At 57.1% G+C, this 920,125-nt stretch carries 818 protein-coding genes, 2 tRNA genes, 5 pseudogenes and 5 riboswitches (1 of these 830 cut by a window edge); of the genes and pseudogenes, 466 read left to right on the top strand and 359 right to left on the bottom strand.

The annotated features are described in order from the left end of the window. Positions 1-3: 3 nt before the first annotated feature. The 4 genes from ACX5K5_RS16155 to galE are packed head-to-tail and all read left to right on the top strand — an operon-like array spanning position 4 to position 4,274. Positions 4-942 carry an aldose 1-epimerase family protein gene (locus ACX5K5_RS16155; RefSeq protein ID WP_459174818.1) on the top strand — a complete coding sequence of 313 codons (939 nt, stop codon included), beginning with the start codon at positions 4-6 and terminating at the stop codon, positions 940-942. A gap of 55 nt (positions 943-997) precedes the next feature. Beyond that, positions 998-2,125 (top strand): galactose-1-phosphate uridylyltransferase, encoded by a 1,128-nt coding sequence (gene galT / locus ACX5K5_RS16150; RefSeq protein ID WP_459174817.1) that lies wholly within the window; start codon positions 998-1,000, stop codon positions 2,123-2,125. After that, positions 2,122-3,300, top strand: a complete 1,179-nt coding sequence (gene galK, locus ACX5K5_RS16145) for a galactokinase (protein ID WP_459174816.1) — start codon at positions 2,122-2,124, stop codon at positions 3,298-3,300. The genes galT and galK overlap by 4 nt, the downstream gene beginning before the upstream one ends. After that, positions 3,297-4,274, top strand: a complete 978-nt coding sequence (gene galE / locus ACX5K5_RS16140) for a UDP-glucose 4-epimerase GalE (RefSeq protein WP_188683824.1) — start codon at positions 3,297-3,299, stop codon at positions 4,272-4,274. Before galK ends, galE begins: the two co-directional genes overlap by 4 nt. On the opposite strand, the gene ACX5K5_RS16135 is transcribed toward galE, so the two are convergent. After that, positions 4,271-5,065 (bottom strand): carbon-nitrogen hydrolase family protein, encoded by a 795-nt coding sequence (locus tag ACX5K5_RS16135; protein WP_188683822.1) that lies wholly within the window; start codon positions 5,063-5,065, stop codon positions 4,271-4,273. The two genes, galE and ACX5K5_RS16135, sit on opposite strands and share 4 nt — an antisense overlap. 231 nt (positions 5,066-5,296) lie before the next feature. Here ACX5K5_RS16135 and ACX5K5_RS16130 point away from each other — a divergent pair, with 231 nt between their 5' ends. Next, a complete protein-coding gene (locus ACX5K5_RS16130) occupies positions 5,297-5,881 on the top strand; it encodes a TetR family transcriptional regulator (RefSeq protein ID WP_188683820.1) in 585 nt (194 codons plus the stop codon). Positions 5,882-5,905: 24 nt separating this feature from the next. On the opposite strand, the gene ACX5K5_RS16125 is transcribed toward ACX5K5_RS16130, so the two are convergent. Both ACX5K5_RS16125 and ACX5K5_RS16120 read right to left on the bottom strand, forming a co-directional pair. After that, the gene (locus ACX5K5_RS16125) at positions 5,906-6,940 is read right to left on the bottom strand and encodes an aldo/keto reductase (protein ID WP_459174815.1); all 1,035 of its coding nucleotides are present in this window, start codon (positions 6,938-6,940) and stop codon (positions 5,906-5,908) included. A gap of 245 nt (positions 6,941-7,185) precedes the next feature. After that, on the bottom strand, positions 7,186-7,956 hold the full coding sequence (locus tag ACX5K5_RS16120; RefSeq protein WP_188683816.1) for an IclR family transcriptional regulator: 771 nt from the start codon (positions 7,954-7,956) through the stop codon (positions 7,186-7,188). Positions 7,957-8,167: 211 nt separating this feature from the next. On the opposite strand from ACX5K5_RS16120, the gene ACX5K5_RS16115 reads away from it, so the two are divergent. From ACX5K5_RS16115 to ACX5K5_RS16100, 4 genes are all read left to right on the top strand, one after another. After that, positions 8,168-8,353 carry a hypothetical protein gene (locus ACX5K5_RS16115; RefSeq protein WP_188683814.1) on the top strand — a complete coding sequence of 62 codons (186 nt, stop codon included), beginning with the start codon at positions 8,168-8,170 and terminating at the stop codon, positions 8,351-8,353. Between the two features lie 64 nt (positions 8,354-8,417). Continuing rightward, positions 8,418-10,049, top strand: coding sequence for a malate synthase A (gene aceB, locus ACX5K5_RS16110; protein ID WP_459174814.1), 1,632 nt, complete (start codon positions 8,418-8,420; stop codon positions 10,047-10,049). Continuing rightward, positions 10,046-11,299, top strand: coding sequence for a DUF6986 family protein (locus ACX5K5_RS16105; RefSeq protein WP_346059788.1), 1,254 nt, complete (start codon positions 10,046-10,048; stop codon positions 11,297-11,299). The genes aceB and ACX5K5_RS16105 overlap by 4 nt, the downstream gene beginning before the upstream one ends. Positions 11,300-11,309: 10 nt before the next feature. Then, complete coding sequence (locus tag ACX5K5_RS16100; protein WP_346059787.1) at positions 11,310-12,143, top strand: bifunctional allantoicase/(S)-ureidoglycine aminohydrolase; 834 nt, start codon at positions 11,310-11,312, stop codon at positions 12,141-12,143. 66 nt (positions 12,144-12,209) lie between these two features. On the opposite strand, the gene ACX5K5_RS16095 is transcribed toward ACX5K5_RS16100, so the two are convergent. Next, positions 12,210-12,908, bottom strand: coding sequence for a maleylpyruvate isomerase family mycothiol-dependent enzyme (locus ACX5K5_RS16095; protein WP_346059786.1), 699 nt, complete (start codon positions 12,906-12,908; stop codon positions 12,210-12,212). 155 nt (positions 12,909-13,063) lie between these two features. Between ACX5K5_RS16095 and ACX5K5_RS16090 the strand changes: the two genes are divergently transcribed. Together ACX5K5_RS16090 and ACX5K5_RS16085 are read left to right on the top strand one after the other, a co-directional pair. Then, a complete protein-coding gene (locus ACX5K5_RS16090) occupies positions 13,064-13,633 on the top strand; it encodes a plasmid pRiA4b ORF-3 family protein (protein WP_188683804.1) in 570 nt (189 codons plus the stop codon). An 84-nt stretch (positions 13,634-13,717) separates the two neighbouring features. Further along, positions 13,718-15,478 (top strand): plasmid pRiA4b ORF-3 family protein, encoded by a 1,761-nt coding sequence (locus tag ACX5K5_RS16085; protein WP_459174813.1) that lies wholly within the window; start codon positions 13,718-13,720, stop codon positions 15,476-15,478. Between the two features lie 91 nt (positions 15,479-15,569). Here the strand turns inward: ACX5K5_RS16085 and ACX5K5_RS16080 are convergent, their stop codons facing one another. Beyond that, positions 15,570-15,740, bottom strand: a complete 171-nt coding sequence (locus tag ACX5K5_RS16080; protein WP_188683800.1) for a hypothetical protein — start codon at positions 15,738-15,740, stop codon at positions 15,570-15,572. A 320-nt stretch (positions 15,741-16,060) separates the two neighbouring features. Between ACX5K5_RS16080 and ACX5K5_RS16075 the strand changes: the two genes are divergently transcribed. Further along, positions 16,061-17,722: a formate--tetrahydrofolate ligase gene (locus ACX5K5_RS16075; protein WP_459174812.1), complete on the top strand. Its 1,662-nt coding sequence runs from the start codon at positions 16,061-16,063 to the stop codon at positions 17,720-17,722. Here the strand turns inward: ACX5K5_RS16075 and ACX5K5_RS16070 are convergent. From ACX5K5_RS16070 to ACX5K5_RS16060, 3 genes are all read right to left on the bottom strand, one after another. Beyond that, on the bottom strand, positions 17,719-17,946 hold the full coding sequence (locus tag ACX5K5_RS16070; protein ID WP_188683795.1) for a helix-turn-helix domain-containing protein: 228 nt from the start codon (positions 17,944-17,946) through the stop codon (positions 17,719-17,721). The two genes, ACX5K5_RS16075 and ACX5K5_RS16070, sit on opposite strands and share 4 nt — an antisense overlap. Next, complete coding sequence (locus ACX5K5_RS16065) at positions 17,946-18,335, bottom strand: DUF2975 domain-containing protein (protein WP_188683793.1); 390 nt, start codon at positions 18,333-18,335, stop codon at positions 17,946-17,948. Before ACX5K5_RS16065 ends, ACX5K5_RS16070 begins: the two co-directional genes overlap by 1 nt. A gap of 159 nt (positions 18,336-18,494) precedes the next feature. After that, complete coding sequence (locus ACX5K5_RS16060; RefSeq protein ID WP_443444850.1) at positions 18,495-19,145, bottom strand: class I SAM-dependent methyltransferase; 651 nt, start codon at positions 19,143-19,145, stop codon at positions 18,495-18,497. A 204-nt stretch (positions 19,146-19,349) separates the two neighbouring features. Between ACX5K5_RS16060 and ACX5K5_RS16055 the strand changes: the two genes are divergently transcribed. Further along, positions 19,350-20,459 carry a hypothetical protein gene (locus tag ACX5K5_RS16055; protein WP_459174811.1) on the top strand — a complete coding sequence of 370 codons (1,110 nt, stop codon included), beginning with the start codon at positions 19,350-19,352 and terminating at the stop codon, positions 20,457-20,459. A gap of 4 nt (positions 20,460-20,463) precedes the next feature. Here ACX5K5_RS16055 and ACX5K5_RS16050 read toward each other — a convergent pair whose 3' ends face one another. Both ACX5K5_RS16050 and ACX5K5_RS16045 read right to left on the bottom strand, forming a co-directional pair. Continuing rightward, positions 20,464-20,886, bottom strand: coding sequence for a DUF1801 domain-containing protein (locus ACX5K5_RS16050; protein ID WP_459174810.1), 423 nt, complete (start codon positions 20,884-20,886; stop codon positions 20,464-20,466). Next, positions 20,883-22,253: an MFS transporter gene (locus tag ACX5K5_RS16045; protein ID WP_459174809.1), complete on the bottom strand. Its 1,371-nt coding sequence runs from the start codon at positions 22,251-22,253 to the stop codon at positions 20,883-20,885. The genes ACX5K5_RS16050 and ACX5K5_RS16045 overlap by 4 nt, the downstream gene beginning before the upstream one ends. A gap of 358 nt (positions 22,254-22,611) precedes the next feature. Between ACX5K5_RS16045 and ACX5K5_RS16040 the strand changes: the two genes are divergently transcribed. Next, positions 22,612-24,045, top strand: a complete 1,434-nt coding sequence (locus tag ACX5K5_RS16040; protein ID WP_459174808.1) for a glycosyltransferase family 2 protein — start codon at positions 22,612-22,614, stop codon at positions 24,043-24,045. Next, positions 24,045-24,266, top strand: a complete 222-nt coding sequence (locus ACX5K5_RS16035) for a hypothetical protein (RefSeq protein ID WP_459174807.1) — start codon at positions 24,045-24,047, stop codon at positions 24,264-24,266. The genes ACX5K5_RS16040 and ACX5K5_RS16035 overlap by 1 nt, the downstream gene beginning before the upstream one ends. Here the strand turns inward: ACX5K5_RS16035 and ACX5K5_RS16030 are convergent. Beyond that, positions 24,228-24,923: an EAL domain-containing protein gene (locus ACX5K5_RS16030; protein WP_459174806.1), complete on the bottom strand. Its 696-nt coding sequence runs from the start codon at positions 24,921-24,923 to the stop codon at positions 24,228-24,230. The two genes, ACX5K5_RS16035 and ACX5K5_RS16030, sit on opposite strands and share 39 nt — an antisense overlap. Positions 24,924-25,059: 136 nt before the next feature. Between ACX5K5_RS16030 and ACX5K5_RS16025 the strand changes: the two genes are divergently transcribed. Continuing rightward, positions 25,060-26,082, top strand: coding sequence for a GGDEF domain-containing protein (locus tag ACX5K5_RS16025; RefSeq protein ID WP_459174805.1), 1,023 nt, complete (start codon positions 25,060-25,062; stop codon positions 26,080-26,082). Here the strand turns inward: ACX5K5_RS16025 and ACX5K5_RS16020 are convergent. After that, positions 26,079-27,590, bottom strand: a complete 1,512-nt coding sequence (locus ACX5K5_RS16020) for a SulP family inorganic anion transporter (protein ID WP_459174804.1) — start codon at positions 27,588-27,590, stop codon at positions 26,079-26,081. The genes ACX5K5_RS16025 and ACX5K5_RS16020 overlap by 4 nt on opposite strands. Positions 27,591-28,061: 471 nt before the next feature. Further along, entirely contained in the window at positions 28,062-29,804 is a 1,743-nt protein-coding gene (gene thiC / locus ACX5K5_RS16015) for a phosphomethylpyrimidine synthase ThiC (RefSeq protein ID WP_459174803.1), read from the bottom strand. Continuing rightward, a riboswitch (TPP riboswitch) is annotated at positions 29,802-29,909 on the bottom strand. It overlaps the preceding gene by 3 nt. Before the next feature lie 235 nt (positions 29,910-30,144). Between thiC and ACX5K5_RS16010 the strand changes: the two genes are divergently transcribed. Further along, positions 30,145-30,582: a MarR family winged helix-turn-helix transcriptional regulator gene (locus ACX5K5_RS16010; protein ID WP_188683773.1), complete on the top strand. Its 438-nt coding sequence runs from the start codon at positions 30,145-30,147 to the stop codon at positions 30,580-30,582. 144 nt (positions 30,583-30,726) lie between these two features. On the opposite strand, the gene ACX5K5_RS16005 is transcribed toward ACX5K5_RS16010, so the two are convergent. Next, a complete protein-coding gene (locus ACX5K5_RS16005; RefSeq protein ID WP_459174802.1) occupies positions 30,727-32,175 on the bottom strand; it encodes an MFS transporter in 1,449 nt (482 codons plus the stop codon). 441 nt (positions 32,176-32,616) lie between these two features. On the opposite strand from ACX5K5_RS16005, the gene ACX5K5_RS16000 reads away from it, so the two are divergent. Beyond that, the gene (locus ACX5K5_RS16000) at positions 32,617-33,780 is read left to right on the top strand and encodes a glycerate kinase (protein ID WP_459174801.1); all 1,164 of its coding nucleotides are present in this window, start codon (positions 32,617-32,619) and stop codon (positions 33,778-33,780) included. 82 nt (positions 33,781-33,862) lie between these two features. Then, positions 33,863-34,435 carry a hypothetical protein gene (locus ACX5K5_RS15995; protein ID WP_441664173.1) on the top strand — a complete coding sequence of 191 codons (573 nt, stop codon included), beginning with the start codon at positions 33,863-33,865 and terminating at the stop codon, positions 34,433-34,435. 4 nt (positions 34,436-34,439) lie between these two features. Here the strand turns inward: ACX5K5_RS15995 and map are convergent, their stop codons facing one another. Continuing rightward, positions 34,440-35,216 carry a type I methionyl aminopeptidase gene (gene map / locus ACX5K5_RS15990; protein ID WP_459174800.1) on the bottom strand — a complete coding sequence of 259 codons (777 nt, stop codon included), beginning with the start codon at positions 35,214-35,216 and terminating at the stop codon, positions 34,440-34,442. Between the two features lie 64 nt (positions 35,217-35,280). On the opposite strand from map, the gene ACX5K5_RS15985 reads away from it, so the two are divergent. The 6 genes from ACX5K5_RS15985 (at position 35,281) to ACX5K5_RS15960 (ending at position 41,617) form a co-directional block, all read left to right on the top strand. Continuing rightward, positions 35,281-35,583, top strand: coding sequence for a helix-turn-helix domain-containing protein (locus ACX5K5_RS15985; protein WP_346059775.1), 303 nt, complete (start codon positions 35,281-35,283; stop codon positions 35,581-35,583). Between the two features lie 53 nt (positions 35,584-35,636). After that, positions 35,637-36,698: a CdaR family transcriptional regulator gene (locus ACX5K5_RS15980; protein ID WP_459174799.1), complete on the top strand. Its 1,062-nt coding sequence runs from the start codon at positions 35,637-35,639 to the stop codon at positions 36,696-36,698. A gap of 184 nt (positions 36,699-36,882) precedes the next feature. Continuing rightward, the gene (locus ACX5K5_RS15975) at positions 36,883-38,244 is read left to right on the top strand and encodes a GntP family permease (protein WP_459174798.1); all 1,362 of its coding nucleotides are present in this window, start codon (positions 36,883-36,885) and stop codon (positions 38,242-38,244) included. 292 nt (positions 38,245-38,536) lie between these two features. Beyond that, entirely contained in the window at positions 38,537-39,763 is a 1,227-nt protein-coding gene (locus ACX5K5_RS15970; protein ID WP_459174797.1) for an acyl-CoA dehydrogenase family protein, read from the top strand. Between the two features lie 51 nt (positions 39,764-39,814). After that, on the top strand, positions 39,815-41,047 hold the full coding sequence (locus ACX5K5_RS15965; RefSeq protein ID WP_459174796.1) for an acyl-CoA dehydrogenase family protein: 1,233 nt from the start codon (positions 39,815-39,817) through the stop codon (positions 41,045-41,047). 153 nt (positions 41,048-41,200) lie between these two features. Then, positions 41,201-41,617: a DUF6069 family protein gene (locus ACX5K5_RS15960; RefSeq protein ID WP_346059770.1), complete on the top strand. Its 417-nt coding sequence runs from the start codon at positions 41,201-41,203 to the stop codon at positions 41,615-41,617. A 93-nt stretch (positions 41,618-41,710) separates the two neighbouring features. On the opposite strand, the gene ACX5K5_RS15955 is transcribed toward ACX5K5_RS15960, so the two are convergent. Then, complete coding sequence (locus ACX5K5_RS15955) at positions 41,711-43,687, bottom strand: ABC1 kinase family protein (RefSeq protein ID WP_188683682.1); 1,977 nt, start codon at positions 43,685-43,687, stop codon at positions 41,711-41,713. A 249-nt stretch (positions 43,688-43,936) separates the two neighbouring features. On the opposite strand from ACX5K5_RS15955, the gene ACX5K5_RS15950 reads away from it, so the two are divergent. Next, complete coding sequence (locus tag ACX5K5_RS15950) at positions 43,937-45,127, top strand: MFS transporter (protein WP_459174795.1); 1,191 nt, start codon at positions 43,937-43,939, stop codon at positions 45,125-45,127. Positions 45,128-45,156: 29 nt separating this feature from the next. Here the strand turns inward: ACX5K5_RS15950 and ACX5K5_RS15945 are convergent, their stop codons facing one another. From ACX5K5_RS15945 to ACX5K5_RS15925, 5 genes are read right to left on the bottom strand one after another with little or no spacing between them, the layout of a single operon-like run. Continuing rightward, positions 45,157-45,963 carry an HpcH/HpaI aldolase/citrate lyase family protein gene (locus ACX5K5_RS15945; RefSeq protein ID WP_188683678.1) on the bottom strand — a complete coding sequence of 269 codons (807 nt, stop codon included), beginning with the start codon at positions 45,961-45,963 and terminating at the stop codon, positions 45,157-45,159. Continuing rightward, positions 45,956-46,480, bottom strand: coding sequence for a MaoC family dehydratase (locus ACX5K5_RS15940; RefSeq protein WP_188683676.1), 525 nt, complete (start codon positions 46,478-46,480; stop codon positions 45,956-45,958). The genes ACX5K5_RS15945 and ACX5K5_RS15940 overlap by 8 nt, the downstream gene beginning before the upstream one ends. Continuing rightward, positions 46,477-48,537 carry an acetyl/propionyl/methylcrotonyl-CoA carboxylase subunit alpha gene (locus ACX5K5_RS15935; protein ID WP_459174794.1) on the bottom strand — a complete coding sequence of 687 codons (2,061 nt, stop codon included), beginning with the start codon at positions 48,535-48,537 and terminating at the stop codon, positions 46,477-46,479. The genes ACX5K5_RS15940 and ACX5K5_RS15935 overlap by 4 nt, the downstream gene beginning before the upstream one ends. Before the next feature lie 15 nt (positions 48,538-48,552). After that, positions 48,553-50,163, bottom strand: coding sequence for a carboxyl transferase domain-containing protein (locus tag ACX5K5_RS15930; RefSeq protein ID WP_188683672.1), 1,611 nt, complete (start codon positions 50,161-50,163; stop codon positions 48,553-48,555). 9 nt (positions 50,164-50,172) lie between these two features. Continuing rightward, a complete protein-coding gene (locus ACX5K5_RS15925; RefSeq protein ID WP_188683671.1) occupies positions 50,173-50,826 on the bottom strand; it encodes a TetR/AcrR family transcriptional regulator in 654 nt (217 codons plus the stop codon). Positions 50,827-51,014: 188 nt separating this feature from the next. Between ACX5K5_RS15925 and ACX5K5_RS15920 the strand changes: the two genes are divergently transcribed. Next, positions 51,015-52,232, top strand: a complete 1,218-nt coding sequence (locus ACX5K5_RS15920; RefSeq protein WP_441664152.1) for an MFS transporter — start codon at positions 51,015-51,017, stop codon at positions 52,230-52,232. Between the two features lie 174 nt (positions 52,233-52,406). On the opposite strand, the gene ACX5K5_RS15915 is transcribed toward ACX5K5_RS15920, so the two are convergent. The 6 genes from ACX5K5_RS15915 to ACX5K5_RS15890 all read right to left on the bottom strand — a co-directional run bounded on the left by ACX5K5_RS15915 (position 52,407) and on the right by ACX5K5_RS15890 (position 59,998). Further along, positions 52,407-53,855: an SLC13 family permease gene (locus tag ACX5K5_RS15915; protein ID WP_459174793.1), complete on the bottom strand. Its 1,449-nt coding sequence runs from the start codon at positions 53,853-53,855 to the stop codon at positions 52,407-52,409. Positions 53,856-53,866: 11 nt separating this feature from the next. Beyond that, positions 53,867-54,982: a PrpF domain-containing protein gene (locus ACX5K5_RS15910; RefSeq protein ID WP_459174792.1), complete on the bottom strand. Its 1,116-nt coding sequence runs from the start codon at positions 54,980-54,982 to the stop codon at positions 53,867-53,869. A gap of 1,154 nt (positions 54,983-56,136) precedes the next feature. Next, a complete protein-coding gene (locus tag ACX5K5_RS15905) occupies positions 56,137-56,892 on the bottom strand; it encodes an iron ABC transporter ATP-binding protein (protein ID WP_346059763.1) in 756 nt (251 codons plus the stop codon). Next, on the bottom strand, positions 56,889-57,938 hold the full coding sequence (locus ACX5K5_RS15900) for an iron chelate uptake ABC transporter family permease subunit (RefSeq protein ID WP_459174791.1): 1,050 nt from the start codon (positions 57,936-57,938) through the stop codon (positions 56,889-56,891). Before ACX5K5_RS15900 ends, ACX5K5_RS15905 begins: the two co-directional genes overlap by 4 nt. A 4-nt stretch (positions 57,939-57,942) precedes the next feature. Next, positions 57,943-58,923: an ABC transporter permease gene (locus ACX5K5_RS15895; RefSeq protein ID WP_188683659.1), complete on the bottom strand. Its 981-nt coding sequence runs from the start codon at positions 58,921-58,923 to the stop codon at positions 57,943-57,945. 91 nt (positions 58,924-59,014) lie between these two features. Continuing rightward, positions 59,015-59,998 (bottom strand): siderophore ABC transporter substrate-binding protein, encoded by a 984-nt coding sequence (locus ACX5K5_RS15890; RefSeq protein WP_188683658.1) that lies wholly within the window; start codon positions 59,996-59,998, stop codon positions 59,015-59,017. A 329-nt stretch (positions 59,999-60,327) separates the two neighbouring features. On the opposite strand from ACX5K5_RS15890, the gene ACX5K5_RS15885 reads away from it, so the two are divergent. Then, a complete protein-coding gene (locus tag ACX5K5_RS15885; protein WP_188683656.1) occupies positions 60,328-60,939 on the top strand; it encodes a GNAT family N-acetyltransferase in 612 nt (203 codons plus the stop codon). Positions 60,940-61,084: 145 nt separating this feature from the next. On the opposite strand, the gene ACX5K5_RS15880 is transcribed toward ACX5K5_RS15885, so the two are convergent. From ACX5K5_RS15880 to ACX5K5_RS15870, 3 genes are all read right to left on the bottom strand, one after another. Beyond that, a complete protein-coding gene (locus ACX5K5_RS15880) occupies positions 61,085-61,828 on the bottom strand; it encodes an aspartate/glutamate racemase family protein (protein ID WP_188683654.1) in 744 nt (247 codons plus the stop codon). 15 nt (positions 61,829-61,843) lie between these two features. After that, a complete protein-coding gene (locus ACX5K5_RS15875; protein WP_346059761.1) occupies positions 61,844-63,373 on the bottom strand; it encodes an NCS1 family nucleobase:cation symporter-1 in 1,530 nt (509 codons plus the stop codon). Between the two features lie 167 nt (positions 63,374-63,540). Next, positions 63,541-63,666 carry a hypothetical protein gene (locus ACX5K5_RS15870; RefSeq protein ID WP_268236908.1) on the bottom strand — a complete coding sequence of 42 codons (126 nt, stop codon included), beginning with the start codon at positions 63,664-63,666 and terminating at the stop codon, positions 63,541-63,543. Positions 63,667-64,104: 438 nt separating this feature from the next. Between ACX5K5_RS15870 and ACX5K5_RS15865 the strand changes: the two genes are divergently transcribed. The 7 genes from ACX5K5_RS15865 (at position 64,105) to ACX5K5_RS15835 (ending at position 72,725) form a co-directional block, all read left to right on the top strand. Continuing rightward, positions 64,105-64,905, top strand: a complete 801-nt coding sequence (locus ACX5K5_RS15865; RefSeq protein WP_459174790.1) for a hydroxypyruvate isomerase family protein — start codon at positions 64,105-64,107, stop codon at positions 64,903-64,905. Between the two features lie 50 nt (positions 64,906-64,955). Next, the gene (locus ACX5K5_RS15860) at positions 64,956-65,840 is read left to right on the top strand and encodes a 2-hydroxy-3-oxopropionate reductase (protein ID WP_459174789.1); all 885 of its coding nucleotides are present in this window, start codon (positions 64,956-64,958) and stop codon (positions 65,838-65,840) included. A 256-nt stretch (positions 65,841-66,096) separates the two neighbouring features. Then, positions 66,097-67,890, top strand: a complete 1,794-nt coding sequence (gcl, locus tag ACX5K5_RS15855) for a glyoxylate carboligase (protein WP_443444827.1) — start codon at positions 66,097-66,099, stop codon at positions 67,888-67,890. 148 nt (positions 67,891-68,038) lie between these two features. Then, entirely contained in the window at positions 68,039-69,421 is a 1,383-nt protein-coding gene (gene allB / locus ACX5K5_RS15850; protein ID WP_188683644.1) for an allantoinase AllB, read from the top strand. Between the two features lie 316 nt (positions 69,422-69,737). Beyond that, the gene (locus ACX5K5_RS15845; RefSeq protein ID WP_346059758.1) at positions 69,738-70,040 is read left to right on the top strand and encodes a hypothetical protein; all 303 of its coding nucleotides are present in this window, start codon (positions 69,738-69,740) and stop codon (positions 70,038-70,040) included. A gap of 119 nt (positions 70,041-70,159) precedes the next feature. Next, positions 70,160-71,857 (top strand): hypothetical protein, encoded by a 1,698-nt coding sequence (locus ACX5K5_RS15840; RefSeq protein ID WP_459174788.1) that lies wholly within the window; start codon positions 70,160-70,162, stop codon positions 71,855-71,857. An 88-nt stretch (positions 71,858-71,945) separates the two neighbouring features. After that, positions 71,946-72,725: an SdrD B-like domain-containing protein gene (locus ACX5K5_RS15835; protein ID WP_459174787.1), complete on the top strand. Its 780-nt coding sequence runs from the start codon at positions 71,946-71,948 to the stop codon at positions 72,723-72,725. 107 nt (positions 72,726-72,832) lie between these two features. Here the strand turns inward: ACX5K5_RS15835 and ACX5K5_RS15830 are convergent, their stop codons facing one another. The 3 genes from ACX5K5_RS15830 to ACX5K5_RS15820 are packed head-to-tail and all read right to left on the bottom strand — an operon-like array spanning position 72,833 to position 77,672. Next, positions 72,833-73,207 carry a universal stress protein gene (locus tag ACX5K5_RS15830; protein WP_346059755.1) on the bottom strand — a complete coding sequence of 125 codons (375 nt, stop codon included), beginning with the start codon at positions 73,205-73,207 and terminating at the stop codon, positions 72,833-72,835. 27 nt (positions 73,208-73,234) lie between these two features. Next, complete coding sequence (locus tag ACX5K5_RS15825; protein WP_443444131.1) at positions 73,235-75,403, bottom strand: tripartite tricarboxylate transporter permease; 2,169 nt, start codon at positions 75,401-75,403, stop codon at positions 73,235-73,237. Positions 75,404-75,413: 10 nt separating this feature from the next. Beyond that, positions 75,414-77,672 (bottom strand): PrpF domain-containing protein, encoded by a 2,259-nt coding sequence (locus tag ACX5K5_RS15820; protein ID WP_459174786.1) that lies wholly within the window; start codon positions 77,670-77,672, stop codon positions 75,414-75,416. Between the two features lie 284 nt (positions 77,673-77,956). Here ACX5K5_RS15820 and ACX5K5_RS15815 point away from each other — a divergent pair, with 284 nt between their 5' ends. Beyond that, on the top strand, positions 77,957-78,913 hold the full coding sequence (locus tag ACX5K5_RS15815; protein WP_308422393.1) for a LysR family transcriptional regulator: 957 nt from the start codon (positions 77,957-77,959) through the stop codon (positions 78,911-78,913). Between the two features lie 13 nt (positions 78,914-78,926). Here the strand turns inward: ACX5K5_RS15815 and ACX5K5_RS15810 are convergent, their stop codons facing one another. After that, positions 78,927-79,475 (bottom strand): DUF488 domain-containing protein, encoded by a 549-nt coding sequence (locus ACX5K5_RS15810; protein ID WP_188683630.1) that lies wholly within the window; start codon positions 79,473-79,475, stop codon positions 78,927-78,929. Next, positions 79,472-79,690 (bottom strand): hypervirulence associated TUDOR domain-containing protein, encoded by a 219-nt coding sequence (locus tag ACX5K5_RS15805; RefSeq protein ID WP_188683628.1) that lies wholly within the window; start codon positions 79,688-79,690, stop codon positions 79,472-79,474. Before ACX5K5_RS15805 ends, ACX5K5_RS15810 begins: the two co-directional genes overlap by 4 nt. Before the next feature lie 282 nt (positions 79,691-79,972). Here ACX5K5_RS15805 and ACX5K5_RS15800 point away from each other — a divergent pair, with 282 nt between their 5' ends. Both ACX5K5_RS15800 and ACX5K5_RS15795 read left to right on the top strand, forming a co-directional pair. Further along, positions 79,973-80,587: a cyclodeaminase/cyclohydrolase family protein gene (locus ACX5K5_RS15800; protein ID WP_188683626.1), complete on the top strand. Its 615-nt coding sequence runs from the start codon at positions 79,973-79,975 to the stop codon at positions 80,585-80,587. Beyond that, positions 80,584-81,471, top strand: coding sequence for a bifunctional 5,10-methylenetetrahydrofolate dehydrogenase/5,10-methenyltetrahydrofolate cyclohydrolase (locus ACX5K5_RS15795; RefSeq protein ID WP_441664122.1), 888 nt, complete (start codon positions 80,584-80,586; stop codon positions 81,469-81,471). Before ACX5K5_RS15800 ends, ACX5K5_RS15795 begins: the two co-directional genes overlap by 4 nt. Positions 81,472-81,867: 396 nt before the next feature. Here the strand turns inward: ACX5K5_RS15795 and ACX5K5_RS15790 are convergent, their stop codons facing one another. Further along, complete coding sequence (locus ACX5K5_RS15790; RefSeq protein ID WP_346060328.1) at positions 81,868-82,875, bottom strand: zinc-binding alcohol dehydrogenase family protein; 1,008 nt, start codon at positions 82,873-82,875, stop codon at positions 81,868-81,870. A gap of 71 nt (positions 82,876-82,946) precedes the next feature. Here ACX5K5_RS15790 and ACX5K5_RS15785 point away from each other — a divergent pair, with 71 nt between their 5' ends. Beyond that, positions 82,947-83,294 (top strand): winged helix-turn-helix transcriptional regulator, encoded by a 348-nt coding sequence (locus ACX5K5_RS15785; RefSeq protein ID WP_188683620.1) that lies wholly within the window; start codon positions 82,947-82,949, stop codon positions 83,292-83,294. A 115-nt stretch (positions 83,295-83,409) separates the two neighbouring features. Here ACX5K5_RS15785 and ACX5K5_RS15780 read toward each other — a convergent pair whose 3' ends face one another. The 3 genes from ACX5K5_RS15780 to ACX5K5_RS15770 form a co-directional block, all read right to left on the bottom strand. Continuing rightward, on the bottom strand, positions 83,410-85,929 hold the full coding sequence (locus ACX5K5_RS15780; RefSeq protein WP_188683618.1) for a GcvT family protein: 2,520 nt from the start codon (positions 85,927-85,929) through the stop codon (positions 83,410-83,412). Positions 85,930-86,000: 71 nt separating this feature from the next. Next, complete coding sequence (locus tag ACX5K5_RS15775; RefSeq protein ID WP_459174785.1) at positions 86,001-87,392, bottom strand: flavin reductase family protein; 1,392 nt, start codon at positions 87,390-87,392, stop codon at positions 86,001-86,003. Next, positions 87,389-88,693 carry an aromatic ring-hydroxylating oxygenase subunit alpha gene (locus ACX5K5_RS15770; RefSeq protein ID WP_188683614.1) on the bottom strand — a complete coding sequence of 435 codons (1,305 nt, stop codon included), beginning with the start codon at positions 88,691-88,693 and terminating at the stop codon, positions 87,389-87,391. Before ACX5K5_RS15770 ends, ACX5K5_RS15775 begins: the two co-directional genes overlap by 4 nt. A gap of 152 nt (positions 88,694-88,845) precedes the next feature. Here ACX5K5_RS15770 and ACX5K5_RS15765 point away from each other — a divergent pair, with 152 nt between their 5' ends. The 3 genes from ACX5K5_RS15765 to ACX5K5_RS15755 all read left to right on the top strand — a co-directional run bounded on the left by ACX5K5_RS15765 (position 88,846) and on the right by ACX5K5_RS15755 (position 93,297). Beyond that, positions 88,846-89,784 carry a LysR family transcriptional regulator gene (locus ACX5K5_RS15765; RefSeq protein ID WP_188684084.1) on the top strand — a complete coding sequence of 313 codons (939 nt, stop codon included), beginning with the start codon at positions 88,846-88,848 and terminating at the stop codon, positions 89,782-89,784. A gap of 129 nt (positions 89,785-89,913) precedes the next feature. Then, positions 89,914-91,128, top strand: coding sequence for a formaldehyde dehydrogenase, glutathione-independent (fdhA, locus tag ACX5K5_RS15760; protein ID WP_188683612.1), 1,215 nt, complete (start codon positions 89,914-89,916; stop codon positions 91,126-91,128). A gap of 300 nt (positions 91,129-91,428) precedes the next feature. Beyond that, on the top strand, positions 91,429-93,297 hold the full coding sequence (locus ACX5K5_RS15755; protein WP_459174784.1) for a BCCT family transporter: 1,869 nt from the start codon (positions 91,429-91,431) through the stop codon (positions 93,295-93,297). 81 nt (positions 93,298-93,378) lie between these two features. Here ACX5K5_RS15755 and ACX5K5_RS15750 read toward each other — a convergent pair whose 3' ends face one another. Next, the gene (locus ACX5K5_RS15750) at positions 93,379-94,035 is read right to left on the bottom strand and encodes a GntR family transcriptional regulator (RefSeq protein ID WP_459175448.1); all 657 of its coding nucleotides are present in this window, start codon (positions 94,033-94,035) and stop codon (positions 93,379-93,381) included. A 486-nt stretch (positions 94,036-94,521) separates the two neighbouring features. Between ACX5K5_RS15750 and purU (ACX5K5_RS15745) the strand changes: the two genes are divergently transcribed. Together purU (ACX5K5_RS15745) and ACX5K5_RS15740 are read left to right on the top strand one after the other, a co-directional pair. Beyond that, on the top strand, positions 94,522-95,394 hold the full coding sequence (gene purU, locus ACX5K5_RS15745) for a formyltetrahydrofolate deformylase (RefSeq protein WP_459174783.1): 873 nt from the start codon (positions 94,522-94,524) through the stop codon (positions 95,392-95,394). A gap of 584 nt (positions 95,395-95,978) precedes the next feature. After that, the gene (locus ACX5K5_RS15740) at positions 95,979-98,618 is read left to right on the top strand and encodes a sigma-70 family RNA polymerase sigma factor (protein WP_459174782.1); all 2,640 of its coding nucleotides are present in this window, start codon (positions 95,979-95,981) and stop codon (positions 98,616-98,618) included. 35 nt (positions 98,619-98,653) lie between these two features. Here the strand turns inward: ACX5K5_RS15740 and arfB are convergent, their stop codons facing one another. Beyond that, positions 98,654-99,076 carry an alternative ribosome rescue aminoacyl-tRNA hydrolase ArfB gene (arfB, locus tag ACX5K5_RS15735; protein WP_459174781.1) on the bottom strand — a complete coding sequence of 141 codons (423 nt, stop codon included), beginning with the start codon at positions 99,074-99,076 and terminating at the stop codon, positions 98,654-98,656. Positions 99,077-99,199: 123 nt separating this feature from the next. Between arfB and ACX5K5_RS15730 the strand changes: the two genes are divergently transcribed. Both ACX5K5_RS15730 and ACX5K5_RS15725 read left to right on the top strand, forming a co-directional pair. Further along, a complete protein-coding gene (locus ACX5K5_RS15730) occupies positions 99,200-99,655 on the top strand; it encodes a DUF6069 family protein (protein WP_459174780.1) in 456 nt (151 codons plus the stop codon). A gap of 71 nt (positions 99,656-99,726) precedes the next feature. Beyond that, positions 99,727-100,020: an antibiotic biosynthesis monooxygenase family protein gene (locus ACX5K5_RS15725; RefSeq protein ID WP_459174779.1), complete on the top strand. Its 294-nt coding sequence runs from the start codon at positions 99,727-99,729 to the stop codon at positions 100,018-100,020. Positions 100,021-100,123: 103 nt separating this feature from the next. Here the strand turns inward: ACX5K5_RS15725 and ACX5K5_RS15720 are convergent, their stop codons facing one another. From ACX5K5_RS15720 to ACX5K5_RS15670, 11 genes and pseudogenes are all read right to left on the bottom strand, one after another. Continuing rightward, a complete protein-coding gene (locus ACX5K5_RS15720) occupies positions 100,124-101,689 on the bottom strand; it encodes a molybdopterin-dependent oxidoreductase (RefSeq protein ID WP_459174778.1) in 1,566 nt (521 codons plus the stop codon). Positions 101,690-101,804: 115 nt separating this feature from the next. After that, complete coding sequence (locus tag ACX5K5_RS15715; protein ID WP_459174777.1) at positions 101,805-103,208, bottom strand: cryptochrome/photolyase family protein; 1,404 nt, start codon at positions 103,206-103,208, stop codon at positions 101,805-101,807. Positions 103,209-103,266: 58 nt separating this feature from the next. After that, positions 103,267-104,010, bottom strand: coding sequence for an anti-sigma factor (locus ACX5K5_RS15710; protein WP_459174776.1), 744 nt, complete (start codon positions 104,008-104,010; stop codon positions 103,267-103,269). Next, positions 104,011-104,658, bottom strand: coding sequence for a sigma-70 family RNA polymerase sigma factor (locus ACX5K5_RS15705; RefSeq protein WP_459174775.1), 648 nt, complete (start codon positions 104,656-104,658; stop codon positions 104,011-104,013). It abuts the gene before it with no gap. Between the two features lie 142 nt (positions 104,659-104,800). Further along, positions 104,801-105,487: a fasciclin domain-containing protein gene (locus ACX5K5_RS15700; RefSeq protein ID WP_346060044.1), complete on the bottom strand. Its 687-nt coding sequence runs from the start codon at positions 105,485-105,487 to the stop codon at positions 104,801-104,803. Between the two features lie 779 nt (positions 105,488-106,266). Beyond that, a complete protein-coding gene (locus tag ACX5K5_RS15695) occupies positions 106,267-106,620 on the bottom strand; it encodes an SdpI family protein (RefSeq protein WP_346060046.1) in 354 nt (117 codons plus the stop codon). A 1-nt stretch (position 106,621) separates the two neighbouring features. Beyond that, on the bottom strand, positions 106,622-107,623 hold the full coding sequence (locus tag ACX5K5_RS15690; protein ID WP_459174774.1) for a sporulation-delaying protein SdpB family protein: 1,002 nt from the start codon (positions 107,621-107,623) through the stop codon (positions 106,622-106,624). Continuing rightward, entirely contained in the window at positions 107,617-108,198 is a 582-nt protein-coding gene (locus ACX5K5_RS15685) for an SdpA family antimicrobial peptide system protein (RefSeq protein WP_459174773.1), read from the bottom strand. The genes ACX5K5_RS15690 and ACX5K5_RS15685 overlap by 7 nt, the downstream gene beginning before the upstream one ends. 7 nt (positions 108,199-108,205) lie before the next feature. Further along, on the bottom strand, positions 108,206-108,859 hold the full coding sequence (locus tag ACX5K5_RS15680) for a sporulation delaying protein family toxin (RefSeq protein WP_459174772.1): 654 nt from the start codon (positions 108,857-108,859) through the stop codon (positions 108,206-108,208). 376 nt (positions 108,860-109,235) lie between these two features. After that, positions 109,236-110,430, bottom strand: a pseudogene (locus ACX5K5_RS15675) (IS110 family RNA-guided transposase). A gap of 804 nt (positions 110,431-111,234) precedes the next feature. Then, positions 111,235-112,152: an MsnO8 family LLM class oxidoreductase gene (locus tag ACX5K5_RS15670; RefSeq protein ID WP_459174771.1), complete on the bottom strand. Its 918-nt coding sequence runs from the start codon at positions 112,150-112,152 to the stop codon at positions 111,235-111,237. A gap of 277 nt (positions 112,153-112,429) precedes the next feature. Between ACX5K5_RS15670 and ACX5K5_RS15665 the strand changes: the two genes are divergently transcribed. Continuing rightward, positions 112,430-113,149: an SDR family NAD(P)-dependent oxidoreductase gene (locus ACX5K5_RS15665; RefSeq protein WP_459174770.1), complete on the top strand. Its 720-nt coding sequence runs from the start codon at positions 112,430-112,432 to the stop codon at positions 113,147-113,149. A 282-nt stretch (positions 113,150-113,431) separates the two neighbouring features. On the opposite strand, the gene ACX5K5_RS15660 is transcribed toward ACX5K5_RS15665, so the two are convergent. The 11 genes from ACX5K5_RS15660 to ACX5K5_RS15610 form a co-directional block, all read right to left on the bottom strand. After that, on the bottom strand, positions 113,432-115,315 hold the full coding sequence (locus ACX5K5_RS15660; protein WP_459174769.1) for an FAD-dependent monooxygenase: 1,884 nt from the start codon (positions 115,313-115,315) through the stop codon (positions 113,432-113,434). A gap of 238 nt (positions 115,316-115,553) precedes the next feature. Beyond that, positions 115,554-117,047: an aldehyde dehydrogenase family protein gene (locus ACX5K5_RS15655; protein ID WP_459174768.1), complete on the bottom strand. Its 1,494-nt coding sequence runs from the start codon at positions 117,045-117,047 to the stop codon at positions 115,554-115,556. Continuing rightward, entirely contained in the window at positions 117,044-117,712 is a 669-nt protein-coding gene (locus ACX5K5_RS15650) for an HD domain-containing protein (RefSeq protein WP_459174767.1), read from the bottom strand. Before ACX5K5_RS15650 ends, ACX5K5_RS15655 begins: the two co-directional genes overlap by 4 nt. An 8-nt stretch (positions 117,713-117,720) precedes the next feature. Continuing rightward, positions 117,721-119,022: an NAD(P)/FAD-dependent oxidoreductase gene (locus ACX5K5_RS15645; protein ID WP_459174766.1), complete on the bottom strand. Its 1,302-nt coding sequence runs from the start codon at positions 119,020-119,022 to the stop codon at positions 117,721-117,723. 2 nt (positions 119,023-119,024) lie between these two features. Further along, positions 119,025-119,345: a 2Fe-2S iron-sulfur cluster-binding protein gene (locus ACX5K5_RS15640; protein ID WP_459174765.1), complete on the bottom strand. Its 321-nt coding sequence runs from the start codon at positions 119,343-119,345 to the stop codon at positions 119,025-119,027. A 37-nt stretch (positions 119,346-119,382) separates the two neighbouring features. Then, positions 119,383-120,129, bottom strand: coding sequence for an SDR family NAD(P)-dependent oxidoreductase (locus tag ACX5K5_RS15635; protein WP_459174764.1), 747 nt, complete (start codon positions 120,127-120,129; stop codon positions 119,383-119,385). 142 nt (positions 120,130-120,271) lie between these two features. After that, a complete protein-coding gene (locus tag ACX5K5_RS15630; RefSeq protein WP_443438947.1) occupies positions 120,272-122,140 on the bottom strand; it encodes a PEP-utilizing enzyme in 1,869 nt (622 codons plus the stop codon). Positions 122,141-122,209: 69 nt separating this feature from the next. Continuing rightward, entirely contained in the window at positions 122,210-123,298 is a 1,089-nt protein-coding gene (locus tag ACX5K5_RS15625) for a PEP/pyruvate-binding domain-containing protein (RefSeq protein WP_459174763.1), read from the bottom strand. Between the two features lie 23 nt (positions 123,299-123,321). Continuing rightward, entirely contained in the window at positions 123,322-124,602 is a 1,281-nt protein-coding gene (locus ACX5K5_RS15620; RefSeq protein WP_459174762.1) for a cytochrome P450, read from the bottom strand. A 132-nt stretch (positions 124,603-124,734) separates the two neighbouring features. After that, complete coding sequence (locus ACX5K5_RS15615) at positions 124,735-125,565, bottom strand: IclR family transcriptional regulator (RefSeq protein ID WP_459174761.1); 831 nt, start codon at positions 125,563-125,565, stop codon at positions 124,735-124,737. 22 nt (positions 125,566-125,587) lie between these two features. Continuing rightward, complete coding sequence (locus ACX5K5_RS15610) at positions 125,588-126,274, bottom strand: HD domain-containing protein (protein WP_459174760.1); 687 nt, start codon at positions 126,272-126,274, stop codon at positions 125,588-125,590. Positions 126,275-126,493: 219 nt separating this feature from the next. Between ACX5K5_RS15610 and ACX5K5_RS15605 the strand changes: the two genes are divergently transcribed. The 4 genes from ACX5K5_RS15605 (at position 126,494) to ACX5K5_RS15590 (ending at position 130,139) form a co-directional block, all read left to right on the top strand. Beyond that, a complete protein-coding gene (locus ACX5K5_RS15605) occupies positions 126,494-126,967 on the top strand; it encodes a hypothetical protein (protein WP_459174759.1) in 474 nt (157 codons plus the stop codon). Positions 126,968-127,057: 90 nt separating this feature from the next. Continuing rightward, positions 127,058-128,083 carry an Ldh family oxidoreductase gene (locus ACX5K5_RS15600; protein WP_459174758.1) on the top strand — a complete coding sequence of 342 codons (1,026 nt, stop codon included), beginning with the start codon at positions 127,058-127,060 and terminating at the stop codon, positions 128,081-128,083. Between the two features lie 505 nt (positions 128,084-128,588). Continuing rightward, on the top strand, positions 128,589-128,807 hold the full coding sequence (locus ACX5K5_RS15595) for a type II toxin-antitoxin system RelB family anti-toxin (protein ID WP_188683557.1): 219 nt from the start codon (positions 128,589-128,591) through the stop codon (positions 128,805-128,807). 3 nt (positions 128,808-128,810) lie between these two features. Next, positions 128,811-130,139: a HipA domain-containing protein gene (locus ACX5K5_RS15590; RefSeq protein WP_096254394.1), complete on the top strand. Its 1,329-nt coding sequence runs from the start codon at positions 128,811-128,813 to the stop codon at positions 130,137-130,139. A gap of 433 nt (positions 130,140-130,572) precedes the next feature. Here the strand turns inward: ACX5K5_RS15590 and ACX5K5_RS15585 are convergent, their stop codons facing one another. The 4 genes from ACX5K5_RS15585 to ACX5K5_RS15570 all read right to left on the bottom strand — a co-directional run bounded on the left by ACX5K5_RS15585 (position 130,573) and on the right by ACX5K5_RS15570 (position 135,364). Further along, a complete protein-coding gene (locus ACX5K5_RS15585; protein WP_459174757.1) occupies positions 130,573-133,131 on the bottom strand; it encodes an MMPL family transporter in 2,559 nt (852 codons plus the stop codon). Between the two features lie 42 nt (positions 133,132-133,173). Further along, the gene (locus ACX5K5_RS15580) at positions 133,174-133,812 is read right to left on the bottom strand and encodes a TetR/AcrR family transcriptional regulator (protein WP_459174756.1); all 639 of its coding nucleotides are present in this window, start codon (positions 133,810-133,812) and stop codon (positions 133,174-133,176) included. A gap of 102 nt (positions 133,813-133,914) precedes the next feature. Then, on the bottom strand, positions 133,915-134,097 hold the full coding sequence (locus ACX5K5_RS15575) for a helix-turn-helix domain-containing protein (RefSeq protein WP_324092624.1): 183 nt from the start codon (positions 134,095-134,097) through the stop codon (positions 133,915-133,917). A 34-nt stretch (positions 134,098-134,131) separates the two neighbouring features. Further along, positions 134,132-135,364 (bottom strand): MFS transporter, encoded by a 1,233-nt coding sequence (locus ACX5K5_RS15570; RefSeq protein ID WP_459174755.1) that lies wholly within the window; start codon positions 135,362-135,364, stop codon positions 134,132-134,134. A gap of 278 nt (positions 135,365-135,642) precedes the next feature. On the opposite strand from ACX5K5_RS15570, the gene ACX5K5_RS15565 reads away from it, so the two are divergent. From ACX5K5_RS15565 to ACX5K5_RS15555, 3 genes are read left to right on the top strand one after another with little or no spacing between them, the layout of a single operon-like run. Continuing rightward, positions 135,643-136,635, top strand: coding sequence for a pyridoxal-phosphate dependent enzyme (locus ACX5K5_RS15565; protein ID WP_459174754.1), 993 nt, complete (start codon positions 135,643-135,645; stop codon positions 136,633-136,635). Continuing rightward, positions 136,632-138,233 carry an FAD/NAD(P)-binding protein gene (locus ACX5K5_RS15560; protein WP_459174753.1) on the top strand — a complete coding sequence of 534 codons (1,602 nt, stop codon included), beginning with the start codon at positions 136,632-136,634 and terminating at the stop codon, positions 138,231-138,233. The genes ACX5K5_RS15565 and ACX5K5_RS15560 overlap by 4 nt, the downstream gene beginning before the upstream one ends. After that, positions 138,233-139,642 (top strand): alanine racemase, encoded by a 1,410-nt coding sequence (locus ACX5K5_RS15555; protein ID WP_459174752.1) that lies wholly within the window; start codon positions 138,233-138,235, stop codon positions 139,640-139,642. The genes ACX5K5_RS15560 and ACX5K5_RS15555 overlap by 1 nt, the downstream gene beginning before the upstream one ends. A 5-nt stretch (positions 139,643-139,647) precedes the next feature. Here ACX5K5_RS15555 and ACX5K5_RS15550 read toward each other — a convergent pair whose 3' ends face one another. Continuing rightward, positions 139,648-140,424: an SDR family NAD(P)-dependent oxidoreductase gene (locus tag ACX5K5_RS15550; protein ID WP_459174751.1), complete on the bottom strand. Its 777-nt coding sequence runs from the start codon at positions 140,422-140,424 to the stop codon at positions 139,648-139,650. A 218-nt stretch (positions 140,425-140,642) separates the two neighbouring features. On the opposite strand from ACX5K5_RS15550, the gene ACX5K5_RS15545 reads away from it, so the two are divergent. Next, positions 140,643-142,256: an FAD-binding oxidoreductase gene (locus ACX5K5_RS15545; protein WP_459174750.1), complete on the top strand. Its 1,614-nt coding sequence runs from the start codon at positions 140,643-140,645 to the stop codon at positions 142,254-142,256. A gap of 106 nt (positions 142,257-142,362) precedes the next feature. Here ACX5K5_RS15545 and ACX5K5_RS15540 read toward each other — a convergent pair whose 3' ends face one another. Together ACX5K5_RS15540 and ACX5K5_RS15535 are read right to left on the bottom strand one after the other, a co-directional pair. Then, complete coding sequence (locus tag ACX5K5_RS15540; RefSeq protein ID WP_459174749.1) at positions 142,363-143,307, bottom strand: helix-turn-helix domain-containing protein; 945 nt, start codon at positions 143,305-143,307, stop codon at positions 142,363-142,365. Between the two features lie 165 nt (positions 143,308-143,472). Beyond that, positions 143,473-144,387, bottom strand: coding sequence for a LysR family transcriptional regulator (locus tag ACX5K5_RS15535; RefSeq protein WP_459174748.1), 915 nt, complete (start codon positions 144,385-144,387; stop codon positions 143,473-143,475). A 114-nt stretch (positions 144,388-144,501) separates the two neighbouring features. Between ACX5K5_RS15535 and ACX5K5_RS15530 the strand changes: the two genes are divergently transcribed. From ACX5K5_RS15530 to ACX5K5_RS15505, 6 genes are all read left to right on the top strand, one after another. Further along, positions 144,502-145,788, top strand: a complete 1,287-nt coding sequence (locus ACX5K5_RS15530; protein WP_459174747.1) for a cytochrome P450 — start codon at positions 144,502-144,504, stop codon at positions 145,786-145,788. A gap of 29 nt (positions 145,789-145,817) precedes the next feature. Then, positions 145,818-146,141, top strand: coding sequence for a 2Fe-2S iron-sulfur cluster-binding protein (locus ACX5K5_RS15525; RefSeq protein ID WP_459174746.1), 324 nt, complete (start codon positions 145,818-145,820; stop codon positions 146,139-146,141). Between the two features lie 2 nt (positions 146,142-146,143). Then, positions 146,144-147,379: an NAD(P)/FAD-dependent oxidoreductase gene (locus ACX5K5_RS15520; protein ID WP_459174745.1), complete on the top strand. Its 1,236-nt coding sequence runs from the start codon at positions 146,144-146,146 to the stop codon at positions 147,377-147,379. 126 nt (positions 147,380-147,505) lie between these two features. Then, positions 147,506-148,087 carry a TetR/AcrR family transcriptional regulator gene (locus ACX5K5_RS15515; RefSeq protein ID WP_113607295.1) on the top strand — a complete coding sequence of 194 codons (582 nt, stop codon included), beginning with the start codon at positions 147,506-147,508 and terminating at the stop codon, positions 148,085-148,087. Between the two features lie 265 nt (positions 148,088-148,352). Beyond that, on the top strand, positions 148,353-149,573 hold the full coding sequence (locus ACX5K5_RS15510; RefSeq protein WP_236640987.1) for an acetyl-CoA C-acyltransferase: 1,221 nt from the start codon (positions 148,353-148,355) through the stop codon (positions 149,571-149,573). Continuing rightward, positions 149,570-149,995, top strand: coding sequence for a hotdog fold thioesterase (locus ACX5K5_RS15505; RefSeq protein ID WP_459174744.1), 426 nt, complete (start codon positions 149,570-149,572; stop codon positions 149,993-149,995). The genes ACX5K5_RS15510 and ACX5K5_RS15505 overlap by 4 nt, the downstream gene beginning before the upstream one ends. 128 nt (positions 149,996-150,123) lie before the next feature. Here ACX5K5_RS15505 and ACX5K5_RS15500 read toward each other — a convergent pair whose 3' ends face one another. Beyond that, positions 150,124-151,452, bottom strand: coding sequence for an NADH:flavin oxidoreductase (locus ACX5K5_RS15500; RefSeq protein WP_459174743.1), 1,329 nt, complete (start codon positions 151,450-151,452; stop codon positions 150,124-150,126). A gap of 303 nt (positions 151,453-151,755) precedes the next feature. Here ACX5K5_RS15500 and ACX5K5_RS15495 point away from each other — a divergent pair, with 303 nt between their 5' ends. From ACX5K5_RS15495 to ACX5K5_RS15475, 5 genes are all read left to right on the top strand, one after another. Then, entirely contained in the window at positions 151,756-152,733 is a 978-nt protein-coding gene (locus tag ACX5K5_RS15495) for an ABC transporter substrate-binding protein (protein ID WP_459174742.1), read from the top strand. Next, on the top strand, positions 152,690-153,544 hold the full coding sequence (locus ACX5K5_RS15490; RefSeq protein ID WP_459174741.1) for an ABC transporter permease: 855 nt from the start codon (positions 152,690-152,692) through the stop codon (positions 153,542-153,544). Before ACX5K5_RS15495 ends, ACX5K5_RS15490 begins: the two co-directional genes overlap by 44 nt. After that, positions 153,541-154,302, top strand: coding sequence for an ABC transporter permease (locus tag ACX5K5_RS15485; protein WP_459174740.1), 762 nt, complete (start codon positions 153,541-153,543; stop codon positions 154,300-154,302). The genes ACX5K5_RS15490 and ACX5K5_RS15485 overlap by 4 nt, the downstream gene beginning before the upstream one ends. A gap of 14 nt (positions 154,303-154,316) precedes the next feature. Next, on the top strand, positions 154,317-155,102 hold the full coding sequence (locus tag ACX5K5_RS15480) for an ABC transporter ATP-binding protein (RefSeq protein ID WP_459174739.1): 786 nt from the start codon (positions 154,317-154,319) through the stop codon (positions 155,100-155,102). A gap of 192 nt (positions 155,103-155,294) precedes the next feature. Continuing rightward, on the top strand, positions 155,295-156,641 hold the full coding sequence (locus tag ACX5K5_RS15475) for an MBL fold metallo-hydrolase (RefSeq protein ID WP_459174738.1): 1,347 nt from the start codon (positions 155,295-155,297) through the stop codon (positions 156,639-156,641). Here ACX5K5_RS15475 and ACX5K5_RS15470 read toward each other — a convergent pair. Genes ACX5K5_RS15470 through ACX5K5_RS15460 form a run of 3 tightly spaced genes read right to left on the bottom strand, consistent with a single transcriptional unit; the run spans position 156,583 to position 160,066 of the window. Beyond that, entirely contained in the window at positions 156,583-157,602 is a 1,020-nt protein-coding gene (locus tag ACX5K5_RS15470; RefSeq protein ID WP_459174737.1) for an ABC transporter permease, read from the bottom strand. The two genes, ACX5K5_RS15475 and ACX5K5_RS15470, sit on opposite strands and share 59 nt — an antisense overlap. Further along, on the bottom strand, positions 157,599-158,558 hold the full coding sequence (locus ACX5K5_RS15465; protein ID WP_113607299.1) for an ABC transporter permease: 960 nt from the start codon (positions 158,556-158,558) through the stop codon (positions 157,599-157,601). Before ACX5K5_RS15465 ends, ACX5K5_RS15470 begins: the two co-directional genes overlap by 4 nt. Then, positions 158,555-160,066 carry a sugar ABC transporter ATP-binding protein gene (locus ACX5K5_RS15460; protein WP_459174736.1) on the bottom strand — a complete coding sequence of 504 codons (1,512 nt, stop codon included), beginning with the start codon at positions 160,064-160,066 and terminating at the stop codon, positions 158,555-158,557. Before ACX5K5_RS15460 ends, ACX5K5_RS15465 begins: the two co-directional genes overlap by 4 nt. Positions 160,067-160,188: 122 nt before the next feature. On the opposite strand from ACX5K5_RS15460, the gene ACX5K5_RS15455 reads away from it, so the two are divergent. Together ACX5K5_RS15455 and ACX5K5_RS15450 are read left to right on the top strand one after the other, a co-directional pair. Continuing rightward, entirely contained in the window at positions 160,189-161,448 is a 1,260-nt protein-coding gene (locus ACX5K5_RS15455) for a substrate-binding domain-containing protein (protein ID WP_459174735.1), read from the top strand. Between the two features lie 12 nt (positions 161,449-161,460). Beyond that, a complete protein-coding gene (locus ACX5K5_RS15450; RefSeq protein ID WP_459174734.1) occupies positions 161,461-162,822 on the top strand; it encodes an MFS transporter in 1,362 nt (453 codons plus the stop codon). A gap of 258 nt (positions 162,823-163,080) precedes the next feature. Here the strand turns inward: ACX5K5_RS15450 and ACX5K5_RS15445 are convergent, their stop codons facing one another. Both ACX5K5_RS15445 and ACX5K5_RS15440 read right to left on the bottom strand, forming a co-directional pair. After that, positions 163,081-164,100 carry a dihydrodipicolinate synthase family protein gene (locus tag ACX5K5_RS15445; protein WP_459174733.1) on the bottom strand — a complete coding sequence of 340 codons (1,020 nt, stop codon included), beginning with the start codon at positions 164,098-164,100 and terminating at the stop codon, positions 163,081-163,083. A gap of 40 nt (positions 164,101-164,140) precedes the next feature. Further along, a complete protein-coding gene (locus tag ACX5K5_RS15440; protein ID WP_459174732.1) occupies positions 164,141-165,154 on the bottom strand; it encodes an ornithine cyclodeaminase family protein in 1,014 nt (337 codons plus the stop codon). 171 nt (positions 165,155-165,325) lie between these two features. On the opposite strand from ACX5K5_RS15440, the gene ACX5K5_RS15435 reads away from it, so the two are divergent. From ACX5K5_RS15435 to ACX5K5_RS15400, 8 genes are all read left to right on the top strand, one after another. Continuing rightward, the gene (locus ACX5K5_RS15435; RefSeq protein WP_459174731.1) at positions 165,326-166,702 is read left to right on the top strand and encodes an aldehyde dehydrogenase family protein; all 1,377 of its coding nucleotides are present in this window, start codon (positions 165,326-165,328) and stop codon (positions 166,700-166,702) included. A 102-nt stretch (positions 166,703-166,804) separates the two neighbouring features. Continuing rightward, entirely contained in the window at positions 166,805-168,310 is a 1,506-nt protein-coding gene (locus ACX5K5_RS15430; RefSeq protein WP_459174730.1) for a bifunctional 3-(3-hydroxy-phenyl)propionate/3-hydroxycinnamic acid hydroxylase, read from the top strand. 57 nt (positions 168,311-168,367) lie between these two features. Beyond that, positions 168,368-169,306 (top strand): VOC family protein, encoded by a 939-nt coding sequence (locus ACX5K5_RS15425; RefSeq protein ID WP_105658735.1) that lies wholly within the window; start codon positions 168,368-168,370, stop codon positions 169,304-169,306. 29 nt (positions 169,307-169,335) lie between these two features. Continuing rightward, on the top strand, positions 169,336-170,367 hold the full coding sequence (locus tag ACX5K5_RS15420) for a fumarylacetoacetate hydrolase family protein (protein WP_459174729.1): 1,032 nt from the start codon (positions 169,336-169,338) through the stop codon (positions 170,365-170,367). Next, positions 170,364-171,194 (top strand): ABC transporter substrate-binding protein, encoded by an 831-nt coding sequence (locus ACX5K5_RS15415; protein ID WP_459174728.1) that lies wholly within the window; start codon positions 170,364-170,366, stop codon positions 171,192-171,194. Before ACX5K5_RS15420 ends, ACX5K5_RS15415 begins: the two co-directional genes overlap by 4 nt. 83 nt (positions 171,195-171,277) lie before the next feature. After that, positions 171,278-172,294 carry a fumarylacetoacetate hydrolase family protein gene (locus ACX5K5_RS15410; protein WP_459174727.1) on the top strand — a complete coding sequence of 339 codons (1,017 nt, stop codon included), beginning with the start codon at positions 171,278-171,280 and terminating at the stop codon, positions 172,292-172,294. Further along, entirely contained in the window at positions 172,294-172,902 is a 609-nt protein-coding gene (locus ACX5K5_RS15405; RefSeq protein WP_459174726.1) for a cupin domain-containing protein, read from the top strand. Before ACX5K5_RS15410 ends, ACX5K5_RS15405 begins: the two co-directional genes overlap by 1 nt. After that, positions 172,899-174,869 carry an acetoacetate--CoA ligase gene (locus ACX5K5_RS15400; protein WP_459174725.1) on the top strand — a complete coding sequence of 657 codons (1,971 nt, stop codon included), beginning with the start codon at positions 172,899-172,901 and terminating at the stop codon, positions 174,867-174,869. Before ACX5K5_RS15405 ends, ACX5K5_RS15400 begins: the two co-directional genes overlap by 4 nt. Positions 174,870-175,193: 324 nt before the next feature. Here the strand turns inward: ACX5K5_RS15400 and ACX5K5_RS15395 are convergent, their stop codons facing one another. Beyond that, positions 175,194-175,394: a stress protein gene (locus ACX5K5_RS15395; protein ID WP_459174724.1), complete on the bottom strand. Its 201-nt coding sequence runs from the start codon at positions 175,392-175,394 to the stop codon at positions 175,194-175,196. Positions 175,395-175,650: 256 nt separating this feature from the next. Between ACX5K5_RS15395 and ACX5K5_RS15390 the strand changes: the two genes are divergently transcribed. Continuing rightward, positions 175,651-176,205 carry a type 1 glutamine amidotransferase domain-containing protein gene (locus ACX5K5_RS15390; RefSeq protein WP_459174723.1) on the top strand — a complete coding sequence of 185 codons (555 nt, stop codon included), beginning with the start codon at positions 175,651-175,653 and terminating at the stop codon, positions 176,203-176,205. 183 nt (positions 176,206-176,388) lie between these two features. Here ACX5K5_RS15390 and ACX5K5_RS15385 read toward each other — a convergent pair whose 3' ends face one another. From ACX5K5_RS15385 to ACX5K5_RS15340, 10 genes and pseudogenes are all read right to left on the bottom strand, one after another. Next, positions 176,389-176,673 (bottom strand): MBL fold metallo-hydrolase, encoded by a 285-nt coding sequence (locus tag ACX5K5_RS15385; RefSeq protein WP_459174722.1) that lies wholly within the window; start codon positions 176,671-176,673, stop codon positions 176,389-176,391. Positions 176,674-176,967: 294 nt separating this feature from the next. Then, positions 176,968-177,405, bottom strand: a complete 438-nt coding sequence (locus tag ACX5K5_RS15380) for a hypothetical protein (RefSeq protein WP_459175449.1) — start codon at positions 177,403-177,405, stop codon at positions 176,968-176,970. A 37-nt stretch (positions 177,406-177,442) separates the two neighbouring features. Further along, positions 177,443-177,999: pseudogene (locus tag ACX5K5_RS15375) on the bottom strand (transposase); the annotation flags it as partial. Positions 178,000-178,189: 190 nt separating this feature from the next. Continuing rightward, entirely contained in the window at positions 178,190-178,645 is a 456-nt protein-coding gene (locus ACX5K5_RS15370; protein WP_459174721.1) for a MaoC family dehydratase, read from the bottom strand. An 85-nt stretch (positions 178,646-178,730) separates the two neighbouring features. Beyond that, positions 178,731-179,978, bottom strand: coding sequence for an acyl-CoA dehydrogenase family protein (locus tag ACX5K5_RS15365; RefSeq protein ID WP_459174720.1), 1,248 nt, complete (start codon positions 179,976-179,978; stop codon positions 178,731-178,733). A 1-nt stretch (position 179,979) separates the two neighbouring features. Continuing rightward, positions 179,980-180,873, bottom strand: coding sequence for an amidohydrolase family protein (locus tag ACX5K5_RS15360; RefSeq protein WP_459174719.1), 894 nt, complete (start codon positions 180,871-180,873; stop codon positions 179,980-179,982). Between the two features lies 1 nt (position 180,874). Then, positions 180,875-181,810 (bottom strand): SDR family NAD(P)-dependent oxidoreductase, encoded by a 936-nt coding sequence (locus ACX5K5_RS15355; RefSeq protein ID WP_459174718.1) that lies wholly within the window; start codon positions 181,808-181,810, stop codon positions 180,875-180,877. A gap of 231 nt (positions 181,811-182,041) precedes the next feature. Next, complete coding sequence (locus ACX5K5_RS15350) at positions 182,042-183,466, bottom strand: aldehyde dehydrogenase family protein (protein ID WP_459174717.1); 1,425 nt, start codon at positions 183,464-183,466, stop codon at positions 182,042-182,044. Between the two features lie 40 nt (positions 183,467-183,506). Further along, positions 183,507-185,048 (bottom strand): GMC family oxidoreductase, encoded by a 1,542-nt coding sequence (locus ACX5K5_RS15345; protein ID WP_459174716.1) that lies wholly within the window; start codon positions 185,046-185,048, stop codon positions 183,507-183,509. A gap of 119 nt (positions 185,049-185,167) precedes the next feature. Beyond that, entirely contained in the window at positions 185,168-186,127 is a 960-nt protein-coding gene (locus tag ACX5K5_RS15340; protein WP_459174715.1) for a helix-turn-helix domain-containing protein, read from the bottom strand. A gap of 237 nt (positions 186,128-186,364) precedes the next feature. Between ACX5K5_RS15340 and ACX5K5_RS15335 the strand changes: the two genes are divergently transcribed. The 6 genes from ACX5K5_RS15335 (at position 186,365) to ACX5K5_RS15310 (ending at position 195,563) form a co-directional block, all read left to right on the top strand. Next, entirely contained in the window at positions 186,365-188,746 is a 2,382-nt protein-coding gene (locus tag ACX5K5_RS15335; RefSeq protein ID WP_459174714.1) for an alpha/beta fold hydrolase, read from the top strand. Positions 188,747-188,792: 46 nt separating this feature from the next. Then, positions 188,793-190,316, top strand: coding sequence for an acyl-CoA synthetase (locus ACX5K5_RS15330; RefSeq protein WP_459174713.1), 1,524 nt, complete (start codon positions 188,793-188,795; stop codon positions 190,314-190,316). Next, positions 190,316-191,500 carry an acyl-CoA dehydrogenase family protein gene (locus ACX5K5_RS15325; protein ID WP_459174712.1) on the top strand — a complete coding sequence of 395 codons (1,185 nt, stop codon included), beginning with the start codon at positions 190,316-190,318 and terminating at the stop codon, positions 191,498-191,500. The genes ACX5K5_RS15330 and ACX5K5_RS15325 overlap by 1 nt, the downstream gene beginning before the upstream one ends. Positions 191,501-191,528: 28 nt before the next feature. After that, entirely contained in the window at positions 191,529-192,707 is a 1,179-nt protein-coding gene (locus tag ACX5K5_RS15320; protein WP_459174711.1) for a thiolase family protein, read from the top strand. Between the two features lie 81 nt (positions 192,708-192,788). Next, positions 192,789-193,637, top strand: a complete 849-nt coding sequence (locus ACX5K5_RS15315) for a 3-hydroxyacyl-CoA dehydrogenase (protein ID WP_459174710.1) — start codon at positions 192,789-192,791, stop codon at positions 193,635-193,637. Positions 193,638-194,765: 1,128 nt separating this feature from the next. After that, positions 194,766-195,563 (top strand): carboxylate-amine ligase, encoded by a 798-nt coding sequence (locus tag ACX5K5_RS15310; RefSeq protein ID WP_459174709.1) that lies wholly within the window; start codon positions 194,766-194,768, stop codon positions 195,561-195,563. A gap of 119 nt (positions 195,564-195,682) precedes the next feature. Here the strand turns inward: ACX5K5_RS15310 and ACX5K5_RS15305 are convergent, their stop codons facing one another. Further along, the gene (locus tag ACX5K5_RS15305; RefSeq protein WP_459174708.1) at positions 195,683-197,350 is read right to left on the bottom strand and encodes an alkaline phosphatase D family protein; all 1,668 of its coding nucleotides are present in this window, start codon (positions 197,348-197,350) and stop codon (positions 195,683-195,685) included. 107 nt (positions 197,351-197,457) lie between these two features. Here ACX5K5_RS15305 and ACX5K5_RS15300 point away from each other — a divergent pair, with 107 nt between their 5' ends. The 5 genes from ACX5K5_RS15300 to ACX5K5_RS15280 all read left to right on the top strand — a co-directional run bounded on the left by ACX5K5_RS15300 (position 197,458) and on the right by ACX5K5_RS15280 (position 202,862). Then, entirely contained in the window at positions 197,458-197,904 is a 447-nt protein-coding gene (locus tag ACX5K5_RS15300; protein WP_459174707.1) for an SRPBCC family protein, read from the top strand. A gap of 46 nt (positions 197,905-197,950) precedes the next feature. Continuing rightward, complete coding sequence (locus tag ACX5K5_RS15295) at positions 197,951-198,280, top strand: hypothetical protein (protein ID WP_459174706.1); 330 nt, start codon at positions 197,951-197,953, stop codon at positions 198,278-198,280. Between the two features lie 60 nt (positions 198,281-198,340). Further along, positions 198,341-198,562 (top strand): hypothetical protein, encoded by a 222-nt coding sequence (locus tag ACX5K5_RS15290; RefSeq protein ID WP_459174705.1) that lies wholly within the window; start codon positions 198,341-198,343, stop codon positions 198,560-198,562. A gap of 860 nt (positions 198,563-199,422) precedes the next feature. Further along, a complete protein-coding gene (locus ACX5K5_RS15285; RefSeq protein WP_459174704.1) occupies positions 199,423-200,796 on the top strand; it encodes an SIR2 family protein in 1,374 nt (457 codons plus the stop codon). Between the two features lie 224 nt (positions 200,797-201,020). Beyond that, entirely contained in the window at positions 201,021-202,862 is a 1,842-nt protein-coding gene (locus ACX5K5_RS15280; protein ID WP_459174703.1) for an ATP-binding protein, read from the top strand. A gap of 583 nt (positions 202,863-203,445) precedes the next feature. Here ACX5K5_RS15280 and ACX5K5_RS15275 read toward each other — a convergent pair. Both ACX5K5_RS15275 and ACX5K5_RS15270 read right to left on the bottom strand, forming a co-directional pair. Further along, a protein-coding gene (locus ACX5K5_RS15275; protein WP_459174702.1) for an IS3 family transposase occupies positions 203,446-204,734 on the bottom strand; the annotation gives its coding sequence in 2 pieces (ribosomal slippage) (positions 203,446-204,461 and positions 204,461-204,734; 1,290 coding nt in all). Positions 204,735-205,537: 803 nt separating this feature from the next. Further along, positions 205,538-205,783, bottom strand: coding sequence for a hypothetical protein (locus ACX5K5_RS15270; protein ID WP_459174701.1), 246 nt, complete (start codon positions 205,781-205,783; stop codon positions 205,538-205,540). 377 nt (positions 205,784-206,160) lie between these two features. On the opposite strand from ACX5K5_RS15270, the gene ACX5K5_RS15265 reads away from it, so the two are divergent. The 3 genes from ACX5K5_RS15265 (at position 206,161) to ACX5K5_RS15255 (ending at position 208,951) form a co-directional block, all read left to right on the top strand. Continuing rightward, positions 206,161-207,498, top strand: coding sequence for an AI-2E family transporter (locus ACX5K5_RS15265; protein WP_459174700.1), 1,338 nt, complete (start codon positions 206,161-206,163; stop codon positions 207,496-207,498). A gap of 585 nt (positions 207,499-208,083) precedes the next feature. Continuing rightward, positions 208,084-208,710, top strand: a complete 627-nt coding sequence (locus ACX5K5_RS15260; RefSeq protein WP_459174699.1) for a helicase associated domain-containing protein — start codon at positions 208,084-208,086, stop codon at positions 208,708-208,710. A gap of 34 nt (positions 208,711-208,744) precedes the next feature. After that, positions 208,745-208,951: a hypothetical protein gene (locus tag ACX5K5_RS15255; protein WP_459174698.1), complete on the top strand. Its 207-nt coding sequence runs from the start codon at positions 208,745-208,747 to the stop codon at positions 208,949-208,951. A 180-nt stretch (positions 208,952-209,131) separates the two neighbouring features. Here the strand turns inward: ACX5K5_RS15255 and ACX5K5_RS15250 are convergent, their stop codons facing one another. After that, complete coding sequence (locus ACX5K5_RS15250; RefSeq protein ID WP_459174697.1) at positions 209,132-209,443, bottom strand: MerR family transcriptional regulator; 312 nt, start codon at positions 209,441-209,443, stop codon at positions 209,132-209,134. 126 nt (positions 209,444-209,569) lie between these two features. On the opposite strand from ACX5K5_RS15250, the gene ACX5K5_RS15245 reads away from it, so the two are divergent. From ACX5K5_RS15245 to ACX5K5_RS15220, 6 genes are all read left to right on the top strand, one after another. After that, entirely contained in the window at positions 209,570-210,004 is a 435-nt protein-coding gene (locus ACX5K5_RS15245) for an Hsp20/alpha crystallin family protein (RefSeq protein WP_459174696.1), read from the top strand. A gap of 399 nt (positions 210,005-210,403) precedes the next feature. Further along, positions 210,404-210,670: a hypothetical protein gene (locus tag ACX5K5_RS15240; protein WP_459174695.1), complete on the top strand. Its 267-nt coding sequence runs from the start codon at positions 210,404-210,406 to the stop codon at positions 210,668-210,670. 94 nt (positions 210,671-210,764) lie between these two features. Continuing rightward, positions 210,765-210,923, top strand: coding sequence for a hypothetical protein (locus ACX5K5_RS15235; protein WP_459174694.1), 159 nt, complete (start codon positions 210,765-210,767; stop codon positions 210,921-210,923). 492 nt (positions 210,924-211,415) lie between these two features. After that, positions 211,416-212,552 (top strand): YkvI family membrane protein, encoded by a 1,137-nt coding sequence (locus ACX5K5_RS15230; protein ID WP_459174693.1) that lies wholly within the window; start codon positions 211,416-211,418, stop codon positions 212,550-212,552. Between the two features lie 857 nt (positions 212,553-213,409). Beyond that, positions 213,410-216,331, top strand: coding sequence for a hypothetical protein (locus ACX5K5_RS15225; RefSeq protein ID WP_459174692.1), 2,922 nt, complete (start codon positions 213,410-213,412; stop codon positions 216,329-216,331). 337 nt (positions 216,332-216,668) lie between these two features. After that, positions 216,669-217,529 (top strand): hypothetical protein, encoded by an 861-nt coding sequence (locus ACX5K5_RS15220; protein ID WP_459174691.1) that lies wholly within the window; start codon positions 216,669-216,671, stop codon positions 217,527-217,529. Between the two features lie 115 nt (positions 217,530-217,644). Here ACX5K5_RS15220 and ACX5K5_RS15215 read toward each other — a convergent pair whose 3' ends face one another. Continuing rightward, positions 217,645-219,300: a hypothetical protein gene (locus ACX5K5_RS15215; protein ID WP_459174690.1), complete on the bottom strand. Its 1,656-nt coding sequence runs from the start codon at positions 219,298-219,300 to the stop codon at positions 217,645-217,647. Between the two features lie 667 nt (positions 219,301-219,967). Here ACX5K5_RS15215 and ACX5K5_RS15210 point away from each other — a divergent pair. The 5 genes and pseudogenes from ACX5K5_RS15210 to ACX5K5_RS15190 all read left to right on the top strand — a co-directional run bounded on the left by ACX5K5_RS15210 (position 219,968) and on the right by ACX5K5_RS15190 (position 225,938). Beyond that, positions 219,968-220,276 (top strand): type II toxin-antitoxin system Phd/YefM family antitoxin, encoded by a 309-nt coding sequence (locus ACX5K5_RS15210; protein ID WP_443448084.1) that lies wholly within the window; start codon positions 219,968-219,970, stop codon positions 220,274-220,276. After that, positions 220,273-220,839: a type II toxin-antitoxin system RelE family toxin gene (locus ACX5K5_RS15205; RefSeq protein ID WP_443448082.1), complete on the top strand. Its 567-nt coding sequence runs from the start codon at positions 220,273-220,275 to the stop codon at positions 220,837-220,839. The genes ACX5K5_RS15210 and ACX5K5_RS15205 overlap by 4 nt, the downstream gene beginning before the upstream one ends. Positions 220,840-221,441: 602 nt before the next feature. Next, a pseudogene (locus tag ACX5K5_RS15200) lies at positions 221,442-222,450 on the top strand (integrase core domain-containing protein); the annotation flags it as partial. 114 nt (positions 222,451-222,564) lie between these two features. Beyond that, positions 222,565-222,954 (top strand): (deoxy)nucleoside triphosphate pyrophosphohydrolase, encoded by a 390-nt coding sequence (locus tag ACX5K5_RS15195; protein ID WP_459174689.1) that lies wholly within the window; start codon positions 222,565-222,567, stop codon positions 222,952-222,954. Continuing rightward, entirely contained in the window at positions 222,954-225,938 is a 2,985-nt protein-coding gene (locus tag ACX5K5_RS15190) for a DEAD/DEAH box helicase (RefSeq protein ID WP_459174688.1), read from the top strand. The genes ACX5K5_RS15195 and ACX5K5_RS15190 overlap by 1 nt, the downstream gene beginning before the upstream one ends. 250 nt (positions 225,939-226,188) lie before the next feature. Here the strand turns inward: ACX5K5_RS15190 and ACX5K5_RS15185 are convergent, their stop codons facing one another. Continuing rightward, positions 226,189-227,181 (bottom strand): phospholipase D-like domain-containing protein, encoded by a 993-nt coding sequence (locus ACX5K5_RS15185; protein ID WP_146113347.1) that lies wholly within the window; start codon positions 227,179-227,181, stop codon positions 226,189-226,191. 151 nt (positions 227,182-227,332) lie between these two features. Here ACX5K5_RS15185 and ACX5K5_RS15180 point away from each other — a divergent pair, with 151 nt between their 5' ends. The 4 genes from ACX5K5_RS15180 to ACX5K5_RS15165 all read left to right on the top strand — a co-directional run bounded on the left by ACX5K5_RS15180 (position 227,333) and on the right by ACX5K5_RS15165 (position 231,490). Continuing rightward, positions 227,333-228,379 (top strand): nucleoside hydrolase, encoded by a 1,047-nt coding sequence (locus ACX5K5_RS15180; RefSeq protein ID WP_105569453.1) that lies wholly within the window; start codon positions 227,333-227,335, stop codon positions 228,377-228,379. Positions 228,380-228,498: 119 nt separating this feature from the next. Then, positions 228,499-229,305 carry an ECF transporter S component gene (locus ACX5K5_RS15175; RefSeq protein WP_459174687.1) on the top strand — a complete coding sequence of 269 codons (807 nt, stop codon included), beginning with the start codon at positions 228,499-228,501 and terminating at the stop codon, positions 229,303-229,305. A gap of 11 nt (positions 229,306-229,316) precedes the next feature. After that, positions 229,317-230,072, top strand: coding sequence for an energy-coupling factor transporter transmembrane component T family protein (locus ACX5K5_RS15170; RefSeq protein ID WP_459174686.1), 756 nt, complete (start codon positions 229,317-229,319; stop codon positions 230,070-230,072). Continuing rightward, entirely contained in the window at positions 230,069-231,490 is a 1,422-nt protein-coding gene (locus tag ACX5K5_RS15165) for an ATP-binding cassette domain-containing protein (RefSeq protein ID WP_459174685.1), read from the top strand. Before ACX5K5_RS15170 ends, ACX5K5_RS15165 begins: the two co-directional genes overlap by 4 nt. A gap of 21 nt (positions 231,491-231,511) precedes the next feature. On the opposite strand, the gene ACX5K5_RS15160 is transcribed toward ACX5K5_RS15165, so the two are convergent. Continuing rightward, the gene (locus ACX5K5_RS15160; protein WP_459174684.1) at positions 231,512-232,045 is read right to left on the bottom strand and encodes a very short patch repair endonuclease; all 534 of its coding nucleotides are present in this window, start codon (positions 232,043-232,045) and stop codon (positions 231,512-231,514) included. A gap of 188 nt (positions 232,046-232,233) precedes the next feature. Between ACX5K5_RS15160 and ACX5K5_RS15155 the strand changes: the two genes are divergently transcribed. Further along, positions 232,234-233,052, top strand: coding sequence for an enoyl-CoA hydratase/isomerase family protein (locus tag ACX5K5_RS15155; protein ID WP_459174683.1), 819 nt, complete (start codon positions 232,234-232,236; stop codon positions 233,050-233,052). 26 nt (positions 233,053-233,078) lie between these two features. Next, complete coding sequence (locus ACX5K5_RS15150) at positions 233,079-233,954, top strand: 3-hydroxyacyl-CoA dehydrogenase family protein (RefSeq protein WP_459174682.1); 876 nt, start codon at positions 233,079-233,081, stop codon at positions 233,952-233,954. On the opposite strand, the gene ACX5K5_RS15145 is transcribed toward ACX5K5_RS15150, so the two are convergent. Beyond that, complete coding sequence (locus ACX5K5_RS15145) at positions 233,951-234,775, bottom strand: LysR family transcriptional regulator (protein WP_459174681.1); 825 nt, start codon at positions 234,773-234,775, stop codon at positions 233,951-233,953. The two genes, ACX5K5_RS15150 and ACX5K5_RS15145, sit on opposite strands and share 4 nt — an antisense overlap. A 239-nt stretch (positions 234,776-235,014) precedes the next feature. Here ACX5K5_RS15145 and ACX5K5_RS15140 point away from each other — a divergent pair, with 239 nt between their 5' ends. The 3 genes from ACX5K5_RS15140 to ACX5K5_RS15130 are packed head-to-tail and all read left to right on the top strand — an operon-like array spanning position 235,015 to position 238,883. Then, positions 235,015-236,211 carry a CaiB/BaiF CoA transferase family protein gene (locus ACX5K5_RS15140; RefSeq protein ID WP_459174680.1) on the top strand — a complete coding sequence of 399 codons (1,197 nt, stop codon included), beginning with the start codon at positions 235,015-235,017 and terminating at the stop codon, positions 236,209-236,211. Positions 236,212-236,246: 35 nt separating this feature from the next. Beyond that, complete coding sequence (locus ACX5K5_RS15135) at positions 236,247-237,473, top strand: acyl-CoA dehydrogenase family protein (protein ID WP_459174679.1); 1,227 nt, start codon at positions 236,247-236,249, stop codon at positions 237,471-237,473. A gap of 39 nt (positions 237,474-237,512) precedes the next feature. Then, positions 237,513-238,883, top strand: coding sequence for an NAD-dependent succinate-semialdehyde dehydrogenase (locus ACX5K5_RS15130; RefSeq protein WP_459174678.1), 1,371 nt, complete (start codon positions 237,513-237,515; stop codon positions 238,881-238,883). A 295-nt stretch (positions 238,884-239,178) separates the two neighbouring features. Here ACX5K5_RS15130 and ACX5K5_RS15125 read toward each other — a convergent pair whose 3' ends face one another. The 6 genes from ACX5K5_RS15125 to ACX5K5_RS15100 all read right to left on the bottom strand — a co-directional run bounded on the left by ACX5K5_RS15125 (position 239,179) and on the right by ACX5K5_RS15100 (position 245,600). Further along, positions 239,179-240,471 carry a type 2 periplasmic-binding domain-containing protein gene (locus tag ACX5K5_RS15125; protein ID WP_459174677.1) on the bottom strand — a complete coding sequence of 431 codons (1,293 nt, stop codon included), beginning with the start codon at positions 240,469-240,471 and terminating at the stop codon, positions 239,179-239,181. 61 nt (positions 240,472-240,532) lie between these two features. After that, a complete protein-coding gene (locus tag ACX5K5_RS15120; RefSeq protein WP_459174676.1) occupies positions 240,533-241,396 on the bottom strand; it encodes a carboxymuconolactone decarboxylase family protein in 864 nt (287 codons plus the stop codon). Positions 241,397-241,769: 373 nt separating this feature from the next. Further along, positions 241,770-243,275: a TRAP transporter large permease gene (locus ACX5K5_RS15115; protein ID WP_459174675.1), complete on the bottom strand. Its 1,506-nt coding sequence runs from the start codon at positions 243,273-243,275 to the stop codon at positions 241,770-241,772. Positions 243,276-243,294: 19 nt separating this feature from the next. Next, entirely contained in the window at positions 243,295-243,819 is a 525-nt protein-coding gene (locus ACX5K5_RS15110) for a TRAP transporter small permease (protein WP_459174674.1), read from the bottom strand. Positions 243,820-243,886: 67 nt separating this feature from the next. After that, entirely contained in the window at positions 243,887-244,660 is a 774-nt protein-coding gene (locus tag ACX5K5_RS15105) for an SDR family NAD(P)-dependent oxidoreductase (RefSeq protein WP_459174673.1), read from the bottom strand. Between the two features lie 154 nt (positions 244,661-244,814). Continuing rightward, entirely contained in the window at positions 244,815-245,600 is a 786-nt protein-coding gene (locus tag ACX5K5_RS15100) for a trans-4-hydroxycyclohexanecarboxylate dehydrogenase (RefSeq protein ID WP_459174672.1), read from the bottom strand. 338 nt (positions 245,601-245,938) lie between these two features. Here ACX5K5_RS15100 and ACX5K5_RS15095 point away from each other — a divergent pair, with 338 nt between their 5' ends. The 12 genes from ACX5K5_RS15095 (at position 245,939) to ACX5K5_RS15040 (ending at position 259,056) form a co-directional block, all read left to right on the top strand. After that, a complete protein-coding gene (locus ACX5K5_RS15095; protein ID WP_459174671.1) occupies positions 245,939-247,024 on the top strand; it encodes an LLM class flavin-dependent oxidoreductase in 1,086 nt (361 codons plus the stop codon). A 10-nt stretch (positions 247,025-247,034) separates the two neighbouring features. After that, positions 247,035-248,285, top strand: a complete 1,251-nt coding sequence (locus tag ACX5K5_RS15090; RefSeq protein ID WP_459174670.1) for an acyl-CoA dehydrogenase family protein — start codon at positions 247,035-247,037, stop codon at positions 248,283-248,285. Further along, positions 248,282-249,070 (top strand): enoyl-CoA hydratase/isomerase family protein, encoded by a 789-nt coding sequence (locus ACX5K5_RS15085; RefSeq protein ID WP_459174669.1) that lies wholly within the window; start codon positions 248,282-248,284, stop codon positions 249,068-249,070. Before ACX5K5_RS15090 ends, ACX5K5_RS15085 begins: the two co-directional genes overlap by 4 nt. A gap of 5 nt (positions 249,071-249,075) precedes the next feature. Beyond that, positions 249,076-249,888 (top strand): enoyl-CoA hydratase/isomerase family protein, encoded by an 813-nt coding sequence (locus ACX5K5_RS15080; RefSeq protein WP_459174668.1) that lies wholly within the window; start codon positions 249,076-249,078, stop codon positions 249,886-249,888. A 28-nt stretch (positions 249,889-249,916) separates the two neighbouring features. Then, entirely contained in the window at positions 249,917-251,212 is a 1,296-nt protein-coding gene (gene dctP / locus ACX5K5_RS15075; RefSeq protein ID WP_459174667.1) for a TRAP transporter substrate-binding protein DctP, read from the top strand. A 118-nt stretch (positions 251,213-251,330) separates the two neighbouring features. Next, the gene (locus ACX5K5_RS15070) at positions 251,331-252,293 is read left to right on the top strand and encodes a phosphotriesterase family protein (RefSeq protein ID WP_459174666.1); all 963 of its coding nucleotides are present in this window, start codon (positions 251,331-251,333) and stop codon (positions 252,291-252,293) included. 17 nt (positions 252,294-252,310) lie between these two features. Next, positions 252,311-253,480 carry a flavin reductase gene (locus ACX5K5_RS15065; RefSeq protein WP_459174665.1) on the top strand — a complete coding sequence of 390 codons (1,170 nt, stop codon included), beginning with the start codon at positions 252,311-252,313 and terminating at the stop codon, positions 253,478-253,480. A 23-nt stretch (positions 253,481-253,503) separates the two neighbouring features. Further along, the gene (locus ACX5K5_RS15060; RefSeq protein WP_459174664.1) at positions 253,504-254,703 is read left to right on the top strand and encodes a CaiB/BaiF CoA transferase family protein; all 1,200 of its coding nucleotides are present in this window, start codon (positions 253,504-253,506) and stop codon (positions 254,701-254,703) included. A 66-nt stretch (positions 254,704-254,769) separates the two neighbouring features. Continuing rightward, positions 254,770-255,483, top strand: coding sequence for a TetR/AcrR family transcriptional regulator (locus ACX5K5_RS15055; RefSeq protein ID WP_459174663.1), 714 nt, complete (start codon positions 254,770-254,772; stop codon positions 255,481-255,483). A 56-nt stretch (positions 255,484-255,539) separates the two neighbouring features. Next, positions 255,540-256,319, top strand: coding sequence for an electron transfer flavoprotein subunit beta/FixA family protein (locus tag ACX5K5_RS15050; RefSeq protein ID WP_459174662.1), 780 nt, complete (start codon positions 255,540-255,542; stop codon positions 256,317-256,319). A gap of 45 nt (positions 256,320-256,364) precedes the next feature. Then, positions 256,365-257,339, top strand: coding sequence for an electron transfer flavoprotein subunit alpha/FixB family protein (locus ACX5K5_RS15045; RefSeq protein WP_459174661.1), 975 nt, complete (start codon positions 256,365-256,367; stop codon positions 257,337-257,339). A 76-nt stretch (positions 257,340-257,415) separates the two neighbouring features. After that, positions 257,416-259,056, top strand: a complete 1,641-nt coding sequence (locus ACX5K5_RS15040) for a cytochrome b/b6 domain-containing protein (protein ID WP_459174660.1) — start codon at positions 257,416-257,418, stop codon at positions 259,054-259,056. A gap of 341 nt (positions 259,057-259,397) precedes the next feature. Here the strand turns inward: ACX5K5_RS15040 and ACX5K5_RS15035 are convergent, their stop codons facing one another. Then, on the bottom strand, positions 259,398-260,906 hold the full coding sequence (locus ACX5K5_RS15035) for an AAA family ATPase (RefSeq protein ID WP_459174659.1): 1,509 nt from the start codon (positions 260,904-260,906) through the stop codon (positions 259,398-259,400). A 180-nt stretch (positions 260,907-261,086) separates the two neighbouring features. Between ACX5K5_RS15035 and ACX5K5_RS15030 the strand changes: the two genes are divergently transcribed. Continuing rightward, positions 261,087-262,160: an alkene reductase gene (locus ACX5K5_RS15030; protein WP_459174658.1), complete on the top strand. Its 1,074-nt coding sequence runs from the start codon at positions 261,087-261,089 to the stop codon at positions 262,158-262,160. Between the two features lie 88 nt (positions 262,161-262,248). Here ACX5K5_RS15030 and ACX5K5_RS15025 read toward each other — a convergent pair whose 3' ends face one another. From ACX5K5_RS15025 to ACX5K5_RS15010, 4 genes are all read right to left on the bottom strand, one after another. Then, positions 262,249-262,911 (bottom strand): GntR family transcriptional regulator, encoded by a 663-nt coding sequence (locus ACX5K5_RS15025; protein WP_459174657.1) that lies wholly within the window; start codon positions 262,909-262,911, stop codon positions 262,249-262,251. Positions 262,912-263,036: 125 nt separating this feature from the next. Next, positions 263,037-264,029 (bottom strand): transketolase family protein, encoded by a 993-nt coding sequence (locus tag ACX5K5_RS15020; RefSeq protein WP_459174656.1) that lies wholly within the window; start codon positions 264,027-264,029, stop codon positions 263,037-263,039. Beyond that, positions 264,030-264,914, bottom strand: a complete 885-nt coding sequence (locus tag ACX5K5_RS15015) for a transketolase (protein ID WP_459174655.1) — start codon at positions 264,912-264,914, stop codon at positions 264,030-264,032. It lies immediately after the preceding gene. A gap of 51 nt (positions 264,915-264,965) precedes the next feature. After that, complete coding sequence (locus ACX5K5_RS15010; protein WP_459174654.1) at positions 264,966-266,303, bottom strand: MFS transporter; 1,338 nt, start codon at positions 266,301-266,303, stop codon at positions 264,966-264,968. Between the two features lie 251 nt (positions 266,304-266,554). Here ACX5K5_RS15010 and ACX5K5_RS15005 point away from each other — a divergent pair, with 251 nt between their 5' ends. Continuing rightward, positions 266,555-267,328 carry an SDR family NAD(P)-dependent oxidoreductase gene (locus tag ACX5K5_RS15005; RefSeq protein ID WP_459174653.1) on the top strand — a complete coding sequence of 258 codons (774 nt, stop codon included), beginning with the start codon at positions 266,555-266,557 and terminating at the stop codon, positions 267,326-267,328. 104 nt (positions 267,329-267,432) lie between these two features. Here the strand turns inward: ACX5K5_RS15005 and ACX5K5_RS15000 are convergent, their stop codons facing one another. The 6 genes from ACX5K5_RS15000 to ACX5K5_RS14975 all read right to left on the bottom strand — a co-directional run bounded on the left by ACX5K5_RS15000 (position 267,433) and on the right by ACX5K5_RS14975 (position 274,721). After that, a complete protein-coding gene (locus ACX5K5_RS15000; protein ID WP_459174652.1) occupies positions 267,433-268,278 on the bottom strand; it encodes a transporter substrate-binding domain-containing protein in 846 nt (281 codons plus the stop codon). A gap of 68 nt (positions 268,279-268,346) precedes the next feature. Then, positions 268,347-269,885, bottom strand: coding sequence for an ABC transporter ATP-binding protein (locus ACX5K5_RS14995; protein WP_443447344.1), 1,539 nt, complete (start codon positions 269,883-269,885; stop codon positions 268,347-268,349). Beyond that, positions 269,878-270,729 (bottom strand): ABC transporter permease, encoded by an 852-nt coding sequence (locus ACX5K5_RS14990; protein ID WP_459174651.1) that lies wholly within the window; start codon positions 270,727-270,729, stop codon positions 269,878-269,880. Before ACX5K5_RS14990 ends, ACX5K5_RS14995 begins: the two co-directional genes overlap by 8 nt. Beyond that, positions 270,722-271,675: an ABC transporter permease gene (locus ACX5K5_RS14985; RefSeq protein ID WP_443452063.1), complete on the bottom strand. Its 954-nt coding sequence runs from the start codon at positions 271,673-271,675 to the stop codon at positions 270,722-270,724. Before ACX5K5_RS14985 ends, ACX5K5_RS14990 begins: the two co-directional genes overlap by 8 nt. A gap of 1 nt (position 271,676) precedes the next feature. Continuing rightward, positions 271,677-273,221, bottom strand: a complete 1,545-nt coding sequence (locus tag ACX5K5_RS14980) for an ABC transporter substrate-binding protein (RefSeq protein WP_459174650.1) — start codon at positions 273,219-273,221, stop codon at positions 271,677-271,679. Between the two features lie 216 nt (positions 273,222-273,437). After that, on the bottom strand, positions 273,438-274,721 hold the full coding sequence (locus tag ACX5K5_RS14975; RefSeq protein WP_188683482.1) for an MFS transporter: 1,284 nt from the start codon (positions 274,719-274,721) through the stop codon (positions 273,438-273,440). A 166-nt stretch (positions 274,722-274,887) separates the two neighbouring features. Between ACX5K5_RS14975 and ACX5K5_RS14970 the strand changes: the two genes are divergently transcribed. After that, the gene (locus ACX5K5_RS14970) at positions 274,888-275,148 is read left to right on the top strand and encodes a hypothetical protein (RefSeq protein ID WP_441665456.1); all 261 of its coding nucleotides are present in this window, start codon (positions 274,888-274,890) and stop codon (positions 275,146-275,148) included. Between the two features lie 132 nt (positions 275,149-275,280). Here ACX5K5_RS14970 and ACX5K5_RS14965 read toward each other — a convergent pair whose 3' ends face one another. Then, a complete protein-coding gene (locus ACX5K5_RS14965; protein ID WP_443464163.1) occupies positions 275,281-276,789 on the bottom strand; it encodes an AAA family ATPase in 1,509 nt (502 codons plus the stop codon). A gap of 322 nt (positions 276,790-277,111) precedes the next feature. Here ACX5K5_RS14965 and ACX5K5_RS14960 point away from each other — a divergent pair, with 322 nt between their 5' ends. Beyond that, positions 277,112-277,765 (top strand): 4a-hydroxytetrahydrobiopterin dehydratase, encoded by a 654-nt coding sequence (locus ACX5K5_RS14960; protein WP_459174649.1) that lies wholly within the window; start codon positions 277,112-277,114, stop codon positions 277,763-277,765. Between the two features lie 84 nt (positions 277,766-277,849). Here ACX5K5_RS14960 and bcp (ACX5K5_RS14955) read toward each other — a convergent pair whose 3' ends face one another. Beyond that, positions 277,850-278,326, bottom strand: a complete 477-nt coding sequence (gene bcp, locus ACX5K5_RS14955; RefSeq protein ID WP_188683474.1) for a thioredoxin-dependent thiol peroxidase — start codon at positions 278,324-278,326, stop codon at positions 277,850-277,852. 237 nt (positions 278,327-278,563) lie between these two features. On the opposite strand from bcp (ACX5K5_RS14955), the gene ACX5K5_RS14950 reads away from it, so the two are divergent. Next, positions 278,564-280,186 (top strand): MFS transporter, encoded by a 1,623-nt coding sequence (locus ACX5K5_RS14950; RefSeq protein WP_459174648.1) that lies wholly within the window; start codon positions 278,564-278,566, stop codon positions 280,184-280,186. 20 nt (positions 280,187-280,206) lie between these two features. Here the strand turns inward: ACX5K5_RS14950 and ACX5K5_RS14945 are convergent, their stop codons facing one another. Then, the gene (locus tag ACX5K5_RS14945) at positions 280,207-282,279 is read right to left on the bottom strand and encodes a heavy metal translocating P-type ATPase (RefSeq protein ID WP_459174647.1); all 2,073 of its coding nucleotides are present in this window, start codon (positions 282,277-282,279) and stop codon (positions 280,207-280,209) included. Between the two features lie 761 nt (positions 282,280-283,040). On the opposite strand from ACX5K5_RS14945, the gene ACX5K5_RS14940 reads away from it, so the two are divergent. Continuing rightward, a complete protein-coding gene (locus ACX5K5_RS14940) occupies positions 283,041-284,417 on the top strand; it encodes an NAD-dependent succinate-semialdehyde dehydrogenase (RefSeq protein ID WP_459174646.1) in 1,377 nt (458 codons plus the stop codon). A gap of 74 nt (positions 284,418-284,491) precedes the next feature. On the opposite strand, the gene bcp (ACX5K5_RS14935) is transcribed toward ACX5K5_RS14940, so the two are convergent. Then, on the bottom strand, positions 284,492-285,004 hold the full coding sequence (gene bcp / locus ACX5K5_RS14935) for a thioredoxin-dependent thiol peroxidase (RefSeq protein ID WP_229676965.1): 513 nt from the start codon (positions 285,002-285,004) through the stop codon (positions 284,492-284,494). 248 nt (positions 285,005-285,252) lie between these two features. Between bcp (ACX5K5_RS14935) and ACX5K5_RS14930 the strand changes: the two genes are divergently transcribed. From ACX5K5_RS14930 to ACX5K5_RS14920, 3 genes are all read left to right on the top strand, one after another. Next, entirely contained in the window at positions 285,253-286,986 is a 1,734-nt protein-coding gene (locus ACX5K5_RS14930) for an ABC transporter ATP-binding protein (RefSeq protein WP_096255866.1), read from the top strand. Next, a complete protein-coding gene (locus ACX5K5_RS14925; RefSeq protein WP_346060350.1) occupies positions 286,987-289,074 on the top strand; it encodes an ABC transporter ATP-binding protein in 2,088 nt (695 codons plus the stop codon). Positions 289,075-289,390: 316 nt separating this feature from the next. Then, positions 289,391-290,491 (top strand): ATP-binding protein, encoded by a 1,101-nt coding sequence (locus ACX5K5_RS14920; protein WP_459175447.1) that lies wholly within the window; start codon positions 289,391-289,393, stop codon positions 290,489-290,491. A 55-nt stretch (positions 290,492-290,546) separates the two neighbouring features. On the opposite strand, the gene ACX5K5_RS14915 is transcribed toward ACX5K5_RS14920, so the two are convergent. Beyond that, entirely contained in the window at positions 290,547-291,785 is a 1,239-nt protein-coding gene (locus tag ACX5K5_RS14915) for a Fic family protein (RefSeq protein WP_459174645.1), read from the bottom strand. Positions 291,786-292,095: 310 nt separating this feature from the next. Between ACX5K5_RS14915 and ACX5K5_RS14910 the strand changes: the two genes are divergently transcribed. Next, positions 292,096-293,406 carry an SH3 domain-containing protein gene (locus ACX5K5_RS14910; protein ID WP_459174644.1) on the top strand — a complete coding sequence of 437 codons (1,311 nt, stop codon included), beginning with the start codon at positions 292,096-292,098 and terminating at the stop codon, positions 293,404-293,406. Positions 293,407-293,421: 15 nt separating this feature from the next. On the opposite strand, the gene ACX5K5_RS14905 is transcribed toward ACX5K5_RS14910, so the two are convergent. Next, positions 293,422-294,792 carry a glucose-6-phosphate dehydrogenase gene (locus ACX5K5_RS14905; RefSeq protein WP_096255874.1) on the bottom strand — a complete coding sequence of 457 codons (1,371 nt, stop codon included), beginning with the start codon at positions 294,790-294,792 and terminating at the stop codon, positions 293,422-293,424. A gap of 73 nt (positions 294,793-294,865) precedes the next feature. On the opposite strand from ACX5K5_RS14905, the gene ACX5K5_RS14900 reads away from it, so the two are divergent. Both ACX5K5_RS14900 and ACX5K5_RS14895 read left to right on the top strand, forming a co-directional pair. Next, positions 294,866-296,761, top strand: coding sequence for a glycoside hydrolase family 15 protein (locus tag ACX5K5_RS14900; RefSeq protein WP_459174643.1), 1,896 nt, complete (start codon positions 294,866-294,868; stop codon positions 296,759-296,761). An 80-nt stretch (positions 296,762-296,841) separates the two neighbouring features. Further along, a complete protein-coding gene (locus ACX5K5_RS14895; RefSeq protein ID WP_459174642.1) occupies positions 296,842-299,034 on the top strand; it encodes an acyltransferase family protein in 2,193 nt (730 codons plus the stop codon). Between the two features lie 26 nt (positions 299,035-299,060). Here the strand turns inward: ACX5K5_RS14895 and ACX5K5_RS14890 are convergent, their stop codons facing one another. Next, positions 299,061-300,386 carry an ISL3-like element ISPfr2 family transposase gene (locus tag ACX5K5_RS14890; protein ID WP_459174641.1) on the bottom strand — a complete coding sequence of 442 codons (1,326 nt, stop codon included), beginning with the start codon at positions 300,384-300,386 and terminating at the stop codon, positions 299,061-299,063. A 430-nt stretch (positions 300,387-300,816) separates the two neighbouring features. Then, the gene (locus ACX5K5_RS14885; RefSeq protein ID WP_003941073.1) at positions 300,817-301,128 is read right to left on the bottom strand and encodes a putative quinol monooxygenase; all 312 of its coding nucleotides are present in this window, start codon (positions 301,126-301,128) and stop codon (positions 300,817-300,819) included. A 108-nt stretch (positions 301,129-301,236) separates the two neighbouring features. On the opposite strand from ACX5K5_RS14885, the gene ACX5K5_RS14880 reads away from it, so the two are divergent. After that, positions 301,237-302,178, top strand: a complete 942-nt coding sequence (locus ACX5K5_RS14880) for a GlxA family transcriptional regulator (protein WP_459174640.1) — start codon at positions 301,237-301,239, stop codon at positions 302,176-302,178. Positions 302,179-302,650: 472 nt separating this feature from the next. Here the strand turns inward: ACX5K5_RS14880 and ACX5K5_RS14875 are convergent, their stop codons facing one another. After that, positions 302,651-302,944, bottom strand: coding sequence for a DUF4287 domain-containing protein (locus ACX5K5_RS14875; RefSeq protein ID WP_096257560.1), 294 nt, complete (start codon positions 302,942-302,944; stop codon positions 302,651-302,653). A 323-nt stretch (positions 302,945-303,267) separates the two neighbouring features. On the opposite strand from ACX5K5_RS14875, the gene aqpZ reads away from it, so the two are divergent. From aqpZ to ACX5K5_RS14850, 5 genes and pseudogenes are all read left to right on the top strand, one after another. Continuing rightward, positions 303,268-304,017 (top strand): aquaporin Z, encoded by a 750-nt coding sequence (aqpZ, locus tag ACX5K5_RS14870; protein ID WP_096257559.1) that lies wholly within the window; start codon positions 303,268-303,270, stop codon positions 304,015-304,017. A gap of 152 nt (positions 304,018-304,169) precedes the next feature. Continuing rightward, positions 304,170-304,943, top strand: a complete 774-nt coding sequence (locus tag ACX5K5_RS14865) for a CPBP family intramembrane glutamic endopeptidase (protein WP_346059540.1) — start codon at positions 304,170-304,172, stop codon at positions 304,941-304,943. 1 nt (position 304,944) lies between these two features. Next, the gene (locus ACX5K5_RS14860; protein WP_459174639.1) at positions 304,945-306,129 is read left to right on the top strand and encodes an MFS transporter; all 1,185 of its coding nucleotides are present in this window, start codon (positions 304,945-304,947) and stop codon (positions 306,127-306,129) included. A gap of 151 nt (positions 306,130-306,280) precedes the next feature. Continuing rightward, complete coding sequence (locus ACX5K5_RS14855; protein WP_346059542.1) at positions 306,281-307,726, top strand: APC family permease; 1,446 nt, start codon at positions 306,281-306,283, stop codon at positions 307,724-307,726. Between the two features lie 210 nt (positions 307,727-307,936). Then, positions 307,937-309,259, top strand: a pseudogene (locus ACX5K5_RS14850) (YjiH family protein). Position 309,260: 1 nt separating this feature from the next. Here ACX5K5_RS14850 and ACX5K5_RS14845 read toward each other — a convergent pair. Beyond that, the gene (locus tag ACX5K5_RS14845; protein WP_459174638.1) at positions 309,261-310,085 is read right to left on the bottom strand and encodes an MBL fold metallo-hydrolase; all 825 of its coding nucleotides are present in this window, start codon (positions 310,083-310,085) and stop codon (positions 309,261-309,263) included. A gap of 69 nt (positions 310,086-310,154) precedes the next feature. Next, the gene (gene chrA, locus ACX5K5_RS14840; RefSeq protein ID WP_229676957.1) at positions 310,155-311,312 is read right to left on the bottom strand and encodes a chromate efflux transporter; all 1,158 of its coding nucleotides are present in this window, start codon (positions 311,310-311,312) and stop codon (positions 310,155-310,157) included. A gap of 194 nt (positions 311,313-311,506) precedes the next feature. Here chrA and ACX5K5_RS14835 point away from each other — a divergent pair, with 194 nt between their 5' ends. Then, positions 311,507-312,847 carry an MATE family efflux transporter gene (locus tag ACX5K5_RS14835; protein ID WP_229676956.1) on the top strand — a complete coding sequence of 447 codons (1,341 nt, stop codon included), beginning with the start codon at positions 311,507-311,509 and terminating at the stop codon, positions 312,845-312,847. Between the two features lie 14 nt (positions 312,848-312,861). Here ACX5K5_RS14835 and ACX5K5_RS14830 read toward each other — a convergent pair whose 3' ends face one another. Then, entirely contained in the window at positions 312,862-313,521 is a 660-nt protein-coding gene (locus ACX5K5_RS14830; RefSeq protein WP_188683424.1) for a GntR family transcriptional regulator, read from the bottom strand. Between the two features lie 172 nt (positions 313,522-313,693). Between ACX5K5_RS14830 and ACX5K5_RS14825 the strand changes: the two genes are divergently transcribed. The 6 genes from ACX5K5_RS14825 to rraA all read left to right on the top strand — a co-directional run bounded on the left by ACX5K5_RS14825 (position 313,694) and on the right by rraA (position 319,389). Beyond that, the gene (locus tag ACX5K5_RS14825) at positions 313,694-315,007 is read left to right on the top strand and encodes an MFS transporter (RefSeq protein ID WP_459174637.1); all 1,314 of its coding nucleotides are present in this window, start codon (positions 313,694-313,696) and stop codon (positions 315,005-315,007) included. A 39-nt stretch (positions 315,008-315,046) separates the two neighbouring features. Next, positions 315,047-316,267, top strand: coding sequence for an alpha-hydroxy acid oxidase (locus ACX5K5_RS14820; protein ID WP_459174636.1), 1,221 nt, complete (start codon positions 315,047-315,049; stop codon positions 316,265-316,267). 76 nt (positions 316,268-316,343) lie between these two features. After that, positions 316,344-316,922: a DUF308 domain-containing protein gene (locus ACX5K5_RS14815; protein WP_096255459.1), complete on the top strand. Its 579-nt coding sequence runs from the start codon at positions 316,344-316,346 to the stop codon at positions 316,920-316,922. A 41-nt stretch (positions 316,923-316,963) separates the two neighbouring features. Beyond that, a complete protein-coding gene (locus tag ACX5K5_RS14810) occupies positions 316,964-317,260 on the top strand; it encodes a hypothetical protein (RefSeq protein ID WP_229676954.1) in 297 nt (98 codons plus the stop codon). A 192-nt stretch (positions 317,261-317,452) separates the two neighbouring features. Continuing rightward, on the top strand, positions 317,453-318,850 hold the full coding sequence (locus tag ACX5K5_RS14805; protein WP_459175446.1) for an amino acid permease: 1,398 nt from the start codon (positions 317,453-317,455) through the stop codon (positions 318,848-318,850). 62 nt (positions 318,851-318,912) lie between these two features. Beyond that, positions 318,913-319,389 (top strand): ribonuclease E activity regulator RraA, encoded by a 477-nt coding sequence (rraA, locus tag ACX5K5_RS14800; protein WP_459174635.1) that lies wholly within the window; start codon positions 318,913-318,915, stop codon positions 319,387-319,389. Between the two features lie 8 nt (positions 319,390-319,397). Here rraA and ACX5K5_RS14795 read toward each other — a convergent pair whose 3' ends face one another. Both ACX5K5_RS14795 and ACX5K5_RS14790 read right to left on the bottom strand, forming a co-directional pair. Continuing rightward, positions 319,398-319,751, bottom strand: a complete 354-nt coding sequence (locus tag ACX5K5_RS14795) for a hypothetical protein (RefSeq protein WP_105677501.1) — start codon at positions 319,749-319,751, stop codon at positions 319,398-319,400. A gap of 56 nt (positions 319,752-319,807) precedes the next feature. Then, positions 319,808-320,356 (bottom strand): CGNR zinc finger domain-containing protein, encoded by a 549-nt coding sequence (locus ACX5K5_RS14790; protein WP_459174634.1) that lies wholly within the window; start codon positions 320,354-320,356, stop codon positions 319,808-319,810. A 189-nt stretch (positions 320,357-320,545) separates the two neighbouring features. Between ACX5K5_RS14790 and ACX5K5_RS14785 the strand changes: the two genes are divergently transcribed. The 3 genes from ACX5K5_RS14785 to ACX5K5_RS14775 all read left to right on the top strand — a co-directional run bounded on the left by ACX5K5_RS14785 (position 320,546) and on the right by ACX5K5_RS14775 (position 323,555). Continuing rightward, positions 320,546-321,481, top strand: coding sequence for an EamA family transporter (locus tag ACX5K5_RS14785; RefSeq protein ID WP_442347077.1), 936 nt, complete (start codon positions 320,546-320,548; stop codon positions 321,479-321,481). A gap of 590 nt (positions 321,482-322,071) precedes the next feature. Further along, a complete protein-coding gene (locus ACX5K5_RS14780; protein WP_442347075.1) occupies positions 322,072-322,524 on the top strand; it encodes a MarR family winged helix-turn-helix transcriptional regulator in 453 nt (150 codons plus the stop codon). Then, positions 322,521-323,555: an FUSC family protein gene (locus ACX5K5_RS14775; protein ID WP_459174633.1), complete on the top strand. Its 1,035-nt coding sequence runs from the start codon at positions 322,521-322,523 to the stop codon at positions 323,553-323,555. The genes ACX5K5_RS14780 and ACX5K5_RS14775 overlap by 4 nt, the downstream gene beginning before the upstream one ends. Positions 323,556-323,636: 81 nt before the next feature. Here the strand turns inward: ACX5K5_RS14775 and cycA are convergent, their stop codons facing one another. The 5 genes from cycA to ACX5K5_RS14750 all read right to left on the bottom strand — a co-directional run bounded on the left by cycA (position 323,637) and on the right by ACX5K5_RS14750 (position 327,277). Further along, positions 323,637-325,124 carry a D-serine/D-alanine/glycine transporter gene (cycA, locus tag ACX5K5_RS14770; protein WP_459174632.1) on the bottom strand — a complete coding sequence of 496 codons (1,488 nt, stop codon included), beginning with the start codon at positions 325,122-325,124 and terminating at the stop codon, positions 323,637-323,639. Next, on the bottom strand, positions 325,121-325,318 hold the full coding sequence (locus tag ACX5K5_RS14765; protein WP_443447316.1) for a hypothetical protein: 198 nt from the start codon (positions 325,316-325,318) through the stop codon (positions 325,121-325,123). The genes cycA and ACX5K5_RS14765 overlap by 4 nt, the downstream gene beginning before the upstream one ends. A 160-nt stretch (positions 325,319-325,478) precedes the next feature. Then, a riboswitch (glycine riboswitch) is annotated at positions 325,479-325,576 on the bottom strand. Positions 325,577-326,184: 608 nt separating this feature from the next. Continuing rightward, complete coding sequence (locus ACX5K5_RS14760) at positions 326,185-326,442, bottom strand: hypothetical protein (RefSeq protein WP_105677524.1); 258 nt, start codon at positions 326,440-326,442, stop codon at positions 326,185-326,187. 144 nt (positions 326,443-326,586) lie between these two features. Next, complete coding sequence (locus ACX5K5_RS14755; protein ID WP_443459138.1) at positions 326,587-326,847, bottom strand: heavy-metal-associated domain-containing protein; 261 nt, start codon at positions 326,845-326,847, stop codon at positions 326,587-326,589. A 100-nt stretch (positions 326,848-326,947) separates the two neighbouring features. Then, entirely contained in the window at positions 326,948-327,277 is a 330-nt protein-coding gene (locus ACX5K5_RS14750; protein WP_105677528.1) for a metal-sensitive transcriptional regulator, read from the bottom strand. Positions 327,278-327,515: 238 nt separating this feature from the next. Here ACX5K5_RS14750 and ACX5K5_RS14745 point away from each other — a divergent pair, with 238 nt between their 5' ends. Both ACX5K5_RS14745 and ACX5K5_RS14740 read left to right on the top strand, forming a co-directional pair. Continuing rightward, positions 327,516-328,658: a lipid II:glycine glycyltransferase FemX gene (locus ACX5K5_RS14745; RefSeq protein ID WP_096255476.1), complete on the top strand. Its 1,143-nt coding sequence runs from the start codon at positions 327,516-327,518 to the stop codon at positions 328,656-328,658. A gap of 12 nt (positions 328,659-328,670) precedes the next feature. Beyond that, on the top strand, positions 328,671-329,945 hold the full coding sequence (locus ACX5K5_RS14740; RefSeq protein ID WP_459174631.1) for a carboxylate--amine ligase: 1,275 nt from the start codon (positions 328,671-328,673) through the stop codon (positions 329,943-329,945). 38 nt (positions 329,946-329,983) lie between these two features. Here ACX5K5_RS14740 and ACX5K5_RS14735 read toward each other — a convergent pair whose 3' ends face one another. Then, entirely contained in the window at positions 329,984-330,511 is a 528-nt protein-coding gene (locus ACX5K5_RS14735; protein WP_459174630.1) for a CGNR zinc finger domain-containing protein, read from the bottom strand. A gap of 144 nt (positions 330,512-330,655) precedes the next feature. Between ACX5K5_RS14735 and ACX5K5_RS14730 the strand changes: the two genes are divergently transcribed. The 4 genes from ACX5K5_RS14730 to ACX5K5_RS14715 all read left to right on the top strand — a co-directional run bounded on the left by ACX5K5_RS14730 (position 330,656) and on the right by ACX5K5_RS14715 (position 334,980). Then, entirely contained in the window at positions 330,656-331,729 is a 1,074-nt protein-coding gene (locus ACX5K5_RS14730; protein ID WP_459174629.1) for an LLM class flavin-dependent oxidoreductase, read from the top strand. Positions 331,730-331,768: 39 nt separating this feature from the next. Next, on the top strand, positions 331,769-332,404 hold the full coding sequence (locus ACX5K5_RS14725; RefSeq protein WP_188683395.1) for an isochorismatase family protein: 636 nt from the start codon (positions 331,769-331,771) through the stop codon (positions 332,402-332,404). Between the two features lie 60 nt (positions 332,405-332,464). Beyond that, complete coding sequence (locus ACX5K5_RS14720; protein ID WP_459174628.1) at positions 332,465-333,709, top strand: CynX/NimT family MFS transporter; 1,245 nt, start codon at positions 332,465-332,467, stop codon at positions 333,707-333,709. 86 nt (positions 333,710-333,795) lie between these two features. Beyond that, entirely contained in the window at positions 333,796-334,980 is a 1,185-nt protein-coding gene (locus ACX5K5_RS14715) for a sensor histidine kinase (RefSeq protein ID WP_459174627.1), read from the top strand. A gap of 332 nt (positions 334,981-335,312) precedes the next feature. Here the strand turns inward: ACX5K5_RS14715 and ACX5K5_RS14710 are convergent, their stop codons facing one another. Beyond that, complete coding sequence (locus ACX5K5_RS14710; RefSeq protein WP_096255484.1) at positions 335,313-335,978, bottom strand: IclR family transcriptional regulator; 666 nt, start codon at positions 335,976-335,978, stop codon at positions 335,313-335,315. Between the two features lie 159 nt (positions 335,979-336,137). Here ACX5K5_RS14710 and ACX5K5_RS14705 point away from each other — a divergent pair, with 159 nt between their 5' ends. From ACX5K5_RS14705 to ACX5K5_RS14695, 3 genes are all read left to right on the top strand, one after another. Then, positions 336,138-338,042 (top strand): FAD-dependent monooxygenase, encoded by a 1,905-nt coding sequence (locus ACX5K5_RS14705; protein ID WP_096255486.1) that lies wholly within the window; start codon positions 336,138-336,140, stop codon positions 338,040-338,042. Between the two features lie 88 nt (positions 338,043-338,130). Continuing rightward, complete coding sequence (locus ACX5K5_RS14700) at positions 338,131-338,865, top strand: AAA family ATPase (RefSeq protein ID WP_141392908.1); 735 nt, start codon at positions 338,131-338,133, stop codon at positions 338,863-338,865. Between the two features lie 469 nt (positions 338,866-339,334). Beyond that, the gene (locus ACX5K5_RS14695; RefSeq protein ID WP_096255489.1) at positions 339,335-340,153 is read left to right on the top strand and encodes a PspA/IM30 family protein; all 819 of its coding nucleotides are present in this window, start codon (positions 339,335-339,337) and stop codon (positions 340,151-340,153) included. Between the two features lie 80 nt (positions 340,154-340,233). On the opposite strand, the gene ACX5K5_RS14690 is transcribed toward ACX5K5_RS14695, so the two are convergent. The 3 genes from ACX5K5_RS14690 to ACX5K5_RS14680 are packed head-to-tail and all read right to left on the bottom strand — an operon-like array spanning position 340,234 to position 343,006. After that, a complete protein-coding gene (locus ACX5K5_RS14690) occupies positions 340,234-341,085 on the bottom strand; it encodes a DUF4097 family beta strand repeat-containing protein (protein WP_459174626.1) in 852 nt (283 codons plus the stop codon). After that, on the bottom strand, positions 341,082-341,771 hold the full coding sequence (locus tag ACX5K5_RS14685; protein ID WP_459174625.1) for a response regulator transcription factor: 690 nt from the start codon (positions 341,769-341,771) through the stop codon (positions 341,082-341,084). The genes ACX5K5_RS14690 and ACX5K5_RS14685 overlap by 4 nt, the downstream gene beginning before the upstream one ends. Next, entirely contained in the window at positions 341,759-343,006 is a 1,248-nt protein-coding gene (locus ACX5K5_RS14680) for a sensor histidine kinase (RefSeq protein ID WP_343251914.1), read from the bottom strand. Before ACX5K5_RS14680 ends, ACX5K5_RS14685 begins: the two co-directional genes overlap by 13 nt. A gap of 149 nt (positions 343,007-343,155) precedes the next feature. On the opposite strand from ACX5K5_RS14680, the gene ACX5K5_RS14675 reads away from it, so the two are divergent. From ACX5K5_RS14675 to ACX5K5_RS14650, 6 genes are all read left to right on the top strand, one after another. Beyond that, the gene (locus tag ACX5K5_RS14675) at positions 343,156-343,764 is read left to right on the top strand and encodes a GNAT family N-acetyltransferase (protein WP_459174624.1); all 609 of its coding nucleotides are present in this window, start codon (positions 343,156-343,158) and stop codon (positions 343,762-343,764) included. Positions 343,765-344,077: 313 nt separating this feature from the next. Continuing rightward, positions 344,078-345,598, top strand: a complete 1,521-nt coding sequence (locus tag ACX5K5_RS14670; RefSeq protein ID WP_459174623.1) for an ABC transporter substrate-binding protein — start codon at positions 344,078-344,080, stop codon at positions 345,596-345,598. A gap of 31 nt (positions 345,599-345,629) precedes the next feature. Next, positions 345,630-346,577, top strand: a complete 948-nt coding sequence (locus ACX5K5_RS14665) for an ABC transporter permease (RefSeq protein WP_096253875.1) — start codon at positions 345,630-345,632, stop codon at positions 346,575-346,577. Beyond that, positions 346,577-347,428 (top strand): ABC transporter permease, encoded by an 852-nt coding sequence (locus tag ACX5K5_RS14660; protein WP_459174622.1) that lies wholly within the window; start codon positions 346,577-346,579, stop codon positions 347,426-347,428. The genes ACX5K5_RS14665 and ACX5K5_RS14660 overlap by 1 nt, the downstream gene beginning before the upstream one ends. 2 nt (positions 347,429-347,430) lie before the next feature. Further along, positions 347,431-349,191, top strand: a complete 1,761-nt coding sequence (locus ACX5K5_RS14655) for a dipeptide ABC transporter ATP-binding protein (RefSeq protein ID WP_459174621.1) — start codon at positions 347,431-347,433, stop codon at positions 349,189-349,191. A 28-nt stretch (positions 349,192-349,219) separates the two neighbouring features. Beyond that, positions 349,220-350,635: an amidase gene (locus tag ACX5K5_RS14650; protein ID WP_459174620.1), complete on the top strand. Its 1,416-nt coding sequence runs from the start codon at positions 349,220-349,222 to the stop codon at positions 350,633-350,635. On the opposite strand, the gene ACX5K5_RS14645 is transcribed toward ACX5K5_RS14650, so the two are convergent. Genes ACX5K5_RS14645 through ACX5K5_RS14635 form a run of 3 tightly spaced genes read right to left on the bottom strand, consistent with a single transcriptional unit; the run spans position 350,632 to position 353,662 of the window. After that, positions 350,632-351,402: a FadR/GntR family transcriptional regulator gene (locus ACX5K5_RS14645; protein WP_459174619.1), complete on the bottom strand. Its 771-nt coding sequence runs from the start codon at positions 351,400-351,402 to the stop codon at positions 350,632-350,634. The two genes, ACX5K5_RS14650 and ACX5K5_RS14645, sit on opposite strands and share 4 nt — an antisense overlap. 10 nt (positions 351,403-351,412) lie before the next feature. Next, positions 351,413-352,183, bottom strand: coding sequence for an SDR family NAD(P)-dependent oxidoreductase (locus ACX5K5_RS14640; RefSeq protein ID WP_459174618.1), 771 nt, complete (start codon positions 352,181-352,183; stop codon positions 351,413-351,415). A gap of 30 nt (positions 352,184-352,213) precedes the next feature. Next, the gene (locus tag ACX5K5_RS14635; RefSeq protein WP_441664611.1) at positions 352,214-353,662 is read right to left on the bottom strand and encodes an aldehyde dehydrogenase family protein; all 1,449 of its coding nucleotides are present in this window, start codon (positions 353,660-353,662) and stop codon (positions 352,214-352,216) included. 203 nt (positions 353,663-353,865) lie between these two features. On the opposite strand from ACX5K5_RS14635, the gene ACX5K5_RS14630 reads away from it, so the two are divergent. Next, on the top strand, positions 353,866-354,702 hold the full coding sequence (locus ACX5K5_RS14630; protein ID WP_096253881.1) for an SGNH/GDSL hydrolase family protein: 837 nt from the start codon (positions 353,866-353,868) through the stop codon (positions 354,700-354,702). A 29-nt stretch (positions 354,703-354,731) separates the two neighbouring features. On the opposite strand, the gene ACX5K5_RS14625 is transcribed toward ACX5K5_RS14630, so the two are convergent. Both ACX5K5_RS14625 and ACX5K5_RS14620 read right to left on the bottom strand, forming a co-directional pair. Continuing rightward, positions 354,732-355,154 (bottom strand): VOC family protein, encoded by a 423-nt coding sequence (locus tag ACX5K5_RS14625; protein ID WP_188683354.1) that lies wholly within the window; start codon positions 355,152-355,154, stop codon positions 354,732-354,734. Between the two features lie 206 nt (positions 355,155-355,360). Continuing rightward, on the bottom strand, positions 355,361-355,783 hold the full coding sequence (locus tag ACX5K5_RS14620; protein ID WP_188683352.1) for an acyl-CoA thioesterase: 423 nt from the start codon (positions 355,781-355,783) through the stop codon (positions 355,361-355,363). Positions 355,784-355,991: 208 nt separating this feature from the next. On the opposite strand from ACX5K5_RS14620, the gene glsA reads away from it, so the two are divergent. The 7 genes from glsA to ACX5K5_RS14585 all read left to right on the top strand — a co-directional run bounded on the left by glsA (position 355,992) and on the right by ACX5K5_RS14585 (position 361,513). Beyond that, on the top strand, positions 355,992-357,038 hold the full coding sequence (gene glsA, locus ACX5K5_RS14615; RefSeq protein WP_442346543.1) for a glutaminase A: 1,047 nt from the start codon (positions 355,992-355,994) through the stop codon (positions 357,036-357,038). Positions 357,039-357,406: 368 nt separating this feature from the next. Further along, the gene (locus ACX5K5_RS14610) at positions 357,407-357,958 is read left to right on the top strand and encodes an alternate-type signal peptide domain-containing protein (protein ID WP_459174617.1); all 552 of its coding nucleotides are present in this window, start codon (positions 357,407-357,409) and stop codon (positions 357,956-357,958) included. 23 nt (positions 357,959-357,981) lie between these two features. Beyond that, a complete protein-coding gene (locus ACX5K5_RS14605) occupies positions 357,982-358,572 on the top strand; it encodes a hypothetical protein (protein WP_459174616.1) in 591 nt (196 codons plus the stop codon). Continuing rightward, complete coding sequence (locus ACX5K5_RS14600; RefSeq protein WP_459174615.1) at positions 358,569-359,138, top strand: signal peptidase I; 570 nt, start codon at positions 358,569-358,571, stop codon at positions 359,136-359,138. The genes ACX5K5_RS14605 and ACX5K5_RS14600 overlap by 4 nt, the downstream gene beginning before the upstream one ends. Next, positions 359,135-359,794, top strand: coding sequence for a hypothetical protein (locus ACX5K5_RS14595; protein ID WP_459174614.1), 660 nt, complete (start codon positions 359,135-359,137; stop codon positions 359,792-359,794). Before ACX5K5_RS14600 ends, ACX5K5_RS14595 begins: the two co-directional genes overlap by 4 nt. Further along, on the top strand, positions 359,791-360,366 hold the full coding sequence (locus ACX5K5_RS14590; protein ID WP_188683340.1) for a hypothetical protein: 576 nt from the start codon (positions 359,791-359,793) through the stop codon (positions 360,364-360,366). Before ACX5K5_RS14595 ends, ACX5K5_RS14590 begins: the two co-directional genes overlap by 4 nt. A 1-nt stretch (position 360,367) precedes the next feature. Continuing rightward, a complete protein-coding gene (locus ACX5K5_RS14585) occupies positions 360,368-361,513 on the top strand; it encodes a S24/S26 family peptidase (RefSeq protein WP_459174613.1) in 1,146 nt (381 codons plus the stop codon). Here the strand turns inward: ACX5K5_RS14585 and ACX5K5_RS14580 are convergent. Further along, entirely contained in the window at positions 361,510-361,875 is a 366-nt protein-coding gene (locus tag ACX5K5_RS14580; protein WP_459174612.1) for a TetR/AcrR family transcriptional regulator C-terminal domain-containing protein, read from the bottom strand. The genes ACX5K5_RS14585 and ACX5K5_RS14580 overlap by 4 nt on opposite strands. Before the next feature lie 735 nt (positions 361,876-362,610). Here ACX5K5_RS14580 and ACX5K5_RS14575 point away from each other — a divergent pair. Genes ACX5K5_RS14575 through ACX5K5_RS14565 form a run of 3 tightly spaced genes read left to right on the top strand, consistent with a single transcriptional unit; the run spans position 362,611 to position 365,346 of the window. Beyond that, complete coding sequence (locus ACX5K5_RS14575; protein ID WP_459174611.1) at positions 362,611-363,384, top strand: sulfite exporter TauE/SafE family protein; 774 nt, start codon at positions 362,611-362,613, stop codon at positions 363,382-363,384. A 42-nt stretch (positions 363,385-363,426) separates the two neighbouring features. After that, complete coding sequence (locus tag ACX5K5_RS14570) at positions 363,427-364,683, top strand: hypothetical protein (RefSeq protein ID WP_459174610.1); 1,257 nt, start codon at positions 363,427-363,429, stop codon at positions 364,681-364,683. 9 nt (positions 364,684-364,692) lie between these two features. Continuing rightward, complete coding sequence (locus ACX5K5_RS14565; protein WP_346059579.1) at positions 364,693-365,346, top strand: GOLPH3/VPS74 family protein; 654 nt, start codon at positions 364,693-364,695, stop codon at positions 365,344-365,346. A gap of 11 nt (positions 365,347-365,357) precedes the next feature. On the opposite strand, the gene ACX5K5_RS14560 is transcribed toward ACX5K5_RS14565, so the two are convergent. Continuing rightward, complete coding sequence (locus ACX5K5_RS14560) at positions 365,358-366,026, bottom strand: GntR family transcriptional regulator (RefSeq protein WP_324093286.1); 669 nt, start codon at positions 366,024-366,026, stop codon at positions 365,358-365,360. Positions 366,027-366,187: 161 nt separating this feature from the next. Here ACX5K5_RS14560 and ACX5K5_RS14555 point away from each other — a divergent pair, with 161 nt between their 5' ends. From ACX5K5_RS14555 to ACX5K5_RS14525, 7 genes are all read left to right on the top strand, one after another. Next, the gene (locus tag ACX5K5_RS14555; RefSeq protein ID WP_459174609.1) at positions 366,188-367,306 is read left to right on the top strand and encodes a type III polyketide synthase; all 1,119 of its coding nucleotides are present in this window, start codon (positions 366,188-366,190) and stop codon (positions 367,304-367,306) included. Continuing rightward, on the top strand, positions 367,306-368,019 hold the full coding sequence (locus tag ACX5K5_RS14550; protein ID WP_459174608.1) for a methyltransferase domain-containing protein: 714 nt from the start codon (positions 367,306-367,308) through the stop codon (positions 368,017-368,019). The genes ACX5K5_RS14555 and ACX5K5_RS14550 overlap by 1 nt, the downstream gene beginning before the upstream one ends. Beyond that, entirely contained in the window at positions 368,009-369,175 is a 1,167-nt protein-coding gene (locus ACX5K5_RS14545; protein ID WP_459174607.1) for an FAD-dependent oxidoreductase, read from the top strand. The genes ACX5K5_RS14550 and ACX5K5_RS14545 overlap by 11 nt, the downstream gene beginning before the upstream one ends. Positions 369,176-369,189: 14 nt before the next feature. Continuing rightward, on the top strand, positions 369,190-370,485 hold the full coding sequence (rlmN, locus tag ACX5K5_RS14540) for a dual-specificity RNA methyltransferase RlmN (RefSeq protein WP_240520423.1): 1,296 nt from the start codon (positions 369,190-369,192) through the stop codon (positions 370,483-370,485). Between the two features lie 97 nt (positions 370,486-370,582). Then, complete coding sequence (locus ACX5K5_RS14535; RefSeq protein ID WP_459174606.1) at positions 370,583-371,071, top strand: carboxymuconolactone decarboxylase family protein; 489 nt, start codon at positions 370,583-370,585, stop codon at positions 371,069-371,071. Further along, positions 371,068-372,255, top strand: a complete 1,188-nt coding sequence (locus tag ACX5K5_RS14530) for a pyridoxal phosphate-dependent aminotransferase (protein WP_459174605.1) — start codon at positions 371,068-371,070, stop codon at positions 372,253-372,255. The genes ACX5K5_RS14535 and ACX5K5_RS14530 overlap by 4 nt, the downstream gene beginning before the upstream one ends. Before the next feature lie 104 nt (positions 372,256-372,359). Continuing rightward, positions 372,360-372,716: a DUF2695 domain-containing protein gene (locus ACX5K5_RS14525; RefSeq protein WP_188683297.1), complete on the top strand. Its 357-nt coding sequence runs from the start codon at positions 372,360-372,362 to the stop codon at positions 372,714-372,716. Positions 372,717-372,721: 5 nt separating this feature from the next. Here ACX5K5_RS14525 and ACX5K5_RS14520 read toward each other — a convergent pair whose 3' ends face one another. Further along, complete coding sequence (locus ACX5K5_RS14520) at positions 372,722-373,417, bottom strand: DedA family protein (protein ID WP_188684049.1); 696 nt, start codon at positions 373,415-373,417, stop codon at positions 372,722-372,724. Positions 373,418-373,779: 362 nt separating this feature from the next. Between ACX5K5_RS14520 and ACX5K5_RS14515 the strand changes: the two genes are divergently transcribed. The 4 genes from ACX5K5_RS14515 to ACX5K5_RS14500 are packed head-to-tail and all read left to right on the top strand — an operon-like array spanning position 373,780 to position 377,199. Continuing rightward, positions 373,780-374,697, top strand: coding sequence for an ABC transporter ATP-binding protein (locus ACX5K5_RS14515; protein WP_096253902.1), 918 nt, complete (start codon positions 373,780-373,782; stop codon positions 374,695-374,697). Then, entirely contained in the window at positions 374,694-375,449 is a 756-nt protein-coding gene (locus tag ACX5K5_RS14510; RefSeq protein WP_096253903.1) for an ABC transporter permease, read from the top strand. Before ACX5K5_RS14515 ends, ACX5K5_RS14510 begins: the two co-directional genes overlap by 4 nt. Next, a complete protein-coding gene (locus ACX5K5_RS14505) occupies positions 375,446-376,597 on the top strand; it encodes a sensor histidine kinase (protein WP_459174604.1) in 1,152 nt (383 codons plus the stop codon). The genes ACX5K5_RS14510 and ACX5K5_RS14505 overlap by 4 nt, the downstream gene beginning before the upstream one ends. After that, positions 376,594-377,199, top strand: a complete 606-nt coding sequence (locus tag ACX5K5_RS14500; RefSeq protein ID WP_346059585.1) for a response regulator — start codon at positions 376,594-376,596, stop codon at positions 377,197-377,199. The genes ACX5K5_RS14505 and ACX5K5_RS14500 overlap by 4 nt, the downstream gene beginning before the upstream one ends. Here ACX5K5_RS14500 and ACX5K5_RS14495 read toward each other — a convergent pair. Continuing rightward, positions 377,196-377,696 (bottom strand): DUF456 domain-containing protein, encoded by a 501-nt coding sequence (locus ACX5K5_RS14495; RefSeq protein ID WP_346059586.1) that lies wholly within the window; start codon positions 377,694-377,696, stop codon positions 377,196-377,198. The two genes, ACX5K5_RS14500 and ACX5K5_RS14495, sit on opposite strands and share 4 nt — an antisense overlap. 66 nt (positions 377,697-377,762) lie before the next feature. Here ACX5K5_RS14495 and ACX5K5_RS14490 point away from each other — a divergent pair, with 66 nt between their 5' ends. Then, positions 377,763-378,572: an enoyl-CoA hydratase/isomerase family protein gene (locus ACX5K5_RS14490; RefSeq protein WP_459174603.1), complete on the top strand. Its 810-nt coding sequence runs from the start codon at positions 377,763-377,765 to the stop codon at positions 378,570-378,572. Between the two features lie 10 nt (positions 378,573-378,582). Here the strand turns inward: ACX5K5_RS14490 and ACX5K5_RS14485 are convergent, their stop codons facing one another. Continuing rightward, positions 378,583-380,106, bottom strand: a complete 1,524-nt coding sequence (locus ACX5K5_RS14485) for a long-chain-fatty-acid--CoA ligase (RefSeq protein WP_096253911.1) — start codon at positions 380,104-380,106, stop codon at positions 378,583-378,585. A 210-nt stretch (positions 380,107-380,316) separates the two neighbouring features. On the opposite strand from ACX5K5_RS14485, the gene ACX5K5_RS14480 reads away from it, so the two are divergent. Together ACX5K5_RS14480 and ACX5K5_RS14475 are read left to right on the top strand one after the other, a co-directional pair. Continuing rightward, positions 380,317-381,087 (top strand): VOC family protein, encoded by a 771-nt coding sequence (locus ACX5K5_RS14480; RefSeq protein WP_096253908.1) that lies wholly within the window; start codon positions 380,317-380,319, stop codon positions 381,085-381,087. 102 nt (positions 381,088-381,189) lie between these two features. Next, the gene (locus ACX5K5_RS14475; RefSeq protein WP_443447983.1) at positions 381,190-382,179 is read left to right on the top strand and encodes an aldo/keto reductase; all 990 of its coding nucleotides are present in this window, start codon (positions 381,190-381,192) and stop codon (positions 382,177-382,179) included. Positions 382,180-382,242: 63 nt separating this feature from the next. On the opposite strand, the gene nirB is transcribed toward ACX5K5_RS14475, so the two are convergent. Continuing rightward, positions 382,243-384,858 (bottom strand): nitrite reductase large subunit NirB, encoded by a 2,616-nt coding sequence (gene nirB, locus ACX5K5_RS14470; RefSeq protein ID WP_096253909.1) that lies wholly within the window; start codon positions 384,856-384,858, stop codon positions 382,243-382,245. A gap of 358 nt (positions 384,859-385,216) precedes the next feature. On the opposite strand from nirB, the gene nirD reads away from it, so the two are divergent. Next, the gene (gene nirD, locus ACX5K5_RS14465) at positions 385,217-385,594 is read left to right on the top strand and encodes a nitrite reductase small subunit NirD (protein WP_096254773.1); all 378 of its coding nucleotides are present in this window, start codon (positions 385,217-385,219) and stop codon (positions 385,592-385,594) included. 264 nt (positions 385,595-385,858) lie between these two features. Here nirD and ACX5K5_RS14460 read toward each other — a convergent pair whose 3' ends face one another. The 3 genes from ACX5K5_RS14460 to ACX5K5_RS14450 are packed head-to-tail and all read right to left on the bottom strand — an operon-like array spanning position 385,859 to position 390,859. Then, a complete protein-coding gene (locus tag ACX5K5_RS14460; protein ID WP_096254774.1) occupies positions 385,859-387,349 on the bottom strand; it encodes an FAD-dependent oxidoreductase in 1,491 nt (496 codons plus the stop codon). Next, on the bottom strand, positions 387,346-389,481 hold the full coding sequence (locus ACX5K5_RS14455; RefSeq protein ID WP_346059587.1) for a molybdopterin oxidoreductase family protein: 2,136 nt from the start codon (positions 389,479-389,481) through the stop codon (positions 387,346-387,348). The genes ACX5K5_RS14460 and ACX5K5_RS14455 overlap by 4 nt, the downstream gene beginning before the upstream one ends. 1 nt (position 389,482) lies before the next feature. Then, complete coding sequence (locus ACX5K5_RS14450; RefSeq protein ID WP_188683285.1) at positions 389,483-390,859, bottom strand: MFS transporter; 1,377 nt, start codon at positions 390,857-390,859, stop codon at positions 389,483-389,485. Between the two features lie 469 nt (positions 390,860-391,328). Here ACX5K5_RS14450 and ACX5K5_RS14445 point away from each other — a divergent pair, with 469 nt between their 5' ends. The 5 genes from ACX5K5_RS14445 (at position 391,329) to xdhC (ending at position 398,262) form a co-directional block, all read left to right on the top strand. Further along, positions 391,329-391,814, top strand: a complete 486-nt coding sequence (locus ACX5K5_RS14445) for a nucleoside deaminase (protein WP_459174602.1) — start codon at positions 391,329-391,331, stop codon at positions 391,812-391,814. Positions 391,815-391,827: 13 nt separating this feature from the next. Then, entirely contained in the window at positions 391,828-393,330 is a 1,503-nt protein-coding gene (locus ACX5K5_RS14440) for an NCS2 family permease (protein ID WP_188683281.1), read from the top strand. A 272-nt stretch (positions 393,331-393,602) separates the two neighbouring features. Beyond that, positions 393,603-395,108, top strand: a complete 1,506-nt coding sequence (locus tag ACX5K5_RS14435) for a xanthine dehydrogenase small subunit (protein ID WP_096254779.1) — start codon at positions 393,603-393,605, stop codon at positions 395,106-395,108. After that, positions 395,105-397,441, top strand: a complete 2,337-nt coding sequence (gene xdhB / locus ACX5K5_RS14430; protein WP_459174601.1) for a xanthine dehydrogenase molybdopterin binding subunit — start codon at positions 395,105-395,107, stop codon at positions 397,439-397,441. Before ACX5K5_RS14435 ends, xdhB begins: the two co-directional genes overlap by 4 nt. After that, positions 397,438-398,262: a xanthine dehydrogenase accessory protein XdhC gene (gene xdhC / locus ACX5K5_RS14425; RefSeq protein ID WP_096254781.1), complete on the top strand. Its 825-nt coding sequence runs from the start codon at positions 397,438-397,440 to the stop codon at positions 398,260-398,262. Before xdhB ends, xdhC begins: the two co-directional genes overlap by 4 nt. Here the strand turns inward: xdhC and mmuM are convergent. Continuing rightward, positions 398,231-399,220: a homocysteine S-methyltransferase gene (gene mmuM / locus ACX5K5_RS14420; protein WP_459174600.1), complete on the bottom strand. Its 990-nt coding sequence runs from the start codon at positions 399,218-399,220 to the stop codon at positions 398,231-398,233. The genes xdhC and mmuM overlap by 32 nt on opposite strands. 138 nt (positions 399,221-399,358) lie before the next feature. On the opposite strand from mmuM, the gene ACX5K5_RS14415 reads away from it, so the two are divergent. Together ACX5K5_RS14415 and ACX5K5_RS14410 are read left to right on the top strand one after the other, a co-directional pair. After that, positions 399,359-400,849 carry an amino acid permease gene (locus tag ACX5K5_RS14415; protein WP_346059590.1) on the top strand — a complete coding sequence of 497 codons (1,491 nt, stop codon included), beginning with the start codon at positions 399,359-399,361 and terminating at the stop codon, positions 400,847-400,849. Between the two features lie 61 nt (positions 400,850-400,910). Beyond that, positions 400,911-401,684, top strand: coding sequence for a hypothetical protein (locus ACX5K5_RS14410; protein WP_096254783.1), 774 nt, complete (start codon positions 400,911-400,913; stop codon positions 401,682-401,684). A gap of 54 nt (positions 401,685-401,738) precedes the next feature. Here ACX5K5_RS14410 and purB read toward each other — a convergent pair whose 3' ends face one another. Then, the gene (purB, locus tag ACX5K5_RS14405) at positions 401,739-403,148 is read right to left on the bottom strand and encodes an adenylosuccinate lyase (protein ID WP_105678506.1); all 1,410 of its coding nucleotides are present in this window, start codon (positions 403,146-403,148) and stop codon (positions 401,739-401,741) included. 159 nt (positions 403,149-403,307) lie between these two features. Between purB and ACX5K5_RS14400 the strand changes: the two genes are divergently transcribed. Together ACX5K5_RS14400 and ACX5K5_RS14395 are read left to right on the top strand one after the other, a co-directional pair. Continuing rightward, positions 403,308-403,580 (top strand): hypothetical protein, encoded by a 273-nt coding sequence (locus ACX5K5_RS14400; protein ID WP_188683274.1) that lies wholly within the window; start codon positions 403,308-403,310, stop codon positions 403,578-403,580. A gap of 2 nt (positions 403,581-403,582) precedes the next feature. Continuing rightward, on the top strand, positions 403,583-404,929 hold the full coding sequence (locus tag ACX5K5_RS14395) for a hypothetical protein (protein ID WP_459174599.1): 1,347 nt from the start codon (positions 403,583-403,585) through the stop codon (positions 404,927-404,929). A 519-nt stretch (positions 404,930-405,448) separates the two neighbouring features. On the opposite strand, the gene ACX5K5_RS14390 is transcribed toward ACX5K5_RS14395, so the two are convergent. Continuing rightward, positions 405,449-407,155 carry an HNH endonuclease signature motif containing protein gene (locus ACX5K5_RS14390; protein ID WP_459174598.1) on the bottom strand — a complete coding sequence of 569 codons (1,707 nt, stop codon included), beginning with the start codon at positions 407,153-407,155 and terminating at the stop codon, positions 405,449-405,451. A gap of 137 nt (positions 407,156-407,292) precedes the next feature. Further along, positions 407,293-407,679 carry a phage holin family protein gene (locus ACX5K5_RS14385; protein ID WP_459174597.1) on the bottom strand — a complete coding sequence of 129 codons (387 nt, stop codon included), beginning with the start codon at positions 407,677-407,679 and terminating at the stop codon, positions 407,293-407,295. An 81-nt stretch (positions 407,680-407,760) separates the two neighbouring features. On the opposite strand from ACX5K5_RS14385, the gene ACX5K5_RS14380 reads away from it, so the two are divergent. The 6 genes from ACX5K5_RS14380 (at position 407,761) to ACX5K5_RS14355 (ending at position 416,692) form a co-directional block, all read left to right on the top strand. Further along, positions 407,761-408,876: a histidinol-phosphate transaminase gene (locus ACX5K5_RS14380; RefSeq protein ID WP_459174596.1), complete on the top strand. Its 1,116-nt coding sequence runs from the start codon at positions 407,761-407,763 to the stop codon at positions 408,874-408,876. Between the two features lie 121 nt (positions 408,877-408,997). Continuing rightward, positions 408,998-410,143: a pyruvate dehydrogenase (acetyl-transferring) E1 component subunit alpha gene (pdhA, locus tag ACX5K5_RS14375; protein WP_459174595.1), complete on the top strand. Its 1,146-nt coding sequence runs from the start codon at positions 408,998-409,000 to the stop codon at positions 410,141-410,143. Between the two features lie 13 nt (positions 410,144-410,156). After that, positions 410,157-411,122 carry an alpha-ketoacid dehydrogenase subunit beta gene (locus ACX5K5_RS14370; protein WP_188683266.1) on the top strand — a complete coding sequence of 322 codons (966 nt, stop codon included), beginning with the start codon at positions 410,157-410,159 and terminating at the stop codon, positions 411,120-411,122. A gap of 23 nt (positions 411,123-411,145) precedes the next feature. Further along, entirely contained in the window at positions 411,146-412,570 is a 1,425-nt protein-coding gene (locus tag ACX5K5_RS14365; RefSeq protein WP_443449749.1) for a dihydrolipoamide acetyltransferase family protein, read from the top strand. 151 nt (positions 412,571-412,721) lie between these two features. Next, positions 412,722-414,137, top strand: coding sequence for a hypothetical protein (locus ACX5K5_RS14360; protein WP_205738257.1), 1,416 nt, complete (start codon positions 412,722-412,724; stop codon positions 414,135-414,137). Then, on the top strand, positions 414,134-416,692 hold the full coding sequence (locus tag ACX5K5_RS14355) for a DUF5129 domain-containing protein (protein ID WP_459174594.1): 2,559 nt from the start codon (positions 414,134-414,136) through the stop codon (positions 416,690-416,692). The genes ACX5K5_RS14360 and ACX5K5_RS14355 overlap by 4 nt, the downstream gene beginning before the upstream one ends. A 79-nt stretch (positions 416,693-416,771) precedes the next feature. Here ACX5K5_RS14355 and ACX5K5_RS14350 read toward each other — a convergent pair whose 3' ends face one another. After that, positions 416,772-418,829, bottom strand: coding sequence for a S9 family peptidase (locus ACX5K5_RS14350; RefSeq protein ID WP_459174593.1), 2,058 nt, complete (start codon positions 418,827-418,829; stop codon positions 416,772-416,774). 188 nt (positions 418,830-419,017) lie between these two features. On the opposite strand from ACX5K5_RS14350, the gene ACX5K5_RS14345 reads away from it, so the two are divergent. Then, positions 419,018-419,788, top strand: coding sequence for a hypothetical protein (locus tag ACX5K5_RS14345; RefSeq protein WP_459174592.1), 771 nt, complete (start codon positions 419,018-419,020; stop codon positions 419,786-419,788). 78 nt (positions 419,789-419,866) lie between these two features. Here the strand turns inward: ACX5K5_RS14345 and ACX5K5_RS14340 are convergent, their stop codons facing one another. From ACX5K5_RS14340 to ACX5K5_RS14325, 4 genes are all read right to left on the bottom strand, one after another. Beyond that, positions 419,867-421,369 (bottom strand): amino acid permease, encoded by a 1,503-nt coding sequence (locus ACX5K5_RS14340; RefSeq protein WP_459174591.1) that lies wholly within the window; start codon positions 421,367-421,369, stop codon positions 419,867-419,869. Between the two features lie 15 nt (positions 421,370-421,384). Next, on the bottom strand, positions 421,385-422,800 hold the full coding sequence (locus ACX5K5_RS14335; protein WP_459174590.1) for an aspartate ammonia-lyase: 1,416 nt from the start codon (positions 422,798-422,800) through the stop codon (positions 421,385-421,387). 75 nt (positions 422,801-422,875) lie between these two features. Continuing rightward, positions 422,876-423,874 (bottom strand): asparaginase, encoded by a 999-nt coding sequence (locus ACX5K5_RS14330; RefSeq protein WP_443449755.1) that lies wholly within the window; start codon positions 423,872-423,874, stop codon positions 422,876-422,878. Then, a complete protein-coding gene (locus ACX5K5_RS14325) occupies positions 423,871-424,575 on the bottom strand; it encodes a FadR/GntR family transcriptional regulator (RefSeq protein WP_459174589.1) in 705 nt (234 codons plus the stop codon). Before ACX5K5_RS14325 ends, ACX5K5_RS14330 begins: the two co-directional genes overlap by 4 nt. A gap of 81 nt (positions 424,576-424,656) precedes the next feature. Here ACX5K5_RS14325 and ACX5K5_RS14320 point away from each other — a divergent pair, with 81 nt between their 5' ends. From ACX5K5_RS14320 to ACX5K5_RS14310, 3 genes are all read left to right on the top strand, one after another. After that, positions 424,657-424,872: a hypothetical protein gene (locus ACX5K5_RS14320; RefSeq protein WP_459174588.1), complete on the top strand. Its 216-nt coding sequence runs from the start codon at positions 424,657-424,659 to the stop codon at positions 424,870-424,872. Positions 424,873-425,000: 128 nt separating this feature from the next. Next, positions 425,001-425,321: a putative quinol monooxygenase gene (locus ACX5K5_RS14315; protein WP_459174587.1), complete on the top strand. Its 321-nt coding sequence runs from the start codon at positions 425,001-425,003 to the stop codon at positions 425,319-425,321. A gap of 154 nt (positions 425,322-425,475) precedes the next feature. Next, complete coding sequence (locus ACX5K5_RS14310) at positions 425,476-426,264, top strand: IclR family transcriptional regulator (protein WP_459174586.1); 789 nt, start codon at positions 425,476-425,478, stop codon at positions 426,262-426,264. A 74-nt stretch (positions 426,265-426,338) separates the two neighbouring features. On the opposite strand, the gene ACX5K5_RS14305 is transcribed toward ACX5K5_RS14310, so the two are convergent. Continuing rightward, entirely contained in the window at positions 426,339-427,925 is a 1,587-nt protein-coding gene (locus tag ACX5K5_RS14305; RefSeq protein WP_459174585.1) for a GMC family oxidoreductase, read from the bottom strand. Beyond that, positions 427,922-428,500 (bottom strand): gluconate 2-dehydrogenase subunit 3 family protein, encoded by a 579-nt coding sequence (locus ACX5K5_RS14300; RefSeq protein ID WP_443449761.1) that lies wholly within the window; start codon positions 428,498-428,500, stop codon positions 427,922-427,924. Before ACX5K5_RS14300 ends, ACX5K5_RS14305 begins: the two co-directional genes overlap by 4 nt. Positions 428,501-428,674: 174 nt before the next feature. Between ACX5K5_RS14300 and ACX5K5_RS14295 the strand changes: the two genes are divergently transcribed. Beyond that, positions 428,675-429,313, top strand: a complete 639-nt coding sequence (locus ACX5K5_RS14295) for an MBL fold metallo-hydrolase (RefSeq protein WP_443449762.1) — start codon at positions 428,675-428,677, stop codon at positions 429,311-429,313. 308 nt (positions 429,314-429,621) lie between these two features. Here the strand turns inward: ACX5K5_RS14295 and ACX5K5_RS14290 are convergent, their stop codons facing one another. Beyond that, positions 429,622-430,572, bottom strand: a complete 951-nt coding sequence (locus tag ACX5K5_RS14290) for a beta-ketoacyl-ACP synthase III (RefSeq protein WP_443449763.1) — start codon at positions 430,570-430,572, stop codon at positions 429,622-429,624. Positions 430,573-430,822: 250 nt separating this feature from the next. On the opposite strand from ACX5K5_RS14290, the gene ACX5K5_RS14285 reads away from it, so the two are divergent. Genes ACX5K5_RS14285 through ACX5K5_RS14275 form a run of 3 tightly spaced genes read left to right on the top strand, consistent with a single transcriptional unit; the run spans position 430,823 to position 432,902 of the window. Continuing rightward, complete coding sequence (locus ACX5K5_RS14285) at positions 430,823-431,488, top strand: tyrosine-protein phosphatase (protein WP_459174584.1); 666 nt, start codon at positions 430,823-430,825, stop codon at positions 431,486-431,488. Next, complete coding sequence (locus ACX5K5_RS14280; RefSeq protein WP_459174583.1) at positions 431,485-432,345, top strand: metallophosphoesterase; 861 nt, start codon at positions 431,485-431,487, stop codon at positions 432,343-432,345. The genes ACX5K5_RS14285 and ACX5K5_RS14280 overlap by 4 nt, the downstream gene beginning before the upstream one ends. Beyond that, the gene (locus tag ACX5K5_RS14275) at positions 432,342-432,902 is read left to right on the top strand and encodes a histidine phosphatase family protein (RefSeq protein ID WP_346059507.1); all 561 of its coding nucleotides are present in this window, start codon (positions 432,342-432,344) and stop codon (positions 432,900-432,902) included. Before ACX5K5_RS14280 ends, ACX5K5_RS14275 begins: the two co-directional genes overlap by 4 nt. A 75-nt stretch (positions 432,903-432,977) precedes the next feature. Here the strand turns inward: ACX5K5_RS14275 and ACX5K5_RS14270 are convergent, their stop codons facing one another. From ACX5K5_RS14270 to ACX5K5_RS14260, 3 genes are read right to left on the bottom strand one after another with little or no spacing between them, the layout of a single operon-like run. Further along, a complete protein-coding gene (locus tag ACX5K5_RS14270; RefSeq protein WP_459174582.1) occupies positions 432,978-434,147 on the bottom strand; it encodes an acetyl-CoA C-acyltransferase in 1,170 nt (389 codons plus the stop codon). Further along, complete coding sequence (locus ACX5K5_RS14265; protein WP_096254810.1) at positions 434,144-434,794, bottom strand: 3-oxoacid CoA-transferase subunit B; 651 nt, start codon at positions 434,792-434,794, stop codon at positions 434,144-434,146. Before ACX5K5_RS14265 ends, ACX5K5_RS14270 begins: the two co-directional genes overlap by 4 nt. 2 nt (positions 434,795-434,796) lie before the next feature. Beyond that, positions 434,797-435,501 carry a CoA transferase subunit A gene (locus ACX5K5_RS14260; RefSeq protein ID WP_443448175.1) on the bottom strand — a complete coding sequence of 235 codons (705 nt, stop codon included), beginning with the start codon at positions 435,499-435,501 and terminating at the stop codon, positions 434,797-434,799. 150 nt (positions 435,502-435,651) lie between these two features. On the opposite strand from ACX5K5_RS14260, the gene ACX5K5_RS14255 reads away from it, so the two are divergent. After that, a complete protein-coding gene (locus ACX5K5_RS14255; RefSeq protein ID WP_443448173.1) occupies positions 435,652-436,428 on the top strand; it encodes an IclR family transcriptional regulator in 777 nt (258 codons plus the stop codon). Here ACX5K5_RS14255 and ACX5K5_RS14250 read toward each other — a convergent pair. Continuing rightward, the gene (locus ACX5K5_RS14250; RefSeq protein ID WP_459174581.1) at positions 436,425-437,411 is read right to left on the bottom strand and encodes a DNA topoisomerase IB; all 987 of its coding nucleotides are present in this window, start codon (positions 437,409-437,411) and stop codon (positions 436,425-436,427) included. The two genes, ACX5K5_RS14255 and ACX5K5_RS14250, sit on opposite strands and share 4 nt — an antisense overlap. A gap of 196 nt (positions 437,412-437,607) precedes the next feature. Between ACX5K5_RS14250 and ACX5K5_RS14245 the strand changes: the two genes are divergently transcribed. Continuing rightward, positions 437,608-438,708, top strand: coding sequence for a D-TA family PLP-dependent enzyme (locus ACX5K5_RS14245; protein ID WP_346059503.1), 1,101 nt, complete (start codon positions 437,608-437,610; stop codon positions 438,706-438,708). On the opposite strand, the gene ACX5K5_RS14240 is transcribed toward ACX5K5_RS14245, so the two are convergent. Continuing rightward, positions 438,705-440,381 (bottom strand): nuclease-related domain-containing DEAD/DEAH box helicase, encoded by a 1,677-nt coding sequence (locus tag ACX5K5_RS14240; protein WP_459174580.1) that lies wholly within the window; start codon positions 440,379-440,381, stop codon positions 438,705-438,707. The two genes, ACX5K5_RS14245 and ACX5K5_RS14240, sit on opposite strands and share 4 nt — an antisense overlap. 91 nt (positions 440,382-440,472) lie before the next feature. After that, positions 440,473-441,387 carry a LysR family transcriptional regulator gene (locus tag ACX5K5_RS14235; RefSeq protein WP_443448166.1) on the bottom strand — a complete coding sequence of 305 codons (915 nt, stop codon included), beginning with the start codon at positions 441,385-441,387 and terminating at the stop codon, positions 440,473-440,475. A 69-nt stretch (positions 441,388-441,456) separates the two neighbouring features. Here ACX5K5_RS14235 and ACX5K5_RS14230 point away from each other — a divergent pair, with 69 nt between their 5' ends. Both ACX5K5_RS14230 and ACX5K5_RS14225 read left to right on the top strand, forming a co-directional pair. Then, on the top strand, positions 441,457-442,383 hold the full coding sequence (locus ACX5K5_RS14230; RefSeq protein WP_229676943.1) for an EamA family transporter: 927 nt from the start codon (positions 441,457-441,459) through the stop codon (positions 442,381-442,383). A 106-nt stretch (positions 442,384-442,489) separates the two neighbouring features. Beyond that, a complete protein-coding gene (locus tag ACX5K5_RS14225) occupies positions 442,490-444,178 on the top strand; it encodes a long-chain-fatty-acid--CoA ligase (RefSeq protein WP_188683230.1) in 1,689 nt (562 codons plus the stop codon). 31 nt (positions 444,179-444,209) lie between these two features. Here ACX5K5_RS14225 and ACX5K5_RS14220 read toward each other — a convergent pair whose 3' ends face one another. The 5 genes from ACX5K5_RS14220 to ACX5K5_RS14200 form a co-directional block, all read right to left on the bottom strand. Next, positions 444,210-445,802 (bottom strand): dipeptide ABC transporter ATP-binding protein, encoded by a 1,593-nt coding sequence (locus ACX5K5_RS14220; protein WP_459174579.1) that lies wholly within the window; start codon positions 445,800-445,802, stop codon positions 444,210-444,212. Then, positions 445,799-446,596 carry an ABC transporter permease gene (locus ACX5K5_RS14215; RefSeq protein WP_459174578.1) on the bottom strand — a complete coding sequence of 266 codons (798 nt, stop codon included), beginning with the start codon at positions 446,594-446,596 and terminating at the stop codon, positions 445,799-445,801. Before ACX5K5_RS14215 ends, ACX5K5_RS14220 begins: the two co-directional genes overlap by 4 nt. Then, positions 446,593-447,525, bottom strand: a complete 933-nt coding sequence (locus ACX5K5_RS14210) for an ABC transporter permease (RefSeq protein WP_459174577.1) — start codon at positions 447,523-447,525, stop codon at positions 446,593-446,595. The genes ACX5K5_RS14215 and ACX5K5_RS14210 overlap by 4 nt, the downstream gene beginning before the upstream one ends. Positions 447,526-447,542: 17 nt before the next feature. Beyond that, positions 447,543-449,201, bottom strand: coding sequence for an ABC transporter substrate-binding protein (locus ACX5K5_RS14205; RefSeq protein ID WP_188683225.1), 1,659 nt, complete (start codon positions 449,199-449,201; stop codon positions 447,543-447,545). 139 nt (positions 449,202-449,340) lie between these two features. Further along, positions 449,341-449,949, bottom strand: a complete 609-nt coding sequence (locus ACX5K5_RS14200) for an NAD(P)-dependent oxidoreductase (protein WP_096254821.1) — start codon at positions 449,947-449,949, stop codon at positions 449,341-449,343. A gap of 80 nt (positions 449,950-450,029) precedes the next feature. Between ACX5K5_RS14200 and ACX5K5_RS14195 the strand changes: the two genes are divergently transcribed. The 3 genes from ACX5K5_RS14195 to ACX5K5_RS14185 all read left to right on the top strand — a co-directional run bounded on the left by ACX5K5_RS14195 (position 450,030) and on the right by ACX5K5_RS14185 (position 452,388). Next, entirely contained in the window at positions 450,030-450,395 is a 366-nt protein-coding gene (locus tag ACX5K5_RS14195; RefSeq protein ID WP_096254822.1) for a winged helix-turn-helix transcriptional regulator, read from the top strand. 126 nt (positions 450,396-450,521) lie between these two features. Further along, positions 450,522-452,015: an aldehyde dehydrogenase family protein gene (locus ACX5K5_RS14190; protein ID WP_096254823.1), complete on the top strand. Its 1,494-nt coding sequence runs from the start codon at positions 450,522-450,524 to the stop codon at positions 452,013-452,015. A gap of 190 nt (positions 452,016-452,205) precedes the next feature. Beyond that, positions 452,206-452,388, top strand: a complete 183-nt coding sequence (locus tag ACX5K5_RS14185) for a hypothetical protein (RefSeq protein ID WP_141392885.1) — start codon at positions 452,206-452,208, stop codon at positions 452,386-452,388. Here the strand turns inward: ACX5K5_RS14185 and ACX5K5_RS14180 are convergent. Then, positions 452,385-453,074 carry an NUDIX hydrolase gene (locus ACX5K5_RS14180; RefSeq protein ID WP_096254825.1) on the bottom strand — a complete coding sequence of 230 codons (690 nt, stop codon included), beginning with the start codon at positions 453,072-453,074 and terminating at the stop codon, positions 452,385-452,387. The genes ACX5K5_RS14185 and ACX5K5_RS14180 overlap by 4 nt on opposite strands. 199 nt (positions 453,075-453,273) lie before the next feature. On the opposite strand from ACX5K5_RS14180, the gene ACX5K5_RS14175 reads away from it, so the two are divergent. Continuing rightward, entirely contained in the window at positions 453,274-454,410 is a 1,137-nt protein-coding gene (locus ACX5K5_RS14175) for an acyl-CoA dehydrogenase family protein (protein WP_459174576.1), read from the top strand. A gap of 12 nt (positions 454,411-454,422) precedes the next feature. On the opposite strand, the gene ACX5K5_RS14170 is transcribed toward ACX5K5_RS14175, so the two are convergent. After that, positions 454,423-455,313 carry a dihydrodipicolinate synthase family protein gene (locus tag ACX5K5_RS14170; protein ID WP_170947757.1) on the bottom strand — a complete coding sequence of 297 codons (891 nt, stop codon included), beginning with the start codon at positions 455,311-455,313 and terminating at the stop codon, positions 454,423-454,425. 377 nt (positions 455,314-455,690) lie between these two features. Between ACX5K5_RS14170 and ACX5K5_RS14165 the strand changes: the two genes are divergently transcribed. The 9 genes from ACX5K5_RS14165 (at position 455,691) to ACX5K5_RS14125 (ending at position 464,402) form a co-directional block, all read left to right on the top strand. Continuing rightward, entirely contained in the window at positions 455,691-456,890 is a 1,200-nt protein-coding gene (locus ACX5K5_RS14165; RefSeq protein WP_443466124.1) for a substrate-binding domain-containing protein, read from the top strand. A gap of 41 nt (positions 456,891-456,931) precedes the next feature. Then, complete coding sequence (locus tag ACX5K5_RS14160; protein ID WP_346059493.1) at positions 456,932-457,696, top strand: ABC transporter ATP-binding protein; 765 nt, start codon at positions 456,932-456,934, stop codon at positions 457,694-457,696. Next, positions 457,697-458,461 (top strand): ABC transporter ATP-binding protein, encoded by a 765-nt coding sequence (locus ACX5K5_RS14155; protein ID WP_443442845.1) that lies wholly within the window; start codon positions 457,697-457,699, stop codon positions 458,459-458,461. Continuing rightward, positions 458,458-459,330, top strand: coding sequence for a branched-chain amino acid ABC transporter permease (locus ACX5K5_RS14150; protein ID WP_096254830.1), 873 nt, complete (start codon positions 458,458-458,460; stop codon positions 459,328-459,330). The genes ACX5K5_RS14155 and ACX5K5_RS14150 overlap by 4 nt, the downstream gene beginning before the upstream one ends. A gap of 179 nt (positions 459,331-459,509) precedes the next feature. Then, on the top strand, positions 459,510-460,511 hold the full coding sequence (locus ACX5K5_RS14145; RefSeq protein ID WP_459175445.1) for a branched-chain amino acid ABC transporter permease: 1,002 nt from the start codon (positions 459,510-459,512) through the stop codon (positions 460,509-460,511). Between the two features lie 9 nt (positions 460,512-460,520). Beyond that, a complete protein-coding gene (locus ACX5K5_RS14140; protein WP_459174575.1) occupies positions 460,521-462,083 on the top strand; it encodes a class I adenylate-forming enzyme family protein in 1,563 nt (520 codons plus the stop codon). After that, on the top strand, positions 462,080-462,718 hold the full coding sequence (locus ACX5K5_RS14135) for a TetR/AcrR family transcriptional regulator (RefSeq protein WP_346059490.1): 639 nt from the start codon (positions 462,080-462,082) through the stop codon (positions 462,716-462,718). Before ACX5K5_RS14140 ends, ACX5K5_RS14135 begins: the two co-directional genes overlap by 4 nt. Positions 462,719-462,723: 5 nt before the next feature. Further along, positions 462,724-463,503 (top strand): 3-hydroxybutyrate dehydrogenase, encoded by a 780-nt coding sequence (locus ACX5K5_RS14130; RefSeq protein WP_096254834.1) that lies wholly within the window; start codon positions 462,724-462,726, stop codon positions 463,501-463,503. Then, on the top strand, positions 463,500-464,402 hold the full coding sequence (locus tag ACX5K5_RS14125; protein WP_459174574.1) for an alpha/beta fold hydrolase: 903 nt from the start codon (positions 463,500-463,502) through the stop codon (positions 464,400-464,402). The genes ACX5K5_RS14130 and ACX5K5_RS14125 overlap by 4 nt, the downstream gene beginning before the upstream one ends. An 86-nt stretch (positions 464,403-464,488) precedes the next feature. Here the strand turns inward: ACX5K5_RS14125 and ACX5K5_RS14120 are convergent, their stop codons facing one another. Beyond that, positions 464,489-465,829, bottom strand: coding sequence for an MFS transporter (locus tag ACX5K5_RS14120; protein ID WP_459174573.1), 1,341 nt, complete (start codon positions 465,827-465,829; stop codon positions 464,489-464,491). Positions 465,830-465,984: 155 nt separating this feature from the next. On the opposite strand from ACX5K5_RS14120, the gene ACX5K5_RS14115 reads away from it, so the two are divergent. Genes ACX5K5_RS14115 through ACX5K5_RS14105 form a run of 3 tightly spaced genes read left to right on the top strand, consistent with a single transcriptional unit; the run spans position 465,985 to position 469,523 of the window. Next, positions 465,985-466,857, top strand: a complete 873-nt coding sequence (locus tag ACX5K5_RS14115) for a shikimate dehydrogenase (protein WP_096254837.1) — start codon at positions 465,985-465,987, stop codon at positions 466,855-466,857. After that, on the top strand, positions 466,857-468,707 hold the full coding sequence (locus ACX5K5_RS14110; protein ID WP_459174572.1) for a bifunctional sugar phosphate isomerase/epimerase/4-hydroxyphenylpyruvate dioxygenase family protein: 1,851 nt from the start codon (positions 466,857-466,859) through the stop codon (positions 468,705-468,707). The genes ACX5K5_RS14115 and ACX5K5_RS14110 overlap by 1 nt, the downstream gene beginning before the upstream one ends. 30 nt (positions 468,708-468,737) lie before the next feature. Beyond that, positions 468,738-469,523 carry an IclR family transcriptional regulator domain-containing protein gene (locus ACX5K5_RS14105; RefSeq protein ID WP_443458935.1) on the top strand — a complete coding sequence of 262 codons (786 nt, stop codon included), beginning with the start codon at positions 468,738-468,740 and terminating at the stop codon, positions 469,521-469,523. 24 nt (positions 469,524-469,547) lie between these two features. Here ACX5K5_RS14105 and ACX5K5_RS14100 read toward each other — a convergent pair whose 3' ends face one another. After that, on the bottom strand, positions 469,548-470,606 hold the full coding sequence (locus ACX5K5_RS14100) for a YeiH family protein (RefSeq protein WP_459174571.1): 1,059 nt from the start codon (positions 470,604-470,606) through the stop codon (positions 469,548-469,550). Positions 470,607-470,677: 71 nt separating this feature from the next. Between ACX5K5_RS14100 and ACX5K5_RS14095 the strand changes: the two genes are divergently transcribed. Further along, positions 470,678-471,610: a LysR family transcriptional regulator gene (locus ACX5K5_RS14095; RefSeq protein WP_459174570.1), complete on the top strand. Its 933-nt coding sequence runs from the start codon at positions 470,678-470,680 to the stop codon at positions 471,608-471,610. Positions 471,611-471,626: 16 nt separating this feature from the next. On the opposite strand, the gene ACX5K5_RS14090 is transcribed toward ACX5K5_RS14095, so the two are convergent. Next, a complete protein-coding gene (locus ACX5K5_RS14090) occupies positions 471,627-472,874 on the bottom strand; it encodes an aminotransferase-like domain-containing protein (RefSeq protein WP_459174569.1) in 1,248 nt (415 codons plus the stop codon). Positions 472,875-473,008: 134 nt separating this feature from the next. Continuing rightward, positions 473,009-473,422, bottom strand: coding sequence for a helix-turn-helix domain-containing protein (locus tag ACX5K5_RS14085; RefSeq protein ID WP_443438513.1), 414 nt, complete (start codon positions 473,420-473,422; stop codon positions 473,009-473,011). A gap of 380 nt (positions 473,423-473,802) precedes the next feature. On the opposite strand from ACX5K5_RS14085, the gene ACX5K5_RS14080 reads away from it, so the two are divergent. Beyond that, positions 473,803-474,978 carry an NAD(P)-dependent malic enzyme gene (locus tag ACX5K5_RS14080; RefSeq protein ID WP_459174568.1) on the top strand — a complete coding sequence of 392 codons (1,176 nt, stop codon included), beginning with the start codon at positions 473,803-473,805 and terminating at the stop codon, positions 474,976-474,978. Between the two features lie 118 nt (positions 474,979-475,096). On the opposite strand, the gene ACX5K5_RS14075 is transcribed toward ACX5K5_RS14080, so the two are convergent. Further along, entirely contained in the window at positions 475,097-476,512 is a 1,416-nt protein-coding gene (locus ACX5K5_RS14075) for an NtaA/DmoA family FMN-dependent monooxygenase (RefSeq protein WP_441664036.1), read from the bottom strand. A gap of 402 nt (positions 476,513-476,914) precedes the next feature. Here ACX5K5_RS14075 and ACX5K5_RS14070 point away from each other — a divergent pair, with 402 nt between their 5' ends. From ACX5K5_RS14070 to ACX5K5_RS14060, 3 genes are all read left to right on the top strand, one after another. Further along, a complete protein-coding gene (locus tag ACX5K5_RS14070) occupies positions 476,915-477,355 on the top strand; it encodes a hypothetical protein (protein ID WP_443462385.1) in 441 nt (146 codons plus the stop codon). Positions 477,356-477,451: 96 nt separating this feature from the next. Continuing rightward, positions 477,452-477,859 (top strand): DUF4262 domain-containing protein, encoded by a 408-nt coding sequence (locus ACX5K5_RS14065; RefSeq protein WP_459174567.1) that lies wholly within the window; start codon positions 477,452-477,454, stop codon positions 477,857-477,859. 230 nt (positions 477,860-478,089) lie between these two features. After that, a complete protein-coding gene (locus ACX5K5_RS14060) occupies positions 478,090-478,935 on the top strand; it encodes an HpcH/HpaI aldolase/citrate lyase family protein (protein ID WP_443462387.1) in 846 nt (281 codons plus the stop codon). Positions 478,936-479,084: 149 nt separating this feature from the next. On the opposite strand, the gene ACX5K5_RS14055 is transcribed toward ACX5K5_RS14060, so the two are convergent. Next, a complete protein-coding gene (locus ACX5K5_RS14055; RefSeq protein WP_096254849.1) occupies positions 479,085-480,599 on the bottom strand; it encodes an alanine/glycine:cation symporter family protein in 1,515 nt (504 codons plus the stop codon). A 191-nt stretch (positions 480,600-480,790) separates the two neighbouring features. Beyond that, positions 480,791-481,642 carry a fumarylacetoacetate hydrolase family protein gene (locus tag ACX5K5_RS14050; protein WP_096254850.1) on the bottom strand — a complete coding sequence of 284 codons (852 nt, stop codon included), beginning with the start codon at positions 481,640-481,642 and terminating at the stop codon, positions 480,791-480,793. A gap of 216 nt (positions 481,643-481,858) precedes the next feature. On the opposite strand from ACX5K5_RS14050, the gene ACX5K5_RS14045 reads away from it, so the two are divergent. The 4 genes from ACX5K5_RS14045 to ACX5K5_RS14030 are packed head-to-tail and all read left to right on the top strand — an operon-like array spanning position 481,859 to position 485,451. Beyond that, positions 481,859-482,500: an ABC transporter permease gene (locus ACX5K5_RS14045; RefSeq protein ID WP_096254851.1), complete on the top strand. Its 642-nt coding sequence runs from the start codon at positions 481,859-481,861 to the stop codon at positions 482,498-482,500. Beyond that, on the top strand, positions 482,493-483,752 hold the full coding sequence (locus tag ACX5K5_RS14040; RefSeq protein WP_459174566.1) for an ABC transporter ATP-binding protein: 1,260 nt from the start codon (positions 482,493-482,495) through the stop codon (positions 483,750-483,752). The genes ACX5K5_RS14045 and ACX5K5_RS14040 overlap by 8 nt, the downstream gene beginning before the upstream one ends. Further along, entirely contained in the window at positions 483,749-484,477 is a 729-nt protein-coding gene (locus ACX5K5_RS14035) for an ABC transporter permease (protein ID WP_096254852.1), read from the top strand. The genes ACX5K5_RS14040 and ACX5K5_RS14035 overlap by 4 nt, the downstream gene beginning before the upstream one ends. After that, complete coding sequence (locus ACX5K5_RS14030; RefSeq protein ID WP_096254853.1) at positions 484,474-485,451, top strand: glycine betaine ABC transporter substrate-binding protein; 978 nt, start codon at positions 484,474-484,476, stop codon at positions 485,449-485,451. Before ACX5K5_RS14035 ends, ACX5K5_RS14030 begins: the two co-directional genes overlap by 4 nt. A 156-nt stretch (positions 485,452-485,607) precedes the next feature. Here ACX5K5_RS14030 and ACX5K5_RS14025 read toward each other — a convergent pair whose 3' ends face one another. After that, entirely contained in the window at positions 485,608-485,766 is a 159-nt protein-coding gene (locus tag ACX5K5_RS14025; RefSeq protein WP_170947760.1) for a hypothetical protein, read from the bottom strand. Between the two features lie 224 nt (positions 485,767-485,990). Here ACX5K5_RS14025 and ACX5K5_RS14020 point away from each other — a divergent pair, with 224 nt between their 5' ends. Continuing rightward, the gene (locus ACX5K5_RS14020) at positions 485,991-486,548 is read left to right on the top strand and encodes a YceI family protein (RefSeq protein ID WP_096254933.1); all 558 of its coding nucleotides are present in this window, start codon (positions 485,991-485,993) and stop codon (positions 486,546-486,548) included. Between the two features lie 114 nt (positions 486,549-486,662). Here ACX5K5_RS14020 and ACX5K5_RS14015 read toward each other — a convergent pair whose 3' ends face one another. Beyond that, positions 486,663-487,094 (bottom strand): DUF4190 domain-containing protein, encoded by a 432-nt coding sequence (locus ACX5K5_RS14015; RefSeq protein ID WP_096254854.1) that lies wholly within the window; start codon positions 487,092-487,094, stop codon positions 486,663-486,665. Between the two features lie 56 nt (positions 487,095-487,150). Next, positions 487,151-487,486: a hypothetical protein gene (locus ACX5K5_RS14010; protein WP_096254855.1), complete on the bottom strand. Its 336-nt coding sequence runs from the start codon at positions 487,484-487,486 to the stop codon at positions 487,151-487,153. Positions 487,487-487,583: 97 nt separating this feature from the next. Between ACX5K5_RS14010 and ACX5K5_RS14005 the strand changes: the two genes are divergently transcribed. Next, positions 487,584-488,243 carry a LysE family translocator gene (locus tag ACX5K5_RS14005; protein ID WP_346059479.1) on the top strand — a complete coding sequence of 220 codons (660 nt, stop codon included), beginning with the start codon at positions 487,584-487,586 and terminating at the stop codon, positions 488,241-488,243. Here the strand turns inward: ACX5K5_RS14005 and ACX5K5_RS14000 are convergent. After that, complete coding sequence (locus ACX5K5_RS14000; protein WP_229676940.1) at positions 488,240-489,403, bottom strand: MFS transporter; 1,164 nt, start codon at positions 489,401-489,403, stop codon at positions 488,240-488,242. The genes ACX5K5_RS14005 and ACX5K5_RS14000 overlap by 4 nt on opposite strands. A gap of 130 nt (positions 489,404-489,533) precedes the next feature. Continuing rightward, the gene (locus tag ACX5K5_RS13995; protein WP_188683180.1) at positions 489,534-491,456 is read right to left on the bottom strand and encodes an FAD-dependent monooxygenase; all 1,923 of its coding nucleotides are present in this window, start codon (positions 491,454-491,456) and stop codon (positions 489,534-489,536) included. Positions 491,457-491,610: 154 nt separating this feature from the next. Here ACX5K5_RS13995 and ACX5K5_RS13990 point away from each other — a divergent pair, with 154 nt between their 5' ends. Next, entirely contained in the window at positions 491,611-492,405 is a 795-nt protein-coding gene (locus ACX5K5_RS13990) for an IclR family transcriptional regulator (protein ID WP_346059478.1), read from the top strand. A gap of 188 nt (positions 492,406-492,593) precedes the next feature. On the opposite strand, the gene ACX5K5_RS13985 is transcribed toward ACX5K5_RS13990, so the two are convergent. Further along, a complete protein-coding gene (locus ACX5K5_RS13985; RefSeq protein ID WP_346059477.1) occupies positions 492,594-493,244 on the bottom strand; it encodes a metal ABC transporter ATP-binding protein in 651 nt (216 codons plus the stop codon). Positions 493,245-493,297: 53 nt separating this feature from the next. On the opposite strand from ACX5K5_RS13985, the gene aztB reads away from it, so the two are divergent. Genes aztB through aztD form a run of 4 tightly spaced genes read left to right on the top strand, consistent with a single transcriptional unit; the run spans position 493,298 to position 497,513 of the window. Further along, the gene (gene aztB / locus ACX5K5_RS13980; protein ID WP_346059476.1) at positions 493,298-494,152 is read left to right on the top strand and encodes a zinc ABC transporter permease AztB; all 855 of its coding nucleotides are present in this window, start codon (positions 493,298-493,300) and stop codon (positions 494,150-494,152) included. Next, on the top strand, positions 494,149-495,402 hold the full coding sequence (locus ACX5K5_RS13975; RefSeq protein WP_096254860.1) for a YncE family protein: 1,254 nt from the start codon (positions 494,149-494,151) through the stop codon (positions 495,400-495,402). The genes aztB and ACX5K5_RS13975 overlap by 4 nt, the downstream gene beginning before the upstream one ends. Before the next feature lie 11 nt (positions 495,403-495,413). Beyond that, positions 495,414-496,325: a metal ABC transporter substrate-binding protein gene (locus tag ACX5K5_RS13970; RefSeq protein ID WP_188683173.1), complete on the top strand. Its 912-nt coding sequence runs from the start codon at positions 495,414-495,416 to the stop codon at positions 496,323-496,325. A 21-nt stretch (positions 496,326-496,346) separates the two neighbouring features. Then, a complete protein-coding gene (gene aztD / locus ACX5K5_RS13965; protein ID WP_459174565.1) occupies positions 496,347-497,513 on the top strand; it encodes a zinc metallochaperone AztD in 1,167 nt (388 codons plus the stop codon). A gap of 90 nt (positions 497,514-497,603) precedes the next feature. Here the strand turns inward: aztD and ACX5K5_RS13960 are convergent, their stop codons facing one another. Genes ACX5K5_RS13960 through ACX5K5_RS13950 form a run of 3 tightly spaced genes read right to left on the bottom strand, consistent with a single transcriptional unit; the run spans position 497,604 to position 500,466 of the window. Next, positions 497,604-498,236 carry a LutC/YkgG family protein gene (locus ACX5K5_RS13960; RefSeq protein ID WP_188683169.1) on the bottom strand — a complete coding sequence of 211 codons (633 nt, stop codon included), beginning with the start codon at positions 498,234-498,236 and terminating at the stop codon, positions 497,604-497,606. Continuing rightward, on the bottom strand, positions 498,233-499,684 hold the full coding sequence (locus tag ACX5K5_RS13955; protein WP_382411740.1) for a LutB/LldF family L-lactate oxidation iron-sulfur protein: 1,452 nt from the start codon (positions 499,682-499,684) through the stop codon (positions 498,233-498,235). Before ACX5K5_RS13955 ends, ACX5K5_RS13960 begins: the two co-directional genes overlap by 4 nt. 17 nt (positions 499,685-499,701) lie before the next feature. Continuing rightward, complete coding sequence (locus tag ACX5K5_RS13950; protein WP_096254864.1) at positions 499,702-500,466, bottom strand: (Fe-S)-binding protein; 765 nt, start codon at positions 500,464-500,466, stop codon at positions 499,702-499,704. Positions 500,467-500,576: 110 nt separating this feature from the next. Here ACX5K5_RS13950 and ACX5K5_RS13945 point away from each other — a divergent pair, with 110 nt between their 5' ends. Both ACX5K5_RS13945 and ACX5K5_RS13940 read left to right on the top strand, forming a co-directional pair. After that, positions 500,577-502,289 (top strand): L-lactate permease, encoded by a 1,713-nt coding sequence (locus ACX5K5_RS13945; RefSeq protein ID WP_229676937.1) that lies wholly within the window; start codon positions 500,577-500,579, stop codon positions 502,287-502,289. Between the two features lie 28 nt (positions 502,290-502,317). Continuing rightward, positions 502,318-503,025, top strand: coding sequence for a FadR/GntR family transcriptional regulator (locus tag ACX5K5_RS13940; protein ID WP_096254866.1), 708 nt, complete (start codon positions 502,318-502,320; stop codon positions 503,023-503,025). A gap of 100 nt (positions 503,026-503,125) precedes the next feature. On the opposite strand, the gene ACX5K5_RS13935 is transcribed toward ACX5K5_RS13940, so the two are convergent. Next, positions 503,126-504,421 (bottom strand): benzoate/H(+) symporter BenE family transporter, encoded by a 1,296-nt coding sequence (locus tag ACX5K5_RS13935; RefSeq protein ID WP_188683165.1) that lies wholly within the window; start codon positions 504,419-504,421, stop codon positions 503,126-503,128. Between the two features lie 301 nt (positions 504,422-504,722). Here ACX5K5_RS13935 and ACX5K5_RS13930 point away from each other — a divergent pair, with 301 nt between their 5' ends. Together ACX5K5_RS13930 and ACX5K5_RS13925 are read left to right on the top strand one after the other, a co-directional pair. Next, a complete protein-coding gene (locus ACX5K5_RS13930; protein ID WP_459174564.1) occupies positions 504,723-505,580 on the top strand; it encodes a helix-turn-helix transcriptional regulator in 858 nt (285 codons plus the stop codon). A gap of 167 nt (positions 505,581-505,747) precedes the next feature. After that, on the top strand, positions 505,748-508,948 hold the full coding sequence (locus ACX5K5_RS13925; RefSeq protein ID WP_229676936.1) for a DEAD/DEAH box helicase: 3,201 nt from the start codon (positions 505,748-505,750) through the stop codon (positions 508,946-508,948). A gap of 6 nt (positions 508,949-508,954) precedes the next feature. Here ACX5K5_RS13925 and ACX5K5_RS13920 read toward each other — a convergent pair whose 3' ends face one another. Further along, a complete protein-coding gene (locus ACX5K5_RS13920; RefSeq protein WP_188683159.1) occupies positions 508,955-509,398 on the bottom strand; it encodes a MarR family winged helix-turn-helix transcriptional regulator in 444 nt (147 codons plus the stop codon). Between the two features lie 141 nt (positions 509,399-509,539). On the opposite strand from ACX5K5_RS13920, the gene ACX5K5_RS13915 reads away from it, so the two are divergent. Continuing rightward, entirely contained in the window at positions 509,540-510,337 is a 798-nt protein-coding gene (locus tag ACX5K5_RS13915; protein WP_188683158.1) for a dioxygenase family protein, read from the top strand. An 88-nt stretch (positions 510,338-510,425) separates the two neighbouring features. On the opposite strand, the gene ACX5K5_RS13910 is transcribed toward ACX5K5_RS13915, so the two are convergent. The 4 genes from ACX5K5_RS13910 to ACX5K5_RS13895 all read right to left on the bottom strand — a co-directional run bounded on the left by ACX5K5_RS13910 (position 510,426) and on the right by ACX5K5_RS13895 (position 516,741). Continuing rightward, positions 510,426-512,378, bottom strand: coding sequence for a S8 family serine peptidase (locus tag ACX5K5_RS13910; protein WP_188683156.1), 1,953 nt, complete (start codon positions 512,376-512,378; stop codon positions 510,426-510,428). Between the two features lie 544 nt (positions 512,379-512,922). Then, on the bottom strand, positions 512,923-514,251 hold the full coding sequence (locus tag ACX5K5_RS13905; RefSeq protein WP_459174563.1) for an MFS transporter: 1,329 nt from the start codon (positions 514,249-514,251) through the stop codon (positions 512,923-512,925). Positions 514,252-514,441: 190 nt separating this feature from the next. Then, positions 514,442-515,422, bottom strand: coding sequence for an NAD(P)-dependent oxidoreductase (locus ACX5K5_RS13900; RefSeq protein ID WP_459174562.1), 981 nt, complete (start codon positions 515,420-515,422; stop codon positions 514,442-514,444). After that, complete coding sequence (locus ACX5K5_RS13895) at positions 515,416-516,741, bottom strand: glucarate dehydratase family protein (RefSeq protein ID WP_459174561.1); 1,326 nt, start codon at positions 516,739-516,741, stop codon at positions 515,416-515,418. Before ACX5K5_RS13895 ends, ACX5K5_RS13900 begins: the two co-directional genes overlap by 7 nt. A gap of 102 nt (positions 516,742-516,843) precedes the next feature. Between ACX5K5_RS13895 and ACX5K5_RS13890 the strand changes: the two genes are divergently transcribed. Further along, positions 516,844-517,794 (top strand): LysR family transcriptional regulator, encoded by a 951-nt coding sequence (locus ACX5K5_RS13890; RefSeq protein WP_459174560.1) that lies wholly within the window; start codon positions 516,844-516,846, stop codon positions 517,792-517,794. A 320-nt stretch (positions 517,795-518,114) separates the two neighbouring features. Then, positions 518,115-519,320, top strand: coding sequence for a globin domain-containing protein (locus ACX5K5_RS13885; RefSeq protein WP_459174559.1), 1,206 nt, complete (start codon positions 518,115-518,117; stop codon positions 519,318-519,320). A gap of 94 nt (positions 519,321-519,414) precedes the next feature. On the opposite strand, the gene ACX5K5_RS13880 is transcribed toward ACX5K5_RS13885, so the two are convergent. From ACX5K5_RS13880 to ACX5K5_RS13860, 5 genes are all read right to left on the bottom strand, one after another. Continuing rightward, positions 519,415-520,356: an AEC family transporter gene (locus ACX5K5_RS13880; RefSeq protein ID WP_459174558.1), complete on the bottom strand. Its 942-nt coding sequence runs from the start codon at positions 520,354-520,356 to the stop codon at positions 519,415-519,417. Between the two features lie 125 nt (positions 520,357-520,481). Next, positions 520,482-521,810, bottom strand: coding sequence for an enolase C-terminal domain-like protein (locus ACX5K5_RS13875; RefSeq protein WP_459174557.1), 1,329 nt, complete (start codon positions 521,808-521,810; stop codon positions 520,482-520,484). Positions 521,811-521,813: 3 nt separating this feature from the next. After that, positions 521,814-523,415 carry an aldehyde dehydrogenase (NADP(+)) gene (locus tag ACX5K5_RS13870; protein ID WP_459174556.1) on the bottom strand — a complete coding sequence of 534 codons (1,602 nt, stop codon included), beginning with the start codon at positions 523,413-523,415 and terminating at the stop codon, positions 521,814-521,816. 51 nt (positions 523,416-523,466) lie between these two features. After that, positions 523,467-524,405 carry a 5-dehydro-4-deoxyglucarate dehydratase gene (kdgD, locus tag ACX5K5_RS13865; RefSeq protein WP_324092190.1) on the bottom strand — a complete coding sequence of 313 codons (939 nt, stop codon included), beginning with the start codon at positions 524,403-524,405 and terminating at the stop codon, positions 523,467-523,469. A gap of 166 nt (positions 524,406-524,571) precedes the next feature. After that, positions 524,572-525,459 carry a LysR family transcriptional regulator gene (locus ACX5K5_RS13860; protein WP_459174555.1) on the bottom strand — a complete coding sequence of 296 codons (888 nt, stop codon included), beginning with the start codon at positions 525,457-525,459 and terminating at the stop codon, positions 524,572-524,574. Between the two features lie 152 nt (positions 525,460-525,611). On the opposite strand from ACX5K5_RS13860, the gene ACX5K5_RS13855 reads away from it, so the two are divergent. From ACX5K5_RS13855 to ACX5K5_RS13840, 4 genes are read left to right on the top strand one after another with little or no spacing between them, the layout of a single operon-like run. Continuing rightward, a complete protein-coding gene (locus ACX5K5_RS13855) occupies positions 525,612-526,616 on the top strand; it encodes a tripartite tricarboxylate transporter substrate binding protein (protein WP_459174554.1) in 1,005 nt (334 codons plus the stop codon). A 51-nt stretch (positions 526,617-526,667) separates the two neighbouring features. Continuing rightward, the gene (locus ACX5K5_RS13850) at positions 526,668-527,240 is read left to right on the top strand and encodes a tripartite tricarboxylate transporter TctB family protein (protein ID WP_324092187.1); all 573 of its coding nucleotides are present in this window, start codon (positions 526,668-526,670) and stop codon (positions 527,238-527,240) included. A 23-nt stretch (positions 527,241-527,263) separates the two neighbouring features. Further along, on the top strand, positions 527,264-528,799 hold the full coding sequence (locus ACX5K5_RS13845; protein ID WP_324092186.1) for a tripartite tricarboxylate transporter permease: 1,536 nt from the start codon (positions 527,264-527,266) through the stop codon (positions 528,797-528,799). Beyond that, positions 528,796-529,188 (top strand): universal stress protein, encoded by a 393-nt coding sequence (locus tag ACX5K5_RS13840; RefSeq protein WP_324092185.1) that lies wholly within the window; start codon positions 528,796-528,798, stop codon positions 529,186-529,188. Before ACX5K5_RS13845 ends, ACX5K5_RS13840 begins: the two co-directional genes overlap by 4 nt. Positions 529,189-529,322: 134 nt before the next feature. On the opposite strand, the gene ACX5K5_RS13835 is transcribed toward ACX5K5_RS13840, so the two are convergent. The 4 genes from ACX5K5_RS13835 to ACX5K5_RS13820 form a co-directional block, all read right to left on the bottom strand. Then, on the bottom strand, positions 529,323-530,027 hold the full coding sequence (locus ACX5K5_RS13835; protein WP_459174553.1) for a FadR/GntR family transcriptional regulator: 705 nt from the start codon (positions 530,025-530,027) through the stop codon (positions 529,323-529,325). A 59-nt stretch (positions 530,028-530,086) separates the two neighbouring features. Then, complete coding sequence (locus ACX5K5_RS13830) at positions 530,087-531,220, bottom strand: L-talarate/galactarate dehydratase (protein ID WP_459174552.1); 1,134 nt, start codon at positions 531,218-531,220, stop codon at positions 530,087-530,089. A 204-nt stretch (positions 531,221-531,424) separates the two neighbouring features. Continuing rightward, a complete protein-coding gene (locus ACX5K5_RS13825; RefSeq protein WP_324092182.1) occupies positions 531,425-532,111 on the bottom strand; it encodes an NAD(P)H-binding protein in 687 nt (228 codons plus the stop codon). Between the two features lie 135 nt (positions 532,112-532,246). Next, positions 532,247-533,239, bottom strand: a complete 993-nt coding sequence (locus ACX5K5_RS13820; protein WP_459174551.1) for a 2-hydroxyacid dehydrogenase — start codon at positions 533,237-533,239, stop codon at positions 532,247-532,249. 268 nt (positions 533,240-533,507) lie between these two features. On the opposite strand from ACX5K5_RS13820, the gene ACX5K5_RS13815 reads away from it, so the two are divergent. The 13 genes from ACX5K5_RS13815 (at position 533,508) to ACX5K5_RS13755 (ending at position 544,829) form a co-directional block, all read left to right on the top strand. Further along, entirely contained in the window at positions 533,508-535,100 is a 1,593-nt protein-coding gene (locus ACX5K5_RS13815) for an ABC transporter substrate-binding protein (protein ID WP_459174550.1), read from the top strand. Positions 535,101-535,166: 66 nt separating this feature from the next. Then, positions 535,167-536,198, top strand: coding sequence for an ABC transporter permease (locus tag ACX5K5_RS13810; protein WP_459174549.1), 1,032 nt, complete (start codon positions 535,167-535,169; stop codon positions 536,196-536,198). Positions 536,199-536,207: 9 nt separating this feature from the next. Continuing rightward, positions 536,208-537,182 (top strand): ABC transporter permease, encoded by a 975-nt coding sequence (locus ACX5K5_RS13805; protein ID WP_459174548.1) that lies wholly within the window; start codon positions 536,208-536,210, stop codon positions 537,180-537,182. Continuing rightward, positions 537,179-538,246 (top strand): ABC transporter ATP-binding protein, encoded by a 1,068-nt coding sequence (locus tag ACX5K5_RS13800; protein ID WP_459174547.1) that lies wholly within the window; start codon positions 537,179-537,181, stop codon positions 538,244-538,246. The genes ACX5K5_RS13805 and ACX5K5_RS13800 overlap by 4 nt, the downstream gene beginning before the upstream one ends. After that, positions 538,243-539,322, top strand: coding sequence for an ABC transporter ATP-binding protein (locus tag ACX5K5_RS13795; protein WP_459174546.1), 1,080 nt, complete (start codon positions 538,243-538,245; stop codon positions 539,320-539,322). Before ACX5K5_RS13800 ends, ACX5K5_RS13795 begins: the two co-directional genes overlap by 4 nt. A 167-nt stretch (positions 539,323-539,489) precedes the next feature. Continuing rightward, positions 539,490-539,807, top strand: coding sequence for a bifunctional 3-phenylpropionate/cinnamic acid dioxygenase ferredoxin subunit (locus ACX5K5_RS13790; protein ID WP_443442883.1), 318 nt, complete (start codon positions 539,490-539,492; stop codon positions 539,805-539,807). Continuing rightward, positions 539,808-540,953, top strand: coding sequence for an NAD(P)/FAD-dependent oxidoreductase (locus tag ACX5K5_RS13785; protein WP_459174545.1), 1,146 nt, complete (start codon positions 539,808-539,810; stop codon positions 540,951-540,953). After that, positions 540,950-542,206 carry an MFS transporter gene (locus ACX5K5_RS13780; RefSeq protein ID WP_459174544.1) on the top strand — a complete coding sequence of 419 codons (1,257 nt, stop codon included), beginning with the start codon at positions 540,950-540,952 and terminating at the stop codon, positions 542,204-542,206. Before ACX5K5_RS13785 ends, ACX5K5_RS13780 begins: the two co-directional genes overlap by 4 nt. 6 nt (positions 542,207-542,212) lie before the next feature. Beyond that, the gene (locus ACX5K5_RS13775; protein ID WP_096254878.1) at positions 542,213-542,698 is read left to right on the top strand and encodes a DedA family protein; all 486 of its coding nucleotides are present in this window, start codon (positions 542,213-542,215) and stop codon (positions 542,696-542,698) included. An 86-nt stretch (positions 542,699-542,784) separates the two neighbouring features. Then, a complete protein-coding gene (locus ACX5K5_RS13770) occupies positions 542,785-543,273 on the top strand; it encodes an Lrp/AsnC family transcriptional regulator (RefSeq protein ID WP_096254879.1) in 489 nt (162 codons plus the stop codon). 232 nt (positions 543,274-543,505) lie between these two features. Then, positions 543,506-543,745 carry a hypothetical protein gene (locus ACX5K5_RS13765; protein WP_096254880.1) on the top strand — a complete coding sequence of 80 codons (240 nt, stop codon included), beginning with the start codon at positions 543,506-543,508 and terminating at the stop codon, positions 543,743-543,745. Positions 543,746-544,092: 347 nt separating this feature from the next. After that, positions 544,093-544,473 (top strand): hypothetical protein, encoded by a 381-nt coding sequence (locus tag ACX5K5_RS13760; RefSeq protein ID WP_096254881.1) that lies wholly within the window; start codon positions 544,093-544,095, stop codon positions 544,471-544,473. Positions 544,474-544,640: 167 nt separating this feature from the next. After that, positions 544,641-544,829, top strand: coding sequence for a hypothetical protein (locus ACX5K5_RS13755; protein ID WP_096254882.1), 189 nt, complete (start codon positions 544,641-544,643; stop codon positions 544,827-544,829). Here ACX5K5_RS13755 and ACX5K5_RS13750 read toward each other — a convergent pair. Together ACX5K5_RS13750 and ACX5K5_RS13745 are read right to left on the bottom strand one after the other, a co-directional pair. Next, on the bottom strand, positions 544,826-545,047 hold the full coding sequence (locus ACX5K5_RS13750) for a LapA family protein (RefSeq protein WP_096254883.1): 222 nt from the start codon (positions 545,045-545,047) through the stop codon (positions 544,826-544,828). The genes ACX5K5_RS13755 and ACX5K5_RS13750 overlap by 4 nt on opposite strands. Continuing rightward, positions 545,044-545,697: a TetR/AcrR family transcriptional regulator gene (locus ACX5K5_RS13745; RefSeq protein ID WP_096254884.1), complete on the bottom strand. Its 654-nt coding sequence runs from the start codon at positions 545,695-545,697 to the stop codon at positions 545,044-545,046. Before ACX5K5_RS13745 ends, ACX5K5_RS13750 begins: the two co-directional genes overlap by 4 nt. Positions 545,698-545,802: 105 nt before the next feature. Here ACX5K5_RS13745 and ACX5K5_RS13740 point away from each other — a divergent pair, with 105 nt between their 5' ends. The 5 genes from ACX5K5_RS13740 to ACX5K5_RS13720 all read left to right on the top strand — a co-directional run bounded on the left by ACX5K5_RS13740 (position 545,803) and on the right by ACX5K5_RS13720 (position 551,331). Then, positions 545,803-547,215, top strand: a complete 1,413-nt coding sequence (locus ACX5K5_RS13740; protein ID WP_096254936.1) for a flavin monoamine oxidase family protein — start codon at positions 545,803-545,805, stop codon at positions 547,213-547,215. Between the two features lie 2 nt (positions 547,216-547,217). Further along, on the top strand, positions 547,218-548,075 hold the full coding sequence (locus tag ACX5K5_RS13735) for a universal stress protein (protein ID WP_443442890.1): 858 nt from the start codon (positions 547,218-547,220) through the stop codon (positions 548,073-548,075). Positions 548,076-548,151: 76 nt separating this feature from the next. Next, positions 548,152-549,660, top strand: coding sequence for an APC family permease (locus ACX5K5_RS13730; protein WP_443448386.1), 1,509 nt, complete (start codon positions 548,152-548,154; stop codon positions 549,658-549,660). Positions 549,661-549,734: 74 nt separating this feature from the next. Continuing rightward, positions 549,735-550,139, top strand: a complete 405-nt coding sequence (locus tag ACX5K5_RS13725; protein ID WP_188683092.1) for an arsenate-mycothiol transferase ArsC — start codon at positions 549,735-549,737, stop codon at positions 550,137-550,139. Beyond that, a complete protein-coding gene (locus tag ACX5K5_RS13720; protein ID WP_229676994.1) occupies positions 550,090-551,331 on the top strand; it encodes an MFS transporter in 1,242 nt (413 codons plus the stop codon). Before ACX5K5_RS13725 ends, ACX5K5_RS13720 begins: the two co-directional genes overlap by 50 nt. A gap of 3 nt (positions 551,332-551,334) precedes the next feature. Here ACX5K5_RS13720 and ACX5K5_RS13715 read toward each other — a convergent pair whose 3' ends face one another. Then, positions 551,335-551,823 (bottom strand): Lrp/AsnC family transcriptional regulator, encoded by a 489-nt coding sequence (locus ACX5K5_RS13715; protein ID WP_459174543.1) that lies wholly within the window; start codon positions 551,821-551,823, stop codon positions 551,335-551,337. Positions 551,824-552,055: 232 nt separating this feature from the next. Between ACX5K5_RS13715 and ACX5K5_RS13710 the strand changes: the two genes are divergently transcribed. The 4 genes from ACX5K5_RS13710 (at position 552,056) to ACX5K5_RS13695 (ending at position 555,308) form a co-directional block, all read left to right on the top strand. After that, positions 552,056-552,259 (top strand): helix-turn-helix transcriptional regulator, encoded by a 204-nt coding sequence (locus ACX5K5_RS13710; RefSeq protein WP_229676933.1) that lies wholly within the window; start codon positions 552,056-552,058, stop codon positions 552,257-552,259. Between the two features lie 97 nt (positions 552,260-552,356). Then, entirely contained in the window at positions 552,357-553,580 is a 1,224-nt protein-coding gene (locus ACX5K5_RS13705; RefSeq protein WP_459174542.1) for an MFS transporter, read from the top strand. A 435-nt stretch (positions 553,581-554,015) separates the two neighbouring features. Further along, positions 554,016-554,849, top strand: a complete 834-nt coding sequence (locus tag ACX5K5_RS13700) for a hypothetical protein (protein ID WP_441665215.1) — start codon at positions 554,016-554,018, stop codon at positions 554,847-554,849. Positions 554,850-554,957: 108 nt separating this feature from the next. Beyond that, complete coding sequence (locus tag ACX5K5_RS13695; protein WP_096254891.1) at positions 554,958-555,308, top strand: cupin domain-containing protein; 351 nt, start codon at positions 554,958-554,960, stop codon at positions 555,306-555,308. A 10-nt stretch (positions 555,309-555,318) separates the two neighbouring features. On the opposite strand, the gene ACX5K5_RS13690 is transcribed toward ACX5K5_RS13695, so the two are convergent. From ACX5K5_RS13690 to ACX5K5_RS13680, 3 genes are all read right to left on the bottom strand, one after another. Further along, positions 555,319-556,071, bottom strand: coding sequence for a 4'-phosphopantetheinyl transferase family protein (locus tag ACX5K5_RS13690; RefSeq protein ID WP_459174541.1), 753 nt, complete (start codon positions 556,069-556,071; stop codon positions 555,319-555,321). Positions 556,072-556,103: 32 nt separating this feature from the next. Beyond that, entirely contained in the window at positions 556,104-556,322 is a 219-nt protein-coding gene (locus ACX5K5_RS13685; RefSeq protein ID WP_096254893.1) for a helix-turn-helix domain-containing protein, read from the bottom strand. A 158-nt stretch (positions 556,323-556,480) separates the two neighbouring features. Further along, entirely contained in the window at positions 556,481-556,696 is a 216-nt protein-coding gene (locus ACX5K5_RS13680) for a hypothetical protein (RefSeq protein WP_188683082.1), read from the bottom strand. A gap of 96 nt (positions 556,697-556,792) precedes the next feature. On the opposite strand from ACX5K5_RS13680, the gene ACX5K5_RS13675 reads away from it, so the two are divergent. The 6 genes from ACX5K5_RS13675 (at position 556,793) to ACX5K5_RS13650 (ending at position 563,745) form a co-directional block, all read left to right on the top strand. After that, entirely contained in the window at positions 556,793-557,446 is a 654-nt protein-coding gene (locus ACX5K5_RS13675; RefSeq protein ID WP_459174540.1) for a peptidyl-tRNA hydrolase, read from the top strand. Between the two features lie 153 nt (positions 557,447-557,599). Next, positions 557,600-559,738, top strand: coding sequence for an SH3 domain-containing protein (locus tag ACX5K5_RS13670; RefSeq protein ID WP_459174539.1), 2,139 nt, complete (start codon positions 557,600-557,602; stop codon positions 559,736-559,738). A 344-nt stretch (positions 559,739-560,082) separates the two neighbouring features. After that, positions 560,083-561,063 (top strand): formimidoylglutamase, encoded by a 981-nt coding sequence (gene hutG / locus ACX5K5_RS13665; protein ID WP_459174538.1) that lies wholly within the window; start codon positions 560,083-560,085, stop codon positions 561,061-561,063. 119 nt (positions 561,064-561,182) lie between these two features. Continuing rightward, a complete protein-coding gene (locus ACX5K5_RS13660; RefSeq protein ID WP_459174537.1) occupies positions 561,183-562,136 on the top strand; it encodes a metal ABC transporter substrate-binding protein in 954 nt (317 codons plus the stop codon). Next, positions 562,133-562,873: a metal ABC transporter ATP-binding protein gene (locus ACX5K5_RS13655; RefSeq protein WP_188683075.1), complete on the top strand. Its 741-nt coding sequence runs from the start codon at positions 562,133-562,135 to the stop codon at positions 562,871-562,873. Before ACX5K5_RS13660 ends, ACX5K5_RS13655 begins: the two co-directional genes overlap by 4 nt. Next, positions 562,870-563,745: a metal ABC transporter permease gene (locus ACX5K5_RS13650; RefSeq protein ID WP_096254899.1), complete on the top strand. Its 876-nt coding sequence runs from the start codon at positions 562,870-562,872 to the stop codon at positions 563,743-563,745. Before ACX5K5_RS13655 ends, ACX5K5_RS13650 begins: the two co-directional genes overlap by 4 nt. Positions 563,746-563,981: 236 nt before the next feature. Here the strand turns inward: ACX5K5_RS13650 and ACX5K5_RS13645 are convergent, their stop codons facing one another. Further along, positions 563,982-564,668, bottom strand: coding sequence for a metal-dependent transcriptional regulator (locus ACX5K5_RS13645; RefSeq protein ID WP_096254900.1), 687 nt, complete (start codon positions 564,666-564,668; stop codon positions 563,982-563,984). Between the two features lie 226 nt (positions 564,669-564,894). On the opposite strand from ACX5K5_RS13645, the gene ACX5K5_RS13640 reads away from it, so the two are divergent. From ACX5K5_RS13640 to ACX5K5_RS13610, 7 genes are all read left to right on the top strand, one after another. Continuing rightward, positions 564,895-565,974, top strand: a complete 1,080-nt coding sequence (locus tag ACX5K5_RS13640; protein ID WP_459174536.1) for a LacI family DNA-binding transcriptional regulator — start codon at positions 564,895-564,897, stop codon at positions 565,972-565,974. Beyond that, positions 565,971-567,485, top strand: coding sequence for a sugar ABC transporter ATP-binding protein (locus ACX5K5_RS13635; RefSeq protein ID WP_188683071.1), 1,515 nt, complete (start codon positions 565,971-565,973; stop codon positions 567,483-567,485). The genes ACX5K5_RS13640 and ACX5K5_RS13635 overlap by 4 nt, the downstream gene beginning before the upstream one ends. After that, positions 567,485-568,453, top strand: a complete 969-nt coding sequence (locus ACX5K5_RS13630) for an ABC transporter permease (RefSeq protein WP_443448389.1) — start codon at positions 567,485-567,487, stop codon at positions 568,451-568,453. The genes ACX5K5_RS13635 and ACX5K5_RS13630 overlap by 1 nt, the downstream gene beginning before the upstream one ends. 50 nt (positions 568,454-568,503) lie before the next feature. Further along, positions 568,504-569,442, top strand: coding sequence for a substrate-binding domain-containing protein (locus tag ACX5K5_RS13625; RefSeq protein ID WP_188683069.1), 939 nt, complete (start codon positions 568,504-568,506; stop codon positions 569,440-569,442). 66 nt (positions 569,443-569,508) lie between these two features. After that, complete coding sequence (locus ACX5K5_RS13620) at positions 569,509-570,411, top strand: ribokinase (protein WP_096254905.1); 903 nt, start codon at positions 569,509-569,511, stop codon at positions 570,409-570,411. A gap of 36 nt (positions 570,412-570,447) precedes the next feature. Then, positions 570,448-570,831 (top strand): D-ribose pyranase, encoded by a 384-nt coding sequence (gene rbsD / locus ACX5K5_RS13615; RefSeq protein ID WP_096254906.1) that lies wholly within the window; start codon positions 570,448-570,450, stop codon positions 570,829-570,831. A gap of 197 nt (positions 570,832-571,028) precedes the next feature. Next, positions 571,029-571,838, top strand: coding sequence for an oxygenase MpaB family protein (locus ACX5K5_RS13610; protein WP_170947768.1), 810 nt, complete (start codon positions 571,029-571,031; stop codon positions 571,836-571,838). Here ACX5K5_RS13610 and ACX5K5_RS13605 read toward each other — a convergent pair. Further along, positions 571,835-572,335, bottom strand: a complete 501-nt coding sequence (locus tag ACX5K5_RS13605) for a DUF6328 family protein (protein ID WP_096254908.1) — start codon at positions 572,333-572,335, stop codon at positions 571,835-571,837. The two genes, ACX5K5_RS13610 and ACX5K5_RS13605, sit on opposite strands and share 4 nt — an antisense overlap. A gap of 161 nt (positions 572,336-572,496) precedes the next feature. On the opposite strand from ACX5K5_RS13605, the gene ACX5K5_RS13600 reads away from it, so the two are divergent. Beyond that, positions 572,497-572,850, top strand: a complete 354-nt coding sequence (locus tag ACX5K5_RS13600; RefSeq protein WP_188683067.1) for a hypothetical protein — start codon at positions 572,497-572,499, stop codon at positions 572,848-572,850. Between the two features lie 114 nt (positions 572,851-572,964). Continuing rightward, a complete protein-coding gene (gene uvrA, locus ACX5K5_RS13595) occupies positions 572,965-575,433 on the top strand; it encodes an excinuclease ABC subunit UvrA (protein ID WP_459174535.1) in 2,469 nt (822 codons plus the stop codon). Here the strand turns inward: uvrA and panD are convergent. Further along, a complete protein-coding gene (gene panD / locus ACX5K5_RS13590; protein WP_188683063.1) occupies positions 575,430-575,852 on the bottom strand; it encodes an aspartate 1-decarboxylase in 423 nt (140 codons plus the stop codon). The two genes, uvrA and panD, sit on opposite strands and share 4 nt — an antisense overlap. A gap of 72 nt (positions 575,853-575,924) precedes the next feature. Then, positions 575,925-577,469, bottom strand: coding sequence for a histidine ammonia-lyase (gene hutH, locus ACX5K5_RS13585; RefSeq protein WP_443442904.1), 1,545 nt, complete (start codon positions 577,467-577,469; stop codon positions 575,925-575,927). Between the two features lie 388 nt (positions 577,470-577,857). On the opposite strand from hutH, the gene ACX5K5_RS13580 reads away from it, so the two are divergent. Together ACX5K5_RS13580 and ACX5K5_RS13575 are read left to right on the top strand one after the other, a co-directional pair. Next, positions 577,858-580,593, top strand: coding sequence for an aminotransferase class I/II-fold pyridoxal phosphate-dependent enzyme (locus tag ACX5K5_RS13580; protein ID WP_442347069.1), 2,736 nt, complete (start codon positions 577,858-577,860; stop codon positions 580,591-580,593). 425 nt (positions 580,594-581,018) lie between these two features. Further along, a complete protein-coding gene (locus tag ACX5K5_RS13575; RefSeq protein ID WP_442347070.1) occupies positions 581,019-581,270 on the top strand; it encodes a hypothetical protein in 252 nt (83 codons plus the stop codon). Between the two features lie 378 nt (positions 581,271-581,648). Here ACX5K5_RS13575 and hutU read toward each other — a convergent pair whose 3' ends face one another. The 3 genes from hutU to ACX5K5_RS13560 all read right to left on the bottom strand — a co-directional run bounded on the left by hutU (position 581,649) and on the right by ACX5K5_RS13560 (position 585,195). Continuing rightward, on the bottom strand, positions 581,649-583,319 hold the full coding sequence (hutU, locus tag ACX5K5_RS13570; RefSeq protein WP_096254916.1) for a urocanate hydratase: 1,671 nt from the start codon (positions 583,317-583,319) through the stop codon (positions 581,649-581,651). A 100-nt stretch (positions 583,320-583,419) separates the two neighbouring features. Beyond that, entirely contained in the window at positions 583,420-584,208 is a 789-nt protein-coding gene (locus ACX5K5_RS13565; protein WP_096254917.1) for an IclR family transcriptional regulator, read from the bottom strand. Between the two features lie 72 nt (positions 584,209-584,280). Then, entirely contained in the window at positions 584,281-585,195 is a 915-nt protein-coding gene (locus tag ACX5K5_RS13560) for a carbohydrate kinase family protein (RefSeq protein WP_188683053.1), read from the bottom strand. A 173-nt stretch (positions 585,196-585,368) separates the two neighbouring features. Between ACX5K5_RS13560 and ACX5K5_RS13555 the strand changes: the two genes are divergently transcribed. After that, entirely contained in the window at positions 585,369-585,575 is a 207-nt protein-coding gene (locus tag ACX5K5_RS13555) for a hypothetical protein (RefSeq protein WP_096254919.1), read from the top strand. 104 nt (positions 585,576-585,679) lie between these two features. Here the strand turns inward: ACX5K5_RS13555 and ACX5K5_RS13550 are convergent, their stop codons facing one another. Both ACX5K5_RS13550 and cobA read right to left on the bottom strand, forming a co-directional pair. Continuing rightward, complete coding sequence (locus ACX5K5_RS13550) at positions 585,680-586,789, bottom strand: uroporphyrinogen-III synthase (protein WP_096254920.1); 1,110 nt, start codon at positions 586,787-586,789, stop codon at positions 585,680-585,682. Then, positions 586,786-587,799, bottom strand: a complete 1,014-nt coding sequence (gene cobA, locus ACX5K5_RS13545; protein WP_096254921.1) for a uroporphyrinogen-III C-methyltransferase — start codon at positions 587,797-587,799, stop codon at positions 586,786-586,788. The genes ACX5K5_RS13550 and cobA overlap by 4 nt, the downstream gene beginning before the upstream one ends. Positions 587,800-588,365: 566 nt before the next feature. Here cobA and ACX5K5_RS13540 point away from each other — a divergent pair. Together ACX5K5_RS13540 and ACX5K5_RS13535 are read left to right on the top strand one after the other, a co-directional pair. Beyond that, entirely contained in the window at positions 588,366-589,088 is a 723-nt protein-coding gene (locus ACX5K5_RS13540) for a sirohydrochlorin chelatase (protein WP_096254922.1), read from the top strand. Between the two features lie 55 nt (positions 589,089-589,143). Continuing rightward, positions 589,144-589,812 (top strand): alpha-ketoglutarate-dependent dioxygenase AlkB family protein, encoded by a 669-nt coding sequence (locus ACX5K5_RS13535; RefSeq protein WP_188683051.1) that lies wholly within the window; start codon positions 589,144-589,146, stop codon positions 589,810-589,812. 4 nt (positions 589,813-589,816) lie between these two features. Here the strand turns inward: ACX5K5_RS13535 and ACX5K5_RS13530 are convergent, their stop codons facing one another. Next, positions 589,817-590,761: an endonuclease/exonuclease/phosphatase family protein gene (locus tag ACX5K5_RS13530; RefSeq protein WP_096254924.1), complete on the bottom strand. Its 945-nt coding sequence runs from the start codon at positions 590,759-590,761 to the stop codon at positions 589,817-589,819. Between the two features lie 168 nt (positions 590,762-590,929). Here ACX5K5_RS13530 and ACX5K5_RS13525 point away from each other — a divergent pair, with 168 nt between their 5' ends. After that, positions 590,930-592,174, top strand: a complete 1,245-nt coding sequence (locus tag ACX5K5_RS13525) for an MFS transporter (RefSeq protein ID WP_188683049.1) — start codon at positions 590,930-590,932, stop codon at positions 592,172-592,174. A gap of 70 nt (positions 592,175-592,244) precedes the next feature. Here the strand turns inward: ACX5K5_RS13525 and ACX5K5_RS13520 are convergent, their stop codons facing one another. Then, entirely contained in the window at positions 592,245-592,679 is a 435-nt protein-coding gene (locus ACX5K5_RS13520; RefSeq protein ID WP_096255843.1) for a VOC family protein, read from the bottom strand. A gap of 194 nt (positions 592,680-592,873) precedes the next feature. On the opposite strand from ACX5K5_RS13520, the gene ACX5K5_RS13515 reads away from it, so the two are divergent. Beyond that, positions 592,874-592,946: transfer RNA gene (locus tag ACX5K5_RS13515), tRNA-Ala, on the top strand. Between the two features lie 221 nt (positions 592,947-593,167). Here the strand turns inward: ACX5K5_RS13515 and ACX5K5_RS13510 are convergent. The 3 genes from ACX5K5_RS13510 to ACX5K5_RS13500 all read right to left on the bottom strand — a co-directional run bounded on the left by ACX5K5_RS13510 (position 593,168) and on the right by ACX5K5_RS13500 (position 595,374). Next, positions 593,168-593,767, bottom strand: coding sequence for an NADPH-dependent FMN reductase (locus tag ACX5K5_RS13510; protein ID WP_188683047.1), 600 nt, complete (start codon positions 593,765-593,767; stop codon positions 593,168-593,170). Positions 593,768-593,905: 138 nt separating this feature from the next. Next, a complete protein-coding gene (locus ACX5K5_RS13505) occupies positions 593,906-594,166 on the bottom strand; it encodes a hypothetical protein (protein WP_096255811.1) in 261 nt (86 codons plus the stop codon). 2 nt (positions 594,167-594,168) lie between these two features. Continuing rightward, positions 594,169-595,374, bottom strand: a complete 1,206-nt coding sequence (locus ACX5K5_RS13500) for a S8 family serine peptidase (protein ID WP_096255842.1) — start codon at positions 595,372-595,374, stop codon at positions 594,169-594,171. A 552-nt stretch (positions 595,375-595,926) separates the two neighbouring features. Here ACX5K5_RS13500 and ACX5K5_RS13495 point away from each other — a divergent pair. The 3 genes from ACX5K5_RS13495 (at position 595,927) to ACX5K5_RS13485 (ending at position 600,818) form a co-directional block, all read left to right on the top strand. Beyond that, positions 595,927-597,810, top strand: coding sequence for a BCCT family transporter (locus tag ACX5K5_RS13495; protein WP_459174534.1), 1,884 nt, complete (start codon positions 595,927-595,929; stop codon positions 597,808-597,810). Positions 597,811-598,006: 196 nt separating this feature from the next. Then, positions 598,007-599,221, top strand: a complete 1,215-nt coding sequence (locus tag ACX5K5_RS13490) for an NAD(P)/FAD-dependent oxidoreductase (RefSeq protein ID WP_459174533.1) — start codon at positions 598,007-598,009, stop codon at positions 599,219-599,221. Positions 599,222-599,354: 133 nt separating this feature from the next. Next, positions 599,355-600,818 carry a hypothetical protein gene (locus tag ACX5K5_RS13485; protein WP_229676931.1) on the top strand — a complete coding sequence of 488 codons (1,464 nt, stop codon included), beginning with the start codon at positions 599,355-599,357 and terminating at the stop codon, positions 600,816-600,818. Here ACX5K5_RS13485 and ACX5K5_RS13480 read toward each other — a convergent pair whose 3' ends face one another. The 7 genes from ACX5K5_RS13480 to ACX5K5_RS13450 form a co-directional block, all read right to left on the bottom strand. Continuing rightward, positions 600,819-601,229 carry a cupin domain-containing protein gene (locus ACX5K5_RS13480; RefSeq protein ID WP_096255806.1) on the bottom strand — a complete coding sequence of 137 codons (411 nt, stop codon included), beginning with the start codon at positions 601,227-601,229 and terminating at the stop codon, positions 600,819-600,821. Between the two features lie 25 nt (positions 601,230-601,254). After that, positions 601,255-602,076, bottom strand: a complete 822-nt coding sequence (locus ACX5K5_RS13475; protein WP_443445121.1) for an IclR family transcriptional regulator — start codon at positions 602,074-602,076, stop codon at positions 601,255-601,257. Between the two features lie 55 nt (positions 602,077-602,131). Continuing rightward, positions 602,132-603,475, bottom strand: a complete 1,344-nt coding sequence (locus tag ACX5K5_RS13470) for an MFS transporter (RefSeq protein ID WP_346059435.1) — start codon at positions 603,473-603,475, stop codon at positions 602,132-602,134. A gap of 188 nt (positions 603,476-603,663) precedes the next feature. After that, on the bottom strand, positions 603,664-604,917 hold the full coding sequence (locus tag ACX5K5_RS13465) for an aminopeptidase P family protein (RefSeq protein WP_096255803.1): 1,254 nt from the start codon (positions 604,915-604,917) through the stop codon (positions 603,664-603,666). A 272-nt stretch (positions 604,918-605,189) separates the two neighbouring features. Next, entirely contained in the window at positions 605,190-606,914 is a 1,725-nt protein-coding gene (locus ACX5K5_RS13460) for a BCCT family transporter (RefSeq protein WP_459174532.1), read from the bottom strand. A 1-nt stretch (position 606,915) separates the two neighbouring features. After that, positions 606,916-607,710 (bottom strand): creatininase, encoded by a 795-nt coding sequence (locus ACX5K5_RS13455; protein WP_459174531.1) that lies wholly within the window; start codon positions 607,708-607,710, stop codon positions 606,916-606,918. A gap of 284 nt (positions 607,711-607,994) precedes the next feature. Further along, positions 607,995-608,654: a GntR family transcriptional regulator gene (locus tag ACX5K5_RS13450; protein ID WP_443458829.1), complete on the bottom strand. Its 660-nt coding sequence runs from the start codon at positions 608,652-608,654 to the stop codon at positions 607,995-607,997. Between the two features lie 151 nt (positions 608,655-608,805). Here ACX5K5_RS13450 and glyA (ACX5K5_RS13445) point away from each other — a divergent pair, with 151 nt between their 5' ends. From glyA (ACX5K5_RS13445) to purU (ACX5K5_RS13420), 6 genes are all read left to right on the top strand, one after another. Further along, the gene (gene glyA / locus ACX5K5_RS13445) at positions 608,806-610,122 is read left to right on the top strand and encodes a serine hydroxymethyltransferase (RefSeq protein WP_459174530.1); all 1,317 of its coding nucleotides are present in this window, start codon (positions 608,806-608,808) and stop codon (positions 610,120-610,122) included. A 2-nt stretch (positions 610,123-610,124) separates the two neighbouring features. Continuing rightward, complete coding sequence (locus ACX5K5_RS13440) at positions 610,125-611,342, top strand: sarcosine oxidase subunit beta family protein (RefSeq protein ID WP_096255798.1); 1,218 nt, start codon at positions 610,125-610,127, stop codon at positions 611,340-611,342. An 18-nt stretch (positions 611,343-611,360) separates the two neighbouring features. After that, positions 611,361-611,660: a sarcosine oxidase subunit delta gene (locus tag ACX5K5_RS13435; protein WP_105678320.1), complete on the top strand. Its 300-nt coding sequence runs from the start codon at positions 611,361-611,363 to the stop codon at positions 611,658-611,660. Beyond that, positions 611,657-614,560, top strand: coding sequence for a sarcosine oxidase subunit alpha family protein (locus ACX5K5_RS13430; RefSeq protein WP_459174529.1), 2,904 nt, complete (start codon positions 611,657-611,659; stop codon positions 614,558-614,560). The genes ACX5K5_RS13435 and ACX5K5_RS13430 overlap by 4 nt, the downstream gene beginning before the upstream one ends. Next, positions 614,553-615,173: a sarcosine oxidase subunit gamma family protein gene (soxG, locus tag ACX5K5_RS13425; RefSeq protein ID WP_096255793.1), complete on the top strand. Its 621-nt coding sequence runs from the start codon at positions 614,553-614,555 to the stop codon at positions 615,171-615,173. The genes ACX5K5_RS13430 and soxG overlap by 8 nt, the downstream gene beginning before the upstream one ends. A 127-nt stretch (positions 615,174-615,300) precedes the next feature. Beyond that, positions 615,301-616,161: a formyltetrahydrofolate deformylase gene (gene purU, locus ACX5K5_RS13420; RefSeq protein ID WP_459174528.1), complete on the top strand. Its 861-nt coding sequence runs from the start codon at positions 615,301-615,303 to the stop codon at positions 616,159-616,161. 88 nt (positions 616,162-616,249) lie between these two features. Here the strand turns inward: purU (ACX5K5_RS13420) and ACX5K5_RS13415 are convergent, their stop codons facing one another. Continuing rightward, positions 616,250-616,762: a hypothetical protein gene (locus ACX5K5_RS13415; protein WP_188683029.1), complete on the bottom strand. Its 513-nt coding sequence runs from the start codon at positions 616,760-616,762 to the stop codon at positions 616,250-616,252. 10 nt (positions 616,763-616,772) lie between these two features. Then, positions 616,773-616,888, bottom strand: a riboswitch (SAM riboswitch). 313 nt (positions 616,889-617,201) lie between these two features. Between ACX5K5_RS13415 and ACX5K5_RS13410 the strand changes: the two genes are divergently transcribed. The 3 genes from ACX5K5_RS13410 (at position 617,202) to ACX5K5_RS13400 (ending at position 620,284) form a co-directional block, all read left to right on the top strand. Next, on the top strand, positions 617,202-618,119 hold the full coding sequence (locus tag ACX5K5_RS13410; protein ID WP_459174527.1) for a GDSL-type esterase/lipase family protein: 918 nt from the start codon (positions 617,202-617,204) through the stop codon (positions 618,117-618,119). Positions 618,120-618,330: 211 nt separating this feature from the next. Then, the gene (locus tag ACX5K5_RS13405) at positions 618,331-618,822 is read left to right on the top strand and encodes a universal stress protein (RefSeq protein WP_188683026.1); all 492 of its coding nucleotides are present in this window, start codon (positions 618,331-618,333) and stop codon (positions 618,820-618,822) included. Positions 618,823-618,883: 61 nt separating this feature from the next. Further along, positions 618,884-620,284, top strand: coding sequence for a mycothione reductase (locus ACX5K5_RS13400; protein ID WP_443461374.1), 1,401 nt, complete (start codon positions 618,884-618,886; stop codon positions 620,282-620,284). Here the strand turns inward: ACX5K5_RS13400 and ACX5K5_RS13395 are convergent. After that, on the bottom strand, positions 620,281-620,604 hold the full coding sequence (locus ACX5K5_RS13395) for a CHY zinc finger protein (RefSeq protein WP_096255783.1): 324 nt from the start codon (positions 620,602-620,604) through the stop codon (positions 620,281-620,283). The genes ACX5K5_RS13400 and ACX5K5_RS13395 overlap by 4 nt on opposite strands. A 551-nt stretch (positions 620,605-621,155) precedes the next feature. Here ACX5K5_RS13395 and ACX5K5_RS13390 point away from each other — a divergent pair. Continuing rightward, positions 621,156-622,523 carry an MFS transporter gene (locus ACX5K5_RS13390; RefSeq protein WP_275542572.1) on the top strand — a complete coding sequence of 456 codons (1,368 nt, stop codon included), beginning with the start codon at positions 621,156-621,158 and terminating at the stop codon, positions 622,521-622,523. A 288-nt stretch (positions 622,524-622,811) separates the two neighbouring features. Here ACX5K5_RS13390 and nhaA read toward each other — a convergent pair whose 3' ends face one another. The 3 genes from nhaA to ACX5K5_RS13375 all read right to left on the bottom strand — a co-directional run bounded on the left by nhaA (position 622,812) and on the right by ACX5K5_RS13375 (position 624,843). Beyond that, positions 622,812-624,089 carry a Na+/H+ antiporter NhaA gene (gene nhaA / locus ACX5K5_RS13385; RefSeq protein ID WP_459174526.1) on the bottom strand — a complete coding sequence of 426 codons (1,278 nt, stop codon included), beginning with the start codon at positions 624,087-624,089 and terminating at the stop codon, positions 622,812-622,814. An 82-nt stretch (positions 624,090-624,171) separates the two neighbouring features. Continuing rightward, positions 624,172-624,333 (bottom strand): hypothetical protein, encoded by a 162-nt coding sequence (locus ACX5K5_RS13380; protein ID WP_170947804.1) that lies wholly within the window; start codon positions 624,331-624,333, stop codon positions 624,172-624,174. A gap of 117 nt (positions 624,334-624,450) precedes the next feature. Continuing rightward, positions 624,451-624,843 (bottom strand): MerR family transcriptional regulator, encoded by a 393-nt coding sequence (locus ACX5K5_RS13375; protein WP_096255779.1) that lies wholly within the window; start codon positions 624,841-624,843, stop codon positions 624,451-624,453. 184 nt (positions 624,844-625,027) lie between these two features. On the opposite strand from ACX5K5_RS13375, the gene ACX5K5_RS13370 reads away from it, so the two are divergent. After that, a complete protein-coding gene (locus ACX5K5_RS13370) occupies positions 625,028-626,548 on the top strand; it encodes a SulP family inorganic anion transporter (protein ID WP_459174525.1) in 1,521 nt (506 codons plus the stop codon). A 64-nt stretch (positions 626,549-626,612) separates the two neighbouring features. Here ACX5K5_RS13370 and pstS read toward each other — a convergent pair whose 3' ends face one another. The 4 genes from pstS to arsB form a co-directional block, all read right to left on the bottom strand. Continuing rightward, a complete protein-coding gene (gene pstS, locus ACX5K5_RS13365; protein WP_443449072.1) occupies positions 626,613-627,761 on the bottom strand; it encodes a phosphate ABC transporter substrate-binding protein PstS in 1,149 nt (382 codons plus the stop codon). A 93-nt stretch (positions 627,762-627,854) separates the two neighbouring features. Then, the gene (locus ACX5K5_RS13360; RefSeq protein ID WP_096255773.1) at positions 627,855-629,267 is read right to left on the bottom strand and encodes an FAD-dependent oxidoreductase; all 1,413 of its coding nucleotides are present in this window, start codon (positions 629,265-629,267) and stop codon (positions 627,855-627,857) included. 21 nt (positions 629,268-629,288) lie between these two features. Next, positions 629,289-629,702: an arsenate reductase ArsC gene (locus tag ACX5K5_RS13355; RefSeq protein WP_459174524.1), complete on the bottom strand. Its 414-nt coding sequence runs from the start codon at positions 629,700-629,702 to the stop codon at positions 629,289-629,291. Positions 629,703-629,712: 10 nt separating this feature from the next. After that, positions 629,713-630,708, bottom strand: coding sequence for an ACR3 family arsenite efflux transporter (gene arsB / locus ACX5K5_RS13350; protein ID WP_459175444.1), 996 nt, complete (start codon positions 630,706-630,708; stop codon positions 629,713-629,715). Between the two features lie 199 nt (positions 630,709-630,907). Between arsB and ACX5K5_RS13345 the strand changes: the two genes are divergently transcribed. Together ACX5K5_RS13345 and ACX5K5_RS13340 are read left to right on the top strand one after the other, a co-directional pair. Beyond that, on the top strand, positions 630,908-631,279 hold the full coding sequence (locus tag ACX5K5_RS13345) for an ArsR/SmtB family transcription factor (protein ID WP_096255768.1): 372 nt from the start codon (positions 630,908-630,910) through the stop codon (positions 631,277-631,279). 240 nt (positions 631,280-631,519) lie between these two features. Beyond that, positions 631,520-633,088 carry an HNH endonuclease signature motif containing protein gene (locus ACX5K5_RS13340; protein ID WP_459174523.1) on the top strand — a complete coding sequence of 523 codons (1,569 nt, stop codon included), beginning with the start codon at positions 631,520-631,522 and terminating at the stop codon, positions 633,086-633,088. A gap of 354 nt (positions 633,089-633,442) precedes the next feature. On the opposite strand, the gene ACX5K5_RS13335 is transcribed toward ACX5K5_RS13340, so the two are convergent. After that, positions 633,443-634,357, bottom strand: coding sequence for a LysR family transcriptional regulator (locus ACX5K5_RS13335; RefSeq protein ID WP_096255765.1), 915 nt, complete (start codon positions 634,355-634,357; stop codon positions 633,443-633,445). 152 nt (positions 634,358-634,509) lie between these two features. On the opposite strand from ACX5K5_RS13335, the gene mmsB reads away from it, so the two are divergent. The 6 genes from mmsB to ACX5K5_RS13305 all read left to right on the top strand — a co-directional run bounded on the left by mmsB (position 634,510) and on the right by ACX5K5_RS13305 (position 640,240). Then, positions 634,510-635,445 (top strand): 3-hydroxyisobutyrate dehydrogenase, encoded by a 936-nt coding sequence (mmsB, locus tag ACX5K5_RS13330; RefSeq protein ID WP_096255763.1) that lies wholly within the window; start codon positions 634,510-634,512, stop codon positions 635,443-635,445. Between the two features lie 4 nt (positions 635,446-635,449). Continuing rightward, entirely contained in the window at positions 635,450-636,574 is a 1,125-nt protein-coding gene (locus tag ACX5K5_RS13325; RefSeq protein ID WP_442346509.1) for an alcohol dehydrogenase catalytic domain-containing protein, read from the top strand. Between the two features lie 40 nt (positions 636,575-636,614). Next, positions 636,615-637,343 carry a tyrosine-protein phosphatase gene (locus ACX5K5_RS13320; protein ID WP_096255758.1) on the top strand — a complete coding sequence of 243 codons (729 nt, stop codon included), beginning with the start codon at positions 636,615-636,617 and terminating at the stop codon, positions 637,341-637,343. After that, positions 637,340-638,491: an ROK family transcriptional regulator gene (locus ACX5K5_RS13315; RefSeq protein ID WP_096255756.1), complete on the top strand. Its 1,152-nt coding sequence runs from the start codon at positions 637,340-637,342 to the stop codon at positions 638,489-638,491. The genes ACX5K5_RS13320 and ACX5K5_RS13315 overlap by 4 nt, the downstream gene beginning before the upstream one ends. Positions 638,492-638,601: 110 nt before the next feature. Beyond that, entirely contained in the window at positions 638,602-639,417 is an 816-nt protein-coding gene (gene ppgK, locus ACX5K5_RS13310; RefSeq protein WP_459174522.1) for a polyphosphate--glucose phosphotransferase, read from the top strand. Positions 639,418-639,424: 7 nt separating this feature from the next. After that, positions 639,425-640,240 (top strand): Cof-type HAD-IIB family hydrolase, encoded by an 816-nt coding sequence (locus ACX5K5_RS13305; protein ID WP_443449081.1) that lies wholly within the window; start codon positions 639,425-639,427, stop codon positions 640,238-640,240. Positions 640,241-640,243: 3 nt separating this feature from the next. Here ACX5K5_RS13305 and ACX5K5_RS13300 read toward each other — a convergent pair whose 3' ends face one another. The 5 genes from ACX5K5_RS13300 to ACX5K5_RS13280 all read right to left on the bottom strand — a co-directional run bounded on the left by ACX5K5_RS13300 (position 640,244) and on the right by ACX5K5_RS13280 (position 646,170). After that, positions 640,244-641,440 carry a serine hydrolase domain-containing protein gene (locus ACX5K5_RS13300; protein ID WP_459174521.1) on the bottom strand — a complete coding sequence of 399 codons (1,197 nt, stop codon included), beginning with the start codon at positions 641,438-641,440 and terminating at the stop codon, positions 640,244-640,246. 89 nt (positions 641,441-641,529) lie between these two features. Beyond that, positions 641,530-643,167, bottom strand: a complete 1,638-nt coding sequence (locus ACX5K5_RS13295; RefSeq protein ID WP_443449083.1) for a biotin carboxylase — start codon at positions 643,165-643,167, stop codon at positions 641,530-641,532. Positions 643,168-643,415: 248 nt separating this feature from the next. Continuing rightward, positions 643,416-644,627: an amidohydrolase gene (locus tag ACX5K5_RS13290; RefSeq protein WP_443437925.1), complete on the bottom strand. Its 1,212-nt coding sequence runs from the start codon at positions 644,625-644,627 to the stop codon at positions 643,416-643,418. A 50-nt stretch (positions 644,628-644,677) separates the two neighbouring features. Next, on the bottom strand, positions 644,678-645,403 hold the full coding sequence (locus ACX5K5_RS13285; RefSeq protein ID WP_443446915.1) for a hypothetical protein: 726 nt from the start codon (positions 645,401-645,403) through the stop codon (positions 644,678-644,680). A gap of 17 nt (positions 645,404-645,420) precedes the next feature. Next, on the bottom strand, positions 645,421-646,170 hold the full coding sequence (locus tag ACX5K5_RS13280) for a DUF5058 family protein (RefSeq protein ID WP_443449085.1): 750 nt from the start codon (positions 646,168-646,170) through the stop codon (positions 645,421-645,423). Positions 646,171-646,432: 262 nt separating this feature from the next. On the opposite strand from ACX5K5_RS13280, the gene ACX5K5_RS13275 reads away from it, so the two are divergent. Then, complete coding sequence (locus ACX5K5_RS13275) at positions 646,433-647,386, top strand: Lrp/AsnC family transcriptional regulator (protein WP_443437922.1); 954 nt, start codon at positions 646,433-646,435, stop codon at positions 647,384-647,386. Here ACX5K5_RS13275 and ACX5K5_RS13270 read toward each other — a convergent pair. From ACX5K5_RS13270 to ACX5K5_RS13255, 4 genes are all read right to left on the bottom strand, one after another. Continuing rightward, positions 647,372-648,787: an NAD-dependent epimerase/dehydratase family protein gene (locus ACX5K5_RS13270; protein WP_459174520.1), complete on the bottom strand. Its 1,416-nt coding sequence runs from the start codon at positions 648,785-648,787 to the stop codon at positions 647,372-647,374. The two genes, ACX5K5_RS13275 and ACX5K5_RS13270, sit on opposite strands and share 15 nt — an antisense overlap. A 121-nt stretch (positions 648,788-648,908) precedes the next feature. Then, on the bottom strand, positions 648,909-649,343 hold the full coding sequence (locus ACX5K5_RS13265) for a hypothetical protein (protein ID WP_443445103.1): 435 nt from the start codon (positions 649,341-649,343) through the stop codon (positions 648,909-648,911). 163 nt (positions 649,344-649,506) lie between these two features. Next, the gene (gene putP, locus ACX5K5_RS13260; protein WP_459174519.1) at positions 649,507-651,012 is read right to left on the bottom strand and encodes a sodium/proline symporter PutP; all 1,506 of its coding nucleotides are present in this window, start codon (positions 651,010-651,012) and stop codon (positions 649,507-649,509) included. 187 nt (positions 651,013-651,199) lie between these two features. Continuing rightward, complete coding sequence (locus ACX5K5_RS13255; RefSeq protein ID WP_459174518.1) at positions 651,200-652,114, bottom strand: LysR substrate-binding domain-containing protein; 915 nt, start codon at positions 652,112-652,114, stop codon at positions 651,200-651,202. A gap of 260 nt (positions 652,115-652,374) precedes the next feature. Between ACX5K5_RS13255 and ACX5K5_RS13250 the strand changes: the two genes are divergently transcribed. After that, positions 652,375-655,896, top strand: a complete 3,522-nt coding sequence (locus ACX5K5_RS13250; protein WP_459174517.1) for a bifunctional proline dehydrogenase/L-glutamate gamma-semialdehyde dehydrogenase — start codon at positions 652,375-652,377, stop codon at positions 655,894-655,896. Between the two features lie 107 nt (positions 655,897-656,003). On the opposite strand, the gene ACX5K5_RS13245 is transcribed toward ACX5K5_RS13250, so the two are convergent. The 11 genes from ACX5K5_RS13245 to ACX5K5_RS13195 form a co-directional block, all read right to left on the bottom strand. Next, positions 656,004-657,089 carry a peptidase C39 family protein gene (locus ACX5K5_RS13245; protein ID WP_442346516.1) on the bottom strand — a complete coding sequence of 362 codons (1,086 nt, stop codon included), beginning with the start codon at positions 657,087-657,089 and terminating at the stop codon, positions 656,004-656,006. A 50-nt stretch (positions 657,090-657,139) separates the two neighbouring features. After that, complete coding sequence (locus tag ACX5K5_RS13240; RefSeq protein ID WP_459174516.1) at positions 657,140-659,281, bottom strand: iron ABC transporter permease; 2,142 nt, start codon at positions 659,279-659,281, stop codon at positions 657,140-657,142. Between the two features lie 13 nt (positions 659,282-659,294). Further along, positions 659,295-660,362: an ABC transporter substrate-binding protein gene (locus tag ACX5K5_RS13235; RefSeq protein WP_459174515.1), complete on the bottom strand. Its 1,068-nt coding sequence runs from the start codon at positions 660,360-660,362 to the stop codon at positions 659,295-659,297. Between the two features lie 45 nt (positions 660,363-660,407). Further along, positions 660,408-661,205: an ABC transporter ATP-binding protein gene (locus ACX5K5_RS13230; RefSeq protein ID WP_459174514.1), complete on the bottom strand. Its 798-nt coding sequence runs from the start codon at positions 661,203-661,205 to the stop codon at positions 660,408-660,410. A 162-nt stretch (positions 661,206-661,367) separates the two neighbouring features. Beyond that, positions 661,368-662,201, bottom strand: coding sequence for an AraC family transcriptional regulator (locus ACX5K5_RS13225; protein ID WP_459174513.1), 834 nt, complete (start codon positions 662,199-662,201; stop codon positions 661,368-661,370). An 87-nt stretch (positions 662,202-662,288) separates the two neighbouring features. Then, the gene (locus ACX5K5_RS13220; RefSeq protein ID WP_459174512.1) at positions 662,289-662,765 is read right to left on the bottom strand and encodes a GNAT family N-acetyltransferase; all 477 of its coding nucleotides are present in this window, start codon (positions 662,763-662,765) and stop codon (positions 662,289-662,291) included. A 202-nt stretch (positions 662,766-662,967) separates the two neighbouring features. Continuing rightward, the gene (locus ACX5K5_RS13215) at positions 662,968-663,573 is read right to left on the bottom strand and encodes a hypothetical protein (protein WP_459174511.1); all 606 of its coding nucleotides are present in this window, start codon (positions 663,571-663,573) and stop codon (positions 662,968-662,970) included. A 68-nt stretch (positions 663,574-663,641) separates the two neighbouring features. Then, complete coding sequence (locus tag ACX5K5_RS13210) at positions 663,642-664,814, bottom strand: ABC transporter permease (protein WP_459174510.1); 1,173 nt, start codon at positions 664,812-664,814, stop codon at positions 663,642-663,644. Beyond that, positions 664,811-665,692, bottom strand: coding sequence for an ABC transporter ATP-binding protein (locus ACX5K5_RS13205; RefSeq protein ID WP_459174509.1), 882 nt, complete (start codon positions 665,690-665,692; stop codon positions 664,811-664,813). Before ACX5K5_RS13205 ends, ACX5K5_RS13210 begins: the two co-directional genes overlap by 4 nt. A gap of 86 nt (positions 665,693-665,778) precedes the next feature. Beyond that, the gene (locus ACX5K5_RS13200; RefSeq protein WP_096255715.1) at positions 665,779-666,438 is read right to left on the bottom strand and encodes a response regulator; all 660 of its coding nucleotides are present in this window, start codon (positions 666,436-666,438) and stop codon (positions 665,779-665,781) included. Next, positions 666,435-667,799, bottom strand: a complete 1,365-nt coding sequence (locus ACX5K5_RS13195; RefSeq protein WP_459174508.1) for a sensor histidine kinase — start codon at positions 667,797-667,799, stop codon at positions 666,435-666,437. Before ACX5K5_RS13195 ends, ACX5K5_RS13200 begins: the two co-directional genes overlap by 4 nt. Before the next feature lie 161 nt (positions 667,800-667,960). Here ACX5K5_RS13195 and ACX5K5_RS13190 point away from each other — a divergent pair, with 161 nt between their 5' ends. Beyond that, positions 667,961-668,512, top strand: a complete 552-nt coding sequence (locus tag ACX5K5_RS13190; RefSeq protein ID WP_459174507.1) for an acyl-CoA thioesterase — start codon at positions 667,961-667,963, stop codon at positions 668,510-668,512. Between the two features lie 3 nt (positions 668,513-668,515). Here ACX5K5_RS13190 and ACX5K5_RS13185 read toward each other — a convergent pair whose 3' ends face one another. Both ACX5K5_RS13185 and ACX5K5_RS13180 read right to left on the bottom strand, forming a co-directional pair. Continuing rightward, positions 668,516-669,127 carry a phosphoribosylanthranilate isomerase gene (locus ACX5K5_RS13185; RefSeq protein WP_459174506.1) on the bottom strand — a complete coding sequence of 204 codons (612 nt, stop codon included), beginning with the start codon at positions 669,125-669,127 and terminating at the stop codon, positions 668,516-668,518. Continuing rightward, on the bottom strand, positions 669,124-670,125 hold the full coding sequence (locus ACX5K5_RS13180) for an acyl-CoA thioesterase (RefSeq protein WP_459174505.1): 1,002 nt from the start codon (positions 670,123-670,125) through the stop codon (positions 669,124-669,126). The genes ACX5K5_RS13185 and ACX5K5_RS13180 overlap by 4 nt, the downstream gene beginning before the upstream one ends. Before the next feature lie 71 nt (positions 670,126-670,196). Here ACX5K5_RS13180 and ACX5K5_RS13175 point away from each other — a divergent pair, with 71 nt between their 5' ends. Genes ACX5K5_RS13175 through ACX5K5_RS13165 form a run of 3 tightly spaced genes read left to right on the top strand, consistent with a single transcriptional unit; the run spans position 670,197 to position 675,489 of the window. Further along, positions 670,197-671,930: an ABC transporter ATP-binding protein/permease gene (locus ACX5K5_RS13175; RefSeq protein ID WP_459174504.1), complete on the top strand. Its 1,734-nt coding sequence runs from the start codon at positions 670,197-670,199 to the stop codon at positions 671,928-671,930. Then, positions 671,927-673,693: an amino acid ABC transporter ATP-binding/permease protein gene (locus ACX5K5_RS13170; RefSeq protein WP_443437909.1), complete on the top strand. Its 1,767-nt coding sequence runs from the start codon at positions 671,927-671,929 to the stop codon at positions 673,691-673,693. The genes ACX5K5_RS13175 and ACX5K5_RS13170 overlap by 4 nt, the downstream gene beginning before the upstream one ends. Before the next feature lie 32 nt (positions 673,694-673,725). Continuing rightward, on the top strand, positions 673,726-675,489 hold the full coding sequence (locus ACX5K5_RS13165) for an FMN-binding glutamate synthase family protein (RefSeq protein ID WP_459174503.1): 1,764 nt from the start codon (positions 673,726-673,728) through the stop codon (positions 675,487-675,489). 7 nt (positions 675,490-675,496) lie between these two features. Here the strand turns inward: ACX5K5_RS13165 and ACX5K5_RS13160 are convergent, their stop codons facing one another. From ACX5K5_RS13160 to ACX5K5_RS13145, 4 genes are all read right to left on the bottom strand, one after another. Further along, positions 675,497-676,525, bottom strand: a complete 1,029-nt coding sequence (locus ACX5K5_RS13160) for an enoyl-CoA hydratase/isomerase family protein (protein ID WP_459174502.1) — start codon at positions 676,523-676,525, stop codon at positions 675,497-675,499. Positions 676,526-676,567: 42 nt separating this feature from the next. Then, positions 676,568-677,473, bottom strand: a complete 906-nt coding sequence (locus ACX5K5_RS13155) for a LysR family transcriptional regulator (RefSeq protein WP_096255699.1) — start codon at positions 677,471-677,473, stop codon at positions 676,568-676,570. Positions 677,474-677,519: 46 nt separating this feature from the next. Next, positions 677,520-677,756, bottom strand: a complete 237-nt coding sequence (locus ACX5K5_RS13150; protein ID WP_096255697.1) for a hypothetical protein — start codon at positions 677,754-677,756, stop codon at positions 677,520-677,522. A 121-nt stretch (positions 677,757-677,877) separates the two neighbouring features. Further along, on the bottom strand, positions 677,878-678,354 hold the full coding sequence (locus ACX5K5_RS13145) for an Lrp/AsnC family transcriptional regulator (RefSeq protein WP_096255695.1): 477 nt from the start codon (positions 678,352-678,354) through the stop codon (positions 677,878-677,880). Between the two features lie 241 nt (positions 678,355-678,595). Here ACX5K5_RS13145 and ACX5K5_RS13140 point away from each other — a divergent pair, with 241 nt between their 5' ends. Both ACX5K5_RS13140 and ACX5K5_RS13135 read left to right on the top strand, forming a co-directional pair. After that, positions 678,596-679,846, top strand: a complete 1,251-nt coding sequence (locus tag ACX5K5_RS13140) for an MFS transporter (protein WP_096255693.1) — start codon at positions 678,596-678,598, stop codon at positions 679,844-679,846. 10 nt (positions 679,847-679,856) lie between these two features. Beyond that, the gene (locus tag ACX5K5_RS13135) at positions 679,857-680,339 is read left to right on the top strand and encodes a hypothetical protein (protein ID WP_459174501.1); all 483 of its coding nucleotides are present in this window, start codon (positions 679,857-679,859) and stop codon (positions 680,337-680,339) included. Here the strand turns inward: ACX5K5_RS13135 and ACX5K5_RS13130 are convergent. The 3 genes from ACX5K5_RS13130 to ACX5K5_RS13120 form a co-directional block, all read right to left on the bottom strand. Beyond that, positions 680,326-681,318 carry an LLM class flavin-dependent oxidoreductase gene (locus ACX5K5_RS13130; protein WP_096255689.1) on the bottom strand — a complete coding sequence of 331 codons (993 nt, stop codon included), beginning with the start codon at positions 681,316-681,318 and terminating at the stop codon, positions 680,326-680,328. The genes ACX5K5_RS13135 and ACX5K5_RS13130 overlap by 14 nt on opposite strands. A 129-nt stretch (positions 681,319-681,447) precedes the next feature. Further along, positions 681,448-681,651, bottom strand: coding sequence for a cold-shock protein (locus tag ACX5K5_RS13125; RefSeq protein WP_096255687.1), 204 nt, complete (start codon positions 681,649-681,651; stop codon positions 681,448-681,450). A 290-nt stretch (positions 681,652-681,941) separates the two neighbouring features. Then, positions 681,942-683,459 carry an MFS transporter gene (locus ACX5K5_RS13120; protein WP_188682957.1) on the bottom strand — a complete coding sequence of 506 codons (1,518 nt, stop codon included), beginning with the start codon at positions 683,457-683,459 and terminating at the stop codon, positions 681,942-681,944. A 129-nt stretch (positions 683,460-683,588) separates the two neighbouring features. Here ACX5K5_RS13120 and ACX5K5_RS13115 point away from each other — a divergent pair, with 129 nt between their 5' ends. Then, complete coding sequence (locus ACX5K5_RS13115) at positions 683,589-684,143, top strand: TetR/AcrR family transcriptional regulator (RefSeq protein WP_096255684.1); 555 nt, start codon at positions 683,589-683,591, stop codon at positions 684,141-684,143. Positions 684,144-684,162: 19 nt separating this feature from the next. Further along, a complete protein-coding gene (locus tag ACX5K5_RS13110) occupies positions 684,163-685,416 on the top strand; it encodes an MFS transporter (RefSeq protein ID WP_459174500.1) in 1,254 nt (417 codons plus the stop codon). Positions 685,417-685,422: 6 nt separating this feature from the next. Here the strand turns inward: ACX5K5_RS13110 and ACX5K5_RS13105 are convergent, their stop codons facing one another. Both ACX5K5_RS13105 and ACX5K5_RS13100 read right to left on the bottom strand, forming a co-directional pair. Next, positions 685,423-686,079 (bottom strand): trimeric intracellular cation channel family protein, encoded by a 657-nt coding sequence (locus ACX5K5_RS13105; protein ID WP_188682953.1) that lies wholly within the window; start codon positions 686,077-686,079, stop codon positions 685,423-685,425. 55 nt (positions 686,080-686,134) lie between these two features. Beyond that, positions 686,135-686,680: a DUF1697 domain-containing protein gene (locus ACX5K5_RS13100; RefSeq protein ID WP_459174499.1), complete on the bottom strand. Its 546-nt coding sequence runs from the start codon at positions 686,678-686,680 to the stop codon at positions 686,135-686,137. 75 nt (positions 686,681-686,755) lie between these two features. Between ACX5K5_RS13100 and ACX5K5_RS13095 the strand changes: the two genes are divergently transcribed. Next, entirely contained in the window at positions 686,756-688,708 is a 1,953-nt protein-coding gene (locus ACX5K5_RS13095) for a S9 family peptidase (RefSeq protein WP_459174498.1), read from the top strand. On the opposite strand, the gene ACX5K5_RS13090 is transcribed toward ACX5K5_RS13095, so the two are convergent. Both ACX5K5_RS13090 and ACX5K5_RS13085 read right to left on the bottom strand, forming a co-directional pair. Beyond that, entirely contained in the window at positions 688,705-689,100 is a 396-nt protein-coding gene (locus ACX5K5_RS13090; RefSeq protein ID WP_324091426.1) for an Hsp15 family ribosome-associated heat shock protein, read from the bottom strand. The two genes, ACX5K5_RS13095 and ACX5K5_RS13090, sit on opposite strands and share 4 nt — an antisense overlap. 27 nt (positions 689,101-689,127) lie before the next feature. Continuing rightward, positions 689,128-689,484, bottom strand: a complete 357-nt coding sequence (locus tag ACX5K5_RS13085; RefSeq protein ID WP_096255673.1) for a hypothetical protein — start codon at positions 689,482-689,484, stop codon at positions 689,128-689,130. Between the two features lie 93 nt (positions 689,485-689,577). Here ACX5K5_RS13085 and ACX5K5_RS13080 point away from each other — a divergent pair, with 93 nt between their 5' ends. The 3 genes from ACX5K5_RS13080 to ACX5K5_RS13070 all read left to right on the top strand — a co-directional run bounded on the left by ACX5K5_RS13080 (position 689,578) and on the right by ACX5K5_RS13070 (position 693,412). After that, a complete protein-coding gene (locus ACX5K5_RS13080) occupies positions 689,578-691,944 on the top strand; it encodes a Tex family protein (protein WP_443446930.1) in 2,367 nt (788 codons plus the stop codon). Positions 691,945-692,092: 148 nt separating this feature from the next. Beyond that, positions 692,093-692,596, top strand: coding sequence for a ferritin (locus tag ACX5K5_RS13075; protein WP_096255672.1), 504 nt, complete (start codon positions 692,093-692,095; stop codon positions 692,594-692,596). Between the two features lie 93 nt (positions 692,597-692,689). Then, a complete protein-coding gene (locus ACX5K5_RS13070; protein WP_188682944.1) occupies positions 692,690-693,412 on the top strand; it encodes an SH3 domain-containing protein in 723 nt (240 codons plus the stop codon). Between the two features lie 13 nt (positions 693,413-693,425). On the opposite strand, the gene ACX5K5_RS13065 is transcribed toward ACX5K5_RS13070, so the two are convergent. The 3 genes from ACX5K5_RS13065 to ACX5K5_RS13055 form a co-directional block, all read right to left on the bottom strand. Further along, complete coding sequence (locus ACX5K5_RS13065; RefSeq protein ID WP_229676924.1) at positions 693,426-693,647, bottom strand: response regulator transcription factor; 222 nt, start codon at positions 693,645-693,647, stop codon at positions 693,426-693,428. A gap of 180 nt (positions 693,648-693,827) precedes the next feature. Beyond that, positions 693,828-695,210, bottom strand: a complete 1,383-nt coding sequence (locus tag ACX5K5_RS13060; protein ID WP_459174497.1) for an NAD-dependent succinate-semialdehyde dehydrogenase — start codon at positions 695,208-695,210, stop codon at positions 693,828-693,830. A gap of 268 nt (positions 695,211-695,478) precedes the next feature. Continuing rightward, positions 695,479-696,540 carry an aldo/keto reductase gene (locus ACX5K5_RS13055; protein ID WP_459174496.1) on the bottom strand — a complete coding sequence of 354 codons (1,062 nt, stop codon included), beginning with the start codon at positions 696,538-696,540 and terminating at the stop codon, positions 695,479-695,481. Between the two features lie 200 nt (positions 696,541-696,740). Between ACX5K5_RS13055 and ACX5K5_RS13050 the strand changes: the two genes are divergently transcribed. Next, a complete protein-coding gene (locus ACX5K5_RS13050) occupies positions 696,741-698,306 on the top strand; it encodes a hypothetical protein (protein ID WP_096255664.1) in 1,566 nt (521 codons plus the stop codon). A gap of 165 nt (positions 698,307-698,471) precedes the next feature. Here the strand turns inward: ACX5K5_RS13050 and ACX5K5_RS13045 are convergent, their stop codons facing one another. After that, positions 698,472-698,615 (bottom strand): hypothetical protein, encoded by a 144-nt coding sequence (locus ACX5K5_RS13045; protein ID WP_188684109.1) that lies wholly within the window; start codon positions 698,613-698,615, stop codon positions 698,472-698,474. A 171-nt stretch (positions 698,616-698,786) separates the two neighbouring features. Between ACX5K5_RS13045 and ACX5K5_RS13040 the strand changes: the two genes are divergently transcribed. Together ACX5K5_RS13040 and hrpB are read left to right on the top strand one after the other, a co-directional pair. Beyond that, positions 698,787-699,563: an alpha/beta fold hydrolase gene (locus tag ACX5K5_RS13040; RefSeq protein WP_188684020.1), complete on the top strand. Its 777-nt coding sequence runs from the start codon at positions 698,787-698,789 to the stop codon at positions 699,561-699,563. 5 nt (positions 699,564-699,568) lie between these two features. Further along, the gene (gene hrpB, locus ACX5K5_RS13035) at positions 699,569-702,124 is read left to right on the top strand and encodes an ATP-dependent helicase HrpB (protein WP_459174495.1); all 2,556 of its coding nucleotides are present in this window, start codon (positions 699,569-699,571) and stop codon (positions 702,122-702,124) included. A 74-nt stretch (positions 702,125-702,198) separates the two neighbouring features. On the opposite strand, the gene ACX5K5_RS13030 is transcribed toward hrpB, so the two are convergent. Both ACX5K5_RS13030 and ACX5K5_RS13025 read right to left on the bottom strand, forming a co-directional pair. After that, positions 702,199-703,431: an acyl-CoA dehydrogenase family protein gene (locus tag ACX5K5_RS13030; protein WP_346059335.1), complete on the bottom strand. Its 1,233-nt coding sequence runs from the start codon at positions 703,429-703,431 to the stop codon at positions 702,199-702,201. 81 nt (positions 703,432-703,512) lie between these two features. Then, positions 703,513-704,202 carry a TetR/AcrR family transcriptional regulator gene (locus ACX5K5_RS13025; RefSeq protein WP_188682930.1) on the bottom strand — a complete coding sequence of 230 codons (690 nt, stop codon included), beginning with the start codon at positions 704,200-704,202 and terminating at the stop codon, positions 703,513-703,515. Between the two features lie 151 nt (positions 704,203-704,353). Here ACX5K5_RS13025 and ACX5K5_RS13020 point away from each other — a divergent pair, with 151 nt between their 5' ends. Next, positions 704,354-704,785, top strand: coding sequence for a hypothetical protein (locus tag ACX5K5_RS13020; RefSeq protein WP_346059334.1), 432 nt, complete (start codon positions 704,354-704,356; stop codon positions 704,783-704,785). A 101-nt stretch (positions 704,786-704,886) separates the two neighbouring features. Then, entirely contained in the window at positions 704,887-705,126 is a 240-nt protein-coding gene (locus ACX5K5_RS13015; RefSeq protein WP_096255656.1) for a hypothetical protein, read from the top strand. 68 nt (positions 705,127-705,194) lie between these two features. Here ACX5K5_RS13015 and ACX5K5_RS13010 read toward each other — a convergent pair whose 3' ends face one another. From ACX5K5_RS13010 to ACX5K5_RS13000, 3 genes are all read right to left on the bottom strand, one after another. Beyond that, positions 705,195-706,649, bottom strand: a complete 1,455-nt coding sequence (locus ACX5K5_RS13010; RefSeq protein ID WP_188682926.1) for a DHA2 family efflux MFS transporter permease subunit — start codon at positions 706,647-706,649, stop codon at positions 705,195-705,197. A gap of 60 nt (positions 706,650-706,709) precedes the next feature. After that, positions 706,710-707,708 carry a PhzF family protein gene (locus ACX5K5_RS13005; RefSeq protein WP_188682924.1) on the bottom strand — a complete coding sequence of 333 codons (999 nt, stop codon included), beginning with the start codon at positions 707,706-707,708 and terminating at the stop codon, positions 706,710-706,712. A 92-nt stretch (positions 707,709-707,800) separates the two neighbouring features. After that, entirely contained in the window at positions 707,801-708,340 is a 540-nt protein-coding gene (locus ACX5K5_RS13000) for an AMIN-like domain-containing (lipo)protein (RefSeq protein WP_096255652.1), read from the bottom strand. A gap of 204 nt (positions 708,341-708,544) precedes the next feature. Between ACX5K5_RS13000 and ACX5K5_RS12995 the strand changes: the two genes are divergently transcribed. Further along, positions 708,545-709,639 carry a mechanosensitive ion channel family protein gene (locus tag ACX5K5_RS12995; RefSeq protein WP_442346698.1) on the top strand — a complete coding sequence of 365 codons (1,095 nt, stop codon included), beginning with the start codon at positions 708,545-708,547 and terminating at the stop codon, positions 709,637-709,639. Between the two features lie 29 nt (positions 709,640-709,668). Here the strand turns inward: ACX5K5_RS12995 and ACX5K5_RS12990 are convergent, their stop codons facing one another. Further along, the gene (locus ACX5K5_RS12990) at positions 709,669-710,313 is read right to left on the bottom strand and encodes a YqaJ viral recombinase family protein (RefSeq protein WP_229676922.1); all 645 of its coding nucleotides are present in this window, start codon (positions 710,311-710,313) and stop codon (positions 709,669-709,671) included. Between the two features lie 64 nt (positions 710,314-710,377). Continuing rightward, positions 710,378-710,596, bottom strand: coding sequence for a hypothetical protein (locus tag ACX5K5_RS12985; protein WP_141392912.1), 219 nt, complete (start codon positions 710,594-710,596; stop codon positions 710,378-710,380). A 171-nt stretch (positions 710,597-710,767) separates the two neighbouring features. Here ACX5K5_RS12985 and ACX5K5_RS12980 point away from each other — a divergent pair, with 171 nt between their 5' ends. The 3 genes from ACX5K5_RS12980 to ACX5K5_RS12970 all read left to right on the top strand — a co-directional run bounded on the left by ACX5K5_RS12980 (position 710,768) and on the right by ACX5K5_RS12970 (position 714,054). Beyond that, positions 710,768-711,496, top strand: coding sequence for an ABC transporter ATP-binding protein (locus ACX5K5_RS12980; protein ID WP_459174494.1), 729 nt, complete (start codon positions 710,768-710,770; stop codon positions 711,494-711,496). Then, positions 711,493-712,821: an FtsX-like permease family protein gene (locus ACX5K5_RS12975; protein ID WP_096255645.1), complete on the top strand. Its 1,329-nt coding sequence runs from the start codon at positions 711,493-711,495 to the stop codon at positions 712,819-712,821. The genes ACX5K5_RS12980 and ACX5K5_RS12975 overlap by 4 nt, the downstream gene beginning before the upstream one ends. Before the next feature lie 183 nt (positions 712,822-713,004). Next, complete coding sequence (locus tag ACX5K5_RS12970; RefSeq protein ID WP_096255643.1) at positions 713,005-714,054, top strand: ABC transporter substrate-binding protein; 1,050 nt, start codon at positions 713,005-713,007, stop codon at positions 714,052-714,054. Positions 714,055-714,057: 3 nt separating this feature from the next. On the opposite strand, the gene ACX5K5_RS12965 is transcribed toward ACX5K5_RS12970, so the two are convergent. Next, complete coding sequence (locus ACX5K5_RS12965) at positions 714,058-714,843, bottom strand: MBL fold metallo-hydrolase (RefSeq protein WP_459174493.1); 786 nt, start codon at positions 714,841-714,843, stop codon at positions 714,058-714,060. Between the two features lie 35 nt (positions 714,844-714,878). Between ACX5K5_RS12965 and ACX5K5_RS12960 the strand changes: the two genes are divergently transcribed. From ACX5K5_RS12960 to ACX5K5_RS12950, 3 genes are read left to right on the top strand one after another with little or no spacing between them, the layout of a single operon-like run. After that, positions 714,879-715,928, top strand: coding sequence for a FecCD family ABC transporter permease (locus ACX5K5_RS12960; protein ID WP_188682912.1), 1,050 nt, complete (start codon positions 714,879-714,881; stop codon positions 715,926-715,928). Continuing rightward, positions 715,925-716,986: a FecCD family ABC transporter permease gene (locus ACX5K5_RS12955; RefSeq protein ID WP_229676920.1), complete on the top strand. Its 1,062-nt coding sequence runs from the start codon at positions 715,925-715,927 to the stop codon at positions 716,984-716,986. Before ACX5K5_RS12960 ends, ACX5K5_RS12955 begins: the two co-directional genes overlap by 4 nt. A 3-nt stretch (positions 716,987-716,989) precedes the next feature. Continuing rightward, complete coding sequence (locus ACX5K5_RS12950) at positions 716,990-718,915, top strand: SIP domain-containing protein (RefSeq protein ID WP_096255638.1); 1,926 nt, start codon at positions 716,990-716,992, stop codon at positions 718,913-718,915. Between the two features lie 76 nt (positions 718,916-718,991). On the opposite strand, the gene ACX5K5_RS12945 is transcribed toward ACX5K5_RS12950, so the two are convergent. Continuing rightward, positions 718,992-719,453, bottom strand: coding sequence for a MarR family winged helix-turn-helix transcriptional regulator (locus ACX5K5_RS12945; protein ID WP_096255637.1), 462 nt, complete (start codon positions 719,451-719,453; stop codon positions 718,992-718,994). 95 nt (positions 719,454-719,548) lie between these two features. Here ACX5K5_RS12945 and ACX5K5_RS12940 point away from each other — a divergent pair, with 95 nt between their 5' ends. Beyond that, positions 719,549-721,390 carry an ABC transporter ATP-binding protein gene (locus ACX5K5_RS12940; protein WP_308422385.1) on the top strand — a complete coding sequence of 614 codons (1,842 nt, stop codon included), beginning with the start codon at positions 719,549-719,551 and terminating at the stop codon, positions 721,388-721,390. Here ACX5K5_RS12940 and ACX5K5_RS12935 read toward each other — a convergent pair. Continuing rightward, entirely contained in the window at positions 721,387-721,875 is a 489-nt protein-coding gene (locus ACX5K5_RS12935; protein WP_346059328.1) for a MarR family winged helix-turn-helix transcriptional regulator, read from the bottom strand. The two genes, ACX5K5_RS12940 and ACX5K5_RS12935, sit on opposite strands and share 4 nt — an antisense overlap. Before the next feature lie 152 nt (positions 721,876-722,027). Here ACX5K5_RS12935 and ACX5K5_RS12930 point away from each other — a divergent pair, with 152 nt between their 5' ends. From ACX5K5_RS12930 to ACX5K5_RS12870, 13 genes are all read left to right on the top strand, one after another. Further along, entirely contained in the window at positions 722,028-722,603 is a 576-nt protein-coding gene (locus ACX5K5_RS12930; RefSeq protein ID WP_459174492.1) for an NADPH-dependent FMN reductase, read from the top strand. 142 nt (positions 722,604-722,745) lie between these two features. Continuing rightward, a complete protein-coding gene (locus tag ACX5K5_RS12925; protein ID WP_096255631.1) occupies positions 722,746-723,855 on the top strand; it encodes a glutathione S-transferase family protein in 1,110 nt (369 codons plus the stop codon). A 162-nt stretch (positions 723,856-724,017) separates the two neighbouring features. Further along, complete coding sequence (locus ACX5K5_RS12920; RefSeq protein WP_459174491.1) at positions 724,018-724,914, top strand: RNase H family protein; 897 nt, start codon at positions 724,018-724,020, stop codon at positions 724,912-724,914. 58 nt (positions 724,915-724,972) lie between these two features. Continuing rightward, positions 724,973-726,121 (top strand): serine hydrolase domain-containing protein, encoded by a 1,149-nt coding sequence (locus tag ACX5K5_RS12915; RefSeq protein WP_096255628.1) that lies wholly within the window; start codon positions 724,973-724,975, stop codon positions 726,119-726,121. Beyond that, positions 726,118-726,891, top strand: coding sequence for an SGNH/GDSL hydrolase family protein (locus tag ACX5K5_RS12910; protein ID WP_459174490.1), 774 nt, complete (start codon positions 726,118-726,120; stop codon positions 726,889-726,891). Before ACX5K5_RS12915 ends, ACX5K5_RS12910 begins: the two co-directional genes overlap by 4 nt. A gap of 115 nt (positions 726,892-727,006) precedes the next feature. Continuing rightward, positions 727,007-727,104, top strand: a riboswitch (glycine riboswitch). Between the two features lie 165 nt (positions 727,105-727,269). Beyond that, complete coding sequence (gcvP, locus tag ACX5K5_RS12905; RefSeq protein ID WP_459174489.1) at positions 727,270-730,116, top strand: aminomethyl-transferring glycine dehydrogenase; 2,847 nt, start codon at positions 727,270-727,272, stop codon at positions 730,114-730,116. A gap of 9 nt (positions 730,117-730,125) precedes the next feature. After that, a complete protein-coding gene (gcvT, locus tag ACX5K5_RS12900; RefSeq protein ID WP_096255625.1) occupies positions 730,126-731,241 on the top strand; it encodes a glycine cleavage system aminomethyltransferase GcvT in 1,116 nt (371 codons plus the stop codon). A gap of 60 nt (positions 731,242-731,301) precedes the next feature. Further along, the gene (gcvH, locus tag ACX5K5_RS12895) at positions 731,302-731,682 is read left to right on the top strand and encodes a glycine cleavage system protein GcvH (RefSeq protein ID WP_188682898.1); all 381 of its coding nucleotides are present in this window, start codon (positions 731,302-731,304) and stop codon (positions 731,680-731,682) included. Next, positions 731,682-733,004 carry a serine hydroxymethyltransferase gene (gene glyA / locus ACX5K5_RS12890; RefSeq protein WP_096255622.1) on the top strand — a complete coding sequence of 441 codons (1,323 nt, stop codon included), beginning with the start codon at positions 731,682-731,684 and terminating at the stop codon, positions 733,002-733,004. Before gcvH ends, glyA (ACX5K5_RS12890) begins: the two co-directional genes overlap by 1 nt. Before the next feature lie 185 nt (positions 733,005-733,189). Then, a complete protein-coding gene (locus tag ACX5K5_RS12885) occupies positions 733,190-734,599 on the top strand; it encodes an L-serine ammonia-lyase (RefSeq protein WP_096255621.1) in 1,410 nt (469 codons plus the stop codon). 406 nt (positions 734,600-735,005) lie between these two features. Then, positions 735,006-736,364 (top strand): magnesium transporter, encoded by a 1,359-nt coding sequence (gene mgtE / locus ACX5K5_RS12880; RefSeq protein ID WP_096255619.1) that lies wholly within the window; start codon positions 735,006-735,008, stop codon positions 736,362-736,364. A 62-nt stretch (positions 736,365-736,426) separates the two neighbouring features. Beyond that, on the top strand, positions 736,427-737,536 hold the full coding sequence (locus ACX5K5_RS12875) for an NADH:flavin oxidoreductase/NADH oxidase (protein WP_459174488.1): 1,110 nt from the start codon (positions 736,427-736,429) through the stop codon (positions 737,534-737,536). Between the two features lie 142 nt (positions 737,537-737,678). Further along, a complete protein-coding gene (locus tag ACX5K5_RS12870; protein ID WP_346059323.1) occupies positions 737,679-738,809 on the top strand; it encodes a baeRF2 domain-containing protein in 1,131 nt (376 codons plus the stop codon). A 72-nt stretch (positions 738,810-738,881) separates the two neighbouring features. Here the strand turns inward: ACX5K5_RS12870 and ACX5K5_RS12865 are convergent, their stop codons facing one another. Further along, positions 738,882-740,039, bottom strand: coding sequence for a CPBP family intramembrane glutamic endopeptidase (locus ACX5K5_RS12865; RefSeq protein ID WP_459174487.1), 1,158 nt, complete (start codon positions 740,037-740,039; stop codon positions 738,882-738,884). Between the two features lie 156 nt (positions 740,040-740,195). Between ACX5K5_RS12865 and ACX5K5_RS12860 the strand changes: the two genes are divergently transcribed. Genes ACX5K5_RS12860 through ACX5K5_RS12850 form a run of 3 tightly spaced genes read left to right on the top strand, consistent with a single transcriptional unit; the run spans position 740,196 to position 743,681 of the window. Then, a complete protein-coding gene (locus tag ACX5K5_RS12860; RefSeq protein WP_096255613.1) occupies positions 740,196-741,476 on the top strand; it encodes a YibE/F family protein in 1,281 nt (426 codons plus the stop codon). A 46-nt stretch (positions 741,477-741,522) separates the two neighbouring features. Continuing rightward, positions 741,523-742,542, top strand: a complete 1,020-nt coding sequence (locus ACX5K5_RS12855; RefSeq protein WP_096255611.1) for a metal ABC transporter solute-binding protein, Zn/Mn family — start codon at positions 741,523-741,525, stop codon at positions 742,540-742,542. A 20-nt stretch (positions 742,543-742,562) separates the two neighbouring features. After that, the gene (locus ACX5K5_RS12850) at positions 742,563-743,681 is read left to right on the top strand and encodes a CDP-glycerol glycerophosphotransferase family protein (protein ID WP_459174486.1); all 1,119 of its coding nucleotides are present in this window, start codon (positions 742,563-742,565) and stop codon (positions 743,679-743,681) included. Here the strand turns inward: ACX5K5_RS12850 and ACX5K5_RS12845 are convergent. The 5 genes from ACX5K5_RS12845 to ACX5K5_RS12825 form a co-directional block, all read right to left on the bottom strand. Beyond that, a complete protein-coding gene (locus tag ACX5K5_RS12845) occupies positions 743,678-745,168 on the bottom strand; it encodes a gamma-aminobutyraldehyde dehydrogenase (RefSeq protein WP_346059322.1) in 1,491 nt (496 codons plus the stop codon). The two genes, ACX5K5_RS12850 and ACX5K5_RS12845, sit on opposite strands and share 4 nt — an antisense overlap. Positions 745,169-745,201: 33 nt before the next feature. Further along, complete coding sequence (locus tag ACX5K5_RS12840; RefSeq protein WP_188682881.1) at positions 745,202-745,570, bottom strand: cupin domain-containing protein; 369 nt, start codon at positions 745,568-745,570, stop codon at positions 745,202-745,204. Next, positions 745,570-747,015, bottom strand: a complete 1,446-nt coding sequence (locus ACX5K5_RS12835; RefSeq protein ID WP_459174485.1) for an NAD(P)/FAD-dependent oxidoreductase — start codon at positions 747,013-747,015, stop codon at positions 745,570-745,572. The genes ACX5K5_RS12840 and ACX5K5_RS12835 overlap by 1 nt, the downstream gene beginning before the upstream one ends. A 360-nt stretch (positions 747,016-747,375) precedes the next feature. Beyond that, positions 747,376-747,699 carry a hypothetical protein gene (locus tag ACX5K5_RS12830; protein WP_170947809.1) on the bottom strand — a complete coding sequence of 108 codons (324 nt, stop codon included), beginning with the start codon at positions 747,697-747,699 and terminating at the stop codon, positions 747,376-747,378. A gap of 76 nt (positions 747,700-747,775) precedes the next feature. Continuing rightward, positions 747,776-749,704: a primary-amine oxidase gene (locus ACX5K5_RS12825; protein WP_346059319.1), complete on the bottom strand. Its 1,929-nt coding sequence runs from the start codon at positions 749,702-749,704 to the stop codon at positions 747,776-747,778. Between the two features lie 128 nt (positions 749,705-749,832). Here ACX5K5_RS12825 and ACX5K5_RS12820 point away from each other — a divergent pair, with 128 nt between their 5' ends. The 4 genes from ACX5K5_RS12820 (at position 749,833) to ACX5K5_RS12805 (ending at position 754,439) form a co-directional block, all read left to right on the top strand. After that, positions 749,833-750,426 (top strand): TetR/AcrR family transcriptional regulator, encoded by a 594-nt coding sequence (locus tag ACX5K5_RS12820; protein ID WP_459174484.1) that lies wholly within the window; start codon positions 749,833-749,835, stop codon positions 750,424-750,426. A gap of 103 nt (positions 750,427-750,529) precedes the next feature. After that, positions 750,530-751,453 carry an AraC-like ligand-binding domain-containing protein gene (locus ACX5K5_RS12815; RefSeq protein WP_443446950.1) on the top strand — a complete coding sequence of 308 codons (924 nt, stop codon included), beginning with the start codon at positions 750,530-750,532 and terminating at the stop codon, positions 751,451-751,453. A gap of 112 nt (positions 751,454-751,565) precedes the next feature. Then, a complete protein-coding gene (locus ACX5K5_RS12810; RefSeq protein ID WP_459174483.1) occupies positions 751,566-753,014 on the top strand; it encodes an APC family permease in 1,449 nt (482 codons plus the stop codon). 12 nt (positions 753,015-753,026) lie between these two features. After that, positions 753,027-754,439: an aldehyde dehydrogenase family protein gene (locus ACX5K5_RS12805; protein WP_459174482.1), complete on the top strand. Its 1,413-nt coding sequence runs from the start codon at positions 753,027-753,029 to the stop codon at positions 754,437-754,439. Positions 754,440-754,518: 79 nt separating this feature from the next. Here ACX5K5_RS12805 and arr read toward each other — a convergent pair whose 3' ends face one another. Further along, positions 754,519-754,929, bottom strand: a complete 411-nt coding sequence (gene arr / locus ACX5K5_RS12800; protein WP_459174481.1) for an NAD(+)--rifampin ADP-ribosyltransferase — start codon at positions 754,927-754,929, stop codon at positions 754,519-754,521. 102 nt (positions 754,930-755,031) lie between these two features. Here arr and ACX5K5_RS12795 point away from each other — a divergent pair, with 102 nt between their 5' ends. The 4 genes from ACX5K5_RS12795 (at position 755,032) to ACX5K5_RS12780 (ending at position 759,477) form a co-directional block, all read left to right on the top strand. Beyond that, positions 755,032-755,847, top strand: coding sequence for a shikimate 5-dehydrogenase (locus ACX5K5_RS12795; protein ID WP_459174480.1), 816 nt, complete (start codon positions 755,032-755,034; stop codon positions 755,845-755,847). A 598-nt stretch (positions 755,848-756,445) separates the two neighbouring features. After that, positions 756,446-757,339, top strand: a complete 894-nt coding sequence (locus ACX5K5_RS12790) for a LysR family transcriptional regulator (protein ID WP_459174479.1) — start codon at positions 756,446-756,448, stop codon at positions 757,337-757,339. A 170-nt stretch (positions 757,340-757,509) separates the two neighbouring features. Beyond that, positions 757,510-758,892 (top strand): LCP family protein, encoded by a 1,383-nt coding sequence (locus tag ACX5K5_RS12785; protein WP_459174478.1) that lies wholly within the window; start codon positions 757,510-757,512, stop codon positions 758,890-758,892. A gap of 198 nt (positions 758,893-759,090) precedes the next feature. Beyond that, positions 759,091-759,477, top strand: coding sequence for a twin-arginine translocase TatA/TatE family subunit (locus ACX5K5_RS12780; RefSeq protein WP_459174477.1), 387 nt, complete (start codon positions 759,091-759,093; stop codon positions 759,475-759,477). 211 nt (positions 759,478-759,688) lie between these two features. On the opposite strand, the gene ACX5K5_RS12775 is transcribed toward ACX5K5_RS12780, so the two are convergent. The 5 genes from ACX5K5_RS12775 to ACX5K5_RS12755 form a co-directional block, all read right to left on the bottom strand. Further along, positions 759,689-760,171 (bottom strand): HtaA domain-containing protein, encoded by a 483-nt coding sequence (locus ACX5K5_RS12775; RefSeq protein WP_096255584.1) that lies wholly within the window; start codon positions 760,169-760,171, stop codon positions 759,689-759,691. An 88-nt stretch (positions 760,172-760,259) separates the two neighbouring features. Next, on the bottom strand, positions 760,260-760,721 hold the full coding sequence (locus tag ACX5K5_RS12770; protein WP_188682856.1) for a hypothetical protein: 462 nt from the start codon (positions 760,719-760,721) through the stop codon (positions 760,260-760,262). Positions 760,722-760,848: 127 nt separating this feature from the next. Continuing rightward, positions 760,849-762,219: an FAD-binding oxidoreductase gene (locus ACX5K5_RS12765; protein ID WP_459174476.1), complete on the bottom strand. Its 1,371-nt coding sequence runs from the start codon at positions 762,217-762,219 to the stop codon at positions 760,849-760,851. Between the two features lie 91 nt (positions 762,220-762,310). Continuing rightward, positions 762,311-763,681 (bottom strand): aspartate aminotransferase family protein, encoded by a 1,371-nt coding sequence (locus ACX5K5_RS12760; protein WP_459174475.1) that lies wholly within the window; start codon positions 763,679-763,681, stop codon positions 762,311-762,313. A 43-nt stretch (positions 763,682-763,724) separates the two neighbouring features. Then, positions 763,725-765,233, bottom strand: coding sequence for a CoA-acylating methylmalonate-semialdehyde dehydrogenase (locus ACX5K5_RS12755; RefSeq protein WP_459174474.1), 1,509 nt, complete (start codon positions 765,231-765,233; stop codon positions 763,725-763,727). Positions 765,234-765,356: 123 nt separating this feature from the next. Here ACX5K5_RS12755 and ACX5K5_RS12750 point away from each other — a divergent pair, with 123 nt between their 5' ends. Beyond that, on the top strand, positions 765,357-766,979 hold the full coding sequence (locus ACX5K5_RS12750; RefSeq protein WP_443451548.1) for a PucR family transcriptional regulator: 1,623 nt from the start codon (positions 765,357-765,359) through the stop codon (positions 766,977-766,979). 113 nt (positions 766,980-767,092) lie between these two features. Here the strand turns inward: ACX5K5_RS12750 and ACX5K5_RS12745 are convergent, their stop codons facing one another. Beyond that, a complete protein-coding gene (locus ACX5K5_RS12745; protein ID WP_459174473.1) occupies positions 767,093-769,051 on the bottom strand; it encodes an acyl-CoA dehydrogenase family protein in 1,959 nt (652 codons plus the stop codon). Between the two features lie 187 nt (positions 769,052-769,238). After that, entirely contained in the window at positions 769,239-769,910 is a 672-nt protein-coding gene (locus ACX5K5_RS12740; RefSeq protein WP_459174472.1) for a helix-turn-helix transcriptional regulator, read from the bottom strand. A 93-nt stretch (positions 769,911-770,003) separates the two neighbouring features. Between ACX5K5_RS12740 and ACX5K5_RS12735 the strand changes: the two genes are divergently transcribed. Next, complete coding sequence (locus tag ACX5K5_RS12735) at positions 770,004-770,420, top strand: hypothetical protein (RefSeq protein ID WP_459174471.1); 417 nt, start codon at positions 770,004-770,006, stop codon at positions 770,418-770,420. A gap of 87 nt (positions 770,421-770,507) precedes the next feature. Here ACX5K5_RS12735 and ACX5K5_RS12730 read toward each other — a convergent pair whose 3' ends face one another. Together ACX5K5_RS12730 and ACX5K5_RS12725 are read right to left on the bottom strand one after the other, a co-directional pair. Beyond that, positions 770,508-771,890 (bottom strand): aspartate aminotransferase family protein, encoded by a 1,383-nt coding sequence (locus ACX5K5_RS12730; protein ID WP_443443354.1) that lies wholly within the window; start codon positions 771,888-771,890, stop codon positions 770,508-770,510. Further along, positions 771,887-772,360, bottom strand: coding sequence for an Lrp/AsnC family transcriptional regulator (locus ACX5K5_RS12725; RefSeq protein ID WP_441664339.1), 474 nt, complete (start codon positions 772,358-772,360; stop codon positions 771,887-771,889). The genes ACX5K5_RS12730 and ACX5K5_RS12725 overlap by 4 nt, the downstream gene beginning before the upstream one ends. A gap of 271 nt (positions 772,361-772,631) precedes the next feature. Here ACX5K5_RS12725 and ACX5K5_RS12720 point away from each other — a divergent pair, with 271 nt between their 5' ends. The 9 genes from ACX5K5_RS12720 to rpsN all read left to right on the top strand — a co-directional run bounded on the left by ACX5K5_RS12720 (position 772,632) and on the right by rpsN (position 779,907). Continuing rightward, positions 772,632-773,864, top strand: coding sequence for an ABC transporter substrate-binding protein (locus ACX5K5_RS12720; RefSeq protein ID WP_096255567.1), 1,233 nt, complete (start codon positions 772,632-772,634; stop codon positions 773,862-773,864). A gap of 6 nt (positions 773,865-773,870) precedes the next feature. Then, positions 773,871-775,094 carry an ABC transporter substrate-binding protein gene (locus ACX5K5_RS12715; RefSeq protein WP_459174470.1) on the top strand — a complete coding sequence of 408 codons (1,224 nt, stop codon included), beginning with the start codon at positions 773,871-773,873 and terminating at the stop codon, positions 775,092-775,094. Between the two features lie 6 nt (positions 775,095-775,100). Then, positions 775,101-776,261: an ABC transporter ATP-binding protein gene (locus ACX5K5_RS12710; protein WP_096255563.1), complete on the top strand. Its 1,161-nt coding sequence runs from the start codon at positions 775,101-775,103 to the stop codon at positions 776,259-776,261. Between the two features lie 5 nt (positions 776,262-776,266). Further along, complete coding sequence (locus ACX5K5_RS12705; RefSeq protein WP_170947815.1) at positions 776,267-777,190, top strand: ABC transporter permease; 924 nt, start codon at positions 776,267-776,269, stop codon at positions 777,188-777,190. A gap of 9 nt (positions 777,191-777,199) precedes the next feature. Continuing rightward, complete coding sequence (locus ACX5K5_RS12700) at positions 777,200-777,997, top strand: ABC transporter permease (protein ID WP_096255814.1); 798 nt, start codon at positions 777,200-777,202, stop codon at positions 777,995-777,997. A gap of 360 nt (positions 777,998-778,357) precedes the next feature. Beyond that, positions 778,358-778,858 (top strand): MarR family winged helix-turn-helix transcriptional regulator, encoded by a 501-nt coding sequence (locus ACX5K5_RS12695; RefSeq protein WP_096255561.1) that lies wholly within the window; start codon positions 778,358-778,360, stop codon positions 778,856-778,858. A 331-nt stretch (positions 778,859-779,189) separates the two neighbouring features. Further along, entirely contained in the window at positions 779,190-779,426 is a 237-nt protein-coding gene (gene rpmB, locus ACX5K5_RS12690; protein WP_096255559.1) for a 50S ribosomal protein L28, read from the top strand. Position 779,427: 1 nt separating this feature from the next. Continuing rightward, the gene (rpmG, locus tag ACX5K5_RS12685; RefSeq protein WP_054821834.1) at positions 779,428-779,598 is read left to right on the top strand and encodes a 50S ribosomal protein L33; all 171 of its coding nucleotides are present in this window, start codon (positions 779,428-779,430) and stop codon (positions 779,596-779,598) included. Positions 779,599-779,601: 3 nt separating this feature from the next. Next, positions 779,602-779,907: a 30S ribosomal protein S14 gene (gene rpsN / locus ACX5K5_RS12680; protein WP_096255557.1), complete on the top strand. Its 306-nt coding sequence runs from the start codon at positions 779,602-779,604 to the stop codon at positions 779,905-779,907. Positions 779,908-779,997: 90 nt separating this feature from the next. Here rpsN and ACX5K5_RS12675 read toward each other — a convergent pair whose 3' ends face one another. Further along, a complete protein-coding gene (locus ACX5K5_RS12675) occupies positions 779,998-780,609 on the bottom strand; it encodes a DnaJ family domain-containing protein (protein WP_346059306.1) in 612 nt (203 codons plus the stop codon). 105 nt (positions 780,610-780,714) lie between these two features. On the opposite strand from ACX5K5_RS12675, the gene ACX5K5_RS12670 reads away from it, so the two are divergent. The 11 genes from ACX5K5_RS12670 to ACX5K5_RS12620 all read left to right on the top strand — a co-directional run bounded on the left by ACX5K5_RS12670 (position 780,715) and on the right by ACX5K5_RS12620 (position 792,527). Then, the gene (locus tag ACX5K5_RS12670) at positions 780,715-781,710 is read left to right on the top strand and encodes an SDR family NAD(P)-dependent oxidoreductase (protein WP_459174469.1); all 996 of its coding nucleotides are present in this window, start codon (positions 780,715-780,717) and stop codon (positions 781,708-781,710) included. A 170-nt stretch (positions 781,711-781,880) separates the two neighbouring features. After that, the gene (locus ACX5K5_RS12665; protein ID WP_096255551.1) at positions 781,881-782,165 is read left to right on the top strand and encodes an HU family DNA-binding protein; all 285 of its coding nucleotides are present in this window, start codon (positions 781,881-781,883) and stop codon (positions 782,163-782,165) included. Between the two features lie 288 nt (positions 782,166-782,453). Further along, the gene (locus ACX5K5_RS12660; RefSeq protein ID WP_096255549.1) at positions 782,454-782,738 is read left to right on the top strand and encodes an HU family DNA-binding protein; all 285 of its coding nucleotides are present in this window, start codon (positions 782,454-782,456) and stop codon (positions 782,736-782,738) included. 153 nt (positions 782,739-782,891) lie between these two features. Next, positions 782,892-783,512 (top strand): hypothetical protein, encoded by a 621-nt coding sequence (locus tag ACX5K5_RS12655; RefSeq protein ID WP_459174468.1) that lies wholly within the window; start codon positions 782,892-782,894, stop codon positions 783,510-783,512. Positions 783,513-783,570: 58 nt separating this feature from the next. Next, a complete protein-coding gene (locus ACX5K5_RS12650; RefSeq protein WP_346059303.1) occupies positions 783,571-784,170 on the top strand; it encodes a copper resistance CopC family protein in 600 nt (199 codons plus the stop codon). A gap of 154 nt (positions 784,171-784,324) precedes the next feature. After that, positions 784,325-784,873 carry a copper chaperone PCu(A)C gene (locus ACX5K5_RS12645; RefSeq protein ID WP_459174467.1) on the top strand — a complete coding sequence of 183 codons (549 nt, stop codon included), beginning with the start codon at positions 784,325-784,327 and terminating at the stop codon, positions 784,871-784,873. After that, positions 784,874-786,085 (top strand): Dyp-type peroxidase, encoded by a 1,212-nt coding sequence (locus ACX5K5_RS12640; protein ID WP_459174466.1) that lies wholly within the window; start codon positions 784,874-784,876, stop codon positions 786,083-786,085. 107 nt (positions 786,086-786,192) lie between these two features. Further along, complete coding sequence (locus ACX5K5_RS12635) at positions 786,193-788,307, top strand: bifunctional copper resistance protein CopD/cytochrome c oxidase assembly protein (RefSeq protein ID WP_441664524.1); 2,115 nt, start codon at positions 786,193-786,195, stop codon at positions 788,305-788,307. Then, positions 788,297-789,064, top strand: a complete 768-nt coding sequence (locus ACX5K5_RS12630) for a hypothetical protein (RefSeq protein WP_459174465.1) — start codon at positions 788,297-788,299, stop codon at positions 789,062-789,064. Before ACX5K5_RS12635 ends, ACX5K5_RS12630 begins: the two co-directional genes overlap by 11 nt. Positions 789,065-789,169: 105 nt before the next feature. Then, positions 789,170-791,086: an NHL domain-containing thioredoxin family protein gene (locus ACX5K5_RS12625; RefSeq protein ID WP_096255535.1), complete on the top strand. Its 1,917-nt coding sequence runs from the start codon at positions 789,170-789,172 to the stop codon at positions 791,084-791,086. A gap of 175 nt (positions 791,087-791,261) precedes the next feature. Continuing rightward, positions 791,262-792,527, top strand: coding sequence for an MFS transporter (locus tag ACX5K5_RS12620; RefSeq protein WP_096255533.1), 1,266 nt, complete (start codon positions 791,262-791,264; stop codon positions 792,525-792,527). Here the strand turns inward: ACX5K5_RS12620 and ACX5K5_RS12615 are convergent. The 8 genes from ACX5K5_RS12615 to ACX5K5_RS12580 form a co-directional block, all read right to left on the bottom strand. After that, on the bottom strand, positions 792,524-793,525 hold the full coding sequence (locus ACX5K5_RS12615; RefSeq protein ID WP_459174464.1) for a hypothetical protein: 1,002 nt from the start codon (positions 793,523-793,525) through the stop codon (positions 792,524-792,526). The genes ACX5K5_RS12620 and ACX5K5_RS12615 overlap by 4 nt on opposite strands. Before the next feature lie 40 nt (positions 793,526-793,565). Further along, positions 793,566-795,272 (bottom strand): helicase HerA-like domain-containing protein, encoded by a 1,707-nt coding sequence (locus ACX5K5_RS12610; RefSeq protein WP_170947806.1) that lies wholly within the window; start codon positions 795,270-795,272, stop codon positions 793,566-793,568. A gap of 65 nt (positions 795,273-795,337) precedes the next feature. Further along, on the bottom strand, positions 795,338-796,108 hold the full coding sequence (locus tag ACX5K5_RS12605; RefSeq protein ID WP_096255527.1) for an amino acid ABC transporter ATP-binding protein: 771 nt from the start codon (positions 796,106-796,108) through the stop codon (positions 795,338-795,340). Continuing rightward, entirely contained in the window at positions 796,098-796,760 is a 663-nt protein-coding gene (locus ACX5K5_RS12600) for an amino acid ABC transporter permease (protein WP_096255525.1), read from the bottom strand. The genes ACX5K5_RS12605 and ACX5K5_RS12600 overlap by 11 nt, the downstream gene beginning before the upstream one ends. A gap of 89 nt (positions 796,761-796,849) precedes the next feature. Next, positions 796,850-797,656, bottom strand: a complete 807-nt coding sequence (locus ACX5K5_RS12595; protein WP_096255523.1) for an amino acid ABC transporter substrate-binding protein — start codon at positions 797,654-797,656, stop codon at positions 796,850-796,852. A 157-nt stretch (positions 797,657-797,813) separates the two neighbouring features. Next, positions 797,814-798,743, bottom strand: coding sequence for an AEC family transporter (locus ACX5K5_RS12590; protein WP_096255521.1), 930 nt, complete (start codon positions 798,741-798,743; stop codon positions 797,814-797,816). 85 nt (positions 798,744-798,828) lie between these two features. Then, positions 798,829-798,899, bottom strand: a tRNA-Gly gene (locus tag ACX5K5_RS12585). Positions 798,900-799,004: 105 nt separating this feature from the next. Then, positions 799,005-799,490 carry an SseB family protein gene (locus tag ACX5K5_RS12580; protein ID WP_170947805.1) on the bottom strand — a complete coding sequence of 162 codons (486 nt, stop codon included), beginning with the start codon at positions 799,488-799,490 and terminating at the stop codon, positions 799,005-799,007. A 111-nt stretch (positions 799,491-799,601) separates the two neighbouring features. Between ACX5K5_RS12580 and ACX5K5_RS12575 the strand changes: the two genes are divergently transcribed. Further along, positions 799,602-801,308, top strand: coding sequence for a fumarate hydratase (locus ACX5K5_RS12575; protein WP_096255518.1), 1,707 nt, complete (start codon positions 799,602-799,604; stop codon positions 801,306-801,308). Between the two features lie 83 nt (positions 801,309-801,391). Here ACX5K5_RS12575 and ACX5K5_RS12570 read toward each other — a convergent pair whose 3' ends face one another. Further along, entirely contained in the window at positions 801,392-802,270 is an 879-nt protein-coding gene (locus tag ACX5K5_RS12570; protein WP_096255516.1) for a M15 family metallopeptidase, read from the bottom strand. Positions 802,271-802,515: 245 nt separating this feature from the next. Between ACX5K5_RS12570 and ACX5K5_RS12565 the strand changes: the two genes are divergently transcribed. Both ACX5K5_RS12565 and dcd read left to right on the top strand, forming a co-directional pair. Further along, the gene (locus ACX5K5_RS12565; RefSeq protein ID WP_096255514.1) at positions 802,516-803,004 is read left to right on the top strand and encodes a hypothetical protein; all 489 of its coding nucleotides are present in this window, start codon (positions 802,516-802,518) and stop codon (positions 803,002-803,004) included. 101 nt (positions 803,005-803,105) lie between these two features. After that, positions 803,106-803,687 (top strand): dCTP deaminase, encoded by a 582-nt coding sequence (dcd, locus tag ACX5K5_RS12560; RefSeq protein WP_096255512.1) that lies wholly within the window; start codon positions 803,106-803,108, stop codon positions 803,685-803,687. A 68-nt stretch (positions 803,688-803,755) separates the two neighbouring features. Here dcd and ACX5K5_RS12555 read toward each other — a convergent pair whose 3' ends face one another. Next, on the bottom strand, positions 803,756-804,481 hold the full coding sequence (locus tag ACX5K5_RS12555; protein WP_096255510.1) for a VIT1/CCC1 transporter family protein: 726 nt from the start codon (positions 804,479-804,481) through the stop codon (positions 803,756-803,758). A gap of 63 nt (positions 804,482-804,544) precedes the next feature. Then, positions 804,545-805,873, bottom strand: a complete 1,329-nt coding sequence (locus ACX5K5_RS12550) for an MFS transporter (protein ID WP_105675829.1) — start codon at positions 805,871-805,873, stop codon at positions 804,545-804,547. A gap of 211 nt (positions 805,874-806,084) precedes the next feature. On the opposite strand from ACX5K5_RS12550, the gene ACX5K5_RS12545 reads away from it, so the two are divergent. From ACX5K5_RS12545 to mnhG, 6 genes are read left to right on the top strand one after another with little or no spacing between them, the layout of a single operon-like run. Next, the gene (locus ACX5K5_RS12545) at positions 806,085-809,060 is read left to right on the top strand and encodes a Na+/H+ antiporter subunit A (RefSeq protein ID WP_459174463.1); all 2,976 of its coding nucleotides are present in this window, start codon (positions 806,085-806,087) and stop codon (positions 809,058-809,060) included. Next, the gene (locus ACX5K5_RS12540) at positions 809,057-809,506 is read left to right on the top strand and encodes a Na(+)/H(+) antiporter subunit C (RefSeq protein ID WP_346059297.1); all 450 of its coding nucleotides are present in this window, start codon (positions 809,057-809,059) and stop codon (positions 809,504-809,506) included. Before ACX5K5_RS12545 ends, ACX5K5_RS12540 begins: the two co-directional genes overlap by 4 nt. A gap of 2 nt (positions 809,507-809,508) precedes the next feature. Further along, positions 809,509-811,113 carry a Na+/H+ antiporter subunit D gene (locus tag ACX5K5_RS12535; protein WP_459174462.1) on the top strand — a complete coding sequence of 535 codons (1,605 nt, stop codon included), beginning with the start codon at positions 809,509-809,511 and terminating at the stop codon, positions 811,111-811,113. A gap of 11 nt (positions 811,114-811,124) precedes the next feature. Beyond that, complete coding sequence (locus ACX5K5_RS12530) at positions 811,125-811,757, top strand: Na+/H+ antiporter subunit E (protein ID WP_459174461.1); 633 nt, start codon at positions 811,125-811,127, stop codon at positions 811,755-811,757. Then, positions 811,754-812,020 (top strand): MrpF/PhaF family protein, encoded by a 267-nt coding sequence (locus ACX5K5_RS12525; RefSeq protein WP_096255500.1) that lies wholly within the window; start codon positions 811,754-811,756, stop codon positions 812,018-812,020. Before ACX5K5_RS12530 ends, ACX5K5_RS12525 begins: the two co-directional genes overlap by 4 nt. After that, positions 812,020-812,433: a monovalent cation/H(+) antiporter subunit G gene (gene mnhG, locus ACX5K5_RS12520; RefSeq protein WP_105675821.1), complete on the top strand. Its 414-nt coding sequence runs from the start codon at positions 812,020-812,022 to the stop codon at positions 812,431-812,433. The genes ACX5K5_RS12525 and mnhG overlap by 1 nt, the downstream gene beginning before the upstream one ends. A gap of 62 nt (positions 812,434-812,495) precedes the next feature. Here mnhG and ACX5K5_RS12515 read toward each other — a convergent pair whose 3' ends face one another. Beyond that, positions 812,496-812,747: a DUF4235 domain-containing protein gene (locus ACX5K5_RS12515; RefSeq protein WP_096254249.1), complete on the bottom strand. Its 252-nt coding sequence runs from the start codon at positions 812,745-812,747 to the stop codon at positions 812,496-812,498. A gap of 74 nt (positions 812,748-812,821) precedes the next feature. After that, a riboswitch (TPP riboswitch) is annotated at positions 812,822-812,940 on the top strand. 70 nt (positions 812,941-813,010) lie between these two features. Between ACX5K5_RS12515 and ACX5K5_RS12510 the strand changes: the two genes are divergently transcribed. Beyond that, positions 813,011-813,628 carry an ECF transporter S component gene (locus ACX5K5_RS12510; RefSeq protein ID WP_096254250.1) on the top strand — a complete coding sequence of 206 codons (618 nt, stop codon included), beginning with the start codon at positions 813,011-813,013 and terminating at the stop codon, positions 813,626-813,628. 1 nt (position 813,629) lies between these two features. After that, on the top strand, positions 813,630-815,966 hold the full coding sequence (locus ACX5K5_RS12505) for an ATP-binding cassette domain-containing protein (protein WP_459174460.1): 2,337 nt from the start codon (positions 813,630-813,632) through the stop codon (positions 815,964-815,966). On the opposite strand, the gene ACX5K5_RS12500 is transcribed toward ACX5K5_RS12505, so the two are convergent. Continuing rightward, complete coding sequence (locus ACX5K5_RS12500) at positions 815,963-816,838, bottom strand: aminodeoxychorismate lyase (protein WP_096254251.1); 876 nt, start codon at positions 816,836-816,838, stop codon at positions 815,963-815,965. The two genes, ACX5K5_RS12505 and ACX5K5_RS12500, sit on opposite strands and share 4 nt — an antisense overlap. A gap of 179 nt (positions 816,839-817,017) precedes the next feature. Here ACX5K5_RS12500 and cls point away from each other — a divergent pair, with 179 nt between their 5' ends. Beyond that, positions 817,018-818,493 carry a cardiolipin synthase gene (gene cls, locus ACX5K5_RS12495; RefSeq protein ID WP_229676915.1) on the top strand — a complete coding sequence of 492 codons (1,476 nt, stop codon included), beginning with the start codon at positions 817,018-817,020 and terminating at the stop codon, positions 818,491-818,493. 7 nt (positions 818,494-818,500) lie between these two features. Here the strand turns inward: cls and ACX5K5_RS12490 are convergent, their stop codons facing one another. From ACX5K5_RS12490 to ACX5K5_RS12475, 4 genes are all read right to left on the bottom strand, one after another. Beyond that, positions 818,501-820,513 (bottom strand): chorismate-binding protein, encoded by a 2,013-nt coding sequence (locus ACX5K5_RS12490; protein ID WP_181148013.1) that lies wholly within the window; start codon positions 820,511-820,513, stop codon positions 818,501-818,503. Continuing rightward, entirely contained in the window at positions 820,500-821,009 is a 510-nt protein-coding gene (locus ACX5K5_RS12485) for a low molecular weight protein-tyrosine-phosphatase (protein WP_096254254.1), read from the bottom strand. Before ACX5K5_RS12485 ends, ACX5K5_RS12490 begins: the two co-directional genes overlap by 14 nt. 217 nt (positions 821,010-821,226) lie before the next feature. Further along, positions 821,227-821,850 (bottom strand): LysE family transporter, encoded by a 624-nt coding sequence (locus tag ACX5K5_RS12480; RefSeq protein ID WP_096254255.1) that lies wholly within the window; start codon positions 821,848-821,850, stop codon positions 821,227-821,229. Positions 821,851-821,859: 9 nt separating this feature from the next. After that, positions 821,860-822,360 (bottom strand): MarR family winged helix-turn-helix transcriptional regulator, encoded by a 501-nt coding sequence (locus ACX5K5_RS12475; RefSeq protein ID WP_096254256.1) that lies wholly within the window; start codon positions 822,358-822,360, stop codon positions 821,860-821,862. Between the two features lie 115 nt (positions 822,361-822,475). Here ACX5K5_RS12475 and ACX5K5_RS12470 point away from each other — a divergent pair, with 115 nt between their 5' ends. The 3 genes from ACX5K5_RS12470 to pulA all read left to right on the top strand — a co-directional run bounded on the left by ACX5K5_RS12470 (position 822,476) and on the right by pulA (position 832,519). Then, complete coding sequence (locus ACX5K5_RS12470) at positions 822,476-824,629, top strand: MMPL family transporter (RefSeq protein WP_459174459.1); 2,154 nt, start codon at positions 822,476-822,478, stop codon at positions 824,627-824,629. Between the two features lie 251 nt (positions 824,630-824,880). Further along, complete coding sequence (locus tag ACX5K5_RS12465; protein ID WP_459174458.1) at positions 824,881-826,446, top strand: DEAD/DEAH box helicase; 1,566 nt, start codon at positions 824,881-824,883, stop codon at positions 826,444-826,446. Positions 826,447-826,744: 298 nt separating this feature from the next. Continuing rightward, positions 826,745-832,519, top strand: coding sequence for a pullulanase-type alpha-1,6-glucosidase (pulA, locus tag ACX5K5_RS12460; RefSeq protein ID WP_459174457.1), 5,775 nt, complete (start codon positions 826,745-826,747; stop codon positions 832,517-832,519). Positions 832,520-832,696: 177 nt separating this feature from the next. Here the strand turns inward: pulA and ACX5K5_RS12455 are convergent, their stop codons facing one another. Then, positions 832,697-833,125: a PLD nuclease N-terminal domain-containing protein gene (locus ACX5K5_RS12455; protein ID WP_459174456.1), complete on the bottom strand. Its 429-nt coding sequence runs from the start codon at positions 833,123-833,125 to the stop codon at positions 832,697-832,699. Between the two features lie 57 nt (positions 833,126-833,182). Here ACX5K5_RS12455 and dnaK point away from each other — a divergent pair, with 57 nt between their 5' ends. The 5 genes from dnaK (at position 833,183) to ACX5K5_RS12430 (ending at position 839,065) form a co-directional block, all read left to right on the top strand. Continuing rightward, a complete protein-coding gene (dnaK, locus tag ACX5K5_RS12450; protein ID WP_096257069.1) occupies positions 833,183-835,036 on the top strand; it encodes a molecular chaperone DnaK in 1,854 nt (617 codons plus the stop codon). Between the two features lie 13 nt (positions 835,037-835,049). Next, a complete protein-coding gene (locus tag ACX5K5_RS12445) occupies positions 835,050-835,622 on the top strand; it encodes a nucleotide exchange factor GrpE (RefSeq protein WP_188685249.1) in 573 nt (190 codons plus the stop codon). A gap of 87 nt (positions 835,623-835,709) precedes the next feature. After that, positions 835,710-836,675: a DnaJ C-terminal domain-containing protein gene (locus tag ACX5K5_RS12440; protein ID WP_105675807.1), complete on the top strand. Its 966-nt coding sequence runs from the start codon at positions 835,710-835,712 to the stop codon at positions 836,673-836,675. A gap of 103 nt (positions 836,676-836,778) precedes the next feature. Further along, positions 836,779-837,207: a heat shock protein transcriptional repressor HspR gene (locus ACX5K5_RS12435; RefSeq protein WP_096257066.1), complete on the top strand. Its 429-nt coding sequence runs from the start codon at positions 836,779-836,781 to the stop codon at positions 837,205-837,207. 244 nt (positions 837,208-837,451) lie between these two features. Next, positions 837,452-839,065, top strand: a complete 1,614-nt coding sequence (locus tag ACX5K5_RS12430; protein ID WP_459174455.1) for an AMP-binding protein — start codon at positions 837,452-837,454, stop codon at positions 839,063-839,065. 11 nt (positions 839,066-839,076) lie between these two features. On the opposite strand, the gene ACX5K5_RS12425 is transcribed toward ACX5K5_RS12430, so the two are convergent. Both ACX5K5_RS12425 and trmB read right to left on the bottom strand, forming a co-directional pair. Beyond that, positions 839,077-839,679: a GNAT family N-acetyltransferase gene (locus ACX5K5_RS12425; protein ID WP_459174454.1), complete on the bottom strand. Its 603-nt coding sequence runs from the start codon at positions 839,677-839,679 to the stop codon at positions 839,077-839,079. 42 nt (positions 839,680-839,721) lie between these two features. Beyond that, positions 839,722-840,582: a tRNA (guanosine(46)-N7)-methyltransferase TrmB gene (gene trmB / locus ACX5K5_RS12420; protein WP_096257096.1), complete on the bottom strand. Its 861-nt coding sequence runs from the start codon at positions 840,580-840,582 to the stop codon at positions 839,722-839,724. A 150-nt stretch (positions 840,583-840,732) separates the two neighbouring features. Here trmB and ACX5K5_RS12415 point away from each other — a divergent pair, with 150 nt between their 5' ends. After that, positions 840,733-841,143, top strand: coding sequence for a YccF domain-containing protein (locus ACX5K5_RS12415; protein ID WP_096257063.1), 411 nt, complete (start codon positions 840,733-840,735; stop codon positions 841,141-841,143). Positions 841,144-841,205: 62 nt separating this feature from the next. Here the strand turns inward: ACX5K5_RS12415 and ACX5K5_RS12410 are convergent, their stop codons facing one another. After that, positions 841,206-841,709: a DinB family protein gene (locus ACX5K5_RS12410; protein ID WP_096257062.1), complete on the bottom strand. Its 504-nt coding sequence runs from the start codon at positions 841,707-841,709 to the stop codon at positions 841,206-841,208. 106 nt (positions 841,710-841,815) lie between these two features. Then, a complete protein-coding gene (locus ACX5K5_RS12405) occupies positions 841,816-842,871 on the bottom strand; it encodes a hypothetical protein (protein WP_459174453.1) in 1,056 nt (351 codons plus the stop codon). A gap of 291 nt (positions 842,872-843,162) precedes the next feature. Between ACX5K5_RS12405 and clpB the strand changes: the two genes are divergently transcribed. After that, positions 843,163-845,763: an ATP-dependent chaperone ClpB gene (gene clpB / locus ACX5K5_RS12400; RefSeq protein WP_459174452.1), complete on the top strand. Its 2,601-nt coding sequence runs from the start codon at positions 843,163-843,165 to the stop codon at positions 845,761-845,763. 71 nt (positions 845,764-845,834) lie between these two features. Here the strand turns inward: clpB and ACX5K5_RS12395 are convergent, their stop codons facing one another. Next, positions 845,835-846,413 (bottom strand): septum formation family protein, encoded by a 579-nt coding sequence (locus tag ACX5K5_RS12395; RefSeq protein ID WP_170947909.1) that lies wholly within the window; start codon positions 846,411-846,413, stop codon positions 845,835-845,837. A 225-nt stretch (positions 846,414-846,638) separates the two neighbouring features. Between ACX5K5_RS12395 and ACX5K5_RS12390 the strand changes: the two genes are divergently transcribed. Both ACX5K5_RS12390 and ACX5K5_RS12385 read left to right on the top strand, forming a co-directional pair. Further along, positions 846,639-846,857 carry a DUF3073 domain-containing protein gene (locus ACX5K5_RS12390; protein WP_096257058.1) on the top strand — a complete coding sequence of 73 codons (219 nt, stop codon included), beginning with the start codon at positions 846,639-846,641 and terminating at the stop codon, positions 846,855-846,857. Positions 846,858-847,052: 195 nt separating this feature from the next. Then, entirely contained in the window at positions 847,053-847,943 is an 891-nt protein-coding gene (locus tag ACX5K5_RS12385; RefSeq protein ID WP_459175443.1) for a Sir2 family NAD-dependent protein deacetylase, read from the top strand. A gap of 71 nt (positions 847,944-848,014) precedes the next feature. Here ACX5K5_RS12385 and purM read toward each other — a convergent pair whose 3' ends face one another. The 7 genes from purM to ACX5K5_RS12350 form a co-directional block, all read right to left on the bottom strand. Then, positions 848,015-849,157: a phosphoribosylformylglycinamidine cyclo-ligase gene (gene purM, locus ACX5K5_RS12380; RefSeq protein WP_096257056.1), complete on the bottom strand. Its 1,143-nt coding sequence runs from the start codon at positions 849,155-849,157 to the stop codon at positions 848,015-848,017. Positions 849,158-849,233: 76 nt separating this feature from the next. Further along, positions 849,234-850,757, bottom strand: coding sequence for an amidophosphoribosyltransferase (gene purF / locus ACX5K5_RS12375; RefSeq protein WP_096257055.1), 1,524 nt, complete (start codon positions 850,755-850,757; stop codon positions 849,234-849,236). Positions 850,758-850,861: 104 nt separating this feature from the next. After that, positions 850,862-851,185 (bottom strand): hypothetical protein, encoded by a 324-nt coding sequence (locus ACX5K5_RS12370; RefSeq protein ID WP_096257054.1) that lies wholly within the window; start codon positions 851,183-851,185, stop codon positions 850,862-850,864. 3 nt (positions 851,186-851,188) lie between these two features. Next, complete coding sequence (locus ACX5K5_RS12365) at positions 851,189-851,569, bottom strand: sterol carrier family protein (RefSeq protein ID WP_096257053.1); 381 nt, start codon at positions 851,567-851,569, stop codon at positions 851,189-851,191. Between the two features lie 745 nt (positions 851,570-852,314). Continuing rightward, positions 852,315-853,322, bottom strand: a complete 1,008-nt coding sequence (locus tag ACX5K5_RS12360) for a hypothetical protein (RefSeq protein WP_459174451.1) — start codon at positions 853,320-853,322, stop codon at positions 852,315-852,317. 272 nt (positions 853,323-853,594) lie between these two features. After that, on the bottom strand, positions 853,595-854,344 hold the full coding sequence (locus ACX5K5_RS12355) for an ATP-binding cassette domain-containing protein (protein WP_096257050.1): 750 nt from the start codon (positions 854,342-854,344) through the stop codon (positions 853,595-853,597). Positions 854,345-854,888: 544 nt separating this feature from the next. Then, positions 854,889-855,887, bottom strand: coding sequence for an asparaginase (locus ACX5K5_RS12350; RefSeq protein WP_459174450.1), 999 nt, complete (start codon positions 855,885-855,887; stop codon positions 854,889-854,891). Between the two features lie 143 nt (positions 855,888-856,030). On the opposite strand from ACX5K5_RS12350, the gene purD reads away from it, so the two are divergent. Together purD and ACX5K5_RS12340 are read left to right on the top strand one after the other, a co-directional pair. Further along, on the top strand, positions 856,031-857,317 hold the full coding sequence (gene purD, locus ACX5K5_RS12345) for a phosphoribosylamine--glycine ligase (RefSeq protein ID WP_459175442.1): 1,287 nt from the start codon (positions 856,031-856,033) through the stop codon (positions 857,315-857,317). Beyond that, complete coding sequence (locus ACX5K5_RS12340; protein WP_096257048.1) at positions 857,317-858,222, top strand: phosphoribosylaminoimidazolesuccinocarboxamide synthase; 906 nt, start codon at positions 857,317-857,319, stop codon at positions 858,220-858,222. Before purD ends, ACX5K5_RS12340 begins: the two co-directional genes overlap by 1 nt. Positions 858,223-858,283: 61 nt before the next feature. On the opposite strand, the gene ACX5K5_RS12335 is transcribed toward ACX5K5_RS12340, so the two are convergent. The 5 genes from ACX5K5_RS12335 to ACX5K5_RS12315 all read right to left on the bottom strand — a co-directional run bounded on the left by ACX5K5_RS12335 (position 858,284) and on the right by ACX5K5_RS12315 (position 866,214). Beyond that, the gene (locus tag ACX5K5_RS12335) at positions 858,284-859,012 is read right to left on the bottom strand and encodes a class I SAM-dependent methyltransferase (protein WP_096257047.1); all 729 of its coding nucleotides are present in this window, start codon (positions 859,010-859,012) and stop codon (positions 858,284-858,286) included. A 14-nt stretch (positions 859,013-859,026) separates the two neighbouring features. Then, positions 859,027-860,835: an ABC transporter ATP-binding protein gene (locus ACX5K5_RS12330; protein WP_096257046.1), complete on the bottom strand. Its 1,809-nt coding sequence runs from the start codon at positions 860,833-860,835 to the stop codon at positions 859,027-859,029. Then, positions 860,832-862,652 carry an ABC transporter ATP-binding protein gene (locus tag ACX5K5_RS12325; RefSeq protein ID WP_459174449.1) on the bottom strand — a complete coding sequence of 607 codons (1,821 nt, stop codon included), beginning with the start codon at positions 862,650-862,652 and terminating at the stop codon, positions 860,832-860,834. Before ACX5K5_RS12325 ends, ACX5K5_RS12330 begins: the two co-directional genes overlap by 4 nt. Before the next feature lie 171 nt (positions 862,653-862,823). After that, positions 862,824-863,777 (bottom strand): metallophosphoesterase, encoded by a 954-nt coding sequence (locus ACX5K5_RS12320; RefSeq protein WP_346058982.1) that lies wholly within the window; start codon positions 863,775-863,777, stop codon positions 862,824-862,826. Between the two features lie 115 nt (positions 863,778-863,892). Further along, a complete protein-coding gene (locus ACX5K5_RS12315; protein WP_459174448.1) occupies positions 863,893-866,214 on the bottom strand; it encodes a transglycosylase domain-containing protein in 2,322 nt (773 codons plus the stop codon). Positions 866,215-866,251: 37 nt separating this feature from the next. Between ACX5K5_RS12315 and ACX5K5_RS12310 the strand changes: the two genes are divergently transcribed. From ACX5K5_RS12310 to ACX5K5_RS12300, 3 genes are all read left to right on the top strand, one after another. Continuing rightward, positions 866,252-866,407: a Sp36 family protein gene (locus tag ACX5K5_RS12310; protein ID WP_096283344.1), complete on the top strand. Its 156-nt coding sequence runs from the start codon at positions 866,252-866,254 to the stop codon at positions 866,405-866,407. A gap of 22 nt (positions 866,408-866,429) precedes the next feature. Next, complete coding sequence (locus ACX5K5_RS12305; protein WP_346058980.1) at positions 866,430-866,906, top strand: RidA family protein; 477 nt, start codon at positions 866,430-866,432, stop codon at positions 866,904-866,906. 61 nt (positions 866,907-866,967) lie between these two features. Then, a complete protein-coding gene (locus ACX5K5_RS12300) occupies positions 866,968-867,882 on the top strand; it encodes an NUDIX hydrolase (RefSeq protein ID WP_459175441.1) in 915 nt (304 codons plus the stop codon). Between the two features lie 72 nt (positions 867,883-867,954). Here the strand turns inward: ACX5K5_RS12300 and ACX5K5_RS12295 are convergent, their stop codons facing one another. Beyond that, a complete protein-coding gene (locus ACX5K5_RS12295) occupies positions 867,955-868,632 on the bottom strand; it encodes a Crp/Fnr family transcriptional regulator (RefSeq protein WP_096257040.1) in 678 nt (225 codons plus the stop codon). A 251-nt stretch (positions 868,633-868,883) separates the two neighbouring features. Here ACX5K5_RS12295 and ACX5K5_RS12290 point away from each other — a divergent pair, with 251 nt between their 5' ends. Beyond that, the gene (locus ACX5K5_RS12290) at positions 868,884-870,026 is read left to right on the top strand and encodes a MarP family serine protease (protein ID WP_459174447.1); all 1,143 of its coding nucleotides are present in this window, start codon (positions 868,884-868,886) and stop codon (positions 870,024-870,026) included. On the opposite strand, the gene aroQ is transcribed toward ACX5K5_RS12290, so the two are convergent. After that, entirely contained in the window at positions 870,023-870,475 is a 453-nt protein-coding gene (gene aroQ, locus ACX5K5_RS12285; RefSeq protein WP_096257038.1) for a type II 3-dehydroquinate dehydratase, read from the bottom strand. The two genes, ACX5K5_RS12290 and aroQ, sit on opposite strands and share 4 nt — an antisense overlap. Before the next feature lie 256 nt (positions 870,476-870,731). Next, a complete protein-coding gene (gene acs / locus ACX5K5_RS12280; RefSeq protein WP_096257037.1) occupies positions 870,732-872,708 on the bottom strand; it encodes an acetate--CoA ligase in 1,977 nt (658 codons plus the stop codon). A gap of 245 nt (positions 872,709-872,953) precedes the next feature. Here acs and nth point away from each other — a divergent pair, with 245 nt between their 5' ends. Together nth and ACX5K5_RS12270 are read left to right on the top strand one after the other, a co-directional pair. Beyond that, positions 872,954-873,691 (top strand): endonuclease III, encoded by a 738-nt coding sequence (nth, locus tag ACX5K5_RS12275; protein ID WP_096257093.1) that lies wholly within the window; start codon positions 872,954-872,956, stop codon positions 873,689-873,691. Continuing rightward, positions 873,688-874,365, top strand: a complete 678-nt coding sequence (locus ACX5K5_RS12270) for an NUDIX hydrolase (protein WP_096257036.1) — start codon at positions 873,688-873,690, stop codon at positions 874,363-874,365. Before nth ends, ACX5K5_RS12270 begins: the two co-directional genes overlap by 4 nt. A gap of 4 nt (positions 874,366-874,369) precedes the next feature. Here ACX5K5_RS12270 and ACX5K5_RS12265 read toward each other — a convergent pair whose 3' ends face one another. Then, on the bottom strand, positions 874,370-876,019 hold the full coding sequence (locus ACX5K5_RS12265; protein ID WP_459174446.1) for a bifunctional 3'-5' exonuclease/DNA polymerase: 1,650 nt from the start codon (positions 876,017-876,019) through the stop codon (positions 874,370-874,372). Positions 876,020-876,166: 147 nt separating this feature from the next. On the opposite strand from ACX5K5_RS12265, the gene ACX5K5_RS12260 reads away from it, so the two are divergent. From ACX5K5_RS12260 to ACX5K5_RS12230, 7 genes are all read left to right on the top strand, one after another. Next, on the top strand, positions 876,167-877,222 hold the full coding sequence (locus tag ACX5K5_RS12260; RefSeq protein WP_459174445.1) for a CpaE-like family protein: 1,056 nt from the start codon (positions 876,167-876,169) through the stop codon (positions 877,220-877,222). Then, entirely contained in the window at positions 877,219-878,451 is a 1,233-nt protein-coding gene (locus ACX5K5_RS12255; protein WP_096257033.1) for a TadA family conjugal transfer-associated ATPase, read from the top strand. The genes ACX5K5_RS12260 and ACX5K5_RS12255 overlap by 4 nt, the downstream gene beginning before the upstream one ends. Positions 878,452-878,456: 5 nt before the next feature. Continuing rightward, positions 878,457-879,137, top strand: coding sequence for a type II secretion system F family protein (locus tag ACX5K5_RS12250; protein WP_170947906.1), 681 nt, complete (start codon positions 878,457-878,459; stop codon positions 879,135-879,137). Then, the gene (locus ACX5K5_RS12245) at positions 879,134-879,667 is read left to right on the top strand and encodes a type II secretion system F family protein (protein WP_459174444.1); all 534 of its coding nucleotides are present in this window, start codon (positions 879,134-879,136) and stop codon (positions 879,665-879,667) included. The genes ACX5K5_RS12250 and ACX5K5_RS12245 overlap by 4 nt, the downstream gene beginning before the upstream one ends. A 112-nt stretch (positions 879,668-879,779) precedes the next feature. Further along, a complete protein-coding gene (locus ACX5K5_RS12240; RefSeq protein ID WP_096257030.1) occupies positions 879,780-879,962 on the top strand; it encodes a DUF4244 domain-containing protein in 183 nt (60 codons plus the stop codon). A gap of 3 nt (positions 879,963-879,965) precedes the next feature. After that, positions 879,966-880,301, top strand: a complete 336-nt coding sequence (locus tag ACX5K5_RS12235) for a TadE family type IV pilus minor pilin (protein ID WP_459174443.1) — start codon at positions 879,966-879,968, stop codon at positions 880,299-880,301. Next, positions 880,298-880,687, top strand: coding sequence for an Rv3654c family TadE-like protein (locus tag ACX5K5_RS12230; protein ID WP_096257028.1), 390 nt, complete (start codon positions 880,298-880,300; stop codon positions 880,685-880,687). The genes ACX5K5_RS12235 and ACX5K5_RS12230 overlap by 4 nt, the downstream gene beginning before the upstream one ends. Here ACX5K5_RS12230 and ACX5K5_RS12225 read toward each other — a convergent pair. Continuing rightward, positions 880,678-883,008 carry a DNA 3'-5' helicase SftH gene (locus tag ACX5K5_RS12225; protein ID WP_188685197.1) on the bottom strand — a complete coding sequence of 777 codons (2,331 nt, stop codon included), beginning with the start codon at positions 883,006-883,008 and terminating at the stop codon, positions 880,678-880,680. The two genes, ACX5K5_RS12230 and ACX5K5_RS12225, sit on opposite strands and share 10 nt — an antisense overlap. 90 nt (positions 883,009-883,098) lie before the next feature. Beyond that, positions 883,099-883,755 (bottom strand): GNAT family N-acetyltransferase, encoded by a 657-nt coding sequence (locus ACX5K5_RS12220; RefSeq protein ID WP_096257026.1) that lies wholly within the window; start codon positions 883,753-883,755, stop codon positions 883,099-883,101. A 165-nt stretch (positions 883,756-883,920) separates the two neighbouring features. Between ACX5K5_RS12220 and trhO the strand changes: the two genes are divergently transcribed. Continuing rightward, on the top strand, positions 883,921-884,826 hold the full coding sequence (gene trhO, locus ACX5K5_RS12215; protein WP_096257092.1) for an oxygen-dependent tRNA uridine(34) hydroxylase TrhO: 906 nt from the start codon (positions 883,921-883,923) through the stop codon (positions 884,824-884,826). Between the two features lie 68 nt (positions 884,827-884,894). Here the strand turns inward: trhO and ACX5K5_RS12210 are convergent, their stop codons facing one another. Continuing rightward, complete coding sequence (locus ACX5K5_RS12210) at positions 884,895-885,467, bottom strand: GNAT family N-acetyltransferase (RefSeq protein ID WP_096257025.1); 573 nt, start codon at positions 885,465-885,467, stop codon at positions 884,895-884,897. A 74-nt stretch (positions 885,468-885,541) separates the two neighbouring features. Here ACX5K5_RS12210 and ACX5K5_RS12205 point away from each other — a divergent pair, with 74 nt between their 5' ends. From ACX5K5_RS12205 to proC, 6 genes are all read left to right on the top strand, one after another. Next, positions 885,542-887,131 carry a DUF7059 domain-containing protein gene (locus ACX5K5_RS12205; protein WP_096257024.1) on the top strand — a complete coding sequence of 530 codons (1,590 nt, stop codon included), beginning with the start codon at positions 885,542-885,544 and terminating at the stop codon, positions 887,129-887,131. Positions 887,132-887,154: 23 nt separating this feature from the next. Further along, positions 887,155-887,805 carry an ArsR/SmtB family transcription factor gene (locus tag ACX5K5_RS12200; protein WP_188685193.1) on the top strand — a complete coding sequence of 217 codons (651 nt, stop codon included), beginning with the start codon at positions 887,155-887,157 and terminating at the stop codon, positions 887,803-887,805. A gap of 139 nt (positions 887,806-887,944) precedes the next feature. Further along, positions 887,945-890,755 (top strand): type I DNA topoisomerase, encoded by a 2,811-nt coding sequence (gene topA / locus ACX5K5_RS12195; protein ID WP_459174442.1) that lies wholly within the window; start codon positions 887,945-887,947, stop codon positions 890,753-890,755. A 29-nt stretch (positions 890,756-890,784) separates the two neighbouring features. Then, positions 890,785-891,804 (top strand): Ppx/GppA family phosphatase, encoded by a 1,020-nt coding sequence (locus ACX5K5_RS12190; protein ID WP_096257021.1) that lies wholly within the window; start codon positions 890,785-890,787, stop codon positions 891,802-891,804. 54 nt (positions 891,805-891,858) lie between these two features. Next, positions 891,859-892,686 (top strand): sugar phosphate isomerase/epimerase family protein, encoded by an 828-nt coding sequence (locus ACX5K5_RS12185; protein WP_096257020.1) that lies wholly within the window; start codon positions 891,859-891,861, stop codon positions 892,684-892,686. Between the two features lie 4 nt (positions 892,687-892,690). Beyond that, a complete protein-coding gene (gene proC, locus ACX5K5_RS12180) occupies positions 892,691-893,533 on the top strand; it encodes a pyrroline-5-carboxylate reductase (protein ID WP_443443422.1) in 843 nt (280 codons plus the stop codon). Positions 893,534-893,611: 78 nt separating this feature from the next. Here the strand turns inward: proC and ACX5K5_RS12175 are convergent, their stop codons facing one another. Further along, positions 893,612-894,250, bottom strand: coding sequence for a potassium channel family protein (locus tag ACX5K5_RS12175; protein ID WP_096257091.1), 639 nt, complete (start codon positions 894,248-894,250; stop codon positions 893,612-893,614). Between the two features lie 25 nt (positions 894,251-894,275). After that, entirely contained in the window at positions 894,276-895,709 is a 1,434-nt protein-coding gene (locus ACX5K5_RS12170; RefSeq protein WP_096257018.1) for a TrkH family potassium uptake protein, read from the bottom strand. 240 nt (positions 895,710-895,949) lie between these two features. On the opposite strand from ACX5K5_RS12170, the gene ACX5K5_RS12165 reads away from it, so the two are divergent. From ACX5K5_RS12165 to ACX5K5_RS12145, 5 genes are all read left to right on the top strand, one after another. After that, the gene (locus ACX5K5_RS12165) at positions 895,950-897,065 is read left to right on the top strand and encodes an acetoin utilization protein AcuC (protein ID WP_096257090.1); all 1,116 of its coding nucleotides are present in this window, start codon (positions 895,950-895,952) and stop codon (positions 897,063-897,065) included. An 88-nt stretch (positions 897,066-897,153) separates the two neighbouring features. Next, on the top strand, positions 897,154-897,597 hold the full coding sequence (locus ACX5K5_RS12160) for an ArsR/SmtB family transcription factor (RefSeq protein ID WP_459174441.1): 444 nt from the start codon (positions 897,154-897,156) through the stop codon (positions 897,595-897,597). A 194-nt stretch (positions 897,598-897,791) separates the two neighbouring features. After that, a complete protein-coding gene (gene gdhA, locus ACX5K5_RS12155) occupies positions 897,792-899,135 on the top strand; it encodes an NADP-specific glutamate dehydrogenase (RefSeq protein WP_188685189.1) in 1,344 nt (447 codons plus the stop codon). A 260-nt stretch (positions 899,136-899,395) separates the two neighbouring features. Continuing rightward, on the top strand, positions 899,396-899,620 hold the full coding sequence (locus ACX5K5_RS12150; protein WP_096257016.1) for a helix-turn-helix domain-containing protein: 225 nt from the start codon (positions 899,396-899,398) through the stop codon (positions 899,618-899,620). 138 nt (positions 899,621-899,758) lie between these two features. Beyond that, positions 899,759-899,857 (top strand): 30S ribosomal protein bS22, encoded by a 99-nt coding sequence (locus ACX5K5_RS12145; RefSeq protein WP_005504750.1) that lies wholly within the window; start codon positions 899,759-899,761, stop codon positions 899,855-899,857. Between the two features lie 87 nt (positions 899,858-899,944). Here ACX5K5_RS12145 and ACX5K5_RS12140 read toward each other — a convergent pair whose 3' ends face one another. Next, positions 899,945-900,751 carry an HAD family hydrolase gene (locus tag ACX5K5_RS12140; RefSeq protein WP_096257015.1) on the bottom strand — a complete coding sequence of 269 codons (807 nt, stop codon included), beginning with the start codon at positions 900,749-900,751 and terminating at the stop codon, positions 899,945-899,947. Between the two features lie 71 nt (positions 900,752-900,822). Between ACX5K5_RS12140 and ACX5K5_RS12135 the strand changes: the two genes are divergently transcribed. Together ACX5K5_RS12135 and ACX5K5_RS12130 are read left to right on the top strand one after the other, a co-directional pair. Then, positions 900,823-901,059: a glutaredoxin family protein gene (locus ACX5K5_RS12135; protein ID WP_096257088.1), complete on the top strand. Its 237-nt coding sequence runs from the start codon at positions 900,823-900,825 to the stop codon at positions 901,057-901,059. A gap of 59 nt (positions 901,060-901,118) precedes the next feature. After that, entirely contained in the window at positions 901,119-901,754 is a 636-nt protein-coding gene (locus tag ACX5K5_RS12130; RefSeq protein ID WP_096257014.1) for a redox-sensing transcriptional repressor Rex, read from the top strand. A gap of 88 nt (positions 901,755-901,842) precedes the next feature. Here the strand turns inward: ACX5K5_RS12130 and ACX5K5_RS12125 are convergent, their stop codons facing one another. Continuing rightward, complete coding sequence (locus tag ACX5K5_RS12125) at positions 901,843-902,598, bottom strand: hypothetical protein (RefSeq protein WP_096257013.1); 756 nt, start codon at positions 902,596-902,598, stop codon at positions 901,843-901,845. A 184-nt stretch (positions 902,599-902,782) separates the two neighbouring features. Here ACX5K5_RS12125 and ACX5K5_RS12120 point away from each other — a divergent pair, with 184 nt between their 5' ends. From ACX5K5_RS12120 to ccsB, 5 genes are read left to right on the top strand one after another with little or no spacing between them, the layout of a single operon-like run. Further along, positions 902,783-903,445, top strand: coding sequence for a histidine phosphatase family protein (locus ACX5K5_RS12120; RefSeq protein ID WP_459174440.1), 663 nt, complete (start codon positions 902,783-902,785; stop codon positions 903,443-903,445). A 5-nt stretch (positions 903,446-903,450) separates the two neighbouring features. Continuing rightward, positions 903,451-904,074, top strand: coding sequence for a TlpA family protein disulfide reductase (locus ACX5K5_RS12115; RefSeq protein WP_096257011.1), 624 nt, complete (start codon positions 903,451-903,453; stop codon positions 904,072-904,074). Beyond that, positions 904,071-904,841 carry a cytochrome c biogenesis CcdA family protein gene (locus ACX5K5_RS12110; RefSeq protein WP_382411967.1) on the top strand — a complete coding sequence of 257 codons (771 nt, stop codon included), beginning with the start codon at positions 904,071-904,073 and terminating at the stop codon, positions 904,839-904,841. Before ACX5K5_RS12115 ends, ACX5K5_RS12110 begins: the two co-directional genes overlap by 4 nt. Then, positions 904,841-906,469 (top strand): cytochrome c biogenesis protein ResB, encoded by a 1,629-nt coding sequence (resB, locus tag ACX5K5_RS12105; protein ID WP_096257010.1) that lies wholly within the window; start codon positions 904,841-904,843, stop codon positions 906,467-906,469. Before ACX5K5_RS12110 ends, resB begins: the two co-directional genes overlap by 1 nt. After that, positions 906,462-907,532, top strand: coding sequence for a c-type cytochrome biogenesis protein CcsB (gene ccsB, locus ACX5K5_RS12100; RefSeq protein ID WP_459174439.1), 1,071 nt, complete (start codon positions 906,462-906,464; stop codon positions 907,530-907,532). The genes resB and ccsB overlap by 8 nt, the downstream gene beginning before the upstream one ends. Before the next feature lie 248 nt (positions 907,533-907,780). Here the strand turns inward: ccsB and ACX5K5_RS12095 are convergent, their stop codons facing one another. Next, on the bottom strand, positions 907,781-908,173 hold the full coding sequence (locus ACX5K5_RS12095) for a PLD nuclease N-terminal domain-containing protein (protein WP_096257008.1): 393 nt from the start codon (positions 908,171-908,173) through the stop codon (positions 907,781-907,783). Between the two features lie 53 nt (positions 908,174-908,226). On the opposite strand from ACX5K5_RS12095, the gene ACX5K5_RS12090 reads away from it, so the two are divergent. Continuing rightward, positions 908,227-908,508 (top strand): DUF4229 domain-containing protein, encoded by a 282-nt coding sequence (locus ACX5K5_RS12090; RefSeq protein WP_096257007.1) that lies wholly within the window; start codon positions 908,227-908,229, stop codon positions 908,506-908,508. A 40-nt stretch (positions 908,509-908,548) separates the two neighbouring features. Here ACX5K5_RS12090 and ACX5K5_RS12085 read toward each other — a convergent pair whose 3' ends face one another. The 3 genes from ACX5K5_RS12085 to ACX5K5_RS12075 form a co-directional block, all read right to left on the bottom strand. Further along, positions 908,549-909,433 carry a 1,4-dihydroxy-2-naphthoate polyprenyltransferase gene (locus ACX5K5_RS12085; protein WP_096257006.1) on the bottom strand — a complete coding sequence of 295 codons (885 nt, stop codon included), beginning with the start codon at positions 909,431-909,433 and terminating at the stop codon, positions 908,549-908,551. Positions 909,434-909,509: 76 nt separating this feature from the next. After that, positions 909,510-910,637 carry an AMP-binding protein gene (locus ACX5K5_RS12080; protein WP_443448429.1) on the bottom strand — a complete coding sequence of 376 codons (1,128 nt, stop codon included), beginning with the start codon at positions 910,635-910,637 and terminating at the stop codon, positions 909,510-909,512. A gap of 20 nt (positions 910,638-910,657) precedes the next feature. Next, positions 910,658-911,620 (bottom strand): 1,4-dihydroxy-2-naphthoyl-CoA synthase, encoded by a 963-nt coding sequence (locus ACX5K5_RS12075; RefSeq protein ID WP_188685173.1) that lies wholly within the window; start codon positions 911,618-911,620, stop codon positions 910,658-910,660. A gap of 185 nt (positions 911,621-911,805) precedes the next feature. Here ACX5K5_RS12075 and ACX5K5_RS12070 point away from each other — a divergent pair, with 185 nt between their 5' ends. Then, positions 911,806-913,251 carry an amino acid permease gene (locus ACX5K5_RS12070; protein ID WP_443445042.1) on the top strand — a complete coding sequence of 482 codons (1,446 nt, stop codon included), beginning with the start codon at positions 911,806-911,808 and terminating at the stop codon, positions 913,249-913,251. 86 nt (positions 913,252-913,337) lie between these two features. Here the strand turns inward: ACX5K5_RS12070 and ACX5K5_RS12065 are convergent, their stop codons facing one another. Then, the gene (locus tag ACX5K5_RS12065; protein WP_096257003.1) at positions 913,338-914,771 is read right to left on the bottom strand and encodes an MFS transporter; all 1,434 of its coding nucleotides are present in this window, start codon (positions 914,769-914,771) and stop codon (positions 913,338-913,340) included. Between the two features lie 393 nt (positions 914,772-915,164). On the opposite strand from ACX5K5_RS12065, the gene ACX5K5_RS12060 reads away from it, so the two are divergent. Genes ACX5K5_RS12060 through ACX5K5_RS12050 form a run of 3 tightly spaced genes read left to right on the top strand, consistent with a single transcriptional unit; the run spans position 915,165 to position 918,057 of the window. Next, the gene (locus tag ACX5K5_RS12060; protein ID WP_188685171.1) at positions 915,165-916,388 is read left to right on the top strand and encodes a thiolase family protein; all 1,224 of its coding nucleotides are present in this window, start codon (positions 915,165-915,167) and stop codon (positions 916,386-916,388) included. A gap of 3 nt (positions 916,389-916,391) precedes the next feature. Beyond that, positions 916,392-917,186, top strand: coding sequence for an enoyl-CoA hydratase/isomerase family protein (locus ACX5K5_RS12055; RefSeq protein WP_096257002.1), 795 nt, complete (start codon positions 916,392-916,394; stop codon positions 917,184-917,186). A 4-nt stretch (positions 917,187-917,190) separates the two neighbouring features. Then, entirely contained in the window at positions 917,191-918,057 is an 867-nt protein-coding gene (locus ACX5K5_RS12050) for a 3-hydroxyacyl-CoA dehydrogenase family protein (RefSeq protein WP_096257001.1), read from the top strand. A gap of 80 nt (positions 918,058-918,137) precedes the next feature. Here the strand turns inward: ACX5K5_RS12050 and ACX5K5_RS12045 are convergent, their stop codons facing one another. Further along, positions 918,138-918,743: an RIO1 family regulatory kinase/ATPase domain-containing protein gene (locus tag ACX5K5_RS12045; protein WP_240520559.1), complete on the bottom strand. Its 606-nt coding sequence runs from the start codon at positions 918,741-918,743 to the stop codon at positions 918,138-918,140. Here ACX5K5_RS12045 and ACX5K5_RS12040 point away from each other — a divergent pair. Continuing rightward, positions 918,735-919,211, top strand: a pseudogene (locus tag ACX5K5_RS12040) (MaoC/PaaZ C-terminal domain-containing protein); the annotation flags it as partial. The gene ACX5K5_RS12045 and the pseudogene ACX5K5_RS12040 sit on opposite strands and share 9 nt — an antisense overlap. Positions 919,212-919,538: 327 nt before the next feature. Next, a protein-coding gene (locus ACX5K5_RS12035) for a carbohydrate-binding module family 20 domain-containing protein (protein ID WP_459174438.1) crosses the window boundary here: on the top strand, positions 919,539-920,125 show its beginning. Its footprint extends 1,189 nt past the window's final position; 587 of the gene's 1,776 nt are visible here — the first part of the coding sequence; the start codon lies at positions 919,539-919,541; its stop codon lies beyond the right edge, outside the window.

Here is a 920,125-nt window from a genome sequence, read left to right as displayed (position 1 = left end):
GATATGCAGGCGGATTTGAAGGACCTCACCGCAAATGGGCAGCTGATCAACCTTGCAGCCCATGGCTACAGTGCGCAGATCGCTACCATCGGAGCCACCGTGGTGAGCCTGGAATATCGCCAGCGCCCGTTGGTGCGCAGTTTTGACCCGCAGTCACAACGCCCGGTGTACTCCGGCGCAACGCTTGCCCCGTGGCCAAACCGGGTGATCGATGGCCGTTACAGCTGGCAGGGCACCGAGCATCAATTACCTCTCACCGAGGTGACTCGCGGACACGCACTGCACGGGTTGGTGTACCTCTCCGATTTCTCGATTCTGCAGCAAAGCGCCGAACGGGTGGAACTAGAGGTACTGATCCCCAAGCAGGAAGGTTATCCCTTTGCCTTACTGCTGCGCGTGAATTATCAGCTTGAGCCTTCCGGGCTACGCAGCACCATCAACGCCACAAACTTAGGCGATCTTCAGGCTCCCTATGGCTTTGGATCCCACTGTTATTTGGTGGCTCCCGGTCAACGCGTGGATGACTGGACCCTAAGTATTCCGGCGCAACAAGTTCAGCAGGTCAGCGGCGAACGCTTGTTACCGCAAGCCGTGGTGGCGGTGGCGGAAACGAACCTTGATTTTAGTTCCCCACGAATCATGGGGGACACCTTTATCGACCACGCGTATACCGACTTGCAGAGCGCAGGCGGACAGGGCTACCGCGTTGAGCTCACGGATCAGCACGGTGTGGGTAGTTACATCAGCTTTGATGAAAGCTGCCCCTGGGTGCAGGTGCATACCGCGGATCAGCAAGACCCTGCGTTGAACCGTACCGGCTTAGCCGTAGAACCCATGAGCTGTCCACCAGCAGCGTTTAACGATGGCACCGACGTCATTAGCTTGGCTCCCGGAGCTAGCCATCACGCCGCGTGGGTCATCGGCGCCATCGAACCAAACTAAAGCCCGCACCAGCAGTCTTTGTACCGTCTGGACCCATCCACTACTGGAGCAGCAAATGCCACAGGGCACACAGCACAATCGGTCACTCACCGCACACCGCACCCACCACCTGGCCGATGGCCGCGAAGCGATCTTCTTCGCCGACCACGGGCATACCGTTCCCGAGAAGGTGAGCGACCAGCGGGCGCTAGATCCTCGCGGGGAACCTGGCGAATTACGTTTTGATCGGTTGACCGGGGACTGGGTGGCGGTGGCGGCACACCGTCAGTCGCGCACCTACCTTCCACCCAAGGAAGACTGCCCGCTGTGCCCAAGTACCAAAACTCGGCACAGCGAAATTCCGGCCAGCGAATTTGATGTGGTCGTCTTCGAGAATCGTTTCCCCTCCCTAGGCCCAGCCCTAGGAGAAATCTCGGCTCCCGCCGACGCGAGCAAACTACCGACTGGCGCCATAGCTGCGGTGGGTCGCTGCGAGGTAGTGGTCTTCACCTCGGACCATGCCGGATCCTTCGCCTCCTTGGATGATGACAGGGCGCGCACGGTCATCGACGCATGGGCGCAACGCACCGAGGATCTCTCGGCTAAAGCCGGGATCAAACAGGTTTTTGTTTTTGAAAATCGGGGACAGGATATCGGGGTGACCTTGCATCACCCGCACGGGCAGATCTACGCCTACCCCTATGTCACACCGACCGCGCAGAAGATGGCCGAGCAAGCACGCAAACACTTAGCGAGCACTGGTAAGAACCTGATGGGCCAAATCCTGGAAGATGAACTGGCCGACGGTTCGCGAATCGTCGGCCGAGGCGAACATTTCACGGTGTTCGTTCCCTACGCGTCGCGTTGGCCGTTAGAAGCGCATCTGGTCCCGCATCGTCAGGTGCCGGATCTTGCTGCCCTGAATGAGGCAGAAAAAGCCGAGCTGGCCATCATGTATCGAGATTTAATGCGCCGTTTCGACGCGCTTTATGACACCCCTACACCTTATATAGCTGCCTGGCATCAGGCACCGCTGAACGCTGAGGACCGGGCGGCCTCCCGACTGCACCTACAGCTGACCAGTCCGCGCCGGGCGGCAGATAAACTCAAGTTCCTTGCCGGTTCCGAAGCAGCCATGGGTGCGTTCATCAACGACGTGCCCGCCGAGCAGACCGCGGCACGCCTGCGCGAGGTGAAACTGTGAACACCGCTTTTACCGCGCAGCGCGCCCAAGTGTTGCAGCAAAAGTTTATGGACACCTTTGGACAGGCACCTGACGGAATCTGGCGTGCGCCGGGACGCGTGAATCTCATCGGCGAACACACCGACTACAACCTTGGTTTTGTGCTGCCCTTCGCCATTGACAAGAACGCGCTGGTAGCCGTGCGACGCAAAGCTGCGAACAAAACCCAAAGCTACCAATTCGCCTCCACCTACGGTGCCCAAGACACCGTGGAAATCACCGAGATTCTCCACGAAAATCTAGTACCAGGTACGGTGCCCGGTTGGGCCGCCTACCCGGCGGCGGTTGCCTATGTTTTGGATCAGCTGCCACAGGTTCAGCTGGACGGATTTGAACTATTGGTTGATTCCAATGTTCCGGTAGGTTCGGGTCTTTCCTCCTCGCATGCCATTGAGGTCGGAACCATTGTGGCACTCAACGACCTCTTTGAGTTGGGCCTTAATAAAAAAGAAATGGCACGGTTGACTCAACGTGCCGAGAACGAATTTGTGGGTGCACCCACGGGCATTATGGATCAAAGTGCGTCGTTGATGTCCGGGGCGGAACATGCGCTGTTCTTAGATTGCCGAACCCTTGATTCACAACTCGTTCCGTTGCCGTTGGACGAACACCAGTTAGTGGTGCTGGTGATCGATACCCGAGTGGAACACTCAAATTCTGACGGTGGCTACGGTGCACGCCGGGCCAGCTGCGAACAAGCGGCCAGCGAGCTGGGTGTTGAATCCCTGCGAGATATTCAAGATGTTGGACAGCTAGAAAATCTTGATCCGTTGGTACGGCGCCGAGCCACACATATCGTCACCGAAAATCAGCGGGTACTGCACACGGTTAAAGCACTACGGGCGTCAGACATGAACGCCGTAGGCCAATTGCTCAACGCCTCCCATGTTTCGATGCGTGATGATTATGAAATTTCCTGCCCCGAACTTGATCTTGCGGTCAGTATTGCGCAGGGCGCCGGGGCGCTGGGAGCGCGGATGACCGGTGGCGGGTTCGGTGGTAGCGCCATCGCGTTGATTTCCGAAGATAAGATCAACTTGGTGAGCGAAACCATCACAGATGCTTTTGCTCGGGCCGGATACCGCAGTCCCTCAATATTCACGGTCATTGCAGATGAAGGTGCAGGAAGTTTATGAGTTGGTTAGTCACCGGCGGTGCCGGATATATCGGATCCCATGTGGTGCGTTGCCTCGATGAGGCAGGGCTTGCACCAGTCATCGTGGATTCCATGAGCAGTGGAATCCGCTCCTTTGCGCCTGCGCATGTGCCGTTCTACGAGGCGAGCGTGCTGGACCGCGAAGAACTGGTACGCATTATGGACGCGCATTCAATTACCGGGGTCATCCACTTGGCTGGCTACAAGTACGCGGGAGAATCAGTGAAGTTCCCGTTACTCACCTTTGAGCAGAACGTCACCGGGACCGCCCGACTCCTCGAAGCAATGCAGCAGGCGGGAGTAAACAACATGGTCTTCTCATCCTCCGCTGCAGTTTATGGAACACCGAGCGTTGCACTGGTTACCGAACAGACCGCCACCGAACCGGAGTCGCCCTATGGGCAGAGCAAACTCATCGGTGAATGGCTGATTCGTGACCAGGGGATTGCCGCCGGGCTCAAGCACACCAGTCTGCGCTACTTTAATGTGGTGGGTTCTGGCTCCGAAGAGCTCTATGACGCGAGCCCGCACAATCTGTTCCCACTGGTATTCGCAGCGCTAAACTCAGGTGCCACACCAAAAATCTTCGGTACCGACTACGACACCACCGACGGCACCTGCGTGCGCGACTACGTACACGTGGCAGACCTAGCGCTAGCCCACGTGGAAGCCGCTAAAAAGCTCGAAGCGGGCCAAGAGTTGGAGCCGGTGTACAACCTTGGCTCAGGTGATGGTGTTTCCGTACGGGAAATCATGGATGCTGTAGCGCGGGTGACCGGGAACCAGTTCCAGCCGTTACTTGAACCGCGACGCCCCGGAGATCCTGCTCGGATCGTTGCCGACGGACAGTTAGCTGCCCGCGATTTAGGTTGGGCCATGCGTCATAGCTTGGGTCAGATGGTTGATAGCGCGTACCGGGCCTCACAAGCGTTGACTCCCGCCAAGGAAGCCTAAAGATCTACGGCGTTGTCCAAAACCGGTAGCTGTTCACGAGCGGTTACCACTTCGGTCAGGTCCAGCTCCACTACCAAAAGTTCTGGAGCCGGACCGGCTTGGGCGAGTACCTCGCCCAACGGTCCTACCGCGATGGAGTGGCCTACCCCAAGCGGAGCGCTGCCCTTTGGTTCGTGTCCCATACTCAGCGGGTCTGCTTGATCCACCGCGAGCACAAAGGTGGTCGAGTCCAAAGCACGTGCTTGGGCCAACGAGGTCCACTGCTCGACTTTGCGTGCTCCAGCACCCCAGGAAGCTGAGACGAGGTTAACCAGTGCTCCCTGTCTGGCATGATGCGTGAAAAGCTGCGGGAAGCGGATGTCATAACAGGTCGCCAACCCGAAGGTGACCTCATCGATAACAAACTGCACCGGGCGCTCACCGGGGGTCACCGTGTCCGACTCGGAGAAACCGAATGCGTCGTAGAGATGAATCTTGTCGTAGTGGGTTTCTACGTCGGGTCCGGTGACCAAAAGCGTATTGCGTACGTGCCCTGCGGTGCCGGGGGTGAACATTCCTACAACAACGTTGATTCCGATATCTCGGGCGAGCTGTTTGACGAGCGTGGCCCAAGGGCCACCTAGCGGCTCGGCGATTTTCGTTAAGGAATGGCCAAAGCAGATGTGCATGGCCTCGGGGAAGATCACCAATTTTGCATCTTGCGCGGCTGCCTGTTTGGCGTAGTCGCGGATGATGGCGAGATTGTGCATCGGATTGGCGGTGCTAAGCACCTGTGCCATGGCGATTTTCATCTTAGGCAGTTTCCCTTCCCTGAGGTGTTCTGGCAATGCGTACCTGCTGCTTCTGACTCTACGGAAGGATCTTGAGCACTGGCAATCCCGACTGCGCCACGTCACCCCGGAATTTTCTGATGACATGAGCTCTTGAACCGGAGAATCCCGAGATTTCGGGATAAAACGACACAAAAAACTGTGAGACGCAGTCTCATTGTTGGTCAAGAATCTCAGAGTAGAGTTATTGTCATGAGCGTAAGCATGCGTACCAGGGTCCGAGCCAAAATGCGCTCCGAGCTTGCGCTGCAGATGTATCCACTGTTTGCTGAACAGGGAATTGAGACTGTCACCGCAGAACAGGCAGCCAAAGAAGCAGGTATTTCCCGGGCAACTTTCTTCAGATATTTCTCATCCAAAGAAGAAGCCGTGGTTACTGCCGTGCATGCTGTGGGCACCGATTTAGCGTCTGTGATGGAGAAGCTAGAACCGCGCAGTGGCGAAAGCATTCTTGAAATGCTTCGGCGCTGTTTTGAAGCTTCGGTCATCGCCGTTGAGGCGGATGCGTCGGCGGTTCGTGGCCGTACGCAGCTGGTGCTTTCTTCGCCTTCCTTGCGCGCAGCTTGGTCCATGCAACGCAGCGAGACGGAAAAGTCTCTGGCCGAGGCACTGAATGAACACTGTGAAAATCTACGGTTAGCCCGAACTGCAACGGTTATCGCACTGACATTGCATGAGCATGCCTTGGTGCGCTGGCTAGAAAGCGAGGACATCTCCTTTCGAGATGCCCTCGATGAGTCTTTCGACTATGCGGCCATGCTTGATACTCCGCGTTAGTTGAGGTCGAACGGAAGCTAGCGTTTAGCGTGTGCTCATTTGTTGTTCTTCGCGCCCTTTAGACACCGAGTAAATGTCTTTCTGGCGTTCGCCGGCGACTCGGCCTGCCAGTGCGTCCAAGTCCTGCAGAGCTTGAGTGCTGAGTTTCAGGGAAATCGCGGTGACGTTCTCGTCCACGTGCGAGGTGTAGCGAGTGCCGGGAATTGGTGCCATGGCGACATTAAACTTACGTCCCTGCTCATAGACCCAGGCCAGTGCTAGTTGCCCCGGGGTGATCTTTTCATTGCGTGCAATGGTGAAGATTTCGTTGCGAAGCGTGAGGTTAGGGCCGATGTTTTCCGTAGCAAAGCGTGGGAAATTATGTCGAATATCGTCTCTTGGTAGTTGCTCCAAGGATTCGGCAGCACCGTTAAAGAATCCGCGTCCGAGAGAGGCGTAGGGAACAACGCCGACTCCTAGTTGACTTGCGGTGGGCAATAACCACTTTTCGATATCACGACTAAATAGCGAGTATTCCATTTGTATGGCGGTGATGGGGTGAACCTGATGCGCACGCTCTAGTTCGTAGGTCGTGACCTCGGACAGGCCGATGTGCTTGATCTTCCCGGCCTGTATTAGCTCGGCGTAGGCGCCTACGGTTTCCTCGATAGGAACGCGGCTGTCCACCCGGTGGTAGTAGTACAGGTCAACTTCGTCAACACCTAGGCGTTGCAGGCTCTCATCCAAGCATTTTTTGATAAATGCAGGATCGCCATTTGCTCGTGGATCTCCGGGGTTCTTGGGCCGAACAATACCTGCTTTGGTCGCGAGGGTGACCTCGTCTCGGCGTGTTTTGAGCACCTGAGAAAGCAGCGTTTCGCTATGTCCCGCACCGTAGATGTTTGCGGTGTCCAGGAAAGTGACGCCGATATCCAACGCATGATTGACCATTCGCACAGATTCGGCATCGTCGGCTGAACCGTAGACGCCGCTGACCGACATGCATCCGAGGCCTTGTTCAGATACTTGCAGTCCCTGGCCGAGATTGATGCTGGAAAGGGTTCGTTGATCCTGCGTCATGGTGTTCCTCTGGTTGCCGTCAGTTCCCTGTGCCGAGACTACCGGCGAAGGGGTGGTGCCCGGCAAGAAGTAATGCGCAATATGTCGACAGCTGAAAGCTGAACCAGTGCTCTTCAAATGAGGGCAACGGACCCCAGTATTTGCTAGGAATTTTGATCAGCGCAGATTTAGCGTCAGCGCAAAGTGGCAAACGGTAGGTGCAAAATCCTAGGAATTTTTTGCCTACTCGAGCGCCGCCAGATCAGTTAATCAGAGACAGCAATGAGCTGACGGCCGAGCTCCGCAGCTGCCTGATGTAATTCAGGAACTGCTTGCTCGATAAATTCCTGATTGACACGGGTTACGGGCCCGGAGACAGAGATCGCCATCGGTGTTGGAGCTCCGGGGACCGGAACAGCAATACAGCGAACTCCTAATTCCTGCTCTTCGTCATCCATTGCGTAGCCCCGTTCGCGGGTGGCCTCCACATCGGTGAACAGCTTGCCGAGCGTGGTAATGGTCTTTGGAGTTTTTGGTGGCATGCCCGATTGTGAGACTAGGCGCTGTACGCGTTCGTCATCAAGTACGGAGAGTACCGCTTTGCCGACACCCGAGTTGTGCAACATGGCGCGGCGACCAACTTCGGTGATCATGCGCATCGAGTGAGGGGACTGTGCTTGGGCAATGTAGGTGACCATGTCGCCATCGAGTACTGCAATATTTGCCGATTCGCCCAGTTTCCCTACAAGTTCCTTCAAGACCGGCGAAGCTAGCGCGCCAAGCTGCCGATTGGCGACTTCGCCTAGGCGGATCAAGCGTGGGCCAAGCGAATAGCGGCGGTTGGGGAGCTGGCGAACGTAGCCGACCCCGACGAGAGTCCGCAATAAGCGGTGAATCGTGGGTAGCGGCAACGGAGACTCGAGCGCTAGCTCGCTCAATGCTGCTTCTCCTCCGGCGCGGGCAATAACCTCTAGTAGTTCAAAGGCGCGTTCGACCGACTGGACTCCACTGGTTGCTTTCGTTGGGGTCTGTGTCATGTCTTGCTCCTAGTAACTAGATGTACCGTTGCGATCCGCGAACTTCTGCAATGCGAAATCTTTCCCTTTAGATTACCGCTAAAACGGCAAAACATTCCACGATCCGAAAAAACTGGATTGATTTATGTGAAGTGGCAGACAAAAATCTCTTGCAATTTCATTTTATAGATAATAGTATCCACTATACGGAAACTTTTGGAGGAGGGGCGGAATGACAGTCTTCAACTTAGAGCAGTCATTGATGATTCGAGTGCAAATTTCAGCCTCGAATTTAGCAACGAAGCTATTGACCGCCACCGTCCGGACGCTCGTCGCACATCACGCCATACCCGACTCCATGCTCAGTACCGCGCGGGTTGCACCGCAAGAGCAAAATTTCGGGTTCATCCGTCTCTAGGGGCGAAAGAATCCACCAGTAGAAAATGTCGCCGGAACACGACACCAACAGGTTAAGGAGCACCATGACCATCTCAATCCCACGTATCCCAGAGGTAAACGGCGCGGAAGAAATTCTCAGCATCGAGGCGTTAGCCTTCATTGAGAAGCTGCATGAAAAGTTCGCGGATACCCGCAACGACCTGTTGAATGCACGCGGTGAGCGCCGCCAGCAGTTCTCCGATGCACGCGCCATCGACTTTGATCCCGAGACAGAGCACGTGCGCACCGGAGACTGGAAAGTTGCCGAAGCGCCGGAAGCGTTACGTGACCGCCGTGTGGAAATCACCGGCCCGGCGTCCCCGGCCAAGATGGCCATCAACGCACTGAACTCTGGTGCGAAAGTCTGGTTGGCCGACTTGGAAGATGCTTCCACCCCCAACTGGTCAAATGTCATTGATGCGATCGCTAACCTGTCAGCCGCCGCCCGTGGCACCCTTGCATTCACCGATGAGAAAAGCGGCAAGTCCTACGCACTGCGCAACGACGCCCCACGCGCAGTAGTGGTAGTGCGCCCACGCGGCTGGCACCTGCCAGAAAATAACGTGCTGATCAACGGCAAGCCAGCCATCGGCGCACTGGTGGACTTCGGTCTGCACTTCTTCCACAACGCCAAGGTGCTCGCCGAGTCCGGCCAAGGCCCGTTCTACTACCTGCCAAAGATGGAGCACTACCTGGAGGTACGCCTGTGGAATGAGGTCTTCACCTTCGCTCAGGAACAGCTCGGCATTGATTACGGTACCGTGCGTGCCACGATGCTCATTGAAACCATCCCGGCAGCATTCCAGATGGAAGAATTCCTCTACGAACTACGCGACCACGTTTCGGGACTGAACGCCGGGCGCTGGGACTACCTGTTCTCGATTATCAAGACCTTCCGTGAAGCCGGCGAAGCATTCATCATGCCTGACCGCTCCGCGGTCTCGATGACCGCGCCAATGATGCGCGCTTACACCGAACTGCTGGTCAAGACCTGCCACAAGCGTGGTGCCTTCGCCATGGGCGGCATGGCAGCCTTCATCCCGAACCGCCGCGAACCAGAAGTCACCGCCGCAGCCTTCGCGAAGGTCCGTGAGGATAAGACTCGCGAGGCCAATGACGGATTTGATGGCTCTTGGGTGGCCCACCCAGATTTGGTGGATATCTGCAAGGAAATCTTCGATTCGGTACTCGGAGATAAGCCAAACCAGATCGATCGTCAGCGCCCAGAAGTTGAAGTAACTGCAGCCCAGCTCCTAGACATCGCCAGTGCACCAGGAGATGTCACCGAGGCAGGCGTGCGCGCAAACCTTTACGTCGCGGTGAACTACGTCGCCGTGTGGCTTTCGGGCAATGGTGCGGTCGCCATCCACAACCTGATGGAAGACGCCGCCACCGCAGAAATTTCCCGCTCACAAATTTGGCAACAGATCCGCAACAAGGTTGTTGCCGCTGATACCGGTAATACCATCACCGCGCAGCTGGTCTCCAGCATCTTGGATGAAGAAGTTGAACGCCTGCGTTCGGAAGTGAATAACGAAGAACAGTTCGCCGCCTACTACCAGCCGGCAGCAGAGCTCATTGCGCAGCTGACCAGCGGTAAGGACGAGGACTTCGCCGACTTCTTGACCACTCCAGCCTACGAACTATTGGATAAGGAATTCGTGACCAAAGCATGAATAATCTCTTCGATGAGTCAACCCTAGCGGCCGTGGAAGCACGGCTCGCCGACACCGACAAGCTATTGCGTGAGAACTATCCAGGCGATAGTGGCGCCCGTCAGCCGGTGCACACCGTGTACGTGCCAGGGGATCGTTTCACCGGTGAACTTGCCGCGCAGTGGGGAGCTAATGCGCTCACGGCTGCCGGGGGAGCTGCGGGGTTGCGAGAACTAGCCACTCGGTTAGGTTACGCGCAGCCAGAGAAGCTCGGCGCCCTGGTAGCGGCCAAGCTAGAGGTTGAACCCATCGAAGATTTACGCCTCGACTTTGAAGATGGTTACGGCAACAGGCCGGATGCCGAGGAGGACGCGCACGCACTTGCCGCCGCCGACTCGGTATCCGCCGCCGTGGCCGCCGGGCAAGCGCCTGCCTGCATCGGTATTCGTTTTAAATGCTTCGAAGCACCCACACGGGCCCGCGGCATTCGCACCCTTGACTTGTTTATATCTCGGCTTCTAGCCAATGGTGAGTTGCCGGCAGGATTACGCTTGACCTTGCCTAAGGTCAGTACGGTCGCGCAAGTTGAGGCGATGGTATTCCTCGCTGAAAAGCTTGAAGAAAACCACGGTTTGGATGCCGGACGGATCCGCTTTGAGGTGCAGGTGGAAACCCCGCAGGCAATTATTGCCGCGGATGGAACCCACCCGGTAGCCCAGTTGATCCATGCAGGTAAGGGCAGAGTCTGCTCCCTGCACTACGGAACTTATGATTACTCGGCGTCGCTGTCGGTAGCCGCCGCCTACCAGTCAATGGAACACCCGGTCGCGGACTTCGCCAAGGACGTCATGCAGGTCGCCGTTGCCGGCACCGGGGTAGAACTTTCAGACGGGTCCACCAATATCATCCCCGCAGGAGACCCGGAGAATATCACCGCCGCCTGGGCCTTGCACGCTCGGTTGGTGCGTCGTCACCTGGAACGCGGAATTTATCAGGGCTGGGATATGCACGCCAATCACCTGCCTACCCGTTACCTAGCGACCTTCGCGTTCTTCCGCGAAGGATTGACTGCCGCGGCCACACGACTGCGCAACTACGTACACCAGATTGACTCGACGATCATGGATGAACCTGCCACCGCCAGGGCGCTGGCCCGCTATATCCACCGCGGACTAAGCTGCGGCGCGGTGACCGTGGAGGAAGTCCAAGAACTTGCCCAGATCTCGGCTGCTGAGCTTGAGTCCATCGCCTTAAACCGAACACATGCCTAGGAGGAAAATCATGACCGCAGCAGCCACACACAAAGCACCGTATTACACGAATTTCGGTGGCCACCCGCCACAAACCGAACTCTTGACCGATCGCGCTATAGTGACCGAGGCCTACACCGTCATTCCTAAGGGCGTGCTGCGTGACATCGTCACCAGTGTGTTCCCCGAGTGGAGCAACACCCGTGCCTGGGTGCTCAACCGTCCGATAGCCGGAGGCGCCACTACTTTCTCGCAGTCAATCCTTGAAGTTTCCCCCGGAGGAGCCGCTTCCAAGCCGGAACCACAGGCCGAAGTTTCGGGATTTATCTTTGTTCTCGGCGGGGAACTGAGTCTGGTGATTGAGGGTGCTGAGCATGTGCTGAGCGAGGGCGGTTATGCCTATCTTCCGGCAGGATCTACCTGGTCTGCCCGCAACGACGGCGCCGAGGTGGCGAACTTCCACTGGATCCGCAAACGTTATGAACCGGTGGCAGGTATTGCCGCCCCGGGTCCGGTAGTGGGCAACGAACGCGACGTGGAACCAGGGGAAATGCCTGGCACCGAAGGCAAATGGCGGACCACACGAATGCTTGATCCGAACGATATCGCCTTCGACTTTGGCGTGAATATCGTGACCTTTGAGCCGGGAGCCTCGATTCCCTTCGCGGAGACTCACGTGATGGAACATGGCCTGTATGTGCTCGAAGGCAAGGGCGTCTACCGGCTGAACGGTGACTGGGTCGAGGTGGAGGCGGGAGACTACATGTCACTGCGCGCTTTCTGCCCGCAGGCTTGTTATGCCGGGGGACCGAGTAACTTCCGCTATCTGTTGTACAAGGATCAGAACCGTCAGGTCGCTTTGTAAGCTACTCAAAAATGTAGGCTGCGGAACTCGATGAGTTCCGCAGCCTACAGTAGCTCTGTGCTGGTGCTACCAGGCAGGCAGAACCGGGATTGGGCCATCAGCTTCAATATGCCGGGACTGGCCTCGGGCCAACCACTCGATGAAACCTTCACGGTCTGAACGAACTTGTAGCGAACCGTCACCGATAACCCACTCGTCGCCTTCTTCGCTCAGTAGCGTCATGCCAGGGGCGTTCTTCACACGCATGGTGCGCACTGCTGCCTCGACGGCGTTTTCCTGTGAATCAGGATCGGCTTCTTCGATGGTCCATGCGGTTTGAAGGTCATGGTGGTGGATGACTACTTCGGCGATGCGCAGTGCCACGATGGATGTTGCAGGGATGATCTTGCCGTGCAGATCAACCTCGTCAACGGCTAGTTCGCCGGTGAGACGTTCGGACTGTTCGGCGAAGTAGCTGGCCGCGTCGCGGAAGCGGGAAAGCAGTTCTTCGCCAGGCAAAGCGGCAAGTTCGGCAATTTCCGCATTGCGTGCCTCGGTGGACGCATAAAGCTGCTGTGGTTCGCCACTGATCGCCCAATCGATGAGCTTGACCAGGGTGCGGCCGTTGGAGGCAAGGTGGGCGATGACGTGGGCGCGGCTCCACCCCTCACAGAGGGAGTCGGCTGCAAGTTCTTCTGCAGACAAAGTGTCAATCGTGGCCATCATCATTGAGGTTTCACGGTTCAGGCGGGACAGGTCTGAGTGCAATCGAGCGGTGTTGATCATGGTGTCACCCTACCAACGTGGGGTTTGAAATAGCATGGGAAAGTCGTTCTATATCAAACGAGTATCGCCGCGAACCTGGGAAGTTCTATTCGGTGCGTGGCGCGCAACAATCCAGTTTTGAAGATTAGCGATCAAATGTTCAGGAGTAAGAGCTGATGCGCTCAAAACCTTCGGTAATGCAGCTGAAACTAAAGATAAGGGACACCAGCCCGCCCATCTGGCGCAGGGTGTTGGTTCCGTCATCGATGCGACTAGACCAGCTGCACCAAGTGATCCAATACAGCTTCGGTTGGTACGACGCACACCCACACCAGTTTGAACTTGATGGTGTTCATGGCGTGAGTTACGGCGCCCCGGATTCCGAGATTATGTCGGACGTTGATGAATCCACTGTGTTCCTTGGGGACCTTCCATGGTCTCGACGAGGCATGCTCGATTACGTTTATGACTTCGGCCATTATTGGGAAGTGCGTATTGAGCTAGAACAGGTACTCTTCGGTGAGACCGGTGATCTGCCGCGCTGCATCGGAGGGCGGCGTATGGCCCCGCGGGAAGACTCCGGTGGCCCGCTGGGCTGGGCAATGGTCATCGAAGCGCTGAAAGATCCGAATCACCCTAACCTTGCGGAGTACCGCGAGTGGCTATTGCTCCGTGAAGGTGAGCAGTTTGATGCCGCACTTTTTGACAAGCAACAAGTCAACAAAATGTTTGACTACGCACGATAACTATCGACAGATCTGTAGCCAACGCGAAAAGAGCCAAGAACCGTTAGCCTTGAAACAAAGCTGTCGGTGTATGAAGGAATCGTTGTGGCCAAGAACAAAAAGAAGCAACCAAAACAGGGGCACCCGGGTCGTAGCCAACAAGGCATGGTCTCGGTGGGGCAGGTCAAGATCGATCGCGGAATTGATGCGATGACGCCTAAGTTCGTGCGCTGGTATAGCCAATTTGATGTGGACACGGAGACCTCATTAGTGGTGCTGGCCGCGGTTCGAGAAACTTTATATGGTTATGCCGATAGTGCCCCGTTGGACTCGGTGACCGAATTTGACGTGCGTCTTCTCTTCGCCGCCATGGAGGAATTGATCGAGTTCCAATCTGGCTTTGAACCAGCCGAACAAGCTGAACAGATGCGCGGATTGATCCACATGGCTTGGGCAGACTATCTTGATTACCTCGAAGAGATGGTTCTTTGGGAAAAGAGCAACCAAGATTTGCAGTGGTTGCGGAGCAAACTCGAGGGGCCTAGTCTTTTTGCGACAGACGACCTCGAAGTATCAGCAGCAAAGGGCGAGCTTGAAGATCTTCTGCTGACCGATATTACCAAGCTTCCACTGGTGCATTTGGCCCGAAATTTCGCACAGTGGTGCGCCAACGAAACAGGACCCGTTCAAGGAAGAATTCTTGACGAAGATTTCATCCCCAATGCCGCGAAAGCGCTCAGTGACGGGGTGCTCAAGGCATTCAATACCGAGCAGGCTGAGCAGGTCCTGACCTTCACCTTCATGGGGTTGTTGAGGGCGGAAGTAGTCGCGCTCGAAGCACCAAATCAGTTATCTGCAGGCGCCAGATTCTCCGAGTTCCAGAAATCAACCGGTGAGGAGGGCTTTGCGACGATTTACATGTTCATGCAGACCTTCCTCGACTCCTACCTTGAAATGCCTGAAGACACCGATCCATTGGTGGTCGAGACGTGGGGTCTGGCCAACTTGTGGATACTTGAAGGCATCGAAGCCATGGGGCATGAAGTCGCCGAACCTCGCGATGAACAATTCTCCGCCTCCGTGTGGGAAGCCGCCCATCAACGCATGGCAGTATTGCGCACACTAGGGCTCGTCGAAGAGGGAGAATATTATTCACTCCCCGGTTTCGTCGCAGCATTTTTGACCGATATTGATGAAGAAATAGAGGACGAAAACTTGGATGAACAGCAACTGGACTCGAAGTGGGACGAGCTTATGGCGTTGCTCCCGGACGAATCACAACGCTTGAAACGCGAAGAGCCATATACCGGCAAGGTGCTGCAGCTCAAGCTTGGATTACAAGCAACCAAGCCACCGATCTGGCGCAGAGTTCTAGTGCCGATGGATCTGCACTTAGGCGATCTACACGATATCATTCAGGCGAGTTTCGACTGGTACGACGGACATCTCCACGAATTCCGCTCCGGGGGATATAAAGGCACCAGCTATGGGCCCGAAATTGAGGAGATGGAATACGACGAAGTCGAGGACGCCTTCCTTGTTTCCGAACTACTCAAGGCAGAGAAAGACCGCCTAGATTACGCCTACGACTTTGGAGACGGCTGGGAAGTGCGGATTGATGTAGAGAAAGTCCTCGACTCTGCCGAAGGTCAACTTCCCCGTTGTACCGGCGGTCGCCGTATGGCACCCATCGAAGATAGCGGTGGCCCCTGGGGTTGGGCAGAAATGCTCAAAGCTATGAACGACTCAGCTCATGCAGAACACGGCGAAGTCTCGGAATGGTTTGAAGAGATGGGTATGGAGGAGATCGATCCTGCAGCGTTTAGTATCGAGGAAATCAACGAGGCTCTTGAACTCGAATTCTAGAACCCGAAACGGCTAGGCAAAATAATGCTCCCCGCCGGTGACCGTCACTAGGTGATGGCACCGACGGGGAGCGAATGCGCTTATGGGTTGGTTATCGCTGGGATCCGTCGGGACTGACATCTGTTGCAGGACCAGCAGGGGTTGCCCCACCTTCATCGGTCCAGTCATGTCCCGCTTCATCGGAAAGCGCGGGATCCGAAATATGATCCTCCAGCGTCTGATCCGAAGTATCGGTGGAATTCGTTGGGACGCTTTCTTTCATACATCTCCCTATGCTCGAACTTCCGCCGCCGACCTCTTGCCTGCCAATAATGACCAAGGACTAAGGGGTCGAGCGATCCTTACCCGGCCAATCTAGCACTGCTCTGCGAGGTTTGCGAGCGTTTTAATAAAGCTCTCAGCTAACTGATCAGCAACGTTTGGATATTGTCGAAGTACCCGCGAGGTTCGATCCCCGTGCGCAGCACAGTGGTAGCTTGTAGATCAATCGAGGAAAACCATAAACCTTGGACTTCCTCATTGACCGCAATGCGGCAAGCCAGGCAAAGGGGACACACGATGGAAGCGAGGCCAGGAACCGATATGAGCGATCTTTCAATCGCTTCGCGGGCGGTAATCAGGCCAATATCCGAGATTGCACGGCTTGCGGGGATCCCGGATATGGCCGTTGAGTCCTATGGCAGGTACAAAGCCAAAGTGGATCCGTCCCTTTTGGCCGCTCGCAAGGACCGTCCGGGAAAGGTGATCCTGGTCAGCGGCATGTCACCAACGCCCGCTGGTGAAGGTAAATCAACCATGGTGGTGGGCTTAGGTGATGCTTTAACGGCTGCCGGAAGTAAAACCATGATCGCCTTGCGTGAACCTTCTGTGGGCCCAAGCTTCGGGATGAAGGGCGGGGCCACCGGTGGTGGCTACTCGCAGGTGCTGCCCATGGATGAAATCAACTTGCACTTCACCGGGGACTTTCATGCCATCACCAGTGCCAACAACCTGTTGATGGCACTGGTGGATAACCACCTGCAGCAGGGAAACTCGCTTGGCATTGATCCGCAACGCATCACCTTCAAACGTGTGACGGATATGAACGACCGCGCGCTGCGTCATGTGGTGATCGGGCTTGGGTCGGTGACCGATGGGGTACCGAGGGAAACCGGATTTGAAATCACCGCAGCTTCCGAGGTCATGGCGGTTTTCTGCCTGGCCACCGGGCTTACGGACTTGCGTGCCCGACTGGGCCGGATGACTATTGGTTATAGCTATGCCAAGGCTCCGGTCACCGTTGATGATTTGGGTGCTGCCGGTGCCATGGCGTTGCTGCTCAAGGATGCAATCAAGCCCAATCTGGTGCAGACCATCGGTGGCACGCCCGCATTTATCCACGGCGGACCGTTCGCCAACATTGCCCACGGTTGCAACTCGGCCATCGCCACCAATACCGCACGAGCGCTCGCCGATGTCGTGGTGACCGAAGCCGGTTTCGGTACCGACCTGGGTGCCGAGAAATTCATGGACATTAAAGCCCGCTATGCCGGATGCGCCCCCGACACGGTGGTAATCGTTGCGACAGTCCGTGCTCTGAAAATGCACGGCGGAGTGACCAAAGATGAGCTGGGTAAAGAAAATGTTGCGGCGGTCCGCGATGGACTGCCGAATCTCGCGCGGCATGTCTCGAATATCAAGAAGTTCGGCGTCCAGCCGGTTATTGGCATCAACCAGTTCACCTTAGATACCAAGGCCGAACTGGCCGTGGTCACGCAGTGGGCGCAGGCGCACGGGGTTGAATGCGCAGTCGCAGACGTGTGGGGCCAAGGCGGTCAAGGTGCCGGCGATTTGGCCTCCGCGGTTTTGCGGACTATCGAGGAGCCAAGCAATTACGCGGAACTATATGAGTTGCAGCTGCCCGTCGAGGAGAAGATTTCTACCGTGGTGCGCGAGATGTATGGAGCAGCCGGGGTGGAATACTCCGCAAAAGCTAAGCGAGTACTTGAACAGATCCACGCCAACGGTTGGGACCAGCTACCGGTATGTATAGCTAAAACCCAGTACTCCTTCTCCGATGACCCAACTCTTCTAGGCGACCCCGGGGGCTTTACGCTGCAGGTGCGTGAGTTGATTCCTAAGACTGGTGCTGGCTTTATCGTGGCCATCACCGGAACGCTGACAACCATGCCAGGTCTTCCCAAGGTACCCGCTGCCATGCACATGGATGTTGATGGCAACGGGAACGCGGTGGGGCTGTCCTAGGAAGGTTTCTCCCCAGATTCTTCTGGCTCCCAGCGCAAGATGTCTCCGGGTTGGCAGCCAAGTACCCGGCAGATGGAATCCAGGGTGGTGAAACGAACCGCCTTGGCACGGCCGTTCTTCAACACAGCAATATTCGCTGCCGAGATTCCGACGGCCCGGGAGAATTCTCCCACCGACATTTTCTGTTTCGCTAGTTGCACGTCGATGTCGATGATGATGGGCATCAAACCACCTCTGCTAATTCATCTTCGAGGCTAGTCGCTCCACGCAGTAAGCCTTTCATGACCAGCATTAGCAAAAGAAATGCGATTCCGCAGACCGTGGCAGCCATAACGGCTAAAGCGATGCCTGGGCCTCCCACGTTAATAATTCCCAGCAAGTGAATACCTAGCCCCAGCACTAAAACGGTGGCAAGTGCGATGGCCCCAATGATGGTGTTGACCCACACGAAGGCGCGCTGATTAAAGATGGTGCGACGCTCTACCAAAGACAACAGTTTCCAAATTGCCACCAGTGCCGTCTGCATGCACGCGATTCCAATGATCACTACCGCGGCATAGGGGGCGGCGAGGAAGGCGACTTCAGGGAACTGGCTTGCATTTTCTTGAGCCAAAGTCGGTACCACCCATACTTGCCAAAGTAAGCAGCCCAGGAATATCAGGACAAGAAAGGCCCGGAGAAGGATTGTCAGCGCTGTATTCATAAGTCGATTATCGATCATTATCTATCGAAAATCAATAGATACTGTCAATCCTTCTTCGGGAAGAGGGCCTTAGGCTCGTCGCTGCACGAACACCACGGTGTCCTGAAGCGTCGCCGGGTTACCATCCGGGTCGGTGATGGGGCGTTCGGCGATTTCTGCTCGAAGAATATTCCATTGCTCTGGGTCCAAATCCAGTGCAACCAGCTCGGATTCCGGGCTTGGGAAGGAATGCTGCGCCATCTGCTCATTAGTGGTCCATGATGGTGCGGCCGCGTGCGAAACCGCCAGTAGGTGTCCACCGGGTGCTACCAAGGATGCGGCGCTCTGCAGAGTTTTGGCGCGCGGAAATTCGAAAGGAGCCTGGAAGAAGCTCAAGGTCACCAGGTCGAATTGCTCATCGGTAGTCCACGTGGTGAGGTCTGCGGTGATGAAGCGGGCCTGCTGTTCACTGAAGTCATGCTTGGCTGCATCTGCCTGCGCGCGTGTGACCGCGGTGGCGGAAATGTCCACACCACTGGCTTTCCAGCCCTTGCTGGCGAGCCACAAAACATCGGCCCCTTCGCCGCAACCGAAGTCTAGGCTTCTGCCAACGGGAAGATCTGCAACGGTATCGGCCAGTACCTTATTAACGTTTCCGGACCAGACGCGCTCTGACTGACCGTAGTGGTTTTCCCAGAAGGCTACGTGATCGGTCTCGGTCTGATGGTGATGTGAATGCATGGGTTCCCCGCTCTAAATTTCAACGACCTGCTTTCTTCAACTCTAGGGCGGAATCACCACATATTCGCCTCACTTTGCCTCTGACGCAAACATTGCCAGTGGTCGAGCAAATCACATGATTCCTTGCCCATCCAAGGAGACGTGTATTGCTGGTGCACCGTAGGCTTGAGATAAGCAATTCCGCACAGATTTAGGGGACGTTTCATGGCTAGCAAGAAGAAACAGGGCAAGAAGAATTCCGGTGCAGGTAACCCGGCCAAGGCAGCACAGCGCGGCCGCAGTGTATTTCGGATCCAGGCCGAAATTCTCGTCGACTCGTTGCGTGAAGACTACGCGATGTGGGTCAGCGAAAAGGCACCGGCTTTTGGCTCGGAAGAAGCCGCGCAGGTCGCTGAAATTCAGCTGGGTGTCGTGCGCTCGATTGGTGCCGAATATGCCGAGCATGCGCGCAGTTCAAATCTGCACCACATTGAACCAGAGCTCTTCGGCGAAGTGTTCGCTGAGTTCTTAGTCAATTTGCCCGAAGGTTTGGAAGCCGAGCCGATCTTCAGCGCGTGGCTTGAGTTCTTCTCCTACCAGCACGAGCGTGGCATCTGGGAAGGTGGCGAGGAGAATCTTTCCGAGCTGCGTGAACTATTGGACGACGCACTGAATGGTTTCGCCGAAGACGACGCGCAGCTGTGCGAGTTGCTTCGAGGCACCGATCTTTACACCAAGGTCAAGGCCTTCTCCGAGGCATTGGGTGACGGTGTGGACATTACCGCGTTTAGTGAAGCGGCCAACGAAGATCGTGTGCGAGTCATGGCCTCGGTAGGCGTAGATGCCGCTACCGTTCCGGTGGATGCGCCGGCACCGGATGTTTTCGCCCATGTATGGAACGCTGCGATCCTCTCGGTGGTTGACCCATCCGAGGGACGGATCGTGCGTGATGACCAGGCCTTCGCACATCTGATTGAGGGCGAAGAATCCGAGAGCGCACAGCTGCTCTTTGAGATGGGTGTTGGGTGCGTTCAGAGCCATCTGGTGCCAAACCAGGCCTTCACCGAGCGCGACGAAGCCTACTTCCTGGTACTCCGTAACCTATTGGTCACCGCGGTCACCGGCCGCCCGGCAGATCTCGAGGCGCTTCGCCGTAACTGCGGACCGAAGAACTTCGACGCGGTACTTCCCGAAGCACGGCAGGCACTTGTTTCCTTGGAGGGCTTCGGGCTGCTGAAGTCCAAGGGCGAGGAATACGAAGTGGACGAGCGCCTGCTTCCGGTGATCTCGGCCGGCGTCAGCGAAGCCGAAAGCCTGATCGAAGAAACCGAATAAGCACCTACATGCTGGTTTCATCTTCCCGTGCGTAAGCGATGGCGATGAGTCGCCGCAAGACCGCCAGGTCGATGTCCTCAAGTTTTTTCACATAAACACAACCTGCTCCCTCGGTGTATTTACCTAGCTGGGGGAGCAGTTGTGCACGTTCGGGTAGATCCTTGAGCCCATAAATGGACTGTTGGGCCTTGCGTGGGGAAAATCCGGTCTTTGGCCAGATTCCAGTGTGCTTGGGATTTGACGGGGAAACGAAGGTGTATTGCCCGTAACCCACGATGGATGGTCCCCACAGCACGGGATTTTCGCCGGTAACCTGGGCGAAGATTTGCGCCAAGACCTGTGCGTCTTCGCGGCGTTTGAGCGGAGTGGCCGCGTTGATGAAATCTGCGACATTAGCGTCGGTGGGCTGCGTTTTTGCGGTGCTCAAGGAAGACTCGTTTCTGGCTGTAGGAAAATCTCCGAAAGTTTTCGGTACTGTTTGCTGGTCATTGCGAGTAGGGCCACGAGAGCCATGATCAACCCAGCGGCAAGAAAAATCAGCGCAATTCCGCGGGCGTCGCCTTGGCCAACGAGCCAACCGAACGTTTTGTCACCTTCGGTGGTCTTCATGAACGGGATGATCAGATATTGCGCTAGCGGAGCGATGAGGAACGCGGTGATCGGGGCGGCAGCAGCCTCGAGCATCTGCGCGAACCCAAAAACGCGGCCTTGCCTTCGAAATGGCACGACCTTCTGGATGACGGTTTGCTCCGAGGCCTCGACCGCTGGAATCAGCACCATATAAAGCCAGATGCCCAGCACGTAGAGCCAGACCCATTCGCGGATGGTGAAGATCGCGCCGAGTATCCCCATGACCACCACCGCCATGAGCAGGGTTCGAATCGGGTTCTTTCCCAAGCCAAACTTTGCGATCAGCAGGCCGCCGACGATAAATCCGGTGGATGCGACACCAAAAACGATGCCCCAGGCCTCCACCGACATGATCGTCAAACCGTAGGGATCCATCAGCGCCATGTAGGCGCCACCGATGAAGTTATTAAACATCGAAAAAATGATGAGGGCGAATAGACCAGGAATCGCGAGGATGGTCGTGAAACCCATTTTCAAATCCGCGGTCTTAGAGTGCTCGGGCTCTGATTCTGGCTCATCTTCGGGTAGTGAAATGGTCAACAGGTGGACCAAGGAGACGATGACCAGCAGGATCGCGAGCAGCAGCGTCCACCCCATGCCGAGCAATCCGATTGACAGTCCACTGAACACGCTGGTGGCGATGAATGCGATGCCCTGGACGGTGCCTACCAAGCCGTTGGCGTTTGCATGGCGCTCCACCGGGATTAGCAGTGTCACCGTGGTAGAAAGCGCGATGCCCCGCATCTGCTCGACTATTGCACCAACGAGGATGACACCGCAGAAGAGCCAGAACTGCCAGCCGCCAATGTTCAGAATCGACTCGGTGGGCAACCAGAGGTAGATCAGCCCGGCAAGGATGAAAAGCGCTGCGGTGAAGACCGCGGAAAAGAGGAAGACCGACTTCTTCTTGTGCTTATCAACGATGGCTCCGAAGAGCATCGAGAACACCGCGATGAGCAGCATGAAGGAGCCACCGATAATGCCGGTGGCCATGACGTTTTCGGTTTCCAGATAGACCCAAAAGGTCAAGGCAAACCACAGATAACTAGTGGTCAGATTGGCGATCGCGGTGTTGGCCAGAATGTGCATAAACGATCGCTGGCCGTTGCTGGGCGCGGAGCCACGATGATCCTGCGGTTCGTCGCTTCGCTCGTGCTCGGTCATTTGCTGCCACTAAACATTGGGGGAGCTTGCACATGTATAAGAAACAGAATACGGCGGATGGGTTCAGATAAACAGCCGAAACTATCCAAAAAACGCCGCTTGTTTCTCCCGAAAAATGCGCCTGGGTCAGTCTGCAAAGCCGAGGTGGATCACAATCTAGGTGGGCTTCGACACCTATGACAAGTTGGCCGTTACTTCACGCTTACACTGAACAGTGAATATCAGTTCATTGATCAAATTACTTACTTGGCTAGGTTTGAACGATATGCGATGGGGCAGTGCCATACCAACTCGTTTGGTAGGGGTTCAAGCTCGGCGCAGATGCTTATTCTGCGCCGCGAACACTCGAAGAGGGAACATGCCGAAATATTTTCAACGGCTTGTGGGAATTGCAGTAATAACAATTGTCTGCGTGGCAGCGTTGCTTATGTGGTGGGCTTTGAGCGCAACGGAAACGCCGGTCCTTTGGAAGCCGGTGGAGGTCCGACTGGCCGGAATCTGGTCTACGTTCTACAGCGCTGAACTTCCAAATACCAAGATCCTATATTTTGCCGTGGCTATTGCCATCTTCATGGTCGCCTTCGTGGTGCTCAGCGAACGGTTGGTAACTCGTCGCTTCCGCCGGACACCAGTCGAAAAGACTTCGCGCCCGCTAGCCCCGCGGACCGTGATGGCCCGAACTCACGGGATCTATGCCGGAGCGGTGACAGTCACGGTATTGATTCCAGCGCACAACGAGCAAGCTTCCCTTCCATATACCCTGCAAGCGCTGCAAGAACAGACATTTAAACCTCACCGGGTAGTAGTGGTTGCCGATAACTGTAGCGACAATACGGTAGCTGTTGCCTTGGAGCATGGAGTCGATGTGTTCGAATCCGTAGACAATGTCCACAAAAAGGGTGGCGCCTTAAACCAGGCGTTGGAAAACCTTCTGCCGCAGTTGGGTGACAACGACTGCGTTATGGTCATGGATGCAGATAGTCAGATCGGAAACGATTATCTGAGTACCGCGAAGGACCGTTTTACCGCGGATCGCGCCTTGATGTCTGTGGGCGGACTATTTCATGGCGAACAAGGACATGGGCTTATCGGCCAGTTCCAGCGCAACGAATACACCCGTTACCAGCGAGAAATTTCCCGCCGTGATGGCCGAGTCTTCGTACTCACTGGCACCGCCTCGGTTTTTCGCTCCGCAGCACTGCGCGAAGTAGCCGCTTCTCGTGGGCATACGTTGCCTGGTAAGCCCGGAGATGTTTACGACACCGCAGCACTCACTGAGGACAACGAGCTGACCATTGCCATCAAAACACTTGGCGGCCTGACGACCTCGCCGGAAAAATGCACGGTAATCACCGAACTGATGCCATCGTGGAAGATGCTGTGGGCCCAACGGCTACGTTGGCAGCGTGGTGCCTTGGAGAATCTAGGAGCCTACGGGGTCACTCCTCAGACGATGCGGTATTGGGCTCAGCAGATCGGAATCGGCTATGGGGTGATTGCCCTGTTCAGCTATTTCTTGCTGATGGTCTTGATGTTGGTATCTATGGATACCTGGGTATGGTTCCCGTTCTGGATGTTACTGGGACTGATTTTCGCGATTGAACGCGTTGTCACCACATGGCGTGGAGGGTGGAAGGCCCGAATCTTGGCGGTGCTGGTCATCCCCGAACTGATCTACGATGTTTTCCTGAATCTAGCCTTCCTCAAAGGTGTCGGAGATATTGCCTTTGGGCGCAGCGCCTCGTGGAAACACGTGGAACATAACGAACCAATTGGAGAAGGGGCTAAGTGATGATGTTTTCCGGTCTGATGGTGCCACGCGGAATACTGCTACCAGAGAGCGTGTTGGCAAGCTCATGGTTTAGCGTGTTGGCATCATTCGTAGCCATCAATACGGTGATTTATTTGGTTCTGGGAATTATCAAGATTATCCCCGTCATTCGGATTTCCACCGGGCAAGGACGCGATCGACGTTCAGAAACTCGGAACATTGATCCCGAGGCGCCGGTGTAGATCATCCAAGATCGTCGGAAGCTGTTCGGCTCGGTGCCCAGCTGCAAAGTAGAAGCCTTGGGCATAATCGATGGCTAGGTGCCGGACGAGTTCGAGGTCTTCGGAGGTCTCTAAACCTTCGGCGAGTGTCTTGGCTCCGGTCTCCTTGGCAGCTGAAAGCAGCGAGTCCACTAACGCGCGGACCTCGGCTGAGTCAACGTAGGAGCTGATCATGCTGCGGTCGAGCTTCACCACATCTGGTTTCAACTGCAGGATCCGGGAGCGGTTTGCATATCCGATTCCGGCATCATCGATCAGCAGCAAACAACCGAGACTTGTTGCGATATTCCTCGCTTGGTTGCACAGGCAAGGTTCGCTTAGTTCGTTTAGTTCCAACCCCCAGTTCAGCCGAGCGTTCATTTCTACGGTTGCCGTTCCCAGCGCTTCGATGGTTGGACCTGAAGCGTTTAGCGTTAGAAGCATGCCTGAGGGAAGATGCACGCTAGCCTGAAGTATCCCGTCGATAACCTGAAGCTCTAATTCGGTAAGCCGGTTCTCCGCGTGGGCGTTACGGAAGTGCACATCAGGAGCAACCTCATCATCAAACCGGGTCAGGGCTTCAAACCCAAAGACTGTCCACTGAGCGAGATCAATAAGAGGTTGGAAAACAAAATGCACGATACAGCTCCCTAGCAGAGGGATATTTAGACTGGACGAGAGAAAGCATCCGTTAACGGGAAACCGGAAGTAAACATTACAGCGCGCACTGAGCGAAAGCTACGCGCGGATGAAACACACAGCATGGGGGCATCTTGTGAATCTAGCTACGGATCAAAGAAGAGCAACAGATAAGTACTGGTGGGATCCGGCGGGTATCGCGAAACGCCTGGGTGGGATCACAGATATCGGTGTAAGCATCACCGGGCTCGTGGCGCTGTTCCTGATGATTCTGTACCTCATCAATATTGTGCAACCTGGAGGGGCCGACATCTACCTGTGGGCATCGGTTTTTCACTTTCTAGGTGCACTGGCTGTTCTTGTCCTAGTGCTCATCAAAGGCGATAATTTTCCGCTCTGGGTGGCCTATCTCGGAGTGCTCACGGAACTTATCTCGTTTGTCTATTACGTTGCCTTTACTACGAACCATGCCCAAGTGGTATTAAGGCTGCAGGAATTCCCGCTCATCGCTTTGTATCTGTCCTGGCTGTTCCCCGTCTGGCTCACTCGACTATCGATTTACCCCACGATGCTCTTTACAACGGTCTACGCGGTCTTCTTTGGACCGGCGGTTGGCACCGAACACAGCCAAACGCCGCTCAACATTGCAGGACTCACGTTTTTCACCTTTCTGAGTATCACCGTTGGAACTTTCGTCCGGAGAAGATTTGAACAAGGCACCGAAATTGATGCGCTTACCGGAGCGTTAAACCGCAATGGTTTATCGCTACGGGGCGAGCCGGCTCTGGCCCGCGCACTTCGTTCATCTCGTCCCCTGACCGTTGCCCTGATTGACCTCGACGGGTTTAAGCAGATTAACGATTCCCAGGGACATGAAGCCGGTGATCAAGTGCTAGTGAACCTCGTGGCAAATTGGAAGCAGGCCACAAGAAAATCGGATCTGGTATGCCGGCTAGGCGGAGACGAGTTCGTCCTGGTCTTTCCGAATACCGGATTGGACGATGCCCAAAAACTGCTGGGCAGGACCCAGAGTTCCAGTGAATATCTGTGGTCTTATGGGTTGGCTCAAGCTCTCACCGGAGACAACCTGAGTACCATGATTCTGCGTGCGGACCGAGCAATGTTTGAAAATAAACGGGGACGCTCAGAGCGTATTTAGCCTTCCAGCTTGCCGCCCATGCGGTCCTGCATCTTCTGGCTGGCCTCGTTGAGTCCGCGAATCTCTACCGTTTTCCCGTAGCTCGCGTACTTGTTCTTGACGGAGTCCAATGCGGCCACCGTTGAGGCATCCCACAGGTGGGAAGAGGACATATCGATGATGATTTTTTCCGGATCGCCCGCGTAATCGAACTGGGTGTAGAGGTCATTCGACGAGGCGAAGAACAGCTCACCGTCCACGTGGTAAATCGCAGTGTCGGCTTCGGCCAAGGCCGCCGTCGGTTGATCGCGTTTCACGGTCACAAAGTGGGCTACGCGGTTGGCGAAGAGGACCATTGCGGTCAGCACGCCCAGTCCAACACCGATGGCCAGGTTATTGGTGGCGACGGTGAAAACGACGGTCACCACCATGACCGCAGTCTCGCTCTTAGGCATCATCTTCAGCGTGCTCGGCCGGATGCTGTGCCAGTTGAAAGTAGTAATCGACACGAAGATCATGATCGCGACTAGGGCAGCCATCGGGATTTGCGCCACGATGTCACCGAGCAATACCGCCAAAAGCAGCATGAAGACGCCGGCGAACATGGTGGAGATGCGGGTTCGGCCGCCGGAGGCTTTCACCCCGATCATGGTTTGTCCGATCATCGCGCAGCCACAGATTCCACCAAAGAAACCCGTCACGATATTCGCCGTTCCCTGACCCCAAGATTCCCGAGTCTTATTCGAGGGAGTATCGGTGATGTCGTCAACGAGCTTGGCAGTCAACAAGGACTCCAGCAAGCCAACGAATGCGACAGCTAATGCATAGGGCGCGATGACCTGGAACGTTTCGAAGCTGAAAGGAACGTTGGGGATCAGGAAGACGGGCAGTGATTCAGGAAGTTCTCCCTTATCGCCCACGGTGGGAACGCTGACCTTGGCAAACACGGTGATCAGCGTCAGTACGACAATTGCGATCAGCGGGGCAGGGACCGCCTTGGTGATCTTTGGGAAGAAGTAGACGATAGCCAGGCCCAGAAGAACCAGTGGGTAGACGGCCCACGGAACGTCGCCGAGCTCAGGCATTTGCGAGAGAAAAATCAGGATGGCGAGTGCGTTGACGAACCCGATCATCACTTGCCGGGGGATGAAGCGCATCAGTTTCGCGACACCGAGTAGCGCCAAGAGCACCTGGAAAATACCGGCCAAAATTACGGCAGCAAAGAGGTAGTCCACCCCGTGGCTGCGTACCAGCGGAGCAACAACCAACGCGACCGCGCCCGCCGCAGCGGAGACCATCGCTGGACGGCCACCGGTAAATGCGATCACTATCGACATGGTGAATGACGCAAAGATCCCGATCCGTGGATCAACTCCGGCTATAATCGAGAAGGCAATGACCTCGGGAATCAACGCCAGCGAAACGACGAGACCGGCCAGCAGCTCGGTTTTAAGCAAACGCGGCGATTTCAAAGTACGCCAGACGGACTGTCGTTCTAGAGGCGTCAGTTCGTTAACCGCGGTAGACACGGGTGCTCCATTCACTTGAGGACCCCAGAAAACTGCGTGCGGGGACTATCTAAAAATATCGCACCCGGTGCCCGGAAGCTAAGTGCGGTGCCGGATATCTCGGAGCGACAGTTCTTTTGGAGCCTGTGAACGGTTAACGAAAATTCCCCGCCGGTAAACCGGCGGGGAATTTCACGATCATCACTCGCACCTTCAATGAGGTAATTACTACTCTAAGCGTGAATGCTGTGCAGTATCTTTGGGTGAGCCCGGCGTTTGATGATGGTTGCGGATGATCGCTCTTGAAACCCAGGGCATTGTCCGGCCGTTTAGAATTTCAGCCCGCCTCGAAGGCTTTGGCTTAACGAAAACTCCCCGCCGGTAAACCGGCGGGGAGTTTCACGATCATCACTCGCACCTTCAATGAGGTAATTACTACTCTAAGTGTGCTTGCTGTGCAGGAACTTTGGTTCGGCTTCGTGTTCGCCGGTGCTAGTCCGTGCCGGGCCCGACGGGGATCTTATCCCCGACGTAAACCTTGCCGCCGCTTTCGAGGAACTGCTTGCTCTTCTGCGCCATTCCGGCCAAGGCGGCTTGAGCCTCGGCGGATCCGTACTCGTCACGGATGTCTTGGGAAATACGCATAGAACAGAATTTCGGACCACACATCGAACAAAAGTGAGCGGTCTTTGCCGGTTCTGCAGGAAGCGTTTCATCATGGAACTCCTGCGCGGTGGCCGGGTCCAAGGACAGCGCAAACTGATCATTCCAACGAAACTCGAAGCGTGCTTTGCTCAGGGCGTTGTCTCTGTCGATTGCGCCGGGGTGGCCCTTGGCAAGATCCGCTGCGTGGGCAGCGATCTTGTAGGTAATCACTCCGGTCTTCACATCATCGCGGTTGGGCAGCCCCAGATGCTCCTTGGGAGTCACATAGCAGAGCATTGCCGTGCCGTAACGAGCGATTTCGGTGGCACCGATGGCGCTGGTGATGTGGTCATAACCAGGGGCAATGTCGGTGACCAGAGGGCCAAGCGTATAAAACGGTGCCCCGTCGCACAGCTGTTGTTGGCGTTCCACATTTTCGCGCACCAAATGGAAGGGGATATGCCCGGGCCCCTCAACCATGACCTGCACATCGTGTTTCCAGGCTCGTTTGGTCAGCTCGGCCAAGGTGTCCAATTCGGCAAATTGTGCCGCATCATTGGCATCCGCGATAGATCCCGGACGCAGCCCATCACCTAGGGAGAAGGCCACATCGTAACGGGCAAAGATCTCACACAGCTCATCAAAGTGGGTGTAGAGGAAATTCTCCTGATGGTGCGCCAGGCACCAGCCGGCCATAATTGACCCACCGCGCGAAACCATTCCGGTGACACGGTTGGCGGTCAGCGGGATATAGCGCAGCAAGACCCCGGCATGAATGGTCATATAGTCCACGCCCTGCTCGCATTGCTCAATGACGGTGTCCCGGAAGATCTCCCAGGTGAGTTCATTGGCTTCGCCGTTGACCTTTTCCAGCGCCTGGTAGATCGGCACGGTGCCGATGGGCACCGGGGAATTGCGGATGATCCATTCGCGGGTGGTGTGAATGTCATCCCCGGTGGAAAGATCCATCACCGTGTCCGCACCCCATTTGGTGGCCCACTGGAGTTTGGAGACTTCCTCGGCAATTGAACTGGTGACCGCCGAGTTCCCGATGTTCGCATTGATTTTCACCAGGAACGCCTTGCCGATGATCATCGGTTCGGATTCTGGATGGTTGATATTTGAGGGAATGATGGCGCGGCCGGCGGCTAGCTCGCTGCGCACTAATTCGACATCGCAGTCCTCGCGCAAAGCCACGTAGCGCATCTCTTCGGTGATCAGTCCCCGGCGTGCGTAATGCATTTGGGTGACCCGGGCACCGGGGTGCGAACGCAGCGGAGGTGCGGATCTGCCGGCCCACTCGGCGCTCGCCGTGCCGCGGCGGACCGCGGACTTTCCGTCATCATGCAGGTTGCGCTCACGTCCCGCATAATTTTCGACATCTCCGCGCGCCAGAATCCACGATTCGCGGAATGGTTTCAGGCCTGCGTTAGGTTCGCTTCCCGGACCGCTGGTGCGGTACACCGTCAGCGGTTCATTTGGTTGGCCATTAGGAGAATCCGCCAACTTGATCTGCGTGACGGGAACCGAGATTCCTGTGGACTCGCGGTAGGCAAGAGTGTGGGCGGGGTGCTGTTCAAATTGTTCCACTGTGGGAAACTCACTTCCTTCGCCGGCATTACCCGGACAGGTTCAACGGTCGCGGACGGCAATAGTCCGGTCTCAGCCCCTGCCGGGGCACCCGTGTGGTCTGAAACAACGTACCACGTGCTGAGGAAGCAACTCCAAAAATGAAAGCCGCACTGGGTTCGAGCACTAGAGCTTGAAGCTATGTCTGGGCTTGGCTGCGCGTCAATAGCGCCTCGGAAAACGCGCTGAGCGATGCATCGGGGCTCGGCAGAGTGGCCTGCAGGCAGTGCTATGTATAGCGAATATGTATCATGCATGCTGAGGGTAGGATGGGTGGAGCGTCAGCAGTATAAGGGGAGAAATGAAGCGCCGTATCGCCGATATCGAATATGAGCAGCTGATGCTCAGTCGCTACACCATTGCCCACCAGCGACAGGCTGGCGGACTGGATCGAAGTGTCTATCTGTTGATGAGTCGTATCGATGGGCAAGGTCCGATGACCATCGCGGAACTGAGCCACGCATTACGTTTAGATGCCTCGACCCTGCAACGCCAAGTAACCAGTGCAATCAAGGATGGTTATCTGGAGCGGATTGCCGATCCGGATGGACGCCTGGCTCGTAAGATCACGCTGACAGCTGACGGCGAGCAACAAATGAACGAAGCCCGAAAAGCCTCCACGAACGCGCTGGAACACATCATGGAAGATTGGTCGGCGTCGGATATCGACTCGTTCGCCAATCTTTTGCATCGCTTTAATCTGTCGATCGAAGAATATAGCGATTTGAAACGTGCTTAAAGAAGAACTCCCGTTGGGCAATATCCAACGGGAGTTCTTACGATCATCACTCGCACCTTCAAGGAGGTAGTTACTACATTATCGACGCTTCCTATGCCAGTGCTGAGCGCAAGCTCCGTAATAGCGCAGACTTAGCTGCAGTGATTAGTTAGCTGGAACTTCTTGATGATTGCCTACCGGTTCCAGGACGGGTTTTTCTCGCGCTGAAGGAATCAGTGCGGCAAGAACTGCCGCGATCACCGAGATGCCAGCGCCCAGGATTAGTGCCACGCGGAAGCCAGTCTCCGAAGGGACCATGACACCGCTGAAGTCGGTGGTCATCTGAGCCAAGACGAGACCGACAACAGCCGCGCCGGTTGTGGTGCCTAGCGAACGCATCAGGGTGTTGAATCCGTTGGCGGCGGCGGTCTCGCTACGCGGAACAGCGCCCATAATGATTGCCGGCATCGCGCCGTAGGCAAGCGCGACACCACTGTTGACGACAAGACCGGTGGCCAGCAGGCCCCAGGTGCTGCCCATGCCCAGCAATCCCACGCCATAGCCAATTGCGAGAATCGAGACGCCGAGGGTAAGGGTGAACTTCGGTCCCCGTGCGTCGGTGAGCTTTCCTCCGATGGGAGAAAGCACAAGCATCATCAGGCCTGCCGGAGCCATCCAGAGCCCAGCTGCAAGGATTGACTGTCCCAAGCCGTAGCCGGTTTGTGTTGGCAGCTGAAGGATCTGCGGCATGACCAGCATGCTCGCGTACATGCCAAAGCCCACAAAAATCGACGCGATATTTGTCAGCAGAACTCGTGGAATGACCGCGGTGCGCAGGTCCACCAGGGGATCCTTGGTGCGCGTTTCCCACATTCCCCACAAGGTCAGCGAAACGGCTGCAACCGCCAGTAGTCCCAAGGTTATCGCAGAGGCCCAACCCCACGCGGAGCCCTTGGAAATCGCAAGAATCAAGGAAACTAAGCCAATAGTCAGGCCGATAGCGCCGAGCCAATCGAATCTCTGTCCGGCAGCTCCTGCGGGCAGTGCCGGGATCAGCTTCCAGATGGCTAATGCCACCAGCAGCGTGAGTGCGGCACTTCCATAAAATACCGCGCGCCAGTCGGCAAATTCGATCACTGCCGCGGAAAGTGGCATGCCCACCGCTCCGCCAACGCCTAGCGTGGCGCTGACCGTGGCAATGGCCGCGGAGAGACGTTCTTTAGGTACCAAGTCGCGCAACATTGCGATGCCCAGCGGCACCATTCCCGAACCGAAGCCTTGCAGCGCACGTCCGGCAATCATCAGTTCCACATTTGGTGCGACCGCACAAAGGATCCCACCGATAAACAGTGGGATCGCCAAAATGAGGATCATTTTCTGCTTGCCAAAAAGGTCGCCGAGTCGCCCGGAGATGGGTACCGCTACTGCTGCTGCCAGTAAGGTCGCGGTAATGATCCAAGCGGCATTGTCCGCCGAAGTGTTAAAGATGCTTGGGAGCTGTGGGATCAGCGGGGTCACCATGGTTTGAGTGAGCGATGAAGCGATGCCTGCCGAGGCGAGAACGCCTACGGCAAGACCTGAGCCGGGGATTCCGGCTGAGGTGGGTCTGGACACGAGGACCTTTCAGAGAGAATGTGTAAGATACATACTGTATTCATCTTACACATCCTTGCGGCGACTAAAGGAGCGGAGTGGTGCAGGTGAGGGAGGCCCGTTATGTCTTGGTACTAAAACCTAAGGGGGCTCAACTGCGCCTGCTTCTCGCGGATTCGCCGGATGTACGCAGAATATCCGACACGGTTTGCTGGATCTAATGAAGTCGGCCGATAGCTTCTCCGGCAAGTAATGAAGTTTTGCTCCCGCTGCTCGTGATAGATCTCTCGGGCGAATCTTTGATCATGCGTCTGTTGTTGCGCGATAGGGGACCGCGGTGGGGCGCCGCGCCCATTTCCACTCAGCTGCAGTGCCTGATGCACAGAGTCTAGGCGAAAACATGAATGAATTATGTGTTAACGACTATGGTTCAAAATCCCGTCTGAATCTAAGGTTGATTCCATGACACAGAGCAACGCGGCCCACCCGCTGAATGTGGCGATAGTTCCAGACTCGTTCAAGGGCAGCGCCCGAGCTAGCGAAGTAGCTGCAGCGATTGCCGACGGTGTGCAAGCAGCTGCAAGCTCAGTCAGCCGTGACGTGGAAATTACGGCGGTCCCTTTTGCCGACGGCGGCGAGGGAACCCTTGACGCACTGACCGACGCATGGGGGACCGAGCCGCAAAGTGTCCGAACTACTGATGCGCTGGGCCGAACAGTCAGTTCCCGTTTTGGCTTATCTGCAGACGGGACAACAGCCGTAATCGAAGCTGCCGAAGCCGCCGGATTGCCTCAAGTTAGTGACGTGCCCCGCCAGCCATTGAACGCGACGACCTTTGGGCTCGGCGCACTTGTCACGCAGGTATTAGATCTGGGTGTCCAAAAAATCATTCTTTGCCTGGGCGGTTCGGCAACCACCGACGGAGGAGCTGGAATTTTAGTCGCACTTGGGGCGAAGCTCCTCGACGCGCAGAAACAAGAACTTGCTCCAGGCGGTGGCCCGCTTAATGAGTTGGCCGGCATTGACGTCTCCACTTTGGATCCGCGGGCACAACACGTCACTTGGCAGGTCGCCTGTGATGTCACCAACCCACTACTGGGTGCTAACGGTGCCGCCGCAGTATTCGGTCCACAGAAAGGCGCCTCACCACAGGACGTAGAAAAGCTGGATGCGGGTCTGCGAAAATTGGCAGATGTTCTAGAAGCTGCGACTGGGCGAAAAATTCGTGAACGCGCAGGAATGGGTGCCGCAGGCGGCCTGGCTCTTTGCATTGGCTCCTATTGCGAGGTTGAACTGGTGCCCGGGTGGGAACTGGTGGCACAGGCAATTAACGCGCACGAGATCCTTTCCGCCGCCCAGCTCGTTTTCACCGGAGAAGGACGCCTGGACTCTCAATCCTTACAGGGCAAGGTAGTCAGTGGGGTGCTGCAAGCGGCCAACCCGCAAGCAGACGTCATCGTCATCGCCGGTTCAGTAGCTTTGGATGAAGTAGCGCTCGCCGATTCAGGAATCCTAGCCGCCTATTCGATTGCCCAAGGCCCAGCGGATCTGGAAGAGCTCTCCGCTAACGCGTTGCAGCTTATTCGGCGTACCGCATATAACGTGGCCCGTACCTACCTGCGCTGACGGTAGTAGTCGGCACTCATCCTGTGGGTGTACTTACCGTGCGCAGAGTTCGCCCTCTGAGCTGAAGCCAACCGAAACGTTGGTGACTAAATTTAATGCCATGATGAAGAAAAAGTATCTTTCAATGTTGGCCGTGATGATTCCAAGCGCGTTACTGCTGACCGGTTGCAACGTTGCCGATTTGGCGCAAGACAAATATGAGCAGTCAGCGTCCAAGAGTGCAAAAACTTCTGAGGATGGCGTGGCCTCCGGCCTACTTCCGAAGTGGGTTCCTGCTGGCGGTACGGACGTGAAGCTGGAACAGCGCAGTACCGGCGACGAGCGTATCTTCACCATGGACTACGCGGGAGATTTATCTTCTGAAAGCTGCAAACCACTCAAACTGGTGGGGGTACCTAGCGAAAAGGAACTGCAGAAGGGTTATGCTGCAGACCCGCGAACCAAGAAACTAACCGCGGACAATTTTGTCACCTTCCGCACCCTCGAAGCTGACTGGTGGCCGCAGGACGCTGAGCAGCGCACCACCACATTGTGTGGACGTTGGTGGGTGCACCAAGACGCCGGCAAGCTGTACGCTTTTGCGCCGGATAACTCCAGCGTTGCAAACGCAATTGTTGCCGAGCGGGCCGAAACCGCGAAGAAGGAAAATCAGTAAATTCCTAGTCGACAGGCGGCAGGGTCATGATTTGGGCATCACCCTCGGTGATCAAGACGGTGTGTTCGGTGTGTGCGGTGCGACATCCCGTGGCGCTGCGCAACGTCCAGCCATCTGGATCCGTGACGAGCTTCGCGGTATCGGTCATCACCCATGGTTCTAAGGCAAGCATCAGTCCGGGAACTAACTTGTAGCCACGGTTTGGACGTCCGGTGTTGGAGATATGAGGGTCTTGATGCATGGTGGAGCCGATACCGTGTCCACCAAATTCGGTATTAATTGGGTATCCTGCATCGCGTAAGACCGCACCGATGGCGTAGGAGATATCGCCAATTTTATTTCCAGGCTTAGCTGCTTCGATCCCGGCGGCTAGAGCGCGTTTGGTAGCGTCGATCAGCTTTTCATTTTCCTCATCCTTGGACGCTCCGACGACAAAGCTGATAGCGGCGTCAGCGGAGATTCCGTCCTTGGTAATCGCTAGGTCTAGGGTTAACAGGTCTCCGTCGGCTAGCGCGTAATCGTGAGGCAAGCCGTGCAATACGGCATCGTTGACCGCCGTGCAGATGTAATGGCCAAATGGGCCGCGTCCAAAGGAAGGCGCGTAATCCACGTAGCAGGATACCGCACCGGCGCCGAGGATCATTTCCTTGGCCCATGCATCAATTTCTAGCAAATTGGTGCCTACCGTCGCACGCTCGCGCAGTGTCTGCAGAATCTTTCCCACCAGTGCGCCGGTAACCTGGGCGCGTTCGGCGTCCTTGGTATTTAGAATTTCAATCATGAGCAACCCTTCGACAAACCAATAATAATACCGTTCATACTATACCGGTACTATAATTGGTTTTATGGTCAGATCACCCCTTACTCTTGTGGAGCTCCAGCGCGGCGAACGGCTCGGTGCCCTGCTACGAACTGCGCGTGCCGAGCGCACGATGGTCGACGTAGCCTTTGACGCGGGAATCTCTCCAGAGACGCTACGAAAAATCGAATCCGGGCGAATCGCCACTCCGGCGTTCGCCACCATTGCGACTATCGCGGGCGTCCTGAACATCTCCCTGGACGAGCTTTGGATGACGTTGACCGTCGATGCCGATGGTCTCAAAGCTGGGCGTCGCCGGGAGCGTGCGCAGGAGCGGTTGGCCAGCTAGAAACAGGTTCGCTGTAGCAACGACTGTTTAGCGTTGCCAGCTACGATGAATCTATGGAAGAGCAAGAACCGATCAGGCTAAGCGGAGATTTAGCGCAAAAAGTCGTCGATACTATTGCCCCAACCATCAATCGTCATGTGAACATCATGAATTCCCACGGCATCATCATTGCCTCCAGCGATCAATCCCGGGTCGGTTCGCACCATGAGGGAAGCCTTGAAGCGATTCGAAGCAACCGTATCGTCGACATTGAACAGACAAACGCTGCTGCCGGAACGCAGCCCGGAGTAAATGCGCCTTTAGTGCTCAACGAGCAATTGTGTGGAGTAGTCGGCGTTACTGGGGCTCCCCATGAAGTACGGCCACTGGCAAACTTGATTGCCTTGACGGTGCAATTACTCTTTGCGCAAGAACGCGAGCATGGACGCAGTAACCGGCGTGAAACCGAAGCTCGCGACCTCATTTCCGCGCTACTCGCAGGTAGCGCCGACGCGGACCTTATCGACAGGCGCTTGGCCGCCCATGGATTGCGGGCCCCCTGGATCTTGGAACTGTGGATCCCGCAGGAACCGCGTCCGGACTTTCGTCAGCAGCAAGCCGTTGAGGGCCAGCGAACCGCATGGATCTACCTTTCCGGGGGATACTGGCGACTGCGTACAAGCCGGGCGAGCATCGATGAAACGCATATCGCACCTGGCGATAAATACCTGGAATCAGCGCAAAGCACGAAGACGACCCAGCTTTTTACTGAAGCAGAACTATTGCGCGTACTAAGCCGGCGACCGCAGTTGCTGCCTCGTCGGGAATCCCGCCGCATCTGGAGTCCGGAAGTGGCAGTGGCCATCGCACGTACTCCGGAACGCAACCTGGAGCCCATGGCGGAACTAGCCACAAGCGTGAATGCCGAACAGGCTCGAACACTGTTGGTGATCGCCACAGCGAACAGCATGCTTGAGGCGGCCGAGTATCTGCATATCCATCGAAACACATTAGTGCAGCGCATTGATAGGGCCGGTCAGCTGACCGGAATTGATATCCGGCATTCGGCTCAATTACTGCGTCTGCAACATTCTCTCTATGCATCGATTGCCTTGGGGCAGCTGCACATTTTCTAAAGTCAATGCGAAGTAACTTCTGGTCACGCGCCTATAGGCGAGTTTTGTCCCGCGCTCTAAACTAATCAAGATGTTTGCCGTCCTGCGCTGGTCTTCGCGCGCCTACGGGTGCTAGAGCCGCAGAATTCATGCGCGGACGCATGGCGCAAACCGTACGCATATTGGCAAAGGAGCCATTTACCGCATGTACGAACTTCTAGTTCTGCTGATCCTGGTGGCAGCCATTGTGCTAGTCACCGCTCGTTGGAAGGTCAGCCCTTTCCTTGCATTGATTGGTGCGGCTATTCTGGCTGCCTTCGCCTATCAGATCCCTGTGGCCGAAGTTGCCAGCACCGTCACCACAGCCTTCGGAAACACCATGGGCAACATTGGTTTGGTGATCCTTTTTGGCACGATGATCGGTATCATCCTTGAACGTTCCGGTGCGGCAATCTCCATGGCCGATGCTTTGATCAAGGTGCTCGGAACACGGTTCCCAAATCTCACGCTCTCGATTATCGGTTATATCGTTTCTATCCCGGTCTTCTGCGATTCTGGTTATGTTGTCCTCAACTCGCTGCGCAAAGCGATCACGCTGCGCACCGGGGTTTCGGGCTTGGCCACTTCGATAGCCCTGATGACCGGTCTGTATGCGACGCACACCTTGGTTCCGCCAACTCCCGGCCCGTTAGCTGCCGCGGAGAGCATCGGCATTGCAGACAATCTTGGGTTGATCATTGCCGTGGGGCTTCCGGTAGCCGCGATCTCGGCGATGGCCGGTTTGTTCTATGCCAGCCGTTTCAGCAAGAAGGACTGGACTCCGTTGCCTGCGGAAGACGAAAACGATCTCACCGAGCAAAGCTATGAAGAACTTCGTGCGAGCTACGGCAAATTGCCTGCCCCGTTGCTGGCCTTCATGCCAATTATTGTGCCCTTGGTCTTGATCTGCGGCGCGTCGGTAGCCAAGCTTCCCTCTCATCCGTTCGGCGAAGGTGCGGCGCTGGAAACTTTGTCCTTCCTCGGCACCCCGGTGATCGCCTTGATCTTCGGTCTGCTTGCCGCCACCCTGCTGTTGCGTGGCAACAAGAAGCTTGCAGACTTCAACGAGCAGATGCACGAATCGGTGCGTACCGCGGCACCCATCTTGTTGATCACCGGTGCCGGCGCATCGTTGGGTGCGGTGCTTGCAGCGTCGAAGCTGACCACGATCCTCTCCGATTCGCTCAGCGGGCTAGGCATTGGTTTGGCCGTTCCGTTCCTTATCGCGGCGGCACTAAAATCCGCTCAGGGTTCTTCGACCGTTTCCATGGTGACCACCTCCGCGCTGGTGGCGCCGATGCTTGGTTCACTGGGACTGACTTCCGATATGGGCATGGTGCTCACCGTGCTGGCGATTGGTGCCGGAGCCATGGTGGTCTCCCACGCGAACGACTCCTATTTCTGGGTGGTCTCGCAGTTGAGCCGCATTCCGGTGATTACCGCGTACAAGACGTTGAGTGTTGCTACCGCAATTCAGGGCATCGCAGGATTTATTGCCGTGTGGATTCTTGGGGCGATTCTGCTCTAACCGCAGCGGACCCGACCAAGAGACGAGAACCATTCTGGGTTCTCGTCTCTTGGTCATTAAAAGGCACGGGTCACTACGGTCAAGCACACGGTCCGCGGACGGTAACGAACGGAGATATGAGTAGTTTTGTGTCGAGAATTGGGCGGTAACCGCGTCACCCCCAGTATCAACATGACGTAATACGAAGCTGGGTGACAGGTCATGTGGCCAGATGAACGAGGCAGCTGACTGACGGGCAATAACTGACTAGCGTCGAAGCCATCAACCACCCGAGAACAGGAAGATCACGCTCATGTCAGTCGTCGCAGCACCACTTGCCCGTACCCCATTTATTGGCACCGCCACCGAGGAAGAGCTGACGCGCTGGCGTGCGGTAGCTTCAGAGGTCGCGCAGACTTTGGCACAGGATGCGTTAGAACGTGATCGCAAAAATGAGCAACCGTACGCCGAAGCGCAACTGTTGCGCTCCTCCGGTTTGCTGGACCTGCTGGTGCCGGAAGAATTTGGCGGCGCCGGGGGACATTTCGAGACTGCCTTTGAAGCGGTGCGAATCTTGGCTACTGCCGACGGATCAATTGCGCAGCTGCTTGCCTACCATTACTTCAATCAGACGGGCATCGCGTTCTACGCGCCGGCGGAAGAACAGGGGCAATGGTGGGAACGCACGGTGGCTAATGGGTGGTTGTGGGGCGACTCGGTGAACCCCGTCGATCCAACGCTGGTGCTTACTCCGGACACCGACGGGTATCGATTGAACGGTGCCAAACGCTTTTCAACCGGTTCGGGAGTGGGCGAAGTAATTATCGTCAACGCGCTGGTTCAGGGAGGCGAGAACGACGGAAAGGTCCTGGCCTTCGTTTTGCCAACCAACCGTGAAGGCCTAGAGCTCGTTGATGACTGGGACTACCTGGGACAACGACTCAGCGCCTCAAACTCGGTACGTTATAGCAATGTGCGAGTTGACGCGACTGAGGTCCTCGGTGAGGTGACCGAGGAGCCGGTCTCCACCTTACTCATTCCTGGATTGCAGCTTGCTTTTGCGAACTTCTATTTGGGCATTGCCCAAGGAGCTTTGGAACGCGGCAAGCAGATCCTGCTGGGGCGCAAAAACGCGTGGTTCCTTTCTGCGGCACCAACCTATTCACGAGACGTGATCTTCCAGCGGACCCTAGGTGAGCTCAAAGCGCGGACGGCTGCGGTTGCGGCGCTCGTTGAAAAGCTCGGCCGTGCCTATGACCTGCTGATAGCCAAGGCTGGAGAGGTCACCGCCGGAGAACGCGCCGAACTAGCAGTGGCGATTGCCGAAGCAAAGATCGTTTCCACCGAAACCGGAGTCGAGGTGGCGAACCGGATCTTCGAGGTTACCGGAACGTCCTCCGCCAGCAACGACGTTGGACTGGACCTGTACTGGCGCAACGTACGCACCCACTCCCTGCATGACCCGGTGGATTACAAGAAGATCGAAGTCGGCCAGTATTTCTTGCACGGTGAAGCACAGCCAATCTCGCTGTATACCTAAGCCATCACCAGCAGATAAAGCACAGTACACAGCAGATTTTTTGGAGAATTTATGAGCACCCTGACCGCAACCCGCAACCGTTTGAAGCAACTACGCGAACGATTCAATCCAATCTTTGAGAAGATCGCAGCAGGAGCGGCGGAACGTGACCGTTCCGGTGAACTGCCACGAGCCGAAATCGCAGAACTTGCGGCCGCTGGTTTTGGTGCAGTGCGTATTGCAGAAAGTGATGGGGGAGCGGGAGCTACGCTGCCCGAACTTTTTGAACTTTTTGTGGACCTGGCAGCGGCCGATTCAAATGTCGCCCAAGCACTGCGCGCGCATTTTGCGTTCGTGGAAGATCGACTCATCTCCGCTCCCGGGCCAGCACGTGACAAATGGTTGGCGCGATTTGTGGCCGGCGAGTTAGTCGGAAACTCATGGACCGAAATCGGAACCGTCAAGGTAGGAGATGTCATCACCAAGGTGACACCTGATGGCAACGGTGGCTTCAAAATCAATGGCACCAAATACTATTCCACCGGTTCAATCTTTGCCGACTGGCTTGATACCTATGCCGAACGCACCGATACGGGAAAGCGTGTGATCGCTGCGGTACATGCTCATCAACCCGGCGTTGCCTTGGCTGAGGATTGGGACGGCTTTGGTCAGCGCACCACCGGTACCGGAACCTCAACCTTTACCGATGCGAGCGTGGAGGAGGAGAACCTGATCGACTTTGACACTCGCTTTAAGTATCAGACTGCCTTTTACCAGCAGGTATTACTTGCTGTGCTTGCTGGTTCGGCTAAGGCTGCGGAGCGTGAGTTCGCATTGGAGCTGAAGAACCGCAAGCGTACCTTCAGCCATGCGGTGGCAAATGTGGCTAGTGAAGATCCCCAGCTTCTGCAGGTAATCGGTGAGGTTTCGGCGGCTGCGTTTGCGGCAACTGCCACGGTAGAACGTGTTTCGAACGCCTTGCAGGGAGCTTATGACAGTGCGCTTGAGCTGCAGGCTGGAGTCATTTCGGTGGAAGAAGATGAAGCCACCAATGATTATGCGGAGTTGACTTCGGCGCAGGCTCAGGTGGCGTTGACCCCACTGGTACTCACCGCCATCACGCATGCCTTTGACGCATTAGCCGCCTCGGCCACCAGCATCTCGAAGAACTTGGACCGGCACTGGCGCAATGCGCGCACCGCCGGTAACCACAACCCGTGGGTATTCAAGGCTCGTCTGATCGGTGACCTTGCGGTCAACGGCACGGAACTGCCACGAGTGTGGGCGATTGGTGCTTCGAAGTAGTCTTTAGCTTCGCTGACCTCTGCGTTGTTAAGCGGGCGTTCCCGCCTGATGGAGATGTTACCGATTTCACTGGCTGGAGACGGCCTAGTGAGTAATCTCGAGTTTTAGACTTAGTTGAAATAACCCAACTAATTTCGAGGGGACTCCTAGCGAATGAATCCAGATTCACAGCCAAAAAGCCCGTTTAACTTTATCCAGGTCTTGATCGCCGCGGTCGGCACCGCTTACCTGAACGTGATTGCCTTTTTCATCGGCAGCTCCGCCGGGGCCGACATGATGATTGACGAGATCACCGGCGAACATGTGGGCTTTCAGCAGGTACTGGCCTTCACCATGATTCCCGTCATTTTCTTTGGACTCATCGTATTCCTACTTGGCCGTGGCAGGCCAGGAATTTGCAAGGTGGCACAGTGGATCGGTGTAGCTATCGCTGTTCTTTCGATCGTGCTCCCCGTCTTGGTCGCCGGGAACATCGCTGCAGTGATCACGCTAAGCGCCATCCACTTGATCACCGCTGCCGGCTGGTTCTTTGCTGTGCACTACGGCAACAAGGCCCTGCACACCAAGTAATCATGTTGCTCAGTAAAAAGAGTCTAAGTTAAACGTCGTGGCCGTCTAAACAGGCGGCCACGACGTTTAACTAGCGCTTAGGCAGTCTGCGCGTTAGTCGCCTTTTCTTCGCCGGAACAAATCGAAGACCACGCGCAAGATAAATACCGAGGCCACCGCCACCAGAGTGTATCCAAAGAGCTGGAACAAGCTCATCGATGAGGTCACCATCGGGCCGCCGCCGTTGACCAACAGGATTGTGGCCATAATGCCGGTCACCCCGGCAAGGAACGTGAGGATTCCTTCGTGGACCAGGGAGACGAGTAACTTACGGTCCTGCGGATGCGCCAAAAGTCGCATATTGATACTGAGCCGGCCAGACTCCAAATCTCCGGTGAGTGTGTCGATTCTTCGTGGCAGTCGGCGCAGCATTGGCAACAAGGTGAGTACCTCATTGTTCAACGCCTCGGTGATTGATGAGGGGCGCAGGCTCGAACGTAGCCGAGTTTCTCCGTATTCTTTAGCCTCGGTGAGTAAGTCGAAGCCAGGAGCCAACAATCGTAGGGTGCCCTCTAGCACCGCGACTGCGCGGAAAGCCAAGGTGAGTTCCGCAGGTACTGCCAGCCGATGCTTCGCCAATAAGCCGACCAACAATGTGAAAACTTCGGCCTTCAACTCGGCTCCGGGACCCATATGTCGAGACATGAAATGGCTCAGCTCGCGCCGTAGCAACAACTCATCAAAATCTTCCGGGATCGGAACCATGCTGAGTAAGGCATCTGCGATGGTGCGAGAATCACCGCGATAAAAAGCCAAAAGCACTTCGGAGATCAGTTCGCGTAGTTCGGCATCAAGACGCCCTACGGATCCAAAATCTAGGAGCGTAGCGCTGCCGTCTGGTCGCAGCACGATGTTTCCTGGATGTAGGTCTGCATGGAACACCCCATCATCCATGATCTGGTGCATGAGGGACCTGAATAATGCGCTGGCTTGCGCCTTACGTACGGTATCTGAGTAGCGTTCCACGGTTCCTGGCTCGCTGAGTGTATGTCCGGCAACCATTTCCATGACCAGCACCCTTTTGGTGCTCAATCGCGGGTAATGCTCTGGAATACCAACTCGTTCGGTCTCCGGGTATTGCAGGGAAGTGGTGCGCAATGCCTGGATATTCATTGCTTCGAGCTCATAATCCAACTCGTCACGCAGTGACTGGGAAAACCCCTCGGCGACCTTGTAAAGGCCCAAAGACCTGCCCCACTCGGTAGAGTGCTCCAGTGTCTGCGCCATCCGTAACGCGATGTCTAAATCACGTTCGACTAGGGGCTGAACTCCGGGGCGCTGAACCTTAACAGCAACTACCTCGCCACCATGTAGACGTGCGGTGTGTACCTGGCCAATTGACGCGGCGGCCAGAGGCTCGGGATCAACGTGCGCGAAGGCTTCTTCAAGTTCCATCCCTAGCTCTGCGGTAATGACCTCGCGGATGTTTTCCCACGGTTCGGGAGCCACGTTTTGTTGTAGCTTGGAGAGCTCGTCTATGTATTCGGTTGGAAATAACTCTGGGCGCGTCGATAGTACCTGGCCGAATTTTACGAAGGTCACCCCAGATTCTTGGAGAGCCATTCGCAAGGACCGGCCAGCGGTGGTTCGATCTTCTGCAGCCTGCGCAGTATTTGCAAGGTTTGGTCGGCGTGCGGGTAGGAGCCCATGTGACAACGCTATTCGGGTCACTTCGCTATAGCGTCGGGTGCGGGCTAGGCGATTTCTCGTTGAAGTAACCCATTTATCTGGACGCACAATCGTTCCGGTGGGAATTACCAGCTCGGCGAGCATCAGGAAAAGCGAAGCAACGAGCAAGACGATCCCAATTTGGACAGGGATCAGCTGCCACGAAGCGTCCGGATCCTGCCAGATGAAGCGGGATTCGAAAACGACTTCAGCTCCGAGGCCAAGGACTCCTGCAACGATGATGCGGCCCAGCCCCACCGTGACCCCGAGCAGCCTGCGGACGAACATCGCGAGCACCACTATGAAGATCACGGCGACGAGTGAGGCAAGCAGTATCCGACCTGCAATCTCGGCAAATTCCATGCGGACTAAACTCCTGAGACTTCTTTGCTAACTACTCTTCTTGTCCAAACTCTAATTGATCCGGAGCGCCAGTTCGCAGTGAAAGTGGACCTGTACGGGGCACAGACTGTTTTTCTTCCGATATCCACCAACTCAGATGACGCCTAGCTGGGACTGATCAGGCATTCCGATATATGAAAGTTCGAGAATCAAAATAGTGGTCGTCAAGGTAGGGTTTTTTGGGGGTATTGCAGTAAACAAGGAGAGAACTTGTACACAAGGGTATTTTTCGCGTTGATGTTATCCAACGCTAGCCTGCGCATCGCAACGATGATGCTGGTGACCCTTGTACCTCTTTATGCCTTCGATTTAGGGCTTTCTCCGGTTCAAGTGGGGTTGACCTCCACACTCTATTTTGCGACTGCAGCATTGACCAGACCCCTTTCTGGCTGGCTGGTCGACTCGCGCGGCCGCTGGGTCATAATGTTGCTGGGCGTGGCGCTATTTACCGCAGCCACTGGGCTCTACCTGCTTTCGTTGCCGGTTTGGCTTTTCCTTGCTTTACGCGCGGTGCAGGGCGCGGGGTTCAGCCTGAACGGTACTGCGGTCTCAACCTTGGCCACCGACATCATTCCGGAAAAGAAGCTTGCTGAGGGACTAGGCATTCTCAGCCTTGAACAGACGGTGGTGACAATCTTCGCGCCGTGGCTGGCGCTAACACTGCGAATCCACGCCGGGTATGAGGTCGCCTTTGCGGTGGCGTTGGGTTGCTGCGTTCTCAATTTCCTTGTGCGCATGGCTTTGGCGAAGGAAGCAAAGGCGATTGACGCGCGGCGTCGCGCGAAAGCCGCAACGATTTCTGGCCGAAACCGGTCCGGTTTTCATCTGAAAAATCTGGTGGAAAAAGACTCCTGGCGTCCGGCCACCGTGATGCTGTGCTTTATGTTTGGGACGACTAGCGTGAATACATTCTTGGCGGCCTATGCCTTGAGCCAGGGGATGGAGAATATTGGTCTATTCTTCGTGATGAGCGGTCTAATGCTGGCGGTCTCTCGGCTTCTGATCGGAACCATGCGTAAGGTGCTTTCGCTAACTGGCATAGTGGTGGGCGGAGTAGTGCTGAATGTCGGCGCGATGCTCTGCATCTATTTTGCGGACAGCCTTGGGTTGCTGCTGGTGGCAGGTGCCTTGTTTGGATTCAGTACCGGTGTGGTGAGCCCGTCAATGAATTCAGTTTCGGTGCTGAGCGCTCGTCCCGAGGCGCGGGGTCGGGCAAGTGCAACATACTTTTTCGCACTCGATGTCAGTACCGCGCTCGGTGCGTGGATCTTGGGAACTATCGCGGCGCTGTGGACCTTGCGTGAAGCCTTCCTCACGTCAGCGGCGGTCGTGGCGTTGTCGCTATTGCTGATCATGTGGTTGTACCGCACGGGCCGGATGCCTCGCAAAAATTCTGTCTGAGCGCTTCGTAGAGGCATCCGGTCTGTCCGCTACCGAGGTGTTTGCACCGTAGCCTGCGCCTGCCGCAATAATGGCTCGTCCACCATCTGGCCCTCGAATGAGAAAACACCAAGGTTTTTCTCCGCCGCAGCGAGAATCCGTTTGGCCCGCTCGATTTCCTTTTCGGTAGGCAGGAAGGCTTCCCGGATGACTGGCATTTGAGTGGGGTGAATTGATGCCTTGGCGCTGAAACCTGAGGCCTTCGCGTCACGGGATTCTTCCAGTAATCCTGCGGTGTCAGGGATATCAAGGTACACCGAGTCGATGGCTGCCTTACCGGCCGCGACCGAATGCAACAGCGTCTGGGATCTGGCGAAGCTTGCCACCTCACGGTATTTTCCTTGGGAAGTTCGCGAAGAGGTTCCGCCCAGAGATGCGATCAGATCTTCGGCACCCCACATCAGCGCGATAACGTTTGCTGCCGCAGCAATCTCGGCAATGTTGGTGATCCCTTTGGCTGTTTCGCAAAGGGCCACCACCTGATAACCGGAAAGCTGTGCCGGATCCGCGGCAGACTCACATTTAGGGAGCATCACTGTGCGGTATCTTGTTTGCTGCAAAGCCACCATGTCTGCAACAAAAAACTCGGAGTCAACCGGATTAACCCGTACGATGGTGCGCTGCGGATCCAACGTGCTGGATAACAACGCGGTTCGTGCCATTTCCTTGTTCTCGGCAGCCACCGCATCTTCTAAGTCGATAATGACAGCATCGGATCTATCGGCAGCTTTTTCATAGCGTTCGGGGCGGTCTGCTGGACAAAAGAGGATCGCAGGGCCAAAGGGGAAATTAGCCATGAGTGCCACCTTCAGTAGTTTCTAGCGAGGCTAGGTGCGCAGCTTTGCTCCACATGAGACAGGTTCGGGTGGCGGTAGCCACGACCACTCCATTCTGGTTGCGTCCGGTATGTTTCATCGAGACGATGCCCTGTCCAGGTCGGGACTTCGACTCACGCAATTGTGTAATTTCGGTTTGCGTGTAGAGCGTATCGCCATGGAACATTGGGTGCGGAAAATTAACATCATTGATGCCCAACTGGCCGATGATAGTGCCTTCGGTAAGCTGCGGCACTGACTGTCCAATCATGGTGCTCAAGGTCAGTAAAGAATTGACCAGTGGCTTTCCGAACGGTTGGGTAGCATTCCAAGCCGCATCCAAATGCAATCCCTGATTGTTCATGGTCATCGTGGTGAACTGAACGTTATCCGCTTCAGTGAGAGTGCGTCCGGGCTTATGAACATAGATGGCGTCTACCTTCAGTTCGTCCAGATAAAGTCCGCGCTGTTCAATGAGTTCTGGGCCTTGGTCACTCATGCGTTTTGCTCCTGATTTATTGTTGTTTCGTGTTCAACCTCTGCTGGTTCCACGGTAGCGACCACCTGCTTGGCTTTCACCAGATCTCCCACGGTCAATCCGGTCAGACGCACGGTGCCATCCGCCGGTGAAAGCAACTGATGTTCCATCTTCATTGCTTCGATACTCAGGAGCAACTGACCGGCGCTGACCTGCTCGCCGTCGCTGACCTGAACCGAGATCACGGTACCGGGCATGGGGGATTCAATGTGAGGAGAGAAAGTTCCGGACTCTTTAGCCAGGGTGGCTAACTTCGCTTCGAGGATTTCCTGACGAGTAAGTCGACGGACCCAGCCGCTCCAGCCGTCTTCGTTGAGCCATAGTGTGCCGTCAGTGGCGAATGCATGGTGGGAGGAAAATCGTTCACCGTTGATTGAAAGCCCGTTGTCGCCCAATGGTTGAACAACATATTCTTCTCCGGATATATTTACGGTGCTCTGATCTCCGGTGCGCTGTACGGAAGGTTGTAGCTGTTCACCGTTCACTTCAAAGTGCAGTTGCGTGGCTAAACGAGAACCTAGACGCCATCCATCACCTTGGCCCCACGGGGAACCGGATGTTGGCCTGCGATTAACTTCGAGGTGAGCCGCCAGGGCGAGCTCGCGCGCGCTAGGCGTGCGGAAGGCGAACTCCTGCATTTTTCGCTCGATAAGATTTGTGTCTAAACGTCCCGCAGCCACATCAACGTCCGCCAGAAGTAGGCGAAGATATTCGACGTTAGTCAGCACGCCTAACACCACGGTTTGCGACAGAGCCCGGTCCAAGCGACCAAGCGCTACACTGCGGTCGTCACCCCAAGCAATGAGTTTGGCCAGCATTGGATCGTAATGAGCGCTGACTTCTAAGCCATCGCGCAGTGAACTGTCCACTCGCAAATGCTCACCGATTGGCTCGATGACCTTGAGTACCGTGCCTATTGAAGGGAGGAACCCTGCCGAAGGGTCTTCGGCGTAAAGACGTGCTTCAATAGCATGCCCCTGCAGAGATACTTGGTGCTGCTCGAAGTCCAATGGTTGGCCGGCAGCGATACGAACCTGCCAATCCACTAGATCTAACTTCTGACCATCCACGCGGACTACCTGCTCAGTAACCGGGTGCTCCACCTGAAGACGGGTGTTCATTTCCATGAAGAAAAATTCGTCAGGGTTCTCATCACTGACCAAGAATTCAACGGTTCCGGCCCCGACGTAATCTACCGAGGCGGCCGCGGCAACCGCGGCTGCTCCGATACGTTCGCGGATTTGCGCCCCATGTTCAAGATTTTCCAACAGCGGTGCTGGGGCTTCCTCGATGACCTTTTGGTGGCGTCGTTGCAAGGAGCATTCGCGTTCGCCCAGATGCACGGTATGACCGAACTGATCTGCTAGAACCTGCACCTCGATATGCCGTGGGTTGCGCACCAGGCGTTCTAAGAACAAGGTGTCATCACCAAAGGCACTACGCGCGGTACGCCGAGCACTAGCCAAGGCTTCGGGAAGCTGCTCTGGTGTTTCCACGGCGAACATCCCCTTACCGCCACCGCCTGCTGAGGGTTTGATGAGCAGCGGATAACCAACTTGTCCGGCCGCGGCCAACAGCTGCTCATCGCTGAGCCCAGGTTCGGCAATACCGGGCACCACAGGTACCTGATGAGCGACTACATGGTTTTTGGAACGAATCTTATCGCCCATGAGATTAATCGATTTCACCGACGGACCAATGAACTTTATCCCGGCATCTTCCAATGCGCGTGCAAAATCCACGTTCTCGGAGAGGAAACCGTAGCCCGGGTGGACCGCTTGAGCCCCGGTGTCCTTGCATGCTTTGAGTATCGCGTCGACGCTCAGGTAGCTCTGGTTGGCTGGACCGGGACCAATTCGTACCGCTTTGTCCGCTTCGCTAACGTGCAGTGCCCCGGCATCAGCGTCCGAGTACACGGCGACTGAGCGGATGCCTAGGGTTCGTAAGCTACGGATGATGCGCACGGCAATTTCGCCGCGGTTGGCGACGAGCACCGTGTCAAAAAGTTTAGTGTTCATGGTTGTCTCCTCGCATTACATCCGGAATAGACCGAAGGAAGTCTCCGGCAATGGCTGGCGGGCGCATACTTCAAGGGCAAGCCCCAGTACGCGGCGGGTATCGGCTGGGTCGATGACGCCGTCGTCCCAAAGTCTTGCGGTGGAGTAATAGGGGTTTCCTTGGTTTTCATATTGTTCTCGGATGGGGGCTTTAAAGGATTCCTCTTCCTCCGTGCTCCAGGTGCCGCCCGAGGCTTCGATACCATCGCGTTTCACCGTAGAAAGCACCGAAGAAGCCTGGTTGCCACCCATCACGGAGATGCGAGCACCTGGCCACATCCATAAGAAGCGAGGGCTGTAAGCGCGTCCGCACATTGAATAGTTACCGGCACCGAAGGATCCACCGATGACCACTGTCAGCTTGGGGACTCGTGCGGTGGCTACTGCGGTGACCATCTTCGCACCGTGCTTGGCGATGCCGTCTGCTTCGTAGTCACGGCCCACCATAAAACCGGCGAGGTTCTGCAAGAAGAGTAGTGGGATGCCACGCTGGTCGCATAGCTCAATGAAGTGCGCGCCCTTCATTGCTGACTCGGAGAACAGCACGCCATTATTGGCGATGATTCCTACCTGATGACCATGGACATGTGCGAAACCGGTCACCAACGTAGTTCCGTAGTCTGCCTTGAATTCGTGGAATTCACTGCCGTCAACTAGCCGTGTGATGACCTCGCGGACATCATAGGGCGCATTGACGTCTACCGGCACAATGCCTGGAAGTTCACTGGCTGAGTAGAGCGGTTCTGCCACTTGTTCGGCGATGTCCCAGGCCGCGGTTGGGTTAGCAGGGAGAGTTGAGATGATGTCGCGGATGATCATCAACGCGTGTTCATCATTTTCTGCCAGATGATCCACCACGCCAGAGGTTTTGGCGTGCAGATCTCCGCCGCCGAGCTCCTCTGCCGTAACGATTTCACCAATGGCTGCTTTCACTAGCGGTGGGCCGCCTAAGAAGATTGTTCCCTGGTTGCGAACGATAACCGTTTCATCGCTCATCGCCGGAACGTAGGCGCCGCCGGCGGTGCAAGAGCCTAAGACCGCGGCGAGCTGAGGGATCTTTTTGGCTGACAGGTTCGCTTGGTTGAAGAAGATTCGCCCGAAGTGGTCGCGGTCGGGGAAGACCTCATCTTGCATTGGCAAGAACGCTCCGCCTGAGTCGACGAGGTAAACGCAGGGCAGAGAATTTTCTAGGGCAATTTCTTGCGCGCGTAAATGCTTTTTGACCGTCATTGGGAAGTAGGTTCCGCCCTTGACTGTCGCATCATTGGCAATGACCAGTACGTGGCGTCCGTGAACCATGCCAATTCCGGCGATTACCCCAGCGCCGGGGCTGGCCCCGTCATACATGCCCTCCGCAGCCAGCGGTGCGATTTCCAGGAAAGGCGAGCCCTCATCGAGCAGCTGATTCACTCGGTCGCGTGGCAGAAGCTTTCCGCGGTCCAGATGTCGTTGGCGCGATTTTTCGGATCCGCCACGCGCCGCGGTCTCTAGCCGCTGATGGAGTTCTTCAGTCAGTGCGGCGTGTTGCTTCGCGTTTTGCTGGTACTTTTCCGAGGAAGTATCGAGCTGTGAGGGCAGGGTCTTCACTGGTGCTCCTTAGTTGACGGTCTGCGTGGCAGGTTGCGCGGTGGGCTCGCTCGGCAGCTGTTGTGCGCTCGGTAGCGGGGTGTTCGGTAGTTTGGCCGTTTCGGGGACGGCCAGAATCCTATAGGCCATGGCAACAAAATTTTGCTGCACTTGATCCAGGGAAAGCCGGCCGTGGGGGCGGTACCAATGGGCTACGCCGGTACCCATTTCCATGACCGCGAGTCTGGCCATGGTGAGATCTGCGGTGCTAAATTCGCCGGTCTTGTCGCCCTCGTTCAGAACCTTGGTAAAAAGTGCTTCATACTCATCGCGTAGTCGTTGCATTTCTTCACGGGCCACCGGGGTTAGAGCACGCATTTCGTATTCGGCTACCCGCGCGGTCTGTGGGTTGGTCGCGGTGAAAGCGACGTGGAAGGCGATGAGTTGGGCGAGTTGGAGGGTGGGCGTTTGGGCGGCACTCAGTGCCTCACGCCCGCCGGTGATCATGGCTTTGAGGCACTCGCTGATGATGCGGACCAAGAGGTCGTGCTTGCTACCAACGTAGTGGTAGAGAGTTGCCGAATTGATGCCAGCTGCGGTTCCAAGTTCACGGATACCGGTGGCTGCGAAGCCTTGTTGGGCAAAGCGCGCGACTGCCGCGCGTTGTACCTGATCAATATCCATCGGGCAGTGCCACTTCCTCAAAACTTACGTCTATCAATCGATTGATTGACTTCTAGTACAGTCGCAAATGTGACCTGTGTCAATGTCTTGAGTTGAATTAGGTAGGGCCGGGTTAGATCTTCGATAGACTCCCACGGGAGAGTCAATTAGGAGTCTTTCCATAAAATTCTGCGGAACTGAGGCGTTTGGTGAGCATTGAGCGGGTATTGCCTATTAATCGCCGAGCACGCGCGGCGGTGGCCGCACTCTTTCTCACCAACGGGGCACTTTTCGCCAATATGGCGCCGCGACTTCCCGAGCTGAAAAGTGAATTTGCGTTGGGGGAGGCTAGCTATGGCTTCTTAGTCACCGCATGGCCCATTGGTGCGCTGATTGCCGGGCTAGCCGCAGGCAGGCTTATTCGACGTTTTGGATCTGCACTTGTAGCCGTTGTGGGCACTATGGTCACCGGGCTGGCCTTGCTCGGAGCAGGAAATGCGCCGAGTTTGGCCCTGCTGGCGGGGGCGTTCTTACTTGGTGGGGCCATGGATGCCATTACCGACGTGGCGCAGAATTCGCACGGACTTTTGGTGCAGCGACGTTATGGACGTTCGATTCTCAACTCTTTTCACGCCTTCTGGTCGGTGGGTGCGGTCCTTGGCGGGTTAATGGCAGCAGGAGCCATGGCGTTAAAAATCTCGTTGAGTGTGCACTTTGGAATATCATTTCTCGTCTTCGCTACGGTCGCGCTTATTGCGCTCAAATTCTGTCTCACGGATAGGACAGAGAAAACAGGGGCCGAAGAAGTACTAGCTAAGCAAGAGCCGACTGGCGCTCCTGAATCCGTGGCCAAACGTCGAAACCATACCGCTTGGGTGATGACCGCTCTGGTGCTGATCTCTACGGCCGGAGTGATGGTTGAAGATGCTGGGAACTCATGGGCTACGTTGTATCTTGCCGATTCTTTGGAAACCCCAGCAGCCTTTGCGGCGCTCGGATACATTTCTTTGGTGGGCGCTCAATTTATAGGGCGAATCCTCGGCGATGGAATGGTTGACCGGCTCGGTCAGCGACTCGTTGCGCAAATTGGTGCGCTTTGTGTAGTGCTTGGCATGGGTCTGGCGCTCGCGTTCCCCTCGGTTCCCGGAAGTCTTCTCGGGTTTGCTGCCGCTGGATTCGGTGTGGCCACCTTGGTGCCGGCGGCGATGGAGCATGCCGATAGACTGCCGGGATTATCGCCTGGAACTGGACTGAGTGTGGTTTCGTGGCTGATGCGACTCGGCTTTCTAGCGTCTCCTCCGCTGGTCGGCTTTATCGCTGAGAATTGGGGTCTGCGAGCTGGGCTGTTACTGGTCCCGCTTGTCGGGGTGATCGTTTTGGTATGTTCACCAGTGCTGCGGGCGAAAGAGCCGCGCCAGCCGATGTAGTTCTAGAGAAGTGCTCCTGGCCCCGGCGAAGGCCCGGTCTAGCCGTCGTTCTCCAAGCAGAGCGCACCGCGCTCAATTACATTGCCGCGCAAATTTACGGCTTAGAAGAACAAGTGAAGGCAGGATCCCGCTGACGGGATCCTGCCTTCACTTGGATGAAAAGTGGTTACATGTTTACATGAAACCGGTTGGCACCAGCAAGGCCCAAGCCAGTGCGGGCGCGACCAGCACCACGGCGCCGGCGTACATCATCAGCTGTCGGTAGACACGCTGGCGATGAATTTCCTTCACGTTTGCAACGACCAGAGCGCCGGCGGTGGAGAAGGGCGAAACATCCACGACGGTTGCCGCGATGGCGATGGCAGCGACGGTGCCGGTGGCACTGAGCGAACTGAGCGATAGCAGCGGTCCGGCGAGTGGGATGAAAGCGGCCAACAGGGCGGTGGAGGAGGCGAAAGCCGAACCAACGCCAATGACGTAGCACAGCACCAGGGCGATCAGTATCGGTGCGCCCAAGGCCAAAGCCTTGTGGGCCAGGGTGTCGATGACGCCAACGTGCGTGAGTAGCGAGACATAGGTGATCATGCCGGCTACGAGCAGGACGGTTGACCAAGAGATCCCGGCGACGAATTTATGCTGATCCTTGATGTTCAGCAGTGCCAGCAGCAGTCCGGCGCTCAGGGCGACGAAGCCGATCGGCAATCCGAAGCCCAGTGCGCATACGAGCATCGCTCCAATCAACAACAACGTGTAGATTTGCTGGCCACGTGGGCGAGTGCTGCGGGTATCGTCAAGGTCGGAATTCGCCACGCCGTCACCTTCGCGTATCTTGCCGAGCAAGGCGAACACCGCAACGGTTAATACCGAGAGAATCAGGTTGATGACGAAGCTGGCGACAAAGAGCGCGATAGGAGAGATGGGGAACCCATTTTCCAGCGCAATATCGTGCACCAAAACCCCGGAAACAGACAGTGGCGAAAAGCCGCCGGCATGAGCGCCGTTGATGATGAAGGCGCCCATGAGCAGCGGGTTGATCCGCGACTCGTAGGCGAAGCCGATAGCGGCCGGGGCCAGCAACGCGACCGCTGCTGGCGAGAAGGTGCCCAGCGAGGTCAGCGCAGCGGCGACGAGGAAGAACACCCACGGCAGCAGCATTGTCTTGCCACGTACCAGCAGCACGCAGTTGCGCACGATGATGTCGATGGTCCCGTTGTGCTGGGCCATGCTGAAGAAGTAGGTGACGCCGATGATGGTCAAGACGATGCTTGCGGGGAAATCCGCGAGGATTTCCTTATCGCTCATGCCGAGCATGAAGTAACCGATGCCGAAGGCGGCCACCAGCCCCATGACACCGATATTCACCGGCCACTTGGTGGCGACGATGAACATTATTACGAGGACCACCAGCGGGATGATCTGCTCCGCGGTCATCGAAGTTGCGGGGTCGGCGCCGGTAGAAGGCGTGAAGATGCCGGGACCGAAGACGGCGGCCAGCAGACCGAGGAACGCGATCGTGACTATGGTGATCAACGTGGCGCGGCGGTTGCGCCGCGGCTTCACGGTACGAACGACAATCTCATCATTTTCGGTCGGGGGAGCAGGCTCAAAAGCTGTTTTAGTCATGGTTCGTCTCCTCAGTAACTGGCGCTTGCTAGTGAGCCCTCGGCGGCGCTGCCGAGGGTCTCGGGGAGGTGGATGATGGAGCTGGCGATGCTGCGGGCGGTGCGGTCCACGCCGACCAGCATCGAACCGTCGCGTTTTTCGCTCCAAGTTTCGATCACGCCTGCGGGGGTGCGCAGTCGCAGTGCGGCACGCGGAATCTCGCCCGTGATGCTGTGCAGCACCGTGCCCGGGGTCCGGGCGCCAAGGCTCAGCGCGATGCTGCCGGTGATCGCCAAGGCGGGGTGGGGTTTGCCCATGGAGAGCATCATGACGTTGATATCGCTTTCTAGGTCATCCGCCGGGGCGGCGGCGATTGCCACCTTGGGAATGGCGCGGGCGGCTTGAGCGGTGGTAGGGGCTAGGCCCATCCGCACGGCAGCCTCGCGGCGGATCTTTTCCAACGTGTCCAGTTGCCGTTCGACATCCCCGGTCCAGGTGCCATACCGCCCGGCATCCAAGCCGAGGTCTTCGGCGCGGATAACCACGACGGGCGCTCCCGCGTCCACCATGGAGACGGTCCAATTTCTACCGTCCACGCTCAGCGAATCGGCGGCGTTGGCGGTGGGCAACAGGCTTCCGGTGGTCATTCCCGCTGGATCCTTAAAGCCGAGTCCGACCTTGTATCCGGCAGATGCGACACCAGGCATGTGAGCCTGCGGAACGATGGGCAATGCACCCTCGGGAGTGTCTACCAGCTGAACGATGATCTGCTTGGTGTTCGTGTTGCGGGTGATGATCTGGGTGACGTCTCCTTGAGGAGCCACCCACCCATTTTCGATTGCGTAGAGCCCCACGACCGCAGAGCAATTTCCGCAGTTGCTGCCCCAGTCCACGGTGGCCTCTTCGATGCCAACCTGGGCGAAGGTGAACTCCACATCAACATCCGGATCGGCGGATTGGTGGAGAATCACGGCTTTGCTGGTCGTCGAGGTTGCCCCGCCGACACCGTCAATCTGCCGCTGATCGGGACTGCCGAATAATCGCGGCAGCAGCTCGTCTAGGCTAATTCTAGTCAAGTCCAAGTGATCGGTTTCAAAGACCCAGCACTTGCTGGTGCCTCCGCGCATCCATTCGGCTTGTATGTTCATCTTCATTCCTAGATTTCGTTGTGCCGCGTGCATAATCCCGGTCACTTGGTCCGGATTTTTGATGATCCGGCTTCCAAAAAACAATAAGCTAGATCACAAATGAAGACCATGTACGCGTAGTAGAGGGGGTATGTAGATTTGCTTAATTTGCCTAGAATTCAGGTCTATGACGTTGCAATTGAGCACTTGGGTGAATGAGTTACAGACGAATGTCGAGTCTCACGACCAGAGGTTTTAGAGAATTAACCAAAAACACAATTCATTGAAGCTCTGCTTATGCCTACCTCTGGGTTTCGACGCAAAAAAATTTGTCACAGTGCGAGACATTGGGGTTGTCTCGCCGGCTTGCGCGTGTCGAAGTCCGTGGCCGAAGCCAAAGCGATTTTTTGATAGAGCATACAAATCAGGTCGATAGGAGACTCGTTTTGGGCAGCTGCAGGGCCAAGAAACGGAGCTCGCGGGCTCTGAGCACTAGGACGACTGAGTGTATGAGTGACGGTCGAATAGACCAACAAGATTTGCTGCTTGAGGGCTAGGTGCCTGTTGACAGGCCCCGTTTTCCGAGATGGCCACCGCCGGTTCTGCACACATCGAGTGTTCCTGCTGGCAGTGCATCCTAGGCGGTACGGGAATATTTAAGAGCCTGAACGCCTGCAATCAGGTTTTGGGTTGGAACGATGAGGCTGGTTCGGTTGGACCCGGAGACTGGGTGTCGGTTGGCCAGCATCGCAGAAAGCCTTGGTTGGCTTTGTTTCACGTTCGAATTGAGCAGGCCTCGAAAGTGCGGGGTCTGTATGAAGGTGAAAGAAGGAACCAGATCCGAGCGCGTAGCATTCGGGAGCCGGAATTATGCTCGGAGTATTGGCTGGCCGCGATGCTGGCATTGCCCCTTCGACTCGCGCATGGCCCGTGATAAATGAAACGTGTGCTCTCGAACCAGCTGCAGGGTTCGGCTGGATTCGAGATTATTTCCGGCCGGTGAGGGCGGACGGCTGCGTCAGAAGTAGAACACGTGAACGCCATGGCGGTGAATCACGATGCGGCGGTAGGAAGTGTGGTCCTCGCTCATCGTCAAAGGCATCGCATATTCACCGCACCGCAGTTCCAACGCGTGCCACCGCAGGCCCCTAGATCACTAGGCAGCCGGCGCCTGCTTAGTAGTACACCGCTAGGGGACCGTTCGGTCCGTCGATCACCTGCACCGGGGTCTCGAAAACTTCGCTGAGGATCTCGTCGTTCATGATCCGTTCCGGGGTGCCGAACTGGACGACCTTGCCGTGCTTCATCGCGCAAATGTAGTCGGAGTAGTGACCGGCGAAGTTAATGTCGTGCAACACGATCACGATGGTCCGGTTTAGCTCCTGTGCCGCACGCTTGAGGTGCTGCATCATCAGCACCGAGTGCTTCATGTCCAGGTTGTTCAACGGCTCATCGAGCAATACCGTCTCGGTATCCTGCGCCAGCACCATCGCCACATAGGCGCGCTGACGCTGACCGCCGGAAAGCTGGTCGAGGTAACGGCCTTCGAGCTCTGCCAGATCCAAGAAATCGATAGACCGCGAAATGATCTCTTCATCCGTCGTCGTCAAGCGTCCCTTGGAATGTGGGAAGCGGCCAAAGGCTACGAGCTGACGTACCGTGAGCCGGGTGACGAAGTGGTTTTCCTGGCGCAGGATCGAGACGATCTTTGCTAGGTCCTTCGACGCGGTCGAGGTGACGTCGTAGCCGGCGACTTCAATGGTGCCTGAATCGATCCCTAGTAGGCGGCCAACCATGGTGAGCATGGTGGACTTGCCTGCGCCATTGGGACCCACCAGTGCGGTGATGCCGCCGGTAGGGATTTCGAGGGTGACCGGCCCAATGGTCACCTCCGAGCTGTATTTTTTGTGTACTTCTTTGAGGGTAATCACAGCCGGCCCTTTCGTAGGATGAAGATCAAGAAGGTTATGCCGCCCACGGCTTCAATGATGATGCTCACCGCACCCTGGGCGTAGAAGATGTTTTTCATGACAAAGTACGCACCGGAGAGCACCACAAAACCGGTGAGGAAAGCGATGGGGAAGACAAAACGATGGTCGTAGGTATCTGCCAGCTGGTAGGCAAGGGTCGCTACCAAGAAGCCGAGGAAAGTCATCGGACCAACCAAGGCGGTCGATACGGCCATCAAGATGGACACAAAGAACAAGGTGCGCATCACCTCGGTGCGGTGATTGATACCAAGGTTCATGGTGGTATCGCGTCCCAAGGCCACGATATTCATCTTCCGAGAATTTGAAATCAGGAAGAACCCGGCAATGAGGATCAACGGGATAGCTACCGGCATGTAGCTCATATCGGCGTTGTTCATGGAACCAAACAGCTTCGCGGTGAGAATGTCGAACTCGCTGGGGCTCAGCATGCGCTGCATAAACGTAGATATTGAGCCGAGGCCTGCACCCAGAATGATGCCGACGAGCAACATGATCTGGATATTGCCCAGTTTTCCGGACAATAGCCAGCCATAGAGCAGGCAGGCGAGAACTACCATGATGGCCACCTGCAAGGTGAACTGCCAGATCCCCTGCAATGCCACTACACCGGCGGCACCCATGAAAAATACCGAGGCGGTTTGTACCGCGATATAGAGGGATTCAAAGCCCATAATCGAGGGGGTGATGATGCGGTTATTTGTCACCGTCTGGAAGGACACCGTCGCGACCGCCTGGCAGAACGCGACGATAGCCATGGTCAAAATGCTGTTGCCGCGCATCTGGGCGATCAGCCAGAATCCGTCCGAGCCAACTGGCATCGGGTTATCCCAAGCCAGCAACCCAAAGGAAAAGCTGAGCGCTAGGGCCAACATGAGGGAGAAGACTACCCAGTAGCGGGTGCGGGTCTTCTTGGTGGGTAATGCTCCCGACGCGCGATTAAACAGCGACTTACCGGGAAGCTTAGGTGTGGTGCGTGGGGGTGCCATGAGATTAGCCAAGTTTGCGCTGCCTTAGTAGCAGGGTAATAAAGACTACCGCGCCAAGTACGCCTAGGATCAACGAGACCGGAACCTCAAAAGGCATGATGATGGTTCGGCCAATCAGGTCACAGACGGTGGTGATAGCAATGCCCAACAGGCAGACCCACGGCAGGTTGCTACGCAGATCATCACCACGGAACATTGAGACGATGTTGGGCACGATTAATCCTAAGAACGGAAGGTTACCGATGACCACGGTGACCACGCCGGTAGCGATTGCGATCAAGCCGGTACCCAACAGCATCACCTGGCGGTAGTTCAACCCCACGTTGGTGGCAATCTCTTCACCTAGGCCCGCCACGGTGAAGCGGTCCGCCACGATGAAGATCGCGATGGCCACGATAGCCACGATCCACAGCACCTCGTACTGCCCGCGAATCACCGAGGTGAAGGAGCCTGCAAACCAGATACCCAAGGACTGCAGCATGTCGGTCTGCAGCGCAATAAATGAGGAGAAGGCGCCCACCACGGCGCCAAGCATAATTCCCACAATCGGCACGGTCAGCGAAGCCTTCAGTGAGACGCGCTGTAAGAAGAGGAAAAACACCATGGTGCCGATGAACGCGAAGATAATCGCCACGGTCATCTTCGCCAGCAGCGAGGCCTCCGGGTTGATGATCAGCACGGTCAACAAGCCCAGCCCGGCCCACTCTGTGGTTCCGGTAGTGGTGGGTTCTACGAAGCGGTTCTGCGTCAGCAGTTGCATGACCAATCCGCTCATTGCCATCGCAGCCCCGGCGAGGACCAACGCGATGGTGCGCGGAATGCGGGTAATGGCGAACATCGCTGTTCCGTCATCGGTGCCGAAGATGTCATAAACACCGGTGAACAGGGAAAAACCCAAGAGCACTAGGACACCGAGAATTCCAAGCAGTAGCTTGGGCTCTAGGAGCCTGCCTTTGGGTTTGACCGCGGGGGTCGTAGTCGTCATGATGCCGCCATATATGTGGTGTGTGGTGGATACGACTACGTGGCGCAGCCGGTAATCGACTGCGCCACGTAGACGCTAGTTAGCGTTGGAATTACTTGGATTCCAGCGCATCTGCAAAGTCATTGAAGAACTCGGTGTAAGTCTGGATACCTTCGTTGGTGTAGGTATCGGCCGGCATGACAACGATGTTGCCTTCCTTTGAAGCAGTGACATTTGCCAGCGCTTCGGACTTCTTGAGCAGGTCGGCGGCCGGGGTGTAGCCGGACTCATCCGCTGCGACTGCGCCGTCACGGTCAAGGACTAGCATCCAGTCAGGGTTCGAGCCTGCGATAGCTTCCACGGAAATGTCATCACCCTCGTGGTCGGTGGAGGAATCCTCAACAACCAGTGCCGGGGTCAGGCCCAGAATGTCGAAGGCTGGGCCAACGCTACGTCCGCTGCCCGGTGCCGAGTAGTTGATCTCGCCGCCCGAGGTGATCAGGCCCATGACCTTCTCATCCTTGTTGTAGGCTGCCTTGGCGCGCGCTACCGACTTGTCGAACTCATCGGTCAGTGCCTTGGCTTCGGCCTGCTTGCCGAAAATTTCTCCCAGTACGGTGGTCTGACGCTTGAGCTCTTTGTCGAAAGGCTCGCCTTCGCGTGGATCAAGGTTCACAATGGTGGCCTCGGGAGCCAGCTTGGAGATCTTCTCGGCGTGCTGGGTGAAGCGCTGTCCGTTGATGATTAGGTCCGGAGCGACCTCAACGATGGCTTCGAGGTTTGGCTCGCGGTGGCTTCCAAGGTCAACGACGTTTTTGTCCTTGGCGTAGCTGATGGTGTCTGGCATCAGCGCAACTGCGCCGGCGGTCAGCTTGATGTCCCAGGATTCCAGGGTTTCAAAGGTGCGGTTGTCGGTAGCGACTACAGACTTCGCAGGGGTATTGATGGTGTGTTCGCCGTTGTTATCGGTGAACGTCACGGTGGAGGTGCTTGCCGGTGCGGACTCTGCCGGGGCTGCGGTGTTCGAACCGCAGGCGGTTAAGGTCATTGCTGCGACGCCAAGCAGAGCTGCGGCGCGAAGTTTCATGGAAGCCATGTCATCCTTCAGGAAAGGGCGACCGTCGTTGGCCGCACAAGTAAGTGATCTGGTAATTAGCCTAGCCTAAGCTGACCTAAATCGAATAAGCCAGAGTACTGTTATGTAGCTCACTAACGGAAGGTTGTGGTGCGTAAAATTCGGATTTTACCGCGAAATTCCGCGTTTAGTTAGGTGAGCCAAGCTAGGGAGCCGGGCTATATAGTGCACTGAAGCGTAATCAAATTATTTTGTTTTTCCGAAGAAAGAGTGGTCAGCTCGCGTCATTTAAGGTCACGAGTTCGCACGCTGACGTTTTGGGCCACTGGCCTGGACGATAAAATGCGAGAATGAGCGATTCTCTGGACAAGGTCAGCTGGCCGATACGCACCCCACGATTGGTCTTGCGCCGGCTGGAAGCTGGCGACGCCCAAGCAACGTGGGAGTATCGCAAGCTGCCCGAAGTCCAACGCTGGATTACCTCTGGCGCAGCGAACTTCGAAGAATATCTAGGCCAATTCATGGCCGCAAAACGCTACGCCTATGATGTGGCGGTTGAACTAACCGACGCAAACGGTCAGCCGCGACTGATCGGAACCGTGATGGTCAAGGTGCAAGACGGCTGGGGGCAAAGCGAAATTGCCGCAACGGCGCGCGGCGTCGAAGCGGAAATAGGCTGGAGCTTTAATCCGGTTGATGGCGGCCAGGGCTACGCCAGCGAGGCCGTGAGCTGTGTGTTGGACCTATGCTTTGGCCCGTTAGGGTTGCGCCGGGTCGTGGCAGAATGCTTTGCGGATAATGAACCATCGTGGCGGCTCATGGAGCGCATTGGAATGCGCCGTGAAGGCTACGGGGTGCAAAGTGGTTTGCATCGTGAGGGCCAATGGCTTGACTCGATGAGCTACGCGATACTGGCCGATGAATGGCTCGCACGCAGCGAACGGGATCAAACGCTTCTCTAGCATGAGCGAAGCCCCCAACGCAGATTGCGTTAGGGGCTTCTTGTCATCACTCGCACCTTCAAGAGGTACTTACGACTCTAAGGACTTACTCTGAGAAAACTCTGAGTCAGACCTTGGCTTTGGCTACATCTTTGCTTTGGATGGTTTAGGCGTGCACGGTCCGGGTGGCCTGGGAAATGGGCCAGCCGGTAATCGTCTTAGGCCGCGGTGTGGCGTAGGTGCGCACCTTGGAGGTGCTCAGTCCCATCCGCACCAGCGACTCGGCGATCGTCACCGCGGCCCGAACTCCATCCACGATCGGCACACCGGTCGCTTCGCTGACCCGGGCTTCAAGCTCTGCCATGCCTCCGCAGCCGAGGCAGATGACCTCGGCCTTGTCGTTTTCTACGGCCTGGCGTGACTGCTCCACAATTGCGGCAACTGCCCGTTCGGGATCCGATTCGAGTTCCAAGACTCCCAACCCGCTGGCTCGCACCGAGGCGAGCCGATCGGTCAGACCCGCAAGCTTCAGACGGTCCTCAATTAGCGGAACCGTGCGGTCCAAGGTGGTCACCACCGAGTACTTGTGCCCCAAGAACTGGGCGGTTGATGCCGCCGCCTCGGTGATGTCAACGACTGGAACGTCGAGTAGTTCCTGCAGGCCCTCGCGGCCATGCTCGCCATAACCTGCCTGGATGACCGCGTCGTATTCGCCGGGGTAATTCAGAACCTTGTCCATCACGGCGATGGCGGCAAGGTAGCTTTCAAAATTTCCCTCGCAGGAGTCGGCCCCAAAGTCGGGGGTCAATTCGATGATTTCGGTGCCCGGCGCGGCGACCTTGCGGGCTGATTCACCGATGGCGTGAGTCATCGACGCGGTGGTATTCACATTAACAACAAGAATGCGCATTTGGATTCCTTTGGATCAGTGCTTCGGGGTGACTGCGATAGCTTCGCCGTCGATGTCGGCCAGGTCGATGCGGCGCTTAGCCATGAGCAGGTAGACGATGGCGCCGGCACCCGAGCCCAGGAACCAGGCGAATGGCCCCACAACATGCAGTGCAGGAACAAAAGCCAGCAGCAGCGCGACGACGGAACTGATCACCAAGGCGGCCACCGCGCGGAAATTTACTCCGCGGGTGAAGTAGTAAGTGCCCTCCGGATTGGTTCGGTACAGGTCCATAACGTTGATCCGTGCCCGGCGAACGATCCAGTAGTCGGCCATGATGATGCCGAATAGTGGGCCGAGCAGGGCGCCGAGTCCGCCGAGGAAGTAATTGATAATTTCCGGAGAGTTGTACAAGTTCCAAGGAAGGATCACCAAGCCGATGACGCCTGAAATCAAGGCGGCGGCGCGGAAATTCAGCTTCTTCGGGAACAGGTTAGTCAGCGCGTAGGTCGGAGCCACGAAGTTGGCCATCAGGTTTACCGCAATGGTGAGAATCAGAAGCGCCCCGGAAGCTAAGACCAGCAACAATGTATTGGGGATCGCTTCGACAACATCTGACGGTGAGCTGATGACCGCGCCGTTGATGGAGAACTGGGTGCCGGTCAACACGACAACAATCGCACCGAAGAACAGCATGTTCAACGGAATGCCGAAGAAGTTGCCGCGCACAATGGCCTTCTTTGAAGAAGCCCCGCGTGTGAAGTCGCAGAAGTTCAAAACAAATGTTCCATAGATGGAGACCCATAGGGCGGCGGCACCAAAGATGCCCACCCACATGTCTAGGCCGGAGCGCGATTCACCGGTGGTCATCGAGACGTTGAAGCCCGATTCAAAAAGCATCCAAATGGCTAGTGCTAAGAAGGTCACCAAAATGACCGGACCTGCAAAGGCCTCGTACTTGCGAATCATTTCCATGCCGTAGCTGACAATCACCAGTTGGAGGGCCCACAGGGTGACGAAGCAAATCCAGCCGAGGGTGTCTAGGCCAAGGAAGCTGGTCTGCTGCAAGCTGGCCGCGCCCGGCGCCAAGGCGATCACCATGACGCTGAGTACCTGGGAGGCGAGGAAGGTTTGAATGCCGAACCAGGCAATGGCCACGGCCCCGCGAAGTAGCGCCGGAATCTGTGCGCCGTTGATTCCAAAAGCGATTCGGCTCATGACCGGGAACGGGACACCGGTCTTTTCGCCCATGAACCCGGACAGGTTTAATAGCGCGAAAAGCAAGATCGCGCCGATGCCAAGTGCGGCAAGGATCTGCCACCCACTCATGCCTAGTGCGAACAGGCCGATGGCGAATGCGTAGTTGCCCAGTGAGTGCACATCGTTGGCCCAGAGGGTGAAGATGCTATAGGAATTCCAGGTGCGCCCCTTGCGAGTGGTGGGTGCCAGATCTTCGTTGTACAGCGAAGCGCTGAGCTCATGCGGGTTACTGGGATCGATTCCTTGGGGATGCGAATGGGTGAAGAGCGTCGGCGCGGAGGTGGTCTCCGGTAATTGGTGCGCCATGGTGGTGTCCTATTCTTAGGAGCGTGCTGTAGCTCAAGGCTTTTTCGGCGGACGAGGACCGACCGGGAGTAACTTAGCTATCGACAGCGCGCAGGAATGAAACGTGCCTGTATTTGCCTTGCGGGGTAACTGTGTTCGTGCCCCTGAGCAGGGGAGATGCGGACGCGTTACGGGTAAATAGGCTGGCCGAAGTTCAGATAGAACTCGGTTGGCGTGCCCACCACGGGCTGAGCTTCGTGCTGCAGACGCCATGCTGGCTTTTCTGCGTGAATCCCAATGAGTTGTTTGCTCATGGCTGCTCCTGAGTAAGTGAAATACACTCCGAGATGTGTGCCACATCAATTGTTTATCCACTGTATGCGGTACGTCACATTACCGCAATAGAGAATCCTAATCTCACTGTGTGGAATTATATTGAAACCATGTTGACTAGTGTTTTGGAAACGAAATTCGAGAAAACGCGTCGGCGCACCCGCCCGTGGGCGCGAAGAATGGCCGTCAAGAAGTCGCTAGCGTCGTCTGCACTTTTTGTGTGCCATGGCGCCACTTAGGGTAGGTCCCTCCCTTCCGGGAGGTGTTCGCGGAGTCGTCCATCGGGAGACCTTGATGTGCGTGTAATGCATGCCGCGTGGGGGTTGACAGTAACTCAAATTCAGATCTACAGTTTTCATAAAGCAAGACAAAGATTCCATGAAGTGGAATATTTAAAAAAGGTTTCGAAGGGAAATCCAGTGTCTTATACTCTGAACTGCTCGATTCTGCTCACCGAACTACCTATCAACCAGCGTGCCGATGCCGCCAAGCAGGCGGGCTTCGACAGTGTCGAATTCTGGTGGCCTTTTGATGCGGCCGTGCCAACGGACAAGCAGGTAGATGAGTTCCTCGGCTCAATCAAGAACGCCGGAGTGCAGCTAGACGGACTAAACTTCTTCGCCGGTGATATGCCAGCGGGGGACCGCGGCCTCGTCTCGTGGGTTGGGCGCGGCGCAGAATTCCGCGAGAACGTAGATGTTGTCAGCGCCATCGGGGAGGCCACCGGTTGCAAATCCTTCAACGCGCTCTACGGCAATCGCCACAAGGAATCTTCTGCCCGGGCTCAGGATGAGCTAGCCGTCGAGAACCTTTTGATCGCCACCGCCGGTGTTGCACGCATCGGTGGAACCGTATTGATTGAGCCGGTATCCGGCACCGAAGCCTATCCGTTAAAAACCGCGGACGACGCGCTAGCGGTGGTACAAAAGGTCAAGCAGTCGGGTGGCGAAAATATTGGCCTGCTCGCCGACTTCTACCACCTAGCAGTTAACGGCGATGACGTAGCGGCAGTGATTGAAAAGCATGCCAAGGACTTCGCCCACATCCAAATAGCCGATGCGCCAGAACGCGGTGCACCGGGAACCGGTGACCTGCCGTTGATGGATTGGATTACACGTTCGCGAGAGCTGGGCTACGCCGGTCTCGTTGCCTTGGAATATAAGCAGAGTGCGCAGACAGCCTTCGACTGGCTGCGCACCGCAGAAGTCGAAGCTTCCTAATCAATCTCTGCGCCTTGAGCGCGGACCGCCAACAAACTTTGGAGCATCAAATGTCGCAGAACGTTGCCTTTATTGGCTTGGGAATCATGGGACTGCCCATGGCTAAGAACCTGATTACCGCCGGTTTTCACGTCACCGGATTCAACCGCAGCGATAAGGCCACTAAGGAACTTATTGCCGCAGGTGGGCAATGGGCCGAATCTATCGCCGAGGCCGTCAAGGATGCGGACGTCATCATCACGATGGTGCCCGATTCCCCGGACGTCGAATCGGTGACCACCGGAGCCGAGGGATTGTTCGCACACGCCAAACCCGGTGCAATCTGGGTTGATAATTCCTCGATACGTCCCGACGTCTCCGTGAGTCTGGCTAAGCAAGCCCGCGAGGCTGGGCTTCGACCACTGGACGCACCGGTATCCGGTGGCGAGCAAGGTGCGATTGACGGCGCGCTATCCATCATGGTCGGTGGCGAACCCGCAGACTTCGCCGAAGCTCAACAGGTACTCGAAGCCGTGGGAAAAACCATCGTCTTGGTGGGCCCCTCCGGCTCCGGTCAGACGGTCAAAGCGGCCAACCAGCTAATCGTGGCGGCGAATATCCAGGCGTTGAGCGAAGCGGTAGTCTTCCTCGAAGCCTATGGAGTGGACACCGACTCGGCGTTGAAGGTCCTCGGCGGAGGTCTTGCCGGTTCCAAGGTCCTCGACCAGAAGGGTCAAAAGATCCTAGATCGTGAATTTGCGCCAGGCTTCCGACTTGCCTTGCACCACAAGGACATGGGCATCGTGACTTCCGCGGCACGCGAAGCCGGGGTGGTACTGCCCCTAGGAGCACTTGTAGCTCAGCTGGTCGGCTCCACCGTGGCCAGTGGTGACGGGGCGCTAGACCATTCCGGCCTCTTCCGCGGCGTACAACGCCTTTCGGGCCAGAGCGAGTAAGACCCTTACCCATTCTCTGCTCGCAAATACTTCCTGTGGCGGGTACTACGCCTACCTTCGGTGGCCGGCCCACCCGCTGGTGAATGTTTTTCTTCGCCATCAGGTGGTGTCCTTCGTTCCAGTTCGGGTCCGGCCTCCGGTGCTCGGGGTGGTGTGTGACGACGAATCAATTTGTCGGCCCGCCACAGGTCTACCCCATTCTTCTTTTTTACCGCTCCGTTGGGAGCCGAACCATCGATATGGATGTGTGATTTAAATGCCTATGATGCGCGCAGTAGATGCCATCGTGCTGATCCTGGAAAAGGAAGACGCCACCGAAGCGTTCGGCTTACCCGGCGCAGCAATCAATCCGCTGTACTCGGCCATGAGGCAGCACGGCGGAATTCGCCACACCCTGCACCGCCACGTCGAAGGTGCCAGCCATGCCGCGGACGGATACTCGCGGGCCAGCGGCAAGATCGGATTGTGCCTGGGTACTTCCGGTCCGGCCGGCACCGACATGATCACCGGTCTGTATGCGGCCATCGCGGATTCGATCCCGATGTTGTGCATCACCGGCCAGGCGCCCACCAATGTTTTGCATAAGGAAGATTTCCAAGCGGTAGATATCGAATCCATCGCCAAGCCCGTCACCAAGTACGCCACCACCGTGCTCGAACCGGGCCTGGTTCCAGGTACTCTTGCCAAGGCCTTCCAGATCATGCGTTCGGGTCGCCCCGGCCCGGCACTGATTGACCTGCCAATTAACGTGCAGCTGGCAGAGATCGATTTTGATATCGACGCCTATGAGCCATTGGAACCCACCAAACCGCGAGCTACTCGCGGCCAAGCAGAGAAAATCGTGGATCTGCTGCTCAGTGGCAAGCGTCCCATCATCATTGCCGGCGGCGGTGTAATCAACGCGAATGCCAGCGACAAGCTGGTGCTGCTAGCCGAAGAACTGAACATTCCCGTCTCTCCAACCCTGATGGGTTGGGGCATCATTCCCGATGACCACCGGTTGCAGTCAGGCATGGTGGGAATCCAGACCCACACCAAGTACGGCAACGAGACCTTCCTGGCTTCGGACGTCGTTCTGGGCATCGGCAATCGCTGGGCTAATCGTCATACCGGTGGTTTGGACACCTACCGCGCAGGACGCAAGTTCATTCACGTGGATATCGAGCCGACCCAGATAGGCCGGGTGTTCTCCCCAGATTTGGGAATCACCTCGGACGCTTCGGTAGCATTGGATGCGATCTTGGAGATTGTCCGCGAGCGCAAGAGTGCGGGCACCATCCCGGACTATTCGCACTGGGCAAATGAGTGTACTGCCCGCAAGGCTACGAATCACCGCAAGACGAACTTTGATAATATCCCGATCAAACCGCAGCGCGTGTACCAGGAAATGAACGCGGCTTTCGGCCAGGACACCACCTATGTGTCCACTATTGGGCTCAGTCAGATTGCCGGCGCGCAAATGCTGCACGTCTACGGTCCACGCAGGTGGATCAACGCCGGGCAGGCAGGCCCGTTGGGGTGGACCGGACCTGCTGCCTTGGGCGTGGTGCGGGGTAAGCCGGGCGAAAAGGTGGTCGCGTTATCTGGTGACTACGACTTCCAATTCATGATCGAGGAGTTGGCTGTGGGCGCGCAGTTCAAACTGCCGTACGTACACGTAGTAGTCAACAACTCCTACCTTGGTTTGATTCGCCAGTCCCAGCGTCCCTTTGAAATGGATTATCACGTCTCCTTGGGCTTCGATAACATCAATTCCCCGGAGACCAACGGATACGGGGTGGACCACGTCAAGGTCGCCGAGGGGCTTGGCTGCAAGGCCGTACGAGTCACCGACCCGGCGAAACTTGCCGAAGGCTTTGCCGAGGCCAACCGACTGGCCGAGGAGCATCAGGTCCCGGTCGTGGTGGAGGTGATCCTGGAAAAGGTCACGAATATTTCTATGGGCGCGCAATTGGATGGGATCAACGAGTTTGAAGATCTTGCCTTGGAAGTCGGGGATGCGCCTTCGGCGTTGGTGCCCATGACTTCTGGCACCAGGGTAAGTGCCTGATCTCGGTCGTCGCTGACCTGCCACCTGCAAAGTTCGGCGCGGGACACCGGTTCACCAATATGGATGTGCCCCGCGCCACAGCAATCTAGACTTGGCATAGAGCTGCCGAGCATCAAAAACCTGAGCTATCAACGAGTAGGAACGCCTCATGAGCATCAACGAAGCTGTTGGACGCGCATCGTCCGAAGCCACCACCGATAACACCTACGATTTGGTGCTGTGCGGCCAGCAGGTGCTGACCGCCGAAGGTATTGCTCCTCGGGAGATCGGAGTTCGCGACGGAAAGATCGTCGCCATCGAAGCGCTGGGAGTCGCGCTGGAAGGCAGTCGCGTGATCGAGGTGGCCGCCGACGAGGTGCTGTTACCTGGGCTGGTCGACACGCATGTGCACGTCAACGAGCCGGGGCGTACCGAATGGGAAGGCTTCGAATCTGCCACCAAGGCAGCTGCCGCCGGTGGCGTCACCACGATTGTGGACATGCCACTAAACTCCATCCCGCCAACGGTGAACCTCGAAGCACTGAACATCAAGCGCCAAGCTGCCAGCACCAAGGCCTACGTTAATGTTGGCTTCTGGGGTGGAGCGATACCGGGCAATAAAGAAGACCTGAAAGATCTACATGAGGCTGGGGTATTCGGGTTCAAATGTTTCTTGCTGCACTCCGGTGTTGATGAATTCCCCTCGTTGAGCGTTGATGAGATGGAAGAAGATATGGAGGTGCTCAAGTCCTTCGATTCATTGATGATTGTGCACGCCGAGGACTCGGACATCATTGACCATGCCCCGGACGCCAGCGGCGGCAAATACTCGGGATTCCTGGAATCACGACCACGCGATGCAGAAAATACTGCCATTGCGCAGGTCATCGAGCGCGCTCGCAAGACCGGAGTACGCGCCCACGTGCTTCACCTGTCCAGCTCGGATGCGTTGGAGATGATCAAGGAAGCCAAGGCGGAGGGTGTGAAACTCACCGTGGAAACCTGCCCGCACTACCTGACATTGCTGGCCGAGGATATTCCGGACGGCGCGACCGCCTTCAAATGCTGCCCACCGATCCGCGAGTCCGCTAACCGCGAATTGCTATGGCAGGGACTGCAAGATGGCGTCATCGATTGCATCGTTTCGGACCATTCACCTTCAACCGTTGACCTCAAGGACGTGGAAAACGGGGACTTCGGCGTGGCTTGGGGCGGCGTCGCGTCGCTGCAGCTTGGCCTGCCGCTGATCTGGACCGAAGCCAAAAAGCGCGGTATCGCACTGGAGCAGGTCATCGCGTGGATGTCGGCTAAGCCATCGGCGCTCGCCGGGCTGAGCCACAAGGGTGCTATCGCGGTGGGCAACGACGCAGACTTTGCGCTCTTTGCTCCGGAAGAAACCTTCGAAGTGGACGTAGCGAAGCTGCACCACAAGAACCCGATCTCTCCGTACCAGGGCAAAAGCTTGGCCGGCGTAGTGCGATCGACTCTAGTTGCCGGTGCAGACGTTGATTTCAAGACGCCCAAGGGGAAACTGATCACCCGCGAAGGCTAGGACTCCACCGGCAGAGACTCCCGTCCTGTCATGAACTGCTCCCCTGAAGTTGAACTGAGAAATCAGAAACCAACATCTGGGGAGCTTTTTAATGCCTGCGCGCCTAACCCACATTACTCTGCGTAGAACACCGCTGAGTTGGGGTTTTCTGTCCCGCGGATTACAGGGCATTTATTGATTGGTCGCCGGGCGTACGGAGAATACATAACAAAGGCATATCGATTCTCCGGCACGCCGGATTATTCCGTCGTGCAGCCCATAGACTGGCAGCCACATGGGGATGAAGCAGTTGTAACTCTGAATACAGGAATTGGATATGATCGCGAATACTGCTGCCTCGATGCTGACCAAGGATATCGACGACCTGGCTCTGGGTGAGGCCGTTCAAGCATCCTTGATCCTCGGTCTCATTGTCTTGGCCGTGCTGCTGGCTTTCGGGATCAAAACCTATCTCCATTGGCGCCGTCAGCCCGAGGTTAAGGAGCGTGCTGAATCCGCTGCAGCAACTCCTCCCAAGGTGCAGCCTGAAGAAGTTGCGCCACGCATCGACGTGCTGTCGGTGCTCGGAGATCTACGCCGACCAGGAGCTATGAAGCACAGCTTCGAGGAGCGGAAGTGAGGACGGCTTGGTGACAAGTGGCAAGATAGTGGTAAGTCAAACAGGGGATTGATAATCTCAAGCTTTAAGCTGGACTGCATTTGACTCAACCCACGCGACGACTGCCTGGAGGTATACGGGTGACTGAAGAAACCCAGATGCCTCCAGCATTGCGACGCTTTACCGGCTGGGCCGATCCCCAATCACGCCTTTTGCTCGTGCGGGCAGCGTCAGGCACTGGGCGGACCTGGTTCGCAAAATCCTGGATCGGTGACCGGCGGGGTACCGTTCACGACTTTTCTTCGAGGGAATTCGAAGGACTCGCGGAACTTGAAGCGATTTCCCGGAAGCTTTCCCAGGACCCTGAGCTTTACGCAGCAGTCGTGCTTTCGCCGGAGCATACGGTCTGGCATTTGGCGCTGACTGCCAAGATTCTTTTTGCCCAGCAACGTGACCTGCTCCTGAACGCCGGCGAAATTTCCGCGATGCTTGGAGGCATCGCTGGATCGGAGGAGGAAGCCCTCGAAATCTACGGCAAATGCGGGGGCTGGCTTGGAGCGGTCAAGCTGCTGGTACGCGACCTGCATTCCGTTGAGCCAGCACGCCAAACCCTGCGTGGCGCATTGTCGATGTGGTTGGCGCACAGTGATCCGGGCAAGGAATTGTCGGAAGCGGCAATCCTGCCGGTCTTCGACGACGCCACCGTGGAGATCTTCTACAGCCATTTGCACGCCGATCCGCACACCGTGAATGATCTGGTCCACTGCGGGCTTTTGCAGGAGAACGCGGAGCAAGACTGGATGATGCCATCGATGGTGCGGGAGCTTCTGCTGGAGCGAGTCCAGCTGGCGGGGGCTCAACGGATGGAGCTTCTCGAAGCAGCCGCTCTTGAGGCCGCTACCAGCGTGCACGGGGTGCTGGCAACGGCAGAAGCCGCGCTTGAGCAGCGGCGGTGGAGTGTGCTGAATCGGTTGGTGACTGAGAAGTGGGATGAGCTGCTCTTGCTGGATCTGCAGAAGTTCATGAAGCTCGCTTCCCGGATTCCGCCGGCCATCACCGGAAGGAATACCTACTTCGGACTGGGTCTGCGGATCTTGGGCGAGTTCATGCGCAATGACTCCGGGCTCCAGGCTCCTCGCCTGGCGATGGATTACGCAAATAACCCGCTGGCCCAGGCACTGAGGCATGAAACGGATCGGTTGTACCTGAATCCTGATCCCCAAGCAGTCACCATCGGCCTGATGGAAATGCTCTATCTGAGAATGAACGGCATGTACGCGGAAGCCGGGGAATCAGCCCTGCGGATGCGCAGTGCGCTCCATAAAGCGTCCGATGCAAGCACTGGGAATCCTTCACTCGCAGCGCTGGTCCATGCCCACGCAGGAAGCAGCTTATTCCTGGCGGGGCGAGGCGCGGAAGCGCAACAGTCCTACGAACTGTCGTTGGACTCTGCGCGCAGGACCGGCAATGCGTTCCTGCCTGCGGATCCGGCCGGGAAATTGGCCTTGCTTCATGCGCTGGAAGGCCACGCAGATACCGCCAGGGATTACCTGAGCGAACACGAACAGCACATCTCCCGGGTCGGCTGGGGACAGGACATGGTGGAACGTGACGCAATCCTGGCGCGTACCTGCCTTGCTCTGCGGATGCTTGACGCGGAACTGGCGCGAAGCGAGCTGTCAAAACTTTCCCGAACTCCAGACATGGATGAATTCTGGCCGGTGCACGCCTATTTGCTCGCCGCGGAGAAATTCATCCTGGCCCTGCCTGCAACGGCGGGCAAACTGGTCCACCAGATGAGCCGGCAGCGTGTTGTATCGGACGGAACCTACTGTTGAGCCGACTGTGGAACCAACGCAGCCGACTGAACCGACTGTGGAGCCTACGGAACCTACTGTTGAGCCGACTGAGCCGACTGAGCCGACTGTGGCACCTACGGAACCAACTGAGAAACCTTCGGTTTCCTTGGGTGACTACGTTTGGGTTGACAAGGACCGCAACGGAATTCGTGATGACGATGAAGACCCAATTGAAGGCGTCGTTCTGAAACTGATCGGTCCGGACGGTAAGGAAGTCGTTGATATCAACGGCAATCCTGTCGGCTCGGTAACCACCGATGAGAACGGCTTCTACAACTTCAAGGACCTGCCGGTCCTGAAAGATGGTCAGTCGTACACGGTAGTTATTGACCGGGACGAATCCGCTGATGCTTTGGACGGCTACCTGCCGACCAAGGAAAATGGTTCCGATCGAGATGAGGACTCTTCAACATGGGAAGCTAAGTCTGAAGGCCTGAACGAAGATGGGGATCACGACGGAACCCTCGACTTCGGCTTCTACCTAGAAGAAGTTCCTGAGCCGACTCCTACGGATTCAACTGAGGAGCCTTCGGAAGATCCAACGGAGCCAACTCCGAGCGAATCGACTCCAACGGAATCAACCGAGGACCCTTCGGAAGACCCAATTGAGTCGCCGGAGAAGAGCGAAGATCCTTCACAGGATCCAACTCCTCCCGAGACGTCTGATCAGCCTTCGGCTTCGCAGTCCGTTGATGGTTCTGAGGAACCAAAGCAGACGCAGAAGCCCAAGGAAGAGGACAACCTGGCTGACACTGGTTTTACGGCCATGTCGCTGCTGGTTCTCGGTCTGCTCCTGGCAGCAGCAGGTGTAGTTTTGGCCCGCCGCACTCGCGGCCGCCACAGCTAATCAGCTGTTGAGGTGATGAAAAAGTGGTGCCCGGATTCCCTTGGGGGATCCGGGCACCACTTATTTAACGAGGTTATTTTCTAGAATTGTGTTTGTCGGACACCGGGTTATTTTGCTTTAACCGCCAACACCGGGCAGTCAGCCTCGATCAGGATCCGTTGGGCAATGCTGCCCATCAGCAGCTTTCCGACCCGTGAACGCTTGCGCAAACCGATCACGATGAGCGATACCTGATGCTCTTGTTCCGCCTGAAGGACGGCGTCGGCCGCGTCGTGAACCGTTGCCGGGTGTGCCAGTATGCGCACCGGCACACCGAAGTCCATGAGCGTGTTCACATCGATTCCCAGCTGGTCCTCGGTGACTGGCTCCTTTTCGAGGTTGGCCACGAACAGGGAGTCGTGGGTCTTATGGGCTTCGGCTAAACCGCGCCGGATGGCTGCACGACCCGAGTCTGTGTTGCTATAACAAGCCAAGATTGCCATGTGTTTCTCCTTTTCGAAAATGTGGTGCTACAGCCATGACGTCAACAGCCCCTGCGGAAGATCAATCGGTAGCAGGGAAGGCAGAGCCAGCATCAGAACAAAGAACACCACGGTGTAGATAATCGTCGTCTTCAATTTCGCTCTGGCAACCACAAGCAAGAACGCGGGGATGAATATTGAAATTGCCGCGAGGTATCCAATGAGTCCGGCGAGCAGGAGGAATCCGCCCATCCAAACGAAAGTGCGGAAGGCGAAGGAGGCATCCTGCGTCCACCGGGCGCCCCAGCCAAATTTGCCAGCGTTAACAATTGCCGGTTGATGCTGCTCAACCGAACCGCTCGAATGCCGACCAGTGGCGATGACCGTTTCGCTCACCGCGGCGGAACCCGATGAAAGAAGCGCTGTTGTTCCCATAGAGTGCACGACGGCTTCACTTGAAACCGTGTTGTAAAGCGAAGCATCCACTGAAACTTGCTGCCATGAAGCGAGCACTCGCTTACGTGAGCGCAGCTCCTGAAGCACAAGCACCAAGGCCATGATGACCCCGAGCCAGCCGATCAGTTGTGGAACGAGCCGTGCATCTGGGGAATAGCCCGCGGAGAGCACCAGTGAACCGGAGAAAACTACCAGCAGTACTGCGGAGGTCACCAGTGACCAGATCGAGTTCTTCAGCGGAGCTTCGGCATCCGGGGCGCTTTCGGCCAGTGAATCATCATCGGCGTTGAGCTTGCGGCGGGCGCGGAACCATTTGAAGGCATTCCAGAGAATTGGAAGGACAAGGATTGCGATGAACACCATGGTGCCCGGACGCAGCATCCAATCAAAACCTTCGTAGAGGCTGTCGGTCAGGAAGTAGTAGCGCTCCAGCGGAATAGCCAGCACAAAACCGATGAGGAATGGAGCGCGTGGGAAACCGGTTGACTTCAGCAGCCAGCCAGCAACACCGAGCAGCAGCATGATCCACAGGTCACCGATCTGGCCGCTTTCCTGGAAGGAGCCGAGCAGCATGATGACTACCAGGCCGGCGGCCAAGATGGCGAAGGGGACCTTGGTCAGCGAGGACAGTGGGCGTACCGTCAGGAAGCAGAGCAGGGCTCCCAGAACCGAGGCAATCGCGAAGGACCAGATGATCAAGTACATCAGATCAAGGTGCTCGTTGATGATGCTCGGGCCGGGCTGGATGCCGTAGGTCAGCAGCATTCCCAGCAGCATTGCCGAGGGAACCCCGCCTGGGATGCCGAATAGGAAGGTCGGGATCAGGTCGCCGGCTTCCACCGAGTTGTTGGCGCTTTCCGGGCCGACGATGCCGCGGGGATCGCCCTTGCCGAACTGGGTCTTGTCCTTGGCGGTTGCTACCGCTTGGCCGTAGGCCAGCCAGGTGCCGGCGGTTGCGCCGACGCCGGGAAGAATGCCTGCCCAGATGCCGATGAGGCCGCCTCTCAGTACCTGGCTCCAGTGGGTCAGCCATTCTCGGATGCCCGAGCCCCAGCCGCCATCAACCTTGACCTGTGTGCTGTCTCCACGGCGCTGGCTTGCACGCGAAGCGATTTCTGCCAGGCCGAAGACGCCCAGGGCCACCGCGACCAGCGACAGCCCGTCGCCCAGGAAGAGCGAACCGAAGGTGAAGCGTTCCTCGGCGGTGGTCGGCGAGGTGCCGATCATGCCGACCATGAGTCCGAGGGCACCTGCGGTGAGGCCCTTGATGACGTTTCCGCGGGAAAGCACGGCGGCCAGCGCCACGCCGAGCACCGTGAGCATGAACAGCTCCGGGCTGGCGAAGGAGAGCACCAGTGGTTTAGCCAGCGGGATGGCCAGGGTCAGCCCGATGGCGCCTATGACGCCGCCTGCCATGGAGGAGAGGAAGGCCAGGCTGAGCGCCCGTTTAGCCTGCCCCTTTTTAGCCATGGAATAACCATCGAGCATCGTGACCGATGCCGAGGCGGAGCCGGGGGCTCCGAGCAGCACTGCCGAGACGGTGTCGGAGGTGTGGACTACGGCAAGGGCGCCGATGAGCATTGCCAACGCGGGGGCTGGCTCCATGCCGAAGGTAATCGGCAGCAAGATGGCCACGGCGGCAGTGCCGCCTAGGCCTGGGATGAGTCCCATGACTAAGCCGGCGATCACGCCGACCAGCAGCATCAGCAGCAAGGCGGGGTCCGTCAGCGAAGCCAATGCGGACATTGCAGAATCAAGCATTGTTCGCTCCTTAGTGAATTTCTATTTGGTAGGAGTCCTTGAGCAGACTGGTGACGTAGCTCTTGGTCTCCTCGCTGACGGTGTAGGCTTCCTTGACTCGCTCGGCAAGCTGGTCATCTGCAACGATCGGGTAGCCGCCGAGGATGTCTTCGGCGCGGTCGTTGAACTCGTCGTTTTCCGAGAGCTTATGCGCCGACTCGCGCAGCAGTTCAACTGCTTCCGGCGGTGCATCGTGCGGAGCCCATAAACCCTTCTGGTAGGTGTAGGTCAAGCCGAGCAGGGTCCGGTAGGCCTCGAGCTTAGGGCCGGAGGGCGCTTCGCCATGGATTTCCTCGTAGGCTTCCACCACGGTTGGCACCTTGGGGAAGTTTGGATCCCGGACCACCTTTCCGTTTTCATCAAGCTGGCCGAAGGACATCAGAACTTTCGCCGAACCATCTTCGGCGATGGGACGAACGGCCGAATCGTAGGAGGATGTGGTGGTGTAGTCGATATCCACTTCGCCGCGCTGCAGGGCAAGATTCACCGGTCCGCGGCCTTCGAAGCCGAAGGTTGAGGAGATATCGGCTCCCAGCAGGTCAAAGGCCACCAGAGTGGTCAGATCCAGCCCGGTGGCGGCGATGCCGCCGAAGACCAGTGGCTTGTCTCGATCAACTAAGTCGCTGACGTCGCTAATTCCGGCCTCGGTGCGTCCGTAGATCACCCCGCCGGTGCCGTTGACCATGATCGGTTCCAGTTTGTCGAAGGAGTAGCGCACTACGTCACGACCCAAGACCCAGGGCACTACCGTGGTGGCGGTGCTGACCAGAAGCTCGGTGCCGTTCTCATCCGCGGAACTCGCAAAACGGTTGCTACCGGTGATGCCTTCACCGCCGGATTCGTTGATCGGTGCGAACCCGGGGACTCCGGGGATCTGGTGGATCAGTTCCTGGCCGATGAAGCGAGCCCAGGTGTCGGTGCCGCCGCCTTCTGCCAAGGGGATAACCAGTTCCAGAGTTTCTCCGGCATAATCGCCGTCGGTGGTGGTTGCCGGCGGGTTGAGCAGCCCTCCGGCGATCAGCGTCGTGCCAAGGCCAAGCGCGGCGAACACTGCGACCGAGGCGAAGACCGTGCGGCGCTTATGCGGTGGGGGATCAGCCAGATGCGTGTCCTCGAAATCGGGAATCAACGGTTCGTCGATTTCGACGAGCTCGGAGGCAAGGTGGATCTGCGCCGGGCCGTCTGCTGGGCTCATGACCGGGTCGAAGCTCAAGGTCGCCTCGGCGAGAAGACGCGCAGTGCGCGTGGTTCCCACGACCTCGGACCCGTCGATGTTTCGGTACCACGTTTCGATGACGCCGGCGGGAGTGTGCAGGCGCAGCCTTTCCTCCGCTTCACCACTCAGCAGTGAAGCGATGATTGTCCCCGGGGTTCTGGCGGCCAGGGTGAGTCCCACGCTGCCGGTGATGGCCAGCGCCGGATGCGGTGCACCCATTGAAAGCATCATGACATTAAAGTCGCATCCCGACTCGGTGCCGGGAGCGTCCACGATTGCGAGCTTGGGAATCGCACGTTGCGCGGACGCGATGTCCACGGCGAGGCCCATGGCCACAGCTCCAGCGCGCCGGATCCGGTCCAAGCGCGCTAGTTCACTGGTTGACTGCGTGATCCAGAGAGAAAAATCTACCTCGCCAAGTGCGGCGTCCTGAGCACTGATGATGATCACCGGGGCTCCAGCGTCGATCAGGGTAGCTTCGAGATTCTCGTATGCGCCACCGTCAACCGTTGGTATGTCCAGCACGGTGCGAGCTTCACCGCTGGGAAGCCGCTTTCCGGTGGTTCCTCCAGCGGGATTCACAAAGCCGATTTCTACCGCTTCGCCAGGAAAAGGTACGCCTGGGATGTAGGTGCCGGCCGGCTCTTCGGCGGCCGGGGCGGCAATGCGTTCGTGCAGCACCTGGCCGGTGTTGGTATTACGGATACGTACCGAAACTTCACCAGCAACGGCGTTGACCCAGCCCTGTTCCACTGCGTAGGGAGCGATGACCGCTGAGCAGTTTCCGCAGTTGCTGCCCCAATCAACCACTGCCTGCTCGATGCCAACCTGCGCGAAGGTGTAATCGACGTCGATTCCGGGTTCGCTGCTGGGGCTGAGGATGACGGCTTTGCTGGTAGTGGAGCTTCCGCCGCCAACACCGTCGATCTGGCGCGGGTCTGGGGAGCCGAAGAGGCGCAAGAGGACCTCATCAACGGTAAAGCCTGGGATTTGGAGCGCACTTCGCTCGAACACCCAGCATTTGCTGGTCCCCCCACGCATCCACGTAGCCTTAACTAATCGCTTAATTGGACTCACCTAATCTATCGAGATCATCGCGCCGAGCGCCGTTTGTGACGTGCCGCACGTTCGTTATGTATTGATGATCCGTTAAAGATGAATGTATTAGTAGTTACAAAAAAAGCATTAGATTGAAGCATTGCTGAATTTCTAGACTTCTTAGGGGATACCGAGGGCAAGAATTGCCACATAAGCGCGATGAAGATGCAGAAGTACTTGAAAGTTTAGAAGTGAATCCAGTGAATGTTGTGATTCTGGAGTATATTGAAGTATTGCTACATGGAGGCGACATGCTCGACGTAAAGAGATTGCAAATATTGCTCGCAGTAGTCGAGGGTGGTTCCGTCACCTCGGCTGCGGATGAACTTTTTTATACTCCGTCGGGAGTTTCCCAGCAGCTGCGAAAACTCGAAGAAGAGGTTGGCCAACCCCTACTTCAGCGCCACGCGCGAGGCATGACGCCCACCGACGCAGGTCATGTTCTTGCATCACATGCGAGGCGTATCTTGCAACAGATGGATGCCGCGATTGCAGACCTGGATCAGTTGGCGGGACTCAAAAGCGGAAGCTTGAGCTTAGGGACTTTCCCTACTCTCGGGAGTTCGTTCATGCCGTTGGTGATTAGCCGATTCCGCAAGTTGTACCCTTCGGTTAATCTTGATGTGCGAAGTACTAGATTGCAGGAGCTTATGTCGCTGCTTTCCAAGGGGGAGATCTCCTTGGGATTACTCTGGGAATATGAGTGGCACAAGTTGAACCGTGCAGACTTTGAGCTGACGACTCTGTTCACGGAGCCGACGGTACTTGTGGTTGGCGTTGAGCATCCTTTTGCGCAGCTCGATGAGATTGACATGGTCGATACGGCCCATGAACAGTGGATCGTGCGCGCGAACGAGCATCCGGTGGCCGAACTTCTAGAGCGTACATGTAACACTGCCGGGTTCTCTCCGAAGATTTCATTTCAAGCAAATGATTATCAGGAAGCACAAGCAATGGTCTCCGTGGGTTTGGGTATTGCCTTGGCGCCGAAATCCGCGGTGATGAATAACCATCCCGGGGTCAAGATTCTGTCACTGGGTGAAGCTGCCGCGCCGCGCAGTGTGGTTCTGGCTCAGCGCCGGGACCGAGTTCGGGCGCCAGCGGAGAACGCGTTCCAGTCGTTGCTGGTCGAAATGGCTCAAACCTGGATTCGCTAGGTTCGCCGGCGGGCTAGTCGTGTTTCGGGTACCGAACTGCGGTGTTTTCATCAAGGACAGCGCCGGCGCTGAGCTGGGCGTTCACGGTTTTGCCTGGACCCATAATGTGTAGCACGTGAACGTGATGAGCTAGCAAATGATCTGAGATGATTCTGCGGTGACAGCGCCACCATACTGCTTCGGAACACATCACCGCTGTGCGCTGCGAGGATCCTGCGTCGCGCAACTCGGTTAGGGCCTCGGTGAATTCTTGGGATAACGCGTGATCCGCGTAATTATGAAAACTTCGGTTCTCCCACCATGCGTTGACCTCAAAGGGAATTTCCTTGCTTACTGTGCGCCGGCCATCCAGTGGTTCGAGTTTCCACAGCTTGATGCCCATTGCGTCCAAGGATTCGGTCAGGACATCTGAATTAAAATGTGGGAATTTATCTGAGCCTGCCAGCTTCCGAACATCCAGAACCTGTTTGATTGAATTTTCTTTCAGCAGGTCCGTGAATTCTTCCAGTGCCCGGTTCGAGTGCCCGATGGTCCAGATGCGTGGTGTGGTCACGCCGCTCATTGATCTTTGAGCAGCTTCAGCGCGTCGGCCTTATGTGCGGCGACGTGATCAGTCTTGTCACTTTTGATTTCATATTGCGGGTCATCTTTTGACGCCCGATGAGTATGACCTTTGTAGTCAAAGTCGGAAGTATGCACCGTGATGATCTTGCCGGATACCCTGCCTGCCTCGGAATTCCACGAGACGTGATCACCTTTCGAAAGCGCGTGCGTCATGCTGTCCCCTTTCGTTCTCTCCATTCAAGCATCTGTCTCTGGTGGTGTCCTAGTTTCCCGGACAGCCGGAGAGGATGTCCGAAGTTAAAAACCCTTGACCTGTCATTGGTATCTGTTTTAGGCTTCAAAGTATTCTGATATACCAGTCGGATATTAATAGAACTTAAGGTGGTCTGGGCCGGCACTTCGGATCTCGTTATAGAGTATCTGCGCCCGCGTTGCCACGACATATCAGTAACCCGAATCAGCATCTGTGCTTCATCCGGCCCGAAGGGGACCTCTTTGATTTCCAGCGAAACAGTCACCAGCTACCTCGAACGGCTGGCCTCTAAGGCGCCGACCCCGGGAGGTGGTGCGGCCGCGGCCATGCAGGTTGCTCAAGGTGCGGCCTTGGTGTCTATGGTGGCCGAATTTACCGCCGGCCCACGTTTTCGCGACGTTGAAGCAGAAGCTGAGCAAATCGCCAAGCGTGCTCGCATTCTGATGCGCTCTGCACTGTATGCCGCGCAAGAAGACGAACGCTGTTTCGGGCAACTGAGCAACGCTTATCGAATACCAAAAGATCAAACCGTGCAACGTTCGGCAGCGATTCAAGAAGCTACCGTGGTCGCCAGTGAACCTTTGGTCAGCACCGTGGAAATCTCGGCTGTCGTCGTAACACTCGCCCAACGTTTATTAGTTATAGGTAACCCGTCGGTGCTCAGTGACGTAGCAGCCGCGGCAGAAGCCGCCCGCGCCGCAACACGTACCGCGGTAGTAACCCTCCAAATGAATATCGCTGCGCTCAACGATCAAAAGCATCGCGAAAGACTGAGCGACACCGTCAATCAAGCAATGGCAACCATCGCCGAAGCAGAACTACTCAGCGATCAGGTTCGCGCGGCGGTCACCGTATGAGCGCGCGCTTATTACTCGGTGAACCGGTAGCCGAAAAAGTTCGTCAGCGTATCGGTGACCTCGTTACACAACTAGCCACTGAGCACGTCACTCCCAAACTCGCTGTCATCGTAGCTACGGATAATCAAGCCACCAATTGGTACGTCAGCTCGATCGCTCGGGCTGCAACAAAGCTTGCGGTGGCCTGCGAAGTACTTGACCTCGGAGAAGCTACCGTAGAGACTCTCGCCGAAACAATCAAGACACTGAATGCCGATGAACAAATTCATGGCATCATCTTGCAAACCCCGCTTCCGCAAGGAATCGACGCATCGTCACTGGTCAAGCTGATAGATCCGGCCAAAGATATTGATGGGGCCAACCCAGTTAGTCTTGGCCAGCTCAGCGTTGGACAAGAGGCTTTCGCCCCAGCTACTGCGCGGTCGGTGATAGAAATCCTTGAACACTATCGGATCCCGCTGGCCGGCAAACATGTGGCGGTGATAGGTCGTTCCACAGTGGTTGGCAAGCCCTTAGCGCAACTACTGTTGCAACTCGATGCGACGGTCACCATCTGCCATTCGCGCACCGTCAATTTGGCTGAACATACCAGTCGGGCCGAGGTGTGCGTAGTAGCCGCTGGGCAACCTCACCTACTGACGGCTAATGAGGTGGCAGCACACTCGGTGGTGATAGACGTAGGAACTCACGTGACCGAATCCGGTGGGCTCACCGGGGATGTGCAGGCTGACTCGGTGCAACCACTGGTCTCGGCGTTAAGTCCTGTGCCTGGGGGAGTGGGCACCGTGACCACTGCCTTGCTGCTTTTGCACACGGTTCAAGCGGCCGTCAATTTCCTTGAACGTAGTCGTCGAGGGGAGTGCCAGATGAGCGTAGGCCGGTAGTTGTCAGGCCGCCAACTTGGCGTGCTTGTTGGGCAATCCAGCCCGCAGGCTCATCAAAGGAACGCGGTAACTGCAATTACCTGGTGGACCCATAGCTGACATCACGCACGGGCCAAGATCCTTGGTGGAATCGCTGGCCGTCACTGCGTCGGATGTTCGCCGCCGCATCATCGCGAGGAAGGTCGATGGTGCGGCGGTGTTGTGTGTTGTGTTAAATTAAAGAATCTCAAGCCGGGGCTTCAGGAAAGACTCATCAGGCAACCGCAGTCATAAGCACCGCATCAAATGCGGCCCTCAAGGACGCTGGCAGTGATTCTGGATCTCCCAGGTACCCGTTCACCATGGCGCCATCACGAAACATCATCAGCTGGCGGGGCAACGCCTGAGCAGAATGCCTTACTCCCAGCCGGTGAGAACCAGCTTGCCCAACGTCCGTCCGCTCTCGATCAGCTCGTGTGCGTGGCGCAGGTTCTTGGCTGAGATGGGCGTGAGCGTGCTGGTGACCGTGGTGCGTATCTGGCCCTGATCCACTAGATCAGCCACTTTATTGAGCAACCGGTGCTGCTCGATCATGTCGGCGGTTTGATACAGCGCGCGAGTGAACATCAGCTCCCAATGCCAGCTGATGGACTTGCTCTTCAACGGCGAGACATCGCGCGAACCATCGTCAATCGCCACCACCTGGCCGAAGGGGCGGACAATCTGCGCGTAGGTTTCCAGCTGTCCTTCCGAGTGTGCGGTGAACAGCCAGTCCACCCCGTGGGGCGCGAGTGTAAGTACCTGGGCGGCCAGATCCTCGTGGTGGTTCACGGTGTTCTCTGCTCCGAGATCCCGAGCCCAGGCGGCTCGCTCATCATCGGAAGCCGTGGCGATCACGGTGACCTGAGGCAAAAGAACTTCGGCCAGCGCGAGCATGATCGATCCGACACCGCCGGTTGCGCCGACTACCAATAGTGTTCCGGTGGATTGCTCGGTCAACTGCAACCGGTCAAACAAGGTCTCCCAAGCGGTGATCGCGGTCAGCGGGAGCGCGGCAGCCTCGGCGAAGCTCAGTGTCGCAGGTTTGCGTCCGGTGATCCGCTCGTCAACAAGGTGCAGGCGCTGATTGGTGCCTGGCCGGTCAATGCTGCCGGCGTAGTACACCTCGTCACCCGGGGCGAATAGCGTCACGGCCGAGCCGACTTCTTGAACGGTACCTGCGGCGTCAAAGCCGAGCACCTTAAAGCCGTCGGCGGGGGTGCCTAAACGCACTTTCATATCCACCGGGTTCACCGAAACTGCCTCGACCGCAACGAGCAGGTCATGCGGGCCCAGTTCAGGTAGTTCAATTTCTTGAGAAATCAGTGATTTAGGGTCAGTAGCTGGCAGGTTTTGTGTGTAGCCAATGGCTGTCGTAGTTTTCATGTAAACCATCCTCTCCCGTGGGCACTAGTTACCCGCAAGGGCACTTAGTATCTATTTGATAGCATCAGTCTATGACTGAACTGAGTGAGGATTACCAGCGTAATGATGTGTACGCAGCCATGTGTCCTTGCCGCGACATGCTCGATTTGCTCGCGAACAAGTGGAGCGCCCTGGCTATCGGCGCATTAGAAGATGGACCGCAACGCACCGGGGAACTCAAACGCCGGCTAGAAGGAATCAGTACAAAAGTCCTCTCGCAGACGCTTAAAAAGCTGGAAGACCACGGCCTTCTCATCCGTACCATTTACCCCGAAGTGCCGGCGCGGGTGGAGTATGAACTGACCCAGCTCGGACTCGGTGCAGCGCAACCACTGAAGCAGCTACGCTCGTGGGTTGAGCACAACGTGGGAACCCACTAATTCATTATTTCTCCGCGCATAGCCGCGCTGTGGCTGGCTGAGAAAAAGGTTGCGCCCCGGAACAATGCGGTTCCGGGGCACAACCTGCACTTCTTCTATGGGTAAGGTGCAGTATTTAGCTCGGGGTGACCGCCAAGGTGACACCACGCAGCCGGTCCATCTGCGGATCATATAGTGGATCATCAACCACGCTCGCCGTCAGCAATCTGCCGAAGTACTCAATCTGCACGCTATCCCCAGTTTCTACCGAGCTAGGCAACCAGGCGTAAGCAATAGGTTTACGCACCGTGTACCCGTAGGCCGCGCTGGTCACGTATCCGGCCGGAACTCCATCGACGTACACCGGTTCCTTGCCTAAGACGACCGAGGTTCCATCATCGATGGTCAGGCACCGCAACCTGGTGGTGGCCGCCGCGGCACGTGAAGCCAACGCATCTTTGCCCACGAAGTCCGCGGTCTTGGCTGCCTTCACCGCGAAGCCTAGGCCCGCCTGTTCTGGCTCGTGCTCGGTGGTCACATCCGTACCGAAGGAGCGGAAACCCTTTTCCAATCGCATGGAGTTGAACGCCTCGCGTCCACCAGCAATGATGCCGTGTTCCTGACCGGCTTCGAAGAGGACATCCCAGAGCCGTGCGCTGACATCCGCCGAGGCGTAGAGCTCCCAGCCGAATTCGCCCACGTAGGACAGGCGCATCGCGGTGACCGGGATGCCGGCGATGGAGATCTGCTTGGTGCGGAAGTACTTGAGCCCGTCATTGCTCAGGTCGTCTTCGCTTACCTTGGCCATCACCTCTGGGGCCAACGGACCCCAGAGCCCGATGCAGGAAGTGCCGGCGGTGATATCGCGGACGCTCACCCACTGGCCCGGGTTCGCCTCGTTGAACTTACGCGCTTCGCGGTCCAGGTAGGCGACATCAACATTGGAGTTAATACCCGCCTGATAGAGCTGCTCGGAAATGCGCGCGACGGTAATGTCACTGGTGATACTGCCGGCGGAATTCAGCAGCAAGGTGTAGCTGACCATGCCGGGGGCACGGAGCATATTTGCGGTGGTGAGCCCCTGCAACATTTGTCCGGCACCGGGGCCGGTGATTTCCACACGTTTCAGCGGTGTCATATCAAACATGGCCACCGCGGTACGTGTTTTCCATGCCTCCACCGCGGCGATCGGCGAGTGGAACATATTTGACCACTGATCACGAGCGGGCGCAGCCCACTCTTGCGGTAGCTGATCAAGCAGTGCGGCATTGGCCTGGTACCAGTGTGGGCGTTCCCATCCGGTGCCCTCTAAGAAGAAGGCACCGAGTTCTTGCTGCCGGGCGAAGAACGGACTGGTGCGCACATTGCGTGGCTTCAGCCGTGGCTCCAGGGGATGGCGAATATCGTAGATTTCAACGAAGTTCTGCTGCGAGGTTTCGCTGACATATTCCTTAGTGGTTTGCACGTCTTCAAAACGATTCAGATCACAATCGCTCAGATCCGTTTCCGACTGACCGCTGGTAATCAATTGCGCTACCGCACGGGCAATGCCGGGGGCGTGGGTGACCCAGACGGCTTCGGCAACGAAGAACCCGTCTACCTCGCGGGATTCACCGACCAGCGAACCGCCATCCGGGGTGAAGGAGAAGATTCCATTAAAACCGCGCTGGATCTGAGTGTTGCGCAGATCCGGCAGCAACTCTTGGGTCGCTTCCCACTCGGCGGCAAAGTCCTCAGGGGTGAATGCCAAGCTGGAAGGCATCCGCTCTTCGGTAATCTCACTCGGCGCGTAGCGGGCCAAGGTGTCAAGATCTACCGGCATCGGACGGTGGGCGTAGGAGCCGATACCGATACGATCTCCCCACTCGCGGTAGTAAAGGTCGCCATCCTGGTAACGCAAGATTGGACGAGTAGCGCCGGCAGGTTGTTCGTTGATTCCGGCCAAGCTCGGAGCCGGGGTAGTCCACGCGAACTGGTGACCCAGCGGCAACAACGGGATCGGGGTGCCGACCATCTTGCCAATATTTGGTCCCCAGAACCCTGCGCAGGAGACCACAATGTCAGCTTCGAAACGGTCCTCACCACAGATCACCGCGGTGACCTTGCCTCCGGACTGCTCAATATCGGTCACCACCGTGCCGTCACGGAATTCGACTCCGGCAGCCTGCGCCCGCTCGATGACCAGCGAGGTTCCCTTGCTAGCCAGAGCGAGCCCATCATTTTTGGTGAAGAGGCCACCAAGTACCTTTTCGGGGTTGAGCATAGGGAATTTCTTCAGGCAGTCAGCGGCCTCGATGACTTCGGCCTGCACGCCGTAGGAGCGGTTCCACCCGGCACGGCGGTGCAAATCCTGCAAACGGGCCTCGGTGGTAGCGATTTCCAATCCACCGACCGGAAGGAAGGAGCCGCGGCCGTCGGCACCCACCAGCGAGGTGAGCTTCTCGATGGTGTACTGGGCGAACGCGGTCATTGACTTAGAAGGATTTGAGGAGAAAACGAGTCCGGGGGCGTGCGAGGTGGAACCACCGGGCAGGTTCAACGGCCCCTGCTCAATCACCAAGGTATTGGTGTGGCCCAGCTGGACGAGCTCGTCCGCCAGGTTGGCGCCGACGATTCCGGCTCCGATAATGACTACCCGTGGGGATGAAACAGACACGGTGGACTCCTAAAACTTGTGTGGTGTGGAGAATTGAGATGCTGCGAGTATTTCGAGAAGGTCCGGCAAGCTCAGGCGTCGATGACCAGATCGGTGCTCGCGGTGGAACAACACGGGAGGAACTTGCCGGCCGAGATTTCTCTGGCACGGATCCCACCTTGATGGTTCATTTGGACCTCACCATCGAGCTTGACCACCTTGCATGAACCGCACATACCTTCTTGGCAGTTCGCACCGATGCGAACTCCGGCACGTTGCGCGACTCCCAGAATGTGCTCGTCGCCATTGATCTTTACGTTCAAGGCGCTGCGCACAAAGGTCATCGTCAGCGTCCCGCTGCCAACGGTGGGGAAAGCCGAGGAATTAACCGGCCCAGCCGGTTCCACCAACGGTTTAGCCGGCGGCAAAGAAATATCGGAGTCGACGACTTCTAATTTCTGTCCCGTGGCTTCGATGGTTCCTTCCGCGTCATACTCCGGTTCATACATGACCAGCTCAGGGGGCTGGCTTTCGTAGAACTGATCCACCGACTCGGCGACTTCCTCGGCGATACCTTCGGCTAAGGTAATTTCCTGCTGGTATTCCAACACTGTCTTATGGTCACCGGAGAAGAACTCCATGAACACCGAGGTGTCATCTACTCCCACCTCGCGCAAGAGTTTTGTGGCCAGATTCAGGTAGCCTTCGGGACCGCACGCGAACACCTTGCGCCCATTAGCGTCCGGTGCCACCGCTTCAATCATCTGTGCGGTGAGCCGACCACTGAATCCGTCCCAACTTGCGGGCTTTTCGCGGTTGCCCAAGGAGTAAGAGACCTTGATCCGCGAATCAACCTGGGTGATGTATTCCAGTTCGGGCCAGAACGCGAAGTCCCCGGGCACCGTGCCATGGCAGAGCACCACCACATCCGCTAACCCGGGCAGCGAATGAATGGTGCGCACCATGGACATGATCGGGGTGATTCCCGCACCGGCAGATAAGAACAGGTAGCGCGCTCGCCGGTCGGAGTCTCCTAGGTGGAATGCACCGACCGGACCGAGCATGTCCAAGACCATTCCGGGGCGAAGGTTTTGATGCGCCCAGTTGGAGACGAGCCCGTTGGAATCCCTTTTGATGCTGATGTTAAAGGTCCACGGCACGGTGGGCGCGCTAGATATTGAATAGCTTCGGTCCACCGAGTCTTGGTCTTCACCATGCACCGGGAAGGCAATGTTCAGATATTGTCCGGCACGGAAAGCCAATGGTGCACCATCCAGGCGGCGAAAGACGAAGGTCATCAATCCGCCGGCCTCGGCGATGGTTTGCACACATTCGGCCATGAACTCTTGCGGGTGCCACGGTCCCAGCGCGCGGGCGGCGCTGGCCGGTCCGTCTTGTCCACTAAGTACCCGGTTCCATGGCATTTCCAGCCCGCGGATACGTTGGGCTTCCGGGATGCCGATACGGGTGACGGGTTCGGTCATGCCAGGTGCTCCAAAACGCGCTGGGTGTACCAGTTAAGGAAGGCCTCAACCTGGTATTCGCTCAACATGTAAGGGCCTGGCTCGTACACTGGGCTGGCCGCTCCCTTTTGGCAAAGCTCCACAAACGCCTTGTCCTGCAGGTTTGTCTGCTTCCAGGTGTGAGTCAGTGTCTCCAGATCATAATCTTCGCCTTCCAACGCATCATCGGCTACCAGCCAGGTGGTGCGCACCAGGGTTTGGTGCTCGTTAATAGGGAAGACTGCGAAGGTAATGATGTGATCACTTTGGAAGTGGAACCAGCTATTGGGCTGCAGGTGCATGGAGCAACGTCCAAGACGGAAGTCGCGTAGGTCGCCCAGTAGTTTTTTAGATAGTCGGTGGCCGTCGGGGGAGAAGGATTCACCGTCGCCGTCCAAGGATTCACGGGAGATACGAATTCCGGCGATGCGGGTATCGAGTTCTTCGACTACTTTGAATGGGATGCCGTAGCGCCTGCAACGTTCTTCGAGGCTTGCCTGAGCCTGCTTATTACGTTTCCACACTTCTTCAAGATGAGTGGGGACGCTCTCGTCGCTCAGCCCCCAGGTGGGGAACAGCGAGCAGGCAAGTTCCGGGTGGCCGTCGCAGTGGTAGCACTCGCGGTTGTTCTCCATCACCAGTTTCCAATTGGCTTCTTCGATAATGTTCTGCTGGTAGGCCACCTTGGTGCGAGAAATATCGTGCGGCGCCAGGTAGGGTTCAAAGATTTCGGCGACCTGATCAAAGTCCGTGGGTGGTTCTTGGGCGAGGCAGACAAAAATGAGTCCCGCGCGAATCTGTCCATGGGCTCGCTTGAGGGCAAAGCAGTTCTTGTCGAACTTTGTTTCCCCCGGAGTAGAGGCGTGGATCAGCTCCCCTTCGGGGGAGTAGGTCCACGAGTGGTATCCGCAGACCAGGTTTCCGGTGCTTCCCGAAGCTTCGGTCAGCACTCGGGCGCCGCGGTGACGACAAACATTGTGCAGGACGTTGACCCCGCCGTCATCGGTGCGCAAGATGATCAACGAATATGGGCCGTAGTCGACGGTGACATAGTCTCCGGGTTCGGGGATCTCGGCGACACTCGTGGCGAAGAGCCAGTGGGTTCCGAAGATCGCCTGCATGTCCAACGCAAAAACCGCCGGGTCCGTGTAGAACGGGGAATCGAGCGAATACCCTAGGCGCCGATTTTGGAAGAGCTCGGTAATTTCGGTGAGTTGTTCGGCGCTCACCGAAGAAGCCAACTTGCCTCGCGTGGGTTGCGGGGCGCTTACCGAAGCTGTCATTTTTACTCCTAGAAGCCAGAAACCAAGTGTGGTCATGGGGGTGGATGCACTGCAGGAATTTGTGAAGTGAATCACCGTATATGTCGAGACTAAAGTCTGAAGAGTCGCATGAAAAGCGCAAGAAAGTGGAGAAGATCATGCACAATAGGTGCATGATTGATCCTCGTCTGATAACCCTGAGAGTTTTCTCCTCGGTGGGCACCGTGGCGCGAACCGCGGAGCTAACCGGGTACTCGCCCTCCGCGGTGTCTGCGCAGCTGCGTGAACTACAGCGCTCTCTAGGGATTAAGCTGCTGATCAAGGATGGACGCGGCATCCAATTGACGGTTGCCGGCAGGCATTTTGTGGCGGGACTTGACGACATTGTGACGCAATGGGAGCAGCTGCGGGCCTCGGCGTTGGCCAGTGAGGGGCAGCTGCAGGCGAGCTTCGGTTTGGGCGGATTCTCCACTGCCGCGGCGCAATTGCTCGCACCCCTGGCGGAGGAGCTGCACACCGTCCGCCCGCACGTGCAGGTGCAACTGATGGAAGCTCATCCGCAGCGTTGCTTGGATCTTTTACTCGCCGAACGAATCGACCTGGCGGTGATTGTGGCTTCGCAGGCTCACGGGTCAATCGATGCGGGTGCCAGATTTGAGCAGACGGTACTGCTCGATGACCCGTTGGACGTGGTGCTGCCCGCAGGACACCGGCTTGCGTTGAACCAAACCGTTTCGCTGGAAGAGCTGGCGGAAGATCCATGGATTACGGAAAACGAACAGTCGGTGTATCGCTCGTTATTCGTCTCGGCCTTCACCTCGCTAGGGGTCACGCCGCACATTGCGCACGAGGCGATCGAGTGGGAAACCATGATTGCCTTTATCGGAGCCGGCCTGGGAGTGGGGTTGCTGCCACGGTTGGCCACGTTGGGAAGCGTGGAAACTGTGGTGCGCCGACGCATCTCCGGAACTGCCAAGCCTTCACGGCGCATTGTTGCCGTGACCCGCAAGGGCGGGCGGGGTTCCCCGCTCATCGAAGAATCTTTAACTTTTTTGCAACGCACCGCGGAATCAATTATTTCCCAGCGATTGACCGAGGAATTGGACGGTTAGGCCAGGTCTCAAGGACCCGGGAGCCAAGGAACTATTTTTCAATTGGCTATTGACACAGATCACACTCATGAGCAGACTTTGGCTAAGTCCGATTAGTATCCAACTGATATTTCATGTGAAAGGTCACCCATGGGCAACTTGGCAGTCAGCTACGCCGGTGCAGGCAAGGTCGAACTCATCGACACCCCGTACCCAGATTTTGAACTGAAGGACGGTCCGGGAGTTCACCCGGCCAACATTGGGCGCCAGGTGCACCACGGTGTCATCTTGAAAACCATCGCCACTAACATCTGCGGATCCGACCAACACATGGTGCGCGGACGCACCACCGCCCCAGAGGGTCTAGTGCTCGGCCATGAAATCACCGGCGAGGTGGTTGAAATCGGCCGTGACGTGGAGTTCTTGAAGGTGGGAGACGTTGTTTCGGTACCTTTCAATATCTCCTGTGGGCGTTGTCGAAACTGCAAGGTCGGACAAACCGGCATCTGCTTGAACGTCAATCCAGACCGCCCGGGCTCGGCTTACGGGTACGTGGATATGGGTGGCTGGGTCGGTGGACAGGCCGAGTACGTGCTGGTTCCGTATGCGGATTGGAACGCGCTGAAATTCCCTGACCGGGATCAGGCCATGGAAAAAATCTTGGACCTGACCATGCTCTCCGATATTTTCCCCACCGGATACCACGGCGCCATCGGCGCCGGGGTGACCGTTGGCTCCACGGTGTACGTCGCCGGTGCCGGGCCGGTTGGTCTGGCCGCTGCTACCTCGGCCCAACTTTTGGGTGCTGCCACGGTCATCGTCGGTGATCTTAACGCGGACAGGCTAGCCCAAGCTCGGAGCTTTGGCTGCGAGACGGTCGACGTTTCGCTGGGGGACCCAGGCGAGCAGATTGCTCAAATCCTCGGCGTTCCAGAGGTGGATTGCGGAATTGACGCCGTGGGCTTTGAGGCTCGCGGACACGGCCAAAATGCCAAGACCGAGCAACCTGCCACCGTCTTGAACTCGCTGATGGAAATCACCCGTGCCGGTGGTGCATTGGGTATTCCGGGACTCTACGTCACCGGTGACCCAGGCGCGACTGATGAAGCGGCCAAGCAGGGTTCGCTGTCCATGCGCTTTGGCTTGGGATTCGCTAAATCACACACCTTTGTTACCGGCCAATGCCCGGTAATGAAGTACCACCGCGGGCTGATGCAGGCAATCCTCTCCGACAAGGTGAGCATCGCTAAAAACGTTAATGCGACCGCTATCGCGTTGAAGGATGCGCCCCAAGGCTACGCGGCCTTTGACGAGGGCGCTGCGCAGAAGTTTGTACTTGATCCACACAATATGATCCGCGCTTAAACCCGCATTATTTTGCCGGGCACGAGCAGGTTTTTAGATCTGTTCGTGCCCGTTATCTAACCCCAAGAGACTCGCATCTCGCGGGGCGGAATTATCCCAAGATGTCCATGCCCGAACTTGTTGCGCCCAAAAATGGGTCACCGGTTCACCACATATCCACCACACTGGCGGACATCAAGACATCAGGCTACGGAACGTCGTCTCGGCGGGCAGATGCATTCACCACTGAGACGAAAACTACTGACGCAAAAAAATCTTCAGTGAGTGTCGGTTGAGAAGTTCCGCCAACAAAGGAAAGCCATGAAAAATAACGAGCAACCCGTCCAAGATCTGGTGAGCGAGCTTCATTCCGCGCGCAGACGAAAGCCGAAGAGATATCTTGCCGCGGGCACAGACTATTGGGTCTTTGGAATAGCAGGAATCTTGACGTTGGCCTTTATCGTCTGGGGATTTTCTTCCCCCACCGGTCTGGGTAGCGCGGCAAGTACCGCCCTGGACTGGGTGATTACGAATACCGGCTGGGTCTTTGTCATCGCTGCGTCGGTGTTCACGGTTTTTGTGCTTGTTGTGGCCGCCAAGAGTTTTGGCAGGATCCCGTTAGGTAAGGATGGGGAGAAGCCGCAGTTCAGCACGGTCTCATGGATCTCCATGATGTTTGCAACCGGCATGGGCATCGGGTTGGTCTTTTACGGTGTGGGCGAACCATTGTTCTTCTACATGTCACCACCGCCGGGAACCGTTGACGGTCAGACCTCGGCCGCGGTGGGTACGGCGATGGGCACCACGCTCTTTCACTGGACACTTTTCCCATGGGCCATGTACGCGATTGTTGGCTTGGGGATGGCCTATGGAAGCTTCCGTCTAGGACGTCCGCAATTGTTCTCCTCGATGTTCAGCTCGGTTTTTGGCGAACGGGTAGTTCACGGCGCCGGCGGTAAGACGATTAACATTTTGGCGATTCTGGCAACTCTCTTTGGTTCAGCCTGCTCGCTTGGCCTCGGCGCGTTGCAGATCGGTGGCGGTATGCAATCCGCCGGCATGCTGGATAAGGTCGGCTCGGGCATGTTGGTGCTGATTATTGCGATTCTGACGGCCATGTTTGTGGCCTCGGCAGTCTCTGGAATTGAACGCGGTATTCAGTGGCTTTCAAACATTAATATGGTGCTTGCAGTCATCCTGGCTTTGGTGGTCTTCATTGGTGGCCCAACACTATTTATCCTGAATGTCATCCCCAACGCTGTGGGATCCTTTATTAGCGATCTGCCACAAATGGCTTCGCGCACCGCTTCCTCGGGTGATGAGACCATGGCGACCTGGCTATCGTCATGGACCATCTTCTACTGGGCATGGTGGGTTTCATGGACGCCATTTGTGGGGTTGTTCATTGCTCGTATTTCGCGGGGTCGAAGCATTCGTCAGTTCGTCACAGGAGTCTTACTCGTACCCTCAACCGTCACATTGATCTGGTTCTCCATCTTTGGCGGCGGAGCCATCGGACTGCAGGAACGTGCCGAACGAAGCGGCGACATGGGCCAAGCCATGGCACAAATGGTTGATGGTGCCCCGGACATCGTATTTGATTCGGTGCTCTTCGACCTGTTGGACAAGCTACCCTTCCCGGCCTGGTTCGCGACGGTGTTGATGGTACTCACGGTCGTGCTCATCGCGATCTTCTTCGTCACCGGAGCGGATTCCGCCTCGATTGTGATGGGTGCGCTCAGCGAACGAGGCGCCGAGGATCCGAGCAAGAAATCCGTGATCTTCTGGGGTGTCTCGGTGGGTGCCGTGGCTGCGGTGATGCTGTTGGCCGGTGGAGATCATCCGGCGGCAGCACTGAACGGTCTAAAGAACATCACCATTGTCGCCGCACTGCCATTTGTTCTGGTGATGTTGCTGCTCTGCGTGGCTATCTGGAAAGACCTGAGTCGTGATCCGCTGGTTCTACGCGGCAAGGTAGCACTAGAGGTACTTGAACAGGCAGTTGATGATGGTCTTGAACGACATGACGGTGAACAATTCAGCTTGATGACTAGAGAAAACTCAATAGTCACAGTCAAGGCAAATCCCGTCGTCAGATTAGAGGAAACTCCTCTCCGGTCAGCGAGCGATACTGCTGAAACCGATGAAGATCTGGACCCGCGACCGGAACCCGAACCGGCCGGTAGATAATAAAAAACTCGGATGCTCGGCAGCAAACCCGCGGTGAAAACCAATTGTTTGCAGCCGAGCATCGCGAGGTGTCATTGGAGCTTAGGGTGCTTTGCGCAAAGCTTGCTCGAAGTGGGCTACGTGAGCGGAGACAAGCTGTGCTGCTTTGGTTCCGTCGCCATCCAGAATGGCTCTCAGAAGGGCTGAGTGCTCAATAATATGTCCGGCTATGGGTGGCATTTGATCGATAACTAAACACCAAATACGGGTGACTAGATTATCGAGGCGTACTAGCGTTTCTTCAAGGTGCTTATTGGCGCTTGCACGGTAAATCAGCCGGTGAATGTGCACGTCTAGGAACAGTAAAGAGCGCTGATCCATGGACTCATCTAAGGAGTCAATTTTTTTCAGATATTCGGCTAGCTCGGCACGAATCTCGGGATCCTTATTTGCCGCGGCATTATGCGCGGCCATTGGTTCGAGTACCTGGCGGATCTCAGAAATTTGGTTCAGTTCGTGAAAGTCTACGGCGGTGGCAAATGTCCCGCGACGTGGATAGGAGACGACTAAATGGTCAGTTTCAAGACGCTTCAGCGCTTCGCGAATGGGAGTACGCCCCACGTTGAGTTCCTCGGCCAAAGCAGGCTCATGAATGGGATGCGTAGGCGCGATTTCCAATAGCACAAGACGATCTCTCAGCAGGTCGTAAGCGCGATCGGCCATCGAGCTGGTGGTTGCTTGCGTGGGCGTAGCTGGCATCAGAACGTTGCTCTCATTCACTTGTGAAATATCAGTTGCCTATAAGCAAAGAGTATCTCGCAGAAGCGCTTCTGGTCATCTCGACGGTTAGTCACTCTTGCCGCGTGGTGATCCAGCGCGTTTTCTTTCGAGCGTAAATCCGGCGTTGGTCCATGCTGCGAGGGCCCAATGAAAAACGATCGAAATACCTATTGACGATGGATAGACGCACGCCTATGCTTGTGATCAAACATTGATATATCAGTAGTTTTATATCAGGAATTTACATTGGTTTATTTTGGGTTTGCTGGTGGTCATCACCAAGCTCAAGCCAGGTCTAGGGAGAAGCTGCTTCCACGGAGTTATCCTCTCCAATCTGGTGTTTCTACCGATGAAGGAAGCCGCTCTGCGTAGCAGGCTCAATGAAGTATCTTGGCTCGTCTTCACTCAAACACGACTTATGGCGGACGTCTCCGTCAGCTCGGTGAACTATTAAGGAGCGGCACAATGACCGAACCAAACAACATCTACGTCCTGACTTTCACCTGCGCCGAGCGTTCAGGAATCGTCCATGCTGTCACCGGGTTGCTACTGAAGCATCAGGGAGACATCCGCGAACTCAAGCAACATGATGACCAGCGTTCAGGCACTTTGTTTATGAGAATTGAATTCGAAATCTGTAATCAGCCCGATACCTCTCAAGACATTGCCGAACTTGAAGCAAGCCTCGAGGAGCTTGCGCAGGAATACCAGGCCCAGTGGGGAATGCGTGCCGCGGGAAAGAAGAAGCGCGTGGTTGTCATGGTCTCGAAATTCGGCCACTGCCTGCATGATCTATTGTTCCGCGCCAGAATGGGTGAACTTCCAGTGGAGATTGCTGCGGTGGTCTCAAACCATCCAGATCATCGACAGCAGGTTGAATGGAATGGGATACCGTTCTTCCATATTCCAGTCACCGCTGAAACAAAGCCCGAAGCGGAAACCAAGTTGATGGAACTGGTGGACCGCTTCGATATCGACCTGGTGGTGCTTGCTAGGTATATGCAGGTCCTCTCCGATGACTTGACTAGGAAGCTCACTGGTAGGGCAATTAATATTCATCATTCATTCCTCCCCTCCTTCAAAGGAGCGAAGCCCTACCACCAAGCATTCGATCGTGGTGTGAAGACCGTGGGCGCGACTGCGCACTACGTCAACAGCGAACTGGATGAGGGCCCAATCATTGCTCAGCAGGTCCAAGAAGTAGACCACAGCTACGGACCAGAAAATCTAGTAGCAGCGGGCCGAGATACCGAATGCAAGGCACTCTCGGACGCGGTGCGCTGGCACTGTGAAGACCGCGTATTCCTCAACGGGTCGCGGACAGTGGTGTTGCGCTAAAAGGGTCGGTAAAACGAAGTTCTAAAACAGTAATGTGCATCTGCGAGGCTACGTAAGAAGCAGCCATAACTAGGCACGTCATTTTTCACGGGGAGAAGAAAATGACGTGCCTAGCACTGTGCCCGGATGCCGGAGCGACGAAATACATCACCGAACTGAATGTGCCTGTCGGGTCGATTGGTCAGAATTCCTAAAGCTGAATTATGGCTGATCTGAGCAAAGCCAGAAAAATTTAAAGTTTTTCGAATAACTGCGTCACGAATCCCGGTTCGCCGACTCTTAACGTACATAGGTGAGGATTCGGGTCTTGGGGGCTTGAACTTTTACCTGCAGCGGTGGTGGCTGGATGGTTAGCTATTTTGGGGAGACCCATTCAGCCACTGTGGCTATAAGTAATAAAGAAGGCCGTGCGAGACCCAAGGAGGTCCGTCGAACAAGTGACAGGAGGCGGTGAAACACACCCGTATGTCGGTATAGTCGATGAAGTCGACGAATACTGGCTGTGCAATTCTAAGGTCTTGGGGAACTAATTCATTGCGCATGTTTAGAGCAAGATGCATTGATTTCTAAAGTTTGGGGACTTTGTGGCAGTAGATCCAGGAGCCGATTTCGCCGGGGCAAGCGATTCGGATCTCATTGAAGGAGCCCGCATTGGTAATGAGACTTGCCAGGAACGCCTTTACCAGCGACATAAACAGGTAGCACTAGCTGTAGCCTACCGACATACAGACAACCCTTCCGAAGCGGAAGATATTGTTTCCGATGCTTTCTTAAGAGTGTTTACTTGCCTAGCACGTGGAAAAGGTCCGTCCGAATTCTTTCGTGCTTACTTGTTGACTACAGTCTCGCGGGAAGCCTTCGGGAGAAACAATGCCGCCAAGCGAGATATCGTCACAGATGAAATGCCCGAATTCGGGCATGGCGATCCGCAGGCTGATGAGGCCATGCAACGTAATGAGGCTCTGCTTATCAGTAGAGCTTTTAACTCGTTGCCCGAGCGCTGGCGGGCTGTTTTGTGGCATAACGAAGTTGATGGAATGCCACCACGTGAAATTGCCGCGATCTTGGGGATTGCTCCCAATGCCGTGTCGGCCTTGGCGGTGAGAGCCCGCGAAGGACTACGCGAGTCCTACCTCTCCGCACATCTGAACGACCAATTGGACCTTGCCGCGAGTTGTGAAACTGCTCGTAAGCAAATGCCGGCGTTTATCCGCAGGAATCTTCCTGCCAAGGCACGGCGCTCGCTTCAGGGGCACATAAAAGGTTGCCCCGCTTGTGCCTTAGTGTATGGCGAATTACAACATATCGGCGGATTGATGCGAAGCGTGGTGCTTCCTTTGATAGTTGGTGGAACCACGGCGCTTGGATTATCGGCGGCCGGTGGCGTGACGCAACTCGGCGCTAGCCTGAGCACTGTCGCTGGTGGGGCATCGGCAGGCACTGTAGTGGCTGGTTCAAGCGTGACAACTGTTGCTACCGGAGCGGCGAGCGCCACAGCAGTGTTGGTGAGCGTTGGAAGTGGGCTGACAGTATTAGCAGTGGTTGCTGCCGCTGCAGGGATTTTGCCACCGTTGCTTGGTGGCCGTCAAAACGAACCCTACATTGAGGACGCCTCCCAGCAACAAGTCTTCGAAACAGAAAATGTTGAAGCACGAAGTGAGATTGTGGACTTCATCAGGGATTCAATCTCCTTTCGAGTACCATCGGACACCTCAGAGGCTGATTCGCAAGAGGGCAAAATATCCCCGGAACCCACACGACCGTCTGGCGGCAATGAATTTTTGTTCAGCGCAGGGCCGGTGTCAGGCCTGCAATCGAGCACGCTGCCCACAACTGAACCAACGTCGAAATCAGCAGTGGAACCCAACGTTGAGCCGAGTGCTGAGGTTACGGCCAAACCCACGGCAGAACCTACCCCTGAAGAAATGCCCTCACCTTCAGCGGAGCTAGTGCCAAAGCCTAGTGCTGAGCTGACGCAGGAACCAACGATAGAGCCAACATCGGAACCAACTGGGGAATCGAGCGTTGAACCGACGGTTGAGCCAACGTCGGAACCCACGCTTGAATCTAGCATCGAACCAACTAGGGAACCGAGTCCGGAGCCAACTTCGGAACCGACGATTGAGCAAACTACGGAACCGAGTTTAGAACCAACGTCGGAACCGAGCGTCGAACCAACTAGGGAACCGAGTCCGGAGCCAACTTCGGAACCGACGATTGAGCAAACTACGGAACCGAGTTTAGAACCAACGTCGGAACCGAGCGTCGAACCAACTAGGGAACCGAGTCCGGAGCCAACTTCGGAACCGACGATTGAGCAAACTACGGAACCGAGTTTAGAACCAATGTCGGAACCGAGCGTCGAACCAACTAGGGAACCGAGTCCGGAGCCAACTTCGGAACCGACGATTGAGCAAACTACGGAACCGAGTTTAGAACCAACTGGGGAATCGAGCGTTGAACCGACGATTGAGCAAACTACGGAACCGAGTTTAGAACCAACTGGGGAATCGAGCGTTGAACCGACGATTGAGCCGACGGTTGAGCCAACGTCGGAACCCACACTTGAATCAAGCGTCGAACCAACTAGGGAACCGAGTCCGGAGCCAACTTCGGAACCGACGATTGAGCAAACTACGGAACCGAGTGTTGAACCGACTGAGGAGTCGAGTTGGGAGCCAACTTCGGAACCGACGATTGAGCAAACTACGGAACCGAGTGTTGAACCAACTGGGGAACCGAGTTTAGAACCGACGGTTGAACCAACTGATGAGTCGAGTTGGGAGCCAACGTTGGAACCCACGCCTGAACCGCCTGTGGAACCGACGGTTGAGCCAACTACGAAACCGACACCGGAGCCAACAGATGAGCCTTCAGAGCCTGAAGAAAGTGAATCAAACGTAAGTTTTGAAGTATTGATGAATAAGCTTCATGGCGGATTCTTGTCTCGTTATGAGTTCACAGTGACTCCCACCGAACCGATGAAAAATAAGCAGTTGGTCTTCAACGTCGAGATGGACCACTATTTGTGGGGCTGGATCAACGTTGGCGCAGGTTGCACGGCGACACCGACATCATCAAAAACTATGAGTGTTCAGTGCCTAAATACTACTGATACGCCAGCAACGGTGACTCTCACGCTACTCCCGCGACACCGAAACATAAACATCAGTTTCAGTGATTCAAATGATCCAGCAGCACGGTATGAATTTTCTGTCCGTTGATAAAAATACAGACTAAACTGACGGGTTATTCGTGTTTAGTCAGCCGAAGGGCGCTTGCGCTGTGCCTTAGTTTCTGAACGACGCGACTTTGTTGCCAGTCGGCGCCGCTGCGATCCCTTAGTAGGCTTCGTGGCGCGCCTGCTCGGCCCGTCTGGTGCTAGTGCGGTGGCGATGATCTTGGCGAGTTTTTGCAAGGCAAGCTCGCGGTTGCGTAGCTGGGAACGTTGCTCCGATGCGCTGACGGTAATGACGCCGGCAATGAGCTTTGAATCTAACCTGGTCACTAAGCGTTCACGTTGATAATCGCTCAGTGCGCGTGAACCGGTAGCTGACCATGACAACTCAACGCGACTATCCGAGGTGTTGACATGCTGGCCGCCGGGGCCAGAGGAACGAGAGAACCGCCAGTTGAGCTCCGAATCCGGGATGCTCAGCGCGCGGGTGATCTCTAAATCCATACTTCTAGCATCCCACAAGCACCGGGCAGGCGTAGAAAAACTCTTGGGTTCAAGGTGCCTAAACGGGAGTACATTGAAATTGGAGGGTTTTCCATTTTCGAGTGGTCGAGGAGATGTTCAGCCATGGGTGCTGAAATGAAGTACAAGATGCCTTTCAACTACGTTCAGGTGGTCATCGCTACTTTTGGTGCGGTGGTCATGAGCGTCTTTGTTCTCTTAGTCAGTGAAGCGGCTGGCGCGTCCATGAAATTCACCGGTGGAATGTTCCAGAACGTGGACTTCATACATATAGTCCGCTTCATCGCGTTGCCGTTCTTGATTCTAGGTTTCCTGACATTTCTGATTGGCCGTGCGCGGCCAGGGTTCACCAAGGTTGCCCAGTGGGTCGGCGTGGTTGTGGTGGTTGTTTCCATTATCAATCCGATAATGTTTGCCCCTGATCTAGCCAGTGGGATTGGAATGTCTTTGATCCTGCTCATCGTTGGTGCTTCGTGGTACATCGCGGTGAACAACTCAAACCACATTGCCCGGCAATCCAAGCTGGAACGGCTGCAAGCGAAACAAGACGCTGTGGCCTAGGAAACGAGATGTAGGCTAAGAAAGAGGAACCATAGGTGGCCCGGAATTTACCGGGCAGTTAAGGGAGAAACATGTCGATTGTCGTCATCAACGCGTTGAAGGTACCAGCCGAGGCCGGTCCCGAATTGGAGAAGCGTTTCGCCGCTCGCAAAAACTCGGTGGACAGCTCGCCCGGCTTTGAAGGATTCAAGCTGCTGCGTCCAGTAGCAGGCGAAGATCGATACTTTGTTTTCACCCAGTGGGCCACCCGCGGAGATTTTGAAAACTGGCGGGACCAGCGTTCAGAGGCCGCCCATGCGGGAAGCGACAAGAAGCCAGTCGCGCAGGGCGCAGACTTGATGGAATTTGAAATCGTCGAGCTCTAGTATTTAGCGACCCGCAAAAATTGACCGGCGCTGCTGTGCCGGTCAATTTTTATGCCCTGAACGCGGTCCGCTCAGAAGGCGCCACGGTTGAGGCCGGGAACTTCTAGGAGTCCGTTACGGAGAACTGCACGCGTTGCCAGCCGCTGGCACCGTTGGGCACCGGATCTGCGCGGTCACTGGTCTGCATTTCACCCTCGGCATTGTAGGCGCGCACGGTGACCGAGTGGTTGCCCGGGCTGCCGCCCTTCCAGACGTAACGCCACTGGCGCCAGGTGTCCAGCGTGGCTTCTTCTGCCAGCTCAGCCTTCTGCCACGGCTCATCATCGACCTTGACCTCGACCTTGGAAATGCCGATGGTCTGTGCCCACGCAGTGCCGCCGATAACCACTTCTCCCGGCGGGAGCTTCGTGAAGGAGCGCGGTACATCTACGCGGGACGACATCTTGATGGGGCCGCGCTCGGACCACCCGCGCGTGGTCCAGTAAGCGTCCTTTTCGCCGAATCGGGTCACTTCAAGATCAACGACCCACTTGGTTGCGGAGACATAGCCATAGAGTCCTGGCACCACCATGCGTACGGGGAATCCATGTTCCAGCGGCAGCGGTTCATCATTCATGCCTACCGCCAAGAGGGCCATGCGGTCATCGGTGAGTATTTCCAGCGGTGTGGAGGCGCTGAATCCATCAATGGAGGTAGACAGCACCATGTCGGCGCCTGCTTGCGGGCCCGCGCGTTCCAGCAATTTTCGCAAGGGGTAGCCCAGCCATTTGGCGTTGCCTACCAGGTCTCCACCCACCGGGTTGGAAACGCAGGTCAACGTCAGGTAGCTTTCGACGAGTTCTTCGCCCAAGAGCTCGTCAAAACTCATGGTGAATTCGTTGTCGACCATGCCATGCACGCGGAGGGACCATTCGGCTGGGTCAATGCGTGGCACAGAAAGTGCCGTGTCGATACGGTAGAAATCTTCGTTAGGTGTGACGAACTTTGGCATTCCCTTGAGATCTACCTGCGCGCCCGCAGGAATCTTTGCCGCCTTTGCTTTGGGTGCAGGCAAGCCCAGGGCAAGGCGTGCGGATTCAGCCGCATTGCGTGTGGCCGCAATCGAGGTGCCCACGCCGGCGGCGATGGCTGCGCCGAGCAGCGAAAGCGAGGAAGCTACCAGGAACTTACGGCGGGACGGGCCCTCGAGGTGTTCTTCCTCAGGCCTAGGGGAAGGTCCTGTGGAAGCCAGCCCGGTCAACCATTTAAGCGTGCCCAGGCCGAGTATCGTGCCGATGATGACCGGCACCAAGTCCATGGGACCGGTAGCCGAACGGGTGATGACCGAAGTGCCGATCACCGCGGCCAGAATGACGATGGCGATCGCCGCTGCGGCGAAGCTGCGGCGCGCCAGCAGTCCTACGAGGGCCGCAAGGATGGCCGCAACGATGCCCAGGGAGACGAAGAGCGCGAGTTTGTCATTGGTCCCGAAGGTCGCGATGGCAAAATCCTTCAGCCACGGCGGGGTGAAGTCAATGAATGTTGAGCCCAGCGCGACGAAGGGAGCCGAGGAAGTCGCAAAAAATACCGAGACCAACTGCGCGACGGCAAATAGGATTGCGGCGGAGATGAATCCTGCGAGCCCGAAGGCGAATACTTCAAAACGCTTGGATCTGATTGCCTGATCCATCTTTGACCACCTCATACGTTGTAATGCATGTGTCTGCGACTGGGCTCTGGGAGCTCCTACCGGTTGTTCGTAGCCGTGGCGCTCTTGGATTGGAGGATTCGCAAATTCTTTGGACTCACGAATTCTGCTGCGATTTCATGTGGTTGTATGATTCTAGGGCTTGAGCTCGCGACTGTTTGAGATCCACCAGTGGTTCAATGGCCAATGGCGCAAAGCGGGCCACGTAGGAGCCCTGAGGATCGAATTTTTTAGCCTGCAATTCGGGATTAAAGATGCGGAAGTAGGGTGCGGCATCCGCTCCGCACCCGGCCACCCATTGCCAGTTGGCGGTGTTGCTGGCAATATCGGCATCCACCAGAGTGTCCCAGAACCATTGCTCGCCCACCCTCCAGTGGATCGCGAGGTTCTTGACCAGCAGGCTCGCGGTGACCATACGCACCCGGTTGTGCATCCAGCCGGTCTGCCACAGCTGCGCCATTCCTGCATCAACCAGTGCAAAACCGGTGCGGCCGCGCTGCCAGCCGTCCACCAGATCCGCGGCTTCAGGTGAATCGGTTGGCCAGGACCAATTAAAGTCATCAAATTCTGTGCGGAGGTTCTGCGTGGGCAGCTGCGGGTGGTGGTAGTAAAGGTGCCAGCAGAAGTCCCGCCAGGCGATTTGGCGGCGCAGTGCGGTGGCGCCCTCGGCGGCGGCCGGGGAATGCGCCGCGTGCCTGCTCAATTCATCCCATACTTGGTGAGCGCTCAGGTGTCCCCAGCGCAACGCGGGGGACAATGCTGATGTGCCGTCGAGGTCCGGCCGGTCATGGTGGTCCACATAGTTCCCGGCGATTGATTCAATTACCTCGGCTAGGCGTTGCCTGGCCGCAGGCTCACCCGGAGTCCAGGTTTCGCGCAGGCCCGCGGACCAATCCGGAGAAGTCGGCAGCAGATTCCAGCTCTCCAGCTGATCGCTGCGCACCCCTGGCGCGTCGAGCGGGTCCTGGGCGCTGGGGCTGGGCAGAGGCGGCCGTATGTCAGCGTTTTGCAGCGCATTGTAAAAGGGAGTGAAGACCTTGAAACCGGTCTGGTTCTTAGTCAGTAGTTCCCAAGGCTCGTGAAGCAAGAACCCCGCGTAGCTGTGGGCGCTGATTCCCGCGCCGTGCAGCGCGGTTTTGAGCTGAGCGTCCACTGCGCGCTCTGCGTGGCCATAACGGCGATTCCACCTGATAGCCTGCGGCGAGCATTCGCTGCTGAGCTCTGCCACGACCTCCGCGGTGGCCCCGCGTCGCAATATCAGGGGGATCCCCAGTTCGTGCAGGGAATCCCGGAGGCTGGCTAACGCATGGTGCAGCCACCAGCGGGCCGCGGCTCCCAGCGGCCTGATCCCCTGGGACTGCTCATCCAGGATGAAGACCGCCAGGGTGGGCCCGGCTTCCCGTGCGGCTAACAGGGCCGGGTTATCCAGCGTGCGCAGGTCATCGCGGAACAGCACCAGCTGGAGGGGCTGCGGTGGCTGGGTCAGGGAGTCTTGCCTCATAGCCACAGACTAATGTATTTAGCCTAGCTAGCTAAATTGCATCTTTGCCAATCCCCGCTCAGCCGACCAGCACCATCACCGGATCGGTGGTCGGAGCCTGGGAGCCACCCGCCGGTTCCACGGTCAAAGCGATCGTTGTACCCTCTGGCATGGCCGGTAACTGTGCGCTCCAGTCGCCGTGGGGAACCACATCGGAAGGAACTGGAGTTCCGCCTGCGGCAATGGTCCACAATTGGTAATCGTGCTCCTGGTCCATGGCCGGCAGATCGTGGCCGAGCACCACCGTACCCTTGGAGGAAGCAAGCAGGGTCATCGCGCCATTGCCGTCCGGCATTTGTGCGTTGACCACCTTCACCTGCTGGCCATCGAGCACTGAAAGCAGCTCGTTGTTTTCGGATTCCGCGGTGATTGCACGCTGGTGCTGGTTGATTGCGATAGCGCTCGGCACGGCGGCTAGCACCACTGCCGCGGCGGCGGCCGCAAGCCAACCGTAGCGAGGCATTCCGCGCCGCTTCTGCTCGCGGCGTTCGCTCAGCGAAATTGGTGCTGGGGATGCTTGCTCCGGAAGGTCGGCGAAGATCTTCTCACGCAACTGCGCCGGGGGTTCCACGGCCGTGGCCCGGTCGAGGCGTGCCAGGGTCTCGCGGTATCCTCGCAGCCATTGGGCGGCCTGCTCATTGGAGCTGACCAGTTTCTCGGCGCGTTCCCGCTCCTCGGGTGAATCAAAGGCTTCCAAGGCCAGCCCGGTCAGCAGTTCATGGTCTTCGGTGCTCAATGAGCCGTCACGATTCTGGCGATCCACTTATGCCACCTCCAAACATGTCTTCAGGCGCTGCAAGGCGCTGCGGATTCTAGATTTCACCGTGGCCAGGGGCATCTGGCGGCGTTCGGCCACCTGTGCATAGGTGCTGCCGCCGTAGTAGGTGTCAATGACCGTCTGCTTTTCCTTGTCGGTCAAGGTTCCCAGGCAATTGCGGACCTGCTCCGAATCAACTTGAGCCATCAAGTCATCATCGATTTGTGCGACTTCCCGGTCAACGGTGAAGTTGCGGTCTTCACGCGTGGTCCGTGCTTCCTCCGAACGGATCCTGTCAATGGTCCGGCGACGGGCGATCGTTGAAGCCCACGCGTAGATGGATCCCGTACCGGGAGAATACTGGTGCGCGTTGTTCCAGATTTCGAGCATGACCTCCTGAGCGACCTCGGAAGCCTGCGCGGAATTGCGAATCAGCCGCACCGAGATTCCGTACACCACCGGAGATAACTCCGCATACAGGGAATCGAAGGCCTGATGGTCACCTTCGGCGACCCGTCGGCATAGACCGCTCCAATATTCAGTGGATCCAGGGTCTGCTTCTGCCTGTGTCCCGGTCCCGCTCGGTGCTCTGTCCATGGTGTCGAGAATATCATCGGAGCCGGGATTCAATTGTTCCGTGTCAGCTCTGTTCATATCTCCTTTTCCGTTGTCCGGCGAAGGTATCCACGACCTAGCCGGTCAAGAGGGTGTTAACCGCCCGATGGCCGGTGCTTGATGATCAAGCACCAAGTACCGGCCATCGGGCGGTGGACGTCTTGCTGGTAGTCCGCTTCGACTACTTCTTTTCTGCTGGTGGCATCAATACTTCGTCTACCAGGTAGACGGTGGCGTTGGCGGTCTGCACGCCACCACAGATGACCGAAGCGCCGTTGACCTTCAGGTCATCTCCGCTGCCGGTGACCTCAAGATCCTGGCCTGCAACGGTGGTGTAGTCACCCGAAAGGTCTGCCGGTGCAATCTGGCCAGGTACTACGTGGTAGGTCAAGATGCCGCTGAGCATATCTGCGTCCTTGACCACTGCGTTGAGGTCCTTTTCAGGAATTGCTGCGAAAGCGTCATCAACGGGTGCGAAGACGGTGAACTCGTCACCGTTGAGGGTGTCCACCAAATCCACCTTTGGATTCAGTTTTCCGGACACCGCCGCGGTCAGCGTCTTGAGCAGCGGGTTGTTCGAAGCTGCCACGGCTACCGGGTCCTTGGCCATACCGGCTACCGAGCCGTCGCCACTTGGCACTGCTTCGGCGTAAGCCGCGCAACCCGAGCCAACGAGGTTAGCTGCTGGGTCCATGTCCGAATCAGCCATTGGCGACTCACTGGCCATTGCCGAGCTGCTTGGGGCGGCCATGGAGCTGGAAGCTGATGGCTCTGCGGTTTCGGAGCCGGTCGAGCAAGCGGTCAATCCCATTGCTGCAACTGCGACCAGCGAGAGTGCTCCAACGAATTTGCGGTTGAGTGTCTGCATGTCTATCTCCTTGCCTTACGACGAGAACTCTCGTCGTATTTCCCCGACCCTGTTGGTGCGGGCTGTCATGAAGCATTCGGAGCGAGATGGGAAAAGGATTGAAATAAGTTGAAAAAACTTTTTGCGGATTCTCATCCGGTGGCTGTCACGCAGTTCAATGCGCCAGATGGGTACGGCAGATTACTGTTTGATGGAGCCGAATCTGCCGGTTCCGCTACCGATGGGCAACGCGTGGATTGCGTGAATGGGATCGCGTTGGGCGCTCGCCGATTCCGCCTCGCCTGGCTCTGCCGGTAGGCCGCAAGGGTGTCAATAGCCGTATCCGCACCACGTCGTAGGGCGAGATCAAGGTATTCGGAACCTTGAAAACCATAGGGTTGGGCATCGGGCCGATCCGCCAATGCAACGACATGCAACTGCACACGCAAGTGGCCCCGCAGCTTCAGGGTTCTGCGGGCTGGCTCCGTCCCCAATGATTTTCCAGTGGACGCACAAGCTGCTCGCTACGCGGCGTCAGGTTGCGCATCTTCCGACATCCATTTAGATATGTGCTTGGACTGCCAGACGCCAGAGAGAGCAGAACACCCAGATAATAGTTATTCCGCGGGTCCAAGCATTTTAGCCAATGGTGCTTCAGGGATACGGCCACAAGCCAGACAGGCAGTGAGCGGGAACTTGATTCCAGCTCACCGCCTGCCTGGATGGCGGTGCGGGGCGTTGAACCTCCAAGACCGCAGCCATCTGCATTCAACTATCGAGTGCAGGGGTGCGCGCCGCAATTATGCGGCGCGAGCTGCCCTGTTCGCGACTCGGGTTGCGTAAACCAGAAGCCCCACATTTATTAGCACGCCGACCCAGCCAACCACACCGGCAACTTGCGAATCACCGGCAGCAAGCAGCAGGCCGGTAGTGACAGCGCCAGCCAGTGCGACAGCAACGGAACCCCATAATAGGGGACCGGCTGCCCTGTGCCCCGCTGTCCACGCTTCATCGGAGGCGAGCGTGTGCTTGGTCTTCAAGCCGAAGACGCGGTTGGCCGATAAAGACCCTGAACGGGTCATTGAAGCCAGCATCGTACACATGAGGACAAACAGGATGCTAACTACGAGAGCTCCAAATGCCAGGTCTTCCATTTCATTTTCCTTTAACTAGGGGAGAAGTTGAATGCTTATCACTTGAGCCAAGCGTGTTTACGTGGGTGAAGTCAGCGGGTGTAGCAGTGATGGGAGCGGATCGCGGGGCATCTGGTGCATGAACCTGCTGTCTCAGTTGGATACCCGCCATAGCTGCGGCAACTCCGCCGATCATCACCAGGGCGAAGGACCAGAGTCCGATGACTGCAATGATGCCCGCATGCAGAGCGAGGCATAAAGCCAGCGAGACCAGGCGCGTGCGCTTCTTCCCGAAAATCAAGAAGTAGGCAATCGTCAGTTCGGCGGCGATAGTTCCCCACGTCAACAGCAGTTCGACCAAGGGCATAGACGTTGCCCAATAGATCAGTTCTTGCAGGTGCTTTGGCGCACCGAAGAATTCACCGCGGGTTATGTAGTACACGGCGGTTCCGTCTTTCCACTCCTGGACCGAAAGCTTGGGAATTGCCGCGTTTACATAGATCCAAGCCATCTGAAGCCGAAGTCCCCAATGAGCGGCCCAGGTCAGCCCAAGCAGGACATTTCTCGGCCTGGTGCTCGGTGAAGCTCGATGCCAATGAGTTTTCCGGCGGTCGCCCAAAAGCAGGAAAACCAAAAATAGCGTGATGACTTGAGCCGCAGCCTCGCCACCGTCAGGCAGCGAGATTCCCGTCGAGATGGATACCGTAGCCCAGTAATGCGGCACCGCTGTCAGAGCCGGGAAGAAGCCCGAGGCGACCACCATAAGAAGGGCAATGAGCAGTATTGAGACCCAAGGCCGGAAATCGTCGTTGCCCAAGCAGTAGGCGGTGAGGCCCTTCCACCCTTCGCAGTGCGGCTTTTGCGGTTCTCCGGAGACCGGCACGAAAAGGTATGCGGTGGGCGTAAAGCAAAGTATGCTCAGCTGCGCCAGCGCAATCAGTGTGCGACCAGACCCAATCCAGCGATCTGCCCCGTGGAAATTGGCGATCGCGTTCTCTGTCGGTTGAAGAATCCGGTTCAGCATGACACCTCCAGCAACGCTGCGCGTTTCGCGGTGCGCGCCGAGGTGGAGAATTCTCTGAACGACCAACGAACAGGCTCGGTCTCAAGCGCAATGATCGTTCCGCAGAGCGAGGCAGCGGAAGTCGTGGAATCGAACTTTTGCGGCGTACCGCCCTCGTCCAGGAGATCTTGCGCGCAGATCCCGGGTTCGCTCGACATGCAGTCGACCCAACGGGTGACTTCGTTGACGTAGCCTGCCAACTCGGGGCCCTGGGCACGCTGTGTACGGGAGAGGCCCAGAAGATTTTTGAATTCGGCCTGAGGTGGCGCGAGCGCGGATACGGGTGCAGAATTATTGGTGACCGAAAAAGGTACGATCTCGCTTTCGCTCGGAGGCTTGGTGAAGAATGCCCAGCCTTGGGGGACCAGCTCGACACTTGTTTTCCTCAGCAGTGATCCGTCGCGGGAGGCCAGTACGTTGCTCGGCAGCGACATGGCAATCGTCAGCGCGAGAATCAGGACAAAGGCTATCAGTGACAGCAGGCCGCCCCAGGCCGCAGCTCGGCCTGGGGCGGCTTTTGTTGGTGTATCTTGCATCGCGAGGCTAGCTGCTCAGCGCTCGTGTCATCTTGGCAATGAACTCATCGCGTTCAAACTCGGTAGTCTGGCTCGGATCATCCATAAGGTAGACCCAGGCAATTGCCAAGGTCGCCACCGCGAACGTCGCAGCGGCCACGTTCGCGTACACCACACCATTTGCAACGGCGAGCAGCGTTACGCCGACGCACACTTTAAACGCGCCGCATCCGGCCGCATCGGCCACGGGAAGATTGCTCTTCTCCGACTGGCTGGCGGACTTCTTCTTGAGGTATTTCTGGAAAGAGGAAGTCAGGTCGGCCAGGGCCTTTTCAACTTGTTGGGGCTGCCCGGACGCGAGCCGCTTTTGAACGGAGGCAGCGGTTTTCGGGTCGAACTTCACGTAGTCGGCGATCACCTCATCGAGTACGGCCTCGTCCGTTGCGGGGCGATTCTCAGCAAATCCGAGGAATCTGACCAGCTCGGGGTTTTTCTCAGCGACTGGTCCGGATCCAGCCAAGAGCAATTTCAGGGTGTCTTCAACGGAGTATGAGCTGACAGCTTCCAAGTGGCTGGATGCGGCGGCTGGTTTTGGAGCCGGGGTCTCATTGGCGAAAGCGGTTGTGGGGGCGATCAGAAGAGCCGCTGTGGCAGCCATGGCGATGAGTTTTTTATTTTTCAAACCAGATTCCTAGATCCTCGTCGAGGTGTATGGGAAAAGCGAAGGCTGCGAGCAAGGGGAAGTGGGCAGCCGATCAAAATTGTTCAGATACGCTAATTGGTTTCCATATTGCCCGAATGAAAATTATATAAATCTATTTTTGTACCCGTAATCATACTTTTGTAGGAAGGCGCAGGAAAGCGCTTCCATGTGGCCAGCGGGGCAGTGTGTTCTAGCGGAAAACATGATGATCCAGCGGTTAACGAGCTCGCGAAGTTATTGTCAGCATGGTTCGGAAAGCGGCGCTTGGTGGAGGAGCAATGCTGCGGATGGATCGCTGCCCTCCTACTTTTGTAGGAGGGCAGCGCCCCTATGGGGGGTGCCCCTATGTTAAAAGTCAAGCAATTTTCTGCTCCGGAGCATCATAAAAGGATCCATCGCGGATCATCGCAAACAGTACTGTCAGTCGACGGTGAGCCAACGCGATGAGTGCCTGATTATGGCGTTTACCCTGGGCTCGTTTCCGGTCGTAGTATTCCCGGCTGGTTGGATCGAAACGGATGGACGCAAATGCCGATAGGAGGAGCGCCCGTTTCAATCGTTTGTTCCCTGAATGACTGACGCGCTCGGACTTTATTGAGGTCCCTGACTGGCGTGTGGTCGGTGCTAATCCAGCGTAGGAAGACAGAGCTGCAGCACTGGTGAAGCTCTTGACGGAGATCTCAGCGATGATGATCGCAGCGGTCCTGACAGCGACCCGGGCATCGATGTCAGGACCGGGTAAAGAGGGTGCGCCTCCACCATGGTTTCGAGGTGAGTGGCGACGTCAGCACACTGGGCGTGCAATGAGATCAGCTGGCGAGCCATGTGCGGGATGACTAGTCCTGCCGCATCGGTGCCGACCACGATGACGCTTTGCTCGTCGAGCGCGTCCATGATGGCTGCGGCCCAGGCGGTGTGCCGGCGGGCTCCGTGTTTCTTGAGTTTCGCATCGATCCGCGCCTTGCCAGCGTGCTTCAGCAGCGCTGGGGTAGGCCATGCAGCGAGGACTTCAAGGATGGCGTCATAGTCCAACCATGGACCTAAGAGCCGCTCTAAAGGTGGGTGGATCTGGGTGAAGAGCCCACGGATCCGGTTGCTGGTTTGAGTGATCTGACGGGCCAAATCAAGATCAAATCCGGTGAGCATGCCCAGCGCTGCTTCTTCTTCGTCGGTGAGTTGGAGGCTGCGCAGGGTATGGGGCATGGTTCGTGCCGCATCAGCGATAATGAACGCATCCTTTTCGTCGGTCTTGGCTGTCCCGGGATACATATCTGCGATGCGTCGCATGGTCAGTCCGGGCAGGTACGCGACCTGGATGCCCAGCTGTTGAGCTACGGCGACTGCCAAGGCTCCGATGGTGGCTGGCTGATCCACTACGACCAGAACTGTTCCTTGAGCGGTGAGGTTTTGGTAGACCGCGATCAATTTGGCTTCGTCGTTGGCAGCGTTTTGTTCCAGATTTTCTTGCTGTCTATGGTGACGGTGCAGGCCCAGTGGTCGGTTTTGCCGACGTCCAGGCCGAGGAAAATGTCGATGTTCGCGTTGATCATAGCTTGTGCTCCTTTGAACTAGTTTGTGTTCAAGGTCGACCGATCGTCGGTAGCGAAGTCTTGTATCCACGTTATGACAGGCGTTCATTTTTTTTGCGCCGCGCCCCCTAATTAGCAATCACCATGCTGCCATCCCAATCTCGGTGGCAACACCCCCCGGATCATTGGTTAGACAGGGGCAAGACACCATGCCGAGATTGGTCGGCCGACAGTCCCTATGATCCTCTTTTTAGGGGCTATCAAAAAGATAACGGGTACGAGGTTCATCAGTGCAGTAGGCAAATGTGGGGACCTGCGTCAAAGAAAATTATTGCAAGCGAATGAAACGCAGCGCGCTCGCCATCAGAGTGCTTCCGTGCAACGCCGCGGAGAACGCAGATGTCATTCAGTTCGCCGAAGAAGTGGTGCTATGCGGACAACGCGGTAGGTCGTCTGCAGACGACCGGGTAATCGGGCGGTTTATCAATTCGCGCAGGTATTGCCACGGCCGTCCCGAGGGAGGATCGAAATCTGAGAACGGCACTTCTGGTGGATCGATGCTTTCCAACTAAAAACACGTCAGCTCAAACCGTTGCAGATTAGTATTGGCAATTCTCGAGAGGCACAAGCAGGCAAAGCGCGCCGGGTAGTTCCCTATCATGATCATTGATCTGGGTAGATTCAAGCGCTCCGGAAACAGTGTGCGTTGTCCTCGACTTCAGCCCGAGGGGACGTCGGGTACTGTGATTCACCTGATTCTGGTGTTCAATTCGTCGCTACTTGTTGTCTATGCTGACTTGTCCAGGTCAACGAGGATCTTCAAGATCAGTGGTTCAAATCGTCTGCCAGGAGCCGGTAGGCGTTCAACCGGTCCTCGGGGTCACTCACCAGCGTGTTGAGCATCAGCTCATCGGCCCCATGTGAGTCGGCTAAAGCCACAAGCTCGGCTCGAACCTTGGCTGGGGTTCCAACGATCAGTGCTTGGCTGCGCTCCTTAGCGCGGGCGCGTTCCGCCGTGCTCCACTGGTAGCGTGCGGCGGTGGCCGTCGAGGGGATGGGACCATCGTGCCCAAAATCCTTGCGCACCCGCCAAAGCAGCAGGGCTTCGGCTAGAGCCAGGGCCTGTTCCTCGGTTTCGGCCGTGACAAAGCGGACGGCTAAGACGGTGTGTGGAGTGTGTCCGGAAGCTACTGCTGCCTCGCGATAAGCGCTGGTCGCGGCCTCGCCACCGGTGGGGCGCAGGAAGTGCCCATGAACGTAGCCGGCGCCGAGCGTTCCCGGCAACGGGGCGGACGAACCTCCGGCCCCCAGCACCCATACGCGTCCGGCGGGCTCGCTGTTTGAAGCCGCGTGGCTAGCGTCGAGCTCGTGCACCAAAGACGCGATCTTTTCGGCATAGTTTGGATCGCTGAGCGAGGCGCGCCCCACCCCGGTATCCACTCGGTCCGGATGAATCGCCGAGAGCAGACCCATCGTTTCGGTGACCTTTTGCGCTGAATAGTAGGGCAAGAGGATGGCGCCGGTGCCGATTCTGATCTTGGCTGTGCGCTCCAGTGCCAGGGCGGTCATTATTTCCGGGGCGGCGCTGGCGAAGGACTGCGAGTTATGGTGCTCGGCAAACCAGATTCGGTGGTAACCCAGCGCGTCAGCATCCTGTGCCAGTGTTAAGCCACTGGATAGTGCGGCAGCCCGGGTGGGCGCATGCTCGGTGAGCGGAACCTGATCAAGAATTGAAAGTCTCATGCCGGACGGCGTGCTAACTGGTGCTTGACACTACGCCTTAGCGGCATGGTGGAGTCCTTTCGACGGTGACGGGTCCGCGGCCGAGTTTACCCCGTCGAGCGGTCAGGTGCTGGATGCGAGGCTGCAGTTGACGGTCGCAATAGGGCGCAATCAATCAGCATTGCTGCTGGATTTGATCCTCATGTCACAACTGGTTGACGCTTCAACTAAAGTGGTGTTGTATTGAAGTATAGGACCACGGAAGTGGTCATACTTCATTGAAGGATTGGAGCGCATCATGGAACTCAACAACAAGGTCGCATTCATCACCGGTGGCGGTTCGGGACTGGGTCTGGCAACAGCCAAGACTTTCATCGCTGAAGGGGCCAAAGTGATGATCTTTGACTTCAATCCAAAATCTCAGGAAGTCGCAGACGAGATCGGCGCCAAGTTCTACCAGGGCGACGTATCCAATGCCGAGAACGTCGAAGCCGCAGTTGCCAAGACCGTCGAGGAATTCGGACGTGTGGACATTGCTGTTGCCTCGGCCGGTGTGGGTGGCGAAGGTGATGTGGTCACCTCGACCATTGACAACTGGGAACGCACCAACGGCATCGACTACTCCGGTGTTTTCTACACCAATAAGTACGTCATTGCCCAGTTGTTGAAGCAAGGTGACGGTGGCTCTGTCATCAACCTCGCCTCGATGTTCGGCATGGTCGCAGTTTCCAACAACATTGCTTACTCGGCATCCAAGGGAGGCGTGGTGAATATGACCCGTGCCGCCGGCACCATGTATGCCAAGGAGGGCGTCCGCGTGAATGCGGTGGCCCCTGGTGTTATCCGCACCCCATTAATTGATGAGCCAACTCTGGAGCAGTACGCCAAGTTGCACCCGGCGGGACGCGTGGGCGAGGCGCAGGAAGTAGCTGACTTAATCACCTTCTTGGCCAGCGACAAGGCAAAATTCATTACCGGCGCCGTTATTCCGGTTGATGGTGGCTATACCGCCGTCTAGGTCCTTGGCAAGATCTGCCATATAAAAAGACCCTGTTTCGCTGAACTGCTCCCCGGATATTGGTTTCTGATTTCTCAGTCCAACTTCTGGGGAGCAGTTCAGTATCGGGTGGCTGCGGATACCGCACCCGTAAAGTCATCCCTTCGCTTTCCCTTTATCGAGTCAACGTTGCTTCGGTTCATATAGCTCAGGTTCCCTGAAGCTAGCTGAGACACAGGGTATCGGGCGATCAGGCACTAATTGCCTCAGGAGTCGATACCCTGCGCTCATGCGAAGCGAAGGTCAGGAGAAATTCGCTACCTTGGCACCCATCATATTCTGTGCAAAGAACTCGGTGATCTCTGTCCGTGCGGTCAACGGCAGAACGTGGGCCACATACATGTCCGGTCGCACAATCACCAGCGCGCCCGCACGGTCAATCTTGCGTGCCTCGAAGATGTCGTTGTGCGGAATCGCGGCGTAGACCTTCTCCCAATCGATCACCTGACGGTACCCGACCTTCGGCATGAACAGGCGTGGAACTGCGCCAAGATCCACGTCGTGGTAGCTCTGCTGATAAATCACCTTGGCGTCGAAGATACTATCGATGTCCGTTCCTTCGGGGGTGAACTGCCTGACCGCTGAATCCTCGGAATTTTCCAGCCAGTCCGCCAGCTCGGCGACGGCTTGACCCGATTCGTCCGCGAAAGCGTACAGCCGCCAGCGTCCGTCGGCACGGAAATGGTGGCCAAGCTGCACCGTCGTTGTATCGCAGACCCGGGAAACCTCGGCTGATTTGAAGCGCATGCCCAGTGGGAAGTTCTGGGCAAGCTCTTGCGCTGCACCGTCGCCGATCAGCGTGGAGGACGGGTACTTCGTGTCGAAGCCGCCGGGGAAGTTGGCAGTACTCGTGAAGAAGTCAACAATCTCATGCGGGCCCGCCATTTCCTCGGGACTCCGGGACATCATGGCCGACCATTCCTTGTCGTAGTCGATGAGTTTCTGCGCCACATCCTGCCGTTCGTCATTGTAAGTCTGCAGCAGGGACTCATCACTGCGTCCCTCCAGGACCTGGCCGAGCTTCCACGCAAGATTCCAGCCGTCTTGGATGGAGACGTTCATGCCTTGGCCAGCCTTGGCGCTGTGCGTATGACAGGCATCTCCGGCAATGAACACATGCGGGTTTAATGCAGGGTTCTTTTGAGCGGCCACATCGTCGAAGCTTTGTGCCACCGAGTGGCGGACCTCGTAGATGCTGAACCAGGTCACCTCCTTGACGTCCACGGTGTAGGGGGACAGGATGCGGTTGGCTCGTTCGATGGCTTGTTCGGCGGTGGTGGCCCGGACGCGTTCCCGGTTTTCCGGGGTAGGAGCATCTAGGGAGACGTAGAAGCGGGTCAAGAAACCACCTTCGCGTGGGATGAGCAGGATCGAGCCGTCCTTGTCGGATGCGATGCCGCTGCGGGTGCGGAAGTCCGGGAAGTCGGTATTGGCCAGGATGTCCATGACGGCCCATGCCTGGTCCGCCGGATCGGTGAGAACCTCCACGTCGATGCAGTCGCGCACCTTGCTGCGCGCGCCGTCGCAGCCCACCACGTACTTCGCGCGAACCGTGCGCTGCTCACCGTGCTCATCCAGCAGCTTCACCTCAACGGGATATTCGCCTTCCTCATGCACGGTCAGGTCCAGAAACTCAAAACCGTAGTTGATGTTGATTCGCGCCGGACCATTTTCCGCGCGTCGCGCGAAGTAGTCGATGACCCGGGCCTGATTGACGGTCAGGATGGGGAATTCACTGACATAGGCCGGTGGATCATCGGCTCGAGCCCCGCGTGCGATTTGTGTTGGATCATCCGGCTTGGGACCCCAGAAGCTCATTTCACGCATATGCGCCGCTTCGTGGGCGATCTCTTCATAAAACTCGAAGGCCTGGAAAGTTTCGCAGCTGCGTGGAAAGAGCCCATCGGCGCGGCCCGCCACCAGGCGGTCGGGTCGGCGCTCGATGATGCGGGTGTGAACATCTGGATATTCGGTCAGCTGGGCGGCCTGAACGATGCCGGCAGGCCCCGCGCCCACAATGAGCACATCCATGGTCTCAGGCAGTTCGGCGGTGCGATCAATGCCTGTGCCCTGCGCGGTTCTGATGCGTGGATCGCGGCCAATGTAACCGTCGTGGTGGTACTGCATCTTGTGGGCTCCTTAGCTGGGGAAGTGGTCCTTCGCCTCCGGATGGTGACGTGGAACACGTTGTGAACTGCTAGTAATCCTGCTCGGTTGGCAGGTGTTTCACCAGCCCAGACTTCCATCCAGCGGAAGGGCTCTGACAAGCAATTATTTGCATATTTCTGCAGTTAAAAAGGCGCGGCAACAGGCATCAGAACCCGTTGCACGGGGTCTGATGCCTGCTGCCGCTAGGGGTTCCTGGCTAGCGCACCTGCCGGTGGATTGACTTGTAGCTCAGGTACGCGGCTAAGCCTTCCGGGCCGTATTCGGTGCCTAGGCCAGAATCGTGGCGGCCGCCAAAGGGCGCGGCATGATTCGAGGCGAAGAAGTTCAGCCCCACGCTTCCGGTGTCCAGCTGCTCGGCAACGCGCAGCGCGTGTTCCTCATCCGCGCCGAAGACCAGCCCGCCCAGGCCGAACTCGGTATTGTTCGCCAGCTCGATTCCTTGGGCTTCCGACTCGTACTTGAGAACGGTAATCACCGGCCCGAAGATCTCTTCACGCGAGATTCGCATCTCGGGTTCGACATCGGCGAAGACCGTGGGTTGAATGAAGAACCCGTCCGCCAGCTCACCTTGCAGCTGCGCTTTCGCGCCTCCGGTGACCGCACGGGCGCCTTGGGCATGTCCGGATTGCACATGCTCGAGCACGCTGTTGTACTGGCTGCGGTTGGCCGAGGGGCCAAACACCGTGGATGGATCCAACGGGTCACCCTGCGCAGCGGCGCTAATGGTTGACGCAATCACGTCCACCACCTCCTCGTAGCGCTGCGCCGGGGCCAGAATTCGGGTGGAAATGTAGCAGGTCTGTCCGGTATTGCGCATGCACGAGCGGATCAGCCGCGAGCCGAGCACGTCCAGATCCGCATCGGGCAGGACTAACGCGCTGGATTTGCCGCCTAGCTCCAGGGTGACCGGACGCAGCAGTTCGCCGCAGGCTCCGGCGATCTTGCGTCCCACCGGGGTGGAGCCGGTGAAGGCCACCTTGGACACCAGCCGGTGGCGCACCAGGGTATCTCCTAGCCGGCCCGGGCCGGTGACCAGGTTGGCCACGCCCGCCGGGACTCCGGCGGTCGCCAGCGCATCCATGATGATGCGGAAAGACAGCGGGGTAGGGGAAGCTGGCTTCATCACCACGGTGCATCCTGCTAGCAGTGCCGGGGCGAGTTTGATGACCATCAGGTTGATGGGGAAGTTCCACGGGGCAATGAGCGCGCACACACCTACCGGATCGCGGCGCACCAGCGACTGCCCGGCACCATTGGGGAAGGGGCGTAGATCCTCGTTTTCCAGCAACGGTGCCAGTGATGCAAAGTAGCGGAAGATGCTTGCGGCGTTAGCCGCCGCACCCGAGGTCTCGGAGACGGGGGAACCATTTTCCAAGGTGTTGGTCAGCGACAGTTCGGTGGCCCGGGCCTCGACCTCATCGGCGATGCGCAGCAGCAGGGCCGCGCGATCCGCGGGGGTGAAGGCCTTCCACGCTGAACTGTGCAGGGCCCGGTGTGCCGCGCCGACCGCCGCGTCCACGTCGTCTTCGGTACCTTCGGGCACCGAACCCCATACCTTGGCGGTGGCAGGGTCGGTGACTTCGATGCGGTTGGACCCCGTCGAGGCGACCCAATCACCATTGATGAAGTGGGTGTCCACGTGGCGGTAGGGGATCGTTAAAGAATCTCGGGTCATGGTGGTGGTGCTCATCTCAGGACCTCCGTGCGCAGCAGCTTGCGGGAGCGGGCCAGGTCTGCGGTGGCCATATCCACCGCGGCCTGGGTGATCAGTTCCGGAATGATCTCGGTTTCCAGCCGGTCGGTGTAGCGCGCCGGATCCTGGTCAAACCAGCCCGAGGCCAGGGCAATGCCGGCATGGTCAAAGCGCCACAGCCGGTCCGCGTCGCGCATCAGCGCGTCCTCCAAGGAGTAGGCCACCGCCCGGGTGTCGTGCCCGTCGATGATCAGGCAGACCGCCTCGATGAATTCTTCGGCAAAGCCCAGCGGTGGCAGCACGCGGCGGGCTACAAGGCAGCCTTCGCGTTCGTGCTCGTAACGGATGTCCGCCTTGCGCCAGTCGCCGCGGAAGCCATCGGAGATGATCTTGTCCTTATCCACATGGGCCCAGCCGGTGTCGTGCAGCAGGGTTGCCACCAGCACCAGGGTGCGGTCGGCCTCCGGGTATGCGTCGCACAATCGGCGGGCGAAGGACAAGGAGATGGGCAGGTGGATGTCGTTGCCACGCGCGCGGGTCTCGGGAACCACCGCGGCCCAGAGCCGATCAAGTTCTCCATCTACATGGATATCCAGGGCAATGGGCCCAGTATTCACTTCACCGGTGGCCGGCAGCGGCCTGGTCTCATTCAGGGTTGTCATATCGATCCTTAGGCAATCAAAGTCTTGAGCAGGGTGGCGGGGTTGCTGGCGGCGTCCGGGTTGATGTTCTTTCCCGCGGCGAGAGCCTGTTTGACCGCCATGAAATCCAGCGGAGCGTTGACGCAGTCCGCGGCGATGATCTGTCCGGCACGGTAGTAGAGCACCGTGAACTTGCCTTTATCGGGCACTTCGCGGCGCACCGTGGAGTCAAAGCCCATGGACAGCCCGGCGATCTGCAGTTTCATATTCGCCTGGTTGGACCAGAACCAGGGGATGCCCGCGTAGGCTTCGCGCTGGCCCATCAGCGAATAGGCGGCAACCTTTGCATGCTCCACCGCGTTGTTCACCGATTCCAGCCGGATGCGCTCGCCGGCCGGCGAGCCGGGAACCGGGTTGGGCATATTGGCCACGTCGCCCACCACGATGGTGTGCCCATCCGAAGCGACGGCGTGTTCGTCCACCACGATGCCATTATCGATGTTCAGCCCGAGTTTTTCGCCCAGCTGGGTATTTGGAATGACGCCGATGCCAATCAGCACGATCTGCGCGGCAATTTCCTCGCCGCTCTCCAGCCGGACCGCTTGCACGCCGCCGTGGCCATCATCAACGATCTGCTCGATGCGTGCGCCGATGCGGATATCTAAGCCGCGCTCGGTGTGCTGCTTGCGGAAGTATTCGCTGGTGTCTTCACCGACGGCACGGCCCACCAGACGCGGACCGTATTCCAGGACGGTGACCTTCTTGCCCATGGCCTGCAGCGAGCTGGCTGCCTCCAAGCCAATGAACCCGCCACCGATGACCACCACGTCGGTGGCTTCCGGGGCCAGCGCCTTGAGCCTGAGCGCATCATCTGCATTGCGCAGATACACCACACCGTCCAACTGGGCTCCCGGGGCTTCGAAGAGCCGCGGCCGGGCGCCCACCGTCAGCGCCAACCTGGCGTAGGGGTAGGCGGCGCCGGAGCTTCCCACTGCTTCGCCGCTGCCGTCGGGCTGCGCGGAGATCGATTCGATGCGTTCGCCCTTGACCAGGGTGATGTTGTGCTCGATCCAGTAGTCGTTGGAGCGGAAGATCAGCGATTCGGAACCAACCTTGTCCTGCAAGAATTCTTTAGACAACGCCGGGCGCTGGTAGGGGCGGTGGTCTTCCTCGCCCAGCAAGGTGATGTGCTCGTTGTAGCCCAGGGCGCGTAGCGAAATGGCTAGCTGCACCCCGGACTGCGAGGCTCCGATAATCAACAGCCCGGTGGCTGTGCCCGGGGCCGGGGCATCGGCGCCGGCCAGTGAGGGGGATAGGGTCTGGGTGCTCATGGCTAAACCTGGGTTTCCGGGGTAGTGACGTGGATTTCCTGCTCTGCGCACATTTTGATCTGGCAGGACAGCCGGGAGTTCTCTTCGCGGTCCACCGCGGTGCCGTAGAGCATTTCGTCTTCCATCTCTTCCATGGGCTCCAGGGCCTCGAAGTCCTGGGCTGCGACGAAAACGTGGCAGGTGGCGCAGGACAGTGAGCCGCCGCATTCGCCGACGATGCCTTCCACGCCGTTGCGGACGGCGGTTTCCATAACGGAGTCCCCGGTGGTGGCCTCGATGACCTGGGTGGCACCTTCAAAATCGGTGAAGTGTACTTTCGCCATGATGTTTCTCCTGTTCGGGTTCAGCAGCTGAGCGGACTCAGATGAATTGGCGTCCGCCGTCGACGACGAGCGTTTGGCCGGTGATGAATGATGAGTCGGGGCCGGCCAGGAAGAGCGCGGCGCCCACAATGTCTTCGGGCTGGCTGGCGCGTTTCAGTGATCCGCGGTCCACCCCGTAGCTGGCGGCGTCATCCATCAGGCTCAGGCTCGCCTCGGTGAGGGTGAAGCCCGGGGCGATGGTGTTCACCGAGATTTCGCGGCGGCCCAGTTCTTTGGCCATCACGCGGGTCAGCGCGATCACCCCGCCCTTGGAGGCCACGTAGTGGGCCCACTGCTCGGAGCCCGAATACACGGTGGCGCTAGCCAGGTTGATGATCCGGGACCCCGCACCTAGATGCGGGGACAGTGCACGGGAGACCATCCACGGCCCCTTCAGGTTCACGTTCATCACCTGGTCCCATTCGTCGGGGTTAATATCTTCGAATTTGGACCGGGTCACGGTGGCGTAGATGGCGGCGTTGTTGATGAGCACGCCGATGGTTCCGCCGGCAAACTGCGCCGCGGCGGCCGCCAGAGCGTTGGTCGAGGCGGTGTCGGTGACATCCACCTGGAAGGCCGCGGCCTCGCCTCCGGCCTGGCGGACCAGGGTCGCGGTTTCTTCGGCGCCTGCCAGATCGATGTCTGCGGCGGCGACCTTGTAGCCGCGGGCCGCAAATCCTAAGGCGAAGGCCCGGCCCAGGCCGCCGGCCGCGCCGGTGATGAGTGCCGTCGGTGAACTGTTCATGACTTTGCCTTTCTGAAGAAGATGATCAAAAGTTTGGGGGTTGGGTGCCGGCCACTTGGGGGATTGGCCGGCACCCGGGGATGGTGAGGGTTATTCGGAAGAGCTTGGGGGATTTTCCGAGAAGACCTCACCGTCAGGGGGATTAGTGCTGGTGGGCGTGGGAGTGTGCTCCCGGCCCGGCAACTAGTTCCGCATCGGTCAGGATCTGCACGGTGCCCTTGGTCCCGTCAACACGCAGCAGATCTCCGGTCTTGATGGTGGCCGAGGCACTGCCGGTGCCGGTGACCGCCGGCAGGTCATACTCGCGGCAGACGATCGCCGCGTGGCTCATCATGCCGCCGATATCGGTGACCGTGGCCTTGATCTTGCCGAAGATCGGGCCCCAGGACGGTGCGGTGATCGGAGCGACAAGAATTTCTCCTGCTTGCACTAAGGAGAGGTCATCGGCGTGCATGACCACTCGGGCGGGACCCTCCACCAGTCCCGGGGAGGCTGCCATGCCCTTGAGCACGTTCTCCTCGGCGTCCTCGTCGTTGCCCAACCACGACTGCACCTGTTCGGTGGTGATGCCCCACAGCATGCGGGTGAACGGTTCGGTGATGGTCTGCGGCGGGGTGTTCAGCGCAGGAGCCGGGCGGGCGGTCTTCAACGCATCAACAATCAAACGGCGCTTGGCGATCTTCTTGGGCAGGGCCACCGCGGCGATCGGGGTTCCGGCACCTACGCCGAAGTTTGTCACCAGGTCAAAGAGCACGTCGCGGACCTCATTGCGGCCCAGGTAGAGCAGGTCTTCGGGATCTTGGAAGACCCCTGCCTCGGTGAGCATTGTGGACAGCTCGCGCACCTTGCGCCAGAAGACGCCCATGGTCCAGTGCTCAATGTAGAAGTTGTGGTTTTCAACGTACGGGTAGGCGGTAGCCGCCAGCGAACGCTTGGCCTCGAAGATGGCTGCTGCCTCGTCATCGAGCAGCTCGGTGTACTCCTCGACGATGCGCTGCTTCTCCGCGATCAGCTTCTGTGTTGGGCGCAGGATCTGCGCACCATCCTGCACGCGGCTGACGTAGTCGGCGATGAAACCAAGCGGGATTTCCGGGTGCTCATTCCAGTACTTGTCATGAGCGTAGAAGCCGTTGCCGATGGTGAAGTTGAACCATGGCTCATGGGCCTCTTCCCACTGCTTGATCCAGCGCTCGCCGCCGGGAGCCGCCGCGATAGCGGCCAGGGTGGCTGCCGGATCATCGGTACGGGAGAAATGCTGAACAAGGTCCAGCTCGACCGCCAGCAGGGCGAGTGACTTGAGCTCATCATCGGGGCGGAACAGTTCCATGTCCACACCCTGGACCATGGTGGCGATGGACAGGTCAGGGATGTTGGGGAAAACTTCCTTGCAGAAGTTGAAGAAGTCCAGATACGCGATGTAGCCCAGGTTCAAAAATTCGAAGTGGTACTGCCAGTTCTGGTAGGTCAGCGAGATCAGCCGGTCATAGTTGTCCAACAGGATTTCCGAGCCGTCCTTACCCACACCGTTGGTGATGTCCTCAAAGGGAACGATCTCCGGCAGCGGGTCAAAGCTGATCTGCTCCATGTCGGCAATGGTGCCCTTGACCTTGTCATGCCATGCGGCCAGCTTGTTCTCCCAATCCCCGAAGTAGTGGCCAATGCGGGCCTCAAACTCTGGAACGCGGGCGGCGATCTGATCTTCGGGCACCGGGATGGGCGACATGTACAGGTAGCCCAGGTGCACGCGGAACTCGATGCCGTTGGCGTTCGGGATCAGCAAGTGGCGGGCGTTGTATTGGCCCAGGCACTTCACCGCAAATTCACCGCCAATGGTTTCAAATGGCTTAAACACCGTTGGCCAGTGTGAGGAGTCGCAGAACCAGAACTTGGCGTCTTCCTCTTCCTTCAGCTCGTCCTGGAAGACCAGATAATACGGGTAGATCTCTTCCCATCCTTCGGCGCCGGCGGGGACCGGCAAATCGGATGGTTTAGGGAAGGACTTCATTGTCATGACTTGCACCCTTTCAGGCAGCGGCCGGGAGATCATCAACTGGCCGAGATGGTGGATAGAGCGAGAAAATTAACCGGTGATCTTCGTCAGCGAGGCGGTGATCGAAGAGACCGAACCATAACCGAGCGAGGAGGCGTAACCGCCGGCGCCGAGCTTGGGTGCGGCAGTAGTGGACGAATGCACTGTTTCCGGGCGGGACTGAAGCAGCAGCAGGTTCTGGCCGTCGGGAAGATCGGCGTCCAGGGCCCACTCGATATCCTGCGGGCTCTTGTAATGCTTCTCCGCGCGTTTGGCCATCTGAGCCACCGCTTCAAGTTCGGAGCTGGTCAAGCACAGGACGTTGCGGCGCTGCGGTTCAACTTCGCGTTCCACCAGACAGTTGGTGGCCGGATCCGGGATGAGTTCGGCGTGCTTGTCGCCGATATGCTCGGTGATCACCGCCAAGGTGACCTTGTCCAACTGGATGTTATCCGGGGTGACGGTGCCCGAGACGACCATTTCACCTACACCCCAGGACGCGTCCACGGTGATCTTGGAGCGGTCCCCGTTGGTGGGATCTAAGGTCATGGCGACTCCGGCGACCCTGGCGTTGACCATCTTCTGCACCACGACCGCCATGCACAATCCCTCATCCGGGATGTTGTTTTTGATGCGGTAGATGATGGCGCGTGAGGTGTACAGCGAGGCCCAGCAGGCCCGGATGTGCTCGGCCACCGCGGCGTAGCCGTTGAGCCACAAGTAGGTGTCCTGCTGCCCGGCGAAGGAGGCGTCCGGCAGGTCTTCGGCGGTGGCCGAGGAACGCACCGCCAGCGGAGCCTCGGATTCAAAGCGGGACTGCAAATCGGCGTAGGCCTGGCGGGTGACCTCGCTCAACTCGGCGGGGACCGGGCGGGAGGTAATCAGTTCCCGGATCGCCGCACTGGCCTGATCCACCGCTTGGATGTCTTCGGGGTCAAGCTGGGCTAGGTGTTCGTTGATGGCCTGGTCCAGTCCGGCGCCCATGAAGGCGCGGAAGGCCGCGGTATTAACAACAAATCCGGGAGGCACCGGCATGCCAGCGGCGGTCATGGTGACCAGCGAAGCGCCCTTGCCGCCCAAGGAGTCCAAGGTGGGAGCTAAGCCGCCGTCGAAGAATTCAATGAAGTCGTTGTTGCTCATGATGTTCTACTTTCGAAGTAAATTCAGTGCGCGTTCAGGGAGACGTTGATTTGCTCGGGGACGCGGAAGGAGAGGTTTTTGCGGAAGCTGATGTGCTCACCGTCCAGCAGCTGAAGATCTGGCAGTGCGCTGGTGAGCTCTTCCAATGCGATCTTGGCCTGGAGTTTGGCCAGCATATTGCCCAGGCAGTAGTGGATGCCGAAGCCGAAGGACAGGTGGTCCCGTGCGTTGGAACGGGAAATGTCGAAGTCCTCACCGTTTTCAAAGCGGGATTCATCGCGGTTGGCCGAGCCCATCAGCAGCAGCAGCTCTCCACCTTCGGGGATCGCCACCCCTGCAACCTCGGTGTCTTCCAGTGCCTTGCGCCGCCAGCCGACTATCGACCCGGAGTAGCGCAGCACTTCATCAATGGCCTTGGGGATTTGCTTGGGTTCGGCGCACAGCGCTTCCCAAGCCTCGCGGTGATCGAGCAGGACACGCACGCAGTTGGAAATGAGCGTGGTGGTGGTTTCGTGGCCGGCGAAGAGCAGCGAGTAGAGCAGTGAGGCAATCTCGTGGTCGCTGATTTCGCCGCCCTCGGACTGTGCCTTGACCAGGTCTGCGGTCAGGTCGTCGCCGCCTTCGGCATGGGCGCGGGCTACGATTTCCTGACAGCGGTTCCAGTATTCAACCAGGTTGTGCGCGTGCGGGATTTGCTCCTCGTCGCTCAAATCTCCCCAGGTCATCGCGGCGCGTGAGTCGCTCCAGCGTTTATAGGTGTCCACCGAGGAGGTATCCTCACCGATCAGGGTCAGGATGGTGACCGTGGGCAGCGAGTAGGCCAGATCCGCGACGATGTCGCCATGATTATCACCGCGGTCCAGCATCGCTTTGATGGAGGCCTTCACGTTTTCACGGATCAGTGGCTCCAAGGCCTTAAAGCGGCGTGGGGTGAAGGCCTTCTGCGCAATGGCCCGGATGCGGGTGTGCTCTGGGGGCCTGCGGGCGGAGAGTCCGGAGTAGGTGGTGAACCCGCCCTCGGTCATGATTTGGGTGGCTTGCGGTCCGCGCTTGCGCACCGGTGCCTGGGCATTCTCGGAGGAGAACGTCTCCCACTTTTCGAAGACTTCCTTGACGTCGTCATAACGGGTGACCACGTACAGGCCGGTCCGCTCATCAAACATCACCGGTTGCTCGCTGCGCATACGTGCATACGCCGGAAACGGATCTTCCATGGCGAATGGTTCGTAGCCGTGGTGGTCCGCCGGGGCCTGCGCGCCGTAGCCCATTGGGCATCCACCGGAGACTGCTGGGGTGCTGGTCATGAGATGTGGCTCCTCGGGAAATTGCGGATACGCAGATCTGTGATCCACGTAACGTTTACTGATCCCAAGTGTTGCCCACAGCACACCCGAACGGAAGATGCACCTTCCATTCAGTGGAAGGTGTCTTTCTGCCTAGGAGAGCTCGTCATCCTCGTCTAGGTCCGGAATGTTCTTGTCCTTGCCGGTGACCACGCCAAGCAGCGTTTCCAGCGGAATGTGCACCGTCGCGGCTTCCAGGCGTTTAGCAATGCCGTTGAGAACCGGCAGGTGGCGTTCCATATTCGCCGCGTGCGAGGAGGGGACGACTAAGCCTATGGAGCACCCCAGGCGGCCGGTGTGATACACCGGAACCGCGATGGAGCAGGTGCCCAGCCGCACTTCTTCCCGGGTGACCGCATAGTTGTTCACCCTGACCTGTTCCAGTTCCTTGCGCAGCTGAATGGGGGAGCAATGGGAGTGCGGTGTGAGCGATTCCAGCGGATGATCCAAATAGGCGTCCATCACCCAAGCTTCAGAAAAAGCCAGGATCACCTTGCCCACCGCCGTGGCATGCAGGGGCAGCCGGCCGCCGACCCGTGAGGCCCGGGCGATGCGCTTGGTGCCATACACGCGGTCGATGTACAACGCGGAGTTGCCATCGCGGATGGCCAGCTGGCTGGTTTCGCCGGTGAGCGAGAAAAGATCCTGGACAAAGGGGCGGGCCGTATCGCGCAGCTGCCTGCCGGTGTTCTGCGCGATGGACCACAGCCGCAAACCCAGTTGGATTCCGCCGTTCGGGGTGCGGCTGAGCATGCCGTCTTCGATGAGCTCGCCAACCAGCCGGTGCGTGGTGGACAACGGCAAGTCGGCGGACGCGGCGATTTCGGTCAGGCTCAGAGACCGACGGGTAGTTTCAAAAGCCGCCAGGATGGCCAAGATTTTAGAGGTGACGCTGCGTCCGGGCTGCGAGGTGCCACCGGCCATGAGTTGCTCCTTGGGTGCAGAACTAGCTTGGTGAGTCCAAGGCTAGCCGTTGATCGAAGAGATTAGCGCGTTCCACCGCCAGCAATCCGGTGGCAATGATGCGCGCAGTGTCGGTAAACAGGTGGTTGATGACCCGTGATTCGCACAGGTCCACCGCCTGCAGCCGGGTCAGCCCGAACCAGTCCATCACCGTGTCGATCCCGTGGGGAGTCAGCCGCCAGAGCTTGTCCGCGTCCTTGACCAGGCTGTCTTCTAAGCTGGTGGATTCCTTGCGGGAATCGTGGCCATCGATGATGAAGCTGATGCGCTCTAGGACGTCCGGGCCGACCCCGTGTTTTGCCAGGAGTTCTCCGGCCAGTCGGGCGCCTTCTTTTTCATGCTGTAAGACCAGCTCTTTATTTCCGCCGCCCGGGGCGATGGCCGAGAGCACCAAATCTGGCACTACGGATGACCAGCCGATATCGTGCAGCAGTATGGCCGGCAAGACAATATCCGGGTCGGCGTGCCGGTGGTGGCTGAGCAGCGTCTTGGCCAGCGATACCGCGTAGAGGGTGTGCGCGTCGTTGCTGCGCACCAGCAGATACCCCTTAGCGTCTTCCCAGAGACTGGCTAGCAGCGGGTGCTGCTCGAAGAGCGTTGCCGGGCTTGGTCCGAGAAAGGCTGAAACATTGTGGCCATAAAAATTTGTTTCCGGCTGCAGCTTAGTCATGGGGCAATAGTTGCAGAGCAATCACCGCACGGCTAGTGCGTGCTTCCATCCAGTGGATGCCGTATAAAGGAGGCCCGGCCCATGGCCGGGTGCTACCTCGCTGGTCGCAGCCGGGCCGACGGATTTTCCACCTGCCGGTTGAGGTGTCGGGCACGCGCGGACTTGTAGGCTGAAGATTGGGGTCGGAGCCCGGTACCCGTAATTGATCAGGAGGAACGAATGAATTTGGGTGGATGGGTGAAGACGGCGCGGCCGGGCAAGCGTGCGGCGGTTTGTGCGATGGCGGTCATTGCGGGGATATCGCTCACCGGGTGCGGAGCCGTGGAATCCTTCAACAAGCAGACCGCCGACGCGTGGAGCGTGACCTACGAGGTCACGGTCACCGGCGAGACGATCAACGCCGTGGACCAGATCGTTTACCTCGAATCCCCGGGGCGCGGTGAGGCCTCGGCGGAAACCACCATGGAAACGGCGGCGACGGTTAATGACGCGAAGAATGCAGACACCGCAACCTGGCGGGAAACGACGATAGTTACCGCCGAAGACGACGCCGGTGTTGCAGCCACCCCGCGCAAGGGAGCCAGCGCGACCTGCCGGGTACTGCTCGACGGCGAAAAAGAGATCAGCACAAAAACCGGTGCCGTGGGAGAACGCGTGGAATGCCGGGTGAAGACCCCCGCCTTCGCCGAATAGACCTCGAATTGAATTCAGCAGCGTTGTAGGGAAGTATCCGGATATGGTGGCTGGCTACAGCCAGCACCGCAAATCAGCCAAGGAGATGCAGTGAGTCAATCGGCAAACCAGAACGAGTCCACGGCCTTCAGCTCGCAACAGCTCGAAGAGTTCACGGTGTGCTGCATGCAGGCCGTGGGAGCCAGCGTGGAAGATGCCAGCTACATGGCCTATCACCTGGTGGCCTCCGAAATTGCGGGCCACCCCTCCCACGGCTTGCGCCGGCTACCGGAATACGTGGGCCGGGCCTTGGAAGGCAAGACAAACCCGTCAGCCAAGACCAGCGTTGAGAAAGATTCTGGGGCACTGCTTGCGCTGAACGGCAACCGTGCTCCCGGACATTTTGCCTTACGCGATGCCACCGCGCTCGCCGTAGAACGCGCCAAGGAGTACGGCATTAGTGCCGTCGCCGTGCGCAATAGCGACTTCGCCGGACGCTTTGCACCCTTCTGCGAGCAGGCGGCCGAGGCGGGAGTGATCACTCTGATCTTCGGAAACAATAACGGCTCACTGCAATCGGTGCTTCCGCCCGGCGGGCTGCAGCCGCGGCTCTCCACCAACCCCATCGCCGCCGGGGTGCCGCGTGCCCAAGCCCCGCACATGGTGCTTGATTTTGCCACCAGCGCGGTAGCCTCCGGACGACTGCACTATGAGAAAGACAGCGGCGCTAAGGTATCAGAACAATGGGTCGGAGCCGGCGGACACCTCAAACCCTTTGGCGGGTTTAAAGGCTTTGGATTAGCGCTACTTGTTGAAGCTCTCGGCGGTGCGCTGTCCGGTTCGGACACCGTCTCAGGACGCAAGAGCGAAGAAGCCCAAGGAACGCTGATCATTGCCATCGATGTGGCGCAACTGCGTGACCTGAATGAGTACACCGCGCAGGTGGAAGAATTCATCGCCTATGTGAAGGACACCGAAATGGAAGCCGGTCAGTCTGCGGTACGCGCTCCCGGTGAAAATGCTCCAAGTGCCGAACAGCTCGCCGCGGATAATACAATCTTGCTCAACCCCGTGACCACGGCTTCGTTGTTCCAGATTGCCGAGCAGCTGAAGGTGGATGCACCGCAGGTCAGATAGGTTTGCAACGTTGATCTTGAAGTGCCGGACAGGGGTGGCCTTGTATCCGCAGGAGGAAGAGATAGAGCCTGAACCTGGGTCCTGCAAGCTGCAGACTTCTCGGAGCTGATCAAGTAGTCTTCGTTGGATTGCGTGAAAACCTGACGAGGTAAGTGATTTTTCGTTCGATTGGCATTGGTGTTGCTGAGATCCTAAAAGCGGACGGTGGGTAATGTGTTGGTGCAACGTGCCGAGACTACTCCTCGGCGATTTCGCGTTTTGTCTCCGGACAACCCGATCCGACCATGGATGGCTATCTGCTTCCCGGCTTTCCTGCGAATCTTTGCTTGTTAGACACCCTGCATATTGCACGCCAGATGCGCGACGGGGGAATCCGGCGGTCCTTGGGCGCGGTATTGGGTGTGGGTGTTTGCTTTGGATACATCCCCTATTACGAATAGCTCATAGCGGTGCTATGATTACGAAAAGGTAATGAAATCTTCTTTACTACGTAAAGGTAATGAAAATGCATGGGATCATCCGCAAGACATCCGACCTCGGGTTGATGGTGTTGGCTGTGCGGCAACGTCACGGACTCTCACAGGTAGAACTTGCGGAGCGTCTCGGAGTCAGCCAACGCTACCTTTCTGAACTGGAAACGGGCAAGCCAAAAGTGCTCAATGCCAGGCTCCTCGAAGTCTTGTCAGCGCTCGGAATTGAGCTTTCGTTCAGGGAGGCCCGGTAGCCAGTGGATGCAACCCTTCCAATCCACATCTACGGAGTTTATGTCGGCGACATCCGTCGCATTTCTCGCGATCAAATCACCTATCAGTCCACCAGTGAAGGAATGGCCAAATTTGGCATTGGTTCGACGATTGTTTCCTTGAGCCTGCCGCTGGGCCCTCGTCAGTCTCTGCCAGGAGCGGCAACAGCATTTTTTGGAGGACTGCTTCCCGAGGGTAAAGGTCTGGAGAACCTTGTTCGAGATTCCGGGGCAGAGCGCCCCGACGTGTTTGGACATCTCGCATACGCAGGACTCGATGTAGCCGGGGCACTGCAAATTGGTGAAATATCAGATCTATCGGTAGGTAGCTATGAGCCGATGACCGACGCCCAAGTCGCACAAAAAATCGGGCGCATCAACCTCCACACGTTAGGCCAAGTAGGCGGTGGAGGATCACTGGCCGGCTATCAACCAAAGATGACGATGGCCCGTATCGATGGAGCCTGGCACGATGCAGTGAATGGTGCACCGAGTACGCACATAGTGAAGCCTTGCGTAGACGAGGACTCCGCCCGCGGACTGCGTGCACTTTTTGATGAAGCGTACTGCCTGGAACTCGGTAGAAGGTGTGATCTGGTGAACTTCGCCAGCGAGGTGTCAATATTTGATGGCACCTCCGCTTTGGTGATCGAAAGATACGATCGGTTCACCGATGACCAAGGGGTCATTGGGCGAGTCCACCAAGAAGATTTGGCTCAGGCGATCGGTCTTCCGTGGGATGCCGATTCGAAGTTTGAGCACAATCACCCTTACCGTGCCACTCTCAAAAATATGGCAGGTATCTTGAGCCGGCGACGCACAGCTTTCGGGCAAGGCCTTGATGACCGCGAGCAGCTTTTGGCCTACGTCGTGGCAAACGTTGTTTGCGGAAACACTGACGCCCATGGAAAGAATTTCTCCATCCTCCACAGGCCTGATGGGCGTATCGAGTTGGCTCCGTTATACGACGTCACTCCTCAGATTCTTTACTATGGTCGACCCGTCACACTCTCGATGAAGATCGACGGGATCTCGCATCAGCCGCACGTCACCCGCGAACGGTTGATTTCGGAGGCTGCATCGTGGGGGCTCAAAGAGAATCGGGCGTTGGAAATTGTCAATGAGACTTTGGAAAAGCTTCGATATGCCAGCCAAGAAATCGAGCTACGCGGCGGCAGCGAGAAGCTGCCCCTCCTAGTTGCCGGCCATGCTAAAAATCTGCTGAACGGTAGGAAAGCGGCAATTGCCAGTGGACCGATTGCCCTGAGCAATTTGGCACCCATCTCGAAACTTCCTCCAGTGAGAGAACCGTAACCATCCCACACAGGGGGTCTCTGAGCTACCATTCCCAAACCGGTGAAACGCTCAACAGCGAACTTCTCACGCTTGACGCTGTTGCGCTACTGGTTCCGCTCGTATATCGCACTTGGATGATGCAGGTGCAAGGGCACCATGACATCAATCCTTCGACAGGGAACCTCACGGGGGTAAATGCTGAAGCAGTTTGAATGCCAAACACCCCTAGATGTGTGAGACCAGCGGATCCGAGAGCCGCAGAAGATCAGTTGTCCTCAAACGCGGACTAGGTGTAGGTAGTGTCCTTAGCAATAACGTTGAATCCCTTTTTGCCGACCCCCGAACAGTTACCTCATGGATTCGCATAAACACGGATCGATTAAACGCCTCAGGGCTGTTGCCACCATCGTGATGGTGGCAACCGCCCCGAGGGATCCAGCTGCGGACCGAGCTAGCTGCTCTTGGCAGGCACAGCCGGGTCCGGTGAACCCTCGGCCTCTGCATGCGGATGACGACGTTCCAAAGAAGCGCCTTCCACATCGATATCCGGCAGGATCCGGTTTAGCCACTTCGGCAGCCACCAGGCCTTGTCGCCGGCCAAGTGCATAAGTGCCGGGATCAAAAGCATGCGAACCACAAACGCATCAACCAGTACGCCGAAAGCCAGGGCAAAGCCGATCGGTCGGATCATCGCGCTGTGTGAGAACACAAAGCCGCCGAAGACCGAGATCATGATGATCGCGGCCGCGGATACCACCGCGCGTCCGGCGCGAACGCCCTGGACCACGGCCAGCCGCGAGCTGGCCCCATGGGCGTAGGCCTCGCGCATGCCCGAGCCGATGAACAGCTGGTAATCCATGGCCAGCCCGAAGAGAATTCCGACCAACAGCGTGGGCAGGAAGTTCAGGATGGGCCCCGGGGTATCAACCCCGAAGACCGCGGAGAACCAACCCCACTGGTAGATGGCCACCACTCCGCCGAGGGCCGCGAAGTAGGAAAGGATGAAACCGAGCGTGGCAACAACCGGCACAAAAATCGAGCGGAACACCAGGATCAGGATGATCATGGACAGCCCCACCACCACACCCAGGTAGATCGGAAGGGCTTGGGCCAGCTTCTCAGAGATGTCCACGTTGCCACTGGCCGCACCGGCCACGCCAATCTCAAATTTTCCGTCCAGCGGCGAGAGCCCACGCAGGGAGTGCACCAGGTTTTCGGTGGAAACGCTGGTGGGGCCCTGCGCAGGGATGACCTGGAATGCGGCTACCGTGCGGTCCGTGGAGGTGCCTGCCGGGGCAATAGCAACCACGTCTGGCTGGGCGAAGAGCGCCTCGGCGATCTCGCGCTGGTAAGCCAGCGCCGCCTCGTCGGTGTTGGTGGCGGGAAGGTCGGCGACCACCAGCAGCGGACCGTTCTGGCCTTCGCCGAACCGCTCGGAGATGGCCGAATACGCGCGGTACTGCGTGGTGTCGTGGGCTTCGGAAGACCCGTCGGGCAGGTTCAGCCGCAGGTCTAGTGCTGGAATCGCGAGCACCAGCAAGAGCGCGATAGAGACCACCGCGGTGCCGATGGCGCCCTTGGTGGACATTGCACGCACGGCCTTCTTCGGGGACGGGGCGAGCACTGGTTGCGCCGCTACACCGGCAGCCAGCGCTGTGCGTTCCTTGCGGCTGAGGATCTTGGTCCCCACCAGTGAAAGCAGTGCCGGGGTCATGGTGATGGCCACCAGCACGGCAATCAGGACGCTGACCGCGCCAACGGAGCCCATAAGTCCCAGGAACGGAATGCGCGTGACATTTAGTGCCAGCAAGGCGATGAACACGGTGGCGCCGGCAAAGACCACGGCATTGCCGGAGGTGCCGTTGGCCAAGGCGATCGACTCGCGGACCGAGTAGCCGTCCTTGAGCTGGTGGCGGTGGCGGTTGATGATGAACAACGAGTAGTCGATGCCCACCGCCAGACCCAGCATTAAGCCGAGCATCGGGGTTACCGAGGACATGTCCAGCACGCTGGACAGCGACATGGCGCCCAGGGCGCCGATGGCAACGCCCACCAGGGCCGTCAGCAGCGGAAGCCCCGCACCGATCAGTGTCCCCAGCATGACTACCAGGACGATTCCGGCGACCAGCAGGCCAATGGCCTCGCCTACGCCAAAGACGCTGGGGATGCCCTGGGATACCTCGGAGGAGTAGTCGAAGCTGACGCCGGCAACGGGGGTGTCGTCGAATGCCGCAACCAGTTGATCCTTGGTTTCCTGGGCGATATCCATCTGTGCCTCGGTGAAGACCGTGGTGATGACCGCGGCTGCGCCGTCCTGGGACACGTTGCGGATTTCGGCTGCCATCTCCAGCAGTGAGGCGCCCTGCTCAAGGGACTCTTGCTGTGCCTCAAGCTCGGCGGTGTTTTCTTCAAGTGCTGCGCGTTGCTTCTCCAGCTCGGCGGCGCCGGCGTCCAGCTGGGCAAGCTGTGCGTCGAATTGGGCCTTGGCCGGCTCGTACATGCCGGCCGCTTTGGCCTGGCTGATGGCCTGCTCGAGCTGTTCGCGCCCGGTATTCAGTTGGGCCTCGGCATCATCAAGTTGGGTGGTGCCCGCAGTTAGCTGCTCACGGGCGTCGGCGATTTGGGCCTTGCCATCCTTGATGTCCTTGGCCTGCTTGCTGCGCTCGGCCTCGCTGGCAAAGGGATCAACGATGGTTTCAATGCCATTGATCGTGGTTGCCTTGGTGATGATCTTGCTGATTGCTTTTTCCTGCGCCGGCGTGAAGGCCTTGCCGTCGCTGGTTTGGGCTACGACACTGCCGGTGCCGCCCGAAGCCTCGGGGAACTTCTCGGCAAGCTTGTCGGTGACCTGCGCGGTGGGGGTGCCGGGAATCGACATGGCGTTTGACAGCGTTCCGCCACCCAGCGCGAAGGCCACGCCCACGGCCAGCAGTACCGCGAACCACGCGGCCAGGATTTTTCGTGCATGGCGGGCGGAGCCGCGTCCAAGACGATACAGAAATTCAGCCATGAGTCCTTCGTAGTTTGTTGTAAAAGATGCTTCTTAGTGGAGTTAGTGGGACCCAAAGCCGGTGCGCAGCGAGCTAATCAGCCGTTCGACAAGTTGTGACCACAGCTTCCTGGATTCCGGTGAGTCGACGGCGCCGCAGACCGAGATCCAGTGCAGGTAAATCACCAGCAAGCCGTTGGTCATGGTGCTGACCAACAAACCCACCTCAAGCGGATCCGCATCGGGGTGCCGGCCGTGCAATTCCCGCCCGAGGTGTTCATTAATTTCGGTAAACGCGCGTCCGGCCATTTGGGCCTGACGTGGCGTAAGCCGGGGATCATCGCTGCCAAGGACCTTTGTCAGGTAGACCATGGCGGTGATCAGATCTGCTTGGCGAAAGGTCTGTGCAAGGTCATCAAAAATGGGGACCTTGGTACTGCCGGACGCCGGCGAAATGGAGGCAAGGTGTTCAACGACCCGTGTGAGTTCTTTGCCGCATGCCTCAATGATCACGTCATCGAGGGAGGCGAAATGGTTGAAGATCGTGCGGCGGGAGACATTTGCTGCAAGTGCCAAGTCGTCAACGGAGAACTCACTGCTCTGACGCTCGCGCATGATTCTCGAGGCGGCGTCGATGATCGACTGGCGATGCTTTGCCTTGATCTCGGTACGGCCGTCAACCGCCGTCAGGGGAGTATTCACCTAATTACACTAAGTGCATCGATGCATTCAGTGCAACTATCTAGCGGCAGGTGTGATGCGACTCTCGCGGGTCTGTGTTAAGGCCGGAATTAGAGTCCGGGCTCAGCGCTCATCATGGTGTTGCACAATGGTGCTGATTAGCCGGTTCAGGCGCATGGCCAGCTGGAGGTCCAGATTTCGTGAGGAATCTTTCCACCCCGGCCCAATGAGCTTGTCGATACGCTCCAGTCGGTTATACAAGGTATTGGCGTGGATATATAACGCTGCGCAGGTGCGCGCATGCATCCGATAGTGCGCTGCACAGTATTATTCGGTGGAACTAGGCGTGCTGGATTGAATTCAGCGGAGAGTTCCTGGGCAATAGAACCAAGACCATGGCTAAGCCAAGGGTTCCGAAGAACACGCTCACCCACCAGGTGGAAGACCAGCCTCCAGTGAAGACTACCAGCCACGCGACAAGCATGGGACCGGTGAAGTTCCCGATATTAAAAATCTGCTGCATCAGGCCCATGGCCGCCGGGGCCGAGCCGCCCTCCGGTGCCAGATCCACCGCCAAGCGAGTCATCGTGGCAGGAACCGCGGCACCGCATAAGGAGAACAGGCCCACGCAAAGCACCTGAACGAGGACCAGGGTTTTCGGGTAGTCGATCGCGAAAGTCAGCACGGCCGTCACGGCCATGATCACAAATGAGCCCAACAACAGGTGTTTGCCGGCGATGCCACGTTGCAGCAGCACTCCGGTGATGATTGCCCCGAGGGCGTTCAGCCCGCCGACTACAGCCGAGAATAATCCCCCGAGAATCGGTGACAGCCCGTCTTCACGGAAAATGGTGGGCAAAAATCCAACGATCGCCATCCACTGCACCGTGTAGCAGCCGAAGATGAGGCCGCTGACCCATACTCGGCCAGAAGAAGCGGTGACCGCGATTTTTCGGAAGGCGGATTTGGTGCTCGAACCTCCGCCCGGGTCGGTGACTGAGACGAATTTGAGAATCAGGGCAATCGGTACAAATGTGAGCAGTCCAAGGATGAACCACCAGGTCTGCCATGAGATGAATTGCAGGGAAATTGCGGTTCCCAGAATGCCGAAGAACGTTGCAGTGCCCATGAACGCGGCCCACCAGCCCACCGCAAGATTCATCCGTTTTAAAGGTGCATGGGCGCGGACCAAGCCAGGGCCCATTACGCTGCACATGATGACGCCGGCACCTTCAATGATGCGTGTCCCTAGGAGCATGCCAGCGCTGGGGGAGAACGAGCCGAGAATTGAACCGCAAACCAGCAATATCAGGCCGAGCAGCATGATCTTTCGTTGGGAGTGAATTTCTGCCAGTAACGACATGGCCAAACCGCCAACCATGCCGGCAACTTGAACAACACCGAGCAGCACTCCGGAAAGAAATAGCGAGATTTGTAGTTCTTCTTGCAATACCGGAATGGCCGAAGGGAGCTTCCAGATATGCAGCGCCGCCATAACTCCTGCGAAGACAGTGATAATCCATGCAGAGTCGGTGCGCTGGTGAGTATCGACTGAATTGTTCGTTGAGTTCATGACTTTTCCTTCCACGTCGGATCAGGCCATCTAGCGACCGTGATCCAAGGCATACACCGTGGATTCTTTCACGACCTATCCCAAAGCTTGGCTTTGTAACGTCATATGCTGTTCGACCCAGTATTTAAGAATCCTTGGGATTTCATGGATTTCCTAGCCAGTCTCGATCTTTCGCACTTAGAATTGCGAAAAATGGAGTGAGGAGGACTTGTCCTCGAACTCAACGGAAGAAGTGCAAGCCAGCTGAATTTGCCAACGCACGAATGCGAGAAATGATCATGGATAGTGTTGGAACCCTGAGCCCTTTCAACTCACCAACGGTGAAGCTGGACAGGCTGTTTGATGCACCAGGTATTGAGATTTTTGCCAAGCTGGATTTACTGCAGCTTTCCGGAAGCACCAAGGAACGTACGGCAGGGAGCTTGATCGATTCCTTTATGCAATCGGGGCAGTTGCAACCGGGCGGAATGGTCATTGAATCAACCTCCGGAAATCTAGGCATTGCCCTGTCCCGGCAATGCGTAGTTCGCGGCATCAAATTTGTGGCGGTAGTCGATGAGAACGCGAACAAGTCTGCATTGGACATTATGCGTGCCTATGGTGCCACGGTTGATCTGGTGGTCAACCAGCCGGACGGCAACAAGCTCGCAGCTCGCCGGCAACGGGTTGCGCAACTGTTGGCCGAGAACCCTGGTTCCGTCACTACGAACCAGTACGGTTCACCGCACAATCCTGCAGCACATTTTTCCTCTACGATGCCGGAGATCATGGAGGCGGTAGATGGCCGCCTGGACATGTTATTTGTCGCCACCAGCACTACCGGCACAATTCTAGGATGCCAAAACTATGTGCGCGAGCATGGGCTTTCAACGAAGCTCATTGCCGTGGATGCCATGGGCTCGGTGCTATTCGGTGGCGAATCCGGAAACAGGCGTTTACCCGGTCTGGGCGCAGGAATTGTTCCGGAGCTGGCATTGCAGGCGACGCCAGATCGGGTGTTCCGGATCCCGGAAATTGACATGGTGCGTGGCTGTCGGACGCTTGCCCGCCGTGAAGGAATTCTTGCCGGCGCATCCACCGGGGCAATAGTCTCCGCCATTGGGCAGCTACTCCCGGAAATTCCCCAAGGATCACGCATTGCCTTCTTGGTTCATGATTCGGGGGTTCCATACCTGCATAGCGTGTACAACGACGACTGGGTTCGCGAACAACTGGGTGAAGAACCAGACAGCGTAGAGGCGCTGCAGCGAGAAGAGCTTTCGGCTCCATGACCCGCATAGCCATGATTGGCGGCGGTCCGAAATGCCTGTTCGCTTTGCTAGAGCTCAACGACTGCCTTGACGAGCAAATTGCCCGGACGGTTCAGGTTGATGTTTATGACCCTTATCTGCCCGGTGCCGGACGAGTCTGGAATACCAAGCAACCGGGCGAACTGCGGCTGAACGTCAACGCGCGCATTATTGATGCCTCTTCAAGCTTGTGCTCGCAGACTTTCAACCAGTGGAGAAGCGCGGATGGTCCTCGCACGCAGGAGGATACGTATCCACCACGGGCGCTGGTTGGCGAATATCTAAGCGAGCAGTTCGAACGTTTGAGGAAGCACGGCAATCTGCAGGTAGCCCACCGAGCTTTGGCCGTCGGCACGTTGGTGCGTAGTGGCTCCTACTGGGAGGTCACCACGCAACGGGGTAATGAACTCTATGACGAGGTAGTGATAGTCACTGGGCACGGGCTTGCCGGTTACCGGGCAGAGAATTCTCCGGAAGGGTCACTTGCGGCAGCCGGGCTCACTGTAGAACGCAGGGCCGGCAGTGACGACGGGGTTCTGGCGGGAAGCCACGTGCTTTGTCGGGGAGCGGCGCTCACCGCCTATGACGTAATTCTGTCCCTGACCGAGGGGCGTGGTGGAACCTGGGCGGCCCAAACAACGAACGGTCTGTCGGGCCTGCGTTATCTGCCTAGCGGGGATGAGCCAGAACGAATCACCATGACCTCACGGAACAACATTCCTATGAGTCCAAAGCCCCAAAGTGTTCCGGCGAACCTGCAAAGCACTCTTGAAGCCTATGGGGAGCAAGTACTTCTGTGGGGCACCACCGATGGGGCTACCGTCGAGGTGAACGCGTTGTGGCAGATCCTGCTTGCCTGTGCCAAAGACTGTGCGGAACTCAGCGGGGTTCCCGCCAGCAAGAAGTCTTTGTGGGAAACCCTGCAGACGGGGTGCTCAGAGCACATGCAAACTCTGGGCGGCCCGGCCGAACAGCTGCGCAGGAGTTTGCGTGCAAACCACGGTTTGGAAACTCCCACCCACGAATGGGTCTGGGCTATCGTCTGGTCCGGGGTTTATGCCCAGCTGGTTAGCGCGCTAGCAAGAATCCCCTGGCGGACAGGGGAGCGTGAACATTTCAGCTGCTTGGCCGCAAACCTGGAACGCATGGCCTTCGGCCCACCCGAGCCCACCGCGTTTAAGCTGTTGGCTCTGTTCGATGCAGGATTGCTCAACCAAGCACCCTTTAATAAGCCGGTTGAAGCCGGTGCCGTGTTCATCGATGCCGTGACCGCGCCGGCAGGAGTGCTCGCCGGGCCGGCGCCGGATGGACACCCAGCAAGCACCTTGTTCAACGGTTTGCTTGCCCACGGCGAGGTTCTGATCCGCTCGGGGGAACGCGGATTATTGACGGATACCGACGGCACGTGCCTGAATGTGCGCGGAGAACGCAACGAGTCGCTAGCCGCCTTGGGCAGACCCACCGAGGACCCCACGCTTGGGCACGACACCCTGAATCGCACGCTGCACCCGGAGTACCGGGGTTGGGCCCAAAGAATTGCACAAAAAGTCACCACCGAAAGCCAGAAAGTAGCTCATTGATGCCACCGCTGATGTACGGAACTGCCCAGCTCACCGCGCGCCTGGAACCGTGGATGGAAGACCTCTTGGCGGATCCGGTCCTCTGCCAAGAATTGATCAAGCAGTACGGGTCACCGCTGAACCTCCATGACTTCACTCCCATGAGCAGGAATATTGCCGAGCTGCGAGAAGCCGCAGCTGAACATGAAATAGATTTCCAGATCTATTTGGCGCGCAAGGCAAACAAAACGATCGGGGCCATCGACCATGCAGCGGCGGAGGGGTGCGGCGTCGATGTGGCGAGTTTCCACGAACTCGACCAGTGCCTGAAACGAGGGGTCCCGGCAGACCGGCTGATCGTCACGGCTGCGGTCAAGTCTGCAAAGCTGCTCACATTGGCGGTGGAAAATGACGTGGTGCTGAGCCTGGACAATGTTGATGAGGCGCTGTATCTGCTGGATATTGCGGCGCAGTCCGGCCGCCGGGTTCGGGTCGCTTTGCGCCTCGCCTCCGCAAGCGCAGCCATTGCTCCCACACGGTTCGGGCTCCGTGCAGAGCAATGGTTGGAGTTTCTTGACTCCGCGGACCGAACCACGGGCTTGGAAGTGTGCGGCATCCATTTCCACCTCAATGGGTACAGCGCGCAGCAGCGGTCATTGGTCCTGACCGAATCGCTACGGCTCATCGACTCCTTGCGGGAATTGGGCCATACCCCGGAATTCGTGGACATGGGAGGCGGGATCCCGATGTCCTATCTGGATGATGCCGCGCAATGGACCGGTTTTTGGGAGGATCTTGCCGCCTTGCCCGCGGGGGATGAGTCCTTGACGTGGAAATCCGATCGGCTGGGCGCCAACGGAACCGAGCCAAGTGGCTCGGTATATCCGTACCACCAGAAATTGATCCGCGGAGAATGGCTGAATCAAATTCTTGCAAGCCATCCGGAAGGCGAACATGAATCCGTAGCGCAGATGCTCAAGCGACGCGGCGTTCAGCTGCGCTGCGAACCCGGTCGTAGCCTGCTGGACGGTTGCGGGATGACGCTTGCAAAGGTCGCTTTTGTTAAGACCCGCAGCGATGGGCTGCCGCTAGTGGGCCTGCACATGAACAGGACGCAGTGCCGTTCAACATCGGCGGACTTCCTGTTGGATCCGTTGCTGCTTCACACAGGGACGCCACGAAGCGAGCGCGCCGCACTCAGCGCGTTTTTAGTGGGGGCCTACTGCATCGAGGAAGAGCTGATCTTGCGGCGTCGTTTCGAATTCCCGCAGGGCGTTGCCGCGGGAGACCTCGTGGCATTTCCCAATACCGGCGGGTATCTGATGCATATTATCGAAAGCGCGTCGCACCAGCTGCCCCTAGCCAACAACCTTAGAAGCGGTGGCCAGGGGTGGCTTCGAGACGATATCGACTCGATGATTCTGGACTGAAATTCCTACATCACCGCGTGGGCTCCGCCGTCCACCACCAGATGCGAACCGGTGACCCATTTGGCCTCATCTGAGGCGAAATAAAGTCCGGCGTACGCAACTGCTAGTGGATCGCCCGGCTTGCCGGAGATGGTGCGTTCAACGATCGGCGCTACCGGTGCCTTATCGCCCAGCTCTTCATACATGGCCAGAATCGGTGGGGTGGCCATGACGCCGGGGCTGACGCAATTGACCCGGACGCCCACCGCGATACCCTCCGCGGCTAGCTGCTTGGTCAGCGCAATGACTGCACCCTTAGCGGCCGCGTGCGCCGCCTGCGGCAAGACACGCGCGCCTTGGACTCCAGCCACCGAACCGATATTCACAATTGCGCCACCGGATTTGGCCAAATGCGGCCACGCGCTCTGGCAGGCATGCCAGACCAGATCCAGCTCGTTCTGGATGGTGAAGCGGTAATCCTCACCGCTCATTTGGGCGAAGGGCGCAAATTTAGGCATGCTCGCATTGTTGTAGAGCACATCAACCTTGCCGAAGCGTTCGACGGCGTCGTTGATCCAGGCATCGATTGCCTCGCGCTGGCCCAGATCCACCGGAGCACTGGAATCGATAGAGCCACCTTCGGCTTCGATGAGCCGAACGGTTTCCGCCGCGCTTTCCTCGTTGAGATCACAACCGACCACTGTGGCGCCTTCGCGGGCAAAAAGTCTTGCGGTTTCCCGGCCCATGCCACCGCCGATACCTGTAAGCAGGACAATTTTTCCAGCTAGACGACCATCGGTCATGATGATTTCTCCATTTACTTAGATGCCTGTAGTTGACCTTATGCAATCACCTTCTTTTCACCGGTGGAACCTACGAGGCACCGATGGTGCAGTGCGTGCACACTTCTGTGCACGCACTGCACCATCGAGTGAGAGATGCCCCACACAGGGGCAAGCTGGCGCACCATGGTACTCACACAGTAGCTTCACCTTCAGCGCTATCTAGGAGACCTGAAAAGATGAGCAATACCTCTGAGACCACTACTCGTCCGCTTCCTCCGGGCGTCACCGAAGACGACCTGGACAACGCCTTGGCAGCTTTCGCCGAGGCCATCGGCGCCGAGAATGTCGCCACCGACGCCGAATCCCTGGAAGACTTCCAAGATCCCTTCCAGGTCCCGGGCACTGCCACCAATGTGCCCTCCGGCGTTGTCAGTCCCCGGAGCACCGAGCACGTGCAGGCGATCGTGAAGATTGCCAACCAATACAAGATCCCGCTGTGGCCCATCGGCCGCGGCAAGAACAACGGCTACGGCGGTGCGGCACCGCAGGTGCGCGGCTCGGTGATGCTCTCCTTCCGGGAGATGAACAAGGTCCTGGAGATCAATGAGGAACTCGGCTACGCGATCGTGGAGCCCGGGGTGAGCTGGTACGACCTGCATGACGCCATCGAGGCCGGCGGGCATAGCCTCGTGGCCTCCATCGTGGACATCGGTTGGGGAGGGGTCGTCTCCAATACGCTGGAGCATGGGCTGACCTACATGCCGTACTCGATCGACCAGGCCTCGCACTGCGGCTTCGAGGTGGTGCTGCCCAATGGGGACCTCATGCGCACCGGCTCTGGCGCCATGGACAACAACCCGACCTGGCCGCTGTACAAGCGCGGCCTAGGCCCGACCTCTACCGAGATGTTCATGCAGTCGAACTATGGCATCGTCACCAAGATGGGCTACTGGCTGATGCCCAAGCCTGAAACGTACATGCCATTGTGGCTGCGCGTCTGGGATGAGGAGCAGATGCCAGCAGTGGTGGACGCGCTGCGCGAGCTCATGCTGGACGGAACCATCGACATGCGCCCGCAGCTGTCCAACACGCTGTGCATGGCCTCGATGCTCACCACCCGCGCCGAGTGGTACACCGGCGAGGGTCCGATGCCGGAAGAAGTCATCGACAAGATCGCCAAGGAGATGGGCCTTGGGCGTTGGATGATGCGCTTTGCGCTCTACGGTGACGAGGCGGTGGTTGACCACAACTTCGCGAAGCTCGAGGCGCGCTTCTTGCGGATCCCGAGCGTTGACCTGGTGGGCCAGAAGCACGGGAAAGAGGCGTGGGAAACGCTGCCCAACCCGCACGAACGGGTGCAGATCGGGGTGCCGAGCCAGGACCTGTACAAGATGGCCGGTTGGTCCGGTGGCGAGGAGGGTGGCCACGTCGATTTCTCGCCGGTCATTCCGCTCACCGGGAAGAATGCGATTGCCGCACAGAAGATGATGCGGGAAATGTGCGCCGAGGCGGGACTTGATTTCCTCGGCGGCATGCTCCCCATCAACGCGCGGTCGACCACGTTCATCAACGTAATTGCCTTCGACACGAAGAACCCCGAGCAGGTCGCCAATGCGTATGCGCTGGCCAAGCGGATGGTTGCCGAAGCCGGTAAGCGCGGCTACGGCGAGTACCGGGCGCACCTGTCCTTCATGGACCTGGCGGCCGAGCAATTCGGCTTCAACGACCACGCGCTGCGCCGCTTCAACGAGCAGATCAAGGACACGCTTGATCCGAATGGGATCATCGCCCCGGGCAAGTCAGGGATCTGGGGCACTCGCCTGCGCGAGGCTGGATTCCCGCAGGCCTAAGCGAACTCAGGGTGCTAGTCCCTGCCTTCAGGGCAGGGACTAGCACCCTTGAAGTCACTATGCTTCTTGCAGGCGCCAAGAAATCGAAGCCTCTGGCCACGACAGGCTAGGCTGCTAGCCGGGCATCCCGGGGTGAGTAACCATGTACTTCGCGGAACGCCCGGCTGAAGCTTGCCGGGTGCAGATATCCCCATTTGGCCGCAATCGAGGCAACGGAACTTTCCGGGAAACGCCGTAGTTCCCCGGCGGCGCCTTCCAGACGGCGTTCGCGAATCCATGCCGAGACGCCTAGCCCGGTTTGCGCGAAGAGCTTGTGCACGTAGCGGGTCGAAACGTAGTGGGCCTGTGCGATCAGTTCGGGCCCGAGCTGCGGATCGTGGAGTTGGTCCAGCGCGAAGCGTTGCATCTGCGCCAAGAGGGTCTGCGGCCGGGTGGCTAATGCCGAAGGGTTTTCTCGTTCGAACATGCTGGCCAGCATGGGCAGTAGCATTTGTGCGGCGCTTGGTCCGTCCCGTTCATCCAAGTTGCCGCCGAGCGCGGTGCGTGCCAGGTTCGCCAAGAACGGTGCCGTCAAGGTAGTGAGGCCACCTCTGCTGCCGCCGCCAACCCGAATGGCGGTCTGGCCGACGATGGTTACAGCCCGAGTCCCAATGAACCACTTGGGAACGCTGAATACAAGCACCTCGAAGTCCCCGCGGCTTTCAAAGATTGAGGGAGTTGAGGTGTCTTGGCAGGCTAAGTCGCCGGGTCGCAGCAGGCATTGGCGCTCATCTTGCCCTATGAGAATCTCGCCCTTAGTGAGCAAATAGAGCAAGATGCTTTCCGGGTCGGCTGCAGCGATCATCTGCTGGGTGCGTGCCACTCGGTGTGCGAGTCCTTGGATGGACTGCACTGCCACCGAGCCAAGCTGGCCGCTGGCCAAGCGTGCTTCGAAAGACGGGGACACAAATTCCTCGACGCGCATGGGGAAGAAGCGTTCGGCAATCCCTGCGGACCAGTAATCCCGGCGCTCGGCGGCGGGTACCGAGCGGGTGTCGAGTACGGCGGTCATCGTTGCGCCCCGAAGGAAAAAATGAGCATGGTTGCCGTGACCTTTCCCCGAAAAGTTCGATTCGTATCGTTTCGATTGTAATTCGGGTCACAAGATAAAGCAATGAGTGGGCCCTGGACTCAGCGCGCTTTGAGGAAAATTTGTCTTTGAGTTGAACGGGGATAGTCAGCTTGGTTCGCTGGCCTCCAACGCCTCGATGGCATAATCGATGACCGCTCGGGCGCGAGCGCTGGGTGTAACGCCCGTCGGCCAGAGTGCAACCACCGAGGTCACTCCGCTGCGCGGATTTAGGTGGCGCGTCACCAGGCCGAGTCCCTCGCTCGACACCGGGATCTGGTTAGGACGTGACATTAGCAGGCTGTAGCCAAGGCCGCGTCCGACCAGTGCACGCACGAGGTCGATCTGCGGAACGATGGCGCCGAATATCGGGGTCAGCTCGCGCTGGGAGAACATCAATTGCGTGTAATCAGAGCTTGGAGCGGTATCGAGCATGATCAACGGCTTGGCTGCCAAATCGGCTAGATCGATAGACTGCGCACTAGCCAGCGGATCCGACTGTGCCAGCACCGCCATCACTTCTGTTTCATAAACAACACTGCGCTGCAGAGTTGCCGGCAACCCGATATCGTAAACGACCGCAACATCCAGCGAACCGCCCGCCAAGGCGGGCAGAAGGTCGGCATGGTCTCCTACGGTGATGCTGATTTTCACTTCAGGGTGCAGTCTTGCAATCCCTTCCAGCACCGCCGGCAGGACGTTGCTGGCCAATCCCGTGTAACAGCCCAGTGAGACCGGGCCGCGCAATTCACCGCTGACTTCCGAAAGCTCTCCAGCCAAGGAATCAGTGGCACGCAAAATTTCGCTGGCTCGCGAGGCGAAATGCGTTCCGGCGGGGGTGAGGTACATGCCGCGCGCCTTGCGCCGCACGCAAAGCTGCTCACCTACGGCCGTTTCCAGTTCGGTGATCGCATGAGACAGCGCAGAATCTGACATGTGAAGGGACTGCGCAGCGGAGCTCAAAGTCTGGTGCTTAGGCAGCTGGGCAAATAGTTCCAATTGGCGCAGGGTGAATTTAGCCAACGGCTATTTCCTAACTAATCGAAGAAGTATCACTAATATTCGCAGTTTACTGTTGGTTGGTCCGATGTGACACTTAGTGAAACAACGAACCCAGGCCCAAGCTAGGAGCCAACCATGAGCGCGAATAGAGCCCGTTGCCCAATGGGACATGGAACAACCGAACTGCCCGAACGAGCCGGGAGTCGCCCGACGGATATAGGCGGAGTACAACATTCTGGAGCAAAAGAGGTTCCGGTAGTCGATTGGCTCCAACCGGCGCAGCTGCTCGCGGATCCGTATGAGAGTTATGCCCGGCTGCGTACCGAAGCCCCGGTCGCATGGGTGCCGATGCTCAACAAATTCCTCGTCACCAGTTATGCCGGATGCCATGAAATTGAGCAGGATCAGAGCATCTTCAGCGCTAATGTCTCCGGATCAACCATGAATCGTGCCATCGGAGCGCACCCGATGCTGCGCAAAGACGATCCGGAACACGCTACTGATCGGCTTGCGGTCAATCCGGTACTGCGACCGAAGAACATCAAGGAAGCCTGGGCAGAGGTGTTTGCCCGCAATGCTGATATCTACCTCGATGAGTTGGAGGACGCTGGTCCGGATAACGCCGATCTGAACCGCGACTATGCAGCTCCATTGGCCGCCAAAAACCTCGGAGATTTGGTGGGTTTGAAGGACACAGATGTTCAAACGGTCCGCACCTGGTCGCACGACTTCATTGCCGGCATAGGAAATGTCTTAGATGACCCGGAGATCTGGAGGCGTTGCGAGTCATCCACGGAGCAGGCCGACGCGCTGATCAACGAACTCATTCCGCACTATCAACTGCACCCCAATGCTTCCATGCTTTCGGCTTGGGCCAACAGTGGATTGCCCGATGCAAATATCGCGGCCAACGTGAAGCTAAGCATTTCCGGAGGCATGAACGAACCGCAACATATGGTCACCAATATCGTGTGGGCTCTGAGCAATCATCCCGACCAACGAGAGCAAGTCCTGGCTGATCCTACGCGGTGGACCGCGGTCTTTGATGAGACGGTGCGATGGCTCTCTCCTATCGGCATGTACCCACGAGAAACCACCGTGGACACGGTGTTGGAAGGGGTTAGGATTCCGGCCGGCTCCGGTATCGCAGTGGTGGTTGCCGCGGCCAATCATGACCCTGCCCAGTTCGGGGAAAACGCGACGGACTTTGATATCAGCCGGCCTAAAAAATCACACCTCGCCTTTGGTGCCGGAGTGCACCTGTGCGCGGGGCATTGGGCGGCGAAGAGTGCTATCGGCCAGATCGCCGTGCCGAAAGCCTATGAACGATTCCCCGGGCTGCGCATTGAAGAATCTCGCCCCGGGCAATGGGCAGGTTGGGTCTTCCGTGGGTTGACCAGCCTTCCGGTTACCTGGAACTGAGCAACCAAGAAACTTTTACAGGAGCAAACATGCCTAGAATTACCTTTACCCAGCCAAACGGAACCGCGCAACGACTCGAAGTTGAGCAGGGAACCACCTTGATGCGCGCTGCGGTGAGCAATGGAATTGACGGAATCGTGGGGGAATGCGGCGGACAGGCGATGTGCGCAACCTGCCACGTGTACATCCGTCCGGAATACGCGGACGCGCTTCCCGAACTGGGAGCGGACGAGGACGAAATGCTTGACTGCACTGCGGCAGAACGCACCGAACGTTCACGGTTGGGCTGCCAGATCAGCATCGGGGCGTCGCTGCCCGAAATTATTGTTGATATTCCCGCGGGCCAGGTGTAGTCATGAGCGTAGTAATCATAGGCGGCGGTCTAAGCGCGCTGCAGGTTGCAGATTCGCTGCGCGGCAACGGATATACCGAGCAGATCACAATTGTTGCCGATGAGGCCGGGCTTCCATACCAACGGCCACCGTTGTCCAAGGACTTCCTCGCTCCGCAAAGCACACCCAAGCCATTACCGCTACGTGGTGAAAATTTCTTTTCGCAGAAGAACATCAACCTGCTGGACGGCGTTAGCGCCATCGACATCGACCGCCCGAACCGCCAGGTGGCACTGTCCAACGGAAACTCCTTAGGCTATACGCATTTGGTGCTTGCTACCGGTGCGCGTAACAGGCTCATTGAATGTCCGGGTTCGAAGCTCGATGGCGTGCATTCGCTGCGCACGTTGGACGATGTACAGGATCTGCACGCTGCGTTGCCCGCGGCCAAAAATGTGGTGGTTGTCGGGGCGGGATTTATCGGGCTCGAATTTGCTGCGGCCGCCAGAGCCCACGACTGCCATGTGACGGTGCTGGAATTCGCCGCACGCCCAATGGCCCGTGCGCTCAGTGAGCCGATGAGCCAGTGGTTCGCGCAAGCTCACCGGGACCTTGGTGTCGAGTTGCGGCTGAACGAGGGAATCGAAAGATTCGAAGCGGCGGGCGGGGGAGAAGTAATGGCTGCGGTCTCGAGCACCGGGCAGCGATACCCGGCGGATCTGGTGTTAGTGGGCGTTGGAGTTTTGCCCAACGTAGCTCTGGCTGAAAATGCCGGGTTGGAGACCTCGAACGGAATTGTGGTGGATCAGTGCCTGCGCACCTCGGATCCCAGCATCTTTGCCTTGGGCGACTGCGCCAATTTCCCTAATGTGCATTCGCCGGGCCGAACACGGCTTGAATCGGTGCAAAATGCTACGGACCAAGCTAGGCATTTAGCCGGCAGTATTCTCGGCGACGAGAGCCCTTATGCGGATCTCCCATGGTTCTGGTCCACCCAAGGACCTTACCGCTTGCAAATAGCTGGCCTCAGCCAAGCTGGTGACGATACCCTGGTGCTCGGCGATCCCCGGACCGCGAAATTTTCGGTGCTGTGTTTCCGAGGTGAGGCCTTGGCGGCGGTCGAATCGGTCAACTTGCCGGCAGATCATCTGGCAGCCCGGAAGCTGATCGGAGCAGGAACCCGCATTACCCGTGCCGAGGCCGAAGAAGCAGGATTCGCGCTGAAAAATCGGGCGCGAGTTATTGCAGGAGCCGTCTGATCGGATTATCGCTGATGTTTGGTTTGGGTTCTTCCTTGTGGAAGCCGACGGAAGCTCAAAATCTTGGAAGCGCCAGCGTGATTGTGTACGTTTCGTATTGAATGCGAAAACGCGTATGGTTGTGCCATGGCAATTAGAAGTGAAGGTAGTCGTCGAGCGATTCTCGAAGCAACCATGAAGTTGCTCGACAATTCAGGGTCCGCCGGTGTTTCCGTTCAGAAACTATCAATCGAGCGTATCGCCCGCGAGGCCGGAGTCAGCAAAACCACCATTTACCGTTGGTGGCCTAGCAAGGTTGCGGTGGTCATCGATACGTTCTTGGATAATCACGTAGCTCGCACTCCGGTTCGTGAAGATATCCCGGCTATCGATGCTCTGCGCGAGCACCTCAAATCCCTGACGGAGGTCTATGCCGGCGGCGAGGGCCGCCTGGTGGCCCAGCTTGTCGGTGAGTGCCAGCAGGATCACGCGGCACTGACTGAGTTCAAGGATCGTTTCTGGAATCCGCGAGCGGCAGCGGTAAGTGCGCTCATTGAACGTGTTATGGACGAAGGTGCGATGCGCTCGGACCTTGATCCGATGATGGTGACCGAGATGCTTTATGCTCCAGTGTATTTCCGACTGCTTGTTGAGTCTGGACCTCTGGACGCGGCCGCGGTTAACGAGATTTTGGAAACCGCCCTGGAGGGTCTCGCGGTGAGAAAATAAGACTCAAGAAATCCCTGCACCTTCACGAGCTCTGCTCGTGAAGGTGCAGGGATTTCTTCATGAGAAAAGAAGTTCACATTAGCCATAAACGATCATTGTCCTTGTAGGATACGATACGGTTCGTATATATTTATTTCAGAGCGCATTGATGGAACTTTTTCTACTCTATGGCGCAGGCCAGAGCTATTTTCATGCCAATCAAAACATTTCACGCGGTCTGCGGAGCTGAACCAGGCACGCTGCCGCCATGAAAGGAATCGTCAACGTGAGTACAGCCATTGCAGCGAATGATGCGGTGATAGTCGCCTATAGCAGGACGCCTATCGGTCGTGCACGCAAGGGTTCCCTTGCGGGGGAACGCCCGGAAGATCTTGGGTTAGCCGCAGTGCGCGGTGCTATGGCCAAGCTCCCGCAGCTTCAGGGCGAGCATATCGCCGACTCCTACTTCGGCTGCGCCATGCCGCAGGGCGCGCAAGGGGACAATGTGGGCCGCCGAATTATGGTGCTCGCCGGACTGGACAATGTACCCGCGGCGACGGTGAATCGATTTTGCGCATCCTCGTTGCAAGCTACCGCTATGGCAGCCCAAGCGATCCGTGCAGGAGATGGAGAGGTGTTCGTGGTCGGAGGCGTTGAGTCAACGAGCAGCACCCCACCGATCACCGACTCTCCATACCCCGGGTTCGCGCAATCCGCCCACCGTGCTGACGAGCTCTTTGAATCCGGTGCGCAGTGGAGCGACCCGCGAACCGCAGGCCAACTGCCTGATATTTACATCTCCATGGGCAAGACCGCAGAATTTGTTGCCCGGAAAACAGGTACGACAAGAGCGGACCAAGATCAATGGGCGCTGACCTCTCAACTACGCGCTTCCCAAGCAGTTAAGGACGGGTACTTCGCACGGGAAATCACGCCGTTCACCACCGATGCCGGCATGCTGGTGAAAGATGATGACGGGCCGCGGCCCAGCACCAGCTTGGAAACGCTATCCGGACTCAAGCCGGTATTCCATGAATCCGGCACAGTGACCGCCGGCAATGCAAGCCCGTTGAACGACGGAGCCTCCGCGTTAGTCGTGATGAGCGCACAACGCGCGGATGAACTGGGATTGACTCCGCTGGCACGTATTCTGGGCAGCGCAGCCAGCGGACTGTCCCCTGAAATTATGGGTCTAGGACCTGTGGAGTCGTCCCGGCGCCTGCTGCAGCGACTGGGCTTGGGAATCAATGACATTGACATTGTGGAACTCAATGAAGCATTCGCCGCACAGGTAGTTCCTACGGTGCGGGAATTGGGTGCCGACCCGGAGAAGGTCAACCCCTTTGGCGGTGCCATTGCTCTGGGTCACCCATTTGGTGCCACAGGTACCAGGCTTGTGGGCACTCTGGTTAATGGATTGCAAGCCAAGGATGGAGCTCTCGGTTTGGCGACGCTTTGCGTGGGTGGCGGCCAGGGGATGGCGATGGTTGTGGAGCGTTTATCATGAGTCAACAAGCCCAGATTGCCGAACCGGCACACTCGATGCTTGCCGCAGACAAGAGTCTGGAACGGCTGGGGATCCGCGTGTTGAGAGCCAGCGAAGGGCGCGCCACCGCGGTGTTGCAGGTGGAAGCCGATATGGCCAACGGACACGGCATTGCCCACGGTGGCTACGTTTTTGCCGTGGCGGATACCGCCTTTGCCATGGCTGCGAACACCTTCGGCGCGGGCATTGCCACGGCCGAGGCTGATATCTCTTATCTCAGCCCGGCCCATATTGGCGAAGAGCTGGTGGCGCAGGCCGAAGTGACTTTCCATGAAGGGCGGCGAATGATAGTCGACGTCCTGGTGCGTGCCGGAAAGCGGACCGTGGCAGTTTATCGGGGCAGTGGACGAGCATTGCGCACGGGGACCGAACCGACCATGTAATGTCCAACGACAAGGCACCCGAGGAATACTCAATCTCCTCGGGTGCCTTTTGTACTTCAAACACCAGAAGCACATAGCAAAATTGCGCCCGAGTTCCGTCTGGAATCCGGACGCAGTTTCCTAGTGGACTACTTCTTGGCGTCCTTGGCCATCTTGGCGTTGGCCAGCTTGTCGGCAAGGCCCATCAGCGAGGGCGACCCTGCTGCGGCAATGACAAAGGCATCTACCGGACGCTTCAGCTTGGTAGCCAAGGATTCTTCGGCACCGGCCAGTGCCGCTTCACGACCCATGGCAGGGTTCAGGTGGCAACGAACCGGGACGTTGAGAATCAATCGACGCAAGCATGAATTGTCATGGTCGCACCAGTTGATCTTTTCCTGTTGGCCTTCGAGTACCTTATTGGGGAATTCGGGGTCGGCCAGCAGCTGGCGGGCGAGCATAATTCCGTCGGCATAGCCGTCCTCGATTGCTTGCGCAGCTTGCTGCGGTTCGTAGGTGTTGCTGAGCAAGAGCGGAACATTCGGCAAATGTTTGCGGAAGATCTGCGGCTCGCTGTGCGCCAGCATCTGTCCTGAAGAGGACGGGAGATTGTCGTCCATCGACTCGTAATTCGCATCGGTCAGCGCGATGTACCCGATGCCTTCCTTGACGACATAGGTCATGACTTCGGCAAAACCTTCCGGACCCTGCCCATCGGGCAGATGGTCGTTTACGCTCATGCGTACGCCCACCGGGTAGTCGGGGCCGACTTCGGCACGGATCGCTCTAATGGTGTCCGCTAGGAAGCGGGCGCGGTTCTCCGCGCTGCCACCGTACTCATCGCTGCGCCAGTTGGTGCGGGGGGAGAAAAAGGATGAGTAGAGGTAGCGCATATGGGCGCCGATCTCGATGCCGTCGAACCCCGCTGCCTTGGCGCGCAGTACCGCGGCGACGGTCTCGTTCTGGACCTCGAGCAGCTCTTCCTTGGTGATTTCTTCAGGAGTTGGGTTGGTTCGTCCGCCGGGTATATACATTCCATGGGGCAAGCGCGGTGCCGCCATGCGCACCGGCTTCGGGCTGGCGGCGCGGGTGGTGCGTCCCTCTCCCGGTACTCCCATGGCGCCGAAGGCCGGGAAGATCTGCGCGAAGAGGGGCACATCGTACGCGTGGACCGCGTCTACCATCTTCTTGAGTCCTGGAATGAACCGGTCATTATCAAAACGCATGAGTGGCTGGAAGGGTGCCTCCGCATATCCGCTTTCGGTGGCCACGGTGCCGCCAACGATCAGCAGACCGGCGCCGCCCTTGGCGCGGGTGGTGAGGAAAGCGATGGTCTGTTCGCTGGGACTTCCGTCCTTGGTTGGCTGCAGCACTGCCATCGGGCTGAGCACAAAGCGGTTCTTGATCGTCAGCCCGTCGATTTTCCAGGAGCTGGAAAGAACCTTGGAGGCGGACACGGTGCTGGTCTCGGTAGACATTTTTCTCCTTGAAAGGACTGCAAACGTTCGGAAAGCTCATCAGTAATTGAATTCGACTCGTTTCGTATCGTATCGCGTTTGTGACCTGGTGCATATTATTTTCGAGAATTTTTCAGACTATGACCTGCTGAAGACTTCCGCTCAGCTGGCAGAAAATGGGCCAACGAATCGCCGACTTGGAGTAATGGCCTCAATTCGCCGGGAGGGCAAGGGGGTCGACGTTGACAATGTACCCTACGCCACTTACCGTTCAATACGAATCGAATCGTTTCGTATCTTGTAATAGTTAATGAGGGAGTACCCATGTCCAGATTCTCCAAGCCACTAGCCGCTCTTTCGGCGTTGACCGCCGGTGCGCTATTGCTGACAGGTTGCTCCGGAGCAGCCTCGTCGCAAGGCGCCGAAACACAAACAGTGCCTCTCGCCGTGGGAATCACTCCCATCGCCAACGCCGCACACGTCTATATCGCCGAGGAGCAAGGCTTCTTCGAGGAAGAAGGATTGGACGTCACGCCAACGACGATCCAAACCGCGGCTACGGCAATCCCTTCGCTGTTCAATGATGAACTTCAAATTGCGCTGATGGCTTCGGTTCCAACGGTGACCGCGGCATCTAAAGGCCTGCCAATTAAAGTTGTGGGTGGGAGCGACAGATACCCGCAAGATGCAAAGAATGATACGACGGCCCTGATTGCGTCGGCAGATGGCGGCGTCGAGTCGTTGAAAGACCTAGCCGGAAAAACCGTGGCGGTTGTCGGACTGAAATCCACCCCCGAACTAGCCTTGCGTGTGCTGCTCAAGAACGCAGGGGTCGATCCGGACGGGGTCAAGACCGTGGAAATCGGTTACCCAGATATGGTCCCGGCTCTTGAAACGAACCGCGTGGACGCAGCTTTCATCGTTGACCCTTTCCTGTCCAAAGCAAAAGCCGCCGGGTTGGAATTGCTCGGCCATCCATTCACCGACGGTATCGGTGGGATGACCGCCTTGCAATGGGTAGCCAGCGATGCATTTACCAAAGAACACCCCGAAACCATACAGAAGTTTACTCGGGCCATGGACCGGGCGGGGAAATACGCGAATGACAATCCAGAAGCCATCCGTGAAGCCCTTCCAAAGTTCACCGCTCTGACGCCAGAGCTTGTCAAGAGCTCTGTTCTCCCGGTGTACGACTCAGCACTTCAGACCGCCGACATCCAAGCATTTGTCGAGCTCATGACCGAGGAAGGATTTATCGATGACGGTTACAACCCGGAAGATCTCATCTGGTCGGCAAAGTAATAGTGATACAGAGCCGAAACCCGGCAAAGTTATTCGCGGCCCACGACCGAGGTCCATAAAACTCCTTTCGCAGCTGGGTGTCTTTGCGCTGATTTTAGGGATCTGGCAGATTGCTGCGATGTCCGGACAGCTCGGTGCGGTACCTACGCCGTTGATTGTCGGCGGTGCGGTGCTGAGCCTGATCGTGGACGGTTCGGTATGGTTACCGCTCGCTGAAACATTGATCAGCTGGTTCGTCAGCCTGGTGCTCGCAGTGGTGATCGGTGTACTCCTAGGATTCCCACTAGGCATAAGCAAAGTGGCCTACCGGCTGTCGGTCTTCACACTCGATTTTCTTCGTACCATTCCTGCATTGGTGTTCGTCCCGCTGGTGGTGCTGCTTTATGGTTCTGGGATCGAGAGCACGATTTTGCTGGCCTTTGTTGGAGCCGTGTGGGCGATGATCATGCAAACCATTTACGGCGCCCGCGACTTGGAGCCGGTGGCAAGGGACACTTTCCGTTCCTTTAAGGTCAGACGCTGGGATACCGTACGCCACCTTTTGATCCCCACCGCGTTGCCTTACATTGCTACCGGAATCCGATTGGCAGCAGCTATCTGCCTGCTGATCTCCATCAGCGCGCAGATTGTCATTCCGGCAGGCGGGTTTGGAGAACAGATTGTGGCAAGTCAACTAGGTGGTGCTATTGCTCAGATGTTCGCGTACATCTTTTTGTGCGGCGTCCTCGGCGTAGGAATCGATGCCGCGTTTGCCTACTTTGAACGCCGGGTGCTTGCTTGGCATCCTTCCCATCGAAAGGTTTTGTCATGACACGGCGGATTTTCTTGCCCGCGTTGTCCGTCCTGGTTCCGGCGTTGCTGGTGGCCTTGTGGTGGGTACTGAGCGCGCAAAGCACCTCGATTTTCTTCCCGCCTTTATCAACAATCTGGGGGACCTTCCAAGAATTATGGCTTTTTGACCTCGTGGGGGAGCACGTGGTGCCTAGTCTCTATTCGGTACTTGTGGGGCTGGCAATATCTATTGCCATAGGTGTGAGCCTGGGTATCATCCTCGGGCTCAATGAAGTGGTGGCAACAGCGGTGGGACCGCTGTTGCAGTTTATGCGTTACCTGCCGGCGGTGGCCATGCTGCCGCTTGCCATTCAGCTGATGGGCATTGGCCCGGACATGCGGGTGCTGATAGTGGTGCTCGGTGCGCTCTGGCCGGTATTGCTCAACACCATAGACGGTGTGCGCGGGGTGCATCCAGCAGTGAACGATGTGGCTAAGTCCAACCGGTTGCGGCCTTTGGACTGGGTGCTACGCGTGGTCGTCCCCAGCGCGGCTCCGCAGATCTTCGCCGGGATCCGAGCAAGCCTAGCGGTATCGGTCATCTTGATGTTCGCCAGCGAACTGCTTGGCGCGTCCCAAGGCATTGGTTACTTCATTCTCCAAGCCCAACGACAGTTCTCTTTGCCCGAAATGTGGTCCGGGATGATCCTGCTTGGCGTCATCGGTTATCTACTCAATGTAATCCTCATGTTTGTCGAGCGATATGCGCTTGCCTGGCATCACCAGTCACGAAGCTGAAAGCAGGTCTTAAGATGAAAACCACTACGAAGAAAATTCTCGAAGCCGACGGGCTTGGCAAGTCATTCGGTGCCAATCAAGTTCTTTCAAACGTCACCTTCTCAGTAAATCAAGGCGAATTTGTGTGCATTGTGGGCCCATCAGGCACCGGCAAGACCACGCTGCTGCGTGCCTTGTCCGGGCTGGGACCTGCCAATAGCGGCGAAGTTCGGGTCAATGGACGGGTGGTGGTGCAGCCACCAGCCGAACTCTCCGTGGTCTTCCAGGATTACAGCCGTTCGCTGATGCCGTGGATGAAGGTGCTCAAGAATGTCGAGCTGCCGTTGCTCCGGCTCGGGCTATCCCGCGCGGAACGTCGCGCTCGTGCCGAGCAGGCACTAGCCGATGTGGGTTTGGACCATGCGGCACACCTATACCCGTGGCAGATGTCAGGGGGTATGCAGCAGCGTGCGGCCATTGCCCGTTCCTTGGCCTATAGACCCGAGATTTTGATCATGGACGAGCCCTTCGCCTCTGTAGATGCGCAGACTCGTGCGGATCTTGAAGATCTAATGCTTGATATCCGTGACCGGCTGGGTGTCACTATCGTCTTGGTGACGCACGATATCGATGAGGCCGTTTACCTAGGGGACAAGGTCATCGTGCTCTCCGGGCGGCCGGCTTCTGTTTTTGCTTCCGTCGAAATTCCTTTGGGCTCCGGGCGCGACCAAATCGCCACCAAGTCCCGTCCGGAGTACTTGGAACTACGCGCGGATATCCACCGAATGATTATGCGGAAAACTGAACCTGTGGCTCGCTGACCTTATGCCCCCGAGGCTGTACCCAGCCATCTGTAATCCAAACAATGCCCGCCTGGCCAAACCCGGCGGGCATTGCTGGATCTAGAGAACAAACTAAGAGTGAGGACCGGGACATTGTGGCCCGGGCTAGGGAAAAATTTCCGTCTACACCAATTATCAATCGGCTCAACAAGGCCAGACAGGGGAAACGCTATGTGTGATGTCTTATCCAAGGCTTTAGGCCGGCTGCCGGATACCTCCCGGCGCAGGTTCCTGCAAGGAGCCGGACTGTTGGCTGCCAGCGGAACCTTGGCCATCAGCGGAATACCGGCGGCGATTGCCACCCCCGTCGCCGCTACGCGAGGAAAAAACAAGTTTCGCACCAGAGTCGTGTTGCTGGGCACCTCTGGCGGTCCTCCTATGGTCAGTACGAAGCGGTACGGAGTGTCCACCGCGGTCGTTTACAAAGACCGGGTGTATCTGGTGGATCTGGGGCTTGGCTCGCAGATGCGGCTTATGGAAGCGGGGCTGGGCGCCGAAAGCTTCGGTGGTCGAGCGTTCTCCCGCGTGCGCGGAATCTTCTTCACCCACCTGCACAGCGATCATATCGCTGAGTGGCCCGCGGCGCATGCGGTGGGCAGTATGAATCGAATTGGACTTGAGAATCCTGAACCGATCCATGTGTTCGGTCCAGGTGATCGGGGGAGCCTTCCACGAGTCTTCCCGCCGGGACGCAAGGAACCGGATCTCTATAATCCCGAAAACCCAACGCCGGGCACCGTAGCGATGACCGGATATCTGCAGCGGGCTTTCGCCTCGGATTTTAATGACCGTGCCCGAGACAGCAACTTCGACCGGCCCGAGACTACATTCTCCATACATGATATCGACCTGACCGGAATCTGGGATGTGGATTCGGAAGGCATTCCACCACGGTTATCGGCTCCAATCCAAGTTTGGCGTGACGGCGACGTCACGGTGTCCGCGACATTGGTTGACCATCGGCCCACGGCACCAGCTTTTGCCTATCGTTTTGACACGCCGGACGGTTCGGTGGTGATCTCAGGCGACACCGGGGTGAGTGAAAACCTCATCGATTTGGCACGTGATTGCGACTATCTAGTACACGAGGTCATCGATCCGCAGTTCGCCGAGGACCTTGCGGCGACGTTGCCTCCAGAAATTGGACCGGCAGTCCGCGAACACCTGCTCAAGTCACACACGAGCATCGAACAGGTTGGCCGTGACGTGGCGGAGGTTGCAGGAGCCAAGCATCTGGTGCTGACCCATCTCGTTCCCGGTGACACTCCTGTGTCGAGGCGGCGTAAGGCGTCGCGCGGGTATTCGGGGCGACTCACTGTCGGCGCCGATCTCATGGGCTTTGATGTGGGTTCTTCTGAAGCATCCCGAGAAAGCAGCAGTCAATCCAAAGCAGGCGGTTGCCCCGGCCAAATGGCCTGGGCAACCGCCTGCTTTGTATTGTGTGAAAACGAGACTTTGCTTAGAACCTGTTGCGTACGTGCCGTTCGCGTCCATAGAGCGAAACCACGGCGAGGATGATGACGCCGAACACGATGCGGCTTTGCGCCTCGGATAATCCATTGCTCACAATGATCGTCGAAAGCAAGGTGAGAATCAGTGCGCCCAGCAGCGTGCGGGTATAACTGCCGTGGATTGAGCCGAAGATCGTTCCACCAACCAGCACTGCCGCTAGTCCGGAAAACAGGTAGGGATCGCCGATGGTCTGTGACCAGCCCGAACCATAGGCGGCAATGAATACCCCGGCAAGGCCAGCGAAGGCACCGGAAGCGGCAAAGACCAGAACCCAGACGATTGAGGTTCGTATTCTTGTCAGTCCCGCGGCTCTGAAGTTAACTCCCGTCGCATAAAGCCGGCGTCCTGCGGTGGTGCGGTTCAAGAAGACCCATAGGGCCACACCGAGCAGCAACACGATCAGAATGATCGGTGGGAACGGAAGCCCGAAGGTCGTTGCGCGAAGGCTGGCCAGGGAACGCAGTGAATCATGGGGCACCGAGGAATAATCGCCATCCGCCAAGAACAGCGTGGCGCCGGTTAGAGCTGCGCCGGTGCCCAAAGTGACTACCAGTGGTTGGACGGTAAAGTGATGGCAGATCCAGCCAATCAGGGCGCCGATGCCACCACACACGAGGATGGTGAGCAGTATTGCCAGCACCGGTGGCAAGCCCAGTTTGCCCGTGGCGTTTGCTGCCATGAAGGCGCCAAAGAGTATGTAGCCAGGCGTTGCAAGGTCCAATCCACCAAGTATGACGACTAATGTTTGGCCCATCGCCGCTAGAGCCAGCAAGGATGCGATCAACAGCAACGAGGTCACCGAACGTGGGTTGAAGATGGAGGGAATGCTGATCAATAGCCAAGCCGCCAAGACGAGCAAGACCAAGGCTTGCAATACTGGCAGCTCAACAAGTATCCGCTTGATCTTCGGGCCGAGGCGTCGTTCTGCCGAGGCCGTTTGCTTTCTGATGGTGGTGCTCTCGCTCATGATCGAACCTTCTTTAACCGTGGAGTAAGTAACGTGGCTCCCAAGACGACACCCACGACGAGCAGAGCACCGTAGGCGAACTGAATCAGGCTAGGTGCGACGCCGGAGGCGGTCAGCAGCTGTTGGAGCAGGTAGATGCAGATGGCCCCGAACAGTGCGCCGAGCAACCCGCCTCGGCCTCCGGCCAGGCTGGTCCCGCCAAGCACCGCCGCCGCCAATCCCAGCAGCGCGTAGGTGGTGGCCAAGGAAGACTGTGAGGACTGCACAATGGCAGTTAGCGCGATACCGGCGATACCGGCGAACAAGCCGCCTACCGAGTAGGCGAGAATGCGCACCGCGGTGGTATTCACTCCAGAGCCGAACGCCGAAATATCACTTTCGCCGGTGGCCAGCAGGTTGCTGACAAAGGCAGTACGGCGCAGTCCAAACCAAATCAGAGCGGCGGCACCGATGGAGATCAGTGCGCCAGGAATGATTCCAACGCTGCCTGCGAAGACCTCGGTCCAGTTATCCGGGGCTGCAATCGGGTTCTGCGCGATGGTCAGCGACAATCCGATGAGCAGGAAGAGCATTCCGGTGGTGGCGACCACGGGGTGCAAGCGCAAAACTGCGATCAGTACCCCATTGATTGCCCCGATGGCTGCGGCCAGCAATAGCACGAGGGGCGCAGCCACCTGCCAGTTGCCCAGTCCCGCGGGAATCAGAATGGCGACAAAGAAGCAATTGATGAAAGTTGCCAGCGGGCCCACCGAAATATCGATGCCTCCAGAGAGGATGGCTGGTGTTGAGGCAAACCCTACGAGCACAAACGGGGCCAGAGTGGAAAGCGTGGCGGGAAGCCGTTGCGGGGATAAGAAGGACGGGGAAATAAGGAGATTCAGTACCAGCAAAACGAGTGCAAGCAGGAGCGCAAAGGCGAAAGGCCAGCGTTGGAGGAGCTGTTGGACGCGGCTCATGAGTGCACCTCTGATTTCTGGCCGAAGTAGGCCGCGACAATTGATTCGGTGGATAGCTCGGGATGGGCGATTTCGGCAAATACTTGCTGATCGCGGAAGACTAAAACTCGGTCCGCCAGGTCAACGAGTTCGTCAACTTCACTGGAGAGCACCACTACGCTGAGCCCTTCGGCGCTGAGTCGGTCCAAGATTGCATAGATCTCTCGCTTGGTGCCGATATCTACTCCGCGAGTCGGGTCATTCAGAAGCAATACCTTAGGAGCGGTGGCGAGCCATCGGGCGAGCAAGACCTTTTGCTGGTTGCCTCCGGAGAGGGTGGAAATCGCGTCATTGGCGGAGCCGAAGCGAAGTGCCAGCGATTGGGCGAAGGCGTTGAATCTCTGGGAGATGCTCTTGGTGTTCAGCAGCCCGCGGTGGCGGTCTTGATGCAATGTGGGCAGAGCGAAATTCTCTTGGATGGTCATCGACTCGAATAGCGATTCGCCGCGGCGTTCACGTGGCAGGTAAGCCACACCGAGGCGGTCGCCATTACGATCGGTCAACGGTGTCTGCGTATCTTTCTCCCCGGTGCGCACTACCGTTCCCGGACCGGAGGCAACACCTGCGAGGCGTTTGATGAATAGATCTTGGCCGTGGCCTTCGAGCCCGGCCAGCCCCACGATTTCACCGGCGTGCAGTTCCAGATTGATGGCTGTCGACGTGGGCGTCAGCCGCAGGTCAAGACTTCGAAGGAGCAATTCTCCGGGCGTATGAGGTTGGCGTACCGTCACCTCGTGATCGGAGCGCCCGGTCATTTCGGAAATAAGGGCGTCGATTGACAGGTTGTCGCGTTCAACGGTGAAGACGCTGTGCCCTGAGCGCAGCACTGAGACTCGATCCGAAATTTCTGCCACCTCGTCCATCCGGTGGGAAATGAAGAGAATCGCGGTGCCGAGTGTAGTGAGTCGACGCATCTCAGCAAAGAGACGGTCCCTGGTTTGTACATCCAAGGATGCCGTCGATTCGTCCAGCACAAGAACTTTCGGGCCTCGGACCAGTGCCCGGGCGATGCACACCGCTTGACGTTCGGACAGTGAAAGTTGTCCCGCCGGCTGGTCCAAATCAATGTTTGGGACGATGCGGGTGAGTACTTCCTGGGCAAGCATGCGCTGTTTGGTGCGGCTTAATTTGTGTCGAAAAATGCCGTGTGAACCAAGCCAGACGTTGTCGAGTACCGTTTGGCTCCCGGCGGTTAAGACTTCTTGGAATACCGTAGCGATTCCCAAGTCCGCCGCTTGTTTGGGTGAGCGGCTGTAGACCGGTTCGCCATTAAAAGTCAGGGTTCCCGAATCTGGCCGGTGCACCCCGCCAATGATCTTTACGAGGGTGCTTTTGCCCGAACCGTTTTCGCCCAAGAGTGTGTGAATCTCACCGGGTCGGAGGTGGAGCTGGCCGTCGCTCAGTGCTTGTGTAGCGCCGAAGCGTTTGCTCACCCCTTTGAGCTCTAGGCCTGCTGGCTGATGTGTCACTGGTGGTCCCCTTATGTGAAAATTTGTGATGCCCGCTACATTCGAAACTAGACGAACCGTACCGCATGTGTCTAGTCTTATGCGATACGCTACGAAGCGTTTCACTCGATGAGGAGTTCGATATGCAGAAAAACACCAAAATTCCACGAATCTCAAAGCTTGGGGCAGCGATTCTGGGAATTAGTGCCCTGGCATTGACGGGTTGTGCGGGAGGCACCAGTGCGGATCCTGCCGCCGACGGTGCGGCAGCAAGCAACCAATCCGGGCCTGTCGCAGACGGCGCATGTGGTTCGGTTCCCAAAGGTGCAGCCAATGATCCCAACGGTCTGTTGAAAGATTTCTCGCCAGAAATCGCTGATGGGTACTCCCTGCATCCGGACGAGGTACGCACGTCGGCGTGGGCCGACTATAAGTCAAAGAAGACCGAGGGCTTCACCGCCGCCGTGGTGGGGATGCCACCTGCCAGCCCCTTTATTGCCTCCATGTCCGAGTCGATTCGTGCGAGCTTGAAGAAGGCGGACGTTGAGGTTCTGGGCGAATTTGCTCCGGATGATCCATCCAACGTGCCACTGCAACTCCAGCAGTTCAATGAGGCCCTTGCCCTGAAGCCGGATGTCATCATCTATACGGCCATCGCTCCGGAACCATCGGTGGCACTGGCAAAACAGGCCTTTGATGCCGGTATCCCGTTGGTTGCCGCCCAGGTGCCTATCGACTCCGAATATGCCGTCACCGTAACGCGCAATGTGCCATTGGCGATTGCAGAAGTCACCGCCGGAACTATGCGTTCCATTGGGGGCAAGGGCGACGTGCTTCGAGTTGCCGGTATCCCAGGCATTCCAAGCTCCACCTTGGCCGATATTGGCATGGATGCCATTTTGGAGACTTGCCCGGATGTGAAGGTCGTTGGTAACGTGACCGGATTCTTCCAGCCGGCCACCGCGCAGGCTGAGGTGCAGAAGTTCCTTGCCACTAACCCGGCGGGCGTTGATGCGGTCATGCAGGCCGGAACCATGGGTGTTGGTATTCGCAACGCCTTTGAAGAAGCTGGCATGGACGTTCCACCAATTGCAGATGACGGTTCAAGCCAGGGGTTTGCCTCCTGGGCCTTGGCCAATCCCGAGTACCCGTACTTTGGAACCACTACTCCATCAGTTCGCACCGGCGAAGTTTCCGTTGAGGTGGCCTTGCGCATACTGAAGGGTGAAGGCCCGAAGATCAACCAGATTGTGGAGCCTTCGGTGCTTGTGACGCGCGAGAACCTTGAGCAGGTTGCTGACGCCACGTGGGAACCTAGCGATCTGACCGATCTGGCCGGAAGCCCGGATGACTATCTGCCCACCGAGAAGCTTGACCAGTTCTTTTCGAATCCCGGCAAATAAGGCGAACTAGGCATGAATCACGACACTGAGAATGTTGTGCCTGCTGCGCATGCACCCCGTGAACGTCTGACCGGACGCCACTGGCTCTACTTCACGATGATTACGCTGGTGCTGTTGACTGACGGCATGGACGTGACGATAGTCAGCCACGTTTTCCCCACGCTCATCAAAGAGTGGGGAGTTTCGGTGGGCGGCGGCATCGCCTTCGTCGTTGCCGTGGGATTCCTCGCGATGGGGTTGGGCGCCATTATTTCCGGTGCCTTATCAGTGAGGTGGGGGCGCAAGACTATTCTCATCTTCAGTGTCGTTATTTTCGGCTCCGCCACCGCGCTGGGAGGGACGTCCGCAGATTTTACGCAATTTGTCATCTGGCGCCTTCTTGGCTGTGTAGGAATGGGTGCCGCGATGGCCTCCGGCAACACCTTGCTGGCGGACCTTGTTCCGGCACGTAGTCGGGCAGCCCTGCTTGCAGCGGCCTATGCCGGTGTTGGACTGGGAACCACCATTGGCGCCACCCTCGCAGGCTTCCTGCTGCCCACGGTAGGATGGCGGGCGCTGCTGATAGTTGGCGGCGTGATTCCCCTGGTGATTATCGTTGTACTGGCCTTCGTAGTACCCGAGTCACCGGCGCGCCGTGCGGTGAAGCTGGCTGGGAATATACCGGTGAAAGTGCTGGCAAGAGATCGGGTCTCGGTCCGCACGGTGCTGGGGAAGAAGTTTGTGACCAGTACTTTGCTGCTGTGGATCTTTGGCTTCTTCTCGTTGGGCACTCAGCTGCTCATTGCGCAGTATCTGCCTACGCTACTGCAGTTGCCCGTTCCTGGCTTGGACACGGTGCAAAGCAGCACCATTGTGGGCCTCTACGGGTTCACCAGCGTGCTGGGAAGTGTCGTGCTGGGGTTGCTCCTGGCACGTGGCTCCCGATTCACGGTGATTGGTGGTGCCTTGTGTCTGGCCGCGATCATGGCACTGGTGGTTTCTATGGCGCGTGAACCAAGTTTTGGTTCATTGCTAGTCATTTTGGGGATTACCGGATTTATTTTGCCCAGTGCTTTTGGGCCAACTCGTGGAGTTCTTGCGGCCATGAGCTTCCCGGAGAGCGCGCGTGGCTTGGGCATGGGAGTCACTGAATTCGGTGGCCGACTCGGCTCCGCGACAGGCGGGGTAGTTGGAGGAACACTGATCGCCACCGGCATGGGCTTGTCCGGAATCTTTTTGGTGCTGTTACTGCCTATCGGGGTCCTGCTTGGCGCGTTGGCCGGATTGCGTCAGCAGTCCAGGCACTTCCAAGCAGCGGAAGAAACCTTTGATGGTTCGAACGCTGCCAAACCAGAGCCGAAAAGAAAAACATCATTGCAAAGTGTGGAGGATTGACCCCCTGATCGATGGCGCATAGTCCGAGCGAGCTTTGAGGCTCCCGTTGCTGCGAAATATCTTCACGATACTTCGCTGCAACGGGAGCCTTTTGCGCGCTGGGCTACGCACATCAGGATAAACAAAAACGGTATTCCGACTTGGGCCATGTGTTGCTGCCACACACTGAAAGCCCCCTGGGGAAGTATGCAAATCCAAAGAGCTGGTTTGCGTTTCCTCAGGGGGCTTATGAACCGTCGTGCTGCAGTGCGCTGGCTGTTAGGCGGAGACGCGTCCGCGCATGAACTCTTCATCTGGTGAGTCGGTGACCGGAAGGCCGGAAGCTTCCAGACTTGCGCGTAGCTGCTTCATGAAGCGGTCAGGAAGCTTGGCTGCAGGTGGACGCAGTGCACCGCCATTGAAGCCCGAGAGCCATTCCTGGTACTTCCACTGGGTGCGGTTGATCATATTGGTACCCGGGGTGGAGGTCGCGGAGACTGCGCCGTTTGCCGCGCGAGCTGGCTGGACCTTCCAGTACAGTTCCATGGCTTCTTCCCACTTGCCGGTACGGGCCAGCTCGAACGCGCGCGGGTAGTAGTCACCCATCCAGTTGGTATTCGCAGTACCGGAGAACTGCACGTCCAGGACGGACATCAGAGGGATGAGTTCAGACTCGATGGGGCAGGAGATGACGACCTCATCTCGGAAGTGGTGGTACATCTCCATGACGCCAGGAATGCCTGGGTAGCCTTGTTCTGCCTTGATCGCCACGATGCTTGGCATCGCGTCCAGTACACGGCGTACAAACTCAACGCTCATGCCGGCCGGGTGGATGCGTTCAAATCCCCACGCTGGCAGCGGGAAGAGCATGGCTGCCATGTTCGTTTCATCGGTGAACTTCTTGGTGTAGTCGAACACCTGATCATAATTTGTTGGCCAGAAGGATGCTGGGTACGCAAGCAGCGTGCGGTCTGCGCCCGCGGCTTCGGCCAGATTTGCGGCGTGGATATTCTCTTCCAGGGTGCCGAAGATTGCGTGGAAGAACAACGCGAAGTCCGGACCGGCCGCTTCGCGGGCAATTGCGGTGATCCGCGCGTTTTCTTCCGGAGTCACATTCGCTTCGGCCACAATCAGCGAACCGGCATAACCGCGTTCCTTGAGCAGCAGGATGTCATGGCGAATTGCGTTTTCATTGATTGCAGAAAAATCTGGTGTGAAAGACGGGTGGGTCACCGCGACGGTGCCGGTGAAATTCTCTCGAGCCCAGGAACGAGCTTCGGACTTGGTGTAATCCACCATGAGGTACTCCTTATTTTTGGGTTGGTGTGTTAAAAGTCAGTTATTTACGGCTGGTAACGATGCCGACGGGCAGGACCGTGCCCACACCCTCAGTGCGTGCTCGGTTCAGCAGCATCTCAGCGACAACAATGTCCTGCAGGCCAGAACCCGTGGACTTGTAAATCCTGATCCCCGCCTCGGTGTCGATCCGGCTCTCAGCACTCAGTGCAGCTTGCAATGGCAGTACTACGGCGTCTACATCGATGCCGGCGGCGCGCGCGGCGATCATGTCGCCGCTGTCATGGACTACTTCTTCATAGGTGTCCACCACGATGGTGCTTGCCCGGCCAATTAGTTCGGTGGGTAGTTCACGTTGGGCCGGGGTAGTAGATCCGATGGAGACAACCGAAGCGTTGGCGCCCACCCAGTCGGCTTGCACGGTGGGCGATTCATCGCGCGAGCGGGCAGCGCAGAGGATCAGGTCTGCGCCTTCGACAGCCTCGCGAGCCGAACTGACAGCGTGTGCCGGAGCGTCAAAAACACCGTCGAATTCCTTCGCGAAAGCTTCGCGGTTAGCCACAGTGGGGCTGAATACGCGGATATCTGCGAACTTCATCAGGTGGGAGAAGGCGGTGAGGTGGGAGCGGGCCTCGAATCCCGAGCCGATAATGCCTACGCGCAATGCGCGCTGCGGCACGATAGTGGAAACTCCAACAGCGGTGGTTGAGGCGGTGCGCAAACCGGTTACCCGGTTGCCGTCTATCAGTGCCACCAAGTCTGCGGTGTTCTTATCGAACAAGGAGATCAGGTAGCTGACGGTGAGCCCACCGGTGAAAGATCCGGCGATGGACTTAGCGCCAAAAACCTTGCCGCTGGCAGGGGCCGAAGGCATGATGCGCAACCACTCTTGCGGGGACTGCGCAAAAATTCGTCCCGGGGTTCGCAGCTCGTCATTGTCGGTGCTGTAGGCCTCGCGAATTGCCTCAATAGCACTGGGCCAATCCGAGAGGTGAGCGACATCAGCGTCGGTCAGAAACAGCGGAAGGTCCTGCGGCAGATTTCCTTCTGCACTCACGGGCGTTCACTCCTTTGAAAGTCTGGAACACGACGAAGCATGCTCAATCGTGTGCACCACATCACATGGCGCTAGGATAGATACTATCCGATACGAATCGTATCTCATATACTCGGAGCAACAGGTTTTCGAAAATGACGAAAACTTACCCCAGCAAAGGAATTGAAAACCATGGCAATCTCAACAGTGAATCCAACCACCGGCGTCACCGAACAAGTCTTTGAAGCCCACTCCACCGAAGAAGTGGAGCGCCGCATCGCCCATGTCGACGAAGCAGCGAAAATCCTGCGTGGAACCAGCTACGCGCAGCGGGCCGAATGGATGAAAGCAACCGCCCGGCTCCTGGAAGCTGAAGCCGAAGAGCTGGGAAGGCTGATCACTCTGGAGATGGGCAAGCCCATCGCGCAATCGCTCGCCGAAGTGCGCAAGTCCGCGGCGTCCATGCATTTTTATGCCGAGAATGCCGAAAAATTCTTGGCTGATACTCCTTTGGAAGACCCCTCGGTTGTTGGCGCTTCAAAGGCGTGGACTACTTATCAGCCGTTAGGCGCCGTGCTTGCCGTGATGCCGTGGAACTACCCCATTTGGCAGGTCATACGCTTCGCGGCTCCTGCGCTGATGGCGGGCAATACCGGTCTGCTCAAGCACGCCTCGAATGTGCCGCAGTCGGCAATCTACCTGGACACTCTCTTTGAACGAGGGGGATTCCCTGCGGGCTCATTCCGCACACTGCTCATCGGTGGCGGCGCGGTTGCCCCGGTAATCGCGGATCCGCGGGTTAAGGCCGTGACCCTGACCGGTTCCGAACCTGCAGGGCGTTCGGTGGCGTCGATTGCTGCGGATCATGTGAAGAAGTCTTTGCTCGAGCTGGGTGGCTCGGATCCGTTTGTTGTCATGGATTCAGCCAACGTTCCTGCCGCGGCGGCTACTGCAGTGAGGGCGCGGATCAGCAATAACGGCCAATCCTGCATCGCAGGGAAGCGTTTTATTGTGCATACCGATGTCTATGACGAATTTGCTGCCGAATTTGCCCGGCTGATGGGCGAGCTCGTGGTGGGTGACCCAATGGATCCGGCGACGCAGGTTGGGCCACTGGCCACCGCCGATGGACGCGATGAATTGGCAGGTCTCGTGGATGATGCGGTGGCCTTGGGTGCACAGGTGCTTGTCGGGGGCTCCGCCCCGCAGGGTGAAGGATATTTCTACCTGCCTACGGTAATTGCCGGGCTGAATGACGAAATGCGGCTGGTCCAGGAGGAAGCCTTTGGTCCGGTGGCCTCGCTATACCGGGTCCGGGATCGGGAAGAGGCGCTGCAGGTTGCCAACCAGACCACCTTTGGCCTCTCCAGCGCCCTGTGGACCAATGATGCCGCCGAAGAGCAGTGGTTCCTGGAGCGGCTCGAGGCCGGAGCGGTGTTCATCAACGGGATGACGGTCTCAAATCAAGAGCTGCCATTCGGTGGGATCAAGCGCTCGGGCTTTGGCCGCGAGCTGGCCGCCGAAGGTATTCGCGAATTCTGCAACCTCAAAACGGTATGGAAAGCCTAGATAGGAGCTTTCGTGGCGTCCTGCCGGCCTAGCGACTTGTGTGCGGTCGTGACCGGTGTTACATTTATTCGAAACGATACGTACTGAACTTGAAGGAGCGGGATGGCAAAGATCGTTGAAGTTGACGTGGTGGTGGTTGGCGGTGGACCGGTGGGCGTTACTGCTCTGGCCCTGCTGGGCCGCGCCGGCCTGAGTGCCGTCGGAGTAGAGCGCGAGATCCAGGCGTGGCCGACCGCACGCGCCGTGCACTTTGATGGAGAAATCTTCCGCACTCTTCAATCCTTGGGAGTGGCAGAACGCTTCGCCAAGGCCACATTGCCGATGGCCTCGATGCATATCGAGAACGAGGCGGGCGAAGTCCTGATTTCCGTGCCAACCGGCCAGCTCGGGGCGCAGGGATGGCACGACGATCTGACCTTCCACCAGCCTGAGATCGAATGCCTGTTGCATGAGGTCGTGGAGGAACTGCCAGGCGTTGAGCTGCGCCGCGGCATGACGGTGCTTTCAGTGCGCAATGTTGGCGAAGGCGTCGAAGTTGCGGTGCAGAACGCGGATGGCGAAGAATCCTTGATCCGGGCCCGTTGGGCTATCGCAGCTGATGGAGCCCGCTCGCAGAGCCGCAAAGCGCTGAACATCGAAACCGAAAAAATCGGCGAGGATGCGCAGTGGCTGGTCGCCGATGGGATCCTTGAAGACAGCCCCGGATTATCCTCGGACATGATCTTCTTGGGCCACCATACCCGCCCTGCTCTGTGGATACGGCTCCCCGGCAAACGTGTGCGCATGGAGTTCATGCTCATGCCGGGGGATGACCCCGAGGAAATTACTACTCCGGCGGGCCTCGAGCGCCTCAGCCGCGGCGTGCTGCCGGCAGGTAAATTCACTGCAGACCGCCTGGCGACCTACACATTCCGCGGACGCATTTCCCAGCGGTGGCGTGCCGGAAACATTTTCCTGGCCGGCGACGCAGCCCACCAGGCTCCGCCGCTCTTCGGGCAGGGCCTGTGCGCCGGAATGCGCGACGTCGCCAATCTGGTCTGGAAGCTGGACGCGGTCAAGCGCGGCGCTGCCGATGACAGCCTGCTTGATACCTACGAGTCAGAACGCTTGCCGCACGCACGGTTCTGGGTGGAGCAGGCTGCCAATGCCGCGGGCTTCATTCAGACCACCGATGCCGAGGTCGCCAAGCAGCGCGATGCCTTCATCCGCGCAAATCCCGCGGCTTCGGCGCCCGTCGCACCCCCGCTGGGACCGGGTCTGCACGAGGGGGAGATCGACAGCCGCGCCGGGCATCTGGCCACACAGCCGATCCTCGCCGACGGGGTGCGCCTGGATGACATCGTCGGTTCCCGCTTCCTGGTGGCCACAACCCCGGAGATCTACTCCGCAGTGCCGGCTGTGCTGCGCAGCCAGCTCGAGGACAACGATTTTGTTGTCGTCTTGTTCGATTCTGCCAAGGTCGGCCGGATTCTTGAGGCCGCCGGCGCCAAGGTCGTGGTGGTCCGTCCGGACCGCTACATCCTGGGCCTCGGGGATACCCCCGAAGCACTCGAACGCATCGCTGCCAGCATCCCGGAGGTCGGCCACGACGTGCCGGCGAACCTCTAGCCCAAAAATTCTCAAGACACACCTCCGCCCAGGCGGAAAGAATTACAGGAGAACATCATGGCCTTCAGCCCAATCACACACCTGCGCCACTTCGATATCGCGGTGCCAGATTACAAAAAACAGGTTGACTTCTACAAGAACCACTGGGGATTGACCGAGATGCAGGACGACGGCGGAGTCACGTACTTTGCCGCCGAGGGCTCGCCGGAACAATACTCGGTCCGCGTGCGCGAGGCCGAAGAAAAGCGTCTTGACATGGTCGCGTTCGGCGCTGCGGACAATGCCGCGGTGGACCAGCTTGCCTCTGACCTCATTGCCAAAGGGGTCAAGCTCATCGGCGAACCCGATGACCTCAAAACGCTTGGCGGGGGATACGGCTTCCGCTTCTTCGACCTGGAAGGACGAACCATCGAGGTCTCCTCGGATGTCGAGGTGCGCAAGCACCGCAAGATCGAGGAACGCGAAGCCATCCCGGTGCGCCTATCCCACGTGGTGCTCAACTCGCCTGAACCGGAGAAGATGCTCGCTTGGTATGAGCAGCACTTGGGCTTCCGGCTCTCGGACACGCTGAACCACCCGCACATGGGGGATCTGTTCTACTTCTTGCGATGCAACTCGCAGCACCACTCCATTGCCATTGCCCGCGGCCCGCACGCCTCGCTGCAGCACGCGTCCTTCGAACTGCGCGGGATCGACGAGTACATGCGCGGCAGCGGCAAGCTGCTGCGTTCGGGATTCAAGAAGATCTGGGGTCCGGGACGGCACAGCGCCGGGGACAACACCTTCACCTACTTCCATGATCCCAACGGCAACACCATGGAATTCACCACCGAACTTGATTCGATCGATGAGGACACCTGGCACCCGAGCATTTACGACACTTCTGATCCGATGACCTCGGACCAGTGGGGCACCGGCGGGGACATGGATGAATTCATTGCCAAGGAAATGTTCAACGACAAGGACAAGGGTCTTTTCGTCCCGCCACCGGTATAGGCAAGAACATCATGGAACATGGAGGACTCATGAGGGAAACTCGCATCAGCGGATTTAAGCTGGGCACCTTCGAAGATGGCACGGAGCAATTTCCCGGGGCCGTCTTTGGGGACCGGGTCGTGGACCTGCGCAGCGTGCTGCCGGGCATCACCCGGATCGGGGATCTTTTCGCCCAGTGGGATTCCCACCTGGATGCGCTCGAGCAGCTTGACCCGGCCGCCGCCGGCGGCCGTGCGCTCAAGGGCCTGAAGGTGCACCCACCGGTGCAGCCGGTGGGCACCATCATCGCCGCCGGGGCGAACTACCGTGAGCACGTCATCCAGATGAGCGTTGCCCACAAGCTGGGGAAAGAAGGTGCCGACGAGAATCAATTGGCGGCCGACGCCGCGGCCGAAATCGATGAACGCGGCCGTACGGGTGATCCATATGTCTGGACCGGGATACCCTCCGCTGTCTGCGGCGCCTATGACGACGTGCAGTTGCCCGATGTCGGCAGTAACGTCGACTGGGAGCTGGAGCTAGGTGTGGTCATTGGCCGCAAGACGCACCGGGTTGCGGCAGCAGATGCCATGGATTACGTCGCCGGGTACACCATCGTCAACGATGTCACCTCGCGCGCTCTCGTGCCGCGCACCGACATCGCGATGATGGGTACCGACTGGTTCCGGTCGAAGAACCAGCCGACATTCTTCCCCACTGGTCCCTATGTGGTGCCGAAGCGGTATGTGCCGGACCCGGCAAAGCTGCGAATCCAGTTGAGCCTCAATGGCACGCTGATGCAAGATGCCCTGGCCGATGACCTGCTCTTCGACATCCCGAGCCTGATCGCCTACGCATCCTCGGTTGCCGTACTGCAGCCCGGGGATGTGCTGATCACCGGTTCGCCTGCGGGCAACGGATCGCACTGGGGCCGATTCCTGCGCGATGGAGATGTGATGGAAGCGGAGATCACCAGTCTCGGCACCCAGCGCTCGACGGTCCGCGGCCCTTCCGGGCAGCTGCCTCCCTGGTACGCAGACCGTCCGGTCGCGGTTGCCGCAGCCGGTGGGGCCGCCTCGTGATACTGCGCCAAAGCCACTTCGTACCGCCGGTACCCTACCTGCTGGCTACCGAGCTGGGATTCCTGGAAGGCGTAGAGGTGCAGCCCACCCGGACCACCTCCAGCACGAAGCAGCTCGCCGGGCTGCTGGACGGCACCATTGATGTGGCCGTCACCGCCATGGACAACGTGTTCGAATGGGATCGGGCCGGTGCCGACGTGCGTCTCATTGCTCAAGTCGAGGCGACCACTCCGCTGGGCATCTATGCGCGTGACGAGATGGCAACTATGGCGGATCTGGCTGGATGCAGGTTCGCGGTGGACGCCCCGGATAACGGTTTTGCCCTGCTTGCCCGGCATCTGTTGGGCGGCGCAGGAATCGACGTGGATTATGTGGTGATCGGCGGGGTACGCGAACGATTTGAAGCACTGCTGGCTAAAGAAATCGACGCGAGCCTGCTTGGCCCGCCATTCGACAAGCTTGCGGAACAAGCCGGTATGAGGTGCGTGTCGGAGGTGAACGAACTTCTGCCGCAGCTGCCGGGCCAAGGTCTGGTGGTGCGTACTGAGCTATTGGGATCTAAGGAGCTCACCGGCTACTTGCGTGCGCTGGCACGCGGTGCCGCGGCCGGTGAATCGTTGGATGAGCAAGACGGCGTAGCGCTGCTTGAGCGTCATGGCTATCAGGCCGCCGCGGCAACTGCATGGGCTGCGCGGGCGAGGACATTAACGGTGGATCCCATAGGCCTGGAGTTGCTTACGCAGATTCGCCGTGGACTCGGAATGCTCTCAGGCCGCAAGCCGCTGGCGGAATTGTGCGAAACCGGGCCGCTGCTGCGGGCCAGCTGATCCATGAGTTTTTTAAGCATTGCATTTCCCTAAGCACAATGCGATACTGTACGTATCGAATCTATTACTAATCAGGAGAAACCATGAAATTTGGACGCATTGCAGTAGACACCCCCGATGGTGAACAGATCCGCCTTGTTGCCGCGCAGCCGGACTCCGGCCGAGTTATCGACCTGGCACGGGCCTATGCATTGACCTTGCAGCGCAAAGGTGCCGAACCAGAGCGCGCCCGCGCACTTGCTCTGGCGGTGCTTCCCGGAAGCCTGGCCGCAGGAATCGGGGGAGGTTCCATCTTCCTTGACGCAGCACACGACGCCTTGGCTGCAGCCGATGATGCTTCTTTTGCCATTGATGAAGTCTCTTGGCGCGCGGCCGTTGACTCCCCGGTCATCCGTGACGGACTGACCTTCGAGAAGCACATCCAGAACTTCCACCGGATTGTTGCCAAGTCGCAGCCGGCCCGCTCGATCTATGACCGCCCGGGCTTCTTCAAGGGCACCACCGCAATGTCGTACGGACATAACCAGGAACTGCCCTACCCGGATTTCACCGAACAGTTGGACTGGGAACTGGAGATCGGCTATGTCGTGGGAAAGTCCGGCAGCAATCTGACACCGGATAACGCGATGGACCATCTCTTCGGCATCACCGTCTTCAACGACTTCAGTGCCCGCGATATCCAGGGCGCGGAAATGGCCATCGGCATGGGCCCGCAGAAGTGCAAGGACTTCGGCTACGGCATCGGTCCATGGGTCACCACAATGGACGAAATCAAATCCATTGAAGGCCTCAAAGGCCAAGTTCGCGTCAACGGCAAGGTACTTTCCGAGACCAAGGTGGAGGACTTCGTCTACACCCCAGCAGAACTTCTTGCTTATGTTTCAATCTCGGACCGCCTGCAGCCAGGGGACCTCATCGGTTCCGGCACCATGGGATTCGGCGCGGGCGTTGAAATCGGCACGTTCCTGCAGCCGGGCGACGTCATTGAGCTCGAGCTAGAGGGCGTTGGCACGTTGCGAACCCCAATCTCGGCCGAACGCGAAAAGGCCCCTTGGTGGCCAGAACCACGCCAGTACCCGCACGAAAACTGGGTCGCGTAATGTCCCGCCCACCAGTTCGCCGGGTAGTTACCGGACACAATGACCAAGGTCTCGCCGTCATCCTGTCGGACGCAGACGCACCGCACCATTTCTCCTCGGACACGATTCCAGGCTTTGGAGCCACTGTTCCGTGGATGACCAAGGCCGGTATCATCGACCACGTCAGCGACACTGACATGGCCGGCGCCGACACCGAGATTCCAAGTTTCCCGGCTCCGGGAGAGACGATTATGCGGATCGCAGATTTTCCGCCAGATTCTGTGTACCCCAAGGATGCCAACTCGGCGATTTTTGACGAACTGGATGGTCACGAAGAAGCCGATGCGGGTGCCGAACGCAGCGGGGGAAAGCACTTCTGGTTCCACCGCACCGAATCCTTGGATTACGCGGTAGTTCTGGAAGGAGAAATCACTCTCCTGGTTGACGAGGGGGAGGCCACGATGCGGGCCGGAGATGTCGCAATCCAGCGCGCTACCAGCCACGCCTGGTCAAACCGGACGGATCGGACAGCACGGGTCTTGTTCGTATTGTTTGGCACCGAGCCAATCTCTGCGTCAGAAATTGCAAGTCAGCGTCAAGCAAGTTCCACATCCTTGGGCGCGTCGTGATTATCGATGCAGCTGCAGCGGACGGTGAGCTGATTTGGCAGCCCAATAGCGCAGATTTCGCGCAGACCGGCGTCGGCAGATTTACCGAGTTCGTGGCGCAGCATGGTCATGAAGCCGGCGCTGACTACGAGTCACTGTGGCAGTGGTCTGTTGATGAACCAGAGCAGTTTTGGGAGCTTTTCGCTAAATTTGCGGGAGTTGAGTTCGGTGGCGTGGCTGGTGAAGTCATGAGCCAAGACCCAATGCCGAACACTAAATGGTTTCCCGGACGAACGCTGAATTTTGCTCGGCACTTGCTCCATGGACATGAGGGCACCGCGCTGATCGCCATTTCCGAAGATGGCGGACGCGAGGAAACCAGCTGGGAGAGCCTGCGGGAAGAAGTTGCTGCGCTGGCACAGTATTTGCGCGTGCGCGGTGTGGGCCATGGTGATTGTGTTGTAGCGATCCTCCCAAATGTCGCCGAAGCAGTAGTGGGTTTGCTCGCCACCGCTTCGCTCGGTGCCATCTGGTCAGTTTGCGCTCCCGAGTTTGGGGCCGGCGCAGTCGTTTCGCGTTTTGCCCAGCTGGAACCGAAGGTAGTGCTCGCCGCGCCCGGCTACATGCTCGGCGGCAAGGACCGGGATCGCAGGGAGGAACTGAACGAGATTTTCGCTCAGTTGCCCACAGTGGAACACATCATCTGGGTTGGCCGGCATACTTCAACCCCAACGATTGAAACTGCCGCATCCGCTACCACTTGGGAACAGGCAGTAGCCGAGCCGGCTGAACTGCGTTTTGCCGACGTCGAGTTCAGCCACCCACTATGGGTGCTGTTTTCCTCCGGTACTACGGGTATTCCGAAGGGGATTGTGCACGGGCATGGTGGAGCCTTGCTAGAGGAGCTAAAAATGCTTCTGATCCACTCTGACTTACGTCCGGGGGATCGGTATCTCAACGTAGCTTCGACCAGTTGGGTGCTTTGGAATGCAGTGGTCAGCGCTTTGGGTGTGGGAGCTACTGCCGTGCTCGTTGACGGGAATCCCACGTTCCCTTCATTGGATAGGGTCTGGCAGATTACAGCTCAGGAGCGGGTTGCGGTTCTTGGTGTAGGTGCAGGTTTTGTCCATGCATGTGCCAAGACTGAATTGGTGCCGCAGGACGAACATGATCTTGGTTCATTGAAGAGCTTGCAAGTTACCGGTTCTCCGCTGTCTACCGATGGCTTTCGCTGGGTCTACTCACATGTGGGGGACATCTGGCTGGCCTCCATGAGTGGTGGAACGGATATCGCGTCGATCTTCGTAGGAGGATCTCCGAATTTGCCTGTCCATGTTGGATATATCCAAGCTCCTGCACTGGGTGTGCGGGTTGAAGCATGGGATGAGCATGGCGACCCTACTACGGGCAAAGGCGAGCTGGTAATTACCAAGCCGATGCCGTCAATGCCTCTGAAATTCTGGGGAGACGACGGTACCAGGTATCACGAGAGCTACTTCAGTACATATCCGGGAGTATGGCGCCACGGTGACTTTATCGAGTTCACGCAACGCGGCATTCTCATCCATGGGCGTTCTGATTCAACGCTCAACCGTAACGGGTTGCGGCTTGGCTCGGCAGATATTTATGCTGCCGTTGAATCTCTGCCTGAGGTTGCCGAAGCTTTGATCGTTGGGGTGGAGCTGGGCACCGATTACTACATGCCGCTCTTCGTTCAGGTGACCAGCGGGACGGATCCGGAAGTAGCCAAGACAGCAATAATCCAATCCATAAGGCAGAATCTTTCAGTCCGGTACTTGCCCGATGAGATTGTGTTCATGCGTGCTATTCCGCATACGCGCACGGGCAAGAAACTTGAAGTGCCGGTTAAACGAATGCTTCAAGGAGCGCCACTTGACCAGGTTGCAGACCTCGGTGCAGTGGATGATCCAGAGCTGCTGGAAGAATACTCCAAGTTTGCGTTGGAGAAGCTAGCAGTGATTTCTTAAGAGGCGACGCTCTATCCCGTGGCACCCACATGGTGTTGCGGGATAGACCTGTTTCCGGGTCGAAATATGGATTGATCCAGGCCATTCCTTCGCCTACAGCGGATCAGGAGGGCCAGAGAGTAGAAGCTACCCCGCAGCAAGTGAAGTGGTGCGAGCTAGTGAAATATTGAGCGGATGGCCTTGGAACCTCGCGTTGTCTTTCATGGCGTTCCCGGAACAGGCCGCAGTTTTCCCGCGGGCCAGGTGGAAAGCCGACATGAATAGTTGCTGACGGCAGCTGGCACGGAAATTTCCGTGCCAGCTGCCAAAATTCAGCAAAGGGCTCTAGTGGCTGTTTTCTCCGCCACGAGCTTTCGCTTCCGTTGACTGGGCATCAGCCCCCTTGCGCCCTGCTTCGCTTGGATCGGCGCTGTTCTCTTCGCCGAAGCTGCCGAAGCTGCCGAAGCTCGCTTCGCCGCCCTTCCGGGCCTGCTCTTCGGTGTCTTCCCGGTTTCCGAACTGTCCGGAGTTGTTTTCATCTGCCATGATCTTTCTCCTTCGGTTAGGTCCCCAAATCAGAACCAGCCCGACCAAATATCCGTATGCTGTTCGGCCTGCGGCCATTAGCGGGATGACATTCAGCGCTGCGATCCATAGAGTCAAAGATCCTCCTTGGCTTCCCTCACACAAGCTAAAGCACGGGACGCTGTGCATGCTCGGCTGAATATTTCCTGATCACCTCTTGCTGGGTTGTACCCGGAGTGCCAAGCTAGCTCTGGAACCCAAATGAAAGGAACACCTCATGTCCGAGTTAACAGATAAGAAAGTCCTCGTCGTGGTTTCCAACCGCGGAGTCGAGCAGGATGAGTTGAAGGAGCCTGTCGAGAAATTAGAACGTGCTGGAATCAAAGTCACCATCGCCGCTCCTGAAACAGGCCAGGTTCAGACCCTCGTCGGCGACTGGGACTTAGGCGAGGTCTTCGAGGTGGACGAAAAATTATCTGAAGTCCGCGAAAGCGAGTTCGATCTATTACTCGTTCCGGGAGGCACGCTGAACGCAGACAATCTCCGACTGGATACAGATGCTCAACGCATCGTAAAGTCATTCGCAGCATCTGGACGCCCGGTGGCATCGATATGCCACGGTCCGTGGCTACTGGTTGAAACAGGATTAGTGAAAAATAAGACCCTCACTTCATACAAGTCTATTAAGGCAGACGTCATCAATGCTGGCGGCACCTGGAAAGACGAACAGGTTTTTCGTTGCCCGGCAGAGAACTTTGCTTTAATCACTTCACGCAACCCGGGCGATCTGGCAACCTTCAATGACGCAATTATCGAAGAGCTCAGTCACTAACTGGCTGTAACAACCCAGATGGGTATTCGCGGCATACACGTCGCAGAGTAGTGCCACGGCTTTATGTTCAATCCTTTTAAACATCCAGAAACTGCGGGCAAGATAGGTGGAAGATTCTTATTCTTCAGAAGATGCTTGGACTGTCGCTCGTTGCTGATTTGTGCTGCTCTTCTAGGATCGGACTTATGAGCTGCCGTGGGACCTAGCTATGCGAACCAACTGTTCCAGCCCCTGATGCCAAGGTTCTCCGTGGCCCAGTAAGACAGTTTGCGTGCCCGTCGCTGCAAGAACTGCTAAGGACTCAAGCGCTCTTTTAAGATCCACTGTGGCAGCGTCGGAAACGATCTGCGGCGAGGACATTGCCCGGTAGTGATTGTAGGTCACTATCGCATCTCCGGCGACGAGGGCACCATGATCTGGGAAATAGTAGGAGTAGCGCCCGTGGGTGTGCCCCGGTGTGAACAGCACCTGGGGATTGCCGGGTACGGGGGAGTATTTGTTCTCGGATGCGGCGGATTTCGGCTACAGGTTCGGGCCACCAGGCGCGATTGGCTACCAGCCGTGCCACGTCAGGCAATGCCTTGAATTGCGTGGCCAAATACCATGACATTGGCCGGTTGCGGCCATACCGCCGTGAGCGAACTGAAGGGAACGCTCACGGCAAGGCGCTCAGGTCCCGCTAGGCGGGAAGACTGGCTAACTTAGAAGGCGCGTTCGGCAACGTTCACACGAGTCGCGGAATCCAACGCGGCCTTGACCTGATCAGCCGGCGTCGGGCCAGGAATCGAGGAAAGCCTGGCCAGGGCGCAGCATTTCGCATCCGTCGCGGTGATAGAAGAAGGCTTCGCCTTCCAAGTTGAAATATACGACGACGGCGTCGGCAGGAGTTGCGGAAATGTAGCTTTGGGTTCGTTCCACCACGTGCGGGTTGCCTGCCACATGGGCGAACTGGATTCCGGGGAGTTGGAGGTTGTGTTCGGTCGCCTCCAGGGAAGCGCCATTGAGAGTCCGGCAGCCGAGCCCGATCAGCGACCTGGAATTGTGCTTCTCCCACAGCTCCACGCGCCGCGGCTCGGGCAGGCCCGCGGTGGAGAAGCGAATCACGCCGGCTGCCCGCTGCCCGGCGATGGATGCCTCTGAGGCAGAAGGCCCCGGAGGTACCGGGGTGAGCTGTGTCATACCGGTCAATTGTACAGGCACTAGATCTGTCTCCCGATGCTGATTTCTTGATGTCCGCGCTCCAGGTGAGCACGGCATGGAGCACTGCGGTCAAGCGGTAAGCCAGGGCGAGCTTGTCGTAGCGCGTTGCCATGCCGCGCCACTGCTTCAGGGCATTGAAGCTGCGCTCTACGACATTGCGCCGCTGGGAGGATTCCTTGTCATAGGCCACGGGCCGGCTGCCTGCCGAGTCCTTGCGTTTGCGGTTGGCTTTCTGGTCGTCCTTTTTGGGGATCACGCACTGGATGCCGTGGTCCCGCAGGTATTTTCTGTTGCCCGTGGAGGAGCAGGGCTTGTCGGGCAGGGCCAGTTCCGGTCGGGTCCGGATCCGGGCATCACCAGCAGCGGGCGCTGTTTCCCGTCTACCAGTGAGTGGATCCTGAGGGCATGGCCCAACAGGGTTGCCAGCACCGTGTCCCCAGTGCCGGCGCCATAGCGAAAGATGATGCCCTCAACAACGAGCCTGTGGTCCTTGAACTGGCGCCCCGCCCTGCCCATGGAATCGGGCATGAACGGGGCGAGCAGCTCTCCCTGGACATCGGAGAGAGGCGTGACGGTAATTGACACGTTTATCATGGCAAACCACGCCAGACGGAATTGGGAGACACGTCCTAGGACCGGGTCGTTCGATATCGCGGTCGCGTTGCCGTATTTGGGACGTCGATATTGCAGCCATGAACCGAAGCCGACGTCTTCCAGGGAGAGCCAGGACTTGAGAAGCTGCCTCAAGGCTTTGTCGACGGCTGCAGTGTCTGCAGCCTCCCGTCTACTTGTAGAAGCGTGCCAGGAAATCGGCAACAACGGCGGGACGTTCCTGGCCTTCGATCTCGATGACGGTGTTGACCTTGATTTGGGCGCCTCCCTTGACTTCGGTGATATCTGTGATGGTGGCCTGCATGCGGATCCGGGAGTTGACCTTGACCGGGGAGGTGAAGCGGATCTTGTCCAGACCGTAGTTGACCTTGGCGCTGACGCCCTCTACGTCGAACAGTTCGCCCCAGAACGGGACGATCAGTGAGAGGGTGAGGAAACCGTGGGCGATCGGGGCGCCGAAGGGACCGTCCTTGGCGCGTTCGGGATCCACATGGATCCACTGGTCGTCTCCGGTGGCGTCGGCGAATTTGTTGATCTCTTCCTGGGTGATTTCTCGGTAGTCCGTGCGTCCCAGATCGGTGCCGGTGAGAGTGAACAGTTTGTCGAAGTCGACGACGAGGTTGGGCATGGTGTCCTCCTGGAGGAATAGGTGGGGTGGGAACCGGCCACCGGCGGTGCCGGGGCCGGATTACTGCGTCGGTGGAATAAACGGGTCAGCTGGTGAAGGCACTTTCGCCGGTGAGGGCACGGCCGATGATCAGGGCGTTAATTTCATGGGTGCCCTCATAGGAATAAACGGCCTCGGCGTCGGCGTGGAAGCGGGCGACATCGGTGGCGAGCGTAATGCCGTTGCCGCCGACGACTTCGCGGGCCAGGGCCACGGTTTCGCGCATCAGCAGGGACGTCTGCATCTTGGCAAGGGCCGAGTCCTGGTCCCGGTAGATGCCTTTGGCCTGCTGTTCGGTCAGCCGGATGACCAGTGAGAGCGAAGCGGTGACGTTTCCGAGCATCCGGGCGAGTTTTTCCTGGACAAGCTGGAAGGAGCCGAGCTGGCGTCCGAACTGCTGCCGGTGCGTGACGTAGCGCAGGGCCGCCTCGAACGCGCCGGCCTGGATTCCGGTCGCGATCCAGGCGACATCCGAGCGCATGGCCTTCAGCATCGCGGCGACATCTTTGAAAGAGTTCACGTTGTGCAGCCGCATGCTTTCGGGAACGCGGACGCCGCTCAGCGTGATGTGGGCGTTCTGCATCATCCGCAGGGAGGTTTTGCCGTGGATTTTCTCCAACGTCACGCCGGCGGCATTCCGGTCCACGAGAAACGCTTTGACCTGGCCGTCGGCGGTGTCGCGGGCAAACACGGCCAACACGTCCGCGGTGGCGGCGCCGCCGATCCAACGCTTGGCCCCGTCCAAGACCCATCCCTGGCCATCGCGTCGGGCGGTGGTGGACAGCCCGCCGGCGATATCGGATCCGGATTCGGGTTCGGTCAGGGAAAAGACGCCCTTAAGCGAGAAATCAACGACCTGGGGCATCCACACGGCCTGCTGCTGTGCCGAAGCGCCCACCCGGATGGCGGTGCGGAACAGCCCTGCCTGCGCGGTGTAGTAGGTCGCCAGGGAGGCATCCGTGCGGGCGAGTTCGAAGATCCGGAAACCGTGGTAGATTCCCCGGGCAGGGGTACTGCCCATGCCTCGAAGCTCGGCCGGTTCCATCAGGTCCAGATCTATCAGAGGCTGGGCGAGCTGTTCGGGAAATTCACCGCGTTCCCAGTGCTCCGCCAGCAGCGGCTTCGCCTTCTCATCGAGAAATGCCCGCAATCTGCCAAGCACGCGGCGCTCGTCCTGGGTCAGGAGGGATTCGGCATCGTAGTAGTCGCAGACCCCGTACAGGCGCTCCTGTGCTGTTGCCTGCTGACCCGTCGCCGTTGTGTGCCCTGCGCTCAGGGTTTTTTCGGTGCTCATCCTAACCTCCGAGTCCGAGCAGGCGGACTGCATTGTGCTTGAGGATCTTGGGCCGGACCTCGTCCTTAAGCGGCAAGTCTGCGAAAGCGCCCAGCCACTTCTGCGGGGTGATCAGCGGGTAGTCCGTCCCGAAAAGCACCTTGTCCTGAAGCACCGAGTTGGACATCTTCACCAGAGACTGCGGGAAGTACTTCGGTGACCATCCGGAGAGGTCGATGAAGACGTTGGCCTTGTGCGTGGCGATGGAGTTGGCCTCCTCCTGCCACGGCACCGAGGGGTGTGCCATGATGATTTGCAGCTCCGGGAAATCTGCCGCGACAGCATCGAGCAGCAGCGGGTTGGAATAGGCGAGCTTGATGCCGTGGCCGCCGGGGAGCCCGGCTCCCATGCCGTTCTGGCCGGTGTGGAAGATCGCCGGCAGGCCGATCTCCTGCAAGGTTTCCCAGAGCGGATAGAAGTTTTCGTTGGAGGGGTCGAAGCCCTGCAGCGACGGATGGAATTTGAAACCGCGGGCGCCCAGGTCCACGGCTTGGTGCCTGGCACCCCAGATGGCCTCGCTGCCGGACCGGGGGTCCACGCTCCCGAAGGGAATCAGGACATCATTGTTCCGGGCGGCACCGGCGATGAGCTCTTCGATGCTGTTGGGTTCATGCTTGAGCTGGGTGCGTGCGTCGACGGTGAAGACGACGGCGGCCATGTTCAGTTCGCGGTAGACCTCCGCGATGCGATCAAGGGAGGGGGAACGTTCCTCGGCCTTGAAATACTTCGCGGACGCCTCGGTCAGGGCCGGTGGCAGCGATTCGTGTCCGTGGCCATCGACCTCGAGGTGGACATGCATGTCGATCGCGTCAAGCTTTGCGACATCGAGCCCGAACTCGTAGCGTTGCACGGCCATCTCAGCGTGCCTCGGCGGCTTCGGGTGCGAGGTCCGCTGGAAGTGGGAGCAGTTCCTCGCCGACGCTTTGAAGCTTGTCACCGAAGAGCTTTCCGAAGTTCTCCACCAGGTCCGCATAGCCCCAGCCGCCCTCACGGTATTCGGTGGCGGCGGCCTCGGGGTGGGTCCAGAGCTGCAGGCGGTCTCCGCCGGCGCCGATGGCCTGGCCGGTGACCCCGGCCGCCGCGTCGGAGGCGAGGAAGGCGACAAGTCCTGCAACATCGTCGGCGGTGCCGAAACCCAGATCCTTGCGGAAGAAGTCCGGCATGGCCTCGCCGCGCTCGTCCGCTTCGATGGCCTTGGTGAAGTACGGGACGGTCTTGGTCATGGCGGTGGCTGCCACAGGAATGACGGCGTTGGCGGTGACGCCGGCCTTCTTCATTTCCAGTGCCCAGGTGCGGACCATTCCGACAATACCGGCCTTGGCGGCGGCATAGTTGCTCTGGCCGAAGTTCCCGCGCTGCCCGGTGGGTGAGCCGATCGTGATGATGCGTCCGGCGATACCCTGGTCCTTGAAGTAGGCGAACGCCTCGCGGGCGCAGGTAAAGGTGCCCTTCAGGTGCACGTTGATCACGAGGTCGAAGTCCTCATCGGTCATCTTCAGCAGGGACTTGTCCCGCAGAATTCCGGCATTGGTGACCAGGATGTCCAGCCGGCCGAAGGCTTCCACGGCTTTCTGCACGAGCTGCTGGGCGGCTTCGGTGCCGCCCACCGGGGCGACAACGGCGACGGCGCGGCCGCCATCGGCGCCGATAATCCGGACCGCTTCGGCCGCGACCTCGGCGTCCACGTCATTGACCACGACGGCGGCACCCTGACGGGCGAGCTCCCGGGCGTAGGCCAGACCGAGTCCCCGGCCGCTGCCGGTGACGATTGCTACTTTTCCTGACAAGCTCATGATTGTTCCTTTGCACTGCGCCTTGCGGTGGATCTCCTCGGGCTTCGGGGCGTGTCCCCGGCAACCCGCGCCTGGTTCACCAAGAACCAGAACGTTGAAAATATGGACTATTTACTTTTCGGCACCGCCGAAAAAACACGGCGGGGAATGATGGATTTCGCGGTGGGACTGGGCTGCGGCTGCCCGCCACGTGGTGCGGAGGGCAGCCGGTCCATGATTAGCAGCCGATGCTTAGTAGCTGATTATCTGTGGCTGGCCCAGGTGCTTGAGGCCCTCGACGCCGAATTCCAGGCCGTAGCCGGACTTCTTGGCGCCGCCGAAGGGAACGCGGGGGTCCACGGTGCCGTGCTTGTTGATCCAGACGGATCCGGCCTGGATGCGGGACGCGACTTCGCGGGCCGCATCCGTGTCGGAGGACCATACGGAGGCGCCGAGTCCCACGTCCAGGGCGTTGGCCATGGCGACCGCCTCGTCGATGGCGGAGTACTTGATGATCGGCAGGGCGGGGCCGAACTGTTCCTCGGCGACCAGTGCGTTGTCGTTGTCGATATCCGCCACCAGGGTGGTCGGGTAGAAGTAGCCCGGCTGCTCCTCCGCGGGGTTTCCGCCGAGCAGAACGCGCGCCCCGGAGTCCTTGGCGGCCTGGACCAGCTTGGCGACGATGTCGAACTGGGACTTGTTCTGCAATGGCCCCAGCACGTTGTTCTCATCAAGTCCATTGCCCATAGGCATGGTCTTGGCGACCTCGACCAGCGCCTGGCAGACCTCCTCGTAGATGTCCTCGTGTACGTAGAGGCGCTTGAGTGCGGCGCAGGTCTGGCCGGTGTTGATAAAGGCGCCCCAGAACAGGTCCTCAGCAATTTTTTTGGGGTCGGCGTCCGGCAGCACGATCCCTGCGTCGTTTCCGCCCAATTCCAAAGTCAGCCGCTTCACGGTGGTTGCGGAGGAGCGGATGATGTCCTGGCCGGCGGCGGTGGAGCCGGTGAACATGATCTTGGCGATGTCCGGGTGGCTGGTCATCACCGCGCCGACATCGCGGCGGCCCGAGATCACGTGCAGCACGTCAACCGGCAGTACGGTGTTCAGCACGTGGGCCAGAGCGAGCACCGACAACGGGGTATTGGCCGAGGGTTTGAGGACTACGGTGTTGCCCATGCGCAGCGCCGGGGCCAGCTGCCAGATGGAGATCATCATGGGCCAGTTCCACGGTCCGATAGCGCCAACCACTCCCAGCGGACGGTAGTGCAGTTCGGCGCGGCCTCCCTCATCCTCGAAGAGGACCTCGGGCTCCAGCTCGAAGGCTGCATTGGCACGCAGCCACGCCGCGCAGGCGCCGACCTCAAAGCGGGCGTTGGGACCATTCAGCGGCTTGCCTTGCTCACGGGAGAGCAGCACGGCTAGTTCCTCGGCGTGGGCCTCTATGGCATCTGCGGCGCGGTTCAGAAAGCCGCTGCGCTCGGCGTGGGGCAGGGCACCCCAAACCGGTTGCGCCGCGCGAGCCGCGGCGATGGCCAATTCCAGGTCGGCGACGCCATGTTCAGGGGCTCGGCCCACGGTTTCCCCGGTGGCCGGATCAGTGATGACCCGTCCGCCGGTGGCGGGCTGGATTGCGGTGAGCAGGTCTTTAATGGTCACGGTGGTGGCAGCATTGCCCATGGTGATAGTCCTTAGAGTTGTGGTTGGCGAGGAAGCCCGGTTAGGCGTTGGCGCTGGACGGCATGCCGGTGATGAATTCGGCCGCTTTTTCACCGATCAATACGGAGGCGGCGTTGGTGTTGCCGGTGGGGACCAGCGGCATGATGGATGCATCGGCGATGCGGACGCCGTGAAGCCCGCGGACCTTCAGGCTGCGCGGGTCAACCACTGCAAGTTCGTCCAGACCCATCTTGCAGGTACCCACCTGGTGGTGGTAGGTGACTGCGGTTTCGCGGACGTAGCGTTCAAGATCTTCGTCACTGTCGGAGTACTCGGGACCTGGATAGATTTCTTCGGGTCCCCACCCTGCCAGGGCATCGGTGCGGCCCATCTCGCGGCACTGGCGGACCGAGGCAGCCAGCGCGCGGACGTCCTCAGCGGCGCTCAAGGCTCCGAGATCGATCCGGATGGGATCCTCGGGGTTCGGCCCGGAGAGCGTGATTTCACCCCGGCTGAGCGGACGGATGATGCCGCCCACCAAGGTGAATCCATTCTCGGGACCGGACATCGAATCAAGGAAGTACATGGGCAGGGAGAAGTGGATCGGCTGGGTGTCGGGCACGGCCAGGTCGGGGTTGCTTTTCCAGAAGTGGTGGGTTTCCGCCGCAGCGACCTGCGAGGGCGGGACCTCTTTTTTCGTCGTCGCGTAGATCACCGGTGAGAGCAGGTGATCGTGCAGGTTCTTGCCGACGCCGGGCAAATCCAGCACGGGTTCGATGCCGATCTCACGCAGCTCCTCTGCGGGGCCGATGCCCGAACGCAGCAGCAGCTCGGGCGAGTTGATGGCACCTGCGGCAAGCAGCGTTTCCCCCGCAAGCAGGGTGTGGCGTTGGCCGTTCTGCTCGTATTCCACGCCGGTGACGGTACCGTCGTCCAGGAGCAGCCGGCGGACGTGCGCGCCGGTGATCAGCGTGAGGTTTTTGTGTCCCACGACGGGCTTGAGATAGGCGTGCCAGGTGTTGAATCGCTTGCCCTCGCGGACGTTGAGCTGCATCTTGGAGACACCTTCAACATCGCCCGAGTTGTAGTCCTCGTTGAGCTTCACACCGATTTCCTGCGCGGCGTCGAAGATGTCGTCCTGGACCGGATTCCGGGCGAAGCCCTTGACCACATCAAGCAGGCCGGAATCGCCGCGGGTGTCGCTGCCGCCGCCATCATAGTTTTCAATGGCTTTGAAGACCGGCAGCACCTCATCCCAGCTCCAGCCCGGGCAGCCCAGATAGGCCCAGGTGTCATAGTCGGCCTTGGTGCCGCGGACCCAAATGGTGGCGTTCAGCGCGTGGGAACCGCCTGTGACCTTGCCGCGCGGCAGGTGCAGACGACGCCCATCACAAGCGGCCTGCTCGGTGGTGTAGTAGTCCCAGTCCTCCGCACCGTGCCAAAGCGCCCCCGCTGCGAAGACATCGGCGATGAGCGGATTCGTGTCCTCGCCTCCGGCCTCCAGTACCGCTACGGTCTTGCCCGCGTCGATCAGTCTGCGGGCGAGAACCGAACCTGCGGAACCGGCACCGACCACGATGTAATCCAACTTTTTCTCTGCCATGTCGCAACCTTCCATACCCCTGTGGTGATTCAGCTCACCAGTTCTTCTTGGCTCCAGTATTGCCTGAAGCCAGGGGTGTCGCTTGCCAATTTGTGCAGCGACCATGACAAGCAGCGCAATCAATCCGTGGAGCCGCCTGGCGCAGTCCGGAACTGGGGCATGACGGCTGTGGGAGGAACGCCAAATTCCTTCTTGAAGGTGCGGCTAAAGTGGGCGGTGTCGCTGAATCCCCAGCGGAAGGCAACCGAGGTGACTGTGGTGGTTTCCGAGGCGCTGGCCAGGTCGCGGCGGCAACGCTCCAGTCGCTGCTGGAGGATTGAGCGGGCTACCGAGGTCCCCGACTCGGCAAAGATCATATGCAGGGTGCGTACCGAGATCCAATGCGCGGCGGCAATGGAACCAACGGACAGCTGCCGGTCTTCCAGATGTGCGGTGATGTACTTCTGGATTTCGGCCAGCAGTGTGGCGCGCTGCCCGGACGACGCTTCTTGGTCGGGGGCCAGGGCGCTGTCCAGCAGATCGACCAGGCCATTGACCGCCCTGTTCACTGCATCGTCGCTGAGCCGGTCAAGTTCGCCGGCAACGCCACGAAGCTGGCCAGCAGCAAGGGAAAGTTCACCCGAGCCGGGCCTCGTAGCAAGTGGGTGGCTGCGCTCCAGCGTCGACATGATGGACTTCGGTATTCGCGCCACCGGCATGAGCAGTGAAATTTGCTGGTGCTGACCGTCACTTTCGAAAGTCCCGCTGCGGCCACCGTCCCAGACGAACAGATCTCCGGGACCGAGGGTGAACTGCTCCTGGCCGTAGGTGCACGCCATCGAGCCACTGAGCTGCAGCTGGATACCTACTATTCCGGCACCCGCGGAGGACGGGACATGCCGACCACCGAACGCCGAGCAGCACACCTCGGCAATCTTCAAATTCCCCATTCCGCGATAGCGGATCTGGGCCGAATACCCCTGCTCCACAGGGGTGGATAGATCCCAGTCGATATGCAGGTCTCGAATCTTCTCCGACCACGCCCCGAAGCGTTCGGGCTCCGGGATTCGGTCGGTCGACCAGGTCTGCACCAGTGTCATCGGTTGTCTCCTTCGGAATCTGCATGGGGCCCCAGAGCTGATGCACCGCCTCGTGCCGTTCGCCGAAGCGTGCACGGACTGGCAAGTCCGATTGCACGGGAAGTCATGCGACTTGGGCCACACTCACCATACAGTGTGTCACAGATCATATGCGGTCCAGTGACGGACGAAGACTACAGCAGCACGGTTCACGTCCGCCTAATCCGCACCGAGAATTCTTTTATCCAAGGAGAGACCATGGCCAAGACCACCGAACATGTAGACGTCCTGATCATCGGCGCCGGGCTGTCAGGCGTGGGCGCCGCCGCACACCTTGTCAGGGAAAGCCCCGGCAAACGGTACGCAGTACTGGAATCGCGTGGCGCCATCGGCGGCACATGGGATCTGTTCCGCTACCCCGGCATCCGCTCCGATTCGGATATGTACACCTTCGGCTACGCTTTCAAGCCTTGGACCGAACCCAAGGCGATCTCCGATGGGGCCTCGATCAAGCGATACGTCCAGGAAGCCGCCGACGAGTACGGGATCACCGAAAACATCCGGTTCAACCACAAGGTCCGCTCCGCGCACTGGTCTTCGACCGAGGGACGCTGGACCGTGACGGCAGAGCGGACCGACACCGGGGAAGAGGTGGCCATCACCGCCTCATGGATCATGGGTGCCACCGGCTACTACAACTACGACCAGGGCTACACCCCGGTCTTCGAAGGCCAGGATCTTTTCGGCGGGCAAATCGTCCACCCGCAGCACTGGCCTGCGGACCTGGACTATGCGGGCAAGCGCGTGATTGTCATCGGCAGCGGCGCCACCGCCGTGACGCTGGTGCCAAACCTCGCCGACAAGGCCGAGCACGTGACGATGCTTCAGCGCACCCCCACCTACATCGCCTCCGTCCCGGCCGTCGACCCGCTGGCCAATGCGCTGCGGCGCGCGCTGCCGGACTCCGTCGCGTACCCGGTCCTGCGCTGGAAGAACATGCTGAACCTGCACCTGCAGTACACCCTGAGCCGCAGCAAGCCGGACATGGTCCGCGCGAAGATCCGCAAGGACACCATCAAGCAGCTTCCTGCTGGCTACGACGTAGATACCCATTTCAACCCGCCCTACAACCCCTGGGACCAGCGGTTGTGCGCGGTCCCCGACGGCGACTTGTTCGCGACGCTGCGCGATGGCCGGGCATCGATCGCCACCGGAGGCATCCGCACCTTCACCGAGACGGGGATTGAACTTGAATCAGGAGAACACCTGCCGGCGGACATCATCGTGACCGCCACCGGATTGAACCTGCGATGGCTCGGTGGCATGGAGCTGAGCGTCGATGACGAAAAGATCAACATCGGCGAGCGGTTCGCCTACAAGGGCATGATGATCTCCGGCGTCCCCAATTTGAATGTGGTCAGTGGATACACCAACAACTCCTGGACGCTGAAGGCCGATTTGATCAGCCGCTACGCGTGCCATCTGCTCAAGCACCTGGATGCCAACGGATACGTTTCCGCGACCCCGCGCACCCCCATCGGTGAGACCGCCAGTCCCTTCCTTGATCTGGACGCCGGCTACATCCGGCGCGGCGTGGGCGAGATGGCCAAGCAAGGCTCCCATGTGCCGTGGCGCTTGCACCAGAACTACATGAAGGACATCGGGCTGTTCAGCAACCGCCGGCTCGAGGACGGGAGCATGAGCTTCCAGCGCCGGGGCACCGGCGCACAACTGCCAGCCGGCACCTCGGCCGAAGGCCTGCGCGCTCCGGGATCACAAAGCATTTCCGTGCACGGCAGGGCAGTGCGCTACCGCGACGAGGGGGAGGGAACCCCGGTGGTGCTGGTCCATGGCATCGGCCGCAGCCTCGAAGACTGGATCGAGCAGCACGAGTTGCTCGCAGGCCAGGGATACCGCGTGTTGAGCGTAGACCTTGCCGGATATGGGGAATCCGCACCATTAAAGGAGACCTATTCGCTGCCGGCGCTTGCTCGATTCCTCGAGGGCTTCCTGGACGCGGTGGGCATCAGCGAACCTGCGCATCTTGTCGGCAATTCCCTCGGCGGCGCCGTGTCGATGCAGCTAGCGGTCCAGTCGCCGGACCGCGTGCGCAGTCTGGTGCTCTCCAACAGTGCTGGCTTCGGCAAGGAAGTCGCCTTGCCGGTACGCCTGATGTCCGTCAGGCCGCTGGGCAAGCTGATGATGAGCAAGCCCAGCCCGGCCTCGGCCCGCAGGCTTGAGCTCAGCCTCTTCAATGACCCGGCCCTGGTCACCGACGAGCGGGTGGACCTGGGATTCCGCCTGGCCTCCAGGCCGCACGGGACCCAGGTGTTCCTGGACACTGCCGCGGCCTTGGGCACCATCCGCGGCAGCCGCGAAGAATGGCGCAAGGTGCTGATCGAGGGATTGTCCGCCAGCGGCATTCCAACGTTGGTCATTTGGGGTGAGCAGGATCAGATCTTCCCGTTTGCCCACCTCGCCGCCGCCGGGGCGCTGCTCCCGCACGCCAAGACCCACGCCTTCCGCGGCACCGGGCATATGCCGCAGATCGAGCGGGCCGCCGAGTTTGCGGACCTGATCGCCGGTTTCTGGGCGGAGATGCCCGCAGGGATCACCACCGAGTCCGAACGCATCAACTGATCAACCACACCCCCTGCCACTCGACCGAAAAAGGAACACCTACAAAATGTCCAGTCTTCAGAACCTGGGGCTCGGGTCCTGGCCGCGCCGCCGCGCATTGCTCAGCCCCGAAAAAACCGCCTTGGAATTCGAGGGAACGGTACTGACCTACGCCCAATTTGCTGCTCGAGTGGAATCGCTTTCCGCGTGGCTGGCCCATCAAGGGGTCGGCCCCGGGGACCGGGTGGCCTATTGGGGATCAAACCATGTGGCGTTGCTGGAGACCTTGTTCGCCAGCACGAGGATCGGGGCGATCTGTGTCCTGGTCAACGCCCGGCTCGCGCCGGCGGAAGCGGAATACATCCTGTCAGACAGCGGAGCATCTGTGCTGTTCTTTGGCCGCGAGCAGTCCGAATCCACGGAGATAATCGCCGAGAAGATCCCCGCGGCAGTACTGGTGGACGTCGACGGTACGGGCGTGGCTCCGGCATACCCGCAGTTGCCTGCCGACGTGGCCGCGGTGCCGGAGATCAATTGCGGTCTTGATGATCCGGCCCTGCTGATGTATACCTCCGGGACCACCGGACGTCCCAAGGGCGCGGTGCTGACCCATGGCAACCTGTTCTTCAATGACATCAACGTCCTGATTGAAACGGACATTCGTCCCGACGAGGTGTGCCTGGCCGCCGCCCCGCTGTTCCACATCGCGGGACTCAACGGGCTGGTGCTCCCGACATTCCTCAAGGGTGGCACGATTCTGATCCAGCGGGGCGTTGATCCCGGGCAGATCTTCTCCGCGATCCAGGACCGCGGGGTGAACAGCATGTTCACGGTGCCTGCGATGCTTGACGGCTTGGCCCACCACCCGCTGTTCACGCAAACCGACCTGTCCACGTTGCGCACCATCATCGTCGGCGGGGCCCCGGTTCCTGAACGCATCCTGCGGGTCTGGGCCGCGCGCGGGGCGGCCGTCCAGCAGGGCTACGGACTGACCGAAACCGCGCCGGCAGTGCTCAAGCTCGGCGCCGAGCACGGGATCCGCAAGGCAGGATCTGCCGGCAAGCCGCAGTTCCTGGTTGATGTCCGCCTCATCGCTCCCAACGGAGCCCCGGCAGCGCCGGGGGAAATCGGGGAGATCCAGACGGTGGGGCCGAATGTGATCGACGAATACTGGCAGCGCAGCGAGGCAACAGCCGCCGCTTTTGATGCCGGTTGGTTCCGTACCGGAGACGCAGCGGTCCAGGACGAAGAGGGCTATTACTGGATCCGCGACAGGTACAAGGACATGTATGTCTCGGGCGGAGAGAACGTGTATCCGGCCGAGGTGGAGTCCGCCCTGCTGAACGTGCCCGGCGTCGCCGAGGCAGCGGTTATCGGGGTCCCCGATGACCAATGGGGTGAAGCCGGCAAGGCGTTCATCGTGCTGGAAGACGAGGTTGACCTCACCGCCGGGGACATCCGCACCGCCGCGGCTCCCTTCCTCTCCCGATTCAAGATCCCCAAGCAGATCGAATTCATTGACCAGATGCCGCGCACCTCCACCGGCAAGCTGCTGAAAACCACCCTACGCACCGGCAAAGGAATTTCCTGATGAGCACCACCTCCACCACCGCCCAGATCCACGACATGCTGCGCTTCGAAACATTGCTGGATCCCGCAGAGCAAAAGCTGCTGGAAGATTTTCGTTCGGTCGTGGCCGGTCTGGACGACTCAGTGCTGAACCGTGCGTGGGAGAACGCCGAATTTCCGTTCGAATTCGTCCAAACATTGGCAGAGTTAGGTCAACTGGGCCGCCAATTGCACACCGACCAGGAACCCAGCCACCTGCTGCGCGGGATGTTCGCTGCGGAACTCGCCCGCAAGGACGCCTCCCTGGCCACCTTCGCGGGAGTCAGCGGTTCACTGTTCGGACTCTCGGTACGCCGCTTCGGTTCGCCGGAGCAACAGGCGGAAATCCTGCCGCAGGTTGCCGCCGGCACGCTGATTGGTGCGTTCGCCCTCACCGAACCGGACTCGGGTTCGGACATCGCCGGCGGCATGAGCACCAAGGCCCGACGGGAATCAAATGGCTGGGTTATCAACGGTGCCAAGCGCTGGATCGGCAATGCCACCTGGGGCCACCAGGCCGTCGTGTGGGCCAAGGAACAGGGCGGCGAGGGACGCTTTCTGGGGTTCATCGTCCCCACCGACACTCCGGGATTCTCGGCCCAGAAGATCGAGGGCAAGTACAGCCTGCGCATCGTGCAGAACGCCCACATCACCCTCACCGACGTCCGCGTCCCGGACACAGCCCGGCTGCCGGGTGTCAGCTCCTTCCGGCAGATTTCCGAGGTACTGAAATTTACCCGCCTGGAGGTCGGATGGACGGCACTGGGCAATGCGGTCGGGGCCTTCGACGCAGCCTTGGCCCATGCCGTCAGCCACCAGCAATTCGGCCGCCCGCTGGCGCGGTTCCAGCTGGTGCAGGACCTGCTGGTCCGCTCCGAAATCAACATCGCCTCCTCCATGGGAGCGCTGGTCCAGGCCTCCAAGCTGGCCGACAGGGGCGAGCTGGAGGAGGAACACGCCTCCTTGGTGAAATTGATGGCCGCCTCCCAAGCCCGCGAGACCGTCGCCTTGTGCCGTGAGGTACTTGGCGGCAACGGTATTGAACTGGAAAACAAGGTGATGAAGCATTTCATGGACGCCGAGGCGATTTATACCTTCGAGGGCACCCACCAGATCAATACGCTGCTGGTGGGCCGGGCCCTCACCGGGATTTCCGCCTTCGTCTAACCCCGCCATCTATCAGGAGAACCACCACATGCGCCAAACAGTCCTTGTATCTTTCGCCCGCACCCCCATTGGCCGGGCCTACAAAGGCTCCTTCAATGACACCTCGGCCCAGACCCTGGCCGGACATGCCATTACACACGCGGTCCAGCGCGCCGGACTCGCGCCAGGGGAGATCGACGACGTCATCCTGGGAACTGCCCTGCAGCAGGGCAGCCAGGGCATGAACCTGGCCCGGCAGGCTGCCCTGCGAGCGGGGTTGCCCGTCACTGTGCCGGGGATGACGGTGGATCGCCAATGCGCCTCCGGGCTCATGGCCATCGCCATGGGCGCCCGCATGATCGAGGGCGGCGATGCCAGCATCGTGGTTGCCGGCGGAGCCGAGTCAGTGTCCCTGGTGCAGAACCAGCATTTCAACTCCCACCGTGCTCAGGATCCCTGGCTGCAAACCCACGTGCCTGGACTGTACTCAAGTATGCTCGACACCGCGGAACTCGTCGCCACCCGTTATGGAATCTCCCGCGAAGCGCAGGACGCATACGCCGCCGAATCACAGCGGCGCACCGCCTCGGCCCAGCAACGCGGTGCCTTCGACGCGGAGATCGTCCCGCTGCCACTGGGCCCGGATGCGCAGGCAAGCGCCGAGGTGCTGACCCGCGACGAAGGCAATCGTCCCCAAACCACAGTTGAATCGCTCGGTGGGCTGAATCCAGTATTGGACCGAGACGCTAAAAGTCCCGGCAAGTTCAGTGTCACCGCCGGCAATGCTTCCCAGCTTTCGGACGGGGCCGCCGCCGTGGTCCTCATGGACGCGGCTGAGGCTTCCCGCCGGGGCCTTGAACTGCTGGGCATCTTCCACGGCGTTTCCATCACAGGTTGCGCACCCGAGGAGATGGGCATCGGTCCGGTCACCGCCGTCCCGAAACTGCTCTCCCGGCATGGATTGTCCATTGATGACATTGACTTGTGGGAACTCAACGAGGCTTTCGCCTCCCAGACGCTGTACTGCCGCGACACCCTCGGCATCGACCCGGAACGGTTCAATGTCGACGGAGGGGCCATATCCATTGGCCACCCCTACGGCATGAGCGGTGCCCGCATGGCTGGGCATGCACTGCACGCAACCCGGGAAAGTGGCGGCAAATATGCAGTGGTAAGCATGTGCATCGGCGGCGGCATGGGCGCCGCCGGGCTCTTCGAGGCTCTCTGAGCATTCGCATCACCTTGATCCCACATACACGCAATGTCCCTGCTTTCCGGCAGCACATTCCCACCAACACAAGGAGTCACCATGGAAAATCTCACAGTTCTCGGCACCGGAGTCCTCGGATCGCAGATTGCCTTCCAGGCCGCCTATCAAGGCAAAGAGGTCGTCGCCTATGACCTCACCGACGAGATCCTTGCAAAACTGACGGACCGCTGGGAGTACCTCAAGCCTCTCTATCTGCGCGATCTGCCCGATGCCACCCCCGAAAAACTGGATGCTGCCATCTCACGCATCCGCGCCAGCAGCGATCTGGCCGATGCCCTGAAGGACGCCGATCTCGTTATCGAGGCGGTCCCGGAGGTTCTGCAGATCAAACGCGACACCTGGTCCAAGGCCGGAGCCCTGGCGCCCTCGCATACGGTGTTCGCCACGAACTCCTCAACGTTGCTGCCCAGTGATATCGCCGATGCCACGGGGCGTCCGGAAAAGTTCCTGGCCCTGCATTTCGCCAATGAGGTCTGGCGACAGAATATCGGTGAGGTCATGGGACATGCGGGTACCGATCCTCAGTCTGTGGATGCCGTGGCCACGTTTGCCGAGGAAATCGGAATGGTTCCCGTCAAACTCAAGAAGGAGCAGCCCGGATACATTGTGAATTCACTGTTGATTCCGTTCATGACCGCGGCTTCGAAGCTTTTCCTGCACGATGTTGCGGACGTCGCGGAAATCGATAAGACATGGCGCATCGCCACGGGCTCGCCCTTTGGCCCCTTCGAAATCTATGACATCATCGGCATGGAAACCCCGTATACCCTCAATGCCCAAAGCGAAGATCCCGAAATGCGCGAATTTGCGCAGATCCTCAAACGCGACTTCATCGACAAAGGCCGGATGGGACGAGGCACCGGCAAGGGCTTCTACGACTACGAATAGCCCCGGCCGGTTCCTAATCTGGGATTTTTGCAGCCGGATCAACGTAGGACAAGGACTTCCCACAAGCATCGGGCATGATCCAACGGGCTCCAGCCAATGCCAGGGGGCCGGTGCCAGAGACCAACCTCATTGGCCAGGCAACGAAAGGAACTGCGCGTGGCAATAGATCCTGCCGCCTGGAAAGGGTGCTTCCAAGCGACGACCTGGGGCATGTAGGAGATTTCGGCTAACGTGTTTGTCTTCTGCAAATAAGGCCAATCACCATCCCGGCTGGCACCGCATATTGCGGGTCAGCCGGGATTTTGGTGCCCGGTTGTGCGAAAGCCAGACTTTGAAGTCAGGAATGAAAGTGAGGTCCCTGGGGAGGCTGAAGACGCCTACCGGAAAAGGCGCCGGAAGCCAGCCTGATGTTCGTCGATGTAACTGGCGACCGCCGGCATCTTGAGGAGGGGTGGGTGGACATAGCCATCGGCGATGAAAGAAGAGTTGACCGCCAAAATGGAAGGTTAGGACGAGAAGCTCATCAAATTGCTGAAAGCCATCGAATTCCCGCTGATAGCCCGCGCGCTCACCGACTGCTCGATTGTGGACGAGGCATTGGAGCAGCATCAAAACGAACGGCGTCCGCTCGCCACTGCTATTCAGGACGAGTTAGAGGCATCAAGAGGTGCCGGCCGTAGGGTAATTTCTAGCCGCTGTTGCCGGGGTGGTCCCTTTGGATGAGTGGTGAACTTCGGTCACCACCCAGGGACAAAGCCGGTGTGTTTTGACCTGAAAGTAGTTAAGGGGCGTTGGGACTTGGTGCCGCTGATCATGTCTTCGTAGATTCTGTCGCATCCGGCCTTCTGCACAGCGTCGAGCTATAGGTCCAGGTTTTGGTCCCCGGCGGAGGCGGGCATGCAGCCGATACGGTAAGCGGACTCGACTGCACCGTGTCGAGAATTATTTTATGAGAACCGATGGCGGGGAACCGCTCGTTCGTAGAAAATGCGCTAATGGGTATTTATCGAAGCATCTGCAATCCGCACGTCAGCGGCATTTGAACACTTCTAACGCAACACGATACGCAAAGGCGCAGCCCGGTGAACTGTACTCCGTTCCGCAGCCGTCCGTGCTGCGGATGCTCGTATGCCACTTGCGGGAACGTTCCCGGGGACGGCTTGCGCGCTACTGGGATTCACTTATCCGGCCCTTGCCAGGGAACATTTCATCTGTGGGCTACATGTTCACGTGCAAATTCCGGACCTCAGTGTGGGCCTCAGAGCCATGAATGCACTGCGGTCCTGGCTTCCCATACTTTCTGCCATCGGAGCGAATTCGCCATTTTGGAACGGAGAGGACACCGGCTTCGCATCGTGGCGGACCATCCACTATCAGCGATGGGCTATCACGGGAATCCCTCCAGCGTTCGAGAGCATCAAGGGCTACGAACAGTACATGAAGAGGATTTCTGCTTCAGACGTTGTTCTGGACAACGGGCATATCTGTTGGAGTGTCCGGCTTTCTGAACGATATCCAACGGTTGAAGTGCGGGTAGCTGACACTCAGCTTTCTCCCCGGGAATCGGTGATGATCGCCCTGCTCATCCGGGCGATAGTCGATACCGTCGTGGAGAGCCCTCGGCAGGGTGCTCAGCTTTCAACGGGGCTCTTGGAACTGAGTTTGTGGCAGGCTGCCAAGCATGGTTTGGACGGCAGTTTCTTCGATCCGCGGCACGGAATGAATATTGATTCAGGAACGGCGATGCAGCAGCTTCTGGACTATGTGGCTGATGCATTAAAGAAGAATGGGGACGAGACCTACGTACTCGAGCAACTGAATCTGATGCATTCGCAGGGCAATGGAGCCCGCCGCCAACGCAGCAGCTGGGATCGCGGCGGATTGGAGCAGCTGATCCTCGAAGGAGCCGCTAATTTCTGCATCTAAACAGAGATCTTTCACATGGGTTCAATAACCTCTCGGCGCGCTCTTGCTGCACGCCGATGACCTCCAGCAGGCCTTGGCATGGAGCAAACAGATGTGCAGCCCCATGTCTGCAGGCCGGCTCAACCCTCGCGCGGCTCGAGCACTGCCACTTCGACGGTTTCCAACCTCGGGTGCAGGTGGTCTCGGTGCTCAACCACCCCCGTGACCCAGCTGATCACCAGCCCATCCTCGGTGTCCTCGAGGATGGCCAGATTGTTATCGAACCACGGCCCCTTGATGCCGCGCCAGCGAAAGGGCGGGTCCGGCACATGTGCCCTGCGCGCCATCCACGCCCCGAACGGGACGGCCGGACCCAAGGCCAAGGCTGCGGCAAAGTAGCGCATGAACCGGGGCAGCGGGTTGCGGATGGGCGAACACACCGCCTGCAGGATCCTGCTCCCGCTCTCGCGTTCGACCTCGGAAACATAGGAGAAATGCACGTCGCCGGAGAGGAACGTGACCGTCTGCGGGGCCGGTCCGCGCTTGCCATCGGCGACCTCGGTGGCCCACCGGGCGACGTTCTGGAAACTTTGCTGGAACGCCGCCCAATGCTCAAGGTCCACGGCCCGGCGCAGCCGTTCGCCGAGCCACGCCCGGGCCGGTCCGCGTTCCCCGGAGGAACTGGCCTCATTCCACGCTTCGACGTGATGCAGGCCCATGGGCAGCAGGAAGGGCAGTGAGGTAGCAACCAGCAGGTGGCGGAATCCGCCGTGCATATGCTCGTCGAGCCACGCATTTTCCGGTGGATCGAGCAGGGCACGCGCCTCGGGGTCCAGGCTGCGCGAGGCACGGGAGTCCACCACGATCAGCCGCACCGCATCCCAGTCGCGGCAGTAGCTGAAGCGGTATTCTTCCGGTGCGCCGTCAACGCGCTCGGCGAACCGGTCCAAGTCGGCTGTAATATCCAATTCTTCGGGACCGGTGTGGGACGCGATGCGTTGCCACAGTGGATCTGCAGCCCGCCCCTCGGGGGAGAGGTTGCCCAGGTGCTGATAGATCCAATACGAGCCGAGGCCCGCAACAATGCGTTGGTGCCACCAGCTGGTCTGCTCCATGTTCTGTTTCCAGCTCAGTGAGGAGTTCCAATCGTCGCGGATGTCATGGTCGTCGAAGATCATGGCGCTGGGCAGGGTGGAAAGAAGCCAGCGGTTGGCCGGGTCCGACCACGCCAACCGGTACAGGTGGGCGTATTCCTCGAAGTCCTTCAGCTCCGCCCCGGGTTCTTCCTTGATGTCGCGCCGGCTGCGGATGAACTCGCGCATCTGCTCACTGGTGGAGTCCGCATACACCTGATCGCCGAGGAAGAGCATCAGATCCGGCCACGGTCCGTGCTCCGGACCCGCCATGGACAGGGCATAGGCGCGCATCGCGTCCACCCCGTGCTTGCGGTTGCCCGCCGCGTCATGCGGAACGCTGGTGCGGCAGGACCCGAAGGCCAGCCGTGGATTCTTAGCGGGGTCGATGGTGGCGATCATTGATCCGGGGAACTCATCCTCGCGCGGCCAGACCGGTTTCCCATCCAGATGCACACTGTAGGGATTGACGCTTCCAATCTCCAGCCCGCACACCTGAACCAACGCATAGTGGTGGCCGTGGGCCGCAAAAGTCGGCGCACTCCAGGTTTCTTCACCGCAGCGGACCTCGACGGTGCAGGAGCGAGCTGTCTCCACCCAGATGCTGGCGGAGCTGGCATCCACGTGGCGCAGCATCGGACCAAGGACCAGGTCCTGATCGTTTTGGTGGCTCATCGATTTCCCTTCCTAAGGGTGCAGGTCAACCAAGAATGGCACAACAACATCGTGGGGGATAGGCCCGGTTGCAGGGCAAGGGATCAGATCCTGCATAGGATGGGCTGATGAGTGAATCCCCGTATCTGCAAACCCGCCGCCGCCTCGTGGCCGCCGCACCTTCAGAGATCTTTGAACTGCTCACCGATCCGGCCATGCACCCGGTCATCGACGGCTCCGGAACGGTGCGGGCCTCGAATGCGGTGGAAGGCAAACTCAGCCTGGGCAGCGAGTTCGGCATGCAGATGCGCCTGGGGATCCCGTACAAGATCAGCAATACCGTGGTGGAATTCGAGCAGGACCGGCAGATCGCCTGGCGGCACTTCAGCGGGCATCGGTGGCGCTACCAGCTGGAAGCTGCAGATTCAGGAACCATGGTCAGCGAAACTTGGGACGCGAGCCGGGTGCGGCACCAATGGCTGCTGCGGCTGATGGGCTTCACCCGGAGCACCGGTCCCAATATGGAACGCACCCTGGAACGGCTGGCCGCGCAGTTTCCCGAGGCTTCGGAGTAAGGGGCTCTTTGCCCTGATTAACGCTTCGATGACGAGGCAAAACCCCGTGCCCGGCCGCAGCGACGCGTTCTTGCGCAAGTTCACTGAGCTCATCGTCGGTCCGCTGGGAAAACACAGCAATCCGGGGTGGATCAACCCGGGCTTTATCACCATCGAGCGAGTGCTGTTGCTCCTCACCGTGGTGGCCGCCCTGTTGGCCGTCGCCTCCAAGAGCACCTGCCGGCTGAGCCTGCTATTCGAACTTGACCGCGTTCCTCAGCGCCCGCGAGTTCACCGAGAACGCGTTCTCGCCCTTCGCCGCGGACGCCGAATCCGAATACCCGGTGCTGATGTCCGTTGTTACCTCGGTGACGGCAACACTAATTTCGGCCGGTGAATTCGAAAGGGCCCTGCATTCTTCGACCTGAATTTCTTGTTGGTGGTGGGCCTGTGGATCATGGTGGTCGTGGTGACGGCCCGTATCGCCGGGCGCCGACCCTGGGATGCGGCGATGATGGCGCTTGCCCCCGGGGTCATCCTGGCGGCAACGATAAACTGGGACATGTGGGCGGTGGCGTTTCTGGCCGGGGTGCTCATCGGCCTGGATACCTCGAAGAAGGTCTTCCCTCGGTTTTCCATTGGGGCGATGATCGCGCTGTCCATCCGCTCCGGCCGGTAGTGGTGTCCGTAACCGGTGCAGGCCTTACCATGGTATTCGGCTAGGGAAGTCGTGGTTCCATCCAACTTCACGATGGGAATGGTGTTGATGTTCATACCAGATTCAGCAATCTGCGGTCCTATTACATTCCTAGCAGGCTAGATTGTTCGGTGCATCCGGCCGGAGGCAGAGACGTTTTCTGCGGGTAGGAGAGCAAACTATTCGTTCCTAGGCGTCTCCCGGGTTTCCGTACTTTTACCAGGTTTTTTGGGTGCAGAACATTGAGCGCTTTGTCGCGTCTACTCGGCTAGTCAATGTGCCAGAAACACCATGGTCGATAGACGAAGCCAACACGGCATACTCCAGCCGCCGTAAAACATGAAACTGTCGGTCGTCGCATTAAAGCTTGATTAACACGCGGGCGTGCCCGAAGAATTTCGCCGTGGACTCTTTAAGAATGTCTCGCAACTAATGCTGCTGACACTATTCAAGGATCTTAGTTGCAACGCATAGTTGTAAGAATTTTCTACCATCGAGTTCCCAAGGAATTTCAGCTGGGGGACTGAAGTCTGATGAGACGTCTTGCAACCCTTGAATTGCGAGACAGTCATAATGCTCATTTTCTCAATCGACCGAAAGCCGAAGTGGGGGCGATCCCGTAGGGGGTAGTCTCGTCGCACTATGCACAGCCCACCATTCACAGCGTATGCTTCATACCGTACGCTCAATACCGAGCTGGGGCTCAGCGCTGCTGGAAATTTTGCTATGTTCTCATCAGCAACATAGCAAGGATTAGCCTCCCAAATTGGGACGCATAATAGGCTGATATAAGACTAGTTCGCGATATACGATGTTTCGCAGCAACGCATGGAGAAGCATAAATGGGTGAGGTACCTGAGACAGATAATGGGCTCGGACTTTTTGTTGTAGGCGGGAAAGTAAAATCCATAGTCACCGAGAACGATCGACAGGTCGTGGTCGACTATGTCGCTTCTCTGCTACAGGTTCATAACCTCGTGATCTTGATCGGTTCCGGCGCTTCATTCCATCTGGACTCGCCTCAAACCCGCAATCTCAAGAACGAGGCAGTTATTGATCTCATTGAATCGGCGTCGCAAACCATTGAGACTGCGGACCTAGCGCTTCTATCATTCTTAAACCCGAATGATAGTGGGGACCTAGAAAAGCTTCTCAACGGACTTCAACTAGCTGCCTCGCTCGCAGAGCAAGCAGCACTTTCCAATGTAACTTTTGGTGAGGGCGCTTTAGCGAAGAGCTTCACACGGGACCAGATCAACAGTCTCAAGGGAAAGATCAATGTTGCCTTTGCGAAAGCCTGCGAGTTACCACGCCGGGATTCCTCGCTTGCAGATCCACTTGCTGCTCACCGGCAATTCTTTTCTCGCATTGTCCGAAGCAGGCGTTCAAACCTGCCGAGGACGAAAGTCTTTACGACAAACTATGATCTGGTTATCGAACGAGCGTTGGATCAGCTCGGGTACCCCTATATTGACGGTTTCAGCGGCACGGTGGATCGTCGGCTAAACCTCGCCTACTACGGGCTGGATTTCCATAGGGTAGAGACTGCCTCACAACAGGTTGTCGCCAGGGCAGATAGCGCTCTGTACTTACATAAAATTCATGGCAGCCTGAATTGGAAAGCAGTCGTAGATGGCTCTGCCGGTGTGACAACGCTGGAAGTGGTTCAGGTGGCCGAAGGCACTGCCTCGATTGATGAACCGGTGTTAATCTATCCAACAACAGCAAAGGAGGGGGATTCCCTCTCCTACCCTTACTCCGACCTAATGAGGCTCTTGAGTGATGCTGTCCAGCAGAATGATACTGCTGTCATCACGATCGGATACGGATACAGCGATCCACATATCAACCGCATTCTTCTGCGAAGCTTGGCAATCAATCCCGCACTTAACGTTCTTGCGATCGATCCATTTGCGGTGCTGGGCAACGGGCCCGAACTTGGTAAAGCGATATCGGATGACGACTTAGTAGGAAGAACCTTAGCCGCTCGTGGCCACTCGGTACTTAATACTCCTATCGGAGCACTTGCCGCGGCTAATGATTCCCGGATCGCCGTGTTGACTGGGCCCGTGGGCAAGTTCGAGAACATAGTGGAACTTCTTCCCGAGCCTGGACTCGAGTTGAACGTCACTCCGCCTGCCGCGGTTATGACTCTTATCGAGTCGCTCGAGCGATTTACGGCGAACGAAACCTCGCGCAGCGGGAAACAGGCATGAGTGACGTAGGGGTAATCGGACGAGTTTCTTCAGTCCAGAGCACTGTTATTCGAGTCTCACTCGACATCGGTTCGAAGGGGTTCACGAAGGTAGGACCCGATGGGCTCCAAACCGTGGGTGTCGTCAACTCATATATCACGGCACCGGCAGGGGCACATCGAGTAGTGGCCATAGTTACTGGCGTCTCAATTGTTAGGGGCAATGGTCGCGAGTCCGGACGTGATTTGCTTAGCGAAGATGATCAGTCTGAATATGAGCTAGAGGCTGCCGTGGTGGGTCGATTTGAAGGCGAAAAGTTTGGATCGGGTCTAACCGCATACCCATCGCTACACGCGCCAGTGAGAACGGCGACGCCCCTTGAAGTTAAAAACATCTTCCTGCCCAAAGATGTTCGTTCACTCCGCCTTGGTTCGTCGGTGGTTGCGGCGGAGCAAGATGTGTACCTAGACGCAAACTTGCTGCTTAGCCATCACTGCGCGGTTGTAGGTTCAACCGGTTCAGGAAAATCTTGTACCGTTATGGCGCTTATCGACGGTCTTCTCGATCATGACGTTCCGAGTGGACACATAGTCATCTTCGATATTAACGGCGAATATGCTCAGTCCTTTGCTAAGGACACTCCGCGTGGTAAGAAGTGCCGAACTCTAATATTAGGCCCTGAACCAGGAGCTCAATCAGGACTCTTCTTGCCGCATTGGTTCATGAACAACGAGGAGCACCTGTCCCTTTTTCGTGCGAGTGAAGGGGTGCAGGCCCCGGTAATTCAACGTGCTGTAGCAGATGCAAGGATCGCGGAAGCATACTCACCAGCAGAAGCTGACAGCCTTGAGAATGTACGTAGCACACTAGCGATTCTCCAGTCTTACTTCTCTAACTCGGTGGATGCCGAATCACCGGCCTATCGACAGCTGGATTCCCTCAAAGTGCTTACGAGCTGGCAGGCTAATCAAGGCACAAAGATTCAGGTACGTTGGCAGAAAATGGCAATTCTGGTTTCGGAAATGATGACTTTATCAGAGCTCAGAGACGGGCTAAAATATACGCCGCTCACAGCTCGGCATCGGCATCATTTGAGTATTTTCATTGAGTCAATGAACGAGGAAATTGCAGGCGCGCTTGGCGAACTTGGACTCGGTAGTGCCTCGACGGGTGCGGACTTTGATGCTCCGGTTTACTACGACCTCCAACAGCTTTGCGACTTTTTTCTCCCCAATCGCATTCAGCGAGAGCAGGCGAACGACAATCGTATCGGCAGTTACGTGGCAACGTTGCAGATGCGCTTAAGCAGGCTTTTGGCGGATGGGCGATATGACTTCATGACTCGTGTCGAGCAGCATGATGATCCTTTAGGCTCGTATCTTCGTCTTCTCATGGGTGAAGACCCGACAAAGGGTAATTTAGATTCGGATTGGCCATCAGCAGGAACATTCGGGGTTCAAAGTCAAAACCATAAATCAGGCCCGTCGGTGACTATCTTTGATCTCAGTCTAGTTGCGAGTGATGTGCTTGAGAATGTAACCTCCCTGCTCGGACGAATCCTCTTCGACTTTGCAGTACGCAGCGATCCAAGGGCGGAGCACCCGATGCTTCTTGTTCTCGAAGAGGCCCATCGATTCGTTCCGGCTCGTTCGGAGGCTAGTGGCACCGGGATGAGGTCGACCGCTGTTTTCGAACGTATTGCGAAGGAGGGGCGGAAGTTCGGTATGTCCTTGCTGCTGGCCAGCCAGCGACCGAGTGAACTCAGCGAAACCGTCGTCGCACAGTGTGGCACTGTGATTGCTCATAGACTCACGCATGAGGCTGATCAGGCGTTATTGAGGCATGCGACTGCTTTGAGTTCCAGGGCGTTGTTAGATCAGCTCCCGGGACTGGCTCAGCAACATGCGCTCGTCACCGGTGTAAGTACGGGAGTACCCGCAGCTCTCCGAGTTAGGGAAGTCTCGGATCCGCCTAAAAGTAACGATCCTGACTTTATGGAGAGCTGGACCGACCCTGGTCGCCGCACTCGACTGTCAGCCCATATCGACAGAGTCGTTAGCTCTTGGCAAGGCTCAAAGATGCCGTAGGCATCGCTTTTCAGGAACGCATTCACGCTCTAATCAACTTGTTCGTGGTATGGCATCACCTGATAGGTATAGTCCTAGGCAGCGGCTGCACTATCTGGCGGCATATCAGGACAACTTCCTGAAGGATTACGTTCCGCTTGTGTCAAAGAAAAATCATGGCCTCACGCCGAAACGTATCAAAAGGGCTTTATGATCGCATTCTGCTAACAGTCCTCTTTACTTGAGATAATCTCGGTTATTGGCTCTTAACTCACGGGAGTAGAAGCTGCTGCCTATACACCAATATCGCGATAATTCACAGACCAATAAACGTCTGGAATGGGGTCCAGACAGCTCATCCGTACCGCTTGGGGACGTTATGCGAGGTGTCTCCAAGCGGTATAGCCCTACCAAGTAGGCTCACATTTCAAAACGAACCGGTGCGAAGCGTAAAAAATGGGGCCCTTTATAAACAGATGTAAATGGTTTCGAGTCCAACCGACGCCGGCCTCTCGCTGCGTTGTGGTTGTTTACCGCATAAACCCAAAGGACATTTGATATAAATCAAATCTCGATAAGCAGGGGATTTGAACCGTCCCGGAAATCATGCCGCCGTCTTATGTGCGGCAGCGTCGGGAAACGAGCCTGTCATTTCATCATAGTAGGCACGCTCAAATTCCTCGGGAGTTTGTTGATCCAGCGAGGAATGCAAGCGATCATTGTTGTACCAAAAGACCCAGTCGAAAACGACCTCAACGACATCTGATTCGGTCTTCAACGCACCACTACGGAAGGGAGAACCCTTGGCCACGGCTTCATTCTTGAATAATCCCATGACCGTTTCGGCAGCCGCATTGTCGTAAGCATCCCCGACACTGCCAATCGACGGAACCAGCCCCTCAATTTCTAAGGTGTCGGTGTAACGGATCGAGGTATATTGCGAGCCAGCGTCCGAATGATGTAGAAGTCCCTTGTCAACTGGTCTTTTGGTGTGTTTTCGGCGCCATAAAGCCATCTTCAAGCACTGTTCCACGAAGGCGGTGTCTTTCACCGTGGAGGTTTCCCACCCGACGATCGCCCGTGAATACAGATCGATCACCAAGGCCACGTAGACGAACCCGGAATACACCGGCACGTAAGTGAAATCTGTGACCCAAATACGGTTAGGGGCACTGGCGCTGAAGTTCCGATTCAGTAGGTCGCCAGCTCGTTTGCCGTCCTTGCCAGGGATCGTGGTGCGGGTCTTACGTCCACGAATCAGGCCGTTCATGCCCTCGTCACGCATGAGTCGGTCAACGGTGTGTTTGGAGACCTCGGGGAAGCCGTTGCGCCGCAGCCAAGCGGTCATCTTTCGCCGGCCATAAAGGATTTCTGGCTTCGGTCTTCCTTTAGCGTCTAACACTTTGAGGCTGCGTAACGTGTCAATGACCTTGGCATCTTCAACTGCTCGCAGGGCCGGAATCCTTATTTTCCAGGCCCGGTAGGTTCGTGCGGCGACCTGCACGCCCTGCTCACGCAGGACGGCGCAGATCGACTCGACCGCATGACCTTCGGCCCGCTGCTCATCAACGAATCGGCAGATTAGCGGCGGCGAGGGTCGAGTTCCCTCGCGAAGAAAATCGATGCAGCTTTCAAGATTTCGTTGGCTTCCTTCAAATCCCGATTCTCCGCCCGCAACGCCTTGAGCTCATCGAGTTCGGTAGTGGTTGGGCCGTCCTTCTCACCGGTGTCGACCTGGGCTTGGAGCACCCAGCGACGCAATGATTCGGGGCCGACATCCAGCTTCGGAGCCAGAGCCTTGCACGCTGCATACACGGAAGGATATTCAGAGAGCCGGTCCACAACCATCGCTACGGCGCGGTCACGAACTTCGGCAGGATACTTCTTGGGCATGGTTTCTATCTTTCTCTCGAAAGACAGCGGCATCAAATCAGGGACGGTTCAATTTCCTTTGGCTTTACACACACTCTTACTCGCTGACAGACACAACCCGCGTCCCACACGGGCACCCCCACTCTGCGAGGTCGCGCTACCTGTCTACGCCACCGTGCCAGGAGCAAGCACCTTGCTTTCCCCCTGCGTTGGAGTATGTGCCGTCCATGCATCGAACCCTGTAGCCCGCTGTGGAGCGGCTTGGCGCTGCGGGGCGGCTTGGTGCCGTGGAGTCACCTTCAGGAATGATGAACTTAGGCGCTTGGTAAATGGCGGTCTTTAGGCGCGATCGGGCGCTATTTCCTTCCCAGAACGTACTGGTCAAGTTGCATTCGGTTACGGTCGCATAGGCGTAATTGAGGCTTGCAGCAGTACCGGCAGATTTGCTGCCGGTACTGCCATACGTGGTGTGAAAGTAGCTCCCCTCGCCTCCCGCGCGAATGTCGCTACAGATTTGAACGGCGATGCTCTTGAGATCTAATTCGGAAGGCGGCGTGAGCCCGTACGCCCTGTAGCTATTGGTTATGTAGTCGCGGCTGAGTTCTTCGTTTGTTTTTGTTGCCGGAGGTGTTGTTTTAGTGGGGGCGGCAGCAAAGACCTTGGCGTTAGATTGCGGAGAGGTGGCAGCCGCCTTTGAGGGTGCGTCTGTGTCGAGTGTTGAACTAAGCCCCGACCAAACCAGCAAAACGAGCATGAGAAGCAAAGCGGTTACGAGTAGCCCAGAGCCTCTGCCCCCACCATTGTCGCAACTTGACCGGGTCCGTTTACCCGTCGTCATCATTAGAGCGGCTATTCCTTTCGTCTTCCCTCTTATAGAATTCCTGCTCTTCTTCCTTACGTTTCATAGAAGCCTTGCTATCGGCCTTGGTCAAATAAACCAATACGATCACACTAGCTATGACAACGAAGATGCTAAGCGTTCCCATATCTACACCGCCCGATGCAGCCACTTCTGCCTCTGGACCCTCACGGAAAGCAAAGATCAAACCACTGGGCCAATCAGTCAACATATGATTTCCTATCCAACAAAAGGTTCCATGCTGCTGTCACATCACGGCTAATCCTTCAAGATTGAACCATAGCAACCTAAGTAAGAATCGTGCCTAGCATCAAACATGTTGAGCAGGGATTTTAGTAGCCGCCGTTCTGAACATCAAAGTAGACCTTGCCGGGTGAAAGAGCCCCGAAAGGGAACGTGGACGTGCTCCCCACGCCGTACTGATTTTTCGCTTTATGCAGGCCCCATAATCCGACTGGGGACTCCTTGTCGTTCATAACCCTCATCGCGGCCAGACTACGGCTGTATGTATGGACGCGCCACAGGCGAGCCACCGCCTGAATGCAGACCACTTGAATAACGGTCGCTACCAGTAAAGGCCGCCCCATTATGGATATTTCTCAGCGAAACCTTGCATGTCTCGATAATCAGATGACGAGGGTCTATGGTGAGCATACTGAAAAATTCGGAGAGCAGGTCATCGGGATGGCATATTTCAAGAAGCTCTGGAGCTCCACCCAGCGTTCGCTACCTGAGGGCAGCGGGTCTCGCGCCGAAGTAGAATCCAACGGACGTGTTTATGCTCCTGACGTTAAAGATTTATGGACAGACTTGATGGGTCGGATGGCAATCCGAGGCTTTCAAATTCTACTTATCGGTGTAGTGGCCGTATGCGTAGTGATCGGATTGCTCCGCGTGACAACAATTGTCATACCTATTTTGATCGCCACAATTTTGGCTTGCGCTCTCTGGCCGATCGTAACCAGGCTACGTCGACATTTATCAGCATTGCTTACTGCCTGGACCGTATTTCTCAGCGCCCTGATCATTCTGGGCGGAATTGGAACCGGTCTGGTGTATTCCGTCATCAATCAGTGGGATGAATTAGTCGGGCAAGCCCAGAAAGGATTCGCGCAGTTGAGCAGTGCAGGTCAACAACTCGTTGAAAGACTTCCATTTGGGATAAGCCAACAGGATGTGGAGAACGCAGGTCAATCAGCAAGCAAGATGGTCTCAGATTCGCAACTAGGTTCCAACGCCATCCACACTTTAGGGGCTGCCGGGGAAACTTTGACCGGCAGCATCTTGATACTGGTGGTTCTCTTCTTCTTTCTCAAGGATGGCGACCGAATTTGGGCTTTCATCATTTCGTGGATTCCGACAAGGTACCGAAATAAGTGGATTGTCTCAGGCGAACAGGCTTTACACATATTTGGTGGATACATTCGCGGGACGGCAATCGTGGCTGCTGTCGATACGGTCGGCATCGTCGCGGTACTCCTGATTTTGCGTATACCCCTTGCCTTGCCTTTGGGCGTGCTTGTCTTTTTCGGATCATTCATTCCTATCGTGGGCGCTACGGTGGTCGGAGCTCTAGCTGTATTGGTTGCTTTAGTAACTAATGGTCCGGTGAGCGCGTTGATCGTGCTCGCCGCTGTGGTTGTTGTGAACCAATTGGAAGGTCATTTTCTTCAACCAGTCGTTATGGCTCATACCTTGAAATTGCATGCTTTAGTTGTCTTGTTGGCACTGGCTATCGGCACAGCTTTGGGGGGAATCGTTGGCGCGGTGCTTGCCGTCCCTTTGACGGCAGTTGGATGGGCCATAACCAAAATCTGGGCTGAACGCGATGGTGCCACCGCGGTGGAGGCGATGCAAGACGAAATCGCAAATGCACCAGAGGTGGAGGCATCCCCGATCTTTCCTCACGCTTCGAGCGAGGAGTAATGACGTCTCCCGGACACTATCGGACAAAAACAGTGATTCGCCATAGTCCCAAACCTGCATTCCCCATGAGACGAATCAAGAAGTTTTCGCACGTATGGTGCTAGAAGAGCTCAGTGGGTACAACAAATGAACAAATTCCGAGTGTTGCCACGTTCTAAGACAATTGCAAGAAGGCCAGAACTCTGTGCCGCCGTCGCTCCATGCCAGAGGCACAAACGCTATGCCTGATACCTTGGGGAAGCCAACGGCCTTGGGAAGGTGCAGTCTAGATAGGGCAGCATGGCTTCGCTACTTTTAATGATGCCAGGATCATCGGGAACCGTCCAAGACCGCAAGCTCATCGTTTCACCAGAGAGAAGAATAAAGAACTTCTCAAAATTCCAGTTCTTTTGGCCCGATTTTCCCATGGCATCTTTGGTCTTCTATAAATCGGGTACAGCGGGTGCTCGTTTCTGCGTTGACACGTGTGCGGTCGAAGTCCAGAAAGCCACCCCTGATAGAGGCTGGTCTACGGAAATTTCTAGGTAGTTCTGTATTTCGATAGCACTCTTCGATACTGCGGATCTCTGAAGTATCTTTATCTTTATGGCCGGGTGGGAAGTGTCGAGGCATCCCGAATGGGACATGATGTACGCCGCCGGACTGACCGCGCGCGAAATCGCTGACCGCTGCCATCAAAACGTCGCCACCATCCATGCTCACTTCCAATCCCGCGAAAGATATGAGCCAGGAACCCGTGCCACACATGAAGCGGCACTGGCTGCTAGGGGAGCGGACCGTCCAACGGTCAGTTGGCGAAAGCTGCTGGTTGAAGTTCTAGAGTTCCAGAAAACCCACGGACGGCTTCCATCCTATGAAGGAGACGAAACAGAGAGGCGGCTGCACCGGTGGGTACTCAAGCAGCGCAGAGCCCACCGCAACAAATCAATGTCTACCCCAAAGATCGTCTTACTAGAAGACCTCACCGGATGGAACATCGATGCGCACCAGCAAGAACTCGATGAGACATGGCGGGCACGGCTTACCTCGCTGATCGACTTCACTGCCGCCAATCATCAAATCCCGCGGTATAAGAACCACTCCACAGAGGCCGAGCGGGTGCTCGGTGTTTGGCTGCATATACAGCATCAAAGAAGGGACGAGGGAACCATGATTCCCTGGCGTTTGGAAATGATGGATGCCGCGTTCCCCCACTGGCAAAGCCGCATGTGAAATTTCTAAGCCGAACCTCATACGGGACAGCTCGATGAGTTCGTTTGGCCGATGGGTCATCGAGTCGATCGATGCTCTGCCAAGGATGCAAGCCAACTTACGGCGCTGGCGCCGCCGCTACCGCGGCGAGTTGCACCGCCAGCTCCATGTAGCTCAGACGGGCCGGGGAGAAATCCTATGGCATGCTCCGGATGATCTGCGCCGCGCTCCTCCGGTGCGTGCCCTCTGCCAGGGCTCGTAGCTCCGCGGCCACCAGATCACATATCCCGTCCCACAACGCCAGAAATTAAACACCACATCGCTCACGCGTATTTCACACCCACCGGTTCTGGAACAATAGGGCCTGCAGTTCAGCCAGTGAAGCTCGCTGTCTGTTCACATTATGTGCGTCAACAGGCGTTTTTAAGGAGCTTGCCTCGCCTCAGTGCGTCTCGCTGTGACTTGGACGGGCGGCGAGTTGGGCACGGAGCACCTCGTTTTCGGCTTCAAGATCCAGAATGATGCCGACACCGGCCAAATTCACGCCACGGTCCAGAAGGCGCGAAATTTGCTGCAACCTAGCTAGGTCTTTGGCGTGATATCTGCGTGTTCCACCGTTGGTCCGTGGCGGAGTGATCAGGCCGCGGAGCTCGTAGAGCCGCACTGTTTGGACGCTGACCCCTACGCTCTGCGCTGCAGCGGCTATTGAATGAGCCACCGGTGCATTCTCTGATTTTTTAGAATTTTTTGTCATTTTTTCCTTAAACAGCTTGCATGGGGTGCGAAACTCATGTTATAAAATCTACATCGCTAGACATAGATCTAGCGGGAAGTAAATTGCACCATCACAGAGTGTCAGACAAGAAAGGAATGAGTTCAGATGATGCAGACCGAGGTACTTCGCGATTTTGACCGCTTGGTACAGCGTACTTTCAACACCCAGCTCAGCTCTGAGCCTGTTCATCCGATGCCGATGGAAGCATGGAAAGACGAAGCAGGCTTCCATGCAGAGTTCGATCTTCCAGGTATTGACGTTGACCGGATCGACATGGCGGTGGAAAAGAACATCCTGACGATTCGCGCAGAACGCGCCCGACCCGAGGGACGTCAGCATGTTGCTGGATCGGAACGGCTGTGGGGACATTTCACCCGGGAACTGATGTTAGGAGACCATCTGGATACCGAAAGCATCCAAGCCTCCTATGTGGATGGCGTGTTGCGTTTGGATATTGCGGTAGCCGAAAGCGCGAAGCCGCGCCGCATCCAGGTCTCGGTCGGCCGCCAGGGCCAAGATCCCAAAGAAATATCAAGCTAAACCTGCCTCTGAAGAACATGCGCGGAGATGATGAGCGATGGTTTCCTTCATTGATCAGGAGTTCTGCCCGGTAATCATTGATGACCCGTTGCTTCTGGCCATGTATGAGCTGGAACTATCTGCAGAAACGAGTCAGGATCACCCGCCTCACCCGCCTCGGCCGCCGGGATGTGCCGTGATCGACAATGTTCCGCGGCCCTTCCAGAATTACGGGCCTAAGGATGGGAACTGCTGGGCAGGTGAAGAGGAATTAGTCCGCGTCGGACCTCTGAGTCTTTATTCGCGCTCACCTCCGGCAAGGTTCTAGTCCTGAGGTAGAACTTGAGCAGTGGTTTATCGGGGGTGTGCCTGGTGGGCGCGCTGGGCACACCCCTTTGGTCACGATGAAAGGTTGCCCCGATGAAAGAGTCGCTACTGAGTGTGCATCTCGATGAGGAGCAGGTCGACGAGCTAATTTCAGCGTTGCGTGCGTACCGGGATCACTTTGTTGAGCTCATCGAGTCGAACTCTGAGGCGGTGGGTCTTCGTGCTCGTGAGGATGCGCATTACTGGCAGGGTAAGGTTCGCAGTGTTCAGGCATTGATCGATCAGGTCAGTGACTCATTGTATGGAGCGCAACCAAGATCAACCGATGGTGACGCTCCGCAATATGATCCGTCTTCTTAAACGATTTTCTATCGTTTAGCAGGCTCCTCCTGTAAGGCCCGCTAACGATCTTTTACGGGGATCGTAAAATCGCCGGGAAGGAGGGCCAGCCCGCTTGGGCGAACACGCTTTCGTGCTCGCTGCGGCCAGGGAACAAGAGTTCGTAGGCTTTGTCTTCGGTGAGGTCCTTGAGTTCGTCCCAGCTACTGTAGTTGGTGGCGGCAGCGTTGAGGTGTACCTAGTTCGAAGGCATGGTCAGTGGCCAGGGCGATGAGTTCGAGTGCGCCGCAGAAAACGGAAAAAATCGTACGCTAATGCATTGCTCAGGCGCGTAACCAATGGCGTGCAGCTTGTTGTTGGAAAATGTGTCAACGGGCGTCCGCAGAAGGAACCTTTACTAGGACAAAGATTTTGCAGGTGATGAGTGGCTAGCTTGCTTTTCGGAGCACTGCGTCGCGCTTGTCGGTAAAGCGAAGTATTCCCCTGAGCTCCAATTGCGCAATGAAGAAGCAAAGGACCACAATTAAAGTTCCGATTGCTAAGGCTCCCATCCCACCTTCTCCGATTATCCAGACCACGAATACTGCCGGCAGAATTTCTGACACGGCCGCTCCCGCGCCAGCTGCTAAAGCTTGTCGCGAATGACGTCACATATTCCAAACTGTTGACTGGATCACATTTAGCACTTATCGTTTTCCCTTGACTGATATATCAATTGTCGACCTAATGGCGCATGCGTTACCAATCTTTTGGGGAGAACGAGAACATGACAGAAAAGAACACGACCACGACCACGACCAGAGCACATCTGGGAACCGTTGAAAAGGTTAGCTTCCTGCGCGTTCTCACGTACGCCGGGGCGATCATGGCGTTCCTCATTGGCTCGGGATTTGCCACCGGACAGGAAATACTTCAGTATTTCGCGTCCTACGGATACTGGGGAGTCTTCGGAACTGGGGCACTGGTCATGGTGCTTATGACTTACGTAGCAGTCGAATTCTTCGTGGTCGGCCAAGCGAAGAAGTTCGACCGACCATCGCGGATCTTCCATTATTACTGCGGGAAGTACCTAGGGACGTTCTTCGACTTCTTCTCCATCCTCTTCGTCTTCTTAAGCTTCACCGTGATGGTCGCCGGCGCCGGTGCCGTCTTCCAGGAGCACTACGGGCTTTCGAAGTATCTAGGCGGCATCGGTCTTGCCGTGGCCGTGGGTATCAGCGTGTGGTTCGGCCTGAAAAGCCTAGTAGATGTCATTGGAAAGATCGGTCCGGTAATCGTCGTAGTCGCCATCTCCTTGGGACTGTTGGGAATTTTCCGCAACCCGAGCGGGATTGCCGAGGGCAATGCCCTGATCCCCGGCTTGGACCTAACCCAAGCCTCCACGAACTGGTTTATGGCCGGCTTATCCTACGTAGGGTTCTGCATGCTGTGGCTGGCCGCCTTCCTCACTGCCCTTGGCAAGACCGCGAAAAACCGCAAGGAAGCCACCGCGGGAGGCATGACCGGAGCCATTGTGTTCTCAGTGGCATGCATCATCGTTGGTTTGGGTCTGCTGGCCAACATCGTCAAAGTGGGCGGAACTGAAATCCCGATGCTCGTGTTGGCTAACGACGTTAGCCCCGTTCTCGCCGCTGGAATCTCTGTGATGATCCTCGCGGGCATCTATACCACCGCCGTCCCGTTGTTGTGGACGGTCTCCTCACGCTTCTTCGCTGATAAGACCCCTCGCTTTAAGTACCTGACTATTGCATTGGCCGTATTAGGAACTGTGATCGGGCTGATCCTGCCGTTCTCGCAGATGGTGAACATCGTCTACGTGATCAACGGCTACGTGGGAATCTTGCTGCTCGTTCTGATGCTGGTTAAGACCGGCACGAGGCTTGCGCGCCGACAAAAGCTGTAACGACGTCCAAGGCAAGCCCTGCAAAGGGCTGTTCAGCCGGATCTCTCTGGCGGAAACTATCCATGCCATACTGAATCATGTTTTCTAACGTTCAGAATCGTCATGGGTTCTGTTTCTTGCTAATGCGAGGTCCGACAGGGTAGCTGCTAGCTTTAGACGTCTTTTATTCAAGGTCTATCCCAAAGACCGTCTACTAGAAGACCTCACAGGATGGAACATCGATGCTCACCAGCAGAAGCTCGATGAGACGTGGCGGGCACCGCTTACCTCGCTGATCGACTTCACTGCCGCCAATCATCAAATCCCGCGGTATAAGAACCACTCCACAGAGGCTGAGCGAGTGCTCGGTGTCTGGCTGCACATCCAACATCAAAAACGGGCCGAGGGAACCATGATTCCCTGGCGTTTGGAAATGATGGATGATGCGTTCTCTCACTGGCAAAGCTGCATGTGAATGCATCAATTTATTATGCGTGGCTTGTGAAAAATTTGATTATCAAGAGTTTCACGAAATCGCAGATCTATTTCGATGACAGAGTCAACTAGCTGATCATTAATATCCCTTTAGCAATCTTTCGGGTAAAATTTCTCTTAGTTTTTCACAACTAAGAATTAGTGATTATGGGGACGTCTTGAAGAAAATCGGTAAACTAGTAATTTCTGGGTTTTTGTTTATTTCTTTACTCGCAGGTGTGACGCCGCCTGCAGTAGCTGTGGCTCTCCCCGTCACCCCAACTCAGACTGATACGGTTGATCCTGTTCTGACTTCCGTCTCCATGAAGTCAGCAAAGACGCTCCGCCCAGGACAAACACCTACGTTCGAGTGGGTAGCCACCGATACCAGCCAAGTGCGAAACATGACTTTCTGGATCTACGCACCTAATGGTGGCCAAATCAAATATGCAACCTCAAATTCATCAAACTTTGCTGGGAACAAATCAACGGGCACCGCCCAAACAAAACCTATCGATACCCTCACCTGGCCTGAGGGCAACTATCGAGTGGAATTCGCACAATTCGAAGACATCGCAGGAAACGGAGCCGACACCAGATACGGGCAGGCTCTCGGCCAGGGGGTCAAACTCTCCACCCTCAACTTCACCGTTACCGGGACAGCTGCAGATACGGTTGATCCTGTTCTGACTTCCGTCTCCATGAAGTCAGCAAAGACGCTCCGCCCAGGACAAACACCTACGTTCGAGTGGGTAGCCACCGATACCAGCCAAGTGCGAAACATGACTTTCTGGATCTACGCACCTAATGGTGGCCAAATCAAATATGCAACCTCAAATTCATCAAACTTTGCTGGGAACAAATCAACGGGCACCGCCCAAACAAAACCTATCGATACCCTCACCTGGCCTGAGGGCAACTATCGAGTGGAATTCGCACAATTCGAAGACATCGCAGGAAACGGAGCCGACACCAGATACGGGCAGGCTCTCGGCCAGGGGGTCAAACTCTCCACCCTCAACTTCACCGTTAGCCATGCGCCGCAGTTCGTCGTTCCCAAAGACGTTACTTTTCTCGACCGACCTGGAAGCGCAGAGGATTCGTACGTTATACCCTTCACGGAAGGTGTGGACTATTTTGTAGGTGAGTTCATTCCTGAAGGAACTTATAAGGGAGAAGGCTCTGTTTCTATCAGGGCTGAAGCGCAGCCTGGATATGAGTTGGCAAATGGAGCCCGTTCTCTTTGGGAACACACTTTTGATAGCTCACTGATTTTTTCTAAGCCTACTATTACTGGTATCCCAACAGTCGGTAACATACTGACAGCCGCGCCAGGTGTTTGGGGACCCTCGGGAGTAAAACTCACCTATCAGTGGGCCGCGAACGGTACCAAACTCACCGGGGCTACCAAGAGCACTCTGCCCCTAACCGCAGATCTCGCAGGCAAAACCATCACGGTGAATGTCACCGGTACCTTGGCAGGATATACAAGCACAAGTAAAGCCAGTACTCCAACGCCTAAAGTTGCTCGTGGTTCACTCACTGTCTCTTCTCCAGAGATTACTGGTATCCCAACAGTCGGTAACATACTGACAGCCGCGCCAGGTGTTTGGGGACCCTCGGGAGTAAAACTCACCTATCAGTGGGCCGCGAACGGTACCAAACTCACCGGGGCTACCAAGAGCACTCTGCCCCTAACCGCAGATCTCGCAGGCAAAACCATCACGGTGAATGTCACCGGTACCTTGGCAGGATATACAAGCACAAGTAAAGCCAGTACTCCAACGCCTAAAGTTGCTCGTGGTTCACTCACTGTCTCTTCTCCAGAGATTACTGGTATCCCAACAGTCGGTAACATACTGACAGCCGCGCCAGGTGTTTGGGGACCCTCGGGAGTAAAACTCACCTATCAGTGGGCCGCGAACGGTACCAAACTCACCGGGGCTACCAAGAGCACTCTGCCCCTAACCGCAGATCTCGCAGGCAAAACCATCACGGTGAATGTCACCGGTACCTTGGCAGGATATACAAGCACAAGTAAAGCCAGCGCGCCAACAGCCAAAATTGATTCAGGGATAATTTTGGCTGTTCCTAAAGCTCCAACGATCGATCGTGTAACCGGTAGCTACACGATTCCGTCCGTCATAGGCATTGATTATGTGGTGAACGGAGCTACGAAATCGTCAGGAACTTACAGTTCTGGATATTCAAAAGTCTCCATCATCGCTGAACCACAAACCGGTTATTCTCTCTCAGGTACTGTTTCATGGTCGTTCGATCTACGTAAGAAGATTGCAATTGCCACAGAGCCGAAGGTCAACTACTCCACACGCGTCTTGACGATTCCTTCAGTTACTGGAGTTAGCTATTATGTCGACGGAGTATCTAAAAAGACGGGATCCCATAAGTTCTCCAAGCAGATTTCCGTTTCGGCAAAAGCTTCCGCAGCGAACTATCAAGTAGCTAAGAAGTCATGGAAGTATGACCTTCGAGTCATTGTGACGGCATCGAAACCAGTGTTCGACGCCAAGAAGAACACAGTGAAGATCCCAGCCAAGACCGGGGTCACTTACTACGTCAACGGAACCAAGAAGAAAGCCGGAACCCACAAATACACCGGCACCGGAACCGTTACCGCGAAAGCCTCATCCAACGGATACAAGCTCAAAGGAACCACGTCCTGGAAGTTTGATAACCGCAATTCGGTAACGGCTTCGAAACCAGTGTTCGACGCCAAGAAGAACACAGTGAAGATCCCAGCCAAGACCGGGGTCACTTACTACGTCAACGGAACCAAGAAGAAAGCCGGAACCCACAAATACACCGGCACCGGAACCGTTACCGCGAAAGCCTCATCCAACGGATACAAGCTCAAAGGAACCACGTCCTGGAAGTTTGATAACCGCAATTCGGTAACGGCTTCGAAACCAGTGTTCGACGCCAAGAAGAACACAGTGAAGATCCCAGCCAAGACCGGGGTCACTTACTACGTCAACGGAACCAAGAAGAAAGCCGGAACCCACAAATACACCGGCACCGGAACCGTTACCGCGAAAGCCTCATCCAACGGATACAAGCTCAAAGGAACCACGTCCTGGAAGTTTGAAAACCGCAATTCGGTAACGGCTTCGAAACCAGTGTTCGACGCCAAGAAGAACACAGTGAAGATCCCAGCCAAGACCGGGGTCACTTACTACGTCAACGGAACCAAGAAGAAAGCCGGAACCCACAAATACACCGGCACCGGCAAAGTTACGGTGGCAGCTAAACCTTCCAGCGGTGGCTACAAGCTCAAGGGGACCAAGAGCTGGAGCGCCAATCTCTAATCCACCGAATCCTGCAATGAATAATATTCGCTGTCAGCCAGAGGAGCGGACGCGGGGTATTGCAATAGTTGGTAGCCATTACTTCGGTTCGTACGTGGCAGCTGGTACAGATATCATGCCCGAAGATTGAGGGCTTGGATGAGCATAACTATTGTCTTGCGAACGCGAATTAGCGGGCACCGGACACCCTAGCTTCATATAGTCGACGAATTCACAAACCACCCTAATTCCTCTCCGCGCACATGTCAGAAGCAGATAGCAATGGATTCCAAAGTAGGTAAAAACGAGCTGCTTCGCGATAATTAAATGACTCATCATTCGCATCAAAGGAGAAATCTTGAAGAAGAAGCTCGTGCACCCGGCTATTGCCCTCGGACTGGTGAGCGCTTTATTACTCACAGGCTGCGCAGCAACCGCCAACAATGCTGGGGGAGAGGCATCGGCTACGCCATCCACCAAAGAGCAGCCCAAAGAACTGACCGCTATCGAAAAGGTGAGAAAAGCCGATCCTGATTTACTGGGCGAGCATCTTGCATATAAGTCAATCGGTGAAAACGCGAATGGGAAGTATGTTGTTCTCGGTGCCAACACGACCGACGGATTCGATAAGTTCGCGGTTGACCGCTGGAAGAGCACGGGAAAGAACTGGACTGAAAAGGACATGGCTCAAATGCAGATGATGTCCATCGACTTCGTTTACGGCACGATGTTCTCCGGGCAAGCGGTCGGCGGTAATAAGGCTGACCATAAAGTTGCCAGCGAAGCCACCGCTAAGCTCTTCAGCAAGGAGAGCGGCAATCAGGATCAAATCCGCGAACTATTCGCTGGGCCTGATGACACCAACCCCTTCACTGCTTTCGCCGACCCCAAGTCCGCATTCTTTGAAGGCTACGAGGTCTATCAGAATGCCAGCTCAAGCCGATACCGCAATCCAAGCGTAGCGATCATGAGTGCCGAATCGCATGACCGCGGCTCGAAGATGGAGAGCGGGGCGATATCCGAGATTGACGGGGCAACAGTCAAGGTCTCCACCTCGTTTGATCTCAAGCTCACCAAAGGTGGAAAGACCTACACCAAGCCCGGGGAGCTAGAATACGACTTGATCTTCGTCAAAAGAGATGACGGCAAGGTTTATCATCATGGTCTGGAATCAACTGGTGGCGACATGAGCGCCGAACCGGTCGCAACTAAGTTCTAGCTTCAACACAAACACCAAAGGCACCCTCTCGTGGGGTGCCTTTGGTGTTCCAACGGGTGCCGTTCATTGCAGAAATCAGGCCTTTAAGGGCCGGACTCTCTAATTCGAAGTGGCATTACCACTGCTTCCATGCGGAAGAAGTAGCTGAAGCTGAACCGTAGGACGATTTAGCTTTCACCTTGACTGTGTATTTGGTCTTGCTGTCGAAGTGTCCAAGCTTGGCCTTCACCGATTTCTTGGTAGCACCCTTGATCGCCTTGCCGTTCTTGTACCACTGGTAGCTCACGGACTTCGGTGGAAAGTTCCAGCTGCCTTTCGAGCTGGATAGCTCATAGGTGAGGGTGCTGTCGGACCAACCCCAGAGGGTTTCCTTGATTTTCGGCTTGCCAGTGGAAACAAGCTTCCCAACCACAGTGCTGGCTGAAGTGGAGGACGCTGACTGGTAATTCTTCTTGGAACCGGTAACCCTCACAGAAATCTTGCGGTTCCGGTCAGCTTTGGCAATCTTGTAGGAAGACTTCGTAGCCCCCTTGATGGTTTTTCCATCCCGTAGCCACTGGTAGGAATACTTGCTGGGGGAGCCACCCCACTTAGCCGTCTTGGCCTTCAGTGTCTTACCGGGCAGCGAGGTGCCGCTGATCGTCGGCTTCTTCGACGTGAAACCATACAACGCCTTATTGGTCGCAGTCTTGGTTACTGAATAGGGGACAGTCTTCGGGCCGTTGTCAAAGTTGAATGACAGCCGGTCCTTGGAGTCAGTGGCCTTCACCGCGATCTTCTTGCCCAAATCCGACTTCGTCAGCTTGTAGGAAGCCTTGGTAGCGCCCTTGATTGGCTTCCCGTTGCGGTACCACTGGTACTTGTCGATGTAATTCAGGCTTGGCTTGGACAGCTTGGCGGTAACAGTCTTGCCGATGGTTGCCGATCCGGTGACCTTGAGAGTGTTTTTCTTGTCTTTAGCCCACTCGGATAAACAGTCAACATTCAGGCTTCGGGCGTAGAAGATGCTGCTGAAATTCAGCTTCGGCTGTGCTTTGGTGGCCGGCTTATTTGATTCCTGCTTGATGTAGTCTGTGCCTTTTGAACAGACGTTGTAGCGAATCTTTTTCGATCTTGCATCGTAGGTGTACACCTTGCCTTTTCGATTCTGATTGTCTACATAATCGTAGTTTTTCGGCAGTACAGCTTTTCCGTTGAGGCCTGTGGGGAATGAGATGCTCTTCCACGAGCCTTCGACCACTTTATGGGCTGGCAAAGCTCCACTCACTGACAGGCTCTCAAGTTTTTTGAGCTTGCTAAGAGGGGAGAGGTTTTGCGCGGCGGTGCCCCACAAAGTCACGTAGTCAAGCTGCGGGTTCCATCTAGGCAGGTTGGCCAAGTTCAGACCGGCAGTACCGGTGAGCATAGACAAACCCTCAAGATTTTTCGCCTTAGCTAAAGCAGAGAAATCTTTCATCTTCGGGGCATTGATTGAAAGCGTCATCAACGACGCGGGAACCTTCGGCAGTTTGGTTGCGGTCACCAGCGATTTGGCATCACTGTCTTCGGGGCCGATGGTCAGAAATGACAGCTCAGGATACTTGCTGAAATCTGCCGAGGGCGCGAGACGGGTGCAGTTGAGTTCGTACACTTCCGAGTTGGAATGCGGAGAGTCTTCTGCGGTGCAGCCTGCAGGTAGTTTCACGGCGGCTTGGGCCGGCGCAGCGCCCAACAGGCTTGCAGCCAGGGCGATAATGGCAACCGCTGGCGCCATCGATTTGAGGATTTTCAATGGACATCAATCTTTCACGAGTGTGACCGGAATTCGATCTGAGATGAATATTATTCGAACTGTTGGCAAAGCGGGTAGACCATTGCTCAGCATTTGGTGGCAGGTGTCTTAAAGCATGTGTGCGGAGCAGTGATCTGCGCGCTCATTGGAGGGTAGGTGCCCTAATCTGACAAACGGAGAATCAGCGTCTCACAAGGCCTTTTGAGGCCTAGCTTTACATAAGATCTATTATCGGCTCTTCATGGGGAACTACTTCTGAAGGCGAGACCAACCACCCCGAGGCAAAATCCAAAAACTCCGGAAGCGTCGAAGTCAGATAAAGGCTGGGCCCGGGCATGTGAATAAGAATTAAAGGAACCTCACCACGAGTTCGTGATGAGGTTCCTAATCGCGGTCTCAACGCAAACCACTGTGTTTTCACTCAAGCGGTTTGCCTTTTGGAACGTCCCCACGCTCTTCGGTCAACCGCAGAACCTACCTCTCATGCTAAGGCTCAGACACATATTTCGCATTTGCTCTTCAAATTTTCAAAGAGAATTCAAAGCAGAGCAAGCAGCGACTACCCGAGATATGCCAGCATGGTCTCTTATATCCTCATGGCGCCTCAAAGTTACCTTCCTACCAATGGCATCTTGAAAATCTATGTAGAAATCTATATAGTTTTCACATGACTACTCTCAGCATCACAGAAGCATCCCGGACAGGCCTCTCGGCCCTTGTTGCCGCAGCGGAAAAAGGCCGCGAGGTCCCTCTGTCGCGTCATGGCAAAATCGTTGCAGAAGTCGTCTCAGCTAGGGAAATCGCTGAATTGCGCCACGACCGAGAAACACTTCGCGATGCAGCCTTGGTGATGGCACGGTTCGCCACCGATAGCGGTGTGCGCACTGACCTAGATCGCGCTATGGAATTCTTCAATTTGGACCGCGCAACACTTGAAGCCGAAAATGCTCAAGACACTAAGACTGAGACTTCGTGAACCAACCTCAGCAACGATTGTGTATCGTCAGACTGACCGAAGACGCAGTTGCCGACCTATATCGAATACACAAGAAAGACCCCAGCATCCTCCGTGCAGTTTTCAAAAAAATGCTGCTCCTGGAAAAATCGCCTACTGCCGGCGAACCTCTTCTGGGTGCCTTGGTAGGTTTTCGTAAACTAGTGGTCGGAGACAGAGACTGGAGAATCGTCTGGCGCATTACCGAAGATTCGACTGGGATTCCGGTGCTTGATATTTCCGAGGTATGGGCGGTGGGAGCTCGCTCGGATGGCGAAGTTTACGATGAATTGACCTCACGGGTCGCTCGGATGGGCAATGATCCAAAAATCCGACCACTCAAAGATGTCATCACCCAATTGGGCAGGCTTTATGAATCGGTTCAAGTAACCGCCGAACCATCCCGGGAATCAGTACTCCCCGAATGGATGGAAGTTGCACTGAAAGAGCAACTGCATATTGAACCGCAGGAAATCGTAGAACTCACAGAACAACAAGCGCAACAAAAGCTCATGGAGCATTGGTCCAAGAAATCAGATAGCTAATACGCATACGCTGTGGTCCTAGAACAGACTAGATCTGACTTGAGCGAATGAAGTAAAGCCTACTTTACGTAATCAGAATTATCGGCCATAACAATTGACGGGGAAGCATTTTTGGTTCCGGACCTGGACCACGGTTCAGCAGTAGGAGCTAAACGTAAACCAGTGTGATTATCGAAGCCGATGCCAGCTTCAATACCTTGGCGTTATTCGAAGGCCGATAGATCGCGCCGCCGATTATCTCGCCGAAGTTAATCTGAAGCACATCGACAAAGATTACTAGGTCCCCGCCGAGCAGACCTTATAGGGGAGGTTTGTGAATTCGTCGAATATGCGACGCTAGGCATCTCGATGTCCTGTAAATTCCGATCAAAAACTATGGTGAAGCTTCCGCTAGACCCGAAGTCTTTGGGTGAGAATTCTTGTTAGTTGCCACGTGCGAACCAACGTCATGGCTTTTAGCCATTGCGATACCCCGCCGCATACGTCGGGTGCTTGCAGTGAATGGAACCGGTCACCGGTCAGAGAAATCCTATTTCTGGCAGAGAATCGCGACATGGGTCTCTTTCGGAATTTTCGCAGATGACTGCTGAATGCTAACTACTGAGCTCGTGAAGATCCGCAGGCAGATCAAAAAGACGGGGTGGGATTACGGACCGAAAACAATCCATTGCGTAGTAACCAGCAGCCAAGAGTTCCCTGGCGGAACAGTCCCGTCTGTCGCAACCATTGACAGGCTGCTGGCGAGTGTGAGGCATGTTGACCGTAATCCCCATAAACGTCCTAAATCATCGTATGTGCCATTTGTCAGGGACAGCGCCATGGCGTTGTGACAGCTTGACGCGTTCGAATTTAGAATCACGACCAATTAGGTGGTAACCGACTATCAACTTATGGACGACGCGACTCGTTTCGACGTCGGTTCCAATGCCTATCAGTGAATACGGAACACCGAAGGAAGCCCTCGGCGATAGTTCCAAAGCGTTCAATCAGCTACGCCGCGGAATAATTGGGTCCGTTGGAATCTACTTGGTTCCGCAAGGGAGCATGCCCATCACCGGTCTCCCTGGCCGACCAACGACGTAAAGAAAGAACGAACGCTCCCACGAGCCGTTGCAGCGTTCTCCGAAAGCAAACAAGCCGCGAGATCTTGCTGAGGTACAGAAACCGCTGCGTCGTTACCGCGAACATTACAATCAGCGTCGTCCTCATTAATCCTTGAACCAGGCCACACCTCAAACTGCATGGGTGCTTCTGGAACATACGCCGGCTACTGAGCCGATACCGTCAGTCGTGTTAGAGGCCAAAGCTGCTGAATACCTCATGACACGCTGGCTAATACGCATTGCGGTGAATCGGGCCGACACCGTTGTTTCGAAGACAGGAAACGTCCTGGAAGACTTCGAGTTTCAAGAAGAGCACGGAGCTGAAGTTGAAAGTAATCAATTGTTGGTGGAAGTCACCAGAGACAACTGTTAGGTCTACTACAAAGGGCAGCAGATTTTTTTACCGTCAACTTTTGCACGGCGTCGATTCGTACAGACGATCACCGAACAAGACTTCATGTTGTCTGACCCCGACACCGCTGAAATCGTCCTATGGTTCCCGCTTCCATGAATCGATAATCCATGGATCTTGTGGAGCAGAATGTGTTTCCGTCTGGACAGACCGATAGGATCGCAACTATCGGAAGTCGCGATTCGAGATTGACGTCAGAGGAGAATTAGTTTGAAGAAGCAAATCAATGTTGTTGGTGCCGTTATCGTCAGGAACGATGAAATCCTCTGCGCTCAACGAGGCCTAAACGGAACTCTCGGCGGTATGTGGGAATTCCCTGGTGGCAAAATTGAGCCCAAAGAGACTCCTCGCGAAGCACTCGAACGTGAGATCCGAGAGGAACTCCTCTGTACGGTCAGAGTAGACGACGAGGTAACGAGTACCACCCACGAGTACGACTTCGGAATTGTGACTCTGACAACCTTCTATTGCAAATTAGTTGAAGGCGAACCGCAGCTTACCGAGCATGAAGACGCAAAGTGGCTCAAACGCGATGAACTCATGTCTTTGGAGTGGGCGCCCGCGGACATTCCCGCGGTGGAACTCATCCAGGCGGCATAGTGAAGACTAACGCTGATCTCGTTCTTGGTAGTGGTCTCTCTAGAGACGTCACTTTTGGATTCTTAGACGGGAAGCAGCAATCTCGCCGCCATCACCACCCTCGTGTCGTATTGAACGCTGACGGCAATACGGTTCTGCGCATCCTTCGCGAAGAGCTCGCCCGTTGTGATGAATTCATTTTCTCCGTCGCTTTCGTAACCCCGAATGCGATTGCTTTGCTTAAGCAGGAGCTCGTTGAGTTTTCGGGTCGAGGAACGATTGTCACCTCCGACTATTTGGGCTTCAACTCGCCATCGGCTTTTAGCGAGCTACTGAATCTTGAAACTCTAGGGATCAACGTTCGAATTCACAACGCGGGAGCCTTTCACCCGAAGGGTTATATCTTCAAAACCGAGAAGATGGTTACGGCCATGATCGGCAGTTCAAATTTGACCGGTAACGCGATCGTGAAAAATCATGAATGGAACCTGAAAGTTTCAGCATCCGAGGGCAGTGATCTAGCCGAGCAGCTATCTTTATTGACCCAGAACCAGCTTGAAGAATCCATAGCACTGAGCCAACGGTGGATAGATGCGTATGCGGAACAGTACACGCCTCCTCCGATACGTCGGAAAGTTGCAACTGCCCCTCGAACTGACGTTGATGAGCAGCTACTGCCGGTAGAGGCTGAGCAAGATCTTGAAGTGACCGGCCAATCGCCGGATGGCGCTGTATCGTCCGAGTTGCTCATGCCGATCCTCCCGAACCAGATGCAAACGGAGGCGCTCAAGGCGCTGGAGCAGGTTCGGTCGAGCGGGGAGTCGAAGGCCATCGTTATTTCGGCTACCGGTACTGGAAAGACGATCCTCTCGGCATTGGAAGTACGGGCAGCGCATCCTGGTCGGTTCTTATTTATCGTTCACCGCGAGCAGATCCTTGATAAAACCATCCAAGAGTACCGCCGCGTCATCGGCGGCGACTACAACGATTTTGGCAAACTTGCGGGTGTCTCCAAACAAAGCGACCGCAAGTTTGTTTTCGCAACGGTGCAGACATTGTCCCAAGATGGTGTGCTGCACGAAATTCAGCCAGACGCTTTTGACTACATCATCGTTGACGAAGCGCATCGCGTTGGATCTCCAACGTACAAGAAGGTCCTTGGGTACCTCGAACCTACTTTCCTGCTTGGCCTGACGGCCACACCAGAACGTAGCGATGGATTCAATGTTTTTGAGTTTTTCGACTACAACGTGCCGTATGAGATTCGCTTGAATCACGCGTTGGAAGAGAATATGCTCAGCCCATTTCATTACTATGGGATACCCGACGTAACGCTTGATGACCAGACGATCCTAGACAGCACAGATGATCTGGGACATCTAGTGACGGCGGACCGTGTTCACCACATTATTGACGCGCTGGCTAGATATGGGCAGGCGGGTGTTGCCCCCAAGGGTCTTATTTTCTGTTCTCGTAAAGTTGAAGCCGCTGCTCTATCTGCAGCGCTGAATCAGCAGCAACTGCGTGGGAAAACTTTGCGGACGGTTAGTCTCAGCGGTGATGATTCGGTGGAACAGCGAGAACGAGTAGTTGGGCAACTGGAACGCGGAGAACTCGACTACATCCTCACCGTCGACATCTTCAATGAGGGGGTGGATATCCCCACGGTGAATCAGGTCGTCATGCTTCGCCAAACGCAATCGGCCATAGTGTTCGTGCAGCAGCTTGGACGCGGTCTGCGTAAAGCACCGATGAAGGACTACTTGGTGGTTATCGACTTCATTGGCAACTATGCGAACAACTACATGATCCCGATCGCGCTTTTCGGCGATGAATCGCTGAACAAAGAGTCGCTGAAAGAGAAGCTTATTTCCACCGAACAGGCGGGCGTACTTGCAGGGTTATCGAGTGTTCGATTCGATAAGGTCTCGCAGCAGCGTGTACTTGATTCCATCCGTACAACTGCTCTGGACAGCATTCAAAAGCTCCGCGGTGCGATGCAGTCGATGCAGAACCGCGTCGGACGCGCACCGAAGCTCTTTGATTTTTATCGATTTGAATCGGTCGATCCGGTATTGCTGGCAACGAAGAAGGAAAACTATCCAGCGTTGGTCAAGAGTCTTTTGCGGATTGATCATGAGCTTAGCCAGGATGAGCTCAAAGCGTTGTCACTACTATCGCATGAAGTCCTGACGTCGAAGAGAATTCATGAGTTCGTGCTTGTCCGTGAGTTGCTTTCACACGGGTCGGTAACCTTGCCCCAATTCCAAGCAGCGCTCCTCAACGAAGGAATCGACGCGGCCCATCTCGAATTGATGAGCACCGTAGAAACTCTGAATCTTGCTAATCACGGACAAGTTGATCAAAGTCGATATGGAATTCGCTTGGCGAACATCGATGGAGAGTCCATATCGGCTGATCCTGGTTTTCTCAGTTCATATCGTTCACACCGTGCATTCACCAACGAAGTGGACGACATCATACAAACGGGCATGGCCCTAGTGCGAGACCGGTATGTTGCTGGAGATCCGTTTATCGTTGGAGGACAGTATTCCCGAAAGGAAGTGACACGTCTTCTGGGACTGCCACGAAAGTGGACTTCGACGCTTTACGGGTACAAAGTCGACCCAGAATCGAAGACCTGCCCGATTTTTGTGACGCTGCACAAATCTGACGATATCTCGGCTAGTACCGCGTACCAGGATGAACTGGTTGATCCTTCCCATCTGCGATGGTTCACGCGATCAAGGCGAACGCTACAGAGCGATGAAGTCCGGCGAATAGTGGATAACGAGGTTGATCTGTACGTCTTCGTTAAGAAAGACGATGCGGAAGGTACCGAATTCTTTTACTTAGGCCAGGCCGATTCACGTAATGCCGAGCAGACTCACATGTCTGGAAAGAACCAAGAACAGCTTGACGTTGTCACGATGAACCTGCATTTTGAGAAAGCGATCGACAACGCTCTGTACGACTATTTGAGCCCGAATGTAAACCTGACTTAACTTCGCTGACACCAAATGGGCGTAAAGAATCAGCGGCGATTTCGGGCCGGATAGTCGCAACGAACTGTTACCGACGATCTTTGCCATCAATACGAACCGTCGAATGTATTCTTCCACTAGCTTTCTATCGGCCAATTTTTTGAGACCGTCCTAATCAAACTTCGACATACAGATACATGAAAAATACATCGTCCGGTCAGGAGTAAGGTATTCATCTAGCTTGGTTTGTAGAACGGATAGGCGCAGAAATTTAGGATCCAGAATTTAGCATAAATTCTGGATACCAGATTTTTATTAGCCCTTCGCAGTCATCCGCGGAGAGCTCTAAAAATTCGTCAGGGGTCTTATCAATTTTTTGCAACAGAGTATCGAAAGCTTCCGGGCCGTGTTCATATCTTCTACCCACTGTTTCGAGGCGGAGTTCTTTTTTAGTATCGACTTTGTGCAGGATAACTTGTCCCATACGTGATTCGTTTGCGTCGTGATGGATGAGATCACTATCTATCCGAACCGGAGGAAACACGTGGGTATCATTGATGAAGAAAATGATGTCTCCTCGAGAGAAGGCGCCTTCCTTTTCCACTATCTGCAATAAATCGAATCGAAAACCAGTCTTGCGTTGACGCAACGAACCTTCCTTCTCTTGTTGCAAAAGTTCTACGACCTCGTCAGGGGTTAGATCAGCATCAATCCACCGAACTATGTATATTTTGTTAAGTTCCCACGGGAATCCGAAAGCTTGTGGTTCGGGGGTATTTATGCCCGTAATGCGATGCGAAGGGTCACCAGCATCAAATAGTTTTTTGAGGTCAGATAACTTCGAGCTGGTGATTTTTCCTCCCGAAGCTTCAATCTCGTGCTCGACGAATTCTCTGACTTCTTTTCTAGTTTCACGATCAGTGGTGATTAGAACAGCTTCGGATGCTCGCGCAGAACTCGCGGACGCATTCGCAGATCCCACGACTGCGTGTCGGTCAGTAGAAATGACTTTGGCATGCAATATCGAAGACGTATGCACTTCGACGCCTGAATTAATAAATCGTTCAAGGGCGTAAGGATTTGTTGCCCCTGAGGCTACATTTTGGTCGCTAGCATTTACAAGGAGGACGTCGCCTAAACCAAGAGGAAGTCGTTCCGGAGCATCTTTACCGATAAATGCGATTGCGGCATATGTTCTTCCTGCGCCCTCAACTACGTTGGTGATATGCGGCCAAACGGCCTGAGAATGAAATCGAGTTACCATGATTGAAGTCTAATCGGATGGTCATGAGCAACAAGACATTTGATTCACTGACGAGCGGGGGACACCGACGTGCTCTGACTGCTGCTTTTGGATATATTTTGAAGAAGTAAACAATGTCAAGACCCAAACTGATGTGAGCGAAAATCCACAAATGCGCCTACTTATCGACAACGACACGGGTATCGATGATGCGCTCGCGTTGGCGTACCTCTGTGCTTGCGAACATGTACAGATAGAGGCAATCACCAGTACACCTGGGAACGTTGATGCTGAGCAGGTTACAGCTAATAACGATGCACTTCTTGGACTCTGTGATCAGCCTGACGTACCAGTACTAATCGGCGCGCGAGAACCTCTAGAGGTTCCGTTGGTCACCACGCCCGAAACTCACGGACCACAAGGTGTCGGGTATGCGACGCTATCGACTCCAGGCGTCGCCGCGCATAGTCACGACGCTGTGGATTATTGGATCGAAGCCGCACGAACTAACCCTGGCGAGCTAACAGTTTTGCTTACTGCACCTCTGACCAACTTTGCCCTGGCGCTACGCGAAGAACCTAAACTTCCCTGGTTGCTGCGCAAGGTAGTCATCATGGGAGGCGCCTTCTACTACCAAGGCAACACCACTCCTACCGCGGAGTGGAACACTCACGTTGATCCTCACGCGGCAAAGGAAGTTTTTGCTGCCTACACCGCGGCTGCGGAACAGGGGCTGCCTTCTGAGAAGCTTCCTATCGTGTGCTCATTGGACACCACTGAGCGCTTTGAAATGCAGCCGGAATTCTTGACTCACCTGGCGGCAGAAGCTGGGTGCGTCGAGCCCGAACTTGTATTGGACAGCGATCCCGAGGGAACCTTGAGCACCGCATCCAATCCGCTAGTGCGCTATCTTTCAGATGCTCTGCGGTTCTACTTCGAGTTCCACCGGCACTACGACCAGGGCTACATTGCCCATGTCCATGACTACTTCGCCGCAGGTGTCGCTGCTGGCACCCTTGAATACCAAACTCGACTTGCCACAGTTGACGTGGAAACTGAATCCGAGCTTCTCTTCGGAACTACCGTGGCCGATTTCCGAGGACTATGGGGCAAGCCAGCAAATGCTCGCATAGTATCCAGCAACGATCCCGAATCAGGCTTCGCTGAGCTACTTACCCGCCTCGGTGCACTGGCCCGAAAACTCGACACGAATTCCTGAGCCGTAACCTAGGTGGGCTAGACTCATCTACCGGGCCGAGGTGACATTAGGCCCCGCACTCGCACGCACCCAGTAGTACCTGGGTGCACAGCCACACTCGTACCGAGGAATGCCTTTCTATGTCACCGAATCTGCTTTTGCCCGAAGAAACCAGCTCCCAAGTTCTGCGCCGCAGGATTTTGGCTACTGCTGGCACCCTGCTCTTGATCGGCACCTACCTGGTCCTAGTCATTACCCAACCCACGGGCATAGCCGAAGGACTGGGACAGGGCGTCGCACTGGTTACCTTCGCCGCCTACCTGGCCGCCGCCGTCATGCTTCTGGTCGCGGTGCTTCCGGACTTGCCGGTATCCACTCTCACGCTGATCCCAGTAGCACTGGCCCTGAACATTATTTTGGGGCAATTCGTCGGTTCCGTGATGGTCCCGCTCTACCTCGACTCGATTGGCACGGTGCTCGTAGGGTTCCTGGCAGGCCGCCGGGCCGGTGCAGCCACCGGTGTGCTCAGCACACTGATCTGGTCACTGTTCGCCCCCACCGTCCTGCCCTTCGCGGCTGGCGCTGCATTGGTCGGCTTCCTTGCGGGAACTGCCGCGCGTTTCGGTGCGCTGCGCCGCCCGTATCTTGCCCCCATGGCCGGTGTGGTGGCAGGTGTTCTGGTCGGTGTGGTCTCGGCCCCGGTGGCGGCCTTTGTCTTTGGCGGAACGTCGGGTGTTGGCACGGGCGCCGTGGTTGCGGCTTTCCGCTCCATGGGCGACTCGCTGCTTTCGGCCGTGACCAGGCAGGCCTTGATCTCAGACCCGGGGGACAAGGCTATCGTCTTCCTCATTGCGGCATTGCTGATTTACGCTCTGCCTAAGCGTTTGAGCGGAAGCTTTGCCTTCATCCGTCGTTACCGGGTGCTGGGCCAGCGGGGAACCAAGTAGGCCCACCCGCTATGCCCAAGTCCATCAACTTGCATCCATTTACCGTACTGGCTCTGACGGCGGCCGTCGTCACGATGACCACCGCTGCTAGCCTCTGGTGGTTGAGCTGCGCGGTCATCACTGCCTGCGTACTGGTTGCCGGTTGGACAGGGCATCTGCGACGGTTGGCCGTCCTGAGCGCGGCCATCCTGATCCCTACGTTCGCGTCCTTGCTATTGATCCATGGGCTTGTCTCCCAAGAGGCGTCCGGGCTCATCGCTGCGGCCGGCCCGCTCCGGGTGACTGTAGGCGGATTGGAAACTGCCATGGTTTTGGGGCTGCGCCCTGCGGTGCTGGTGGTGGCAGGGTTGCTCTGCACCTTGCTGATCGATAAGCATCAGCTGGTGGCGGCCATAGACCTGTCTCCGGCTCCGCCGCAGGTGGGGTATCTGCTGGCTGCCACGCTGTTCCTCTTACCGCATATGGCCGAGAAGCAGCGCACCATCGGCCAAGCACAGGCACTTCGCCAAGCGGGAACTGGCCGCGGTCTTTCTGGCTGGTTCCAACGGGTACGGCTGCGAGCGGTCCCGCTGGTGCTCGCTTCCTTGCAGGATGCCCACGACAGGTCGGCTCACCTGTCAGCCCGCGGGTTTCCAGCCGCCGGCTCCCACACCAGACTGCGTACCGTCGCAGATTCTGTCACCCAGCAACGTGTCCGGTGGATTGCCCTGCTCTGCGCCGTACTGGGCCCGATAGCAATATTGGCACCCCTCTGGGGGAGCTCATGATAGAGAATCAGAAGCACTCGCGCACGGGTAATTCGATGCTGCTCGACCTCAACATTGAGCGCTTCCGCTATTCCGGCGCCGAGTTTGATTCCTTGCAGGACTTTAAGATGACCTTGTCTCCGGGCTCATTGACTGTCATTGTCGGGGAATCCGGTTCAGGCAAGTCCACGCTGGGCGAGGTGCTCGCTGGCATATTGCCGCGGCCGGTCGCAGACCAATGCAGTGGAACAATAAATCTGGCTGGTCAACGAATCGAATATGCCGATCTGGAAAGCCAGCGCATTAATGTGGCCGGATGGGCCAAGCACGTCGGATTGCTGCCGCAGGAAGCGGGGCACTATCTTTCTCGAATCCGTGAAACGGTGGCCGAGGAACTCGTATTCTCACTCGAGAACGAGGGTTTGCCACGAGAAGCGATGCGCCAGCGCATCGCAACGCTTTCCAAGCACCTGAATTTGGACCATTTGCTCGAACGTGATCCTGCGAAACTTTCCGGCGGGCAGGAACGACTCGTCGCCTTGGCTGCCTTGGCTATTTCGGAGCCTTCGGTCATGGTCTTGGATGAGCCTCTGGCGGGGTTGGACTCCGAGGCCACAGCAGCAGTCACCGAAATGATTTCCCGGCTTCGCGCTGACGGCACCGCGATGGTGGTCTTGAGCAGAACTGCCACGCCGTGGGCCGACAACGCAGATGCTTTGGTGAAGTTAGAGAATGGGCAGCTGAGTAAATCCTCAGCAGAAGATCGTTTGCAGGAGTCCGTCTCTGTGCCAACCCAACGACGTGCCATTCCTGGCAATACGGAAGTTCTCTTGGAATTCAGCGGAGTCCAACTGGGTTATGAGGGTGCCGCGCGGCCTGTTTTCGACGGGCTGGACCTGCAGGTGCGGGCCGGTGAATGCGTCGGATTGTCGGGCGCTAATGGATCAGGTAAAACCACGGTGCTCAAAGCCGCCGCAGGGCTGCTGCGGCCTACCGCCGGCGAACTGGCGGTATCAGCTCCTACCGGGATGCTTCTGCAGAATTCCTCCGACCAGCTTTTCGAACGCACCGTAATGCGCGAGGTTTCTTTCGGCCTTCCCAAGAAGGGAACACAACGACTGCGTGTCCCCGAAGTCCTCACGCGACTCGGATTGCAGGACTTTGCCGATACTCATCCCTATGAGTTGCCGGCTTCGGCTCGCCGGCTCGCAGCCCTAGCGACCGTGCTAGTGCGCGAACCGCAGATCCTCCTCTTGGATGAACCAACCGAGGCCTTGGACTCGGAGGGAATGCTTCGTCTGCAACAGGTCATCGACTCGGTGCTGAATCGTGGGGGAGCGGTGCTCCTCTCCACCCACGACAGGGATTTCATGCACAGCACCACACACCGGGTCCATCAAATGCCCGGGAAGCCCGGGCCAATGGTCCGGACTTCCTAGTCTCGGCAATCTTCGCCCAACTCAGTTCAACTCGTTGCGCACGGTCTTCCCCCTAGGCGATGACGAGGAGGAAGCTGCCGTGCGCGGAGGTCCGAGGAAACCGGTCGCCTTGTGCATCACCTCTTCGAGCGAATGCATTTCGCATTCCCAGAGCGTCAGCGATTCCCAGCCCAGGGAAGCCAGGTCATGGCGGTTGCGGCGATCACGGGCGATGTTGGCGTCTAGCTTCGGGTTCCAATACCCGGTATTGGACGAGGGACGGCGGCGTCCCACGGGGCAGTCATGGCCATGCCAAAAGCAGCCGTTCACGAAAATCACTTTGTCCCTGGCCGTGAACACCAGATCCGGCGAGCCAGGCAGCCTGCCGCCGCGCAGGCGGACGTCTGGATGTTCCGCGCGGGGTGCGGCTGACTTGCGCGCCGGAAGCGCTCCATGCAACTGGTAGCGGTAGCCGGCGGCATGCAGCAGCCTGCGCAAGGCAAGTTCTGGTTGGGTATTCTTGCTCGCAATGCGCGACATCATCTGCGAGCGCTGCGCGGCCGATACGGTGTCCATTAATCCATTGTGCGCGCTTGCTGAGCCGGGTCAACCGTCAATTCATCATGTGAATCCTCGCCGTGATTCATGCCTGATTCACATGAATAGTCCATGGATCTATCTATCCATAGAACTGGTCGCGTATAAATTAGTTTGATGTTGTGAGCGGTCCTTGAATAGAGGACGCAAGGGAAGGGAACTATCTGATGGCTGATGCATTTGGCGAAGAACTGGTACTCCGAAGCGATACGGACGGCGTCGCCTGGCTGACAATCAACAGGCCCGAATCCCTGAACGCGATGAACCAGCATGTCATCGCGCGCATGCACGGACTGCTCGATGAGATTGAACTGGATTCCTCGGTAGAGGTCATCATCTTCACCGGTGCCGGAGACAAGTCGTTTGTCGCCGGAGCTGATATCAACGAGCTTGCCGCGCGAAGCCCCATCGATGCGCTGGGCGGCCGGATGCAGAATCTCTACGACAGGATTGCCAAGTACCCGAAACCTACCGTTGCGGCGGTCAACGGATTCGCCTTTGGCGGCGGCCATGAATTGGCCCTGTGCTGCGATGTGCGCATTGGTTCCACGCAGTGTCAATTCGCTCTGCCCGAAACCGGATTGGGAATCATCCCATCCGCAGGCGGAACGCAGCGGCTGGCGCGAATTGTCGGCATTGGACGTGCTACTGACATGATCCTCACTGGCCGGCGCCTTGATGCTTTCCAATCATTGCAAGCCGGACTCATTACCGAGCTGGTCGAAGCAGATGAGCTGGTGGCTTCGGCACAGAAGCTCGCGCGAAAGATCGCGTCAAAGGGCCCCTTGGCTATCAAGCTGGCCAAGCTGGTGGTCAGTCGCGGGTTCGATGTGGACCACGAGACTGGCATGCTGCTGGAGCAACTGGCCCAAGCGCTCGCCTACAGCTCAGAGGAAAAGCAGGAAGGCACCCGTGCCTTCCTGGAAAAGCGCCGACCAGACTTCCGGAGCGTTCACCAGCCCGACGCAACAACTCAAAACGTCTAGTAACTCCAATATTGGAAGGAGACTTCATGTCTCAGGAAAACCGTCCCGTCAACAGGATCACCGTCATAGGTGCCGGCACGATGGGGTCACAGATCGCCATGGTGGCCGCCCTTTCAGGTGTCAGTGCTTCGCTGGTGGATATCAAGCAGGAGCAACTTGACGTGGCCAAGGAGCAGCTCTGGTCACGCGTGGACCGCGATGTCCACAAGGGACGTCGTAGTTTGGAAGATGTCAACGCGGCCAAGGCGCGGCTGAACTTCACTACGGACCTGGAAGCAGCAGTGGCTGCATCTGATTTTGTCATCGAGGCGGCAATCGAGGACTTGAAGATCAAGCGCGAGCTTTTCGCTACGTTGGATCGGATCGCCCCGCCGCACGCCATCTTGGCCACGAATTCCTCGAATATCGTCTCCTCACGCGTCGCTGATGCCACCTCCCGCCCGGACCGGGTGTGCAATATGCACTTTTTCAATCCGGCGCTGGTCATGGAATGCGTGGAAATCATTCCCCATGCGCAAACCTCGGAAAAGACAGTTGACATCGCCGCGGGATTGGCCGAATCCTTCGGCAAGCGTGTGGTGAAGTTGAATAAGGAAGTTCCCGGATTTATCGCCAACCGGCTGCTCAACGCGATCCGCCGTGAAGCTCTGGAACTCTATGAGGACGGGGTAGCCAGCGCCGAGGATATCGACCTGGCAGCCAAGACCGCATTGCGCCACCCTATGGGTCCTTTCGAGCTCATGGACCTCGTGGGCATAGACGTGGTCTACCTGATTCGAATGGCCGAATATGAGCAGACTGCAGACCCGGAGAGCCTGCCCGCGGAATCGGTCAAGAAGCTCTATGAAGAAGGATCCTTTGGCCGCAAAACCGGCAAGGGCTGGTACAGCTACAGCAATTAGCTGCCCCGCGGGTCCGGGAAGACTCCCTTGGCGAGCTTGATGACGTTCTTCAATGCGGCGTTGGTGTCGTCCCGGCGCCAGATGAGCCGTGCTTCGAGCTCGGTATTCGCATCCTTGAGCGGAACATACACCACGCCGGGAATGGTGATGTTCGCGCGCACCGAGTCCACCGTCAGGGCGCACCCCATCTCGGTGCTGACCAGCACCAGCTGAGTCAGAGTATCGGGTGCTACCTGGGTCACCCGGGGCGCGAAGCCGGCGGCCATCGCCAAGGTGTTCAGCCGGTTCTGCAAGGCTGCGCTGAATCCGCCGGGCAGTGTTATCCATTGTTCTTGGGCCAAATCCGACATGCGCAGGGCGCTGCGGGTGGATAAGGGATGCGCAACAGGCAAGGCAATGAGCACTCGTTCGATCGCCATGACGTAGGAATCAACCTCGGGCGGGATGAAATCCCAGCGTCCGATGGCCAGATCCAGCGTCTTGTCCAGAATGCGCTCCAACGCGACATGTGAAAACTGCGAGCTGTGGAATTGCTGGCGCAGGCCCGGGTGGACCTTGCGCAATTCGCGCGCCAGGGCTCCCACCGTCGTATTCGTTGATGCGCCGGCGAAGCCGATGCGCACTTCACCGGTTTCACCGGTCACCGCAGAGCGCACCACCTGCTGCGCGCGTCGTGAAATGCCCACCATTTCCGTGGCAGGCTCCAGCAGGGCTTGGCCTGCCGGAGTCAGGGATACGTGCCGGGTGCTGCGCTCGAAGAGCTGTGCGTCCACCATCTGCTCAAGCTGCTTGATGAGCCGGCTGAGGGCGGGCTGTGCCATATGAAGATTCGTGGCGGCCCGGCCGAAATGGAGCTCCTTGGCTACCGCGAGAAACGCTCCTGCGTGATGGACATCCACTTTGCTGCTCCACTTCGCTTTTGATGTGAATATGTTATCAATTCAATCAATATTAGGTCTTGGACTATTAAGAATACTAATGGTTCGATGAGTGGTGAGACCTATCGCGTAAACAAGGCACGCGATTCATTACGAGCATGTTTAACAGATCAGGAGCGCATATGAGGAATTCAACGGATTCCGCAACCACCGGCCCGCTGTCCGGGATCGTCATTGCAGACTTCTCCCGTGTCCTAGCCGGACCATACTGCACCATGCTTCTGGCAGACATGGGAGCGACGGTCATCAAAGTTGAAGGGCCAACAGGTGATGACACGCGCAACTGGGTTCCTCCGCACCGCGACGGCGTGAGCACCTACTACCTGTCCATCAACCGCAACAAGAGCTCTATCATGCTGGACATGTCCAACGCGCAGGATCTGGAAACCGCCTACAGCATTATTGAACGCGCGGATGTGTTCGTGGAGAACTTCAAACCAGGCGGACTGGCCAAGTTCGGGCTGGACCAGCAAGCCGTGGCTGAACGCTGGCCGCACCTGATCCACGCATCGATCACCGGATTCGGAACCGCAGGCGGCAGCGCCATGCCCGGATATGATCTGCTGGCCCAAGCGGTGTCGGGAATGATGACGCTCACCGGAGATGCCGACGGCCCACCGCAACGCGCAGGCGTGGCAGTCTTCGACGTGATGACGGGCTTGCACGCAACGGTCGCCATCCTCGGCGCCCTGCAGGAGCGCAATCTCACCGGGCGCGGGCAGCATGTCGGCGTGAACCTGCTGTCCTCGGCCGTGTCCGGCCTGGTTAACCAGACCATGGGCTATGCCGGAGCCGGGAACATCCCGACGCGCATGGGCAATGACCATCCGAGCTTGTTCCCCTATGGTCCCTTGCGTGCAGCTGACCGCGAGATCGTGGTGTGCTGCGGCAATGACGTGCAGTTCCGGCGTCTGGCCGAGGCTTTGGGCATCACCGAGGTCGGCATCGATCCGCGCTTCGCTACGATGGCCGACCGCAACGCGAACCGCGAAGAGTTGCGCGTGATCCTGGAACAAGCCCTGGCCGCGCGCACCGCCGATGAGTGGTTCGAAGAGCTCCAGAAGAAGGGCATTGCCTGCTCGCCGATCCTCAACGTCGCCGAGGGCCTGCAATTCGCGCAGCGTCTTGGCCTGGACCCGATTGTGCAGGCTGGCAACGGCGGGGATGCGGTGCCGACCATCAAGCACCCGGCCACGTTCAGCCGCAGCGAAATCCGCTACGACAAGGCTCCTCCAGCCTTGGATGGGGATAGGGAATCAGTCCTGGAATGGATCGGCTCCAACCCCCGGCGGACCATGGATGACAAGCTCGCGGTCTAGACGCAGCCCAAGAACCAAAGAATCGAAAGAACGAAATGACTTCTGTAATAGACCACCCGGATTACCTGCTGCTGGACCTGGACCTGACGGATGCGGATCGCGAATTGCGCGATCGCGTGCGTGCCTTCGGCGTGAACCAGATCGAGCCGATCATCAACGATTATTGGGAACGCGCTGAATTCCCGCGCGAAGTTATCCCGGGCCTGGCCGGACTGGGAATCATCGGCACCTTTATCCAAGGCTACGGATGCCCCGGGCTTTCCCGGCAGACGGCGGGAATCGTGGCACGGGAAATGGGACGCATTGACGGTTCGGTCAATACCTTCCTCGGTGTGCACTCCAACCTGGGCATGGGATCCATCTACATGCTCGGCAACGAGGAGCAGCGCAACCGCTGGCTCCCGGCAATGGCTAGTCTTCAGAAGACCGGCGCGTTCGCGCTGACCGAGCCGAACCACGGATCAGACTCGGTCTCCTTGGAGACCTCGGCGCGCCTGGAAGGCGATACCTGGATCATCAATGGCCATAAGCGCTGGATTGGCAACGGCCATGAAGCAGACGTGATTGTGCTCTATGCACGGGACGAAGCAGACGGACAGGTCAAGGCCTTCATCGTGGAACGCGATGGGCAAGGGCAGTACCCGCAGGGCTACAATCCAACTCCCATCGCAGGCAAGATCGGCAAGCGCGCCATTCTGCAAGCGGACATCACCATAGAGAATATGCGCATTCCCAGCGAAAACCGTCTGGCCAATTGCGAGTCCTTCGCCGGCGTCAACCGGGTGCTCAAGGCCACCCGCGGAGGGGCGTCCTGGGAGGCTGTAGGCCACGGTATGGCGGCTTTTGAGATCGCTGCCCGGTATGCGCTGGAACGCGAGCAGTTCGGCGGTCCCATCGGTGGCTACCAGCTGGTCCAGGAAAAGCTCGCCACGATGCTCTCGGATCTGACCAGCATGCAGCTGATGTGCACCCGCATGGCCGAATTGCAGGAACGCGACTTGCTGACAGCATCCATGGCGTCATTGATCAAGATGACCACCTCCCGCAAGGCCCTGGCGATGTGCCGCGAGGCCCGGGACATGCTGGCCGGCAATGGCCTGCTGCTGGAGAACCACGTGGCGCGCCACCTGACTGACATGGAAGTCGTCTCCACCTACGAGGGCACCGATTCAATGCAGGCGCTGATTGTCGGCCGTGACATCACGGGCCTGTCTGCCTTCACCCGCAACAGCCGGGCCAAGGCGGCGACGGCTGTCCGCTGAAGCGCCGAATTCCAGACCAACTATTGAAGGGACCACAACGTGGCCAATATTTCAGCTGTCAATCCATCAACCGGTGAAGTATTCGCCGAATTCGAACAGCTCACCGACGAACTGCTCGAGCAATCCCTGGTGCGGGCAAATGCCGCGCAAATTCTTTGGAAAAAGGAAGCGATCCAGGTCCGCGCCGAGCTGCTGCGCAGCATCGCACGGGAGTACCGCGAACGCGCCGACGTGCTGGCTAAGGACGTAGCACTGGAAATGGGCAAGCCGATCAAGGCGGCCCTCGGGGAGCTCGCGCTGGTTGCCTCGATCTATGAGTACTATGCCGAGCAGGGGCCGGCCATGCTGGAACCCAAGGAAATCCCCGAGCATGCTTCCGGGAAGGCCCTGGTCCGCAAGGATCCCATCGGGGTGCTGCTGGGCATCATGCCGTGGAATTTCCCGCACTACCAAGTGGCCCGATTTGTTGCGCCGAACGTGCTGCTGGGCAACACGATCCTGCTCAAGCATGCATCGATTTGCGCGCGATCAGCACAGAACATCGACGAGCTGATGAGCGCCGCCGGCGTGCCGGAAGGCGTATATTCCAATATCTTCGCAAGCCATGCCCAGATTGAGCACTTGGTCGCGGATCCCCGGATCAAGGGGGTATCGCTGACCGGCTCCGACGGAGCCGGCGAGCGAATCGGCGCCTTGGCCGGCAAGCACATCAAACCGGCAGTGCTGGAACTCGGTGGATCGGATCCATTCATCGTGCTCGCCGATGCGGATATCAAGAAAGCCGCCGCGGCGGCCGTCATCGGGCGCTGCAGCAACTCGGGGCAGCAATGCACCGGCGCCAAGCGCTTCATCATCGACGACAGCGTCTATGAGGAGTTCATTGAACTCTTTGTCCAGGGCATGGAATCCGTCGTGGTCGGCGATCCGCTGGATGCAGCGACGACGATGGGACCGCTGTCCTCGGAAGCCGCCTTGCTGGAACTGGACGAACAGGTCAAGCAAGCAGTAGCCGACGGAGCTCAAGTCCTCACTGGCGGAAGCCGCCTTGACCGCCCGGGGGCCTACTATCCGCCGACCGTGCTTTCCGGCATCTCCGCGGAGAATCGGGTGTACTACCAAGAGCTCTTCGGCCCGGTGGCGATGGTTTTCCGGGTGGGTTCCGTTGAGGAAGCCGTAGACCTGGCCAATGACTCGCAGTACGGGCTGTCCAGCGCGATCTTCACCGCTGACGAGGACCGGGCCGCACTCATCGCCGAGGACTTGGACACCGGGATGGTATATATCAACGCAGTGTCCAAGAGCGCACCGGAACTGCCTTTCGGTGGCGTTAAGCGATCAGGTGTCGGACGTGAACTTGGCACCTACGGCATTGACGAGTTCGCGAACTTGAAATTGATCCGCCGCAGCTAACGGATGCACTAAACCCGGCGGCCGACTCGCATGACTTTGCGAGACGGCCGCCGGGTTTTTCGCTGTCCCGGAAACCCCTCAAGCGCGCTCGGGGAATCGGTGGTGGGAGGCCCCGCGCAATGCCGGAGTCCTGTTCCTGGAAGCCAGCGGCGATGGCTAACCCTCCAGCAGCCAAGTCCATTGCCTTTGGCTTTCAACACAGACGGCAAGGCCGTTGGCCGCCACCCCGGATGGGGAGGCGGCCAACGGCCTTGAATGTGCTTGTGCTCTGGAGAATTTGCCAGCCTAGCCTGGTTTAGGCTGGGCGGTGATCAAGCATCACTTCTTCGAAGAAGCGATCCACTACTGGCTTCAGGTATTCGGAGTCCACGACTTCGCCGTTGCCCTTGTACCAATCGGAGAAGTCGAGGATTTCTCCTTCGTCCTTGTACCCGAGCTCGTTTGCAATTCCGGCCCATTTTTCCGAGGTAGTGCGCACGTTGTCAACAAGCTTGGTTCCGTCGAGCTGTGTGGACTTGCCCACCTCGTCAAGGATCGTTTCATTGCCGACCGTTAGTGCCGCATTGATTTCCGGAGACAGGTAGTGCATGCCCGATCCGGCTTTGCTTGCCACCTCGATGCCTTCGGCTTGGGCGGCGTAGGTCTGCCCGAGCTCTCCGATGTTGTAGACGCTCATCTGGTCGAAGATCAGTTGCTGCGCAGCCAATGGCAGATTTGCCCAGCTGGAACCTGCGACAATGCTGCCCGAGCCAATGCCAAAGGTGCCTTCTTTTGGCACGTAGACGTCGCTGGCTTGTTCGAGCCAGCCATTGCCCACCATGGTGGTCATCGAACCGTAGGTGCATTGGATGACGTTGCGCTGCAGACCTTCATAAGTCTCGGCTAGCTGCAAGGAAACTGTGGAAGCTCCCATGGCTTCGGACTGTATGACCTGGGCAGCCGCGTTGACCCGAATCTGGGTTCCAGCGAAATCGCTCAGGGTTTTTTTCTCATCGGTGCAGGCCATGGCTGTGGATCCGAAGGTATTGAGCGGGTTCAGGACCGTCATGCCTTGTTCTTCGAACTCCGCCATGATTTCTGGAGTATTAAAGGCAACCTCTTGAGCTGCGAAATGCGTGGCGATCTCTCCCTGCAGAGGGCTGGAAGGCGCCGCTACCAGTGCATCTTGAAGAGCAACGAAGGCCGGCATTTCGTCCTTGTGGTACGAGGTGAGCCAATGCGCGAGGTCCAACCGTCCATCAGCCAGCGCATCGGAGATGCCATCCGGTGCCACGACCGCGTTGGCGTAGATGACCTCGATCTTGATCTTTCCGCCGGACCATTCTTCAATGGCATCGGCGAAAGCTTGGTCGCGCTGTCCGGAAATGGAGGTTGCAGAGGTTGAGGAGACCTGGAACTTGAGCGATACCTCTTTCATATCGGCTAGAGCTGCTTGGAAGTCCGCTTTACTGGATCCATAGGCAACCCCCGTCCCGCTGGCTGAGGGACCGGAATCGGCTGAGCTGTTGCCGGCCATGGTGCATCCCGTGAGAGCCAGCGAGGCGACTGCTGCCAGTGATGCGAAATTCATCAGGTTCTTGCGTTTCATAATTTGATCCTTAGGAAGTTGTATCGGAGAAGGTTTCCCATGCTGCGAGTAGTGATTTCTGCTATTTCTCCATTTCTTCCGCGAGTGCGGAAGCCCCCAGGAGGGTTGTATGGATGCCTATATTGCTCGCCAGTGTCATCACGTCTACGATCTGGTCTGGACTGGCGCCGTATTCGATGGCCTTCTTGACATGGGTGCGGATGCCGGGAACGAAAAGGTGCGTGGTGGCAGCGTCGATAGCGATATAGATCAGTTCCTTCATGGACTCATCCAAGGGTCCTTGCTCCCAGGGGATGCTTGAGAGCTCCAGATATGCCTCGAAGAATTCTGGCGAATAAGCCAAGACCGTGTCCCAGCTTTCGGACCAGTATTTTCGGTTGCGGATGAACTTGGCCTTCAGCTCCCGGCGGTAGCCATCAGCTGGATCCTCGCTCACTGTTGCGGCAACGCCAAGCTCTTGGAAAACTTCATGGGCAATGGGCATTCCGACAAGCATCGAATGCGTTCCCAACGAGGCAGCGAGTTGGACCGTTTCGGCAATTTCAGCGCTTGTAGCGCCGGCATGAATAGCTTGGCGGATGTGGTGCTCAGTTGCCGTGGAATTCAAGTAGGTGACCTGAGCATTGACGGATATGCAGATCAGCTCGCGTTGGACCGGAGTGAGGAAACCGCGAGCGTTGGTTACCTGCAGCAGCCGGTCGTAGGATTCGAAATAACGCGGATCGAGTTCCAGGAGATTTCCTAAATCTGAATTCCAGAAACCGTGGGTCGCTTCAAAACTTTCACGTGTACTTTTAATGGTTTGTAAATTGGCCATTTTTTTCATTTCCTGTGACGGGTCAAAGAACGCATAATCCTGTGGAAGATGCGTTGAAAGCCAGGCATTTCTCGACGCGGTATATTGCATCGAGGAAAGCGGTTGCAATGAGCGCTAATTTGGAAATGGAATGGACGTTGGATCGACTCGCGTCACATATTCCATGCGGTCTATTTTCGAATGCTGGACTCAATTGCTTTGAACAATTTCTTGAAGCCTCGGAGTGAACATTCATGTATGTATTTGCCATTTAAAGTAAACCATAAAACGGCATGATGTGCATCACTTCCAGCAATATGACCGCAGTATTTCGAGGAGTATCTGATGCTTGGGCCGTGAGCTCATGCCCATACGCTCAAGCCATCTGGAATTTAGAAAATGAACTTAAAGCACCAAGGGATGCCAGTTTCGCCAGAATGGTATTTCTGGGGAAAATGAGATCCCTTGGTGATCGAATACTGCAAGAACTAGTTGCGGATATTTATGATGCCGACGAAATTGACGGGAGCCAAGTTGCTAGTTCCGGCCAGAAAATCATGATGATGATGAAGACGATTGCAAATGGCAGGAACCAAAGAATCGCAGTGAATACGTCGGTCAGGGATACCTTGACCCCCTGGTTGACTTCCCGGCGTTTCAAGAGGTTGTAGCAAATGTAGGCCAAGACTCCTACAGGGGGAGTGATCATGCCAACCTCGCCCAGGATGATGATGAATACGCCGAACCACATCAGGCCGATGTCGTACGTTTCCAAGACCGGCAGCAGCAGGGGGATGGTCAGCAGCATCATCGACATGGTGTCGAAGAACATTCCCATGAAAATGTAGAGCACGACCAAGGCCATGAGGAACCAGAAACGTGAGAGTCCCAGTTCCGCGATGTAGTCCGTGATGTCTCCGGCGATGCCGGTGACGGCTAGCACCCGGGTAAGCATTTCAGCGCCGATCAGCAGCAAGAAGATCGATGCAGTTGCTTTGGCGGCACCGGTCAGCGATGCGGAAATCTGGCGCAGGGGATTGTTCTTGCGGGTGTAGAACAGCGTGATCAGCAGCGAGGCGAAGGCCGCGGCTGCACCTGCTTCGGTGGGAGTGAAGTAGCCGGTGAACAAGCCGCCGAAAAGCACCACCATGATCAGTGGCAATCCCCAAAGTCCGCCCAAGGACTTGATGCGTTCACCCCAAGTGACTTTGATCGAAGCGGCCTGCTGGTTCTTTCCGCGGCCGAACATCTGCGGAAAGATCAAGGCCATGGAGAAGTAGATGAGTGCGAACATGATGGCCAAGCCGATACCTGGAACCACGCCGGCTAGAAGCTGCGGGCCGACCGGTACGGATACGATTCCGGCATAGACCACCATCATGATGCTCGGCGGGATGAGCTGCCCGCTCAAGCCGCCGGTGAGCACGGCACCGACAGCTACTCGGCGATCGTAGCCGACCTTGAGCATTTCCGGGATGCCTGCGCGGCCCAGAGCATAGGTCATGCCAATTGATGAGCCACTGACCGAGGCCAGGCCTGCACCTGCCGCAGTGGTTCCGATGGCAAGGCCACCAGGCAACCAGCCGAACCATTGGTTGGTCGCTTGGTAGAGGCGCTGGGTCAAACCGGATTGGGTCAACAGCAGCCCCATCCAGATGAACATCGGCAGGACGGACATGGACCATCCGCTGGAAGCGGTGTAGGGCGCGGTCGACAGCACGCTGATTGCCGCATCTGTGCCACTGACGTAGATCAGGCCAAGGATGCTGGCAATGGATAACGCAAAGCCAACCGCGATGCCGGCGAGCATCAGCGCAACCATGAGTGCAATGGTCCATAGCCCGGCGGCAGACGCCGTGGTGCTGGTGAACAGCCCGGCGGCGCAAGCGATGTTGACCGCTATGAGAATCCAGAAGCGAAGTGGTGTCCCTTTCGGCTTGTTCCCGGCTGGTGCTGCCTGCGGGGTTGGTCCGGTATCGGATGGGGCAGTCAAAGGTGTCTCAATCATTGTGGGTACCTACTCGGAATCAGGCTGCAAGGTCAGCGGTCGGTTTGCCAGTGCCGGTATTGAGGTCATGTTCGGGCTTCTTGAACCCGAGCCATGCATCGATTGCCAGAACGAATGCGGTGAGCGTGAAGCCCAGCGGGACAAAGTAGTACGCGGGCCAGATCGGGATCGAGGTGATGCCGCCGGTCGCCTGAACCGCGGTTTTGGCCAAGGCCTCCTCAAAGCCATACCAAGCCAGGAGGGCAGACATCACGGCGCCTGCCAGGCAGCCGAAGAGCCGGATCCAGGCAAGGGTTCGGTTGCTCAGGTTCTCGACGATCAAGGCAACGTTGATATGTTCCTTCCATACCTGCGCGCCGGGGATGGCCAGCAGCACTAAGGCGGGAAGGAGCCAGTTGGCCGCGATCTCGTTGGCCCCATAGATCGGCGCCTGGAACCAGGTGCGGGCCAGCGCGTTAGCCAGACTCAGGAACATCATGGTCAACAGGGCGAGCCCGGCGAGGCCGGAAATAATCCGTTCAAGGATCTTGGTGAGTTTAAGCATGGAATGCTCCACTTCTTTTTGTCTCTCCATTGAGAGCAGTCAGTAGCGTGTGGTGGGGGTCCTGGAATCAGCGGACAAATGGCGTCGGCGATGCGAAGCCGCCGCGAATGCCGCCATCCAGGCGAATCACTTCCGCGTTGAGGTACTTGTTCTGGTAGATCTGCATAGCCAATTGCGCAAATTCATGCGGATCCCCCACGCGTGGAGGGAATGGAACGTGCCGTTCCAACCGAGGGGTATCCGCCAGAATTGGCGTGTCGAAAAGTCCGGGAGCAATTGTTGCCACTCGAATGGAGAGGCCGGACAATTCGCGGGCTAGCGGAAGTGTCATCCCTGCGATCCCTGCTTTTGATGCCGAATAAGCCGATTGCCCTGCTTTGCCGTCCAGCGCGGCACCCGACGAAGTGAGTACGATTGCACCGTTCTCCTTCGGGTCTGCGTTGCGCGACATCAACGCCGCTCCGTGACGAACGACCGAAAACGTGCCCGCCAGGTTGGTGCGGAGTACTCTCTCAATCGTTTCAAAATTATCCAAGGGAGTTCTGGATTCCAGGTCAACCAGCTGCCCTGGGTTCTGCGGTCCGAAGGCGGTGATGCCTGCGCAGTGAACGATGCAGCGCAGTTCAGCACCGTGCGCTGCGACCGCGTCGAATGAACGGCGGACTTCGTCATCGTGACCGACATCGACCTGGTGGAAGGTGATGTCCGTGCTCGGCCTTTCCGCGTTGGGCTTGATGTCGAAGACGTGTACTGCCCAGCCGTTTTCGGCGAAGAGCTTAGTTGATGCGGCGCCTAGGCCGCTCAGCCCACCGGTGATTACCACCGCGCGTTGTGCAGACATAGCAATCTTTCAGGACTCGAGCATGTCCAAGATCGCTTGATACGAATATAGACATGTATGTTCATTATTGTGACGTGAACCACGATACATGCGAATAGGGATCCATGTCACCCCTTTTTTGAATGTGACGCAAATCAATTCAAAGTGCGAATTATCAGTTGAAGGCGCGCAGGTTATTGCCTGCTGTCTCCCCGCCGTCTATGGAAATGCTGGCGCCGCTGACAAAGCGCGACTCGTCGCTGAGCAGGTAGATGACCAGGGGGCTCACCTCGTTGACCTCGGCTGCGCGGCCGGCAGGGATTTGCCCGAAACCGCGTTTGAGGCCAGCTGTCATGGGAGTATTCACGGACCCCGGATGGATCGAGTTCACTCGGATTCCTGCGTCGCCCAAATCCAGCGCCGAAGTTTTCGTCAATCCCTGCACGCCCCATTTAGAGGCGGAATACGAAGCTCGATTCTTGAAGCCGGTGAGCCCTGCAATCGAGGAAACGTTCACTATCGAACTGGAATCATGCTCCTTGAGCGCGGGTACTGCGGCTTTCATGCCATAGAAGTTTCCCGTGAGGTTGATGTCGATGGTGCGCTTCCAATCTTCAAGGCTTGCTTCCTCCACGGACCCCTTGGAGCCGATCCCGGCATTGTTGACCAGGCCGTGCAATGCGCCGAAATGGAGCCGGGCTTCTTCAACGGCTTGCTGCCAGTCGCTGAAGACGGTGACATCCAGTTCGGCATAGTGGGCGACCATCTCTCCGTGCGCGCCGTTCAGCTCCGCTGCCAAGGCGTATCCCGCCTCATGGGCGATGTCTCCAATGACGACGCGGCCTCCTTCTGCGCAGATGGATCGGGCGTGCTCGGCGCCCATTCCGCTGGCCGCTCCGGAAATCAGGATGACTTTTCCTGCGAGGCGTCCTGCGGTCGTTGCTACGTGGTTCTCTGCCATGATGGCTCCTAAACTGCTGGTGGTTTTCGATGGCTGGGCCGGCGTGGCGACATGCTGCCTTCGGGGAAACATAACCCTTCGAGCTGGGAATCCAGCCGTGCGCCCAGTGCTGCTCCGATGATGTTACGAGCTCTCGCCCGTGTTGAATTGCCGAAAAATTGCTATCTGACCTGTGTGTTTAGTCAAGAAAGCTTAATTTCTGTGACGTGCGGAGAGCCGTTTTGAGGCATCTTGGACTAAATTCTAGACGAACTTGTATGTATTGTGATTGAATGAACATATTCCGCAAAACAAATGATCCCCATCACAGTTGATGGGCACCGGTTATGGAGGCCACGATGAGCCAGGACAATCTGCACTTCGGTATTTTCTGCCTGACGAATGTTCCCGAGTGGAGCAACGAACGCGAAGCTGTCCACAAGGGCATCGAGCAGATCAACCTCGCCGACAAGCTGGGCTTCGAAGAAGCCTGGGTCGCTGAGCACAACGCCCGCCGCTACGGCATCATCTCTTCCGCGCAGATGATGCTCGCAACCGTCGCAGGCACCACGAAGAATATCCGCTTGGGCTCGGGAGTGACCCGTTTGCCGATGAACCACCCGCTGAAGACCGCAGAGGACTTCTCGCTGTTGGACGTCATCAGCGACGGCCGTCTGAACTTCGGCATCGGCAAGGCCTATGACCTGCTGGAATTCCAGGCCTACGACATCGACCCGGAAGAACGCGACGAGCGCTACCAGGAATCCTTCGAAATCATCATGCAGGGCTGGAAAGACGGAAAGATCAACTACCAGGGCAAGCACTTCCAGGTCCCTGGCCGAGGCAACCAGACCGAAGAGATCCAGCTGATGCCGCGTCCGATCCAGGAACCGCATCCACCGGTGTACATCATGGTTTCGCAGACCGAAGAGTCGCTGCGCTACGCCGCCCGCGAAGGCTTCGCCTTCGTGCTGGGGCAGATGCCAACCTGGGAGCACATGGCCCATCTGGTGAATGTCTACCGCGAAGAAGCCCGTGCCGCCGGATTCAGCTACGACGCCATCGATGCAAACATCGCCCGCTCCTCGCAGCTCAAGGCCATCCACGTTTCAGACGACCGCGCTACCGCAGCCAAGGAATACGAGCACGGCCTGATGTGGTACCTGAGCATCCTCAGCAACCGCGCCAAGGTGGGCCTGGGCCTGACCGAGCTCAGCTTCGACGACTACGTCGACAAGGGCGCCATCCTGCTTGGTTCCTCAGACGATGTTGCGCAGCAGCTCGAAGACTACAAGAAGGTCACCGGCATCGGCGGACTTGTCGGCTGGTTCGACGCCGGCAGCCAGCCGCAGGAGCAGGTCCTGCGCTCCATGACCAAGTTCGCAACGGAGGTCCGCCCGCAGCTGACTTCCCGCGATTCATCCGTTGAAACTGCACGGGCCTAAGGACAACATCATGACGACCATGACTGCAGACCCGCGCGTGGGTCCAAGCGAGTACAAAGAAATCATCGATGCACTCATCGAGTTCATTGAAAAGGCCGTTGTGCCCATCGAACAGGAGCACGCCGAATTCCTCAAAGACGAAGTTAATATCTTCGACTCGCGCGGCTTGATGACCGAGAAATACAAGCAGATCAACCAGCAGGTGCGCGAGCTGTCCGCCGAAGCCGGCTTCTACACGCTCTACAGCGCCGAGTCGCTGGGCGGCGCGGAGCTTCCCGCCACGGCCATCGTAGAAATCCAGGAGGCCCTGCACCACCGCTACGGCCCCGAGCGCTCGCTGATCCACGAATCGGTGATCCCTTCGCCATTCACCAATGGCCTGAGCCCATTGCTGCTGCAGCTGAACGAGGAAGTCCTGGCAGAACGCATCGAGGCAATCCGTGCGGGAACCTCGACCTTGTGCTTCGCCTTGTCCGAGCCGGATGCCGGATCCGATGTCTACAACTTGAAGACCCGTGCTACCGCAGTGGACGGCGGCTGGCTGATCAACGGCCAGAAGCAGTGGATCTCCAACGCAGCGCATGCAAAGCACGCTTTCGTCTTCGCGGTCACCGACCCGGTGGCTGTGGCCAACCGCAGCGGCGGGATCACCTGCTTCTTCGTGGACACCGATTCGGCAGGGTTCTCGGTGGACGCCGGCATCCCGATCATGGGCAAGCGCGGCTCGAACGCAACGATCCTTTCCTTCACCGATCTGAAGGTCACCCCGGAACAGATCATCGGCGAGGAAGGCAAGGGTCTGAACCTGGCCATGGGCGGCATCAGCCGCGGCCGTGTCACCATGTCCGCCACCTGCATCGGTGTCGCGCAGTGGGCACTGGACCAGGCCTTGGAATACTCCAAGACCCGCAAGACCTTTGGCAAGACCATTGGACAGCACCAGATGATCCAGTCCAAGCTGGCGGAAATCGCACGCGACATCTACCTGTGCAAGTCGGCCGTGCAGCGTACCGCCGCATTGCTGGACGCCGGGTTCCCCGCAATCAAGGAAACCTCGATCATCAAGTTCTCCTGCACCGAGATGCTCAGCCGAGTTGTGGATGAAGTCATGCAGATCCATGGTGGCTTGGGACTGACCAACGAACTGGGCTTGGAAGGCGCCTACCGTTTTGCGCGCACCTTGCGCATTCCGGACGGAACCAGCGAAATCCAGCGCCGCACGGTAGCCAAGCGGCTATTGGCGGGAGATACCAAGCTGTGAGTGAAGTGCGAACCAGTCTGGTATCCGTCAGCACCGACCAAGGTGTCCGCACGGTGGTGCTCGATCGCGCAGCAGCGCGCAATGCGCTGAGTCCTGATCTGCGTGCGGACCTGCGCGACGCGCTGCTGGAAGCCAACGACGACCAGGAAGTGCGCGCCATCGTGATCACCGGAGCAGGGGAGAACTTCTGCGCCGGTGGAGATGTGAAGCGCATGGGCAAGAACACCCCAAGCAACGGAGCCGCGCGCATTTCGCTGGGGCGCGAGCTGGTGGAGCTGATCCGCAACCTGAAGAAGCCAACCATCGCGGCGGTTCAAGGCCACGCCGTGGGCGCCGGCTTCGGGCTGGCGCTGGCCACGGACATCATCCTGGCCTCGGATACTGCCAAGTTCCAGTTCGGATTCATCAAGCGCGGGCTTGCACCCGATAGCGCGGTGCCGTTCTTGCTGTCCCAGCAGATCGGCAACCGCAGAACCCTGCACTATGCGATGACCGGCGAAGTGATCAGCGGCGAACGGGCCGCGGAGATGGGAATCGCTTCGACGGTTATCGAGAACGGCAACTTCCGAGAAGAGGTGGCGGCGTTCGCCAAGAATTTGGCGGCCGGCCCCACAGCCGCTTATTTCGCTACCCGCAAGGTCGTGCACGCCTCGCACACCATGAATTTGGCCCAGGCCTGGGAATTCGAGTCCTTTGCCTCGGCGGTCACCTCGACCACCGGGGACCACAAGAACTCGGTCGCGGCCTTCAACGCCAAATCCAGCTACGAATTCCAAGGAGAGTAATACTGATGACTGAAGTAATTTCCGATACCCAGGTCGTGCTGGTTGAACGCGATGTTGCGAAGAAGACCGCGACCCTCTCCCTGAACCGTCCCGAGAAGATCAACGCCTTCAACAATGCGTTGCTCGAAGGGCTCATGTCCGCACTGTCCGAATTGGCCGATGACGACGAAATCTCGGTGGTGATCCTGCGCGGCAGCGGGAAGAACTTCAGCGCCGGCTACGATGTGGTCTCCGGATATTCCTCCAAGACTGCCTATGAAGACTGGCGCAACCTCCAGGAGAAGATCGACCTGTGGGAACGCGTCTACCGTTTCCCCAAGCCGCTGATCGCCGCCATCGAAGGCCATTGCCTGGGCGGAGCGACCATGCTGGTTTCCTGCAGCGACCTGGTGATTGTTTCCGAGACCGCGAACATCGGATGGCCATCGATTCCGTTGGGCGGCGGGCTGCTCTCTCCGGTATCGCTGTGGCATATTGGAATGCGCAAGGCCAAGGAATTGTCCTTTATCGCTGGCAACTCAATGAGCGGCATCGAAGCCGCTGAGCTGGGCTGGGCCAATAAGGCTGTGCCCGAGGGAACCGCGCTGGAAAGCGCTCAAACCATGGCTTCTCGCGTGGCCAAGACTCCATTGGACCTGCTCTATCTGAAGAAGCAGGCCTTGAACAAGGTCTACGATCGACAGGGCTTCGTGGAATCCCTGCGCGCAGGTGCTGAGTGGGATGCCATTTCGCATACGGCCGATTCGATCGGCGAGGTGAAGGCCCTGATGAAGGACAAGGGCCTCAAGGGAGCAATCAAGCACTTCAGCCAGTCCTAGAACTCAACGATCGGATTAGGGAAAAACAATGTTTTCACGCAAATATTTTGCCGGCGCGCTGTCCATGCTCGCCGTGGCAGCGCTGGGGCTGACCTCGTGCGCTGGCGGTCTGAACTCCTCCGGCGGCAATGCGGACAGTGCCGGGGGCGCAGGTATCGACCCGGGCGCGACGAAGGAGCAGTACATCGCTGCCTTTGCAGATATTGAGCCGATCACCTTGGACTTCCAGTACTCCAGCACCAACCCCAAATCTTTCTCAGCGCTTCGAGATCTTAAATGGGCTGAATCCGTGGAGGAATGGTCCGGTGGCAAGATCACCATCGAGTCGCATGCGGCCGGCGCAATTGCGAAGCCAACCGAGGTTCCCGGTGCGCTGCAGGATGGCCGATTGGACGTTGCACATTACTACACCACCTATGAGCCGCAGGAAATGGCTGCCTTCGTGGACATGTCCACTTCGCTGGTCCAGCTTCCCAGCAGCCCAGTGGTCGGCGAGTTCGTCTCGCACGCAGTCATGATGGAGGTCGGATTTAATACTCCCGAGGTCATGGCCAACTACGAGGACCGCGGCATGCACGTCTTGCATCCGGCCAATCCCAACGGCAACACCTCGGTGATCTGCCGGAAAGATCAGCAAAAATCCGCCGATTGGGCCGGCTCGCAAATCCGCGGCAATGCGGCGGCCCACGAAATCCAGGCCAAGGCGCTGGGCGGTATCTTGACTTCCGTGGAGCTCGCCGAAACCTACGAAGCGCTGGAACGCGGTGTGCTGAACTGCTCGCTGCAGTCAACCGCCACCGCTGTCTCCGTGGGCTGGCTCGAAGTCGCCCCGTACATCAGCATTCCGAAAGATGCCAGCTTCGCTCCGGGCGCAGGCGCCCTGGTTGCCGGCTCCTCCTGGGATGGACTCCCGCTGCTGGTGCAGCAGCTGATGTTCGACCGCATGGAGGGCTACGTGGCTGGCGAGGACTTCAATGCCATAGCCAGCTTGAAGATCGCAACAGAGACCGCAGAGAAGCAGGGTGGCAAGCTGGACTACCTTGATTCCGAAAGTGAGGCCGCGATCGCGGAATCCAACAAGGAACTCTTGGCGCAGGTGGAGAATTCCAAGAACTTGGACGGCAAGGCCGTGAACGCAGCGGTGGCCTCGTCGATCGAGAAGTGGACCGGCATCGCCAAGGAATTGGGGTACGAAGAAAAAGGTGGAGTCACCGACTTCACCCAATGGTACGAAGGCTCGGTGGATCCCGAGGACCTGGAGTATTTTGAACCGTTTGCCGAGCGTGTCTACGAAGAGATCATTCTTCCGCAGCGACCGAAATAGCCAGCAGCCTGAATGGTGATTCGCTGCCGATTCACCGATGTTTCCCAGGGGCCGGACCATCCTTATCCGGTCTCTGGGCTCCCACCCGCAATCTTGATTTCCAGAGAGGACCAAGAGCATGATTCCCACACTCACCGGGGAGCTAGCTGCCGAACAGCTAGGTGCGACGCTGATGCATGAACACGTATTCGTGCTGAACGCCGAGCTGGTGCTGAACTACCCGGGCCAGTTTCCAGCAGATGACCTGGTTGACCGCGCCGTGGAATATCTGGATGGGGTCAAAGCCAGCGGCATCGACACCATTGTCGACTTGACCGTGATGGGCAACGGCCGGAATATCCCCCTGGTTAAGCGGGTGGCTGACCGCACGCAGATGAACATCATCGCGGCCACCGGCTGGTACACCTTCCACGATGCGCCGACCTTCGCCACGCTCAATGGACCTGGCCGGATGCTCGGCGGAAGCGACCGGCTGACCGAGCTCTTCATCCGCGATATCCGTGATGGCATCGATGGCACCGGAGTCAAGGCCGGGGTGCTGAAATTCGCCACGGACCACTACGGATTCTCCGAGGGCGTCTTGAACATCATGCAGGCGGTGGCCGACGCGCACCTGGAAACCGGCGCACCGATTTTCACGCATTCGCACCCGGGCCAGCGCAACGGCCTGGAGCAGCAGGACTACCTGGCCTCGCGCGGAGTGGATCTGGGCGGCGTGGTCATCGGCCACTGCGGAGACAGCGAAGATCTGGACTATCTGAAGCAGATCGCGGACCGCGGGTCCGTACTGGGCATGGACCGCTTCGGGCTGGACTCCAGGCTGCCCTACGAACAGCGGCTCCACGCAGTGAAAGAACTATGCACGCAGGGCTATGCCCCGCAGATCGCCATCGCCACCGACTCGTCGGCCTACTCCATGAACTTCCCCGATGAGGCTCGTGCCGAACTGCTGCCGAAGTGGCGAGCCAGCGAAATCATGAACAGCGTCGTCCCCGATTTGCGGAACCTGGGCGTTTCGGATTCGGATATTGATCAGATGATGTTTGCCAATCCACGTCGAATCCTCGGGAGCGCACAATGAAATCAGGAGAACTAGCCATGACAAAGATCGATGCCTATGAATTCCGCCGGGTGCTTGGGGCTTTCCCCACCGGGGTTGTCATCGTCACCGGAATGGACGACGCAGGCCAGCCCTTGGCGATGACCGTGGGTTCCTTCGTTTCCGTGTCCTTGGAACCAGCCCTGGTGGGCTTCCTGCCAACGAGGACTTCGTCCTCATGGGCTGCATTGCAGAACCGCACGGGCACAAAATTCGGCATCAACGTGCTGGCCAGCGACCAGGAGGACCTGTGCCGGGCGGTGGCCTCGCGCAAGACCGATAAACTGGAGGGCTTCGAATGGGAGCTGTCCAAGAACGGCAGCCCGATCCTCACCGACTCGGTCGCCTTCATCGACTGCGAGATGCACTCGGTGTCCGACGCGGGGGACCATGATTGGGTGATGGGCAAGGTGCTGGATCTGTTCACGCTCAGCTCCAACTTGCCACTGCTCTTCTTCCGCGGCGGCTACGGCTCTTTTGCTCCGGGATCCATGGCCGTCAACACCGATATCTCGGTCAAGCTATTGGGCCAGCTGGACCTGATCCGGCCGCATATGGAACGCCTCGCAGCTGAGTTGGTGGCAGAAGTGAGCATCATGACCCGGGTGGAGACCGAACTGATCAACGTAGGATCGGCAGGTTCCTCCACCCGCCAAGGCCGCTCCAGCCGCGTGGGCATCCACGTGCCATTCATGCCGCCGATTGGCGGGGTCTTCGCGGCTTTCGGCGGGCCTGAGGCCGAGGCCCAGTGGCTCGCACAGGTGCATCCGGATGCCGATCATGCCTTGCAAACGCACTTCGAAGCATGTCTGGCCAAGGTCCGCGAACGAGGCTATGCGGCCGGAATCGGGCACGAACGAGGCAGCGGTATCGAGCTTTCGGCACGGGTTGCCTACAGCGGACGGGATCCCGAGGCGCGCCAGCGCCTCTTGGCGGTCGTCAATGATGCTGCGGAAACGTTCAACGCCTCGGATGTCACCGCCGAAGGCGACTATGAATTCCATTCGGCCACCGCCCCGGTCTTCGACAAAGACGGCGCTTGCCTGTTTTCGATGACAGTCTGGGGGTCCGATGGCCTGACCAGCGGTGCTGACGTCGTGGCCACGGTAGAACGGCTCAAGCTCGCCGCGGATGCGGCGAGCCAGGAACTGCAGTTCCGCTCCCACTAAACGCCCCAATAAAGGTAGAACCCGTGCTGAAATCATTCTCCAATCTCGTCGTCCTTGAACTCGGACATATCTACAACGGACCGTACTGCGGTTTGCTGTTCGCCCATTTGGGTGCGGAAGTCATCAAGGTGGAGCCGCTGGGCGGCGAACGCCTGCGCACCCGTGCCCGCGGCGACGCTGATCCCCAGGAATTCATCATGCTCAACTCGAATAAGAAGAGCATTGCCCTGGACCTGAAGAGCGATGACGGCAAGGAAACTTTCCTGAGGCTGATCGACCGGGCCGATGTGCTCATAGAAAACTATGCGCCGAATACCCTTGAACGTCTTGGCCTGGGACTTGAATCGCTGCTGGAACGCAATCCCCGCATCGTGATTGCTTCGGGCAAAGGCTACGGGAGCAGCGGACCCTACTCGAAGATGCCGGCTATGGATCTGACGGTCCAGGCAATGTCCGGTGCGATCGGCACCACCGGCTTCGCCGACGGACCGCCGGTCAAGACGGGACCGGCCTTCACCGATTTTTCCGGCGGCATCCATCTCTTCGGCGGCGCGATGGCGGCACTCTTCGACAGAACGGCTACCGGCAAGGGGCAAATCGTCGAGGTATCAATGCATGACACCATCTATCCCATGCTGACCTCAGCGCTCAGCGCCCTGTACAACCAGCCGGATGCACAGCTGCCAGAGCGCACCGGAAACCAGCACTCCGGGATGGCCATTGCTCCGTACAATGTCTACCGTGCAGCCGATGGCTGGCTGGCGATTATCTGCGCCTCAGATAATCACTGGACCCGCTTGGCCAAGGCACTGGGCTTTGCCGAGGCCCTCGGGGATCCGCGTTTTGCCGATCCGGTGAGCCGCGCGGAGCATATGGAAGCAATCGATGCGCTGGTGACCGGGGCTACCAGCCAGCTGACCCGCGCGGAGATCTCTGATCTGCTGGGCGATGCCGGAGTTCCCTTCTCTCCGGTCAAGACCTTGCGGGAAGTTGACCAGGACCCGCATTTGATCGAACGCGAAATGATCCGATTCATCGACCACCCGGAAAACGGCCGGGTGCCGGTAGTGGGAAATCCGCTGAAGATGTCCACCCTGCAGCCGGCGGCTGAATTGAGCGCCGCTCCAAAAGTCGGTCAGGACCAATCCGAGGTGCTGGGCAGGCTTTTGGGTATGAGCGAGCAAGAGGCCGAGGCCCTGCGTGCGGTTACAGTGGGGCTTTAGATGCTATATGCAATGAAGAACTGGCACAATTTAGCTAAATTGACTTCAGCTTGAAGGATGAAGACCATGCAGACCGAAGCACCCGTAGAAGTGGACAGCGGAACTAAGAGCGAGGCCAGACAGGCTGAAGTAGCGCTGTTCCTGGATGCGCTGAGCCGTTGGACCGATGTCAAGTCAAAAGCGGCGCCTATCTACAAACGTGGTATCAACACCCGAGCCCAGATCGTGGGAGCTTCCCGCAGCGTGTTCGTGCGTTTGGGCTACATCGATACTTCCGTCGAGGACTTGCTGCTTGAAGCAGGGATCTCCCGCGCGACGTTCTATTCGCACTTCCGCAGCAAGAAAGCGGTGTTCGCAGCGGTCGTCGAAGAGCACGTGCGGGGTCGGCTTTCGCAAACGAACGTCACCAACGTCGATAAATCGGACTATCGCGCCCGAGTTACCGAAACCATCGAGCGTTTCGTGAATAACTACACCAATACGCAGGACCTTTCCATGGTCATCGAGCAGGTAGCGCACTACGACGAGGACTTCCGGACTATCCGCTTGGTGATCAGGGACTTGTTCGTAGACCGCATCGCTCGGGGAATCCGCCGCCAGCAGGCAGCCGGGACCGTCCCGGAGGACCTCAACGCACGCGAGTCAGCCACCTTGATCCTCGCGATGATGACCAATATTGCGCAGGTTGAAATTGGCTGGAAAAAGAGAAAGCCCACGGCGGAGCTGATCGAAATGATGACCAACTTCTGGTGCGCCGGAATTGGTCTCAAAGATCGTTGAAGACACGAAGAATTGACCGGTCCGGCAGCATGCCGGCCAGCAGGTAAGGAATGACCATGAAGCTCATTGTCCTAGTCAAGCAAGTTCCGGATACCGGTGAGACACGTTGGCTCAACCTTGAAACTGGTATCTTGGATCGGGCCGCGACCGAAGCGATCCCGGATGAAATCACCGAACGTGCGCTGGAATGCGCCTTGCGCCTCAAAGATGCGGACGTCAGCACCGAGATCGTGGTGCTGTCAGTTGGAGCCCACGAAGCCGAAAAGTCACTGCGTAAAGCGATGTCAATGGGTGCTGATCGAGCTATCCAGGTTGTAGACGATGCCTTGGAGGGTTCTGACATGCTGCAGACAGCCAAAACCCTGGCTGCCGCCATCAAGCGAGAAGGCTTCGATATTGTTCTCGCAGGAAACCAGTCCACGGATGGCAAGGGTGGCATGGTCCCGGCGATGGTTGCCGAATTACTGGGAGTGCCGCTGCTCAGCGATCTGTCCAGTTTCGCGGTGGCTGATGGCGAGGTGAGCGGAACGGTGCGTACCGAACTAAATGAATTGCAGCTCTCGGCCAGCTATCCAGCAGTTGCCGCTGTCACCGAACGTGTAGCGGAAGCCCGCTTTCCAACTTTCAAGGGCATCATGGCGGCCAAGAAGAAGACCTTGGAAAAGGTTTCGCTTGCTGACTTGGGCATCCAAGCCGGTCCAGCCTATGCCCCTCAACGCTCGGTCATGGTATCCGCGGTGGCGGCACCTGCGAAGCAGACCGGTCCGAAGCTCAACGATGACGATGAATCAGTGGGAAAGCTCGTTGATTTCTTGGAATCGAAGCACCTGCTCTAGGCCAGCGCCAGGCTACCTGAAAACTTCTGAACTCCGAGGAAAATAATGTCGAAAATTCTTGTAATGGTTGAGACTGCTGCCGACGGTACTCCGGTCGGCGCCGCGGCCTCACTGATTGGTGCTGCAACAGCTATCGGCGAGCCAATCGCGGTAGTGCTCAGCAGCGAAGCGAATGCCGAGATCCTGGGCGGAAAACTGGCGGCGCTGGGCGCGGCCAAGATCCTCGTCGGTACCCTCTCCGCTGACCGGGCCCAACGGTTTGCCACCGACGAAGTGGCTTTGCTTGAACAGTGCGTAGCCCAGCATGCGCCACTTGGCGTGTTCCTGGATGGCTCCGTGAGTGGCCGCGCTATCGCCGGACGCTTGGCAGCGCGTCTTGGCGCGTCGGTATCGGCCGATGCAATCGACGTGGTGCTGGAAGAAGGCGAGATCATCGCCAAGCATTCAGTGTTCGGCGGTGACTTCGTCACAGAATCAACGGTCGAGGGTGGCACCATGATTGCGACCCTGCGAACGGGCAGCATTTCCCATCGGGCCGCGCCGCTTGAGCCAAGCGTGGAGATCATCTCAGTTCCGGAATCGTCCCAAACGGGAGCGCACGTGGTCAGCTCGAACGAGATTAACCATGATTCCGGACGTCCGGCCCTGAATATCGCCCCGGTGGTGGTATCCGGCGGTCGAGGAGTTGCCTCCAAGGAGAACTTCCAGCTCGTGGAACAGCTGGCGGACGTCTTGGGCGGGGCCGTGGGCGCGTCGCGTGCGGCAGTGGATGCCGGCTATGTTCCGCAGAGCTATCAGGTGGGGCAGACCGGTGTGGCAGTCTCACCTGACCTGTACATTGCCTTGGGCATTTCGGGAGCAATCCAGCACCGTGCCGGCATGCAGACGGCCAAGACCATCGTGGCCATCGACAAGAATGAGGACGCGCCAATTTTCGAAATTGCCGACTTCGGCATCGTAGGAGACTTGTTCTCCGTGGTTCCCCGCATCGTAGACGAAATCAATGCCCGCAGGAACTAACAAGAACTGAGCAAAGACCCAGACTGGGGATTTGAACGATTTGGCTGTGAATGCGAATAGTAATGGAGCAAAACGCGTGAATGAGATAGGAAACCCGGTACGCCAGAAACGGCGCATGGCAGGAATCCCTCGGCTTGCACCGGACCTCATCAGCAACGATGAAGCAGCTGCGATACCTGGTCCCACGGAGGACCAGGTGCAACTGGAGCCCGCAAGACACCTTGCCCAAGAGCAACTCGTCGAGGGTCAGCCAGTTCGCGCCGCAGCGGCCGTGGCATGCAGCAAACGCCGCCGGATGGTGGGCGCGTCCAATGTGCCGTTGCTTGTTTCCTCGGCCGCATCGCACGAATCGGCTGCGGTCGACTCAGCAATGGGTTCTGCTGTTAATGCGATGCAGCCACCAGCTCGCACGGAACTTGAAGTCGCAGTTCCCCACAATCAGCCCCTCGAGGTTCTCAGCCTGAAGCCAGAATCGGCCCTTATCCGGGGCAGACGTATGCCTGGTGCATCGACGGTGCCGGTAGTTGCCGCACTGCAAGAATCCAGGTCGGCAAGCGAACCGGCAAGCACGTCGTTCAACCAGCAGATCCCTGCAACGGCCGGCAACCTTGTCGCTGGCGCAGCTGCTGCGGTCGAAGCGCCGCAGTCCGAGTCGGACAACAACACCCAACTTGCCACCGTCAATAATGTTGATGGCAAGCGCAGGACCGCTCAGCACTCGATGCAGAGCTTGGCAACGGAAGATTCCGCGGGTTCCGCAAAACCTGCAAATGGCAACGCGAACCTGAATTCTCGAACTGCCAATAAAACGCGGTCCAAATATGCCAAGCGCAGTCTGCAGGTTGCCGGGCTTCTGGCAATCGCTGTCATCGCAGTCCTTGCAGCTCAGTGGCTGCGTTCGACCTCCACGGTCCAAGAATTCATCACAACATACTCAGGACATGCAAGCCAGCCAATTTCCACACCCGAGGGCATTCCTGCATGGCTCGGGTGGCAGCACTTCCTGAACATGTTCTTTATGGTGCTGATCGTGCGTTCAGGATTGCAAGTGCGTCTGCAGAACAAGCCGCCAGGGTATTGGACGGCCAAGCAACGTTCCTTCTTCTCCCCGGGAAACCAGCCTCCGAAGAAAATCTCGATTACTCAATGGCTGCACCAGGTTCTGGATGTGGCGTGGGTGGTCAACGGGGTGCTGTTCGTGGCAGCGCTGTTCATCACCGGATTCTGGATGCGCATTGTCCCCACTAGTTGGGATGTCTTCCCTAATATGGTTTCCGCCGGCCTCCAGTATCTTTCCTTGGATTGGCCCGAAGAAAACGGTTGGATCCACTACAACGCATTGCAGGTGATGGCCTACTTCATCACGGTGTTCGTTGCGGCTCCGCTGGCAATCATTTCGGGTGTGAGGATGTCTACCTGGTGGCCTGCGAAAAATGAGAAACTCTCAAAGCTTTACCCCATTGAATTGGCGCGAGCTGTGCACATTCCGGTGATGGTCTATTTTGTTGCATTCACGCTTGTTCATGTCTTCCTGGTGTTCTTCACCGGGGTGCGCAGAAACCTCAACCACATGTTCACGTCCCGGGACGTCACCGATTTCTGGGGATTGGTGGTCTTCGGAATCTCGGTGGTAGTCATCGCCGTGGCATGGTTCCTAACCAGCCCCATGTTTATCCGCCCAATTGCAGGGGCCATGGGCAAGGTTTCAAAGAACTAGTTGATTGGAGCAGTGGGCTGCCGCATGAGCTGACGAATATCGTGAACAGTTTCAAGGTGCGGCTCGTCCGCCATCATGCTGACCGTTCTGCTTAGACTCGTCCTTCCATGACTCCTCGGGGGGAGTTGTCTCAGTGAATTCCGACTTCTTACTGTCGTCACTGATTGAATACTCGAAATAAGCGGCAAAGCGATGTGCTCGGAACTATAGGATTGCTGTCCCTTGTACTCATTGAGCATGCAATTCGGGTTGAGTAACGATCAGCAACAACGCAAACGGATGGCTATGAATGTCCAACGAGATTTCGGTTGCTTGCGAATAAAGCGAATGCTGTCAGAGGCCTAGTCGTCTTTCGTTTCAGGGGACTCCACACCAGAACGCGATTCGGCACCGGCGACAAATCCGAAACTTTTCGTCTCTAGCCCCGGCGACCAGCCAAAAGATCCAAAGCTTTCCTCCTCCGGTTCCCCGCCGTTCAGGTCTGGGTCCTCGGTGCCACCGAGGAAGTTGCGGGTCAGCGCTGCCGAATCATCCATGAGCTCTGCGGCTGAGACGCGCACATGCCGCTCGGTAAGCGGCACCCCGGCAATAGCCGCGGTCAAGATGGCCCGGCGGATTAGTTCGCGGGTAAATGAGGCGGTAGTGCCCTCGGTCAGCTGGGCTACCGAGTCCACCGTTTCTTTGGACAAATCCAGCTTTGAACCGTAGAGCCGCAACAGCGCCTTGCGCCCGTCAAAATCTGGCCTGGGTATCTGGACCGCCAGATCGATACGTCCCGGACGTTGGACCAAGGCCTGTTCCAGGGATTCCACCCGGTTGGTGGTCAGCACAAACGACACGTCTGCATCAGAATCCAGACCGTCCATGGAATCCAGGACTTCAAAGAGCAAAGGCTGTGGTCCATGGCCAAAGCTGCGGTCTTCGGCAACCAGATCGCAATCTTCGAGCACCACGATGGACGGCTGCAGCGCACGAGCCATGGCCGAAGCCTGCGAGACCAGGGACAGGGTATTGCCGTTGAGCAGAATGACCGTATGATCCTTAGCCGCCGAAGCCAGATAGCGAACCGTGTGGGTTTTGCCCGTTCCCGGCGGGCCATACAGCAGCACCCCGCGCTTGAGATGGGCGCCGAGGGACAAAAGAGCCTGACGGTGCGCTCCGATGCCCAGCACCTGCTCTTCGATTCGTTCGCGCAGACCGGTAGGCAGGATCAGCTGCTCTTCGCTGATTTCTTCACGCTGGTGGAAGGTAACGCCGGCATTGGATTCGGAGTATTCGCTGGACTTGAAGGAAATGACTTGGCCGCGGTAGATGCTGGTGGTGTGCAGCTGCTCGCGGAAGTTCGCAAGGAAGGAATCGACAAGCTTCTCTTCGGTGCACAGCACTTCCAGGCTCGCTTCGGGTTTGCCGTATTCCGGGTTTGCCTGGCGCAGCAGAATGACCATAGGCATCTGCTCTGTGCTGAATAAGTGAATGCCAAAGGAGAGGAATCGTTGCTGTTGTCCCGGGCCCACCGCCAAGGTGGTGTAGGAAGGCTCACCAAGGACACCGAAGTCACATTGAACACCAACGAGATCACCCAGATCAAAATGGTGCCGGTCCTGGCCTGCTAAACCGATGATTCTGGCCTGCGGGTCAACTGAAATCAACCTCTCCAGGACAATGTTTGCATCCGCCAAACGGTGGGAGGCGAATTTCTCTACAACAAGCGGTACAGTGCCTGGGTCTGTTCCCAGATGTTCTGCCAGCACCGGTGCCAGAAGCTTGCCTTTGGGCTGCTGCTGATATTGCTCGGCAAGTTGCGCCACATGAGCGAAAGATTTCAGGAAACCGCGCAATTCTTCATCCATGAACCGAGACTACCAGTGGCAACGGCCACGGGAGCTGTAGCGTGCCAGGTGCTGGATCAGGGTGGCGAGTGACCTGTTGAGCGCGTAATCCATCTCACCTGAGGCACCGAGCTGGAATAGAGTTCGCCGCTGGCATGTTACACGAGGCAACTATAATTTCCACTTCAGGAGTCCCACCCCATGGATCTGTTTTCCCCGCTCGCCCTTGGCGACCTCAAGCTGTCCAACCGCCTGGTTATGGCGCCGCTGACCCGCTCCCGCTCGGGCAAGGACGGCGTGCCCAACGCCGATGTGGTGGAGTACTACCGCCAGCGCGCTTCCCTGGGTCTGATTGTCAGCGAGGGCGTCTATCCATCGGCTGCCAGCCAGGGCTTTGTGCGCCAGCCGGGCCTGGTCACCGCCGAACAGGTTTCCGGGTGGAAGAAAGTCACCGATGCGGTGCACGCCGAAGGCGGCCTCATCGTGGCCCAGGTGATGCACGCAGGACGCGTGACCCACCCGGAAACCACCGGAGTTGAGTACGTCGAGGCACCGAGCGCTATCGCCGTGGAAGGCCAGTCCCGCACCTACACCGGCAAGTACGACTACCCGATCCCGCATGCCTTGGCCAGCGAAGAGCTGCCACGCATTATCGAAGAATTTGTCACCGCTTCACGCAACGCTATTGCTGCTGGCTTTGACGGGGTGGAGCTTCACGGCGCCAACGGCTACCTGCTGCACGAATTCCTGGCACCAACCTCCAACACCCGCACCGATGTGTACGGTGGCTCCCCTAAGAACCGCGCCCGTTTTGTCATTGATGTGGTGACCGCCGTTGCCAACGCCATCGGTGCCGGTAGGACCGGACTGCGCATTTCGCCTGAGCACAACGTGCAAAGTGCTGTAGAAAATGACGCCGCGGACGTCGCTGCAACCTATCAGGCATTGCTTGAAGGAATCGCTCCACTGGGCCTGGCCGCACTGAGCGTTCTGCATAAGGATCCCTCCGGTGAACTGGTCCAGTCGTTGCGTACGGCTTTTGGGGGTCCGGTATTGATCAACACCGGTTTCCAGACGATTACCACCTATGAAGATGCGGCGACGGTGGCCGCCGAAGGCTGGGGAGAAGCGGTAGTCGTCGGACGCCCGGCTATCGCCAACCCGGATTTGGTACGCCGCTGGCGTGACGAGCTGCCGCTGAACGAACCGGATGCGGCTACCTTCTACACCGAAGGGCCGCAGGGCTACACTGACTACCCATTCTGGGCGAACTGATAGTGTCAGCTGAATAGCGATGCCAGCGGCCTCGTCCAATTTGCAATGGGCGGGGCCGCTGGCATTGGCAGAATTTTTTGCGGTAGTCCTATGAGCCCATCAGAGTTTCGGCGGCAATGCGCATGTGCTCTGAGATTTCCGCGCTGACCGCGGCGCTGTCTCGCGATTCAATAGTGTCGACGAGCGTGAAGTGCCGTGCTACATCCATATTCCGTACGCCGCGTTCGAACCCGCCAAACATGATGGACATCCTCATGGAGCCTTCCAATTGTTCCCATGCATGCAGCAAGGTGTCATTCCCAGAGAGCCGGCACAGGGTGCGGTGGAATTCGAGATCGGCTTCAATGCGCTCCTCGATTTCGTTTCCCGCCAGCTTGTCCATCCGGCCTACTGCCGCGCGCAGTTCTGCTAGCGCGCTGTCCAAGTCCTCGCGTTGCAACAAGGTCGTTGCTGCGAGGCTTTCTAACGATGCCCTGACAGCGAAAATGTCATGGATTTCCTTGTTATCTAGGTGGCGGACCGACAGCCTTCCACGCTCACCTGCCGAAACGAGACCTTCCTGTTCCAGCTGACGTAATGCTTCGCGCAAGGTTCCTCGGCTGATCTGCATGGAGGCAGACAGCTCCGTTTCCACCAGGTGGGTGCCCTGCTCCAGTTCACCGGTTGTGATGGCGCGGCGTAAGGCGATCAGGGCCTGCTCACGCAGGCTCTTTTTCCGAAGGCCTACCAAGGAAGAATCGGCCATGGCCATAATGCGCCCCTAAATCTTGGAGATCAACAGTTGATTGTTAACAGTTGATTTTAGCGTCTTAGGTGGGTGCGTCGAAAGCAACGCACCCACCTATTGCACATCGTTCTGATGGATTACACGAGGAATTAGCCCAGTTCGGAGAGAACCTTAGCCACAATGGCGTTGATCGATAGCCCGTAGCGCTCATGAAGTGTCGGCAATGCGCCCGCATCCAGGAACTCGTCTGGTAGGCCGATAGGGACGACCTTCGAGAAAACCCCACCACGAATCATGGTCGAGGCCAAAGTCTCGTAGAGGCCTCCGACGACAGAGTGGTTCTCCAAAGTTACAACAAGACGGTCACCGGCAACTTCCGCTAAAACAGTTTCCGAATCGAAGGGTTTGATAGTCGGCGAATGCACTACGGAAACATCCACATTGTGCTTGGCCAACTCCTTGGCGGCATCTAGTGCCCTCATAGTCATCAGTCCACTGGATACGAAGACAACGTCGTTGCCACCCCTCAAGACCTTTGCCTTGCCAAGCTCGAAGCTGTAGCCGTATTCATCCAGAACAGTAGGCACCTTGCCGCGCAGCAAGCGAAGATAAGTCGGCCCCTCGGAAGCAGCAAGCTGTGGAACCGATTGCTCGATGTCCACCGAGTCGCAGGGATCCACGATGGTCAGGTTCGGCATCCCGCGGAAGATGGCAATGTCCTCGGTTGCCTGGTGACTCGGGCCGTAGCCGGTGGTCAGCCCCGGCAGGCCGCCAATGATATTAACGTTGAGATTTGGCTCGGCGATATCCAGGCAAAGGAAATCATAGGCACGTCTGGCCGCGAACACCGAGTAGGTTGAAGCAAAGGGGATCATTCCGGTTTCGGCGAATCCCGCGGCTGCTCCGAACAGCAGCTGTTCGGCCATGCCCATCTGGAAGAAACGTTCGGGATGTTGCTGAGCAAATATGTGCATATCGGTGTACTTGCCCAAGTCAGCTGTTAGGCCAACGATGCGTGGATCTTCAGCGGCGGCCTTGGCAAGAGCATGGCCGAACGGAGCGGGTGCGGTCTTCTGCCCGGGCTCCGCAAACGAGGCGATCATTGCCGAGGTTTTCAGGCGTGGTTTAGCAGTAGCAGACATTTAGTAGTTGCTCCCTTCGAAGCCTTCGGTGAGCTGTTCGCGGCAGATTTGCCATTCATTTTCTTCGATGCGCATGAAGTGGGCTTTCTCTCGGGTCTCCAACAGCGGAACTCCGCGACCCACCTTGGTGTCGCACAGAATTACCGATGGACGTGAAGTGACGGCTGCTTGTGCTGCGATGTTATCGAAAGCCTCCACGAGCGCTTGCGGGTCATTTCCGTCGATCCGTTGCACATACCATCCGAAGGCTTCCCACTTTTCGGTAACCGGTTCGGTGCGCAGCACGCCGGCAGTGGCGCCATCGGCTTGCAGGGCGTTGATGTCCACCATCGCGGTCAAATGACCCAACTGGTGGTGAGCTGCGCCCATGGCGGCTTCCCATGTGGAGCCTTCATCCAGTTCACCATCGGAGAGAAAGTTGATCACCCGCTGGTTCTTGTCCTGATGGCGCAGGCTCAATGCCATGCCTACCGCGATGGATAGGCCATGACCCAGAGATCCTCCAGATATTTCCATGCCCGGCGTATAGGTGGACATTCCGGACATCGGAAGACGTGAATCATCTGAACCGTAAGTTTCCAATTCTTCCACCGGGACGATTCCCGCTTCGGCCAGCGCTGCATAGAAGCCGATGGCATAGTGCCCGGTGGAGAGCAGGAAACGATCCCGGTCCGCCCACTCTGGGTCTGTGGCGTGGAAATCCAGTTGGTCTGCATAGACGGCGGCGAACATATCCGCCGCGCCCAAGGCCTGACCGACATAGCCTTGGCCTTGAACCTCGCCCATATTCAGCGAGTGGTGCCGTATACGGTACGCGGCTTCGCGAACCTTCTTCGTGCGTTGCTCCAGGTTCAGTGCCTGGTTTTTTGTGGCGGTGATAACCATGAAATGTCCTCTCAGAAGTTCATCGGGTGATTGCTGGACTAGGTTCCAATGTCAGATACAGGCCTTCTGTGGATTAGCCGCGATGGCTTGCTCGGTGAGCAAGCGTTCACGATTGCCCCAAGTTTCCGGAGTTACTAATGCCGCCCACAATCCGATCAGGGCGTAGCCAATAAAGAGAGCTGCTGGGCCTATCCAGCCGAACTGCATGAACAACAAGGTGGTGATGAATGGGGTGAATCCGGAAACCATGGCAGAAATCTGGTAGGCGAGCGAGGCTCCGGAAGAACGGGTCTTCGCCTGGAAAAGTTCCGGGAACCAAGCGCCTTGGGCCCCGGCCATCGAATTCTGGCAAACTGCATAGGAAATGACGATGGTGGCGATGATTAGCAGGAAGGAGCCGGTGTTCACCATGAGGAACATTGGAATGCCGAAGAGCACGGCAAAGGCGCAGGCGAAGAGGTAGACGGGGCGCCGGCCTATCCGGTCGGTCAGCCCGCCCCAGCTGTAGGTCGCGAAGATGCCGATTGCGGAGGCGAAGCTCAATGCAGTCAAGGTCTCCCAGTTGGCGGCCAAACCAGTGGTGTGGAGATAAGAGATCATGTAGGTGATGGAGACCGCATAGCCTGCAGTTTCGGCGATGCGCAGACCAATGCCGCGCACGATATTGCGCCAGTCGGTGCGGATGACTTCCTTGATCGGGGACTTGACGATTTCCCCTGACTTCTTGACATCATCGAAGACGGGGGACTCTGGAACCTTGGAACGGATGACTAGTCCAACAATGACCAGTAACAGGCTGGCAAGGAACGGAACTCGCCAGCCCCAGTCTCCAGGCAAGTGCACGCTGACCAGGAATACTAGATTGGCCAGTAGGAGTCCTACCGGAAAACCTGACTGGACGATGCCGGTGAACTTGCCTTTCTGCTTCCACGGTGCGTGCTCGTAGGTCATCAAGATGGCCCCGCCCCATTCGGCACCGAAAGCGAGTCCTTGGACGATGCGCACGAAGACAAGGAGAGCTGGCGCGAGTATGCCGACTTGCTCATACGTGGGCAGTAAACCGATGCAGAACGTGGCTAGGCCCATGACGATCAGCGAAGTGACGAGAACCGGCTTGCGTCCGATCTTGTCGCCGAGGTGGCCTCCGATAATTCCTCCCAGAGGTCGAGCAGCAAACCCGACGCCCAAGGTGGCAAAGGCAGCGAGTGTGCCCATGAGTGGGTCGGTACCGGGGAAGAACACATGTCCGAAATACAGGGCGGCAGCGGTGCCGAAGCCGATGAAATCGTAGGTTTCAATAGTGGCGCCGACACTCGATCCTATCGCGACGCGTTTTGCGTCCTTTGTGCCATGCATCGGGCCACGCATTTGTAGAGCTTCGCTGCTCATCGGTGGCTCCCTTCGTGAGTTGTGGGATACGGGCAATTTCCATTGTTGACAGTCAACACTAATAACAGTGTGAGTGACAACACAACGCCTGTCAAGAAGAAATTAAACTGTTGACTGTCAACAGTAAACAGTCTTATGGTGGTTTGCACTACAAACTTTTTGGTGCGTTTTTATGGCGCACGCAGAGCACCACAACCACCTGGTTGGTCAGATCAACTGATCAGACCAACCATAATGAAAGCGGGAATTCGATGAGTCCAATCCAGCGCACTGCTGTCTTAACCGGTGCTACTTCACCACAGGGTATCGGCATGGAAACCGCACGCCACTTTGCCAAGGAGGGCTGGGGTGTAGTGATTTTGGATCTTGACCACTCCGCTTCCGAGCGCGTGGCCAAGGAGATTTCAGATGAATTCGGCATTCCCGCTTTCGGGCATCAGATCGACGTTGCCGATGAGTCCTCGGTTGTTGCCGCTCACAGCGCGGTGACAGCACGGGTGGCTGCGGGGGAGCTGCCGCCTACGGGAGCTGTCGTAAATATTGCTGGAATCACCTCCCCGGTGGATTTCCTTGATACGACTCTGGACCTTTGGAACAAGGTTATGAGCGTAAATGCCACGGGCACTTATCTGGTAACCAAAGCGTTCCTGCCTGAAATGATCGACCACGGCTGGGGGCGAGTAATCAACATGTCCTCAGTCTCTGCCCAACGTGGTGGCGGGGTCTTTGGCAAGGTGCCTTATTCCGCTGCAAAAGCTGCAATCCTCGGATTCACCAAGGCACTGGCCCGCGAGGTATCGGCTAGTGGTGTCACAGTCAATGCCATTGCACCTGGCGCAGTCGATACCAATATCCGTGTTGGCAGCACAGACGCGCAAGAAGCGGCCATCGCTTCGGGAATCCCCGTCGGTCGGACGGCTACCACTGAAGAAGTCGCATCCGTTATCGGTTTCTTGGCTTCCGAAGGTGCGTCCTACCTCACGGGAACCACCATTGACATCAATGGTGGTAGCCACATGCGTTAGCAGCCGTCGGCCCCCGCAGGGTGCTGAGCTAGAAGGAGCCAGTGGCTACCATCCGGAAGTCCCCGGTTGGCAGCCACTGGCTTCTTGCTCTGTCTTGTCAGGAGCTAGCCGAACCAGGGTTTCTCGGCCGCTTTGAGCGTCCCATCGTGCTTGGACATATTCAGCCACTGGTTCACATACTCCTGGAATTCGTCATCACCCAGCGGCAGCAGGTAGGCCTTCTGCGAGAAATTGAACGGCTTGTCCGGGTGCACGGCGCATAGCTCGGGATGCTCGTTGGCCACCCACCGAGTTTCTGATGCGTCGGTGGTCATCACGTCAGCACGTCCGGCGATGATCTCGTCGAAGATCTTGTTGTTGTCTTCGAATCGAATGATCTCTCCGTCCGAGTAATGCTCGTCAGCAAACTTCTCGTTGGTTCCACCAATCGGAGTAATCGACCGGACTCCGGGCTTATTGATTTCCTTGATGGTGTCGTACTTCTCCACGTTTTCACACAGTGTGATGGGAGTCTTTCCCTCGTCCAAGGTGGCTTCGCTGAAATAAGCCTGTTGTGAGCGTTCCAAGGAAATCGAAACGCCACCCACTGCGAGATCACACTTGGATTTGAAGTCTGGCATCAGATCTTTCCACGTGGTCTGAATGAACTCGGGTTCGGCGCCAAGCGACTGGGCAAGATTCTTGGCCATCGTGATGTCGATACCTGACCATTCACCGGACTTGGGATCCAGATATGTGAATGGCCGGTAATCGCCAGTCGTGCAGACCTTGAGCGTTCCCGAGTCGCTGATGGTAGTCAGCCGACTGTCCTGGGCTACTGGGTCTTTGTCGTCGCCGGCGCCGGGGTCCTGGGCGGGAGCCGAGCATCCGGAGAGGAGCAGCGTGGCGCCGAGTGCTAGCAATGGTAACTGGCGGGCGATGGTTGGTTTCTTCTGTGGCTTGTCGCTCATAAACCATCAACCTATAAGGGCTGAAGGCGCAGGCACAAGACTTCTGGCTTTTCTTACGCGCAGAATAATTATCCGTGAGCAGCCGCCACTGCCGTGAGATCCAGTGCTGCCACCAGGTCCTTGCTGTGTTGGTGGGTAGGGGTGGCCAAGAAGTCAGCTAGTGGTCGGCGCTCCACGAGCTCACCTTCAAAGAACACCGCCACGTCATCACTGACATAGCGGATTACATCCATGTCATGGGAAATGACCACAAGGCTTAGCCCCATCTGGTCGCGCAAGCGAAGCAACAGATCAAGGATGTGGCGCTGGGCTACCGAATCCAGTGCTGAGGTTGATTCATCACAGATCAAAACCTGTGGCTCGGTCAGCAAAGCCCTGGCGATAGCTATCCGCTGCAGTTGTCCACCAGAACACTGTCCGGGCCTGCGGTCCAGTAATTCGTCGGGCAGTCCCACCTGAACCATGGCTTGCGCCATGCGTTCGTTTGCCTGGGATTCTGGTAAACGATGCACCGCTGCACTGATGGAAATGCGCAGTGAAAGCCGCGGGTCAAAGGATGAGTAGGGCTCCTGGGCAATGACCTGAACTCGCGTTGCCTTCTCGCTTTGTTGCCTGTCAATAATCTGTCCGGTCGTTGGCTGTTCCAGCCCTGCAAGGAGTCTGGCAAAGGTACTTTTGCCGGAACCAGAACGGCCCACAACTCCTAATACTTGCCCGCCATGAATACTTAGTGTGGTGGGCTGCAATGCGGCAGGACCTTTGGCCCGGCGGGTGTAGTTCTTGCTCGCGTCCGCTGCTTCAAGCAGACAGACGGAACTATCTGTGCGCGGTCCACGTACCGAGGGCAGGCTAGCTTCGACAAGCTCCCGTGTTTTGGCGTGGCGGTCCTTGGAAAAGATCTGCGCGGTAGGGCACTGGTCAACAATCTGACCATCGCTGACCACCACGATGCGGTCAGCGATGTGCTGGACGCTGGCGATGTCATGGGTAATGAATAGAACTCCCACACCACGCTCTTGCTGCTTTCGGCGCAGCAGCTGCAACACCTCTGACTTGAGAATTGAATCCAGTGAGGACGTTGGCTCATCAGCCAGGATGAACTCTGGGTCAGCAGCCAAGGCAATGGCAAGCATGGCACGTTGGGCCATACCTCCGGAGAGCTGATCTGGACGCTTTGAGGCAATATCCGCTGCAGGGGATAAGCCCACTTCTTCCAACAAGGTGCGAACCTGATCTTCGTGCTTACGGGCTTTGTTCGGTCCTCGGACACCCATGGCTTCGAGCAGGTGCGCGCGGACGGTCAGACGCGGGTTCATCACGCGCTTGGGCTGCTGGAAAAGCATGCTGATGCGCCGTCCGCGCACAGCATCCAGCTCCTTGTCGCTGAGCTGATCAAGGCGCTGACCGTCTAAAAGAATCTGCCCTTCGGCGTGCAGTGACTGCGGTAGCAGGCCAATAATCGCCTTGGTGAGCAGCGTCTTTCCGGATCCCGAGCGTCCAACAACCGCCACCAATTCGCCAGCTCGCAGTGCGCCGCGGACTTTGGAGAGCAGGGGTTTTTCACCAGCACTGACCGAAAGATCAATGAATTCAAGTTCTTTAGTCATGGGCTTCGGCCTTGGTCTCGGTAGCAAGAACGTCGTCTCCGCCCAGTACATGGGTAATTCGATTACCCAACAGGGTGACGCAGAAGCTCACCAGGAAGATCGCGGCACCCGGTGCAATCAAACCCCAGGGGGAGCGAATTGCATGAGGTTGCGCCTCGGCCAGCATGGAACCCCAGTCAGACTGCGGTGGCTGAACCCCAATGCCAAGGTAGGACAGCGAGCCGAGCAATACGAGCAACAATCCGAAGCGCAATGCAGCCTGGGCAAGCACCGGTCCAGCCACAAATGGCAACACATGATGGCGCAAAATAAACCACCGTGAAGCACCCACATGTTTCGAAGCTTCCACGTGGTGGGTGGACAATGCTTGGGCCGCCATTGAACGCACCAACCGGGCGGTAGGTGTCCACGCGACAACACCAACGGACAGAACCATGGTGAAGAACCCAGGCCCCATGACGGCGATGATCAACAGTGCAATGACAATTTCTGGCAGGGCGAGCAACAAGTCGTTGACGCGTAAGAAGAGTTCATCCAGCCACCCGCCACGCACAGCACTGAGCAGACCCAGTATCGTGCCCACCAATAGCGCGAACAACGTGGTGATCAGTGCTACCGACAGGGAGAACTGGCCGCCGTGCAGCACCCTGCTCAAAGTGTCGCGACCCAAAGAATCCGTTCCCAACAGATGGGCCAGGCTAGGTCCTTGAAGACGGTTCAGTAAATCTTGGGAGTCAGGATCATAGGGGGAAATCCACGGGGCAGCGACGGTCACGATCACCACTGCCAACAAGAAGAACGCGGGTGCAGAGAGCAGGATCTTTTTGAATATATTCTTAGCCATGTCGGACACCAATCCTCACGTTGGGATCGCTGAGCATATGTACCAGATCAATGATTCCGGTAGTTAGTACGGCACAGGCCACGACCACCACCACGCCGCCCTGGGCTACCGGGATATCGGCATCCACAATCGCGTCAAAGATCAGCCGGCCCATTCCAGGAATGGCAAAGATGACTTCTACAATCACCGAGCCACCCAGCAATCCGGCAAACCAGACGCCGACCATAGTCCATAGGGGAAGTAACCCGTGAGGAACCACATGACGCACCAATGCTTGCGTGCTGCTTAATCCGCGGGCTCGTGCCGCGAGCACATGTTCTGAATCCAAGGCCTGCCGTACCCCTGAGCGCACCGCGACGGTAAAGAAGCTAATCGGGCGCAAAGCCAAAATGAATACCGGAAGCACCAGCGAGGCCGGGGAATCAAAACCTGCCGAGGGAAGTAGCGACCAGCGCACCGCGAAGAGCAACACTAAGAGTGGGGCCAGCGCGTACTCGGGGATAGCGATGAGCGCATGGGTCACCGAGGTGATCAGCCTATCTGGCCATGACCCGGCGCGGGTGGCCGAGATGACTCCCAAAACAATGGATACGGCGATGGCCACCAGCAGGGCACTGCCCGCCAAGGACAGCGTGACCGCTATGGCTGGCAAAACCTGGTCAGCTACCGGGGTGCCGCTGATATGGGAGATGCCCATGTCTCCGGTGACAAATCGACCGAGCCAGCGTCCAAACTGCACCAGCATTGGATCATGCAGACCGAACTGCTGTGCGTAGGCCTGCACGGTGGCCTCATCTGCGGCGCCGATGTCCATTCGGGCGCGCAACAAGGAGCGCACCGGGTCCCCGGGAGAAACAAAGGGGACCAGGAACACCGCGAAGGATGAAAGCAACACCGCTGCACAGAGTCCTAGGGCTCTGCGCAGCAAGGTGGACAGTGATAGCAACTTACTGAGTCTTTGCCAGATCCTTGGTCAGCACGTAGCGGGTCAGCGGATCCTGAACATAGCCCTGTACTGAATTGCCCACCGCGTCGATGGCCTGCTCATTGACTAGCCACACGTTGGCCGCATCAGCGGCGAGGATATCGCCGGCCTGACGGTAGAGGTCATGGCGCTTGGTCTCATCGGTCTCGGTGGTTGCCTGAAAGATGAGCTTGTCGTAGTCCTTATTGCAGTAATGGCTCAGGTTGTAGCCACCCTCGCAGGTGTAGTCGGCCTGTAGGAAGCCAATCGGATCAGCGATATCAATCATGCGGTTGCGCTGGCTGAGGATCATGTCGTAGTTGCCCGCCAGTACATCAGGTTCGGCTGCCCCATAAGATTTGGTGACTACCTTGGCCGTCAAGCCGATCTGCTTGAACTGCTCCTGGATGATGGTAGCAACCCCGGCGAACTCGGCACGTTCGGTGATCGCGATGATCTCCAGTGGCTTCTGCTGCTTGTAACCCGAGGCTTCCACCAGCTTCTTGGCTTCTTCAATGTTCGGTTGTGGCACGCCAAGCTCTGGGTTGGCCCAGCTTTCGCTTGGGGCAAAGGGGCCGGTGGCTGGTTGCGCTGCACCTTCATAGATGCTGGCTGCTATTGCTGGCAGGTCCATGGCTATTGTGGCGGCCTTGCGCAGATTGACGTCGTCAAAGGGTGCGCGCGAGTTGTTTAGGTACAAGGTCGAGGTGCGTGGTGAATCTGCTTTCAGCACGCTGATCTTGTCATCTGCTTCCAACGTGGCCAGGCTGGTAGCCGGGATGGACATGGAGATGTCCGCTTCACCGGTCTGCACCTGGGTGGCGCGGGTGGCACCGTCGGTGATGTAGCGGATTTCGCCGCCAGCCAGCTTAACCTCGCCGTCCCAGTAATTCTCATTGCGGTCCAAGGTTAAGGACTGTCCGGCTTTTTCCGACACCGGGGCAAAGGGGCCGGTGCAATGTTTCATCGGATCGATACCCTTGGCGGTGTATGCGGCAGGGGACAGGACCCCGGCGTTCACGCTGGCCATACGGTAAGGCAACAGCGGATCAGCAGCGGGGGTCGTCACGCGCACGGTATCGGCATCTGCTGCTTCTACCTTGCTGATGGTCTTAGGATTTACTGCGCGTGCCGGCGCGGTGGCTTTAAGCACGTGGTTCAGCGAGCCAGCGACGGCCTTGGCATCAAGAGCGGTTCCGTCCTGGAATTTCACATTCTTGCGCAGCTCAAATTCCCAGACGGTGTCCGAGGCCTGCTTCCACGAAGTGGCGAGCATCGGCTCAACCTTCTTTGTGGTCTGGTCATACTTGGTCAGGGTTTCCAAGCAACCGGCAATAGAGAGCACATAGGCGTCATCACTTTCCAGGGCCCAGTTGGAAACTGGAGCACGGAAGTTTGCCACCACTGCTCGCGCGTCCGGATTTGCAGCTGCCCCAGGGGCCGGGCTGGAGGGGGTGGAGTTGCAGGCGGTTAGTGCCAGAGCAATAGCCGCAAATCCTGCGGCTACGCTGAGTCGTCCAAACTTCATGGAAATCCTTCGGCATTACGTGATGAATTGGCTTCTAATGCGATAGAGCCTTGGTTAGCTTATCCTAAATTCATTGATTCCCTTGAGGCTTCTTAACGCAGTGCGACATCCGCTGAAACTCAATAATAAAGAGGCATGTAAGAGTACAAGTTGAGTAGTGCAAAGTTGGTGTGAGTTTTGGAAGATTTGCTCACGGTCAACTGAACACGTCTCAGCTCACATCTGCGTAGTCAACGTCCGCGGCATCCGCACCAGCGGTGCAGCAAGCCAAGATGCGAGGAGTAAAGGAACTATCAGGACCATCCAAGGCAGGAACCCAGGAACGGTTCCGTCCCCGGACTGGGTCAAGAGCCAGCCGATGAGCAGATTTCCAAGGAGCACCGCCAGACCGCCACAGCTGGCAAGTAAGCCGAAGTAGGAACCTGTGGGGTGTCCGCCGGCAAATTTAGGAACGAGCGATAACGCGGTGGGATGCACGCTCATATGCCCCAATGTCAGCAGAGTAACCGCGCACAGGATACGAGCCGGGCCGGTTTCGTTTCCAAAAACTAAGGCCGGGACGAAGGCAAGCACCCCGAAGCCCAGCGCGCTACACAGGTATCCAAACCGCAAAGTTGCTGCTGCTCCAATACGCCCGGCAAGCCGCGCGAGCGGCAGTTGTAGGGTCAGCGTCAAGATGGAGATCCACGCAAAAATCAGCCCCACCCACTGGGTGGGAAGCCCCAGGCGTTCCAGCTCCAAGGGGATAGCTAAGTAGAGCTGGTTATAGGCCAGTAGGTCCGAAGCGTGCAACCCGCAAAAGGCTACAAAGCGACGGTCAGTTAGACACCTGCGTAGACCACCAGGCGGAACTTCTTGCTTGGAGAGATCGTTTCTCTGTCCGGTAGGAGATTCTGCTGGGTTGGGCCGACGCAAAGCAATTGCCAGAAACAAACCAATGAGCACAAAGAATGCAGCCCCAAAACCTGCAACGGTGGCGAAACCCCAGCCCCAAAGCGCCGCCCCAACCAGCGGTCCGGTAACCGCACCGATTTCGCCGGTAATGCTCAACCAAGCGAAGAGAGTGGACTGTTTGGCTTGGGAATGTTGGTTGTGTTCGCGGGCAACTTGGGCCGCTGCCACCAGGATGTTCAAACCTGGGGAAAAGAGTGCTCCGCCAAATCCCGTGAGCAATGTTCCGAGAATGAACATCCAGAGTGTCGGGGCACCGCTCCACAAGGATGCGGACAGCGTGATGAACCCTGCCGCGCGTACTGCACAGCCAATGAGAATGACGCTCCGAGCGCCGAAGCGGTCTGCAAGGATTCCACCGGCAAGGAACAGTCCCTGCTGAGCGAAGGTTCTGATTCCCAGAATGAGACCTACTGCTGTTCCGGCCAAGAGGAAATCGTTAGTCAGGACAATCGCAAGAAAAGGCACCACGGCGTAGAAGCCGATATTAAACAATGTTTGGGTTCCGAGGAGTACCGGAACTTCAAATCGTGACGAGCTAGTTTTCATGGACCTCGGAAGTGCATTTAGTTACGGCGAATCGTGGGGCAGACCTATCCGACTTTAGTACCAGTCGCTCCTTTGGAGCGGTTTTGCGTACGTGGGGGATTTGCGGCACAGTGCTGGTGCTGAGTGACTCAGGCGTTGAAGTGCCTAACCTGGATGAACCTGGCACATGGTTGGAATTCAATTCAGTGCCGGCACCCAGGCCGCATTCTTCGCGGAGTCACTGCCAACAAGCATGCGCTACACCGGCTCTGCTTTGGGCATGACCTTCGGTGCTCCAATTCCGTTCTTGGCGGCATGGATATTCCAGAACACCGAAAACGGCACAGTAGCGTTGACGGCCATTGCGCTGTCCATCGTGGTGCTCTCGATGATCGCCACGATGACTCTGCCGGAGCGCTTTAAGCAGAAGCTAAACGAAGTGAACTAGCCTGCCTGAGTTCAAAGGATCAAGTCAATAAGTAACTGGTGATGGCCGGGAACCGCATCCAACGGTTCCCGGCCATAGCAGTCATAACCAGCAAGGTGCGGTCCAAAGCCTAAAACACTCTTCAAGTCAGGGCTAGTCGTCCTCTGTCTGCGGAGGCTCGGTATCCGTACTTGTACCTGCTCCGGGGTCAAAACCTAAATTCCTCGTTTCAGGCAATGATACCCAGCCAAAGGAGCCATATTCTTCGCTGGTCGACTCATCGGTGCCGAGGTCAGGATCTTGGGTACCACCCAGGAAGTCCCGCGTTAAACTTTCCGAATCATCCATCAGCGCAGTTGCCGCGTCTTCCACATGTTGCGCGCTGACGGACACTCCGGCGATGGCAGCGGACAAGATAGCCCGGCGAATCAACTCTCGGGTAAAGGACGCAGTAGTCCCTTCAGTCTTTTGAGCTACCGAGTCGATGGTTTCTTCTGGTAACTCAAGTTTGGAACCATACAACCGCAAGAGCGCCTTGCGCGCCTCATAGTCTGGGCGTGGAATCTGCACCGCAAGGTCGATTCGCCCGGGACGTTGTACCAGTGCGCTTTCCAAGGACTCTACCCGGTTTGTAGTGAGCACAAAGGAAACGTCGGCATCTGAATCTAGGCCATCCATCGAGTCCAGTACTTCAAATAGCAATGGTTGCGGGCCATTGCCAAAACTACGGTCTTCGGCAACCAGATCGCAGTCTTCCAACACCACGATGGATGGCTGCAACGCACGAGCCATGGCCGAAGCTTGCGAGACTAACGAGAGGGTATTGCCGTTGAGCAAGATGACGGTGTGCTCGGTGGCCGCCGAAGCAAGGTACCGAACGGTATGGGTCTTGCCCGTGCCAGGAGGACCATAAAGAAGTACTCCACGTTTCAGATGGGCTCCGTAAGCCAGCAAGGCCTCGCGGTGAGTCCCCACTCCCAATACTTGCTCTTCGATACGTTCGCGCAGACCAGCGGGCAGGATCAATTGTTCGCCGCTGATTGCTTCACGCTCATGAAAGGTGACTCCTGAATTTGATTCGGAGTACTCGCTGGCTTTGAAAGAGATGACATGACCGCGGTAAACGCTGGTGGTGCGCAGGCCTTCGCGAAATTCGGCAAGGAATGCATCGGTGAGCTCGCTATTAACGCAGAGAACTTCAAGCGACGCTTCCGGTTTGCCGTATTCCGGATTTGCCTGGCGCAGTAAGACAGCCATGGGTACTTGTTCGTAGCTGAACAGGTGGATCCCGAAGGAAAGGAACCGTCGTTGTTTGCCCGGCCCCACGGCCAACGAGGTGTATGAGGGCTCGCCTAGCACGCCGAAGTTGCTTTGCACCCCAATGAGGTCGCCGAGGTCAAAATGGTGTCGATCTTGGCCTGAAAGTCCAACGAGCTTGGCTTCTGAATCACGGGAGGTCAGTCCGTCAAGAATGATGTTCGCGTCGGCTAGACGGTGGGAGCCGAAGGATTCAATGACAAGGGCAACCGTGCTCGGATCGACGCCTAGGTGCTCGGCTAAGACCGGGGCTAGGAGCTTTCCCTTGGGCTCCTGTTGGTATTCTTCGGCTAGCCGGGTGAGGTGAGTGAATGACCTCATGAACGTGCGTAGTTCTTCATCCATGACGCGAGAATACCAGTCAGGAGTTCTATGAAACTAGGGTCTGACTTAGCTGATGCACCGCAAGATGTTGGGATGTGGCCTGAGCTTATAGCTTCTGAATGGTGTGGCCCTTGTTAATGAGGCTCGTAGTGCGAGGCCCTAAGGAAGGTCGGCTTCTACAGACATGGTCTGTGCAGATCTACCGGACGAAGATGTCAAAAACTGATGGAACTCTGGTAGCTCTTCAAAGTGCTCCGTCATGGTGGGACACTGTGCATAAGGCGAGGCGTAAAGTTCCTCGCCTACGCCAGCGAAACATCGAACGCACAAGGGGCGAAATTCCATGTCGGAGAAAGAAGTTCTGAAGCAGGCTGACCGTGAAAGTCAGCTGACCCACTTGCCGCACTGGCGTTACATGCTCGGATCGCTGCGCACCGCCTTCAAATGTTCTTCCTCAGCGGTAGCCTTGGAGTTCTTTGCAGAGATAGGTGCTCTAGCGCAGGAAGCCAACCATCACCCAGATGTGGACTGGCGTTACGACACTTTGTTTGTGACGCTGGTGTCCCACGACGTCGGGGGAGTATCGCTTCGCGATACTCAACTGGCCGGGAAAATTTCTGATCTGGCACAAGAACATGGTGCCCAAGCAAACCTGAACCTGACCCGCACGGTGGAAATAGCGATTGATACCGATGACCGGGAACAGATTGCCGACACATGGCGTGCAGCCCTAGGGTACAAGGAGCAGGCCGATGGTAGCCTCACCGATCCCTATGGGCGCGGTCCTGCCATTTGGTTCCAAAACACCGAAACCCCGAATGCTAATCGTTTCCATCTGGACATTTCGGTGCCCCACTCACACCACGTGGATATTCTCGATGGTTTGAAAGAGGCCGGTGCACGGTTGAACTATGCTGACGCGCCGTCATTTACCGTGGCGACGGATCCACAAGGAAACCGCCTGTGCATCTGTACCGAAGCAGGGCGTACCGACTAAGCCTTAACCAATGGCAGGCCTCGTCCAGTACTGGACGAGGCCTGCCATTGGTCATTCATTCTTCGACTCGCGGTCTGTTAGATCTTAGACTCCCAGAGTCTCGCGCAGGCGAGTTACGTGACCGCGTGCTTCCACACCGTATTCCACGTGGCTGATCTTGCCTTCCGGATCAACTATCGCGGTGGAACGCAGGGTACCGGTGAACGTATTGCCGTTCTTGGTGCGTTCTCCGTAGGAGCCGTACGCGGTGGCCACCGAATAATCGGTATCGGAGAGCAGGTCAAAGGTCAGCGATTCATCGGCTGCGAACTGAGCTAAGGCCTCTGGCTCGTCAGGAGAAATTCCAAGAACAACATAACCTGCGCTCTTGAGCGAATTCAGGTTGTCACGGAAATCGCAGGCCTCGATGGTGCATCCAGGGGTGGCTGCCTTCGGGTAGAAGTACACCACGACATTCTTTCCACGGTAATCGCTGAGCGAAATCGTTTCGCCCTGTGCGTTGCGAAGTGAAAAATCTGGTGCGCTATCGCCGACATTGAGCGGGATTGGCTGTGCGGTCATGTTTAATCCTTTTTGATCAAGTGATTTTCTTGCCCTTACTACGAACATACTGCGGTGCTCCGCAAGTCGGAAACGCAGCCGTAGCTACCAGAGGTATTCACCGCAGATATAAGAGTGGCAATCTCAACCAAATGGTGGATCCGGGGTGCGGAATCGGTTCTTAGAATCATATTGACCGCGAAGAATTCGACGTTCTTTGGCCGGTCAGCATGAGTGGATGACGAGAGGACCAAAACCGTGGAACAGCAGATTTCGCGAGGTACACAAAGTAGGCCGCAGCGTCCCTGGGTGGCCCTAGGAGTTCTTGCCGCCGGTCTCGGTCTAGTTGTTTTGGACGGAACAATTGTCAGTGTCGCTTTGCCACAGATTATCGAGGACATTGGGCTCAGCCTGACCGACGCTCAATGGGTTAACAGCCTCTACGCGGTAATCCTCGCGGCGCTACTGTTATCCACCGGCAAGCTCGCTGACCGCTTTGGACGTAAGAAACTATTCATCATCGGTGTGCTGGTCTTCGCAACAGGTAGCTTGGTCGCAGCGGGTGCCGGAACCGCAGGAGCACTGCTCGGAGCGCGAGCAATTCAAGCAGTGGGTGCCAGTTGCATCATGCCCTCCACGCTGTCCTCGGTCAACGCAATGTTTCAAGGCAAACAACGTGCTGCCGCATTCGGCATCTGGGGCGCGGTGATTTCAGGTGCCGCAGCTATCGGCCCACTAGCAGGTGGCCTGCTGACACAATATGCCTCGTGGCATTGGATCTTCCTAGTGAACCTTCCACTAGGGGCGCTGCTGTTAGTTCTAGCCATCATTTATGTTCCCGAAAGCAAGGGTGGACGTCCGCTACCCGGTGCAGATGTGGACGGAGCCATGCTCAGTGCCATCGGTATGGGCGCTCTAGTCTTTGCAATCATTCAAGGTCCACAGGTTGGATGGTTCACACCCACCGCAGACTTCGCGCTCGCCGGGTGGATCTGGCCCAGCAGCGCACCAATTTCATTAGTATTTGTTTCCTTGATCGTCGCAGCCGTAGCTTTGACATTGTTCGTTCGGTGGGAACTCCACCGTGAAAAAGTGGGACGTTCAGCCTTGTTGGATCTGAATCTCTTTCATATTGGTTCTTTCTCCTGGGGAAACCTGACGGCAACCACCGTGGCCATTGGCGAATTTGCATTGCTCTTTGTCTTGCCGCTGTATCTGGTCAATGCCTTGGGTATGAGCGTGCTGGGTGCAGGCGTTGTCTTAGCTGCTATGGCTGTCGGTGCTTTTGGCTCGGGTGCAGCCGCCCGTCATTTGGCAGCCCGACTGGGCTCCGCCGGTACGGTCCTTCTTGGTCTAGGACTAGAAGTTATAGGTGTGCTTGCATTGGCCGGGCTGATCCGAGGGAACACTCCAGGGTGGCTCATCGCTATTGCGCTGGTAGTCTACGGAATCGGCTTGGGGCTGGCTTCGGCGCAGCTCACCGGCGCCGTTCTAGCCTCGGTACCGGTTGAGATTTCCGGCCAAGGCTCTGCCACCCAGTCCACCGTGCGGCAGATCGGCTCGGCCCTGGGTACCGCGGTTTCTGGTGCGGTGCTTTCGGCTGCACTAGCGATCACGCTTCCGGCCCAGCTAGCGGATCACGGCATCCCAGAGTCAAAGGCAACCCAACTGGCCGAAGCCACCACCCAAAGCGCCGGCACGACGATCACTCAACTACGTGTCCGTGGTGACTCCGCGTCGACAATTGATGCGCTCAGCGCAGGATTTGCTCAAGCCACGCAGCTGGCGATGCTGGTTGCCGCGGTCTTCTTGCTCCTAGGAGTACTTGGGGCATGGCAGCTACGCCGTTTACACCAGCTGCACGAAACTTCCACACGCTGAGCGCGAGCACGTAGCCGGGCTTACTTCTGCCGTTCCAATACCGCGCGTGTGCTGGCTTCCGGGGTGAGCTCAATGCGCCTGAGCAGTTGCGCATTGAGTGCCACGACCACCGTAGACAAGGACATCAAGACGGCTCCAACGGACATTGGCAGGATGAACCCAATCGGAGCTAAGACGCCGGCAGCAAGTGGGACGGACAGTAGGTTGTAGCCTGCTGCCCACCACAGGTTCTGTTTCATCTTGCGGTAGGCCGCTCGCGAGAGTTCAATGATTGAGAGCACGCTGCGCGGGTCTGAGCTTGCCAGAATCACTCCCGCCGAGGCGATAGCCACGTCGGTGCCGGCCCCAATAGCGATTCCCACATCTGCTTGGGCCAGAGCTGGTGCATCATTAACACCGTCACCCACCATGGCGACCTTCTTGCCTTCATGTTGCAGTGCGGAGACTTTGGCGGCTTTGTCTTCTGGCCGCACGCCGGAGAAGATCCGGTCAATGCCTAACTCCTTGCCGACCTTGACGGCAACTGCTTCCGCGTCACCGGTAATCATCACTACCTCTACGCCCAGTGCGTGCAGTGCTTCTACCGCGTCAAATGATTCGGGGCGGATCTCATCGGCGAGCTTGAGCGCCCCAATGACGTGGCCATCTTGCAGCACGTGAAGAATGATGGCACCTTCCAAACGCCAGGTATCGGCGATGGTTAGCTCGGATTGTCCTTCTTCGGATAGTAGGTGTGGCCCGCCGACACGGATTTGGGTACCCTCCACGGTGGCCGTCACTCCCAGTGCTGGTGATGAGCTGAAGTCGCTAGATGCCTTGATCTGCAGATTCTGATTCTTTGCCGCACCCACAATGGCTTTAGCTAGAGGGTGTTCGCTGTCTGCTTCGGCTGCAGCTGCCAGGGCAAGCACCGCATCGGCGCTTAGCTGGTCAGCTGGTTCAACTCCCGTCACCGTAGGTTCACCCTTGGTCAGCGTCCCGGTCTTATCAAAGAGCACCGCATCAACTATGCGCATCGATTCCAAAGCGAGACGATCCTTGATCAACACCCCACCGCGTGCGGAACGCTCGGTAGCGATGGAGACCACCAGCGGGATAGCAAGGCCCAAGGCGTGTGGGCAGGCAATCACGAGTACCGTGATGGTGCGGATGACTGCATCATCTGGGGATCCGAGCAAGGACCAAACAAGTGCGGTGATGACCGCAGCACCCAAGGCAAACCAGAACAACCAGGCGGCAGCCCGGTCAGCGATACGCTGAGCACGTGAGGTGGAGTTTTGTGCCTCGGTGACCAAACGATTGATACCCGCTAGCGCGGTGTCCTCACCGATGGCGGTGATTTGCAGGCGCACTCCGGAGTCGGTGGCTACGGTGCCGGCGGTGACTAAGTCACCTAGGCTGCGGCTGACCGTCCGGGATTCTCCGGTAATCATCGACTCGTCCATATCGGCCCGGCCATCAATGATAATGCCATCTGCCGGGACAGCACCGCCAGGTCTGATCATCACCACGTCACCCACTTGGAGGTCCGCCGGAGCAACGCTCACGATCTGGTCACCCTCGACACGCTCGGCCTCATCCGGCAGCAGTGCCGCCAAGGAATCAAGCGCCGAGCTGGTCTGCGCCAAGGAACGCATTTCGATCCAGTGGCCCAGCAGCATAATCACAACAAGAAGTGCCAGCTCCCACCAGAACTCCAGTTCATGATGAACCAGTCCAAGAGTGGCAGCCCACGAGGCGAGGAATGCGACGGTGATACCTAGCGAGATGAGCAGCATCATCCCGGGTTGACGCTTTTTCAGTTCTTCGAGACCGCCGGTGAGGAAAGGCCACCCGCCCCAGAAGTACATGACAGTGCCAAGCAATGCGGCGACCCACGTAGCTGCGCCGGGTACTGAATAACCAAGCAGCGAGGCAAACATTGGCGAGAAGAAAACCACCGGCACAGCGATCACTAAGTTGATCCAGAACAGTCTGCGGAATTGTCCTGCATGATCGCCGTGGCCGCCGTGGCCGCCGTGGCCGCCGTGGCCGGTATGGTCCATTTCGTGCTCGGGACCATGATGATGTTGGTGATCGTTGAGATCCTTCATCGTCGTGTCTCCTCTATCTGCCTATGGCAAGCCGGTCTGAAGTCTGGCTCAGTAGGTGCCATCGCTCAGGTATTGGTTGTTCACTCTCATGGCGGGGCATTTTCGTAAGTAGTGAAATCAAAGCCCCGCTCCCACAAGAGACCATATACCCCATAGGGGTATAAAGTAAATGTCTGTTGAAGCACGTTACAAGCAGTCTCGAACACTGTGGACTTGGCTCAGGGAAAGGGAATTAGCCGGTCTCGATAATTGGCACATTTGGCGTCGGATCAAAAGTACCAAGTAGTTGTACCCGCGGAAAATTTCACTCAGCAAGTGATCTTGGGCAGTAAGTATTGCTCTGCGCCGAACAGGCCTCAATGGAGCTTGCGTGACTTGATAGTGAGTTGGGAGCCAAGATTTCCTTATTCGCGCCCGTCTTGTTGAGCTCCGAATCTGCTTCCCTATTGCAGATAGGCAAGATATCCACCCCTGCAAGTGCTAATTGAGTGCGGAACTCTAAAGTCGAAGCGCGAACACAAGCTTGGTCCCTTCTGGAGAAGGGGTGGAGCGTTGAAGGCCAGCGATGATTTTGCCGAACGTGCCGGTAGGCGAGAAGAGTCGTTCTGAGAAGCGATGCGCCGCTGCGAGTCCAGAATTTACGCCAGCTGTGAAGAAGGGGCGGATTCCCTGACTTCTCACGCGGCATTCTTGCCATCCGGTGGGGGCTAGCTGGCAGACTGGGCTAAGCACAGTCAAGCAATGAATCTCCAAGGAGCAGCATGAGCATGTACGCGGTGACCAACCCATCCACCGGTGTAGTGGAAGCAACCTACCCCATAGCTTCGGACGAACAGATCCAGACCGCCATTTCAACAGCCCACCAAGCCTATGCAGGATGGTCCGTCTCAGCGCTGACCGACCGCGTAGCACTGCTTGAACGCGTGGCAGATATCTACGAGGCACGCGCAGACGAGCTGGCAGCGATCATCACCCGTGAAATGGGCAAACCGGTCAAGCAGGCGTTGGGCGAGATTGGGATCGTGGCGGCCATCTACCGCTACTACGCGAAGAACGGCCCGAAGTTCCTGGAAGACGAAGAGCTGGAAATCGCCTCGGGCGGCAAGGCACTGGTCCGTAAGGAAGCTGTTGGTGTGCTGCTGGGCATCATGCCGTGGAACTTCCCGTATTACCAGGTGGCCCGTTTTGCGGCCCCGAACCTGATGAACGGCAATACGGTGCTACTCAAGCACGCCCCGCAGTGCCCAGAGTCGGCGTTGGCGATGGAAGAGATCTTCCGGGAGGCAGGTGCCCCACAGGGTGCGTATGTGAACATCTTCGCCACCAATGACCAGGTCGCGGACATCATTGCCGACCGCCGAGTGCAGGGTGTCTCACTGACCGGTTCCGAACGCGCCGGTTCGGCCGTGGCGGAGATTGCCGGACGCAACCTGAAGAAGGTCGTGCTCGAGCTGGGAGGCTCGGATCCGTTCTTGGTGCTCGAAGACGCCGATGTGGCACGTTCGGCCAAAATGGGAATGCGCGCACGCTTTGGCAACACCGGCCAGGCCTGCAACGCGGCCAAGCGCTTCATCATCGATTCTTCGGTGTATGAAGACTTCTCCAAGGCGCTGACCGAGCAGGTTGCCACCATCAAGGTGGGGGATCCGACTCAGGGGGAGAACTTCCTCGGCCCGCTATCCTCGGCTGCCGCACGTGACGGTTTAGCGGCTCAGGTGCAGGACGCCATCGATAAGGGCGCCACGGTGCTGACCGGAGGCAAGACTATCGAAGGTGACGGCGCGTTCTACGAACCGACCATTCTTGCCGGGGTAACCCCGGAAATGCGTGGCTTCTCCGAGGAACTCTTTGGACCGGTAGCCGTGCTCTACAAGGTGGAGGGCGAAGAGGAAGCCGTGGAGCTGGCAAACAACAGCGAGTATGGTTTGGGCGCTTCAATTCATACCAAGGATCTGGAACGCGCCGAACGGATCTCCGCCCGGTTGCAAAGCGGCATGGTGGCCATCAATGAGCCTTCGGCCACCTTCCCGGAACTGCCTTTTGGTGGCGTGAAGCGTTCTGGTATCGGACGCGAACTTGGCAAGTACGGCATGGATGAGTTCGTTAACCACAAACTGGTGAAAATCGCCGGTCGCTAGCCGATCGATGAATAACAAGAGCCCTGTTCTCTGGATGATTTTCCGGAGAGCAGGGCTTTTGTACGTGCTACCGGCTAAACGCCGAGTTCTTCACGCAGCCGGGCGACATGGCCCTTGGCGTCTACCGCGTATTCCACGTGGCTGATCTTTCCTTCGGGGGATACGACGGCGGTGGAGCGCAGGGTGCCCACAAAAGTCTTTTCACCGAAGCTCTTCTCTCCGTAAGAGCCGTAGGCTTTGGCCACCGCATTATCCGGATCCGAAAGCAACGGGAAGTTCAGCGACTGGTCGGCGGCGAATTTCGCGATTTCTGCTGGCTCGTCCGGCGAGATCCCCAGAACCGTATATCCGGCCCCTTGCAGTGAATTGAGGTTGTCGCGGAAGTCGCAAGCTTCGGTGGTGCATCCCGGGGTCGCGGCCTTGGGGTAGAAATACACGATGACGTTTTCACCTGCGTAGTCCGCAAGCGAAATCGGAGTGGAGGTTGTATCGAGCAGGGTGAATCCGGGTGCTTCTTGGCCCGGAATTAGCGGTGTGCTTTGCGCGGTCATAACTCCAACTTTCGTATAACGGTAATTAGTTTCCATCTTATGATTTCTACCCGCTCATGGCTAGAGCCTGATTTCGCCCAGTCCAGCCGACCGGCTGACTGATCTGGGGAGGGGCAAATTCACCGTAAGTTAGGGAAAATTTAATGATTGGTAAAAATCAATCGCAAGGATGATATTCAATGTCGGAGGTAAGGGCTAGACTGACATTCGCTCTCGAATCTCCCTGCTCTTAATCCGAAGATGCAGGATGATCCTGGAGCTGATGGAGTGAGGACAACAATCACATGCTTCTGAAGATCATCCTCAGACACAGCAAACCCTACGCCGGTTGGATAACCGCCGTAGTCATCTTGCAGCTGGCCACCACCATCGCCACGCTGTACCTACCAAGCCTAAACGCAAAAATCATCGACACCGGTGTGGTCCATGCGGACATCGGCTACATCTGGCGTACCGGCGGCATTATGCTGATCGTGGCCTTCATCCAGATCATCACGGCCATCGGCGCCGTCTACTTTGGTGCCAAAACCTCGATGAGCATAGGCCGCGACATTCGTCAGTCGGTCTTTGTGAAGGTATCTACCTTCTCCGCTCAAGACGTGAATAAATTTGGTGCTGCCACACTGATTACTCGTGGCACCAACGACGTGCAACAAGTTCAGATGCTTACGCTTATGGCACTGAACTTCATGATTACCGCACCGATCATGTCAATCGGTGGCGTGATCATGGCGATCCGTGAAGATCCAGGACTGTCCTGGCTCGTCTGGGTATCGGTACCCCTAGTACTTATCGTGGTCGGCATCCTTGTGATCAAGTTGATGCCTCTCTTCCGTGACATGCAAGGACGTATTGACGGGATCAACGGTGTGCTGCGTGAGCAGATCACCGGCATCCGCGTGGTCCGCGCCTTTGTCCGCGAAAAGCACGAGACCGAACGCTACGCGGACGCCAACCAGGAGCTCACTACGCTCGGCGTTAAAGTTGGCAACCTGTTCGTGCTGATGTTCCCTGCCATTTCCATGATCCTGCACCTTTCCACTGCGGCCGTGCTGTGGTTTGGTGGACACCGTGTTGATAGCGGAGTCGTTGAGGTCGGCGCGCTGACTGCTTTCCTGCAGTACATGCTCCAGATCCTCATGGCGGTCATGATGGGAACCTTTATGGCCATGATGGTTCCGCGCGCTATGGTTTCGGCGGACCGTATTGGTGAGGTGCTGGGTAGCGATCCAAGCATGCAGGATGCCGAAAACGTGGCAATCCCTTTGCCCACCCCAGGCACCGTGGAATTCCGCAATGTCAGCTTCGGTTACCCGGGGGCTGACGCACCGGTACTCTCGGATGTTTCTTTCGTAGCCCAGCCGGGACAAACCACCGCAATCATCGGTTCGACCGGTGCCGGCAAGACCACATTGCTCAATCTGATCCCACGTCTCTACGACGCTACCGAGGGAGAAGTCCTTATTGGTGGGGTCCCGGTACGTGATCTCGGTCGAGATCAGCTGGCGCAGAATATTTCTGCGGTTCCACAACGTCCATACCTGTTCTCTGGAACCGTGGCCAGTAACCTGCGCTTCGGTGCAAAAGATGCCACAGAAGAAGAACTCTGGGAGGCGCTGCGCATCGCGCAGGCTGATGACTTTGTCTCCGAGCGTGAGAATGAGTTGGAATCAAAGATCGCCCAGGGCGGTACCAATGTTTCAGGCGGACAGCGTCAACGATTATGTATTGCTCGCGCCTTGGCAGCCAAGCCAAACACGTACCTGTTTGATGATTCTTTCTCCGCCTTGGATGTGAGCACGGATGCCAAGTTGCGTGCGGCGCTCGATGAACCAACCAAGGACGCGGCGGTCATTATCGTGGCCCAGCGCGTCTCAACAATTACCGGTGCAGACCAGATTTTGGTGTTGGAGCACGGGGTGATTGTTGCCCGGGGTACTCACGAAGAACTTCTGGAGACCTCGGAAACCTATCAAGAAATTGTTTCATCCCAGCTCAGTGCCGAGGAGGTGGCCTAAATGGCAGCGAAGAAAAAAGGCAGCGACAAGCAAGCCCAAGTTGATACCACCCTCGCAGAGGTAGACGAGTTTGAAGTGGCCGCCGCTTCCGGCGGCTGGGAGGAAACTCCGGTCCGTAAAGCTGCGCATTTCTGGCCTTCGGCTAAACGACTGATCGGTCTGATGGGACCCTACAAGGTAGGGATGAGCGTTGTCTTCGCTCTCATCACCGTGTATGTGGTGCTGTCGGTAATTGCGCCGCGAATTCTTGGCCGTGCCATGGACGTCATCTTTGCCGGCATGATCGGTAAGAACATGCAGGTGCCACCTGGCACGACCGCGGACCAGATTGTTCAGGGAATGCGTGATGCCGGTGAAACTACCCAGGCTGACATGCTTTCTCGGGTTGATTTTGTCCCTGGACAGGGTATCGATTTTGCTCAGCTCTCGCGGTACATCCTGTTGGTGCTGGCCATGTACTTCGTGGCATCGATTTTCTCCTGGGTTTCGGGCTGGTTACTGAACAAACTCGTTATGCGAGTCGTCTACAACCTGCGTAAGGATGTGGAAGATAAGATTAACCGCCTTCCGCTGAACTACTTCGACACCCGTCAGCGTGGAGACATCCTCTCCCGTGTGACTAACGACGTGGACAACATCCAGAATGCTTTGCAGCAGGCGTTGAGCCAGCTGGTTCAGTCGATTATGACGGTGATCGGCATCGTGATCATGATGTTTGTGGTCTCTTGGCAGTTGGCGCTGATCGCTTTGGTCGCTTTGCCGCTCTCCGCAGTGGGTGCAGGCTTCATTGGTTCTAAGGCGCAGAAGCTATTCACCGCGCAGTGGAAGAATACCGGTGCGCTCAACGGGCAGATTGAAGAGTCCTTCTCAGGTCACGAGCTCATGAAGGTCTTCGGCCGCGAAGACGACATGGTGGAACGTTTCACCGAACGCAACGAGGAACTCTACAAGGCAAGCTTCGGTGCACAGTTCGTATCGGGCATGATCATGCCGGTGATGAACTTCGTGTCATACCTGTCCTATGTGGGTATCGCAGTCGTTGGCGGCCTGCGTGTGGCCTCCGGCTCGATGAGCCTGGGTGATGCCACCGCATTCATCCAGTACTCACGTGAGTTCACCCAGCCGCTGGGGCAGATTGCCGGTGTAGCAAATATGCTGCAGTCCGGTGTTGCCTCGGCAGAGCGTACCTTCGAACTGTTAGACGCCGAGGAACAAGAACCTGAAGAGGCGAAACAGCAACTTCCGGCACGCACCGACGGGCACGTTTCCTTCGAGAACGTGAGCTTCTCCTATAACCCGGAGCAGCCACTGATTGAGGACCTGTCATTTGATGCAGATCCGGGGCACACAGTGGCCATTGTCGGTCCTACCGGCGCGGGTAAAACTACGCTGGTGAACCTGGTGATGCGTTTTTACGAGTTGAACTCGGGGCGCATCATGTTGGACAACGCGAATATCACCGACCTGTCACGTGCAGACCTGCGCTCGAAGGTCGGTATGGTGCTGCAGGATGCGTGGCTCTTCGGAGGCACCATTATGGAAAACATCCGCTACGGCCGCCTGGACGCCACGGACGAGGAAGTGTACGAGGCCGCGAAGGCGACCTTCGTTGACCGCTTCGTGCGGGCACTTCCAGACGGTTACGACACCATCATCGATGAGGAAGGCACCAACGTATCGGCCGGCGAAAAGCAGTTGATCACCATTGCCCGCGCGTTCGTGGCTAACCCTTCCCTGTTGATCTTGGATGAGGCGACTAGCTCGGTGGATACGCGTACCGAAGTTTTGGTGCAGCATGCCATGGCGGCGTTGCGTAGTGATCGAACTAGTTTCGTGATTGCGCACCGCCTGTCCACGATTCGTGATGCCGACACCATTTTGGTGATGGAGTCAGGCAAAATCGTGGAGCAGGGTAATCATGAAGAACTGCTCACTACCCAGGGCGCCTACTACAACCTGTACCAGTCGCAGTTTGCTGGGCCGGCTGAGGATGTGGATGCAAATCCCGACACCTCGGCAGTTCCGGTAGCCGCTGGCACCCCGGTTCCTGGCGCAGAGACCCCTGATACGGTCACTGAAACCGAGTAGTACCAGCAAGACACGAGTCATGCCGCGACGGATGGGAGCTATTCCCAGTTGTCGCGGCATGACTGTTTTCTGGATGATCATCAGGAATTTTTACTTGTTGGCTCTGAGTAGCTGGGGAAAGCTGAACCCAGGGGCCAAGATTGTGTTCAGAGCCCAAGGAATCAAGCGGAGATCACTACTTATTTGAAGTTCAAAATGGTAGGTTATTAGAAACTTTAAAAACTTTAAAAACTTTAAAAAAATTAAAGACTTCAAAGGAGTGCTCGTGGTTACCGCCAAAAATCCATTCAAACCGACGGCAGGCGCTAGACCTCCGATGCTCGTCGGGCGGGCTGAACTTCGCGAGGACTTTGCCGAAAGTATAAGCAATGGTGCTGGCGCACCAGGACTGCTTTCCATATATAGCGGCCCGCGGGGAATCGGCAAAACCGTCATGCTCGGTGAAATCGAAGACGAGGCGATTGAGCACGGGTGGATGGTAATCTCGGAGACCGCTACAAAAGGGTTGGTGCAAAGAATCGGAGCCGCGGTTCAAGCAGCAAAAGAGGAATTCATTGAAGGACCAGCTGGAAGACGGATCACTGGGTTCACTGTAGGTCCATTTTCCCTTGAATCAAGCGCGCCAGAAAAACGTGAAATGCATTGGCGCAGAACGCTTACGGAGCTGCTTCAGGAACTTAACAGCCATGGTACTGGGCTTTTGATTACTGTAGATGAGATTCATGCAATTGATCGCGACAACCTTGCTGAGATTGCTGCCGTAGTTCAACACATGATTCGTGAGGATCTACCGATTGGACTCGCCTTCGCCGGATTGCCCAAAGCCGTAGAAGATCTTTTGAATGAAGGCGTTTCTACTTTCCTGCGTCGCGCTGAGAAATACGACTTGCATTCGGCATCTATCGAAGAAGTTGCCAGTGCCTTTCGGCAGACATTTAGTGAAAGTGGCGTCGTTGCTACTGAAGAGCGCATTCAACAACTTGCCGAAGCTACTGGCGGTTATCCATTTTTAATCCAACTCGTTGGTTACCATGTATGGAGCCAAGCGGTACGTGACGGCCACGAGGTGACGCAGAAGGCATTGACTGCAGGGCTTGCCAAAGCGCGACGTCGAATGGGAGCCACGGTGGTCGAATCGGCATATCGATCACTTTCAGTCATCGACCAGTCCTACCTGCTGGCAATGGCGGAGGACGAAGGACCGTCGAAGACCAGTGAAATTGCGCAACGTTTGGGCGTTACCCAGGTTTATGCTGGGCAATACCGACTGAGATTGTTGGCGGCCGGCATTATCGAGGTGGCCGGACATGGGCAGGTTAGTTTCGCCGTTCCAACGTTGCGAGAGTTTCTACGCGAACAGCCAGGGTATAAGGCCGTGGTTCACGATCCATTAGGTGGTGTAACTTCAGCGGACTGACAAATTAGCTTGCCTGACGTGAATCTCCCGGCGCCTCCGCTATGACTTACACAGTTCAAGCCGTCCGCCGAAGAGATTTCGCATATTCATCTAGTACTTTCAGCACCCCGTCGTGCTGCCAAATCCGGTTCCTGCTTCGTCCGGACTTCTCGACCAGCACACCGCGTTCGGTCAGTACACTGAGCGCACGATGGATTGCAGCGTCGCCCAATCCGAGCTGCTCTTTAAGATATCGGGCATTAACTACAGGTTGGGCGATCAAGCGTGGCAGGATCTTCCACGCGGCGGCGCTTGAGCGCAGGCCAACTAGCTTTACAGCGGAGTCATCGAGCTGTGTAGCCAGCGAGTCGATCAGATCCTTACCTGTGTTGGCCGCAAAGATTGAGGCATTGATGAAGGTGCGGATGATCGGGGCCGCATCTCCGGAACGGAATGCTTCCAGCGCTTCAAAATAGCCAGCGGTATCCCGCAGGATTCCGTCGGAAATCGGTGCCGTGGTGTACTGAGAAATTCGTCGGTAACGCAGTATCGAATGGACTAGGGCCCGGCCTGTACGCCCGTTACCGTCCACGAATGGATGGATCGTTTCAAACTGAGCGTGCGCTATTGCTGCTTGGACGATGGCCGGCAAGTCGGTGCGTGAAATGAGTGCAACTAGGTCTTCGAGTGCGTCACTAATCAGTTCATGGCTCGGTGCAACAAAGCTGGCTCCGCGGGGCCCGGCATTATCTGTTCCCCCGATCCAGACGAGTCCTTCCCTGAATTTACCCGCTTCGTCTTCCATGCCAATCTGTTGATTCATCAAATTCTGATGCATAGCCAGGATGCTATTCAGACTGATCTGTTGGGCAAGTGCGAGCGCAGATTCCATCGCGTGGACATTGCCAACAACTTTTCGAGCGTTGGCTTTATCGCCTTCATCGATTTCCGCCAGAGCGAGTTGACGCGCTGTCGTGGTGACCTGCTCGATTTGGCTACTGAAGGAGCTCTCGGTTCGGAGCAAAACGCTGGACATGGGTCCGAGCTCAGGGTTTTTATTGCCAAATCGCAGCAGTGAGTAGACATCAAAATCCTGGAGGGCATGTATGGCTTCTTCAAGCCCGGTGATCACCAAGGAATCTGGCTGGGGATACCAATTGGCTATGAGCGCGGGCAACGCAGAGGAGTAGGAGCCCGTTTGCCGCCGGACTTCGGCATTGGAGAAGATACGCGGATTTGTGGGTTTCCAGAATAGGTTTTTGTACTCCACCGGAGGGAAGGGGAACACAGTAGATGCGTTTTGGGAATCAGCCATGACGTTCCTCCAAAGTGATAGTAAGGAATCTCGTTACTATCACTTCCGGGTGGCTCATGCTGGTGTTGTTGAACCCGACCGTGTCGATCCAGCGACGGTCATGAGGCTCTTATTTCGTTGCCTGAACGGCGCTGGACAAATGGTATCGCAAGATGGATGATCAGGCACACTGAGGATTGCGCGGTGACTGCCTAGAACTGAATCTTCCTTCGTTGTGAAACAATTCGGTTCCATACGCTAAAAGCTCTTGTCAGATCCTAGAATTAACATCACAACGAGCTACTGCTAGCCCGCGCCAAGATGGAGCAAAATGTCGTCGAAATATCGGTACTTCTTGTCCAAGACCCTTACCGCTATTGCGGTGACGACATTGCTGATCTCTGGCAATACGGTACCGGCTAACGCCGTCGCACCCAACGCTAATATCAGCGTTGCGGTGCCGACTGCAAAGACCAATGTTGCCAAGGTCAAAACCACCGCAAACCTAAACATGCGCTCCGGTTCAAGCACCAAGCATAAGGTGCTCAAAACCGTCCCCCGAGGCAAAACCGTTCCGGTTTCGGCGGTTGCCTCCAACGGCTGGTACAAAGTGACCTATCAAAAGAAGGCTGGCTGGATATCCAACAAGTACGTCAAAATCGTCGCCAAGCATTCGACCCCCAAATCCCCGTCGCCTAAAAATACCAAGACCAAGAAGGTCAATCTGTGGGTGGCTACAAAATCCACGGTGAATATGCGCAAGGGGGCAAGCACCTCTCACGCGGTAGTGCGCAGCGTTCCAAAACATGCGGCAGCAAAGGCCACCGCGCAAGCATCCAATGGCTGGTACAAAGTGACGTATCAGAAGAAAACCGGCTGGATTTCAAATAAGTACGTACTCACCTGCAGCAAAGGATGCCAGGTAGATACTGGAAGTTACACCACCAATCGTGCCGGACTTAATGATCGGTACTTCACCAAGACCAACGGTGCGGACCTGTATGCCGCGGCGGGCAAACGACTTCGTATCGGCGACATTCCGAAAAACTCCGTGGTGTACCGCGACGTGAAATGGGAGAAAGCTGGAGGCCAAGTCGGTGGTTGGTACTACGTGCGCACCCAGGGCATGGACGGCTGGATGAAGGCCTCGGCGCTCACCCGCAAGAACACCGCGGCAACCAAAAACAGCAAGGGCTACACACGCAAGCAGGCGCTCAACCAACCTAACGGCAAGCTCCGCGCATCGATGCTGGTCTCGATTCCCTGGGACCGGGAGAAGACTCTGATTGCGGCACCCGCGGTCAAGGACCTGACCCGGCTGAACTCCGCATTTAAGAAGAAGTTCGGAATGAACCTCGACATCGACCTTGCCTATCGGACGTTGGATACGCAAAAGTACTACTTCAACGAGTTAGGCCCGTACATCGCGGCGAAACCTGGTACCTCGAATCATGGCTGGGGCCTAGCTATCGACGTTCCCGAGTCGTACAACTATTCGTTCAAGGGCAAGTACTACAAATGGCTGAAAGCCCATTCGAAAAAGTACAACTGGGTGCACCGCAAGAACCTTGAAGAATTCCGCTCCAACGGCACCCTCAACCCCTATGCCGAAGCGTGGCACTTTGAGTACACCGGCAAATAGCCGGTAGCAATAAACTCAGGATTCCGTAGGAAGCCTTGGGCCTTCACTGCCCGCCGCGTAATCCTGCAAAGGCACCGAGCCGTCGTCAAAACCACGCTGAATTTCTTCGATGAGCCGCCAGCATTCCTCGGACGCATCTCCGCGTACGCTGAACGTCGCATCGGCATCGAGAATGCCGCGCAATACGTTTCCGTAGGAGGAGAGGATCGGATCCGCGGTATCGGTTTGAGCCGTCACCCGGTTCATTCCTCGCGCATCAAACGGCCCACCAACATTGAGCTCAAACTCAAGTTGCCCGGACTTCAACAACAGTCGCAGTCGGTCCCCAGGAACTCGGCCGTCATGAGGGAACTGCGGGTATTCGTGGGCTGGCCGGCGGAAATGAATCACCAGCTCCTTGCACGGTTCACCGATCGCCTTGCCAGAACGCAGGGTTACCGGGACACCGGTCCACCGCCAGCTGTCCACTTCCAGCGTCACCTGCGCGAAGGTCTCGGTATTCTTTTCCGGGTCCACTCCCGGTTCCGAAATGTAGTCAGGGTACTTCTTGCCATTAATTTCTCCGGCTGTGTACCTTCCGCGCACTACACAGCGTGCCGGATCCTCATCCCACAACCGGGTTGAGCGCAGCACGTGCGCGGTCAACGCGGGAAGCTCCACCGCATCGATGCGGGAAGGCGGTTCCATCATCACCAGGGCCATCACCTGAAGCAGGTGGGATTGAATCATGTCGCGCAGCGCACCGCTGGAATCATAAAATCCGGCACGCCCCTCTAACCCCAGAGTTTCGTCGTAGTTGATTTCAATGGATTCAACATGCTCACGGTTCAGCAGGGGCTCTAACATTCGATTGGCGAAGCGCAGCCCGGTAAAGGAATGCACCGAGGGCATATTCAGGAAATGATCCACCCTGAAGGTCTGGGATTCGGGCACCAGCTGGCCGACTAAACGATTCAGTTCCCGTGCGGATTCCAGGTCATGGCCTATGGGCTTTTCAAGGGCCAGGACGAGATCTTCGGGCAGGTTCAGCTCGTTGAGTACTTCCAGGGACTTCATGGTCACCTGGGGTGGCAACGCAAAGTACAGGCACACCGGGGAAGCCAGCTCATCGAGTAGCTTCTGCAGGTCGGTTGCGCTGGTCGCATCACACACCGTGAAGGATGATGTTTTCAGCGCGTAATCTACCGCCGGGCCGCTGGCCTGAACCGTGCCGAACGCGGCAGCTACCGTTTGTTCCCATGCTTCATCGGCTTGTCTGTCCGCACCGATGACGGTGACTTGACGTTCGGGCTGGGCTGTCAGCAAAGTAGCCAGGCCGGGTAAAAGCAGTCTTGAGGTGAGATCTCCGGTCGCGCCGAGAATGACAAGGTTCTTGATGCTGTCCATATGCGCACCCTACTCCTTGCCGTGGCGGATCTGTACCCTTTTATTGAACCGCGCATGCTGTTTGAATGAACCTATGGAAAGCTCCGAACCAGGTACACGTTCCACACCGCTTGAAGACTATGCGCTGCTCTCCGATTTACGCACCGGCCCGCTGGTGTCTCGTGACGGAAGCATTGATTGGCTATGTTTCCCGCGATTTGATTCGCCTTCGGTCTTTGCAGCGCTAATTGGCACCGAAGACGACGGCAGGTGGTGGCTCTGGGCACCGGGAGGACAGGTAGTGTCCCGCCGCTACCTGCCGCGGACCTTTGTGCTGGAAACTATTTGGCGCACCAAAACCGGAACCGCGCAAGTACTGGACTTCCTTCCGCCGCGCTCACAACAGGCAGATGTGCTGCGCAAGGTCAGCGTTCTCGAAGGCCAGGTGAACATCGCGCATGACCTGCGTATCCGATTCGATTACAACCGGTCCAAGCCATGGACCCGCAAGATTACCCTCGGCGACGGGACAACCACCGGGCTGCTCTCCGTCGCCGGACCCGACGCACTGCTGCTGACCGGGCCACAACTTCACCCAGACGTGCCCGAGAATGAAGATCAGGCTTCCTCGGCCGAACATCCTGGCCCCAACCGGCCCGACGACTACAGCGGTGCAGCCTCCGGCAACCTCACCGGAGAATTCACGCTGACTGCCGGAGAGTCCCAGACCTGGGCATTAAGCTGGTTCCGGTCCCATCTTCCGGCTCCGACACCGCTGGATCCAGAAGAAGCCTTGGAAAGGACCATTAACTACTGGCATCAATGGTCCTCCAAGGTGCAGGTTCGTGACCGGTATGACGAGATGTCACTGCGTTCATTAATGGTGCTCAGGGCTCTGACGGACCATGAGACCGGTGGCCTCGTCGCCGCCCCGACCACCTCGTTGCCCGAGGAGTTCGGCGGGCAGCGCAACTGGGATTACCGGTACACCTGGCTGCGTGATGCCTCGTTGACCATTAATACCCTGGTGACTCACGACTTCACCGAAGGTGCCTTGCATTGGCGGGACTGGCTGCTGCGCGCGGTCGCCGGAGATCCCGATGACTTACAGATCATGTACGGCATTGCCGGGGAACGGGTGCTGACCGAATTTGAGCTGGACCACCTGGCCGGGTATGCAGAGTCAAAACCTGTGCGTATTGGCAACGGCGCCTACGGGCAGTACCAAGCCGATGTGGTCGGAGAGGTGATGCTGGCGCTGGCAAAACTGCGGGACGCCGGACACGACGAAGATGACTATTCTTGGGCCCTGCTGCAGAACATGCTCACATTCCTCGAACGGAATATGGAACGCAAGGGCCATGGAATCTGGGAAATGCGGGGCGAATCCGATTATTTCACCCACGGGCGGGCCATGATGTTTGCGGCCTTTGACCAAGGGATCAAGGCAATAGAAAAGCATGGGCTGAGCGGACCGATAGAGTCCTGGAGAAAGCTGCGCGAGCAATTGCGTGAAGAGATTTTCCAGCAGGGTTATAACGTGGAACTGAATTCTTTTACACAGGCTTATTCGAACACCGAAGTTGATGCCTCCTTGCTGCAACTGCCCAATACCGGTCTCATCGACCCACAAGATCCACGCATGCTGGGCACCGTGAAACGTATTGAAGAGGAGCTATTAGATGATGCCGGACTGCTGTTGCGGTATCGGACCCAAACCGGTAAAGACGGGCTGCCCGGCGGCGAATACTCGTTCTTGATGTGTTCCTTCTGGCTGGTAGAACAATACGCCCGCTCGGACCGGCTCGCAGAAGCCAAAAAATTGTTGGACCGCCTCTCCCACTTCGCGACAGATCTGGGACTTTTTGCGGAAGAATACGATTCTGCCGGAGGACGCTTGGCCGGGAACTTTCCCCAGGCCTTCAGCCATCTCGGCTTTGTGCGCGCGGTGGATGCGGTGGAAGGGGTCCTGCCCGAAACCGGAAGATAGCCATTTTCTTTGTGCTTTGTCGGGCATAACCGCATGAGGAATCACGGGAAACCAGCCTGCCATCCACTAACGTTAGCCGAGTGAATGTACTTGCCCGTGCGCAGAAGTCTGCGAATAAAACCAATAATTCAGCAGCTCCCACGGTGCAGTCCAATGGATCTTCCATGGGGTTCCGCCCAGAACTTCAAGGGCTGCGCGCCATTGCGGTACTTCTGGTCATCTTTCATCACCTGCGACCCGGTGCGCTCAGCGGCGGTTTTATCGGCGTCGACATCTTCTTTGTCATCTCCGGTTACCTGATCACCGCGCATCTCTATCGCGAATTACTGGGTACCGGGAGAATCTCTTTGCTGAGCTTCTGGGCCAGACGCATCCGCCGGCTTTTGCCGCTGGCCTTTACCGTGCTCCTCGCGACGGCCTTGCTGGTTTATCTGTGGATCCCCACCACCGAGCACGGAACAATGTTCAAGCATCTTGCAGCCGCCGGGCTCTATGTGGAGAACTGGGCACTGGTCTCGGACGCGACCGACTACGCGGCGGCGGGACAGATGGCGACCGCGGTCCAGCACTATTGGTCCTTGTCGGTTGAAGAGCAGTTCTACCTTTGCTGGCCATTACTGCTGTTGGCCGGCGCCTGGCTTATCCCGAAGATTTTCCCGCGGAAACATACTTCCGGTGCCGAACACCGAGGCGGGTACTCGGTCCACCGCATCATGCTGATCACCATCAGCATCATCGCGGTACTGAGTTTTATTTACGGTTTATGGATCACCGCGGCGAACCCAGCTGGCGCTTATTTTGATACCGCGGCGCGAGCCTGGCAGTTTGCCGTCGGAGGGTTGGTGGCGCTTCTATGCATCAACCGAGGTGTCCGTGGTTGGGCCGGAATGCTGCTGGGCTGGGCTGGATTGGCAACACTGCTCATTGGTGCGCTGATGATTCCCACGCTGACCAGGTTCCCCGGAACCATGGCGTTGGTACCCACACTGGGAACTGCAGCCGTCCTCGCTGCTGCCAACGTTAGCCATGGGTTTGGGCGTTGGTTTTCACACGGTACCTGGCTCTCTCTTGCTCCGGCACGCTGGCTTGGTGACATCAGCTACGGCGCGTACCTGTGGCACTGGCCGCTGATTATCGTGGCACCCTTTGTGCTGAACACCGAGCCGAAGTGGTATCACGAGGCAGGAATCTTCGCGCTGACCCTCCTGCTGGCATGGCTGTCGCAGCTCTTGATTGAAAGCCCGCTTCGTTTTGGTTCACTGCTCAAACCGGTAAAGAACGCATTGATTTTTGCACTGGCTGGAATGCTCATTATTGCCGGTGTTAGTTGGGCAGGAACCGCTGCCTCGGCGCAAAGCGCCAACCTGCCCCGAATGAGCCAAGATGATCCTTGTTATGGCGCTCGCACATTGCTGGATCCGGTGAACTGTCAGCCGGTGGAATCGGATTTTGCCCCATATCCTTCGGCGGTCGCAGTATCCCAACAGGTCCGGGCACCTTTGTTCCCGGGATGCGAGACCGACACTCTCGAGGTGGGGGATAAGAACTGCCTGCTGGGAGACACCGAGAATCCCAAGCTCCGTGTTGCTGTCGTGGGGGACTCGCACGCCACCGCGTGGCTTCCGGCCCTAGAGGTTCTGGCCAAAAAGCGTCATTGGCAGCTTGAAACTCATATCCGTTCGGGTTGTTCTCCTTCGCTGGCTGTCTTGAAGCAGGCCGAACAGCTCAGTGGCCAAGCCGAGCGTTTGTGCACCGATTCAATTCGGGCGTTGGGCCCACAATTAGCAAATGATGAAACTCTGGATGCCGTGATCGTGGCGGCTCAAGGCAATAAGCGCCAGTGGGTTTCCTCGCCCGGTTACGAATTTTCAGATCCCAAAACCGAAGGATTCACCAGCCTCTGGAAGTCGTGGACCGAAAAAGGCAAAAAAGTCGCGGTCATTCAGGAGGTCCCTCGGCTCGGCAACAAGAACGTGCCCACCTGCGTGGCTACGAACCCCGAAGATCCACAGGCCTGCTCCGTAACTCGCGACAAGGGCCTCTCCATCCGGCATAACTTGAAAAAGGCCCTGGACAGTAAAACTGCCCCGGAAGGTATCGTTCACGCAGACCTCACGAACAGCATCTGCTCCGATGAGCGTTGCTTCGCGGTCCTCGGCTCGCTGATCACCTACTATGATCAGTCGCATCTATCTCATGATTTTGCCCGTTCGCTGGCTCCCGAGCTAGGCAAGGAACTTGCCAAGGAACCGCTCTTCGCTTCGGGCTCCTAGGTTCTTCGACGCCGCCTTAAAGTGGCTCATCCCAATCGGGGGTGTAGGAGTTGGGGTCTGAAGCCGCCGGTCTCGAGCAGGCTTCGGGCGATGTAGTTGGTCAGGTTGCGGAACCCGAGTGCGGAGCCGCGCAGGTGTTCGAGCCGTCCGTTGAGCGCCACGGTCGGCCCGTTGCTGGTGCCGGGTCGTTCGAAGTAGGCGAGCACGTCAGCGGCTCGCTTCTTCAGGGTCCGGCCCAGGGTGGTGAGCTCGGTGAGCACCTTGGGGACGCCGGCGCTGAGGTCGGTGATCAGCTTCTCCATGAGCTCGCGGCCACGTTGCCGGTCCTCGTGGCGATAGGCGGCGATCATGCGCTGGTAGACACCCCAGGTCGCCTCGACCTCGACGTGAGCGTCATCAACGAACAGCGCGCGTAGCCTGTCGCTCTGCTTGTCGGTGAGCAGGTCCGCGCCGGTGTGCAGCGTGCGCCGCGACTTGTAGAGCGGGTCGTCCCTGAACCCACGGTGCCCGTGGATCGCGAGTTGGACCCGGCGCCGGCACCTGTCGAGGGCGTCACCGGCCAGGCGCACGACGTGGAAGGGATCCATCACCGTGACCGCGTCCGGGATCTCCTCTGCAGCGGCGGTCTTGAACCCGGTGAAGCCGTCCATCGCGACCACCTCGACCGCGTCACGGAAGGCGTCGTCGCGGTCGGAGAGCCAGGTCTTGAACGCCGCCTTCGACCGGCCCTCGACCATGTCCAGCAGCCTTGCTGGGCCGGCGCCATCGCGGACCGGGGTGAGGTCGATGATCACGGTGACGTACTTGTCGCCACGCCTGGTGTGGCGCCAGACGTGCTCATCGACGCCAATGACCTTCACGCCCTCAAACCGCGTGGGGTCGTTGATCAGCAGCCGCTTGCCTTCAGCCAGGACCGCGTTGTTGGCGGTGTCCCACGCGACCCCGAGTCCCTCGGCGACACGGGCGACGGTGAGGTGTGCGACCACGATCCCTTCCAGCGCCCACCGCAGCCCGGTGCGCGAGAGCTTCGCGCGTGGCTCCGCCGCGGCGCTGGTGTCTTGGCGCCACACGTGTCCGCAGTCGGCACAGCGGTAGCGGCGCACTACAACTTCCAGCACGGTCGGTCGCCAGCCCAGCGGCTCGTGAGCCAACCGCCGGATCACGGTGTCACGAGCAGCGCCTTCGCTGCCGCACCGTCGGCACCACTGATCTGGTTCCACCACGCGGCACGCGAGGACCGCACGATCCGGTTCAAGTCGTTGTCCGGTCACGCTCAGACCGAGGCCGTCGAGTCGAGCGAAGGCGGTCAGGTCAGGGCGGCCGAAGCCGGCCGGCGGGGTAGCGTCGGACACGTCGAGGTCTTTCGGATGGATGGCGTAGGAACCTCCGTCGTCGGGAGACCTCGACGTCTATCTGCGGACCGACGCGCCCGGCCGACCTACACCGTCATCTGAGAAGACCCCTGAAACGTCTTCGACGACGACGGGACCGGCGAGGAGGAGGGCGCGGTGAGCTAAAGGAATGGAGCTTACTCGGCTTCGACGCCGCCGCAAGCTCCGGTGAAACGGTCGGTTCTGGTGGTCGCGCGATGCGCTGGCCTCACGGCTCTGCCCGACACCGACGTCGCTCTCCTCTGCGACGGACCCCTCGCAGGCTGAGCGCTCGCGGCCGGCATCCTGTCCGTGTGCCGATAGGCCTCGCACCGCTCGGCAACGCAGCGTGGCGTTGCGTCGCGACCTGGCGACGGCTCGGCGGGGCGCGATGGTCTCGTGCGTTGGCGGACTACGGGAGCTTGGACGCGAGGACGTCGGCCGCCAGGATCTCGGGTGCTGCGCCGAGGAGGTGCTGGTTGGCCATCAGGGCTGCGACGATGGCGCCGTTGGCGTGGGCGTCGCGAGCGGCCTCGTCGGGGAATGCATCGAAGATCCAGAAGGTGTCGGCGTGGGTCCTGACCGCGAACCAGACAATCGTTCCTACTTCTTCGTTGGCGAGCGCCACAGCGCCGGCGAGCAGATCGGCGAGCGCGTCGTGCTGTCCATCGGCCGCGACGATCTTGGCGACGAAGGCATACGGAAGTGATGCGGGTGTTGACATGAGGGGTTCTCCTAGGTGTCGAGGTTTCTTGGTGAAGCGAGTTCAGTCTATGACGAAAAAGGGCATGTGAGAAGTGGCGTATACGGCAGTATTGCTATTGTTTACGTCATGCGTATTGGACTGATCGCGATCGACGGCTGCTTCGGTTCGGCTATCGCGTCGATCATCGACATCGTGCGGGTGGCCGACGGAGCCCGCGGCGATGTCGACCCGCGGATCGACCCGATCGAACTCGCCATCCTCGGACCGAAACGGCGAGTGACCACGACGGCATCGATGACCCTGTCGGTGGACCACCCGCTGTCGGAGTCCGGAGAGTTCGACGTGGTCGTCGTCCCTGCGCTTGGAACCCTTACGGCCGCCGCTACCAACGACGCCCTCCAGAGCCGAGATGCTCGTTCGGTCATCGCCTCGCTCGGGCGCCTCGACGAGGCGACCACCCGGATCGCCGCGGCGTGCACCGGCGTGTTCGCCGTCGCCGAGACCGGACGGATGCATCATCGGCGGGCGACGACCAGCTGGTTCCTGGGGCCGGAGTTCCTGAAGCGCTATCCGACCGTCGCCCTCGATCTCGACACCATGGTCGTGGTCGACGGGAACCTCGTCACCGCCGGCGCCGCCTTCGCCCACATCGACCTCGCGCTCTCACTCGTGCGATCGATCAGCCCCGACCTGGCCCAACATGTCGCCAAGCTCCTCATCATCGACGAGCGTCCGTCGCAGGCGGCCTTCGTCGCCTACGAACATCTCCGGCACGAGGACCCGATCGTCGTCGAGTTCGAACGCTTCGTGCGTGCCCGCCTGGAAGAACCGTTCAACGTCGCCTTCGTCGCGCAGTCGCTCGGCACCAGCCGGCGCACCCTCGAACGACGAGTCCGTGCGGCGCTCAACCTCACTCCGCTCGGCTTCGTCCAACGGCTTCGCATCGAACGAGCTCGGCACCTCTCAGCAACCACGGACCTCACCTCCGCCGAGATCGCGCTACGGGTCGGCTACGCGAACGCCGAGACTCTGCGCTCCCTCCTGCGCAGGGAGCGACGCCGTTCCTGACCTATCGCCATGCCTTAGAACCACCTCTCAGCACGTCGCGTCGACGCTCCTGCGTCGCCCCTGGACGCCCCACTCGACACGCCCGCAGCACAGGCCATGCGACGTGCCCCGGCTTCCCGGACGGTCGGGGTTGGGTGGCTATGATGTCGCTGCGTTCTCGTCGAGAGGATCAGCAGACCCGATCAGGGTCGATTGGGATGAGACGCGAAGGCGGTCAGGTCTGGGCGGCCGAAGCCGGCCGGCGGGGTAGCGTCGGTCACGTCGAGGTCTTTCGGATGGATGGCGTAGGAACCTCCATCGTCGGGAGACCTCGACGTCTATCTGCGGACCGACGCGCCCGGCCGACCTACACCCTCATCTGGGAAGAGCCCTTAAAGCATAGGGAAGCAACGTTGAGCGAACGCCATGCGCTGTTGAGCTGATTGCGCCGTGCAAGCTGGCAATTCCCACGCGTCTGGGGGAGGCTGGTTTGCTAGGTAGCGTCTGGATTTGTTGCCTTGCCATCCAGCCATAAGGTGTTGCTGGCATCTGCGTGGGATCCGCCGCTAGCTACATGCTTCTCGCTGATTTGCGCCCCTTTCGTGATCACATGGACCATCGCCATGGCGTGACCGCGACCCAGCCCGTATTCCTCCTTGAGCCACTCGATAATTGGAGTCGCTTTGGTGTCCGGTCCGAATCCGCGATCCTTTGCCTGCGTTAAAAGCTGCCGCGGGGTGAGCCCGGTTTTGGTCTCGACGGTATCAAGATAGGCCTGAAATGACATGTGTATACCTTCGCAGCGAAGTGGATTCGTGGATTCTCAACCTATACCGACCGGATATGGGTGACAAGGGCTAGGACAGCAGTTTATTTTCTTTGCTAAGACCGTGTGTGCGTGGTGTGGCGAAGGTTAGTGGCACTTCTTTGAGGACGTCTCAGGCTGCGGTTGCTGTATCCAGCCAACGCACCGCGTAACGGTGTCTACGAGTTCTGACATTGTTCTGACGTGGACCGTCGAATATTTTCCTGCGGTTTCCATCAATTACTTAGATTAAAGCTTAGACTGTGAACATCTAGCGGTATTTTTCCTCCTAGAAAGACAGAAACATGTCGGAATCACCATCACCCACCACGAGTTCACGCTTGATGGCGGAGTTCCTCGGTACCTTCGTCCTAGTCTTCGGCGGTTGCGGTTCGGCCATCTTTGCCGCCCAGGTCTTGGACGGCGACACCATCAACATGGGTATCGGTTTCCTCGGCGTAGCCTTAGCCTTCGGCCTGACCGTGCTGGTCATGGTCTACGCGGTTGGCCATATTTCCGGTGGACACTTCAACCCGGCGGTCACCCTGGGTGCCGCATTGGCCAAGCGCGTGGAATGGAAAGCCGTTCCCGCCTACATGATCACTCAGGTGGTCGCCGCGTCAGTTGCAGGCTTGGCACTCTTCGCCATTGCTTCTGGCAAGGACGGATTTAGCGCCGTTGAATCCGGCTTTGCCTCCAACGGTTATGCCGAACGTTCCCCTGATGGCTACTCATTGCTTTCCGCGCTGATCGCTGAGATCGTGCTGACCGCAATCTTCCTGTTTGTCATTCTGGGATCCACCGATCATCGCGCTCCGGTAGGCTTTGCCGGAATCGCCATTGGCCTGTCGCTGACGCTGATCCACTTGATTTCCATCCCGATCACCAACACCTCGGTCAACCCTGCTCGCTCCTTGGGCGTCGCCTGGTTTGCCGGCCCCGAGGCACTGAGCCAGGTTTGGCTGTTTATCCTTGCCCCGTTGATCGGTGCGGCTATTGCCGGGGTGAGCTACTCGAAGCTCTTCTCCGCCCGGATGTCTGCCCCGCTCGTGTAATAAATCTTTGAACAAACCGCCTGCCCGCCGCAGCTTGCCGGCGGGCAGGCACTTTCATGCGCACTAGCGGCGGCTCACTCTTCAGGGGAGATCAACGGCGCACACAGCCCCCGGATGCAAATGGCAGTGGCTTGAGTCGATAGGCTATGAATATGCAGCAACCCCCGCCATACTCACAGCAGTATTTCCTGCCGCGCCGCAAACAACGCGTCTTTGATCCCGGCGCGATGTCCCGTGGAGACTGGTGGACCGTCGGCGCCTACATTGTCTTCTTCGTCTTCGGCGGGGCCGCGCTCATTGGGCTGATTCCCGGATACTTCAGTGCATTTGATACGCAGGAACAGGCCTTGTTCGGGATCAACTTGATCCTGTACACGACCTTCTTCATCCTGGCGATGATCCAGTGCGGCGCCCATTTCTTCGAGTCCTTCAAGACCATGAAGTACTACCCGTGGGCCAAATGGCTGATGCTACCGGGCGGCTGGCTACTGACAATTATCTGCTCTGCCATCGTGACAACAATTTTTGGTGGGCCACAGATCAGCCAGAACCAAGAAGCCCTGCAGGGGATGACCCTTGCAGTTCCGCTACCGGTCATGTTTGTGGTGACCGCGGTCTTTGGTCCTTTTGTCGAGGAATATCTCTTCCGGCACCTGCTGATTGGCAAACTGTCACGCAAACTGAACATCTGGGTCTGCGCACTAATATCCACTGTCGTGTTCGCGGGAATCCACTTCCTTAACGGCGGTGGAATCGCCTCGGTCACCCAGGTTCTGCCTTATCTGATGTTGGGCATTTTGATGTCCTTGGCCTATATCCTTTCGGGCAAATCGCTGGCTTACGCTTACCTGTTGCACTTCATCAATAACGCCATGGCGTTATTGATGCTTTACCTGGTGTATCCGCTGCTTCCTACCGGGGTCTAGTTTGAGTTTTACCGGGCACGAGCCACACTCAGTTCCTTACCGTGGCATGTTGCTGGCGTTGTTCGCCGGTGGTGTGGCCACCTTCTCCCAGCTGTATTCGGTCCAGGGGCTCTTGCCGAGCATCGCTGCGGACCTGAATATCAGTTCGTCCCAAGCGGCACTGACGGTATCCGCGGCCACCTTGGGATTGGCGCTTGCCGTCACCCCCTGGGCCATCATTTCGGACCGCATTGGCCGGCGACGCGTGATCGCTATTGCGCTGGTCTCCTCGGTGGTTCTGGGACTAGCAAGCTCCATGATGACCGGTTTTGAACCGTTGATCATCACCCGCTTCCTCGAAGGAATCGCGCTGGCAGGAGTTCCGGGGAGCGCGTTGGCCTATCTTGCCGACGAACTGACACCGCGCGCAGTTGCCTTGGCCAGCGGTACCTACATCTCTGGAACCACGCTTGGTGGGTTGACCGGACGTCTGGTGGCCAGCTGGGTGGGAGAACCCGCCGGATGGCGGTGGGGTGTCGCGTCGGTCAGTCTGATGGCTGCCGCGGCGACGTTGTTCTTTCTGCTCAAAGCACCGGTTGCTCAGGGTTTCGTGGCGACCGAACAACGCGGGCTGCGTCCTATTCTGGGCAAGTTCAAGCGAGCGCTGGGCGGGCGCATGCCGTTGCTCTACCTTCAGGGTTTTTTGCTCATGGGCGGCTTTGTTGCCGTGTATAACTATCTGGCATTCCGTCTGGAAGCGCCGCCCTTCCTCGTGCCTGTGTCTCTGGCTTCCTTGGTGTTTATCGCCTATCTTTCGGGTACTTGGTCTGCGGTGGCCAGCGGGCGTTTGGTAGCGAGGCTGGGCCGACGCGGCACACTCTTGCTGAGCGTCGTGGTCAGTATGGCTGGGCTCATGCTGACCTTGCCGGGAAACCTGGCGCTGATCATCCTAGGAATGATCATCTTCACCGCCGGGTTCTTTGCCGCGCATGCGGTGGCCAGTGGCTGGGTTCCCTTGCTTGCCCCGGCCACTCGCGCGCAAGCTGCGAGCCTCTACAACCTCTTCTACTACATGGGTTCTTCGCTCTTGGGCTGGCTCATTGGTATTCCCTTTATACATTTTGGTTGGGCAACAGTGGTCTTATGCGTTGCGCTGCTTCAGATTCTTGCCGTCATCTTTGCCATGTTTTTGAAACAAAAAAAGTAATCCGAGACATTAAAACCACCGCTCAACTCCCTATCGCTACCGTTGGTCGATGAATGTTACGCGTCAGCTGTGAGCTGCAAAATACCTCCCTGTGACGGACAGGACAATAGCTGATGGACTTATTTTCGATCCATCAACACGGAAGTGCATTATGAGCAAAGATCTCGCCGAACCATCGGCAGCGCCAACAACCTTGGCTAAGACTTTAGGTAACTGGGACGCCCTTGCCCTGGGCTTTGGCGCGATGATCGGTTTCGGGTGGGTAGTACTCACCGGAGGCTGGCTGGATAACGCCGGCACCATGGGCGCGGTGTGTGCCATGCTCGCCGGTGGCGCAATTATGGCCATCGTGGGCTTGACCTACGCAGAACTTACCGCGGCTATGCCCAAGGCCGGTGGAGAACATAATTTCATTCTTCGCGCGCTCGGTGCCCGTTCCTCATTTATCGGTTCATGGGCAATTATCGGCGGCTATGTCACCATCGTGGCCTTCGAAGCCGTGGCTTTCCCGCGCACCGTGGAGTACATCTTCCCGGGCATGAGCAAGATTCCACTGTGGACGGTTGCAGGTTTCGAAGTACACCTCACCTGGGCCTTGGTGGGTGTGGCCGCAGGCGTGTTGGTGACCTGGATTAACGTGCGCGGCGTCAAGCAGGCTGGTGTGGTGCAAACCTTCACCGTGCTCTTCTTGCTCCTCGTCGGATTGCTGATGATCTTCGGTTCGGTCACCAGCGGTTCGGCGCAGAATATGGAACCGTTCTTCACCCCAGGCATGGGCGGCTTCTTTGCGGTGCTCGTTGCCGTTCCATTCTTGTTCATCGGCTTCGACGTGATCCCACAGTCTGCCGAAGAAGTGAAAATCCCGGCCAAGCAGATTGGCAAGCTGGTCGTCATCTCCGTAGTGCTGGCCACCCTTTGGTACGTGATGGTGGTGCTGACCACCGCCTCGGCCATGCCTGCGGCTGCGCTGGCTAACGCGGATATCGCCACGGCTGATGCCTTTGGTGCGCTGTTCAACTCGGATGTCATGGCGAAGATCCTCATTGCCGGCGGACTGGCCGGCATCTTGACCTCGTGGAACTCGCTGTTGCTCGGAGCTTCCCGACTGGTGTACTCCATGGCCCGTGGTGGCATGCTCCCGGCCTGGTTCGGCAAGCTGCACCCGAAGTACCAGACCCCCGCCAATGCGCTGTACTTTATCGGCGGAATTTCGGTGCTCGCGCCATTCTTCGGTGCGGAGATGCTCGGCTGGCTGGTTGACTCCGGTGCCCCGAGCATCATCATTGCCTACTTCTTGGTTTCGGTGACCTTCCTGATCCTGCGCCGCCGCGAACCATTGATGGATCGTCCGCTGCGCGTGGCCGGCAAGGGGCGCGGTGGCGAGATCATCGGGTACGCCTCGGTCATTCTGACCGCGGCACTCTTCCTGCTCTACATGCCGGGTATGCCTGCCTCGTTGAGCTGGGAACCATGGCTGATCTTTGCCGCCTGGTGGGTACTCGGCGCGGTATTCTTCGTCAAGGTTCCTGGCGGCATCAAGCCGGGCCCGGATGCCGAGGAGGAGGTTCTCGCACGGGTTTTGGCGCGTAAACGCTAAGTCTTATCGGATCCAAAAAGGGGCCCAAGGCTCACCGAAAGTAGGTGAGCCTTGGGCCCCTTTCCGTCTTTGAAACGGCTACTCTTTCGAAGTCTGAAATTTCGGACAAATGGTGAGGTGCCAGTCACATAGCAGTCCATGTTTCGGGTGTTATTAGATCTTGACCGCTGAAGCGCAACGCTTCCCCCGCCAGAGAGAAATAGGTACGCCATGACATCGGAGTCATTAACTACCCGGCCAGCGAAAGCCTCGCACGTCGCCAAATTTATCGTCTTCAGCTTGATCGGCATCGCGATGTTCTTCATCCCGATCACGCTGAACGGCACCAGCACGATTCCGCTGGACCACCTAGTGACTTTCATCCGCAATGCTTTGGGGCCGGCGGTACCTTTCTAGATTCTGATTCTGTTGCTAGCCGGAACCATCATGCCTTTCATCAACGGTGGCTGGAAAGCCTCCAAGCTTCGGATGGTCTTCGCCTTCGCCAATGTGGTGGGACTCGTGGTGGGCGCGGTTCTGATTTTTGGTGGGGGACCGGCATGGCTTACCGACGAGAGCATGGGACCCTTCCTGCTCAATAAGCTGGTGATTCCGGTGGGGCTGATCGTGCCGGTGGGTGCGGTGTTCCTGGCGTTGCTGGTCGGCTATGGGCTCATGGAATTCCTGGGCGTCTTTTGCCAGCCGGTGATGCGTCCGCTCTGGCGCACCCCGGGACCCTCGGCCGTGGACGCGGTCGCATCCTTTGTGGGCAGCTACTCACTGGGGCTGCTGATCACCGACCGGATGTATCGAGGCGGTCGTTACACCGGGCGCGAAGCAGCAATTATTGCCACCGGCTTCTCCACGGTGTCGGCAAGCTTCATGGTGATCGTTACGAAGGCGTTGGATTTGATGGAGTACTGGAGCATGTACTTCTGGCTGGCCCTGGTGGTCACCTTTGCCGTCACGGCGATCACCGTGCGGATCCCGCCGCTGAGCCGCATCAAGGACGAAACGTACCTAGGCGTGGAACACCATGCCGAAGAAAAGGTCACCGGTCGACGTGCCGCGACCGCGTGGAACGAAGCGCTACTGGCAGTGCACCGTGCGCCGAGCTTTGCGCAGAATATGCGCGACAACGTCTGGGACGGGCTAAAAATGGCCATGGCCATTCTTCCCTCCATCCTTTCCGTTGGTCTGGCCGGTCTGCTGCTGGCCAAGTACACCCCGCTCTTCGACTGGTTAGGCTACCTATTTGTGCCTTTTGCCTGGGTAGTTGGGCTGGAAGATCCAATGCTGGTCGGCAAGGCTTCGGCCACAGGTATAGCCGAAATGTTCTTGCCCGCTACCTTGGCCGCCGGTCATGAATCCATCGAGCTACGCATGGTGGTCGCCATCATCTGCGTCTCGGCGATTATCTTCTTCTCGGCACTGGTCCCATGTTTGCTGGCCACCAGCATCCCGTTGCGCCTGCGCGATATGGTCATCATCTGGTTCATCCGCGTCGCTTTGACGATTCTGATCGCTACGCCACTGGTTCGCCTGCTGATGTAGCTCAGGTTAATGAATCGTTACTGCCGCTGGCCCAAGCCGCATAGCGTGCGGCCGAGAACGCTACGATCTCGCCCGCACGCTCCGGCAGCACTGTGGCGAAATTATTGTAGAGACGCTCAAAGCGCAGGCTTGCTAACTGCGTGGCAATTCGTTGCACGACCGGCCCCGATAAGGGAATGCGGTTGGGGTAGCTACGCAAGAAAGTGACGTTTCCATCTGCTACCGGAAACACCCCATCCCCGGCTAGAAGGACCCCTTGTGAGTCTGCTCCAGCTTCCCACAGCGCAACGGTACTTCCGGGGAAGTGCCCACCAATCTGTTCAAAGCGGATTCCGTCAATTGGTTCAAAGGGTTCTGACCAAATCTTCACGTTAGGGCTGCTGCGTTGGACCCAGGTTTGATCTGCGGCCGCGACATAGATGGGAGCGTCGCCGAACGCGCTACTGTAGGCAGATTGCACTCCGTACATATGTGGATGACTCGCCACAATCGCTTGGATGCCGCCCATTTCACCAATAACCTCGAAGGCACGTTGGTCCAATATTCCGGGAACTTCAAAGAGCAGATTTCCCGCCTTGGTTTGAACTAACAAGGCGCTTTGACCAATTCCAATGTTCGAAGCGGTCAATGAGGTCAGGCCGGGCTCAAGCTCACGGAATTCAACGCGGTGACCGGCTTCCAACAATTCGGTGCGATGAGTCCAGCGTTGCAGACCGTCTGGAACAAACTGTCGTTCATCAACACAGATGGGACAGAAATCTGGTGTTTCGGCCGAGGGTTCAAATTCCACAGCACAGGCGGAGCACTGCCAATCGATCAGTTCCATACTTCTACTTCCAAAAGTTAGGGCGCAGGGGTGTCCCAGCCTAACTTGATCTGCCCTGCCTGCACAGGGTTAGAAGAGCACCCAACCGATAAGCGCACTGGCAACTACAAGTAGCCATGGCGCTACTTTCCACGAATGCAAAGCGACAAATCCTAGGGCGGCCAGCACCAAGGTGGGAATGGTGGAGGCACCCTGCACAAACACGGGGGAGTAAAGCGCGGCTGCCAAAAGCCCCACCACCGCTGCGTTTACTCCCATCAGTGCCCGCCGTGCGACGTTTGAATGTCGTAATCGTTGCCAGAACGGAAGCGCGGCTGCAATGAGCAGGGCTGAAGGAAGGAAGATGGCCACCAGCGCAATCGCTGCACCCAGAATTCCGGAGGGGCCAGCTTGAAAGACCATCCCTAAGTAAGCGGCGAATGTGAATAATGGTCCGGGAACCGCTTGCGCTGCCGCGTAACCGGCCAGAAAAGCATCATGCTCAACGAGCCCTGTGCCTACCGTCTGTGTTTCAAGCATCGGCAAGACCACGTGCCCACCGCCAAAGACCAGTGCTCCGGTGCTGTAAAAGATTTCAAACAAGCTCAGTGCGCCATGATCAAAAAACGCTGCTGCCACCGGGAGTCCGAAGAGCAGTAAGAGAAAAATAGCTAGGTATATCAAAGCACTGCGTTGGGAGTGCCGGGCGAAGCTAAACTCAGCTTGCTCTGACTGCGGTGCTTGCCCCCGTAACCAGAGCAGACCAAGGAGTCCAGCTCCTAAGATCACCGCAACCTGGATGATGGGGGATGGGAAGAGGAGCACCAACGCCATGGCAGCGACAGCGAGTGTGGCCCTTGGTGCATCGGGAGCCAGTGTTTTGGCCATGCCCAATACTGCATGGGCCACTACCGCCACGGTGGCTGCCTTCAAGCCAATAATCCAGCCATTACCAATCAACGAATCCAGATTGTTTGCTGCGATGGCGAAAAGCACCAACAGTATCGCGGACGGCAGAGTAAAAGCAGCCCAGGCCGCGACCAAACCCAATGTTCCAGCACGTTGTAAACCCAAGGCCATGCCCACCTGGCTGGATGCCGGGCCGGGTAAAAACTGACAGAGAGCCACCAGATCCGCATAAGCGCTTTCGCTCAACCACTTCCTTTTGACGACAAACTCTTCGCGGAAGAAACCCAAATGCGCCGTGGGACCGCCAAAAGCGGTGAACCCTAGTTTAAGAAAGGCCATAAATACTTCAGGTACCGAAGAACCTGGAGAGCGTTCACGAAGCGCTGAGGCGCGCAAAGATGTCATAACCGAAGTATTTCAGCTCAGGTATATAAAGTTTTGTAGCCATGCTGAGCACATGGTTAACATACGGTGAAGTTTTGGTCTGGGACAGAAATCGCTGTTCGTAGGGAACTGTTCGTAGAGTAGGACTCGTGAATTCAGATAAATCCCCAACGTCATCCCCAGGGTTGGCCAAGCAGATTCTTGTACTGGCTATTCCAGCCTTGGGCGCGTTAATTGCCGAACCGCTTTTCCTGATGGCCGACTCCGCCATTGTCGGACACTTGGGTGTTGCCGAACTTGCAGGCGCCGCATTGGGAACCACGGTGCTTCACACCGCCGTGGGTCTGATGATCTTTTTGGCTTACGCCACTACCCCTGCGGTGGCCCGCGCCATTGGTGCCGGACAGCAGTCCAAGGCAATGGCTGCCGGCCGCGACGGCATGTGGTTTGCGGTGGTCTTAGGCGTGATTTTGTCACTGGCCGGATTCATTTTCGCGAGGCCGCTAGTTGGACTTTTGGGTGGTGAAGGTCAAACCCTCAAATTCGCCGTTGACTATATTTTGTATTCCATGCCAGGGCTCACCGCGATGCTACTGGTCCTCGCTGCCACCGGCGTATTGCGTGGCATGCAGGACACCAAGACTCCCTTGGTTGTCGCCACCGCCGGGTTCGGTCTGAACATCGTGCTGAACTTCGCGCTGGTTTATGGGCTACACATGTCGGTGGCCGGCGCCGCCCTAGGCACCTCGATTGCGCAGTGGATGATGGCGCTGGTGTATCTATGGATGCTGATTCCACGTATCCGTGCAGCCAAGATACAGCTACGCCCGAGCTGGGTTGGATTCATTTCCACCGGGCAAGTTGGGTCATGGCTGATGCTTCGCAACCTGACCATGCGCGCTGCCTTACTACTCACGGTGGTGGTAGCGACCAATGCTGGAGAGATGACATTGGCGGCGCACCAGCTTGTCTTCACCATCTTCTCCTTCCTTGCATTCGCCCTAGACGCGTTAGCTATCGCGGCGCAGGCTTTGATAGGCAAGGAACTGGGATCGGGGGATGCTTCGAAGGTCCGCCAACTAACCGGTTTGATGAGCCGGTGGGGAATCTACTTTGGCGTCTTCACCGGATTGTTGCTGTTCGCCACCTCATGGGTGTTCCCGATGCTATTTACTCCCAATACCGAGATTCACCAGTTGACCACCATTGGGTTGTGGATCTTGGCGCTGTCGCAACCGTTGTGCGGTTTGGTGTTTGTCCTTGACGGGGTGCTTATTGGCGCAGGGGACGCGAAATACCTTGGTATTGCTGGCGTGATAAACCTAGTTCTATATCTACCAATGCTGTGGGCTGTCCAGCGCTTCGCCACAGATCCGCAGGCAGCAATTTTGTGGATCTGGGTGTCCTTCGCTATCGGCTACATGCTGGCTAGGGCGTTCACTCTCGGAGTGCGAGCACGCGGGAATACGTGGATGCGTCTAGGCCAATGAGATAGTTGTGGCGGCTAACCCCACAGCTCATCTCGATCTTCCTGACCGCCGAGCATGGCCCGGTGAATGGACTGTAAATGAGTGCGCATCGCTTGTTCTGCGCCTGGAGCATCTGCTGCGGTAATGGCCGCCAAGATGGCTTGATGCTCTGCGAGTTCCGTGGATTGGGACATATATGTCTGCATTGAAGGCAACACAAAATGTGCTCTCGCCGTCTCGGCGAAACATCTGGTCAGTGTGCCGGTGATCCGCGTATTGCGGTTAGCGGCGCAGAGATCTTCGTGAAAGCGCCGGGCTGCGAGCATTGAGGCAATAGGGTCGGCTTCGGCAAGTTGTTCTTGTTCGGCCAGATGCCCGCGTAATACCGCCAAGGTCTGCGCCGAATGGAATCGGGCGACATGATGTGCGGCGCGTGGCTCTAGCAAAATGCGCAACTCCAATACTTCATGGATATCCTCCACGCTGATGGCTCGCACCAGATAACCCTTCTTGGGTAACAGCTGCAGTAATCCTTCGCTGGTGAGCTGCCGTAGCGATTCCCGCACAGGAGTTTTTGACACCTGAAATTCCTCGGCCAGCGCCGGTTCAATCACTAAGGTGCCCGGGGCCAGTATTCCGGTGGTGATCCGCTCGCGTAGTTCCATCGTGAGGCGCTCGGAAAGTGAGCTAGCCATTTCTCCTCGTTTCTTCGCGTCCATTCCAAATCCTGCGCGTAACTTTTGGCGTAAGAGTTCACTTGGAATCAAAGAACACTCTAGTCTTGTGTGAAATATATTTCAGGTATCTTACATTGCGTTGCAATGACCAGATCCGACATTTCGCTGCAGAGCGGAGGAGCTAACGCCAATGAATCAACTCAATACGACGGACCGCGACCCGCTACGACTGCAACGCCGTCGGGCAATCTCCGCATCCCTGGTGGGAACCGCCATCGAATGGTACGACTACGCGCTCTACGGAGCCGCGGCAAGCGTGGTGATTGGTCCTCTGTTCTTCTCCTCGGCCGGCAGCTCCGCGGCATCCATTGCCGCCTTCGCGACCTTCGCGGTCGGCTTTGTTGCCCGTCCGGTAGGTGGCGCGGTCATTGGCCATCTGGGAGACAAGTTTGGCCGTCGCCCGGCCATGCTGCTCTCGGTAATTCTGATGGGTATCGCCACCGTAGGCATCGGTGTACTACCCACCGCGCAAACGTGGGGTGTCTGGTCCATTGGACTTCTGGTGTTCTTGCGACTTATCCAAGGCTTTGGTGCCGGGGCAGAACTCACCGGGGCTATGACACTGGTAGCCGAATACGTGGAACCGAAAAAGCGTGGCCTGTACACCTCGCTCATTCTTTCCACTCCGCCACTTGGCATTGCTCTGGCAACGATCTGCTTCTTCGGCGTATCTCTACTCGGTGACGAGGCTCTGCTCGGTTGGGCATGGCGAATCCCGTTCCTTCTCTCCGCACTACTCTTCTTGGTAGCCCTGTACATCCGTAACAAGCTTGAAGAGACCCCTGAGTACGCGCACGCCATGAACCAGGCGCGACAACGTGCGGGCGCCCAGAAACTTCCACTGCGCGAAGTCTTCGAATCCCACTGGCGTCGAGTGGTACTCGGCTTCTTTGCAATCACCGGGCACAATGCCACCAACTACATTCTTGCCGTCTTCTCCATCAGCCTGATGGTTGGTTCTGGCATGGCCCGGAGCCAGGCGTTGCTGGCGGTGACCCTAGGCTCGCTGGTCTCGGTTCTACTCACTCCTGTGGGCGGTTGGCTAGCGGACAAGTTTGGTTCCGCCCGTATCTTGGCAGCCGGAAACATTGCCGGTTTACTCCTCGCTTTCCCTATCTTCTTGATGCTCGCCACGGACCAGTTTATTTACGGATTCTTGGCCATCGCTCTGGGCTATGGCCTAGTCATTCCCTGCACCTCCGGAGCGCAAGGTGCGTTTTTGACCGAACTATTCCCCGTCACCGTGCGCTTTAGCGGGATCGCTATCGCCAGAGAACTAAATGGTGCCATTGTCGCTGGTCTCTCTCCGCTGATTGCGGCAACACTATTGGAACTAGGCAATGGTTCTATCAATCTCCCCGCGAGTTTCCTAGCCCTAAGTTGTCTGAGCTCCGCGGTCGCCATCTACCTTGGCACCCGAGCAAAAAACAGTATCCGCTACTAAAAACTTCTGCCTCACACTCCGAGATTCAAAGGATGTATTTTGAGCAACCTCAAGCGTCAATTTCCTGACATTAGCGAACTAGTCAACCTGATGAAGTTCAAACTGCCCGCCGCAGACCGCCGCGCTGCACGGCTGAGCAAGACGGCAGATATCTGGGACTTGCGCTCCATTGCTAAGCGCCGCACCCCGACCGCAGCCTTCGACTATGTCGATGGCGCCGCCGGCCGCGAAATCACCGCGACCCGAGCTCGCCAGGTTTTCGACAACGTGGAACTGCTGCCACGAATTCTGCATGGCACCGCGCAAGCGGATCTGTCCACGCAGATCGCTGGAGCACCATCGGCCTTGCCATTTGGTATCGCTCCGACCGGGTTTACCCGGTTCATGCACTCCGAAGGTGAAATTGGTGGGTCGAAGGCCGCCGAACAGGCAGGGATTCCCTTTAGCCTCTCCACCATGGGTACTCGCTCTATTGAAGAGGTCGCGCAGGCGGCCCCGGGTGCACGCAAATGGTTCCAGCTCTACCTCTGGAAGGACCGCGAGAAATCTGCAGGGCTAGTCAACCGTGCGACCGCCGCCGGCTATGACACCTTACTGGTGACAGTGGATACCCCGGTTGCCGGACAACGTCATCGCGATACCCGCAACGGCATGAAGATTCCGCCGGAGCTGACATTAAAGACGGTACTTGACGCCTCATACCGTCCCGAATGGTGGTTTAACTTCCTGACCACGGATTCATTAAAGTTCGCCTCACTATCCAATACCTCGGCAGATCTTCCCACCATCATCAACTCCATGTTTGATCCGTCCCTGGACTTTGATGATCTGAAGTGGATCCGTGAACTATGGAAGGGCAAACTTTTCGTCAAAGGCATCCTCACCGCCGAAGACGCCGCGAAAGCTAAAGCCGCCGGAGCAGACGGACTAGTGGTTTCCAACCACGGCGGACGCCAGCTGGACCGTGCACCAATCGCCTTCGAGGCACTGAGCGAGGTTCGCGCCGAGGTCGGTGAGGACATGGAAATTATCATGGACTCGGGCATCATGTCCGGTTCGGATATCGTCGCAGCGCTCTGCGCCGGGGCGGACTTTGTGCTCATCGGCCGCGCCTACCTCTACGGGCTAATGTCCGGAGGCCAAGCAGGCGTCAGTCGGGCTATTGAACTGCTGGCCAAGGAGGTTGAAGTGGCGATGCAACTGATGGGTGCCGCGTCGATTGGTGAGCTCAACGAGTCATTGATTCGCCGGCGTAAATAACCTGCGGGTGCGTCGGTAAATGTGACATAGCTTTGACTCGGCTGACTCTTTGTTCTATCGCCGGTAGAATGGGGGTGTGCCAGCACCAAAAACCACCCCAGCCCAAGCTCAAGACGTCTTCCGTCCCGTATTTCTTCGCGGACTCGGCGCCTTGGTCTACTCGCTCATCTCGATTTTCTGGATCCACGCGGATCAAAGCGTACTGTCCTACGCGACAGGTGCGTTGTTGGTGGTGACCGGCGCATTTATGTGGCAGTACGTCACCGTACCAAGCGCACCGGAGAAATCCCGAGCTGCCTACGCGCTGGGCGCCGGGCTGATGCTGCTGGCAGGTATTGCGGCTTTGTTCGCCACCACCCCCATGTGGGTTGCTTACCTGGCAGCCTTCGCATTCTTCGTCACCGGTTTAGTGGAGTTCTATGTCTTCGCTAAGCTGCGCGCACAATTCCCACCATTCCGTAACCAGCTGATCACCGCCGCGGTGTCGGTGGTACTTGCCATCGCGTTGCTCTTCGGCACCGGCCTTGATGCCCACGGAATGTTCGGTCTGATTGGTGGAGGCACCATCATCTTTGCGGTCTTTGAATTAATCGCCGCCTTCGGTCATCGCCACGACGCTAAAGCGGCGGCTCCGACCGAAATCGAAAATAACTAGAACTTAACAGGTCAACAGGACAAGTAGAAATGGAGTTCCTGGTGGGAAACAACTCGCAGAAGAAGCAACCGTGGAGCCAGTCGATCAAGGGCCCACTGAGCTTCTCGCTGTTGCTGGGTCTTGTCGCTGGGGTGGTCGGTACGATCTCCTCTACCGGAGGCTCGCAAAACCCGATCCGCCTAGACATCGGACTAGTCTGCTTCGGCGTAGCCTTTGTCGTTAGCTTGCTGATCATTTCGGTGCTCACCATGGCCGGTAAGGAAAACGATTCCGAGCTTGGCAAGGGAACCGGTGTAAACCGTTCCTCAGCAAATCCAAATAAGAAGTTCAAAGACTAAATTAGTTTCGCTCACGCGCTGGGTCCGCCATCACGGTGGACCCAGCGCGTTGTCGTTAGCCGGTGGTCAGCACACCGCACCGGATAATACGCAATATTCAAGGATTGACACGTGAACAACGCGCACCGAACGCCCAATAGCACCCGCACCTCATTGGGTGAGCAATTGATTCGACGCAAGTCAATCCAGTCGATGACCGCTGAATCGGCAAATAATGCTGGTTTCGGTCAGCTCAAACGCAGTTTTGGTGTACTCCAGCTGACCATGATCTCTGTTGGTGCCACCCTTGGCACCGGTATCCTGGTGATCTTAGGAGACGCCGTTCCGGTGGCCGGACCAGCCATCTGGATTGCCTTCGTACTAGCAGGTGTCACCGCTTTGCTCTCCGCGGTTTCCTACGCGGAGATGGCTGGCATGGTCCCGGTATCCGGGTCTAGTTACTCTTATTCCTACGCCACCATGGGTGAAGGCGTGGCATGGATCTGCGGTTGGTGTCTCATCCTTGAATACGCGGTCTCCGCCGCCGCGGTGGCCGTAGGTGCTGGCCAATATGTGAATCAGACCTTAGAAATCTTTGGATTGGATCTGCCCGCATCATTGGCCAGTGGCCCGGTAGATGGTGGCGTGATCAACTTACCGGCGCTTCTAACAGTCGTCGCAGCTACCTTGCTATTGGCCCGTGGCGCGCGCGAATCGGCAATAGCTAACACCGTGATGGTCATGGTGAAAATCGCGATTCTCGTGTTCTTCTCCATCGTTGCCTTCACCGCCTTTGATGCCGGTAACTTCGCACCATTGCTACCCATGGGTGCAGCCGGTGTGAGTGCGGCAGCCTCGATGGTGTTCTTCTCCTTCATCGGCTTTGACGCAGCCTCCACTGCCGGTGAAGAAGCGAAGAATCCCCAACGCGATATGCCTCGCTCCATCATCATCTCCATGGTTTTGGTGACCACCGTGTATGTACTGGTAGCGGTAGCAGCCATAGGCGCACGTAACTGGCAGTGGTTTGAAAGTGCACAAGCGGCTCTGGTGATGATCGTTTCCGAGGTGACCGGTCAGCCGTGGCTGGTGCTGATCTTTGCCCTAGCCTCGGTGATTGCCATTGTCTCGGTAGTACTGACCACTTTGTACGGCCAGACGAGGATCCTGATGACCATGGGCCGCGACGGGTTGGTGCCCAAAGCGTTCGCTAAGGTTTCCCCGAAAACTCACACCCCGGTAGTCGGCACCCTCATCGTCGGTACTGCGGTAGCAATTACCGCCTCGCTGATTCCGTTGGGCGAACTGGCTGAAGCAACGAGCATCGGTACCTTGTTTGCCTTCGCACTAGTTGGAGCCGCCGTGATCTTCTTGCGCCGTACCCAGCCTGATGCGCCACGTACCTTCAAGGTACCGTTCTACCCGCTCACCCCACTGCTTGGTATCGCCGCCTGCTTATTCTTAATGTTCAACCTCGGCTCAAATACCTGGATGGTTTTCGGCATCTGGATGGTTGTTGGGTTCATCGTGTATTTGGGCTACGGACGCAAACATTCACGGCTCGGCGCACTGGCCAAAGAAACATACCGCGAGACACTAAAGACCAAATAATTCGGCTGCAAGTTAGGCTGTGAGTTGAACAAGTTTTGACCCCTCACCGTCTAGGAGCAACCATGCAGCAAGAAGCGATCAGCACCGCGGATTTATACGATGAATTCGAGGACAAACTGCAGTCAATTTCCCTGCAGTTTCAGAACTTTGGTGCGCGGGAAAGCTTCTTTGGCCCGGCCAAGACCATCAAATGCTTTGAAGATAACGTGTTGATCAAATCCACGTTGAACACCCCCGGCGAGGGACAGGTCTTAGTGGTTGATGGTGGAGGGTCACTGCGTTTTGCACTGATGGGGGACATGATTGCCCAAGCTGCAGTGGATAACGGCTGGGCCGGAGTCATCATCAATGGCGCGGTACGCGACCGCGTTGAAATGGCCACCATGGATTTAGGCGTCAAAGCCTTGGGTAGCAACCCGCGTAAAACCGTGAAGCGCGGTGGTGGCTTCAGTGATCTTGACATCGAAATTGATGCCGTGACCATCCGCCCCGGAGTCATGGTGTACGCCGACGCGGATGGTGTGCTGGTAGCGCGTTAGAAGCTAGATTAGCTTTCTTTAGCGTGACGCCCGCTCTGGGTGTTTCCCTGGCCCCATTCATCGACGAAGTCGACGGTGCTCAACTCGTCCAGATCCTTGCGGATCTGCACGATGAGCCTTTCGGCTTCTTCAAGATTTGAGGTCTCCATACGGAGCAACACCGTATCGTCGGTGCGTGAATGCACCACAACTTCGGCGCCGCGAGCCTCAAATTCGGCGTCTCCCAGAGCGGCGGAGAAGATTGCTGCGGTCCACCGGCCGGCGGCCTTTAGCGGTGAATCCTCGCTGGCTTCAAGGCGTGCTTCATATTCTTCGGATGCGTGTGCTTCACCGGGCATGATCTGGCCTTTCGACTTCAACATTTAGAACTGCTGTTGTCACCTCATCATAGGGGCGAAAAGAGCCAAAATGCGACTAGTTAGTATCTCGGAGTAGCTTTTCGTGCACGGTATGCACGTACGTGTTCCCGGTTAGCGCAGTTTCCGGTATCGCAGTAGAGCTTTGAACGGTTTCGTGACAGGTCAAGCAGGGCCGCTCCACAATCGGTGGACGCACAGATCCGCAACCGTTCTCGTCCTCCGGAACGAATGACTTCCGCTAACGCCATTGCCGCGTCCACTGCCATACGGTCATAGAGTGGGGCGCGGTTTGTGGTGGCGTGTAGGTGGTATCCCCATTTTTCGTTTTTGATCAATTGCGGTTGCGCGTTAACGTTGCGCAGAATCTGATTGACCTTATAAACGGCGTCATCTTCATCCGTGGTCCAAATACCCTTGAGCTGCGAGCGCAGCTGGCGGATGGAGCGCAACTCAGACTGGTCTTGTGCGTGCGGACCGTTGAATTTTTCGGTCTGCAGAAAATGATCTAAATCAGGCACCGTCGAGAGCATGTCAGCAAACGAAACTTCGGTGTTTAGCAAGTTCACAATAGTGCGCAGTGAGGCTTCAATATCTGGCGCAAAAGTCATAAATAGTTCCCGTGAAGGTCGTGGATTGACGCGAGTTCAAACGTATCCGTATTGTCATGATCATACAATTCTTTGCTCCTGAACCACCTGCATATTTCGTTGCTGCATGTCGCGTAGGGAGTATTCGTAGCGAAGGTTTAACCACCCATGTCCAATTACCCAGAGTCAGTGTCGCACGTAGCCGAACGCATGAGTGCGTCGGTGCCCCACGGGCAGCTGGCCGGCGTCTGGATTGCCCTGGCATCTTCGGCAGCTTTTGGCCTCTCGGGTTCCTTCGCTAAAGGGCTGTTCGAAGCCGGATGGACCCCGGCAGCAGCTGTTGCTGTACGGATGGCCGGAGCCGCGCTCATCCTCGCAATCCCTGCACTGCTTGCCATGCGTGGCCGCTGGGTACTGCTACGCACCAACTGGGCGTCAATATTGCTCTTTGGGTTCTTCGGTGTGGGCGCCTGTCAGCTGTGCTATTTTTTGGCGGTTGAACGCCTGGATGTGGGTGTCGCGTTACTGCTGGAATATCTGGCACCGGTATTGATTGTTGTGGTGCTTTGGATGCGCCACAAAAAACGCCCCTCGGTGGCGACTATCGGTGGAACGCTGCTGGCCCTGGCCGGGCTGGTCGCCGTCTTGGATCTGAGCGGAACCTCGTCATTAGATCCCATTGGCATCTTGTGGGGACTTGGCGCCGCGGTGGGATTGACCGTCTACTTCTTCGTGAGCGCGCGTGTAGATGGTGCGTTGCCACCAATTATTCTTTCGGCCGGAGGCATGCTGGTTGGCGCGGTCTCCTTGGGACTTGTTGGACTGTTTGGAATCCTTCCCATGCATGCCGAGTTTGGCAGTGGTTCCTTCGCAGGGGTGCAGGTTCCCTGGTGGGTAGCGCTGCTAGGGCTCATCCTGATCGCTACGGTATTTTCCTACACCACCGGCGTGATGGCAGCACGCGCTCTCGGCTCTAAAGTGGCTTCATTTATTTCGCTGACCGAGGTGCTCTTTGCGGTGCTTTGGGCTTGGTTGCTGCTTTCCGAGCTGCCAGGACCAGTTCAATTATTTGGTGGGCTATTGATTGTGCTCGGTGTGGTGCTGGTGCGTATCGACGAGCTTCGTTCGGCGCGAATCCGACGCTAAGGTCATTCGGCGAAACCGCCTGGAATTGACTTCCGAGGCTGGCGCGCACGTGGCCGCGATGATGACTATGTCTCGCTGTGCGACATTCGGTGCTGTTACCGTGGGGATCCAATGCGCAACATCTGTATCGCCGGCTTTACCGACGTTGCTGGTTCCTCCGGTGGAGGATGCTTGAGTGGTACGAGCTAGCTTTCGACAAGAGGAGCGGACTGATGGTCGAGCAGAACAGGGTGTCCAGCGCTAGGAAGAGTGCAGTTGTGGTGTGCCTCTTTCTTGCGGTAGCGGCGATCAATCTGCCGCGGGTGCCTCAAATCAATGAATTTACGGTAGCCGGTTGGGCACTCGCCGGAGTATTACTTATCGCTTCCTTAGCGATCGCGATCGGCAACTATCGCAGTTCGTCAAGGACATGAGCCCATAAGTGGGTCGCAAGGGCTTGTTTCGGGTAAATGCTCCTGCTGATAGTTTGGAGCGCCGTATGGGCGAGAGAAGATGACGGCAAACCGACATTTTCCGCTTTTACTTGTGATCTTGAACAGTAAATGCGCTCCTAAAGAAATCGTTTCATTATGAAATGATATCTTGATGGGATGAACGAGCAACAGATTCCGAAATTTCAATGGGGCTCACTGAGCTACCTCGCCTCCCGTGTAGGACGCTTGGGCACACTCAAACTCACCGCGATGATGGAATCAGAAGCGTTGACCCGCAATCACTTCATGATCGTGTCCGCCTTGCAAGAGTTCGCACCCATGTCTCAAAACGATCTCTCGCTACGCACCGACCTGAACCGTGGCCACTTGGTGGCCTACCTCGATGAACTAGCGCAGCATGGCATTGTGGAACGCAGCGTCGATCCCGATGACCGGCGACGCAACATCATCACCTTGACCGATGCCGGTCAGAATTTCACGGCCAAGGCCATGGATGCTGCGCGGGACAGCGAAATGGAACTCTTTGGGGTCCTCAATGTCGCACAGCGCGAGCAACTGCGTGAACTCTTACAGCTAGTCGTAGCTCAAGAAGACGAGTCTGCTCAGTGAAACAACAACTGAAAGCAGTGTGGGAACACAGCATTACCGTGGGCCCGGCGAGGCCGTCATTGATCCCAGCCACAAAGGCTGCCTTCTGCGTGGCAGTTCCACTGACCCTGCTGGCCGTTACCGGCCGAGTGGACTGGGCCATGTACGCCGCATTTGGCGCGTTTTGCTCGGTCTTTGGTCGCTACGATACCGATGCGGTCCGTTTTTGGCAGCAGCTGAGCAGTGGCTTGGTGCAAATTGCCGCTATGGCGCTGGGTACCTTCTTCTCCATGATCGAGTCACCCTTCGTGGTGCGCATACTGGTGTTGGCGGCTATTGCCTTCGGCGCGAATTTTGTTTCCTGTGCCGTCCGCTGGCTGCCACCAGGACCGGTCTTTGCAGTCTTTGCCGGTGGCGCCTGCATTAGCGTTCCTGCGACCGCGGATAATTTTGTTGGCGTTCTGGTGGTTGGCGTGGGCACGGTAATTTTCAGCGTGTTGTTCATGCTCGGGCTTTCGCTGCGTCGCTCCAATTTGCTACACACCTTAGGCAAGGGCTTTTCCTGGAATCCAAACCCTCGCGCCTATACGGAATCTACGCAGATGGCGCTCGCCGTATTTATCGCCGGGGCCGTGGCCTATACCTTTGGTGGTAATCACTGGTACTGGGCGAGCCTGGGTGCCATCGCCGCGGTGATCGGAATGAACACCTATGCTCGGGTTTCCCGCGCTATTCAACGCTGTGTGGGTACCTGCGTGGGAGTGCTGCTCACCGCAGTCATCGTGATGTTTGGTCCTCCGATCTGGGTGATATTACTGGTGGCCGTCGCAAGCCAGTTCTGCATAGAAATGGTGATCTTGCGACACTACGCGGTGGGCATGATCTTCATGACCGTGACCGCGTTGTTGATGGTGCATCTGGGCAGTGCCGAACCGATGTCCAGTTTGTTGGTCGACAGATTGTCCATGACAGTTCTGGGCGCCGCGCTTGGCGCCTTGCAAAGTATCCTTATCGGACTGTTGGCCAATCGCCGCGCAGCACTCAATGAGTAGCGCTTCCCTGATGCCCGGCAACTGGGTGGATATGGAAAAGCACCGCACCCCACGAGGGGATGCGGTGCCAAACTCGGCTATTTACACCGAGTGAGTTTCGGAATCTATGCTGTCTTCCGCGCGCGGACCGTGAATCCGGAAGGCTCCAGCATCTTCACGCTCTGCAATGACCTTTTTCACGTGCAGTGCACGAAGCTGTGCATGCTGTGGATTGCGGCGGATAACGCTGTAACCAATCGCTAGGCCAACAAACCACAGTGGAGTGATCAGTAGCGCTTGCAGGGTATCTAACTGGGTAGTCAATGCCCACAGGATGAAGCCAAAGAATGCGAGCACCACGTATGGCATGAACGCTCCGCCTGGCATCTTGAACTTGCTCGCTGCGTGCAGGTGTGGACGACGCTTGCGGTACACCAGGTAGCTGATCAAGATAATCGACCAGACGAACATGAAGCATAGTGCGGAGACCGTAGTCACCAGCGTGAAGGCCGCAATCACCGAATCGCCACTGTAGAGCAGCACCACTCCGGCGAGGAGGAACATGCAGGAGAACATCAGCGCATTGCGTGGGACGCTGCGACCAGAAAGCTTTTCGAAGGCCTTCGGAGCGTCACCCTCCATGGACAGGCCGCGGAGCATTCGGGAGGTCGAGTAGATCCCGGAGTTAGCACTGGAAGTTGCCGAGGTCAGCACCACAAAGTTGATAATGCCTGCCGCACCAGCCAGCCCGGCAAGCGTGAACATGCCAACGAATGGTGATTCCCCTGCTGAGAACAGACGCCATGGCTGAACGGCCATGAGGATGATCAAAGCGCCTACGTAGAAGAACAGGATTCGAATCGGAATCGAGTTGATCGCTTTAGGAAGGGTCTTTTCTGGATCCTTGGTTTCTGCCGCGGTAGTACCTACGAGCTCAATTCCCACAAATGCGAATACTGCAATCTGGAAACCAGCTACGAAGCCCATGAAGCCGGTGGGGAACATGCCACCGTCGGCCCAGAGGTTGCTAAAGGAAGCGGTCGCGCCATTGGACTGGAACTTGGTGATGATCATTACCAGACCCACCACAATCAGCGCACCAATGGCGACGATCTTGATCATGGAGAACCAGAACTCGGTTTCACCGAAGGCCTTCACGGTAGCCAGGTTCAGTACCAGCAGCAGTGCGATACAAGCCAGCGCCGGAATCCATAGCGGAAGGTTGCCCCACCAGTAGGCGACGTAGTGAGCAATCGCCACCACGTCGGCAATACCTGTGACCACCCAGCAGAACCAGTAGGTCCAGCCGGTGAAGAACGCAGCCCATGGCCCCAGCAGATCACCGGCGAAATCGGCGAAGGTTTTGTAGTTCAGGTTCGACAGCAGTAGTTCTCCCATGGCACGCATGACAAAGAACAGCATGAAGCCGATGATCATGTAAACAAAAATGACCGATGGGCCAGCGACCGAGATGGTCTTGCCAGAGCCCATGAATAGACCGGTACCAATGGCACCGCCAATTGCAATGAGCTGAATGTGACGGTTTGAGAGCCCGCGTTCGAGCTTGGGCGAAGAGCTGGTGGTGCTCATTCTGCTGCCTTCCAGGAGTGGTGAGGTGCTTCGAAGAGGTGCCGTGAGCTAGTCCCGAGGGATAACCCACGTTGCGGCAGATCTACGTTTGCAACCGAATGCTCGTTCTCCAGGACAAGATTCTGCACGCCATGATGCGCGGGGCGCAGCTCGATGAGCAGTGACTCGGGCTGAGTGCGAAGAAGGTTGACCATTGGGGGAACTTTCGAATCGGGTGCAGACAATGCGGCACTGTTCTTTGTTCCTCCCCAATCTGTTTGAAGACCTGAGAGTTTTCACCTTGACCCGTCATTGGGTGCAAGGTTTGCTCCGTCGGTGAGTATGGACAAAACCCATACTACTTTCCAGATTTGCCTCATCGTGGCGGTACGGGGGCCTGAGAGTTTCCTGGGGAGGAATTGCTCCTACGGCGTCCGCCCTTGGCTGGGGCGGATCTCTCCCGCCACGCGTCAACGGCAATTAACTTGTGATAGCTGTCACAGTATGCCCATGTTTTAGTTTATGAAGCAAACCGAAGGGATTCTTTACTGTGGGTTTGCGGTTGATATGCCGGGCAATTTTGCCATCGCACTGGAACGAAGGATCTTGCAGAAAGCTGATCTACGATTCGCTGTTGTTATATAAAGCACTAGTTGGCAGGACAATTAAAGATAAGGAGAACGCTTTTGGGGCTTGAAAGTAGCGCTGACAGCAGGGTTTAAAAATCCTGAGCTGGGAGATGGCTTGATTTTTTCGGCGGCCCGTAACGTTTCGTATTATTTAGAATTCAAGTTATGGCCTTCAAAAACACTGCGGAGCGTGCGCGTTGCGGCGGTCTCTAAGTCTAGTAACCGGATAAGAACCTCACTGCGAAGTGTGAAGCGGATTCATGGAAGATCCGGGTAAATCCGAAAAATCTGGTAATTAAAACCCAAGGCCCAGTTCATTATGAACTGGGCCTTGGAACATCACTCGCACCTTTGAGGAAGGTAGTTACTACTCTAATTACCGTGACTGTTTAGCGACTGTGCGTCAGGTGCTCATTGGCTAGGGGGGCCCGCCAGGTGTTCAAGTGCGTGAGTTACTTCTTTTCCTGCTTATCGGTGGCTAGTACGGCCTCCGTGTAGCGGCGTTCAAATTCTTCGGCGGAAACTGATTCGCGTTCCACGCGGAAAGACGATTCTGGGATTCCGAGAACCGCTGCGATCAAGCTTCGGGTGTACCCAGAAATCTTGCGGGACTTGCGCGTGGAAGTGACATGGTCCAGTTCGGGAACCCAAATGTTCCACCATCCGGCCTGCTTACCTACGACTGCCTTGAATACGCGTTGCTCGTTCATCTGTTGTCCTACTTTCGTGGAAGTACCGACCGCGAGGCCAGCAGAAGTCGCTGATCCGCAACTTGCGGTCTTTTTAATACTCCATCATGGACCAGACTGCGACAAGTTTGAATTGCGGTGGCTGCTAGTCCTTAGGGCAGAGGGCTAGTTGCTGACCGATTCGAGAGTGTAGCCGGCTTCTTCAACTGCTGCTCGAAGCACTTCTTCGTCGATGGTGCCCGAGGTGCTCAGCATTGCAGTAGAGATACCCTTTGCGTCGAGGATGATCTCAACGTCTTGCACGTTTGCGATTTCCTTCAGTTCCTCGGATACCGATGAGACGCAGTGCCCACAGGTCATTCCCGAGATTTTTAGTTCAGTTTGGGAAATGACTGGGGTGCTGTCCGGGCGAGGAATAATCTGCAAGCCTTGGCTTGAAGAGTTTGAATTATCGGAACAACCGCAATTACAAGCGTGGCTCATATTTTGCTCTCTATTCTTATCGGGGGATTGAAAGTTCTGTCGGCTAGCGCAGAAGTCGGGAAATTGCAGCCGTAGCTTCGGAGATTTTGTCTTGAACGATGCTTGGGTCCCCGGTGCTCAGCGACTCTTCGGCAGCGCCCACCACGCAGTGGCCGATATGGTCTTCGACCAGTTGCAGGCTGACCTTGTGTAGGGCAGCGTTAATTGCCGAGATCTGGGTGAGGATGTCGATACAGTATTTGTCTTCATCCACCATGCGGGCAACCCCGCGAACCTGCCCCTCGATCCGGTTGAGGCGTTTGCGCAAGGCATCTTTTTGGGGAGTGTAGCCATGAGGCGCCACTGGTTCCGCAATCTTTGTCTGAGAGTCCATGTACCAATAATACCCCCTTGGGGTATAGAATGCACGCGTGAGCTCGATGACACCAAATCCGTCCCTGGGTCATGAGCTAGTAGGCATTGATGTGGCTGAGCATGTCCATTTGCTCACAGCCTGAGATCTTTGTTCGACCAGATACCGCGACAGAACCCGCGAAGACCCAACGTCTTGACTCATTGCTTGCCATGCATCATCCCCGGGGTGGCAAGCAAACCGCGATAGGCTTTTACCTGTGAGCCACAATGAACTTCGCGTGCGTCCAATATCCAGCACCGAGCACTCCGCGTTCCTTGCTACCGCGCAAGGTGTCAGCTTCCTTCAGCGTCCCGAATGGGCACAGGTCAAGGCAGGCTGGCGAGGAGAATCTCTCGGTTGGTTTGATGGTGAAACCCTCGTTGGTGTCGCCTTGATCCTGCACCGGCAAGCGCCGGTAATTAAAAAGACCCTCGCCTACATTCCAGACGGTCCGGTCATAGACTTCGACAGCTATGACGCGCGAACCGTCCTTCCACTGCTGGCCAGCTACCTGAAAAACCGTGGCGCCTTCCAGCTACGTGTTGGGCCAGGGCTGTCGGTGCGCACCTGGGGTGCGGCCGCCGTGCGCAAGGCGTTCGGTAAAGACGAGCTCGCCTCGCTCGCCGATCTGGAAACCGCATCGGTCAACGAGAACGCGCGCAAGCTCAACGAAGCGCTGAGCGATCTAGGATTCACCAAACAAGACGTCGGTATGGACTTTGCCGCCGGCCAGCCAGAATACGTGGCAAGGGTGGCATTGCAGGATCCGGCAGGAAACCAGCTAGATACTGATCAGGTGATGGCTTCCTATTCCTCCACCACCCGCAACGAAACGCGGAAGTCGCTCAAGAGCGAACTGTTGGTTGAAATTGGTGAAACCAAGGACATGGCACGCTTCCATGCTCTGTATAACCACACCGCTGAACGTCAAGAATTCACCGGACGCCCGCTGAGCTACTTTGAAAAAATGCACACGGTACTCAACGCGGCGGTACCCGGCTCCTGCACGCTCTACGTTGCAAGTCATGAGGGTGTAGATCTAGCCTCGGCGATCGTGTTACGCTCCAGCAACCTTGCCTGGTACCTCTACGGTGCCTCGTCCTCGGAGCAACGTAAACTCTTCGCTCCCAAGGCCATCATGCATCACATGATCTCCGACTCCATCGAAGCCGGCTGCAAGTACCTGGACCAGGGTGGCGTCAGCGCAACCCTGGACGGGGACCACCATCTGTCGGGGCTGACCAAGTTCAAAACCAATACGGGTTGCGACATTGTGCAGACCAACGGCGAATGGGATCTGGCACTGAATAAGCCACTTGCCTGGGCCTTTGAGAAGTACATGAACTGGCGAGCGAAGTAGGAACTAAACCCCATGGCTATTGAGAACTCTCAGCCTTTTGTCCCCGTCATCCTTGGCGGCGACATCGGCACCTACACTCTGGCGCGCGAATTTTATGAGGCGTACCAGGTGCGTTCGGTCGTAGTGCCGGCGGCCGGCAACGGAGTCATTGAACACTCGGTAGCCATCGAGTTGCACCCCATTGGCTCCATGGCCGATGAAGCGCGGGTAGTGACCAAACTTATCGCCCTTGCCGAGCAACTCAACGGCGAAACGGTTCGCCCACTCATGCTCTTCGGATCTTTAGACTTCCACATCATGCTGATAGCCAAGCATCGTGCGCAGCTCAGCGAATACTTCGTGATCCCGTATCCAGAACTAGAAGTCATTGAGGCTGCCGCCTTGAAGGAGAACTTCTACGCGCTCGCCGAACGAATGGGGATCGCGCACCCACGTACCGCCGTTTATCGCGCGGGCGATGACCTGTCCGCGATGGCTAAGTCGCTGACCTTCCCGCTGATTGGTAAGCCGTCGAGCTCCGGCGATTGGATCGCCGCAAAGTTCGCCGGCAAGCAAAAGATCCACACGCTGGAAAACTTGACCCAGTTAGAAGACTTGCTGGGACGCATCGATGCCAGTGGTTACACTTCCGGCTACATCTTGCAGGAGTACATTCCAGGTTCTGATGATGCGATGCGTCTATGCACCTACTTTGCTACGCAAGAAAAGAAGGTGATCTTCGCCGGATATGGTGAGGTAGTCATCGAGGAGCATGCACCATTGGTGTTGGGCAACTCCGCGGCTATTGTCACCGGACGCAATGACCAGATGGCCGTAGACGGTGCCCGAATGCTCGAGGAATTGGGTTGGCAGGGAATCGCCATGATCGACGCAAAATATGATCATCGTGATGGCGTCGTGAAGTTCTTTGAAATCAACCCGCGACTCGGGCGAAACCATTATTATCTGACGGCTGCAGGGATTAATCCTGCACGTTTTTACGTCACCGAATTCCTTGGCGAAGACTTTGATTCTTCCAACCCGCAGACCGATGCGGTGATCGATACCGGTATTGGAATTCTCCAGTTGCGTGAAGAGCGACTATTCACCGTGCTGCCGCACCACCTGTTGCGACGTTTCCTTGATAGTGACACCGGGCGGAAAGCCGCCGCGTTGCTCAAGGCCGGTAAGGTATCCAACCCGCTGAAGTTCAAGGAAGAGAAGCATCCACGTCGCCGGGTCTATCTGATACTCAACGCAGTGAATCATTATCGCAAGTACAAGAAGTTCCCGCCGCGTAGTTTGTAGCAACTACGTGAACTCAACGCTCAGCCTAGGTTTCCTGCCTAGGCTGAGCTGTTTAACGCGTTCTCACGTTTGCGCGCGTAAGCGCGTGCCGCACGCACCCGATCTCCGCAACGGGTGGAACACCATTGGCGGCGTCCGTGGGTTCTCAGCATGAACCTTTGGCAGGGCTCTGCTTCACACTGGATCAAAAGCTCGGCTTCCTCGGAGGCTAGGAGCGTCACTGCATCTTCGGCAATGACCGACATCGCGTGTTCAACGAGCAAAGTGACCGGGTGTTCGGCTGCCCGGTAAAACCCTGCGTCCGCGGAGTAATGCAGCAGTGAAATATGTGGCGCGACGGTCAGCGCCTTATTGATGCGATCCACGACCTGCTGGTCAATATTTTGGTTTGTTGCCTGCATTAGGAAGATGTTCTGCAGATCGCTACGCAGACCACAGAGTTTACTTTGGCAGTAGGACAGGAGCTGTTCCTTGCCATCAACAAGGTCTCGTTCAATGAGCCACGCGGTGGTTGCTTCAGGCGAATCCAGGTGGTCAACAATTTTTCCGCCCGGCAGGTGAATCATGCTGTTTACTAGCGCAAGACTCAAGTGGGCTTCAGTCCCCGGCGCGGGTGGAAGTGGTGCGTGATTCATGCTTCTCATGTTAGCAGTAGATATTTGACGTGAGAAAGTGTTATCTTCATATCACGCTATAAATAAGAAATATCCGTGATAAAAGAGGTTTCATTGCATCCCGCACCACAGTTTGGCTCCGCTCCCTTCGCGCTCAACGCCCATACCGGCGGTACGGTCGGTGTAGGCAGAACGGTCCAGCAAGGCCTGACTTCGCTGATCAATCTCGCGCGCCAGGCAGATGAGCTGGGCTATCACCGTTTCTGGATGTCAGAGCACCACGCGATGCCAGGGCTGGCGGTATCCTCACCTCCGCGGATGCTCGCCCGGCTGACCGCAGAAACCCAACGGATCCGCTTGGGCGCCGGCGGGGTAATGCTTCCAAACCATGCCCCGCTAGTGATTGCCGAACAGTTTGGCGCTCTTGAAGCGCTTGCTCCCGGACGTATCGATTTGGGACTGGGACGTGCCCCAGGCACCGACCACGTCACCGCCGCGGCACTGCGACGTGGCGACAGTGCGAATGAAAACTTTCCGCAACTGGTGACCGAGCTTATGGGATTTCTGCACGACGACTTCCCAACTGGCCACCACTTCGAAACCGTCCATGCGGTACCCGGACCATGGCAGGCCAAGGAAAACCGAGTGCAAGCACCCACCGTGGCTCCCGAATTGTGGATCCTTGGTTCCTCGCCCTATTCGGCGCAACTCGCAGCGCAACTTGGTCGACCCTACGCGTTCGCCTTGCAATTCGGTGATGCAGACATCCACAGCGCCATGCGCATCTACCGTGAAAACTTTGTGCCCTCGGCCGTGCTGGACGCCCCTTACTCGATGGTCAGCGTTTCCACGATTGTTAACGAGGATCCTCTCGAAGCCAAACGTCAGGCAATGAGCATGGCCATGGGAATGCTGCGCATGTTCAAGCGCGAGTCCTTCACGCTATTTTCCCCAGCCGAGGTTGCCGCTTTTGATGGCACGCTCAATGAGCAGGCAATTATCGAGATGTACACCAACCGAGCCTTCAATGGCACGGCCGCTACCGTGGCCGCGCAGCTGGAACAACTTCAGGAGCAGACCGGGGTAGATGAAATCACCTTGGTGATCGGCACCCATGATCCCGAAGCAGAAGTGCGTACATTGCAGCTTCTGGCCAAGCACTACCTGTAAAACAGCAACTAAGCCCCACAAAAAACTCAGGAGAACACCATGACCAACCCACGCCGCGCCCTCATCGTCATCGACGTACAGCAGGAATATTTTGAAGGCCTGCTGAAAATTCAGTACCCACCACGTGCGCGATCGCTGGAACGCACCACCGAAGCGATGGATGCGGCACAGAAGGCCGGAATCCCGGTGTACGTCGTGCAACACCAAATGCCTGCACAAGCTCCGGTCTTTGCCGATGGTTCGGACACCTTCAACCTGCACCCCGAAATTGCGCAGCGCGCAGATCAGGCCACGCAAGTTTTCACCAAGGTATACGCCAGTGTCTTCGCCGGAACGAATTTGGAGGCGTGGTTGCGTGAAAGCAATATCGACACGATCACGCTCACCGGCTTCATGACCAACAACTGCGTGATCGGTTCGGTAGCAGCTGCCGAACCGCTAGGTTTTAGTGTCGAGGTACTCTCCGACGCCACCGGCGCCATCGATATTGCCAACGAAGCAGGTTCCGCCAGTGCGCAACAGGTCCACGAAACTCTGATGGCACTGTTGCATTCAAACTGGGCCGCGGTATCGACCACGGACCAGTGGATGAGCGCACTAGACTCCGGCGCTGCCCTTGAAGGTAGCAACCTCATCGTTTCCGCAGCGCAGGGACACGAACAGCACCAGAAGTAGCATTTGCGGGTGGTGGTCATCAAAGGATGCTTCGCTCAGGTTGCTGGCTAGGATGACTTTATGGATCCCAAACACCCGGCACTGCCTAGGGGCTTTAGCGCGTTACTGCTCATTGCCATGATTCTTGCGGCAGTAAATTTGCGCCCAGCAGTCACCTCGCTGGGCGCATTGCTGGATCCGGTCATTGAAGACTTGTCAATGAATGGGTTTATCGCAGGGATCATCACCGGCGTACCGCCACTATGCTTTGCCATACTTGGCCCACTAGCCCCGCGCCTTGCCGGCAAACGTGGACCCGAGCTAGTGGTGGTGGGGGCAATGCTCGCAATCCTCTGCGGATTGGTCCTGCGCTCGCTCGCCCCAAATACGTGGGTATTTTTCATCTTCACCGCACTTGCACTTGCCGGGATTGCCGTGGGAAATATTCTGATGCCGGTGCTCGTCAAACGGTGGTTCCCCACAAAAATTGGATTGGTCACCGGCTCGTATACCACCGCTGTAGCACTTGGCGCCTCCGTCGTTGCGGCGATTGCGGTTCCGGTTAATGACGCCCTTGGTGGCGCGTGGCGAGGCGGCCTGGCGCTATGGGCCATTCCAGCATTGATTGCGACGCTTATTTGGGTAGTGGTGTATTTCGGTTTACGTAATCAGATCACCCAGCTTCAAATGCCGGCGCCCAAGACTCAGCTCATAGCCCCCGTAATGGGGCCAATGAGCCGAAACTCAACGGCCTGGTGGATTGCGCTGTTCTTCGGTGCGCAGTCTACCGTCGCCTACATTTTGATGGGTTGGGCGCCGAAGATATTTACCGACTTCGGAGTGGACCCAGCCTATGCCGGAGCACTGCTTGGCGTGATTCTTGGGGTGGGCGTCCCACTATCTTTCATCATGCCTGCCCTGGCGGCGAAGTTTTCCCATCAGGGGCCGCTGGTGATCGTCAATGGAATTGCCGGGATAGTAGCCATTGCCGGATTGTTAATCGCTCCGGTTCAAGGTGCGTTTATCTGGGCGGTACTTCTTGGTATCTGCGGTTCGAGCTTTCCCTTAGCCCTGACGATGATCGGTTTGAAAGCGCACACGGCCGCCGGAGTGAGTAAGCTTTCTACCTTCGGACAATCCATTGGATACCTGATTGCCATCCCCGGACCATTCCTTGTCGGTGCATTGCATGAGACCACCGATTCCTGGACTCTGCCGATACTACTCATTGCAGGGTTGATTCTCTTTCAAACCTTTACCGGGATTATGGCTGGCAGGCCACGCTTTGTGGAGGACCACGGGGTACCAACTCGGGTTGATGCGTGAGTTCTTTAAGGGCTAATAAGTCGCGCTGAACGCTTTGGACTACTAGCGTCTCGAAGAACAAGCCGGAGGAGACATAGACTGAAAGCGTGGAAGAAAAAGGCAGCCTGCGCATTCAAAGCATTCTCTGGGCAGCGGCCATATTTCTGGCCGTGATGCTCCTGTCGCTGGTGAGTAAACCAGCTAGCGGTCAACAAGAAATGACCGCTGCGTATCTGGTGACCGCTGGGGCATTCGCCGTTGGTTTCGGCGTCCTCAGCGTTTTGCGACATCGATTTGCGCGCGCCACCTGGCTGGTAGCCGGACTGGGTATCTGCGTTTGGTTGCTGTTGGCCATGCCCCGTATTGCCATACTTCCACCTTTGCTGTTCTTCCTCGCCCTGATCACCTTGGCTGGACACCGCATGCGCTCTTATCTTGGAGCGTTAGCGGTTTTCATCGTGATGAGCGCGGTGCGCTTAGTGCAGGGGGCATCCTTCCAAGACCTCTTTGACTTTGAAATGTTGGCCTACGCCTCGTTGGCTGCGCTGGTTATTCTTTATGCCCAGTTGCGCACCACCCGAGAGGTGACACTAGAACATCAACGACGTGTTCGAGAGTTTGCCGAGCGGACCTCAGAGGCCGAAAAAGAACAAGGACGGATATTGCACCGTTCGAAGGTGTCCTATCAGCTGCATGACGAGTTGGCACACAACCTAGCGGTAGCTTCCCTGCATACCAACGCCGCGTTGGATGCTTCGTCCACCGATACCCGCACGGCGTTGAGCTTGATCCACGTTCGGCAGGCGGTGAACGGAGCAATGACCGCATTACGCAGAACATTCGATACGATGGGCCAGCTAGAAGCGCCCGAAGAACTCACTGCAACCATCGAAGACATTGAACGGATTGCTACTTCGTTGCGGGATACTGGCATTGAAGTTAGCATCCACAGCTCGGGTTTGGGGCAGGCGGAGAGCTTCCCGCAGTTGGCCATGCGAATAATTCGCGAAGCAGCCACGAACGCGGTTAAGCATGCTGATCCCACCCAAATGGTGATCTGGATCAAGGAAGAAACCGACGAAAGCCAACCGCCATACTGGGTAGTTTCGGTCCGTAATAACGGTGTCCGCCCGGTGCATTCACAGACTCCCAATGGGCAGGGCCTGGCACGCCTACGCGCCATGACCGAGGCCGAAGGCGGAACCATGGAATGGGGACGGCTGGCAACAAACTTCCTGCTTTCTGCGACCGTCCGAAAAGACGTTGAAGAAAACCCGAGACGAGATTCTTAGTATCCCGCTGGACGCTCAATCGCACTAGTGAGGCTTGATTCGGGCTACCTCTAGCCCGGTGGGCAATCCCGGCGTAGAGTGAAAGCACGATTTGGCGGAGCCACGGCGAGCACGTCGAGGCCCGTACACACTGGGAGGTCGAAATGGGAGATTTTCGGGCATACACCATGGAAGAGCGGGCCACATATTTGGCACCGTCTTGTGCACGTTGCGGTCAGCACCGCCACGTGGTGTGGGAAAAAGTAGATGGAACCGAAACATACCTGCCCCGCGACTCCGGATGTTCAAACGAAGCGTGCACCGCATAGGCAGTTAGTTGTAGGCAGTTGCCCTTAGGCTCGCACGCCCAGGCTAGCGGAAATTCGCGCGGAAGCGGCGGTAAGTTTCAGTGCCACCTGAGTCTGATCCAACTCCTGGGACAGGTAGATTACCGCAATTGCCCCCGGCTTGTTTTGCGGTAGTTTGACCGGCACCGCGATTGAGGTGAGCCCGGGGATGACTTCGTCATAACTGAACTCATAATCCTGTGCTGGGTACTGATCCGGGTTGAGCTGAGAACGGATCACGCGTCCCGGGGCGCCATTATCGATGGGGTGCCTTGTTCCCGGGCGTTGTGCCACGGTGGCATCTGCATGACGTGGTTCGGCGGTGCTCAACGTGACTGCAGCTTCTCCGTCAAAGACTACTAAGAGCGCGGTCATCTGCAGTTCGTCCGAGAGCGTGGCCAGATGCGGGGTGGCCGCTGCCTGTAAAGACTTGGAAGCATTGCGCGCCAAGGCACCGAGCCGTGCTCCTAATTCTAGATCTCCGGAGGGCGTACGCTCCACAAAGCCATATTGTTCAAAGGTCTTCACCAGCCGGTAAGCCATGGAGCGGTGAATGCCTAATTTTTCGGCCAATTCGGCCACGGTCAGTGGGCTGGAGGATTCGCCAATAAGCGTGAGCGCTTTGAGTCCGCGGCCCAGAGTCTGGGATCCGCCTTCGGTAGTCTTAGTCATTTTTTAGTCTTTTCGCCGTGCACGGAAACTCGTTGTGGCCGCCATAATGTGACTTGCGTCTTGCTCCTGCAGTCAAGGATAGCTACGATTGTATCTATAGTTACATCAATGTCGCAACTATAGAGACAATGAAGTCTGTGGCATTCCTAAGGAGTAAAAATGCAGATCCATCACAAAGGTTATGTTTCCGGCGATCCACGCGTGAAACCAGCTGCCGGGTACGGCATCGACCGCTCGGAAGAAATCCCTGATGAGATGGATGTGCTGATCGTTGGAACCGGCCCAGCTGCCGCGGTAGTCGCAGCCCAACTCTCCCGCTTTCCCAGTGTTAATGCCCGCGCCATTGAGATGCGCCCGGGCCGGTTGCAGGTAGGCCAGGCCGACGGAATCCAAGCCCGCTCGGTAGAAACGTTCCAGGCCTTCGGCTTCGCCAACGAAGTTATCGAAGAGTCCTACCGCAACGTCGAGATGTGCTTCTGGACCCCAGATCCGCAGAACCCCGCAAACATCATCCGCCACTCACGGGCTGCTGATGACTCCACCGGCATGAGCGAATTCCCGCACATCTACGTAAACCAGGCCCGAATCCTGGACTACTTCTTACGCGACGCCGAACGTGCACCGGGCAAGATCACCCCGGACTACGGTGTGGAGTACTTGGACTGTGAAATCGATCCGACAGCCGAATTCCCGGTCACCGCGCGCATCAAATATGTGGCCGGTGAACTTTCCGGGCAAGAACGCAAGGTCAAAGCAAAGTATCTTGTCGGTGGTGATGGCGCCCGCAGCGCGGTACGACGCTCATTGGGTCACAAGCTACACGGCGATGCCTCCCTGCACGCGTGGGGCGTCATGGACATCATGCTGAACACCGACTTCCCTGATATTCAGGTGAAGTGCTCAATCCAATCCCACGATGCAGGCAACATCCTGTTGATTCCACGCGAGGGTGGTTACCTGGTGCGCGTGTACGTGGACCTTGGCGAGCTGACCGCTGAGGACGCCGGAGCGATTCGCAATACTCCGGTAGAAGACATCATTGCCACCGCGAACCGGATTGTGCACCCTTACAGCTTTGACGTGAAGTCCGTAGCCTGGTTCTCCGTTTACGAGGTTGCCCACCGCATCACCGACGGCTTCGACGACGTGTCCGATGAAGAGCGTGGCACCCGGACACCGCACGCATTCATCATGGGCGATGCCTGCCATACCCACTCCGCGAAGGCCGGTCAGGGCATGAACGTGTCCATCCAGGACGGTTTTAACCTCGGCTGGAAACTTGCTGCCGTGCTTGAAGGACGCGCCCCGGAAGCACTGCTGAACACCTACGCCGAGGAGCGCAAGGTGATCGCGCAGAACCTGATCAACTTTGATAAGGAATGGTCCTCGCTGATGGCCAAGTCTGTCGAGGAATGGGAAGACCCAGACGAGTTGGAACGCTACTACGTGAGCACCATGGAATTCCCTGCCGGATTCATGACTCAGTACACCGAATCGGCGATCACTACAGGGCTGGAACACCAGGACTTGGCCCCGGGCTTCCCGGTGGGTAAGCGCTTCAAATCTGCTGAGGTGATTCGCCGTGCAGATAACCGTTGGCGCCACCTAGGTCATTTCCATGAAGCAGATGGCCGCTGGCGCGTCTACGCTTTCGCCGATGAAGCGGCACCAGCATTGGAAGGCACTGCGATGGCACAGTTCGCTGCTTGGTGGAGCCAAGATGCTGCCTCACCGCGCAATCTTTATACGCCCGGCGGAGTGGATGAGGATGCGGTCTTTGATCTGAAGGCCATCTACCAGCAGGACTACACCGAGGTTGAGCTGCACGATGTTCCCAAGGTTTTCCAGCCGGTGAAGGTGCCTTTCGGCCTGCATGACATCAACCAGGTCTTTGCTGCCGGGCATGGTCGCGACATCTTCCGTGAACGTGAGATCAGCAAGGACGGCGCTATCGTGGTGGTCCGTCCGGATCAGTACGTTGCAGGGATCTTCCCGTTGTCCGCACATCAAGAAATCGCAGACTTTTTTGCCGGGAATATGACTGCGCTGGAAGCCGGTAAGTAAGACCGAATCGAAGCCGCCGAGGCCAAGCGTAGTTTCGCAGCTGGCCTCGGAGGCTTTGTTGTACCTAGCCCTTGGTAGCCTCGAAGCTATGAACCAGCCCTTCCAAATGCTTCCGGTGCGCAGGGTACAAGAGGATCTTGAATCACCGGCGGATCGAAACTTGTGGCCCGCTACGATCCCGGCGGTACGCCAGATCCTCGATGACGGACTAGACCTCTCGCAGCTGACAATCTTGGTCGGTCAAAATGGTGCAGGAAAATCAACGCTGGTCGAGGCAATTGCCGAAGCCTTCGGGCTCAATGTGGAAGGTGGCACACAAAATTCCCGCCACCAAAGATATGCCAATGATTCCGCGCTGGGGGAGCACCTGCAACTAGTGCGTGGCGCTGGAGCCTCAGGTGCCGGAGTGTTCCTCAGAGCCGAAACGATGCATGGACACTTCGCGTACCTCGAAGACCTAGACCGCGAAGACCAGAAGAAACGTGGACTACATAACCGGCAAAGCCACGGTGAATCATTCATTGAATTCTTCACCTCGCGTTCGGCGGTTAACGGGCTCTGGGTCTTTGACGAGGCCGAATCGGCGCTGTCTTTCGAAGGAAGCCTCACGCTGCTCTCGCATATCTCAGACTTGCTGGCCACAGGGTCCCAAGTAGTACTCTCCACACACTCGCCCATCCTTGCGTCGTTGCCGGAAGCTGACATTTATGAAGTCGGGGAGTGGGGGCTGCGCCGATCCACCTATGACGAGTTAGATATGGTGCGAAACTGGCGATTGTTCTTGGATGCTCCGGGCAGGTACCTGCGCCACTTTAATGATTGAACCTTTCTGTCTGCTTTGCGCTGAAATAATAGAGGATCCTACTTCGAATCACTTGGCCTTTCGTGGGCTTCGTTCTGCTCTGTCGCGCCCCGACGGAAAATAAGACTAAGCAACACTGCCAGGCCTACAGCGATAGCAAATCGAGGCCATAATCCAAGGTTGGTCAAGAATCCTAAAGCCAGGAGCAAAATCACTGGCGCTAGTCTGACTAGATATTTTATCCACGCAGTGCTCATAGCCTCCATGATGTCAGCTGACGTCGTTTAGTCTTGTTTCATGACTAAATGGTTTCGGATCACCAATGAGCAGCAGGAGAATGCTGCTAATCCCGAGCACGTTGTTATGCGTGCCTTGAGTAATTACCGGTGACTGCGCAGCCCCAACTTTCCGCGCCATGAGGTGAAGTTGAGTTTAGCGCTCGGTGCTGCGTCGCATAGAGTTAAAGCTGCGGTTAACGAAGGGACGCACCATGGCCAAGAAACGCTCAATTTGGGCCCGTATTTTCGGGATCGGCAAAGCCAACGCCAATGCGGCACTGGATGCGCTCGAAGATCCACAGAAGATGCTGGACCAGCAGGTTCGCGATTACACCAACAACATTGCCCAGGCTGAGTCGGCGGTAGCGCAGACCATCGGTAACCTGCGTATGGCAGAAGACGACCAAGCTAAAGCTATGGACGAAGCGAAGTCTTGGGGCTCTAAAGCCCTTGCCGCTTCGAACAAAGCCGAAGAATTCTCGGCTGCCGGGGATGTCACCAACGCACAGAAGTTCAACCAGCTAGCGACCGTGGCAATCCAGCGTCAGATGGCAGCGGAGACAAAGGTTAAGAACCTGGCTCCGAGCATTGCCTCGCAACGCGAAGTTGTCGCGAAGCTTAAAGATGGTCTGAACACCATGGGTAAGAAGCGCATTGAATTGGTAGGCAAGCGTGATGAGCTTGTCGCCCGTGCGCGTAATGCCAAGACTCAAGGCCAGATGATGGAAACGCTGAAGGCCTTGGATATGAATGATCCAACCAGCGAGATCAGTCGTTTCGAAGACAAGATCCGTCAGGATGAGGCTAAGGTCCGTGGCGCTTCCGAGCTTGCCGCTTCCTCGCTAGACTCGCAGTTTGCCGCTCTGGAAGATCTGGGTGAAGAAACTGAGGTTGAAGCCCGATTGGCAGCGATGAAGGGCGAGCAGAACGTTCTGGATGAAGCCCCAACTGCGTCGGCAATTGAAGCCGAAGCTCCGGCGGTTTCTGAAATCGAAGCCCGACTGGCTGCGATGAAGAAGAACCAAGCTTAAGTAGCAAAATAAGAACCGGCCTCGGCGAGAAGCAATTTCTGCTTCTCGCCGAGGCCGGTTTTTATGACTTGTCCTGCTGATTACTTACTTATCACAGAGCCTGAACTCAGTTTGGCATTGCCAGCCGAGAGGGCAATCGAGATCTTGTTGGGCGATCGCGGATCTGTCACCAACAGATTCGTAAGATTGCCCGCGTCCACGGTCTGCCGCACATCGTAGGATCCATCTGGCAGTTCTAGATCCATCGAACCTGCGCTGACTTCTGCGTTGATACTCTGTGGCACGGTACCGGTCAGGTTGCCGGCCATATGACCTGCAGAGATATCGAAGACTGCGTGTTGCACGTCTGCGAGTGATACTTCGGCTTTGCCCGCTCCGAGACGGATGTCCGCCGACTGCGCAGTACCTGACAAGTCCAGTTCACCGGCACCGACCTCGGCGACCAGATTCTTGTAAGCACCCACCGCCGTGAAGTCTCCGGCTGCTAAATTGAATTTGGCGTCGAGTTTTCCGTCATTCAAAGATTTCGGGAGGATTAATGTCGCTTCATTGTTATCAAATCCGCAACCGAAGATGCACCAGTCGCCCCAGGAATTAGGGGAGTCAACTACGAGTTTGTCGCCCTGACGCGAGAGCGTCCAATCCGAACCGTTCGCGCTATCAACTTCCAAGGTAGCTTCGGTGGCATCTGCATAAACCAGGTCAAGGCTTCCGGAGTTCGCCGAGATCTCTAAGCTGGTCACGCCTGCGGTATCAAGGGACTGGGTGCTCTGTTCACGATTCAACGAGGTGATGGCAGTTCGTGCGGTAGTGATCAGCAAGGTGAGCACTACCAATGCTCCCAAGATCATCAGGACGGTGTTCACGGGCTTGCCCTTGCCCCTGTTAGTTGGAGGCATCGGTGGCAGCGTGCTGGTGTCAGTGGTGGTCATGATCCTGTCCTGTCTGTGCGAGTGGTGCCCAGAGTTTCAATATGGGCTAGGGCTGCCAGCACACGCCGGTTACCCGTCCCATCGGCTTCTAAGCCGAGTTTCTGGAAGATTGAAGTGATGTATTTTTCAACGCTGGCTTCCGAGAGGAACAGCAGCGCGGCGATCGCTTGATTAGATTTTCCTTCGGCCAAGGCGCCCAAGACGGTGCGCTCCCGGTCGGTGAGGCGTTGCATACGGTCATCGTGATTGCGACGGGTCAACAGCTGTGCCACCACTTCCTGATCGAGGATCGTTCCGCCGGCTGCGATCTGTTCCAGCGAGGCAATGAACTCGCTGACATCGGCGACGCGGTCCTTGAGCAGATAACCAATGGCTCCGGATTGGGTTGAAATCAGTTCCGAAGCGTAACGTTCTTCCACATATTGGGAGAGCACCAGTACCGGCAGATCCGGATATTTCTTGCGTAGTTGCAATGCCGCGCGGATTCCCTCGTCCGTGTAGGTCGGTGGGAGCCGGACATCTAAGATGCAGATCTGCGGGAATTGCTCTTCGGATGCCGAGTTGAGGAAGTCCAGCAGACCGCTGGCCTCCGGGAGGTCTATGACCACTTCGTGGCCAGAATGCACCAGCAGACGCACCAGACCCTCGCGTAGTAGTACCGAATCTTCACAAATTAGTACGCGCATGGCACGTTCACCTCCAGAGCAGTTGGACCACCCTGTGGGCTGTCTAAACTAATTGTCCCACCGGCCGCTACGACGCGATTGGTGATCCCATCAAGCCCGCCACCAGGAGTGATGCGTGCGCCGCCCACGCCGTTATCCTCGATGCGAGCCCACAAGCTGTGCTGTCCGTTGGTTTCACGCAATCGCACTGTCACTAGGCAACGCTGGGCCCGGGAATGCTTGGCGGCGTTGGTCAACGCCTCGGCAATGGAGAAGTACATGGCTGCTTCGGTCACCCGAGGGTAACGACCGTTCAGCTGGACATCGAGTTCCACCGGGATATGACTGCGGCCGGCCACCGCTGAGAGCGCAGCATCCAGTCCGCGGTCATCAAGTACCGAGGCATAGATTCCTCGGGTGAGCTGACGCAACTCGGTAATGGCGGACTTGGTCGAGGCATGTGCTTCGGCCACCAATTCCTTGGCTTGCTGTGGATTGTTATCGATCTGCTGGTGCGCCAACCCCAAGGTCATCGCCACCGATACCAGGCGTGGTTGGACCCCATCATGCAGGTCACGTTCGATCCGGGTGCGTTCAACTTCGGCCGCTCGTACGGCGCCTTCACGCTGTGCCGCGGTGGTGCGCACTCGCTCGGTGAGTTCCGTTTCTCTGGACAACGAACCAATAATTCCCATGGTGACAATCCGGTGCAGGAAAGCCAGTCCGACAACAACTGCGGCGCCAGCGACGGCAAGGAGCAAAAGCCAGGGAGCTTGGGAAGCTTTGGTAACGATAGAGAACGGTCCGGTAACGGTGTCCACTCCGGTCAGTGGAGCGAAAGCGACAATGAGGGAATGAACCGTCCACTGCAAGGCGCTGAGCATAAAACCGCCGGCGAGGCAGGAGAAAACGAAGCTTCCCATCGCGGCCCACATGCGTCCGTTGGCGACGTTGCGTCCCAGCGAACGGACGTATTCGCCAAACCCGTCTCGGCGACGAGCCCGCCAAATAAGCGGAGCTACCTCGATGTCGTAAAGTCCGCTGATGCGCAGGACCTCCAAGCGGGAAATTCCGAAGATGGCGTACAACAATCCGGCTAAGAAGATCAGGCCCAAGCCCAGCACCAGTGTCAGGCCGATGCCTAAGCCTAGCCACCCGAGCAACAGCGAAATGAGAACCAAGCCGAAGCTGCCTAGCAATGCCATATGCAGCAAGGTGGAGCCTAGCCTCAGTGGGGGACGGGGAGCGTTGCTCACCGGTAAAACCTTTGGTGTCGAAGTCATAACTCAACAGTATTCTGACCGGTCTGCTGAAAACACCGAGGGATCCGTAGAAGAAAGGTAGGGAAAACCCGAAGATTTTGCTGGGACTATCGCATAAGGTGAAGGAAGCGCAGGATAGTGCCATGGAATCTATCATTCAGAGGCCCGCTGGGGAGGACGTGAGGTGGGAAGTTTTGCCGATGACGCCGGAACGATTCGAAGACTTCTCGACGGTACTCAATCCCACGGGACGCGAAAAGCATTGCTGGTGTTTATCTCACCGTTTAGGCGTCAAGGATATCGAGAACTTAGGTGCAGGAAACCGCGTCGACGCGATGCGTTCTTTGAGTGCCGAACCCATCGCACCTGGTGTTGTGGCCTATAAAGACGGTGTGCCGGTCGGTTGGTGCAGCATTAGTCCCCGGAAGCAGATTCCCTTGCTGGAACGTTCAAAGCTCATTCGTGCGGTGGATGACGTACCGGTGTGGAGCATTATCTGTGTGGTGGTGCGAAGCGGTTATCGCCGCCAAGGAGTCACCACTTTTATGCTTGAAGGGGCGGTGAACTATGCGAAGGAACTAGGCGCACCGGCCGTCGAAGCCTACCCCGTGGATCCTGAGGGGCGCATGGATCTGACCATGGCTTTTGTCGGCACCCGCAAGATGTTTGAGTCGGTGGGCTTCGAGGTCGTTGGTGTCACTGATGCGGTGGCCAGCAGAATGCCGCGACTAGTAATGCGCAAGACTTTCTAGGACGGCACGTCTCCGCTGCAGGGACGTTCTCGCAGAACCCGAAAGCCTCGGCTGCTCTCAGCGTCGATTGCTTCAAAGAATGCCGGGTCTAATGCGATGGCCTTTTCCTAAGGTTCCGGCTACTGCGTCGCCAGCGATCCGTAGAATTTTGTGGTGGCGAGCTGCCCACACGACCGCACAGTTCGCGCGGTCCTGTCCTTGGGCACTAATATTACGATCACTGGTAAGACCGGAGAACCTAGTAGAAATATCAACATAAATAGTGTTGTGTGGGTCATATCACTGGCATACCTGATGACCCGATGGAGATCTCATGAGCGCGAAAAAGAACTACGTCCGCCTGGCCGCGGTAGTTATGGCTGGCTCGCTAGCCCTCACCGCCTGTTCGGCTGGTTCCGGAGGTGGAAGCGCTGACGGAACTGAAGCCAAAACCGGAGTGAATCTCGCGCTGACCGGAGAACCGGTCAACCTTGATTTCACCACCACAGCGGGCGCAGCTATTCCCCAAGCGCTGATGTCCAACGTTTATGAGGGCCTCGTAGAGATTGACCAAGATGGCGAAATCCAGCCACTGCTGGCCGAATCGTGGGAACTAAGCAACGGCAACAAGACCTACACCTTTAAACTCCGCGAGGGAGCAACCTTTTCCAACGGTGAAGCCTTCACCGCGGATGATGTGAAGTTCAGTATTGAACGCGTGAAATCCGACGCCTGGGTTTCCAGCCTGAAAAAGAAGATGGACATCGTCGATTCCGTCAAGGTCAACAGTGATACCGAAGTAGCCATCACGCTGAAGAAGCCGAGTAACGCTTGGCTCTTTGACATGGGAACTTTGGTTGGCGCGATATTTGATCCCAGCGGTGTGGAAGACCTCGCTAATAAGGCCATCGGCACCGGTCCCTACGCCATCGACGCGTGGAACCGCGGTCAATCCATAGATTTTGTCACCCGTGATGACTACTGGGGTGAAAAGCCAGCGGTCGAAACCGCAACACTGCGCTACTTTGCGGACGCGGTGGCCACCACCAACGCCCTGCAGTCCGGGGATGTGGATGTCGTATACAATATGCAGTCACCGGAGTTACTCTCCAGCTTTGAATCGGATCCTAAATACCAGGTGCTTGATGGAACCTCCAACGGTGAAATCATCTTGTCAATGAACAACAAAAAAGCGCCGTTTGATGACAAACGCGTACGCCAGGCAGTGATGTACGCGATTGATCGCCAAGCGGTGATCGACACCGCATGGAATGGCTACGGTACAAAGGTTGGCGGACCGGTACCGACCACGGACCCATACTACGAAGACCTCAACGACGTGTACCCGCATGATCCTGTCAAGGCGAAAGCATTGCTCAAGGATGCCGGAGTGGAAAACCTGAACATCACCTTCACCGTTCCCACCCGTCCATATGCCACCGCAGTGTCGGAAATCGTGGTTTCACAGCTCGCAGACGTGGGCATCAACGCAAAAATCGAATCCGCCGAATTCCCAGCTGTCTGGCTCGATGAGGTCTTCACTAAGAAGGACTACCAAATGTCGGTGGTGCTCGCCGTGGAAAGCCGCGACGTCTTGGCCATGTTCAACAACCCGGACTACTACCTGGGTTATGACAATTCAAAGATCAAGGACATCGCCGCCCAAGCCGACGCAGCAGATGAGGCCGGTTACGTCTCGGGGATGAAGGAAGTCGTGCGTACCATCGTGGATGACGCAGCCGCCGATACGCTGTTCATCTTCCCCAACATTGTGGTTGCCGACGCGAATGTCACCGGCATCCCGACGAACTCAGTCACCGAAGCATTGGATCTGACAAACCTCGGTTGGAAGTAGTCCACTAGCAGACCGACCGGAAGAGACTCTTTTGGGTATCCGTTTACTGATCAACCTCGTGAGATTTGTTGTCACCTACGTGATTGCTACGGTGGCGGTGTTCTTATTCATGCGCGCTATTCCGGGAGACCCGGCACAAATTGCGTTGGGTGTGAACGCCACCCCGGAGCTACTGGCAAAAACACGAGCCGAATTCGGTACGGACCGTCCACTAATTGTGCAGTACTTCGACTGGGCGCTGGGTTTACCTTTCGGCGATTTTGGAACCTCCTATGTCACCAGGCAGGACATCAGCCCACTGATTATCGACAGGGTTCAGGTCAGCCTGATCCTTGTCATCCTGGCCATGATTGTTGCCCTGGCGATTGCCATTCCCTTTGGCACCTACGCGGCGGTGAAGCACCGTAATCCCAGCGGAATTATCGTCAGCGGGATCAGCCAGTTAGGGGTAGCCATCCCAAACTTCTTGGCCGGGATCTTGCTGGTGGTGGTTTTTGCCGTGGGGTTAGGCTGGCTGCCAGCCAACGGGTGGACGCCGCCGGGGAAAGACTTCTCAGATTTTGCTTCCCGCGTGGTGCTGCCGGTACTAGCTCTGGCGTCGGTGCAAGGGGCCATTTTGACCCGCTATGTTCGCTCGGCGGTGATGGAAGTGATGAGCGAAGATTACCTGCGTACCGCCAGGTCTAAGGGACTTGGCAAAATGGAGTCCTTGATTAAACACGGTTTACGTAATGCCTCGATCCCGGTGCTGACGGTGACCAGCGTGCAATTAGCTGCGCTAATCATTGGTGCAGTGGTCATTGAACGGGTCTTCGTGATTCCCGGGCTGGGATCCATGTTGTTGGACGCGGTAGGCAACCGTGATCTGCTGACCGTGCAGTCCGTGGTGATGGTTTTGGTCGCGATCACCTTGATCATCAACCTGGTGGTGGACGTGCTCTACACCGTACTGGATCCACGAATTCGAAAGGGTGCGTAATGGCCGAGGAACACGTTCTAGCGACAAAAACTCGCCGTAAATTCTCACCCACCCTCATCGTTGGTGCGATCCTGGTGGCGATAGTGGTCATTGCCGCTTTGGTCTCCTTTATCTGGACTCCGTATAACCCGGTGCAAGCATTTCCCGCCGACCGGCTGCAAGGTTCAAGCGCAGCTCACTTGATGGGTACCGACCGCTACGGGCGCGACGTCTTCTCCGGAATTCTATACGGCGCTCGCATCACCTTGATGGTGGGGTTGGTGGCGGTGGGTATTGCCCTGCTGATCGGCACTCCGCTAGGAATCTTGGCAGGAATGCGTCGGGGCATCACCGAAGAAGTCACTATGCGCGGTGCCGATATTCTGCTAGCTTTTCCCGCCCTGCTGGTGGCCATCATGTTTGGCGCCGTTTTTGGGGCCAGTACGCTGACCGCGATGCTCGCCATCGGTATTGGTTCCATCCCCGGTTTTGCTCGCGTGGCACGCAGCGGAGCCTTGCAGGTGATGAGCACCGAGTACATTATGGCGGCCAGAGCCTCCAGCCAGAGTTCCTGGCGTATCGCCCGGCGTCACGTAATGCCAAATATTATCGGCATGGTGGTGGTCCAATGTTCGGTTTCGTTTGCCATTGCGGTACTGGCCGAAGCGGCACTGTCATTCCTCGGGCTAGGCACCCCTCCACCGGTTCCGTCCTGGGGACGCATGCTTCAGGAATCCCAACAATTCCTTGGCACCTACCCGATGCTTGCTGTATGGCCGGGCTCTGCCATCGCGGTCGCGGTACTAGGCTTCACGCTGCTGGGCGACGGTCTGCGTGACCGCTTTGACCCGAAACTGAACGGAGAACGCTGAGCGTGGACATACAGCAGAAGGCCGCTGGTCTTATTGAGGTCAAAAATCTCACCGTCAGCACCACTACCCGAACCTTGGTCAGCAACTTTAACCTGAGTATGCAACCCGGAGACCGGGTGGGACTAATCGGCGAATCCGGGTCGGGTAAGTCGATGACTGCTTCGGCGCTCATGGGATTATTGCCTGAGGGTGTCAGTGCCCAAGGCTCCATCAGTTTCGCAGGACATGAAGGCAACCTCGTTGATGCCAGCGACAGGCAGTGGCAAAAGATCCGTGGCAAAGAGATGACCATGGTCTTCCAAGAACCGCTGACGGCGCTGAACCCGCTGATGAAGGTGGGCCCGCAGGTTGCTGAAATCATGACCAGCCACAAAACAGTTGCCTCCCGTTCCGCAGCGCGCGAGCGTGCCGTTCAAATGCTTGAATCGGTGAAACTTCCGGACCCGCAACGCGCCGCACGCGCCTACCCGCATCAGCTCTCCGGTGGGCAACGCCAACGCGCCATGCTGGCCATGGCGTTGGCGAACAACCCAGGGCTGTTGCTCTGCGACGAGCCGACCACCGCGCTGGATGTCACCGTGCAACGCCAAGTCCTTGACCTGATCTTAGAGTCGGTGACCGAAAGGGGAACCGGGCTGCTCTTTATCACCCATGATCTTTCGGTGGTTGCCAACGTCTGTGACCGGGTCCTGGTGATGAATAACGGGCAGGTGGTGGAGGAGGGCAGTACCGAACAGGTCTTCACCAACCCGCAGCATCCTTATACTCGGGGACTTCTCGCCGCCTCAGATCTGAACGCCACCGATGAGCAGGGCCGGCTATTCACCGTGGCGTCGGCTGCCGCCTACGTTCCGCCGAACGTCAGCGAAGATCTGCCGGTAGTTCCCGAAGAACCCGTAGTAGTGCTCGAAGAGCGCACCGAAACCGAAGCTGCGCCCACAAACTCCAGCGAGGCTGAACCGGTGATCAGCGTCAAAGATTTGCACCGCAGCTACCCGGTAGCCCGCTCCACACTCTTTGGAAAACCCTCCGAGGTCCACGCGCTTCGTGGCGTATCTTTTGATGTGGCAGCCGGACAACGCTTTGGTGTGGTGGGTGAATCAGGATCAGGCAAGTCGACGCTGCTGCGCATCTTGGCAGGTCTAGACCAGCCAACGTCGGGCAGCGTGAAAGTTGCCGGAAATCAGATTAACGGGGCGAAAGAACGCGACCTGGTGCAACTGCGTCAACAGTTGCAAATCGTCTTCCAAGACCCCATGGGATCTCTAGACCCGCGCATGCGGGTCCGTGACATCATCGCCGAACCGCTGCTCGCGCCGGGACAAAAGATGGATAGTGCACGGCAACGCAAACTAGTGGCCCAGATGTTGGGAGCCGTCGGGTTGCCACAGGACGCGGCCGAACGTTTTCCGCACCAGTTCTCCGGCGGTCAACGCCAACGCATCTCGATTGCCCGCGCGTTGATTTGTGAACCACGGGTGTTGGTGGCCGATGAACCGGTGAGTGCCTTAGATGTTTCGGTGCGTGCCCAGGTGCTCAATCTGCTCTCGGATCTGGTGGATGACTATCAGCTGACCCTAGTATTTGTCTCCCACGACCTGGGGGTGGTGCGCCATCTGTGCGACAACGTGGTGGTGATGACCAACGGACAAATCGTGGAAAGCGGGAGTACCGAGCAAATTTACGAGAATCCGCAACATGACTACACCCGCACCCTGGTTAACTCCTCGATGTCGCTACGCAACGAATTATCCCTGCGCTAGCACTTCTCGCTTACCGTGAAAGGTCCCCATGTCTCAGCTCTCCGACCACAGCACCGCCCTGCACCAACTGAGCGCCCGAGAGCTGGGCACCGCGTACGCGGCCAAAGAACTGTCCCCGGTTGAGGTTGCCGGTGCGGTGATCCAACGCATCCAAGAGCGTGAACCGGTGCTGAACGCGATGTACCGCTTTGACCCGGAAGATATTCTCGACCAAGCACGGCACAGTGAGAAACGCTGGGCCAACGGGACCGCACGTGGGGTGCTCGATGGGGTTCCGGCCACGGTGAAGGAAAACGTGGCCCGTGCAGGAATCCCGATGCCTTCGGGCACCGCCCTGTCTAACCCCAAGGTGCCTACGCGCAATGCGCCAATCACCGACCGGATTTTAGAAGCCGGCGCCATCATCTTGGGTTCCACCACGATGCCCGACTGGGGCATGCTGTCCTCCGGCGTTTCGAGTCTGCACGGGATTTCACGCAGTGCCTGGAATCCGGCGTGGACCACCGGGGGATCAAGTGCCGGGGCAGGATCCGCCGCTGCTGCGGGCTACGGTCCGCTTCATGTAGGAACAGATATTGGCGGTTCTATCCGACTGCCCGGTGGCTGGCAGGGCCTTGCCACGCTTAAACCCAGTGCTGGGTTGATCCCGTTGGATGTCCCGTATCTAGGTCGGGCCGCCGGACCCTTGGGGCGCTGCGTGGATGACATCGCGTTATTCATGTCGATCCTTGGCCAACCAGACGTGCGCGACTACACCGCGAGGCCTTACCCGGCACAAGACTGGGCTGGCAGCCTCTCGGGTGTCGCAGGGCTCAACGTGGCGCTACATACCGAGGCTAATGCCGGATCTGCGGTTCAGCCGGAAGTATTGGCCGCGGTGCAGGAGGTCGCTTCACTCTTTGCCCAGGCAGGGGCAACCGTACAAACCCTGGACCCGTTTATCACTCAAGATATGCTCGACCGCTTAGACAGGTTTTGGCGCACCCGTTCGTGGGCGGACTACCGCGAACTGTCGACAGAAAACCAGACAAAGGTGTTGGACTACATTGTTGCCTGGTGCACCGTGGGTTCTAGCTTTGATGGGGCAGATACCATCAGGAACTTTGGCGCCATTGACCAAATGCAGCAGGCGACTATCGCGGCGACTTCCGGTTTTGATCTGGTGATCTCCCCGGTCTCCCCCATGGCGGCTTTCCCCGCTGAACAGCCGATGCCGGTGGTAGACCCACTGGCAACCATGAGCCACATTGCTTTCACCGTGCCCTACAACATGTCCGGTCAGCCGGCGGCCACGGTGAACTGCGGGTTCACCAGTGAGGGTAAACCGATCGGTGTGCAGCTTTCCGGCCCGGTGGGCGCCGATGCGGCGGTTCTGCATGCGGCACGCTGGTATGAAACTCACCGTCCGGCCAGCGCCAACCCGTTATGGGACACACTGGACTAAACGCTCTCCGGGCTGCCAAAGGAGGCGAGTGCCGCCAGTGCTTCGCGCTGTTCGGCCGGCACCAGATGACCGTAGTACTCAAAGAGGCTGCTGCGCGCCAGATGCTCGGCAAGATGCGCGTCCTGAGTTTGAATCGCGGCGAACACCTTCTGATGGTGCTCGATAGTGCGTGCCATCAGCGCCTCATCGTCACTGCTTTCTTCGATGCTTTTCGCGATGAGCTGCTCGATAGATTGCCGGACCGCCGCGGCAGTGATCTGCAGCAGCGTGTGCCCACTGGCCTTCGCCACCACCGCATGAAAATCAAGGTCAGCCTCGCTGAACGCTGCCTGGCCTTGAGCCCGTGCCACACGCATGAGTGCTATCGCCTGTTCGAGCTGTTCTAGGTCTGCATCGCTGCGTCGAATGGCCGCCAAAGAGTTCGCCGAGGATTCCAAGGTCATCCGGTAAATTAACAGATCCACCAGGCTGGAAGCCGAGCTGTGAGTTAATCGGGTGATCATTTTGCCCAGCGGGGCCGGACTCGGACTGAGCACTAGGGCACCGCGGGGATCTCCCGGGCGCGAGGCAATGAGACCGTTGGATTCAAGCACCCGCATGGCCTCACGTACGCTCGAGCGGCCCACCTGGAATTGGGTCACCAGTTCGCGCTCGCCGGGCAACCGATCACCAATCCTCAGCTCACCGGAAAGCACCCGAGTTTCAACGTGGCTCACGATCGCTTCAAAGGCCCGTGGTTTGGCCGGGTTTCGTGCTGGCTGCGACATTTGTGAGCGCCTATTCTGGTGGGTTGTAGCGGCCGTCGATGGCGGTCCACCCACCATCAACGGTCAGCACCGAACCGGTCACAAAGCTGGAGGCCTGCGAGGCCAGGTACACGATGGCACCGGCCATCTCCTCGGGTTTCGCCCAGCGACCCAACGCGCTCTTGGACGCATACGCGTTGTACCACTCTTTGTCTGCACTGATTTGAGCGGTCAACGGGGTTTCCACCACACCCGGGGCAACCACATTCACCCGCACACCTTGGGGCCCAAACTCGGCCGCGGCGGTCCGCGCCAGCTGCACCAACGCCGCCTTGGTCGCCGCATAAACGCTCTGCCCAGGTTCCACCACGGACGCGCGAATGGAGGCGATCCCGATGATTGACCCACCACCATTTTCTGCCAGTCGCGGGGCAAAAGCCTGAATGAGTGCGAAGGAAGCACGCAGGTTCAGGTTCACCACCTGATCAAATTCGTCCATCGTGTAATCCACGATCCGCTTACGCACATTCATCGCCGCGGTAAACACCAACGCGGTGATGTCCTTAAACTCTGCGGCGGTGGCTTGCACCGACTCATAATCAAGCACGTCTAATTCGAGCACGGTCGGTGCTGTTCCCAGCAGCTGGGCGGTCTCTTGGGCCGCGAACACATTGCGGTCCGCGCAGATCACCTGGGCGCCATGTGCTCCCAAGGCAAGTGCCGCCTCGCGCCCGATCCCGCTGCCCGCGCCGATCACCAACACGCGCCGGCCGGAAAATTCAAAAAGCTGGGTGTAATCCATCGGTGCTTACCTACCTTCAAAATGTTATGCCTAGGGCCGGATGATGGCCATGCGGGTGACGGTGAACTCTTCCATCGCAAAACGTGGCCCTTCACGGCCAATCCCGGAATCCTTGACCCCACCGTAGGGCATGATGTCGGAACGGAACCCGGGAATCTCATTGACCACCACCCCACCGACTTCGAGCTCTTCGATGGCGCGGAACGCGGTCTTCAGGTTGCTACTGTAAATCGCCGCCTGCAGGCCATACCGCGAGGCATTGACCAGCTCAAAGGCGCTGTCCAGATCCTCAAATTGATGCAAACAGATCACCGGTCCAAAGATCTCCTCGCTCCACAGTTTCGCCTCGGTAGGCACCTGGCTCATCACCGTGGGCAGGATACTGCCGCCGTCGATCTTGCCGCCAGCAAGGACCTGTGCCCCAGCAGCTACCGCATGGTCGATCCACTGCATAATGCGTTTACTGGAGGCCTCATTGATCAGCGGAGCCACCCGGGTCTTGGCACTGCGCGGGTCACCAACGACCACTTCGCCCAGCCGAGCCAGCAGTTGGCGCTGGAACTTTTCGGCGATCGTGGCATCTAACAACACCCGCTGCACCGAAATGCACGCTTGCCCGTTGGCGTAAAACCCGCCACGAATTACCGCGTCCACCGCCTCTTCGATGCGCGCATCGGCGGCCACGATGAACCCGGTATTTGAACCGAGCTCAAGTACCGCCTTGCGTGGGGCGGCATTCTTGGCGATCTGGTGGCCGACGGCCGCGGAACCGGTGAAGGAAACTACCGCGGCCCGTGGGTCTGCCACCAGTTTTTCGCCCACCTCGATCCCGCCGGTCACCAGCTGTACCGCGCACGCGCTGACCTGGTGTTCGGTGAGTGCTTGGCGAATCAGGTGTACAATCCACAGGCTCGTCAATGGAGTGTTCGGTGCCGGTTTTAAGATGATCGGGCAACCGGCGGCGAGGGCCGGCGCCAACTTATGGCTTGCTAAGAGCAGGGGATAATTAAATCCGGCGATGCCGACGATAATTCCGGCGGGCTTGCGCGTCCAGTAACCGATCATGCCCTCACCGGAGGGTTGCAGATCCAGCGGGACGGTTTCCCCATGCATGTGCGCGACTTCTTCGGTGGCGGCCGCCCAGGTGGTGAGGCTGCGGGCCACCTCTACCCGGCAATCGATCAACGGTTTACCGGTTTCCAGCACCAACAGGTTTTCTAGCTCTTCTGCCACGGCGGCAATTTTCTGCTGGACCGCCAACAGGATTGAGCGTCGGGTGCCTGCGCTGAGTTTTGCCATCTCGTGGCGCACGGCCGCAGCTGCGTCCAAGGCTTGGCTCGCGTGGGCTACCGTACCTACCGGGGCCTGGGCGATCACCGAGGAATCAAAGGGAAAAATAATCGGATCATTGTGCTCGCAGGGCACCCACTGCTCACCAATGGGCAGACCGTCCGGGTAAGTTTTTACGTGAACTGGCACCGTTCCTGCTTTCGAGTTGTCGTCAGCGAGATAACTACTGGTCTGACCAGTAACTGTCCACAGCTAATCAGTGATGCAGCGCACAGTCAAGAGATTTTCTCCCTTTGGGATGCTTGAGCCGCTCAAAACTGTCACCGGGCAGTGACCGCGCGTTTGCCTCCTCGCAACGCGGCGGACACTAAAGCTGCGTAGCGTAACCATTCATGAGTCGGCTTTTTGTGGCAATCGGAGATTCCTTCACCGAGGGTGTGGGGGATTGGGAGCCACGGTTACCCAACGGGGTGCGCGGCTGGGCGGACCGAGTGGCCAAGCAACTTTCAAAGGAAGACCCGCAATGGCGTTACGCCAATCTGGGTATTCGAAGTCGACGGTTGGACCGGATTATCGAAGAACAAATCGAACCGGCGTTGGCGATGAACCCGGATGTGATCAGCTTCTACGCCGGCGGCAACGATATTCTCGAATTCCGTAAAGACCTGGACAAGGTGCTGGCCGACTACCGCGCAGCGGTGGACAGGCTCGCCGCCTCGGGGGCACAAATCTTGCTGTTCACCGGTTTTGATATTCCCGTGCATCCGATGCTCGCACCCTTCAAACGGCGCAACTGGAAGTTTAATGACTGTGTGCGCGAACTTGCCGCGCAGTATGGCGACACCGTGACGCTGGTGGACTACTGGCAGTGGGATGTTTACGCGGATCGGCGCATGTGGGATGTCGACAAGCTGCACATGAACCGTGCGGGACATCGTTATATGGCCATTCGGATTCTGGAACTCTTAGGCGCAAACCATCAGCTGGTCTTTGAACCCTTCGCCGACGCCCGGCGAATAGGTTTCATTCAAGCCACCCGCCGAGACGTGGAATGGCTACGCCAATGGGTGCTTCCGATGTTTGGTCGCCGGCTCCGCGGGGTCACCCTGGGAGATGAGTTGGCGCCGAGGTGGCCGCAGCCCATTTATCCTGCTCAGGGCATGAAAAAACTGCACCGCAAACGAAGCCGACATAAAATTGCGAACCTCACCGCGCCGCCGGCACCCTGAGGCCAGCGGCGGAGGAGAGGAAAGCTGGGCTAAGCTGTGGGATTTTCCATCGCTTCGGGGCTCATCCACGCGATTTCCCAGACGTGCCCGTCGGGGTCTTTGACGGCCACCTGATACATGCCGGGAAATGGTTCGTCGGCCGGCCGGTAGATGCTGCCGCCACCAGCAACTGCGCGTGCGGCAAAATCATCGACCCCGTCCCGAGTCTCCGCGGACAGTGCATTTAGGGCCTCCCTGTGCTTTGAACCCAGCGCGGGAACATCTCCATCAACAAGGAAACTGGCAAAGAACTCTTCGCGGAGCACCATGATCAAGATGTTTTCGGCAACGATCCAAGAGGTTGCATTCTCGTCCGAGAAGGTGGTGTTCTTCTCGTAACCCATAGAGGAGTAGAAGGCGTCGGACTTGGCCAGATCAGCGGTCGGTAGGTTTACAAAGATCATCTTGCTCATGCTCATACCTCGGTAACTGGTGGGGCAGGGCGCGAACTGCGCCCGCGACAAACTCTGCCCCAACACGGTCCCGTCGACAAGAGGTTTTCACACCAAAATATTGGCGGTTACGCTGGACCTGAAAACGCGAATGCCCCAGCCCTCACAACGAGGACTGGGGCACCACACCGTCAACTCAACGTTGGCTGAGGGGATCGGTCCGAAAACTAGATCAGCGCCTTGGTGATTTCCAGCGGGATACGGTCGCGAGTGTAGGTGATGTGGTCATAACCGTGCGGTTGCGGCTTGCCGTCTTCGCCGATGTTGACGAATACGATCTTCTCGATGGTCAGGATCGATTCCTGGGTGAAGATGTTGCGAACTTCGGCGCGCAGGGTGACCGAGGTGCGACCAAAGTCGATGGCGGTCAGGCCCATCTCGATCAGGTCGCCTTCCTTAGCGGAGGCGATGAAGTTGATTTCAGACATGAACTTGGTGACCACATGCTTGTTGCCAAGCTGGATGATCGAGTAGATGGCCGCCTCTTCGTCGATCCAACGCAGCAGGCTTCCGCCGAACAGCGTGCCGTTTGCGTTGAGATCTTCGGGGCGAACCCATTTGCGTGTGTGAAAAGTGATTCCCTTAGCCATATCTAAAATGCTAGGTCAGATCGGCTCTGGGCGCTGTAAGGCTCTGCACAATGTCAGCGAAAACACAATTAGTTTGGGTCATAAATGATCGCTGAGAGACGCTCTTACTGTGTAATGATGCACTACTTGATGCCAAGTAGGAGCGCTATTGGTAGTCTCAACGTAGAGCAGAGAAAAACGTAAAAACATAAGTAGAAAGTGGGTGAACATGAACTATCCTTCGGACGGGAACGAAACCATCCCTACCGATTTCGATGATGTTGTCCAGCAGGTATCCACCGGTTCGCTGGCACACCAGAAAATTGACGAGCTTCTACACGAGGCACATGAGCGTTATTCGGATGTGGATGACGGATTGTTGGCCCACTACATCCCTATCCTTGGTCACGCCGACCCCGATCTATTCGCCATCGCCATGTCCCACGTGGGTGGCTCGGTGCACGAGGTCGGAGACTGCCAGCACGAATTTTCTATTCAGTCGATCGCCAAAATGTTCGTTTACGCGCTCGTGGTTCAAGAACACGGCCGAGAAGTTGTCCGTGAACGCATCGGCGTGAACAACACCGGCATGCCCTTTAACTCTGTGATGGCAGTCGAGCTGAATAACGGCCACCCGATGAACCCGATGGTCAATGCCGGTGCGATCGCCACCACCGAGATGATCCCGGGCCGCACCTCGGCTAAAAAATGGGAGAATGTCCGCTCCGGACTTTCCGCCTTCGCCGGACGCCAACTGACGCTGGACGATGATGTGTATGCCTCTGAATCCGAATCTAACGAACGAAATAAAGCCGTAGGTCGACTACTCAAAAGCTACCGCCGCATCGAAGGTGACCCGCTGGCCGCAGTGGACGTCTACACCCGGCAATGCTCGCTGAACGTCACCGCCTATGATCTTGCGGTCATGGGCGCGACCCTCGCCGACGGCGGCGTCAACCCGGTCACGGGTCAGCGCGTAGTGGATGCGGATGTTTGCCGTGACACCCTGGCCGCCGTGGCCACCAGTGGTCTCTACGAACACTCGGGGGATTGGCTGTTCGAGATCGGGATCCCAGCTAAGTCAGGTGTCTCCGGTGGCATCGTCGCCATAGCACCGGGTAAGGGCGCTATTGGCGCGTTCTCGCCACCCCTGGATATAGCAGGCAACTCGGTGAAAGCGCAGTTGGCGATCGGGCATTTGTCGCGCGCCATGGGCCTGAACCTATTTGCTTCGGCTCCGGAGAAGAGCCTGCTGGCGAAGGCCGGCAGAGGCTAGAGTTAGTTTCGACGACCCTTCAGTGGGGTTATTCTTACCTAGCGACTTGGTCGTGCTCACGTGAGCACGACCATTTTTTTGTGCTATGACTGACCGTCTATTTTACGGATCCAGTCGGATAAATTTTTCTGACCACTTGCTTCGGAGTGTTATCAATCCAATAAATCATTTCTTCGACTATCTCCGAAATATCAGGTCAAGCTGCATAATATTCTCATTTTATTTGGTTTACGCATAGCCGTTCGGCACCTACGAATCTCGCAATTCTGAGATAGTTCATATTTATCTATCCTCGTGTTGAAAATATTACCCTTTCCGGTTTACTGGTAGAGAGACCTGCAGTGGGCTCGGCAAAGTGAGGACTGAAAATGAAGAAAACAACGAAGGCGACCATTGCGGCAGTCGCCGCCGGTGCATTGCTTATTGGCGGTGCCGGTACTCTCGCACTGTGGCAGGCCGAAGACAATGTCGATGCGGGAACGGTTACCACCGGTCACCTAGAACTGACCACCGACGGGGAAGGGGTTTGGACCGATGCTAGCCCGGATGCGTCAACCACGACGTTTGACCCTGTGACCGACAACATTGTTCCGGGCGATACTGTCGAATTCAACCAGACGGTGACCATCGATGCTGAGGGTAAGAACATCCAGGGGGCACTGACTGTCGGCACCGTCGGTGCCGTTCCTGCGGATCTTGAAACCTATGTCACCATTGCGCTGGATGTTGATGCCTCGGCAGAAGGCATTACCGAAGCAGGCGGCGTACTTTCCTTCGCCGCCCCGGGTGTTTATGAGGTTCCCGTTTCGATCACTGTCACCTTCGACGAAGGTGCAGTTGGCACAACTCCCAACACCACCATGGACGAGCCTATCGATTTGACACAGCTGACCTTAACACTGGATCAGATCCGTTCATAAGTCGCTCCGCAGCAGGTAATTGAATGCCTAAACAGCTGAAGTTTACTTTAGTCGCGGCCGTCGTCCTGGCGCTTTTTCTAGGAGCCCAAGGCACGGCCGCCGTTTGGCGCGCCGAAAGAAATATTGATGCGGGCACCGTGAGAACGGGAAATCTGCTGCTTTTGGTGGGAGCCGAACCCAAAGAGGCAGCGAACTACGAATTCATTGAACTTGACGGCTCCAATTTAGTCCCCGGGCAGTATGTGCAAGCTCCATTGATGTTGAGCAACGGCGGGACTACCGACCTGCTCTACAACCTCGTGGGTGCTTCGGCGAAACCGGGAACGCCAACGGATGCCGATACCGCGCTGGCCGACTCCAGCATTCTGAGCATTTATGCTGGCATGCCAGCGGTAGCTTGCGATGGTCGGCAGGCGCTCTCCGGACAAATGCTCTATAAAGGCACGGCCAATTCGACGGCCAAGTTTGCGGTGGCCCGTCCATTGCTGAGCGAAAATGGGGACGCCAGCAAGGAAAACCTCTGCGTGAGGCTGTCGGTCCCGTCGAATGCTCCGCAAGCTGCTTCCGGAGGTTCGCTCAAATTGGTGCTGAACTTTGTGGGGCAGCAACAATGAGTGCACGCAGTCGGGCAGAGCTTCGAATTGAACGCGAGAAGACTGGCGTGCTGTGGTGGGTAGGGCAAACCATCTCATGGCTGGCGCTTTTTGTCGTTCTCGCATTGATTGCCATCATGGTCCTCATCCCACGGTTAGGCGGCGCGACTGCGTATACCGTACTTACCGGCTCGATGAGGCCGGACTATCAGCCCGGTTCGTTAGTTGTGGTGCGTCCGGTTGATCTGAATGAAATTCAGGTGGGCGATGTGGTCACCTATCAACTTGTTTCAGGCGAACCAGAAGTTGTGACGCATCGTGTTGTCGGGGTGGGAAATACGCTTGGCGGTGAACAGCGATTTATCCTTCGGGGTGATGCAAACAATACGAATGACGCACCAGTTGTTCCCGAACAACTTAGAGGAAAACTCTGGTACGCGGTGCCGCTGTTAGGATTCGTAAACTCTGCAATTAGCGGTCAGCAACGTACATGGCTGATTTGGCTCGCTGTGGGTGGACTGCTTTGCTACTCAGCTGTAATGCTTGCCGGTGCGTGGCGTGACAACCGGCGCAAGGTGGAAAAATGAGCACTCGACGAATCTTTGCGTGGCTGTTCGCCGGTATTGCGCCGATGTTTTTTCTCGCCTTCACCCACGCGCCGGCGCAGGCAACAACGGCCTCGCCAGTCGGCAACCAACTGAGCTACAGTACGGACGGGGAAAATTACAGCCATACCCCTTTGCCTGTCTTTGCCAATGTTGAAAAAATCATCCCCGGTGAAAGTACAAGCCGTTCCTTGTGGGTGCGTAATGATCTTTCAAAGTCCATAGAAATCACAGTGCACACGAACACCCTCGAAGGTGCCAACGATTTACGGGCGGAAGCTTCGCCTAAGGGAATCATTTCACTATCTGCTGGCGAGACGACCACCGTTGTTATCCGTGCGTGGCTGCCTGAAGCCGCAGGAAATGCCACCCAGAACATCAGCTCGGAGAACATCAGCATCCGCGTACGGGCAAGCGAGAAGGATCCGTTAGGCGAGAAACCCGATGAAGAATCGGCACCTCCAGTAGAAAATCCAGACTCTCAACCGCCTCAAGATCAAGACCAGCTGGGCGACACCGGATTTTTCCCCCGATTCCTGCCGTTGGCAATCGGGGCACTAATCACCGGCGGAATACTCTTTGCCCTGAGCCGGCGAAATAGACTAACCATTCTGAATACTGAAGGAGATTCCCGATGAGCCGGCGTGGAATGCAGATTAAGGCGATGCTTACCTTGGGAATCCTTGTGGGATTTGGTGCTGTTTCGACCCTTGCCGCTTGGACAGGCACCGCCACCGCGACCTCCAATATCAGTTCCGCTACCGTCGCTCTGGGAGTTGGCGCAACGGCAGATGCAGCTAGTGCAACTACCTATCAGATGCCCATCACTGGCAGTAATTTGTATCCGGGCACCAGCTCGGTGTCTACGGTGCTTGTCAAAAACACGGGAACAATATCGGCTCCATATACGGTTCAGGGAAAGGTCACCGAATCGGGGGCTACCACCTTGGGTGCGGGACTGAACATCTCCCTCAAGATTGGCGCAACCGTCAGCGGCAGCGGCGCCAATGTCACGTGTTCAGGTGGAACGACCATAGTCTCCAAGAGCGCGGGTGCACAGTTCAACGGTTCTTCGATTCCACGCACTTTAGATTCCGGAGCTTCGGAGTCGCTTTGTATCCAATATGCGCTGCCGACAACAGCTGCTAACTCCTTGCAGGGAGCAACAACAAGTATTGGTCTGACTTTCACCTCAACGGTTGGTTCCTAGCATGAGTCTGCGAAAATCATCAACCGTTGAGAACAAGAACAAGATCGCGTGCGGATGGCAAGGCTTGATGCTTAACCTAGGTGCAGTACTTGGTTCTCTTTGCATTCTCATGACAGCGATGACTCTAATCTTCGGGTTCAAGCCACTGATTTTTGCTTCGGGGTCGATGGCGCCGGAGATCCCGACGGGCTCATTTGGTCTAGCAGTCACTACTCCGGTCAGTGAACTTGATCCCGGCCAAGTGGTTTCCGTCGTAGCAGCAGACCAAATGCGGGTTACCCATCGGATACTGGAGAATACGCCGCTGGGACTCATTCTCAAAGGGGATGCCAATACTGTAGCGGACCTGCAGCCGTATGCGGTGGAGAGCGCTGACCGGTTATTATTCAGCGTTCCAAACCTGGGGTACGTGATTGGTTGGTTTGGCCAGCCTTGGGCTTTCTTCGGCGGAGGACTACTGTGCGCGTATGTATTCTATCTAGCTTTCATTCGCCGAGGTGCGAATGATGACGATGAATTAGATGATATCGATAGTCGTCGTCGGCCTAGTGCGACTGGGAAACCAGACGAATCTAGGGATCGAAATTCTATATTGTTTACCTGGACCGGGCTAGTGGTGGTTCTTGCTTTAGCCGTGTCAGTGGGCTGGGCGGGCCGGGTTGAATCAACTATGGCTGCTTTTGGTGCTACTGCGCAAGGGTCGGCTGCACTAGCTACAGATGTAATGTCTGCGCCAGCGGGAACCACCTGCACGCAATCAAGGGTAGGAAACACCAGTACAAGGAATCAGACGATCGATTTTACTTGGTCTGCGCCTTTGTCTGGATCGATAGCACCTACCGGTTATTTGGTGAGTGTGCAGGTTAACAATGCTGATGGGACCCCGTCGAATACGAACCAAATTACGAATATTCCATTAGGAGCATCTGTTAGACAGCAAAGTCTCACTACGGTGGGCAGCTCCGGAATTCTCAATACGTTGCTCTCGCTCCTCGGTGAACTTCTAGGGTACGATCGCACGATCACGGTGAAAATATCTGCCACATATCCCTCAGGGTGGACGTCTGCGCCAATCGTTTTCAACAGGGTCCATGCGACGGCTGGGTTGTTGGGAACTTCGAAAAAATTGACGTGCATACTGCACTAGGAATCTGCTTTTTTCTGTTTGCCGGTCAGGCTTTGGATTATGAACGTAAGCCCGTGAAAGAACGTCTGTTCGGCGCGGTTTGGTTCCTGTAGTCCCGCTGATAGTGCCTCGGTGAATGCATGGGAGGACTGAGTATCGGCCTCCCATACGGCGCTCGGCGCTGTAGCGTCCAGAGCCGAGCCCAATACGAACGAATCAATAATGGTGTTCGCTTGCAGGCGTTCCTTCGGCTCAAAACCAGCCATAGCAAACGCTTCAGTGAGCGCGTCATAGACTCTAAGCGTTGTTTGATCCCGGACCGAATGGCTGGTGAAAAGCGGAATCAATCTTGGGTGCTTGGCGTAGGAATCCCCATACTCCATGGCGATCTGGCGATCTGGCGAACTGCCTCCTGCCAGTCAACCCGGTCCAGCTCGGACAGTTGGATTTCGGACATGGCACGCCCGCGCATCAGCTCGATGATTTCGGCCTTACCGCCGACGTGGTTATAGAGCGAAGGTGACGTCAGCTAGAGCGCTTTTGCCATTACCCCAGGGTGAACTCGCCGTGTGCATCGACAAGCCTGAGCGCGGCGTAGGTAATCGCCGCTGTGCTGAGCTTTGGTTTCGGTGGCCTAACCATGCAGTCTTCCTTTGCATCGGGATTCTTTGACTAGAACATACACAGATTAAACGAAAGACATTCGTTATATATCTTGAGGTGAACCAAATGCAAGAAGTTCTCGCACTGAACCCACCGCTCTCTCCGGCGCGCACCGGAGAAAAGGTATGTGCTGATAGCAGCATCGCAGTGATTCACCGGCCTCGGTAATCTCGTCCCACAGGATATTCGCGTGCTGTAGCAATCGCAGGCGGGGCATGACCACGAAGACCGGATTGAAGTTACGGGTCTCGCCATAGGAGGCACCGAGCACATGGCCCGGCTCGTATTGCTCGAGCATGAGCACTTCGTGGCCGCCGAGCCCATCGCTTAGTCGCCGATGACCAGATAGTAAACGTCGATACTCACCTGAACGGCCTAGAACGAGATGCCGCGGAATGCGCATTCTGAAGTCGTGTCCAGGTGCACTAACGTAAGAAACATGGGCGCTCTTGCGCTTGGCGCAGGAACTGGGAGGCAAAAGACTGTTGGAAACGTTACAACTCGCTGCGCTGCTAGGGCTTAGCGCAGCAGTTTTCGTCGGTGCATCCACACAAAGAATCTCTGGCATGGGATTCGCGCTGGTCTCCTCGCCTTTCCTCGTGATGGTCTTGGGGCCTTTCCACGGGGTCATGGTGGTCAACTTCCTAGGTGCCTGTAGTAGCTTTCTGATTCTGATTCAGGTCTTCCGCGACGTTGAATATAAGAAGATTCTGCTGATGCTGATACCTGCGGTAGTCATGACGATTCCTGGTGCGTGGGTGGCTTCCAAACTTGGCGGACCGTGGCTTTCTGTCGGTATCGCGGCGATGGTTATTCTTGCGCTGCTCTCAAGCTTCATGGTGCGCAATCTGCGCGCCGCACAGAGCAAGGGGCTAGCCATTGGTGCCGGTGCAGTCTCCGGATTTATGTCCGTCACCGCCGGGGTTTCTGGGCCCGCAATTGCCGGTTACGCGGTAGCTAGCCGCTGGCCCCAGGCGAAGTTCGCAATTTCCGTTCAGCTGTATTTCTTCGTGCTTGCCATCGCTTCACTGCTGGCCAAGGGCGGGATGCCTGAACTCCATTGGACGCAGTGGACCGGCTGTCTCGTGGCGATGGTTCTCGGAATTCTTTTGGGTAACTATCTTGCACCCAAGATTCCAGACAAATTCAGTAGGGCCTTTGTCATCATCGTTGCGTTCTCTGGTGCCATCACATTGATGATCAACGGGCTAACCCAAGCGTTGGCCTAAGCCAACGTTGGATAAATATCTACCAATGAGACAATTAGAAGTGTGCGGACTGAAGCTAACATTGAAACCCAAGGTAAACCGGCCACAGAACTCGAGATTGAGCGGCAGGCCTTGTGGGCCGGGTTTTTCTGTTCAATCCTAGGATTGATTGTCGGCTTTATCCTCTTCGTGGGTAACCGGCCAGGTTTGTCTGGTGGCCTCTCCGTCGGTGCGGTGGCAGCTACCACCGGTGGCATCTGCGCAGCGCTAGTCAGTGTCATCGCTTTTCGACGGCTGCTCATCTCCCGCGAACCGTGGCTCAGGCGGATCCCTAAGTGGCGACAGATCGTGACGATGTTAGGCCTGCTGATGGTTCACGCGGCGAGCACCATCATGATTTTGATGGTTGCTTTTCACCTGATGCAGCAGGCATTTTTTGGATTACATGTTGACGTGGTTGCGGGTGCTCTGCTTGTCAGCGGTGCCACCGGGGTCAGCGCGTACCTGTGTCTGGTGGCTACAGCACGCACGAATGCCCAGACACTATCGGTCATCCTGGGAATCTTCATGGCTTCGGGCGTAGTTATCAGCATGCTGTTGGCAGAGGACCGCGGCTGGTGGCAGTCGATGTTCTCCGCTCTAGGTACATACGACGCGGGCATCGGATCTTTTTGGACCTTCAACACCACGCTGGTTATTTCAGGTCTCGTGCTGGCAGCATTTACCGAATTCATGACTCGTGACCTAGCCAGGCTCGCCCGCACTTACCGATGCCGACCGGCCTTTGAGAAGTACCGTATTTCAAGATACGTGCGTCCGCGCCCAAGTATCGTTCGTTGGTGTCTGCTCGCGGTCGCGCTAGGTGTCATCCTGATCGGTATCGTCCCGGTCAACGTTGCGCCCGAAGTACACGGAGCTTTCGTGCAACTGGCAGCAGTGGGCATGGTGGTGCTTTTAATCAGCACCGTGGTTCTGCTTCCGGGATACCCCGTGGTCTTCCACCTCATGTCGCTGACGGCGCTCGGTGCCTTGTGGCTTGCGTTCTTGCTGTGGCAGGAATGGAACTACTACAACCTCACCGGCTTTGAACTTGCCGTCGTGGCAATTATCTTCACGTGGATTTCGGTGTTTATCCGAACTACCTCGGCGCTGATTCAGGACAAGAAGCAACAGCTGCGCAAGGAAAAACGTGCGCGTCGACGTGAACAACGCGAGCAAATTACAACAGGCTCGGAAACCTCCGGTGCATCTTCCGAACCATCTTTTGGACCTCAAGAAATCCGCCGTAATGGGGAGGACGTAGGTTTCCAAACTCGGTAGCCTAGAAATATGTTGATCTCCGAGATGCTGTATCTACTGCTCACCAAGGACGACGGACAACCGGAAACGGTGATGAGCTCCTATAAATACGGGATGAACGCGGCCACCATTGCCGACCTGATCTTGGCAGGGCGAATCGGTCTCACCGATGACCCGAATCCACGGATCACCATCGTTGGCGCTGGACCCATCGCCGACCCTGTCCTAGAGCATTCGCTGCAAAAGCTTGAAGGCAAAGATGGGATAAATCTCGATTCTGCCGTAGCAATCAACGGGCTGTGCAATATTCGTCTGGTCACCGACTCGCTGGCCAAACAGGGGCTTGTCGAATATGGTGAGCGAGGATTATTGGGCTTAGGCAAGGCACCGGTCCGCGTGCTTAACGGGCAACTGGAACGTCAATTCCGTAGTGGGTTGAGCTTGGTGCTTCAGGGACAGCGTGAGGCCGCAACCCATGAGGCGACGCTGCTTTCCATCATTCATGGCATGGGTGCATTGCAGCGGGTGCTGGCCGAAGAAATTGAGCCGCTCGGTGTGCAGCGCGCTCAAGCACGAATTAAGGAAGTTGCCACCGATTCCCGAGCAGGCGATGCGGTCCGCAAAGCGGTCGCAACCATGAACGAGGCCGTCGCAACGAACACCATCCTGCCTGGCGCTAGCTAAAGCTGCCTGGTTTAGGCAGGCTGCTCAACCAGTCCTGCATGCATCACTACGTCGACGGTTGCTTGGTAATGATTGCGCAATAAGTGGCCCAGCTTTTCGGCGTCACGAGCCAACGCCGCGTCAAGAATGTCTGCGTGCTCTTGTTCGACGTCGCGGGCCACGGCTGCCTGAGATGGCGCGGCCCAGCGCCGGTAAAGCTCGGTGAAGTTCGCCAGATCGCCGGAGAGCTTGAGCATCGGCTGGCATTCGCAGGGTGCTAAGAGCTGGTGGTGGAATTCGCGGTGCGCCTGGGACCACTGCGGGTTCACCCGATCTGGTTCCTCGGGTAGCCGCCGAGGGGTGCGCGATAACTTATGGTGTATCGCGATCAGTGAGGATTCCCAGCTGACGGTTCCTCGCTCAGTGGCAAGCTTCGCGGCCAGAGCTTCGGTGACACACCGCAATTCGGTGATGTCGGCCAGCTCGCCCAGATTCAGATCCGGGACAAAAAATCCGCGGTTCGGCCGAATGGTGACCAGGTTTTCACCGGCAAGGCGGGTTAATGACTCACGGATCACCGTGGTGCTGGTGCTGAATTGTTCGGCCAAAGTGGTGGGCTGCAGGCGATCCCCAGGGGACCAAAATCCGTCCAAAATGGTGCGGCGAATTCCCTCTAGCGAATGCGTTGATGCTTTTGCCATGCTGGCCTCCTCAATATTTGCCGAACCCTTGTGAATGGCAATCAGAAATAATCATATTATGCCTGCGTGCTCAGAGTATTGAGCGACTGGGCTAACTTGTAAATAACTGACAGTTCTAGCCGCCCCTTTACGCAGGCCTGCAGCGCGCTTAGGCTCAAGTCATGTCAGTGATGCTGCGTACTATCCAGACCGCCCTGCCCGATACGATCCTGAAACAAGACGAGGTCCGTGATGTCTTCGCAGTGCAACCAGGACTAACCCGCCTGGGCCAACGCCTGATCGCCACCTCCTTTGATTCCTCAGCGATTAATACCCGCTATAGCTGTGTTGAGGACTTCGATACGCTCAACCCACCTGCGAATCCGCTGTTCTACGATGCGCGCACCCAACAGCTTCATTCGCCGAGCACCGCGACGAGAAACAACGAATATGTGGCGCACGCCCCGGGACTATTTATTGCTGCGGCACGCAAAGCGCTAGCGGCCTGCCCCGATATAGCGGCCGATGAAATCACCCACGTGATTACGGTGTCCTGCACGGGCTTCTACAACCCCGGTCCGGACTACCAAATTGTGCGCGCACTGGGGTTACGTCCCAATACGGTGCGTCACCACCTAGGCTTCATGGGCTGCTACGCAGCGTTTCCCGCACTCCGTGCTGCCCGGGATTTCTGTCTGGCCGATCCGCAAGCGACGGTATTAGTGGTGTGCGCCGAGCTATGCACCCTGCATGTGCGCAGCTCCAACGACCCAGACACCATCATGGGCTCTGCGCTCTTTGCCGACGGCGCAGCAGCGGCCCTCGTCACTCAGCGTGGCAACGGGGGACTGGATATGGACGCCTTTGAAACCGTGCTGACCCCGGTGGGCGAGGAAGCGATGGCGTGGAATATCGGCGATGAAGGCTTCGAGATGGTGCTCGGCACCTACGTCCCGCATATTATCGATGACCACATCAGCGGCGCATTGGAACCACTCTTTGCCAAAGACGCAGCGCCAGCACTAGAGGTTTCACAGATCAAACACTGGGGAATTCACCCCGGTGGCCGAGCGATTTTGGACCGGGTCCAAAACCGGCTGGGACTGAGCGAGGTCCAGTTGGAACCTGCCCGCAAAATCCTCGCCGACTACGGCAACATGTCCAGTGCCACGGTGCTATTTGTGCTTAAAGAAATTATGGAGAATCCAGCGGCTAAGTCCGGCGAACGAGTGTGCGCCATGGCTTTCGGTCCGGGACTCACCGTGGAAACCGGGTTGTTCACCGTCCGCCCGGAGGCCTGATGTTTGAGCTCGCCCGCGCCAAGGACGCCGTCGAAGAAATGGACAGGCCCGACTGCGACCCGGCACTTCTGCGCCGAACCTACGCACAATTTCCTCTGGTTAACCGGGCGGTGGCCGGGTGGCACAGGCTTTATGCCGAGCTCATGGTGAATCAGCTGCCCACCAACCGGCCCGCCACCTTGTTGGATATCGGCTGCGGTGGCGGGGATATCACCATCATGCTGGCCAAACGAGCGTTGGCCGACGGAATCAACCTCAAAGTTCTGGGAATCGACCCCGATGAACGAGCCTTTCACTATGCGCGCGATGCCGGGCAAAGGTCTGGATTATCCGCAAGCCGTCTCGAATTCCGCCAGACAGATAGCAGCCAACTGGTTGCGCAGCAGGCCCAGTTTGATGTGGTCATCTCCAACCACCTGCTCCATCATCTAGATGAGCAACAATTCTCTGGGCTGCTGGCGGACTCTCAAGAACTGGCCACCGGCCGAGTAGTGCACGCGGATATCCGCCGCTCAAGGATCGCCGCAGTGCTCTTCGGGGCCGCGACACTGCCGCTGGCATGGAGTTCCTTCATCAGGCGCGATGGACTGCTCTCCATCAGACGCAGTTACACTTCAGAGGAAATGGCCCAGCGTGTGCCCGCCGGGTGGCGGGTAGAAGAACGCCGCCCCTTCCGAAACCTGTTGCTCTGGGAACCATCCCATGCGGTCTGACATCGCCATCATTGGTGCCGGACCGGTGGGTTTGACCCTCGCAATCTTGCTGATCAAACGCGGCCATCGGGTGCAAGTCTTCGAAAAACGGCAGCAGATGGGAGAGCATTCGCGGGCAATCGGGCTGCATCCGCCGGCGCTGAAAATATTGCAGGAAGCTGGAATTGCCGAACAGCTGACGCACCAAGGACTGCAGATCCGCAACGGCATGGGAGTCTTCGCGCGAGGGCACAGCTCGGCACTCGACTTTGCGCGCATCCCCGGTGACTACCCGTATGTTCTGGCAATGCCGCAACGTCAAACCCAGTTGCTCTTGCGGGAGCGGCTGGCTGAGCTGGCACCACAGGCACTTCAGCTAGGGTGCCGCTTCCAACATGTGCTGGGGCAGGGTAGCGATAGCGTGCACTTCACCGTGCAACACGACAACGCACAACTCCAGGTCCATGGTGCCCGGTGGCTGATTGGCGCCGACGGGGTGGATTCGGCAGTGCGTGGTGCCTTGTCGGTACCGTGGCGCGGACGGGCACTGCCCGATTCCTACCGCATGGGAGATTATCCCGATGCCAGTGGACTGGGCGAGACCGCGGTGCTCTACCTGCATCCACACGGGATTATCGAATCCTTTCCGCTGCCCGGTGACCAACGCCGCTGGGTGGCACACCGAGGTAAGAACCAAAGCAAGTCGTTGGAAGACCTCGTCCACCAGCGCACCGGTCACCGGCTAGCCCAACACTCACGCACCATGCACAGCGACTTCACCACAGCACAATTTGCGGTGCCAAATATGGTCCACGGCCAAACCATCCTCATCGGCGACTCCGCCCACCAAATTAGCCCCATTGGTGGCCAGGGCCTTGCATTAGGGCTCCTGGACGCGGGAGCGCTCGCCGAGGTGCTCAGTGCCGGGACCATCAGGCAAAATTTAGAGGCCTTTGAACGCACTCGACTATCCGCAGCACGGCTTGCCGCCCGCCGGGCACACCTGAATATGATGCTCGGCCGGCCGATTCCGCCATGGCTCAGTGGCCCGCGTGACGCGGTGCTCTCGCGGGTTTTAGCGAACCGGGAACTGCATGATTCGGTAGCAAGAATTTTCACCATGACCGACTCGTTGATGCGTGCCCAAACTCACCGCCAACATCCAGTAGATACGTGAAACAATAGGTAGCAATGACTTCCAGCGACTCCACCACACTTTCCGCCGTTGAGCGTAAGGCCCTGCGCACCGAGCAGGCCGCCGCGCAGCGTGCCCAGCAACTCCGTATCTCCAAGTCCCGAGCCCAGGCCGAAGGCCGCGCTCAGGTCGTTCCGACGGCCGAAGGCTGGAAGCAGGAGATGGGCGCCGATGGCCGCCCCGAGCTACAGTTCGCCACCAAGCGCCGCGTCTCCCAGCCGCCCACGCACTTGGCTGACCTTTCCCTGGCCGAGCGCCAGGCCAAGCTGAAGGAACTGGGCCTGCCGGCCTTCCGCGCCAAGCAGCTGTCGACGCACTACTTCACGCACTACACCACCGACCCGGAGAAGATGAGCGATCTTCCCAAGGAGCGCCGCGCGGAACTAGCCGAGGCGATGTTCCCGAAGCTGCTCACCGAGGTGAAGCGCCTGGAAACCGACGATGGCAAGACCATCAAGTTCCTCTGGCGCCTCTTCGACGGTTCGCTGATCGAATCCGTGCTCATGCGCTACCCGGGCCGCATCACCCTGTGCATCTCTTCGCAGTGCGGTTGCGGTATGAACTGCCCATTCTGCGCCACCGGCCAGGCCGGGTTGACCCGCAACATGTCCACCGCCGAAATTCTGGATCAGATCGTCCAGGCTAACCGCGTGATCGCCGAGGGCGGTCTGGGCGGACAGAAGCACCCAGATGAGCGCGTGGGCAACATCGTTTTCATGGGCATGGGTGAGCCACTGGCCAACTACAAGCGCGTGATGAACGCCGTGCACCGTATGGTCGCCGACGCCCCTGAAGGCTTGGGCATGAGCGCGCGTGGCATCACCATCTCCACCGTGGGTCTGGTTCCTGCCATCCGCAAACTGGCCGAAGAAAACGTCCCGGTGACCTTCGCTCTGTCGCTGCATGCACCGGATGACGAGCTGCGCGATGAACTGATCCCGGTCAACTCAAAGTGGAAGGTCGACGAGGCGCTAGACGCCGCGTTTGACTACTACGTGAAGACCGGACGCCGCGTCTCCATCGAGTACGCGCTGATCAAGGACATGAATGACCACGAGTGGCGTGCAGAAATGCTCGCGAAGAAGCTCAACGCCCGTGGCCGCGGCTGGGTCCATGTGAACCCGATCCCGCTGAACCCGGTACCGGGCTCGGTCTGGACACGAAGCGAGAAGGACATCACCAGCAAGTTCGTGCGCCGGTTGGACAGCCTCGGCGTGCCAACCACGCTGCGCGATACTCGTGGTAAGGAAATCGACGGCGCCTGCGGACAGCTCGCAGCCGACGAAGACTAATCTTCAGTTACCCAAGAGCCCTGCCACACGTGAAAGCGTGAGGCAGGGCTCTTGCCATGTGTGGCGGCTAAACGTGCCTGACGGGTATGGTTCAGATATGGCCGTTTCAGACCCGCTTTTTCTCGACAAGACCAACCCCGAGCTGTGGAACTCCATTGGGAAGTTCTCCGCTCAAGTTGCCAAATCCTACCGCGCTGCAGGCATCAGCGATCGCACCGCCGAACTGATCAACCTGCGCGTCTCACAGATCAACGGCTGCGCCTACTGCTTAGACCTGCACACCCGTAAGGCACTGGCTACCGGCGAAACAATGCAACGCATCGTCTTGCTCAGCACGTGGGATGAATGCGGCGGGCACTTCGACGAATTTGAATGCGCGGCCCTAGCGATCGCCGAGGCCACCACCGACCTACCCAGCCCCGAGGAACGCATCGCCGCGGTTGCCTCGGCGCGGCTACTGCTCAACGATGAGCAGGTTGCAGCGATCCAATGGATCGCGGTGGCAATGAACGCGTTTAATCGCATCTCCATCCTTTCGCGCCACCCGGTGAAGGAAAAAGAACTAGGTCAAGGAACGGCTAAATGAAAGTCTCAAACCGTGGCCAGGTACCGCCCTTTGAGGTCATGCAAATCGTCGATACGGTAGCCACCATGCGTGCCGCCGGCCACGACGTGATCTCCTTGTGCGTCGGGGAACCTGGCGGGGGAGCTCCGGCTGCCGTCAACGAGCTCGCCTCAAAACTCCATGCCGAGCAGGCAGACTTTGGCTACACCTCCACTAGCGGTTTAGAGCCCACGCGTCAGGCCCTGTCCGATCATTATCGGCTGACCTACGGTGTTCAGATCCCGGCGGAGAACTTCGTGATGACCGCGGGATCCTCCGGCGCATTCCAACTGGCATTTCTCGCGGCGTTCGACCAGGGGGACATCGTCGCACTGGCTCGCCCCGGATACCCGGCTTACGCCAACATCTTGCAAGCGCTAGGACTGAACGTCGTGGATTTGCCTACCGGCCCCGCGCAGCGTTTTCAGCCGACCGTCGAGCTGCTGGAAGCGGCGATAAAGCAGCACGGTCGTCTCGACGGGCTGGTCATCGCCTCCCCGAACAATCCCACCGGCACCATGCTCAGCGCCGAAGAACTCGAAACCTTGGCTAGCTGGTGTCAGGCCAACGGGGTGCGGCTAATTAGTGACGAAATTTACCACGGCATCGAGTTTGTCCCGGAGCGTAAGGGCCACACCTCCTGGGAGTACTCGCGCTCCAGCATTGTGGTGTCCTCGTTCTCCAAATACTGGGGGATGACCGGCTGGCGTCTGGGCTGGATGATCGTCCCGGATGACATGCTGGCGGTGGTCGATGGGTTGGCCTCGAACCTGGCGCTTTGTGCCCCAGCGCCAGCACAACGCGCGGTTCTCGCAGCATTCGAACCCGACAGTCTTCAAGAAGCAGAAGGCCGCGTGCGCGAGTTTGCGCGCACCCGCGAACTGGTATTGGGTAGTCTCGACAAGCTCGGAATTATTGCGGCCGCCCCGGCTGACGGTGCGTTTTATCTCTACGGGAAACTCTCGCCCCAGGTGCTTGCTCAGTTCGGCTCGGCTTCGGTTTTTTGTGCCGCGGTGCTGGAAGAAGCGCAGGTGGCGCTCACCCCAGGCAGTGACTTTGACCCGTTCGAGGGGAACCTATTTATCCGGTTATCCTTCGCAGCCGGCTATCACCGGGTGGCCGAAGCACTGGACCGAGTCGAAGAATTCCTGAAAAGGAATATGTAGCGCCAGACAGTTATGCACAGTTCGACGAGGTAGCTGGTTGCTTAGCCGCCTAGGGTGTGAAGCTGAGATGAATCACTGATCATCTGCCAGCTAGGAGCCCTGCGATGAGCGACTTCCCGCTTCCCGTCGACCACGAATGTCTCGCCTGCTATATGTACCGCGTTGCCGGGCAATCGCCGTGCGACGGATCCTTGCGCGTACTGAAGGAGTACCGCGATCACAGCGCGCCGCGGGCCACCGCCTTAGAACGTAAAATTCGGTTGCTGGGCGGTTACTGCGACTGCGAGGTTCTCATGAACGCCTTGCGTCCGGCAGGCACCGAAGCGATCCGAGCGATAGATCGCGGCGATGACTTGATCTGCAAAGGAGTACGCCGCGGCTGTATTCAACCCTGCGAACAGTGGATGATACGCCGCGGCGTGCAATGGGCCGGCGGGCAATTCCGCAGCCGGGGTGCTTAAAACTCTTAGTCCTCGATCACGTGGGACTGGTTGTTCTTCTTTTTCTTGCTCGCCATCTGGGCTTTGAGCAGTTCGATCAGGATCGGAATGATCGAGATGAAGACGATCAGGATGAAGATGATGTCGATATTGTCTTTGATCCAGGTGAACTGACCCAGCCAGAAGCCTAACAAGGTCACACCGACGCCCCACAACAAGGCACCAATAAGGTTATAGGCGACGAACGTCTTGTGGTTCATCTTGGCTACACCAGCGATCACCGGCACGAAGGTGCGCACCACGGGGACGAAGCGTGCAAGGATGACCGCGCGGCCACCGAACTTCTCAAAGAATCCGTGTGCTCGCTCCACGTTCGCCTGCGAGAAGAACCGGGAATCTGGCTTCTTGAAGATCGCCGGACCCGTCTTCTTACCAATCATGTAGCCAGTCTGATCACCGGCAAAGGCACAGACAAAGATTGACAGGGCAAAAAGCCACAGTGGGACATGAATCGTTCCGGCCGCGATGAGCATGCCCACGGTAAAGAGCATGGAATCGCCTGGCAGGAAGAACCCGACAAGTAGTCCGGTCTCCGCGAAAACGATGCCGCAGACTAACAGGACGACCCATGGGCCTAAGGCCGGGTCGTTAAGGAAGACAACAGGATTCAGCCAGTCGGGCAGGAACGCTGCTCCGAGGGTTGGCGTCCCGAACTGCGTCATGAGCGAGAGGAAAGAAGTTTGATCTAGCACGCTCAAAGACTACGGTAAATCGCTGTGAGTTTCCCAGAGAGCTGGCCATATTGCTCCTGCGCCCGCAGACACTAATTCCATGCAGAATAACGGTATTTAGGCCATTGACCGGCACAGATCTTAGCAATGTGTGCACGGAGCGGATCGGAGGCAAATCGCTGACGATGCATCACAAGTTGCCAAGGTCACAGCCTATGCGCGGTTTCAAGTCATCTGGTTCTCGAATTCTCACCGCTACGCACCTGCAGGGCAGCACCGGCATGACAACGGTCATGGTCATGACATGACTTTCTGCTCTTCTCAGCGTGAGGCATCGCGCGAAGACTATAAGTATGCAAACGCTGATTAAAACCGAAGCAGTTTCGCTGACCGGGTTGACCAAGACCTTCTCCACCTCGCGCACCAAGGTCCAGGCGGTCAAAGGAATCGACCTGCAAATCCCCACCGGGCAAATAGTGGCTTTTTTGGGGCCCAATGGTGCCGGGAAAACGACCACCATTGACATGATCCTTGGGCTGACCAAACCGACCGCAGGTGCCGCGAAAATCCTCGGTCTTGACCCGCCCCAGGCGGTTTCCTCCGGACGCGTCTCGGCCGTCCTCCAAACCGGAGGGCTACTGAGAGATATGACGGTGAAGGAAACCGTGACGGTCATTGCCTCGATGCACGGCAAGTCCGATCGCATCAACGAGGTCATGGAACGAACGGGCCTGACCCGCATCGCTAAACGGCGTGTGGGCAAGTGCTCCGGTGGTGAACAGCAACGCATCAAATTCGCGCTGGCCTTACTTCCGGATCCGGACGTGCTGATCCTCGACGAGCCGACGGCCGGCATGGACGTGATGGCACGCCGCGAATTCTGGTCCACGATGCGATCCGAAGCCACCCAAGGGCGCACCGTCATTTTTGCCACGCACTACTTAGAAGAGGCGCAAAACTTCGCCGAACGAACCATCTTGATGAGCCAAGGAAAAATCGTCGCCGACGGTGCCACCGCCGAATTACGTCAGCTCATATCTGGCCGCACGCTCAGTGCGTCGTTCACCTCAGAAGATCAGGGGGAGCAGGCGGCAACATTTGATCAGTCGGTGCAGATTACCGAACGCAACGGCTCACGTTTCGCCTTCCAATGCCAAAACTCGGACCGCTTTGCCGCTGCGCTGCTGGGCGAATACCAAGCCTACGATCTAGAAATTTCCTCCCCGAGCCTGGAAGACGCCTTCATCCAGCTGACCAAGGACGCCTCATGATGACCACATATATCCGGGTAGAGTTCGCCCGGCACTTCCGCGACGGGTACAACCTCATCTTCGCGTTGTTGCTCCCGGCAGCCATGTACATTCTGTTCGGCAACATTCCCAGCTACACCGCCTTCGACCTGGGCGCCGGCAACGTGAAGTTCTACCTGATGATTTCCATGGCCGCCTACGGCGCAGCAGTCAGCACCGTGGCGATCGCCGGCACCGTCGCGACCGAGACGATGCAGGGCTGGGGCCGACAAATCGCGCTGACCAAAATGCCACCGGCGGTATTCGTTGGCAGCAAGATGATCGTCGCGGCAACCGTCGCCGGAATTTCCGCGGCCATAGTCTTCGCCTTGGGCGCCGCCACCGGAGCGCAAGTGAACGAACCGTGGATCTGGGGTGCCAGCTACCTGATCGTCCTGCTCGGCGCGATGATCTTCGCCTGTTACGGGATCGGGGTGGGGATGGTCTTCAAATCGGAATCCGCCCTCGGTCTGGCCTCCGGGCTGATGGTGTTCTTCGCCTTCTTCGGAAATGTGTTCATGCCCTTGGAAGGTGGCATGTTAGACGCCGCCCGTTTCACCCCAATGTTCGGCTATGTCGCGTTGGCACGCTACCCGCTGCTCAAGGATATGCCGTCAGGAGTAGAGATGGCGCCGGATCCATTGTGGATGCCAACGGCTAACCTTGTGGCATGGGCAATCATTTTCGCGCTCTTCGCGGTAGTAGCAACCAGGAAAGCCAAGGCGCGCCAGTGAAGCTAAACGCACAAGGTATCAACCAAGCCCCAGAAGAGGCTTGCGACTTCGGCGATGAGCAGAAGTTCTGGGACCGCTGGGGTTGGATGGTGGCCGGAGTATGGATCATCTTCTTGGTCTTCCCCATCCTTGACCTGCTCGTCGAAGACTATCCGCTGCCCACCAGAATCATTGGGCTAAGCCTGGTGGTGTTGTTCGCAGCCATTTACCTTGGGGCTTATGCGAAATATTCGTGGATCGTCGGCCAAGGCGGAACCGATCAACGCCGAGCGCACGTGTATTTCCTGATGCTCTGCGCCATCATCGTCATTGGCGTCCCGGTGACCGGATTAACCGTCATGGGTTTGTTCCCGTTCATCACCTCTTATGCCGCGTTCCTGCTGACCAAAAAATGGACCATCACCACCTATGCCACGGTGCTGGTGGCCTGCTTTGCGCTGCCGGTGTACTTCGGGAAATTCACGGACGCAATTTTCCTGATTGGCCTGAACATTGTCTTGATGGTGGTGTACGTAATTACCGTCGCCGCCATCACCCGCTCGACTGACGCCGAGCGGATCCGGGCCGATTTCCTTGTGGTGGCCGAGCAAGAACGCGTGGCCAGAGACGTTCACGACGGTATCGGGCACTCGTTGACGGCGCTGAATTTGAAAGCGCAATTGGCCTTGCGGCTGATGGATGAAAAGCAGTACCAGCAGGCTCGTGGCGAATTGGTGCAACTGAGCGAGCTGGCGGTTGACGCCCTGGACTCGGTGCGCACCACCGTCCAAGGACTTAACCGTCAAGACCTAGAGGTTGAACTGGCGGAGCTACAACATGCGTGTAATGACAACAACCTCGAATTCACGGTAGCCGGAACCGCCGAGCAGATCCCGTTGCAGCATCGCTCGCACGTGGCGTGGATCCTGCGTGAAGCGGTGACCAACGTGCTGCGTCACGCCCACGCAAGCACGGTGGTGCTGCATATCGAACCGGGCCAAGTCAGTATCGACGATGACGGGGACGGCTGCCAAGCAAATAGCCCCGGACATGGCATCCGAGGAATGCAAGAACGCGCCCGTCAATTCGGCGCCAACTGTACAGTGGGTTCATCACGGCTGGGCGGAACCAGCGTGCAAGTAGTCTTTGACGCCAAGGAGGCCCGGTGATTCGAGTACTCATCGCCGATGACCAGCACCTGGTCCGCGGAGCGTTGGCTGCGCTGTTAAATCTGGAAGCGGACATCACCGTGGTCGCCGAATGCGCGGACGGTGATGAAGTGGCCCCCGCATTGGATACCCAGCCCGCAGATATCGCGTTGCTCGATGTGCAGATGCCGCGCCAGGACGGATTGCGTACCGCCGCCGAACTAAAAACCAGCCACCCCGGGGTGAAAGTTCTGATCCTGACCACCTTTGACCGGCCAGGGTATTTCCGCCAGGCCTTCGAAGCGGGAGCCCACGGATTCCTCGTCAAGGATTCGCCGCCCGCGGAGCTGATCGCCGCAATCCGCAGGGTCTACTTAGGGGATAAAGTGGTCGATCCGCAACGCGCGATGCTCAGCGTAGAAACACGGAATAATCCGCTGACCGAGCGGGAAAGAGAAATTCTGGGCTTCGCGGCCACCGGTGCCCCGGTGTCAAAGATTGCCTCCACGGTCCACCTGAGTGCCGGAACCGTGCGCAATCACCTGTCCAACGCGATCGGCAAAACCAATACGACCAACCGAATTGAGGCTGCACGTTATGCCCGCGAGGTGGGCTGGATCTAACGCGTCGCGAAGTGCGTGATCAAACCGATGACCCACACCGAGGTGGCTAGCAGCACGCACCCGAATTCGACGAGAATGCCCAACCCCATGGCTTTGAGTGTCGCCCACGACGAGGCGAGGGCCCCAGCAAATTTACGGTGCCGGGCCGCTTCACCGATAAACAGTCCCAGCGCAAAACCAATAAACAACCCCACTACTGGGATGATAAACGCCCCAGCAATTGCACCGATCAGCCCCCAGAAGATCGAGCCCTTAGGAATCTGATGTTGTTTGAGCTTGCGCCCGGTCAGCACCGCGGAGGCGGACCAGCCCAAGGCGGCGATCAGCATGCCGAGCCCCGCCGCCCACCAGGAAGCTCCCGAACCAAGCAGCCAACCCCACCCCAAGAGGGTCACAATGGTCAGCAGCGATCCGGGAAGTACCGGGATGATCGTGCCCAAGGCGGAAACGATCAGCAGTAATCCGGCGATAACGGTGTAAATAATCTGTGCATCCACACCCTTAGTGTGGCACGGTGAAGTCAAGAATAACTTTTGGGCACGAGCAAAATCTTGAGGTGTTTGATGAGTCAGCAGCAACACGGCACCATCGGTGTGCAGATCACTAACCACGTAGCCACGCTTACCCTGAATAACCCCACCCAGTACAACGCACTGACCAAGGACATGTGTCTTGAACTGGTCGGCGCGTTTTCCGGATTATCCGTTGACCCGCAGGTGCGCGCGATCCTCATCACCGGGGCCGGGGCAAACTTCAGCGCGGGCATCGCCATTGACCAAATGGATCTGGTGCTCTTTGACGAGCCGGTGGACGGGGAACTGGTCAACCATTTTGATCTGGTGGATCGGGCGATCACTAGCTGTCCGAAGCCGACCATCGCGGTGGTGCGGGGAAACTGTTTTGGCGGGGCCTGGCAGCTGGCTTCGGCCTGCGATATCCAGTTAGCGGCGGACACTACCCGGCTGGCGATCACCCCGGCCAAGGTTGGGTTGGTTTTCCCGCGTCCGGGTGTGGAGCGTTTGGTGCAAACCGTGGGGCCAAGCCGCGCCAAATACCTACTCTTTAGCGGCGCGGAAATCTCCATGGAGCAAGCCGCAGCCTGGGGCCTGTTTACGCAGGTGGTCCCCAATGAGAAACTCGAAAGCCAACTGGCGACGCTAATCTTCCAAATGGACGCAAATTCCGCGTTCTCCATAGTGCACACCAAACAGGCCATCACCATGAGTACCGCGAGCACCCCGGACTCGTTGTCCGACTCCTATTGGGCGCAGCTTTGGGAACACAACGCTCGCAGCGAAGACCTGGCCGAGGGCCGTGCCGCCTTCGCTGCGAAACGTCGTCCAGAATTTACCTGGGTCTCACCGGAGAACTAAAAGGCACCAACTAGGCGCCGTGCTTAGCCACCAGCTCACGCTTGAGGATCTTCCCGCTGGGACCCAGCGGGAATTCGCTGACGATCTCAATATGCCGCGGATACTTGTATGCGGCGATCTGCTCGCTGATCCAGGCGCGAATACTTTCCGCCGTCAACGTTGAGCCGGGTTCCAAGGTGATCGACGCGGCGATCTCCTGGCCGTGCACCTCGTGCGGGATCCCGTACACGGCGGCGTTAGAAATTTCCGGATGCCCGACCAGCACCTCTTCGACCTCGCGTGGGTACACGTTGTAGCCGTTGCGCAGGATCATATCCTTGGTGCGGTCCATAATGCGCAGGTAACCGTCTTCGTCTTTGGTGCCCAGGTCCCCGGTGCGGAACCAGCCGTCTACCACTGCCTCGGCGGTAGCTTCCGGACGGTTCAAATACCCGGAGAAAAGGTTATGTCCGCGGACCACCAGTTCGCCCAGCTCCCCGGTGGGTAACAACCGGATTTCCTGCGGGTATCCCGGATCTGCGATCTCCACGTCCACGCCCCAGACAGCGGTGCCGATGGTTCCGGGCCGAGGTTCGCGTCCGAGCTGATTAAAGGCTGCCACCGGCGAGGTTTCGGTCAGCCCGTAGCCCTCATGGATTGGCGCACCAAAGCGGTCCTGGAAAGCGGTGAGTATCGCCACCGGCAGCGCGGCCCCACCGGAGACCGCATAACGAAGCTTGGTGGGATTATCGGTCCGCGTCTTTCCGGCCTCGAGCAGCGCCACATACATCGTCGGCACACCGAAAAAGATGTCGATATTTTCGTCGAGCACCAGATCTAGGGCGCCCTTCGCGGTGAATTTTGGCAACAGCACGATCTCGGCACCCGCACGTATCCCGGTGTTGAGCACCGCGGTTTGCCCGAAGGTGTGGAACAGCGGCAGCCCACCAAAAATCTTGTCACCCACTCGCATATCGATGGTGTCCAGCAGCATCGTGCTGGTTTGTTCTACCAGCGCCAGGTGTGTGCCTAACGCACCCTTGGGTGTTCCGGTGGTGCCGGAGGTGTAAAGGATGGTGGCGATATTTTCTGGGTGCTGCGGAACGTAGGTGGTGATCGGGCTGGCTTTGGCCGCCCGATCTTCGAGCCGGTCGGTCTTCAACTCCTCCGGTGCCAAGACGCTGAGCAGCTGGACCCCGGCAAGCTCCGCCCCGGCGGCGCCTTCACCGAGCAGCGGCGCCGCGCAGATGAGCATTTTTGCCGAGGCATCATCAAGCACATAGGCGATTTCTTGCTTCTTCAGCAACGCATGCACCGGGACCACAATCGCACCCAGCGAAAGGATCGCATAGTAAACGCGCGCAAAATCGGTGACGTTGGGAATGAGTACCGCCACCCGATCCTCGGCTTCGATGCCCGCCTCGCGCAAGGCACCGGCGTAGGCGCGCGTTTCATCCCAAAGCTGCCCGTAGCTGGTGCTCTGCCCATTGACGGTGATTGCTTTGAGCTCACGATGGCGCACCGCGCTCTCGGCCAATAGCGCGGCCACGGACATGGTCAGGTTTGAGTTCGAACGAATCACTGGGGGCTCCTAAAGCAAAACAAGCAAGTGCGTGAGGTAGGTCACCTTAACAGCGTACTGACACTTTGTTCCAAATCAAGGTACTGAGTATCATTATTCTGCTCAGAGCCCATTGAATACCCCGCGGGACAGACTTAGACTCAGCCTGTCATCACTAATCAACTCGCAAACCAAGGGGACAAAATGTCCATACCCGATTTTCCGCCCGGCGCACCGTGCTGGATCGATTTACTCACCAGAGATCTTGATGCCGCCAAATCCTTCTACTCCCAGCTCTTCGGCTGGAACTACGAGGTGGGCGACGAGGAGAATGACGGTGGATACCTGACCGCGACCAAGGATGGGCTGGCCGTCGCGGGCCTCATGAGCAACGATCCAGACAACGACTACCCGGACGTCTGGAGCACCTACCTGCGCGCCGATGACATCGGAGCGCTCGCCGACAAGGCCGAATTTCATGGTGGTCAGGTCTACCTGCCGCCGGTCGAAGTCCCCGAGCAGGGGCGGATGGCGATGATCGGAGATCCCTCGGGACTGGGGGTGGGGCTCTGGCAGTTCGCCGGGCACACCGGCTATCAGAGCCAGGGCGAGCCGGGCACTCCCGCCTGGCATGAACTGCACACCAGAAAGTTTGAAAGCTCGACGAAGTTTTATAGCCAGGCACTTGGCTGGGAGCTAGAGGTGCTCAGCGATAATGATCAGTTCCGCTACCAGACGCTGGGTTCCGGTGAGCAGGCGCGGGCCGGAATTATGGACATCTCGCACTTTGATGATCCCAGCCTGGCAGGTTGGAAGATCTACTTTAACGTGGCCGACGTAGACCAGACGGTCGCCACGGCGGTGGCCGCTGGGGGCGCCGAGATCAGTGCGCCGATGGATTCAGACTTTGGCCGGGTGGCCGTCATCGCCGATCCCACCGGCGCCGAGTTCTACGTCATCGCGGCCAATAACTAGGGCGGTGGAGCCGAGCCAACCAGCTGATTTCCAGCACCATTCGGCGCATAATCGCCGGGGTACCTACAAGTCAGCGCGGCGCTAGGCGGTATGCTCGAAATTATGCAACAACGACTACTTGGACGAACCAATAAAACCGTTTCCGTCATAGGCCTCGGCACCTGGCAGCTGGGCGCCGACTGGGGAGAGGTGGATGAAGCCGACGCTTTCTCGGTGCTCGACGCCGCCTACGGCGCGGGCGTCAGCTTTTTTGACACCGCCGATGTTTACGGCGACGGACGCAGCGAGGCGCTGATCGGCCGCTGGTTGAAGGCCAATCCGCAGGCGCAGGTCACCGTGGCCACCAAAATGGGCCGCCGCGTGGAGCAGCTTCCCGAGGCCTACAACCTGGACGCCTTCCGCGCCTGGAACGATCGTTCGCGCACCAACCTGGGCGTGGACACCCTAGATTTGGTGCAGCTGCACTGCCCACCGACCCCGGTGTACTCCACCGATGCGGTTTATGACGCGCTAGATACGATGGTCGACGAGGGCCGGATGGCTAACTACGGTGTCTCGGTGGAAACCGTGGACGAGGCGTTGGCCGCGATCGCCCGCCCGAATATCGCCACCGTGCAGATCATCATCAACGCGTTTAGGCACAAGCCGCTGGAAGAAGTTTTGCCCGCAGCCCGCGCGGCCGGAGTGGGAATTATCGCCCGCGTACCGCTGGCCAGTGGCCTGCTGACCAACCGTTATACGCTAAACACCACGTTCGCGGATAACGATCACCGCAACTTTAACCGCGACGGTTCGGCTTTCGACGTGGGCGAGACCTTCTCCGGCGTGGACTACGCCACCGGGTTAGACGCGGCCAAAAACTTCGCCCAGCTGGCCGCCGCTGAGGCGCCCGAGGCAACCAGCGCCCAGGTGGCCTTGGCCTGGTTGGCCGCCCAGGAGGGGATTAGCTCGATCATTCCCGGGGCGCGCACCGCCGATCAGGCGCGAGCCAATGCCGCCGCCGGATCGCTGCAAATTTCCGGCGGCTTTAACGCCTCGGTACGCGAGCTCTATGACACGAAGCTTCGCGCGGCCATCCACCCACGCTGGTAATCGACGTTTAAACGGCCCGTGCGGCCGGTCCCTGAGGGCCGGCCGCACGGGCTTTTTCACTTCCTAGTGCGGCGCGCCGACACGAATGGTTGTCCCCAACGGCACCGGGCCAACCGGGCGATGCTGGCCACGCTCGGCCACATACTCCAGCTCGGTGTCCGCCACCTCCGGCGCATTGACGAAGGAGCGGAAACGGCGCAGCTTGTCCGGATCGGCCAAGGTTGCGGCCCATTCATCCTCGTAGTTGGCCACGTGCGTTTCCATGGCTGCCTCCAGCTCTTCGGCCAGGCCCAGGGAATCGTCGATGACCACCTGCTTGGCCCGTTCCAGGCCGCCTTGCAGATCCTGGAGCCAATGCGCGGTGCGCTGCAACTTGTCCGCGGTGCGGATGTAGTACATCAGGTAGCGGTCGATGTATTTGAACAGTGTCTGCTCGTCCAGGCCGCTGGCGAGCAGCTGGGCGTGAGCCGGGTTGGCGCCGCCATTGCCACCCACATACAGGTTCCAGCCATCGGTTGTGGCGATCACGCCAATATCCTTGGCGCGAGCCTCGGCGCACTCGCGGGCACATCCCGAAACACCCATCTTCAGCTTGTGCGGTGCGCGCAGGCCGCGGTAGCGCAACTCCATCTCGATGCCCAACGCGGTGGAATCGAGCATGCCGTAGCGGCACCAGGACGAACCCACGCAGGTCTTCACATTGCGCAGCGACTTGCCGTACGCCTGGCCGGATTCGAACCCGGCGTCCACCAGCTCGCGCCAGATCTCGGGCAGCTGCTCCAGGCGGGCACCGAACATGTCGATGCGCAGGCCGCCGGTGAGCTTGGTGTACAGGCCGTACTTCTGTGCCACCGCGGCGATCACGCCAAGTTTCTGCGGGGTGATTTCGCCACCGGGGATGCGCGGCACCACCGAATAGGTGCCGTCCTTCTGCATATTGGCCATCACCCGGTCGTTGGTGTCCTGCGCGCCGGCAAGGCCGGCATCCATCGGGTGCACGCTGGTCTGCGAGGAGAGGATATTGGCGATGACCGGCTTGCAGATATCGCATCCGGTGCCGGTGCCGAAACGATCCATCACCTCGCTGAAGGTCTGCAACCGGCCAACGCGAATCGCTTCATAGAGCTCCGGGCGTGAGAAGGCGATATGCTCGCACAACGCGGAGGAAACTTCCGCGCCGTCCTTGAGCATCTGCGCTTCCATGAGCTTTTTGAGCATGGGCACGCATGAGCCGCACTGGGTTCCGGCCCGCGTGCAGCCCTTCAGCCCGGAGACGGTGGTCACGGGAGCCGCGCCCTCGAAGCAACCGCAACCGGAGACGGCATCGCGGATGGTGCCGGCGGTGACCGAATTGCAGGAACACAGCACCGCATCATCGGGCAGCTCGCCCTCCGGAGCCTCGCCGCCCGGGGCACTCAGGTAGGCACCTGGCTCGCCAGGAAGTTCCCGGCCGAGCAACGGACGCAGCGACTGGTAAGGGCTGGCATCGCCAACAAAAATGCCTCCCAGCAACGTCTTGGCATCGGCCGAAACCACCAGCTTCTGGTACAGACCGCGCGGGGCATCCGCGTAGACCACTTCCAGCGCGCCCTCGGCGCGGGCAAAGCCATCGCCGAAGCTGGCTACATCCACGCCGGAAAGCTTGAGCTTGGTCGCGGTGTCGAAACCGGCGAATTGCGCGTCTCCGCCGGACAGCTGCTCGGCGACGATTTCCGCCATGGCATTGGCCGGAGCGACCAGGCCGATGCAGAACCCGTCGTAGTTCGCGACCTCACCGATAGCCCAGATGTGCTCGATGTCGGTGGCGCAATGCGAGTCGATAACCACGCCGCCGCGTGGACCCATGCCGAAGCGCGGCGCCTGACTGCCGGCCTCATCTAGTGCCGCGTTGTAGTTGCGGATCAGCTCATCGCGCGGACGCACGCCGATGGAAACAACCACCATGTCGGCATCGATCAGGCGTTCATCGGCCATCAGCACGCCGGTGACAGCCGTGCCGCCAAGCTCCTGGAGGGTGATGATTTCCTTCGGGAAGACTCCGTTGTGCACCGTGAATCCGGTCTGCTCGATCAACCGGCCCATGGCCTGGCCAGCACCTTCATCCAACTGGGTGCCCATCAACCATTTGCCGCCGTCAATGACTACCGCTTCTGCCCCCAGCGCTTGGGCGCCTGCGGCGGCTTCCAACCCGAGCAGGCCGCCACCGATGGTAGCGACCACCGGGGTGCGGCCCAACGTGGTCTTCAGTTCCTTGACCTTTTCGGCGATGGACCAGACATCTTCCAGCGTGCGGTACACGAAGGTGTGCTCGTTGCCGGTGATTGGCAACGTGGCTGCATTGGATCCGGTGGCAAGCACCAAGTCGTCATAGTCGAAGGTGCGTCCATCCGCGGTCGACACCGTGCGCTTCACGCTGTCGATAGCGATGGCCTTGGCATTGGTTTCCAAGGTGACATGTGCTGCTTCCCAGAGCTTCGGGTCGCCGAGGGTGAGATCGACCCCGGGGTTGGTCAGCGCCTGGGAGAGTGCCACGCGGTCGTAGGGAAGGTGGGTTTCTTCGGTTAAAACTGTGATGCTCAAGTCCTGCGGTGCGCGGCTGGCCAGCGCTTCGGTGAAACGGTGAGCTGCGGGGCCGCCGCCGATAACCAGGACATTGCGTGCAGTGCGTGGTGTACCCATGATCTATTTCGACTTTCGCTGGGAAACGGTGAGTTTCAGGCTGATGAGTCCACTGTAGAAAGTACGTTTTGCGCCGCAATTACACCCGTGTTTCGGCCGGAGCAATTCTCTCCACCGTGGACCAGCGGCCTAGTGAAGCTGCCGAAACATAATCGAATCATTCGGCCGGGAAATCGATTCGGTGATGCGAAAAGATTAGGAAAAACCGGCGGAATGCCGGAAGAAAAATGAATTCACGGTGCTCATATTTGTTGTTAGCGATGCTTTACCCACTAGCAATCACGATTGGTATCGGGCGAAACATGCGGCTTCTAAGCTCGATTTATCAGCGAACACCAACCACGAAGGACTGACATTCATGAGTACGCAAATTGCAGAAGTAACTCGGGAAGCAACCTTGAACTTGGTTCCGCTTTGCAGCAGCGCAGACTTGGAGCGCGGATGGGGAGAAGCGCTGTTGCTTGAAGGCAGACAACTGGCCCTGTTCCGCACCGAAGAAGACGCCTTCTACGCGACCTCGCATCACTGCCCCAACAGTGGCGCGAAGGTCATAGCCCGCGGCATTTTGGGCGACACCGTGGTCGATGGATCTAACGTGTCCACAGTTGCTTGCCCGCTGCACAAGGAAGTGTACCGCTTGGATAACGGGGAATGTCTGAACACCGATTCGCTGCCGTTGCCGGTGCAGCGGCTCGTGGAAATCGAGGGACAACTATGGATGGAGCAGAGCAAATGAGCTCAAATGCAGACCGTATCCTCGACGTTGAGCATTCGGCCTGGCAAGGCTGGATTGAGATCCAGGACGAGACGGAACTGCTTGCAGCGAGCTAACGCCGGCTGCCGCGTTGGGCGGTGGCGGCGTGCAAGAATAATGCAACTCGCATCATCATCTATTCGTAGGGACGAAGGCATAGAGCTTTCGTCCCTACGCTTTTGCGTGGCTGGGCAGGACAGGCGAAATGGCGGCCGGCTCGCTAGGCGCCGACCACCAGCAGAGTCATTACGCCAGGGACGGAGCCTTGGAAAGCAGCTCTTCGATTTTTGATTTGCACCCTCCGCATCCGGTGCCCGCACGGCAGCTTTCTCCCACCTGCGCGACGGTTGTGCATCCAGCGTCCACCGCATGGGACACCTGTCCGTACGTGGCACCGGAACACCGGCACAGCTGATCTTCATCGCTGGGGATCGCCGAGATTTGATCCGTTGCCGGATCATCTAGGCGCAGCAGGCTGGAGCGGTCCTCCGGCAACGCGGTGCCCCGTTCATAGGCCAGCACAAGTTCGGCACTGGTTTGCGGCAATCCCATGGCCAGGAATCCGGTAATCGCATCCTGGCGGGTGACGATCTTGAGGTAGCGTCCGCGTGCAGGATCTGCGTAGACGGTGGCCTGCAAGTCCGTATCGTCCCAATAACCGGCGCTGATATCACCGGCGGCGGTCAGCTCGATGCCTTGGCCCTTGAGCATCAGTACGTCGGACGCGGAGAAGTCAGGAGCAGCAAGCGGCTCGGATGCGGCCGAACTAGTCAGCTGCAACAATAGTTGGGACAAAAATGCGGCCTGAGCCCACCCCGGGGCCAGCAATCCGACCGGCGGCTGTCCGGAAACTTCGGCGCAGTCACCCAAGGCGAAAATTCGCCCCTCGGTATCGGCGCATAGGAATTCATCGGTTTTGATACCACGGCCCACCGGCAAACCACAGCCCGATGCCAGCTCTGTTCTGGCTCTCACACCCGTGGAAATGAGCAGGGCATCTGCCTGGATCAGCCCGTGGGTGGATGTCATTAAGCCGGTGAAACCCCGTGCATCCTTTTGAACGCCGGTTGCCTTGGCTCCCGGGATGACCTCGACACCGGCTTCACGCAGATTACGTGTCAGTAACGCCCCTCCGTCTGCATCCACGACGCGCCCCAGGGGTGTTGGACCATGATGCACCAGTACCGGCTGCGCCCCGGTACGTGCAATTGCCAGGGCTGCCTCGATGCCCAGAACACCTCCGCCGAGAATCAAAATGCGTTGGCCCAGACCGATCGATTTGCGCAGCTGATGGGCATCTTCGACCGTGCGTAGGGCGAATACGCCGGCAGGCAGGGAAGCGTCGGTATGTGGTTCGAAGTTCAGGCCATTGAGCGTCGGGACCACGGCCCGGGCGCCGGTGGCGAAAACAATCCGATCGTAGGACACGAAGTCGTTGTCGTCCAGATGGATTCTGCGGCGTGAACGATCGATGCCGGTAGCCCGTACACCCAAGCGCACTTCGATTCCGGCATCGGCCAGGCGTTGCGGATCCGCCATGCTCAGGTGCGCGAACTCGGCGGCCCCCACCGCCAGCTCAGCGAGCAGCACACGGTTGTAGGCCAGCTGGTCTTCGGCGCTGATCACCGTGATTTCGCATTGACCGGACGCCGCAGCGGGCAGCAGGCCCTCAATGAGGGAAGCTGCGACGGGACCGAAGCCAATGATAATAATGCGTTGCGGGCGTTGCTCGTTCATTGTTCCTCTTTCACAGCGCTCAGCGAAACATGGGCGTGCTTGAATTCAGGCATCCTGCTGTGCGGGTCAACCTTCGCCTCGGTCAGCAGATTTGCGGTACCTGACGTCGGGTAGTGGAAGGGCAGGAAAACCGTGTCTAGCCGGGCATCGACGGTCAGCAGTGCGCGGGCGGTCACGGCACCGCGTTCATTGCTGATCACGACCTTCTGCCCCTGGGCAATCTGGTGGGCTAGGGCGGTTGTCGGATGAATTTCAAGTCGTGGTTCCGGTGCGGCCTGGGCTAGCTCGGGAACGCGGCGAGTCTGCGCGCCGGACTGATAGTGCTCAAGCAAGCGGCCGGTAACTAGTGACACGGACGAGTTGTTCTTCCGGGGTGCCGGCTGGAAGACAACTGGCACCAGCACAGCATGCTGGTCTTCATGGGCAAAGCCATCAAGGAACAGCCGCGGGGTGCCATTTCGGATGCCGCGCTCGGCCCTGACCTCGGTGCCTGCAGGGCACGGCCAGTAGATGGCTGCCCCGGCATCGAGGTCATCCCAACGCACCCCCGAGTAGTCCGCCAAGCCGCCGGCTGAAGCCAATTTGAGTTCCTCGAAGACTTCTTGGGCATCGGGGGAGAACCGCCCTGGAGCGTTCAGACGTTGGGCGAGCTGAGAGAGGATCCACAGTTCATTGCGCGCATTTTCTGGTGCCGCCAGGGCAGCTCGGCGGCGCAGGATCCGGCCTTCCAAGTTGGTCATGCTGCCTTCTTCTTCAGCCCATTGCAGCACCGGCAAGACCAGGTCCGCTTGGGCTGCAGTCTCTGAAAGGAAGAAGTCGCAGACCACCAAGAAATCCAGCCTGGACAGGGCCTGGATCACGCGTGACGCATCGGGTGCGGAGATCACCGGGTTAGCCCCGTGGATCATCATCATGCGCGGACCGGTCGGGGTACCTAGCGCGTCAAGGAGTTCAACGGCGGGAAGCCCGGGGCCGGGGATGGTCTCGGGGTCAACGCCCCAGACGCGGGCTACATGCGCACGGTGTTCGGGGTCGGTGATTTTGCGGTAGCCGGGAAGTTGGTCGCACTTTTGCCCGTGTTCCCGTCCACCCTGCCCATTGCCCTGGCCGGTGATGGTGCCGTAGCCGCCGGCGAGGGTTCCGGGCAAGCCGAGCAGAAGCGCGAGGTTGATCGCGGCGGTGACCGTATCGGTGCCGTTGGAATGCTGTTCAATGCCGCGGCCGGTGAGTATGTAGACCGGCTTGCCGCCGGTTTTCGCTTCGCTAGCGGCTTGGGCCAGAGCTCTGGCGGTGTGCCGAATCTGTTCGGCAGGGACGCCGGTGACCTGGGCAGTTCGTTCCGGCCACCAGCCAGCTAGTGAACTTCTCAGTGAGTCGAAACCGTTGGTGCGGGCGGCTAAATAGCAGGTATCGGCCAGGGACTCGGTCACCAGCACGTGAGCCAAGCCCAGCAGGAGCGGAAGATCGGTGGCCGGGGTTGGCTGCAGATGCCAGCCAGCATTATCGGCACAAAGTTTGGCAGTTGCAGAACGGCGTGGATCAACCACGATCAGGCCGCCGTTATCCCGGGCCCCAGCCAGATGCCGGACAAAGGGAGGCATCGTATCGGCCACGTTGGAACCGAGCATCAGGATCATCCCGGCCCCATCCAGATCGGCTAGCGGGAAGGGCAGTCCCCGGTCCAAGCCGAAGGCGCGGTTGGTGCCGGCGGCAGCCGAGGACATGCAGAACCGGCCGTTGTAGTCGATGCGCGAGGTGCCCAAGGCCAGCCGTGCGAACTTGCCTAGCTGGTAGGCCTTTTCATTGGTCAGCGAACCGGAGCCGAAGACCGCTAGTGCGTCGGCTCCGGATTCAGCTCGGATGTTCAGCGCCTTCTGGGCAACTAGATCCAGCGCATGCTCCCAGCTGATCTGGGCAAAGCTTCCGTCGGCCTGGCGAAGCAGGGGTGCCTGCAGGCGTTCGGGGTGATCGAGCAGCTTGGCGGCGCTATATCCTTTTCGGCACAGCGCCCCGCCATTGGTTTCAAAGTCGCGGCCCGTTAGGCTCACGGGTTCCGGGCTGTTTTCCTGCAAGTTCGGTTCAAGGGTGATGCCGCACTGCAGGGCGCAGTAGGGACAGTGTGTGGCGGTCATCTTAGACTCCGTGCTTGGCGAATCGGCTGCCTGAGCGGGCATAGGTAAACCATGCAGTGGCCATGAGTAGCAGGTAGACAGCGATGAAGATGATAAATGCCGCGGTGTAGGCGCCGGTGCTTGATATAGACAGGCCCAAAGCCTGGGGAATCAGGAAGCCGCCATAGGCGCCGATGGCCGAGATCAAACCGAGGGCTGCGGCAGCCTTGCGGGAAGAATCCACCTGGCCTGCCTGTTGTCCCTCGTCGCTCAGGGCAAAAACTGCCGGGATCATACGATAGGTCGAGCCATTGCCGATGCCGCTTGCGGTGAAGAGCAGCAAGAATAAGAAGAGGAAAATCCAGAAGTTCGCCCGCGGCAGGCTGAGCACTAGCGCACAGGTAATCAAGGCCATGGCCGCGAAGGTTGCCACCGTGATGCGTGCACCGCCGAGTTTGTCAGCGATCTTGCCACCGTATGGACGGGCCAGGGAAGCGACCAGTGGGCCGAGGAAGGCCAGGGTGATGGTTGCGGTTCCCAGCGGCAAGGCTGCATATTCGGGGAAAGTGTCAACGATCAGTTTGGGGAATACTGCGGAGAATCCGATGAAGGAACCAAATGTTCCCACGTACAGTGCGGAGATGATCCACAGGTGCTTGACCTTCAGGCAGGCAACTGCGCCGCGAATATCTGAGCGTGCCGAAGTCAGATTGTGCATGTACTTCCACGCACCCCACGCGGCCACCAGAATCAGTGGGATCCAGAGCAGTCCTGCTAGCGGAAGTTGCAACGCCCCGGCTGCGAAGACCGTGACAATGACCGGTACGAGCAGCTGGGCGACCGCCGCCCCAAGGTTGCCGCCGGCTGCGTTCAGGCCTAACGCCCAACCCTTGCGGGAAGCAGGGTAGAAGTAGGTGATATTAGCCATCGATGAAGCGAAGTTTCCGCCGCCGAAGCCGGTCAGCGCCGCAAGGCTGAGCATGATCCAGAATTCAGTGGACGGATCAGCCAATGCCATGGAAATGCCGCCGGTCGGAATCAGCAAGAGCAACGCGGAAATCACCGTCCAGTTGCGTCCGCCGAAACGGGCAACCATGAACGTGTAGGGGATGCGCAGGGTCGCTCCGACGAGGCTCGGGATGGAGATCAGCCAGAACAACTCGGTGGTGCTGTAGCTGAATCCGGCCACCGGAAGATAGACCACGACGATGGCGAAAAGTTGCCAAACACTGAATCCGAGGAACTCGGCAAAGATAGACCACTTGAGGTTTTGGCTGGCTACCGCCGACCCGGTGTGCTTCCAGAATTCTGGATCCTCAGGAGTCCAATTGCTGACCCAGCGCCCCGGCTGGACCTGTAGTGCCTGCGATGTGGCAGATGCTTCTAGCTGTGCGCTCACGTTACCTGATCCCTTCTCTAACACTTGATGCCTCTGAGCTTCTCAAACCGGCATTTCGCCTAGATGCTCGGGTTGTTGCGCCGAAGGGAACTTAAATTCACGCGGGGGATCGATGTACCGATAGGCGGTCGTAACGTGTTGGAAACCGGAGCGTCGAGTCAAGCGGTTAGTTCCGGGATTTGAGGTGCTGACAGGAAGGATCACACCATCCGGATCGCAGCTAGTGGGAGACCGGATGAGTGGCGAAACGGCAATTATTTGTTCATGATGCGAAAAAGTGATTTCAAAATAAGTGTTGCGTGCGTCACAATCCACTGATAATCTCGTAGCTGTCTATGGCGGGCACCCACCAAATGGGTCGCTATCTACCGGGCATGCAACTGATCGATTTCAGGTGACAAGTGCAACCGGTAGCTAGCGCCAAACAGCGCGCTGCGGTGGTCTTGTCCAAAGCATGAGAAGCCACGCGATGAGCGTTACTACCACTGGCCAAGACTATCTTTCGATGGCCATCGATATTGCCACCACAAATGTCCACAACGCCGGCGGGCCATTTGGCGCCGTCGTGGTCACGGCCGACGGCCAGATCTTCGAAGGCGTCAACCGCGTCACGGCCAACAATGACCCATCGGCGCACGCCGAAGTGGTGGCCATCCGCACCGCAGCCGCTGCGCTGGGGACCTTCGATTTGAGCGGTTGCGTGCTCTACAGCAGCTGCGAACCCTGCCCGATGTGCCTGGCCACCTCATTGTGGGCCCGCATCGGCAAGGTCTTCTTCGCTGCCAATAGGCATGATGCGGCTGCCGCCGGATTTGACGACGCGGTGTTCTACGAATACTTCGAGGCTAAATCCAACCGCTCGCTGATGCCGGTGAACTGCTTCCAATCTGAAAGCAATGAGAATCTGAAGCCGTTCAAGGCATGGGATTCGCAAGAATCCCGGACCGACTACTAGAAGGTCCAGGACCATGACCACGACAAGTCGCTTGCCAGCTGACCCCAAGGGTGCGCAGCGCGATACCAAGCCGCGCCGTCCCCGGGGACCGGGCAGTATCCTGGATGCGTTCTTCAGCATCACCGAACGCGGGTCCACGCTGGCGCGGGAAATGCGCGGCGGGATCGTCACCTTCTTCACGATGGCCTACATCGTGATCCTCAACCCGCTGATTCTCGGCGGATTCAGCGCCGACGCCGCACCCGTGGATGTGGCCGGCAACTGGCTTCCGGCCGCGCAGGTCGGGGCCATGACCGGATTGACCGCCGGGGTGATGACCATCCTATTCGGGTTGGTCGCCAACCTGCCCTTCGGCCTGGCCGCCGGGCTGGGCATCAACTCCTTCCTGGCCGTCTCGGTGATTCAGGACGTCACCTGGCCCGAGGCCATGGGGCTGGTGGTGATCAACGGCGTGCTGATCGTGCTCTTCGGGATGACCGGGGTGCGCACCGCGATCTTCCGGGCCATCCCCAAGGACCTGAAGGCCGCCATCACGGTGGGCATCGGGCTGTTCATCACCTTCATCGGGTTCGTGGACTCGGGCTTTGTCACCCGTACCGACGCCGGGCCTCCGGTGCAGCTGGGCGATAGCGGGTCGATCGTCTCGATCCCCACCATGGTCTTCGTGGTGGGACTGCTGATCATGGGCGCGCTGGTGGCCCGCGGGGTGCAGGGCGCGATTCTGATCGGCATCGTGATCTCCACGGTGCTGGCGATGCTCGCCGAGCTGGTGTTCAAGATCGGCCCCGGAGGCACGGATAACCCGCATGGCTGGCACCTGAACATGCCGGTACTCCAGGGCAATATCGTCTCCTTACCGGATTTGTCGCTGGCCGGGGAGTTCGACCTGTTCGGTTCCTTCGGGCGAATCGGCGCGCTGGCGGCCACGATGCTGGTCTTCACCCTGGTGTTCACGAATTTCTTCGACGCCATGGGCACGATGACCGGCCTGGCGAAGAATGCTGGGCTGGCCCGCAAGGACGGCACCTTCCCGCGGTTGAAGGCCGCGTTCGTCGTCGAGGGGCTGGGCGCGGTGGCCGGCGGCATGGGCTCGTCCTCCTCCAATACCGTCTACGTGGATTCGGCCGCAGGCATCGGGGAAGGGGCGCGCACCGGGCTGGCTTCGGTGATCACCGGGGTATTGTTCCTGGGTTCGATGTTCTTCACGCCGCTGACCTCGGTGGTGCCCATCGAGGTGGCCGCCGCGGCACTGGTTCTGGTGGGCACCTTGATGTGCGCGCAGATCCGCGAGATCAACTTCAAGCGGTTCTCCAGCGCCATGCCGGCATTCCTCACCCTGATCACTATGCCGCTGACCTACTCCATTGCCAACGGCATTGGCGCAGGGTTCATCGCCTGGGTGGTGGTGAACACCGCGGCCGGGCGCTACGCCAAGATCCACCCGCTGCTGTGGGTGGTGGCATTGGGCTTCCTGGTGTACTTCGCGCGAGGTCCCATCACGGCCCTACTGGCCTGAGTCGATACGGGCTATAGTAAGGATCCACCACGGTGAGTTGGCTCACTTTGATGGATTGCATGGATATGAATGATCCGAATTCTGGAGGGTAATCATGGGCGGATGCCTCGCCTGGTCCAAGGGCCAGATCGCGCACGGAGACTGACCCCGCCGCAGCACGCGGCGGCACCTTGGCCGAGCCTGAAACCGCCGGCGGGGCGCCAGATCCCACCCATCATCCAATTCATTCATGGTGCGCCGGGCGATACCCGGGCGCAGGAGGTGTCAGCGGCATGAGCGCCGAGGCAACGCAAGAGACAAAATGCCTGGTTACGGTCAATGGAACGGTCCGGGAATTCGACGGGCCACCACATACCAACGCGCTGGATTTCCTGCGCGGGCAGCAATTGATCGGATGCAAGGAAGGCTGTGCCGAGGGCGAGTGCGGCGCCTGCTCGATCCTGGTGGCCCGCAGCGATGGGGAAGGTAGCAGGTGGACGGCTTTGAACGCCTGCCTGCTGCCGGCCGCATCGCTCGACGGCCAGGAAATCATCACCTCCGAAGGGCTGGGCAGCGTCGCGGACCTGCATCCGGTGCAGGAAGAGATGGCCAACCGCGGCGGATCCCAGTGCGGTTATTGCACCCCCGGATTCGTCTGCTCCATGGCCGCCGAATACTACCGCCCCGAGCGAACCGGCACCCCCGCAGTCAGCGCGGGCGATGGCGGGGCGCACGAGTGCGGACCGAATGGATTCGACCTGCACGCATTGTCGGGCAATCTCTGCCGCTGCACCGGATACCGCCCGATCCGCGACGCCGCCTACGCGCTGGGCGACCCTGCCGGGGACGACCAGCTGGCAGCCCGGACCCAGCACCGGGCCCCGGCGCCGGTGGCCACCGACATCCAGCGCGCCGATACCCCCACCGGGGCGTTGGGCCGTTTCCGCCGTCCTGCGGACCTGGACCAGGTTTTGCAGATCCTGGCCGCCGAACCAGAGAGCGTGCTGGTGGCCGGCGGCACCGACTGGGGTGTGGAGGTCAACATTAAGGGCGCCCGCGCCCGCTCGGTGCTGGCCATCGACCGGCTGCACGAGCTGCGCCAGATCCACTGGAACGAGCGGTACCTGGAACTCGGCTCCGGCTGCACCCTGAGCGAGCTGGAACGCAAGCTGGCCGGGAAGGTTCCGCTGCTCTCCGCGCTCTTCGGGCAGTTCGCCTCGCGGCTGATCCGCAATAGCGCGAGTATCGGCGGGAACCTGGGCACCGGCTCACCCATTGGCGACACCCCGCCGGCACTGCTGGCGCTGGCCGCCGAGCTGGTGCTTTCCAGCATCCGCGGCAATCGGGTGGTGGCGCTGGAGGACTATTTCACCGGCTACCGGCAGACCGTGCGCGAGCCGGGGGAGATGATCACCGCGATCCGCATCCCGCTGCCGTTGGCGCCGCTGACCAGCTTCCAGAAGATTGCCAAGCGGCGCTTCGACGACATCTCCTCGGTAGCCATCGGCTATGCGCTCACGGTGGCGGACGGCATGATCACCGAGGCGCGGATTGGGCTGGGCGGCGTAGCCGCGACCCCGCTGCGCGCCGTGGCAACCGAAGCCATGCTCGAAGGTAAACCGTGGAACCTGGAAACCATCCGGGCCGCGGCGCACACCATGGGCCACGAAGGAACCCCGATGGATGACCACCGTGCCAGTGCGGACTACCGCAAGGCCATGCTGGCCTCCTCACTTGAACGGTTCTATGCCCAGCAGCTTGCGCGCCGCTCGGGCGCGGGACAGGAGCAGAACTCATGAGCCAGCTATCCCAACGCCCCGACGCACCGGTGGTCGGCCAGCGTCACCGTCATGAATCCGCGGCCGCTCACGTTACGGGCACCGCACTGTACACCGATGACCTCGCCGCGCGGCTCACCGGGGTCCTGCACGCCTACCCGGTGCAGTCCACCTGCGCGCATGGAAAAATCCTGGGCCTGGATACCAGCGCGGCGCAGCAGGTTCCCGGAGTCATCCGGGTGATCACCGCACAGGACATTCCCGGGGTCAACGACCAGGGCGCCAAGCATGACGAACCCTTGCTCCCGGTGGACGAGGTGATGTTCTTCGGCCAGCCGGTGGCGTGGGTACTGGGCGAAGATCTGGAAGCGGCCAAGGCCGGGGCCAAGGCGGTGCGCGTGGACTACGAGCCGCTGGACTCGCTGATCACCATCAAGGATGCGATCGCGGCCAAGAGCTTCCACGGCATCCAGCCCGAGATCGCCAAGGGTGACCCGCAAGCCGCCTTTGCGCAGGCGACCCATGTTTTCGAGGGCGACTTCGAGTTCGCCGGGCAGGAGCACTTCTACCTGGAAACCCAGAACTCGCTGGCCCTGGTCGATGAGAGCGGGCAGATTATGGTCCACTGCTCCACCCAGCATCCCACCGAGACCCAGGACATCGTCTCGCATGTGCTCGGCATCGGCGCCCACGAGGTGACCGTGCAGGTTTTGCGCATGGGCGGGGGATTCGGCGGAAAGGAAATGCAGCCCCATGGCTACGCCGCGCTGGCGGCCCTGGGCGCGGTGCTCACCGGGCGTCCGGTGCGGGTGCGGCTGGATCGCAACCTGGACATGACCATGACCGGCAAACGCCACGGATTCTATGCGACCTGGAAAATCGGGTTCGACCAGGGCGGCAAGATTCTAGCCCTGCAGGCCCAGCTGACCGCCGACGGCGGGTGGAGCCTGGACCTGTCAGAACCGGTGCTGACCCGCGCGATGTGCCATATCGACAATTCCTATTGGATCCCGAATATCCGGGTCAACGGGCGCGTGGCCAAATGCCATAAGACCTCGCAGACCGCGTTTCGTGGCTTCGGCGGTCCGCAGGGCATGCTGGTGATGGAAGATATCCTCGGCCGGGTAGCCCCGCAACTGGGCTTGGAGGCCAGGGAACTGCGCCGGCGCAACTTCTACACCGAGGGACAGGACACCCCTTACCACCAGCCGGTGAGGCATCCCGAACGCATTGATGCCGCCTGGCAGCAGGTCCTCGACTCGGCAGACGTGGCACGGCGCGAAGCGGAAATTGCCCAGTTCAATACCAACAATCACTACAGCAAGCGGGCGCTGGCGATGACGCCGGTGAAATTCGGCATCTCCTTTAACCTCACCGCCTTTAACCAGGGTGGCGCACTGGTGCTGGTGTATAAGGACGGTTCGGTGCTGGTCAATCACGGCGGCACCGAAATGGGCCAGGGCCTGCATACCAAGATGCTGCAGGTGGCCGCCACCGCCTTGGGCGTGCCGCTGTCCAAGGTGCGCATCGCTCCGACACGTACCGATAAGGTGCCCAATACCTCGGCCACCGCCGCCAGTTCGGGCAGCGACCTGAACGGCGGTGCGGTGAAGGACGCCTGTGAGCAGATCCAGGCCCGGTTGGCTGCGGTAGCGGCCGGCAAGTTGGGGGTCCCGGCGCAAGATATCCGTTTTGCCCAGGGCAAGATCACCGCGTTGGGCAAACGCGACGAGCTGGAGTGGAGCGAGGTCGTACGTGAGGCCTACATGCAGCGCATTCAGCTGTCGGCCGCCGGGTACTACCGAACCGAGGGACTGCACTGGGATCTGGCGCGGATGACCGGCAGTCCGTTCAAGTACTTCTCCTACGGGGTGGCCGCCAGTGAAGTGGAGGTGAGCAGTTTTGACGGATCCTACGTGCTGCGTCGTGTGGACATCGTCCATGACGTGGGGGATTCGCTTTCGCCGCTGGTAGATCTGGGGCAGATCGAGGGTGGATTTGTGCAGGGCACCGGCTGGTTGACCTTGGAAGACCTGCGCTGGGATACCTCCGATGGTCCGGGCCGTGGACGGGTTGCCACCCAAGCGGCCAGCACCTACAAGATCCCGAGCTTCTCCGAGATGCCCGAGGTGTTCAACGTGAACCTGCTGGACAAGGCACATGAAGAGGGTGCGGTGTACGGATCCAAGGCGGTGGGCGAACCGCCACTGATGCTCGCCTTCTCGGTGCGTGAGGCGTTGCGCCAGGCCATCGCCGAGTTCGGCGCCTCCGGGCGGTCGGTGCCGCTGGCGTCTCCGGCGACTCCGGAAGCGGTGTTCTGGGCGATCGACACCGTGCGGAACCCCGGCTCATGATCTGGCTCAGTGCGCTCACCGCGCTGCGTGAGCAACGCCGGGCCGCGGTACTTGCCACCATTACCACCGTGCGCGGGCACGCTCCGCGGGAGGTCGGAACGAAGATGGTGATCGCCGCGCACGAATCCTTCGGGACCATCGGCGGCGGCAACCTGGAGATGGTGGTCATCAACCGCGCGCAAGAAATGCTCGCGCAACTTCAGCGCGAACCGCAAAGCCTGAGCCTGCAGCTGAGCGATAAGGCGAACGGGCACTATGGGCGCCAGTGCTGCGGGGGAGAAATTAGCGTGTTGCTCGAACCCATGCCGGTGCCGGCGGTCATCGCGATCTTCGGGATCGGGCACGTCGGGCTGGAACTTGCGCGCATCCTGTCCCGGCACGATCTGGAGCTGTATCTGAGTGATTCGCGCCCCGAATTCCTGGCCGAACTGCACGTGCTTGAACCCGCCGTGGCCCGGGTGCACGCGCAGCTGGCGGTGATCGGCGAACAGGTCATCGCGCAGTTACCCGACGGCGCGCACGTGGTGATCATGACGCACGATCATGCCGAGGATTTTCACCTGTGCGATGCGGCGCTGGCGCATCGGGGGCTCGGCTCCATCGGGCTGATCGGCTCGCGCGCCAAGTGGGTGCGCTTCGAGAAGAACCTTGCCGCCAGCGGGCACGATCAGGCACAGATCCAACAAATTAGCTGCCCGATCGGACTGCGCGAGATGCCTGGCAAGGACCCGGCGATGATCGCGCTCAGCGTGGCCGCGCAGTTGCTACAACGCGTGGGATCGCCCCAAGTTAGTACCCGCGGCGTTGAACCTCGTGTTTGACCCGTGATATCTGCTCCGGCCCGACCCTGCAACACCCGCCGATTAGTTTGGCGCCGGCGTCGATCAGTTCGGGTACCGCGCCGGGTAGGTCGCTGTGTGCGGTTCCCGGAACCCAGCGGCGCGCCTCGCGATCCCAAATCTCAGCGCTGTTGGGGTAAGCCAACAGTGGCAGATCTGTTTCCTGGGCGAACAGTTTCAGCGCAGAAACCGCGAGCGGAACGGGGCTGCAGTTGACCCCGAGGCCCGCAAAAACACCGGAATCCTGCACGATCCGGGCCACCTGGCGCAAGTCACTGCCGTCCCCCAACACCACCGCTGCGTCCTCGGTGCTGGCGCGCACGGTGAGGCTGAGCAGCACCGGAATCTGAGCTTGCGCCGCCAAAGCGCTCAGCGCGTGCACCTCGGATAGGCTCGGCACGGTTTCACAGATGATCGCGTCCGCTCCGGACTCGGCAAGAATTTCAAACCGGTCGCGGTGCCACCCGGTCAATTGTGCGGTGCTCAGCCCATAGGCTCCGTCGTATTCGGTTCCAGCTCCCGGGCCTGCACCATAGGGTCCCACCGATGCGGCGACCCAGCGGGCAGTTGAGCCGGTAGTCGAACCGACAGCTAACTGCGCCGCCTCGCGCGCCAGACGCACGCTGGCTAACAACAGGTTTTTGACCTCGGCTGCGGTTGCCTCCGCATCGGCGTCGCCATTAACTCGGGATAGACCCGCAAAACTGACCTGGTAGGAGCAACTCGTGGCCAGTTGCGCGCCGGCGGCGAAGAAGTCCTCATGGGCGGCACGTACCTCGGCAGGGGCCTGTTTGAGGATCTGCGCGGACCAGAGCTCGCCGGTCACGTCGTTTCCGCGGTCCGCCAGATGGGTCCCGAGGCCACCGTCGAGGATCAGCGGGGCACCGCTTGTGGAGTTGAGCGCGTCGCTGAAATTGCTGGGCTGAGGTGGAATATTCACGCTCCGAGGGTACCGCGCTAACGGTTCGATGACCGACTATAACGCCGTATGAACGAACATGACAAACACCGACGGGCAGCAGGGCCCGGATCGATATTCTGAAGCGCATTCACCTTTTCACTACGCCCCAGGAGCCCGATGAGTCAGCTGAGCCAAGGCCACGCGGAAAAGACCCCGCCGCAGCACCCGCCGCAGCACCAGCCGGAGGCGAGCGGGCTGCGCCGATCCATGACCTCGCGCCACCTGGTCATGATCGCGCTGGGTGGGGTGATCGGTTCGGGGCTGTTCGTCTCCTCCGGATACACCATTGCGCAGGCCGGACCGTTGGGCGCGGTGCTGGCCTACACCGTCGGCGCGCTGGTCGCCTACATGGTGATGAGTGGGCTCGGGGAGCTTTCGGCACGTCATCCGGTGGCCGGCGGATTTCACGCTCACGCCACCCGCGATCTGGGCCCAGCCTGGGGTTTTGCGACGGCCTGGCTGTACTGGATGTGCTGGGCGGTGGCGCTGGCCAGCGAATTCACCGCATCGGGCATTTTGATGCAGCGCTGGTTTCCCGAGGTGCCTGTGTGGGTGTGGTCCCTGGCCTTCGCTACGTTGCTGTTCACGCTCAACGCGATATCCTCCCGCGTTTTTGCCGAAACCGAATTCTGGTTTTCGCTGATCAAGGTGGCGGCGGTGCTGGTGGTGATCGTGGTCGGCGCCGCAACGCTGATCGGGCTTAACCCGGTAAGCGACGCAGGACCCCTCGGCTTCGCGAATTTCCGCACCGGTCAGGGGTTATTCCCGATGGGATTCAGCGGCGTGCTGGTCACCATACTGGCGGTGTTCTACGCATTTAGCGGCACGGAATTGATCGGCGTGGCCGCCGGGGAGGCTAAAGATCCACAGCGCAGCATTCCGCGGGCGATCCGTACCGCGGTGGTGCGCCTGGCGGTGTTCTTCATTGGGGCGATCGTGGTGATTGCGGCGATCGTACCCTTCTCCGAGGCGGGGACCGATGAGAGCCCATTTGTCACCGTGTTTGATGCCGCCGGGCTGCCTGGCGGAGCGGACATTATGAACTTCGTGATCATCACCGCCCTGCTTTCGGCCGGAAACTCGGGGCTCTATTCGTGCTCGCGGATGCTGCATTCCATGGGGCTCGCAGGTCAGGCGCCGAAGATCTTGTCCAAAACCAACCGCCGGGCGGTGCCGATGCTGGCGCTGAGCCTGTCAATACTCGGTGGCTTGGCCTCGTTACTCTCCAGCGTCATCGCGCCCGGCTCGCTGTTTCTGGCTCTCGTGTCCATTTCGGGGTTCGCAGTGGTGGCGGTCTGGATCGTCATCTGCGCCTCGCATCTTTCCTTCCGGCGCCACCATGTCCGGGTTTATGGAAATACCACCAGCTTGCCGTACCGGGCGCCGTGGTTCCCGGTCCTCCCCATTATTGCGCTCATCTTGCTCACGATCTCCCTGATCGGCGTCGGGTTCGACCCGGTGCAGCGCCCCGCGCTCTGGTTTGGTATTCCGTTCACGCTGGCCTGCCTGGGGTATTACCGTTGGCGTCACGGGCCGGGGGTGTTCAGCCCACAACGCGGCGAGCGAGAGTTGTCTCACGATACGGCGGGAACTTCGCGGGCAGGCTAGGAGTTAAGCAAGGCAAGACGGTAGCTATTGCGCCGTCGCCCGATCACTAGGAGGCCGCTTCGTGGCACTGTTCGACAAATTACTGCGCAAGGGCAAGCAGCTTGCCGGCGAGTACGTGCGTGAGCAACTGAACCAGCGCACCTCGCAGGGCGGCCAAAACAACCAAAATAACCAGTACAACCAAAACAACCAGGGCTACCGGCAGCCGCAGGCTCACGCTTCCGATGCCCGCCGCACCTCCGCCTCGCGCGAGGATCAGGCGGCGGTGGAGAAGTACCGCTACATGCTGCGCACCGCTCCGCCGCAGGATATGGAACGCGCTCACACCGAGGCCTTTGCCCGGCTAACTCCCCAGCAGCGCGAGCTGTTGCATGGCGAATTGTCCGCGCAATTGCCGGCCACCGAACGTCCGGCCACGCAGGACCCCCAGGATTTGGCGCGCGCGGCCACTCGCGCGGAGGTTTCCCAGCCCGGCTTCATGGAGCGGATCCTGGGCCAGGGTGGTTCAGGCCAGGGCAGCGCGGGTCGAAAATCGATGGGTTCAATGGCCGCCGGGGCTGCCGGGGGACTGGGAATCGGTCTGCTCGGTGGTGTGGCAGGCGCGTTCATCGGCACCGCGATCGCCGGCCCGCTGCTCGATGGCTTCGCCGGAATTGGCGAAGAATTCGGTTCGATGGCAGAGGGCCTCGGGGAGACCGTAGCGGGAGCCGGAGAGCAATTCTCGGCGGCCGGCGAGGGGTTCGCCGACCAAGCAGGCGGGACCTTTGGTGACTTCCTCGGCGGCGCCGGAGGAAACTTCGGCGGGGACTCACCCTTGAGCGACTTCGAGTTCTAAGCGCTTAAATGACTATCGCCCCGGGCCATTGTCCGGGGCGATAGTCGGTTAAACCTACTTCTTCAGGTGGTCAACCAACTGCGAAGCGATACCGGTGTAGCTACCCGGAGTGAGCTGCTGCAGTCGAGCCTCGGCGGCCGCCGACAGCCCCAGCTCGCCCACAAATTCCTTCAGGCGTACCGCATCCACGCGGTGTCCACGGGTCAGATCCTTCAGGCGTTCGTACGGGTTGTCCATGCCTTCGACGCCGGCGATGGCCTCGGCACGCATGACCATCTGAATGGCCTCGGCGAGCACCTCCCAGTTGTGGTCCAGATCGTCCGCGAGCACTGCCTCGGCAACATCCAAACGATCCAGGCCCTTGGCCACGTTGGAAATGGCAAGCACCGAGTGGCCGATGGCCGTACCGATGTTGCGCTGCGAGGAGGAGTCGGTCAGGTCGCGCTGCCAACGGCTGGTCACCAAGGTCGCGCCCAGGGTGTCGAGCAGACCGTTGGAAATCTCTAGGTTCGCCTCGGCGTTCTCGAAGCGGATCGGGTTGACCTTGTGCGGCATGGTGGAGGAGCCGGTCGCACCTTCCACCGGGATCTGCGCGAAGTAGCCGATGGAAATGTAGCTCCACACGTCGGTGCACAGGTTGTGCAAGATTCGGTTGAAACGAGCAATATCAGCGTAAACTTCGGCCTGCCAGTCGTGGGATTCGATCTGGGTGGTCAGCGGGTTCCAGGTCAGACCAAGGTGCTCGACGAAGGACTTGGACACCTGCTGCCAATCGGCGCCTGGCACCGAGGCGTAGTGCGCCGCGTAGGTACCGGTGGCACCGTTGATTTTGCCTAAGTATTCGGTCTTTTCGATGCGGTCCAGCTGGCGGGTCAGGCGCCAAGCGAGAACCGCGAGCTCCTTGCCCAAGGTGGTGGGGGTGGCTGGCTGTCCGTGGGTGCGCGAGAGCATCGGCACTTCGCGGGACTCCTCGGCCATCGCCGTCAGTTGGGTAACCAACGCGCGTGCTGCCGGCAGCCACACCTGGGTCACGCCACCCTGCACACCCAGCGCGTAGGACAGGTTGTTGATGTCTTCACTGGTGCAACCGAAGTGAACCATCGGCTTAAGCTGGCCGATGCCGATCGCATCCAGACGGTTCGCGATGTAGTACTCGACGGCCTTCACATCGTGCACGGTGACGGCTTCGATCTCGGCAAGTTCCTTCACCGAGTCAGCGTCGAAGTCGGTGACGATCTTGCGCAGGGCAGCCTGCTGCTGGTCGGTAAACGGGGAGGTACCTGGAAGTACGGAGTTTTCGGCCAGGTGGATCAGCCATTCGACTTCCACGTGGACACGATCGCGGTTCAGTGCCGCTTCGGAAAGGTAGTCAACCAACGGTGCCACCGCGCTGCGGTAGCGTCCGTCGAGGGCACCAAGTGCCAGGGGTTCATTAGCAAGGGAAGTGCGCGCAATCTCAGCCATGCTCATATTCTTTCATTACTCGGTGCACATCACATCTTTTACGGTCGACGATCTTTCCACAGCCCGTAGTCCAACACCTCAGCTAGCGCAGAAACAGCGCGAAGATGGAGGCATACTTTCACCGACTCCCCGGTGAAGAATGACCGCTGGGAGAAAATCATGATGTTTCAGGCGACCTTAGATTCGGTGGCCTTCCAATTGGATGATGCCCAGTCGACGACCCACTTCGCGATCGAACAACTATCTTCAATCAACTCCCTGACTTGGAGGTCTACGGCTGGTAAGGCGTTCGCTTCGGAAGTGAGTCAACTCAGCGACAGGCTCATAGCGCTGACCAAAGCATTGGGCGAAGCTGAATCGTATCTGTCGTTGGCTATTCGTGAAATGAATGCGTTAGAGGCACAAATCCTTGACCAGCGAATGGCGTCCTAGCCATGGGGTATGACGTCAATTACAACTCCTTGGATTACGCCCAATCACGTCAAATTTGTCAACAAGTATATGGACAACTTCAAGATGTTCAGGCACAACTGCTCAGGGCTTCGGTACGCGCCCAAGAATGCCAACGACAATCACAAAGCCAATGCCTAGCTAATGGGATAGCGAACCATGGGTATGCGGTCGGAGTTCTGGCGGATAAATTGCGCACCGGGTATCACCACGCCACCGAGGCGGTGCTCGATGCGCGTCGGCTGGAAGAGAAAGTTTCCGCCGCGATCGAGAATTATGTCAGGGCCGAAACCCGGATCGAAAATTCAATTCTGGTTTCCGGCAAATGGCAGATTCTGGTGGACCTATGGAACAACACGCGTCATAACGATTCACGTCCGCCCACCCAAGACATGGAAAATATTCTCAAACTTTTTGTCTTGCTTTCCTCTCCTCGTGGCCGTTTTGGCTTTGCCCGACCACAACCAGAGATGATGCATGAAACTACGCAGAACCTCGCAGAGTTCATCAAGATCTGGGGGCCATTTCGTAACAAAGAGTTGAAGCTGAGCGACTCGGACCCGGTAGAGAAATTTGAGTCCGATGGAACGGTCAATACGTTCTACAAGCTGCATCAGGTCCTCAACGATGCAGGCCCCGAAGAGGACGGGAAGATTCTGATTGCAGAGGCAGAGAAGGACGGAAAGAACGTCCACCTGGTGATTCTTCCCGGAACTCAGCCGGACTCAGACGGGCAGAACCCCTTTGACACGTATGGAATTATCGACGGATTTGGTTTGGATTCGGAAAACTTTGCGGGGCCGATTGCTGAAGCACTTGAAATTAGTGGAGCGCAGGACGGCGACGAGGTGATTCTTAGTGGATATTCGCAAGGTGGGATACACATCGCGAACCTGATGAAGAACAAGTTCCTGCGCAAAAAGTTCAAAATGAAAAAGATGCTGACCTTTGGCTCGCCCATTGGGCACATCGATCTTCCCGAAGATATCCGCAGCCTATCCCTTGAGGATTCCAAAGACATGGTTCCTGGGACCGATGGTACGGAGAATACGCGGAAGAAAGATCAAATCACGGTGAAATTTGACGGTCCACGGAATGAAGATCAACTCGATGACGGGCTTTTCGGCAAGCCCCACGATTTAGATAATTATGGGGATCACTTAAAAGAGATGGTCGAGAATCCGGTTCCAGATTTGCAGGATAATTTGCGGGAATTCGCAATCCCCCCGGGACCACTGACCTATCGGAAGTTCAAGATCGAACGCAAAGAACGCCCCAAGAATACGAAGCACGAAGAATGGGAAGCAGAAAAATATCGGATGGGGCGGTAGTCCCGAATACGCACTCGTACATTGTTTGCCCCACCCCGAGCCATTCGGGCGTGGGTTTTGTCTTGTCCATCAGGCCGGGCAATTCAGAGTTTTGCCTCGACGCTGAAGAATCACGGCACGATAGCGTGCCGTTGCATCATCTAATGGTGACTACTTGTCGCGAAGCGCTGACACACAATTGTCTGCAAGACCGCTGCCATTGTCCTTGCCCTGGCGGGTACCGGATGGACTTACTCCTGCGCTCATCAGAACAGTAAGAGTGCAGAGTAACTTTGCGCATTCAGGGAGCTGGATCTAACCCGTTGTTTGCATGGCTTTGGACGTCGAAAGTCGTTACAGACAATGCATGCGACAATGTGGAAGATGTCGCCGATTTGACGAAGAAATTGGGCAGTAAAGAGCCAGTAGTAATCCTCAACAAGCCTGACGAGGATTGCTACTGGCGGTGAGTGGATAGGTATCTGTGTGGGGTGTGGTCGGACGTTCTTGTTAACAGTAGAACGCTGCCCCGATCGGGAGTCAGTCCCAGTAAGTATTACGCCGCGGCTTTTGCAACGGGTCAATATGCTTCGGCAAAATCACGTGCGGCAACCCATCAATCATCACGACCTTGATCCGACCCGAATCAGCATCCATATGCGCACCCCGGCACAGACCCGCCAAATTGATGAGCTTCGTTTCGCCGCCCATCCACCACGGATCAACATGGTGAAACTCAATCTTCTCCGGCGGCTCAGTACAACCAGGCACAACACACCCATGATCACGAGCCAACACCGCGCGCTTGAGCCTCTCCGGAACCAACCGTTGGGCTCGACCATAGTCAAGCAACTCACTCTTCGAGTTAAAGATTGCCGGGATAATATCGGCTTCGCACAACAACCGTCTGAGATCCCCGGGCGGGAGATTCACCCCGTGAGCAGTGCGCGCATCACCAGAAGCGAGATCCTGCAAATCTTCGAGCTTCAAATGCACCAGAACCTCAGGTCTAATCCGTTGGCTGCCACCTCCACCGGTCGGAACCATGGTGAGGATATCCATCAACGCATTCAACGCTCGTTCAGGGACCGTCGCCGGGACCTCGGTGGTTTCTGGTTCCCAGATCGCTTCCTCCAATGCCCCTTCGGGTAAGAAGTCCAAGATGCTAGGTTCTGCTGGGATCGGCTGTGCGGCTGCTTCGTCTAGTGTTTCTGATTCTGGGTCGGTGGTTGGTTCGTCAACGGCAGGTGCAGCTTCAGCGGATTCAGTACCGGTATCCGACTCGTTAACCGTGCCAGCCTGTGGCGGACGGTTGACCCGAGCCTGCGCCCCGGCACGGGTGCGCCCGTTAGCTGCATGAGCGGCCAACGAATCAAAGTACTCACCTTCCACCGTGGTGACCCGCAAGAGAAACTCGCGGGTGAACTCGTTCTTAATCGGTAACGGGAAGAATCCCCGACGCAGCGAGGAGGATGTTGCAGTACCTGCAGTAGTACTCGCGGTAGTGATCAGTTCTTTGACCTGTTTGTTCGTTTCGGCAACGCTCTGCCCCGCAGTCAGCAGGGTGGCTGCGTGTTCTTCCACCGGGCGGCCATCTGCATGAAACAACGTCGGCTCGGTACGGATCCCCTCAAAGGTCTGGTCCTTAGGTTCACGCTTAGCCAGTTTCTGACTGATCTCCCGCACCACCGCCGGATGCAACGCCGGGGATTGTTCCGTGTCTGGGGTGGTAAATAGTGTGGCTAAGTGTTCAAAGCGCGGTGGGATCTGGTTACCAGCCATATCCCGGCGGCTGATCAGATCGCTGGCGTCGCCGATGAGTTTGCTCGCTTCACCAAAAGGAATATGAGTCCAGGAAGCTAAGAGTGCGGCAGGGGTTTGGAAGCTTGCTTTACCAGCGCAGCGGTGAGGCAAGCGGGTGGTGTCTGGGGCGGTGGTGCGTAGTGTGTCGAGTTCTGTTTCGTGAAGGGTGTGGGCGTTGGTGGCTGCGAGTCGGTCAGCACCGGTGACACGGATACGTGCTGCTTCGTCTTCGAGCTGTTGGCCGGTGGTGGCTAATTCTAGGGCGAGGCGGGGATCGGTGGTCTCTGCCAGATGTAGGCGTAGGAAGGTGAACAGTGCGGTGCCGGTGGTGGCCAGTTTGCGCAGGGTTTCGCCCGTGAGGTTTTCTGGCTCACTGGTGGCTGCGGTGAGCTCGGTGAGCGTCGTATGCAGTTCGGTGAGGCTAACCCCGGCGGTGGTGTTCATGAGTTGAGTATGAACTGGATCCTGCGCCGTGGGTGGCCAACGTGCAAGTTGTGGAAAACTCGCCAGCTGAGTATTTTCGGTGTCCGTTGGACGCTGAACTATTTCATCGTCCAACGGACACCGGTGTAGCGGAGGGGCTAGCGTTTTTTCTTACCCACAAATACGCCGAGGACCGCGGAAATGATCGAGATGATGATGGTGCCAGCGATTGCGTCCCACCAAAATTTGTCGATACTTAGTCCGACCGGAGTGAACTGTGTCAGCCAACTGGTGAGTAAGAGCATCAAGGCGTTGACGATCACGGTGAACAAGCCCAAGGTCAGGCAGGTGATGGGCAGCGTGAAGAACGCGACGATCGGACGCACTAAGGCGTTGATCAGACCGAAGATCAGGCCAATGATCAGGTAGGCAATGACGGAGCCCATCAGGTCATCGCTCATCGCCGAGATATGAAGGCCGGGGACAACCCACACGGCCGCGGCAAGCGCGAGGGCGTTGATAATGACTCGAATCAAAAAACTCATAAGCCAACTTTGTCATAGAAGACTGGATGATCGGTGGAAAAGGAATCTGCCGATTGCGCCGCCGGGCACTAGGCTTGAGCTATGAGTGAGAACCCTGTAATCCAAGATCTGGTGCAACCTCGTTCCATCGTTGCGCGCTTGCCTAAGTACGCCGCCGGCAAACCACCGGTAGCGGTCGAAGGGCTTGAATCATTCAAGCTTTCGTCGAATGAGATTCCTTTTGGCCCAATTGATGAGGTGCGTCAGGCGGTCTTGGCGCAGGATGCGCTGAACCGCTACCCCGATAGCCTGTCGACGAAGCTGCGCACGAGCCTGAGCGAGTATCTTGACGTGCCGGCCGAAGACATCGTCTCCGGTGCCGGTTCACTTGGCGCACTGACTCAGATTCTGACCACTTTCGCGGGACAGAACGAGGACGGAATTCAGGATGAGGTCATCTACGCGTGGCGCTCATTTGAGGCCTACCCGATCTTGGTGCAAAGCGCAGGGGCGTTGCCGGTGGAAATTCCGGTCTTGTCCGATGGTCGTCACGACCTGGAATCGATGATCGCAGCAGTTAACGAAAACACCTCGGTGATTTTGTTGTGCACTCCGAATAACCCCACCGGCCCCATCCTGACGCAGGCAGAGGTTGATGACTTCATCGCCCGCGTGCCACGCAACGTGCTGATCGTCTTAGATGAGGCCTACATCGAGTTTGTTCGTGATGAGCATTCCGTGAACGGTGTGAACACCTACCGTAAGAATCCAAACGTGGTGTTGTTGCGCACGTTCTCCAAGGCGCACGGCTTGGCTAACCTTCGCGTTGGCTACAGTGTTGCACACCCGGAGATCACCGAAAATATTCGTGTGGTGGCGACCCCGTTTGCTGTTTCTTCGGTCGCCGAAGATGCCGCCGTTGCCTCGCTGGCAAACATCGATAAGGTGCTTGAACGCGTGGAGAGTTTAGTTCAGGAACGTGAGCGCGTGGTGGCCGCTTTGCGAGCGCTGGGTTGGGTATTCCCGCAAACTCAGGCGAACTTCATCTGGTTGCCGTTGGGTGAAAACACCCAAGAGTTCGTGCAGCGTGCCCAGGCGCGGGCGTTGTCGGTTCGTGGGTTTGGCTTCGAGGGTGTGCGCATCTCGATCGCGGAGGTTGAAGCGAATGATCGTTTCATCGAATTGTGCAAGAATTCTGAGGATTTAAAGCTCGGCTGACGTGCTTCTAATTCTCGCGTTTTAGAGGCCGAAAGATATAGGCTGTTTAGTAGTTAAGCCGCTATATGTCCCATAGGGAATGTATTCCTGAAGGGGCATATGAATGATTGAAGGATGTTTTATGTCGCGTGCCGCGAATGAGGCGACGGACCAGGGTCTAGTGCAGATTCTGACTCCGGAAGGCCAGCGTCTTCCCAACCAAATGTACGATGCGTATTTGGGTGACGTTGACGACGACATGTTGCGTGGTTTTTACCGCGATATGGCGTTGACCCGCCGATTCGACCAAGAGGCTACGGCCCTGCAACGCCAGGGGCAGCTGTGCCTCTGGGTCCCGTTGCGCGGGCAAGAAGCGGCGCAGATCGGTTCGGGTCGAGCCACCCGTCCCAGCGATTACATCTTCCCTACCTACCGTGAACACGGTGTGGCACTGACCCGTAACGTCTCCTTCTCCGAGATGTTGCGGCTCTTCCGCGGAATCTCCGGTGGCGGCTGGGACCCACGGGAAAACAACTTCCACATGTACACCATGGTGCTCGCGGCGCAGATGCCGCACGCATCGGGCTATGGAATGGCGATCAACCTTGACCAGCACGGCTGGGATGAAGCTAAACGTGCCGCCGAAGGTGATGCGGTGGTGGCCTACTTCGGTGACGGTTCCTCCACCGAGGGCGAAACCCACGAAGCGATGGTCTTCGCGAACTCCTTTAACGCTCCGGTGGTGTTCTTCTGCCAGAACAACCAGTGGGCCATCTCGGTACCTTTCGACGTGCAGTCGAAGGTGGATTTGGTTCACCGCGCGGCAGGTTATGGCATGCCAGGCATCCAAGTGGACGGTAACGACGTGCTCGCGGTGTTGGCAGCAACTCGCTGGGCGCTGGAGCATGCACGCAGCGGAAAAGGGCCGGTACTCATCGAGGCGATGACCTATCGATTGGGTGCACACACCACCGCAGATGATCCAACCAAGTACCGAATGAGCGAAGATGAGCTCGCGTGGGCTCCGAAGGATCCGCTGATTCGGTTAGAAACGTACCTGCGTGAAAACAAGATTGTTGACGAGGCATTCTTTGCGCAGCTGGCTACCGACGGCGATGAAATGGCAGCAAAGGTTCGCAAGGACGCCATGGCTTTCCCTGTGCCACCGCTGGCCAAATCCTTCGAGCAGGTGTACGCCGAGGCGCACCCGCTGATTCAGGAAGAGCTGGCTTGGCATTTGGAATACGAGGCCGGGTTTGCGGACGAATCAGGCGCGGGGGAGAAGTAAATTGACGACAACTATGACGCTTGCCAAGGCCATCACCACGGGCCTGGATAAGATACTCGAATCCAATGACCGCGCGATCCTCATGGGTGAAGATATTGGCCGCCTCGGTGGCGTGTATCGCATCACCGATGGGCTGATCGACAAATACGGCGCACACCGCGTGATCGACTCCCCACTGGGTGAGGCCGGGATCGTCGGCGGCGCGGTAGGTATGGCGTTGCGCGGGATCAGCCCACTGGTGGAAATCCAGTTTGATGGTTTTGTGTTCCCCGCCTTCAGCCAGATCACCACGCAGCTGGCCAAAATGCATGCGCGTTCCGAGGGCCGGCTCACGGTTCCCGTAGTCATCCGCATTCCTTATGGCGGCGGGATCGGGTCGATCGAACATCACTCCGAATCTCCTGAGGCGCTCTTTGTGCACACCGCCGGGCTGCGCGTGATCACCCCGTCCAACGCGCACGACGCGTACTGGATGATCCAGCAGGCCGCGGCCTGCCAGGACCCGGTGATTTATCTGGAACCCAAGCGCCGTTACTGGCTTAAGGGCGAGGTAGATACCGAAACTCCGGCGCTGGACGCGTTCAAGGCGCAGGTGGTTCGTCCCGGGGATGACGCGACCATCGTGGCCTACGGACCGCTGGTGCCGATCGCCCTGGCCGCTGCCGAGGCGGCGCGTGAAGATGGCCGCTCGGTAGAAGTGATCGACCTACGCTCGCTGTCACCCATTGATTTTGACACCATCACCGAGTCGGTGCAGAAGACCGGACGACTGATCGTGACCCATGAGGCGCCGACCTTTGGTGGGATCGGCGGGGAGATCGCCGCACGAATCACCGAACGCGCCTTCCTCTCATTGGAGGCGCCGGTGCTGCGTGTGGGCGGATTCCATATGCCGTACCCGATCTCTAAGGTCGAATCCCAGTACCTGCCGGACATCGACAAGCTACTCGAAGCCCTCGACCGGTCCTTCGCCTACTAAGCGACGGATTCAAGGAGAAAAACATGACTGTCTTTAATCTTCCCGATGTGGGCGAGGGGCTGACCGAAGCCGATATCGCTTCATGGAAGGTCCAAGTAGGCGACACCGTTGAGGTCAACCAGATCTTTGTCGAAATTGAAACCGCGAAGTCGCTCGTTGAGCTGCCCTGCCCTTTCGCCGGGGTGGTCACCGAACTTCATGCAGCCGAGGGTGACACCGTGCTGGTTGATCAGCCGCTGATCACCATCAATGAGGAGGGTGACCCGGTGCTCCCCACCGGCGTGCCCGAACCGGTGCAGGTTGCCAACACCGAAACTCCGAACCATAGCGAGGAGCCTGGCCCGTTGGTTGGTTCCGGCCCGGCCGCGGATTCGGCGGTGCGCCGCGCGCGGACCAGCCGTCCAACACCGTCGGTCGGTGCCGAACGCACCAGCGCGGCAAACAAGGCTGGCGCCAGTGCTGCTGGTCTAGCCGATACTATTTCTCGTCGTGCCCAGGGATTGGGGCAGGCGGTGGCCCGCGAGGTGGATCGTCGCAAGCCTGCGATGGCGAACTTTATGGACCGCGTGCTGGCTAAACCGCCGGTGCGCCGGTTGGCCAAAGACCTCGGCGTAGACATCAACGAGGTCATCGGCACCGGGGTGCAAGGTGAGGTGACCCGCGAAGACGTCAACAGTTACCAGGGTCAGCGCGAAGCCGAACGCGATGCGGCACCGACCTACTGGGGCCATGGTGCCCAAGGTGGCGCACTGATCGAACGTTCGCAGGTTCGTGGGGTTCGCAAGGCCACCGCGAAGGCGATGGTTGCGTCGGCGTTTAGCGCTCCGCACGTGTCGATCTTCGTCGACGTGGATGCTAGCCGCACCATGGAGTACGTGGCCAGGCTGAAGAAGTCCCGCGATTTTGAGGGAATTAAGGTTTCCCCGTTGCTGGTTTTGGCGCGCGCGGTTATTTGGGCTGCGGCGCGTAACCCGTCGGTGAACGCCTCCTGGGTGGAGACCGAATCCGGCGCGGAGATCCACCAGAAGCACTTCATGAATCTGGGTATTGCGGCAGCCACCCCGCGCGGGTTGCTGGTGCCGAATATCAAGAACGCCCACACGCTGAATATGCGCGAGCTGGCGATTGCACTCAACGACTTGGCGATGACCGCCCGGGCCGGTAAGACCAGCCCGGAGGATATGCGCGAAGGCACGTTGAGCATCACCAATATCGGGGTGTTGGGCATCGACACCGGAACGCCGATCCTCAACCCCGGCGAGGTTGCGATCGTCGCCTTCGGCACGATCAAGCAGAAGCCATGGGTGGTCGACGGCGAGGTAGTGCCACGCTGGATCACCACGCTGGGCGGCTCCTTTGATCACCGGGTGGTGGACGGGGATCTGTCCGCACGGTTCATGGCCGATGTCGCCTCGATCATGGAAGAACCTGCGTTGTTGCTTGACTAGAACCACGAAGCAACCCGTCCGGTGGGTGCCCGCAAGGCATGCATCGGGCGGGTTTTTCATTCCCGGTTACTCAAAGTATTGTTGATATACTCGCAGGACTATGATTCGACCGCTTGTTTCAGCCGCTTTCGCGCTAGTGCTGACGTTTTTCATGTCGCCATTGAACGCGCCCGTGGCGCAGCCAGCGCCGGCGCCGGTGTATCCCACCACCGAGTCCAGCGCCCCGGCTAAAGACAATGAGTCGGTGCTGATCCCGTTGATTAGCGCGCATGAGGACAACTTTTATCTGGCGGTCAGCGACGCGGCCCAAGCTTCGGTCGATCAGCAGGGAATCGTTGATCAGGTGCGCGAATCGATGGGAGCTACCCACGCAAAGATCCTGGTGGGGGTGGATAAAAAACCCAATAATCTCAAGGGCGCCGCGCAGTTAGTGCGCGGCCTGCTGCTCTTTGGTGACAGCGACGCGTTGAGCGATGACTGGTTGGAACACGGCAAAGATCGCGGTTACGTCGGCAAAGGGTGGATCGTGGTGGGAGTGATGCTTCCCGAACGCGCCGGTGCACCCACCGAAGTTTTTGTGGATCCGGGCCGAAATGTCAGGGCCAAGGCCGAGGGCGCGACCGAGCGTATTCACCGCGCGGGCCAACAATATTTTGATTCCCAAAAGTACACCCAGGGGATCATCGAGGTGAGCAAGGCGAGCGCAACGCAGTTGCAGGCACCCAAAAAAGCTATGTTCCGCAGCTGGCAAGGTGTGGGAATACTTGCACTGCTAGTGCTGGGCGGGGTGTTGGTAGTTTTCATCATGCACCGGCGCAAGGTGCGCGCCAAGGCGGCGAACAAGCGTGCCCAGCGTGGAGCGCAGCTCGTCGATTTACTTCGACATCGCGCCTTCCGGTTGGAAAAATATCGTGCACCACTGCCTGCGGGCGAGCCAAATGGGCCTACCAGACGGGCCAGTGAATCCATCAACGCGGTGATACCTGCGCTGAACGCGCGTGCCTTATTACTTGCGCAGAACTATCAGGACGGCGGCCCGCTGAGCGTCGAAGAGCTAGCGCGGATGGAAGCTAGCCTCGCCGATCAGGAGTTGCTGATCGCCGCCACGAAGGCGCTAAACACGCTCCTTGAGGCAAAACGCGGGCAGAGCGCCGATTGGAAAGCCATCGTGCTTACCCACCGGGAACGGCTCGAAGACACCGCGCAGTTCCTCAACTTAGACTCCGTGGGTCAGCTTCACTGCCTGCCGCAATTGCGGACCATGATTATCGAACACACCAACCGGTTAGACGAGATCCAGCACTGGGTGCAGGCCGATGCGTCCCGTCAGCAAAGCCCGGTGCAGGTTTTAGACCAGCTCTGGCAAATGCGTGCCGAACTGCAGCAAAACCATAGCGCCGCCCTCACTCAGGCGCGCGAGGCACGGCTAGAAGTAGTTGGTTCGCTCCGTCAGCGAATGGATGCGCACGGCGCTCGGCAGGTATTTACAGATCCCTTGACTAGCCTGGACGTCGCGCTGGTGCGGGCGCAGATGCTCAAGAGTGAAAACCGGCAGGTCAGTTCATGAGCCGGCGGGGGTTATACGATTCACGGGGCCGCAGGCTGCACAGGCCACGGTCCTGGGCAGCGCTCGGCGCGCTGCTGATGGCGCTGGTGACCACCCTGGTGGCGGTGCAAGGCTACCAATCGATCCCCGACGAGCCACGCTTTGAGGTGGCGATCGTGGTTGAGGGTACCCCGGAGTGGAACATTAGCCAGGCCACGGTCGACGCGGCGCTAAGTGAACCGATCAAAACACATCGGCCGCTGCGACTGATAGTTACCGACCGGCACCTGAGTGGTGATGAGCTGCTGCGCGGACAGGTGCCCACTGGCCAGGTGTTGCTCTCCACGCAGCTGGAGAATCTCAAGACCGAAAATAGCACCGTGCAGCAGCGGTTTACCGGGGCCGCGCTGAACTCGCAGCTGGTGGACGGACGCGATGAATATACCGATGCCCGTTTTGAAATTAGCGGGGCCTTCCGCGACAACCTGGGCTTAGGGCACGGCCCGCAGGCGGTGGTGGCGGCCGCCGAGCGCGCCGCGATCGTGCTCTCCGCACAAGGGGTACAAAACCCGGCCTACTGGTTTGGTGCGATTGGCCTCTGCGCGATGCTGACCGCCGCGCTGCTCTCTGTTGCGCTGCGCTACCGTTCGCGGTGGGGGTCGCGGCATCGTCGGCTGATTGCCGCGCAACGCAAACTGGCCCGGGTGCTACTGGACCTCGAAGCCTTGGAGACGACCTATGCAGCAGCACCGGCTGCTTCACGCCCGGCGGGGTTCAGCAAAAACTGGGAGGAGCTGCAAAGGCTGTCCCTGCAGGCGGCGCGCAGCGAAGACCCGCTGGTCACCTCGCTGTTTACCAAAAAGGAGGCGCTCGGTACACGCACAGGTGCCCAGCTGGCCACCTTCGAGGCGAGCACTCGCACGCTGACTCAGCTCGCCGACGCGTTGCTGGGAGCCGGGTCGGTGCATGCAAACCTTGCCGGGACCGGTTCCACCTTTGACCAATTGAGCCGGCCGATCAACGATGCGGCAACCGCCTTGCTGATTCGCCTAGAGCAGGCCCCGGGAAAAATGATTTCCGGTAGTGATGTGCGCAGGCTGCGTGATGACCTGGGCGAATTGCTGCAGGCCTCGGCCTTAGAGGTCGATAGTTCGCAGGCAGTTGACCGCTGGCGCAAGGCCGAAAAGCAGCTGGCCACACACGGTAAAGCGTTGACGCACAGCCTGCGCCGCTACCCGCGCGGGAAAATCCCCGCCGTGGCGCAGGTTCCCGCACAGCATCTGCAGTTGCGGGAGAGTTTGGGCCTACAAACCGCTGAGCAGTCCAGCGCCCTGTACCAGTTGGGGCTAGCCAACGCGCTGGTCCGTGCCACCTTAGGCGATACGCTCGCCTCCGATACTCGGGTGGCGCCGCAGCCGCACGCTCTGCCTGTCGCCAGCAAAACTTCTCGCGGCCACGCCTCTCATTCACCTGGCATAGATGAACCTGCCCCGCGACGTCGTGGGCTACGCATAACCGGGGCCGTCGTGACGCTCATTGCCGCGATGATCGTCGCCGGGCTGAGCGTGAGCACGTTGACCGCCAAACCCGAAGTTTCACGCAGCGGTAGCGGTCAGGGGGTCAGCTTCGAGGTGGATGATCCGGCCAAGCTGCTCGATGAAGATGAGGTCCTACGTTATATGGACACCGATTTTCAGACCGACACCAGCTTTACCCTGGCCGTACGTGATGCCGAAAGCTACCTGGATTTCCTTCCGCTTGAAGCGGGACGAAGCTTCCATCAGGTGCGTCCGCGCAGTATTTTGGAAGCCAAATGGCGGCTGAAAAGCGAATTTAAGGACAAGGTAAATCCGCTCACCGGGGAGCTACGCGAGGGCGAGGTGATCGTCCCGGTGCTACTGGCCGACGATGAGCGAACCGTCGTGCCCGGGGTGATCTCCGCGCAGCTGCAACGCGGCGACTACGGGTGGGGGCGGCTGGTCGCCTGGGAGCACGGGTCGATTAGCGAGTCCAAGTACCTGGAGATGGAAGTGGCCGGGGCCTTAGACGACTACAACAACGCACTAGCGCGCAACGGCTATGAGCCGGTCAATTTTTCTGCCACGTCGCTATTCTGGATGCTCACGTTCCTGTTCTGCTTGACCGTGCTCAACCTGGTACTGGTGGTGCGTTACCTACTTTCGACGGCCACCAGGCTGGGCCGGTTCGGGCGTGGCGCACGGAGCCTGGCGCAGGCGAAGCGTCAGCTTGAAGCGTTGCTGCTCGGGTTGGAGGATTCGCAGATTAACGCGGTGGCGGTGCTCGGTGCAGATACTCACGGGCGCGCCGATGAGGCGGGGCAGCGGCTCTTTGAGCGTGCGTTGGTGATGGCCTGGCATGAGGCGCAAGAACTCTCACAACTGCCCTTGGGTGAGCGGTTGGGGCAGTCCTTTGCCCGCAGGGTGGCGCACCTTGAGCGTTTGGTGGCGCGCCTGGGCGAACGCGATCAAGATGTCACTCGTCGTGCCAATGACCTAGTGGCGGCCACGCGTGGGGCCGGCGGCGACGAACCGGCGTCGGTATTACTGCCTAGCTAGTAGGCTCCCACGTCGACGGCGGTCCGCATCCCCTAGTGAGTAGGGTAATGCTGACCGCCGTCGGCGTGTGATGCGGTCTTTAGCCCAGCACCTCGGGCAGTTCACCTGGCTCGTTGCCCAGCACATGCTGGGAGAGGAACTCGAAGACCACCTGGTACCAGATCTTCGCGTGCTGCGGGCTGAAGATCCAATGGTTCTCGTCGGGGAAGTAGAGGAACCGGTGATCGGTGGTGCCATCGGGCGCCTGCGGCAGACCGGAATCGGCCAGCAACTGGTACCAGAGCTTGAGCCCCTCGCTAATTGGCACGCGGTAATCCTTATCCCCGTGGATGACCAGCATCGGGGTGACAATCTGCGCCACGTGGTGATGCGGGGAATTGGCCTGGATCATTTCCGGACTCATCTCCCGGGTCCAGTAGAACGAGGCATCGGTGGACTTGTCGAAACCATCCAGCGCCCAGAGGCTCGCATGAGTCACGATTGCCTTGAAGCGGTCGGTATGTCCGGCGATCCAATTGGCCATATAACCGCCGAAGGATCCGCCCATGGCCGCGGTGCGACTCTGATCGATGTCCGCGCGCGCCTCGGCAGCATCGGTGATGACCAGCAGGTCGGTGTAGGGTTCCTCGCCCCATCGGCCCCAGCCACGTTGGATGAAATCTTGACCGTAACCGGTGGACAGTGCCGGGTCCGGCAGCAGCACCGCGTAGCCTTGCGCAACAGCCAACCAGGGGCTCCAACGCCAGCTCCAGGCATTCCACGAACCCAGTGGTCCACCATGAATCCAGAGTAAGAGTGGTGCCTTGTTGCTGGGGGATGCATCGCGCGGCAGGGCCAGCCAGGCGCGGATCGTGCTGCCATCCTCCGCGGTGGTGCTCACCTCGGTTAGCGTGCCGGGCAGTGCCGGCTGTTCGGCCGGGGACAGTAGCCCGGTCAACGCGGCGTATTGACCCGATTCCAGCTCAGCTAGGTGAGTGAGTTCGATGGACACCGGTTCGGTGGGGTACTCGTAGCTGGAGCGCAGCGCGTAGGCGGTGCGCGAATCCGGGCTGATCAGCACGTTGGTGTAGGCGCCATCCGCGGTGAGTCGGGTGATCTTGTCGCTATCAAGGGAGAGGTGGAAGATCGGGCCGTGGCCGTGCTCATCCGCGGTCAACAGCACCGAGTGGCCGTTGGGGAACCAGGTGATGTCGTTAGTCCAGCGATCCCAGCCGACGGCGATCTGATGCGTTTCGCCGCTGGAGAGCTCCATGAGCCATAGGGTCATGGCTCCGGCACACTGTGGGGTGGAGCGGGTCCATCGGGCGTAGATGAGTTTGCTGGAATCCGGGCTGATTTTGCCGACCGTGTATTCGTAGGTCTCATCGGGCTGCAGCAGCATTTCTTGCGCTCCGCTGTGCAGATCTAAGCGCATGAGGCCGGTGGCAAGCGAGCCGCGGCCCTCGGGAACGAGCCATTCGGTGATCAAAAATTCGCCGTTATCCGCCGCGGTGAAGGCGGTATCGGTTTGCTGCACGCCGCTGCTGGGAGTCAGATCCTTGAGCGTCGCGGATTCGGCATTCGCCGCAGGGTCAAGGGCTGCGGTATAAAAGTGCGGGGTTTGTGGTCCTAGGTCCGCGTCCCAATAGCGCACCGGGTAGCCGGTGTGGAGGATGGCGGTGATCTTTTTGGTTTTGCGCTCCTGAAGGATTTTCGCTTCGTGCTCCAGGTCGGTGGCGCGTGGCATTCCGGGAGCGCAGACCAGCACGCGCTGTGGGTTGCGGGGAAAGGTGGTCACCGACTCAATTCCCGCCGGGTGGGTGAGGATCGATCGGGCTTCTCCTCCGGCGGAAGGTAAACGCCAGGCTTCGGGTTTAGCATCCTCCCCGGTGCCGCGTTTGGCTAGGAAAAGGAGGTCTCCGTCGGCGCTGAAGTTCGGCTGTGATTCGCCGTTTTCTCCGAAGGTCAGGCGCCGGGCAGGTGTTTTTCCCTGCGGGTCCAGCTGCCACAGGGCGGAGGTGTATTTGGTTTGATCACTGCTGAGGGTGCTTAGTGTGGTGACAAGTTTGGTGCCATCGGGGGACAGAGCTAGGCCCGCTACCCGCGGGAGGCCGATGTACTCATCGAGATTGTGAAATGGTTGCTTGGCATATGTCATAGCTCACATCTTTCCACTAATGCGTGGCACGCACTAGTGCGCCGAGCAGCTCGGCTTTAACGGGGTGTCAAGAAAAATGCCAAATTTGCGACCAAGATTTAATACTAACGATATTGGAATAGGCTGACCGATGAGGGATCGTAGCTTAGAAGAACGGTCACCCTGTGGCTCACGCTGAGGAGAGAAAAATGAAACAACGTCCACACCGCGTTCGACTGCTCTGCTTAACGGCCGCCTCTGCGCTGCTGTTTTCTGCGTGTTCGACCGCCGATCCGGCACCGGATTCGGGCAGCAGCGAACAACCGCAAAGCCCACAAGGCTCGGCCAGCTCGCCGGCTCCGAGTACCGAGGCCGAGACAACTGCCGCAACTACCGGGTCGCCGTCGGCTAGTGCACAACCTTCGAAGGATATCTCGGCGCAGCTGACGGTGAGCAAAGAAGTGATGGGCATCGGTTTTAAACTTCCCGAACATTGGTCCGTGGCCGGTGATGACTGCCAGGGCGAATGCACCGAGTATGACAACTGGGAGGTGAAGGATCAGCGCGGGGAGCACGTGCTGACGCTGATTCCGAATACCGCCACCTCCCCGGATGGGGATACGAACCTGTATGAACGCGAGGTGCTGGTGCAGAAACCTGTCCCGCAGCTGAAAACACCGACCAGCCTGCTAGCAGAATTCTGGACCGGGACCAGCCAGGAAGATGGCGAGAAGGAAACCGGGTTCTCGTTGGCGCTGATCGATGACCAGGTGCTTGCCGATCGGACCGAAATGCCGGATCTGGAGTACTTTAAGATCGGCGACTCCCAGGCCCCCATGTTCTGGGTAGACGACGAGTACATGGAGGATCAGGGGATCGGCGATGACCCCACCCGGGAAGGGGTGGACACTTTCCTTGCCAGCGACGAGTACCAGACGGTGGAGGCGATCCTGCTCAGCGTGCGCCATGCGGCTAGCTAGCCAAGAAGCCGCCAGAAGCTGAAAATATCCGGCGGGAGCCGCAGCTCCCGCCGGATAGCCCTGCGGATTTTCCGGTTTCTACACCGAGGCCTTGTCATTGCCCGATTCACCGGTGCGCTGCTGCTGCACGGCCAGACGGGCATCGGCCAGCTCGTTGATCCGCTTCCGGCTGGCGTACCAGCCAAGAATCAGCAGCGGGATGATGATGGCCAGCGAAGCGATCGTCCAGGTGCCAACCGGATTATCGAAGGCCATCATCACCAGCACGGCGGCCAGGAAGGCCAGCGTCACCCATCCGGAGATCGGGGCCAGCGGCATCCGGAAGCTCGGGCGGGACAGGGTTCCGCGGCGTGCGGCCTTCACCAGCGCCATCTGGCACAGCACGATCATGCCCCAGGAGGCGATGATTCCCACGGCCGCGAAGTTCAACACAATTTCGAAGGCCGCGGCCGGAACAAAGGCGTTGAGCACCACGCCGAGCACCGCCACGGCGGCGGTAATCAGGATGCCGCCGTAAGGCACGCCGGATTTGTTCATCCGTCCGGCGAAGCGCGGGGCGGAACCGTTCAGCGACATCGAACGCATGATGCGTCCGGTGGAATACAGTCCCGCGTTCAGCGAGGAGAGCGCCGCGGTGAGCACCACCAGATTCATCACCACGTCCATGCCCTGGATGCCGATGGAGCCGAAGAAGGTCACGAACGGGGATTCGCCGGCCTTGTACGCGGTGTAGGGCAGCAGCAGCGAGAGCAGGACCAGCGAGCCGACGTAGAACACGGCGATGCGGATGATCACGGTATTAATCGCCTTCGGCATGACCTTTTCGGGGTTTTCCGTCTCGCCTGCCGCGGTACCGATCAGCTCGATCGACGCGTAGGAGAAGACCACACCCTGCATTAATACGAGGACCGGCAGCAACCCATTGGGTAGCAGCCCACCATTGTCGGACAGGATCGAGAAGCCCACCTCATGGCCGTCGATCGGGGTGCCGAAGATGACAAAGTAACAGCCGACGATCAAGAAGCCCACCAGCGCGACCACCTTGATCAGCGCAAACCAGAACTCCATCTCGCCGAAGGCCTTAACCGAGACCAGGTTCATGCCCAGCACCAACGCCAGCGCCGCGAGCGCCCAGAGCCACTGCGGAACGCTGCCAATCCATGCCACATATTTGCCGAAGAACGCCATGTACAGCGCCACCGCGGTGATGTCCACGATCGAGGTCATCACCCAGTTCAGCCAGTACAACCAGCCGGTGGCGAACGCGGCCTTCTCCCCGTAGAACTCACGGGCGTAGGAGACGAACGAGCCCGAGGACGGGCGGTGCATGACCAGTTCGCCCAGGGCGCGCAGGATCAGGAATGCGAAAAATCCGCAGACCGCGTAGCTGATGACAATACCTGGGCCGGCGGCCGACAGACGCCCGCCGGCGCCCATGAACAGGCCAGTGCCGATGGCGCCGCCAATGGCGATCATCTGCATTTGGCGGGAGGAAAGTCCCTTGTGGTAGTCCCCGTCGCCGGCGGTCAGGCCGGCATCTGGGACGTGCGCAGCGGTGGCGCGGGTGGTGGAATGCTCCATCGTAAACCTTAACTATTAGTCGGAGAGATTTGCCAGGCGTTCTGGCTTGAGCAGTTCGTTCAGATCTTCTGCCGAGAGCAGTCCGCGCTCTAGGACCAGCTCGGCGACCCCGCGTCCCGAATGCAACGCTTCCAATGCGATCGAGGTGGAGGCGGAGTAGCCTAGGCGTGGGTTCAGCGCGGTGACCAGGCCGATGGAGTTTTCCACCGCGCGGCGCAACGCGTCTTCGTCGACGGTGATGCCGTCGATGCAGCGGCTTGCCAGGGTGAGGCAGCCGTTGGTCAGGTGCTTGAGCGATAGCCCAATGGAATGTGCGATGACCGGTTCAAAGGCGTTCAGCTGCAGCTGGCCACCCTCGGCGGCCATGGTCACCGTCATGTCGTAGCCGACCACCTGGTAGGCGATCTGGTTAACCACCTCTGGGATGACCGGGTTGACCTTGCCGGGCATAATCGAGGAGCCGGACTGCACGGCAGGCAGCTGCAGGTCATTTAGCCCGGCGCGCGGGCCGGAGGAGAGCAGACGCAGATCGTTGCAGATCTTTGAGATCTTCAGCGCCACACGCTTGAGCACACCCGAAAGGTGCACAAACGCTCCCACATCGGAAGTGGCTTCGATCAGATCCGGGCTGGTAGTCAGCGGCAGCCCGGTCAACGCGGCCAGGTGGCCACGGGCCGATTCGGCGTAGCCGGCCGGGGCGTTCAGCCCGGTGCCGATAGCCGTGGCGCCCAGGTTGATCTCGGTGACCAGCGACAGTGATTCGGCCAGCCGGTCGCGGTCTTCGCGCAGGGTCACCGCCCAGCCACCAAATTCCTGGCCCACGGTCATCGGCACCGCATCCTGCAACTGGGTGCGGCCCATTTTTACGACGCCGCGAAATTCCTTGGCCTTGGCCAGGCAGGAGTTTTCCAACACCGTCATCGCAGCGAGTAGCGGCTGGGTGGCGAAGTGCGTGGCGATGTTCACCGCGGTGGGGTACGCGTCGTTGGTTGACTGGGAGAGATTCACATGGTCGTTGGGGTGCAGGTAGGAGTATTCGCCCTTGGCATGTCCCATGATTTCCAGCGCGAGGTTGGCGATGACCTCGTTGGCGTTCATGTTGGTGCTGGTGCCCGCTCCGCCCTGGATCGGGTCGATGATGAACTGATCATGCAGCGAACCGTTGGCGATGGCCTCGCAGGCTTCATCGATGGCCCGGGCGCGGGCATCGTCGAGCAAGCCCAGCTCATGGTTGGCGCGGGCCGCCGCCTGCTTGACGCGGGCCAACGCGATGATCAGGTGCGGGTTGCCGGACAGGGAAGTCCCGGTGATGTCGAAATTTTCCTTGGCGCGCAAGCTGTGCACACCCCAATAGGCTTCGACGGGGATCTCGCGGTCGCCAATGAGGTCGTGTTCGCTGCGGGTTACGGGAGCCTGAAGGGTTTCAGACATGTCTGCTCACTCCTGATTTTTGGGCGCACAAAATGCACCCTAGGTGTTGGATGAAACTAAATTTTGTCGGTGTTTTTACAGCGCTTGGAGCTGCCCGACGACTTCTCCGCCACCAAGTAAATCGGTGGAGGCGAGGTCGCGTAACTGGCGTTGGGCTTCTTCGTCCAGGCGCTCGGCCAGTAGTTTTATGGTGATCGGCATGCGGGCCCGATCTCCGCCGTCGGAAATCTTCACCGCCAGCGAAGACCCATCGGCTAGGCCGACGGCTTGGATTCCCTCGAAACCATCCTTGGCCACGGAGCCGTGAAGTGCGCGCATCAGCGCGGTGACATCGCGTCCCTCGCCGGCCACCAGTTCCGGGTGGGTGCGCATGGCGTGTGCGACCCGGCCTTCTGCGGTGTCTTTGGCGGCGCTAGAGAGCTTGGCAAAACCGCGGGCCAATGCGGCTAAGGTCAGTGGGTAGACCTCGGTGCCGCAGCCATCGGTGCTGGAGCTGAGGATTTTTTCCTCCGTCAGCTCTTCAACTATCGCGCGCAGGGTGGCTGCTAGCGGGTGATCAGCGGCGAGGTAGTTTTCTGTTTCCCAGCCGTTGTGTTTACACATGGCCAGTAGCGCGGCATGTTTACCCGAGCAGTTCTGTGCCAGCTGGGTGGCGGTGCCACCCTGGGCCAGCCATGCGGCGCGTTCTTCCACGCCGTAGGGCAGGTCGGTGGAGTTGCCCAAATCCGCGACGGATAGTCCGGCTGCCTGCAGCGTGGACTCGGCGACCTGCTGGTGGCCGGGGGAGCCCGAGTGGCTGGCGGCGGCCAAGGCGATCTGCTCGTCGTTGAGCGTGAGACCGGAGCGAAGGATGGCGACGGCGAAGAGCGGCTTGAGTGCGGAGCGCGGGTAGAACCGTGCCTGCTGATCGCCCAAGGTCATCAGCGGTTGGCCGTCGGGGTCAAGCAATACCGCCGACCCATAATGGATCGACTCCAGGACGTTTCCGCGGCTGGCAGCGACCAGCGGAATGTGGGCAGGCAGTGTCACTGCCGCGGAGGGGCGCGCCGCAGATGTTGCTGGCGAGGGATTCACTTGGTACTCCTGACGATGGTTGAAACTGCGTGCTGCACCGCGGCCAGATGTTCGGCCATTGCGTGTCCGGCGGCCTCGGTGTCTGCGGCGCCGATGGCCGCCACGATCTTGCGATGCTCGGTATTTGAGGGGGTGCGGCGTCCGGTGACCAGGTTGACGGTTTCGGATTGGCGGGACATGGCCTCACGGATGTCTCCGACCACGCGGTCAAACACCGAGTTGCCGCTGGCGCGGGCGATCGCGGCATGAAATGCCGCGTCCAGCTGCACCCAGGCTTCGGCGCCGTCTTCGGATTCCATATCTTCGAGGAGTCCGGCCAGCCGTTCCAGGTCTTCGCTGGTACGCCGGGCGGCGGCTAGCTGGGCGGCGGGGATTTCGATGTGCGGGCGGGCCTCGTGCAGGTCCGCGGAGGAGAAGCTGCCGAGCACCAGATCGCGGGTGGGGCGGTGGGAGATGATAAAGGTGCCACGCCCGGTTTCGGTGCGGGTCAGCCCCAAAGCGGCGCAGGAGCGCAGTGCTTCGCGGACTACCGAGCGGCTGACTCCGTAGGTCGAAGCCAGGCTCGCCTCGGAGCCGAGCTTTGCGCCCAGCGGCATCTCTTGTGCTTCGATGGCGGCGCGCAGCGTGTTAAAAACGGCCTCGGAGGCGCTGGTGCGAGCAATCGGTTGCTGTCCGGCTGTCCAGCTGTCTGACAGGTTCATGATTACCAGTGTGCGGGTGTGACGCACCCTACGTCAAGTCGCCAGATGAAGCAGTTTTCGGCGTAACCTCGGGAGTCTGGCTTGCACCTGGCAAAGCATGCTCCTGAGCTGGGCGGATGGCTAATCGGTCGGCGCCGGATGCGCTTGTCGCCTGAGTACCGCCGCGATGATCCGGCCGCGGTTTTGGCCGAGACCTGGAACCCGCAGCACCTTGCAGGCGTCTGCGGTCAGGGTTCGTGGCTAGAAGCGTGGGCCTGGATGGCTGATCTTGCGCCTGACAACCAGACCGCATCCTAACGAGGCCTTCTCACTGGGCGATACAGGTACTTGGCGGTCGGCTCGTGGACCACGAAGACTGGAGAGTAAGAAGGAGAGACTAGTTCTTTCCGCCCGGCAGCGGGCTCATCGAATGAGAAAGGCGAATCATGATTTTTATCGTTGTTAAATTTAAGGTGAAATCCGAGTGGGCCGATCGCTGGTTGGACCTGACCCGCGACTTCACGCAGACGACTCGAAAGGAACCTGGGAATCTATGGTTCGACTGGTCGCAAAGCGTTGAGGACCCCAACGAATTTGTGCTGGTCGAGGCATTCGCTGAAGACGGCGCGGCGGACCACGTTAATAGCGAACACTTCCAGCTGGCCATGAAGCAGATGCCCGAAGCCTTAGCTGAGACGCCGAAGATCATCAGCCGCCAGATTGAAGGCAGCGACTGGGATCGCATGGGAGAGCTTGCCATAGCGTAAATGAGCCTGGAACGAGTTGCAGCGCGGCAGCCCAGCAGTATTTGCTGGGCTGCCGCGCTTTGCTAGCTACAGTCATACCGGGTGGAGGATCGATCGAGCCGTCATTTCGGATCAAAATTTTGGAACATCTAGAGTCATGCGCAAGGCTAGTGTGATGGGAAATAACGACCTCTTATCGGGGATGGCATCAGTGCGTAAGGCGTTCGCCTTGCTTGACGTTGTCGCATCAAATCAGCGTGGAATGAGCGCTAAAGACATTTCAGTCGCGCTGGACATGCCATTACCGTCGGTTTACCGGATGCTGAAGACGCTCGTCGAATCCGAGCATCTGGTGCATTTAAAGGGCGAGAGCCGCTACGGCCTCGGATATAAATTGCATGCCCTAGATTCTTCGCTGCGTAAGCAAATCGGGACGCCTCCGGCAGTGGCTAATCTGATACGTGAATTGCATGTGCGGGCCAAGGCGGCAGCCTATTATGCGGTGCATCGCGGCGATGACATCGTCGTGGCACACGTGATTGAGTCTGCTGCGCATCCACGAATCACACCAATGGGGTTTGGGTTTAATGATGCGGCTCATGCCACAGCCTTTGGCAAGGTGCTGCTGGCAGGGATGGGAAACGACCAGCGCTGGGACTATTTGGAGCGCCATGGCCTTCCGCTGATAACTGACCGCACAATTAGCAGCCACAGCGTTCTTGAGAGCGAATTGAGTACGGTAGGTGAAGAAGGCATTGCCGTGGAACGCGAAGAATTCATCCGTGGGGCCTCTTGCATGGCCGCACCGGTGACCACCTCCACAGGCCAAACAATTGGCTCGGTGGCTGTTTCCATGGAGCCGGCAGACTTCGCCGCGAGGCATGGTGAGATCGCACTGCTGCTGCGCGATATCGCCGGTCGGGTGAGCCGCGCATTGCGGGGCACCCCGATGATTCCCTCCTAGCCTCCGCGCATTCTTATATAGCGCAAAACTGCGGGCCGCCAGGAAGCTTGGCGGCCCGCAGTTCACTGCTTCTCTTAGATTTCCGCCGCGGCCATCTGCTGCGCAATGTACTCGGCCTGGCGAATCGCCAGCGCCACGATCGTCAGCGTCGGATTGGCCGCAGCTCCGGTGGTGAACTGGGAGCCGTCCGAGATGAACAGGTTCGACACGTCATGGGCTTGGCCAAATTTGTTGACCACACCGTCCTCGGGACGCTCGCTCATGCGCGAGGTTCCCAGATTGTGCGTTGACGGGTACGGCGGAGTGCGGTGCGAAGAGAGAGCTCCCGCCGCCTCGTATAGCAACTCGCCCTGGCGGTAGGCGTGGCCGCGCATGGCAACGTCATTAGCATGATCGCTGAAATGAACGTTGGCAACGGGCAGCCCAAAACGGTCCTGCACGGTGGTGTTCAACGTGACTCGATTCTCCAACTGCGGCATGTCCTCGCCGGTAATCCACAATCCTGCGGTGTTGGCGTAGCCATCGAGCAAAGCGGTGAAGTCCGGGCCCCAGGCTCCGGGATCACTGAAGCTGGCCAGGAAAGCAGGACCCAAGGAAATTGTTTGGAGGTAATACCCGCCGACGAACCCGCGCTCAGCGTCATGGCGAGACTCGTCGGAAATCAATCCAGCCATGGTTTCTCCGCGGTACATGTGTACGGGTTGATCGAACTGGGCATATACCGAACCGGTGGTGTGGCGCATGTAGTTGCGTCCGAGCTGGCCCGAGGAATTGGCCAATCCGTCCGGGAACAACGGTGAGGCAGAAAGCTGCAGCAGCCTCGGAGTTTCGATGGAGTTACCGGCCACTGCGACGACGCGGGCCTTTTGCTCCTGCAGATTGCCGTCATGATCGATGTAGAGCACACCATCAACCTTGCCCGCAGGAGTATGGGTGATCTGCACCGCATGGCAATCTGGGCGGAGGTCTAGATTTCCGGTCTTTAGCGACTTGGGGATTTCCGAAACCATGATGGACCACTTGGACTTGTTCTTGTCGCCCTGGAAATTGAAACCATCCTGAATGGAGGCCGGGCGGCCATCGTAAGGTTCGGCATTTGTGGCGTAAGGTCCGGTCGCATACTGCCGGTAGCCCACGCGTTCACCGCCGTTGGCTAACACCTTGTAATTGTTGTTCGCCGGAAGCGGTGCCCGCCCGTGCCGGTGAGTGCTGCCCATCTTGATCTCGGCACGGTCATAGTAGGGTTCGAGCTCTTCGAGTGTGATGGGCCAATCGAGCAGGTTCGCCCCATCAACCCGCCCATAGGTGGAGCGTGCCTTAAACTCGTGGGCTTTGAATCGTGGAGTCGCGCCCGACCAATGCGTGGTGGTGCCGCCCACTGCCTGGCAGATCCATGCGGGAAGGTTTGGGAAGTCGCGGCTGATCCGCCATTGCCCAGAGGTCGTCCGCGGGTCCAACCACGCCATCTGGTTAAATGCTTCCCATTCATCGTTGACGTAGTCCTCATTGCGCAGATGCGGTCCTGCTTCCAAGAGCACTACCTTGATTCCCTTTTCCACCAGCTCGTGGGCGAGCGTTCCGCCGCCGGCCCCGGAGCCGACAACCACGACCACTGAGTCGTCAGTGAGGTCAAAACGTGCGGAACTGCTGATGCTAGTCATAGCGATTGTGCTCCTTCGACTGGGGCGTTGCTCAGTAATAGATCGTGGGCGGGTTCTGGGGTCGGAAGTTGAGTCTTGCCTGCTAGCTGGTAGGGCAACGGACCAGTCTCGATGAGTGGCTCGGGGCTTTCCTCGATGCGTGGCTCGGGAAGCCAAGCCAGATCGTTGAACCCGCGGTTGATGTAGCCACCCTTGGAGAAGGACGCGCCCTCGTAGCCCAGGATCTGCCATACTTCGGGATCCGAATAGAAGTGCAGGACCGTGGTTCTGCGGATGAAAGCGAAAAATTCCAGGTCGGCAATGCGTTTGAGGACGGCCAGTGCCCGGTCCTCCGGCAGCTCAAGGAAATGTTCCTCGGTCAGCGAATCGATGGTTGCCAGACCTTGAATCAATGCCATGCGGAACCAGCGGGACTCTTCGGACACCTCGACGATCTTCTGCGACATGCGCTCATAGGGCCCGTCGGGGATCTGTGCGTGGGGAAAAGAAACCCGGATGATGCGCATGAGAATCTCGCGCGCTTCCCCGCTTAACGTGAGCGCGTTCAGTTGTGGATGTTTTGCAGGAAACACCATTGTTGCCACCTCTGGTCTATTGAGTCTTTGCGGTCGAAAGCGGTTCGGAGTTGTATGACCCCGGCACTTCCAGCGTTGGCATTATCCTGACCGCTGTCATCGATGGGGACAACGGGCGTTATCGTGTTGTGAGAATCACATTTCTCAACCTTTGGTTCCGACTACTCTGACGGCATGATCAATTTGCGAGACATCACCATCCGCCACTGTGTTGTTGGCGAGATGGAGAACAACGTGTACTTGTTGACCTCTAAAAAGACAGGACAGCAGCTACTCATCGATGCTGCCGACAATGCGGCGGCGATCAAAGCAATGCTGGAAGAGGCATCCTCGGACTGCGCCGTCCGCACGCGTGTGAAGCTGATTGTCACCACGCATTCGCACTGGGACCATGTACGTGCACTGAAGGAAATGACCGAATTCACCGGGGCGCGCACAGCTGCGGGAACCGAAGACGCTGCGGATATCGAAACACCGACTGATCTGTTGCTTAACGCCGGTCGCCTCGGTGAGGTGGAAGGCATCGAGCTTGAAGTCATTAAATTGCGCGGCCACACTCCGGGCTCGCTGGCGTTACTGTACCGGGACCCGGAGGGGACGGCCCATCTATTTACCGGTGATTCGCTATTCCCTGGCGGAGTAGGCAATACCTTTGGTGATAACAAGCGGTTTCAGCAGTTGCTCAACGACGTGACCGAGCAGGTCTTCGGCCGGTTGGAAGACGACACGATTATTTATCCCGGTCACGGGCGCGGAACCACAGTGGGTGCAGAACGGCCGCATCTCGAAGAGTGGCATGCCAGGGGCTGGTAGCAGTCATTCCGTGGGGTGAATTCATGCCGGCTCGGACCTCTGAACGCTGTGTGAGCACGTCCCGGTCTTCGAGGAAATCTTCGCAGATTGAGTTGGATGTCGGGGTCGGCAGGCCGGAGCCGGCCACGCAAGAAGTGCTGGGCAAAGAACCGAAGCAGCGACGCATCGTCGGCTGCCCCAGCCACTAGCTGGCCACGAGCAACCGGGTTGCTTCGGGCCTTGAAAAGCTAAGTGCCGGTTAGCTGGCAGGACAAGTGAAGCCTGCAACGCCATGGGGCGGCAGGCTTCACTGTGTTCGTCACTGTTGGTTATGGAATGGTGATGATCTGACCGGCGTAGGACAGCCCGCCACCAAAGGCGAAGAGCAAAGCCTTATCGCCCGAGGCCAGAGGCTCATCGGAGGCCATCAGCTTCGACAGCGCCAGCGGCATCGAGGCAGCCGAGGTATTGCCGGAGTAGACCACATCGGTGGCCACGCGGGCGTTCGGGGCGCCGATCTTCTCGGCCAGTGGCTCGATGATGCGCAGGTTCGCCTGGTGCAAGATGATCGCATCCAGTTCTTCTGGCTTCAGGCCCGCACGGTCGATGATCTTCGAAGCGATCTTTGGCAGCTGGGTGACGGTCCAGCGGTAAACGCTCTGCCCGTTCTGCGCGAACTTCATGTCGTTGTCGGCTTCAATGCGCACCGCGTCGGACAGCGAAGGAACCGACCCCCAAACCACCGGTGAAATTTCTGCGGTCTCCGAGGCGGTAATGATGAACGCACCGGCACCGTCCGCGGTCAGCACACAGGTGCTGCGGTCGGTGAAGTCGGTGTAGTCGGTGAGCATTTCGGAGCCGATAACCAGTGCCTTGGTGGCACTGCCGGCGGCGATGGCACCCTGAGCCATGCCTACCGCGTGGGCGAACCCGGAGCAGGCGGCGTTCAGATCCATGGTGGCCGGACCCTGATCCATGCCAAGCCCCAGGGCGACGCGGGCGGCCATATGAGGGGTGCGGTCCGTCGCGGTGCAGGTGGCGACGATGATCAGGTCGATGTCTTCGGCGGTGATGTCCGTGGCATTGTCCAAAGCCATCTTGGCGGCCTTGATCGCCATCGAATCAACGGTCTCCACACCGGTGCCCCAGCGACGCTCTTGGATGCCTACGCGGCGGGTAATCCACTCATCGCTGGTCTCGACCAGCGTTTCCAACTCGGTGTTGGGCACGATGCGCTCAGGCTGGAAATGGCCAAAGGCTACGACTTTGCTGCCGGTCATGAGTTTAACTCCTTGGGAAATGAACACTCTTGCTCTCAAGGTTAGTCGTTTGCGAGCCTACTTGCCGTTCACAACGGACACCGGCGCCGGGCCAATATGGTAAAAACCGGTTCAACACCCGCAAAACTGGCGATATTAACCGTTTTTCTAAGTAGGTTCATGACACGGTGGCTCATCGTTCATCTGCCGTCCAACCCGCTGCGGTGCAATGGTGGGAAAGCATTGCGGAAGGAATCGAGGCAAGGGGAGCATGATGTCACCACTACAGGTCGCAACTGCCGAACTCACGAGCCTGCGCCCGGTTCCGGGGTTCGGAGCAAAAACCATCTACCGGGGTGTGGTCCCACGAACCACGGACGCTGCGTACGCCGGGCAGCTGCGCCTGCGGGGAATAACCACGCTGATCGATCTGCGTGAACTAAACGAAATTTCACGCGAACCACTGGGGGACATTCCCGGGGTACGCTACCGGGGGATCCCGCTTTATTGCGGGCAAAACCCTAGCGATCGGACGCTGAGTGAGAACCAGCGCTTGTTGCTCGATGGCCGTGGGGCGCGGCTGATTGCGGCCCTTCGGGTGATCGGACAGCCGACGGACGGAAACACCGCGGTGGTCTGCCAGAGCGGTGGAAAACGCACCGGGCTGGTGATCGCGCTGCTGCTCGAAGCGATGGGAGTTACGCGTGAGCTGATCATCGCCGACTTCGCGTCGGCGGTTCGTGAACCGGGCTATGGCCTGCCCGGCCACATCGCGGCCACCATGAATGACACCCTGAATTGGCTGGTTGAAAGTTATGGCTCGGTGACCGGCTACCTGTTGAGCAAGGGGTTGACCGGGGTCGAACTTCATCGGTTGCTGGAGCTAGGCGCAGATGCCAGAGCCAGCACAGTGTGGCCGCTGGCGGCCAGCTCATGAAAAAGCTTAATGTGGTGCAGCTCAGCGACCCCCACCTGTGCGCCGAAGGGAAACTGCTGCACGGCACTATCGACGCGTGGGCACGATTGCGCGCCGCGCTGCATGCCGCTAAACATTTTGATCCCGACGTGGTGGTGGTGACCGGGGATATTGCCGACCGCGGGGCACCAATTCACGGCCGGGCGGCCAAACTTTTTGCCAAGTTCCAGGATAAGCTTGGCTGCCCGATCATTACCGTGCCTGGCAATCACGACCCACAGGATTCAATCAACGAGGCATTTAACGTTTACCGACTATCGACCGGACCACGCATTGCAAACACCGTCCACGAGATCAACGGGTTGCGCATCATCGGGTTGGATAGCGGCGGGTATCGCGAATCTCAGGGGCGGCTGGATATGGATCAGTTGCAGTGGCTCTCGGGCTTACTACGGGTCCCGGCACCGCGTGGTTCGCTCATTGCCTTGCACCACCCGCCGGTGGATTCCATGAGTCAGCACATGATCGGACGCGGGCTAGCGAATCCCGAAGATCTCGCACTGGTACTCAGCGGCAGTGACGTGCGCGGAATCCTCTGCGGACATTTTCATCAGGCTGGCGTGGGACAGCTGAAAGGCACCAACGTTTATATGGCGCCGGCGACCTCGTACAACACCGACGTATACGCACCGCAACAGATTCTTAGCGGGCCGGAAGGCTCGTGGTTCTCGCTGCACCATATCGATTCGCACTCGATGAGCAGCACCTCGATCCCGGTGCGCCACGGATCACGGAAACCCAAAAACCAGCAGGCAAGCACCACTAAAAACGCAACACGCGCCAGAATTCCGGCGCATTCGAAAGGTAGAACACCATGAATGCAGCAGAAATCATCTTCGTGAGGCACGGAGAAACCGAATCAAACCGGGCAGGACGGTTGCAAGGGCGCAGTGACCTACCGATGAATGAGACCGGCCGTCGACAGGCAGCCGCAGCGGCAATGGAACTTGCCGGAACCGGCCCCTGGGATGTGGTGGTTTCTTCGCCGCTTTTCCGTGCCCGCCAATCCGCGCAGATCATCGCGGATCTGCTCGGAGCTCCGCGCGTGCAAGAATTTCCGGAACTGATGGAGCGCGATTATGGCGACGCGGAGGGCACCGTCGTCACCGGTTTGAATGAGGACAACGTGCGACGCCTGATGGATTTAGGGGAGAGCGAAGAACATCTGGTGGAACGCGCCATCAACGTGTTGTTCAAGATTAGTGTGCAGCACCCGGGACAGCGTGTGGTGGTGGTCAGCCACGGCTCGCTGATCCGTTCGGTGCTCAGTGCCTTGCACGGAACTCGTCATCAGTGGGTGCCTAACGGTCAGGTGCTGCGCGTGGAATCCCAGCTACTGACAGATCATGTGGCTCGCGAGCCGCTGTGGCACTAAGACAATAAACCGCAAAGAACCCACGTTGAGCTTCAACGTGGGTTCTTGTGCGTCAACGACGCGAGCAGTGGGCGATTAGAGCGAACGCAGTACTACCGCGGTGCCCTGACCGCCGCCACCACAGATGCCTACCGCACCCAGCGATCCGGAGCCGAGCTCCTGGAGCTGACGGGCCAGGGTGCCGATGATGCGTGCACCGGAAGCCCCGATCGGGTGGCCCAGCGCGATCGCCCCGCCGTGCGGGTTGACGATCTCGGGGCTGATACCCAAGGTGGCGGTGGACTGCACGGCCACGGCAGCGAAAGCCTCATTGATCTCGACCACCTGCAGGTCCGCGGCCTTTGCTTCGGCCTTGGCCAGCGCGGTGTTGATCGCGTTGGATGGCTGATCGTGCAAGGTGCGGTCCGGTCCGGCAACAAATGCGTGGGACAGGATTTCGGCCATCGGCTTCAGGCCCAGGCGTTTGATCGCCGCGTCGGAGGCGAGCACTATTGCTGCCGCGCCGTCGGTGATCTGCGAGGAATTACCCGCGGTGACGGTGCCTTCCTTGGCGAAGGCGGCACGCAAACCGCCGAGGGATTCAACGGTGGTCTGCGGGCGGATTCCATCATCGGCGCCGTGCACGGTCTCGCCCTTGCGGGTGGTGATGGTCAACGGTGCGATTTCGCCGGCGAAAAATTCTTCCGATGCGGCAGCGCGCTGGTGCGAGTGTGCCGCGACGGTGTCCTGGGATGCGCGGTCCAGCTTTAAGGTGGAGTTATGTTCCTCGGTGGAGACACCCATGGAGCGCTTCTCGTGGGCGTCGGTGAGCCCGTCGTACTCCAGGGTGTCGATCATTTCGATAGCGCCGTACTTGGTGCCGGCGCGGGCACGCTGCACATGCGGGGCCAATGACATCGATTCCTGGCCGACTGCCAGGACCACGTCAACCTCGCCGGACGCGATTAAACGTTCGGCTGCCACCACCGCCTCGGCGCCGGAAAGGCAAACCGCGTTCAGCGTGATTGCCGGAACATCCAACCCGATGCCCGCACCGATGGAGGTCTGCCGCGCAGGATTCTGCCCGGCGCCGGCCTGGAGCACCTGGCCGGCAAAAACGCGTTGCACCTCGGACGGGTCAACTCCGGCACGCTCCAGCGCGGCCTTGGCGGCGTGGGCTCCCAGCTCGGTGGCGGGGATGGCCGCGAGGGCACCGTTAAATTTCATGAAGGGGGTGCGTGCGTAACCTACAATTTTGACGCTCATGCTAAGAGGTCCTCCTGGAGTTCTACGGTGAATTTCGCTGAGGTAATGTTCTTGATGCTTTCCGGGGTTTCCCCCGGTGCGACCTGACGCAACACCAGTGTGGCATTAACGATGTCAAAAACTGCGCGGTCGGTAATGATGCGGTCCACAACCCCCACCCCGGTCAGCGGCAGATCGCAAGACTCGACGATCTTGGAGCTTCCGTCCTTGGCAACGTGGTCGGTGAGCACAATAACCCGAGGGGTGCCTGCCACCAGGTCCATGGCGCCGCCCATGCCCTTGACCAGTTTGCCCGGGATGGTCCAGTTGGCCAGGTCGCCGTTGGCGGCTACCTGCAGGGCTCCTAGGATCGCGGTCTGCACATGGCCGCCGCGGATCATGCCGAAGGAGGTGGCCGAGTCGAAGAAGCTGCCACCGGGCAGGATGGTGACGGTCTGCTTGCCCGCGTTGATCAGGTCGGCGTCTTCCTCGCCTTCGAAGGGGAAGGGACCCATGCCCAGCAACCCGTTTTCGCTTTGCAGCTTCACCGAGACACCTTCGGGCAGATTATTCGCCACCAGGGTGGGGATGCCGATGCCCAGGTTCACATACTGTCCATCGGTTAGTTCACTGGCGGCCAGGGCGGCCATTTGATCTCTGGTCCACATGGTTAGGCCTCCTGCTTCGGGCGGACGGTGCGCTGTTCGATGTCTTTGACGTCGTCGGTGTCCACGAGGGTCTTCACAAAAATTCCGGGGGTTTCCACCAAGGACGGGTCGAGGTAACCGTCGACGATTTCCTCGGCCTCGGCGAAGGTGTGCTTACCGGACATGGCAACCAGCGGGTTGAAGTTCTTCGAGGTCATCCGGTAACGCAGATTGCCTTCGCTATCGGCCTGATGAGCACGCACCAACGCGATGTCCGCGACGATGCCGCGCTCTAAGATGGCAGGTTTCCCGTCAAACTCCATCACCTCTTTGCCTTGGGCGATGGGGGTACCCACCCCGGTGGGGGTATAGAAAGCGGGTACTCCCACGCCGCCTGCACGAAGCCGTTCGGCGAGCGTACCCTGCGGCACAAATTCAACCTCAAGATCACCGTTGAGGAACTGCTGGGCGAAAAGTTTGTTTTCCCCTACATAAGAGGCGAGCACCTTGGCCACCTGCTTGTTTTCCAGCAGGACGCCCAAGCCCTTGCCGTCGACGCCCATATTGTTGGAAACAATGGTCAGGTTCTTGGCGCCAGAATCGCGCAGCGCGGTGATCAGCCGGTTGGGAATGCCGCTAAGTCCAAAGCCGCCCACGGCAATGATCATTCCATCTTTGACCACCGCAGCGAGTTCCCGCGCGGCGTCCTCACGATACTTTGTTGACATCTTTGTACCCTGTCCGTCCACAATATGGATTTGAGTGTTGCTTAACTTAGACCGTAGTAACTCCAAGTGGATAGCTCAATAGTTCTGCGCGAACTGCTCAATATTGCTCGATAGGTGATGAGCCATCGGTAAATCGTTCATAATGTGGATATGAGCAAAACTCCTGCCGGGGCCCAGGTCGTCGGACGCTTGGCCGCGGTACTGCGAACGGTCAGCACCTCGATGCCCCAAGGGATCACCACCACGCAGGTAGCCCGGCATACCGGATTAGCCAGGCCCACCGTGCACCGCCTGCTCTCGGCGCTGACCGCCGAGGGATTCTGCGATCATGACCACCAGGCCGGGCGCTGGCTGCTGGGGCCGGAGCTGTATCTGATGGGTGCGGTCGCCGCCGAACGCTACGACATCAGCGAACTGGCTCGCGTACATGTCGCGGCGCTCGCCGAAGAAACCGGAGAGAGCGCATTTCTCTCCGCCCGCCGGGGCAACGAAACGGTCTGCCTCTTGCGTCAAGATGGCGCCTTTCCGATCCGTTCCTTTGTGCTCTATGAAGGGCGGCGATTCCCGCTGGGTGTAGCCTCGGCCGGAATTGCCATCTTGGCTTTCCTGCCCGAAGAGGCGATGGAACGGTATCTAGAATCCAGTAATCTGGTCGCCGAATATGGTCAGGCGCACGGTGCCGGGCAGGTGCGAAGCAAGATCGAAGAGACCCGTACCTTGGGGTATTCGTTGAACCCCGGGCTGATCGTCGAGGGCAGCTGGGGCATTGGCGCCGCGGTTTTTGACGCTTCCGGGCAACCAGCCTGGGCTTTGAGTTTAACCGGGATCGAGTCGCGGTTTGATATCCAACGGCAAGTTGCCTTGGGCCAGCTACTGATGCGGCACGCACATGAGCTCAGTGCAAAGCTGTCCACCCGGCGGACTTAAGGATTGGGATGCTCCAAGAAATTGAGGAGGCAGATATCGTACGAATCGAAAAATTCGCGTGTCTTGGTGTGGCTCACAGATCGGCGCAACGCAGACAGCCGTTCTTCATCTTGAGCCAGATCGATAACTTGTGGAGCAATGTAGGAGCTGCGCGCAATCGCCGTGGTGTTCCCCAGCTTCTGGGCTGCACCTTGCACCGCGTCGGAGAGACGCTCATCGGCGCCCTGCTGAAGCAGAATTTCAAAGGCCGCCCGGGTCCCGCCCCAAGTTCTGAAATCTTTGGCGGTTAACGTTTCACCAAGATATTCGCCCAGATAGTCATTTACATGATTAGCACGAACACTTTGCAGTTTGCCCTGCGGATCCGGGAACCTGAAGATCTCGTAGCCCTGCATTTGCCGCAGTTCGGCGATGAATCCGAGCAGCTGCGGGTCGGTGATGTGCAGCTGGTGCGTGATGCCGCTCTTGCCAGGAAAGCTAAGGTCCAAGGAGTGCGCGTTGACTGTGACATGCTTGCGGCGCAACGTCGTGGCCCCATAGCTTTGGTATTTGCGTGCGTACTGCTCATTGCCCACGCGCAGCAGATGCTGATCCATGAGCCGCAAGGCGCAGGCAACCACCTTTTCCCTGCAGATGGTGCTCCGGGATAGATCTGCCGCCACACGCTGGCGCAACGGTTCCAAGGCATGGCCGAATGCAACCAATTTATCGAACTTCGCCGCGTCCTGCTTGGCGCGGAATGCCTGATGGTAGATGATTTGCGCGCGCCCTGCCTCGTCTACTCCGCGAGCCTGGACCTGTGAACTCCCGCCGCGGGCGATTTCTACTTTTTCCCAGGCTGGCGGTATCGCGAGGGAGTTGATTCGATCGATGAGCGCAGGATCGGTGAGCTTTTGCCCGTGATCGAAGTATTTAAATCCGCCGCGCGTGCGCACGCGTGAAATTGGCAGCGAACGCCGCTTTGTCTTCGATGAGTTGTTCATCATTCCTCGCACTGGAAAATCGACTCTGGCTGGTGAACCACTCTAGAGCCGGACGGCGGTTTTTGGTCCTCGCCTCAGGCAAATCCCAGAATTGGGAAAACGCTTTCGAGCTGGCTTGTTCTTAATCAGAGTCGAACGCGGACTGTGGGGTAACGTTCAAAACGGACCGATTGATTCTCATGGAAAGCTGGCGTTGATGAACGACCTCCCGCACGGATTGTTGACACCGCAGATCTTGGTGGAGCTCGATGTTCTTGAACGCAATATTGAGCGCGTCGCCAGGACGGTGTCCGCCAAGGGGCTGGCACTACGCCCACACGCCAAGACGCATAAGATGCACGAGATTGCCGGGCGTCAGCTGGAGGCCGGAGCCGTAGGGCTGACCGTGGCCACCATCGGCGAGGCGCTGACTTTTGCACTGCACGGCGTGGGTGATCTTTTTGTGGCCTACCCGCTGTGGATTTCCGACGCCCAAGCAAAGCGCATCCGTGAACTGCTCAGCTACGTCAAACTTTCCCTCGGTACCGACTCAATTGCCGCGGTGCAACAGCTTGCCCGTCAGCTCGCAGATAAAAAAGACAAGCTTGGGCTAATGATCGAGATCGACAGCGGACATCATCGCAGCGGTGTGCTGCCCGATGAGGCGCTGGACGTTGCTCGGGCCGCTCGTGAGGCAGGCCTGAATGTCATCGGAATCTTCACTTTCCCGGGTCACAGCTACGCCCCGGGAAAACCCCAAGAAGTCACCGACCAAGAGCAACATGCGCTTGGTGAAGCAGCCAGGCTACTGCGCGCGGACGGCTTTGAACTCAAACGCATCAGCGGGGGATCAACCCCCACGGCGGAATTAGCGGACAACTCCCTGCTGACCGAGGTGCGCCCGGGAGTGTATGTCTTCGGCGATGCCCAGCAATTTGAACTGGGACGCTGCCAGTGGGAGAACATCGCACTGAGTGTGGCCTCCACGGTGATCAGCCGCCACGAGGGCGATGCCCAGAACCCGCGGCGAATCGTGCTGGACGCGGGTAGCAAGATCCTCGGCTCGGACCGGCCGGGTTGGGCTACCGGCTTTGGCCGGATCCTTGAAAATCCGGACGCACGGATCAGCGCTATCTCCGAACATCACGCGACAGTGCTCTGGCCCGAAGGCCAACCGCTTCCGGCCTACGGTGAGCAACTGCGGGTTATTCCTAACCATGTGTGCGTGGCAGTGAATCTGGTCGATCAGGTGTCAGTGGTGCGAGATGGTGAAGTGATCGAACACTGGGATGTGGCGGCCCGGGGGCTGAACTTCTAGGGAGTCCAAGGTGTTGCCGAGGCAAGGGCTGCATGAAGTTCGGTGCCGCAGGCTTCATCGATTAGTTCCTTGTCGCCGACGACCACCAGCAAACTCCGGGCGCGCGAGAGGCCCACGTAGAGCTGCTCGACCGCGCGGGACATGTCCTTAAAACCGTTCACGCACAGCACCACTTCCGACCGTTCGAGACCTTTGAAGCCGAGCACATGCCCGTAGAATTCTTCCTCATTCGCATGGAAGGCGGGCCAGTATGCCGAATCAATGGTGTTTAGATCGTAGTGTTCCTGATGGATTGGGTGGCGTCGATTAGTGGTGAGCAGCGCAATCTGGTTGTTCGCCCAGCCCTCCTCGATCAGCGGATCGACACAGTCCGAGGCTAGTTCTACCGCGTCCTCGGTGGAGCAGGAAACAAAGCGCACAGGCATGCCCTGACCGCCGCGGGGTTTGACCTGATCACCGGCAAGATTTTTGAAGGTTCGCGCGATGCGCCGGGTGTTGCGCAGGTTGTCATCAACATGAATTGGAACCAGTGGGGCCGCGGGGCCAAAGCTTGCACCCGGGTTCTCACCGTTCCAACGACGGTACACATTTTGCCGCACATCCATGAAGGCATAAATTTTGCCCTGTAACGGGTCTTTGGTGCAGGCCAGTAACGCTTCCCACCATTCGGGGGCAAAATCTTGGGCCTCATCGACGATGATCGCGTCGAGTTTCTCCGCTTCGGGAAGTTCCAGCGCCAGCTCGCGTAATAGCCGGGGCATTTGCACGTCAAAATAGTCTTGTCCGGTGCCGTCGGGCACCCCGAGGCTGCGCGCGTACTCGTGGAATTCTCCAACGTGTATGGGCTTATTTTGGCGCCAGGAGCCAACCTGCTTTTTCAGGTAGTGGCCAAGACCCTTGTTGTAGCAAAAGAGCCCCACCCGCTCGTTGTCCTTGGCTAACTGCTTCGCCTTTTCAACTGCCATCCAGGTTTTACCGCTGCCGGCGCCGCCAATAAACCTCACTCGGGGAAGCGAACGCGTGGCGCCGAGCAGAATAGCTTGCCGTGTGGTGAGATGCTCTTGAAGATCCTCATTCTCCAATGCCTCGGAGGTCTGTAAATGCTCGGGTGCAAAGTCGGCGGCGAGGTGCCGGCTAATACGGTCCGCAAAGGCTGGTGCCAGGGCGGAATACCCGCCACCTTGTTCTTGGATCGCGCGGCGCACGGAATGCGCGCTGTGCTTGAGATCTTTTTGATCCAGCAACAGATCCCGGGGAAGATCTGCCTTCGCCCAACTAGCTGGAACTTCTGTGTAGGGAAGACAGACGATGTGGGCAAAACGGCTGTTCAAAGCGGTGCCGGTTTGCTCAGCTATCCACTTCTTAAACGCATGGGAGGCGCTTTGCACCTGGGCCATCGGGTCTTTCATCGGGTGCCGGCCCCTGGCATCTGACTGATACCAGGCGCCATTTTCCACGCCGACTAACCCGCCCTTAACCTCGATGGCTGCCAGTCCGACCCCGGGCCACAAGACGAGCAGGTCAATCTCGTGCTCCACGGCACCGTGGCGTACCGCTACCGAATGGGCGAGCACCGCGTCATCGGGCAAAGAAAGACGCAGTTGCTCCCACACCGCCTTTTCAGCCGATTGGCCAGCTGAAAATTCTGGCTCCAATGGAATGCAGTGGACCATTGATCCCCCTCGAATAAGATGCGCTTGGTCGAAGTCTATGTGGCGGGTACTACATTTTCGTGGCTCGCGCGGTAGGTTCCGGGCATAATTCCTACTCTCCGCGCAGTCGCTGGAGCACCAGTGCCAAGGCCGGCCAGGTGCTTCGCCCCTGACGGGTGCGGGCGTAGGCGCGCAGCTCAAGGTTCGGATTGGCCAACGGCAAGATGGTGAGCCCTTGGCGTGGTGGGCGATCACGTGGAAGTAGGCCCACACCAAGATTTGCCAGGATGAGGTCTTCCACCAGATCGAGACTATCGGACTGATGGCGCATTGTTGGCTCAAAGCCGGACATTGAGGAGATCAGCCGCAACACCTTCTCGTCGGCAATATTGCGGGAATTACCAATCCAGTCATGTTGTGCGAAGGCTGCGAAGACCGTTGCGGCATCTGCAGCGACTGGGCGTGAAGTGAACGGTGCTGCGAGCGCCGAAGGAACACCCAAACCCCACTCGGTGCTCCACAGCGAGAGCGTCTCCACCCCCGGAGCCACCTGCTCCGGGGACAAGTTGTAGTCATAGGTCAGCGCCAGATCTATGCCATCCACGGCTAACTGGTTCAGTGCTTCGGCCGGTTCATGTTCGAGCACCACAATATCTACCCGTGGATGATGCACGGCTAAATCCTCAATAATCGGCATCAAGGACCGGCGAATCGCTGTCGCAAATCCGGCCACGCGCACCGTTCCGACAGGCTCGGCCTCGGTGTTAAGGCTAAGGCGTGCTGAATCGACGGCGGCCAGAATGCTGCGGGCATGTTCGGCAAGCCTGCGGCCTGCCGGAGTCAGCCGCACCCCACGGCCTTCCGATTCGATGAGGGGTACGCCGACTTCTCGGGAAAGCTGTGCGATCTGCTGGGAGACCGTGGAGGTGGTGGCACCCAGGATGTCTGCCACTGCACGCATCGATCCCATGCGGGACAGTTCGTAGAGGTACTGTAAACGACGAGTTTCCATAAAATCATTGTCCATGATTATCGAATGGTATGTTCAAGATTCTCGCGTGGACGCGAATAGCCGGCGTGAGTTCTACTGGTAATCATGAACTTCCGGTCAGTACCCGCACCCAGCTCCGCCTCGATGGGCTCAATGATGGCCTTCGGCGCAATGAGCTGTGTCCAATTGGGATTGGCAGCCTCTATCGTCCTGGCCGACAATATTGGTTCCGGGGCCGTCGCGTGGTTGCGCTTGGCCTGGGCCGCGGTCATTCTGGTTCTTATTGCCCGACCTTGGAAGCTCAAATTCACTCGAAATACGCTGCTGATCTGCGCGCTTTTGGGTCTGGCTACAGCCGGCATGACGGTGAGCTTCATGAAGTCGGTGGAGACCATTCCACTGGGCACCGCCAGTGCACTTGAATTTATGGGTCCGCTGGCCGTGGCAATAATTCAAGGTCGTGGCTCCGCCCGGTGGTGGGCTGTGATCGCCGCGCTCGGCGTGCTCGGACTGACCGAACCGTGGCATGGCGCGGTAGATCTGACCGGCGTACTCTATGCCTTGGGTGGAGCTGTCTGCTGGGCGGTGTATGTGCTGCTGACCCAACGAGCCGGGGATGCTGTGGATGGTGTCGGCGCCTTGGCGGTATCGATGCCGGTGGCCGCCATCGCTGCAACGTTCATGGTTGGCCCCGTGGTGCTTGAAGCCCTCGATATGCAGACCCTGATTATCGGTGTGGGGCTGGCATTGCTATTGCCGGTGATCCCATTCAGCTTGGAAATCTTCGCATTACGCAGGCTGACCACCGCGGCCTTCGGCACGCTGATGTGTCTGGAACCTGCGATCGCGATGACCGTTGGACTCCTCATTTTGCATCAGGTGCCACGTCCCGCCGCGATGGTGGGCATCGCGCTGGTAATTCTGGCAGGAATCGGAGCCACCCGCACCGGCCAGCGCCTGCCGAAAAATATTGTTTCACCTACCGTAAAGCCACTGGCCGGGTTGGCCGAAGATCATTCGCAACCCCGCTAAACTCCGGCCGCGCGGGACTATCCTTGAAGCTCACTGAGCAGAAAATTTGCGAGATTCACCCCCGACGTTTAACTCGAAACCATCGGTATCGGGCATGATTAGAGTCATGGATAATACTGCCGCACCGGCCTGGGTGGCCAACTACCAGCCAGGGGTTCCCGCACAGATTGAGCTTCCCACACAATCGCTGAGCCATATGTTCGAACGTTCCGTGCGCGAAGCCGGCCAGAGTCCGGCCACCGAATTCTTCGGCCGCCAGGTTAGCTACGCGCAGCTTGGCGAACAAGTTTTGCAAGCAGCCGAGGGGCTGCGCAAACTTGGTGTGAAAGCCGGAGACCGGGTGGCGCTGATCCTGCCAAATTGCCCGCAGCATGTGGTCGCTTTTTACGCGGTGCTGCGTCTGGGCGCGGTCGTGGTGGAGCACAATCCGCTCTACACCTCTCGCGAACTTCGCCACCAGTTTGAAGACCACCAGGCGCGTGTGGTCATCGCCTGGGACAAAGTTGTCTCCAGCGTGCAGAAGTTCCCCGCTGACGTGCAGATCGATACGATCATCGCGGTGAACCTGCTCGAAGCGTTCCCGGCGGTCAAGCGTATGGCGCTGAATCTTCCGTTGAAAAAACTGCGTGAAACCAAAAAATCATTGACCGCCGCTACCACCGGCACCATGGCGTGGAAGCAGTTGCTGGCCTCCGGTAGCTTGGACGCCGAGCACCCCTTCCCAGCTGTGCAAGACCTTGCGGTCATTCAGTACACCTCGGGCACCACAGGTCGCCCGAAGGGCGCGATGCTCACGCATTTCAACCTGTATTCCAACGCGCTGCAGGGCGAAGCATGGATGGAAGGTGCACAGCAGGGCAAGGAAATCCTCTACGCGATCCTGCCAATGTTCCACGCCTTTGGCATGACCTTGTATCTGACTTTCGGGGTGAAGAAGCAGGGACTGCTGGTGCTCTTCCCGAAATTTGATCCGCAGCTGATCTTGGACGCCTGGAAGAAATCTCCGGCCACCGTGTACTGCGCGGTCCCTCCGATCTATGAACGCACCGCGATGGCCGCCAAGGAGCAGGGAATTTCGCTGCGCTCGGCCAAATACTGTATCTCGGGCGCCATGAACCTGCCAGATCATGTGGTGGAACTATGGGAATCGATGTCCGGCGGCCTGTTGGTGGAAGGCTACGGCATGACCGAGTCGTCCCCGGTGGCCTTGGGCAATCCGTTCCATCCTTCGCGGCGCAACGGCACCATCGGCGTACCCTTCCCCTCGACCCTGATGAAGGTAGTCGACGTTGATGATCCGAGCCGCGAGGTAGCCCAGGGTGAGCCTGGCGAACTGCTGATCAAGGGGCCACAGGTGTTTGCCGGCTACTGGAACAACCCGGAAGAGACCGCCAAAACCTTGACCGAGGACGGCTGGCTGCACACCGGGGATGTGGTCACCGTGGACGAAGATGGTTTCACCCAGATTGTTGACCGGGCCAAGGAACTGATTATCACCGGTGGCTTTAACGTTTCGCCCTCCGAGGTGGAGAACGCGCTGCGCCAGCACGCGGATGTCGCCGATGCAGCGGTCTTCGGCAAGGCGCTAGAACGCGGCGGCGAAATGGTGGTTGCCGCGGTTCAGCTCGACGAGGGGGCAACCTTGGATGAGGCGGCGCTGCGCGAGCACTGCCGTGGCCAGTTGGCTGCCTATAAGGTGCCTAAACGCATCGTTGCCATCGACGAGATGCCGCGGTCCATGCTGGGCAAGATTCTGCGCAAGCAGGTCCGCGAAGAGTTCAGCGACAAAGTCTAAATCGAATTTATGGGTGGCAATGCCGCGGTTGTTAACGCAGCCGCGGCATTGCTGTCATTAAGATGCGGGTGTACTCATGCTGCGGGTCGCCGAAGACTTGCGCGGTGGGGCCCTGTTCGACGATTCGTCCCCGATGCATAACCGCCACAAAATCGCTCATATGCTCGATCACCGACAGATCATGGCTGATGAACAGGTAGCTGGTTCCGGTTTCTTGCTGCAGACGATCGAGCAGATCCAGAACCGTGGCCTGAATCGAAACGTCAAGGGCCGAAACTGGCTCGTCGAGTACCAATACCTTGGGCTCCGGCGCCAGCGCACGAGCGATCGCCAAGCGTTGACGTTGACCGCCGGAAAGCTCACGAGGGTTGCGTGTGCTCAGCACAGGATCCAGCTCCACCTGTTCCAGCAGCCGGCCGACTTGGTCTTTATAGCCCGTCGCGCGCTTGCTGCGGCCTGCGGACAACGCATCGGTGAGAATCTGTCCCACCGAGTAGCGCGGATCAAAGGAACCCAGCGGATTCTGATAGATCGCGCCGATATTCTCCCGTAAGCCGCGCCGCGCCGCTTCGCTGTGCGGGGCGAAACGATCACCAAGCAGCGTCACGCTGCCGGTATCGGGACGTTCTAAACCAAGGACCAAACGCGCGGTCGTGGTTTTTCCCGACCCTGATTCCCCGACCAGGCCCAGCGTCGCGCCGCGGGGAAGCACAAACCCGGCTTCCACGACGGCAGGATGTTTGGCAAAGGACTTGGACAGGTTTTCCACCACCAGCGCCGGAGCCGAATCCGTGCTTGCCGGTGCTAGCTGACGCGGTTCGTTCACCGGCGTGCCGGCACTTAATGGAGCAAAGCGGGGCACCCCGGAGGGGATGGCCCGCAATAAGGTGCGGGTATATTCATGCTGCGGATGGTTCAGGATCTGTTCGGTGGGGCCGGTCTCGACGATTTGACCGGCGCGCATCACCGCGATGCGATCCGCCAGCTGAGCGACCTGAGCCAGATCGTGGCTGATCATCAGCACCGCACGGCCCTCATTTTTCAGTGCAGCCAACTGCTCGAGCACCAAGGCTGCGAGACGGAAATCCAACGCGGTGGTTGCCTCGTCCGCGATGACTATCTGCGGGTCGCCAATCAGTGCCTGGGCGATGAGCACGCGCTGCCGCATGCCCCCGGAGAGCTGGGTACTGCGCTGTTTCATACGCCGCTCGGGTTCTGGCAGCTCCACCGCGGCCAGGATCTCACGGACCTTGGCGGTGCGCTGAGACTTGTTCAAGCTCGAATGTTCCTTGAGCACGTCTTCGATTTCCCGGCCTACCGTGCGTAGCGGATCCAAGGCCATAAGCGCATCTTGCAGGATCATGACTACCGAATTCCCGCGGATATTCTGCCATGCAGGCTCACTGAGCGCTAATGCGTCTTCGTGGCAGACCATGAGCTTTGTGGCGCTGACGGTTCCGCCGCTGAGCCCCATGAGGCTGCGCGCGGTGACCGACTTTCCAGAACCTGATTCGCCCACGAGCGCCAGGCATTCACCGGCGGCCAATTCGAAGGACACGGCGTCTACGGCTTGTTGGACGGCGAAGCTGACCGAGAGATTTTCGACTGCTAATAGTGGATTCATACGGCTTTCACCTTCCCGCCGAGGGCGCGCCCGATCAGCGTGGCACCGGCGGCGACAACAACGATGGCAAGTCCAGGGAAGAAACTGAGCCACCAGGCAAGGTGTAGATAGGTGCGTCCGGCCGAAAGCATCGCACCCCATTCGGGTGCGGGCGGGGGAGTGCCTAGACCAAGGAATGACAGGGCAGCCGCCCAGATCACCGCTTGTCCAATGCCCAAGGTGACCAGCGCGAGCAACGGTTGCAACGCGTTTGGCACGAGATGATTACGGACCTTCAGCCAGGTGCCGCGGCCAAGCACGGTGGCGGCCTCCAGCATTTCCGAGTTTTTCAGCGTGCGGATCTGGCTGCGTACCAGCCGCGCGTAACCGGGGGCCGTGGATAAGCCCACCGCAACAATCGCCGGGCCCACGCCGGGTCCGGTAAACGCAATAATCAGCAACGCCATGAGTAAGGAGGGAACCGAGTAGAGCGCTTCGAGCACCCGCAAGATTACCTCGTCGAGCCAGCGCGGAGCCAAGGCGGCCGCGGTTCCTAAGACCAAAGCCAAACCCATGCCCAGCGCGGTGGCAGCCAAACCAATATAGAGAGAGTCGCCGGCACCGTGGATCACCCGGGTGAATACGTCACGGCCGGACTCGTCGGTGCCAAAAATGTGAGCGCAGCTAGGGGCCTGAAAGGCCTGGGACGGATTGATCGCCAGCGGATCTGCCGGAGCAATAAGTGACGGAGCAAACGCAGTGAGTACCCAGAAGAGAATGAAAAGTGAGCTGAGAATTTTTGCGGTACGGCTCATGAATCTGCCCCCGCCGGATCGATGAGTCGCTCAATGGCTTCGGTCAACGCCATCACGACGATATAAACAAGTGCAGAGAACAACGCGATGCCGGTAACCATCGGAATGTCTCGGGCAAGTACCGCCGAAAGCAAAGAACGGCCCAAGCCCGGACGGGCGAAGATCGCCTCGACGACCACCGCACCGGAAAGTAGTGAAGAAAAAGCCCACCCGGTCAGCCCAAGCGCAGGCAAAGCTGCATGGCGTAAGCCGTGACGGCGGAACACCGTCAGCCGGCTTTCGCCGCGAGCGCGAGCTGCCAGGGCAAACTGGCTACCCATCGCGGTATTCAGCGAGTCACGCATCAGCTGGGTGAGGAATCCGGCTAGCGGAAGCGCCAAGGTCAGTACCGGTAAGACTAGCCCGGCGGGAGTTCCATTGGCGACGGCGGGAAGCCAGCCGAGCATCGAGGAGAACAACATGATGAGCACCGCGCCGAGCCAAAAGTGCGGAACTGCGGCTGCCACAATCTCTACCGCGTTACCCAGCAGTCGGCCGAATTTATTGGCGCGCATCGCAAGCAACGCAAAGAGTAAGGCCAGTAGCCAAGCCACCACTAGCGCCAATAACGCCAGATTGATGGTCGGTGGGAGTACCTCGCCCATGATCTGCAGGACCGGGTCTTTGAAGGAATAAGAAGTTCCGAAGTCCAAGCGGATGAGTTTGGCGAGGAACAAAAAATATTGACTGATGATCGGCAGATCAAGACCATACTCGGAGCGGGCGTTGGCCAGAGCCTCGGCCGAAGCCTGTGAACCTGGACCACCCATGATCGCTTCGGCTGGGTCGCCAGGGATGAGGCGTACGCCGATAAAGATGGCGGTGGCAACCAGCCACAGCACCACCAGCGCGCCGCCAACCTTGCGACCCAACCAAGCGAGCAGTTTCATTGTGAGGTGTTTACCGCTTATTTATCGAGGAATACGTTGTAGTAGATCGGCGAGGAAACCGCGGTGGTCTCGCCCATACCGTGAACGTTCTTCGAATACAGGAAGTGGTTCTGCTGATCGTAGAGCGGCATCACGTAGTAGCCGTCCAGCACGATCTGCTGGGCCTGCTTGTAGAGCTCGGCACGCTCAGCTTCGTCGTTGGTTTGCTCCGCGTCGACGAGCAGTTGATCTAGCTTAGGATCCTTGATCTGCGCATTGTTGGCGAAGTAACCGCTGGGTGCGGGAATCGTTGAATCGGAGTGGAACAAGATGCGCAGGACGCTCGGACCGACCTTGGTGTACGGAGCGGAAACGAGATCGTACTCGTGCTTGGCCAGTGCACCGTACCAGCTGGACAGATCCAGCAACTCGATCTTGACCTCAAAACCAACTGGCTTAGCGGCGGCCTGCATCTGTTCAAACAGTGACTGCTCGGCAGGAACCGACTGGTTGGTGGAAACCGGGAACTTCAGAGTGAGGCGTTTGCCGTCCTTGACTCGGTAACCTTCGGAGTCGCGCTCGCTCCAGCCGGCAGCATCGAGTAGCTCGTTAGCCTTGGTGGCATCGGTGGTGAACTTTGAGTCATCCGAGATACCCAGTGGTTCAACACTGGAGAGCAATGAGTAGCTGCGCTTTGCGGTGTTGAAGTACAGCGAGTTGATTCCGGAGTTCACATCGACGGAGTGCATGAACGCTTCGCGGACGCGCACATCATCAAATGGTGCCTTGGAGCTGTTCAGCTCGAGCCGATTTGAGGCGCCTGGACGTGGCGCGTCTAGGTGGCCCAGTCCGTTGTCGGCGGCCGTGGAGATGGTATCTGGCTGTGGGTTGTCAATGACGTCAACCTCGCCGGACTGTAGCGCCGCATAGCGGCTGGCGGCCTCGGGGATGAAGCGCCAGGTGATGCCGTCCAGATAGGAGGTGGCGCTGGCGCGTTCGGCATTTGCTGCCGGGGAGACATAATCTTCGTAACGCACCAGATTGACCGCTTGCTGACGATCCCACGATTCGACCTTGAATGGGCCGGTGCCTGCAGGGGCGGCGCAGTTTGCTGCCTGATCGCGTTTCAGTCCCTGGGGGGACTGAATTGCGGTCCACGGCATGGATAGTGATTCGAGCAACGCGTTGTCTGGCGCGGAAAGCTTAAGTTCTGCGGTGAGATCGTCGACGAGCTTGATCTGGTCAACCTTGCCCACGGCTAGGTAGCCGGTGGACGAAGCAGTATTTGGATCCTGCAGGTGCTCGATATTGGCTTTGATCGCCTCGGAGGTGAGCTTGGTTCCGTCGTGGAAGGTGATTCCGTCACGCAGTGTAATGGTGCGGGTCAGGCCATCGGCGGAAACCTCGGATTTTTCTGCCAGCCATGGGATGATCTTCCCCTCGGCGTCCTTGGTGAACAGCGATTCCATGAACTGGGATGCCACCAGTGCCTGCGGATAGTTGCCGCCCACATGTGGGTCAAGGCAGCTAGGCTCGGCGTCTCCCGAGGCGTAAACCAGCGTTCCCCCGGCGACGGGTTTTGTGTCCTTGTTAGCGGATGGATCCTCGGTGGAGGAGCAGCCGGCAATGAGGGCCGCTGCCAACGGCAGGGCTAAGGCCCCGGTGAGTAGGCGGGTGGCACGCTGATTTCTTCGCATGAACGCAGATTTACCTTTGAGTGAGTGAGAGATGACGTAGACAACCTTAGTCAACCAAGAGCCAAAGGTCAGATTTGTTCCCTTGCAGGGCAAAGGTTAATGAATCTCTCTGGTCCTTGGTCGACCGGTTGGCAGATCTTTACTTTTCGCTGGCGACGGTGAAACGACGGTTCTCGTGAACCGGAGTTTCGATTTCGTCCACGATAGCGACCGCGAAGTCCTGGGTGGACACGAAGTCACCGGCAGGGGAGTTTGCGCCGAGGGTGTAGTTGCCGGTACGGGTGCCCGGGGCGATGACTGGGGCCGGCGCGGCCATGGTCCAGGTGATCCCGGAGACCGAGGTCAACATGTCATACACGGCGCCGCTGGTCAGCGCCTCAGCCTTGTATTCTTCGGGGAATCCCGGGGTGTCGTAGAGGCGGACTCCGTCCACTTCGGTCGCTCCTGCGCCGCCGACAACGATCAGACGTGCCGGGATGAGGGTTTCGGTGATTTCCTCGAAGGCGTCAATGTATTCCTGGTGGTCGCCGCCCGTGCGCGATGGAGGCACGGAGATGACAACAACGTCGTGGTTTTTACCCAGATCGCGGTAAGCCGCGGTATCGCTCAGCTGGGCGGTGGCCGAAGCAGTGCCTTCGATGCTCTTGCCGGTGCTGCTCACGGCGGTGACTTCGTGGCCACGGCTGAGCGCCTCGGCGGTGATCTGGCTGCCTACCATTCCGGTGGCTCCGTAAACTGCAATCTTCATGATGATCCTCTCGTAGCTGTATCGTTCACTTTGATAGTATCCTTTAGATACTGAGTACTTCAACGAAACTAGGTTACCTAATGGATAGTACGCCGACGTTTAATGTTCTCGTTCCTGACTGCCCCTCACGTGAAATTATGCAACGTTTGGGAGATAAATGGACCCCTTTAGTGATGCTTACCCTAGCTAGCGGACCACTTCGTTTCTCCGAGTTACGCCAGCACATCGGTTCGGTGACTCCCAAGGTACTCACTAGCACGCTGCGTACTTTGGAACGTGACGGTCTGGTAGATCGCCAGGTGACCGCTCAGGTGCCAATCCGGGTAGATTACGAACTGACAAATTTAGGCCTCAGCCTACTTGAACCCATGGACGCTATCCGGATCTGGTCCGAAAAACATGCCGCCAAGGTTATGGCCGCCAGGGAACTCTTTGACGAAAATTAAGATTATTTTCAGCCAGGAATTGCGCTCTGCGATAAGAGCCTTGAAGAGCGCCGGCTTCCCGCGAACAATGGGGCTAAGAGCTCGATTCGCTGCGGCGTGAAAGCCGCACTGTGGGAAGGACTATCCATGACCAAGCAAGCAGTATCCAACCGACCGGCTTTCCTTGATCAACTACCGGCACAGCTTTTTATTGCCGGGGCATGGCGCGAGGGGAACAGCGGCTCAACGCTGGTCACCCGTAATCCATTTGATGATTCCGTACTTGCTGAAATCCGCCAGGCCTCTACGGCAGACGTAGACGAAGCCTACGAAACGGCCCGCGCAGCCCAGCGCGAATGGGCGGCGCTGATTCCGGCAAAGCGGGCAGCCGTGCTCAACAAGGCCGCGGACTACCTGCAGGCAAACTACGACGACTTGGTCGCGCTGCTCGTGGCAGAGTCCGGTTCCTCGGTTCTCAAGGCCAACGTGGAAGTCTCCGGAACCATCGCAGCTACCCGCGAAGCAGCCACCTTCCCAACCCGCGTGCACGGCAAGATCTTGCCGTCAAACAGTGCGGGCAAGGAAAACCGGGTATACCGCGAACCTGTCGGGGTGGTCGGTGTGATCAGCCCGTGGAATTTCCCAATGTTGCTCTCCCAGCGTTCGGTGGCGCCAGCCTTAGCGCTTGGCAACGCGGTAGTGCTCAAACCGGCTAGTGATACCCCCTTGGTAGGCGCACTGGTTTTGGCTAAGGCCTTCGAAGCTGCTGGAATCCCGGGCGGTGTGTTCAGCGTGGTAATTGGTTCGGGCTCGGAAATTGGCGATCATTTTGTAGGACACCCGGTTCCATCCTTCATTTCCTTCACCGGATCCACCCCGGTGGGGCAAAATGTTGGAAAGCTAGCGGTCTCCGGTAAGCATATGAAACGCGTTGCACTGGAGTTGGGCGGCAATGCGCCGTTTGTGGTGCTCGCCGACGCAAATATGGAGCAGGCGGTCCGCGCAGCAGCCATGGGCAAGTTCCTGCACCAGGGCCAGATCTGCATGGCGATCAACCGGATTATCGTCGAAGCCCCGGTCTACGACCAGTTTGTGGAGCAGTTTGCGGCCCACGTAGCTACGATCAAGTACGGAGATGCGGCTAACCCGGAAAACATTGTGGGGCCCATCATCAATGATTCGCAGCTCGCCAGCGTGCAGGGAAAAATCGAGCAGGCGCGAAGTGAGGGCGCCCGTGAAGTTTTGGCCGGAGAAGTTGTCGGCCGGGTGATTCCTCCGCATGTTTTTGCGGATGTCACCAGCGAGATGGAGTTGTTCCGTGAAGAGATCTTCGGTCCCGTAGTGGGCATCGTTCGGGCGGACAGTGAAGAACATGCGCTGGAGCTGGCTAACGATACCGAGTTTGGATTATCCAGTGCGGTGTTCACGACCGACATTGAAAAGGGCGTGCGCTTTGCCCGCGGCATCAAGGCTGGAATGACCCATATCAATGACATCACCGTTAATGATGAACCGCATGTGATGTTCGGTGGCGAGAAGAACTCCGGACTAGGTCGCTTCAACGGGGAATGGGCTATCGAGGAGTTCACCACCGACCATTGGATTGGTGTGCAGAGCACCGATAAGCAGTACCCGTTCTAAAAATTCTCTAGAACAAGAATCCACGCCAATTGCCCCGGGGGACAAGTTCCTCCGGGGCAATTGACTGTGCCCTGAGGGGTGCGAACTGGCCGAGGATGAGCGTTTGGAACCCGCGGTGTTAAGCGAAGGATACGGTTGACTGGCTTCCGATCCTAGGCGTCCCTTAGGCATTCCCGACTTGGTCGTATGCTTGCCAGCGCAAGAAGATCATCTTGTTGCTGCGATGGTGAAATTGCTCGTAAATCACGCCGCAGAGCTGATCCCTTCGGGGACGCTGGGTACTCAATATCTGGATCCCCGAGCAATGGTCAACACCAAAGTCGTCCAGTTGCATCGTGGAGCTATCGAGGGATACCGCGCCTTGCACGGTTAGCTGGCGCGTTCTTTCTTTGAATCTGCTGCTGGTGGCATGCGCTGCGGACGGACTGTCCTAATAGGGGTTGCTGCGCTCATCGCTGCCGCCACCGTTCCTAGTGCGGCAAGATCTTCCAGAGTGGTTCGGGTCGGGCGCATGAGCCCCACCTCGCCACGCTCAAACTTGGTGAATAATTCTGCAGGCCTGATCCATTCCGAATTTGAGGCCTCGGTGGTCTGATGCCTCGGTTCCTGCCCGGGTTGAACATGAGCCACATAGAAAAATGTGTCAAAGCGCTTGGGATTATCCGGCGGAGTGATCCAGTTAGCCCACGGACGCAGCTGGCTCACGTCCAGCTGGGCACCGGTCTCCTCGAAAATTTCCCGTCGAGCCGCGGCCAATAGGGTTCCGGCATCAAGCACCGCTTGTTCCTCGCCCTGCTCCCAGAGCGAGGAATCTTTCCACAACTTTGCGTGCTCCACGGCCAGCGCATGCGGGATTGCTTCCGAGAGGGCCTCGGCCACGTCCTGAGCGTCAACGCGTCCGCCTGGATAAACAACCATTCCGGCGGCGAAGTCCATGGTGGAGACCCGGTGCTGAATAAAGACCTCCAGCCCCTGAACACCTTCGCGAATCATCAGGACGCTGGCGGCACGTCGCGGTATCACTGGCTGGTTTTTCGGTGCAGTTGAGCTGAGGTCCATGAATCCTAGTATGGCCGAGATGTTCCGAAGCAGGGAGCACTATGACGCTCAAGCGGAGCAGGGAGAATTTACTACTCAAACTGCACGACGTGTTTTGGCGAGACCAAGTTTCGTTGATCCTTAGCTGTCCTGCGGATTTAATGACAACACAATCGATGTAGTGTGGATCACAACGAGTGGTGGTCAGGAAGGGTTTGTCATGTTTGAGCTCAACGAGGAACAACGTGAGCTAGTTGAAGCGGTTCGAGATTTTGCCGCAGAAAAAATTGCCCCTCATGCTTTGGAGTGGGATGCGAAGGAACATTTTCCCGTTGATGTTTTGGCCGAGGCTGGCGAACTGGGCGTCGGTGGCATCTACGTCAGCGAAGAGTATGGCGGTTCCGGACTCACGCGTAGCGACGCTGTCCTGATTTTCGAAGAATTGTCCAAAGCCTGCCCTACTATCGCCGCCTATATTTCCATCCATAACATGGTGGTGTGGATGATCGATAGTTATGGAACCCATGAGCAACGTTCCACTTGGCTCCCGACGATGGCAGCCATGACGGATCTTGGGTCCTATTGCCTGACCGAACCAGGCGTTGGCTCCGATGCGGCGGCGCTAAGTACCAGTGCAGTTTTGGACGGAGAGGAATACGTCCTCAACGGTGCCAAGCAGTTCATTTCTGGGGCTGGTTCTTCGGCACTGTATCTAGTCATGGCACGCACCGCGAATACCGGTGCGAAGGGGATTAGCGCTTTCCTCGTTCCAGCCGATGCTCAAGGGCTTTCGTTCGGACCAAAGGAAAAGAAGATGGGCTGGAATGCCCAGCCCACCAGGCAGGTCTTCATGCAAGATGTGCGTATTCCTGCAAGCAACCTCTTGGGTAATGAGGGCCAGGGTTTCTCGATTGCAATGAGTGGCCTCAATGGCGGCCGGCTGAATATCGGTGCTTGCTCCATCGGCGGTGGGCAACTCGCTCTCGAAAAGTCGGTGGCATACCTCAAGGAACGCGAGGCCTTTGGTGGTCCGCTGACCAGACAAGAAGCTTTGGTGTTCAAGCTTGCCGACATGGATATGGAACTAGAAGCTGCGCGAAGCTTGTTGGGCAGGGCTGCTGCGGCGCTGGATGCGAAGGCCCCGGATGCCGTACGGCTTTGCGCCATGGCCAAGCGGGTGGCGACGGATGCTGGGTTTAACGCTGCAAATACCGCGATCCAGCTGCACGGTGGTTACGGGTATCTCAGCGAATACGGGTTGGAAAAAATTGTCCGGGATCTGCGAGTACACCAGATTCTGGAAGGTACCAACGAGATCATGCAGTTGATCGTGGGCCGCGGACTGATCGAGTCCTAAGCGCCGGCAAGCCTAGAGGCCTAGCCGTGTCAGGCACGCGGCAACGCGTGCCCGATCGCTATTGTCCAGACCTAAAATCGGGAGTGGAAGGCAAGAGCGCTGAGCTAGACCGAGCTGTTCTGCGATCGCTGCGACTACGCGCAGGCTTCCGCCGCACTTGGTGAATAGCTCCCATAGTGGGGCTAGTCGTGCCGATTCGGCCAAGGCTCGGTCATGGTCACCTGTTTGTGCCGCCCGGGTGATCCGCAGTGCCAGTTCGGGCAGGGTGCCGCCAATGACCGAGTACCAGGCATCGCAGCCTGCCGCTAAGCCTTGGGCGGCCGAAGCATCACCGGATACGCCGATGCTCACGTGCTCGGGGATGACTGCGCGAATTTTGGCTACGTGCTCCCGGGCTTCGGCCGCTACGGCTGGAACTCCTGGGATTTTGATTGAGGAAATACCGGGTAACTCGGTCAGACGCAGATAAAGGTCGAGGCTGAAAGTGAAATGCGTGGTGCCCGGATTGTCATAGACAATCACCGGCAGATCGGTGTGTTTGCTTAGCGTGCGAAATAGCTCGAAGACATCTGTCTCGGTCAGCGGCTGGTAGCTCATCGGCGCCAGTAGCAATCCTGCGGCTCCCGCGCGTTGTGCGGCTGTGGCATGGGCTAGAACCTGCGAGGTGCGCAGCGCACCAACTCCGATAAAGACCGGTGTGTCTCCGGCATTCTCAACTGCCAGGTGAGCAACCCGGGCACGTTCTTGCTCAGAGAGATAAGCGTAGGATCCGGTGGATCCAAGAGCGGTGATGGAATCTACTCCTGCGCGGTTCAGGCGTCCGATAAGTGCGGAGAATGCAATTTCATCCAGATGGTCATCGACCAGCGGGGTAAGTGGGAAAGCACTGAGGCCGGTAAACATGATCGAGTCTTTCGCGGTTGCAGAGTCATTGGAGAATAGAACGCATTTCGAGCGCGCCAATTTGTACGTTAGCACGGTGGTCTACGGGAGCCAGCGAGGTGAGAAGAGTGGTTTACTTCGGGTCCAAAATTTCTGAATTTGGTGGCTTAAAGCAGCGGGCTTCGGTAAGGGAGGGGCCAAGGGCGCACGATGGCTTTGCAAAAACGCACGGTCTTTTGAGCATTCTGTGCGCAAAATCCATTGACTGGTTTGACTGGTCACCATAGCTTTGAGTTGTAACCTGAATCACCTTTCAGGTTTGGGGAATCACACTCCGCACAATTTCACTTCGGGACCTGTTCAAAGCACTGGACGCCCCGCGAGGAAAGGCTAGACACGTGAAGCGAAGCAGCAAGGTCGTAACGGCCCTGACACTCAGCGCCGGGTTGGCATTAACCGCCTGCGCACCCACCGCCGAAACCGGAACTGGCGCAGAAGGCGGCGACGCCGCAAAGACTGTCAACGTCGGCATTGTCTACTCGAAGACTGGCCCACTAGCCGCCTACGGTGACGCCTACTACGAGGGGCTGCAAGCCGGCCTGGACTACGCCACCGAAGGCACGAACAAGGTCGGCGACACCGAACTGAATATCACCTATCACGATGATGGCGGAGATCCGGACAAAGCAGTTACCGTCGCCAAGGAACTGATCGGCAAGGACTACAAGATCCTGGCGGGAACCGCCTCCTCGGGGATCGCGCTGAAGCTCGTGGAGCAGGCAGCACAGAACAAGGTTCTCTACATTTCCGGGCCCGCCGCTTCGGACGCCATCACCGGCGCGAACAAGTACACCTTCCGCTCCGGACGCCAATCCATGCAGGACGTGGCTACCGCAGGCACGTTCGTTGATGATCTGAAGGACAAAAAGGTCACCGTGTTCGCTCAGGACAACGCCTTCGGGCAGGGAAACTTGGCCGCAGTTGACGCGATCCTCGGTATGGAGGGTGCCAAGGCCAGTTCCATCCTCGTTCCCGAGGATGTCACCGAATTCACCCCATTCGCCCGCCAGCTGGTCGACGCCAAACCTGACTTGGTCTTCGCGGCCTGGGCTGGGGCAACCTCCGGATCCATGTGGCAGGCGCTGGATCAGCAAGGAGCCTTCGACGTTGCACCGATCGTCACCGGGCTCGGCGATGTAGCAACATACGGCGCCTTCGGCGACGCAGGAGAAAAGATCTCCTTCCTCAACCACTACTTCCCCGGGGCCGCCGGCACCGAGGTTGAAAAGGCCATGATCTCCTCCATCGAAGAGGCGGGCAAAGAAGTGGACCTGTTCTCCCCTGACGGATTTGTCGCCGGACAGATGATCGCCCAGGCAGTAGCCGAGGGCGGAGACGACGTCGAGAAGATGGTCACCTCGCTGGAAGGCTGGAGCTTCGAAGGACCTAAGGGAGAAACCACGGTACGTGCCTCGGACCATGCGCTGATCCAGAACATGTACCAGGTGTCCCTGTCCAAGGATGGCGAAAAGTGGATTCCGGAACTCGTGGAAACCGTGCCGGGCGAAGAAGTGGCACCTCCAGAGGTCGTCAACTAGGCCTCGCAGTCCACGCGTCAAAATCTCACAAAGGTAAACCCATGCAGAAGACAACACCAGCCCTGGAGCTTCAGGGCGTGGGACTGCAGATCGGTGGAGCTCGCATCCTAGAAGATGTCAGCTTCACCGTGCAGCCCGGCGAAATGATCGGTGTGATCGGACCCAACGGCGCCGGAAAAACGACCCTGTTCAACCTCATCTCCGGGGTGCTCAAGGCCACCAGCGGAACCATCGCAATGTCCGGACGCACCATGGACAAGCTGCCGATTCATGCCCGAGCAGCCGCCGGGCTAGGGCGAACCTTCCAAACTTCTTCACTGTTCCCCGGGTTGGACGTCACCGAAAATATTCGGCTTGCCGCCCAATCCAAACTCGGACAATCACTATCGCTGCTCAGCTTCCCGCGCCGCGGGGATGCGGCCGGAGCGATTGCCGAGGATTGTATTAAACAAGTTGGCTTAGAAGCCAAGTCACGTGCCCGAGCGGCAGATCTTTCCCATGGAGACAAGCGCAAGGTGGAGATCGCAATGCTGCTCGCGGCAGACCCGGCGGTGATCTTGCTCGATGAACCCATGGCCGGAGTCGGCTCCGGAGATGTCCCGGGACTGGTAGAAATCATTCGGCGGATGCACCGCGAATCGGGACGCACCTTGATGATGGTCGAACACCACATGGACGTGGTGCTCGGGCTGGCCGACCGGGTGGCGGTTATGCACAACGGCAGCCTGCTAGCCATCGATGAACCGGACGCAATTATTGCCAATGAAACGGTACAAAGCGCCTATCTCGGACAGGGAGCAGCTTAGATGAGCCAGGAAAGCATTGAACCTATCCTGCGAGTGCGCGGCCTGCATGCCGCCATCGACGGGTCCCAAGTGGTGGACGGTGTCGACTTCGAGGTCCCGGCCACCGGAATTACCGCGCTGCTCGGCCGTAATGGTGTGGGCAAAACCAGTACCATCAAAGCCATTATTGGGCTGATTCAACGTACCGGCGGAACCATTGAGTTAGCCGGAGAACGCATAGACAAGGTTCCTACCCACAAGATCATCCAACGCGGTGTGGGCTATGTACCCGAAGACCGCGAGGTGTTCTCCGCGCTGAGCGTGGCCGAAAATCTGAAACTTGCCGAACGCGACGAACACCCCAACCGCCAGCTGGTCGAAGAACTCTTCCCCGACCTGGTCAAGCGCGCTAGCCAAGCGGCCGGTTCACTCTCGGGCGGGCAACAGCAGATGGTTTCGCTGGCCCGGGCGCTACTGAACGTCAACAAATTGCTGCTGGTGGATGAGCCAACCAAGGGGCTTGCACCAAAGATTGTGCAGGAGGTTGCCGAGGCACTGACGGTAGCGGCGCACAGTGTGCCGATTCTGCTGGTGGAACAAAACCTCTCGGTGGTTCGCCAGCTAGCGGCCGGCGCCATCATTTTATCCGGAGGCAAAGTGGTGCACCGCACCGATTCGGCCACCAATTTTCTTGATGACGAGGCGCTGACCCAACGGTTCTTGGGTGTGCAAAGCGAAGAAGCGTTGGAGCAAGCGGCCGAAACAACCAGCGGAGGGATTGTATGAGCACCCTAATACTTCTCCTGATTACCGGCGTCGGACTCGGCGCCCTGTACTTCCTGGTGGCTTCCGGGCTGTCGCTGATTTACGGATTGATGGGTGTGCTGAACTTTGCCCACGGTGCGTTTCTGACCCTGGGGGCCTTCGTCTCCTGGGAGATGTCGCGGCGTATCGGCGAGGGAACCTGGCTGACGTTCATCATCACGCTGGTTATCGGCGCCGCGGTTGGCGGAGTCTTTGCGGCCTTGACCGAATTTGCGCTCATTAGACCGCTGTACAACCGGCATATTGAACAGGTGCTGGTCACCGTCGGTTTGTCTCTGGCGGCAGTGGCTATCTTCGAAGGCGTCTGGGGGACCGACCCGCAGTACACCAAGGGACCGGAGTGGTTCACTCGGACCACCGACGTACTGGGCGCGCAGGTTCCCAATGACCGGTTTGTCACTATCATCGTCGCGGCGCTAGTGCTGCTGGGTGTGGTGTTGTTCTTGAAGAAGACCCGTTATGGAATGATCATCCGCGCCGGCGTGGAGAACCGATCAATGGTTACCGCGCTGGGCATCGATGTACGCAAAGCCTTCACCCTGGTTTTCACCATTGGCGGTGCCGCCGCCGGTATCGGTGGGGTGCTGGCCAGCCACTACTTCGGTTATGTATCCCCGGCCTTGGGCGGATCCTTGTTGATCTTCGCGTTTATCGTGACGGTGATTGGCGGACTCGGCTCACTGTCCGGGGCAGCCATAGCCTCCGTGGTGGTTGGAGTGCTGCAGCAGATCACAAACTTCTATTGGGGTGTGGGTGACTTCGTGGTAATCGTGTTGCTGGCGGTTGTCCTGTTGACCAAGCCCACCGGACTGATGGGGAAGACAGCATGAGCCCTGAACCTACGAATACCTTGCCTTCTGAAGAATCGACCGGCGAGCGCCGTGAACCAACAGCGGCTGTGGCCGTGGACAAAGTGGCCCGTCGGGTCCGTGTCCAGCCCTCGCACCGGGTGAAAACGCCCGGTGCCAGAATCGGAGTCTGGGTGCTGGGCCTGCTGGCGTTGTTGCTCATGGCGGCGCTGCCGCTGTTGAACATTTCAATTCCAGGCGTCTTGCCTACCCCTACGTATCAGCCAGGGACGCTGCAGCTGTTGGCGATGTGCCTGCTGATGGCTGCCGCGGCGCTGAGCTATCACCTGCTGATCGGTGTGGCCGGACTGCTGTCCTTTGGACACGCACTGTATTTTGGTGCCGGGTCCTATGGGTTGGCGATTATTCTCAACAACCTAGGTTTGCCGTTACTTCCGGCCATGGGATTGACGCTGGTGGTGGCATTGGTGCTTTCCACCTTGACGGGCATGGTTGCGCTGCGCGTGACTGGCATTCCGTTTGCCATGGTGACCTTGGCTTTTGCCCAGGCCGGCAGCGTGCTGGTGCGGCGTAATCCCGGCGGTGCCACCGGCGGTGAAGAGGGAGTGAGTCCTGATACCGCGGGTATCCCGGATTTTTTGATTGGCGTGGCCAATACCCGGAACCTTTACTGGCTTTCGTTGCTGACCTTGCTGGTGGTGATCGTGGTGGTTACTTGGGTGCAGTCATCTCGTGCCGGGCATGTGGCCGCCGCGGTACGCGAGAACGAGTTGCGTGTGCGGGTGTTGGGATTGCAGCCATACTGGGCGAAGCTGCTGATCTTCGTGGTGGCCGGTGTGCTGGCAGCGGCGGTCGGCATGGTGTTTGTGCTGCTGCAGTCCGGAACGGTGCCCCGGCAGGTTTCTGCGGACTTCACCATCACCTTGCTGGTGATGGTGGTACTCGGCGGGGTCGGTTCGAAGTGGGGCGCGGTGATTGGCGGGGTGTTGTACACGCTGTTAGATCAGCGGTTGAGCGCTTTGGCGAACTCCAGCGCGGTGGAGTCGATGCCGGCGTTCTTGCATGTGCCATTGTCCGAACCGCTATTTATTCTCGGAACCCTCTTTGTGCTGGTGGTGCTGTTCATGCCCGGTGGTTTGACCGGTGCGGTACGCCGGTTGCGTGAGCGTTTCACTTCCAATCCGGCAGCCAAGAAGAATTAAGGAACGGTCATGAGCAAGGATCAAGGCCTTCATACGTTGGGATGTTGGACTACCGATCGGTCGCTGAGCACCCCGGAACGTATTGCCATCGATGACCGAGGAGTGCGGACCACCTACCGGGAGCTTGAACGCCGGGCGATCGCCTTAGGTGCGAAGTTCATGGCCGCGGGTTTTGGCGTGGGGGATCGGATTGCCACACTCTCGGGGAACAGTGCCGACCACGTGGTGTTGTTTTTCGCCTGTGCCAAGGCCGGGCTGGTGCTGGTGCCGCTTTCCTGGCGGTTGACTTCCGTGGAGCTGCGGGAGCAATTGTCGATTGCCGACCCCTCGCTTTGGGTGGTGGAAGACGAGTTCCAGACGCTGGCCGAACAGAGCAACGCTCAGCTGATACAACCGGTCCCCGTGCTCACCATGGGGCCGGCGGGAGTAGAAGCGAGCGTCGAAGGTCCTGCGCGCGAACGCAATGAACTGCGCGGTTGCGCCCCTACCGATGATGATCCATTGCTGATGGTATTCACCTCGGGTTCCGAAGGCAAAGCCAAGGCCGTGGTGCTGACCCACGCAAATTGTTTCTGGAACAATTTGGCTCTCTCACGCACGGTGGACCTCACCAGTCAGGACACTATTCTGGCGGTCCTGCCGCAGTACCATCTGGGCGGCTGGAATATCCAGCCGTTGTTAGCCTGGTGGGTCGGTGCCACGGTAGTACTTGAACGGACCTTCGACGCCGGACGGGCACTGCAATTGCTGGCGGACCGCAAGGTCACCATGATGATGGGGGTGCCCTCACATTACCGAATGCTGGCCACCCATCCGGAGTTTGAATCGACGGATCTGACCGCGTTGCGACTGGCAGTAGTGGGCGGGGCGCCGATGCCGCCGAGCCTGCTGCGTTGCTGGCATGGGCGTGGTGTGGCTCTGGTCCAGGGCTATGGGCTGAGCGAAGCTGGACCGAATGTCCTGTGCCTAGCCAGCGAAGAGGCGATGAGCAAGATTGGTTTCGCCGGGCGGCCCTACCCGCACGTGAAAGTGAAACTTGTTGATGCGGTCACCGGCGAAGAAATCCACGGGGCCGGTGCTGGCGAACTGCTGGTGAGCGGTCCGAGCGTATCTCCGGGATATTTTCGTGACGCCGCCGCGAGCGCCCACGCTTTTGTTAACGGGTGGCTGCGCACCGGTGACCTGGTGCAACGTGATGACCAAGGGTATCTGAAGGTGATTGACCGGATTAAGGACCTGTACATTTCCGGTGGGGAAAATGTTTCGCCTACCGAGGTGGAACAGGTACTGCTGACTCATCCTGCGGTGGCCGAGGCTGCCGTCATCGGGGTTCTGGACGACAAATGGGGTGAGGTGGGGCAAGCCTGGGTGGTCCTGGCGGCGCACACTCATGCCGATGCCACCGAGCTAGCGGCGCATTGCGCCAAACAGCTGGCCCGATACAAGATTCCGGCAACGTTCAAGTTCGCCTCGGCGTTGCCTCGGGTCGGAATTGAAAAGGTTTCGCGGCAGAAATTGCGTGATCTGGGACGGGCCGAACAACTTTTAATGCGGCAGGAGGATCAGCGATGAGTACGGTGACCCCAAGGACCCAGCGGGGGACTCGTACCCGCAGCAAGATTCTGGCGGCGGCCGAGAAGGTGTTTGCCACCTTGGGCTATCACGACGCGTCGATTGTGAAGATCACCGAATGTGCCGGAGTCGGGTTGGGGACCTTCTACCTGTACTTTGCGGGTAAGCACGAGATCTTTGATGAGGTCGTCGAGGATCTGAACCGTCGGGTGCGCATGGCCATGGCTGAAGCCTCGGCGGCGGAAGAAAACAGGTTTGCCGCCGAGCGGGCGGGCTTCAAGGCCTTCTTCCACTTCACCGCACAGCATCCTGCGCTGTATCGGATCATCAAGCAGGCGGAGTTTGTCTCACCCGGAGCGTTGCGTAAGCACTACAGCAAAATCGTTGAGGGGTACATTCAAGGCCTCGAAGCGTCGCAACAGGCAGGGCAGATCCGGGCGATGAACCCGGAAGTAGCCGCCTGGGCCTTGATGGGTATCGGTGAATTGGTGGGTATGCGCTGGGTGTTATGGGAAGGAACCGAGGACTCTTCGGGGCACCGCCCCGAGATGCCCGAGGAAGTATTTGAAGAAATGATGAACTTTATTGATCGTGCGTTGGCGCCAACCGGCGCGCAACCAACCGTGGAAGGTTAAGCCCCATGACCGAAACTAAGACAACCTCAGCCCCAGCCGAAGCAACCCTGGCCGGACGCACCGCACTCATTACCGGCGGGGCGTCGGGTATCGGCTTGGCCTGCGCGAAGAAGCTGAGCGCGCAGGGGGCAACCGTCACGGTGGCAGATTTGAATGCTCAATTAGCTAACGAGGTGGCGCAAAGCCTTGGGGGCAAGGCGTGGGCCGTAGATCTGTCCGATACCAAGGCGTTGGAAGAACTGAGCCTGGATACCGACATTCTGATCAATAATGCCGGGGTGCAGCGGGTGGCCCCGATTCATGAGTTTGATCCCGAAGCATGGCGGCTCATTCACCGGCTGATGCTCGAATCCCCGTTTTTGCTGATCCGTGCGGTGCTACCTGGCATGTATCAGCGCGGGTATGGGCGCATCATCAACCTCTCCAGCGTCCATGGTCTGCGGGCCAGCCCCTTCAAAAGCGCGTATGTCTCGGCGAAACACGGGTTGGAAGGATTATCCAAGGTCACCGCGCTGGAAGGTGCCGAGCACGGCGTGACCAGCAACTGCGTCAACCCCGGATATGTGCGCACCGCACTGGTGGAGAAGCAGATCGCGGATCAAGCCAAACTCCATGGCATTGCGCCGGCCGAAGTGGTGGAGAAGATTATGCTCACCGAGGCTGCGGTTAAACGCCTGGTGGAACCCGAGGAGGTTGCTTCACTGGTGGCCTGGTTGGCGCAGGATGAGGCCGGCATGGTCACTGGCGCGTCCTACACCATGGACGGTGGGTGGAGTGCCCGATGACTGAAAACACCTACCGCACCGAATGGGTGCCGGTCAACGGCGGCAACTTACAGGTTGGGCTGTGGGGTCCAACCGATCCGCAAGCTCCGACGGTACTGCTGATTCATGGAGTTACCGCATCGCATAAAGCCTGGGGCATGGTCGCCCAAGCGCTGCCCGGGGTGCGCGTGATCGCCCCGGATCTGCGCGGCCGGGGACGCAGCAACCAGCTGCCAGGACCTTACGGCATGCCGGTGCACGCCGCGGATCTGGCCCGGGTTGCAGATCATTTCAGCGCCGGACCGATCCCGGTGATCGGGCACTCGATGGGTGCTTTCGTGTCCTTGGTCTTCGCAGACCTCTACCCGCATCTGGTCTCTTCGCTGCTGCTGGTGGACGGTGGCCTGCCATTGCAGGTTCCCGAAGGGCTGGATGACGAGCAGATCATCGATGCGGTCCTTGGTCCCGCGGCGCAGCGCTTGTCGATGACCTTCGAATCGGTGGCCGCGTACCAACAGTTCTGGAAACCGCACCCCGCCTTCGTCGACAACTGGAACGACGTGGTTGATGAGTACATCGAGTACGACCTGGACGGTGCCGCTCCGCAGCTGCGCCCGGCCACAAAATATCAGGCATTGGCCGAGGATACCGCAGAACTTCACCGCGGGGCTTCACTGTTCCAGGCCTTGGAAGAACTTCGTCATCCGGTGACCTTCCTGCGCTCGCCGAAGGGGCTGATGGGTGCCGAGCCAGGACTGTATACGGCAGAGTATGTGCAGTCGTGGGCGCAGAAGCTGCACGGACTGCAAACCGAAGAAGTGCCGGGGACCAACCATTACACGATCGTGATGGATGCTCCCGGATGCGATGTGGTCACCGGACATATTCAAGGCATGCTCGGGCACCGCACCGACGCGTAGTAATCACGTACGTCCAGGCAGCACAATGCCCGGCATGAGCACCATCTGAGGGTGGGTCTCATGCCGGGCATCAGGTTTTGCTGCTGTTACTTAGTCACCAATTCCGGGCTGCTGCCCAGCTGCGCGGTGGGTACCCGGTAGGTCTCGCGAGCGGTCAACGCGGAAATTGTTGCAATCAACGAAATTGCCGCAGTGAACAGGCTGATCTTGACCCAGCCTCCTAGTTCTAGACCGCCCATGGCCGCCACGATGGACGGAGCAAACCCGGCCATGAGGAAGCCGAGCTGAGTGCCGATCGCCAGTCCCGAGAAGCGCACCTTGGAAGAGAACATCTCGGCGTAGAAGCTAGGCCAGACGGCATTGGCCGCTGCGTAAGCGCAGGAGAAGACCGCCACAGAAAGAGCGAACTGCAAGAGCGTATTGTCTGTTTCCATGCTGCGCAGGTAGAACGGCATAACGATTGCGGAAGAGATTGCTCCGTAGATGAAGACTGGCTTGCGGCCGATGGCATCTGCAAGTTTGCCGAACAAGGGTTGGGTAAACAAAGCGCCGATATTGCCTGCAACAACAAGCCATAGGGTGATCGAGGCGTCCATATTTCCGATGTTCTTGCCGTAAGAGATGGCAAGCGTTCCGTACACGGTGGACACGGCGGCAATAAATGCGCACAGCACCACACGCAAGACATCTTTCCAGTGGAACTTCAGCAGGACTGCCAGTGGCAGCTTAGCGATGTTATTGCTCTTTTTCGCTTCCTCGAACTCTGGGGTTTCATGCAGCGAACGGCGGATGAAGAAAGTCACCAGCACCACAACGGCTGAAAGCCAGAAGGGGATGCGCCAGCCGATACCGTATTTGATGTCATCGGGCAGTGCCATGACGGGGATGAAAATGAGTGCGGCGAGGATCTGACCGCCCTGGGTCCCGGTCAGTGTCCACGAGGTGAAGAAGCTGCGGCGGTGATCAGGTGCGTGCTCCAGGGTCATTGAGGATGCGCCGGCCTGTTCGCCAGCTGCAGAGAGTCCCTGGCAAAGCCGAGCGAGCACCAGCAGGATCGGAGAGAGCCAGCCGACTTGTTCGAAGGTCGGCAAGCAACCGATAGCGAAGGTTGAGGCGCCCATGAGCACCAAGGTGAACATCAAAACTTTTTGACGTCCGATACGGTCACCAAAATGTCCTAAGACTACCGCGCCGATAGGTCGTGCGATGTAGGCAAAGCCGAAGGTTGCCAAGGACATGACCGAGGCGTTCGCGTCGGCGTCGGGGAAGAAAATATGCGGGAAGATCAGTGCTGCGGCGGAGCCGAAGATGAAGAAGTCGTAGTATTCGACGGCGCTTCCCATGAAGCTGGCGACTGCTGCCTTGACGGGGGTGCGTTTCCCGGTGCCGGGCACTTGAGAGGCCGACGGTTCGCGTGTGGAGGGCATCGGAAAACTCCTTTGTTTTGTTGCGGGCGAGCTGAAGAACAAAAATATGTGCGCTATACGTACACTTGTACGTAATGTGTACATTGATATAGAGTAGATGTAAATCACAGTCAGCGCAATATCTGCGTAAGCATGACGGAAAGTTGGGTAACACGGTGAGTACTCTTACTCAGTCCTATCTGGTCGGACTCATTGGTGACGGGGTGCTGCCTTCGTTGACCCCACCCATGCACGAACGCGAAGCGGATGCGCAATCGCTGCGCTACCTCTACCGGCCCATTGACCTCACGGTCCTGCAACGCGGGGCACAAGACGTCGGGGAACTGCTCAAATCCGGTGCCGAACTGGGATTTAACGCCTTCAACATTACCCATCCGTGCAAGCAAGTGGTCATTGATTACCTCGATGAAGTCAGCGAGAACGCCACAGCCATCGGCGCGGTGAACACCGTCATTATCAAAGACGGAAAATTCTTTGGACATAACACCGACGCCTCGGGCTTCGGCTGGGCGCTGGCCGGCGGGCTGCCCGAAGCGAAGCTGGATAAGGTCCTGCAGCTAGGCGCTGGGGGAGCCGGGGCGGCGGTCGCTTTTGCCCTGCTCGATGCGGGAGTTAAGGAGCTATTCCTGTCAGACCCGGATACCGCGCGGGTAGCCGAACGGGCAGCCGAACTGAAAACTCATTTCCCGCACGCCGCAATTGTGGCGATCCGCCCCGATGAGGCACCGGCGCGGCTGGCCGACGTGGACGGACTGCTCAACGCAAGCCCCATCGGCATGCATCACCACCCGGGACTGCCGCTGGACATTTCAAATCTCACTTCCCGGCACTGGGTAGCCGACTGTGTTTACCGGCCGGTGGACACCGCGCTGATTCTTGCCGCCCGCGATCTAGGATGCCAGGTGCTCGATGGCGGAAATATGGCGGTCGGACAGGCAGTTGATGCCTTTGGCATCATCACCGGGTTAACCCCGGACGCCGGACGAATGCGCGCTCACCTGCTGGAAATGTTGGAGGCAGGACTCTAATGCGCACCTCGATAGCCACCGTCTGCCTCTCGGGCACACTCGAAGAAAAAATGCTTGCCTGCGCCAAGGCCGGCTTTGACGGCATTGAAATCTTCGAACAAGATCTCACCGTCAGCCCGATGTCTCCCGAAGAAGTCAGGGCCTTCGCCGCACGACTTGGGCTCAGCCTAGACCTCTTTCAGCCCTTCCGCGATTTTGAGGGAGTTGAAGAAGAGGTCCTGCTGGCGAACTTGCGCCGCGCCGAAGCAAAATTCCAGCTGATGCAGCGCCTTGGCATGGACCTGATCCTGTTGTGCTCCAATGTGGGCACCGCGACGATCAATGACGATCAGCTTTTCGCCGCGCAGATCCGCCGCCTAGCAGACCTCGCAGCGCAGTATGGCGTGCGCATCGCCTACGAGGCCTTGGCCTGGGGCAAGTACGTGGATACCTACCAGCATTCATGGGAGATCGTGAAGCTGGTTGACCGCGACAACGTAGGGCTGTGCATTGACAGCTTTCACATTCTTTCGCGCGGTGACGATCCGGCGCAGATCGCCCAGATCCCAGGGGAGAAGATCTTCTTTGTGCAGCTTGCCGACGCACCAGTGCTGTCCATGGACATCCTTTCCTGGTCGCGGCACTACCGCGTTTTTCCGGGTGAAGGCGGCTTTGAACTAGACGTATTCCTTGGCTACCTCGTACGTTCTGGATATTCCGGGATCGTCTCCCTGGAGATTTTTAACGACGTCTTCCGGCAGTCAAATGTTGAGCTCACCGCCATCGATGGGCTGCGTTCATTAATTTGGCTCCAGGCACGCACCGCAGCGCTACTGGGGACAGAAGAAGTCAGGGATAACCTCGGCCTTGTCTCACTGCCCGGCGTCCAAGAAGCCAGCGGTTTCGACTTCGCCGAAATCCGCACCGAAGACCCGGAACTGATTGCGCAAATGCTCGCCCAGCTAGGGTTCTCCTTCCTCGGCCAGCATCGGCGCAAACCCGTACAGCTCTGGTGCGCCGGAGATGCACGCATTATCGTCAATTCGCAACGCAGCCGCGCGGTCACCGCGAGCGTAAGCGGACTGAGTATTCAAGTCCCAGACCCGTCCGCCGGACGTGCCCGGGCCTCCGCGCTGTTGGCCAAGCCAGTCTCGCGCCACCACACCAAGGACGAGCAGGAAATTTCCGGGTTCAGCGCCCCGGACGCCACGGAGGTGTTCTTCGGCTCCGCCACGCTGACCGCGGCGTGGGAAGCTGAATTCGGTGTGCTGCCGGGAGCCGCGCAGCCCACCGACAAGGGGAGCATTGAATCAATTGACCACATCAATCTTGCCCAGCCATGGCAGGCCTTTGATGAGTCGGTCCTGTTTTACACCAGCGTGCTGAATTTGGAAGCAAGGCCCGGCACTGAGGTGCCAAGCCCTATGGGGCTTGTGCGCTCCCAGGTGTTGCGCACCGCTGATGGCGGGGTGCGGCTGGCGCTGAACATCGTGCCGCAGGGGTTGGACGCAACCATTGACCGTCACCATGAATACCCGGAACATGTCGCATTGCGTACCGACGACGTGGTGGCGTTAGCACGCCGCGCACAAGCTGCAGGAATGGAATTCTTGCAGGTTCCGGCGAACTACTATGAAGATCTTGTGGCACGCTTTGACATCGATGAGAAGTCCTTGGCAACCCTAAAGGAACTAAACCTGCTCTACGACAGTGACGAGCATGGAGTATTTTTGCACTTTTACACGGCCACCGTGGGCAATATGTTCTTTGAGGTGCTAGAACGCCGCGACGGCTACGATGGATACGGGGCACCCAACGCCCCGATTCGCCTTGCAGCGCAGTTTGAGCATAATCGTTTTAACCGCTCATAACTGTGCCGAGGAATGAACATCTAGGTGAAAATGGGGACCCTTATCTTGGCAGAGCAGCCCGACTATTACGTGAAATCAGCGGAGAAGACCTTGGCGGTGCTGCTCGCGTTTAAGGGAGGAAACACGGCGCTGACCGTATCTCAGGTGGCTGCCGCCACCGAACAGACTCGTGCCTCGGCCCGACGTTTCCTGCTGACGCTAGTGGATCTTGGCTATCTGGAAATTGAGGGAAATACCTACCGTCAAACCCCCCGGGTGCTCGACGTGGGCGCCGCCTACCTCTCGGGCCTCACCCTGCCTCGCGCTGCTATTTCCCATCTGCAGCAGCTGGCCCGGGAACTGGATGAAACCTCCTCGCTATGTGTGCTCGAAGGCCAGGATATTCTGTATGTGGAACGAGTTTCTGCACCGCGACTGCACCAGATGAACGTGTCAATTGGTAACCGCTTGCCGGCCTGGACGACGTCCACGGGACGTGTGCTCATTGCGAATTTGAGCGCCGGTGAACGCGCAGAATTCTTGAAAAACATTGAACTGCGCCGATATACCGAGCATACGGTGGGTTCTCTGGCGGAGCTGAATGCGGAGCTGGACCGGGTGGCCGGCCAAGGCTGGTCGCTGGTGAACCAAGAGCTCGATGAGGGACTGCGTGGATTGGCCGTGCCGGTGTACCGGGGCAATCAGCTGCTTGGTGCGCTCAACGTATCGGTTCAATCGGGCCGTGCCGACGATTTCTCGATTTCTCAGACCCTGCTGCCGGCCCTGCGCCGCGCAGCCAAGGAGATTGCCGCCGACTTCGGCGGCCGGGCCGACTAGTTCGGCCGGCTGCAATAACAAGTTTTATGCCGGCACAAAAAACAGGGTGCCGGCGGTGGCGACAGCGATGATCACCAGCGTGCCGCAGAGGCCCAGAACCAGTGCCTTGCCTCCGGATTTCACGATGCTGCGCAGATGCACACCCAAGCCGAGTGCAAACATTGCCGCCGCCAGCAAGAGCGTCTGCAGATTCTGTGTCACCGAAAGCAACGACTCTGGCAGAAGATCTGTGGTGCGCAGCAGCATTGCAACGATGAATCCCAAGACGAATAATGGGATCAACGGCGGATTTTTCCCACCTTCAATCGAATGCTTGCGCCGCATATAAAGGCCAAGACCAGCAATGATCGGTGCTAGCAGCACCACGCGGGCCAGTTTGACGGTCACCGCGACGGCCAAGGCTGCGGCACTGACCGATCCGCCGGCCGCCACCACCTGGGCGACCTCATGGGTCGAGGCGCCGATCAGCATCCCGATGCTGCGATCATCCATGCCCAACAGGGATCCTAACAACGGCATGGCTGGAATCATTAGCGTGCCGAAGAGTACGACCAACCCGATAGCGGTGGCGACCTCATCTTGTTTTGCCCGGGTGACGCTTTCGGTTCCCGCCACCGCTGCTGCGCCGCAGATTGAAAATCCTGTGGCGATCAGCAGCCGCTGGGGTAATTCGATGCCCATCTTTGCGCCGATCCACAACGTGGCCGCAAAAGTCACCGAGACCGAAAGCAGGACCACTAGCAGTACCCCCGGGCCGAGCCCAACGATGGTCCCCAAAGATAGTTGCAGGCCGAGCAGTACGATACCCAGGCGCAGTAACTTCTTGGAAGCTATGGCAACGCCCGGGTTCAGTATCTGCGGCACCGGGGCGATGTTGCGCCAGAGCGCGCCGAGCAGGATGGCCATTAACAGGGCGCTGAATCCAGTAAGGAAACCACTGGCAAAGATACACAGCAAACCGGTGGCTAGACAGACGGCGAGCCCGGGAACCATGGATTTGAGGTTTGTGCCGGTCCTTGGGCCTCTGTCCGGCGCATCACGTAGTTTTGCGCCGGTGTCTGGGGACTGACCGTTTTTCTGCATACCTTCAATTTCTCATGCCGGTGCCAGTTCGGGTATTCCACGATCTGCTATCACGGGCATATGATCATGATATGGATCGGCCAGCTAATGACTTGCAAGATATCGCCCAGTGGATTCAGGTCTCGTCGCTGACGCTGTTAGTAGGAATCGCGGACCATGGGAGCCTGAGTGCAGGAGCGCGGGCTGTCGGCATCGCGCAGCCCAATGCTACTCGCGCCCTGAAGACTCTGGAAAGGCGATTGGGCTACCCGCTGATCATCCGAAAAACCACCGGATCCACGCTGACCGCCGAAGGAATCCTCACCGTGCAGTGGGCCCGCGAAGTCCTCGGCTCCCTGGACAACTTGGCCGCGGGTGCACGCACCCTGGCAAGCGAAGGCGAAACGGAGTTGCTCTTCGCCGCCAGCATGACCGTGGCCGAATACCTGGCACCCATATGGATCGGCACGCTGCATCGTAAGTTGCCACAGGTGAAACCGCGCATGCGCATCATGAATTCGCAGGACGTGATTGCGTCGGTGCAAAACGGCGAATTGGCGTTCGGCTTTGTTGAGACCCCGCAGATCCCAGCAACGCTGCGATATCAAAAGGTCTGGGATGATGCCATGGCGGTGGTTGTTGATCCTTCGCATCCATGGGTCCAGCGCAGTTCCCCGCTGAGTCTGCACGAACTGCAAAGCACCGCACTGATTGAACGCGAGGACGGCTCCGGAACGAGGGCCTTCTTGGATTACATTTCCCATGTGGAGCGGCCCGAACCGATTGCAGAATTTAACAGCAACTCGACAATCTGCCAGTGTGTAGCCGCGGGGATGGGGCCGGCGGTGCTTAGCCAGTTAGCGGTGGAAGGAGCGCTGCGGCAAGGCAGGGTTGTAGAGATTGAATTCGAAGGACCAAGCCTGCTGCGCGAATTCCGTGCCATCTGGCCGCGGAACCATGCCTTGAGCGCGACCGAACAGACGATGCTCGACATCGCGTGCGGAATTGAACGCCGGGGCGGCTAGCGCCCCGGCCGCGCTCCTAGCTAGCCAGCTCGGAAATCTCGGATTCCAGCAGCGCAGACAGGCGGCGTACGCCTTCGGTGATGGTCGCTTCGTCCACGGCGCAGAAGGCTAAACGGAGTTTATGGTGCGCCGATTCCGAAGAGCTGAATGCAGCACCCGGAATGAAAATGACTCCGGCGTCCACGCCCTTTTGCAGTAGCTCATAGGTGTCTATTCCTGCTGGCAGGGTCAACCAGATGAAGAAGCCACCCTCTGGGTGCGTGTGGGTAATCTCTGCCGGCAAGTGCGTAGCCAGGGCTTGAAGCATCGCATCGCGCCGGGAACGGTAGAGGTCGTTGTAGGTCTTGATCTGCCCGCGCCAATCATGCTCGGTGAGGTAGGCGCTGATGATCATCTGGTTCAAAGTTGGTGGGCATAGTGCCACCGCCTCACCGGCAAGGTAGAAGCGGCGGAACAAATGAGTTGGAACCGCAGCCCAACCAATGCGCAGCCCGGGGGAGAAAATCTTGGAGAAGGAGCCCATGTAGATGACGTTCTGCTCATCGAGGCTACGCAACGTTGGGGCGGCCTCGCCTTCGTAGCGCAGCATGCCGTAAGGGTTGTCCTCAAGAATCAGCACGCCTGCTTCGCGGCAGATCTCCACGATTTCCGGGCGGCGTTCGGCGGCCAAGGTAATACCGGACGGGTTGTTGAAGTTTGGAATGGTGTACAGGAACTTGATTCTCTCGCCAGCGGCTCGCAACTCGTCAATTTTTGTGCGCAGTGCCTCGGGGACCAGTCCATGCTCGTCGGTGAGCACCGGCGCGGCCTTCACCTGGTAGGCCTCAAAAGTGTTCAGTGCGCCCACGTAGGTAGGGTCTTCGCAGAGCACGGTGTCACCCGGGTTGCAGAAAACCTTGCACGCCATGTCCTGAGCTGACTGGGAGCCGTTGGTAACGACCACGTCGTCTACCGAGACGTTGGTGATGCCTTCCGCGGCCATGACCTCAAGGATCTGCTCGCGCAGTTCGGGGGTACCCAGGCCGGAACCGTATTGCAATGCTATAGGGCCTTGCTCGGTGATGATTCGCTGAGCAATGTCGCCAATTTTTTCCAGGGGAAGTACCTGAAGGTAAGGATTTCCGCCGGCTAAGGAGACAAGGGACGGATCCAAGGACAATTCGAAGACATCGCGGACCGCGGACTGCTTGATCCCGGCTGCGCGTTCGGAGAACAGTGCTTCGTGGGTTGTAAGCAACGTGTCGACTGGCTGGTTCGTTGGCATGGTCCTCCTCGACCGGCAGCTACCCGCTACTTACGGGAAGCATGGCATCGCCTCTGGGGATACCCAAGCGAAGTTTTCTATTGGAATACTTTAGTATTCCAGCAGTAAATTTACCAGAAGGCAAGGAATCAGGTTTATCCGGTAGGTAAGTCTTTGGCTTCCGATTCTGCCGCCGGACGTTGATCAAGCCACGCCTGAATTGCACTCGGGCGTATCCGCCGATGCGTTCCACGATATTCCACGGGAATAATGCCTGCATCGGCCAGTTTGCGTAGATATGAATTCGAGATCCCCGCCATCTGCGCCGCCTGTGAGGTATTCAGTAGCAGCTCGGTGGTGCCAATGCTGACCGACTCACCAGCCGCGAACCGGTTCAACACCTCAAGCAACGCGTCATGCGCGTCCTTGGGCAGCTGCAACGCGGTGCCGTTGACGAATACCGTCGTGTCCTCGGACTCGGCTAAAGCGCGTTGTAATCGCTCGGTAGTTTTCTCGTCTAGTGCTTCGAAGGTACGGACCCGGCCAAGTGCGGAAGTAGGTGATGCCATATGTTCATCTTGCCTGAGGAAAGAGGAGAATGCATAGAATTTGGGCGCAGGGAAAGTTGCTGGAGTATTTATCGATTATTACCCCAATGCGACGAACGGGGGTTGTGAAACGATCAACGGTTCCCGTATGGTGGAAATTGTAGGTCTAAAGAAAGTACTGACCAGCCATCTTCCGGCACACCACGACGGAACGTTTCGCCTTACCTGGCAACGACGGAGTGGGAATTGTGTATAGGGAAGCCTGAAGTCCACCTTAAATGCGTCGGTTCGGGTTCCTTTGCGGTCGGATGAATGGTCATGCGCGTTCCTACGCTATGCCACAAGTTTCGTGGGTACTGCGTTTTCGTGAATCAGAACTTTCTTGAAAGCAGATACTTTTAATGTCTATTGAAACTACCTCAGACCTGACCACCATCACCGACGAAGAGATCTTCAACGCCCATCTTGGCGGCAAGCTCTCTGTCGAATCGAAGATTCCCCTGAATTCCAAGCGTGACCTCTCCATTGCTTACACTCCCGGCGTCGCCAAGGTGTCCCAAGCAATTGCCGATGATCCAGCAAAGCACGCCACCCACACCTGGGCCTCACGCCTGGTCGCGGTAATTTCCGACGGAACCGCAGTCCTTGGACTTGGCAACATTGGTGCCGCCGCTTCGCTTCCGGTGATGGAAGGCAAGAGCGCCCTCTTCAAGGAATTCGGTGGTCTTGATTCAATCCCACTGGTATTGAACACCACTGACGTGGATGAAATCGTTGAAACCGTGATTCGCCTACGTCCAAGCTTCGGTGCGGTGAACCTCGAAGACATCTCGGCACCGCGCTGTTTTGAGATTGAAAAGCGCCTGATCGAAGCCTTGGACTGCCCGGTTATGCATGATGACCAGCACGGCACCGCCGTAGTGGTCCTGGCAGCATTGATTGGCGCGGCCCGTCACACCAAGCGCGAAATCAGCTCGCTGAAGGTTGTCATCTCCGGCGCAGGTTCGGCCGGCGTTGCCGTGACCAACCTGTTGCTACAAGCTGGAGTGGATGACGTCATCGTGCTCGATTCACGCGGAACTATCCACCGTGAACGAAATGATCTCAACGCGGTTAAGGCAGAACTTGCCGGACGCACCAACCGTGAGGACGTCATGGGCGGCCTTGCCGAAGCGTTGGAAGGTGCCGACGTTGTGGTTGGCTTGTCCTCTTCGCAGTTTGACGAGGCGGCGGTAGCCAAGATGAACAAGGACGCCATCATCTTCGCCCTGTCGAACCCAACGCCAGAAATCATGCCGGAAGTTGCTAAGAAGTACGCGGCAGTAGTAGCCACCGGACGCAGTGATTTCCCGAACCAAATCAACAACGTGCTGGCTTTCCCAGGTATCTTCCGTGGAGCCTTGGACTCGGGTGCTAAGAAGATCACCGAAGCGATGAAGGTCGCCGCGGCGCACGCCATTGCGGATCTTGTCGGTGACGATTTGGCTGCCGATTACATCATTCCTTCTGCCATCGACGATCGTGTGATGCCCGCGGTTGCCGCCGCAGTGGGCGCGCTGGCCGAAGCAAGTAAATAATTCCTCCACCGAGGAACCGTGCTGAATAGGTCGCAACAGTAATCGTTGCCCGACCAAAGGGAGCGTCCGAGAATCAATGATGATTCTCGGACGCTCCCTTGTTTAAACACAGATCTAATTAGACCGTGGCGGGTGCCTTAGCCCGGAGCGCATCGGCTTCTTCCCAATTACTTGGGCCCTGGGTAAACGCTCCACGGTAGCGGGCTGCCGGGTGGCGCTCATTGAGCAGGTCGCCGTCCCCGAAAAGCTTCTGACGCAAGGTGCCTTCGGAATATTCGGACTGTGCCAGACCCCTTGCACGTAAGACCGGCAACACCTTGTCCGCAAACTCTTGGAATGAACCTGGGATCACCCAATTGATGACGTTGATGCCATCAACCCCGGCGGCCTGCCAAGTTTCTAGCTGATCCGCGATCTGCTCGGGCGTGCCTTCCAAGCGGGTGCTGTGCGACTGGAGCGTGGCAACATCCTCGAGGGTCGGTTCACGGTCGGTAATGTGCTTGCCAGCCCATTCGGCCATTCCCTTGGAGGTGTTGGTATCAAGGTCCTTGAGCTTGGTTTCCTTCGGATACACCCGTCCGGTCCTATCGAGTATGGCCATGTGCGCCAAGTAGCCGTCGACGCTAATGAACTCGTCGTAGTGCTTGGATTTTTCTCGTGCTTCTTCCTCGGTGTCGCCAATGACGAAAGACAGTCCCTGGAAGAATTTGATGTCCTCGGCCCTGCGCCCATGGGAAACAGCCAACCGGCGGGTTTCGGCGATCAGCTCTTTAGCGACGTCAGGTGTCGGAGCGATGATAAACGTTGCCTCGGCATTGCGCGCTGCAAAGTCTCGCCCCGATGCGGAGGACCCAGCTTGGAACAGCACCGGTGTGCGCTGCTTGGATGGCGAAGGCAGGTGCGGTCCTTCGACTCGGTAGCGCTTTGACTGGTGGTAGATCTTGTTGATCTTTGACGGATCCGCGTAACGCCCATTTTTCTTGTCCTTGAGCAGCGCGCCTTCATCCCACGAACCTTCCCAGAGCTTGTAGGTGACGTCGATGTACTCGTCGGCCCAGGCGTAACGTTCGGTATGGTCGGTCAACGCTGGCAGACCGTAGTTGCGTGAGGCGTTTTCGTTGATACCGGTGACCACATTCCAGGCGATGCGTCCATTGGAGATGTGGTCCAGGGTGGACACCTGTCGGGCAAAGTTAAACGGGTGGTTCTGCACGATGTTTGAAGTCGTAGCTAAACCTATCTGCGTGGTGTGCACTGCCAAGGCACCGAGCAACACGGTGGGGTCATTGGACGGGATCTGCAGACCTTCATGGGCGTACACGTCGTAGTCGGCCTCCGTGTCGCCGTAAAGTCCGGAGACATCGGCGAAGAACATCGCGTCGAACTTTGCCTCCTCCAAGATCTTGGCGAGATTGATCCAGGTATTAACGTCGTTAAATTCTGTTTGTCCGGCATCGGGGCGGCGCCACTGGCCGTGCTGGATATGGCTGGTGGTGTTCATGACGAAGGCATTAAAGTGCAGTGGTTTTCCCATGGTGGTTCTCCCGGTCTTTTGGCAGTAGCGGTTAGCTCCCTTTATCCGATGCTTTCAGCGTTCGCTTGGGCGGTCGAGCATTACGAATGAAGAAGTCTTGGCAGGTAGTTGCATGACGCGTTGAGGCGTTTGTTACCAGGACGGGACCTATTTTTTATGACCTTAGAAGACTTCGCGAGTCCTGAAACGAAGCTAGACATTCGAACGACGAATGCTGAGTACGGTTTCCGTCCTTGCCTGAGTGGCATCAATTCCTTCGGTTCTGCGAGGGCTGGTGCTAACCAGTTACCGAAGCGGGCCAGCCAAACGATTCAAGTTATCCACAATTGAGAATTCCTGCGTCCACGCGACCCTGATTGTCGGAACACTTACAGGTACCTGAACAACTCGAGAGGAAGAGACATGGAAGATTACTCCGAAGCTACGATATGCGTCCGCTGCAGTTTGCCAGTGAAGGGGCTGGCATTGCTGACCAATGCCGAAATTGCCGCTACAGGTTTTGCCATCTTGCTGTGCAGAGGCGAACGGAACCCACGAGTCCTTGGCTTCACCCTCGGGTTGTCCAATCTTGGACACTGTGAAGTGATGACCGTCGGAGGATCCGATGACGAAGTTTTTGCGTTACTCTCGCACCTCGCCGAACAGGTCACAAGGCACGGACAGAGCTTCGAGGTTGGCTCCCAGTGCACCTCGGTATTCAATGACCTGTTTTTTCGAGAGGCACCATGTGGGCTACATGATTTGGATATCGTCAGCGAGATTTGTGGCGATGAAATACCCACGTGGCTAGCGTGCGACGAACCATTGAGTTTTATCAGTCTTGACGAAGAGCCTCACGCATGACGTGGCTGATAAAACAGGCCAAGAACGGGAAATAAATAGGATCTGGAAACCGCACGTTCCCTAAGGAGAGACATCATGTGCGATATGTGCAATGGAATGACTCGTAAGCAGGTTGAGGCCCAGACGGCTCAACGGATTCGAGATTACGGCAGGGAGATTATTTATGTCGAGGGCGACGAATGCTGTGAGCCCTATGCCTACACCGTAGGTTTGAGCAAAATTGGACATCCGGAGTTTCTCGTCCGCGGTTTAGACGTGGCGGATAGCATGCAGATGTCGAATGGATTTTCAGCATCCGTACTTGAGAATCACGAGCACTTTGCTCACGCGCATACCTCTTGCTGGAAAGACGGGCGGCTTCTGGTTTTCTCCGGAATTTCTACAGGGATTCGGTTGCATGTGCCCTTTGCATACAGGCGCTACGGCGAATCGGTGCGAGTGTTAGAGATCCTTTTTGCTGGTGATGATTTTCCACTTGGAGCGTTACAAGCCAACCAAAATTAGGGCAAAAATTTCCTGTCGGGGGGCTGCGGATTAGTCTCGAAGGCCTGAAAATTTGCACGATTTCGTCTCTAGTGGGGGCATGCATTTTGTGGTGAAATCTATGAATTATTGGATTCTTTGGTCTGACCACATAGCCGTGTAATCAGCATCATCTGTGAGCTTCGGTGCAAGTGATAGATGCTGGTGGGTGTCGGTAGAAGGCCGGCGCGAAAAGTGAGTAGGCTTGTAATATGGCTTTCCGAAATCGTCGCGCTGCGGCCCTCCCAGCAAAATTATCCCGTTCGTGGCTTCTGGTTAACGCTGCCAGAGAAGAAGACTTCGGACCCGGGTTAGCTTGTGAAGCTGATTCGGTAATTTTTGATATGGAAGCAGCAGTTCCAGATAACAAGAAAGCCTTCGCCCGCGACAACGTGGTGCGCGCACTTTCCAACGGCATGACCGCCTGGGTCCGTGTCAACGGTACAGACACCGACTTCTGGGCAGATGACCTTGCGGCGTTGTCTGAAACCCCAGGCCTACGCGGAGTCATGCTCGCAATGACCGAAAAGCCAGAGCAGGTCACCTACACCGCAATGCGTTTGCGTGCAGGTACCCCGGTGCTCGCGCTGATCGAAACCGCCGTAGGTATCGAAAACGCCACCAACATCGCCTCGGCTCCGGGTACTTTCCGTTTAGCCTTCGGTGTTAATGACTTCCGTAAAGACACCGGTGTCTCTGATGACCCGATGGCGTTGGCCTATGCTCGCGGAAAGCTCGTGATTGCATCCCGCGTGGGTAAGCTGCCAGGCGCCATTGACGGTCCACCACCTGCCGGCGCAAATGCTGCCAAAGTTACCGAGGAAACGCTGGTCACCGCTTCCATGGGTATGACTGGGAAGCTTTCCCTATCCAGCGCACACGTTGATGGTATCAACGCTGCACTAGCTCCAAGTGAAGACGAGCTCTCCTGGGCCATGGAGCTGCTCGAAGCACACGCCGCGGGCGCCTCAGTGGGCGATGGTTCGTACTTGCCTCGACTGGCTCGTGCTCAGAAGATTGCCGACCTAGCCGACTCTTACGGACTGTGGAACGCCTAGAGCTCATACGCAATACAGCACTGGCTGGCATACACCTCGCGGTGAATGCCAGCCAGTGCTGTATCTAAGCCAAATCGATGGCCGCGATGGCAACCTGTAAGGTTGCCATCGCGGCCATCGATGTTAATTATCGGGAGTGCATCCGGAGCCTAGCGGATCGGATCCGGATCCTGCGCTGCCTGGTGAGCGCCACGGTTCTTCGAAGAGCCAATCACGTCACCGGCCTTCCACTCTGCCCAGCCTGGACGGGCGGACATGAAGTTCTCAATTTCCGCCTTATTGGCTTCCAGCTTCGGATCATTCTTCAGGTACCAGCGGGTTTCGCGAGCCACCATACCGGAGAGAATTAGCAGACCGATCAAGTTCGGCAGTGCCATCAAACCGTTCATCATGTCCGAGAAGTTCCAGACAGCGGTCAGCTCGGTGGTGCAACCTACGTAAACGACCAGTGAGAAGACGATGCGGAATGGCATGACCAGCTTGCGACCGAACAGGCGCTCGATATTTCGTTCACCGTAGTAGCACCAGCCAAGGATGGTGGAGAAGGCGAACATGACCAAGCCAATGGTGACGATCCAGTGGCCCCATTCACCTGGCAGGCCGTTAGTGAAGGCCTCGCCGGTCATCAGCGCAGCGGAGATCTGTTCACCGGTTGCCTCATCGACCAGCTTCCAGGAACCGGTGGTGATGATCACCAGACCGGTGCAGGTAACCACGATGATGGTGTCAATGAAGGTCTGGGTCATGGAAACCAAGCCCTGACGTACTGGGTGGGTGGTCTGCGCCGAAGCGGCAGCGATAGCAGCCGAACCCATACCGGACTCGTTGGAGAAGATACCGCGAGCTACACCGAACTGAACGGCGATGATGATTGCCGAACCGGCGAAGCCGCCGACTGCCGAGGTGCCGGTGAAGGCATCGGTGAAGATCTCACCGAATGCAGCAGGAATGCCAGATACGTTGGAGATGAGGATGTAGATCGCAGCTGCCACGTAGAAGACGATCATCACTGGAACGAAGCCAGCGGTGACTCGACCGATGGACTTGATGCCACCGACAAGAACAGCGATGGACAGTACGGTCAGAATGACGCCGGTAACCCATGGGGTGACGTTGAATGAGCTCTCAAGGTTAATCGCGATCGAGTTGCCCTGAGTCATGTTACCGATGCCGAAGCAGGCTAGGGTCGCGGCGATGGCGAAGAACAGTGCCAAGAACTTTCCGAAGGGACCCTTGATGCCGCGTTCGAGGTAGTACTGTGGACCGCCGGACTTTTCGCCAGCTGCGTCAGTTCCACGGAAGCGAACGCCCAAGTAAGCTTCGGTGTACTTTGAAGCCATACCGACTAGGCCGGTAACCCACATCCAGAATAGTGCGCCCGGTCCACCAATGCCGATGGCGGTAGCAACACCCACGATGTTACCGGTACCGACAGTGGCAGCCAATGCCGTGGTCAGTGCCTGAAACTGCGAGATATCGCCTTCAGCTTCGGCGTCTTTGCGCTTGAGTAGGCCCAGACGAAGCGCTGCCGCAAGTTTGATGAACTGCAAACCGCCCAAGCGGATGGTCAGATACAACCCGGTGCCCAAGAGCAAGGGGATGAGGACAAACGGCCCCCAAATAACCGAGGAGATATCTCCGAAGAGTGTTCCCAAAGCGTCCATGAGTTCTAGATCCTTCGATGCGAGTGATTGATGATGATGACTGCCATTCGAAGTGACATTGTGAGTCATCATACGTGATGCTGAGAGTCAAGTCACAACCGTTGTTTCGTGTCGCACCAACGGGATTAAAAGTGAATTAAAAGATGTCCCCGCGTCTAAAAACTGACGCGGGGACATCTAAGCGTTCGCGGCTAAAGGGAAGCGAACTTAATCGTGGAAGTGCCCAGACCATCGATGCTAGTTTCGAGCAAGTCTCCGGCCTTCAGCCATGGGCGGCGCCCATGCTCGTCACGTCGGCCCAAGGCCACCCCGGCGGGGGTGCCGGTGAGGATCAAATCGCCAGGCTGCAACTCATTGATGACCGATAGGTAGGAGACTAGTTCGGCCGCGGAGAACACTAGATCGTCGGTGGAATCTTCCTGAACTACCTCACCGTTGACCTTCGTGGTGATCTTCGCGCCCGCGCTAAATTCATCGGAGGTGACCAGCCATGGGCCCACTGGAGTCGACTTGTCCCACGCCTTACCCTGCAACCATTCGGTGGTTCGTCCCTGGAAACCGCGCATGGAGACATCGTTGGAAACCGCATAACCAGCAATATGTGCTGCCGCGTCTTCGACGGAGATGCGCCGGCCGGCGGTACCGATGACGATGGCGAGCTCACCTTCGTAATCCATGCGGTGGTCCTCGGCAGGGATTTCTACAGTGTCATTTGCTCCGCATAGCGTGGAAGCGAACTTTGCGAAAACCGTAGGGAACTCTGGTTCCTCGGCACCCACCTCGGCTATGTGGTTACGGTAGTTCAGGCCTATGCAGTACACCTTGGCCGGGTTGGGGATCAGCGGGGCATAATCGGCCTCGGCTTCGGCAATCGAGTCACCGACTAAGGCTCGTGCGACGACTTCTTGCTGGGTTGGGTCATCGAGGCGAAGGAACTTCTGAATGTTCGACAAGTTTTCCAGGTAGTACAGTCTGCCATCTTCAATGACGGCGGCCGTTGTTAATCCGGGTTCGGTGGTCAGTCGCACGGTAGCTAGTTTCATGTTTCTATCTCACTACATTCGCACCGTCTTGGCTAGCATGTTGCGCCATGCAGATAGGCCAAAACGACACTCATATCTGACCAAGTCAGCAGAAGATTTATCAAAATGATACCGAACGATGAGTGCTAAGGCCGGTAAACTTGGGGCGAATGCTGAGTATAGGTATCTATTCCAGCTCAGTGGATGATACGAAACTAAAGTGAAGCAGGTCTTAATGTGGGTGACTTTTTCGGCGAAAGATATCGCCAAATTCTATTCGCCTCCTGGCAGCATTTGTGGCTTGTAGCCCAATGCCTCGTCTTGGCGACAATCATTGCGGTGCTGATCGCCGTGCTGGTGTATCGCAGCAAATCGTTGGCCGGTTTGGCCAATGGCATTAGTGCAATTGGGCTGACCATCCCGTCCTTTGCACTGATCGGTATTCTTATCGTTCCTTTCGGCTTTGGTGTTTTACCGGCGGTGATCGTCGTGACGTTCTTCGCGGCCCTGCCAATTCTGAGAAATGCCATCGTGGGACTAAACAACATCGAACCGACGGTCGTTGAATCGGCGAAGGGCATCGGCATGAGCCGCATGAAAACCCTGATCTCCGTCGAACTGCCCATGGCCTGGCCCGTGATCTTAACCGGCGTGCGCATCTCAGCGCAGATGGTTATGGGTGTGGCCGCTGTTGTCTCCTACGCGCTGGGCCCTGGGCTTGGCGGGTATATCTTTTCGGGCCTATCCCGGCTGGGTGGTGCAAACGCCTTAGAATCTGTCGTCACCGGCGTGGTCGGTGTTGTCATCTTGGCGCTCATTCTTGATTTGATCTTGCTCGGCGTTGGCCGACTGACTATCCCGCGAGGTATCCGTGTCTGAAAATAAAGTCGAAACCAGTACCGAACAGAACGTCACCGGAGCGTCGATCATGCTCCAGGAAGTCACCAAGACTTACCCGGGACAGAAAAAACCCGCGGTTGGCGGCCTGACTCTTGAGATCCCTGCAGGTTCCATCGTGATGTTTGTTGGTCCCTCGGGCTGTGGCAAAACCACAACGCTGAAAATGATTAACCGGCTGATCGAGCCGACCTCTGGCGAAATTATCATCAACGGAGAAGACGTGACAGAGATGGACGGCGACGAACTGCGCCGCCGTATCGGGTACGTCATCCAGGCCGGAGGCCTCTTCCCGCACATGACCGTGGCTACTAATATCGCCATGGTGCCCAAGATGCTGGGTTGGTCTAAAGAAAAAATTGCGGCCCGCGTAGATGAGCTGCTTGAACTCGTGTCGCTTGACCCTGAGCTCTACCGCGATCGCTTTCCGAAGGAGCTTTCTGGTGGACAGCAGCAGCGCGTAGGTGTGGCCCGTGCCTTGGCGGCTGATCCACCGGTGCTATTGATGGATGAGCCATTCGGCGCGGTGGACCCGATCACCCGTCAGCGTTTGCAAGACGAACTGCTCAACATTCAGTCTGAGGTTCAGAAAACCATTGTTTGTGTGACCCACGACTTTGATGAGGCTGTGAAGCTGGGAGATTGGATCGCGATCTTCAACGAAGGCGCGCAACTGGAGCAGTACGATTCCCCGGAACGTATTCTGGCTAACCCGGCCAGCGAGTTCGTAGAAAACTTCATCGGCTCCGGTGCCGGACTGAAGCAGCTGACGCTGACTCGCGTGAACGAGGTGGAACTCTCCGAGACAATCACTACCACCGCAGGAAAGAATGCCTCGGATGTACTGTCGCAATTGCAAGGTGCCGGCCGCAAGTACGTAGTGGTACTCGATTCACGCGGACGTCCGGTGCGCCGTCTAAATCGCCGTCAGCTTTCTCGTGCGGAAATCATCGATGGTACTTACGATCCGGATTTGCCGGTAGTCGGTGAGCAGGCAACGCTCAACGATGCGTTGGACACCATGCTTGTTGCCAGCACGGAGTCGGCTTTGGTTACCGGGCGGCGCGATGTCCTCAAGGGAATCATCACCGTACAAACGGTCATGGAAGCGATCGCTGCCACTAACTCCAACATGGATGGGGACCATGACGCCCCGGTGGGATTGAACTCTGGTGCAATCAACTTGCGAGATATCCAGTTGGATAGTCAGCAATCTGGTGGTGAGACTTCGTGAACGCAGAAAAACGCGGACTGATTTACCAGTTGTTAGGTATCGCGGCAGCTTTCGGAATCTTGGTGATTTGGCTGGTTAACGCCAACCTCACCGAGACGGAAAGGCAAACGCTGGACCCGGCAACAATCTGGGGGTACACGAAGGAGCACCTAGAAATCACGCTGATTTCAGCGGTGATCGTTCTGATCATTGCGATTCCGCTTGGTGTCATTCTCACCCGTCCTGCTTTTCGCAAGGCAGCACCCGTGGTGCGCGCAATTGCAAACTTTGGCCAGGCAGCACCGGCCATTGGTGTAATCGTACTTCTGGCTTTCTGGCTGGGATTCGGCCCCGTCACGGCAATTGTCTCCTTGGTGATTTATGCGATCCTTCCGGTACTCTCGAATACCATTGTCGGCTTACAGCAAGTTGATGAGCGGCTCGTAGAAGCAGGGCGCGGTATCGGAATGAGCCAATCTGCGGTCCTCTTCAAGGTGGAGCTACCGCTTGCGGTTCCGGTCATGCTTTCCGGAATTCGAACCGCTTTGGTACTGCTCGTTGGTACGGCTACTTTGGCGACCTTCATTAATGGTGGTGGACTAGGAATTCTCATCACCACCGGGGTGAACCTGAACTTGAACGCGGTGTTGATTGCCGGTTCGCTGCTGGTTGCACTACTTGCGCTGACCATCGACTGGCTGGGGCGAGTCGTGGAACAGGTCGCGCGGCCGAAAGGACTCTCATGAATCGCAAACTGAAATTTGGGGCCCTATCCTTCGCAGCGCTCATTGGCTTGACCGGGTGTGGGCTGAGCCCGGCAACCGGTACGGTGCCAGATGCTAATCCCGGGCTCATCAAAGCAGATCAGTCGCTGGACAAAGACGCCAAGGTGACTGTCACCTCGAAGTCCTTTACCGAACAATTGCTCTTGGGCAAGATTACGGTGATCGCATTGGACGTTGCCGGTTACAACGTCACGGACCTGACTAACGTGCCAGGCTCACAGCCAGCGCGTCAGTTATTGCTTTCGGGAGATGCCAGCGCATTGTGGGAGTACACGGGAACTGCCTGGCTGACCTACCTCGGGCATGAAAAGCCCATCGTTGGCGCTGATAAGCAGTGGCAAGCGGTGCATGATGAGGACGTAGCCAATGGGATTGTGTGGGGTAAACCAGCTCCGTTGAACAACACGTATGCCATGGCCATGAACCGCGAGGTGGCCGATCGCTTGGGCATTACAAAGCTTTCCGAGATGTCCAAGTTGGATTCAAAAGAGCTGACCTTCTGCGTTGATCCGGAGTTCAACTCGCGTCGTGACGGTCTAACTCCAATGCTTGAGCATTATGGGATGAAGCGCGGAAGTCAGGTCAAGGAGGACAACGTTGGCCTTTATGATGTGGGCGCTATCTACCAGGCGACAGCAGAAGGGGCTTGCAACTTTGGTGAGGTTTTCACAACCGACGGGCGTATCAAGGCGCTGGACCTGACGGTTTTGGAAGACGATAAGCAATACTTCCCAAGTTATAACGCGGCACCTGCGTTCAACGCGGAATTCTTGGAAAAGAATCCTGGCGTTCAAGATGTCATGGCGCAGATTGCACCGTTGCTGACCGACGAAGTTCTGTTGGACCTGAATTACCAGGTGGACGTCGAGGGGCGCGAACCGGCTGACGTTGCCTATGAATGGATGCTGAACGAGGGTCTAATAACGGCTCCGTAAGCAACAAGCTGACAAGCGACCGCCACCAGAGAAATTCTCTGGTGGCGGTCGCTTGCTGTTAATCCGATCGAATTAACGCTCTCACAGAGTTCATGCACAGTTGGTTCTTTCCGGCCTTGTGCGCTGAAAAGCTGGATACGTTGCAAACAAGGATTTCTAAACACCCTCGCGGGTACCAAGCTCGCCGTCTACTTCGTCGGCAAACTTGGTGGTCTTGGCGGTGCTTGGAGACTCTTCCTGCCAGGTAGCTTCAAGATCTGCTGCTAGTTCGGCTTCTTGCTCTTGTTTGTCTGGGATGTTCCGGTGGGTGCTCATGTACTCATACTAGCGAGCAAACTCGGACGAGATAAGAGTTTTACAAAGAATTTTTGGAAGTTAAATTACTAGTCAGATACTGGTTTTTGGAAGCATTAGTGGGAGAGAAGAAAATTTCTTGCACTAGGTGGTTGACGCTTCAACTTAACTAGTGCAATACTTGTATCAGCAAAACAAATTGAAACGTCAACTACATGATTGGCGTCGAGGAAAAGGATTTGAAAATGACTTCAACTGCAACTTCACCACTGACCGCCGGTACCTGGAACCTGGACGCTTCGCACTCCGAAATCGGTTTCTCGGTTCGCCACGCGGGCGTTTCCAAGGTCCGCGGCAGCTTCGAGGAATTCGACGCAACCTTGAACATCGGTCAGAGCCTGGCAGAGTCTTCGGTAGAAGCTACCGTGCAGATCGGCTCGATCAACACCAAGGACGCCAACCGCGACGGCCACCTGAAGAGCGGCGACTTCTTCAACGCCGAAGAGTTCCCAACGATGACCTTCAAGTCCACCGAGGTCAAGGGTGATGACGAAGAGTTCGTACTGGTTGGCGAGTTGACTCTGCGCGGTGTTACCAAGCAGGTTGAATTCAAGGCTGAGCTTGGCGGCCAGGTAGTTGACGCTTTCGGGGCAACCCGCGCAGGCTTCTTTGCCTCGACCACCATTTCCCGCAAGGAATTTGGCATCACCTGGAACGCTGCACTCGAAGCAGGCGGCGTCTTGGTCAGCGACAAGGTAAAGATCGAAATCGACGCATCGTTCGTCCTGCCAACCGCAGAATAAGTTTCCCGTATCCATCCATGGGGAATGGATAAGGGCCGATACAGGCAAAGCCCCGGTAGCAACACATCACGTGTTGCTACCGGGGCTTTGCTGGTTAATACCTCGCGCGATGGGCTAGTAGTAGCTCGGATCCATCATCGAGGCCCCGGCAAACGAGAACGCCATGACGATCACAAAAATGATGTATAGAACGCCGATAATTCCCAAGATCGTTCCGATCCATCCGGTCACCTTACCCACGGTGGCATCGGTGTTAAACTCTCGTTCTGCCTTCTTGGCCTTGATGATCGCTAGTGGGCCCAAAATGATGCCCACAACAAAGAGCGAGATGATCCCCAAGATCATAGAGGTCTGTGCGAGCTGCGCTCCCTCAGCCTGTTGAGGGTTGTATCCATACGGCGGGTATCCCGGTGCTGCGCCGAACTGTTGGTTCTGACCAGGGTACTGATTCGGATATTGATTCGGATACTGGCCCGAGTACTGCGGAGGCTGTCCAGAAGTGCCGGAGTTGTAAGGGTTGGTCGGTTCGTTATTTTCGGTGCTCATGGGTGACCCCTAAATTTAGAAAGAATGATCTGTTGCTCAAGCGATCTGTTGAGCGCTTACAAATTGGATCCGTATATCGAAGCTGGAATCAGGAACAGCATGAGTAAGAAATAACCAATGATAGCGAGCACCTGGAGCGCTCCGAAAATCAGGCCGATCAGCCCGGTGACCTTACCTACCGTAGCCTGAACGCCAAAATTTCGTTCGGCTTCATTGGCTTTGAGGATCGCAATCGGGCCAAGGATGACGCCGACAACAAAAAGCGAGAGTATCCCCAGAATCATCGAAGTCTGAGAGAGAGCAATTCCCGGATTCTGCGGCGGGTAACAACCGTATTGCACGGAGGCAGGCTCTTGAAAACCCGGCTGCGATTCCTGTGGCGCCTGCGACATTGTGCTCGGCCTCCTCTAGCCCATCTGATTCTCCTCTAATGCTATGCCAGCGTCATGAATTCCACGCTCTGCGGACTCATTTCTATAATTAAAGATCATGACTTGGGCTTCATTCTTGGCATACCTCGGGGTATGCGTGATGGTTACTCTTTCGCCAGGGCCAGATACCTTCCTCGTGCTCCGGTTCTCGCTGGTACGCCAATTCCACGGTATTCTCGCGGCCCTGGGTATGGTAACGGCTATCTTTGCGTGGGCCGCTCTAGCTGGAGCCGGTGCGGCCTCGGTGATGCAGAGCTATCCGGCAGTTGAATCCGCTATCGCCATTCTTGGTGGACTGTATCTGATCTATCTTGGAGTGTCTGGCTTCCGCAAATCCCGCGCCGTAGCGAAAGCGGACAATGCGATTGCGCGCACCGAAACACGAAATATTCGAGCTAACTCCGGGCAGAGGCAAACATCCCGGCAGGCATTTATAGCGGGAGTTCTTTCCGCGGCGCTGAATCCGAAACTCGGGTTGTTATTTCTGGCGATGCTGCCAAGTTTTATCCCCAAAGATTCAAATACGTTGTGGTGGGGGATGGGGTTGGGGGCGGTCTTTGCCGTGGTCGGCTTCCTCTACCTACTGATTCTGAGTACCGTCGCTTCAAAAGCAATGCATTGGTTCAAAAAACCAGAGATCACTCTGCGTCTCGAAATGGTGGCCTGTGCAGCGCTGGTCATCATGGGTGCTGGTGTGCTGCTCAGTGCCCTGCTCTAGTTTGAGCGCTTCGAGTACCAGTGCGCATGCAGCCAGGTGGCGACGGCTACCAGCAGGATGCTCAGCCAAAAACCTATCGTGAAAATCTGCGAGAACTTTCCTTGCTCTGCAAGGTCTGCCGTCAGATAGGTGGCTACCGAAGCCCCGAAGAATAGGGCAAACACAAAGAAAGAAACCGTGGTGGCACGAGCTTGGGGCGCTACCTCGGTGGCCCAGCCCTGCATGGAGGAGTGCATGATGGCATTTGCGGCACCTATCAGGAAAGCCGTGACCGTATAAGACCCTGCAGAGGGCAACACCGCGGAAGGTGCAAAACTCAGGATCAGGATGACCCCGCCGATTCCGATAAGCCAGGTGCGTGAAAATCTCGGCACGAGCAGCCGCATAAACCGTGCACCAAGAATCACTCCTACCGCAAATCCACATCCCAGCACGCCGGAGAGCCAGATGCCCATCCCGACGCTTTGCAATGCGGGAACAATATAGGTCAAAAATCCCATCAGGAGCCCGCCTTCGAGGAAGACCACCGCGTAGAGCAGTAAGTTCTCCCGGCCAAATGCGGCTTTGAAGTTCATGGTGGTGTGCTCGCGCTGGGGTTCTTGAACTTGGCGCAGTGACAAGAGGGCAGCTGCGGCTCCAGCGGCAGGCAGCAAAAAGACTAAACGCCAATCAAGGGAAGTGGCTATCGCACCGGCTACAAGGGTCGCCAACGTGGTGCCCAAAGACGAAAAGATCTGCAGATCCGAGAGCCCGCGGGCCTTGGCCATTCCCACGCGTGTATCCCCGAGCAGGGTCAGCAACGTGGGATAAAGGGCGCCGAACATCAACCCGGTCAACGAGCGGGCGATCAGCAGGGCAAAGTAAGAAGTGAATAACGTACTAGCGATCGCGCCGAGGATGGCACCGAATAATGCCCAACGAAGCACCGTCAAGCGGCCGAACCGATCGCTCAGCAGTCCCCAAAGCGGCTGTCCCAGGGCATAAAGCAAAGAGTAACCGGCCACAAGTTCTACGGCTTGAGACAGCGACAGCGCGGTACTCAATGACAGTGCCACGAACATCGGTGGCGTGGCGTAGCGGTCGAAGAAAGCTAAAAAACCAACAAAGCGCAGTGCCGAGTCGGGCAGCTGCCGAGGTTCCGCAGCTGGTGACTTGCTCAATATTTTTCCTACCGTCGAACCCATTACCTATGATCACCCTATGCTCTCAAGGGCGGGCCGAGCCATTCGCGGTGCTGGCATGCTCCGAGCCGCCAGATGACGACTCGGAGCATGAGTAGAGCTCCAGTCTTTAGGCCTGAACCAGCGCAGGGTTCATGAAGGCGCTAAAGAATTCGGTGAGTTCTCCGGTCGCGGTCAGGGGAAGAACCTGAGCCACATACTGATCCGGACGAACCACCACTAACGCACCGTGCTCACGATTCACTAAGCGGGCCTCGAAGATCTCTTGGCCATCTTCAAGCTCCGAGCAGTAGGCCTTTTCATAGTCGGTGAGCTGCAAGGAACCGACCCTTGGCAAGAGCACCGCAGGTAAGTGCGCCACCGTCGTCTCGGTGTGCGAGCCTTGGAAAATTCCCTTGAGATCAAAAACCGAGTCTATGGCGGAACCCGGTGCGGTGAACATCTTCAGCGGTGAGCGTGCGTCCTGGGCCAAGAATTCCATGAGTGCGTCGAACTTCGGTGACTGCCCGGAGGCATCGTGATCCGCGAATGCGTATAGGCGCCAACGGCCGTCTGCCTTGGCGGTGTGGCCCAAGCCAATCTGGCGGGCATCCGCGATCCTGGTGACTGGCGATGAATAAAAGCGTTCGCCAACCGGGAAGCCTGCGGCCAGAGCCTGATCTTCAGTATCACCGGTGAGCAGCGACCTTGTGTATTTTGTTCCAAACCCGGCGGTGAAACGCCCGCCCTGAACAAACTGCGCCTGAACTTCTTCCGGATCCATTCCGCCAGCCTCCGGATGATTGGGGTCCTTCGGAGCGGTGGACATGGTCTTGGACCACTTGGTATCAAAATCGATCAGCTCTTGCGCAATGATCTGACGTTCCTGAGAATACGTGCGCAGTAGGCAGTGGGGGCTTTGTCCACGAAGTACCGCGGCGAGCTTCCAACCAAGGTTAAATGCGTCCTGCATGGAAACGTTCATACCCTGTCCGGCCTTAGCCGAGTGGGTGTGGCACGCGTCCCCAGCGATGAAGATGCGCGGCAACGCATCCTTGGGCGACTCGGCGTTCACGTTATCAAAGCGGCTGGCCAGACGCTGGCCCACTTCGTAAACGGACCACCAAGCGATTTCTTTGATCTCTAGGGTGTAGGGATGCATGATACGTCGTGCGGTGTCGATGAGCTGCTCCGAGGTGAAGCGGTTACGAGCCTCGCGGTCCGCGGGGTTAAGTTTGCCCAAATCCACGTACAACCGAACCATGTGCCCGCCTTCGCGGGGGATCAGCAGGATGTTCCCTCCGTCCGCTGATTGGATGGCAGCTTTAAAACGAATATCGGGGAAGGTGGTGGTGGCAAGTATGTCCATCACTCCCCAAGCATGGTTTTTGGCGTCGCCTTCGAGCTTGATGCCCAAGGACCGGCGGACAATTGACCGAGCACCGTCCGCGCCGACAACAAACTTGGCGTTCACGGTGAACTCTCCGCCGGCTTCTCCGCCGCGACGCAGCTGCGCGCGCAGCGGGTAATCACCGTGTCCGGTGTCTTCCACGCTCAGTAGCTCCACCCCGTAATGAGGTGCAAGACGGCTGGGGTTTTTACGCATTTTCTCGAAGAGGAATTCTTGCAGCCGCGCTTGATTAACAATCAGGTGCGGATATTCGCTCAGTCCTTCGGCGACGTCTTTCACCCGGCCGCTGCGTGAGATATTTTCACGCTGGTTTTCATCCGGGCGCCAGAAGACCGTCTCGTTGACCGCATAGGCTTCACGAATCAACCGGTCCGCAAGCCCGAAGGCGTTAAACATTTCAACGGTTCGGCACGCGACGCCGTCGGCGTGGCCGAGCTTGAGCGGTTCGGCGTTGCGTTCCACGATCAGGGTGGTGATCTCTTCGAATTCGGAGAGCTGCGCCGAAAGTACCGCACCGGCCGGTCCGGTACCTACTACGAGAACATCAACTTGCGTCGGGAGAACCTCGGAGGACGCCTCCAAGGTGAGGGCTGGCCGAACTTCCGGATCCCCGGGGCGGTATCCATTTTCGTAGTACTGCATGGTGCAACTCCTGAAATTTGTGTGCTGAACTCCTCTTGAGATTAGTGTTCCAAGGCACTCGAAGCCATGAAGTTCTGCCTTGCGGAACAGCACCGGGTTCCGGACTTCCGCTGGGCTTATGCAGGCCCCGGCGGCAAGCCGTAAAATCAAAGTCATGCAGCCAAAAAAGCCTCGACGTAAGCCGCCGGCGTATCCCATCGAATCGGTGGATAACGCCTTGGCGTTGATCGAGTTACTCCGCGATTTCGGTGCGCTGCGGTTAAGCGATGCTGCCGTAGAACTCGGAGTTTCCCGGTCAACCGCCCACCGGCTGCTGGCCATGCTGGTGTACCGCGGATTTGCGTCCCAGGATGCCGCTCAGCGATATATTCCAGGCCCGGCACTCGGGGTTGCACCGGCAGGCATGTCTTGGACCGCCGAACTACGCCAACGAGTCTTGCCGCAGATGAAGGTGCTGTCTGCGGGACTCGACGAAACGGTGAACTTGATGGTTCGTGCCGGAACCCAGGTGAGGTTCTTGGCTACGGTCCAAGGCTCACGTCCATTGCGGGTGGGGGACCGTCAAGGTGAGGTAATGGACGCGCATTCGGCCTCGGCCGGTAAGGTGATTCTCGCCCAGCTGGGTGAAGCTGCGGTTCGTGAGCTGTATGTCCGGGAATCAAAGATTTCGCAGAAGCCGCTGGATGAAAGCTGGTTTGCCGGCCTGGAACAAGATCTTCTGACCGTGCGGAACACCGGGTTTGCAGTGAACTTTGAGCAGACCGAAGCTGGCACCAACGCGCTGGGTGTGGCGCTGTGTGACGGGGTCGGTGACGTGATTGCGGGCTTGAGCGTTTCAGTACCACCAGTACGATTCCGGCAGGCTTATGACTCGGGGTTGGTCCAAGCTGTCTTTGAATCAAAGAAAAACATCGAAGCAGACCTAACGGACTTCATAGCAGGGCATTAGGACAAGAAATATAGGCCGGGTCTTGGAAAATGTTCCACGGAGATCCGTGTAGAACGGCGTATCGGCAAAGCATCGATCAGACCCTATTTCTCCTTCGTGCCATCGGCAGCTCGTAGCGGCGCGTCTGGCGTTGTTCTTGTCCCTCTGGCCAGCAATTCGATGCGCTCGCCGCTGGTGGGGTCTTGGAATCAACTCTCTGTAGCCAACTGCAGCTCTGGGCAAGACGTACGGTGGTGTTGCAATTTCACGCTGCGATCGGCCAGCATCGTGGAATCCTCATCATGGGTTACTAGCATTACGGCCAGTCCGCGGCGCACCTCGGAACGCAGGATCTCGTGGATCAGCGTGCGGCTGGTGGAGTCCATGGAAGCCAGCGGTTCATCAAGCAGTAAGACGCCCGTATTTTGTACCAGCCCTTGTGCTACTAGGACTCGCTGGCGCTGGCCGCCGGAGAGCTCATTAAAATTCCTCGCCTCAAAGCCCGTCAGCTCGACGCGTGCGAGGGCGCGGCTTACGTGCTGGTGTCGCTGTTTTCGAGTGATTTTTGACCGCCAGGTCCCCATGGCTACGACATCCCCCGCCGTCAGTGGCAGTTCTGCCGGGACCGCTGGGCGTTGGACGACCAGGGCCACCGGGCAGGATCGTTCGACCAGTCCGCGATCCGGCGTCATTGTCCCGGCCATAAGTTCTAGCAGGGTAGATTTTCCCGACCCGTTTTCACCGGTGATGGCCACCATTTCTCCAGCTCGAATCGAAAGCGACACGTCTGAGAGAATTTCACGGTTTCCGTAGGAGAAGTAGAGGGAATGAGTGAGTAAGCGGGTATCGGAGCTAGTCATGTTCCGAGTATAGCAATTGATAATGATTCTCATTTAAGGTTAGTCTTCTCTGTGTGCTGACAAATCCTTTCTCTCCTGACTTTATGGAACGCGCCCTCATCGGCGGCAGTCTAGTGGCTATCATCTGTGCCATCGCCGGGACATGGGTGGTCATTAGGGGCATGGCATTTTTGGGTGAAGCCATCGGTCACGGGCTGCTTCCGGGAGTCGCTATGGCTACCGTTCTAGGTTTCCCGGTCATGCTCGGTGCCGGAGCCAGCGCGCTGCTCATGACGGCTCTGCTGAGTGCGCTGCAACGGCGAGGAAAATTATCTTATGACACCAGCATCGGCTTGGTCTTTGTTGGAATGCTCTCGGTAGGCATCATCGTGGTCTCGCATTCGAAAAGTTTCGCCACCGATGCCACAAGCATGCTCTTTGGAGATATTTTGGCCATTGGGATGTCAGACCTGTGGACGCTCACCGCGGCGCTAGCGGTGAGCCTGGTCATCGCTAAGCTGTTCCACCGGAATTTTGTTGCCGCAGCCTTCGACGCTCGAATAGCGCAGAGCCTGGGATTAAGGCCGCAACTTGCCCAAATCATGTTGGTTGGGCTGGTTGCCCTGGCGATCACCGCATCATTCCGTGCCGTGGGAACCCTGCTGGTAGTGGGGATGCTGCTGGCACCGGTGGTTGCGGCTAAACAATGGATGGTTCGAATCCCGGCACTGATGGTGCTCGGCGCCGTCTTCGGAATGCTGTCGGTGTTCGGCGGCCTTTTGATTTCCTGGTATGCCCAAAGCGCGGCCGGACCCTCCATCGCCTGCACCGCCATACTCCTTGCCGGTCTCTCTGCGCTGCTCCGCCGGGCAACGAGGGGTTTTACCAGGTCTGCACCCGCAATCAATGAACTAGAAAGTGCTCGATGAAATCCACTAAATACGCGGTAGTTCTTGGGCTGGCCGCCAGTCTCTTGCTCACCGGATGCCTCCCATCTGGTGCCACAGAAGAATCTCAACAGCCAACCAACGAACCGGCAGCCGGGCATGGAGCTGTCGAAGGCGCCCGTGAAGTCGCCGAAGCACCACTGCACCTAGCAACGATCGATAAGCGCGGGTCAGCCGGGATGTTTGACCTGCTCAACGAAACCGAATCAAGTCTTGACTCGCTGGAAGAGGTGAGCGCTTTGCAGACCGATGGGCGGTACCTCTTCGCCTCCACGGCCGAAGGGCTCACGATTTTAGACAGCGGGGTGTGGAGCTGGAACCACACCGATCATTTCCATTTCTATCGGGGAACCGCACGGAAAATCGGAATCCTGGACAACGCACCCAAGGCAGTAGTCACCGGCGGACCGCTCTCCACGGCGGGCAGCACGGGAGTGTACGTTCCGGCCACCGGTGAAGGAATATTGCTGGATAACGCCCGGCTCGCCAACGGTGAAATCAGTCAACGCTTCACCACCCACCATGCTCCTCACCGGGGTTTGCTGGCGCCCCTAGGCGACGGAGCCATCTCCAGCCAGCCCGGGCAGAAACCGGCAGACATGCGCGTGCAGTATTTGGATGCAACCGGCGAACCAGTCGCCGGCGCGTCGGCTCAATGCGCTGAGCCCGCCGGAGCCACCGCCACGGTGGCCGGGCTGGTGATCGCCTGCGCCCAGGGGTTTTTAGTGGCCACGGAAACAGCAAATGATTCGGCGAAGTTTGACCTGGTTCCCTACCCGGCCGGGACCAAAGCCGGTGACCGCGCAGAGTCGCTGGAACACCGCAAAGCCCGCCCCGCAGTTGCGGGTGTGGCAGGAGATCACGGAGCGTGGGTACTGAATACGCGTTCGCTGCAGCTGCAACGGGTTTTGACCGAGCACAAACTGTTGCGAGTCTCCGCAGTAGGGGATTCACCGGGGCACATTGTGGCTCTTGACGACCGCGGACGAGTACTGGTCTATTCAACAACCACCGGTCAGAGCGTGGGCATCACCAAAGAACTGCTTCCACGCACCGTGAAGGACCCAGAGGCGCTACGCGGAGTCAGCCTGGAAACCGATGCGCAACGCGCCTACGTTAATGCGCCGAGCGAAAACAAGATCTATGAAATCGACTTCGCGGACTCGGCCCGCATCTCCCGCACCTTGGCACCTGAAACCTCACCACATTGGATGACCCAGGTCGGAAATTGAAAGATCAAAAGATGGCAAACGTAACGAAGGTATTAGCACTTGTGCTTTCCGGGCTTTTACTACTCACCGGATGTGCGGGCCAAGGACAGCAAGAACAAAAACCGAGCATCGTGGTCACCACAAATATCTTGGCCGACGTGGTGACAAATCTGGTAGGGGAGCAGGCAACAGTCCACACCCTGATGCCGCCAAACGTTGATCCGCATTCCTTTGAGATCTCCGCCCAGCAGGCAGCTTTGCTGCAGGACGCGGATCTTGTGGTTTCCAATGGCCTGAACCTGGAGGAAGGGCTAAGTCGGCAGCTCACGGCCGTTGGCGAGGAGGGAGTCAACCACTTTGTGGCCACCGATCATATCGAGCTACTGAACGTGCCCGGGACGAACGGGGCAGCGGACCCGCATTTCTGGACTGACCCGGCACGGGTTGTGCAGGTAGTCGACGCCTTGGAGAAGGACCTTAAACAGATCCCTGGAATTTCAACTGGGCCACTGGATGCGGCCACGGGAACTTACCGCCAGAAACTTGAAGACCTCGACGCTCAGATGCTCACCGCGTTCTCCGCGATCCCACCGGCGCAGCGGCAGATCGTGACGAACCATCACGTTTTCGGCTATCTGGCAGAGCGGTTCGACCTCAAAGTGATTGGCGCGGTGATCCCTTCGGGGAGCACCCTCGCTTCGCCGAGCGCTGCCGACCTGGCCTCGCTCAGCGGCGCGATCCGTGAAGCTCAGGTCTCCGCAATTTTTGTGGAGTCGGCACAGCCCGACAAATTAGCGCGAGCCCTCGCCAGCGAAACGAAAATCGAGGTGAAAATCGTTGATCTTTACACCGAATCACTATCCATGGCGGGCCAAGGTGCCGAGTCGTACCTGCAGATGATGCAGGCGAATACCGAACAAATCAGCCACGCACTACGCGATTAACGCGTAGCCATGAAGGGAAAAATGAAAAAGAAAAATCATCACCTCATCACCGGTACCGTCATTCTGACGGTCCTGGGCCTGGGCGCCACGGCTTGCGGGGCCCAGGGTGACGCCGCGGCGGAAGAACTGACCGCGCCTCGTGTCGCCGTGGGCTACGCCAACGGGGTTTCGGTACTGGATGGGGAGACCCTAGAGGTCATCAAAAGCTTTGATACCGAGGAATTCACCCGGCTGAATTCGGCAGGGGACGGACGCAACTTTCTGCTGACCACCTCGGCCGGGTTCCAAGTTCTGGACGCAGTCGCACCGGCGCTGCGACAGAGCGTTTTCGGAGCAAGCGCTGCCGGACACGTGGTCCCGCATGCGGGAAAGACCGCGCTCTTTGACGATGGTACGGGTGCCACCACCCTCTTTGAGACCGTGGAGCTGTCGAAAAGCACAGACCAGCTGCCCGAAACCAAAACCATTACTTCACCTGCGCATCATGGTGTTTCGGTGGCCCTTGACGATGGATCGGTGCTGACCACCATCGGAGATGCCACCGCACGCAGCGGGGTGAGGCTCGTGGACGCCCAAGGCGAGGAGACCGCACGGAATACCGATTGCCCGAACGTGCATGGTGAAGGAATGACTGGCCAGGGCCGCGCGGTCTTTGGCTGCGAGGACGGGGCTCTGATTTACGCGGATGCTAAGTTCACTAAGTTGAAAGCACCAGATGCCTACGGGCGGATGGGCAACGCCTATGTGTCGCCGACCAGCGAACTGGTCATCGGCGATTACAAGGATGACCCCGACGCGGAAGGAACACTGCTTGACCAGATCGTCCTGATCGATGCCGCCAAGCAGACCTCCAAGGTGGTCGGCTTACCTCAAGGCGCGGAATACACCTGGCGGGGGATAGCGCGTGGACCGCAGGATCTGGGTTACTTGCTGGGCATGGACGGTAAGATTCACGTGATCGATCCACGCAGCGGGAAGATTACCCGTGACTTTAAGGTCATCGAGCCGTGGGAAGACCCTGCCCAGTGGCAGGATCCGCACCCCTCGCTGCGTATCGATGGAAATACTGCCTACGTGGCTGACCCGGCAACCAAGTCCATCCATGCGGTAGATCTGGCTACCGGTGAGAAGAAGTCCTCGGTGCAGTTGGAGCACGCACCGAATGAAATGGCCCTCACCACCAAGTAGGCGGCGGGGATTAAAAGATTCATGGCCGGATCCCCTTGGAAGTTCAGGAACGGGATCCGGCCATGAAGGCTTCTCGCGGTGCGGTGTGGACTACAGTCCGCGCACCAGCAGCACGTCCAAGGTACGTGGGCCGTGTACCCCTTCAACACGCTCCAACTCGATATCACTGGTGGCCGAAGGGCCGGAGATCCAAGTCAGTGGGCGAGTGATGGTCAACCGCACCATGGCCTCGGGAAGCAGCCGCACAATGCTGGAGACCGGAACGATGCACAGGTGATGATCCGGAACCAGCGAGATTGCACGGCGGCCCTGGTTAGGTTCGCCGTCCAGGATGATGGTTCCGGATTCGGCAATGGAAACCTGTGAGGAGGTCACTACCGCGCTGGTCGCATCCAGCTGTGCCACGCTCAAACGTGCACCGGGCGCATCGGGGATCTGGGTGATGCCCGTTGGCAGCTCGGAGAGCCAGCGTTGTTCCAGCCCGTGGGGGTAAACGACCGAGTTGGCATCCTTGAGCTTCGCCGCCACAAACTCTGGAATCTGCGCGGAGTTGATGACCTCAACACCGGCCTTGTAATCGATTAGGCGGTCAACGAGCAGCTCGATCAGTTCTTCCTCGGGCATCTGGGAACTGGTGCGGTATTCGCGCGGAGTTTCCTCGGCGACCGGTGCGTCCGATAGCGCCGAGCGGATGCGGCTAAGGATTTCTTCTTTGGCACTCACTTGGACTCCTTCTGGTCACTCCACCAGTCGCGGAAAGACTTATTTGGCGGGGCTGGGATATCGCGGCTCTGGGTCCAGCCCGCTGCGATACCAGGAAGCTTCTTGATCTTCTTATCCTTGCCGGCCATCAGGCGGCCCAGCGGCAGTGCCTTTTCCAGCAGGCCAATATTCTTGCCCTTGCCCAGCGCCCAGGAGCCGCCCTTCATCAGCAGGTCCATCTGGGTCGGGATCTTGTGCGTCTCGCGCTTGGTATCCACATCTTCGCCACGCAGGTGGACCAGGATTTCGGGGATGTTGATCTTCACCGGGCAAGCGTCATAACAGGCCCCGCATAGGGAGGAGGCGTAAGGCAGCGAACCGTTGTCCTCGGCCTCGATGCCGGTCATCAGCGGCGAGAGGATCGCGCCGATGGGGCCCGGATAAGTTGAACCGTAGGCGTGGCCGCCGGTGCGCTCGTAGACCGGGCAGACGTTCATGCAGGCCGAGCAGCGGATGCAGTTCAACGCGGTGCGCCCAAAACGGTCCGACAATGCGCGGGTGCGTCCGTTGTCCAGCAGCACGATGTGCACGTTGCGCGGTCCATCATCGGCGCTCGCGCCGGTCCACAACGAGGTATACGGGTTCATTCGCTCGCCGGTGGAGGAACGCGGAAGCAGCTGCATGAAGACTTCCAGGTCTTCCCACTGTGGCAGGACCTTTTCGATACCCATCACGGTAATCAGGGTTTCCGGGAGGGTCAGGCACATCCGTCCGTTGCCTTCGGATTCCACTACGCCTAGGGTTCCGGTGTCTGCCAGCGCAAAGTTCGCACCGGAGATGGCGACCTTGGCGGCAAGGAATTTCTTGCGCAGGTGGGTACGCGCGGCGTCGGCTAGCTTGCTGGGATCATCGGTGAGGTTTGGGTCAACCTCCGGCATTTCCTGCAAGAAGATATCCCGTACCTGGGTGCGGTTCTTGTGAATCGCCGGAACCAGGATGTGGCTTGGCTTGTCATGACCCAGCTGGACAATCAGCTCGGCGAGGTCGGTTTCGAAAGCGGAGATGCCTTCGGTTTCCAGGTGCTCGTTAAGGCCGATTTCCTGCGTGGCCATGGATTTGACCTTGACAACCTCAGTGGAACCGGTGTCCTTGACCAGCTGTGTGACGATCTTGTTCGCCTCGGAGGCGTCACGTGCCCAGTGGACGATGCCGCCACGGGCGGTGAAGTTCTTCTCGAACTGCAATAGCAGCTCTTCGAGGTTGGCCATGGCGTTGTTCTTGATGGCCGCGCCCGCATCGCGCAGCTGCTCCCAGTCGGGAAGTTCGCCAACAACCTTCAAACGCTTGTCGCGAATGGTGTGGGTTGCGTGGCGCAGGTTCTTGCGCATCTGGGTATTGCCCAATTCGCGATGTGCTGCCTGCGGGAATGGTTCCTCTTCAAAGAGGTTTCCATGACCGGGGGCCGGCATGCCGAGGAATACCTGTGTCACAGTGTCACCGTCTCTTCCATGGTGCTAGCCAAGATATCGGCTAGGTGCAGAGTTTTTGGTTTGGCACCGGTGCGCGACAGGCCGCCACCGATGTGCATGAGGCAGGACGCGTCGCCGCCGGCGCAGGCCGAGGCTCCGGTGGAACAGATGTTTTTCATCTTGTCTTCGAGCATGGCCGAAGAAACATCCGCGTTCTTGATGGAGAAGGTGCCGCCGAAGCCGCAGCACTGATCTGCTTCGGGAAGTTCCTCGACGGTGATGCCGCCGACGGTCTTAAGCAGATCCAGCTGGCGGTCGCCGAGTTTCAGAGAACGCATACCGTGGCAGGAGGGGTGGTAGGTGATGGTGTCGGGGAAGTAGCTGCCGAGTTGCTCGGCGGCGTTAGTTATTCCCAGGACATCAACGAGCAGCTGGGAGAGTTCATAGGTGCGTTTGCCCACCGCTATCGCGCGTTCCTTCAGCTCGGGTTTGCCTAGTCGCTCCGCGAGGATGGGGTGCTGGTGTTTGACCGAAGCGACGCAGGAACCCGAGGGGGCCACCGCAACATCGTAGTCATCGGTGTCAAAGGCATTGATGTGGTTTTCCACCACAGGCAGGGCTTCAGGCATATATCCGGAATTGATGTGCATTTGCCCACAGCAGGCCTGAGCCTTGGGAAATACGACTTCATGACCCAAGCGTTCCAGGATTTTCACGGTCGACTTGGCGGTTTCGGGGTACATGGCATCCACGATGCATGTGGCAAAGAGAGCAATCCGCATAGTAATAACTCTTTCGAAGTGTGGTCTGACCATACTATGCGTTGAACTTTCTATAAGTCAAGACTTGTTGTGATGGCCCTCACCTTGTACGCTAGGTGGTCGGACCACATATGGTCAGACCAACTTCGAGTAAGGACGCCCACACCGTGTTTACACCAACAACGGATCCTGTAGCAGGAAGTGTTGCGATCTCGGCACTTATTGCTTTGATCCCACTTCTCACTTTCTTTGTTCTGCTGGCAGTAATCAAGACTAAGGCGCACGTCGCCGGTCTTGGCTCCTTAGTAGTTGCCATCATCATCGCAATTTTCGGCTGGCAAATGCCGGTCGGGATGGCACTAAACTCCGGCGTGATGGGCATGGTCTTCGGTGCCTTCCCGATCGTCTGGATCGTTGTCATGGCTATCTTCCTCTACCAGGTGACGGTTAAATCCGGTCGGTTCGAGGATCTGCGTCGCGTCTTTGACGTAATCGGCGGCGGAGACGTTCGCATCCAAGCGGTATTGATAGCCTTCTGCTTCGGTGGCCTGCTTGAAGCGCTGGCAGGTTTCGGCGCCCCCGTGGCAATTACCGCAACCATGTTGCTGGCTCTTGGTCTGGCCCCACTGCGCGCAGCCTGCGCGGTACTGATCGCTAACACCGCTCCGGTTGCCTTCGGCGCCGTGGCTATCCCGATCACCACCGCTGGTGCATTGACCGGAATCCCGGCCGCAGACATTGGCGCCGTTGTTGGTCACCAATCACCACTGCTGGCATTGTTTGTTCCTTCGATTTTGGTGTTGGTTATCGATGGCTGGCGCGGTATGCGTCAGACACTTCCAGCCACCCTGACCATTGGTATTTCCTTCGGTATTGCCCAGTGGCTTTGCGCGACCTACTTCTCCTACGAACTGACCGACATTGTTGCTTCGCTCGTTGGTTTGGCCGCTGCCGTTATACTGCTTCGTTTCTGGACTCCGAAGGGTGCCGATGAGGCCCGCCAGCGTGTGCTGACAGCTGAAGCAGCCGCAGAACCTGTTGAGCGTAATCAGAAGCTTCACGGAGCCAACACCTGGATGGCTTTGTTCCCTTACCTGCTGGTCATCGTGATCTTCGGTGTGGCCAAACTGTGGAAGCTGGGCGTTGATATTCCTAAGTGGCTGGCAAGTACCGACATCAAGTTCGGCTGGCCAGGACTGGACGGCAACATCTTGAATGCCGCCGGCGAACCAGTATCATCCACGATCTACAACTTCCAATGGCTATCATCGCCTGGCACCTTGTTGCTGATTACCGGCGTGATTGTTGCCTTTGTTTACTCGCGTAATACCGGCAATGGTGAATATGCGATGACCTTTGGCGAAGGGCTGGCCGAAGTTGGCAAGACCATCTACAACATGCGTTACGCAGCGTTGACCATCCTGTCGGTTCTGGGCCTGGCTTACGTCATGAACCTTTCCGGACAGACAATCACCGTAGGTACCTGGCTTGCTGGCGCCGGAGGATTCTTCGCATTCCTCTCGCCAATCTTGGGCTGGATTGGTACCGCAGTGACCGGATCGGACACCTCGGCTAACGCACTGTTCGCCAAGCTACAGCAGACGGCCGGCGTCAATGCCGGAATCGACCCAACCCTGTTGGTTGCTGCGAACACCTCCGGCGGCGTGGTCGGCAAGCTGATCTCGCCGCAGAACCTGGCAATCGCTGCCACCGCGGTAAAGATGGAGGGCCAAGAGTCGGTCATCCTGAAGAAGGTCGCTGGCTGGTCCGTTGGTATGTTGCTGGTGCTTTGCACCCTGGTTTACCTGCAGTCCACCCCGGTGTTGTCTTGGATGCTTCCATAATCGAGTTCAAGGCTAAAATGGTCTACTGATGTCTATAAATCCAGCTCCGCGTGCGTACCAAGTTGTCCTCGACTCAATCGAGTCAGACCTGCGTTCGGGAAAACTCGCCCTAGGGGACCAGCTCCCCGGCGAGCGTGCGCTCGCGGAGCAGCATCAGATTTCTCGTGCTTCGGTACGTGATGCCATCAGAATTCTTGATGTGCTGGGATTGGTGAAGACTTCAACGGGGTCCGGACCAAATTCGGGTGCCGTAATCATCTCCAACCCTGCTGCCGGAATCTCGCAGGCCCTTCGCATGCACTTGGCAGCAAAAGGGATCAACGTCCGCGAGATCGTTGAGTCGCGTATTTTGTTGGAAACGTGGGCCGCACAGATGCCTCCACGTAACCCGCTCCATGCGCAGCAGGTCATTGATCGCACTGCGGTGTTGATTATGCGCATGGACGACGCGCAGCTATCTCGCGAAGAATTTCACCGCATCGATGCAGAATTCCACGTGCTGTTAGCCTCCATGGCGGGAAATACCGTCGTGGAGTCGATGATGGAATCCTTGAGGCATTCGATCAGCCATTATGTTGCTGAATCGATTCCCAACGACGAATCTTGGCAGCCGGTCGTGCGTGTGCTGCGACGCCAGCACAAGGCGATCCATCACGCTTTCGCCACTAACCAGCGCGAACGTGCTGCGCAGCTGATAGAAGAACACATCACCTGGTTCTACTCGCAGACGCGCTAAGAGTTCAAAGAAAATCTCCGGTAGCCTTCCAACAAAATTGGAAGGCTACCGGAGATTTTTGTTTTTCGATATCCACGTTTCGGCACTAGGTACGTTGGGGCTAGGCCTGTAGTTTGGCTGCCGTATGGTCGTTGCGTTCCAAGAGACGCGACGCAAAGTAACCGATAAGAATTCCCCAGAATGCAGCATGAATATTAAATAAGTTCATCCCGGAAATCGTCACGACAAAAGTAATGAGAGCGCCCATGGTGAACTTAGTGGCGAATGCTGTGACGAAGGCTTGCTGCAAAGCTTTAAGCATCGCGATACCACCCAAAGCAAGCACGAAGGCTTCAGGAGTTGCCAGCATAAGCCGGGTCAACAATGGTGCAAACAACGCAAAGACCAAAGACAGTGAACCATAAACTACCGCAGCACTGTATTGCCGGTGTTTTTCGCCAGATGAGGTCAACAGGCTATTGGTTGGTCCGGTGACACAGGCCGATACCGCGCCGAAGCAGGCATTGAGCACCGAGAATCCACCGGTGGCGATAGCGAAGGAATTGATGGGTGGCCGGTGACCGGCAGCGCGCAACACTGCCACACCCTGCCCGTTTTGTACCACCAGTGCGGTCAACACCAACGGCAATAAAAGCTCCACCTGGGAGGCCCACGTAAAGCTAGGGGAGGTGAACTCCGGAGCGGCCAGAATCGGGCCACCGGCTGACTGCAATGCAAATTGTCCGCTGAGCGCCACTGCCGCAATACCGACAACCAAGGTTCCCAGCACTGGGGGCAAATATTTACCCAGGGCTGGAACCGCGCTGAGCAGAAGGAAAGCCAATACCATCGGCCCGGCCACGATGAGGTTGCTCTGGGTGGAGGAAACAATGTCGGTGCCGAACCGTAAGAAGACCGCCGCAACCATAGCCATGACGATGGGCATGGGAATAGCCGACATAATGCGGCGCACCACCCCGGTGGACCCCAACGCAAGAATGAGTAGGCCAGAGGTGAAAAATACGCCGACGACTTCTGTAAACGGTAAATGTTGCAACGATGGGCCAAGCAGGACAGTGCCTGGTATAGACCAAGCGAAACCCAGCGGCTGGCGGTAGATCAACGACATGATCAACGTTGCGAGTCCTGCGGAGAGGAATATCGCGAATACCCACGAAGCTAGTTGCCCTTCGGTGAGCCCACCAGCCATTCCGACAGCCAAGGTCACAGCGATTGGTCCCGAAGAAGAGAATATCAACCCGATGACCCCGTTGGAGACGTAATTCGGGCCGATGTCCCTCATCAGTTGACGGAACCCTGCCGGAGCAACGCCGGGACGCTCAATGAGCGGCTGGCGTTGGGAGGTTTCGACTACGGGCTCTTCGCTCAGCTTGGAGCCAGGCGGGACAGTGCTCATTGCAGCTCCTAGGTAATGTCGCGGAGTATCGAGATTTTTGTACCTATTCAGTTCATCAGAGAAGTGCCGACATTTAAGCCATGGGGAGCACCTAGCTGATCCTAGGACTGGCATACCTAGGATCAGTCAGGCGGGTTCACTTTCTGGCCAAAACATCGTTTTTATCGCTGCTACTTGTAGGGTCAGTACGCAGAGTGCACGCATTGAATCAGAGCAATAACAGGTCACAAGATGCGTAGTTTTGGCTCATCTGCCTACCATGGAGAACAATCTCTGGTTCTGTGGTGAAAGGAGCTTGGAGATGACTCCCGGTACCGAACTTGGTGATTTTCTCAAGGCACGTCGAGCACTAGTCGCCCCCAGTGGCGACGGTGGCCCACGCCGTCGTGTCGCCGGTTTGCGCCGTGAAGAAGTAGCAACACTGGCAGGGGTTAGCGCGGACTACTACGCGCGTCTTGAGCAAGGACGGCATAAACGCCCCTCCCAATCGGTGCTCAATGCGCTGTCTCGGGCACTGCAATTAGATGAAACGGCCTCTCGCCATCTTTTTGATCTCGCTAGAGCCGTGGCAGATCCCAACGGCAACAAACTCGACAAACGAGCTCAAAGGGTACGCCCATCACTACACGCGTTATTGGACTCCTTCACCGAACACCCAGCATTCATTAGAGGCCGGCGAACGGAGATCTTGGCAATGAATCCGTTGGCCGCCTTCCTCTTGACCGATGTCATGGCCAAGCCCGTGCGCGAACGCAGCCTCATCCGCTGGGCATTTTTGGATCCTGAAGCGCGTTCCAGATACCTCGACTGGGAAAAGGTTGCCTCCTCCATGGTGGGTACTTTGCGTTTGGACGCCGGAAGGCATCCACACGACCCATTACTTGCACAGTTGGTCGGTGAATTATCCCTACACAGCGAAGAATTTCGCACCTGGTGGGCCGATCGCCGCGTCGTTGAACGCCGAGACGGGGTGAAAAGGCTCAGCCATCCACTGGTTGGCGAACTAGAGATCGGCTATGAAGCACTGGATGTCACCGGAGTAGCTGACCAGACCATGTTTATCTATACAACTGAACCCGGTTCTGCTTCTGAAGCAAAAATGCGGACCTTAGCTTCGTGGATCCACGATGATTCAAAACGCTCATCCCGTACGCCGTGAGTACTATGCAGGAAATTAGCCCCTGCCCGGCAGGTCATAAGACCTTGTGAAATGGCCATTTTCAGAAGTATTCAGACTGAATGCCTAGCCGTACCTAATGCTAGGGCGAAACAAAATAGACTGGTAGCAGTCAAAGTTTTTGGCCCGCGCTGCAACGAATGGTGGACATGGAATACACCCTGACTTTTCCCGATCTGAATGGGCACTTTGCCGCTCGGACCATGATGGAGGGAAGCCTCATCATGAGTTCCGGCGAGGTGAGCCCGTACCGTTGGGTGCAAAGTACCGCGATGAGCCGGGTGTATGCGGACGTGGCTGACGCCGAGGTTTTCATGCAACTGGAACTAATCCACGGCAAGGTCCGCTACCGGTTTAACTGCACGGCCAAGGAATTGGAAGGGCCCTGCAAACACGTAGCCGCGCTGGGACTGTATCTCACCCGAAACCCGGACGAAGAACTGACGGTCAACGATGACCCAAAGCTGGAGGAACACGACGGAGACAGCCCACGCCCGGTGCCACACTGGCAGCGTTCATTGCATGCGTTATTGCCGGCGCTGGAAACAGAGATTGAAACGATCCCGCTTGGCCTGCTGGTCTCGATAGTCCACGAAAAATATCGTAAGCACGATGCCTATGATGTGAAGGTGCGTCCCGCGCAACCGGGCATTCGATCGCCGTGGGTGCAAAGCGGCGTCTCCTGGAGCCACCTGGCGTACGACAAAAGATTTGATGCCACCCAACGCCGAGTCATGATGGATCTTCATGGGATCTCACTGCGCATGAGCGAATCCCATTATTACGATCACTGGGGCAACGACTGGGTGACGCTGAATATGCTGCCCGGAGAAGAACTAGGTCGTATCCTGAAAAGCATCCGTGATTCGGGTGTGAGCGTGGTTTCAGCAAAAACCAAAGAACCGATCAACTTCCCGCTGGCACCCGCACAGGGGCTGGTGAATTTCATAGAAGATGATCAGGGCCTAAGGCTGGAACCAAAAATTGTGGCTCCCGAAGGATTTCCGACCTCGATGATCGCCGTCGGAACGCCACCAGCAGCAGCGATCTTCTGCGAGGGAAACCCGGAGAAGGCCAAAAGTTTACACCTGGCTTGTTTTGAACCGGCGATTACCAACGAACTCATTGAGCTGGTCCGCAACGGTCCAGTACAGATCCCTAGAGACCAGATCCCCGAGTTCAACCACCTCTTCATGCCACGCGTGCGCCGAGTGGCGCCGCTAGACAGCTCTGATGGAAGCTACCAAGTACCAGAGCCTTCCCGTCCGGTGCTGAAGCTTCAACTACGTCACTCGCTCAACGAACTGACCGGTGAATTCTCCTGGCACTACACCGACGCTGGTCCAAGGCAGCGTGCCGTGGAACAAGAGATCCTGCACAGCGTTTTGGACAAGGTGGGAACCGAACACCCGTTGATTCAGAGCAGTACGGGAAGTTTCGCGTCTTTGCAGCTGAATTTGAGTGCGAGCATCGACTTTGTGCTGGACACCTTGCCATTGTTGCGCGAACACCCGGACGTACAAGTTGATGAGCAAAACGCGGTCCCAGACTATCGGATGGCCCCAGGCCAAGCGGTAGTCAACATTGGTGTGGGCGAAGCGAGCAATGATTGGTTCGACTTGAACGTCGATATCAAGCTTGCCGAACGTCAGATTCCCTTTGTCGAACTGTTTAGTGCGCTCAGCGCCGGGGACGACTACCTGGTGTTGGAAGATGCCCAAGTTGTCCCCATCAATGGCGAAGAATTCCATGCCCTGCGGCAACTGATCTCAGAGGCCGGCGAGCTAGCGCAGAGCACCACCTCCGGGGTGCGGATGCACCGTCTGAGCATTGATTGGTGGCAGGAACTTCTTGCCCTGGGAATTATTGAAGCGCAAGAAAATGAGTGGCTCGCCGCCATGGCGAAACTGACCGGTGCGCAAGGTCCCGAGCATGTTGAGGTTCCCGAAAGTTTCACCGCAACCTTGCGCGATTATCAGCAGCAAGGACTGAACTGGTTGGACTTCTTGCGTCGTCATCAGCTCGGCGGGGTGCTGGCCGACGACATGGGGCTGGGCAAAACTGTTCAGCTATTAGCCGCCTTGGACAAGGCGCGCATTGAAGATCCGCAGGCCAAATATCTGGTGGTCGCACCGACCTCGGTTGTTGGCAACTGGGCGAGCGAGGCGGAGAAATTCACCCCGCAATTGAGCACGGTAGCGTTGGGCGAAACGAGCACCAAGCGGCGCAGCAGCGTGGCCGAAGTAGTGAGGGAAGCGCAGCTGGTAGTGACTAGCTACGCAATTTTCCGATTGGATTTTGAGCAGTTTGAGGATCTGGGTTTCTCGGTACTGATCCTGGATGAGGCGCAGATGGTGAAAAACCATGTCTCTAAGGGATACAAGCAGGTCCGCCAAATTCAGATCCCTTGCAAATTTGTGGTCACCGGCACCCCGGTGGAAAATAACCTCTTGGAACTTTGGGCGTTGACGTCTCTGGCCGCGCCCGGGCTCCTGGGAGGACTGAAAGCATTCAAGGATAACTACTCCAAACCCATCGCTTCCGGCGATGGTTCGCGTATGCAGCGGCTGAAGAAACGCTTGCGCCCATTTGTGTTGCGCCGCACCAAGGACCAGGTAGCCAAGGATCTTCCGGCGAAGACCGAACAGGTCATCCACGTCGAGTTGGAACCGGCACACCGCAAAGCCTATGACCGGCGCTTTCAGCGGGTGCGACAAGAAGTTTTGGGACTAGTCCAAGATGTTGATTCCAACCGTTTCAAAATCTTGCAGTCGCTGACTTTGCTGCGCCAGCTCGCGTTGGATCCTTCGCTGGTAGATGAAGGCAACGGGCCAAGCGCCAAGCTGGAGCTTCTGCAATCTTTGCTGGAAGACGCTGTGGCCGAGGGGCACAAGATCTTGGTCTTCAGCCAATTCACTTCGTTCTTATCCAAGGCCCGTGGGGTAGCGCTCGGACTTGGCTTTGAGACCGGTTACTTGGATGGAAGCACCAGCGGTGCGAGGCGACGTCAGCTGATTGAGGACTTTGGTGCCGGTAAATTCCCGGTCTTCTTCATCTCGCTGAAGTCTGGTGGGTTTGGCATCAATCTGACCGCCGCTGACTACTGCATTTTGCTGGATCCGTGGTGGAACCCGGCGGCAGAAGCCCAAGCTATCGACAGGGCGCACCGTATCGGCCAGGACAAGCCGGTCTATGTTTACCGGTTGGTTGCCAAGGACACGATTGAAGACAAGGTTTTGGCTTTGCAAGCTAAGAAAACCCAGCTCTTTAACGATGTACTGGGAGATTCGGATCAGATGGCCTCGGCAACCACTTTGGATACCGATGACTTCCTTGCGTTGCTTGAGTAAGGACTTCTAGCTGCCGACTTCTCGGTCTTCATTCATTCGGTGCAATAGGTCTGCGAAGCGGCGTACGTCTGCTTCGTCCCATTCGGACAGGCGACTGTGAAGCCGGGTGCGCAGGGTGTGGCCGCTGACCTTCCACGCCTCCTGCGCGCTAGGGGTGATTGAGACCAGCTGGGCGCGTCCATCGGCAGGGTCCGGGGTACGTGTAATTAGACCCATGGTTTCAAGCTGTTTAACCATCCGGGAGATAGTGGCCTTATCCAGCTCAAGGTGCTCGGCAAGAACACCTTGTTGCTGGGCGTCGTTGTGGATCAAAAACGCGAGGATTCGGTAGCCGGGTGCTTGAAGATCTGGGTGGATAGATCTCGCGCGATCGCGGAGCGATTGCCGGGCGCGAAGCAATGTGGCAGTGAATTCTTTTTCCACCAGGTTAAGCAGCTTTTCATCGTGCATGGCTTCTAGTCTAGTGATCAGTGAGCCCACCGTTGACAATTTACTCGCTACTAAGACTCTGGATCCGAATTGCGACGAGCCGTATCTTAGGCAACAAAGAAAAAGCTTTAACCTTCAACTATATTCATGTATGCTGAATTCATGACACAGCCAGCAGAACTTCCCCCAGTCTTATTCCTGAGCCACGGCGCCCCGCCGCTGGCCGACGATGCCCGGTGGACCAGCGAGCTGGCCGACTGGTCAAACACCATTAATAAGCCCAAAGATATTCTCATGATCTCCGCGCACTGGGAGAATGCTCCGGTCACGCTCAGTGCAACAACGCAGAAAAACGAGCTGGTTTACGACTTCTGGGGTTTTCCGCAGAAATACTATGATGTTCGCTATGACGCGCCCATGGCTCCGGACCTTGCTCTTGAAGTGGAACGGCTGACCGCCACTCACGGTCACCACGTGGAACGTGACGAGAGCCGCGGACTGGATCACGGTGCTTATGTTCCGCTCAAAGAAATGTTCCCGGAGGCTGATGTTCCGGTGGTGCAGATGTCCATGCCGACACTGGATCCGGCAGGGCTCTTTGAGCTGGGCAAATCATTGGCTCCCTTGCGTGAACGTGGAACCCTCATTGTCGGCTCCGGCTTCACCACCCACAACCTGCGCTGGTTCAATCCTGCCGCGGGCGCCGATACCACCCCACCGAGCGCATCCAGCGAATTTGATCACTGGGCCGAAGAGGCAATGGCGCGCGGGGATGTGGACTCGATCCTCGACTTCATGCATAAGGCCCCGGCCGCTCGTGAGGCACACCCGCGCTCCGAGCACTGGGCTCCGCTCTACGTTTCGCTCGGTGCCGCTTATGCATCCGGTGGCATCGATGCGAAGACTGCCATCGACGGCTTCTGGTACGGCCTGTCCAAACGATCCTGGACGCTCACCTAAAAGCTGGTTTCCAGCGGCGGTTGTGTAGTCACCGACACAAGTTTGGGGTTGTTCGCCAGCTGGCGAACAACCCCAAACTTGTTGTGGCTTAGTTAGCGCTCACCGAGGCATCATCGATGCGGAACACCGTTGCCTTGGCTGAATCTTCAACCCCCTTGAAGCGCAGGGTGACCGTCTTGCCGCGGAAATTATTCAGGTTGACGGTGCGTTCCTGATAGGACGTACCGGCATCCAAATTTGACCAGCTGCCCATGTTGTAAGTTCCGTATCCATCAATTACTTGGACGCTGATCTTGTCGTAGGCGTAGGAAGTCGTTGTCTCGTCCGTAAGTACCCGCAGATGGAACTTCAGCTCCGCGCTGGATGCCGAAGAAGGGATGGTTACCTTCTGATCCAGGGTGTAGGTGTTGGAATTTCCCCAACCGTTCAAGCCTGCTAGTCCATTGCCGGTGCGGGCTGCGGAACCGGTTTCGAAGGTGTCGGACCGGTTCGCGGTCCAGCCGGTCGAGCCGTCCTCAAACCCCGGGTTCTTCAGCAGGTTGCCGCTTGGTTCTGGCTCTGGCTCTGGATCGGGATCCGGAGTGGTCCCACCAAGTGCGTTCATGATCTTCGCGGCATCAACCAGCCCGGTACCGCAGCCGATGCTGCAGCCTGCTGGCATGGCCCGGGTCCCATTTTTCAGTGCCGTTTCAACCTGAGCAGGCGACAGTGAAGGGGACTTTGATTTCATCAAGGCCACCATGCCTGCCACATGTGGAGTAGCCATTGAGGTGCCCTGGTAGAAGGCATAGCCCTCTGCCGATGGGGTGGTAGAACCGGTATTGATGGTTGAAAGTACGCCTTGGCCGGCGTATCTGGTATCCCCGCCCGGTGCCGTCACATCAATGGCTGAACCGTAATTGGTATAGAACGAAGGGCCGCCCGAGGGGTTGCTCGCGGCCACTACAACAACGTTGGAGCAGTTGGCAGGGCGAACATTTGAGGCGTTCTGGCTTTCGTTGCCGGCAGCCACGATGACCGAAGTTCCTCGTGAGACCGCGGTGTCGATGGCTGCCTGATAGGTGGTGCCGCACGCACCGCCGCCGCCCAAGGACATGTTGATGGTGTCTGCGGGGTTCGTATTGGTTGGAACTCCTGGAACGTATCCGCCGGAGGCCCAAATGATGGCGTCCGAGATATCTGAGAGGCTACCTCCGCATTTGGCGAGGACGCGCACGGGAAGCAACTTCGCATCCGGTGCCACTCCTGCAACGCCCTTACCGTTGTCGGTGACGGCGGCTACGGTGCCGGCCACGTGCGTGCCATGCCATGAAGAGTTGCCTGAATCGCTACCGCCACATTCACCAGCTGCGTACCAGTCGCCCTGATCTTGTGCATTTGAATCTCGCCCGTTGCCGTCACGCGCAGAGGTGGCATTAGAAACAAAATCGTAGCCGGGCAGGACGTTCGTGTTCAGATCCGAGTGCAAGGTGATACCGGTATCAAGTACCGCAACGACGCTTCCGGAGCCCGTGGAGGTGTCCCAAGCCGAGGGTAGTCGCATGCCGTTAGTTCCGCTGTAGTGCCATTGTTCAGCGTATCTGGTGTCATTTGGAGTCATCGAAATCTTCATCATGGCATCGGGTTCAATTGCCTCGATCAGACCTGATTTGGCCATATCCTCCATGAACGCATCGGCGTCTTTGCCCTTGAGTTCTTTGTTGGATTTCACCACGAAGCTTCCAGTTGCCATGCTGCGTAGCTCCTTGACGGAGACTCCGGCCTCTTGAGCGGCCTTGCCCCAGGCTTTGGCTCGTCCTGACTTGCCAGCGTTCTGTGCCGAGGCTTTGTAAGTAACGATGAACTGATCGTAAGCCTCGTCCGCTACCGGAGGTCCGATCTTGACGGTCGCCTCACTGTTTGGTGCGGGGTTGGACTTTTCAGCCGGAACCTTGATGGGCTGAGCTGAAGCAGGCAGGATGCCGGCTCCAAATCCGGCGAAGCCGATGGCCACGGCCGCGGATACGGCCAAGGTTCGCCTGAGAGGGGAAAAACGTGCCATGAATGTTCTCCTTGTTGGGTTTTGGGCGCACTGATCTCGGTGATCAATCGAGGTGATGTGTGCCGATAAGGAGCGTAACCGTTTCGTTATCTTGAAGGAAGTGCTTATCAAATAAATCTTTTATAAAATTCTGCGGACGAAACTCATACTTCATAAATTCAAAACCATGGATCGCGGACGCGTCGGGGTTTAGCTGTGAATTATCTTCCAAGTGTGAATAATCCATCCAGAAACTTTTCAGAAATAAGCTGACTACGGCAAACGTGTAACGATATTGGTGGCCCGAGTACGTAGAACAGATGTCTCATTCCCGGAAACAATCGGATTCTGAGATCAAAAATCTAATTCGAAGCGTGTGGGGTGGGGCCTGGCTGCCCATTCGAATCATTTGATTAAGATTTCGGGCGGCTGCGCTGAGCATGATTTTCCGATGTCGTAGCTACTAGAGCTTGGAAACGACTCAACGTGCTCGACTACTTAAACAGAAAGTGGTGGCCGCCTTCCGAAAGAAGGCGACCACCCGCGGTCTGGAGCGAATATTTTGTTACTTCACGGCTCGCGGCGCGGATCCAACTACTGGTTTCACGCGGAAGGTGATGACTCCGAAGAGCACTGCCGCCAGGGCCGCACCCAATGCGAAAACGAGGAAGTTCGAATTGACGCCAAGCCCCGAGGCCAAAAGCAAGCCGCCGACCTGAGGTGCCGCGACTGCGCCAATGCGTCCCATGCCCATAGCCCAGCCAAGAGCCGTGCCACGCAGGTGTTCCGGGTAGTGATTGGCAACGGCTGCGATCAGCAATGCGGCTGTGCCGTGCGTACCTACGCCTGCAAGGATCAGCATGGCATAGACGACAGCAACCGGAGGAGTGGTCATGATGACAGCCAAGGCAATACCGGCAACGAGAGCGGCCACAGCGGAGGATGGTGACGCGCCAAAGCGGTCTCCGGCCCAAGCGGTAATTACGGAGCCGCCGACGGCGCCGAGGTTCAGCGCAAGCGCAAAGGTCAGCGCGGAACCCAAATCATAGCCTGCTTGTTCCATGAGACTCGGCAACCAGGTGCCCAATCCGTACCAGGCAAAAAGAATTGCCAGCGAGGCGACAGCAAAAAGCACCGAGGCGCGTAGATACGGTGCGCGCAGGATCTGTCCGAAACCGGAATTGCGACGAGCGCCAGGTCCGCTGCGGTGCTCAAATGAAAGCGTTTCTGGAAGGTAGCGGAAGCCCATGGGAACAACCACGACCAGCGCAATAATTGCCAGTAAGAACATCATCTCCCAGCCGAAGGCGGGGATAACCCAAATTCCGGTGATGGCAGCGATGGATCCGCCAATGGGAACACCCGACATCATCAAAGTAGCCATGGTGGAGCGCCAGCGGTCAGGAACCAACTCAGCGACCATAGCGTTCGCGGACGGAACCAGTCCACCCAAGCCGATACCCGACAACAGACGAAGCAGTCCAAAAACCACAGGGTTTGGCGCGAAGGCGCACAAGATGGTCAGGGTGGAGAAGATCATGGCACAGGCCAAAATGGTACGGCGTCGACCCAGCGCGTCGGCGAGGCGTCCGGCGCCAAGCGCGCCGATCATCATGCCTACAAATGCCAGGGAGCCGATGGTTCCCATGGTCGTTGGGGTGAGACCCCAATCATCCATAGCAAGCAATGAGGACTGAACAGTACCGTAGACAATCAAGTCATACCCATCAAAGACCACCAGTAGCCAGCAGGTCAGAATCGCAAGAACAGCTTTGCGCTGTGACAGCTTCTTTGGGCCGGCGGACGGGGCGGAGTCCGTGTGATTCTGACCGGTCAAACCGGAGACACTATCAGAGATGGGGGAAATCATAGGTTCAAGTGTTCCCTGTCTCATACTTCTAAGCTCCAGGTTTCTGCTGTGCAGAATTTCCGAACGAACGTTAAGTGAACTGAATGCCGTTGGCTATCCGTATTTCTTTGCAGACTCGAAATCGCACGCTGTTGCTCCCGTATGCCACTAGTACCCGCGCCGTGCCGGAGCGGGCTATCGTGCGTACTCGCGCCGGGAACTACGGGCGTTAACGTTAGCCTACGATGTTGCTCAGCGGTCGTTCGCTGGCAAATACATTGATGTTGTCGGTAATTTCTCTGACGCGCTGTTCGAAGGTTTGCGCTGCGTGCCCTGAATAGTGAGGCGTGCAGATGACGTTCGGCAGGCTCGCGAAGTCTTGGACATCTTTAGGTGCATGAGTACCTTCGGGTGCATCCCACCACACGTCTATGGCTGCTCCTCCTAGTGAGCCTTGGGTCAACGCTGTGTAGAGCGCTTCTCGGTTGATGATTGCTCCGCGCGAGACGTTGACTAAGAGGGCATCATTGCGCATTTGATCCAATTCTTTGGTTCCGATCAATCCACGAGTTTCCTCAGTTAACGGCAAACCCAGAACCACTACGTCGCTGACCTTTAACAGTTCCGGTAATGAACCAAGATCCTTCACCCACTTGACCTGTGGATTCGAGTGCTCGTCGACTGGCTTGCTGCGGCGCACCGCAACAGCGCTGGCACCCAGCGCAGTGGTGAATGCCAAGGTTTGTTCGCCAATCCCGCCTAAGCCAATAAAGCCAATCGTGAGATCCGCGAAGGTGCGGTGCATAAGTATCGCGGGGTCCGTGGACACCGTTCGCCAGAGACCATCTCGTAGCTCCTCGGTGACAGTAAGCAGACGTCGTTGATAGGCCATGATGACCATCAAGATATGTTCGGCGATTGATCTTTCATGGTGTGCTGTGCGGGCAATAACGGTCGATTCGGGCAACTGAGCTAAGGCAATGCGGTCGGTACCCGCACCTGTCACGTGAACCAGCCCTGCCGAGCATATTCTGGCATCCTCAGCGCTGAGCCTCGCGCAGACAAGTACCTCCGCCTCAGCTATGAACTGTGACTGTTCGGCAGAAGAAAGGTGTGCGACGAACTGCCAGTGGTGCCCAGGCCCGAGATTTTTGAACAACGAAGCAAACCGAGAAATGATCGGGTCGGTGACGACGACTCGTAACGGGGTTACCATCGTGGGCTCTTGAGCTCGAAGGATGGATCAATGCTCTGCATATAACTGGTGTCATCGCGTTGGGTAATTCCGCAGTCCAAATATTGCTGATGAAGCCGTGCCAGCGCAGCTTCATCGAGTTCCACCCCCAAACCCGGTGAGGCCGGGACAGTGACCGAACCGTCAGCGATCTTCAAAACTCCCGGAACGATGACATCATCGTCAGGACGTTTCCAAGGCCAATGGGTATCGCAGGCGTAATCGATGTTCTTTGTGGCCGCAGCGAGCTGAATCATTGCAGCAAAGCTGATCCCCAGATGAGAATTTGAGTGCATGGAAAGACGAAGATCAAACGTTTCCGCGATCCCCGACAAGAGCCGCGAACTGTTGAGACCGCCCCAGAAATGATGATCCGATAACACCACGTCGATGGCTTCTGCCGCAATCGCCGGAGGTAAATCGTTAAAGGAGACCACGCACATATTCGTGGCAATGGGCAGCGTGATGGCCTTTCGAACTTGCGCGTTGTCGGCAATCGAGAGGCATGGGTCTTCCAGGTATTCAAGAACCGATTCCAACTGGTGTCCTACATGAATCGCGGTTTCCACGGTCCACACACCGTTTGGGTCGACGCGCAATGGCATCTGTGGAAATTCTTTGCGTAAGGCGAGGATAGCTTCGACTTCTTGCGCCGGTGGAAAAACTCCACCCTTAAGCTTGAGTGCCTTGAATCCATAGTCCCGGACCATCTTGCGCGCTTGGGCAACGATTCCTGCCGGGTCCATTGCCTCACCCCAGCTATCTGCAGCCTGACCGGGGTGCGATGCCCACTTGTAAAAAAGGTATCCGCTGAAGTCGACTTGCTCGCGGACGGCACCGCCTAACAGCGCACTAACCGGTACCCCGAGAATTTTTCCTTGAATATCCAAGGAGGCAACATCAAAGGCTGAAAGCACCCGGTCATCAAGAGATGTCGTGGTAACCATCCCACCAGTGCCGTGGCCTCCCACACCCTGATCTTCCACCAAGGATTGCGATACTAGCGCGGAGATGTGGTTGGAATTAAATACGTCGGCACCGATGAGGAAGCTGGCAGCTCGCCGTAGACGAATCAGATGGGCCTCGTCCCCGTAGGTTTCGCCTAGGCCATAGGTTCCATCCTCGGTGCGCATCACCACGATGGCGCGCAGTGCAAAAGGTTCGTGGACTCCCACGGAATTCAGCAGGGGAGGGTCGGCGAAGGCAACCGGGGTGATCTGAATATCAGTGATTCGAGCAGGGCACCTCCCGGTACCATCCGGTCGTGGCGCGATGCTGTCGAGCGAGGAAAAATGCGACATATTTGTACTCCCGTTTTCATTGCCGTTTAGACTCACACTAGGAGTTCGGATCGATACCTGTCCAAGCTAAATAATGCAATCAACGATTCAAGGAGTGTATTGATGTTCTCGCTGATTCAGCTCGAGTCCTTCGTTGCGGTCGCCGAAGAGCTACATTTTGGTGCGGCTGCTGAACGCCTGAACATGACCCAGCCTCCGCTGAGCCGTCAGATTCAATTACTTGAGCGTGAGCTCCAAGCTAAGTTGTTCATTCGCACCTCGCGCAATGTCGCACTCACCGCAGCTGGCGAAGTGCTTCTCCCCAATGCACGTCGAATCTTGGACATGAGTCGAAAAACCAGCCTCGAGGTATCGCGTGTATCGTCCGGTGTTTCAGGAACGGTCGTTGTTGGATATACCTCGGTCGCCGGACAATCGATTTTGCCCGAATTCCTGGCACGGGCAGCTCAGAAACTTCCAGACGTGACCATGGTGCTTCGCGAAGCAGTCTCGGTGGATCAGCTAGACGCACTGAGTAAGGGAACCATCGATATAGGACTGTTGCGTCCGGTAGTTCACCGGGCTGGCGTGGAAACCTGTCTGGTTATGAAAGATCGATTGGTGGTCGCCCTGCCTGTTGGCCATCATCTGATAACTGGTAAGGGGGTGCTGATCAAAGAATTGGTAGGACTGCCGTTGATGATGTATTCCACTAATGAGGCGAGATACTTCTATGATTTAGTGCTGAGGCTTTTTGACTCGGTGAGTGCTAAACCTACAATTTCCCAGATTGCGAGTCAGATTCCCGCCTTGATGGCGCTTGTCGCGGTGGGCCTGGGAGTTTCCCTTGTTCCGGCCAGTGCAATGGATTTCGCGCCAAACAATGTCGTTTTTGAAGAACTAATTGGCCCTGATGGGTTGCAGGACTTGAATCACTCGGACATCTTTCTAGCGTGGGACGAATCCTCGTCTAACCCAGCGGTGAAGCGTTTAAAAGACGTTTTCTTGGATTCTTTGGTGAGCGTTGAAGGTGCTGTGATTTCACATAGTGCAGATCAGCGGCCGAGTAAGTAAAGGCTGTTTTTGCCTTCAATGGACTTCGGTTCGAGTCTGAATGGCCTCTTAGTCAGCAGGGGACCAGCCGTAACAATGAGGCCCTGAATCCCGATAAAGTGCCTGACGGGAGATCGATAGGCGAAATGGTTGCGGTACAAACCACTAGTCACCTTGTAACAAGAAATTATCCGAACCGGCTTTTGGTTCTAAGTGTAAATCGAGTAGGCAATTCCATTGGGAAACTTACTGTTGGAGACAGAAATTCGGTGATAGCTTCGCGCTAAGTCCGCCAGTGATTGAGTTGCTGGTGGAATAGGAGCCAGTGAGGAGTCAGCACCATGCTTTCCGATACGTCCCTGCCGATCATCAAGGCCACGCTTCCTGTGGTAGGCGAAAATATTCATGAAATTGCCAAACGATTCTACGACCATATGTTCGCCGGCCGACCCGAACTGCTTGATGGATTGTTCAACCGCGGCAACCAAGCCGACGGGCATCAACAGCAAGCTCTGGCAGGGTCAATTGCCGCATTCGCCACCGCACTGGTGGAGAACCCCGATAACCTTCCCGACCATCTGCTCAACCGCGTGGCCCACAAACATGTCTCATTGGGGCTACGCCCGAATCAGTACGCCATTGTCCACGAGAATCTAATGTGGGCCATCGTGGATGTCCTAGGAGATGCGGTGACACCCGAGGTCGCGGCGGCCTGGGATGAGGTGTATTGGCTCATGGCCAACATGCTCATTAACAAGGAACGCGGACTCTATTCGGCCGTGGACCTTAACCCGGATGAAATTTGGCGTACCTGGGAAGTCGTGGAACTCCGACAAGAAACCGACGATGTGGTCACTTTCGTGGTTAAGCGAACCGACCCGCGGCCCACAAAACAGTCGTTGCCCGGCCAATATGTCTCGTTGAAGATGCTGATGAAAGATGGCGTGCAACAGCTACGCCAATACAGCCTTACCGCGGCTGACGACGGTGATCACCGCCAATTTGCGGTTAAACGAGTCAAGGGACTCCCAGGAGCTCCGGACGGGGAAATGAGTAACCTGCTACACGACACCGTGAAGGTTGGGGATCGCGTGCAGCTATCCGCCCCATTTGGCGACGTGGTACTGAATTATTCCAACCGTCCACTCGTCCTCGCCAGCGCAGGCATTGGAATTACCCCAATGGCCGGCATGCTTTCCCACACGGTCAAATCCGACACTGATCGAAAGGTCCAGTTGCTTCACGCCGACGGAGAACCGGGTAGTTTTGCGCTGCGTCGCCAGGTCGAAGACTCTCTGGCTCAACTAAATGAGGGAAAACTCAACGTCTGGTTTGAACGTCCCGAAGGTAGAGCTGCAGACAACGAGCATTCGGGCTTTATGAACATTGACGATGTCGATTTGCCAGAAGATGCCGAATATTATCTTTGCGGTCCTTTGCCCTTTATGAAGCATGTGCGCAGCGCGCTCATAGCCCGAGGAATTCCCGCAAAGGACATCCAGTACGAGGTCTTCGGACCGGACTTGTGGCTGGCTGACTTCCAGTAAGACCAAAGTTCAAAGAGCAGCATCCGGGTGACCTTAGCAAGAACGACGAAGGCCACCCGGACTTTCGTAAATTCTGCGTCGCTTCAGGCAGTAATTATCCAATTAGGAACGTTGCAAGCAGCACGACGGGAATGGTCAATATGGTACTGGTCAAGATGACTTCTCGTGGGATGGAGATGTTGAGCTTGAACTGCTGGGAAAAGAGTAGAACGTTTTGTGCCGTGGGAAGTGCGGCCATGATGACCACCCCGAGAAGCTCTAGGCCTTCCAACCCGAAGACCAGATGGGCTACGACCCACGCGAGGATGGGCATGAACAGCACCTTGAAGAAGGTAGCTAGGTAAATTTCGGGTCTTAGCGCCTTGTCCGATAGCGGATGTTGGCCGTAAAGTGCCATGCCGAAAGCCATGAGGAGCAACGGGATAGAAGCATCTCCCAACATCTGAATGGGGGAATGCAGTACTTCGGGAAGTTTCCATCCAAAGAGGGAGAATACCGCCCCAACGAAGGTGGCAATGGTGACCGGATTGGCAATGGATTTGAGAATGGTTATTCCCAGATGCTGGTTGACCTGAAGCTCTCGGTTCTTGCGTGAAGTCAGTGCAAAGATGCAAAGATAAACTGGCGCAATGATTAGTAGTTGGGCAATGAGCACCGAGACTACGGGACTGGTGCTACCTACAGCGTATAGCGCCAAGGGAACACCGATATTTCCCGCGTTCACGTAGCTGGTGGACATTGCAGCGGCAGGTAAACGGCTGCCGGGAGTTTTGAATAAAGCCCTTGCCAATAGCGCGTACAACCCGCCGGTCAGCACCGCGGTGATCAGCGCAATGGGTGCAAAGACCCCGATGACTGCACGCAAGTCAGTGTCCGAAAGCAAGATGAACATCAGGCACGGGTTGGTGATGTAGAAAATCAAGGGAGTCAACCCCTTGGAGATGGCTTCGCGTTTACGCGGCAGGAATACCGAGACAGCCAACCCGAGGCCAATCAAGATCAGGACTATGGTGAATCCTTGAATTACTCCCTGCATATTATTTCCTCACCAAAAAGTTGTCACTGCCAAATGTGCTAGAGCACGGCCAAAGACGGTGGGAACTACCCCGAAGGTTGTTCCCACCGTCTTTGAACTTATCGCCGCAAGATGCGAGGTACCGGTTAGCGAACCAGCGCTGGGCTCTTCGAATCGAAGGTCCAACCAGGGATCAGGTACTGCATGGATACTGCATCATTGCGTGAACCCAAACCATGTTCAAGGTAGAGTTCGTGAGCTTGCTGCACACGATCCATATCCAGGGTGACGCCCAATCCTGAACGCTGCGGTACCTTGATTTCTCCGTCACGAATCAGCAATGGTTCTTCGGTTAGTCCCTGACCATCTTGCCAGATCCAGTGGGTATCCAGCGCGGTGATCTCCCCGGGTGCAGCCGCACCAACTTGAGTGAACATCGCCAACGAGACATCAAAGTGGTTGTTGGAGTGCGAACCCCAAGTTAAACCGAATTCATTGCACAACTGAGCCACGCGCACCGAACCAGACATGGTCCAGAAATGCGGGTCAGCCAACGGAATATCTACCGCATTGGTGCGTACAGCATGGGCCATTTCCTGCCAATCGGTGGCAATCATGTTCGTGGCTGTTTGCAAGCCGGTGGCGCGGCGGAATTCGCTCATGATCTCGCGGCCAGAGAATCGACCTTCCGGACCACAAGGATCTTCGGCGTAGGCGACGATTCCCTTCATGCGCTGACCCAAACGAATAGCGTCTTTCAGTAGCCAACCGCCGTTAGGGTCCAAGGTAATGCGGGCCTCGGGAAAACGCTGTTTCAACGCAATGACCGCGTCAACTTCAGCATCACCGTCTTGGACACCACCCTTGAGCTTGAAGTCTTTGAATCCATAACGCGCCTGTGCAGCCTCTGCCAGACGAACTATGGCCTCAGGGGTCATCGCTTCTTCGCGCCGCACCCGCTCCCAAGCGTCCGCACCCTGTGGTTCGCGCAGGTAGGGCAGATCGGTTTGGTCCGGGTTACCCACATAGAACAGGTAGCCGAGCATTGGCACCGCATCGCGCTGCTGGCCGTCGCCGAGCAGCTCGGCCACGGGTACGCCGAGGAACTGGCCGTGCAGGTCAAGCAGCGCCGATTCAAGCGCGGTGACCGCGTGGACGGTGGTGCGCAGGTCAAAGGTTTGAGCACCGCGCCCGCCGGCATCACGATCTGCGAAACGCTCAGAAACCTGTCGTAGAATTGAACGATATTTGGCCACCGGAGCGCCGGTAAGCAGTGCGCCGGCCTCTTCGATGGTCGAGCGGATTGCCTCGCCGCCCGGCACCTCACCGAGGCCGGTGCGGCCCTCGGAATCGGTCACGATGGTGATATTGCGAGTAAAGAATGGCCCGTGCGCTCCGGAGAGGTTCAGGAGCATTGAATCGTGACCGGCGACGGGGATGACCTGGACCGAGGCGATTGTTGGTTGATTGCTCATCTATTACTCTCCAGCAATTTTCAGTGTGCCATCAATACGACGGGTCAGGTTCCAAGGATTATCCGTGCCAATTGGCTTGGGCAGAAGTCCGTCAGGGAAGTTCTGGTAGGCGACCGGACGCAGGAATCGTTCGATCGCCAGGGTGCCGACCGAGGTGGTCTGCGGATCAGAGGTGGCAGGGAATGGTCCGCCATGAACCATGGCATGTCCCACCTCAACGCCGGTTGGCCAGCCGTTGACCAGAATGCGTCCCACCTTGGTTTCCAACGTGGGGATGACCGCCGCGGCTGCTTCATGATCAGAATCGGTCAGCTGCAAGGTCGCGGTGAGCTGGCCCTCCAGCTTGGTGAGCGCGGTCTTCAATTCTTCCGCATTTGCATAGCGGATAACCAGCGAAGCTGCACCGAAGATTTCATCTTGCAGCACCGGGTTGCTCAGCAACTGCTCAACGTTTGAGGAGTAAATGGTCGGAGCTGGAGCGTTTTCGCCGGCGCCTTCGACCCCGCGGCCCAACAGCTCAACACCTTCCTGGCCGCCCAGGGCTTCGACACCCTGGTTCCAGGACTTGTAGATTCCCGCAGTGAGCATGGTCTGGCCCGCAGTGTTGGGGGCCTGGCCGCTGACAGCCTGGGCGAACGCGTCACCGGCTTTGCCGACGGGAACGAAGACCAAGCCGGGGGCGGTGCACAGCTGGCCTGAGGATCCGGCCACCGAAGCCAGGTAAGCCTGGGCCTGTGCGTCAGGATCCTGGGTAAGGGCGCCCTCGAAGAAAATCACCGGGTTGATGGAGCTCATCTCGGCGTACACCGGGATAGGTTCCGGGCGAGCGGCGGCGGTGGCCATCAGCGCGGTACCGCCAGAACGCGAACCGGTGAAGCCCACAGCCTTGATCGCCGGATCAGCGACTAGCGCCTGGCCAATGGATGCACCGGGGCCGTAAACCAGTGAGAAGACACCGGGGTGCAGGCCGAGGTCGGCAACTGCCTTGGTGATGGCCTGACCTACAATTTCGCTGGTGCCAGGATGGGCATTATGCGCCTTGAAGACCACCGGGCAGCCGGCCGCAAACGCCGAGGCGGTGTCGCCGCCGGCGGTGGAGAATGCCAGTGGGAAGTTGGAAGCGCCAAAGACTGCAACCGGGCCCACGGCGATCTTGCGCTGGCGGATATCCACGCGAGGCGCCGGCTTGCGATCTGGCATCGCCGGGTCAACGCGGACACCATGCTGGTCTCCCTGGCGGACGACCTTCGCAAACAAGCGCAACTGGCCGGTGGTGCGTCCGCGCTCGCCGGTCAGGCGTGCCTCGGGCAGTCCGGTCTCAGCCATGGCGCGAGCTACCAGTTCGGTGCCAACGGCCTCGATGTTATCGGCAATGGCGTCCAGGAAATCTGCGTGTTTTGCCGGATCCAGAGAACGGAAGGATTCGAATGCTTCCGCGGCCGCCGCGGTGGCGGTCTTCAGCTGCTGTTCATCGATCAGAGAATAGGCAGGTTCCAAAGGCTCATTGATGGCCGGGTTATAGCCGTGAACCGCACGCCCGGTGCCGGTGGTGCTGATGCCGGCGAGGATGGACTGTCCGGTCAAATTCTGGGTTGTGGTGCTCATAAATTACTCCTAAGTCGACGAGTAGGTGTGTCGGTGAGGATTGAAATCTGCTTAGAGGCTCGCACCGGCAGGAACGATGCCTGCCTGCTGGATCAAGGCTGTAAGATCCGCAAGATCCTTTTCGGTCAAGTCCTGGAGTGGTGGGCGTACCGGGCCGGAATCGCGGCCGATGGCCTTCAGTCCGCCCTTGACGATGGAAACACCGTAGCCCTTCACTCGATCGCGGATCTCCAGGTATGGAAGGACAAAGCGGTTCAGCTTCTCATTGACCGCGACGCGGTCCTGGGCGCGGACATCCTTATAGAAGTCCAAAGCGAACTCAGGAACGAAGTTGTACATCGCCGAGGAGTAGGTGCTCATGCCCAGCTGCAGCAGTGGCAGCGCGAAGGTTTCCGCGGTCGGCAGTCCGCCCAGGTAAAACAGCCGGTCACCGTTCTTGGCGTAGACCTTGGTGAGGTGCTCGATATCACCCAGCGCATCCTTGAAGCCAATGAAGTTTTCGTGGTTCTCCGCCAAGCGGGCCACGGTCTCCGCAGAGTAGATGGCGTTGGCGCGGTTGTAGACAATCACGCCGGTCTTGGTTGCGGAGCAGATTGCCGAAACGTGCTCATATAAGCCGTCCTGATCGCATTCGGTCAGGTAAGGAGGCAGCAGCAGCAAGCCTTCGGCGCCTGCGGCTTCCGCATCCTGCGCGTTCTGGATGGCCTGCTTGGTGGAGCCTCCGGCCGAGGCCAGAACGGGAACTCGTGAACCAGCCTCTTCGACTGCCATGCGCACTACCTTGGATGCTTCCTCGGCAGTTAGGGCGAATCCTTCGCCTGTGCCACCGGCTGCGAAGAGTCCTGCTACGTCGAAGCTCGACTGCCAGTCCAGGTGGCTGCGGTAGGCTGCCTCGTTGACCTCGAGGTTCTCGTCGAAAGCTGTGACAGGGAAGGAGAGCAAGCCGTCTTTGAGTTTGTCGGCGAGTTCGAGAGGGGTGTACTGAGCCATGGAAATGTCCTTTTCTTATTCGGCCGACGCATTGCCGGCCGAAGGTGGGTGGAACGTGTTCGTTGATCCCAGCGTATGGACGTTCTATGATGCCTGTCCAAGCCCATATTTATATTGTTTGATACCCTCTGAGCATCATTGAAGTGAGTGGCCTCCGCAAGGATGATCAATGGTGCAATCCGCCCTTGATGATGTCCACCAATCCGCCAAGGGCAGGGTTGCGTGATTCCCGGCTCCAGATCGCGTGCAACTCGACCGGGTCATCGGTAATTTCCGCCAACCGCAGGTAGCGCACGCCATCCACACCCAGAAGTTTGGCGCTTTCAGGCACAAAGGCGATTCCACGTCCTGCCGCGACCAGAGCCACCATGGTCAGGATCTGGCTGACCGTATGACGCACGTTCTTGTGCTCCACCTCGACTCTCCGGACCACCAGATCATAAAAGTATCGGGCTTTAATCGGCGAATGCATGATGAGCGCCTCGTCACGAAGATCCGCGAAGAGGATGTCACGCGGTAATGTCGCAAGGCGGTGTCCACTGGGCACGGCAACGAAGAGGCCTTCAGAGAATAAGAGAGCCGATTCAAAAAGCTTCTCGTCAAAGGGCGGCCTGGCCAGACCCATGTCAAGATCGCCGTCGAGCAGTGCGTTGACCTGCTCGTGAGTGACCAATTCCGAAAGATCGAGGTGGACCTTGGGCATGCGCTCGCTGATCTCCGCCAGCAATGGCCCGAGCAGGCTGAAGCCGGACGCCGCGGTAAAGCCAATGCGGATTTCACCCAGTTGCCCGGCGGCAATCCGCCGGGCATTATCCGGGGCCCTCTCGGCGGCAACGACCAGGCGTTTGGCATCGATGAGGAAGGCGTGGCCCGCCGCGGTCAGTGCAACCCGCCGGTTGTCCCGGTCCAGTAGTTCGACGCCGACCGAACGTTCCAGCTTTTGAATCTGACGGCTGAGCGGCGGCTGAGTCATATTCAGCCGCTCGGCTGCTCGTCCAAAATGGAGTTCTTCGGCGACCGCAACAAAACTGCGGGCTTGATCCAGAGTAAACATTCAATACCTTTCAGGCATCATTCCATGCATAGTTGACCTTGGACATGCATCATATCTGTTTCTTAGGCTGTACCCGAGGCCAAATGAGTGATCTGTTTCACCTGATCGCTTGTGCCTGGCCACGTCCACTCGCAACCATAGGAGAATCTCCCGTGAAAAATCGTATGACCCGACGCGCAATGCTTTCACTCACCGCAGCAGGTGCCGCTCTGGCTCTGACCGCATGCGGCGGAAATGTGGGAGGCAGCAGCGACGCATCGTCTGCCGAATTTCCCAACGGTCCAGTGACTCTCACCGTAGGCCAGGCACCAGGTGGTTCCACCGACCTGATCGCACGTGCGGCTGCCGAAGGCATGGCCGAATCGCTAGGCGTTTCGATGCCAGTCGTAAACAAGCCAGGTGCCAACGGCGCCCTGGCCACTAAAGAAGTCGCAGCCATGGCTCCCGATGGGCAGAACTTGATTCTGCTCAACGCCTCGCTGATCACCATCACCCCGCTGGCCGTTTCGGAAGACGAAGTGGTCTCCCTCGACGACCTTGATGTTTTGATGGGCCTGTCCCAGGATGACTACGTCATGGTCGCGAGCACCGCTTCGGGTGTGAAAAATCTCGATGACATCAAGAGCAGTGATAAGAAGCTGTCCTTCGGCACCACCGGCGTGGGAACGGGTTCACAGTTGGCCCAGGAGCTGCTCTTGGCCCAGGCCGAGATTGACGGAACCACTGTTCCTTTCGACTCCGGATCCCCGGCGCTGACAGCCGTCATGGGTGATCAGGTTCAGGTATCCACCGTCCAGCTCGGCGAAGCCAAGCCGCAGATCGACGCCGGTACGGTCACCCCGATTGTGGTCTTCTCCAAGGATCGTAATGAGTTCCTTCCTGACGTACCCACTGCCATCGAATCCGGCTACGAAGTTCCAGTTTCCCAGTACCGTGCCATCGCAGCCCCTAAGGGCCTGAATGATGCGGCGAAGGAAAAGCTTGTTGCCTCCATCCAGGATGCGGTCGCCGCAGATAGCTACAAGGACTTCAACAAGCAGAACCTGTTGACCGCTCATGAAGTTTCGGGCGAAGAAGTCGTGACCGAATGGACCGAACTGGCTGCCAAGTACAAGGAACTGACCGAAGAGCACAACATCTCGCTGGCAGGCAAGTAGCTTTCAGCTACCGGCCCCCAACCCGAAAGCGAGAATCAAAGGATGAACGTAATGGATGCGAAAAAGGCAGAGATTAAACAGGAGAAAGTGCCTGCTGATCTCGACGTCATGCCAAACGCTGACGAAGAAGAGACCCTCACTCCGGAAGAACTCGCCGCCCAGTGGGAGGCGGAAGCACCGGATCCAGCGGGGCCTATCGCAAACCTGCTTTCTTCCCTGGTAGTTCTTGCACTGAGCGTCACCGGCATGGTGATCTCCCTCGGGTTGGGGCTGGGCACCCCCGCGGCCCCGGCTGCCGGAATGTGGCCATTTATCATCACGCTGATCGCGGCGGTGATGTCGGTGGTACAGATCATCGTGGGCCGCACCGGTGGCAAGGACGGCGAGAAATTCAGTTCCATGAGCTGGTACGCGGTCATTGGATTCGCCACGCTGATCCTCATGGTGGTGCTGATGCCGCTGATTGGATTTGAAATCCCCTCGCTGTTGTTGTGCTTCGTCTGGATGCGCTGGTTGGGCGGCGAACGCTGGAGGTCCGCTACGATCTACTCGATTCTGATCGTTGGAGCCTTCTACGCAATCTTTATCGCCGCACTTGGCACCACCATTCCCCGACTGTTCTAAGTCGCACGTAAAGGTTTAATCGCATGGAATTCTTCGGACCGGTATTAGACGGCTTCAACGTCGTACTTGACCCCACAAATCTTTTGTACTGCCTGCTCGGCGTGGTCGTCGGCATGCTCATCGGTGTACTTCCGGGCCTCGGGCCGGCAGCTACCATCGCGATCTTGCTGCCCATGACCTACGGCGTTGAGCCGGTGACCGCGATCATCATGCTGGCGGGTATCTTCTATGGCGCCCAGTATGGCGGCACCATCACCTCGGTGCTGCTTCGTCTACCGGGTGAAGCCAGCAGCGTGGTGACAGTCTTCGACGGTTACGTCATGGCTAAACAAGGCCGGGCAGGCACTGCCCTGGGCATTGCCGCCATCGGCTCCTTCTTCGGTGCCACGATCTCTATTATTGGCTTGACGTTCCTGGCTCCGTTGGTTGCCAGCTTTGCGCTGGACTTCGGCCCGCCGGAATACACGGCCTTGGCAATGCTGGGCATCTTGCTTGTCGCGACGATTTCAGGCGGCACCAAAATCAAGGCGATTATCGCCGCAGCAGTGGGTCTTTTCCTGGCCACGATTGGTCGTGACGGTTTTACCGGCGCTGAACGCTTCACCTTTGGCAACCTTTCGCTGGCAGATGGCATCGATTTTGTTCCCATCGCCATGGGCCTCTTTGGTGTTGGTGAGATTCTCTACAACCTAGAGGAACGCCACCGTGCGGCGACAGCCCCGATGAAGGTTTCAAATGTCTGGCCTAAGGGCAAAGACATCAAAGAAGCTTCCGGTGCTATTGGCCGCGGCTCGGTTCTCGGTTTCTTCTTGGGCATTCTTCCCGGCGGCGGCGCGACCATTGCCTCGCTGGCTTCCTATGCCATGGAAAAGAAGACCGCAAAGGATCCTTCGCGCTTCGGCAAAGGTGCCATCGAAGGTGTGGCAGGCCCGGAGTCTGCCAACAATGCTGCCGCGACCAGCTCATTCATCCCGTTGCTGACCTTGGGTATCCCGGCGAACGCCACCATGGCCATCATCTTCGGTGCGCTATTGATTCAGGGAATCACTCCAGGCCCGCAGCTGATCAGCAATGACCCCCAGCTGTTCTGGGGCGTGGTGAACTCGATGTACATCGGCAATATTCTCTTGCTGATCATGTCGATCCCGCTGATTGGCGTCTTTGTTCGAATTCTTCGGATTCGTGCGGCGATCCTTGCCCCGATCACCGCGTTGATCACCATGCTCGGTGCCTACACCATACGAAACTCGATGTTCGACGTATTGCTGGTTGTCATCTTCGGTGCCATTGGCTACTTGATGAAGAAGTTCGGTTTTGAACCTGGACCGCTGGTGCTCGCGTTCGTGCTTGGCAGCCTGCTCGAATCAAACCTGCGACGCTCGTTGCTGGTCTTGGAAGGAGATCCCACAGGTTTCTTTACCCGGCCAATTTCGGCCACGTTGCTGGTGCTCTTCGTCTTCGTAGCGGTGTGGCCAATGATCAAGAGTGTTATCGACAAGCGTAGGTCCGGCTCTCTTGCAGCCTTGGCAACGCAGGAAAAAGAAAAGGAAAACGCATGAGCATCATCGTCGGATACGTGCCCACCAATGTCGGGGAGGCGGCGGTAACCGCTGCCATTGCCGAAGCCAAATTGCGCCAAGAGGAGCTGCTGATCGTCAACTCTTCACGTGCCGGGGCACTGGTGGACAAAAACACTGCCTCGGCCCAAGACCTGGAAAGGATCCTGGGGAACGCGGCGCAGGCGGGCGTCCAGGCAAAGGTTCTGGAATCAAGCTACCGTGATGATCTGGCTGAAGAGTTTCTTGGTCTCGCGGATCAGCACGGCGTCTCGCTCATTGTGATCGGTTTGCGCCAGCGCTCCCAGGTAGGAAAATTCATCATGGGCTCGCATGCCCAGCGGATCCTCTTGCAGGCCCAGCACCCGGTACTGGCGGTTAAGCCGGAATAGGTATTACTTTGACCGCAGTGGACACTGCGTCACCGCGCTGAACGTGGAAAATTGATGGGTGCCCTTTGGCTAGCGAACAGCTACGCCGAAGGGCACCCATTTGTTGTTCTGTACGCAGACTGCGGCCGCAGAGTTCAGGCGTTCTTTCCGGCCTCGGATTCCAATCTTGAGATTGAATTGCCTAAATGCACCCGCATGGCAGCTGCCGCGGTCAGCGCATTTCCCGAGGCTACCGCCTGGCGAATTGTCTCGTGTTCGGCCATTACAGACCCCAGGCGATCAGAGGCGCCGGATATCCCGGTCTCGAATCGTTGGCGGGGCATGGCGATCATGGCGGGGCCGAAGGTCGTCACTGCCTGGATGAAGTACGCATTGCCCGTGGCGCGGGCCAGTGCCAGATGGAATTCATAGTCGCAACTCATGCTTTGCGCGGCGTTGCCCTCGGCAGCCTCAAATCCTTGCAGTGCCTGGTCCATGGAATGAAGATCATTGTCCTGGTGATGCATCGCGGCCAGAGCCGCCGCCTCGGTCTCGAACCCCAAGCGGTATTCCAGCAGCTGCCGGCGTTCTTCCAAGGTCCGCGGAATTCTGCTGTTGTGCTCGCCATCCTGGGCTGGGGGAGTGAGCGCAAAGCTGCCCGCGCCACGCCGGGTGTGAACTAACCCCTCGGCTTGCAGGCGGGTGATAGCTTCGCGCACTACCGTGCGTGAGACGCCATGCTCGGTTATCAACGAGTTCTCACTGGGGAGTTTTTCGCCGGCAGTAATCTGTCCACTGATGATCTGCTCACGAAGATACTCGACCAAAGTAGTAGTCAGATTTGGTTTCACGCTATGCATCCTTAAAGAGTAGTCGCCGTTGCTCACGCTTGGCGAGCAACGGCGACGTAGAGGCGTTATTAGGCGATGCCGAACTCAACCGATTCGGTAGTCCAGGCTCGGGCCTGGTCGCTGAAGCTGAATCCCAAGCCCGGGCGGTTAGGCACGATCATCCGGCCATCCTTGGTTTCGAGGCGTTCGTTGAACAGCGGGTCCAGCCAGTCGAAGTGCTCCACCCATGGCTCGCGTGGGTAGGCGGCGGCCAGATGAAGGTGGATTTCCATGGCGAAGTGGGGAGCCAGATCCAGTCCGGCCTGGTCTGCTAGCGTCGCCAGGCGCAGGAACTGGGTGATGCCGCCAACGCGCGGGGCGTCTGGCTGAATGATGTCGCAAGCGCGGGCTGCAATCAGCCGCTCGTGTTCGGCGACGGAGGCGAGCATCTCACCGGTGGCGATCGGGGTATCCAAGGCCGCGGTCAACGCGGCATGGCCTTCGGCGTCATAAGCGTCCAGCGGTTCTTCGATCCAGACGAGATCGACTTCTTCGAGCTTGCGGCCCATGCGCAACGCGGTGGCGCGGTCCCATTGCTGATTTGCATCTACCATCAGCGGGAAGTCCGGGCCGATATGTTCGCGTACCGCCGCCACGCGGCGCAGGTCCTCGGCGCTGTCAGGCAGTCCTACCTTGATCTTGATGCCGCCAATGCCTTCTTCAATTGATTGGCTTGCGCGCTCCTTGACCTCTTCAATGCTTGCGTTCAGGAAGCCGCCGGAGGTGTTGTAGGTGCGTACCGAGTCGCGGTGGGAGCCGAGGAATTTGGCCAGCGGAAGTCCTGCGCGCTTGGATTTGAGGTCGTAGAGGGCAATATCCAGAGCAGCCAGTGCTTGGGTGGCAACACCTGAACGGCCTACCGATGCACCAGCCCACAGCAGCTTGGTGTAGAGCTTGGCGATGTCGTTGGGGTCCTCGCCGATCATTGTCTGGGCGACTTCCTTGGCGTGGGCATATTGCGCCGGGCCGCCTGCACGTTTGGAGTAGGAGAAGCCAAGGCCTTCATGGCCCTGTTCGGTGGTGATCTCTGCGAAGAGGAACACCACTTCGGTCATTGGCTTCTGCCGTCCGGTGAAGACCTTTGCATCCGAGATGGGCGTTGCCAGCGGCAAACGCGCGGTGGAGAGTTTGACGTGGCGGATGGCATCTGGCGTGTAGCTCATGATTGAAAACTCCTGACGGTCAAGGTGCCCGGACGGACCTTGTCATGTACTTATAGTACAAGTTGAAAAGTTATCATACAACTGTTCTGAGAAGTATTTCTTGCTCTTCTTAATTTGATCCCGGCGGTCTGCCCGAAGGCCAGTTAAAAGCGTGAGGACCGCTCGAAAATATTCAAGCGGCCCTTCACGTGGTAGCTGGATGTGCTAGCTAATCGCCTCGGCGATCGCTGTCTGTCCGTCATAGAAATTCACTGTCTGGCGAACGGCTGCGTTGTTGACAACAACATGGGTCAGGACATCGGCAACGGTCTCACGCGCAGTATTGCCCTCATCCCCCTGCGGGTCGCGTCCCTGGATCTTTCCTTCGTCATCGGTCAGCGTGACCTTCTGGCTAGATGGATCCAGAGTCAGCAGGCCCGGACCAAGAATTGTGAAGTCCAAGTCGGTTGCACGCAGAAATTTGTCCGCGTCATGCTTGGCCTTGGCGTAGGTGTAGAAGGAGTTGTCTTTGTCCAGGCTGTCCACGTCAACAGATGCGCGAGCATAGGAGACCATGACAAAGCGCTTCACTCCGGCCTGCTGGGCCGCCTTCATGGTGCGCACTGCGGCTTCGAAATCCACCGCGACGGTGCGCTCGGGACTCCCGCCGCCGGCGCCGGCGGAGAACACCACTGTCTTTGCACCGTTAAACTGCTGGGCCAACGTGTCAACGTCTGCCTGTTCGATGTCCAGCACTACCGGGGTGGCGCCCAGGGCGCTGATTTCATCGCTATGATCTGGGTTGCGAATCACCGACTCTACGTTCAGCCCGTGACTTGCAAGTTTTGGCGCCGCAAGAAGTGCAACCTTCCCGTGCCCACCAATGATGACTACTCGATTTGTTTCGGACATATGCTGCTCTTTTCTCCTCGGTTGTCGTCTTTGGCACAACGCGAAGCGGTGGCTCGATATTCCAAGAGATCACAGATCAAGAAATATTGAGCCACCGTCAGGTGCATGAAGAACAGGTAAAACGAGGCCAGGCTATTAGGCGACTGGGGTGACTAAGGTGCCCTGGTTGATGTACGAGCGGAGATTATCCAGTGTCAGCGCCGCCATATCCGCGCGGGTCTCATGGGTTCCGCTACCCAGATGCGGCAGCAGGACCACGTTCTCCAGCCCCAGCAATGCCTGGGGAACTGCAGGTTCGTGGGCGAAGACATCAAGGCCGGCGCCCGCGATGAGGTTGTTCTCAAGTGCGTTGACCAGTGCCGCCTCGTCGATGACGCTGCCACGGGCAATATTCACCACGAACCCCTGAGGACCTACGCTGGAGAGCACATCTGCGTCGACCAGGTTCGCCGACTGCGGCCCGCCGGCGGCCGCAATAATCAGCACGTCCGTAGCTTCGGCCAGCTCGGCGGCGGAGCGATGGTAGGAATAGGTGGTATCGGATTTCTCGGAGCGGTTGTGATAGTGGATTTCGCAGCCGAAAGCCTCCAGCCGGCTGGCAATGGCCTGCCCGATTCGTCCCAGTCCGAGGATTCCTACGCGCTTGCCGCTGGCCCGCGTGGCGAGCGCGAAGTTCTCTCCGCCGCCCCACGTGCCGTTGCGGACAAATCGTTCGGCCGAGCCGAGCGAGCGAAGTGTCATCAGGTACAGGCCCAGGGCGGTATCTGCGACGCAATCGGTGAGCACATCCGGAGTATTGCTGATGGGAATGCTGCGTTCGGCGGCCTGCGCTACGTCGGTGGCGTCGTAGCCCACGCCGAAGTTGACGATGGCCTCCAGATTTGGGAGTGCTCTCATCAACTCAGTGTCAACGCCGACTTTGCCGGAGCACACGGCGACACGGATATCCTGCCCATGTTTTTGCAGGAAGGATTCGCGCTCGGTGCCCGGCGCGGGCAGGATGAGCGAGCCGAAGTCCTCGCTGAGCGCCTGGGCGACGGTGGGATTGACCGGGCCAACGCGCACAATGGCGTTCCCGGTGATTGCTGAGCTGCTGCGTCGTGCGGACGCGCTGGTATCGGTGGACATAAGGGAATCGTATGAACTTTCATCGATCCACGTCCAACACTCAGTTTGGATAGATCAATGCCCTTGAAGCATCGATCGGCCATCTCGCCCGGAATGTCGCGTAAGTCACATTCCATTACTGGGCGGTAGAAGAACCGCAGCCCGGTCAGGTTGCGTTCCGGCAGGTCTTCATCCCTTGACCGGCATCCGGGAGCAGTCAAAGCTTTGGATACGGACAGGGCCGGAAACACCTCGGTCAACTCGCACTCGCATCCCGAAGGAAACAACGATGTTCAATTCGAAAACCCCTATTCAGCGTGCACGGCGCATCTCTATGGCGGTCGCCGCCGGAGCACTGCTGAGCACCACCGCGCTGGCCGGCTGCTCGGTAGCCAATTCCGAAGACGCGTCCGGAGGCTCGGCGGCGCCGGGAGCAACCGTAAGCGACACCCTTCGTGTGGTGCTCCAGCAGGAACCACCAACCCTCGAAGCCTGCGAATCGAACCTCACCAGCACCGGAGTGGTGGTCCGCTCGACGATCACCGAACCGTTAATCGAACGCAACCCCACCACCGGTGAGCTGGAACCTAAGCTCGCCACCGAATGGTCCAGCGATGATGACACCACCTGGACGCTGAAGCTGCGCGAAGGCGTGAAGTTCCATGACGGCAGCGACTTCACCGCAGAAGACGCCGCCGCCACCATCGAGCGTGCGGTCAACTCGGATCTAGGCTGCAACGTCGAAGGCTACGTCTTCGGCGACGATGACCTCAAGGTCAAGGCCGTAGACGACAGCACGCTGGAGGTCACCGCGGTCAAGGCCGACCCGATCCTTCCGCTGCGACTGTCCTTCCTCGAAGTAGTCCCTTCCGAAACCTCAGCTACCGAAAAAGTCCGTGAGCCTATCGGTACCGGACCCTACAAGCTGGACAAATGGGATGCCGGCCAATCCATCAACGCCTCCGCCTTCGCCGACTACTGGGGAGAAGCCCCGGCCTTCGCCAAGGCAAACTACCAGTGGCGTTCCGAGGGAAGTGTCCGCGCAGCAATGATCACCTCCGGTGAAGCAGATATCGCCACCGGCCTGAGCCCGGAAGACAATATCGGAGACCTGGGCGTTAGCTATCCAAACAATGAGACCGTCGCCCTGCGCATGCACGCAGACAAAGCACCATTCACTGACATCAAGGTCCGCCAAGCGGTTAATTACGCTATTGACAAGGAATCCATTGTCGCCTCGCTGTACGGCGGACGCGACAAGGCAGCTGCCCAACTGGTGCCTGAAGGGGTAGTGGGGCACAGCGACTCACTGCCGGTCTGGCCATATGATCCGGAAAAGGCCAAGTCTCTTGTGGAAGAGGCCAAGGCGGCTGGTGTTGACACCTCCGCTCAGATCAGCCTGATCGTGCGCACCGCGCAGTTCCCGAAGATCGAGGAGCTGGGCCAGGTCGTACAGGAACAGCTTTCCCAAGCCGGGCTGAACGTGAAGTTGAAGATGCTTGAGACCAGTCAGCACCTGACCTACCAGGTCCGCCCGTTCCCCACCGATGACGAGGGCGCCATCATGCTGATGACGCAGCACGGCAACCAGGCAGGTGACGCCGCCTTCACCGTGGACCAGTACATGACCACCAAGGGGGCGCAGTCGGCCTTCGGAACTGCGGAACTGGACAAGCTGATCGAGGAAGCGGACGCTTCCTCTGAAGCAGACCGACAGGCAGCTTTTGAAAAGGTCTTCCAGTACCAGAATGACAACGTGGTGCAGTTTGCGCACATCGCCCACCAGACCGGAATGCTCGGCATCGCTCAGTCAGTGAACTACGAGCCGAACTCCTCCTCGGGTGACGAGCTGCGCTTGGCAGAGGTCACCGCGGCGAAATAGCCAGGATTCTCCCTGAACGCCAAACGGAACCGACAATGACAGAACTTATCGAAAGTACACAGTTTAATGCTCACCTATCTGCGTAAAAGGATCATCTCTTCGGCCGTGCCGTTGCTGGTTGTCATCGTAGGCGTGTTCGCGCTGGCCCGCATGACCGGTAATCCGGCCGCGTTGTACCTGCCGCTGAACGCCACCGAAGCCATGCGCGAAGACTTCGCCATTCGCAATGGGCTGGATCAGCCAATCTGGGTGCAAATGGCCCAGTACTTCGGCGGAGTCTTGCGCTTTGATTTCGGTAGCTCCATGCGCACCGGTGAAAGCGCAGCAGATATGGCGTTGCGGGCCTTTCCCGCAACATTGCAGCTTGCCGGCACCACCATGGTCATTGCCATCGTGCTGGCAGTCATTGTCGGTTCCGCCGCGGCGCTGAAACCGAACGGAATCCTGGACAGGTTCTGCAGTTTCTTGTCCATGACCGCCGCCTCCATCCCGGATTTCTGGTTGGCAATCGTGGGTATCTGGGTCTTTGCCATCACCTTGGGCTGGGTGCCTACCTCCGGTGTCATGGGCATGGCAGCCTGGGTGCTTCCGGTAGCCACGCTGGTGATGCGCCCGTTTGGCACCTTGGTGCAGGTGGTGCGCGGCGCGATGGTTTCTTCGCTTTCGGAACCATATATCAAACTTGCCCGGTCCAAGGGAGCCACCGAGTACCGCGTAGTTGGGGCACACGCCCTGCGCAACGCCGCGGCGCCAGGACTTACCGTGGCCGGGGACCTGACAGTCGGTCTGGTCAATGGTGCGGTAGTCGTAGAAACCATCTTCGGTTGGCCAGGCATTGGAAAGCTCATGATCGACTCGATTCTGCAACGCGACTTCGCGGTGCTCCAAGCTTGTGTGCTGCTGACCGCGGTGGCGATTTTCATCTTGAACATCCTCATCGATGTGGGCTACGCACTGCTTGATCCTCGGGTTCGCCCAAGCGCCGGGGCACGCAAGCGCCGCAAGGCTCGCAGCGAACACCGCGGCCAGTACAACGGCCCAAGCGCACCGTCTGCCCCAACCTCCAACAACCCGGCCGCCGCCGTTCTTGACGCCTAGGGAAAAGCCATGACACAAATTCAAGACAAGCCACTAGCCGCCGCAGGGCGCAGGGCAAAAACCGCTGGACGGTTGGGCCGGCCAAGCATGTTCTCCATGCTGCTACGCGACAAGTTCGCCACGGTGGCCGCCGTGCTGCTCAGCGTTGTCATCTTGATCGCGATCTTCGGTCCGACCCTCATGGGGGAGCTGGCCACCAAGCAAAATCTGATGTTCATGAATAAGCCGCCCTTCGACCCGGCCAACGGGTGGGCCTACATCCTAGGTTCCGATTCGCTGGGCCGTTCAATGCTCGCCCGCTTGGTCGTCGCCACGCAGACCACCTTGCTGGTCGCCGTCCCGGCGGTGCTCGTTGCGCTGATCATCGGTTCGCTGTGGGGAGTATGGGCTGGCTACCATCGTGGGCGCCGGGAAAACATCTCCATGCGGATCGCCGATATCATCATGTCTTTCCCTTCACTGCTACTCGCTGTTGTGGTGCTCTTCGTCTTCAGCCCTTCGGCAGCAAATATTGTGTTGATCCTGGCGATTACCCGTATTCCCATTTACATGCGCACCGCGCGTGCCGAATCGGCCGAACTGCAATCGCGCACCTTCGTTGATGCCGCACGCACCTTCGGCACCAAACCGAATTCGATTATTCTGCGCCACGTGATCCCGGTGGTCACCCCGACTCTGCTGACCCTGGCCACGCTCGAATTCTGTTTTGTGATGCTCGCCGAATCCTCCCTGTCATTCCTTGGCATCGGAATTCAGCCACCAGATGTTTCGTGGGGTTTGATGGTCGCCCAGGGACGCCAGTACCTGCAAACCGCTTGGTGGCTTTCGATTCTTCCAGGGCTGGCAATTGTGATCACCGCGGTGGCCGCGAATGTTTTGGCCGCGTGGATGCGTATCGCTACCGACCCGGCGCAACGTTGGCGCTTGACCTTGGACAAGCAGACTAAAAAATCACTGACGGCAGTAATCAAGGACGCGAAATGATGACCGAGATGCTTGAACCTAAAGCCCCCATCCGCACAGGCAATGACACGGTGCTTCAGGTGGACGGACTGGACGTAGACATCCGAACCCCAAGAGGCACAGTGCGCGTAGTGAGCCAAGTTAGCTTCACTGCCCGCCGCGGCAAAACCCTGGCACTGCTCGGAGAATCCGGGTGCGGCAAGTCGATGACTGCTAAAGCCATTGCCGGGTTGCTTGATCCTGTGGCCTCGGTGACCGGAGGCAGCGCTTCGCTCGACGGAGAAGATCTCATAGCCATGAACCCGAAGCAACGCCGTGCGGTAGCCGGCCCCGGTCTTGGAATCGTCTTCCAAGATGCATTGACCGCACTGAACCCGGTTTATACCATCGGCACCCAGCTGGGGGAGGCCTTCCGCATTCACCGCGGAGCAAGCAAGAAACAAGCGAAGCTCGAAGCAGTGGATCTAATGCGCCGGGTGGGCATCCCAGAGCCCGAAACCAGAGTGAACTCCTACCCGCATCAGTTTTCCGGCGGCATGCGCCAGCGTATCCTCATCGCCATGGCGGTTGCACTCAGCCCGCGGCTGTTGATTGCTGATGAACCAACCACCGCGCTCGATGTTACGGTGCAGGCCCAGATCATGGAACTGCTGCGCAAGCTGCGCACTGAAGACCAGATGGCGGTAGTGCTCATCACCCACGACCTCGCGGTTGTCGCCGAAGAAGCCGATGATGTCTGTGTGATGTATGCAGGAAATGTGGTGGAACAAGGACCCGTTGCGCAGGTATTCACCAGCCCAACCCACCCCTACACCAAAGGGCTGCTCGATTCGGTGCCCACCGATGCACAGCGCGGCGAGGGGTTGTCCTCGATTCCGGGGAGCCCTCCGGAGCTGAATAAAATTCCTGCGGGTTGCGTCTATCAGGACCGCTGCCCGTTGGCCAGCGCGATCTGCCGCGAGCAACGCCCGCAATTGCGCGAGACTGCACCAGGGCAGCGTTCCGCCTGTCATTTTGCCGAAAATGTTGGCCAGGCCACGGTCAGCCAATCAGGAATTGTCCAAGCTGAGGAGGAAAACCAGTGAGCATCCTAGAACATGAGATCAGCGCAGCAAACGTTTTAGAGGTCAAGGACCTGACCAAGACCTTTCATGTTTCCGCGGGTGCCTCCGGCACGAAAGAACTGCGTGCGTTAGATGGAATCAATCTGAGCGTCCGCAAGGGGGAGACGCTTGGGCTGGTGGGAGAATCAGGTTGCGGCAAGTCGACTCTTGCTCGGACACTGATGATGCTTGAACAGCCCGACTCGGGAACAGTGAGCTTCGACGGGCAGGATCCTTTTGCACTTCGCGGCAAGGAGTTGCTTGCGTGGCGCCGCCGTGTGCAGATGGTCTTCCAAGATCCATTCGCCTCCCTGAACTCACGGATGACTGCTGGACAGATTATTTCCGAGCCATTTGCTACGCATAAGGATCTTCATAAGGGAAGCGCCGCCAAGAATAAACGCCTGAACCAGCTGCTTGACCTAGTCGGTTTGCGCAGTACCGATGCATCCAAGTCGCCACAGGAGTTTTCTGGAGGACAACGCCAGCGTATCGGTATTGCCCGCGCCCTTGCCCTGGACCCCGACCTGATTATCTTGGACGAACCGGTTTCGGCACTTGACCTTTCGGTGCAGGCACAGGTCTTGAACCTGCTGAACGAATTGCAGCAGGAGTTAGGCGTCAGCTACATCTTCATCTCCCATGACCTGTCTGTGGTGCGACACGTGACCGACCGGGTAGCAGTAATGTATCTGGGGCGCATCATCGAAACGGGCAGCACCGAACAGGTCTTTGACTCACCTTTGCACCCATATACGGCCTCGCTGATGTCCGCTTCTCCGAAACTGGACCCTGCGAAACGTCCTGCGCAGCGCATTGTCCTCCAAGGGGAGCTTCCTTCTCCCTTGGACCCGCCTTCCGGATGCCGTTTTCGTACCCGCTGTTGGAAAGCACAGCCAATTTGCACTGCAGAACGTCCGCCGACGGTCTCTCGCGACGGTGCCGGGCAGATTCTTTTGGGTATGCCTGGTATCGGGCCAGACTCGGGTCAGCAACTGGCGGAGTGCCATTTCCCGGTGTCCTCTCCGGCAGAGGCAGGACTTGTCCCAGCCGGGTGAACTTGAGCGCTGCCCCTCCTCGGTAGCCGTGCCTAATCCGGTACGTCGGCTGTGGAGGGGCAACCATGCATGACATCTGATGAGCAGGCGTGACCTGCCAGATAGGACAGCGGGCACCAAGAGTGACAAGATGGTTCCAGACGTTTAACCACTTCAAAGGAGTCATCGTGAGCTACAAGGTAGGCCCTGCAGACGAGCTACCCGAAGGCGAAGCCTTACTAGTTCCCGCCAGCGAAAGCGGCGCCAGCGAGGACATTGCGGTGTTCCACGCCGATGATGGCAATTTCTACGCGTTGCAAGACGAGTGCACCCACGAGGTAGCCTCGCTCTCCGACGGCTGGATTGAAGGCTGCGAAGTTGAATGCCCGATGCATTCCTCCAGCTTCGATATGCGCACCGGCAAGGTGCAGTGCATGCCTGCCACCGAAGATGCCCGCACGTACAAAGTTGCCGTAGTCGACGGAAACCTGGAGCTAGATATCTAGATGCCGTCAGTACACATTGTCGGCGGTGGTGTTGCCGGTTTTACTCTCGCGCGCGAACTTGTGCGCAAGGGTTATGCCGGGAACATCAAAATCAGCGACCCCGAGGGACTTCCCTATGACCGGCCACCGCTGAGCAAATCCCTGCAGCGCGAGTACTTTGTTCCACCCGCCTGGTTTGAACAGCACGGTGTTTCGCTCATCCAAGAAAACATTACCGAGCTAGTTGCTCCCACCGCCGAGGATGAATGGGTGGTGCTAGCTACCGGAAACACCCCAAAAAAACTTCAGGTGCCGGGCGCAGAGCACATACGCAGCCTGCATACCGCCACCGATGCGGCTGATCTTTCGGCCGCATTGGAAGATGGAATGTTCGGGCAGCGCGTACTGGTTATCGGTGCTGGCCTGGTGGGGGCAGAATTTGCGGCCACCGCAAAAATGCTCGGCGCTCAGGTCACACTCGTTTCGAACTCAGAGGCGCCGCTGTCCAACGTCCTAGGCGTCGAGATGGCTGCAGTCTTGCATGCCGAGCATTCCCGGCACGGGATCACCGTATTATCTGGTGAACTCGCCGAGGCCGGTGCGGGCTACGCGGTGGTCGGCGGGCAACGAATCGAGGCGGAAATCCTCGTCGCTGCCATTGGAGTCGAGCCCGAAACTACCCTCGCACAAGCGATGGGGCTAGAGATCAACGACGGAATACTTGTCGATGATCAGCAACGCACCACCACGTTCCGTCAGGTTTTGGCCATAGGCGATGGCGCACGGATGACTCAACGCTCCCGTGCCGTGCACTGGGAAGCAGCCATGGAAGACGCAGCGATTGCCGCGGCCACCATCATGGGAGGCGACGCACGGCCCCATTCGGTGCCGTGGTTCTGGTCTGACAGGCATGACAGCCATATCGAAGCGGTGGGGGACTTTACCCGGGCCACACAGCACGTATCGCGGTTGAACCGTCGTGGGCAGCTACAGGTACTTTTCGGTCTTAACGAAGCAGGAAATTTGGTAGCCGCTTCGATGATTGACGGTGGTCAGATGTCGAAAGCCGTCAAACGGCTCATCGCACGTGGTTACACGCCGAGCATTGAAGAACTGCAAGACTCCAGTGTTGGTCCGCGTGACCTTGGACGGCAGGAAAAAGCATGATCACGGAACGTAATTGGGGAGTCCCCGAAGCTCTCAAGATCCCTACCAAACGAGTCGGCGTTGGCTGGATTGCAGCTGTTGTCACCGTTCATATCGGGATTAATGTTGGCTTCTTCGCGCCGATTCAGGTACTCCTTGGATTACACGCTGAACAGCTAGATGCCAGCCAGAAGGCCGCCATTCTTTCGCTGGTAACCGGCGTTGGTGCGGCTGTCTCTTTGGTGGCAAATCCACTCTTCGGGGCTCTGAGCGATCGGAGTACCTCGAAATTTGGCCGGCGTGTTCCGTGGGTTCTGTTCGGCACGGTCTGCGGAGCGTTAGCGCTGCTACTCATGTCAACCGCCCAAACGGTGAGCATGCTGGTACTGGGCTGGGCGCTGATGCAAGCGGCTGGCAATGCAGCCTTAGCCGCGATTTTTGCCGCCATCCCGGACAAGGTGCCGGTGGAACAACGTGGCCTTGTCGGTGGGATGGTGGCGTTGGGGCAGACCTGCGGCTCACTTATTGGTGCAGTCATCGGCATGTTTGCGGCCTCAAATCTGGTGTTCGGATATGCGATTGTTGCAACGGCCGTAGCCATTTGCGCGATTCCCTTTGTCTTGCTGCGGCAAGATGTTCCGCTTCCAAAGGGTGCGTTAGAACCGTTAAAGCTCATGGAATTCGTCAAGAGCTTCTGGATCAACCCGATGCAGCACACAGATTTCGGATGGGCTTGGCTCTCCCGTTTCCTGCTCTATCTGGGCAGCCAGCTGTGCTTGGTTTACCTGCTCTTTTTCTTGCAGGACAAGTTGCGCCACCCAGAACCCGCCACCGGCGTGCTGATCCTGACAGCGACCTACGCCTTTTGCGTGATTTTCTCCTCGGTGATTGCCGGTCGGCTCTCTGACCGGGATGGAAAACGCAAGAAATACGTGATCCTCTCCTCGGTCATTGTGGCTGGGGCTGCGTTGACCCTCGCATTTGCGACTACCTTCACCACTGCGATCTTCGCGGCCGTGTTTCTCGGGGTTGGTTTTGGCGCTTATCTCGCCGTCGATTTTGCCTTGCTTACACAGGTACTGCCGTTTGAGGATTCTCGCGGTAAAGATCTGGGCATGATCAATATTGCGAACTCGCTGCCACAGGTGTTTGCCCCGCTTATTGCTTGGCTTTCGGTGACGTGGCTAGGCGGTTATTCAACGTTATTCATGTGTTCTGCAGTGATCAGCCTGCTCGGTGCGGTTCTGGTCTTAAAAATTAAAAGCGTTCCGTAGCCAGTAATGACAATAAATTGGTTGGTAAATGAGGCACCTTTTATGGTGACGTTTACTTTCTTCTTCATTGGAGCAATGCTGCGAGGCAACGCGACCTACTGGTTAGGTCGTGCTGTGGCGCGCGGAGTTGAGAATACCCGGTATCAAAGGATCGTGCACGGGGCGATGTATCAGCGTGCACAACGATTTATCGCGCGGTGGGGAATGCTCGCGGTCCCATTGTGCTTTCTTACCATCGGCATTCAATCAGCTGTGAACGCAACCGCCGGGGTGAGCCGAATGCCCTTGCGGCGTTACCTTCCCGCCGTCACTGTCGGAGCACTAGCGTGGGCATTGATATACACGACCATTGGGATGGCGATATTTTATGCTTGGCTCTCTCTGGAATGGCCGTACCTACTCACAGGCGCCTTACTCATTTCCGCCATTGTTATCCTGGTTTTGCGATTTCGGCAGAGCAGGTCTCCGGTGGCGAAATCAGACGAGACATAAATTTACTATGCTGTAGTTCCATCGCGTAGGAATTCCGCGAGTTTTTCAAAGTCAAAAGATATCGCAGTGAAAGCCGGTGCCACCTAATGCTGAACAATCCTGCCTCCGGCGAAAAGCGCACGGCGCAGCTCGACGAGTTAGACCGTCGTCTGTTGTCCTTGCTTTCAGAGAACTCGCGGCGGACCAATAATTCATTGGCTGAAGAACTGGGCATTGCGGCTTCTACATGTTTGGCGAGGCTGAACGCTTTACGCGACTCGGGGGTTATTTCACGATTCACTATTGAGGTGAACCCCCAAGTCCTGGGCCGTGAGCTCGAAGCATTGATCTTCGTAAAAATCCGCCCAGGTGCAAGACATCTGATGTCTACCTTCGCATCGGATATGCGCTCAAAGCCCGGAGTGCAGCAGTTATTCTTCTTGGGCGGAGCAGACGACTTCGTGTTGCATATTGCCGTCCGCAACTCAGCCGACGTTCGACAGTTCGTATTGGATAACCTGTCAGCCAACCCTGCGGTGGCAACCACTCAAACATCCCTAGTCTTCGAACACAGCCACGGAACTGACGAGTACTAACCAAAGGCTTGATCAAATTATTGATATCCCATCTTGCCGGTTGTCGAATCTAATCTGACCTCTGTGTAGATTCGCATTCTCTCACTAAAAGCATTTGAACTATTCGAATAAAAATGCTAGGATAAATGTTCTCTTCAGCGGCGAGACGTGATGAGGCCCTGGGTGACTAGGGTCCTACGTTAACTACGACGTATCACCTTCCCAGTTGAGGATCGAGGAGGATGAGAAGGCAATGGGTATTGAAGTTACTCTACTAACCGCGCTGGTCACCCTTGCGGTACTAGCAGGCGCCAGTATCTATCTGGTTGCGAAGTATCGCCGGACGCATGCGTCCCAGATTCGCGAATCCCTGATGCGGCAGGCAAGAAAGTACGCAGTTGCGTCTCCGGATGAGCTGACAAATCATGACTTGGCAGTGGCAATTCACAACGCTAAACGTGAAAGTAAACAAAAGCACATGAAAGCCGCATAGTTTTTAGCTCAAGTGCAGCATCGTGAGGGTCGAAGGGGTCGCAAGGATCCTTCGGCCCTCATTTTGCATTTGGTTCGTAGCGCCGTGTAAGCGATGTGCGTTGTGTGGTGTAGCTCGCCATGAAGGCGGTCAAAACCCAACCCAGCAACTAATGGATGAATAGCATTCCATAATGGCTTTCATAAAATGACGCAGGTCACCATTCTTATGGAATTCTAATTGAATTGATGCCGGTTCAATCACAGTCTCCTGTGACCTTGTGAACGAATAAGGGGGTTCTGTATTAAAGGGAAAACTTTATGGGCTTTACTGGAATTACGGTGTTATTGAAACTTTAGGAGAAAACAATGGGCGCGATCCCTCTTGGTGAAGACATACTCTTGGCCCGCCATGGCGAGAGCATTATCAAATTCCGCCAGGATCGCAAGAACCGTGCAACGGTAGCTTACCTACGTGGTGGCGAAACGGATTCGGCATCCAACATACTCTCGGCTCGTGTTCTCAGCACTTCCGTGCGCACCCCTGTCCAGGCGATCAGCCAGGGAACGATGAACTACCTGAACAACGAGTCCTCGGTTAGCCGTCAGGAAGTTCGTTCGCTGGTCAAGGTGTCCCTCGGATTCAGTGCAGTGATGGGGATTGTCTTTGGTGGACTGCTTCTAGCCCTGTACAAGGTCGGTGGCAATGAAGCGATTACCTCCCTTTCGAGCATGGGTGCAACACTGTAGGCTCTCAAATTTCCTGGCAACAAGGGCGAAACCATGGGGTTTCGCCCTTGTTGCATATGGAGAGCCGGATTCCTTGCAGGTGAGCACTTTGAAGACGGGCTGGCAAGTCTCGTAATTTAAGTTTTCTGGGCATAAGATGGCGATAATCCTAGGGATTGGAGCCCAACATGCGTTTCGTCATGGAAGTAAACTTTGACTCCGAGAGTATGCAACTCAAGCCGCTGGAAGAGCTGCAGAAAATTCTCTCGGATTGGTCTAAAAATATCGCACTTTACCCATTTGAACCCGGCGCGCAGGAAGATATTCTCGACGCCGAAGGGGAAGAGGTTGGCGAGTGGGCGTTACTTGAGGACTAATCCCGCTTCTTGGAGAAACGCCCAATCAAGTAACCAATGATCAAGGTGATGCTGAGTATTGCCCAGAGCGGGGCGCTGGTATGGAATATCAGTAGCTCCACACGAACATAATTCAGATTCTGCAAGATGAATATGAGTGCGATGATTCCCAGAACAATTGCTGTCCATTGTTTGGCAGAAAGCCGGCGGTGCCCTGCCGGGACTGAATCCTGGCTCATGTGAGGTCTCTCGATGCTAGTAGTCCGGTCACCAGGGCGCGTAATCCGCGTTCAAAAGAGTCGTCACTGGTGTTGACCCCGGTTGCGCGTTGCGCCGCCACTGCCTGGGTGAAGTGCGGGGTCGCCTCGCGATGATTGCTGGTATCAAAGATGTCGTGCGGTGCACCGGTATCCATTGCCGATCCGAAGATGAAGGACTCAAGGGCGACGATGGTGGGAATCACTGCGGCGTCGGCCAGACCACGGCCTCTCAGTGTTTCGGCCACATGCTCATACATTGCTATGGTGCGTGGGGAATCAGATACCGGTAGCACTGCGATGACCGGAATCAGCGGGATGTGCAACGCAAAAACGTTTCGGTAGCTCGTCGCCCATTGGATCAGCGCCTCGTGGATCTCAAGTTTCCCAAAGGCCGAGGTATCTACCTGAGCCATGACCAGTTCCTGAATCCATTGCAGTAGGTCTTGTTTGGAATCGACATGGTTGTAGAGCGCCGAAGGCGATACCCCCAAGGATCGTGCGAGTTGCTGCATGGTCAGTGCATCATAACCGTCTTGGGAGACTAGGCTCAGCGCGTGCTCGGTAATGCGATCTCGGCTGAGTATCGCTTTGCGCGGCCTTCCAGCCCGTCGAGGACTCTCGGTACTCATTCCAATTTCCCCCTGACGTGGCATGCTTCACAAGAGCATCTTCGTACCCTATGCTATACGCAGAGGTAAATGAACCAAATTCATTTAGTGCCGAAGGGAATTATTGTGAAACAGATCGAACGCGACGTTGTCATTATCGGGGCAGGTCCATCGGGTCTCACCGCCGCCTATGAACTGAAAAAGTGCGGGAAAACGGTGGCAGTTCTTGAAGCCCGCGACCGCGTCGGCGGACGTACCTGGAGCGAAGAAATGGAGGGGGCGACCATTGAAATTGGCGGGCAATGGATTAGCCCGGACCAAACCGGGTTGTATTCGCTAATCAACGAACTGGGCATCGAAACCTTCGAGCGTTACAAGGAAGGCAAAAGCCTGTACCGCACAGCGGAGGGCGAGACCATTGCCTACGACGGTGAAGATTTCCCCGTAGCGCCAAGCACCGTGGCCGAAATGAACAAGCTCATCGAGGTGATGAATGGCCTCGCAGCGCAAATGGATCCGGACAAGCCGTGGGAGCACCCGCAGGCTGAAGAGCTTGACATGATCTCCTTCCATCACTTCCTGCGCGAGCACAGCAGCGATGAACTTGCCTGCGATAACGTAGGTCTATTTATCGCCGGTGGCATGCTGACCAAACCCGCTCACACCTTCTCGGCGCTGCAAGCAGTGCTCATGGCTTCCTCGGCTGGCTCCTTCGACAATCTTGTGGACGAAGACTTCATTCTTGACCGCCGTATCGTTGGCACCATGCAGGGCGTCTCCAAAACGGTGGCCGAACGCCTGGGCGACGACGTGTACCTGGAGAACCCGGTACTCAAGCTTGAATGGTCACAGGACAGCGTGATTGCCCACGGTGCGACGGTGAGCATCAAGGCCAAAAAGGCCGTGATAGCGGTTCCTCCGAACCTGTACTCGCGTATCAGCTACGTTCCTGCGCTTCCACGCAAGCAATTGGTCACCCACCAGCACCAGTCCATGGGATTGGTGATCAAGGTTCACGCAGTGTACGAGACGCCTTTCTGGCGTGAAGCTGGACTTTCCGGGACCTGCTTCGGACCCAATGCAGTAGTCCAGGAACTCTACGACAATACCTACACCGGAGAAAGCACCGGCACACTGGTCGGATTTATCTCCGATGTTGACGCCGATGCCATGTGGGAATTAGACGAAGCAGAACGCAAATCGCAGATCTTGCAGGGAATCGCCGACTTCCTCGGTGCTAAGGCCTTGGACCCCAAGGTCTTTTACCTCTCCGACTTCGCGGCCGAAGAATGGACCCGAGGCGCCTACGCCACCAGCTACGACCTTGGTGGTCTGACACGATTTGGCTCAGTCCAGAACGACAATGTGGGACCGCTGTACTTCTCCTCATCAGATCTTGCCGGTGAGGGCTACCAGCACGTGGATGGTGCGGTACGCATGGGACGCCGCAGCGCTGCTCGAATCATCGCAAAGCTAGAAGGAAGCAGCTATGACGAAAGCTATGACGGTGTTGCTCCGCTAGGAAAGGTCAACGCGTAGCCATGAATCTGCTTGTTGGATACACCGCAGATCAGCGCGGTGCCGAAGCACTGGAGCTGGCGGCTGCTCTGGTGGCGGGAACCACAACGCCTAGCCTGACCATAGGCATTGTGGTGCCTGCAACGACACCCTTCAGCGCCATCTACCCCGGTGGAGACCATGGGTTCGACTCTATTCTCTCGGCCAAAGTTGATGAGTGGGCAGTTGCCGCGCTAGCCCAGGTTCCGCAAGGAGTCAGCGCCAAAGTCGTGGCTCGCTCGGTATCCTCGGTCGCCGGAGGCCTGATTGAGCTTGCCGTAGAAACCGGTGTGCATGGCATCGTCTTGGGTGGGCGTAAACGCCACCGTGCGGGATTTTTCATGCCCGGCGCGGTAGCAAATGCACTCCTGCACGCTTCACCGGTTCCGGTATTCATGTCCAGCCCGCAGGCGCTTGCCTCGTTGCGTGCAGCGAATGGGCAAATCACCCGAATGACAGCATTCGTCGGAGACCGTCCCGGAGCGCGGGAGGTCATTGCCAACGCGGCCAAGTTCGCCACGGTCCGCAAAGTGGCATTACGCGTCGCGACGCTCGTATCCGATACCGACGTATCGGATCCAGCCACTGAGCTTGATCCGCATCTGGTGCGCACCAAGAAGTTCCTCGCGGAACTGACCGAGTCCATGGGACTGCAGGCAAGTATCGAAGTGATTTCACGTCAAAGCCTGGATGAAGCCATTGATTCGCTGGCTTGGGAAGCCGGAGAAGTAGCAATTCTGGGTTCTTCCCGGTTAGCTGCAAGCCGTCGTCTCTTTGTCGGAGCCAAGGCCCAACGAATCCTAGGCAAGTTGCACGTGCCCATGGCAGTGATACCGAACTAAAACCATCGCGCGGGGGATACCCGTTTTCTGGGCAGACGCAGAGGTCTGCCCAGAAAAAACCCAGAAGGTTAACACTATGTCGCAAGAACTGAGGCAGGAAACTGCCGAGCAATCCGAGAGCGGTCTGCACTCTAAAGGTTTGTCCACCGGCACCGTAGGAGTAGTCGGACTAGTAGTCATCGGCATCTCCTGCATTGCCCCGGCCTACACCTTGACCGCCGGACTCGGCGCCACCGTGGCAGAGGTCGGCACGAGCCTTCCGGCCATCTTGTTAGCCGGCTTCATTCCGATGTTGCTGGTCGCCTTGGGCTACCGCGAGCTAAACAACGCGATGCCAGATTCCGGAACCTCATTTACCTGGGCCACCCGAGCCTTCGGACCGATGATCGGTTGGATGGGCGGGTGGGGGCTTATCGCGGCTACCGTGATCGTCTTATCCAATCTTGCAGCCGTGGCGGTGGACTTCTTCTATATCCTCCTCGCCCAGCTCACCGGAAACCAAGCAATCGCCGACTTAACAAAAAACTTGTGGGTCAACATTCCCACCACGTTGGTCTTCATCGCGGTCGCCGCCTACATTTCTTATCGTGGGCTCAACGCCACCAAGGTGTTCCAGTATGTACTGGTGGGTTTTCAAGTGGCGGTCTTGCTTCTCTTCGCGATCATGGCGTTCACCAGTAGCACTCCCTTTGACCGGACACCTATTAGCTTAGACATGTTCAACCCGGCCTCAGTGGATTCATTCGCCGCCTTCGCCGCAGGTATTTCCCTGTCAATCTTCGTTTTCTGGGGCTGGGATGTCACGCTGACCATGAACGAAGAAACCACTGACCCGGCTAAGGTGCCCGGACGCGGTGCGACGTGGACGGTGTTAGTCATCATCGCGTTGTACCTAGCGGTATCTTTGGGCGTTCTGTACTGGGCCGGAGTAGGCCAAACCGGGCTCGGCGCAGGTAACGAAGCAAACCAAGAATCAATCTTTGCGGTGCTCTCCGGACCCATCATGGGACCACTAGCGATTCTGATGTCACTAGCAATCCTCTCCTCCTCGGCGGCTTCGCTGCAGTCAACCATGGTTTCACCGGCGCGTACCTTGCTGGCCATGGGGTACTACAAGGCTTTGCCACCGAGCTTCGCAAAGATTTCCCCGCGCTTCATGTCGCCTACGGTTGCCACGGTAGTCTCGGCAGCAGCCGCGGCGGTGTTCTACGTGGTGACCCGGTTGATCTCTGAAAATGCCTTGTGGGACACCATCACTGCGCTGGGGCTCATGATCTGCTTCTACTACGGGATTACCGCACTGGCCTGTGTCTGGTATTTCCGCTCTGAGTTGTTTGCCAGTGCTCGGAATTTCTTCTTCAAGTTCCTTGCACCACTCATCGGCGGTGTAGTGCTGCTGGTGATGTTCTTCAGCACGGCCATCGAATCAATGAATCCCGACTATGGTTCAGGATCCGCGATTGGTTCTGTGGGCATGGTCTTCATTCTGGGGGTGGGTGTTTTGCTACTCGGTGTCGCAATCATGCTGTTCACCAGGTGGCGGCATCCAGCCTTCTTCAGAGGCGAAACCATTAAGACTCGGTAGCTAGTAACCCTTACTGCGCTCAACAAATGTTATTGAATCACCCACTAATGCTCAGTGGGTGGTTCAATATGTTCATGGCTACTTCGGTTCTTTTTATCTGTTCTCGTAATGCAGGCAAGTCGCAAATGGCTGCAGCCTTGATGGACCTCGTTTCGGACGGCAAGGTGACCAGCTATTCGGCCGGGACAAACCCTGGCGCCGTGATCAATCACGAGGCTGCTGAATCGCTGGCCGAGGCCGGCGCAGACATGTCCGCAGGTATTCCAAAGAGCATTGACCCTGCACTATTGGACCAGGTGGACCGCGTAGTTATTCTGGGCAGCGAAGCGAATCCCAGCATTAACGAAAACATTCCCACCGAACGCTGGGTCACCTATGAGCCAAGCGAGGACGGGGTGACGGGCTCCGAACGGATGAACCTAATCCGTGATGAAATCGCCGAGCGTGTACGCGAACTGTACCGCGAACTGGAGAAATAAGATTAGCGTCAGCAAGACGAAACAGGGCACAACCTCGTGGTGGCTTCCGGGAATCTGCCTGATTCTCACCGGATGGTGCGCTAACCAGTATGTTTCACTCATCAGTTGGTATCAGCAGCACCGTGAGCTAAGCGAATTTGAAGCAATGCTGGTGATGGGCAGTTATCTGCTCGGCATGATTCCGACGCTACTGCTGGGTGGCCCGCTAGCCGACAAATTTGGCCGCAAGCCTTTCACCCTCCTCGCTTTGACCGCCTCGACGCTCGGCTCGCTCAGCATGATGTTCGGGGTAGTTCACGACTCCGGATTATATGCCGGACGAGTCTTTACCGGAATGGGCATGGGCTTAGCCATGGTGGCGGTGACCAGCTGGGTTAAAGTACTCAGTGTGGGACCTGCAGGAGCAACCCGAGCGGCACTGTGCACGTCGGCAGGGTTTGCCATCGGCCCAATGATCTCCGGAACTATTGTGGGCGCGAGCGCAAGCCCAGAACTCGCCTATGGAATTCACGCGGTCGCTGCGCTCTCGTGGTTATTTCTTATCACTACGGTCAAGGAAGAGAAGGCGGTTCAGGGCAGTAGGCCTGGGACTGTGACCACGCCCGAGAATCTCAAACGATTTAAACTCGTGGTGCTTCCCGCAGCCCCATGGGTCTTTGGACTAGCGGCAAGTGGTTTTGCTATCGTTCCCGCGTTAAGCTCGGCAGCAGGTCAGTCATCATTGTTTTTCACTACTGCCGCGGTAGTTATCACTATGGGAATGGGCGTACTGGTCCAGCCCCTGGCCAAACGCTATAACGACACCAGCAAGATCAACGTACTGATGGCCGGGCTCATCCTCTCAGTGCTGGCATTCGCATTGATGATCCTGGTGTATCTCAGCGGATCTGAAGCACTGGGCTATATAGCCTTCCTCATTTCGGGTTCGGCCAACGGAGTATTACTGGTCGCTGGGCTTAGCCAGGTACTTGACCTTGCAGGGTCTGGCGAAATCGGAAAACTTACGGGACGGTTTTATGCCGTGTGCTTTATCGGCTTTAGCTTCCCGACGCTCTTTGCCATGTGGCGACCATTCGCTGATCCCCTCTGGTTTATTGCGCTACTTATCGGGCTTTGCCTATTGAGCATGGTTTGTGTCTATGCCGCTCGCAAGCATCTGCCGGCACGGACCTTAGATCTGGTGCAAGGCTAGAAACTAGTTCTTGGTTCCGCTCAGCTTCGAGAGCAACGCAGTGGTGCGGTAGGGAATAACATCACGCAGAATCATTGAGGTTGAGGTGCGAGTGATCCCAGGGCATAAGCGGATCTCTTCAGAGACTCGGTACAGGTCATCTGGATCGGTGGCCGAGACGCGAATCAGCAGATCGGTTTCCCCCGCAGGAGCAACGCATTCTAAGACTTCTGGGATGCGACGCAACGCATCGATGGCCTCATTCAGACTCGACTGGTTCAACTCGGCGCTCACAAACGCGCTGACTCCACGGCCCATAGAACTTGGCAGAATACGGGCGGTATTCGGGCGCAAAGCACCGGAATGAGCCAGGCGTTCAAGACGCGTCTGCACTGTTCCGCGTGCCAGGCCTAGCTGCTGAGCGAGCATCATGATCGGTACACGTGGATCATCATCTAAAGCCAACAGAATTCGGCGGTCGGTCTCATCGAGCTGATACGTTTCCGAATTCATGTGGAGATTCTCCTGTGCTGCCATATTGGGTGGTCCGCGGCCTAGGTGCCTTCATAGGATTTTAGTCAAAATGACCAGCCATCCCCAACTGTGTTGCACGGTCTGACCGGTTTTGTTGCGTCTAACCCATTATGTGTCATGGCTTGGCTTGCGTCGAATCACAAAGCATTACTTATGAACAACTTGTCCGATTTCATGCCAAATGATCCTAAATCGCAGTAACCTTTCAGATATGAGGTTTTTGAGATTAGAGGACGTTGCCGAGGAATTGAACGTAAAGCTTCCCCAAGTTCGTGCGCTGGTGAAAAGCGGTGAGCTTCCTGCTATTCAAATTGGTGGCCGTGGCATGTGGCGGGTGGAGCGGGTAGAACTCGAGAACTACATTCAGCATCGTTACGCCCAAGCCCGCGAGGAAGTCACCGGAGATCTTGACTGATCTAAGGCGCCGGTGAGCAAGTAGAGAATCCGAAACTTGTGTAGTTTTAGATTGAATGCCGATTTCGGCACTGCCAGCACCCGCACCAGGAGCGGAATTGTCACCGACCATTACCCAACGTCGTTGGGCCCTGTACACACTATTTTTCCTGCCCGGCTTGAGCATGGCCTCGTGGGTGACGCGCACCCCGGCCATTAGAGACCTGCTGGAAGCCACCCCGGCGAAGATGGGCCTCGTACTCTTCGGACTATCGGTCGGTTCCATGCTCGGCATCATCTTCTCCGGAAAACTTGTTGCACGGTTTGCCGCACGTCCGGTTATCCGCACCGGCTCTGCAGCGGTGATCGCCTCGATGCCGCTCATTGGAATTAGCGCCCACTTCCAACTTGAATGGTGCGTGGCCGCTGGGCTGTTTCTCTTCGGTGCCGGTATGGGAAGCGCAGAAGTTGGAATGAATGTGGAAGGCGCCGAGATTGAACGACTCACTAAGAAACCGTTCCTGGCGAGTCTTCACGGATTCTTCTCCCTTGGCACGGTCATTGGCGCCAGCGCAGGAATTATTTTCACTTCAATCGCTTTTCCAGTCCTCTGGCATTTGGTGTTCAGCGGGCTGCTTTCGCTAGCACTATTTCTGTACGTTATCCGTTACCTTCCGCAAGGCACAGGGAAAATTGACAGGTCATGCACGGAAGAGTCCGCATCGCCGAGCGCAGCCAAACTCTGGACGGACCCACGCTTGCTGTTGATCGGGTTTATCGTTTTGGCGATGGCGCTCGCCGAAGGGTCGGCCAATGACTGGCTGCCATTGGTGATGGTTGACGGGCACGGGTTTGATCCAGCCGCAGGGTCATTGATCTTCACCGGGTTCGCGCTGGCGATGACTATCGGGCGGTTCTGCGGTGGCTGGTTTATTGGGCGCTTTGGAGCAAGCAGAACCTTTGCGGTCAGTGCCTTCCTTGGAGCGCTGGGGCTTGCAGGCGTCATTTTCCTGAACAACCCAGTCCTTGCCGGTGCCGCGGTCATCCTGTGGGGAATTGGTACTTCGTTGGCATTCCCTTTGGCGATTTCCGCCGCCGGAGCTTCTGGGGCGGATCCGGCGGGGCGCGTCGCGGTGGCCGCCACCATCGGATATATCGCTTTCTTAGTCGGTCCACCACTTCTGGGCTTTATAGGGAATGAATTTGGATTACGGCAGGCGCTGCACCTTCCCCTTGGATTTGTCATTGTGGCGATGTTCTTTTCATCGGCAGTTGCCGAAAGGAAAATCAAACTTGAACGGGTCTCCGATGGACCTGAACTCGAGAGTGATGCACGGCACTAAATTCAGTGCGCTTAGCAAAATGCAGGTTTTAGACGATGTCTCCCTGATTGTAGTGATCATATTGATCAATCATGAATGTGCCTGTTGCGCACACTGACTGGTTCCATGTTTACTGGTCTCAGTTGAAGTCATCGGGTTACCACCTTGCATGGCTTGCGCCGATCGCCGAAAAGATCATCATGTCTTGACGGTTGGTTTTAGACACGGGACAAAGATACCGTTCTTGGGCATCGAAGGGTCAGACCAAGGGATCCGTAAGCGTTCGCTCCAGCTCTGGAGAAGCGCTTACGGATCCCTTTGATTTTGTTCCGAGGAGAAATTCTCAAAGCCGTAGATACGGTGGCGCGCGCAATGAAAGGTGAAACGGCCTCCGAGGTCCTAGGAACGTTAGCTCGGCTCTGACAGAATGAGCGCGTGGGAGCACACACGTTAAGTATGAGAAGCAGTCGTCAGTTCTGGAGCCCGTGGTGGGCACAGATCATTGCCGGGCTATTTATTGTCCTGCTCGCGGTTGGTCCGTGGTTGTGGTTATGGTTGGGGCAACGAGAGCAACCAATGCTGCCAACTTCAATGAGTGACGCGGCGGGGCTGATCATCATCTTCGCGAGCATCGCCTTGCTTGGTGGTTGGTTCACGCGAGTGATTGGCCGCCACGGTACAAGCTTCGCAATCCTGACCGATATTGGTGTGCTTCTCGCCCTGGTCGGGCTTGTTTTCCAATGGATCTGGGGCGACGCACCGGAAATTTTCCAAGGGAAAATCAGCGACGGACTCCAAACCCAGCTCTGGGCCTTAGGCACGGCGTTTGTGATCAGCCAGGTGCTGTATTTCTTGATTGCCAAATTGCGACTGAGTATCGTGGCGCTATTGGTAGCCGCGCTCGTTTTTAGTGTGGGGCGATGGCTGCAGATGGTGGCAACCTATACTCCCTTAGAGCCGGAGATCTATTCATCCTTAACCTATGCCGGGGCATTGGTGCTTGGTTTAGTATTGGGTTTCCTCGGATTTTTGCAGATCTGGCATTTGGTGGTTTGGGGTATCGCCCTAGCTATCCAATGGATCATGCCAGCGGTAATCTCCGCGGTTGTCACACTTCTGGAAAATCCGGTGGGTTCCGTCGGTGGTTCGTTGGCCCAATTTGGTGAGCTGACCCAAGGCTCCATCGGGCAAACCGACTGGCTCATACCGTCCTTGGTGACCCTTGCGGTAGCCATGTTGGTCAGTGTTATTCTCCTGATTGTCCGTAAGGGCAAACGACGCTCATATTAGTTCGTTGAAGCCCGAAGGCCATTGAGCGTGCAAGAACGGTAATCTCTGAGATACTCGGAAGTGACCGGGGTCTGGAAATCCGGCATCACCTGAAGTAAAGGAATGTTCGTGGTGGACAATAACGATACGAAGGAAGCAAGCAACCTCCTGGCGCAGGAACTTGGCGATTTGGAGCAGGCGAATCCGATAAAGCCTGGAGGGTATTCGGCTAAGCGCCTCAGCGCCGGCTCGGGAGCCACCTTGGTGCAGATCGCCTTCGACGCAGATGTTGAGCTCGCCGAGCATAAAGCCGGCACGCCAATTATCGTGCAAGTACTTGATGGGGAAGTGGATTTCAGCGTGGGTGAAGAAACCCATCACCTCAACTACGGCGGGATTATTCGGCTCGAAGCCGGAGTCGTGCACGCCGTTTATGCCGAGAAACCCGCCAGAATACTCATTACCTTCATCAACATCTAGAAACGAATCGTCAGCTCAGTGTCGTTTTGAAGATTTCCGCGCCGAGTTCTTGAATAGGCAAAGGCGTCGAAGCGGCAAGCACCGCCACATGCGTGGCTGGCACCGGGAGCCAGCGAAGGCTGTACCCGGCAAGGTGGCTAGAACCAGCCCATCTGTTGCGGCGGGCCGCCTTTAACACCGCAGGCGAGAGCACCCTCACCGTTGAAGGTTCACGTCGTAAACCGGCGCCATCCGCCTTGAGCAGTGCTTCTTTGGCGGTCCACGCCAAAAGCCTTGTGTCATCTGGGGCCTTGTCCCGGTGCACCAGTTTGAGTTCGGCAGGCGTTAGCGCGATCTGGTCAAAGCCGGGAAAGACCCCCCGCGGGCTCAGCGCGGTGCCCCGTTCAATATCGGTGCCAAGGCGCAAGTCTTTAGGGCCCACGGCAGCAATGACTAGTTCTCTAGTTCTGGACAACGAGATTGAGTGATGTGGCGTTGTTGGCTTGCCATGGTCGCTGGAATTGCAGGAGATGCAATGCCGCGAAATGTCCACGTCTGATGATTGATCAAGCTCTCCGTATGTGACGTAGGAGAGCAGCAGTCGCAACAGCGTTCGAGAAGCGGTAAATGCTTCGCGGTCTTCCTGATGAGTGAAGCCTTCAGCCCGGCCGGCTTCGCTGCCTAGGATTTTTGCGGGTCCGCCAAGTTTTTCGGCCGCCAACTGTACTTGTCCAGGCGAGGCCACCGCGTAGAAAATCTGCGAGTCAGAGTGGGCGAAGTTCATGCAGTCCAGACTACGTCCTAGAATTCCAGGTACTAAAAATGAGGTCTGCCAAGTTTCCTTGAATTTGTCCCCGGAAGTTGGATCCGCTTGCCGAGTCGGTAAGCGTTGCCAGCGCGGTCCACGACACCATTTAATCGCAGGGATATCAGGATCCGGAATGCGGTAGATCCCGAAAACTCGGCGCGGTGAGCTAATTCGCTGACCCCAACGCCAGTGGAGGCTTCCTCGCCGAAAACGCGCAGTAGGACCACTGCCTTGTCTACCGCGGTGCGTGCGTCACGCGATTTTGGACCTTAAGAAGTCATTGTTCTCCTACAAGGTTCGTACACCGAAGCGGCTGATTGCCATGAACTCCCTAGGGCGCCCCTAACCGTCGCACTGACCATAGGTGAAGCGGCGCCGGAAGCAACTACTTTGCTGCCAGTGTTTCGGTGTTTCGAGCCAGAATCGACACTTCGGCACCGACGTTCACAAACTTGGGGCCCTCCGCCAAATATTTCTGAGCCATCTGATCCGCGAAAGCATTCACGCCAATCAAGTCGCCGGCCTGCTTGCAAGCCTTGCCGCTCGCAAGCACTGCATCGACCACTCGCGGATGATCATGCTGGAATAGTGGTATCGGCATTCAAAACCGGTGCCTGACCGTCCGTGCGCCAAATGGTGAGGTTGGAGAGAACTCTGGAACGCTGCATGTCGAGAGCGCCGCATCTAGAATGGACTGGTGAGTGAGCATACTGAAAGACAACCAGACGAATTAGTGCAGCCCATCATCTTGCGGATCGATAAGGAAGACCCGTCCACCGAGGACGAGGGAATTTCGGCGGTAGCCCGCGCGGCGGTGATCGCTTACCTGCAGGACCCACAAAACGACGAATGGCAGGTCTGGGCCAGCCAAGCGTTCGCAAAATCCGTGCGCCGGGCTAATCCGAAGATGTTCGCCAAAGTGCTAGAACTCTTCCCCGAGCAAATGATTAGCGAAGTTGGTAAAGCGCAGGCCGTGGGGCTGCCACCCTTGCCCGCGGCTGATCTACACAAGCTGATCGCTAAGCTTCAGGTTTCCGGAACTGAGCTCCCGAAAAGTGACGAAGTGCTGGTAGCGCACGTGAATATTGTGCTCAATAAATCCTTGGAGATGTCCACGGGCAAAGCCGCAGCGCAAGCTGCTCATGCCCTTTTTGCCTGGCTGACCGAAGCACAGCCAGAACTCATTGAAAACTGGTTGAAATCGCATGCCCCGGTGGGGATCAAACAACTACCGCGCGCCGAGTTCGACAAGCTGCGCGCGAAGGCTTCAGGCCCAGTGATTCAAGACGCTGGACGCACCGAAATTGAACCTGGGTCTACCACGGCATTCGTGTACTGTACCGACTCATAAAATGTTGAAGAAGTACGTTTACACCTAGCTGACCATTTTTGTGTCATGATTCTTTTTGGCGGTAGCAGAACAAGCACCACAGCCTAGGGCTGTTCATTTTGGTGAGCCATCAAGAAATGGCGTAAAGGCCTAGTCGCGAGAGTGAATAAAGATATGCGCGTTAACCGTGTCCTGAGTCTTGGACTTGCAGTTATTTTGACTCTCGGACTTGGCACACCGGCGGTGGCGGCCCCACAACCTGCTCAAGAAACCGCACTGGTAAGTTCCGCGGCGAAAGCTAAGATTACCAAGAAGACCAACTCAAAATTGACGATGCGCAAGACGCCGTCAACTAAGGCTGCCTCAGTGTTGGTGATTCCCAAGAACACCACACTCAGCGTTTCGCGAAGTAGCTCCGGTTGGGACCAGGTCAGTTACAAGAGCAAAACCGGGTGGGTCCCGGCTAAACAATTGACACCAGTCAAGGCTCAGACGAAGCCGACGCCAAAGACCGTGGTCTATCGCTACCTAAAATCGTTCCAGTCGTTACGGCAGAAGCCCGCGGCAGCGTCTACCTCGCTAACCGGGGTCATCCGTAAAACTAAGGTTCAACGTCTTGGCTCTTCCGGATCATGGACGCGCATCAAGGTTGGTCGAAGCATCGGATTTGTTCCCACAAATCAGCTATCCTCGGCGATGCCGGCGGCTGTCTATAAATACTCGAAATCCAAGCAGCCGCTTTTCCAGAAGAACTCGAGCAAATCGAAGAAATTGGCTAATGTCGCTTCTGGCGCCAAGGTTGAATGGTTCCGCACTTCTGGTAGCTGGGCACATGTCTCGGTGTCGGGGACAAAGGGTTGGATCTCGGCTGCACAGCTCAGTAATACGAAGCCTGTAAACGCCAAGATCATCGGATCACGCTGGCTCATCGCGGACACGGTGCTTCGCGAGGGCAACTGGAACAAGACTAAATCTTTGGGCAAAGTTCGAGCCGGAGAAAAACTGGGTCTGTTTCTCACCAAGGGTTCGTGGAGCAAGGTGCGAACAACTCGCGGCACCGGATGGGTCCCGACAGCAAATCTGACAAGCAGAGCATTCAAAGCAATCCCCGCCACCCCACGGTGGGTCGTGAAGAATACAACCCTGCGTACCGGAGCTTCTAGCACCACGGGCAAAAAGGCCTCGGTGTCCGCACGCGAAAAAGTGACTTTGTACGGCACCTCAAATGGGTGGTCCCGCGTCAAAACATCGAAGGGCCTCGGCTGGATTTCTTCGAAGGATCTCTCGGCGAACAAACCCGTGAACGACGTGTTGAAAGGCAACCGGTGGGCCATAAGCTCGGTAGCGGTCCGAGCCTCCACCTCGTCGAAAGCGAAATCTTTAGGGACGATTCGTCCCGGTAGCAAAGTAGGGTTCTATCGCAGCAGTGGCTCTTGGTCAAAGATCAAAACTGGACAGGTTATCGGCTGGGTGCCGAGCACTACACTGATCGACAAGACCTACTTGCCACTGAATAACGTTAAACGCTGGGCAACTACAAACGTGAACTTACGCGAAGGCAGTTCGACGTCGTTCAGGTCCCTCGGTGTTGTTCCTAAGAACCAGCAAGTAACCGCACACGGAACAGCTAACGGGTGGACTCGCGTCACCACTACGCAAGGTGTCGGGTGGGTCAGCTCTACCTACGTGACGTCCAATCAACCTCAAGCACCGGTTCCCGATAAGCAGCAGGTATTTCGTTGGACTACGGCGAACGTGAATCTACGAGCAGGCGGTGGTGTTGAGCACCGAAGCCTAGGTGTAGTGCCAATGGGCGAGAAGGTCACCTTCCTCAAGATGAGCAACGGCTGGTCCCAGATCAAATCTTCTCAAGGCACCGGATGGGTCAGCGCCAAATATCTCGCGACTAAAGCGCCAGTGAGTCTGCAACCCGATGCGCAACGCGTTCTCAAGGCAATAGATCATCGTTTCGGTGACACCGTGAGCAATATCCACACCATCAGGAGCGGTTCGGTGGGGCACAGCGCAGGTAAGGCCGTTGACTTGATGATCCGAGACTACAAGAACAAAACTCGTATTGCTCAGGGCGACAAGATAGCCCAGTTCTTGCTCGATAACCGGGAACAGCTCGGGGTGTATTACCTCATCTGGCAAGACCAAATATGGTTGCCCGGCTCAGGTTGGAACGAATATTCCGCCTCGGGTAAATACGGTACCCAGTTCACCAATAATTGGAATGACACCACCAAGCATATGGATCATATTCATGTTGAGGTCTATGGTGATTCTGGTTCTGATGGGAGGCTAAATTAGAGCGAATTGGTGCGCCGGCCCGGACTGGGCAAGTATCTGCGTGAACAGTAGTTGTCACAACACCTCGGATGACGCACTCCGGTAAAATTAACCCTTTGCGCGCCCGCCGTGGTGTCCGGAATAACCGTGGTGCCAGTCGTGCACTGGGATTAACGCTCTAGTTGATCATCAGGACCAATCGTGGGGAGCAGTTGTATCAAAACCTTGCCTTCCGCGATTTTGCTCGCGGCGAGCTCGATAGTATCTAACGGTATTTTCGCGACCAGAGACCAACAGTCCGAAATCTCGGACTAAGTTGGCTCAATGTACTGGTTAGCTAGCCGCGGATCTGGTCAGCTGGTGACATGGTGAATAATGCGTCACATCTGGGAATTCAGGTAGATCGGCCGGCCGCAGAATGGGGTGGCCGCCTAGACGGAGAAGGGGCCGAGCATCTTCGCTGGCACCAGCATGTAAATTCCGATCGGTTCGCTCCTTCCGAGGAGCATTCCACTTCGCGGCCGGTAGCACTGCTTGGTTTTGCTTCGGACGCGGGAGTTTTGAGAAACCAAGGACGAACAGGCGCGGCTAGTGGCCCGCAGGCGTTGAGAGCAGCCTTAAGCTCATTAGCAATCCATCAGCCACGTGCCGTGCATGATGCGGGCGACATCGTGGTGCTCGGTGACGAACTCGAATCGGGCCAGGTTCGACTGGCCCAGGCGGTGTCGGGGTTGCTGAACGCCGGCACGATGCCGGTAGTGCTTGGCGGAGGGCACGAGACCGCTTACGGATCGTTTAGCGGACTCTTTGATCATTTTCGAGAACACCCCGATACGCGCATTGGAATCTTGAACTTGGACGCTCATTTTGACCTGCGTAGCGCACCGCGTCGGAGCAGTGGCACGCCGTTCAAAGATATCGCCAATGACATGCAAGCGGCGGGACGCGATTTTAGATACGCAGTCATTGGGATCAGCGAACCAAATAACACCCGGGTGTTATTTGACCAGGCTCATGCTCTCGGGGTCCGGTACCTAGTCGATGAGCAATGCGGCGCGGGGAACCTGGAAGCGGTCATTGAGTTTGTTCGTGAGTTCTTGGGTTCTGTTGACCAGCTGTACCTGACCATTGACCTTGATGTTTTGCCAGCGGCAACGGCCCCAGGGGTCAGCGCGCCGGCGGCTTACGGCGTGCCCTTAGAAGTAATTCATGCGGTGTGCCGTTATGTTGCGGACAGCGGGAAGCTTGGACTTGTTGACGTGGTGGAACTGAATCCAAGCTTTGACATCGATGCGCGTACCGCGCGTACCGCTGCCAGGCTGATCAATACGTTGATCGGCGTTTAGGAGGCGCACTTATTTCGCGCTGATTGTGACATCAACTTTGAATGTTTGACCCCTCAAACATTATGCTGTGTGAAAGCGGATTTCTCGCGGGCAGTCAAAGTGAAATGGTGTGAGCAACGGTGCAAGCAGCAAAAGGTCCACGGACCAGAACAACGCATCGTCGCGTTCTGGCGCTGGCTTGCGCAGTAGCACTGATCCTCAGCGGTTGCAGCGCTTCGCGCCAACCTGAGACGGTGGCACCTCAGGACGAACGTCCGGTGGTGCTGACAACCTTCACGGTGCTGGCCGATATTGCACAAAACGTGGCAGGGGAACACCTGCGCGTGGAGTCGGTGACTAAACGCGGGGCGGAAATTCATGGTTATGAACCAACCCCGGAAGATTTGCGAAGGGCCTCCCATGCGGATCTCATCCTTGATAACGGGATGAATCTGGAAGCATGGTTTGAACAATTTGTGCACGATAACCCGGCGCCGCATGTCACCGTCAGTGACCGAGTCAAGCCCATCAGCATCACCGGGGGTGCCGGTGACGGAAAACCCAACCCGCACGCTTGGATGAGCCCGCTGAACGTCCAAACTTATGTCGATACGATGGCCAAGGCGTTCAGCGAGCTAGATCCAGAGCATGCCGATGATTTCAGGGGATATGCCGCCACTTATAAGCGTAAATTGCAGGCGGTTCAGGACTCACTGGTGGCTGACCTAGCAAAAGTACCCGAAAACCAGCGGGTGCTGGTTTCCTGCGAAGGAGCCTTCAGTTATCTGGCCAGGGATGTTGGCTTGCGTGAGAAATACCTTTGGGCAGTGAACGCAGAGTCAATGGCCACCCCGCGTAAGGTTGCCGCAGCCATTGACTACGTGCGAGAACATCAGGTTCCTGCGGTCTTCTGCGAATCGACTGTTTCGGATGCAGCCATGCAACGAGTCGTCGAATCCACCGATGCGTACTACGGCGGAACACTCTACGTTGATTCCCTGTCCGAACCGGACGGGCCGGTGCCAACCTACCTGGACCTGATCACCCACGACGCTCAAACTATTACCCGCGCCTTAAGAGGAGAAATGCCATGACGCTCGCCATCGATGTCGCCAATGCGACAGTTCACTATGGCTCGTTGCTCGCCCTGGATAAGGCATCGATTCAACTGGAGCGTGGATCTGTTTGCGGACTGGTTGGAATGAACGGATCCGGAAAATCGACACTCTTCAAAACCATTATGGGGCTGGTTAAACCCGACACCGGCAGCGTATTAGTCAACGGCACTAATCCACTGCAGGCGCGTAAATCAGGGGCTATCGGTTACGTTCCACAAAACGAGGCCGTGGACTGGGACTTCCCGATTTCGGTGCGCGAAGTAGTGATGACCGGACGCTACGGGCATATGGGATTCACCAGACGCCCGCGGAAGGCGGACCATGAGGCGGTAGAGCAAGCACTAGCCCGAGTTGAACTCACCGAACAGGCTTCACGACAGATCGGTCAGCTCTCCGGCGGGCAAAAGAAACGCGCCTTTGTAGCTCGCTGTATCGCCCAAGAAGCGAACATCATGTTGCTCGATGAGCCATTCGCCGGGGTAGACAAGAGAAGCGAAGCAACAATTACCAAGCTCCTGCGGGAAGTAGCGGACCAGGGCGGAAGCGTATTGATTTCGACGCATGATCTTCATGCGCTGCCAAATTTAGCGGATCAAGCAATACTTTTGATGCGCAAGGTACTGATGCAAGGAGATCCACAGTTGGTTCTGCAACCAGAGAACCTAGCCATGGCCTTCGGGCTGGATCCTATGAACCGAGGCGAAGACGCATGAACCTCTTCGAATTATTGGCCGAGCCACTGGGTTATACCTTTATGGTGCGCGCGCTCGCCGTCACCGTAATCGCAGCGATACTGTGTGCGGTGCTCTCCTGCTGGCTTGTGCTCATCGGCTGGTCGCTGATGGGTGATGCGGTGTCCCATGCGGTATTGCCCGGGGTGGTGCTCGCATATATTGTCGGCGCACCATTTGCCTTGGGCGCCCTAGTTTTTGGTTTCTTGGCGGTTGCATTGATTGGGGGAGTGCGCGATACCTCTAGGCTGAAAGAGGATGCGGCTATTGGAATCGTGTTTACCACCTTATTTTCCTTTGGGCTGGTGCTGATCTCAGTGACCCCAAGTCACTTAGATTTGAACCACATTATCTTTGGAAATCTGCTCGGGGTGTCCGCTGCGGACCTGTGGCAGGTCATCATCCTAGGCGCGGTGACCTTCCTGATTCTGATCCTCAAACGCAAAGATTTCACGCTCTACGCTTTTGACTCAACCCACGCTCACGCACTGGGCATGAACCCGCGAATGATCGGGGCGGTCCTTTTAGGGTTGCTTGCCATGACTTCGGTGGTGGCGTTGCAGGCGGTGGGCGTCATCTTGGTGGTAGCGATGCTGATCATTCCGGGTGCGAGCGCTTATCTGCTGACAAACAGCTTCGGCAAGATGCTGGTGATTTCTCCGGCCTTGGCGGCACTGGCTGGAATTATCGGCGTGTACGTCAGCTACTATCTGGATGCTTCTACCGGAGGTATGGTGGTGCTTTCGCAAGGGGCGATCTTTGTACTGATCTACCTGTTTAGCCCACGCCAAGGGTTAGTTGCGCATCGGTTCGCGGTGCGCAGACGGCGCAAGAACTTGCAGCACGCAGGATAAGTCGCGCTACTCGCGCAGCTTGTGAGCGTGCCGAGGGAAACTTGTTTTCCGCATGCTCCTACGAGCTAGCGAGGCAAACAGCGCTGAGCGCCGACGGGGCTTTGAGTCTGCTGCAGAACGCACAGGGAAAGCTTCCAAACGCATGGTGTTGATGATTTCGACCTTATTGATCGAGTCGTAAGTTCGTACCCCAAACATTGTTCACTCCCTACCGATGTGTGCTTATTCTCCTCGGATTAGTCGGTGGAGTCTAGGGGCGAAACCCAGACCGCTTCGGTGGCTCGCGCGCCTAGACGGATCACCGTCGGCTCGCCATTCGCGGTGACCTCTAAGGTGTCGGAAAATGGTTCACCTGTCGCGATGTTTAATTGCGCGCCGACGATAATGCCGTTTTCCGAAAAGTACTGAAGTAGTTCCGAATCCGCATCGGAGATTCGCTCGACCCTGACCTTTTGCCCCGGCTTTGCCTGGGCAAGCAAGGTCGCAGCGGGAAATGAAATCGCACCTTCTGCGGTGGGGATAGGATCTCCATGCGGGTCCCGGGTTGGATAACCGAGTAACTCGTCGATTCGTTGAACCATGAAGTCGGACACCGCATGCTCAAGCTGTTCGGCCTCTTCGTGCACCTGATCCCAGCGGTATCCGAGCATCTGGACGAGAAAAGTCTCGATCAGCCGGTGCCGGCGCACCATGGTGACCGCATACTCGCGGCCCAAAGCGGTCAGCGAAACCGCGCCATAGGGAGCGTGGTTCAGCAATCCTTGTTGGCGCAGTTTAGACATGGCCCCGGAGACGGTGGAAAGTTTGACCCCGGCCTTTTCTGCGATCACGGTAGGGGACACCGCCTCATCAGACCATTCGTTGAGACTAAAAATGATCTTGAGGTAGTTCTGCGCGCTATCTGAAAGTTGAGTTACCGACACATCACTAATCATAGTCAACTGTGCTGTGCACGCCGAAGGCTTGAACTGCGCATCGCGAATAAATCTGAGTTATTCGGTGACCTAGTCTGGTTTGGCTAAAAAATCACAAGTCATTGACTCGTTTTTCCCAGGTCTCACGAAGCCCTGGCGTCGAGTCACGGGCGCCGTCTTGACTTGAAAAACTTGTTAGGGAAGACTGTGTAAACGATTCCATGGAATCGTTTACATGAGTAAGCAAGGGAGCTTATTGGCCATGAACGCCGTCACCATCAAGGACGTTGCCAGCGCAGCAGGAGTATCTGTTGCCACCGCTTCGCGCGTCCTTTCAGGTCACCCGGCGACCTCGCCAGATTCCCGCGCCAAGGTTGAAAGTGCCGCGAAAGAATTGGGCTTCATGCCCAACGCGCAGGCCCGCTCACTGCGCTCCACCAAAACAGATTCCATCGCACTGTTGATCTCTGACGTGCGTAACCCCTACTTCTCAGACCTGGCCCATGCGGTGGAACAGCATGCGCGCGCCGCCGGACTGATGACCTTCATTGGTAATGCCAACGAAGATGCCGCACAACAAGATGATTTTTTGGCCACCATGCTTTCACGCCGTGTGGACGGACTGGTCATTGTGCCGCAGGGGTTGAATGAAGAATCAAACCAGCCCAGCGAAATGATGAATCGCGTGCTTTCCAGCGGCATTCCCACTATCTTCGTTGACCGGGCACTGCCTAGCGTTCAGGTTCCAGCCATCACCGCCAACAGCGCCCAAGCGTTGGATGAAGCGGTAGCCACACTACAATCCGTGGGCCACCAAAACATTGCCTTTGTTGGCGGACCAAAGCACGCCTCCACCGCCCTTGAACGGTATAGCGCCTTCGAAACCGCACTGGCGAACAACGGGCTGCATGCCGATGAAGCATTGCACTTTGTCGGTGACTTCCAGCCTGCCTCCGGCGCGCTGGCAGCTAAATGGCTTCTGGAAAACCCAGCAAAACCTAGCGCCATAATCGTTGCGGATGCACCGATGGCCATTGGAGCGCTTCGCGTCTGGCGCGAACTGGGGGTAAGAGTTGGCTCTGACCTGTCGGTGATTACCTTCGACGAGGTCGATGCGATGCTCATCCATGATCCGCCAATTGCCACTATCGGTCATGACCTGAGCCAGATGGGAAAAATGGCGGTTCAAGCCCTGCGTGAAGTGATGGCCGGTCAGAAACCGGAACCCGAAGAACTAATTAGCAAATTTACGCTGCGCCCCTCGGTGGCGTCAGCCAAAGCAACACAAGTGATGGAAGGAAAGGTGCGCCCATGAGCAACGACGCTCTACTGGTCCTTGACCGGGTCTGCAAGTCGTTCGGCCCCGTCCAGGTAATCGATGAGGTTACCGTCGAGGTCCACGCCGGTAAGGTGTCGGTGCTGCTCGGCGAAAATGGTGCAGGCAAATCCACCTTGATCAAGATGATCGCCGGAGTGCACAGCGCCGATTCCGGACGCATTTTGATGGACGGCAAGGAAGTGCAGATCCCAGATACTAAGGCTTCCGAAGCCCTGGGCATCGCCACCATCCACCAGGAACTAAACCTCGTTCCCTCGATGACTATCGCTGAAAACATCACCTTAGGCCGTGTACCGCGTCGCTTTGGCATTATCAACCGCCGAGAGATGCGCCGCATTGCCCGCGAAGCACTGGACCAGCTGGGCTTGAATCTTGATGTCAACACCCCAGTAGGTGACCTAGGGCTAGCCCAGCAACAGTTAGTGGAGATCGCCAAGGCACTGTCCTTGGACGCCCGCGTACTCATCCTTGATGAACCAACTGCCGCCTTGACCAACGCTGAGATTGCAGGTCTCTTTGAGGTCGTCAACCAGCTCAAGACCAAAGGCGTGGGCATGGTCTTCATCAGCCACCACCTCGATGAGATTGCGGCCATTGGCGACTTCGTCAACGTCTTGCGTGATGGAAAGTTCATTGCCACCGTCCCGGCAGACACCCCGGAAAACGAATTGGTACGCCTGATGGTAGGTCGCGACATCGATGCACAATTCCCGCGCCAAACGGCCACTCCTGGCGAGCAGCACCTGCTGAGCGTGGAAAATCTCAGCGTAGGAGCACTGCAAAACATTTCGCTGTCAGTACGTCCCGGTGAAGTTGTGGCCCTGGCCGGATTGATGGGCGCTGGGCGCACCGAACTGATCCGCGCGATTGCCGGAGCAGATAAATACACTTCGGGCACCGTGAAGGTTGCCGGCAAAAAGCTGCCACGCAATGACGTTGCTGCGGCCACCCGTGCAGGGTTAGGCCATGTGCCTGAAGACCGCAAAACTCAGGGCCTGGTACTCGATGCCTCGGTCGCCGAGAACATCGGTTACGCCACCATGGCATCTACCGCAAAAGCTGGACTGGTAGACCGCAAGGGCCAGCGTGAACGCGCCGAGAAGGTGGCCGCCCGCCTGCGCATCCGCATGGGGAATATTGACCAGCCGATTCGTTCACTCTCCGGAGGCAACCAGCAAAAGGCGGTCTTTGGCCGCTGGTTCTCTGCCGGGGCCAAGGTGCTACTGCTGGACGAACCAACCCGCGGTGTGGACGTCGGGGCCAAGGTAGAAATTTACGAATTGATCAATGAGATTACCTCCTCCGGAGGCTGCGTACTCATGGCCTCCAGCGAACTGCCCGAAGTGCTGGGTATGTCCGACCGCGTCCTGGTGATGAGCCAGGGCCGGATCGCCGGAGAATTAGCCACCAATGAAGCAACTCAAGACAGCATCATGGCCCTTGCCGTGAGCAATGTGCACCGCGAAGATGAAATGGGAAAGAAGTAATGAGCAGCGTAGCCACCACACCCAAGAAGGGCTTTGACTTCAAGGCATTCCTTGCAAACAACGGTGCCCTAGTCGGCCTGGTTGTTCTTTGCCTTGCCATGTTCATCGCGACCCCGCGCTTTTTGACCGGGCCGAACCTGATGAATATCGGCATCCAGGTTTCCACCATCGCGGTGATGGCCTTCGGCATGACCTTTGTGATCGTCGCCGCCGGTATCGACCTGTCCGTCGGTTCCATCGCAGCGATCTCCGCCATGACCTCCTCCTATTGGGTGACCACCGCGGGTATGCCCGACGGACTATCGATCGTGGTTGGCCTGGCCATCGGCGGGTTGTGCGGCTGGGTCACCGGTGCCATGAGCGCCTACGGCAAACTACCGACCTTCATCGCCTCGCTAGCAATGCTCACCATTGTGCGCGGGCTGACCCTGGTCATTTCCGACGGGCGCCCTATCGCCACCGGAGATTCGGTCTCTTGGCTGGGCGGGGACCTAGGCTTCATGCCGGTGCCCATCCTGATCCTGATTGTCTCCGGCCTGATCGCAGCGTTCGTGTTAAACCGCACCATCATCGGTAAGAACGCCTTCGCAGTGGGTGGCAACACCGAAGCCGCACGTCTTTCGGGTATTCCGGTCAAGCGCGTACTGGTGACCGTGTTTGTTATTTCCGGTATCTTCGCCGCACTGTCCGGCATGATCCTTGCGGGCCGTCTGGATTCGGCACAGCCAACCTTGGCCAGCGGTTACGAGCTGGACGCCATTGCGGCGGTTGTTATCGGCGGCGCTTCGCTTTCTGGCGGTGTGGGTCGTATTTCCGGAACGCTCATCGGTGCGCTGGTCCTTGCGGTGATCCGCAACGGCCTGAACCTGCTCTCGGTCAGCGCCTTCTGGCAGCAGGTAGTTATCGGCTTGGTTATCGCGATCGCCGTGGGCTTCGACGTGCTGCGTCGCAAGAACGTGCGCCACTAAAAGTTTTTGTATCACCGTTTCTGACACCATTTAGTTCAAGGGAGAACCCAATGAAAAACATCGTTCGTAAGAGCACCGCACTGACCCTCGGTCTAGCACTGGTCTTGGGCGCCAGCGCCTGTGGCCGTGGCGAGGCAGCTGCCGAGGGTGCCAAGGCCACCTTGGCAGTGTCCACGCTGAACAACCCATTCTTCGTTGACCTGCGTGACGGCGCACAGGCAGAAGCCGCCGAACTGGGCATCGACCTGTCCGTTGTTGACGCGCAGAACGACTCGGCCAGCCAGGCTAACCAGCTGGCAACCGCCGCCACCGATGGCACCGAAGGCGTCATCATCAACGCAGTAGATACCGAAACCGCCGAAGCTGGCCTGGCTCCCATCGTTTCGGCTGAACTGCCAATCGTCGCAGTTGACCGTTCGGTAGGCGACACCAAGGTCGCTTCATTTGTTGCTTCGGACAACGTTGCTGGTGGCGAGCAGGCAGCCAAGGCACTAGCAGAGTCGCTGGGCGGCAAGGGCAAGATCATCATCCTTGAGGGTGTACCTGGTGCTTCGGCAACCAACGAGCGTGGCGAAGGCTTCACCAAGGGCCTGAAAGAATTCGGCGACATCAAGGTGGTCTCCAGCCAGACCGCTAACTTCGACCGTGCCGAGGCACTGGACGTAGTGACCAACCTGATGCAGTCCAACCCAGACGCCACCGGCGTACTGGCTATGAATGACGAAATGGCTCTGGGCGCTATCCAGGCACTGGGCGCCAAGGCTGGCAAGGACGTCAAGGTTGTAGGCTTCGACGGTACCGAAGATGGCTTCAAGGCAGTAGAGGCCGGCACCTTGGTCGCCACCATCGCGCAGAACCCGGCCGAGCTAGGCAAGCAGTCGGTTCAGATCTTGGCTAAGGCCATGAAGGATGAAGCCGTTGAGGAAGTAGTCCAGGTTGCCGTTGACACCGTCAATACCGACAATGTCGCTGACTACGTCACCAAGTAAGTACCTGTAGTACCTCATTTCGCCGGGCGAGAGCTCAACTGAGCTATATCAAGCTAAGGAATAATCATGACGGACAACATCCAAGTCACTATCGTTGGTTCGAGCAATGTGGACATCACCGCGTTGATGAACCGCCTGCCTGGCCCGGGTGAAACCGTGTTGGCCGATTCCTACCAGCTTTCGCCCGGCGGCAAAGGGGCAAATCAGGCCCTGGCCGCGCAATTAGCAGGAGCCCGCACCGAATTTATCGGTGCAGTAGGCGAAGATTCGCACGCGAAGATCGCGCTAGGCCAGCTTGAAGAAGCAGGCGTGAAGCTGGATCGCGTCTCAACTTCGCGCCAACCTACCGGCGTAGCGATCATCCAGGTGGATTCCGGCGCGGAAAACTCCATCGCCGTGGTGTCCGGGGCTAACTCCACGGTCACCGCTGAGGTAGTCAACGCCGCCGGTACACTGCACGGCATTGTGGTGCTGCAAGGTGAAATCCCTGCCTCGGGCATCAAGACCGCCATGGATCTGGCCACCGATAAGGTGGTGCTCAACCTGGCACCGGTGATCGAACTGGACCGCGATTACCTGCTCAAAGCCAACCCGCTGGTGGTCAACGAACACGAAGCGGCGCTCATCTTGCAACAGCTCGATGGCAGCGAAACTATGTCGACCGAAGCCGAGCCGGTGATTGCCGAGAAGCTCATGGCCCATGGTCTAGCCTCGTTGGTGATCACCTTGGGTGCCAACGGCTGTTTGGTGGTTGAACAGGGCACTGAAATGCAGCAGCTTTCAGCGGTGAAGGTCAAGGCATTGGACACCACCGGTGCAGGCGACGCATTTACCGGTGCGGTCGCAGCCCGGCTGGCTCACGGTGACACTCTGGCACAAGCAGCAGATTTCGCTGGAAAGTTCGCGGCGCTGACCGTACAGGCACATGGCGCTCAAGCGTCCTACCCGCGTTCACTAGATGCACTCTAAGACAGAACTTTTCAAGCAAGACCTAAGGAAGCATTCGTGCTGAAATCCGAAATTCTCAACGCCCCACTACTTGGCGCATTGGCCAAGCTGGGGCACACCGACACGGTGGTTATCGCCGATTGCGGTTTACCACTTCCTGCAGGTCCCACAGTCATCGATTTAGCACTGGTTCAAGGACTGCTCAGTTTTGAGCAGGTACTGGATGTACTCAGCCGCAATTTGGTGATCGAGGCCAGCACGCTGGCTAGCGAAGCCAAAGAGGGGACGGTCCTGCAGCTATGTGCGTCCTACGGACTTGAGCCACAATTCATCACCCATGAACAGCTCAAAGCCGAATTGCCCAACGCGAAGGTTATCGTGCGCACCGGGGAGTCAACTCCCTTCGCCAACGTGATCCTGCACTGCGGGGTAGCTTTCTAAGACCAAGCCCAAGCCGGTAACGACAGTGCGTCGGTGCCGGCTTTTTGCTTGCCAGAAGGAGCATTTGGGAAGGTAATACCGTGCGCGAAGGGCTGCAACGATGATCATTCTCAGAACATGAGCAGCACACTTCAGTCCTGCCCATGATCCTGGGATGGGCAACCAGTTCAAGGCCGCTGGCTCTTAGAATGGTGAATATGGAACAAGACGAGCGCGGAGCCCAGGACAGGGAACTGTTTTCACGTATCGCGCCCGAGGCGGGACTATTGCTCGGTGCCGGGCGTGCCATTCTGTTACAGCTTGCGCACCCGCAGATTGGCTTGGCTATTGCCAACCATTCGGACTTTGCCATGAATCCGCTCAGTCGTCTGGTTCATACGCTCGGCTACATTTATGCCTTGAGCAATGGCACCGAAGAACAACAACGAACCATTGTTGACTACGTCGACTCCGCCCACGCATCGGTACGAGGCAGTCGAGATGTGGAGCAAGGAGCCCCGGCTTACTCGGCACTGGACCCTAAGTTGCAGTTATGGGTTGCGGCGACGCTTTATGACTCCGCACGGATGATTGCCGGGCAAGTTCTTCCCAATGCTGGGCCACAGGACGAGGAAGATCTCTATCGGCAGTACGCCCGGCTAGGGGATGCGTTACAGATGCCGGAGCATTTCTGGCCGGAGAATCTGCGCGCCTTTGACAACTACTTCGACCGCACGCTGGAGAACCTTGTCGTGAGCGAGCAGATTCGTGCGCTGGCTGAGGAACTCTTTGCTGGAACTAACGCCCCATGGTGGATCCGTGCGGGATTGCCGCTCATGCGTGAAGTGACCATAGCTCAGCTCCCACCGAAGGTGCGCGAAGAATTCGGATACGTAGTTACCGAAAAGGTGCGCAAGCGTAACCGGCGAACCGTCTCGTTCGTTCGCGTAGCTACCCGCGTCCTGCCCAAGTTTCTCAGACAGGCGCCGATGAGATTGATGCTGCGCCATGTTGACCGGATGAGTTAGTCGTCAGCAGTCTGCTGCTCTCGATCCTTCGCATGGTTAGGAATCAGGATTCGTGGCAACGCCAGCAACAAGAATAGTGTCACCACGATTAACGGACCACCAATCCAAGCACTCGTTTGCCAACCAAAAAGCACCTGTAGGACGAACCAAACACAGCCCGAGACCAGCAGTCCCACACCTAGTCCTACAATCTTCAACACGATATGACCCAAGGCCACTGTTTGCTCTTTGAGGCGTTGTCCAAAGAAATAACGGTGCACGGCTACCGGAGTAATCAGTAACAAGATGAGTAGGGTCGCAGCCACCAGCAAGATGATGTAGACAATCTCGTCGTTGTGGCTGAGCATTTCAAATCGCGCTTGAAAAGGCAGTACCACCAGGAATGCAGCGAGAATCTGCACACCGGTCTGCATCACACGCATTTCTTGCAGTAGCTCGTTCCATTGCCGGTGTGGGGCACCGTCACTGGTATCGGGGTGGGAACGCTTGTTGATCATGGTTCTCCTCGACTATCTCCGCTGCCGGAGTCAACGGTTCTGGAACACTAACTATGCCAATGTCCCTGACGACTGCCAAGAGCATCACGAATCTCTATCCAAAATGTCGGTGGCTCTGTATATCTTGAGACATCCCAAGAGGAAGTAGCTAGGCGAAATTTATGAACATGAATCTGGAACCACATATCAAACCCGATGTTTGGACTATGCCGGACAAGGGATTGTCGTGGTGTGATTGCGGCAAGGACCATCCGCTGACCTTAGACATCGTGACGGGATTTGCCGAAGAACTCGGGATCAAGGCACAAGACTCAATCTCGCATCACGAACTTGTAGAACTGACCATGGAAGTGTGGAACTACGAATCGGTGTGCCGGTTTTTCCATTTGGTGCTGAATGAATCCGCACAGCGCGTTCACGAGTCGGTAGCTGACAGCTACCCGCTGGGCATCGGACTGGACATCGTTGGATACTTTTCTAAAACATGGCAAGGCTGCCCGGACGAAGATTGCTAGGATGAGGACTGAGCGGACTTGTGCCATCAATTATGCGTTGCCGAAACCATGGGAATACCTGAGCGGCGTCGTTGAAATTGAGCCGCAGCGCCCACGGCGCGTACTGTGGGAAAGATGGAGAGCATTGCACAGCACTTGAACACGGCAAAGCACGACGGATTTATTCACGTACGTGGGGCGAACGAAAACAATCTAGACAATGTTGAGGTGCGCATCCCGCGCGATGCCATTGTTGCTTTCACCGGGGTCTCGGGTTCAGGCAAGTCTTCGCTCGCTTTCGGCACCATTTTCGCCGAATCCCAGAGGCGTTTTCTCGAATCGGTCGCACCCTATGCACGACGTCTGATCGCTCAGGGGCACAGCCCAAAGGTTGAGTTTATTTCCGGGCTTCCGCCGGCCGTGGCCTTACAGCAACGCCGAGGTTCCGCTAGTTCACGCTCCAGCGTGGGTACATTAACCACGCTATCTAACTCGGTGCGAATGTTGTTCTCTCGCGCCGGAACCTATCCCGACGGGGCCAGCAGACTTGAATCGGACTCATTCTCCCGGAACACGGCGGTAGGTGCTTGCCCCGAATGCCACGGTGTTGGCACAGTGCATTCGGTCAGCGAACGTTCGCTAGTTCCTGACCCGACCTTGAGCATCCGCGAGGGCGCGATTGCCGCATGGCCAGGAGCCTGGCAAGGCAAAAATCTACGTGACATCACTACGCATCTTGGCTACGACATCGATGTGCCATTTGAGAACCTCAGCAAGAAAACTCGCGATTGGTTACTGTTCACCGAGGAACAGCCGGTGGTTGAGGTGACACCCGAGCGGGACCGCGTAGCCAAGCCCTACAAGGGGCGTTTTTGGAGTGCCGAACGCTACGTGCGCCATACCGTGGCCACCTCCAAGAGCGAAAACCTGCGAACCAAAGCATTGGCCTTTATGATTTCACAGGACTGCGTTCAGTGCAGCGGAACGGGATTTCGCAATGACTCATTAAAGGTACTTTTTGCGGGGTTGAACATTGCCGAGTTCAACTCACGTTCATTGCAATCCTTAGCCCAGTTGTTGCGCCCCTTTGCCATAGACTCCGAAGGCCAAGCGCAAGCCGATGTCATCAGCACAATTAGCACCGACCTTTTGGCCAGAATTCAGGTGCTTCTGGAACTTGGCCTAGGTTATCTGAGCCTTGACCGCAGCACCCCAACGCTATCGCCGGGGGAGATGCAAAGACTTCGCATCGCCACGCAACTACGCGCCGGCCTGTTCGGTGTAATTTACGTGCTCGACGAACCCTCTGCCGGGCTGCATCCGGCAGACGTGCAACCACTGATCGAGGTGCTTGATGCGCTAAAGGCCGAAGGGAACACCGTCTTTGTTGTGGAACACAATATGGATGTGGTGACCCGTGCCGAATGGATTGTGGATGTGGGTCCCGGCGCAGGTAGTGGGGGAGGACAGGTACTTTATAGTGGAGAAGTCTCCGGCCTTGCGCAGGTAGAAAGCTCGGTGACGCGTCAGTTCCTGACCCCTAAACCTGCCCCAACGCGGAAACTACGAACCGCCAGTGATTGGGTGGAACTGCATGGAGTCACGCTACATAACCTGAAAAATGTGGATGCGAAGTTCCCCTTGGGAGTCTTTAGCTCGGTGACAGGAGTTTCTGGGTCTGGAAAATCGAGTCTTGTTTCGGTTGCACTGGCCCAAGCCGCAGGTGGGAAATCGCTGGGGGAGGCCGAGGAATCCGAAGACTCGATGGTGCGAGCGGTAATTAGCCAAGTGCATGGTGCCGACCAGATTAACCGTGTGGTGCTGATGGACCAGAAACCTATCGGACGTACGCCGCGCTCAAATGTGGCCACCTATACCGGACTCTTCGACGCGGTTCGAAAGACCTTTGCAGAGCAACCCTTAGCTCACAAGCGTGGCTACGGTGCCGGACGCTTCTCCTTCAACGTAACCGGCGGACGCTGCGAGAATTGTTTGGGCGAAGGATTCCTGGAAATTGAACTACTTTTCTTGCCCGGAACCTACGGCCCTTGTCCGCAGTGCCACGGTACCCGTTACAACGAACAGACCTTGGAAGTTGAGTATCAAGGAAAGAACATCGCTGAAATCCTTGAATTGAGCGTGACTCAAGCAGAAGAATTTTTAGCTGAAATACCGGCTGCGGCCCGGGCACTAGCGACCCTGCGTGAGGTTGGGTTGGGATATCTGAAACTTGGACAGCCCGCTACAGAGATGTCTGGTGGCGAGGCACAGCGCATCAAACTCGCTACCGAGTTACAACGCCAACGACGTGGACACACCCTATATTTGCTTGACGAGCCGACCACCGGACTGCATCCAGCAGATGTTCAGCTATTGGTCGCTCAGCTACACCAACTCGTAGATCAAGGAAATACGGTGATAGTGGTGGAACATCATATGGATGTGGTGGCAGCCAGCGACTGGGTGATCGATTTGGGTCCAGCCGGCGGAGATGGTGGCGGCCAAATTGTCGCTACGGGAACCCCGCAGCAGGTCGCGAAAAATCCGGCCAGCCGAACCGCGGAATTTCTTGCGCGTCGGCTGGCGGGAGAACAAAATAATTAGCTATTACGAAGCTGTGCGAAGGGCGGGGTATGGACTCCCGCGGCGACAGCTTCGGCGGGATCATCACCGAGATGGATCATTCTATTTTCTTCATCAACATGGACCACGCTTGGCACGTAGTCCCGGGCTTCAGCGTCTTGCATCTGCGCGTAACTGATGATGATCACCAAATCTCCGGGGTGCACCAGGTGCGCGGCCGCGCCGTTGATGCCGATGACGCCACTGCCAGGCTCACCAGCAATGGTGTAGGTTTCCAACCGTGCACCATTGGTAACGTCCACAATGCTGACAAGCTCACCTGGCAAGATGTCCGAGGCTGCCAACAGATCTGAATCGATCGTAATGGAGCCAACGTAGTGCAAGTCGGCCTGGGTGACGGTTGCGCGGTGGATTTTGGACTTAAACATGGTGCGTTGCATGGAACGAGTTCCCAATCTTCAAGAAGGTTTGCCGTGCCAGCATACTACTTAGCACGGCAAACCTTCTGTGAACTACTTGCCCTGCGCGTGATGTAACGCCGAAATTACGGTCCCGTCGGCCAGCAGTTCGTAGGCTGCCTCCAGCTCAGCGGAGAGGAAACGGTCCTCGCCAGGGCCGGCTACTTTGCTGCGGATTACCTCGTGGACGGCACCTGTGATCGGTGCCGGAGTGAGTGGCTTTCGCAGGTCTAAGGCGCGGGAAGCAACGACTAATTCGATAGTCAATACGCGGCGCAGGTTATCCACCGCGGTGCGTAGCTTGCGTGCTGCATGCCACCCGAGGGACACATGATCTTCCTGCATTGCCGAGGAGGGAATGGAATCAACGCTGGCAGGTACAGCCAGACGCTTATTTTCTGCCACTAGGCCGGCCTGTGTGTACTGCGCGATCATCATTCCGGAGTCCACTCCAGGATCATCGGCAAGGAAGGCAGGAAGATCTCGTGAACGTGCTGGGTCAAGCATGCGGTCGGTGCGTCGTTCGGCAATAGAGCCAAGGTCTGCCACGGCAATTGCCAAGAAATCCAAGACGTAGGCGACCGGTGCCCCGTGGAAGTTTCCGTTGGAAGAGACCTCCCCGGAAGGAAGTACTACGGGGTTGTCGATTGCAGCAGCTAGCTCGCGGGTCGCCACCATCCGCGCATGGGTGATGGTGTCTCGCACAGCGCCGGTGACCTGCGGGGAACAACGTAATGAATACGCATCCTGGACTCGGCCATCACCTTCGCGGTGCGAAGCCACAACCTGTGAACCCTGAAGCGCGCCGAACATGTTGGCCGCGCTGAGCGCCTGGCCTGGATGCGGACGCAGTGGTTCATGAAGTTCAGGGCGGAATACTTGATCCGTACCGAATTGGGCTTCGACGCTCATGGCTGCACTAACATCAGCAATATCGGCTAGATCATCAAGGTCAGCCAACGCCATCAAGAGCATGCCCAGCATGCCATCGGTTCCGTTAACCAGCGCAAGACCCTCCTTTTCCGCCAGCTCTAAGGGGGTGATTCCAGCCTCTGCAAGTAGCTCGGGAACTGGGCGGTTTACTCCGTGCTTGTCCGTAGCTTCGCCCTCTCCCATCAGAACTAACGCGCAATGCGAAAGTGGTGCGAGGTCACCGGAGCAGCCAAGCGAACCATATTCGCGCACGACGGGTGTGATCCCCGCGTTTAACAAGGCGACCATGGTTTCGAGCACGACCGGGCGGACCCCGGTGCGTCCACTGGCCAGCGTCTTCGCGCGGAGGAACATTAGTGCGCGGACTACTTCGCGTTCTACGGGGGCGCCCATGCCAGCAGCATGCGAGCGGATCAGCGAACGTTGTAACTTGGCGCGGTCTGCCGGAGCGATATGACGTGTAGCTAAAGCACCAAAACCAGTGGAAATACCATAAACCGGAGTTTCAGAAGCTGCCAGCGCATCAATATGTGTGCGGACTTCGGCTAATTTCTCGCTCACTTCAGCTGAGATATCAACCTGAATATCATGGCGAGCAACGCGTAGGACGTCCTGTGCCGTCGTATTGGTCAGATGAAGAGTTACCGACGTAGGTGAGGTATTCATGAAAGGTGTTCCGTTCGTAAGTGAAGCTGTCTCTAACGTCCATTCTTCGCCAGAATCAGCGTGTATTTTGTTTGCTTCACCCTAATCTGTCTGTTATTTCGGACAGCGCGTGAAGTGGTTAGTTAGTTTTGTATATTTCGGAAGAATTCATCGGAAAGTCACTAATTAAATGTCGCATCTCGTATATTTCTTTGTATCAATGAACTTGCTTCCCATCGTTACGTGAAATTGGTAAATTGTCTTCACGAATACCAGAATTCTGTGGAGACTGACGTAGGCTCTGGAGACCAAGCCACAACGACGTGGCACGGTTTTGACAACACATCGGTTATCAAAACATTGAAGAACGAGCGAAGGACCGGCAACCGTGAGCGCAAGGTTGACCACAATGAAAAAACAAGTAACAGCGACACCAGAAAGCGCTTGGCGAAAGCGCAAAGATGCTTGGGAGCACCTCGGATATGTCCTGGGTGAGATCATTCGAGGCCTCGACGACAAGGTTGCCGGGGAGCAGCACGAGCACGACGCAAGGCAACTACTGAGCCTACTTTCGGCTATCGAACCATACTGGGCCTCACCGGGAATCGATTACTTTAACGAAGTTGAAACCCTGATGAACGAAGGCCACTTTCGTGATGCCTTGAGCAAGGTGTACCAGGCAAATCAGTCTTTCCGCACCCAGACGCAATACATTGATGGCGAAGGCCACGATATTGACGCCGAGGAAAGCGAAGCCGCCGCGCAGAGCAACGAGTTACGCGGTAATGAGACCCGCGGCAGTCAGCGGAAATTTACCCCCAAGGTTGAAATACTGCTCGTAGACAATGGGCCGGCGGACGAGATTGAACGGTTCAAAGCAGAGATGCTGGAACAACGCCAACGAACCGATTCCTTCGTCTACAGTTTTGTCGTAGTCCCTAGCGTCGAAGATGCGCTGACTGCGATCGTCATTAATCCGACAATTCAAGCGGTCGTGCTCACCGCCCGCTTTGAATTGGAAACTCGCCGGCGCTTGAGCGCCACATTAGGCAAGTACGTCTCCCGGCATACCGCCGGACGTTTCAAAACGATGCGACAAATCGACCGGATTTTGGATCTGGAAGCGATCATAGATCTGCTCCGTCCTGAGATCCCCGTGTACCTCATCGCCGGGGTCGCGCTGGAATCTATTGCGCACGAGATTACCGGACGCTTCAAGCGCATCTTCTCCCGCAACGATGGCATGGATCTACACCTGTCATTGATCGCCGAAGTTTTGGAACGGTACAACACTCCTTTCTTCCACGCCTTGCAGGCTTATGCCAAACGTCCAGGCGGAGTATTCCACGCGATGCCGATTTCGCGTGCGGGCTCAGTGCAAAATTCCCCGTGGGCACGCGACCTCGTAGATTTTTACGGGAAAAACCTTTTGCTGGCTGAAACCTCGGCCACCTCTGGTGGTCTAGATTCGCTACTTGATCCGCAGAGCTCCATCAAGGAAGCTCATGAACTAGCGGCTCGCGCGTTCAACAGCCACCGGACCTATTTCGTTACGAACGGCACCTCTACCGCAAACAAGATCGTCCACCAGTCAATTCTGGCTCCAGGCGATATTGTGCTTGTTGACCGAAACTGCCATAAGTCGCACCACTATTCGCTGGTGCTGGCCGGGGCAAATGTCAGTTATCTAGAGGCCTACCCGCTGAACGAATACTCGATGTATGGGGCAGTATCTCTGGAGGAGATCAAGGGTCGCCTGCTGCAGCTGCGTCGTGAAGGTTTGTTGCACAAGGTCAAAATGTTGACGCTGACTAACTGCACCTTTGACGGAATTATTTATGATCCACGTCGTGTCATGGAAGAGTGCTTGGCAATCAAGCCTGACTTAGTTTTCCTTTGGGACGAAGCATGGTTCGCTTTTGCTGGTTTCCATCCGATTTATCGTCAGCGCACAGGTATGGCCGCGGCCGAGCGAATCCGAACCACATTCGAGACCAAAGACTACCGCGAGCGTTTTGCCGCTCAACAGGCAGCATTGCCCGAACCCGGAACCCTGGATGATCCGTCCAATGACGATGCTTGGATAAAAACGCGCCTGCTGGCTGACCCTGCAAAAACTCGGTTGCGAGTTTATTCGACGCAGTCGACGCATAAGACCCTGACCTCATTGCGCCAGGGGTCGATGATTCATATTCATGATCAGGATTTTGCCGAGCGTAACCGAAATACGTTCCGCGAAGCCTATATGACTCACACCTCTACGTCCCCGAACTATCAGATCCTCGCGTCTTTGGATATTGGAAGACGTCAGGCAGAACTTGAGGGTTACGCGCTGGTGCAGCGACAGGTCGATTTGGCGCAGTCAATCGTCCGAGCGATGACACGCAATAAACTGTTGCGCAAATACTTCCGTGTTCTGGATACTCAAGAGCTAATCCCTGGCGAATATCGGTGCAGTGATACCGCTAACCCGGTACGCGACGGGCTAGAAGTTTGGGACCGGTCATGGGCCGAGGATGAGTTTGTTGTCGACCCATCACGGCTTACCTTAGATATCAGTCGCACTGGAGTCGATGGAGACACCTTTAAGCACACCTACCTGATGGATGGTCACTCAATTCAGGTGAATAAGACCAGTCGTACCTCGGTGTTGCTGATGACAAACATTGGTACCAACCGTTCGGCGGTTGCGCACTTGATTGAAGTGTTGGTGAAGATCGCCGAGGAGTTGGAGCACGCGCGCCGCCTTGATGGGCGTGCCATGGGCAACGGCAAGAAGGTTCCTGCCACAGAAGTGCCGATGCCTGACTTCAGCTACTTCGCCGACGAATTTAGTGGCGGTGGTGGTAGTGGTGATATGCGTTCGGCCTACTACCTGACGTATCAAGACCCGGCCACGCACTTCATGTTTTCCCCTGAGATCCGTCAACGGATTCACAGTGGGGAACAAGTAGTTTCTGCTGCCTTCGTGACACCATATCCGCCAGGCTTCCCAGTGCTGGTTCCGGGTCAGGTAGTCTCAACGGAAATTCTTGACTACATGGATGTCCTTGATACTCGTGAAATTCATGGATACCACGGTGACTTCGGATATCAGGTCTTTACCTCCGAAGCATTGGCCAGTGTCACTGCAAAGCGACTATAGGTCTCCAGTGGAGGAGTCTGCATGCAGGCTCCTCCACTGGCCACATCATTTTCCCTTTGGCACGTTCCTATTCAGTACTTGAACTATCAGGAATCTGGATGGCAAATCAGATAGCGCCAACAGCTGGGAACAACCGGTCGCAGATGTTATTTTCTGCCCCCTGAATGTTTGGTATGAACCTGCGCCATGAGTGTAATTCCGGCGTATGGTGAGAAGTAGCGGCCATACGCGAGAACGTTGTTGCGGTAGCCGGCTACTGGGCGAAAAGTCTTCTGGAAGGGACCAGAATATGGAATCACGCAAAAGCACAGGCGAATAGACGACAGTCCTTTTCGCTTTACTGGCGGACAAGTTTCGATGCCGTCAGCTCAATGGAAGAAAGCCGATTCTATCCCGGGATTCCCGGGCAGAAATGGAGCGACGCCATGCCTACGATTCACGGAGCGTCTCAACTGAATACCCACTTAGGCTTGGGATTAGCCACTGGTGGTGCCCTGTTTGCGATCATGTTCTTGGCAGCCATATTTTGGGTGCCTATGGGAGTGGTCCCTGCTATGAATCCTTTATGGATCATCGTTGCTTGGGGAACAATGCTCATGTGCTGGGGTGTTTTCCGAATGATTGCGGGACCCAGCAGGTTAGATCATTTTAATGGTGGCACCAATGCTGGTTCCTAATAGGAACTAAAGCACCCCATAGGGCCAGTTCACATGCCAAGGTTCAGATCACCTAGTTGTACTCCGGTGACCCGTCGCTTCGCTCAATGAAGCGGCGGGTCACTGCTATCAGGAGCTTGGCATACATAGCGAAAAAGAACTGGACTCATGCTTCAAAGCTCCATCATCGAAGCCTCAACCCGCGCGTTCGCCTGGGCTGCCAGCAAGCTGGTGGACCTAGATAGGCCGGCCAAAATTCCCGAACCGCTCGACGGTAGCTGTCTCGGATACGAGATCCTGACTTGGCCGGTGCTTTCTCACACGTACAAAACGCGGGCCGTAAAAGCCTGCAGTGCTACTGCTAAACTTCCACGGCCCGCGCCTGTTGACCGGTTCTCGCTACTTGCCCTGCATCGGGATTCGCACACCACGTTCCGCAGCGACCTCGATTGCGCGGTCGTACCCGGCATCAACGTGGCGGATGACGCCCATACCTGGATCATTGGTTAGCAGTGCTTCTAGTTTGGCGGCAGCCATCTCGCTACCATCAGCCAAGGAGACCTGACCTGCATGGATGGAGCGGCCCATGCCCACACCGCCACCATGGTGGATGGAAACCCAAGAAGCGCCCGAGCTCGTTGCCGTGAGTGCGTTCAGTAGTGGCCAATCGGCTACCGCATCGGAGCCGTCAGCCATGGCCTCGGTCTCACGGTAAGGAGAGGCAACGGAACCGGAATCCAGGTGATCACGGCCGATGACGATTGGTGCCGAAACCTTGCCCTCGGCAACTAACTGATTGAAGAGCAACCCTGCCTTGGCACGTTCGCCGTAGCCCAACCAGCAGATACGTGCTGGTAGTCCTTCAAACTCCACGCGTTCCGCGGCGGCATCCAACCAACGGTGCAGGTGTTCGTTTTCTGGGAACAGTTCTTTCAATGCTTGATCGGTAACGCGGATATCTTCTGGATCACCGGATAACGCTACCCAACGGAATGGGCCAAGTCCCTCACAGAATAGTGGTCGAATATATGCAGGAACGAAGCCTGGGAATTCAAACGCCCGATCGTAGCCACCCTTTCGGGCTTCGTCGCGGATCGAGTTTCCGTAATCAAATACCTCAACGCCAAGATCCTGAAATTCAACCATTGCCTGAACATGTTTGGCCATCGCAGCCTGTGCCTTGTGGGTGAAATCAGCGGCGTCGTTGGCCGCAGCTTCGGACCATTGCTCCAAGGTGTATTCCACTGGAAGGTAGCTCAGCGGATCGTGTGCGCTGGTCTGGTCGGTGACGATATCGAAAGCCACTTCGCCGGCCTTGTGGCGTCGCAACAGCTCGGGGAAGACCTCGGCGGCGTTGCCGACGTACCCAACCGAATGTCCGCGGCCCTCAGCCTTCGCTGCACCGACCTTGGCCAGCGCCTTGTCTAGGTCTAGTTCTACCTCGTCGAGATAGCGCTTGGATACGCGCCGACGGAGCCGAGTTTCATCGACGTCAACGATCAGGCATGCACCATTATTCAGCGTGACCGCCAGTGGTTGAGCCCCACCCATGCCACCACAACCACCGGTCAAGGTGAGCGTGTTTGCCAACGTACCGTTGTATCGTTTGCGCCCGATGGCGGCAAAGGTTTCATAGGTGCCCTGCAAGATTCCTTGGGTGCCAATGTAAATCCAGGAGCCTGCAGTCATCTGTCCGTACATCATCAGGCCTTCGGCCTCGAGTTTGCGGAAGTGCTCCCAGTTCGCCCAGTCTCCAACCAAGTTTGAGTTAGCGATCAATACGCGCGGTGCCCACTTGTTGGTACGGAATACGCCCACTGGCTTACCGGACTGGATGAGTAAGGTTTCGTTTTCTTCCAGATCCTTCAGCGTCTCAACGATGGCGTCAAAGGCCTCCCAAGAGCGTGCTGCTTTGCCGGTGCCACCGTAAACGACTAGATCTTCCGGGCGTTCGGCAACCTCTGGGTCGAGGTTGTTCATCAGCATCCGTAGCGGTGCTTCGGTAGCCCAAGATTTGGCGTTGAGCTTTGTGCCACGGGGGGCGCGGACGACTCGTGGTTCATGGCTCACGATGGACTCCTTTAGCGGTAGGTGAAGTAACTAACTGCTTCCATCATTGGCCATAGGGCGCATCTAGCACACGGGGGTTTTCACGGTGCTGTCCGGAATTTCAGACTGCGGGTGCGGGGCTGTTGCGCCGACCTTGAATCCGCGAGGTCAGCTGCGCGGCGGTATTACGTATTTGTTCTAGTAGCGGATCCCATTGATCTTCCGGAACTCGGTCCCCAAGGAAGGTGACGGCAACCGCTGCAACCGGCCAACCATTAGCATCTAAAATTTCAACCGCGAGCGAATGGAAATCTGCGGTCACATCTTCACGCTCTACCGCGAAACCACGTGTGGCGGTCTGGTCTAATTCGCGGCGCAACTGCTGATAAGAATTTATCCCGCTGTCTTGAGCCCGGCTACTGAAACTTGCGGACCCCGGATACAACGCACGCACCTGAGATTTTGGGAGTGCAGCAAGAATGGCCCGCCCCGAGGCGGTCAAATGCGAAGGTAAACGCACCCCGACTTCGGTCACCAATGAGGGCCGTCCCTTGGCTCGTTCCTCCACAATGTAAAGCACATCCGCGCCGTGTAGGACCGCAAGATGGGCGCTTTCGCCCACCTTGTCGACCAGCTGCGCAATCAAAGGAGCGCCGAAGCGCGCTAAGGGTTCCTGACGCGTGTAGGCGCTGGAAAGTTCAAATGAGGAAACCCCCAGCCCGTAGGCTTTCTCCTCGGGGTAGTGGGCGATAAAGCCCTGTTCGAGCATGACATTGAGTAACTGGTAGACACTCGAGCGCGGTAACTCCAGCAGTTTAGCGATCATTGCTGCGGGGGTCGGCGATTTCCTGCTTGCCAGTAAACGCAAGACGCGCAGCGTGTTTTCAGCTGCCGGTACCTTGCTGCCCATGATTACCCCTTAGTCGAAACGCATACCTGCTAGGGAACTCTAGCAACACTGAGCGTCAACTGACGGATGGGACTATGAAATCTGTGCCTGCAGGGAATCGTTGAGTGCTTCAAGTCGCGGTGGGTTAGCACCAGAAGTGAGCACGGTGAGCTCGGAGCAACGAGTCGCCTGAGTCAACGCGAACTCCAATTCACTCTGATCTAGAGCGGCACCCTTGGTGGTCAGCGCCTGAGCCAAGGAGCTATTAAGCAGCCCGTGAAGCAACCCAGACATAAAAGCATCACCGGCACCGATAGTGTCGACAATCTTTACCGGACGTGAATGAACCATCACCTCGGTGTTTTTCGCGCGGGCCGTGGCGCCGCGCGCGCCGAAGGTCATGACCGCGAGTTTCGCGCCACGTTCCAAAATATGGTCAAGGATCCGCTGGCAATCCCATCCTGGATATAGCCACAGGGCGTCATCATCGCTGAGCTTGACGACATGGGACAGACTCATCATCTTTTCGATTTGCTTCACCGCAGTGGAACGCTTGCGGATGAGCTGGGGGCGCACATTGGGGTCGTAACTGCGCAACTGATCTGCCGGTGACGCTTCAAAAGCTTCGAGGACTTTTTCGCAACCTGGCGCCAGCCATCCAGCGATGGACCCGGTATGTAAAAGTTGTGCCTCAGAGGAGGCCACTCCCTGGGGCAGGTCCCAGGACAAACTAAATTCGTAGGTCGCATCGCCCACTCCGTCTACGGAGACGGTTGCGTAACTGGTGGACTCTTGAGAGTAAGTGTCGGCCGCAAGTTTTACCGAGGAATCGGCTAGATGCGCTGAAATTAATGCTCCGTGCTCATCATCGCCAAGGTCGGTAGTCAAGGTGACCTCATGGCCCAAACGGCCTAGCCCCACCGCGACATTCATCGGGGAACCACCTGGATGTGCTACGCCATCAACGATATCGGCTAGAGCTTCGCCAACCACCTGTATCTGTGCCATGACTCGATACTACGGATAATCACTTAGATAGCCACAATCGACTCTCGAACCAAGGTGTGTGGCTGGGCACCTCGCAATGGCACTGCCGGTGAGAGAACAATCGGTTACCCAAAGGGGCATTGGGGCGCAATGGCCCCAAACCATCACAAAATGAGGCTCAGAAAATAAGAATAATGCGGTGGGATACAGACCGTATCGATGGCGAAGCCAGGCGCCTGAAGAGCTACGCCAAGCCAATTCTTGTAATCGACGCGGCAATCGCAGTAGGCACTGCAAAAACTAGTAACGCGAATGCGGCTCAACGTTTGGGTTGGCATCAACTTCCGGTACTCGGTGGCCGGCGGTGTCCTAATGACATCGGCGCTACGATGCATTTCTAATATGGCGCTGATCCGCTGGAAGCAGCGAAACACAAGACAGCCGGCCCGCTGACCGAAAAATGCCCTTATCGGTCAGTGGGTCAACTGCTTGTTATAACGCTTAGTTACACGTTTATCCGGTAACCACGTTTGATGACGGTAGTGATCAGGTCCGGGTGCGGTAGCGTGCGCCGCAAGCGGCTCAGCGTCATATCCAACGCGTGATTCGAAGATGTGGAGGGCAACACCGAGACAAGCTCTTCACGGGTTACCACCGAGCCGCTGGCTTCCATGAGCCGGCGCAGGATCTCGGTCTGTGCCGGGGAAAGTTCGCAACGTTCACCATTCAGGCTCAGCGTGCGGCCACGCAGGGCGCAGTCGCCAAATACCGTCGAAGTGCTCAACGTGCCTAATTCACTGAGATGACCGACCAACTGCAGGATCATCGCACCCATACGGTGGCGCTCGGGAACCAATGTGCCGGTCACTCCGGCAGCTTCCAAGGGAGCAGCGGTCACCGGACCAACGGTAGCAACGACGACTCGTTCACTTAACGAACGAATCAGCGCCGCAGTACGATTGCGCGAGCGGGCGGCGGCGAGTAAAGCGTGCACGCTCGGTGCGCTAGTGAAGGTGATCGCGTCAAAATGGGCGGCACAAATACCCTCGACCAAGTTGGAGAGGTGTTGTTCTGAACTGGTATCGAGCCACCGGTACGGTTCCACCTTGAGCACTCGTGCTGCGCCGAGTTCACGCAGCGCCAACTGCAGCCCATGATCGCTGTCTGCATGTAGCTGTACTGCCACGGTCTGACCGGTAATTTCATTCGCCAGTTGGTCTAGCAACCCGGCGGTGGTTCCGTCCTTGGCTACCGCGGTGGCGTGAAAGCCCAGAGCACGGACCGCACCGTGAGCCTTCGCCCCACGCACATAGAGCTTGGCCGAGTTCAAACATTGGCAAAGCTCATGTCCGAGCCCGGCAGCCTCGGCAGAATCGAACCAGCGTCGCAGCCCGTATGCCGTGGAAATAATGACGGTTTCGGGGCGTAACTCGATCAACTTCTTAGTCTGTTCCACCAGCACAGCCTCATCATCTAGCGGGGCAAGCTTCAGCAGGGGTGCGTGGGTGACTTCGGCTCCACGGCGTTCCAGCGCCTCGACCAGCTCCTCGGATCGCCGGTTGCTGGTTACTGCGATTCGAAATCCTGACAGAGGCAGGGATAATTGCGGACTCATGCGTTGGCCCGCAATCCGGCAAGTTCCTCGGCCAGTAGGCGTTGCGGTAGCGCCGCTACTTCGCCGATGACGATCACCGCCGGGTTGGCGCACCGTTCGGCCCGCGAAACCTGCGCCAAGGTTCCAAGCGTTGCATGGGTGGTACGTTGGTCGCCGGTGGTGCCGGACTCGATGATCGCGCAGGGCATCGTTGGGGACATGCCATGGTGCTGGAACCCGGAAGCAGTGTGCTCCAAGGTGGCCATGCCCATCAGAATGACAATGGTGCCGTCCAGCCCTGTCAGGTGTTTAAACTGTTGTTCTTGAAGCGGGTCGTGAGCCGAGATTACGGAGAACACTGTGTTCACCCCGCGCGCGGTGACGGGAATACCGGCAGCAGCGGGAACGGTGATGCAGGAGCTGAGCCCCGGAACGACGCTCACCGCGACGCCTGCCTTGGTCGCCGCTGTGAGCTCTTCGAAGCCGCGGCCGAAAACGAAAGGATCTCCACCCTTGAGCCTGACCACATTTGATCCGGCGAGAGCCGCGGAAAGCATTTGCTGTTCAATCTGGGCTTGGGTAACTTTGTGGTGACCAGGGCGTTTACCTACATCTACGAGCAGTGCTTGCGGAGCAAGCTCTTGCACCCGGGCCGCGGGACCCAGCCGATCAACGAAGATTAGGTCTGCGTCGCCCAGTGCATTCACTGCGCGCACGGTCAGCAGGTCTAGTGCACCGGGCCCGCCACCGATCAGCGTGATCTGGCCGGTATCAGCGACAGGTCTACGGGTGATCACCGGTAGTCCGCGTTCCCGGGCAGCCTTCCGTAACGCGGTGAATCTTTCGGGGGATGCGTCGCAAATGACGAGCAAGGTGCACGCGTTCAGCTGCGAAATTCCGGTCTCTGGGCTAGAAGCGCAAAGCACGCGGGCTCCGCGTGCGCAGTAGTGCGCGTTGGCCTTGCCCAGGCCCACAGGATCCCCGGCGAGCAGAATCGTGCACCCCTGGATGTCAAAGTTTTCATTGCTCATCGTCGTAGCTCGATTGCCAACTCGTATCCGGCGCTTCCTACAGCGCTAGATAGCGGGGCGAATAACGGTGTTCCGACGTGTAAAATCATCTGTCCCTGTGTTGCTTCTATCCATTGATGCGTGGATAAGCGGACCTTAGTTTTATGCGCTATTTTTTCAGGTGCATGGCTTGACATGGGAATTCATCTCCACTTGGGTGGGTGTGGCTTGATGTTAAAAAGACTATAGGACGGGGTTTACCCTGAAATTTCCCAATTGTTTCCATTGGAATAATTCATTTATAAAGTTGACGTGGGTGAAGGCGGGCCACTTTGGAAATTTTCTTGCGGACTGGATGGACTGCCGCAGGGGTGAAAATCGTTTTACCCCGGTGAAACAATCGAAGCCTTTGACTGAAACACATGCCTCGTAGGCTGAGCACATCGGCTCGTACCGCACAGGCCGGAGCTAGCGAAGGGACGAGTTGTGAACCCATGCAAAAACCACGAACAAATAGACTGTCGGGGCTTATCGCTAAGCCATACACGCAGCATGGCTCCAAAGTTGGCCGATACCGGTAGAACCGCATGAGCGCTGCAAGTGCAACATTAACTCGGCAATGTTCTTTGGTCGCGGTCTCACACGGCACAAATGATCCGGCAGGCCAGCGTGCCGTCAGCGCCCTTGTTGCGCAGGTGCGCCGCGTAGCCGACGTCCAAGTACATCAGGCGTTTGTTGACGTGCAAGAACCCCGAGTAGGCTCACTGCTTCACGGATTACCGGAGGGAAACCAGTCATCGGTTCTCGTTCCGCTGCTAATCTCGCGTGGGGTACACGTCGACCAAGACCTTACCGAGGCGGCCGTCCTTAGACCGGCTACTCGCGTGGCCGCAGCTCTCGGTCCGCACAAGTTGCTCGCTCAGGTAATCGAGCACCGACTTGTGCAGGCCGGTTGGTTACCTGGTGAACCCGTAATTCTCGCCGGGGCCGGGACTCGCCTGGGTCAAGGTACACAGGACTGCCACCAAGCCGCGGCGCTTTTAGCCGAGCGTTTAGGAGTGCCGGTGAGTGTAGCTTTCGTTGCGGCGGCCGAACCCGCACTAGGACAAGCCGTTGCCACGGCACGGGACGCTGCGCCGCAGCGCCGCGTGGTGGTGGCCAGCTACCTGCTGGCGCCCGGATATTTTCAATCCTTGATCGAGCGTTGCGGCGCGGAGCTGGTCAGCGGGCCGCTACTGGCAGCAGATGAGCAGGTGCCGAGGGAACTAGTGAATCTGGTACTAGAACGCTTTACCGCCGCCTGCGAGTAACCCCTGATTGCGCCAGTAGTTGCCTGCCGAAGCCAAAACACGGCACAGTGGAGCTATGCAGTCCCTCTTTGACGACGGTGCTTTCGGCCGCGAGCCGCAGACCCTGAGGCCCGGCGCAGTACATGTGCCCGGATGGCTCACAGCCGAGCAACAAGATTGGATCACCGAGCAGTTTCTTAGCTGGGGACAAGGGCCAGTGCCGCCGCATTCCACCTTAGTCAACGGGCATCCTATGAAGGTCAAAACCGTGTGCCTTGGATGGCATTGGGGCAACTATCAATACACCCGTACCGCCGAGGACCTCAACGGGGCGCCAGTCCCGCCAATGCCAGACTGGCTTGTTGAACTAGGTCGGCGCGCAGTGGCCGAGACCACCACAGATCCGCCTAACGCACAGGCATACAACCCAGATGTGGCGATCATCAATTATTATCCGCCCGGTTCAACCATGGGAATGCATCAGGACGCGCAGGAGAAGGTCAATGCGCCTATCGTTTCACTGTCTATTGGGGACAGTGCAAATTTCCGTCTAGGAAACAATGAAACTCGGACCAAGCCCTATCAGGATGTGAGGTTGGCTTCAGGAGATCTTTTTGTTTTTGAAGGTCCCGCCCGCTGGGCCTTTCACGCGGTGACCAAGATTTACCCGGGCACCGGGCCTGCACACTGGAAACTGGGTGGCGGACGAATCAACATCACCCTGCGCGAAACGGGGATGAGCTAGGTCGTCAGGACGACGCCAAATCGAGGGTGGCAAACACTGCTCGATGATCAGAATCGCCGAGCGACAGTGTACTAGCCGATCCCGTATCAAGGCCACGAACCATTACATGATCAATTTTTAGCACGGGCACCGGGCGATTTGGCCAGGTCATGCCGAATCCCCAGGACTCGTGTGGAACTTCTTCGAGCTGGTCAGAGATCGGAGTGAAATGCCTGTCGGTGCTGGTCGCATTAAAATCGCCGAGCGCAATGATTTTTGAGCTACGATCGCGAGCCATGATTTGCCCCAAATTCCTGAGCATCGTATCTCGCTCTTCATGGTCCAAGGGGCGTGCCGACGCCGCATGAACCGCATATACGGTCACCTGTTCAGTTTCCGTTTGTATACGCAACTTCGCAGCTCGCGACCAGCCCAAGCCAAGATCCAAAGGCTGCTGATCCAGGATTGGATACTTGCTGTAGACGCCTACGGTTCCTACCGAGAACTGATGCGGGTGAGAATCAGCTAGAAGCTGTCCCACCTGTTCGGCTTGTCCCTCACCAAGTTCTTGCAGGCTGATTAAATCTGCACCCTCAGCCACTAATCCTTCAGCGGAGGCAGCCGCTCCATCTTGATGCACGTTTTGTGTGGCCACCGTGAATTTATCCACAGGCTCCGGCGGGTTTGCGGGAACGAAAGCTGCACCAAAGATCCATGCCCACGCGATGGCGGGTAATAACAAGATCAGGAAGGTGATCCGGCCACGCACCAGCATGGCTAGAAGTAGCAGCACGGGTATCCCAAAGCCGAGCCACGGGGTCAAATTGTCGAGGAACAGGCCAAGCCCAGCGCGCTCTGGAAAGCTTCGATGGGCTACAAGCACTACCGTGAGCGCTAGGGACAAGAGAACTATCAATAACCTCCCGGCCAGCCGGCCGGCGGTCAGACGATGTTGGGCTGCATTGGACATGAGGATTCCAGATTGCCACACGTTGCTGGCAGAGCCATGGATTGACCGCGGAATACTGATATCGAGTTATGCGTTGGGCAAGCTAGAGAGAAAGTCACTACGATTGTTACTGGCGCCAACGTTGTCGTACGAAGTGAAAAATCCATTCGCAGCAAAGTTAGAGGCACCATGAATCAATTAACGCCACCACGATATTTAGAAGGCAGAGCCCTGCTCTTCGCGATTATCGCCTTAGGCATGGGTGGCTTTGGCATTGGTGTCACCGAGTTTGCCATGATGGGTCTGCTGCAAGAAGGTGCCACCGATCTAGGTGTGAGCAACTCACAGATGGGCCTAGTGATTAGTACCTACGCCATCGGAGTGGTGGTTGGCGCTCCGCTACTGACGGCCCTCGCTGCAAAAATCTCCAAAAAACGAGCGGTGCAAATTCTGATCCTGCTCTTCGCCGTCGCAAACCTTACCTCGTTCTTTGCTGCGGACTACAACACCATGTTGTTTACTCGTTTCCTCTCCGGCTTACCTCACGGTGCTTACTTCGGTCTGGCCGGTGTGCTGGCTGGAAACATTGTCCCGGCAAGTATGCGAGGCCGAGCCATTGCCTGGGTCATGCTTGGCCTGTCTGTGGCGAACGTTGCCGGTGTTCCCTTGGTGACTCTGCTTGGTCAGGCAACCGGTTGGCGCTCAATGTTCCTCGTGGTCGCCGCGGTGGGCGTACTGACCTTTGTCTTGATTAGCCTCTTTGTGCCAATGCGTAAAGCTACCCAAGGTGCCAGCATGCGCCGGGAACTCTCAGCTCTCAAGAGCGTGCAGGTGTGGTTGGCCATGGCTACAGGCATTGTTGGCTTCGGCGGTTTCTTCGCGGTTTATTCATATATCTCGCCCACACTTACCGACGAAACCGGGCTGGATATCGCCCTCGTGCCGCTGGCCTTGGGACTCTACGGTGTAGGCATGGTGGTCGGTTCACTCATCGGAGGCCGGCTTGCCGACTGGTCCATCTTCGGCGCGATCAAGCTTGCCAGCGTGTTGATGGTTTTCAGTATGCTGACTTTCGCCGCGGTTGCCTCGTGGGTAATCCCGACCTTAATCATGGTGTTTGTCCTCGGAGCCGTCGGATCATTGCTCATTCCGAGCTTGCAGACGCTATTGATGGACTCTGCCCCGCACGCGCAGTCGTTGGCGGCTTCGCTGAACCACTCAGCATTGAACGTGGCCAACGCCTTGGGCGCTGCCTTAGGTGCCATAGTGATTACCGCAGGCTTCAGCTATCGTGCACCGTCCATAGTGGGCGCGATTCTGGCAGCACTTGGATTGCTCATCGCGTGGATTACCCAGCGTCGAGCACAAAAAATCGGCCTAGTTATCGGTGCTGACGCGGTGCTGGAACGAATCGACGGACCGGCAGAAAAATAGTCTTTGCAGCAAGTAATGCGAGGGGCGAGGATCAAATGATCCTCGCCCCTCGCATTACCTGAGCTGCTAGTTAGCCTTCTTCGCTTCGCACCGCACTGATGTTGAACATCCAGCGCACTCCAAACTTGTCGGTGAGCATCCCAAAGGAATCTCCCCACGGAGCCTTGGCCAGTGGTTCATCAATACGCGAATCAACCGAGAGCTTCTCCCACCATCCGGTGAGTTTTGATTCGTCGGCAGGGTCGGTGGCATCACTGCTGAGTGCGATGGTGCCGTTGCCGGTCACGTTCATTTCAATGGGGGCGTCGGAGCCCATCAGGTGCAATCCACGATCGACGAATAATGAAGAATGCATGATTAGGTCGGCGGTGGCAGGGTTGCCGTCATTCATGCCTTCTTGAAAGGTCATGGCGGAATATTCGCCACCAAAAATCGAATGGTAATGCTCCATCGCTTCTCGGGCGACACCACCAAATACCAAGTAAGGAGTCATAGCAGTAGTCATTGGGGCAATGCCTTTCGCCGAAGTTTGTTGGACCGATAAGTCCACCATGCACATTCTTCCACCGGGAACCAGCTATGGGAAGAGTTGCTATGACTGGCCTCTCTATGATCCGATTTGGAATTCTTCAACAAGCTCCGGTAGAGTTATATCTCGGTTCACCGGTCCAAAAGATCGCGGGAATCAAACCTTCATCTGGGGGTATGGCGCAGTTGGTAGCGCGTCTGCATGGCATGCAGAAGGTCAGGGGTTCGAATCCCCTTACCTCCACAGATTAAAATCCCGGCATCACTTTTGCGAGTGATGTTGGGATTTTCTCGTTTCACCAGTAGCTCGTGATTGAAGCTCAGCAGATCTAACACTGATCGCTATCTTTCAAAAGAGTTCGTTGGATAAGCTGGACTCTGCACGGTTTGACTAGCAGGTAGAGAAGGATCCACGTTGCTCGTACTACCGATGCAGACTGACCAATGGGTTCGCGGTGAACCTACTTATCCGTGCTGTGGACTGAGATCCCCGATATGTCCTTCGGCATTTGCATCAAGCACGCGGGCTACGAACCCGGCATACTCACCCATATAGTGCTTCAAAAAATCCGAGGTGGATTTATTCAGTACATTGCCTTCAACATCAAAGTCCTCTTGATTAAAGGCTAGATAGACCTCGGGGGAGTTCAGCTGAGGTGAATCCAAGAAACTGAGCACGCTACGCATTGAGGACTGCATGACGGCGGTGCCAATGGCTCCCATGGAGGCTCCGACAAGTCCGCTGGGTTTACCGGCGAACGAATTTGTACCCCATGGACGTGACGCCCAATCGATAGCATTTTTCAATGCGCCTGGAATGGAGCGATTGTATTCTGGGGAAATGAAGAGCAGCCCGTCTGAAGCTTCGATGGCGCTTTTGAGTTCCTTACCTACGGCAGGGAAATCTTCGTCGTAGTCGTAGCTGTACAGCGGTAGATCCTTAATCGGGATCTCGGTGAAGCTCAGGTTTTCCGGGGCCAATTTGATCAGGGCCTTGGACAACGTACGGTTGATGGATTTCGTGGCTAGCGAACCGACAAAATAGCCAATGTTGTACTGTCTCATAGCTCTTAGTTCAGCACCGATCCGCGTCCACGTCTAGGACTTTCATGCAGATGCAAGGTGGCCTTGACTTGCCCTGAAGCGCAACTCAGCGACGCGCACCACCGGTGCGCGTCATGCTGGAAATGCTGAGGTCAATGCCTACTGTAGTGGGTCTTTGGGGGAAGGCAGACGATAAACTTTATCCTCATCTACCGACTGCACTCCTTCAATTTGTTCGAGCTGGCCGCGCAACTGTTCATTGCCGTGCCCGATCACCTGGCCCAAAGTATTGAGCACTTTATTTACCCGCAGTCCTGAGGATTCAAGCGAGCTGACTACCTGCTCCATCTGGGCGGTGTAGGTCGCGGTGACCGTCACGATATAGGTATGCGATACCGAATCCGGTGAGGCCTGATTCATGGTTAGGCTCCCGCGTCCGTGGCTGGTGGAGGTGCTTGGGTGAGCCCGGAGCCCACGTCCACGGAGAATAACTCCAAGCGACGGCCTTCCTGAACCAGCTCGGCCCAGAGCTCGCGGGCGCGGAAGCCGGTAGCTTCTGCGAGCAACGCGGCAATGCCTGCCACATGTGGAGTAGCCATCGAAGTGCCACTGATGGTGTTGTAGCGTTCGGCTCCCGGCCACGAAGAGTAAATGTTCACGCCAGGACCGGAAGTATCGACCTGGCCACCACGACCGGGCAGGGTACGGGCAGAAAAATCGGCGATGTTTAAGGTGTTGTCCAAGGCGCCGACGGCCATAATATATGGGCTGTTTGCCGGGGCCCCGACGAATCCCGGATTGCCTTGGGAACGCTGGGCGTTATTACCTGCCGCCGCGATAATCAGTGAACCAAGTTCCAAAGCTCGGCGCCCGGCGGTCACATAGGGAGGGTGAACTTGCTGCACATCGGCGCCAAGAGACATTGAGATGACTTGGCATTCGTTTTCCAGAGCCCAATCGATTCCTGCCAGAATAGTCGCGTCGGAACCGGACCCATTGGACCCGAGCACCTTGCCAGCGTAGATTTCTGCACCCGAGGCCACACCATAACCGCGGCCATCTGCCACGGTGCGCGGGCCACAAGAGGTACCGATGCAGTGGGTACCGTGGCCATGCCCGTCCTGAGCATCCTCGCCATCAACAAAAGACTTAGAGACCACCGTGCGTTCGACAAAATCTGGGTGAGCCAAATCGAAGCCGGTGTCCAACACGGCAACCTTGATACCGGCGCCGGTGTATTTGGAATCGGCTGCGCGTACTGCCTGCAAGCCCCAGGTGAACTTGTCGGTGTCTTCATAAGTCGTTGGCAACGGTGCTACCGGCTGGTCAGTCAACGCGTAGTAAATCATCTCCGGAACCACCCGCGCTGGCATCCGCTCACTGGCGCAACGGGCCTGAAATTCGTCAAGCTGATCATTTTCGCTGCTCACCACGGCGATACCAAGACGTGGGAAGTATTCGGTGACACCATAACCTTGGGATTCGAGGATCTGTGGCACATCTTCGGTCAACGTACGGATTCCCATAGGCGGTGAATCGAGGTGCTCGGGCGAATCAAAGACCAGCACGTAACGGCCGGGGATAGCAATGGCACCAGAACGGAGAAAAGGAACCTCTGGGGTGAACATGGTCGACTCCTTCGAGATCGGGTCATCTTCCAGCTCCGAGGAACTACCGCAAAAACCATTGCCGAAGCTGTGGGTACTTAGCACTGTACCGGCCATTAGGTCTCTGCCACCATGTTTTAGTTTGGAAATTTTCGGTCTTCCTTCGCAGCAACGTGTAGCTGCCACGGGCCGGAGAATCGCGTCCGCTTGCTGGACCATATATCGCGGATCACCTCGAGCAGTTGAATAAATTTATGCTCAATATTCTGATGTCCAAATTCGTCGAAAGGTGTGTGGGCGGCGCTGAAATTGCGTACCGTGGAAGGTGAGAAGATGGCCGCCCTAGATTCCGAATATTAACAAAGCGCCAAGTCATCTTTCACTTGGGATCAGTAGGATGGAGATCTGATGTAATGCATACGAGCCTGTGTGTCGGTAAGTAAAGTATCTGCCGGTTCAGCGAATCCGGTGCCGTCGATGGGACCTAAGTACCAAGAAGCCCCTTGTTTCTGCATCGGATGCAGGCAAGGGTATTGAAATAAGTGCAGCAGTCGTAGCGAGGGAATGATGAGGATGACAAAGAATATAGACGAGGTTGAACCTCCCGAAACGAATGATGTGCAGGGCATGGACGAGCCACTGGAGGACTCACCACACACTGCGCCGATCCCGGTGCACATGCATATTGCGGAGGATGATACCGACGCAGAAATTACGGCTAAGCTCCGCCGACAAGGTGTGCGCCTGGGCAAGGGTGGGATCGCCCCGGCAGTTTTCTGGCCAGCACTGATCGTAATTGTCGCCGTGGCGGCCTTCGCCATAATCTTTCCTAACGTGGCCGATACAGTCTTCAATGCGGTCCAGAACTGGATTGTGACGAATCTGGGCTGGTACTACATGTTGATCGTCGGAGGCTTCGTGGCGCTTGTGATCGCAATCGGATTCTCCAAACTAGGACGGATTACCTTAGGCAACGATGGTGAGAAGCCCGAATACGGTCTGTTCAGCTGGTTCGCGATGCTCTTCGCCGCCGGCATGGGCATTGGTCTGGTGTTTTACGGTGTAGGGGAACCGCTGATGTACGCAACCGTGGACCCCAAACCAGGTTGGGAAGGCACCGAATCAGAACTCGCGGGACTGGCCATGGCTCAGACCTTTATTCACTGGGGACTGCATCCTTGGGCCATCTACGCGGTCATCGGGCTCGCCTTAGCCTATGCAATCCACCGTCGTGGCCGTCCGGTCTCCATCCGTTGGGCACTGGAACCGTTGCTCGGCGATCGGGTCAAGGGCTGGCTCGGCGACGTGATCGACGTACTGGCCATTTTTGGCACCGTCTTCGGTGTGGCCACCTCGCTGGGTTTGGGCGTGCAACAGATCAGCTCGGGTATGAAAGCCATAGGGTTGGTGGATTCGGTAGATAATACGCTGCTTGTCATATTGATCGTGGTCATCACATTCCTGGCCACCATGAGCGTGGTCAGTGGTCTTGGCGCAGGCATCAAGTGGCTGTCGAATATCAATCTATCCATGGCGGGCTTGCTGATGATTAGTGTGCTGTTGCTGGGCCCAACTTTGTTCTTGTTCCAGAACTTCGTCCAGTCCTTCGGCGTGTACCTAGCTAACTTAATGAGCATGACCTTCGACGTAGGAGCATTCCAGCAGGGCGAAGAATCGCAAACCTGGTTCTCCAACTGGACGGTCTTCTACTGGGGTTGGTGGATCGCCTGGGCCCCGTTCGTCGGTATCTTCATCGCCCGTATTTCACGCGGACGCACCGTGCGTCAGTTCGTCACCGGAGTGCTGCTGGTACCGACCATTGTGGGGTTCCTTTGGTTCTCCGTAATGGGCGGATCAGGTCTGTTCCGCCAGTTCTTTGGAGCCGGCGACATGGTTCAGGACGGCGCAGTCTCCGCCGAAGGATCCTTGTTCCAGATTTTGGGGGATCTGCCGTTCGGAACAATCTTGTCCGTCATGGCAATCATCTTGGTCGCGATCTTCTTCATTACTTCTTCAGACTCCGGGTCGCTGGTGGTGGATATGCTCGCCTCCGGCGGACACCCGAACCCGCCAACTTGGTCACGAATTTTGTGGGCGGCGCTTGAAGGCGTTCTGGCCGCGGCCTTGTTGATCGCCGGTGGTCTCGAGACACTTCAGGCTGGCTCTCTGGCCACGGCATTGCCATTCAGTATCATCTTGATTTTGATGGCGGTGGCCACGATTAAGGGGCTGCGCTACGAAAACCGCGCGCTAGAGCTCAGTGAGCAGAAGGTCAGGTTGGATCGGGTTACCGAACACATCTCCGACGAGCTCTGGGGCACCTTGGAGGATCAGCCAGAACTTCGCCGCTACGTTGATGACCGCATCGACTACCGGGTTTCGCGTACCAAGGGAGTTTTTGGCCGCCGCGATGAAAACGGCGCCAAGACGTTCCGTAAACGAGGTGACGAGCAGTAACACCCCGAAGGGGTAGGCCCTGCCCAACCGGCGAGCTGCGCGCATTGAGCGCGCGGTTCGCCGGTTTTGTCATTTGGGGCACCTGAGATGGACTGATCTTGCCAACAGGGGTATCGGGGTGTGAGGATCGAGGTGACAGCACTAATCACTGTCAGGGGCGAGCTATTGACCACTGACAGAAGCTAAGGGGTGTTCAATGGGACAGGATTCAATAGTCATCGTTGGTGGGGGCCTTGCCGCCGCTACGACCGTGAATGAACTGCGCGAGCAAGGGCATACGGGAACGATTTCGCTGATCGGCCAGGAACAAGAACTTCCTTATGAAAGACCTCCGCTATCTAAGGGGTACTTGCAAGGCAACGACAAGCTTGAGGACTTTACGGTCAATCCGGCGTCGTGGTACCAAGAGCACAACGTGCAATTACACCTCGGGGTACGTGCCGAAAAAATAGACCGCGAAAACCAGCAGGTAAGCCTGAGCGATGGAAGCACCGTGGACTATGACCAACTGGTTTTGGCCACCGGAGCCCGCCCAAATCTTGGTGGAAAGCAGCCTTTCGAAGGCCATGATCTGCCCGGTGTCCACCTGTTGCGTACCGTGGAACAAGCTAAGGCACTACGCGAAACCTTGAGCGAAGATACCCAACTAGCGGTAATCGGTTCGGGCTGGATTGGTATGGAAGTAGCCGCCAGCGCACGTTCGCGTGGTGCACGAGTCACCGTATATTCCCCGGACGAGGTTCCGCTAGCCAAGGTTTTTGGCGACCGGTTCGGACATCACCTGCTCGAATTGCATCAACGTAATGGGGTAGATGTGCGCACTTCTACTCGAGTTGATTCGATCCAAGAAACCGATGGTCATCTGGAAGTGGTCAGTAGCGCCGGAACTAGTCGCGCCGATGTGGTGTTGCTAGCCATTGGAGCAGTACCTAATATCGAGCTAGCCCACGAAGCAGGACTTAAAACGGAGCGTGGGGTAATCGTTGATGCTTCATTGCGCAGTTCTGATCCAAAGATCTTAGCTATTGGGGATATCGCCGAAGCCTTCAATACCTCCCTGCGTCGCCAGCTTCGGGTAGAACACTGGGATAACGCGATCCGGCAGGGCAAACTTGCCGCCGCAACCCTACTCGGCCAAGACCAAAATTATGATTGGGCGCCGTATTTCTTTACCGATCAATTTGATCTGGGTATGGAATACGTGGGCTATTCAGCACCCGAGGATAACAGCGTGGTTCGCGGCGATACCGAGACGGGGGAGTTCATTGTTTTCTGGTTGAGCGAAGGCAAAGTCACCGCGGCGATGAACGTGAATATTTGGGATGTGAACGACACCCTGCGTGGGTTGCTTGGTCGGAGCATTGATCAAGAGCGGCTCACCGATCAGTCGGTGGACTTAGCCGAGCTCTAACTGCAGCCGCCCGCAACCTTTAGTTGCGGGCGGAACTATTTTTATAAAAGAGTTGGTGCATTACTGATTACAGGGTGACTTGTGGAATTATTGCTGAGACACTTCTTTTGTCCAGTCGTAAGGAATATTTTCAGTGAAACGCGCACTGTCGCTGATCTTCGGCATTTTTGTCCTAGCCATCTTGGCCCTTCCACTATTGGACCCGCTGACCAGGGCGAGGTTGTTCACCGGGATCATCTTCGGCGGTGGACTGAAACTAGCGTTAGCCGTCGTCGGCATTCTGCTGATCTTGATTGGCCTTGGAACGAAAAAATGGCTTTTGAAGCTCGGAGTAGTCATTGCCTTGCTGGCCATTCCGGTGGCGTTCGCCTCGCATTGGTCTTCGCAAGTTGCCTTGCGCGATTCGGTGAAAGAAGTTTCGCCCGAAGAAGAGCTGCTTCCGCAGACCGGACTGCGTGCACCTTATCTAGTCGCTGAACGCCAAGCTTCGTCCAATAGCTCCGGCACCGTGGGCGACATTAGCGCAACCACCTACTTGGCTGGGGATAATAGCTACTCGACACTTGTCGAGCGTCGTGGGATTTTCCGCCCCGGATATGAGACGGCCATCGTGCAGAAACTCGCGCTCACCGGGCAGGCTAAGGGCGAGCGTTGCGATTTTAGTCCCGAAGCCAATAAACGGATGGACGGAATCTTCGGCAATAGCCTGACGCGGGCGATAGCTTCAATCGACAGTGGGCTCATCGCCAAAAAAGACGATGTCTGGGCATATTGCGATAATGGGAGTCCTCAAATCGTCGTTCCGGTCACCAAGCTCAGCAATTGGCTAGCTCCTTATGATGTTCCTGCAGGAGTGGTGATCTACGACGGAAAAACCGATGCCTTGGAATACAAAAAGGATGTTGCTACCGGACAGCTGCCTGGTCCCGCCATCTCAATTTCTCAATCGCGGCGCGTGAACAAGTCATTGGAGACACTCAACGGAAATTGGTGGACCACCAGAATCTTGAAGTCCACCGGCATTACCGATGAGCCTAAGGATGAAGATGACACAAATTTGGACAGCCATTCAAACTTCAGTCTGAGCTACGGTGAACAGCACTACGGTTTCTTCTCGCCCTTTACCTCACGTGCCTCCTCTCGCACCATCGATCAGGTGGCAGTCTTGGACAGCTCGCAGGTCAGTGCCGGAAGCAACGCGAACGTCACACTGCATACGCTGAAAACTCCTCGGCAATCAAATGCGGCGACCGCAGACAAGATCAAGGCGGACTATTCCTCGCTCAGCGACTGGGCCACCGGGATGACAGTGATGGAGATCGTTCCGGGTGGCGAAGGGGTGTGGCATGCGAGTATCGGTCAGAAGCAGAACGTAAATTATCGTGTCCAGCTGAACGCCGACGGATCTTCATGCTTATTGAGCGCCGCAGGTGAGAAGCTTCGGTGTTCCTCCGACGCCGGCCAGAACTCGGGATCCGAACAAGAAGGTAAGCAATCAGGGGACCTATTAGACCCCTCAACGCTAAGTAACGATGAGCTCAAGAGCCTGCATGAGGCCATCGTGAAGGAATTGCACAGGCGAATTCCTGCCCAGTAATTATTCGGGTAGTTCAGCACGCAGTCGCTGTGAAATCTGGTGGGACCCGTAGGGCGATAAGTCTGTTTCGCCCGGCGGGCCCCACACCACCAGTACCCGAAGCTCGGTGCTGCCGGTATTTATCAGTTCATGTACGTCTTGGGGGCCAGCGAGCACCGAATCTCCAGGACCTACCTCGTAGGTCTGTGTGCCAACGTGCATGCGTCCGGTACCTTCCAGAACCTGATAAAACTCGACCAACTGTGCGTCTTCGCCGTGTTGGTGCGAACCTTCAAAACCACCGGGCGGGATGACCCACGTTTGAATTGCAACTGGCATCCCGGTCTGGCCAGCAAAATGATGGTGCATCACCATTTGGCTACCCTCGTGTAAGCGGTAGGTGAAGCCGTGGGCATCACGTTTCTCAAGCATTGCTGTTCTCCCGGTTTGGCAGGCGCTAGGCAGGCTGATGTGCGTAGCCCATACGCAAGGAAATTTTCTGTGCGGTTTTTACACACGAGTCGATGAGTTCCTCAAGAAACTTAGGAGTGATTCGATAGAACGGAGCGGCGATAAGCACGCAGGCCACCAAGTCTCCGCGATGATCAAAGACCGGAGCCGCGACGCCGACCTCTTCGGTAGAAGTTTCGCCGTAGTTCACCGCGTAGCCCTGAGTACGGGCCACACTGATGCGTTCGAGGAATTGCTCAGCGCCGAGTTGCTCGGGCAGTTGAATATTTCCCGACGCGATTAGCTCGCGCGTACGCTCGGGGGATTCGTAGGCTAAGAATAATTGGACTGTGGCGCTTAACCCGGTGTCGTACCGACTTCCCATCGCAGAGGTGTGTTTGACCGGTCGAGGAGAAGGGATCTGTTCTACCGAGACGGATTCATTGCCGTCCCAAATGTTGAGTACCGCGGTCTCCTGGGTTTTCTCGGCCAAATATTTCAGCGGTGGGTAAGCGGCTTGACGCACATTCAGATTGGCTAGAAGCGGTCCGGCAATAGCGATCAAGCCGAGCCCAAGTCGGAACTTACGTGTCGGCTCATCACGCTCCACCACCCGTTCTTGCACCAAGGTGGCAAGAATCCGAGACACGCTGGATTTGTGCAGTCCCACTTCGGCCGCGATTTCGGTGACACCTACTAGTTGTCGCTCGACGGTGAAGCACCGCAACACATCGATGACATTAACGATGACCGAAGCGCCGCGATTATCGGCGGTTCGCTCTTGTTCCCCGCGTGGCATGTCGTCTTCGGTGTCTTGTGATGCAGTCATTATTTCCCTCTTTACTGACCGGTGGCGTTCCTGTTTATCCTAGTCGCAAGAATTTCTAGGTCAGCGGCTTCTTACTGGTTTCGACGGAGAGCGCAACTGCAACGAGTGACACGATAGCTGCGGCCATCAAATACCAGCCCGGCGCGAGCACGCTACCGGAGGTAGCGATGAGCAAAGTTGCGACAAATGGAGCGGTGCCACCAAACAGTGCATTGGATAGATTGAAAGAGACTGCGAATCCCGAGTAACGGACACGGGTTGGGAACATCTCTGCGAGGAAGCTTGGCAAGGTTCCGTCATTGAGCGTCAACATCGCTCCCAGTAGAACCTGCACAACCAGGATCATCGCGAAGTTTCCCGTTTCGAGCAACATAAATGCCGGAACCGTAAACAGGATGAAAAGAACAGATGCAGTCATGAGTACACGACGCCTACCAAAACGGTCAGATAACATCCCGGTGATAAAGATGAATCCAATATATGTTGCCAACGCTACCGTCGTGGCGAGATACGCCAAAGAGCTAGCCAGGCCAAGCTCTTGGGAAAGATAGGTGGGCATGTAGCTGAGAATGACGTAGAACCCCACCGCATTAAGAAGAACGGCGCCAGCTGCTAGGAGAAGCTGTTTCCAGTGGTTACGGAAAAGCGAAGAAACTGGAGTCTTTGACGCGCTCTCATCCTCAGCAAGTTCTAGGAATACCGGCGAATCTTCTAGCTTGGTTCGTATGTAGCGGCCAATCAGACCCATCGGTGCGGCCAGCAAGAACGGGATACGCCAACCCCAACTTTGCATCTGTTCCGGATCCAAAAGTCCGGTAAGCAAAGCTGCCATGAGTGAGCCTAGAAGCAACCCTGCCGCCGTGCTCGCGGGTACAACCGCGGCGTAGAGTCCGCGGCGATTGGCTGGAGCATATTCGACGAGGAAAGCGGAAGCTCCGGCGTATTCGCCAGATGCCGAGAATCCTTGGACCAACCGCAGCGCAAGCAGCAGCAGGGGAGCGGCAATACCTATGGTCAGATATCCAGGCAGCAGGGCAATGGCGAAGGTCGCGCCGGACATCAGCAGGATTGACCAGCTAAGTGCTTCGCGTCGTCCAATACGGTCGCCGATGTGGCCCCAGACGAATCCGCCCAGTGGGCGGACCAAGAAGGAAATAGCGAACAGACCAAAAGTCAGCAGCAAAGCTGTTTGAGGGGCCGACTCGGGGAAGAACACTGCAGCGATGGTGACGGCCAGATAACCGTAGGCTGCGTAGTCGAACCATTCCACAAAGTTTCCGATGAAGCTGGCCGCAACGACCTTGCGTCGGATTTGGGGATCTATGGTGTCTGCTGCTGGCGCACTGTCATTCAGCGCGGCCGGTGTTGTCGATGATGTCACTTCATTGTGCTGGGTCATCAGAAATCGCCTCGGTCAGGGAAGCGGCTCGGGCTCTTGGCTACGTTGCCGCGGAAGAAATACGGAGTGTCCAAACATCTGGCGTCAGGACTTTGGAGCAGCGCCCGTGCTTGCTGCAAGACTATAGAAAGAATGCCCATGGGGTGGGTCAAGTGATATAAGACCCACCCCATGGCTACCTCACGCGGTTAGGCGTCGATGATGTTGTTTTCCGGTCCGAAGCCGAACTTGGTGATGTTCTCGACTCCACCGTCTTCGCCGATGACCAGGATGTCGTGCTCGCGGTAACCGCCGGCACCTGGCTCGCCGTCGGCGACGGTGATCATTGGTTCCATCGAGACGACCATGCCCGGCTCCAGCACGGTGTCGATGTCCTCGCGCAGTTCAAGACCGGCTTCGCGTCCGTAGTAGTGCGAGAGCACGCCGAAGGAGTGTCCGTAGCCGAAGGTGCGGTTAGGCAGCAGGTTGTGGCCGATGAAGATTTCGTTCAGCTCTGCGGCGATGTCCTTGCAGACTGCACCTGGCTTGATCAGTTCCAAACCACGCTTGTGGACCTCGACGTTGACGTTCCACAGTTCCAAGCTGCGGGCATCTGGTTCTCCAAGGAACAAGGTGCGCTCCAGCGCGGTGTAGTAGCCCGAAGTCATCGGGAAGCAGTTCAGCGAGAGGATGTCCCCGCGCTCAAGCTTGCGGGTGGTGGCCCAGTTGTGGGCGCCGTCGGTGTTGATGCCGGACTGGAACCAGACCCAGGTATCGCGCACTTCGCGGTGCGGGAAGGTCTTCGCAATCTCGTGCACCATAGCCTCGGTGCCGATCAACGCGACCTCGTATTCGCTGATGCCCTCGCGGATCGCAGCCTTGATGGCCTCGCCGCCGAGGTCACCGATGCGCGCACCGTGCTTGATGACCTCGATTTCCTCGGCCGACTTGATCATGCGCTGGCGCATGGCGTCCTGCGAGACATCCACCAAGGTGGCGCCGTCAAAGGTTGCCTGGATCTGCTGGCGGGTAAGCCCTGGCAGGAAGTCATCTTCCACACCGATGCGCGAGGCCTTCACTCCGTCGCGCTTCAGTGCTTCCTGCAGACCGTAGAAGAAGTTGTCGCGCTTCCAGTCGGTGTACACGATGTTCTCGCCGTAGCTGGTGCGCCATGGCATGCCAGCATCGATGTTCGCGGTGACGGTGGTGGAGTTGGACTGGGTGACTACCAGTGCGTAGTTACGGCCAAAGGTGGTGTACAGGAAATCCGAGTAGTACTTGATGCCGTGGTAGCTGGTCAGGATGACAGCGTCTAGGGACTTTGCTGCCATGATCTGACGCAGGCCGGTCAAGCGGCGTTCGAACTCTGCGTCCGAGAAAGTGAGCTGCTGCTTCACGCCGTTGTGCAGGGTCTTCAGGCGTGCCAGTTCGGAAACATTCGTGGCGATGTTTGAGGCGGTCATGGTGTTGGCTCCTTGGAGTAAATGAAGTGTCAAGGGAAGCCGGCCCAATCAGAAGGATTGCGAGGATTCATGGGAATCGCCGGAGAAGAATATACGTGTTGCGCTGAATGCAACGCCGTTGCAAATAGATTATGTGTGTCTTAGCTCACTGTCAAGCGGTGAGGTCGAATTAGTGAAATATTGCTGCGAGTTCAAAATGAACTAAGTCGACAAAGGCCGTGGAGCTCGGTTTTTCAAGCGCCACGGCCTTCATCTACTGGGGTGTCGAAGTGCTAGGACTGTGCCTCGGGATGCTGATCCGTCTTGCGGATTGCCCCCTCACCATCGGGATCCGGGACAAAGACCAGGGATGGATCTGGATTGTTAATGTCCTTCTCTAGTTGCCTGATCGCCTTGTCGCGTTTAAGTAGCCGGCGAATCAAGTTGATGATCATCAAAATGATCACGAAGGAGAATGGGAACGCACCGATGATCGTTCCGGTTTGCACGGTATCGACTACGGCAGTTCCTCCCATAGTCAGCAACACGGTGGTCACCGTCGCTACGGAAAGTACCAGGACTACGCGGAAGACAGGACCTGATTTACCTGGTGCGGAGACGAACTCGCTCAGTGCATAAATTCCAGAGTCCAGCGAGGTGACGTAATAGGTGGCAACCAGGATTGTGGCAATCACTAACAAGATGGTGCCGATAACCGGTACCGAATCGAGCATGGCGAATAATCCTGAGGAAGTATCCGCGGCGACCGAATCACTAATTGAGCGGTTGGACTGGTCATCGTAGTAGATGGCCGCTGAGCCAATGATGGCTACCCAAACCATGACGATTAAAGAAGGGATGATCGTGACGCCCAAGACGAATTCGCGGATGGTGCGGCCGCGCGAAATCCGGGCAATGAAGCCGGCGACGAATGGCGAGAACGCGATGACCCAGCACCAGATGAATACCGTCCACCAGCCATTCCAGCTATCTTGCCAGCTGTCTATGGTGGTGGCTGCCAGGCCCGAATCGGTCCACAAGCTCATGCTGGCAAAGTTCGTGAAGAAGCTTCCGAAGGTCTGCGACATATTCGAGATGATGTACAGCGACGGTCCGAAGATCAGCACGGCGGCGAGCAAGACAATACTCAAAATTGAGTTCAGCCCGCTAATTCTCGCCATGCCTTTATTGATGCCAACGATGGCCGAGATGGAGGTGATGCCGGCGAAGATCAAGATGACCATGAACCACATCATCGGGCTAGCGCTTGCACCGGTAAAGGAAGATATCCCCGAAGAGAATTGCATGGCCGCAAAGCCGAAGGATGTTGCCAAGCCAAGTACCGTGGCGATAATCGCCAGCAGCTCGACCACGACACCGGCGCCGCGGCGGGACCAGCGCGGAAGGATGTCGACGGTGGCCTCGCGGAAAGTCAGGGTTTTGCCCAGGTTGTGGTGTGAGTAGGCCAAGCATACGGCCACCGCACAGTACATCGCCCAGGCGGTCAGGCCCCAGTGGAAGTAGGTCCAGACGATGGCACCTTCTTCTCCGCCACCGTTGGCTCCGGCCGGGATCACGGGATTTTCATCGCGCAGCATGATTGGCTCGGCAACTGACCAGAAGATCAGTCCAATGCCCTGTCCGCAGGCGAAGAGCATGGAATACCAGGCGAATTTGCTGTGCTGCGGTTTTGCTTTGGGCCCGCCAAGGCGGATCTTGCCTACACGGCTCATGGATAGCCAGATGCATACGCCCACCGTAAATACCGAGTAGAGGATAAAGAGCCAGGTAAATTTACCGGTCACAAAAGTGCGCATCTCCGAGATTGCGGCGGAAGCCGCCTCCGGATTACCGAGAACCCAGATCATGACGGCAACGATCAGTACCGGTGGAATGACCCGGATCAGCAAACGGTCTATCGGCGGAATATGCCGTCCCATGAAACGTGGAAGTTCTACCGGCTCTTCTTGGGGTTTGAGGCTATCGGCGCCTGGGGCAGTTGCTTTGTCCAATGACATGTTAGTTCACCTCCAAGGTGATATTGCCAAGCAGCAGTTCGCTCTTGAGCGCATCGGCAACCTGTGTTGTCACCGTCGTGAAAAGCAATTCACCGCGTTCGGCGGTGGCACCTTTAGCAGAGGAGAGGCAGCCACTGGGCGGGGTGCGCGAGGGATCTTCGGGGAAGACGTCGTAGGTGGTCAATTGTGCTGGCGGATGGTCGATGACACGATCCATATTGACCAGCGTTGGGTGCAGCAGCAGCATGAGCGACGTTTCCAGAATTCCGCCGTGCTCTATATCCCAACCGAGGAACCCGTCGGGGAAGACCTTGGAAAGGGTGTCTTCATCCACGAAGTCCCAATAGGAAAGCAGGACTGCGCGAGCTGAGGAACCGGCGGCCCTGCTTCGAGTCACCGCATTGTCCAGGCCCTCGTAGATGAATTGGTAGTTTTCGAAGTGGCCGTTGAGGATGACAACATTCTCGAAGCCCTGGGCGATGAACGAGGCGACCACATCATCAACCATTTGGCTCAGCGAATTGCCGCCTAGGCTGGTGGTGCCGATGCGATGGTTGCCGCCACCGGAACGCGGCTGGGATTTATATCCGTAGCACAGCGCCGGAGCGACCAGAGCCCCGGTCTTTTCGGCAACGGCGCCCGCAATGGACCGCGAAAGCATCGCGTCGACGCCCAGCGGCATGTGGGGGCCGTGCTGCTCGGTGGCTCCCGCAGGGATGATAATCGTCGATCCGGCTCGGGACACGTGCTCGGCGTAAGTTTGGGCATCAATTTCGTCGATGAATACTGAATGCATGGAGATCTCCTTGGCCCGTGGAGCACAGGTAGTGCCAGCGAGGCGTGTGTGGTCTTGTTCCGGAGTGATGGTTGCATTACCTGCAACACTGTTGCAATGAATCATGGCAGTGGCGCCGGTCACAGTCAAGCTTTTGCCCAAGAAAGACTCAGGCCCGCTGAAATGGCATGGCTGCGCAGCGGGAATAAGTGCTTCTCCCAGCGTGCGCCGAGGCGGGGGGTCGCAAATAGCAAGAGACCCACCTGAAAAGAGGTGGGTCTCTTGGGGAGTCGGAAATTCGCTCTCTAGAGGACCGCGCGCACCGACTCTTCAAAATGAACGATGTGCTCCAGCGCTAGCTCTTTCGCGGCAGGTGCATCCCCGTCCAGAATTACCTGAAGCAAGCTGGCGTGTTCTGAAATGTGCTCTTCTACTGTCGGCAAACGATCAAGTGCCATGCACCAAATCCGCGTAGCGAGATTATCCAGGCGGATCAGCGTCTCTTCCAGATGGTGGTTGCCGGCCGCGCGGTAGATGAGCCGGTGCACTTCCAGATCGTTTTCCATAAGTTCTCGGCGCGCGGTGTGCGAACCCAGTGATCCAACGGCTTGGGCTGTTGCTTGCATTTGGCTGCGAGCGGTTCCGCCGCGAAGATTCGCGGCTTTCTGCGCAGCTAGTGGCTCCAGCGCCTTGCGGACTTCGGTGATGGCGGCCAGTTCGGTGATGTCCACCCGGGTCGCAAAGGTGCCGCGCCGCGGGTAGGACTGCACCAGGTGATCTACTTCCAGGCGCTTGAGCGCCTCGCGAAGCGGCGTGCGTCCGATGCCTAGTTCTTCAACTAGCTGCCCCTCGTTGATGGGGTCGCCAGGGGCGATGTCCATCATGATCAGCCGATCCCGAAGGACGAGATAGGCGCGTTCAGCCAGGGATTCACTACTGCTGACGAGCTGTGCTGTCGTGGTCATTGCGTGTCCGTTGCCTTTGTCTTGTTCTGTCTGAATGTTACCTGCCGAAGTAATTTCGACTAAGTCATTGACCGGGCTGTGACTTCCATCATACAGTGAGAGGCAGATTGATATATCAGTTGTCGGCAATTCATACATTTAGGAATGGGTAATGACTTTAGCTACCTCCCTTGCAGCGACATCGCTGACCGAGGACCTGGGAACCTTGGACCCTGAGATTGCGCAGCGTATCGATGCCGAGTTGGCTCGTCAGCAGCGTGGTTTGGAAATGATCGCTTCGGAGAACCATACGGCGCAGGCAGTGATGCAGGCTCAGGGTTCGGTGCTGACCAATAAGTACGCTGAGGGCTACCCGGGGAAGCGCTACTACGGTGGGTGCGAGGAAGTTGACGTTGTTGAGACGTTGGCTATCGAACGTGTGAAGTCACTGTTCGGTGCGAAGTTCGCTAATGTGCAGCCGCATTCGGGTGCGCAGGCTAATGCGTCGGTGTACCACGCGTTGGTGCGTCCGGGCGATACCGTGATGGGTTTGAATCTGAACCACGGTGGCCACTTGACCCACGGGATGAAGATCAACTTCTCGGGTCGTTTGTTCAACATCGTTCCTTATGGTGTCGATGAGCAGACCTACGAGGTGGATATGGATGAGGTGGAGCGCCTTGCCATTGAAAACCAGCCGAAGATGATTGTTGCTGGTTGGTCGGCGTATCCGCGCCAGTTGGATTTTGCGCGGTTCCGCGAGATTGCTGACAAGGTTGGCGCGTACTTGTTTGTTGATATGGCTCATTTTGCTGGCCTTGTGGCAGCCGGTTTGCACCCTTCGCCGGTTCCGCACGCGCATGTGGTGACGTCCACGACGCATAAGACTCTTGCTGGTCCTCGTGGTGGCATTATTCTGTCGAATGATGCGGAGATTGCGAAGAAGCTGAATTCGGCGGTGTTCCCTGGTCAGCAGGGTGGTCCGTTGGAGCATGTGATTGCTGGCAAGGCCGTGGCGTTCAAGATTGCTGCTTCGCCGGAGTTCAGGGAGCGCCAGGAGCGTACCTTGGCTGGTGCACGCATTTTGGCTGAGCGTCTGACTCAGGAGGACGTGGTTGCCAAGGGTATTAGCGTGTTGACCGGTGGCACCGATGTTCATTTGGTGCTCGTGGACTTGCGTAATAGTGAGTTGGATGGTCAGCAGGGCGAAGATCTCTTGGCGCAGGTGGAAATCACGGTGAACCGTAATTCGGTGCCGTTTGATCCTCGTCCGCCGATGGTGACCTCTGGTTTGCGTATTGGTACTCCGGCGTTGGCGACTCGTGGTTTTTCTGAGGCTGCGTTTGTTGAGGTTGCGGAGATTATTGCGCAGGCTTTGATTGCTGGCGCTGATGGCATCACTGCTGTTTTGCCAGAGCTCAAGGAACGAGTGCTAAAGCTCGCCGAGGCTCACCCACTGTACCCAAATCTAAAGAAGATCGGAGAATAATCATGGCTGACTTGCTACCTGAACACCCAGAATTCCTCTGGAACAATCCGGACCCGAAAAAATCCTATGACGCTGTGATTGTCGGCGGCGGCGGACATGGACTGGCCACCGCGTACTACCTGGCCAAGAACCACGGCATGACCAACATTGCGGTGCTGGAAAAAGGCTGGCTGGCCGGGGGCAACATGGCCCGCAACACCACCATCATTCGTTCGAACTACCTGTGGGACGAATCTGCTGGTATATACGAGCACTCCTTGAAGCTCTGGGAGCAGCTGCCCGAAGAGCTGGAGTACGATTTCCTCTTCTCCCAGCGCGGAGTATTGAACCTGGCCCACACCCTCGGCGACGTCCGCGAATCGGTGCGCCGCGTTGAAGCAAACCAGCTCAACGGTGTCGACGCCGAATGGCTGACCCCGGACCAGGTCAAGGAAGCCTGCCCGATCATCAACACCAGCGATGACATCCGCTACCCGGTCATGGGCGCCACCTGGCAACCACGTGCCGGTATCGCCAAACACGACCACGTCGCCTGGGCTTTCGCCCGCAAATGCAACGAGATGGGCGTAGACCTCATCCAGAACTGCGAAGTCACTGGAATTATCAAGGACGGCAACAAGGTCACCGGGGTAAAAACCAACCGTGGCACCATCCTGGCCGGCAAGGTCGCCCTGGCCAGTGCAGGCCACTCCTCGGTCGTGGCAGAAATGGCCGGGGTGGATCTTCCGATCCAGTCCCACCCGCTGCAGGCACTGGTCTCCGAACTCTTTGAACCGGTCCACCCCACGGTGGTCATGTCCAACCACATCCACGTCTACGTTTCCCAAGCACATAAGGGAGAACTGGTGATGGGTGCAGGCATCGACTCCTACAACGGCTACGGCCAGCGCGGCGCCTTCCACGTCATCGAAGAGCAGATGGCAGCGGCCGTGGAGCTCTTCCCGATCTTCGCCCGAGCCCACGTGCTGCGCACCTGGGGCGGCATCGTGGACACCACCATGGATGCTTCGCCGATTATTTCCAAGACCCCGGTAGAGAACCTCTACGTCAACTGCGGATGGGGGACCGGCGGATTTAAGGGCACCCCGGGCGCAGGCTGGACCTTCGCCCACACCATCGCCAACGACGAGCCGCACAAGCTGAACGCACCGTTCGCGCTGGAACGCTTCGAAACCGGCCACCTCATCGACGAACACGGCGCAGCAGCCGTGGCCCACTAAGAATAGGGGAACGAACTCATGATGCTGATTGACTGCCCAAACTGCGGGCCACGCAATGAAACAGAATTTAAGTTCGGGGGACAGGCGCACGTCGCTTACCCGGCGGACCCCCATGCGCTCAGCGATAAGGAATGGGCTCAGTTCCTGTTCTACCGCAAGAATCCCAAGGGCATCAACGCCGAACGGTGGGTTCACGCAATGGGCTGCCGCAAGTGGTTCAACGCCCTGCGAGACACCGTCACCTATGAATTCAAAGCCATTTACCGAGCCGGCGAAGAACGCCCGGCACTACAAAGCACCGACGGAGGCACCCGATGAGCAACACCGGTTCATACCGCTTGGACGCCGCGCAGGCTGCCGGCGCCCGAGTGAACTTCGAGGAAAAACTCGACGTCACCCTCAACGAACAGCCACTGGCAGCGCTACGTGGTGACAGCCTAGCTAGCGCCATGCTCGCCTCCGGCATCCGCCGGGTGGGGGACTCGCTCTATCTCAAGCGCCCACGTGGCATCTTTGCAGCCGGGGTGGAAGAGCCAAACGCGCTGGTCCACGTGAACGCCCGTCACGCCAAGGACGTCGGCGAATCGATGCTGGCAGCTCCCGTGGTCTCCGCGGTTAATGGGCTCAGCGCCCGCACACTGTCTGGCTTGGGCACCATGGATCCACGCAAGGACGAGGCCTACTACGACCACGTACATGTGCACACCGATGTGCTCGTTGTGGGCTCAGGCCCGGCCGGCCTAGCCGCAGCGCGCGAAGCATCACGTAGCGGAGCCCGAGTGATGCTGCTCGACGAGCGTCCCGAAGCCGGCGGCCGGCTACTTGATGCGGCACACGAGCAGATTGACGGCATGGATGCTCGGGAATGGGTTGCGCAGACCACCGCAGAATTAGCAGAGGCTGAAGAGACCACCCACCTGCAGCACACCACCGTGCTGGGCAGCTACGACGCGAACTACGTGATCGCCGTGCAACGCCGTACCGCGCACCTCGATGCGGCGCCGGAGGATGGTGTCTCTCGCGAACGCGTCTGGCATATCCGTGCCGGTCAGATCGTGCTGGCCACCGGGGCGCACGAACGCCCGATGGTCTTTGAGAACAACGACCGCCCGGGCATCATGCTCGCCGGTTCGGTGCGTTCCTACCTGAACCGTTACGGCGTCCGGGTTGGCCAGCAGATCTTGGTGGCCACCACCAATGATTCGGTATACCCGCTGGTTGCAGAGTTAGCCGCAAGTGGGTCTGTGGTTGCGGTCATCGATGCCCGTGAAAACGTCTCGGTGGCCGCCGCGGAAGCGGTTGGCGCCGGGGTACGAGTGATCACCGGATCGGTGGTTGTCGACACCGAGGCCGGGAGCAACGGCGAACTGTGCGCCGCCTGGGTGGCGAGCCTGGATGCGCAGAACAACATCGGCGAAGCCACGCGCTTCGAGGCCGATACCCTAGCGATCTCCGGCGGCTTCAACCCGGTGGTGCACCTGCACTCCCAGCGCCAGGGCAAACTGGTGTGGGACACCACCGTGCAGGCCTTCCTGCCCGATGCCGCCGTGGCCAATCAGCACCTCGCCGGTTCGCTTATCGGACGTTTTGACACCGCGGGCGCTCTATCAACCGGTGCCGCCGCTGGCGCCGCTGCTGCTAGTAAAGCCGGGTATGAAACCACCGCCCGTATTCCCGAGGCTGTTGAGGAGCCGCTGGGTGAAACCCGCCCGGTGTGGCTGATTGCCTCACGCTTCGGCGAAGACGCAGTGCACTACAAGAACCACTTCGTGGACCTACAACGCGATCAAACTGTCGCCGACGTGTTGCGTTCCACCGGGGCTGGCATGCGCTCGGTAGAACACGTGAAGCGTTACACCTCGATCTCCACCGCCAACGACCAGGGTAAAACTTCAGGAGTGGCAGCGATTGGCGTGATCGCCGCGGTTCTCGGTATTGAAAACCCTGCAGAAATCGGCACCACCACCTTCCGGGCCCCATATACTCCGGTGTCCTTCGTGGCGCTGGCTGGGCGTAACCGTGGTCAACTGTTGGATCCGGCTCGCATCACCGCGATGCACTCCTGGCATTTGGCCCATGGCGCCGAATTTGAGGATGTCGGTCAGTGGAAGCGCCCCTGGTACTACCCACAGGCGGGTGAAACCATGGACGAAGCGGTGTACCGTGAATGCGCCGCGGTGCGCGAATCGGTGGGCATGCTCGACGCCAGTACGTTGGGCAAAATTGAGATCCGTGGCACGGACGCAGCAGAATTCCTCAACCGCATCTACACCAACGGCTACACCAAGCTAAAAGTTGGCATGGGCCGCTACGGCGTCATGTGCAAGGCCGACGGCATGATCTTCGATGACGGGGTGACCCTGCGACTGGCCGAGGACCGTTTCTTGATGCACACCACCACCGGTGGCGCCGCAGATGTGCTGGACTGGATGGAAGAATGGGCGCAGACCGAATGGCCTGAGCTGGATGTCGTCTTCACATCGGTCACCGAGCAACTGGCCACCGTCGCGGTGGTTGGCCCGAAGTCCCGTGCGGTGATCGCTAAGCTGGCGCCGCAACTGGACGTCTCCAACGAGGCATTCAAATTCATGGCCTTTGAGGACACGCTCTTGGAGAACGGCACCCCTGCCCGGATCAGCCGGATTTCCTTCTCCGGCGAGCTGGCCTTCGAAATTGCGGTACCGAGCTGGTACGGGTTGCGCACCTGGGAAGCGGTATTCGACGCCGGCCAGGAGTACAACATCACCCCGTACGGCACCGAAACCATGCACGTGCTACGCGCCGAGAAGGGCTTCATCATCGTCGGGCAAGATACCGACGGCACGGTGACCCCCCAGGATGCAGGCATGGAATGGGTTGTTTCCAAGGTGAAAGATTTCGTGGGCAAGCGTTCCTTTAGCCGCGAAGATAACCAGCGCGAGGACCGTAAGCAGTTGGTCTCCGTGTTGCCGGTGGATAAGAGCCTGCGCCTTCCAGAAGGTGCTGCACTGGTCACTGCCGACGCATTAAGCGACAACGGGATCACCCCAATGGAAGGCTGGGTCACCAGCTCCTACAACTCCCCGGCACTGGGCCGCACCTTTGGCCTGGCGCTAATCAAGAACGGGCGCAATCGCATCGGCGAAGTGCTCAAAACCCCATACGGCGGCCAGCTGGTCGACGTGGTGGTTTCAGAAACCGTCCTCTACGATCCGGAAGGCAGCCGCCGAGATGGCTAAGCACAGTGTTATCGAATCAACCACCGAGCTACGCCGCTCACCGGCAGCGCACCTCGATCAGCTCATGGCCGCGGCCACCGTCACCGGGCAACGCGCCGTCGCATTACGCGAGATTGCTTTCTCCACCCAGATCTCGCTGCGTGCGGTTCCGGGGAGCGCCGGCCATCAAGCTCTGGCACAGGCTACCGGTGTGGGCTTGCCGCAACAGGTCGGTCAAGTGTCCGGAGACGTGTCAGGCACCGCGGTGCTCTGGTTGGGGCCGGACGAATTTTCGGTCTTCAACGCCGCCGGTGAAGATCTGAGCCCCACCTTGGAAGCTGCCTTGGCTGAGCATGAAGGCCAAGTCACCGACCTGTCGGCAAACCGTACGGTGCTCGAGCTCACCGGTCAGGCAGCATCCTTGGTGCTTCGCAAGAGTTGCCCGGCAGACCTGCATCCACGCAGTTTTGCGGTCAACCAGGCGATCACCACCACGCTGGCTAACGTGCCCATCCTGCTCTGGCGCACCACCGAAAATGGTTGGTACCTGATGCCACGCGCCTCATTCACCGAGCATGTGGTGCATTGGTTGGTCGACGCAATGAACGAGTTTGCTTCGGAACCGGTAATCTAGCCACAGAACGATCACCACCTACCAAGTTCGCTTGGGAGAATGGCTGCAACCGTTGGGTCGGTCCAAACTGGACCGACCCAATAGTTGCCTGCACTAGGTTTCAAAGACGAACCACGGAAGGACCTTGATGGGCGACCAGATCCGACACATACTGACGTTGCAGTGCCCAGAGGGCATGGGCATCGCACACGATGTCACCGGCTTTTTAGTAGAACACGAACGCACCATCGTTGAACTGAAACAGTATGACGATATGTCCTCCCAACGCCTCTTCATGCGTGTGGACTTCTCCGGGGATGACGTCCCTGGCCTGCTGGAAAAGATGCGCGAAGAATTTGCGCCAATCGCCGCCGAGCGCCAGATGGATTGGCAGCTTCGTGAGCGCGGACAACGCACCAAAGTGCTCATCATGGTCTCTAAATTTGAGCACTGCCTCAACGACCTGTTGCACCGTGCGCACACCGGCTCGCTGCCTATCGACATTGTTGGTGTGGTCTCTAACCACCCTGATCACCGTTCGCTGGTGGAATGGCACAAGGTCCCCTTCCACCACATCCCGGTCACCAAGGACACCAAGCCTGCCGCCGAAGCGAAGCTGGAAGAGATCATCGAGAGGACCGGCACCGAACTGGTGGTGCTCGCGCGCTATATGCAGATCTTCTCCGATAAGCTATCCACCAAGCTTTCGGGACGCACCATTAATATCCACCACTCCTTCCTGCCTTCCTTTAAAGGAGCCAAGCCGTACCACCAGGCCTGGGACCGCGGGGTGAAGACCGTGGGAGCTACGGCGCACTATGTGAACGCAGATCTCGATGAGGGGCCGATTATCGCCCAGCAGGTCCAAGAGGTGGACCACACCTACACCGCCGAGGACTTGGTGATCGCCGGGCGCGATACCGAGGCCAAGGCGCTGTCCAATGCGGTGAAGTGGCACTGTGAGGGACGGGTGTTCCTCTGGGGCAACCGCACCGTGGTGCTGCGCTAAATACTGTTCAAAATTTGATGCCCGGCGCCAAGTGCCGGGCATCAAGTGTTGGGGTTAACGCCCTACTTAGTTGTTACTGGCCGCGTGATTACTGGTCGCGGCCGGCGCTGAGGAAACACCTCAAGGCTCGGGTTGGACCGACCTTCTGAACCAGATATGGAAAGTCGGCCCACTGTTCGGGGATCAGCTGTTGGCTGTCAGAACCCCACAGCCCGCCATCGATATTTAGAGTGCGCAACCGGTCATGCAGCGCGAACTCAGCGGTCAGATCCGACGCAGCTCGCAAGGCGGTGTCCACTGCGTCCGGTAGCAGCGAAAGAATCAAGGCAAATAATTCGGGGTTCACCCCAACTTTTTCCCACCGCTGCGCATAGTCGCGCCAGAGCTCAGGACGCAATGCAGAGGTCCCGTGAAGCAGTCCGCGACTGACACTGTTCAAGCCCATAAACTGGGAAAACTTATTATCGTAGAGCCCCGCCGGAGTGTAGTTGTGCTCTAGTAGCACCGCGGTCCACCGGCGTTCCCAGGCCAGCCTAGAATTTTTGGCTGCCAGCTCGGTTTGTGGCAACCCATACGCGTCAATTAGCTCGGAATGAGACATGGTGGTTCCTTTCATCAACTTGTCCTCGGATATTCACCGCGGACCGGTTCTTCCCCTGGGGCACCCCACTGATGGAGGAGGGTTGCCGCGTAGTCAGCCAGGTACTTAGGACTACGGCTCTTGAACCTGATAAACAGCATAAACCAGTGCACCGACACTTTAGCTTGACCAATATTTGTCGCATACATAGAACTCTGCATTGACCTTCACCGGCATGAATGTTCGGCGTAGAATATGGCAAACGTAGACACAGGGCTCAACCTGGTTGCGTGTGCGTCATCCGGTGCCGTATTTTGCCCGGTGGTAGCCCTAGATCGTGGGGATCAAGGGCTTCGGGAATTTGCCGTCAAAGTCGTAATCCTATGATGGTGGCCCGGCAGTACGGGCAATTTGCGCGGTGTTCCAGACACAGCGCACGCTGTAAACAGGGGACAATCCAATGAACGGCATCAAGAAGTCCAGATTATTGACGCTTATCGCCGCCGGCATCGCCAGTGCCGGCCTTCTGTTGGCAGGCATGGCACCGGCCACGGCACTTGCACCAACCACGCGAAGCAATAGTACCGTGGTGATCAACTACGTAAATTTGGGTGATTCGTATTCTGCCGGCTTTGGCTCGGGATCTATTAAGCCCGGTCCCTTCGACGGTTGTCTGCAAACCACCGGCCCGTCACACGTAACCAATATCGATCAGTTACCTGGCGTCAAACTCACCGCCGATGCGGCCTGCACAGGCTTTAACACTGCACAGATTGCTCAGGTCGCGGCCGGGGTAGCTCCACAACTGGCGGAAGCAGATCTGGTTACCCTCACCTTGGGTGGAAATAATTTGCAGTGGGGTGAAACCGTCGCAGCCTGTGCCGGTGGGAGCACCGCAGAGAAATGCCAGGGGATGCTGAAACTCGGCTACGCGTCCATGCCGGCACTGCGTGCGGATGTGCGATCCACACTCAAACAGATCGATGCGGCCACCGGCGCAAAGATCCTCGTGCTGGGCTATCCGCGGTTGTTCACCAGTTCTCACGGCGACCAGCCATTGATCACGGCCAAGAACGCACGGGCACTGAATAAGTTAGGGGACACGCTTAATCGAACTATCAAGGCTGCCACCAAAGGCACGGATAGCTCCTTCGTTTCGGTGACCGGAGCGTTTATGAACCATGGGGTGGGTGCCACCCAATCCTGGATCAGTTTTAATCTGGCTAACCTTGAAGACCCGTTCAACTTGCACCCAACCACCACCGGTTATCTCAACGGGTACTACCCAGCGGTCAAGCGCCACATTAACCTGAAAAAATTGGCGCATCACGACCGGTATCAGCACAAGCATTCACACTCGCGGCATCATCACGGCTAACTTCGAGCGCGAGCATGTTTGGGTTCCGGATAACTTGCGGGACCCCAACAGCGTGCCTTCCAGCCGGTTTAGCCTAGGCCAGTAAGGGAGCTCAAGACGTTTCTAGAATGTTGCAGACAACGCAGAAACTCCCTGTCATAATGGGTTTAACGACGAAAATTAGTCGTGAGTGAAGCCGAAGATCAACTCGGCCTGATCAGTGGGAGTACAGATGACCGAGCGTATTTTACTCGTTGGTGTTGAGCCTGGACAGTCGCCTTCGGTGCTAGAAGCCGTCATTGGACTGGCAGCGCCCACGGACACAAAAATCATGTGCATTTACGTAGATTCCGGACGATTTGTCACCGAGCGGCTACCCACCGGAGAAATCATCGCCGACACCACCTTCGACGGCGAAGAACAGATCCCACAGGATTTTCCGCCAGAGCTAGCCGCGCAACTCACCGCGTCCTTCGAAGGCCACAACGTGCATTGGGAAGCTCGCAGCGTCGCTGGAGATCCAGCCAAGGCATTGGCCCGCGTTGCCGAGCAGCTCGACGCCCAACTCATCGCCATCGGCACGCGGCGACCGGGGATACGTAGCCGCATGGAAGAGCTCATGGACGGGTCTATCGCGGTCGCGCTGAGCCACAAACAAAACCGTCCGGTCCTTGTGGTGCCGCAAAGCCCGCAACTATCTGACATCTCGGCCGAAGTGAAGTAACCTAGCTTCGCTTCGCGGCGAAAACTCGATCCAGCGTCTCGCGCTGAATTACGATGAGTCCATGACTTCGCACAACGTAGATCTCGCTATTATTGGCTCGGGTTCGGGCAACTCGCTGATTACCAATTACTGGGATGACAAGAAGGTGGCTATCGCCGAAGGCTCAACCTTCGGCGGTACCTGCCTGAACGTTGGATGTATCCCCACGAAGATGTTTGTTCGCCCGGCGCACCTGGCCCGTGGGGTGGAAGAGGCTGCACTTCTCGGCGTGAAAATGTCGGTAGAAAATGTTGACTGGCCAGCCATGCGTGATCGAATCTTTGGCCGAATTGACGCGATCTCCTCCGGCGGTGAGGACTACCGCGAACGGTTAGAAAACGTCGAACTCATCTCCCAGTACGTCACCTTAGGGCAAGACAATACGCTGACCGCTCAGGATGGCACGACGATCTCCGCCAAACAGCTCGTCATTGCCGCCGGCTCCCGCCCCAGCATGCCCAATATCGAAGGTATCGAACTTGACGCGGTGCACACCTCCGATAGCGTCATGCGTCTGGACAAACTGCCAGAGTCTTTGGTGATTATCGGTGGCGGTTACATTGCTTGCGAGTTTGCCGCCATGTTCTCCGGACTCGGCACCAAGGTCACCCAGCTGGTGCGCTCCGGAGCGTTGATGCGCCAGCTAGACACCGAAATTTCCGACGCCTACAACAAGGAAGCCGCCGCTCACTGGACGGTTCGTTATCACACCGAGGCGAAGGCTCTTCGTCAGGCAGATTCCGGTCTGGATGTGGTTTTGGGAGATGAAACATTGAGCGCCGACGCGGTACTGGTCGCTATTGGGCGAATCCCTAACACCGACAAAATTGGTGCCGAAAAAGCCGGGCTGGACCTCCACCAAGACGGGCGACTCAAAGTCGACGAATACCAGCGGGTGCTACGCGCAGGTAAACCCGTCACCGGTCTCTACGCACTCGGTGACATTAGCTCCGCGGCGCAGCTGAAGCATGTGGCCAACTACGAGGCACGCCTGGTTGCCTACAACCTAGAACACCCAGAATCCTTGCGTAAAAACTCGAACAGAGCGGTACCGGCTGCGGTGTTCACTCACCCGGAGATCGCAATCATTGGGCTCACCGAAGAGGAAGCACGTGAACAGCTTGGCGCGGAAAACCTCACGGTGAAGACGCAGAAGTTCGGAGATACTGCCTACGGTTGGGCAATGGAAGAACAGACCGGATTGTTCAAGGTGTTGGCTGACAAGCGCACCGGCAAGCTGGTCGGTGCCCACGCGATGGGCCCGGAATCTTCAAACCTGATCCAGCCGGTCATCATGGCGATGAATCTGGATATTGATGCACATACCGCGGCCACCGGTCAGTACTGGATTCACCCGGCGCTGATGGAAGTCGTGGAGAACGCGCTCCTCGGATTGGACGTCCCGGACTCCGGCTTGCTTTAGACCTCGAAATACAGCTGAAGATGCAACTTGCACCCGGGATTAAATAGCGCATCACAGGCTGGGCAAGTGTTCGTCTTGAGGTATTCGTTGACGCTTAGTTGAAGGGAGCAGACCCCGCAGAGTACTGCGGGGTCTGTGAACCTCTCAACAGGCCAAAGCACTACCGGATGCCCGGCAGTTTCTTCATGGCAGAGGTGGCATGGGTAGTACTTACCGCAGCAGTAATGCTTGATCGCAATGACGTCGATGTCCTGGTGGTAGTGCGCGCACCGAGTCTGCAAATCGACGTTAACCCCATAAACCTCAGGTTTTTCACTCATGAGTTCTCCTATTCCTACACCGAGACTACTGGCCGGTGAAGGCCCAGAGTCAAATATGTGCGTTGGCATTGGCCCACAGCTCTTCAACTGAGCTCGCCTCTTAGTCCACACTTTAGATTGTCTCGACGGAATCCAAATGTTCGTTTTTAGACGCACCAGGTGATTCCCAAAGTGCGTGATCTGTCGATGTGTAGTGGGTGTACCTTCAATCTGCGCAGCTCTTTGCGTTCAGAAGATCTTGAATAGATGTCGGCTTAAGATTGCGCACCGCGGGTGAGTCTCGCCGTTTCGCTGATTTGGTCAATCATGACCATAGTCGGGTGGCCCTCTAACTCTGCATCACTGCACAACCGTTTGAGCATTTTATGGAGTACAGCGAATTCTTCGGTAACAACCTGACGCACACTGTGCGCTGGTGCACCCTCGATGTGCGAAAGAGGTTACTGGTTTGCGACGTTTTTACCTACCATCACACTGTGACCTAGGACATACTCATTCTTAGTCATCACTGGTGGGTCCGGGTTCGGACCCTCACGCTGGAAGGAAAACCATTGGTATCCGAAACCTCAACCAAGGCCGAACGTAAAGGCTTACGCCGGGTCGTCTCCGCCTCCATGGCCGGCACCGTCGTGGAATGGTACGAATTTTTCCTCTACGCCACCGCCGCCACATTGGTCTTTAACAAGATCTTCTTTCCCGACGCGGGCAACGAGCTAGACAACATCATCAAAGCCTTCCTGACTTACGCGGTCGGCTTCATCGCCCGCCCTATTGGCGGCATCGTCTTCGGCCACTTTGGTGATAAATACGGTCGCAAGCACCTGCTGCAAATCGCCATCATACTGGTCGGTGCCACCACCTTCCTCATGGGTTGCCTCCCAACTTTCGACGCCATTGGCTATGCGGCCCCGATCCTGCTGATCGTCTTGCGCTTCCTGCAAGGCTTCGCCGTCGGTGGCGAATGGGGTGGAGCGGTGTTGCTCGTCGCCGAACACGCACCAAATAAGGAACGCGGATTCTGGGCCTCCTGGCCACAGGCTGCGGTGCCTATCGGTAACCTGTTGGCCACCATAGTGTTGCTTGTGCTCTCATCAACTCTGAGTGAAGAAGCGTTCTTGGCTTGGGGCTGGCGCGTAGGTTTCTGGCTTTCGGTGGTCATCGTGATCGTCGGCTACTACATCCGCACCCGAGTTTCAGATGCCCCGATCTTCCAGGAAGCCAAAGCAGAACTGGAAGAAAACGCGGCAGCCGGTTACGGCGTCAAGGAAGTCTTCAAGCGTTACCCACGAGGCGTATTCACCGCCATGGGACTGCGTTTTGGTGAGAACATCATGTACTACATGGTCGTCACCTTCTCGATTACCTATATGGCCACACAGCTGAAAATGGACACCTCAGAGATTCTTGGGTTGATGTTGCTGGCACATATATTCCACGCAATCATCGTTCCTTTGGTCGGACGAATGACCGATACCCGCGGACGCCGCCCGGTCTACGCGACCGGAGTGATCTTGATGGCCGTCTGGGGAGTTATCGCTTTCCCACTATTCAACACATCCAATGACTTCATTATCTTGCTGACTATCACCGGTGGCTTGGCGGTGCATGCATTGATGTATGCCGGGCAGCCTGCCATTATGGCCGAAATGTTCCCCACTCGGATGCGCTACTCGGGTGTCTCACTGGGTTACCAGGTCACCTCGATCGTGGCAGGTTCGATGGCTCCGATCATCGCGACCTTCCTACTGAAGGTTTACGGATCCTGGGTTCCCGTCGCCGGCTACATCGTGTTTGCCGCGATAGTCACGATGGTGGCGGTGTACTTCATGAAGGAAACCAAGGGCGTCAGCCTTGCCGACATCGATGAGCAGGACCGAATCCAGACCGGGCTTCTCAAGGAAGCAGCCAAGGTCAAGTAACTAGCAGCATGAGCAAAAGGTCGGTCCCTCGGGACCGACCTTTTGCCTTATGGTTTATCTCGCTGGCATTGCTGGTTTCTCAATCGCCTACCTTATGAAATGTTGGCGCTTTAAGCGGTCTCAACAAGGACTCTCCAGAAGTGATACCGCTGGCCGGAAAATAGCAGTGATTTCCGGGCTAGGGGCTCCTCCGTAATCGTGAATACCTTTGTGTGAAAGACCCACGCAAAGATGCAAGATGACTTGGCGCCAACGGCGACTCACGATCTGGTACGCGAAAGAAATAGGCTATTTCATGTCGGCCTGTAGTGCACGGTATGTGCGATTGCGCGCGCCAAGAATAAGTGCTCCGATGATTGCTGCCAGCAGCGAGCCGCACAGCACACCGACCTTCACATATTGCGCTTCCTCGCCTTGCGCGCCGAAGGCTAGTTCTCCGACCAGTAGTGAAACGGTGAAACCGATACCGGCGATAAATGACATACCAAGCAAGTCGATCCACTTAATGCTGCGGTCTAACTCGATACCGGGAAGCTTGGTGACCAAGAAGGTCGCGGTGGTGATGCCTATAGATTTGCCGAGGATCAGGCCCGCGATGATGCCTAGTGCAACGGGGCTGAGCAAGGATTCGCGCAGTCCCGCAAAGCCTCCGATAGCAACGCCGGCGGCGAAGAAAGCGAAAATTGGGATGGCGATGATCGAGGAGGCAATGCTCCAACGGTCAGCAAAATGAGCTGCTAGTCCTTCGTAGATTGGTTCCCCGTCTTTGTTCTTTCCAACGTTGACTCGTGCACGCTTAGAAGCGATAACGGGCACCATGAAGCCCAAAAGCACTCCGGCAACGGTGGCATGGATACCGGAAGCATGAACTAACGCCCACACGCTCACTCCCAGAGGTATGAGGATCCACCACGCACGGACTCCGCGCTGCACGGCAATAGTAAAGAGTGCTAGCGGAAGTAGTGCAATGAGCAGTGGGAGCCACGCCAGATCATCGGTGTAGAAGATGGCGATGATAGAAATGGCGAGCAGATCATCTACTACCGCCAGAGTCAGTAAGAAGGTGCGCAGGGCCGGGGGTAGGAATTTTCCGACCACCGCAATCACTGCTACGGCGAAGGCGATATCGGTAGCCGCCGGAATCGCCCATCCATTGATTGCGCTACTGCCGGAAGTGGTGATGACGATGGTGTAAAACACTGCGGGTAGCGCGACGCCACCAACGGCAGCGGCGATGGGGACAAGCGCGGTGCGCGGGTTGCGTAGTTTGCCAACTACGAACTCCTCTTTAAGCTCCAGGCCCACCACAAAGAAGAAGATGGCTAGCAGGCCGTCGGCGGCCCAAGCTCCGACGGAAAGATTCAAGTGCAGTGATTCGGGACCAAAAGTGAAATCTCTCAGATTCTCATACCAGGGTGCGGCCGGAGAATTGACGAGAATCAGTGCAGCAATTGTCGCGCAAAGCAACAACAGGCCACCCATGGAATCTTGTTTGAGCGTCTGATTGATTCCGCGCCAGATGGCATGCGGTGCTTGACGGGTTGCGTCAGAAGATGGGTGCGGCAAAGTAAGGTGTCCTTCTTAGAGAAAGGGAAAATGGCGTGAAGGCGCGCGAAAGGTACTTATTAAAAGTGTGTGGGGCGCGCGATTAGTAGCGCGGTGGTGGGCAGCCAGCGATTTCGCCGTGCGCGTTCGTTCCCCAGGAACTCATCCACCCGTTGGTGCCACTGGCACGCTTGGTCAGCAGTTTCCCCTTAGGGAAAACGGCAGCGGTCAAGCGCTGCACATGCGTGATAACCGAGTAGGACATACTTCAACTCTATAGTGTCGGGCCACTGGGCCCTAATGCGGTTTTTGTCCGCTACTTCCTGCTAGCGGTAGCTAGACAAAGTCCCCGAAATGGTCCGAATGTGCGAGCAATGCTCACTCATTTGGTATGCAGGTCAGCGATGAATGATTCGGCTCGTTCAAGATTTAGTGCCAATTTATTGCGCTTGGTGATGGCTCGTTCGGTGTATTCGTCGAGCTTAACACGTGCGGTTTTGTTGCCCGGTTCAGCGTCCAAAATGTCTACTGTGTCTAGCAGTTCGCCCATCTCTTCCAAGGTGAAACCCAGTGGCTTCATAGAACGGATGACCAGCATGCGCTGTAAATCTGATTCGGTATATAAGCGAAATCCGCCCTCGCTACGGGTACTGGCCGGCAGGAGTCCCACCTCGTCGTAGTGACGGATCGTGCGGTGTGAGAGTCCCGTGGCTTCGACCATATCGCCAATATGTAGGGTGCTCTTGTTGGTGGCTGTTGGTTCGGGTTCATTCATGGGATCCTCCGTGATCGTCAATTACAACCCTACCCTCACGTTAGGTTAGAGTTGTACTAGATTTTGCAAGCCCTACCGAAGAGGTAGCCCTTGACTCCTGCTGAGCGCAACGACGCGCTACCAAGAATTCTATGCAATCCCAAGGGCTTATGCCCTAAATCCATCAATGAATGGAGTCTCATTCGTGAGCACACAAGCACCCGCAGAACACCAAGCTCTCACACCCGTGGAGCGGCAATCGGTGCTACGCACCCTGAAGTCCCCGCGCCTACTTAAAACCGAAGTACTCGCCGGACTGGTCGTCGCGCTGGCTCTCATTCCAGAGGCCATCGCCTTCTCCATCATCGCCGGTGTTGACCCACGCATTGGTCTCTTTGCGTCCTTTACCATGGCGGTCTCAATCGCCTTCCTCGGCGGACGTCCCGCCATGATTTCCGCCGCTACCGGTGCCATCGCCCTAGTGATCGCACCGTTGGTGGAAAGCCACGGCATTGACTACTTCATTGCCGCAGTAATTATGGCCGGCATTTTCCAGGTTCTTCTTGCGGTCTTAGGGGTTGCCAAACTGATGCGGTTCATTCCGCGTCAGGTGATGGTTGGCTTCGTCAACGCGCTGGCGATCCTGATTTTCATGTCCCAGGTCCCAGAACTACTCGGTGTCCCTTGGCTGGTCTACCCACTGACCGCGTTGGGACTTTGGATCGTCTTCGGCCTACCGAAACTGACTACCGCGATCCCAGCTCCGCTGGTTGCCATCGTCGTCTTGACCCTCATTACCGTTTTTGCGTCCCTGGCTGTTCCCACGGTAGGGGACCAGGGTGACCTACCTGAATCACTGCCAGCGCTGTTCTTCCCGGATTTTCCGTTGAACGTTGAAACGCTCCAGATCCTTTTCCCCTACGCCCTAGCCATGGCCTTCGTGGGACTTCTTGAATCACTGATGACTGCCAAGCTGGTAGATGATGTCACCGACACGCACTCGAACAAGACCCGCGAATCTTGGGGTCAGGGTGCCGCAAATATTATTACCGGCTTCTTTGGCGGCATGGGTGGTTGCGCGATGATCGGGCAAACCATGATCAACGTGAAAGCTTCCGGCGCGCGTACACGAATTTCCACCTTCCTGGCCGGTGTCTTCCTGCTCATCTTGGTGGTCGTCTTAGGCGATATTGTTGCGCTGATCCCGATGGCCGCTCTGGTTGCTGTGATGATCTTTGTATCGATTGCAACCTTCGACTGGCACAGTATCAAGCCCTCCACTCTGCGCATGATGCCTAAGAGCGAAACCACCGTCATGCTGGTGACCGTGATCTTCACCGTTGCCACCCACAACCTCGCAATCGGCGTCGGTGCCGGTGTACTGACCGCGATGAGCCTCTTCGCAAACCGTGTGGCACATTTCGTGACGGTGACCCGCACGATGGAAGAACATTTTGATCAGGAAATTGCGAAGTATGTGGTCGACGGCGAGCTGTTCTTTGCTTCGTCCAATGACTTGTACATGCAGTTCAACTACGCTGAAGATCCTGAAAACGTCGTCATTGATATGCATCAATCACACCTGTGGGATGCCTCGACCATAGCGGCTTTAGATTCCATTACGGACAAGTACGAGAAGTGTGGGAAAAACGTGGAAGTTTCAGGTCTGAACTTGGCCAGTACCAATATGCGTGAACGCATGCGTGGAAAGCTCGGCGGACATTAGCGAAGTGGAATAAAATGGTGGCGACGGAATCAAATCCGTCGCCACCTTTTGAATAAGAACTCTGCTAATTTGCGCCTAGCACGCTAATCGAGTCGATCGCGGCGTTTGCATCCTTGGCCAAACGTTCTGGCATCGGTGCACTCTTTGCGGAATCCGCGGCGATCTTTTGGCCTTCATTGCTCACTACGTAGTGCCCGAAGGTTTTGATCAGCTCAATGGTCTGCGGATCCTCGTATGAACTGCAGAACAGCAAGTAGGAGACCAATACCAGCGGATATGCGCCGGGAGCAGTGGTCTTACGGTCTAGCTCAAGGGCAATGTCATGGGCATCTCGGCCTTCGACGCGTTTAGATTCTGCGACGGCGAGGGCAGCTGCCTCTCCACTAACCTCGACAAATTCGTCACCAACCTTGAGGTTCACCTTGCCCAAGGTTGCGTCAACGAGCGAATCATCGGCGTACGCGATGGTGCCTTCGGTGCGCGCCACGGTGGTCACCACACCGGCGTTACCCTGCGCTTTTTCCAAGGAAATATTGTTGGGCCAGCTACCATCGGGCTCGTACTTCCATACCTCAGGCGCGGCGCTATGCAGGTATTCGGTGAAGTTTTCGGTGGTACCTGAATCATCGGAGCGTGCCACTACCGTCATAGGGATATCGGGAAGTTCCACCTCTGGGTTGAGCTTGGCGATCGCGGGATCTTGCCAAGAGCGGATGTCCCGATTGAAGATCCCGGCGATGGTATCCGCGTCAAGGTTCAATTCGTGGATACCTGGCAGGTTGAACGTGACGGCGATCGGGGAAATGTAGGCGGGGATGTTGATGGCGCCGCCCGGTCCACAAGTCTGTTGGGACCGCTGGACTTCTTCGTCTTTGAGGTACGCATCTGAGCCGGCGAATTCTGTTGCCGAGGCCAGCAGGCCTTCACGTCCGGCGCCGGAGCCGACCGAGGCATACTGCACCTGTACTTTAGGATGCAAGACAGAGAAGCCGGTAGTCCACGCGTTCATGGCGGCGTTTTGTGCGGTGGAGCCACCACCGGTCAAGGTGCCACGCAAGTCGGAGGTATTTGCCTTGGCGGCCTCCTTTTGAGCCTCACCGAGCGGATAATCGGAGCCGCACCCGGTAAGCAACACGGTGATTCCAAGTCCGAGTGCCACGATGGAACGCGGGGATCGAAGAGCGAAACGTCGAGGTGGATTAGCTGGGCGCATCAGGGCTCCTGAGGTGCTGGGAGAGTCAGGGAGGGGAAGGGATTTAGCAGTGGTGTCACGGCAGTTGCGAACAGCCACCGTGACACCGGAGAGTTATTTTTCTGCTAGTTCGACATTGCCATGCAAAGTGCCAGTTGCAAAACCGATGGTCAGCGGTTCCGCCGGTCCGCAGCATGAATCGGCAGCAGGTGCCGGTTCGCTGCCGCAGGAACTTGCTACCGCTGGCGCGTCGCAGGAGCCGCCTAAATCGGTAGAGCACACTCCAGTTTCTGGGAGGTCCAATTCAACTCTGCGGGCAGCCTCGTGATCTCCGGATAGGTGAGCGGCGATGGAGCGAACCTGCTCGTAACCGGTGGCCATCAGGAAGGTGGGTGCGCGTCCGTAGCTTTTCATGCCAACGATGTAGAAGTTCTTTTCCGGGTGGGAAAGTTCCTTCTCACCGTGCGCGCTGACCGTGCCGCAGCTGTGGAATTCTGGATCGATCAAAGGACCCAATGCGCTGGGTGCTTCAACGGTCTGGTCAAGATCCAAGCGCAGTTCCGAGAGCATGGTCAGATCGGGGCGGAATCCGGTGGCCGGGACGATGCGGTCCACTTCCAGCACCCGGCCGTCAGCTAGATTCACGCTCAACTTCTCGCCGACCGTCAGGGAACCAACTGACACGTTTTCTACTAGGCTGACGTGCTCATTTTCTACCAGTCGGCGTAGCGAAGTGCCCAGCTGCCCGCGTGCGGGAAGCTCATCTGCTGCCCCTCCGCCGTAAAGTCGAATCGGGTTTGCCTGGCCGCGCAGCCCCCACAGCACCTTGGTGTCAGGGCGTTCTTTCTGTAAACGGCCCAGCGAGATGATGGTGTTCGCCGCCGAGTGACCGGCGCCAAGTACCAGGATGGTTTTGCCAGCAAAATCTTCGCTGTCTGCACCCAATGGATCTGGCAATGGGGAAGTGATGAAGCCTGCGGCGTGGGCTTCGGACTCGCCAATTGCCTCGATACCGGAACGTCCTACCGGGTTTGGCTGGTTCCAGGTGCCGGTGGCATCAATGACCGCGCGCGCCTGCAGATCTACAGCGCCCTGTGCTGTTTCGGTGCGGATCAAGAACAATGACTCATCGCGGTCTGCGGTGCGGGCCTTATCAACGCCTCGACCATCCTGATGCAAGCGACTGATCTTGGTCACTCGGTGACCGTATATGATCTGTGAGATCAGTTTGGGGTGGCTTGCCAGCGGTTCGAGGTATTGCTCCAGAAATTCAGCGCCGGTAGGCAACTTGGTTTCCCGTGGGGCTACCCAGTCGCCGGTATTTTCCAGCAAGCGTCGTGCGGCGGCATCGATGTTGAAGCGCCAGGGGGAAAACAACTTAATGTGCTTCCACTGTTTTATGGTGGCGCCAACGCTCGCCCCTGCTTCGAGAACTAGAACTTCTTGGTCCTGTTCAATGAGGTGTGCGGCGGCTGCCAGCCCGGTTGGTCCGGCGCCAATGACAACTACGGGATAATTCTCGGTCATTTTGGTTCCTAAAAGATGCATTTACGCGGTGGGTAGAAGCTCCGCAATGAGCGTCTCGATACGGGCACGAATGTCATCGCGGATCGGGCGAACAGCATCAACACCCTGGCCCGCTGGGTCATCAAGTTTCCAATCTTCATAACGCTTGCCGGGGAAGATCGGACAGGTGTCGCCGCAACCCATGGTGATGACGACGTCGGAGTCTTTGACGACCTCGGTGGTTAGGATCTTCGGGGTTTCGGCGGACATGTCGATGCCCAGCTCATTCATTGCCTCCACCGCGGCAGGGTTGACCGTGTTGGCCGGCTGCGAGCCTGCTGAGCGGACCTCAATACGACCTTCAGAGAGGTGGGAGAGGAACGCTGCGGCCACCTGTGAACGGCCGGCATTGTGGACACAAACGAAGAGTACTGAAGGCTTTTCAACGCTGCTCATGAATAATCTCCTAGGAAGAAATAGTTGTCGAAGCCGTGGGGAAGAATTTTCTGGCCCACAACGCTACGTAGACCAGAGCAATGAGGATTGGTACCTCAATCAGCGGTCCGACCACCCCGGCGAGAGCCTGGCCACTGGTCGCTCCGAAGGTGGCGATAGCCACGGCGATGGCTAGCTCAAAGTTATTGCCAGCTGCGGTGAACGCCAGCGTGGTGGTGCGTGGGTAGCCGAGCTTTAGCGCGTGTCCGATAAGCATTCCGGCACCGAAGACTACGACGAAGTAGATCAGCAGTGGAATCGCCATTCGCACCACGTCCAGTGGCTTGGAGATGATGTTGTCGCCTTGCAATGCGAAGAGCAACACAATGGTGATAAGCAGTCCGTACAGAGCCCACGGTCCGATTTTTGGCAAGAATTTATTTTCATACCAGTCGCGTCCCTTGACCTTTTCACCGAAGGTTCGCGTGAGGAATCCGGCGAGTAGCGGAATGCCAAGGAAGACTAACACCGAGAGCGTGATCGCGGCGATGGAGAATTCTGCGCTGGTAGTTTCCAGACCGAGCCAGGAAGGAAGCAACTGTAGGTAGAACCAGCCCAGGGCGCCGAAAGCGACCACTTGGAAGACGGAGTTGATAGCGACCAATACCGCAGCAGCTTCACGGTCGCCGCATGCCAGATCGTTCCAGATGAAGACCATGGCAATACAACGAGCAAGGCCTACGATGATCAGACCGGTGCGGTACTCGGGAAGGTCTGCGAGGAACACCCAGGCCAAGACGAACATGAACGCCGGAGCCAAAAGCCAATTGATCACCAATGAAGTGATCATAAGTTTCTTATCGGCTAAAACTCGGCCAGTTTCGTTGTAACGGACCTTAGCGAGGACCGGATACATCATCACCAGCAGGCCGATAGCGATCGGCACCGAAACCCCGGCGATGGTGAATCGATCTAAGAGCGCGCCCAGTTGTGGGAAGATACGTCCTAATCCTAGACCGACGCCCATTGCTAGCAGAATCCACAGCGCGAGATATCGGTCCAGGAAAGAAAGTTTTACAGACACGGGGGCCGTATCAGGCGCGGTCGTAGGTGTCACGCAGGCATCGCTCCAAAAGTAGACATCGACGAGCGTCGATGTCTCGAGTATGGTTGTCTATATCGACGTTTGTCAATCTCTGTAAAGAGTGTAGAAAAGGGCCGTCCAAATGAGCGCAATCACCACAGATACTGTTGAGTTGGGTCTACAGATAACCGATGAGACGTGCTGTGTTCCAGCTTCTGGTGACAAGGTCTTGCAGTTCGCGGAAGCCGAGCTGCTTGCCGCGCGTTTTAAAGCCCTGAGTGATCCCAACCGACTGCGTATTCTCTCCATCGTGTCGTCAAGCGAAGAGTTGGAAACCTGCGTCTGTGACTTATCTGAGCCGCTTGGGTTGAAGCAGCCCACGGTCTCCCACCATTTGAAGATCCTGGTTGATGCGGGCATCCTGCACCGCGAAAAGCGTGGTGTGTGGGCATACTTTTCTGTAGTTCCCGGGGCCTTAGAATCCTTGGCCTCAAGCTTATTGCCGAAGAACTAAGCGTCGGCCCAGGTCTTGGCGAGTGACGCAATTTTTCAGTCACTTACGAAGAGGCAGCATGAAAATGCTCAGGCCGGAGTCTCTTCAAAGACGATTGTTGTCCTTAGTGTCGAGCTAAGTTTATTGTTCTAGTATTGGCCCAAAAGTAGAGCAATCCAAGAGCGCAGAAATTATCTTCTGAGTAGTCCACAGCCCGTGAAAACCCCACCAAAATGTCGGTACCACGCGGGAAAATAGACTATGAGCATCCAGCATGCATTCACCAACGACGACGACGAACACCGTCTACCGCTGAACCCGCCAGGAACCAGGAAAATCTCCCACCTCGACGGGCCATTAGCTTGCGCGATTGAACACGAAAACGAATTCGCTCAAGTCCTGGAACTCGCCTCCACCCTCTACCACGGACCCCCACGCACCGACCCCGCCCAAGGACTCACCGAGCTGAAAGCCATCGCCTACCTACGCCGTGCCCTCGACGCAGCAGAAGCCGTGATCCTCACCGACAGCATCGAACTCGTCGCCCAATCAACGGCCGAATACGCTGCCGACACCGCCAGCACCGCCCCACAAGGCGAAACTGAGAAGCAACGCGACCAACGCATCAGCGCCCACTACTACGGAGTGGACCCAGCCAGCGACCAGATCATCACCTCCAGCTTCGTTGCTGAAGCGGCCGTCGCTTTACGAGAAACAGTCGAGAAAACACGGGCGAAACTGTTCACTGCCAAAGGGCTACGCTACCTATGCCCTGAAACGCTGAACGCGTTATCGCGCGGGCTGATCACCACTAAAGCCGCCCAAGAGATGGTGAAGCAAACACAAGACCTGACGCCAGAGGATATCCGCCGGATGGAGCACTCACTATTGCCGGTCGCAAAGACCGCCAGTGATGCCAGTTTCAGTCAGCGTGCCCGCCGGTTGCACCGCAAATTGGATCCCGTCTCGGCTGCTGATCGTCACGAATCCGCGAAGGACGGACGGTGTGTGACGCTGTGGGATGAACCTGACGGGATGGCCGCGTTGAAACTTTACGCGCCAGCACAGGACGTGTACTCGATTTATAACACGGTGAAAGCTTTCGCCCAGCAAGACGTAGATCTAGACGATACCCGGACCCAAGCTCAGCGTCACGCCGATATTCTGCGTGACGCTCTCTTAGATGGGTGGCCCGCTACCGGGGGAACACCGTTGAAGCCACGGGTAGTGGTGACCATCCCAGCAGTGGAAGCACTTGTTAATCCTCGCCGGGGGTTAGCTGAGCTTGAAGGGTACGGCCCCATCCCGATGGGAGTCGCCTTGACTCTGGCTCAGGAGGCCCCGTCAATGCTTCGGGTGCTCACTGATCCGTGGACCGGGGCAGCTATTGATGTGGGACGTAAAAGGTATCGCCCGTCGGTGGCGTTGAAGGATTTGTTGTTGGTCCGTGACCGGTGTTGTCGTTTTCCTGGGTGCCGGCGTACCGCGCAGAGTTGCGAGGTGGATCATATTGAGGGGTGGGCTCAAGGTGGGCATACTAGTGGCGCTAATTCGCAGTTACTGTGTAAGCGGCATCAGATGTTTAAGCATGCGTTGGGGTGGCAGTCGATTAGTCGCCCTGATGGGTCGGTCAGTTGGCGGACCCCGCATGGGCTGAACTATGTGTCGGTGCCTGGTGGGGTGGAGAACGTCTCTGGTTTTGAGCATATTCATGATCGGACGCCGGTGTTGGAAGTGGGCCTGACTGATCAGGTGCGTAGGGTGTTGGGGTGGGCTGATCCACCAGATCCGCCAGATCCGCCTGATCGGCCTGATCAGTTAGCCAGCTAGAAGCTGGCTTTCCTTGAAGCATCGTTGAGTGACTGAAATTTTCATTCACTACCGCACGATCACATCACCTATTGAGAGATTCGTTCTCACCCCCTTTTTCGTTTCAGTGGATTGTGTCCGCTGAATCGGGGTGGTGTCTGGTTCCTTTGATGATATTTGCTGGTTCTATAGATGTCCGGCGATTAGGTGTACAGTACGAATCTAGGACGTTGCTAGTCACTGACTCAAATTTTCAGTCAACCCTACGTCTGCCGGGAAACAGGTTTCCGACTGGAAGATCGGTCCCATGAAAGTTCCTAAGCCGGTAGCTCAGGCTGACTATTTGGCAGTGATGTCTCAAACCGATGAAGGATATTAGTAGGGAGAAAATGGTGGGATGAACCAGTCACCATTAGCCGCAGCGTCGTTCAGCGCACGCACGGTTTCTTGCACCGCCTTATTGCGTAGCGCTTCTTCACGGCCAACCAACCAATATTCGGAGTGGTAACTAAACTCGTCGTGAAGTACCGGAACCATATTGGCGTAATGCTTGGACAAAAATACTGGCAGCAAACCGATCCCTGCATGGTTCATGGTCGCCGCATATTGCACAGCAATGCTCGTTGAGGAGATTGCGCGACGCATCGGAGGTAAGGCACTGGTGGCCTCATCAAGTTTGTCCACAGTCAGTGCAGTATCAATGTAGTAATTCAGGCTGTGATTCGACAGTTCCGACAGCTGTTTCGGGGTGCCATGAGCTTTAACATATTCAGCGGTGGCGTAGAGCCGTAACTCGTAGTCCAGTAGCTTGGTCGAGGCGGCTTTGCGCACGCTCGGCTCACCGATGACAATCTCCAAATCCATACCGGTCCGGGTTTGCCTCGCACGGGTCGTTTCCGAAACGATCTCAAAGACCAACTGCGGGTGGCGTTGCTGGAGTTTAGCCAGGGCAGGAGCAGCCAAGTGGGCGCTGAAAGCATCCGGTGCAGCAACTCTCACATGGCCACTGAGCGCATCGGGGTCTTCTTCGGTGCCAATGGCAGCCACCGCTTGCTCGATGGCTTCGGCGCTGGTCATTGCCCGCCTCCCCAGATCGGTCAGTTCCCACCCGTTGGGGGAGCGCGTGAGTAGGTGCCCGCCCATCGCCTTTTGTAACGCATCGATGCGCCGGGAGATTGTTGAGTGATTCACCCCGAGTACAGTGGCTGCTGCGGTGTACCGGCCAAGCCGTGCCACGGTCAATAGAGCAATCAAGGATTCAAGGTGGCGGTAATCGATCTGGCGGTCCATGGCTCTTAGTCTGGCACGGCCAGTGTGCGCTAGCGCACAATAGGCTTGCGATATTGGCGTGCCGTCTCTCATTGAGTCTTCGCTCTCCTCCCGTTTACGCTGGCCTGACAAGGACTTAAACCTAAGCACAAGAAAAGACGCGGGGTAGGGCGATGAGCACGTATGCATGGATTGGGCTAGGGAACATGGGCGGGCCGATGACCGCGAACCTGGTAAACGCCGGGCATACGGTGCGCGGTTACGACCTGAATCCACAGGCCTGCACCGCTGCTGCCGAGACTGGGGTGCAGATCAGCGACTCGATTGCGCACGCGATGGCCGGGGCAGATGCGGTCTTCACGATGTTGCCCAAGGGTGAGCACGTACGTGCGGTTTATGAAGCGCAAGACGGAGTATGGGCCAACGCGACGGCGCAGATGTTGCTCCTGGATTCATCCACCGTGGACATCGAATCTTCGCGAACGCTGCATGACGAGGCGACCGCGCGCGGGCTGAGTTTTGTGGATGCCCCGGTCTCCGGGGGAATTTCCGGAGCCGCTGACGCCACGCTCGCCTTTATGCTTGGCGGGGCACCGGAACTCATGGAACGCGCGCAAGAACTGATCTCCCCAATGTCAGGAAAGATCATTGTTGCTGGTGGTCCCACCAGTGGTATCGCGGCAAAGATTTGTAATAACATGATGCTTTTCATCGACCTGATGGCCAGCGCCGAAGGATCTCAACTGGCTGACAAGCTCGGGTTGGATCCGAAGGTGTTCTGGGAGATTGCCTCGGTCTCTTCCGGGCGTTCCTGGGCTCAACAGACCTGGTATCCGGTACCAGATGTCATCGCTACGGCCGCGGCAAATAACAACTTTGAAGCAACCTTCCGAGTAGATCTAGCGCGCAAAGACGTGGGGCTTGCACTCGATGCGGGTGTCATGACCGGGCTAGATCTGCCGGCGGCGGCTCTTGCGAGCGAACACTTTGACCGGCTCATTGATGAAGGGCTGGGCGATAAGGACTGCTCGTTGATCGTGAAGAACCTGGTGCCCGACGGCAAGGTGCGCGGTTACACCCCGACGAATACTGTCCCGGCCGGAAAATAAATCCATGCGCACCATTACCGCAGCGGTCCTGCACGCCTCCGGGGCATCGCGTCCCTACGCCCAGAGTAAGCCGCTGGTGCTCAGCGAGATACAGTTAGCTGACCCGGGGCCCGGAGAAGTGCTGGTGCGCATCGAGGCCGCTGGTCTTTGTCATTCGGATCTTTCGGTCATCGAAGGCAACCGGCCGCGTCCATTGCCAATGGTGCTCGGACATGAAGCCGCCGGCATCATCGAGATGCTCGGCGAGGGAGTCACCGATCTGCATCTGGGCCAACGCGTGGTGAGCGTATTTTTGCCACGCTGCGAAAAATGCGCCGCCTGCGCCACCGGTGGCAAATTGCCGTGCACCGCGGGAAGCGCGAGCAATGCCGCAGGAGAATTGCTCACCGGAACCAGGCGTCTGTCTAGTGAAGGGCAACCGATCAACCACCATTTAGGAGTGTCGGCATTTGCTAGCCATGCGGTACTTGACCGGCGTTCGGTGGTTCCGGTGGGTCAGGACGTGCCGGCGGAGGTTGCAGCGGTCTTAGGCTGCGCGGTGCTCACCGGAGGTGGCGCGTTATTAAATGCGGGCAAACCGAAACCCGGTCAAACACTGATGGTGATTGGTCTGGGTGGAGTCGGGATGGCCGCATTGCTGGTGGCTATCGCGCAGAGTGCAAAGTGGCCGGAGCCGGCTCGGCTGATTGCGGTCGATATGAACCCCGAGAAGTTACGCAGCGCGTTGGAGTTTGGCGCCAGTGAGGCTTATACCCCGGAGCAACTGAGATCCGCGGAAATTACCGCAGATGTGGTCATCGAGGCAGCCGGGCACCCACGGGCCTTTGAAGCCGCGGTGCGTGCCACGGCGTCCGGAGGAACCACCGTCACCGTGGGGCTTCCTCCGCCAGGGGCGCTGGCTGAAATTGAACCGCTGGCACTGACCAGTTCGGCGCGTACCATCATCGGCTCATATCTGGGCTCGGCAATCCCTGCCCGGGACATTCCCTACTATGAAAGTCTCTGGCGTAGCGGTTTGCTCCCGGTGGAAAAGCTACTGTGCGGAAACAAAGCGTTGAGCGAAATCAATGAGGCTTTTGACCAACTAGCCGACGGCAGTACCATCCGTCAGCTGATCACCTTTCCCTAGCCGAGCAGGCTGGCGCTCAGGCCGTGATAGTTTAGCGATTATGTCCGTGAAGAATTACCCCTCCAGCCTGCCGAACCTGCGTGAAGCTGGCGGGTTGCCAGCGTCCGGAGGAAGAATCCGTGCCGGTTTGCTCTACCGCAGCGCCGTGCCGCACACCATTGATGAACCGCTGACCGGGTGGTTGGGTACCGAAAATATTACGCAAATTTTTGATCTACGTTCCACCGTCGAGACCAGTCGGTTACCGGGCTTCCCCGAAACCTTGCAAACGATCACACGCACCAGATTGCCCCTGCTCGAGGGCGCGCTCGCCGTACCGAGCACCATGCCGTCATTAGAAGAGCTTTATCTTCCGCTGGTGGCTAATCATGGGGGTGTGTGGGCCAAGATCGCCGGTGCCGTCGCACAATCGAACGAAGCCACGCTAGTGCATTGCACCGCGGGCAAGGATCGCACCGGGGTCGCGATTGCCTTGTTGCTCTTGGCCGTGGGCGCCGATCGTGATGCAGTGCTGGCCGATTACGCTGCATCTACCGCCGCACTGTCCGGTCCTTGGCTTGAATCCATGCGTACGATGCTCGCCGCTCACGACATTACGATGACCGAGAAAATGCAAAACCTGATGGTCGGCACCAGCATCGCTGGATTGGAGCGCGCCTTGGATCTAGCCATCACCGGGCACGGTTCGATCGCCGATTATCTGCTGGCTCACGGATTAACCGCTAAGCAATTTGAAGCCTTGGGGCAGCGGTTGGTGAGCGGCTCATGAAGCTGCCTGCGCCAACTGTCGGGCCGAGGGCCCTAGCGACGTTGACCGACCGACAGATCTTTGACTATCTATGCTTAAATCAGCCGGCCACCCGCACCCAGATCTCGACCGCGTTGGGATTGTCTAAACCCACCGCCTCGCAGGGTATTTCACGACTACAAGAAAATGGTCTGGTCAGCCCCGTTGAGGTTATGCCCGGTGCAGATGCCGCGGTGCGCCGTGGCCGTGCTCCGGAAAGCTACGGGATCAATCAGGGTTATGGACATCTGCTCGGCTTGAGTTTGGAAGCCGGTACGCTGCTTGGGCGCACCACCGACCTTGCCGGACACATCGTCGCGCAAGGGCACCGGGTGGTACCTACCGAGGCGAGCGCCGATCAGGTGCAACAGCTGGCAGGAAGCATGGTTGAAGAACTCACTGCCGCCAGCTCAGGACGCACGCTCGGTGCGGCACTGTCGCAAAGTTCACCGGTGCTACGCGTCGGGGTGGACGCCACCGCGTTACCTACACCTGTCTATCCAGGTTCGTCCGCCTCGCTGGCGCCGGTGGTTCAAGAGTTGACCGGCGCACCAGCTGTGCTGGATAACGATGTGAACTGGATGGCTGTGGCACAGGTTCGACACGATCAACCGCTGGCGGACTCATCGCTGATGCTGCTCTACGTAGGTCCGGGTATTGGTACCGCGCTGGTAATCGATGGCACGGTGCATCGTGGGGCCAGTGGCACCGCCGGCGAGCTCAATGGCTTGCGCCTGGGGGACCAAACCTTTCTGCAACGGCTGGCCGCGGCCGGGCTCACCGAGGACGGTAGTTCGAAGGTGGATTACGCGCGATTGGCCAAACTGTTGGCTGCGGGTGGGCCTACCGATCCGTTGGTAGAGAGCTTTACGCTGGTCTTAGCTGAGGTGCTGGGCAATCTACTGGCCTTTTTTGACCCACAGCGTTTGGTGCTGTGCGGACCACTGGCGCATTTCGAGGCTTTTACGCACAGCCTTAATCAGGCACTGGCTAGTAGGATGGGAGCTAACAGTAGCGTTGTCGAAGTTAGTGAGTTAGGCGAGGACGCGGCTTTGCGCGGTGCCTTATTTGGGGCACGTGCGCAGTATCTGGCGCGGCTGTGGTCCAACTACCGCATCGACGGTGCGTAGGCATTGACGGTATACGCCGACAGTAGCTATTGTAAAGAGTCCTTATAATAGTTTTTGGTTTGTTCATTTGAGTTGCTCAACTACATGAACCACACGCAGGGGAGTAACCGATGGCAGCAAAACACTCGGCGTCAGCGCAAACACCGGCGCAGTTTGCGGCCCTCGGACTGGATCTGGGTGGTTCGTCGATCAAATACGGGCTGGTTGATACCTCCGGCGAGCTGGTGCAGAGCACCTTTGGGCAGGCGACCACTCCGGACGGGGCACACCCCGATGCCGTGGCCGAGGTCATGGCACAAATCCTGCGCGACCTTGCAGAACTTACCGGCGAAGACCTTGCCGGGCTACCTGCCGGAATTACCGTCCCGGGGATCGTCATCGACGGGGTGGTGCATTCGGCGGCTAATATCGACGAAGCCTGGATCGGATTGGATGCCGCGGCGCTGCTGAGCAAAACGCTAGATCGCCAGGTAACGATCCTCAACGATGCCGACGCCGCAGGCATGGCCGAGGTTTATGCGGGCGCCGGAGCCAGCAATGGCGAACCGATTCTAGGCAGCACCATGCTGCTCACCTTGGGTACCGGCATCGGCTCGGCATTCTTCCGTGATGGGGTGCTCTTCCCCAATATTGAGTTCGGGCATCTGGAAATTGACGGGTTTAACGCCGAAAGCAAGGCCGCTGCCCGGGTCATGCGTGAAGAAAACCTCAGCTGGGAGCAGTACATCACCCGGTTGCAGCGCTACCTCTCACAGGTCGAATTTTTGTGTAGCCCAGACTTGATCATCATCGGCGGGGCTATCTCCGAGGACCACGAGAAGTTCCTACCCAAGCTGAACCTGCGGGCCAAACTGGTGCCCGCCAAATACCACAACGCCGCCGGCGTGCTTGGCGCCGCACACCGCGCCATGCACCTAAGCACCTAGGATTTAAATGCACACGATTAACCCGAACGCTACGATCAAACTTGTCGCCGTAGACATGGACGGCACCTTCTTAGATGGAGAAGGACAGATCCCGGAGGCTGCCTGGGTGGTCATCGACGAGCTTCAGGCCAAGGGGATCAGTTTTGTTCCGGCCTCTGGGCGGCAGTTCGCCACCCTGCGTGAGCAGTTCGCGGCACTCGGTGAAATCGCGATCATCGCCGAGAACGGCACCGTGGTGATGCACGGCGAGCAAGAAATTTACTCCAACATCATCGATGCACAGTCGGTGACCTCGGTGATCGCCGCGACCCGCGCGCAGTCGGCGCTGGATGTTGGGCTGGTGCTCTGCGGCCGGCGAACCGCCTACGTGGAGCGGGATGATGAGGTCTTTCTTGCAGCCATTGCCCCGTACTACCGCGCGGTGCAGGTTGTCGAGGATCTAGACCAGGTCGAGGATGAAATCATCAAAATGGCGGTCAACGTCGCGACCGGCCAGGTGCAGGCGATGGCCGCTGCCCTCGACGTCCCCTTGCAGGTGGTAGTTTCTGGAAGCCACTGGGTGGACGCGATGAACCACGGAGTGCACAAGGGTCTAGCGCTGAAGGCATTGCAAGACAAGCTCGGTGTCACCCAAGATGAAACCGCGGTCTTCGGGGACTACCCCAATGATCTAGAAATGATCAAGGGTGCTACCTATTCCTTCGCCATGGCCAACGCACACCCGGTGGTTGCGGCCGCAGCGAACTTCACCGCGCCAGCAAATACCGAGCATGGGGTGCTGCAGGTTTTGCGCGCTTACCTTGAAGGACGCGACGAGCTCTAGGAGCTAGATGCCGTCTTGCTGCGCTAAATGGTTGGCGATGGCGTCGAAGGCGCGAATCGTGGGGAACAGCTTGGAAGCATCCTGCGGATATGGCCAGCTGGAGAGCTTCACACCAATCATCTTGGTGGCCGGGTTCATGTAAATCATCTGCCCGTGGATGCCAAGGGCCAGCGCGACATTTGAATTCGGGTAAGGGAACCAGATCTGGTTGCGGTAGCGTCCGCCGGGCATCATATTATCGCCCGGTGAGTCCGCGAAGGCTTTGAACTGGTCTTCGGTGCTGGTGAAGGTATCGGTGATCCAGCTCGGGTCAAAGACTCGCTGTCCACTCAACGACACCCCGTCGTTGATGTAGAGGTGACCGAAACGGGCCAGGTCGCGCAGGGTGGCATTAAAACCGCCGTCGAACATGCCGGTTCCGAACTGGTCGGTACCCATCACCAGGTCCTGTTGCGCGCCGATCTTGGCCCACACATAGTCGGAGATTAGCTGTTGCATGCGCGCCCCACCGGCGGCTTCCAACACCCAACCGAGCACGTCGGTCTCGCAGGAACGGTATTCAAAGGCCCCACCGTGGGAAGTTTTAGCCTTCAGCGTCAGCAGGTAGTCGTACATGCCGATGGGGCCGATGGCGCCGCTAGGCGGGGTCCAGCCGATGGCTTCCTCTAGCATGCGTACCTCGGCCTTGGGATCCAGGTACTCCTCGGAGAACTGAATTCCCGAACGCATATCTAGCAGGTGGCGTACCGTTGCCCCGGCGTAACCGGAGCGTTCAAGGGCTGGCACGTAGTCGGTGACCAGCTTGTTCACGTCGAGCTTTTCCGCGCTCACCAGCGCTGCGGCCACCGTGCCGACGACGGTTTTACTCATCGACATCAGCAGGTGGTCGGTTAGCGAGGTCATGGTGTTGTAGTACTTCTCCACCATCACCTTGCCCTTGCGCATGATCAGCAAACCGTCGGTGTTCGTCGAGTTGATTACTCCGCGTACGGTCAGTGAGGGATCGGTGGCGCTGCCCTTAGCGACCTCTAGATCACCAATCTCCATTTCGGTGAACGGCAGCTTGGCGATCGATTCGTCGCCGCGTGAGACCTTGGTGGTAGGTAGGAACTCGGCGATATTCTGGAAGGATACCTGGATGTTTTCCGGGTGCTGCCAGTTAGCGATCGTTAACTCGGGTACCGTGAGGCCGCTGGACATCTAGTGGTCGCTCTTCTCTTAGAAACGCTGTGTGCTTTATCTTTTGGAGCCTACCACCAGCGCTTGAACGGGGCTGACGAACGAACCTACTACTGGGTAGCTGGCGGAACGTCGATACCTTTGTACTGTGCACGGATCGAAGAGATGAAGTGCTTCGCGTCAATGGTCAGCTTGGTCTTCTTCTTACCCTCGTACTGCAGCTTCGACTTAGTTACTAGTACGCCCAAGTCAGCACCCTTCCAACGGTAATCTTCTACACCGTAGATGCGGAGGAAGAACGCTTCCTTATGGTTCTGCAACTGGTGCCAGTCCAGTGCGCTACGCGAGAACTGCAACTTGCCCTTTGAGTCCAGGAAGTACTTGCCGGTGCGTGGGGCGTGGGTGATGTACTGCACGATGTCATCGGTTTCCTTGATGATCATATGGCTCCACACATCGGCCCCGGATAGCTCCTCCCAGCGCGCGTTGATCTCATCCACGTCGAGTTCAAATTCCACGTCCAGGTACTCCAACAGGTGGAAGAGGAACAGTGGAACGTCCGCGTAGGCTCCGGCGGTCACATTGGTGATCGCGCTGGCCCCGGAGATGCGTGGGTTCAATTCGCCTAAGTACACCTCGTCGGTGTCGGTATCTACCAGCACGTCGACCTCGAAGAAACCGCGGTATCCGGTGGACTTCAGTCCCTCGCCCACCTTGCGGACCAGCTCAATGGCGCGCGCACGCTGCCCGTCGGTGACCACATCTGGGTGCATTTCGTTGCCGCACCAACCGCCCTTGTAGGGGGTCAGCTCCTTGTAACCGGCCAGTTCGGTCAGGATGGGGCCGACCACGGTGCCGCAACGGGTGAGTACCGCCTCTACCGCCACCGGCTGATTATTAATCCGCTTCATCACCTTGAGCTGTTCGCCAATGATGTCCTTGGAATGTTCATTCCAGTCGGATTCGTTCGTGATGAAGAAGGTGGTTTTACCCGAATCTCCATACGGGGTCTGCACTACTAGGTCATCACCGAGCTTCGCGTCACGCGCAAGCTCCTGTAGGGCGGAGTAAGTATCGGCGGTGCCCAAGACGTTCGGGACCGAGTGGGCGCCGGCGGCATTGCCCAGTTCGGTGGTGACAATCTTTGAATCCAAGTGGTTGCGCAGTTCCGCCGGAGGCAGGATTAGGTCGTAGCCCAGCTCTTCACAGATTGCCTCGGTTTCCTCATCGAAGAACACCATAGCGATCTTCGGACGAGGCCCGCCCGGGGCGGTATGTGTGTCGATGTACTCGCGTACCTCGGGATTTTCCAGCAACCAGTTGTTAATTTCTTCGGCGCTCTGGAAATCAGTTTGTGGCTTCTCGCTTGGGGTGAATACCCGCGGATGGTGGCCATCCCAGCCGTCGTAGTAGCTGATGTAGCTGAATTTACGCACCCACCGGTCAAGACCCAACAGGTTGACCGGTGTGGCGCCGACGAAGTAAATCGGGGTCGAATTGGTGCGGAAGAAGTGGCGCACCTCGCTCATATTCTTCAGCTTGCGACCAAAGTTCACCACACGTGGAACCTCGAGGTCGGGATCGACATCGTTATAAGCGGCATCAACCGCAACGTTTGCGGTCATTTCATCGAGCACAATTTCCTGCGCTTGTGCGGCACCAGCCTGCTTACGTAATTTGGCTAGATCGCTGGGTTTAGGCATCTGCGGTCGTGCAGCGCCTTCGCTCGCCTCAAGAAAATTTGCCATGGTGTCGTTCCTTCAAACTGGTAGATCTAAGTGATGATGATGCTGCTTGTGCCCGCCGTTGGACACATTCTGGACCGGCTAACTCACTCCATGGTGGTCGGTGCGAGTAAGCCGGGTGAAGCCGGGAGGTTAATCGGGAATGAATATTTAGTTTGTAGACGCGTAAGCGTTGAGCATCAGCTTAGACGCGCCAAAGTCCTAACGTGAAGTAGATGACACGTTAGGATTTTGGACGTCATAAGGCTTAGTCAGCTTTTCTTCGCGACGTAATATCCGATGGCCGTCAACGCCGCGCGAACTGCGGTATCTAGCGCCGGAATATAGTCAGGCAAAAAGTGCGGAGAATGATTTACCGGTGCCGGGCCCGCACTGAGGTCAAAACCGCCAAACATCCAAAACACGTTGGGCACATCCAACGCGTCCGCCAGCGCCCCAAAGTCTTCCGAACCCATCGCCGGTGGAGAGAAGCGGACCTGGCTCGCCCCGAATTCTTGACCGAAGGCCGTGGCTACCGATTGGGTCTGTTCCGGATCATTGTAGAGCCGTGGGAAATTGTAGAGTTCCTCAATGAGTGGGGCTTGCGCGTTGGCTGCCACCGCTTCGGCGTTGATGATGCGGGTGACCGCCGCCAGCACCTGGGCGCGGACCTCTTCGGTGAGCGTGCGAATGTTCAGCGTGAATTCTGCGCGGTCAGGAATGATGTTTTCCTTCAGCCCCGCATGGAAGGTGCCACAGGTGATGACCGCTGGGCTCAGCGGATGCAGCTCGCGCGAGACGATAGTTTGTAAACGCGTGATGATATGCGCGCCAAGTACGATCGGGTCCACCGAATCCTGAGGCTGTGAGCCGTGAGACTGCTTTCCGTACAAGGTCACCTTCAGGGAGTCGGCTAAAGCCATCGCGCTGCCTTCGGTGACCGCGATGGAGCCGGTCTGGAACGGGAAAACATGCTGGCCAAGGACTACCTGCGGGTGTGGGACTTTCTGCCACAATCCGTCGGAGAGCATGGCGCGTGCCCCGGCGGCAGTTTCCTCTCCGGGCTGGAAGATCCACAGCACCGTTCCGGACCAGTTTTCGGTGTCCCTGGCCAGCACCTGTGCCGCGCTGAGCGCAGAAGCTACGTGGGTGTCATGGCCGCAACCGTGCATTACCGGCACCTGCGTGCCGTCGGCTAGGACCCCGGTGTCCACCGAGGCGTAGTCCGCGCCGGTGTCTTCCTTCATTGGCAGGCCATCGGAATCTGCGCGGAAAGCTATCACCGGTCCGTCCCCGTTACGCTGAATACCCACCACTCCGGTGCCACCAGAAATGAAGTTCTCGATACCCAATTCATTGAGTCGTTCCTGAATGTATTGAGCGGTCTTGTATTCGGCCATCGAGAGTTCGGGGTGCGCGTGCAAGTGCAGATAATTTTCGTGCAGCGTGCGGGTTTCGTCCTCGGTCAGCGCGGTGCTCAGCATGATGTCCTTTATCTTGATGGGTAAAAGTACAGGGTGAAAAATACTCTTGTTTAGTCTTCGGTGGTGGCAGCTGGTGCCTTGCGGTCACGCAACACCCAAGAAATTAGGATCGAGGCGATAACTACCAGTGCGGTAGCAAACATTGCCACCGCCGGCATGACCGGCAGCACCACGAAGTTCATCAGCAACGCCAACACGATAGCGATGATGGTGGGGCGCAGCGACTTCATTGCCACGATCGACTGCACGAGCACCGCACCCATCAGCGAGGGCAAGATGTAAAGCCGGGCCACGTCGATGACTTCGGCGGGAACCTGAGAAACTAGCCAGGTGCCGAGCACTCCGACAAACAGCAGCAGGCTGGTCAGGTGCACCGTAGCGGCACCACAAATGGCCATCACCGCGGCGAGATCACCGCGTTTGGTGCCGGGCTTCGCACCAATGGAGGACTGCGCCACGATGGCAGCTGGCAGTAGCTTGTTCGAGATATTGCCGATCATAAATGCCTGGTACATGGCCGCGGAGCCCAAAATCGGGAAGTAGGTCACCGGTTCCACGATCCACAGCACCCCAAAGGTTGCCGCGACCGCGAGGAACGCCACCCAGATCATCGACGGGGCAATCTGCAGGTCGGAGAAGAAGACCAGATAGATCGGGCCGAGCAGCGAAAAGATCAGCCCAGCGGTCATCGTCAGTGAACCGTAGCGGGTGGTCTGCTTTTCAAAGCGCGCCATCGAGGCGTCGGCGCTTGTCAGATTAATAGTTGGAGTGCTCATGGGTTTTGCTCCTGGTCTTAGGCTGCGGTGTGCAGGAAGTAGCCGGCGGTGATAGCAACGGCGATGGAGATGCCCAGCGCCCATTCCTTCAACCATTTCGCGTGCAAAACCTTGGCCAGCAACAGGCATAGGCCCATGCTCGCCGCGGAGACCGCCACGAGAATCATGTGGATCGATGACTTCGGCAGCTCGGCGATGGTCAGTGCGGAGAACGCGCCAAGCAGTGCGGCGGTAGGGATCAGTGCCATCACTGCGGGGTTGCGCTTGGCGAGCGTCTTGCCGCCCTTTTTCATGATGGGGGTCAAGATCAGCGTGGCGAGCATCCACATCGCCCCGGACAGACTCATGGCCATAAATGCGACGGCGAAGACCTGCTGGGTGTAGTCGGCTCCGCCCAAGGTAGCGCCCATGGACACCGCAGAGATATTCGCCGAGGCGGTTTCTGCAGAGACCGAGCCGATCAGTCCGATACGTACCAGCACCGCTGGGGTGCCAAAGAGTGCCAGCAACGCGATGGCGACGAAGACTACTGCCAGCGAGGGGCCGATGGAGGCGACGGCTCCGGCGCGGAAGGATTCCTTCAGCTCGCGTGCGGGCATATTGACGTGCGGTGCGGCGACCTTTGCGGCCCGCGAGTAGAGAATCGTCTGGATGAAGATGACTGCGAACACGCCCAGGGCGCAGAACCACAGGAAGGGGGTGTTAGCGATGGCCCAGATATTTGTTGAACTGGGATCGCCAGCGGCCAGGATGAGCTGTGGCTGCACGGTGGGCTCCTGAAAGTAGGTAAGTAAGTGAACTAATGTGATGCGCATCGCATCTACTTACAACCATGGCGCTAAGCTGAGTTATCGACAATAATTGGCACAAGTTGCCAGTTTGCTGTCGTTTTCCACCAAAACGCGAACATGCAATGGGGTAAAAAGCGGAAAATCGTCAGACGATGTCGGCTCCTGAGCAACCAACCTAGGCAATCACCCAGCCGAGAAACGCCAATGACCGCAGGCCAGCACCTCACAGGAGCACCCCATGGAGCAAAACGAAGAGTTTAACGAGCTTGAACGGAAAATTGTGATCGCCCTGCAAGCCGATGGGCGCGCTACCTGGCGCAAGATCGCTCAGGTTTTTGGCGAGCCCGAACGCACCGTGGCACGCTATGGGCAGGCACTGCTGGCTAGTTCAAAAATTTCGGTGGCGGCAATTCAACACCGCACGGGCTCATTGGTCGCAGCTTTTACCTGCGCGCCGGGTACCGTGAGGGTGGCCTGTGAGGCATTGGCCCAACGCGGAGACACCAGCTTCAGTTATATGGTTACCGGGCAAAGTGACGTGGTCACCGAGCTGCACTACGACGGGGACCTGGCTGAGATTCTCACCATGCAACTACCGGCAACTCCCGGAATTAATGCGCTTGCGGTATATCCAATTCTGAAATACTTCAAAACCATCCGTGCCTGGCGTGCCGAGCCGCTACCCGAAGCGGCGGAGCGTGCGTTGCGGCCAGCCAGTGGCGGGGAACTAACCGAATGGAGCCCGTCAGCCGGGCTAACAGAGAATGACAAGCTGATCATCGAGGTGCTGCGCAAAGACGGGCGGGCCTCGGTGGACGCGATCTCTCGGCAGGTGAAGATGAGTGAATCATCGGTGGCTCGCCGGGTTGACTGGCTGCTACGCGGTGAACACATCTCGATCCGCACGCTGGTGGAACCGGCGCTATTGGGCTACCCGGTGGAGGCGCTGCTCTGGGTGCAGACCTCCCCGCAGAGCGTTGAGCAGCTCGGGCAGCGACTGCGGCTGCTGCCCGAGGTGCGTTACGCGGCCGCAGTGGCCGGGGATGCGCAGCTCATCGTTGATGTCACCGTGCGCACCCAAAAGGACCTGTACCGATTCATTTCCGACACCCCATGGGGTGAGATGGTGCAACTGAAGACCGCGATGGTGCTTTCGGCACGCAAACGCGGCGGGAGATTATTCGCCGTTTAGCGTGGCCGCAAAATCGTTTTGCCTAAACTCGAATCCGGCATCTGCTAACACCCGGGAGCTGACCTTGCGTCCGGTCAAAGCCACACGGGCATTAGAGCCGAGCACCGCCGCACCAAGCTTGGGCAATAGTGTGCCGGTAGGAAGACCTGGCAGCCCGGCGTTTGAACGCAGCGCAGCCATCACTTCGGCGTTGCGCAAAGGCACCGGATGCGCGGCATGAATCACCCCAACGGGTAGCGAGGTGTCTTCTAAGCCGAGCAAGATCCGTACCAAATGCAGCCAATCTTCCAGACCGATCCAGCTGAACCACTGCCTGCCATCTCCCATCGGCCCACCCAGACCGGCATGTACCAGCGCGGTCAGTGGTTTGAGCAGTGGCGCATCGGGATGCATAACCAGCGAGCTGCGCAGCACATAACTGCGTTCGGCGTTGACCTTTGCATCGTGGAAGGCCTGCTCCCAGGCGGAGGCGACCCCGGTCATTTCTGGAAGTGCCCGCTCACCGGTAGGTAGCGGGCTGTCTTCGGTAAATTCTGCTTCACCGCCATCGCCAAAGATCGCGGTGGTGCTGGACTGAATCCAGCTGGCCAGTGGGGTGTCTAACCCGGCGGCGGCCTCGGCCAAAGTTTGTGTGGTGCGTACCCGCGAGGCGGTGAGCTTTGCGATATTTTCTTCGGTGTTGCGCTTGTCCACGCGCTCGCCGGCCAAATTAATCAGGTGTACCGGGTATTTGGCGTGGCTCAATGCACTGGTCCAAGCGCCTTGGTGAAGGCCATCCCACGGGTACTGGTCGGCGGGGAAGTCTGCTTCGATATGCCGGGTGAGTACCGCCACCGATAGCCCGCGGCAGACCAGCTCGGCTACCAGGTTGCGTCCGAGGAAGCCGCGTCCGCCGGAGATCACCACACGCACCGGAACGGTGCGGTGTGCTCCCGAAGGAATAACTTTAAAGAGCCTGGCGCAGGCCAAGGCAAAGTCCTCGCAGAGGGTGTTGGCGACGCTAAATTTGAAGGCGGTGGTGCCTGGACCGCGCAACGCAACGGTGAAACGCAGGATCGCTCCGGTATCGGCGGCATCTACCTGCCAGCGCAACACCATCTCGCCACCGGGTTGCGGCTGGGTGAACTCCACCATGCGCTGGGCCGGGTTGCGCCGGGTGATGGAGCCTGCCGGTGCGGTCTTCTGATGCAGCGGCCCAAAAAGTTTGCCCGGGGCCAACAGATCAACCTTGGTACCCACACCGCGCTGGTCATCGTGCACCACAAAACCGTCGAAGCTCTTCATCCAGCTGCCGGTCTGCGACAGGTTGCCGACGATCGAATACACGGCCTCGGGATCTGCGGCGAGGTATTGCGATTCGGTGCGCTGCCAACGAGTGAACTTAGTGAGCGTCTGCGCCATGGCTAGATCATCCTTCGAGGTGAAACGAAACTTCGGACACCTCTAGGTTACTGTGCACTGGGGTTTACCGGCACCCGCTACGCGCCGATTGTGCTCTGAGTGAGCACGCCTCCGGGCCGGCCTACGGGAAAGACAGCCCGCGCAGCTGCCGCGAAATTTTCTTCCACCCCTCCAGCTGCTTTTGGCTCAGCGGCCTTTCTGGGCTCGCCGCCCAATCATCAAGATCTTTGCCGGCCGCAGTTTCGGCGATATATTCCAGCACGTGCCGCTTGGATTCTGTGGACATCAGCGCACCGAGGTGTTCGGCGTGGGGGATGTCGGCAATTTCGGTGAGATAGGCCTGGGCAAACGAGTCTGCGGCTTCAGCGCGCAGATAAGGGCTGGACAGTGACGCGTACCAACGCGCAATGAACTCGCCATAGGGCCGGGCGTTGATCATGAAACCGTCACCGCTGAAGAGCAGCTGCCGCACGCGTTCGGGGGTCAGGCCCTTGACCGCGAGCAGCGCAGCGTCAATTTCGCCGCGGTCTACCAGCCGGGAAATGCTGTGATCCATCGATTCCTGCCCCGCAATTCTTGTCTGGTTCGGTCATTCCGCCGGCTGCACGGAGGTGCGCATGGAGGGCCATAGACATCATTAAACGCAGAAACCGGCGTTGTGCCAAGCCGTGAAGCTTTGCACAACGCCGGTAACTTGAACGTTATTCGCGCGGTACGCCTTAGGCGGTAACCTTCGCGCCAACCTCTTCTTCCATCGAGGTGAATTCAGCCTCGATTTCAGTGCTTGGCTTGAACGTCGCACGAGAGACGAGCCATGCAACGACGAGGCAGACCAGGAAGCCTGGCACGATCTCGTACATGTTGCTGGTCAGTACGTCGATGTTGCCCCAGATGAAGACCACGGCTGCACCGGTGATCATGCCGGCGAAGGCACCAATCGCGGTGAGCTTGCGCCAGTACAGAGCCAACAAGATAATCGGACCGAAGGCGCCACCGAAGCCGGCCCACGCGAAGGCCACGAGGTCCAGGATCGAGGAGTTCGGGTTCAGTGCCAGTAGTGCTGCGACAACCGCGATGACCAGCACGCCGGTGCGTCCGAGCATCACCAAAGCCTTAGGCGAAGCCTTGCGGCCGGAGATGTTGTACAGATCCTCCACCAGGGCCGAGGAGCAAACGATCATCTGCGAGGACATCGTGGACATAATGGCCGCCAGCACGGCCGCGAGCACTAGGCCGGCGACGAATGGGTGGAAGAAGACTTGGCTGAGCAGCAAGAATACGGTTTCGCTGTTTGTCTCGCTCAGCGGTTCCTTAGCAAAGTACGCGATACCGATTAGCGAGGTGGCGACCGCGCCTACGGAGGTCAGGAACATCCAACCCACGCCGATGCGGCGTGCAGTTTTTGCCTCGCCTGGGGTGCGTAGCGCCATGAAGCGGACCAGGATGTGCGGCTGACCGAAATAACCAAGACCCCATGCAGCGGTGGAGAAGATCGCGATGACGGCGACCCACCAGGCGTTGTCGGAGAACGAGGAGAACAGGTTGAACGCTTCGGGGTTTGCCGTGGTGATGCGCGAGCCCAGAGTTTCGAAGTCGCCGATCTTAATGACCGCGACGATTGGCACGGCGATCAGTGCGGCGAACATCAGTAGGCCTTGGGCCACGTCGGTCAGCGACGCTCCAAGGAATCCACCAAACAGGGTGTAGAGCAAGGTGATGACCGCTACGAAGATCATGCCGGTCAGGTAAGGCCAGCCGAAGGAGGCATCGAAGAATTTGCCGGCGGCGACCATGCCCGAGGAAACATAGAAGGTGAAGAACACTAAGATGATGACCGCGCTACCGATGCGCAGTAAGTGCTTATTGTCCTTCAGGCGCTTTTCGAAGAAGCTTGGGATGGTGATGGCGTTCTGTGAGATGGCGGTGTAGGAACGTAGGCGCGGGGCCACGTACTTCCAGTTCAGCCAGGCGCCGATCAAGAGACCGATAGCGATCCAGGCCTCGTGCATGCCGCCGAGGTAGATGGCGCCGGGCAAGCCCATGAGCAGCCAGCCGGACATGTCACTTGCACCTGCGGACAGGGCTGCTACCCCTGGCTTCAAGCCACGGCCTGCAAGCATGTAGTCGTCGATGTTGTTCGTTCGTCTAAAGGCCACGTAGCCGATGCCGAGCATCGCGCACATGTAAATGACGATCGCGATGATCTGATAAGTCTGGTCAGACATTTTCCCTCATTGCCGTTTATTGTCCGTCGGAGCGAGTGATCACCCGAGTGGACTGCGGATCTTGTGGTGCGAGTCACCACTATTGCACTAAAATTTCTGTTTGTCTCCGTGACCCACTTCGCTCGTGATCGTTTTGTGACCTTAGAAACACTACCGAACTACCCGGCAGAAGCAGAATCGAGTTTTCTTAGGCAGACTGGTTTTTCAGCTGTTCGTGCACCAAGGTGCGCACCGCAGCAATGGAGGGGGAGCGGGCAGAAGAGTGACGCATGGCGGTAAAAATGGTACGCACCGGGGAATTGTCCAGATCCACGAAGCGCAGCTGCCGCTCGAACTGCGTCCACACCAGATCGGGCAGTAAAGCCACCGCGGTGCCGGTTTCCACCAGAGTGACATGTGCCTGAAGATCGGCCGTTTCGTAACGGACGTCGGGTTCAAAACCGGCCATTCGGCAGGACTGCTCCGCCCAGTGCCGGCTCGCGGCACCCGGGGGTTCCATCACCCAGGGCAGGGTGGCCGCCTCGGTCAGCGAGGTGACGCGATCAAAATCGGCGTTGCCCTCGCCTCCGAGCAGTGGCAGAGCTAAACGAATCGGATCATGGGCTAGATGACGGCGATCTAGGGTCTCAAAGATCGGGGCGGCATGGCCTTGATACTGTTCGGCGATCACCAGATCAAAGTTCCGCGCACTGGTTTCATGCAGTGCTTCCTCCGGCTCATGCTGGGTCATTTCCACGCGCAGATGTGGGTGCAGATCATGAAGTTTGCGCAATACCGGAGGCATGACCGCGAGCATCGCGGTCTGGAATACGGCCAGTCGCACGGTGCCTGAGACATTGGACATAGTCGCTGCAAGATCTGCTTCGGCGCGTTCCATGGAGCCCAATAATTCCTCGGTGTGCGCCACCAGTACCTGAGCCTGTGGGGTGAGTGCCAGCTTGCGTCCATTGCGGCGCAGAAGCTGAACGCCGGCCTCGTCTTCGAGTTGGCTCAGTTGCTGGGAAACCGAGGAAGGAGAGTAGCTCAGTACGTCCGCTACCTCGGCTATCGTTCCGCGAATACTTAGCTCTCTGAGTAGACGTAATCGTCGCAGTTCAAGCATGGGTTCAACTCCGGTCTTTACGCGGTACTGGGAGGGGTGAAAGGAGGTGGTTTAAGCACCTGTCAATACATTAGCAAACCCGAAGTGAAACGTTCGGTTTTGTTCACTTTTGCTTAAGCAAAGTTGGAGTCATACTCGAATTGCACACAGCATTTTCGCGGCCAACTATCCGGTGATTCCGTAAGCTCGTCAGCCATCACGAAATTCGCGTTCGGTGTATCTAATCCAAGTACGCATCGCATCGAAGGGACCGACACAACATGTCATCCTCTATCACCACCGCACGAACCGTCGCACCGGCGGTCGACTCGGCAGGCAACCCACTGACCCATCCGGCAGAACTTGCCGACGAGACTATCAAACTGGTCCGTCACTGGCTCACCGAAGCCGCCGCCTTCCCTATCGATGCCTCCGCAGCACGTCTGGCCGGAGTGCTCAAGGACCCCAAGGGACTGGACTTCACCGTCGGATTTGTCGATGGCGTCATCCGCCCCGAAGATCTGAAGGTCGCCGCGAGCAACCTGAAAAAGCTGGCTCCAATGGTTCCAAGCTTCCTGCCTTGGTACATGCGCAAGGCCGTCGCGCTAGGCGGCACCATGGCACCGGTACTGCCATCAGTCGTTGTCCCTATCGCACGCCGTGTGCTGCGCGAAATGGTGGGGCACCTGATCATTGACGCGTCGGATCACAAGCTAGGCGGCGCGATCTCCAAGATCAAACGCGACGGCGTCAACCTGAACGTCAATCTGCTCGGCGAGGCGATCCTCGGTGAAGGCGAAGCGAACCGCCGGCTTGATGGCACTACCAAGCTTTTGACCCGCGACGACGTGGACTACGTCTCGATCAAGGTCTCTTCCACCGTCGCCCCACATAACCACTGGGCCTTCGACGAAGCGGTGGAGCACATTGTCGAAAAACTGCGTCCACTCTACGAGCTGGCAAATAAGGCAGCAAAGAAGAAGTTCATCAACCTGGACATGGAAGAGTTTAAGGACCTGGAGCTGACCATCGCGGTCTTCACCAAGATCCTGTCACTGCCCGAGTTCAACGCACTGCCCGCCGGCATCGTATTGCAGGCCTATCTACCCGACGCACTGGGCGCGATGATTGAACTTCAAGAATTCTCCGCAGCCCGTGTGGCTGCCGGCGGAGCCCCTATTAAGGTGCGCGTAGTAAAGGGCGCTAACCTGCCCATGGAAATCATGGAGGCAGACATCCACGGCTGGCCGCTAGCCACCTGGCACTCCAAGGCGGACACCGACACCAGCTACAAGTCGGTGCTCGAATACGCACTGCGCCCAGGCCACGTGGACAACGTGCGCATCGGCATTGCAGGACACAACCTGTTCGACATCGCACTAGCTTGGCTACTGGCCAAGGCACGCGACGTCAAGCACGGTATCGAGTTTGAAATGCTGCTGGGCATGGCCACCGGTCAGGCCGAAGCGGTACGCCGCGACGTAGGCGAACTGTTGTTGTACACCCCGGTAGTGCACCCGGCAGAATTCGACGTGGCCATCGCCTACCTGATCCGTCGCCTCGAAGAGGGCGCCAGCCAGGAAAACTTCATGTCCGCGGTCTTCGAGCTCGAGAAGAACGAGGAACTTTTTGAGCGCGAGAAGAACCGCTTCCTGACCTCACTGGAAAACCTGGATGATGTCGTTCCAGCCTCGCACCGCGTACAAAACCGTCAGGAATCCGACCCGACGCTGACCGCGGTAGTTGCTGGCTTTGCCGACGGATCCACCAGCTTCTTCAACACCCCGGATACCGACCCGGATCTTGACGTGAACCGCAGCTGGGGACGCGAAATCCTCTCCAAGATGCAGGATTCGAAGCTCGGCAAGGATCTGGTTGCCGCCAACACCCTGCACTCGGCCAGCGAAATGGATGAGGCCATCGCGATGGGCGTTGACGCCTCGGCTGATTGGCAGGCCTTGGGTGCTGCGGCCCGCGCCGAAATTCTGCACCGCGCAGGATTGCTCTTCGAAGAGCGCCGCGCGATGCTGCTTGAGGTGCTCGGTTCGGAATGCGGAAAGAACATCGACCAGGGTGACGTGGAAATCTCCGAGGCGATCGACTTCGCGCACTACTACGCACAGCGTGGTCTGGAACTAGACACCGTTGATGGCGCCACCTTTGTGCCTTCGAAGCTGACCGTGGTCACCCCGCCGTGGAACTTCCCGATGGCGATCCCTGCCGGGTCGACCATGTCCGCACTGGCCGCCGGCTCCGCGGTGATCATCAAGCCTGCCACCTTGGCCTCACGCATTGGTGCGGTGATGGTGCAGACCCTATGGGACGCCGGAGTGCCCAAGGACGTCTTGCAGCTGGTCTTCGCCGGCAACCGCGACCTGGGGACCCAGTTGATCTCCGATGAGCGCGTGGACCGTCTGATCCTCACCGGTGGTTACGAAACAGCAGAACTCTTCCGTTCCTTCCGCAAGGACCTGCCGCTGCTGGCCGAAACCTCGGGCAAAAACGCCATCATCGTCACCCCGCACGCGGACCTGGACCTAGCCGCACGCGACGTGGTCGCCTCGGCCTTCGGACACGCAGGACAGAAATGCTCGGCCGCCTCACTGGTAGTACTCGTTGGCTCCGTGGCAGATTCACGGCGCTTCAACAGCCAGCTGATCGACGCGGTGAAGTCACTGAAGGCCGGCTACCCGTGGAATCCAGAATCCCAGATGGGCCCGCTGATCGATGAGCCAGGCGAAAAGCTGAAGCGCGGTTTGACCACCCTCGGTGCCGGGGAGCGTTGGGCCGTGGAGCCAAAGCAGCTTGATGAGTCGGGCAAGCTCTACTCGCCGGGCGTACGTTACGGGGTCAAGCGTGGCAGCGAATACCACCTGACCGAATACTTCGGCCCAATCCTTGGTGTGATGACCGCACCGACCCTGGAAGAAGCCGTGGAGCTGGTCAACGAGGTCGACTTCGGGTTGACTTCCGGCTTGCACTCGCTGGACCGTGACGAGTTGGCCTACTGGATGGAAAACATCCAGGCCGGCAACATTTACGTGAACCGCGGCATCACCGGCGCAATCGTGCAGCGTCAGCCATTTGGCGGTTGGAAGAAGTCGGCCATCGGTGCCGGCACCAAGGCCGGCGGCCCGAACTACCTGATCGGTATGGGCAGCTGGGCCGACGCACCGGTGCGCGACACCGCTGCACTGTCCGTCTTTGACGAACGACTACTGAACGCCGCGGAGCTTTCCGAGGCCGATGAGGCTTGGCTGCGCGACGCGCTGGGTAGTGACAAGCTGTGGTGGAATCAGGAATTTAACCAGGCTAAGGACCGCTCGGGTCTGGTCGCGGAACGCAATATCTTCCGCTACAAGCCGGTAGATGTCACCGTACGCTTCGAAGCCGCAACCAGCGAACACGGTGTGGCCGAGGCGCTGCGTGTGGTCGCGGCCGGAGTCACCGCAGGATCCCGCGTGCTGCTTTCCAGCGAGTTGGAACTGCCACGTGGAGTGCGCAACCTGCTGGCCGAACACTCGGTGACCGTGGTTGATGAGGACACGAACGCTTTCGCTGCCCGGGCTGCTCGCCTGGCCGCGAAGACCGGACCGGCCTCTTCGTCACGAATCCGTTTGATCGGCGGATCGGTGAAGGCGCTGGCCGAGGCTACCTATGGCAAGCCGGATGTGGCGATCTACGCCTCGCCGGTCACCGGCGCCGGACGCGTGGAAATGCTGCCATTCCTGCACGAGCAGGCCGTGTCGATTACCGCGCACCGCTTCGGTACGCCGAACCACCTCAGCGATGAACTGATCTAGTACACCGCTAATTTATCGCGCATAGACCGTGGGCCGGTCCGCACCTCTTATTGAGGCCGGACCGGCCCGCGGTTTTTGCGGTTTCAGACCCGAAACTCGATGGCCCATCAGTTAGCCAGGATAAGCGCAGCGCGATAACCATCTGTCTCAAGACAAGACATGGCATCTAATTCTTGTCCGGTGATGGGAAGGCAGGTCGCATCCACCCAGCTCTCCCCGCTATCAGCATCAATCCACGAATCATCGATGATGATCACCGCATGTTCCTTGGAACCGGCCGTCCCATGGCACAAGATCCAGTGCGGGACGTCGTAGCCGAGCATCTGCTTCAGCGACACCAGCAGCAGCACCCGGTCACCGTTAGCCACCGCTTCTTTGATCTCTGAGATCGCCAGCCGCGTAGCAGTCACCGGCAGGCCGGTCACCTTCGCCCGGCGGTGCGATTCGGCTTGGAGGATGCCGCGCCAGCCGCGTTCGGCCTCGGGATAATAGTCAACCATTACTGGCTTATCGGTATCCAAGGACACCCGGACCGAACTGTCTGGCCAACGCTCTGCGATGGCCAGACCGAGCCCCACTGGTTCACAGGCCATGAAGTTGGTCGCTTGACGCCACAACAGCAACTCCGCGGTGCGCAGTTGATCCAGCGCGGCGATGCTGGTGGTTTCCCCGTGCGCGGCCAGGGCGGCAACCGCCGCGCAGGTGAAGTTCTCGCTTTGCTGGTAGTGCGCGGTGCGCAGGTAGCTGGCCGAATGTATCCAGTGCACGTAGCCTGCTGGTGGAGTTGAGACTGAAGCTTGTGTGGCACAGCGCGGGGCGGGCAGCGCCTGGAAACCGGTTCGCTCGGCCAGGGCGGCTAGCCGCGGATCTTGGGTCCAGGTCTCCCATTTCACGCAGGCTAGGTCTTGACCCCGGGCGTAGTCCAGCACCGCGCGGATGGTATCTTCGCGTGTTGCTGCGTCGCGGGCGAGAAGCCCTGCGATCTTCACGTAGGCTGCCGCCGAACGAGCGGTGAGCAACGCGGCACCGACTATTACTGCATCGGAAAACTGGATCGTCAACAGCCGGGTGTTGGCAGCCGGAATTTCGGGTTCCCACGGACCAGTCATCGAACCCAGATGCTTCAGTTGCGCCGGATGGTAATCCGGGTCGAAGTCTTGGATCCTCGCGCGAAGAGCAGGGTGATGTGTCATGGGAGACTTTCGGTTCGGTGGGGACCTGGTACCAGGTCCTTGCCTAGCAACTAGGCGCGGGAGCGGTAGAGCAACCAGATGAAGTACGGGGCGCCTAGGAGGGAAACGATCAACCCGGCGGGGATCTGTGCCGGCGCGATCACGCTACGGCCCAGCGTATCGGCCAGGCAGACCAACAATGCTCCGAACACCATGGACACCGGAATCACCCGGTGATGGCGGGCTCCCACCAGCGACCGGGCCAGATGCGGGGCGATGAGTCCGACGAAACCAACCACACCCACTGCCACCACGCTAAGCGCTGCAAGCAGCGCTGCAATCGACAGTGCGATCAGCCGGGTGCGGGCCGTCTTGATGCCCAGTACCCGGGGCAGATCCTCGTCGATGGCCAGCACGTCGAGCTTGCGGCCCATAAGCAGCACGACCGGAAGGCTGAGTGCCAGCATCACCACCACCGGCACCACGTCCGTGAACTGACGGCCATAGGTTGAGCCAGAGAGCCACGTGTAGATGCGCGGGGTTTCCCACGAGTTGATGCTGAGCAGCAGGTAGGTGGTGACTGCGGAAAGGGTGTAGCCAGCGCCAATGCCGATCAGCACAAAGCGTTCCGGGGAGAAACCCCGACGCCAGGCCAGCGCGGTGATGGCGGCGAACGTGGTTAGCGAGGCTATGACCGCAAAAAGCACCAGCAGCGAGCGTGAACCGCCAAAGGCGGTGACCACTATGGCCGCGCCCAGCCCGGCGCCCGCGGTGATGCCCAGGATGCCCGGTTCGGCCAGCGGATTGCGCACGGTGCCCTGTACCAGACAACCAGCTAGGCCCAGTGCGGCTCCGGCGCCCAGCGCCGCAATGGTCCGTGGTGCCCGTTCGGAGAAAGCGCGGGCGAAGAGTTTGGGCGCATCATCCTGGAACCACAAGGCCAGGTCTCCCAGCTTCAGGAACATGCTCCCGGCCAAAAGGCCCAGAATCACCGCTCCGAGCAGCAAAATGAGGCCCAGCGCCATGGTGAGCATGAACCGGCGGCGGCTACGCAGTTTGCTTGCCACCTGTAAGGGGTTTCGGGCGCTGGAAGCTTCGGGCAGTCGCATCGCTAGGATGATGATCAGCACCCCGCCCAGAATCGCGGTGGGGACGCCGGTGGGGATGGATGCCGCGCCTTGGGCGCCTAACAAGGACCGAAGGACCACATCGGCCAGCAGGATCAGTAGCGCACCGATTAATCCGGTGGCTGGAAGCAAAAATAGTTGGCGGCGCAACACCGTCAGTCGGCGTGAGAGCAGTCGGGCGAGCACCGGGGCGCCGAGGCCTACAAAGGCGATGGGTCCGGCCAGTGAAACGGAGACGCCGGTGAGCACCACGGCGCACAGCACGGCTAGGGTGCGCGTTGAACGAACGGGAATGCCGAGTACCGCAGCGCTTTCATCGCCCAGCGAGAGCACATCCAAACGGCGACAGAGCAAGAGGCAGATAAGCAAGACCACGAGGATCACTGGGAGGCTGCGTAAAAAAGCATCCAGGTTCAGCTGGGATAGTGAGCCTGAGCCCCAGGCGTAGAGTCCGGTGGTGTTTTCCTTGAAGAGCAGCAAGATGATGCCGCTGCCGGCTTCCAAAGCCATCGCGATGGCTGAGCCGGCGAGGATCAACCGGGTCGTGGCGGTCCCTGCACTGCGCCCGGAGATAGCCAATACGACCCCGGCGGCGAGCAGTCCGCCGGCGAAGGCCAGGGTGCTCGATGCCAAGGTGGACAGGCTCAGGCCCAAGGCGGCGGCCACGCTCAGCGCGAAGTACGCTCCGGAAGTGACGGCCAAGGTGTCCGGTGAGGCCAACGGATTGCGGGTAACCGATTGGAGCAGGGATCCGGCGACTCCCAAAGCCAAACCTACCGCGGCCCCCGCGCAGAGTCGTGGCATCCGGGAGCCGGTGAAGATCTCGGCGACCCCTACGCCGCCAATCCGGGTGTTCTCCCCGAGCAAAGCGCCCAGTAGTTCCCCCAGCCCTACCCCGGAGGTTCCTTGGGTCAGATGCCAGGCGCCAACCAGCAGCACTGCTGCTGCCAAGACGGTTAACAGGCCTAGACCTGCTGCGATGCGAGTGCCGGTGGCCGGCACGAAAGAACTTTCCGTGCCGGCCACGCAGACGCTCACGTCACCGGCAGCTGGCCGCTGGTCTGCGGATTTTTCAGCGATAATCATCTTTAGCGGTGGACTACTTGGCTTCCGAAGCGGAGGTCAACGCATCGGTGAAAGCATCGACGGCCTGGCTGGTGGACTTCGGTCCACCAGCACCCCAGATGTTCGGGAACTGGAAGGTCCGGCCTTCCTTGACTGCACTGAGGTTCTTCCAGATCTCGCTGGATGTCAGTTCGGAAGTCCAGCCAGTTCCTGCGTCGTTGGAGTAGAACAGGTTGGCTTCGCCGACACCGGCCAGGCCTTCCACATCGGTTTGGGCTAGGCCATATTCCTTGTTCACTCCGCCGGAGCCGAAGGACTTGTTGACGTCGTCGCTCCAAGCCGGGGTCAAGCCCAGTTCCTTACCGAGCTCGGTGAACAGCGCACCGTCGGTGTAGGGGCGGATGGTCAGGTTGGAGCCGTCAACCCACCCGTCGAAGAACAGGAAGTCAGTGGTTTCCATCTTCACCTCGGCAACCTCCTTCTTCTTCTCCGCCAGATGGGCATCAAATTCGTTGAGCACTGCGGTAGCGCGCTCGGTGCGGCCGGTAGCCTCGGCGACCTGCGAGAAGACGTTCTTCATGTTGCCAATGGGATTTGATGAGTCGTTGCCCTTGACCGCAAGAACTGGAACGTCTCCCTTATCAAGCTGCGTTAGCACAGGGTCTTGGTCGCTAAAGGCATCCACGATGATCAGATCGGGGTCTAATGCGTAGATCGAATCCAGATCTGGTTCGCCGCGTTCGCCCACCGAAGCAACGCCTTCTGGAAGTTGCTCTGCAGTGACGTAGGTGGTGTATCCATCGGGGGAGGCGACGCCGACCGGGGTGACGCACAAGGTGAGTGCGTCTTCAACTTCCTGCCATTCGAGCACGACCACGCGCTCGGCTGGCTTATCCAGTTCCAGTGTGCGGCCCAGATCATCGGTCATCGAGACCGGGTCGGTGCTCGTGGCGGTGGTGTCATCCGCGCAGTCTGCAGAGGCCGCGGAGGGGCTCTGTGCGGCGGCAGATCCGGAGGTGTCGGTGGTGCCGCAAGCGGTGGCCGTGAATAGCAGGGCGAGGGCGGCCACGGAAGTGACGACGCTACGAGCGAGTGTAGACATAGGTTTTCCCTTGTTAATGTGTGTTTCGGTGGTCAGAAGTGGTGGTCAGCTTTGCCGGCGACGGCTGACCGGTTCGATACGCAGCAATCCGGTCTGCTGATCGGTGTGGACCTGCACGGTGATCTCATAGACCTCTGAGAGGTTCTCGGCGGTGAGGACCTCGGCGGGAGTTCCCGTGGCGTGCACCCGACCGTGCTTCATCAGCACCAGCCGGTCCGCCAGCATGGCGGCCTGGTTTAAGTCATGGAGCACAATGCCGATGGCCAGCCGATTTTCACGGGCCAGGTCGTGGACCAGGTCCAGGGTCTCGACTTGGTATCTCAAGTCCAGATGGTTGGTAGGTTCGTCGAGCAGCACCACGTTGGTTTGCTGTGCCAGACACACCGCTAGCCAAACACGCTGAAGTTCTCCGCCAGAAAGCTCCCCGGCCGCCTTCTGCGCCATCGCTGATGTGCCGGTCAGCTCCATGGCCCAAGAAATAGCTGCGTGATCCGTCTCGGATAGTCCGGCGAATCTGCGCCGATACGGGTGGCGGCCGAAGGCGACGATATCTGCCACCGCCAAGCCTTCCGGGGTGGCGTGGGACTGAGCAAAGAGTGTGACTTCGTGGGCGAATTCTCGTCCGTTCAGCGTACTGATTTCGCGGGGCTCCGAGTGGGATCCGATGAGGGTGATAACCCCTGCGGCTCGCTCGTGCAACCTTGCCATGGAACGCAGCAGTGTCGATTTTCCACTGCCATTGGGTCCAATGAGCGCGGTGACTTCACCCGGGGATAACCTGATGGAGGCGCCGTCGACCACGGTGCTTTTGCCATAGCGCAGCACCACCTCGTGGGCGTGCATGCTTCCGGCCTCAGCGGGAGCTGATCCGGCTGCTATGCCTGGCATGAGCACTGGGTGGACTGATTACGTCCGGTTTTGATAATGATTTTCACTTAGGTAAGTCTAAGTTAACTAGTCAGTGTCAGCAATCGCTGATTTCTGACATCCAATCAGGTTTTCCGGTCACTTCTTTGAGCTAACCATGGTGAAGGCCCCGGGTGTGGAGCCCATGATGCGCCGAAATGCGTCGATAAAAGTACTCGGCTGAGCGTAGCCTAACAAGTCAGCCACGTCCTGGACTCCTTCACCAGCGGCCAGCAGCTCCAGTGCGCGATGAACTTTCACCGCTTGGCGCCACTGGGCAAAGGACAGGCCCGTCGCTTCACGATAGGCGCGGGTGATGGTGCGTGCGCTGACCCCAGTTTCCACTGCCCATTGCTCAAGGGGTCGATTATCCGCCGGGTTGGCCAATAGCTGGTTTGCGATGCCACTGATCCGAGGGTCATCGGGCAGATGCAGCGCCACTTGGTGAGCGGACGGTTTGAGCACATCAAAAACGACGGCCTCCGCACGCGCTCTGGCTTCTTGGCTCAGTTCACGACGAGAGAGGTGGATCAACAGCGACTCAAGCAATGGTTCCATGCGGATCACCGTCGGGACCCTGAATTCGGTGGTGGTTCGTTCGGGGGCGAAGAAGGCGCTATATAGCTTTATGTGCGCTGTCAGCCGTCCACCATGGAGCATCTTGGCTGGAATCCACAGGCCGTAACCCTCGGAGACCGTAAAAATCTGTCCCTCAATTTGTGCGGTGAGTGTCCCCTCCTGTGCCCACAAGAGCTCATGGGCCGAGTGCGAATGCGGCTCCCATTCCGTGGATACCTCAATGTCGTGCGCTTCGCTCAAGATCACGAATGAAGAGGTCGCGCCGAGGGGTAGCTCGGTTGCTCGCACCAAGGAGGTGTCCGGCTCACGGGACCAAGTGCCAAGCCCGATAACCGGTGCGGGAATATGGGTCATGCTAGAAGTATAGAAAGTTATCGACATGACGCGGACCGCGCCACGGGCCGGTAATAACCTGATCAGCGTTCCACTGCATAAACAGGGTTAACCCAGCATGTAGTGCTCAAGCTCTTCATCGCGTTTCTCCAGCATGAAGCCTCGCTTGAAGAGCATCCTGGCGGAGGCAGTATTGCCGGGAGCGACCCGGGCGCTGAATTTCGTGATTCCGAAGGCTCTGGGAACTATGGCCAAGGCGCTATCGAGCATTGCTCCGCCGATTCCACGTCCCCATTGATCTGCCGATACCCAGTAGCCGAGCTCCACACAGGTTTGCTGACGGGTGGAAAACACGATGCCGACGGATTCATTTGCCTCAGTTGCTACGAACCAGCGCGATGCGCCCACAAGGTCCAGCGGTTCCTGTTCAAGGGCTTCGCGAACGCAGGCCGTGATAGTTTGCCGATCCCACGGTTGCCCGTAGCCAATAAAACGAACTACTCGTTTGTCCGTGGCCAGCGCGGCAAAGAACTCGGCATCTGCATTCGTGAAGGGACGCAGGGTGACTGAGGAAGGAAGCAACATCCCGAACCTTTTGATGTCGAAGGATTAAACTACTTACGAAAACAAAAACTATCCCAAAATGCCAAGCCAGAGCCTACGCTGATGTTTCTGTGACCCGAGGTGGCAATACTGCCAGGAACAACCATAAGACTAGATTTAATTTGGATACCGCTGGATTAGCGCACGTCCAGGGGCTCGGTAACGCACGCCCGGCAACGGGGACCTAGGATTTTGTCGACTGTTTCTTTGCTTGGCGTCCGCCGCCGCTAAAGCGGGCGGCCAGCGCATCGGCGGCAACCGCGAGCCAGGCGGGCAAGATATAACGCGCCATGGTGGCGAGCATAAAGGTGGTCAGCGTTCCGCCGGCGGACTGGGAAGCGCTCAGTGCCAGGAAGCCGAAGCCCAGCCCGGCGGCCAGTCCGATGATCCAGCCGGCCAGCCGGCGTGGACGCAGGATGAACCAGCCGGTGAGCGTGAGCAGCGGCAAGATGAGGCCGAAGGCGTGGAAGTAGCCGGTATAGGCTCCGGTCAGGTCCAGGGCCGAGACGAAGAACCAGTCGCCGTATTCGACGGTGCCTAAGACCGGTAGCTTGAGCAGCACGTCCAGCAGCAAGCTAAGCATGATGATCCCGATGCCGACGATTTTGGCAGCGCGGGTGATCGGAAGCAGCCAAAAAGTGGCAAGCACCAGGCAGCGCAGCGCCCAGAGGCTGACTACTACCAAGGCGTTCGACCCTAAGACCAGATGCGTCATGGCCAGCGCGGTGTTGCCGGCCAGACCCAGGAGTACCGCAAACCAGATGAAAATGGACACTGCTGACAGTTGCATGCGGGGCTTGTTCTCGTTCACCGGATCAAGTGTAGTCAGCGCGGCTGTGTACTAGCTATATTGGCGGTTTAGAGTTCCAGCTTCAGCGCCTTGCGGATGCTCAGCGCCCCACCGGTGTGCATCACCGCACGGCGGTAGATGCGTTCGGCGAACAGGATGGTGAACCAGCAGGTAGCCAGCGTGATGACCAGTGAGATGAGCGGTTCGACTAGGGAGACTTCACCGCCGAGCAAGCGGATCGGCATCGCCACGGAAGAGACGATCGGCACGTAGGAGGCGATGACCAAAAAGCCACCCTTCGCGTAGATCCCGATGAACAGCACCGCCATCAGCACGCCGACTACCGGCCCGGAGGATTGCTGTAGGTCCTCGGTGCGGCTGGCTAATGCGCCGAGCGTCGCCCAGATGCCAGCTAATACCAGGAACCCGCCGAGGAAGAAGACCACAAACCAGCCAGCCACTTGCGAGACGACTCCAAGGAACGGGATCTGGACCGGGGACAGATAGGCGGCGAGCAGCCCGACCGCGAGGAAGAGCAACAGCTGGGCCAGCGCGAGAATCACGTTACCCAGGATTTTTCCTGCAAGCAGCTGGCGCAGGTTGATCGCCGAGGCGAGGATCTCCACCACCCGGTTTTGTTTTTCTTCGATCACAGAGTTGGCAATGGGCATGCCGAAGATGATTGCGGACATGTAGAACAAGAAAGAGAAGAGGAACGCCATGGCCTGGATCATTGAGGAACGTTCGGCGTCCCCGCGCATTTGGGTGACCTCCAGCGCGTCATCGCCGGGCAGCTGATCTGCGTTCAGCCCAGCCGAAGTGAGCAATTGCGCGGTCAACACCTTTTCGGTGGCCTCGCGCAGCGCCCCTTGTAGTTTCCCCGGAACTTCATCAGATCCGGTGAGCATGAATTTATTTGCTGAGTTCTGGCTCAGCGTGGCATCAATCTGACCAGCATCTAATTGCGCGGTGGCAGCATCGGCGGGTAGCTGTTCGACGTTGATTTTCAGTTGTTCTTCGGCGTCGGAAGCTGCTTGGTTGAGCACGGTGAGGCTCGTCTGGTCGGTGGCGGCCACCGTAAATTGTGTGGTGCGTGTGGCGAGAAATCCGGTCACGGCGATCGAACCGATGATCAGCAATAGTGTAACCAGGGTCGAAATGATGAAGGCCTTGTCGCGGAGTTTGGTTTCCACCTCGCGCAGGGTGACGATCAGCCAGGGGTGAGTAATTTGGGTGCTCATGCGATGATCTCCCGGTAGATATCTGCCAGTGCCGGACGGTGCACGGCAAATTCTGTGACGTTGCCGCGGGACAGCGCGTGGGCCAGAACCCGTTGGGAATCGGCAACGGTGGCGAAGCTGACCAGGGCGTTGGAGCCTGACAAGTCGATCACTTCAACTCCGGGTTCGGTACGCAGCCAGCCGGCATCTGCGCCTAGAGAAAGTTGGTAACGGGAGGTGTGGGCTGCTCGAAGTTCTTCGGCCGAGGCGTTGGCGCGGATCTTGCCATCTTGGATAATCACCAAATGATCAACCAAGGTGTCCAACAGATCTAGTTGATGTGAAGAGAAAAGCACCGGGACGCCGCGGGCCGCATAGTCGGCCAGAATTGAACTCATCGCGTCCACAGCCAAGGGGTCTAAACCACTGAAAGGTTCATCGAGCACCAGCACGTCCGGTTCGTGCAGTAGCGCGGCGGCCACCTGGACACGTTGCTGGTTTCCCAGCGAGAGCGACTCGAGTTTTGACTTGGCGCGGTGTTCCAATCCGAAGCGGGAGAGTAGCTCCATGGCTCGCTCCCGGGCAGTAGCCCGAGATAAGGAGTGCAATTGACCCAGATAAATCAGCTGATCGATGATTGGTTGTTTGGGGTAAAGTCCGCGTTCTTCGGGCATATAGCCGAAGCTTGGCCGGGTAGGCGCCGACAGTGTCTTACCGTCCAGAGACACATGACCGGAATTCGCGGAGAGCAGCCCCATGATGATGCGCATGGTGGTGGTTTTCCCGGCCCCATTGGCGCCAACAAATCCGGTCAGTGCACCGCGTGGCACCGCGAAGCTGACCTCATCTAACACCTTCGTGCCAGAAAAGGAGCGGCTGATCTGGTGGAGTTCGAGCATGGGCGGGGCCGTCTTTCTGGCGTGTGGTCACTGTACTTCCAGCTTAGGCAGGTCGTTGTCCGTCTACGTGAGCCGGAGGGATGAAACTATTGGATGAGCCCGGCACGGTGGGCATAGAGCGCAGCCTGCACCCGGTCGCGCAGGTGCAGTTTGGCTAAAATATTGGACAGGTGGGTTTTCACCGTCGCTTCGGACAGTGAAAGTACCTCGGAGATTTCCTGGTTATTTTTACCTGTGGCCAGCTCGGTGAGCACCTGCAGTTCGCGGGCGGTCAGCGCGCGCAAGGGCGTAAGTTGTGACTGTTCGGCACCGGCAGTGAGGCCCGTACCGGTCTGGCGTTTGATGAGTTTGAGAGTGACTTCAGGGGAGAGCAACCCGTAGCCGGCGTGGATTTGGTGGACTGCGGTGATCAGCAGTTCGGGTTCGGCATTTTTCAGCAGGAATCCGCTGGCGCCGGCATCAAGTGCATCAAAGAGGTAATCTTCGCGGTCAAAGGTAGTGAGCACGATGATTTTGGTGCGTGTAGTCCCGGAAAGTTGGGAGGTGGCTCCGATACCGTCCAGCTGTGGCATCTGAATGTCCATCAGTGCCACGTCTGGGGTGAGTTCGGTGATCAGTGCTACCGCCTCGGCTCCGTTACTGGCCGTGCCGATGACTTCAAGGTCCGGATCTGTTTCTAGGATGAGCTTTAGTGAAGAACGGATCAACGGTTGATCATCACAGATCACCACCGAAATTTTGTTCATGATTCCATCCTATCGGTGGTCTCTGGCAGACGGAGTCGCGCGCGAGTGCGCCAACCGCGTGGGATGCGCGGACCGATTTCTACCAGACCGTGATGCAATGCAGCGCGTTCGCGGATGCCGCGTAAGCCAAAACCACTGCCCGCGGTGTCTGGTCGCGGGGATCCCTGGTCGGTGACCTCAATTTCCACCCAGGTACCTTGCCCGTCGATTCCTGAGCGCAACGCGAGGGTGGCGGTTCGTGCGGTGGAGTGCCGGCGCACATTGGCTAGGGCCTCGCCGCTAATCCGGTACAGGGCCAGCGAGAGTCCCGGGGCTAGAGAGTCAAAGAAACCGCAGCTGTGTTCATCGCGCGAGAGGCGCACCTGTAATCCTTGAGCGGCATTGTCTTGAAGAAGTTGTGAAATTTGGGCAATGGACGGTTCCGGGTCACGGCTGGAGGACGTGCCGGTATCGGAGTGATCCAGTGACTGCTCGCGGAGCACGCCGAGCAGTGAGCGGGTTTCTGCCACCGCGCTACGTGCGGAGGATTCGATGCCGCGCATCAGCTCGACGGCCTGTGCTGGGTCCCGGGGTTGCACCAATCGGGCGGCGGAAGCTTGCACCCCGACGGAAGCGATGTGGTGGGCGATGACGTCATGCAATTCGCGCGCGATGCGCAGACGTTCCTCGTTGACCGCACGGGCGGCGAGTTCTTCTGCCTGTGCGGCGATGCGTGCTGCCTGGCTGAGTACTACCGACTTGGAGTAGGAATTTGACCAGCTGGTCAGCCCCAAGAAGATGGCCCCGCCAAAGTAGAGCGTATTGATCACGAAGGTATAGAGCGGTATCGCCATATTTGCAGGGATGGAGCCCATGGGGTTCTCCACCATCAGCGTGTTAGTGGCCTCGTATAAATCGCTGGCGAAGAAAGAAATGACCAGCCACACCGCCATGCTCAGCAGAACTAAGCCCATTGCGGTCCACAGCCCGCGGCGGTTGCGCGCCCAGGCTACCGCGGTGTAGAGGCCTAAGAAATAGCCTAATTGCGCACAGAATTGCATGGCTACCGTGGCGGTGGCAGTGGACCCGCCAATCAAGAGTGCGGCGGATCCGATGAGCATCATGGTGATCGGCCAGCGTCTGCGGAACATCAGCGGCAAAATCAGCGCCGCGAGAAGTGCAAAGGCCAGCGGACGGTCCGCACTTTTGCCGGCTTCGGTCATCGAAAGCACCAATTCTTGCATCAGCAAGGCAAGAACGAAGAAGCCCAGCGCCGAGAAGATATCGCGGCGAAGCGCTGCCGAGGTGGGGGTCTGGCGTTCCCAATCGGCCGGTGGCAACGAGGGAACACGGCGGTGCAGGAGCTGCGAGAGGCGGAGCATGGTCTCTTCCTCTTTCGGTTTTAGATGGCGAGCATTATCGTCCGCACTGGACTTTACCTGCCCAACGGTTCCCAATGAATGAGTCTTGCGGATTACATCGTTCGTCGCGGTAGACGTCATAGAACATGGTCAAATAAGTTACTGGACGGTAATGTGATGGCATGCACATGATTTTTCGCATCCTAATGATGCTAGTCCGAAGCAAGAAGGCTTCCAAGATCTCCATGTTGGATTCCGGGTCGGTGCCGATGCGCGCCACCCTCACGGATATCGACTTCGCCGGTCATATTAATAACGGAATGTACTTCTCGATCTTTGATCTGGGCCGCTTTGATCTGATGTTCCGCTCCGGCGCCTGGGACGTGCTGCGAAAAAATAAGTGGACCCCGGTGGTGCAAGCCGAAACTATGACCTTTAGAAAATCGGTGAAACTGGGTGTGAAGTTCACCCAGGAGACACGGGTGTTAGGCATGGACGAGCGTTGCATCTACTTTGAGCAGCACATCGTAGTCAACGGCGAGATTTACGCTCGCGGATACATCGCCACACGGATGACCGGCAAAAAGGGACCGGTGCCGAACGAGGAAATCCTCGCCGCTATGGGGATCACCCTGCCCGAAGACCGGGTGGTCCCCGAATGGATCACCGCATGGCGTGAAGCAAGCGCGTTGCCTGGATCCCGCAAGCCGGCACCGTTCTCCCTCATCCGTTAGGGCCTAAGGCTGCTGGTGCGCGGCCTTCAAAAATGCGGTGATCAGTGCCGGATCTTTCACTCCGCGCGAGGACTCCACTCCGGAGGAAACGTCCGCGCCACTGGCGCCGGACTCGGCGAGCGCCGACGCGACGTTTGCTACGCTGAGCCCGCCGGCCACTAACCAGTTGCGGCCGGCGGCAAGGGTGCGTACCTTGGCATAGTCCCAGCTTTCGCCGCTGCCAGGAACCGCGGCGTCAATCAGCAAAAAGTCTTCACCCCAGTGCTCAAAATGCTCTGCTGGTGCGTCCATGCGGACCGCGCGGATGACCTTGAACCCTGCCTCGAGTACCGCGGCCACCTCCGCGGGGGTGCGTGTTCCGTGCAGCTGGATCCATCCAACGCCGGCTTCGTGCGCGCGAGTGATTGCAGCGGCGGTGTCTTCGCTACGAAATACCGCCACGGTGGCTACGCCCGCCGGGACTAATGCGGTCAGGGTGGCAGCGTGTGCGGGGGAAATTTCACGGGCCGAGCTGGTCAGCACAAAACCGAGTGCGTCGGCGCCACCGGCTACTGCCACGGTGACATCGTTAGTGGTAGCTAGTCCGCAGATCTTGACAAAAGCGTGGGTGTTCATTGGGCGACCTTAGCGGTGGGGTGTTCGTGGCTCAGGTGGGTGGGGGTGTACCCGCCGGGGGCGTTGGCGCGAATCTCAAGTAGTTCACGGGCGTGGTGCCAGAGTCGTGAGTCTTCCTCGCTGACCGGTTCCCACGCCTTCACTGGTACGGCGGTGCCCGATTCGTCGCGGGCCACCATCACTGTGAGGCAGTAGGTGGTCAGCTCCAACTGATTTGTTTTTGGGTCTCCGGAGCGCACATGCACCGCGATGTGCATGCCCTTGGTTCCGGTGTAGACCAGCCGGGCTTCAACCTCGACCAGATCACCAATGTGCAGTGGACGGTAAAAGCGCACCCCGCCGGAGAAGACCGCGACGGTATCTAGCCCGCTGTAGCGACTGGCGCACAAATCTGCTGCCTCATCGATCCATTTCATCACGATGCCGCCGTGCACCTTGCCGCCCCAGTTCACGTCCGTGGGGGCTGCCATAAAGCGCAGGACCACTCGTTCTGCGGTTCCCGCATCGGTGTAGGACTGGTTATTCATCGAGGCGACGATGCGCTCACGAATTTCAATGCGCGCTAAGGCGTGCTCACGTAATTCAAGTTCACGTGCGGTGCCCGGGGTAAAGGAAGGCACCGGTGTGGGTTTTCCATGCTCGTCTACCGCTACGAAGATCACCAGGCAGGTGGAGGAGGTGACAGGTTTCAGCTCGCGCGGATCCGAGAAGGAGACCTCGGTCCGGATATGCATGGAACTGCGCCCGGTGTACACCACCGAGGCGGTCACCTCCACCAGATCTCCGGAGTGAATTGGGTCAGCGAAGTGGATGTTACCGACATAGGCGGTCACACAGTAATTAGCGGACCAGCCCACCGCGGCGGCGTAGGCCGCTTTATCTACCCATTCCAGTACGGTTCCGGCAGCCACGGTCCCGGTGATTCCGGCATCTGTTGGGGCTGCGAGGAAACGCAAGGTGACAGAATGCGGGTGGTTGGCCGTTGGCGGAGTAGTCATTTAGCTAGTTTCCCTTCTCTGGGCGGTGGTTGCCAACCTATGACGCGTGGCTTTCGTCCTAGGATGGAGGAGTGCGTAGGATCTTTGGAATTTTTTCGGCATCCACCGCGGCGGTGGTCTGCCTAGGGTTACTCTCGGCCGTTGGCACCGTGGGACTTGCGGTGCTCATCGGTCGCGCCATTGATTTATTTCACGCAGGGCAGGAATTAGACCTCGGCTGGTACCTGGCTGCGGTCCATGAACTGTTACTGGTAGCGCTGGCCACGTTATTAACCCCGGTGCTCATCGCACGGTCGGCGCGTAAGCTCACCGCTTTAGAACGTCACCGCTTGGTTCGCCACTACATGGACATCGGCCCGCTGGCGGTACGCCGTTTAGGGGAGGGCGAACTGGTAGATGCCGCAATGGACGCGGTAGACCGGTCGGTACGTTTCCGTACCGGGTTTATTGGCCCGGCTATTTGCGCGGTGGCCACCCCGGTGTTGGTGCTCATTTCTATTATGTTATTTATTGACCCGCTCAGCGCCGGACTACTGTTGATCCCCACCGCGCTGGTACCGCCGATTGTGTTGGGGTTTCAAAAGCTGTTCCGTGGTTCATCGGGAGAATACCGCCGGGCCCAAGGATTACTTTCGGCAACTTTTATCGATGCCTTACGTTCGCTGAACATGCTCAAACTCAACGGCGGTGCCGCGTGGATGGGGCAGCGCATTGGTCTGGCCAGTGAAAAAGTACGCTTGCAGGTGATGAAGTTGCTGGCCCGAAACCAGCTGGTGTTACTGGTCATCGACGCGAGCTTCGCGGTGCTCCTATTGGCTACCGCGGCACTGCTGGCTTGGTGGCGAGTTGGCGCCCAGGCAATCACCATTGGCGAGGGAGTCTCGCTGATTCTGCTCAGCTTCTTGATGCTGGCCCCGGTCAATTATGTGGGTAGCTTCTTCTATATCGGCATGACCGGTCGCGCGGCGGAAGAAAAAATCGCGTCCGTCATGGAAACTCCGTGGCACCGTTCCTCGGCTAACCCACTGTCTGTCAACCTGCGCGAGGACACCCTCCAGTTAGAAGATTTGGGTGCCGGTTATGAGGGATATCCCGAAGCGCTACACCAATTGAACTTTAGTTTCCCGCCCGGTTCGAAGACCGCGATCATCGGCGCCTCGGGCAGTGGCAAAACGACGTTACTGCGAGTATTACAGGGCCAGTTGGAGACAAGCGCAGGAATTATCCACGAGGGTCACCAAGCTCTCGGCCCCGCCACCTTGCGGTCCAACACTGCGGTAGTTGAACAGGCAGCGACTCTCTTTGGGCTCAGCGTGCGCGGCAACCTGCTCTTCGCAGATCAACAGGCCAACGACAAAAAGCTGACTGAACTTATCGAACGTGTCGGACTGACAGATTGGTTTAAGCAGCTACCTGCGGGGCTGGACACGGTACTCGGCGAGGGTGGGGCCACGTTATCAGGAGGCCAAGCACAACGTTTGGCGATTGCCCGCGCCTTATCGGCCGAACGTCCGATCCTCTTATTGGATGAACCGACCAGTTCGTTGGACGTTAAGACCGAGGCGCAGGTGCTGACCACCTTGCGCGAGGTAGCAGCGGATCTGACGGTTATTACCGTCACCCACCGGTTGGCTTTGCTCGCCGATTATGATCAGGTGCTGGTCCTAGATCACGGACGGATCGTGCAGGCCGGGGCGCGCACCGAACTGCTGGACCACGAGGGATATTTGAAACGGGCCATGGAGAATTTCACCGACCGTGTGCACTCACTTGGCGGACGGCAAGGACCGGGGGAGAAATCATGAGCAAGCAACAAAAACTTCCGGGCTCCCTAGCCAGTTCCCGCTGGCTGATCTCCCACACCTTAGACCTGTTGCCGCCCTTGGCGCTCGCCAGCCTACTTGCCTGTCTTAACCGCTTGGTCGCCTTGGGCATTTACTTGCTCGCCGGGGTGGGACTGGTACAGGTGATTGGCCTGGAACTTCCCGGACCCTCATCCCGAGTACCTATTGGGCTACTTATTGTCGCCATTATCTTTGCAGGCTTATTAAAAGGCGGGCTACGCTACGCAGAACAATACGTAGGGCATAAGGTAGCTTTCCTTGCACTGTCCCGGCTGCGTTCAACGATGTATGAGGCTTTCGCGAAGCAGGCGCCCTTTACCGCGGCTACTAAGAGTTCTGGATCGTTGCTGGCCAAAGCCACCAGAGATATCGACAAGGTAGAAGTGTTCTTCGCCCATACGCTGCCACCGGCGGTGGCAGCAGTGGTGGTTAGCGCCACGGTGAGTTGGTGGACCTACCTCAACTTTGGCAGCACACCAGCGCTCATCCTGCTCAGCGGGTATGTGATCGTTGGACTTCTCCTACCGATGATCGGAGTGCCAACCCTGCGACGCGCCGCTAGCTCGGCGGCGACCTCGCGTGGCAAGCAAAACCAGCTTGTGATGGAATCTCTGGCAGGCGTTGAGGTGCTTCACGCCTTCGATGCCGGGGAACAGATGATCAAACGTTTGGCTATCACCGCTAGCGCCGACGCGGCGCAGGGGAACAGGGCAGGCTGGGTCACCGGACTACGTGCGGCACTAAGCCAAATAGTCACCTGGGGTAGCGCGCTCGCTCTGGTGCTCGCATCCGAAACCACGCTGTCAGCAACCATCATTTTAGTGGTCATCGCGGTGCCCTCCTATGATTCTGTGCGCACGGTTGACGGCTTTGTCCTCGGGCTTCAAGATTCCCTAGCCAGCGCTCGCCGACTGTTCGCGACCGCCAGTGCCCCACCGGTGGTGGCCGAACAGCGAGGCTCCGTGCCACTGCCACACACCGGAACACTGAGCGTGCAAAACCTGAGCGTGTTCCACGACCAACGTCAGGTGGTGGAGGGCGTTGATTTCAGCATTTCACCTGGTGAGTTGCTGACAGTTGTTGGCGCCTCGGGCTCGGGGAAGTCCTCGATTGCTGCAGCTTTAGTCCGCGCACTGAAAAGCAACGGAACGCTGAGTTTGGGCGAGGTACAGCTGGACATGGTTCCGTTAGCGGAACTTCGCTCACGCATTGTCTTGGTCTCGCAAGAAGCGGTGATGGTTCGCGGGAGTATCCGTGAAAATCTTGTGTTGGGTGCCGAGGGGATTACCGATGAGGAACTGCGCTCGGTCATCAACGAACTAGGACTGGGCCCTTGGCTTAGGGCCCAGCGCGATGGGTTAGACACCCGGCTAGCCGATCGTTCTTCGAGTCTGTCCGGGGGACAACGTCAACGTTTAGCTCTGGCACGTGCGCTGGTGCGCCACCCGGCAGTATTGATCATGGACGAATCGACCAGCGCACTGGATGCGGACAGTGAACAGCTGGTGCTTAATGCGATTAATGAGCGGCGCGGATATGGCATGGGTGTGCTCATGATTAGTCACCGGTTAGCCACCGTCCGGGAGGCTAGCACCGTGATGGTGCTTGATGCGGGGAAGATTGTCGAGTCCGGGACACCGCAGGCGTTACTTGCCGATACCAGCGGGGTGTTCTATTCCATGGTGGTGCGAGAAAACGATCGGATTACTGCCGAATCACCCTGACAGCTTTCCTTCCTCGTACTAGTGTCGAGTACATGATGCGAATAGTCGTGATTCTGTTTTTGTTCGTGCTGGCGGCCGGGTTTGTGCTTACCGCGCTGCTTGCAGGGACATCGGGCAACTGGGTGTGGTGGATCCTGGTGGCGCTGACCGTGGTGCTGTTGGCGGTGGGGATCAGGGACGTCACCCAGAAACGGCATGCGATTTTACGCAACTTCCCGATCCTGGGCCATGCACGATACCTCTTTGAGTTCATCCGCCCGGAAATCCAGCAGTACTTCATCGAACGCAATACCGACGGCACCCCCTACAACAGGGATACCCGCTCGATGATCTACGCCCGCGCTAAAGGCGTCGACAGCCACAAGGCGTTTGGCACCGAGCTGCAGGTCAATGAGGTGGGCCACGAGTACCTGCTGCATTCCAGCGCGCCGGTGGCTCCGGTTACCGATCAGCATAGGGTCCGCATCGGATCAAGCCAGTGCACCCAACCCTATGAGATGTCCTTGCTGAATATCTCCTCGATGAGTTTTGGCTCCTTATCCGCAAACGCGGTGCTGGCGATGAACAAGGGCGCGGCCATGGGGGACTTCGTCCACGAAACCGGCGAGGGTGGATTAACCAAATACCATCTGGAACACGGTGCGGACCTGTTCTGGGAAATTGGTTCGGGATACTTCGGCTGCCGTACCCCCGAGGGACGTTTTGACGCCGAAACCTTTGCGCAGAAGGCCAATCTCCCACAGGTTAAGGGCATCACCATCAAGATGTCCCAGGGGGCAAAACCCGGGCTGGGCGGAGTGCTCCCGGCGGCGAAGGTCACCGCAGAAATTTCCGAGGCCAGGCAGGTCCCGATGGGCCAGGACTGCATCTCTCCGGCAAGCCACCCGGAATTCTCCACTCCCCGGGAACTGATGGGCTTTGTGGCGCAGTTGCGTGAACTGGCCCAGGGCAAACCCATCGGAATCAAGTTCTGCGTAGGCTCACGCACCGATGTCATGGCGATCTGCAAGGGCATGATCGAAACCGGTGTGCTGGTTGACTTCATTACCGTGGACGGCGCCGAAGGCGGCACCGGTGCCGCGCCGCTGGAATACGAAGACCATGTGGGCACCCCGCTGACCGAAGGGCTGATGCTGGTGCATAACGTGCTCGTCGGGGCCGGGCTGCGCACCGAGATCCGTTTGGCGGCCGCCGGCAAGGTGGCCAACGGCTCGGACATTGTTAAGCGAATGATCCAGGGCGCAGACTTCACCTTGGCCGCGCGCTCCATGATGATGGCCACCGGCTGCATCCAGGCGCAAAAATGCCATACGAACCACTGCCCGGTCGGTGTGGCCACGCAGAATAAGCGCCTGCAACGCGCCATTGACGTGGAAGACAAGGGCCACCGCGTGTACAACTACCACCGGTTGACGGTGTCCGAAGCGGCGCAGATCATGGCCTCCATGGGGCTTCAAGGCCCAGATCAGCTGAACACCCGGATGCTGCGGCGCCGCGTGAATCTGCAGTCCACACGTTCCTACGCCTCGCTGTTCCACTGGCTGGAACCCGGAGAACTACTGAACGATGCTCCACCGTCGTGGAAGGAAGACTGGGAAGAAGCAGACGCGGACCACTTCGGGGAGCACGCGGCAATCCGTTATGGTAAACCGCATAGCGTGGCACTGAAACGAGTGGACCGGGTCAGTGATCCGCACGATGATACTAAGGCTCCGCGCATCGATGCGAAAAATTCGATCAAGATCGAACCGCTGCCGCACGACGTGACCCGGCCCGAGGGCAAGCCGGGGTCCTGATATTCGCTTAGTCCTCCAGTAGCGTGCGCAGCCCGGCCTCGTTGACCGCTGCCGGGGTGCTTGGCCGCCACTGCGGGTTGCGGTCCTTGTCGATCACTTGAGCACGGATTCCTTCGGCCAGATCTGGCAGATGCATCAGGTATCCGGCCAGACGTAGTTCGCGGTCCAAGGCACCGCGCAGATTTTGCTCCGCGCGGGCCGCACGCACGCTATGGAACGCGGCGGCCACGCTGGTTGGAGAATTTGCATTGATCGCGGCTGCCGCCTTGCGTGCCGCGGGGTGCACCAGCGCGCCGAGACGCTCTAAGACCTCTTCCAGCGTGGGAGCACCAAAAGCATAATCGATCCAGCCTTGTTCCAGTTCGAGCTTGCGGGACTCGGGGACCGCATGCAGCACCTCGAATGTTGCGGCGATGTCTGCGGCGCCCAGACCAACCAGGTCATCGAGCTCGTCAAAGATGGAATCGGCGAGCTGTTCGCCGATGACCACGTCGGCGAAACCGAGGAAGAGCGCATCGGCACCGTCAAATGAGGCGGCGGTCATGGCGAAGTATTCGCCGAAGTGACCTGGCGCGTTGGCCAACAGATGGCTTCCGCCAACATCGGGGGTGTAACCAATGCGGGCTTCGGGCATCCCCATGGTGGCCTGCGCGGTCACTAACCGGACCGGAGCGTGGCTGGCTAAGCCAATGCCGCCGCCCATGGTGATTCCATGAGCCACGGTGATCAACGGTTTGGGGTACACCGAAATCAGGTAGTCGGTGTCGAACTCTAAGGAAAGCAGCGCCAAAAATTCGTCGTGATTCCCGGTTTTCAGCGCCGTATGGAAGTCGGCGATATCGCCGCCGGCACAGAATCCGCGCTCACCGTCACCGGTGAGCAGCACCAGCTGAATTTTAGGATCCTCGGCCCACAAGTGCAGGACCCGGTGAAGTTCTTGCAGCATGGCTAAGGTCAGGGCATTAATTTTGTTCGGACGGTTCAGCCGCAGGTGCCCTACGGCTCCGTGCACTTTCGCGACTACTAGTTCTTCCACGATCGCCCTTTCGCTGGCAACTACCACTGATCGCTTTCCAGCCTAGTCGGAAAGGATCTGCGTGAGCCGGTCTAAAACGAGGCCGACCTTAGGCTTCTTCGAATTCTCGGGCTTCAGCGCAAAAATTGAGCGAGCCAACCTAATTTCCGGGGCGTCAACAATACGGATGCCTTCCGGAGCGTGGGCCATCGCCAGATCCGGGACCAGTGCGGCGCCTAACCCGGAGGACACCAAGCTTAGCGAGGCGTTAAAGTCGTCGCAGTACGCGGCAACTTGCGGGTGGATGTTGTAGGAGGCGAAGAGCCGAGAAATCAACGTGGCATCGGAGGTGCCGGGGTGGTGGAAGATCCACGGCCATTCGGCCAGCTGGTCCACGGTGAGCTGCGCGTTGTCGGCGATCGGCCAGGAGGCGGGAATGACCACACGGAACTGATCATCACCGAGCCACGCGCGCTCTAGGGACGCGGGCCAGCTGAGCCCTCCGGGGCCCACCTGGAAGATCAGCGCGAGATCCAGGTCCCCACCGTTGCCAAGCCCGGCGACGGTCTGCTGGGGTTCACCAATCCACAAGCGCAGGTTGATTCCCAGTGCGTTCCAGTCCTCGGAGGTCAGTAGCTTGGGTAGTGCGTAAGTGGCCAGCGAGGGGAAGATCCCTAGCTTGATTTCCTCACGCTCGCTGGAGTCTGTGGAGATGGCGGCAACGTCTGCCATGAGTGCGTCGAGGTCCGTCAGGACGCGTTTGGCATGACGCACCATCCGCATCGCACCGGGGGTGGGCGTAATTGAACGGGCACCGCGTAAGAACAATGTTGTTCCGGTGCTGCGTTCTAGGGCTGTCATTTGTTGGGAGACGGCGCTGGCGGTATAGCCCAACCGGGTTGCGGCCGTGGCGAAGGAACGATGCGCCACCACTTCGAGCAGGGTACGCAGATGGACTGGATTGATCACTTCTAAATTCTAAACGCAGAAGCCTAAGAGATGCTTAGTCAGTGAGCTAGTCCTCATCTTCGTCGTCGTTGGACTCCTCGGTGAATTCATTATCCAGTTGCGCTTCGGTTTCCAGATCATCATCAAGCAGGTAGCTGCGGGTGGCGAGCGGATCGATGTTGCGCATCGTTTCGGGGGCATCGCTGGAGCCTTCATAGGCTTGGGAATCGCGTCCGTCATCTGGTTCGTAGATATCGTTCCCATATTCCGGATTGAAGTCGGTTGGTTCAAAATCCTTAGTCATCGCGTACTCCTCCACAAATTGCGAGGGACCCGACGAGAGTCGGGGTTATCCCTCGTGACATCTCGTAATCACAGCCTAGGCCGGTAACCGTTTCAAGGAAAGACTTGTATTTTCAGCACTTTCAGTGATTGTGTTCGGCGTAGTGCTCCAGCAGTGGAGAGGTGCGGTACGCCAGGTGGGTGTGCAGCGCGAAGGTAGTCTCGGAACGGGTCACTCCCTTGATCCGCAGAATCTGTCGTAACCCCGATTGCAACTGATGGGTGTCGGTGGCGATGAGCCTGACCCAGACATCACCGCGGCCCGAGGTTTCATGGATTTCTAGCACGTTAGGGATCTGTCGCAGTGAGGTAACCACGGTATCAAGTTCGCGGTGAAGAACTTCCAGGGTGACGAAGGCCAGCACGTCATAGCCGAGTTTGGAGAGGTCTACATCTCTGCCGCCGGCACGCAAGACCTCTGCGCGTTGCAGTCGGCGTAAACGCGATTGAGCGGTGTTTCGTGCCACCGCAACTTCGTCGGCAAGTTCGGATATTTGAATTCTGGGGTCACGGATTAACGCCAGCAGAATTTTCAGATCGACGTCATCCAAACGCACCATTTGCTCACTCCTAAGACCCCTGTGGGCCAATATTTTGACTATTTTGCTCAAACTCTAACAACTTTTTCGACTGGCTGTCCCGCTTTGCCGGATATTTATGAGTGAACGGTCTAGATCAGTAGACATTTTCTTACAGATCGCTCAACTAGCCGGTGGGGTAGCGAGTAACCCCACCGGCAAAAACTTTCTAATGCAACAACCTGGCGATATCCCTTGGACCACGCGCCGCTTCGGAGAAAACATGTCGGTAATCAGTGAACTACGCATGCAACCGGCCCGAACCACCGTGCGCTCGTGGAATCCAGGGATTAATACCCGGCTAGGCATTACGGTGCTGGTTAGTTTCACCCTGCTGGTCGGAGCAAACCTTGCCACGCCGCTGTACCCACAGCTACAGCAGGACCTCGCGCTGGGTGCCATGGGCACCACCATTGCCTTCGCCAGCTACGTCTGCTCACTGATGTTTTTCCTCTACATCGTGGGCCACTGGTCAGATCACATCGGACGCCGCGCCGCATTGGTACTGGCCATTATCGTCTCGCTGGTGGGAACCATTAGCTTCGGTAGTGCCTCAAGCCTGTGGGAACTGTGTTTGGGACGTGGACTGCAAGGAGCGGGCGTGGCACTAGCCACCGGAGCCAGCGCCGCGGCATTGCGTGAGTTGCTGCCGCATAAGCCCGAATGGGCCTCACGCTTCACGTTGCTTGCGTCATCGGGTGGTGTGGCCTTCGGCCCGGTCCTTGGTGGTGTGCTTGCGCTTCTGCCTGGCGGGCGCAACACCGTGTTTACGGTCCAAGCAATACTGCTCTTAGCAACCCTGATCCCGTTGGTCGCGTTGAAGGCACGCCCGGCCATCGCGATGGCTGAACGCGGAGACCGCCACCGGGCCTTAGCTCCGCGGCGACTAGGCATTCCGGCCGAGGCACGCGCAAAATTCTGGATGGGTGCACTGGTCGGATTCTTGAGTTTTGCGGTCTTCGGTTTTGCGTTGTCGCTGGCACCGGGCTACTTCGCGCAGGTCTTTGACCTGGAATTGCTCCCGGTGATCGGACTCATCGCAGGCCTGCCCTTAGGTGTCTCGGCCCTGTCGCAGGTGGTCATTCGCGGCGGAAAATACCTATTGCCTGTCGGGCTAGTGATTCTGGCCGCCAGCACCATCGGGCTAGTGATCGCCGCCGAGCTCGGTTCATTGTGGTCAGCTATCGTCGCGTTGGCGCTCATTGGGCTAGGCCAGGGCATGGCATTTAGGACCGCATTTAGCGGTGCGGTCAACGCCGTCTCAGCTTCACTCCACGCCCAGACCGTTTCCACAATCTACCTGGTGACCTACCTTGGTAGCGCGCTGCCGGTGATCGCGTTGGGTTGGGCCGTGGGAGTTTATGGCCAAGAGCTAAGCATTTTGGTCTTCAGCATTCTCTGCGCATTACTGGCCCTCGTGTTGACCTGCTGGTCAATAACCTCACTGGTCCGCGAGCGAAAAATTTCGGCGTAGCCTAGAAAGTATGAGTACATCCACAAGTTTGGTGGCCTCACGGGCCGCTACCTGGGCGGTTGCCGCCCGAATCCTCGTTCCAGCAATATGGCTGGGAATGATTATTGGAATTTCCTTCATCGAAGCACCGCTGAAGTTCACCGCGCCGGGAATCACCATCCCCTTGGGCTTAGGAATTGGCCGATTAGTCTTCACCGCCATGAACGCGGTAGAAATATTACTCTTTGTCTGCTGGCTAGCAGGAAGCTTTAAACGCCACATGGACCGTGCCTGGTGGTGGATCGTGGGAATTGTTGGATTCTTGTTGCTGCTTAAAGCGACAGTGATCCGCCCCGGACTCTCGGTACGCACCGATGCGGTGCTGGCCGGTAATTCCGATGGCGGATCACTGTGGCACTACGCCTATATCGGCGTAGAAGGTGTGCTCACACTAACGCTGGTGATCGCGTTAGTGTTCGCGTGCAAGCGTTGGGTCAGTATTAGCCCACGCTAGCCAGCTGGCAGGAGTCCGCGGTGAGCTGGACCGACTTCAAGCGATCCTCTTCGTGCAACGGGCTATGCACGGTAATGAGTTCGTCAGCCTGAGCATTGACCGCAAATTCCTGCAGATATTCGGCGACCTGTTCGCCGGTACCGATGGCTGTGTAGCGCATCATGTCCAAGATCTGCTCGGCCTGCGGGGTAGTCATCACCATATCGAGCTCTGCCTCGGTGAATTCCTTCTTGGCGTTACGGCCTAAGAAGGATGACACACGTTGGCGTTCGGCCTGCACCTTCAGTTCGTGAGCTTCAGCTGCACTATCCGCAGCGATCACACCCACTCCGGCGATCACATACGGTTCGGCCAGCTGAGCCGACGGCTTGAACTGCTCGCGGTAGGTCTTGATCGCCTGATGCAGTGCCGCCGGGGCGAAGTGCGAGGCGAAGGAATATGGCAAGCCAAACTGCGCGGCGAGCTGTGCGCCAAATAAAGATGAGCCCAAAATATAGAGTGGAACGTTAGTTCCGGCGCCAGGGATTGCCTGCACCGTTGGAACCCGCGATTCGCCAGCCAAGTAGGCCTGAAGCTCAAGCACATCGTGTGGGAATGAATCGGAGGCCGACGGTTCGCGGCGTAGCGCACGCAAGGTGGTCATATCCGTACCCGGGGCACGGCCCAGACCTAGATCAATGCGATCTCCGAAGATCTCTGCCAAGGTGCCAAATTGTTCGGCGATCACTAAGGGGGAGTGGTTCGGGAGCATCACACCGCCAGAGCCCAAGCGAATTTTTTCGGTGTGGTGGGCTACGTGACTGATTAGTAGCGAGGTCGCGCTGGAGGCGATGGTTGGCATGTTGTGGTGTTCGGCGTACCAAACACGTTCATAACCGGTGCGTTCGGCAAGCTGCGCAAGTCGTACCGATGATTTAAATGAGTCGGAGATGGTGCTGTTAGGAGCAACCGGGGCAAGATCAAGAATCGAAAGCTTCACATCTGATACAACCCAGCTAATAGCGGGAGTATTCCGTGAATCAAGGTTAACGTGAAAACGTCGCCTTCCCAGATGATTCTGGGGAGGCGACGTTAACGCTAAAGTCTGTAGGCTATTCGCCGTAGAACTTTAGAGTCCGCGGATGTCCGCTGCCTGAAGACCCTTAGGGCCCTCAACTACTTCGAACTCAACCTTCTGGCCCTCTTCCAAGGAGCGGAAGCCCTCGGTCTGGATGGCGGAGAAGTGAGCAAAGACGTCAGGATCTCCGCTGTCTGGAGCGATGAATCCGAAGCCTTTTTCAGCGTTAAACCATTTGACGATACCGGTTGCCATTATATTATTTGGTCCTTTCAGACGTTCCTCACCGTTTCTTATCGGTGAGCTTGGTTGTAATCCACGTGAGACCTTGAAACCGAAATTTCTCCATCTAACGAAGCAGCCAAGTCATTCACTTCACGTCTAGAAGGGGTTCGCGCCAACCATGCGGATCGACATTCACAAACTTCTAAAGGGTTCTTCGCGAATTACTTTGGAACTACACTGCCTAGCCTACGTCGAGTTTCGCAACTTTTGAATAACTTTGACCTAATTAATCAAGATTTTCAAAAAGTGTCTTAATTCGTTCACCGAGTAGCGGGTTTGATGATTCGAGCTACCACGATTGCGGCGGCCAACGCTAAGACCGCAGCGATGCTCGAGGTAATGAGCACACCATTGTCAAAAGCGTGGGCTGCGGAGGCCAAAAGTTCTTGTGCTTGGCTGGCTGGTAACCCCTGAGCAATTTGATGTGCTCCGCTCAAAGTTTCGCCAGCTAAGTGGACTTCAGCGTCGGTGAGGATCTCTGGCACCCGCAATTGAGCCGCGTACACGGTATTGAGGATCGTTCCGAGCACGGCCACGCCGAGCACCGCACCAACCTCATACGCGGTCTCGGAGATCGCCGAGGCGGCCCCGGACTTCGCCGCGGGCACTGCACTGAGCACCATGTCGTTGGACAAGGTCTCGGACATGCCAACACCGATACCCAAGATGCAGAACGCCACCATGAGCCAGAAGACATCTCCCGAAGATCCTGCAAAGACCACCAAAGCGTAGGCAAGCGCAGAGAGAAGCAGACCGCCGACCATAATGCCCGGCGCGCCGAAGCGTGCGGCCAGCGGCACCGAGAGTAAACCGAAGGCCATGGTCAGCACGAGCCCGGGAGTCATCAGCAGGCCCGCCTCAAGCGGACTATATCCGGCGATCAGTTGCAGGTGTTGGGACACAAAGTAAATGAAACCGACCAGGGAGAAGACTCCGATGAGGTTCACCGTCAACGCGCCGGAGAACACGCCATTCGAAAAGAGTCGCACGTCAATCATCGGGTTTGCTAAGACCAGTTGCCTGCGGACAAAGGTAATTCCGCTGACGATTGCCAACGACAACGCACCGACCGCGATGTAGAGAGGTTCGGTAGTGAAGGATTTAACCGCGTAAACAAATGGCAGCAGAGTGAAGATCACTAAGACAATCGACCATGGATCAACACGCCCGGGGTTGGGATCCTTGGATTCGGGCAGGAGCAAGAGTCCGCCAACAAGCAGCGGAAGTAGCATCGGGACGGCTAGTAGGAAGACCGAACCCCACCAGAAGTGTTCCAGTAAGATCCCGCCAACGATAGGACCGAGCACGGCACCGCCGGAAAAGGCGCTCGCCCAGATGGCAATCGCCGTGCGGCGCTCTTTCGCATCAGGAAAGATATTGCGGATCAGCGAGAGTGTGGCAGGCATGAGCATGGCGCCGAAGACGCCCAAGAGTGCGCGTGCCAACACGAGCTGGAACGCGTCGGTAGCAAAGGCGGCTAGCGCGGAGACGAGTGCAAAGCCGGTGGCACCAATCAAAAGGACTTTTCGTCGGCCAATCCGGTCACCTAAAAATCCCATGGGTACTAGCAGTCCCGCGAGGATCAATGGATAAATATCAATGATCCATAACAGCTGCGCCCCGGTCGGGGACAAGGCAGCCGAGATAGCGGGAACTGCGAATGACAGTACGGTGTTGTCCACTGAGACTAGGAGTACTGGAAAAAGTAGTACTGCTAGAGCGGCCCAGCGGCGCGAACGACTCAGCGTGGAGATGCGTTCGGTGATCTGTGAGCTCATGGGATTGGCCTTCATAAATTGCGTGTTGAGTGAGGATGAGTTGTTCCTCGTTCATAACTATACCGTCCGGTTGGTACAGTTACTAATGAATGTAAGGTTAAATCCGTCACCGTCTTACGAAGGAGTTCAATGGCTCGCCCACCAGCGGCACGCAACAAATGCCTCGATGCCTATATTTCGCTGCTCTGCGAAGAAGGTGAACGTGCCGCAACCTTGGAAGCCACGGCAAGTCGAGCAGGAGTCTCCAAGGGTGGACTGCTGTATCACTTCGCCTCAAAGGAGGCGCTGGCCGTCGGGGTGATCGAATCAACCGAAGAGCATGTTCAATTGGACCTGGCCCGCATGAGTGAAGTGCCAGAAGGTGCGTCGGTTTATTACGTGCAAACCTCCGCAGAAGTTGATACCGAATTGGACCGGCATTTAGTGGCGGTACAACGCCTTGCCCAAGCAGGTGTCTCCAGCGCCTCGGAGATGTTAAAAGACGTGCACTCGCGGTGGTTCCAGCTGATCTTGGACGAGGTTGGTGACCAGTCGATAGCCCATTTAGTGATCCTGATTGGTGAAGGACTCTATGCTCATTTAGCCACGCCCGACTCGTGGTATCAGAGTACTTTTGATGGTCGGCTCCAAGAATTACTAGACTTAGTTCCGCAACTCAAAAAGTTGAAGCAACTCAACGAATAATCTCGCAGGGACGTGTCACATGGCCACAGATGGCGCAAATAAACGACTCAAAGGTCGTATCGGAGCGCTACTTGGCATTCTGCTGATGGCGTTGTCGCTGCGCGCGGCGGTCGTCTCGGTGCCACCATTATTGGCCCGCATTCAAGAAGACATCGAATTCACCGAATTCACCACGGGCCTGCTGGCCATGCTGGCCCCCATCTCCTTTGCAGTTTTCGGACTACTCACCCCGCGGCTGATCCGCTTATGGGGCTTAGAACGAACTCTCATTATCTCCGTGGCCTTAGCCGTGGTTGGTCAGTTGGCACGTCCATTTATGCCAAATGTTTACCCGTTCTTGGCGCTTTCCATCGTCACTCTGGCCGGTTACGGTATGGGCAACGTAGTACTGCCGCCGTTGGTCAAAAAGTACTTTCCGGATCGTATCGGCGTGGTCACCAGCGGATACGTCACGATGATTGCCATCGGCACCTGGCTGGCCCCGCAATTTTCGGTTCCTTTCGCCAATATCGGAAACTGGAAAACGTCCATCGGTTCTTGGGCGCTACTGTCTTCCATCGTGCTGATTCCCTGGATCATGCAGCTATTTGCTGACCGCCGTGTGCAGCGCCCCGAGACTCAACTGCCAGTGGTGGGTGGGCACGAAATTGTGCGGATCAACCCATGGAAATCCAATGTGGCCTGGGGGCTGGCGATCTTCCTTGCGGGTAACTCCGCACAGACCTACGTCTACTTCACCTGGCTGCCCCCGTATCTTCACGCCCAGGGGCTCAGCGAAGCCAGCAGCGGCAATATGCTGGCGCTGTTCGCGATCCTTGGACTTCCAGTTAGCTTGCTGGTTCCGCTGTGGGTCCCGCGCTTAAAAAACCCGATCATTGCAGTGGGTGTTTTTACCGCCTGCTGGATCGTGGGCCACTTAGGGATTTACCTTTCACCAACCTCTGGAACCTGGTTCTGGGTCTCCATGGCAGGGCTTGGGCAGGGAACCTTTGCGATCGCCTTGTTGATGATGAATCTGCGCTCGCGCACCACCTACGGTTCGGGGGTACTCTCCGGTTTTGCTCAAGGTTTAGGCTACGCCGGTGCAGCGGTTGTACCGATGCTCTTTGGCATAGTGCAGCAGGCCAGCGGCTCCTGGGGCGTGGCCTTCTCGATGCTAGGCGTATGCATCGTGGTGATGTTGGTGGGCGCAATCATCATCAACCCGCCACGCACCATCGAGGACACGGCTCCCGGTGCCGAGGGCGAGGGTAGGCTAGAACGCGTTCAATAGCAATACCTAGAAGTGTCGCTGTGGCCCGTCATGCGGGGGAGCGCTCGGACTGGCGCGATACCAATGTCCGGCAGCCAGCGGAATCCGCCAGCCAAACTTCAACGAGGCCAGACGGATGGCGAAGGTGAGCGCCGCAATAGCCACCACAACCACTGGATTGAAAAGCTCCAGGCTCCAGAACACTGCGGTGAGCGTGCCGCCGAACATCGCGGCAATCGCGTAGATATCGCGCGGGTTGAACAAATCAGGGGTGACGTTTGAAATTACGTCACGTAAGAGGCCACCGCCGACCCCGGAGATGACTCCAAGCAGTACCGCAGTCACCGGGTTGAAGTTATGCTGGAGCGCCTTCATGGTGCCAGTGACACAGAACAGGCCTAACCCAGCCGCGTCAAAGACCAGCACCAAACGGTGAAGTTTTTGAATAGCCGGCGTAAAACCGTAGACCAATAACGCGGCGAGTACCGGGGGCGCAAAATATATCGGGTGCGCAAACGTTGCGGGGGATTCGTTGAGGATCAAATCGCGCACCACGCCACCACCTAAGCCGGTGACGCCGCCCAGAAACAGCGAACCGAGGATGTCGAAACCGCGGCGCGCAGCCATCAGTGACCCGGCGACCGCAAAAAAGAAGATGCCAACGAGATCGAAGACAATGAGCATGGAAGTAGCCCTCAGCGAGTTGAAATGGAAACAGCAGAGCTAATTATGCTCGGAACTACTGTGCTCGAATAATTGTCGAAAGTTTTACTAAGGTATTCAGGTTTCGAGTGGTGATCAGATACTTGCGAGACTCAGCGGCCACCAATTTTGCTACCGGAGTGTCAAGACTTTGGCCTTTAGGACTCACCCAGCATAGTGCTCGACCGCGCAGGGCAGTCTGCTGTACCGAATCCAGCGCCATCGCCGCAAGATGAAGCTGGTGGGCATCTTCCTGACTGGAGCACAGGCTAAGGTACCGGTGGTACTCATGATTGGCATCCGGTAGTTGAACCGGGAAGTCCCCAGCGAGCTCATGGACGTCGGCCGCGGTGAATACCAGACAGGGAATCGCACGAGAATAATGTTGAGCCAACAGTGCTTCGCATTGCTCACGAAGCACCGACGCATTATCGTGTGGTGCTTCAAGGATCGCATTGCCACTGGCGAGCACCGTTTTTACCTGGCTGTATCCAGCATCGCTGAGCAGCGCAGCAAGATCTTTCATCAGAATCTTGACCCCACCGACGTTTACTCCGCGTAAAAACAGCACAAATTTAGCCATAACTCCATCCAAGCGCACCGTGTTATGGCTTGTCGAGGGTCGTTCTGAGCAGAATATGTGACTAGTATCTAACACATGCCTCAGCACATGCCTTATGGATCCTGGCCGTCAACTATCTCAGCCACGCAAGTAGCCGCCGGCACTAAACCTTTGGGCGCCGCCTGTTTCTTCGGCGACAAACTCATTGTGCAAGAAGGCCTGCCTTCCGAGGGTGGTCGAATGACCCTGGTGGAGTATGACCGTCACAGCCAAAGTGAGGGGCGAACCCTCATTGATGCTCCCTATAACGTGCGTTCGCGAGTCCACGAATACGGCGGCGCTAGCTGGCTGCTGTTAGCTGGGGATGTTCCTGCAGTAGTCTTCGCGAACTTCAGTGATCAGCGAGTATATTTGCAGCTGTTAGCAGACCAAACTCCCATTGCCTTGACCCCGCAGAGCATGGTCGACTCGGACCCCACACTGCGTTTCGCCGAATTTGTTCCCGGTCCGGCAGGGCATGTCTTGGCGATTATGGAAGATCTACGCGGTGAACCTGTCCGCCATATCGTGGAAATTCCTCTTGATGGCAGTGCTAGCGAAGATCTCGCAGTGATTCGACTGCTCAGTTCTCCGGCGCGCTTTGTTGCCGGGCCACGGCTTAGCCCGAACGGTGAGCAGCTAACCTGGATCAGCTGGGAACACCCGAATATGCCTTGGGACAGCACAGAACTTCACCTCGCAGAATATTCCACGCAGGGGTTCTTGCAAGACACGGTCATTGCCGGAGGCCCAGAAATTTCGGTACTGCAGCCCGAATGGGCTGATGATGACCGGCTGGCATTTATCTCAGACTCCTCTGGTTGGTGGAATCCTTACACCTACCAGCTCAGCTCGGGACGTACCGTCCGGCTGGTGGACCGTGCCGCAGAATTTGCCGGCCCACTATGGCAGGTAGGTACCGGATGGTACCTAAGCCAAAATCCACAGACATTGCTCTGCTCCTATGGAACCGGAACTACTAAGCTCGCACGGGTTCACACCACCACCGGCGGATTAGAGGATCTAGATTTGCCTTTTGCCCGGGTGCGCCCGCTGGATCTAGACGGCAACTGGTTGTTGGCCCGGACGTCATCGTTGACCAATGGAGAAGAAATCTCCTTGATCAATATCGAAACTCTAGAGCACAGCTGTGTGACCCGATCTATCGAGCAACTCCCAGATCCGCAAATGCTTCCGGAGGTCGAAGAATTTGAGTGTGTTAATGAGGCAGGCCAAGCGGTGCACGCACTGCTCTACAAGCCTCGCCAAGTTGGCTACGCCGGGCTTGAGGGAGAACTCCCACCGTATGTAACCTTCGTTCATGGTGGACCTACCAGTCAGGCCGTGGCTACGTTGAGCACCTCCATTGCCTACTACACGTCACGCGGTATCGGTGTGGTGGATGTGAACTACGGTGGCTCCACCGGATACGGACGTAACTACCGTAATCGACTACGCGGCGCGTGGGGTGTAGTTGATGTTGCCGATACCGTCACGGTAATCAAGGCGCTCATCAACCGGGGACTGGCAGATCCGCAGCGGATCGGTATTGAAGGCGGGAGCGCTGGCGGGTGGACCGTGCTGTGTGCTCTGACATTCTCCGACGTGTTTACCGCTGGGATCAGTCGTTATGGTGTCTCGGACTTAGTGGGACTTGTTCAAGATACCCATGACTTCGAATCCCAGTACATGTTCTCGCTTGTCGGTCCGTATCCGGAGGCGGCTGACCTCTACGAGAAGCGGGCTCCGATCAATCATGTGGAGAAGATTTCCTGCCCGGTGTTGCTCTTGCAAGGTGACGAGGACAAGGTGGTACCGCCAGCACAATCACAAGTGGTCGCCGACGCGTTAGCAAAACGTGGAATCCCACACGCCTACATCCTGTTTGCTGGCGAGCAGCACGGCTTCCGTCAGTCGGTAAACATCATCAAGGCATTGGAAAGTTCATTGGCTTTCTACGCGCAAATCTTCGAATTTGAGACGGATGTTCCCGACATTACGCTGAGTTAGTCCTCGGTGTCCAACCAAGAGGAGCGCAGGCGATCCATTTCGCGGCGGTCCTTCTTGGTGGGGCGTCCGGCTCCTCTGTCCCGTATGGGAACTTGCGGGACGACTACCTTTTCACGCGGCGGAGTATGGTCTAGATAGCATTTAACCGCTACCGGGGCACCGACACGTTTGGAAATGAGCCCGGTGACTTCCAACTCCCGGTCCCAACCGTCTTTGCGTACACGGATGCGATCCCCAGGAACAACAATTTGGGAGGCTTTGACCGGATCCCCGTTAAGCCGAACATGTCCAGCACGGCAGGCAGTCGTAGCGGCCGAACGCGTTTTATAGATACGCACGGCCCAAAGCCACGCATCGAGACGGACCTTACCGCGAGTGGGAATTTCGACCATGATTCAAAAGTCTAGATCACCGCAGGGTTAGTTACCTGCCGCGTTGGAATCCTCGCAGGCATTAACTAGCCGATCCTGCAGTGCACGCGGGGCATGATCCCCGGCGTTCGCTAGCTCGTTGAGAATATCAATCATGGATTGTGGCAAGCCACCACCCTCGACCGAAGTAATGATGGAACCAAGTACACGTAACTCTCCGGCGTCAATGGTCCCGTCCTGAATTGGAGCGCACGCTTGGCGCACCATTTCCTTCGCGGCAGCATCGGTTAGCTGTGTGGCGGCTGACGACGCGGTGTCCTCTAAAACGGAACAACCTGCGGTCAACACGGCGAGCGACGATACGGCAAGTATCGCAGCAGTTTTTCGAATAGTTACACTCCCCATAGTCACCAAGTCTAACGTCCAAGTTTTAGGATCAGCTGGGTGTCAACCGAGTCGATCATCTGAAGAATAAGCCGTGTGAGGCACAATGGTTCGGTGAGTAGCACAGAGCAAAGAATCCTTGAACAGCTGGCCATCGAACTATCTGGCGACAGCAAAGTAGCTATCTGGCAGGTCAAAGCCGCCGTTGAACTTTTGGACTCCGGATCCACCGTTCCCTTCATCGCCAGATACCGTAAAGAAATCACGGGAATGCTCTCCGATACCCAACTGCGTCTTCTCGAAGAGCGACTGCGCTACCTGCGTGAACTCGAAGAACGCCGCGTGACCGTCCGCGAAGCAATTACCGAGGTCGGAAAACTCACCGACGAACTCGATTCAGCCATTACCGCTGCGGTGACCAAGGCCGAATTGGAAGACATCTATCTTCCATTCAAATCGAAGCGTCGCACCAAGGCTCAGATTGCGCGAGAAGCGGGTCTGGAACCCCTGGCGGATCTGCTCTTAGCCAACCCCAACACCGATCCGCAGGTTGCGGCGGGGGAGTACCTGAACGCCGAGGCTGGTTTTGCTACCGAGCTAGATGCGCTCTCCGGTGCGCGCTCAATTGTGACCGAACGAGTCTCGCAAGATATCGTGCTGGCATCAGAGTTGCGTGAGCGACTGTGGAAAACCGGCCGGGTCGGTGCCAGCCCCGCAGCTACTGCGACCGCGGAGGCTCAAGGAAAGTACAAGGACTACTTGGACTATGTGGCGACGCTTGATTCGTTGCCCTCACACCGGGTGCTCGCGCTACTACGTGGTGAACGTGATGGGGTGCTGAAGCTGCAGTTTGCCGAGGCTGACCCACGTGATGACCAAGCCTTAGCGCAAGCTCGTGCCGGGTACGAGAACGCTATCGCCGCGTCCTTGGGCATCAGCACCGGTGGTGATGCGCCGGCAGCAAGCTGGCTACAGCAGACGGTACGTCTAGCTTGGAAAGCCCGTTTACTAACCCGTTTTGAATCAGATCTTCGGGCTCGCCTCTTTGAAGCTGCCGAGGATGAATCGGTCAAGATCTTTGCTGCTAATCTTCGCGATGTCCTGTTGGCTGCGCCGGCCGGAAACAAGGCAGTTCTGGGTCTTGACCCGGGACTGCGTACCGGGGTGAAGGTGGCAGTGGTGGACCTGACCGGCAAGGTCGTGGACATTGCCACAATCTACCCGCATGCACCTGCGAACAAATGGGACGAATCGGTTAAGACGCTCACCCAGCTGGCGCAGAAACATGGCACCTCGCTGATTGCCGTGGGTAATGGCACCGCCGGTCGTGAAACCGACCGTTTGGCGGCAGAAGTGATCAAGGCCCTGGGCGGTAAAGAGCTCTCCAAGGTCATCGTTTCCGAGGCAGGTGCCTCGGTGTACTCGGCTTCCGAACTTGCTAGCCAAGAATTGCCAGATCTAGATGTCTCAATCCGCGGAGCAGTATCTATCGCCCGCCGCCTACAAGACCCTCTCGCAGAGCTAGTGAAAATTGATCCAAAATCCATTGGAGTGGGTCAGTACCAGCACGATGTGAGTGCCACAAAGCTTGACCGGGCACTGGATGCCGTGGTTGAAGACTGTGTGAACGCGGTGGGTGTTGATGTTAACACCGCTTCCCCGGCACTGCTTTCACGTGTGGCCGGTGTAGGCCCACTATTGAGCAGAAACATTGTGGACCACCGTAATGCTAACGGTGCTTTTGCTACACGCCGCGAGCTGCTGAAGGTTCCGCGCTTGGGCGCCAAAGCCTATGAGCAGTGTGCCGGGTTCTTGCGCATCACCGGGGGTAAGGAAAAACTCGATGCGTCCTCGGTTCACCCGGAGGCATATGCGCTGGCCAAGAGTTTGCAGCAGGCGGCAGAGAGCCGTGGGAGACGGTTAGAAGAATTAGATCCAGCGGAATTTACCACCGAACAATTCGGTGAACCGACCATCCGCGATGTGATTGCAGAACTACGCCGTCCCGCTCGTGACCCACGCGGCGAATTTGTGACCGCTGCGCTGCGTGAAGGCGTAGAGAAACTCTCCGATGTGCTGCCTGGGATGATCATGGAAGGTACAGTCTCCAACGTGGCGGCCTTCGGTGCCTTTGTTGATTTGGGTGTGCACCAGGACGGACTGATCCATGTCTCGGCAATGAGCACCAAGTTCATTTCGGATCCGCGCGAAGTGGTCAGCTCGGGACAGATAGTCAAGGTCAAGGTCCTTGAAGTTGATGCTGCGCGTAAGCGAATTTCTTTGACCCTGCGTTTGGATGACGAATTGCCCGGAGAGAAAACTGTCTCGGAGCAGCCAAAAGCTCGCACCGGACAACGGCCCAATGCTGGAGTGAAGACTCGTGGGGACCGCGCCCCAAAGGCCGGACGCCAGGCAGAGCCGGCACCGAGCGGAAACACCGCGATGGCTGAAGCGTTGCGACGTGCGGGGTTGGGAAAGTAAGTCCAGAAAATCTGTTCGGTTGCCCTAACCTTGGTTAGCATCGGCTCAATTAACTACTGGTCAACTCAAAAGTGTTCGCTAATTACTCTGCTAATTAGTGTGTCCGAACTTCGATGACAAGTAGGAAAATGAGTCGTAGTCTTTAGTCATGGAACTTACAGGAAAACTTGCAGAAGCCTTCAACACTCAGTTAACTCTCGAATTGACCGCTGCGACCGTTTACCGTCAGCTGGCAGTGGAGATGGATGTCATGAGCCTTTCCGGCATTGCCGGCTGGTTCCGTGCACAGGCAGCCGAAGAAATCGTGCACGCGGAAAAGTTCATGACTCATATGACTGACCGTGACGCACACCCAACCATCGGTGAGCAGCCAGCACCACAGATGAACGTCAAAACCGTTGCTGACGCCTTCGCAGTGTCTTTGGCACACGAACGGAAAGTTTCGGAAGCAATCCGTGAACTGTACCGACTGGCACAGACCGAGGGTGACATCGATTCAATCCCGATGCTGAACTGGTTTATCGAGGAACAGGTCGAAGAAGAGGCCACCGTATCCGAGATTCTGGACCGCCTGAAGCTTGTCGGAGATGACGGAAGCGGCATCCTGCGACTGGACCGTGAGCTAGGAACACGCCAGTCGGCAGGCGAATAAAACCACAAGAAGAGAAAAACTCTTCAAACATGAAATAAACTTAGGGAATCAGCTACTTGCTGGTTCCTTAAGTTTTTCTATATCGAGGTGGTTGTGAACCAATTGGGTTATCCGCATCCTTCGGCTCGGACGTCGTCACCGACGCATACGCACCGCACGACGGCAGAGCTGAAACTACGTAAGGGTGCCGGGCGACACTACCTTGTTCAGAGCAATCTGAGCACCGGAACTGAAATTGCACTCGTCGAAGTGCGAGGATCCTGGGCTCACGTATACGTTCACCGCATCTATGGTTGGCTACCAAATATTTACCTAGAGCCGATTCCGTCAGCCTTTGACGAAAAAATTGAAGGTCAGAGCGAAGATGAGCATAGCCCTCGAGTGCTGTCGCGTTATTCGTTGATCGAAGCCACCCATGTCACCACGGCTACACTGAACCTTCGCAAAGGTAGCGGCACCGGCTATCCAGTGCTCAAGGTTATTGAGCAGGCGAGTAAGGTCCGCATGGTTCTGCAACAAGGGTTGTGGTCACAAGTACAATTCGGACAGCTGTTGGGCTGGGTGCCGAGCATGTATTTGCAGACTCTGCCCTCACGTCCTGCTAAGGGTGGGTTGATTGCTGTACCCAATCAGCGTGCATTAACCACCATCCGACTCAACGCACGTCGTGGTCCTGGGGATCACCACGCATTAGCGCGCATTTTGCAGTCCGATACCGCGGTGATTATCGTGGCGCGTCAAGGCGCGTGGCGACAGATTGAACGTGATGGTGAAGAGATGTGGATTCCAGCCACGCAGCTACGAACCGTTTACTAGCCAGCGCAGAATTCTAGCTGACAATCTGCAAGTCAGCGGGGGAAACCAAACCTGATTCGGTGGCAATAACCGCCAGCTGCACACGATTGGTGACATTGAGCTGTTCCAAGATGCGCGCCAGATGAAGCTTCATAGAACCTTCCGAGATGTGAGAAATTCGCGAGATCTGTACATTGGTCAGTCCAGCAGCGACCAGGCGCACCAAGCTGCGATCGCGTTCGCTCAAGTTGCGCACAATGGCCTGCTTGCTTGAACGCCGCACAATTCGTGACGTCGCTTCCCAGCCGTCAACTGGTCGGGCGAATAGCTGGTAGCCGGCTAAAAGATGCAACGTTGGAGGGCTCGCGAGTTTAAAGCACAAGAAGAGGGGCCGAATCAGTTCACGAAACTGGTTCGGCCCCCTGCTTATCTGTTGCTACTCGCCGATGTAGAACAGACGCTTGTTCACGAATTCTTCCATGCCCAACGGGCCAAGCTCACGGCCGAAGCCGGAGCGCTTCACGCCACCGAACGGCATTTCGGCGCCCTCGGCCGCTGGCGAGTTAACGTTCGCCATACCCGACTGCAGGCCCATAGCAACCTTGGCGGCACGAGCTTCATCGGTGGAGTGCACCGAACCGCCCAGACCGTAGATGGTGTCATTGGCAAGTTCCAGTGCCTGCTCGTCGCTGGTGACCTTGTACACCACGGCGACTGGGCCGAACAGCTCTTCGTAGTAAGCGCGCATGTCCTTGGTGACACCGCTGAGCACGGCAGGGGAGTAGTAGGCCGCAGGACCATCTTGCAGTACACCACCGGTATGAAGTGTGGCGCCCTTGGACACCGCATCCTGTACCTGTGCGTGCAGATCTTCGGCAGCCTTACGCGAGGACATCGGTGCGAACGTGCCGTCGACTTCTGCCATTGGATCACCGGGTGTCAGCCCGTCGGCATGCTTGGTTAGCTCGGTAACAAAGTCATCAAAAATATCTTCCATGATGATCATGCGCTTATTAGAATTGCACGCCTGACCGGTGTTGTCGATACGGAAGCCCCACGCGGTCTCGGCGATGCCAGCCACGTCATTTGAATCAAGAACAACAAATGGATCCGAACCGCCAAGTTCAAGTACTGCCTTCTTCAGATTACGTCCGGTCTGTTCGCCAATGATCGCGCCAGCGCGTTCGGAACCGGTCAGGGAAACACCCTGGATCCGTGAATCAGCAATGATGGTGGAGATTTGATCATGGGTGGCGAAAACGTTGTTGTACACGCCCGCAGGAACCCCTGCCTCATCCATGATTTCTTGGATTGCTAGAGCCGAGCGTGGGCAGGACTCTGCATGCTTGAGCACAATGGTGTTGCCCAGCATGAGGTTTGGCGCGGCAAAGCGAGCAACCTGGTACAGCGGGAAATTCCACGGCATGATGCCAAGCAGCGGGCCTACCGGGCGGCGCTGGACGACTGCCTTGCCACCGGAGAAGGACTTGATTTCCTGATCTGCCGCCAGGGTGGGCCCTTCGGTGGCGAAGTATTCAAAGATGTCTTTGCAATATTCTGCTTCGCCCACGGCCTCGGAAAGTGGCTTGCCCATTTCCAGAGTCATGATTTTGCCTAGTTCATCGGCCTTGTCGGCGAAGAGCTGAGCGACCTTGCTGACGATTTTGGCACGCTCGTTGATGTCGACGTTTTGCCACGACTCGTAGCCAGATTGTGCGGAGGCGAGTGCCTGCTCGACCTGTGCGTCGGTGGCTGTCGGGAATTCTTCAACGATCTTGCCGGTTGCCGGGTTTAGTACCTTGTAGGTCGGGGCGCTCATGATGCTCCTGTCTAGTCTGTGCTGAGGTCTGTGTGGGCTTGCGGATTTCACGATACCCATCCCGTCCATAAAATGAATGTGAATCACTTCACGGCGCGTCTGATTCGAGCATATCCTCAGTTCAGCAAATCGGCCACACTCAGATCCGTTGAATCGTCTGGGATTTAAGACGGATTCCTCGTGAATGTCTCTCATTGGCGCTCGAATGCAAAACACCCGTGCGGCGCTTGAAAATACGTCGCACGGGTGTTTGAGAACTAGGAAGAAACTAGCTGATTGCGGAGGTCTTCCACCAATCAATTCCGGCATCGCCTTGAGCGATCGAAGCAATTTCGTTGAGCTCGGCCTCGGTGAATTCAACGTTCTTTAGTGCGCCGAGGTTTTCGTCCAGCTGCTTGGTTGAGGAAGCGCCGATGAGCACCGAGGTGGCCGCACCCTCGCGCAGCAACCAAGCCAAGGACATCTGTGCCAAAGACTGGCCGCGACGAAGTGCAATGTCGTTGAGCTTTTGGATCTTGTCCAAGTTCTCTTCGGTCAGCTGTGCGTCCAAGGAGCGTCGTCCACCCTGGCGCTGCACATCGGTGCCGTTGAGGTACTTGTCGGTTAGCAGACCTTGAGCCAAAGGAGTAAAGGCGATAGCTCCCATGTCTTCCTTCTGCAAGGTGGCCAATAGACCGTGCTCTACCCATGGGTTCAAGATGTTGTAGGAAGGCTGGTGGATGACCAGTGGGGTTCCTAGCTCGTCTGCGATGGCCTTGGCCTGCGCGGTGCGTTCGGCCGAGTAGGAGGAAATACCGACATAGATGGCCTTGCCCTGACGGACCAAGGTATCTAACGCACCAATGGTTTCTTCTAGGGGAGTCTTCGGGTCATAACGATGCGAATAGAAGATATCCACGTAGTCCAAGTTCATTGCCTGCAAGGATGCTTCTGCGGAGGCCAGCAAGTATTTGCGTGACCCGAAACTACCGAATGGTCCGGCCCACATGTCGTAGCCGGCCTTCGAAGAGATGACCAACTCATTACGGTAAGGCATGAAGTCCTTGCGCATCATTCGACCGAAGTTCTCTTCAGCCGAACCAGCTGGCGGACCATAGTTATTAGCTAGGTCGAAGTGGTTGATGCCGTGGTCAAAAGCGTGACGCAAGACTTCACGTTGGGTATCAAATGCGCGGTTGTCACCGAAATTCCACCACAGGCCCAGCGAGAGAGGAGGCAAAACTAAGCCCGAATCTCCGACTCGACGGTAGCCGAAATTCTCGTAACGGTTTTCTGCTGCGACGTACGGACGGTTACTGTCGGGACGCGGGCTGACAAGTTCGTACTCCATGTGGTGCCTCTCCATAGAATGAGTCTTTGTTGCTTAAAACAACTCTATGGCAGAACTCACGCAAGAGCATTGATCTGTTGAATAAAACTAGAGCATCGTCTTCGCGGAACCAGACTCGCGATAATTCATGTCAGCAGAGAATCTCTAGGCTCGCGATAGAGTGAAGTTTGGACAGCATGCAAATAACTGTGAGGACCGAAGTGATTTCCAAAGCGACAAAATCCCTTGCCGCGCTCTTGATCTGCGGACTGTTAGCCGGTTGCTCTTCGGGCCCAACGACGCAAGAGCCACAGGCCTCAAATTCCGCGACGCCGGCACCACCGACCCCAGAGCCGCTGCCGGACTTTGTCCAAGACTTTAATAACAAACCCGCAGGCAAGGCAACTACCTTAAATGTCGGATCCTCAAACCTCGGTACTAGCCTGAGCGATGACAACATCGGAGTGTCCTTTGAGGCTACCGAGCTTAGCGACCCTCGTTGGGACCCAGAAGTCGGTAACCTCGACGAGATGCTCGCAGGGTTGGGGCATCCTGGTTTACGTTTTGGCGGAAACGTCTTGGACCGCGAAACCTTCTGGACTTCAACGGGAGAAAAAGCGCCAAAGGGTAAAACCTTGGTCACTCCCCAAGATCTCGAACGCGTGATGAAAACGGTCAAGAAGCTCGACTCTAAGGTCACCATCGGTATTCCGCTGGGCCATTATGATCCGAAGCGCGGGGCCGATATGGCCAAATATGCTGTGAAGACTTTCGGGGATCACCTGATTGGAATCTCTATCGGCAATGAACCCAATGGGTATACCAATGATGCGCGTCCTGGGCTGCAGGTGCGCAAACCTTCGCAATGGAATGAAAAGAAGTACGTCACTCAGGTGCGGGCGTACGTCAAAGCCATCGACGAGGCCACCGGTAAGAAGGTTCCAATTGTTGGTCCCGGCGTCTTTGACGGCTCGTGGATGAGCGCGTTTTTGAATGCGAAACTACCTAACACTACGGCGTTAACCCAGCACTATTATGCTATCTATGAATGCTCCTCGGATAAGGTGCCCGGGCGCGGACCCGAATGGCAGAACTTACTAGAACCTGTGGTGAGTAAGAGTGCCACGAAAATGCTAGGAATTGGATTAGCCAAGGCCAATAAAAAGAAGGTTCCGCTGTGGGTCGAAGAAACCGGGTCAACGAGCTGCCCGGGGACGAATAATACCTCTCGAACTCACGCCACCGCGTTGTGGACCATTGACCATATTTTTGCATCAGCGCGTCTTGGGGTGGAGCGGATGAACATGCATTCCATGCTTGGTGCCTGCCGAGGTGGAGCGCCGATGTCGGTGGTCTGTTCCGCGGACGGAACCGGTAGCAAGGGTGAAGGCCAAGTGCTCGCCCAGCCCAATTACCTAGCTATGCGCTTAGCCAGCTTGAGTATTGGTAGCCAGTTCATGTCTACGAAAATTTCGGGGGACAAAAACATTACGGCCTATGCTGTTAAGGCTGAAAACGGCAATGTTCAGGTGACCGTGATCAATAAAAACGATGCAGCCAAAAAGTCGAAAAACCCGCTGACGGTTAACTTGCCTAAAGGATATCGAGCCACCGGGGCAGCACAGATTTATGCACCTGGAAACGGAGCTGTCGAGAAGACCCAGTTGCGAGCGGAGGCCCCGTTTGCCGCCAAAGGCAGTGGCGTGACGAAGAATGCGACCGGCAAACTCCAGTTGGATGTGGTCGCGAGCAGCGCCACGACGATTGAGTTCACGAAAAAGAAGTAACGAAGAAGCTTAAAGAAAGAATCGATCTGCGGGGGTCAAGGAGGTAAAGCCCGCGCAGATCGATTCTTATAAATCACTCGCACCTTGAGAAGGTAATCACCACTCTAGGATGGCATTCTTATCAATAGCTGAGCGTGAGGTAAACGAATCCTCAGTTTTTTTGGATTAGTAATTCGAGGGTGGATCAGAGGCTGGGAATGATTCGTCTTCCCATTCCTCCACTAACTCTTCTTCATGATCGTGCTTCACGTGTGCCTTGGCCTGTTCCTGAGTCTCGACTCCAAGTTCGTCCTCGTGACCGTTGCGCATGATGCTCCTTCCCTCGCATGTCTCTGTGTCGCGGCATTAAGCCATCGACCTCATACTTTTAGTGTCATCCTTTTTATGACCAAAGTCGATAGAAAGCGGGTAATGCACACCGGGCTGGTGCCCGGCGAATTGCTCGCTGAGACACAAGGGGATTTAATCGGAGGTATGCCGATGATTAATAACCCCGCAGATGGTGCCGAAATCTTCTTTGATGACGGCCAAGCTGTCGGTGAGCCAATTCTTTTCCTCCACGGGTCGGCGCTCTCACGTTCTATCTGGCGCGGGCTGGGATATACCAAAGCCTTAGGCACCAACCATCGCACCATTCGCATGGACCTTCGCGGGCATGGCAAATCGATGAAGTCTCATCAAAGCTCCGATTACACAATGGACAAAATTGCCAGTGATATTTATGCCGTACTAGATAATCTTGGCCTTCCGGCAGCACACATTATTGGTTACTCTTTCGGCGCGCGGAGTGGATTGCATGTTGCCATGGACCGTCCTGATCGGGTCCTGAGCCTCACGATGCTCGGGGGAACCTATGAGATTACAGACGGGGAGATTGGCAAACTGTTCTTCCCTGGTTACTTAGAAGTATTGCGTCAAGGAGATATCGAAGGTTTTGTCACCGGACAAGAAACCCGCGGCAGGCTAGACCCAGCCACCCGATTAGCTTTCCTTAACAACGACCCCTTGGCCTTGGCGGCCTACTACGACGCAGCCGAAACCGTGCAGAACCTAGAGCTGAGCCAGCTTTCGAAGATCACCACCCCCACGCTGTTATTGATTGGTACCCGTGATCAGCCCCGCTTTGATCAAAATAAGTTGATGGCCCGCGCTTTGCCACACGCTCGACTGGTTGCGCTTCCGGGCCGAACTCACGGTAGTACCTTGTTCCCCATTGAACCGGTGGTTAGCGCGATTCAAGCTTTTTGGGCGGTATAGCACCTATGAATCTCCAAGCCTTTGACCTCGAACGCATCGCCTCGGGTTTGGCTTTCGGACCAAGTCGCCAAGAACTACAAGTTGCGTTGCAAACTCAACCGAGTCGGCCACTAGTCATTCAGGCGCCACCGGGTTCGGGTAAAACCACCATCGTGCCACCCACCGTGGCCGTGGCACTGGCTGCGCAAGGGCTCACCGGCAAGATTATCGTCACTCAGCCACGTCGTGTAGCGGCCCGTGCCGCAGCACGTCGGCTAGCGCAACTGGATGGTTCAAAGCTGGGGGACAAGGTAGGTTTTGCGGTCCGTGGTGAACGTCAAAGCTCGGCAAATACCCAGGTTGAATTTGTGACCGCCGGACTGATGCTGCGCAGGTTGTTGGCCGATCCAGATTTAGCCGGAATCAGCGCGGTGATCATTGATGAGGTCCACGAACGATCCATCGATACCGACCTTTTACTGGCCATGGTGAACCAGGTCAGCGAGCTGCGAGATGATCTGAGCCTGATCGTGATGAGTGCGACCCTGCATTCTAAAGAACTTTCAGAGCTCCTGGCACGTGATGAACCTGCGCGGTTGTTGACAGCTAACACCGCACAATTTGAGGTGACCGAACTCTTTGACAGTTTCACTAAGCAACGGATCACCGAACGTGGAATCAGCGCAGAGTATCTATCCCATGTCGCACAGGTGGCGGTGAAACATTCAAAACTACTGAACCAACGGTCCACAACCGTAATCGATACCCTGGTCTTTGTTCCAGGCGCCCGCGAAGTTGACCGTGTCTGCTCCCAGATTGCAGCATCTGGAATGACCGCCTTCGCCTTGCATTCTCAAGTACCCACAAAGATTCAAGACCAGATACTCGCCGAACCGGATGTTACCGAAGGACCACGAATTATCGTGTCCACCTCGATTGCTGAGTCCTCATTGACCGTGCCTCGGGTACGTCTAGTAGTTGACGCTGGTTATGCGCGCGAACCGCGCCGAGACGCCGGGCGCGGTATCGCTGGACTGGTCACGGTGGTGGCAAGCCGAGCGTCAGCCACTCAGCGAGCCGGCCGTGCAGGACGACTAGGGCCTGGAACGGTGGTGCGCACCTTGGATGCCAAAGCCTTTGCGGCGGCGCCAGCCAGTTCTGCCCCAGAAATACGTACCGGAGATCTGGTTCAGGCCGCGCTTTCGCTGGCTGCTTGGGGCGCACCGCGAGGAGCGGGGCTCCGGCTCTGGGAAGAGCCTCCGGCTAAGACGCTGCACACCGACGAAGAGGTGTTGCGCGCACTGGAAGCGGTAGATAGTGAAGGAAAAATCACCGCATTGGGCGAGCGCATGGTGAAAATTCCGGCAGATCCGAGGACGGCACGTGCACTGCTAGAAGGCGCCGAACATTTCGGTTCACGTCCCACCGCGGAAGCGGTAGCCCTGCTAGCCAGCTCGGAACGAATCGCCAACGCTGATCTGGATGAATTGCTTCAGGCAATTCGGCGCCCCACACATCCTGGTCACCGAGCCTGGGAACAAGAGACCAAAAGACTTGAAAAACTTACCGGGAATGCGCGGAGTCAAGATGCGTCCATGGCTCTGGCCGGTGTCTGCGCCTTGGCCTATCCGCAGTGGGTGGCGCACAAGGTCCAAGATCATGACTACCTGCTGGCATCAGGGACGCGCGCTTCCTTGCCGCGCGGTAGCCACCTGGCGCATTATGAGTTTTTAGCGATTACCGAGGTGACTCGTGCTTCAACAAGTACCGGTGCAATGATTCGCCGAGCGGTGGGTATTGAACTAGAGCAGGTGCTTAGTTTGCTCAGCCAGCTTCATCAAGTCAGCGAAAGCGCAACGATGGTGGATGGGAAGATTTCGGCCCGCAAGGTTGAGTCATTGGGCGCCATCGAGCTCGCCTCGCACCCGATTAAGGCCACGAAGGAACTCGGGCGCAAGGCTGCCGCAACGGCGCTTCGCGAGCAATCGTTAGCGCTTTTTGGTGAACAACAAGCCTTTGAAAATCTACGCCGCCGAATGGGTGTGGCGTACCGGCTTTTGGGGGCACCATTTGTCCCGGTGGATGAGGCGAGTTTAATAGACGGCGCGTCAAACTGGCTGTCGGCAGGCTTGGAGCATTTGGCCTCCGGGAAACCTGCATCAAAGATAGATCTGGTAGGAGCGTTGCGAACGCTCTTGCCGTGGGAGCATGCTCATGAATTTGATTCCTTAGTTCCCGAACGACTACAAGTGCCCTCGGGGTCACGGATTCGAATCGAGTACCCGCCGGTGGATTCAACCGGTCCGGCAGTGGTGGCGGTGAAATTGCAGGAGTGCTTTGGACTGAAAGATTCTCCACGGTTAGTGAGGGAGAAACTGCCGGTACAGTTCCACTTGCTTTCACCCAAGGGCAGCCCACTGGCGGTCACCGAGGACTTAGTAAGTTTCTTCAACGGTCCTTACGCACAGGTGCGTTCGGAAATGCGCGGAAAGTACCCGAGACATCCCTGGCCAGAAGACCCGTGGGAGCATCAAGCCACCGCATACACGAATAATAGGCTACGCCGGGAAAGTAAAGGCTAGGAAAGTAAAACCGTGGCTTAGGCACCAATAATATGGTGCCTAAGCCACGGCATTATTTGTATCAAATTGTTGGGTTAGGCGAAGGCTGAGATGCCGGTAATGTTGCGGCCCATCAGTAGCGCCTGAACGGTTTCGGTACCTTCATAGGTGTGGATGGCTTCAATATCGGCAAAGTGCCGGGCTACTCGATTACTGGTCAGGATCCCGTTTCCGCCGAGGAGATCACGGGCATTCGAAGCGATCTGGCGTGCGGTGCGCGTTGCAGTGTATTTAGCCAGGGAAGCCTGCGGGCCGGTGAGTTCTCCACGTGCCTCACGCTTGGTGGACTGCACCGCAAGTAGCTGAATGGTGGCCAGTTCGGACTGCATCCGTGCCAGACGTTCCTGCACTATCTGGCTTGCTGCCAGTGGGCGGCCAAACTGTGTGCGAGCCTTGGCGTAGAGCACCGCTGATTCGTAGCATGCGGTGGCGTGGCCTACCGCAGACCAGGCGACACCCAAGCGGGTGGCAAAAAGTACTCGTGCGGTGTCTTTGAAGCTATGGGAGTCCGGGAGCACATCTTCATCTGGAACAAAGACGTTCTCCATGCGGATATGAGCCTGCCAGATGGCACGCAAGGAAAGCTTATTTTTGATGGTGGTTGCGGTGTAGCCAGCGGATTCCTGATCAACCAAGAAACCACGCACTTTACCGTCGTCATCACGTGCCCAAGTGACGGTGATACCGCCAATGGAACCGTTGCCAATCCACTTCTTTTCGCCGTTGATGACATAGCCACCGTCGACCTTATGGGCGCGGGTTTCTAGACCTACTGAGTCCGAACCGTGAGTCGGCTCGGTCAGTGCGAAGGAGCCGGCGAGTTCGCCTGCAAGCATCGGAACACCGTATTTGGTCTTCTGTTGCGCACTACCGCAGAACATGACCGAGCGAAGAGCCAAGCCTCCCTGAACGCCAACGATGGTAGCTACCGAGCCGTCACCGCGTGCCAACTCCATGTTGACTAATCCAGCGGCCATCGGACTCATGGGTTCATGGCCGGCAAAGTCCAACCCGTCACGGAGTAGTCCGGCGTCACCGAGTTTTTTAATCAGGTGAAGTGGGTAGTCTGCCTTGTCCCAGTATTCGTGGATGTCATCTTTGACTTCATCCAGGATGAAGGTGCGGGCCTTGTGACGCCACGCGGCATCTACCGGGTCGACTTCGGCAAGCACTCCGGTGGGGTCAATATCTACCCCGTCGGCCCATAGATCGTATTCGGGTTCCACAACGCCGGTGGGAAACTCAAATTCGGTGTGCTGCTGGGTCATTTCGGGTGCTCCTAGGCAGAGAAGGAAAACTATTCTATACCCAGCCTAATGGAACTCAATGTCATGTCAAGAAACTAAGTGTCAGTCTCGGTGTTCGCGCAGTGCCTTTGATACGGCATCAAGTACCGCTTGTTCGTCATCTCCTGCGTCAAGAACGGAAACCACCACACGCGGCGCTTTGGAGGACTTTGCCTTGGGGGCGTGGTTGGGATCCAGTAAATCTGCGAAACGGTCCAAAAATAACGACACGTCTGCAGCCAAATGCTCCCGATCCGTGGCGGAGGGGTCGCGCAACCATAGGCGCAGATGGTCATTGTGGATGGCGACCAACCCTGCGCTGATTCCCAGACTCAATGCACGGTGCGGAGCGGTATTGGTTAGTTCTCTGGCGGAGAGGAAATCATAAAAAGCACGTTCATAACGGTGAGTGGAAACCAGCTCACGTTCGCGCAGCGAAGGCACCGAGGAAAGTAGACGGTGACGTAACTGGGCCGCCTCGGGGTTCATCGTGTACTGGTCAAAGACCACGTGCGCCGCGTCGATAAGCGTTTGTGTGGCACTGACAGAAGAAGCAGCAAGTGTCGTTTTCACATGAGTGATGATCATTTCCTGATCGGCAAACACCATGTTTTCTTTGGAACCAAAACGGCGGAAGAAGGTGGACCGTGACATCCCGGCGGTGGCAGCCAACTCATCGACGCTGGTGGTGTCGAACCCCTGGGTAATCAAAAGGTCCAGAGCGGCTGAAGGTACGGCGGAGGAAGAGATCATGATTCTTGAATTTAGCATGTTTCGGCTAATTGACTCCGGCTCACGGGACTAAATGATTGTGATCATTCCCCGGGATGACTACGCTGAGGTTCAAGGCAACTCATAATTGCGAGTGCCGCAGTAAATCTACTTAGAAGAGAAGTGAGGGCCCATGGGAATCTCTATCGCAAACGCCGCACTACGTTTGGTCAGTGGCGCATTCATTCTCAACAGCGGAATCAACAAGCTTCGCATTGACGAAGCTAGCGCCGCCGGACTGCAGCAGCTGGCCTCCAATGGCGTGCCGCAGTTGGGGCAGCTGGAACCGGCAGCCTTCGGCAAGGCGGTTTCGGTCTCCGAAATTGCACTGGGTAGCGCTCTGCTCCTACCTATCATTCCTTCGCGACTTGCAGGTCTTGGCCTCGGAGCATTCTCAGGCGTACTGCTTGCTTCCTACTTGCGCACCCCGGGAATGACCGAATCTGATGGTATTCGCCCGACAAGTGACGGCACCGCTTTAGCCAAGGATGCTTGGCTTGCAGGTATCGCAGTAGCACTGATCTTTGGTCGTCGCTCGGCGAAGCTGGGGAAGAAAAAGAAATAACTTACCCTCTACGGTGAGCAAATTTCCAACTGACGTAAGTTTTAGTTGGTACTGCAAGCCTTCAGTAGTCATTTTCAGGTTTCGAACCAAAAGGAGAACCCATGGGTTTCTTGGATAATGCAAAGAAGAAGCTGGGCGAAGCAGTCGAGAACGTCAAGGAATTTGCCGGCGACGCTTCGGAGAACGTTAAAGAGTTCGCTGCTGACGCGTCCGAAAACGTGAAGGAATTCGCGGCCGACGCTTCGGAGAACGTGAAAGAATTTGCCGCCGATGCGCAGGAAAAGATCGGTGAAACCGTAGAGAAGGTCAAGGGCGAGGACAAGCCAGACCAATCTGCATAGTCGACTTTGTCTGAGCAAAAACGGGGTGGGTTCCATGTGGAACCCACCCCGTTTTTGCGCTTTTGAGGCTAGGAAACTTTCTTCTTTTCCGGGACGTTGAGGAATGCCACCACAAGTATCGCGGCAATGGCTACAAAACCAGGTAGCAACAATGCCTGCCCCAGACCCACAGCTGTCGCTTCAGGGATAGCTGTGGGACCCTGAGTTTGAACCTTGAGAATCTCGGTGGAAACACGTGCTTCCATCATGACCGCAATGAGCGCAGAGCCAAGGACCGAACCGATCTGCCTGGTGGTGTTGTAAATGCCGGAACCGGCTCCGGCATCACGTGGGGTGAGGTTTTTGGTTGCAGCGAGCGAAAGCGAAGGCCAGATCATTGCTGAACCAATACCTTGCACTGCGGAGGGGATCAGCAAGGTCCACAGCGCAATGTCCGAGTGCATCATCAATGCGTAAGCTACGGTCGCGGTGCCGATCAGGAAGAACCCTGGCACGGCGAGGGTCCGAGGATTAAACCTGTTGACCGTCTTTCCTAGCACTGGGGCAATGAAAATTGCCACGATGGCCATCGGGGAGATCATCAATGCCGATTGGGTAGGAGTCAGGCCTCGCACATTCTGCAGGAAGAACACCATGGGTAGAGCCATGGTAGAAATGGTCAGGCCCATGCAGGTGATGGCGACGTTTGCCAGCGAAAAGTTGCGAACCTTAAACAGCCGCAATGGAACCAGTGGTTCCTTGGAAGTCTTGGATTGCCACCAAATGAACACAGCGAAGAGCGCCACACCGAGAACGATCATGTGCCAAGAGCTCAGTGGGCCGATGAATGGTTCCCAATTTGTTGAGTCGCCTTCTTGGATGCCGAAGACCAAAGCAAACATTGCCAGGGCGGAAAGTGCTACGCCAACCCAGTCGAAGGAATGAGCTTGTGGCGCTAGGCGGGGAACAAATTTCAACAACATGATGAAGCTCAATACGGCGATTGGCAGGTTGATGAAGAAGATCCATTCCCAGCCGACCGAGTCGACTAACAGCCCGCCGGCAAGGGGGCCCAACAGAGTAGCAATACCCGCGACGGCTCCCCAGAGTCCCATCGCGGCTCCGCGGTGTTGATAAGGAAAGAGTCGGGTGATCAGCGTCATTGCTTGTGGCGAGATCATTGCCGCGCCTAGGCCTTGGACAGCACGGGCAATGGTGAGCGAAGCCAGTGAGTCTGACAGCCCGCACCACAGCGAAGCCAAAGCAAAGATCAGCAACCCGATGAGGTAAATATTACGTGGACCAAAACGGTCTCCGAGACGCCCGGTGATGAGCAGTGGCACCGCGAAGGTGAGCAGATAAGCACTGTTGATCCAAAGGATCCCAGAAATATCGGCATCCAGCGACTTCATGATGGCGGGCATCGCCGTCGACACAATGGTGGTGTCGAGCAGGATCATGAAGAAACCAATGACCAGTGCCCAGAGGGCACGCCAAGCGGTTTTTCGGTCAAAGTCTGGTGGGGAGTTTACGATTTCAGGCACTGACCCAGAGTAATGCTTGCACGGTGAAACTAAAATGCATTATCTGGCTTAGCGAGGGATTCAGTCGAAAGTCACAGTTCCTTCAATGCGCGTGGTGACATCCCCACTGACCCAGAGCCCGCTTTCACTCGCTTCAATATGCAAGATTGCCTCGCGACCCACGCGGGTGCCCTGGCGGACTGTGTAACGCTGCGGTGCCAATCCTGCCTTAGTCATCCACACGCCAAAGCCGGCGTTGAGTGAACCCGTTGCAGGATCCTCCTGGATGGCCTCACCAGAGACAAAAGCACGCACCTCAAAGTCTGCAGGTGGTTGAAGAACCACGGAGCCAAAGCGCTCCTCGGAACGAGTCTGGTCCGAATAATCTAGCGGACGCAGTTCCTCGCGCGTCCCTGAAATTCGGGGCAATAAGGTAGCTTGAGGCTGCCAGACGCCTTGGGCCACACTAGAGGCAGTGTAGGGTCCAATGACTCCGAGCTCCAGCCCGTCAAGGGCCGCATAATCAGGCTCAATTCCTAGCACGAGGTCGGCATCGCGCAGCAGTAGTCCGGCGTGGTGGGGGCCATTGACCAACCACTGATGGGCAATGACATCTTCTGAGTTAATCCCCAGCCCGGCAATTGCCCACTGCAAAACATCTTGCTCTAGGGGCCCACTGCGGGTTAACGGGGGAGCAAGGAAAGCGAGACGGCGCTCATGCTTTTCGCTGGCGTCGCGTTCGATCCGTACCTGAATTAACCCGGCATCACACTGCTGGAGCAGGTGGCCGTTGGTTCCAGCCTGACCTCCAGATTCAAGCCACGCATGCGCAGCACCTAGCGTGGGGTGCCCGGCAAAGGGCAACTCGGTAGTCGGAGTAAAAATACGAATTGCGTAGTCGGCTTCGGGCTCGGTGGGAGTCACGAAGAAGACGGTCTCCGATAAATTCAGCCACTGGGCGAAGCGTTGCATTTGCGTGGAATCGAGATGATCTGCCTCAAAGACAACGCCGAGCCCATTGCCGTTGAAGGCTGTGGGGGCAAAAACGTCAACCTGCTGATAGGCAAATGTGCGATACATATAAGCATCGTGGCACATTCTTCAGCAGGTTGACACGGTGTTACGCGGTGCGCCCGGTCATGACGGCAAGCTCATGGCTTAGGCACAGCTGGTTACCATTTGTGAGCAACATCGATCACCAAACGCGATCCTTGCTCAGGGCCAGAGAGGACAAAGGCACGCATTGGCAGTCGTGCCCGCGTGGAGATGCCGATCTTGGTCTGGCCTTCAAAACTTCCCAGCCAGAGCTGCTGGCGGAAGGTTGTGTAATTCAGTGTTTTGATGGTGGATCCGGGACGATAACTGGTGCTGGTTCCGGACTTCAACAGGATTTCTAATTTGGCGCCACCCGTGGTGGGTACCGCTTTCCCTGATCCGATTCCGGTCAGTGCACTGACATATTTCACCGAATACCCATCGGGGTTACCGCTGAGGTCTATCACCATCCGGTCAAAACAGGTATGGCGTCCGGTACGAATATTAGCCATCGTTGAGGAACTTGAGACGTTGGAGGTCTTGGATAAAGAACCCCAATAAACGGTCTGGCATCCGGCCGCTGCGGTAGCCACCGGGGCGGCCGAGGCTGCAGGGGCTACCGAGAGCATGCTTGCTGCGGCGAGAGCTGCGAGAAGTCCAAGTTTGGTGCGGCGCATATGAACCACCGGCTTTCTATCTGAGTGCGCCCTAGGGTCCGGCACGGGCCCATAAGACTACTAAAACCCCGTTTTGGCCCCGGAGCAAGACGCGGGAGCTAACTGGAATTGATCTGGTGCGTATCCGTGACGCGGGAGCCGGTCTCCGGGTATATCCAAGGTGTCGCTCAGCGTTCAACTAGTCTCGTGTGACATGCTTTAACGATGTTGCCAAGCCCGTCTGCACCTATCGATACCACCATCGACGAAGTCGTTGAAGCCTCCAGCTTCCTACCTGAATCGTTGCAATTTCTGGTTGTTGTCGCTGTTGGATTAATTTTTTCTGCCATTCTTGCCTTCCTGATCAGTGGCCTGACACACCGTATTTTTCAGCGCACCGGACTCGGTGAGATCAAGGTAAAAAGCGCGAGAATCCCGATTTTCGGTACTTTCGCTTCAATTGTTCTCAAAAGTTCGCTGTTTGCCTTCCACCGCGACAGTAGCTCTTACAAGCTCTGGCAGTTTGTGCTGCTCATCTGTTTGGTGTTCTTCCTGACCTGGCTCGTTATTGTACTGGTCAAGGTTGTTGAAGAGGTTCTGCTGGCGCGCATCAGAAGCCGTTTTGGTCCGGGTCGCAGATTAGCGAAGGTTCAGACGCAGGTTGGTTTACTGCGCAGAGTACTTATTGCAGTGCTCTGCATTATCGCCGTAGCTGCCGTGTTGTTGACAATTGAACAGGTCAGAGCATTAGGCGCAGGTCTTTTGGCCTCTGCTGGTCTTGCTTCGGTGGTTGTTGGTTTGGCCGTTCAGTCCTCGTTGGCCAACGTGTTTGCCGGCTTACAGATTGCCTTTACCGACTCGGTGCGCGTGGATGACATCGTGGTGGTCGAAGCCGAACGTGGCACCGTTGAAGAAATAACTTTGACTTATGTGGTCGTGTTGCTCCTCGACGGACGGCGGATGATCCTGCCTTCCACCTACTTCACCACCACGCCATTTGAGAACTGGTCGCGGCGCAGCACCGAGATTAGCGGCAACATCACCTTGCAATTAAAACTCAATGCGCCGATTGAATATCTGCGTACGCGTACTACCGAATTGCTTGAATCTTCGGACTGGTGGGATGGACGCGATAATAGCCTGCTCGTGACAGACACCTTAGGCGGACTGCAAACGGTAACCATTTATTTATCAGCCAGGGATCCTGGAGACCTGTGGAACCTGCGCAATATGTTGCGCGAAAAACTGCTGGGCGAACTTGTCCAGACTTATCCAGAATGCTTGCCAGACCCACGCACCATCCAGAACCCACCGCTATAGCCGGGGTAAACCTCCTGCGCCTTGGATATTTAGAGGCGCAGGGCCGCCGGACCGTAATCCAGATACTGCTGTTCGCGGGAGGTTGACTCCCGCAAGGCGGCAATGAGTTGCTCGGCTTTGTCGATGAGGTCTTGGATCATCGAGTCGTCTCGCTCGATCCAAAGGAACTCGGGGACCGCCTGAACTGGCACGAAGTTATAGTGCTGTTCCCAGACGAACAAGGTGCGTTGAGCGCCGATGACATGCTGCTGCCAGAGGACCTGGCGAAGGTAATTTTTAGGGATCCGTTTGAACGGCTTATTGGTAGTCTTAATTTCCGCTAATACCGGTGCGCCATCTTGATCAAAGCCCAAACCGTCTGGGGTTGCCAAATGCAGCCGAGAATTTTGTGAGTGGAAAAGTTGTGAGGAAGGGAAAATATTGAAGTTTTCCTGCACCCAAGCGGCGATGACCGGCTCGCGACGTCGGCCGTGCTCGGTGTAAGTGTTACCGGAGAACCCTGAACCGTAGAGCTTGTCCCAGGCGGCATTCCGAATGGATTTTTCGGTAGACAGCTTAGCTACGTCTGTCGCGGTGATACCTTGTGACCGTGCCCGTAACCATTCAATACGGTTAGTGGAATCTGCCAACACTCGTTGGAAGCATTCATGGTCAACATTAGGCACACTAGTCACCTGATCCATTCTTCCCCATGAAGTGGCTTATCCGGTGCAACATCGCGCTGAAACGTAGGTGAGCCTAGTCGCTGACATGGGCTATGGCAGATAATAATTGCTGCAAAGTTGGGGTGTCGGCTGCCCGGAACTTTTCTTCGCCGTGCACCAGCAGACGAATCACCGGTGTTGAAGTTACCGCTAATTCTTTGCCGCGGGCTACCTGTTCCACCACATCGATCTCCTCGACGTTGAGGAAGGGCAGCAGTTCTTGGGCACGGTGAACTACCTGTCGTGCGCGCACGCATGGCGCACAAAATGGTTGGGTATAAAGTTCGAGCAGCATCATCAACGAGCCTACCTCCAGATGCTTAGCCAGGCAGAGCATTGGCTCCTACCGGGGGATGAGTTCGCCCACGTACAACTCCATCGGCGCTCCGATGTGCCTGAGCGGCAGGGTTGGGAACATTAGGTTATGCTTCAGAATTCGTATGTATCCAATCCAGTTATTTCAGCCCGCCGGTTGCTCAGAAGTTACGGCAGTACCCATGCGCTCAACGGCATTGACGTTGATATCGCGGCCGGGACAGCGGTTGCGATTATGGGTCCCTCCGGCTCGGGCAAGTCCACCTTGCTGCACGCGTTGGCTGGCATCGAGTTGCCCGATTCGGGCACGGTCACCCTCAACTTGCCGGGCCAAGCGCCGGTTGAAGTTGATGGGCTTGGTGACAGCGCAAGAACCAAGTTGCGCCGCGAAGCCTTTGGTTTCGTTTTTCAGTCCGGACTGTTGATTCCGGAACTGACGGCCGAAGAAAACGTGGCGATGGCTCTGATGGTCAACGGCGTACCACGCACCGCAGCAATCGCGCGTGCTGTGGAAGCGTTGCAGCAGTTGGGTCTGGCAGGGATGGAACAACGGCGCATCGGTCAGCTTTCCGGTGGGCAACAACAGCGTGTAGCTATCGCACGAGCGCAGGTCACTGGTGCGAGCGTAGTCTTTGCCGATGAACCTACGGGCGCCTTGGATTCGGTGACCGGCAGCGAGGTTCTGGATATCTTAATGCAGTGCACCGTGGGGATGGGTAAGAGCCTGATGATGGTCACCCATGACCGTCAGGTAGCCCAACGCTGTCACCGGATCTTAACGCTTCAAGACGGCAAGATCACCGCGGATGACTCAGTTGTTCAGGGGCCTCGTTCATGAATACCTTGCATATGGCGTGGATGCTCGCACGGCCGAGTAGTTCCGGGCGAATCGTGCAATTGTTGACGGTTGGTGCCTACACCATGGTCAGCGCCATGGTGCTGATAGTGCTTGGTGGAGCTTGGTCATTTACCAAGCTGGAAGGCGACGCGCAAGGGTTTTATATTCCTTTAGCCGCGTTTGCGCTGGTGCTGTTGGTTGTCCCGTTGTTGGTCTTAGGATCCTCGGCTGCCAAACTTTCGGCTCGCGCTCAAGACCGGGCCTTATCTTCATTGCGTCTCTTGGGTGCCACAGGACTTCAGGTTCGTGCAGTTGCGGTGATTCAGGCTGCCGCTACGGCGCTAGTGGGCGCGATCTGCGGGGTGGTGCTGTATTTGGCGTTGGCCCCGGCGGTAGCGCTGGTGAAGTTCCAAGGTGAAGCTATTGGCACGGCGATCTTCCTTCCTCCGCTGGCAACTGCCGCGGCGGTACTTGCGGTGTTATTGCTCTCGGTGGTTAGTGCACTGGCTGGTTTACGTAAGTTGGTCATTACTCCATTGGCGGTGGCTACCCGGCGTTCGGTGCCGATGCCCAGCTGGATGCGCGCGGTAATAGCGATCGGTAGCATCGTGGTGATCTACACGTTGTTCTCTAAGGTTGGTCTGTTGCCGGTGGGCCTGGGCGTACTGATCACCATCGTCATTTCCGGTTTCGGGGTGGGTCTGTTGGCACTAAACCTGATTGGGCCGTGGCTTGTAGCCAAGGTGGGCACGGCGAAACTGAAGAAGGCCGAGAGCCCTGAACAGCTGTTGGCTGCTCGCATGATTTTGGAGTCGCCCGGTGGCGCCTGGCGTCAGGTATCGGGCGTGGCTATGGCTGCCTTCGTGGCCGTCATCGGTGGTTCTGGGGCGGCGATGTTTGCATTTTCGGAGAATGATGTGGCCGGCTCGTGGGAGATGTACTTGAGCGCCGATGTGTTAACCGGTGTGCTGGTGACGCTGAGTATCTCCTTAATATGTGTGGCCATCTCCGCGGCGATTAGCCAATGTGCCGGCACCTTGGATCGTCAAGACCTATATTTGGGGCTTCACCGTTTAGGGGTTGATTTAGGCGTAGTCAACAAGGCGCGAGTTAAAAGCGTGATGATTCCGGCATTAACCGTGGCCATAGGTTTTACCGTGGCTTCTGCGGCGCTGGTGTTGCCCTTCGCGTCGTTGGCGTTGTTGCTGAAGCCACTGACCGTCGCCACGGTGCTGGTCGTCTTACTTGCGGGGCTGCTGGTGATCCGGTTGTCACTAAACATCGCTGACCCACGCAGGTTGTTGGCAGATCATTCCGGTCGATAAGACCAGGTGACGTCCGAGGTTAGGGGTAGCTCAGCTGGCCTGAGGCTAAGTAACGTGGATTACATGTCCTTGATGTTGCGTATTGAAGTGAGATCGGCGTAAAGTTGCATGCGGTTCACATAGGTTTACCTAACCTAAGTGCCGGTTATTTTATGACAACTCGCAACGTCTGGATTATGACCCATGAAAATTACGCGTCGTGCTGGCCTACTGGCTGCAACCTCCGCAATCTTGGCACTTGGCCTTAGCGCCTGTGGCTCGACATCGACCACAGAACCAAAGAGTTCGGATTCCGCTGGATCGAGCTTCACCCCGGTGAGTATCGAAAATATTTACGGCGAAACCGAAATTACCGAGAAGCCTGAGAAGGTAGCGACGATTTCATGGGCTAACGCCGATGCGGTACTAGCACTGGGAACCGTGCCGGTCGGCATGGACATCGATGCTTATGGTCAGAACGCCAACAACTCGACGGACTGGAAGGACGCCAAGCTAGAAGAGCTTGGTGCTCCTATTGGCTCGGAGAACGCGCCGGTACAGTACAAGATCGGTGACGACCTTGACTACACCGGAATCGCCGCGAGCAAGCCCGACGTCATCTTCGCCCCGTATTCGGGCTTGACGAAGGAACAGTACGAGAAGCTACAGGAAATTGCACCAGTAGTTGGCCCGATTAAGCCGAACTACACCACCAGCTGGGAAGAGACCACCGAAGCCGCCGGCCAGATGCTTGGCAAGGCAGAGGAAGCCGACGCGCTGGTTAAGAAAATCGAAGGCGAGCTGGCACAGGTTGGCGAAGACAACAAGGCCTTGAAGGACACCACCTTCATCGCTGCGGACCTCTCCGCCCCGGACGCCGCCTATGTGTACTCCGAAGGGGACACCCGTCCGCGCTTCCTGTCGGCCCTGGGCATGACTCAGGCAGACTACGTCCAGAAGAACGCCGAGAAGGACACCTTCTTCTTCACCGTATCCCCTGAAAAGGTCAACGAGTGGGATTCGGATATCGTCTTCGCCTCTGCCCTTGCTGGCAACAGCGTCGAGGACATCGTCAAGGCTCAGCCGCTATACGGTCAGATCCCTGCGGTGAAGAATAAGGCATTGGCCCTACCGGGAGATGACCAGGCCACGTTGGCCATCTCCGCAGCTTCGCCACTGTCCATCGAATGGGCGCTGGAGCACGTAGTTCCAAAGATCGTCACGGCTGCCGAAAACGCAGCGGCCGCCAAGTAACAACTAAGGATTTAAGCCTAGATAGTGCAATTGCGCTTCCAAGGATCGGCTAGCTGCGCCCGCCAAGCGCGCATCGAGGCCGGGGTAGACAAGTTCCAGCAAATGCGCTGGTTGCACGTCGGCCCCGGCCTTGCCGAGTTTATCCAGGGCCGCACGCACCTGGTCCAACCGCGATTCGCGATGCGTCAGATAAGTCTGAAGCAACGGATGGGACACCTCATGTTGCTCACCGTGAGCCGGATGCAATGCCATATCCGGCATCGCCAGCAGCCGCTGCAACGACGCCAAGTAATCGGCCAAGGTCCCATCTGGATGTTCCAAAATAGTTGTGCCGCGCCCCAGTACGGTATCTCCGGTGAACAAGTGGGAAGTTTCGCCCCGACGGATAAAGCACACCGAGTCCGAAGTGTGTCCTGGAGTGAAAACCACCTGAACCTCAATTCCTGCGGCCTCGATGACTTCCAAGTCTTCAAAGATCTCCGCCTCTCGGCAGTGCTCTTCGAGCCGAGCTCGCACCGGTGCCCCGGTCAGCGTGTGCAAGGTATCAATTCCGCCGGTATGATCCGCATGCCGGTGGGTGATCAGCACCAGCTGGATGTCGAAGGCCGCCAAGGCGTGCAGGTGGGCTTGAAGATCAGGGCCCGGGTCAATGAGAACTGCTGGGGTTCGCGCAGTCAGCTCGGTGCAGGCTGGGTCAAAGAGCAAATAAGAATTGGTCCCGTCCAACGTCATTTCCGAAGGATTCTCGGCGCGCAGCAGGCCGACGCCAGGGGCGATAATAGTGGGCAAGGGAAGATGAGCCATAGCAACGAGTGTAGGAAGCAATGACCGCGACTAAAAGTATTACGCCCCATGTAGGGCAAGAGAAGTCGCCGAGGGTAGGTAGAAAACTCACCGCCTTCCTCATACTTTTCCTCTTGCTAGCTCTGGCGGTCTTCGCCTCGTTGCTTCTTGGAGCCCGGAGCGTCTCGCTGGATACCGTCACCGACGCGATCTGGAATTTTGATCCGACCAATGGGGATCAGGGTGTGGTTGCTTCGCGCTTTGCCCGGACCGTCGGTGCCATCGTGGTCGGTGCAGCGTTGGGCATGGCCGGCGCCGGATTACAGGGGCTGACCCGCAACCCACTGGCAGATACCGGAATCCTGGGGCTGAACGCCGGGTCCTCGATGAGTGTGGTGTTGGCTATCGGCTTCCTCGGTGTAAGCTCGCTAGCCGGAATTATGGCCGCCGCTTTTATCGGTGCAGCGGTAGTGATGATCTTGGTTTATCTCGTAGCCAATGTGGGACGCGAGGGGGCCACCCCGATCAAACTTGCCTTGGGCGGTGCCGCCTTGGCCGTGGGTGTCGGAGCGGTCACCAATGCGATCCTAATGATCTCGGATTCCACCCTGGACCGATTCCGCATGTGGCAGATCGGCTCGCTGTCCACCACCGGAATTGACACCTTCCTGAGCGCCATCCCCGTCGTGGTCCTTGGGGCCTTGATTGTGTTGTCCACCGCGAAGGTTTCCAACGCCGTTTCCATGGGTGATGACACGGCGACCGCGCTGGGCTTCAACCTGGGCCGCGCCCGGGTGATCGGTTCGATAGGCGTGGTGGTGCTGGCCGGTACCGCCACCGCGGTCGCTGGCCCGATTGCCTTTGTGGGCCTGATGATTCCCCACGCGGTGCGGCTATTGGTCGGCTCTGACTACCGTTGGCTGATGCCTGCCTGTTTAATTGCCGGACCGATCTTGTTGCTGGTAGCCGATACCGTGGGACGTATCATCGCGCCACCAAGTGAAATTCAGGTGGGCGTCATGTGCGCCATGCTCGGTGGTCCGATCTTTATCATCATGATGCGTAGCGGCATGAAGTCGGTGAGCCTGTGAGCTCGAAAGAGATCACCTCAACTACCAGCGGGCTCGAGGCAAATAAACCAACGAGAGCCGCTGCCCGGTCACATCGCGTGCATCGCAGTGTACTGTGGATGGCGCTAGCCATCGTGGTCACCGCACTGGCCTATCTGTTCTGGGGCCGTGACCGGCTCCCCGCAGTGGAAGTACTCCAGGTACTCGGCGGAGAAAAGGTTCCCGGAACAAGTTTCATCATCATGTCCGACCGTCTACCGCGACTAGCGGTCGGCGCCCTGGCAGGTGCTGGGCTAGGTATCTCTGGTGCCCTGTTCCAGCGCTGGCTGGGCAACCCGTTGGCCAGCCCCGATGTGATCGGTGTGGGCTATGGCGCCTCGGCGGCCGCGGTCTTTGCGATGATTGTCTTGGGCTATAACGACTGGAAGCTCAACGCCTTTGCACTGGCAGGCGGCCTGCTGGTTGCCGCGCTGATCTACTGGCTTTCGGCCTCGGGAAAACGCACCGGCTCCCGGCTGATCCTTGCCGGTCTGGCCATCGGGGCGATGCTGCAGGCACTCATCCAATACCTGCTGACCCAAGCGCAGCTAAATACCGCCAGTGATGTGATGCACTGGCTGACCGGCTCGCTTTCTTCGAGCAACTGGGATAGCGCACTGTTGCTCTTGGTTCCGTTGGGAACCATCGCCGTCTTTTTACTTCCCTTCGTATTGCGTCAGCTGAAGATGCTTGAATTGGGGGAGGACGCCGCTGCAGCTCTGGGTCTAAACGTGGGCTGGGCCCGGGTGCTATTGGTATTCGTCGCGGTGGCAATGGGTGCCTTACCCATTGCGGTGACCGGTCCGTTAGCCTTTGTGGCATTTTTGGCAGGACCTATCAGCGCTGCGCTCACTCGGGGTCCCATTAATATTCCGCTGGCGGCCCTGACCGGAGCAACGCTGGTGATCGTTGCCAACTTCTTTGCGGCGAACTTGTTCGCAGATCTTTCATTGCCGGTAGGAGTTATCACCGGCGCATTCGGCGCACCGTTCCTCATTTGGGTCCTGGTGCGTACAAATTCAACAGGAAGCGGGGGATAACCCATGGCCCAACTTCAGGCAAACGATCTGACCCTGGCCTATGACAAGGTCACCATCGTCGACGAACTGTCCTTGGATATCCCCACCGGGGAAGTGACCATCGTTGTGGGGGCTAACGGCTGTGGCAAGTCCACGTTGCTGCGCGCGCTATCGCGACTGCTCAAGCCTGCCGGTGGCAAGGTGCTACTGGATGGCCAGGATATTCATACTAAGCCGGCCAAGGAAGTCGCTAAGACGTTGGGCTTGCTGCCGCAGTCACCGACGGCGCCGGACGGTATCACCGCCCGTGAGCTGATCAGCCGCGGACGCTACCCACATCAGGGTCTGTTCAAACGCTTCTCCGCCGAGGACGAGGCAGCAGTTAACCGCGCGCTGGAACTGACCGGGACCATGGAACTAGCGGACCGTGCGGTGGATGAGCTTTCCGGCGGTCAACGCCAACGCGTATGGATAGCGATGGCGCTGGCCCAAGAAACCGAGCTGCTGTTACTTGATGAACCAACCACGTTCTTAGATGTTGCGCATCAGCTTGAAGTACTCGATGTAATTAGTGAACTAAACCGCACGCGCGGAATCACCGTGGTGATTGTGCTCCATGATCTGAACCTCGCCGCACGCTATGCAGATCATTTAGTGGCCTTGCGTGAAGGAAAAATTTACGCCGCCGGTCACCCCAACGAGGTAGTCACCGAACGCACCGTCAAGGATGTCTTTGGAATGCCAAGCCGGGTAATCCCAGACCCGGTCGCTGGCACCCCCCTGGTGTTGCCTATCGGACGCCACCGGGTGTTGCGCACCGAAAACGTGCTCGCTGCCCAAGGCATTGTGCGCTCTCCAGAATTTGTTGAACTCACCAAATCGGCGGTCAAACAAGAACCTACGGTAGCTGACGAACTACAAACGCCGGTCTTAGCTCCGCAAGAGGTCGAGCCGGCGCAACTTCGTCCAGGAGCCGAGCACCTTGCCACCCTGGCCTACCAGTGCATGGTGATGCGCACACAGGACTTAACCCCTGCCTTCCGCCGGATCACCGTGGGAGGTACTGATCTTTCGCACTTCGGCACCAACAGTCACTCGCTAGATATGCGCATCAAGCTTTTGTTGCCACCTGCAGGCGGCTCGGCGCTCACCGAGGAGATCGCAGCGTTGCGTCCCGAGGCATTGTCCAGCCCGGCAGGGCAGGAAGGATGGTACCGGCGCTGGCTTTCCATTGATCCGAGTTCCCGCGGCTATATGCGCACTTACACCGTTCGCGCCTTCCGCGAGGTGGGACACCGCGACAACCTCGGTGATACCGCAGAGCTGGATATTGACTTTGTGATGCATGGGCAGGTGGTCAACGGTGCGCTGCAGGGTGGGCCGGCGACCGAATTTGCGGACAGGGCCCAGGTCGGGGACGAACTGCTCTTGCTCGGTCCGAACCGTGCGCTCAGTGACGAGACCTATGGTGGCATTGAATTCCGCCCCGGAGGCGCTCGCCGTGTGGTGCTGGCTGGAGATGAAACCGCAGCTCCGGCCATTTGCGCAATTCTTGAAGCATTGCCTGCCAATGTCACCGGGCATGCACTGATTGAGGTTCCGGATACCGACGATATCCTTGGCGCCTCCACCCGTTCAGGTGTTTCGGTACAGTGGCTGACCCGTGGCACTAACGAGCATGGGGTGTTGCTTGCCGCAGCGGTGAAGGACGTCGTAGCGATTCCGGCGGCCGGCGCGGTGCACACCGATGCGGATCCGGAAGATATTGACATCGATGAGCAGATCCTCTGGGAAACCGGGGCTGCGGAATCTGCACCGTTCTACGCCTGGATTGCCGGTGAAGCCGGGATGGTCAAGGAATTGCGTCGTTACCTAGTGCGTGAGGCAGGGATCAATCGCAAGCAGGTGGCTTTCATGGGGTACTGGCGCCGGGGTAAAACCGAGAACTAGCCCAGTCGAAGAAGGGTGGTTCCACAGGCAGCAGCATTGCCTGTGGAACCACCCTTCCGCGGTTTAAATTAGTTTTCTAACAGCGTGGGTCACCGGGTGCGTCTGCCACGAGGAGGCCCAAGATTCTGCTCAGTTCTGCCCGGTCATCGTCGCCGAGGGTGGAGAAAAATTCTTCGTGGCTTTGCTTCCGCTCGCCATGTAATTTTTGTAGCAGTTCACGCCCCGAATCGGTCAGCGTGATCAAGCTGGCGCGACGATCCGCAGGGTCGGGGGTGCGGGTGGCCAAGTCCTTGGCGACCAGCTGGTCGATGACCTCGGTGGTGGAGCGTGGGGCAATATGTAGCTTTTCGGCTAACTGCGAGTTGCGCATGCCTTCGGCATCGACGCGTCCTAACAGCATCATGGTACGAACTTGATGAGGTGTGATGTCGTAGGGGGTCAAGGCGTGGCGCCATTTACCACGAAGCATACGAGAACTGCGATTGAACAGGTCGACCAAGTCAGGGCCGGACTCTTGGGGAAGCATGTGCTTAAGCATAGGGTGTTTTTCCCAACAATTTCAAGATGGAACCACATAGTGAGGTTACCTCTGCTATTCTTGAGGTAATTAGAACAAGAAAGTCGGAGGTGCTCATGGTTGGAATGCCAATGGGTGGACTAGGTGGTGGCGCAGGCGGCACACGCCCGGGGAATTCCCAAAAAGATAAAGAATGGTTGCAGGACCATCCCGTCTCCCTGCGCCGCATTGCGGAACTTTTCCGTCCACATCTGCGCACGGTAATTTTTGTGATGCTACTGATCGTCGCATCATCGCTGATTGGCTTGGCACAGCCTTTCATCATCAGGGAACTGATCGATGTGGCCATCCCAGAGCAAAACGTCAAACTACTGTTGGCGTTGGCTGGTGGGCTGGTACTCATTGCCTTGGTAAACGCGGTACTCGGAGTAGTGCAGACCTGGAGAGCCACCCTGATGGGTCAAAAGGTCATGCATAGGTTGCGCACCGGACTTTTCACTCACCTGCAAAAACAATCTCTAGGGTTCTTCACCAATGCTCGCTCTGGCGAGGTGCAGTCACGGCTGACCAATGATGTCGGACAGATGCAATCGGTGATCACCAACTCGGCCACCTCAATCGCTTCAAACCTCACCACGGTGGTAGCTACGGCCTGCGCGATGGTTGCAATTTCCTGGCAGCTGAGCCTGATCTCGCTCGTGGTCTTGCCGCCGGCGATTATCTTGGCAAAACAAACAGCAAAACTGCGCCGGAAAATCACCGGGGCACGACAACGCGAAATGTCCACGCTCACTTCGATTATTGAAGAGCGGCTCAGTATCTCCGGGGTTCGTCTTGCCAAGGTGATGGGTACTGGCACCTTAGATGCCGAACAGTTCACCGACTCCAGCTCAAAACTCATAGATCTGGAAATGCGTAGTGCGCTCGCCGGACGGTGGCGCATGGCAGCGATGTCGATTATTTTCGCCGGGGTCCCGGCGATACTTTATATCGTTGCGGGGCTTCCGGTCACCGGGGATGGCATGAGCATTGGTACTCTCGTGGCCTTCACCGGGTTGCAGGCGGGAATTTTCCGGCCGGTGATGGGGCTGATGAGTATTTCTATTCAGTGGGTCTCGGCGCTGGCGCTCTTTAGCCGAGTGTTTGAGTTCCTCGACGCTGATCAGGCGCTGCCGGTACCAAACCAGCCACGTCGACTGGCCCATGATGCGGTGCGCGGTGACGTGGAATTCAAGAATGTAGATTTTCGGTATCCCGGGGCGCGTGCCAATACCTTGCGGGGGATCAACTTAAAACTCGAGCCGGGCACCATGACCGCGGTGGTCGGGGCTACCGGCTCGGGCAAATCAACGCTCGGATCCTTGGTCCCACGACTGTTAGATCCAAGCTCGGGCACTGTGAGCTTAGATGGTGTGGAGCTGCGCCAGGTCCAACCGCAGGACATCGCGGACGTAGTTTCCGTGGTGGCTCAGGAAAGCTACCTGTTGCACGCTAGTGTTCGCGAGAACCTGCTTTGGGCTGCCCCGAACGCCGATGAGCAACAATTGTGGAACGCTTTGGAAGCGGCACAAATCGCGGAGCTGATTCGCTCCCTTCCCGAGGGAATAGATACCCAGGTTGGGCAGCGTGGTCACCGCTTTTCCGGTGGAGAACAGCAGCGTCTGGCCATCGCCCGCACGATGTTGCGTCAGCCAAAGGTGCTGGTTCTGGATGAGGCCACCAGTGCCTTAGACACGGTCACCGAAGCACTGGTCCAACAAGCCTTGGATGAACTGGCTTTGGGACGTACCACCTTGTTGATTGCCCACCGATTGAGCACCGTGTTGCGCGCTGACAAAATTGTAGTGCTCGACGAGGGGCAGATCATTGAGTCTGGAACCTTTGAAGAGTTGGTCAAGCTGGACGGTAAATTTGCTCGGCTGGTAAACAATAGCGAGTTGGCCCAACAGCGCAGCTAGTCCGCTGGAACGCTCTCTGGTTCTCGCGGTGTAATTGCGGCTAAAATCTTAGGTAAGGCAGTTTCTAGAGCCGCGTGCTCCGCAGGAGTTAGCGAATCAAAGAGCGACTGGCGAACGAACTGCACATGTAATGGCGCTGCCTCGCGGATTGCCTGCCAGCCTTGCTCGGATAATCCGATCTGGTGACCTCGGCGGTCTAGGGTGTCAGAACAGCGAGTGATAAGCCCTTTAGCTTCCATGCGGCGCAAAAGGTGTGAGAGTCTGGAGCGGTCCCAACGCAGCTCGTTAGCCACCTCCGCAGGGCGTAACGAAGTCTCTTTCGACTCGGAGAGCACCGCGAGGACCGAGTACTCGCCTGATTGCATGGCCGAATCTTGGGAAAGCTGACGATCCATGGCACTGGGGAACTGCCAGATGAACTCGCGGATGATTTGCCAGAGGTTCTGCTCGCGTTCGTTGAGCCAGCGAGTATCTTCGGATCCCATGTTTTCTTTTCTCCTATGTGCAAAGAGTAGTGAGTGGCACACTCTCAAAGTTGTTGACACATCAATCATCTCGTGTAATGTTGTTTTTAGCAAGACTTGATGACGCGTCAATCATAATGAAGTGGCGCACTACAATGCCAGGGAGCAACAAGATGTTGAAAATCGCTATTATTACCGGATCCACCCGCCCAGGACGTAACAACCACGGTGTGGCTCAGTGGGTATTGGAACAGGCTCAGCAGCGCGATGACGCCAGCTACGAGTTGGTGGACATCGCCGATTACAACTTGCCACTGCTAGACGAAGCGTTCCCTGCCGCGTACCAGAACTACCAGAACGAAGCCACTCAACTCTGGTCGGTAAAGATTGCCGAGTTTGACGGGTACATCTTCGTTACCCCTGAATACAACCATTCGATCGCACCGGCACTGGCTAACGCGCTGTCCTACCTGAATGCGGAATTCACCAATAAGGCAGCCGGCATTGTGGGTTACGGCTCGGCTATGGGAGCCCGCGCGGTAGAGCACCTACGCGGTATTCTTTCCGAACTGCAGATCGCTCATGTGCAGAAGACCGGCATGTTCTCGCTATTTAGTGACTTCGAGAACTTCTCAGAATTTAAGCCAACCGAGCAGGCATCCGGATCGGTACACCCTATGTTTGACCAGCTTATTTCCTGGGCTACCGCAATGAAGACAGTTCGCGCCTCCGCCTTGGTCAACGCCTAAACAACCCTCGGATGAAGCACGGGAAGTTTGCAAGATAACATCGTGTGCATTGCGGGACAGCACACTACTTTTCGACCAGCCTCAGCGTTAGCCTGTGAATAAGCAGGTTGCAGAAACCAAGGGCAAATCTTCAGGAGAGATCATGAGCAACGAATTTTCGACTAAAGGCGCATACGTCACCGGTGGCGAGTTCACCAGGGACACCAACTACATTCAAGATCGCATCGTGGCAGATTCTCGTCCCGAAGCTTTTGCCGCAGGAGAACCTCAGAGTTCCATCGGTCACCCGCAAGCAGGCCTGGGTGAAGGAGCACAACTGTGGCCAGTTGAAGCAGGACGCTACCGACTCGTTGCAGCGCGTGCCTGCCCATGGGCCAACCGCACACTGATCGTGCGCCGACTGCTCGGGCTAGAAGATGCCATTTCTGTCGCACTGCCAGGTCCCACTCATGATGCGCGCAGCTGGACCTTCGACCTTGATGAGGGCGGCAAAGACCCGGTCCTAGGCACCGAACGAGTCCAAGAAAATTACTTCAAACGATTCGCAGACTACCCGCGTGGGATCACCGTCCCGGCAATCGTGGATATTCCCACCGGTGCCGTAGTCACCAACGACTACCCTCAAATCACCTGGGACTTCTCTACTCAGTGGAAGGAATTCCACCGTGAGGGAGCACCCAACCTGATTCCCGAAGGTTCGCTGGAAGAAATGCTGCCACTGATCAAACGCATCTTCACCGAGGTGAATAACGGCGTTTACCGCGCAGGATTCGCCGGCGGTCAGCAGGCGTATAACGACGCCTATGACCGGCTATTCACCACGCTGGACTACTTGGAAGAGCGTCTTGAAACTCGACGCTTCCTCATGGGAGACCACATTACCGAAGCGGATATCCGGCTGTTCACCACGCTGGCACGCTTCGACCCGGTCTATCACGGTCACTTTAAGGCAAACCGCAATAAACTAACCGACATGCCAAACCTGTGGGGTTATGCCCGGGACCTATTCCAGACCCCAGGTTTTGGCGACACCACAGACTTTGAGCAGATCAAGGCCCACTACTATGTGGTCCATGAAGATATCAACCCCACCCAGATCGTGCCCAAGGGCCCAGACCTGAGTAACTGGCTCGAATCCCATGGACGTGAAGAACTCGCTACCTCGGGTCCTTTCCTCGATGGCACAGCGCCAGATGAGGTACGCCCCGAAGAACGGGTGACCGCCGGACACAACCCGTTATACCCGGCCTAAATTTCCGCACCAAAAACTAAGCAACTCAGCAACAGCATAAGACTGAGACGAAGTCCCGGTGGACCACCTAAAAAGGATCCACCGGGACTTTGCGCGTTAAAAATAGAACATCAGCACGAAGGTCGTCTATAGATGTGGGGTGGACATGGCAGGATTATTAATATGACGATCATTGCGGCAGCTGACGGTTCTGCTCTTGGTAACCCTGGACCTGCGGGGTGGGCCTGGTATATCGATGACAATAACTGGGGCTCCGGCGGTTGGGACCACGGAACCAACAACATGGGTGAACTCCAAGCGGTACTCGAACTCTTCCGAGCCACCGCCAAGGAACCCGAAACCGAACTAAGAATCCTGTGCGACTCCCAATATGCGATTAATTGCATCAGCAAGTGGATGCCGGGATGGAAGAAAAAAGGGTGGAAGAAGTCCGACGGCAAGCCGGTACTCAATCAGGAGATTCTGCGCGAACTCGATACCGCGATTGTCGGACGTAAGTACACCTTCGAGTGGGTTAAAGGCCACGCCGGTCATCAACTCAACGAAGAAGCAGATGACCGTGCTCGTGCCGCGGCCACCGCGCATCAAAGCGGTAAAACGCCAGATCCAGGACCCGGCTACCTCGGTTCAAGCGCACCGGCGACAGCTGGCGCCCCAGCGCCGCAGTCCGAGACGGACTGCGCTGCCGAAGAAAATGCGAGCCTAGATGTCACCGGAACCGTATTCGAATTGGAACAGGGACTGCTCGACGCACAAGTACGCACGAACTTCACCGAGGTTAACGATTTCCTGCATCCTAGCTACCAGGAAATTTGCCGCGACGGTTCACTCTTAGACGTCAGTACCGTGCGTACAATCCTTGAGAGTTCAGGCACCTTGCCGGAAACCGGCCCGGTACAACTACTGACCGCCCGCCTACTGGATACTTCGCTGGTGCTCATCGCTTATCGGATGAACCCCGCCAACTCACCGGTTCTGGTGTGCTCTTCGTGGTGGCAACAAACCAACGCAGGCTGGAAACTACGGTTCCGCCAAGAAACAGTCGAAAACCAAGCATAGATTTTTATCAACTGATACTAGTGTTAGTTGATAAGTAACAAGCACTTAAAGGATTTTCATGCATTCGGTTATTTCTGAAGATTTCGCACCACTTGCCGAAGCGCTCGAAGCTCGGGCCGCAGAAGAAGAAAATTACTCAGCCCAGTTAGCTATTTACCACCGCGGAGAATTGGTGTTAAGCCACAGCGTCGGCGAACACCTCTCCGGTGACGGACTGACCTGCATCTTCTCCTGCACTAAGGGTTTGAGCGCACTGGTAATCGCGCTACTGATCCAAGACGGTTTGCTTGATCCGACCGCTCCTATCGGTACTTATTGGCCAGAATTTGCTATCGGCGGCAAAGAAAAACTTAGCGTCGGAGAAGTGCTCAGCCACCAAGCTGGCGTGCTGGGCGTTCCCGGAGGGGTCCCCAGCGAAGTCCTGTTGAACTCGGCCGAATACGCCAAGGTCCTCGCCTCAATGCCAAGCATCTGGCCACTGGGTCAGAACATCGTGGGATATCACGCAATCACCATGGGCGTACTCATGGAGGAGCTCGTTCGCCGGGTGACCGGAGAAGAACTCAAAGACGTCTACGAAAAGCGTATTCGCGGACCACTAGGCGTGGACGCCTATATCGGGCACGGTCCAGAGATTGAACCGCGCTACCGCGACGTGTTGCCTGCCGCCGATCAAGCACCTGCCTTCATGGATCCATTCTCGCCGACCGGACTATCGGTGAACTCCACCTCAGGCTTCGCCCTAGAATCCGGTCCGGTCTACAACTGGCACGAGCTAGCCAACTCGGCGCAGGTGCGCCGCTTGGGTCCAGCATCCATGGGTGGGGTGGCCAACGCCGAGGCGCTCGCCGGGATTTACGCCGCCTCCTTTGGCGCAGTACCGGCCCTTGGCGTGAGCAAAGGATTGCTCAGTGCCGATACCTGGGCTCAGGTTTCTACCGAACTTGTGTACGGGCCAGACCGTACCAATGGACTACTGCAAGCATTCGCCGTGGGCTTCATGAAGGCCACGGCCCGCAATGATTACGGCTCAATCTTCGCCTACGGCCACGACGGGGCGAACTCATCGTTGGCTTTCGCTGATCCGGCCTACCAGCTCGGCTTTGGATTCATCCCTTCACGCAATGAAGGACCCAAGGACATTTCAACTGGTGTGAAGCTCAGCCAGCTGGCACGCCAGCTCATCTTGGCGAAGGGAGCAAAGTGAAATTCCTTGCGCTAGGAGATTCCTTCACCGAAGGCGTCGGAGATACCAGCATGGTGCGCCCGAATCGGGTGCGCGGCTGGGCGGACCGAGTCGCCGAAGTATTGTGCACCCAAGGTGATTGGCAGTACGCGAACCTGGCGATTCGTGGCAAAAAGATTGGTCAGGTCATCAATCAGCAACTCGACGCAGGGTTGGCACTGAGACCGGATCTGGTAACTATCTATGCCGGCGGGAACGATATTTTGCGCCCCAGCGCCGACCTGGATGCCCTGATGCGCGGTTATGACGGAATGGTGCGTCGCTTCATTGAGGCAGGCAGTACCGTGGTGCTCTTTACCGGTTTTGATACCGTCGACTCGCCACTTTTTAACAAGACTCGGCCACGCACGGCGATCTATAACGAGAAGATCCGCGAAATCGCTGATAACCACGGGGCGATCGTGGCAGATTACTGGCGCTGGAGAGAATTTTCTGACCTGCGTTACTGGGCCGGTGACCGTCTGCATATGAACGAATTTGGCCACACGCTGATGGCCTACAAGGTGCTGGAACTGCTTGGAAAACACAACATCGCAGACCCGCAGTGGGTAGAGCAAATCAATCTTCCTGGCTTACCTGAGCTCCCGGTTAATTCGCGCGGTGAAAGATTACGCCAAGACATGGGCTGGGCGAGAGAGCATTTAGGTCCATGGGTTAAACGCCGGCTTACCGGTACTTCTTCGGGGGATACCTTGTCAGCGAGGTACCCCGACTACGTCAAACTGTCCTAAAAGACGCGATTGTTTGCATTTATGAACCGGGAAGGGTTTGAAGTCTTGGACTAGCCTCGCGGTAGCAGGTAAGATGTGACTGTGTCTCAGATCATTAGAGCTGGGCCGCAGCCTTCGACGGATGGCGGGAGAGACCCGTTCACACCATGGATGGGCGCCGTAGGAGCAATTCCTCCCCAGGAAACTCTCAGGCCCCCGTACCGCCATCACGAGGCAACTCTGGAAAGAAACCGGCCCGTTCCGGTTCACCGAAGGTGCAAGCAACCGGCTTTGTTGGTCGGATGTGTAAAACTCTCAGGTTATGAAACAGGGATGGGGAGGGACAGAGACCTTCCTTTGGCATGCGCCAAGACAGATCCCCCTGGAGATAACTGCACCATGACTATTACGCAGACCTCGGCATCCACGAGTACCGAATTCGTGTCACGCCACATTGGCCCACGTCCGGCCGATGTAAACCACATGCTCTCGACGCTGGGTTATTCCAGCCTCGATGAGCTCATCGACACCGCAGTTCCGGCTGATATCCGCCAGGCTTCTGCCTTGGATCTTCCCTCGGCACTGAGCGAAACCGAAGCGCTGGCTCACCTGCGCGGCTTGGCTTCCAAGAACGTGATGAAGACCCAGATGATTGGTCAGGGCTTCTACGACACCATCACCCCACCAGTGATCCGTCGGAACATCGTGGAAAACCCAGCGTGGTACACCGCTTACACCCCGTACCAGCCAGAAATCTCGCAGGGTCGCCTCGAAGCGCTACTAAACTTCCAGACCATGGTCATGGATCTGACCGGCCTGCCCATCGCTAACGCCTCGATGCTTGATGAATCTTCATCGGCAGCCGAAGCGGTGCTGATGATGCGCCGTGTCAACAAGAAAAAGGGCAATGGCAAGACCGTCCTGGATTCAAATATCTTCCCGCAGACCATCAAGGTCATCCAGGGACGCGCGGATGCGCTGGGCTTTGAAATCGAAGTTGCCGACTTGGCGCAGGGTCTGCCCGAGGGTGAAATCTCCGGTATCGTGCTGCAGCAGCCGGGCAACGACGGCTCTATTGCCGACCACAAGCAGATCATCGCGGCCGCCAAAGACGCCGGCGCGATGGTCACTGTTATCGCCGACCTGCTCGCGCTGACCATGATCACCCCTCCGGGTGAGCAGGGCGCGGATATCGCAGTGGGCAACACCCAGCGCTTCGGCGTGCCACTGTTCTTCGGTGGCCCGCACGCAGCCTACTTCGCCGTGGCTGACGGTCTGACCCGCTCCATGCCAGGTCGTCTGGTTGGCGTCTCCAGCGATGACGCCGGCACCCCTGCTTACCGTTTGGCACTGCAGACTCGCGAGCAGCACATCCGCCGCGAGAAGGCCACCAGTAACATCTGTACCGCACAGGCACTGTTGGCAATTTGCGCCTCGATGTACGCCGTCTACCACGGCCCAGCAGGCCTAAAGATGATTGCTAGCCGTGCACACAACCACGCACGTGTCATCGCCAGCTCACTGGTAGCCGGTGGCTTCACTCTGGCCAGCGACTCGTTCTTCGACACCGTAGTAGTGAACGTCGACGATGCACCAGCGATCATTTCCAAGGCCGCTGAGTCGGGCGTGAACCTGCGTAAGGTTTCCGAAACCCAGGTGGGTATCTCCACCGATGAGGCCACCACCGCGGCGATTGTTCGCTCGCTGGCAGAGGTCTTCGGGGTTGAGCTATCTGCACCAGAGGGCTTCGACATCCCAGAGGGCCAGGTTCGCACCAGCGAGTTCATGACTCACCCAATCTTCAACACCATTTCCTCGGAAACCCAGATGATGCGTTACCTGCGCCGCCTGGCCGACCGCGACCTGGCGTTGGATCGCACCATGATCCCACTGGGCTCATGCACCATGAAGCTGAACTCGGCCGCCGAGATGGAATCCATCACCTGGCCAGAGTTCGCTTCGATCCACCCATACGCTCCGGCCGAGCAGACCGAAGGCTGGCGCGAGCTGATCACCGACCTTGAGGGCCGGTTGACCACCATTACCGGATACGCTGGCGTTTCGATCCAGCCAAACGCCGGTTCCCAGGGCGAATACTCGGGGCTGCTTGCCATCTCCGGTTACCATGCCTCCCGCGGCGAAGGACAGCGTAATGTTTGCCTGATCCCGGCGTCGGCCCACGGCACCAACGCGGCCTCCGCGGTACTTGCCGGCATGAAGGTTGTTGTCGTAAAGACCGCGGCAGACGGCACCATCGATGCGAACGATCTTGATGCCAAGATCGAGGCGAACAAAGATGTCCTTTCGGCCATTATGATCACCTACCCATCCACCCACGGTGTCTATGACGCGGACGTACGCGAAGTCTGCGACAAGGTCCACGCCGCCGGTGGTCAGGTCTACATCGACGGTGCAAATATGAACGCACTGGTCGGTCTGGCTCAGCCAGGTCAGTTCGGTGGCGACGTTAGCCACCTGAACCTGCACAAGACCTTCTGCATCCCACACGGTGGTGGCGGACCAGGTGTTGGCCCCATCGGTGTGGGCGAACACCTCGTGCCATTCTTGCCAGGTGACCCATCGGATACCTATTCCGAGCGTGACGGTGTGCCGGTAGTGGCTACCGCGTTCGGCTCCGCCGGCGTACTGCCAATTTCTTGGGCTTACATTGCCATGATGGGTGGCGACGGGTTGACCGACGCGACCAAGACCGCGATCCTGAACGCCAACTACATTGCCAAGCGCCTGAACGAGTACTACCCGGTACTGTTCACCGGTAACAAGGAATTGGTAGCTCACGAGTGCATCTTGGATCTTCGCGAATTGACCGCGAAGACCGGAGCTACCGCAGAAGATGTGGCTAAGCGCCTGATCGACTTCGGTTTCCACGCACCAACGCTGTCCTTCCCGGTTGCTGGCACGCTGATGGTTGAGCCAACCGAGTCCGAAGACCTGGTCGAGATCGAACGCTTCATCGAAGCGATGATCACCATCCACCAGGAGATGCAGGAAGTTCTTGCAGGGGTCTACAGCATCGAAGAGTCGCCACTGCGCAACGCTCCACACAGTGTCTCGGCCGTAGTCAACAGCAGCTGGGATCGTAAGTACTCCGTAGAGCAGGCAGCCTTCCCGGTCGCCAGCCTCAAGCGCGATAAGTACTTCCCGGCCACCGGACGCATCGACGGTGCAGCTGGTGACCGTAACCTGATCTGCTCCTGCCCACCTCCTGAAGCCTTCGAAGACTAGGACATCGTGATGACTGATATTAAGCACACAGAGTTACACGAGAAGCACGCCGAATTAGGCGCTTCGTTCACCGACTTTGGTGGCTGGGATATGCCACTGAAGTATGGTTCGGAACTAGCCGAGCACAAGGCAGTACGTTCCACCGCGGGCCTTTTTGACCTCTCCCACATGGGTGAAGTTTGGCTCACCGGCCCCGAAGCCGGCGTGGCACTGAACACCGCGCTGGCTGGCAACCTCGCGGTGATGAAGGTCGGCAAGGCTAAATACTCGCTGATCCTCAATGAAGACGGAAAAATCATTGATGACCTGATCGTTTACCGCCTCGGCGAAGAACGTTTCCTGGTGGTTCCAAACGCGGGCAACGCACCGGTAGTCGCCGCCAAGCTGGCAGAACGCGCAGCTGGCTTCAACGTGGTCGTTGATGACGCGTCCGCACGCACCTCGCTGATCGCGGTGCAGGGCCCGAACGCAGAAGCGATCGTGTCCGCACTGGCAGCCGATGAGCAGACCGTGAACGCCGTGAAGGAATTGAACTACTACGCGGCAATCGAAGTAGTTCTGGGCGGCATCGACGTGCTGCTGGCACGCACCGGCTACACCGGTGAGGACGGCTTCGAACTGATCATCGCCAACGAGGACGCCACCGCGATCTGGGACAAGACCGTGGAAGCAGGCAAGGATCACGAGTTAGTTCCTTGTGGCCTGGCCTCACGTGACTCGCTGCGTTTGGAAGCTGGCATGCCGCTATATGGCAACGAGCTGTCCGTTGACCGCACCCCATTTGACGCTGGATTTGGTCCGGTAGTTTCCTTCAAGAAGACCGAAAACTTTGTTGGTCGCGAAGCTCTTGAAGCACTGCGAGGACAAACCCCGGCACGCAAACTTGTTGGCCTGAAGGGTCTAGGCAAGCGTGCAGGCCGTGGCGGATACGCCATCGTCAAGGATGGGGAGACCATTGGTGAGATCACCTCCGGTCAGCCATCGCCAAGCCTGGGCTACCCGGTAGCTCTAGGTTACGTAGATGTTGCATTTAGTGAAGTTGGAACTGAGCTAGATGTCGACCTTCGTGGCAAGACTTTGCCATTTGTGGTCGTAGAACTGCCGTTCTACACCCGAGCCAAGTAACGTTTAACCTAAGCGGGCGTCGTAAAGACGCCCACCATTTCCCTTGGGAGAGGAATTATCGTGAGTAAAGTTCTTTCATCGTTGCGCTACTCGGCCGAACACGAGTGGATCGATGCAGCATCACCAGCCAAGATTGGCATCACCCAGGTAGCTGCCGACGCACTAGGCGACGTGGTTTACGTTGACCTTCCAGAAGTTGGCGACTCCGTCACCGCAGGCGAGACCTGTGGCGAAGTTGAGTCCACGAAGTCGGTTTCCGACCTGTACTCGCCAGTGACCGGCACCATCGTTGAGGTCAACCAGGAAGCCGCCGATAACCCGGCAATCCTGAACGAAGACCCATACGGCAACGGCTGGCTGTTCACCGTTGAGGTCAGCGAAGAAGGCCCACTGCTTTCCGCAGTAGATTACGCCAGCGCGAATGGTGGAAACGTCGAGTAATGAGCAATACAACTTTTGAATCCCTGGCCCCTGCGTCCTTGACGCAGTCGCTAGCGGAGCTAGATCCAGAGATTGCGCAGCGTATCGATGCCGAGCTGGCTCGTCAGCAGCGTGGTCTGGAAATGATCGCTTCGGAGAACCACACGGCGCAGGCAGTGATGCAGGCGCAGGGTTCGGTACTGACTAATAAGTACGCTGAGGGTTACCCGGGTCGTCGTTACTACGGTGGTTGTGAAGAGGTTGACGTTATTGAGACGTTGGCTATTGAACGGCTCAAGGACCTGTTTGGTGCGAAGTTCGCTAACGTGCAGCCGCACTCTGGTGCGCAGGCTAACGCGTCGGTGTTCCACGCGTTGGTTCGCCCGGGCGATACCGTGATGGGTTTGAACCTGGCTCACGGCGGTCACCTGACTCACGGGATGAAGATCAACTTCTCGGGTCGTTTGTTCAACATCGTTCCTTACGGTGTGGATGAGACGACTTACGAGGTGGACATGGATGAGGTGGAGCGCCTTGCCGTGGAGCACCAGCCGAAGATGATTATTGCTGGTTGGTCTGCGTATCCTCGTCAGTTGAACTTCGCTCGGTTCCGCGAGATCGCTGACAAGGTTGGCGCGTACTTGTTCGTTGATATGGCGCACTTTGCTGGCCTGGTCGCTGCAGGGTTGCATCCTTCTCCGGTTCCGCATGCGCATGTGGTGACGTCGACGACCCACAAGACCCTTGCGGGTCCACGTGGTGGCATTATTTTGTCGAATGATGCGGATATTGCGAAGAAGTTGAATTCGGCGGTGTTCCCTGGTCAGCAGGGTGGTCCGTTGGAGCATGTGATTGCTGGTAAGGCGGTAGCCTTCAAGATTGCTGGGACGCCAGAGTTCAAGGAGCGCCAGGAGCGCACCTTGGCTGGTGCACGCATCTTGGCTGAACGTCTGACCCAGGAAGACGTTGTTGCCAAGGGTATCAGCGTGTTGACCGGTGGCACCGATGTTCACTTGGTACTCGTTGACTTGCGTAACAGCGAGCTGGACGGTCAGCAGGGCGAAGACCTCTTGGCACAGGTGGAAATCACCGTGAACCGTAACTCGGTTCCGTTTGACCCACGCCCGCCAATGGTCACTTCCGGCCTGCGTATTGGTACTCCTGCGTTGGCGACTCGTGGTTTTTCTGAGGCTGCTTTTGTTGAGGTTGCGGAGATTATTGCGCAGGCTTTGATTGCTGGTGTTGATGGCAATACTGCTGTCTTGCCAGAGCTTAAGGAACGAGTGCTAAAGCTCGCCGAGGCTCATCCACTGTACCCGGAACTTAAAAAGGTTTCCGAGTAACAGCTTCTGATTGAAGGAGGGGCCCGGAAAGCGGAAACATCGCGTTCCGGGCCCTTTGTCTCTCTCGCATCTGGCACCCACAGAAAATGCGAGGCACGGGGACGAACCACAAATTTCTACCCCACCACACAATTATTTGGTGCTTGCAGTACCGAATTCTCTCTGTTCTAAGGAAGTGACCCGTCATGGCGGTCAGCGTATTTGATTTGTTCTCGGTTGGTATTGGACCATCTTCCAGCCACACCGTGGGACCAATGCGTGCGGCGCACGCATTCGTGGCCCAGGTGATTCGTGAAGGCCAGCTTGAAGCCCTCACCTCCCTGCGCATTGATGTTTACGGTTCGCTCGCAGCGACCGGCCGGGGTCACGGAACCTTCACCGCAATCATGCTTGGACTCGAAGGGTACGAGCCAGAAAATATTCTGCCAGCCCAGGTTGATGAGCGCTTGGCACAGATGGAACAAAGCGGCGTACTTCGCTTTGCGTCCCAAATGGATGCTCGCAAGGACCTGAACTACACCGTCAACGACATGATTCAGCACCCGTTGACGGTCTTGCCGCGCCATACCAACGGCGTAAAGTTCATTGCTCTTGATGCAGCGGGCGAAGAACTACTGAACGAAACGTTCTTCTCTGTCGGTGGCGGATTTATTGTGCGCGAAGGCGCCGAAGAACGCCTTGAAAAAAACCTCGAAGAAAAGGTCAAGCAGCAACCGTACCCGTTCACTACCGCTGCACGATTACTGGAACACTCAAAGAATTCTGGCAAGTCAATTGCCGAGATCATGATGGCCAACGAAGAGACCTACCGTACTCGCGAAGAAATTCGTTCGGGTCTGGTTCATATTTACAAGGTCATGGAGGAGTGCAAAGACGCCTCCTTGGAACGTACCGGCGTGCTTCCCGGAGGACTCAAGGTTCGTCGCCGTGCCCCAGAGTGGCATGAGCGTTTACGCAAGGAAGATAAAGACCGTGATCCGGTGTTCTGGCAGGAATGGATCAACCTGGTGGCACTGGCAGTCAATGAAGAAAACGCTTCGGGCGGGCGAGTTGTCACCGCACCAACCAACGGTGCTGCCGGCATCATCCCAGCAGTACTCTTCTATGCAACCCATTACGCCCCGGGCGCTAAATACTGGAACGAAGAGGAAAAGGATGACGCTGTAGTGCGCTTCCTACTCACTGCTGGCGCCGTAGGTGTGTTGTACAAGGAGCAGGCTTCGATTTCGGGTGCCGAGGTTGGTTGTCAGGGTGAAGTTGGTTCTGCCTCATCGATGGCGGCCGGTGGCCTCGCCGAAATCCTCGGCGGTACTACAGCTCAAGTAGAGAATGCCGCAGAGATCGCCATGGAGCATAATCTTGGACTGACCTGTGACCCCATTGGAGGTCTAGTGCAGATCCCGTGCATCGAGCGTAACGCGATTGCAGCTTCTAAGGCCGTGAACGCCGCAAAAATGGCGTTGATGGGAGACGGCGAGCACCACGTTACCCTGGACGAAGTTATCATCACCATGCGTGAAACTGGCAAGGATATGAGCGATAAGTATAAGGAAACTGCGATGGGCGGTTTAGCCGTCAACGTTGTCGAATGCTAATTCGATAGGTTGCAAAGAGCGTGTGGTGACTGCTGGTCACCGCACGCTCTTTGCGTTGGCGGATGTGATCTTGTCGTGCTGATGTCCTTTATGGGTGCGGAAGGTGATAGAAATGAAGCAAGGTGTTTCTCGGGCGTAAGCCCGGACCTATTCAAGGAGGTGAGCTGCATGGACGATGGTTCTAGTCGATCTATGTACACGCGACCTCCCTTTTTCCTTCTTTAAGCTGAGCCTAAGTGCTGGGTTAAACGGTGGGGTATCGCGCTTCGATTCCTTTTCGTTTCGCTTCATTCGTCGCGCGAAGACCGAATGACTTGTCACCCGTTTGTTTTCCGGGTGGCGATTCAATTGTGCTTCGTATTATTTCCCGGAATGACGCGTCTAAACACCGTTTGGACTGATCCTTATGCGCTCTTCAATTCAAGTAGACTTCTCGACCATTTCCTCGCAGATTCAAGATCTTTTAGAATCACAAGATTTCAAAGAACTCGCTGCGCTCCTGCGTGAGCTGAACTTGCCACAAACCCTGCAACAACTTCATCGGCTCTCGGCCAAAGAAATGGCCATCGCTTATCGACTGCTAGCTAAAGAACAGGCGCTGGCGGTCTTTGCACGCTTAGAGCCGGCCCTGCAAGCCGAACTTATCAGCGGCTTGCAACACGATACGGTCAGCGAAACCTTCGCAGTCATGGCTGCCGATGATCGCGTGGCGCTCCTCGATGAGTTGCCTGCCCATCTAGCGGCAACGCTGCTGCAAGGGCTGGACTCAGCACAGCGAGACGAGGTCAATGTGTTGCTGGGGTACCGTGCCGGAGTCGTGGGCCATCTGATGAATCCATACTTTGTCATCACCCACCCAGAGCTGACCGTGCGCGAAAGCATGCAACGAGTGCGCGCCAAACTTGAGACCGCAGAAAGCGTTTATACCCTCGTAGTCACCGATTCGACACGTAGGCTACGTGGCGTCGTTTCATTGCGTGATCTCTTGGCAGCAAAGGAAGAGCAACTAATCTCGGAGCTGCTGACCCCTGGCGATGGCGTTAGTGCCGAAGAACCAGTGCTGGAAGCTGCCCGTCAGGTGGTATTGAGCCAAGAATTACTGACCCCGGTGGTAGATTCTGAGCGTCGTGTGGTGGGCGTGTTCAGTCATTCTGATGCGGTCTCGGTGCTAACCAATTCCGATGAACAACGAGCTGCTCGTAGTTCGGGTGCCGAACCATTAAGACGACCTTACTTGAGCACCACGATTGGTTCTCTCGTCAGAAGCAGGATCGTCTGGTTGTTGGTCCTTGCCGTCGGTGCGACGCTCACCGTGCAGGTACTTTCGAATTTCGAAGAAACTCTCGAATCAATGGTTACCCTGAGCTTGTTCATCCCGTTGATGGTAGGTATCGGAGGAAATACCGGAAACCAGGCGGCTACGACAGTCACTCGGGCGCTGGCGATGGGCGATGTGAGGGTGGGGGACCTTGGGAGGGTCTTGCTGCGTGAACTTGGTGTGGGACTGATGCTCGGATTGAGTTTGGGAACTATTGGTTTCGGCGTAGCCGGATTCATCTTCGAATGGTCCATCGCGATGATCATTGGGATCACACTGGTGGCCCTGTGTACTATCGCGGCCGGAGTCGGTGGAGTGATGCCAATTATTGGCAAATGGCTAAAAGTTGATCCCGCTGTATTTTCCAACCCATTTATCTCCACCTTTGTCGATGCTGCCGGTCTGATCGTGTACTTCTCCGTGGCAGTGGCTGTTCTAGGACACTGATACCTAGCTCACAAAGCTGGTTATCAAGGAATAATTACTTGAACTGAAACGTCACACTAGGCATGCCTGAAAGCAAACTTTTTACCCCAGTCACTATCCCAACGAAGGCCGGAAAGGGACTAACACTACGCAACCGCGTGGTCCTGCCTCCCATGTGCCAATACGTGATCGATAAGCAAGATGGTGTACCCACTGCGTGGCAATTGGCGCATCTTGGATCTATGGCTCACGGCGGTTTTTCACTGGTGATCGCCGAAGCTACCGCGGTAGCCGCCGAAGGACGCATCTCGGATCGAGACGCCGGACTGTGGAATGACCAGCAGGTTGAAGCGTGGAAGCCAATCACCGAGTACATCCGTTCCCACGGAGCCGCAGCTGGCGTCCAGTTGGCTCACGCCGGAGTTAAAGCTTCAACCTATGGCTGGTTGAAAGAACTCGAAGATCAGGGCAAGGTCGGCAGTCTCAGTGCAGAAGATGGCGGCTGGGAAACCTTCACGTCCAGCGCCGAGGATCTGTACGGGCTAAATCCGGGCACCGAGATGACTGTCGAACAGATCGCCAGTTCCGTTCAAGATTGGTCCGAGGCTGCCAAGCGTGCAGACGCTGCAGGATTTGACCTGATTCAGATTCACGCCGCACATGGTTACCTGATTCACCAGTTCCTCTCACCACTGTCCAATAAGCGCACCGACCAGTACGGTGGCAGCTTTGAAAATCGCACCCGCTATTTGCGCGAAGTCGTGCAGGCCATCGTCAAGGTTTGGCCAGAGCACAAAGCTTTAGGCATCCGCTTCTCCGGTGAAGACTGGGTTGACGGTGGTTGGCGCATCGCGGACACCGTGAAAATTGCCACCGAACTCTACGAATACGGTGTGCGAGCATTTGATCTGTCCAGTGCCGGAATCGGGGCTTTCCACGGCCCTACCGGCCCCGGCTACCAGGTCCCGCTTGCTCAAGCAGTGAAGCAAGCCTTGCCGGAAGACGCTTTTGTGACGGCTGTGGGAGTCATCACCGATGCGGTCCAAGCCGAACACATCTTGGTGACCGGCCAGGCTGACGGTGTCAGCGTGGGACGCGCCGCACTGGGCGATCCGCAGTGGCCAAATCGTGCGGCTGAGCAGCTTGGCGCACAAAAATCTCACCCACCTCAGTACTGGCGCGGGCGCTGGTAATAAACCTAGGTCGGGTAACGATTTTGAGTTAACACGTGGGATCTTTGTGCTTTGCTCTTCCCGCTATCGACGTGCGATGTTACGTTAGTCACACGGATCTAGTCGCACCGCGACCAGGAGTCGCGTGCGGAAGGGAGTCAGCATGGCACTACGCGCGGATTCTAATGGAATCGACGCTTCGCTCTATCGGAAAACTGGTTCATGGTGCACCGCCTTGGTGGATGCATCGCTCGGAACCACCGCAGCGCACGAAGCAGCCGACCGGCTGCCGGGGGAAGTAGCTAAACTACTGAAGAGCCAGCAGGCCGGTGCCGCCGACATTGAGGCACTCACCAATGCCATAGAAGCCACTAAAGGGCTTCGTGCGCCGGTAGCTCGCTTCGTGGCAGTTCACGATGGGGCGGTGGTACTCAACGAACTCATTCCGGGGCTAAAAGTCGATTCCGCCGCCGTGGACGTGGGGCCATTCCCGAATTTCACTGCGCTTGCCAGAGCTCGAGGGGGAGCTTTCTCCTACCTCGTGGCCGAGGCCGGACGTGACGGGGGAGAAGTTCATCTATATAACACCGCCTCGCCAGAACGTGTAGCTAGCCGTGGGGTTGTTGGATTACCCGAAGAGATTCACCGGGCACGTAAGGTACCTAGCGAATATGATCAGCCAAAAAATCAGTCCGCAGCAGATGAGATGGCTCGGCGAAATGCCGAAGAAGTCGCCGAGCTCATCGCCGAAATGGCTAAGGACACCTTTGTTCGGCTGATCGTGCTTTCGGGCGATGTGAAATCGCGTGAAACGATTGCTGGGATGCTTCCGGGGGCGTTGAAACCCTATGTCGTAGTTCTCGATTCGCATACGCGAACCGGGGGCGCTGATTCCAAGCAGGTTGATGAATCAATTTCACGGTTGATTTCCGAAACCCATGACGCGGCAGTCGCAGAGCTGGAGCAGCGCGTATCGGCACAAACTGGTAATGGCCGGGCTCAGCTGGCTGTGGGTCTTGCCGAAGTGGTTTCGGCCTTGCAATCTGCGCAGGCTGAAGTTGTTTTGGTAGGTCAGTATCAAGACGAACACACCTTACGAGCCCTGTCGGGAGAACCATGGGTGGCGCATGAAGAAGGAGATGATCATGCGGACTTGGTGATTGGCCAATGGCCAGCACCGGAGGTTCTGCTTCGGGCTACAGCCTTGACCGATGCGACGATCCGCTACGTTCCGGACTCCATCTTGCCAGCGGACGCAGGAATCGTGGCGTTACTGCGTTGGGCTAAAACCTAAAAGATCAAAAAAGCGTCGCCGGTGAGAATCTAAAAATCTCACCGGCGACGCTTTTCTCTGTCTGCGCTAAAGCTAACGGGCTGGGGGAGGAGGACCGTTGATCTCGTCCTCGGTGGTGCCCTCTGCAGAAGAGGGAAGCTGTTGCGGGTACTGAGCCGGGTAAGCTGCCTCTTGCTCGGTGGCCGGAGGAGCCCAGTACGCCTGCGTTGGTGTGCCAGCAGGATAGTGAATCGGCCATGGTTGCAAGAGCTGTGGGGCTTGGCGCCTAGGTTCGGGACCGGCGGTGCGCTGCAACGCATAACGCTTAGCCACCTGGAGCAGAACGTAGGCCACTAGCGTGGTAAATGCGACCGAGGTCAGCAGACTCGAAAGGGAAGACTCCGAGGAATTAATATCAATTGAACCCGCGGCGCCGAGCAAAAATAGTCCCACGTTGTTGATGACGTGCACGGCAATCGCCGCTTCGAGACCGCCGGTGCGCCAGGTGAGGTAACCGGCGACTATGGCAAAGAAAGCAACGTCTAGTAGGCCATAAATATCGTAGAGGTGTCCTGCGGTAAACAGTGGAACCGGGAGCAAAATCGCGAACAATGGATGCTTGAGCCAGCTACCAAGAGTTTGCATGAGCAGGCCACGGAAGACTAGCTCTTCGGCAGCCGCTTGGAATGGCACCAACAATAGGACCAGTAGGGCGAAGAACAAGGGATTAGCCGGAATGTTCTCCGGCGGAATTTGTGCTGAGGCCACTGCTCCGGTGGCTTCTAGTCCAAGGCTGATCCCGAAATAGAGGGCATAGAGCACCAGACAGATGCCCGTGCACAGTCCCAACCAGCGCCAGCGCATCTTTCCGGTTACCGAGAAAAGTAATCCTACCGGTCGGGGGCCGAGGAATAAGTATGCGAGGTAAGCTACCGGTATGAGAGCTATCAATGAGAGCATGGTGAACAAGAAAACGAATGGGTCTGCCATGTTCATTGCTTCAAAAGCAAGCATGATCTGATTGTTCGGATCATCAAGCTGGCTGCCCAAGCTGCTAAAGAGCACGATCAGGAGCCCAACGAGCAAGATGACGGTCAACACAACATAAAAGCCTACGGCCGTTCCGAGCAGGGCCAAGGGGCGCCACCAGGCATACTCGGAATTGCGGCGCATCAGCCGATGATATTCATACTTAGGTTCTTCGGTGTTAATATTGCTCGGTGAAGTCCCGTGGTTCTCAGACAAGCTCATAGAACAATCTTCGCCCCGAAGAGGGCAAATAGGCATGAGCCTTGCGGAGGATTTGTTGAGTCATCCTTTGGGGGTGTTCCTGATAACGAGTTCAGTTTCGCTGACTAGACTTGGGCGCGACGAGTTTTGATTAATCCTTTGAGGAGTGCACCGACCGTGGGCCACAGTCACAATCACGATCAGCCGATTCTGCAAGATCCTGCGAGGAGACGCCGAGCATCAATTATTTTGTGGGCATTGTTAGCCCCGGTGGGTGCGTTGGCCCTAATTATGGTGATTGCGCTGTGGCCGCAAGGCAACTATGACCGTTTTGCTTTGGACGGGGCGATGGATACTACCGGTGGCGCAAGTATGCAGGTGGGCACGGTGACAAGGTCATTAATTCAGGATTGCCCTTCAAGTATGGGACTTGAAGAAGTTGGCGGTAAAACACTGGAATGCAATGTCACCTACCTGATGCCCGATAGTGGCGGAGCCGAAATTGCGCTAGAGATTCCGCCCGAACAGTTGCACTCTCGCGAGGCCCGGCCGGGAGATCAAATTCGATATCTAGATCTTTCTGCGGTGGGATCTGATAGCGGCAGCCCCTATGTTTTCGTGGATTTTGTCCGCACCTTACCGATGTCACTGTTAGCCGTGGCCTATGGACTGGTCGTGGTGCTGGTGGCCGGGTGGCGCGGAGCGCGTGCGGTTATTGGGCTTGTGGGCGGAATCGCGTTCATGATCATCTTCATGGTGCCTGCCCTGTTGGAGGGCGGAAATCCTGTACTGATCGCACTGACCGGGTCTACAGCGATTATGTTTGTGGCGTTGTATTTTGCTCATGGACTTAACGCAAAAACTTCGACAGCGCTATTGGGCACACTCTTTGGTTTGGCGGTGACAGCTGGACTTGCGGTGTGGCTGACAGATGCCGCAGCGCTAACGGGCGCGAACGATGAACACGCGATGACGCTGTCCACGGTGGTACCCCAGATTTCCCTACCTGGCTTACTCATTTGCGGCTTGCTGGTCGGTGGTATGGGCGTGCTCAATGATGTGACCATCACCCAGTCGGCCACCGTATGGGAGCTGGCTGAGACCGCGCCACATGCCACCGCCAGGGAACTATTCTTCAAGGGGATGCGCATCGGGCGCGATCATATTGCCTCGACCGTTTACACAATTGCCTTCGCCTATGCCGGCGCGGCCCTTCCAATTCTCGCGATTGCGGCACTCAGCGACCAGAGCTTTGGCACTACTTTGAGCTCTGGTTCAATGGCAGAAGAAGTGATTCGAATTCTTATTGGTTCCATTGGCTTGGTACTTGCGATTCCGGTGACTACAGCCATCGCCGTAGTAGTCGTCAAGGCGACTGGCACGGGTGGCGCTCACGGGAAAGCCAGTGTGTCGTCAGGGCGCCGAGCAAAGCTAAGTGCGAATGATTCTCAAAACTAATGTAGAATAGTTCTCAATAGCGTGCTGTGTGAATGGAGACTAATAGATGAAAAAACGTGGATTATTTACCTCAATCGTAGCGATCCCGCTTGCCGGGCTGCTTCTGGCCGGATGCGCCACTGATGATGCTTCGGGAACATCAAGTTCGGGCGAAGCCTCGGCTAACGGGAAAATAGAGTTAGTGGCCACGACAAACGTCTACGGGCAGATTGCTCGCGAGATTGGAGGCGAACACGTTGCGGTTACCGAAATCATCACCTCTCCAGCTCAGGATCCGCACTCGTATGAACCAACCGCCAGAGACAAACTCACCGTCTCCAAAGCGTCAGTGGTGCTGGCCAACGGCGGAGGGTATGACCAGTTCATGGACTCCCTGGTCAGCTCGCTTCCTGCAGATAAAGCGGACCAAGTCCATCTGATCCATGCGGTGGATTCTTCCCCGGTGGCCAAGGAGTACGGCGATGAGTCGGCGCATGATGAACACGCGACGGACGAGCACTCTGCAGATGAGCACGCGGCGGATGAACATGCGGGCCATGACCACGCGGAATACAACGAACATATCTGGTACGACTTGGACTCAATGCAGGCACTAGCTACCGAACTTGCCACAGAGCTGGGACATGCCGACCCAGACGGCGCGAGCGACTATGAAGCGAATGCCAATACTTTTGTTCAAGGAATCAAGGATCTACGTGAGCAGCTCACGGCTGCGAAGCTTGCCGGACGCACCTACGCGATGACCGAACCGGTCCCATTCCACCTGCTTGAAGATGCTGGAATGAAAAATAAGACCCCTGCCGGACTCAGTGAAGCAGTTGAAGGCGGCGCAGGAATTGCTCCGCTGTCGCTCAAGGAGCTCAGCGATTCGTTGAAGGCGGGCAAGATTGGCGTTCTTGCCTACAACGTGCAGACCGAAGGGGCGGAGACCGCCTCCTTACGTTCAAACGCTGAGACCGGTCAAGTCCCCGTGGTGGACTTCCGCGAAACAATCACCGATGACTCAAATTACCTTGTGTGGATGAAGAAAAATATTGATGCTTTGTCCTCCGCGATCAACGGGTAATCACTACGTAGACTGAAGGTATGTCTTCGATTACCACTCAAGTCAATCAAGTTGCTGGTCGCGCCAGATCAATATTCGCGGAGCGCGCGGTGCGTTCGCAGATCACCGAGGCGGGCCAAGAACTGACTGCGGCGGAGCATGTCTTATTTTTCGCCGAAGCGCCCGCACAGTTTTACCAACTAGGGGTCTGGCTTGAGACCTTCGAAAGACTAGCCGCGCAAGGTCATTCGGTAGGCGTGGTGGTAATGGATGCCTTGTCGGCCCGTGAACTATTAAAGGCCAGCAAGCTTCCGGTATTTTTCACTCGTTCCATCGAACAAATCGAGACGCTGCTAACCAAGCTCGGCACACGAAGCATCAGCTATGTGAATAATTCACAACGTAACTTCACCATGCTGCGCTTCAACGGACCAGCGCATATTCACTTAAATCATGGCGAGAGCGAAAAGGCCTCAATGGTCTCGAACCAGCTCAAAGCCTATGATTATGCCTGCGTGGCAGGGCCGGCGGCGGTGGAACGAATTTCTGAATCCATAGCTCGCTTCGATACCAAACACCTAGTGCAGATTGGGCGCCCGCAGTTGGACGCGCTCACCCCCGAACTGCCCGCAACCCAAACCAGGGTGCTCTATGCTCCAACATGGGAGGGTGACTCTGCCACCATGGATTATTCATCGGTGATGAAGATGGGTGAGAGTATTTTGGCCCAGTTCGAGGGGGACAACAGGTTTGAGGTGCGCTTCCGCCCGCACCCGAAAACCGGTGATCATTCAGCAGAGATGAAAAAAGAAATTACCGCGCTACGCGCCCGTTTCGCAGCTCAACTAGATCCAATAGCTGATGCGGGCCAATCCTTGGTCTGGGCCGACGTTGCAATCTGCGATACCTCCGCGATGGCCTACGACGCGGTCGCGCTCAACGTTCCGCTTTTCCTCACTGGCCATCGTCCCTCGCAACTTCGCGAACGCCTGCCACATGAACAACTTTTGGAGTCCCCTAATGGGCTGGCTCAGCGTGTGGCAGAACTGGCCGACGGCGGGGTACCGGGCCGGCAGAAACAGCTGGCCCAATATTTCTTCGCCACGACCTCACCCGGTCAGGCAACCAAAAAACTGGGCCAGCTGTTGGAATCCGTTTAACGCTGGAGAAATACGGTGTTCTGCCAGTCTCGGTGAGCAGCGGTATCGTGCGAGATCAATACATGTTTCACGTTCGTGTACTCATCAAATGAGTACTGGCTCATGTCTTTGCCCATTCCGGAAGCTTTGTAACCACCATGGGGCATTTCCGAAACAATGATGATGTGCTCGTTGATCCACACGCAGCCGGCCTGAATTTGCGCGCTCGCACGCATGGCCCGGTTGATGTCTTTGGTCCACGCACTCGCGGCTAAACCGTACGGTGTATCGTTAGCCAGCTTGATAGCTTCATCATCGGTTTCAAACGGTAAGGCAACCAGCACCGGACCGAAGACCTCCTGCTGTACGATTTCTGAATCTTGCGTGGCATTGACCAGCAAAGTTGGTCGGTAAAAATTACCTGGACCATCTAGTTTTGTGCCGCCGGACAATACCGTGGCTCCGGCATCCACCGCGCGTGCCACCATCGAAGAAACCTTCTCCACATGGGCCTCGCTAATAAGCGCTCCCATGTCGGTATTTGGGTCTGTCGGATCACCAACCACCATCTGGCTCATCAACTGAGCCACGCGTCCGGTGAACTTCTCAAAAACCGAGGAGTGAACATAGGCGCGGGTAGCTGCCGTGCAGTCCTGCCCCGCGTTGATTGTTGAGCCGGCCACCGCACCATGGGCAGCTGCTTCAATATCTGCGTCATCAAACACCACAAAGGGAGCTTTGCCACCAAGCTCTAGGTGCACTCGTTTGCCAGTCTCCGCGGCCATAGACATGATCTTCAAACCGACCTGTGTGGAGCCGGTAAATGAGGTCATCTTCACCAGCTGGTGCCTTACCAATGCCTGGCCTACGGTGCTTCCACTTCCCACCACGACGTTGACTACTCCATCTGGCAATCCAGCGGTCTTAGCAGCGAGCGCGAAGAGCAGACTTGTCCCCGGGGTCAGCTCGCTGGGTTTGAGCACAATGGTGTTTCCTGCGGCGATGGCCGGCAGGATTTTCCAGGCGGCCATTTGCAGCGGGTAATTCCATGGAGCAATGGAGCCCACCACACCTAGTGGCTCCCGACGAATCATGGAGGTGCTATTACCTGCGTAATCACCGGAAGCCAGTCCTTGGAGGTGGCGGGCAGCCCCGGCAAAAAAGTTCACGTTGTCTATCGAACCTGGGACATCAAATTCGGTAGACATTCGCATGCTCTTACCGGTCTGCGAGGTTTCCACCTCCGCTAAGACCTGTGCTTGGTTTTGCAGCTCACGAGCTAACGCTAAGAGATGATCCGAGCGTTCGGCAGGGGTGATAGCGGACCAGGTAATAAAGGCTTGCGTTGCCGCGTGGACCGCTTGGTCAACTTCTTCGGGGCTAGCGGTATCGATCTCTTCGAGTAGTTCGCCGGTGGCAGGATTGATTCTGCTGAGCACCTCACCGGTACCGCGTAGCCAGGAGCCGTTAATGAACTGGTGTCCGTGCGAAAATTTGAAGCCTGACATGTTCTACCGTTCCTTAAAATGTAGTGAGCGCCATTACCGGCTGAGATAAACTTTGCGAATTTTCTGGGTGACTCGCCATTCGGTGTGCATCCCCGAATACAACCGGATTAGTGCGCCGGGAAATAGTTCGAGATGTTGGGAGCGAAAGCCGTCAACCGGAAGGATCTCTACAATTCCGGCCCCGCTGAGCACCACAAAGAACTCATCGGATTCGAGATCTTTTATGGCACCGATAGACATCTCCCAGATGCCTACTTCTGTTTCGTCTAGCTCACCGACCGCATAGAACCCGGAGCTGGTCTGCACTGAACCAAGCTGTTGTGATGATGCGACGGCAGTGGAATCCAACTCGAAAGTATTGGCATCAACAAGTAATGCCTGCGGTTTGTGCGAATCAGTCATTAGGAATCAAATCCCATGCCAATCTTGTCCATGACCTTTAAAAAGACCGGACGTTTACCTTCGTTATGATCTGCCCTGATCAGCTGGTTGGTCATTAATTGAACCCCCACGTAGGCCGCTGGTTCCGGTGGGAATGGCAATGGTTTCGTACGGACCATTTCCAACTCGGTCAGTTCAGTCTTAGCTCCTGAGAGCAGGTCCAACATGACTTTGGCGCCGAACCTAGTGGCTCCAACGCCAAGGCCGGTAAACCCAGCACAATACGCAACTTTTCCTCCGTGAGTCAGATCAAAGAAGGAGAAGAAGCGTGAGCAGGTATCTATAGCGCCGCCCCAGGCATGAGAAAACTTCACATCTTTGAGTTGCGGAAAACTACCGAAAAAGTGGGCCGCTAACTTCTCGAAGGTGGCAGGGCTACTGTCATAGCTCGAACGGATCCGGCCGCCAAAATGATACACAGCATCGTAGCCTCCGTAGAGGATCCGGGTTTTTCCTTGCGAATCAATGGTGGGGCGGGCGTAGTGGAATCGATTGTTTAGATCTGCCAGACCTACGGGCTCGGCCCAGCCTAAAGCTTGCTGTTGTTCTTCGGTCAGTGGTTCGGTCATCAGCGCATAGTCATATACGGGGATCACCCTCGCATGGTGACGTTTGAGCAGTGAGGGGAAAACATTGGTGGCTAAGGCGATGCGTTCCGCAGTGATTTGCCCGGCCTCAGTCAGAACCCGGACGTGGGTACCTGTATCTCTTAGCTCGGTCGCTCGGGTGTGCTCGTAGATCCGCACTCCCAGTTCGCGGCAAACTCTAGCTAGCTCCCAAGCAAGCTTTGCAGGGTGAACCAACGCGGTGGATTTTCGGTCTAGCGAGCCGGCCAGAAAATCGGGGGAGTTGATCAGCTTCTTCACTGCAACGGCATCGAGGAATTCGATCCCGTCCGATTCTGCGGCTTCAGCGACCCAAGAAACCTGATGCGACTCGGTGGCTACCTCAAGTACACCGGCACGGGTGAAGTCCACGTCCATGTTGTAACGTTCTACGGTGGCTTGGAATTCATCGAGGTTTTGGGTCCCAAACTGGCCAAGTAGCTCGTTTTCTTTCGGTAGGTGGTTTGCGCCATTAGCCTCCCCATGAACCAACGAGGCTTCACAAAATCCACCGTTTCGTCCTGAAGCGGCCCATCCGATGCGGTGGGACTCGATGAGTACTACATCACGATGTGGATCTCTCTCTTTGGCTTGTAGCGCGGTCCACAGGCCGGTGTAACCCCCGCCGATGACGAGCAGATCTGCCTCGGTGTTTGATTCCAAAGCGGAGGTCGCTTCGGGGCGTTGTGCATGATCCAGCCAGTAGGAACCGTGCTTCGCGCTTTCTAGCGATTTCTTGATGTGCTCGGGCGATGCATTGGCTTCATGCCGGTCGAATGTCAAAGTTTTGGGGTTTCTCATTAGTGTTCCTCAGCTTGTTACGAGCGGAAAATAGTTAGGCCGGTAACGTCAGTGGAACGACTAATGGGCACAAGGCGACGACGGGGATTTGGGTCTTGAGAAACGCAGGAACTTGCGTAGCTCGTTGTCCATGAATAGCACCGTGCCGGGAAGTGAAGCGTACCGGGGCATGATTCGATAGCCAGTGGCTGGCCACGGATATCCCTCTTCTCGGAAGTACTTGCCTCGTAGTGAACGTCATTCATTACTTATCTAAGCCCGGATTGTGAGGTAGGTCAAGAGATATTTTGAGATGCCTATGTGTCTGTTGGAACGGTCAAACGCGTGTGGCCCAGAAGTAATCTGGGCCACACAAAATTTCTACCTCGCATCCAGTAGGTCCGAGCTTCGTATTCGCGAACGGTTGAGGATGGTCGCTGCAAAGAACGTGAGTACGAGCTCGCTAACACCAACCGCAAGCATGGGGATCGCTTGCGCTGAGTGGTGAGAGGCTGAGGATGTCGAATGATGAGCCACTGCTCCGGGAAGCCCTAGGACCATGATGATGTGCATCAATGCCATCAGCGCACTCATCAGCATTAATGCCTGTACAGACTCGCCTTGGAGGACGCCGCGAGCGCATTTTAGGCACCAGAATGTCATCACCAGGATGAGCAAACTCCAGCCCAACCCATGTGGTGCCATGACCAGTAACCCCAGGTGCGCGGCGGCCAGCAAGCACGTTGCGATTAGCAGGACCTTCGTGCTGAAGCTCTGAGATTTATCCCTGAGCGGAGCAGCATCCACCGGAAGACTCCGCCTCGGTGGAGCAGCAACCGTGCTTGGCGGGTTCCGGAACATCCAGTGCGGGTGAGCGGTCAAAGAATCCCTCCGGGCGGATCTTGAAGCCGACAGTGTCTACCGGCATGATGGGCCAGTCTTCGGTGCGGGGGAAATGTGTCAACGCGAAGGTGTGCCACAAGCTAATCTCTTCACGATCAATATTCTTATCGTCTTCAATCCACGAACCGATACCTTCCACACCGGGGTTTTGATTGACGAAGTCCCCGGTTGGGTAGCGCTGCGCCGGATTGCGTTTGGTCACCCATAATGCTTTGGACGCGAATTCTGCGCGTTGATGTATCGAAGATCCTTCAGCGGCGAGCAAGGTTGGCAGTCCCTGTGGCAAAAGCTTGTAACCTACGGACTTACCTAAATAGTTCTTTGATTCAGGATTGGTGACCACCCAAGTACGTCCAGCGGGCATATTCGCGTCGCGAACTGCTTGCTTCTCTGTGCCAAGCACCGTGTGGGAACGGCTAAATGCGTTACCGCGCGGGTTCTCTTTGCTGATTGGGAGTCGCACGGCTTCCTCTTCGATGACCTGACTTGGCCCATCATCAAGTGCGAAGTCCAAACGAGCGCCGAAGATGTGCTGATGGAAGGGTGCTCCCAATCCCGGGGCCATTTCCGAAGCAAAACGCTCGTCACGCATTGCGGAGGTGAAGACGATACCAGTGGCTTTTGCCTCGAATTCGATGGTGCCATCGAGGTAGAGGTACCAGTAAAAACCGTAGTCATAGTTGCCCACGGTGGTGAAGAAGCTGATGACCAGTCGGCGATTGCGACGGGTGTACTTCACCCCAGACCAATCATCGGCGTGCTTGGACAGAATCGAGGCGTCTTCCTCGTGCATGCAGATCCCGTTAGTGATTGTCCGGGCGTTTCCGTCTGCATCAGTGACTACCGGTGAGATGTAGTGAATTTCTCCGAGGCAATCACAACCGAGCTCTAGTGAGTTGGCCAACCGGCCAATCAAGTATTCGCCGGTATCGAAGTAGTTCTGCCAGCTGCGCACAGGTGACGGGTCTCCGTAAGGAACTACCATCTCGGCGATGGAGGCCCGGTCCAAGATACGGCGATCGTTGCCCTTGTCGTTAAAGGCGATGTTGTAGAGTACTAGTCCTTCGCGCATGTCGAAGCCGATATCCAGTGACCATTTTTCCCATTCAACATGGTTACCCGAGCTGACCGTGAAGCTGGCTCCTTCGGGCTGAGTGATCTCGATAGGTTTCTGCGTGGTGCGAAGCGGCCCGGTCAGTTCGGGGTCGGTATAGTTTCCGTGGGTCTCGGGAACCGGTACGATCTCCAGATCTAAGAGTTGATCGACGGTGCCGGCGATGGTGTCAATGTAAACGACCAGCCCGTCCACCGGGTGGGCCCAAGCCGAATCTTCGGCGAAGTCTTGACGGAATGCGAGACCACGTAGGATGCGGCGACCAGATTCTTCCGGGTATTCCTCGGCATAAACGCCTGCCGACAAGGGGGCCACACGTACTTGATCCGGTGTGAGGCCACGCTTTTTGAGGGCGGCTATCCACTGTGGATCGACAGCAAGAATTGATTCCACCATTTCGAACTCTTCGAGCAACACCGGCATCTGACCTGCCAACGCTGAGTCCAAATCAACAACCGAAGTCACCGAATTTTCACTGAGGTTCAGCTCGATATCCTTCGGGGAATTGGTGATCTTGTCTAGAAGCATGACTCGAATATGCCGACCTGCACGCTGATGACTTGGATCTTCTAGACCCAAATACGCAATGCGGGTGTGCTCGGTGAATAGTTGATTGTCGATCAAAAGCTGTTTTGCGGCACCAATTTCGGTTTCGCTAAGCAGGGTGTAATCGGTCGCTGTCGTGGTGGGCATGACGAACTCCTTCGGCATTTGAATGTGATCTGCAACATTTATTATTCTCTGTTTGTAGAGAATACGCGTGACTGGAATGTGACGCAACCCATCAATGCAACAAAAATAATGTTGGCTAGGCTTGAGGCATGCCAAAAATTGTTGACCATGACCAACGCCGCCGTGAGATCGTAGAGGTCACCTGGCGATTTATCGCGCGCGAAGGAATTGAGAAACTTAATCTTCGGGACCTAGCGGCTGCTGCTGGGTATTCCAATGGCGCCCTGAAGCCTTACTTCCCGACACGGGACTCCTTGCTGGCCGCGACCTTCAACTATGTCGCCGAGTCAACGGAGAAGCGGGTTGCCCGCACCACCTCAGGGTTGAGTGCTTTAGAAGCGATTGCCGCTTTCGCCCGTGAAGTGCTCCCACTAGATGAACTGCGATGCGATGAGGCCCGCGTAGCCGTCCACTTCTGGCATCTAGCGCTGGGGGACCCGCACTTGGCGGCGGTAAACGCCGGCACTATGGACCGCTGGCGCTCCCTACTTGATTTCTGGCTAGAACAGCTACTCGGCACCGGACACCCGAAAGCGAATGCTGCGCGTGACTCGTTGATTAACTTTTTGATGGGAGCGCAGGCCGGAAGCGTGCTCGATAATGCGATCAACACTCCCTCCTCCCTTGAAGGTCAGTTGGAATATCGGCTTGAGACGCTGCAGTACATCGCGACGGCGCGCTAAGCGGAAATTCTCCGCGTGCAGAAAATAGTGACATTTCCCTCCGCTAGGCGTACCCTCGATCGTGATGCTTGGCACATAATCGTCCTGGGCGGAGAGGGAACGCATGTATCAACTTCAGCACGTGGACTCGTTCACCGCATGGTCGCGGCTCATCTCTGACGCATTTGTTAAACTGCGCAGTGAACAGGTCACCGCCGGACATTTTGCTGCCACTCTTGGCACCAACACGCTTGGTGACATCGGGCTGATGCGCATCCAAGCCAAACCACACGCGGTACGACGCACCGAAGAGCTCACCACGAGTGGAGACGGCGCTTTCTACAAAGTTTCATATCAGATCCAAGGCCATGGATTGCTGATCCAAGATGGCCGGGAAACCCTGTTATCGCCTGGGGATCTGGCTATTTACGACACTCAGCGTCCATATACCTTGGCCTTTGAAAAACCAGCCTCGATTATGGTCACCCTGATACCGCATGAACAATTTCGGCTCTCCCAGCAACAGGTCGGACAGCTGACGGCAGTCGCACTCAAAAGCGCTCACCCACTTTCTGGGACCGTCACCCCATTGCTCAGTCATTTAGGGAAGAACCTCTCGCAGTGGGACGATTTTGGCGGATCTGCACTGGCTCGCAACACCGTGGATTTACTGGCCACGGCATTAGGCGGTGCCTTGGGAACCGAAAATCATGCGGATACCAAGAATAATCAGCGCGAACGCATCACCAGATACATAGATGCGCACCTGTCTGAAATGGAACTAAGCCCAGCGCGCATCGCAGCCGCACATTTCATTTCGGTGCGCAGCTTGCATGCCTTATTCGCCGATGAACCACTGAGCGTTGCGGCGCTGATCCGTCACCGCCGGCTAACCGAAGCTTCTGGACTGCTAAACGACCCAATGCTCAAGGAACTTTCCGTGCAAAGTATCGGCGCCCGTGTGGGAATTGGTGACGCTGCAGGTTTTAGTCGGATGTTTTCCCGAGAATTTGGGATGACCCCCGGAAGATATCGTCAGACCATTTAAGCTCCGTAGTTAAGATCTGCACTCGAAGGCAATCGGCGTGCACGCAAGGCCAAGGAAATACGTGGCGGCTACGAGATCCTGAAAACACAATACTTACTTATTGGGGGATCAAATGGGATTGGAACAACGCACACTGACGGTGCCCGCATTAGTCGTCATGATCATTGCCGCCAGCGCACCGCTTACCGCGGTAGCAGGCGGGGTGACAACGAACTATGCGGTTACCGGGATGGACTCAGTACCTTTGTCTTTCTTGCTCATTGGAGCTGTATTGCTGGTGTTCAGCGTTGGATACACTGCGATGAGCCGGCATATCCCAAATGCCGGAGCCTTTTACGCGTATGTCGCCGAAGGCTTGGGCAAGGCTCTGGGCGTCGGCGCCGCCATGGTCGCGCTGGTCAGCTACAACCTGATGCAGATTGGCATTTATGGCATGTTCGGGTTTGCCGCGTCCTCCTTCAGTAATGGGTTGATGGGCACCTCGATCCCTTGGTGGGTTATGGCGTTGGTGGCCTGGGTCGTGGTCGGCTTTCTAGGCATGAACCGAGTCGACTTTTCCGTCAAGATTCTGGGCTTCGTGGTGGCGGCAGAATTTCTGGTCGTAATCATCTACAACATCATGGCTTTCAGCCTGGCGCCGGAGGCTCCCCAGCCCGAAGCCGCGTTTAACCTTGGCGATGCAGTGGCTCCCGGAATGGGTGCGGTTATGGCCTTTACTATTGCCGCTTTTATGGGGTTTGAATCAGGAACTATCTACAACGAAGAGGTCAAAGATCCCAAACGGACCGCCCGCAGGGCGACCATGATCGCGATCATCATCATCGCGTGCTTTTATGCGTTCTCGGCCTTTGCTGTAGCGGTAGGAGAAGGGGCATCCAACGTCATGGGATCCACCGCCGAATTTGGGCCGGACTTGTTGTTCGTTTTCTTCAGCGCATACACCCCGACCTGGTTTGTGGATCTGGCTAACGTCCTGTTTATCACCAGCTTGTTTGCCGCGCTACTGGCATTCCATAACGTCATTGCTCGGTACTTTTACTCCATGGGACGCGGGGGAGCACTTCCAAAATTCCTTGCCCGTACTTCACGAACCACACACGCCCCGGTAGCTGGATCCCTGGCGCAATCGTTAGTGGCCGTCCTGGTCATCGCGGTCTTCGCGGTCATTTCTACCGGTAAAGATCCGATGTACATCGTCTTTACCATGTTCACCTGGATGACGAACTCCGCCGCCTACGGACTGGTGCTGCTGATGGCACTGACTTCCTTCGCTGTGATCGGCTACTTCATCCGCCACCGGACCAAAGATTCGGTATTCACACGGGTGGTAGCCCCACTGTTATCTGGGATTGCCCTGATCTACGTTTTTGCTCAAATTGTCATCAACTTCGATGTCTTGCTTGGAATGGAAGAACCGGGCATGCTCGGATATATCTTGCAAGCCATCGTAATTTTGCCCGGGCTCATTGGTTGGGTACTGGCGTTGTTCATACGCTCGCGTTCAGCCACTGCAGAACCGGAGCAAGAAAAACTTCCCGTCGTTTCACCTTCTCAGCACTAAAGGAGCTCTCATATGTCGTACTCAAACGCCGAAGAATTATTGGCGGCTATTCAGCCAGCAACAGGTGGCACCGAGATTCTTGACCCGGCCACCGGTGAATTGGTCGGACGCGTAGCCCAAGGCAGTGTCGCAGACCTTGAGGCAGCGGTTGACACGGCCCATAAGGCACAACCGGCGTGGGATGCGCTTGGCCATGAAGAACGCAAACGCTTGCTGAACGCGGCAGCCGATAGTATTGAGGCCAACGCTGAAGCATTGGCAGAGCTGCTCTCGCGCGAACAGGGCAAACCTCTCAACGGGCCTAACGCACGATTTGAAGTCGGCGGAGCCGCTGCCTGGCTCCGCGCATCCACCGCCTACGATATCGAACCAGAAGTAGTGGTTGATGACGGGGAAACCTACGCAACCAAACATTACCGAGCCTTGGGCGTAGTGGGCGCCATCGGCCCGTGGAACTGGCCAATGATGATCTCCATCTGGCAGCTGGCTCCGTCGTTGCGTATGGGAAATACCGTGGTGATGAAGCCTAGTGAGTACACCCCACTGTCGGTGCTTGCCTTAGGCCATATCCTCAATGAAGTATTGCCAGCCGGCGTGCTGCATATTGTCGCCGGAGGACGCGACGTGGGCGAGAAGCTTTCCTCGCACCCGCTCATTAGCAAGATCATGTTCACCGGTTCCACTCCAACGGGCAAGGCCATCATTCGTTCCTCAGCGGATACGGTCAAACGGCTGACCCTGGAACTAGGCGGAAACGACGCCGGAATCGTCTTGGAAGATGCAGATCCTCAGGCAATTGCCGAAGACCTGTTCTGGGGTGCTTTTATCAATACCGGCCAGACCTGCGCGGCGCTCAAGCGACTCTACGTTCCGGAATCAATTTATGACCAGGTCTGTGAAGCGCTCACCAATGTGGCTGCCAAAATGCCGATGGGCGTGGGGCTGGATGAAAATAACGTGCTTGGCCCACTGCAGAACAAGGCCCAGTTCGAGATTGTGGCGGATCTAGTCCAAGACGCAATCGATTCCGGTGCCAAGGTTCTGCTCGGTGGCAATCCGGATCTGCAAGCACCAGGGTACTTCTATCCCACGACGTTGATCGCGGATATAGATCCACAGAACCGGTTGGTGACCGAGGAACAGTTTGGACCGGCCTTGCCAATCATCAAGGTCAAGGATGTCGAAGAGGCAATTGGGCATGCGAATGCGTTGGAGACCGGGTTGGGGGCGTCGGTGTGGAGCTCGGACCGGCAGCAGGCTCTCGCGGTGGCTGCACGGATCCAAGCTGGAACGGTGTGGATTAATTCGCACGGAACTATCGATCCACGGATTCCTTTTGGTGGGGCTAAACAATCAGGTTATGGGCTGGAATTTGGTCTGGATGGGCTCAAATCACTGGCACAGCCACAGCTAATCAAGGGCTGAGCATAACCGAGCACGAAGATTCTAGGGCGGTGCCCGATGCTGTCCAAGGCATCGGGCACCGCCCGCAAACGCCCATGGGCTAGTTGATGATTTCATTGCCTGGATCGTCGCTGATCCTTGCAATTCTCTCGCGCCAGGCCTGCAACGCCGCGGAAGTCAACCGCGTCCAGTCATGGACTTCTCGGATCACGCGTACCGGTGCGGTGCTGCGATAAGAACGAGTCGGGTTGCCGGGGAACTTCTTATCGGTCACGTTGGGGTCGTCCTCATACGCGCCCGTCGGTTTTACCTCGTAGACGTGGGCGGTGCCATCCAACGCCGCGATTTCGGCCGCCAGCCCTGCACCGTCGGCAAACGCCGTGAAGTAGACATGGTTCATGATGATTTCCGGCCGGTAATTCGACGGGAATCCGGCAGTCAATACTTCCCCTGGCTGCAGCTCGGCTTTGGTGCCGTGGAAGAATGGGCCGTCTTCAAGTTCCTTGGTCATAGGCCACGAGGATAGCCTCCAATGCCGATTTGTGAAAGCGTGCTCTACGGATTCCCACGTATATTGGGATGTGAACCGGCATCAATATTTGGAGGGCAACGCGTGCCTATTTTGAACAAGGACATGACCTTATGTATTTCGTTATCGGGTCAACCGTCTAACATCGGGACCCGGTTCCACAATTACTTGTATGAAGAACTCGGGCTGAACTTCGTCTACAAGGCCTTCTCAACCGATGACCTCGCCGGTGCCATCACTGGTGTCCGAGCCTTGGGCATCCGCGGTTGCTCGGTATCCATGCCGTTCAAGGAAGATGTTATGGCAATGGTCGATGAAATCGAGCCTTCGGCCAAAGCAATCGACTCGGTGAACACCATCGTAAATACCAACGGGCGACTGGTCGCTTCCAACACGGACTTCGAAGCGATCGCGACGCTCATCGAACGCCATAAGCTGGATCCAGGAAGCAGTGTGCTGGTCCGCGGCTCCGGTGGAATGGCCAAGGCAGTGGTCGCGGCCTTCCGCGAAGCGGGTTTCCTTGACCTGACCGTGTTGGCTCGCAATGAAGGTTCCGGGCAAGCCCTGGCTGATAAATACGGCTACGGTTTTGTCGGGGTCGACCCTGCCCCGGGACACAATGTCCTTGTGAACGTTACACCGCTGGGCATGGACGGTGCACAGTCCGAAGAGCTCTCATTCAGTGCGCAGCAGATACGCTTAGCCCGAAGCGTATTCGACGTCGTGGCTTTCCCGAGCGAAACACCGTTGATCCGCGTAGCGCGTAGCGCCGGCAAACAAGTAATCACTGGCGCCGAAGTCATTGCCCTGCAAGCCGCGGCCCAGTTTGAGAAGTACACCGGCCAAGCGCCCACCGAGGAACAGGTTCTCCGCGCTTCCGAGTTCTCGCGGGAATCCTGAATTTTCGAAAGAGGGAGTGGTTCTTGATGGCGGTAGTCGTCCTGTCCGTGACAGTTTTCCACGAAAAGCCGTCAGCAGCAGGAAGTGCTTGCTGTCGTAACGAACCACCGAATGATCTGCCGACGACACGACGACACGACGGAACGTGGCTGAGGTTCTGCTTCAGCGGAGCCATCAGTATGGATATCGACAGCCCGTCCGGCACGATGATCGTGCAATTCCCGGACACACAACCACTGATGCTCGGTGGTAGCGGTGGTTTGTCTGCTGCCGTAGCCGCAGTCTGAGCGTTACGCGGGCGGCATGGACTTGAAGGACACCCCGGGCTTGCCTACCTGCGTTCATTGGAACAGGGCCAAACAATCAGGTTATGGATTAGGATTTGGCCTGGATGGGTTCAAATCACTGGCACAGCCACAGCTGATTAAAGACTAAGGATGGGTAGCAAGATATACTAACTGGTGCCCGAATTCGGTATGTTGGGCACCACCTAAGTTCCGTGGTTTTGTTTCGTGGAGAACTGCGTGCAAGGTCTCTGGCTGATCCCTGCGCGCCCCCGGACCCATTGAGTCACGACGTTTAAGGAATCAATAACTACATGGTTAAAGAGCACCTCGACAGCAGTATTTCGCTGGCTCAAATTGAAGCATTGATAACGATAGTAGACTATGGGTCCTTTACCGCGGCTGCTGATATTTTGGGGATCTCACAACCTTCATTATCTCGTCGGATCCGCGCTCTTGACCGAATCCTTGGAGTGCCAGTATTTCGCGCAGTGGGACGGGATATGGTGCTCACGGAGCTAGGACGAAGCATCATCCCGGCAGGGCGGCGTGCATTACGTGAAATGGCGGCTATCGGGGTTACTGCTTCGTCTAATCGTGCCTTGACGTCCGGATCGTTGCGTATCGCTGGACTGCCCTCGCTTGTGGCGGGGATAATGCCTGAATATCTGGGACAGTTTCACCGGCGCCATCCGGGAATCCGGATCGAGATTCTGAGCGTGGAAGACCATGACCAGCTTGTCGAAGCACTTCGCTTAAACCGCGCAGATCTCGCTTTCGGAGTGAACCAGCGTATACCAGCTGATCTAACCGTGCATTCTCTTCGAGATCAGCAATTTTCGGCTGTTGTTTCTCAGGACCTAAACTTGGGCTCCGAAGTAAAGCTTGACGCAGATATTCTCAACTCCCTGACCTTGGTAACTCTTCCACAGGGAACTTCAATCCGTAGGATCACCGATGAGGTGTATCGGAATCTCAAGGCCGCCGCACCGCGGCTAATCACCACAACCCAGCGTGACGCGTTGGTGAATTTGAGCATTGCAACCGGCGGCATCACGATGGTTCCCCGAGTGTTGGCCAGCACAGCCCAGATCTTCGGGGGCCAGCAGATTCCCTTAGACCTGTCTGCGGCCAGACCTTTGGGCATCTTCTATCGGCGCGAAGAATTCGGCAATCCCGCCTTGGAGAAATTCATTGAGTACATGTGAGTTTGGAATCTCAATGGTAGTTCCGGTCCCGCATGTTGGCGCCGAAAACATCGTGTCTCATGCATCTGAGGTATAGATCAGATCGCGTCGGCTATTGGTTTTCATGAATTACCCCGTGTTCTGCTGGATATGCATTTCGATACAGTACACAAACAGGGGAATACGGATCCATGACCATTCAGCGATCGCCGGCATCCGGTAGACGTTTTTTTCTGCGACGCCGCCGGCGCATTCTCGCTGTGATTGCGATTGTGATCTCCCTAGCGGTACTGGTGGTTGCCTGTTTTGGCATTCTGCGTCTGCAAGGAAATATTAAAGTTTCAGCACTCAGGGCTTCTGAAGTCGATATCCCTGATTCGAGCCAGGGATTAAACGTGTTGATCCTTGGATCGGATAGTCGCGAGTTCAGTTCCACTGGTTTTGGTGCTGACACAGGTTCTCAACGGAGCGATTCCATGCTCCTGATGCATCTGCCCCCAGGAAATGGGCGTATCGAAGCGATTCAGATTCCCCGGGATACTGTGCTGCATCGCCCAGCATGTGAAGATACCGGGTTCGGATATTATTCCGGTGGATATGGCATGATCAACTCCGCGCTTAATTACGGTCCGGCTTGTTCGGTCGCTGCCGTGGAAGAACTGACCGGTGTTCACCTGAATCACTTTATTGAAGTGAATTTTGAAGGATTTATCTCGATCGTCAACGCACTGGACGGGATCAAGGTTTGTCTGAACAACTCGATGCGGGATTCCAAAGCAAATCTGAACCTTCCAGCGGGGCAACAGACTTTGGACGGACCGGACGCGCTCGCCTTAGCTCGAACCCGACACGCCATTGGTGATGGGAGCGACATCGCCCGATTGGGTAATCAACAGATGGTGATGTCCGCGATTGTGCAACGGGCCAAGAGCAAAGAGGTGCTCACACGTCCAGACCGGCTCTATGCATTCCTTGACGCGATTACCTCCTCCATGACCGTCGACCCTGATTTGAGTTCGTTGGCGGAACTTACGGGCTTGGCAGCAAGAATTCAAGCAGTACCCACCGATCAGATAACTTTCACAACGATGCCCACTGAACCGGCTCCGGAGAACCCCAATCGCGTTGTTCCGGCCCCTGACGCGAAGCTCATCTTTGAACGCATCAGCCAAGATATTCCGGTGAACTCGGATAAGGAAGATCATCTCAGTAGAAAAGAAGAGGCAGAGTCTGCAATTCGTGAGGTAAGTGTGCTGATAACAAACGGCACAAACGTCAACGGTCTTGCCGACCAATATTCCCAGCTGGCGACGTCCAGTGGCTTTACAGTCTCCGGACTCAGTAATTCGCCAACGCTACAAAAACACACTCGCTTGTTAATCCCTGACTCCAAAGGAGCGAAAGAGGCTGCCACTGAACTGGCAAAAGCCACAAAGCTCGACATAAAAACAACTGTTTATGAAGGCGATAGCCTACAGCTGATCCTCGGTCAGGATTACGCAGATCTGCAGGTTCCGGACAAAAAAAGTATTAAGGCGCGAAGTCGCCAGGCGAACCAAGACCTCTGTGGTTGAAGAGTAAGTGAGGTCTCAGAACGCATGCGGAATTCCGAGGACAACCAATTTTCGTTGTAATGCCCTCAACGCTCTTACTTAGTCAACCTGCGAGGAAACTGTATCGCGGCTGCTGACTCGTAGTTCATGATTTCCGCGATAGCCATTGTGGGGCCTGAATCGGGTCTGACGAACCGACGGAAAGTATCAGGGGGTCGAATGAGCGTTGCAGGTATCAACAGCAGCGAGTTCGTCGTACTCTGTATTCTTGCAGCCGTATTGATCGGACCAGAAAAACTTCCGTACTACGCTAAAAAACTTGCGACCTTGATCCGGGAATTACGACGTCTTGCCGACGGTGCTCAAACCCAGCTCCGTCAGGAGCTGGGCGACGAATTCGATGAGCTGAACCTAGCAAAGTTCAATCCGTGCCAATACGATCCGCGCAGGATCATCAGAGATGCGCTACTGGAAGAATTTGATGATCCTGCTTCGGATGGCAAGCGGGAAGGCCGCACAACCACGAACCAATACAAGTCGACGCAACTAGAAACAGTACTGACGCCAACATCTATGCAGGCACCTTTCGACAACGAAGCCACATGATGTCGTTCATGAATTCTAGTAGAAGGAGCAGGCCCTTAGCAGGCCAACCTCTGCTTCGCTGGTTAACCGTGAGTATTTATCGCTAAAGGCTGTTGGTGGAGCAGCATGTTCTCTGCTCACTACCGGGTCCGGGGAGGTATCTGGGGTAAACTCGCTACTGCGAGTTGTGCACTATGAAAATAGTTGCGGTCCTTGCCTACTACTTTGGCAATTAGCTACGTAGGACAATCTCTACTGGTTCCATCTCTTGGCCAGCCTTATACTGACCGTTAAACAGAACCGAGCCTTGCTCGGTGAGTCGTGCTTCAAAGCGGGTTTTGACTAAGCCGAAGGCGTTTGACACCGTGGTTTCGGTTAGTTCGGCCAACGGTGCGCGGGTACCGGACTGATCTGCGACGCTGAGTAGAATCTTGTCACCATGCTCTTCGATGTGCGGTTCAATCAGATCCAGTTTCATCATCCCGCCGTGTCCTTCAAACGAGACGTTGCCCTTAAAATGAAGTTCTCCCTCGGGGGCTTCTGTTTGGTTGGAAACCGGAAAAGCCAGGTTGTTTCCAACTTGCCAGACACCATTGGAAGCTTCGATTCGCCCGTCGGGTAGCGATGAAATATATCCTACGAAGGACGCTTTCAGGCCCCATTGCAGGTGAGGCTGAAACGGATCACCTACCGGTGCACCATTCATACCCATCATCGTGTTTTTCCCCTTTTGTGTAGGCGCTTCATATGGTGCGCAAATTAGATCCGGGGATCAGTATTACATACTCGCTAGTTTTGGGATACTACTGGTTACGTTTGTCGCGCTCGTGGTACCAAACCTTTTCGATAAATGGTTCTCCAGAGCCTTGGAGCATAACCTCAACGTCATCAAAGACCGTGCCGTCTGGCAGCGTGAGGTCAGCGGTAGCCCATGAACCATTCCACGGCCCCAGCTCAAGATGGGTGGGATTGTATTTAAGCTGAATATTAGCTTCCAAGTCATTCCTTGAATCGAAATAACCGGTAATACCCATGGCGAGGAACACGATGGTCAGGACTGCAACGAGCGCAGCGACGATCAGCTCAATGCGAATGGAGGAACGTAATGCGTAAGTTTGGTAGCCGTCTACCAGGGTGGAGAACTTTCGCCGACGTAGCATCCCATGGATGAACAGGGGAATGAAGATCAACAAGCAAACGACTGCAACGCCCAGATAAAACAGTGGGATCACGAAGTTGACATCGGCGAATTTACTGGCATCCATCGCATTATTCTAACGAGAATAAAGCTAGTTAGCTAGAGCAAATAAACACTATCTGATGTCTCAAATGCCTGATTGTGCGGGCCGTTTTGTATTCGCCGCCCGCACGACCAATTTAGATTTCTCGGGGTTAGATTGCTTTGCCTGGATTGAGAATTCCTTGAGGGTCAAAGACCGCACGTAGCCGTCGCTGTAACTGCAACGAAGTCTCACCAATTTCCTCGGCGAGCCAGTCCTGCTTGAGTAACCCGATTCCGTGTTCTCCGGTGAGCGTCCCGCCTAATTCCTTAGCCAGATAGAACATGTCAGCCAACGCAAGTTTCGCGGCCCCCGTAGTAATGGATTGCCCTTCAGGAACCACAATGATTGGGTGTAGATTTCCGTCCGCTGCGTGAGCAATCGTGAAAATTTCTACGCCACGCTCGGCTTCGATACGTTGTAACCCGGCGAACGCTTCGGCAAGACGATTGCGTGGCACACCGATATCGCAGATCGATACCGTGCCCAGTAACTCCATGCTTGGGATCGCTTGGCGTCTCGCTTCGATCAGGGCGTGGGCCTCTTCTTCATTTTCGGCAAGTTCAACATGGCTGGCCAACGGGGCAATTGTTTGGGTGAGTGCTTGCATCTCCAGTTGTGCGCCAAAACCATCGGTCTGCGCCAATAACAACGCTCCACCACGCTGTTGATGTTCGGTCCCCAACGCTGCATCTATCGCCCACAGAGATTTGCCGTCCATCAGTTCGAGTACCGAGGGTTGTAGTCGGGCAGCGATGACCGCCGAGGCAGCCTGCGCGGCGGTGTTTTCATCGGCGAAGTAGGCAACCATGGTGGAGGTGAACCGGGGTTTGGGACGTAAGCGGAGTACCGCTTCCACCACGATGCCTAAGGTACCTTCCGAACCAATGAGCAAGGCGTTCATGTCATACCCGGCTACACCCTTGATGGTGCGACGTCCGGTGCGCAATAGCTGGCCATCGGGCAACACCACCAACAGGCTGAGTACGGACTCGCGGGTCACCCCATACTTGGCGCACCACATGCCGCCCGCGTTTGTGGCAATATTTCCGCCAATGGAGCAGATTGCGGTACTTGCTGGGTCTGGAGCGTAGAACAATTCATGTTCTCCGGCCGCCCGGTTTACTTCAGCATTGAGCACTCCAGGCTGGACTACGGCAAGCTGCTCTACAGGATCAATGGTTAAGATCTGGTTCATCCGCGATAAATCGAGCACCACCTCGCCGGCTTGTGCACAGGATCCTGCAGCCAGACCGGTGCCAGCTCCACGCGGAACGATCTTCACCCCATGCTCATGAGCCAAACTCATCGCCAACACCACATCATCGATGCTTTGGGCAAAGATCACCCCATCGGCAAAGCTTTCCGGGATATAACCGGAACGGTCAATGCTTGCCTGCTGGCAAGCTTGCTGATCTGTGGAAGCTTGCGGGTGCGCGTTCAGCAGCAACGCGGTGGACTCGTTGAGCTCGGAGGGGATCACTTTGAGGTCCTGGTCTTAGTAGGGAAGAAAATGCTAAAAGGCCCGGAGGAAACACAATATGTGCTTCCTCCGGGCCTGATATTGCTCATCGCTAGACGGTTACAAACTTGTCCGCGACAACGAGCGCCTGCTCCAGACGATCGAGTGCCTCGATAAGAACCTCGTCGGCAATGTTCATGGCCGGAACCACGTGCAGCCGGTTGAAGTTTGCGAACGGCAACAAACCGGCTGCCTTGGCCGCCGCGACGACTTCATTCATTTCAGCTGACGAGCCACCGTAGGCCGCTAATGGCTCACGAGTTTCACGATTCTTCACCAGCTCAATGGCCCAGAACACTCCGGTGCCACGAACCTCGCCGACCGACGGATGGTCGGCATAGAAACGTTCGAGACGGGGACCAATGATTTCCTCGCCTAGACGCTTCGCGTTAGCGATCATATTTTCGTCTTCCATTGCGGTGATGGTCGCCACCGCCGCAGCGCAGGCCAGTGGGTGCCCGGAATATGTCAGGCCTCCAGGGTACTGACGCTCGCGGAAGGTCTCATAGATCGCCTCACTGATCGCCACACCACCTAGTGGAACATAGCCGGAGTTCACTCCCTTGGCGAAGGTCAACAGATCTGGGGTGACATCCCAGTGATTAACCGCGAACCATTCACCGGAACGTCCAAAGCCTGCCATGACCTCATCGGCGATGTAAACGATCCCGTATTTACGGGTCAACTCCCGTACCCCCGCCAAGTAACCTGCCGGTGGCAGGTATATTCCGGCGGTGCCGGGAATCGATTCGAGGATTAGCGCGCCGATAGTCGAGGCACCTTCCAAGATGATGGTGTCTTCCAAGTGCTTCAGCGCCCGCTCGGTTTCCTCGGCTTCGGTGGTTGAACCAAAGTAGGAACGGTAGGGGTAAGCAGGGAAGAAGTGCACTACCCCGTCGGTGGCATGATCCGATGCATGACGACGTGGATCTCCGGTCGCGTTCACCGCGAGGTGAGTGCCGCCATGATAGGAACGGTAGGCGGAAAGCACCTTGTGTTTCCCGGTGTGCAGCCGTGCCATGCGAATGGCGTGTTCTACCGCATCGGCTCCACCGTTGGTGAAGAAGATCCGGTTCAAATCACCTGGGGTTCGTTCGGCGATGAGCCGGGCTGCCTCGGAACGTGCGTCGTTAACATGCTGCGGGGCAATCGTTACGATCTTGCCCGCCTGCTCTTGAATGGCTGCGATGACCTTGGGGTGCTGGTGACCAATATTTGTGTTCACTAGCTGACTGGAAATATCGATCAGTTGGCGTCCTTCGCCATCCCAGACATAAGAGTCCTGAGTTTTCAGGATGGTCATCGGAGCGAAGGGCCCCTGGGCCTGCCACGAATGGAATACGTGGTCGCGGTCCAGCTGGTAGGCACGCTTGCCTGCCTCAATCTCTTCCACCGAAATTTCGGTGGTGAGCTGCTCGGTCATGAATCTAGTTCTTTCTACTGGAACCACTGAGAAGGGATGCGGACTAATCGTTCTGCGGGAAGCCGAGGTTGATGCCACCGTGGCTCGGATCAAGCCAACGCTTAGTGACGACCTTGTTGCGGGTGAAGAACTTGAAGCCCTCCGGACCGTACGCATGCTGGTCACCGAACAACGAGGCTTTCCAACCACCGAAGGAGTGGTAACCCACCGGTACCGGGATAGGCACGTTGACGCCGACCATGCCAACCTGGATTTCGTTCTCAAAACGTCTGGCGGCGCCACCGTCATTGGTGAAGATCGCGGTGCCATTGCCGTACTTCGAAGCGTTGATCAGGTCGATACCTTCGTTGAAGGTTTCTACCCGAACTACCGACAGGACTGGGCCGAAGATTTCATCGGTGTAGATGGACATGTCGGTACCGACCTTGTCGAACAAGGTCGGGTGCAAGAAGAATCCGTTACCGTCGGCATCTAGCTGTCCGGTGCGACCATCAACTACCAGCTCCGCGCCGGAGCTAATGCCTTGCTCAATGTATCCTGCGACCTTGTCACGGTGTTCACCGGTGATCAGCGGACCCATATCGCAACCACGTGTTCCATCGCCTACGCGCAACTTCTTGGCACGTTCGGCAATTTTAGCGACTAGTTCATCGGCAATGGTTTCCAGTGCAACCACTACGGAAATCGCCATGCAACGCTCACCGGCGGCGCCGAATCCGGCGTTCACCGCCATATCAGCTGCTAGATCTAGATCTGCATCTGGCAACACGAGCATGTGGTTCTTCGCTCCACCGAAGGCCTGAACACGCTTGCCGTGGGAGGTACCCGTGGAGTAAACGTACTGAGCGATAGGGGTGGAGCCAACGAAAGATACGGTATCCACGCGTGGGTCGGTCAACAAGGTATCCACTGATTCCTTATCGCCATGGACAACGTTTAGTACCCCCTCGGGTAGGCCAGCTTCTGCGAAGAGTTCTGCCATCCACTGTGCAGCCGTAGGATCCTTTTCCGAAGGCTTGAGAACAACGGTGTTACCGGAGGCGATGGCTACCGGGAAGAACCAGAGGGGAACCATTGCAGGGAAGTTGAATGGCGAGATGATGGCGGAGACGCCTACCGGCTGACGCAGGGACTGAACATCCACGCCGGTGGAAGCGTTCTCGGAGTATTCGCCCTTGAGCAGGTAGGGGGCGTTGCAGCACAGCTCAACAATTTCCATGCCGCGGGCAATTTCGCCCAAGGCGTCGTCCAGCACCTTGCCGTGTTCGGCGGTGATAATGGCCGCTAGTTCACCCTTGCGCTCGGCAAGCAACTGGCGGAAGGTGAACATGATGGCGGTGCGGCGAGCCAGTGAGGTGTCACGCCACTTCGGGAATGCTTCGCGTGCGGAGGCGATTGCGGCCTCGGTGGTGTTCTTCGAAGCGAGAGCCACCTCGCGCGCTACTTCACCGGTAGCTGGATTGTAGACCTTGGCGGTGCGGGTATCGCCCTCACCGGTGAATGGAGCGTTGTTAACCCAGTGCTGCAGAGTTTCGGTGACAGTAGTCGTCATGGATCTTCCCTTCAAAGCGTGAATTGATATCTGACTCCATCTTGCGTCACCAATATGACTGACGACACATGCAATGTGTCATGATTTAGTAAGTAATACTTACGCTCTGTAAAGGTGTGAATGATGAGTATAAGAACCGCGGGGTCTTTGACCATGGGTGATGTCTTGGCTTTGCCGGTAGTTCAAGACGCGGATCCGCTGGTTCTCTCCGGGGAGAAAAATCTAGATGTGAACCTTCGTTGGGTCCATGTCACCGAATCGGCAGACAACGTTGATCTGCTCTTTGGACGCGAAGTGGTGCTGACGACCTTACGCAATGTGGAACCAACAGCGCAACGATTGCGTTCGTTTATGAGTCAACTTGCCCAAGCTGGTGCCGCCGGGGTGATTGTGGAGCTTTTAGTTGACTCAGGGAATCCGAACTCTCGGCTGGCAAAACATTTAGCCGACGCCGTACAGGGGCTAGAACTACCGGTAATCCACCTGCGTAAAAAGGTACGTTTTGTGCAGATCACCGAGGTCATCCACGAACGGCTTGTTTCCGAGCAACTGGCCGCCGTGCAGTTCTCTCGCAACGTCCACGAAATCTACACCGAACTATCGCTCAATGAAGCTGATGAGCAACGCATCGTGGAACGCACCTCCGAACTACTTGGTGCTCCGGTAGTCCTCGAAGACGTACGCCACCACGTGCTGGCTCACGCTGGAGCCGGGTACGGTGCCGAATCGGTGCTGGCACATTGGATGAACCGCTCAAAATTTGTTGGCTACGCGGAACAAACCGGGCGAGGGCACGGCACCGAAAACTGGCTGCAAACCCCGGTAGGCGCGGTGCGTAACCGTTGGGGCCGGTTAATCGTCCCGGATGAACTAGACGATGAACATAACGCAGCCCTGGTTCTTGAACGTGCCGGACAGACACTCACTATCGCCCGGCTATCCGGGCGTGACCAACGTGAATTGCTCTATCAAGCACGCACCTCGATGATGCATGAGCTACAACAACATCATTCATATACGGACAAAGAAGTCGCTGTCCGCGCCCAATCTCTCGGCTTAGATAGCGGATCGCACTATGTACCACTAGTCATCGCCCTTGCCGAAGCTGAAAATTACAGCCCCACAGACCTGCAACTTCGCGAACGAGAAGTGTTGGAAGTGATTGACCAAGTGGCAGAAAACATGCGAGTAGGAGTACTTGCAGGCTCCCTGCGCTCTGGGTGCCTTGCAGTCATTGTGCCGGTATCCGCCAAACAACTGGTAGCCAACGCCTTGCAACGTTTTACCCGCCAACTCACCGAAATGCTCACTACGCACATTGCCATCGGGGTCGCAGCGGAGGAGATCAGCATTGCTGCTAGCGCTCGCCGGTTAGAAGAGGCCGCACACGTGGCCGAGATTGTCCCTAACCTTCCCACCCGCGCCCGTCCCTATTATCGTTTTGCGGATCTGCGTCTACGCGGAGTACTTTCTGCCATGGGGCAGGATGCACGAATGAGAAGTTTCGCGCTCACCGAACTATCTGGATTGCTTTCCCCAATGGACACAGATGGACTTGAACTGCTGGAGCTGTTTCTTAACCATGGGGGCAACAAGAGCACCTTAGCTAAGGAAAGCTACCTATCTCGTCCCACGCTTTACGCCCGGCTGACGAAACTGGAAGACAAGCTTGGCGTTTCGCTGGGAACCGCCGAGTCTAGGGCGAGCCTGCAAGTTGCGTTGCTTTGGTACCGAATGCATGGATAACAGCAAAACCAGGCTTCGCAGCTGCGAGAAATGCCGAGGGAGACCTCGGGGTTCCGTTGAGCGTCGCCCTATTCGTGCAGCAGATTTTCCCAAAGCTAATCTCCGCTCGGGGTTCATTCTTCAGTGCTATACGGTTTGCGTGCATCTGGCATGCTCTGTGTTGACCACTCAGCGATCCATGGACCGGTATTTTCGGAAACATCGCGCACGCCGTCCTCTAACCATTCAAAATCTCCGTTCAAGAGTTTTGACGCAACTTGTTCATCACGGTGGGTGGTGTTGTTCCACAAGTGCCTAAAATGTTCTTCGCATCGTTTGGTTGCTTGTTCACAGAACGCTTGTGCGAGCGTCTCTGCGGAGAATCTTTCGGGTGCTCCAGCCTCATGCAAGGACAAGGTCTTAGTGATTGTTGCTGCCATTGCAAAAAGCTCGGCACCGATATCAACGATGTGGCCAAGGAAAACTTGTTGTTTATCCATACCGGCCTGCCAGCGCGCCATCCCAGCAAAAGTTTGCCGTGCCAAGCGTCTGGAGCTGCGTTCAATAAAGCGTAGGTGCTTGGCCAGTGGGCCTTGATCCGAGAATGATCCGGGCACGGTTCCGGCTCCGACCATAAGTTTGGGTAACCACCGGGCGTAGAAGCCGGATGCATCAACGGCGGCTCGGGCTTTATCCTCAAGACTGGAACCAGCCTGTGCCAGAGCTCCTGCTGCTTGCAAGTGTGCGTCCACCGCTTCGCGGGCAATCAGTAGATGCATGATTTCGGTAGAACCTTCGAAGATTCGGTTAATACGTAAATCGCGCAGTAGCTGTTCGGCGGGCACCGCTCGTTCTCCACGGGCGGCTTGGGAGGCAGCCGTTTCGTATCCACGACCGCCACGGATCTGAATTAGCTCATCAACAATTTTGCAAGAGACCTCGGAACTGTAGAGCTTGGCGAGAGCTGCTTCGATTCGGACATCTTTCATGCCTGCGTCTGCCAGGCTCGCGCTCAGCTCGAAGACCGCCTCCAGAGCGTAGGTGCTTGCTGCCATATAGGAAAGCTTGGCGGCAACTGCTTGGTGCTTACCTACGGGTAGACCCCATTGCACTCGGGCTGCTGACCATTCACGAGCAATTTTGGTGGACCATTTTCCTGCTCCTGCGCACATGGCAGGAATCGACAATCGACCGGTATTTAAGGTGCTCAGCGCAATTTTCAGCCCGGAACCCTCACGGCTTAATCGATTTTCTACCGGAACACGCACCGCAGAGAACCGTGTCACGCCATTTTCGATTCCACGCAGTCCCATGAAAGCGTTGCGATTTTCTACGGTGATGCCGGCGCTGTTTGCCTCCACGATAAAAGCGGTAATCCCGCCCTTGCCTGCGGGTTCGGCTCCTTGAGTCTCATGTGGTTTGACTAGCGCCATGACGACGAGTAAGTCGGCGACTACACCATTGGTGGTCCAGAGCTTGGACCCTTCCACAACGTAGTGGGTTCCGTCCTCGCTGAGCGTGGCGTAAGTACCTAGTCTGGCTGGATCAGAGCCCACATCATTTTCGGTGAGTAGGAATGCGCTGATCTCGCCGGCCGCACAACGCGGAAGATAGGTGCGTTTTTGTTCTGACGTTCCAAAACTTTTGACCGGTTCTGGTACACCGATTGATTGGTGAGCCGAAAGTAATGCACCAATGGCTGGGGAGACCGAACCTACTCGCATTAAAGCCCGCCCGTAATCAAGCAAGCTCAGCTCCAATCCGCCGTATTCTTCGGGGATCTTCATTCCAAAGGCGCCCACCTCGCGTAGCGCTTTGATGTATTCGGCGGGGATGCGGGCAGCTTCTTCGATGCGCGATGCGTCGAACCCATCGAGCACAGGAATTAGTTGCGCAAGGAATTTTTCGCCACGTGCGGCGGATTGGGCATCTTGAACTGGAATGGGGGTGATCAGCGAAAAGTCCACGTCGCCCATGTAGATACCTTTGGCGAAACTGGGACGTTCCCACGTCTGTTCACGGGAGGCCTCGGCAACTTCTCGGGCGCTGGCCGCGTCAACATTGGTACTAACGGGTTCCGGGTTCGGGCTCATGGCAGATCCTTTGCATTCCAGGCGTTGTTGCCCTGGTGGCATGCTCGCCTGACCACTGGTGGCCCAAGCCTAGCGCTGATTCTGCGGAGAGGATAGAGAAGAACGAAACCCCTGCAAAGACCGAGGTAAGCAACAGCGGTCGCGGGGACAGTAACCGTTTCTGTGCTCGGCAAGAATTTCTGGGCGACTATTTATTGGATGTGGGGTCCAACCTCACGCAACAGTGCCCAGCTTCAGGTGATACCGGACAAGGCTGATAAGGGGCGCCGCTGGTTTCTACGACGGCCCCAAGAAGTTCTCGGTTCATCATGCATACGGTGTCCGCGAATTGTGCGGATAGCTGATGGAAAGGGCAATCGGTCAGATGAATTGAGCCAGCCTTGTCAGTCTCGGGGAGATATCCGCCTTTTGTGAGCATCTGGTCCAGAGACTCATTGGAGGTTGCTAAGGCTTGGCCTGACTCGCGGGATACCTCGGCGAGCAATTCATTGACCGGACGTTGCTCTCGTGTGGCATGTTCGATGGCCTGTGCCATGATGTGGGCAGCCAACGTGTATTCGCGGTGTGGGACGCTGGCTTCAATTTCCTGGGTGACCAGCGAATACAGTTTTGAAGGCCGGCCGGAGCCGGGGCCGCTAGTCTCACCGAGTTTTCGGAATTCGTAGGTCAGCAGTCCCTCTTTCGCTAAGCGTTCAAGCTGAAAGGACACGGTATTTCTGGGCAGATCTAGTGCTTGGGCGACCGCGTCACGGCTAGCTGGCTCGGTGGTGCGGCGCAGATATTCATAGATTTTTGCCCGCAAAGGATCGGCCAATGCCGAGACGGCGTGGACCGAACGTTTTCGAGAAAAGAGTTGCATAGAGACAGTCTAAATCTAAAGTTGGCATTTGTTGACTTAGAAGCTTACTGGTTCTAAAGTTGTGATTACTACTTTTAGAAAGGAGGGGTCAGCATGTCTTCAATAACAGCTGGATCCTCAGAGTTGCGGTCGCGGGCGTTGGAGCACCAAGCATTCTTGTTGTTGCGAACCATCTTCACGGTGGCGCCGATCTTGTTTGGGCTGGACAAGTTTTTCAACTTGCTCACCGATTGGACCCATTACCTCGCACCGCTGGCAACTGACATCATCCCGGTGTCGCCAGAATTGTTTATGTACGCCGTAGGCGTTGTGGAAATTGCGGCCGGTATCTTGGTGGCGTTGCGCCCGAAGCTCGGTTCGGTGGTGGTGAGCCTCTGGTTGTTGGGGATCATCGTGAACTTGCTGATACTTCCTGGCTACTTTGACGTCGCATTGCGTGACTTCGGCTTGTTGATCGGAGCGTTGGCGTTGAATCGTCTGGCCTCGGCCCGAACGGCACTGCAGCGCTAAATTTCCGCAGAAAAATAAAGCTGGCAGCCGCCTCCCTGTGGGGGAGACGACCGCCAGCTTTGTTGCTTGAAAATATCTGAAACTTCGCTAGATCTTATTTGCCGCTTCTTTGAGAACTGAGCGCAGGATCGATTCGATCTGATCAAATTCTGGTTGCGCGATGGTCAGTGGTGGAGCCAGCTGAATCACCGGATCGCCGCGATCATCTGCGCGGCAGTACAGCCCTGCTTCCCACAGTGCAGGGGAGAGATACTGACGCAGCAACCTTTCGGATTCCTCATCGTTAAAGGTTTCTTTGGTGTTCTTGTCCTTGACCAGTTCAATTCCATAGAAGTAGCCAGCCCCGCGCACGTCGCCCACGATATCGAGGTCCTTGAGCTTATCTAGCGTCGCTTTGAAGTTATCGGCATTGTTCTTGACGTTATCGTTGAGCCCCTCGCGCTCAAAAATATCAAGGTTCGCCATCGCCACGGCCGCAGCCACCGGATGGCCGCCAAAGGTGTAACCATGGTAAAAAGTGGTGTCGCCCTTGGTGAATGGCTCAAAGAGCTTGTCTGAAACCACCATGACACCTAATGGAACATACCCACTGGTCAGTGCCTTGGCCGAGGTGATGATGTCCGGGACGTAGCCGAAGTCGTTACACGCGAACATCGAACCGATGCGGCCAAAGGCGCAAATAGTCTCGTCTGAGACGAGCAAGACATCGTACTCGTCACAGATCTCGCGGACACGATCAAAATAGCCAGGAGGTGGTGGGAAACAGCCGCCGGAATTCTGAACGGGTTCCAAGAACACCGCAGCGACGGTATCAGCACCTTCAAATTCAATGGCCTCACGAATTCTCTCCGCAGCCCAGAGCCCGAAGTCTTTTTCGTTGTCGGCAAACATTTCCGGAGCCCGGTAGAAGTTAGTGTTTGGAACTCGAAAGGTTCCCGGAACCAGCGGCTCAAACGGAGTCTTCATATCCGGCAGGGAAGTAATCGCCAGAGCACCCTGCGGGGTTCCGTGGTAGGCCAAAGCCCTGGAAATAACTTTCGTTTTTCCCGGGAACCCTTTCATCTTAAAATGCTGTTTGGCCAGTTTGAAAGCCGATTCAACTGCTTCGCCTCCACCGGTGGTGAAGAAGACTCGGTTGAGATCTCCTGGGGCATAGTGCGCTAGGCGTTCGGCGAGATCAATTGCAGGCTCGTGGGCGTATGACCATAGAGGCATAAAAGCCAATTTTTCTGCCTGTTTTGCTGCCGCTTCGGCTAGTTCCGCACGCCCGTGCCCGGCGTTCACAACAAAGAGCCCGGAGAGCCCATCGATATATTCTTTGCCTTGATCGTCATAGATCTTATGTCCACTACCGCGGGAAATAATTGGCACGGTCCCACCATTGTGAAGGCCTGAATGACGTGCCATGTGCATCCATAGATGGTCGCGGGCAGCTTGCTGTCGATCGGTACCGCGTGGAGTTTTACTCATCGTGTTCCCCAGTTGTATTCCTGTTTTTTCAGTGAAAGATACGTATATGTACTAGTGCTGACAACGCCTTCGGTGCCGCGAATTTTACTGATTACGCGCAAGAGGTCCTCGTCGCTGGTGCAAATTACTTCGGCCAGGATGTCGGCGCTTCCCGCGGTCACTACGCAGTAGTCCACCTCGGGTACTTCTGCGATTCGATCTGCCGTGGCGTTAATGTCGCTTGAGGCGATTATTCCGATCATCGCCTGCCGGGTGAACCCCAGCTCCAATGGATTGGTTACCGCAACGATTTGCATGGCTCGACTGTCCACCAATTTCTGCACGCGCTGACGAACCGCGGCCTCGCTGAGGCCCACTGCTTTGCCGATGGCTGCATAGGAGCGTCGCCCATCCTCTTGCAGTTGCTCGATGATTTCTTTAGAAATTTCGTCGATAGTCGCCGCTACGTGATTATGCGGTGGCATGGTCATCCGTTATCGACCTCCCGGGTCTTTCGATGCATAGGCGCCACCCAAAAACTGTCGTCGTTTTGGGTATAGCACCGACCATACATCTACTGATCCAGTTGCGAAAGGGGTAATTTTTTATTGTTTCCAGCATTAGAAACACAGATTTAACATCGATACTTGTGTGAATCTCTTGTTTCGCTGGCGGAGAGCTGACATTATGAACGTCATTGATATCTTGTGTGGCGCGTCACAGTCGCCAAACTGTTTGAGCCCTCAACGTTAGGACGGAATCATGTCTCCCCAGCGACGACAACTACCTGAAGATCCACAGATCCGCGCACTGGTCCAAGCGATGAGCCAACGCTCAATGTCACGCCGCGGAGTTCTGGGAGCTGCTGGCGCTTTGGGGTTGGGTGGTCTTTTGGCAGCCTGCGGAACCGGCGGCAAAAGTGGTGGAAGTTCAGCGTCAGCAGTCAGCGTCAAAGACATTTCCGATACCGATCCGACGGTGAACTGGGCAAACTGGACGCTGTACCTTGACTATGACGAGAAGAGCAAAAGCTACCCGACTCTTGACCAGTTCAAAGAGCAGACTGGCATCAGCGTTAATTACGTTGAAGACATTGATGGAAACGACACCTACTATGGCAAAGTCCAAGGGCAGCTCAAAGCGGGTCAAGATATTGGTCAGGACCTCATCACGCTTACCGACTGGATGGCCGGACGCATCATTCGTCAGGGGTACACCCAAGAACTTGACCACGCAAACATCCCGAACCTTGCAAATCTTTTGCCTGATCTGAAAGATGTTGACTTCGATCCAGGCCGCAAGAACTCGATCACCTGGCAGACCGGCTACGCCGGAATCGCCTGGAACAAAAAGAAGTTCCCCAAGGGGCTGAAAAATGTTTCAGACCTTTGGGACCCAGCACTCAAGGGGCGGGTCACCGTGCTCGACGAAATGCGCGACACTATGGGGTTGCTGATGCTTGACCATGGGGTAGATATCACCGGTCAATGGGGTGAGAACGAATTCGGTACCGCCCTAGAAGATCTGCGCAAGAACATTGGAAATGGTCAGATCCGCCAGGTCAAGGGCAATTCGTACAAGTCGGATTTCATCTCTGGTGATGCTATCGCAGGCATTGTTTGGTCCGGAGACATAGTGCAGATGAACTTTGAAAATGATGACCAATGGGAATTTGTGATTCCCGAGGCCGGCGGCACGCTGTGGAGCGATAACTTGATGGTTCCTATCGCTTCGCCACGTAAAGCTAATGCCGAGAAGCTGATCAATTTCTACTACGAACCGAAGGTGGCCGCGGAGGTCGCCGCCTATGTGAACTTTATTTGTCCCGTCATCGGAGCCAAAGAAGAGATGGAAAAAATTGATCCGAGCCTGGTGGATAACCCACTAATTTTCCCAACAGAAGATGACCTCAGCCATGCTCATGTCTTCCGAGCCTTGGACGCCGAGGAAGAAACTACCCTCGGTAGCGAATTCCAAAGCGCGATTGGAGCCTAAGAATATATGTCACGCCAACGTGCCCTTAACGATCAACGGATGAAACTCTCCCAAGCTATTGGGCAAGCTCAGGCGAGTCGTCGAGGGGTACTCGCCGGCGCTGCCGGCCTCGCGCTAGCTGGATTGCTCACCGCTTGCGGCACTAAGGGTGCCAGTAGTTCCCCCGCGGCTTCATTAGCTCCCGCGACAGATCTTTCTGACACCGAAAAACTCGTTCGTTGGGCCAACTGGACACTGTATTTGGACTATGACGACAAGGCGAAAAACTACCCAACCTTGCAACAATTTAAGAAGTCCTCTGGCCTGGACGTGAAATACGTCGAAGACATTGACTCCAACGATTCTTATTACGGCAAAGTGCAATCTCAACTTGCGGCCGGACAAGATATCGGTCAGGACCTGATCGTGCTGACCGACTGGATGACCGAACGCGTGATGCGTCTGGGATACGCACAAGAACTAGACCACGCAAATATTCCAAATATCAAAAATCTGCTCCCCGAGTTGAAAGATGTTCGCTTTGATCCAGGACGTACGAAATCACTAACCTGGCAGTCGGGTTACACCGGTCTGGTGTGGAACAAGGAAGCCTTCCCCACAGGACTACGAAACGTCGAAGACCTGTGGAGTCCAGAACTCAAGGCGCGGGTGACGCTTTTGGACGAAATGCGTGACACGATTCCGATTCTCCTACTTGACCAAGGCATAGATATCGCCGGCCAATGGGGACAGGACGAATTCGCCGGAGCTTTAGAAATACTCGATAAAAACATTCAGAACGGCCAAATCAGACAGGTCAAGGGCAACTCGTATAAGCAGGATCTTATTTCCGGCGATGCGCTAGCAGGAATCGCCTACTCGGGGGACATTACGCAGCTGAACTACGAAGAGGGCAATAAGTGGGAGTTCATCATGCCTGAGCGTGGTGGATTGATTTGGTCAGATAACTTCACTGTTCCCATTGGAGCAACGCATAAGAAAAACGCGGAGAAGCTGATGGATTTCTATTACCAGCCGGATGTGGCCGCAGAAGTCGCTGCCTACGTGAACTATCTGTGCCCCGTGGTAGGCGCACAGCAAGAGATGGAAAAAATTGACCCGGATCTAGTCAACGATCCGTTGATCTTCCCTACCGCAGAATTCTTGAACAACGCAAGCACCGAACGAGAACTGAGCGTGGAGGAAGAAAACGACTTCCAAAACCAGTTCCAAGAAGTAATTGGGGTATAGAACGTGATGAGTGCCAACACCGCAGAAACATCCCGGAATCCCGCGGTACCGCCACGCAGCGAAGGCGCGGACCTAGAACTTAAAGGCATTACCAAGCGCTTTGCTGAGTTCATTGCAGTGAAAGACCTTGACCTCACCGTCCCTTCGGGAACTTTTTTTGCGTTATTGGGACCGTCGGGTTGTGGTAAATCGACAACTCTGCGAATGATCGCCGGATTGGATGCGCCCAGCGAAGGCGAAATTCTCATCGGGGGTAAGAACGTCACTTCGTTGCCTAGCCACCAGCGTGAAGTGAATACCGTCTTTCAGTCCTACGCTTTGTTCCCGCATATGACCGTGCTGGAAAATGTGGCCTTTGGACTCAAACGGAAAAAAGACAAGAAAGCAATGGAAAAGGCCCGGGAAGGTCTAAAAATGGTGGAGCTTGACCACCTCGCCAACCGGCGCCCCGAGCAGCTTTCAGGCGGACAACAACAGCGTGTCGCGTTGGCTAGGGCGCTAGTTAACCGTCCTCAGGTGTTGCTGCTTGACGAACCTCTCGGTGCGTTAGATATGAAGTTGCGTCGGCAGATGCAATTCGAACTCAAAGCGATTCAAACCGAGGTCGGTTTGACCTTTATCCATGTCACTCACGACCAAGAAGAAGCCATGACCATGGCTGATGTTGTTGCGGTGATGAATGAAGGACGCATCGAACAGATGGGTGCGCCTCGTGATCTCTACGAGTTGCCGAAGACAGCCTTTGTGGCCAATTTCTTAGGCAAATCAAATCTCATGCGCGCTCATGTGGTGGGGCAACAAGAAGGACTCATCGAAGCGCAAGCCGCCGGTTGCAAGGTTTTGGTTCCCGTCGAACGGGCAGTGCAGCATGAGGGTGACATCGTCATTGGCGTGCGACCAGAAAAGCTTCACCTACATCGTGAGGCACCCCAAGAATCAACGGGATACAACGAGTTGAGCGGTCAGGTCATTGATGTTTCGTTTACCGGAACCACCACGGAGTACCTGATCGAGGTGCCAGACATTGGACGGATCGGAACCTTCTCGCAGAACCGTGGGCAACAACCTGCCCAAATGGGGGATACGGTGTACCTCTCTTGGGACAGCGCTCACTCCTTTGGACTGGCCGGTGACGAGGTAGTTGATGCCGGGGTGGATCAGACATGAGCAAAATGGTGATGACCAAAAAGGGGAAAATCGCCGATTTACGTAGCGCGGAAGAGATCAAGGCAGAACGCCGCAAGGGACGTACCGGGGTATACCTCGTGGTCCCGGGGATGCTGGTCCTCTTTCTGTTCTTTGCCCTTCCGGTGATCGTACTGTTGTCGATGTCCTTATACGCCAGACCCGAAGGCGCGGAAATTGGCGAATTTGTTCCAGCCCTAGAATTTGGCAACTATGTCACGGTGCTTAGTGCGTACTGGTCCGAGCTGGTTCGTTCCTTTGGCTTCGCGCTTATTGCCACGGTACTGGCCTTACTTATTGGCTACCCCATGGCTTACTTGGTCGCGGTGCGTTTACGCCAGCATGGCTTGCTTCAAGGAATTTTGCTGGTCTTGCTGATCGCACCATTCTTCTCTAGCTTTATTCTGCGCACCCAAGCGTGGAAGCAAATCTTGGCCGATGAAGGATGGGTGGCGCAAACCTTAAAGCTGATTGCGGTTCTTCCCGCCGACGGGCATCTGACGGCAACACCCTTCGCGGTGGTAGCGGGCCTGACATATAACTTTTTGCCCTTTATGGTGCTGCCGATTTACGCGAATCTCGGTCGTTTAGACACCAGGCTCTTAGAGGCCTCGGGTGATTTATATGCCAGCCCGATGACATCATTTTTCAAAGTGACCCTGCCGCTGTCTGCCCCCGGAGTTTTTGCCGGGACGCTGCTGACCTTCATTCCGGCGGCTGGTGACTACGTGAACGCCGCACTGTTGGGCAACAACCGAAACACGACAATGATCGGGCAGGTGATCGATTCAAGATTTTTCAAGGTCATCGACTACCCGGGTGCTGCGGCACTGAGTTTCGTTTTGATGCTATCCATCCTGATACTCGTCACCCTCTATATCAGGCGTTTCGGTACCAAGGAATTGATGTAGGAGCCAATGATGAAACAAAAAATAGGGCGCTGGATCATTCCTGCTATTGGTGGGCTGGCCTTCGTCTACCTGCTGGTACCTATCGCGTATATCTTCGTGTTTTCCTTCAACGACGCCGGACGCACAAATCTAGAATGGCGCGGATTCACCTTCGACAATTGGCAAAACCCCTGTGGGGCGCCTGCCGTCTGTGAATCCTTGGTCAATTCTTTGCAGGTAGGTGTGGTGGCGACAATCGTGTCAACTGCCTTAGGCACCTGTATTGCTATCGGGTTGGTGCGGTACAAATTCCGCTTTCGTAAGCTGACCGACGTTCTCATTATTCTTCCGCTCGCCACCCCCGAGGTGGTGCTTGGAGCCTCGCTACTGGCTCAGTTCCTGAATTTAGGGTGGGAACTGGGGTACACCACGATTGTGATCGCGCATATCGTGTTCTGTATGTCTTTTGTGATTGTGACCGTGAGAGCACGTGTTTCTTCACTTGACCCACGCTTGGAAGAGGCTGCAGCCGACCTATACTCCACACCCCGAGCGGCATTCTGGAAGATTACCTTCCCTTTGCTTGTGCCGGGGATCGTGGCGGCCGCATTGTTGTCATTCGCTATGAGTTTTGATGACTTCATTATTACTAACTTCAACTCCGGCACCTTCCAGACGTTCCCAAAGTTCATCTACGTAGCCGCGACCCGCGGTATACCGGCCCAAGCAAACGTCATTGGTTCGGCAATGTTCATCGCTGCCTTGCTGGTAGTTATCGTCGGACAGGTGATGGCTTACCGACGACGCAAGCGATTAGCTCAGGGATAACATCTGTTCATGACAAGTTAAGATCCGTTGGTCCACTCAATTACCCGGACCGAGGGGTCTTTTCTTGTGTCTCGGGCTAACCCGCTGTTCACCTTCCTAGTGCAAGACAGTCAAGTGGACGAATCTCTCAATGAGGCCATATCGATTACTTGTCGATGGCGAAGGTTCCTTTTACTGGCGGGGATACCTGTGGGGCTATAGCCGCTGAACCTGATGTCTAAATTAGCTAACTCTGCATACTTAATGGGTTTGAGCCGAGCAAATTGGGTCGCGACAAGGTAGCATTCTAGCGATTAGAGTATTCCCACGAGGCAATGCGACTTACTGCCGGTGCGGTAGCGAAGAATGGTGTGAAATTACATGGGTGAACAAGTCGACTGGCTAACTGCCGAAGAACGAACGGCCTGGCTGGGACTGAACACGGTCATGTCTTTGCTCCCTGCAGCTTTAGACTCGGACCTACAAGGTCTCGAAGGAATTACACTCTTCGACTATCACATGCTGGCTATGCTCTCCGAGGCGCCAGACCGTGAACTGACCATGACGGATCTTGCTGCGCGCACCAGCGCTTCGTTGTCGCGACTGTCACATGTGGTGAAGAAATTGGAGAAGCGGGGTTGGGTGATTCGCTCACAGTCCGCCGGAGACGCGCGTGTGAAGATCGCCTCATTAACGAAGCAGGGTTGGGATGCGGTGGTCAAGATGGCACCGCATCATGTAAAAACTGTCCGCTCACTTCTTCTAGAATCCTTAGATGACAAGGACATTAAGGATCTAGCGAGGATTTCTCGCAAGGTTGTTAAGGTTTTGGACGAGGATCACTGGGTTCTTGACGAGCCGACCTCCGATTTGGCTCTCTGAGCAATCCCAGATATTCTTATAACGCGTTAATCGCGTGTTTCGTTGTGCCGCCATGATGGTGGAGCAGCGGGTACGCGTAGCCCGTAATACCGAATATCGTAACCACCTGAGTACGGGGAATTGCTCAACCGGTTACGAAGTTCACCGACTTACATACTTTAAGGCTCTTCGGTTGGTTCTCACCCAGCCTGGTTACCTTCCTAGTGTGCAGTATTAACGGTGTTTCACTGGTTGGCGGGGCTCATAACGCACTAAGTGGTGTCGTTATTTCGGTAAGGACACTGCGCGCGAGAACCGCCGAATTTTACTACTAACTAACTAAGGAGTGATCATGGCAGCTGTTTGCCAGGTAACCGGTACTACTCCGGCCTTCGGACATAGCATCTCCCACTCGCACCGTCGCAACAAGCGTCGATTCGATCCGAACATCCAGAAGAAGCGCTACTGGGTTCCGTCCCTGCGCCGCAACGTGACCTTGACCCTTTCGGTTAAGGGCATCAAGCTCATTGACGTTCGTGGTATCGATGCTGTTGTGACCGATCTACTTGCGAAGGGTGTGAAGCTCTAATATGGCAAAGAAGGATAAGGACGTACGTCCTATCATCAAGCTGAAGTCGACCGCCGGTACCGGATTCACTTACGTGACCCGCAAGAATCGTCGTAACAACCCAGACCGTATGGTTCTGAAGAAGTACGACCCTGTTGTCCGTAAGCACGTTGAATTCCGAGAGGAGCGCTAAGACATGGCCAAGAAGTCCAAGATCGCAAAGAACGAACAGCGCAAGGTCATCGTCGAGCGTTACGCTGAAAAGCGCCTCGAACTGAAGAAGACCTTGGTTGACCCGAACGCAACCGACGAAGCCCGCGAGGCTGCACGTCTGGGTCTGCAGAAGCTTCCACGCGATGCTTCGCCGATCCGCGTCCGCAACCGCGACTCGATCGACGGTCGCCCACGTGGTACCTTCCAGAAGTTCGGTATCTCCCGTGTTCGCTTCCGCGACATGGCACACCGTGGTGAGCTTCCGGGCATCACCAAGTCTTCCTGGTAAGCCTCAAAGTCTTCAGACTTTAGCTTTCTAGTACGAATGCCGTCTCAACCCTTCGGGGAGTGAGGCGGCATTCGTCGTTTATACCGGAAACTACTTTCGCCGGGTCCACCAACGCCGCTTGGGTTCTATCGTTCTCTCCACAGGCGGCTGAACCCGGCTACCGCGGCGTTCACGCCACGCTTGCAGCTCGTCATCAATATTGCGCAACTTGGTGATGACCGGGGGACCACCAAGTAGTTGACGGCGCGCCTCGACAACACGCTGGTTGAAGTCGCTCAGGTGCGCACGGACCGTTGCGGCCGTGGGCAAAGCATCCAATGTCTGCTCAAGTTGCTGATCTTCCACCCGCAAGGTCAAAGCCGGCGGACCTAATCCGCTGAGCTGTTCGCGGTGCATCATTGATTTCAGCCACCAGTCCGGATCATCGGTGGATGTAAGGTGATCAATGTTTTGACCGGACAGTGCAAGATTATCGAAGTCTCCCCGAGCGAAGGCTTCATCTAAGACGGTATTGGCTACTTCCCAAGCTTCGTCCTGTGCGTGGAACTGCAACTGTGTGCGCGGTGGACCGCTCACGCTGGGGCGACCGGTCTTCTGCGCGTATTCGTCCACCGGAACAGGTGCTTGGGGCTCGGCAACTAACTTATACCTGGCAGCTTTCAGCGCCGCCTGGTGAGCCGAGTTCTCCGGTAACTTCTCCACCCTTCCATACTGGTACCAGCACAACCTTCTGGGCAACAGGCGATGAACTGCACTTCAAAGGCAATGAGGACGCGTTGCGTGGGCAGAGCATAGTAGCGTTGAGCTATGAACGCTGAAGCCCGTGTTGGAGCCCTTGACCTCTTAGGCTACGGATCCCCGTACCCTGACGTGTACAGCAACCGCGCCAGATGGGCCGGACTCGGCAGCGGGAAAACTGCGGTCGTCACCGGCGCCAACGCTGGTTTGGGATTTTTTACCAGCCTTGCTCTGGCTGCAAGCGGTGCCCACGTAGTGCTAGCTTGCCGCAACGAGGCCAAAGCAGCTCGAGCGATTGAGGCTATTGAGCACCGAGTGCCAAATGCAGAACTCGAATATTTACCTTTTGACTCGGCCTCGTTGGAATCTGCCGGTGCGCTGGGCCAAGTGCTACGCCACCGCGAGATAGATATCCTCATCGCTAACGCGGGGATTATCCGCAGCCCAGAAACACGAAGTACCGGAAGCCTAGGTTATGAGCTGACCATGGCCACAAACTTCCTCGGACACGCCCGATTGGTCGGCGAACTCGCCGAAACTTTCCGCACGCGTCCCATGAAATTTATTGGGCTGGGGTCCATCTCGACGAACATGCTGAAAAGCAATCCTGAAGACTTGGCGCTTACCGGGGGCTATCACCCCCACCGCGCCTACGCGCAGTCCAAAGCGGTGCTACAGTCTTTCACTTTGGCTTTGGACCATCGGCTCAAACAGCTTTCCTGGCCGTCGCGTTCGATTGCGGTACACCCTGGTTATTCAATTTCGGGGCTTACCCCGCAGATGCCCGGAATCAACGAACCGGCCTACCTCAAGCGCTTTCAAGGCCAGCTTCAGGCGAGTTTCGCGCAGGGCAAACACGAAGGCGCAGTCAACATTGTGGAAGCGGCGTTGAACCGCGGCGTCGAGCAGAGTCCCCGGGGAACCTATATTGGTCCAAAATTTCTTTCAAAAGGTGAATCTGTACTAGCCAGACCCGCAAAAATAACCCGGCAGAAGCGACTTATGGACCCTGTATGGAAAGTTTTTGTTGAAGCAAATTGTGGAGTAGATCCATTCAGAATTTGAGCCACCGTGAACTTTCACACCTCGAAAGATCGCCGATTTTCATCAAAAACCGCGGAACTGTGCGCTTATCGTCGGTAAATGCTGGTAAGTTCTCTCAAGTAAGCCCGTGCGAGCGTGCGGCATCCAAATCCCGAACGGGGTGAGGATCACTAGTCCAGGAGGACCACACATTGGCTATGAACCGTAGCGAACTTGTTGCCGCTGTTGCAGCTAAGACCGAAAACTCCCAGGTTGCCGTCAACGGTGTACTGGATGCTGTTTTTGAGGTATTCGTTGACCAGATTTCCCAGGGCGAGAAGGTTTCGATCCCAGGTTGGTTGGCAGTGGAGCGCACCGATCGTGCAGCACGCACCGGCCGTAACCCACAGACCGGCGAAGCTATCCAGATTCCAGCTGGCCACTCGGTCAAGCTGACCGCTGGTTCGAAGCTGAAGGCTGCTGTCGCCAAGAAGTAAGGCCACAGCGCAATTTATGCGTTGCAAAGACCCGTTACCCGAACCCTGTTCGCGGTAACGGGTCTTTGTCGTTAAGTACCAATTTCTTAGTATTTGTCTCCCTTGAGCATCAAAAACCGACCGTCTAACGTGTAGAACCGCAAAATGTTGAGAAAATCCCGGGAATTCGCACGTTTTCGCGCGTTTTCGGGGCAAAGGTTTGATATGTTCTCACTGGTAAGTCCGTGCGACCGCGCGGCGTCCGTGGCTCTGCCGGGTCATGGATCACTAGTCCAGGAGGACCACACATTGGCTATGAACCGTAGCGAACTTGTTGCCGCAGTAGCAGCTAAGACCGAAAACTCCCAGGTTGCCGTCAACGGTGTGCTTGACGCCCTGTTCGAAGTTTTCGTTGATCAGATTTCCCAGGGTGAGAAGGTTTCGATCCCAGGTTGGTTGGCAGTGGAGCGCACCGATCGTGCAGCACGCACCGGCCGTAACCCGCAGACCGGCGAAGCTATCCAGATTCCAGCTGGCCACTCGGTCAAGCTGACCGCTGGTTCGAAGCTGAAGGCTGCTGTTTCAAAGAAGTAGTCCCCAGATCTTTGGCATGGGCCCGATTCTCGAAAGGGAGTCGGGCTTTTGTCGTCTTAGCGCATAACGAAGCGGTAGCGCGTTGAGGCAATCTTCTACCTAGCGTAGAATCAAAGCTTAGGTAGCAATATGACGACTGAACGGTAGATCTTCGTGTCCAAGGACTTCGGCCCCACCCGCGTACTGCGCGGTTGGCTAGCTGCAAGCCTATGCACTTGGACAGCATTCGCCGCACACGCACACAGCGCACCGACTCAGGCTTCGCTCGTGGTGATGGTCTTGATTACCTGTGTTTCTGCCGTCATTGCCACCGCTATGGTGGGCAAAAAATTCTCTTTACTCAGCACGAGTCTTGTCGTTTTGCTCAGCCAAGGTCTCTATCACCTAGGACTTTCGGTGATGACGCACCACGGTGTGGACGTCGTGGCTACTCAAGGAGCGTCGTTTGGACACCAGCATGGTGACATGTTGGTGGGGAACATTGCCTCGCATTACAGCGCGGTGCAATCAGAATCAATGCTGTACGCACACGTACTTGCAGCGCTAACCAGTATCTTGGTGCTCCGTGTGGGCGAACAGCTGCTATCCGTCGTGTTGGATGCAGTGTCATTGAGCGCTGCGCGTCAAGTCCTGGTCCTTGCAGCACGGATTGTCCCGGATTTCCCGAAGGCCCCGGCAAACTTCGTCACCCCGGTGTTGAACCACCTTTCGGTGTTCCTCCGGCTCCCGGCCCGGCGAGGCCCACCTTCCAACGTATTGAATCTTTTCGCTTAAAACGACTCAATACACTCCGATTGTGCACTCCGGTACATGATCATTTGGAAGGAATATTTTGAACTCCCTTGCTCTACAGCACTCCCGCATACTCTTGGCCCGGCTTTCAGCGGCTATTCTGATAGCCCTTGTCGCGGTCTTTAGCAGTGTCAGCGCAGCTTCGGCTCATGACGAGCTGGTCTCCTCAAACCCGGTCGCTGGCTCGACGATGACTAAATCTCCCGAGAAGATCGAATTGAATTTCTCCGGTGTACTGCAGCAGCTCGCTGGTGCAGAAACTTCCGTGGTGGCCTTGAGCACCGAAGACGGCACCAAGCTGGCCAGTGAAGTGACTACCAAGGGCAAGAACGTCACCGTAGTACCGGAGAAAAAACTCGATTCGGGAACATACAAGCTTGTTTACCGCGTGGTCTCCTCCGATGGACACCCCATCGAAGCGAGCTTCAACTTCACTGTCAAACTGCCGGTAGCAGCCAGTGCAACGCCCAGCGATTCGGTCACTAATGCACCCGCGCCGTCGGCACCAGCCGAACAAAACAACGAACCAATTCAGCAGCTCGGATCCCAGGTTAGCCCGGTCATTTGGGTCATTGTTGGCATTGCAATCCTCGGTGCAGCAATCGCCGTGCTTGTGAAGTTCACTCGCCAGAACAAGTAGGCGCTTGCGTCCACCGCGCAGTACTACCAATCCCACAATTTCTTTCGCAAGGCGACGGATACCGGTAGAACCGGTTGCCCGAGCGCATGACTTCATGTGCCCAATTCACCGGACGGAACCTCGGCCTTGCGAGCTAGCGAAAGCTGACAGAGCAATGAAAAATTTCAAATTCGCCACCACCCTGAGCATATGCGCAGCAGTCTTGTTGACCGGTTGCGCCCAAAACACAGAAACAGTCACCCCTGCTGGAGCCAGCGAGCAAGTACAGAACACTCAAGCGGAGAATCTTCGCACCAATGAAACCTGGGCGAAAGCAGCAGAAAAGGGCATGAGTGCTGCCTTCGGAACGCTGCACAATGCAGGTGAATCAACGCTTGAACTTGAACGCGTCACAGACCTGAGCGCCAATACCGTGATTGAAATCCATGACACCGAAGGTCAAGGAACGAAGGCCGTGATGAAGCAACACGAAGGCGCGTTGCTAATCAATCCGGGCGAAGACGTTGTCCTGGCACCTGGCGGAACGCACTTTATGTTCATGAATCTAAAAAGTCCATTAGTAGCGTCACAAACCTCGACCTTGCAATTGGACTTCAGTGACGGAAGCAAAGCCCAAGTGCAATTCCCTATTCGTAACTTCAGCGGCGCCAACGAAAGTTACCACGGCTCCGCGGGCGAACATGAAGATCACGGGAGTCACTAAGTGACCAGCACAAATCTCCAACCCTCACGCAGGCTGATTCTCGGAGGTTCCGCGGGCGCCGCATTGGGCGGAGTCTTTGCCGGATTTGGTGTCGGCAGGGCAACGGCTGTTGAAAGACCTGCAGCCTCGGCCGCGCAAAACCAGCACGCACAATTCACGGCGTTCCACGGTAAATATCAGGCGGGAATTCTCACCGAACCACAAGCTCACGCGGTTTTCCTCGGGAGCAACGTTCACTTGGATGGGCTCAAAAAGTCAGAACGAGTCGAAAAGATTCGTTCGATACTGCAAATGCTCAGTTCGGATATCGAACGGTTAGTCGCCGGCAGGGGAGTGCTTGCAGATACTGAGCCGGAAATGTCTCAGGCGGCCGCACAACTGACGGTGACCGTAGGTCTGGGGCCAGCGATACTCGATCTCTTAGGGCAGAGCACGGCAGTCGTAGACACATTGCCGCCATTTGCTGGTGAAAAGCTTAACCCGCGCTACGGCCAGAGTGATCTGATAATTCAGTGCTGTGCTCAGGACCCCACAGTCTTGCATCATGCGGTGCGTGCCTTGCGCAAAAATCTGCGGGGCATTACCGAAGAAGTGTTTACCCAGAGTGGTTTCACCCACGCGGCGCACACGGTGCGTGAAGGTCAAGGTTTTCGCAATCTTTTTGGACAACTTGATGGGACGAATAATCCCACCGACCAAGCGCGTGAACTTGCGGTGTTTGGTGATGCCCAGGAGCCAAGTTGGACACCAGCAGGCACCGTTTTGGTGCTTCGTCGCATCGAAATGAACCTGGATAAATGGGATGAAGTGGACCGGGCAGGACGAGACTTTGCGCTCGGACGGCGGCAAAGCGATGGATCTCCGCTGTCTGGCTCGTCGCTTAGCGACCCGGTGGATCTGCAGGCCGTGGATAGTATGGGTTTGCCGGCCATCGCCGCGCACGCGCATGTTGCTAGGGCCAAACCTTCCAGTGGGGCCGAGGTCCTCTGGCGCCGTGGCTATAACTATCACGGTGAGAATGGTTCGGGGCTCCTTTTTGCGTCCTATCAGCGAGATCCACGTACCAGTTTCATTCCGGTGCAGCAGCGGTTAGCGCAGCTTGATGCGCTCAACGAGTGGACTACACATGTTGGCTCGGCTATCTATGCGATCCTGCCGGGAGTCCATGAAGGAGAGTACTTGGGAGAGTTCTTGTTCACTGCTAGTACTTAGCCGCACGTAGCAATGTGGTGAGGCGGTGTGAGATGCACCGCCTCACCATTGGAAAAGCCCTACCCGATTAATCCCGGGGTAAATGCAAGTGAGATGATGGAGAGGTTATGGCCACTCAAATACCAAAGCCCCCGGCTCAAGCCACGGCGCCGCAGAAACTCTCCATTTCGCGCTACCTGATTCTGGCGATCCCTGTGATGGCGATCGTTTTTCTTAGTGCAGCGCTATTCACCGGAATTGCGGTTCCCAGCGAGCTAGCTGACCCCGGGGCCTTTGTACGGTGGGCTTTGCCAATATCTCGCGCAATTCATCACAGTGCCATGGCTATCACCGTTGCGGCACTGTTATTTGCGGCGGTCATACTTCCCCGTACGACAAAAGTCCGGCGTGCCAGCGCGGATGATGGGCGTATTGAGGTCGGGCAGAGCCACCCGGCTTTCACCCGTGCCATGAATATCGCTGCCGGCGCCGGAATGGTGTGGACGCTTGCAGCGGCTACCGTGTTGCTGTTGACCTTCTGGGATCTGGCCGGTGTGCCAATGAACCTAGACCCGAGTTACACCGCAGCGATCCTCGACTATATTCTGCAGCTTGCCACCGGCCGTGCATGGGCATGGATGATCGTTATCGCGGCGATCACCAGCTCATTAGCGTTGGCGCTACGCTCGCACTCGGGTGTGGGACTCACCGCGGTATTCTCGCTGTTCGGCATAGTTCCCATGGCGTTTATCGGACACGCAGCCGGCGGGGATGACCACTACGGTGCGGTGAACTCCATTGCCTTACACTTGCTCGCGGTGGTTATTTGGTTTGGTGGCATTGTCGTTTTGGCTTTGCTCTCTCCCACACTGTCCAGCAAAGCGCCCGGCCGATATGAGACACGACCGGTACTCGCTGGCGTCGTACTCAGCCGTTTTTCTGCCCTCGCAACGTTCGCCATCATTTTGATGGCAGGATCCGGGCTGGCCTCAGCCACGATCCGGATTACCGAATTTGATCAGTGGTTCTCTAAATATGGCCTAGTTGTTATCGCCAAGGTCATCTTGACCCTGGCCCTCGGCTTCCTAGGTCTTATGCACCGCAGGCAGGTCATTCCGCAACTGCTGGCAGGTAAGTTCACCGCGCTAGCCGCCGCCTGGCGGATCGTGACAGCCGAACTGATTCTGATGGGCGCAACCATGTCATTGGCGACGGTGCTGGCGCGTACCGCACCACCGACCGATGATCAGCCGCCAGTGGATGCAACCCCTGCCCGTTTGCTGACAGGTTATGAATTACCACCGGCGCCGAGCACCGCAAGCTGGTTCACCGTCTGGCGGTGGGACTGGTTATGGGTCGCAATCTGCTTCTTCTTGCTGGCGCTGTATTTGTGGGCCTTTATTATTCTGCGCCGTCGCGGAGACAAACCAAGTTTCCCACGGTTGTTTAGCTGGATTATCGGACTAGTGGTGCTCTTTTACATCACCAGCGGCGCCCTGTCCGTCTACGGCAAGGTGCAGTTCTCGGTGCACATGGTTGACCACATGTCATTGACCATGATTGCTCCAATTTTCTTGGTGCTAGGCACCCCGGTCACCCTGGCGCTGAAGGTCTTGGGTTCACGGACCGATGGAACCAGAGGGCCACGTGAATGGATCCTGTGGGCGGTGCATTCGAGGTATTCGGCTGTAGTCACCCATCCCATTTTTGCGGCCGTCATGTTCGCCGGATCGATTGTCGTTTTTTACTTCACCCCGATTCTCGAAATCGCCATGAAGTACCACGCGGGGCACGAATTGATGAACCTGCACTTCTTGCTGACCGGCTACATCTTCGCCTTGTCGCTGGTGGATGCCGACCCAATTCCCAAGCGTTACCCGTATCCGATGCGGCTGATTGTGTTGCTTGCTACCGTAGCGTTCCACGCGTTCTTCGGTGTAGCAATGATGGGAAGCGAAAACCTCTTGGCTCCCGACTGGTTCGGCAATATGGGTCGCACCTGGGGTGGCACGGCAATGGAAGACCAAGTTGTTGGTGCTGGCGCGATGTGGGCCATTGGCGAGGTGCCAACCTTGGTCCTGGCTATCCTCGTGGTGGTTTCGTGGCTACGACAGGACAAAAAGGACACCAAACGTTATGACCGTCAGGCAGAGCGTGATGGGGATGCCGAGCTGGAGGCCTACAACCAGATGTTTGCACAGATGAAACAGCAAGAAACTAAGGGAGAACACCGTGGCCGCTAAGCTATGGAAGGTGACGGCGGTTATGCTGGCCGGTGGGTTACTGCTGTCCTCGTGCGCCGCACCAGAAGCCGGTGGCGACATGCCGGATGACCTAACTCATCAAAAAGCTACCGAGCAGCCAGCGCAGCCAAGTGCACAGAGTACGGCGCCGAGTAATACGGCAGAAGAAATGACTCGGGCACAGTTCATCGCCTCGACCGGATCGGTTATTGCGGCAACCTTAGGTTTCCCGAATTCACGTCAAATTTCAGCCGAGGAGCTCAAAGGCCTAGCGGTACCGCCCACTGACACCCTCAAAGATGTCGTGGTGTTGCCCTCCCAGTGTTCAAAACCTGTCGAAGAGCTGAATTGGTCACCGGCTCAAATGGGCACCGAAGCTGCTCGCACCGACTTCACTAACGAAGCGCAAAATATTGCGGGGTCTATCGAAGTGGCCAAGGTGACCCACCGGCAGAAGCTCGAAGATCATTACAAAACGGTGCTTGAAATTCGTACCGAGTGTAAAAGTGTGAAGCTCAATGGACTGGACTTCACCGAAACATTGAAATTCTCCAGCCCCGGAATATCCGACGTTGAGTCTCAGTTGTATTACACACGCACCGGGGACTCCGCGAACGCTCGCGAATCGCTGGTGCTTATGCAAAGCAAGGGCGACTACGTGGTCATGGTTTCGTTCATGTCTACCGTCTCTCTGGCCGAACAACAATTCAACGACGTGGCCAAGACCATCTTGGACACCGCGGTTTCACAGCTGTAACTGGCTTAGCATCGCTTCATACTCTTCGGCGGTGAAAGTCCAGTGGAGGATAATTAGTACTTCACTGTCGCATTTAGATAGTGAAGTCGCCTTGAAAGGACCATCATGAGTGCAACTTCCGATTCAGTACGCGCAAACTACAAGGTGAGGGCCAGCGAGCTGTTGGGTCGCAACTGGTTGAACACCGGTGGCGAACAACTGAATCTTGAAGCTCTCCGTGGCAAGATTGTCATCCTCGATTTTTGGACCTTCTGCTGCATTAACTGCCTTCACGTGTTGGACGAACTCCGTCCCCTCGAGGCAAAATACGCCGACGTGTTGGTGACCGTTGGCGTGCACTCCCCAAAGTTTGAGCACGAGGCAGACCCCGACGCACTGGCTGCCGCCGTGGAACGCTACGAAATTCACCACCCGGTACTTGACGATCCAGAACTTGTCACCTGGCAGGCCTATGGCGCGCGCGCTTGGCCAACATTGGTGGTCTTGGATCCCGAAGGCTACATCGTGGCGCACCTCTCCGGTGAGGGCCATGCTCAGGGCCTTGGCTCACTAGTTGATGAACTAGTCGCCGAGCACGAAGCCAAGGGCACCTTGCACCGTGGAAACGGTCCCTATGTGGCGCCCGAAGCCCGCGAGGGTGACCTGCGATTCCCCGGCAAGACGATCGCCTTGGCGAACGGTAATTTCTTGGTCGGCGACTCCGGTCACCACCGCCTGGTAGAACTAGGTAATGATCTGAGCACCGTGGTGCGCACCATCGGCGCCGGGGTTAAAGGTTATGCCGACGGAGATGCACAAAGCGCTCAGTTTAATGAACTGCAGGGTCTGACCGCACTGCCCACCGAGCTTGCCGCGAAGGTTGGCTACGACGTAATCGTTGCAGATACCGTCAACCACCGCTTGCGCTCGGTGAACCTGAGCACCGGCGAGGTAGGTACGCTAGCTGGCAACGGAGTGCAGCGTCTGCTGGATGCGGAAAACGCTCGCCAGGAACACCAGCCCACTGACTTGGGCACTGACTCGTTGAACGTTTCGTTGTCCTCACCGTGGGACGTGCTCTATCACCCATCGGGCAAGGTCATCATCGCGATGGCTGGAACCCACCAAATCTTCTCCTTTGACCCGCTGACCAGTGCCTTGCATGTGTACGCCGGTAGTGGATTAGAAGGTCTGTCCGATGGCGCACCATTGGAAGCATGGTTTGCCCAGCCTTCCGGGCTGACCTTGGACACCAATGATGATGTGTGGGTTGCCGATTCGGAGACCAGCGCTTTGCGTCGTTTGGAAATTGACGGGCACGGCGAGGTCATCAAGGTCCACACCGCCATTGGTGCAGGACTGTTCGACTTTGGTTTCCGCGATGGTGAAGCGGACCAGGCTCGTCTGCAGCACCCACTGGGTGTAACCGCACTGCCCGACGGTTCTATTGCTGTGGCAGATTCGTACAACGGCGCCGTGCGCCGCTTTGATCCGGTGACGCAAATGGTTTCTACCCTGGCCAAGGGGCTGAAGGAACCGGCAGATGTATTGCTGGACGACTCGGTGGATGGCGCTCCGGTACTGCTGGTGGTGGAAACCAACACCCACCAACTGATCCGTATTCCGGTGCCTGCCGAAGCGCTGGTCGTCGACGAGGGTGCAAGCCAGACCCAACGTCCAAAGACTAAGGTGCAGGCCGGTCAGCACGAGATCGTGGTGCGCTTTGCGGCACCTAAGGGACAGAAACTCGATGACCGTTGGGGAGATCCCACGCAGTTGAAGATTTCGTCCAGTCCCGAAGAGCTGCTTCTTGACGGTGGTGGCACTTCTATTGGTTTGACCCGGACCTTGAAGCTAAACCCCGAGGTGAGCGACGGCGTATTGCACATTACAGCCCGTGCCGCGGCCTGTGATGGGGAACCTGGCGGAGAAATTCCAGATCATGCAGCCTGCCACCTCTACCAGCAAGACTGGGGCATCCCGGTGGAGCTCGATGAGTCCGGAGATAACGAACTCTTGTTGGATCTTCGTGGAGTGAATTAGTCACAGTGGATCCCAGATCAAGGCGCGCTTTGCTTTGCGAAGCGCGCCTTGATCATTTAAAAACCAAGAAATTGAGGAAACCTCACCAATTTTATCCCAGACAGTCGTTAGACTGGATGCCGACAGGAGGAGCCGAAACGGTACGGCATCGGCTAGCTAAGTAGTGGCAAACAGGATGTTCCGGGCACTAGAAGTTCCGAACTATCGGTTATGGGTCATTGGTGCACTTGTCTCTAATATCGGCACATGGATGCAGCGTGTGGCCCAGGACTGGTTGGTACTCACGGAGCTCACCGACCACGACGGGATAGCCACCGGAATCACCACCGGTTTACAGTTCCTGCCCATTCTGATTCTTGGACCCTATGCGGGACTCATTGCCGATAGATATGACAAGCGCAAGATCTTGCTCGTCACTCAAACTTTCATGGGTCTGTGTGCGCTGGTCTTGGGAACCCTGGTCATTACCGGAACGGTGCAACTGTGGCATGTCTATGTGCTGGCAGCATTGCTGGGGGTGGGCTCGGCCTTTGACGCTCCAGCCCGGCAGGCATTTGTGTCCGAAATCGTGCCAGGAACGCACCTAACCAACGCCGTGGCGCTCAATAGCGCCAATTTCAACCTCGCCCGGTTGGCGGGGCCAGGCATCGCCGGCGCGGTGATTGCGTTGGTGGGAACCGGCCCAGCCTTCTTGCTCAACGGCTTGTCTTTCCTTGCGGTGCTCTTCTCCTTGAGCAGCATGAAAATCTCCGAACTGAGCCGCTCAACACCTGTCAGGAGAGCTAAAGGACAGGTACGCGAGGGGTTCAAATACGTGAAAAACCGCAAAGATCTCTTGCTGATCTTTGCGATGGCCTTTGTGATTGGCACCTTCGGACTGAACTTCCAATTGACCAACGCGATGATGGCCGCCGAAGTTTACGGTGTGGGTGCGGCAGAATACGGAATTCTGGGCAGCATCATGGCCATCGGCACCTTCGCCGGAGCTTTATTTGCGGCGCGCCGTTCCAGACCACGTTGGCGTTTTGTCATTGGTGGTGGCATTGCCTTTGGCGCCACGGCTTTATTGTCCGCAGTGATGCCGCACTACCTGCTTTTTGCCGCGAGTTTAGTGTTGGTGGGGCTTAGCTCGCTGACGTTCCTGAACAGTTGTAACACCATGGTGCAGACCTCGGTTCCACCAATGTATCGCGCACGGGTCTTGGCGCTGTACCTGATGGTGGTGCAGGGCGGAACGCCGCTCGGGGCGCCTTTAGTGGGTTGGATCGCCGAACTGCTGGGGGTACGCGCTGCGGTGGCGTTCGGAGCCATACTCTCGTTGTTAGTCTCGGTGCTGGCGCTGATTATCTGGCAACGATTCCGCGCAGATGCTGTGCCCCTGAGAACACAGTTCAAAGAGATTATCTTGCCGCACCAACGGCGCGAGGGAACCGAAGATTAGTCTTCGGAGCCGGCTACGGGTACCACACTGACCTCGGAAGTGCTCGTGGTGAGCTGAGCGGTGAAAGAAAATTCATCGCTCACGGTTTTTTTCTCCAACGAACCGGTACGTAAATCTTGCTCGGTCAGCGACAACTTTGCGGTGACCTTCAACGGGCTAAGCACCCAGGCGCCGTTATAGTAATTAACCTCAATAGTCGGGTATTTCGCGATAGACCATTTGATAGTCTCCGGGTTCACCCGGGACGGTGTGTGATACGCAAACGGGCACCCCGACGGCATGAGTACCTGCTGTGCCGCACATTTATCGAGGTATCCGCGGACCTTGGAATTGATCTGTGCGATAAATTCTTTGGTGGGCTGTGTCTTTAATGAAATTTCTACCGGCTTCTTGGCGGGGCCGGTGACGACTACACCACGGGTGTCGGCTTCGAAGTTCTTAGTGCTGAAGCTTGCGTCGGTAATCGAGGGGTAGAACACCGGCAAGGTGCTGACGCCCTTAACCAGTGGGATTTTTTGTCCGCTGACGGATACCTCATTGACCGTATTCGCTTTGACCTTGACCGTGGGTAGGGTTACCGGTTCGAAGGCCCACTGATCAAAAAATAACCAGGACTTTCCGGTACTGCGCAAGGTGTAGGTTGATTCCTTATCGACGCCGTCGGCCTTGTACTTGGCGACGACGGTGCGAATATCGGGATTATTCTCTGGTGTTTCGGCCTTTTGCGCCTCAAAATCTGTGATCCCAGCTTGGGTGCGCTTGAGCACTTCCCCGTCCAAGGCGACAGCGTCACCGGTCGGGACTTTGGCACCTAGCAGTCCAAGGGCTTCAGCGCCTTCGCCGGCCAGCAGATGCTGATGCAAGGACTGAACAGCGTGCTCGGCAGAAAACAGGCTGCGGTTAGCAACGATGGCGCTGGTGACTACCAACGCAGCGATGATGACGGCCGCGGTCGCCCAGCGCAGAGCAAGGCGTGGCACAGAGATACGAGATTTCATTATTAATCAGGCTAGCGGGTTTCGGTTCAGAGGTTGTAACTCAACGGCGACGTCGGCGGCGTTTTGTGCCGAACATTCCACGGAGCAATTCACGTCCAATGCTGTTTGCTGCATCGAGAGCAAAGTCCATCAGTGGGTTGACTTGATTGTTTGAAGATTTAGTCGGCTCTCGCGGAGGATTTGCGGGTTCCGATGAAGAATTTGTACGTGACGAAGATGGCGTAGCAGTGTTTACCGGTCCAGAGCCTGTGGCAGGCTGCGTATTTTGTGGCATCGTGCTCGGTTTGCCAAGAATTGAATCGGCAATCCGTTGCGCCTCGGCATCCACATCTTGTGGACCCGAAGAATTGGCCGCGCCGGGTGGGGCCTCCGTGGGTGCTTGAGCGTCCGGAGCAGTTTCGCCACTGAGCATCTCCATGGCCGAACGCCTATCCACGGCGGTTCCATATTTCGGTGCTAGTACAGAGCTTTGAATGAGTGCTGCTTGAGTTTCAGGTGCTGCCGGACCAATATGCGAGCCGGGTGAGGTGAGTTTAGTCCACGCGACCGGGGTCGGCGCGCCACGCTCGTTAAGCACGGTGATAACCGCCTCGCCAACGCCCGCCTGGGTCAGCGCTTGTTGCAGGTCTAGTGGACCAGATGGGAAGGTCTTGATGATTGCCTTGAGCGCTTCGCCATCCTTTGGGGTGAAGACACGCACCGCATGCTGGATACGGTTACCAAGCTGCCCGAGGACCTCATCTGGTAAGTCTGAAGGGGACTGGGTAACAAAGAACAGTCCAACACCCTTGGAACGGATTAAGCGCACCGTAGAAATAATCGCGTTGACGAAAGCCTTCGAAGCATCCTTGAACAGCAGGTGGGCTTCATCCAGGAAGAATACGAGTTTTGGTTTGTCCAAATCACCGGCTTCTGGCAGATCTTCAAAAAGATCTGCCAGCAACCACATCATGAATGTTGAGAACAACAGTGGCTGACGGTTGAGCGATGGAAGCTCCAAACAGCTAATAATTCCGTTGCCTGATTCATCAAATCTGAGGAAATCAGCGGTATCAAATTCTGGCTGGCCAAAGAACTTGTCTAAACCTTGGGACTGCAAGATGGTTAGCCCACGTAGGATCACCGAGGCAGTGGCCGAAGGAACCCCACCCAGCCCCTTGAGATCTTCTTTGCCTTCATCGCTGAGCAAGAAACTCAAAACGGCTTTGAGGTCTTTGAGATCATCCATGGGAAATTCACGTTGATCGGCGTAGTGGAAGACCAACTGGAGACATTCTTCTTGCGTTTCGTTGAGTTCTAGGACTCGTGAAAGCAGGATGGGGCCAAAAGAATCTATCGTGGCACGTACCGAGATACCGTCGTTTCCTTCGCCCAAGGCAAGGAATTCCACCGGGTTAGCCCGTGCGGTGAACTGATGGCCAATACTTGAAAGTCGCGCGGTGAGCTTTTCGCTTGCCGTCCCGGCTTGAGCTAGACCGCCAAGGTCGCCCTTGATGTCGGCGAGAAATACGGGCACACCGTGTGCACTCAATTGCTCCGCCATCACCTGTAAGGTGACGGTCTTACCGGTGCCGGTAGCGCCGGCAATAATTCCGTGTCGATTGAGCATGCGCAACGGAACCCGAACTTGGGCTTCTGTAACGGGATTTCCCGCAACAATTGCAGCACCTAGTTCAAGGCATGCGCCGTCGAAAACGTAACCATCTTTGAGCGCCGTGAGGTTCTCCTGCGAAGTACTTTCAGCCATGTCCATAGCCTACGCATGCAATGGTGACGAAGTGACAAACGGCACGTAAAAAGTTTGTGGCTGATTTAGAAAGGGTGCAGTAACCGCTGCATGAAGGCCTTGGTCCGTTCATGGGTCGGGTTGCCAAGCACCTGAGCCGCAGGCCCACGCTCAACAACTACTCCATCGTCCATGAACACCACCGTATCGGCTACATCGCGGGCGAATGCGAGCTCGTGGGTTACCAGTACCATCGACCAACCTTCTTGGGCGAGCTCTTTAATGACGCTGAGCACCTCACCTACTAGCTCTGGATCCAGTGCGCTGGTCGGCTCATCAAAGAGCAAAAGGTCTGGCTGGAGCATCAGCGCCCGCACAATGCCTACGCGCTGTTGCTGTCCACCTGAAAGCGAGGAGGGGTAGTCGCTCGACTTTTGTTCAAGGCCAACGCGTTCAAGAAGTTCATTCGCGCGCGACATAACTTCCTCGCGCGGCCTGCGTTGCACCTGCAACGGGCCAATAGTCACGTTTTGTAGCACCGTCAGGTGAGGAAACAAGTGATGCCCTTGGAACACCATCGCCGAGCGGTCCCGCAGGACCTGAGCTTTCTTAGCTGGTAGCCCAGGCTGAAAGGTGACCTCGGGTCCGCCGGCAAAAGAAACGACTCCACTATCGGGAGATTCCAAACCGTTCAGGCAACGCAACGCGGTAGTTTTTCCCGAGCCGGAGGGGCCAATCAACGCGAGAACTTCGCCGGACTGGACACTAAAATCTATGCCACGCAGCACCTTGTTAGTGCCGAATGACTTATGCAGATCGGTGACGTTGAGCAAGGGGGTCAGAGCCTTAGGCGACATACTTTTCAAGCCTGCTTTCCATACGGTCTTGAACTGCGGAGAGAACCAAACAGATCACCCAGTAAATGGCCGCCGCTTCCATATAGAGCAACATAAATTCGTAGGTGGTGGCCGCGATTTCCTGGGCACGCCGGAACATCTCTGTTACGAGAATCATCGAGGCCAGTGAGGTGTCTTTGACCAATGAAATAAAAGTGTTGGACAACGGCGGAATAGCTACACGAGCCGCCTGCGGCAAGATTAGCTTGTAGAGCGTCCGAGTCTTGGACATGCCAATGGTATAGCCAGCTTCCCATTGCCCTCCGGGCACGGAAAGAATCGCAGCACGAATAATTTCTGCGGCGTAACCACCCACGTTGAGTGTGAAAGCGATGATGGCCGAAGGCCATGGGTCAATGGTGACCCCCAACGAAGGCAGCCCGTAGAAGATCACGAACAGCTGTACTAACAGTGGGGTGCCGCGAATGATCGAAATATAGCCGCGGGCAATGCCTGAAACTACTTTATTCGCGCTGATCCGCATCAACGCGACCATCAGCGCCACTGCAAGGCCTAAGACAAAGCTGATTATTGCCAGCGGAATCGTGGCTGTCAGCGCGCCACTGACCATGGGCCACAACGAGTCCAAAGCTAGCTGCCAAAGTGAATCCATTTATTCTCTTCCCGTCCTTTGCAACGGACACTGGCCCCAAAGGGGATCCTTGGGGCCAGTTTACGCGTCGAAGTGTTGAAGGAGGTCAGCTACTTGGTGATGTCTTCACCAAAGTACTTTTCCGAAATCTTTGTCAGCGTGCCATCGGCAGAAAGTTCATCCAGCGCGCCATTGATCGCGTCGCGAAGTTCTGGCTGATCTTTCTTCAGCGCCACCACGGTCTCAGTCTTTTCTTCTGATTCCGCAGCAATCTTGATGCCGTCATCCGGGTTAGTGTTCTGCGAGTCCAGGTAGGTCAATTTGTCGTTGATGGTCGCATCCACACGTCCCTGCTTCAATAGTGTGACCGCCTGTGCCCAGCCCTCTACTGCCTGGATCTTCGCACCGGCAGCTTTAGCGTCATCATGGAAGCTACTGGTCAACGACTGAGCGGTGGTTTTTCCTTTGAGTGAGTCGAAGGAGGTGATATCTGTGTTGTCGCTCTTGGTGACGATGACTCCGCTGGAGTAGTTATATGGCTTAGAAAGTAGGTACTTTTCTTCGCGCTCAGGGGTCACGCTGACCTGATTGGCAATCACATCAAATCGGCCAGCTTCTAGACCGGCAAAGATGCCGTCCCACTGAGTTTCCTGATATTCGACCTTGACCCCAAGCTGTTCGCCAACAGCCTCAATGACCTCGACATCAAAGCCGGTGAGCTTATCTGCCTCATGGTAAGAGAATGGTCGGTAGGTACCCTCGGTGCCAACGGTCAGGACACCGCTGGATTCCACGTGCTGCAGGAGATTCTCATCGGTGGCGCCGGAGGCGTCGGAACCGGTGGTTGATGAGCCACACGCACTCAGTGCCAGTGCGAGTACTGCAGTGATTGCAAGGAGTGGAGCTGTGCGCTTCATGATGGCCTAACTATTTGAGGTGAGGAGGTGATCTATACCTTGATCAACTGTGCTTAGCGACGCGGTATTCCGTAAGATTCCCGTGAATACCCCAACGAAGCAACTGACGTGTCATATAACTTCTTTTGCGCATTCTCAGCTACTGACCTGATCTTGGCTAAATTCCAAGCAGTAAAGCCAGTAACACCATCATTGGTATGGCACAGATAGTGGTGATTAACACCGTATCTTTCGCAACGGTCACACCACGTTCATAACGTTGGGCGGTGATGAAAATATTCTGCGCGGTAGGTAACCCGGCCATGATCACCGCGGCAACGAGCATCCCACCGGTGAGTCCAAAAAGATAGGCTGCGGCAAGCCAAGCGATCAATGGTTGGATGAATAATTTAGCGGCTGAACCGACCAACACATCGGCTCGGCGCCCGGACTTCTTGTCCAGAGGTTTGGAACCAACTAAGGAAATGCCAAAGGCCATCAGCATGGCGGGAATTGACGCACCTGAAATGAGTTCAATGGGTGCTAAGACGAGTTCCGGAACCTTAAAACCAGTCAACGCCACCACCAGCCCTAATAGCGAGCCGATGATCATGGGGTTCTTGGCCGTGGCAACCAGCAGCGCAATTGGTGTGGTGCGGTGAGTACTGGTGGTGGCGTCGAGCAACGCAAGATTAATCGGCTGATAGATCGCCAATTGAAAGAGGATGATGGGTGCCGCATGGGACATATCGCCCAGTACATACAGGGCAATAGGCAAACCAAGGTTTGCGGAGTTCACCGTCGAAGCGGACATCGCCGCGACGATCCGTTCGGCTGGCTCGCGGCGCAACCACTTGTAGGTCGCCAAATGGTAGATCACCGCCGTGAGTCCGGCAGAAATAGCCGCCACCCACATCAGTGGACCAAGAACTGCGACGGGATCTGATTCGGCCAGAGTGACAAATAGCAGCGCTGGGCTGGCGACAAAAAACGTCAACCGGCTGAGTACGTGGCGGCCTTGCTCACCGAGCACCCCGGTGCGACCGACCAGATAGCCCACTAAAATCACTATCCAGATAATCGAGAATCCTGACAGTACTCCGGTCATTCGGACTCCTCGGGTCAACAAATCTGGGGTGATGCCAATGCAAAACGTCGGGACACCCTGGGGTGTCCCGACGTATCTAAATGCGAGCGGGCGACGGGAATCGAACCCGCGTATCGAGCTTGGGAAGCTAGCGCTCTACCATTGAGCTACGCCCGCAATGCACCGAGCGGCCTATTGACGGCCCGGGCAAAACCCAGCTTATCCTACGAAAAGGTCAGGTCAGAAATCCGCATTCGGTGATGACAAAATCAGACTTCGAGCTTACTCGGAGCGTTTTTGCTTCAGCAGTTCTTCCTTCAGAATTGCCACGCCATCGGCTGGAACCTCAAAACTCAGTTCATCTCCCGGATTCACCACAAAACCGGTGCCTTCTAAGGCACGCACAATGGTGGCACCCTGAACCTTCACACCATAGGGTGCCATATCGATGTACGTGCCAGGGATACGATCCAAGCCGGTGAATAAAGCCACCATTGCTGCGCCCTGTGGATTGGTCAGCAGCATTGGTTGAGCATTTTTGTTTTCTTCGGTCACTTCTTCCCGCGAAAGGAAGTACACCTCGGCGGTCATGAAAGCACTGATTACCGAACCGGAGAGCTCAGGTTTGTTAAGCCCGGCCTGCAGCATCATTTCAAAGTGAGTTTTGGCCCGGGCCCGTTCCTGGTCCATTGGCGTTTCGACAACCATATTTGGACGTTCGTCGGGGTTGTTTCCGTCCAGTGGGGTATTGCTGTTTTCGGAGCTCATGTAGACAAGCATGTCGCGCAAAACCCGCAGGTGCAAACACCGAATGAGGTTTTTTGGCACAAAGGCCTAAAATAGACGAAGAGCAATCATCTTCATTTCCAAGGACTGAGCATGCCTGAATTTCGTTATGAAGATCTTCTGCCGATTGGCGAGGATCAAACCCCATACCGCATGATTTCCTCCGAAGGCGTCGACGTAGTCGCCGGACCGGACGGTAAAAATTTCCTGCAGGTAGCACCCGAAGCACTGGAGCAGCTGGCCGAAACGGCACTGCACGATATTAATCATTACCTGCGTCCGGCTCACTTACAGCAGCTGCGCAACATCCTTGATGATGACGAGGCCAGCCCGAACGACAAGTTCGTGGCGTTGGACCTGCTGAAGAATGCAAACATTGCTGCCGGTGGCATCCTGCCAATGTGCCAGGACACCGGAACCGCAATTGTCATGGGTAAGCGTGGCCAGCGTGTGCTGACCGAAGAGCAGGACGAGATTTCGCTTTCCCGCGGCATCTACAACGCGTACACGCGTTTGAACCTGCGTTACTCGCAGCTTGCCCCGATCACCACCTGGGAAGAAAAAGCGACAGGTAATAACCTGCCAGCCCAGATTGATCTGTATGCCGATACCAAGCCTGGCCACGATACGGACTATAAGTTCCTGTTTATGGCCAAGGGTGGCGGATCTGCCAACAAGTCATTCCTCTACCAGGAAACCAAAGCAATCTTGAATGAGAACGCCATGCTGACGTTCCTCGATGAGAAGCTGCGTTCCCTAGGTACCGCTGCCTGCCCGCCGTACCACCTGTCCATCGTGATCGGTGGCACCAGCGCCGAAATGGCGTTGAAGACCGCCAAATACGGTTCGGCAAAATACTTGGATTCGTTGCCTACAGAAGGCGCGATGACCGGTCGTGGTTTCCGCGACACCGACCTGGAAGAAAAGGTCCTAGAACTGACCCGTCACTTCGGTATCGGTGCCCAGTTCGGTGGTAAGTACTTCTGCCACGACGTGCGCGTTGTGCGTTTGCCTCGACATGGTGCCTCCCTGCCAGTGGCTATCGCGGTTTCCTGCTCGGCGGACCGTCAGATGATGGCCAAGATTACCGCCGATGGCCTCTTCGTTGAACAGCTGGAAACCGATCCGGCACGCTTCATGCCAGATGAAAATCACCCGGCGCTGGCCGCCCACGATGACGAGACCTCCGGTGTCTCGGGCACCGGCGGTTCGTCGGTAGTGAAGATCGACTTGAACAAGCCAATGGCTGAGATTCTGGCTGAGCTTTCTAAGTTCCCAGTTAAGACTCGTCTTTCGCTGACCGGCCCACTGGTAGTGGCCCGCGATATCGCCCACTCCAAGATCAAGGAACGTTTGGACGCAGGCGAAGAAATGCCACAGTATTTGAAGGACCACCCGGTCTACTATGCAGGTCCGGCGAAGACCCCTGAGGGAATGCCTTCGGGTTCCTTCGGTCCAACCACTGCTGGTCGTATGGACTCCTACGTGGATCAGTTCCAGGCCGCTGGCGGTTCGATGGTCATGCTGGCCAAGGGTAACCGCTCCGGACAGGTGACTGCCGCCTGTAATAACCACGGTGGCTTCTACCTTGGTTCTATCGGCGGCCCGGCCGCCCGTCTGGCCCAGGACTGCATCAAAAAGGTTGAGGTCCTCGAATACGAGGAACTTGGCATGGAAGCAATCTGGCGCATTGAGGTCGAAGACTTCCCAGCATTCATCGTCGTAGATGATAAGGGTAATGACTTCTTTGCCGAGACAATGAAGCCAACCTTCACCGGCATTCCGGTCCGCGCTAAGTAGCACGCACCACGGAGGTTAAACACTGCGGGATCCAGTTCAGTTGAACTGGATCCCGCAGTGTTTAAGACTTAGCGAAACTTGAACTATTCCTGAGTGAAGCCAAAGCCCCAGTCCCGGTATGGGGGAAGGAAACGCAACACGAGCAAATCATCGTCGTTAACCTGATTCGTTTCGTCTGCGGACTTCTTTTCGTCCTTCTTCGGTTCATCTGCTGGCTTTGATTCTTCTTCGACGGTCACCGAATTTTCTACGGTTTGAGCATCGTCTTTGGCGCTGTCTTGTTTTGCGTCGCGTAGCATCTGATGATATTCCTCAAAGGTTTCAGCCTTTGATTGTTTCATCGCCGCCGCATGATCCTTGCCGACATAGCGCACATGCCAAGGCTCATACTTATACCCGGTAATTTCTTCTTTACCTTGCGGGTAGCGAATGATCAGACCGTAGTCTGCGGCGTGCTCAGCCACCCAGATACCGGCCTTGGTCTGACCGAAGGATTCCTTCAGATCTGTGGAACTACCAATGCTGCCTACATCCGCGGCGAGACCTAGTTGGTGTTCGCTGGTGCCCGGGCGAGCAGAAATGCGTTCGGCGTAGGTTGTACCGTACTTAGCCTGGTACTGATTGAACAGCACCGCTTGGCGACCGTAAGAGCGGTAAGCACTCAACAACTTCAGGCTATGGCCCGCATTGCGGGCTCCGGCCATGAGATCTTCCACTGCTTCGGCTGCTTTAGGGCGTAGCTTATTGGAGGTGCCAGCAACATTTACCAATTTTTTCGGTGTGTAGTCGGCTGGAGAGAGCTGAGTTTGAGGGTTAATCAGCGCAAGATAACTTGCGGCGTCACTAAATTCCTCTGCCTGAACCACTGGAAGAGGCTTGGGAGCTGCCTGCGCCGCGACACTTCCAGAGAGCACAACAACACCTGCCAACAGGGCACTGGTGAGGGTTGAAGCCAAACGCATAAACGTACTTTCTGTTGTGTTCGAGCAGGCAAGACACAGGTCTCTACTCCACGATAGCCCGAAAACCTGCGCGGTCTATGAGAATTTGAGCAGAAGCACATGTTTTTTACGCTTGTGGACGCGCCATTCTCTGAAGAGCCCCACTACCAAATATCGGGGGTAACATCGAATGGCGGACTCTGTGCTGTAGCTTGCGTCCCACAGCATCACCCAACCACCAAGCAAGGACCGAGAATCACTTGACTATGAAGGAACTGAAGTCCGACGGGTTTACCGGTTTTCGGCCCATCAAGACCTTAGAAATTAATCGGGTCCCGAATCGCCAAGGGCTCTTTGTCATCATGCGTCCGGCAGACTTCACCCCGAAATTTCTGACGAAAAGCACGGCAGGAGTCTTCAAGAAGAAAGACCCTTCGTTGCCTGTCGCAGACTTGAGCGAACGTTGGGTGGACTCGGCACAGATCCTGTACCTGGGCAAAGCCGGACCGGGAAGCCAAGGTAATCGTGGGCTTCGAATTCAGCTCAAGGAAATCATTGATTTTGGTGCCGGCAAGCCGCCTGGCCATTGGGATAGCCGTTTGGTGTGGCAGCTAGGCGGAGTGGGGAAACTGATCATCGCGTGGAAAGAGCTCCCAGCTGAAGAGCTGAACGCGGCACTATCCGAGTATCAGGCTCGCTTTATTGAAGAACACGGTCAGCTTCCTTACGCGAATCTGGTTCAAAGTCGACGTTAAAGCGTAGAAAACGGGCCGAAGTTCAGCTTCGGCGACATTTGAACACTTCTTTTTACGTCCAGACTGCGACTTCCGGTACCGAACAAGATAACTTTAGATACGTGTTGTATTCAGATGGTGACATTCGTCGAGAAATTGCGTCCGGTGAAATTGGCTTAGCCCCTTTTGACCCTGAGATGGTGCAGCCCGCATCCGTAGATGTGCGCTTAGACCGATTCTTCAGGCTCTTTGATAATCACAAGTACGCTCATATCGATCCGGAGCAGGATCAAAATGAGCTGACCCGCCTGGTTGAGGTGGCTGCGGATGAACCCTTCATCTTGCACCCGGGGGAGTTTGTCCTAGGTTCTACCTACGAGGCGGTGAGCCTGGGCAACGGAGTCGCTGCTCGGCTCGAAGGCAAGAGTTCGTTAGGTCGGCTCGGTCTGCTGACCCACTCGACCGCCGGCTTCATTGACCCGGGATTCTCCGGACACGTCACCCTTGAACTCTCAAATATGGCCACCTTGCCAATCAAGCTGTGGCCTGGTTCAAAAATTGGTCAGCTTTGTTTCTTCAAGCTCACCTCGGACACCGAGCACCCTTATGGTTCTGGCCCTTACGGTAACCGTTATCAAGGTCAGCGTGGCCCGACTGCTTCACGCAGCCACTTGAATTTCCACCGGACGAACATCGCCGACTAAGTTCGAACAATATTGCTCAAAACCGTGGTTGCTCCTTTATCTCCTGGGCACACCACGGTTTTTTGTTTTTAGTGCATCAAGGAACTGTCGCCCAGCCAGGAACCAATAGCAAAGGTCACTACCAGCGCGGCGGCTCCACCGATGAGTACCCTGAGCGTTGGACGTAACAGCGGTGCGCCTCCCAGTTTGGCACCCAACGCACCGGTCACCGCCAGCGCAAGCAACACGGCAACAAAGGTCACGGGTATTTTCAGTGGGCCGGGCAAAAATACCGCGGTGACGAAGGGCAAAATTGCGCCGGTAAGGAATGCGATTGCCGAGGCGAAGGCCGCATGCCACGGGCTGAGCACCTCGTCCGGGTCGAGATTTAGCTCAGCATCCAAATGGGCGCGCAACGCATTATGCTCGGTCAGTTCTTGGGCAACTTGTGACGCGGTCTCGGGCTTCAACCCTTTAGCTTGATATAGACCGGTCAGTTCTTCGAGCTCCGCTTCGGGAGTATCGCGTAGCTCTGCCCGCTCTTTTTCGATCAGCGCTCGCTGGGAATCTGCGGCGCTAGCTACCGAAACATATTCCCCCAAGGCCATTGATATTGCTCCACCAATGACCGCGGCGGCACCAGCGGTGATGATCGGTGCATTGGCGGTCGTGGCACTGGCGACACCGACCACCACTGCAGCCACCGAGACGATGCCATCATTTGCACCTAAAACCCCGGCGCGTAGCCAGTTAAGTCTTTCGGCGACATTCCGATCATGCGGCTCGACACCGTGCACAGGTTCTTCTTGTTTCATAAGGCACAGTCAATCATTAGGAAACCCAACATTGCTAGTCAGTGACGGATCATGAGAGAACTTTTAGTTGTCTGATGTTTTGCGTGGCGATTGAATCGGCAAGAGCAGGAACAACCCAATCAATAGCACCACCAAGATGCCTAGAATTCCGTAGCGCTGCGCTTCTCCACTTGCCACGAAGGGCGTAGCTAGGGCGATGGCTAGACCAAAAAGCAGCGGAGCTAGGAAGGAGACCGCACGTCCGGTGGTTGCGTACAGGCCAAAAAGTTCACCTTCACGGCCAGGCGGAATCATCCGCGACAGGTAAGAACGTGAGGCGGATTGTGCCGGTCCAACAAAGAGCGTGAGCAACAGGCCGAAAATCCAGAATCCTCTGGCTTCGGGGGAGAAGAACACTCCAGCGCCGGCAACCAACAAGCCGATCAATGAGCCGGTAATAACCGCTTTGGGGCCAATTACATCATCGAGTCGGCCTCCAAGCACGGCACCGAGTGCGGCGACCATATTGCCAACAATCGCGAAGATGATGACCTCGGTCAAGGTAAAACCGAAAGTTCCTGAAGCGATCACGCCGCCGAAGGTAAATATTGCACTGAGCCCATCACGAAAGACCGCGGAGGAGCCGAGGAAAAACAATAGATTGCGGTCTTCTCGCCAGAGTCCCACGATTCGTCCCCACAGGACCTTGTAGGACTGTGAGAGGGGAATCTTGGTGGATAGCGTTGAAGCGGACTCGGGAATAACGAAGAACAAGGGCAGAGCGAAGATCAAACACCATGCGGCGCTGAAGACGGCGACCCAGCGCAGGTTCAGTGAATCGGTGGTATTTGCTCCGGGCCAGTCAATGATGGGTTGCACAAACCCAAAGAGCACCAAGGCCAGCGCAAGAATTCCACCAACGTACCCCATGCCCCAGCCGAATCCGGAGACCTTACCAACGGTGGCCCGGGTCGAAATTTGATTGAGTACCGCGTTGTAGTTGACCCCGGCGAACTCCGAGAATAGTGAAAGCGCGGCAATAATTGCGACACCAAAGATCAGGAAGCTTGGGTCAGGGTAGACAAAAAATCCGGCGGCACACACCACCACGAGCAAGAAAGTGTTGACCATAATCCAGAGTTTGCGGCGTCCCGCAGCGTCGGCGCGCAGCCCGGTCACCGGCACCAGCAAAGCGATCAGCAAACCAGCCAGTGACAAAGCCATAGAGAGCACCAGCGAGGAATGGTCGGTGTCGCCGAAAAGTTCACTGGTCAAATACACGGTGAACACGAACGTGATCATCACCGCGTTGATTGCTGCCTGGCCCCAGTCCCAACTGGCCCAAGCCCACGTGTATTTATTGAGCCACTTGTCACCCGGTTGTATTACCGCCGGTTCAATTTTCGTTCCCATGTGGGCATCGTACAGGTTTGTGGTGATCAGTAAATGAATTTACTGGCGGATATTCCGCTCTCGGAATTCATTCCGGTGTTCTCCCTTGGCACAAAAGCTTCGCATACCCCTCGACAGTGCATAAAATCCCGCTCTGGGCTGATAAAATTGCGTAGCGGGCATTTTTTGTTCGTCGGACTCTGGCCCCTTGTTCAGTCGACAGAGGAGACGTGTGTTAGTAATTCTCATTGCACTCTTTGCTACGGCAGTGTTGTGTCCAATACTGTTTAGAGCATTAAAAAGAAATGCCTTTTATGTTGTAGCAATAGTTCCTGCAGCGGGATTTATTTGGTTGCTCACCCGCATTCCTGCGGTACTCGCAGCTGATCCGACACTTTCCTCCGGTGCTCCCAACGCGCCACCTTCACTGAGCATCGACTGGATTCCTGGCCTGAATATCGGGCTGAACTTCCGCTTGGACGCCTTAGCCGCCAGTCTCTTGCTACTGATCCTGGGTGTCGGCGCGCTCGTACTGATCTACTGTGGCCGCTACTTCAAAAATGATGACCCACAAATCGGTGGATTTGCCGCCAAAATGGTGGCCTTTGCCGGTGCCATGACCGGGCTGGTGACTGCAGATGACGTCATCATCATGTTTATCTTCTGGGAAATCACCTCGGTACTTTCCTACTTGCTGATTGGTTTTAGTCAGCATCTGATCACCGCGCGCCGCTCGGCCATGAATGCGCTGATCGTCACCACCTTCGGCGGCTTGGCAATGCTTGGTGGGTTGTTGATGATCGGCGTTCAGACCGGGAGTTACCGGCTCTCGGAATGGATCGCCCAATCGGATCAACTGGTGGCCAGCGGCATGTTTGTCGACGTGGCCATCGCCCTGATTTTGATTGGCGCGATCTCCAAGTCTGCATTGGTTCCATTCCACTTCTGGCTGCCCGGCGCAATGGCGGCACCCACCCCGGTCTCCGCCTACCTCCACGCTGCAGCCATGGTGAAGGCCGGCGTTTACCTGATCGCCCGGTTAGCCCCAGGATTCTCCGACACCACCTTCTGGGTTCCTATCACCGTCGGTATCGGTGTGCTGACGATGCTGATCGGCGGCTTCCGGGCACTGAAACAATATGACTTGAAGCTGATCCTCGCCTTCGGTACCGTCTCCCAGCTTGGTTTCATCATTGCCATCTTTGGATTTGGTACCGCCGAAGCGGCCTTCGCAGCGCTTGCCCTCACGCTGGCTCACGGACTGTTTAAAGCCACCTTGTTCCTCACCGTGGGCATCATTGACCACAACACCGGTACTCGTGACATCCGTAAGCTTTCGGGTCTGCGTCGCAGCATGCCAGGCTTGGCGCTGATCGCCACTATCGCCGTCGCATCTATGGCTGGTATTCCGCCGCTCTTTGGCTTTGTAGCCAAGGAGGCGGTGTACGAAGCTGCCTTGCATTTGGAGACCGGGTGGGGAATCTTTGCGCTGATTGGCTTGGTCCTCGGCGCGGCACTGACCATGGCGTACTCCCTGCGCTTCTTGGTTGGCGCGTTTGGCGTGAAGAAAAAAATTGCGGGCCTGACAACTACTAAACGTCCGTCGCTGATCTTCCTCAGCCCGCTGCTGGTGCTTAGCTTATGCACCCTGATTCTTGGCCTTTACCCGGCACTGATTGAACCACTGGTAGCGCATTGGTCGCTCTTGCAAGGTGGACCGGGCGACATGCATTTGAAGCTGTTTGCCGGGTTTAACTCGGCACTGGGTTTGAGTGCGATCTCGGTGAGCATCGGTATCTTGTTCTTCTGGTTGCGTAAGCGCACCGATACCGGCGCACCGCTACGCCGCAATATGATTTCTGCCGAGGAAATTTACCGTGTAAGCATCAACGTCGTTGACCGCGTTGCGATTTGGATTACCGGCCGTACCCAGCGTGGTTCCTTGTCCTTCTACCTGGGCGTGATCTTGATGGTTGTGCTCATCTTGCCACTGTCCATCGCCTTGACGGTCGAAACACCGTGGCCGACAAATTGGGTTATTGCTGACCACCCGGCACAGCTGGTGATCGGTGCGATTATCATCGTCGGTTGTGTGACCGCCATCGTGGCACCAAAACGTTTCATGGCAGTGCTGATGGTCTCGGTGACCGGTTACGGCATGGTCGCGATCTTCGCACTGCAAGGTGCCCCGGATCTGGCCCTGACCCAGCTTTTGGTTGAAACTATTGTGTTGGTTTCCTTCGTGCTGGCGTTGCGTGCACTGCCTAAACGACTCTGGGTCGGGCTGAGCACAATCAAGTGGGGCCGTGCAGTACTGGCCATCGCGCTGGCGCTGATGGTGGTGTACATCGCGATCGCGATGATGGCCGCACGTAGCGAAGCACCAATTTCACTGTCCTTCCCGGATCTTGCCTACTACGAGGGCTTCGGCAAGAACATCGTGAACGTGACGCTGGTTGATATTCGCGTCTGGGATACCTTCGGAGAAATCACGGTGCTTGCCGCCGCTGCTACCGGTGTAGCCTCGCTGGTCTTTGCCGGGCGCGGCTTTGGCACTCGGCTACGCGCCCATGAAGTGGCCCCGGGAAGTATCGACCGCGGTTCCGAAGCGATGGGAGACCAGAGCAGCAAGGAAGTTGGGTTGCGGGTGGCACGCCGTTTTGCGACCTCCAGCAACCAAGACTGGCTGATGGCCGGTAACACCTTGGTCGCCGAACGCCGTTCGATTATTTTTGAAGTTGTCACCCGACTGGTCTTCCACACCGTGTTGTTGCTCAGTGTGTATGCCTTGCTCTCCGGACACAACACACCTGGTGGTGGCTTCGCAGGCGGATTGATCGCCGGACTGGCTTTGACCATCCGCTACCTAGCCGGCGGACGCGTGGAACTTTCAGAATCAATGCGTATTGCCCCGGGCATGCTTATCGGTGGTGGCCTAGCCCTAGCCGGTATCGCCGGGCTGGTGCCAGTGCTCTTTGGCGACGCGATCTTCACCATGTATGCCTGGGAGTTCTGGTTGCCAATCTTTGGCGAACATAAGTTCGTCACATCAACAATTTTCGATATTGGAGTGTATTTGGTGGTCCTTGGTCTCGTACAGGACGTCTTACGCTCACTGGGTAGCGAAATCGACGAGCTGTCCGAAGGACGCTCGCCGGTGGAACAACACGATGTCAGCCACTCCGCAACCTTGGGGGTGGGACGATGAGCGTCAACATTACCTTCTTGGTAATCACCGGGGTGCTGCTGGCTGCCGGGTTCTATCTGGTGCTTGAACGCACCCTGACCCGGGTGCTGTTGGGCATTATGCTGTTGGGCAACGGGGTGAACCTGCTGATCTTGACCACCGGAGGACGGCGCGGTGTTGCGCCGCTGTTCGACTCAAACAGGGATCCGAACGAATATTCTGACCCGCTGCCACAGGCACTGATCCTCACCGCGATCGTCATTACCTTCGCGGTAACCGCATTCTTGCTCGCCATGATCTACCGTTCTTGGGCACTGACCAGCGCGGATATCGTGGCCGATGATACCGAAGATATTAAGGTATCGCAGTCCACCGCATATGACGAAGAAGAAGATTCACCGGTAGCCGAGGACACGACAGAATTCGTCGATGAAGAAGGCCGACCAATTCGAGAAGGGGAGGAGTAAAAATGAACTTTCTAGAACTCTCCCCCTTAGCAGTCCTACTCCCGATTTTCGGTGCTGGCGCGGCCTTCCTCGCCCGACGCCGGTTACGTACCCAGCGTCTGATCACTATCGGCATTTTATGCCTGACCATGGTGTTAGAAGTTGGAATGGTCGCCGCGGTCTGGGGCGGAGAAAGCTATGCCATCCACATTGGTGGCTGGGATGCACCGTTCGGTATCGCGCTGATGGTCGACGGCTTTAGCGCCTTCATGCTCTTGATCTCCACCGTGGTATCCCTGGCGGTGCTGCTCTACGCCACCAGTCAAGGTCTAGCCGATGGTGACGAGCCTGGACCAGTATCGGTCTTCCACCCCGCCTACCTGATTCTTCTAGCCGGCGTCTCCAACGCCTTCCTCGCCGCTGACCTATTCAACCTTTATGTCGGCTTTGAAATTCTCTTGACCGCCAGTTACGTGCTGCTCACCTTGGGTGGCACGGCCGAGCGTATTCGAGCCGGTACCACCTATGTGGTTGTTTCGGTGGTCTCCTCGGTGATATTCTTGATGGCCATCGCGATGATCTATGCGGCCACAGGTACCGTGAATATGGCAGACCTGGCCGTCAAACTGCCAGAGCTTGATCAAGGCCCGCAGCTGATCCTGCACGTCTTACTGCTCATTGCCTTCGGCATCAAAGCAGCCGTTTTCCCGCTTTCGCTCTGGCTTCCGGACTCCTACCCGACGGCGCCAGCCCCGGTCACGGCAGTGTTCGCCGGGTTGCTGACAAAGGTCGGCGTTTACGCGATTGTGCGTACCGAGACCCTGCTCTTCCCCGGTGGAACGGTGAATGCGGCGCTACTGGTCGTTGCGACCCTGACCATGGTCATCGGTATTCTTGGTGCGTTGGCGCAGACAGACTTCAAACGTATGCTCTCCTTCACGCTGACCAGTCACATTGGATATTTGATCTTTGGTGTCGCGGTCGGCGGCCCATTAGCCATTGCTGCCACAATCTACTACGTGGGTCACCACATCATTGTGCAGACCTCACTGTTCATGGTGGCAGGACTCATTGAACGTCGCGCCGAGAGCGCAAACGTCACCAAACTCGGTTCCCTAGCCAAGCTGTCCCCGGCCTTAGCAATCCTCTTCTTCATCCCGGCAATCAACTTGGGCGGCATACCACCGTTCTCCGGTTTCCTCGGAAAATTCGGACTGTTGCACGCTGCCGCAGCAGATGCAGACGCGCTCACTTGGGTTGTCATTGGCGCAGGTCTGCTGACCAGCCTCTTGACCTTGTTGGCAATTATTCGTGTGTGGGCGCGTATGTTCTGGCGCCGCGCGGCAGACGCCGAGGTACCCAGCGCACAACTGGTGGCCGAATCTACACGGGTCTTGGAACAAACCGCCGTCGGTGGCGCCCAAGCACCTCATTTGGGACGTAAGCTTGCACGCGAGCTGGAAGCGGAATCCTTGCCGTGGGGCATGCGCTATGCCACCGGTTCTCTGGTAGTTGCAGGTATTGCACTCACAGTTTTTGCCGGGCCAATCTTTGCATTCTGCCAGCGCGTAGCGGCCGAGCTGATTGCCCGTGAACCATTTATCAACGCAGTACTACCGTTGAGTTAGGAGGCGTAGACATGCAACCTAAGGACCTCACACCTCGCCATCAGCGTATCGATGATGCGCTGGATACCTCTGGCGTCCGGCACCGCGCCACCTTTAAACAGGAATGGCCGCTGCTCTTATTGTTGATTTTCGTCTGGGGCGCGCTATGGCAAGACTTCTCCATAGGTAACCTGCTCTTTGGCGCGATCTTGTCAATCATCATCATGAATCTATTCCCGCTACCGCCGGTAGTTCTGCCAGGTCGTATTAATCTTTGGTATTGCTTGAAGTTGTTCATCTGGTTTATTGGACAGGTTTTTGCGGCCAGTGTTCACGTGGCGTGGATTGCCGTAGTACGCGGCAAAAAGGCGCGCAGCGCACTGATCGCGGTCCCTTTGCGTACCGAATCAGACCTGATCGTGATGACCGTAGGACACGTACTGACTCTGATCCCTGGCTCGTTCGTAGTTGATGTGGACCGCAGCAGTTCCACGCTGTACCTGCACTACCTCGATGTGAATAGTGACGCAGAAGTGGAAAAAGCTCGAGCTAATATCCGCGATATTGAACGTCGGTTGATCATGGCTATCGGCAGTCCCGACGAATACGAAGCAATCAAAGCCGAAGAAGGCCCAGATTTCTCCACTAGGAGGCCAAGTAAATGATTGAAACTGCAGTATGGATTGGTGGAGTCATGCTGGCACTGGCCTCAATTGCCTGCCTATGGCGAGTCTTCAAAGGCCCCTCGATTCTTGATCGAGTGTTGGCCTTGGACGTCATCTTGCTGATCATTTCCAGCGCGTTGTGCCTCGATATGGCCATCAACCGCCACACGGATTATCTGCTCTTCGTGGTGGTGGCCTGCACACTGGGGTTCATCGGCTCGGTGACGGTCTCCCGCTTTGTCTCGGATCAGAGGAATGCCTAATGGACTTCTTCCTAGAGATTGTTGTTGCTGTGTTGCTTGTGGCAGGTTCGCTGATGTCATTGATCGCCGGAATTGGTTTGATCACCTTCCCGGACCTGCTCTCGCGCATGCACGCGGCGACCAAACCACAAGTGCTCGGATTCTTGCTGTTGTTTGCCGGACTAGCCATTCACCTGCGTAGCTGGATTCTGGTCCCGGTCTTGGTGCTGGCGTGGGGATTACAGTTGCTCACCGCGCCGGTTTCGGCTCACATGATCGGTCGCGCCGGATATCGCACCAAACACGTTGCCAAAGAAACGTTGCATGTTGATGAATTAAAGAGGGTTATCAGCACGCATTCTGAAGCAACTGGAAACACCGGGGCCGTAACAAGAATTGAAGGCACCAAAGCGGACGAGACTGAAAATTCATAAACGAGATTAAACAGTTGTGGGGCGGGCCAGAAGGCCCGCCCCACAACTATAAGTACACAGTATTACTTGCTGAACCTGGAGATCGCTTTGTTTGTTCCGCGTTCGGCGAGCACCTGAAGAATTGCTGCGACTGCGGCGGAAAAGACTGCGAAGGCTAGAGCTTGACGCATCGAGGCTTCAGCGGCTTCTTCGCTGCCCTTGCGAGGTGCAGCATTTCCGGTGAATCCCTGCCATACCTTGTCAATGAGCTTACTTCCGAGCATTCCTGCACCCATAGAAATTCCAAGGGTGATCAGCTTCTGAACTGGATTCATGTGGTCCTCGCATTCGTGTATTGGGGATTCGTTCTGTAACCCAGCATACCTGCGGTATGGTGGGTGAGCAGTAATCATTCCGACAGGGGAGCGTCATGCCGTTCGCGGCGCCAGACGCTGAGAGTGCGATAGATCGCAGACCCTCGAACCTGCTCCGGTTAGTACCGGCGAAGGAAGTCGAGCATCTCGGATGCGGATTGTGTGCGCCATCAAACGCCTACGAGTCCGTACATCTCCCCTCCTGACACAGGAGGACCAACCTTATGAACGTTGCACCAGCAACAACTCGCGCGCAATGGCGCGTGGTAGACATTGTCGTAGCATCAGTGATCGCTGTCGCCTCGGGCGTCATCTTTTGGGCGTGGAACGCAGGCTACGGAATTGTCAGCCTCGCATTTGTCGCGTTCCCACCAGGTACCGCGCTTCTTTCAGGCTTGTGGCTTTTCCCAGCAGTACTCGGAGCGCTGATCATCCGTAAACCCGGTGCCGCACTGTACTGCGAACTTCTTGCAGCCATCATTTCGGCATTGTTAGGATCCCAGTGGGGACTGGGCGTACTAATCTCAGGTGTCATTCAGGGACTGGGAGCTGAGGTTATTTTTGTTGCTTTCAGGTACCGCCGCTGGAATTTACCCGTAGCGTTGCTCGCCGGCTTCATGACCGGTATTTTCGGCGGAATCGGTGAAGCCTACCTGATGGGCTACGTCGCGGAATATACCGAAGCGATGAAACTGTTCCACGTATTTGCCACCGGTATTTCCGGTCTGATCATTGCCGGGCTGTTGACTTGGCTAGCCACTCGCGCCTTGGCAAAAACCGGTGCGCTGGGCGCCTTGACCAGCCGCTCAGCCCATCTGGAAAGCCCGTGGGGACGTGTCTGAAGTGAGTACCACCAGTGCAGCACACACTGCCGAACGTACTTCCGGGCGGGGACTTGAAATTCTTGCCAGCGATTTTGGTTGGCATCATGCCGAACGTGAAGTTCCAGCCTTACATGGACTGAACGTACAGATTCCTGCAGGACAGAAAGTACTCTTGCTTGGTGCCTCTGGCGCCGGAAAATCCACGTTGTTGCACGCCTTGGCCGGGGTGCTGGAAGCAGATGAACGCCAAATTGCTACCGGTGTCCTAAAGATTCACCAGCAAGATGCTTTTGCCCGGAAATTCCCCGTCGGTCTCATGCAGCAAGATCCCGAGACTCAAATCGTACAGAGCCGAGTTGGTGACGACGTCGCTTTTGGTGCCGAGAACCTTGGCATTGCCCCAGAAGTCATCCGGGCCCGAATCCCACAGGTACTCAAAGAGGTAGGGCTTGGAGACCTAGACCTGGCGCACCGCACCCAGGAACTCTCTGGAGGCCAAAAACAACGCCTTGCCCTCGCTGGAATCTTGGCAATGAATCCGGGCCTGATGCTGCTGGACGAGCCCACCGCAAATATTGATCCGGCAGGTATCGAACCCTTGCGAGACGCAGTACTCGCCGCGGCGAATACTACCGGGGCAACACTGATCGTGGTGGAACACCGTCTGCAGGCGTGGGCCAAACATGTGGATCGAGTCCTCGTGCTTGCCCCGGGTGGAGGAATTGTTCATGACCTAGATCCGCAGGCATTATTTGACGATGAAAAAATTCGTCGTGAATTAGCTGCCTCGGGTATCTGGGTTCCTGGCTTTGTTCCAGTGACCGAACCGGTGGGGACCAGCGCTGGCGCACAGTTACTGACCGCGGTTGAACTTCAAGCATCGCGCGGTATCCATGCGGAACGAACCCAACCGGTAAACCTAGAACTGCACGCCTCCCGGGCGCTGGTGGTGCTCGGCGAAAATGGTGCAGGTAAATCCACCTTGGCGTTGACCTTAGGCGGGTTGCTTGAGCCGGCTTCCGGAACGCTTGAGGTAAGTCCGCAACTGTCCCAAGGACAGGGAAATGACCCGTTCAGCTGGCGAGCTGGGATGCTGGTGGCCAGAATCGGGACGGTATTCCAAGAGCCAGAACATCAATTCGTCACCCAGAGCGTCCGTGAAGAACTAGCGTTCGCACCGACACGGGCACGGCTAGCGGGCAGTCAACAGGATCAGTTTGATTCCCAGGCGGTGGAACGACGGGTAGAGGAGTTGCTTGAACGCTTGGGGCTAACGGCGCTGGCAGATGCTAATCCGTTCACGCTCTCTGGCGGTGAAAAGCGCAGATTATCTGTTGCCACGGTACTTGCAGCCTCACCCGATGTGCTCATCCTAGATGAGCCCACCTTTGGCCAAGATGCCAATACGTGGCTGGAACTAGCAACTATTCTCATCGAAGAGTTGCGCTCGGGCACCAGCGTGGTGGCGGTGACTCACGACGTGGATTTTGCCCGTGCTCTAGAAGCGTCGGCACTGCATCTGACTCGTGAGGCTGATAATGCTGGGCGTCGAATCGCTGTGCAGGGTCCAATGCTTGATGCTCCCTTGGGGCGCAGCTGGCTGACAAAGATCAACCCACTGGCCAAGCTTGGAGCCGTTGCGGCTGCAACCTTGCCATTAATCTCTACCATCGACTGGGTCTCGGCCTGTGTCATTATTGGTGCCACACTGCTCGCGCTCCCGCTGGCGGGCTTGAGCGTGGGACGCTTCCTGCGCCGAAGCTGGCCACTGATTATCGCTGGGGCCTTGGCCGCGTGGGGGATCGCCTTGGTGGGTGAGGACTCCGGGGCCACACTGATTAGTCTAGGAATTCTTAGCATTAGCGAAGGATCGGTGAATGCCGGAATCGCCACCGGGTTACGTGCCATGGCCTTAGCCGTACCCACGGTCCTGCTACTGAGTTCCACCAATCCCAGCGATCTTGGCGGGGCCTTGGCTCAGCAGCTGAAGGTGCCGCACCGCTTCGTCTTGGGTGCACTTGCAGGCATGCGATTGCTAGGTTTACTCGTGGAAGAATTTACCACCCTCACCTTGGCGCGCAGGGCGCGCGGAGTGGGAGACCTACGCTCACCGATACAACGGGTGAAAGCCAAACTTGGCCAGGTATTGGCATTGCTTGTCCAAGCGTTGCGCCGCGCAGGAAGGCTCGCAGTGACTATGGAAGCCAAAGGTTTTGGTACCGGAACGCGCACCTGGGTACGCAGTGCAACCTTCACCTTGCGTGATGCAGCGGTGCTGACAGTTGGTATTTTGCTTGGCTCGGCGGCCATCGGTGCAGCCCTGTGGGCGGGCACCTTCAACCTAGTGTGGACCTAACGAATTGAATCGCTCAGGTCGCTGAGCTCCGCATGGAGCTCAGCGTCCAAGCGCAGCGGTTTGGCATCGATGGTGTGTACCGGCGTGAGCAGGCGTACCGAGGAAACCAACCAGACGCCATCAGCGTTGTAGAGGTCCTCGGGGCGCAACGGACCGTAGCCCAGTTCCCAGCCGTATTGTTCGGCTGCGTCAAAGATTGCGCTCTGCGTGGTCCCCGGCAAAATACCGGTTTCAAGCATCGGGGTGATCAATCGTTTGGTGTCGCCGTCGCGTTGCGCCAGCAAGACCGTAGACGTTGGGCCTTCGAGAACTACACCATCTGAAGAAGTGAAAATTACGTCTTGAGCGCCGTGTTTCTGCGCGAAGCGCAAGGCCGCCATATTCACTGCATAAGACAGGGTTTTGGCACCCATCAACAGCCATGGGGCGCGTTCGGCAATTTTTGAGTCGTAGCCACGATCCAACAGCAGGACGTCGATTCCTGTTTCGCGCTGGTCTTTACCAAGCTGTGGTGCTGGTGAAACAGTCACCCAGCAAAGAGCCTGTTCGGCATCCGTGGAGCCTCGCGAAACAACGAGTTTCACTACGGCTTCTTCGGCGCCGCCGTCGGCATCAAAATCGGCGACGGCCGTATCAATGGCCGAACGCCAGCGGTGTTCATCGGGGATGACCAAATCACAGGTTTCGGCCGAGATAGCCAAGCGGGCCAAATGCGCTTCCATTTTGCGCACTGCCTGGTTGGTGTAAAGCATCGACTCAAACACACCGTCTCCGCGTGTCACGCCCTGGGCGGTTACTGGAAGTTGGGGTGCATTAATATCTGCTAGACGTCCGGCAGGATATGCCGGATCTAGGAATACGAGTGAGCTCATAGTTAAAGATTATCGAAACTTTACTGTTCTACGCGCCATCAAAGGCTCCAAGGACGAACAAGTCGCTCACAGGACGATAGTCTAAGCAGAGAGTTTGAGGACTTGACCGCGCAAAACACGTGAAAGTCATGAAGAAATAAAGAACGGGACGTGTCTGAATGTTGCCTAGTGGCGAATTTATGCTTCATCTGGGGGCAGTGCTCTGGCCAGTTGCCGTCACTATCGACATTATTTTGCGCTTCGTGATGATTGGCATCGTCCCGGGAAACCGCCGACCTACCACCGCCATGGCATGGCTGTTGGCAATTTATTTCATCCCTGTGGCAGGACTGGTTGCGTACCTGTTATTCGCTAACCCACGTTTATCCCGGCGGCGTTTAGAAAAACAAGCTCGCGCAAACGAAAGCATTACCAACGCCACTTCCCATATGAAACTTCCTGAGGAGTTTCACTCCTCGGAGGAATGGGTGGAATCGGTCGTGGTGCTCAACCGCAAACTCGGTGCATTCCCACTTGATGGTGGAAACAAAATTGAGGTGCTTTCCAATTACAAAGCATCTTTGGAAGCAATGCGAGAGGCCATTGAAAAAGCCCAGCGTTACGTCCATATCCAGTTCTACATCATGGGTGATGATGAAGAATATGTTGGTCCGGTGCTTGACGCCTTGGAAGCTGCAGCTCGGCGCGGTGTCAACGTCAGACTGCTTTTTGACCACCTGGGCACCTTACGTGTCTCCGGCTACCGTGACCTGAAAAAACGGTTGCGCGCCTCAGATATCGAATGGCGGGCCATGCTCCCCATTGATCCTATTGGCAGACGCTGGAGGCGTCCGGACTTGCGCAACCACCGCAAGATCTTGGTGGTAGATGGTGTCATGGCCTTCACCGGCAGTCAGAACCTCATTGAACCGGGTTACAAGCGCGAGTCCTCACACAACCTTGGCCGGGAATGGGTCGAGATGATGATCCGGGTTGAAGGTCCGCTGGTACGTAGTTTGGATGTCACCTTTGCCACTGACTGGTGGCAGGAAGATGACACCACCGACGTCCTGTCGGATCTGACCGAAGCTTCACACCCGCTGTCCTTGGCAGATCAGCCCGGAACTACGCTGGCGCAAGTTTTGCCCAGCGGTCCAGGTTATGAATCTGAAAACAACCTACGACTGTTCAACACGTTGATGTACTCGGCTACCGAACGGTTGAACATCACTAGCCCATACTTTGTGCCTGATGATTCGCTGCTTTATGCCATCACCACCGCCGCGCAACGTGGGTTGGAAGTGAACTTGTATGTCTGCGAAAAGGGAGACCAGTTCCTAGTCCACCACGCGCAACAGTCTTACTACCAGCAACTATTGCAGGCCGGGGTCCGGATCTACCGTTACCCGGCGCCGATGGTGCTGCACACCAAGTGCTTCACCGCTGATGACGATGTTGCGGTGGTTGGTTCATCAAATATGGATATGCGTTCATTTAGTTTGAACATGGAAATCTCAGTGATGATGCTTGGCCCGGAAATGGTGAACGCGGTCAATGAAGTTCAAGATCAATACCGTGAGATCTCTTCGGAGCTGACCTTAAGCGAGTGGCGTCGCCGTCCGCGCTTACAGCGCTGGATCGATAACGTCTGCCGGTTGAGTGCAACCTTGCAATAGCGAACGCTTAAGGACGCAACGGGAAGTGTGCGCCTAATGCGCGCAGCACGCCCACAGACTTGGTGATCACTTCCTCCCATTCCTCGTGAGGTTGTGAATCCGCGGTAATTGCACCGCCTAAGCCAAGGCTCAAATCCCAACCGCCGCCTGCAATCCGGTCACAGACCAAGGTGCGGATCACCACCGAAAAATCTGCTGAGCCGTTGTAACCGAGGTATCCCACGGAGCCGGAGTAGAGGCCCCGCGGGCGTTGGCCTTCAAGGTTGTCTAAGATTTCCATGCTCGAAAGCTTGGGTGCGCCGGTCATTGAGCCCGGGGGAAATGCTTCGCGTAAAGCCAAGGCTGCATCACGCCGGTCTCGAAGCGTGGCATCAATGGTGGACACCATTTGATGTACCGTCGAATACGTTTCCACCGCGCATAGCCGTTTGACCTCTACCGAACCGGGAATCGCATAATGCGAAAGGTCGTTGCGCAATAGGTCAACGATCATAATGTTTTCGGCACGGTCTTTGGGATGTGTGGCAAGGTCATGAGCCAAAGCAAAATCTTCGTCTTCGTCCCGGCCACGTGGACGGGTCCCCTTGATTGGCTCGGCGCGAAGGTGGCCGGAGGAATCTAAACTTAAGAATCTTTCCGGAGAGATACTTGCAACTTCCAGTGTGTCCATGCGCAGGTAGTGGGCGAAGGGCGCCGGGCTGGACTCGCGCATTGCACAGTACGCCTCAAAGGGTGAAAATTCTGGCGTCTGTGCCGTCAAAACCGTAGTGAGGCAGGCTTCGTAGGTGTTGCCCTCAAAAATTTGTTGTTGCACCGCCCGGACTTTTTGCTGGTATCCGCTGGCCGAATCGGCGCATTCGAAGCTCAACGGAGGTAAGGGTACACAGTGCCGGGAGCCAGCGGTGTCCAGGGCATTGATCAGCTCTCGGAGCTCTGGTACTCGAAGGGTTGGGCAATGCAGCATTAAGCGATTCAAGCGGTGGTCCACCACTAGGACGGTGTCCGGGCAAAAGAACTGAGCATCGGGGCGAATGGTGGCGTCACTAAGCTGGACGCTGCGATCTTTCGCTCCCACTTCGCGGTTGAGTTCATAGCCTAGATAGCCCACCCATTGAGGCATCGGATAATCACCGCCGACATCTGCGTGCTGGGGCCAGAGGTGATGCAGGGCAGTAAAGAACTGCTCATTAAGACGCACGGTGCTGCCGCCAACGGACACGGTGGTTCCGGAGGCATCATTGGTGAGTGTGGCCGCTGCCGGATCCAGTGCCAGGGCGAGCACAGAGTATCTATTACGATCTAAAGGATCAGTGAGTTTATGGCTCGTTGACTCCAACAACGCGGCTTTTGGCAGTCCTTGGGCTAGCGATTCGAATAAAGCAGCCACATCCTGCGGAGCCTTAAAAGTTTGTTGTAGCTCAGGTGCCTGTACCGCTTCTTCACGCGGCAGCAATTGTTGTAATTTTTCGGGAAGGAAGTGGTGCACTGTGCGCAGTTGATGGGCCGGAGTTTGTTCGGCGGCACCGTCCAAGATGATGGTGGCGTAGGTCTGCGGGGCTTCTGCCTGCAGATATGCAGCCTCTTGGTCAGCCCATCGTGCCCAGTAAGGGCGATATGTTTCGCCGTCACGGGCCAGCGCGCGTTCGCGGCGCAACACGGCAGGGGCCTCAAGCCAGATACTCACGTCGAGGTGTTCACGTGCGGCGGCGCCGGCGGCGCCGACTCCCTCAACAATGACCACTCGACCAGGGGTAAAGGAGGTGAGGGCGCCGAATTGGTTAGTCTCCCAGTCCCAGCTGTGCCAGGAAACTTCGTGGCCCGCTGCCAAATCTGGCAATAGCTTGGAGTAGAGGTCTCGGGCCTGTCCCAATCCATCCCATCCGGGATAAAGATCTTCTAGGTGCAGCACACTAACGGTTTCCTCGGCACCCAGCAGGGTCGCCAAAGCCGCAGCAAATCGTGTTTTGCCCGCGCCGGAACGGCCGTCGAGGGCAATAATATATGGTCTATCGGTTTCCACGAGAGGCGATGTTACTCCGCACATAATCAACGAGGGCTGGCAGGCTGGCAGAAACCATCTTCCAGGTTTCTCTAAAATCTCCGGCATCTCCATACCAAGGGTCATAGACTCCTTGGGTTTCATGAGGTTCGTTAGCCACGGCCGGGTCAAAGGACCGGAACATGCGCAGTTGTGGACGTTCGTTCTGATCTATCTCTGCTAAGTGCGGAACGAGAAATTCGAAGTGGTCGGTATCCATGGCTAGCACTAGATCAACTTGACCAAGCTCATTTTGGGCAATTTGCGTGGCAACGTGTTCCGAAGCGTCAATTCCGTGAGCACGCAACGTGTTCGCGGCACGTGGATCGATCCCGTTGCCGACCTCACCGTCGGTGGTTGCCCTGGAGAAGAGCTCAACCTCTAAGATTCCTGCATCAGCGAGGGCGCCTTTGAGCATGTACTCGGCCATCGGCGAGCGGCAGATATTCCCTGTGCACACGATCATTATCCGGAACATGTCCTCAGTCTAGACACAAGTCGGGCCAACTTTCGAGAGCTACGCGCCCGATTTAAGACTACAAAAAGGCCACGATTTAGTTTAGGTCTGTGAACGAGTGCAGAAATCGGTTTGTCATCTGGTTTATGCGCTGTTCAATCTGCCCTGCGACAAGTGCGGTATTCGTCTAGAAGATGCTCGGCGCGCAACTTTGAAAGCACCAAGCGCAATGGATGATTTAGTGCATGAGGAGCAAAAGTGCGGCGACAAAAATAAAGAGTGTGCCGAAGACTAAATTCAAGATCTTAGCGCCACGCACCGTGGTGGTGAAACGCTGGAAGCTGCGTGCGGTGGCGGCAAAGAAAAACCACATGACGAGAATATCGACCACAATGATCGTACCGATATAGATGGCATACTGCGGGGCCAGTGGTTGGCCCGGTTGGATAAACTGTGGGGTGAAGGCCAGGAAAAACACGATGGCCTTGGGGTTCAGCAGGTTCACCAGAATTCCCCTGCGCACCATTGCCCAGCGGCCCGAGACGCGGGTTTGGGTCGTTGACTCTGAACTGACATCGGGTTTGGAAAGAATCATCCGAACGCCCAAATACACCAGATAGGCTGCGCCTGCGTAGCGCACGGCTGCAAAGATTGCCGGCGAACTGGCGACCAATATTCCCACTCCGGCGGCAACGATGATCACGTGAATGAGCAATGCGATCTGTTGGCCGATAATTCCCCAGATAGCTCCGCGGAAGCCAAGTCGCATGGCGTTGGTCATGGTGTTGATTGCCCCAGCGCCGGGGGTGAAGCTGATGATGATGGAGGCGCCGAGCAGGGAGATCCAAAGTGCAAGTGTCACCAGATTAGCTTAGGCGTTCGGTGTACTACTTTGAGACTTAGTATCGTGCTGTGACGCGGCGTCGACTATCGCACTGTCGACACCTTCGATAATCCGGCCCATAAAATCCGTAATCAGGGCAATCTGTTCAGCGTCGTAATGAGCTATGGCATCAAGCATGTTTTTGCCCAAGGGCATGAACATTTCTCGTCCGCCGGTTCGTGCCTTGTCGGTTAGCGCAATTCGCACCACACGGCGATCCTTATCGGTACGTTGGCGCTCAATGAACCCGATCTTTTCTAAGCGGTCAAGCATGGCGGTGGTCGCAGGCGAACTCAAATGCAGCTCGTGGCTCAGATCCCGAGGTGAGGGTGGGGTGCCTTGTTGCTGGTATTTCATGATGATTGACAGTGCATTCATGTCGGTGCGGTGAGTTCCGTGCAGGGCCCCGGTGGACTCAACGTATCTGTCGCTTGCGTGCGCAAATTCGCGCAGAAGTGCCACGAGCTGATGGGAGGGGTTATTGCTCATAAAAGTTATTGTATATGTAATAGAGTCATTCGATAATAGAGATACTTTACTGATAAGCTAAATGCGTCGTTAGCTTTCGACTCCCCACTATCTCACCGAGAAAAAGGATTGACCCGTGTCTCACGTGACAAAGCCGCACCGGCCCTCGAAGTTTAAGGGTGCGGGTATTCGAGTAATCGTGTACTCGCTGTTGGTGTTGATCTGGATAGCGATTGCTGGTGTAGGCGGTCCCACCTTCGGCAAACTTTCCGAAGTGCAGACCAATGACCAGGCAGCTTTTCTTCCCGCGACCGCAGAAGCGACCAAAGCGCTGGAATGGCAGAGCAAATTCCGTAGCTCTGACGCAGTCCCTGCAGTGGTGCTGTTTACCAGCGAGAATCAGCTTGACGCTGCTGCGGGGGAACAGTTAGCCAAGGGGTTTGCCGATTATGAATACCTCGATGGGGAGGTCACCGGACCATTCATTTCCGAAGACAAGCGGGCACTGGAACTTCTGGTTCCCGTCAGTGGTGAAGTCAAAGCAAATGTGGGCGTCGAAGAATTACGTAACCTGACCGCACAGCTGACCCCCGAGGGCGCTACCGCCTATGTCACCGGGCCGGCGGGTTTTGCCGCCGACCTGACCGAGGCTTTTGGCGGTATCGACGGGGTGCTACTCGGTGTGGCACTCGTTGCGGTACTGGTCATTTTGCTGTTGGTTTATCGTTCGCTGCTACTGCCGTTCACGGTATTACTCACCTCAGTGGTTGCCCTGTGTGCGGCCATCGTGACCGTCTACTATATGGCTGATGCTGGTTGGATCCGGTTGGATGGGCAATCTCAGGGCATTTTGTCTATCCTGGTCATCGGCGCCGCCACGGATTATTCCTTGCTGTTCGTTGCACGCCATAAGGAAGCCTTGTCCGAAGGACTGGACAAGTTCCAGGCAGTGTCCAAGGCTTGGCGCAGGTCCTTTGAACCGATCGTCGCCTCGGGTGGCACCGTGACCGTTGGCCTGCTGTGTCTGCTCTTCTCGGATCTGAACTCCAATAAAGCATTGGGCCCGATTGGTGCCAGTGGCATTATTTTCTCCATTATTGCCGCCCTAACATTCCTTCCTGCGGCGCTGGGTTTACTCGGACGTGCCGCCTACTGGCCATTTCCGCCGAAGGTCGCAGACCAAGGTGGGCATGCGGCAGTCAAGGAAGGTCTCTGGGGGCGTATCGCGAACTTCGTCGCGGCGCATCCTCGTCCCATCTGGATCTTCACGATCATCCTGCTGGCGGTAGGCGCCTTGGGAGTGACTGGGCTCAAAGCCCATGGAGTGCCGCAAAGTGAACTAGTTATCGGTGGTTCTGAATCCCGTGACGGACAAATTGCCTTAGGTGAGCACTTTCCTGGAGGATCTGGCTCGCCAGCAGTCGCGGTAGTCAACGAGGCTGACGCGGCCACCGTGCTGGAAGACGTCCTAGATGTCACCGGGGTGGATTCTGCTTATCTGCAAGCCGAAGATGGTGGACCGGCAATGGCACAACGCGGCGCAGCGCCGCAGGTGGTCGAAGGTCGTAGCCTGATCTCCATCACCTTGAGTGACGCTGCCGACTCGGACGCTGCCAAGGACACGATCGTTGCACTTCGCGATGCGGTCCACGCGACCGACGCGGAAGCACTAATCGGTGGCACTACGGCGACGCAACTGGATACCGCCGATACGGCACTTGCCGACTTGGCCAAGATCATCCCGTTGACGCTGGGCGCCATTCTGATCATTCTGATGCTGTTACTGCGTTCGGTGCTGGCTCCGGTGCTGCTGATCCTGAGCACCGTGCTTTCCTATGGGACGGCCATGGGCGTCAGCGCACTGGTATTCAACAACGTATTCAAGTTCTCGGGGGCTGATCCGGCCGTACCGTTGTTTGGTTTTGTCTTCTTGGTAGCACTGGGGGTGGACTACAACATCTTCTTGATGACCAGGGTGCGCGAAGAATCGTTGAAGCATGGAACGCGTGAGGGTATGCGTCGTGGCTTGAAGGTTACCGGCGGAGTCATTACCTCGGCAGGTGTGGTGCTGGCAGCAACCTTTGCAGCTTTAGGCGTTGTTCCAATCATGTTCTTGGCGCAGCTTGGGTTCATCGTTGCCTTTGGCGTGCTGCTCGATACATTCATCGTCAGAAGCCTTTTGGTCCCTGCTCTGGTGGAGGAAATTGGACCGAAGGTCTGGTGGCCTTCGAAGCTGGCCAAAGAGCCCGAAGAGACTAAAGAATCTGATTTAGTGTCTGAGATCTCCTGATTTTAGTCGATCTGACGGACTCCGGTACTGCCGGAGTCCGTCATTGGCCTGTAGAATAAAACTGTGCGCACTTCTTAGTGATTCGGTGATTCTCCCGAAAAACTCGGTGCGCATTCGTCGACAGTTTAGATTTCCCCCTTCCGAAGATCTTCACCAGCTGGTGTCTTTTCTTTGCATAGTTGCGGACTTCCTCCTGGCTCGGCGAAACCAAACGCCAAAACCGGCGTGCGAATCAGAGAGAAAGTTTGAGCATGACTGCAACTTTTAGCGCCCTCGGCGTGCCCGAAAACATTGTCAACGTCCTAGCTGACCTTGGCATTGAATCGGCTTTCCCAATTCAGGAAGCCACCCTTCCCTCCACTCTTGCCGGCGGCGACGTCTTGGGCCGTGGACAGACCGGCTCGGGTAAAACCCTTGCCTTCTCCATTCCAATGGTGGCCCGACTGGCTCAGCGTCCACAGCGTCGCAAGGCACGTTTCCCTCGCGCACTGATCATGGCTCCGACCCGCGAATTGGCGACTCAGATCGCCAAGGCCGTGGATCCGCTAGCCGCAGCCTCGGGTTTGCGCACCACCGTAATCTACGGTGGCGTCGCCCAGAGCCGCCAGGAAAAGGCCGTGAACGAAGGCGTTGACATTGTCATCGCTTGCCCGGGTCGTCTCGATGACTTGATCAAGCAGAAGGTCGTTGACCTGTCCCAGCTTGAAATCTCGATTCTGGACGAGGCCGACCACATGGCAGATATGGGCTTCTTGCCTGTAGTTCGCCGCATCATGGACCGCATGCCAACCGGCATCCAGCACATGCTCTTCTCGGCCACCTTGGACAACGGTGTGGACAAGGTTGTTAAGCGTTACCTGAGCAACCCAACCATTCACTCGGTTGATGCTCCGGAAGCCGCAGTGAACACCATGGAACACCACGTCTTCGTGATTCCAGCCGATGACAAGAAGGAACTGATCCGCATTTTGGCTCAGGGCACCGGTCGTCGCATCATGTTCATGCGCACCAAGCACCACGCCAAGAAGATGGCAATCGCCCTGTCTAAGGCAGGCGTCCCATCGGTAGACCTACACGGCAACCTGTCGCAGAACGCTCGTGACCGAAACCTAGCTGCCTTCTCCTCGGGTGAGGCTAAGGTTCTTGTTGCCACCGACGTTGCTGCTCGCGGCGTTCACGTTGACGGCGTGGAACTTGTTGTACACGTTGATCCACCGGCAGAACACAAGGCATACACTCACCGCTCGGGCCGTACCGCCCGTGCAGGCTCCAGTGGCACCGTAGTCACCATTTGCACCCCTGATCAGCAGGGCGACGTATCCACCTTGCTTCGCCAGGCTGGTTTGAAGGTTCCTTTTGAGAAGGTCAACCTGAACTCCGCAGTCGTGGCAGATGTTGTCGGCGAAGTGGCCGCACCGGTTGCTTATGTTGCTCCGGCACAGCCAAAGGCATCGCCACGCAAGCGCACCAGCGCTGGCGCCGGTAACGGTTCTTCGCGTGGTGGCAACGGCGGTAATGGTGCTCGCGGTGGCCGTCCAGGTCGCGGCGCTCGTTCCGAAGACGAAGGCCAGCAGAGCTCGAACCGTCGTCCAGCTCGCGGCGGCTCGGCCAACGCGGAACGTCCAGCACGTGGCGGACATTCGGCTAACGCCGAGCGCCCATCGCGCGGCGGGCACAACGCTAACGCGGAACGTCCAAGTGGTGGCAACCGTGCTCCACGTCAGGGTGGACGCGGCGACTCAGCTGGCGCACCAGCTGGCGGCGGTCGTTCACGTGGACCACGTCGTGCATCAAGCCCTGCTACCGGCGGACGGTAAGAACTAGTACGAAAAAGAACCTCCAGACAGCCAAAAGCTGTCTGGAGGTTCTTTTTGTAGTGGGGTTGCCGACCTGACCGGACAATGGGAATTGGAGACTTTTGTGCCGCATTGTGCAAACGTTTCCTATGTAAAAAGTTGGAAAAATACTGAAAAGTTTGATGTTTTCCCTGCATCCGAGTGTAAATGTTGGAAACGCTTGCGCTTGATGGAATTCGCTCAGTAGTGTGGGCTGAATCACTGGCGAGTCAGCTCTTATGGCTTGCCGCTCGTACCTTCGAATTCAATGGAGCATTTCGTGAACAGCAAAAGCGCTGCTTCCTCCGTGCGCAGTCAGCCACTGCCACCATACCTTCATAAACGTAGTTGGCGTCGTTGGGTCACCGCCTTGGCCGCAACCCCGATGCTGGCGCTCGCACCCATGGCACCCCTGGCTGGTATTCCCGCCGTGGCAGATGAAACTTCTGTGACTCTGGCCGGTTCTTTTCAGTCGTTGTTGGGATGTTCCGCTGACTGGATGGCTGACTGTGAAGCTACCAGCCTGCAATCCACGGACCAGGAAGGGCAATACAGCCTGGAAGTGGAAGTTCCGGCGGGGAACTATGAATACAAAGTAGCGTTGAACAAAAGCTTTGACACGTCTTATGGACTGGATGGGGGAGAAGAGAACATTCCCCTAGCCCTGAGTGCGGATAGCCGATTGCGCTTCACCTTTGATACGGCCACTGGGCTGACACAAGTTGTGCCACTGGACCTTCGCGGAAAATATTCAGATACTGATGCCGAATTGGTCGCTGCGCCGGTCAGGCAAGCCGGTTCTGGTGAGCAATTCTATTTCGTCTTGACAGACCGCTTTGCCAATGGCTCAACGGCTAACGACACCGGCGGTTTGGAAGGTGATCGACTAACCACCGGGTTTGATCCGACGGACAAAGGATTCTATGAAGGCGGTGATATCGCAGGCTTACACTCCAAGCTCGACTACATTCAGGGCCTTGGCACCAGCGCCATCTGGCTCACGCCCAGTTTTAAGAACATGCCGGTTCAGGGTAGTGGTGATGATGCCAGCGCCGGATATCACGGCTATTGGGTCACCGATTTCACTCAGATCGACCCACATCTAGGCACCAATGAAGAACTCTCCGAACTGATTGATGACGCCCACAAGCGTGGCATCAAGGTGTATTTCGACATCATCGTGAACCATACCGCGGATCTCATCGACAATAAGGAAAAGAAGTATTCCTACGTTGAGCAGTCTTCCCATCCCTATAAGGATGCTCAGGGTCAAGCCTTTGACCCGGCGGACTACGCAGGCAGTGATACCTTCCCAGAGCTAGACGCTTCCAGTTCCTTCCCTTATACCCCGGTTGTTTCTGACCAAGTCAAGAAGGTCCCCGACTGGCTCAATGATCCAACGCTCTATCACAACCGCGGGGACTCAACCTGGGAAGGTGAGTCGGTCACCTATGGCGATTTTCAGGGGCTTGATGACCTCATGACCGAAAATCCTAAGGTAGTCAACGGTTTCGCAGAGGTCTACAAGAACTGGGTGGACTTCGGAATTGATGGCTTCCGCATCGACACCGCAAAACATGTGAATTTTGAATTCTGGGAACAATGGACCAAACAAGTTCAGGACTATGCACGAGCCCAGGGTAAAGACGACTTCTTCATGTTTGGCGAAGTTTATGATGCCGATGCAAAGAAGCTTTCGCCCTACGTGCGTAAGACGGAAATGAATTCCGTCCTTGATTTCACGTTCCAATCTGCTGCTGCCGGTTTCGCGGGAGGAAATTCAGCCAAAACGCTAAGCACGCTGTTCTCGGCGGATGACTACTACACCACGGCAAACACCTCAGCTGATGCTCTACCAACTTTCCTTGGCAATCACGATATGGGGCGCATTGGGTACTTCCTGAACAACAGCAATCAGAAACTCAAACGTGATGAACTGGCCCATGAACTGATGTTCCTGACCCGTGGCCAGCCGGTGGTTTACTACGGTGACGAACAAGGATTTGCAGGCACCGGTGGAGACAAGGATTCTCGCCAATCACTGTTCGCTTCTCAAGTCTCGGACTATCAGAACCAAGAATTGATTACCGGAGAAAAGCTCGGAACCCAAGATCGTTATGACAGTGATTCTCCGTTGTACCAGCACATCGCGGCCCTTTCTAAACTTCGCGAATCAAACAAAGCGCTGAAGGGCGGGGCACAAGTAGAGCTATACGCCCAAGATTCCAAGGGAGTCTATGCATTCTCGCGTGTGGACCGTGACGAGAAAACCGAATACCTGGTGGCCCTGAACAACTCGGAAGAATCCGCTGATGTTGAGTTGTCGACTCTGACCTCCGACGCAACCTACTCAGCGCTCTATGGCGCCGAAGACAAACTCAGCAGTGCTGCGGACGGGAAACTCAACGTGACGGTGCCAGCGCTATCTGCAGTGGTTTATAAAGCTGACAAGAACGTAGATAGTGCTGCCTTCACACCTGAGATTTCCGCTCCAAAATCTGGGGCCGGGCTCAGCGGCGTAACACCCGTATCCGTGGATTTAGGCGAACAGGCGTGGGCTGAAACAAGCATGTCGTGGCGTGAAGTGGGCACCGAGAAGTGGCACCTACTGGGCGTGGCAGAAGACCGCACCCCACGAGTCTTCCACGACGTTTCATCGCTACCACAAGGCACCTTGGTGGAATATCGTGCCGTGAGTACCAATGCCGCAGGAGAACGCAGCGCCGCTTCCACCTATGCTTCCGTGGGCAACGACGTTTCCGGGTTTGCGAAGGAAAAACCGGCTGAATCGGATATCTCCATGGTCACCGTGCCGGGAAGCCATAACACCGAAATGGGTTGTGTCACCGACTGGGATCCGGCCTGCGAGGCAGCCAAACTCACTGAACAGCCTGGCGGGGTCTATTCTGGTGAATTCGATGTCCCAGCAGGGGACTATGAATACAAGGTAGCCATCAACGGATCATGGGATCTGAGCTACGGCGCTGGTGGTATTGCCGGTGGTGACAACCTTAAATATTCTCACGAAGGTGGGACCGTCAAGTTCTTCTTCGATCCCCGCAACAACATCGCACAAAGCGATCAACAGGGTCCGATGATCACCTTACCGGGAAGTTTTCAAGACGAATTGGGCTGTAAATCCGACTGGGATCCAACCTGTCTCGCTACTTTAATGGCGGACGCTGATGCTGACGGTACCTACGAATTCACTACGGAGAAGATCCCGGCTGGTACCTACGAATTTAAGGTGTCACACAACTTCGGGTGGGACGAAAATTATGGCGTTGACGGTGCCGCCGGAGGTGCTAACTACAGTCTTTCGGTAACCGAAGGAAAGCCAGTGAGCTTCAGCTACGACTCGAAGACTCACCTGTTGCAGTTTGGTTCTGACACCCAAACAGTCGCCGGCGTTGGTCAAATGAAAGCGCAGTGGATTTCCGCTGACACCCTAGCGATTCCTCGTGATCTAGGCACTGGTGAAAACTATGCCCTCTACGCTTCAAAGGACGCCAGCTTGAAATTGGAGGGAGAAGAGATCTCCGGTGCGAAGCCAATCGAGCTCAAAGAAATTATTGGTGGGTTGAGTGCCGAACAACGCAAGAAGTTCCCACACCTTGCCGACTACCGTGCCTTGCGTGTTGAGCTAGATCGCGAAGACGTAGCCTCTGCATTGCGTTCACAACTGGCATTGGCACGATTTGATGGCGAAGGGGATACCCAGAAACTCACCGCCTTCACCGGAGTTCAGAGTGCTGGTGTCATTGATGATCTCTATGCCAAGGCGCTTGACGATGTAGAACTCGGCGTGAGCTTCACCGGAAAACGCCCTACCTTTAGGCTCTGGGCACCCACGGCCCAAAAAACAACACTGCTGATTACTGACAAGAAGGAGAAGACTGCACGATACGCTGCTAGCTATTCGAAGGACAGCGGTGTGTGGACGGTAAAGGGTAAACCTCAGATGGCTGAGGCGAAGTACCGGTGGGAAGTTCAGGTCTTTGTCCCTGAAACGGGCAAGATCGAAACGAATATTGTTACCGATCCATATTCGGTTGCGTTGACCACTAATTCCACCCACTCGGTCGCGGTGAGCTTGGAAGACCCTCACCACCAGCCAAAACAGTGGCGTAAGGCCAAAGCCAAAAACGTCGAAAAGAACGTGGACCGCAGCATCTATGAACTGCAGATCCGTGACTTCTCGATTTCAGATGCTTCGGTGCCCGAGAATCAGCGGGGCCGCTACGGAGCGTTTGGAGCAAATGGGGCCGGGAGTAAACAGCTCAAACAGCTTTCCGAGGCTGGCCTGACTACCGTTCACCTGCTGCCAAGTTTTGATATCGCCACCATTGAGGAGGAACAGTCACAACGTGTTGAGACGGACTGTGATCTGAAGTCGCTGCCGGCAGCTTCCAGCAAACAACAAGAGTGCGTTACTGCCCACGGTGATGAAGACGGATTCAACTGGGGGTACGACCCCTTCCATTTCATGGCTCCGGAAGGTTCGTACGCCACGAACCCTGAAGGAGCGAACCGTGTCGAAGAATTCCGCTCGATGGTTGGATCCTTGCACAGCATGGGGCTAGAAGTAGTGCTTGATCAGGTGTTCAACCACACCGCAGCCTCGGGTCAAGCCGATCGCAGTGTGCTGGATAAGATCGTGCCTGGCTACTACCACCGACTTGATGCCACCGGGAAAGTGGAAACCTCGTCCTGCTGTCAGAACCTGGCCACGGAACACGCTGCGGCGCAGAAACTGATGGTTGATGCCCTGGTGGTGTGGGCCAAGGACTATAAGGTTGATGGATTCCGTTTTGACCTCATGGGCCACCACTCACGAGAAACCATGGAAGCCGTACGCAGTGCATTAGATGAACTGAAGCCGGGACGTGACGGAGTGGACGGCAAGTCCATTTACCTCTATGGCGAAGGATGGAACTTTGGTGAGGTGGCGGACAATGCTCGCTTCTATCAAGCGACTCAGGGGCAAATGAACGGTACCGGCATCGGGACCTTTAACGACCGACTGCGCGATGCCGTTCATGGTGGCAGTCCTGTTGATTCATCCTCAACATTCCGTCAGGGCTTTGGTACTGGTTTGGGAACGGATCCCAACGGTAATAAGGTCAATGGGAGCACCGAGGAAGCGTTGAAAGATCTCGGCCACGAAACCGACCTAGTGAAGCTCGGCTTGGCTGGCAATCTCGCAGACTTCGAATTCCTCGCTTCGGATGGCAGTGTGCACCGTGGTGATGAATTGGATTACCGCGGAGCGAAAGCAGGCTATGCTTCGCAGCCGGGAGAAGTGATCAACTATGTTGACGCGCACGATAATGAAACGCTCTACGACCTCACTGTGCTCAAGTTGCCACGAGATACTTCCATGGAGGATCGGGTGCGGATGAATACTCTCTCGCAAGCAACCGTGATGTATTCACAAGCTGTTCCGTTCTGGCATGCCGGAACCGAGTTATTGCGTTCAAAGTCTTTGGACCGAAATTCCTATAACTCGGGGGACTGGTTCAACCGCATCGACTTCTCCGGAGTGGAAAATACTTTTGGCTCGGGTCTTCCGCCCGAGGCAGATAACGGGGAGAAGTGGGATCTGATGGCTCCACTATTAGAAGACCCTGCGCTCAAGCCGGATGCCAAGGCCATGGCTGATGCTGAAGGGGCAGCCTTGGACTTGTTGCAGACCCGCAAGGAAGTTGGACTCTTGCGATTGGGCTCAGCTGATCTCATTGGGCAAAAGGTGAGCTTCCCGCTGGGTGGGTCTGAGGCTGAACCGGGAATTATCGTGATGCGCATTGACGACACGGTGGGTAAGGATGTCGATCGCAAGCATGACGGTGCCTTAGTCCTCTTCAATGCCTCGCCGAAGGAGAGCACGCAAAAGCTTGAGGAGCTGGTAGGTCACGACTACTCGCTTGCCAAGTCTCTTGCGAAAGGCAGTGATGACCGGGTGAAGTCAACTTCGTTCGACAGTGCCACCGGTGAGCTGACTATTCCGGCGCGCACCGCGGCAGTCCTAGTGGAACCTCAGGGCTCGGCTAAGTAGTAGAACGGAGCATTCCTACTGGACCATCTGTAGGGATTATTCGCAGGACCATTGTTGGTAGATGAACTGATCTAGCCAGTGTGGCAATCGAGTTTTTCATTGCCAAAGCGTCCACGCTGACAGCGAACAACCCGCTCTCGTCATCACGAGAGCGGGTTGTTCCATTGTGTCTGTAAATCAGTTTTGAGGGTCTTTGCGACGCCCAAAGACAAAGTAGGAAATGCTTCCTAGTACGTTGAGGCAACTGACCACGGCCCACAGTGGTTTTGGCCCTCTCGCCAGCTGAACGGGGCGTCGACGAAGATCGCACAAGGCTGCAAACATCAAAGTCAGCTCGATAATTCCAGCGAGGATGACAGCAACCTGGGTGCGGCGATCCAGCTCCCGGAAGGACCGTTTTTTCGGTAGGTTGAGGCGCCGGGAGCGCAGGGTGGATTGTCCTTGAATGCCTTGGGTGTCCTGTGTCTGAAAATTATTTTTCGGCATGGGAATCATTCTTGCCCTTTGTTCGTTGAAGAAGACAGAACGCAAAGTTGAGTCAAGTTCGCTCAAGTTAATTTGACAGTCAAAAAAGACAGTGAGTAAAGTTGAGTCCAGAACGCTCAACTGGGGTATCCGCCCCAAGCGTTAGTACTTAACAATTCAAGGCAAAGGAGAGCCAATATGTCGCGTGCAGTAGGCATTGACCTAGGAACCACCAACTCGGTCGTATCCGTGCTCGAAGGTGGCGAGCCAACCGTTATCGCAAACGCGGAAGGTAACCGCACCACCCCGTCCATCGTTGCTTTCTCGAAGAGCGGCGAAGTTCTGGTTGGCGATATCGCCAAGCGCCAGGCAGTGAACAACATTGACCGCACCATCGCTTCGGTCAAGCGTCACATGGGTACCGACTGGTCCATCAACGTGGACGAGAAGAAGTACACCGCTCAGGAAATTTCTGCTCGTACCCTGATGAAGCTGAAGAACGACGCCGAGTCCTACTTGGGCGAAAAGGTCACCGACGCGGTCATCACCGTTCCTGCATACTTCAACGATGCTGAGCGTCAGTCCACCAAGGAAGCCGGCGAAATCGCAGGCTTGAACGTACTGCGCATTGTCAACGAGCCAACCGCAGCCGCTCTGGCTTACGGTCTGGAAAAGGGTAAAGAAGACGAACTCATCTTGGTCTTCGACCTCGGTGGCGGTACCTTCGACGTTTCCCTGCTCGAAGTTGGCAAGGATGACGACGGATTCTCCACCATCCAGGTTCGCTCCACCTCGGGCGATAACCGCCTCGGTGGCGACGACTGGGATCAGCGCATCGTAGATTGGCTGCTGGCTCAGGCTAAGCAGAAGGGTGCAGACCTGTCCAAGGACAAGATTGCACTGCAGCGTCTGAAGGAAGCTGCTGAGCAGGCCAAGAAGGAACTGTCCTCGGCTACCAGCACCAACATCTCCCTGCAGTACCTCTCGGTCACCGCCGATGGCCCGGTTCACCTAGACGAGCACCTCTCGCGTGCTAAGTTCCAGGAACTGACCAAGGATCTGCTGGAGCGCACCCGCAAGCCATTCAACGATGTCATCAAGGAAGCCGGAGTTAAGGTTTCGGAGATCGCACACGTGATCCTCGTTGGCGGTTCGACCCGTATGCCAGCAGTGGCAGAGCTGGTCAAGGACCTGGCCGGCAAGGAAGCCAACAAGGGCGTCAACCCAGATGAGGTTGTTGCCGTTGGTGCAGCCCTGCAGGCTGGCGTGCTGAAGGGTGAGCGCAAGGACGTATTGCTCATCGACGTCACCCCACTGTCCCTGGGTATTGAAACCAAGGGCGGCGTGATGACCAAGCTGATCGAGCGCAACACCGCGATCCCAACCAAGCGTTCGGAGACCTTCACCACCGCCGAGGACAACCAGCCTTCGGTATCGATCCAGGTCTTCCAGGGTGAGCGCGAGTTCACCCGCGACAACAAGCCACTGGGCACCTTCGAGCTGACCGGTATCGCACCGGCACCTCGCGGCATCCCACAGGTTGAGGTCACCTTCGACATCGACGCCAACGGCATCGTGCACGTATCCGCTAAGGATAAGGGCACCGGTACCGAGCAGTCGATGACCATCACCGGCGGCTCCTCGCTGTCGAAGGAAGACATCGAGCGCATGGTTCAGGAAGCCGAAGCTCACGCCGAAGAGGACAAGGCCCGCCGCGAGGCAGCCGAGACCCGTAACGCCGCCGAGCAGGCAGCTTACTCGGTAGACAAGCTCATCAAGGACAACGATGAGAAGCTTCCAGAAGAGGTCAAGACCGAGGTTCAGGCCGACGTTGACGCACTGAAGGAAGCCTTGGAGAAGCAGGACAACGACGACGAGGTCAAGGCAGCGTTTGAGAAGCTTCAGGCTTCGCAGACCAAGCTGGGCGAGGCAATCTACGCCAACACCGCCGCCGAAGGCGCCGAAGCACCTGCAGGCGAGCAGGCTCCAAACGCTGATGAAGACATCGTCGACGCCGAGGTAATCGACGAAGACGAAGCCGACAAGAAGTAGGGAGCAAGGGAATATGTCCGAGGCACAGGACCAGAACGAAAACTCCGGCCAGGAGCCGGAGAACCAGCCAGAGGCAGCCGACGTGCAGCCAAACGCTGACGCCCTGGGTCAGGCCGAGGCGATCCTGAACGAGGCTGCTGCAGGTGTCGAAGAGGCACAGGCTGAAGTTACCGAAAAGGAATCCGAGCTTCGCAACGACCTGCTTCGTTTGCAGGCCGAGTACGTCAACTACCGCAAGCGCGTAGAGCGTGACCGGGTAGCAGTACGTGAAAGTGCCGTTCAGTCGGTGCTCGCCACGTTGCTGCCGGTGCTTGATGATATCGATGCGGCACGTGCTCATGGTGACTTAGCAGATGGCCCGTTCGCGGCTATCGCTAAGAAGCTGGACACGGTCTTGGCAACTCACGGCCTGGAACGAATCGATGAGGCTGGGGTCGAATTTGATCCCAACGTTCACGAGGCGTTGCTCCGCCAGCCGGTCCCAGAGATCCCAGCGGATCATGTGGGACAGGTACTGCGAGCCGGTTACCGTAAGGGAAACTACACCATGCGTGCCGCGCAGGTGCTAGTAGCCACCGGCGAGTAGCCACACATCTAGATAACGAAACTGCCCACTGCCGAAACCTCGACAGTGGGCAGTTTCAAATCGGTAGTCAAAAGAAAGGGGGCCCTGATGGCAAGTCAGGACTGGATCGACAAAGACTTTTACGCCATTCTGGGCGTCTCCAAGGACGCCAGCGAGGCGGACATCAAGAAGGCGTACCGTAAGCTAGCACGTAAATACCACCCGGATACTAATCAGGGTGATGCGGAAGCCGAGCGGAAGTTCAAAGACATCTCCGAGGCTAACTCGGTGCTTTCGGACAAAGAAGAGCGTGAGCAGTATGACGCGATTCGCGCTATGGGCGGCGGAGCGCGTTTCAGCGCCGGAGGCCCCGGCGGCGCACCAGGCGGCCAAGCAGGCTTTGATGACATGTTCTCCAACCTCTTTGGTGGGGGAGGGGCGCCACGCGGTCGCGGCGGACAACCAGATTTCTCTGATCTGTTCGGTGGCGGCGGTTTCGGTGGCGGCTTTGGACAAAGTGCCCCGCCTCGCAAGGGCGCGGACCGCACCGCAAGCACCACGATTTCCTTCGCCGGATCTATCAAGGGCACCACTATCGGTTTGCGTGAGCAAAGCGGTGAAGTCATTGACGTGCGTGTTCCTGCAGGAATCAAGGACGGTCAATCGGTACGTGTGCGCGGTCGCGGTCAGTCAGGACCAGCCGGAAACGGCGACCTGCTGGTGAAGGTGAAGGTTACCGAACACCCGTACTTCAAACGCGAAGAGAACAATATTCGTGTGCACGTGCCAATCACCTTTGATGAGGCCGCGCTCGGGGCAAAAATTCATGTGCCAACCTTGGATGGCGAAGAAGTTGCCATGAAGGTACCAGCCGGTTCAAACTCGGGGCGGACCTTACGTCTGAAAGGGCGCGGGGTGAAGACCTCCAAGGCGACCGGCGACATGCTGATCGTGTTAGATGTGGTCATTCCGCAGAACCTGAACGATAAGGCGAAAGCAGCCATCGAAGAGTTCGCGGCGGCTACCGAGGGTGAAGATCCTCGACAGGCGCTGGCTGCTAAGGCCAAGCTCTAAGCTAAAGATTGGCCCGATACGTGAGTGTGCTTCGCAAGGGGCACACTCACGTAGACAATACATTTATCCCCTACATTTGGGGGAGAAACGGAGACTGAGATTCATGGCCCACGAGTTCCTAAGACCTGTGTTCGTCATTTCAGTCGCCGCACAACTAGCAGATATGCACCCGCAGACCCTGCGCCAGTATGATCGCATCGGATTGGTCTCACCCAGCCGTCAATCGGGTAAGCAGCGACGATATTCCCAGCGCGACGTTTCACTATTGCGCCAGGTGCAGCAGCTGAGCAAAGAGGGCGTGTCGCTCGAAGGCATTAAACGCATTATCGAGCTGCAAAACCAGGTGTCTTTTCTGCAAAACCAGGTCGGCGAATTACGCGATGAATTGCGCGCCGTCCAGCAAGGCCAAACCCGTGTGTTCGCCGCCGGAACCGCCGCCGGAGATGTGGTTTCCATGGCCCGCGGAATGCGTCCGGCTCGCCGCGAACCAACGGTGACACTATTTACAACGCGCCGTGCCATTGGCAGATAGTTTTCCTCCGTTGGTCGTGTTCGGCTAGTAATCCGTCGGTAAAATCATTAGTCTCAAAACTACGTGATCCACCTCACCTATCGTGGGTCACGTTGTTGCGTCCCGGATAGCCGTATCCGGAATAAAAGCTGCGCAACCCAACTGTTTTGAGGATGGAGAGCTTCGTGCGGGAGAACCCATTAGTTACGACCCCTGATCAGGTAAAAGTCGGCATTTCTGAGACTCAGGATCTGAGGGCCAAGCGATGAAATCCTATGCACAGGGCGATACCACTTCGGAACTTCTCCACGACACTATCGGCGCCAACCTAGAACGCACCGTCGCATTGTATGGAGAGCGTGAAGCACTGGTGGAAGCCTTCACCGGTCGGCGCTGGACCTGGAATGAGCTGGACCTAGCGGTTAACGATTTAGCGCGTGGACTTCTCTCAGCTGGTTTAGAACCGGGGGATAGGGTGGGAGTTTGGGCGCCAAACTGCGCCGAATGGACCTTGACTCAGTACGCCACAGCAAAAATCGGTGTCATCTTGGTCAATGTTAATCCCACCTATCGAAGTCATGAGTATTCCTACGCGGTCAATCACAGCGGCCTACGGATGCTGATCACCATGACCAGTTTCAAAACGAGTATGTATCGTGAAATGGTTGAACGTTGTGCCGTGGATACTCCGACCTTGGAACGCGTGGTCTATCTGGACACCGCTGACTGGGCCGGACTTATCGAAGCAGGTCAAGGTATAGATCCGGCCTTGGTTAGCCAACGTCTGGCGCTGACCGAACCAGATCAAGCCATCAATATTCAGTACACCTCTGGTACTACGGGATATCCCAAGGGCGCGACACTCAGCCACCGAAATATTCTGAATAACGGATTTTTTGTCACTGAAACTATTCGGCTAGGTCCCGAAGACCGACTCTGCATCCCGGTGCCTTTTTACCACTGCTTCGGCATGGTGATGGGAAATCTGGGATGCACAAGTCACGGAACCACCATGGTGATCCCGGCCCCGAGCTTTGATGCTGAAGCTACCCTGCGAGTAGTGGCCGAAGAAAAATGCACCGGTGTTTATGGGGTTCCCACCATGTTTATTGCGATGCAAAATCACCCAAGTTTTGGTACCCATGATTTGAGTACCTTGCGTACCGGAATCATGGCCGGATCGGTTTGCCCGGTTGAAGTGATGCGCGGTTGCCTAGAAGATATGAACATGTCCGAGGTATCCATCGCCTACGGAATGACCGAAACCAGCCCAGTGTCCTGCCAGACGAGGGCGGATGATGATTTAGAGGCACGTACCGAAACCATTGGCCGCGTCCACCCGCATTTGGAAGTCAAAATCGTGGATCCAGCGACCGGGGAAACTGTGGAACGTGGAGAACCGGGAGAATATTGCACTCGCGGCTACTCGGTGATGCTCGGTTATTGGAATGACGAAGCCAAAACCAAGGAAACAATTGATTCGGAGAACTGGTTGCATACCGGGGACCTCGCGGTCATGCGCGAAGACGGATATTGCGTCATTGTGGGGCGCATCAAGGATATGGTGATTCGCGGCGGTGAGAACATCTATCCTCGAGAGATTGAAGAGTTCTTCTTCAAACACCCAGATATTGAGGATGTCTCGGTGGTGGGAATTCCAGATGAAAAATATGGTGAGGAAATTTGTGCCTGTATCAAGATGAAGGCGGGCAAGGACCCGCTGACCATTGAGGACCTCAGGGCCTTTGCCCACGGTCAACTGGCACAGTACAAAATTCCTGCCTATGCCATGATCCTCGATGAATTTCCGATTACCGTCACCGGCAAAATTCGTAAGGTGCAATTACGTGAAGACGCGGCGAAAAAGTTACTCACCTAAGTATCGGTGAATTACAAACGGCCGTGCTTGGCCAACCGGGCCAAGAGCCCTTGCCTGACGGCGGGCCACTCCTGTGGCAGGATCGAGAAAATCACGGTGTCACGCAGAGTCCCAGTGCTCGCGTCATACATGTGATTGCGCAGCACGCCGTCTTGCTTCGCGCCTAGTCGGGCGATCGCCGCGCGTGACTGCTGGTTATGCCAATGAGTGCAAAAGGCCACGGACAAGCAGTCGAGTTCTTCGAAGGCGCGCTGCAACAAAAGATATTTCGCTGCAGCGTTTATGCCGGTTCCCTGGAAATCGGTGCCAAGGAAAGTGGAACCGATTTCTACCCGTCGGTTCGCTTCGCTGATATTCAAATAGGTTGTTGCGCCCACCGCGTTGCCACTGTGTTCATCGATGATCGCGAACGGTGCCATCTGGCCCTCGGCCTGGAAAGCGAGCCGGCGCGATATCTCAGCGTCCATGCCCTGTGCCGAAGGCGTCTTAGTAAACCACACTTGATCCAGTGAACCGTGGCTAACGATGGCGCCCAAGTCAGCTGAATGCTTGCGGTTCAACTGTTCCAGGCGGACGCCGGCAAATTTCAGGGTGGGGGTTGCACTAAGGCTCATGCCTGCAAGTGTATTGCAGCCAGGAGCCTTAGATTTGTAAAGTTACTTAGCTTCCCGGGTATAGGCCAGATCAAAGACCAAACGTCCGGCCTTCAAAGCTTTGCCTTCAAAGCTGGTGAGGATACGACGTTCAAAACGTGGTGCCCAGCCACCTCGCTCATCAACAAAGTCAGGTTCTGGATCAAAGCCTTCCATACCGTTGGCGCGAACCTTGGTGAGGTTGCTTTCCGTTCCCGAATGCGCGCCTGGATGCTGATTTTCAAATAGTGGGTGAGCTTCGAGTACCTCACGCATTTGTTCGGCGTAGTTAGACCAGTCGGTGGCCAGTCGAAGTGTTCCACCAGGCTTTAATACACGGGCGACCTTGTCCAAGAATGAGGAAGTGATCAGTCGACGCTTGTGGTGACGAGGCTTGTGCCATGGATCTGAGAAGAAGATCCACAATTCGTCGGCGCTGCTCTCTTCGAGCATCACGTCCAAGACCTCTGGAGCATTGGCCTGGACCGCGCGAACGTTTTCCAGTTCAAAGGACTCGACCTTGAGCATTAGCTGGGCTAATCCCGGAAGATAAACCTCCACGGCAAGGTAGTTTCGCTCTGGATCATCCTTGGCAGCGTTGGCAATGCATTCGCCTAAGCCTGTACCAATCTCCACGATGAGCGGGGCCACGCGACCAAAAGCCTGTTCAGGGTCCAAACGGAAGTCATCTGCCACAGAGGTGTCGGCAATCTTGCGAGGTGGCTCAATGACGTAGCTTTCGGCATTGCGCTCCCATGCAGCCGCGCGGCGTCCTTGGAGCCGATTACCTCGGCGCACAAAGGAGACCGGGTCGGCACGAAACAGGGAAGGATCTTTGGCCATGTTGTCGGTGCCTTCGGGTTGCGCGTCGCTACGTTCACTCATGATCATTAATCCTAGCCGAGGACCGGAGGAGGCCCACCAGAAATTCGTAGGGCGTTGCACACCCATAATTCATTTTTGTCACAAATACTAGGGGGCGTTCCGGGTGTTCCCCTATAGCGCGGACTAGCGAAGCGCTGTCATGCTAGAAGCATGACAGATTTAGTGCGTGGCATCTTGAATATCATTTGGCTACTATTCGGCGGCCTGTGGTTAGCGTTGGGGTATGTTCTGGCCGGAATTATCTGCTGCCTGCTCATCGTCACCATTCCGTTTGGTATCGCTTCCTTTAGGATCGCCGGTTACGCCTTGTGGCCCTTTGGCCGCACCGTCGTCGACCGCGGCCCGGTAGGAGCCTTTTCGACACTGGGAAATATTATTTGGTTAGTTTTCGCTGGAATCTGGATCGCCATCGGTCACGTGGTGACCGCGATCCCGATGTTCGTTTCCATTATTGGCATCCCGCTAGGTATCGCAAACCTCAAAATGATCCCGGTATCTTTGATGCCGCTAGGGAAGGAAATTGTTCCTTCGGATTATTACATCGCAGGGATGCGACGCTAAATTTTATGCAACTAAGCTAGAGCCGGTTCCGTATGGACCGGCTTTTGCTTACTTGGTTGTGTCTAAGCTTTTTGCTGTCGGTGCTGCAGGATTTGTTCGCGCAAAATATCAGCGTGCCCACAGTGCTGGGCCAGTTCCCGAAGAACGTGGAGTTGGACCCAAGCTAATGGCAAGGGGCCACGGCGGTTACCTGGAAGAAGCGCATCATCGGCCAACTCTGCGCGAGCTGTACGGGACAGCGAAATAGCGTCCCGGTAAGCGCGCTGGATCGATTCAATAGTGTCTTCGGCCGCCAGATCAAAGGATTGATCAGGTGTTTGCACAATTCCTAGGTCCGCTCGTGAGGCACCGGTGACGGCCTCGCCAAACCAGACTCGTTCCACGAAGGTCACGTGCTTTACCAGGCCAAGCAACGTGGTCTTGGAAGAGACCAGATGCATTTTTGCTTCGGTCTCGCTTAGCCCATCGAGGCATTCCAGAAGCATTTTCCGGTGTTGCTCAATAAACTCGTCAGCCAGTTGAGCCGGATGTGGGGCGTGGTGGGCAGTGGAATCTGGATTGGGCATGCTCTAGTCTGCGCGTTATGCAAGGTGTGACGCAACGTCTGCGTTCAGAGTTTCCAAGCTCTTGCGAGCACATCCCAATGTTCTTGAGTCATCAAACTCACGGGAGTCACCGAGACGGCAACCGGGCCAGCTTCCGAGATAGTTTGTAGTGCGGAAGCAAGTTGTTCTGGTGCCAGCGCCGAGTTTTGCGCCCAAAGCCCTGTCGACATGACGAACCGTCCAGGAAATCTTTGCTGCAACGACCAGGCCAGCCGACCACCATAGTCTGGGGTACTCGCATTGATGGAGAAGTAGTTCCATATGATGAGTCGATCCGCCGCGGAGAGCAAGGTTTCGTAGGCATGACCGGGGAAGCCGCCCGGTCACCGTCCGGGTTTGCCCAGGAGGCCCTGACGTCCATATCCAGGAGTACTCCATGAGCCTGGGCCGCGGTACTAATTCGAGACAACAAGTTGGCCAGAGCGGCCGAACGCCAGATTCCAAGACTCGGGTGCGCGGTGTCAATTTCCCCGGTGGAGGTTCGCGGCCAGTCTTTCTTGCCACTGTGCTTGCTGAAGGAGCGTAAATCTGGGGTTCCGAAGGTGAAGTCGTCAAACATTAGCTCGGTCAATGAAATTCGGTTCGGCTTGTACCTGGCACAAATCTCACCTGCCAGCTGCACTAGTAGGTCTCCGGCTATTCCGCTTTCTAAAGAACTCACGCTAGGAAAGTCATAGGATGCTTCGCCTTGTGGATTGACACCGGCAATGCTCGGGTCAGCCGCGATGATTGCTGGACACAAGGTGTCGATAGTTAGGGTGATTTCCGAATTGCCAGTCAGTTCTGGTCTGAGCGCGTGGATAGCTTCAGCAACGTAGTCTCGGCCGCTACTGGCCACGCCATCCGCGGAGGCCTGCGGCCGTGCTTCCCAGTTGAATGCGGTCCAATCGGTGTGGCCAACGCTGAGTGAGAGCCCCGTGGCATTTACCTGACGAAGCTGTTGAGCATAGTGTTCCCAGCGCGGGGTGTCAGTGACAATGTTTTCAAAGCCGAAACTTACTGCGCGTTCTGAGGGAACAACACGACGCACAGCGCAGGCGTTGGTAGCGCCCAGGGTTACGCTGGCCGACGCCAACGTCAAAAATCGACGGCGCGTGACCGAGCGAACAGTAGACTTCGGCATTATTTCCGGTCCCCAAGATTTGAACTGATTTGAGCTACGGATAGTAGGTCAATAGGTGCGGGAGTCTGGATATTTCGGCGAATCACTGAGCCCCAAGCTAGTTTTCGGCGACGAATCACGCACTGGTACTAGTTCTAACTAGCCATGCTGTGGGCCGGTGGGTCGTTGCCGTTTGATGACGCGTGGAGCAATCGAGAAAAATTTAGTTGATGCGGAATAAGAACACCAGGAGTAGAGTTGAGTTAAGTACACTCAAGTTTATGGGTTCACCCTCAGAGAGAAAGGATTCGCGTGGACACCAAGCTCACCACCAAGAGCCAGGAGGCTCTATCTGCTTCCGGTATGAATGCTTCGACCGCGGGAAACCCGCAGATCGAACCAGCTCACTTGCTGAAGGCCTTGTTGGATCAGCGAGACTCGGTTGCCGTGGCATTACTGAAAACCGCAGGTCTGGACGTTGAAGCGCTCTCGGTGAAATCTAGTACGGCTATCAATACCTTGCCTGCTAATTCGGGATCCTCGGTGGCTCAAGCCCAATTCTCTCGTCAATTGCTCCAAGTAGTCAGCACCGCACAGGAGATCGCGAACAACATGGGGGACACCTATGTCTCCACCGAACACCTGCTGATCGCCTTAGCCTCTGACCAGACCAAGGCCGGCGAAGCGCTGCGCGACTCCGGGGCTACCCGGGAATTGTTGGTGGCAACGTTGCCCACTATCCGTGGGGACCGCAAGGTTGATAACCCCAACCCGGAAGACACCTTCCAAGCCCTAGAGAAATTCGGCACGGATATGACCGCGCTAGCCCGCTCGGGCAAACTCGATCCGGTCATCGGCCGCGATAAGGAAATCCGCCGCGTGGTCCAGGTACTCTCCCGGCGCACCAAAAATAACCCGGTGCTCATCGGTGAGCCTGGCGTAGGTAAAACCGCCGTGGTTGAAGGACTCGCTCAGCGCATGATCGCCGGAGACGTTCCAGAGTCGCTGCGAGGAAAGACGCTCATCTCGCTAGACCTCGGATCTATGATTGCCGGCGCGAAATACCGTGGCGAGTTCGAAGAACGCCTGAAGTCTGTACTCGAAGAGATCAAAGCCTCGGACGGACAGATTGTCACATTCATCGATGAGATTCATACCGTCGTAGGCGCTGGCGCTTCCGAAGGCGCTATGGATGCCGGCAATATGCTCAAGCCAATGCTCGCGCGCGGTGAACTACGCCTGATCGGCGCCACCACGCTGGATGAGTACCGCGAAAATATCGAAAAAGACCCGGCACTGGAGCGTCGCTTTGCGCAGGTCTATGTGGGGGAGCCAAGCGTGGATGACACGATCGCAATCCTGCGCGGACTCAAGGAACGCTACGAAGCACACCACAAGGTGTCCATCGCCGACTCGGCACTCGTGGCTGCTTCTACGCTGTCTAACAGGTACATCTCCGGGCGACAGTTGCCGGACAAAGCCATTGACCTGGTCGATGAGGCGGCCAGCCGCCTGCGTATGGAGATTGACTCGGCTCCCGAGGAAATCGATGAGCTGCGCCGTGAAGTGGACAGGCTGACCATGGAAGAGCTCGCGCTCGCCGGGGAGACCGATCCGGGGTCCATCGAACGCCTCGACGCGCTTCGTATGGATATGGCCGATAAGAAGGAAACCCTCGATGCGCTCAATGCCCAATGGGATGCGGAGAAGTCAGGGCTGAACCGCGTAGGTGATCTGAAGGTGAAGCTAGATGAGCTGCGCTCGCAGGCCGAAAAGTTCCAGCGCGAAGGTGACCTGGAAAATGCCTCACGACTGCTCTACGGAGAGATCCCCACGTTGCAAGGCGAACTTGAAGCGGCAGCCGAGGCTGAGGCAGGCAAGAGCCACGAACACACCATGGTGGCTGAAGAGGTGACCGCTGATGACATTGCCGAAGTCATCTCGGCGTGGACAGGTATCCCCGCCGGACGGATGCTGCAAGGCGAAAGCCAGAAGCTGCTGGAGATGGAATCAATCATCGGCCAGCGCCTGGTGGGTCAGCAACAGGCGGTAACCGCGGTCTCCGATGCGGTGCGCCGAACCCGTGCGGGAATTTCGGATCCGGACCGGCCTACCGGCTCGTTCCTCTTCCTTGGACCTACCGGTGTGGGTAAGACGGAGCTGGCCAAGTCGCTAGCCGACTTCCTCTTTGATGATCCTCGCGCGATGGTGCGTATCGACATGTCCGAGTACGCCGAGAAGCATTCGGTTTCGCGACTAGTCGGAGCGCCTCCGGGCTATGTCGGTTATGAAGAGGGTGGACAGCTGACCGAAGCGGTAAGGCGCCGTCCGTACTCGGTGATCTTGCTGGACGAAGTGGAAAAAGCCCACCCTGAAGTTTTCGACATCCTCTTGCAGGTGCTTGATGATGGACGCTTGACCGATGGGCAGGGACGTACCGTTGACTTCAGAAACACGATCTTGATCCTGACCTCCAATATGGGTTCCCAGTTCCTGGTGGACCCAAACCTGGAAGACAAGGACAAGAAGGCAGCCGTGATGAACGTGGTCAATGCTTCCTTTAAGCCAGAGTTCTTGAACCGTCTGGACGAGATCATCATGTTTGATCCGTTGAGCATCAACGAGCTGGGCAACATTGTGAAACTGCAAATTGACCTGCTGGCTGCACGGCTTTCCGAGCGTCGACTAAGTTTGGACGTTTCCGAAGCCGCCAGCGAGTGGCTGGCCATGACCGGCTACGACCCGGCTTACGGTGCTCGGCCGCTTCGCCGATTGGTGCAACGCGAAATCGGTGACCGATTGGCTCGTCAGCTCCTGGGAGGAAATATTCAGGACGGGGATCGGGTGCAGGTGGGCCTTGACCCGGAGGGAGACAAGCTCGTCGTCACCCGCGGAACCAGCGAAAGCGAGTAGCTAAAGGTTGCGTCGACGCACTGATGGCCGGTGGAAATCCACCGGCCATCAGCGTAAGTCAGTGACGTAACTTAGCTTTCTTCGTTATCGGGAAGTAGCGAGTTGCGAACATTTCCCTCGGTCAGTCCCAGGAAGCAAGAGACCTGACGGTCACCTTGGGACCAGGTACTTTCCGAGGGGCGTGAGAAGTGGTACGTCCAGGTGGAATCCAGTCCAGCACTAGGGTCGAGTGAAACTGATTTGCACAGCGATTCGGACTCGGTGAGCAACTCATTTGATCCGGGATATTTGTCGCCGGTCAACTCGAAGGTTCCGATGAGCTGAGCGTTATGCGAGGAATCGCAGGTAACAACCGTCTGTGGGGATAGCGGAGAATCAAAGCCACGCAGGCAGTCGCCGAGGACTAACTGCTCCGGGGGGATCGAGGCGGCGATCACTCCGTCCAATCCGGGGCTTTCATTTCGCTCTACGGTGTTCGCCTCTGGCGTAGTTGGTGTAATAAAGCGAAGTACAACGAAAACTACCGCGGCGCTCAAAGCTAAAACAGCAATGACGAGCAAAACCCACTGGCCGATTTGCCGTTTGGGCTTCTCCGATTCCGGCTGTAGGGGCGGTAAAGCCGCCTGCGGCTCGGGTAGATCTTTTTCCACCACCTGTAGTGCTCCTTCAAGGATTGCCGAGGATATTTTGGGAGCAAGCTCACTAAATAGTCGTTGGACTAATCGACAGTCTAACGGGTCTGGCACGTGTTGCGTTCAGCGCTCGCCGTGGAATCGTGTTAACCTTTAATTACGAAAGAACTGATCACATATTCGGGGGCCTCCACCTATTAGGTGGACCACCTTCCGACTCTACTGAAAAGAGGGGGTCACGCCATGGGGCGCGGCCGTCAAAAGGCTAAAGCACAGCGTCAAGCGCGAGACATCAAGTACTACTCGCCCTCGACTGACCTGACAGCACTCGAGCGAGAGCTGGGTATCAGGTCCGAACATCAGACCCCAAAACCGGTGCCTGTTGATTCTTCGTATGACGACGAATATTCGAAATACGACGAGCAGACTAAAAAGTACTCGGGAGACGACGACGCCGACTAAACATCGGCCAGTTAACCGAGAGTCTTTGGCTCGGGTGCCAGCCTTCATTTGAAGTGGTGCAGCTCTACAGTACATATTTACGACAAGCCGCAACGACTAAGCTAAATTAGCTTTAGGTCGCTGCGGCATTTGTCGTGTTCGGAACCCGCGAAAGGGCGCACACTAGTGAGTACACCCGAAGAGCTATCGATTCAGATGGCCCATCAATCTGCCATACGTTCGATGCAACGCATCGTTGAGCAACAAGCGCAGCCGCATCCCAACGCAGAAGCTCGGGCCGGAGTTCAAGCTCAGCTGGACCGTGGCAACGTCCTGGTGGTGACCGGAGCCGGAGTCTCCACAGATTCGGGTATTCCTGACTACCGCGGCCCGAACGGTTCCTTACAGCGTCACCGTCCGATGACCTATCAAGAATTCAAGTATCGACCCGAAGCACGCCAACGCTATTGGGCCCGCGGATTTGTTGGCTGGCGGCACATGTTTCGGGCCGAGCCTAACGCCATCCACCACCGACTAGTGCGTTGGGAAGAAGAAGGTCGAATCAGCGGCATCATCACCCAGAATGTTGATGGCTTGCACCAGCAAGCTGGTTCCAAGACGGTGATCCCGGTGCATGGGGACCTCTCGATAGTGCGTTGCCTAGATTGTGGGAAATCCGAAGACCGGCAGCATTTTGATGACCGGCTCCAAGAGCTCAACGTTGGCTACCTGGAAGCCGTAGACGTCGATCCTAGCGCCATCAACCCGGACGGTGACGTAGAACTACCTCAGTACCTGGTGGACCGCTTTGTGATGGGAAGCTGTCTGTATTGTGGCTCGCTGGCTTTGAAGCCGGACGTTGTCTACTTCGGGGAAAACGTGCCAGCCGAACGCAAGGAGCAAATTGCCAGGCTTGAAGAAAGCTCCGACTCGTTGCTGGTGCTTGGCTCGTCATTGGCGGTGATGAGCGGGTACAAAATCCTTTTGAACTTTGTTAGGAGAGGTTTGCCTGTTGCCTTGGTAACGAACGGGCACGTGCGTGGCGAGCAGAAGGCCACCTGGCGTTGGCGGGTTCCGCTGGATCAGGCACTGTCCCAGCTTCACTAGCCGGGTCACTTTAAAGAATTGATGCGTCACACCCGGAAAGGGGGCGACGCATCAAATCGTTAAACTAGCAGTTACTTGGCGTAGTTACCGGTCAGCAGCACGCCACCACCGTCAACGCCCTTGGCACCCTGTACGTAGTCCAGACCTGCCGAGCTAGCCGCTGGGTCAAGCTTCTCTACCGAGCCCATGATCCATGCGCCCATGCCGGCCTTGTTCAACAGCGCCACCGCGCGGTCAGCAACACTCTGGTCCACTACTGCCACCATGCCCACGCCCAGGTTCAGGGTACGTTCAAGGTCAGGCAACGGAACGTTGCCGAGGGAAGCAATCGTGGAGAAGACCGCTGGAAGCGACCAGGTGGAGCGATCCACGCGAGCCATCAGGCCCTGGGGGAGTACGCGAGCCAAGTTAGCTGCCAGACCGCCACCGGTGACGTGGCTGAATCCGTGAACGCCGAAGTCTTCTCCGGTATTCAATTCATCAATCAAGTCCAAGCAGGCAGTGGTGTAAATGCGGGTCGGAACCAAAAGTTCCTCGCCCAAGGTGCGGCCGAACTCGGCGACCTCACGCTCTAGTTCCCACTTAGCATGTGCGATTACGCGGCGCACCAGCGAGTAACCGTTGGAGTGGATGCCCGAGGAGGCCATACCGATGACCACGTCACCGGCCAACACACGTTCTGGGCCCAGCAGCTGATCTGCCTCGATAACACCGGTGGCGGCACCTGCCACGTCGTATTCGTCTTCGGCCAGCAAGCCTGGGTGCTCGGCGGTTTCGCCGCCTACCAATGCGGTGCCCGCGAGCTTGCAACCCTCGGCGATACCTCGCACGATGTCGGCAATACGCTCCGGAACTACCTTGCCGGTAGCGATGTAATCGGTCATGAACAGCGGCTTCGCGCCAACCACTACGATGTCATCTACCACCATGCCGACCAGGTCCTGGCCGATGGTGTCGTGGATATCCAGCTTCTGGGCGATAGCCACCTTGGTGCCCACACCATCGGTGGAAGTTGCTAGGTAAGGCTTCTTGTATCCGGTCAGGAAAGAAACATCGAATAGGCCAGCGAAACCGCCGACCCCGCCGACTACTCCGGAAGTGTGCGTGGCCTTGATGGCGCCCTTCATCAGTTCAACGGCGCGGTCACCGGCCTCGACGTCGACACCGGCTCCGGCGTAGGTGATGGAGGTGGGCTGCTCTTGCGTGCCGCTCATGGCAGATGGGTCCTTTTCTGTCGTGAACACCGAGGTAACGGTGCCGCTTGCAACGAGGTAGTAGTGAGGTGGCTAGTTACAGGGAAGATTCGAGTTCGGCATCCGGGCCCGGCTCGCAGCCGCCCTGGTTGCTCTTCTCCAGCAGGTTCTTCCCGCGGCGCTCATCACCTGGCAGCGCAATCGGGTAGTCGCCGGTAAAGCACGCGGTGCACAGCTTCTCGCGAGGCTGCAAGGTCGCACCGATCATGCCTTCCTCGGAAATGTAAGCCAAAGAATCGGCGCCGATGGACTTACCGATTTCATCCACGGCAGCACCATTGGCAATCAGTTCCGCACGGGTGGCGAAATCGATGCCGTAGAAGCAAGGCCACTTCACCGGTGGTGAAGAGATCTTTACGTGGACCTCGGCGGCACCAGCTTCGCGCAACATCCGCACCACGGCGCGCTGGGTATTACCGCGCACAATCGAATCGTCCACCACAACCACGCGTTTGCCGCGCAGCACGGTTTCCAAAGCATTAAGTTTCAGCTTGATACCCAGCTGACGCAAGGTCTGCGAGGGCTGGATGAAGGTGCGGCCCACATAGGCGTTCTTGACGAAACCGTGGGTGAAAGGAATCCCTGATTCCTCGGCATAACCAATGGCGGCAGGTGTGCCGGATTCCGGGACCGGGATGACAATATCTGCATCCGCACTGTTTTCACGGGCCAGCTGACGGCCCATTTCTACGCGAGCTTCATACACTGAGCGGCCAGCAATGGAAGCATCCGGGCGGGCTAGGTACACGTACTCGAAGACGCAACCCTTCGGGGTGGCTTCGGCGAAGCGAGTAGAACGCACGCCACTTTCATCGATAGCGATCAGTTCGCCAGGCTCAATTTCACGAATGAATGAGGCGCCGACGGTAGCAAGACCGGGCTGCTCGGAAGCAACAACCCAGCCACGGTCCAAACGGCCTAGAACCAGCGGGCGTACCCCGTGTGGGTCACGCGCTGCATACATGGTGTTTTCATCCATGAAGACAAAGCAGAATGCGCCTTCAATCTTCGGCAGCAACTCCAACGCGGTTTCTTCTAAGGACTGGCCTTCGGAGCCAGCAAGCAACGCGGTGACCAGCGCGGTGTCGGTGGTGTTGCCCTGAGCGATTTCGCCACGGACCTTGCCCCCGTCGGCCAGCTGCTTAGCCTCCACCATTTCGGCTAGCTGCGCCGAGTTGGTTAAGTTACCGTTATGCGCCAAAGCGACGGTGCCGGTCTGGGTAGGGCCCAAGGTTGGCTGCGCGTTGGCCCAGTGGCTTGCCCCGGTGGTGGAGTACCGGCAGTGGCCAACTGCTAGGTGGCCGGTCATCGAATTTAAGGTGTTTTCATCAAAAACCTGGGAAACCAAGCCCATGTCTTTGTACACGTTGATTCGCGAGCCATCGCTGGTGGCAATACCGGCGGACTCTTGTCCACGGTGCTGCAGAGCGTAGAGCCCGTAATAAGTTAGTTTTGCAACGTCTTCGCCAGGTGCCCAAACACCAAAAACTCCGCATTCATCCTGCGGACCTTTTTCGCTGGGAAGCAAGTCATGATTAAGTAGTCCATCGCCACGCGCCATGTCAATATTCTCTCATGTATCTATTGGTCGTCTTCGACCGCTTATGTGGTGAGCGACGACCAGGTGCGCGGCCGCCACATGCCTTCCTGGGAAGGGGAGGGCGCCTAGCCTTGTTGCTCGCTGGTGGTATCCCCGGCCAGGGGCACCGCCAGTTTTTGGGTGGTTTTGCGCGAAGTTACGCGGTCGATAATTACAAAGGCAAGTGCGCCCAGCCCAATGCCAAGTCCTGCACAAAACATGGCGAAGAATCCGATAGCCGAACCTACGGTGTAATCCATTGAAGGTTCACCAAGGAAGCCAATGATGGCACCGATCAGCGCACCGAGAACGGCGCCGGTCAGTACAAATGGCCAGAAACGTGGTGCCGCATGAACCAGCACGGTAATTGGCTGATCAGCGGATGACGGGGTGGCGGGGTGTTGCTCCATACTTTAAGGGTACTCAATTAGTGGCAGATGTGCCGACAAGTCTGCCCTTAGTCCGGAGGCATGCAATTGCCCCGATTGCACGGCCGTAGCCCAATCGGTTCTCCCGGTGACTAGCGATAGCCATAATTCAGCAGGCATTTCGACCACATTCGGAGGGGTCCCGCGGGTATGCCGAGGCCCTTCAATGCATTGGGTCACACCAAAGGGTGGGATGCGCACCTCAACAGAGTTCCCCTCGGCCCGAGAAGCGAGTTCTTCCAAGGTGAAACGCACCGCGGTAGCGAGGGTGGAACGCCCTGTTTTCCCCTGAGTTTCAGCGTTTTGCGCCCACTCGCGCAGCGCTGTGCGCCCCATGGGTTCATCGATTCTTCTTTTGATCGCCATAGCCTTAGATCTGCTTCCTTCGATGACGTGAAAATGTCATATTTCCCGCTGCTCTTACTTGGATAGGAGTGAAGATCGTCTGATTATTTCATTGCGAACCTAGCAAAGTAAGCAACTCACAAGAGTAGCGATCGGTTTTCCGGTCATCCAATGTAAAGAGGACGGCGGCGTACGGCCAATATTAGAGTGGCGACAACACCGGTAGCGATGAGGCTTAGCCCCGTCCAAGATTGGGGATGCGATTCCATGATCCATGCCCAAGGGTAGAACGAGGCTTCTTTATTCCGGGCAAAAGCCGATGCGAATACTACATAGCCGACTGGCAACACGGTCGCTGCTGCAAATAAACCAAAGAATCTGCCTAGTACCCAAAGCGCTAAAAGCCCCGCCAAATCGCGTCCATACAACGCGCCTGGCATAACCATTCCCTGGTGGGTGAGAGCCCCGACGCCAGCGCACAGCAGTGTTGATAGCAAAGCCAGAACAAGGACGAAAATAGCCGAATGGGCCCAGATGTTCCGTACCGATGAGTGCATCCAAGGTCGCTCGGCTCCAGTCACGCAAGCTCCGAGGATGACACAGAGCAATAGCGCCGGTATCACCGGAGCCGGCATCTGCGTGGGCATCGTCAGCGAGCCTAGAAAGGGAATGGAAATTAGCTTCTGCCCGTAAAATCCGGCTCCCACGCCACAAACCACAGTCGCGAATAAGCACGTCAGCCCCCGATGCGTACGGAACACAAAAGTCATGAATCTTTCCCAGGCTTTGCTGGAACTTCGCATCGAGTCAGGCTGTCATACGCTCTCAAGGCCCAGATCTGTTGTTCGTCCCTGTTCAATGACGCGAGGGGTTGTTCTAACCCACCCGAGGGGATTCCAAGAACTTGCTCCTGGGCGTACCCCGTGCTCCATTCTTGCAGTAGTTGGATCATGGCGTATTGCTGGTCGAAATCATCACTATCGCATAATTGATTTGCCAGCTGAGACGCATATGAACTGGCCGCCGCGTAGACCACTTGCTCATCGGTATAGCTTGGTTCAAAAGCAGTCAGTAGAACTCCGTCTTCTTCTACCGTTAGATCGGTATCCATTGAAGCAGTGACGCGTTGCGGTTCTGGGAAACCGACTTTAGTCAGAGAAGTGATGCTCTGGGCAACCAGCATCCGCCGGTCCCCTCCTGAGAGCTGTACCTGGTTCAAACAAACTTGCGGTCTAGTGTTCGAGCATTCGAATTGTTCGTCACTCATAGCCACCGCCGGAATACCTTCTAGATCTTTTCCCAGCCATAAGCCCGTAGCGACGGATGCCAGAATTAATAATGTTCCGGTGGCTATGTGCACTGAAGGCAACGACGCGGAGATGCGTTTCCTCTCCAACGGACGATTAGTGCCCGCGAGAATAATAAAACCTGTCGTAGACAGTGCTGAGAACACGACTAGTGCCCATATTGCATGGAAATCAATATTCTGTGCTGCCATGCAGCAACCATTAAGAGTCATTCCTGACAGGTAATGCAGAGGGAAGAAACTGCTGGTTCCGGTGAATGCAAGAAATAGGTAGCTACCCACCAAAGCCAAGGGAATCGCAAAACGACCGTGGAACCATTGGCCTAGAAGATTGCCGAACGCGGCGTGAGCGGTAATGGCCAGTACGTAACCAAATAAGATCAACCCGTCACTCAGTTGCGGGATGACTTTGGAATTCAGCAAAAGAATGATGACACTTGTGAACTGGACAATGACTCCAGCGGTCACGCTAGGCCACAGACGGAAGAACACGCGCTCGAAGTAACTCCGAGACACGGCATCGAGCACACCGCGACTTAGGTTCTCCCTGCTGGATTCAACGGCTGCGCTCAACGAAGAAAGTAAACAGGAAAAAAGTAACGTCGTGGATGCAGCAGCCAACGCGGCTTGAGAACTACCCCGCACCAATTCCATCTCGGTGTAACTAAATAGATAAACCAGGGCCACTACTAAGAACAGTGGTAATAGCCAGACTGAGGGGCGTTTCGCCAACGGATACATTAGTTTTCCCTGTCGACAAGTCGTCCATAAGCTGACCGGATTTTATCGCGAGGGTCTGTTTCTGATTCTCCAAACGCCATGAATTCGAATACCGAGCCGTGGAATTTTTGCTGTCCTTTGTCTAGGACGCATATTCGATCGAAAGTACCATCGATGTCTTCAGTTTGGTGCGTCGAGACCAACACGATCTTTTCCGGATCGATTCCTTGCAAGATGGTCTGGAATCTATCGCGTTGATTCGGGTCTAGGCCCGCTGTGGGCTCGTCAAGCAGAATCACTTTTGCATCATGGGCTAAAGCTCCCGCTAGTCCGAGACGCCGTTGTTGACCGCCAGAAAGTGCCGTGGCCTTGCTCTGTGCCATCTCGGTAAGTCCTACCTGGCTGATCGCGGCCGGGGCGCGGCGTTTGGCTTCGCGCCGGGATGCTCCATTCAGCCATGCGCTGTAGGTGACGTGGTCCTGTACCGTCAGTCCGCCGACAGGAACAAAATCTTGAGGAAGCCAGGAAATTTGCTGCCGATACTTGCGTAAATTAGTAGCAGGTACCGAACTGTCAGAATCGTTTAAGGCGATGTATCCGGACTTATGACTGAGCACCGTTGCGAGCAAGGCAATGAGTGTGGATTTTCCAGCCCCGTTTGGGCCAAGAAGCGCCGTGCGCCCCGGACCAAAAACTACATTGAGGTTTTGTAGCAAAACGGCGCTACGAGGGTAGGAGAATGAAAGATTCTCCATGGCTAAAGTCGACATACGTTGAGTTGGGATTCCTTTTGCTTGGTAGCTTTCACCGGAAAAGCCCAAGGGCCGTCGTGAGACCAAATGTCACGGCCAGAAAATAGATTGCTGCACCAGACAAACCGAGGACATGTTGTCGTTTCTCGTCTGGGTTGTCGGTGCAAACGGATTAGATACTTCTGCAGACAAACCTCTTGACGAATCGTAATTATCCTAGACTCGGATCATTAAAATGACTAACCGGGAGGGTGTTCATCACTACTTTCAAGCAAAAAAAGTAAGTTTTTGGTGAAGAATCTATTTAGCGATTGCGCGGAAATATTCATCTTCCAGCTCAATGTAGGAGTCACCGTTCTTCCGAAAAGCAGTGACGTGGAGCATTGAAGTGATAGCGACGCCAAAGGAACACGGGGAAGGTTTCTCACACGTGGTCGTCTAGTTTTCCCGCACGTGAGAACTCGACGTTGATTACTGTTGATTCGTGCACAGAGATCTAGAGATCAGCACAGGCTGGATGCAAAGTCGGTGGCGATATCAAAAGCTTGGGTTTGAGATTCACTCAGATTCTTTTGCGCCGACCGTCCACAAATCCCTGACCCACATCGTGAATCTGCGCCGCGCGCGAGCCCTCTGTGGTGCTTGCCGGCGCCAGCCTAGAAGCCAATTCTTTCAGCTTCTGCGGTGTGAGGGCACCATGTTTGACCAGCAGCCCGAGAGCCAGCATGTCCATTCCGCGCGATGAGCCATCCAGCATTTTGACCACTACGCTCACCCCTTGATCGGTGCTCATACCCAGCACGCCTTCGGCACCCAACTTGGCAATAATCCCCGTGGATTCGTTAACGATGGTGTTCGGGCTGCCGGGACCGCGTACCGCCCAAGGATGTTCGCGCATCGCGTGTGCGACGGCACGAACATGCTGATCGCTGCTGGTACTGAGATTTTTGAACCCCTTGGCTAAGGAATGCAAGGATATCTGCGGTGCCGGAGCACCGCACCCATCCACCCCCACAAAAGTTACCGATCCGCAGAATTCTTCAATTGCTTCTAACGCGCACTGCTGTACCGGATGTTCTGGATTCAGATACGTTTCTACCGGTTCTCCGCGCGATACCGCGGCGGCAAGAAATGCCGCATGTTTGCCCGAACAGTTGAATGCCAACTTGTTTTGACTGTGCCCACCGATGATCATTTCGGTTCTGGCGGCGGAATCGCCTGGCCATGAAGCCGGACACTGCAAATGATCTTCGCCCAAGTTCACCGAGGCGAGCACACTGTGCGCCAACTGCTGATGTCTGGCGGTACCCAGGTGGCTGGCGCAAGCCAAAGCTAGTTGGGCGGAGCTCAGAACCGCCGCGGCACGCAGAGAACCGATAGCTTGAAAAGGTTTCAGCGCGGAACGCGGAAAGATCAGGGCCTGCGGATCGCCGAGGGCTTCAAGTATTTCTCCCGAAGCGTCCAGCACCACCGCGGCTCCATAATGTCTGGATTCAACGACCGAATTACGGGTAACCCGAAGCAGCTCTGTGCAGTGTGTGATGTCTATCGCCGAAGCCATAAGACTCAGTCTAAGCGGTGCTTAGAGCACCTCAAATATCAGGAAACCCTAGAAACCCGAAGAGAAATAGTGACTCGTAAGAAGTGTTCATTGACCGGTCACAGACCAATAACCTGGCACTAATCTCCGGTAAACTCGGCGAGGTGAAGGTACTGGTTATTGGCCCAGGCGGCCGTGAGCATGCAATTGTCCGTGCACTGAGTGCAGACCCCTACGTCAATGAGGTTCATTGCGCTCCCGGTAACGCCGGTATCGCACAGGACGTCACCACCCACAACATCGATGCGCAAGACCCACAAGCGGTGCTGGCGCTGGCTAACGAACTGGCAAGCGAGCTAGTGATCGTTGGTCCCGAAGCGCCCTTGGCCGCCGGTGTTGCCGACGCGTTAATCGAAGCGGGCATCCCCGTTTTCGGACCAACCAAGGCCGCAGCCCAGCTGGAGGCTTCCAAAGCATTTGCCAAGGACGTGATGGCCGCCGCGCAGGTGCCCACCGCGATGGCGCATGTGGCCACCAACTCGGCAGAAGCAGCCTCGGCGCTTGACGACTTTGGCGCACCCTACGTGGTTAAAGACGACGGCTTGGCAGCCGGCAAGGGCGTGGTTGTCACCAATGACCGCGCCGAAGCCCTAGCCCACGCCGAAGTCTGCTTTGCTGCTGGCGGTACCGTGGTCATCGAAGAATTCTTGGACGGTCCAGAAGTTTCGCTCTTCGTCATCTGCGACGGTAAGCACGCGGTGCCTCTGGCACCGGCGCAAGACTTCAAACGAATCTTCGACAATGATCAGGGACCTAATACCGGTGGTATGGGCGCCTACTCACCGCTTGAATGGTTGCCCGAAACCTTCGTCGACGAGGTCATGGACCGCGTCGCCTACCCAACTTTGCGCGAAATGGAAAAGCGTGGCACCCCGTTCACCGGTGTGCTGTACTGCGGCCTTGCCATTACCAAGCGTGGCATCCGCGTCATTGAGTTTAACGCCCGCTTCGGTGACCCTGAGACTCAAGCGGTCCTGGCTCGTCTGAAGACTCCATTGGGCGGCATCCTGCTGGCTGCGGCGAACGGAACCTTGGATGACGCTGAACAGCTGCGTTGGTCCTCGAAGACCGCAGTTGACGTAGTCATTGCCGCCGAGAACTATCCTGACGCCCCGGTGAAAGGCGAAATAATTCAAGGGCTTGAACAGGCCAACGCGGTTCCTAACGTCCATGTCATGCATGCTGGCACCAGCGCCGATGCCGACGGTAACATCATCGTGTCTGGCGGACGTGTGTTGGCCGTCGTTGCCCTAGGCGATGATCTGGCCAGTGCCCGGGCTAGCGCCTATGCCGGTGTTGCGAAGATCAGTTGGCCTGGAGCGCAGTCGCGCAGCGACATCGCATTGAAGGCCGAACGTGGAGAAATCCTAACGAATGAGGAAAGTAAGTAATGGCAGGATTGCAGACAGAAACACTTTCCTTAGAAGGTTGGGACCATTTCTACTCCGGTAAGGTCCGAGATCTTTACGTACCGGCAGGTGTCAGTTTTGCAGACTCGGACCGGGTGCTCGTTGTCGCCTCGGACCGAATCAGTGCTTATGATTTTGTACTGACCAGCGAGATCCCCGATAAGGGCAAGGTGCTGACCCAGCTCAGTGTGTGGTGGTTCAATCAGCTAAGCGATTTTGCCAATCACGTGATCTCCACCGAGGTGCCAGAGGCAGTTGCCGGACGTGCGATGGTGTGCAAAAAGCTTGAGATGTACCCCATTGAGTGCATTGCTCGTGGATACCTGACCGGCTCTGGCTTGGTCGAGTACAAGGTCTCTTCCACGGTGTGTGCATTGCCGTTGCCAGCAGGTCTGGTTGATGGTTCACGGTTGCAACCAGCCTTGTTCACCCCTTCGGCTAAGGCTGAAGTAGGGGAACACGACGAAAACATTTCCTTTGAGCAAACCGTGGAGCGCGTTGGTCTAGACGTCTCCGAAGCGCTACGGGAAAAGACCGTCGCACTTTACGAGCGTGCCGAGAAGATTGCGCGTGAACGCGGCATCATCCTGGCCGATACGAAAGTCGAGTTTGGGTTGGACCCTGCTACCGGGGACATTACCTTGGGCGATGAGGTGCTCACCCCGGACTCCTCGCGTTTCTGGGATGCGCAGTCTTATGAACCTGGTAAGGCACAGGATAGCTTTGACAAGCAGTTCGTCCGTGACTGGTTGAGCTCAGCAGAATCCGGGTGGGACAAGAATTCCGGGCAGCAGCCTCCGGCATTGCCAGCAGAAATTATCGAGAAGACTCGTGCCCGGTATATCGAAGCATATGAGCGATTGACCGGACTGAAGTTCTCAGCCTAATCGATCCAAAAATAGGCCGGGGTGAAGAAGGATCTTCGCCCCGGCCTATTTTTACGCCCGTTTACTGTGCGTCTGTAGCTTCCTTGCGTATTTGGTAGATCACGTAGCCGTAGCTCAACTGCGTGGCGTGAGGGTGCCTGGCAATCCATTCGTTTGCCAGCTGCGTAGGGAATTCGATGTGCAGGACGCTGGCAAGATCCTGGACAGAATCAAACTTCCAGCTGCTCATCACCTCATGCCGGGTGGCACCGTGGTCTTCCCACCATGCGTTGGTGAAGTTTGACTCGCCTTGTGCCGCCGCCCAGGGGCTACTTTGCAGCAGCGATGCGAACTCACCGTGTTGCTGATCGTTATCGATCACCAGCAAGGAACCACCAGGACGTAGGACTCGCAACGCTTCAGCAACTCCCGCCGAACAATCGTTCTTAGGGGACGGGAAAAAATACGCAAAGCGAGCATGAATCACGTCTAGGCTTTCGTCGGCACACGGAAGATGCTCGGCGGAACCTTGATGCACCTGGATATGGGCACTACGTGCACGTGCCGCTTGAAGTAAATTAGCATCTGGCTCTACTCCGATGACGGTTCCCGAATCGCTGAGGTACTTCGGCAACCAATAACCGGTGCCGCACCCTAAGTCCAACAAATCTTTGCCATCCCAAGGCGCGAGATCTTCAAGCCGCGCAAAGAGGGCGCCGCTTCGATCCATTGCATTGTTTTCAATTTCATAAACTTCCGGATGCAAGCCTTGATTCGGGGCCTGAACGAAGTCACTGAGTTCGTTAGTCATCTTCAACAGGCCAGCTAAACTAGCGAATCCTTCCATGCCTTATGCAGGGAAGCGAAGCGACCCTGATCAGCGATGAGCTGCTCGGGAGTCCCATCTTCGATAATCTTGCCATCGTGGACCACAAGCACCCGGTCCGCAATCTGCACTGTGGACAAGCGGTGCGCAATAATCAGTGCCGTACGATTACCCAGCAGCTGCTGCAGACCACGTTGTACGGCGCGCTCGGAAGGGATATCCAGCGAGCTGGTCGCCTCATCGAGGATCAGGACAGCAGGATCCGCCAGGAAGGCGCGAGCGAAGGAAATGAGCTGTCGTTGACCGGCAGAGACTCGGCCACCGCGCTTATTCAGATCGGTATCGTAGCCTTCGGGTAGTTCCAAGATAAATTCGTGGGCACCAACCGCCTTGGCAGCGTCCTGGATTTCTGCCAGCGTTGCCGTCGGATTTCCCAGCGCAATATTCTCGGCCACCGAACCAGAGAACAGGAAGGCTTCCTGAGTCACCATCACTACGTGCTCGCGTAATTCATTATTTGAGATTTCTTGAATTGGCACCGAATCTATTTCGAGACTTCCAGAGCGCAAATCATAAAAACGTGAGATGAGTTTGGCCAGGGTTGATTTGCCGGCACCGGTTTGTCCGACCACCGCAACGGTTTGCCCTGCCTCAAGCTTGAGGTCAAAGCGATCCATAATGATAGGACCCTGCCCGTAACCAAAGACCGCGTCACGAAAAACTATCTCGCCCTTAACCTGGTCGATGCTCCGCGGCTTGAGCGGCTCCTTGACGCTTGGCTCTTCCTCCAAAAGTCCGGACACTTTTTCAAGCGCTGCGGTGGCCGATTGCAAGGACGAATAGAACATCGCGATCTGCTCCACGGGTTGGAAGACGCGTTTAGCCGCTAGCAACAGCGCAACCATCACACCGACCGCCAGCGTGCCATCCAAGATTCGAAAACCACCATAGGCGAGCAGTGCCGCCACGGTGAGGTTACCAATGAGCACTAGGCCAGGCTGCAGAATTCCAAAGAGATTAAAGGAACGTACCGAGTTGACCCGGTATTTTTCTGCGATATCGCCATAATTTTCATCGTTGGCAGCTTCGCGACGGAAAGCCTTCACCGCACGGATACCTGTCATGGTTTCCACAAAAGTGGAGATGACTTTCGCGGAGACCACGCGAGATTCGCGATAGAGGACCTCGGAACGGCTTTGATACCAAAAGAACAGGATCGTGACCGGGACGGCGGCAATGCACAACACCAATCCGCTGCGCCAGTCCAAAGCAAAGATGGTGATCAGCGTGAAGACCACAAACACACAGGAAGAGGCTAGTTCCGAGACGCCTTGGTCCAATAACTCGCGCAGGGTCTCTAGGTCCGAGGTCTGCCGGGAGATGATGCGACCGGAGGTGTAGTTCTCATGGAATTCTAGGCTCAATCGTTGCGTGTGGCGGAAGACTTGTTGGCGCAGATCTAGGAGCATGGCCTGAGAAATTCGGGCTGCACAGTTGATGTACCAAGCTAATAAGACACCAGCAAGAATCGCGCAAATAATATAAGCGCCACCTGATATTCCCAGGGCACTCCAGTTGCCCTCACGGACCTGGGGTAACGTCCAGTCGATGGCCAAGGCAATGAGCAACGGCAAGGCGACTCGAGCCGCATTCGAAACCAAGACCAGCGCCACGGTGAGGATAAATAATTTCTTCTGTGGCATAGCCAGCCTGGCCAGCAACCTAAAGGAACGGCTACGAACCTGTTTACGTTGAACACCGCTGAGGTTGATGTTGTCTTCGTCAGAGACACCCATAGGTTTGCTCATCGTGAGATCTCCTCGTTGATCGGTGCTTCGTCATCCAAGCTGGCAATCACGTAGCGGTAATGTTCATTGGTGCTGAGCAGATGTGTGTGGCTGCCGATTGCGTCGATACGTCCATCACGAAGTAGCGCGACCCGGTCTGCAAGCATCACGGTGGAGGGCCGGTGGGCGACTACCAAGGTTGTTGTTCCGCGAAGAACTTCACGAAGCTTGGTGGTCACTGCCTCCTCGGTGCGTACATCTAAGGCAGAGAGCGGATCATCAAGAACCAAGATACGCGGTTGCGCCGCAATGGCGCGGGCCAAGGCCAAACGCTGACGTTGTCCGCCAGAAAGTGAGAGACCTTCTTCACCGATCAGGGTCTCAACCCCTTGGGGTAACTGGTACGCGAATTGCGCCTGGGCAACATCCAAAGCCTGCGTGAGAAGTTCCTCGCGCTGCGCAGAGGTTAGCCCCTCTGGAGCGCCGAGCAACACGTTTTCGCGGATGGAAATTGAAAAGAGGGTCGTGTCTTCAAAGGCTACGGCGATCTCTTGTCGAAGTTTTTCTAGGTCCCATTCACGCACGTCTTGGCCGTGGACTAGGACCTGTCCTGCGCTCACATCGTGCAGTCGTGGCACGAGATTGAGCAAGGTGGACTTACCTGAGCCGGTGATTCCTACCAAAGCCATGGTTTCTCCGGGGCGGATAGTGAAGTCGATATCCGCAAGCACAGGACGGCCTCGCCCCGAATCGTCGGGATAGGCAAAACGCACGTGCTTCAGTTGTACTTCACCGGTTCGCTCCTGGGGTGTGCGAGGCTCCTTTGGCGAAACAATATCGTTGTCGGCATCCATCACTTCGAAGTGCCTGTCTAAGGCGGTTTTGGTGCTTAGCGTCATGCCAAGTAGCATTCCCATGCCCTCTACCGGACCGGCAATAACTGCTGCGATCGCAAAGTACGCAACCAAGGAACCAACACTCAATGAGCCGCCGGCAACCATTGAAATACCGATGAGTAGACCGATTCCTAGAATCGTTTCTGGGATTGCAACTACCGTCATCAAGAAACCAGCCAAGGTTTTTGCCTTGGAGATCTCGGTTTGCTGTAGCGACTTGGCCTGTTCGCTGAAGCCTTCGTAGACGTAGCGTCCACGGCCGAAAGCCTTGATGACGCGGATGCCGTGGACTGACTCTTCGACCGCTGTGGCGAGGTCACCAGCCTGGTCTTGGCTTAGCCGGCTTGCTGCCCGATAGTTGTTTCTGAAGTGGTAGGCCTTGATAGAGATAGGGATGGCACCGAGCAGATAGAGCAAGCCAAGAATCCACGAGTGGAAAAACATCAGTACCAGACCGGTGATCACGGTTACGGTATCTACCACGAGCATCATCGCGCCAAAGGCGAGCCAACGCCGTAGCAGCGACAGATCAGACATGGAGCGGGAAAGGAGCTGCCCCGAGCCCCAACGCTCGTGGAACGCCACGGGAAGTCGCTGCAGGTGCTTGTAGAAGCGGATCCTCATGTGTGCTTCGAGTCCTGCTGCCGGGTTAAGAACAAACTGCCGGCGGAGGAAGATGAACAGTGCTTCGAGGAACCCTAGGCCACCGACAATAGCCATGGCGATCCAGATTTGGGTACTGGTGCCATCGGCGTCCAATACGTTATTGACCAGCCATGCAAGTACCTGCGGGATTGCCAGGGCCACAATGCCTGCACCCAAAGCGCAGAAAAAACCGCCAATGAGGCGGGGGAGAATCGGACGGACAAAAGGTCCAAGCCGTTTGAGAGTGGTAGTTAATGAAACCGCTTCTGCCGGTTCCGCGTTTTGTTCTCGCGCCATGCGCTTTACCCCACCATCACCAAAAAATATCGACCGGACTACAGCCTACAGTCAGTAGTTGGGAAAATTCAATCAAACAATCCCTATCCGATAGATTATTTGTATCAGGCTCAGAAACGACTTCAGACCCCGTGCTTAGTCAAAGCACGGGGTCTGAAAAGTTGGTGACTGTTAGTCTTTGGCGGTCAGCGTCAGAAGTATCGCCTCGGGTGGGCAAGCTATACGGATCGGGGCAAAACGAGAGTGTCCAATGCCGGCTGAAACGTTGAGCGGAACACTGCGTCCAGCATGTTCCCAATTTGTCAGACCACGTGCTCGCCAGGTGGGCAAGTCACAATTTGACACTAGCGCGCCATAACCTGGGATGCAGACCTGCCCGCCGTGGGTATGCCCGGCAAAGATGATGTCGGCACCTTCTTCGGTGAACTGATCCAGCACTCGTTGGTAGGGGGCGTGTGTTAATGCGATACGTACATGTGGTGCCTGGTAACTGGTGGAAGAGCCCTGTGGCCAGCCAGCGAACTGGTCTCGGTCCAAATGCGGGTCGTCGATACCGGTGAGATCAAGTCGGAGCCCATTGAGCGCTGTGGAGTAGGAGCGGTTGGTCATGTTGACCCAGCCGGCGGCCCCAAAAGCCTGGTGCATCTGCTCAAAAGGCAGCATGTCGCGGTCCGAGGGGTTAGGCCGTCCGGTACTGCGTGTGAGGTACTTGAAAGGATTTTTCAGTTTCGGTGCGTAATAACAATTTGATCCGGGAACAAAGGCGCCAGGAAATTGCATCAGTGGCTGTAACGCGTCGAGCAACGCAGGGATTGCCTCCCGGTGGCTGAGGTTGTCACCGGTATTGATCACGTAGTCGGGTTGCTCATCTGCCAGCTGATGTAACCAGCGGCGTTTCAGAGCCTGTCCGGGGATCATATGGATATCCGAGAGATGCAAAACGCGCATATCTGCCGCACCACGCGGCAAGACTTTGACGGTTTCGCGGCGTAGCCCGAATTTCTGTGTCTCGTAAAGCCCGTACCCAAGCAGTGCACTTCCAACCGCGGCGGCACCGCCGGCAAGTAGCGCTGTGGTGCTGGTGGCTCGACCGAATGCCGAAGAGAAATTAGTTTTTTCAACCATGACCGGTGCGTCATTGTCCTTTCGGGGGAACAGACCCATCTGAGTCTGGTGGTAATGCCAATCTAAACCGAAAGGCCGCGTTCAACCAAAGTTGAACGCGGCCTTTTGAGGTTATTTAGTCGTTCGAGCCATCTCCGGGCTTGGCGGGAGTAGTCGGTTTGGACTTCTCTTTGCCCTTGTTTTCAGACTTGTTCGAATCAGACTTGTTGTCGTCCGACTTCTTGGAATCTTCCTTCTTGGAGTCTTCCTTCTTCGAATCCGACTTATCGTCGCTGCTGTCCGAGCTGTCTTCTTCCTTCGGCTTCGGCTTTGGTTTAGGAGCCTTTGACACGGAACCGAAGGAGTTTCGCTCGTACTGCTGAACTGCCTTGGACATGAAATCAACCCATAGCGGAGCTGCATAAGTCGAGGAATCAACTACAGACCCTGCTCGTTTATCGTTGATCATTGCATTTTGAAGAGTGTTTTTTTCTTCGCCGGCTTTCCCATCCAATCGTCCGACCCATGACGCAGTTGAGATTCCGGTGGTGTAGCCGACGAACCAAGTTGACGAGGACCAGTTATTAGTTCCGGTTTTACCGGCGATTGGCCCGGCTACTCGACCCTTGGAGACACGCTGGGTCGCGATCTTTTTCAACGTGCCATTCAAATCAGCTACGTGCTGTGGATCGATCTCTTGCGAGCATTCTTCCTTCGGGATCTTGTACTTGGTGCCGTCTTTGTCCACTACGGAAGTGATCGCACGAGGTCGGCAGTATTCACCCTTATTAGCAAACGTTGCGAAGGCAGCTGCCTGCGCTAGCGGAGTGATGTTTTGCGAGCCAATAACGAACGAAGGGGCGGCTGGGGAAATCGGACCGGGATTGCCTTTGTCAGCATCCTGATCCAATAGGCCTAATTTGGTGGTGTAATCAGTAATCGTGCACAAATCCACTTTGGCAGCTTCCGCGACGGTTGCGGAGTTCACTGACCACATAAGTCCGTAATCAACTGTCATCGTTCTTGCGAACCCACGTGAAGCGTTTCCGACATCCCATTTTGTGTACGTTTGCGTTGAGCCGCCTGGAAGGCAGGAAGCCTTCCACTTGTAGTCGCCGGGATAGCTCTGCCGTTTTGCATTGATCTTGTCGTACATGTGGTTGCCCTCATGTAGCCATGCAAGTGTGGTGTATGGCTTCATGGTCGAGCCACCCTGGAAGCCACCCGCGCCGCCAAGCGAACGTTCTACAGCGAAGTTGTAGAAGGTACGGCTGCCGGATTCCTTGGATTCCGGTGCGTACTCGGTGTTCTGCGCCATGGTGAGGATCTTGCCGGTGCCCGGCTCAACCGAAACCAGCGAGGAGTAGATGTCCTTGTTCGACTTGGCATGAGGATCAATCGCTTCGCGTGAATCCTTGGCAGCCTGTTTATTCAAGGCGGAATTCAGGGTGGTCTTGATGGTCAAGCCACCACGGAAGAGCAAATTCTGGCGATCCTCTTTGGTCTTACCAAAGTTCTTGTCCTTGAGGATCAAGTTGGTGACGTAGTCACAGAAATATCCGTCGTCCCCGGCAGCCATGCAGCCCGAGGCTGACGAACTAGGCTTCGTCCCAAGCTTGGACTTGACGGCCTTGTCGTATTCCTTCTTGGTGATCGCACCGGTGCGGTACATATTGCCCAGCACCTTGTTGCGACGGTCCAAGGAGCGCTCGGGGTTATTGATTGGGTTGTACACGTTTGGAAGCTGAACCATGCCGGCAAGCATTGCTGACTGCTGCAGGTTCAAATCCTTGGCGTCTACAGAGAAGAAGCGCTGAGCGGCAGCCTGCACGCCATACTCACGGCCGGAGAAGAGAACCAAGTTAAGGTAGCCTTCAAGGATTTCGTCCTTAGACATTTCCTTTTCGATAGCTACCGCATACTTCAGCTCACGAATTTTGTCAGAGTATTCTTTCTGACCAGAAACGGTGCTGTCCTTGGAACCGGTCAAAATCTGGTTATTGACCAAAAGGTTGTTGACGTACTGCTGAGTCAACGTTGACGCACCGGAACGTGACGAGCTCGTCAGGTTACCGACTACCGCACGGGCGATGCCCTTGGGGTCGATACCGTTGTGCTCGTAAAAACGCTCATCTTCCACGGAAACGATTGCCTTACGCATTTCCGGAGAAATATCCTTGAGCTTCACCGGTTCGCGGTTCTGTTCGTAGAACGTCGCGATCTCCTTGCCCTCGGTGTCTAAGACACGCGAAGGCTGCGGAATTGGAAGCTTCTCGAAGGTGCTCGGAAGCGCGCTTACAATGTTATTTCCGGTGGTCAAACCGGTTTTTGCGATTGCTGCCACGGGGACGATCATGCCCGCGGCCAGCACACCACAAAGGGCACTGATTCCGAAGAACGCAACGATCTTTCCCAGAGTGGTAGCTGTGTCAAAAAAGGGGGACTTCTTGGCTGCCATACCTACTAGTTTACAAGGACGCGCTAACCTATCGAGTATGACTAAATGGGAATACGCCACTTTGCCGCTCGTTATCCACGCAACCAAGCAGATTTTGGATCAGTGGGGAGACGATGGTTGGGAGCTGGTAGCAATCGTTCCAGGCCCAAATGGCACCAATCCAGTGGCCTACATGAAGCGTCCAAAAGCTTAACTTTTAGAAGGAGTAAAACCCCATGCAAGAAGCTACTTCCTCGCGTGTCGAGGCCCGTCTGGCCGAGCTCGGTCTTTCGTTGCCAGCTGTGGCCAAGCCGGTCGCCGCGTACCTGCCAGCGGTCACCACTGGCAACTACGTTTACACCTCCGGTCAGCTGCCGCTGATTAACGGTGAACTCTCAGCTCGAGGCAAAGTCGGGGCAGAGGTCTCGGCCGAAGAAGCCAAGGCTTTGGCACAGACCTGCGCACTGAATGCGCTGGCAGCGATCAAAGCGGAAATAGGTGACCTAGATCGCATTAAGCGTATCGTGAAGGTCGTTGGCTTCGTGTCGTCTGATCCAACGTTTACCGGTCAGCCTGGCGTCATCAACGGAGCATCCGAATTCTTCGGAAATGTTCTTGGCGAAGCCGGAGTGCATGCACGTTCGGCAGTTGGCGTGGCCGTCTTGCCATTGGACGCTCCGGTTGAGGTTGAGGTCATCGCCGAATTTGAGTAGTCCACAACGCGATTCCGGTGTGCGCGCAGGCCGGGCGATCCCGTCCGGCGCGCGCACCGGCATGGCGCGTCGCCTGGTTGAGCTGCCGCCGCATCAAATTCCAGCGGCGGAAAATTGGTTTACCTACGGCTCTCGCACACCTAGGGCCGCACGCCGAGCGTCATCAGTGTGCCTGGTGCAAGATGGCGCCCATGGTGTGGAAACCTTTTTGGGCTACCGCTCTGGTGAATCACCCTTGGGGAGTGTGGCGTTTCCTGGTGGAAGCGTTGAGGTTGGAGACCGCGCCGAATACAGGTGGTTTGGTCCGAACCTGACCTGGTGGTCCAAACGTTTAGATGTGCTGGATCAACAGCTGGTCCGCGTACATCTAGTTTGCGCAATCAGAGAGCTCTTTGAAGAAACCGGAATCTTGCTGGCCGGCACCGACGAGCAATCGGTGATCGAAATGACCGATCCGGAAGAATGGATGTCCGCCCGTGAGGCTATTGCCGGGCAGGACTTAGAGTTTGCAGAATTTTTGCGCAGACGTGGCTTAGGGCTGCGTACGGATCTCTTGCGTCCGGTGGCTCACTGGGTGAGTCCTAACTTCGCATTCCGCCGTTTTGATACCTGGTACTTCGCGGCGACGGTTCCATTGCGTCAGGAACCCTCTCTATTGCGCGCTAAGGGCCAATGGGCGCAATGGTGCAGTACGGAGCAGATCATCGAGCAGCGGGCTACCAGCGGCCTCGGAGACCTGATTGGGCAGCCCGATACCCAAGGGCTGCGGCTTTCACAAATTACCAGTCCCGCGGTGGAGCTCATGCTCGAGCGCATGGTGGACGCTCACGGAGTGGTCGCGTACCTTTCCCGTGCACGGAGCCTGGATGTTCAACACCCGGACCTGCTGGTGCGTGATGGCACCTATTATCTTGAAGTACTTGGAACCTTTGGGGACGAATCAACTCGTCCTTGGCAGGCCGAACCAGGACACTAAAAACTTTGCGCACAAAGAACTATGGCCGGAAATCCTTGAAAGGATTTCCGGCCATAGTTCTTACAGCGATGCTTAGCGTGAACGCTGACGCAGACGCTGGATGTCCAAGATGACGACTGCGCGGGCTTCCAGACGGAGCCATCCGCGCTGCACGAACTCGGCCAAAGCCTTGTTCACGGTTTCGCGGGAGGCGCCGACCAGCTGGGCCAGCTCTTCCTGGGTGAGCTCGTGAGCTACCAGGATGCCATCGGTTGCTGGGCGACCGAAACGGTCAGCCAGATCCAACAGTGCCTTGGCCACACGGCCAGGAACGTCGGAGAACACCAGATCGGCTAGGGACTCGTTAGTGCGACGTAGACGCGCAGCCAAAGCCTGCAGCAACTGGATCGAGACCTCCGGGGAGTTCAAGATCGCCTTGCGCATGTTTTCGTGGCTTAGGCCTGCCAGTCGGGTTTCCGACACGGCGGTTGCGGTTGCGTTGCGCGGGTGTGGATCGAAGAGCGCCATTTCGCCGAACAGTTCACCTGGGCCGAGAACGGCGATCAGGTTTTCACGTCCGTCGGCGGAAGTGCGACCAAGCTTGATCTTGCCCGAGACGATGAAGTAGAGACGGTCACCCTGATCGCCTTCGCGGAACACTGATGCACCGCGAGACAGATCGACCTCGGTCAATTCTTCGGTTAGCGTGGCGAATACTTCATCACCCAGCGACGCAAAAAGCGGCGCACGACGCAGTACCTCGATATCCATAAAATCTCCTGTCAACAGTAGTAAGCGCTAACTTCATTGTGCCGTATTTGGTAACAATGTGACAGTTTCCACACGTGGTTTGGCCAAGAAATGTTGAGAATCACGCTCACCCTACTAAAACTCGCGAATATCCTCGCAGAAATCCATCAGCTTCTAAGGGTACCTTGGGTTAATAGAAAGTTTGTGAATGAAGCGGGGTCTCGGTGCTCGGAATATTCAGCTGGCTAGACCTTGCCATCTGTATAGTTTTGTTGTCTTTTTTTATTGCCGGGATTCGTCGTGGCTTCCTCTACACGGTCGGCGACATGATCGGACTCGTCGCTGGCGGCGTTGCAGCATTCTTCGCCATACCGATGGTCTCAACCCTCGCTTCAAACCCCTGGTGGCGAGTAGGCCTGATGGTGGCCACCGCGGCCGTACTGCTCGTTTTGGGTCAAGCCTTGGGCCGAGTATTTGCGGTCCGAATAAGACGTTGGATGAACTTTGATTTCTTGCGTGCCGCGGATGGTTTAGCTGGCGGTGTGCTTTCGGTTTTTATTACCGCCACGGTCATCGGCGCACTGGCATTCTCCACGTCAAGTATGGGTATTCCGCGTTTATCCACCGAGATCGACAAGTCAAAAATGATTGCCTCAATTCGCGGGCTGACACCGGAGTTTGTAAACACTGCAATCTCCTCAGCACGCTCGGCGGTAATGGCCGAAACGATCCCCGCATTGCTGGACCCATTCGCCCCACCGGTAGAGCCAGTGGAGCCTGGAGAATGGGCACCTAATGATTTGCAGCGTGCGGCCGTGCAATCGGTAGCTAAGATCTCCGGTACCGCCGTGCAATGTGGTGTGAACCTGACCGGTTCTGGCTTTGTTATTGCTGACCAACTGGTGATGACCAACGCCCACGTGGTGGCCGGTTTGAGCGCTGCCACGGTGGAAGTTGGTGGTGATGAACTTCACCGCGGAAAGGTTGTTTATTTTGATCCGGAGGCCGATATCGCGGTGCTTCGCGTTGATGGGATGAACACCACCCCATTAGAGCTCGCAGATCAAAATCTGGGGCGCGGCGACCAGGCAGCATTTATTGGTTTCCCGGCCGGTGGGCCATTGCAGGTGCGTGGAGCGGTAGTTGCCTCACGCGCTACGGTATCTATCGCCAATATTTATGGTGAAGATCCGTCCTCATTATCCGTGTATCAGCTGACCGCAAAGGTGGCCCAGGGCAACTCCGGTGGCCCACTGGTTAGTGAATCTGGCGAAGCGGTAGGTATGGTCTTTGCTAAATCTCGTGGCAACGATGAAATCGGCTTTGCGCTGAGTCTTGAAGAGATGGAAATCGCCCTTAAAGCCGCAGGGCAACGGACTAACTCAATCAAGACTGGCGACTGCATTAGCGATTAGCGGCTAAGAAGATGGGCCATCTGCTGCACCGCGAGCCGGTAGCCGTTAACACCGGCGCCAATAATGATTGAAGACGCTACCGCAGAAACGTATGAGTGATGGCGGAATGCCTCACGCTGATGCACGTTGGAAATATGTACCTCAACTACCGGTAGGGACACCCCGCTAAGCGCATCGGCTATGGCCACCGAGGTGTGGGTGAAAGCCCCAGGGTTAATGATGATGCCGCCTTTGCTCAGTCTCGCCTCATGAATTGCATCAATGAGCACACCTTCATGGTTGGACTGAAGCGCTTCCAAATCTAGCTGCTGTTCGGCGGCCGCCTGCATGGCCAGTCGCTCAACATCCGCGAGCGTATCGTGCCCATAAATTTCGGGCTCGCGAGTTCCCAAAAGGTTCAGGTTCGGTCCGTTCAGTAACAAGATGGTGCGCTTCGCTGAGTAGGTCATTATTCAAATCTATTACACACTCTGGCTATCACCGCTGTTGCATCCGGTATTACGGGGCTCATAGGCGGAAATTTAGCTGTGCTTGCCCGTAACATCTGTCGTAATGTTGAGAGCTCAAGTTTGTTTTAGTGGGGGAGCTCAGATGAAACGAGCACAAAGAAGCCGCCACCATCCCCGGCACTTTCCGACAACCCCTCAAAGAGTTGCAGGAAAATGAACTAGGGCGGTGACGGCTTCTCATGAAAACCAGCCAGTGCTACTTCTTCATTGACTGCGCAATCTGTGTCATCACATCAGCATCGGACAGCGTGGTGGAGTCGCCCACTTCGCGGCCTTCGGCCACGTCCTTGAGTAGACGTCGCATAATCTTGCCCGAGCGAGTCTTCGGCAGCTCCGGAACCACCAGTACGTGACGTGGTTTGGCGATGGGACCAATATCCTTGCCCACATGGTTGCGCAGGATTGCCACCACGTCTTCGCCCTCGGCAGGTTCCGTCTGCAAGATGACGAACGCCACCACGGCTTCGCCGGTAGTTTCGTCCTTCGCACCGACCACCGCGGCCTCGGCCACATATGGGTGGGCCACTAGCGAGGATTCGATTTCGGTGGTGGATAGACGGTGACCGGATACGTTCATCACGTCATCGACGCGACCGAGCAACCAAATATCCCCGTCCTCATCCTTCTTGGCACCATCACCAGCAAAGTACATGTCATCAAAACGGGACCAGTAGGTGGACTTATAGCGTTCCATATCGCCCCAGATGCCACGCAACATGGCGGGCCAAGGCTCACGGATGACCAGGAAACCGCCTTCGCCATCGGCAACGGACTGGCCGGCTTCATCTACCACGTCGATGCTAATTCCTGGAACGGCAACCTGAGCCGAGCCCGGCTTGGTCGCGGTGACGCCAGGCAGTGGAGTGATCATATGCGCGCCGGTTTCGGTCTGCCACCAGGTATCCACGATGGGGGTGGGGTTTTCCTTGCGTTCACCGTTTTTACCGTTGTTGGTGCCGATGACATCGCGGTACCACATCCACGCTTCGGGGTTGATTGGCTCGCCTACTGAGCCAAGCACGCGCAAGGAGGATAGGTCATATCCGTCTGGAATGTCGCGGCCCCACTTCATGAAGGTGCGGATCGCGGTGGGTGCTGTGTAAAGAATCGAGACCTTGTACTTTTCAATCAGTTCCCACCAGCGTCCCTGATGCGGGGTGTCTGGAGTTCCTTCGTAGATCACCTGGGTGGCGCCATTGATCAATGGCGCGTAAGTGACGTAGGAGTGGCCGGTAACCCAACCAATATCGGCGGTGCACCAGTACACGTCGGTCTCGGGATGCAGATCAAAGGTATCGCGGTGAGTGACCGCGCCCTGGACCAAATAACCACCGGTGGTGTGCACAATGCCCTTTGGGGTACCGGTAGTACCGGAGGTGTAAAGCACAAACAGCGGGTGTTCGGAATCGTGAGCAGGGGCCTCATGTTCGGTGCTGGCAGCGTCTACTACCTCATGCCACCACTTATCCAGCGGACCGAAGGCGGTCTGTTCGCCATTGCGCTTAACTACCACCACGTTTTCTACCGTGTGGCCGGGCTTTTCTAGCGCAGCGTCTACCGCTGGCTTCAGCGCGGATGGCTTGCCGCGGCGCCAGGTGCCGTCGGCGGTGACCACAAGCTTGGCATCCGCGTCGTCAATACGGCTACGTAGCGCGTCGGCAGAGAAACCGCCGAAGACTACCGAATGGATGGCACCGATACGTGCGCAGGCGAGCATGGTGATGACCGCTTCGGGGATCATTGGCAGGTATACCGCCACACGGTCACCCTTAACTACTCCTAAGGATTCGAAGGCGTTAGCTGCCTTCTTCACTTCTTCGGTGAGCTGCGCGTAGGTGTAGGTGCGGGTATCTCCTGGTTCGCCCTCGAAGTAAATGGCGACGCGGTCGCCGAGGCCGTTTTCTACGTGACGATCTAGTGCGTTGTAGGCGGCGTTGAGTTTTCCGCCGACAAACCATTTGGCTACCGGAGCCTCCGACCAGTCCAAGGTTTCGGCAAAATCTGTATCCCAGGTCAGTACGCTACGTGCCTGCTGCGCCCAGTAACCTAGGCGGTCTTCTTTGGCTGCCGCATACTGGCTGGCCTGACCGATGGCTTGGTCACTGAACTCTTTGCTCGGGGCAAAAGCTCGGGTTTCATGGGATAGATTGTCCAGGGTCTTGGAATCACTCACCGGTGATCGCTTCCTTTCGGTTAAACAAAATTTACTCTGTGACCAAAGTTACACGCCAACAAGCTAACACCTGTGGTTTGTGTCACCACAGAGGTGGCAGTGGGCAATTTCTGCGCTGAACGGTCATAGAGTGCGACGAAGTGCAGGTAAACAATGAAAAAATCGTCGGCTCATGGCACGATCATCTGGTGGCAACAAAAGTAAAAGTTGAATCTGAATTAGGTCTGAAACGGCGTGCACGCAAGATGCACCGACTCTTAGCCGAGGCATACCCGTATGCAGTCGCAGAATTGGATTTTGAGAATCCCTTCGAGCTGCTGGTTGCTACGGTACTTTCCGCGCAAACTACCGACGTACGGGTTAACTCAATTACCCCGGCACTCTTTAGCCGTTTCCCTGATGCGCTGGCAATGAGCCAGGCGGACCGCTCAGAGCTCGAAGCGCTCATCCGACCCACGGGCTTTTTTCGCGCCAAAACAGAATCGCTGCTGGGGCTTTCCGCGGCACTGGTCGAGCGACACGGCGGAGAAGTTCCTGCCAAGCTCGAAGATCTGGTGAAACTCGCCGGGGTGGGACGCAAGACCGCTAACGTGGTGCTTGGCAACGCGTTCGGCGTTCCCGGTATTACCGTAGACACACACTTCGGCCGGCTCGCTAATCGATTTGGCTGGACCGGACAGAGCGACCCAGTCAAGGTAGAGCATGAGGTCGGTGAATTATTTGAAAAGCGTGACTGGACCATGCTCAGCCACCGGGTAGTCTTTCACGGCCGCAGAGTTTGCCACGCCCGCAAGCCGGCGTGTGGTGCCTGCGTCTTGGCACAGCTTTGCCCCTCGGCAGGAATCGGTGAAGAAATTCCGGCCAAGGCCCAAAAGCTACTCAAATATGAATTGGCCCCCGGAAAAGAAGAACTACTGCAGAAAATGCTTGATGGAGCTACCCGTCGAGAACTGCGCGCCGAAGGATATGGATTAGACGCATGAGTGCACGCACAGAGTTGGCAAAGGTGATCGCCACCCACGAGCAAAGCAAGGGCTCCACGACCAAACTTTCCAAGGATTGGGTCTTTGCACAGCTGGATGCCAACAGCGTGCGTAAAGCGGCGGTACTCATCCTCTTCGGATCAGCCACCGCGGAGGCGGTGGGGGAAAATTCCAAGGCCCAAGACCTTGACTTGCTCTTTGTTGAACGCGCTTCAACATTACGCAAACACGCCGGGCAGGTCGCCTTCCCAGGTGGCGGTGTGGACCCGGAGGACGGTTCAGCGGTTGCTGCGGCCTTACGCGAAGCATGGGAGGAGACCGGAGTTCAGACCTCCGGGATTGAGGTGCTCGGTCAGCTGACCGAGACGGAACTTCCGGTATCGAGTTTCCTCGTCACGCCGGTGATCGGCTGGTGGCACACCGAATCCAAGGTTTACGCGGCTGATCTGCGTGAAAGTGCGGATGTGTTCCGCGTACCAGTGGCGCATCTGCTCAATCCGCATAACCGGCTGACCGCGGTAGTGCGCCGCGGTGCACAACGCTTCAAATCCCCGGCCTTCGAATATGAGGGCCATTTGATCTGGGGATTTACTGCCATTGTGCTTGATCGCTTATTTGATGAGTTGGGCTGGAACAAGCCGTGGAACAGGCAACGCGAAATCATGATGGGCTAGCCAGTTACTTGCCTTCAGCGTAGTTCTGCGAGATTCCGACACTGACCGGGAAGTTGGGGCTGTGCTCTCCAAAGAGAGTACGTCCGGCGAGCAATGCCGCGTGGCGCACTAATTCACCTAGCTGCGGAGCCAATTCCACCGGGCATTCAAAGACCGCTTCGTCATGAACAAAAAACACTTGCTGGCAAGTGTCGCCCCATCCGGCCTGCCGAATCAGATGCCGGGCGTGGCCTAGCCACACCAGAGCCCATTCCGCCGCGGTTGATTGCACCACGAAGTTCCGTGTGAATCTGCCGCGTGAACGTGCCGCCGCGTCCGCAGCTCGCTGCCCGGCCTCATCGTGGGTGGCTCGCTGGGCCTGTATCCAAGCTTCGTCCGCCGGTGGGCAGCCCCGACCTAACCAGCTTTGCACCCCTTGACCGCGTTCGCCGGCTTTCGCCGCCTGATCAACATAGGCCATCGCCTGTGGGAAGTTCTTCTTCAACGCCGCGCCTACCGCACCTGAGGTGCCACCACCGCCCCCGTAAATAACCGAGAGCATCCCCAACTTTGCCTCATTGCGGTCGGAGACAAGTTTCGCGTTGATAAGCCATTGATACAGGTCATCTTGTTGGCCTGCCTCTTGGAGCTGACGGTCTTGGGAGATTGCAGCAAGAATGCGTGGTTCAAGTTGCCGTCCGTCGGCAATGACAAAGGTTCGCCCCACAGGAGTTCGAACGACCTGGCGGATCGAGTGGGGGAGTTGTAAAGCCCCGCCGCCACTGGCAGCCCAGCGACCAGAGGCGACCGTCCCTAAGATGTAATGCGGGTGGAAACGGCCCTCGGTGACCCATTGGTCTAGCCACGCATCTCCATGGGTACTAGCTAAGCGAGAAAGTTTTTTATACTCCAAAACCTGCTCGATAAGTGGATGTTTAAGTTGTTCTAATTCCCAGGCACGGACCGATTGAACTGCAAATCCCGCACGGTGCAGTGCGCGAAGAAGTTCCTGTGGGGAATCGGGGTTCAGACCTGGACTGTTCAGCGCGTGGGCTAAAGACTGGGCTAGCTGCGCTAGTTTTACCGGACGTGTCCCCTCGCCCACTGCGGGCCCCAGCTTCTCGCGCAATAATTCGCGATGTGCCTTTTCATCCCAGGCCAATCCGGTATGTTCCATTTCGCAGGCTACCAGCGCACCCACGGACTCGGCATGAATAAGTAGTTCAAGCCGTTTGCGCGCGGACTTCTCGGTAGGTAGCGCCTGGCGCTGGGCCAGATACATAGAAACGAGGTCATCGAGGCTTTCCCCGGTAACCGGAGAATCAAACAGTGCATCTTGATTTGGCCGGAGTATCGGAGCATTCGGGCTATCTACATCAAAATCATCTAACGCACCGGAGCTCAGTGGGCTGCGATGCAAAATCCTTTGGGCAAGCGAAAGAATATGTGCCTTGGCAAGGAAGACACCGTGCGCCAAAAGTGGCTGCATCCACGGGGTGGTGCGCAACATGATCCACCGGGGAGAATGCTCGTCTTCAATGGTGCGTACGGCCATTGGAAAATCCGTTGCGGACACCAACCTGGCCGGGATGACCGGTGCACCGTTGTGGGCCTGACGCAGTTCGAGGATGGCGTAGCCTTCGGGGTCTGCGCCGATAAAGGCAAGCATGCTCATGGCTCTATTGTGCATTGTCCAAGGACAATATCCCCAGTTTGCTAGGGGTGCGCCCGGCACTGTACAAAACGATGTCACCGTTCAACTATGAATTGGTTATCTTTCCCTGGTATTGGCATACCGCAGGTTCCAAGTGATTCACGCTTCGTGGCTACCGAACAAACGCTTCAGGACCAAAAACTTGTCCTGGTGAAACCAGAGCGTGAGCAGGCAGAAGAACTGGTGTGCACTTTGGTCAGTAACGATGTGCGGCTGATTGAAAGCTGTGCCTTGATCGCGTTGGGCGCCGCGGTGCGTATCCACCAGTGTGCCGAGCTGAAAGATCTGCCCGCTACAGGTCATGGCCCAGTGCTTTGGGGTGCTGATATGGCTGATGACGCGTTGGATTTTCCTGGACTATGTGACGTCATTCTTGGCTTCGAAGAAGATGACCAACAGCTCTGGTCGGTGGCAAGCAGGATTCCGCGCGCTCGGGTTGCCATTTTACCCAGCGCACACCATTGGTTGGGAGAATATCTAGGACTGTGGGGGATGCGATCGGGACAAGCTCACTGTCTGTCCTTGGCATCCCTTGCTGGAGGGGTAGGCACCAGCACCTTAGCTGCACTCATCGCCCATGCTGGCACGTTGAGTGGGCAAAAGAGCTTACTCATTGATTTAGATCCACATTCCACCGGGTTATGGCCTCGACTGACGTTGGACCCGCCTACAGGAATCGGGTGGGAGGAGCTTCGTAGTTCCGGTGGTGCACTTGCACCGCATCAACTAGTAGACACACTTCCATATTTGCAGGACACCGCCGTGCTGACATGGTCCTCAAACGCCAGTTGCGCCGGAGTGGATGAACAATTGGTGGTTCGCTTATTGGCCGCTGCCAGGCAAGGTTTTGACTTACTCGTCGTCGACACCGGACGCGCCTTACATCCACAACATGCGGTGATTGAACAGTTTATTGATCATGAAGTCCTTACCTGCGATGACAGTAGTAAACCCCCGAATACCTCCCACATTGTGTGCGGTGCGAGAAATCTACGGAACTCAATTCCGGCAAGTAGTGCATATCTAGGCCACTTTCTTAGCCTGCCAAAGATTACTCGCGTTCTTCAGCGTGGGGCGCTCTTTGATGTCTTGCGATCGCGAAAAGTCCGGCAGAATATCGCGGATCTGCGACTTTTACCGCAGAAAGAGGCGACTGAAACATGAGCCCGGGCAAACATAGTGCACAAGGCACGGGTCGTCCAAACCGGCGTGAAGTTGATGCTCGGATTCTCGAATCCGTACGGCAACGTGCGATGGCCAGCGGGGGACAGCTAGATGCTGTGGCGCTCGCCGGTGCCGTACAGGACTCTGGCGCTGCCTTGGGATCTTCTGGAGCTGCCGAATCGTTGAAGGCCCTTCAAGACGAAGTTACCGGGCTGTCCGTTCTTGAGCCATTCGCACAATTGCCGGAGGTCACCGATGTTCTGGTTGATGGGCAGGGCCGGGTATGGACCGACTCACCACGTGGTCTAGAACTGACCGACTATGTCTTTGGATCAGCAGAACAGGTGCGCAGGCTAGCCGTACACCTTGCGACGTTATCCGGGCGCCGACTAGATGATGCAAGCCCGTTTATGGATATGAGTTTAAAACACTATCGAGTCCATGCAGTTCTGCCTCCGATTGCGACCCAAGGACCCTTAATTTCGATACGTGTGAAGAAAACTCAGGCCTTAGATCTGAGCGGGGTGCTGGAAAATACTGCTAGTTGGTGGCGCCCTCTGCTCGAAGAAATCATGAGGCGAGAACTAAACTTTCTGATCACTGGCGGCACCGGCAGTGGCAAGACCACTTTGCTCCAAGCGATGCTTTCCTTAGCCCATCAGGGTCAACGCATCATCGTGGTGGAAGACTCCCAAGAACTCCAAGTCGATCACCACCACGTTGTAAGCATGCAAACCCGCGCAGCGAATGTCGAAGCCGCCGGCACCATCGAGCTACGCGACCTCGTGATCCAAGCCCTACGTATGCGACCTGACCGCTTAATTGTCGGAGAGTGTCGCGGAGCCGAAATCAGAGACTTCTTGGCAGCGATGAACACCGGACATCAAGGCGCGGCAGGAACATTACACGCAAATAATCCCAAAGCTGTTCCCGCCCGCTTGGCGGCCCTCGGTGCACTAGCTGGCTGGAACCTGCAAGCCACAGCCCTTCAGGCAAGCAGCGCACTTGATCTTGTGATCCATATGTCACGTGGCCCTCAGGGTCGGCGTGGCCCCGTGGCTCTAGGGATTTTGGGCACGGATCGGGACGGACATATGCGTGTGGACACGGTCATTGACACCCAACGAACTGATGCCATTGATAGTTCTTTTATGCCATTGCTTGAACAGAAAGTTGGGGCGAACACGTTGAAAGCGATTGTCGAAGCCTTAGCAGACGGCGCAAGGTGATTCTCGTGGTGATCTTTTTGTTAGGTGTGCTCGCTTTCTGGCTTTGGTTTCCGCGAAGTACCGAGCAGATCAAGTCCGGGACTATCCGGCGAAACTTCGACAGTCGAGGGCTTTTACGACGACGTGGCGAGCCAAAAAATTTGTTGGCTGAAGATGCCCGAACTATCCGTGAACTTGCAGCGTTGGTGCGCAGCGGACTGACTTTTTATCCAGCCGTTGACGCCCTACTAACCGCGGAACAAAGCCAATGCCCAGTGCATCAAGCGCTTCATCAATTACGAGCGATGCACCGACTTGGGGCCCACAAATCCTCCTCCAATAACCTTTCTGGCACCGAGCAATCGAGCGTGCGTCGCCTGCATTGGTGTTTACAAGTATCCGAACGTAGTGGCGCCAGCCTTGCCGAGGTACTCGAACGCTTGGCAGATGATTTGGAAGCTGATTTGGTTGCGTCTCAAGCTTTTGATGCTGCGATGGCCGGGCCCAAAGCAACCACCAAATTACTGACGTGGCTACCACTTGTGGGATTTGGTGCAGGAATGCTTTTGGGGATTGACGTACTCGGGGCGCTGAGCACATCGTGGGCGGCCCAACTGAGCGTGGCAGCCGGCCTGACCCTATGGTTACTGAACCGGCTGTGGTGTCGATACCTGTTGCGCACGACAACGAAAGCAGCACTGCAATGATTCTTTTCGCATGCTGTTGTGTTCTCGTTGCGGTACTGCTCCTATTCATCCCCTCAGCGAGCAAGGCACCGGCAAAAAACCTGAAGAGGGAGCGCAACAAGACCACGGAAGCTCACAATCACCCTTCCGAATTGATTCTGGATGTCAGCGCGAGCTTGCTGGATTCTGGCATGCCAATCAAGGAAATTCTGGACACGCTTGGCCGAAGCGTGCCACACAGCGAGCAGCTGTGCACGGTGGCGCGTTGTTTGGAAATGAACATGGAGTGGGACAAAGCCTGGCATTCGGTCCCGCCGTGGCTGCATCCCCTTGAAAAGGCTTTGCGTTTCGCTCACGTGACAGGGGCACCCACGGCAAGCCTATTGCGCAATGCGGCGTCCCTAAAGCGCCGCGAACGAAGCCAAAGAGTCGCCCGTCTTGGAGCACAATTTGGCACCAGACTTGTCCTGCCATTGGGCGCGTTCGCTCTGCCAGCATTCATTGCCTTAGGCGTCGTGCCGCTGATTATTGCCCTGCTGCCGGGGTTGTAACGAAGTAATCCCCAGCTTGGACGCAACCTAGGACGCCACCCGTAAATCTCACTCAAGCTGAAATCACTACCCCCAAATAATTCGCATTTGGGAACCAATGAAAGGACACATCATGAAACGACTGGAATCTTTAATTTCCGAGCGTCTCGCCGACGAAGAAGGTTCAACTACCGCAGAGTTCGCCATGGTTACTCTGGCCGCCGTGGCATTCGCAGGATTGCTGATCAGCATCTTATCTAGTGGGGATGTGCGTGGCATGCTCATGGGGCTGATTAGCAAAGCGTTGTCGCTCTAGGCCATGAACCTCAATGATGAGCGAGGCAGTAGTACCGCAGAATTTGCGGTACTACTGCCGGCCGTCGCCGTATTTTTATCGTTGTTATTGTGTCTCGGGGTGCTGGGTATGAAGCAAATCCAAGTGCAACAGGCCGCTGCCGCCATGGCTAGAGAGTTGGCACGTGGTGAGGAAAATTCGGTGGTGCGCTCCAGCGGTGTCAGATTGGCCGGTCACGACGCAACGTATTCGGTGTCCACCGCCGGCGGATACTCGAATGTTCACGTCACCAAGTCAGTAAGTATCCCGTTGCATGGAGACGTACAGGTACGAGGCGAGGCAAGCGTGGTGTTGGAATGAGCGGGCTACATTTTCTGAAAGACGAGAGCGGCAACGGAACCGTGACGGTTACCGCTCTGGTCGCCGTGGCGATCATCCTGACTTGTGCAGTACTGCTTTGGACTGCGGCCACTCACGCCTCGATGCGCGCAGCATCTGCAGCTGATTTGGCTGCCTTAGCTGCCGCGGATACCGCCAGGGGACTGCGCGCGGGAGACCCCTGCGGTATCGCCGGGAGTGTTTCGGCAGAAAATGACGCCCTGCTCCAGTCCTGCGCGGTGGAAGCCGACGGGACTTCGGTGCGCGTCACCGTGAGCGTTCCAATGAACTTCACTGCCCTGGATGTGCAGTTGTTTGATGCCACGGCGCGCGCCCGCGCCGGAGCACCACCATTAGATCAGCGGTGATGAGCCGGTTCAATATCCCGCAGCACAATATTGAGCAAGAGTACCGCCCCGTGCTTGTCCAAAGGATTATTTCGATTTCCACACTTTGGCGACTGGACACAACTGGGGCAACCATGTGCGCATTCACAAGAGGTAATGGCGTCACGAGTCGCACGGACCCAATCGAGGAATCGTTCGAAACCGCGTTCAGCGAATCCAGCGCCTCCCGGTTGCGCGTCATAGACGAAGATCGTGGGATGACCGGTGTCCATGTGCAGTGCGGTGGACACCCCACCGATATCCCACCTATCGGAGGTAGCTACCAATGGAAGCAAACCGATCATTGCATGTTCGGCTGCATGCAGGGCTCCGGGGAACTGATCCACCGTAAGCCCTGCCTGGAGCAGGCGTTGCTCGGTGAGCGTGAACCATACTGACTTCGTGTGTAGCTCGCGGGCTTCTAATTCCAACGGTTCTTCGGAGAGCACTTCATTGGAGGCGACCGATTTACGTTGAAAGGAGACCACTTGCGTGGTGACGGTGACTTCTCCGAAGAATACGTTTAGTTCTTGATGTTTACTGGTGCGTTCCTCAGAATGCACAGCTACCGTGGTCAGGTCACGAGCGGTGGTGTAATAGTCAGGGTTCACGCGGCTGACTACGACCACATGATTTTGTTCGTCGAGTTCTTCGACATGGTAGCTTGCACCTTGATGAACATAGATGGCTCCCGGGTGAGCCTGATAATGCGTTTGAGGTGAATCCATCGTTCCCAGCAGGGCACCGGTATCAGCATCGATAATATCGACCGGGCCCCCGCCATCGGCGCGTATCGAAAACATCGAAGCAGCATGTTGCGGATGAGTCCAAAACCATCCAGCCGGACGCCGACGAAGGTATCCACGCTGCACCAGCGAGTCCAATAATTCTTCGGTCTGTGGGCCAAAAAGTTCTAGCTCTTCGGGACGCAACGGATGTTCTTGCGCTGCGGCACAGAGGTGTCCGCTGAGGACGTACTTATTCTGTGGATCAAATACCGTCGCTTCGACTCCGAGCTCAAAGATCGCCTCGGGATGATGAACCAGATAGGTATCTAATGGATCTTCGGCGGCCACAAAAATTGCAAGAGCATCTTGTCCGCTACGCCCGGCACGGCCAATTTGCTGGAAGAACGAGGCGCGAGTACCAGGCCAACCGGCGACCACCACAGCATCCAAACCAGCGATGTCAATCCCGAGCTCTAAGGCAGAGGTGGAAGTCACCCCAAGCAGTTGACCGGAGCGTAGTTGCTTTTCAACTTCGCGCCGCTCGGCCGGTAGATACCCTGAGCGATAGGCTGCAAGCCGCACGCTAAGTTCCGGGGCAAACTTCTCCAGGTGCTTACGTGTTAACGTTGCGATGGTTTCAGCACCACGACGAGACTTGATGAAAACGATGCTCCGCACATGCTCAGCCATCAAATCTGTGAGGATCGAAGCGCTTTCGGCAATGGCCGTACGGCGAACTGGCGCCCCGTTTTCCCCAGTTCTATCGGTCAACGGTGGCTCCCATAGTCCGATGACCAGCTCACCTGACGCCGAGAAATCGTGGGTGACCGCGGTAGCTGGCGCCCCAATAAGCCGCGAAAATGATTGTTCCGGATCCGAGCTAGTGGCGGAGGCTCCGATAAATATCGGGTCGTTTCCGTAGTGAGTGCAGATGCGTCGTAGCCGGCGCATCAGGTTCGCCACATGCGCACCGAAAACGCCACGATAGGAATGTGCTTCGTCGATGACCACGTAGCGCAGTCGTTTGAAGAAACGTGACCAGGCCTGATGATTGGACAGGATCCCGCGATGCAACATGTCCGGATTGGTGAACACAAAATTTGCGTGTTGCCTGACCCAAGCGCGGGTGCCTTGGTCGGTATCGCCGTCGTAGCTGGACGCGCGAACCCCGGGCACGGCTAAGGCTTGGACTGAAGCTAATTGGTCTGCCGCTAACGCCTTGGTGGGGCAGATATACAAGATCGTTCCCTGGGCTGCAGCGTCATTCGCCCCGGTTTCTCGGGTGCGGTATAACAGATCGATGCCCGGCATCAGATAGGCCAGAGATTTGCCTGACGCGGTGCCAGTAGAAATGATTGTGTGGTTTCCAGCATGAATTGATTCTGCCGCTTGCACCTGATGAAGCCAGGGGTGCGCAATGCCAAGACCTTCGAAGGTTTCGCGTACCGAATCGTGGAGCCAGAGCGGCCAGGGCGCGGTGATTTCGTCTTTTGCCGCAACGGTTCTGCGGTGAATCACCGCTTCGGGATCGTTTTGGCGGTTAAACGGATCCAACAACGCATGTACTGACTTCACTTATAGGGCCTCTCGGAGCAGCGAAGAGTTGTTAAAAGCCTATCGCCGTCGAAAATGTTCTCGACGGCGATAGGTAAAAGCGTGTGAAGCTTACGCTTTGAACAGGACAACCTTGCCTAGCGAAGTCCAGCCCAGAGATGCGTAGAGCTCTTGGCCATCAACGGAAGCGATGAGGAGTCCTTCCTCAACATCGTGTTCCTGAGCCAGTGAAGCCAGCGCGCGCATAATCAGCGTGCCAAGGCCCCGACGTCGGAAATCTGGTCCGGTGATGATGCGGTCGAAGATCGCGAAACCGTCTACTGCCGAGACATGCCCCGACGCGGCGACGACTTCCTGATTATCTTCTGGATGAAGAGATACATAAGCATGGGTTCCGTCGCGTTCAATCTGGAACACAAAGCCGTCGGCAGGCAACGGTACCTCGACGTCGTGTACGGCCAGCTCGGTCACCATGAGCACTTCATCATCTGCAGATACCTGAAGACCAACTTCATTGGCGGTATTCAGCAAGTCATCAACAGAGTCGTTAAAGGCGGTAAGGCGGCGCTTTGGATGCTTCTTAAGCGTCTCAGCGACTGCTGCTAGCTCTTCCTTGGAAGGCTCATAAATAACGTATTCCCAGTCCCCGGTGGTGTCATGGCGTAGGGCAGCATGGACGCGCCCTTCATGGCGGATCTCGTATCCACGGACGCCTGCCCAACCATCGACCCAGGTACCAATCAGTTCATCGCTTGCGTTTGATGCCATGTTTTGACCCTACCCTGTCTTACCTAGGAATTAGCTGACGTTGAGCTAATCGTTGCTTACTTGAAACTATAGTCAATGCTGATAGCCGAGCAACGATCGAAATGAAGAATGTGACTTTCATCTTTTGCTCGGCGTTTTGAACTAAAAAGCTACTACCCTTATATGGTGTCCATTCATCGCATTGTTTTGTATTACGCTTTTACGCCGCTTCCAGACCCCGAAGCTATCCGCCTATGGCAACGCTCGTTGCTTGAACGCTGGGGCTTGCGCGGACGGATTATCATCTCCAAAGACGGCATCAACGGTACCGTTGGTGGTGAGATTTCTGCTGTCAAGAAGTACGTGAAAGCTACACGTGAGTTGCCTGCTTTTAACAAGATGGATATTAAGTGGTCCGAAGGTTCTGCAGAAGACTTCCCGCGTATATCCGTTAAGGTCCGCGACGAGATTGTTACCTTCGGCGCGCCGGGCGAACTAGAAGTAGACGAAAACGGCGTAGTTGGCGGCGGTGTACACCTGCGGCCCGAGCAGCTCCACGAGCTAGTGGAGACCAAGGAAAAGTCCGGCGAGAAGATTCATTTCTTTGACGGGCGTAACGCCTTTGAAGCGCAAATTGGCAAGTTCAAGGATGCCATCGTTCCGGATGTCGAAACTACGCGCGAATTCATGGATGAGCTGGACTCAGGCAAATACGATCACCTGAAAGATCAGCCGATTGTCACCTACTGCACCGGTGGTATCCGCTGTGAAGTGCTTTCGGCATTGATGGTCAAGCGTGGGTTCCAAGAGGTTTATCAGATGCAGGGCGGAATCGTCCGCTATGGCGAGCAGTACGGTGACAAGGGGCTGTGGGAAGGGTCCCTGTACGTCTTCGACAAACGCATGCACACCGAGTTTTCCGAGGATGCAGTCACCATTGGTCAGTGCGTTGGCTGCCAAGGCGCCACAAATAAATTCGAGAATTGCTCGAACCCTACCTGCCGTAACTTGCGCCTGTTCTGTGAAGACTGCGCCAAGGACGAGGAACTTCGTCGGTGCCCTGACTGCACCGAGTCAGCTATCGAAGCATAAATAGTAAGCACAAAGCAGCGAGCGCAATGAATGGATCATTCATTGCGCTCGCTGCTTTTAAACTGCGCTTAGCTGTTCGGCCACAAATCTAGCGATGCGTCGACCACTAGCGTTTCTTCTTCGAGCGTTTCATAGACACTAAAGCCACGTGCCTGATAGTTGGGGATAGCTGCTTCGCCATCCAGCGAACAGGTGTGCAGCCACACACGGCTCACCGGCGGGAGAATGTTCTCTCGACGAGGAATGTCCCACGCCCTGCGGTTGGCTTCACTCAACAGAATTCCGCCCAGACCTTGCCCGATGGCCTCAGGAAATAGTCCGAAGTAATAGATCTCAACTTCACTGCGGCCCGCGCGGACCTCGGTGACCAGCTCTGCGTAGCCTTTGGGTGCGCCATCTTGGTAGAGCACATAGGTTTCCGAACCCGGTTTACGCAAGCTAGCGTCCCAGTCAGTACGGCTGATGCTCAGCCGGTCGGCCCAGTTCAGCTGGCTACCTACACACTGATAGAGGAATCGCGAGAATTCGGGCGTAATCTGCTCCACCTTCTCAATTCTGGCGTTCTCCGGCAACTGCCGGGTACTCGGGCGCATTTGGGATGGTGTGAGCTGTTGCAAATAGGTGATGGTCACAAGTGGCATACCGAATATCTTATGGCGGGAGGCGTTGGGTTGCGCAGTCTTGTAATGCTGGGGGACTCGTTAGACTGAGAGGTGTGAATGCCGCTGATTTTTCTGCCATAGAAGATGCCCCAAATAGTTATGACCTTGTGCTGGTGGACAAACTCCACACAGACTTAACCGAGATAAATTTTGGTTTTGATGCCATCACCGAATTGCTTGGTGTCGATGCGGTGGCCGCCTATGGGCGTGATCAGATCCACCCGGCACTTCGCGTTCTTGATAAGCAGCCGGTGGACAGCGCCTTGGGTTGTGCTATTCGGCTATTCCAACTGGGGCAAACCGAATCCGCTGGCGCGCTGGTTGAGGCATTTCCCACGGTGCGTGTTGAGGGGTTGCTGAAGCTGGGGCTAGTTGAGTCTTGGGCTTCGGGGTACCGGGCCAAGGTGGCGCTGGCGGTACATGCCTCCGATGCCGATGGGGAGATGTGGGTGGCCCACGATCTCGGATCCCATCAGCGTCCTGGAGTTTTGCGCACCGACCACGTTCTTGGAATCGGGCACGCCTCGCGTACGCTCGCGCAGATCACCATCCGCCACGAGGTGGACCGGGCACTGGATCTAGGCACGGGCTGCGGAGTGCAACTATTTCATTTGCTCTCGCATGCCAAACATGTCACGGCAACGGATCTTTCGGCGCGTGCATTGGCGTTCACTCGCTTTAACCTGATGCTCAACCACCGCATCCTCAAGCTGGATCCACAACGCCTCGACGAGCGCGTCACGCTGCTCCAAGGAAGTCTCTTTGATCCTGTGGCGGATCAGTGTTTTGACTTGATTGCCAGTAATCCACCATTCGTAATCACTCCACGTAAAAAGTCAGAACGCGAACAAGACCGATTCACTTATCGCGATGGCGGGATGGCTGGAGACTCGTTGGTGAGCACCCTCATTGCTCAGGCTCCGGTGCACTTGAATCCAGGGGCGCATATGCAAATGCTTTCCAATTGGGAGATTCCTCGCCTAGATGCGGAGTCGAATGAACCATGGGAGCGCCGAGTCTCCGGATGGTTCGCAGATGACTTGGACGTTTGGGTGATTGAGCGGGAGCAGACCACCCCGAGTGTCTACGCAGAAACCTGGCTACGTGATGCCTCGCAGAGTGAAGATAGTGCTGCTTACGCTCTGGCGTATGATGCCTACCTTGACGACTTTGAATCTCGTCAGGTGGGTGCCATCGGTTTTGGCATGGTGTATTTCCGCCGACCCGCGCACGGTGAGGTAACGCTTCGACGCTTTGAACAGATCCCGCACCAAATGGAGCAGCCACTGGCTCCCTCCTTGGATCGGGATATCCAGATGGCCGATGCTCTGCGTGAAGCGGGAGAAGCTTGGAAGCAATGGCACCTGCTGGTGGCCGATGACGTCACCGAGGAACGCCATCAGCGCCCTGGCGCGGAACACCCCGAAGTGATTCTTCTGCGACAGGGTGCAGGTGTGCGTCGAACTGAGATTCTGGACTCGGCGCAGGCCGGTTTCCTGTCTGCTTGCGACGGAGAATTGTCTGTAAGGCAGCTAGTTGTGGCGCTTGATTCATTGATCGGTGAAGGTGATGAATCCTTCACTGAAAGACTATATGAAGCAATCGCCCGCCTTCTTCGGCATGGAATGCTTCGTAAAATGTGAAACAAAGGCTAAACTTTTTCGTTATGACACGGAACACAGTCGAAGATGATGGTGCGCAACGCGCCGATGCGGAATATCAAGCCCCACAAGTTGTCTCGATCACCGACCCGCAGGCTATTCGCGCGCTGGCCCATGATGCTCGACTGATCGTACTTGACGAGCTCTTCGCCTCACAAACCACGCGTACCGCCACCGAGCTGGCATCGATGTGCTCATTGACGCCTAGCGCCATGAGTTATCACTTGCGAGCCTTAGAAAAATACGGATATGTAGCGCGCGCTGCCAGCGAGGGCGACGCGCGCGAACGTCGCTGGCGCGCCGCCGGTGAGCGTTTGGAACTAAACACTCAAATTGACTCGACGAATGCGAAGACCGCCTATCTTAACGTGCAATTAAACGCGTTCCGCACTCGGCTCAACGCAGAAGTTGAACGCAGAGAGGCTGAAGCCAAGGCAGGAATCATGCCTGCGGCGGACCGTCCACCCATGCTGACTAGTGGTTTAGTCTTCCTTCCTGAGGCTAAACAGAAGGAGTTTAATCGGCGTTTATTGGAGCTCGTTTATGAGTATGAGGCAATGGCCACGGCCGAAGAACGCAACATCGACTCAAAGCGTATGTTCTACTTAATCTCATTACTACCCGAGTACCAGCACCTGGGTAGTGAGGTGAGCTAGAGAAAAGTTGGGCAGTTCTTCGGTGTAAGATCATCGGGAATTGTGACTGTCATCTGGTCGCAATCAATGGTGCTGCGATTGCCGCCCGAGAGCAACCTAGAGGGGAACTCTCGGAACCGCGTTGTATAAAAGGAGAGCTGTGCCCGCAAAGGCCAAGGAAAAGACCGGTAAGAAACTCGTCATCGTGGAGTCTCCTGCCAAGGTAAAGTCGATCGCCAAGTATTTGGGCGAGGGCTTCGACGTGGACGCTTCGGTGGGCCACATCCGTGACCTTCCGCAGCCCTCCGAGTTACCGACCGAGTTAAAAAAGACCTCGGTAGGTAAATTCGCGGTCGACCTGGATAACGACTTCGAACCGTATTACATGGTGTATCCGGATAAGAAGAAGCGTGTTGCCGAGTTGAAGGCAAAGCTCAAAGACGCCGACGAACTTTATCTCGCAACAGATGCGGACCGCGAAGGTGAAGCCATCGCGTGGCATCTGCTCCAGGTGCTTAAGCCCAAAGTTCCGGTACGCCGTCTGGCCTTCACCGAAATCACCAAGGAAGGCATTGAGCGTGCCTTGGGCTCAATGCGCGAGCTGGACACCGACCTGGTTGACGCGCAGGAAACCCGTCGTGTCCTAGACCGCCTCTACGGTTACGAAATCTCCCCGGTCCTCTGGCGCAAAATTGCCCGCGGTTTGTCCGCCGGCCGTGTGCAGTCCGTGGCCACCCGCCTGGTCGTGGAGCGCGAACGTGAACGCATGGCGTTCATCTCTGCCGGGTACTGGGACATCAAGGGAAACTTCGCCACCGCCGGTTCGGAATCCTTTGCTGCGAAACTTTCTTCAGTGGATGGCAAGCGTGTGGCTTCGGGACGTGACTATGATGACCGCGGTCAGCTGAAGTCCACGAAGAACCCACTGACGCCACTGAACCAGGAAGCCGCCGAGTCCTTGGTTGCTAATCTGGCTAACTCTGACTTTGCCGTCACCTCGGTCGAAGACAAGCCGTACACCCGTCGCCCGGCTGCTCCTTTCACTACCTCCACCTTGCAGCAGGAAGCCAGCCGCAAGTTGCGCTGGAGCTCAAAGCTGACCATGCAGATCGCTCAGCGTTTGTACGAAAATGGTTACATCACCTACATGCGTACCGACTCGGTCTTCCTCTCCAATGAAGCCGTGCGTGCCGCCCGTGCACAGGCCACCGAGCTTTACGGGGCAGACTCGATTCCGTCCAGCCCGCGCGTGTACAAGGGGAAATCTGATTCCGCGCAGGAAGCCCACGAAGCAGTCCGTCCGGCCGGTGACATGTTCCGCCGTCCAAAGGATGTGCGTTCACAGCTTTCCAAGGATGAATTCGTCTTGTATGAGCTGATCTGGAAGCGCACCGTCGCCTCCCAGATGGCTGACGCCAAGGGTTTCACCGCAACTATTAAACTTTCCGGTACCGCCAGCGATAGCCGCGTTGCCGAGTTCTCCGCCTCGGGCACCGTGATCACCTTCCGTGGTTTCCTTTCGGCCTACGAAGAGGGCAAGGACAGTGAAAGCGATGCGGCAGAAAAGGCCGAGAACGCCGAAGCACGCCTGCCACAGCTCACCGTGGGACAGGGGCTGACCGGTGATGAACTGATCGCGCTGGGCCACGAAACCACCCCTCCGGCCCGGTACACCGAAGCGTCTATCGTTGCTGAGCTTGAAAAGCGCGAAATTGGCCGCCCGTCGACCTACGCGCCAACGATCTCCACCATCATGGATCGCGGCTACGTGACTAAGCGTGGTGGCGCCCTGGTGCCAAGCTGGATCGCGTTCTCCGTGATTCGACTGCTCGAAGAGCACTTCGCAAAGTACGTGGACTATGACTTCACCGCGCGCCTAGAAGATGACCTGGACGAAATTGCTCACGGCAACCGGGCACGTACCGACTGGCTGAACATGTTCTACTTCGGTGGCAAGGGCGAAACTCGCCCTGAAGGTCTGAAATACGTGGTGGATAACTTGGGTGATATTGATGCCCGAGCTATCAACTCGATCAAGATCACCGACGACATCACCTTGCGTGTGGGCAAGTTCGGCCCGTATCTCGAACGCGCCCTTCCGGAAGGCGCCGAGGAAGGCACCGATCCGCAGCGCGCCAACGTTCCTGAGGAACTGGCACCGGATGAGCTGACCGCGGCGAAGGCCGAAGAACTGTTCGCCACCGCCCAGGTATCCGAGCGTGAGCTGGGAATTGAAGAGGCCACCGGGCGAAAGATTGTGGCCAAGGATGGCCGTTACGGTGCCTACGTCACCGAGATCATCCCGGAAATGACTGAAGAAGAAATCGCCGCGCAACCGGTGGAGTACTACAAGAACGGCAAGCCAAAGCCGCCTAAGAAGCCGGTGAAAGTTAAGCCACGCACCGCGTCGCTGTTCAAATCCATGACCGTGGAAACTGTCACCTTGGATGAGGCGCTGAAGCTGATGAGTCTGCCACGCGTGGTGGGCGCTGATGCTGAGGGCGAAGCGATCACCGTGCAGAACGGCCGCTTTGGTCCTTACCTGAAGAAGGGTAGCGATTCGCGTTCTATCGAGAGCGAAGAGCAGATCTTCAGCATCACCTTGGACGAAGCACTGGCAATTTATGCACAGCCTAAGCAGCGTGGAGCTCGGGCCGCGGTGCCACCACTGGCAGAATTTGGTGTTGACCCGACCAGTGAGAAAAACATTGTGGTCAAGGACGGCCGTTTCGGTCCGTACATCACCGATGGCATCACCAATATCACGGTGCCTCGCGCCACCTCGCTGGAGGAGCTCACCCGCGAACAAGCCATCGAAATGTTGGCAGATAAGCGTGCTCGCGGTCCGGTGAAACGAACCGCGAAGACGGCTACTGCGAAGAAGCCCGCTGCTAAAAAGGCTCCGGCCAAGAAAGCTCCGGCTAAAAAGGCTCCGGCCAAAAAAGCCACCGCAAAAAAGAGTGAAAAGTAGACCTTGTCTGCTGAGTTGAGGAGCGCATCATGAGGCTTGGCGTATTGGACATTGGCTCAAATACGGTCCACCTATTACTGGTGGATGCCTACCCGGGTGCCCGGCCGGTATCTTATGCCTCGCATAAGCGGCCGTTGTCCTTGGTGCGTTACCTCAACGAGTACGGTGCAATCACCGAAGAAGGCCAGCAGGAGCTGATCGCCTTCATCAAGGAGGCCGCCGAATTCGCGCAGAGCCACCGAGTCGAAGACTTTATGGGTTTCTGCACCTCGGCTATTCGCGAGTCATCCAACGGCGCGGCGGTTCTTGAACGAGTCACTGCCGAAACCGGGGTGAGCCTGATGGAGCTTTCCGGTGAGGAAGAAGCCGGAATGACCTTCTATTCGGTGCGCCGTTGGTTTGGTTGGTCTTCTGAATCGATCCTGAACTTGGATATGGGTGGCGGTTCACTGGAGCTCGCGGTGGGCACCGACGAGTTCCCACAGGTCGCCTACTCGGTGCCACTGGGCGCGGGCCGGCTGACCCGCGAATGGTTGCCCAATGATCTACCTTCGATCAAGGAAGTCAAAGAGCTACGCACCTACGTTCGTGATGTGCTGACGGACCCCACCACCGAACTACGCCAATACGGCAAGCCCACCTTGGCTACGGCCACGTCAAAAACTTTCAGATCACTGTCGCGAATTACCGGGGCCGCCCCCAGCGGTGAGGGGCCTTACGTTAAACGCGTATTGCACCGTGACTCGCTGAAACTCTGGGCCAACCGATTGACCGCGATGAGCTGGGAAGAGCGTGCCGAGCTTCCTGGGGTCTCGGAAATTCGTGCACCGCAACTGCTTGCTGGCGCTATTGTGGCCCATGAAGCGATGAGCGCACTTAAATTAAAAAGTGTCCGTATCTGTCCTTGGGCGTTACGTGAAGGTTTAATGCTGCGACGATTTGATCACGTGATGTTTGACTCTTCGACACCGCTCAGTAGTAGCGTGGGGGTAGGAGAGGTTGCGTTAGGCTCACTCAAGACCGTCAGTCTGAGTGAACCTTCGGCTTAATACTTCATTGAAAGATGCGCCGGCAAGCGACGGCGCGGCGAGGAGGGGTCGAAGATGCAAGACCAACAACGGGTGCCTCGGGTACCGGTGACACTATCTAGTGCCTCGGTTTATCCGCTGACCGTGCATGATGCCTTCGCGATGGCTAAGGACGTGGGTTACGACGGGCTAGAGGTATTAATTACCGGTAACCAAGCGAGCCAGTCCGCCACCGCACTGATGGCCCTCATGGATAAGTACCAGTTGCCAATTATGGCGATTCACGCACCAACGTTGCTGCTCACCCAGCAGGTCTGGGGTTCGGCGTGGGCGAAGATTGAGCGCTCGGTAATCCTGGCACAGGCCGTCGGAGCGAAGGTGGTTGTCGCGCACCCGCCATTTCGTTGGCAGGGGACCTACGCGGAGAGCTTCGTCGAGGGCGTGCGTCGCATCACCGCATCGACGGGGATGAAGATCGCCGTGGAGAACATGTACCCATGGCGTAGCCGGGGACGCGAATCCTCCAAAATGTACCTGCCACACTGGAACCCGGTTCCGGAAGACTATAAGCATGTCACCTGGGACTTCTCCCATGCGGCGATCGCCAATATGGACTCGCGCCAAGCGCTTGAAGACCTAGGCGACAGATTGACTCACCTGCACCTTTGTGATGGGTTGGACAATGGCAAGGACGAACACTTGGTGCCTGGATTAGGCACCCAGCCGGTGGCCGAATCACTGAACTTCTTGCGAGATTCACAGTGGGAAGGCGTGGTTGCGGTGGAAGTATCCACACGCAAGGCCAAACATGCTGGACAAAAGGAAGAATGGCTCGGACGCACACTGGAATTTGCGCGCGAGCATCTGACAATTAATCAAGACTCTGAACGGGTGACAAAATAACTATATGAGCGAAGCGACAAATCATCTCAAGCTTGCATTTTTAGGTACCGGCTCCATGAACGGCGCGATTCTGCGCGGAATTCTGGGCGCTGGGCATGACCCGAAAAACATTACTGCCACCCTGCGCAGCGATAATCGCGCCGCGCAATTGCGTGAGCTAGGCATCAACGTGCTGATCGGGAATGAAGACCCGGAAGCCAATAAGAAAGCTACGGCCGCTGCAGACATTGTGTTCCTCGGTGTGAAGCCGGTGGGCATTACCGCACTGTGTGATGAGATTTCTTCGGCATTAAACGAATCAACCGTCGTGGTGTCGGTGGCTGCTGCCATCACCTTGAGGACCATGCAAGAACACCTTCCTGCCGGCCAGCCGGTAGTGCGATCCATGCCAAACACGCCATTGATGGTCGGTGCTGGCGTGGTCGGTCTGAGCGCCGGTGAAGCGGTCAGTGACCAGCAAATTGAACGAGTTGCTGAGCTATTCTCCGGTTCCGGCGACGTACATGTGATTGATGAGTCGCAGCAAAACGCACTGTCGGCTATTTCCGGTTCCGGCCCGGCGTACGGCTTTTATCTTGCCGAAGCGATGGCCAACGCAGGTATCGCCATGGGACTTGACGAAAAGCTCGCTACTGACTTGGCTCGTGCCACCGTGGCGGGTGCCGGAAAGATGCTTGCGGATCCGGAAGCTAACCCGGCTCAGATGCGTCGTGCGGTGACCAGCCCGAAGGGCACCACCGAACAGGCGATTCTGACCTTTGACGAGCAGGGGATCCCGGCGATCATTGAAGCCGGCGCCAAGGCCGCTGCGGCTCGTGCTGCGGCTTTGAGTGATGAACTGAGCTAAACACCTGAAGCGTTAAGTACCGATGGCGTCAGAGCCCCAGCCAAGGGGCACTGACGCCATCGGTGTATCTGCTAGGCCTTAGGGGCGAGCAGCGAAGCGTTCAAGTAGGTCTACATGTCCGGAGACGATCAGTACGTCGCGGCGGGTGACCATGGTATTTGGTACCGCGTAGGTGAAATCTTCGCCGGGGGACTTCACCCCAACGATGGTGACCCCGTACTTGGAGCGCACCTGGGACTCGGCCAGCGTGAATCCCTGTGTCTCCTTGGGCGGGTACATCTTCACGATTGCGAAGCCATCATCAAATTCGATGAAGTCCAACATTCGGCCACCGACCAAGTGGGCGGCACGAACTCCGGCGTCTGCCTCGGGATAGATCACATGGTTTGCGCCGATGCGAGTGAGGATCTTGCCGTGCGAGGGAGTAATCGCCTTCACCCACAGGTGTTCAATGCCTAAATCGACCAGATTCACCGTAATCAGCACGGAGGACTCAATCGAGGTACCCACACCGACCACCGCAGAACTAAACTCTTGAGCGCCAAGTTGGCGTAAAGCATCGATATTGGTGGCGTCGGCCGCGACCACGTGGGTGAGCGTGCTGGCCCACTGCTGAACGAGTTCGGGACTACGCTCGATGGCTAGCACCTCGCGGCCCTGTTTCACTAAGGTCTCCGCAACCGAGGCGCCAAAACGTCCCAGACCAATGACGAGCACCGGGGCGTTGTGCTCAATGTTTTTCTCAGCCAATGATCGGCCTTTCTTCGGGGAGGCTATACAGCGTATCGCGATGACGCATGGTCAAGGCGCTGGCTAGGGTAATACTTCCAATGCGTCCGGCGAACATCAATGCGCTGAGCACGTATTTACCGGCTGGGGGCATCTCTGCGGAAACTCCCATGCTCAGCCCCACCGTACCGAAAGCAGAGATTGATTCGAACAGTGCCCGGGAGAACCCGACCTGCTCGTCAATGGCTAAGAGCAACCCGGTGGCCACCATGACCAGTGTGGCGCCCATGGCCACTACCGACACGGCCACGCGCATGGTGCCCTCGGGAATACGCCGCCCAAAGGCCTTGGCATCACGTTCACCACGGACCTCGGCCATGATCGCTAAGAACATCACCGCGATGGTGGTGACCTTGATGCCGCCAGCGGTGGAGGCCGAGCCGCCACCAGCAAACATGAGCGCGTCAGTGACCAACACGGTGACTTGTCCAATGTCATTTTGATCCACCAGGTTAAACCCGCCAGAGCGGGTCATCACCGAAGCAAAGAGGCCGTGGATGAATTTGTCTCCGGAATTCAGCGAGCCAATGGTCCGTGGATTGTTCCACTCGACCAGTAGCCACAACGCGGTACCTGCTACAAGCAAGATGAGCGTCACCAATATGGTGAGTTTGGTGTGCAGGTTCCATTTTTTGACGTTGAAGCGGTGGGCCAGTAACACCATGATGACCGGGAAACCTAAGGATCCTAGGAACACGCCAAGCATCAGTGGGCCTAAGATCCACAGGTCGGTCTCGTAAGGAACTAACCCGTCGGAGTGCGGAGTGAAGCCTGCGTTGTTAAACGCGGAGACCGCGTAAAAAACTCCGTGCCAAATGGCGGAGAGAAAGTCTTCACCCAGCAAAATAAAGCGTGGAATGAGCAATGCCGCAATGAGCGCCTGCAGGCTGACCGCCGTGAGGATCACAATACGCAGCAGGGAACCGACCTCACCTAAAGCGGAGGCTGCATTGGTATTCATGGAGTTCTGCGCCATAAGTTTGCCACGCACGCCGAGCTTCCGAGAGACCGCAAGAGAAAAAATTGAAGCGAGGGTCAAAATTCCCAGGCCACCCATGAAGGTACCGATGAGCATCACCAATTGCCCGGCAAAAGACCAGTGCACCGCAGTTGAGACGGTCGTCAGTCCGGTCACACAGACCGCCGAGACCGCGGTAAACAAGGCGTCATGCAACGGTGTGGGCTCTCCGCTGGCCGAGGAAAAGGGCGCGGCGAGCAATGAGGTGAATAGGGTGATGGCGACCAGAAAGGCACCCAAGGCTAAACGAGCGGGGGAGCGGACGGTGAAATCGGCGATGCGTACCCGCAACGCCAGCCACTGTTTACGGCGTTGGCCGCGCGACTCAGCCGCCCTTGCCGGGTGACTCGGTTCGCTTTGGGTGCTCATCGCGTTAAATCGCCATTTCGTGGTGTGGACTGTTCTCCTTGTAATTTACGCGGTCAAAGCACAATGTGCTCGTCTTGGGGCCTCGAAACACGAGCAAAATGCCCAAAAGGCAATAAACGGGTTAGTTGAATCACCATCAGGTAGCCTACAAAGGTGTTAGAACCTCAACATGCGCCGCAACCAACGCTCGTGCTCTGGGATGAGCAATACCTGAAATACAAGTTCAGTGACTATCATCCAATGCACCCATCGCGGCTAGAGCTGACCCATCGACTCAGTGAAGCCCTCGACGTTTACGCCTCTCCCAACGTGAGCCTGAGCGCTCCGGAGGTTGCAGAGGAACACATCCTCTTGACGGTGCATGACCAGGACTATTTGGATCAGGTCAAGGCGGTCAGTGAAGACCCCGGCTTGCAAGCCGTGGACTTTGGTTTAGGAACCGAAGATGACCCAGTCTTTGCTGGCATGTATGAGGCGGCCGCGCGCATTGTCGGCGGTTCGGTGATCGCAGCGGACGCCATCATGGATCAGTCGACGGTTCGCGCAGTGAACTTTGCCGGCGGTATGCATCATGCCAAACGCAACAAAGCCAGTGGGTTCTGCATCTTTAATGATGCAGCCGCAGCCATTCACCGGATGCTTGAACGTGGTGCCAAACGCGTGTGTTACATCGATGTGGATGCGCACCATGGTGATGGCACCGAATCAATCTTCTGGGATGACGAGCGGGTTCTGACGATCTCCATTCATGAATCCGGGCTGTCGCTCTTTCCCGGCACCGGGTTCGCCAACGAAATTGGCGGCCCACGTGCCGAAGGTAGTGCGGTCAATATTGCCTTGCCGGCGATGACCGGGGACGCCGGATGGATGCGAGCCTTCCACGCGGTCGTCCCACAGCTGGTCCGCGCATTTGATCCGGAAATTATCGTCTCTCAGCATGGTTGTGATGCACACCGCGATGATGAGATGACTAATCTGAAACTTTCGGTAGATGCCCAACGCCAAGTTGCCTTGGATATCGCGCAACTGGCCGATGATGTGTGTGATGGACGTTGGCTTGCGACCGGAGGCGGGGGATATAACGTCACCGCGGTGGTGCCGCGAACGTGGACACATCTGACCGCAATCGCCGCTGGGAAACCAGTACCACTGAGAACTTATGTGCCCGAGCAGTTCCGCCGCTATGTCCTTGAAACTTACGGACGAGCGATGCCATATCTCATGGGTGATGACGCACAATTATGGTGGCGAAATTGGGAGGTCGGCTATGATCCCGCGGATCCGGTGGACCGTACGATTATTGCCACGCGCAAAGAAGTCTTTCCGCTCTATGGTCTGGACCCCTGGTTTGACTAGAATTTTTGACCATCTGTGATCAATCTGAAGCCTTGACCGTGGTGGGAAATCTGCTGCTGTCAGGTCATATGCCGATAGGGTTATGTCTGTGGCTATTGATGAAGTGTTTTCTGCGTTGGCAGAACCAACCCGACGTAAGATCATCGAAGCGCTGAAGGCCGAACCCATGGCCGTCGGCGCACTGGTGACACAACTGGAAATTTCGCAACCGACGGTCTCTAAGCACCTTAAGGTTTTGCGCGAAGCAAATCTGGTGATCATGAACGCCCAAGGACAGCGGCGTATTTATAGCGTGCAGTGCGAAGCCGTTGAAACTTTGGTCGCTTGGTGTGCCGAGATCCTGCCGGCCTTGGAACCCGTCCCCGAGATGGTGTCCGTGGATCTGGACTTGGTGCAGGATCCGCAAGATGCCAATGCACTTCCGGCTGCCGCGCATCAGCTCGGCCGCAGTGTAGGGCGGGGCTTGGAACAAGTCACGGGCAGAGCTCAAGAGATCTTGGAGCGTTTCCCTCGTTTTGGTCGTCGTCGATAACCCTTTGACTTCGGTAAAGACTGTCTGAGCCGTTCTTCTACGGGACTTTTACGTTACGTACAAGTACGCGTTTTATAACAAAGAATTTTCGCTAAGAATGTCAGACATGGCATTCTCTTGCGTGGGGCAGTGTTGCCGGGCCGGTGGTCTTTTGTGCGCCCCTGCTGCCTGCCCCAAGTGATGAGGAGAGAAACTTGGACAAGCAACTAGCGACTATTCGCGACGAAGTCTTCCGCCGTAACCCCGGTGAGGCAGAATTCCATCAGGCAGTGACCGAAGTTTTCGAGAGCCTCGAAGCTGTGTCAATTAAGCATCCTGAGTACGCAGAGGCTGCTATTCTTCAGCGCCTGTGTGAGCCAGAACGCCAGATTATTTTCCGCGTTCCTTGGGTAGACGACGCTGGTCGTGTCCAGATTAACCGCGGTTTCCGTGTTGAGTTCAACTCTGCTCTGGGCCCATACAAGGGCGGACTGCGTTTCCACCCTTCGGTGTATCTGGGTATCGTCAAATTCCTTGGTTTTGAACAGATTTTCAAGAACTCCCTGACCGGTATGCCAATCGGTGGCGGCAAGGGCGGTTCCGACTTTGATCCACGCGGTAAGTCCGATGGCGAAGTGATGCGTTTCTGCCAGTCGTTCATGACCGAGTTGTACCGCCACATTGGCGAGTACACCGACGTTCCAGCCGGTGACATTGGTGTCGGCGGTCGAGAAATCGGTTATCTCTTCGGCCAGTACAAGCGCATCACCAACCGTTACGAGTCTGGTGTACTCACCGGTAAGGGCTTGAGCTGGGGCGGTTCCCTGGTTCGCCCCGAGGCAACGGGCTACGGTGCGGTGATCTTCACCAACGAGATGCTCAAGACTCGCGGTAAGAGCTTTGACGGTCAGCGTGTGGTTGTTTCGGGCTCGGGTAACGTAGCCCTGCACGCCATCGAGAAGGCTCAGGATCTGGGCGCCAAGGTAGTAACCGCCTCGGACTCGGCCGGATTTATCGTTGACGAAAACGGTATCGACCTTGAGCTGCTGCGTCAGATCAAGGAAGTTGAGCGTGGCCGCATCAGCGAATACGCCGAACGCCGCGGAAGCAAGAAGGTCTCCTACGTAGCCGATGGCAACGTGTGGGATGTTCAGGGTGCTGTGGCGCTGCCATGTGCCACACAGAATGAACTTGGTGTTGCCTCAGCGAAGAAGATGATTGCCGCTGGCACCATCGCCGTCGCCGAAGGTGCGAACATGCCAACCACGGCAGAAGCTACCTCGGTCTTCCAAGACGCTGGCATCCTCTTCGGTCCGGGCAAGGCAGCTAACGCCGGTGGCGTGGCGACTTCCGCGCTGGAAATGCAGCAGAACGCTAGCCGCGACTCGTGGACCTTCGAGCACACCGAGCGCCGCTTGACGGAAATCATGGTGGGCATTCACGAACGCTGTGCAACCACTGCTGATGAGTATGGTGTGCCGGGCAACTACGTGGCTGGCGCCAATATCGCCGGTTTCGTGAAGGTTGCCGACGCAATGCTGGCCCAGGGTCTTATCTAAGCTTTTTGGTTAAAACGCACTTTTGGACGCCTGTCTCCCACCTTTTTTGGTGGCAGACAGGTGTCCAAAGCACTTTAAATGTCACAATCGAGATCTAAGCGTGGTTCTGGTGTGTTCCGTGATGCAAAAGTTACGTAAGTGCGACTAGACTGGAACCGAGCGAACGTGAATATGATTGCAGATGTTGATCCCAAGTCGTATTTGTTCACGCGAGCAAAATACACGACGAATCAGAGATCAGCGTCAGGAGAATTTCCCCTATGGCGGATAAACAGAATTTTGCAGGAGCCCGTTTCATGACGGTCGCCGAAGTGGCCGAAATGATGCGTGTTTCCAAAATGACGGTTTATCGCTTGATTCATGCAGGCGACCTGCCTGCTGTTCAATTCGGTCGCTCCTATCGTGTTCCTGAAAACGCAGTGGAAGCATACCTGCAAGCTGCGGCGATTGATCCGCAGCGTGGAACGGGTTCCCTCGGTCGATAGCCGCGCGATGGTCAGAGCATGACCGAAAAGCGGGTAATCTGTTAAGGAACGTTTAACGTCCGGTCAACCTTGTGGCTTAGAATAGTTTCAAGGCCTACATTTTGGTTGACATATTTAATTAGTTTGTGAGGAACCACTATGGGCTCTGTTATCAAGAAGCGCCGCAAGCGTATGTCGAAGAAGAAGCACCGCAAATTGCTTCGTAAAACTCGTCACCAGCGTCGCAATAAGAAGTAAATCTGCTTCAAGCAGCTTTTGCCTCTTGGCAATTATCGCCACCGTATCAAGGTTTGACCTTGACGGTGGCGATTGCTTTTTCTGGAACTATCGGCCGCGCCGAGCGAGCAATGACCGCCTGGCGGCCCACAGCGCGCCTAGAACGCCCGCAAGGCGCAAACTGATCCGTGCTGCACGCTGACCGGTGCGGAAGTCGTAGACTTGCCAACCACGGCGTTTAGCGTAGGCACGGAGCCGGGCGTCGGGGTTGATCGCCACCGGGTGGCCTACGGCCTCTAACAGCGGCACATCGTTATAGGAATCAGAGTAGGCCCACGATTTCGAAAGCTTGATCCCGCGTTCTTTAGCTAGCAATCGAATAGCTTGTGCTTTTTCGGCTGCATGCAGGATCGGGGTGGCCAACGCACCGGTGTATTTTCCGTCTTTACGCTCCACAACCGTCCCCAAGGCACCGGTTAATGTCAGCCTTTCGGATATGACGTTCGCTACTTCCAGGGGAGTTGCCGTCACTAGCCACACCTCACGCCCTACGGCTAAATGCTGATGGGCAATCGAGACGGTACCTTTCCAAAGTTTTGGTTCGATGTACTCGTCATAGATCTCTTGGCCAATTTGGGCCATCTCGGCCACGGAAATACCCTTGGCCATGAGTAAAGCACGGTCACGAATCTGGTGGATGTCGCCAATATGCTCGCCACGGGCGGCAAAACGTAACTGCTTGAGAGCAAACCATAAAATTTCACGAAACTGAAAGAACCGGCGCTGATGCATTTTTCGGGCCAGCAAATATAGGGTGGCACCGCGCACCATGGTGTTATCCACATCGAAGAAGGCGGCAACGACATCGTGTGGCGTCGTGGTGGGCTGCTCGCTGAGGTGCTCTGATGACTGCATTTGATTCAGTTTATTTCATTCTCGACTTAGACGCTGGTTGCGGCTCGTGAGATTATTGAAGGGTGAGTAAATTGCATGAGATTCAGTTGTTGGTGCGTCAAGGATGCCACCTATGCGCGGCGGCCCGAGCCACGGTCAAAGACGTCACCGAACGAATGAACATGGAGTTCTCAGAACTCGACATTGATGAGCACCCAGAACTACTGGCCAGGCACCACGAAGAGGTGCCGGTGTTGCTCATTGACGGTCAAGTGCGCGACTTCTGGACTGTTGACGGCCAACGCCTCGAACGTCTGCTGGGTAGCTAACCGTATGAAGACCCCAGAGACATGTCCTGCGCTCACAAAACCTGTTCGAACTGCTGCTCATGACTGAGCCTGAGCCGCGGGTATTGCCCGAAGCAACATTGACCCGATTGACCCAATACCTGCGCGCCCTGAACGCATTCGAAGCGCAAGGCACCGAACGCACGAGTTCTGGTGTGCTGGCCAAAGAAGCCGGCGTTAATCCGGCGATTCTGCGTAAAGATCTCTCACTGCTTGGGTCCTATGGAACCCGCGGCGTGGGATATGTGGTGACCGAACTGGCCGAACATATCAACCGGACGCTGGGATTGACCAAGGACTGGCGGGTAGCCATCCTTGGTGCAGGTAACCTGGGACGCGCCTTGAGCGGTTATGCCGGCTTTGCCAGTCGTGGATTCAAGGTCCGAGCAATTCTTGATACGTCTACGAACTTAATCGGCAGTGGCGTCGGAGATCTTGTGGTTGAGCCAATTGGCACCCTGGGCGAGGTGATCCGCCGAGAACAAATCAATATTGCGGTTCTCGCCGTTCCGGGGGAGGCCGCCCAAGAATTGATTGATGCACTGGCAGCGCATGGGGTGAAGTCGGTACTCAGCTTCGCTCCTCGCCCCTTGCGAATTCCCGCTGGGATGATTGTGCGCCGCGTGGATCTGTCAACCGAATTACAGATTCTGGCCTATCACGCGGTTCAAAGCTAAAGGCGAAGCCTAAAGAAACAACCTAGGTCACGACTTCTGAGAAGTCGTGACCTAGGTTGTTAAGGCTGAATCAGAATGCCCGTACGGCTTAGCGGTAACCGGCGCGGCGGGCCATGCGGCGCGCAACGATGTACTTCGAGGACTCAGGCAACCAAGCAAAAACTACGCCCCCGATACCGAGCAGCACACTGAGGGTGAATACCACGTTGACCATCATGGTGTCCGAGGAGTTCGCGTACATGCTGATCATTGGCAGGTACATCAGCAAACTGATGATCGAAAGAACAGCAAAGATGGTGGCGATAATACGCATCGCGCCGACGCCACGACCAACAAAAAAACCGACCAAGAAGTAAGCCAGCAAGCTGATAATCATACCAACGATGGTGAAGCTGGTCATCGATGAGGAGATCTGAGCCATAAATGCGTCGGGATTGGCGAGCATTTTTTCAAGCTCTGCATTGACTGCGGGGTCGCTGTTCGTCTCCATCGAGGCACGCATCTGCTCTTCAAATAGCGTCCACTGAGAAGTGATGACGTTACCAATGAGATTGGTGCTGTTGATGAGCCAGCTTGATGCGGCGTTAAACACTCCGGCGAGCATGATCAATATAAACGCGATCTGCAGCGTTTTGGGACGCTCGGTCGGTGGTTGCACCGGTGCGTATCCACCTTGCTGCGGATACTGCTGGAACTGTGGGGGCTGCTGTTGCCCCGCATTTTGGCCATAAGGGTTGGGCTGACTGCCGTATGGATTCTCGCCGTAAGGGCTCGGGTTCGAATTTCCGGAGCCCGCCGCAGGGTTGTACGGCTGGCCCGGCTGGTTTGGATCGTTGGTGCTCATAACCATCCTTTGCATGTTGCTGAGCTATCAAATTTCTCTATCTTCTAGCCTAGTTGGTGGCGATTGTGATCAGGCCCTCCGAAAGGATGGTTTTTTGATATGGGAATCCCATGCGGATGCTGTGAATACTTGATCGTGGCCACAATTTTCATCTTTTAGGTTGATTGTTTGAGAGACTGTAACCATGCCAGTTTCAACCGTTCATTTGTTGCGCCACGGGGAAGTTCTCAACCCGGACCGCGTGTTGTATGGCCGCATCCCAGGATTCGGACTGTCCGAACTGGGATTCCAGATGGCAGACCGCGCCGGAGAATACTTCGCCAAGCGGCAGACCGAAGGCGCAAACGTAGTTCGTTTAGTCGCCTCCCCGCTAATCCGGGCCCAGCAGACCGCGCAACCAACCGCGCAGGCACTGGACTTACCAATCATCACCGATGAACGAGTCATCGAAGCCGGAAACAGGTTTGAAGGTTTAGCGCAGATGAAGTCGCAGCTGAAAAACCCGCGCTATTGGCCGCTACTGTGTAACCCACTGAGACCCTCGTGGGGTGAACCTTATGTGGAGCAGGTTGCTCGAATGCGCCTGGCCATGGACGAACAACGCCACGCTGCCCTCGCCGAACACGGAGATGGTGCAGAAATCATCATCGTCAGCCACCAGCTGCCTATCTGGGTTACCCGCCGTGACGCAGAAGGCAAACGTCTTTTCCACGATCCGCGAGCACGCGAATGCACGTTGACCTCAATTACCAGTTTTGAATTTGACGGAGACGAACTTCGCTCCGTGAACTACACCGAACCGAGCCCAGACCTGCTGGCTGGCGCGGCGAACATCCCTGGAGCTTAAAGTTGATGAATGAGTCCTCACAGAATCCTCGCTTCCTAAATCGACGCACCATTTTGCGCTCGATGTTGGTTGCTGCGGTCGCTGTGCCACTGGCCGCCTGCACGGTCACCGAGGATCCGCTTGCTAAACAGGCGCGCTCCGGAGACAACAAGAACTACATTGCCGGCGACGGCGCCGTGGAAGAATACACGGTCGAAAAACGTACCGAGCCAATCGAGATCAACTCCAAAACCTACCAAGGCACCACCGTTGATCTCAGCGCGATGCGCGGCAAACCAGTGGTCATCAACTTTTGGTACGCTGCCTGCGCCCCGTGCCGCATCGAAGCACCACATCTGAAAGAGCTATCCGAAGAATTTGGTGACAAGGTTCCATTTATCGGGGTCAACGTCCGTGACGAAGCCGAAGCATCACAAGCCTTTGAACGCAGCTTTGAGATCCCCTACGAGTCGATTCAAGACACCGATGGCCAGATTCAGCTGGCAATGACCAAGTATGTTCCGTTACAGGCGGTACCTTCCACCCTGGTACTTGACCGTAAGGGACGAGTCCGTGCCCGTGTTATCGGCGCGGTTGACCCTAGGATCCTGAAGACACTGATCGATACAGCACTCACCGAAGAATTGTGAGCAACCTGTTGACTACGTCGAATCCCTTTGCCGACATTGTGCTGGACGGCTCTTTGCTGTTGGCCGCGCCGGTGGCTTTATTAGCGGGTCTCGTTTCATTCCTATCTCCCTGTGTACTTCCGTTGGTCCCCGGATATCTTGGCTACGTCACTGGGCTGACCGGCGCTGACTTACGCGAACACCGCCGTGGGCGGGTACTACTTGGAGTGCTGCTCTTTGTCCTTGGATTCTCGGTGGTTTTCATCGCCATCGGAGTACTTTTTAGCCAGGCCGCTGCTTGGTTGAGATTTGAAGGTGCCTGGGTGACCCAGGTATTGGGCCTTGTAGTGGTCATTATGGGTGTCGTCTTCATGGGCGGTATTTCATGGTTGCAACGTGACCGCAAGATTCACCGGAAGCCTCCGGCGGGCCTGTGGGGAGCACCAATTTTGGGGTTCACCTTCGGGCTTGGCTGGGCCCCCTGCATTGGTCCTACGCTCAGTGCCGTACTGATCATGTCGACAGGAACCGATCCGAATGTGGGTCGTGGAACGTTATTAACCGCGTTTTATTGTTTGGGATTGGGGCTTCCCTTTATTGGGATTGCCCTAGGACTACAGCGTGGCATGCGGGCGCTGGCGTTCTTCCGCCGCCACCAACTGCTGGTCATGCGTTTGGGTGGCGGAATGCTGATTCTGCTTGGTGTGGTCATGATGACCGGGCTTTGGGGAAGCTGGGTCGCAGAACTACAAAACTGGTTTGCCAATGAAGTGAGGTTGCCGATTTAATGGCGAAAAATAAACGCACTGCTAAAGGCCGCAGCGATGCACCAGCCTTGGGCTTGCTTGGGTCCCTACGGTGGATCTGGACGCAACTGACCTCCATGCCGACGGCGCTCTTCTTGCTGCTGCTGCTCGCGGTCGCAGCAGTTCCAGGATCAATCTTCCCGCAGCGTTCAATGAACCCGGAGACCGTCAACGAATACCTGGAAAATAACCCGGTCACCGGCCCCTGGCTTGACCGGTTCCAGCTTTTTGATGTGTATTCTTCCGCGTGGTTCTCAGCGATTTATATCTTGCTGTTTATCTCGTTGGTCGGTTGTATTATTCCGCGGGTGAAAAAGCATGCGCAAGCCTTGCGTACCCCTCCGCCACGTACCCCTTCCAGGCTTGACCGTCTGCCCCAGTACACCTCCCTGTCGCTGGTTGAAAATGAAGTAGATACTCCCAGCGATGATGAAGTCATCGATGATGCCTACAAGGTGCTGCGTAAACGTGGTTACCGAGTCGAACGTCGCTCCGATGCGACCGGTCGTTCGGTGGCCGCAGAGCGTGGCTACACTCGTGAAATTGGAAACCTAACCTTCCACATTTCGCTGATCGGTGTGCTTCTTTCGGTAGCTATTGGTGGCGCCTTCGGTTACAGCGGACAGCGAGTCATCGTGGAGGGGGAGACCTTTGTGAACTCCCTCGTTTCCTATGACGCGTTCACCCCTGGGACAAATTTTGATGCCGAGAATCTCACGCCGTACTCGGTGAAGCTCAACAAATTCGACATTGTTTTTGACCGTGAGTCCGAGACCCACTTTGGCCAGCCGTTGGACTTCACCGCCCATGTGGAAACCCGGCGTTCAGCCGATGCGGAGCCTGTCGAAGAAGACATCAAGGTGAACCATCCGCTACGCATTAACGGTGCCGATGTCTACCTAGTAGGTAACGGCTATGCACCGGTAGTGACCGTCAAGGACGGCAATGGCGATGTGGCTTTCTCCGGACCGGTAGTTTCCGTTCCGCAAGACTCGGTGTATACCTCGATGATGGTGATCAAGGCTCCGGACGCGAAACCAGAACAGTTGGGATTCCAAGGATTCTTGTTGCCCACCGCACTGGTGGATGAAACAGGGTTTGGTATTTCAGGTGACCCGAACGCGATCAATCCGCAGCTGCACCTGAACTCCTTTGCCGGAAATTTGGGTCTGGACGACGGGGTACCGCAGAACGTCTACGTGCTTGATACCGACAACCTCACCGAGGTGAACTCACGGAAACTAGACGCCGGTGGCATCGTGTTGGAAGCCGGACAGACCTATGAGCTCCCCGACGGCAAGGGCAGTATCACCTTCAATGATCTGAAGCGCTATATCGCCGTTGACGTGAATTATGATCCGAGTAAAACACCGATCGCCATCTTCGCGTTTTTGGCTCTGGCCGGACTGGCAGTTTCGCTGTTCACCCCGCGTCGTCGCGTCTGGGTGAAGCTGAAGAATGACAATGGCCAGCGCAGTGTCGAATACGCGCTGTTGGCCCGCGGCGAGGATCCACGTCTTGAACGTGAGTCCACAGAATTGCACAATATCTTTGATAGCAAGTGGCCATTGGCCAGTCAGAAGCAGGACCAAGGAGAAGTAAATGCCTAACGGCTCAAATCTCGCGCCAATCAACGAAACACTGGGCAATTACAGCCAGCTGTTTATGTTGCTTTCGGCCTTTGTCTATATGGTTGCCTTCATCCTCTTCGCACTTGATCTGGCCAAGAGTAACAAGACCATCAGTGAAATTGATGCGGCAGCGCTTAAACGTGACTCCGAAATGCTGGTGGGTGCGGCAACCACCTCGGTGTCGGCAGCACGAAGTCCCAAGCGTGGGGCGCCCGCCCCACGAGCGGACAACGTAAGCGAAGACGTTGTCAACGACAAGATGAACTACACCGAACACTCTTCGAACCGAAATATGGCTCGAATTGCCTTGGTACTCACCTGGCTTGGTGTGGCCATGCATGGTTTCGCGGTCATCGCCCGCGGTGTGGCAGCGCACCGTGTGCCTTGGGGCAATATGTACGAATTCCTCTCCACCGGCGCATGGGTGGTCGCGGTGGTTTACCTGGTAGTGCTGTTCTTCAAGGACCTGCGCTTCATGGGTAGCTTCATCATCGGTCTAGTGACCTTGATGCTCTGCGGTGCAACGATTGGCTTCCCAACCCCCTTGGGCCATCTGGTGCCAGCCTTGCAGAGCCCATGGATCGTCATCCACGTATCTATCGCGGTTTTTGCCTCGGCACTGTTCTCCATCAGCTTTGCCATGAACGTTCTGCAACTGATCCAGCACTCGCGCATGAACAAGATTGCAAGCGGTCTACCGGACAAGCTTCCATTCATGCGTCTGGTTCCTGGCGCCGGTGCTTTGGAAAACTTCGCCTACCGCATCAACACCATCGCATTCGTGATGTGGACCTTCACCGTCATGGCAGGAGCTATTTGGGCAGAAGCTGCCTGGGGCCGCTACTGGGGCTGGGATCCAAAGGAAGTCTGGTCATTCGTGATTTGGGTGGTCTACGCGGGCTACCTGCACGCACGTGCCACCGGCGGCTGGACCGGTCCTCGCTCGGCCTGGTTGTCCATCATCGGCTACGGCTGCGTGATCTTCAACTTCACCATCGTGAACATCTTCTTCAACGGACTGCACTCCTACGCCGGAGTCTAAAGTCTGCTCGATTAGAGTTCTAGAGATCCCCGAGGGAAAAGCCTGACTGGCTTATCCCTCGGGGATCTTTTCTTTCCCGCCTAGTAGGGGGACCCGCGTGCACTTATCGTCCGGCTCGTAAGAGGCCCGACCTACGGACGAGATACCTTCGATGGCTTAGATACGTGGGTGCCTGCGTGAAACGGCCTTTAAAAGCCTTGTAGGGCCCGGCGTATGCCGGGCCCTACAAGGTGACGAAGCCAAAGGTTCTAAAGATCTTTGGGCTGAGTATCTGAGTCGTCCGAAGAATTATCCTTCTTCGGCTTCTTCTTATCGTCTTCTTTTCGTTTGAGTTCTTCCTCACGTGCCTTCAGCTCAGACTCACGCTGTTGCTGGCGACGCCAGATTTCAAGTTGACGCAAGAAATCCTCGTCGTCATCTGGGGCGCTTTGTTTGTTAGCGGGGCCAGATGAAGCGGCCTGTGGGCGCCCTAGAACAAACCACAAACCCGCCCCGATCAGGGGAAGCACGATGATAATGATGATCCATGCCGTCTTAGGCAAGGAGCGTACCCGATGTCGTTCGGTGCGAGCACACTCGATCAATGTATAGATCATGAGTGCCACCGAAATGAGTGCAGCAAAGATAATAAAGCGGACCATGACTCTAGTCTAGTGACAATCTGGCTCACAGGTTCATCGGTAGACTTTAACGTATGCAGTTTCTGAAATATTCGGTGATTCGGTTGGGCTTGTTTCTCGTTGTCTTCTTGGCACTGTGGAAACTGATGCTCTGGCCGATCTTCACCGCAGGCCTCATTGCCCTGGTAATCGCTTTTGCCGTGACCTATTTGTTCTTTAACAAATTACGTCTGGCAGCCAATGATGACGCACGCAAGGCGTTCGCCAAAACCTCAGCGTCGAAGACCGATTCTCAGCTGGCCGAAGAAGCCATCGAGGACGCTTACGATGAAAAACTCCGTTCAGACGACAAATAAAAAAGAAGCCTTCCAAATTCAAAATTGGAAGGCTTCTTCGTTATAGCCAGGTGTTCAGCACGATGGCTAAGGTAAAAAGCACGGCATAAACCACGTTGACGATGCCGGTCTGTTTGAGCACCACAACCAGCTTCGGTAGCGACTGCTCGCGAAGCATCACCCAGCTCGGTGCCGCGGCCGGAACGAAGGTCAGCAGGATCAGCCACATCCACGGATTAGATCCGGTCAATAGCAGTGGCAGGACGATGGCGACACTGAGCATCAGCACATAGCTCAGGCGAGCCAGCTGCTCGCCTAGACGCACCGCCAGCGTGATTTTTCCAACCTCACTATCGGTGGGAATATCTCGAACGTTATTTGCCATGAGCAAGGCACAGCCAATAAAGCCGGTGCCGATGGCACCGAGCAGTGCCGCGAACGTGAGCTGACCACTTTGGGTATAAGTGGTTCCCAACGTGGCAACCAGACCAAAGAAAATGAACACGTACACGTCGCCCCAGCCACGGTAACCGTAAGGGTTCTTCCCTCCGGTGTAACCCCATGCGGCGAAAATCGCGGCCACACCGACTAAGAGCAGTGGCCAAGTTGAGGAAAGTATTACTAGCAGCAGGCCGAAGATCGCGGCGAGCCCGAAGCACCCAAAAGCGGCATTTCGTACCTGTGTGGGAGTGGCTAGCTTGGAACCGGTCAAACGCACCGGACCGACGCGTTCATCATCGGTCCCGCGGATTCCATCTGAGTAGTCATTAGAGTAGTTCACGCCGACTTGGAGCAGCAGCCCTACTAAGAGGGCGAGCACAAAACGGAACCAGGAGACTTGGCCAGTCTGACCCACTGCAGCCGCGGTGCCGATGACTACCGGGGCAATAACGATGGGTAGGGTGCGCAGGCGCGCGCCAGCGACCCATTGGGAAAGCGTTGCCACTTCTCGTTCCTTTCGGCGTGGATAAAAAACTCGTACCCTCTAGTTTCCCGCGAAACCACGGGCAAGGCGAATCGGATCAGTGTGTGGCGAGCAGTGCAGCCAGAATTTTACGCCGATCAAATTTCCCGTTAGGCAATTGGGGAAGCCCCGCCGGGTAGTGCTGTACATATTTGGGTACCGCAGCTGAACCAATAGTTTGGCGCACAGCGTCGAATGCTTCTGCCGTATTTGTGGGGCCTGAATAGGCCAAACCTACACTTTGACCCCATTGCGCGTCGGGGACCGGCAGGATCAGGCACTGCGTGAAGAACTCATCTAGCAGCCCCTCAATCTTCCCTGCGGAAAGTTTGACGCCGCCGGTATTAATCACATCGTCGATACGCCCTGCAATTTCTAAACGATTTCCACGCACGGTGCCTAGATCATCGGTCAGATACCAACGCGACCCCTCATGAAGGATAAAGTGCTCGGCAGTAGCTTCGGGATTATTTGCATAACCATCGGCAAGCATTGGGCCGGAGACCATAATCCTGCCTTCACGTTCGGCAAGTTTGACCCCTGGAAGCGCGGTGCCGTTGTACACCAAACCGCCGGAGGTCTCTGAAGAGCCGTAGGTTTGGAAAATTTTCAAACCTAGATGACGTGAATTCTGGAGCAGGTCTTTGCTGGCACGCGCCCCGCCAAGCAGAATCGCATCAAATCGTTTCAACGCCGCCACCGTGCGTGGCTCTGGGTTGTCGAGCAACCGCGCCAATTGGGTGGGAACCAGCGAGGTCAGCCGGCGGCTCTCCACCATTTGTTCGGCCGCGTCCACGAATTTCTCCGCGGAGAAGCTACCGGATAGGTCCATACTCACCGGGTTGGTGCCGGCGAACAGCGAACGGGTGAGCACGCTGAGCCCGGCCACGTAGTGCACCGGTAAAGCCAGCAGCCATTGCCCCTCGAACCCTAGATATTCGGCGGTGGCTTGAGCGCTAGCTGCCATGGCTGTCAGGCTCAGCACCGTGCGCTTAGCCCGGCCGGTTGACCCGGAGGTGCGGACCACCACCATGGTCTGTGCAAAGCCCGGTAGGTCTTCGTCACGCAGATGTTTGATCTGCACGCCATCAGCTGACGCGGGATCCGCGAACACTTCTATTGCGGGCCCGGAGTCATTGGCGTTAGCGGCCAAAGATTGCAACAGGACATGGTGGGGTGCCAGCATACGAAGAACTTCTCCTTGGCTTAGAAGTAGTACGGGTGGTTGGACCAGTCTGGGTCGCGCTTAGCTAAGAACGCGTCGCGGCCTTCCACCGCTTCGTCGGTCATATAGGCCATGCGGGTAGCTTCTCCAGCAAAGACCTGCTGACCGGCCAGTCCGTCATCGGCGAGGTTAAACGCAAACTTCAGCATTCGGATGGCCTGCGGGGACTGCTTGGCAATATCGGCTGCGTATTCCAGCGCCACTTCTTCCAGTCGCTCGTGTGGAACTGACTCGTTCACCGCGCCCATGCGCACCATGTCATCTGCCGAGTATTCGCGGGCCAGGAAGAAAATCTCGCGGGCGGTCTTCTGACCCACCTGGCGGGCTAGTAAGGCCGAGCCGTAGCCGGCATCAAATGAACCAACCGTGGCATCGGTCTGCTTGAATTTTCCATGCTCAGTGGACGCGATGCTCAGGTCAGAGACCACGTGCAAGGAGTGTCCGCCACCGGCTGCCCACCCATTGACCACACACACTACGACCTTTGGCATGGTGCGCATCAGGCGTTGGACTTCTAAGATGTGCAGACGTCCGGCACGGGCTGGATCAATGGATTCGCCGGTCTCACCTTCGGCGTAACGGTAGCCGTCACGTCCACGGATACGCTGATCTCCGCCGGAGCAGAAGGCGTGTCCACCGTCCTTCGGGGAAGGTCCGTTACCGGTGAGCAAGACCGTAGCCACGTTACTGGTCATGCGTGCATGATCCATTGCGCGGTAAAGCTCATCTACGGTGTGCGGACGGAAAGCATTGCGTACCTCTGGACGGTCAAAGGCGATACGTACCGTCGGCAGGTCACGGACAATCGTTCCGGCTTCATCACGTTCAACCTGACGGTGGTAGGTGATGTCGGTGAAATCGAACCCTTCGACAACGCGCCAACGCACGGGATCAAAAATGTCGGAGACCTTTTCGGGCAGGACTGAATTATTTTGGCTACTCACTCTCTAAATGCTAGTCCAACGCTCACGGAACTTAGCGTAGGCGTCCGCAGCCGGCGATAGTGAGCAATGATCTCTCACCTCAATGATTGGTGCTTTGCGGTCAGATGGGAGTAAATTTGCCCCGTGCCTTCCGCCAACGTGTAGTAGCTGGCAAGTGAAGGTCCTATTTTCAGGAGTGTAGTTAAGTGTCGTCAAGCCAGCACCAGCAGGGCACAAAAAACGCTGAGATTAGTTCCGAAGGTTATAAGAAAACTCTGGGCCGCCGACATGTGCAAATGATTGCCATTGGCGGAGCTATCGGGGTGGGCCTGTTTATGGGCTCTGGCGGACGACTTGCGTCTACCGGGCCTGCACTGATCTTCTCCTACGCCTTAGCTGGTGGTATCGCCTACCTGCTGATGCGCGCCTTAGGCGAGCTGATCATGTACCGGCAAACCTCTGGTTCCTTTGTGTCTTACGCCGGGGAACTTTTTGGTCCCAAGGGTGCCTTTATTTCGGGTTGGATGTACGTGCTGAACTGGGTGATGACCGGAATCGCGGAGCTGGTCGCGATCGGGCTGTACTTCCAATACTTTTTCCCACAGCTTCCGGTGGAAGTTTCGGCAATATGTGCGCTGGCAATGCTGGTGGCAATTAACCTGTTCAGCGCCAAAGCCTTTGCAGAATTCGAATTTTGGGCAGCTTTTATCAAGGTCACCGCGATCTTGTTGTTCCTCGCCGTAGGCACCTACATGGTGGTGACCAATGCGCAGGTGGGGGAGCACACCGCCTCGGTCTCTAATCTTTTTATTGGTAATGAAAACGGCGAGGGCGGCATGTTCCCGCGTGGTTTCTTCGTTTCCATCCTGGTGCTGAACTCGGTGATCTTCGCCTACAACGCCATTGAACTGGTGGGTATTGCCGCCGGAGAGATGGAAAATCCGGAGAAAGAGGTGCCTTCGGCAATTCGCGCGGTGGTCTTTAGAATTCTCGTTTTCTACATCGGTAGCGTCAGCTTGCTCGCGATGGTCTTGCCGTGGAATGAATATGAGGCTGGGGTCAGCCCGTTCGTGACGGTATTCGACAAGATGGGCCTAGGCTGGATTGGTTCGGTGATGAACCTCGTGGTGATCACCGCTGCACTATCCTCATGTAATTCGGGGCTGTATTCTATTGGTCGAATCTTGCGCACCATGAGCGGCAACGGTCACGCACCACAGTGGTTATCCAAGATGAACAAACGTTTTGTCCCGTCCACAGGAATTCTCACCGTAGGCGTGATCTACCTGCTCGGTGTGGTGCTTAACGTCTGGCTTGGTGGCACTTTCGCCTTCGACCTGGCTCTGAACACCGCATCAATCGGGGTGCTGTTTACCTGGGCGACGATTTTCGCCTGCCAGCTGATGCTACGTAAGAAAAAGGGAAAGATCTCAAAACTACCCATGCCTGGTGCACCGGTGACCGGATGGATTGGTCTGGTGTCCTTGGTGATCATTACCGCGCTGATTGCCTTTGACACCTTGACCGGTGACGACGGCGAGGTCTTCCCTATCGGGCTTTACACCATTGCGGCCATCCCGGTGTTTGCGATCCTGTTGTTTATTGGATGGAAATTTGTTGGCAAGAAAGCCAACGGCCCGGTTGATTTCTAGGATCTACTCTTCGGCAGATAAAGCTAGGGGCTTGGGTCCCGCCAGCGATGGCGGAAACCAAGCCCCTAATTTTGTGTCGGTGTTGCTTACTTTTGCTCGGTAGTCTTTTCATCCGCCGAGACGGTGGCCAGAATACCGGTATCCAGAGCATCTGGAATGTCGGTGCCGCGCAAGGAAGCACCAGCGGTTTCCGGCATGAAACGGATCGCGATGAAACCGATCACACAGGCGATCATCATGTAAACCGCCGGGAAGAGCAGGAACCCGGAAGCATCAATTGCCGCCTCGTTCACAATGGCCGCGGTACCACCGAAGATCGCCGTGGACACGTTGTAGGTGATGGCGAACCCGGCGAAACGTACGTGGGATGGGAACATCGCTGGGAAAGTCGCGGTAATCGTTGCCAACTGCGGAATGTACAACAAACCGAGGACGGCGAAGCCAACAATCGCCCACAAAAAGCTTTGGCCCATCAGCCAGAACATTGGCAGTGCGAAGACAAAGAGCCCAATCACCGAGGTGTACCACATGGGTTTTCGGCCGACCTTATCCGAGAGCGAACCGGCAAACGGGATCACCGCCATCATCGCCACCTCACCGATGAGGATGGTGGCCAGAGAAGCACTTGGGGCCAAACCGATCTGCGTTTCCAGGTAGGTGGGCATGTAGCTGAGCAACGTGTAGTTCACGACGTTCAACGCGATCACCAAGCCACTCATCACCAGCATGGGGCGCCAGTAGTCAACGATGAGCTGCTTGAGCGTTCCACCTTCTTGAGTTTCTCCGGCTGCTTCCATCTCCTGGAACACCGGAGTGTCCTCGAGTTTGCTACGTAGGTAGAGGCCAATGAGGCCCATTGGAAGTGCGAGGAAGAATGGAATACGCCAGCCGAAGTCCATCATCGCTTGCTCGCCGAGAATCACCTGCAAGAACAGCATCACCGCGGTACCGAGGGCGAAACCGCCCAAGGTGCCAAATTCAAGGAATGAGCCAAAGAAGCCACGCTTTTTATCCGGGGCATACTCGGCCATAAAGGTGGCTGCGCCACCGTACTCGCCACCGGTGGAGAAACCCTGGACCATGCGAAGCAAGATCAGTAGCACCGGAGCGACAACGCCAATAGATGCATACGTTGGCAGCACACCGATGAGGAATGTTGCCAGCGACATCATGATGATTGTCAGTGCCAGGATCTTCTTACGTCCGAGCTTGTCGCCCAGTGGACCCCAGACTAGCCCGCCTAGCGGGCGAACGAGGAAGGAAAGCGCAAACGTGGCCAGAGCCATGAGCGTTCCACCCTCGGTGGGGAAGAAGTGTGCGGTGATATAGGTGACCGCCACGGCGTAAACGCCATAGTCGAACCATTCGGTCATATTACCCATGGCCGAGGCTGCGGTGGCTTTACGCACTTCTCTTCGTCCATCGGCGGTGGTCATATCGGGGCCGATATCGTGACTGAGATCAGGAGTGAAATGATCGGTAGATTGATTACTGTTTTGGTTGCTGTTTCCCGGTGGCATGAGTGCTCCGTAACTCTTCAGCTTTCCGTCGACCAGATGCCCAAAGCCTTCCGAACTACATGGCCTTGGTGACGGTCCACGATCTGGAATTTCCCCCAGAGTCGGTCAGTTACCAAAGATTACGTTAGTGTCATTCGAGATTCAACCTCCTGACATGGATATCTGCCCGCAGTGGATATTTATAGGAAGCAGAAAAAGCTTTGAAGTGAGCAATTTAGGCCATTACCGACGTAGCTTTCTTGACGCTGAGCGAACATTTCTGTGATTCTATTAGTGAACGAATGGTCGGTAAGTTAGCGTGGTGGGTGTCACTGCGCCAGTACGGATAGCTTTCCGGGTACGTTTGGCGCGAAAGAGATGCCAGAACTGAACCCGGAGTACGAAGGAGTAATCATGGCTGAAGCATTCTTGGTGGGCGGAAAACGCACCCCGGTTGGTCGTTACGGTGGAGCGTTGAGCGGGGTTCGGCCCGATGATCTGGCCGCCCTCACCATCCGCCAGCTCATCGAAGATGCCGGCATTGATCCGGCCATGGTTGACGAAGTGATCTTTGGCAACGCCAATGGTGCAGGCGAAGAAAATCGCAACGTGGCCCGCATGGGCTGGCTGCTTGCCGGATTCCCCGACAGCGTTCCAGGGATCACCGTGAACCGACTCTGCGCCTCAGGCATGAGTGCTATTACGATGGCCAGTCACATGGTCAAATCCGGTGCCGCAGACATCGTTGTGGCAGGCGGTGTGGAATCTATGTCCCGTGCCCCCTGGGTTATGGAGAAGCCTGACAAGGCGTTCGCTAAGCCCGGTGCGGTATTCGACACTTCCATCGGCTGGCGCTTCACCAACCCAAGTTTCCTCTCCGGTGAATTATCCCGCGACGGTAAGGCCACCTTCTCGATGCCGGAAACCGCCGAGGAAGTTGCCCGCGTTTACAACATCTCCCGTGAAGCGGCAGACGAATTCGCCGTGCAGTCCCACACGAAGGCCATCAATGCCATCGAAGCCGGACGCTTTAAGGACGAAATCGTTGCGGTGACCGTCAAAACCCGCAAGGGTGAAACTGTGGTGGACACCGACGAAGGGCCACGCCCCGGCACCAGCATGGACGTACTTTCCGCGCTGCGCCCAGTGGTCAAGGGTGGAACAGTGGTGACCGCTGGAAACGCCTCCACACTCAACGACGGCGCCTCGGCAATCCTCGTTGTCTCCGAACGTGCCATCGAACGTTTTGGCCTGAAGCCCCGCGCCCGCATTATTGACGGACAGGCAGCTGGCCTGGCCCAAGAAATCATGGGTATGGGCCCGGTTCCTTCCACCAACAAGGTGCTTGACCGTGCCGGCCTGTCCATCGGGGATATCGGCGCCATGGAAATCAACGAGGCCTTCTCCTCACAGTCCTTGGCAAGTATGAGCGAACTTGGGGTGAATCCTGAGATTGTGAACCGTGACGGTGGAGCGATTGCACTGGGTCACCCGCTGGGCTCTAGTGGTTCGCGTATTGTGATCACCTTGCTTGGCCGAATGGAACGCGAACTGACCGGTGCCCAGCGCAAGCTCGGTGTCGCCACGATGTGCGTCGGTGTCGGCCAGGGAACCGCACTGCTGATCGAGGGTGTCTAACCCATGACCATGAATGCTAGTGACTTTAGTACCCTGAAGATTTCAGAAAGCAGTGACCGGCTCTGGGTTAGACTCCACCGCCCAGAGGTGCGCAACGCCATCGACCAGCAGATGGTCGATGAGCTACACGCGGTATGTAGCTATCTGGAGCGTGTTCCTAAGATTCTCATCTTGGCTGGAACCCCAGGGCAAGCTCCAACCAAGGACAAACCGAAAGGTTCCAAGGGAATCTTTGCCTCTGGTGCAGATATCGCGCAATTGCGTGAACGCCGTCGCGATGATGCACTGGCCGGGATCAACTCCTCGATCTTTGACCGGATCGCAAAGCTGCCCATGCCGGTGATCGCCGCCCTCGATGGGTACGCACTAGGTGGGGGAGCCGAGCTGGCTTACGCCGCAGACTTCCGTTTGGGTACCGAGGCACTACGCATGGGCAACCCGGAAACTAACCTGGGTATTATGGCCGCGGCCGGAGCAACCTGGCGGTTGAAGGAACTAGTTGGCGAGCCAGTGGCCAAGGAGATCCTGCTAGCAGGCAAGGTACTTACCGGCAGCGAATGCTTAGCCGTAGGACTGATTACCGAGCTACACGACGCAGCAGAGCTGGACACGGCGGTGGATGCACTAGCCGACCGGATCGGTGCACAAGATCCCTTGGCGGTACGGATTACCAAGGCGGTCTTCCACTCTCCACGTGAAGTTCACCCGGTCATCGACACGCTCGCGCAGGGCATGCTCTTTGAGTCCCAAGCAAAATTTGACCGGATGCAATCGTTCCTTGACCGAAAGAAGAAGTAAGCACATGAGCAATGATGTGATCCCAAATAATTTGCCAGAGCACGTTGGAGTGCTCGGTGGCGGGCGTATGGGCGCGGGTATTGCCCACGCGTTCTTGATCAGCGGAGCCAAGGTCACGGTGGTTGAACGTGATCAGCCTTCGGCGCAGGCCGCTTATGAGCGCGTCGCGCAGTCGGTAGATAAGTCGTTGGCTCGCGGCGGGGTATCAGAGACCCGTGAGGTATTGCTGGCACGGTTTGCTACCAGTACCGAGTACGCCGATTTTGCGGCGGCCGGATTAGTAGTTGAAGCGGTTCCCGAAATCTGGGATCTGAAGATTTCTTCCTTGCAAGCGGTAGAAGCGGTGCTTAGCCCACAGGCCATTCTTGCGTCGAATACTTCTTCGTTGTCTGTGTCGGGACTCGCCGAAAATCTGCAGCGCCCAGCAAACTTCATTGGTCTGCACTTCTTCAACCCGGTACCGGCCTCGACACTTATCGAGGTTGTTATCGGCAAACAAACCGACGCGGCTCTGGAAACGGCAGCGCGCGGTTGGGTTCAGTCCCTGGGCAAAACCGCAGTGGTGGTCAATGATGCCCCAGGCTTCGCGTCCTCACGTTTAGGTGTGGCTATCGCCTTAGAAGCAATGCGCATGGTTGAAGAAGGTGTGGCCAGTGCCGAGGATATCGATAACGCGATGGTGCTTGGCTACAAGCACCCTACTGGTCCCTTGAAGACCACCGACATTGTCGGCCTGGATGTGCGCCTAGGTATCGCCGAATACCTGCATGAGACGTTGGGGGATCGGTTTGCACCACCACAGATCCTCAGGGATATGGTGGCCGAGGGCAAGCTGGGGCGCAAGAGCGGCCAAGGCTTCTACAGCTGGTAGGAAACCCGCCATATAACCTTCAGCGACAATGGCCTCCGCCGGTCAGGAATGACTGGCGGAGGCCATTGTCCCTCTGGATCCTAGAAGAGATGTCCTAGCAGTGAAGCAAAGAACTCATCTGGATCATGTGACAGTCCCTTGGAATCAAACCACTCGCACAAATTGACGCAGTCGCGGTGCAAGAAGTCCATGCCTTGCGGATTGCCCGCCAAATCCACGCACTGCGGAACATCGATGACCACTAGGCGCTCGCCGGAAACCAGGAGGTTGTAGGCGGACAGGTCGCCATGGGCAATGCCCAATCCAGCGAACTTCTCAAGGGCGTCAGTGAGTTGATCCCATAGTGCGGGAAGCCGTGAATCAAAGCGCGCAAGCTGTTGCAGGCGGGGTGCTGCCGCCAGCGAATTGTCCGGGTCGGCAATGAATTCCATGAGGATTTCGGTGCCGTCAATCTGTACCGGATACGGCACCGAAATGCCGGCTTCGTAACAGCGCAAGAGGTAGGTCCATTCCGCGTTGGCCCACTGCAAAGCGGCGATGTCCCGGCCGTAGGCGGAATTGTTGCTGATGGCTCGATTATCGCGCGAGCGCCGGGCAGACCTGCCATCGCTATAAGCTTGCGAACGGCTGAATTGAAGGTGGTCGCGGGAGCGATAGCGTTTGGCGGCCAGGAGCAATACACGCACCCGTTCCGCAAGTCGCTGGCCGAGCTGCAAGTAGGCGATGGCTTCGCCTCTGATCTGCGCGTAGTGAACCTTGAAGAGATCAGCGAATTCGCCAAGAAAACTGGCGACACCTTCTACGCCCACACCGATGCAAAGGCAGCCGAAGCGAACCCGTTCTTCCCGGGAATCGTCGCCCACGGGTACCTGCTCGTGTCGTGGGCTGCCGGCCTCTTCGTAGAGCCAGCGCCGGGGCCAGTGTTAGCCAACTACGGATTGGAATCCCTGCGCTTCATCACCCCGGTGGCTGCCGGAGATTCAATCCGCGTGACCCTGACGGCCAAGAAAATCACGCCGCGAGTCACCGATGAATATGGCGAGGTCGCATGGGATGCGATCTTGCACAACCAGAATGATGAGATTGTCGCGACCTACGATGTCTTGACCTTGGTGGAGAAAGAAAACCTCACCTACGCCAACTTCGAAGGCTAAAACGCAACTTCAGCAAGGGTGGATGCCGTCAACCACGGCATCCACCCTTTTGCGTGCTCGGAGCCAGGACAGCTTTGCCGGATATCTATGAAAGCGTTTCCAATTTTGGCAAGATTTGACGCGGAGTGAAAAAATTTTAGGGCAATTTACGTGGACAGTTTCGCGGGTTTAATGTATTTACAGGAATTTACTTATTGGAGAGAGCTAAGAAAACGCTTACAGTTGTGTGACAGGTCACGCGTTGATGGGGAACGTGTGGTTGAGCGATCCCGACGCTGTCGCGTCGAGCTATCGCAGCCCGATCATCACAATATAAGGAGTTTTTCTGTGGAACTTTTGCCATCACGCGCCAAATCAACACAACGCCGGCACGGAGCCAGGACGGTGAAGCCGGTGGCAGCACTCGGCGCCTCGCTCGCCCTGCTCGCCGCACCGTTGTTCGCAGCACCCGCCCAAGCCGCCACCCCATCCAACGACGGCAAGGATGTCATCCTCAACCTGTTCCAATGGAACTGGAATTCGGTAGCCCAGGAATGCGAGTCCAGCATCGGCCCAGCAGGATATGGCTACGTCCAGGTCTCGCCTCCAGCTGAGCACCTGCGCGGCACTGAATGGTGGACCTCGTACCAGCCGGTGAGCTACAAGGTGGACTCGAAACTGGGCAACCGCGAGGAATTCTCCGCCATGGTCAAAAGCTGCAACGACGCAGGCGTGAAAGTGATCGCAGACGCCGTGGTCAATCACATGACCGGAGCCGGGCAGACCGGTACTGGAACCGCAGGCTCGGCTTTCTCCGATGACAACTTCCCAGAGTATTCGGCCCAGGACTTCAACGATTGCCGCACCAACATCACCAACTATGCCGACCGCTGGCAAGTGCAGCACTGCCGCCTCGTGGGCTTGCAGGATCTGAA

This window comes from Glutamicibacter bergerei (assembly GCF_054495185.1).
This window is presented reverse-complemented; position numbering and strand designations above follow the sequence as displayed.

What these genes read in the sequence shown, in the direction of transcription:
- ACX5K5_RS13860 (WP_459174555.1), bottom strand. Translation starts at nt 525,459, where the DNA reads ATGTTTACTCTGGATCAAGCCCGCAGTTTTGTTGCGGTCGCCGAAGAA.
- ACX5K5_RS12340 (WP_096257048.1), top strand. Translation starts at nt 857,317, where the DNA reads ATGGCAGGATTGCAGACAGAAACACTTTCCTTAGAAGGTTGGGACCAT.
- ACX5K5_RS15720 (WP_459174778.1), bottom strand. Translation starts at nt 101,689, where the DNA reads ATGGATCAGGCAATCAGATCCAAGCGTTTTGAAGTATTCGCCTTCGGG.
- ACX5K5_RS15940 (WP_188683676.1), bottom strand. Translation starts at nt 46,480, where the DNA reads ATGAGTGACCAAGGCCCAGAACTCATTGAACAGCGCGGACTTTATCTG.
- ACX5K5_RS14360 (WP_205738257.1), top strand. Translation starts at nt 412,722, where the DNA reads ATGTCGCCATTGAACGCGCCCGTGGCGCAGCCAGCGCCGGCGCCGGTG.
- ACX5K5_RS12140 (WP_096257015.1), bottom strand. Translation starts at nt 900,751, where the DNA reads ATGCAGTCATCAGAGCACCTCAGCGAGCAGCCCACCACGACGCCACAC.
- ACX5K5_RS16045 (WP_459174809.1), bottom strand. Translation starts at nt 22,253, where the DNA reads ATGACCGAGCACGAGCGAAGCGACGAACCGCAGGATCATCGTGGCTCC.
- ACX5K5_RS13140 (WP_096255693.1), top strand. Translation starts at nt 678,596, where the DNA reads ATGTCGGTAATCAGTGAACTACGCATGCAACCGGCCCGAACCACCGTG.
- ACX5K5_RS12635 (WP_441664524.1), top strand. Translation starts at nt 786,193, where the DNA reads ATGGCCACTCAAATACCAAAGCCCCCGGCTCAAGCCACGGCGCCGCAG.
- ACX5K5_RS14160 (WP_346059493.1), top strand. Translation starts at nt 456,932, where the DNA reads ATGCAGAAGACAACACCAGCCCTGGAGCTTCAGGGCGTGGGACTGCAG.
- ACX5K5_RS13895 (WP_459174561.1), bottom strand. Translation starts at nt 516,741, where the DNA reads ATGTCGCATTTTTCCTCGCTCGACAGCATCGCGCCACGACCGGATGGT.
- ACX5K5_RS15870 (WP_268236908.1), bottom strand. Translation starts at nt 63,666, where the DNA reads ATGAGCAAACAACTCATTGGGATTCACGCAGAAAAGCCAGCATGGCGT.
- ACX5K5_RS13480 (WP_096255806.1), bottom strand. Translation starts at nt 601,229, where the DNA reads ATGCTTGAGAAACGTGATGCCCACGGCTTCACCTACCGCTTACACGAG.
- uvrA (WP_459174535.1), top strand. Translation starts at nt 572,965, where the DNA reads ATGGAGAGCATTGCACAGCACTTGAACACGGCAAAGCACGACGGATTT.
- ACX5K5_RS14335 (WP_459174590.1), bottom strand. Translation starts at nt 422,800, where the DNA reads ATGTCTGAAACCCTTCAGGCTCCCGTAACCCGCAGCGAACACGACCTC.
- ACX5K5_RS12080 (WP_443448429.1), bottom strand. Translation starts at nt 910,637, where the DNA reads ATGCTGGCACCCCACCATGTCCTGTTGCAATCTTTGGCCGCTAACGCC.
- ACX5K5_RS13575 (WP_442347070.1), top strand. Translation starts at nt 581,019, where the DNA reads ATGCCTACGATTCACGGAGCGTCTCAACTGAATACCCACTTAGGCTTG.
- ACX5K5_RS13580 (WP_442347069.1), top strand. Translation starts at nt 577,858, where the DNA reads ATGAAAAAACAAGTAACAGCGACACCAGAAAGCGCTTGGCGAAAGCGC.
- ACX5K5_RS15320 (WP_459174711.1), top strand. Translation starts at nt 191,529, where the DNA reads ATGCGCCAAACAGTCCTTGTATCTTTCGCCCGCACCCCCATTGGCCGG.
- purF (WP_096257055.1), bottom strand. Translation starts at nt 850,757, where the DNA reads ATGGCGCGTGGCGATGGACTACTTAATCATGACTTGCTTCCCAGCGAA.
- ACX5K5_RS14200 (WP_096254821.1), bottom strand. Translation starts at nt 449,949, where the DNA reads ATGAAGATTGCAGTTTACGGAGCCACCGGAATGGTAGGCAGCCAGATC.
- ACX5K5_RS15975 (WP_459174798.1), top strand. Translation starts at nt 36,883, where the DNA reads ATGTACGAACTTCTAGTTCTGCTGATCCTGGTGGCAGCCATTGTGCTA.
- ACX5K5_RS14390 (WP_459174598.1), bottom strand. Translation starts at nt 407,155, where the DNA reads ATGAACACCACCGCCGGGGTTAGCCTCACCGAACTGCATACGACGCTC.
- ACX5K5_RS12775 (WP_096255584.1), bottom strand. Translation starts at nt 760,171, where the DNA reads ATGATGGGTATGAATGGTGCACCGGTAGGTGATCCGTTTCAGCCTCAC.
- ACX5K5_RS15160 (WP_459174684.1), bottom strand. Translation starts at nt 232,045, where the DNA reads ATGGACACCGTATCGGCCGCGCAGCGCTCGCAGATGATGTCGCGCATT.
- ACX5K5_RS14180 (WP_096254825.1), bottom strand. Translation starts at nt 453,074, where the DNA reads ATGGACCTCAGCTCAACTGCACCGAAAAACCAGCCAGTGATACCGCGA.
- ACX5K5_RS14630 (WP_096253881.1), top strand. Translation starts at nt 353,866, where the DNA reads ATGAGTCGGCTTTTTGTGGCAATCGGAGATTCCTTCACCGAGGGTGTG.
- ACX5K5_RS15150 (WP_459174682.1), top strand. Translation starts at nt 233,079, where the DNA reads ATGTCTCAGGAAAACCGTCCCGTCAACAGGATCACCGTCATAGGTGCC.
- ACX5K5_RS15565 (WP_459174754.1), top strand. Translation starts at nt 135,643, where the DNA reads ATGGATAGTGTTGGAACCCTGAGCCCTTTCAACTCACCAACGGTGAAG.
- ACX5K5_RS12835 (WP_459174485.1), bottom strand. Translation starts at nt 747,015, where the DNA reads ATGAGAAACCCCAAAACTTTGACATTCGACCGGCATGAAGCCAATGCA.
- gcvT (WP_096255625.1), top strand. Translation starts at nt 730,126, where the DNA reads ATGACTGATATTAAGCACACAGAGTTACACGAGAAGCACGCCGAATTA.
- ACX5K5_RS13750 (WP_096254883.1), bottom strand. Translation starts at nt 545,047, where the DNA reads ATGAGCCAGGATTCAGTCCCGGCAGGGCACCGCCGGCTTTCTGCCAAA.
- ACX5K5_RS14350 (WP_459174593.1), bottom strand. Translation starts at nt 418,829, where the DNA reads ATGACATATGCCAAGCAACCATTTCACAATCTCGATGAGTACATCGGC.
- ACX5K5_RS13225 (WP_459174513.1), bottom strand. Translation starts at nt 662,201, where the DNA reads ATGACCCATATTCCCGCACCGGTTATCGGGCTTGGCACTTGGTCCCGT.
- ACX5K5_RS13875 (WP_459174557.1), bottom strand. Translation starts at nt 521,810, where the DNA reads ATGAGCAATCAACCAACAATCGCCTCGGTCCAGGTCATCCCCGTCGCC.
- ACX5K5_RS14600 (WP_459174615.1), top strand. Translation starts at nt 358,569, where the DNA reads ATGAGTGCACGCAGTCGGGCAGAGCTTCGAATTGAACGCGAGAAGACT.
- ACX5K5_RS15335 (WP_459174714.1), top strand. Translation starts at nt 186,365, where the DNA reads ATGGCCAAGACCACCGAACATGTAGACGTCCTGATCATCGGCGCCGGG.
- ACX5K5_RS15915 (WP_459174793.1), bottom strand. Translation starts at nt 53,855, where the DNA reads ATGACTAAAACAGCTTTTGAGCCTGCTCCCCCGACCGAAAATGATGAG.
- ACX5K5_RS15755 (WP_459174784.1), top strand. Translation starts at nt 91,429, where the DNA reads ATGAAAAATAACGAGCAACCCGTCCAAGATCTGGTGAGCGAGCTTCAT.
- ACX5K5_RS15690 (WP_459174774.1), bottom strand. Translation starts at nt 107,623, where the DNA reads ATGCTGAACCGGATTCTTCAACCGACAGAGAACGCGATCGCCAATTTC.
- ACX5K5_RS14675 (WP_459174624.1), top strand. Translation starts at nt 343,156, where the DNA reads ATGGAATCTATCATTCAGAGGCCCGCTGGGGAGGACGTGAGGTGGGAA.
- ACX5K5_RS14265 (WP_096254810.1), bottom strand. Translation starts at nt 434,794, where the DNA reads ATGTGGACCAGAGATCAAATGGCCGCCCTGGCCGCCAGTGAACTAACC.
- ACX5K5_RS15435 (WP_459174731.1), top strand. Translation starts at nt 165,326, where the DNA reads ATGGCAATCTCAACAGTGAATCCAACCACCGGCGTCACCGAACAAGTC.
- ACX5K5_RS14580 (WP_459174612.1), bottom strand. Translation starts at nt 361,875, where the DNA reads ATGGAGTATGGGGATTCCTACGCCAAGCACCCAAGATTGATTCCGCTT.
- ACX5K5_RS14750 (WP_105677528.1), bottom strand. Translation starts at nt 327,277, where the DNA reads ATGGACTCTCAGACAAAGATTGCGGAACCAGTGGCGCCTCATGGCTAC.
- ACX5K5_RS12055 (WP_096257002.1), top strand. Translation starts at nt 916,392, where the DNA reads ATGACCATGAATGCTAGTGACTTTAGTACCCTGAAGATTTCAGAAAGC.
- ACX5K5_RS16075 (WP_459174812.1), top strand. Translation starts at nt 16,061, where the DNA reads ATGAGCGATCTTTCAATCGCTTCGCGGGCGGTAATCAGGCCAATATCC.
- ACX5K5_RS15155 (WP_459174683.1), top strand. Translation starts at nt 232,234, where the DNA reads ATGGCTGATGCATTTGGCGAAGAACTGGTACTCCGAAGCGATACGGAC.
- ACX5K5_RS12115 (WP_096257011.1), top strand. Translation starts at nt 903,451, where the DNA reads ATGAATGAGTCCTCACAGAATCCTCGCTTCCTAAATCGACGCACCATT.
- ACX5K5_RS13730 (WP_443448386.1), top strand. Translation starts at nt 548,152, where the DNA reads ATGTCGCAAGAACTGAGGCAGGAAACTGCCGAGCAATCCGAGAGCGGT.
- ACX5K5_RS13925 (WP_229676936.1), top strand. Translation starts at nt 505,748, where the DNA reads ATGGAATACACCCTGACTTTTCCCGATCTGAATGGGCACTTTGCCGCT.
- ACX5K5_RS15810 (WP_188683630.1), bottom strand. Translation starts at nt 79,475, where the DNA reads ATGAGCGGCGTGACCACACCACGCATCTGGACCATCGGGCACTCGAAC.
- ACX5K5_RS15180 (WP_105569453.1), top strand. Translation starts at nt 227,333, where the DNA reads ATGCGCCTACTTATCGACAACGACACGGGTATCGATGATGCGCTCGCG.
- ACX5K5_RS13995 (WP_188683180.1), bottom strand. Translation starts at nt 491,456, where the DNA reads ATGCAGTACTACGAAAATGGATACCGCCCCGGGGATCCGGAAGTTCGG.
- ACX5K5_RS12430 (WP_459174455.1), top strand. Translation starts at nt 837,452, where the DNA reads ATGAAATCCTATGCACAGGGCGATACCACTTCGGAACTTCTCCACGAC.
- ACX5K5_RS15925 (WP_188683671.1), bottom strand. Translation starts at nt 50,826, where the DNA reads ATGGATATTGATCAGGTACAACGCGCGGCAGTCGCGCGCTTTGCCCAA.
- ACX5K5_RS12930 (WP_459174492.1), top strand. Translation starts at nt 722,028, where the DNA reads ATGTTGAAAATCGCTATTATTACCGGATCCACCCGCCCAGGACGTAAC.
- ACX5K5_RS14455 (WP_346059587.1), bottom strand. Translation starts at nt 389,481, where the DNA reads ATGACCGCCACACACTGTCCCTACTGCGCCCTGCAGTGCGGCATCACC.
- ACX5K5_RS13245 (WP_442346516.1), bottom strand. Translation starts at nt 657,089, where the DNA reads ATGACACATCACCCTGCTCTTCGCGCGAGGATCCAAGACTTCGACCCG.
- ACX5K5_RS14865 (WP_346059540.1), top strand. Translation starts at nt 304,170, where the DNA reads ATGCAGCAACCCCCGCCATACTCACAGCAGTATTTCCTGCCGCGCCGC.
- ACX5K5_RS12445 (WP_188685249.1), top strand. Translation starts at nt 835,050, where the DNA reads ATGTCCGAGGCACAGGACCAGAACGAAAACTCCGGCCAGGAGCCGGAG.
- ACX5K5_RS13455 (WP_459174531.1), bottom strand. Translation starts at nt 607,710, where the DNA reads ATGCATTCAGTATTCATCGACGAAATTGATGCCCAAACTTACGCCGAG.
- ACX5K5_RS13560 (WP_188683053.1), bottom strand. Translation starts at nt 585,195, where the DNA reads ATGGCACAGATACAGGTGGTTGGCGAAGCTCTAGCCGATATCGTTGAT.
- ACX5K5_RS12815 (WP_443446950.1), top strand. Translation starts at nt 750,530, where the DNA reads ATGTATCAACTTCAGCACGTGGACTCGTTCACCGCATGGTCGCGGCTC.
- ACX5K5_RS14960 (WP_459174649.1), top strand. Translation starts at nt 277,112, where the DNA reads ATGTCGGAGAAAGAAGTTCTGAAGCAGGCTGACCGTGAAAGTCAGCTG.
- galT (WP_459174817.1), top strand. Translation starts at nt 998, where the DNA reads ATGCCACAGGGCACACAGCACAATCGGTCACTCACCGCACACCGCACC.
- ACX5K5_RS13200 (WP_096255715.1), bottom strand. Translation starts at nt 666,438, where the DNA reads ATGAACAAAATTTCGGTGGTGATCTGTGATGATCAACCGTTGATCCGT.
- ACX5K5_RS12365 (WP_096257053.1), bottom strand. Translation starts at nt 851,569, where the DNA reads ATGGCGATCAAAAGAAGAATCGATGAACCCATGGGGCGCACAGCGCTG.
- ACX5K5_RS12150 (WP_096257016.1), top strand. Translation starts at nt 899,396, where the DNA reads ATGGCGGATAAACAGAATTTTGCAGGAGCCCGTTTCATGACGGTCGCC.
- ACX5K5_RS14075 (WP_441664036.1), bottom strand. Translation starts at nt 476,512, where the DNA reads ATGGGAAAACCACTGCACTTTAATGCCTTCGTCATGAACACCACCAGC.
- ACX5K5_RS16155 (WP_459174818.1), top strand. Translation starts at nt 4, where the DNA reads ATGCAGGCGGATTTGAAGGACCTCACCGCAAATGGGCAGCTGATCAAC.
- ACX5K5_RS16040 (WP_459174808.1), top strand. Translation starts at nt 22,612, where the DNA reads ATGCCGAAATATTTTCAACGGCTTGTGGGAATTGCAGTAATAACAATT.
- ACX5K5_RS13475 (WP_443445121.1), bottom strand. Translation starts at nt 602,076, where the DNA reads ATGACTGCATCACAAGACACCGAAGACGACATGCCACGCGGGGAACAA.
- ACX5K5_RS12770 (WP_188682856.1), bottom strand. Translation starts at nt 760,721, where the DNA reads ATGGATGCCAGTAAATTCGCCGATGTCAACTTCGTGATCCCACTGTTT.
- ACX5K5_RS13375 (WP_096255779.1), bottom strand. Translation starts at nt 624,843, where the DNA reads ATGAATGAACCCGAACCAACAGCCACCAACAAGAGCACCCTACATATT.
- ACX5K5_RS13700 (WP_441665215.1), top strand. Translation starts at nt 554,016, where the DNA reads ATGAGAAGCAGTCGTCAGTTCTGGAGCCCGTGGTGGGCACAGATCATT.
- ACX5K5_RS14705 (WP_096255486.1), top strand. Translation starts at nt 336,138, where the DNA reads ATGCAGATCCATCACAAAGGTTATGTTTCCGGCGATCCACGCGTGAAA.
- glsA (WP_442346543.1), top strand. Translation starts at nt 355,992, where the DNA reads ATGAACTATCCTTCGGACGGGAACGAAACCATCCCTACCGATTTCGAT.
- ACX5K5_RS13945 (WP_229676937.1), top strand. Translation starts at nt 500,577, where the DNA reads ATGGTCAGACCAACTTCGAGTAAGGACGCCCACACCGTGTTTACACCA.
- ACX5K5_RS13720 (WP_229676994.1), top strand. Translation starts at nt 550,090, where the DNA reads ATGAAATCGCCGAGCGTGTACGCGAACTGTACCGCGAACTGGAGAAAT.
- ACX5K5_RS15665 (WP_459174770.1), top strand. Translation starts at nt 112,430, where the DNA reads ATGGAACTCAACAACAAGGTCGCATTCATCACCGGTGGCGGTTCGGGA.
- ACX5K5_RS14400 (WP_188683274.1), top strand. Translation starts at nt 403,308, where the DNA reads ATGATGTTTCAGGCGACCTTAGATTCGGTGGCCTTCCAATTGGATGAT.
- ACX5K5_RS12425 (WP_459174454.1), bottom strand. Translation starts at nt 839,679, where the DNA reads ATGAGCCTTAGTGCAACCCCCACCCTGAAATTTGCCGGCGTCCGCCTG.
- ACX5K5_RS13890 (WP_459174560.1), top strand. Translation starts at nt 516,844, where the DNA reads ATGTTCTCGCTGATTCAGCTCGAGTCCTTCGTTGCGGTCGCCGAAGAG.
- ACX5K5_RS15625 (WP_459174763.1), bottom strand. Translation starts at nt 123,298, where the DNA reads ATGAGCAACAACGACTTCATTGAATTCTTCGACGGCGGCTTAGCTCCC.
- ACX5K5_RS15095 (WP_459174671.1), top strand. Translation starts at nt 245,939, where the DNA reads ATGAGCCAGGACAATCTGCACTTCGGTATTTTCTGCCTGACGAATGTT.
- ACX5K5_RS15255 (WP_459174698.1), top strand. Translation starts at nt 208,745, where the DNA reads ATGAGTTCGTTTGGCCGATGGGTCATCGAGTCGATCGATGCTCTGCCA.
- ACX5K5_RS15775 (WP_459174785.1), bottom strand. Translation starts at nt 87,392, where the DNA reads ATGACCGAACCCGTCACCCGTATCGGCATCCCGGAAGCCCAACGTATC.
- ACX5K5_RS12335 (WP_096257047.1), bottom strand. Translation starts at nt 859,012, where the DNA reads ATGACTAACGAACTCAGTGACTTCGTTCAGGCCCCGAATCAAGGCTTG.
- ACX5K5_RS13885 (WP_459174559.1), top strand. Translation starts at nt 518,115, where the DNA reads ATGCTTTCCGATACGTCCCTGCCGATCATCAAGGCCACGCTTCCTGTG.
- ACX5K5_RS13325 (WP_442346509.1), top strand. Translation starts at nt 635,450, where the DNA reads ATGCGCACCATTACCGCAGCGGTCCTGCACGCCTCCGGGGCATCGCGT.
- ACX5K5_RS15005 (WP_459174653.1), top strand. Translation starts at nt 266,555, where the DNA reads ATGAGTCCAATCCAGCGCACTGCTGTCTTAACCGGTGCTACTTCACCA.
- trmB (WP_096257096.1), bottom strand. Translation starts at nt 840,582, where the DNA reads ATGAGTGAACGTAGCGACGCGCAACCCGAAGGCACCGACAACATGGCC.
- ACX5K5_RS13635 (WP_188683071.1), top strand. Translation starts at nt 565,971, where the DNA reads ATGAGCAACGACGCTCTACTGGTCCTTGACCGGGTCTGCAAGTCGTTC.
- ACX5K5_RS15485 (WP_459174740.1), top strand. Translation starts at nt 153,541, where the DNA reads ATGACACGGCGGATTTTCTTGCCCGCGTTGTCCGTCCTGGTTCCGGCG.
- ACX5K5_RS12170 (WP_096257018.1), bottom strand. Translation starts at nt 895,709, where the DNA reads ATGAGCACCCAAAGCGAACCGAGTCACCCGGCAAGGGCGGCTGAGTCG.
- ACX5K5_RS15370 (WP_459174721.1), bottom strand. Translation starts at nt 178,645, where the DNA reads ATGCCCAACCTCGTCGTCGACTTCGACAAACTGTTCACTCTCACCGGC.
- ACX5K5_RS14460 (WP_096254774.1), bottom strand. Translation starts at nt 387,349, where the DNA reads ATGAACGAGCAACGCCCGCAACGCATTATTATCATTGGCTTCGGTCCC.
- ACX5K5_RS14475 (WP_443447983.1), top strand. Translation starts at nt 381,190, where the DNA reads ATGCAACAACGACTACTTGGACGAACCAATAAAACCGTTTCCGTCATA.
- ACX5K5_RS13185 (WP_459174506.1), bottom strand. Translation starts at nt 669,127, where the DNA reads ATGAACACCCACGCTTTTGTCAAGATCTGCGGACTAGCTACCACTAAC.
- ACX5K5_RS14525 (WP_188683297.1), top strand. Translation starts at nt 372,360, where the DNA reads ATGAGCGACTTCCCGCTTCCCGTCGACCACGAATGTCTCGCCTGCTAT.
- ACX5K5_RS15480 (WP_459174739.1), top strand. Translation starts at nt 154,317, where the DNA reads ATGAAAACCACTACGAAGAAAATTCTCGAAGCCGACGGGCTTGGCAAG.
- ACX5K5_RS13335 (WP_096255765.1), bottom strand. Translation starts at nt 634,357, where the DNA reads ATGGACCGCCAGATCGATTACCGCCACCTTGAATCCTTGATTGCTCTA.
- ACX5K5_RS14090 (WP_459174569.1), bottom strand. Translation starts at nt 472,874, where the DNA reads ATGCCAACGAACCAGCCAGTCGACACGTTGCTTACAACCCACGAAGCA.
- ACX5K5_RS13640 (WP_459174536.1), top strand. Translation starts at nt 564,895, where the DNA reads ATGAGTAAGCAAGGGAGCTTATTGGCCATGAACGCCGTCACCATCAAG.
- ACX5K5_RS13755 (WP_096254882.1), top strand. Translation starts at nt 544,641, where the DNA reads ATGCGTTTCGTCATGGAAGTAAACTTTGACTCCGAGAGTATGCAACTC.
- ACX5K5_RS13075 (WP_096255672.1), top strand. Translation starts at nt 692,093, where the DNA reads ATGGAACTTACAGGAAAACTTGCAGAAGCCTTCAACACTCAGTTAACT.
- ccsB (WP_459174439.1), top strand. Translation starts at nt 906,462, where the DNA reads ATGCCTAACGGCTCAAATCTCGCGCCAATCAACGAAACACTGGGCAAT.
- ACX5K5_RS14965 (WP_443464163.1), bottom strand. Translation starts at nt 276,789, where the DNA reads ATGGATGAAGAACTACGCACGTTCATGAGGTCATTCACTCACCTCACC.
- ACX5K5_RS14065 (WP_459174567.1), top strand. Translation starts at nt 477,452, where the DNA reads ATGACTCGTAAGCAGGTTGAGGCCCAGACGGCTCAACGGATTCGAGAT.
- ACX5K5_RS15490 (WP_459174741.1), top strand. Translation starts at nt 152,690, where the DNA reads ATGACGGTTACAACCCGGAAGATCTCATCTGGTCGGCAAAGTAATAGT.
- ACX5K5_RS13500 (WP_096255842.1), bottom strand. Translation starts at nt 595,374, where the DNA reads ATGTTCACCCCAGAGGTTCCTTTTCTCCGTTCTGGTGCCATTGCTATC.
- cls (WP_229676915.1), top strand. Translation starts at nt 817,018, where the DNA reads ATGCTTCATCTGGGGGCAGTGCTCTGGCCAGTTGCCGTCACTATCGAC.
- ACX5K5_RS14805 (WP_459175446.1), top strand. Translation starts at nt 317,453, where the DNA reads ATGACCGCTGAATCGGCAAATAATGCTGGTTTCGGTCAGCTCAAACGC.
- ACX5K5_RS12580 (WP_170947805.1), bottom strand. Translation starts at nt 799,490, where the DNA reads ATGAGCTCCGAAAACAGCAATACCCCACTGGACGGAAACAACCCCGAC.
- ACX5K5_RS14195 (WP_096254822.1), top strand. Translation starts at nt 450,030, where the DNA reads ATGGATAGTACGCCGACGTTTAATGTTCTCGTTCCTGACTGCCCCTCA.
- ACX5K5_RS13270 (WP_459174520.1), bottom strand. Translation starts at nt 648,787, where the DNA reads ATGGCGCAGACGCTCACTAAGTTCACTCGTTGGCAGCGCACCGAATCG.
- ACX5K5_RS15700 (WP_346060044.1), bottom strand. Translation starts at nt 105,487, where the DNA reads ATGCAGACACTCAACCGCAAATTCGTTGGAGCACTCTCGCTGGTCGCA.
- ACX5K5_RS13655 (WP_188683075.1), top strand. Translation starts at nt 562,133, where the DNA reads ATGACGCTCGCCATCGATGTCGCCAATGCGACAGTTCACTATGGCTCG.
- ACX5K5_RS14295 (WP_443449762.1), top strand. Translation starts at nt 428,675, where the DNA reads ATGATCAATTTGCGAGACATCACCATCCGCCACTGTGTTGTTGGCGAG.
- ACX5K5_RS12065 (WP_096257003.1), bottom strand. Translation starts at nt 914,771, where the DNA reads ATGCCACCGGGAAACAGCAACCAAAACAGTAATCAATCTACCGATCAT.
- ACX5K5_RS14245 (WP_346059503.1), top strand. Translation starts at nt 437,608, where the DNA reads ATGAACGACCTCCCGCACGGATTGTTGACACCGCAGATCTTGGTGGAG.
- ACX5K5_RS15020 (WP_459174656.1), bottom strand. Translation starts at nt 264,029, where the DNA reads ATGTCTGCTACTGCTAAACCACGCCTGAAAACCTCGGCAATGATCGCC.
- ACX5K5_RS12615 (WP_459174464.1), bottom strand. Translation starts at nt 793,525, where the DNA reads ATGAAATCTCGTATCTCTGTGCCACGCCTTGCTCTGCGCTGGGCGACC.
- ACX5K5_RS12370 (WP_096257054.1), bottom strand. Translation starts at nt 851,185, where the DNA reads ATGGAGCAACACCCCGCCACCCCGTCATCCGCTGATCAGCCAATTACC.
- ACX5K5_RS14080 (WP_459174568.1), top strand. Translation starts at nt 473,803, where the DNA reads ATGTCTATTGAAACTACCTCAGACCTGACCACCATCACCGACGAAGAG.
- ACX5K5_RS12570 (WP_096255516.1), bottom strand. Translation starts at nt 802,270, where the DNA reads ATGCGTTTGGCTTCAACCCTCACCAGTGCCCTGTTGGCAGGTGTTGTT.
- ACX5K5_RS14120 (WP_459174573.1), bottom strand. Translation starts at nt 465,829, where the DNA reads ATGCCCTCCACACGCGAACCGTCGGCCTCTCAAGTGCCCGGCACCGGG.
- ACX5K5_RS15175 (WP_459174687.1), top strand. Translation starts at nt 228,499, where the DNA reads ATGTCACCGAATCTGCTTTTGCCCGAAGAAACCAGCTCCCAAGTTCTG.
- ACX5K5_RS15025 (WP_459174657.1), bottom strand. Translation starts at nt 262,911, where the DNA reads ATGGCCATGGCCGATTCTTCCTTGGTAGGCCTTCGGAAAAAGAGCCTG.
- ACX5K5_RS12625 (WP_096255535.1), top strand. Translation starts at nt 789,170, where the DNA reads ATGAGTGCAACTTCCGATTCAGTACGCGCAAACTACAAGGTGAGGGCC.
- ACX5K5_RS12245 (WP_459174444.1), top strand. Translation starts at nt 879,134, where the DNA reads ATGATTCTTTTCGCATGCTGTTGTGTTCTCGTTGCGGTACTGCTCCTA.
- ACX5K5_RS13985 (WP_346059477.1), bottom strand. Translation starts at nt 493,244, where the DNA reads ATGACTAGCTCCGATACCCGCTTACTCACTCATTCCCTCTACTTCTCC.
- ACX5K5_RS13205 (WP_459174509.1), bottom strand. Translation starts at nt 665,692, where the DNA reads ATGCTCGAACTCCACCAGATCAGCCGCTCCTTTTCTGGCACGAAGGTG.
- ACX5K5_RS15125 (WP_459174677.1), bottom strand. Translation starts at nt 240,471, where the DNA reads ATGAAACGCAAGAACCTGATGAATTTCGCATCACTGGCAGCAGTCGCC.
- ACX5K5_RS15790 (WP_346060328.1), bottom strand. Translation starts at nt 82,875, where the DNA reads ATGAAAACTACGACAGCCATTGGCTACACACAAAACCTGCCAGCTACT.
- ACX5K5_RS15730 (WP_459174780.1), top strand. Translation starts at nt 99,200, where the DNA reads ATGGGTGCTGAAATGAAGTACAAGATGCCTTTCAACTACGTTCAGGTG.
- ACX5K5_RS14380 (WP_459174596.1), top strand. Translation starts at nt 407,761, where the DNA reads ATGAGTGAGAACCCTGTAATCCAAGATCTGGTGCAACCTCGTTCCATC.
- ACX5K5_RS14875 (WP_096257560.1), bottom strand. Translation starts at nt 302,944, where the DNA reads ATGTCATTTCAGGCCTATCTTGATACCGTCGAGACCAAAACCGGGCTC.
- ACX5K5_RS15825 (WP_443444131.1), bottom strand. Translation starts at nt 75,403, where the DNA reads ATGCTTGATTCTGCAATGTCCGCATTGGCTTCGCTGACGGACCCCGCC.
- ACX5K5_RS13355 (WP_459174524.1), bottom strand. Translation starts at nt 629,702, where the DNA reads ATGAGCAGCGTTGAAAAGCCTTCAGTACTCTTCGTTTGTGTCCACAAT.
- ACX5K5_RS14260 (WP_443448175.1), bottom strand. Translation starts at nt 435,501, where the DNA reads ATGTCAACAAAGTATCGTGAGGACGCCGCGCGGGAACTCGCTGCGGTG.
- ACX5K5_RS12590 (WP_096255521.1), bottom strand. Translation starts at nt 798,743, where the DNA reads ATGACCGGAGTACTGTCAGGATTCTCGATTATCTGGATAGTGATTTTA.
- ACX5K5_RS14545 (WP_459174607.1), top strand. Translation starts at nt 368,009, where the DNA reads ATGCGGTCTGACATCGCCATCATTGGTGCCGGACCGGTGGGTTTGACC.
- ACX5K5_RS15595 (WP_188683557.1), top strand. Translation starts at nt 128,589, where the DNA reads ATGCATGGGATCATCCGCAAGACATCCGACCTCGGGTTGATGGTGTTG.
- ACX5K5_RS13690 (WP_459174541.1), bottom strand. Translation starts at nt 556,071, where the DNA reads ATGAACTTCGCCCACTCTGACTCGCAGATTTTCTACGCGGTGGCCTCG.
- ACX5K5_RS15605 (WP_459174759.1), top strand. Translation starts at nt 126,494, where the DNA reads ATGAATTTGGGTGGATGGGTGAAGACGGCGCGGCCGGGCAAGCGTGCG.
- ACX5K5_RS15765 (WP_188684084.1), top strand. Translation starts at nt 88,846, where the DNA reads ATGATTGATCCTCGTCTGATAACCCTGAGAGTTTTCTCCTCGGTGGGC.
- ACX5K5_RS13495 (WP_459174534.1), top strand. Translation starts at nt 595,927, where the DNA reads ATGACAAAGAATATAGACGAGGTTGAACCTCCCGAAACGAATGATGTG.
- soxG (WP_096255793.1), top strand. Translation starts at nt 614,553, where the DNA reads ATGGCTAAGCACAGTGTTATCGAATCAACCACCGAGCTACGCCGCTCA.
- ACX5K5_RS14690 (WP_459174626.1), bottom strand. Translation starts at nt 341,085, where the DNA reads ATGACCACCACTGACACCAGCACGCTGCCACCGATGCCTCCAACTAAC.
- ACX5K5_RS15285 (WP_459174704.1), top strand. Translation starts at nt 199,423, where the DNA reads ATGGGTGAGGTACCTGAGACAGATAATGGGCTCGGACTTTTTGTTGTA.
- putP (WP_459174519.1), bottom strand. Translation starts at nt 651,012, where the DNA reads ATGTCTGACCAGACTTATCAGATCATCGCGATCGTCATTTACATGTGC.
- ACX5K5_RS15770 (WP_188683614.1), bottom strand. Translation starts at nt 88,693, where the DNA reads ATGACAGCTTCGGTAAGCGCCCCGCAACCCACGCGAGGCAAGTTGGCT.
- ACX5K5_RS16115 (WP_188683814.1), top strand. Translation starts at nt 8,168, where the DNA reads ATGACAGTCTTCAACTTAGAGCAGTCATTGATGATTCGAGTGCAAATT.
- ACX5K5_RS14515 (WP_096253902.1), top strand. Translation starts at nt 373,780, where the DNA reads ATGCAAACGCTGATTAAAACCGAAGCAGTTTCGCTGACCGGGTTGACC.
- ACX5K5_RS15170 (WP_459174686.1), top strand. Translation starts at nt 229,317, where the DNA reads ATGCCCAAGTCCATCAACTTGCATCCATTTACCGTACTGGCTCTGACG.
- nirB (WP_096253909.1), bottom strand. Translation starts at nt 384,858, where the DNA reads ATGGGTACACCACGCACTGCACGCAATGTCCTGGTTATCGGCGGCGGC.
- ACX5K5_RS14140 (WP_459174575.1), top strand. Translation starts at nt 460,521, where the DNA reads ATGAGCAAGGATCAAGGCCTTCATACGTTGGGATGTTGGACTACCGAT.
- ACX5K5_RS12755 (WP_459174474.1), bottom strand. Translation starts at nt 765,233, where the DNA reads ATGACGACTACTGTCACCGAAACTCTGCAGCACTGGGTTAACAACGCT.
- ACX5K5_RS12850 (WP_459174486.1), top strand. Translation starts at nt 742,563, where the DNA reads ATGTCTTCGATTACCACTCAAGTCAATCAAGTTGCTGGTCGCGCCAGA.
- purM (WP_096257056.1), bottom strand. Translation starts at nt 849,157, where the DNA reads ATGAGCGGCACGCAAGAGCAGCCCACCTCCATCACCTACGCCGGAGCC.
- ACX5K5_RS12945 (WP_096255637.1), bottom strand. Translation starts at nt 719,453, where the DNA reads ATGCTTAAGCACATGCTTCCCCAAGAGTCCGGCCCTGACTTGGTCGAC.
- ACX5K5_RS15105 (WP_459174673.1), bottom strand. Translation starts at nt 244,660, where the DNA reads ATGTCTGCACAACGCGCGGTGGTAATCACCGGTGGGCTGAGCGGCCTA.
- ACX5K5_RS12300 (WP_459175441.1), top strand. Translation starts at nt 866,968, where the DNA reads ATGGCGCGTCGCCTGGTTGAGCTGCCGCCGCATCAAATTCCAGCGGCG.
- ACX5K5_RS12315 (WP_459174448.1), bottom strand. Translation starts at nt 866,214, where the DNA reads ATGGCAGCCAAGAAGTCCCCCTTTTTTGACACAGCTACCACTCTGGGA.
- ACX5K5_RS14645 (WP_459174619.1), bottom strand. Translation starts at nt 351,402, where the DNA reads ATGTCGCAGCCAGCACGAAACCCGGCCAAACCACGGGCCTTTGAAGCG.
- ACX5K5_RS16130 (WP_188683820.1), top strand. Translation starts at nt 5,297, where the DNA reads ATGAGCGTAAGCATGCGTACCAGGGTCCGAGCCAAAATGCGCTCCGAG.
- ACX5K5_RS14130 (WP_096254834.1), top strand. Translation starts at nt 462,724, where the DNA reads ATGACCGAAACTAAGACAACCTCAGCCCCAGCCGAAGCAACCCTGGCC.
- ACX5K5_RS13600 (WP_188683067.1), top strand. Translation starts at nt 572,497, where the DNA reads ATGAACATGAATCTGGAACCACATATCAAACCCGATGTTTGGACTATG.
- ACX5K5_RS14005 (WP_346059479.1), top strand. Translation starts at nt 487,584, where the DNA reads ATGACTTGGGCTTCATTCTTGGCATACCTCGGGGTATGCGTGATGGTT.
- ACX5K5_RS14250 (WP_459174581.1), bottom strand. Translation starts at nt 437,411, where the DNA reads ATGAACAACTCATCGAAGACAAAGCGGCGTTCGCTGCCAATTTCACGC.
- aceB (WP_459174814.1), top strand. Translation starts at nt 8,418, where the DNA reads ATGACCATCTCAATCCCACGTATCCCAGAGGTAAACGGCGCGGAAGAA.
- ACX5K5_RS14925 (WP_346060350.1), top strand. Translation starts at nt 286,987, where the DNA reads ATGGCAGCGAAGAAAAAAGGCAGCGACAAGCAAGCCCAAGTTGATACC.
- ACX5K5_RS14170 (WP_170947757.1), bottom strand. Translation starts at nt 455,313, where the DNA reads ATGTTTACCGGCCTCAGTGCTTTCCCACTTACCCCGCTGGTCGATGAC.
- ACX5K5_RS16080 (WP_188683800.1), bottom strand. Translation starts at nt 15,740, where the DNA reads ATGAAAGAAAGCGTCCCAACGAATTCCACCGATACTTCGGATCAGACG.
- ACX5K5_RS14830 (WP_188683424.1), bottom strand. Translation starts at nt 313,521, where the DNA reads ATGGCTAGCTCACTTTCCGAGCGCCTCACGATGGAACTACGCGAGCGG.
- ACX5K5_RS12885 (WP_096255621.1), top strand. Translation starts at nt 733,190, where the DNA reads ATGGCGGTCAGCGTATTTGATTTGTTCTCGGTTGGTATTGGACCATCT.
- ACX5K5_RS14595 (WP_459174614.1), top strand. Translation starts at nt 359,135, where the DNA reads ATGAGCACTCGACGAATCTTTGCGTGGCTGTTCGCCGGTATTGCGCCG.
- purB (WP_105678506.1), bottom strand. Translation starts at nt 403,148, where the DNA reads ATGGCTGAGATTGCGCGCACTTCCCTTGCTAATGAACCCCTGGCACTT.
- ACX5K5_RS14365 (WP_443449749.1), top strand. Translation starts at nt 411,146, where the DNA reads ATGACTGTCTTTAATCTTCCCGATGTGGGCGAGGGGCTGACCGAAGCC.
- ACX5K5_RS13775 (WP_096254878.1), top strand. Translation starts at nt 542,213, where the DNA reads ATGACAATAAATTGGTTGGTAAATGAGGCACCTTTTATGGTGACGTTT.
- ACX5K5_RS12095 (WP_096257008.1), bottom strand. Translation starts at nt 908,173, where the DNA reads ATGGTCCGCTTTATTATCTTTGCTGCACTCATTTCGGTGGCACTCATG.
- ACX5K5_RS13970 (WP_188683173.1), top strand. Translation starts at nt 495,414, where the DNA reads ATGGCAAACGTAACGAAGGTATTAGCACTTGTGCTTTCCGGGCTTTTA.
- ACX5K5_RS13920 (WP_188683159.1), bottom strand. Translation starts at nt 509,398, where the DNA reads ATGCACGATGAAAAGCTGCTTAACCTGGTGGAAAAAGAATTCACTGCC.
- ACX5K5_RS15300 (WP_459174707.1), top strand. Translation starts at nt 197,458, where the DNA reads ATGAGTGAATCCCCGTATCTGCAAACCCGCCGCCGCCTCGTGGCCGCC.
- ACX5K5_RS15135 (WP_459174679.1), top strand. Translation starts at nt 236,247, where the DNA reads ATGACTTCTGTAATAGACCACCCGGATTACCTGCTGCTGGACCTGGAC.
- ACX5K5_RS15715 (WP_459174777.1), bottom strand. Translation starts at nt 103,208, where the DNA reads ATGAGGCAAGACTCCCTGACCCAGCCACCGCAGCCCCTCCAGCTGGTG.
- ACX5K5_RS16120 (WP_188683816.1), bottom strand. Translation starts at nt 7,956, where the DNA reads ATGACACAGACCCCAACGAAAGCAACCAGTGGAGTCCAGTCGGTCGAA.
- ACX5K5_RS15895 (WP_188683659.1), bottom strand. Translation starts at nt 58,923, where the DNA reads ATGACGACTACGACCCCCGCGGTCAAACCCAAAGGCAGGCTCCTAGAG.
- ACX5K5_RS14940 (WP_459174646.1), top strand. Translation starts at nt 283,041, where the DNA reads ATGAGCATGTACGCGGTGACCAACCCATCCACCGGTGTAGTGGAAGCA.
- ACX5K5_RS13105 (WP_188682953.1), bottom strand. Translation starts at nt 686,079, where the DNA reads ATGCTCATTGTCTTCGATCTCGTTGGCATCTTCTTTTTTGCGGTCGCC.
- ACX5K5_RS13830 (WP_459174552.1), bottom strand. Translation starts at nt 531,220, where the DNA reads ATGAGCTACACGCCAGATGCCATCCGCCACGTCAAACTCTCCACCGCG.
- ACX5K5_RS13315 (WP_096255756.1), top strand. Translation starts at nt 637,340, where the DNA reads ATGAAGCTGCCTGCGCCAACTGTCGGGCCGAGGGCCCTAGCGACGTTG.
- ACX5K5_RS15475 (WP_459174738.1), top strand. Translation starts at nt 155,295, where the DNA reads ATGTGTGATGTCTTATCCAAGGCTTTAGGCCGGCTGCCGGATACCTCC.
- mnhG (WP_105675821.1), top strand. Translation starts at nt 812,020, where the DNA reads ATGGACTTCTTCCTAGAGATTGTTGTTGCTGTGTTGCTTGTGGCAGGT.
- ACX5K5_RS12595 (WP_096255523.1), bottom strand. Translation starts at nt 797,656, where the DNA reads ATGAAGCGCACAGCTCCACTCCTTGCAATCACTGCAGTACTCGCACTG.
- ACX5K5_RS14300 (WP_443449761.1), bottom strand. Translation starts at nt 428,500, where the DNA reads ATGGTGTTTCCTGCAAAACATCCACAACTGAACGCGCTCACGTTAAGC.
- ACX5K5_RS13450 (WP_443458829.1), bottom strand. Translation starts at nt 608,654, where the DNA reads ATGACCACGACAGCACAGCTCGTCAGCAGTAGTGAATCCCTGGCTGAA.
- ACX5K5_RS15035 (WP_459174659.1), bottom strand. Translation starts at nt 260,906, where the DNA reads ATGGATGAAGAATTGCGCGGTTTCCTGAAATCTTTCGCTCATGTGGCG.
- ACX5K5_RS15805 (WP_188683628.1), bottom strand. Translation starts at nt 79,690, where the DNA reads ATGACGCACGCGCTTTCGAAAGGTGATCACGTCTCGTGGAATTCCGAG.
- ACX5K5_RS13110 (WP_459174500.1), top strand. Translation starts at nt 684,163, where the DNA reads ATGGCCACAGATGGCGCAAATAAACGACTCAAAGGTCGTATCGGAGCG.
- ACX5K5_RS14255 (WP_443448173.1), top strand. Translation starts at nt 435,652, where the DNA reads ATGAGCAAAACTCCTGCCGGGGCCCAGGTCGTCGGACGCTTGGCCGCG.
- ACX5K5_RS15390 (WP_459174723.1), top strand. Translation starts at nt 175,651, where the DNA reads ATGTCCGAGTTAACAGATAAGAAAGTCCTCGTCGTGGTTTCCAACCGC.
- ACX5K5_RS12475 (WP_096254256.1), bottom strand. Translation starts at nt 822,360, where the DNA reads ATGAGCAATAACCCCTCCCATCAGCTCGTGGCACTTCTGCGCGAATTT.
- ACX5K5_RS14670 (WP_459174623.1), top strand. Translation starts at nt 344,078, where the DNA reads ATGAGCGCGAAAAAGAACTACGTCCGCCTGGCCGCGGTAGTTATGGCT.
- ACX5K5_RS14900 (WP_459174643.1), top strand. Translation starts at nt 294,866, where the DNA reads ATGGAAAGCTCCGAACCAGGTACACGTTCCACACCGCTTGAAGACTAT.
- ACX5K5_RS14150 (WP_096254830.1), top strand. Translation starts at nt 458,458, where the DNA reads ATGAGCACCCTAATACTTCTCCTGATTACCGGCGTCGGACTCGGCGCC.
- ACX5K5_RS12820 (WP_459174484.1), top strand. Translation starts at nt 749,833, where the DNA reads ATGCCAAAAATTGTTGACCATGACCAACGCCGCCGTGAGATCGTAGAG.
- ACX5K5_RS14215 (WP_459174578.1), bottom strand. Translation starts at nt 446,596, where the DNA reads ATGAGCCGTACCGCAAAAATTCTCAGCTCACTTTTCATTCTCTTCTGG.
- ACX5K5_RS14305 (WP_459174585.1), bottom strand. Translation starts at nt 427,925, where the DNA reads ATGACTAGCATCAGCAGTTCCGCACGTTTTGACCTCACTGACGACTCA.
- ACX5K5_RS12540 (WP_346059297.1), top strand. Translation starts at nt 809,057, where the DNA reads ATGAGCGTCAACATTACCTTCTTGGTAATCACCGGGGTGCTGCTGGCT.
- ACX5K5_RS15970 (WP_459174797.1), top strand. Translation starts at nt 38,537, where the DNA reads ATGTCAGTCGTCGCAGCACCACTTGCCCGTACCCCATTTATTGGCACC.
- ACX5K5_RS14590 (WP_188683340.1), top strand. Translation starts at nt 359,791, where the DNA reads ATGAGCCGGCGTGGAATGCAGATTAAGGCGATGCTTACCTTGGGAATC.
- ACX5K5_RS14315 (WP_459174587.1), top strand. Translation starts at nt 425,001, where the DNA reads ATGATTTTTATCGTTGTTAAATTTAAGGTGAAATCCGAGTGGGCCGAT.
- ACX5K5_RS13630 (WP_443448389.1), top strand. Translation starts at nt 567,485, where the DNA reads ATGAGCAGCGTAGCCACCACACCCAAGAAGGGCTTTGACTTCAAGGCA.
- ACX5K5_RS16035 (WP_459174807.1), top strand. Translation starts at nt 24,045, where the DNA reads ATGATGTTTTCCGGTCTGATGGTGCCACGCGGAATACTGCTACCAGAG.
- ACX5K5_RS13440 (WP_096255798.1), top strand. Translation starts at nt 610,125, where the DNA reads ATGGCTGACTTGCTACCTGAACACCCAGAATTCCTCTGGAACAATCCG.
- ACX5K5_RS15310 (WP_459174709.1), top strand. Translation starts at nt 194,766, where the DNA reads ATGCCACTTGCGGGAACGTTCCCGGGGACGGCTTGCGCGCTACTGGGA.
- ACX5K5_RS15890 (WP_188683658.1), bottom strand. Translation starts at nt 59,998, where the DNA reads ATGGCTTCCATGAAACTTCGCGCCGCAGCTCTGCTTGGCGTCGCAGCA.
- ACX5K5_RS13320 (WP_096255758.1), top strand. Translation starts at nt 636,615, where the DNA reads ATGTCCGTGAAGAATTACCCCTCCAGCCTGCCGAACCTGCGTGAAGCT.
- ACX5K5_RS14485 (WP_096253911.1), bottom strand. Translation starts at nt 380,106, where the DNA reads ATGTCCGTGGCCGCGCTATTGGCCGAGAGCGCGGTGCGCCATCGTGAG.
- ACX5K5_RS15525 (WP_459174746.1), top strand. Translation starts at nt 145,818, where the DNA reads ATGCCTAGAATTACCTTTACCCAGCCAAACGGAACCGCGCAACGACTC.
- ACX5K5_RS12240 (WP_096257030.1), top strand. Translation starts at nt 879,780, where the DNA reads ATGAAACGACTGGAATCTTTAATTTCCGAGCGTCTCGCCGACGAAGAA.
- ACX5K5_RS13240 (WP_459174516.1), bottom strand. Translation starts at nt 659,281, where the DNA reads ATGATTATCGCTGAAAAATCCGCAGACCAGCGGCCAGCTGCCGGTGAC.
- ACX5K5_RS13100 (WP_459174499.1), bottom strand. Translation starts at nt 686,680, where the DNA reads ATGGCTAAATTTGTGCTGTTTTTACGCGGAGTAAACGTCGGTGGGGTC.
- ACX5K5_RS12485 (WP_096254254.1), bottom strand. Translation starts at nt 821,009, where the DNA reads ATGTTCCGGATAATGATCGTGTGCACAGGGAATATCTGCCGCTCGCCG.
- ACX5K5_RS15640 (WP_459174765.1), bottom strand. Translation starts at nt 119,345, where the DNA reads ATGGCGAAAGTACACTTCACCGATTTTGAAGGTGCCACCCAGGTCATC.
- ACX5K5_RS15555 (WP_459174752.1), top strand. Translation starts at nt 138,233, where the DNA reads ATGCCACCGCTGATGTACGGAACTGCCCAGCTCACCGCGCGCCTGGAA.
- ACX5K5_RS14030 (WP_096254853.1), top strand. Translation starts at nt 484,474, where the DNA reads ATGAATCGCAAACTGAAATTTGGGGCCCTATCCTTCGCAGCGCTCATT.
- ACX5K5_RS12440 (WP_105675807.1), top strand. Translation starts at nt 835,710, where the DNA reads ATGGCAAGTCAGGACTGGATCGACAAAGACTTTTACGCCATTCTGGGC.
- ACX5K5_RS14970 (WP_441665456.1), top strand. Translation starts at nt 274,888, where the DNA reads ATGGTTGGAATTCAATTCAGTGCCGGCACCCAGGCCGCATTCTTCGCG.
- ACX5K5_RS12715 (WP_459174470.1), top strand. Translation starts at nt 773,871, where the DNA reads ATGTCACGCCAACGTGCCCTTAACGATCAACGGATGAAACTCTCCCAA.
- ACX5K5_RS15630 (WP_443438947.1), bottom strand. Translation starts at nt 122,140, where the DNA reads ATGACAATGAAGTCCTTCCCTAAACCATCCGATTTGCCGGTCCCCGCC.
- ACX5K5_RS13850 (WP_324092187.1), top strand. Translation starts at nt 526,668, where the DNA reads ATGGATGCGAAAAAGGCAGAGATTAAACAGGAGAAAGTGCCTGCTGAT.
- ACX5K5_RS15360 (WP_459174719.1), bottom strand. Translation starts at nt 180,873, where the DNA reads ATGGCCGTGCAACGCTACGAGTTCGGGCTCGATGTCGCAAAGCTTGAC.
- ACX5K5_RS14205 (WP_188683225.1), bottom strand. Translation starts at nt 449,201, where the DNA reads ATGCGAAGAAATCAGCGTGCCACCCGCCTACTCACCGGGGCCTTAGCC.
- ACX5K5_RS12550 (WP_105675829.1), bottom strand. Translation starts at nt 805,873, where the DNA reads ATGGGAACGAAAATTGAACCGGCGGTAATACAACCGGGTGACAAGTGG.
- ACX5K5_RS13940 (WP_096254866.1), top strand. Translation starts at nt 502,318, where the DNA reads ATGTCTATAAATCCAGCTCCGCGTGCGTACCAAGTTGTCCTCGACTCA.
- ACX5K5_RS14345 (WP_459174592.1), top strand. Translation starts at nt 419,018, where the DNA reads ATGAAACAACGTCCACACCGCGTTCGACTGCTCTGCTTAACGGCCGCC.
- ACX5K5_RS12730 (WP_443443354.1), bottom strand. Translation starts at nt 771,890, where the DNA reads ATGAGTAAAACTCCACGCGGTACCGATCGACAGCAAGCTGCCCGCGAC.
- ACX5K5_RS15965 (WP_459174796.1), top strand. Translation starts at nt 39,815, where the DNA reads ATGAGCACCCTGACCGCAACCCGCAACCGTTTGAAGCAACTACGCGAA.
- rpmG (WP_054821834.1), top strand. Translation starts at nt 779,428, where the DNA reads ATGGCAAAGAAGGATAAGGACGTACGTCCTATCATCAAGCTGAAGTCG.
- ACX5K5_RS13265 (WP_443445103.1), bottom strand. Translation starts at nt 649,343, where the DNA reads ATGGATCACAGCATTTCCCGGCTGGTAGACCGCGGCGAAATTGACGCT.
- gcl (WP_443444827.1), top strand. Translation starts at nt 66,097, where the DNA reads ATGCCTATGATGCGCGCAGTAGATGCCATCGTGCTGATCCTGGAAAAG.
- ACX5K5_RS13250 (WP_459174517.1), top strand. Translation starts at nt 652,375, where the DNA reads ATGTCATCCTCTATCACCACCGCACGAACCGTCGCACCGGCGGTCGAC.
- ACX5K5_RS13020 (WP_346059334.1), top strand. Translation starts at nt 704,354, where the DNA reads ATGGGAATCTCTATCGCAAACGCCGCACTACGTTTGGTCAGTGGCGCA.
- ACX5K5_RS15520 (WP_459174745.1), top strand. Translation starts at nt 146,144, where the DNA reads ATGAGCGTAGTAATCATAGGCGGCGGTCTAAGCGCGCTGCAGGTTGCA.
- ACX5K5_RS12575 (WP_096255518.1), top strand. Translation starts at nt 799,602, where the DNA reads ATGCCTGAATTTCGTTATGAAGATCTTCTGCCGATTGGCGAGGATCAA.
- ACX5K5_RS13915 (WP_188683158.1), top strand. Translation starts at nt 509,540, where the DNA reads ATGACACAGCCAGCAGAACTTCCCCCAGTCTTATTCCTGAGCCACGGC.
- ACX5K5_RS13255 (WP_459174518.1), bottom strand. Translation starts at nt 652,114, where the DNA reads ATGCTTGAACTGCGACGATTACGTCTACTCAGAGAGCTAAGTATTCGC.
- ACX5K5_RS15350 (WP_459174717.1), bottom strand. Translation starts at nt 183,466, where the DNA reads ATGGGCAATGCTGCCACCACCGTGACCATTAAAGACCTGCTCACCGCA.
- ACX5K5_RS12415 (WP_096257063.1), top strand. Translation starts at nt 840,733, where the DNA reads ATGACAGATTTAGTGCGTGGCATCTTGAATATCATTTGGCTACTATTC.
- ACX5K5_RS12165 (WP_096257090.1), top strand. Translation starts at nt 895,950, where the DNA reads ATGCACCCATCGCGGCTAGAGCTGACCCATCGACTCAGTGAAGCCCTC.
- glyA (WP_096255622.1), top strand. Translation starts at nt 731,682, where the DNA reads ATGAGCAATACAACTTTTGAATCCCTGGCCCCTGCGTCCTTGACGCAG.
- ACX5K5_RS13305 (WP_443449081.1), top strand. Translation starts at nt 639,425, where the DNA reads ATGCACACGATTAACCCGAACGCTACGATCAAACTTGTCGCCGTAGAC.
- ACX5K5_RS13905 (WP_459174563.1), bottom strand. Translation starts at nt 514,251, where the DNA reads ATGAGACAGGGAACACTTGAACCTATGATTTCCCCCATCTCTGATAGT.
- ACX5K5_RS12525 (WP_096255500.1), top strand. Translation starts at nt 811,754, where the DNA reads ATGATTGAAACTGCAGTATGGATTGGTGGAGTCATGCTGGCACTGGCC.
- ACX5K5_RS15110 (WP_459174674.1), bottom strand. Translation starts at nt 243,819, where the DNA reads ATGCTTAAACTCACCAAGATCCTTGAACGGATTATTTCCGGCCTCGCC.
- ACX5K5_RS15860 (WP_459174789.1), top strand. Translation starts at nt 64,956, where the DNA reads ATGTCGCAGAACGTTGCCTTTATTGGCTTGGGAATCATGGGACTGCCC.
- xdhB (WP_459174601.1), top strand. Translation starts at nt 395,105, where the DNA reads ATGAGCCAGCTATCCCAACGCCCCGACGCACCGGTGGTCGGCCAGCGT.
- purU (WP_459174528.1), top strand. Translation starts at nt 615,301, where the DNA reads ATGGGCGACCAGATCCGACACATACTGACGTTGCAGTGCCCAGAGGGC.
- ACX5K5_RS14100 (WP_459174571.1), bottom strand. Translation starts at nt 470,606, where the DNA reads ATGCAGAAAAACGGTCAGTCCCCAGACACCGGCGCAAAACTACGTGAT.
- ACX5K5_RS13950 (WP_096254864.1), bottom strand. Translation starts at nt 500,466, where the DNA reads ATGCGGATTGCTCTCTTTGCCACATGCATCGTGGATGCCATGTACCCC.
- ACX5K5_RS14020 (WP_096254933.1), top strand. Translation starts at nt 485,991, where the DNA reads ATGACTTCAACTGCAACTTCACCACTGACCGCCGGTACCTGGAACCTG.
- ACX5K5_RS14945 (WP_459174647.1), bottom strand. Translation starts at nt 282,279, where the DNA reads ATGAAGGATCTCAACGATCACCAACATCATCATGGTCCCGAGCACGAA.
- ACX5K5_RS14230 (WP_229676943.1), top strand. Translation starts at nt 441,457, where the DNA reads ATGAACTTCCGGTCAGTACCCGCACCCAGCTCCGCCTCGATGGGCTCA.
- ACX5K5_RS13190 (WP_459174507.1), top strand. Translation starts at nt 667,961, where the DNA reads ATGCACATGATTTTTCGCATCCTAATGATGCTAGTCCGAAGCAAGAAG.
- ACX5K5_RS13555 (WP_096254919.1), top strand. Translation starts at nt 585,369, where the DNA reads ATGCGGTGGGATACAGACCGTATCGATGGCGAAGCCAGGCGCCTGAAG.
- ACX5K5_RS14905 (WP_096255874.1), bottom strand. Translation starts at nt 294,792, where the DNA reads ATGGACAGCATCAAGAACCTTGTCATTCTCGGCGCGACCGGAGATCTC.
- ACX5K5_RS15240 (WP_459174695.1), top strand. Translation starts at nt 210,404, where the DNA reads ATGAAAGAGTCGCTACTGAGTGTGCATCTCGATGAGGAGCAGGTCGAC.
- ACX5K5_RS12190 (WP_096257021.1), top strand. Translation starts at nt 890,785, where the DNA reads ATGAGGCTTGGCGTATTGGACATTGGCTCAAATACGGTCCACCTATTA.
- ACX5K5_RS14175 (WP_459174576.1), top strand. Translation starts at nt 453,274, where the DNA reads ATGTTTGAGCTCAACGAGGAACAACGTGAGCTAGTTGAAGCGGTTCGA.
- ACX5K5_RS12915 (WP_096255628.1), top strand. Translation starts at nt 724,973, where the DNA reads ATGCATTCGGTTATTTCTGAAGATTTCGCACCACTTGCCGAAGCGCTC.
- ACX5K5_RS15455 (WP_459174735.1), top strand. Translation starts at nt 160,189, where the DNA reads ATGCAGAAAAACACCAAAATTCCACGAATCTCAAAGCTTGGGGCAGCG.
- ACX5K5_RS16125 (WP_459174815.1), bottom strand. Translation starts at nt 6,940, where the DNA reads ATGACGCAGGATCAACGAACCCTTTCCAGCATCAATCTCGGCCAGGGA.
- ACX5K5_RS12935 (WP_346059328.1), bottom strand. Translation starts at nt 721,875, where the DNA reads ATGGGATCCGAAGATACTCGCTGGCTCAACGAACGCGAGCAGAACCTC.
- ACX5K5_RS14720 (WP_459174628.1), top strand. Translation starts at nt 332,465, where the DNA reads ATGGATCCCAAACACCCGGCACTGCCTAGGGGCTTTAGCGCGTTACTG.
- ACX5K5_RS14660 (WP_459174622.1), top strand. Translation starts at nt 346,577, where the DNA reads ATGGCCGAGGAACACGTTCTAGCGACAAAAACTCGCCGTAAATTCTCA.
- rpsN (WP_096255557.1), top strand. Translation starts at nt 779,602, where the DNA reads ATGGCCAAGAAGTCCAAGATCGCAAAGAACGAACAGCGCAAGGTCATC.
- ACX5K5_RS16060 (WP_443444850.1), bottom strand. Translation starts at nt 19,145, where the DNA reads ATGCATTCACATCACCATCAGACCGAGACCGATCACGTAGCCTTCTGG.
- ACX5K5_RS13765 (WP_096254880.1), top strand. Translation starts at nt 543,506, where the DNA reads ATGGGTATTGAAGTTACTCTACTAACCGCGCTGGTCACCCTTGCGGTA.
- ACX5K5_RS15530 (WP_459174747.1), top strand. Translation starts at nt 144,502, where the DNA reads ATGAGCGCGAATAGAGCCCGTTGCCCAATGGGACATGGAACAACCGAA.
- ACX5K5_RS12995 (WP_442346698.1), top strand. Translation starts at nt 708,545, where the DNA reads ATGTTGCCAAGCCCGTCTGCACCTATCGATACCACCATCGACGAAGTC.
- ACX5K5_RS12270 (WP_096257036.1), top strand. Translation starts at nt 873,688, where the DNA reads ATGAGTGCACGCACAGAGTTGGCAAAGGTGATCGCCACCCACGAGCAA.
- ACX5K5_RS12185 (WP_096257020.1), top strand. Translation starts at nt 891,859, where the DNA reads ATGCAAGACCAACAACGGGTGCCTCGGGTACCGGTGACACTATCTAGT.
- ACX5K5_RS14340 (WP_459174591.1), bottom strand. Translation starts at nt 421,369, where the DNA reads ATGGAGCATTCCACCACCCGCGCCACCGCTGCGCACGTCCCAGATGCC.
- dnaK (WP_096257069.1), top strand. Translation starts at nt 833,183, where the DNA reads ATGTCGCGTGCAGTAGGCATTGACCTAGGAACCACCAACTCGGTCGTA.
- ACX5K5_RS15875 (WP_346059761.1), bottom strand. Translation starts at nt 63,373, where the DNA reads ATGGCGCACCAATTACCGGAGACCACCTCCGCGCCGACGCTCTTCACC.
- cobA (WP_096254921.1), bottom strand. Translation starts at nt 587,799, where the DNA reads ATGAGCAATGAAAACTTTGACATCCAGGGGTGCACGATTCTGCTCGCC.
- ACX5K5_RS14695 (WP_096255489.1), top strand. Translation starts at nt 339,335, where the DNA reads ATGGCCAAGAAACGCTCAATTTGGGCCCGTATTTTCGGGATCGGCAAA.
- ACX5K5_RS12940 (WP_308422385.1), top strand. Translation starts at nt 719,549, where the DNA reads ATGGTTGGAATGCCAATGGGTGGACTAGGTGGTGGCGCAGGCGGCACA.
- ACX5K5_RS14605 (WP_459174616.1), top strand. Translation starts at nt 357,982, where the DNA reads ATGCCTAAACAGCTGAAGTTTACTTTAGTCGCGGCCGTCGTCCTGGCG.
- ACX5K5_RS13955 (WP_382411740.1), bottom strand. Translation starts at nt 499,684, where the DNA reads ATGCCGGCCCCCGGTCATGGAAACCTCTTTGAAGAGGAACCATTCCCG.
- ACX5K5_RS13005 (WP_188682924.1), bottom strand. Translation starts at nt 707,708, where the DNA reads ATGTATCGCACATTTGCCTATCAGCAGGTTGACGTTTTTGCCCCCACA.
- proC (WP_443443422.1), top strand. Translation starts at nt 892,691, where the DNA reads ATGAGCGAAGCGACAAATCATCTCAAGCTTGCATTTTTAGGTACCGGC.
- ACX5K5_RS14885 (WP_003941073.1), bottom strand. Translation starts at nt 301,128, where the DNA reads ATGTCAACACCCGCATCACTTCCGTATGCCTTCGTCGCCAAGATCGTC.
- ACX5K5_RS13975 (WP_096254860.1), top strand. Translation starts at nt 494,149, where the DNA reads ATGAAATCCACTAAATACGCGGTAGTTCTTGGGCTGGCCGCCAGTCTC.
- ACX5K5_RS13745 (WP_096254884.1), bottom strand. Translation starts at nt 545,697, where the DNA reads ATGAGTACCGAGAGTCCTCGACGGGCTGGAAGGCCGCGCAAAGCGATA.
- ACX5K5_RS12980 (WP_459174494.1), top strand. Translation starts at nt 710,768, where the DNA reads ATGCTTCAGAATTCGTATGTATCCAATCCAGTTATTTCAGCCCGCCGG.
- bcp (WP_229676965.1), bottom strand. Translation starts at nt 285,004, where the DNA reads ATGGAAACTAATTACCGTTATACGAAAGTTGGAGTTATGACCGCGCAA.
- ACX5K5_RS14780 (WP_442347075.1), top strand. Translation starts at nt 322,072, where the DNA reads ATGAACGAGCAACAGATTCCGAAATTTCAATGGGGCTCACTGAGCTAC.
- ACX5K5_RS15795 (WP_441664122.1), top strand. Translation starts at nt 80,584, where the DNA reads ATGAGCGCGCGCTTATTACTCGGTGAACCGGTAGCCGAAAAAGTTCGT.
- ACX5K5_RS13785 (WP_459174545.1), top strand. Translation starts at nt 539,808, where the DNA reads ATGCCGTCAGTACACATTGTCGGCGGTGGTGTTGCCGGTTTTACTCTC.
- ACX5K5_RS12565 (WP_096255514.1), top strand. Translation starts at nt 802,516, where the DNA reads ATGAAGGAACTGAAGTCCGACGGGTTTACCGGTTTTCGGCCCATCAAG.
- ACX5K5_RS12645 (WP_459174467.1), top strand. Translation starts at nt 784,325, where the DNA reads ATGAAAAATTTCAAATTCGCCACCACCCTGAGCATATGCGCAGCAGTC.
- ACX5K5_RS12920 (WP_459174491.1), top strand. Translation starts at nt 724,018, where the DNA reads ATGACGATCATTGCGGCAGCTGACGGTTCTGCTCTTGGTAACCCTGGA.
- ACX5K5_RS15045 (WP_459174661.1), top strand. Translation starts at nt 256,365, where the DNA reads ATGTCGAAAATTCTTGTAATGGTTGAGACTGCTGCCGACGGTACTCCG.
- ACX5K5_RS15935 (WP_459174794.1), bottom strand. Translation starts at nt 48,537, where the DNA reads ATGAACACTAAACTTTTTGACACGGTGCTCGTCGCCAACCGCGGCGAA.
- ACX5K5_RS12610 (WP_170947806.1), bottom strand. Translation starts at nt 795,272, where the DNA reads ATGGCTGAAAGTACTTCGCAGGAGAACCTCACGGCGCTCAAAGATGGT.
- ACX5K5_RS13870 (WP_459174556.1), bottom strand. Translation starts at nt 523,415, where the DNA reads ATGAGCACCACAACCCAGAATTTGACCGGACAGTCCATCCTCGCCGGC.
- pdhA (WP_459174595.1), top strand. Translation starts at nt 408,998, where the DNA reads ATGTCGCGTGCCGCGAATGAGGCGACGGACCAGGGTCTAGTGCAGATT.
- ACX5K5_RS15985 (WP_346059775.1), top strand. Translation starts at nt 35,281, where the DNA reads ATGGTCAGATCACCCCTTACTCTTGTGGAGCTCCAGCGCGGCGAACGG.
- ACX5K5_RS13780 (WP_459174544.1), top strand. Translation starts at nt 540,950, where the DNA reads ATGATCACGGAACGTAATTGGGGAGTCCCCGAAGCTCTCAAGATCCCT.
- ACX5K5_RS13535 (WP_188683051.1), top strand. Translation starts at nt 589,144, where the DNA reads ATGCAGTCCCTCTTTGACGACGGTGCTTTCGGCCGCGAGCCGCAGACC.
- ACX5K5_RS13015 (WP_096255656.1), top strand. Translation starts at nt 704,887, where the DNA reads ATGGGTTTCTTGGATAATGCAAAGAAGAAGCTGGGCGAAGCAGTCGAG.
- ACX5K5_RS13465 (WP_096255803.1), bottom strand. Translation starts at nt 604,917, where the DNA reads ATGACCGCCTCAAACATCGCCACGAATGTTTCCGAACTGGCACGCCTG.
- ACX5K5_RS13530 (WP_096254924.1), bottom strand. Translation starts at nt 590,761, where the DNA reads ATGTCCAATGCAGCCCAACATCGTCTGACCGCCGGCCGGCTGGCCGGG.
- ACX5K5_RS13805 (WP_459174548.1), top strand. Translation starts at nt 536,208, where the DNA reads ATGACACAAATTCAAGACAAGCCACTAGCCGCCGCAGGGCGCAGGGCA.
- ACX5K5_RS15785 (WP_188683620.1), top strand. Translation starts at nt 82,947, where the DNA reads ATGACTGAACTGAGTGAGGATTACCAGCGTAATGATGTGTACGCAGCC.
- ACX5K5_RS13055 (WP_459174496.1), bottom strand. Translation starts at nt 696,540, where the DNA reads ATGGAGTACGAACTTGTCAGCCCGCGTCCCGACAGTAACCGTCCGTAC.
- ACX5K5_RS12145 (WP_005504750.1), top strand. Translation starts at nt 899,759, where the DNA reads ATGGGCTCTGTTATCAAGAAGCGCCGCAAGCGTATGTCGAAGAAGAAG.
- ACX5K5_RS12705 (WP_170947815.1), top strand. Translation starts at nt 776,267, where the DNA reads ATGGTGATGACCAAAAAGGGGAAAATCGCCGATTTACGTAGCGCGGAA.
- ACX5K5_RS15225 (WP_459174692.1), top strand. Translation starts at nt 213,410, where the DNA reads ATGACTTTCTGGATCTACGCACCTAATGGTGGCCAAATCAAATATGCA.
- ACX5K5_RS15345 (WP_459174716.1), bottom strand. Translation starts at nt 185,048, where the DNA reads ATGGCAGAGAAAAAGTTGGATTACATCGTGGTCGGTGCCGGTTCCGCA.
- arfB (WP_459174781.1), bottom strand. Translation starts at nt 99,076, where the DNA reads ATGGATTTAGAGATCACCCGCGCGCTGAGCATCCCGGATTCGGAGCTC.
- ACX5K5_RS12350 (WP_459174450.1), bottom strand. Translation starts at nt 855,887, where the DNA reads ATGGCTTCGGCGATAGACATCACACACTGCACAGAGCTGCTTCGGGTT.
- ACX5K5_RS12780 (WP_459174477.1), top strand. Translation starts at nt 759,091, where the DNA reads ATGAGCGTTGCAGGTATCAACAGCAGCGAGTTCGTCGTACTCTGTATT.
- ACX5K5_RS14685 (WP_459174625.1), bottom strand. Translation starts at nt 341,771, where the DNA reads ATGCGCGTACTAATTTGTGAAGATTCGGTACTACTACGCGAGGGTCTG.
- ACX5K5_RS13525 (WP_188683049.1), top strand. Translation starts at nt 590,930, where the DNA reads ATGAATCAATTAACGCCACCACGATATTTAGAAGGCAGAGCCCTGCTC.
- ACX5K5_RS13090 (WP_324091426.1), bottom strand. Translation starts at nt 689,100, where the DNA reads ATGGTCGAAATTCCCACTCGCGGTAAGGTCCGTCTCGATGCGTGGCTT.
- ACX5K5_RS13170 (WP_443437909.1), top strand. Translation starts at nt 671,927, where the DNA reads ATGAGCAAGCAACAAAAACTTCCGGGCTCCCTAGCCAGTTCCCGCTGG.
- ACX5K5_RS14285 (WP_459174584.1), top strand. Translation starts at nt 430,823, where the DNA reads ATGATGTCACCACTACAGGTCGCAACTGCCGAACTCACGAGCCTGCGC.
- ACX5K5_RS13820 (WP_459174551.1), bottom strand. Translation starts at nt 533,239, where the DNA reads ATGTCCACCGATACCAGCGCGTCCGCACGACGCAGCAGCTCAGCAATC.
- ACX5K5_RS14415 (WP_346059590.1), top strand. Translation starts at nt 399,359, where the DNA reads ATGAGTCAGCTGAGCCAAGGCCACGCGGAAAAGACCCCGCCGCAGCAC.
- ACX5K5_RS12125 (WP_096257013.1), bottom strand. Translation starts at nt 902,598, where the DNA reads ATGAGCACCAACGATCCAAACCAGCCGGGCCAGCCGTACAACCCTGCG.
- ACX5K5_RS14235 (WP_443448166.1), bottom strand. Translation starts at nt 441,387, where the DNA reads ATGGACAATGATTTTATGGAAACTCGTCGTTTACAGTACCTCTACGAA.
- ACX5K5_RS14240 (WP_459174580.1), bottom strand. Translation starts at nt 440,381, where the DNA reads ATGGTCCACTGCATTCCATTGGAGCCAGAATTTTCAGCTGGCCAATCG.
- ACX5K5_RS15725 (WP_459174779.1), top strand. Translation starts at nt 99,727, where the DNA reads ATGTCGATTGTCGTCATCAACGCGTTGAAGGTACCAGCCGAGGCCGGT.
- ACX5K5_RS14620 (WP_188683352.1), bottom strand. Translation starts at nt 355,783, where the DNA reads ATGGCTAAGGGAATCACTTTTCACACACGCAAATGGGTTCGCCCCGAA.
- ACX5K5_RS12200 (WP_188685193.1), top strand. Translation starts at nt 887,155, where the DNA reads ATGACACGGAACACAGTCGAAGATGATGGTGCGCAACGCGCCGATGCG.
- ACX5K5_RS14530 (WP_459174605.1), top strand. Translation starts at nt 371,068, where the DNA reads ATGAAAGTCTCAAACCGTGGCCAGGTACCGCCCTTTGAGGTCATGCAA.
- ACX5K5_RS15960 (WP_346059770.1), top strand. Translation starts at nt 41,201, where the DNA reads ATGAATCCAGATTCACAGCCAAAAAGCCCGTTTAACTTTATCCAGGTC.
- ACX5K5_RS13045 (WP_188684109.1), bottom strand. Translation starts at nt 698,615, where the DNA reads ATGCGCAACGGTCACGAGGACGAACTTGGAGTCGAGACTCAGGAACAG.
- ACX5K5_RS12320 (WP_346058982.1), bottom strand. Translation starts at nt 863,777, where the DNA reads ATGGTTGAAAAAACTAATTTCTCTTCGGCATTCGGTCGAGCCACCAGC.
- ACX5K5_RS15355 (WP_459174718.1), bottom strand. Translation starts at nt 181,810, where the DNA reads ATGAGCTTGTCAGGAAAAGTAGCAATCGTCACCGGCAGCGGCCGGGGA.
- ACX5K5_RS16000 (WP_459174801.1), top strand. Translation starts at nt 32,617, where the DNA reads ATGACACAGAGCAACGCGGCCCACCCGCTGAATGTGGCGATAGTTCCA.
- ACX5K5_RS15955 (WP_188683682.1), bottom strand. Translation starts at nt 43,687, where the DNA reads ATGGAATTTGCCGAGATTGCAGGTCGGATACTGCTTGCCTCACTCGTC.
- ACX5K5_RS16070 (WP_188683795.1), bottom strand. Translation starts at nt 17,946, where the DNA reads ATGCCCATCATCATCGACATCGACGTGCAACTAGCGAAACAGAAAATG.
- ACX5K5_RS13990 (WP_346059478.1), top strand. Translation starts at nt 491,611, where the DNA reads ATGCAGCCAAAAAAGCCTCGACGTAAGCCGCCGGCGTATCCCATCGAA.
- ACX5K5_RS15030 (WP_459174658.1), top strand. Translation starts at nt 261,087, where the DNA reads ATGGATCTGTTTTCCCCGCTCGCCCTTGGCGACCTCAAGCTGTCCAAC.
- rraA (WP_459174635.1), top strand. Translation starts at nt 318,913, where the DNA reads ATGCAGCAAGAAGCGATCAGCACCGCGGATTTATACGATGAATTCGAG.
- ACX5K5_RS12600 (WP_096255525.1), bottom strand. Translation starts at nt 796,760, where the DNA reads ATGGATTCACTTTGGCAGCTAGCTTTGGACTCGTTGTGGCCCATGGTC.
- ACX5K5_RS14490 (WP_459174603.1), top strand. Translation starts at nt 377,763, where the DNA reads ATGAGTCAGCAGCAACACGGCACCATCGGTGTGCAGATCACTAACCAC.
- ACX5K5_RS15090 (WP_459174670.1), top strand. Translation starts at nt 247,035, where the DNA reads ATGACGACCATGACTGCAGACCCGCGCGTGGGTCCAAGCGAGTACAAA.
- ACX5K5_RS15465 (WP_113607299.1), bottom strand. Translation starts at nt 158,558, where the DNA reads ATGAGCCGCGTCCAACAGCTCCTCCAACGCTGGCCTTTCGCCTTTGCG.
- cycA (WP_459174632.1), bottom strand. Translation starts at nt 325,124, where the DNA reads ATGAGCACCACCAGCTCTTCGCCCAAGCTCGAACGCGGGCTCTCAAAC.
- ACX5K5_RS15305 (WP_459174708.1), bottom strand. Translation starts at nt 197,350, where the DNA reads ATGAGCCACCAAAACGATCAGGACCTGGTCCTTGGTCCGATGCTGCGC.
- ACX5K5_RS14210 (WP_459174577.1), bottom strand. Translation starts at nt 447,525, where the DNA reads ATGAAACTGCTCGCTTGGTTGGGTCGCAAGGTTGGCGGCGCGCTGGTG.
- ACX5K5_RS15405 (WP_459174726.1), top strand. Translation starts at nt 172,294, where the DNA reads ATGTCCCGCCCACCAGTTCGCCGGGTAGTTACCGGACACAATGACCAA.
- ACX5K5_RS15540 (WP_459174749.1), bottom strand. Translation starts at nt 143,307, where the DNA reads ATGACCGCCGTACTCGACACCCGCTCGGTACCCGCCGCCGAGCGCCGG.
- ACX5K5_RS15450 (WP_459174734.1), top strand. Translation starts at nt 161,461, where the DNA reads ATGAATCACGACACTGAGAATGTTGTGCCTGCTGCGCATGCACCCCGT.
- ACX5K5_RS13345 (WP_096255768.1), top strand. Translation starts at nt 630,908, where the DNA reads ATGAGCGCAATCACCACAGATACTGTTGAGTTGGGTCTACAGATAACC.
- ACX5K5_RS13210 (WP_459174510.1), bottom strand. Translation starts at nt 664,814, where the DNA reads ATGAGCACCCAAATTACTCACCCCTGGCTGATCGTCACCCTGCGCGAG.
- ACX5K5_RS15495 (WP_459174742.1), top strand. Translation starts at nt 151,756, where the DNA reads ATGTCCAGATTCTCCAAGCCACTAGCCGCTCTTTCGGCGTTGACCGCC.
- ACX5K5_RS14760 (WP_105677524.1), bottom strand. Translation starts at nt 326,442, where the DNA reads ATGAACGAGCAACGCGTATTCAAGGCAGTCGTAGGTAAGCAGGCCGGA.
- ACX5K5_RS13770 (WP_096254879.1), top strand. Translation starts at nt 542,785, where the DNA reads ATGCTGAACAATCCTGCCTCCGGCGAAAAGCGCACGGCGCAGCTCGAC.
- nth (WP_096257093.1), top strand. Translation starts at nt 872,954, where the DNA reads ATGCACCGACTCTTAGCCGAGGCATACCCGTATGCAGTCGCAGAATTG.
- ACX5K5_RS12790 (WP_459174479.1), top strand. Translation starts at nt 756,446, where the DNA reads ATGGTTAAAGAGCACCTCGACAGCAGTATTTCGCTGGCTCAAATTGAA.
- ACX5K5_RS15000 (WP_459174652.1), bottom strand. Translation starts at nt 268,278, where the DNA reads ATGAGCGACAAGCCACAGAAGAAACCAACCATCGCCCGCCAGTTACCA.
- ACX5K5_RS12465 (WP_459174458.1), top strand. Translation starts at nt 824,881, where the DNA reads ATGACTGCAACTTTTAGCGCCCTCGGCGTGCCCGAAAACATTGTCAAC.
- ACX5K5_RS12735 (WP_459174471.1), top strand. Translation starts at nt 770,004, where the DNA reads ATGTCTTCAATAACAGCTGGATCCTCAGAGTTGCGGTCGCGGGCGTTG.
- gcvP (WP_459174489.1), top strand. Translation starts at nt 727,270, where the DNA reads ATGACTATTACGCAGACCTCGGCATCCACGAGTACCGAATTCGTGTCA.
- ACX5K5_RS12500 (WP_096254251.1), bottom strand. Translation starts at nt 816,838, where the DNA reads ATGAGCTCACTCGTATTCCTAGATCCGGCATATCCTGCCGGACGTCTA.
- ACX5K5_RS12295 (WP_096257040.1), bottom strand. Translation starts at nt 868,632, where the DNA reads ATGGATATCGAGGTACTGCGTCGTGCGCCGCTTTTTGCGTCGCTGGGT.
- ACX5K5_RS12825 (WP_346059319.1), bottom strand. Translation starts at nt 749,704, where the DNA reads ATGCCCACCACGACAGCGACCGATTACACCCTGCTTAGCGAAACCGAA.
- ACX5K5_RS14610 (WP_459174617.1), top strand. Translation starts at nt 357,407, where the DNA reads ATGAAGAAAACAACGAAGGCGACCATTGCGGCAGTCGCCGCCGGTGCA.
- ACX5K5_RS14565 (WP_346059579.1), top strand. Translation starts at nt 364,693, where the DNA reads ATGTTGATCTCCGAGATGCTGTATCTACTGCTCACCAAGGACGACGGA.
- ACX5K5_RS14510 (WP_096253903.1), top strand. Translation starts at nt 374,694, where the DNA reads ATGATGACCACATATATCCGGGTAGAGTTCGCCCGGCACTTCCGCGAC.
- ACX5K5_RS14555 (WP_459174609.1), top strand. Translation starts at nt 366,188, where the DNA reads ATGTCAGTGATGCTGCGTACTATCCAGACCGCCCTGCCCGATACGATC.
- aztD (WP_459174565.1), top strand. Translation starts at nt 496,347, where the DNA reads ATGAAAAAGAAAAATCATCACCTCATCACCGGTACCGTCATTCTGACG.
- ACX5K5_RS15910 (WP_459174792.1), bottom strand. Translation starts at nt 54,982, where the DNA reads ATGAACATACAAGCCGAATGGATGCGCGGAGGCACCAGCAAGTGCTGG.
- hutG (WP_459174538.1), top strand. Translation starts at nt 560,083, where the DNA reads ATGGTGAATAATGCGTCACATCTGGGAATTCAGGTAGATCGGCCGGCC.
- ACX5K5_RS15545 (WP_459174750.1), top strand. Translation starts at nt 140,643, where the DNA reads ATGAGCAATACCTCTGAGACCACTACTCGTCCGCTTCCTCCGGGCGTC.
- ACX5K5_RS13840 (WP_324092185.1), top strand. Translation starts at nt 528,796, where the DNA reads ATGAGCATCATCGTCGGATACGTGCCCACCAATGTCGGGGAGGCGGCG.
- ACX5K5_RS14385 (WP_459174597.1), bottom strand. Translation starts at nt 407,679, where the DNA reads ATGAGTTTTTTGATTCGAGTCATTATCAACGCCCTCGCGCTTGCCGCG.
- ACX5K5_RS14110 (WP_459174572.1), top strand. Translation starts at nt 466,857, where the DNA reads ATGCGCACCTCGATAGCCACCGTCTGCCTCTCGGGCACACTCGAAGAA.
- ACX5K5_RS12325 (WP_459174449.1), bottom strand. Translation starts at nt 862,652, where the DNA reads ATGGCGCGAGAACAAAACGCGGAACCGGCAGAAGCGGTTTCATTAACT.
- ACX5K5_RS15340 (WP_459174715.1), bottom strand. Translation starts at nt 186,127, where the DNA reads ATGACACTGGTGCAGACCTGGTCGACCGACCGAATCCCGGAGCCCGAA.
- ACX5K5_RS13800 (WP_459174547.1), top strand. Translation starts at nt 537,179, where the DNA reads ATGATGACCGAGATGCTTGAACCTAAAGCCCCCATCCGCACAGGCAAT.
- ACX5K5_RS13460 (WP_459174532.1), bottom strand. Translation starts at nt 606,914, where the DNA reads ATGTCATTGGACAAAGCAACTGCCCCAGGCGCCGATAGCCTCAAACCC.
- ACX5K5_RS16105 (WP_346059788.1), top strand. Translation starts at nt 10,046, where the DNA reads ATGAATAATCTCTTCGATGAGTCAACCCTAGCGGCCGTGGAAGCACGG.
- ACX5K5_RS15210 (WP_443448084.1), top strand. Translation starts at nt 219,968, where the DNA reads ATGACTACTCTCAGCATCACAGAAGCATCCCGGACAGGCCTCTCGGCC.
- ACX5K5_RS13040 (WP_188684020.1), top strand. Translation starts at nt 698,787, where the DNA reads ATGATTAATAACCCCGCAGATGGTGCCGAAATCTTCTTTGATGACGGC.
- ACX5K5_RS15635 (WP_459174764.1), bottom strand. Translation starts at nt 120,129, where the DNA reads ATGAACAGTTCACCGACGGCACTCATCACCGGCGCGGCCGGCGGCCTG.
- ACX5K5_RS15650 (WP_459174767.1), bottom strand. Translation starts at nt 117,712, where the DNA reads ATGACAACCCTGAATGAGACCAGGCCGCTGCCGGCCACCGGTGAAGTG.
- ACX5K5_RS12970 (WP_096255643.1), top strand. Translation starts at nt 713,005, where the DNA reads ATGAAAATTACGCGTCGTGCTGGCCTACTGGCTGCAACCTCCGCAATC.
- ACX5K5_RS15695 (WP_346060046.1), bottom strand. Translation starts at nt 106,620, where the DNA reads ATGGAAGACCTGGCATTTGGAGCTCTCGTAGTTAGCATCCTGTTTGTC.
- ACX5K5_RS13715 (WP_459174543.1), bottom strand. Translation starts at nt 551,823, where the DNA reads ATGAATTCGGAAACGTATCAGCTCGATGAGACCGACCGCCGAATTCTG.
- ACX5K5_RS15015 (WP_459174655.1), bottom strand. Translation starts at nt 264,914, where the DNA reads ATGGTTATCACCGCCACAAAAAACCAGGCACTGAACCTGGAGCAACGC.
- ACX5K5_RS14560 (WP_324093286.1), bottom strand. Translation starts at nt 366,026, where the DNA reads ATGGCAAAAGCATCAACGCATTCGCTAGAGGGAATTCGCCGCACCATT.
- ACX5K5_RS12670 (WP_459174469.1), top strand. Translation starts at nt 780,715, where the DNA reads ATGAACGCTGAAGCCCGTGTTGGAGCCCTTGACCTCTTAGGCTACGGA.
- ACX5K5_RS14145 (WP_459175445.1), top strand. Translation starts at nt 459,510, where the DNA reads ATGGCGGCGCTGCCGCTGTTGAACATTTCAATTCCAGGCGTCTTGCCT.
- ACX5K5_RS15010 (WP_459174654.1), bottom strand. Translation starts at nt 266,303, where the DNA reads ATGAGCAGCGAAGCTCTACAAATGCGTGGCCCGATGCATGGCACAAAG.
- ACX5K5_RS13610 (WP_170947768.1), top strand. Translation starts at nt 571,029, where the DNA reads ATGGAACAAGACGAGCGCGGAGCCCAGGACAGGGAACTGTTTTCACGT.
- ACX5K5_RS15260 (WP_459174699.1), top strand. Translation starts at nt 208,084, where the DNA reads ATGGCCGGGTGGGAAGTGTCGAGGCATCCCGAATGGGACATGATGTAC.
- ACX5K5_RS13760 (WP_096254881.1), top strand. Translation starts at nt 544,093, where the DNA reads ATGGGCGCGATCCCTCTTGGTGAAGACATACTCTTGGCCCGCCATGGC.
- ACX5K5_RS12805 (WP_459174482.1), top strand. Translation starts at nt 753,027, where the DNA reads ATGTCGTACTCAAACGCCGAAGAATTATTGGCGGCTATTCAGCCAGCA.
- ACX5K5_RS13400 (WP_443461374.1), top strand. Translation starts at nt 618,884, where the DNA reads ATGACTTCGCACAACGTAGATCTCGCTATTATTGGCTCGGGTTCGGGC.
- ACX5K5_RS12830 (WP_170947809.1), bottom strand. Translation starts at nt 747,699, where the DNA reads ATGGCACCACATGGGTTGGGCTGGAGTTTGCTCATCCTGGTGATGACA.
- ACX5K5_RS15245 (WP_459174696.1), top strand. Translation starts at nt 209,570, where the DNA reads ATGATGCAGACCGAGGTACTTCGCGATTTTGACCGCTTGGTACAGCGT.
- ACX5K5_RS12130 (WP_096257014.1), top strand. Translation starts at nt 901,119, where the DNA reads ATGACTGAGCCTGAGCCGCGGGTATTGCCCGAAGCAACATTGACCCGA.
- ACX5K5_RS12355 (WP_096257050.1), bottom strand. Translation starts at nt 854,344, where the DNA reads ATGTCGACTTTAGCCATGGAGAATCTTTCATTCTCCTACCCTCGTAGC.
- ACX5K5_RS14740 (WP_459174631.1), top strand. Translation starts at nt 328,671, where the DNA reads ATGGCTATTGAGAACTCTCAGCCTTTTGTCCCCGTCATCCTTGGCGGC.
- ACX5K5_RS15080 (WP_459174668.1), top strand. Translation starts at nt 249,076, where the DNA reads ATGACTGAAGTAATTTCCGATACCCAGGTCGTGCTGGTTGAACGCGAT.
- ACX5K5_RS12220 (WP_096257026.1), bottom strand. Translation starts at nt 883,755, where the DNA reads ATGGCATCAAACGCAAGCGATGAACTGATTGGTACCTGGGTCGATGGT.
- ACX5K5_RS12605 (WP_096255527.1), bottom strand. Translation starts at nt 796,108, where the DNA reads ATGTCGCCTAAGGCTCTGACCCCCTTGCTCAACGTCACCGATCTGCAT.
- ACX5K5_RS14015 (WP_096254854.1), bottom strand. Translation starts at nt 487,094, where the DNA reads ATGAGCACCGAAAATAACGAACCGACCAACCCTTACAACTCCGGCACT.
- ACX5K5_RS13725 (WP_188683092.1), top strand. Translation starts at nt 549,735, where the DNA reads ATGGCTACTTCGGTTCTTTTTATCTGTTCTCGTAATGCAGGCAAGTCG.
- ACX5K5_RS14070 (WP_443462385.1), top strand. Translation starts at nt 476,915, where the DNA reads ATGGAAGATTACTCCGAAGCTACGATATGCGTCCGCTGCAGTTTGCCA.
- ACX5K5_RS12855 (WP_096255611.1), top strand. Translation starts at nt 741,523, where the DNA reads ATGAAAAAACGTGGATTATTTACCTCAATCGTAGCGATCCCGCTTGCC.
- ACX5K5_RS12950 (WP_096255638.1), top strand. Translation starts at nt 716,990, where the DNA reads ATGGCCCAACTTCAGGCAAACGATCTGACCCTGGCCTATGACAAGGTC.
- ACX5K5_RS15230 (WP_459174693.1), top strand. Translation starts at nt 211,416, where the DNA reads ATGACAGAAAAGAACACGACCACGACCACGACCAGAGCACATCTGGGA.
- ACX5K5_RS15270 (WP_459174701.1), bottom strand. Translation starts at nt 205,783, where the DNA reads ATGTTGACTGATTGGCCCAGTGGTTTGATCTTTGCTTTCCGTGAGGGT.
- ACX5K5_RS13505 (WP_096255811.1), bottom strand. Translation starts at nt 594,166, where the DNA reads ATGAATCAGGCCTCACCGGATTCGGTATCGCATACCTATATCGTGACG.
- ACX5K5_RS14855 (WP_346059542.1), top strand. Translation starts at nt 306,281, where the DNA reads ATGAGCAAAGATCTCGCCGAACCATCGGCAGCGCCAACAACCTTGGCT.
- ACX5K5_RS15325 (WP_459174712.1), top strand. Translation starts at nt 190,316, where the DNA reads ATGAGCACCACCTCCACCACCGCCCAGATCCACGACATGCTGCGCTTC.
- ACX5K5_RS13605 (WP_096254908.1), bottom strand. Translation starts at nt 572,335, where the DNA reads ATGATCAACAAGCGTTCCCACCCCGATACCAGTGACGGTGCCCCACAC.
- ACX5K5_RS14275 (WP_346059507.1), top strand. Translation starts at nt 432,342, where the DNA reads ATGAATGCAGCAGAAATCATCTTCGTGAGGCACGGAGAAACCGAATCA.
- ACX5K5_RS14735 (WP_459174630.1), bottom strand. Translation starts at nt 330,511, where the DNA reads ATGATTCACCTGCCGGGCGGAAAAATTGTTGACCACCTGGATTCGCCT.
- ACX5K5_RS14050 (WP_096254850.1), bottom strand. Translation starts at nt 481,642, where the DNA reads ATGAAACTAGCTACCGTGCGACTGACCACCGAACCCGGATTAACAACG.
- ACX5K5_RS13825 (WP_324092182.1), bottom strand. Translation starts at nt 532,111, where the DNA reads ATGTCCGAAACAAATCGAGTAGTCATCATTGGTGGGCACGGGAAGGTT.
- ACX5K5_RS13000 (WP_096255652.1), bottom strand. Translation starts at nt 708,340, where the DNA reads ATGCGCCGCACCAAACTTGGACTTCTCGCAGCTCTCGCCGCAGCAAGC.
- ACX5K5_RS14845 (WP_459174638.1), bottom strand. Translation starts at nt 310,085, where the DNA reads ATGGAACTGATCGATTGGCAGTGCTCCGCCTGTGCTGTGGAATTTGAA.
- ACX5K5_RS15500 (WP_459174743.1), bottom strand. Translation starts at nt 151,452, where the DNA reads ATGTCTACCGAGACCAGCACCGTGTCCGCCTCCAAGGTTCTTTCCAGC.
- ACX5K5_RS15585 (WP_459174757.1), bottom strand. Translation starts at nt 133,131, where the DNA reads ATGGCTGAATTTCTGTATCGTCTTGGACGCGGCTCCGCCCGCCATGCA.
- ACX5K5_RS14795 (WP_105677501.1), bottom strand. Translation starts at nt 319,751, where the DNA reads ATGTTGAAGTCGAAAGGCCAGATCATGCCCGGTGAAGCACACGCATCC.
- hutH (WP_443442904.1), bottom strand. Translation starts at nt 577,469, where the DNA reads ATGAATACCTCACCTACGTCGGTAACTCTTCATCTGACCAATACGACG.
- ACX5K5_RS14915 (WP_459174645.1), bottom strand. Translation starts at nt 291,785, where the DNA reads ATGGCTGATTCCCAAAACGCATCTACTGTGTTCCCCTTCCCTCCGGTG.
- ACX5K5_RS12435 (WP_096257066.1), top strand. Translation starts at nt 836,779, where the DNA reads ATGGCCCACGAGTTCCTAAGACCTGTGTTCGTCATTTCAGTCGCCGCA.
- ACX5K5_RS15620 (WP_459174762.1), bottom strand. Translation starts at nt 124,602, where the DNA reads ATGACCAGCACCCCAGCAGTCTCCGGTGGATGCCCAATGGGCTACGGC.
- ACX5K5_RS13430 (WP_459174529.1), top strand. Translation starts at nt 611,657, where the DNA reads ATGAGCAACACCGGTTCATACCGCTTGGACGCCGCGCAGGCTGCCGGC.
- ACX5K5_RS15880 (WP_188683654.1), bottom strand. Translation starts at nt 61,828, where the DNA reads ATGCGCATTCTTGTTGTTAATGTGAATACCACCGCGTCGATGACTCAC.
- ACX5K5_RS15410 (WP_459174727.1), top strand. Translation starts at nt 171,278, where the DNA reads ATGAAATTTGGACGCATTGCAGTAGACACCCCCGATGGTGAACAGATC.
- ACX5K5_RS14155 (WP_443442845.1), top strand. Translation starts at nt 457,697, where the DNA reads ATGAGCCAGGAAAGCATTGAACCTATCCTGCGAGTGCGCGGCCTGCAT.
- ACX5K5_RS14135 (WP_346059490.1), top strand. Translation starts at nt 462,080, where the DNA reads ATGAGTACGGTGACCCCAAGGACCCAGCGGGGGACTCGTACCCGCAGC.
- ACX5K5_RS14975 (WP_188683482.1), bottom strand. Translation starts at nt 274,721, where the DNA reads ATGAAAACTAGCTCGTCACGATTTGAAGTTCCGGTACTCCTCGGAACC.
- fdhA (WP_188683612.1), top strand. Translation starts at nt 89,914, where the DNA reads ATGGGCAACTTGGCAGTCAGCTACGCCGGTGCAGGCAAGGTCGAACTC.
- ACX5K5_RS12870 (WP_346059323.1), top strand. Translation starts at nt 737,679, where the DNA reads ATGGCACTACGCGCGGATTCTAATGGAATCGACGCTTCGCTCTATCGG.
- ACX5K5_RS13120 (WP_188682957.1), bottom strand. Translation starts at nt 683,459, where the DNA reads ATGAGCTCACAGATCACCGAACGCATCTCCACGCTGAGTCGTTCGCGC.
- ACX5K5_RS14990 (WP_459174651.1), bottom strand. Translation starts at nt 270,729, where the DNA reads ATGGCTAAGAATATATTCAAAAAGATCCTGCTCTCTGCACCCGCGTTC.
- ACX5K5_RS14125 (WP_459174574.1), top strand. Translation starts at nt 463,500, where the DNA reads ATGACTGAAAACACCTACCGCACCGAATGGGTGCCGGTCAACGGCGGC.
- ACX5K5_RS15445 (WP_459174733.1), bottom strand. Translation starts at nt 164,100, where the DNA reads ATGGTGGATTACACCAAGTCCGAAGCTCGTTCCTGGGCTCGAGAGAAT.
- ACX5K5_RS15705 (WP_459174775.1), bottom strand. Translation starts at nt 104,658, where the DNA reads ATGAACAGAGCTGACACGGAACAATTGAATCCCGGCTCCGATGATATT.
- ACX5K5_RS14440 (WP_188683281.1), top strand. Translation starts at nt 391,828, where the DNA reads ATGACCACGACAAGTCGCTTGCCAGCTGACCCCAAGGGTGCGCAGCGC.
- ACX5K5_RS12710 (WP_096255563.1), top strand. Translation starts at nt 775,101, where the DNA reads ATGAGTGCCAACACCGCAGAAACATCCCGGAATCCCGCGGTACCGCCA.
- ACX5K5_RS13435 (WP_105678320.1), top strand. Translation starts at nt 611,361, where the DNA reads ATGATGCTGATTGACTGCCCAAACTGCGGGCCACGCAATGAAACAGAA.
- panD (WP_188683063.1), bottom strand. Translation starts at nt 575,852, where the DNA reads ATGCAACGCACCATGTTTAAGTCCAAAATCCACCGCGCAACCGTCACC.
- ACX5K5_RS14790 (WP_459174634.1), bottom strand. Translation starts at nt 320,356, where the DNA reads ATGACTTTTGCGCCAGATATTGAAGCCTCACTGCGCACTATTGTGAAC.
- ACX5K5_RS13380 (WP_170947804.1), bottom strand. Translation starts at nt 624,333, where the DNA reads ATGTCCTACTCGGTTATCACGCATGTGCAGCGCTTGACCGCTGCCGTT.
- ACX5K5_RS15265 (WP_459174700.1), top strand. Translation starts at nt 206,161, where the DNA reads ATGGATATTTCTCAGCGAAACCTTGCATGTCTCGATAATCAGATGACG.
- ACX5K5_RS12620 (WP_096255533.1), top strand. Translation starts at nt 791,262, where the DNA reads ATGTTCCGGGCACTAGAAGTTCCGAACTATCGGTTATGGGTCATTGGT.
- ACX5K5_RS14010 (WP_096254855.1), bottom strand. Translation starts at nt 487,486, where the DNA reads ATGTCGCAGGCGCCACAGGAATCGCAGCCGGGTTTTCAAGAGCCTGCC.
- galE (WP_188683824.1), top strand. Translation starts at nt 3,297, where the DNA reads ATGAGTTGGTTAGTCACCGGCGGTGCCGGATATATCGGATCCCATGTG.
- ACX5K5_RS13810 (WP_459174549.1), top strand. Translation starts at nt 535,167, where the DNA reads ATGCTCACCTATCTGCGTAAAAGGATCATCTCTTCGGCCGTGCCGTTG.
- ACX5K5_RS15065 (WP_459174665.1), top strand. Translation starts at nt 252,311, where the DNA reads ATGACAAAGATCGATGCCTATGAATTCCGCCGGGTGCTTGGGGCTTTC.
- ACX5K5_RS12760 (WP_459174475.1), bottom strand. Translation starts at nt 763,681, where the DNA reads ATGACCGAGCAGCTCACCACCGAAATTTCGGTGGAAGAGATTGAGGCA.
- dctP (WP_459174667.1), top strand. Translation starts at nt 249,917, where the DNA reads ATGTTTTCACGCAAATATTTTGCCGGCGCGCTGTCCATGCTCGCCGTG.
- ACX5K5_RS15250 (WP_459174697.1), bottom strand. Translation starts at nt 209,443, where the DNA reads ATGACAAAAAATTCTAAAAAATCAGAGAATGCACCGGTGGCTCATTCA.
- ACX5K5_RS13470 (WP_346059435.1), bottom strand. Translation starts at nt 603,475, where the DNA reads ATGACCCAGCACAATGAAGTGACATCATCGACAACACCGGCCGCGCTG.
- ACX5K5_RS14280 (WP_459174583.1), top strand. Translation starts at nt 431,485, where the DNA reads ATGAAAAAGCTTAATGTGGTGCAGCTCAGCGACCCCCACCTGTGCGCC.
- ACX5K5_RS14270 (WP_459174582.1), bottom strand. Translation starts at nt 434,147, where the DNA reads ATGAGCGTCAAAATTGTAGGTTACGCACGCACCCCCTTCATGAAATTT.
- ACX5K5_RS14725 (WP_188683395.1), top strand. Translation starts at nt 331,769, where the DNA reads ATGACCAACCCACGCCGCGCCCTCATCGTCATCGACGTACAGCAGGAA.
- ACX5K5_RS14095 (WP_459174570.1), top strand. Translation starts at nt 470,678, where the DNA reads ATGGATCGGCCAGCTAATGACTTGCAAGATATCGCCCAGTGGATTCAG.
- ACX5K5_RS14310 (WP_459174586.1), top strand. Translation starts at nt 425,476, where the DNA reads ATGGGAAATAACGACCTCTTATCGGGGATGGCATCAGTGCGTAAGGCG.
- ACX5K5_RS13180 (WP_459174505.1), bottom strand. Translation starts at nt 670,125, where the DNA reads ATGACTACTCCGCCAACGGCCAACCACCCGCATTCTGTCACCTTGCGT.
- ACX5K5_RS13710 (WP_229676933.1), top strand. Translation starts at nt 552,056, where the DNA reads ATGAGGTTTTTGAGATTAGAGGACGTTGCCGAGGAATTGAACGTAAAG.
- ACX5K5_RS12530 (WP_459174461.1), top strand. Translation starts at nt 811,125, where the DNA reads ATGCAACCTAAGGACCTCACACCTCGCCATCAGCGTATCGATGATGCG.
- ACX5K5_RS13835 (WP_459174553.1), bottom strand. Translation starts at nt 530,027, where the DNA reads ATGCATAGCGTGAAACCAAATCTGACTACTACTTTGGTCGAGTATCTT.
- ACX5K5_RS12925 (WP_096255631.1), top strand. Translation starts at nt 722,746, where the DNA reads ATGAGCAACGAATTTTCGACTAAAGGCGCATACGTCACCGGTGGCGAG.
- ACX5K5_RS14060 (WP_443462387.1), top strand. Translation starts at nt 478,090, where the DNA reads ATGGCTTTCCGAAATCGTCGCGCTGCGGCCCTCCCAGCAAAATTATCC.
- ACX5K5_RS13085 (WP_096255673.1), bottom strand. Translation starts at nt 689,484, where the DNA reads ATGGGGAGTGTAACTATTCGAAAAACTGCTGCGATACTTGCCGTATCG.
- aqpZ (WP_096257559.1), top strand. Translation starts at nt 303,268, where the DNA reads ATGTCGGAATCACCATCACCCACCACGAGTTCACGCTTGATGGCGGAG.
- ACX5K5_RS15980 (WP_459174799.1), top strand. Translation starts at nt 35,637, where the DNA reads ATGGAAGAGCAAGAACCGATCAGGCTAAGCGGAGATTTAGCGCAAAAA.
- ACX5K5_RS12810 (WP_459174483.1), top strand. Translation starts at nt 751,566, where the DNA reads ATGGGATTGGAACAACGCACACTGACGGTGCCCGCATTAGTCGTCATG.
- arr (WP_459174481.1), bottom strand. Translation starts at nt 754,929, where the DNA reads ATGACCAAGGAACTTGAAGACGGCCCATTCTTCCACGGCACCAAAGCC.
- ACX5K5_RS12960 (WP_188682912.1), top strand. Translation starts at nt 714,879, where the DNA reads ATGACCGCGACTAAAAGTATTACGCCCCATGTAGGGCAAGAGAAGTCG.
- ACX5K5_RS13930 (WP_459174564.1), top strand. Translation starts at nt 504,723, where the DNA reads ATGACTCCCGGTACCGAACTTGGTGATTTTCTCAAGGCACGTCGAGCA.
- xdhC (WP_096254781.1), top strand. Translation starts at nt 397,438, where the DNA reads ATGATCTGGCTCAGTGCGCTCACCGCGCTGCGTGAGCAACGCCGGGCC.
- ACX5K5_RS13135 (WP_459174501.1), top strand. Translation starts at nt 679,857, where the DNA reads ATGAGTACATCCACAAGTTTGGTGGCCTCACGGGCCGCTACCTGGGCG.
- ACX5K5_RS14710 (WP_096255484.1), bottom strand. Translation starts at nt 335,978, where the DNA reads ATGACTAAGACTACCGAAGGCGGATCCCAGACTCTGGGCCGCGGACTC.
- map (WP_459174800.1), bottom strand. Translation starts at nt 35,216, where the DNA reads ATGATTGAAATTCTAAATACCAAGGACGCCGAACGCGCCCAGGTTACC.
- ACX5K5_RS15420 (WP_459174729.1), top strand. Translation starts at nt 169,336, where the DNA reads ATGAGGGAAACTCGCATCAGCGGATTTAAGCTGGGCACCTTCGAAGAT.
- ACX5K5_RS15670 (WP_459174771.1), bottom strand. Translation starts at nt 112,152, where the DNA reads ATGAGACTTTCAATTCTTGATCAGGTTCCGCTCACCGAGCATGCGCCC.
- ACX5K5_RS14650 (WP_459174620.1), top strand. Translation starts at nt 349,220, where the DNA reads ATGTCTCAGCTCTCCGACCACAGCACCGCCCTGCACCAACTGAGCGCC.
- ACX5K5_RS14105 (WP_443458935.1), top strand. Translation starts at nt 468,738, where the DNA reads ATGGGGACCCTTATCTTGGCAGAGCAGCCCGACTATTACGTGAAATCA.
- ACX5K5_RS14325 (WP_459174589.1), bottom strand. Translation starts at nt 424,575, where the DNA reads ATGAACCTGTCAGACAGCTGGACAGCCGGACAGCAACCGATTGCTCGC.
- bcp (WP_188683474.1), bottom strand. Translation starts at nt 278,326, where the DNA reads ATGACCGCACAGCCAATCCCGCTCAATGTCGGCGATAGCGCACCAGAT.
- ACX5K5_RS12265 (WP_459174446.1), bottom strand. Translation starts at nt 876,019, where the DNA reads ATGAGCATGCTTGCCTTTATCGGCGCAGACCCCGAAGGCTACGCCATC.
- ACX5K5_RS15655 (WP_459174768.1), bottom strand. Translation starts at nt 117,047, where the DNA reads ATGAGCACCACCACCATGACCCGAGATTCTTTAACGATCCCCTACCGC.
- ACX5K5_RS13845 (WP_324092186.1), top strand. Translation starts at nt 527,264, where the DNA reads ATGGAATTCTTCGGACCGGTATTAGACGGCTTCAACGTCGTACTTGAC.
- ACX5K5_RS13095 (WP_459174498.1), top strand. Translation starts at nt 686,756, where the DNA reads ATGCCTCAGCACATGCCTTATGGATCCTGGCCGTCAACTATCTCAGCC.
- ACX5K5_RS12845 (WP_346059322.1), bottom strand. Translation starts at nt 745,168, where the DNA reads ATGTCAGGCTTCAAATTTTCGCACGGACACCAGTTCATTAACGGCTCC.
- ACX5K5_RS13115 (WP_096255684.1), top strand. Translation starts at nt 683,589, where the DNA reads ATGGCTCGCCCACCAGCGGCACGCAACAAATGCCTCGATGCCTATATT.
- ACX5K5_RS15315 (WP_459174710.1), top strand. Translation starts at nt 192,789, where the DNA reads ATGGAAAATCTCACAGTTCTCGGCACCGGAGTCCTCGGATCGCAGATT.
- ACX5K5_RS13395 (WP_096255783.1), bottom strand. Translation starts at nt 620,604, where the DNA reads ATGAGTGAAAAACCTGAGGTTTATGGGGTTAACGTCGATTTGCAGACT.
- ACX5K5_RS15100 (WP_459174672.1), bottom strand. Translation starts at nt 245,600, where the DNA reads ATGGCAGAGAACCACGTAGCAACGACCGCAGGACGCCTCGCAGGAAAA.
- ACX5K5_RS12235 (WP_459174443.1), top strand. Translation starts at nt 879,966, where the DNA reads ATGAACCTCAATGATGAGCGAGGCAGTAGTACCGCAGAATTTGCGGTA.
- ACX5K5_RS13490 (WP_459174533.1), top strand. Translation starts at nt 598,007, where the DNA reads ATGGGACAGGATTCAATAGTCATCGTTGGTGGGGGCCTTGCCGCCGCT.
- ACX5K5_RS12840 (WP_188682881.1), bottom strand. Translation starts at nt 745,570, where the DNA reads ATGACTGATTCGCACAAACCGCAGGCATTACTTGTTGATGCCAATACT.
- ACX5K5_RS13300 (WP_459174521.1), bottom strand. Translation starts at nt 641,440, where the DNA reads ATGTCCAGCGGCCTCACGGTACCCGAGTTAACGATCGCTAACTGGCAG.
- ACX5K5_RS14445 (WP_459174602.1), top strand. Translation starts at nt 391,329, where the DNA reads ATGAGCGTTACTACCACTGGCCAAGACTATCTTTCGATGGCCATCGAT.
- ACX5K5_RS16100 (WP_346059787.1), top strand. Translation starts at nt 11,310, where the DNA reads ATGACCGCAGCAGCCACACACAAAGCACCGTATTACACGAATTTCGGT.
- ACX5K5_RS13125 (WP_096255687.1), bottom strand. Translation starts at nt 681,651, where the DNA reads ATGGCAACCGGTATCGTCAAATGGTTTAACGCTGAAAAAGGCTTCGGA.
- ACX5K5_RS12750 (WP_443451548.1), top strand. Translation starts at nt 765,357, where the DNA reads ATGAGTATAAGAACCGCGGGGTCTTTGACCATGGGTGATGTCTTGGCT.
- ACX5K5_RS15425 (WP_105658735.1), top strand. Translation starts at nt 168,368, where the DNA reads ATGGCCTTCAGCCCAATCACACACCTGCGCCACTTCGATATCGCGGTG.
- ACX5K5_RS14920 (WP_459175447.1), top strand. Translation starts at nt 289,391, where the DNA reads ATGCTCGTCGGGCGGGCTGAACTTCGCGAGGACTTTGCCGAAAGTATA.
- ACX5K5_RS13360 (WP_096255773.1), bottom strand. Translation starts at nt 629,267, where the DNA reads ATGACCGAGAATTATCCCGTAGTTGTCATTGGCGCCGGACCAACCGGG.
- ACX5K5_RS13880 (WP_459174558.1), bottom strand. Translation starts at nt 520,356, where the DNA reads ATGCAGGGAGTAATTCAAGGATTCACCATAGTCCTGATCTTGATTGGC.
- kdgD (WP_324092190.1), bottom strand. Translation starts at nt 524,405, where the DNA reads ATGGCTCAGTACACCCCTCTCGAACTCGCCGACAAACTCAAAGACGGC.
- ACX5K5_RS14025 (WP_170947760.1), bottom strand. Translation starts at nt 485,766, where the DNA reads ATGAGCACCCACCGGAACATCCCAGACAAACAAGAGCAAGAAGCCGAA.
- ACX5K5_RS15615 (WP_459174761.1), bottom strand. Translation starts at nt 125,565, where the DNA reads ATGGCCGGTGGCACCTCGCAGCCCGGACGCAGCGTCACCTCTAAAATC.
- ACX5K5_RS15140 (WP_459174680.1), top strand. Translation starts at nt 235,015, where the DNA reads ATGAGGAATTCAACGGATTCCGCAACCACCGGCCCGCTGTCCGGGATC.
- ACX5K5_RS12210 (WP_096257025.1), bottom strand. Translation starts at nt 885,467, where the DNA reads ATGCCACTTGTGACCATCACCTATTTGCAACAGCTCACACCATCCCAA.
- ACX5K5_RS14930 (WP_096255866.1), top strand. Translation starts at nt 285,253, where the DNA reads ATGCTTCTGAAGATCATCCTCAGACACAGCAAACCCTACGCCGGTTGG.
- ACX5K5_RS13935 (WP_188683165.1), bottom strand. Translation starts at nt 504,421, where the DNA reads ATGAGCACTGTCCCGCCTGGCTCCAAGCTGAGCGAAGAGCCCGTAGTC.
- ACX5K5_RS14785 (WP_442347077.1), top strand. Translation starts at nt 320,546, where the DNA reads ATGAGTGCGTCGGTGCCCCACGGGCAGCTGGCCGGCGTCTGGATTGCC.
- ACX5K5_RS13235 (WP_459174515.1), bottom strand. Translation starts at nt 660,362, where the DNA reads ATGTCTACACTCGCTCGTAGCGTCGTCACTTCCGTGGCCGCCCTCGCC.
- ACX5K5_RS13410 (WP_459174527.1), top strand. Translation starts at nt 617,202, where the DNA reads ATGAACGGCATCAAGAAGTCCAGATTATTGACGCTTATCGCCGCCGGC.
- ACX5K5_RS12740 (WP_459174472.1), bottom strand. Translation starts at nt 769,910, where the DNA reads ATGCAACTCTTTTCTCGAAAACGTTCGGTCCACGCCGTCTCGGCATTG.
- ACX5K5_RS14190 (WP_096254823.1), top strand. Translation starts at nt 450,522, where the DNA reads ATGACCAAGCAAGCAGTATCCAACCGACCGGCTTTCCTTGATCAACTA.
- ACX5K5_RS13165 (WP_459174503.1), top strand. Translation starts at nt 673,726, where the DNA reads ATGATGCGAATAGTCGTGATTCTGTTTTTGTTCGTGCTGGCGGCCGGG.
- ACX5K5_RS15505 (WP_459174744.1), top strand. Translation starts at nt 149,570, where the DNA reads ATGAGTCAACAAGCCCAGATTGCCGAACCGGCACACTCGATGCTTGCC.
- ACX5K5_RS15055 (WP_459174663.1), top strand. Translation starts at nt 254,770, where the DNA reads ATGCAGACCGAAGCACCCGTAGAAGTGGACAGCGGAACTAAGAGCGAG.
- ACX5K5_RS14700 (WP_141392908.1), top strand. Translation starts at nt 338,131, where the DNA reads ATGAACCAGCCCTTCCAAATGCTTCCGGTGCGCAGGGTACAAGAGGAT.
- ACX5K5_RS14055 (WP_096254849.1), bottom strand. Translation starts at nt 480,599, where the DNA reads ATGGACGCTTTGGGAACACTCTTCGGAGATATCTCCTCGGTTATTTGG.
- glyA (WP_459174530.1), top strand. Translation starts at nt 608,806, where the DNA reads ATGACTTTAGCTACCTCCCTTGCAGCGACATCGCTGACCGAGGACCTG.
- mgtE (WP_096255619.1), top strand. Translation starts at nt 735,006, where the DNA reads ATGCGCTCTTCAATTCAAGTAGACTTCTCGACCATTTCCTCGCAGATT.
- ACX5K5_RS14220 (WP_459174579.1), bottom strand. Translation starts at nt 445,802, where the DNA reads ATGAATCCACTATTAGCAGTCGAAAATCTCTCGGTCAGCTTCGCCGTC.
- ACX5K5_RS14480 (WP_096253908.1), top strand. Translation starts at nt 380,317, where the DNA reads ATGTCCATACCCGATTTTCCGCCCGGCGCACCGTGCTGGATCGATTTA.
- ACX5K5_RS12720 (WP_096255567.1), top strand. Translation starts at nt 772,632, where the DNA reads ATGTCTCCCCAGCGACGACAACTACCTGAAGATCCACAGATCCGCGCA.
- ACX5K5_RS13735 (WP_443442890.1), top strand. Translation starts at nt 547,218, where the DNA reads ATGAATCTGCTTGTTGGATACACCGCAGATCAGCGCGGTGCCGAAGCA.
- rlmN (WP_240520423.1), top strand. Translation starts at nt 369,190, where the DNA reads ATGACTTCCAGCGACTCCACCACACTTTCCGCCGTTGAGCGTAAGGCC.
- ACX5K5_RS15830 (WP_346059755.1), bottom strand. Translation starts at nt 73,207, where the DNA reads ATGGCAATCTTGGCTTGTTATAGCAACACAGACTCGGGTCGTGCAGCC.
- pstS (WP_443449072.1), bottom strand. Translation starts at nt 627,761, where the DNA reads ATGCGCCCAGCTAATCCACCTCGACGTTTCGCTCTTCGATCCCCGCGT.
- ACX5K5_RS14435 (WP_096254779.1), top strand. Translation starts at nt 393,603, where the DNA reads ATGAGCGCCGAGGCAACGCAAGAGACAAAATGCCTGGTTACGGTCAAT.
- ACX5K5_RS14995 (WP_443447344.1), bottom strand. Translation starts at nt 269,885, where the DNA reads ATGACTAAAGAACTTGAATTCATTGATCTTTCGGTCAGTGCTGGTGAA.
- aroQ (WP_096257038.1), bottom strand. Translation starts at nt 870,475, where the DNA reads ATGACCTACTCAGCGAAGCGCACCATCTTGTTACTGAACGGACCGAAC.
- ACX5K5_RS12410 (WP_096257062.1), bottom strand. Translation starts at nt 841,709, where the DNA reads ATGCCCAATCCAGATTCCACTGCCCACCACGCCCCACATCCGGCTCAA.
- ACX5K5_RS15750 (WP_459175448.1), bottom strand. Translation starts at nt 94,035, where the DNA reads ATGCCAGCTACGCCCACGCAAGCAACCACCAGCTCGATGGCCGATCGC.
- ACX5K5_RS12385 (WP_459175443.1), top strand. Translation starts at nt 847,053, where the DNA reads ATGGCCCATCAATCTGCCATACGTTCGATGCAACGCATCGTTGAGCAA.
- ACX5K5_RS15145 (WP_459174681.1), bottom strand. Translation starts at nt 234,775, where the DNA reads ATGGCACAGCCCGCCCTCAGCCGGCTCATCAAGCAGCTTGAGCAGATG.
- ACX5K5_RS13030 (WP_346059335.1), bottom strand. Translation starts at nt 703,431, where the DNA reads ATGACCCAGCAGCACACCGAATTTGAGTTTCCCACCGGCGTTGTGGAA.
- ACX5K5_RS12090 (WP_096257007.1), top strand. Translation starts at nt 908,227, where the DNA reads ATGCAGTTTCTGAAATATTCGGTGATTCGGTTGGGCTTGTTTCTCGTT.
- ACX5K5_RS12510 (WP_096254250.1), top strand. Translation starts at nt 813,011, where the DNA reads ATGAACGTTGCACCAGCAACAACTCGCGCGCAATGGCGCGTGGTAGAC.
- ACX5K5_RS13340 (WP_459174523.1), top strand. Translation starts at nt 631,520, where the DNA reads ATGAGCATCCAGCATGCATTCACCAACGACGACGACGAACACCGTCTA.
- ACX5K5_RS12060 (WP_188685171.1), top strand. Translation starts at nt 915,165, where the DNA reads ATGGCTGAAGCATTCTTGGTGGGCGGAAAACGCACCCCGGTTGGTCGT.
- ACX5K5_RS16095 (WP_346059786.1), bottom strand. Translation starts at nt 12,908, where the DNA reads ATGATCAACACCGCTCGATTGCACTCAGACCTGTCCCGCCTGAACCGT.
- ACX5K5_RS15560 (WP_459174753.1), top strand. Translation starts at nt 136,632, where the DNA reads ATGACCCGCATAGCCATGATTGGCGGCGGTCCGAAATGCCTGTTCGCT.
- ACX5K5_RS12120 (WP_459174440.1), top strand. Translation starts at nt 902,783, where the DNA reads ATGCCAGTTTCAACCGTTCATTTGTTGCGCCACGGGGAAGTTCTCAAC.
- ACX5K5_RS13520 (WP_096255843.1), bottom strand. Translation starts at nt 592,679, where the DNA reads ATGACTACTGCTATGACTCCTTACTTGGTATTTGGTGGTGTCGCCCGA.
- ACX5K5_RS13625 (WP_188683069.1), top strand. Translation starts at nt 568,504, where the DNA reads ATGAAAAACATCGTTCGTAAGAGCACCGCACTGACCCTCGGTCTAGCA.
- ACX5K5_RS15845 (WP_346059758.1), top strand. Translation starts at nt 69,738, where the DNA reads ATGATCGCGAATACTGCTGCCTCGATGCTGACCAAGGATATCGACGAC.
- ACX5K5_RS15900 (WP_459174791.1), bottom strand. Translation starts at nt 57,938, where the DNA reads ATGGCACCCCCACGCACCACACCTAAGCTTCCCGGTAAGTCGCTGTTT.
- ACX5K5_RS15610 (WP_459174760.1), bottom strand. Translation starts at nt 126,274, where the DNA reads ATGACTAAGCTGCAGCCGGAAACAAATTTTTATGGCCACAATGTTTCA.
- ACX5K5_RS13060 (WP_459174497.1), bottom strand. Translation starts at nt 695,210, where the DNA reads ATGAGCGCCCCGACCTACAAGGTACTAAACCCGGCAACCGGCAAGATC.
- ACX5K5_RS13510 (WP_188683047.1), bottom strand. Translation starts at nt 593,767, where the DNA reads ATGAGACAGTACAACATTGGCTATTTTGTCGGTTCGCTAGCCACGAAA.
- ACX5K5_RS15395 (WP_459174724.1), bottom strand. Translation starts at nt 175,394, where the DNA reads ATGGCAGATGAAAACAACTCCGGACAGTTCGGAAACCGGGAAGACACC.
- ACX5K5_RS15185 (WP_146113347.1), bottom strand. Translation starts at nt 227,181, where the DNA reads ATGGTAACTCGATTTCATTCTCAGGCCGTTTGGCCGCATATCACCAAC.
- ACX5K5_RS13650 (WP_096254899.1), top strand. Translation starts at nt 562,870, where the DNA reads ATGAACCTCTTCGAATTATTGGCCGAGCCACTGGGTTATACCTTTATG.
- ACX5K5_RS12555 (WP_096255510.1), bottom strand. Translation starts at nt 804,481, where the DNA reads ATGAAACAAGAAGAACCTGTGCACGGTGTCGAGCCGCATGATCGGAAT.
- ACX5K5_RS15470 (WP_459174737.1), bottom strand. Translation starts at nt 157,602, where the DNA reads ATGAGCGAGAGCACCACCATCAGAAAGCAAACGGCCTCGGCAGAACGA.
- ACX5K5_RS14640 (WP_459174618.1), bottom strand. Translation starts at nt 352,183, where the DNA reads ATGGATTACACCCAGCTTTTTGAATTTTCCGGCCGGCGCGTGTTGGTG.
- ACX5K5_RS14625 (WP_188683354.1), bottom strand. Translation starts at nt 355,154, where the DNA reads ATGAGCAAGATGATCTTTGTAAACCTACCGACCGCTGATCTGGCCAAG.
- ACX5K5_RS15050 (WP_459174662.1), top strand. Translation starts at nt 255,540, where the DNA reads ATGAAGCTCATTGTCCTAGTCAAGCAAGTTCCGGATACCGGTGAGACA.
- ACX5K5_RS15645 (WP_459174766.1), bottom strand. Translation starts at nt 119,022, where the DNA reads ATGAGCACCCAGACCCTATCCCCCTCACTGGCCGGCGCCGATGCCCCG.
- ACX5K5_RS14520 (WP_188684049.1), bottom strand. Translation starts at nt 373,417, where the DNA reads ATGACGCAGTTCGGGACGCCAACCCTCGGAGCAGCGTTCCTGCCCGAC.
- ACX5K5_RS14765 (WP_443447316.1), bottom strand. Translation starts at nt 325,318, where the DNA reads ATGGTCAACCTTCTTCGCACTCAGCCCGAGTCACTGCTCATCGAGCTG.
- ACX5K5_RS15550 (WP_459174751.1), bottom strand. Translation starts at nt 140,424, where the DNA reads ATGACCGATGGTCGTCTAGCTGGAAAAATTGTCCTGCTTACAGGTATC.
- ACX5K5_RS14880 (WP_459174640.1), top strand. Translation starts at nt 301,237, where the DNA reads ATGCGTATTGGACTGATCGCGATCGACGGCTGCTTCGGTTCGGCTATC.
- ACX5K5_RS12975 (WP_096255645.1), top strand. Translation starts at nt 711,493, where the DNA reads ATGAATACCTTGCATATGGCGTGGATGCTCGCACGGCCGAGTAGTTCC.
- nirD (WP_096254773.1), top strand. Translation starts at nt 385,217, where the DNA reads ATGAGTACGCAAATTGCAGAAGTAACTCGGGAAGCAACCTTGAACTTG.
- ACX5K5_RS13415 (WP_188683029.1), bottom strand. Translation starts at nt 616,762, where the DNA reads ATGTCTCATTCCGAGCTAATTGACGCGTATGGGTTGCCACAAACCGAG.
- ACX5K5_RS16055 (WP_459174811.1), top strand. Translation starts at nt 19,350, where the DNA reads ATGGCTAGCAAGAAGAAACAGGGCAAGAAGAATTCCGGTGCAGGTAAC.
- ACX5K5_RS13145 (WP_096255695.1), bottom strand. Translation starts at nt 678,354, where the DNA reads ATGGTGCGTTTGGATGACGTCGATCTGAAAATTCTGCTGGCGTTAATC.
- arsB (WP_459175444.1), bottom strand. Translation starts at nt 630,708, where the DNA reads ATGGGCGTCGGTCTAGGATTAGGACGTATCTTCCCACAACTGGGCGCG.
- ACX5K5_RS12310 (WP_096283344.1), top strand. Translation starts at nt 866,252, where the DNA reads ATGACTAAATGGGAATACGCCACTTTGCCGCTCGTTATCCACGCAACC.
- ACX5K5_RS12695 (WP_096255561.1), top strand. Translation starts at nt 778,358, where the DNA reads ATGGGTGAACAAGTCGACTGGCTAACTGCCGAAGAACGAACGGCCTGG.
- ACX5K5_RS13550 (WP_096254920.1), bottom strand. Translation starts at nt 586,789, where the DNA reads ATGAGTCCGCAATTATCCCTGCCTCTGTCAGGATTTCGAATCGCAGTA.
- ACX5K5_RS14290 (WP_443449763.1), bottom strand. Translation starts at nt 430,572, where the DNA reads ATGACCGGCAGCAAAGTCGTAGCCTTTGGCCATTTCCAGCCTGAGCGC.
- ACX5K5_RS13025 (WP_188682930.1), bottom strand. Translation starts at nt 704,202, where the DNA reads ATGATCTCTTCCTCCGCCGTACCTTCAGCCGCTCTGGACCTTTTGATT.
- ACX5K5_RS12700 (WP_096255814.1), top strand. Translation starts at nt 777,200, where the DNA reads ATGAAACAAAAAATAGGGCGCTGGATCATTCCTGCTATTGGTGGGCTG.
- ACX5K5_RS15165 (WP_459174685.1), top strand. Translation starts at nt 230,069, where the DNA reads ATGATAGAGAATCAGAAGCACTCGCGCACGGGTAATTCGATGCTGCTC.
- ACX5K5_RS16135 (WP_188683822.1), bottom strand. Translation starts at nt 5,065, where the DNA reads ATGAAAATCGCCATGGCACAGGTGCTTAGCACCGCCAATCCGATGCAC.
- ACX5K5_RS14370 (WP_188683266.1), top strand. Translation starts at nt 410,157, where the DNA reads ATGACGCTTGCCAAGGCCATCACCACGGGCCTGGATAAGATACTCGAA.
- ACX5K5_RS16090 (WP_188683804.1), top strand. Translation starts at nt 13,064, where the DNA reads ATGCGCTCAAAACCTTCGGTAATGCAGCTGAAACTAAAGATAAGGGAC.
- ACX5K5_RS15660 (WP_459174769.1), bottom strand. Translation starts at nt 115,315, where the DNA reads ATGCAGTACCACCACGACGGTTACATTGGCCGCGATCCACGCATCAGA.
- purU (WP_459174783.1), top strand. Translation starts at nt 94,522, where the DNA reads ATGACCGAACCAAACAACATCTACGTCCTGACTTTCACCTGCGCCGAG.
- ACX5K5_RS12515 (WP_096254249.1), bottom strand. Translation starts at nt 812,747, where the DNA reads ATGAATCCAGTTCAGAAGCTGATCACCCTTGGAATTTCTATGGGTGCA.
- ACX5K5_RS13680 (WP_188683082.1), bottom strand. Translation starts at nt 556,696, where the DNA reads ATGCCGATACCACTATTCCAGCATGATCATCCGCGAGTGGTCGATGCA.
- ACX5K5_RS15685 (WP_459174773.1), bottom strand. Translation starts at nt 108,198, where the DNA reads ATGCAAGATACACCAACAAAAGCCGCCCCAGGCCGAGCTGCGGCCTGG.
- ACX5K5_RS12725 (WP_441664339.1), bottom strand. Translation starts at nt 772,360, where the DNA reads ATGACCATGCCACCGCATAATCACGTAGCGGCGACTATCGACGAAATT.
- ACX5K5_RS14395 (WP_459174599.1), top strand. Translation starts at nt 403,583, where the DNA reads ATGGGGTATGACGTCAATTACAACTCCTTGGATTACGCCCAATCACGT.
- ACX5K5_RS14225 (WP_188683230.1), top strand. Translation starts at nt 442,490, where the DNA reads ATGGATAATACTGCCGCACCGGCCTGGGTGGCCAACTACCAGCCAGGG.
- ACX5K5_RS13275 (WP_443437922.1), top strand. Translation starts at nt 646,433, where the DNA reads ATGGAGCAAAACGAAGAGTTTAACGAGCTTGAACGGAAAATTGTGATC.
- hrpB (WP_459174495.1), top strand. Translation starts at nt 699,569, where the DNA reads ATGAATCTCCAAGCCTTTGACCTCGAACGCATCGCCTCGGGTTTGGCT.
- ACX5K5_RS13565 (WP_096254917.1), bottom strand. Translation starts at nt 584,208, where the DNA reads ATGGGCAGCAAGGTACCGGCAGCTGAAAACACGCTGCGCGTCTTGCGT.
- ACX5K5_RS15290 (WP_459174705.1), top strand. Translation starts at nt 198,341, where the DNA reads ATGGTGGTCGTGGTGACGGCCCGTATCGCCGGGCGCCGACCCTGGGAT.
- ACX5K5_RS14535 (WP_459174606.1), top strand. Translation starts at nt 370,583, where the DNA reads ATGGCCGTTTCAGACCCGCTTTTTCTCGACAAGACCAACCCCGAGCTG.
- ACX5K5_RS15115 (WP_459174675.1), bottom strand. Translation starts at nt 243,275, where the DNA reads ATGATTGAGACACCTTTGACTGCCCCATCCGATACCGGACCAACCCCG.
- ACX5K5_RS12305 (WP_346058980.1), top strand. Translation starts at nt 866,430, where the DNA reads ATGCAAGAAGCTACTTCCTCGCGTGTCGAGGCCCGTCTGGCCGAGCTC.
- ACX5K5_RS13620 (WP_096254905.1), top strand. Translation starts at nt 569,509, where the DNA reads ATGACGGACAACATCCAAGTCACTATCGTTGGTTCGAGCAATGTGGAC.
- ACX5K5_RS15515 (WP_113607295.1), top strand. Translation starts at nt 147,506, where the DNA reads ATGGCAATTAGAAGTGAAGGTAGTCGTCGAGCGATTCTCGAAGCAACC.
- ACX5K5_RS12050 (WP_096257001.1), top strand. Translation starts at nt 917,191, where the DNA reads ATGAGCAATGATGTGATCCCAAATAATTTGCCAGAGCACGTTGGAGTG.
- ACX5K5_RS14085 (WP_443438513.1), bottom strand. Translation starts at nt 473,422, where the DNA reads ATGGCATCACCTACTTCCGCACTTGGCCGGGTCCGTACCTTCGAAGCA.
- ACX5K5_RS15365 (WP_459174720.1), bottom strand. Translation starts at nt 179,978, where the DNA reads ATGAGCACCGAAAAAACCCTGAGCGCAGGGCACACAACGGCGACGGGT.
- ACX5K5_RS14585 (WP_459174613.1), top strand. Translation starts at nt 360,368, where the DNA reads ATGAGTCTGCGAAAATCATCAACCGTTGAGAACAAGAACAAGATCGCG.
- ACX5K5_RS12865 (WP_459174487.1), bottom strand. Translation starts at nt 740,039, where the DNA reads ATGAGCTTGTCTGAGAACCACGGGACTTCACCGAGCAATATTAACACC.
- ACX5K5_RS15575 (WP_324092624.1), bottom strand. Translation starts at nt 134,097, where the DNA reads ATGCATGCGCGCACCTGCGCAGCGTTATATATCCACGCCAATACCTTG.
- ACX5K5_RS13540 (WP_096254922.1), top strand. Translation starts at nt 588,366, where the DNA reads ATGAGCGCTGCAAGTGCAACATTAACTCGGCAATGTTCTTTGGTCGCG.
- ACX5K5_RS15070 (WP_459174666.1), top strand. Translation starts at nt 251,331, where the DNA reads ATGATTCCCACACTCACCGGGGAGCTAGCTGCCGAACAGCTAGGTGCG.
- ACX5K5_RS13405 (WP_188683026.1), top strand. Translation starts at nt 618,331, where the DNA reads ATGACCGAGCGTATTTTACTCGTTGGTGTTGAGCCTGGACAGTCGCCT.
- ACX5K5_RS13910 (WP_188683156.1), bottom strand. Translation starts at nt 512,378, where the DNA reads ATGGCACGTTTTTCCCCTCTCAGGCGAACCTTGGCCGTATCCGCGGCC.
- ACX5K5_RS13230 (WP_459174514.1), bottom strand. Translation starts at nt 661,205, where the DNA reads ATGCACGCCCACGAGGTGGTGCTGCGCTATGGCAAAAGCACCGTGGTC.
- ACX5K5_RS13900 (WP_459174562.1), bottom strand. Translation starts at nt 515,422, where the DNA reads ATGGTAACCCCGTTACGAGTCGTCGTCACCGACCCGATCATTTCTCGG.
- ACX5K5_RS13285 (WP_443446915.1), bottom strand. Translation starts at nt 645,403, where the DNA reads ATGAGCACTCCAACTATTAATCTGACAAGCGCCGACGCCTCGATGGCG.
- ACX5K5_RS12875 (WP_459174488.1), top strand. Translation starts at nt 736,427, where the DNA reads ATGCCTGAAAGCAAACTTTTTACCCCAGTCACTATCCCAACGAAGGCC.
- ACX5K5_RS14980 (WP_459174650.1), bottom strand. Translation starts at nt 273,221, where the DNA reads ATGAAGTTTGGACGACTCAGCGTAGCCGCAGGATTTGCGGCTATTGCT.
- ACX5K5_RS15945 (WP_188683678.1), bottom strand. Translation starts at nt 45,963, where the DNA reads ATGGCTAATTTCCCCTTTGGCCCTGCGATCCTCTTTTGTCCAGCAGAC.
- ppgK (WP_459174522.1), top strand. Translation starts at nt 638,602, where the DNA reads ATGGCAGCAAAACACTCGGCGTCAGCGCAAACACCGGCGCAGTTTGCG.
- ACX5K5_RS12785 (WP_459174478.1), top strand. Translation starts at nt 757,510, where the DNA reads ATGACCATTCAGCGATCGCCGGCATCCGGTAGACGTTTTTTTCTGCGA.
- ACX5K5_RS15885 (WP_188683656.1), top strand. Translation starts at nt 60,328, where the DNA reads ATGAGCGATTCTCTGGACAAGGTCAGCTGGCCGATACGCACCCCACGA.
- ACX5K5_RS14910 (WP_459174644.1), top strand. Translation starts at nt 292,096, where the DNA reads ATGTCGTCGAAATATCGGTACTTCTTGTCCAAGACCCTTACCGCTATT.
- ACX5K5_RS15570 (WP_459174755.1), bottom strand. Translation starts at nt 135,364, where the DNA reads ATGAACTCAACGAACAATTCAGTCGATACTCACCAGCGCACCGACTCT.
- ACX5K5_RS14550 (WP_459174608.1), top strand. Translation starts at nt 367,306, where the DNA reads ATGTTTGAGCTCGCCCGCGCCAAGGACGCCGTCGAAGAAATGGACAGG.
- ACX5K5_RS16010 (WP_188683773.1), top strand. Translation starts at nt 30,145, where the DNA reads ATGAAGCGCCGTATCGCCGATATCGAATATGAGCAGCTGATGCTCAGT.
- ACX5K5_RS14355 (WP_459174594.1), top strand. Translation starts at nt 414,134, where the DNA reads ATGAGCCGGCGGGGGTTATACGATTCACGGGGCCGCAGGCTGCACAGG.
- ACX5K5_RS15330 (WP_459174713.1), top strand. Translation starts at nt 188,793, where the DNA reads ATGTCCAGTCTTCAGAACCTGGGGCTCGGGTCCTGGCCGCGCCGCCGC.
- ACX5K5_RS12230 (WP_096257028.1), top strand. Translation starts at nt 880,298, where the DNA reads ATGAGCGGGCTACATTTTCTGAAAGACGAGAGCGGCAACGGAACCGTG.
- ACX5K5_RS14825 (WP_459174637.1), top strand. Translation starts at nt 313,694, where the DNA reads ATGAATCAACTCAATACGACGGACCGCGACCCGCTACGACTGCAACGC.
- mmsB (WP_096255763.1), top strand. Translation starts at nt 634,510, where the DNA reads ATGAGCACGTATGCATGGATTGGGCTAGGGAACATGGGCGGGCCGATG.
- ACX5K5_RS12405 (WP_459174453.1), bottom strand. Translation starts at nt 842,871, where the DNA reads ATGCCGAAGTCTACTGTTCGCTCGGTCACGCGCCGTCGATTTTTGACG.
- ACX5K5_RS12535 (WP_459174462.1), top strand. Translation starts at nt 809,509, where the DNA reads ATGAACTTTCTAGAACTCTCCCCCTTAGCAGTCCTACTCCCGATTTTC.
- ACX5K5_RS13295 (WP_443449083.1), bottom strand. Translation starts at nt 643,167, where the DNA reads ATGGCAAATTTTCTTGAGGCGAGCGAAGGCGCTGCACGACCGCAGATG.
- ACX5K5_RS15430 (WP_459174730.1), top strand. Translation starts at nt 166,805, where the DNA reads ATGGCAAAGATCGTTGAAGTTGACGTGGTGGTGGTTGGCGGTGGACCG.
- ACX5K5_RS13290 (WP_443437925.1), bottom strand. Translation starts at nt 644,627, where the DNA reads ATGCTGAGCACCGCGCTGACCGAGGACGAAACCCGCACGCTGCACGAA.
- ACX5K5_RS13195 (WP_459174508.1), bottom strand. Translation starts at nt 667,799, where the DNA reads ATGCTCCGCCTCTCGCAGCTCCTGCACCGCCGTGTTCCCTCGTTGCCA.
- ACX5K5_RS13150 (WP_096255697.1), bottom strand. Translation starts at nt 677,756, where the DNA reads ATGACTAAGGATTTTGAACCAACCGACTTCAATCCGGAATATGGGAAC.
- ACX5K5_RS12330 (WP_096257046.1), bottom strand. Translation starts at nt 860,835, where the DNA reads ATGAGCAAACCTATGGGTGTCTCTGACGAAGACAACATCAACCTCAGC.
- ACX5K5_RS13215 (WP_459174511.1), bottom strand. Translation starts at nt 663,573, where the DNA reads ATGCAACTGTCAGCAGTGTCCATTTTCATCTGGTTTGCGGTACTCCTG.
- rpmB (WP_096255559.1), top strand. Translation starts at nt 779,190, where the DNA reads ATGGCAGCTGTTTGCCAGGTAACCGGTACTACTCCGGCCTTCGGACAT.
- ACX5K5_RS13815 (WP_459174550.1), top strand. Translation starts at nt 533,508, where the DNA reads ATGTTCAATTCGAAAACCCCTATTCAGCGTGCACGGCGCATCTCTATG.
- allB (WP_188683644.1), top strand. Translation starts at nt 68,039, where the DNA reads ATGAGCATCAACGAAGCTGTTGGACGCGCATCGTCCGAAGCCACCACC.
- ACX5K5_RS12745 (WP_459174473.1), bottom strand. Translation starts at nt 769,051, where the DNA reads ATGAGCCCGAACCCGGAACCCGTTAGTACCAATGTTGACGCGGCCAGC.
- resB (WP_096257010.1), top strand. Translation starts at nt 904,841, where the DNA reads ATGGCGAAAAATAAACGCACTGCTAAAGGCCGCAGCGATGCACCAGCC.
- ACX5K5_RS12255 (WP_096257033.1), top strand. Translation starts at nt 877,219, where the DNA reads ATGAGCCCGGGCAAACATAGTGCACAAGGCACGGGTCGTCCAAACCGG.
- ACX5K5_RS13220 (WP_459174512.1), bottom strand. Translation starts at nt 662,765, where the DNA reads ATGTTGCTTCCTTCCTCAGTCACCCTGCGTCCCTTCACGAATGCAGAT.
- ACX5K5_RS13670 (WP_459174539.1), top strand. Translation starts at nt 557,600, where the DNA reads ATGCGCGTTAACCGTGTCCTGAGTCTTGGACTTGCAGTTATTTTGACT.
- ACX5K5_RS12390 (WP_096257058.1), top strand. Translation starts at nt 846,639, where the DNA reads ATGGGGCGCGGCCGTCAAAAGGCTAAAGCACAGCGTCAAGCGCGAGAC.
- chrA (WP_229676957.1), bottom strand. Translation starts at nt 311,312, where the DNA reads ATGGCCTTTCTTAAACTAGGGTTCACCGCTTTTGGCGGTCCCACGGCG.